The sequence below is a fragment of the Mesorhizobium quangtriensis genome, from assembly GCF_040081925.1.
GTDB classification, from domain to species: Bacteria; Pseudomonadota; Alphaproteobacteria; order Rhizobiales; family Rhizobiaceae; genus Mesorhizobium_K; species Mesorhizobium_K quangtriensis.
The window spans coordinates 894457-1764066 of sequence record NZ_JBEBMF010000001.1; the positions used below are offsets into that span (position 1 = coordinate 894457).

General features: G+C 62.5%; 793 protein-coding genes, 9 tRNA genes, 1 other RNA gene, 11 pseudogenes and 2 riboswitches (1 of these 816 only partly in view). Of the genes and pseudogenes, 447 read left to right on the forward strand and 367 right to left on the reverse strand.

What is annotated here, in order from left to right:
• On the reverse strand, nt 1–669 hold the 5' portion of the coding sequence (phnC, locus tag ABMA32_RS04505) for a phosphonate ABC transporter ATP-binding protein (protein WP_349012525.1). It extends 159 nt beyond the left edge of the window; 669 of the gene's 828 nt are visible here — the first part of the coding sequence; its start codon is at nt 667–669; the stop codon falls past the left edge of the window.
• Between the two features lie 184 nt (nt 670–853).
• Between phnC and ABMA32_RS04510 the strand changes: the two genes are divergently transcribed.
• The 3 genes from ABMA32_RS04510 to ABMA32_RS04520 all read left to right on the forward strand — a co-directional run bounded on the left by ABMA32_RS04510 (nt 854) and on the right by ABMA32_RS04520 (nt 2727).
• Nucleotides 854–1111, forward strand: coding sequence for a PepSY domain-containing protein (locus ABMA32_RS04510; protein ID WP_349012526.1), 258 nt, complete (start codon nt 854–856; stop codon nt 1109–1111).
• Between the two features lie 48 nt (nt 1112–1159).
• Entirely contained in the window at nt 1160–1702 is a 543-nt protein-coding gene (locus ABMA32_RS04515) for an NUDIX hydrolase (protein WP_349012527.1), read from the forward strand.
• Nucleotides 1703–1785: 83 nt separating this feature from the next.
• Entirely contained in the window at nt 1786–2727 is a 942-nt protein-coding gene (locus ABMA32_RS04520) for a DMT family transporter (protein WP_425475467.1), read from the forward strand.
• 7 nt (nt 2728–2734) lie between these two features.
• Here the strand turns inward: ABMA32_RS04520 and ABMA32_RS04525 are convergent, their stop codons facing one another.
• From ABMA32_RS04525 to ABMA32_RS04535, 3 genes are all read right to left on the reverse strand, one after another.
• Complete coding sequence (locus tag ABMA32_RS04525; protein WP_349012528.1) at nt 2735–3250, reverse strand: hypothetical protein; 516 nt, start codon at nt 3248–3250, stop codon at nt 2735–2737.
• A gap of 609 nt (nt 3251–3859) precedes the next feature.
• Nucleotides 3860–6892, reverse strand: coding sequence for a RelA/SpoT domain-containing protein (locus tag ABMA32_RS04530; protein ID WP_349012529.1), 3033 nt, complete (start codon nt 6890–6892; stop codon nt 3860–3862).
• A gap of 129 nt (nt 6893–7021) precedes the next feature.
• Nucleotides 7022–9301, reverse strand: coding sequence for an NADP-dependent malic enzyme (locus ABMA32_RS04535; protein WP_349012530.1), 2280 nt, complete (start codon nt 9299–9301; stop codon nt 7022–7024).
• 73 nt (nt 9302–9374) lie between these two features.
• Here ABMA32_RS04535 and mutS point away from each other — a divergent pair, with 73 nt between their 5' ends.
• A complete protein-coding gene (mutS, locus tag ABMA32_RS04540; RefSeq protein WP_349012531.1) occupies nt 9375–12137 on the forward strand; it encodes a DNA mismatch repair protein MutS in 2763 nt (920 codons plus the stop codon).
• A 37-nt stretch (nt 12138–12174) separates the two neighbouring features.
• Here mutS and ABMA32_RS04545 read toward each other — a convergent pair whose 3' ends face one another.
• The 10 genes from ABMA32_RS04545 to ABMA32_RS04590 all read right to left on the reverse strand — a co-directional run bounded on the left by ABMA32_RS04545 (nt 12175) and on the right by ABMA32_RS04590 (nt 24162).
• Nucleotides 12175–14688, reverse strand: a complete 2514-nt coding sequence (locus ABMA32_RS04545) for an arylsulfatase (protein ID WP_349012532.1) — start codon at nt 14686–14688, stop codon at nt 12175–12177.
• A 175-nt stretch (nt 14689–14863) separates the two neighbouring features.
• Complete coding sequence (locus ABMA32_RS04550) at nt 14864–16264, reverse strand: PepSY-associated TM helix domain-containing protein (protein WP_349012533.1); 1401 nt, start codon at nt 16262–16264, stop codon at nt 14864–14866.
• Between the two features lie 184 nt (nt 16265–16448).
• Nucleotides 16449–16841, reverse strand: a complete 393-nt coding sequence (locus ABMA32_RS04555) for a hypothetical protein (RefSeq protein WP_349012534.1) — start codon at nt 16839–16841, stop codon at nt 16449–16451.
• A gap of 120 nt (nt 16842–16961) precedes the next feature.
• The gene (locus ABMA32_RS04560) at nt 16962–17369 is read right to left on the reverse strand and encodes a DUF6636 domain-containing protein (protein ID WP_349012535.1); all 408 of its coding nucleotides are present in this window, start codon (nt 17367–17369) and stop codon (nt 16962–16964) included.
• A gap of 18 nt (nt 17370–17387) precedes the next feature.
• Nucleotides 17388–19409, reverse strand: a complete 2022-nt coding sequence (locus tag ABMA32_RS04565) for an ATP-binding protein (protein WP_349012536.1) — start codon at nt 19407–19409, stop codon at nt 17388–17390.
• Nucleotides 19410–19577: 168 nt separating this feature from the next.
• Entirely contained in the window at nt 19578–21323 is a 1746-nt protein-coding gene (locus tag ABMA32_RS04570; RefSeq protein WP_349013324.1) for an adenylate/guanylate cyclase domain-containing protein, read from the reverse strand.
• Between the two features lie 100 nt (nt 21324–21423).
• On the reverse strand, nt 21424–22068 hold the full coding sequence (locus ABMA32_RS04575) for a CDP-alcohol phosphatidyltransferase family protein (protein WP_349012537.1): 645 nt from the start codon (nt 22066–22068) through the stop codon (nt 21424–21426).
• Nucleotides 22065–22448: a hypothetical protein gene (locus tag ABMA32_RS04580; protein WP_349012538.1), complete on the reverse strand. Its 384-nt coding sequence runs from the start codon at nt 22446–22448 to the stop codon at nt 22065–22067. Before ABMA32_RS04580 ends, ABMA32_RS04575 begins: the two co-directional genes overlap by 4 nt.
• Nucleotides 22445–23401, reverse strand: a complete 957-nt coding sequence (locus tag ABMA32_RS04585; protein ID WP_349012539.1) for a phosphatidate cytidylyltransferase — start codon at nt 23399–23401, stop codon at nt 22445–22447. Before ABMA32_RS04585 ends, ABMA32_RS04580 begins: the two co-directional genes overlap by 4 nt.
• The gene (locus ABMA32_RS04590; RefSeq protein WP_349012540.1) at nt 23398–24162 is read right to left on the reverse strand and encodes a lysophospholipid acyltransferase family protein; all 765 of its coding nucleotides are present in this window, start codon (nt 24160–24162) and stop codon (nt 23398–23400) included. The genes ABMA32_RS04585 and ABMA32_RS04590 overlap by 4 nt, the downstream gene beginning before the upstream one ends.
• A gap of 85 nt (nt 24163–24247) precedes the next feature.
• On the opposite strand from ABMA32_RS04590, the gene ABMA32_RS04595 reads away from it, so the two are divergent.
• The 4 genes from ABMA32_RS04595 (at nt 24248) to murJ (ending at nt 32784) form a co-directional block, all read left to right on the forward strand.
• Entirely contained in the window at nt 24248–25243 is a 996-nt protein-coding gene (locus tag ABMA32_RS04595; protein ID WP_349012541.1) for a L,D-transpeptidase, read from the forward strand.
• A gap of 352 nt (nt 25244–25595) precedes the next feature.
• Entirely contained in the window at nt 25596–28256 is a 2661-nt protein-coding gene (locus ABMA32_RS04600; RefSeq protein WP_425475495.1) for a bifunctional diguanylate cyclase/phosphodiesterase, read from the forward strand.
• A gap of 108 nt (nt 28257–28364) precedes the next feature.
• The gene (locus ABMA32_RS04605) at nt 28365–31175 is read left to right on the forward strand and encodes a [protein-PII] uridylyltransferase (protein WP_349012543.1); all 2811 of its coding nucleotides are present in this window, start codon (nt 28365–28367) and stop codon (nt 31173–31175) included.
• 13 nt (nt 31176–31188) lie between these two features.
• Nucleotides 31189–32784 carry a murein biosynthesis integral membrane protein MurJ gene (gene murJ, locus ABMA32_RS04610; protein WP_349012544.1) on the forward strand — a complete coding sequence of 532 codons (1596 nt, stop codon included), beginning with the start codon at nt 31189–31191 and terminating at the stop codon, nt 32782–32784.
• A 48-nt stretch (nt 32785–32832) separates the two neighbouring features.
• Here murJ and ABMA32_RS04615 read toward each other — a convergent pair whose 3' ends face one another.
• A complete protein-coding gene (locus ABMA32_RS04615; RefSeq protein ID WP_349012545.1) occupies nt 32833–34041 on the reverse strand; it encodes an alpha/beta hydrolase in 1209 nt (402 codons plus the stop codon).
• Between the two features lie 54 nt (nt 34042–34095).
• Nucleotides 34096–34251: a hypothetical protein gene (locus tag ABMA32_RS04620; protein ID WP_349012546.1), complete on the reverse strand. Its 156-nt coding sequence runs from the start codon at nt 34249–34251 to the stop codon at nt 34096–34098.
• 35 nt (nt 34252–34286) lie between these two features.
• On the opposite strand from ABMA32_RS04620, the gene trpS reads away from it, so the two are divergent.
• The 3 genes from trpS to ABMA32_RS04635 all read left to right on the forward strand — a co-directional run bounded on the left by trpS (nt 34287) and on the right by ABMA32_RS04635 (nt 36696).
• Entirely contained in the window at nt 34287–35354 is a 1068-nt protein-coding gene (gene trpS / locus ABMA32_RS04625) for a tryptophan--tRNA ligase (RefSeq protein WP_349012547.1), read from the forward strand.
• 125 nt (nt 35355–35479) lie between these two features.
• Nucleotides 35480–35971, forward strand: coding sequence for a universal stress protein (locus ABMA32_RS04630; RefSeq protein WP_349012548.1), 492 nt, complete (start codon nt 35480–35482; stop codon nt 35969–35971).
• A 146-nt stretch (nt 35972–36117) separates the two neighbouring features.
• Complete coding sequence (locus ABMA32_RS04635; RefSeq protein WP_349012549.1) at nt 36118–36696, forward strand: NifU family protein; 579 nt, start codon at nt 36118–36120, stop codon at nt 36694–36696.
• A gap of 49 nt (nt 36697–36745) precedes the next feature.
• On the opposite strand, the gene ABMA32_RS04640 is transcribed toward ABMA32_RS04635, so the two are convergent.
• Both ABMA32_RS04640 and ABMA32_RS04645 read right to left on the reverse strand, forming a co-directional pair.
• Nucleotides 36746–37186, reverse strand: a complete 441-nt coding sequence (locus ABMA32_RS04640; RefSeq protein ID WP_349012550.1) for a hypothetical protein — start codon at nt 37184–37186, stop codon at nt 36746–36748.
• A gap of 269 nt (nt 37187–37455) precedes the next feature.
• Nucleotides 37456–38079, reverse strand: a complete 624-nt coding sequence (locus ABMA32_RS04645) for a L,D-transpeptidase (RefSeq protein WP_349012551.1) — start codon at nt 38077–38079, stop codon at nt 37456–37458.
• Nucleotides 38080–38310: 231 nt separating this feature from the next.
• Between ABMA32_RS04645 and cueR the strand changes: the two genes are divergently transcribed.
• From cueR to ABMA32_RS04665, 4 genes are all read left to right on the forward strand, one after another.
• Nucleotides 38311–38709: a Cu(I)-responsive transcriptional regulator gene (gene cueR / locus ABMA32_RS04650; protein ID WP_349012552.1), complete on the forward strand. Its 399-nt coding sequence runs from the start codon at nt 38311–38313 to the stop codon at nt 38707–38709.
• 74 nt (nt 38710–38783) lie between these two features.
• Nucleotides 38784–39194, forward strand: coding sequence for a GFA family protein (locus ABMA32_RS04655; RefSeq protein ID WP_349012553.1), 411 nt, complete (start codon nt 38784–38786; stop codon nt 39192–39194).
• 96 nt (nt 39195–39290) lie between these two features.
• Nucleotides 39291–39494 (forward strand): glycine zipper 2TM domain-containing protein, encoded by a 204-nt coding sequence (locus tag ABMA32_RS04660; RefSeq protein ID WP_349012554.1) that lies wholly within the window; start codon nt 39291–39293, stop codon nt 39492–39494.
• Nucleotides 39495–39592: 98 nt separating this feature from the next.
• Nucleotides 39593–39799: a hypothetical protein gene (locus tag ABMA32_RS04665; protein ID WP_349012555.1), complete on the forward strand. Its 207-nt coding sequence runs from the start codon at nt 39593–39595 to the stop codon at nt 39797–39799.
• Between the two features lie 40 nt (nt 39800–39839).
• Here ABMA32_RS04665 and ABMA32_RS04670 read toward each other — a convergent pair whose 3' ends face one another.
• Nucleotides 39840–40046, reverse strand: coding sequence for a hypothetical protein (locus ABMA32_RS04670; RefSeq protein WP_349012556.1), 207 nt, complete (start codon nt 40044–40046; stop codon nt 39840–39842).
• A 171-nt stretch (nt 40047–40217) separates the two neighbouring features.
• Here ABMA32_RS04670 and ABMA32_RS04675 point away from each other — a divergent pair, with 171 nt between their 5' ends.
• Nucleotides 40218–40718 carry an MmcB family DNA repair protein gene (locus ABMA32_RS04675; protein WP_349012557.1) on the forward strand — a complete coding sequence of 167 codons (501 nt, stop codon included), beginning with the start codon at nt 40218–40220 and terminating at the stop codon, nt 40716–40718.
• A 27-nt stretch (nt 40719–40745) separates the two neighbouring features.
• Here ABMA32_RS04675 and ABMA32_RS04680 read toward each other — a convergent pair whose 3' ends face one another.
• Nucleotides 40746–42983 (reverse strand): caspase family protein, encoded by a 2238-nt coding sequence (locus tag ABMA32_RS04680; protein WP_349012558.1) that lies wholly within the window; start codon nt 42981–42983, stop codon nt 40746–40748.
• 277 nt (nt 42984–43260) lie between these two features.
• Here ABMA32_RS04680 and ABMA32_RS04685 point away from each other — a divergent pair, with 277 nt between their 5' ends.
• Nucleotides 43261–43665, forward strand: a complete 405-nt coding sequence (locus tag ABMA32_RS04685; protein ID WP_349012559.1) for a Fur family transcriptional regulator — start codon at nt 43261–43263, stop codon at nt 43663–43665.
• A gap of 11 nt (nt 43666–43676) precedes the next feature.
• Here the strand turns inward: ABMA32_RS04685 and ABMA32_RS04690 are convergent, their stop codons facing one another.
• A complete protein-coding gene (locus ABMA32_RS04690; protein WP_349012560.1) occupies nt 43677–44147 on the reverse strand; it encodes a macro domain-containing protein in 471 nt (156 codons plus the stop codon).
• Between the two features lie 15 nt (nt 44148–44162).
• Complete coding sequence (gene polA / locus ABMA32_RS04695; RefSeq protein ID WP_349012561.1) at nt 44163–47090, reverse strand: DNA polymerase I; 2928 nt, start codon at nt 47088–47090, stop codon at nt 44163–44165.
• A gap of 393 nt (nt 47091–47483) precedes the next feature.
• Here polA and ABMA32_RS04700 point away from each other — a divergent pair, with 393 nt between their 5' ends.
• Nucleotides 47484–48419 carry a lipid kinase gene (locus tag ABMA32_RS04700; protein WP_349012562.1) on the forward strand — a complete coding sequence of 312 codons (936 nt, stop codon included), beginning with the start codon at nt 47484–47486 and terminating at the stop codon, nt 48417–48419.
• A gap of 11 nt (nt 48420–48430) precedes the next feature.
• Here ABMA32_RS04700 and ABMA32_RS04705 read toward each other — a convergent pair whose 3' ends face one another.
• The 8 genes from ABMA32_RS04705 to phnG are packed head-to-tail and all read right to left on the reverse strand — an operon-like array spanning nt 48431 to nt 53838.
• A complete protein-coding gene (locus tag ABMA32_RS04705; protein ID WP_349012563.1) occupies nt 48431–49054 on the reverse strand; it encodes a DapH/DapD/GlmU-related protein in 624 nt (207 codons plus the stop codon).
• On the reverse strand, nt 49051–49758 hold the full coding sequence (gene phnL, locus ABMA32_RS04710) for a phosphonate C-P lyase system protein PhnL (RefSeq protein WP_349012564.1): 708 nt from the start codon (nt 49756–49758) through the stop codon (nt 49051–49053). Before phnL ends, ABMA32_RS04705 begins: the two co-directional genes overlap by 4 nt.
• A gap of 2 nt (nt 49759–49760) precedes the next feature.
• Entirely contained in the window at nt 49761–50537 is a 777-nt protein-coding gene (phnK, locus tag ABMA32_RS04715; RefSeq protein ID WP_349012565.1) for a phosphonate C-P lyase system protein PhnK, read from the reverse strand.
• Complete coding sequence (locus ABMA32_RS04720; protein WP_349012566.1) at nt 50534–51409, reverse strand: alpha-D-ribose 1-methylphosphonate 5-phosphate C-P-lyase PhnJ; 876 nt, start codon at nt 51407–51409, stop codon at nt 50534–50536. Before ABMA32_RS04720 ends, phnK begins: the two co-directional genes overlap by 4 nt.
• Nucleotides 51410–51413: 4 nt before the next feature.
• Nucleotides 51414–51659: a hypothetical protein gene (locus ABMA32_RS04725; protein WP_349012567.1), complete on the reverse strand. Its 246-nt coding sequence runs from the start codon at nt 51657–51659 to the stop codon at nt 51414–51416.
• The gene (locus tag ABMA32_RS04730; RefSeq protein ID WP_349012568.1) at nt 51659–52762 is read right to left on the reverse strand and encodes a carbon-phosphorus lyase complex subunit; all 1104 of its coding nucleotides are present in this window, start codon (nt 52760–52762) and stop codon (nt 51659–51661) included. Before ABMA32_RS04730 ends, ABMA32_RS04725 begins: the two co-directional genes overlap by 1 nt.
• A 3-nt stretch (nt 52763–52765) precedes the next feature.
• Nucleotides 52766–53377: a phosphonate C-P lyase system protein PhnH gene (gene phnH, locus ABMA32_RS04735; RefSeq protein ID WP_349013325.1), complete on the reverse strand. Its 612-nt coding sequence runs from the start codon at nt 53375–53377 to the stop codon at nt 52766–52768.
• Nucleotides 53374–53838, reverse strand: coding sequence for a phosphonate C-P lyase system protein PhnG (gene phnG, locus ABMA32_RS04740; RefSeq protein WP_349012569.1), 465 nt, complete (start codon nt 53836–53838; stop codon nt 53374–53376). Before phnG ends, phnH begins: the two co-directional genes overlap by 4 nt.
• A gap of 107 nt (nt 53839–53945) precedes the next feature.
• Between phnG and phnF the strand changes: the two genes are divergently transcribed.
• The 3 genes from phnF (at nt 53946) to ABMA32_RS04755 (ending at nt 55972) form a co-directional block, all read left to right on the forward strand.
• Complete coding sequence (gene phnF, locus ABMA32_RS04745; protein ID WP_349012570.1) at nt 53946–54677, forward strand: phosphonate metabolism transcriptional regulator PhnF; 732 nt, start codon at nt 53946–53948, stop codon at nt 54675–54677.
• Nucleotides 54678–54811: 134 nt separating this feature from the next.
• Complete coding sequence (locus tag ABMA32_RS04750; protein WP_349012571.1) at nt 54812–55021, forward strand: hypothetical protein; 210 nt, start codon at nt 54812–54814, stop codon at nt 55019–55021.
• Nucleotides 55022–55120: 99 nt separating this feature from the next.
• A complete protein-coding gene (locus ABMA32_RS04755; RefSeq protein WP_349012572.1) occupies nt 55121–55972 on the forward strand; it encodes an inositol monophosphatase family protein in 852 nt (283 codons plus the stop codon).
• 9 nt (nt 55973–55981) lie between these two features.
• Here the strand turns inward: ABMA32_RS04755 and ABMA32_RS04760 are convergent, their stop codons facing one another.
• Nucleotides 55982–57022: a Gfo/Idh/MocA family protein gene (locus tag ABMA32_RS04760; RefSeq protein ID WP_349012573.1), complete on the reverse strand. Its 1041-nt coding sequence runs from the start codon at nt 57020–57022 to the stop codon at nt 55982–55984.
• Nucleotides 57023–57159: 137 nt separating this feature from the next.
• Between ABMA32_RS04760 and ABMA32_RS04765 the strand changes: the two genes are divergently transcribed.
• The 6 genes from ABMA32_RS04765 (at nt 57160) to ABMA32_RS04790 (ending at nt 61455) form a co-directional block, all read left to right on the forward strand.
• Entirely contained in the window at nt 57160–57978 is an 819-nt protein-coding gene (locus ABMA32_RS04765) for an SDR family NAD(P)-dependent oxidoreductase (protein ID WP_349012574.1), read from the forward strand.
• Between the two features lie 7 nt (nt 57979–57985).
• Nucleotides 57986–59149, forward strand: a complete 1164-nt coding sequence (locus ABMA32_RS04770; protein ID WP_349012575.1) for a mandelate racemase/muconate lactonizing enzyme family protein — start codon at nt 57986–57988, stop codon at nt 59147–59149.
• 172 nt (nt 59150–59321) lie between these two features.
• Nucleotides 59322–60071 (forward strand): septum site-determining protein MinC, encoded by a 750-nt coding sequence (minC, locus tag ABMA32_RS04775; protein ID WP_349013326.1) that lies wholly within the window; start codon nt 59322–59324, stop codon nt 60069–60071.
• Nucleotides 60072–60096: 25 nt separating this feature from the next.
• Entirely contained in the window at nt 60097–60912 is an 816-nt protein-coding gene (gene minD / locus ABMA32_RS04780; RefSeq protein WP_349012576.1) for a septum site-determining protein MinD, read from the forward strand.
• Complete coding sequence (minE, locus tag ABMA32_RS04785) at nt 60909–61226, forward strand: cell division topological specificity factor MinE (protein ID WP_349012577.1); 318 nt, start codon at nt 60909–60911, stop codon at nt 61224–61226. Before minD ends, minE begins: the two co-directional genes overlap by 4 nt.
• Before the next feature lie 31 nt (nt 61227–61257).
• A complete protein-coding gene (locus ABMA32_RS04790; RefSeq protein WP_349012578.1) occupies nt 61258–61455 on the forward strand; it encodes a hypothetical protein in 198 nt (65 codons plus the stop codon).
• A gap of 36 nt (nt 61456–61491) precedes the next feature.
• On the opposite strand, the gene ABMA32_RS04795 is transcribed toward ABMA32_RS04790, so the two are convergent.
• Nucleotides 61492–62622: a mandelate racemase/muconate lactonizing enzyme family protein gene (locus ABMA32_RS04795; RefSeq protein ID WP_349012579.1), complete on the reverse strand. Its 1131-nt coding sequence runs from the start codon at nt 62620–62622 to the stop codon at nt 61492–61494.
• Between the two features lie 74 nt (nt 62623–62696).
• On the opposite strand from ABMA32_RS04795, the gene ABMA32_RS04800 reads away from it, so the two are divergent.
• On the forward strand, nt 62697–63518 hold the full coding sequence (locus ABMA32_RS04800; RefSeq protein ID WP_349012580.1) for an IclR family transcriptional regulator: 822 nt from the start codon (nt 62697–62699) through the stop codon (nt 63516–63518).
• A gap of 6 nt (nt 63519–63524) precedes the next feature.
• On the opposite strand, the gene ABMA32_RS04805 is transcribed toward ABMA32_RS04800, so the two are convergent.
• Nucleotides 63525–64655, reverse strand: coding sequence for an ABC transporter substrate-binding protein (locus ABMA32_RS04805; protein WP_349012581.1), 1131 nt, complete (start codon nt 64653–64655; stop codon nt 63525–63527).
• 184 nt (nt 64656–64839) lie between these two features.
• Between ABMA32_RS04805 and ABMA32_RS04810 the strand changes: the two genes are divergently transcribed.
• The 6 genes from ABMA32_RS04810 (at nt 64840) to ABMA32_RS04835 (ending at nt 72687) form a co-directional block, all read left to right on the forward strand.
• Nucleotides 64840–66366: an ABC transporter substrate-binding protein gene (locus tag ABMA32_RS04810; RefSeq protein WP_349012582.1), complete on the forward strand. Its 1527-nt coding sequence runs from the start codon at nt 64840–64842 to the stop codon at nt 66364–66366.
• A 71-nt stretch (nt 66367–66437) separates the two neighbouring features.
• Nucleotides 66438–67388: an ABC transporter permease gene (locus ABMA32_RS04815; RefSeq protein WP_349012583.1), complete on the forward strand. Its 951-nt coding sequence runs from the start codon at nt 66438–66440 to the stop codon at nt 67386–67388.
• Nucleotide 67389: 1 nt separating this feature from the next.
• Nucleotides 67390–68292 (forward strand): ABC transporter permease, encoded by a 903-nt coding sequence (locus ABMA32_RS04820; RefSeq protein WP_349012584.1) that lies wholly within the window; start codon nt 67390–67392, stop codon nt 68290–68292.
• Complete coding sequence (locus tag ABMA32_RS04825) at nt 68293–70314, forward strand: dipeptide ABC transporter ATP-binding protein (protein WP_349012585.1); 2022 nt, start codon at nt 68293–68295, stop codon at nt 70312–70314. It abuts the gene before it with no gap.
• Nucleotides 70311–71483 carry a mandelate racemase/muconate lactonizing enzyme family protein gene (locus tag ABMA32_RS04830; RefSeq protein ID WP_349012586.1) on the forward strand — a complete coding sequence of 391 codons (1173 nt, stop codon included), beginning with the start codon at nt 70311–70313 and terminating at the stop codon, nt 71481–71483. The genes ABMA32_RS04825 and ABMA32_RS04830 overlap by 4 nt, the downstream gene beginning before the upstream one ends.
• Nucleotides 71484–71511: 28 nt before the next feature.
• A complete protein-coding gene (locus tag ABMA32_RS04835) occupies nt 71512–72687 on the forward strand; it encodes a mandelate racemase/muconate lactonizing enzyme family protein (protein ID WP_349012587.1) in 1176 nt (391 codons plus the stop codon).
• A gap of 142 nt (nt 72688–72829) precedes the next feature.
• Here ABMA32_RS04835 and ABMA32_RS04840 read toward each other — a convergent pair whose 3' ends face one another.
• Nucleotides 72830–73684 carry an SMP-30/gluconolactonase/LRE family protein gene (locus ABMA32_RS04840; RefSeq protein ID WP_349012588.1) on the reverse strand — a complete coding sequence of 285 codons (855 nt, stop codon included), beginning with the start codon at nt 73682–73684 and terminating at the stop codon, nt 72830–72832.
• A 183-nt stretch (nt 73685–73867) separates the two neighbouring features.
• Here ABMA32_RS04840 and ABMA32_RS04845 point away from each other — a divergent pair, with 183 nt between their 5' ends.
• The 5 genes from ABMA32_RS04845 (at nt 73868) to ABMA32_RS04865 (ending at nt 78820) form a co-directional block, all read left to right on the forward strand.
• Nucleotides 73868–74644, forward strand: coding sequence for an SDR family NAD(P)-dependent oxidoreductase (locus tag ABMA32_RS04845; protein ID WP_349012589.1), 777 nt, complete (start codon nt 73868–73870; stop codon nt 74642–74644).
• A 31-nt stretch (nt 74645–74675) separates the two neighbouring features.
• Nucleotides 74676–76019: an ABC transporter substrate-binding protein gene (locus ABMA32_RS04850; protein ID WP_349012590.1), complete on the forward strand. Its 1344-nt coding sequence runs from the start codon at nt 74676–74678 to the stop codon at nt 76017–76019.
• Between the two features lie 89 nt (nt 76020–76108).
• Nucleotides 76109–76993, forward strand: coding sequence for a carbohydrate ABC transporter permease (locus ABMA32_RS04855; protein ID WP_349012591.1), 885 nt, complete (start codon nt 76109–76111; stop codon nt 76991–76993).
• The gene (locus tag ABMA32_RS04860) at nt 76990–77811 is read left to right on the forward strand and encodes a carbohydrate ABC transporter permease (protein ID WP_349012592.1); all 822 of its coding nucleotides are present in this window, start codon (nt 76990–76992) and stop codon (nt 77809–77811) included. Before ABMA32_RS04855 ends, ABMA32_RS04860 begins: the two co-directional genes overlap by 4 nt.
• 13 nt (nt 77812–77824) lie before the next feature.
• Nucleotides 77825–78820, forward strand: coding sequence for a DUF4432 family protein (locus ABMA32_RS04865; RefSeq protein WP_349012593.1), 996 nt, complete (start codon nt 77825–77827; stop codon nt 78818–78820).
• Here the strand turns inward: ABMA32_RS04865 and ABMA32_RS04870 are convergent.
• The 3 genes from ABMA32_RS04870 to ABMA32_RS04880 form a co-directional block, all read right to left on the reverse strand.
• Nucleotides 78817–79629 carry an ABC transporter permease gene (locus ABMA32_RS04870; RefSeq protein ID WP_349012594.1) on the reverse strand — a complete coding sequence of 271 codons (813 nt, stop codon included), beginning with the start codon at nt 79627–79629 and terminating at the stop codon, nt 78817–78819. The two genes, ABMA32_RS04865 and ABMA32_RS04870, sit on opposite strands and share 4 nt — an antisense overlap.
• Complete coding sequence (locus ABMA32_RS04875) at nt 79626–80630, reverse strand: ATP-binding cassette domain-containing protein (protein WP_349012595.1); 1005 nt, start codon at nt 80628–80630, stop codon at nt 79626–79628. The genes ABMA32_RS04870 and ABMA32_RS04875 overlap by 4 nt, the downstream gene beginning before the upstream one ends.
• Before the next feature lie 136 nt (nt 80631–80766).
• A complete protein-coding gene (locus ABMA32_RS04880; RefSeq protein WP_349012596.1) occupies nt 80767–82440 on the reverse strand; it encodes an FAD-dependent oxidoreductase in 1674 nt (557 codons plus the stop codon).
• Nucleotides 82441–82599: 159 nt separating this feature from the next.
• Between ABMA32_RS04880 and ABMA32_RS04885 the strand changes: the two genes are divergently transcribed.
• The gene (locus ABMA32_RS04885) at nt 82600–83451 is read left to right on the forward strand and encodes an aldo/keto reductase (RefSeq protein WP_349012597.1); all 852 of its coding nucleotides are present in this window, start codon (nt 82600–82602) and stop codon (nt 83449–83451) included.
• 6 nt (nt 83452–83457) lie between these two features.
• Here the strand turns inward: ABMA32_RS04885 and ABMA32_RS04890 are convergent, their stop codons facing one another.
• From ABMA32_RS04890 to ABMA32_RS04900, 3 genes are read right to left on the reverse strand one after another with little or no spacing between them, the layout of a single operon-like run.
• A complete protein-coding gene (locus ABMA32_RS04890; RefSeq protein WP_349012598.1) occupies nt 83458–84522 on the reverse strand; it encodes an endonuclease/exonuclease/phosphatase family protein in 1065 nt (354 codons plus the stop codon).
• Nucleotides 84523–85794 carry an HlyD family type I secretion periplasmic adaptor subunit gene (locus ABMA32_RS04895; RefSeq protein WP_349012599.1) on the reverse strand — a complete coding sequence of 424 codons (1272 nt, stop codon included), beginning with the start codon at nt 85792–85794 and terminating at the stop codon, nt 84523–84525.
• 41 nt (nt 85795–85835) lie between these two features.
• The gene (locus ABMA32_RS04900) at nt 85836–87572 is read right to left on the reverse strand and encodes a type I secretion system permease/ATPase (protein ID WP_349012600.1); all 1737 of its coding nucleotides are present in this window, start codon (nt 87570–87572) and stop codon (nt 85836–85838) included.
• A 476-nt stretch (nt 87573–88048) separates the two neighbouring features.
• Between ABMA32_RS04900 and ABMA32_RS04905 the strand changes: the two genes are divergently transcribed.
• The 4 genes from ABMA32_RS04905 to ABMA32_RS04920 all read left to right on the forward strand — a co-directional run bounded on the left by ABMA32_RS04905 (nt 88049) and on the right by ABMA32_RS04920 (nt 93892).
• Entirely contained in the window at nt 88049–89200 is a 1152-nt protein-coding gene (locus ABMA32_RS04905; RefSeq protein ID WP_349012601.1) for a polysaccharide biosynthesis/export family protein, read from the forward strand.
• A 107-nt stretch (nt 89201–89307) separates the two neighbouring features.
• Entirely contained in the window at nt 89308–90447 is a 1140-nt protein-coding gene (locus tag ABMA32_RS04910; RefSeq protein ID WP_349012602.1) for a glycosyltransferase, read from the forward strand.
• Between the two features lie 55 nt (nt 90448–90502).
• The gene (locus tag ABMA32_RS04915) at nt 90503–91807 is read left to right on the forward strand and encodes a polysaccharide biosynthesis protein (protein ID WP_349012603.1); all 1305 of its coding nucleotides are present in this window, start codon (nt 90503–90505) and stop codon (nt 91805–91807) included.
• Between the two features lie 201 nt (nt 91808–92008).
• The gene (locus ABMA32_RS04920) at nt 92009–93892 is read left to right on the forward strand and encodes an acyltransferase family protein (RefSeq protein WP_349012604.1); all 1884 of its coding nucleotides are present in this window, start codon (nt 92009–92011) and stop codon (nt 93890–93892) included.
• On the opposite strand, the gene ABMA32_RS04925 is transcribed toward ABMA32_RS04920, so the two are convergent.
• On the reverse strand, nt 93825–95189 hold the full coding sequence (locus ABMA32_RS04925; protein WP_349012605.1) for a hypothetical protein: 1365 nt from the start codon (nt 95187–95189) through the stop codon (nt 93825–93827). The two genes, ABMA32_RS04920 and ABMA32_RS04925, sit on opposite strands and share 68 nt — an antisense overlap.
• A 286-nt stretch (nt 95190–95475) precedes the next feature.
• Here ABMA32_RS04925 and ABMA32_RS04930 point away from each other — a divergent pair, with 286 nt between their 5' ends.
• The 4 genes from ABMA32_RS04930 to ABMA32_RS04945 are packed head-to-tail and all read left to right on the forward strand — an operon-like array spanning nt 95476 to nt 100546.
• The gene (locus tag ABMA32_RS04930) at nt 95476–96492 is read left to right on the forward strand and encodes a Gfo/Idh/MocA family protein (RefSeq protein ID WP_349012606.1); all 1017 of its coding nucleotides are present in this window, start codon (nt 95476–95478) and stop codon (nt 96490–96492) included.
• Nucleotides 96489–97547: an NAD-dependent epimerase/dehydratase family protein gene (locus ABMA32_RS04935; RefSeq protein ID WP_349012607.1), complete on the forward strand. Its 1059-nt coding sequence runs from the start codon at nt 96489–96491 to the stop codon at nt 97545–97547. The genes ABMA32_RS04930 and ABMA32_RS04935 overlap by 4 nt, the downstream gene beginning before the upstream one ends.
• Nucleotides 97548–97560: 13 nt before the next feature.
• Complete coding sequence (locus tag ABMA32_RS04940) at nt 97561–98871, forward strand: lipopolysaccharide biosynthesis protein (protein ID WP_349012608.1); 1311 nt, start codon at nt 97561–97563, stop codon at nt 98869–98871.
• Nucleotides 98852–100546, forward strand: coding sequence for a heparinase II/III domain-containing protein (locus ABMA32_RS04945; protein ID WP_349012609.1), 1695 nt, complete (start codon nt 98852–98854; stop codon nt 100544–100546). The genes ABMA32_RS04940 and ABMA32_RS04945 overlap by 20 nt, the downstream gene beginning before the upstream one ends.
• A gap of 3 nt (nt 100547–100549) precedes the next feature.
• On the opposite strand, the gene ABMA32_RS04950 is transcribed toward ABMA32_RS04945, so the two are convergent.
• Together ABMA32_RS04950 and ABMA32_RS04955 are read right to left on the reverse strand one after the other, a co-directional pair.
• Nucleotides 100550–101491, reverse strand: coding sequence for a glycoside hydrolase family 26 protein (locus ABMA32_RS04950; RefSeq protein WP_349012610.1), 942 nt, complete (start codon nt 101489–101491; stop codon nt 100550–100552).
• Nucleotides 101492–101499: 8 nt separating this feature from the next.
• Entirely contained in the window at nt 101500–102426 is a 927-nt protein-coding gene (locus ABMA32_RS04955) for a glycosyltransferase family 2 protein (protein ID WP_349012611.1), read from the reverse strand.
• Nucleotides 102427–102622: 196 nt separating this feature from the next.
• Between ABMA32_RS04955 and ABMA32_RS04960 the strand changes: the two genes are divergently transcribed.
• A complete protein-coding gene (locus tag ABMA32_RS04960) occupies nt 102623–102943 on the forward strand; it encodes a hypothetical protein (RefSeq protein ID WP_349012612.1) in 321 nt (106 codons plus the stop codon).
• A 23-nt stretch (nt 102944–102966) separates the two neighbouring features.
• Here ABMA32_RS04960 and ABMA32_RS04965 read toward each other — a convergent pair whose 3' ends face one another.
• Together ABMA32_RS04965 and ABMA32_RS04970 are read right to left on the reverse strand one after the other, a co-directional pair.
• The gene (locus tag ABMA32_RS04965) at nt 102967–103659 is read right to left on the reverse strand and encodes a sugar transferase (protein WP_349012613.1); all 693 of its coding nucleotides are present in this window, start codon (nt 103657–103659) and stop codon (nt 102967–102969) included.
• A 445-nt stretch (nt 103660–104104) separates the two neighbouring features.
• Nucleotides 104105–106774 carry a family 16 glycosylhydrolase gene (locus ABMA32_RS04970; RefSeq protein ID WP_349012614.1) on the reverse strand — a complete coding sequence of 890 codons (2670 nt, stop codon included), beginning with the start codon at nt 106772–106774 and terminating at the stop codon, nt 104105–104107.
• Nucleotides 106775–107359: 585 nt separating this feature from the next.
• Here ABMA32_RS04970 and ABMA32_RS04975 point away from each other — a divergent pair.
• From ABMA32_RS04975 to ABMA32_RS05000, 6 genes are all read left to right on the forward strand, one after another.
• Nucleotides 107360–108502: a glycosyltransferase gene (locus ABMA32_RS04975; protein ID WP_349013327.1), complete on the forward strand. Its 1143-nt coding sequence runs from the start codon at nt 107360–107362 to the stop codon at nt 108500–108502.
• 180 nt (nt 108503–108682) lie between these two features.
• Nucleotides 108683–111001 (forward strand): polysaccharide biosynthesis tyrosine autokinase, encoded by a 2319-nt coding sequence (locus tag ABMA32_RS04980; RefSeq protein ID WP_349012615.1) that lies wholly within the window; start codon nt 108683–108685, stop codon nt 110999–111001.
• Complete coding sequence (locus tag ABMA32_RS04985) at nt 110967–111815, forward strand: metallophosphoesterase (RefSeq protein ID WP_349012616.1); 849 nt, start codon at nt 110967–110969, stop codon at nt 111813–111815. Before ABMA32_RS04980 ends, ABMA32_RS04985 begins: the two co-directional genes overlap by 35 nt.
• 55 nt (nt 111816–111870) lie before the next feature.
• Nucleotides 111871–113226: a UDP-glucose dehydrogenase family protein gene (locus tag ABMA32_RS04990; RefSeq protein WP_349012617.1), complete on the forward strand. Its 1356-nt coding sequence runs from the start codon at nt 111871–111873 to the stop codon at nt 113224–113226.
• Between the two features lie 103 nt (nt 113227–113329).
• Nucleotides 113330–114232: a UTP--glucose-1-phosphate uridylyltransferase GalU gene (gene galU, locus ABMA32_RS04995; RefSeq protein WP_349012618.1), complete on the forward strand. Its 903-nt coding sequence runs from the start codon at nt 113330–113332 to the stop codon at nt 114230–114232.
• A 4-nt stretch (nt 114233–114236) separates the two neighbouring features.
• Nucleotides 114237–114578 (forward strand): hypothetical protein, encoded by a 342-nt coding sequence (locus ABMA32_RS05000; protein ID WP_349012619.1) that lies wholly within the window; start codon nt 114237–114239, stop codon nt 114576–114578.
• A 16-nt stretch (nt 114579–114594) separates the two neighbouring features.
• On the opposite strand, the gene ABMA32_RS05005 is transcribed toward ABMA32_RS05000, so the two are convergent.
• Nucleotides 114595–115917, reverse strand: a complete 1323-nt coding sequence (locus ABMA32_RS05005; RefSeq protein WP_349012620.1) for an NAD(P)H-dependent oxidoreductase — start codon at nt 115915–115917, stop codon at nt 114595–114597.
• 226 nt (nt 115918–116143) lie between these two features.
• Here ABMA32_RS05005 and ABMA32_RS05010 point away from each other — a divergent pair, with 226 nt between their 5' ends.
• Nucleotides 116144–116773, forward strand: a complete 630-nt coding sequence (locus tag ABMA32_RS05010) for a pyridoxamine 5'-phosphate oxidase family protein (protein ID WP_349012621.1) — start codon at nt 116144–116146, stop codon at nt 116771–116773.
• A gap of 26 nt (nt 116774–116799) precedes the next feature.
• On the opposite strand, the gene ABMA32_RS05015 is transcribed toward ABMA32_RS05010, so the two are convergent.
• The 3 genes from ABMA32_RS05015 to ABMA32_RS05025 form a co-directional block, all read right to left on the reverse strand.
• Nucleotides 116800–117633, reverse strand: a complete 834-nt coding sequence (locus ABMA32_RS05015; protein WP_349012622.1) for a universal stress protein — start codon at nt 117631–117633, stop codon at nt 116800–116802.
• Between the two features lie 33 nt (nt 117634–117666).
• Entirely contained in the window at nt 117667–118119 is a 453-nt protein-coding gene (locus ABMA32_RS05020) for a universal stress protein (RefSeq protein WP_349012623.1), read from the reverse strand.
• A gap of 102 nt (nt 118120–118221) precedes the next feature.
• A complete protein-coding gene (locus ABMA32_RS05025) occupies nt 118222–118605 on the reverse strand; it encodes a hypothetical protein (RefSeq protein WP_349012624.1) in 384 nt (127 codons plus the stop codon).
• 147 nt (nt 118606–118752) lie between these two features.
• Between ABMA32_RS05025 and ABMA32_RS05030 the strand changes: the two genes are divergently transcribed.
• Nucleotides 118753–119859 (forward strand): caspase family protein, encoded by a 1107-nt coding sequence (locus tag ABMA32_RS05030; protein WP_349012625.1) that lies wholly within the window; start codon nt 118753–118755, stop codon nt 119857–119859.
• Nucleotides 119860–119893: 34 nt separating this feature from the next.
• Here ABMA32_RS05030 and ABMA32_RS05035 read toward each other — a convergent pair whose 3' ends face one another.
• Both ABMA32_RS05035 and ABMA32_RS05040 read right to left on the reverse strand, forming a co-directional pair.
• Nucleotides 119894–120880, reverse strand: coding sequence for an aldo/keto reductase (locus ABMA32_RS05035; RefSeq protein WP_349012626.1), 987 nt, complete (start codon nt 120878–120880; stop codon nt 119894–119896).
• Between the two features lie 194 nt (nt 120881–121074).
• Nucleotides 121075–121833, reverse strand: a complete 759-nt coding sequence (locus ABMA32_RS05040; RefSeq protein ID WP_349012627.1) for a FadR/GntR family transcriptional regulator — start codon at nt 121831–121833, stop codon at nt 121075–121077.
• Between the two features lie 56 nt (nt 121834–121889).
• Here ABMA32_RS05040 and ABMA32_RS05045 point away from each other — a divergent pair, with 56 nt between their 5' ends.
• Complete coding sequence (locus ABMA32_RS05045) at nt 121890–122843, forward strand: NAD(P)-dependent oxidoreductase (protein ID WP_349013328.1); 954 nt, start codon at nt 121890–121892, stop codon at nt 122841–122843.
• A gap of 22 nt (nt 122844–122865) precedes the next feature.
• On the opposite strand, the gene ABMA32_RS05050 is transcribed toward ABMA32_RS05045, so the two are convergent.
• Entirely contained in the window at nt 122866–123633 is a 768-nt protein-coding gene (locus ABMA32_RS05050; RefSeq protein WP_349012628.1) for a FadR/GntR family transcriptional regulator, read from the reverse strand.
• A gap of 13 nt (nt 123634–123646) precedes the next feature.
• Nucleotides 123647–125077, reverse strand: a complete 1431-nt coding sequence (locus ABMA32_RS05055) for an FAD-binding oxidoreductase (protein WP_349012629.1) — start codon at nt 125075–125077, stop codon at nt 123647–123649.
• A gap of 167 nt (nt 125078–125244) precedes the next feature.
• Between ABMA32_RS05055 and gloA the strand changes: the two genes are divergently transcribed.
• On the forward strand, nt 125245–125661 hold the full coding sequence (gene gloA, locus ABMA32_RS05060) for a lactoylglutathione lyase (protein WP_349012630.1): 417 nt from the start codon (nt 125245–125247) through the stop codon (nt 125659–125661).
• 74 nt (nt 125662–125735) lie between these two features.
• On the opposite strand, the gene ABMA32_RS05065 is transcribed toward gloA, so the two are convergent.
• The 4 genes from ABMA32_RS05065 to ABMA32_RS05080 all read right to left on the reverse strand — a co-directional run bounded on the left by ABMA32_RS05065 (nt 125736) and on the right by ABMA32_RS05080 (nt 130443).
• On the reverse strand, nt 125736–126704 hold the full coding sequence (locus tag ABMA32_RS05065; protein WP_349012631.1) for an ABC transporter permease: 969 nt from the start codon (nt 126702–126704) through the stop codon (nt 125736–125738).
• On the reverse strand, nt 126704–128206 hold the full coding sequence (locus ABMA32_RS05070) for a sugar ABC transporter ATP-binding protein (protein WP_349013329.1): 1503 nt from the start codon (nt 128204–128206) through the stop codon (nt 126704–126706). Before ABMA32_RS05070 ends, ABMA32_RS05065 begins: the two co-directional genes overlap by 1 nt.
• 5 nt (nt 128207–128211) lie before the next feature.
• Entirely contained in the window at nt 128212–129231 is a 1020-nt protein-coding gene (locus tag ABMA32_RS05075; RefSeq protein ID WP_349012632.1) for an ABC transporter permease, read from the reverse strand.
• Nucleotides 129232–129360: 129 nt separating this feature from the next.
• Nucleotides 129361–130443 carry a sugar ABC transporter substrate-binding protein gene (locus ABMA32_RS05080; protein WP_349012633.1) on the reverse strand — a complete coding sequence of 361 codons (1083 nt, stop codon included), beginning with the start codon at nt 130441–130443 and terminating at the stop codon, nt 129361–129363.
• Between the two features lie 258 nt (nt 130444–130701).
• Here ABMA32_RS05080 and ABMA32_RS05085 point away from each other — a divergent pair, with 258 nt between their 5' ends.
• The 3 genes from ABMA32_RS05085 (at nt 130702) to ABMA32_RS05095 (ending at nt 133935) form a co-directional block, all read left to right on the forward strand.
• On the forward strand, nt 130702–132279 hold the full coding sequence (locus ABMA32_RS05085; protein WP_349012634.1) for a GMC family oxidoreductase: 1578 nt from the start codon (nt 130702–130704) through the stop codon (nt 132277–132279).
• Nucleotides 132280–132375: 96 nt separating this feature from the next.
• The gene (locus ABMA32_RS05090) at nt 132376–133233 is read left to right on the forward strand and encodes a sugar phosphate isomerase/epimerase family protein (protein WP_349012635.1); all 858 of its coding nucleotides are present in this window, start codon (nt 132376–132378) and stop codon (nt 133231–133233) included.
• Nucleotides 133234–133365: 132 nt separating this feature from the next.
• Nucleotides 133366–133935, forward strand: coding sequence for an NADPH-dependent FMN reductase (locus ABMA32_RS05095; RefSeq protein WP_349012636.1), 570 nt, complete (start codon nt 133366–133368; stop codon nt 133933–133935).
• A 30-nt stretch (nt 133936–133965) separates the two neighbouring features.
• On the opposite strand, the gene ABMA32_RS05100 is transcribed toward ABMA32_RS05095, so the two are convergent.
• From ABMA32_RS05100 to ABMA32_RS05130, 7 genes are all read right to left on the reverse strand, one after another.
• Complete coding sequence (locus ABMA32_RS05100) at nt 133966–134211, reverse strand: formate dehydrogenase subunit delta (protein WP_425475468.1); 246 nt, start codon at nt 134209–134211, stop codon at nt 133966–133968.
• Nucleotides 134212–134266: 55 nt separating this feature from the next.
• Nucleotides 134267–135094 (reverse strand): formate dehydrogenase accessory sulfurtransferase FdhD, encoded by an 828-nt coding sequence (gene fdhD, locus ABMA32_RS05105; RefSeq protein WP_349012638.1) that lies wholly within the window; start codon nt 135092–135094, stop codon nt 134267–134269.
• 11 nt (nt 135095–135105) lie between these two features.
• On the reverse strand, nt 135106–138000 hold the full coding sequence (fdhF, locus tag ABMA32_RS05110) for a formate dehydrogenase subunit alpha (RefSeq protein ID WP_349012639.1): 2895 nt from the start codon (nt 137998–138000) through the stop codon (nt 135106–135108).
• 10 nt (nt 138001–138010) lie between these two features.
• Complete coding sequence (locus ABMA32_RS05115; RefSeq protein WP_349012640.1) at nt 138011–138292, reverse strand: hypothetical protein; 282 nt, start codon at nt 138290–138292, stop codon at nt 138011–138013.
• Nucleotides 138289–139845 (reverse strand): formate dehydrogenase beta subunit, encoded by a 1557-nt coding sequence (locus tag ABMA32_RS05120; RefSeq protein ID WP_349012641.1) that lies wholly within the window; start codon nt 139843–139845, stop codon nt 138289–138291. Before ABMA32_RS05120 ends, ABMA32_RS05115 begins: the two co-directional genes overlap by 4 nt.
• Complete coding sequence (locus ABMA32_RS05125) at nt 139842–140315, reverse strand: formate dehydrogenase subunit gamma (RefSeq protein WP_349012642.1); 474 nt, start codon at nt 140313–140315, stop codon at nt 139842–139844. Before ABMA32_RS05125 ends, ABMA32_RS05120 begins: the two co-directional genes overlap by 4 nt.
• 136 nt (nt 140316–140451) lie before the next feature.
• Nucleotides 140452–141351: a LysR family transcriptional regulator gene (locus ABMA32_RS05130; protein ID WP_349012643.1), complete on the reverse strand. Its 900-nt coding sequence runs from the start codon at nt 141349–141351 to the stop codon at nt 140452–140454.
• Between the two features lie 133 nt (nt 141352–141484).
• Between ABMA32_RS05130 and ABMA32_RS05135 the strand changes: the two genes are divergently transcribed.
• The 4 genes from ABMA32_RS05135 (at nt 141485) to ABMA32_RS05150 (ending at nt 146420) form a co-directional block, all read left to right on the forward strand.
• On the forward strand, nt 141485–142129 hold the full coding sequence (locus ABMA32_RS05135) for a DUF47 domain-containing protein (RefSeq protein ID WP_349012644.1): 645 nt from the start codon (nt 141485–141487) through the stop codon (nt 142127–142129).
• Nucleotides 142130–142132: 3 nt separating this feature from the next.
• Nucleotides 142133–143137, forward strand: a complete 1005-nt coding sequence (locus ABMA32_RS05140; RefSeq protein ID WP_349012645.1) for an inorganic phosphate transporter — start codon at nt 142133–142135, stop codon at nt 143135–143137.
• 93 nt (nt 143138–143230) lie between these two features.
• Nucleotides 143231–144427: an Mrp/NBP35 family ATP-binding protein gene (locus tag ABMA32_RS05145; RefSeq protein WP_349012646.1), complete on the forward strand. Its 1197-nt coding sequence runs from the start codon at nt 143231–143233 to the stop codon at nt 144425–144427.
• A 190-nt stretch (nt 144428–144617) separates the two neighbouring features.
• Nucleotides 144618–146420: an IlvD/Edd family dehydratase gene (locus tag ABMA32_RS05150; protein WP_349012647.1), complete on the forward strand. Its 1803-nt coding sequence runs from the start codon at nt 144618–144620 to the stop codon at nt 146418–146420.
• Between the two features lie 102 nt (nt 146421–146522).
• Here ABMA32_RS05150 and denD read toward each other — a convergent pair whose 3' ends face one another.
• From denD to ABMA32_RS05170, 4 genes are read right to left on the reverse strand one after another with little or no spacing between them, the layout of a single operon-like run.
• On the reverse strand, nt 146523–147512 hold the full coding sequence (denD, locus tag ABMA32_RS05155) for a D-erythronate dehydrogenase (RefSeq protein ID WP_349012648.1): 990 nt from the start codon (nt 147510–147512) through the stop codon (nt 146523–146525).
• A 15-nt stretch (nt 147513–147527) separates the two neighbouring features.
• On the reverse strand, nt 147528–147782 hold the full coding sequence (locus ABMA32_RS05160; RefSeq protein WP_349012649.1) for a DUF2188 domain-containing protein: 255 nt from the start codon (nt 147780–147782) through the stop codon (nt 147528–147530).
• 59 nt (nt 147783–147841) lie between these two features.
• Nucleotides 147842–148933 (reverse strand): dipeptidase, encoded by a 1092-nt coding sequence (locus ABMA32_RS05165; protein WP_349012650.1) that lies wholly within the window; start codon nt 148931–148933, stop codon nt 147842–147844.
• 38 nt (nt 148934–148971) lie between these two features.
• The gene (locus tag ABMA32_RS05170) at nt 148972–150729 is read right to left on the reverse strand and encodes an ABC transporter ATP-binding protein (RefSeq protein ID WP_349012651.1); all 1758 of its coding nucleotides are present in this window, start codon (nt 150727–150729) and stop codon (nt 148972–148974) included.
• A 287-nt stretch (nt 150730–151016) separates the two neighbouring features.
• Here ABMA32_RS05170 and ABMA32_RS05175 point away from each other — a divergent pair, with 287 nt between their 5' ends.
• The 7 genes from ABMA32_RS05175 (at nt 151017) to ABMA32_RS05205 (ending at nt 159364) form a co-directional block, all read left to right on the forward strand.
• Nucleotides 151017–151700 carry a TetR family transcriptional regulator C-terminal domain-containing protein gene (locus tag ABMA32_RS05175; RefSeq protein ID WP_349012652.1) on the forward strand — a complete coding sequence of 228 codons (684 nt, stop codon included), beginning with the start codon at nt 151017–151019 and terminating at the stop codon, nt 151698–151700.
• A 145-nt stretch (nt 151701–151845) separates the two neighbouring features.
• Nucleotides 151846–153162: a cytosine deaminase gene (locus ABMA32_RS05180; protein ID WP_349012653.1), complete on the forward strand. Its 1317-nt coding sequence runs from the start codon at nt 151846–151848 to the stop codon at nt 153160–153162.
• 104 nt (nt 153163–153266) lie between these two features.
• On the forward strand, nt 153267–154295 hold the full coding sequence (locus ABMA32_RS05185; RefSeq protein WP_349012654.1) for a BMP family protein: 1029 nt from the start codon (nt 153267–153269) through the stop codon (nt 154293–154295).
• A 139-nt stretch (nt 154296–154434) separates the two neighbouring features.
• Complete coding sequence (locus tag ABMA32_RS05190) at nt 154435–155952, forward strand: ABC transporter ATP-binding protein (protein WP_349012655.1); 1518 nt, start codon at nt 154435–154437, stop codon at nt 155950–155952.
• Nucleotides 155953–157002 (forward strand): ABC transporter permease, encoded by a 1050-nt coding sequence (locus tag ABMA32_RS05195; RefSeq protein WP_349012656.1) that lies wholly within the window; start codon nt 155953–155955, stop codon nt 157000–157002.
• A gap of 140 nt (nt 157003–157142) precedes the next feature.
• Nucleotides 157143–158084 (forward strand): ABC transporter permease, encoded by a 942-nt coding sequence (locus tag ABMA32_RS05200; protein WP_349012657.1) that lies wholly within the window; start codon nt 157143–157145, stop codon nt 158082–158084.
• The gene (locus ABMA32_RS05205; protein ID WP_349012658.1) at nt 158081–159364 is read left to right on the forward strand and encodes an amidohydrolase family protein; all 1284 of its coding nucleotides are present in this window, start codon (nt 158081–158083) and stop codon (nt 159362–159364) included. Before ABMA32_RS05200 ends, ABMA32_RS05205 begins: the two co-directional genes overlap by 4 nt.
• Nucleotides 159365–159366: 2 nt before the next feature.
• On the opposite strand, the gene ABMA32_RS05210 is transcribed toward ABMA32_RS05205, so the two are convergent.
• Nucleotides 159367–159900 (reverse strand): hypothetical protein, encoded by a 534-nt coding sequence (locus tag ABMA32_RS05210; RefSeq protein ID WP_349012659.1) that lies wholly within the window; start codon nt 159898–159900, stop codon nt 159367–159369.
• A 323-nt stretch (nt 159901–160223) separates the two neighbouring features.
• Here ABMA32_RS05210 and ABMA32_RS05215 point away from each other — a divergent pair, with 323 nt between their 5' ends.
• Entirely contained in the window at nt 160224–161135 is a 912-nt protein-coding gene (locus ABMA32_RS05215) for a DMT family transporter (protein ID WP_349012660.1), read from the forward strand.
• 9 nt (nt 161136–161144) lie between these two features.
• Here the strand turns inward: ABMA32_RS05215 and ABMA32_RS05220 are convergent, their stop codons facing one another.
• Nucleotides 161145–162050, reverse strand: coding sequence for a phosphotransferase (locus ABMA32_RS05220; RefSeq protein ID WP_425475469.1), 906 nt, complete (start codon nt 162048–162050; stop codon nt 161145–161147).
• A 109-nt stretch (nt 162051–162159) separates the two neighbouring features.
• Between ABMA32_RS05220 and ABMA32_RS05225 the strand changes: the two genes are divergently transcribed.
• Nucleotides 162160–162792: a class I SAM-dependent DNA methyltransferase gene (locus ABMA32_RS05225; RefSeq protein ID WP_349012661.1), complete on the forward strand. Its 633-nt coding sequence runs from the start codon at nt 162160–162162 to the stop codon at nt 162790–162792.
• A 673-nt stretch (nt 162793–163465) separates the two neighbouring features.
• Here the strand turns inward: ABMA32_RS05225 and ABMA32_RS05230 are convergent.
• Complete coding sequence (locus tag ABMA32_RS05230) at nt 163466–165919, reverse strand: GcvT family protein (protein ID WP_349012662.1); 2454 nt, start codon at nt 165917–165919, stop codon at nt 163466–163468.
• Nucleotides 165916–166806: a phosphotransferase gene (locus ABMA32_RS05235; protein WP_349012663.1), complete on the reverse strand. Its 891-nt coding sequence runs from the start codon at nt 166804–166806 to the stop codon at nt 165916–165918. Before ABMA32_RS05235 ends, ABMA32_RS05230 begins: the two co-directional genes overlap by 4 nt.
• A gap of 337 nt (nt 166807–167143) precedes the next feature.
• Here ABMA32_RS05235 and ABMA32_RS05240 point away from each other — a divergent pair, with 337 nt between their 5' ends.
• Nucleotides 167144–167911, forward strand: a complete 768-nt coding sequence (locus tag ABMA32_RS05240; RefSeq protein WP_349012664.1) for a DeoR/GlpR family DNA-binding transcription regulator — start codon at nt 167144–167146, stop codon at nt 167909–167911.
• Nucleotides 167912–167921: 10 nt separating this feature from the next.
• Here ABMA32_RS05240 and ABMA32_RS05245 read toward each other — a convergent pair whose 3' ends face one another.
• Entirely contained in the window at nt 167922–168818 is an 897-nt protein-coding gene (locus tag ABMA32_RS05245) for an NAD(P)/FAD-dependent oxidoreductase (protein ID WP_349012665.1), read from the reverse strand.
• Nucleotides 168808–169257: an RrF2 family transcriptional regulator gene (locus ABMA32_RS05250; RefSeq protein WP_349012666.1), complete on the reverse strand. Its 450-nt coding sequence runs from the start codon at nt 169255–169257 to the stop codon at nt 168808–168810. The genes ABMA32_RS05245 and ABMA32_RS05250 overlap by 11 nt, the downstream gene beginning before the upstream one ends.
• 99 nt (nt 169258–169356) lie before the next feature.
• On the opposite strand from ABMA32_RS05250, the gene ABMA32_RS05255 reads away from it, so the two are divergent.
• The 6 genes from ABMA32_RS05255 to ABMA32_RS05280 all read left to right on the forward strand — a co-directional run bounded on the left by ABMA32_RS05255 (nt 169357) and on the right by ABMA32_RS05280 (nt 175911).
• Nucleotides 169357–170271, forward strand: coding sequence for a LysR family transcriptional regulator (locus ABMA32_RS05255; RefSeq protein ID WP_349012667.1), 915 nt, complete (start codon nt 169357–169359; stop codon nt 170269–170271).
• A gap of 123 nt (nt 170272–170394) precedes the next feature.
• Complete coding sequence (locus tag ABMA32_RS05260; protein WP_349013331.1) at nt 170395–171552, forward strand: ABC transporter substrate-binding protein; 1158 nt, start codon at nt 170395–170397, stop codon at nt 171550–171552.
• A gap of 148 nt (nt 171553–171700) precedes the next feature.
• The gene (locus ABMA32_RS05265; RefSeq protein ID WP_349012668.1) at nt 171701–172696 is read left to right on the forward strand and encodes an ABC transporter ATP-binding protein; all 996 of its coding nucleotides are present in this window, start codon (nt 171701–171703) and stop codon (nt 172694–172696) included.
• The gene (locus ABMA32_RS05270) at nt 172693–173664 is read left to right on the forward strand and encodes an ABC transporter permease (protein WP_425475470.1); all 972 of its coding nucleotides are present in this window, start codon (nt 172693–172695) and stop codon (nt 173662–173664) included. Before ABMA32_RS05265 ends, ABMA32_RS05270 begins: the two co-directional genes overlap by 4 nt.
• Nucleotides 173654–174466, forward strand: coding sequence for an ABC transporter permease (locus ABMA32_RS05275; RefSeq protein WP_349012669.1), 813 nt, complete (start codon nt 173654–173656; stop codon nt 174464–174466). The genes ABMA32_RS05270 and ABMA32_RS05275 overlap by 11 nt, the downstream gene beginning before the upstream one ends.
• 17 nt (nt 174467–174483) lie before the next feature.
• Nucleotides 174484–175911 carry a gamma-aminobutyraldehyde dehydrogenase gene (locus ABMA32_RS05280; protein WP_349012670.1) on the forward strand — a complete coding sequence of 476 codons (1428 nt, stop codon included), beginning with the start codon at nt 174484–174486 and terminating at the stop codon, nt 175909–175911.
• A gap of 61 nt (nt 175912–175972) precedes the next feature.
• On the opposite strand, the gene yidC is transcribed toward ABMA32_RS05280, so the two are convergent.
• Genes yidC through rpmH form a run of 3 tightly spaced genes read right to left on the reverse strand, consistent with a single transcriptional unit; the run spans nt 175973 to nt 178310 of the window.
• Nucleotides 175973–177790, reverse strand: a complete 1818-nt coding sequence (yidC, locus tag ABMA32_RS05285) for a membrane protein insertase YidC (RefSeq protein ID WP_349013333.1) — start codon at nt 177788–177790, stop codon at nt 175973–175975.
• Nucleotides 177791–177807: 17 nt separating this feature from the next.
• Nucleotides 177808–178161, reverse strand: coding sequence for a ribonuclease P protein component (gene rnpA, locus ABMA32_RS05290; RefSeq protein WP_349012671.1), 354 nt, complete (start codon nt 178159–178161; stop codon nt 177808–177810).
• 14 nt (nt 178162–178175) lie between these two features.
• Entirely contained in the window at nt 178176–178310 is a 135-nt protein-coding gene (gene rpmH, locus ABMA32_RS05295) for a 50S ribosomal protein L34 (protein ID WP_008833937.1), read from the reverse strand.
• 248 nt (nt 178311–178558) lie between these two features.
• Between rpmH and ABMA32_RS05300 the strand changes: the two genes are divergently transcribed.
• The 4 genes from ABMA32_RS05300 (at nt 178559) to ABMA32_RS05315 (ending at nt 182504) form a co-directional block, all read left to right on the forward strand.
• Nucleotides 178559–179299, forward strand: coding sequence for a TVP38/TMEM64 family protein (locus ABMA32_RS05300; protein WP_349012672.1), 741 nt, complete (start codon nt 178559–178561; stop codon nt 179297–179299).
• A 42-nt stretch (nt 179300–179341) separates the two neighbouring features.
• Nucleotides 179342–180757, forward strand: coding sequence for a dihydrolipoyl dehydrogenase family protein (locus ABMA32_RS05305; RefSeq protein ID WP_349012673.1), 1416 nt, complete (start codon nt 179342–179344; stop codon nt 180755–180757).
• Between the two features lie 19 nt (nt 180758–180776).
• The gene (locus ABMA32_RS05310) at nt 180777–182267 is read left to right on the forward strand and encodes an ATP-binding protein (RefSeq protein ID WP_349012674.1); all 1491 of its coding nucleotides are present in this window, start codon (nt 180777–180779) and stop codon (nt 182265–182267) included.
• 160 nt (nt 182268–182427) lie between these two features.
• Nucleotides 182428–182504 (forward strand) — tRNA-Arg (locus ABMA32_RS05315).
• A gap of 424 nt (nt 182505–182928) precedes the next feature.
• Here ABMA32_RS05315 and ABMA32_RS05320 read toward each other — a convergent pair.
• Entirely contained in the window at nt 182929–183276 is a 348-nt protein-coding gene (locus tag ABMA32_RS05320; RefSeq protein ID WP_349012675.1) for a hypothetical protein, read from the reverse strand.
• 870 nt (nt 183277–184146) lie between these two features.
• Here ABMA32_RS05320 and ABMA32_RS05325 point away from each other — a divergent pair.
• Nucleotides 184147–184671 (forward strand): lipocalin family protein, encoded by a 525-nt coding sequence (locus ABMA32_RS05325; RefSeq protein ID WP_349012676.1) that lies wholly within the window; start codon nt 184147–184149, stop codon nt 184669–184671.
• Between the two features lie 11 nt (nt 184672–184682).
• Nucleotides 184683–185375 carry an SDR family NAD(P)-dependent oxidoreductase gene (locus ABMA32_RS05330; RefSeq protein WP_349012677.1) on the forward strand — a complete coding sequence of 231 codons (693 nt, stop codon included), beginning with the start codon at nt 184683–184685 and terminating at the stop codon, nt 185373–185375.
• A 284-nt stretch (nt 185376–185659) separates the two neighbouring features.
• On the opposite strand, the gene ABMA32_RS05335 is transcribed toward ABMA32_RS05330, so the two are convergent.
• On the reverse strand, nt 185660–186178 hold the full coding sequence (locus tag ABMA32_RS05335; RefSeq protein WP_349012678.1) for a lipocalin family protein: 519 nt from the start codon (nt 186176–186178) through the stop codon (nt 185660–185662).
• Between the two features lie 158 nt (nt 186179–186336).
• Between ABMA32_RS05335 and ABMA32_RS05340 the strand changes: the two are divergent.
• A pseudogene (locus ABMA32_RS05340) lies at nt 186337–187196 on the forward strand (DDE-type integrase/transposase/recombinase); the annotation flags it as partial.
• A gap of 77 nt (nt 187197–187273) precedes the next feature.
• On the opposite strand, the gene ABMA32_RS05345 reads toward ABMA32_RS05340, so the two are convergent.
• From ABMA32_RS05345 to ABMA32_RS05360, 4 genes are all read right to left on the reverse strand, one after another.
• Nucleotides 187274–187525, reverse strand: a complete 252-nt coding sequence (locus ABMA32_RS05345; protein ID WP_349012679.1) for a hypothetical protein — start codon at nt 187523–187525, stop codon at nt 187274–187276.
• 134 nt (nt 187526–187659) lie between these two features.
• A complete protein-coding gene (locus tag ABMA32_RS05350; protein ID WP_349012680.1) occupies nt 187660–188280 on the reverse strand; it encodes a response regulator transcription factor in 621 nt (206 codons plus the stop codon).
• Nucleotides 188261–190549, reverse strand: coding sequence for an ATP-binding protein (locus tag ABMA32_RS05355; protein WP_349012681.1), 2289 nt, complete (start codon nt 190547–190549; stop codon nt 188261–188263). The genes ABMA32_RS05350 and ABMA32_RS05355 overlap by 20 nt, the downstream gene beginning before the upstream one ends.
• Nucleotides 190543–191208 carry a biliverdin-producing heme oxygenase gene (locus ABMA32_RS05360; RefSeq protein WP_349012682.1) on the reverse strand — a complete coding sequence of 222 codons (666 nt, stop codon included), beginning with the start codon at nt 191206–191208 and terminating at the stop codon, nt 190543–190545. Before ABMA32_RS05360 ends, ABMA32_RS05355 begins: the two co-directional genes overlap by 7 nt.
• Nucleotides 191209–191411: 203 nt before the next feature.
• Between ABMA32_RS05360 and ppsR (ABMA32_RS05365) the strand changes: the two genes are divergently transcribed.
• A complete protein-coding gene (gene ppsR, locus ABMA32_RS05365; protein ID WP_349012683.1) occupies nt 191412–192794 on the forward strand; it encodes a transcriptional regulator PpsR in 1383 nt (460 codons plus the stop codon).
• Here ppsR (ABMA32_RS05365) and ABMA32_RS05370 read toward each other — a convergent pair.
• Nucleotides 192791–194005: pseudogene (locus tag ABMA32_RS05370) on the reverse strand (Coenzyme F420 hydrogenase/dehydrogenase, beta subunit C-terminal domain). The gene ppsR (ABMA32_RS05365) and the pseudogene ABMA32_RS05370 sit on opposite strands and share 4 nt — an antisense overlap.
• 398 nt (nt 194006–194403) lie before the next feature.
• Between ABMA32_RS05370 and ABMA32_RS05375 the strand changes: the two are divergent.
• The gene (locus ABMA32_RS05375; protein ID WP_349012684.1) at nt 194404–194865 is read left to right on the forward strand and encodes a TspO/MBR family protein; all 462 of its coding nucleotides are present in this window, start codon (nt 194404–194406) and stop codon (nt 194863–194865) included.
• A 5-nt stretch (nt 194866–194870) separates the two neighbouring features.
• Here the strand turns inward: ABMA32_RS05375 and hemC are convergent, their stop codons facing one another.
• The 4 genes from hemC to ABMA32_RS05395 form a co-directional block, all read right to left on the reverse strand.
• Complete coding sequence (gene hemC / locus ABMA32_RS05380) at nt 194871–195836, reverse strand: hydroxymethylbilane synthase (RefSeq protein ID WP_349013334.1); 966 nt, start codon at nt 195834–195836, stop codon at nt 194871–194873.
• Nucleotides 195837–195874: 38 nt separating this feature from the next.
• A complete protein-coding gene (dxs, locus tag ABMA32_RS05385; protein ID WP_349012685.1) occupies nt 195875–197815 on the reverse strand; it encodes a 1-deoxy-D-xylulose-5-phosphate synthase in 1941 nt (646 codons plus the stop codon).
• Nucleotides 197816–197985: 170 nt separating this feature from the next.
• Complete coding sequence (gene hemE / locus ABMA32_RS05390) at nt 197986–199044, reverse strand: uroporphyrinogen decarboxylase (protein WP_349012686.1); 1059 nt, start codon at nt 199042–199044, stop codon at nt 197986–197988.
• A gap of 54 nt (nt 199045–199098) precedes the next feature.
• A complete protein-coding gene (locus tag ABMA32_RS05395) occupies nt 199099–199500 on the reverse strand; it encodes a c-type cytochrome (RefSeq protein WP_349012687.1) in 402 nt (133 codons plus the stop codon).
• A 218-nt stretch (nt 199501–199718) separates the two neighbouring features.
• On the opposite strand from ABMA32_RS05395, the gene bchI reads away from it, so the two are divergent.
• Genes bchI through ABMA32_RS05425 form a run of 6 tightly spaced genes read left to right on the forward strand, consistent with a single transcriptional unit; the run spans nt 199719 to nt 206228 of the window.
• Nucleotides 199719–200744, forward strand: coding sequence for a magnesium chelatase ATPase subunit I (gene bchI / locus ABMA32_RS05400; RefSeq protein WP_349012688.1), 1026 nt, complete (start codon nt 199719–199721; stop codon nt 200742–200744).
• Nucleotides 200741–202495 (forward strand): magnesium chelatase subunit D, encoded by a 1755-nt coding sequence (locus ABMA32_RS05405; protein WP_349012689.1) that lies wholly within the window; start codon nt 200741–200743, stop codon nt 202493–202495. The genes bchI and ABMA32_RS05405 overlap by 4 nt, the downstream gene beginning before the upstream one ends.
• A gap of 5 nt (nt 202496–202500) precedes the next feature.
• Nucleotides 202501–203409 carry an alpha/beta fold hydrolase BchO gene (bchO, locus tag ABMA32_RS05410; RefSeq protein ID WP_349012690.1) on the forward strand — a complete coding sequence of 303 codons (909 nt, stop codon included), beginning with the start codon at nt 202501–202503 and terminating at the stop codon, nt 203407–203409.
• A 29-nt stretch (nt 203410–203438) separates the two neighbouring features.
• Nucleotides 203439–204974 carry a phytoene desaturase gene (locus ABMA32_RS05415; protein ID WP_349012691.1) on the forward strand — a complete coding sequence of 512 codons (1536 nt, stop codon included), beginning with the start codon at nt 203439–203441 and terminating at the stop codon, nt 204972–204974.
• Nucleotides 204952–206061 (forward strand): phytoene/squalene synthase family protein, encoded by a 1110-nt coding sequence (locus tag ABMA32_RS05420; RefSeq protein WP_349012692.1) that lies wholly within the window; start codon nt 204952–204954, stop codon nt 206059–206061. The genes ABMA32_RS05415 and ABMA32_RS05420 overlap by 23 nt, the downstream gene beginning before the upstream one ends.
• On the forward strand, nt 206058–206228 hold the full coding sequence (locus ABMA32_RS05425) for a hypothetical protein (protein WP_349012693.1): 171 nt from the start codon (nt 206058–206060) through the stop codon (nt 206226–206228). The genes ABMA32_RS05420 and ABMA32_RS05425 overlap by 4 nt, the downstream gene beginning before the upstream one ends.
• Here ABMA32_RS05425 and ABMA32_RS05430 read toward each other — a convergent pair.
• Nucleotides 206203–206826: a hydratase gene (locus ABMA32_RS05430; protein ID WP_349012694.1), complete on the reverse strand. Its 624-nt coding sequence runs from the start codon at nt 206824–206826 to the stop codon at nt 206203–206205. The two genes, ABMA32_RS05425 and ABMA32_RS05430, sit on opposite strands and share 26 nt — an antisense overlap.
• A gap of 218 nt (nt 206827–207044) precedes the next feature.
• The gene (gene crtD, locus ABMA32_RS05435) at nt 207045–208634 is read right to left on the reverse strand and encodes a 1-hydroxycarotenoid 3,4-desaturase CrtD (protein ID WP_349012695.1); all 1590 of its coding nucleotides are present in this window, start codon (nt 208632–208634) and stop codon (nt 207045–207047) included.
• An 84-nt stretch (nt 208635–208718) separates the two neighbouring features.
• Between crtD and ABMA32_RS05440 the strand changes: the two genes are divergently transcribed.
• From ABMA32_RS05440 to pufM, 11 genes are all read left to right on the forward strand, one after another.
• Complete coding sequence (locus ABMA32_RS05440) at nt 208719–209597, forward strand: polyprenyl synthetase family protein (protein ID WP_349012696.1); 879 nt, start codon at nt 208719–208721, stop codon at nt 209595–209597.
• A 78-nt stretch (nt 209598–209675) separates the two neighbouring features.
• Nucleotides 209676–210791, forward strand: coding sequence for a methyltransferase (locus ABMA32_RS05445; protein WP_349012697.1), 1116 nt, complete (start codon nt 209676–209678; stop codon nt 210789–210791).
• 114 nt (nt 210792–210905) lie between these two features.
• The gene (gene bchC, locus ABMA32_RS05450) at nt 210906–211844 is read left to right on the forward strand and encodes a chlorophyll synthesis pathway protein BchC (protein WP_349012698.1); all 939 of its coding nucleotides are present in this window, start codon (nt 210906–210908) and stop codon (nt 211842–211844) included.
• On the forward strand, nt 211841–212854 hold the full coding sequence (locus ABMA32_RS05455; protein WP_349012699.1) for a chlorophyllide a reductase iron protein subunit X: 1014 nt from the start codon (nt 211841–211843) through the stop codon (nt 212852–212854). Before bchC ends, ABMA32_RS05455 begins: the two co-directional genes overlap by 4 nt.
• Before the next feature lie 10 nt (nt 212855–212864).
• Nucleotides 212865–214472 (forward strand): chlorophyllide a reductase subunit Y, encoded by a 1608-nt coding sequence (bchY, locus tag ABMA32_RS05460; RefSeq protein ID WP_349012700.1) that lies wholly within the window; start codon nt 212865–212867, stop codon nt 214470–214472.
• Between the two features lie 2 nt (nt 214473–214474).
• Nucleotides 214475–215920: a chlorophyllide a reductase subunit Z gene (gene bchZ, locus ABMA32_RS05465; protein ID WP_349012701.1), complete on the forward strand. Its 1446-nt coding sequence runs from the start codon at nt 214475–214477 to the stop codon at nt 215918–215920.
• 37 nt (nt 215921–215957) lie between these two features.
• Complete coding sequence (locus ABMA32_RS05470) at nt 215958–216194, forward strand: hypothetical protein (protein ID WP_349012702.1); 237 nt, start codon at nt 215958–215960, stop codon at nt 216192–216194.
• A 120-nt stretch (nt 216195–216314) separates the two neighbouring features.
• Entirely contained in the window at nt 216315–216533 is a 219-nt protein-coding gene (gene pufB / locus ABMA32_RS05475) for a light-harvesting antenna LH1, beta subunit (RefSeq protein ID WP_349012703.1), read from the forward strand.
• A gap of 12 nt (nt 216534–216545) precedes the next feature.
• Entirely contained in the window at nt 216546–216734 is a 189-nt protein-coding gene (gene pufA, locus ABMA32_RS05480) for a light-harvesting antenna LH1, alpha subunit (RefSeq protein WP_349012704.1), read from the forward strand.
• Nucleotides 216735–216855: 121 nt separating this feature from the next.
• Nucleotides 216856–217680 (forward strand): photosynthetic reaction center subunit L, encoded by an 825-nt coding sequence (pufL, locus tag ABMA32_RS05485; protein ID WP_349012705.1) that lies wholly within the window; start codon nt 216856–216858, stop codon nt 217678–217680.
• A 15-nt stretch (nt 217681–217695) separates the two neighbouring features.
• Nucleotides 217696–218619: a photosynthetic reaction center subunit M gene (pufM, locus tag ABMA32_RS05490; RefSeq protein WP_349012706.1), complete on the forward strand. Its 924-nt coding sequence runs from the start codon at nt 217696–217698 to the stop codon at nt 218617–218619.
• A gap of 204 nt (nt 218620–218823) precedes the next feature.
• Here the strand turns inward: pufM and ABMA32_RS05495 are convergent, their stop codons facing one another.
• Genes ABMA32_RS05495 through bchF form a run of 15 tightly spaced genes read right to left on the reverse strand, consistent with a single transcriptional unit; the run spans nt 218824 to nt 235039 of the window.
• Nucleotides 218824–219387 (reverse strand): isopentenyl-diphosphate Delta-isomerase, encoded by a 564-nt coding sequence (locus ABMA32_RS05495; RefSeq protein ID WP_349012707.1) that lies wholly within the window; start codon nt 219385–219387, stop codon nt 218824–218826.
• Between the two features lie 13 nt (nt 219388–219400).
• Nucleotides 219401–220615 carry a 5-aminolevulinate synthase gene (hemA, locus tag ABMA32_RS05500; protein WP_349012708.1) on the reverse strand — a complete coding sequence of 405 codons (1215 nt, stop codon included), beginning with the start codon at nt 220613–220615 and terminating at the stop codon, nt 219401–219403.
• A gap of 56 nt (nt 220616–220671) precedes the next feature.
• Nucleotides 220672–221550, reverse strand: a complete 879-nt coding sequence (gene puhE, locus ABMA32_RS05505; protein WP_349012709.1) for a putative photosynthetic complex assembly protein PuhE — start codon at nt 221548–221550, stop codon at nt 220672–220674.
• 10 nt (nt 221551–221560) lie between these two features.
• Nucleotides 221561–222628 (reverse strand): magnesium-protoporphyrin IX monomethyl ester (oxidative) cyclase, encoded by a 1068-nt coding sequence (gene acsF / locus ABMA32_RS05510; RefSeq protein WP_349012710.1) that lies wholly within the window; start codon nt 222626–222628, stop codon nt 221561–221563.
• The gene (locus ABMA32_RS05515) at nt 222625–222927 is read right to left on the reverse strand and encodes a hypothetical protein (protein WP_349012711.1); all 303 of its coding nucleotides are present in this window, start codon (nt 222925–222927) and stop codon (nt 222625–222627) included. Before ABMA32_RS05515 ends, acsF begins: the two co-directional genes overlap by 4 nt.
• Nucleotides 222924–223379, reverse strand: a complete 456-nt coding sequence (puhC, locus tag ABMA32_RS05520) for a photosynthetic complex assembly protein PuhC (RefSeq protein ID WP_349012712.1) — start codon at nt 223377–223379, stop codon at nt 222924–222926. Before puhC ends, ABMA32_RS05515 begins: the two co-directional genes overlap by 4 nt.
• Nucleotides 223380–223396: 17 nt before the next feature.
• On the reverse strand, nt 223397–224071 hold the full coding sequence (gene puhB, locus ABMA32_RS05525; RefSeq protein ID WP_349012713.1) for a photosynthetic complex putative assembly protein PuhB: 675 nt from the start codon (nt 224069–224071) through the stop codon (nt 223397–223399).
• Nucleotides 224068–224853: a photosynthetic reaction center subunit H gene (puhA, locus tag ABMA32_RS05530; protein WP_349012714.1), complete on the reverse strand. Its 786-nt coding sequence runs from the start codon at nt 224851–224853 to the stop codon at nt 224068–224070. The genes puhB and puhA overlap by 4 nt, the downstream gene beginning before the upstream one ends.
• A 17-nt stretch (nt 224854–224870) precedes the next feature.
• A complete protein-coding gene (locus ABMA32_RS05535) occupies nt 224871–226301 on the reverse strand; it encodes a BCD family MFS transporter (protein WP_349012715.1) in 1431 nt (476 codons plus the stop codon).
• Entirely contained in the window at nt 226298–227014 is a 717-nt protein-coding gene (gene bchM, locus ABMA32_RS05540; RefSeq protein ID WP_349012716.1) for a magnesium protoporphyrin IX methyltransferase, read from the reverse strand. The genes ABMA32_RS05535 and bchM overlap by 4 nt, the downstream gene beginning before the upstream one ends.
• Complete coding sequence (bchL, locus tag ABMA32_RS05545; RefSeq protein WP_425475471.1) at nt 227014–227931, reverse strand: ferredoxin:protochlorophyllide reductase (ATP-dependent) iron-sulfur ATP-binding protein; 918 nt, start codon at nt 227929–227931, stop codon at nt 227014–227016. The genes bchM and bchL overlap by 1 nt, the downstream gene beginning before the upstream one ends.
• Nucleotides 227928–231698, reverse strand: coding sequence for a magnesium chelatase subunit H (locus ABMA32_RS05550; protein ID WP_349012717.1), 3771 nt, complete (start codon nt 231696–231698; stop codon nt 227928–227930). Before ABMA32_RS05550 ends, bchL begins: the two co-directional genes overlap by 4 nt.
• Nucleotides 231673–233229 (reverse strand): ferredoxin:protochlorophyllide reductase (ATP-dependent) subunit B, encoded by a 1557-nt coding sequence (gene bchB / locus ABMA32_RS05555; protein ID WP_349012718.1) that lies wholly within the window; start codon nt 233227–233229, stop codon nt 231673–231675. Before bchB ends, ABMA32_RS05550 begins: the two co-directional genes overlap by 26 nt.
• Nucleotides 233229–234524, reverse strand: a complete 1296-nt coding sequence (locus tag ABMA32_RS05560; RefSeq protein WP_349012719.1) for a ferredoxin:protochlorophyllide reductase (ATP-dependent) subunit N — start codon at nt 234522–234524, stop codon at nt 233229–233231. The genes bchB and ABMA32_RS05560 overlap by 1 nt, the downstream gene beginning before the upstream one ends.
• Nucleotides 234521–235039 carry a 2-vinyl bacteriochlorophyllide hydratase gene (gene bchF / locus ABMA32_RS05565; protein ID WP_349012720.1) on the reverse strand — a complete coding sequence of 173 codons (519 nt, stop codon included), beginning with the start codon at nt 235037–235039 and terminating at the stop codon, nt 234521–234523. The genes ABMA32_RS05560 and bchF overlap by 4 nt, the downstream gene beginning before the upstream one ends.
• Nucleotides 235040–235327: 288 nt before the next feature.
• Between bchF and ABMA32_RS05570 the strand changes: the two genes are divergently transcribed.
• The 5 genes from ABMA32_RS05570 to ABMA32_RS05590 all read left to right on the forward strand — a co-directional run bounded on the left by ABMA32_RS05570 (nt 235328) and on the right by ABMA32_RS05590 (nt 241216).
• Entirely contained in the window at nt 235328–236236 is a 909-nt protein-coding gene (locus tag ABMA32_RS05570) for a cobalamin B12-binding domain-containing protein (RefSeq protein ID WP_349012721.1), read from the forward strand.
• A 21-nt stretch (nt 236237–236257) separates the two neighbouring features.
• Nucleotides 236258–237697 (forward strand): transcriptional regulator PpsR, encoded by a 1440-nt coding sequence (ppsR, locus tag ABMA32_RS05575; protein WP_349012723.1) that lies wholly within the window; start codon nt 236258–236260, stop codon nt 237695–237697.
• A gap of 66 nt (nt 237698–237763) precedes the next feature.
• Nucleotides 237764–238672 carry a chlorophyll synthase ChlG gene (chlG, locus tag ABMA32_RS05580; RefSeq protein WP_349012724.1) on the forward strand — a complete coding sequence of 303 codons (909 nt, stop codon included), beginning with the start codon at nt 237764–237766 and terminating at the stop codon, nt 238670–238672.
• A 1-nt stretch (nt 238673) separates the two neighbouring features.
• Nucleotides 238674–240020 carry a BCD family MFS transporter gene (locus tag ABMA32_RS05585; protein ID WP_349012725.1) on the forward strand — a complete coding sequence of 449 codons (1347 nt, stop codon included), beginning with the start codon at nt 238674–238676 and terminating at the stop codon, nt 240018–240020.
• Entirely contained in the window at nt 240017–241216 is a 1200-nt protein-coding gene (locus tag ABMA32_RS05590) for a geranylgeranyl diphosphate reductase (RefSeq protein ID WP_349012726.1), read from the forward strand. The genes ABMA32_RS05585 and ABMA32_RS05590 overlap by 4 nt, the downstream gene beginning before the upstream one ends.
• A gap of 410 nt (nt 241217–241626) precedes the next feature.
• On the opposite strand, the gene ABMA32_RS05595 is transcribed toward ABMA32_RS05590, so the two are convergent.
• The 8 genes from ABMA32_RS05595 to ABMA32_RS05630 all read right to left on the reverse strand — a co-directional run bounded on the left by ABMA32_RS05595 (nt 241627) and on the right by ABMA32_RS05630 (nt 248521).
• Entirely contained in the window at nt 241627–242199 is a 573-nt protein-coding gene (locus tag ABMA32_RS05595) for a DUF4142 domain-containing protein (protein WP_349012727.1), read from the reverse strand.
• A 175-nt stretch (nt 242200–242374) separates the two neighbouring features.
• Nucleotides 242375–242932 (reverse strand): thioredoxin family protein, encoded by a 558-nt coding sequence (locus tag ABMA32_RS05600; protein WP_349012728.1) that lies wholly within the window; start codon nt 242930–242932, stop codon nt 242375–242377.
• A gap of 11 nt (nt 242933–242943) precedes the next feature.
• Nucleotides 242944–243633 (reverse strand): ribulose-phosphate 3-epimerase, encoded by a 690-nt coding sequence (gene rpe / locus ABMA32_RS05605; protein ID WP_349013336.1) that lies wholly within the window; start codon nt 243631–243633, stop codon nt 242944–242946.
• Between the two features lie 23 nt (nt 243634–243656).
• Nucleotides 243657–244586, reverse strand: a complete 930-nt coding sequence (cbbX, locus tag ABMA32_RS05610) for a CbbX protein (RefSeq protein WP_349012729.1) — start codon at nt 244584–244586, stop codon at nt 243657–243659.
• A gap of 36 nt (nt 244587–244622) precedes the next feature.
• Nucleotides 244623–245057 (reverse strand): ribulose bisphosphate carboxylase small subunit, encoded by a 435-nt coding sequence (locus ABMA32_RS05615; RefSeq protein WP_349012730.1) that lies wholly within the window; start codon nt 245055–245057, stop codon nt 244623–244625.
• Between the two features lie 17 nt (nt 245058–245074).
• Entirely contained in the window at nt 245075–246556 is a 1482-nt protein-coding gene (locus ABMA32_RS05620; protein WP_349012731.1) for a ribulose-bisphosphate carboxylase large subunit, read from the reverse strand.
• Between the two features lie 55 nt (nt 246557–246611).
• Nucleotides 246612–247481 (reverse strand): phosphoribulokinase, encoded by an 870-nt coding sequence (locus tag ABMA32_RS05625; protein WP_349012732.1) that lies wholly within the window; start codon nt 247479–247481, stop codon nt 246612–246614.
• An 8-nt stretch (nt 247482–247489) separates the two neighbouring features.
• Nucleotides 247490–248521: a class 1 fructose-bisphosphatase gene (locus ABMA32_RS05630; protein ID WP_349012733.1), complete on the reverse strand. Its 1032-nt coding sequence runs from the start codon at nt 248519–248521 to the stop codon at nt 247490–247492.
• 115 nt (nt 248522–248636) lie between these two features.
• Between ABMA32_RS05630 and ABMA32_RS05635 the strand changes: the two genes are divergently transcribed.
• Nucleotides 248637–249596, forward strand: coding sequence for a LysR family transcriptional regulator (locus ABMA32_RS05635; protein ID WP_349012734.1), 960 nt, complete (start codon nt 248637–248639; stop codon nt 249594–249596).
• Between the two features lie 154 nt (nt 249597–249750).
• Nucleotides 249751–250665 (forward strand): oxygen-dependent coproporphyrinogen oxidase, encoded by a 915-nt coding sequence (hemF, locus tag ABMA32_RS05640; protein WP_349012735.1) that lies wholly within the window; start codon nt 249751–249753, stop codon nt 250663–250665.
• A 181-nt stretch (nt 250666–250846) separates the two neighbouring features.
• On the opposite strand, the gene ABMA32_RS05645 is transcribed toward hemF, so the two are convergent.
• The 4 genes from ABMA32_RS05645 to ABMA32_RS05660 are packed head-to-tail and all read right to left on the reverse strand — an operon-like array spanning nt 250847 to nt 254371.
• Entirely contained in the window at nt 250847–251644 is a 798-nt protein-coding gene (locus ABMA32_RS05645) for a 3-methyl-2-oxobutanoate hydroxymethyltransferase (protein ID WP_349012736.1), read from the reverse strand.
• A gap of 12 nt (nt 251645–251656) precedes the next feature.
• Nucleotides 251657–252889, reverse strand: coding sequence for an NAD(P)/FAD-dependent oxidoreductase (locus tag ABMA32_RS05650; protein ID WP_349012737.1), 1233 nt, complete (start codon nt 252887–252889; stop codon nt 251657–251659).
• Between the two features lie 4 nt (nt 252890–252893).
• Nucleotides 252894–253208 (reverse strand): MocE family 2Fe-2S type ferredoxin, encoded by a 315-nt coding sequence (locus tag ABMA32_RS05655; protein WP_349012738.1) that lies wholly within the window; start codon nt 253206–253208, stop codon nt 252894–252896.
• A 53-nt stretch (nt 253209–253261) separates the two neighbouring features.
• Nucleotides 253262–254371, reverse strand: coding sequence for a fatty acid desaturase family protein (locus tag ABMA32_RS05660; RefSeq protein ID WP_349012739.1), 1110 nt, complete (start codon nt 254369–254371; stop codon nt 253262–253264).
• 171 nt (nt 254372–254542) lie between these two features.
• Between ABMA32_RS05660 and ABMA32_RS05665 the strand changes: the two genes are divergently transcribed.
• The 4 genes from ABMA32_RS05665 to ABMA32_RS05680 all read left to right on the forward strand — a co-directional run bounded on the left by ABMA32_RS05665 (nt 254543) and on the right by ABMA32_RS05680 (nt 257970).
• Entirely contained in the window at nt 254543–255574 is a 1032-nt protein-coding gene (locus ABMA32_RS05665) for a LacI family DNA-binding transcriptional regulator (protein WP_349012740.1), read from the forward strand.
• A 399-nt stretch (nt 255575–255973) separates the two neighbouring features.
• Nucleotides 255974–256552 carry an HdeD family acid-resistance protein gene (locus ABMA32_RS05670; protein ID WP_349012741.1) on the forward strand — a complete coding sequence of 193 codons (579 nt, stop codon included), beginning with the start codon at nt 255974–255976 and terminating at the stop codon, nt 256550–256552.
• 80 nt (nt 256553–256632) lie between these two features.
• Nucleotides 256633–256863, forward strand: a complete 231-nt coding sequence (locus tag ABMA32_RS05675) for a LapA family protein (protein WP_349012742.1) — start codon at nt 256633–256635, stop codon at nt 256861–256863.
• Nucleotides 256864–256890: 27 nt separating this feature from the next.
• On the forward strand, nt 256891–257970 hold the full coding sequence (locus tag ABMA32_RS05680; protein ID WP_349012743.1) for a patatin-like phospholipase family protein: 1080 nt from the start codon (nt 256891–256893) through the stop codon (nt 257968–257970).
• Nucleotides 257971–258001: 31 nt separating this feature from the next.
• On the opposite strand, the gene ABMA32_RS05685 is transcribed toward ABMA32_RS05680, so the two are convergent.
• From ABMA32_RS05685 to pdxR, 7 genes are all read right to left on the reverse strand, one after another.
• Nucleotides 258002–259009, reverse strand: a complete 1008-nt coding sequence (locus ABMA32_RS05685; protein WP_349012744.1) for a GntR family transcriptional regulator — start codon at nt 259007–259009, stop codon at nt 258002–258004.
• A 37-nt stretch (nt 259010–259046) separates the two neighbouring features.
• Nucleotides 259047–260570, reverse strand: coding sequence for a sugar ABC transporter ATP-binding protein (locus ABMA32_RS05690; RefSeq protein ID WP_349012745.1), 1524 nt, complete (start codon nt 260568–260570; stop codon nt 259047–259049).
• A complete protein-coding gene (locus ABMA32_RS05695) occupies nt 260570–261526 on the reverse strand; it encodes an ABC transporter permease (protein ID WP_349012747.1) in 957 nt (318 codons plus the stop codon). Before ABMA32_RS05695 ends, ABMA32_RS05690 begins: the two co-directional genes overlap by 1 nt.
• Nucleotides 261523–262569, reverse strand: coding sequence for an ABC transporter permease (locus tag ABMA32_RS05700; RefSeq protein WP_349012748.1), 1047 nt, complete (start codon nt 262567–262569; stop codon nt 261523–261525). The genes ABMA32_RS05695 and ABMA32_RS05700 overlap by 4 nt, the downstream gene beginning before the upstream one ends.
• 80 nt (nt 262570–262649) lie before the next feature.
• The gene (locus ABMA32_RS05705) at nt 262650–263699 is read right to left on the reverse strand and encodes a sugar ABC transporter substrate-binding protein (RefSeq protein WP_349012749.1); all 1050 of its coding nucleotides are present in this window, start codon (nt 263697–263699) and stop codon (nt 262650–262652) included.
• A gap of 136 nt (nt 263700–263835) precedes the next feature.
• Complete coding sequence (locus ABMA32_RS05710; RefSeq protein WP_349012750.1) at nt 263836–265440, reverse strand: trimethylamine methyltransferase family protein; 1605 nt, start codon at nt 265438–265440, stop codon at nt 263836–263838.
• Between the two features lie 189 nt (nt 265441–265629).
• Entirely contained in the window at nt 265630–267123 is a 1494-nt protein-coding gene (gene pdxR, locus ABMA32_RS05715; protein ID WP_349012751.1) for a MocR-like pyridoxine biosynthesis transcription factor PdxR, read from the reverse strand.
• Nucleotides 267124–267375: 252 nt separating this feature from the next.
• Here pdxR and pgi point away from each other — a divergent pair, with 252 nt between their 5' ends.
• Nucleotides 267376–269010, forward strand: coding sequence for a glucose-6-phosphate isomerase (gene pgi, locus ABMA32_RS05720; RefSeq protein ID WP_349012752.1), 1635 nt, complete (start codon nt 267376–267378; stop codon nt 269008–269010).
• 22 nt (nt 269011–269032) lie between these two features.
• Nucleotides 269033–269755, forward strand: a complete 723-nt coding sequence (locus ABMA32_RS05725) for an HAD family hydrolase (RefSeq protein WP_349012753.1) — start codon at nt 269033–269035, stop codon at nt 269753–269755.
• Here ABMA32_RS05725 and ABMA32_RS05730 read toward each other — a convergent pair.
• A complete protein-coding gene (locus tag ABMA32_RS05730) occupies nt 269744–271441 on the reverse strand; it encodes a long-chain fatty acid--CoA ligase (RefSeq protein WP_349012754.1) in 1698 nt (565 codons plus the stop codon). The two genes, ABMA32_RS05725 and ABMA32_RS05730, sit on opposite strands and share 12 nt — an antisense overlap.
• A 315-nt stretch (nt 271442–271756) precedes the next feature.
• On the opposite strand from ABMA32_RS05730, the gene ABMA32_RS05735 reads away from it, so the two are divergent.
• From ABMA32_RS05735 to ABMA32_RS05770, 8 genes are all read left to right on the forward strand, one after another.
• Complete coding sequence (locus ABMA32_RS05735) at nt 271757–273352, forward strand: ABC transporter substrate-binding protein (RefSeq protein WP_349012755.1); 1596 nt, start codon at nt 271757–271759, stop codon at nt 273350–273352.
• A 118-nt stretch (nt 273353–273470) separates the two neighbouring features.
• The gene (locus ABMA32_RS05740) at nt 273471–274475 is read left to right on the forward strand and encodes an ABC transporter permease subunit (RefSeq protein WP_349012756.1); all 1005 of its coding nucleotides are present in this window, start codon (nt 273471–273473) and stop codon (nt 274473–274475) included.
• A gap of 12 nt (nt 274476–274487) precedes the next feature.
• Entirely contained in the window at nt 274488–275402 is a 915-nt protein-coding gene (locus ABMA32_RS05745) for an ABC transporter permease subunit (RefSeq protein ID WP_349012757.1), read from the forward strand.
• Between the two features lie 4 nt (nt 275403–275406).
• Nucleotides 275407–276279 (forward strand): ABC transporter ATP-binding protein, encoded by an 873-nt coding sequence (locus ABMA32_RS05750; RefSeq protein WP_349012758.1) that lies wholly within the window; start codon nt 275407–275409, stop codon nt 276277–276279.
• Nucleotides 276276–277103 (forward strand): dipeptide ABC transporter ATP-binding protein, encoded by an 828-nt coding sequence (locus ABMA32_RS05755; protein WP_349012759.1) that lies wholly within the window; start codon nt 276276–276278, stop codon nt 277101–277103. The genes ABMA32_RS05750 and ABMA32_RS05755 overlap by 4 nt, the downstream gene beginning before the upstream one ends.
• Before the next feature lie 222 nt (nt 277104–277325).
• Nucleotides 277326–278726: a bifunctional enoyl-CoA hydratase/phosphate acetyltransferase gene (locus ABMA32_RS05760; RefSeq protein ID WP_349012760.1), complete on the forward strand. Its 1401-nt coding sequence runs from the start codon at nt 277326–277328 to the stop codon at nt 278724–278726.
• Nucleotides 278723–279910: an acetate/propionate family kinase gene (locus tag ABMA32_RS05765; RefSeq protein WP_349012761.1), complete on the forward strand. Its 1188-nt coding sequence runs from the start codon at nt 278723–278725 to the stop codon at nt 279908–279910. Before ABMA32_RS05760 ends, ABMA32_RS05765 begins: the two co-directional genes overlap by 4 nt.
• Before the next feature lie 67 nt (nt 279911–279977).
• Nucleotides 279978–280826 carry a universal stress protein gene (locus ABMA32_RS05770; protein ID WP_349012762.1) on the forward strand — a complete coding sequence of 283 codons (849 nt, stop codon included), beginning with the start codon at nt 279978–279980 and terminating at the stop codon, nt 280824–280826.
• A 47-nt stretch (nt 280827–280873) separates the two neighbouring features.
• Here ABMA32_RS05770 and ABMA32_RS05775 read toward each other — a convergent pair whose 3' ends face one another.
• The 3 genes from ABMA32_RS05775 to ABMA32_RS05785 all read right to left on the reverse strand — a co-directional run bounded on the left by ABMA32_RS05775 (nt 280874) and on the right by ABMA32_RS05785 (nt 284912).
• A complete protein-coding gene (locus tag ABMA32_RS05775; RefSeq protein ID WP_349012763.1) occupies nt 280874–283234 on the reverse strand; it encodes a phosphoketolase family protein in 2361 nt (786 codons plus the stop codon).
• A gap of 120 nt (nt 283235–283354) precedes the next feature.
• The gene (locus ABMA32_RS05780; RefSeq protein ID WP_349012764.1) at nt 283355–284143 is read right to left on the reverse strand and encodes a glycosyltransferase family 32 protein; all 789 of its coding nucleotides are present in this window, start codon (nt 284141–284143) and stop codon (nt 283355–283357) included.
• 58 nt (nt 284144–284201) lie between these two features.
• Nucleotides 284202–284912 (reverse strand): glycosyltransferase family 25 protein, encoded by a 711-nt coding sequence (locus ABMA32_RS05785; protein WP_349012765.1) that lies wholly within the window; start codon nt 284910–284912, stop codon nt 284202–284204.
• Nucleotides 284913–285316: 404 nt separating this feature from the next.
• Between ABMA32_RS05785 and ABMA32_RS05790 the strand changes: the two genes are divergently transcribed.
• Entirely contained in the window at nt 285317–286279 is a 963-nt protein-coding gene (locus ABMA32_RS05790) for a glycosyltransferase family A protein (protein WP_349012766.1), read from the forward strand.
• Here the strand turns inward: ABMA32_RS05790 and ABMA32_RS05795 are convergent.
• Entirely contained in the window at nt 286239–288461 is a 2223-nt protein-coding gene (locus ABMA32_RS05795; protein WP_349012767.1) for an alginate lyase family protein, read from the reverse strand. The genes ABMA32_RS05790 and ABMA32_RS05795 overlap by 41 nt on opposite strands.
• Before the next feature lie 634 nt (nt 288462–289095).
• Nucleotides 289096–290346 (reverse strand): MFS transporter, encoded by a 1251-nt coding sequence (locus ABMA32_RS05800; RefSeq protein WP_349012768.1) that lies wholly within the window; start codon nt 290344–290346, stop codon nt 289096–289098.
• A 196-nt stretch (nt 290347–290542) separates the two neighbouring features.
• Between ABMA32_RS05800 and ABMA32_RS05805 the strand changes: the two genes are divergently transcribed.
• From ABMA32_RS05805 to ABMA32_RS05815, 3 genes are all read left to right on the forward strand, one after another.
• Nucleotides 290543–290785 carry a hypothetical protein gene (locus ABMA32_RS05805; RefSeq protein WP_349012769.1) on the forward strand — a complete coding sequence of 81 codons (243 nt, stop codon included), beginning with the start codon at nt 290543–290545 and terminating at the stop codon, nt 290783–290785.
• 161 nt (nt 290786–290946) lie between these two features.
• Complete coding sequence (locus ABMA32_RS05810) at nt 290947–292548, forward strand: arylsulfatase (RefSeq protein WP_425475472.1); 1602 nt, start codon at nt 290947–290949, stop codon at nt 292546–292548.
• A 144-nt stretch (nt 292549–292692) separates the two neighbouring features.
• Nucleotides 292693–293709, forward strand: coding sequence for an HAD family hydrolase (locus ABMA32_RS05815; protein ID WP_349012770.1), 1017 nt, complete (start codon nt 292693–292695; stop codon nt 293707–293709).
• A 92-nt stretch (nt 293710–293801) separates the two neighbouring features.
• Here the strand turns inward: ABMA32_RS05815 and ABMA32_RS05820 are convergent, their stop codons facing one another.
• Nucleotides 293802–294470: a Crp/Fnr family transcriptional regulator gene (locus ABMA32_RS05820; protein WP_349012771.1), complete on the reverse strand. Its 669-nt coding sequence runs from the start codon at nt 294468–294470 to the stop codon at nt 293802–293804.
• Between the two features lie 498 nt (nt 294471–294968).
• On the opposite strand from ABMA32_RS05820, the gene ABMA32_RS05825 reads away from it, so the two are divergent.
• The 12 genes and pseudogenes from ABMA32_RS05825 to ABMA32_RS05880 all read left to right on the forward strand — a co-directional run bounded on the left by ABMA32_RS05825 (nt 294969) and on the right by ABMA32_RS05880 (nt 304634).
• Nucleotides 294969–295904, forward strand: coding sequence for a formylglycine-generating enzyme family protein (locus tag ABMA32_RS05825; RefSeq protein ID WP_349012772.1), 936 nt, complete (start codon nt 294969–294971; stop codon nt 295902–295904).
• Nucleotides 295905–295992: 88 nt separating this feature from the next.
• Nucleotides 295993–297372, forward strand: coding sequence for a DUF3300 domain-containing protein (locus ABMA32_RS05830; protein WP_425475473.1), 1380 nt, complete (start codon nt 295993–295995; stop codon nt 297370–297372).
• Between the two features lie 12 nt (nt 297373–297384).
• Nucleotides 297385–298338: a DUF2950 family protein gene (locus ABMA32_RS05835; protein WP_425475474.1), complete on the forward strand. Its 954-nt coding sequence runs from the start codon at nt 297385–297387 to the stop codon at nt 298336–298338.
• A 511-nt stretch (nt 298339–298849) separates the two neighbouring features.
• The gene (locus ABMA32_RS05840; protein WP_349012773.1) at nt 298850–300124 is read left to right on the forward strand and encodes a tyrosine-type recombinase/integrase; all 1275 of its coding nucleotides are present in this window, start codon (nt 298850–298852) and stop codon (nt 300122–300124) included.
• A gap of 3 nt (nt 300125–300127) precedes the next feature.
• Complete coding sequence (locus ABMA32_RS05845; RefSeq protein ID WP_349012774.1) at nt 300128–300880, forward strand: hypothetical protein; 753 nt, start codon at nt 300128–300130, stop codon at nt 300878–300880.
• A 101-nt stretch (nt 300881–300981) separates the two neighbouring features.
• Nucleotides 300982–301194, forward strand: coding sequence for a helix-turn-helix transcriptional regulator (locus ABMA32_RS05850; protein WP_349012776.1), 213 nt, complete (start codon nt 300982–300984; stop codon nt 301192–301194).
• 86 nt (nt 301195–301280) lie between these two features.
• Nucleotides 301281–301877 (forward strand): hypothetical protein, encoded by a 597-nt coding sequence (locus tag ABMA32_RS05855; protein ID WP_349012777.1) that lies wholly within the window; start codon nt 301281–301283, stop codon nt 301875–301877.
• Nucleotides 301864–302274 (forward strand): hypothetical protein, encoded by a 411-nt coding sequence (locus tag ABMA32_RS05860; RefSeq protein WP_349012778.1) that lies wholly within the window; start codon nt 301864–301866, stop codon nt 302272–302274. The genes ABMA32_RS05855 and ABMA32_RS05860 overlap by 14 nt, the downstream gene beginning before the upstream one ends.
• A 140-nt stretch (nt 302275–302414) precedes the next feature.
• Entirely contained in the window at nt 302415–302891 is a 477-nt protein-coding gene (locus ABMA32_RS05865) for a helix-turn-helix domain-containing protein (RefSeq protein ID WP_349012779.1), read from the forward strand.
• Between the two features lie 343 nt (nt 302892–303234).
• Nucleotides 303235–303408, forward strand: a pseudogene (locus tag ABMA32_RS05870) (IS3-like element ISBcen22 family transposase); the annotation flags it as partial.
• Between the two features lie 312 nt (nt 303409–303720).
• Nucleotides 303721–303846 carry a hypothetical protein gene (locus ABMA32_RS05875; protein WP_349012780.1) on the forward strand — a complete coding sequence of 42 codons (126 nt, stop codon included), beginning with the start codon at nt 303721–303723 and terminating at the stop codon, nt 303844–303846.
• 173 nt (nt 303847–304019) lie between these two features.
• The gene (locus ABMA32_RS05880; RefSeq protein ID WP_349012781.1) at nt 304020–304634 is read left to right on the forward strand and encodes a transglutaminase-like cysteine peptidase; all 615 of its coding nucleotides are present in this window, start codon (nt 304020–304022) and stop codon (nt 304632–304634) included.
• A 53-nt stretch (nt 304635–304687) separates the two neighbouring features.
• Here ABMA32_RS05880 and ABMA32_RS05885 read toward each other — a convergent pair whose 3' ends face one another.
• Nucleotides 304688–305107 carry a hypothetical protein gene (locus tag ABMA32_RS05885; RefSeq protein ID WP_349012782.1) on the reverse strand — a complete coding sequence of 140 codons (420 nt, stop codon included), beginning with the start codon at nt 305105–305107 and terminating at the stop codon, nt 304688–304690.
• 1102 nt (nt 305108–306209) lie between these two features.
• On the opposite strand from ABMA32_RS05885, the gene ABMA32_RS05890 reads away from it, so the two are divergent.
• Nucleotides 306210–307427: a glycosyltransferase family 4 protein gene (locus tag ABMA32_RS05890; protein ID WP_349012783.1), complete on the forward strand. Its 1218-nt coding sequence runs from the start codon at nt 306210–306212 to the stop codon at nt 307425–307427.
• On the opposite strand, the gene ABMA32_RS05895 is transcribed toward ABMA32_RS05890, so the two are convergent.
• Nucleotides 307389–308624 carry a hypothetical protein gene (locus tag ABMA32_RS05895; RefSeq protein WP_349012784.1) on the reverse strand — a complete coding sequence of 412 codons (1236 nt, stop codon included), beginning with the start codon at nt 308622–308624 and terminating at the stop codon, nt 307389–307391. The genes ABMA32_RS05890 and ABMA32_RS05895 overlap by 39 nt on opposite strands.
• A gap of 43 nt (nt 308625–308667) precedes the next feature.
• Nucleotides 308668–309615, reverse strand: a complete 948-nt coding sequence (locus tag ABMA32_RS05900; RefSeq protein ID WP_349012785.1) for a glycosyltransferase — start codon at nt 309613–309615, stop codon at nt 308668–308670.
• Between the two features lie 821 nt (nt 309616–310436).
• Between ABMA32_RS05900 and ABMA32_RS05905 the strand changes: the two genes are divergently transcribed.
• From ABMA32_RS05905 to ABMA32_RS05930, 6 genes and pseudogenes are all read left to right on the forward strand, one after another.
• A complete protein-coding gene (locus tag ABMA32_RS05905; RefSeq protein WP_349012786.1) occupies nt 310437–311723 on the forward strand; it encodes a hypothetical protein in 1287 nt (428 codons plus the stop codon).
• A 181-nt stretch (nt 311724–311904) separates the two neighbouring features.
• Nucleotides 311905–312237: pseudogene (locus tag ABMA32_RS24295) on the forward strand (sugar phosphate nucleotidyltransferase); the annotation flags it as partial.
• A gap of 219 nt (nt 312238–312456) precedes the next feature.
• Nucleotides 312457–313179 carry a hypothetical protein gene (locus ABMA32_RS05915; protein WP_349012788.1) on the forward strand — a complete coding sequence of 241 codons (723 nt, stop codon included), beginning with the start codon at nt 312457–312459 and terminating at the stop codon, nt 313177–313179.
• A gap of 239 nt (nt 313180–313418) precedes the next feature.
• Nucleotides 313419–314552 carry an O-antigen ligase family protein gene (locus ABMA32_RS05920; protein ID WP_349012789.1) on the forward strand — a complete coding sequence of 378 codons (1134 nt, stop codon included), beginning with the start codon at nt 313419–313421 and terminating at the stop codon, nt 314550–314552.
• Nucleotides 314503–315378: a metallophosphoesterase family protein gene (locus tag ABMA32_RS05925; RefSeq protein WP_349012790.1), complete on the forward strand. Its 876-nt coding sequence runs from the start codon at nt 314503–314505 to the stop codon at nt 315376–315378. Before ABMA32_RS05920 ends, ABMA32_RS05925 begins: the two co-directional genes overlap by 50 nt.
• Nucleotides 315365–317614, forward strand: coding sequence for a GumC family protein (locus ABMA32_RS05930; protein WP_349012791.1), 2250 nt, complete (start codon nt 315365–315367; stop codon nt 317612–317614). The genes ABMA32_RS05925 and ABMA32_RS05930 overlap by 14 nt, the downstream gene beginning before the upstream one ends.
• A gap of 404 nt (nt 317615–318018) precedes the next feature.
• Here ABMA32_RS05930 and ABMA32_RS05935 read toward each other — a convergent pair.
• Together ABMA32_RS05935 and ABMA32_RS05940 are read right to left on the reverse strand one after the other, a co-directional pair.
• Nucleotides 318019–319209: pseudogene (locus ABMA32_RS05935) on the reverse strand (IS3 family transposase).
• A gap of 541 nt (nt 319210–319750) precedes the next feature.
• Nucleotides 319751–319826, reverse strand: a tRNA-Thr gene (locus tag ABMA32_RS05940).
• Between the two features lie 173 nt (nt 319827–319999).
• Between ABMA32_RS05940 and ABMA32_RS05945 the strand changes: the two genes are divergently transcribed.
• The 3 genes from ABMA32_RS05945 to ABMA32_RS05955 all read left to right on the forward strand — a co-directional run bounded on the left by ABMA32_RS05945 (nt 320000) and on the right by ABMA32_RS05955 (nt 323131).
• On the forward strand, nt 320000–320782 hold the full coding sequence (locus ABMA32_RS05945; protein WP_349012792.1) for a ThuA domain-containing protein: 783 nt from the start codon (nt 320000–320002) through the stop codon (nt 320780–320782).
• A gap of 9 nt (nt 320783–320791) precedes the next feature.
• Nucleotides 320792–321841, forward strand: a complete 1050-nt coding sequence (locus tag ABMA32_RS05950; RefSeq protein WP_349012793.1) for a Gfo/Idh/MocA family protein — start codon at nt 320792–320794, stop codon at nt 321839–321841.
• A gap of 108 nt (nt 321842–321949) precedes the next feature.
• Complete coding sequence (locus ABMA32_RS05955; protein ID WP_349012794.1) at nt 321950–323131, forward strand: hypothetical protein; 1182 nt, start codon at nt 321950–321952, stop codon at nt 323129–323131.
• Nucleotides 323132–323148: 17 nt separating this feature from the next.
• Here the strand turns inward: ABMA32_RS05955 and ABMA32_RS05960 are convergent, their stop codons facing one another.
• The 3 genes from ABMA32_RS05960 to ABMA32_RS05970 all read right to left on the reverse strand — a co-directional run bounded on the left by ABMA32_RS05960 (nt 323149) and on the right by ABMA32_RS05970 (nt 327099).
• Complete coding sequence (locus ABMA32_RS05960; RefSeq protein WP_349012795.1) at nt 323149–324750, reverse strand: cisplatin damage response ATP-dependent DNA ligase; 1602 nt, start codon at nt 324748–324750, stop codon at nt 323149–323151.
• Nucleotides 324751–324919: 169 nt separating this feature from the next.
• Nucleotides 324920–325930, reverse strand: a complete 1011-nt coding sequence (locus ABMA32_RS05965) for a ligase-associated DNA damage response exonuclease (RefSeq protein ID WP_349012796.1) — start codon at nt 325928–325930, stop codon at nt 324920–324922.
• Between the two features lie 488 nt (nt 325931–326418).
• Nucleotides 326419–327099 (reverse strand): TrmH family RNA methyltransferase, encoded by a 681-nt coding sequence (locus ABMA32_RS05970; RefSeq protein WP_349012797.1) that lies wholly within the window; start codon nt 327097–327099, stop codon nt 326419–326421.
• A gap of 100 nt (nt 327100–327199) precedes the next feature.
• Here ABMA32_RS05970 and ABMA32_RS05975 point away from each other — a divergent pair, with 100 nt between their 5' ends.
• The 3 genes from ABMA32_RS05975 (at nt 327200) to pdeM (ending at nt 331587) form a co-directional block, all read left to right on the forward strand.
• Nucleotides 327200–328111: a class I SAM-dependent methyltransferase gene (locus ABMA32_RS05975; RefSeq protein WP_349012798.1), complete on the forward strand. Its 912-nt coding sequence runs from the start codon at nt 327200–327202 to the stop codon at nt 328109–328111.
• 217 nt (nt 328112–328328) lie between these two features.
• On the forward strand, nt 328329–330863 hold the full coding sequence (locus tag ABMA32_RS05980) for a ligase-associated DNA damage response DEXH box helicase (protein ID WP_425475475.1): 2535 nt from the start codon (nt 328329–328331) through the stop codon (nt 330861–330863).
• Between the two features lie 22 nt (nt 330864–330885).
• Nucleotides 330886–331587, forward strand: coding sequence for a ligase-associated DNA damage response endonuclease PdeM (gene pdeM / locus ABMA32_RS05985; protein WP_349013341.1), 702 nt, complete (start codon nt 330886–330888; stop codon nt 331585–331587).
• On the opposite strand, the gene ABMA32_RS05990 is transcribed toward pdeM, so the two are convergent.
• From ABMA32_RS05990 to ABMA32_RS06005, 4 genes are all read right to left on the reverse strand, one after another.
• Nucleotides 331584–332210, reverse strand: coding sequence for a hypothetical protein (locus tag ABMA32_RS05990; protein WP_349012799.1), 627 nt, complete (start codon nt 332208–332210; stop codon nt 331584–331586). The two genes, pdeM and ABMA32_RS05990, sit on opposite strands and share 4 nt — an antisense overlap.
• A 4-nt stretch (nt 332211–332214) precedes the next feature.
• Nucleotides 332215–333048: a TIGR02186 family protein gene (locus tag ABMA32_RS05995; protein ID WP_349012800.1), complete on the reverse strand. Its 834-nt coding sequence runs from the start codon at nt 333046–333048 to the stop codon at nt 332215–332217.
• 1 nt (nt 333049) lies between these two features.
• Nucleotides 333050–333970: a sulfite exporter TauE/SafE family protein gene (locus ABMA32_RS06000; protein WP_349012801.1), complete on the reverse strand. Its 921-nt coding sequence runs from the start codon at nt 333968–333970 to the stop codon at nt 333050–333052.
• A gap of 182 nt (nt 333971–334152) precedes the next feature.
• Entirely contained in the window at nt 334153–337989 is a 3837-nt protein-coding gene (locus ABMA32_RS06005) for a peptidoglycan-binding protein (RefSeq protein ID WP_349012802.1), read from the reverse strand.
• Between the two features lie 454 nt (nt 337990–338443).
• Between ABMA32_RS06005 and ABMA32_RS06010 the strand changes: the two genes are divergently transcribed.
• The 9 genes from ABMA32_RS06010 to ABMA32_RS06050 all read left to right on the forward strand — a co-directional run bounded on the left by ABMA32_RS06010 (nt 338444) and on the right by ABMA32_RS06050 (nt 348376).
• Nucleotides 338444–338902: a MerR family transcriptional regulator gene (locus ABMA32_RS06010; protein WP_425475496.1), complete on the forward strand. Its 459-nt coding sequence runs from the start codon at nt 338444–338446 to the stop codon at nt 338900–338902.
• 234 nt (nt 338903–339136) lie between these two features.
• Nucleotides 339137–340933, forward strand: coding sequence for an acyl-CoA dehydrogenase C-terminal domain-containing protein (locus ABMA32_RS06015; protein ID WP_349012804.1), 1797 nt, complete (start codon nt 339137–339139; stop codon nt 340931–340933).
• Nucleotides 340930–342099: an acyl-CoA dehydrogenase family protein gene (locus tag ABMA32_RS06020; protein ID WP_349012805.1), complete on the forward strand. Its 1170-nt coding sequence runs from the start codon at nt 340930–340932 to the stop codon at nt 342097–342099. Before ABMA32_RS06015 ends, ABMA32_RS06020 begins: the two co-directional genes overlap by 4 nt.
• A 30-nt stretch (nt 342100–342129) precedes the next feature.
• The gene (locus ABMA32_RS06025) at nt 342130–343338 is read left to right on the forward strand and encodes an acetyl-CoA C-acetyltransferase (protein ID WP_349012806.1); all 1209 of its coding nucleotides are present in this window, start codon (nt 342130–342132) and stop codon (nt 343336–343338) included.
• Nucleotides 343339–343340: 2 nt separating this feature from the next.
• Nucleotides 343341–343802, forward strand: coding sequence for a cupin domain-containing protein (locus tag ABMA32_RS06030; protein WP_349012807.1), 462 nt, complete (start codon nt 343341–343343; stop codon nt 343800–343802).
• A 20-nt stretch (nt 343803–343822) separates the two neighbouring features.
• Entirely contained in the window at nt 343823–346039 is a 2217-nt protein-coding gene (locus ABMA32_RS06035) for an FAD-dependent oxidoreductase (RefSeq protein ID WP_349012808.1), read from the forward strand.
• Between the two features lie 10 nt (nt 346040–346049).
• Nucleotides 346050–346595: a thioesterase family protein gene (locus ABMA32_RS06040; protein WP_349012809.1), complete on the forward strand. Its 546-nt coding sequence runs from the start codon at nt 346050–346052 to the stop codon at nt 346593–346595.
• 105 nt (nt 346596–346700) lie between these two features.
• Nucleotides 346701–347354 carry a S24 family peptidase gene (locus ABMA32_RS06045; protein WP_349012810.1) on the forward strand — a complete coding sequence of 218 codons (654 nt, stop codon included), beginning with the start codon at nt 346701–346703 and terminating at the stop codon, nt 347352–347354.
• A complete protein-coding gene (locus tag ABMA32_RS06050) occupies nt 347321–348376 on the forward strand; it encodes a thermonuclease family protein (RefSeq protein WP_349012811.1) in 1056 nt (351 codons plus the stop codon). The genes ABMA32_RS06045 and ABMA32_RS06050 overlap by 34 nt, the downstream gene beginning before the upstream one ends.
• Before the next feature lie 4 nt (nt 348377–348380).
• Here ABMA32_RS06050 and ABMA32_RS06055 read toward each other — a convergent pair whose 3' ends face one another.
• Nucleotides 348381–350033 (reverse strand): lysine--tRNA ligase, encoded by a 1653-nt coding sequence (locus tag ABMA32_RS06055; protein ID WP_349012812.1) that lies wholly within the window; start codon nt 350031–350033, stop codon nt 348381–348383.
• 161 nt (nt 350034–350194) lie between these two features.
• Here ABMA32_RS06055 and ABMA32_RS06060 point away from each other — a divergent pair, with 161 nt between their 5' ends.
• A complete protein-coding gene (locus ABMA32_RS06060; RefSeq protein ID WP_349012813.1) occupies nt 350195–350614 on the forward strand; it encodes a tellurite resistance TerB family protein in 420 nt (139 codons plus the stop codon).
• Between the two features lie 32 nt (nt 350615–350646).
• Here ABMA32_RS06060 and ABMA32_RS06065 read toward each other — a convergent pair whose 3' ends face one another.
• The gene (locus ABMA32_RS06065; protein WP_349012814.1) at nt 350647–351486 is read right to left on the reverse strand and encodes a transporter substrate-binding domain-containing protein; all 840 of its coding nucleotides are present in this window, start codon (nt 351484–351486) and stop codon (nt 350647–350649) included.
• A gap of 271 nt (nt 351487–351757) precedes the next feature.
• On the opposite strand from ABMA32_RS06065, the gene ABMA32_RS06070 reads away from it, so the two are divergent.
• From ABMA32_RS06070 to ABMA32_RS06085, 4 genes are all read left to right on the forward strand, one after another.
• Complete coding sequence (locus tag ABMA32_RS06070; protein ID WP_349012815.1) at nt 351758–352486, forward strand: helix-turn-helix transcriptional regulator; 729 nt, start codon at nt 351758–351760, stop codon at nt 352484–352486.
• A gap of 108 nt (nt 352487–352594) precedes the next feature.
• Nucleotides 352595–353233 carry an acyl-homoserine-lactone synthase gene (locus ABMA32_RS06075; protein ID WP_349012816.1) on the forward strand — a complete coding sequence of 213 codons (639 nt, stop codon included), beginning with the start codon at nt 352595–352597 and terminating at the stop codon, nt 353231–353233.
• Nucleotides 353230–354018, forward strand: a complete 789-nt coding sequence (locus tag ABMA32_RS06080) for an enoyl-CoA hydratase-related protein (protein WP_349012817.1) — start codon at nt 353230–353232, stop codon at nt 354016–354018. The genes ABMA32_RS06075 and ABMA32_RS06080 overlap by 4 nt, the downstream gene beginning before the upstream one ends.
• A 283-nt stretch (nt 354019–354301) precedes the next feature.
• Nucleotides 354302–356275, forward strand: a complete 1974-nt coding sequence (locus ABMA32_RS06085; RefSeq protein ID WP_349012818.1) for a glycosyltransferase family 2 protein — start codon at nt 354302–354304, stop codon at nt 356273–356275.
• A 25-nt stretch (nt 356276–356300) separates the two neighbouring features.
• Here the strand turns inward: ABMA32_RS06085 and ppk2 are convergent, their stop codons facing one another.
• Nucleotides 356301–357203, reverse strand: coding sequence for a polyphosphate kinase 2 (gene ppk2, locus ABMA32_RS06090; RefSeq protein ID WP_349012819.1), 903 nt, complete (start codon nt 357201–357203; stop codon nt 356301–356303).
• Between the two features lie 101 nt (nt 357204–357304).
• On the opposite strand from ppk2, the gene ABMA32_RS06095 reads away from it, so the two are divergent.
• Complete coding sequence (locus ABMA32_RS06095) at nt 357305–358579, forward strand: ATP-binding protein (protein ID WP_349012820.1); 1275 nt, start codon at nt 357305–357307, stop codon at nt 358577–358579.
• 12 nt (nt 358580–358591) lie between these two features.
• Here ABMA32_RS06095 and ABMA32_RS06100 read toward each other — a convergent pair whose 3' ends face one another.
• A complete protein-coding gene (locus ABMA32_RS06100; RefSeq protein ID WP_349012821.1) occupies nt 358592–359479 on the reverse strand; it encodes a LysR family transcriptional regulator in 888 nt (295 codons plus the stop codon).
• A gap of 134 nt (nt 359480–359613) precedes the next feature.
• On the opposite strand from ABMA32_RS06100, the gene ABMA32_RS06105 reads away from it, so the two are divergent.
• The 3 genes from ABMA32_RS06105 to ABMA32_RS06115 are packed head-to-tail and all read left to right on the forward strand — an operon-like array spanning nt 359614 to nt 361296.
• A complete protein-coding gene (locus tag ABMA32_RS06105) occupies nt 359614–360336 on the forward strand; it encodes an SDR family oxidoreductase (RefSeq protein ID WP_425475476.1) in 723 nt (240 codons plus the stop codon).
• A gap of 46 nt (nt 360337–360382) precedes the next feature.
• A complete protein-coding gene (locus ABMA32_RS06110) occupies nt 360383–360883 on the forward strand; it encodes a nuclear transport factor 2 family protein (protein ID WP_349012822.1) in 501 nt (166 codons plus the stop codon).
• A gap of 59 nt (nt 360884–360942) precedes the next feature.
• Complete coding sequence (locus ABMA32_RS06115) at nt 360943–361296, forward strand: Atu4866 domain-containing protein (RefSeq protein ID WP_349012823.1); 354 nt, start codon at nt 360943–360945, stop codon at nt 361294–361296.
• A 21-nt stretch (nt 361297–361317) separates the two neighbouring features.
• Here the strand turns inward: ABMA32_RS06115 and ABMA32_RS06120 are convergent, their stop codons facing one another.
• Nucleotides 361318–362064: an SDR family NAD(P)-dependent oxidoreductase gene (locus tag ABMA32_RS06120; RefSeq protein ID WP_349012824.1), complete on the reverse strand. Its 747-nt coding sequence runs from the start codon at nt 362062–362064 to the stop codon at nt 361318–361320.
• 230 nt (nt 362065–362294) lie between these two features.
• On the opposite strand from ABMA32_RS06120, the gene phoU reads away from it, so the two are divergent.
• Nucleotides 362295–363005, forward strand: coding sequence for a phosphate signaling complex protein PhoU (gene phoU / locus ABMA32_RS06125; RefSeq protein ID WP_349012825.1), 711 nt, complete (start codon nt 362295–362297; stop codon nt 363003–363005).
• Between the two features lie 137 nt (nt 363006–363142).
• Here phoU and ABMA32_RS06130 read toward each other — a convergent pair whose 3' ends face one another.
• Nucleotides 363143–363655 (reverse strand): GcrA family cell cycle regulator, encoded by a 513-nt coding sequence (locus ABMA32_RS06130; protein ID WP_349013343.1) that lies wholly within the window; start codon nt 363653–363655, stop codon nt 363143–363145.
• A gap of 394 nt (nt 363656–364049) precedes the next feature.
• Between ABMA32_RS06130 and ABMA32_RS06135 the strand changes: the two genes are divergently transcribed.
• The 3 genes from ABMA32_RS06135 to ABMA32_RS06145 all read left to right on the forward strand — a co-directional run bounded on the left by ABMA32_RS06135 (nt 364050) and on the right by ABMA32_RS06145 (nt 367286).
• Nucleotides 364050–365237, forward strand: coding sequence for an aspartate aminotransferase family protein (locus ABMA32_RS06135; protein ID WP_349012826.1), 1188 nt, complete (start codon nt 364050–364052; stop codon nt 365235–365237).
• A gap of 11 nt (nt 365238–365248) precedes the next feature.
• A complete protein-coding gene (gene argF, locus ABMA32_RS06140; RefSeq protein WP_349012827.1) occupies nt 365249–366163 on the forward strand; it encodes an ornithine carbamoyltransferase in 915 nt (304 codons plus the stop codon).
• Nucleotides 366164–366278: 115 nt separating this feature from the next.
• Nucleotides 366279–367286 (forward strand): Hsp33 family molecular chaperone, encoded by a 1008-nt coding sequence (locus tag ABMA32_RS06145; RefSeq protein WP_349012828.1) that lies wholly within the window; start codon nt 366279–366281, stop codon nt 367284–367286.
• 81 nt (nt 367287–367367) lie between these two features.
• Here the strand turns inward: ABMA32_RS06145 and ABMA32_RS06150 are convergent, their stop codons facing one another.
• Entirely contained in the window at nt 367368–367826 is a 459-nt protein-coding gene (locus ABMA32_RS06150; protein ID WP_349012829.1) for a GFA family protein, read from the reverse strand.
• Nucleotides 367827–367835: 9 nt separating this feature from the next.
• A complete protein-coding gene (gene apaG / locus ABMA32_RS06155) occupies nt 367836–368228 on the reverse strand; it encodes a Co2+/Mg2+ efflux protein ApaG (protein ID WP_349012830.1) in 393 nt (130 codons plus the stop codon).
• Between the two features lie 98 nt (nt 368229–368326).
• Here apaG and ABMA32_RS06160 point away from each other — a divergent pair, with 98 nt between their 5' ends.
• Nucleotides 368327–368644: an MmcQ/YjbR family DNA-binding protein gene (locus tag ABMA32_RS06160; RefSeq protein ID WP_349012831.1), complete on the forward strand. Its 318-nt coding sequence runs from the start codon at nt 368327–368329 to the stop codon at nt 368642–368644.
• Nucleotides 368645–368649: 5 nt separating this feature from the next.
• Nucleotides 368650–369462, forward strand: a complete 813-nt coding sequence (locus ABMA32_RS06165; RefSeq protein ID WP_349012832.1) for a hypothetical protein — start codon at nt 368650–368652, stop codon at nt 369460–369462.
• 66 nt (nt 369463–369528) lie between these two features.
• On the opposite strand, the gene ABMA32_RS06170 is transcribed toward ABMA32_RS06165, so the two are convergent.
• On the reverse strand, nt 369529–370719 hold the full coding sequence (locus ABMA32_RS06170) for an O-succinylhomoserine sulfhydrylase (RefSeq protein WP_349012833.1): 1191 nt from the start codon (nt 370717–370719) through the stop codon (nt 369529–369531).
• Nucleotides 370720–370772: 53 nt separating this feature from the next.
• A riboswitch (SAM riboswitch) is annotated at nt 370773–370850 on the reverse strand.
• An 81-nt stretch (nt 370851–370931) separates the two neighbouring features.
• Between ABMA32_RS06170 and ABMA32_RS06175 the strand changes: the two genes are divergently transcribed.
• Nucleotides 370932–372035, forward strand: coding sequence for a 2'-deoxycytidine 5'-triphosphate deaminase (locus tag ABMA32_RS06175; protein ID WP_349013344.1), 1104 nt, complete (start codon nt 370932–370934; stop codon nt 372033–372035).
• Nucleotides 372036–372088: 53 nt separating this feature from the next.
• Here the strand turns inward: ABMA32_RS06175 and ABMA32_RS06180 are convergent.
• Nucleotides 372089–372162: transfer RNA gene (locus ABMA32_RS06180), tRNA-Gly, on the reverse strand.
• An 88-nt stretch (nt 372163–372250) separates the two neighbouring features.
• On the opposite strand from ABMA32_RS06180, the gene clcA reads away from it, so the two are divergent.
• On the forward strand, nt 372251–373573 hold the full coding sequence (clcA, locus tag ABMA32_RS06185) for a H(+)/Cl(-) exchange transporter ClcA (protein ID WP_349012834.1): 1323 nt from the start codon (nt 372251–372253) through the stop codon (nt 373571–373573).
• A 124-nt stretch (nt 373574–373697) separates the two neighbouring features.
• Here clcA and ABMA32_RS06190 read toward each other — a convergent pair whose 3' ends face one another.
• The 3 genes from ABMA32_RS06190 to ABMA32_RS06200 form a co-directional block, all read right to left on the reverse strand.
• Nucleotides 373698–375071 (reverse strand): glutamate--cysteine ligase, encoded by a 1374-nt coding sequence (locus tag ABMA32_RS06190; protein ID WP_349012835.1) that lies wholly within the window; start codon nt 375069–375071, stop codon nt 373698–373700.
• A gap of 107 nt (nt 375072–375178) precedes the next feature.
• Nucleotides 375179–375913, reverse strand: a complete 735-nt coding sequence (locus ABMA32_RS06195; protein ID WP_349012836.1) for a 16S rRNA (uracil(1498)-N(3))-methyltransferase — start codon at nt 375911–375913, stop codon at nt 375179–375181.
• Between the two features lie 33 nt (nt 375914–375946).
• Nucleotides 375947–376612, reverse strand: a complete 666-nt coding sequence (locus ABMA32_RS06200; RefSeq protein WP_349012837.1) for a hypothetical protein — start codon at nt 376610–376612, stop codon at nt 375947–375949.
• A gap of 68 nt (nt 376613–376680) precedes the next feature.
• Between ABMA32_RS06200 and ABMA32_RS06205 the strand changes: the two genes are divergently transcribed.
• A complete protein-coding gene (locus ABMA32_RS06205) occupies nt 376681–377403 on the forward strand; it encodes a type 1 glutamine amidotransferase (RefSeq protein ID WP_349012838.1) in 723 nt (240 codons plus the stop codon).
• A gap of 117 nt (nt 377404–377520) precedes the next feature.
• Nucleotides 377521–377757 carry a hypothetical protein gene (locus tag ABMA32_RS06210; protein WP_349012839.1) on the forward strand — a complete coding sequence of 79 codons (237 nt, stop codon included), beginning with the start codon at nt 377521–377523 and terminating at the stop codon, nt 377755–377757.
• Nucleotides 377758–377760: 3 nt separating this feature from the next.
• Here ABMA32_RS06210 and ABMA32_RS06215 read toward each other — a convergent pair whose 3' ends face one another.
• Nucleotides 377761–378393, reverse strand: coding sequence for a DNA-3-methyladenine glycosylase I (locus tag ABMA32_RS06215; protein ID WP_349012840.1), 633 nt, complete (start codon nt 378391–378393; stop codon nt 377761–377763).
• Nucleotides 378394–378599: 206 nt separating this feature from the next.
• On the opposite strand from ABMA32_RS06215, the gene ABMA32_RS06220 reads away from it, so the two are divergent.
• Nucleotides 378600–379376 carry a L,D-transpeptidase gene (locus ABMA32_RS06220; protein ID WP_349012841.1) on the forward strand — a complete coding sequence of 259 codons (777 nt, stop codon included), beginning with the start codon at nt 378600–378602 and terminating at the stop codon, nt 379374–379376.
• Between the two features lie 97 nt (nt 379377–379473).
• Here ABMA32_RS06220 and glcF read toward each other — a convergent pair whose 3' ends face one another.
• The 6 genes from glcF to ABMA32_RS06250 all read right to left on the reverse strand — a co-directional run bounded on the left by glcF (nt 379474) and on the right by ABMA32_RS06250 (nt 385959).
• Nucleotides 379474–380772 carry a glycolate oxidase subunit GlcF gene (gene glcF / locus ABMA32_RS06225; protein WP_349012842.1) on the reverse strand — a complete coding sequence of 433 codons (1299 nt, stop codon included), beginning with the start codon at nt 380770–380772 and terminating at the stop codon, nt 379474–379476.
• Nucleotides 380773–380785: 13 nt separating this feature from the next.
• Nucleotides 380786–381163 (reverse strand): DUF4870 family protein, encoded by a 378-nt coding sequence (locus tag ABMA32_RS06230; protein WP_349012843.1) that lies wholly within the window; start codon nt 381161–381163, stop codon nt 380786–380788.
• Nucleotides 381160–382422: an FAD-binding protein gene (locus ABMA32_RS06235; protein ID WP_349012844.1), complete on the reverse strand. Its 1263-nt coding sequence runs from the start codon at nt 382420–382422 to the stop codon at nt 381160–381162. The genes ABMA32_RS06230 and ABMA32_RS06235 overlap by 4 nt, the downstream gene beginning before the upstream one ends.
• Before the next feature lie 79 nt (nt 382423–382501).
• On the reverse strand, nt 382502–382855 hold the full coding sequence (locus ABMA32_RS06240) for an endonuclease domain-containing protein (protein WP_425475477.1): 354 nt from the start codon (nt 382853–382855) through the stop codon (nt 382502–382504).
• 155 nt (nt 382856–383010) lie between these two features.
• A complete protein-coding gene (locus ABMA32_RS06245) occupies nt 383011–384507 on the reverse strand; it encodes an FAD-linked oxidase C-terminal domain-containing protein (protein WP_349012846.1) in 1497 nt (498 codons plus the stop codon).
• Between the two features lie 126 nt (nt 384508–384633).
• On the reverse strand, nt 384634–385959 hold the full coding sequence (locus ABMA32_RS06250; RefSeq protein ID WP_349012847.1) for a DUF3422 family protein: 1326 nt from the start codon (nt 385957–385959) through the stop codon (nt 384634–384636).
• A gap of 197 nt (nt 385960–386156) precedes the next feature.
• Here ABMA32_RS06250 and ABMA32_RS06255 point away from each other — a divergent pair, with 197 nt between their 5' ends.
• The 4 genes and pseudogenes from ABMA32_RS06255 (at nt 386157) to ABMA32_RS06270 (ending at nt 388925) form a co-directional block, all read left to right on the forward strand.
• Nucleotides 386157–386927 (forward strand): FCD domain-containing protein, encoded by a 771-nt coding sequence (locus ABMA32_RS06255; RefSeq protein ID WP_349012848.1) that lies wholly within the window; start codon nt 386157–386159, stop codon nt 386925–386927.
• 54 nt (nt 386928–386981) lie between these two features.
• Complete coding sequence (locus tag ABMA32_RS06260; RefSeq protein ID WP_349012849.1) at nt 386982–388115, forward strand: alpha-hydroxy acid oxidase; 1134 nt, start codon at nt 386982–386984, stop codon at nt 388113–388115.
• Nucleotides 388116–388297: 182 nt separating this feature from the next.
• Nucleotides 388298–388411 (forward strand): annotated as a pseudogene (locus ABMA32_RS06265) (hypothetical protein); the annotation flags it as partial.
• 124 nt (nt 388412–388535) lie between these two features.
• The gene (locus ABMA32_RS06270) at nt 388536–388925 is read left to right on the forward strand and encodes a hypothetical protein (protein ID WP_349013372.1); all 390 of its coding nucleotides are present in this window, start codon (nt 388536–388538) and stop codon (nt 388923–388925) included.
• On the opposite strand, the gene ABMA32_RS06275 is transcribed toward ABMA32_RS06270, so the two are convergent.
• A complete protein-coding gene (locus ABMA32_RS06275; RefSeq protein ID WP_349012850.1) occupies nt 388926–389069 on the reverse strand; it encodes a hypothetical protein in 144 nt (47 codons plus the stop codon).
• Between the two features lie 1388 nt (nt 389070–390457).
• On the opposite strand from ABMA32_RS06275, the gene hisS reads away from it, so the two are divergent.
• The 14 genes from hisS to ABMA32_RS06345 all read left to right on the forward strand — a co-directional run bounded on the left by hisS (nt 390458) and on the right by ABMA32_RS06345 (nt 407277).
• Nucleotides 390458–392047, forward strand: a complete 1590-nt coding sequence (hisS, locus tag ABMA32_RS06280) for a histidine--tRNA ligase (RefSeq protein WP_349012851.1) — start codon at nt 390458–390460, stop codon at nt 392045–392047.
• 241 nt (nt 392048–392288) lie between these two features.
• The gene (locus ABMA32_RS06285; protein WP_349012852.1) at nt 392289–393410 is read left to right on the forward strand and encodes an ATP phosphoribosyltransferase regulatory subunit; all 1122 of its coding nucleotides are present in this window, start codon (nt 392289–392291) and stop codon (nt 393408–393410) included.
• On the forward strand, nt 393407–394111 hold the full coding sequence (hisG, locus tag ABMA32_RS06290; protein ID WP_349012853.1) for an ATP phosphoribosyltransferase: 705 nt from the start codon (nt 393407–393409) through the stop codon (nt 394109–394111). The genes ABMA32_RS06285 and hisG overlap by 4 nt, the downstream gene beginning before the upstream one ends.
• Nucleotides 394112–394334: 223 nt before the next feature.
• Nucleotides 394335–396551, forward strand: a complete 2217-nt coding sequence (katG, locus tag ABMA32_RS06295) for a catalase/peroxidase HPI (protein WP_349012854.1) — start codon at nt 394335–394337, stop codon at nt 396549–396551.
• 161 nt (nt 396552–396712) lie between these two features.
• Nucleotides 396713–397324, forward strand: a complete 612-nt coding sequence (locus tag ABMA32_RS06300; RefSeq protein WP_349012855.1) for a L,D-transpeptidase — start codon at nt 396713–396715, stop codon at nt 397322–397324.
• 81 nt (nt 397325–397405) lie between these two features.
• Nucleotides 397406–398695: an RsmB/NOP family class I SAM-dependent RNA methyltransferase gene (locus ABMA32_RS06305; RefSeq protein ID WP_349012856.1), complete on the forward strand. Its 1290-nt coding sequence runs from the start codon at nt 397406–397408 to the stop codon at nt 398693–398695.
• 41 nt (nt 398696–398736) lie between these two features.
• Nucleotides 398737–399453, forward strand: a complete 717-nt coding sequence (locus ABMA32_RS06310) for a cyclic nucleotide-binding domain-containing protein (protein ID WP_349012857.1) — start codon at nt 398737–398739, stop codon at nt 399451–399453.
• A gap of 54 nt (nt 399454–399507) precedes the next feature.
• Complete coding sequence (locus tag ABMA32_RS06315; RefSeq protein WP_349012858.1) at nt 399508–399960, forward strand: TspO/MBR family protein; 453 nt, start codon at nt 399508–399510, stop codon at nt 399958–399960.
• A 146-nt stretch (nt 399961–400106) separates the two neighbouring features.
• The gene (locus ABMA32_RS06320; protein ID WP_349013345.1) at nt 400107–400496 is read left to right on the forward strand and encodes a PaaI family thioesterase; all 390 of its coding nucleotides are present in this window, start codon (nt 400107–400109) and stop codon (nt 400494–400496) included.
• Between the two features lie 2 nt (nt 400497–400498).
• Entirely contained in the window at nt 400499–401134 is a 636-nt protein-coding gene (locus ABMA32_RS06325) for a 5'-methylthioadenosine/S-adenosylhomocysteine nucleosidase (protein WP_349012859.1), read from the forward strand.
• Nucleotides 401135–401183: 49 nt separating this feature from the next.
• Nucleotides 401184–402761: a glutamine-hydrolyzing GMP synthase gene (gene guaA, locus ABMA32_RS06330; protein ID WP_349012860.1), complete on the forward strand. Its 1578-nt coding sequence runs from the start codon at nt 401184–401186 to the stop codon at nt 402759–402761.
• A gap of 55 nt (nt 402762–402816) precedes the next feature.
• Nucleotides 402817–404880, forward strand: coding sequence for a 3-hydroxyacyl-CoA dehydrogenase NAD-binding domain-containing protein (locus ABMA32_RS06335; RefSeq protein WP_349012861.1), 2064 nt, complete (start codon nt 402817–402819; stop codon nt 404878–404880).
• Nucleotides 404873–406075: a 3-oxoadipyl-CoA thiolase gene (pcaF, locus tag ABMA32_RS06340; protein ID WP_349012862.1), complete on the forward strand. Its 1203-nt coding sequence runs from the start codon at nt 404873–404875 to the stop codon at nt 406073–406075. Before ABMA32_RS06335 ends, pcaF begins: the two co-directional genes overlap by 8 nt.
• Nucleotides 406076–406089: 14 nt before the next feature.
• Nucleotides 406090–407277, forward strand: coding sequence for an acyl-CoA dehydrogenase (locus ABMA32_RS06345; RefSeq protein ID WP_349012863.1), 1188 nt, complete (start codon nt 406090–406092; stop codon nt 407275–407277).
• Nucleotides 407278–407335: 58 nt separating this feature from the next.
• Here ABMA32_RS06345 and ABMA32_RS06350 read toward each other — a convergent pair whose 3' ends face one another.
• On the reverse strand, nt 407336–407884 hold the full coding sequence (locus tag ABMA32_RS06350) for a TetR/AcrR family transcriptional regulator (RefSeq protein ID WP_425475478.1): 549 nt from the start codon (nt 407882–407884) through the stop codon (nt 407336–407338).
• 137 nt (nt 407885–408021) lie between these two features.
• On the opposite strand from ABMA32_RS06350, the gene ABMA32_RS06355 reads away from it, so the two are divergent.
• Together ABMA32_RS06355 and ABMA32_RS06360 are read left to right on the forward strand one after the other, a co-directional pair.
• Complete coding sequence (locus tag ABMA32_RS06355; protein WP_349012865.1) at nt 408022–409167, forward strand: efflux RND transporter periplasmic adaptor subunit; 1146 nt, start codon at nt 408022–408024, stop codon at nt 409165–409167.
• Nucleotides 409164–412238, forward strand: coding sequence for an efflux RND transporter permease subunit (locus tag ABMA32_RS06360; protein ID WP_349012866.1), 3075 nt, complete (start codon nt 409164–409166; stop codon nt 412236–412238). Before ABMA32_RS06355 ends, ABMA32_RS06360 begins: the two co-directional genes overlap by 4 nt.
• A 27-nt stretch (nt 412239–412265) precedes the next feature.
• On the opposite strand, the gene dhaK is transcribed toward ABMA32_RS06360, so the two are convergent.
• From dhaK to ABMA32_RS06420, 12 genes are all read right to left on the reverse strand, one after another.
• Complete coding sequence (gene dhaK / locus ABMA32_RS06365; RefSeq protein WP_349012867.1) at nt 412266–413249, reverse strand: dihydroxyacetone kinase subunit DhaK; 984 nt, start codon at nt 413247–413249, stop codon at nt 412266–412268.
• Between the two features lie 48 nt (nt 413250–413297).
• Nucleotides 413298–413732 carry a hypothetical protein gene (locus tag ABMA32_RS06370; protein WP_349012868.1) on the reverse strand — a complete coding sequence of 145 codons (435 nt, stop codon included), beginning with the start codon at nt 413730–413732 and terminating at the stop codon, nt 413298–413300.
• Nucleotides 413733–415352 (reverse strand): phosphoenolpyruvate--protein phosphotransferase, encoded by a 1620-nt coding sequence (gene ptsP / locus ABMA32_RS06375; RefSeq protein ID WP_349012869.1) that lies wholly within the window; start codon nt 415350–415352, stop codon nt 413733–413735.
• Nucleotides 415336–415647: an HPr family phosphocarrier protein gene (locus ABMA32_RS06380; protein WP_349012870.1), complete on the reverse strand. Its 312-nt coding sequence runs from the start codon at nt 415645–415647 to the stop codon at nt 415336–415338. The genes ptsP and ABMA32_RS06380 overlap by 17 nt, the downstream gene beginning before the upstream one ends.
• A 9-nt stretch (nt 415648–415656) precedes the next feature.
• Complete coding sequence (gene dhaM, locus ABMA32_RS06385; RefSeq protein ID WP_349012871.1) at nt 415657–416046, reverse strand: dihydroxyacetone kinase phosphoryl donor subunit DhaM; 390 nt, start codon at nt 416044–416046, stop codon at nt 415657–415659.
• Nucleotides 416043–416657 carry a dihydroxyacetone kinase subunit DhaL gene (gene dhaL / locus ABMA32_RS06390; RefSeq protein ID WP_349012872.1) on the reverse strand — a complete coding sequence of 205 codons (615 nt, stop codon included), beginning with the start codon at nt 416655–416657 and terminating at the stop codon, nt 416043–416045. The genes dhaM and dhaL overlap by 4 nt, the downstream gene beginning before the upstream one ends.
• Nucleotides 416657–417673 (reverse strand): ABC transporter ATP-binding protein, encoded by a 1017-nt coding sequence (locus ABMA32_RS06395; RefSeq protein WP_349012873.1) that lies wholly within the window; start codon nt 417671–417673, stop codon nt 416657–416659. The genes dhaL and ABMA32_RS06395 overlap by 1 nt, the downstream gene beginning before the upstream one ends.
• A complete protein-coding gene (locus tag ABMA32_RS06400) occupies nt 417666–418760 on the reverse strand; it encodes an ABC transporter ATP-binding protein (protein WP_349012874.1) in 1095 nt (364 codons plus the stop codon). The genes ABMA32_RS06395 and ABMA32_RS06400 overlap by 8 nt, the downstream gene beginning before the upstream one ends.
• Nucleotides 418761–418763: 3 nt before the next feature.
• Nucleotides 418764–418970, reverse strand: coding sequence for a hypothetical protein (locus ABMA32_RS06405; RefSeq protein ID WP_349012875.1), 207 nt, complete (start codon nt 418968–418970; stop codon nt 418764–418766).
• Nucleotides 418967–419914, reverse strand: coding sequence for a carbohydrate ABC transporter permease (locus tag ABMA32_RS06410; RefSeq protein WP_349012876.1), 948 nt, complete (start codon nt 419912–419914; stop codon nt 418967–418969). Before ABMA32_RS06410 ends, ABMA32_RS06405 begins: the two co-directional genes overlap by 4 nt.
• Entirely contained in the window at nt 419911–420900 is a 990-nt protein-coding gene (locus ABMA32_RS06415; RefSeq protein ID WP_425475498.1) for a carbohydrate ABC transporter permease, read from the reverse strand. The genes ABMA32_RS06410 and ABMA32_RS06415 overlap by 4 nt, the downstream gene beginning before the upstream one ends.
• A 68-nt stretch (nt 420901–420968) precedes the next feature.
• On the reverse strand, nt 420969–422300 hold the full coding sequence (locus ABMA32_RS06420) for an ABC transporter substrate-binding protein (RefSeq protein WP_349012877.1): 1332 nt from the start codon (nt 422298–422300) through the stop codon (nt 420969–420971).
• 286 nt (nt 422301–422586) lie between these two features.
• Between ABMA32_RS06420 and ABMA32_RS06425 the strand changes: the two genes are divergently transcribed.
• The 10 genes from ABMA32_RS06425 to ABMA32_RS06470 all read left to right on the forward strand — a co-directional run bounded on the left by ABMA32_RS06425 (nt 422587) and on the right by ABMA32_RS06470 (nt 432102).
• Entirely contained in the window at nt 422587–423411 is an 825-nt protein-coding gene (locus ABMA32_RS06425; protein WP_349012878.1) for a helix-turn-helix domain-containing protein, read from the forward strand.
• A 107-nt stretch (nt 423412–423518) separates the two neighbouring features.
• The gene (locus tag ABMA32_RS06430) at nt 423519–423959 is read left to right on the forward strand and encodes an SRPBCC family protein (protein ID WP_349012879.1); all 441 of its coding nucleotides are present in this window, start codon (nt 423519–423521) and stop codon (nt 423957–423959) included.
• Between the two features lie 13 nt (nt 423960–423972).
• On the forward strand, nt 423973–424758 hold the full coding sequence (locus tag ABMA32_RS06435; RefSeq protein WP_349012880.1) for an FAD binding domain-containing protein: 786 nt from the start codon (nt 423973–423975) through the stop codon (nt 424756–424758).
• Nucleotides 424759–424800: 42 nt separating this feature from the next.
• Nucleotides 424801–425283, forward strand: coding sequence for a (2Fe-2S)-binding protein (locus ABMA32_RS06440; RefSeq protein WP_349012881.1), 483 nt, complete (start codon nt 424801–424803; stop codon nt 425281–425283).
• Between the two features lie 7 nt (nt 425284–425290).
• Nucleotides 425291–426655, forward strand: a complete 1365-nt coding sequence (locus ABMA32_RS06445; RefSeq protein WP_349012882.1) for a xanthine dehydrogenase family protein molybdopterin-binding subunit — start codon at nt 425291–425293, stop codon at nt 426653–426655.
• A 3-nt stretch (nt 426656–426658) separates the two neighbouring features.
• Nucleotides 426659–427663 (forward strand): xanthine dehydrogenase family protein molybdopterin-binding subunit, encoded by a 1005-nt coding sequence (locus tag ABMA32_RS06450; protein WP_349012883.1) that lies wholly within the window; start codon nt 426659–426661, stop codon nt 427661–427663.
• Between the two features lie 2 nt (nt 427664–427665).
• A complete protein-coding gene (locus ABMA32_RS06455) occupies nt 427666–428544 on the forward strand; it encodes an AAA family ATPase (protein ID WP_349012884.1) in 879 nt (292 codons plus the stop codon).
• Nucleotides 428541–429671 (forward strand): vWA domain-containing protein, encoded by a 1131-nt coding sequence (locus tag ABMA32_RS06460; protein ID WP_349012885.1) that lies wholly within the window; start codon nt 428541–428543, stop codon nt 429669–429671. Before ABMA32_RS06455 ends, ABMA32_RS06460 begins: the two co-directional genes overlap by 4 nt.
• Nucleotides 429671–430558 carry an amidohydrolase family protein gene (locus ABMA32_RS06465; protein WP_349012886.1) on the forward strand — a complete coding sequence of 296 codons (888 nt, stop codon included), beginning with the start codon at nt 429671–429673 and terminating at the stop codon, nt 430556–430558. The genes ABMA32_RS06460 and ABMA32_RS06465 overlap by 1 nt, the downstream gene beginning before the upstream one ends.
• Nucleotides 430559–430674: 116 nt before the next feature.
• Nucleotides 430675–432102: an aldehyde dehydrogenase family protein gene (locus ABMA32_RS06470; RefSeq protein WP_349012887.1), complete on the forward strand. Its 1428-nt coding sequence runs from the start codon at nt 430675–430677 to the stop codon at nt 432100–432102.
• Between the two features lie 46 nt (nt 432103–432148).
• Here the strand turns inward: ABMA32_RS06470 and ABMA32_RS06475 are convergent, their stop codons facing one another.
• The 5 genes from ABMA32_RS06475 to ABMA32_RS06495 form a co-directional block, all read right to left on the reverse strand.
• The gene (locus ABMA32_RS06475) at nt 432149–432535 is read right to left on the reverse strand and encodes a cupin domain-containing protein (RefSeq protein WP_425475479.1); all 387 of its coding nucleotides are present in this window, start codon (nt 432533–432535) and stop codon (nt 432149–432151) included.
• A 117-nt stretch (nt 432536–432652) separates the two neighbouring features.
• The gene (locus ABMA32_RS06480) at nt 432653–433915 is read right to left on the reverse strand and encodes an ABC transporter substrate-binding protein (RefSeq protein ID WP_349012888.1); all 1263 of its coding nucleotides are present in this window, start codon (nt 433913–433915) and stop codon (nt 432653–432655) included.
• A gap of 76 nt (nt 433916–433991) precedes the next feature.
• Entirely contained in the window at nt 433992–435038 is a 1047-nt protein-coding gene (locus ABMA32_RS06485; RefSeq protein WP_349013348.1) for an aldo/keto reductase, read from the reverse strand.
• A gap of 1 nt (nt 435039) precedes the next feature.
• Nucleotides 435040–435387, reverse strand: coding sequence for a TIGR04076 family protein (locus ABMA32_RS06490; RefSeq protein WP_349012889.1), 348 nt, complete (start codon nt 435385–435387; stop codon nt 435040–435042).
• Nucleotides 435380–436099: a GntR family transcriptional regulator gene (locus tag ABMA32_RS06495; RefSeq protein WP_349012890.1), complete on the reverse strand. Its 720-nt coding sequence runs from the start codon at nt 436097–436099 to the stop codon at nt 435380–435382. Before ABMA32_RS06495 ends, ABMA32_RS06490 begins: the two co-directional genes overlap by 8 nt.
• A 145-nt stretch (nt 436100–436244) precedes the next feature.
• On the opposite strand from ABMA32_RS06495, the gene ABMA32_RS06500 reads away from it, so the two are divergent.
• Genes ABMA32_RS06500 through ABMA32_RS06520 form a run of 5 tightly spaced genes read left to right on the forward strand, consistent with a single transcriptional unit; the run spans nt 436245 to nt 441138 of the window.
• On the forward strand, nt 436245–437042 hold the full coding sequence (locus tag ABMA32_RS06500; protein WP_349012891.1) for an ABC transporter ATP-binding protein: 798 nt from the start codon (nt 436245–436247) through the stop codon (nt 437040–437042).
• Nucleotides 437042–437788 carry an ABC transporter ATP-binding protein gene (locus tag ABMA32_RS06505; protein WP_349012892.1) on the forward strand — a complete coding sequence of 249 codons (747 nt, stop codon included), beginning with the start codon at nt 437042–437044 and terminating at the stop codon, nt 437786–437788. The genes ABMA32_RS06500 and ABMA32_RS06505 overlap by 1 nt, the downstream gene beginning before the upstream one ends.
• Entirely contained in the window at nt 437785–438696 is a 912-nt protein-coding gene (locus tag ABMA32_RS06510) for a branched-chain amino acid ABC transporter permease (protein WP_349012893.1), read from the forward strand. Before ABMA32_RS06505 ends, ABMA32_RS06510 begins: the two co-directional genes overlap by 4 nt.
• Complete coding sequence (locus ABMA32_RS06515; protein ID WP_349012894.1) at nt 438693–439691, forward strand: branched-chain amino acid ABC transporter permease; 999 nt, start codon at nt 438693–438695, stop codon at nt 439689–439691. The genes ABMA32_RS06510 and ABMA32_RS06515 overlap by 4 nt, the downstream gene beginning before the upstream one ends.
• Nucleotides 439675–441138: an aldo/keto reductase gene (locus ABMA32_RS06520; protein WP_349012895.1), complete on the forward strand. Its 1464-nt coding sequence runs from the start codon at nt 439675–439677 to the stop codon at nt 441136–441138. Before ABMA32_RS06515 ends, ABMA32_RS06520 begins: the two co-directional genes overlap by 17 nt.
• Here the strand turns inward: ABMA32_RS06520 and ABMA32_RS06525 are convergent.
• The 18 genes from ABMA32_RS06525 to ABMA32_RS06610 form a co-directional block, all read right to left on the reverse strand.
• Nucleotides 441135–441533 (reverse strand): RidA family protein, encoded by a 399-nt coding sequence (locus tag ABMA32_RS06525; RefSeq protein ID WP_349013349.1) that lies wholly within the window; start codon nt 441531–441533, stop codon nt 441135–441137. The genes ABMA32_RS06520 and ABMA32_RS06525 overlap by 4 nt on opposite strands.
• A gap of 20 nt (nt 441534–441553) precedes the next feature.
• Nucleotides 441554–442393 (reverse strand): tryptophan 2,3-dioxygenase, encoded by an 840-nt coding sequence (gene kynA, locus ABMA32_RS06530; protein ID WP_349012897.1) that lies wholly within the window; start codon nt 442391–442393, stop codon nt 441554–441556.
• Entirely contained in the window at nt 442390–443583 is a 1194-nt protein-coding gene (kynU, locus tag ABMA32_RS06535; RefSeq protein WP_349012898.1) for a kynureninase, read from the reverse strand. The genes kynA and kynU overlap by 4 nt, the downstream gene beginning before the upstream one ends.
• The gene (locus tag ABMA32_RS06540; RefSeq protein WP_349012899.1) at nt 443580–445199 is read right to left on the reverse strand and encodes a benzoate-CoA ligase family protein; all 1620 of its coding nucleotides are present in this window, start codon (nt 445197–445199) and stop codon (nt 443580–443582) included. Before ABMA32_RS06540 ends, kynU begins: the two co-directional genes overlap by 4 nt.
• The gene (locus tag ABMA32_RS06545) at nt 445200–445652 is read right to left on the reverse strand and encodes a cupin domain-containing protein (RefSeq protein ID WP_349012900.1); all 453 of its coding nucleotides are present in this window, start codon (nt 445650–445652) and stop codon (nt 445200–445202) included. It lies immediately after the preceding gene.
• A 27-nt stretch (nt 445653–445679) separates the two neighbouring features.
• The gene (locus ABMA32_RS06550) at nt 445680–446834 is read right to left on the reverse strand and encodes an acyl-CoA dehydrogenase family protein (RefSeq protein WP_349012901.1); all 1155 of its coding nucleotides are present in this window, start codon (nt 446832–446834) and stop codon (nt 445680–445682) included.
• On the reverse strand, nt 446834–447646 hold the full coding sequence (locus ABMA32_RS06555) for an enoyl-CoA hydratase family protein (RefSeq protein ID WP_349012902.1): 813 nt from the start codon (nt 447644–447646) through the stop codon (nt 446834–446836). The genes ABMA32_RS06550 and ABMA32_RS06555 overlap by 1 nt, the downstream gene beginning before the upstream one ends.
• Nucleotides 447643–448113 carry a MarR family winged helix-turn-helix transcriptional regulator gene (locus ABMA32_RS06560; RefSeq protein WP_349012903.1) on the reverse strand — a complete coding sequence of 157 codons (471 nt, stop codon included), beginning with the start codon at nt 448111–448113 and terminating at the stop codon, nt 447643–447645. The genes ABMA32_RS06555 and ABMA32_RS06560 overlap by 4 nt, the downstream gene beginning before the upstream one ends.
• Nucleotides 448107–448859, reverse strand: a complete 753-nt coding sequence (locus tag ABMA32_RS06565) for an SDR family NAD(P)-dependent oxidoreductase (RefSeq protein ID WP_349012904.1) — start codon at nt 448857–448859, stop codon at nt 448107–448109. Before ABMA32_RS06565 ends, ABMA32_RS06560 begins: the two co-directional genes overlap by 7 nt.
• Complete coding sequence (locus ABMA32_RS06570; RefSeq protein ID WP_349012905.1) at nt 448856–451153, reverse strand: bifunctional salicylyl-CoA 5-hydroxylase/oxidoreductase; 2298 nt, start codon at nt 451151–451153, stop codon at nt 448856–448858. Before ABMA32_RS06570 ends, ABMA32_RS06565 begins: the two co-directional genes overlap by 4 nt.
• A 137-nt stretch (nt 451154–451290) precedes the next feature.
• Nucleotides 451291–451803 (reverse strand): VOC family protein, encoded by a 513-nt coding sequence (locus tag ABMA32_RS06575; protein ID WP_425475499.1) that lies wholly within the window; start codon nt 451801–451803, stop codon nt 451291–451293.
• Nucleotides 451804–451961: 158 nt separating this feature from the next.
• Nucleotides 451962–452777 (reverse strand): ATP-binding cassette domain-containing protein, encoded by an 816-nt coding sequence (locus ABMA32_RS06580; protein WP_349012907.1) that lies wholly within the window; start codon nt 452775–452777, stop codon nt 451962–451964.
• Nucleotides 452770–453645, reverse strand: coding sequence for an ABC transporter ATP-binding protein (locus ABMA32_RS06585; RefSeq protein ID WP_349012908.1), 876 nt, complete (start codon nt 453643–453645; stop codon nt 452770–452772). Before ABMA32_RS06585 ends, ABMA32_RS06580 begins: the two co-directional genes overlap by 8 nt.
• A complete protein-coding gene (locus ABMA32_RS06590; RefSeq protein ID WP_349012909.1) occupies nt 453642–454493 on the reverse strand; it encodes an ABC transporter permease in 852 nt (283 codons plus the stop codon). Before ABMA32_RS06590 ends, ABMA32_RS06585 begins: the two co-directional genes overlap by 4 nt.
• A complete protein-coding gene (locus tag ABMA32_RS06595; RefSeq protein ID WP_349012910.1) occupies nt 454486–455493 on the reverse strand; it encodes an ABC transporter permease in 1008 nt (335 codons plus the stop codon). The genes ABMA32_RS06590 and ABMA32_RS06595 overlap by 8 nt, the downstream gene beginning before the upstream one ends.
• Nucleotides 455494–455585: 92 nt before the next feature.
• A complete protein-coding gene (locus tag ABMA32_RS06600; protein WP_349012911.1) occupies nt 455586–457118 on the reverse strand; it encodes an ABC transporter substrate-binding protein in 1533 nt (510 codons plus the stop codon).
• A 61-nt stretch (nt 457119–457179) separates the two neighbouring features.
• Nucleotides 457180–457581: a RidA family protein gene (locus ABMA32_RS06605; RefSeq protein ID WP_349012912.1), complete on the reverse strand. Its 402-nt coding sequence runs from the start codon at nt 457579–457581 to the stop codon at nt 457180–457182.
• A 38-nt stretch (nt 457582–457619) separates the two neighbouring features.
• A complete protein-coding gene (locus ABMA32_RS06610) occupies nt 457620–459194 on the reverse strand; it encodes a phytoene desaturase family protein (RefSeq protein ID WP_349012913.1) in 1575 nt (524 codons plus the stop codon).
• Between the two features lie 110 nt (nt 459195–459304).
• Between ABMA32_RS06610 and ABMA32_RS06615 the strand changes: the two genes are divergently transcribed.
• The 7 genes from ABMA32_RS06615 (at nt 459305) to ABMA32_RS06645 (ending at nt 469127) form a co-directional block, all read left to right on the forward strand.
• The gene (locus tag ABMA32_RS06615) at nt 459305–460096 is read left to right on the forward strand and encodes a cyclase family protein (protein ID WP_349012914.1); all 792 of its coding nucleotides are present in this window, start codon (nt 459305–459307) and stop codon (nt 460094–460096) included.
• A gap of 25 nt (nt 460097–460121) precedes the next feature.
• Nucleotides 460122–461681, forward strand: a complete 1560-nt coding sequence (locus ABMA32_RS06620) for a phytoene desaturase family protein (protein ID WP_349012915.1) — start codon at nt 460122–460124, stop codon at nt 461679–461681.
• The gene (locus tag ABMA32_RS06625) at nt 461681–462163 is read left to right on the forward strand and encodes a MarR family winged helix-turn-helix transcriptional regulator (RefSeq protein WP_349012916.1); all 483 of its coding nucleotides are present in this window, start codon (nt 461681–461683) and stop codon (nt 462161–462163) included. The genes ABMA32_RS06620 and ABMA32_RS06625 overlap by 1 nt, the downstream gene beginning before the upstream one ends.
• Nucleotides 462164–462224: 61 nt before the next feature.
• The gene (locus ABMA32_RS06630) at nt 462225–464378 is read left to right on the forward strand and encodes a thiamine pyrophosphate-dependent enzyme (protein ID WP_349012917.1); all 2154 of its coding nucleotides are present in this window, start codon (nt 462225–462227) and stop codon (nt 464376–464378) included.
• The gene (locus tag ABMA32_RS06635) at nt 464371–465993 is read left to right on the forward strand and encodes an indolepyruvate oxidoreductase subunit beta family protein (protein ID WP_349012918.1); all 1623 of its coding nucleotides are present in this window, start codon (nt 464371–464373) and stop codon (nt 465991–465993) included. The genes ABMA32_RS06630 and ABMA32_RS06635 overlap by 8 nt, the downstream gene beginning before the upstream one ends.
• A 42-nt stretch (nt 465994–466035) precedes the next feature.
• Entirely contained in the window at nt 466036–467001 is a 966-nt protein-coding gene (locus tag ABMA32_RS06640) for a sugar-binding transcriptional regulator (protein ID WP_349012919.1), read from the forward strand.
• A 71-nt stretch (nt 467002–467072) separates the two neighbouring features.
• A complete protein-coding gene (locus ABMA32_RS06645) occupies nt 467073–469127 on the forward strand; it encodes a bifunctional aldolase/short-chain dehydrogenase (protein WP_349012920.1) in 2055 nt (684 codons plus the stop codon).
• A 44-nt stretch (nt 469128–469171) separates the two neighbouring features.
• Here the strand turns inward: ABMA32_RS06645 and ABMA32_RS06650 are convergent, their stop codons facing one another.
• Nucleotides 469172–470422, reverse strand: a complete 1251-nt coding sequence (locus tag ABMA32_RS06650) for an MFS transporter (RefSeq protein ID WP_349012921.1) — start codon at nt 470420–470422, stop codon at nt 469172–469174.
• 69 nt (nt 470423–470491) lie between these two features.
• Between ABMA32_RS06650 and ABMA32_RS06655 the strand changes: the two genes are divergently transcribed.
• Nucleotides 470492–470956: a helix-turn-helix domain-containing protein gene (locus tag ABMA32_RS06655; protein ID WP_349012922.1), complete on the forward strand. Its 465-nt coding sequence runs from the start codon at nt 470492–470494 to the stop codon at nt 470954–470956.
• A gap of 53 nt (nt 470957–471009) precedes the next feature.
• On the opposite strand, the gene ABMA32_RS06660 is transcribed toward ABMA32_RS06655, so the two are convergent.
• The 3 genes from ABMA32_RS06660 to ABMA32_RS06670 are packed head-to-tail and all read right to left on the reverse strand — an operon-like array spanning nt 471010 to nt 474629.
• Nucleotides 471010–472062, reverse strand: coding sequence for a substrate-binding domain-containing protein (locus ABMA32_RS06660; protein WP_349012923.1), 1053 nt, complete (start codon nt 472060–472062; stop codon nt 471010–471012).
• 37 nt (nt 472063–472099) lie between these two features.
• Complete coding sequence (locus ABMA32_RS06665) at nt 472100–473095, reverse strand: ABC transporter permease (RefSeq protein WP_349012924.1); 996 nt, start codon at nt 473093–473095, stop codon at nt 472100–472102.
• A gap of 25 nt (nt 473096–473120) precedes the next feature.
• On the reverse strand, nt 473121–474629 hold the full coding sequence (locus tag ABMA32_RS06670; protein ID WP_349012925.1) for a sugar ABC transporter ATP-binding protein: 1509 nt from the start codon (nt 474627–474629) through the stop codon (nt 473121–473123).
• Nucleotides 474630–474743: 114 nt separating this feature from the next.
• Between ABMA32_RS06670 and mtnK the strand changes: the two genes are divergently transcribed.
• From mtnK to sbmA, 4 genes are all read left to right on the forward strand, one after another.
• Complete coding sequence (gene mtnK, locus ABMA32_RS06675) at nt 474744–476018, forward strand: S-methyl-5-thioribose kinase (RefSeq protein WP_349012926.1); 1275 nt, start codon at nt 474744–474746, stop codon at nt 476016–476018.
• Complete coding sequence (mtnA, locus tag ABMA32_RS06680; RefSeq protein WP_349012927.1) at nt 476015–477121, forward strand: S-methyl-5-thioribose-1-phosphate isomerase; 1107 nt, start codon at nt 476015–476017, stop codon at nt 477119–477121. The genes mtnK and mtnA overlap by 4 nt, the downstream gene beginning before the upstream one ends.
• A gap of 50 nt (nt 477122–477171) precedes the next feature.
• Complete coding sequence (locus ABMA32_RS06685; protein WP_349012928.1) at nt 477172–477519, forward strand: arsenate reductase; 348 nt, start codon at nt 477172–477174, stop codon at nt 477517–477519.
• 164 nt (nt 477520–477683) lie between these two features.
• Nucleotides 477684–478958, forward strand: a complete 1275-nt coding sequence (gene sbmA / locus ABMA32_RS06690; protein ID WP_349012929.1) for a peptide antibiotic transporter SbmA — start codon at nt 477684–477686, stop codon at nt 478956–478958.
• A 20-nt stretch (nt 478959–478978) separates the two neighbouring features.
• Here sbmA and ABMA32_RS06695 read toward each other — a convergent pair whose 3' ends face one another.
• Nucleotides 478979–480013 carry a polysaccharide deacetylase family protein gene (locus tag ABMA32_RS06695; RefSeq protein ID WP_349012930.1) on the reverse strand — a complete coding sequence of 345 codons (1035 nt, stop codon included), beginning with the start codon at nt 480011–480013 and terminating at the stop codon, nt 478979–478981.
• A 186-nt stretch (nt 480014–480199) separates the two neighbouring features.
• Here ABMA32_RS06695 and ABMA32_RS06700 point away from each other — a divergent pair, with 186 nt between their 5' ends.
• The 8 genes from ABMA32_RS06700 (at nt 480200) to ABMA32_RS06735 (ending at nt 486554) form a co-directional block, all read left to right on the forward strand.
• A complete protein-coding gene (locus tag ABMA32_RS06700) occupies nt 480200–480865 on the forward strand; it encodes a tetratricopeptide repeat protein (protein WP_349012931.1) in 666 nt (221 codons plus the stop codon).
• Between the two features lie 4 nt (nt 480866–480869).
• Nucleotides 480870–482300, forward strand: a complete 1431-nt coding sequence (gene der / locus ABMA32_RS06705; RefSeq protein ID WP_349012932.1) for a ribosome biogenesis GTPase Der — start codon at nt 480870–480872, stop codon at nt 482298–482300.
• Between the two features lie 122 nt (nt 482301–482422).
• Nucleotides 482423–483595 (forward strand): cell wall hydrolase, encoded by a 1173-nt coding sequence (locus tag ABMA32_RS06710; protein ID WP_349012933.1) that lies wholly within the window; start codon nt 482423–482425, stop codon nt 483593–483595.
• Between the two features lie 229 nt (nt 483596–483824).
• Nucleotides 483825–484232, forward strand: a complete 408-nt coding sequence (locus tag ABMA32_RS06715) for an AtpZ/AtpI family protein (protein ID WP_349012934.1) — start codon at nt 483825–483827, stop codon at nt 484230–484232.
• A 70-nt stretch (nt 484233–484302) separates the two neighbouring features.
• A complete protein-coding gene (locus tag ABMA32_RS06720; RefSeq protein ID WP_349012935.1) occupies nt 484303–485064 on the forward strand; it encodes a F0F1 ATP synthase subunit A in 762 nt (253 codons plus the stop codon).
• Nucleotides 485065–485133: 69 nt separating this feature from the next.
• Nucleotides 485134–485358 (forward strand): F0F1 ATP synthase subunit C, encoded by a 225-nt coding sequence (locus ABMA32_RS06725; RefSeq protein WP_292768417.1) that lies wholly within the window; start codon nt 485134–485136, stop codon nt 485356–485358.
• A 61-nt stretch (nt 485359–485419) separates the two neighbouring features.
• The gene (locus ABMA32_RS06730; RefSeq protein ID WP_349012936.1) at nt 485420–486058 is read left to right on the forward strand and encodes a F0F1 ATP synthase subunit B; all 639 of its coding nucleotides are present in this window, start codon (nt 485420–485422) and stop codon (nt 486056–486058) included.
• A gap of 4 nt (nt 486059–486062) precedes the next feature.
• Nucleotides 486063–486554, forward strand: coding sequence for a F0F1 ATP synthase subunit B (locus tag ABMA32_RS06735; RefSeq protein ID WP_349012937.1), 492 nt, complete (start codon nt 486063–486065; stop codon nt 486552–486554).
• Between the two features lie 35 nt (nt 486555–486589).
• Here the strand turns inward: ABMA32_RS06735 and ABMA32_RS06740 are convergent, their stop codons facing one another.
• Nucleotides 486590–487306 carry a ribonuclease HII gene (locus ABMA32_RS06740; protein ID WP_349012938.1) on the reverse strand — a complete coding sequence of 239 codons (717 nt, stop codon included), beginning with the start codon at nt 487304–487306 and terminating at the stop codon, nt 486590–486592.
• A gap of 123 nt (nt 487307–487429) precedes the next feature.
• Complete coding sequence (locus tag ABMA32_RS06745) at nt 487430–488584, reverse strand: PA0069 family radical SAM protein (protein WP_349013350.1); 1155 nt, start codon at nt 488582–488584, stop codon at nt 487430–487432.
• A gap of 152 nt (nt 488585–488736) precedes the next feature.
• On the opposite strand from ABMA32_RS06745, the gene ABMA32_RS06750 reads away from it, so the two are divergent.
• On the forward strand, nt 488737–489246 hold the full coding sequence (locus ABMA32_RS06750; RefSeq protein ID WP_349012939.1) for a glycosyltransferase family 2 protein: 510 nt from the start codon (nt 488737–488739) through the stop codon (nt 489244–489246).
• Between the two features lie 3 nt (nt 489247–489249).
• Here the strand turns inward: ABMA32_RS06750 and moaB are convergent, their stop codons facing one another.
• The 6 genes from moaB to ABMA32_RS06780 form a co-directional block, all read right to left on the reverse strand.
• Nucleotides 489250–489795, reverse strand: coding sequence for a molybdenum cofactor biosynthesis protein B (moaB, locus tag ABMA32_RS06755; RefSeq protein WP_349012940.1), 546 nt, complete (start codon nt 489793–489795; stop codon nt 489250–489252).
• Nucleotides 489782–490675 (reverse strand): 4-(cytidine 5'-diphospho)-2-C-methyl-D-erythritol kinase, encoded by an 894-nt coding sequence (locus ABMA32_RS06760; protein WP_349013351.1) that lies wholly within the window; start codon nt 490673–490675, stop codon nt 489782–489784. Before ABMA32_RS06760 ends, moaB begins: the two co-directional genes overlap by 14 nt.
• Before the next feature lie 20 nt (nt 490676–490695).
• Nucleotides 490696–490881, reverse strand: coding sequence for a hypothetical protein (locus ABMA32_RS06765; RefSeq protein WP_349012941.1), 186 nt, complete (start codon nt 490879–490881; stop codon nt 490696–490698).
• A gap of 83 nt (nt 490882–490964) precedes the next feature.
• Entirely contained in the window at nt 490965–491825 is an 861-nt protein-coding gene (locus ABMA32_RS06770; protein ID WP_349012942.1) for a S49 family peptidase, read from the reverse strand.
• Nucleotides 491826–491890: 65 nt separating this feature from the next.
• The gene (locus tag ABMA32_RS06775) at nt 491891–492691 is read right to left on the reverse strand and encodes a tRNA1(Val) (adenine(37)-N6)-methyltransferase (protein ID WP_349012943.1); all 801 of its coding nucleotides are present in this window, start codon (nt 492689–492691) and stop codon (nt 491891–491893) included.
• A 10-nt stretch (nt 492692–492701) separates the two neighbouring features.
• Nucleotides 492702–492926, reverse strand: coding sequence for a putative signal transducing protein (locus ABMA32_RS06780; RefSeq protein WP_349012944.1), 225 nt, complete (start codon nt 492924–492926; stop codon nt 492702–492704).
• Nucleotides 492927–493096: 170 nt separating this feature from the next.
• Between ABMA32_RS06780 and ABMA32_RS06785 the strand changes: the two genes are divergently transcribed.
• From ABMA32_RS06785 to ABMA32_RS24300, 4 genes are all read left to right on the forward strand, one after another.
• Nucleotides 493097–494113, forward strand: coding sequence for a polyprenyl synthetase family protein (locus ABMA32_RS06785; RefSeq protein ID WP_349012945.1), 1017 nt, complete (start codon nt 493097–493099; stop codon nt 494111–494113).
• A 179-nt stretch (nt 494114–494292) separates the two neighbouring features.
• Nucleotides 494293–496323, forward strand: coding sequence for a tetratricopeptide repeat protein (locus ABMA32_RS06790; RefSeq protein WP_349012946.1), 2031 nt, complete (start codon nt 494293–494295; stop codon nt 496321–496323).
• Between the two features lie 181 nt (nt 496324–496504).
• A complete protein-coding gene (locus ABMA32_RS06795; protein ID WP_349013352.1) occupies nt 496505–497425 on the forward strand; it encodes a glycine--tRNA ligase subunit alpha in 921 nt (306 codons plus the stop codon).
• Nucleotides 497426–497469: 44 nt separating this feature from the next.
• Complete coding sequence (locus tag ABMA32_RS24300) at nt 497470–497892, forward strand: DUF4262 domain-containing protein (protein ID WP_425475500.1); 423 nt, start codon at nt 497470–497472, stop codon at nt 497890–497892.
• Here ABMA32_RS24300 and ABMA32_RS06805 read toward each other — a convergent pair.
• Complete coding sequence (locus ABMA32_RS06805; RefSeq protein WP_349012948.1) at nt 497876–498058, reverse strand: hypothetical protein; 183 nt, start codon at nt 498056–498058, stop codon at nt 497876–497878. The genes ABMA32_RS24300 and ABMA32_RS06805 overlap by 17 nt on opposite strands.
• Nucleotides 498059–498194: 136 nt before the next feature.
• On the opposite strand from ABMA32_RS06805, the gene glyS reads away from it, so the two are divergent.
• Complete coding sequence (glyS, locus tag ABMA32_RS06810; protein WP_349012949.1) at nt 498195–500492, forward strand: glycine--tRNA ligase subunit beta; 2298 nt, start codon at nt 498195–498197, stop codon at nt 500490–500492.
• Nucleotides 500493–500507: 15 nt separating this feature from the next.
• Here the strand turns inward: glyS and ABMA32_RS06815 are convergent, their stop codons facing one another.
• Entirely contained in the window at nt 500508–501041 is a 534-nt protein-coding gene (locus tag ABMA32_RS06815; protein ID WP_349012950.1) for a hypothetical protein, read from the reverse strand.
• Nucleotides 501042–501213: 172 nt separating this feature from the next.
• Here ABMA32_RS06815 and ABMA32_RS06820 point away from each other — a divergent pair, with 172 nt between their 5' ends.
• The 3 genes from ABMA32_RS06820 (at nt 501214) to ABMA32_RS06830 (ending at nt 504389) form a co-directional block, all read left to right on the forward strand.
• Nucleotides 501214–502173 (forward strand): L-threonylcarbamoyladenylate synthase, encoded by a 960-nt coding sequence (locus tag ABMA32_RS06820; RefSeq protein WP_349012951.1) that lies wholly within the window; start codon nt 501214–501216, stop codon nt 502171–502173.
• 14 nt (nt 502174–502187) lie between these two features.
• Nucleotides 502188–503606, forward strand: coding sequence for an FAD-binding oxidoreductase (locus ABMA32_RS06825; RefSeq protein WP_349012952.1), 1419 nt, complete (start codon nt 502188–502190; stop codon nt 503604–503606).
• A gap of 216 nt (nt 503607–503822) precedes the next feature.
• Entirely contained in the window at nt 503823–504389 is a 567-nt protein-coding gene (locus ABMA32_RS06830; protein WP_349012953.1) for a DUF6101 family protein, read from the forward strand.
• A 3-nt stretch (nt 504390–504392) separates the two neighbouring features.
• Here ABMA32_RS06830 and ubiA read toward each other — a convergent pair whose 3' ends face one another.
• Nucleotides 504393–505376, reverse strand: a complete 984-nt coding sequence (gene ubiA, locus ABMA32_RS06835) for a 4-hydroxybenzoate octaprenyltransferase (protein ID WP_349012954.1) — start codon at nt 505374–505376, stop codon at nt 504393–504395.
• 131 nt (nt 505377–505507) lie between these two features.
• On the opposite strand from ubiA, the gene purD reads away from it, so the two are divergent.
• On the forward strand, nt 505508–506779 hold the full coding sequence (gene purD, locus ABMA32_RS06840) for a phosphoribosylamine--glycine ligase (protein ID WP_349012955.1): 1272 nt from the start codon (nt 505508–505510) through the stop codon (nt 506777–506779).
• 495 nt (nt 506780–507274) lie between these two features.
• Here the strand turns inward: purD and ABMA32_RS06845 are convergent.
• A pseudogene (locus ABMA32_RS06845) lies at nt 507275–508273 on the reverse strand (glycoside hydrolase family 25 protein); the annotation flags it as partial.
• A gap of 127 nt (nt 508274–508400) precedes the next feature.
• Entirely contained in the window at nt 508401–508643 is a 243-nt protein-coding gene (locus tag ABMA32_RS06850; RefSeq protein WP_349012956.1) for a hypothetical protein, read from the reverse strand.
• 147 nt (nt 508644–508790) lie between these two features.
• On the opposite strand from ABMA32_RS06850, the gene ABMA32_RS06855 reads away from it, so the two are divergent.
• Both ABMA32_RS06855 and ABMA32_RS06860 read left to right on the forward strand, forming a co-directional pair.
• A complete protein-coding gene (locus ABMA32_RS06855; RefSeq protein ID WP_349012957.1) occupies nt 508791–510569 on the forward strand; it encodes an acyl-CoA dehydrogenase family protein in 1779 nt (592 codons plus the stop codon).
• Nucleotides 510570–510579: 10 nt separating this feature from the next.
• Complete coding sequence (locus ABMA32_RS06860; RefSeq protein WP_349012958.1) at nt 510580–511332, forward strand: crotonase/enoyl-CoA hydratase family protein; 753 nt, start codon at nt 510580–510582, stop codon at nt 511330–511332.
• Nucleotides 511333–511569: 237 nt separating this feature from the next.
• On the opposite strand, the gene ABMA32_RS06865 is transcribed toward ABMA32_RS06860, so the two are convergent.
• The 4 genes and pseudogenes from ABMA32_RS06865 to ABMA32_RS06880 all read right to left on the reverse strand — a co-directional run bounded on the left by ABMA32_RS06865 (nt 511570) and on the right by ABMA32_RS06880 (nt 517000).
• A complete protein-coding gene (locus ABMA32_RS06865) occupies nt 511570–512823 on the reverse strand; it encodes an MgtC/SapB family protein (protein WP_349012959.1) in 1254 nt (417 codons plus the stop codon).
• Nucleotides 512824–513102: 279 nt separating this feature from the next.
• Nucleotides 513103–513247: pseudogene (locus ABMA32_RS06870) on the reverse strand (VIT1/CCC1 transporter family protein); the annotation flags it as partial.
• Entirely contained in the window at nt 513244–515145 is a 1902-nt protein-coding gene (locus ABMA32_RS06875; RefSeq protein WP_349012960.1) for a heavy metal translocating P-type ATPase, read from the reverse strand. The pseudogene ABMA32_RS06870 and the gene ABMA32_RS06875, both read right to left, overlap by 4 nt.
• A 352-nt stretch (nt 515146–515497) precedes the next feature.
• Nucleotides 515498–517000, reverse strand: coding sequence for a thymidine phosphorylase family protein (locus ABMA32_RS06880; RefSeq protein WP_425475480.1), 1503 nt, complete (start codon nt 516998–517000; stop codon nt 515498–515500).
• 170 nt (nt 517001–517170) lie between these two features.
• Here ABMA32_RS06880 and ABMA32_RS06885 point away from each other — a divergent pair, with 170 nt between their 5' ends.
• Together ABMA32_RS06885 and ABMA32_RS06890 are read left to right on the forward strand one after the other, a co-directional pair.
• On the forward strand, nt 517171–518766 hold the full coding sequence (locus tag ABMA32_RS06885) for an MBL fold metallo-hydrolase RNA specificity domain-containing protein (protein WP_349012961.1): 1596 nt from the start codon (nt 517171–517173) through the stop codon (nt 518764–518766).
• Nucleotides 518767–518916: 150 nt separating this feature from the next.
• Nucleotides 518917–519474: a hypothetical protein gene (locus ABMA32_RS06890; RefSeq protein WP_349012962.1), complete on the forward strand. Its 558-nt coding sequence runs from the start codon at nt 518917–518919 to the stop codon at nt 519472–519474.
• A 39-nt stretch (nt 519475–519513) separates the two neighbouring features.
• On the opposite strand, the gene pdxH is transcribed toward ABMA32_RS06890, so the two are convergent.
• A complete protein-coding gene (gene pdxH, locus ABMA32_RS06895) occupies nt 519514–520131 on the reverse strand; it encodes a pyridoxamine 5'-phosphate oxidase (protein WP_349012963.1) in 618 nt (205 codons plus the stop codon).
• 40 nt (nt 520132–520171) lie between these two features.
• On the opposite strand from pdxH, the gene ABMA32_RS06900 reads away from it, so the two are divergent.
• The 4 genes from ABMA32_RS06900 (at nt 520172) to ABMA32_RS06915 (ending at nt 523247) form a co-directional block, all read left to right on the forward strand.
• Nucleotides 520172–520657 (forward strand): RT0821/Lpp0805 family surface protein, encoded by a 486-nt coding sequence (locus tag ABMA32_RS06900; protein ID WP_349012964.1) that lies wholly within the window; start codon nt 520172–520174, stop codon nt 520655–520657.
• A gap of 75 nt (nt 520658–520732) precedes the next feature.
• Nucleotides 520733–521683: a DnaJ C-terminal domain-containing protein gene (locus ABMA32_RS06905; protein ID WP_349012965.1), complete on the forward strand. Its 951-nt coding sequence runs from the start codon at nt 520733–520735 to the stop codon at nt 521681–521683.
• Nucleotides 521684–521817: 134 nt separating this feature from the next.
• Entirely contained in the window at nt 521818–522636 is an 819-nt protein-coding gene (gene fabI / locus ABMA32_RS06910; protein WP_349012966.1) for an enoyl-ACP reductase FabI, read from the forward strand.
• A gap of 29 nt (nt 522637–522665) precedes the next feature.
• Nucleotides 522666–523247, forward strand: a complete 582-nt coding sequence (locus tag ABMA32_RS06915; RefSeq protein ID WP_349012967.1) for a histidine phosphatase family protein — start codon at nt 522666–522668, stop codon at nt 523245–523247.
• Nucleotides 523248–523300: 53 nt separating this feature from the next.
• Here ABMA32_RS06915 and ABMA32_RS06920 read toward each other — a convergent pair whose 3' ends face one another.
• Nucleotides 523301–523552 (reverse strand): DUF1344 domain-containing protein, encoded by a 252-nt coding sequence (locus tag ABMA32_RS06920; protein WP_349012968.1) that lies wholly within the window; start codon nt 523550–523552, stop codon nt 523301–523303.
• Nucleotides 523553–523855: 303 nt separating this feature from the next.
• On the opposite strand from ABMA32_RS06920, the gene aroC reads away from it, so the two are divergent.
• From aroC to ABMA32_RS06990, 14 genes are all read left to right on the forward strand, one after another.
• Complete coding sequence (gene aroC / locus ABMA32_RS06925; protein ID WP_349012969.1) at nt 523856–524953, forward strand: chorismate synthase; 1098 nt, start codon at nt 523856–523858, stop codon at nt 524951–524953.
• Nucleotides 524954–525056: 103 nt separating this feature from the next.
• Entirely contained in the window at nt 525057–526154 is a 1098-nt protein-coding gene (gene ribB / locus ABMA32_RS06930; protein ID WP_349012970.1) for a 3,4-dihydroxy-2-butanone-4-phosphate synthase, read from the forward strand.
• 16 nt (nt 526155–526170) lie between these two features.
• Nucleotides 526171–527238 carry a D-alanine--D-alanine ligase family protein gene (locus ABMA32_RS06935; protein ID WP_349012971.1) on the forward strand — a complete coding sequence of 356 codons (1068 nt, stop codon included), beginning with the start codon at nt 526171–526173 and terminating at the stop codon, nt 527236–527238.
• Between the two features lie 72 nt (nt 527239–527310).
• Nucleotides 527311–528288, forward strand: a complete 978-nt coding sequence (locus ABMA32_RS06940) for a hypothetical protein (protein WP_349012972.1) — start codon at nt 527311–527313, stop codon at nt 528286–528288.
• A 68-nt stretch (nt 528289–528356) separates the two neighbouring features.
• Nucleotides 528357–529283: a histone deacetylase family protein gene (locus tag ABMA32_RS06945; protein ID WP_349012973.1), complete on the forward strand. Its 927-nt coding sequence runs from the start codon at nt 528357–528359 to the stop codon at nt 529281–529283.
• A gap of 2 nt (nt 529284–529285) precedes the next feature.
• Nucleotides 529286–529537, forward strand: coding sequence for an exodeoxyribonuclease VII small subunit (locus ABMA32_RS06950; RefSeq protein ID WP_349012974.1), 252 nt, complete (start codon nt 529286–529288; stop codon nt 529535–529537).
• Between the two features lie 72 nt (nt 529538–529609).
• The gene (locus ABMA32_RS06955) at nt 529610–531064 is read left to right on the forward strand and encodes a metal-dependent hydrolase family protein (protein ID WP_349012975.1); all 1455 of its coding nucleotides are present in this window, start codon (nt 529610–529612) and stop codon (nt 531062–531064) included.
• A gap of 5 nt (nt 531065–531069) precedes the next feature.
• A complete protein-coding gene (locus ABMA32_RS06960; protein WP_349012976.1) occupies nt 531070–531876 on the forward strand; it encodes a hypothetical protein in 807 nt (268 codons plus the stop codon).
• 70 nt (nt 531877–531946) lie between these two features.
• Nucleotides 531947–532213, forward strand: coding sequence for a DUF2277 domain-containing protein (locus ABMA32_RS06965; RefSeq protein ID WP_349012977.1), 267 nt, complete (start codon nt 531947–531949; stop codon nt 532211–532213).
• Nucleotides 532214–532259: 46 nt separating this feature from the next.
• Entirely contained in the window at nt 532260–533180 is a 921-nt protein-coding gene (locus ABMA32_RS06970) for a pirin family protein (protein ID WP_349012978.1), read from the forward strand.
• Nucleotides 533181–533261: 81 nt separating this feature from the next.
• A complete protein-coding gene (gene dxs, locus ABMA32_RS06975) occupies nt 533262–535178 on the forward strand; it encodes a 1-deoxy-D-xylulose-5-phosphate synthase (RefSeq protein WP_349012979.1) in 1917 nt (638 codons plus the stop codon).
• 133 nt (nt 535179–535311) lie between these two features.
• Entirely contained in the window at nt 535312–535623 is a 312-nt protein-coding gene (locus ABMA32_RS06980; protein WP_349012980.1) for a hypothetical protein, read from the forward strand.
• A gap of 38 nt (nt 535624–535661) precedes the next feature.
• Nucleotides 535662–536441 carry a TlyA family RNA methyltransferase gene (locus ABMA32_RS06985; protein ID WP_349012981.1) on the forward strand — a complete coding sequence of 260 codons (780 nt, stop codon included), beginning with the start codon at nt 535662–535664 and terminating at the stop codon, nt 536439–536441.
• On the forward strand, nt 536438–537679 hold the full coding sequence (locus ABMA32_RS06990; RefSeq protein ID WP_349012982.1) for a class I SAM-dependent RNA methyltransferase: 1242 nt from the start codon (nt 536438–536440) through the stop codon (nt 537677–537679). Before ABMA32_RS06985 ends, ABMA32_RS06990 begins: the two co-directional genes overlap by 4 nt.
• A 4-nt stretch (nt 537680–537683) precedes the next feature.
• Here ABMA32_RS06990 and ABMA32_RS06995 read toward each other — a convergent pair whose 3' ends face one another.
• On the reverse strand, nt 537684–538241 hold the full coding sequence (locus ABMA32_RS06995; protein ID WP_349012983.1) for a hypothetical protein: 558 nt from the start codon (nt 538239–538241) through the stop codon (nt 537684–537686).
• Nucleotides 538242–538450: 209 nt separating this feature from the next.
• Here ABMA32_RS06995 and ABMA32_RS07000 point away from each other — a divergent pair.
• Nucleotides 538451–538819, forward strand: a pseudogene (locus ABMA32_RS07000) (hypothetical protein); the annotation flags it as partial.
• Nucleotides 538815–539525 carry a glycosyltransferase family 25 protein gene (locus ABMA32_RS07005; RefSeq protein ID WP_349012984.1) on the forward strand — a complete coding sequence of 237 codons (711 nt, stop codon included), beginning with the start codon at nt 538815–538817 and terminating at the stop codon, nt 539523–539525. The pseudogene ABMA32_RS07000 and the gene ABMA32_RS07005, both read left to right, overlap by 5 nt.
• Nucleotides 539526–539539: 14 nt before the next feature.
• Here ABMA32_RS07005 and tldD read toward each other — a convergent pair whose 3' ends face one another.
• The 3 genes from tldD to ABMA32_RS07020 all read right to left on the reverse strand — a co-directional run bounded on the left by tldD (nt 539540) and on the right by ABMA32_RS07020 (nt 541857).
• Nucleotides 539540–540955 carry a metalloprotease TldD gene (tldD, locus tag ABMA32_RS07010; RefSeq protein ID WP_349012985.1) on the reverse strand — a complete coding sequence of 472 codons (1416 nt, stop codon included), beginning with the start codon at nt 540953–540955 and terminating at the stop codon, nt 539540–539542.
• A gap of 162 nt (nt 540956–541117) precedes the next feature.
• Nucleotides 541118–541561: a carboxymuconolactone decarboxylase family protein gene (locus tag ABMA32_RS07015; protein ID WP_349012986.1), complete on the reverse strand. Its 444-nt coding sequence runs from the start codon at nt 541559–541561 to the stop codon at nt 541118–541120.
• Between the two features lie 113 nt (nt 541562–541674).
• Nucleotides 541675–541857: a hypothetical protein gene (locus ABMA32_RS07020; protein ID WP_349012987.1), complete on the reverse strand. Its 183-nt coding sequence runs from the start codon at nt 541855–541857 to the stop codon at nt 541675–541677.
• Nucleotides 541858–542116: 259 nt separating this feature from the next.
• Here ABMA32_RS07020 and ABMA32_RS07025 point away from each other — a divergent pair, with 259 nt between their 5' ends.
• Nucleotides 542117–542779: a TetR/AcrR family transcriptional regulator gene (locus ABMA32_RS07025; protein ID WP_349012988.1), complete on the forward strand. Its 663-nt coding sequence runs from the start codon at nt 542117–542119 to the stop codon at nt 542777–542779.
• 64 nt (nt 542780–542843) lie between these two features.
• Here the strand turns inward: ABMA32_RS07025 and ABMA32_RS07030 are convergent, their stop codons facing one another.
• On the reverse strand, nt 542844–543359 hold the full coding sequence (locus ABMA32_RS07030) for an invasion associated locus B family protein (RefSeq protein WP_349012989.1): 516 nt from the start codon (nt 543357–543359) through the stop codon (nt 542844–542846).
• 358 nt (nt 543360–543717) lie between these two features.
• Here ABMA32_RS07030 and coxB point away from each other — a divergent pair, with 358 nt between their 5' ends.
• The 11 genes from coxB to rnhA all read left to right on the forward strand — a co-directional run bounded on the left by coxB (nt 543718) and on the right by rnhA (nt 553169).
• Entirely contained in the window at nt 543718–544581 is an 864-nt protein-coding gene (gene coxB, locus ABMA32_RS07035; RefSeq protein ID WP_349012990.1) for a cytochrome c oxidase subunit II, read from the forward strand.
• A 32-nt stretch (nt 544582–544613) separates the two neighbouring features.
• Nucleotides 544614–546275: a cytochrome c oxidase subunit I gene (gene ctaD / locus ABMA32_RS07040; RefSeq protein WP_349012991.1), complete on the forward strand. Its 1662-nt coding sequence runs from the start codon at nt 544614–544616 to the stop codon at nt 546273–546275.
• Between the two features lie 139 nt (nt 546276–546414).
• A complete protein-coding gene (locus ABMA32_RS07045) occupies nt 546415–547356 on the forward strand; it encodes a heme o synthase (protein ID WP_349012992.1) in 942 nt (313 codons plus the stop codon).
• On the forward strand, nt 547353–547517 hold the full coding sequence (locus ABMA32_RS07050) for a hypothetical protein (protein WP_349013373.1): 165 nt from the start codon (nt 547353–547355) through the stop codon (nt 547515–547517). The genes ABMA32_RS07045 and ABMA32_RS07050 overlap by 4 nt, the downstream gene beginning before the upstream one ends.
• A gap of 11 nt (nt 547518–547528) precedes the next feature.
• Nucleotides 547529–548155 (forward strand): cytochrome c oxidase assembly protein, encoded by a 627-nt coding sequence (locus ABMA32_RS07055; RefSeq protein ID WP_349012993.1) that lies wholly within the window; start codon nt 547529–547531, stop codon nt 548153–548155.
• Nucleotide 548156: 1 nt separating this feature from the next.
• Complete coding sequence (locus ABMA32_RS07060; RefSeq protein WP_349012994.1) at nt 548157–549044, forward strand: cytochrome c oxidase subunit 3; 888 nt, start codon at nt 548157–548159, stop codon at nt 549042–549044.
• A 154-nt stretch (nt 549045–549198) separates the two neighbouring features.
• A complete protein-coding gene (locus tag ABMA32_RS07065; protein ID WP_349012995.1) occupies nt 549199–549588 on the forward strand; it encodes a DUF983 domain-containing protein in 390 nt (129 codons plus the stop codon).
• Complete coding sequence (locus ABMA32_RS07070; RefSeq protein ID WP_349012996.1) at nt 549585–550349, forward strand: SURF1 family protein; 765 nt, start codon at nt 549585–549587, stop codon at nt 550347–550349. The genes ABMA32_RS07065 and ABMA32_RS07070 overlap by 4 nt, the downstream gene beginning before the upstream one ends.
• Before the next feature lie 246 nt (nt 550350–550595).
• A complete protein-coding gene (gene ispH / locus ABMA32_RS07075; RefSeq protein WP_349012997.1) occupies nt 550596–551600 on the forward strand; it encodes a 4-hydroxy-3-methylbut-2-enyl diphosphate reductase in 1005 nt (334 codons plus the stop codon).
• Nucleotides 551601–551614: 14 nt separating this feature from the next.
• Nucleotides 551615–552577: a homoserine kinase gene (locus tag ABMA32_RS07080; RefSeq protein WP_349012998.1), complete on the forward strand. Its 963-nt coding sequence runs from the start codon at nt 551615–551617 to the stop codon at nt 552575–552577.
• Between the two features lies 1 nt (nt 552578).
• Nucleotides 552579–553169 (forward strand): ribonuclease HI, encoded by a 591-nt coding sequence (gene rnhA / locus ABMA32_RS07085; protein ID WP_349013354.1) that lies wholly within the window; start codon nt 552579–552581, stop codon nt 553167–553169.
• A 9-nt stretch (nt 553170–553178) separates the two neighbouring features.
• Here rnhA and ABMA32_RS07090 read toward each other — a convergent pair whose 3' ends face one another.
• Nucleotides 553179–553661 carry a peroxiredoxin gene (locus ABMA32_RS07090; protein ID WP_349012999.1) on the reverse strand — a complete coding sequence of 161 codons (483 nt, stop codon included), beginning with the start codon at nt 553659–553661 and terminating at the stop codon, nt 553179–553181.
• Nucleotides 553662–553752: 91 nt separating this feature from the next.
• Nucleotides 553753–554556: a protein-disulfide reductase DsbD domain-containing protein gene (locus ABMA32_RS07095; RefSeq protein WP_349013000.1), complete on the reverse strand. Its 804-nt coding sequence runs from the start codon at nt 554554–554556 to the stop codon at nt 553753–553755.
• Nucleotides 554557–554694: 138 nt separating this feature from the next.
• Here ABMA32_RS07095 and ABMA32_RS07100 point away from each other — a divergent pair, with 138 nt between their 5' ends.
• Nucleotides 554695–555300, forward strand: coding sequence for a YqgE/AlgH family protein (locus ABMA32_RS07100; protein WP_349013001.1), 606 nt, complete (start codon nt 554695–554697; stop codon nt 555298–555300).
• A 33-nt stretch (nt 555301–555333) separates the two neighbouring features.
• On the opposite strand, the gene ABMA32_RS07105 is transcribed toward ABMA32_RS07100, so the two are convergent.
• The 4 genes from ABMA32_RS07105 to thrC are packed head-to-tail and all read right to left on the reverse strand — an operon-like array spanning nt 555334 to nt 561541.
• Nucleotides 555334–558165 (reverse strand): EAL domain-containing protein, encoded by a 2832-nt coding sequence (locus tag ABMA32_RS07105; RefSeq protein ID WP_349013355.1) that lies wholly within the window; start codon nt 558163–558165, stop codon nt 555334–555336.
• A gap of 59 nt (nt 558166–558224) precedes the next feature.
• Nucleotides 558225–558821, reverse strand: a complete 597-nt coding sequence (locus ABMA32_RS07110; protein ID WP_349013002.1) for a GNAT family N-acetyltransferase — start codon at nt 558819–558821, stop codon at nt 558225–558227.
• Nucleotides 558822–558836: 15 nt separating this feature from the next.
• The gene (locus ABMA32_RS07115) at nt 558837–560129 is read right to left on the reverse strand and encodes a M16 family metallopeptidase (protein ID WP_349013003.1); all 1293 of its coding nucleotides are present in this window, start codon (nt 560127–560129) and stop codon (nt 558837–558839) included.
• 14 nt (nt 560130–560143) lie between these two features.
• Entirely contained in the window at nt 560144–561541 is a 1398-nt protein-coding gene (gene thrC / locus ABMA32_RS07120) for a threonine synthase (RefSeq protein WP_349013004.1), read from the reverse strand.
• A 142-nt stretch (nt 561542–561683) separates the two neighbouring features.
• On the opposite strand from thrC, the gene ABMA32_RS07125 reads away from it, so the two are divergent.
• Entirely contained in the window at nt 561684–562274 is a 591-nt protein-coding gene (locus tag ABMA32_RS07125) for a hypothetical protein (RefSeq protein WP_349013005.1), read from the forward strand.
• Between the two features lie 96 nt (nt 562275–562370).
• Here the strand turns inward: ABMA32_RS07125 and ABMA32_RS07130 are convergent, their stop codons facing one another.
• From ABMA32_RS07130 to ABMA32_RS07145, 4 genes are all read right to left on the reverse strand, one after another.
• A complete protein-coding gene (locus ABMA32_RS07130) occupies nt 562371–563828 on the reverse strand; it encodes a DUF2793 domain-containing protein (protein ID WP_349013006.1) in 1458 nt (485 codons plus the stop codon).
• A gap of 113 nt (nt 563829–563941) precedes the next feature.
• Nucleotides 563942–567400, reverse strand: a complete 3459-nt coding sequence (gene smc, locus ABMA32_RS07135) for a chromosome segregation protein SMC (protein ID WP_349013007.1) — start codon at nt 567398–567400, stop codon at nt 563942–563944.
• 54 nt (nt 567401–567454) lie between these two features.
• Complete coding sequence (locus ABMA32_RS07140; protein ID WP_349013008.1) at nt 567455–568186, reverse strand: DsbA family protein; 732 nt, start codon at nt 568184–568186, stop codon at nt 567455–567457.
• Nucleotides 568187–568318: 132 nt separating this feature from the next.
• Entirely contained in the window at nt 568319–568825 is a 507-nt protein-coding gene (locus ABMA32_RS07145; RefSeq protein ID WP_349013009.1) for a DUF721 domain-containing protein, read from the reverse strand.
• Between the two features lie 45 nt (nt 568826–568870).
• Between ABMA32_RS07145 and mutY the strand changes: the two genes are divergently transcribed.
• The gene (gene mutY, locus ABMA32_RS07150; RefSeq protein WP_349013010.1) at nt 568871–569980 is read left to right on the forward strand and encodes an A/G-specific adenine glycosylase; all 1110 of its coding nucleotides are present in this window, start codon (nt 568871–568873) and stop codon (nt 569978–569980) included.
• Nucleotides 569981–569990: 10 nt separating this feature from the next.
• Nucleotides 569991–570602, forward strand: coding sequence for an HAD family hydrolase (locus tag ABMA32_RS07155; protein ID WP_349013012.1), 612 nt, complete (start codon nt 569991–569993; stop codon nt 570600–570602).
• On the opposite strand, the gene ABMA32_RS07160 is transcribed toward ABMA32_RS07155, so the two are convergent.
• Entirely contained in the window at nt 570599–571741 is a 1143-nt protein-coding gene (locus tag ABMA32_RS07160) for a site-specific DNA-methyltransferase (RefSeq protein ID WP_349013013.1), read from the reverse strand. The two genes, ABMA32_RS07155 and ABMA32_RS07160, sit on opposite strands and share 4 nt — an antisense overlap.
• Before the next feature lie 148 nt (nt 571742–571889).
• Between ABMA32_RS07160 and ABMA32_RS07165 the strand changes: the two genes are divergently transcribed.
• Entirely contained in the window at nt 571890–572576 is a 687-nt protein-coding gene (locus ABMA32_RS07165; RefSeq protein WP_349013014.1) for an HAD family hydrolase, read from the forward strand.
• 44 nt (nt 572577–572620) lie between these two features.
• Here ABMA32_RS07165 and ABMA32_RS07170 read toward each other — a convergent pair whose 3' ends face one another.
• Nucleotides 572621–574447: a DEAD/DEAH box helicase gene (locus tag ABMA32_RS07170; protein ID WP_425475481.1), complete on the reverse strand. Its 1827-nt coding sequence runs from the start codon at nt 574445–574447 to the stop codon at nt 572621–572623.
• Nucleotides 574448–574620: 173 nt separating this feature from the next.
• Between ABMA32_RS07170 and ABMA32_RS07175 the strand changes: the two genes are divergently transcribed.
• The gene (locus tag ABMA32_RS07175) at nt 574621–576147 is read left to right on the forward strand and encodes a helicase HerA domain-containing protein (RefSeq protein ID WP_349013016.1); all 1527 of its coding nucleotides are present in this window, start codon (nt 574621–574623) and stop codon (nt 576145–576147) included.
• A 118-nt stretch (nt 576148–576265) separates the two neighbouring features.
• Here ABMA32_RS07175 and ABMA32_RS07180 read toward each other — a convergent pair.
• Nucleotides 576266–576340 (reverse strand) — tRNA-Gln (locus ABMA32_RS07180).
• Nucleotides 576341–576471: 131 nt separating this feature from the next.
• On the reverse strand, nt 576472–576828 hold the full coding sequence (locus ABMA32_RS07185) for a VOC family protein (RefSeq protein WP_349013017.1): 357 nt from the start codon (nt 576826–576828) through the stop codon (nt 576472–576474).
• A 201-nt stretch (nt 576829–577029) separates the two neighbouring features.
• On the opposite strand from ABMA32_RS07185, the gene ppdK reads away from it, so the two are divergent.
• Entirely contained in the window at nt 577030–579696 is a 2667-nt protein-coding gene (gene ppdK / locus ABMA32_RS07190; protein ID WP_349013018.1) for a pyruvate, phosphate dikinase, read from the forward strand.
• Nucleotides 579697–579706: 10 nt separating this feature from the next.
• Here the strand turns inward: ppdK and ABMA32_RS07195 are convergent, their stop codons facing one another.
• Entirely contained in the window at nt 579707–580078 is a 372-nt protein-coding gene (locus tag ABMA32_RS07195; protein ID WP_349013019.1) for a hypothetical protein, read from the reverse strand.
• Between the two features lie 147 nt (nt 580079–580225).
• Between ABMA32_RS07195 and ABMA32_RS07200 the strand changes: the two genes are divergently transcribed.
• Nucleotides 580226–581116, forward strand: a complete 891-nt coding sequence (locus tag ABMA32_RS07200) for a DUF1499 domain-containing protein (protein WP_349013020.1) — start codon at nt 580226–580228, stop codon at nt 581114–581116.
• Here ABMA32_RS07200 and ABMA32_RS07205 read toward each other — a convergent pair.
• Complete coding sequence (locus tag ABMA32_RS07205; protein WP_349013021.1) at nt 581087–581986, reverse strand: MBL fold metallo-hydrolase; 900 nt, start codon at nt 581984–581986, stop codon at nt 581087–581089. The genes ABMA32_RS07200 and ABMA32_RS07205 overlap by 30 nt on opposite strands.
• A gap of 129 nt (nt 581987–582115) precedes the next feature.
• Here ABMA32_RS07205 and ABMA32_RS07210 point away from each other — a divergent pair, with 129 nt between their 5' ends.
• The 8 genes from ABMA32_RS07210 to cysQ all read left to right on the forward strand — a co-directional run bounded on the left by ABMA32_RS07210 (nt 582116) and on the right by cysQ (nt 590051).
• Nucleotides 582116–582709 (forward strand): biotin transporter BioY, encoded by a 594-nt coding sequence (locus ABMA32_RS07210; protein WP_349013022.1) that lies wholly within the window; start codon nt 582116–582118, stop codon nt 582707–582709.
• Nucleotides 582710–582769: 60 nt separating this feature from the next.
• Nucleotides 582770–583657, forward strand: coding sequence for a glucose-1-phosphate thymidylyltransferase RfbA (gene rfbA / locus ABMA32_RS07215; RefSeq protein WP_349013023.1), 888 nt, complete (start codon nt 582770–582772; stop codon nt 583655–583657).
• Nucleotides 583650–584204: a dTDP-4-dehydrorhamnose 3,5-epimerase gene (gene rfbC, locus ABMA32_RS07220; protein ID WP_349013024.1), complete on the forward strand. Its 555-nt coding sequence runs from the start codon at nt 583650–583652 to the stop codon at nt 584202–584204. Before rfbA ends, rfbC begins: the two co-directional genes overlap by 8 nt.
• Before the next feature lie 45 nt (nt 584205–584249).
• Complete coding sequence (gene rfbB, locus ABMA32_RS07225) at nt 584250–585317, forward strand: dTDP-glucose 4,6-dehydratase (RefSeq protein ID WP_349013025.1); 1068 nt, start codon at nt 584250–584252, stop codon at nt 585315–585317.
• The gene (gene rfbD, locus ABMA32_RS07230; RefSeq protein WP_349013026.1) at nt 585314–586195 is read left to right on the forward strand and encodes a dTDP-4-dehydrorhamnose reductase; all 882 of its coding nucleotides are present in this window, start codon (nt 585314–585316) and stop codon (nt 586193–586195) included. Before rfbB ends, rfbD begins: the two co-directional genes overlap by 4 nt.
• Nucleotides 586196–586400: 205 nt before the next feature.
• Nucleotides 586401–587306 (forward strand): sulfate adenylyltransferase subunit CysD, encoded by a 906-nt coding sequence (cysD, locus tag ABMA32_RS07235; RefSeq protein WP_349013027.1) that lies wholly within the window; start codon nt 586401–586403, stop codon nt 587304–587306.
• Between the two features lie 2 nt (nt 587307–587308).
• Nucleotides 587309–589246, forward strand: a complete 1938-nt coding sequence (gene cysN / locus ABMA32_RS07240) for a sulfate adenylyltransferase subunit CysN (RefSeq protein ID WP_349013028.1) — start codon at nt 587309–587311, stop codon at nt 589244–589246.
• Nucleotides 589224–590051, forward strand: a complete 828-nt coding sequence (gene cysQ / locus ABMA32_RS07245; protein WP_349013029.1) for a 3'(2'),5'-bisphosphate nucleotidase CysQ — start codon at nt 589224–589226, stop codon at nt 590049–590051. The genes cysN and cysQ overlap by 23 nt, the downstream gene beginning before the upstream one ends.
• Before the next feature lie 3 nt (nt 590052–590054).
• On the opposite strand, the gene ABMA32_RS07250 is transcribed toward cysQ, so the two are convergent.
• The 4 genes from ABMA32_RS07250 to ABMA32_RS07265 form a co-directional block, all read right to left on the reverse strand.
• Nucleotides 590055–591197: a DegT/DnrJ/EryC1/StrS family aminotransferase gene (locus ABMA32_RS07250; RefSeq protein ID WP_349013030.1), complete on the reverse strand. Its 1143-nt coding sequence runs from the start codon at nt 591195–591197 to the stop codon at nt 590055–590057.
• A gap of 208 nt (nt 591198–591405) precedes the next feature.
• Complete coding sequence (locus ABMA32_RS07255; RefSeq protein WP_349013031.1) at nt 591406–592332, reverse strand: carbohydrate kinase family protein; 927 nt, start codon at nt 592330–592332, stop codon at nt 591406–591408.
• A 31-nt stretch (nt 592333–592363) separates the two neighbouring features.
• On the reverse strand, nt 592364–592795 hold the full coding sequence (locus ABMA32_RS07260) for an RbsD/FucU family protein (RefSeq protein ID WP_349013032.1): 432 nt from the start codon (nt 592793–592795) through the stop codon (nt 592364–592366).
• On the reverse strand, nt 592795–594024 hold the full coding sequence (locus tag ABMA32_RS07265; protein WP_425475482.1) for an ROK family transcriptional regulator: 1230 nt from the start codon (nt 594022–594024) through the stop codon (nt 592795–592797). The genes ABMA32_RS07260 and ABMA32_RS07265 overlap by 1 nt, the downstream gene beginning before the upstream one ends.
• A gap of 263 nt (nt 594025–594287) precedes the next feature.
• On the opposite strand from ABMA32_RS07265, the gene ABMA32_RS07270 reads away from it, so the two are divergent.
• From ABMA32_RS07270 to bglA, 10 genes are all read left to right on the forward strand, one after another.
• Nucleotides 594288–595265 (forward strand): sugar ABC transporter substrate-binding protein, encoded by a 978-nt coding sequence (locus tag ABMA32_RS07270; protein ID WP_349013356.1) that lies wholly within the window; start codon nt 594288–594290, stop codon nt 595263–595265.
• Nucleotides 595266–595361: 96 nt separating this feature from the next.
• The gene (locus ABMA32_RS07275; RefSeq protein WP_349013034.1) at nt 595362–596444 is read left to right on the forward strand and encodes an ABC transporter permease; all 1083 of its coding nucleotides are present in this window, start codon (nt 595362–595364) and stop codon (nt 596442–596444) included.
• A complete protein-coding gene (locus tag ABMA32_RS07280; protein ID WP_349013035.1) occupies nt 596444–597226 on the forward strand; it encodes an ATP-binding cassette domain-containing protein in 783 nt (260 codons plus the stop codon). Before ABMA32_RS07275 ends, ABMA32_RS07280 begins: the two co-directional genes overlap by 1 nt.
• Before the next feature lie 147 nt (nt 597227–597373).
• Nucleotides 597374–599830: a glycogen/starch/alpha-glucan phosphorylase gene (locus ABMA32_RS07285; protein ID WP_425475483.1), complete on the forward strand. Its 2457-nt coding sequence runs from the start codon at nt 597374–597376 to the stop codon at nt 599828–599830.
• 72 nt (nt 599831–599902) lie between these two features.
• Nucleotides 599903–602125: a 1,4-alpha-glucan branching protein GlgB gene (gene glgB, locus ABMA32_RS07290; RefSeq protein WP_349013037.1), complete on the forward strand. Its 2223-nt coding sequence runs from the start codon at nt 599903–599905 to the stop codon at nt 602123–602125.
• A gap of 1 nt (nt 602126) precedes the next feature.
• On the forward strand, nt 602127–603392 hold the full coding sequence (gene glgC, locus ABMA32_RS07295; protein WP_349013038.1) for a glucose-1-phosphate adenylyltransferase: 1266 nt from the start codon (nt 602127–602129) through the stop codon (nt 603390–603392).
• A complete protein-coding gene (gene glgA / locus ABMA32_RS07300) occupies nt 603392–604834 on the forward strand; it encodes a glycogen synthase GlgA (RefSeq protein WP_349013039.1) in 1443 nt (480 codons plus the stop codon). Before glgC ends, glgA begins: the two co-directional genes overlap by 1 nt.
• A 4-nt stretch (nt 604835–604838) precedes the next feature.
• The gene (locus ABMA32_RS07305) at nt 604839–606467 is read left to right on the forward strand and encodes an alpha-D-glucose phosphate-specific phosphoglucomutase (protein ID WP_349013040.1); all 1629 of its coding nucleotides are present in this window, start codon (nt 604839–604841) and stop codon (nt 606465–606467) included.
• Nucleotides 606467–608446: a glycogen debranching protein GlgX gene (glgX, locus tag ABMA32_RS07310; RefSeq protein WP_349013041.1), complete on the forward strand. Its 1980-nt coding sequence runs from the start codon at nt 606467–606469 to the stop codon at nt 608444–608446. The genes ABMA32_RS07305 and glgX overlap by 1 nt, the downstream gene beginning before the upstream one ends.
• A gap of 23 nt (nt 608447–608469) precedes the next feature.
• Nucleotides 608470–610104: a beta-galactosidase BglA gene (bglA, locus tag ABMA32_RS07315; protein WP_349013042.1), complete on the forward strand. Its 1635-nt coding sequence runs from the start codon at nt 608470–608472 to the stop codon at nt 610102–610104.
• Nucleotides 610105–610390: 286 nt separating this feature from the next.
• Here bglA and ABMA32_RS07320 read toward each other — a convergent pair.
• A tRNA-Pro gene (locus ABMA32_RS07320) sits at nt 610391–610467 on the reverse strand.
• A 180-nt stretch (nt 610468–610647) separates the two neighbouring features.
• On the opposite strand from ABMA32_RS07320, the gene ABMA32_RS07325 reads away from it, so the two are divergent.
• Both ABMA32_RS07325 and ABMA32_RS07330 read left to right on the forward strand, forming a co-directional pair.
• A complete protein-coding gene (locus ABMA32_RS07325; RefSeq protein ID WP_349013043.1) occupies nt 610648–612168 on the forward strand; it encodes a phosphomannomutase/phosphoglucomutase in 1521 nt (506 codons plus the stop codon).
• Between the two features lie 16 nt (nt 612169–612184).
• Nucleotides 612185–614425, forward strand: a complete 2241-nt coding sequence (locus ABMA32_RS07330) for a mannose-1-phosphate guanylyltransferase/mannose-6-phosphate isomerase (protein ID WP_349013044.1) — start codon at nt 612185–612187, stop codon at nt 614423–614425.
• Here ABMA32_RS07330 and betB read toward each other — a convergent pair.
• The 4 genes from betB to betI are packed head-to-tail and all read right to left on the reverse strand — an operon-like array spanning nt 614419 to nt 619181.
• The gene (betB, locus tag ABMA32_RS07335) at nt 614419–615882 is read right to left on the reverse strand and encodes a betaine-aldehyde dehydrogenase (protein WP_349013045.1); all 1464 of its coding nucleotides are present in this window, start codon (nt 615880–615882) and stop codon (nt 614419–614421) included. The two genes, ABMA32_RS07330 and betB, sit on opposite strands and share 7 nt — an antisense overlap.
• Before the next feature lie 48 nt (nt 615883–615930).
• Nucleotides 615931–617583, reverse strand: a complete 1653-nt coding sequence (betA, locus tag ABMA32_RS07340) for a choline dehydrogenase (protein WP_349013357.1) — start codon at nt 617581–617583, stop codon at nt 615931–615933.
• Nucleotides 617576–618580: a threonine/serine dehydratase family protein gene (locus ABMA32_RS07345; protein ID WP_349013358.1), complete on the reverse strand. Its 1005-nt coding sequence runs from the start codon at nt 618578–618580 to the stop codon at nt 617576–617578. Before ABMA32_RS07345 ends, betA begins: the two co-directional genes overlap by 8 nt.
• Nucleotide 618581: 1 nt before the next feature.
• A complete protein-coding gene (betI, locus tag ABMA32_RS07350) occupies nt 618582–619181 on the reverse strand; it encodes a choline-binding transcriptional repressor BetI (protein WP_349013046.1) in 600 nt (199 codons plus the stop codon).
• A gap of 148 nt (nt 619182–619329) precedes the next feature.
• Here betI and ABMA32_RS07355 point away from each other — a divergent pair, with 148 nt between their 5' ends.
• Entirely contained in the window at nt 619330–620496 is a 1167-nt protein-coding gene (locus ABMA32_RS07355; RefSeq protein WP_349013047.1) for an acetyl-CoA acetyltransferase, read from the forward strand.
• Nucleotides 620493–620978 carry a hypothetical protein gene (locus ABMA32_RS07360; RefSeq protein ID WP_349013048.1) on the forward strand — a complete coding sequence of 162 codons (486 nt, stop codon included), beginning with the start codon at nt 620493–620495 and terminating at the stop codon, nt 620976–620978. Before ABMA32_RS07355 ends, ABMA32_RS07360 begins: the two co-directional genes overlap by 4 nt.
• An 11-nt stretch (nt 620979–620989) precedes the next feature.
• On the opposite strand, the gene ABMA32_RS07365 is transcribed toward ABMA32_RS07360, so the two are convergent.
• Entirely contained in the window at nt 620990–621730 is a 741-nt protein-coding gene (locus tag ABMA32_RS07365) for a DUF3750 domain-containing protein (RefSeq protein WP_349013049.1), read from the reverse strand.
• A gap of 71 nt (nt 621731–621801) precedes the next feature.
• Between ABMA32_RS07365 and ABMA32_RS07370 the strand changes: the two genes are divergently transcribed.
• Together ABMA32_RS07370 and greA are read left to right on the forward strand one after the other, a co-directional pair.
• Complete coding sequence (locus ABMA32_RS07370; protein WP_349013050.1) at nt 621802–622809, forward strand: asparaginase; 1008 nt, start codon at nt 621802–621804, stop codon at nt 622807–622809.
• Nucleotides 622806–623291 carry a transcription elongation factor GreA gene (greA, locus tag ABMA32_RS07375; protein WP_349013051.1) on the forward strand — a complete coding sequence of 162 codons (486 nt, stop codon included), beginning with the start codon at nt 622806–622808 and terminating at the stop codon, nt 623289–623291. The genes ABMA32_RS07370 and greA overlap by 4 nt, the downstream gene beginning before the upstream one ends.
• A gap of 11 nt (nt 623292–623302) precedes the next feature.
• Here the strand turns inward: greA and scpA are convergent, their stop codons facing one another.
• Both scpA and ABMA32_RS07385 read right to left on the reverse strand, forming a co-directional pair.
• On the reverse strand, nt 623303–625426 hold the full coding sequence (scpA, locus tag ABMA32_RS07380) for a methylmalonyl-CoA mutase (RefSeq protein ID WP_349013052.1): 2124 nt from the start codon (nt 625424–625426) through the stop codon (nt 623303–623305).
• Entirely contained in the window at nt 625423–626865 is a 1443-nt protein-coding gene (locus ABMA32_RS07385; protein ID WP_349013053.1) for a methylmalonyl-CoA mutase subunit beta, read from the reverse strand. Before ABMA32_RS07385 ends, scpA begins: the two co-directional genes overlap by 4 nt.
• A 165-nt stretch (nt 626866–627030) precedes the next feature.
• On the opposite strand from ABMA32_RS07385, the gene ABMA32_RS07390 reads away from it, so the two are divergent.
• Nucleotides 627031–628608 carry a helicase HerA-like C-terminal domain-containing protein gene (locus ABMA32_RS07390; protein WP_349013054.1) on the forward strand — a complete coding sequence of 526 codons (1578 nt, stop codon included), beginning with the start codon at nt 627031–627033 and terminating at the stop codon, nt 628606–628608.
• A 3-nt stretch (nt 628609–628611) separates the two neighbouring features.
• Here ABMA32_RS07390 and ABMA32_RS07395 read toward each other — a convergent pair whose 3' ends face one another.
• Nucleotides 628612–629340, reverse strand: coding sequence for a L,D-transpeptidase (locus tag ABMA32_RS07395; protein ID WP_349013055.1), 729 nt, complete (start codon nt 629338–629340; stop codon nt 628612–628614).
• Between the two features lie 285 nt (nt 629341–629625).
• Here ABMA32_RS07395 and ABMA32_RS07400 point away from each other — a divergent pair, with 285 nt between their 5' ends.
• From ABMA32_RS07400 to ABMA32_RS07415, 4 genes are all read left to right on the forward strand, one after another.
• Nucleotides 629626–630504, forward strand: coding sequence for a branched-chain amino acid aminotransferase (locus ABMA32_RS07400; protein ID WP_349013056.1), 879 nt, complete (start codon nt 629626–629628; stop codon nt 630502–630504).
• Nucleotides 630505–630599: 95 nt separating this feature from the next.
• Nucleotides 630600–631202: a superoxide dismutase gene (locus ABMA32_RS07405; RefSeq protein ID WP_349013057.1), complete on the forward strand. Its 603-nt coding sequence runs from the start codon at nt 630600–630602 to the stop codon at nt 631200–631202.
• Nucleotides 631203–631338: 136 nt separating this feature from the next.
• Entirely contained in the window at nt 631339–631773 is a 435-nt protein-coding gene (locus ABMA32_RS07410) for a c-type cytochrome (RefSeq protein ID WP_349013058.1), read from the forward strand.
• Between the two features lie 3 nt (nt 631774–631776).
• A complete protein-coding gene (locus ABMA32_RS07415) occupies nt 631777–632730 on the forward strand; it encodes a c-type cytochrome (RefSeq protein WP_349013359.1) in 954 nt (317 codons plus the stop codon).
• A gap of 18 nt (nt 632731–632748) precedes the next feature.
• Here the strand turns inward: ABMA32_RS07415 and ABMA32_RS07420 are convergent, their stop codons facing one another.
• Nucleotides 632749–634866: a S9 family peptidase gene (locus tag ABMA32_RS07420; RefSeq protein ID WP_349013059.1), complete on the reverse strand. Its 2118-nt coding sequence runs from the start codon at nt 634864–634866 to the stop codon at nt 632749–632751.
• A 146-nt stretch (nt 634867–635012) separates the two neighbouring features.
• Between ABMA32_RS07420 and ABMA32_RS07425 the strand changes: the two genes are divergently transcribed.
• Both ABMA32_RS07425 and ABMA32_RS07430 read left to right on the forward strand, forming a co-directional pair.
• Nucleotides 635013–635345, forward strand: a complete 333-nt coding sequence (locus ABMA32_RS07425; RefSeq protein WP_349013360.1) for an SH3 domain-containing protein — start codon at nt 635013–635015, stop codon at nt 635343–635345.
• A 375-nt stretch (nt 635346–635720) separates the two neighbouring features.
• Complete coding sequence (locus ABMA32_RS07430) at nt 635721–636146, forward strand: Ros/MucR family transcriptional regulator (protein WP_349013361.1); 426 nt, start codon at nt 635721–635723, stop codon at nt 636144–636146.
• Here the strand turns inward: ABMA32_RS07430 and ABMA32_RS07435 are convergent.
• Nucleotides 636138–636539, reverse strand: coding sequence for a hypothetical protein (locus ABMA32_RS07435; RefSeq protein WP_349013060.1), 402 nt, complete (start codon nt 636537–636539; stop codon nt 636138–636140). The genes ABMA32_RS07430 and ABMA32_RS07435 overlap by 9 nt on opposite strands.
• Before the next feature lie 211 nt (nt 636540–636750).
• Here ABMA32_RS07435 and ABMA32_RS07440 point away from each other — a divergent pair, with 211 nt between their 5' ends.
• Together ABMA32_RS07440 and ABMA32_RS07445 are read left to right on the forward strand one after the other, a co-directional pair.
• The gene (locus tag ABMA32_RS07440) at nt 636751–637176 is read left to right on the forward strand and encodes a helix-turn-helix domain-containing protein (RefSeq protein ID WP_349013061.1); all 426 of its coding nucleotides are present in this window, start codon (nt 636751–636753) and stop codon (nt 637174–637176) included.
• Nucleotides 637177–637204: 28 nt separating this feature from the next.
• A complete protein-coding gene (locus ABMA32_RS07445; protein WP_349013062.1) occupies nt 637205–637924 on the forward strand; it encodes a DUF6456 domain-containing protein in 720 nt (239 codons plus the stop codon).
• A 25-nt stretch (nt 637925–637949) separates the two neighbouring features.
• Here ABMA32_RS07445 and ABMA32_RS07450 read toward each other — a convergent pair whose 3' ends face one another.
• Nucleotides 637950–638375 (reverse strand): SufE family protein, encoded by a 426-nt coding sequence (locus ABMA32_RS07450; protein WP_349013063.1) that lies wholly within the window; start codon nt 638373–638375, stop codon nt 637950–637952.
• Nucleotides 638376–638422: 47 nt separating this feature from the next.
• Nucleotides 638423–638788, reverse strand: a complete 366-nt coding sequence (locus ABMA32_RS07455) for a DUF5330 domain-containing protein (RefSeq protein ID WP_349013064.1) — start codon at nt 638786–638788, stop codon at nt 638423–638425.
• A 500-nt stretch (nt 638789–639288) separates the two neighbouring features.
• Here ABMA32_RS07455 and ABMA32_RS07460 point away from each other — a divergent pair, with 500 nt between their 5' ends.
• From ABMA32_RS07460 to ABMA32_RS07470, 3 genes are all read left to right on the forward strand, one after another.
• On the forward strand, nt 639289–641013 hold the full coding sequence (locus tag ABMA32_RS07460; protein WP_349013065.1) for a sensor histidine kinase: 1725 nt from the start codon (nt 639289–639291) through the stop codon (nt 641011–641013).
• 205 nt (nt 641014–641218) lie between these two features.
• A complete protein-coding gene (locus tag ABMA32_RS07465) occupies nt 641219–641752 on the forward strand; it encodes a peptidoglycan-binding domain-containing protein (RefSeq protein WP_349013066.1) in 534 nt (177 codons plus the stop codon).
• A 46-nt stretch (nt 641753–641798) separates the two neighbouring features.
• Nucleotides 641799–642143 (forward strand): DUF1491 family protein, encoded by a 345-nt coding sequence (locus ABMA32_RS07470; RefSeq protein WP_349013067.1) that lies wholly within the window; start codon nt 641799–641801, stop codon nt 642141–642143.
• Nucleotides 642144–642147: 4 nt separating this feature from the next.
• On the opposite strand, the gene ABMA32_RS07475 is transcribed toward ABMA32_RS07470, so the two are convergent.
• A complete protein-coding gene (locus tag ABMA32_RS07475) occupies nt 642148–643101 on the reverse strand; it encodes a hypothetical protein (RefSeq protein ID WP_349013068.1) in 954 nt (317 codons plus the stop codon).
• 158 nt (nt 643102–643259) lie between these two features.
• On the opposite strand from ABMA32_RS07475, the gene ABMA32_RS07480 reads away from it, so the two are divergent.
• Entirely contained in the window at nt 643260–643439 is a 180-nt protein-coding gene (locus ABMA32_RS07480) for a hypothetical protein (protein ID WP_349013069.1), read from the forward strand.
• Between the two features lie 69 nt (nt 643440–643508).
• Here ABMA32_RS07480 and ABMA32_RS07485 read toward each other — a convergent pair whose 3' ends face one another.
• From ABMA32_RS07485 to ABMA32_RS07495, 3 genes are all read right to left on the reverse strand, one after another.
• Nucleotides 643509–644054 (reverse strand): DUF1254 domain-containing protein, encoded by a 546-nt coding sequence (locus ABMA32_RS07485; protein WP_349013070.1) that lies wholly within the window; start codon nt 644052–644054, stop codon nt 643509–643511.
• Complete coding sequence (locus tag ABMA32_RS07490; RefSeq protein WP_349013071.1) at nt 644047–644631, reverse strand: DUF1214 domain-containing protein; 585 nt, start codon at nt 644629–644631, stop codon at nt 644047–644049. The genes ABMA32_RS07485 and ABMA32_RS07490 overlap by 8 nt, the downstream gene beginning before the upstream one ends.
• A gap of 87 nt (nt 644632–644718) precedes the next feature.
• Nucleotides 644719–646872 carry a transglycosylase domain-containing protein gene (locus ABMA32_RS07495; protein WP_349013072.1) on the reverse strand — a complete coding sequence of 718 codons (2154 nt, stop codon included), beginning with the start codon at nt 646870–646872 and terminating at the stop codon, nt 644719–644721.
• 497 nt (nt 646873–647369) lie between these two features.
• Between ABMA32_RS07495 and ABMA32_RS07500 the strand changes: the two genes are divergently transcribed.
• The gene (locus tag ABMA32_RS07500; protein WP_349013073.1) at nt 647370–649661 is read left to right on the forward strand and encodes a PAS domain-containing protein; all 2292 of its coding nucleotides are present in this window, start codon (nt 647370–647372) and stop codon (nt 649659–649661) included.
• 53 nt (nt 649662–649714) lie between these two features.
• On the opposite strand, the gene ABMA32_RS07505 is transcribed toward ABMA32_RS07500, so the two are convergent.
• The 3 genes from ABMA32_RS07505 to ABMA32_RS07515 all read right to left on the reverse strand — a co-directional run bounded on the left by ABMA32_RS07505 (nt 649715) and on the right by ABMA32_RS07515 (nt 651534).
• On the reverse strand, nt 649715–650029 hold the full coding sequence (locus ABMA32_RS07505; RefSeq protein WP_349013074.1) for a GYD domain-containing protein: 315 nt from the start codon (nt 650027–650029) through the stop codon (nt 649715–649717).
• The gene (locus tag ABMA32_RS07510) at nt 650026–650694 is read right to left on the reverse strand and encodes a cysteine hydrolase family protein (RefSeq protein ID WP_349013075.1); all 669 of its coding nucleotides are present in this window, start codon (nt 650692–650694) and stop codon (nt 650026–650028) included. Before ABMA32_RS07510 ends, ABMA32_RS07505 begins: the two co-directional genes overlap by 4 nt.
• A 96-nt stretch (nt 650695–650790) precedes the next feature.
• Nucleotides 650791–651534 (reverse strand): SDR family oxidoreductase, encoded by a 744-nt coding sequence (locus tag ABMA32_RS07515; RefSeq protein ID WP_349013076.1) that lies wholly within the window; start codon nt 651532–651534, stop codon nt 650791–650793.
• 97 nt (nt 651535–651631) lie between these two features.
• Here ABMA32_RS07515 and ABMA32_RS07520 point away from each other — a divergent pair, with 97 nt between their 5' ends.
• A complete protein-coding gene (locus tag ABMA32_RS07520) occupies nt 651632–652531 on the forward strand; it encodes an AraC family transcriptional regulator (protein WP_349013077.1) in 900 nt (299 codons plus the stop codon).
• A gap of 24 nt (nt 652532–652555) precedes the next feature.
• Here the strand turns inward: ABMA32_RS07520 and ABMA32_RS07525 are convergent, their stop codons facing one another.
• The 4 genes from ABMA32_RS07525 to ABMA32_RS07540 form a co-directional block, all read right to left on the reverse strand.
• Nucleotides 652556–653314: a hypothetical protein gene (locus ABMA32_RS07525; protein WP_349013078.1), complete on the reverse strand. Its 759-nt coding sequence runs from the start codon at nt 653312–653314 to the stop codon at nt 652556–652558.
• Nucleotides 653315–653542: 228 nt separating this feature from the next.
• Nucleotides 653543–653743, reverse strand: coding sequence for a hypothetical protein (locus ABMA32_RS07530; protein ID WP_349013079.1), 201 nt, complete (start codon nt 653741–653743; stop codon nt 653543–653545).
• Between the two features lie 54 nt (nt 653744–653797).
• Nucleotides 653798–653965 (reverse strand): hypothetical protein, encoded by a 168-nt coding sequence (locus ABMA32_RS07535; RefSeq protein ID WP_349013080.1) that lies wholly within the window; start codon nt 653963–653965, stop codon nt 653798–653800.
• Nucleotides 653966–654374: 409 nt separating this feature from the next.
• Nucleotides 654375–654749, reverse strand: coding sequence for a hypothetical protein (locus ABMA32_RS07540; protein ID WP_349013081.1), 375 nt, complete (start codon nt 654747–654749; stop codon nt 654375–654377).
• A gap of 175 nt (nt 654750–654924) precedes the next feature.
• On the opposite strand from ABMA32_RS07540, the gene ABMA32_RS07545 reads away from it, so the two are divergent.
• The 32 genes from ABMA32_RS07545 to ABMA32_RS07700 all read left to right on the forward strand — a co-directional run bounded on the left by ABMA32_RS07545 (nt 654925) and on the right by ABMA32_RS07700 (nt 684785).
• Complete coding sequence (locus ABMA32_RS07545) at nt 654925–655437, forward strand: hypothetical protein (RefSeq protein ID WP_349013082.1); 513 nt, start codon at nt 654925–654927, stop codon at nt 655435–655437.
• A 368-nt stretch (nt 655438–655805) separates the two neighbouring features.
• Nucleotides 655806–656378 (forward strand): hypothetical protein, encoded by a 573-nt coding sequence (locus ABMA32_RS07550; RefSeq protein WP_349013083.1) that lies wholly within the window; start codon nt 655806–655808, stop codon nt 656376–656378.
• Entirely contained in the window at nt 656320–657624 is a 1305-nt protein-coding gene (locus ABMA32_RS07555) for a DNA-packaging protein (protein ID WP_425475484.1), read from the forward strand. Before ABMA32_RS07550 ends, ABMA32_RS07555 begins: the two co-directional genes overlap by 59 nt.
• 119 nt (nt 657625–657743) lie before the next feature.
• Nucleotides 657744–658895 carry a phage portal protein gene (locus ABMA32_RS07560; protein WP_349013084.1) on the forward strand — a complete coding sequence of 384 codons (1152 nt, stop codon included), beginning with the start codon at nt 657744–657746 and terminating at the stop codon, nt 658893–658895.
• Nucleotides 658896–658919: 24 nt separating this feature from the next.
• Entirely contained in the window at nt 658920–659264 is a 345-nt protein-coding gene (locus ABMA32_RS07565; protein WP_349013085.1) for a DUF6107 family protein, read from the forward strand.
• Nucleotides 659254–659952: an HK97 family phage prohead protease gene (locus ABMA32_RS07570; RefSeq protein ID WP_349013086.1), complete on the forward strand. Its 699-nt coding sequence runs from the start codon at nt 659254–659256 to the stop codon at nt 659950–659952. Before ABMA32_RS07565 ends, ABMA32_RS07570 begins: the two co-directional genes overlap by 11 nt.
• Complete coding sequence (locus ABMA32_RS07575; protein ID WP_349013087.1) at nt 659949–661199, forward strand: phage major capsid protein; 1251 nt, start codon at nt 659949–659951, stop codon at nt 661197–661199. The genes ABMA32_RS07570 and ABMA32_RS07575 overlap by 4 nt, the downstream gene beginning before the upstream one ends.
• Nucleotides 661200–661324: 125 nt before the next feature.
• Nucleotides 661325–661894: a head-tail connector protein gene (locus tag ABMA32_RS07580; protein ID WP_349013088.1), complete on the forward strand. Its 570-nt coding sequence runs from the start codon at nt 661325–661327 to the stop codon at nt 661892–661894.
• Nucleotides 661894–662229, forward strand: a complete 336-nt coding sequence (locus ABMA32_RS07585; RefSeq protein ID WP_349013089.1) for a phage head closure protein — start codon at nt 661894–661896, stop codon at nt 662227–662229. The genes ABMA32_RS07580 and ABMA32_RS07585 overlap by 1 nt, the downstream gene beginning before the upstream one ends.
• Entirely contained in the window at nt 662226–662414 is a 189-nt protein-coding gene (locus ABMA32_RS07590; RefSeq protein ID WP_349013090.1) for a hypothetical protein, read from the forward strand. The genes ABMA32_RS07585 and ABMA32_RS07590 overlap by 4 nt, the downstream gene beginning before the upstream one ends.
• Nucleotides 662398–662799 carry a DUF3168 domain-containing protein gene (locus ABMA32_RS07595; RefSeq protein ID WP_349013091.1) on the forward strand — a complete coding sequence of 134 codons (402 nt, stop codon included), beginning with the start codon at nt 662398–662400 and terminating at the stop codon, nt 662797–662799. Before ABMA32_RS07590 ends, ABMA32_RS07595 begins: the two co-directional genes overlap by 17 nt.
• A 63-nt stretch (nt 662800–662862) precedes the next feature.
• Nucleotides 662863–663273: a phage major tail protein, TP901-1 family gene (locus tag ABMA32_RS07600; protein ID WP_349013092.1), complete on the forward strand. Its 411-nt coding sequence runs from the start codon at nt 662863–662865 to the stop codon at nt 663271–663273.
• On the forward strand, nt 663270–663608 hold the full coding sequence (locus ABMA32_RS07605) for a gene transfer agent family protein (RefSeq protein ID WP_349013093.1): 339 nt from the start codon (nt 663270–663272) through the stop codon (nt 663606–663608). Before ABMA32_RS07600 ends, ABMA32_RS07605 begins: the two co-directional genes overlap by 4 nt.
• A complete protein-coding gene (locus tag ABMA32_RS07610) occupies nt 663605–663841 on the forward strand; it encodes a phage tail assembly chaperone (protein ID WP_349013094.1) in 237 nt (78 codons plus the stop codon). Before ABMA32_RS07605 ends, ABMA32_RS07610 begins: the two co-directional genes overlap by 4 nt.
• Nucleotides 663834–664409, forward strand: a complete 576-nt coding sequence (locus tag ABMA32_RS07615; RefSeq protein WP_349013095.1) for a phage tail tape measure protein — start codon at nt 663834–663836, stop codon at nt 664407–664409. The genes ABMA32_RS07610 and ABMA32_RS07615 overlap by 8 nt, the downstream gene beginning before the upstream one ends.
• A gap of 15 nt (nt 664410–664424) precedes the next feature.
• Nucleotides 664425–665072 carry a phage distal tail protein, Rcc01695 family gene (locus ABMA32_RS07620; protein WP_349013096.1) on the forward strand — a complete coding sequence of 216 codons (648 nt, stop codon included), beginning with the start codon at nt 664425–664427 and terminating at the stop codon, nt 665070–665072.
• On the forward strand, nt 665069–665959 hold the full coding sequence (locus tag ABMA32_RS07625; RefSeq protein ID WP_349013097.1) for a DUF2163 domain-containing protein: 891 nt from the start codon (nt 665069–665071) through the stop codon (nt 665957–665959). The genes ABMA32_RS07620 and ABMA32_RS07625 overlap by 4 nt, the downstream gene beginning before the upstream one ends.
• Entirely contained in the window at nt 665956–666393 is a 438-nt protein-coding gene (locus ABMA32_RS07630; RefSeq protein WP_349013098.1) for an NlpC/P60 family protein, read from the forward strand. Before ABMA32_RS07625 ends, ABMA32_RS07630 begins: the two co-directional genes overlap by 4 nt.
• Before the next feature lie 27 nt (nt 666394–666420).
• Complete coding sequence (locus ABMA32_RS07635; RefSeq protein ID WP_349013099.1) at nt 666421–670305, forward strand: baseplate multidomain protein megatron; 3885 nt, start codon at nt 666421–666423, stop codon at nt 670303–670305.
• A gap of 24 nt (nt 670306–670329) precedes the next feature.
• Nucleotides 670330–670536, forward strand: coding sequence for a hypothetical protein (locus ABMA32_RS07640; RefSeq protein ID WP_349013100.1), 207 nt, complete (start codon nt 670330–670332; stop codon nt 670534–670536).
• 162 nt (nt 670537–670698) lie between these two features.
• Nucleotides 670699–670902, forward strand: coding sequence for a hypothetical protein (locus tag ABMA32_RS07645; protein WP_349013363.1), 204 nt, complete (start codon nt 670699–670701; stop codon nt 670900–670902).
• A 66-nt stretch (nt 670903–670968) separates the two neighbouring features.
• A complete protein-coding gene (locus ABMA32_RS07650) occupies nt 670969–671634 on the forward strand; it encodes a response regulator transcription factor (RefSeq protein ID WP_349013101.1) in 666 nt (221 codons plus the stop codon).
• A 9-nt stretch (nt 671635–671643) separates the two neighbouring features.
• A complete protein-coding gene (locus ABMA32_RS07655; RefSeq protein ID WP_349013102.1) occupies nt 671644–673038 on the forward strand; it encodes an ATP-binding protein in 1395 nt (464 codons plus the stop codon).
• Nucleotides 673039–673135: 97 nt separating this feature from the next.
• Nucleotides 673136–673555 (forward strand): hypothetical protein, encoded by a 420-nt coding sequence (locus ABMA32_RS07660; protein WP_349013103.1) that lies wholly within the window; start codon nt 673136–673138, stop codon nt 673553–673555.
• Between the two features lie 119 nt (nt 673556–673674).
• A complete protein-coding gene (gene ccmI, locus ABMA32_RS07665) occupies nt 673675–674814 on the forward strand; it encodes a c-type cytochrome biogenesis protein CcmI (RefSeq protein ID WP_349013364.1) in 1140 nt (379 codons plus the stop codon).
• Nucleotides 674815–674818: 4 nt separating this feature from the next.
• Complete coding sequence (gene ccmE, locus ABMA32_RS07670; protein ID WP_349013104.1) at nt 674819–675259, forward strand: cytochrome c maturation protein CcmE; 441 nt, start codon at nt 674819–674821, stop codon at nt 675257–675259.
• Between the two features lie 28 nt (nt 675260–675287).
• The gene (locus ABMA32_RS07675) at nt 675288–677279 is read left to right on the forward strand and encodes a heme lyase CcmF/NrfE family subunit (protein WP_349013105.1); all 1992 of its coding nucleotides are present in this window, start codon (nt 675288–675290) and stop codon (nt 677277–677279) included.
• Between the two features lie 11 nt (nt 677280–677290).
• Nucleotides 677291–677752: a cytochrome c-type biogenesis protein gene (locus tag ABMA32_RS07680; RefSeq protein WP_425475501.1), complete on the forward strand. Its 462-nt coding sequence runs from the start codon at nt 677291–677293 to the stop codon at nt 677750–677752.
• A 123-nt stretch (nt 677753–677875) separates the two neighbouring features.
• Nucleotides 677876–679423 carry a Do family serine endopeptidase gene (locus tag ABMA32_RS07685; RefSeq protein WP_349013107.1) on the forward strand — a complete coding sequence of 516 codons (1548 nt, stop codon included), beginning with the start codon at nt 677876–677878 and terminating at the stop codon, nt 679421–679423.
• A gap of 274 nt (nt 679424–679697) precedes the next feature.
• Entirely contained in the window at nt 679698–680372 is a 675-nt protein-coding gene (locus ABMA32_RS07690; protein WP_349013108.1) for a response regulator transcription factor, read from the forward strand.
• Nucleotides 680372–681829, forward strand: coding sequence for a sensor histidine kinase (locus ABMA32_RS07695; protein WP_349013109.1), 1458 nt, complete (start codon nt 680372–680374; stop codon nt 681827–681829). The genes ABMA32_RS07690 and ABMA32_RS07695 overlap by 1 nt, the downstream gene beginning before the upstream one ends.
• 34 nt (nt 681830–681863) lie before the next feature.
• On the forward strand, nt 681864–684785 hold the full coding sequence (locus tag ABMA32_RS07700) for a bifunctional [glutamine synthetase] adenylyltransferase/[glutamine synthetase]-adenylyl-L-tyrosine phosphorylase (RefSeq protein ID WP_349013365.1): 2922 nt from the start codon (nt 681864–681866) through the stop codon (nt 684783–684785).
• A gap of 5 nt (nt 684786–684790) precedes the next feature.
• On the opposite strand, the gene ABMA32_RS07705 is transcribed toward ABMA32_RS07700, so the two are convergent.
• Nucleotides 684791–687121, reverse strand: coding sequence for a PAS domain-containing sensor histidine kinase (locus ABMA32_RS07705; protein ID WP_349013110.1), 2331 nt, complete (start codon nt 687119–687121; stop codon nt 684791–684793).
• Between the two features lie 126 nt (nt 687122–687247).
• The gene (gene pepN / locus ABMA32_RS07710) at nt 687248–689893 is read right to left on the reverse strand and encodes an aminopeptidase N (RefSeq protein ID WP_349013111.1); all 2646 of its coding nucleotides are present in this window, start codon (nt 689891–689893) and stop codon (nt 687248–687250) included.
• Between the two features lie 222 nt (nt 689894–690115).
• Between pepN and ABMA32_RS07715 the strand changes: the two genes are divergently transcribed.
• Nucleotides 690116–691060, forward strand: coding sequence for a DMT family transporter (locus tag ABMA32_RS07715; RefSeq protein WP_349013112.1), 945 nt, complete (start codon nt 690116–690118; stop codon nt 691058–691060).
• Between the two features lies 1 nt (nt 691061).
• On the opposite strand, the gene ABMA32_RS07720 is transcribed toward ABMA32_RS07715, so the two are convergent.
• Entirely contained in the window at nt 691062–691937 is an 876-nt protein-coding gene (locus tag ABMA32_RS07720; protein WP_349013113.1) for a uracil-DNA glycosylase, read from the reverse strand.
• A 196-nt stretch (nt 691938–692133) separates the two neighbouring features.
• On the opposite strand from ABMA32_RS07720, the gene ABMA32_RS07725 reads away from it, so the two are divergent.
• Nucleotides 692134–693828, forward strand: coding sequence for an electron transfer flavoprotein-ubiquinone oxidoreductase (locus tag ABMA32_RS07725; protein ID WP_349013366.1), 1695 nt, complete (start codon nt 692134–692136; stop codon nt 693826–693828).
• Between the two features lie 100 nt (nt 693829–693928).
• On the opposite strand, the gene ABMA32_RS07730 is transcribed toward ABMA32_RS07725, so the two are convergent.
• The 4 genes from ABMA32_RS07730 to ABMA32_RS07745 all read right to left on the reverse strand — a co-directional run bounded on the left by ABMA32_RS07730 (nt 693929) and on the right by ABMA32_RS07745 (nt 696972).
• Complete coding sequence (locus ABMA32_RS07730; RefSeq protein ID WP_349013114.1) at nt 693929–694951, reverse strand: endonuclease/exonuclease/phosphatase family protein; 1023 nt, start codon at nt 694949–694951, stop codon at nt 693929–693931.
• 49 nt (nt 694952–695000) lie between these two features.
• Nucleotides 695001–696500: an AMP nucleosidase gene (locus tag ABMA32_RS07735; protein ID WP_349013115.1), complete on the reverse strand. Its 1500-nt coding sequence runs from the start codon at nt 696498–696500 to the stop codon at nt 695001–695003.
• Nucleotides 696501–696566: 66 nt separating this feature from the next.
• Nucleotides 696567–696764 carry a hypothetical protein gene (locus ABMA32_RS07740; protein WP_349013116.1) on the reverse strand — a complete coding sequence of 66 codons (198 nt, stop codon included), beginning with the start codon at nt 696762–696764 and terminating at the stop codon, nt 696567–696569.
• Between the two features lie 49 nt (nt 696765–696813).
• Nucleotides 696814–696972 (reverse strand): hypothetical protein, encoded by a 159-nt coding sequence (locus ABMA32_RS07745; RefSeq protein ID WP_349013117.1) that lies wholly within the window; start codon nt 696970–696972, stop codon nt 696814–696816.
• A gap of 166 nt (nt 696973–697138) precedes the next feature.
• Between ABMA32_RS07745 and ABMA32_RS07750 the strand changes: the two genes are divergently transcribed.
• The gene (locus ABMA32_RS07750) at nt 697139–697843 is read left to right on the forward strand and encodes a glutathione S-transferase N-terminal domain-containing protein (protein ID WP_349013118.1); all 705 of its coding nucleotides are present in this window, start codon (nt 697139–697141) and stop codon (nt 697841–697843) included.
• A 3-nt stretch (nt 697844–697846) separates the two neighbouring features.
• Here ABMA32_RS07750 and ABMA32_RS07755 read toward each other — a convergent pair whose 3' ends face one another.
• Entirely contained in the window at nt 697847–698191 is a 345-nt protein-coding gene (locus ABMA32_RS07755; protein ID WP_349013119.1) for a DUF2147 domain-containing protein, read from the reverse strand.
• 366 nt (nt 698192–698557) lie between these two features.
• Between ABMA32_RS07755 and ABMA32_RS07760 the strand changes: the two genes are divergently transcribed.
• Nucleotides 698558–698824, forward strand: a complete 267-nt coding sequence (locus ABMA32_RS07760) for an SEL1-like repeat protein (protein WP_349013120.1) — start codon at nt 698558–698560, stop codon at nt 698822–698824.
• A gap of 272 nt (nt 698825–699096) precedes the next feature.
• A complete protein-coding gene (locus tag ABMA32_RS07765; protein WP_349013121.1) occupies nt 699097–700218 on the forward strand; it encodes an ABC transporter substrate-binding protein in 1122 nt (373 codons plus the stop codon).
• Nucleotides 700219–700263: 45 nt separating this feature from the next.
• Here the strand turns inward: ABMA32_RS07765 and ABMA32_RS07770 are convergent, their stop codons facing one another.
• The gene (locus ABMA32_RS07770; protein WP_349013122.1) at nt 700264–702213 is read right to left on the reverse strand and encodes an ATP-binding protein; all 1950 of its coding nucleotides are present in this window, start codon (nt 702211–702213) and stop codon (nt 700264–700266) included.
• 2 nt (nt 702214–702215) lie between these two features.
• Nucleotides 702216–702980 carry a VOC family protein gene (locus tag ABMA32_RS07775; RefSeq protein WP_349013123.1) on the reverse strand — a complete coding sequence of 255 codons (765 nt, stop codon included), beginning with the start codon at nt 702978–702980 and terminating at the stop codon, nt 702216–702218.
• A 777-nt stretch (nt 702981–703757) separates the two neighbouring features.
• On the opposite strand from ABMA32_RS07775, the gene ABMA32_RS07780 reads away from it, so the two are divergent.
• Complete coding sequence (locus ABMA32_RS07780; RefSeq protein WP_349013124.1) at nt 703758–704447, forward strand: outer membrane protein; 690 nt, start codon at nt 703758–703760, stop codon at nt 704445–704447.
• 82 nt (nt 704448–704529) lie between these two features.
• Here ABMA32_RS07780 and ABMA32_RS07785 read toward each other — a convergent pair whose 3' ends face one another.
• Together ABMA32_RS07785 and ABMA32_RS07790 are read right to left on the reverse strand one after the other, a co-directional pair.
• Nucleotides 704530–705012 carry a DUF992 domain-containing protein gene (locus ABMA32_RS07785; RefSeq protein WP_349013125.1) on the reverse strand — a complete coding sequence of 161 codons (483 nt, stop codon included), beginning with the start codon at nt 705010–705012 and terminating at the stop codon, nt 704530–704532.
• Between the two features lie 77 nt (nt 705013–705089).
• Nucleotides 705090–706277: an alpha/beta fold hydrolase gene (locus ABMA32_RS07790; RefSeq protein WP_349013126.1), complete on the reverse strand. Its 1188-nt coding sequence runs from the start codon at nt 706275–706277 to the stop codon at nt 705090–705092.
• A 176-nt stretch (nt 706278–706453) separates the two neighbouring features.
• Between ABMA32_RS07790 and ABMA32_RS07795 the strand changes: the two genes are divergently transcribed.
• The gene (locus tag ABMA32_RS07795; RefSeq protein ID WP_349013127.1) at nt 706454–706786 is read left to right on the forward strand and encodes a lysozyme inhibitor LprI family protein; all 333 of its coding nucleotides are present in this window, start codon (nt 706454–706456) and stop codon (nt 706784–706786) included.
• A 12-nt stretch (nt 706787–706798) separates the two neighbouring features.
• Here the strand turns inward: ABMA32_RS07795 and ABMA32_RS07800 are convergent, their stop codons facing one another.
• The 4 genes from ABMA32_RS07800 to ABMA32_RS07815 all read right to left on the reverse strand — a co-directional run bounded on the left by ABMA32_RS07800 (nt 706799) and on the right by ABMA32_RS07815 (nt 710312).
• A complete protein-coding gene (locus ABMA32_RS07800; RefSeq protein WP_349013128.1) occupies nt 706799–707425 on the reverse strand; it encodes a glutathione S-transferase family protein in 627 nt (208 codons plus the stop codon).
• A gap of 64 nt (nt 707426–707489) precedes the next feature.
• Complete coding sequence (locus tag ABMA32_RS07805; protein WP_349013129.1) at nt 707490–708275, reverse strand: ATP-binding cassette domain-containing protein; 786 nt, start codon at nt 708273–708275, stop codon at nt 707490–707492.
• Nucleotides 708276–708277: 2 nt separating this feature from the next.
• Nucleotides 708278–709192 carry an ABC transporter permease gene (locus tag ABMA32_RS07810; protein ID WP_425475502.1) on the reverse strand — a complete coding sequence of 305 codons (915 nt, stop codon included), beginning with the start codon at nt 709190–709192 and terminating at the stop codon, nt 708278–708280.
• Between the two features lie 181 nt (nt 709193–709373).
• On the reverse strand, nt 709374–710312 hold the full coding sequence (locus ABMA32_RS07815; protein WP_349013131.1) for a substrate-binding domain-containing protein: 939 nt from the start codon (nt 710310–710312) through the stop codon (nt 709374–709376).
• 208 nt (nt 710313–710520) lie between these two features.
• Here ABMA32_RS07815 and ABMA32_RS07820 point away from each other — a divergent pair, with 208 nt between their 5' ends.
• The gene (locus ABMA32_RS07820; protein ID WP_349013132.1) at nt 710521–711624 is read left to right on the forward strand and encodes a metallophosphoesterase; all 1104 of its coding nucleotides are present in this window, start codon (nt 710521–710523) and stop codon (nt 711622–711624) included.
• Between the two features lie 3 nt (nt 711625–711627).
• Here the strand turns inward: ABMA32_RS07820 and ABMA32_RS07825 are convergent, their stop codons facing one another.
• The 5 genes from ABMA32_RS07825 to ABMA32_RS07845 all read right to left on the reverse strand — a co-directional run bounded on the left by ABMA32_RS07825 (nt 711628) and on the right by ABMA32_RS07845 (nt 716080).
• Entirely contained in the window at nt 711628–713235 is a 1608-nt protein-coding gene (locus ABMA32_RS07825; protein ID WP_349013133.1) for a carboxyl transferase domain-containing protein, read from the reverse strand.
• Nucleotides 713236–713242: 7 nt separating this feature from the next.
• Nucleotides 713243–713659, reverse strand: a complete 417-nt coding sequence (locus ABMA32_RS07830) for a type II toxin-antitoxin system VapC family toxin (protein WP_349013134.1) — start codon at nt 713657–713659, stop codon at nt 713243–713245.
• Complete coding sequence (locus ABMA32_RS07835) at nt 713623–713997, reverse strand: AbrB/MazE/SpoVT family DNA-binding domain-containing protein (protein ID WP_349013135.1); 375 nt, start codon at nt 713995–713997, stop codon at nt 713623–713625. Before ABMA32_RS07835 ends, ABMA32_RS07830 begins: the two co-directional genes overlap by 37 nt.
• Nucleotides 713998–714092: 95 nt before the next feature.
• On the reverse strand, nt 714093–714875 hold the full coding sequence (locus ABMA32_RS07840; RefSeq protein WP_349013136.1) for a hypothetical protein: 783 nt from the start codon (nt 714873–714875) through the stop codon (nt 714093–714095).
• 44 nt (nt 714876–714919) lie between these two features.
• Nucleotides 714920–716080 carry an isovaleryl-CoA dehydrogenase gene (locus ABMA32_RS07845; RefSeq protein ID WP_349013137.1) on the reverse strand — a complete coding sequence of 387 codons (1161 nt, stop codon included), beginning with the start codon at nt 716078–716080 and terminating at the stop codon, nt 714920–714922.
• Nucleotides 716081–716134: 54 nt separating this feature from the next.
• Between ABMA32_RS07845 and ABMA32_RS07850 the strand changes: the two genes are divergently transcribed.
• Complete coding sequence (locus ABMA32_RS07850; protein WP_349013139.1) at nt 716135–716599, forward strand: NUDIX hydrolase; 465 nt, start codon at nt 716135–716137, stop codon at nt 716597–716599.
• Here ABMA32_RS07850 and ABMA32_RS07855 read toward each other — a convergent pair.
• Complete coding sequence (locus tag ABMA32_RS07855; protein WP_349013141.1) at nt 716596–717708, reverse strand: pyridoxal phosphate-dependent aminotransferase; 1113 nt, start codon at nt 717706–717708, stop codon at nt 716596–716598. The two genes, ABMA32_RS07850 and ABMA32_RS07855, sit on opposite strands and share 4 nt — an antisense overlap.
• 266 nt (nt 717709–717974) lie before the next feature.
• Here ABMA32_RS07855 and ABMA32_RS07860 point away from each other — a divergent pair, with 266 nt between their 5' ends.
• The 4 genes from ABMA32_RS07860 (at nt 717975) to ABMA32_RS07875 (ending at nt 721492) form a co-directional block, all read left to right on the forward strand.
• Nucleotides 717975–718949: an aliphatic sulfonate ABC transporter substrate-binding protein gene (locus ABMA32_RS07860; RefSeq protein ID WP_349013142.1), complete on the forward strand. Its 975-nt coding sequence runs from the start codon at nt 717975–717977 to the stop codon at nt 718947–718949.
• 11 nt (nt 718950–718960) lie between these two features.
• Nucleotides 718961–719794 (forward strand): ABC transporter permease, encoded by an 834-nt coding sequence (locus tag ABMA32_RS07865; protein WP_349013143.1) that lies wholly within the window; start codon nt 718961–718963, stop codon nt 719792–719794.
• Nucleotide 719795: 1 nt separating this feature from the next.
• Nucleotides 719796–720548 (forward strand): ABC transporter ATP-binding protein, encoded by a 753-nt coding sequence (locus tag ABMA32_RS07870; protein ID WP_349013144.1) that lies wholly within the window; start codon nt 719796–719798, stop codon nt 720546–720548.
• Nucleotides 720549–720868: 320 nt separating this feature from the next.
• Complete coding sequence (locus tag ABMA32_RS07875) at nt 720869–721492, forward strand: ImmA/IrrE family metallo-endopeptidase (RefSeq protein WP_349013145.1); 624 nt, start codon at nt 720869–720871, stop codon at nt 721490–721492.
• Nucleotides 721493–721767: 275 nt separating this feature from the next.
• Here ABMA32_RS07875 and ABMA32_RS07880 read toward each other — a convergent pair whose 3' ends face one another.
• The 3 genes from ABMA32_RS07880 to ABMA32_RS07890 are packed head-to-tail and all read right to left on the reverse strand — an operon-like array spanning nt 721768 to nt 726621.
• Complete coding sequence (locus ABMA32_RS07880) at nt 721768–724317, reverse strand: DEAD/DEAH box helicase family protein (RefSeq protein ID WP_349013146.1); 2550 nt, start codon at nt 724315–724317, stop codon at nt 721768–721770.
• Nucleotides 724310–725956 (reverse strand): Eco57I restriction-modification methylase domain-containing protein, encoded by a 1647-nt coding sequence (locus ABMA32_RS07885; RefSeq protein WP_349013147.1) that lies wholly within the window; start codon nt 725954–725956, stop codon nt 724310–724312. The genes ABMA32_RS07880 and ABMA32_RS07885 overlap by 8 nt, the downstream gene beginning before the upstream one ends.
• On the reverse strand, nt 725956–726621 hold the full coding sequence (locus ABMA32_RS07890; RefSeq protein WP_349013148.1) for a DNA methyltransferase: 666 nt from the start codon (nt 726619–726621) through the stop codon (nt 725956–725958). Before ABMA32_RS07890 ends, ABMA32_RS07885 begins: the two co-directional genes overlap by 1 nt.
• 152 nt (nt 726622–726773) lie before the next feature.
• Here ABMA32_RS07890 and ABMA32_RS07895 point away from each other — a divergent pair, with 152 nt between their 5' ends.
• Nucleotides 726774–728216, forward strand: a complete 1443-nt coding sequence (locus ABMA32_RS07895; RefSeq protein ID WP_349013149.1) for a GmrSD restriction endonuclease domain-containing protein — start codon at nt 726774–726776, stop codon at nt 728214–728216.
• A 46-nt stretch (nt 728217–728262) separates the two neighbouring features.
• On the opposite strand, the gene ABMA32_RS07900 is transcribed toward ABMA32_RS07895, so the two are convergent.
• From ABMA32_RS07900 to ABMA32_RS07925, 6 genes are all read right to left on the reverse strand, one after another.
• Complete coding sequence (locus ABMA32_RS07900; RefSeq protein ID WP_349013150.1) at nt 728263–729378, reverse strand: site-specific integrase; 1116 nt, start codon at nt 729376–729378, stop codon at nt 728263–728265.
• 38 nt (nt 729379–729416) lie between these two features.
• Nucleotides 729417–729839 carry a MerR family DNA-binding transcriptional regulator gene (locus tag ABMA32_RS07905; RefSeq protein WP_349013151.1) on the reverse strand — a complete coding sequence of 141 codons (423 nt, stop codon included), beginning with the start codon at nt 729837–729839 and terminating at the stop codon, nt 729417–729419.
• A gap of 17 nt (nt 729840–729856) precedes the next feature.
• Nucleotides 729857–730063: a helix-turn-helix transcriptional regulator gene (locus ABMA32_RS07910; RefSeq protein WP_349013152.1), complete on the reverse strand. Its 207-nt coding sequence runs from the start codon at nt 730061–730063 to the stop codon at nt 729857–729859.
• Between the two features lie 78 nt (nt 730064–730141).
• Nucleotides 730142–730804: a hypothetical protein gene (locus ABMA32_RS07915; protein WP_349013153.1), complete on the reverse strand. Its 663-nt coding sequence runs from the start codon at nt 730802–730804 to the stop codon at nt 730142–730144.
• Nucleotides 730805–730864: 60 nt separating this feature from the next.
• Nucleotides 730865–732055, reverse strand: a complete 1191-nt coding sequence (locus tag ABMA32_RS07920) for a tyrosine-type recombinase/integrase (RefSeq protein WP_349013154.1) — start codon at nt 732053–732055, stop codon at nt 730865–730867.
• Nucleotides 732056–732241: 186 nt separating this feature from the next.
• Nucleotides 732242–732326, reverse strand: a tRNA-Leu gene (locus ABMA32_RS07925).
• 126 nt (nt 732327–732452) lie between these two features.
• Here ABMA32_RS07925 and ABMA32_RS07930 point away from each other — a divergent pair.
• Nucleotides 732453–732581 (forward strand): hypothetical protein, encoded by a 129-nt coding sequence (locus ABMA32_RS07930; protein WP_349013155.1) that lies wholly within the window; start codon nt 732453–732455, stop codon nt 732579–732581.
• 325 nt (nt 732582–732906) lie between these two features.
• On the opposite strand, the gene ABMA32_RS07935 is transcribed toward ABMA32_RS07930, so the two are convergent.
• Both ABMA32_RS07935 and ABMA32_RS07940 read right to left on the reverse strand, forming a co-directional pair.
• Complete coding sequence (locus ABMA32_RS07935; RefSeq protein WP_349013156.1) at nt 732907–733215, reverse strand: Rdx family protein; 309 nt, start codon at nt 733213–733215, stop codon at nt 732907–732909.
• Nucleotides 733212–733961: a YebC/PmpR family DNA-binding transcriptional regulator gene (locus ABMA32_RS07940; protein ID WP_349013157.1), complete on the reverse strand. Its 750-nt coding sequence runs from the start codon at nt 733959–733961 to the stop codon at nt 733212–733214. Before ABMA32_RS07940 ends, ABMA32_RS07935 begins: the two co-directional genes overlap by 4 nt.
• A 177-nt stretch (nt 733962–734138) precedes the next feature.
• On the opposite strand from ABMA32_RS07940, the gene ABMA32_RS07945 reads away from it, so the two are divergent.
• Nucleotides 734139–734966 (forward strand): MBL fold metallo-hydrolase, encoded by an 828-nt coding sequence (locus tag ABMA32_RS07945; protein WP_349013158.1) that lies wholly within the window; start codon nt 734139–734141, stop codon nt 734964–734966.
• Nucleotides 734967–734988: 22 nt separating this feature from the next.
• Here ABMA32_RS07945 and ABMA32_RS07950 read toward each other — a convergent pair whose 3' ends face one another.
• The 4 genes from ABMA32_RS07950 to ssrS all read right to left on the reverse strand — a co-directional run bounded on the left by ABMA32_RS07950 (nt 734989) and on the right by ssrS (nt 737429).
• Nucleotides 734989–735756 (reverse strand): TerC family protein, encoded by a 768-nt coding sequence (locus ABMA32_RS07950; RefSeq protein WP_349013159.1) that lies wholly within the window; start codon nt 735754–735756, stop codon nt 734989–734991.
• Nucleotides 735757–735830: 74 nt separating this feature from the next.
• Nucleotides 735831–736655, reverse strand: coding sequence for a TIGR00282 family metallophosphoesterase (locus ABMA32_RS07955; protein ID WP_349013160.1), 825 nt, complete (start codon nt 736653–736655; stop codon nt 735831–735833).
• Between the two features lie 8 nt (nt 736656–736663).
• Nucleotides 736664–737248, reverse strand: coding sequence for a 5-formyltetrahydrofolate cyclo-ligase (locus ABMA32_RS07960; protein WP_349013161.1), 585 nt, complete (start codon nt 737246–737248; stop codon nt 736664–736666).
• Between the two features lie 25 nt (nt 737249–737273).
• A non-coding RNA gene (gene ssrS, locus ABMA32_RS07965) (6S RNA) lies at nt 737274–737429 on the reverse strand.
• Nucleotides 737430–737621: 192 nt separating this feature from the next.
• Here ssrS and ABMA32_RS07970 point away from each other — a divergent pair.
• From ABMA32_RS07970 to ABMA32_RS08000, 7 genes are all read left to right on the forward strand, one after another.
• Nucleotides 737622–738392, forward strand: coding sequence for an outer membrane protein (locus ABMA32_RS07970; protein ID WP_349013162.1), 771 nt, complete (start codon nt 737622–737624; stop codon nt 738390–738392).
• Nucleotides 738393–738592: 200 nt separating this feature from the next.
• Complete coding sequence (locus tag ABMA32_RS07975; RefSeq protein WP_349013163.1) at nt 738593–739429, forward strand: outer membrane protein; 837 nt, start codon at nt 738593–738595, stop codon at nt 739427–739429.
• Nucleotides 739430–739614: 185 nt separating this feature from the next.
• Nucleotides 739615–740790: a phosphoserine transaminase gene (locus ABMA32_RS07980; protein ID WP_349013164.1), complete on the forward strand. Its 1176-nt coding sequence runs from the start codon at nt 739615–739617 to the stop codon at nt 740788–740790.
• Nucleotides 740791–740847: 57 nt separating this feature from the next.
• Complete coding sequence (gene serA / locus ABMA32_RS07985) at nt 740848–742446, forward strand: phosphoglycerate dehydrogenase (protein ID WP_349013165.1); 1599 nt, start codon at nt 740848–740850, stop codon at nt 742444–742446.
• Between the two features lie 80 nt (nt 742447–742526).
• On the forward strand, nt 742527–743687 hold the full coding sequence (locus ABMA32_RS07990; RefSeq protein WP_349013166.1) for a fumarylacetoacetate hydrolase family protein: 1161 nt from the start codon (nt 742527–742529) through the stop codon (nt 743685–743687).
• Nucleotides 743688–743846: 159 nt separating this feature from the next.
• Entirely contained in the window at nt 743847–745142 is a 1296-nt protein-coding gene (locus tag ABMA32_RS07995; protein ID WP_349013167.1) for an adenylosuccinate synthase, read from the forward strand.
• A gap of 75 nt (nt 745143–745217) precedes the next feature.
• On the forward strand, nt 745218–746777 hold the full coding sequence (locus tag ABMA32_RS08000; RefSeq protein ID WP_349013168.1) for a hypothetical protein: 1560 nt from the start codon (nt 745218–745220) through the stop codon (nt 746775–746777).
• A 9-nt stretch (nt 746778–746786) separates the two neighbouring features.
• Here ABMA32_RS08000 and ABMA32_RS08005 read toward each other — a convergent pair whose 3' ends face one another.
• The gene (locus ABMA32_RS08005; RefSeq protein WP_349013169.1) at nt 746787–748592 is read right to left on the reverse strand and encodes an ABC-F family ATP-binding cassette domain-containing protein; all 1806 of its coding nucleotides are present in this window, start codon (nt 748590–748592) and stop codon (nt 746787–746789) included.
• Nucleotides 748593–748599: 7 nt separating this feature from the next.
• Nucleotides 748600–749241, reverse strand: a complete 642-nt coding sequence (locus tag ABMA32_RS08010) for a thiamine diphosphokinase (RefSeq protein ID WP_349013170.1) — start codon at nt 749239–749241, stop codon at nt 748600–748602.
• 101 nt (nt 749242–749342) lie between these two features.
• Nucleotides 749343–749444, forward strand: a riboswitch (TPP riboswitch).
• A gap of 43 nt (nt 749445–749487) precedes the next feature.
• On the opposite strand from ABMA32_RS08010, the gene thiB reads away from it, so the two are divergent.
• The 4 genes from thiB (at nt 749488) to ABMA32_RS08030 (ending at nt 754600) form a co-directional block, all read left to right on the forward strand.
• A complete protein-coding gene (gene thiB / locus ABMA32_RS08015) occupies nt 749488–750489 on the forward strand; it encodes a thiamine ABC transporter substrate binding subunit (protein ID WP_349013171.1) in 1002 nt (333 codons plus the stop codon).
• A gap of 71 nt (nt 750490–750560) precedes the next feature.
• The gene (thiP, locus tag ABMA32_RS08020) at nt 750561–752216 is read left to right on the forward strand and encodes a thiamine/thiamine pyrophosphate ABC transporter permease (RefSeq protein ID WP_349013172.1); all 1656 of its coding nucleotides are present in this window, start codon (nt 750561–750563) and stop codon (nt 752214–752216) included.
• Entirely contained in the window at nt 752213–752968 is a 756-nt protein-coding gene (gene thiQ, locus ABMA32_RS08025; RefSeq protein ID WP_349013173.1) for a thiamine ABC transporter ATP-binding protein, read from the forward strand. Before thiP ends, thiQ begins: the two co-directional genes overlap by 4 nt.
• A gap of 195 nt (nt 752969–753163) precedes the next feature.
• Nucleotides 753164–754600 carry a M48 family metalloprotease gene (locus ABMA32_RS08030; RefSeq protein WP_349013174.1) on the forward strand — a complete coding sequence of 479 codons (1437 nt, stop codon included), beginning with the start codon at nt 753164–753166 and terminating at the stop codon, nt 754598–754600.
• A 17-nt stretch (nt 754601–754617) separates the two neighbouring features.
• Here the strand turns inward: ABMA32_RS08030 and ABMA32_RS08035 are convergent, their stop codons facing one another.
• Nucleotides 754618–755478: an RNA polymerase factor sigma-32 gene (locus ABMA32_RS08035; protein WP_349013175.1), complete on the reverse strand. Its 861-nt coding sequence runs from the start codon at nt 755476–755478 to the stop codon at nt 754618–754620.
• A 233-nt stretch (nt 755479–755711) separates the two neighbouring features.
• On the opposite strand from ABMA32_RS08035, the gene ABMA32_RS08040 reads away from it, so the two are divergent.
• The 3 genes from ABMA32_RS08040 to ABMA32_RS08050 all read left to right on the forward strand — a co-directional run bounded on the left by ABMA32_RS08040 (nt 755712) and on the right by ABMA32_RS08050 (nt 757800).
• Nucleotides 755712–756626, forward strand: a complete 915-nt coding sequence (locus tag ABMA32_RS08040) for a sugar phosphate isomerase/epimerase family protein (protein ID WP_349013176.1) — start codon at nt 755712–755714, stop codon at nt 756624–756626.
• Between the two features lie 80 nt (nt 756627–756706).
• The gene (locus tag ABMA32_RS08045; protein WP_349013177.1) at nt 756707–756970 is read left to right on the forward strand and encodes a DUF6460 domain-containing protein; all 264 of its coding nucleotides are present in this window, start codon (nt 756707–756709) and stop codon (nt 756968–756970) included.
• A 35-nt stretch (nt 756971–757005) separates the two neighbouring features.
• The gene (locus ABMA32_RS08050; protein ID WP_349013178.1) at nt 757006–757800 is read left to right on the forward strand and encodes a glycosyltransferase family 25 protein; all 795 of its coding nucleotides are present in this window, start codon (nt 757006–757008) and stop codon (nt 757798–757800) included.
• 21 nt (nt 757801–757821) lie between these two features.
• Here the strand turns inward: ABMA32_RS08050 and ABMA32_RS08055 are convergent, their stop codons facing one another.
• Nucleotides 757822–758913, reverse strand: a complete 1092-nt coding sequence (locus tag ABMA32_RS08055; RefSeq protein ID WP_349013179.1) for a quinone-dependent dihydroorotate dehydrogenase — start codon at nt 758911–758913, stop codon at nt 757822–757824.
• Complete coding sequence (locus ABMA32_RS08060; RefSeq protein WP_349013180.1) at nt 758910–759257, reverse strand: DUF952 domain-containing protein; 348 nt, start codon at nt 759255–759257, stop codon at nt 758910–758912. Before ABMA32_RS08060 ends, ABMA32_RS08055 begins: the two co-directional genes overlap by 4 nt.
• A 148-nt stretch (nt 759258–759405) precedes the next feature.
• Here ABMA32_RS08060 and ABMA32_RS08065 point away from each other — a divergent pair, with 148 nt between their 5' ends.
• A complete protein-coding gene (locus tag ABMA32_RS08065; RefSeq protein ID WP_425475503.1) occupies nt 759406–759870 on the forward strand; it encodes a hypothetical protein in 465 nt (154 codons plus the stop codon).
• Nucleotides 759871–759993: 123 nt separating this feature from the next.
• Nucleotides 759994–760653, forward strand: a complete 660-nt coding sequence (locus ABMA32_RS08070; protein WP_349013182.1) for a response regulator transcription factor — start codon at nt 759994–759996, stop codon at nt 760651–760653.
• Nucleotides 760654–760656: 3 nt separating this feature from the next.
• Here the strand turns inward: ABMA32_RS08070 and ABMA32_RS08075 are convergent, their stop codons facing one another.
• On the reverse strand, nt 760657–764151 hold the full coding sequence (locus tag ABMA32_RS08075; protein WP_349013183.1) for a hybrid sensor histidine kinase/response regulator: 3495 nt from the start codon (nt 764149–764151) through the stop codon (nt 760657–760659).
• Between the two features lie 200 nt (nt 764152–764351).
• Between ABMA32_RS08075 and mscL the strand changes: the two genes are divergently transcribed.
• Entirely contained in the window at nt 764352–764777 is a 426-nt protein-coding gene (mscL, locus tag ABMA32_RS08080; protein WP_349013184.1) for a large conductance mechanosensitive channel protein MscL, read from the forward strand.
• A gap of 109 nt (nt 764778–764886) precedes the next feature.
• Nucleotides 764887–766053, forward strand: coding sequence for a pyridoxal phosphate-dependent aminotransferase (locus ABMA32_RS08085; protein WP_349013185.1), 1167 nt, complete (start codon nt 764887–764889; stop codon nt 766051–766053).
• Here the strand turns inward: ABMA32_RS08085 and hemA (ABMA32_RS08090) are convergent.
• The gene (gene hemA / locus ABMA32_RS08090; RefSeq protein WP_349013186.1) at nt 766050–767327 is read right to left on the reverse strand and encodes a 5-aminolevulinate synthase; all 1278 of its coding nucleotides are present in this window, start codon (nt 767325–767327) and stop codon (nt 766050–766052) included. The genes ABMA32_RS08085 and hemA (ABMA32_RS08090) overlap by 4 nt on opposite strands.
• 302 nt (nt 767328–767629) lie before the next feature.
• Between hemA (ABMA32_RS08090) and galE the strand changes: the two genes are divergently transcribed.
• The 3 genes from galE to ABMA32_RS08105 all read left to right on the forward strand — a co-directional run bounded on the left by galE (nt 767630) and on the right by ABMA32_RS08105 (nt 770936).
• On the forward strand, nt 767630–768628 hold the full coding sequence (gene galE, locus ABMA32_RS08095) for a UDP-glucose 4-epimerase GalE (RefSeq protein ID WP_349013187.1): 999 nt from the start codon (nt 767630–767632) through the stop codon (nt 768626–768628).
• Nucleotides 768629–768713: 85 nt separating this feature from the next.
• A complete protein-coding gene (gene speB / locus ABMA32_RS08100) occupies nt 768714–769682 on the forward strand; it encodes an agmatinase (protein ID WP_349013188.1) in 969 nt (322 codons plus the stop codon).
• Between the two features lie 3 nt (nt 769683–769685).
• Nucleotides 769686–770936, forward strand: a complete 1251-nt coding sequence (locus tag ABMA32_RS08105) for a D-amino acid dehydrogenase (protein ID WP_349013189.1) — start codon at nt 769686–769688, stop codon at nt 770934–770936.
• Between the two features lie 9 nt (nt 770937–770945).
• Here ABMA32_RS08105 and ABMA32_RS08110 read toward each other — a convergent pair whose 3' ends face one another.
• From ABMA32_RS08110 to ABMA32_RS08120, 3 genes are all read right to left on the reverse strand, one after another.
• Nucleotides 770946–771392, reverse strand: a complete 447-nt coding sequence (locus tag ABMA32_RS08110) for a cupin domain-containing protein (RefSeq protein WP_349013190.1) — start codon at nt 771390–771392, stop codon at nt 770946–770948.
• 345 nt (nt 771393–771737) lie between these two features.
• The gene (locus tag ABMA32_RS08115; protein WP_349013191.1) at nt 771738–774914 is read right to left on the reverse strand and encodes an efflux RND transporter permease subunit; all 3177 of its coding nucleotides are present in this window, start codon (nt 774912–774914) and stop codon (nt 771738–771740) included.
• On the reverse strand, nt 774911–776116 hold the full coding sequence (locus tag ABMA32_RS08120; RefSeq protein ID WP_349013192.1) for an efflux RND transporter periplasmic adaptor subunit: 1206 nt from the start codon (nt 776114–776116) through the stop codon (nt 774911–774913). Before ABMA32_RS08120 ends, ABMA32_RS08115 begins: the two co-directional genes overlap by 4 nt.
• Before the next feature lie 191 nt (nt 776117–776307).
• Between ABMA32_RS08120 and ABMA32_RS08125 the strand changes: the two genes are divergently transcribed.
• The 4 genes from ABMA32_RS08125 (at nt 776308) to ABMA32_RS08140 (ending at nt 779638) form a co-directional block, all read left to right on the forward strand.
• Entirely contained in the window at nt 776308–776979 is a 672-nt protein-coding gene (locus ABMA32_RS08125) for a ceramidase domain-containing protein (RefSeq protein ID WP_349013193.1), read from the forward strand.
• A gap of 196 nt (nt 776980–777175) precedes the next feature.
• On the forward strand, nt 777176–778453 hold the full coding sequence (locus ABMA32_RS08130; protein WP_349013194.1) for a porin: 1278 nt from the start codon (nt 777176–777178) through the stop codon (nt 778451–778453).
• 11 nt (nt 778454–778464) lie between these two features.
• On the forward strand, nt 778465–779232 hold the full coding sequence (locus tag ABMA32_RS08135) for a FecR family protein (RefSeq protein WP_349013195.1): 768 nt from the start codon (nt 778465–778467) through the stop codon (nt 779230–779232).
• Between the two features lie 121 nt (nt 779233–779353).
• A complete protein-coding gene (locus ABMA32_RS08140; RefSeq protein ID WP_349013196.1) occupies nt 779354–779638 on the forward strand; it encodes a hypothetical protein in 285 nt (94 codons plus the stop codon).
• 209 nt (nt 779639–779847) lie between these two features.
• Here ABMA32_RS08140 and ABMA32_RS08145 read toward each other — a convergent pair.
• The 8 genes from ABMA32_RS08145 to ABMA32_RS08180 all read right to left on the reverse strand — a co-directional run bounded on the left by ABMA32_RS08145 (nt 779848) and on the right by ABMA32_RS08180 (nt 784003).
• Nucleotides 779848–779923, reverse strand: a tRNA-Phe gene (locus ABMA32_RS08145).
• Nucleotides 779924–780055: 132 nt separating this feature from the next.
• Nucleotides 780056–780283 (reverse strand): DNA gyrase inhibitor YacG, encoded by a 228-nt coding sequence (yacG, locus tag ABMA32_RS08150; protein WP_349013197.1) that lies wholly within the window; start codon nt 780281–780283, stop codon nt 780056–780058.
• Nucleotides 780284–780335: 52 nt separating this feature from the next.
• Nucleotides 780336–780965 (reverse strand): Maf-like protein, encoded by a 630-nt coding sequence (locus ABMA32_RS08155; RefSeq protein WP_349013198.1) that lies wholly within the window; start codon nt 780963–780965, stop codon nt 780336–780338.
• Between the two features lie 24 nt (nt 780966–780989).
• Nucleotides 780990–781208: a translation initiation factor IF-1 gene (gene infA / locus ABMA32_RS08160; RefSeq protein WP_019172992.1), complete on the reverse strand. Its 219-nt coding sequence runs from the start codon at nt 781206–781208 to the stop codon at nt 780990–780992.
• A gap of 112 nt (nt 781209–781320) precedes the next feature.
• The gene (locus ABMA32_RS08165; protein WP_349013199.1) at nt 781321–781776 is read right to left on the reverse strand and encodes an arsenate-mycothiol transferase ArsC; all 456 of its coding nucleotides are present in this window, start codon (nt 781774–781776) and stop codon (nt 781321–781323) included.
• A complete protein-coding gene (locus tag ABMA32_RS08170; protein WP_349013200.1) occupies nt 781773–782258 on the reverse strand; it encodes a UPF0262 family protein in 486 nt (161 codons plus the stop codon). Before ABMA32_RS08170 ends, ABMA32_RS08165 begins: the two co-directional genes overlap by 4 nt.
• Before the next feature lie 15 nt (nt 782259–782273).
• Nucleotides 782274–783566, reverse strand: a complete 1293-nt coding sequence (hisD, locus tag ABMA32_RS08175) for a histidinol dehydrogenase (protein WP_349013201.1) — start codon at nt 783564–783566, stop codon at nt 782274–782276.
• Between the two features lie 2 nt (nt 783567–783568).
• Nucleotides 783569–784003, reverse strand: coding sequence for a DUF2948 family protein (locus tag ABMA32_RS08180; RefSeq protein WP_349013202.1), 435 nt, complete (start codon nt 784001–784003; stop codon nt 783569–783571).
• A 170-nt stretch (nt 784004–784173) separates the two neighbouring features.
• Between ABMA32_RS08180 and recQ the strand changes: the two genes are divergently transcribed.
• Nucleotides 784174–785988, forward strand: a complete 1815-nt coding sequence (gene recQ, locus ABMA32_RS08185; RefSeq protein WP_349013203.1) for a DNA helicase RecQ — start codon at nt 784174–784176, stop codon at nt 785986–785988.
• Nucleotides 785989–786015: 27 nt separating this feature from the next.
• Here the strand turns inward: recQ and murA are convergent, their stop codons facing one another.
• Nucleotides 786016–787308: a UDP-N-acetylglucosamine 1-carboxyvinyltransferase gene (murA, locus tag ABMA32_RS08190; RefSeq protein WP_349013204.1), complete on the reverse strand. Its 1293-nt coding sequence runs from the start codon at nt 787306–787308 to the stop codon at nt 786016–786018.
• 111 nt (nt 787309–787419) lie between these two features.
• Entirely contained in the window at nt 787420–787641 is a 222-nt protein-coding gene (locus ABMA32_RS08195) for a hypothetical protein (RefSeq protein ID WP_349013205.1), read from the reverse strand.
• Nucleotides 787642–787791: 150 nt separating this feature from the next.
• On the opposite strand from ABMA32_RS08195, the gene ABMA32_RS08200 reads away from it, so the two are divergent.
• From ABMA32_RS08200 to ABMA32_RS08215, 4 genes are all read left to right on the forward strand, one after another.
• Nucleotides 787792–787866 (forward strand) — tRNA-Thr (locus ABMA32_RS08200).
• 92 nt (nt 787867–787958) lie between these two features.
• A complete protein-coding gene (locus tag ABMA32_RS08205) occupies nt 787959–789473 on the forward strand; it encodes a DUF6538 domain-containing protein (RefSeq protein ID WP_349013206.1) in 1515 nt (504 codons plus the stop codon).
• Nucleotides 789474–789560: 87 nt separating this feature from the next.
• Nucleotides 789561–789899 (forward strand): type II toxin-antitoxin system RelE/ParE family toxin, encoded by a 339-nt coding sequence (locus tag ABMA32_RS08210; RefSeq protein WP_349013207.1) that lies wholly within the window; start codon nt 789561–789563, stop codon nt 789897–789899.
• Nucleotides 789900–789915: 16 nt separating this feature from the next.
• Nucleotides 789916–790203: a helix-turn-helix domain-containing protein gene (locus ABMA32_RS08215; RefSeq protein WP_349013208.1), complete on the forward strand. Its 288-nt coding sequence runs from the start codon at nt 789916–789918 to the stop codon at nt 790201–790203.
• 410 nt (nt 790204–790613) lie between these two features.
• On the opposite strand, the gene ABMA32_RS08220 is transcribed toward ABMA32_RS08215, so the two are convergent.
• Nucleotides 790614–791096: a hypothetical protein gene (locus tag ABMA32_RS08220; RefSeq protein ID WP_349013209.1), complete on the reverse strand. Its 483-nt coding sequence runs from the start codon at nt 791094–791096 to the stop codon at nt 790614–790616.
• Between the two features lie 26 nt (nt 791097–791122).
• The gene (locus ABMA32_RS08225; protein ID WP_349013210.1) at nt 791123–791452 is read right to left on the reverse strand and encodes a ribonuclease H family protein; all 330 of its coding nucleotides are present in this window, start codon (nt 791450–791452) and stop codon (nt 791123–791125) included.
• A 35-nt stretch (nt 791453–791487) separates the two neighbouring features.
• On the opposite strand from ABMA32_RS08225, the pseudogene ABMA32_RS08230 reads away from it, so the two are divergent.
• Nucleotides 791488–792677, forward strand: a pseudogene (locus tag ABMA32_RS08230) (IS3 family transposase).
• Nucleotides 792678–792796: 119 nt separating this feature from the next.
• Here the strand turns inward: ABMA32_RS08230 and ABMA32_RS08235 are convergent.
• Entirely contained in the window at nt 792797–794569 is a 1773-nt protein-coding gene (locus ABMA32_RS08235) for a tetratricopeptide repeat protein (protein ID WP_349013211.1), read from the reverse strand.
• Nucleotides 794570–794696: 127 nt separating this feature from the next.
• Between ABMA32_RS08235 and ABMA32_RS08240 the strand changes: the two genes are divergently transcribed.
• Complete coding sequence (locus ABMA32_RS08240; RefSeq protein ID WP_349013212.1) at nt 794697–795149, forward strand: GNAT family N-acetyltransferase; 453 nt, start codon at nt 794697–794699, stop codon at nt 795147–795149.
• Nucleotides 795150–795222: 73 nt separating this feature from the next.
• Here ABMA32_RS08240 and ABMA32_RS08245 read toward each other — a convergent pair whose 3' ends face one another.
• From ABMA32_RS08245 to ABMA32_RS08260, 4 genes are all read right to left on the reverse strand, one after another.
• Nucleotides 795223–796116 (reverse strand): hypothetical protein, encoded by an 894-nt coding sequence (locus tag ABMA32_RS08245; protein ID WP_349013213.1) that lies wholly within the window; start codon nt 796114–796116, stop codon nt 795223–795225.
• A gap of 65 nt (nt 796117–796181) precedes the next feature.
• The gene (locus tag ABMA32_RS08250) at nt 796182–797405 is read right to left on the reverse strand and encodes a gluzincin family metallopeptidase (RefSeq protein ID WP_349013214.1); all 1224 of its coding nucleotides are present in this window, start codon (nt 797403–797405) and stop codon (nt 796182–796184) included.
• A 140-nt stretch (nt 797406–797545) separates the two neighbouring features.
• The gene (locus ABMA32_RS08255) at nt 797546–798877 is read right to left on the reverse strand and encodes a TfuA-like protein (protein WP_349013215.1); all 1332 of its coding nucleotides are present in this window, start codon (nt 798875–798877) and stop codon (nt 797546–797548) included.
• Nucleotides 798874–800127 carry a YcaO-like family protein gene (locus tag ABMA32_RS08260; protein ID WP_349013216.1) on the reverse strand — a complete coding sequence of 418 codons (1254 nt, stop codon included), beginning with the start codon at nt 800125–800127 and terminating at the stop codon, nt 798874–798876. The genes ABMA32_RS08255 and ABMA32_RS08260 overlap by 4 nt, the downstream gene beginning before the upstream one ends.
• A gap of 190 nt (nt 800128–800317) precedes the next feature.
• Here ABMA32_RS08260 and ABMA32_RS08265 point away from each other — a divergent pair, with 190 nt between their 5' ends.
• The 8 genes from ABMA32_RS08265 to ABMA32_RS08300 all read left to right on the forward strand — a co-directional run bounded on the left by ABMA32_RS08265 (nt 800318) and on the right by ABMA32_RS08300 (nt 807238).
• Nucleotides 800318–801460, forward strand: coding sequence for an ABC transporter substrate-binding protein (locus tag ABMA32_RS08265; RefSeq protein WP_349013217.1), 1143 nt, complete (start codon nt 800318–800320; stop codon nt 801458–801460).
• Nucleotides 801461–801513: 53 nt separating this feature from the next.
• A complete protein-coding gene (locus ABMA32_RS08270) occupies nt 801514–802434 on the forward strand; it encodes a branched-chain amino acid ABC transporter permease (RefSeq protein WP_349013218.1) in 921 nt (306 codons plus the stop codon).
• Nucleotides 802435–802436: 2 nt separating this feature from the next.
• A complete protein-coding gene (locus ABMA32_RS08275) occupies nt 802437–803405 on the forward strand; it encodes a branched-chain amino acid ABC transporter permease (protein ID WP_349013219.1) in 969 nt (322 codons plus the stop codon).
• On the forward strand, nt 803398–804147 hold the full coding sequence (locus ABMA32_RS08280) for an ABC transporter ATP-binding protein (RefSeq protein WP_349013220.1): 750 nt from the start codon (nt 803398–803400) through the stop codon (nt 804145–804147). The genes ABMA32_RS08275 and ABMA32_RS08280 overlap by 8 nt, the downstream gene beginning before the upstream one ends.
• Complete coding sequence (locus tag ABMA32_RS08285; protein ID WP_349013221.1) at nt 804144–804830, forward strand: ABC transporter ATP-binding protein; 687 nt, start codon at nt 804144–804146, stop codon at nt 804828–804830. Before ABMA32_RS08280 ends, ABMA32_RS08285 begins: the two co-directional genes overlap by 4 nt.
• Before the next feature lie 155 nt (nt 804831–804985).
• Nucleotides 804986–805621: a DUF1326 domain-containing protein gene (locus ABMA32_RS08290; protein ID WP_349013222.1), complete on the forward strand. Its 636-nt coding sequence runs from the start codon at nt 804986–804988 to the stop codon at nt 805619–805621.
• A gap of 4 nt (nt 805622–805625) precedes the next feature.
• Nucleotides 805626–806483, forward strand: coding sequence for a DUF2182 domain-containing protein (locus ABMA32_RS08295; RefSeq protein WP_349013223.1), 858 nt, complete (start codon nt 805626–805628; stop codon nt 806481–806483).
• Nucleotides 806484–806563: 80 nt separating this feature from the next.
• Nucleotides 806564–807238 carry an adenylate/guanylate cyclase domain-containing protein gene (locus ABMA32_RS08300; RefSeq protein ID WP_349013367.1) on the forward strand — a complete coding sequence of 225 codons (675 nt, stop codon included), beginning with the start codon at nt 806564–806566 and terminating at the stop codon, nt 807236–807238.
• Between the two features lie 183 nt (nt 807239–807421).
• Here the strand turns inward: ABMA32_RS08300 and ABMA32_RS08305 are convergent, their stop codons facing one another.
• Together ABMA32_RS08305 and ABMA32_RS08310 are read right to left on the reverse strand one after the other, a co-directional pair.
• Complete coding sequence (locus ABMA32_RS08305; RefSeq protein ID WP_349013224.1) at nt 807422–807805, reverse strand: cupin domain-containing protein; 384 nt, start codon at nt 807803–807805, stop codon at nt 807422–807424.
• Between the two features lie 13 nt (nt 807806–807818).
• Nucleotides 807819–808369: pseudogene (locus tag ABMA32_RS08310) on the reverse strand (HAD-IC family P-type ATPase); the annotation flags it as partial.
• Nucleotides 808370–808774: 405 nt separating this feature from the next.
• On the opposite strand from ABMA32_RS08310, the gene ABMA32_RS08315 reads away from it, so the two are divergent.
• Nucleotides 808775–809239, forward strand: a complete 465-nt coding sequence (locus ABMA32_RS08315) for a hypothetical protein (RefSeq protein ID WP_349013225.1) — start codon at nt 808775–808777, stop codon at nt 809237–809239.
• Nucleotides 809240–809266: 27 nt separating this feature from the next.
• Here ABMA32_RS08315 and ABMA32_RS08320 read toward each other — a convergent pair whose 3' ends face one another.
• Nucleotides 809267–809581, reverse strand: coding sequence for a tail fiber domain-containing protein (locus ABMA32_RS08320; RefSeq protein ID WP_349013226.1), 315 nt, complete (start codon nt 809579–809581; stop codon nt 809267–809269).
• Nucleotides 809582–809724: 143 nt separating this feature from the next.
• On the opposite strand from ABMA32_RS08320, the gene ABMA32_RS08325 reads away from it, so the two are divergent.
• Entirely contained in the window at nt 809725–810171 is a 447-nt protein-coding gene (locus tag ABMA32_RS08325) for a GNAT family N-acetyltransferase (RefSeq protein ID WP_349013227.1), read from the forward strand.
• 6 nt (nt 810172–810177) lie between these two features.
• Here ABMA32_RS08325 and ABMA32_RS08330 read toward each other — a convergent pair whose 3' ends face one another.
• Nucleotides 810178–811227, reverse strand: a complete 1050-nt coding sequence (locus ABMA32_RS08330; RefSeq protein ID WP_349013228.1) for a DNA topoisomerase IB — start codon at nt 811225–811227, stop codon at nt 810178–810180.
• Between the two features lie 230 nt (nt 811228–811457).
• Between ABMA32_RS08330 and ABMA32_RS08335 the strand changes: the two genes are divergently transcribed.
• The gene (locus ABMA32_RS08335) at nt 811458–811907 is read left to right on the forward strand and encodes an RrF2 family transcriptional regulator (RefSeq protein WP_349013229.1); all 450 of its coding nucleotides are present in this window, start codon (nt 811458–811460) and stop codon (nt 811905–811907) included.
• Nucleotides 811908–811940: 33 nt separating this feature from the next.
• Here ABMA32_RS08335 and ABMA32_RS08340 read toward each other — a convergent pair whose 3' ends face one another.
• The 5 genes from ABMA32_RS08340 to ABMA32_RS08360 all read right to left on the reverse strand — a co-directional run bounded on the left by ABMA32_RS08340 (nt 811941) and on the right by ABMA32_RS08360 (nt 818702).
• On the reverse strand, nt 811941–813317 hold the full coding sequence (locus ABMA32_RS08340) for a lipopolysaccharide biosynthesis protein (protein ID WP_349013230.1): 1377 nt from the start codon (nt 813315–813317) through the stop codon (nt 811941–811943).
• Complete coding sequence (locus ABMA32_RS08345) at nt 813307–814422, reverse strand: GNAT family N-acetyltransferase (RefSeq protein WP_349013231.1); 1116 nt, start codon at nt 814420–814422, stop codon at nt 813307–813309. Before ABMA32_RS08345 ends, ABMA32_RS08340 begins: the two co-directional genes overlap by 11 nt.
• A gap of 32 nt (nt 814423–814454) precedes the next feature.
• The gene (locus ABMA32_RS08350; protein ID WP_349013232.1) at nt 814455–815390 is read right to left on the reverse strand and encodes a hypothetical protein; all 936 of its coding nucleotides are present in this window, start codon (nt 815388–815390) and stop codon (nt 814455–814457) included.
• A gap of 254 nt (nt 815391–815644) precedes the next feature.
• The gene (locus ABMA32_RS08355; RefSeq protein WP_349013233.1) at nt 815645–816886 is read right to left on the reverse strand and encodes a GNAT family N-acetyltransferase; all 1242 of its coding nucleotides are present in this window, start codon (nt 816884–816886) and stop codon (nt 815645–815647) included.
• 151 nt (nt 816887–817037) lie between these two features.
• Nucleotides 817038–818702 (reverse strand): GumC family protein, encoded by a 1665-nt coding sequence (locus ABMA32_RS08360; protein ID WP_349013234.1) that lies wholly within the window; start codon nt 818700–818702, stop codon nt 817038–817040.
• Between the two features lie 243 nt (nt 818703–818945).
• Between ABMA32_RS08360 and ABMA32_RS08365 the strand changes: the two genes are divergently transcribed.
• The 3 genes from ABMA32_RS08365 to ABMA32_RS08375 are packed head-to-tail and all read left to right on the forward strand — an operon-like array spanning nt 818946 to nt 823293.
• Entirely contained in the window at nt 818946–820484 is a 1539-nt protein-coding gene (locus tag ABMA32_RS08365) for a hypothetical protein (protein ID WP_349013235.1), read from the forward strand.
• A gap of 47 nt (nt 820485–820531) precedes the next feature.
• Complete coding sequence (locus ABMA32_RS08370) at nt 820532–821740, forward strand: glycosyltransferase family 4 protein (RefSeq protein WP_349013236.1); 1209 nt, start codon at nt 820532–820534, stop codon at nt 821738–821740.
• The gene (locus ABMA32_RS08375) at nt 821740–823293 is read left to right on the forward strand and encodes a glucosamine inositolphosphorylceramide transferase family protein (protein WP_349013237.1); all 1554 of its coding nucleotides are present in this window, start codon (nt 821740–821742) and stop codon (nt 823291–823293) included. Before ABMA32_RS08370 ends, ABMA32_RS08375 begins: the two co-directional genes overlap by 1 nt.
• On the opposite strand, the gene ABMA32_RS08380 is transcribed toward ABMA32_RS08375, so the two are convergent.
• The 3 genes from ABMA32_RS08380 to proC all read right to left on the reverse strand — a co-directional run bounded on the left by ABMA32_RS08380 (nt 823294) and on the right by proC (nt 826153).
• Nucleotides 823294–824400 (reverse strand): glycoside hydrolase family 5 protein, encoded by a 1107-nt coding sequence (locus ABMA32_RS08380; protein ID WP_349013238.1) that lies wholly within the window; start codon nt 824398–824400, stop codon nt 823294–823296.
• 5 nt (nt 824401–824405) lie between these two features.
• Nucleotides 824406–825164 carry a WecB/TagA/CpsF family glycosyltransferase gene (locus ABMA32_RS08385; RefSeq protein ID WP_349013239.1) on the reverse strand — a complete coding sequence of 253 codons (759 nt, stop codon included), beginning with the start codon at nt 825162–825164 and terminating at the stop codon, nt 824406–824408.
• 176 nt (nt 825165–825340) lie between these two features.
• Entirely contained in the window at nt 825341–826153 is an 813-nt protein-coding gene (proC, locus tag ABMA32_RS08390) for a pyrroline-5-carboxylate reductase (RefSeq protein ID WP_349013240.1), read from the reverse strand.
• Between the two features lie 182 nt (nt 826154–826335).
• Here proC and folD point away from each other — a divergent pair, with 182 nt between their 5' ends.
• Together folD and ABMA32_RS08400 are read left to right on the forward strand one after the other, a co-directional pair.
• Nucleotides 826336–827235, forward strand: a complete 900-nt coding sequence (gene folD, locus ABMA32_RS08395) for a bifunctional methylenetetrahydrofolate dehydrogenase/methenyltetrahydrofolate cyclohydrolase FolD (protein WP_349013241.1) — start codon at nt 826336–826338, stop codon at nt 827233–827235.
• 28 nt (nt 827236–827263) lie between these two features.
• Nucleotides 827264–828262 carry a GlxA family transcriptional regulator gene (locus ABMA32_RS08400; protein WP_349013242.1) on the forward strand — a complete coding sequence of 333 codons (999 nt, stop codon included), beginning with the start codon at nt 827264–827266 and terminating at the stop codon, nt 828260–828262.
• A 3-nt stretch (nt 828263–828265) separates the two neighbouring features.
• On the opposite strand, the gene ABMA32_RS08405 is transcribed toward ABMA32_RS08400, so the two are convergent.
• Entirely contained in the window at nt 828266–829171 is a 906-nt protein-coding gene (locus tag ABMA32_RS08405; RefSeq protein WP_349013243.1) for a DMT family transporter, read from the reverse strand.
• A 142-nt stretch (nt 829172–829313) separates the two neighbouring features.
• Between ABMA32_RS08405 and ABMA32_RS08410 the strand changes: the two genes are divergently transcribed.
• From ABMA32_RS08410 to ABMA32_RS08420, 3 genes are all read left to right on the forward strand, one after another.
• Complete coding sequence (locus ABMA32_RS08410) at nt 829314–830969, forward strand: vWA domain-containing protein (RefSeq protein ID WP_349013244.1); 1656 nt, start codon at nt 829314–829316, stop codon at nt 830967–830969.
• A gap of 100 nt (nt 830970–831069) precedes the next feature.
• On the forward strand, nt 831070–832557 hold the full coding sequence (locus ABMA32_RS08415) for a vWA domain-containing protein (protein ID WP_349013245.1): 1488 nt from the start codon (nt 831070–831072) through the stop codon (nt 832555–832557).
• A 61-nt stretch (nt 832558–832618) separates the two neighbouring features.
• Nucleotides 832619–832972, forward strand: a complete 354-nt coding sequence (locus ABMA32_RS08420; protein ID WP_349013246.1) for an MliC family protein — start codon at nt 832619–832621, stop codon at nt 832970–832972.
• A gap of 23 nt (nt 832973–832995) precedes the next feature.
• On the opposite strand, the gene ABMA32_RS08425 is transcribed toward ABMA32_RS08420, so the two are convergent.
• The 4 genes from ABMA32_RS08425 to zwf form a co-directional block, all read right to left on the reverse strand.
• Complete coding sequence (locus ABMA32_RS08425) at nt 832996–833751, reverse strand: esterase/lipase family protein (protein ID WP_349013247.1); 756 nt, start codon at nt 833749–833751, stop codon at nt 832996–832998.
• A 151-nt stretch (nt 833752–833902) separates the two neighbouring features.
• Nucleotides 833903–835726, reverse strand: coding sequence for a phosphogluconate dehydratase (edd, locus tag ABMA32_RS08430; RefSeq protein ID WP_349013248.1), 1824 nt, complete (start codon nt 835724–835726; stop codon nt 833903–833905).
• A gap of 93 nt (nt 835727–835819) precedes the next feature.
• Complete coding sequence (pgl, locus tag ABMA32_RS08435) at nt 835820–836515, reverse strand: 6-phosphogluconolactonase (RefSeq protein ID WP_349013249.1); 696 nt, start codon at nt 836513–836515, stop codon at nt 835820–835822.
• Between the two features lie 3 nt (nt 836516–836518).
• Entirely contained in the window at nt 836519–837994 is a 1476-nt protein-coding gene (zwf, locus tag ABMA32_RS08440; RefSeq protein WP_349013250.1) for a glucose-6-phosphate dehydrogenase, read from the reverse strand.
• A 252-nt stretch (nt 837995–838246) separates the two neighbouring features.
• Here zwf and ABMA32_RS08445 point away from each other — a divergent pair, with 252 nt between their 5' ends.
• The gene (locus ABMA32_RS08445) at nt 838247–838645 is read left to right on the forward strand and encodes a thermonuclease family protein (protein ID WP_349013251.1); all 399 of its coding nucleotides are present in this window, start codon (nt 838247–838249) and stop codon (nt 838643–838645) included.
• A gap of 7 nt (nt 838646–838652) precedes the next feature.
• On the opposite strand, the gene ABMA32_RS08450 is transcribed toward ABMA32_RS08445, so the two are convergent.
• A complete protein-coding gene (locus ABMA32_RS08450) occupies nt 838653–839651 on the reverse strand; it encodes a serine hydrolase domain-containing protein (protein ID WP_349013252.1) in 999 nt (332 codons plus the stop codon).
• Between the two features lie 157 nt (nt 839652–839808).
• Between ABMA32_RS08450 and ABMA32_RS08455 the strand changes: the two genes are divergently transcribed.
• Nucleotides 839809–840330: a hypothetical protein gene (locus ABMA32_RS08455; RefSeq protein WP_349013253.1), complete on the forward strand. Its 522-nt coding sequence runs from the start codon at nt 839809–839811 to the stop codon at nt 840328–840330.
• Here the strand turns inward: ABMA32_RS08455 and ABMA32_RS08460 are convergent.
• The 6 genes from ABMA32_RS08460 to aceA all read right to left on the reverse strand — a co-directional run bounded on the left by ABMA32_RS08460 (nt 840327) and on the right by aceA (nt 845640).
• Nucleotides 840327–841613, reverse strand: a complete 1287-nt coding sequence (locus ABMA32_RS08460; protein ID WP_349013254.1) for an NAD(P)/FAD-dependent oxidoreductase — start codon at nt 841611–841613, stop codon at nt 840327–840329. The two genes, ABMA32_RS08455 and ABMA32_RS08460, sit on opposite strands and share 4 nt — an antisense overlap.
• A 2-nt stretch (nt 841614–841615) precedes the next feature.
• Nucleotides 841616–843049 carry a glutamine synthetase family protein gene (locus ABMA32_RS08465; RefSeq protein ID WP_349013255.1) on the reverse strand — a complete coding sequence of 478 codons (1434 nt, stop codon included), beginning with the start codon at nt 843047–843049 and terminating at the stop codon, nt 841616–841618.
• A 76-nt stretch (nt 843050–843125) separates the two neighbouring features.
• On the reverse strand, nt 843126–843506 hold the full coding sequence (locus ABMA32_RS08470; RefSeq protein ID WP_349013256.1) for a hypothetical protein: 381 nt from the start codon (nt 843504–843506) through the stop codon (nt 843126–843128).
• Nucleotides 843507–843508: 2 nt separating this feature from the next.
• Nucleotides 843509–843967 carry a response regulator gene (locus tag ABMA32_RS08475; protein ID WP_349013257.1) on the reverse strand — a complete coding sequence of 153 codons (459 nt, stop codon included), beginning with the start codon at nt 843965–843967 and terminating at the stop codon, nt 843509–843511.
• A gap of 122 nt (nt 843968–844089) precedes the next feature.
• On the reverse strand, nt 844090–844326 hold the full coding sequence (locus ABMA32_RS08480; protein WP_349013258.1) for an SMc00767 family acetate metabolism repressor: 237 nt from the start codon (nt 844324–844326) through the stop codon (nt 844090–844092).
• Between the two features lie 24 nt (nt 844327–844350).
• Nucleotides 844351–845640 (reverse strand): isocitrate lyase, encoded by a 1290-nt coding sequence (gene aceA / locus ABMA32_RS08485; protein WP_349013259.1) that lies wholly within the window; start codon nt 845638–845640, stop codon nt 844351–844353.
• Nucleotides 845641–845837: 197 nt separating this feature from the next.
• Between aceA and ABMA32_RS08490 the strand changes: the two genes are divergently transcribed.
• Both ABMA32_RS08490 and ABMA32_RS08495 read left to right on the forward strand, forming a co-directional pair.
• Complete coding sequence (locus tag ABMA32_RS08490) at nt 845838–847274, forward strand: helix-turn-helix domain-containing protein (RefSeq protein WP_349013260.1); 1437 nt, start codon at nt 845838–845840, stop codon at nt 847272–847274.
• A 63-nt stretch (nt 847275–847337) separates the two neighbouring features.
• Nucleotides 847338–847823: a Crp/Fnr family transcriptional regulator gene (locus ABMA32_RS08495; protein ID WP_349013261.1), complete on the forward strand. Its 486-nt coding sequence runs from the start codon at nt 847338–847340 to the stop codon at nt 847821–847823.
• Here ABMA32_RS08495 and ABMA32_RS08500 read toward each other — a convergent pair.
• A complete protein-coding gene (locus ABMA32_RS08500) occupies nt 847783–848607 on the reverse strand; it encodes a metallophosphoesterase family protein (protein WP_349013262.1) in 825 nt (274 codons plus the stop codon). The genes ABMA32_RS08495 and ABMA32_RS08500 overlap by 41 nt on opposite strands.
• Nucleotides 848608–848818: 211 nt before the next feature.
• Between ABMA32_RS08500 and ABMA32_RS08505 the strand changes: the two genes are divergently transcribed.
• The 5 genes from ABMA32_RS08505 (at nt 848819) to ABMA32_RS08525 (ending at nt 854010) form a co-directional block, all read left to right on the forward strand.
• Nucleotides 848819–849769, forward strand: a complete 951-nt coding sequence (locus tag ABMA32_RS08505) for a DMT family transporter (protein ID WP_349013263.1) — start codon at nt 848819–848821, stop codon at nt 849767–849769.
• Between the two features lie 128 nt (nt 849770–849897).
• Complete coding sequence (locus ABMA32_RS08510) at nt 849898–850995, forward strand: polyamine ABC transporter substrate-binding protein (RefSeq protein ID WP_349013264.1); 1098 nt, start codon at nt 849898–849900, stop codon at nt 850993–850995.
• Between the two features lie 75 nt (nt 850996–851070).
• Nucleotides 851071–852210, forward strand: coding sequence for an ABC transporter ATP-binding protein (locus ABMA32_RS08515; protein ID WP_349013265.1), 1140 nt, complete (start codon nt 851071–851073; stop codon nt 852208–852210).
• 8 nt (nt 852211–852218) lie between these two features.
• Entirely contained in the window at nt 852219–853187 is a 969-nt protein-coding gene (locus tag ABMA32_RS08520) for an ABC transporter permease subunit (RefSeq protein ID WP_425475485.1), read from the forward strand.
• A gap of 4 nt (nt 853188–853191) precedes the next feature.
• Nucleotides 853192–854010 carry an ABC transporter permease gene (locus ABMA32_RS08525; RefSeq protein ID WP_349013266.1) on the forward strand — a complete coding sequence of 273 codons (819 nt, stop codon included), beginning with the start codon at nt 853192–853194 and terminating at the stop codon, nt 854008–854010.
• A 23-nt stretch (nt 854011–854033) separates the two neighbouring features.
• Here the strand turns inward: ABMA32_RS08525 and ABMA32_RS08530 are convergent, their stop codons facing one another.
• A complete protein-coding gene (locus ABMA32_RS08530; RefSeq protein ID WP_349013267.1) occupies nt 854034–855860 on the reverse strand; it encodes an AsmA family protein in 1827 nt (608 codons plus the stop codon).
• Between the two features lie 217 nt (nt 855861–856077).
• On the opposite strand from ABMA32_RS08530, the gene ABMA32_RS08535 reads away from it, so the two are divergent.
• Nucleotides 856078–858036, forward strand: coding sequence for an acetoacetate--CoA ligase (locus ABMA32_RS08535; protein ID WP_349013268.1), 1959 nt, complete (start codon nt 856078–856080; stop codon nt 858034–858036).
• 247 nt (nt 858037–858283) lie between these two features.
• Here ABMA32_RS08535 and ABMA32_RS08540 read toward each other — a convergent pair whose 3' ends face one another.
• The 3 genes from ABMA32_RS08540 to ABMA32_RS08550 form a co-directional block, all read right to left on the reverse strand.
• Entirely contained in the window at nt 858284–859945 is a 1662-nt protein-coding gene (locus tag ABMA32_RS08540; protein WP_425475504.1) for an ABC transporter permease, read from the reverse strand.
• Nucleotides 859946–860097: 152 nt separating this feature from the next.
• Entirely contained in the window at nt 860098–861135 is a 1038-nt protein-coding gene (locus ABMA32_RS08545; RefSeq protein ID WP_349013270.1) for a Fe(3+) ABC transporter substrate-binding protein, read from the reverse strand.
• Between the two features lie 270 nt (nt 861136–861405).
• Nucleotides 861406–862362: a helix-turn-helix domain-containing protein gene (locus ABMA32_RS08550; protein ID WP_349013271.1), complete on the reverse strand. Its 957-nt coding sequence runs from the start codon at nt 862360–862362 to the stop codon at nt 861406–861408.
• Between the two features lie 121 nt (nt 862363–862483).
• On the opposite strand from ABMA32_RS08550, the gene ABMA32_RS08555 reads away from it, so the two are divergent.
• Nucleotides 862484–863986, forward strand: coding sequence for an arylsulfatase B (locus ABMA32_RS08555; RefSeq protein WP_349013272.1), 1503 nt, complete (start codon nt 862484–862486; stop codon nt 863984–863986).
• Nucleotides 863987–864003: 17 nt separating this feature from the next.
• Here the strand turns inward: ABMA32_RS08555 and ABMA32_RS08560 are convergent, their stop codons facing one another.
• A complete protein-coding gene (locus tag ABMA32_RS08560) occupies nt 864004–867834 on the reverse strand; it encodes a PAS domain S-box protein (RefSeq protein ID WP_349013273.1) in 3831 nt (1276 codons plus the stop codon).
• Nucleotides 867835–868088: 254 nt separating this feature from the next.
• Here ABMA32_RS08560 and ABMA32_RS08565 point away from each other — a divergent pair, with 254 nt between their 5' ends.
• Nucleotides 868089–868556, forward strand: a complete 468-nt coding sequence (locus ABMA32_RS08565) for a phasin (RefSeq protein ID WP_349013274.1) — start codon at nt 868089–868091, stop codon at nt 868554–868556.
• 408 nt (nt 868557–868964) lie between these two features.
• A tRNA-His gene (locus ABMA32_RS08570) sits at nt 868965–869041 on the forward strand.
• Nucleotides 869042–869610: the final 569 nt, after the last annotated feature.

Sequence of the window (869610 nt, forward strand, 5' to 3'; positions counted from 1 at the left end):
GACGCGGCCGTCACGCATGCCGATGACGCGGTCACAGTACCGCCGTGCCGTGTCGAGCGTATGCAAGTTGCACACGATCATGCGACCGTCCTCGTCGTGGATGCGGCGCAGCGTATCCATGACGACCTGAGCGTTCATCGGATCGAGCGAAGCGATCGGTTCGTCGGCCAGGATAATGCGTGGGTCCTGCATCAAGGCGCGGGCGATCGCGACGCGCTGCTGCTGCCCGCCCGATAGAGCCTCGACGCGTTTAGGCGCATGGTCCGCGATGCCGAGGCGGTCAAGGATATCGATCGCCTGGTTGATGTCAGCGGTAGGGAAAAGGTTGAGCATCGCCGCGACGGTGGAGCGACGGTTGAGTGTGCCGTGCAGCACATTGGAGACGACGTCGAGGCGCGGGACGAGATTGAATTGCTGAAAGATCATGGCGCAATCGCGATGCCACGAAAGCAGCGCCGCCCCGCGCAGCGACGAAACCTCGCGACCGTCGAAGATGATCGTTCCTTCAGACGGGTCGACCAGGCGGTTGACCATGCGAAGCAGCGTCGATTTGCCGGCGCCGGAACGGCCGATGATGCCGACCATCTGTCCTGGCGGGATTTCGAGCGCGACGCGGTCCACGGCTGTGTTCTTGCCGAAGCGGCGCGTCACGTCGCGTATCTGCAGCATCGCGGCTTCCCTGCTCGACTTGTGGCTTGGGTAGATGCGTTAACGCGCCTGCATGAAGGCTGGATGTCCGTTTCGTGTCAGTTCCGTAACACTTCACAATCGCGCTATCCGGCCGGCCGGCAACTTGCCGCGCCTGGAAGGGTGACCTAGCTCCGTCCTGTACCGAACCCAAAAAGGAGCCCTCATGAAAATCGCCGCCCTTGCCCTCCCGGTAGTCCTGCTTGCATCGCCCGCCTTCGCCGACCGTGACCCGACGCCGGAAGAGCGCACGGCGATCGAGGCAAAACTGCGGGCCGAGGGTTTCACGACGTGGGAGGACATCGAGCTTGAGGATGACGGCTCGGTCTGGGAGGTGGACGATGCTGTCGGCGCGGACGGACGCGAATATGACCTGGAGCTTCGCGCCGGAACGCTTGAAATCCTGAAACGCGATCCCGACTGACCAACGTCCGGCCTTGCGGTTTGCTGTGGGCGGCCCTAGGTCGCTGTCATGCCGAAGGAAAAACGCCTCGTCCGCCGCGCCAGGAAGAACAAGCCGATCAGGCAGGTCGCCGCCATCCCGTACCGGCTGACGGTGGACGGCGCGGTCGAGGTGCTGCTGGTCACCTCGAACACGACGCGTCGCTTCATCGTGCCCAAGGGCTGGCCGATGAAGTCGAAGACGGGGCGCGAGGCCGCCGCCCAGGAGGCGTTCGAGGAAGCCGGCGTGATGGGCGAGGCCTCGGAGAAGCCGTTCGGCGCATACGCGTACTGGAAGCGGCTGTCGGGTTCCTTCGTGAAGGTGAACGTCAAGGTTTTCTTGATGCCGGTTGACGAAGTGCTGGCCGACTGGGAGGAGCAGGGCAAGCGTGCGCGGGCATGGCTGTCGCCGGCGGATGCCTCGACACTGATCGATGAGCCGGAACTGGCGGCGCTTGTGCTTTCGCTGGCCGACAACCCTCCGGCACCTCCCGCAAAGGCGAAGCCGCGCAAGGCCAAGCCGGCCGCAAAGCCAAAGCCCAAGCGTGAGAAGACGGTCGAGCCCAAAAGCTGACGCGCAGCACACCGCAAATCTTCCTCTCGGCAGGACGCTGCCGGCGCGCTAGGATCGCCACGCAAAGGCGGGAGGGGCTGGCCATGCATGCGGTGCCGATCGGACAGGCGGGTGTGTCGGCAAACGCCGCCCAGTCGATGACGCAGGCCTATGCGCTGGCCGTCTTCGGCTGGCTGCTGTCGGCGGGCGTCTATATCGCGGCAAAATGGGTTGCGCCGGAGATGCCGCCCTGGGCGCTCTGCTTCTGGCGGCTGGCGATCGCCTGCCTGATCCTGCTGCCGATCGTGCACCGCCACCATGGCGCGATGCTCGGCCTGCTGAAGGAGCGCACGCTGGAGCTGGCGGTCATCGGCGCGGTCGGGCTGGCGCTGTGCCAGGGCATGATCTTCGTCGGCCTGCACTACACCGACGCCACCACCGCCGGCATCATCATGGCGCTATGCCCGATCATGACCATCGTGCTCGCCCGCTTCATCCTCGGCGAGGCGCTCGGCCCGCAGAAGGCGCTCGGCGCGGCGCTGGCGCTCGCCGGCATGCTGTGGATCGTCTCGCGCGGCGACCTCGACGCGCTGCTCAGCCTCCAGTTCAGCGTCGGCGAGCTGTGGATCGTCGGCAGCGCCTTCTGCTTCGGCCTCTACACGGTGCTGCTGCGCCGCTCGAAATTCGACATGCCGATGCTGCCGCTGCTCGTCCTCCTGCTCGGCGTCGGCGCGCTCGCGGCACTTCCCTTCTACCTCTGGGAACTGGCGACGGGCGACCGCTCATCGCTCGACCGCAACGGCCTGCTGGCGCTCGCCTACATCGCCGGGCCGGGCGGCGCGCTGATGTATTTCCTCTACAACCGCAGCGTCGGCGCGCTCGGCGCCAGCCGCGCCTCCATGCTGATGTATTTGCAGACGGTGTTTGTCGCGATCCTCGCCTGGCTGCTGCTCGGCGAGGGCCTGCACGGCTACGACCTCGCCGGCGCCGCCTTCATCGTCGCCGGCATTTTGCTTGTCACGCTGGCGCGGGCGAAGCCCGCTTAATTGTCGCTCACAGGGAGGTGCATTTGCGCTCACGGCCGAGCGCTCGCCTTTGCTCGCTGGCCTCCGCGGGGGCGCCGAACGATCGGCGGCCTGCGGTCGCAGGCTCGGCCTTCGGCCGTTTGCGAACGCGTGGCGGCATCGGAATGGCGAAGGCGGTCGCGATCATCCTCGCCCAGACCTCGGGCTGCGGGACGGGCCTCGGTCCAAGCTTCGGAAACGTCTCCATGTCTGGCGCGACGAGGTCGTCATATACCCCGCCCTCGGGGTCGATCCAGCCGAGCAGGCGCAGGAATTCGACATGCTCGGCGGCCGCGCGCGCGACCGCGAAATCCGGCGTGCAGCCACGGTCGATCTGGCCGTTCCACGGCTGATAGCTGAGCGCGCAGATGCCTGACTCGCGGCAGGCGCGCCGGCGGCAGGTGGCGGGCAGGCCGTGCGCCGTCGCGGCGGCCCGCAGCGCCGTCTCGAACAGCAGCGGTCCGAATGCGGTGCGGTATTCCCCTGCGTGGTCTTCGTCTGGCATTGCGGTTCTCCTGTGGGTTGGTGGCGTGCAGGCGCGCGAAAGCGAGCCCGCGCCCTGAAAAGGCCGGGAGGCGACGCATGCGACCGCGCCTTCTGATTATATTTGTGCGGCGCGGTCTTCTGCGTCGCCGGCGTTCTTGCCCCGGGGGAGGACACGGCCGTTGCCGCTGGTCTCCGCAAGGGCCCGGACCTGGGGGTTCATCACCCAGCCGCGCTACCGATGAAGCATGATCCCCGACAAGCGGGTATCCGCTTTGTCGCAAATCAGCCTCGGCGCGACCGATCCGGCGCCGCCACCCTCCCCGTCATCCGGTTCATGACCCGGGCTCCCGCGAGGGCGGTCTGGGGATTATGGGGGAGGCGGGAGGGGTGTGGAAACGGACGCACGGAAAAATCCCCTCTCTTGCGATTTCTAACGCTTAGCCTCGTGAAGAACTCGGCTAAGCTGTTGAAATCGCTATCTCCCCCGCAAGGGGGGAGATAGAGCCGGCCGCGACGCCTGTGAAAATCTGTCCACGTTGCAGGCCTTCGATCCGGACTCCGGCGCTGCAAAATCGGCAGGGATAACGACGCGCAAGTAGAGGAAACCTTTTATCGCCAGAACTCTACCCTAAGATGGATCTTCTGACTGGTCCCCTACTGTAGGATCGCTGGTGCCGTATTGCCGCTTTCTAAGTTGCAGGTCTTCCATGCTCCGCCGCTGTTCCGCAGCAATTTGCCTATCTAAGCTCTTGATGTGCCTATTTGCGAAGCCGCGCACGCGTACGCGCTCATCAGCGAGCCATGCTAACATCTCTTCCCTTTTTCGCTGAGCAGCCGCCACAACGCCAAACTCGCCAGACACAACACCAGATGAATCTAGAACAACCGAAACCTCGCCTAAGAGCGGATCTTCTTCCGGCAAGGCATTGACGATCTCCTTGCAAATTGCGTGTAGAAATGACTGGCCTTCATAGGCTCGGAGGATGTCCAGAACAAATTCTATGCTGGGCCGATTGCCGGTTCCAACCAACATGAGCAGGGGTGGTTCGAGTACTTCGAAATCCGGGAATAGGTGTGCTAAGAACGCTCCTCCTCGGAACTGGAATAGTTCGTCATCACGCAAGTACCATTGGTAAACCCTCTGCACAACGCCGTCCGCCACCGGAGATAGTTTCGGTTGCAAATGGTTATGAAAGCTAAAGGGGATAGGTTCGAAATCATTCGATGATTCCGGTCGTTGAGAAAACAACAAACGTTCATTAAAGAAGTCTACTATCTTGAGCGGTCTATTCTCGGCGAGAAACGACAGCAATTCTTCTTCGTTGTATTCGATGCGCGGTATCTCGATGAGGCTTTGGAGTACCCCGTCTTCACCGTCTTCATCGAGTTTTTGCAGAAGCGACCCTTGTTGAGAGAACGTCGCGACTGGATCCACCCAAAGAAAATTGCGCTCGGTGGCTAAGTACCGCACGCCGGGCAAAAACGCCATCTCGATAAGATGGGTTGAGACCTCGGCTTGGCGCCGAGCGACTGCCTCAATTGTCCAAAGAACGGCGGGGCTGTCTTTCACTAGAATCGCGCTGGACAAACACTCCTCGATTAACGCTTCGTCGAGTTTCGAAGCCAAAATGCAGTATTGCGCAATTTGTTGAAGATGCCGCCTGTCGCCTATCCACTGCCGAACCTGTGCCCGCATCTCGTTTTCTAGTGATCCGCCCTCAAAGCCTTTCAGTATCGATGAAAGAAATGCAGCGGTATCTTCGTCCAGATCATTGAGACGCTCAATCAACAACTCCGACCTTTTCCTCGCAAACTCTTCCAGGAATCTTCGAAAGCTGGGGAATGTAGCGCCGTCATCACTCCGCGTTTGCGCGCATCTGCGAATAGTTGCGAACCATTCGGCAGCATTCGCACTCGTTATTTCATCGACTAAGCGGGAGATTTCCTTGTTGCGATAATCTGCCTCGACGCGAATATCGAACGCGTCTCCATCCCATGCTGGTGGGAATACCGACTGAAAACCCACCAGTGTCTTGTATATAACAAACTGGTGATCGTGATTGACTCGATCCCGGAAAGCAAAGATGGCCGACAAAAGTTCGTCACGGGCTTTTGCAATATCCGTGTCATTATCAAAATCTGGAGTAAGTTTTCGCTTGTGGCGATAGAGCCATAACAGGTCATGCTCTAGCCGTTGGAGTATCTCATAGCTTTGCGAACCGGCAATAGAGGTGTAAAATTTAACGATCTGCAACGTATCGCCAAGAACTATCTTCAACAAATCGGCAGTCGTTTTTGCTTGGTGTGTCAGGCGGGTAGCTTTGGAGAGTGCGTTAACCACAGAACGCCGCGCACGGTCGTCAAGAGAAGTAAGAAATAGGTCTTGTAGTTTTTCGATGGCGGCACTCCGGACACGCCGAAGCGCCTCGCTCGCATGCACTTGCCCTTGGTGGAAGGTCACGCTGTTATAGCCGTTTGAGGTGCCACTCACTTCAGGCTGAAGTACATGCCCCAAGATATCGACGATTAACCCTCGAATGGGTTGCTCCTCGTCCGGGGTGACCTGCCTTATTCGCGAGACTAATATCTCTTGTACGAGTGGACCAACTTGACGCCAAGCTGTAAGGTTGTGTTTGGCGAGACGTTCCGCAGATTCGGAGATGCGCTTTCGCTCACCTTGGCTTTTAGCGCCCGGAAATAGCTCGCAAATGGCCTCAAAGGTGGCTTCGATCGCTCCGTCATGTGTGAACCGAAGTCGATCAATAATGTCAAAAGCCGAATCTACAACGTATTCAACGGTATAGCCTTCAAACCCATATTGCGTAGATGTGACTTCCGTGCTCCTCGCTGCTCTTATTAGCGACACCATGCACGCCCGTATGTCGGGGGCCGTTTTTTTAATGTCATCGTAGTACGGTAGGACGTGCTCCTTAAATTGATCTAGCAGTTCGTAACGTTCGTTGTTATCACGGCACTCTCCAAAAAGTTTCAGTGGATCGTTCTCGTATAACTGCCGACCGATGCGCAGGCTCTGGACATCGTTCGCTACCTTCTGGAAGTCGAATCCGGCTGGAAGTAAATACCTTTGCATGATTGCCGCCATGCGCTTTTCGACATCCTTCATGACCAAACTGCCAAACCCGTCGCCGGCTGGCTTGTAGATCGTATCATGAGCCATTTCTGACCACGCATGGTCCAATGTGGTCTGGACCTGAACCTCGCACCATTTGTCTCGAAAGACTGAATATTCAGGCAGCGCGACTCGTTGCTCCTTTAGTTTGAGCACATAATTATACGAAATAAAGAATTCACCGGCAGTTGCACCGTCTCCCGGATAGTGGAATTTTGTTCGATCCCAATCGACATCAAAATTGTCACGAATCTCTCTTGAGGAAACGAGGCGCGCGACGTCGGCGTTGGTGTAAAGAATAACACGACATCCCGCGAGATCCTTTATTTCTGACTCGATTGTATCGCTTGTCAGAATGTTTCTATTCTGAAGTTTTAAGCGAAGTGAATCGGTTGCCTTCGCGCGATGTTGGATTTGTTGGACTCGGAGGTCCGGGACGCCCTTTACTACGACATCTAAGATATTAGCAATTGTTTCCGCGAGCTTGAGATAAGCTCGATGCCCCTCTTTTTCATATTCCGCGAAATCCATCCGATCCGCGCCTGGTTGCCGTTGAGGTCTATATGTTTAGCACAAGGCAGGACAACGGTAGTTGTACTTTTGTTACTGCAAACGGCAACTCACAGATTTCCACAGAGCCACGGGATAGGCCTGTAGTCCTCACACCCCCGCCGCATAAGCCGCGATCGCGGCCATGTTTACAATGTCGCTGTCCTTGGCGCTCATCGAGACGATCTGCACCGGCTTGTTGAGGCCGACGATGAGCGGGCCGATGACGGTGGAGCCGCCGAGTTCCTGCAGCATCTTGGTCGAGATCGAGGCCGAATGGAAGGCGGGCATGACCAGCACGTTGGCCGGGCCTGACAGCCGGCAGAAGGGATAGCGCTTCATCGCCTCCGGATTGAGCGCGACGTCGGCGGCCATCTCGCCGTCATACTCGAAATCGACGCGGCGCCTGTCGAGGATTTTCACCGCCTCCTGCACGCGCTCGGAGCGCTCGCCGGCCGGGTGGCCGAAGGTGGAGTAGGCGAGCATGGCCACGCGGGGTTCATAACCCATGCGGCGCGCGAAGGCCGCGGTCTCCTCGGCGATGTCGGCGATCTGCTCCGCATTCGGCATGTCGTGCACGGCGGTGTCGGCGACGATGACCGTGCGGCCCCGGCAGAGCGCGATCGAGACGCCGATGACGCGGTGGCCCGGACGCTCGTCGATGACGCGCCTGACGTCGTCGAGCGCGGTCGAATAGTTGCGGGTGATGCCGGTGACCATCGCGTCGGCGTCGCCCTGCGCCACCATGCAGGCGGCGAAATGGTTGCGGTCGTTGTTGATCAGCCGCTGCGCGTCGCGGAAGAGGTAGCCCTTGCGCTGCAGCCGCTCGTAGAGGAAGTCGGCATAGGCCGCGTTCTTCTTCGACAGGCGCGCATTGATGATCTCGATGCCGGGACGGTCGAGATCGACGCCGGCGGCGCGCGCATTGTCGCGCACGATGTCCTCGCGGCCGACGAGGATGGCCGTGCCGAGTTTCTGCGCGACATAGGAGACGGCGGCGCGCATGACCTGCTCCTCCTCGCCCTCGGCGAAGACGACGCGCTGCGGCTTCCTGCGCACGCGGTCGTAGATGCGGCTGAGCGTCGAGGCGATCGGGTCGCGGCGGGCGGAAAGCTCCAGCGCGTATTTCTCGAAATCCGCGATCGGCTTGCGCGCGACGCCGGTTTCCATCGCGGCCTTCGCGACGGCGATGGGTATTGCGGAAATCAGGCGCGGGTCGAAGGGCACGGGGATGATGTATTGCGGGCCGAATTTCGGGCGGTTGCCCTGGTATGCGGCGGCGACGTCGTCGGGCACGTCCTGGCGGGCAAGCTCGGCCAGCGCCTCGGCCGCCGCGACCTTCATCGCGTCGTTGATGGTGGTGGCGCGGACATCGAGCGCGCCGCGGAAGATGTAGGGGAAGCCCAGGACGTTGTTGACCTGGTTGGGATAGTCCGAGCGGCCGGTCGCCATGATGGCATCGTCGCGGATCTTCGCGACTTCCTCGGGCGTGATCTCGGGGTCGGGATTCGCCATGGCGAAGATGATCGGGTTCGGCGCCATCGAGCGGATCATGGCGTCGGTGAAGGCGCCCTTGGCGGAGAGGCCGAAGACGATGTCGGCGCCGTCGAGCGCATCGGCGAGGCTGCGGCGGTCGGTCTTGACCGCATGGCCCGACTTCCACTGGTTCATGCCCTCGGTGCGGCCCTGGTAGACGACGCCCTTGGTGTCGCACAGGATGACGTTCTCGGGCGAAAAGCCCATCGACTTGACGAGCTCGATGCAGGCGATGCCGGCCGCACCCGCGCCGTTGCAGACGAGCTTCGCCGTCTTCATGTCGCGGCCGGTGAGGTGGAGCGCGTTGATGAGGCCGGCCGCCGCGATGATGGCGGTGCCGTGCTGGTCGTCGTGGAAGACGGGGATGTCCATCAGCTCGCGCAGGCGCTGCTCGATGATGAAGCACTCCGGCGCCTTGATGTCCTCCAGGTTGATGCCGCCGAAGGAGGGGCCGAGATAGCGCACGCAGTTGATGAAGGCGTCGGCGTCCTCGGTGTCGACCTCGAGGTCGATGCTGTCGACGTCGGCGAAGCGCTTGAAGAGCACCGACTTGCCCTCCATGACGGGCTTGGAGGCCAGCGCGCCGAGATTGCCGAGGCCGAGGATGGCGGTGCCGTTGGAGATGACGGCGACCATGTTGCCGCGCGTGGTGTAGTCGAAGGCCTTCGAGGGGTCTTCCGCGATGGCCTTCACGGGAACGGCGACGCCGGGCGAATAGGCGAGCGACAGGTCGCGCTGTGTCGCCATCGGCTTGGTGGGGTTGATCTCCAGCTTGCCGGGACGGCCCATGGCGTGGAAATGCAGCGCCTCCTCGGCGCTCACCGACGGGCCGTTGGTGTCCGGTTTCTTGGCCATGCGGGCGGTCCCCTCCCAGGGATATGCTGTGCGCTCTGCGCTTTGTTTTTGTGGAGCGTTCGGGATTAAGACTATGCTCGGACGCCGTAAAGGGTCAAACAGGCAGGCTGCGGCGCTTTTTGCCGCCACGGACGGATTTGTGAACGACGAGACGCCCATAAAGCGCGAAGGTGCCCAGCCGGCGGCGACGCCGATGATGGAGCAGTATGTGGAGATCAAGGCGGCGAACCCGGATTCGCTGCTGTTCTACCGCATGGGCGATTTCTACGAGCTGTTCTTCGAGGATGCGGAACATGCCAGCCGCGCGCTCGGCATCGTGCTGACCAAGCGCGGCAAACATCTCGGGCAGGACATCCCGATGTGCGGCGTGCCGGTGCATGCCGCCGACGACTATCTGCAGAAGCTGATCGCGCAGGGTTTCCGCGTCGCCGTGTGCGAGCAGGTCGAGGATCCCGCCGAGGCCAAGAAGCGCGGCTCGAAATCGGTGGTGAAGCGCGACGTGGTGCGCCTCGTGACGCCGGGCACCATCACCGAGGAGAAGCTGCTCGCGCCGTCGGAATCGAGTTTCCTGATGGCGCTGGGGCGCGTGAAGGGCGGCGAGAACTCCTATGCATTGGCTTGGACCGAAATCTCGACGGGTGCATTCCGTGTTGCCGAGACGAATGCGGAGCGGCTGCTGTCCGACGTGCTGCGCGTCGATCCCCGGGAGCTGATCGTCGCCGACACGGTGTTCTACGACGACGAGCTGCGGCCGGTGTTCGATGTGCTCGGCCGCGTCGCGAACCCGCAGCCGGCGCAGCTCTTCGATTCAAGCGCGGCGTCGGGGCGGATCGCGCGTTTCTACGACATCGCGACGCCGGACAGTTTCGGCAGCTTCAGTCGGGCCGAACTGTCGGCGATCTCTGCAGTCATCGCCTATGTCGAGAAGACGCAGATTGCCGAACGCCCGCCGCTCGATTTTCCAACACGCGAGGAAAACGGCGCGACGTTGTTCATCGACCCGGCGACGCGCGCCAACCTCGAATTGATGCGCACGTTGTCGGGCAGCCGCGACGGCTCGCTATTCCGCGCGATCGACAGGACCGTGACGGGCGGTGGCGCACGCATGTTGGCAGACAGGCTCACCGCGCCGCTAACCGATCCGGCAGCGATCAACCGGCGGCTGGATTCTGTGTCCTTCTTCCTGGCGGAGACGCGCCTCTGCGAAGCGCTGCGAGCTTCGCTGAAGAGCGTCGCCGACATGCCGCGCGCGCTGACGCGGCTTGCGCTCAACAGGGGCGGGCCGCGCGACCTCGGCGCGCTGCGTTCGGGCTTTGCCGCGTCGCGCGAGATCGTTGCGCTGGTTGCCGGTACGCTGCTGCCGGAAGAGATCGGTGCGGCGATGCAGGCACTTGGTGACCTACCGAATGACTTTGCGCGGCATCTTGAGGAAGCGCTGGCCGACGAACTGCCGCTCCTGAAACGTGACGGCGGCTTCCTGCGCGAAGGCTACGACCGCGACCTCGACGAGTCGCGCGGGCTGGCGACGGAATCGCGGCGCGTCATCCTCGGCATGGAGCGCGATCTTCAGGAAGAGACCGGCATCCGGTCGCTGAAGATACGGCACAACAATGTGCTCGGATACTACATCGAGGTGACGGCGAACCATCAGGCAGCGATGAATGGCAATGATGAATTGAAAGGCCGCTTCATCCACCGCCAGACGATGGCGAACGCCATGCGCTTCACCACGACGGAGCTCGCCGGGCTGGAAAGCAAGATCGCCAACGCCGCCGACCGCGCTCTCTCGATCGAGCTTGCGGCGTTCGAGCGGCTGGTGGCGGAAGCAGTCGCAGCGGCCGACGCGATCCGTGCCGGCGCGGAGGCGCTGTCCGTGGTTGATGTCTCGGCGGCGCTCGCCTGTCTCGCGCAGGCGGAGGACTACGCCCGGCCGACTGTGGACGGGAGCCTGACCTTCTCGATTGAAGGCGGACGCCATCCTGTCGTCGAACAGTCGCTGCGCCGTCAGGCGCAAGCGCCGTTCGTGGCCAATGACTGCGACCTGTCGCCGGAAGACGGCGCGAAAAACGGCTCGATCTGGCTGCTGACCGGCCCGAATATGGGCGGTAAGTCCACTTTCCTGCGCCAGAACGCGCTGATCGCGATCATGGCTCAGATGGGAAGCCATGTGCCGGCGCGGGCAGCGCATATCGGCGTCGTGGACCGGCTGTTCTCCCGTGTCGGCGCGTCCGACGATCTGGCGCGCGGCCGCTCGACCTTCATGGTGGAGATGGTGGAGACGGCGGCGATCCTCAATCAGGCGAGCGAGCGTTCGCTGGTGATCCTCGACGAGATCGGACGCGGTACCTCGACCTTCGACGGCCTGTCGATCGCCTGGGCATCGCTGGAATATCTGCACGAGCAGAACCGCTGCCGCGCCATCTTCGCCACCCATTTCCACGAGATGACCGCGCTCGCTGGCAAGCTGTCACGACTCCATAACGTCACCATGCGCGTCAAGGAATGGGAAGGCGACGTGGTCTTCCTGCACGAGGTGGCGAAGGGCGCGGCCGACCGCTCTTACGGTGTTCAGGTCGCGCGGCTCGCCGGCCTGCCGATGGCGGTCGTGGCGCGCGCGAAGGATGTGCTGGCGCAGCTCGAAAGCGGCGAGACGGCCGGCAAGGCTGAAAAGCTCGTGGACGACCTGCCGCTGTTCTCAGCCGCTATTCGTCGCGAGACGCCGCCGGCGAGCAAGACCGATCCCGTGACGGAAGCTTTGGCTGGGATCAACCCGGACGAGATGTCACCGCGCGAGGCGCTGGAAGCGCTTTACCGGCTCAAGGGACTGGGACGGTAGAAGGCCGGGGCAAAAAGTTGCCCCGGCGATCCGAGAGCTACTCGCTCGACTTGTTGTTGCGCTGGGCATCCTCAAGCTTCTTGATATCCGCTGCGGACAACTGCGGACGGTCAACCTTGATGGTCAGCTTGTCGAGCTTGGCTGTCAGCGCGAAGGGTGGCTGGTAGTCCGCGTCGTTGACGCCGGTCAAGGTGTCCGAGCCGATATCGAAGGCCTCGTCCCATTGCAGGATCATCGGCAACGTCTTGTCCATGGTCTTGGTGTCCACCACGGCGCCATCGACTTTGAGGGTTCCGACACCGCCACGACCGACACCGGAAAAGTCGTTGAACGCCAAAGTTCCCGGTCCGAGGCCATCGTACTTGAAGTCAAATTCGATGACATGCTTGCCCGTCGAAAGAGGTGCGGTGCCCGTCCATTTCAGGCGTTCGAGATCGGCCAGATTCCAGACCCAGACGGGCGTGCCGTCGAGCAGGTAGAATCCATATCCGCCAAACCGTCCGCCGGAGGTCAGGATCATGCCGTTGGCGTTGTCCGCTGGCACTTCTATCTCGGCTGTGACCGTGTAGGACGTGTTGAGCAGCAGGGGCGAGTCGCCCTGTGGCAGCCCCGTCATCGGGCGTGTGTAGACGAACTCGCTGCGCCCGGCGGTGATGTTGGGTCGCGGCGCCACGATGCGCGCGGCGACCGACGCATCGAGCGGCAAGACTTGGTACTTCTTCGCTTCCTCCATGAACTTGGCCTTGAGCTCGGCAACCTTATCGGGGTTTTCCGCAGCGATGTCCTTGGTCTGGTTCATGTCGGTGGTCAGGTTGTAGAGCTGGAACTCCTGATTGTTGAGCGGGTCAGGATTGGCGGGACCGAAGGCGTCCCAAGGGGCGCGGTTGACCTTCGTGCTTAGCAGCCACCCTTCATCGTAGAGCGCCCACTGGCCCATCATCTCGAAATATTGCGTCTTATGGTGGCTTGGTTCCTTCGCATTCGCCGCGTCGAAAGTGTAGGCGAAGCTCGTACCTTCGATCGGTGACTGCTTGATGCCATCGACCATTTCGGGGGCCTGTATCCCTGCAACTTCCAGAATCGTCGGTACGACGTCGATCACATGCATGAACTGATCGCGCCTGCCGCCCTTGTCGGTGATCTTCGCTGGCCATGACACGGCCATGTTCTGCCGGATGCCGCCGAGCCTGGACGCGTTCTGCTTGAACCAGTCGAAGGGCGTGTCGAAGGCCCAGGACCAGCCCGCCGACATGTGATTGTACGTCATCTCGGTTCCCCAGACGTCGTACCACTTCATCTGCTGCTTGGCCGGGATCATGTTGACCCCGTTGAAGAAGGCGACCTCGTTCGGCGTTCCGAGCGGTCCGCCCTCGGCGCTGGTTCCGTTGTCGCCGTTGATGTAGATGATGAGCGTGTTGTCGAGCTCACCCAGGTCTTCGACTGTCTGGATAACGCGTCCGATCTCATGGTCGGAATAGGCCGCATAGGCCGCGAAAGTGTTCACCTGCTTGATGAAAAGCTTCTTCTCGACATCGGTGAGCTGATCCCATGGCTTGATCATGTCGGCCGGCCAGGGCGACAGCGTGGCGTCCTCGGGCACGAGCCCCATCTTCTTCTGGTTCGCGAAGATCTTCTCCCGCAATGCCTCGTAGCCATCGTCGAAGAGATGCATCGCCTCGATCTTTTCCATCCACTCCTTGGTGGGATGGTGCGGCGCGTGCGTTGCGCCAGGCGCGTACTTCACGAAGAACGGCTTGGACGGGTTGATCTGGTGCATGTTGCTGATCCAGCCGATGGCGTCGTCCGCCATGCCGGTGACCAGGTTCCATCCCGGCTTGCCGTCAAATGGGTAAATCTGCGTTGTGTTGCGGAAGAGGTTCGGCTGCCACTGGTTGGCGTCGCCGCCGACGAAACCGTAGAAATATTCAAAGCCCATGCCGCTCGGCCATTGATCGAACGGCCCGGACTGGCTCGCCTCGAAGGCGGGCGTGTTGTGATTCTTGCCGAACCAGGAGGTGCTGTAGCCGTTGTCGAGGAGGATCCGCCCGATCGTCGCCTTGTCCTGGGCGATAATGCTGTTGTAGCCGGGGAAGCCGGTCGATTGCTCGGAAATCACGCCGAACCCGGCAGAATGGTGGTTTCTACCGGTGATCAGCGCCGCCCGCGTGGGGGAGCAAAGCGCGGTGGAATGTATGTTGGTGTAACTCAACCCGTTGGCCGCGACCCTGTCCATCGCTTCAGTCGGGATCACGCCGCCGAAGGTGCTGGGTACGCCGAAGCCGGCATCATCCGTTATGATGAGGAGGACGTTGGGTGCTTCGGCCGGCGGCACCACTCTTGGCGCCCACCACGGCGTCGATTGCAAGGCGCCGTCCTTGATCGTCCCGGCAAACGGGAGAGTTGGTGCCGGCAGCTGCTTTCCGTCTATGGTCGTCGTGGCGCCGGGCGATCCCAGGGTTCCCGTCACCTGCTGCGCCACCGCTGTCGTCGCGCCGCCCAGCAGAGCGAGCGTCAGGACGGATGCCCTGGCCAGCCAACGTTTTCTATTCATGAGTTTACCTCCCGGTTCCGCCCAGTCGTCGGTCCCTTTGGGCTGCCGTGGGCCCTCGTCCGGTGCCGCGAAGGAAATCTTACGTAACGGTAGCCAGGATTGTAAGGTAATTTACGGTAACAACAAGTCGGGCTGAACTGCGGCGCGGAAGGAGCGCTCCCGCGCCGCAACAATTTCACGACAAGGCGCGCTTCAGGCCCGGCGTGACGCGCAGGAAGGTTGCGTCGAGAAGCAGTACGACGAGAATGGCTGCGCCGGCCAGTGGGAAGACGACGCCAAGAAGCAGGACGACGAGCGCCGCCCCTTTCCAGAAAGGCAGGTCGCGGGGCCTTGGCGGGGCTCCGAGACGAGATGCGGTTTCCGGCCTGCGCTTCCACCACATCACCAGCCCGGACACCGACACGGTGATGACCGACAGGCAGAAAAGTGTGTTGAAGACGAGGTTCCAGACACCGAGGTCGCCTTCGTGGAAGGCTATGCCCCAGGCCATTGCCTTTGCGTAGGGCGAATAGTCTGCGTAACGCACGTCGGCCAGCACATTGCCTGAGTACCGGTCGATATGGATCGTTCGGTCGGCCGAGGGATTCGGCCCGTCATTCGACATGCTGTCGTGGCTTATGGTCCAGACGCCGGTTTCGTCGGCAGGCAGGTTTATCTGGAAGCGACCGACGAAACCGAGGCTCCGGGCGAAGGCCGCGACGCTGTCGAGAGAAACGTCTCCCTCGATCGCATCAACACCCGCGAGAGAGCCGGACTCCGGAAGCGGCGTCTGCTCGACGCCCCAAGGCACTTCGTGATGCCCGTCATGGTTCATGCTGGCGTGGGTGGCGTCAGAGAGCGGCGCCCCGAATTTCTCGGCCGGGAACGTGTTCCACGCCTGCACGATCCTCTCGCCCCAAATACCCGCCCAGCTGAGGCCTGAAATCAGGAAGACGACGAGGAACAGCGATATCCAGAAGCCGAGTACACCGTGCAGGGATTTCCAGAACGCCCGGCCACGCGCTGCAAGCCTTGGAACCAGGACGTTTCGCCAGCCTCCACCGTTTCGCGGCCAATGCAGATAGAGGCCGGTCACAACCATGATGATGGCGAGGCTGGCCGCGATCTCGATCATGCGGTCGCCGAAGCTGCCGAGCAGCAGCGTGCCGTGGATCTTATTGACGAACTCGTACCAGCCTGCGCGCCAGGCGAACGTTTTGAGGACGGCGCCTGTGTATGGATCGACCGCGACGCCAGTCTTGTCGTCACCTGCGGCGACGACGAGGATGGCGGCGCGGTCCAGGGCGACTGGCTCGATGTACTGGACGGCCTTGCCGCCTGGCACGGATGCTTCCGCTGCGGCCTGCAGGGCGCTTGGCGAAAGGATGCCGCTCTGCGGCGTCACCATGGTTCGCCCGCTGTCGATGCCGGCGCTCCAGGAAATCCAGAGCATGATCAGACCGGTCGTCGCCAGCATGACAAGGAAGGGGATGACGTAGAGCCCGGCATAGAAGTGCCAACGCCAGGCGATGAAGTAGAATTTGTTGACGCTGGCGTCCGCCTGCCGGGCTTCGGCTCCGAGAGTGATGTCGCTCATGGGTTTGCTCCCGGGGGAACGGAATTGATGCAGAGAGCTATGGGCATAAGCGAGTGAGCGGCTTCGGGCGTGCTCGCGCGATGAAAAACAGACATGGATTGTCCCCTTGCATGCCTTGCGGCAGCGGGTGGATTGAAAGCCGAAAGGTGCGGCTCCGGTTAGGTCGCCGCGACGCGGCGCGAAATCAGATCAACTGAGGCGGCGCGCGCGGACGTCCGGAACGTCGTTCGAGAGCAAAGGCCGGCGAATGCGCGTCCAACACAGAACATGTGCGCGCCACGGAAGTCGAAAGCGGGTTTGACAGCGAGTGCGTGGGGCGGTCGTCGGAAACCGTGGACAGAAACATGCTGCAGGAAACCGTGCAGCAGTCGGGGAGCGTCTTGTGGCCGGAACCGTCCGCATCGCCGCCGGACTGCTCCATGCCAGGCATGCAAAGCGGATTGCCGAAGGCGTCGAGCATCGGCGAGGCGGCGGCCGCTCCGGTCGCGTAGGCGCCGGCCAGCGCCTGCATGAAAAGCAAGAGGGTCGCGACGAACGCGATGACTGTGCCTCTGCGCTTCTGCTCGATGCGTTTCAAGAAAGCTCCCTCTGCGCTTCTAGTAGCAGGGAACATGGCTACGTAAATCGTGGTTTGCCGCACTTGCCTCATTCGAGGGCGACGTGTGCGCTTATGTCTCGCTGGTCAGCTAGGCGTCGTCTAGCGAAGCGTCTGCTTTTTCTTCGACAGGAAGAAGCCGTTGCCATGGCGGTTGGCGCAGGTGACGCCGTCGGTTGCCACGGAACACGTGAACCCATGCTGTTCCCATTGGCTGCCGTAGGAAAGCACCGGATAGTCGGGGTTCATCACGGTATCGCCGGCACAGATGCGCACCGCGGGACGGGGGGCGCCGGTCACCGCGAAGGCGTTGCCCCAGTCGAGATCGCAATCCGCGGGGCGCCTGGGAATGGCGGCGGTGTTGTCGCGGATGTCGCAGCGCAGCTCTGCCGTACCGTCCCAGACATCCGCCATGCAGTGGATGTTGTCGGACGGCGTACGGAAACCATCCGCCAGCGCCGGCGAGGCGGTTGCCGAGGCGACGAAAGCAACAAGGAATCCGATGCGCATAAGCCCCCTCGGTGTTGATCAGTCCTTGTTGCTGCCTTTGGCGATCAGTTCCTTCACCCGACGAGCAAAGACATCCATCTGGAACGGCTTGGTGATGACATGCATGCCGGCGTCGAGATGGCCGTGGCTCAGCACGGCGTTCTCTGCATAGCCGGTTACGAAGAGCACTTCCATCCCCGGTCGACTGACGCGCGCAGCGTCGGCCACCTGGCGTCCGTTCATACCTCCCGGCAGGCCGACATCGGTGATCAGCAGGCTGATCGGTCGCTGCGAATTCAGGATTTTCAGCGCCGATGGACCGTCCCCGGCCTCGATCACGGTGTAGCCGAGTTCCTCGAGCTGTTCGGCGGCGAGCATTCGGATCAGCGGCTCGTCATCGACGAGAAGCACGGTTTCGCCGCCTTCCGCGCGCGGAGGTTCGTGGTGGTCTGTATGGTTTTGCATATCGTCGGATACCTCACCCTGATAGCGCGGCAGATAGATGCAGATCATCGTCCCCTTGCCGGTTTCTGAATAGATGCGGGCGGCTCCGCCCGACTGGCCGGCGAAGCCGTAGACCATCGACAGGCCAAGACCCGTGCCTTGGCCGATCGGCTTTGTCGTGAAGAAGGGGTCGAAGGCGCGGGCCATGATTTCCGGCGGCATGCCCGTGCCTGTATCGGAGACGCAGAGCGAGATGTACTGCCCCGGCTCCAGGCCGCGCGGCCGCGCCGCATGCTCGTCTATCCACCGGTTCGAGGTTTCGATGGTCAGCTTGCCGCCATCGGGCATGGCATCACGCGCATTGATACAGAGATTGAGGAGCGCGTTCTCGAGCTGTCCAGCATCGACATTCGTCGTCCAGAGGCCCGCTGCATAGACGGTCTCGACCTCTATGCCGGGCCCCACACTTCTCGATACGAGATCGAGCATGCCGGAAACCAGTATGTTGATGTTGGTCGGTTTGGGGTCCAGCGTCTGGCGCCGCGAGAAGGCGAGCAGGCGCTGGGTCAGGTTGGCGGCGCGTCGCGCGGCGCCGAGCGCTCCAGTGATGTAGCGGTCGAGTTCGCCTGTGCGCCCCTGCGCAAGGCGGGCCGAAATCATCTCGAGGCTACCGGTGATGCCGGCGAGGATATTGTTGAAATCGTGCGCCAGCCCGCCGGTCAACTGGCCGACGGCTTCCATCTTCTGGCTCTGCCGCAACGCCTCTTCCGTGGCCATGAGAGCGTCGGTGCGCTCCTGAACCTGCTGCTCGAGCGTGGCGTTGAGTTCGGCGAGTGCGATCTCGGCCTGACGGCGCGCGGTAATGTCCTGGAAAAGAACCGCGACCTGTTTGCGGTTAGGCGGCTCGATCCGCACCGCCGCGAGTTCGAGGAAGCGACCCGTCGCGACAAGCTCCTGCTGAAAGCGGATCGGCTCGCCGGTGCGTAGCACCGCGCCGTAACGCGCCACCCACGCATCGGCCTCGTCCGGCACCATCTCGCGCAGCTTCTGGCCGACGACGTTGGGGATGCCTGCGTGCCGGGCGTAGGCTTCGTTGGCCTGGACGTGGATATAGTCGCTGTCGGGGCCATGCGGGCCGTCGAAGAACTCGATGATGCAGAAGCCTTCGTCGATGGCGTCGAAGAGCCCCTTGTAAAGCGCCTCGCTGTCGCGCTGCGACTGTTCGGCCGAGTAGCGGTCGGAGACGTCCGCGCCCTCGACGAAGATGCCGGTCATGCTGCCGTCCGACCCGCGCAGCGGCTGATAGACAAAGTCGAGATATCGTTCCTCTACAGGCGAATCCGGCGAGGATTGCATGGCAAAACGCGCGCCGGTGGCGGTATATGCCTTTCCGGTCCGATAGACATCGTCGAGGATTTTGACAAAACCCTGTGCCGCAGCTTCTGGAAGGGCCTCGGCGACGGTGCGGCCGATGATGTCGCGGTTGCCCACCAGCCGCAGATAGCTGGGATTGGCCAGATCGAAGCGGTGATCCGGCCCGCGCAGCAACGCCATGAAGGTTGGCGCCTGCTCGAACATCTGTGTGAGGATGGCGGCGATATTCGCGTCGGTGTGCATCTTATGTCCCAGCCTGGCCACGCCGCAGCGCTGCCCGCTCACAATAACGCCTGACGGCGCAATGGTTTCCATGCCATGCGTCATATTCGATTACAAAGGTAAAAGGGGGTCTCGAGCCGGACGGAGCCGGAGGATTGCGTTACGATACGTCAAGAGCGACCGAACGAGCTACAATCCAGCGCGGCGCAGGCCTTCGATATAACGGCCCCGGTCCTCAAGGCGCATCAGGGGATGGTATTTTTCGACCCAGTCGAGACTGAGGCCGGGTTGCAGGCGCTTACACTCGGCCAGGCCGGCGCGTGCCAGGTCGAGGTCTCCGGCCATGCCCGCAGACGCTGTCAGGGTGCGCCAGGCTGTGCCGAAATTGTTGCGCATCTGGACCGCGCGCCGCTCGAAGCTGACGGCTTCTGCGTAGCGGCCCGCAACAAAGTGACATAGTCCTTCGACCGACAGGTTGGCGGCCTGGCCGTAGTCGCGCGGGCTGAGCCGAGTGGCCATCGCAACTTGGGCGATCCCCTCTTCGGCGAGGCCGCCATAGCCATATGCGACGCCGAGGATCATGCGGGCGAAGGCGAAATTAGGATTGCGGTGCAGTGCCTCCGTAAGCTCCTCGACGGCCGGACCGAACTTCCTCGAAAAAGTATAGACATAACCTGCGGCGGCGTGGCCCCATGGATCGTCGGGATCGAGTTCTATCGCGCGTTGCGCCAGCGTCAGGCTCTCGGATATCCCGCGTTCGAAATCGATGTTGCCGAGAACGACTCGCGTGGCGAGACCCCAGGCGAGCAGGCTGCGGGCGCGGGCGTAGCCGGGGTCCAGTTCGATTGCCCGCTTGAGCAGTGTCAGGCCCGTATCGTCGTCCTGCACGACCCAGGTCCAGATGTAGGGCATGGCGCGCACGACGCAGCCCCAGGCATCGAGGCTTTCGGGCGGCTTGCTCTGCAGTCGAAGCTCTTCCGCCGCATAGAGCTGCGGTTCGATCGCAGCGACCACGCTCGCCGTTATTTCATCCTGCACGGAGAATATCTCCGACGCGGGACGGTCGTAGCGCTCGGCCCAGATGTGATTGCCTGTGGTGGCGTCGACGAGCTGGCCGGTGACGCGCAACTGATCGCCTGCCTTGCGCACGCTGCCTTCCAGCACGTAGCGCACGCCGAGTTCGCGTGCGACGGTGCGGACGTCCGGTGCCTTGCCCTTGTATCCGAAGCTCGAATTGCGCGCGATGACGAAGAAGCCGCGCAGCTTGGACAACGCGGTGATGATATCCTCGGCAATGCCGTCGCCGAAATAGTCCTGGTCGGACGCGCCGCTCATGTTCTGGAAGGGGAGGACCGCGATCGAAGGCTTGCCGGGAGAGGAAAGACGTGGCGCGGCATCATCTGCGCCGGACTGCCCGAGGCGCAGGTGGAAGGCGCGCACAGGGCGCGCAATGTTCTTCAGCGTCTGGTCGCCGATATCGTCGAAGGCGAGGTCGACCTTGCCCATCACATCCTCGTGGACACGCGCGGAAACACAGATGCCACCGGGTTGGGCGAGACCTTCCAGCCTGGCGGCGACGTTCACGCCGTCACCGAAAATATCGCCGTCCTGTTCGACGATGTCGCCGACATTGATGCCTATGCGCAATGCGATGCGTCGATCGTCGGGAAGATCGGGGTCGCGCCTGGCAATGGCGCTCTGGATCGCAGCGGCGGATCGGACAGCGTCCACCGCGCTCGCAAATTCGGCGAGCAGGCCGTCGCCTGTTGTCTTGACGATCCGGCCCCTGTTGGCGGCGATGGCCGGTTCCAGGATATCGCGGCGGCAGGACAGCAGCCGGTCCAGCGTCCCCTCTTCGTCGCTCTCCATGAGGCGGCTGTAGCCGGCAACGTCGGCGGCAAGAATTGCCGCCAGCTTGCGCTCCATACGGTCCATCGTCACGCTGCGGCTCCTCCGTGGAGGTACCGGACCATAGCGTAAAACGGTCAGCGCCGCGAGTATAGGCGTAGGGCGCGTCAGCCGGGAGGCGGCGCCCTCATGCCCGCAGCGCCCGAACGATCCGCCATGAGCGGCGCAGGACGGTGACGCCCGAGCCGATGGCGACGATCCACAGCGCGGCGAGCAGGATCTCGTTGCGGCCGTTCCAGAGAGGTTCGAGGATGGAGATGAGCGCAGCGGCAGTGACCAGCGCCATGCGCTGCGGCTTGGCCATGGGGCCGGAGAAATCGGCCGGCAGGCCGCATGCCCGTCCCAGTTCGCGAACATAGGCGGTGAAGATGGCGAGCGCGGCGGCGGCCCAGCCGAGCGCGGGTTCGCCGAGGCCGTAGCCAAGGCCCGCGAAGATGAGGAGGTCGGAGACGCGGTCGGGAAATTCGTTCCAGAAGCCTCCGTCAGGTGCGCTTTTTCCAGCTTCGATCGCGACCATGCCGTCGAACAGATTGCAGAGCAGGCGAAGCTGGCAGAAGGCGGCTGCGGCGATGAGGAGAGCGGCGCGGGAACCGGCGCCGTCCGACGATCCGGCCAACCAGAAGGCAGCGCCGGCGAGGGCCGCCAAGACCATGCTGGCGATGGAAATCTGGTTGGGCGTGATGTCGGTCGCGGCGAGCTTGCGGGTAAACGAAGCGGCCCAGCCGGTCTGGCGGCTTGCGAGCGGCCGCCTGTTGTCGTCCGCTCCGGTCATGATGTCCTCCGGCCTCGCCACAGCGCTGCGGTGTAGATCGTTGAATAGGCGGCAGTGACGCTCGTAGGCAGCGCGATGGTAGCGAGGATTTCAGGCGTGCCGGCAAGGGTGTGGATCGCGGTGAGGATGACGAGCGAGAGCACGATCGCGATCAACGGCGGCAGGACAAGCGCGGCGATGCCAGAGAAGCGCGCAGAGAGCGCTTCCAGCATGCGCTTCAGCACGAAGGTGATTGCGCCCGACAATGCACCCTGAACCATGCCAGCGACCAGCGGTTGAGGCATCGGATGCGCGCGGTTGGCGAAGACTGCCCAGCTTCCCATCGCCAGGAAGGCGATGGCGACGTGAACGAAGGAACTGCGCGCGAGACTGTCGCTCATGCCGGCAGGTCTACCGACCAGAAATAACGCACGAGGTGGAAGAAGATCGGTGCGGAAAAGACCACCGAGTCCAAACGGTCAATAAAGCCGCCATGGCCGGCGATGACATGGCCCCAGTCCTTGACTCCGCGGTCGCGCTTGATGGCCGACATCACGAGACCACCGAAGAAGCCGAGGATGGCGATGATGAAGGCAAGCAGCCCGGCCTGCAGGAAGGTAAAGGGCGTCATCCACCAGAGGCTCGCGCCGATCAGCGTGGCGCTGAGCACTCCGCCGACAAAACCCTCGACGGTCTTGGACGGCGACAGGCGCGGCGCGATCTTCCGTTTTCCGATCAGCTTGCCCCACACATATTGCAGCACGTCGGAAAGCTGCACGACGACGATCAGGAAGGCGATCAGCATGACGTTGCGGCCTTCGAAACCGGGAATGTCGAGGTTGAGCAGCGCCGGCACGAAGGAGGCGCAGAAGATGCAGATCATCAGCGCCCACTGCACCTCGGCGATGCGCACGAGATAGCCGTCGGTCTCGCCGCGCAGCGCCGAGACGATGGGCAGCAGCAGGAAGACATAGACCGGCACGAAGATCGAATACATGCCATACCAGTCGCTCCAGACCAGATAATACTGGTAGGGCAGGACGATGAAGAAGGCGGCGACCAGCGACCAGTGGTCGGCGCGGCGCGCATTGGTGAGCGTCAGGAATTCGCGCAGCGCCGCGAACGAGCAGAAGCCGAACAGCAGGATGACACCTGTGCGTCCGCCGATGAAGGCTATGGCGAGCAGCACTGCCATGACCCACCAGGCGCGGATGCGCTCATTGAGATTCTCGATGGCCGAGTTGGAGCCATCGGGCGAGAATCGGTGCTGCAGGATGTAGCCGGCAATCGAGGCGACGACGAGGATCGCTCCGATGCCCATCAGCAGGTGCAGGAGATCGGGATGGATGCTCATGGCGACGCGCTTCCGTTGCGGGCCGGTTTCAAAGCGAGCAGCGCATCGCGAGCGCGATCGAGGAACGCGCCGACGGGCTCGCCTTCGGCAACCTGCATGGTCGGACCAAAGGTGACCGTGCACATCAGCGGCACGGGAATGAACTCACCCCTTGGCATCACGCGGTTGAGGTTTTCGATCCACACCGGCACGAGTTCGATGTGCGGGCGGCTGACGGCGAGGTTGTAGATGCCGGCCTTCAGGGGCAGCAGCGGCGCGTCGGTATCGTTGCGCCTGCCTTCCGGAAACAGGATGAGCGAGGCGCCCCTGTCGACCGCATCCTGCATGAGTGCGATCGGGTCCTCGGTGCGCGTCTCCTTGTTGCGGTCGATCAGGACGGCGTGGAAGACGTCGCGGCCGATAAAACTCCTGAGCTTCGATTTCAGCCAGTAGTCGGACGCAGCCACGGGGCGCGTCTTGCGGCGCAGGCGCGGCGGCAGAACGATCCAGATCAGGACGAAGTCGCCATGGCTGGTGTGATTGGCGAAATAGATGCGACGTTTGCGCGACGGTTCGTTGCCGACCCATTGGCCGCGCACGGCGGTTACAAAACGCGCGAACAGCGTCACCACGACCGCAAAGGCGCGGGCCAAACTCCTGCGCGCGAAACCCGATATCGTCTTGTCCGCCACCCGTCCCCCGCCACGAGCATTACCGCCATCCGGCGCATCGCCCATCTTTACGGCGGAAGTTTTGCGTGGCGCAATGGCCACCTTCGGCATGGCGACTTTCGCCTTGAAGGCGGATTCCTAAAGGAAAGCGAATCCGCTAACAGGTTGCGACGGTTTCCAGCACTGGAGCGCCTTTATGATGATCGACAGACTGCGCGCCATGAGCAGGCGTGACCTGCTGAAAGGCGGTCTTACGACCGGGCTGATGCTGGTGGCGGCGGAAAGCTTGGGGCAGGAGGTGCTGAAGGAGATCAGCGACCTCAAGCCCGGCGAGTACACATGGCACCCCGACCGCCAGCCGACAGGGCCGGTGGCGATCGTTGTGTCGCTGCCCGAGCAGCTTGTACACGTCTATCGTAACGGCATCCGCATAGCCGTCTCTACTGTCTCGACAGGAAAACCCGGTCACGAAACGCCGACCGGCGTTTTCGTTGTTCTGCAGAAGGCCAAGGTGCACCATTCATCGACCTACAACGAGGCGTCGATGCCGAATACCGAACGGCTGACCTGGTCCGGCGTGGCGCTGCATGCCGGCGGCCTGCCCGGCTATCCCTCCTCGCACGGCTGCGTGCATCTTCCGCTCGATTTTTCCGCGAAGCTCTTTGGCATCACCTATCTTGGAACCCCGGTGATCATCTCCGGGAACCATGCCGACCCATGGGAACTGACACATCCCGGCATGGTGCTGTCGGGCTACGCGGAAAGCGAGTTCAGCCGGGTCGAGGCTGGGCTCGACGGCAAGAAGGAGCCGGCCGACTGGACCGAGGCCGAGACGCACCCGGTCGTCTCGGTGATCGCGTCCTCCGCCGACCGCAAGATCGAGATGGTGCAGGATGGCGACGTGGTCGCAACAGGCAACCTGACCATCAAGGGCTCCGGGCCTCTCGGCAGCCACGTCTTTGTGCTGCAGGGGGCGGACGCGGGCGTCCAGGGCATGAAGTGGACGGCGATCACGCACTCGATCATCGCTGGCGCGCCGCCGGAAGGCGATGCGCTCACCCGCCTGACGGCCGATACGGGGTTCATTGAGCAGATGAAGCAGAGGATGCATCCCGGCATGGTGATGATCCTGACCGATGCGCCTCTGGAGCCCGAGACAAAGTCAGGCAGGGATTTCGTCATCATGTCGTAAGGCGCACGCCTGCCCGACATGACATTTATTCAGTTGAAACGGAGGTTACGCAGTCTCGCGGCCGCGAGGATGCGAGCTTTCCTGTATTTAGCGGCGGATGGCCTCGGGCGCCACGAGCTGGGTCGCGGTTAACGACAAGTTGCAGTTGAACAAGCGATCGCGACAATTGCCGCGAAATCAGCACCGGTTTGCCCCGATCTTTTCACCCATGGTGCGATATTCCGCGAAACTACGTGCAACCAGCAGGATTCATGCGTTTTCTTAAGACGATATTTAACGCTGGATCTTAGCGTGACCGGAACATCCGGCTAACGGTGAAATATTGGGAGCGACGCCTTTCGCCCTGCGCAGCATGCTGCGACTGACCTGGAAACCGACAAGCGTGCTCGCGCTGCTGGCGATCATCGTGGTCGTCACCGCATGGCTTTTTGCTGAATTCCAGACGTACCGGCTTCACCAGGAGCGGCTGCGTTCCGATGTGCTGTCTCATGTCAGCCTGCTCCGCGCCAAGCTGGAGGGCAACGTCAACAAGAACCTGGAGCTGGTACGCGGGTTCGTCGCTACGCTGGCGACCGAACCGGAGATGACGCAGGAACGGTTCTCGGAGCTTGCAGACAACCTCCTCGCGGGTCGCTCCCAGATACGCAACATAGCCGTTGCGCCTGACCTCGTCGTCACCATGGTCCATCCCCTGGAAGGAAACAGGCAGGTCATCGGTCTGGATTATCGCAACAACCTGGCGCAGCGCGAGGCAGCTCTTCGCGCTCGCGAAACCGGCGAACTGGTGCTCGCCGGTCCAGTCGAGCTTGTGCAGGGCGGCTTGGGCTTCATCGCCCGCTTCCCGGTCTTCGTGGATGACGGAGCGGGCGGCGAGCGATTCTGGGGGATCGTCTCGGCGGTCATAGAGGCGGAGAAACTGTACCGCGACAGCGGACTGCTCGACGAGGACCTTCCTGTCGAAGTGGCCATCATAGGTCGCGATGGAAAAGGAAATATCGGCGATCACTTTTTCGGTCCGGCGGAGATCGCGCGCGACAATCCGGTGATGGCCGATGTCGTTCTGCCGGCTGGGTCATGGACGATCGCTGCGAGGCCGAACGGCGGCTGGGACCAGACGCCGCCCAACGCGTGGACGCTGCGCCTCGTTATGCTGGCGGGCGGGATACTGCTCCTGATTCCGGCCCTCGCGGTAGGTCAGCTTATCGAGGAGCGACTGAAAAACGTCGACGAACTGCGCCGCCGGGAGATGGAACTGGAGGGGCTGTCGAGACGCCTCAGTCTGGCGCTCGACAGTTCGCAGATCGGCGTGTGGGAACTGAACACGGAGACCAACGAGCTGATCTGGGACGGCCGCGTCAACCAGCTCTACGGATATCCCCCGGACAACGGACCGCGCGACTACACGCATTGGGAGCGCGCCATCCATCCCGATGACCTGCAACGCGTACTTCGCGACGCCGAACGGGCGAACCTAGCCGGCGACGCCTTTCAGACCCAATATCGCCTGCTGTTGCCGAACGGTGAAATCCGTCACCTGCGCGAGAGCGCAAAGGCCTACAGCGACCGCAACGGCGCGATCCGCATCGTCGGCGTGAACTGGGACGTGACGGCCGACGTGACGCTTGCCGAAAGCCTGAAGCGCGCGAACATGATGACGGAGGCACGCAATTCGGAACTGCGCGCGGCCAAGGAACGCATCGAATTCAATTCGCTGCATGATTCGCTGACCGGCCTCCCGAACCGTCGTTACGTCGACGAGATGCTTGCCGAGCACATCGCCAAGTTCGAGACCGAAGGCGAGCGCGCGGCGTTGCTGCATCTCGACCTCGATCGCTTCAAGCAGATCAACGACACGTTGGGGCATGCGGCAGGCGATGCGATGCTTGTCCACGCGGCGCGTGTGCTGAAGGCGAACCTGCGCCACGGCGATTTCGTCGCCCGCGTCGGCGGGGACGAGTTCATCGTGCTATGCAAGATCGAGCCGCCGGACAGGGATCGCTGGGACGACGTTCTGGCAAGCCTTGCCGATCGCATTATCGAGGAAATGCACCAGCCGGTGCTGTACCAAGGCCACGAGTGCCGGTTCGGCGTCTCCATCGGCATCGCCTGCGACCTCGACCAGGTCGCCGATCCGCGCAGGCTGCTCGTCAACGCCGATCTCGCTCTCTATCGGGCCAAGAGCCGTGGTCGCAACCGGTATCAGTTCTTCAACGACGCGCTGCAGGCAGAGATCGTCACCACGAAGAGGACGGCCGACGACATTCTGTCCGGCTTGGAGCGGAACGAATTCGTAGCCTACTACCAACCTCAGTTCGACGCGACGACGCACGCAATCATCGGCGTCGAGGCTCTGGCGCGCTGGAAACATCCGAGTTCGCAACTGCTGTTGCCCGGCGACTTCATGAAGATCGCCGAGGAACTCAACGTCGTCGCGACCATCGACAGGATGATCCTGGAGCAGTCGCTGGACGACATGAAAAAGTGGGCGCGCGAGGGCATCAACGTCCCCAAGGCATCCGTCAACGTATCGGCGCGCCGTCTGCACGATGAAGAACTCATCCGCGGCCTGCGCGACCTCTCGATCCGGCCCGGCTCTATCTCCTTCGAATTGGTCGAATCCATCTTCCTGGACGAAAACGACGACCAGTTCACCTGGAACGTCGACCAGATCAAGGCGCTCGGAATCGACATCGAGATCGATGACTTCGGCACCGGTTATGCGTCGATCGTGAGCCTGCTGAAATTGAAACCCAAGCGCCTGAAGATCGACCGGCAACTTGTGACGCCCATCCTGACGTCGCCCACGCAGCGCCATCTGGTGGGCTCAATCATCGACATCGGCAAGTCACTGGGCATCGAGGTGATGGCGGAGGGCGTGGAAACGATGGAGCATGCAAGGGTGCTGAAATCGCTTGGCTGCACCGGCCTCCAGGGTCATGCATTCGCGCCGGCGTTGAGCGCCGCCGACTTCAAGGAGTTTGCGCGCGGCCGCAAGGTGCGCGCCGCTTCCTGATTCGGATGGTCGAGACCTCGCGCTGGCATGCTTTTTCCGCGTCGCGGGATCGAAAAGCGCTCACATTTCCGCTCGAATTGGGGTAGACGCCCCTGACGGCGAGGCGCGATGGCGAAGATTCCCCTGAAACTCGAAGAGATGATCGACGGCGCGGCGCTGAACCGCAAGCTCGGCGCGCTGGCCGGCAAGGCCGGGCTGGAAGATGGCGACAGGCGCGCCAAGGCGCTGGCCCTGTTCAAGGAGGCGTTGACTTCGGGACGCCTGAAGGCCGAGGAGATGCTGCGCGAGGACGGCGGCGGCAGCGCCTGCGCCGCGCGGCTCTCCCACCTCATGGACGAGATCATCCGCGCGCTGCACGACTTCGCAACGACGCAGGTTGGAGCGGATACATCCAAGGGCAAACAGGCAACCGGAAAGCCAACCGCGCGCATGGCGGTGGTGGCGACCGGCGGCTACGGCCGCGGCACGCTGGCGCCGGGTTCGGACATAGACCTGCTTTTCCTGTTGCCCACCAAGCAGACGCCGCTTGGGGCGAAGACGGTCGAATACGTGCTCTACATGTTGTGGGACATGGGGCTGAAGGTCGGTCATGCTACGCGCAACGTTGACGAGTGCATCAAGCATGCGCGTGCCGATATCACCATCCGCACTTCCATTCTCGAGGCGCGTTTCCTGTCTGGCGAACAGGCGCTGTACGACGAACTGATGGCCCGCTTCGACACCGAGGTGGTCAAGGATACCGGTGCGGAATACGTGCAGGCCAAGCTCGCCGAACGCGACGACCGCCACGCCAAGGCCGGCGACACGCGCTACCTGGTCGAACCCAACGTCAAGGACGGCAAGGGGGGCCTGCGCGACCTGCAGACGCTGTTCTGGATCGGGAAATATTTCTATCGTGTTCGCAGCGCCGACGAGCTCGTCGCCAAGGGCGTGTTTACGCAGGGCGAACTGAATCAGTTCCGCAAGGCCGACGATTTTCTCTGGGCCGTGCGCTGCCACATGCATTTCCTGACCGGCAAGGCGGAAGAGCGGCTGCATTTCGACATCCAGCGCGATATCGCCGAACGGCTCGGCTACACCAGCCACCCCGGCCTGTCCGCCGTCGAGCGGTTCATGAAGCACTACTTCCTGATCGCCAAGAATGTCGGCGACCTGACGCGCATCTTCTGCGCCGCGCTGGAAGAGGAGCAGGCGAAGCACGGCCCAGGCTTCAACCGCATCCTCCAGTCGTTCCAGCGCCGCAAGCGCAAGCTTGCCGGCACCAGCCACTTCATCGTTGACAACCAGCGCATCAACATCGTCGATGACAAGGTGTTCGAACGCGACCCGGTGAACATGCTGAGGCTGTTCTGGTTCGCTGACAAGCACGGGCTGGAGTATCACCCCGACGCGCTGAAGCTGCTGACCCGCTCGCTCGGGCTGGTGGATCGCACCCTGCGGCGCGACAAGGAGGCCAACCGCCTGTTCCTCGACCTGCTGACCTCCGACCGGGCGCCCGACCTCAACCTGCGCCGCATGAACGAGGCCGGCCTGCTCGCCCGGCTGATCCCCGATTTCGGCAAGATCGTCGCGATGATGCAGTTCTCGATGTATCACCACTATACGGTGGACGAGCATCTGATCCGTTGCGTCGGCGTCTTGGCCGAAATCGAGCGTGGCGGCGGCGAGAAGGTGCATCCGCTATCGCATTCGCTGATGCCGAGCCTGAAGAAGTATCGCGAGGTTCTCTACGTCGCGGTGTTGTTGCACGACATCGCCAAGGGTCGGCCCGAGGATCATTCGGAGGCCGGAGCGAAGATCGCACGGCGCATCTGCCCGCATATGGGCCTGTCTCCCGCCGACACGGAGACGGTCGCCTGGCTGGTGGAGAATCACCTCGTCATGTCGATGACGGCGCAGACGCGCGACCTGAATGACAGGAAGACGATCGACGATTTCGCGTCCATCGTGCAGTCGGTCGAGCGGCTGAAGCTGCTGCTCGTGCTGACCGTCTGCGACATTCGCGGGGTGGGTCCCGGCGTCTGGAACGGCTGGAAAGGCCAGCTCCTGCGCACGCTCTACTACGAGACCGAGCTGCTGCTGACCGGCGGCTTCTCCGAGGTGACGCGCGCCGAACGCACTGTCGAAGCGCGCGAGCAGCTGGCTGCCGGGCTTACGGATTGGGCCGAGAAGGCGCGCCGGAGATATGTTGGTCTGCACTACGAGAACTATCTGCTCACCGTCGACCTGAAGGACCAGTTGCGCCACGCCGAATTCGTTCGCGAGGCGGATGCGGCGAAGAAGAAGCTGGCGACGATGGTGAAGACACATGCCTTCGAGGCCGTGACGGAGATCACCGTGCTTGCGCAGGATCACCCGCGCCTGCTTTCGGTGATCGCCGGCGCCTGCGCCGCAGCAGGCGGCAACATCGTCGACGCGCAGATTTTCACAACCTCGGACGGACGCGCTCTGGACACGATCCTGATCAACCGCGAGTTCGATCGCGACGAGGACGAGCGCCGCCGGGCCGAGCGCGTCGGCAAGCTGATCGAGGATGTGCTGTCGGGCAAGGTCTGGCTGCCGGAGATGATCGCCACGCGCACCAAACCCAAGCGCGGCCAGAAGGCTTTCCGGCTTGAGCCGCGCGTCGACATCCGCAACTCGCTGTCGAACCGCTTCTCCGTCATCGAGGTCGAGGGCCTCGACCGGCCGGGTCTTCTGTCGGAAATCACCGGCGCGCTGTCCGATCTGTCGCTGGACATCGCATCGGCGCATATCACCACCTTCGGCGAGAAGGTGATCGACACCTTCTACGTGACCGACCTGACGGGCGCCAAGATCGAGAACCCGACGCGGCAGGCGGCCGTGAGGAAGCGGCTGATCGCGACGCTGGAGGGCGGTGCGCCCGAGCGCGGCAGGCTGAAGGCGGCGGCGGAGTGAGGCGCTCCAATCCATGAGCCTGATCAGGAAATTCGCGACAGTCGCGTCCGGCACGCTGATGAGCCGGGTACTCGGCTTCACGCGCGAGATGCTGATGGCGGCGGCCGTCGGCACCGGGCCGATCGCCGATGCGTTCTACGCCGCCTTCCAGTTCCCCAACACCTTTCGCCGGCTCTTCGCCGAGGGCGCGTTCAATGCTGCCTTCGTGCCGCTCTTCGCCAAGGAGATCGAGGCAAACGGGGTCGATGGCGCGAAGCGCTTTTCGGAGGAAGTGTTCGGAGTGCTATTTTCAGCGCTGCTGGTGCTGACGATCGTCATGCAGCTGTCGATGCCGCTGCTGGTCCGCTACCTGATCGCGCCGGGCTTCGCCGAGCAGCCGGACAAGCTGGAGATGACGATCTCGCTCGCGACGATCATGTTCCCCTACCTGATCTGCATGTCGCTGGGCGCGATGATGGCCGGCATGCTGAATTCGCTGCGGCGCTATTTCGCGGCGGCGATCGCGCCGGTATTCCTCAATATCATTCTGATCGGCGTGCTGGCCTACGCCTGGTATCGCGGCATGGACGCGACCAACATCGGTTATGCGCTCGCCTGGGGCGTTCTGGCAGCGGGCATCGTGCAACTGGCCATCGTCTGGGTGGCCGTCAGGCACGCGGGCGTCCGGATCGGATTCCGGCGGCCTCGCCTGACTCCCAACGTAAAGCGGCTGCTGTGGCTGGCGCTGCCGGCGGCGATTACCGGCGGCATCACACAGATCAACCAGTTGATCGGCACGGCCATTGCGTCGGGCGGGGAGGGCGCTGTCGCCTCGCTTAACCTTGCCGACCGCGTCTACCAGCTTCCGCTCGGCGTCGTCGGCATCGCGGTCGCGATTGTGCTGCTGCCCGAACTGGCGCGCGCGCTGAAGGCCGGCAACATGGTCGAAGCGGCAAATCTGCAGAACCGTTCCGTCGAGTTCACGCTGTTCCTGACGCTGCCGGCAGCGGCCGCGCTGCTGACCATGTCCGAGCCGATCGTGCGGGTACTCTACGAGCGCGGCGCGTTCACCCCGGAAGACACTGTGCTGGTCGCGCGGGTGCTGGCCATCTTCGGCCTCGGCCTGCCGGCCTTCGTGCTCATCAAGGCCTTTACACCGGGCTATTTCGCCCGCGAGGACACCAAGACGCCGATGGTCTTCGCGGCAATCTCGGTGACGGTTAACATCTCAATCGCGCTCTGGCTGTTCTCCTCGATGGGCGCGCCAGGCATTGCCACGGCCTCGGCTGTCGCCGGCTGGGTCAACGCGGCGATGCTGCTCGGCGTACTGATAAGGCGCGGCCACTGGGGCAGGGACGCCGGGCTGATGAAGCGGACGCCGCGACTGGTGGTAGCCTCCGCGCTGATGGCGGCGGCGATCTGGTTTGCCGTGGATTATTTCGAGCCGCAGCTGGCCTCGGCGTCGCCGATCCATACGCAGGCCACCGCGTTGGGCATAATCGTGCTTGGCGCAATGGTCCTTTACTTCGCCGCAGCTTTCGGACTGGGCGGCGCGGACGCCGGCATGATCCGCCGCAACATCCGGCGCAAGGGAACGCCTGCCCCTACCGCCCCACCTGATCCCGAATAGGGATTTCGCGATTTTCTGTCAGCAGAACGCGCGCGCCTCGCAACGGGTCTAAAGCCCGTCAAACCAGGTCTTCCACTCGACGGCGGCCCTGGCGTAGGTGCCACGATGCGTGGTGGCACCCGTCGATATCGCCTCCACGTTCTGGTTCCCACTTCCCATGGCATGCTGGTAGAACATGGCGATCTGGCCGATCCCGACGGGGATCGCCTCGTCGGTCTCTCCATAGTAGTTTCGAACGGGCGAGCCGATGACCCATCGGTAAGCTTGAGCGGTGCCGATCAACCTGCCGAAAGCGGACTGTCCAAAGAACTTCGTGTCGAAATATTCGGGGCGGATCAGCTTGCGCAGATCGGAAGGCAGCGTGGTGACATCGGTGGGCGTGCGCTCATAGGCTTTCTTCGCCGTCTCGTAGTGCTCTTCCACGAACAGGCTGCGGGCCAGACCTGGTACTCCGTAGTAGTGCTCGTAGGAGAATGCGGACAGGATCATGACGCTGTTGATCCACGACGCATCGATCTTGCGGGGGAAGTTGAGGAAACCCTCCATGAGTGGAAACAGGTCGAGTGGTGCGCTGGCGGTCGCCGTCGCAGCGACCGGCACGCCTGCCGCCTCTAGCCTTTCCAGCATCGCCATGGTCACGAAGCCGCCCTGCGACCAACCCGACAGAAACAGCTTCGTGTCCTCGATTCCCATGTTGGCGAGGACAGCGCGTGCCGCCATCAGCATATCGAATGTCGCCTGCTGGTGGCTGCCTTTGACCAGATAACCTTCCGGTTCGGAGGATATGCCCATCCCGAAATAGTCGGCACCGGTGACAACGTAGCCTTGCCCTGCGAACAGGGCGATCATCAGCTGCGTTTCAGGAGACTGGTCCGGGAAGGAGGGAACCTCCTGTTTTCCGTATACCGTGCCATGCTGATAGGACAGCATCGGGAACGCGGTCGCACCCGTGTCGGGAACCGCAACAAGTCCGGACGCGACGATAGGACGGTTGGACTGCTCCGGCACGACCGAACCGTAGGTGACGCGATAAAGGTTTACCGCGTTGCGTGCCGGAGGATACGTGACGTCGATGCCGGCGAACTTCGGAAAATCCGTCGACAGGATCTGTTTCAGCCTGTCGACTTCCCATCGCGCGATGAATTCGTAGCGAATGTCAGACGATACGCTGGGGCCGAGATTCTCCTGGGTATTAGCGCGCGAGACGCCGAACACCAGCAGAAGGCACGCAAGGACTAGTCCGGTTTTGATTTTCATGGCTCTCGCTTCGGATGCAGGCGGTAGAGGCTCCAGTCTTTGCTACCCGAAGGGTCAATAATGTTGCGTTACCGGCAGCCGCCCCGACAGCAGCGCCTTGAACATATCGGTGCGCTCGTCCATAAGCGCGCCGTCCGCAGGACCTTCGCCGCGCGGGGTTTTTGTTGACGCATGATCTGGTCCGAAAAGTCTGCAACTTTTCGGGATCATGCTGATGTGGCCCTCCACAAGCCCAAGGAAAAAGAATGTCTGGCTTTCAGGAACTCGTCTTTTCCGGCGTACAGCCGACCGGAAACCTCCATCTTGGCAACTATCTCGGTGCGATAAAAAAATTCGTCGCCCTGCAGGACAGCAACGATTGCATCTATTGCGTCGTCGACCTGCATTCGCTGACAGCGCAACTCGTGCACGATGATCTTGCAGCGCAGACACGGTCGATCACCGCGGCGTTTCTCGCCTCGGGCATCGACCCGCGCAAGCACATCGTTTTCAACCAGAGCCGCGTCATGCAGCACGCGGAGCTTGCCTGGATCTTCAACTGCGTCGCCCGGATCGGCTGGATGAACCGCATGACGCAGTTCAAGGACAAGGCCGGAAAGGATCGCGAGAACGCCTCCCTCGGCCTGCTCGCCTATCCGAGCCTGATGGCGGCAGACATTCTCGTCTATCGCGCCACCCATGTGCCTGTCGGCGAGGACCAGAAGCAGCATCTGGAATTGACGCGCGACATCGCCCAGAAATTCAACAACGACTTCTCGGACCGCATCGCCTCGCTCGGCGTCGGTGTCGAGATGAAGGTAGGCGACGAGACGGTGAACGGCTTCTTCCCGATTACCGAACCGGTGATCGGCGGTCCCGCCGCGCGCATCATGAGCCTGCGCGACGGCTCCAAGAAGATGTCGAAATCCGACCCGTCGGACCTTTCGCGCATCAACCTGACCGACGATGCCGACACGATCTCGAAGAAGATCAAGAAGGCCAAGACAGACCCAGACGCGCTGCCTGGCGAGGTCGACGGGCTCAAAGATCGTCCCGAGGCCGAGAACCTGGTCGGCATTTATGCCGGCCTTGCGGATACGACCAAGGAGAAGGTGCTGGCCGAATATGGCGGCAGGCAGTTCTCGGAATTCAAGCCGGCGCTGGCCGACCTTGCGGTCGAGAAGCTCGCGCCGATCGCCGGCGAGATGCGCCGCATCTCCGCCGACCACGCCTATGTCGACTCGGTGCTGCGCGACGGCGGCGAGCGGGCCGGCGCCAGGGCCGAAGCGACCATGAAGACGGTGCGCGAGATAATCGGCCTGCTGGACAACTGATTTCGGGATCGTCAGGAGCCGACGCTGCGTCAGGCAGCGGCGGCTTGCCGCCCGCACGTGCGAGTGGCAGATTGTAGGCGTGACCTGTCCGGTATGCAGCCGTACCGGACGCGAGGGAGTGGTCCATGGTTTCAAAACGTCTGAGCCGCGAGGCCGGACATCGCCGGAAGTTCCTGGCGATCATCGACGATACGCCGGAATGCGAGCGCGCCGTCGCCTACGCCTCCAAGCGCGCGCGCAGCACGGGCGGCGTCCTTGTGTTGCTTTATGTGATCGAGCCGGGCGATTTCCAGCATTGGCTGGGCGTCGAGAAGATCATGCGCGACGAGGCGATGCAGACCGCCGGATCTGCGCTCGACGTGCATGCGATCAAGGTTCGCGAAACCGTCGGCATCGAGCCGGAACTGGTGATCCGCGAGGGAAAGCCGGCCGAGGAAATCCACAAGCTGATCGAGGATGACCAGGATATTGCCATCCTCGTGCTTGCCGCCGGCGCGGGCAAGGAAGGCCCGGGCCCACTGGTGGCGTCGATCGCCGGCAAGGGCGCAGCTTTCCCGATTCCGGTGACAGTTGTGCCTCAAAACCTCTCCGACGAGGACATCGACAGCCTAGCCTAGATTCGGCGTCAATCGGGCTGCGAGTGCGGAAAATCATTCCGCTGGCGGGCGAAAAGCGTTATCGGCTTTCGCTTGAACAACACCGTAAACAAGCCTATTTAGAACTATTCCAAAGAAGTAGCCGCCAGAGCGGCACGGAGACAGCCATGTTCATCCAGACCGAGGCGACCCCCAATCCGGCGACCCTGAAGTTCCTGCCCGGCAAGGAAGTGCTGCTCGAAGGCACTGCCGATTTCCGCGATGCGGACAGCGCTGCGGCGTCTTCGCCGCTGGCAGGCAAGCTGTTCTCCATCAACGGCGTGACCGGCGTCTTCTTCGGCTACGACTTCATCACCGTGACTAAGAACGACAGCCTCGAATGGCAGCACTTGAAGCCGGCCATCCTCGGCGCGATCATGGAGCACTTCATGTCCGGAGTGCCCGTGATGTCGGGTACGGGCCAGGCAGATGCCGACCGCGCCGAGCAGGACGGGGAGTTCTACGACAAGGCCGACGAGGAGATCGTCGTCACGATCAAGGAACTGCTCGATACCCGCGTTCGTCCGGCGGTTGCGCAGGATGGCGGCGACATCACCTTCCGCGGCTACGAGAACGGCACGGTGTTCCTGAACATGAAGGGATCGTGCGCAGGCTGCCCGTCCTCCACGGCGACGCTGAAGCACGGCATCCAGAACCTGCTGAAGCACTTCGTACCGGAAGTGCAGCAGGTCGAGCAGATCGCATAAGTCGTTTTACGGTCGCGATCATCCTGCCGGTATCGCCGGCAGACGAGTCTTACTCCGTCGGGCTTGTCGCGTAGATCCAGACAGGCGTCTTGTACTGGTCGATGAGGGCCTTGGCCTCCTTCGGCCCGTCGGCCCGTATGCCCAGCCAGCCAGGGAAGGATGCGCTGTTCGGCGGTCTTGGCCGCATCGAAGTCTCAAGCAGCGTCTTGAGTTCCTGCGCGTCGACCCTGCTCTGCTCCGTATCGACCTTGATCGCTGCCGCGCTCGCAACAGCGGCCTGAAGCTGGGTTTCGAGCCGGATGTTTGCGGCCTGGAGCGATGCGTATTTTTCGGCCAGGTTCATGTTCTGGTAGTAGAGGAAGCCGAGCACCGCTATCGAGACGAAGACGGCAAGGGTGAAGACGCGGGCCTGCACTGCAAGCTGGCTTTTCACGCCGGCGATTGAGTGCGCGATCTCGCTTCGCGTCTCGAACCGTTCACTCATGTTCATGACAACCCCTTGTCGCTGGCGGAATACGCCATCTCGACACCGTCGGACCCGCCGCCGCGTGCCTTCCGATCAGCCTGCATTCCGTCTGTCATTTGCCGCTCACGATACATGTCGGGGCGATGCTCGCCAGGATCGTGTTTCATTCTGGTTTAGGCCCTCACGCAGGGGCAGACAACAAAAAACCGGGCCCCCCGACCCGGTTTTCTGTCTGGGACCACCCATGTTGCCGAGACGGTCCGCGGAAAAATCGTTGATCGGCCGGATGCCGACTATTTGACGATGACCTTCGCTCCCACGCTGGCGCGGTTGTAGAGGTCGATCACGTCCTGGTTCAGCATGCGGATGCAGCCCGACGACATGGCCTTGCCGATCGACCACCACTCGGGCGTTCCGTGCAGCCGGTAACCGGAGTCGCCGCCCTTGTTGTAGAGATACATGGCACGAGCGCCGAGCGCGTTCTGCGGGCCACCGGGCATGCCGCCGCGCCACTTGGCGAGGTCGGGCCGGCGCTTGATCATCGCGGGGGGCGGGGTCCAGACAGGCCACTCGCGCTTCATCGCGATGCGGGTCGTACCCTTCCACTCGAAACCTTCCTTGCCGACGCCGATGCCGTAGCGAACGGCCTTGCCGCCGCCCTCGACGAAGTACAGGTACTTCTCGTTTGTATCGACGATGATCGTGCCCGGCTTTTCGGCGGTGTCGTACCTGACTGTCTGGCGGCGGTACTTCGACGGAACCTTGGAGATTGGGATCGCCGGGACAACGTAGCCTGCGTCTGTGCGCGCGCTGTAATCGGTAAACGACGCAATCCCGCCGACGCCGTCCGTCGAGCAACCTGCGATTGCGGTCGTCAGAACAAGCGCGCCAGCGACGAACAGGGACTTGATGCTCATGCCGTGGTCTTTTCCCCGATCAAGATGGTGCTCGATTCGAGCCTCACTTTCGCCATTCTTAGGTTGCCCGGCCTTTGTCTGCCAAGCGCGGAATTCCTATATGCCGGACGGGATGCCAAGTAACCGGCCTGCTATGGCATTTTGGCAACACGTGTCACGGGAATGTGAAGGAAAATCAATGGCCCGTTTTCCGACGCTGTCGGAATTGGAGATCGGCAAAGGATCGCGAATATGAATGTCGGAGCCGCCGCACGTCGTTCCGGACTGCCTGCAAAGACCATCCGCTATTATGAGGATATCGGGCTCATCAGCCCACTGCGAGCCGGCAACGGTTACCGCGACTACTCGAACGACGATATCCACCGCCTGACCTTCCTGCGTCGCGCGCGCGGGCTCGGTTTTTCCATCGAGGATTGTCGGCAGCTCATGGCGCTTTACCGCGACAAGAGCCGCGCCAGCCACGATGTGCGCGAGATCGCAAAAAACCATGTCACTGCGATCGACGAGAAGGTGCGCGAGCTGCAGTCGATGCGGGCCACGCTGCAGACCCTGATCCATGCTTGTCACGGCGACCATCGTCCGGATTGTCCGATCCTGGCCGACATTGCCGGTGAGACAGCGACAGGCTGAAACTCGTCTCGCTTCCCGCAGATCCCTGGCTCATACTGCTGGCACCCTATGCGAATGGAGCGGGTGGAGGGAGCATGATCACGGGAGGGTGCCTTTGCGGCCGCGTCCGCTACGAGAGCAAGGCAGCGCCGATTATCGCGCGTCTCTGCTGGTGTCGGGTGTGCCAGTACATCGCCGCCGGCAACGCTGCGGTAAGCGCGTGTTTTCGCACAGAGCACTTCACCATACGCGGCGAGGCGAAGGACTACGAGAGCGTGGCCGATAGCGGCAACCGCATGCATCGACGCTTCTGTCCGGATTGCGGGGTGCATCTCTTCAGCGAAGCCGAGTCGCGCCCGCACCTTATCTTCGTTCGGGTGGGAACGCTCGACGACCCCACCATCGTTACGCCATCGGCGACCATATGGACAGCAAGCGCGCCCACCTGGGCCTGCATCGACGCCACACTGCCGACTTTTGAAGGCCAGCCCCCACCGGTCGCATGAGGGACCGGTGGCGGCTGAATTTCAGCGACGCGGAAAGGTCGTGTTAACCGTGATGGGCGACTCTCCAGCGATCCCAGTTCGCCGATGGAGAGAGACATGATCCGCATTGTGGCCGTATCGCTTGTCGCGCTGACGCTCGCCGGTTGTGGATCGACGAAGGCGACGCGCACGGCAAGCGGAGCCGTGATCGGTGCCGGAACCGGCGCCGTTGCCGGAGCGGCGATAGCCGGCACGCCGGGCGCCGTGGTTGGCGGTCTCGGTGGAGCGGCCGCTGGAGCGCTGATCGGGTCCAATCAATAGGCCAGACCGCTCCACGCGAATGCGCAAACTTTTCCTCGCGCCGATGGACTCGGACTTCTGGCTGATCCAGTTTACGCCGCGCCAAGAGGGGAACGGACATGGCAGATTTCAATGCAGGCGACGAGGCGCTCGGGAGCCTCGTCCTGATCGAGGAACTTTTCCACGCCCTGTCCAAGTCGGGCACAGTGCCTGAAGCCAAGCTCGCCGACATCGTTCGCGCGGCGGTGGCACGGCTCGATACGACCGACCATTTCGGCTCGGCTGCCGCAGTGCGACATTATTTCGAACACTGGCTTGCCGAATAGCGCGTTCAGCTATGCCATCGCGCGGTAGAGCGGCGGTCGCTCAACCCTGCAGCGCGACGGAGGTCTGCAGACCTGCCTGGATTGCCTCCAAGGTCCTTGCGCCGTTCGAATAAAGCGACAGAACGACCGCTGCCACATCCTCGCGCCGGGTCAGATCAACGATACCGCGCGCGCCGCAGAACTCATCCACGGCACCTCTGAGGATCACCAACTCTTCAGGATTTGCGATTCCGGCAAAAGGCACCACGCATCTTCCTTTCTAAGGGCGAAAGCGTGATCTACTCTTCCAAGCACCCGTATGCCATCAATCCAACGGGCGACCCGCACACCATGCGCCTCAAATAAGGCAAGGACGCGTCATTGCGACAAAACTTTCGTATTGAGTTCAAATCGTGAACAAAAGCTGGCATGGTGAACCATGCCCATCGTCTCGCCGATTCCCCTAAATCCCCTGATTGACGGCCGCCAGTCGGATCGTGCCATGCTGGTGCGACGCGGCGTGCAGCGCCTGCTTTCGCAGATGGGCGCGCATGTGCTGCCGGAAATCAGCCTCGCCACCGGCCGCCGCGCCGACCTTGTGGCGCTGACGCGGACAGGCGACATCTGGATCATCGAGGTGAAGTCGTCGATCGAGGACTTCCGGGTCGATCGCAAGTGGCCGGACTACCGGCTGCACTCCGACCGCTTCTTCTTCGCGACGCATCCGGGCGTGCCCGCCGACATCTTTCCCGATGAATGCGGCTTCATCCTCTCTGACGGCTACGGGGCGGAGGTTATTCGCGACGCGCCCGAGCACAGGATGACGGCCGCCACCCGAAAGGCGCTGATGCTTAGGATCGCGCGGGCGGGAGCTGCGAGGCTGCTTGCAGCCGAACTGGCTGGTGTGGCCGTGCCTGCGCTGGACGGCGAGAGCGAGTAGCCTCTCGCCGTCGTCTGCAGCTTCTCGTCAGTTCAGCGGCGCGGTCTCGATCGGGAAGATCATGACCGCGTTCTTCGGGCCGCTCTGGTCCTTCAGCTTCACCACCGAGCGCGTCGCGGGCGCAAGGCCGATGTCGGTCAGCGCCGAAGCGAAGTCCGACGGTCCCGCAGTGTCGCGGCCGACGGAGGCCGAGCGGGTTGCCGACGGCACCTTGCCCTGTTCGAGGAAGCTCAAATCCTCGACCTCCGAGAGCGGCGGCGCTTCGGTGATGACGGCGATCATGCGCTCGGTGCCGAAGGTCTGGTCGGTGAAGGCGAGCAGCGGCTCGTCGATCTTGGCGCCGACGACAAGACGCTGGGCGTCCATATGCGAGATGGAATAGTCCGAGCCGAGATACAGCACGTTGATGTCGACGATGCCGCGCGAATTGTTCTCTGCCACGATATGCACCTGATCGCCCGGCTGGACGGTCGGGACGGCCGCTGCGACGAGGTCTTCCTTCCCGCCGCCCTTGGCGCGCTTGATCTGGAAGCTCACCTTGACGTCCTGCGGCACTTCGCCGGACGCGACAGACAGGCGCGAGAGCGCGGTGGCGCGGAAGATCTTCTGCAGGTTTTCGTTGGCAAGCTTTGACAGTCGGTCGGGCTCCGACCGGTTGATGTAGATCAGCGGCGGGCGACGGCCGTTCGCGAGCGACACCTCGCCGGAGGCTGGCAGGAACCACAGGGCGGCTTCCTTGCTGGCGTCGGCAGGCGCGCCCTCGACGTCGCTCTCGGGGAAGACGCCGAGGCGGATGTCGGCTTCGGCACCGGGTTCGACGAACTCGATGTTGAAGCGCTTGTCCTTCGCGCCGGCGAGCTTGTCGAGCATCTCGTTGGCGAGCTTAACATCCTCTTCCAGCCCGGCTGAGGCGGAGGGGCGCGCTACGCGGAGCTGATAGTCGACCGCAAGCTCTGACAGCCGCGCATAGGCGTTGGTCGGAAAGTTGGCAATGGTCAGCGCGGGCTTGTCTTCATAGGCGACCGGCCTGGCCTTGCTGGAGAAGTTCTCGACGGAGGTGACTTCGAGATAACCGCGCGTCTCCGACAGTTCGGAAGCGGGCGAGGGAAGGATAGCCAGCTTCGTACCGGGCGTCAGCCGGTGCAGGCTGCCGGCCGGCAGAGTGATCGAACCGTCCTTCGTGTCGACCTGCCACTGCATGACGGCGTCGATTTTCTCGGACCCGAAAACGCGCGCGTCGAGTTCGCCTTCGAAGATCGGCGTCGGACGCTGGCGCGCGTCGGCACCGTATTGTTGCAACACCGAATGGCCGAGCTGGCGGTAGGTCATGTTCGGGTTTTCGGCGAGCTTCGAGAAGATGGTGTAGGTGAAAAGGCCATAGCGGGTCGCGCCCTCGACGCCTTTCGGCAGCGGCATTTCAGGCGTCGTCTCGACCGTCTGCGCCGCCATGAAGGCGACAAGCCCGCCCTTGGTGATCTGCTCCGCGCTGGTAGCCGACTGGTCACCGGTCTGCAGCGCGCGGTTTTCTTCCTCGCTCATGAAGCGGAGCCGGTCCTGCTGGCCGGCAGCGGCGCTCGCTCCCGCCACAGCTTCCGCAATGGCCGCCTGCGGGATGCCGAGGCCTTCGGGGTCGGTCGGCTCGAGCTTGCGCTCCGCCTCGTCTGAATCCAGCTGGACGGCGGCTGCACGCGTTACCGCGCCGGAATTGCAGGCATCGACCACGAGCCAGACGAAAGCGCCCTTGTCGCGGATGGCATCCAGCGCCGCACCGATCTCGTCATCGACCAGCGCGTTCGGGATCGCCTCCGCCTGCTTGTCCCAGGGCCTGGAGTCGGACGGCAGCAGGATTTCGTCCATGCCGTCGGTTTCCGTTTCGGGCGTCTTGGTCGGCTGCTGCGAACCGTGGCCGGAATAGTGCAGGTAGACGAAATCGTCGCGCTCTGCCTTGTCGGCGATGTCCTTCAGGGTGGCGAGGATGTTGGCGCGTGTCGGCGACAGGGTCGCGCCGTCGAGATCGTCGGCCAGCACGGTGACGTCGTCGGCCTCGAACTTGATCGGCGCGGCCGTCGTCAGATAGTCGCGGACCAGCTTCGCATCATGGTTTGGACCGATGAGCGCGTTCTTCGGCGGCAGGTTCGGATAGGCGGTCACCGCCATCAGCACCGCGTAGTTGGTGCGCGCCCACGCGGGAGCGGCGAAGCCAGAGGCGACGACGGCAAGCGCCGTGGCGGCAAGAAGGCCGCGCCCTTTGATCCAAGTCTTCATGCTGAAACTCTCCCAAGCCCTTCGTGATTTACGTCCAAGCACGATTCCTTCAGAAAACGGGATCATGCCCCAGTCCCAAGCCGCGTCATGGGTCATCGACGAATGAGGCAGTATTTTGAAACGAAGCCTATCGATCAACCCAAAAACTGCCGTTACGGCAAACGGGAGTGGCGAAACAGGCCCAGCATTGTATTTGGCGCCCGGAAACAGTAGCAAACGGGTAGAAAATCGAGCCGACGGTCACCATTTTGTGACTCGGAAAGGCGGAAGGAAATCAATGGCTGCGCGTGATGCCCTGACCAGGAACCAGATTTGCGTGCTCGAGAGGCTCGAGGTCGCGACGGGTCCGCTCAGCGCCTATACGCTGCTCGACCAGTTGCGCGAACAGGGCTTTCGCGCACCGCTGCAGGTCTACCGGGCGCTCGATACGCTGATCAACGCAGGCTTCGTGCACCGGCTGGAAAGCCTGAACGCCTTCGTCGCCTGCGCCGAGGAGCACGACCACGGCCACGGCATGGCGGCCTTCGCGATCTGTGACCGCTGCGGGCAGGCTGCCGAACTCTCCGACCACGCGATCGAGCATCAGTTGGAAGACTGGGTTCGCTCCACCGGCTTCCAGCCCAAGAAGGCGGTCATCGAGTTTCGCGGCACCTGCGGCAAGTGTTTGGCTGAGGCGGCTTAGCTGGCGGGCTGCTATTCGACCTCGAATTCATTGCGAAATGTCTCGTAGATAACGAAATGCGTCGGTCCGGGCGTAAGGTGCTCTACGAGAAGCGGCTTCACATCATCATCCCATGAGAGCTTGCCAAGACCCGCACCGATCTTAGGCAGGGCAACTGAGACGACGCCGTGCCGGTCGGCCCATTGCGCGAGCTTCCGCACCGCCTTGCGCAGATAAGGCATAGTGGCATGATACATGTCCGGCTGGGTCGCCATATAGACAAAACCCGGACGATCGGGGGCGGGCGCAAGTGTCCAGATGTCACCGCCGGTGAAACGGCCTGACCGGGCATATTTCTTGAAAGCGACCTGCACATCCGGCCAGCGCCGGGAGATTTTGAAGGCTAGCCCGGTGCCGAGGCCTTCCTGATTTCCCTCGGCGACACCCTGCGCGATGTATGTCTCGCCGCTCGCGAGCAAATCACCTGCCACGAATGCGATCACCGCCAGCTCCGCACCTCAGTGCGCCTCGTCCCAGTTGTCGGCGGCGCGGGCGTCGACAGACAGGGGCACCTTCAGCGCGACGGCCGGCATGGCGGCGTCTTCCATCACGCGGCGGATGACGGGCAGCGTCGCCGCCACCTCGTCTTCGGCGACTTCGAAGACAAGCTCGTCATGGACCTGCAGGAGCATGCGCGCCGACAGTTTCTCGGCGGCAAGCGCGGCGTCCATGCGGATCATGGCGCGGCGTATGATGTCGGCGGCCGAGCCCTGGATCGGGGCGTTGATCGAGGCGCGTTCGTTGAAGGAGCGAACCGACGGGTTGGAGGATTTGATTTCCGGGTAGTGAATGCGGCGGCCGAAGATGGTTTCGACAAAACCACGATCGCGCGCCATCTGCTTGCGGCTGTCCATGTAGTCGCGGATGCCCGGAAAGCGTTCGAAATACTTCTTGATGTAGTCGCCGGCCTCCGAGCGCTCGATGGAGAGCTGGTTGGCGAGGCCGAAGGCAGAGATGCCATAGATGATGCCGAAATTGATCGCCTTGGCGCGGCGGCGGACGTCCGAGGGCATGCCCTCGACGGGCACGTTGAACATTTCCGAGGCCGTCATGGCATGGATGTCGACGCCGTCCTCGAATGCCTGGCGAAGCTGCGGGATGTCGGCGATGTGGGCAAGGACGCGCAGTTCGATCTGGCTGTAGTCGGCCGAGACCAGCTTGTTGCCCTTGTCGGCGATGAAGGCGGTGCGGATGCGCCGGCCCTCTGCGGTGCGGATCGGGATGTTCTGCAGATTGGGTTCCGACGACGAGATGCGGCCCGTCGGTGTCGAGGCAAGCGCATAGGAAGTGTGCAGCCGCTTCGTCTCGGGGTTGATGTATTCCGGCAGCGCGTCGGTGTAGGTCGACTTCAGCTTGGTGAGCTGTCGCCAGTCGACGATTCTGCGCGGCAGGTCGTAGCCCTCGGCAGCCAACTCCTCCAGCTTCTGCGCAGTGGTGGACCATTGCCCGGACTTCGTCTTTTCACCGCCCGGAATCTGCATCCTGCCGAACAGGATGTCGCCGAGCTGCTTCGTCGAGCCGATTGTGAAGCGCTCGCCGGCAGCTTCATAGACAGCCTCCTCAAGGGCCGCTGCGCGCTGTGCGAACTCGCCCGAGAGGCGCGACAGCATCTGGCGGTCGACGGAAATGCCACGCTCTTCCATGCGCGCCAGCACCGGCACCAGCGGCCGTTCCAGCCGCTCGTAGACCGAGACAAGACCATCGGCGGCAAGACGCGGTTTCAGGATGTGCCAGAGGCGAAGCGCGATATCGGCGCCCTCGGTGGAGTACGTCGTTGCGCGCTCGATATCCACGAGGTCGAACGTGATGAGGCTTTTGCCGGAACCAACGAGATCCTTGTAGGGGATGGTGGAGTGGCCGAGCCAGCGCTCTGCAAGCGAGGCGATGTCGTGCGCGCCCGCGCCCGCGCCGAGCGCGTAGGAGATCAGCATCGTATCGTCGAAAGGCTCGACATCGATGCCGAGCCGATGCGCCATCAACCAGTCATATTTCAGGTTGTGTCCGATCTTCATGACTGAAGCGTCTGACAGAAGCGGCTTCAGCGCGGCCAGCACCTCGTCCAGCGTCAATTGCGCCTCGACGCGCCCGCCGCCCAGAAGATCGGCGGCGGCGGAACGGTGGCCGACGGGAATGTAGGCGGATTTGCCGGGCTTCACGGCGAGCGCAAAACCGACAGGTTCGGCACGCATGGGGTCGAGCGAGGTCGTCTCGGTGCGGAAGGAGACGATGCCCGCCTCGCGCGCGCTCGCGATCAAGGCATCGAGTTCGGCGCGGTCGCGGATCGTGGTATGGCGGTTGGGATCGATCTTCGCGCCCACGGCTGCCTGAGCGCGGGCCTGCGCCAGCGCTGCCGGCGTGTTGACCTTGCCGTTGGTGATTTTGGCCGACGCGGCAGGCTCGGCCTCGTCGGCGGGCTTCTCGCCCGCGCCGACATCGGGGCCATGCATGTCCGTCAGGTCCACCACCACCGGAGCCGGCGCGATCTCGGCGGCGTCCGTGCCGGTCGCCTCGGCGACGCGGCGCGTCAGCGTCGTGAACTCCATCGTCTTCAGGAAGGCGATAAGCTTCGGTCCGTTCGGCTGTTCGAGGACCATTTCGTCCAGTCCTTCGGTGACCGGCACGTCATCCTTCAGCCTGACAAGGTCGCGCGAAATGCGCGCCTTGTCGGCGTTGTCGATGATCGTCTGCCGGCGCTTCTCCTGCTTGATCTCGCCGGCGCGGGCGAGCAGCGTGTCGAGGTCGCCGAACTGTTCCAGAAGCTGCGCGGCGGTCTTGGGGCCGATGCCCGGCACGCCGGGCACGTTGTCGACGGAATCGCCGGTCATCGCCTGCAGGTCGATCATCTTTTCGGGCGGAACACCCCATTTCTCGATGACTTCCGGAATGCCGATCTGGCGATCCTTCATCGGATCGTACATCGACACGGTCTGGCCGACGAGCTGCATCAGATCCTTGTCCGAGGAGATGATGGTCGTTTCCGCGCCGGCCTCGCGGGCGAGCTTCGCATAGGTGGCGATCAGGTCGTCGGCCTCGAAGCCTTCCATTTCGATGCATGGCAGGCTGAAGGCGCGCGTCGCCTCGCGGATGAGGCCGAACTGCGGGATCAGGTCGTCCGGCGGCGCCGAGCGGTTGGCCTTGTAGTCGGCGTAGAGTTCGTTGCGGAAGGTTTTCGAAGAATAGTCGAAAATGACGGCGAAATGGGTGGGCGTGACGCCGACGTCCGTATTGCGGGCGTCCTGCATCAGCTTCCAGACCATGTTGCAGAAGCCGAGGACGGCGTTGGTAGGCAAGCCGTCCGATTTGCGGTTCAGCGGCGGCAGAGCGTGGTAGGCGCGGAAGATGTAGCCGGAGCCGTCGACGAGGAAGAGATGGTCGCCATTTTTCATGGCCGCAAGCCGTAGCGCTGTCCCCTCACACTGTCCACCGCAAAGCCACGGCCGGATAAACTCTCCTGACGACGCCAAGCCTTACGCGGCAAGGGTCACGGGTTTGTTACGCAACTGTAATGTTCGTGCCCTTGAATCGCCACGTTCAGGGAACCAAATAGGGGTCATCGGCAGTTTATGCCGAAGTCCGGAGTAAGGCCCGTCCCCCGCCTATACCGGACAACAGCGCCAGCCTCATCCCCCTCTCCGGGCTGTCGCGATTTATAGTAAGGCCGCCGTGGTTGTCCCCTCCGCCACGGCGGCATTTTTTTGTGCGATGCGGAACGATTTCGGTTCCCAAGGCTTGTGTTGGGCCCCATATCCCGATTTTGACGGTCCCCAGGAAGGCGAATCTTGAAGAAGATCAAGAAGCGGGCGTTGCTGCTGGTCAATCCCAAGGCGCGGCGGGGTGGCGAAGCCATCGACGCGCTGGTCGGCCGCCTGCATCGCGGCGGCCTGGATGTGACGATGGAGCCGTTCGAGAACCTGCCGGAGATAGCGAGAGACATCGTGCGGTTGCGCGAGAGCGCCGACATGATCATCTTGTGCGGCGGCGACGGGACAATTGCTTCCGGGGCGCTGGCCGTCGAGGAGTGTGGCCTGCCGCTTGGCATCATGCCGATGGGCACGGCAAACGACCTTGCCCGCACGCTCGGAATACCGATGGACCTGAACGAGGCGGCCGACGTGATCCTTGCCGGCAATACGCGCAAGATCGACATTGGCAACGTCAATGGCTACGCCTTCTTCAACGTCGCCAGTATCGGGTTGAGCGCTGACCTCGCACAAGGCCTGAACCCCACGCTAAAGAAGCGGTTCGGGCGGGCGGGCTATGCGCTTGCGGCGGCCAAGGTGTTGTTCAAGGCGCGCCCGTTCACGGCGACCATTCGTGAGAATGGCAAGGTTATCAGCACAAAGACCTTTCAGATCGCGGTCGGCAACGGCCGACACTATGGCGGCGGCAACATCATCGAGGCCGACGCCGAGATCGATGACGGGCATCTTGACCTCTACAGCCTGGAATTCGACCGTGTCTGGAAGCTCGCGGGCATGCTGCGTTCCTTCCGGACAGGCACGCACGGAGCCTGGGAGGAAGTGCGCACGGCAAAGAGTACCGAGTTCGACATCGAGACAAAACGACCGATGCCGGTCAATGCCGACGGCGAACTCGTGACTTCGACGCCCGCGCACTTCATCGTCCACCCTTCGGCGATCACTGTATTTGCACCGCCGAAAGTAGAAGTGGATGCAAGGCCCGCTAAGAAGCAGCCTGCGAAAACGGCCGCCTGACGTCGGGGGAGCTATCCTTCGTGCTTTTCCAGGAACGCTTCCGCCGACAGGTGCCTGAAGTCATCAAGTGCTGCCCGCAGGCGGGCGTGGTCCCAGTCCCACCATGAAAGCGCCTGGTAGCGCTCCGCGGTCTTCCGGTCGAAGCGCTCGCGGATCGGTCTTGCCGGCACGCCGGCCACTACCGTGTATGGCGCGACATCCTTCGTGACCACCGCGCCGGAGCCGACCGCCGCGCCGTCGCCGACGGTCACACCCGGCAGAATGGTCGAGCCATGGCCCAGCCATGTGTCATGGCCGATGCGGACCTTCTTTGCGCGCCGCGCTGAGAAGAAATCGGTCTCGTATTCGGCGTCGTCGAAATAGTCCGATGCCCGGTAGGTGAAGTGATGCAGCGTCGGCCGCTCGAGCGGGTGATGCGTTGCGTTCATGCGTACATAGGCTGCGATGTTGGAGAACTTGCCGATCTCCACGCACCACGCCATGCAGTTTTCCATCATGTAGGAATAGTCGCCGACGACAGTCTCGGTGACGCGGCATCCTTCGGCGATCTCGGTGTAGCGGCCAAGCGTCGATTTTTCGACCCGCGCCGTCTCGTGGACGGTCGGCGTTTCTGAAAGCTTCTGGTGATGGCTCATGCGGCGATCTTTCCGGGCGCGAATGCGGTGACATCGATGATGGCGTCGGCCACGGCCTCGCGAACATCGGCGTCGTGGAAGATGCCGAGCAGCGCTACCCCCTCCCTCTTCTTGCCCGCGATCATCTCGACCACGACCTCTCGGTTCTTCGCGTCGAGCGAAGCCGTCGGCTCGTCCAGCAGCAGGACAGGATGCGGCGTGATGAAGCCGCGCGCGATGTTGACGCGCTGCTGTTCGCCACCGGAGAAGGTGGCAGGCGGCAGGCTCCAGAGCTTTTCGGGCAGGTTCAGCCGGGCAAGCAGATCGCGGGCCCGCGCCTGCGCCGTCTCCTTCGCCTCGCCGAGCGAAAACAGTGGCTCGGCGACGACATCGAGCGCCGAGACGCGCGGCACAGTCCGCAGGAACTGACTGACATAGCCGATCGTGTCGCGCCGTATCGCAAGCACTGTGCGCGGGGTGGCTTTAGCGAGATCGATGAGCTGGCCGCGATGATTGACGATGATCTGCCCTTCATCGACAGCATAGTTTCCGTAGAGCATCTTCAGGATCGAGCTCTTGCCCGCGCCGGACGGCCCACCGAGTACGGCGCATTCGCCCGATTTGATGGCAAAGGATACGTTCTCCACGACCGGCAGCCGGATGCCGCCGCGCAGATGCATGGTGAAGCTCTTGGCGACTTCGGAAACGACGATGGGCGTGGGCATGGTTACACCTGCAAGATCGAAGACACGAGCAACTGCGTATAGGGCGCGCGCGGGTCGTCCAGCACGCGGTCGGTGAGGCCGGTCTCGACGACATGGCCGTCCTTCATCACCATCATGCGATGCGACAGCAGCCGCGCGACGGCAAGGTCATGCGTCACGACGACGGCGGCGAGGCCGAGGTCGTTGACCAGCCCGCGCAGCAGGTCGAGCAGGCGAGCCTGCACGGAGACATCGAGGCCGCCGGTCGGCTCATCCATGAACACGAGGCGCGGGCCGGTGACGAGATTACGCGCGATCTGCAGGCGCTGGCGCATGCCGCCGGAGAAGGCGCGGGGCTCGTCGTCGACGCGATCCTCGCCGATCTCGACACGTCCGAGCCAGTCGATCGCGGTCTCGCGGATACGGCCGTAGTGGCGGTCGCCGACCGCCATCAGGCGCTCGCCGACATTGGCGCCGGCCGAGACGGTCATGCGCAGGCCGTCGGCCGGGTTCTGGTGGACGAAGCCCCAGTCGGTACGCATCAGGAAACGCCGTTCCGCCTCGCTCATGCGGTAGAGGTCACGGAACGCGCCGTCACGCATGCGGTAGGACACGCAGCCGGAGGTCGGCGTCAGGCGGGTCGAGATGCAGTTCAGGAGCGTCGTCTTGCCCGAACCGGATTCGCCCACGATCGCCAGTACCTCCCCCGGGAAAAGCTCGAAGGAGATGTCCTCGCAGCCGACGCGTGCGCCGTAGAATTTCGACAGCGAGACGACGCGGAGTAGAGGTTCGTCGGTCATTCCGCAGCCTCCTTCGGTGCTAACTCTCCGCGATGGCCTTCGGCCTGCCGCGTTTCGCAATGATCGGTGTCGGAGCAGACGAACATGCGCCCGCCGCGATCGTCGAGGACCACCTCGTCGAGATAGACCTGTTCAGCGCCGCAGAGCGCGCATGGCTTGTCGAACTTCTGCACTTCGAATGGGTGATCCTCGAAGTCGAGGCTGACGACTTCGGTGAAGGGCGGGATGGCGTATATGCGCTTTTCGCGACCCGCGCCGAAAAGCTGCAGTGCCGGCGACATGTGCATCTTCGGATTGTCGAATTTCGGTGTCGGCGAGGGGTCCATGACGTATCGCCCCTCGACCTTGACCGGATAGGCGTAGGTGGTGGCGATGTGGCCGTGCCTGGCGATGTCCTCATAGAGCTTCAGGTGCATGAGGCCGTATTCCTCCAGCGCGTGCATCTTGCGGGTCTCGGTCTCGCGTGGCTCGAGGAAACGCAGCGGCTCCGGGATCGGCACCTGATAGACGAGCGTCTGGCCCTCCGTCAGCGGCCGCTCGGGGACGCGGTGGCGCGTCTGGATGATTGTGGCTTTCGCGGTTTCGGTAGTCGTCTCGACATCGGCAACCTTGCGGAAGAAGTTGCGGATCGAGACGGCGTTGGTCGTGTCATCGGCGCCCTGGTCGATGACTTTGAGCACGTCATCAGGCCCGATGATGGCCGCTGTCACCTGAACGCCGCCAGTACCCCAGCCATAGGGCATTGGCATCTCGCGGCTGGCGAAGGGAACCTGATAGCCAGGAATCGCGATACCCTTCAGGATCGCGCGCCGGATCATGCGCTTGGTCTGTTCGTCCAGATAGGCGAAGTTGTAGGTGGCGATGTCGGTCATTATTCTAAGCCTCCCACCGAACTGCTACGAACGAGGAATCGAGCATCATGCTGGACTGGGTTCTGGGAGGCCTTCTTTTGGCGCTCCTCGTTTTCATCGCGATTTTCCTCTTTTTCAGCGATTCGGTCGTCACTACCGGGCGGCTCGGCAGCATGGGGTTCAAGGCTGCATTATTGCTTCGCATCTGGGCCATGATGCCGGTGACGCTGGCAATGGTGGCGCAGACGGTGGTGGCGGCGGCGACTGACATTATTCCGCAGCCTCCTTGTGATTGTCAGTTGCCCGCGCCGCGTCGTGCTCGGCGCGCATGCGGCGGACGAGGTCGAGTTCGGCCTGGAAGTCGACATAGTGCGGCAGCTTCAGGTGCTCGACGAAGCCGGTCGCCTGCACATTGTCGGAATGCGAGATGACGAATTCCTCGTCCTGCGCGGCGGCGGTGATGTCTTCGCCCAATTCCCGCGCGCGCAGCGCCCGGTCACAGAGCGACATGGCCATCGCCTTTCGTTCGCTCTGGCCAAAGACGAGGCCGTAACCTCGCGTGAACTGCGGCGGGATTTTCGCCGAGCCGTGAAACTGGTTGACCATCTGGCATTCGGTGACGCGGATGCGTCCGAGCGTGACCGGAAAATCGAGTTCCGGAACGTCGAGTTCCAGCTCGACCTCGCCGATGCGGATTTCGCCGACGAAGGGATGGCTGCGCGCATAGCCGCGCTGAGTCGAATAGGCGAGCGCCAGCAGAAAACCCTCGTCGCCGCGCGATAGCGCCTGCAGGCGGCTGTCGCGGTCGAGCGGAAACTCCATCGGCTCGCGTGTGATGTCGCCGGTAACATGGCCGGAAGGTAGCGGGCCGTCCTCCTCGATCAGGCCTTCGCCGCCAAGGATGTCGGAAACGCGTGGCATCGCCTCGGGTTCGGCATGGCGCAACTCGGGCTCAGCTACGTCGCCGCCCGACGCGAGTTCCGGATCGAGCAGGCGATGCGTGTAGTCGAAGGTCGGACCGAGCATCTGGCCACCCGGCAGATCCTTGTAGGTCGCGGACACCCGTCTTTCGGCCAGCATCGCCGACGTATCGATCGGCCTTGTGTAGCCGAAGCGGGGCAGGGTGGTACGATAGGCGCGCACGAGGAATATCGCTTCGATCAGGTCGCCGCGCGCCTGCACGATTGCAAGTGCGGCAAGCTCGCGGTCGTAGAGCGAACCCTCGCTCATGACGCGGTCGACGCCGAGACCGAGCTGTTCCACGATCTGGTCGAGCCTAAGCGCCGGCAAGCTGCGGTCGCCGCGCCTGCGGTCGGCGAGCAAGCGGTGGGCGTTGCGGATGGCGGCTTCGCCGCCCTTTACGGCAACATACATGGATCAGGTCCCCACTGTGCGGATGCGCGTCGTGCGCGGCAGGCAGGCAATGCCGTCGGGTGCCGCGAGGATGAGGTCGACGCCGCGCGGGAAGCGCGCGCGGTTCTGCTTCCACTGCTCGACGAAATGGCGGGGGAGCGGGGAGGGAGCGATCAGCCTCGTCCGCTCGATGCCTGGACCTTCGAGAAGCAGGTTGTCGCCGGTGGACAGGCTCGCGACCTGCAGGATCAGCGTGGTCGATCGGTCAGGATATTCCTGAGTGCCCTGAGCGAAATTTTCGAGCGCGATGAGGCTGGCTGGGTCGGAGACGAGGGCGAAATGCGCGTCGGTCGGGTTGTCGACCAGCGGCGCGCCGGAATGGAAGCCGAGCCATTTGGCGACGGCCGGTGGCTGCATAAGCGGCGGATCGAGCCACAGCGGCGTGTCGTGGTCGCAAAGCGTCAGCGCCACGGCTGCTGCGACAGAGGACAGCGGTTGCGGCGGCAGCGTTCCGGCGTTCGCGGGCTGGATCGTTCCCGGCCGCGCCATCGCGTCCATGACGGCGCGAAAGGTTGCCTGCGCGTCGAAGACCGGATTGGCGAAGCCGCCGACGATCTGTTCGGAAAGCATGTTCAGTCCTCCCCGCGCACCATGGTGAAGAAGTCGACCTTCGTCGCGGCAGTCTCGGCGTGCCGCTTTGCGTCGCGTTCCGCCTGCATCCTGACGAGCGGCGCGACGATCTTCTGCTCGACGGCCGCGCGTGTTTCCGGTGTGCACCAGGCCGCGTCGAGGACGGCGGCGAGTCTTACCTTTTCCCGGTCGCGGCCGAGCGCATAGGCATGACCGACCTGGCCGGAAGGAAGCTGGACGGTGGCGCGGGTCACGGTCGCCTCGCCGGTGTTGAACGGTGCGCCGCCGCCACCGATCCGGCCGCGCACGGTAACGAGGCCTGTCTCGGGTCCGCGCAGAGGCGTAGCGTCCAGAACCAGCCCGGAAGCCTTTGCCAGTTCGCGCAATTCATCTCCGGACGCGGCAGCAAAGGCTGACATTGCCGCCTTGCGAGCCAGATTGTCCTCGCGTTCCCGCCTTCTTTCCATATCTCACCCGCGAATGTATATTTGTCTATTGATATAGACAACCATACAAATTATACACAATTGCTATCGCGTGTCGATGACGGCCGCATGACAGGACGTTGAAAAAGATGGCTGGAGCGGCCGGACGGATCGAAAGGCGGAGCGGGATTTCGCTGTGGCGGCAGATCGCCGACCAGATAAGGCAGGCGATAGGGTCGGGAGAATTCGCAGAAAAATTGCCGCCGGAAGTGACGCTTGCCGAACGCTTCGGCGTCAACAGGCACACGGTGCGCGGCGCGATTTCCGCGCTTGTGCAGGAAGGCGTGCTGCGGGCCGAGCAGGGGCGCGGCACATTCATCGAGCGCAAGCAGAGGCTTGCCTATCCGATCGGCGCACGCACGCGGTTTTCGGAAGGCCTGCAGGGCCAGACGAGGGATCGGCGCGGGATCCTGCTGACCGATTCGGTCGAGGTGGCGGACCAACGGACAATGCAGGCGCTGGGGCTTTCAGACGGCGACAGGGTCGTGCGGCTGGAAACGGTGTCCGAGGCGGACGGCAGGCCTATCTCGCGCGCGACGAGCTTTTTCCCGGCGTCGCGGTTCGCGGGGATAGAGAATCTCTATGCGCAAAGCGGTTCCGTCACCGCCGCGCTGCGGTCGTTCGGGATCGAGGATTATTTTCGGCATTCGACGCTGATCTCGGCGCGCCATGCAAGCGATGCGGACCTCGCGGATCTCCGACTTTCGCCGGGTGCGATCGTGATCGCCACCGTCTATACGAATGTCGATCCCGATGAGCGGCCGATCCAGTTTTCCGAAACGCGCTTCGCCGCCGATCTGGTCGAGCTCTCGGTCAGTTGAGATACGTTGCAGATAAATCACCCGCCTCGAAACTTTGATGTGGAGAGTTCGGGCAAGTTGGCTCGCTGCGCTTGACCGCCGCGAAGTCGCCGCCGTTAGGTAAGCGCATTGTTCACTCAGTCGCAGTGCATCCCATGCTCATCAAAGAACCAGTCGTAGACAAGCCCAAAAACCCCCTCAAACATTCGAAATACGAGGTTGAGTGCCGCGAGGCGCTGAAGCCGCACCTCGATGCCATGGTCGATCTGGCCGTGAAGGCCGGGTGGGACCGCAAGGTCGCCAGCTTCAGCCTGATGTACCTCGCAGCAAAGAAGTCGGGTCCGCACGACAGCAGCCTGTTCTAAAACCGGGTTTTCGAGACGGGCTGGATCGGCTGGGACATCCGGCAGGCCTTGTGTGCCCTTTTCTAAATCGCGGTCATTGCCTATGAAGGCGTCGCGCGGGTGATCGCTCGCGAGAACCTCTCCAGCACGGCGGCCGACATCATGAACAGCCACAGCGAACGCCTGATCTTCGCGCGCGATCTCTCCGAGCGGGCGGGCAAGCTCGGCATGGAGTTTTTCCGCAAACTCGATTCCCTCACCATCGAGGCCAAAGGGCATCAGGACCTCGTCTCGGAAGCCGATCGCGAGGTCGAGCTTTTCGTGCGTCGCGAACTGGCGAAGGCCTATCCCGACGACGGCATCGTCGGTGAGGAGCATGCGCCGAAGACAGGCACGACCGGTTACGACTGGGTGATCGACCCGATCGACGGAACCGCGAATTTCGTGCGCGGTATTCCGGCATGGTGTGTGGCGATTGCCTGCGCGAAGGACGGCGTGACGGTGACGGCCGCTATCCACGAACCCTCGACCGGCGAAACCTTCTACGGCGAGAAGGGCGGCGGGGCATGGCTGAACGGCAAGCCGATCCGCACGACAAAATCGAAGAGCCTCGGCGACGGGTCGCTGGGCATCGGCTTTTCCAGCCGCCGTGAGACAAAGGACGTGCCGGTGCTGATCGCCGATCTGCTGGCGAAGGGCGGCGTCTTCTACCGCAACGCGTCCGGCGCGCTCTGCCTGGCCTATGTCGCGGCGGGCAGGTTGATTGGCTACATCGAGAACAACATGAACGCGTGGGACTGCATCGCCGGCCTGCTGCTGATCGAGGAAGCGGGCGGGCGGATCGTCACGCCGGACCCGAAGACCGTGCTCAGGGAAGGCACGGTGATCGTGGCCGGCGGCGCGGATGTCTATGACGACATCTATGCGCTGTGCGCAAAGACTTTCGGACTGCCCGAAAAACCGGCGTCCTGAACCCGCCATCTACTTCCAGCGTAGAGGCGTAACGGCGCGGTGTTCCGCCGCCGCGACATAGGCGGCATCGACAAGCGCGTAGGTCTTCAGATTGTCCTCGCCGCTCGTCTCGGCCGGCACGCCGCGCTGCAGGCAGTCGAGGAAGTGACTGCAGGCTCCGAGCGCACCTTCCTGGCTGACATGCCAGGGGTGCGAGGTCCACGACAGCAACGGTGTGCCGATATCGCTGGTCGTCGCCTGCCCGTTGCTGGTCACCTTCATCTGCGTCTTCGCTGTCACGATGATCGAGCCGCGCGAGCCTTCGATCTCCATCATCGTCTCGGGGAAGGGATCGTCGGCGCGGCGCGCCTCATAGGTGCATTCGACGATGCTCACCGCGCCACTCCGATGTTTCAGCAGCATCGTGGCAGTGTCCTCGCCCTTGACCTTGGAATTCCGTTGCTGGGTCTCGCAGGAGATGCGCTCGACATCGCCGAGCAGGAAGCGCGAGACGTCGAGCACATGAACGCCGACATCGGCGATGGCGAAACGCGTCTCTTCATAGAAGTAGGGCTGCGTGGCGTAGACGTCGAACCCGGTGCGGAATGCGACGCGCGCCCAGTTCGCCTCCCCGATCGCCCCGCTGTCGATGACGGCGCGGACAGCGCGCAGTGGCGCCTGGTAGCGGAAGTTCTCGTGCACGGCGAGCCAGACGCCGGCCTTCCTTGCCGCGTCGACGATCGCCGTAGCGTCCTCCCATGTCGGCGCGAACGGTTTTTGCACGATGGTGGCGATGCCGCGGGCGATGGTGGCCTCGGCAATCGCGCGATGGGTGTCCTGCCGTGTGACGATATCGACGGCATCCAGCGGCACGGCGTCGAGCATGGCGGCAACGTCTGTGAACCACGGAACGCCGAAGGTTTCGCCGGCGGCCTTCGCCTTGGCCGGGTCCATGTCGCAGACAGCGGAGAGAAGCGCGCCGTTTGGCTTCAGGTCCCGCCACGCATTGAGGTGATTCTGTGCGTAGAACCCGCAGCCGACCAGCCCGACCCGTATGATTTTGCCGCTCATCTTCCCTCCCATGCGGCCCGATCCTCCAGGGCGCAGCCTCACCTGAATAACAGACCAGGGGGCCGTTGTTGAGATCGGCAGCCACGCTGTGTATCGTCCGCAAATGCGGACAATTGTCTAGATTGCTGGAATGTCCTATGGTCCGCGCGACATACCCGGCGGCGGAGGGTTTCGCCGGGATAGCAGCGCAGGAGTTCCGCATGACCAGCTTTCCCAATCCCTACGCAATCGCGATCGTGGGGGCGGCAAGCGGCATAGGAAAAACCACTGCGGGGCTCATGGCATCGCGCGGCGCGACCGTGATCTGCCTCGACCGGGACGGCAAGGGGGCGGCAGAAACTGCCGCTCAGATCGCAGCCGCAGGCGGCAAGGCGACCGGCCACGCGATCGAGATCACCGACAGGGCTTCTCAGGATGCGGTGTGGGAGAAGGTGATCGGCGAAGCCGGTCAGCTCCACGCCGTGGTCAATTGCGCCGGCGCTACCGGCAAGACCAACCTCAAGGCGCATGAGGTCGATCCCGACGATTTCGATCTGGTCTACCGCATCAATCTTCTGGGGTCGTTCCTGGTGTCGAAGGCCGTGCTGCCGCACATGCTGGACAAGGGTTACGGGCGAATCCTCCACATCGCCTCGATTGCCGGCAAGGAAGGCAATGCCGGCATGACAGCCTATTCGGCGACGAAGGCGGGCGTCATCGGCCTCGTCAAGTCGATGGGCAAGGACTACGCCGAGACCGGGATCACCATCAATGCGTTGGCGCCGGCGGTTATCCGCACACCGATGGTGGCGGCGCTGCCGGACGCGCAGGTCAAATACATGACCGACAAGATCCCGATGAAGCGCTGCGGCGAGCTGGAAGAGGCGGCGGAGATGATCTCCTGGATCGTCTCGCCGGCCTGCAGTTTCACCACGGGCTTTACCTTTGACCTGACCGGCGGCCGCGCCGTCTACTGAGGGGACGATGATCAGCAGGATCGACCGCATCGAAGTCATCCCGGTCTTTTCGCCGGCGACTTCCGCGACCGATCTCGACGGCACTGCCGACACGATCATCATCAAGGTTTTCGACGAGGACGGACGCTATGGATTCGGCGAGGCGGACGCGCCCCCCTCGGCCGTCAAAAGCTTCATAGAGATGCCAACGGCGCATCTGTGGAGCCGCAACGCCTCCGAGATTCTTGTCGGCGAGGACCCGCTGGAAATCGCCGCGATCTGGCAGAAGCTCTACGACGGCACTTTCTGGCCGGGCAGGCGGGGGCTTGGGATCCATGCGCTTTCGGCGATCGACATCGCGCTGCACGATCTCGCCGGCAAACAGCTCGGCGTCCCCGCCTACAAGCTGATGGGCGGCGCGCGGCGCGAGAAACTGCGACCCTACTGCACGATCTTCCCCGGTCTGGCGCACGGGCGCAGCATCGCCGAGCTGATGCGCGAGATCGGCCGCCAGTTCGATGCGGCGCTGGAGGCCGGCTTCCGCGCGGTGAAGATGGAGGTGCTGTTCTACGACTTGGTCACGGATAGCGAACTGGTGGGCCTGATCCACGACGGCCGCAGGATGCTCGGGCCCGAGATCACCATGGCGGTCGATTTTGGCTACCGATGGCACAACTGGCACGACGCGCTTTTCGTGCTGGAACGCGTCGGCGATGCCAACATCTTCTTTGCCGAGGCGACCCTCCAGCATGACGACCTCGCCGGCCATGCGCGACTGGCGGAGAAAAGCTCGATCCGAATCGGCGGCGCCGAAGCCGCGGCGACGCGATTCGAGGTGCGCGAATGGCTGACCGTCGGCAAGGTAGGCGTGGTGCAGCCAAACATTGGCCGGGGTGGCGGGCTGACGGAGATTCGCCGAATCGCCGACATGTGCGAACTCGCCGGTGCGGAGGTCGTGCCGCATGGCTGGAAGACCGGCATAACGTCGGCCGTTGGCCGGCATTTCCAGGCTGCGTGCCCGGCCGCACCCGTCTTCGAATACGTGTCGCCCAAGGTTTTCGACAGCCCGCTGCGACGCGAACTGGTGTCGCCGGAACCGGCGGTGGTCGATGGCTTCATGGAGTTGCCGACCGGGCCGGGCCTCGGGATCGAGCTGAATGAAGAGTTGGTCGCCCGCTGGCGGGTGGATTGAATCGCCACCTTCTCCGTTGCCGTCACCCAGTAGGTGCTCATTTCATTTTAGATATATCTAACGCGCTGAAAAGTTTTACCTTTTCGTGACCACTGCCGTTGCGGAAGCGATGGCCGTTTACCTTTTGTTAACCATTTTTTCGGTACACAAAAGCAACGGAAAATTTACCAAAGTGACCAACGTGTTAACTCAACCCCGGCCTATCCGCCTCAAGGGGCGGTCCTTCCTTGCCCTGGCGCTGAGCCCAGAACTGCCGTTCGAGGACTGGCTTGCACGGCTCGACGATCTTGCGGCCCGTTCCGCCGGGTTTTTCCTGCGTCGGCCTGTGGTGCTCGACATCGATGGCCTGGACATAGATCGCAACGAACTGCGCGAATTGCTCAGCCAACTGGGCCAGCGCAACGTGAGAATCATGGGCATCGAAGGAGCCCGCCCATCGCTGCTCGGCTCGGACCTGCCGCCCGCCATGACGGATGGCCGGCCCGCCTCCGATTTCGAGCCGCCCTCCGCCGGCACCGAGCAGATTGTCGAGCAGCATGCAGAGGAAGAGGTAGTCGAAGAGACCGCCATTCAGACTGTGCAGGCTAGGGCGATCCCGTCGATGATCGTGACCGAGCCCGTGCGCTCGGGCCAGTCGCTTTTCTTCCCAGAGGGGGACGTGACCGTCATCGGTTCGGTCGCGTCCGGCGCGGAGGTCGTCGCGGGCGGATCCATCCACATCTACGGCACGCTCAGGGGACGGGCGCTGGCCGGCACGACGGGGAATGCCTCGGCACGGATTTTCTGCCGCAAGCTGGAGGCGGAGCTGATCGCCATCGACGGGTTCTACAAGACGGCCGAAGACATGGAGCCGGATCTGCGCGGCCAGGCGGTCCATATCTGGCTTGAAGGCGAGACAGTCAAAACGGGAACACTCGGCTGAGCCGGGTCCAGAACAGGAGAGGTCAATGGGCAAGGTAGTCGTGATCACATCGGGCAAGGGAGGCGTCGGCAAGACGACGACTTCCGCCGCGCTGGGGGCAGCGCTGGCACAGGGCGGCGAGAAAGTCGTCGTCGTGGATTTCGATGTCGGCCTGCGCAATCTCGACCTCGTGATGGGGGCTGAGCGGCGCGTGGTCTATGACCTCGTCAACGTCATTCAGGGCGAGGCGAAGCTCGCGCAGGCGCTGATACGCGACAAGAGGGTGGAGACGCTCTATCTGCTCGCCGCCTCGCAGACCCGCGACAAGGACAACCTCACGCCGGAAGGCGTCGAGAAGGTGATTTCTGCCCTGGCTGGCGCTTTCGACTGGGTGATCTGCGACAGCCCGGCCGGTATCGAGCGCGGCGCGACGCTGGCCATGCGCCATGCCGACATTGCCATCGTGGTGACCAATCCGGAAGTTTCCTCGGTCCGCGATTCGGATCGCATCATCGGCCTGCTCGATTCCAAGACGATGAAGGCCGAGAACGGAGAGCGCATGGAAAAGCACCTGCTGCTGACCCGCTACGACCCAACTCGCGCCGAGCGCGGCGACATGCTGAAGGTGGACGACGTTCTGGAGATTCTCTCGATCCCGCTGCTCGGCATCATTCCCGAAAGCATGGACGTGCTGAAGGCTTCCAACGTCGGCGCGCCGGTTACCCTGGCGGACGACGCAAGCGCCCCTGCCCGCGCCTACTTCGATGCGGCCCGCAGGCTCAAGGGCGAACCGATCCCGGTGACCATCCCCGGCGAGAAGCGCGGCTTCTTCGGCAAGATATTCGGAAGGAAGGCGGCATGAACCTGCTTCGTTTCTTTTCCCGACCAGCGCAGTCGGCTCCGGCCGCCCGCGACCGCTTGCAGGTGCTGCTTGCGCATGAACGCGCGTCAACCGGCGATGCCGACCTGGTGACCAAGCTGCGCGACGAAATTCTTCGCGTCATCGCCAAGCATGTGCAGATCGACGACGACAAGGTCAGCGTGAAGATGGATCGCGGCGAGAAGGTTTCGACGCTCGAGGTCGACATCGAGATACCCTTCGATGCCTCCAAGAAGAGGGCCGACGCGGCCAAGGTGGGCACGGCCAAGGTGGGCACCGGAAAGAAGGCGGCCTGAAGGCCGTCTTGAACAGCAAAGGAGCGATGCGATGACCAGACTTGCACTTCTGGAGCGGCTGAAGGAAGTCCAGCAGATGCCGCGATATCAGGGACGCGACATCATGACGATCAGCGCCGCCCTGACCAACCAGGCGCTGGCAAGGCACATCGAGCTCTGCGAGCAGGCCGCCGGCGCGACGCCACGCTTCGCGCAACCGGCAGGCCAGCCTGCGGCCGACGCCGCCTGAGAATACTTCGAGGCCGGCGTCACGGGTTGGCGCCGGTCAAGCGATGCGATACTTCGCGATCGTATCGGCGTTGAGGCTGACGCCGAGGCCGGGCCGGTCGGGCACCGTGATCCGACCGTCCGCCTCGATCGGGAAGCGCTCCTGCGTCAACTCCCAGCGCAATGGCGATTCGCTCGTCGAATATTCGCACGGCTCGTCCGCCCAGTGCTGCGACAGGAAGGCGAGGTTGGCGGCGATCGTGATGTTCGACTTGTAGCCGTGGGTGACGACGCGGCGGCCCATGCTCTTCGCGAGCGCGGAAATGCGCATCAGTTCAGTGATACCGCCGGCCATTGTGACATCGGGCTGGGCAATATCGATCTTGCCGCGCTCGAACGCGATTTCGTATTCGTAGCGGGTGGTGAGCCCGAGGTCGCCGCCGCCGATCGGCACTCCAAAACCCTGGAAACGCGCGTGCCCATCGAGGTCGTCGATCGGCAGCGGCGCTTCAACCCAGAAGAAATCATATTCCTTAAAGATCGGCATGAGCGGCAGGCCTTCCTCGGCCTTCGACCATGCGGTGGCGGCGTCCACCATGAGCCTGATGTCCGGACCGACATGCGCGCGGGCCGTGCGGATGAGTTCGGCGGTCTTGTCGAGATCCTCGCGCCAGAAAGGGTCGGCGACGATCTTGATCGCCTTCAGGCCGCGCTTCAGGCCCCGGTCGATGTTCCAGCGTACCTCGTCCGGCGTCTCGCCGAGCGGGTAGACGGTGCCGTAGGCGAGCACGCGGTCGCGCTGGCGCTTGCCGAGCAGTTCTCCGACGCTCTTGTCTGTGACTTTGCCGCGCAAGTCCCACAGCGCGATATCCACGGCCGAGATGGCGTGGATGACGACGCCTCGCCGGCCGTAGTAACTGGTCAGATCGTACATGCGGTCCCACAGGCCCTCGACGTCGGTCGGGTCCTGCCCGACCAGAACCTCCTTCAAGCCCATGGCATGCGTATGCGACCGCGGCGCGTCGATGATGGCGCGGATGACGGCTGGCACGCTGTCCACTTCGGCGATACCCGTAACGCCTTCGTCGGTGTGGACGAGAACAAGACAATTGTCGTATGACCCGTCGAATGTCTCGCCGGTCCATCCTGGAACGCGAAGCTCGATCACTTCGATGTCCACGATCTTCATGTCTTGCCCTCCGTGCGAGCGGGTCGTAACATTTCCGAATTCCGGACAATGGTCCAATATACTGGAAAACGAACATGCCTCCCCCTGTCAAGCTGAATCCGAAGCTCAAGCCGGACGCTGGTCCAGAAACCGTACAGGACGACGAAAGCACGGGCTCGCGCTCGGTTCGCCGGGCGCTCGACATTCTGGAACTGATGCTTCAGCGCGGCGAGCCGATCACCGTCGCACAGATCGTCGCCGAGCTTTCGATCCCCAAGTCCACCGCCTACGAGCTGGTGCGGACCCTGTCGGAGGGCGACTATCTCGCCCCGTCGGGGCGCGGCAGCGGACTGTTCCTCGGGCGCAAGCTTTTCGAACTGGGCATGGCCTATCGCAGCCATGTCGACCTGCTCAAGGATGGCGCGCGTATCGCCGAGCAGCTCCGTGACGAAACCGGCGAGACGATCCAGCTTTCTGTCCTCGACGGCAACCTGATGATGGTGCTGCTGAAGGAAGAAGGCGTGCGGTCATTGCGCATAGTCAGCCAGGTCGGGTCTCGGGTTCCGGTCAACTGGGCGGCGGCAGGTAGGCTGCTCGTCTCCGACCTGGACGACAAGGCGCTGACCGATCTGCTCGAGCACACTGTACGTCCGTCGCCGACCGGCCGCGCGGCAACCGACGTCAAGAAGCTCATCACGCAAATACGCAAGTTCCGCAGACAGGGCTATGCCACGGAACTGAACGAAACCAACGAGCACGCGGGCTGCGTGGCGGCGCCGGTCGTCGATGCGAACGGTCGTTGTATTGCCGCCATTTCGGTGGTGGCCCCGGAGCAGCGGCTGGTCAAACCGAACAAGGACTATCTGATCGAGCGCGTCATGAACGCTGCGGAAAAGCTGTCGCGCAGGCTTGGCTGATCCCGGCTACCGGCCGGCGTGCAGGCGCTCGAGTGTGTCGAGCAGGACGCTTTCGCCAACGTCTCCGCGCAGATGCGCTTCGATCAGGTCGCCCGCCTTTTCCTGAAAGGTGAGGTAGCCGTTGTAGCGCGGGCGGATCCAGCAGCCGTCCATGGTTTTCAGCGTATTTCGGTAGCATCCCCCAAACCTTGCATTGACTGTTTCGTCCAGCCAGACACCGTGCAAGGCAGGCTGGCCGTGATGCTCGGCGAAGGCGATCTGCGTGGGAAGCTGGGCGCAGAAGCGCACATATTCCAGCGCCGCGTCCATGTTCGCGCAACGCGCCGAAATAGCCAGGCCGGTGCCGCCAATCGTTGAACCGCTGGGCCCGGTGGGACCGGGAAGGTCGTGGAAGCGGAGCGGCCTGCTGCGGTCGGCCTCCGCATAGGTCGCGAAGCAGTAGACGGCAGGGCAGAAAACGAGATCGTCACGCGTGGCCATCTCGTCATGCAGGCGGATGCTGTTCCAGTCGAGCGCCTGCGGCGGGCAGAATGCGAGCAGGCCGCGCATCAATCCCAGGACCTCCCGAGCAGTGGAGTGGTCGGCAAAGGGTTCGGTCTGCCCTGTCCCGCACGGTGACCCAAGATTGGCCATCAGCGTGAAGAAGGTCATCAGGCTGTGCACGCCCGCCAGGCCGATTGCGAGATGCATCGAACTCGCGCGAGCCTTTTCACCGAGCGCGATGAGTGCTCTCCAGTCCTTTGGCGGCAACGCGTCCAGCGCATCCATCAGGTCGGGGCGGGAAACGGCGACCTGCGTCGCCGCGTCGACCGGCAAGGCCCAGAGATGGCCGCCCATGCGGTACGTTCTCAGTGAAGGGCCGACGAACATGTCGTCGCTCAAGCCGGCGATGTCGTCGAGCGGCATGAGCGACCCCGAAGCCGCAACCGCTCCCATGAAGGGATGATCGAGGATGATCAGGTCGTAGTCTTCCGCGAGCTTGTCGACCGGCGTGAACTCGAACCCACTCAAGGGGCGCGCCGACCACTCGATGTCGATGTCGGGATGCCGCTGCCGGAAGAGCGCCGTTGCGTGCGTCAGCGGATCGACGGCGCGGCGATGATCCCAAGTCATGCCCCGCAACTTGACGGACGCCATTGCGAGATTCCTCCTGCCTCGAAACGATATTTCTGATGCGCTGCACACCAAGCGGTTTATTGACTCGCAGGCTAACACGGATATTGTGCCAGTCTACATAAACGTACGCATATCCGACATTTCGGAAAAGGCGTGCAGCCGCAAAAGGCATGACGGGAACTTGTTTGCCAGGGAGAACAAGCAAATGAGAAAGACAGCATGGTTATCCGGCGCCGTATTCGCGGTGGCCGGTCTGGTAGGGTCGACGACCGCAGGTCTCGCGGCAGCCGGCGACGAATGCGTGAAGATACTGGGCTACGAATGGAGTGGCGAGAAGCAGTCGATGGATCCCGCCGACATGCATTCCGGCGACGATGCGTACCACACCTTCGCCGTCTATAACCGCCTGGTCGATATAGACGACAACTTCAACGTCCTGCCCGAACTCGCGACCGAATGGTCGGTCTCCGACGACGGGCTGACCTGGACGTTCAAGCTGCGTGAAGGCGTGAAGTTCCATTCTGGCAAGGACTTCTCGTCGGCGGATGTCGTCTGGAGCTTCAAGCGCCTGCTCGACGAGAAGACGGGCTCCGGCGCGCGCGCCGTTCTCGAATTCCTCGACCCGGAAGGCATCAGCGCTCCCGATGCGACGACGGTGGTGTTCAAGACCAAGAATCCGGTGGTCGAGTTGCCCGTGCTGATCACCAACAAGTTCACCAACATCGTGCCTGATGGCGCGACCGGTGAGACGCTGAAGCTCAAGGCCGACGGCACCGGGCCGTTCATGCAGGAACAGTTCACGCCGAATGCGCCGGTGCGCATCCTGCGCAAGAATCCCAACTACTGGAACGCCGGACAGCCCAAGGCCGAATGCTTGCGCATCACCGTGGCTCAGGAAGCTGTCGCGGCGGTTTCGGCGATCAAGGCAGGCCAGGTCGACCTGATGCTCAACGTCGATCCGTCGGTGATCTCGACGCTGCAGGGCGACAATTCCGTCAAGCTGCTGTCCACGGGCGCATCGAACTCGATGACCGTTTCGGCCTGGGTCGATACGCCGCCCTTCGACAATCCGAAGGTGCGCGAAGCCATGAAGCTGGTCGTCGATCGCCAGGCGATGGTCGATACCGTGCTCCTCGGCTTCGGCGAGCCAGGCGCCGACAACCCGGTTCCCGTCGGCAACCCGGCCTCCTACACCAAGGAAGCGCCGAAGCAGGACATCGAGAAGGCCAAGGCGCTGCTCGCTGAAGCCGGCTATCCGGACGGCCTGAAGTTCGACCTCTACACGGCCGAGGGCGTGCCCGGCATGGTACTGATGGCGCAGGTCTATGCCGAGATGGCGAAGCCCGCGGGCTTTGACATCAACGTCATCGTGACGCCGGCGGAAAGCTTCTGGGACGACGTGTGGCTGAAGAAGTCGGCAGTAACTTCGGCATGGTCGATGCGCCCACCGGGCGAAGGGCTGGCAACCGCCTACACACAGAATGCCAAGTGGAAGGAGACGCACTGGGAGCGTCCCGACTATGACGCGCTGCTGTTGAAAGCCAACACAACGGTCGATCCTGCGGAACGCCTCAAGCTATTCCAGGAGACGGGCAAGCTGCTGGCGACCGAAGGCGGACTGGTGCTGCCGATGTTTGTGCACCAGGTGCTGGCGATCCGCGCAAACTGCGATGGTTACACGCCGCGCGCCCAGAACTTCAACCTTAACTTTGAAGATCTGAGCTGCAAGTAATAGACTGCCCGCGCTCCGGTTTTCCGGGGCGCGGGATGCCCATCGATGCCGATCCATGACGGGGTAGCGGCGTGACCATCTTCAAACTGGTGATCCGCCGGTCACTAATGTCAATCGTGACGCTGCTTCTGGTGTCGCTGATCATTTTCTCGATGCTCGAAATCCTGCCGGGTGACGTGGCCTCGCGCATACTGGGTCGTGACGCCACGCCCGAGACGCTGGAGCAGTTGAGGACAGAGCTCGGCCTCGACCGGCCGGCGCCGGTTCGCTACCTCAGCTGGCTCGGTGGGCTGGTTACCGGCGATCTCGGCAATTCGCTTGCGTCGAGCCGTCCAGTGGCCGAAATCCTCGGGCCCCGCATTTTCAACACCGTCCTGCTGTCGGCATACGCGTTCCTGATCTACTTGCCGCTGACGGTGATCCCGGCGGTTCTGCAGGCGCTGTACCGAGACCGAGCGACAGACCACGCATTCTCGGTGGTGACACTGGTGCTGCTGTCGGTGCCGGACTTTCTGCTGGCGACCATCCTGCTGCTAACCTTCGTCGTCATGGTTCCCCTGCTGCCGGCCATCTCGCTGGTCGACTACACGTCGAGCGCCTGGGAGTACGTTCGCGCGATGACCCTGCCGGCGCTGACGCTGGCGATTGTCATGGCCGTTTATGCGGTGCGCATGCTGCGCGATAACCTGATCGAGGTCCTTGATTCCGACTATATCCGCATGGCCGAACTGAAGGGACTGTCGCGCCGGCGCGTGCTGCTGCGCCACGCGCTGCCCAATGCGCTCGTTCCGACTCTGAACGTCACCGCGTTGAACCTCGCCTATCTCGTCGGCGGCGTGGTTGTGGTGGAGAAGGTTTTCTCCTATCCGGGCTTCGGCAGTCTGCTGGTCGACTCGCTACAGCTACGCGATCTGCCGGTGGTCGAGGCGACGGTGATGATCTCCGCCTTTGTATACGTTGCGGCGAACCTGATCGCGGACGTGGCGGCGATCCTGCTCAATCCGCGCCTGAGGACGGGCTGAGATGAGCATCGAAACGCTCTCCGCACCACCGGCTCGCTCGACCCGCAGCCTGTCGTCGCTGTTCGTGCTGTGGCGGCAGACGCCGCTCTCCTTCCGTATCGGCCTGATCATCCTGCTGATCCATTTCGTCGTGGCGGCGACGGGACCGTTCTGGGCGCCCTACGGCTACTCGCAGATGGGCACCGGCAGGCCGCTTTCCGGCATGAGTTGGGCGCATCCCTTTGGCGTCGACCAACTCGGTCGCGACATCTTCAGCCGCGTCGTCTATGGCGCGCATATCGTAATCCTGCTGTCGCTCTCCGGCACCTTGCTCGGACTGCTCGTCGGCGCGGTGCTGGGCCTGTTGTCGGGCTATGTCGGCGGCTGGTTCGACGAGATCCTGCAGCGCTTCCTTGAGGCCTTGATCAGCATTCCTTTCCTCGTGCTGGCACTGATAGCGATCGCCGCTGCCGGGCCGGAACTGTCAGGCAATCCCGTCCTTATCGTGCTTGTCGTGGCGCTGGTCTATGCGCCGCGCATCGCCCGCATGGCGCGCTCGGTCGCCGTCGATATCGCCACGCGCGACTATGTGACGGTGGCGCGGCTGCGTGGCGAAAGCGCGTGGTCGGTGATGCGGCGCGAGCTGCTGCCGAATGCGACGAGCGTGTTGCTGGTCGAGTTCGCGCTGCGCGCCGGATATGCGCCGGTCCTGATAGGCTCGCTCGGCTTCCTCGGCTTCGGCCTCCGGCCGCCGACGCCGGAATGGGGCCTGATGATCAGCGAGAACCGTGCGCTCATCATGGTCACGCCGATCACGGTACTCGGGCCCGGCCTAGCGCTGGCCTCGCTGGTCGTCGGGTTGAACCTCTTCACCGAGGGGCTGGCGCGTATCCTCGGCCGCACCGTCAAGCTCGGGGTGCAGTAGATGGGCGCACCCGTGATCGCGGTTGAGGGGCTGTCTGTTTCCTACCGGCAGGGCGCGGGTTTCAGCCGCGTTGTGGACGATGTCAGTTTCTCCGTCGCGCCCGGCGAGGTTTTCGGACTTGTAGGCGAGTCCGGCTGTGGCAAGTCCACGATCGCCCTGCAGCTTCTCGGATATCGTTCGCCCGCGATGCGCACGGATGCGGGCACGATTGCTTTCGATGGCGGGGATCTGCTGGCGCTCGATCGCGGCGAACTCGACCGCATACGCGGTGCGCGTATCGCCTTCGTGCCGCAGAACCCGACCACCGCGCTCAACCCCGGCATCCGCGTCGGCGCGCAGATCGACGAGATTCTTGCCGCGCATGGGCAGGGCGATCCTGACAAACGCGTGGCGCGGACGCTCGAACTCTTCGGGCTGGTCGGGTTGCCGTCGCGCCCCGATTTCCTGCGCCGCTATCCGCACCAGCTTTCCGGCGGCCAGCAGCAACGCGTCTGCATCGCCATGGCGCTCGCCTGCGACCCGGCTTTCGTCGTGCTGGACGAGCCCACGACCGGGCTGGACGTGACGACGCAGGAACAGATTGTTGCCCTGCTGATCGATCTCCGGGCGCGGCTGAAGATGTCGATGCTCTATGTCACGCACGACCTCGGCCTGCTGTCGCAGATCGCCGACCGCGTCGGCGTCATGTATGCCGGGCGCATGGTCGAGATCGCGCCGACGGCCGAGCTCTTTACCGATCCCAAGCATCCCTATACGCGCGGGCTGATCGGCTCGATCCCGCGCATCGAGGATGAATCCGGCCTGCCGGCACGGCCGTTGCGGGGACTCTTGCAGCGCCACAACCTGCCGAAAGGATGCCCCTTCGCGCCGCGTTGCGACTGGGCGGAGACGGTCTGTTTCGAGGAAAGGCAGGAACTCGCGACAGCGGGCGGCGCGCGCGAGGTCGCCTGCTGGCGCTGGCCCGACATCTCGGTTCCCGACGATGCGCGCGCGGTGGTGGAATCGCCGGAACTCGACTACGCCGAACGGTTGCTGGCCATCGACAATGTCAGCGTCATCTACGGCTCAGGGCAGAATGCGTTCTTGGCGCTGCGCGACATCTCGCTGGATATCGGCAAGGGTGAAACAGTCGCGCTGGTCGGTGAATCCGGCAGTGGCAAGTCGACATTGGCTCGCGCCGTCGCCGGCCTTCTGGCGCCTGCGGCCGGAGAGATACGCCTTTCCGGCAAGAAGTTGGCGGGTGTCGTCAAGGACCGTGCTCCGGAGGAGCGTCGGCTTATCCAGTTCGTTTTCCAGAACCCCGACGCGTCGCTCAATCCGCGTGCACGCATAGAGAAGGCGCTGGCGCGTCCACTGCAATTCTTCTTCGGCAAGTCCTCAGCCGAAGACGTCACGGCGGCTCTCGCCGATGTCCGGCTCGACGGCAAGTATTCTGTGCGATTCCCGGATGAACTGTCGGGCGGCGAACGGCAGCGCGTGGCGATCGCGCGTGGCCTCATCGCAGAGCCGACGCTGCTTCTTTGCGACGAGATACTCTCGGCGCTCGACGTGTCGGTGCAGGCGAATATTCTCGCCCTCTTGCAAAGGCTGAAAAGCGAACGCGGCATCGCCATGCTCTTCATCTCGCACGACCTCGCCGTGGTGCGCATGCTGGCCGATCGCGTCTGCGTGCTGTTCAGGGGCGACATCATGGAGATCGGCCGGCGCGACCAGATATTCGCCGCGCCCTTCCATCCCTATACGCACAGCCTGCTCGAGGCGGTACCGACGCCGTTGAAACCGCATCCGCAGCGCGAAGGCGCGCGCGAGATGACAGCCGCTCCGTCGACTGCGGGTTGCGCCTATGCCGGCCGCTGTGCCTGGCAGATTGGCGATATCTGCGAGACCGAACGCCCGCCGTGGCGCGAGACGGAAGAAGGCCTGCGTATCCGTTGCCATCACACGCTGGAGGAGCTTTCGCGCCGGGCGACCAGGCCGAACGCTGCTTCGGTCAACGCCGAAGACCGGAAGGCACTGCAATGAAGATCACCAAGATCGAATGTTTTGTCCTGCTGGTGCCGGACTATCGGGCGGATGCCAACTCGTCCGCGCAGGATAACCTGGTCGTCAAGATCCACACAGACGAGGGGCACGTCGGCATCGGCGAGACCGACACCAATCCATGGGTGGCGCGCGCCATGATCGAGGCGCGCGGCACGCACATCATGGGCCTTGGCCTCACCGAGATGCTGATTGGAGCCGACCCGACCGATGTCGAGGGGCTTTGGGACCGGATGTACAAGGGCTCCGCGATGACCGGGCGGCGTGGGCTCGGCATCTGCGCCATCGGTGCGCTCGACATGGCGCTTTGGGACCTGCGTGGCAAGATCGAGGGCAAACCCTGCTGGCAATTGCTCGGCGGCGCGGTCAATCCCAACAAGATCACACCCTATGCCTCGCTGCTGCCGGAAGGCGACGACCTAGAAACCTACACGCGCATCCTTGTCGAGCGTGCGGTGAAGGCCAAGGAACTCGGATTCCGCGCCGTGAAGCTGGAGGTCTGTACCAAGGGGCCGTATTCGCACAATTCGCTGCAGATCGAGGATGATCGCGAGATTGCTAGGATCGTGCGGGCGTGTCGCGAGGCGATAGGTCCCGAGATCACGGTGATGGTCGATGTCGCCTATGCCTGGCGCGACTGGAAGGAGGCGCTCCGCGCCGTCGAGATGTTTGCCGACCAGGACATCTTCTTCATCGAGACGCCGCTGCCCTCCGACGACGTCGAGGGCTACGCAAAGCTGGTGCATGCCTCGCCGATGCGCGTGGCGGCCGGCGAATGGCTGAACACGCGTTTCGAGTTCCTCGAACTGTTTCGCGCGGGTGGGCTGGATGTCGCGCAGCCTGATGTCGGACGCGTCGGCGGACTGACCGAGGCGCGCCGGGTCGCGCAGCATGCCGCCGACCATGGCTTGCTGGTCGTGCCGCATTGCTGGAAGTCGGCCATCGGCATCGCTGCGTCCGCGCATCTTTCCGCGGTGTCGCCGACCTGCACCCATATAGAATGCCTTCCACGCGAACTGGCTGACTCGCGCCTGCGCCGCGACCTCTGCTCGGAAGAGCTTCCGATTGTCGATGGATACATCCCGCTGCCGAGCAAGCCCGGCCTCGGCGTCACTATCGACGAAAACGCCCTCAACACTTTCCGCGTCTAACCCCAAGAACTGTTCAAGGACCTATCGCATGCCTATCGAAGCCGTTGATTTCTTTTACCTGTCCATGCCCGCCGTCGAGGATATCGGCGATGGCAGCCAGGACGCACTCCTGGTTCGGGTTGTCGCCGACGGGGTGACCGGCTGGGGCGAATGCGAGGCCTCGCCGCTCACCTCCATCGCGGCCTATGTCGCGCCGATGTCGCATGGCGCGTGCAAGCCGCTGGAGGTGGTGGTGCTCGGCAAGAAGGTCGATTCGCCTGCCGACATCGCAGCGCTCGCCGCCGCGATCGAATATGAATGCATGGACCTCCTGCAGGCCGCGCACACGTGGTCCGGCATCGAGATGGCTCTGTGGGACGTGCTCGGCAGGAAGCGCAATGCGCCAGTCTACGAATTGCTGGGCTACAAGAAAGCCTATCCGAAGCTTCCCTACGCCTCGCAACTGTTCGGCGACACGCCGGCCGAGACGCTGGCCGGCTGCAAGTCGGCGCGCGACAAGGGCTATCGCGCCGTCAAATGCGGCTGGGGTCCGTTCGGTCGTGGCAGCGTCGCCATCGACCGCGACCATCTCATGGCTGCGCGCGAAGGCATTGGCCCGGAGGGACGCCTGCTCATCGACGCTGGCCAGATTTTCCGCGAGGACGTGGATGCAGCCGCGGCGCGCATCCCGGCGCTGGAAGAGGTCGGGGCGATCTGGTTGGAAGAACCGTTCCACGGCGGCGCCTACGATGCCTATGGCAAGCTCGCGGGCCGCTCCGGCAAGATCAAGCTCGCGGGCGGCGAGGCCTCGCACAACATCCACATGGCGCGCCAGCTCATCGACTACGGCAAGGTGTCCTTCATCCAGATCGACTGCGGCCGCATCGGCGGCATCGGCCCGGCCAAGGAGGTCGCGGACTATGCGAGTGCGCGCGGCGTTACTTATGTCAACCACACTTTCACGTCGCACATGGCCCTGTCCGCCTCGATCCAGCCCTTCGCCGGTTTGGAGAAAGATGTGATCTGCGAATACCCCTTCGCGCCGAAGTCGGTGGCATGGGACATGACCGAGACGCACCTGACGCCTGACGCCAATGGCGAGGTCAACGTGCCGGCTGCCCCCGGCCTTGGCGTCACCATGAGCGCCGAGGGCATCAGGAAGTATCTCGTCGACGCCGAGATCACGGTGAAGGGCAAGGTTCTCTACCGCACGCCGAAGCTTTAGGCGCCGATTTCTTCTCCCCGTTTACGGGGAGAAGGTGGCCCGAAGGGCCGGATGAGGGGTTGTGCAGGGCTGTGCGATGCTCGCGTTGCCTCTCACCTGCCTGCCGGCATCCTCTCCCCGTAAACGGGGAGAGGAAAAGCCTTCAAATCTTCGGATATCTGACGGGCACGCCCGCGACGGCCATCGGCGCGGTGTGCACCGACCAGCCGCAGAGCGAGGCGATGATCAGCGTCTTCATGTCCGGTCCGCCGAAGGCGATGTTGGTCGGCGCGACGAGCATGAGCTGTTCCCAGTCGTCGTAGAGCGTGACGAGTTCGCCCTTGGTGGTGAAGCGATAGATGATGTTGGGATTGTAGAGGCTGATATAGAGGTCGCCGGCCGCGTCGAAGGCGACGCCATCCGGCACATTGCGCGGCAGTTCCACCACCACTTCGCGGCGGCCGGCGCTGCCGTCGTCGCGGATTTCCACCCGCGAAATGAGGGGCGGGCAAGACTCCACCACGTAGAGCCATTTGCCGTCGGCCGACAGGCACATGCCGTTTGAAAAGCCGTTCGCCTGCCGGTCCCATATTTCGGCCTTGCCCCCCGGCGCGACCTTCCAGACGAAACCGTCCTTCGCGCCCCACGAGCCGGAGTCGGATACGTAGAGATTGCCGTGGTCGTCGAACACCGGATAGTTCGGCACGCGCATTTTCTGCTGCTCGTTGCCGTTCGCGTAGGTGCTGACCGCGCCATCAGGCGTGATGCGATGCACGCAGGCGGAGCGGTCGTCGCAGGCGTAGGTGTTGCCGGCCGCGTCATGCGCCAGCCCGAGCAGGAAACCGCCCGCCACGCGAGCGACTTCTTCGATGATCGAACCGTCCAGCTTGTAGCGATAGAGCTGCCCCGCTTCGCCGCCGGCATAGGCGTATCCGTCGGGTCCCCAGGCCACAGCCTCCGGGTGGTCGAACGCGTAGCCGATATTGGCAAGCTGCAGCGTTTGGGATTCGTCGGACATGCGCTATCCTCTGGAGCGGTTTCGTGCGGTAAAGCACGTGTCTCGTGAAGGGCTTCGCCCTTGACGGAACTTTCTGCGCAAGTCTAGTATCTTCCGGCATATCAGAGCAAGGTCCAACATTCTGGACGAAGCTGATAGCGGGCAGGCGACGGCCGGTCCTGATGAATGCGAAGAGGTGGCGTTTTGGGTTTGCTGGACGACAGGGTCTGCCTCGTCACTGGCGCCGGCCAGGGACTGGGCCGCGCGGTATCGCTGGAGATGGCGCGCGAAGGCGCTCGTGTAGTCCTGCTGGAGCGCAACGCGGCCAACGCCGAGGCGGTGGCCGCCGAGATCCAGGCTGCCGGAGGGAAAGCATTTCCCTATGCGCTCGACGTCACCGACTATGACCGCTACGGCGCGGTTGTTTCCGAGGTGATGGACAAGCTCGGCCGCATCGACGCGCTGGTCAACAACGCTGCCATCAACCCGCCGACGCACACAATCCTGAACGATACGCTGGAGAACTGGCGGCGCACCATCGCCATCAATCTTGAAGCCGTCTACATGGGCAGCAAGCTGGTCGCACCGCAGATGGTGAAGCAGCAAAGCGGCCGCATCATCCACATCGCCTCGATCCAGGGTTTTGCGTCGAGTGGCGAGACCGGGCCCTACAACGCAGCCAAGGGCGCGATCATAAGCTACACGAAGTCGATGGCGGTGGAGCTCGGGCCATATAATATCCTCGTCAATTCGGTCGCGCCGGGCTTCATGGCGACGCCCATGTCTATCGTGAACGGCGTGGACGAAGCCGAGACGCCCGACTTCCAGGAATGGTATGTCCGCCGCCGCAAGATACCGCTCGGCCGCACCGGCTATCCCGAGGATGTCTCGGGGGCGGTGGTCTTCCTCGCATCCAACTATTGCCGCTACATGACCGGCCAGCTTCTGGTGGTCGACGGCGGCCTGATGAGCACGTTCTGACAACAACGCACAACCACAGGGGATCTGAACGATGACAGATAAAAAGGCATGGGATATTTCCCGCCGCGAATTGATGAAAATGGGACTGGCGCTCGGCGCGGGCTCCGCGCTAGGTGGCATGCTGCCGGGCTCGGCGCGCGCCCAGCAGCTCACCATGGACTGGTGGTGGTGGGGCGAGCAGGAGCTGCCCGGCCTGCAGAAGGTGGTGGACGGCGCGGTCGCGGCCTACAAGGAAGCGACCATCAAGCCGATGCTGCAGGACACCGCCGTCGTCATCTCGCAGTTCCAGACGGCGGCCGCCGCGGGCAACGCGCCTGACATCCAGTATCTCTGGAACGGCATCTACCACATGGAAAGCGTGTGGTTCGGCTATCTCAAGGGCCTCAAGGAGCTGATCAAGCCGGAAATCCTGACGGCCTCGACTCCGACGGCGTTGTCGAATTTCGGCGGCGATACCTATCGCGTCGGCTGGTATCCGCTGCCGATGCTCTGGATATACAACAAGAAGCTGTTCGAGCAGGCCAAGCTCGACCCGAACGCGCCACCGAAGACCTGGGACGAACTGCTGGTGGCCTGCGAGGCGCTTAAGACCGCTGGCATCGAGCCGCTCGGCGGCGGCATCCAGGACGGCTATTGGTCCGAATGGTACATCAGCCATTCGCTGCCGCAGAACCTCGACACGATCGGCGAGGCGGTCGAGCTCTTCATCGGCGACAAGGACTTCCGCGATCCGAAGTATCACGAGCACTGGACGAAGCTGGAGGAGCTGAAGACCAAGGGCTACCTCAACGCCGATATGTCGTCGCTGGAACTTTATCCCGGCATCGACCTCGTTCCGGCTGGCAAGCTTGCCATGGGCCAGTCGATCGGCACGCGCCTGCCTGCCGACCTCAAGACCGCCAACGGCGAGATCGGCGTCATGGTCATGCCGGTGTTCGGCAAGGGCAAGCTCGCGGGCACCCCGCTGCTCGACGTGCAGGGACTGGGCATCTCGTCCAACGCGGAGGACCCGAAGGCCGCCGCGGCGTTCCTCGAGTTCCTCAATGCGCCCGAGCAGTTGAAGGCGTTCTGGGATGCGACCGGCTGGATTCCCTCCAACACGACCTTCGACACCAGCGTCATCACCGACGCGACCGTGCGCTCGATGTGGGAGACCTGGGGCCTCGGCAAGAACATCTCCAACGTCACCAACGTGATGCCAGGCCAGTTCTACGAGCGCGCCGCCATCCCGACCGGCCAGCAGATCGTGCAAGGCTCGATGACAGGCGAGCAGGCGGGCGAACTCGCCGCCGCCACCGCCAAGGAGTGGCGCGACTTCAACCCCGACCTGGTCGAGAATTACCAGAAGTGGGTTGTCGACCTATCGGCCGGCTGATTCCGGCCCGGATAGCCAGGCAAATTGGAGGGGGGCGTTTCGCGACGCCCCCCGACATGCTTTCATGAATCGATCGGTTCGACTTTGACATGACCAGAACGTCACGGCTCACGCCCTATCTTTACGTCGCGCCGCTGGTGCTGCTGATCGCCTTCGTGTTCGGCTATCCGCTGGTGCGCATCTTCGAGTTCAGTTTCAAGATGGTGCGCGGCATCGACGGGCCGTGGATAGGCTTCCGCAACTATCAGCTCGTGCTCGGGCAGGATATCTTCTGGGAAGCGGTGCTGCACAATCTGCAACTCCTGCTCGCCATACCGATCATGGTGATCGTATCGCTTCTGGTCGCCATTCTGCTCTATGAGCGGGTCGCGGGCTGGAAGCTCTACCGCATCATCGTCTTCGTGCCCTTCGTGCTGGCGATCCCGATTATCGCCGTGGTGATGAAGCGCATGTTCCAGTTCAGCGGCCCGGTGAACGAGGTGCTACGCTGGATGAGCCTCGACTTCATGGCGCTGGACTGGATCGGCTCGTCGGACGTGGCGCTGTGGACGGTGATGATCCTGATCATCTGGCGCGAGAGCGCTCTCGGCATCATCCTCTTTCTTGCACGCATGATGAGCCTCGATGAATCCGTGATCGAGGCGGCGAAACTTGAGGGCGCCAACTGGTGGCAGCGTGCGCGCTACATCATCCTGCCGCAGATGCGCGGCGTGATCGAGTTCTTCGTGGTGGTCAGCACCATCACCATGCTCTCGGCCGTCTTCGCCTATGTCTACGTCATCGGCGGTGGACGCGGCGGGCCGGGCACCGCCACGGTGGTCGTCGAGTTCTACATCTTCAACGCACTGATCCGCACCAGCCTGCCGGGCATCGCCTCGGCGGCCTCCGTCATGCTCTTCCTCGTGTCGGTGGCGCTGATCTTCCCGCTGTTCCGTGCGCGCCGACGCGCCGAACTCGATGAGGCGACACGATGAACAAGCTGCTCGCCGCTCTCCCCAAGCATGCGGTCCTGCTCTTCGCCGCCTTCCTGGCGCTGGTGCCGACGATCTTCATGATCTCGACCGCGCTGAAGACGGAGCAGGAATACGCCATCGATAAGCTCGGCTTCCCGAAAATGCCGGTGCTGGAAAACTTCCGCGCCGTGCTGATCGACAGCCCGTTCCTGTGGTGGATGCTGAACAGCCTGATCCTGGTGGCTGGCGCTGTGGCCATCAGCACAGTGGTCTCGTGCCTTGCCGCCTATGCCATCGCACGCATGGCGTTCAAGGGGCGGGACACGCTGCTCGCCATCTCGACATCTCTGATGGCGGTGCCGCCGATCGTCATGATCGTGCCGCTCTTCGTGCTCTATTCGAGGATTGGCCTCATCAGCACGTATCAGGGCGCGATCCTGATCTATGCGGGGTTGATCACGCCGTTCTCGGTCTACCTGCTCACCACCTTCTTCCGCACCGTTCCCAACGAATTGTTCGAGAGCGCGCGCATGGACGGAGCCAATGATTTCATCATCCTGCTCAAGATCGTGCTGCCGCTGTCGGCCCCGGCTTTGGTAACCCTGTTGGTGGTCAATTCACTCTATGTGTGGAATGACCTTCTCATCGCGATCATCTTCCTGCAGGATGATGCGAAACGCACGTTGATGGCCGGCATCAGCGTGTTCCAGGGGCGCTACAACAATCAGGTGCCCCTGACCATGGCCGGCATGGTGATCGCTTCCGCCCCGATGCTCATTCTCTATATCTCGTTCCAGAAATACTTCATCCGCGGGCTGATGGCGGGCGCCGTCAAGTGAGGTGCGCAGCCAGATGATGCGCGAGCCGCCGGGCATCGTCATTGAAAGCCGCGAGTTGCGGGTGACGGTCAACCCGCGCGTCGGCGGCACGATCACCGAGATCAGGCATCTGCCCTCCAACCTTTCGGTGTTGGGCGAAACGCCTTGGGATCCAGTCAATGCGCCGATCGCCAGTTTCGCTGCGCGCGACGAGCCGGAATGGCTGACGCGTTTCACGGGTGGCTGGCCGCTGCTTTTCCCCAATGGCGGCGACGCCTGTCAGTTCGGGGGCATCTTCCACGGTTTCCACGGCGAGGCGTCGATCTCGCCATGGGAATTCACGGCCACCTCGAAAACCATCCGGCTGTCGCGGCGCTTCTTCTCGGTCCCGGTGGAGATGCAGCGCGAACTCAAGATATCGGGCGACATGCTGGTCATCCGCGAGCGGCTGCGCATGGAAGGCGTGCGGCCGGTCGAGGTGATGTGGGGCCACCATGCGACTTTTGGCTCCGATCTGCTGGCAGGACCGGTAGAAGTCACGACGAATGCCGCGCGCGCCTCGGTCGACAGGCTCTACGATCCTCCGGCAAATCCACTCGCGCCGGGCGGGCAGGGAGACTGGCCGATGGTGCCCGGGAAGCAAGGTTCCGTCGATCTGTCGAAACCGGCCGCGCCAGTCGCCGCTTCGGCCTACCTGCACGATTTCACCGGATCGGCATGGGCTGCGGTCCGCCGGCTGGACGATCGCATCGCCGCTGCGCTGTCGTGGGACGCTGCGACCTTTCCGTGTGCCTGGCTGTGGTACGAACTCGGAGGCACACCGGAACCGCCCTGGCATGGCCGTGGCAGGATGATCGGTATCGAGCCGAACACCACGCGTTCCGGCTCAGGCCTGGCCGACGCCAAGACGCGCAGCACCGGCCTCTTGACGCTGGAACCCGGCGCCGAGCTTTCAACCGAACTCAGGCTGCATGTCTTCGAGCCGAAGGGTTCCGTAACTGGCATCCAGGCGGATGGGCGAGCCGCCTAGCGCTCGCTCCGCACGTATAGCCACAGCGTAACCGGCGCGAGGATGAGCGTCAGCGCGACCGGCGCGATCAGCGCAAGCCCGATCTCAGCTATCGTCGCCGATCCGCTCATCAGGCCCCGCAGCGCCGTCGTCATCAGGGACACCGGATTGACGTCGACGAAGGCGCGCAGCCAGCCGGGCATGGTTGCCGGATCGACCATGATGTTGGACGCGAAGACCAGCGGGAAGATGCCGGTGAAGCCGATCGTCATCACCGTCATAGGCGTGCGGATGAGAAGGCCGAGCACCATGAAGATCCAGCCGACGCCGAAGCCGATGGCCAGCAGCAGCACAAAGGCGGAGACGACGCCGACAATGCCGGCCTCGGGCCGGTAGCCTAGGATCAGGCCGATGGTGAGGATGATGCCGCCGGCGATGAGATGGCGCAGCATGTCGCCGACCATCAGCCCGGCAAACGGTGCCAGCGACCAGATCGGCAACGAACGGAAGCGGTCGAACAGGCCCTTGTCGAGGTCGGTCGACAGACCCATGCCGGAATAGACGGAGTTGAAGACGACGGTCTGCACGAGAATGCCCGGCAGGAAGAACTGCAGATATTCGCTTGGCGATCCCGCAAGCGCGCCGCCGAACACGAAGGTGAACAGCAGCGTGAACATGATCGGCGTCATGACAAGGTCGAAAAGCTGCTCGGGCACGTGCTTGAACTTCAGCACCGCGCGCCAGCCGAAAACCAGCGCGTTGGAGAAGGCCGACGGCGCGGGCGGGCGCTCGACGCGCTGCAACAGTTGCGTGGAAGCGGTGTGGTTCATGTCGCGTCCTCCTTGCTGTCTTCGGAAGCCGGCTGGCCGGTGAGCGCGAAGAACACTTCGTCTAGGCTGGGCTGGCCCATCGAGAAATCGGAAAGCTCGATGCCGGCCGCGATGACCTCGGCGAGCGCCTCGTTTGCGCTTTGCGCAGTGCCGCCGAGCACGGAAAGCTCCGCGCCCTCGGTGCTGCGCTGGACGGTCTGGCCGAGCCTGCGTTCGAGGATCGCGGCGGCGTCTTCGAGTTTAGCGGGATCGGCGACTGAGACATGCAGGAAGCCGGAACCGGTCGCGGCCTTCAACTCGCGGCTGGTGCCCTCGGCGATCTTGCGGCCGTGGTCGATGACGGCAATGCGCGCCGCAAGCTGGTCGGCCTCTTCCAGATATTGCGTGGTGAGCAGGATGGTGACGCCGGAATCCGCGAGCCCCCGGATCATCCGCCAGACATCCTTGCGCGCTTTTGGGTCGAGGCCGGTCGTCGGCTCGTCGAGGAAGAGAACGCCCGGCGTCACGATCAGCGACGCAGCGATGTCGAGACGGCGGCGCATGCCGCCCGAATATTTCTTGACCTGCCGGGCGGCCGCATCGGAGAGATCGAAAGCCGCAAGCAGGTCATCGGCCCGCGCCTTGGCGGCGCGACCGCGGAAACCCCACAGGCGCGCCAGCATGATCAGGTTCTCGCGGCCCGTCAGGTCTTCGTCCAGCGAGGCGAATTGACCGGTCATGGCGATGGAGGCGCGGACTTCATGGGGGGCGACGAGCAGGTCGTGGCCCATGACGGTGGCAGTGCCGGCGTCGGGTCGCGCCAGCGTCGCCAGCATGCGCATCAGCGTCGTCTTGCCCGCGCCGTTGGGGCCGAGGATGGCGAAGATCATGCCGCGCGGCACGACGAGGTCGATGCCGTCGACGGCCTTGAGCTCGCCGAACCGCTTGACCATGCCACGCGCCGAAATGGCCGCATCGGCTGCGTGCGTGGAAAGCTGTCCCGTCCTCGAGAGATCGTTCATTGGGTCGACCCGGAGATTGCAGATGTGGCCCGCAGGCTGCGGCAAGCGGTCGCATATATAGGGTCGGGGGGCGCTTTGGAACCGCCAATCCGCAATCAATGGATCACTGCTGACACATCAGCGTGATCGATTGATCTCAGGCGGCCCGCGCTTCAACCGCTGGAGCTTTCTGCGTCCTGCCAAGCTGCTCCGCCAACCGGAAAGTCAGTGCCAGCAGGGTAAGCGTCGGGTTGGCCTGTCCCGACGTCGGGAAGACAGAGGCACTGGCGACGTAGAGATTGCCGACGCCGTGAACGCGGCAATCCGCGTCCACCACGCCCCTGCGCGGATCGTCCGACATGCGCGTCGTGCCAATATGGTGGCCGCCGACGATGCCGTGGCGCTGCGCCTTGTAGGTGAGTTTTGCGCGGTCGTAGTCGAGCCGGCCCGTGCCCGTGGAGGCCAGTTCGCGCGAGAGGAGCGCATAGCTTTTCTCAAGGCTTGCGAGATCGAGATCGGTGATGCGCCAGTCTATCTTGAGGCGCGGCATGCCGAAAGCATCGCGCTCGGCGGAAAGCGTCAGCCGGCTGTCGGGGTTGGGCGCCTGCTCGGCATGGAATTCCAGCTCGTAGCGGTTCTGGCGCGAGCCGAGCACGACCGAGGGCAGCTTGCGGTCGGCGAAGGTGCGCCGCCGCAGCCAGTTCGTGCCAAAGCTCGCGAGCCTCAAGGGCTGACGCGCGACGTTGCCGACATGCCGAAGCCTCCCGCCCCAGCCGACGGGGTTTTCCACGAACTTGCGGCTGTATTCATAGAGAACCATGTCCTTGACCAGGAACATGGCCGACAGGATGGCGTCGCCATGCGACGGATCCGCAGGCTCCGGCAGGTGGGTGCGGAAGGTGGTGTTGAGCAGCGAGAAATCGCGCTGCGCCTTCTCGGTCAGCCAGAGGCGGCGGCGGACATAGATGCCGTCGGGGTCCTGCCCGTAATCGTAGGCGATGCGGTCAGGCGGGCCGGCAAACGAGACAGTGCCGACAGTCGCGCACAGATGGCTCATGTAGTTGCGGCCCACCAGGTCATGATCGTTGCCGATGCCAGCGGACTGCACGTCGTTGGAGGCGAGCAGCAGGCGTGTGGTCTCCAGCCCACCGAGCGCCAGCACGAAGGAGAGGCCGTGCACTCTCAGCCTGCTACCGCCGGGTTCGGCAACCTCGACCCAGTCGACGGACTTTCCGTCGGACGCGAGCTGGATGTGGACGACCGGCGCATCCTTGACGATCCGGACATTGGGCATGCGGGTCAGGTCTTCGCCGTAGCGCCGCCAGAAATTGGTCGGTTTGCTGAACCGCTCGATGGTGGTGCGCACGAATTCGCCGTCTAGGCCGGGCGCAAGTTCGCCCTGCGCGCCGGGCAGGGCCTGACCGGGCAGGAATGCGGAGCGCCCCGCCTCCGATGCCTCCATGCCTTTGTGATAATGGTCTGCGAGTTCCTCATAGCCGAACGGCCAACCGGAGCCGGAAACCCAGTCGCGGTTTTCGAAGTCGATCGGATCGAAGGGAATGGCGCGGCCGCCCCAGATGCGGCTGGTGCCGCCGATGGCGCGCACGCGGTAGTTGTCGGTGGGCGGATGCACGACCTTGTCGGCGAGTTCGCCGCGATAGAACTCCTGCGATGTCTTGGTACGCTTATCGCCGCCAGCCTCAAGGAGCAAAACCGACTTTCCGGATGAACTCAGCGCATGCGCAAGCGTCAGCCCAGCAGCGCCGCCGCCGACAATCACGATATCGCTTACCTGGCTGGAGGATTTGAGGTCGGAAAGGCTACCGAGCACGAACACCGTCTCCTTCGCAGCTGGCGCCGCTTTGGATTTGTGCCCCGTTGCCGACAACATTTATTCCATCTACTGTGAGCAATTGCAACATGAGCTGGGCGGTTTTGGTTGCAATGCAGCAAGGCGGTGGACACCGTTGCGCCGAGAAGGAGACCGCCCATGATCAGACGCGAATTCGGCATCGATAACAGAGACTTGCCTATCCTGGGGCTGGGCTGCAGCAAGATCGGCTCGCTGGGCAATACGGTGCCGTTGCGCGACATAAGGGCGCTTCTGGAGCGGTCGCTAGCCCTTGGCGTCAACCTTTTCGACACGGCCGACATCTACGGGCAGGGCGACAGCGAACGCGAGATCGGCCGGCTCCTGAAAGGCCGGCGTCACAGCGCCTTCGTGGTCACGAAAGCTGGCAAGAAGTTCTCCCGCAAGATGCAGATCATGCGGCCGCTGAAACCGATCCTGAAGCCGCTGCTTGCCAAGGTGAAATCGGCGAAGGGCGCCGTCGTCGGCCAGCGCGATGGCAATCTTGGGACGGACTTTTCGCCGGCTCATATCACGCTGGCGGCAGAGGCCAGCCTGCGCCGACTCGGCTTCGATCACCTCGACGCGCTTCTCCTGCACAGTCCTCTCGCGTCGGCGATTCGCCCCGAGGTCGGGGAGGCGCTGGCAGCGCTGAAGAAAGCTGGGAAAGTTCGTCATTTCGGCATCTCATGCGACGACGTGCCGGCACTTGAGGCGGCGCTCGCCATTCCCGGCGTCGAGCTTCTCGAACTGCCGCTTGATGTCATCGAAGCAGCGATGGAATCAGGTTTGTCGGAAACGATTCGCAATCGTCGGATCGGCGTTCTGGCGCGGGAGGTCATGCGCCTCCAGCCGGGCGTACCCCCGGCAAGAGCGCTGCGACAGGCAGCGGATCGGACCTGCGTGACATCTGTGGTGCTGGGCACGTCAAGCATGCGTCACTTGGAGGACGCGGTCGCGGCGCTGGCTGCCAGGCCGGCTGTTGCCGCCTGACGGAGATCAGGACAGTTCGAGATCGACCACGACCGGCAGGTGGTCCGACCCGTAGTTGGGGCCGAGAAAATGGTCCTTGACGCCGATGCCGCGAGAAATGGCGATGTGATCGATCGGTGTGCCGATGTTGATTCCGAAGATGGTCGCGAAAAGCCGGGTGGCGGCCGGCCACGCCGAGCGCTCGGTCGCTTCGAGCCCGGACAGAAACAGCGTGCGCGGATAAGCCGGCGACCAGACGGGCGTGTTCCAGTCGGCGGCAAGAATGACCTCTGTCCCCTCGGGCTCGGCGGCGATGCGCTCGGCCAGTGTGTCGAGATAGAGGTTGCGCGCTTCCCAGCCAGCCAGCGTGCGCGGCGTCGGCGCGTGCGCCGCGTAGATGACAAGCGGCCGGTCCCGGCCCGGCACGTCGACCTCCACGCGCAGCGCAAGCCCGCCGCCCAGCGCAAGACCGGAGGGCGGCATGTCGGGCACCATACGGGCGCGCATCGGATAGCGGCTGACCACAAGGTTGCTGTTCCAGCGATATTGCTGCGGGCCGACGAGATAAGGATAGCCGGGCAGAGCTCGCAGCACCCTCGGCCACTCGTAGCGGGCCTCCTGCGTGACGATGATGTCAGGCGCGAGTTCGGCGACGACATCGGCGAAGCGTTCCGGCTGTGGATTATCGAACAGGACGTTAGCCGAGAGGATGCGCAGGTTCGAGGTCGCGGCGGAGGCGGCCAGCGGCGCGCTGGTGAAGAACAGGGGATATGCGGCGACGGCGAGCACTATCGCCAGAAGCAGCGAGGGCAGCCAGCGGCGCAGCAGAAGCGCCAAGCCGAGAACGAGCAAAGCGGCGAGCGCCAACTGCGGCTGGAAGAAGGTGACCATGTCGCCCGGCCACGACCATTCGGCCGTCATCGTTCCGCCATTGAGCGCGACCAGCACGAGCGTGAGCGTCCAGAGCAGTCCTGTGACGGTGCGGGAGCGTGACGCCATTGTCGATCCGGTTTCGCCGGAATCGTGCCGGCCGCCGAAGACCTTATTGCACTGTGCTTCGGCTTTCGCGATGAGGTCGTGTGCCACAGCCACTCAACTTTCGCGCAGGGCGTGGGACAGATGATCCATCAGCGGACCGAGCAGGTATTGCAGGGCGGTGCGCCGCCCGGTGGTGGCGAGGAACACCTCGACCGGCATGCCCGGCACGAGCGCGCGCTCCCTGCGTAAACGATCTTCGTCGGCGATCGAGATGCGCGCGAGGTAGTAGGCTTCCCGCGTCTGCGGCTGCACGATCACATCGGCCGAGAGGGACGTGACCTTGCCGTCGAACGGCGGCAGCAGGCGCGCGTCGACGGTCTGCAGCCGGATCTCGGCGCTCTGCCCGACGGAAGCCATGTCGATGTCGGTGGGGCGCACGCGGGCCTCGACCACCAGTTGGTCGCCGTCAGGCACAATCAGCGCAATGGTCGCGCCCGGCGCCATCACGCCGCCGATCGTATGCACGGCGAGCTGGCTGACCAGTCCGGCCTGCGGCGCGCGCACGACCAGCCGATCGAGCTGGTCGCGCGAGGCGATGCGCCGTTCCATCAGTTCGGCGATGCGCGCATCGACTTCACGCAGGTCGCGTTCGGCCTGTTCGCGCTGCACGAGGTCGATCTGCGAGATTTCCAGTCCGCTGCGGCTGATAGCGATATTGGACTGCGCGATCTCCGTCTCGATTTGGCCGATGGAGCCGTTGAGCTCGGCCTGCGCGCGCTGCAAGGTCAGCAGTTGCCGCTGCGTGGTCAGGCCCTGGTCCATGAGCGACTGCGTGCTCTTCAACTCCAGGCCGATCAGCCGCACTTGCTCACGCGTCGCAACCAACCGCGCCTCCAGCCCGCCGACACCGGCCTTGAGCTGGTTGATCTGCTCGGCGATGCCGGCCTTCTGCCCGCCGATCGCGGTGCGGCGCGCCTGGAACAATGCGGTTTCGGCCGCCACCGCGCGCGAAAGTTCTGCCTCCAGCCCGTCTAGCGCAGGAAACGGGGCGTCTCCCGCGATATCGGCTTTACCGAGCTGCTCTGCCTGCAGGCGTCGCCGTTTCGCGACGAGATCGACCAGTTGCGCCTCGACGATGGCATGATTGCCGCGCAGCGCCGTGTCATCCAGGGAAAGCATCTCGTCGCCGGCCTCGACCCGCATGCCATCCCGCACGAGGATGCGGCTGATGATGCCACCGTCGCGGTGCTGGACTTGCTTGACGTTGCCGCTGACCGCCAGCTGGCCGCGCGCAACGATCGCGCCGTCCAGATGGGTTGTCGCCGCCCAGCCGCCCAGTCCAATGAGAAGGAGGCCGCAGATCAGCGCTCCAAGCGCAAGCTCCAACGTCACCGCTCGCCGGCTGTTTGCAGTATCCAGTCTTCCGGTCACGACGCTGCCGCCTTGGGCATCACCCTGTTGCCTTCGCGGAGGATCTCGCTGCGCGCTCCAAACGCGACCTGCCTTCCTTCGGATATCACCAGAAGGCGGTCGCAGCCGGCGATTGCGCCAGGCCGGTGGGCGATAACGATGACGATCGCTTGCGCGTTGCGTGCGTCCTCCACCGCCTTGCGGAGCGCTTCATCACCTGCAGCGTCAAGCGCGGAGGTAGGCTCGTCAAGCACGATAAGGAACGGCGAGCCGAACAGCGCACGCGCCAGTCCGATTCGCTGTCGCTGTCCGGCCGAAAGCATCAAGCCGCCTTGCCCCAGCCGCGTGTCGTAACCATGGGGCAGCCGGGCAATCAGGTCGTGGGCATTTGCCTTCGTCGCGGCGGCGATGATCGCACCCGGATCGGGGTTGGTTGCGAGGCGCGCGATGTTATCCGCGACAGTACCGTCGAAGAGGTAAATGTCCTGCGGCAGGTATCCGATATACCGGCCGTACTGGTCCGGCTGCCACTGGGAGAGCTCCGCACCGTCGAGGCGGATGCTGCCGCCAGCCGGCGGGAGTAGGCCGGTCAAAGCGCGCGCCAGCGTCGATTTACCTGCCCCGCTCGGGCCGATGACGCCAAGCGAAGCGCCGGCCTGCAGCGAAAAGTTGATTCCGGCGAGGAGAAGGCCGTCCCTGCCGGGAACGGCGACCGAAAGGTCCGCGACTTCGAGCGAGGATTTTGGCCGCGGCAGCCGGGTTCGATGCTCGTCCGCCTCGGCCGACCCGATCTGGCCACGAAGCCGTGCCCAGCCCTGGCGGGCCGACACGAACGCGCGCCAATGGCCGATCGCCTGTTCGACCGGAGCGAGCGCGCGCGCCGTGATGATGGACACCGCGATGATCATGCCAGGCGTAATCTCGTTTTGCAGTGCAAGCCATGCCCCGAGGGCAAGCGAAGCGGACTGGAGGAGAAGCCTGATGCCGCGCGACGCAGCGACGAAGAACGCCATGCGGTCGGAGGCTTCGCGCCCCGACGCCCGCAACGCTTCGTCGGCTTGCACGTAACGTCGCAGCCAGGCGTCGCGCATGCCAAGACCGGTGATCGTCTCGGCCGCATGTTCGCCCGTTTCGACCAGCCTTGCACGCCGTGCGGCGGCGGTGTTGGCCGCGCTGACGGGCGCCTGCGCCAGACGATCGCCGATCACGGCTATGGCGAACAAGACAAGCACGCCGGTCAGCGCCAGGACGCCAAGTTGCGGATGAAACATGAAGGCGACGGCGAGGTAGATCGGTAGCCAGGGCAGGTCGCTCAGCGCGATCGCTGCTGGCGAACCGATGAAGGCGCGCAACCGGTCGAAGTCCTGCATCGGGTTTGCCGTCCGCTCGTGCACGAACACAGACCGCTTCAGGCCAAGGCTTGCGACCGAAGGCCCGATCTCCTCGCCGAACCAGTCGGCGATTCGCGTGGCCAGGCGCAGCCTGACAGTATCGAGCGCCGCAAGCGCGACATAGATCCCCGCGACAAGCAGGAAGAGAGCCACCAGCGTCGGCAAGCTGCGGCTTGTCAGCACCCTGTCATAGACCTGCAGCATGAAGAGGGAGCCGGTCAGCATGAACAGGTTGAAGACGGCGGACAGACCGATCAATCCGGCGAAGCCACGGCGCAGCGCCATGATGGCACGGCCGACCCTGTCCCGAGGCTGCGATTCCAGTCGTCCGGATGGAAAGGAAAGCCGTGCGCCAGCCTTCATGAAAATCCTCGTCCGCCCCCAGCAAGGTCGTCGAGAAAGGCGCAATATCACGCAGCCAGCCGCCCTAAGGGAACGGGATCCGCCTTGTGATGCTGCAGTGCAACTGAAATAGACAGTTACAGACTGAAGTCTATTCGTAAAGAGCTGTTTGGAATCTTGGGCCGCGCTTCCCATAAGCGGTACCCAGTTTGGCGAAAGGGGTGGCAGATGCATAAAAATCGGTGCGTAAAAATATGTTATTAATCGATGACGTTTTTGATTTGCGGTCCGAGACTACTGGTTTAGGCTGGTAATCTTGGAGGCTGATATGGTCGGAAGCTTGTCTAAGGGTCGGCACTTCTGTGTGATCGATCCGCAACACAGGCTTTCGAATCGATAGTCGCGGATGGCCAGAAAGAGACTCTGGACTCTGCGATTGTGCGGTGCACATAGTAGTCTTCGTAGTGAGCTTCAGCGGGGGCTGAAGAGAGGCATGTTTGTATCAGTCGATTGCGACCCCCGTATCCATTCTGACCCTTTGCGTTTTCATCATCTCCGGCTGCACCGCTCTGCCCTCGGGCGGGCCTGAGGTTACCGCGAGCAGCTACGCGGCGGTCAACCCTCAGGCTGGAGCTCCGCATGCGGTGGTCAATGTCACCCCCGAAATCATCCATGTGGTGGAGAAGTCGCAGCCGGAAGCAGGGCTAGGCGGATTTCGTGGCCCCGGCGCGTCCAGCATCCGGATCGGCGTCGGCGACGTCGTCGGCGTGACGATCTTCGAGGCCAGCCCCGGCGGACTGTTCATCCCGCTCGAATCGACCAACAGCGCGGGCAATTTCGTCAATCTGCCTGACCAGAAGGTCGATAGCGCGGGCAATATCTCCGTCCCATATGCCGGGTCGGTGCATGCCGCCGGGCAGGAGCCGGCCGCCGTTCAGCGGGTCATCGAGCAGCGGCTGGCCAGCCGCGCTATCGAACCGCAGGCCGTCGTTGCCGTGAAGAGCCAGACTTCGTCCGAGATAAGTGTGCTCGGCGACGTCAACTCGCCGTCGAAATTTCAGATAAATTCCAACGGCGAACGCGTTCTCGACGTCATCGCCAGAGCGGGTGGTCCGAAGCAGCCCGGCTACGAAACATACGTCACGCTGCAGCGAGGCAAGAGGAAGGCCACGGTCTATTTCCAGCGTCTGGTGCGCGAACCGTCCAACAACATCCACGTGCTGCCCGGTGACACGATCTACGTATATCGGGAGGCTCATTCCTTTACGGCATTCGGAGCGTCGAACGAAAACGGCCGCTACGAATTCTCCGACGAGACGATCAATCTGGCCGACGCGCTCGGCAAGGCCGGCGGCCTGCACGATAACCGCGCCAATCCCGGCGCGGTGCTGATCTATCGCATCGAGGATCGCAAGACCGCGCGCAAGCTAGGCGTGCCCGTCGACAAGTTCGAGGGCGACGAGATCCCGGTCATCTACCAGTTCAACCTTCGCGATCCCGGCGGCTTCTTCCTCGCCTCGTCCTTCCCCGTGCGGAACAAGGACGTGCTCTACATCGGCAACGCCGCCATCGTGAAATATCTCAAGTTCATCGAAGTCGTCGGGGCGACGACCGTCGCGGTCTCCGCGGGCCGTAATGTCGTTGATTAGGATCGGGAGAGGGCAGGGAGCTAGAAAGAGAGGCAAGGCAAGAGAATGAATGCTCTGACTTCCGGCAATGGAGCCCGCCGCGCGCACGCGACGAAGGGAAACCGGCCATGACGATCCTGATCGCGATCCTCGCCATTTGCGTGCTTCTCGTGCTGCACCCCTATGTCACTTATCCGCTGTCGTTGATGATGGTCCGGGCCGTCAGGCCAAAGCCGCTCAACGCCACGCTGCCGATGCCCTCCAAGTTCGCAGTGGTATGCTGCGTCTACAACGAGCGTCAGGTGATCGAGCAGAAGATTGCCAACATGCGCGCCATACGTGACGCGCTCGGCGACTGCCAGCTTCTCATCCACAGCGACGCCTCGTCGGACGGCACCAACGAGGTACTCAAATCGGTCGAGGGCGAGTTCACTCTATCGCTCGCCGAGGGCCGCAGCGGCAAGAGCGCCGGCATGAACCGGCTGCTGTCGATGACCGACGCCGAGATCGTCATCTACACCGACGCGAACGTCATGATCGACCCGATCGCTGTAACCAATCTGCCGCGCTATTTTCGCGACCCCGAGGTCGGCTGCGTGACCGGCCACCTGCTCTACGAAAACGCGGACGAAAGCCAGACGGCGAAGGTCGGCGCGCTCTATTGGAAGCACGAGGAGTGGGTCAAGCAACTCGAGAGCGACACCGGATCGGTGATGGGCGCCGACGGCTCGCTGTTCGCGATCCGGCGGGCGCTACACCGCCCGACGCCGGCCGATATCATCGATGACTTCTTCACGTCGATGTCGATCCTGTGCTCCGGCTACCGGCTGGTGCGCGGGGCCGATTTCCTCGCCTACGAAAGGGCGGCGACCGTGCGCAAGGACGAGTTCCGTCGCAAGGTGCGCATCGCCTGCCGGGCCTTCAACTGCCACCGGCTGCTCTGGCCGAGGATCGTCAAGCTCGACGCCCTGTCGATCTACAAATACCTGTCGCACAAATATCTGCGCTGGCTGGCCGGCTATTTCCTTGCCGTTGGCGCAGCGGCTTCCGCCGGGATCGTGCTGCTTGCCTTCGGGGCGTTGCCTTTCGCGGCCTACGTCCTGGCGCTCGGCGCAGCGGCCTATGCAGCTGATCGCTTCGACCTGCCGGTCGTGACCAGCATCTGGGAGATCATGGTCGCCATGTGGGCGACTGCAATCGGCGTCTACAAGTCGCTTCGGGGAGAGCGCTTCCAGACGTGGACCATTGCGTCATCGACGCGCAAGTGAACTGCGGGAGGCGAGGCTGTGAGAAGGACGCGATGCCTTTCGCGATGATGTCCGCATGAGCGATGCGGTGCTGCACGGCAGGACAAGGCGGGTCGTCAGGCTGGCGACCGGCTTCGGCGCGCTGCACATCGTGCACACTGCGCTCAACCTCGGCTACACGCTGGTGCAGCTTCTCGTGCTGGCGCGTGGACTCGACCAGCAGCGCTATGCGGAGGTCGTGTTCCTGACGGCCGTCTCCTTCTACGTCCAGCCCATCGACCAAGCGATCGGCCGCGCCAACTACATGGCGCTCAGGCCAGGCGCGCTCGGCGTCGGCGGCAAGGCCGGCGGCGAGATATTCGGCTTCCTCGGCGCGCAGGCCGGCTTGCTCCTCATCCTGTCCTTCCTGATTCCCGCCTTCTTCGGAATGGACGATCCGGAACGCTATCTCGGCAATGTGCTCTATCTCTTCGGCTGCCTGTTCACCGCCTACTGGTCGTTCGACCTGCAGTCGACCGTCTGGTCCGCCGATCTCGGCCGGCAATTTGCTATCGTCTCGATCATCCGCAGGCTGCTGTTCCTGGTGGCGCTCGGGTTGTTCTGGGTCACGGGCAGCTTCCTGCTGTTTGGCCTGGCGACCACGGTCGTCGTGATCGTGTTCATGGTCGTGCTGTTCAGGCTTCTCAGGCAGTCGGCGATCTGGGCGATGGTGACGCGGCCGCCGACGCGCAGCGGTGTCTTCGGGCACCTGAAACGCTTCTGGTCGTCGCTGGTCTTTGCGCTTTCGGAGCTTCTGGTTCTGAACTCGCCCTACGCGGTGGTGACAGCTCTGTTCGGCGTCGGCCCGGCGCTGGTCATGTTCGACAGCGTGATGAAGGTCTGCCGGCTGGCGATGGCGGGTACGCGGACACTGGCCGAGATTTTCCTGCCGCGCATCAGCCGTCAGATGCTGGGCGGTGAAATGGACAACGCACGGCGCGGATTGAGGCTGGTGACCGGGCTCTGCGTCGCCGCGAGCGCGGTCCCGGCGCTTGCCGTCCTGCTCTTCGGCGAGGCAATTTTCAATCTCCTGCTTGGCCACAACAACGTGGTGCCGGACGCCGCCATTCCCGTCGCCGCGCTGATCGTGCTGATCAGCGGCTTCTACCAGCCGGCGACGTTGTTCCTGTCCTATCTGAACGCGGCATCCCTCATCGGCCGCGTCGCGCGCTTTGCCTTTGCGGGCGCCGCCGTCTTCGCGCTGCTTGCCGTGTTCAAGGGAGCCGAACCGGTGTCGCTGCTCTGGATATACGCCGTGTTTTTCGCGGCCGTTTCGGGTGTGTCGATCATTTGTTCGGCAAGGATAGAGCCGTGGGATCTGGCCAAGCCGGAGGAAAGGTAAATGCCGTGAAGTTTACCGCTCATGTTTACCACAGCTTGACGTTGCGCTTGCAAGCTGAGCCCGGAGTTGGGCATTTGCGGTCGAAAAGCACGTCCGGCCGGCTGGGGAATTGGCCGCGACGTTCGGAAAGCCGATTCCGGCGCGGTGTATCGCGCGGCATTTTCGACCATCGGAAGAGAATTCAGGGATGCTGGTAAAGACATGGTGAAATATCGTCCCGATGTTGACGGACTTCGCGCCGTCGCCGTGCTGCCGGTCGTGCTGTTCCATGCCGGCGTGGCCGGCTTCGGCGGCGGTTTCGTCGGCGTCGACGTGTTTTTCGTCATCTCCGGCTACGTGATCACGCTCAGGCTGCTATCCGACCTGCAGGAGGGCCGCTTCTCCATCATCGATTTCTACGAGCGGCGCGTTCGACGCATCTTCCCGGCGCTGTTCTTCATGATCGCACTGACGACGGTGGCTGCGTGGTTCATCCTGCTACCGCCCAACTTCGACGATTATTCCAGGAGCGCTGTCGCCACCGCGCTGTTCGGCTCGAACATCTATTTCTGGAAATTCTCCGGCTATTTCGACCCGAGCGCGCAGCTTCGCCCGCTGCTGCATACGTGGTCGCTGGCGGTCGAGGAGCAGTATTACATCTTCATGCCGATCGCGATGTATATCGCCTACCGCTTCCTCAAGGCGCGCTGGCTGCTGATATTCATGCCGGTCGTCGTGCTGTCCTTCGCGCTCAGCGTCTATGCGACCACGACCGCGCCGACGGCGAACTTCTTCATGCTGCCGACGCGCGCCTGGGAGCTTCTGCTCGGCGCGCTGCTGGTCCTTGCCCCGCCGCCCGCGCCTTCACGCAAAGGCGTCGCGGAAGTGGTCGGCCTCCTCGGCCTGGCGCTAATCCTCTATGCCGTCTTCACCTATACGGAAGAGACGCCGTTCCCGGGTGTCAGCGCACTGCCGCCTGTGCTGGGCTCGGCGATGGTCATCTGGTCCGGCACGGCCCACTCGACGCTCGTCGCGCGCGGCCTGTCATGGCGCCCGATGGTCTGGACCGGCTTGCTCTCCTATTCGCTCTATCTCGCGCATTGGCCGATCGCGGTGTTCTTCCGCTACATCACGCTGCGCGACCCGACCCTTCTGGAGTCCGCGATCATCGTGGTCGCGAGCTTCGCGCTCGCCTGGTTCTCGTGGCGGTTCATCGAGCAGCCGTTCCGCGTCAAGGGCAATCCCTTCCCGCGCAAGCGGCTCTTCGCCATGGCGGCAACGGCCATGCTTTTGGTTTCGGCGGTCGGGATCGCCGGCGTCATGAGCGGTGGTGCTGCCTTCCGTTATCCAGGCTTCGAGGAGCCGCAGGTTGCCGGCCGCGAGGAGTGGAAGGAGCGCAAATGCTTCATCGAAGGCGATCAGGGCTGGCGCGACTGGGGCGGCAAGGACTGCTTCATCACGAACGGCCAGGCTGAGAACGCGCTTTTGTGGGGCGATTCCTTTGCCGCGCACTACGTTCCGGGTATCGCCCGCAACGCGCCGGAAATTCCCTTCAACGTGATCAACTACACAGCCGCCGGCTGCCCGCCGATGCTGAGCTACTATTCCTACGCGCGGCCCAACTGCCAGGCGTTCAACCAGCACGCGCTGGAGCTGATCAAGGAATACGACATCAAGGCGGTGGTACTCAGCTCGCGTTGGCACTCGATGAAATCGCGCGGGCTGGACGGCATCCGCTCAACGATCGAGGCGCTGAACGCCATGGGGGTGCGCACCTATATCATCGGCCAGTCGGCCGAGTTCGGCGCCAACATCGACCTGCTCGACTACCGCAGCGGCAGGGCCGAGACGGCGGCATGGCTGACCAACATCGACCCGGTCATCAACAGCGAGCTGAAGCATTTTGTCGGCGCGGACGCGACCTTCATCGATCCGATGTCGTTCCTCTGCCAGGGCGAGTTGTGCGCCTTCAAGACGGACGGCATCTTCCGCTACATCGACTACGGCCACTTCTCCACGACCGGCGCCACCGATGCGGTCAGGGCCTACTTTCCGATCGTGAAGGAGAATGCGATCGGCGCACTGGCGATGCCGGCGCGGGGCTGACGCTTGGTTTCGCGCTCGCCGGCCGCGACTTCGCCACCGGCATCATGACGTAGCCTGCTGCCAGCACGTAGCAGTAGACCGTGTGCAGCGGCACATTGAGCGCACCATTCAAGAAATTATACTGCAGGAAGACGATCCAGCTGATAACGAAGGGAATGCCGCGGTTGAAGATGGCGTAGAGCGTCAGCGGCAGCCACATCAGGAACCCGATCAGTCCGTATTCGTAGATGACCTTGGCGTAGGGGCTCCAGGCGAAGCCGTTGACGCCGCCCTTGGTCGGGTCGCCGGCCGGGATGCTGCCTGCGCCACTGCCCAGCAAACCGCCCAGCCCGTCGCGCTCCAGCGCCATCGCCGAGGTCTCGGCAGGCAGTACGAAGCGGTTGTAGCCGCTGCTCTTCTTGGTGGTGAATTCCGTCGCGCGCTTGGTGAAATTGTCGAGCACGCCAATCTGCGCAGCCCCGACCAGCAGCAGCGGCGCGGCGAGTACGACCGCCACGATATACTTGCGCGGCAGCATCAGCATCAGGATGGGCGCGGACGCCAGGACGAGCAGCGTGCCTGTGCCGCCGAAAGAGCTGAGCAGCGCGACAGCATAGAGAGCGGCGTATTTCAGCCGACGGAAGCGCGCCAGCTCGATCACCAGCGCCATACCGATGAACTGCGACAGGTGCGAGACCTCGAGGAAGACGATGGCATTGGGCTTGTACCAGTGCAGGTCCCAGCGCAGTTTGTTCATGTAGACGTAGTTGATGTACTGGAATTTGTCGGGGATGTAGTCCTCGAGGTTGAACAGGCCGAGCCCGGCAAACTGCTGTCCCCAGTTGACGAAGACGAGCACCGAGGCCACGGCAGCGATGGTCTGGAACGTCCGCAGGATGCGGTTGTAGTTCTCCTCGTCCATGGGCACGACGAAGGCGTACATCGCCAGGATCAGCGTCAGCAGGAAAAGCGAGCCGGGCGAATAGCCGACATCCGCGTTGTAGACCGCATGCACGATCATCGCGAAGCTGACGAAGGCGAGCAGCATCAGCGACCGTATGAGATGAACGCGCAGCACGCCCATCAGCATGAAGATGCCGAAGACGCCATATTGCAGCAGCATGGCGAAGGCGATCTGGATCTCGCCGCTGATTGGCAAGGCAAGTTTCTGCGTCAGCACGACCAGCACGAGGTGCACGCACAGCACATTGGCGATGCGGCGGGTGATGGCGGGATCGATCGCGCCGGGCACGGCGCGCGCTTTTGCAGGCGCGACCGGTGGCCTGCCATGGAATCCGGAATGGATCGCGTCGCTCATGGAGCGTGACCGCAACGGATGAAAAATTGACTGAAACGGGTGGGGTACAAAACCGCTTCTGGCTCCGCTGTTACGTTAACGCGCGCCCCGAGCCACCCGTCTCATCTATGCCACTTCAGGCGATTTGGTGCAATGCACCATCGTAGGGACGATGACCCTGCGGCAGAAATCGCCACGGCGGAAAATCAGTCTGTGTGCGCTGCACAAAATCCTTTACGGCGGCGCGTCGGTTTCGTAGTCTCGGTCCGGGCTTGGGAGTACTGTCGTTGAAAGGATCTCCCAGGCCATGCCAGTGGCAATGCCCCTCGCAATCGTCGGCAGCGGCGCGATAGCGGACTACTACTACTTTCCCGTCCTCGCTTCCGACCCGCATCTTTCCGCAAACACCTGGATCGTCGAACCCGCCATCGAACGCGGCGTCGCGGCGGCTCAGAAATTCGGCTTCCGAAAGGATCAGGTCCTCGGCCGCATCGAGGACCTGCCACCCTCGATTCGCGTTGCGGTGAACGCGACGCCGAGCCATCTGCATCGCGGCACGACGATCGCGCTGATCGAGCGCGACATCAGCGTGCTGGTCGAAAAGCCTTTCGCCGAAACGGCGGAGGATGCGCGCGCCATGATCGCCGCAGCCGAGGGCCGGTCGATCCTCACCGCCAACCATTTCCGCAGGCTGACTCCGTCCTACGCCTTCGTGCGCGACTTCATCGCCTCGGCCAAACTCGGCCACGTCAAGCGCATCGTCTGGGCCGAGGGGCACAAGTTCGACTGGCCGACCCAGTCCGGCTTCAATTTCCGCCGCCCTTGGCCGAATGGACGCCCGCGCGGCGCGTTGCTCGACATCGGCGTGCACATCTTCGATATCATCTGCTGGTGGCTCGACGAGCAGCCGAAAGTGAAGTCTGCCGTCATGGACGGTTATGGCGGCCCGGAGGCCTTCGTCAGCACCGAACTGGAGACGCCGGACACCAGGATCGAGGTGCAGATCAGCTTTCTGGCCAAGCTGTCGAATCAGTTCGTTGTCGAAGGAACAGAGGCGACGATACGCGGGGTCACCAACGAGTTCACGCGGCTGGAAATCATTGCGCCGAACGGGTCGAAGAAGACGGTCTCAGCACCGGGCAATCCCGACCGCGCCGACATTGCGCGGCGCATGGTGACGAATTTCTTCGAGGTGGTTTCAGGCGGTTCCGCGCCACTGCTGATCGAGGCGAAAAGCGTGGTGCCGCCGCTCGCCGTCATCGACGAGATCTACGAGACCGCGACGGACTATCTCCCCGATTGCTATCAGGAATGGGTTGCATGAAGAAACCGGTGATTCTGGTTACAGGTTCCGGCGGCTTCATCGGCGGCTGGATCGCCGAGGCGCTGCATCTGGCTAAATACGGACATGTGAAAGCCGGCATCAGCCGCTGGGCGAGCGCTGCGCGCATCGCCCGCTTTCCCGTCGAAATCGTGCAATGCGACATCATGAGCGAGGCCTCGCTCGATGCCGCGCTGAAAGGCGTCGACATCGTCGTCCATTGCGCGCGCGGCAAGGGCAACGACAATTCGGTGACCACCGGCGGCACGCGCATGCTGATCGAGCGGATCAAGGCCGCCGGCGTGCGGAAGCTGATCTTCACCAGCTCGGTGGCTGTCTATGGCGAGGCAACGGGCATCGTGCGCGAGGATACGCCGCCCGTCGCGCCCGTCACCGAATACGGGCAGGGAAAACGCGACGCCGAGGCGATCTGCGAACAATATGCCGACGAAAAGCTGGCGATCTCGGTGATCCGGCCGACGCTGGTCTACGGCCCGTTCAGCGACCTGTGGACGACGCCGTACCTCACGCGCTTCGCATCCGGAAAATGGAGTGCGCTCGGCGAGCGCGGCGAGGGCAAGTGCAACCTTGTCTATGTCGGCGACATCGTGCGATTCGTGCAGTTCCTGATCGACCATGACGTCGGACCATACGCGGTCTTCAACGCCAACGGCCCGGAAGTGCCGACGTGGAACTCCTATCTCGAGCGGTTCAACCTGGCGTTGGGCCACCCGCCGCTGAAGGCGCCTGACCGCAATCTCGGCGTCAAGGTGATGATGCGCCGGCCGGTGCGCATGTTCGGCAAGTACATGCTCGCCAACCATCGCGATCTCCTGCTGTCCGCCGCCAACCGCAGCCCGCAGTTGAAAAGCCTGATGAAGAAGACCGAGGAAGATTTGCGCCTGAAACCGAGCGACGACGACATGCAGCGCTTCTCCATGGACGTCACCTATTCGATGGAGAAGGCAGCCGCCGCCGGTTTCGTACCGAAGACCAGCGTCGACGACGGCATCGCCATGACGGTTGACTGGGCTCGTAGCTCCGGGCTGGCCGCGTGACGGGAAGCCTGCCATGGCCGATGTGAGCGCCGCGCCGGGCAGCCGGGTCTCGCGGAGGACAGTAACAGATACAGCCTGGGCCATGTTCGGCCTCGGCGGGCCGACGCTGTTGCAGCTTCTCTACGTGATCGCTGCAGCACGTGGACTAGGCGCGGAACAGTTCGGCCAGCTGATGCTGTGCGTGGCGGTGGCGACGGTCGCAGGCTGCATCGTCGGGATCGGCGGCGACGGCGTCGCCTTCAAGGCGATCGCCCGAACGCAGGAGGCGGCAAACAGCCTCTTCGGCATGGCGCTGACGATGATCCTGATCACCGCCGTGCCGGTCGCGATCTGCGCGGTGCTGCTCGCCGTCTGGCTGCAGCGTTTCGACATCCCGCTCTGGCTGCCGGTCGCGATCGTCGTCTCGGAGGTGCTGTTCAACCGCATTGCCTCGGCCTGCCAGAAGGTCTTCATCGCCTTTTCCCAGCAGCTCAAGGCGGCGCTCGTCGGGATGTTCGTGCCGTTGGCGCGGCTGGCTTCGGCGGCGGTCGTTCTGCTCATGTCGCCGGACGATGCGCTCGGCACTTTCGCGACCGCCTATCTGGTCTCGACCTTCGTCGCCATGGTCGCCTGCATCCTCTACACGGTGGTCAATGCCGCGCGCCCCAAGTTCGGTTTCTCCGGAATGAAACTCGGCGAGGGCGTCAGTTTCGCGCTCCTATGGGTCAACGCCTCGCTGCAGGTCGAGGCCGACAAGATGATCCTGTCCTACTTCGCGACGCCGGCCGCCGTCGGCGTCTATTCGCTGGCCTCGCGGCTGATGGACGGTGCGTTCAACCCGCCGCGTGCGCTACGCATCTCGCTTCAGGCCCGCATGATGCGCGAGGGCGCCAAGGGTCACAGCGCGACATATAGGTTCATGCTGCGCATCCTGCCGATATCGGTCGCCTACGGCATATTTGCCTGGGGCGCGATCGCGGTCATCTCGCCGATGCTCGTGCGCCTGTTTGGCGAGGAATACGCCGAACTCGGACGCATCCTGCCGCTGATGGGCGCGCTGCCGCTGCTGCGCTCGATCGCCGACATCGGCGCGGAACTTTTCATCGCCTCCGACAGGGTCTCGCTGTCCACCATCGTCCACATCGTCAGCACGGCGCTGCGCATCGGCATCGGCATCGTGCTGATCCGCAGCGACGGGATCGACGGCGCGGTCGGCGCGGCTCTGCTGTCGACGACGTTGGCGGCGATCATCTTCTGGACGATTGCATTCGTGATGCACAGGAAAGGCGCGGCGGGGCGGCAAGGGACATCTTCACAGCCGCCAGATGATCAACCGCATATCTGACCTGATCGCCGCCACGCAGGCGGCCTCCAACATGTCGCCGAACGCGTTGATGGGGCACCTGCGCCGCCGCCTGCGCAACAAGCTTGTGCCGAAGCGCGCCGCCGCATATCGCGCCGACCTCGCCTGCCTCGCCTATCGCTTTCCAGCCTTCAAGCGCAACGAGGCTGCCGTCGAGCTGGCGCAGATGGTGGCGCAGTTCTATCTCGCCGAATACAAGACCACGATCCCCGGCTGCTTCGAGGGGCGGTTCGACATCCTCAATGCACGCTTCGATTTCGGCGAGGGTCCCATCGACTGGCGTTTCGAGGGCGACGAGGGCAATCGGCAGATCCGGCGCGCTAACCTCGCGCAGTTCGGCTTCGTAGCAGCCGCGATGCTTTGCGACCCAAGGCGGACGCTCGCCATGGTCGACCGGCTCGTACCTGATTTCCTGTTGAGCGCCGACTTCACTCAAGGGCAGGATTTCTCCGAACTCTGGCATCCCTATATCGCCTCGCGCCGCGTGCTCGCTCTGACAGCGGCAGCACTTCTCATGCCGCCGGAACTGGATGCGACGCGCGCCGCCAGACGGTTGCGCAGCTTCGCGCGGCTGAACGCGGCCTTCGTGCTCGGCAATCTGGAAACCGAACTGGGCTTCAACCATCTGGAACGCAATCTCGCGGCGCTTGGCCTGTTCGGGCTGTCGCGCAAGACATTTCCCGCGCGCATAGCGACAGCACTTAGGACGCAGCACGACGCTGTGGTCCTGCATTCGATCGGCGAGGATGGTGTGCAGAAGGAACGCTCGGCCATGTATCAGGGGCTGACGGTGCAGAGCCTGCGCATCTTCGCCGCCCTGCCGATATGGGACGCCGCCCAGCGCGAGGCGATCGACGGCAGGCTGGCGGCGGTCGAACGAGCGCTTGCCGCGCTGACGCTGGGCGACGACCAGCCGGTTTTGTTCAACGATGGCTGGCTTGGGGAGGCTCCGACAGGCTCCGACATAGTGGGTAGCATCAGGCCGGGCTTCACGGTGATGCCGGACGCTGGCTACGTGCGCCTCGCGGGCAAGGACTGGGTCGCGGTGTTCGACGCGGGCGCCATCGGCCCGGACGAGAATCCCGGCCATGGCCATCCCGACTTTCTTTCGGTAGAGGCCTCCTTCGGCCCGCACCGGCTTTTGGTCGATCCCGGCACCTTCAGCTATTCGGCAGGCTCCATGCGTGACGAACTGCGCGCATGGACCGCGCACAACGGTCCCTGTTTTGTCGGGCCGCAGCCGGTGACCTTCCTCGGTTCCTTCAAGGTCGGCAAGCGCTCGGCAGCGGAGATTATTGCGGCGGGAGAAGCTGACGGGATGCAGATGACAACCGGCAGGTTGGCCTTTGATCGACATGAATTGACGCGGACGGTTCGCCTCTTGCGTGACGGCCGGCTGGAGATCGCCGACGCGTGGGCAGGCGAGGGGGAAGCGCAGACGCGATTCCTGGTGCCGGCCGAGTGGCAGATCGAGCGTCGCGGAAAAACGCTGACGTTCCACCGCGACGGTCTTGGGGTCCGGCTTGGCGTAGAAGGCGCGCGTGTGGAAATCGGCAAGGCGAAATGGTCGCGCTATTACGACGTGCTGGAGGATGCGCACGAAATCCTGCTCCACCCTGAGGCCGCAAAAGCCATTTCGACTTTCCGACCGCTTTAGGCTTCAGTCGGTCCCCGCGCCAAAGCGCTGCCTGAACGCTTGCGACGCGCGCGGAAACTGGCGGTTGGACATCTGGGCGTTGTAGTCCCAGGCATGCACGTCCCAGTAGCTCTGGTAGAGCGGTTGCACGTCCTCGAACCAGTCGGCCATGCCCTCGATGAAAACGGGATCGTCGCCGACACCCTTACCGTCCGGCCGCGTGCCGACGCCCCATTCGGGATAGGAGATCTCCTTGCCGCGCGCCTGCGCGAAGTCGCGATGCCATTTCAATCCAAAGGGCTGCTCGAGATAGTACTGAAAGCGTTCCTGCGGGCTCATGCCGTCGATGCCCCAAGTCTCGGCGTAGACGTCCTGCCCGATGATATCGACGACATCGTCGCCAGGGTAAGCGTCGGTTGGGTCCATCGCCTTGCGGCCATGGTTGGGGCACCACTCGAAGCGGAACTTCTGGCCCGGCGCATCGCGCATGATGCCGACGATGCGGCGGAAATAGGCTTTGTAGCTTTCCGGATCATCCATCGCGCGCCAAGGCATCCAGTCGCCGTTGAACTCCCAGCCGATGCGGATGACGGCATCGGGATGGCCGTTCTGAATGAGCGCGCGTGCCGTCATGATGAAGATCGTGTCGTAAGCACCGGCGGCTCCTTCGGCGAGCGTGCCGTCGCGATCCTTGGGCAGCATTGGAACAGACAGGGTCAGCTTAATGTCGGAGCCGCGCCAGCATTTCGTGATCCACGGTATGCTCGACTTCATCTCGGCCCAGCTTTCCTGGTTGAGCGCATCGACCGTCCGCCCGACCTTGCGGCCGACGAAATCCTCGAAGACATGCATGGCCTTGCGACCGTCGCAGCCCGGCCCGCGATAGGCCCCGAGTTCTGTGGCGTTGGCATCAAGCGAAAAAGAAGCCAAGCCCAGAGCCGCGAGGATTGCGACGAGCGCGGTCACCCGCGCGCTCATTTCCAGACCGCGCCGCCGCAGCTTTCAATATAGGCCAGCGCCGGCTGGCCGAGCGGCCGTCGCCCCTCCGGGTGCTTGCGCGCCCATTTCAGGAAATTGCCGAAGGAGCGGAAGACGTTGATGCGGCCGCGGTTGAGATAGAAGACGTAGGCCGAGAACAGCACGAAGTTGAGCGGCAGGTAGATGGCCGGCAGGTATTTGAACGAGATGATCAGCTTGTTGGTGAGCCGCATCTCCTCGACCTCCTTCTTCGGCTTCCGGCCGCCGGGGTCGTTATATTCGACCACCCAGCAGCCGGGCTCGTAGTAGATCTCGTAGCCGGCATCGACGACGCGGTATGCGTAGTCGATCTCCTCCAGCCCGTAGAAAAAATCCTCCGACATCGGCCCGATCGTCTCAAAGGCGGAGCGGCGGAGCGCGAAGCCATTGCCCTGGAACCGGAACGTCTTAAACGGCCGGTCCTTGGGCAGCGACTTGTCGGTATGCGGAAAGGAAGCACGGGGCGTGTCGCCCGTCGCGTGGTCGATGTGGCGGGCCGTGACGATGGCGCAATCTGGGTTCGCTGCAAACGCTGCCTCGTAACGGTCGAGCACGCCCATCGGGTTGAGGAACGCGTCGTCGTCAACGAAGATCATGTAGGTTCCCAGCGCGGCATTCGCCCCGTCATTGCGCGCCGAAACTCCCTTGTTGAACCCGAGCTTCACGTATCGCCAGCGCGTGAAGGGCGCGAGGAAGGCGGAGCGGTCCGTCTCGTCGACATTGTTGTCCACCAGCACGAATTCGACATCGTGCAAGCGATCGGCGGCGACCTTCGCGGCCTGCGCGATCGTTTGGGGGACGAGGTGATCTCGCGCAAAAGTGACCATGACGATCGAAAACAGCGGTGCGGCCGAGCCCTCTTCCTGCGACGACGTTATCTGCATTGCCTTGTTTTCCTTGCGTTCGCCCGGACGTGCCGGAACGATCCGGTTCAGCCTCAGGTTGTGGGATGTCGACGAAGTTGTTGGCTTTTTCCGCTCCGCCTGCTACCTATTCGAACAATGAGTGGCCTCAGCGGGCCTACTCTCAGCGAAAATTAATCGCTGCCCAGTAACGCTCGGATCAACGGAAGGGGCACCGATGACCGGCATACTTGTCTTGCTGTATATCGCGATCGGCGTCGGCTGCGGCCTGATCCGCCTGTCGGCGGTCGCTGTTGGTATCATGGCCATCATACCGGCCTTGGTCGGTGCATTCGCCGTCCGCGCAGACGGGTTGATGTCCATGGTTGTAGCCATCCTCGTGCCTTTGCTTGTGATCGAGGGCGTGTATTTCGTGACCATGCTTGTCGTCGCAAGGCTGTCTGCCGAGAAGCCTGCCGTCGGCAAGGCGGACGCGGCCAAGCCCGCAGCGCAGGACATCACGCTGGGAGGCAAGTCCCGCTTGGGCAAGAAGCCCTGAGCGGCTAACTCGAACGCCAGCGTTCAGTAGCTTCCCTTGCGGCCGAACACCACGATCACGGTTCTGGCGATGATCCAGAAATCGCGCAGGATCGACCAGTTCTGCACATAGTCGACATCGAGCGAGACGCGTTCCTCATAGGTGCAGTCGCTGCGTCCGGTCACCTGCCACAGGCCGGTGATACCGGGCTTCGTCGCCGCATAGTCCGTGAAGTGGTTGCCGTAGCGCCTGACCTCAGCCGAGACGATCGGGCGCGGGCCGACGATGCTCATGTCGCCCCTCAGCACGTTCCAGAGTTGCGGCAGTTCGTCGAGGCTGGTTTCGCGCAGAAGTCGGCCCAGCCGCGTGATTCGCGGATCGTTCTTCAGCTTCTGCGAGGCAGCCCACTCGGCCGCTGCCGCTTGATCACGTTCCAGAAGCTCGCGCAATGCCGCTTCGGAGTTGATGATCATGGACCGGAACTTGAGGCATTTGAAGCGCCGGCCGTTAAGGCCGATGCGCTCATGTCCGAAAATCGCCGGGCCGGGATCGGTGTAGCGGATGGCGAGCGCGACCATCAACATCAACGGCCAAAGGACCGCGATCGCGATCGACGCAAGGGCAATATCAACGGCTCTTTTGAGGATGCCGCCAGGCGCGTATTTCGCTGACCCGACGCTTACAATATCAGCTGCCGAACTGGCAGCGTTCTCCAAAGGGCTTCCGGCATTCAGCATCCAACGTCTCCTAAACGCTATGCTGTCCGCGAATCCCAGAAGCGCCCCATCCGCGAACACTAAATTTAAACCATCGATCCCAAATCGGATCAAGAGGGTATTTTAGCTGTTTTTCTTCGGCACAATTCCGTAACGTCGGTTAACATCGCGAAAGATGAATTGAATATACCAAAATCTAGACTGTCATATTGCGATGCAAAATTATCGATGTATTTATATGTATTTCACGATTAACGAGATAATTCACTGTTGTAATGCCTGTGGTGATAAAAGTTTATATAATGGTTATACGATCCGGATGGAATATTGCACTGCAACGAAACCTTCGCCGAATTGAGTGAGGCGGAAAAACGCACCTGAAAAGCATCGTTCAACATGTCAGTCGACCTGACCTTTTCGAGTGGGCGCATGCGGAGAGGTTGCAACGCACCCCTTCCGCCCTGGCTCAGGCGAATTCGTAGTCGTTCTGCGAAAGTGAGGTCACACCCGAGAGATGCAGGACGTCCTGTCCTCCGGCATAGTGGATTGTCCAGGCGTCGCCTGCATTCGTCAGGTACGCATCTTCGCCGTAGCCGACGAAGCGCAGGCTGTCGCGCTCGCGATCGTTCACCGTGAAGTCGGCGACGATGTCGGTTCCGTTGCCGCGCTCGAAGACGAAGATGTCGTCGCCGGCTCCGCCAAAAAGGTAGTCGTTGCCGCCCTTGCCGTTCAGCATGTCGTTGCCGGAAGAGCCGATGACCCGGTTGGCGAGGTCGTTGCCGGTCCCCGTCGTGCCGGGCGTGAGCAGTATCAGATTCTCCACATGATCGGGCAGCGTGTAGGAGATGTACGACTCGATCGTGTCGATGCCTTCGCGCGCGCGCTCGATGACCTGCTGCTCGTCATTGTCGATAAGATAGGTGTCGTCGCCGATGCCGCCTGAATAGACGTCGGCGTTGCCCTTGCCCTCGAAGCGTTCGTTCGAGGCGCTGCCATACATCGTGTCGGCGCCTTCCGTTCCGATATTGGCGCGGATCCATGCTTGGCTTTCCGGCGGGATGCGCGGCAAGGCAAAGTCCTTCGCGGAGAAATCCGAAACGAGCGTATCGCGGAAGACGAGCGTGTCGAAGCTGGTCAGTGCGAGATAGGTGTCGTCGCCGACCTGCGTCATCGCGGCGCGCACCTCCTCGAAGGTCGAGAAGCCGTGGTCGTCGAGCCTGACGACGTCGAGGCCGTTCTCGAAATCAGTGATGATGTCGGACCCGTCGCCGCGCTTAAACACGAAGGTGTCGGCGCCCGCGCCGCCCGTCAGGATGTCGTTGCTGCCGCCGCCGGTGATGACGTTCGCGCCGCCATTGCCGATGATGATGTTGGGCAGTGCATTGCCTGTCGCGCTGTTGGCGCTGTTGTTACCGACGAGATGCATGTTCTCGACGTGGTCGGGCAGCGCGTAGCTGACCGAGGCGCGGATCGTGTCGATGCCGCCGTTGAAGTCCTCGACCACCTTCGTGTCGCGGTGGTTGACGTTGTAGGTGTCGTCGCCGAGCCCACCGATCAGTGTGTCGATGCCAAGGCGACCGTTGATGAAATCGTTGCCGTCGGTGCCGTGGAGCGTTTCGTTGCCGTTGGTGCCTTCGATATAGCGCGTGTTGGTCGCGCTGGTGCGCAACGTGAAGTTCTCCAGTGTATATTCCGGCAACTGATAGGCGACGATCTCGTCGATCATGAGCTGCGCGATCAACGACGGGTCGGCGTTGCCGGCCCAAGGCCCGCCGATCGCGAGGTTGGCGAGCAGGTACATCGGATCGTGCAACTCGCTCGTCGTCGGCGTCGACATGACCTGCACGCCATCGACAAAGAAGGAGATCTCATAAGGCGTCCACTGCACGCCGTAGCTATGCGACCCGCCCGACGTATCGACCTGCGTCCAGGCCTCGGTCATGCCGCTGGAGCCGATCACGGCGGAATGCACCTGGTTGGGCTGGTCGCCGAAGGCTTCGAGGATGTCGATCTCGGGCGGCCAGCTGTTGTCGACAGGCAGCATCCAGAAGGCGGGCCATGCGCCGGCGCCTTCCGGCAGTTCGGCGGTCATCTCGAAATAACCGTAGGTCTGCCAGAAGGACGACTGCGACGAGATCATGCCGGACGTGAATTCGAAGTCCTTCGTCGCGCCGCCGGTCTCATCGATTGGCTCGGCGGTGATGACGAGATGCCCGTCCACGATCGAGAAAGGATTGTAGCCGAGGGGCTCCGCCTGTTCGACATCTGTCAGGCCATGAAAGTCAACATCGACATAGATCTGCTGCTCGCCATTCTCGGCAAGCGTGAACGCCCCGTCGCCCCACCATTCGAAGCGGGTGCGCCAGGAGCCTTCGCCGTCCGAGAAGCGGTCCAGGCTGTCGAAATCGTCGCGAAAGGTCTGGACCATCGCCTGCTTGTCGACGCCGAGCGATATATTGTCCTCGACGATATCGGACACACGCGTGTTGCTGAAGGTAAGCGTCGCACCGCCGCCGAGGGCGAGCACGGCGTCGGAGCCGTTCTGGCTGAGGCCTGCCTTGACGTCGGCGAAGCTCGCGAAGTCGAAGCCCGCGAGCGCGACCGTGTCGCCGCGCGCTCCGGTCTGGAAATCCAGGATGGTATCGGAGCCCTGATCGTGGCGGATGACGAAAGTGTCACGTCCGCCGCCGCCGATCAGCACGTCGTCGCCCGCGCCGCCGTCAAGAAAATTGTTCTGGTCGTTGCCGGTGATGATGTTGGCGAGATCGTTGCCGCGTCCGGAGGAAGCGAATCCGCCGAGCAAGGTAAGGTTCTCGACATTGGCCGATGTCGTCAGCGAATAGCCGTGGATGCCGTAGGTCGAGATCGTGTCGATGCCGCCGCCGGGTTCCTCCACTACAATGTTACTGTGGTCCCAGACGACGTATGTGTCGTCGCCCAGCCCGCCGACCAGCGTGATATTCTCGGCGCCGCCCGCAAGCTGGTCGTTTTCACCGGTTCCGTACAGCGTGCTGCCGACATCTTCCGTCCAGGCCCAGTTCGTCGGCGCACCGGATACTGGCAAGGCCAAGCTTGCGGCGGCGGAAGTAAGGGTAGTGGAATTGACTGAGGAAGCCGGTTTTTCGTCGGTTGCCATCTGCTCGCTCTTTGGCCTGAACGGCGAACAGCCATTCCGGTTGACGGTTAGCGTGGAGAATATCCACGCAGCGGTCCACCCCGTCCCAAAGTGCAAATCCAGCGCCAGAAAGAATAGCGAACGAAATGCGTTTGCGAAATGACCGGAATAAGGTTTTTTGGCGATAGGACCAAATTGTCGCGGCCGAGAGTTCGTCGAACGTCTTTAGCCAGTCGCATGCAGGCCTTTGATTCAGCCTGACTTTTCAATGCGTCGCGGCGTTCTCTTGAATTGCCTGACGTGTGCATTGGAACAGTTGGCGATCTTCCCGGCCGCATCGCTTTTGACAGACACGTTGACAAGGCATCGGTTTGTCTGCCCTTTAAGGGCAAGCGGAATTCCGCCTGCATGGGGTTGGGCATGTGTTGCACGGGGGCTGGCACGGCGCTTTGAAGCGGAGTGTGAAGTGTCGTGTCGATGCAGCCAGATCCCGTGGAAGGGCCGGTCCCCGGTCCTTGGCGTTACGCTTGACCTGCGTGGGGGCAGGGGTCCGCGATCAGCGGACAGGACGGGCAGGGTAGCTTTTGTGAGGGTGCCCGCGCCGTGATGTTCTGGGTTTGCATTTCCCTTTTTGCTTTCTTCCTGCTGCTCAGCATCCATCCCTTCGTCACCTATCCGCTGTCGCTGATGCCTTTCCGCCGCAGCCGGACTCCTGTGGTGGCGTCGTCTTTCCCGACATTCGCGATTTGCGTCTGCGCCTACAATGAGGAGCGCACGATCGCCGAGAAGGCCAGGAACATGATCGCGGTTGCCGCCACGGTGCCGCACTGCGAACTCTTCATCTATGTCGACGGCGCAAGCGACAGGACGCTTGAGAAATTGACGCCTTTCCGGGACCGGATAAATGTCGTCGCCGCCGACATAAGGCGCGGCAAGTCACACGGCATGAACGTACTGGTTGACCGCTGCACGGCCGACATCGTCGTCTTCACCGATGCCAATGTCGAACTTGACCGCAATGCGCTGGTCGAGATCGCGCCATGGTTCGGCGACGAGGAAGTTGGCTGTGTCTGCGGTCACCTCGTCTATTCCAATCCGGACGAAAGCGCGATGGCAAGCTCAGGCTCGCTCTACTGGCGCGTCGAGGAGGCGATCAAGCAACTCGAGAGCGATGCCTACAGCGTCGTGGGTGCCGACGGGTCGCTCTTCGCGATCAGGCGCTCGGCCCATCATGTCGTTCCCGACGACATCATCGACGACTTCTACGTCTCCATGATGATTCTGGCCGACGGAATGCGCGTCGTGCGCGCACCGAAGGCGCTTGCCTTCGAGAAATCAGCGACCAGCACCTATGACGAATTCCGCCGGAAAATCCGCATCGCCTGCCAGGCCTTCAACGTCCATAGGCTGATCTGGCCGCGTATCTGGCGCAAGCCGGCGCTGGCCTACTGCTACGTCTCGCACCGCCTGCTCAAATGGCTCATCGGCTACAATCTATTGCTCGCCGGAATTTTCTTGCTGCTCGCACTGATGACGGTTTTCCCGTCGGGACTAGTGCTCGTCGCGGTCGCGTTGCTGCTTGGTGTTTTCGCGGTCTTGCTGGCGCTGGGGTTCGGGCCGGCGCAGAAAATTCTGGCGATGCTGCTGTCCTTCGCGGGTACGTCATGGGGTGTCTGGCGCTCTGTGCGCGGCGACCGCTTCCAGACCTGGACACCGACCCCGAGCGCACGCGCGAGCGGACAACGATGAAGTTCTCTTGCACCGCAGCAAAACTCTGCTAACTTGACTTCAAGGGCTCGGGACAGAAAGGCCGTTTAGGATAAACTTTTAAATACAGAGACTTGATGCCGGTGGTCGGTATCACGGGAAGTTTCCAAGGTCGCTGATTCGAGAGTTTATGCTGCGGCGCAGTATGCAGGAACGGCCCCGATGCTCGTGCAGCTCCAGAAGAATTGGCCGGCGGAGACACCTCCGCCCTCCTCCCCCGTCGAGGCAGAGGCTGGCCTTCTCAGCATTGCAAATCTTCTTGCGATTTTGCGCCGCCGTGCGCTGCTCATCGGCATTGCGGTGGCTGCGATGATCGTGGTGGGTCTGCTGTACATCGTCACCACCAAGCCGATGTTCGACTCGACTGCGCTTGTCTATCTCGACATCGAAAACGCGCAGCTCGTCGGTGGGAACGAACAGAACACGTCGGGCACGCCGGCAAGCCTGAGCGATGTCGACGTCAACAGCCAGCTCCAGATCATCCGCTCCGAGAAGATCGCCCTGTCGGTCATCGAGCAGCTCGGCATCAGCGATGCGGACGAGTTCAGGCGGCCGCCGAACCTGATCGTCCAGCTCATCACGAGGGGCATGGGCGTCATCCGTTCGATGGTGCGGCTTGGGCCGCCGCCGGCCGTGGTCGAGGAGGCGGGCGTTCCGCGCTTCGTGGTCGAGGAGTTCAGCAAGCGGCTGCGTGTCGACCGCGTCGACGATACCTTCGTCCTGGGCATCAGCTTCACGTCGGAAAACGCGGATCGCGCCGCCGCCGTCGCCAACGCGGTGGCCAACGCCTATCTCGAGGAAAAGCTCGACGCGCGCTACGAGTCGGTGCGTCGTGCCTCGACATGGCTGGAGGGACGCCTGTCGGAACTGCGCGAGAAGGCGGTGGCATCCGACCAACTCGTCCAGCAGTACAAGCGCGAGCACGGCATCATCGACACCAACACCGGCGGCGGGCAGCTCCTGTCCGACACCCAGTTGACCGATCTCTCGGCGAGGCTGGTCGAGGCGCAGAAAGAGACGGCGACGCGCCGCGCGCGCTACGACCAGATCGCGCAGATGATCGCATCGGGCAATCCCGATGCTTCCGTCGTCGATTCGCTCTCCAGCCCCGTCATCAGCCAGTTGCGCGCGCAATATTCGCGCATCGCCCAGCAGGAGGCCGACATCTCCCGCCGCTACGGCGCCGAGCATGATGCCGCGCAGCGCGCTCGGAGCCAGATGGAGGACATCAACGGGCTGATCCTCCGTGAGCTTGGTCGCATCGAGCAGGTTTACAAGAGCGACCTCGAAGTTGCGCAGAAGCAGGAAGCCGAACTCTCACAGCAGATGGAGGGGTTCACGACCCGTTCGACTGATATCGCCGAGGCGCGGGTGCGGCTGCGCGAACTCGAGCGCAACGCCGAGGCTGATCAGAATCTCTACGAGAGCTTTCTCGATCGCTACAAGTCGGCGCTCCAGCAGCAGTCCTTCCCAATCACCGATGCGCGCGTGCTGACCGAGGCGTCTCCCGCGCGGAAGAAATCTTCGCCGAAGACTGTGATCACACTCGCGCTGTCGACGGTGGCCGGTCTCGCGCTCGGCCTTCTGCTGGCGCTCGGCCGCGAACTCGCCGACAGGACGTTCCGTACGCCAGGCCAGATCGAGCAGGTGCTCGGCGTTCCATGTCTCGGCATCCTGCCGAAGCTCGGACGCGGCCAGACCCGCCGCGCGCTCCACACCGCGCGCAAGGAAGGAACCTCGGCGCGTCTGCTGTCGCGCGATCTCGGTGTTCTGCAGCACGTCGTCAAGGCACCGCTCTCGCGTTTTGCGGAGACGCTGCGTTCGGTGAAGCTCGCTTTCGATTTCGCGCCCGGCGATGGCGGCATGCGCGTGATCGGCGTCGTGTCTTCGATGCCCGGCGAGGGCAAGTCGACCGTGTCGATGAACATCGCGCAACTGATCGCGTCGTCTGGCAATTCCGTGCTGGTGATCGACGCCGACCTCAGGAGCCCGACGCTTACGCGCGAGGTAACGCCGGACGCCGAGGCGGGACTGTTCGAGTTCCTCGTCAACAACGTGCCGATCAACGACCTGATTTATTCGGACGACGCCAAGCGACTGAAATTCCTGCCGGCGGCCGGCAAGGGCGGTGCCGAGCAGAAGACTGACCTGATCGGCTCCGGCAAGATGGCGCAACTTCTCACGGCGGCGCGCCAGACCTACAACTACGTCATCGTTGACCTGCCGCCGCTGGCTCCTGTCATCGACGCGAAGGCGGTGGCCGGCTCTGTCGATGGGTTCGTGTTCGTGGTCGAGTGGGGCGAGACCTCGATCGCGACCGTGTCCGATGCGCTGCACAACGCGCCGCACGTCAACCAGAAGATCATCGGCTGCGTTCTCAACAAGGCGGACGAGAACACGCTGCGTCTCTACACCGCCAGCATCGGCAACAGCTCCTACTACCATCATGAAAAGTTCAGCTCTTACGTATCTCAGGGCTGAGGCGCCCTGGACAGCGCTTGGACGCAGGCTGAGCGACTGGCTTGGGCTGTCGGCGCACAAGACGCAGCAACGCCCGGCCCGGCCGCGTTATCCGGCGATCGATGCACGCACGGTCATCTATGCGATCGGCGACATCCACGGCCGCTCTGACCTTTTGCGCGACGTTCATGGCCGGATCGACGCGGATTGGAGCGCACGACCCGCCGAGCGACGCCTGGAGGTCTATCTCGGCGACTATGTCGACCGCGGGCCTGACAGTGCGGCTGTCATCGGGGTGTTACGTGAGCGCGCTACCCAAACGCGGATCATGCCGCTTGCGGGCAATCATGAGGCGATGCTCCTCCACTTTCTCGACGGTCGCGTTGCCGACCGCGAGTGGCTCGCCTTTGGCGGGGCGGCGACCGCGCTTTCCTACGGCGTCAACCCTGCCCGAGAGACGGTCCTCAGCGCAGCGCTGTCACGGGCGATCCCGCTCGAGGACGTACGGTTCCTGCGGTCGCTTCGTCCAAGTTTCAGATACGGCCCCTATTTCTTCGCCCATGCGGGCGTCGTGCCAAACCGCCCATTGGATCAACAGGTGGCGGACGACCTGATGTGGATCAGAAAGCCTTTTCTCGACCATCACGGATCTTTCGGTGCCATCGTCGTGCACGGCCATACTCCGATTGACACGCCGGACTTCCAGCAGAACAGGATCAATCTCGATACCGGCGCATACGCCACCCACCGCCTGAGCTGCCTGCGCATAGACGCCACCGGCGCGGCGCTTGTGCCGGCCGGCGGATGGAATGCGGACGTAAAACAAGATATTTAGGCCAGGAGAGGGAGACGGAGCTTCGGCCCGCCCCGACTGTTGAAAGGAAGTCTTGATGCGGATCACGATGATAGGCAGCGGCTACGTCGGCCTCGTCTCGGGCGCGTGCCTGGCCGATTTCGGCCATGACATCGTCTGCGTCGACAAGGACGAAAGCAAGGTTGAGGCGTTGAGGAGCGGCCGCATCCCGATCTTCGAGCCGGGCCTCGACGCTCTCGTCGCTGCCAACGTCAAGGCGGGCCGCCTATCGTTCACAACCGACCTCGAGAAAGGCGTCGAGGGCGCTGAGGTCATCTTCATCGCGGTCGGCACGCCCGCGCGGCGTGGCGACGGTCATGCCGACCTTTCCTATGTCTACGAGGCTGCGCGCACGATCGCGCCGCTGATCCGGGATTTTACCGTCGTCGTTACCAAGTCGACCGTGCCGGTCGGCACAGGGGACGAGATCGAGAAGATCATTCGGAAGACAAACCCGTCCGCCGACGTCGCTGTCGTCTCCAACCCTGAGTTCCTGCGCGAGGGCGCGGCGATCGACGATTTCCGTCGTCCAGATCGCATCGTTGTCGGCCTCTCCGACGATCGCGCGCAGTCCGTGATGACCGAGGTCTACCGCCCGCTCTATCTGAACCAGGCGCCGATGCTCTTCACCGGTCGGCGCACGGCCGAATTGATCAAGTATGCGGGCAACGCCTTCCTCGCCATGAAGATCACCTTCATCAACGAGATCGCTGACCTCTGCGAGAAGACCGGCGCCAATGTGCAGCAGGTCGCGCAGGGCATCGGGCTCGACAATCGCATCGGTTCGAAGTTTTTGCATGCGGGTCCGGGTTATGGCGGCTCCTGCTTTCCCAAGGACACCGTGGCGCTTGCCAAGACCGCGCAGGATTTCGGCAGCCCGATGCGGCTGGTCGAGACGACGGTCGCCGTCAACACCGCGCGCAAGCGCTCCATCGCGCGCAAGGTCGTCTCGGCCTGCGGCGGCAGCGTCGACGACAAGAAGATCGCAATACTCGGTCTGACCTTCAAGCCGAACACGGACGACATGCGCGAATCGCCGTCACTGACGATTATTCAGGCGCTTCAGGACGCCGGCGCGGAAATCTCCGCCTACGATCCCGAGGGTATGGAACATGCAAAGTCTATGCTGGAGAACGTCACCTTCGCCAGCGACCCCTACGATGCGGCCAGGGACGCCGACGCGCTGGTGATCGTGACGGAATGGAACGCCTTCCGCGCCATGGACTTCAAGCGCCTCAAGCAGGTGATGAAGACGCCGCTGCTGGTCGATTTGCGCAACATCTACCGCAAGGACGAGGTCAAGGGGCACGGCTTCGGCTATGTCGGCGTCGGCCGTCCTACCGAGGATTATTTGAGCCCGGTACGTCTCGGCGTGAAGGCAAGCGCGTCGTAAGGAACTACGCGATCGCGCAATGCGATCGCCTTGACCCTTGTTGCGTCGCAGCATAGCCTTCGCAGGCTGGCGGGCGGCACTCGAAAATGGCAGGTTGAGCCTCATGAAAAAAGTCCGCAAGGCGGTATTTCCTGTAGCAGGATTGGGGACGCGGTTTCTGCCAGCGACGAAGGCGATACCGAAGGAGATGCTGACGGTCGTGGACCGTCCGGTGATCCAGTATGTGGTCGACGAGGCGCGCGAGGCGGGCATCGAGCACTTCATCTTCGTGACCGGCCGCAACAAGGCCGTCATCGAGGATCACTTCGACATCCAGTTCGAGCTGAATCACACGCTTGCCCAACGCGGCAAGGACGACCAGCTGGCCAAGCTGCAGCGCCTGCAGCCGCTGCCCGGCCAGACGAGTTTTACCCGCCAGCAGGAGCCGCTGGGCTTGGGCCATGCGGTCTGGTGCGCGCGCGAACTGGTCGGCGACGAGCCGTTCGCTCTTCTGCTGCCCGACATGATCATGCAGTCTGAAAAGAGCTGCATGAAGGAAATGGTGGAGCTTTACGACAACACCGGCGGCAACATCATCGCGGTGCAGGAATGCGATCCGGCCGAGGCGCATAAATACGGCATCGTGGGCCGGGGCGAGGAGACACACAACGGCTTCCGCATCACGTCGATGGTGGAGAAGCCGAAGCAGGGCACGGCGCCGTCGAACCTCTTCATCAACGGCCGCTACATCCTGCAGCCGGAGATCTTCGCGATCCTGGAAAGCCAAGAGCGCGGTGCGGGCAACGAGATCCAGTTGACGGACGGGATGCTGCGTCTTGAGCAGGACCAGCGCTTCTTCGGCTATCACTACCGGGGCCGGACCTTCGACTGCGGCTCGCCGGAGGGCTTTGTCGAGGCCAACGTCGCCTTCGCGCTCGCCCGCCACGACCTCTCCGCAAAAATGGCAGGCGCGATCGAGGAACTGCTGGTGGACATGAAGCCAGCTCCGTTGCAGAAGACCGGCTGACAGAATGTCTCTTTTCAGTTTCCGGACCCGAAGCGCAGAACGGGACGACGCAACCGATCAGCGTCGTTTCGACCGCCTGACGCGGCTTCTGGACGAACTGACGGACGAAATCTCGGTCGAGAAGTCCGGTCTGGAACGCCGCTATGCCTCGGTGTCGGCCGACGCAGCGTTTCTTGACGAGGCAATCGAGAACGAGGAGGCGTCAAGCCGCTCAAAGGGCAGGGAAGCGGAACTGACCTCGTCCATCCTCGCCTGCGAGCGCAGGCTCGGCGTCCTTTCGCGCCAGAACTCGGTGATCGAGGAACTGCGCCGGACCTTGGCGGAACTGATCAAGAAGATCGGCTGACGCGGAGCGCCTCAGGTCAATCGCCGTAAATCTGCCTGTCCTGCCGGGCGCGCAGTTCCACCAGCTTCGATCCTGCCGGCGGCGCGGCATTGTCGTAGGTCAGAAGCTCGCCCTTCCTGATCGGGGCCTTCACGGAGCCGCCCTGCAGCAGGCCGCAAGGTACAGCCCGCGCGGCGCGCGCCTCCGGGGCGGTCATTGTCCACGAGCGGTAGCAATACTGGCCTATCGCATCGAGCGTGTCGCCGGGGTTGAGATCCTTCTTCGCGACCGCGCAGACTTCTGCGACCGGTTTCGGCAGCGGCACCATGTCAGGCCTGCCGTAGAGCACGACGCGCGCGCAGGTGAGCGGCACCTCCAGTGAGGTGAGGTGGTAAGGCCTGTGGAAGGTGATGTAGGGCCCATGGCCGATCTTGAGGTCTTCCATGCGCTCCATCACGCGCGGATGGCGCATTTCGGCGACAACGAAGACGCCGGGCGACACGCCCTTGCCGATCGAATAATCAACGACGCCCTTGCGCGACAGTACGCCGCCGTCCTCCTTCGGGATCAGCACCTTCGGAAGATCGGCAAGCGAGGCGGATGGACCGTGCATGCCCGGCTTGTCCGGGATGAGGCCGGTGGCGTTGGCGATCGCCGCCATCTCCACCATTGTCTTGGAGCCGTCGACGAACTCGACCAGCATGCGGACGTTCATGTTGCGCCGCGCCGCTTCCTCTTCATAGGCCGGCGGCGTCGCGTCGATGTTGAGCGGATTGTTCTTGCCCTTACCTGCGGCGACGATCGGGTAGCCCATCGCGGAGACGAACTCGATGAGCTCCATGCAGGACGACGGCTCGTCGCCCGCGCCAAGCGAATAGACCACGCCCATCCGGTCGGCCTCGCTCTTCAGGAAGGCGCCGATGGTGACGTCGGCCTCGACATTCATCATAACCAGATGCTTGCCGTTCTCGATGGTGCGCAGCCCGATATCCGCGCCGACGGCCGGCACGCCCGTGGCGTCGACCACGACGTCGATCAGCTCGTTGCCGATGACGAGCCCGGCATCGCCGGTGATCGCGATCTTGCCTGCCTCGATCGCTTGCGTGACGGCTGAGGCTGTTCCCGCTTCGGCGGAATGGCCATTTTCTCCATAGGCCATTTCCACCGCATCGGCCGCGTTCCTAAGCTTGCTGCGAACGGCGATGGCGCCGACCTCGATGCCTTCCATATGCGCGACCTGGGTGACGACATCCGTCCCCATTTCGCCAGCGCCAATCAGGCCGACGCGGATCGGCTTTCCGGACTTTCCGCGTTCCCTAAGGTCGCGCGCGAGGCCGGTCGGTGAAATATTGATGCTCATATACGCATTTCCTGGCTGTCCGGCTGGAATATCCAGTTCACGTCGCCGCGAAGACGGGAGTCGATACCGCCTATTGCCGGGATAGTCGAGGGATTCGTCTCATCACGCAGGGGCTGGTACGATCCGTCACGCCTGATCGTATCCGGGAACAGATCGTTCAACCTGTCGCCCCTTTGGATCGATGGCTGCGACGCCTAGATTCGATCTTTAATTCCGGGGTGTAGTCATGAGCTACGGATTTCTGGATATTGCGATAACCCCCAGTGTGCGGGACGCCCAAGCAGAGATGGGCGTCGACCATCTCTGGCGCGACTTTGCAGGCGACAGGGCGTCCAACCGCTTCTCGCAAAGCGAGGCGGCGTTTATCGCAGCGCGCGACAGCTTCTACATGGCGTCCGTTTCGGAAACGGGCTGGCCCTATATGCAGCACAGAGGCGGTGCGCCCGGCTTTCTCAAGCTGGTGGACGACCGCACGCTGGCCTTTGCGGACTATCGCGGCAACAGGCAGTACATCAGCGTCGGCAACTTCGCGGCGAACGACCGTACCTGCCTGTTCCTGATGGATTATCCGAACCGCACCCGGCTGAAGATCTATGCGCATGTCGAGCGGCTGGCGCTCGATGCCGAGCCCGAACTGACGGCGCTCGTCAGCGACGCGGGCTACAAGGGGCGCGCCGAGAGAATATTCCGGCTGCGGTTGGAATCATTCGACTGGAACTGTGCGCAACACATCACGCCGCGCTTTACCCAGCGTGAAGTGACTGAGGCGGTGCGCCCGTTGCACGAGCGCCTCGCCAGCCTTGAGGCGGAGAATGCCGAACTACGCGCCCGCCTTTCATCCACGACAGGCGGATGAGAGGCGCTCGCGATCGGAGTACCCGGTCAATGCGAAAGCAGAATCGGTAGCTTCAAATCCGAAAGCACGCCCTCGGTCGCTCCGCCGAGTACGAAGTCGCGCAGGCGCGAATGCCCGTATCCGCCCATCACCAGCAGGTCGGCGTGTTCGGCGGCGTATCGCTGCAAAGTCGCGGCGATCGGCCCGCTTTCGGCGCGGATCGTGTCGAACTTGGCCTTGAGGCCGGCATCGCGCAAGCTTTCGGCAAGCTTTTCGCCGGAGTCCTTGTCCTTCAGCGGCTTTTCGTCGGTGACAGTGACGATGCTGACCGAGGAGGCGCGCTCCAGGAGAAGGCGTGCATCGGCGACGGCGCGGGCCGCGACCCGGCTGCCGTCCCAGGCGATTGCGATTCGGTCGAGCTTTCCGAGTTTGGCCGCAACCGGCAGCAGCAGAGACGGCTTGCCGGAACCGAAGATGACGCCTTCGGCCACCATACGCGTCCCCGCATTCTCGGGTTCCAGGCCGAGCAGCGCCAGATCGAAATAACGCGCCCGCTCGCCCGCCGCCTCGCCAAGCAGCGCTGGCGCGCTTCGAAGGACAGCGGTCTGCGTCGCAATCGATGCCGCGGCAGCCTTGGCTTTCACATCGACGAGCAGTTCCCCGGCGCGGTGCGCGCTGAGCTTGTGGGCGTCCTTGATCATTTCGCCGACATCGAGCAGCGCGCGCGACAGGGCGTTCGAGACTTGCGGAATTTCCACTTCCAGGGCCAGTGCGTTGAGTTCAGCACCGAGCAGCCTGGAGGCCGCCACCGCATTTGCGATCGACGTTTCTGACGCCGCGTCGGGGTAGGTAACGAGCGGCAGGAATGTCTTGAGTTTCAAAGCTGTGTCCTCCTCCAAAGGAATCCGCGAAGGTCAGGCGCGCACGACGAGCACGGGGACGCTGCTGTGGGCAAGTACCTCCGACGTCTGGCTGCCGAGCAGCAAGCGGCCCAGCCCGCGCCGGCCATGCGACGCCATGACGATCAGGCTGCACGCTTCCGTCTTCGCAACGTCGAGTATAGCCTCTGCCGGGCGCGCGTCAGCGACATGGACCGTCGCTGCCTCGACGCCAAGCACCTGCGCCGCTTCCTTGACCTTGGCGAGCGTCCTGTCGGCGAATTCTTTCTGCCCTTCCTGATAGGAGGCGATATCATCGGGACCGGGAACCCAGCCTGCGCCGGCTGCCGTGGCGCTGAACGGAAAGGGCTCCGTCACGGTCACGATCGTGACCTTGGCTCCAAGGCTCTTGGCCAGCGAAAGACCGTGATCCACGCCCTTCTGAGCGAGTTCCGACCCGTCGGTCGAAATCAGGATGTGCTTGTACATTTGGGTCTTCCTTTCGTGCTGCCGATGGTCTCTTAGCGAATTGTCGTCCGATTGCCACCGCGGTCCATGCCGATCCGCTGGCGACCGCGTTATCGTGACGGATCATGGTTTCTCTACCCTGGCAACCTGATAGGTATGCATCTTACCCCCTTCCTGCAGCGAGATATATTCGCCGATGACAAAACGTTCCTCGCCGAAGCGGAATCCGATCTCGTCATCCCGCTCGCCTTCCTCGTAGTCGACATACCATTGTCCGCCGGGCTTGCGGCGCAATCGACCGATACGGTCCGCGCCAGCGCCGAATTTGCGCACGCGGCAGAGTTCCTGGCGCCTTTTCCATTCGGTGGGGTCCAGCCTGGCGTCCTCCTGCAACGGAACGAGCAGGTCGTAGCCTGCCTCGCTGTCGCCGCCGGGGCGGCCTGCTTCCCGCGCCAGCAGGAGGCGGACATGCCGGAAGCTCGGGCCGAGATCGCCTGCTGTTGTCATGATAGTATCCTCTCTTTATGCCACCCAATTTACGACTGCCGCCGCTAGAAAGCTTTGATCGAAATCAACACTGCCGGATGATGCTTGCCGCCGGCATGTTTTCGCCGGATTGTTGTCGCTTGCTTGGGGTGGGCAGGGTCTGGAAGGATGGTCGCAGAAGGCGTTGCGGCAGTGCTGGCATGTGGGCGGCGGTTCGCGCCGGTCCTTTGTCTCGTGGCGCTGTCCCTGCAGGCTGGTGTCGCCGGCGCACAGGAGCCGCTGCGGGGCGTCGCGCTCGTGGTCGGCCTGTCGGATTACGAGAACCTGCCCGACCTGCCCAATCCCTCGGGCGATGCTCGCGCCGTGGACAATCTCCTGTCGGATCTCGGCTTTGACGTGGATTCCGTCATCGATCGCGACAGCAGGCAACTTTCCCGGGCGATCGAGCGGTTCGAGGAGGACGCAGAAGGGGCCGATGTCGCTCTGATCTATTATGCGGGACATGGCGTCGAGGCGGGCGGCGAGAATTTCCTCGTTCCGACGGACGCAGCAATGCCGGCCAATGGACCGGCCTCCGACTTCATCGCGGTTGGTCCCCTGCTCGCAAAACTGCAGCAGAAGGCCAAGATCGTTATCCTCCTGCTCGACGCCTGCCGCACCAATCCCATTCCTGACGGTACGGTGGTGGCGACGGCTGAAGGCCAAGCGCCCGTCGCAGCCATTGGCCTCGGCCAGCCGCGCGGCGCGGTGTCCCTCAGGGGCGAGGGGCCGGAAACGCTCGGCGCAGTGCTGGGCTACGCCGCCGAGCCGGGCAAGGCGGCGCTCGATGGGCAGCCTGGAGCGCACAGTCCCTACGCGGATGCGCTCCCGAAACATCTTTCGGCCGGCGGCTGTGAGTTCGGCGACGTCTATACGCGCGAAGTCGATCCCAACGCCTATGCGATATCCTCTTACAACGAGGGCAGGGCGCTCCTCTTCCTCGGACGCTATGACAACGACCTGCAAAGGTTCGAGGAGGCCAGGATCGCGCTGGCTGAGACGACGGACGTGATGAGCACGACGCATAATCCGATACTCTGGGCGCGGGCGCGTTCCGTGCTCGGCGAGGTGCTGTTCGAAATCGGAACCCGAGCGAACGACCGTCAAGCGCTTGTCGATGCCCGCACAGCCTTCGACGATGCGCGCACGACATTCACGCGCAACGGCATGGGTGATTCAGGTCAGGGCTTCTGGGCCAAGCAGATTGCTGCGATCGACGCACGGCTGGGCAAATGATTCGCCCAGCCTGTTGCGGCGGACCCGCCGTGCCTCACCACTTTTGGTGGACGTAGGGCTTGATGTCACTCTCGTAGATCGCGGCGATCTTCGCCATAGTGTCGGAGGAGAGCGCCGGCAGGGCGGCGGCCCCCGCGTTCGAGACGGCCTGCGCCGGGTTGCGGGCGCCCGGAATGGCGACTGTCACCGCGTCGAACATGAGGATCCAGCGCAGCGCGAATTTCGCCATGGTCGTATCGCCCGGCACCAACGGACGGATTTTCTCGACCGCTGCAAGCCCGACTTCGTAGGGCACGCCCGAGAATGTCTCGCCGACATCGAACGCCTCGCCGTTGCGATTGAAAAGACGATGGTCCGTCTTCTCGAACTTGGTGTCCGCCTTGAACTTTCCCGACAGCAATCCGCTCGCCAGCGGCACTCGGGCGATAATCGCGACCTTCTTCTTTTTCGCCTGCTCGAAGAACAGCGATGCCGGCCGCAGCCGGAAGGCGTTGAAGATGATCTGCACGGACTGCACGCCCGGATATTCGATCGCCTTCAGCGCTTCCTCCACCCGCTCGACGCTGACCCCGTAATTGCGAATCTTGCCCTGCTCGACCAGTCGGTCCAGACGCTCGAACACTTCCGGATGATAGTAGAGATCGGTCGGCGGGCAGTGCAGCTGAACGAGGTCCAGCGTATCGACTTCGAGATTTTTCAGGCTTCGGTCCGTCCACGCCGACAGATTCTCGGCGCTGTAGCCCTCGACGGTCTGCTTGGGCAGGCGGCGTCCGGCCTTGGTGGCGATATAGGGACGCTCGCCGCCGCGCCCCTTCATAACCTGCGCGATCAGCCTTTCCGAATGGCCGTCGCCATAGACGTCGGCGGTGTCTAGGAAGGTGACGCCGGTGTCGAGCGCGGCATGAAGTGCTGCGCGCGCCTCGTCGTCGTTCACCTCGCCCCAGGCCGAGCCGATGGCCCAGGCGCCGAAACCGATTTCGCTGACTTTGCGGCCGGTGCGGCCGAACTCACGTGACTGCATGATTCATCTCCTGACACGAATGCGCCTTTTCGCCCTTTTTGCCGCGAAAGACCATCCGGCTTGACTCGATGTCTGCCGTCGAATTATCAGAGCAGATAGTTGTATGACAACCCGGTAAGACGGCAAAAATGGATTTTGGGTTGATACTCGCGCTCCGCCTCCGTGGAAAAATGAAGGGGAGCCGTACTTCGCACCTAACTGCCGGAACCGGTTCCCGCTGCGAGATCGCGCAAGTCTTCGAAACGGGTATAGGAACGCGACAGATGCGTCCGCATCGTGCGCTGGGCGGTCGCAGCGTCACCCGCCTCGATGGCCGCAAGTATCCTGCGGTGTTCGTCGCGCATGCGTGCGAAATGTTTCTCGCGCGTCGTCTCGTCCATGCGGTCGAAGGACGCCCATTGGCGGGGCATCATCGCCGCGCCGAACGCGTCGAACAGGCGCGTGAAATAGGGATTGCCGGTGGCCGCCGCCACGGCGCGGTGGAACGCGAAATCCTCCTGCGCGCCGGTTTCGTTCGCGGCCAATGCCGTATCGATGGCCTTAAGCCTTGTATCCATCCGCGCGAGGTCGTCGGCCGTGCGGCGCTTCGCGGCAAGGCCGGCTGCCTCCGTCTCGATCCCGACCCGCAATTCGAGAGCCCGCAACACGTCCTCGATGGAGCCGATATCGTTGGGCACGATGGAAAACGTCTTGGGAGGCGGATCCTTCGCAACGAAGGCGCCCAACCCTTGACGGGTGGTGATCAGGCCTCGGGCACGCAGCGCCGCAAGCGCCTCGCGAACTACCGTTCTGCTCACGCCGGTTGCCGCCACGATCTCCTGCTCGGTCGGCAGTCGTTGGCCGGGCGCGAGGTCGCCGGATTCGATCTGCGCCATCAGCGTGTCGACAAGACCGCTGCGCAGATTGGGCGTCTGCTGGATGGCGTCGAAGAAAGGCGCGTCGCGCTCCGCCATGGGGTTCGTCGGCTCCTCCCGATTCGTTGGGGCAGAATCGCACCGACGCGAACCGCCTGCAACATTTCGCGGCGGCAGGCCGCTTTCGCCAACAGCTATGGGAGGAATGGATGAAGGACAGGATCGGTTTTATTGGCCTGGGCAGCATGGGGTCCGGCATGGCGGCCAACCTGCTCGCCAAGGGCTGGCCCCTGACCGTCTGGGCACACCGCAGCCGCGACGCGCTTGCGCGTCTCGTGGCCGATGGAGCCGTCGAGGCCGAGACGCCGCGCGCTCTCGCCGAACAGTGCGACATCGTCATCCTCTGCGTCACCGGATCGCCGCAGGTGGAATCCTTGGTCCGGGGGCCGGAGGGCCTTGCGTCGGCCAGCAAGCCGCTGACCATTGTCGATTGCTCGACCTCCAATCCCTCGTCCACGGTCCAGCTTGCCACCGAACTCAAGAAACAGGGCATCACCCTGATCGATGCACCGCTTGCCCGCACGCCGAAGGAGGCGGCGGAAGGCAAGCTCGATGTGATGATCGGCGGCGCAGCGGAGGATGTGGAGCGCGTCCGGCCCGTGCTGGAAGCCTTCTCCGCCCGCATCGTGCCCACCGGCCCTGTCGGCAGCGGACACACGATGAAACTCCTGAACAACTTCGTCTCGATGAGCTATTCCGCCGTCTATTCGGAGGCGCTCACGCTGGGCGTGAAGGCCGGGCTGACGCCGAAAGTCTTTCACAGCGTCATAAGTGGCAGCCGCATGGATTGCGGCTTCTACCAGGCGTTTTTCGATTTCGTCATCAACCGCAACGAGAACGCGCAGCGCTTCGCCATCGTCAACGCGCTTAAGGACATGACCTATCTGGCCTCCTTCGCGCAGTCGGCCGGCGTCGCCAATCCGGTTGGCGCTGTTGTGCGCAACGGATTCGCAACCGCCGTCGCGACGGGCCACGGCGAAAAGTTCGTGCCGGCCCTCTCCGACATCATCGCGGGGCTGAACGGCGTCTCGCTGACCGTGAAAGAATAAATCGGGCTTACCGCCGCATCATCTATCGCTTCGCCGCGCCGGCAGCTTTCCTGCCGGCCTTCGCCTTGCCCTCCGGTGCTTCGAGGGTGTCCAGACCGACACGCTTCGCCGCGCCAGTCAGGTGGTCCTGCATCGCGGCGCGCGCGGCTGCGGTATCGCTGGCCCTGATTGCCGCGAGGATGCTTTCATGTTCGCCGATGGTGATGCGCGCCATGTCGTCCGATCCCTGCCGGTTGCCGGCAGCCAGGATGGCTTCGCGGATGCGTTCCGCGATGAAAGTCATGAACTGGCCCATGTAGGCGTTGCGCGTTGCCTTGGAGACGGCGCGGTGGAACTCGAGATCGCTTTTCAGCCAGGCGACGCTGCCATAGGGAGCGTCGCGCATTGCCTTCAGCGCGTCAGTCATGGCCTTCAGGTCGGAGTCGGTCCTGCGCGCGGCCGCCAGCGACGCCGCCTGCACCTCCAGGATGCCGCGCAATTCGAAAAGGCTGCGGAAGGAGTCGGACTGCTGCAGCGATTCGAAATCAATGGTCAGGACCGTCGGGTTGCTGTCGTCGGCGACGAAAGCGCCGCGCCCCTGCTGCGACCAGATGCGGCCCTCGGAGCGCAGCCGCGCGATCGCCTCGCGCACCACGTTTCGGCTGACACCGAAGGTCGTGGCCAGCGCCTGTTCCGTCGGCAATTGGTCGCCAGGCTTCAGCCGTCCTTGCGCGATCTCGCGCGAGATCGAGCTCGCCACGAGCGTGGACAGATGCGGACCGCGATTGACCTTGTCCAGCTTGAGGTTCATTCCCGCCACCCGTCTACTCCGCCTTGCCTGGCAGCAATATACGCCCATCGCTGAGGATGTGTCGCGGGTCGAGCATCTGCTTCAGCTTGCCGGCGATGTCGAGCCCGACCGGGTCGGCGCGCTCGAGGAAGGCGTGCTGCTTGACGCGGCCGATTCCGTGCTCGGCGCTGATCGAACCGCCATGCCGATCCAGGGCGCCGAAGATCAGCGCCTCCGCTTCGTGGAACAGCCGGTCGACGGCGGTGGCTTCCATGCCTTCCGGGGGCACCACGTTCATGTGGATGTTGCCGTCGCCAACATGACCATAGGTCACCGCGAGCGCGTCGGGCAGGCGGATATCGATGTCGGTCAGGGCGTCGCGCACGAAAGCCGCAAGCTTCGAGATAGGCACCGAAACGTCGGTACGCAGGTAACGTCCGCCGCGCCCCTGCATTTCCACCATCACTTCGCGGTACAACCAGAGCCGCTCGCCCTGTGCGCGGCTCGACGCGATGATACCGTCTCCGATCAGGTCGGAGGCGTCGGCGAAGAAGTCCTCCAGAATCTTCCGGAGATCGACGCGTCCGCCCGCGCCGGCTTCGATGAGCACGTAGACGGGATAAGGCTGCGACAGCGGATCGCCCAGATCGGACCGCGCGTTCAACGAAATCTCGATGCCGCGCCGCAGGATGAGCTCGAAGGCGGTCAGCAGGTCGCTGCATTCGCGCCGCGCCCGCGCATAGAGCGCCATCGCATCCTCGATCGAGCGCAACCCTACCAGCGCGGTCTCGATCTGTGTCGGCTTTGGAAAAAGCTTCAGCGCAGCCGCCGTCACGACCCCAAGCGTGCCCTCGCTGCCGACAAACAACTGCTTGAGGTCGTAGCCGCGATTGTCCTTGCGCAGCGTCCTCAGGCCGTCCCAGATACGCCCGTCGGCGAGCACCACCTGCAAGCCGAGCACGAGATCGCGCGTCATGCCGTAGCGCAGCACGTTGAAGCCGCCGGCATTCGTCGCGACATTGCCGCCGATGCGGCAGCTTCCCTGTGCGCCGAAGGTGATCGGCAAGAGGCAGTTCGCCTCGTCAGCCGCCCGCTTGGCGTCCTCCAGGATGCAGCCCGCTTCTACCGTGATCGCGTAGTCGATCGGATTGACAGACAGGATGCGGTTCATGCGTTCCAGCGAGAGAACCAGTTCGCGGCCATCCGTCGCGACAGCTGCGCCGACGAGGCCAGTCAGGCCGCCTTGCGGCACGACCGGGATGCGCTCGCGATGACAGAGCGCCATCAGCGCCGACACCTCCTCGACGCTGGAAGGTCGCGCCACCGCCAGCGGCCGCCCGAAATGGTCGCCCGACCAGTCGCGGCTGTAGCGCGCCAGGTCCTCGTCGCGGGTAAGAAGCGACCCCTCCGGCAGGAGCCCGGCCAGAAGGCCGAGCGGCTCCGTGGACAGAGGGGCGATATTCATGCAATGCACTCCGCAAGACGCAGCGGGCTCAGACCGAATTCGCTGGACAGGCGTCGATCTTGTAGTGTTATCATACAACCCTGATTTGGAACATCAAGCGCCGGTAATTTCGGTGCGACGATGTCGGGATCGGAAACGAAATTCTCAAAGACCGGAGGAAACTGAGGATGGCTGGAGCCGCCGCGAACTTTCGATACATGCACACCATGATCCGGGTGCTCGACCTCGACAAGTCGATCGCCTTCTACACCGAGCTTCTGGGCATGAAGCTCTTGCGCCGTGACGACTATCCGGGGGGCAAATTCACCAACGCCTTCGTCGGCTACGGCCCCGAGGAAACCGACACGGTTCTTGAACTCACGCTCAACTGGGGCAGGGAAGAGCCGTATGAACTCGGCACCGCCTTCGGCCACCTGGCACTCGGCGTGCGCGACATCTACGGCGTCTGCGCCGAGCTTGAGAAGCGCGGCGCGAAGATTCCGCGTCCGCCGGGCCCGATGCTGCACGGCACCACCCACATCGCCTTCATCGAAGACCCGGACGGCTACAAGATCGAGCTGATCGACCTCGACACAATGGGGTGATGTGACCCCGCAAATATGCCTTGACGGAGGGGGCGCCAACAAGCGCCCCTTTCCGTTTCTGGCGGCAGAATAGCTCACTTGATCACCGGGATCTTCGAGCGGTCGATGGTGATCGCGACAGCGATGATCAGCACCGCTCCGAACACGATGTTCTCGGCGAAGATGTTCACGCCGACGAAGGTCATGCCGATCCGCACCAGCGAGATGATAAGCGCGCCGACCGCCGTTCGCGCCACGCCGCCGAGCCCGCCTGTGATTGCCGTGCCCCCGACGATGACGGCCGCGATCGCCGGTAACAGAAGCTGGTTTGCAAGGCTCGGCGAGCCGCTGGAGAGGCGTGATGCCAGGATGACGCCGGCAATCGCCGCCAGCATGCCTGAGATGGCGAAGGCGGTGATCTTGGTGCGGTCGACATTGATGCCGGCCGCCCATGCCGCGGGCTCGCCCGCGCCGACGGCAAGGCTCTGCCTGCCGAAGCGTGTGTAACGCAGCCCAAGGAAGCTCGCGAGCCCGACCGCCGCCGCCAGCAACACGACAACCGGTATGCCCAGAAGCGTGCCGTTGATCCACATCGTGTTGGCGCGGCCGCCTTCCTCGATGGTGATGGCGCGGCCGTCGGATATCCACAGCGCCATGCCGGTCACGATGCCGGCGGTGGCCAGCGTCGCCACGAAGGACGGCACCTTCAGCCGCACATGCACGACGCCGCTGAGCAGGCCGAAGGCGAAGCCTGTCGCGATGGCGATCGGAAACGCCAGCAGTCCGTAGCTCGGCAGCAGTTGCGCCAGCACGACGCTTGCCAGTGAAGCCACCGCCTGGATGGACAGGTCGATGCCGCCGAGCAGGATGACGAAGGTCACGCCCGTGGCCAGGATGAAAAGCACCGCCGTGTTGGCGAACAGCAGGCTCAGCGTCTCGCCAGACAGGAACCCGGGCGCGGCCAGTTCGATAAGGATGACGAGGCCGACCAGAAGGGCAGGCGGGATCGCGCCGTGGATCCAGCCGCGTTCGAGAAAATTCTTGAGCGAGTACGGCCCGTCCATCACACCATCGCTTTCACAAGATCCACCTGGTCGGGCTTCGCGCCCGGTTTTGCTTCGTAGCGGGCGGTGATCTCGCCGTCGCGCATCACCAGCACCCGGTGCGACAGGCCGATTGTTTCCTCCAGCGTGTCGGAGATGAGAAGGATCGCCACGCCCTGTTCGGAGAGATCGCGGATCAGGTCGTAGACCTCCTCCTTAGCGCCGACGTCCAGTCCGCGCGTCGGATGGTCGAGGATGAGGATGCGCGATCCCGCCGTCATCCAGCGCGCCAGCACGACCTTCTGCTGGTTGCCGCCCGAAAGCTTGCGGCAGGCAACGTCCGGCCCTGTCGCCTTGATGCGCAGCCGCTTGATCCAGTCGGAGGCGAGTTCGCGCTCCATCCGATAATTGATTGCGCCGTGGCGCATCACGCTCTTCAGGTCGGCCAGCGTGATGTTCTCCGCGATGGACAGGAACATGACCAGCCCCTCGATGCGGCGCTCGCGCGGCACCGAGCCGATGCTCTTCTTCACCGCCTGCTCCGGCGAGGAAAACCGCACCGGTTCGCCCGCGATCTCCAGCGTGCCCTCGGTCTGTGGCATGTAGCCACCAATGGTGCGCACGAGTTCCTCGCGGCCCGAGCCGACCACGCCGGCGATACCGACGATCTCGCCGGCGTGGATCGTCAGGTCGATGCTGTGATAGGCGCCGGCAAGGCCCAAGCCTTTCGCCTCGACCATCACCTCGCTGCGCGGCTCGCCCTGCCGGGTCTCGCGGTAATACTCGGCCTGCAGTCCGCGCCCGACCATGACCTTGTGCAGTTCGGGCGCGCTGACCTCGGACGCCCTGTGCTCGGCCACAACTTCGCCGTCCTTCATCGTGTAGACGCGGTCGGAGATGGCCAGCACCTCGTCCAGCCGGTGCGAGACGAAAACGAAGCTCGCGCGGGACTTCAACGCCCGCACGCGTTCGAACAGAACCTCGATGTCGGCGGCGGTCAGCACGGAGGTCGGCTCGTCGAGCAGGATGACGAGCGGCCGGTCCACGCTTTCCTCCAGGGTCAGCGCCTTGGCGAGTTCCACCATCTGGCGCGCGGCGAAGGAAAGCTCGGAGGTGCGCGCCGTCACGTCGATGTCGACGCCGATCTTGGCCAGCTGCCGTCGCGCCGCCGCGTTCATCGCCTTCCAGTTGACGATGCCGAAGCGGATGAAGCGGTCTTCCTGCCCGAGATAGATGTTCTCGGCAACCGACATGTTGAGCAGCAGCGACTGCTCCTGGAAGACCATGCCAATGCCATGCCGTGCCGCGTCACGTGCGTTGCGCAGCTTCAGTTCCTCCCCGTCGAGCGTCAGCGACCCGCTGTCGTGGCGCAGCGTACCGGCGAGCACGCGCATCAGCGTCGACTTGCCCGCGCCGTTCTCGCCGATCAGCCCGACCACCTCGTTGGGGCGGACCTCGATGTTGATGTCCTTGAGCGCCTTGACGCCCGGAAAACTTTTGGTGACTGCGCTGGCCTGGAGCATGGCGGTCACTTGATGATCTTGAGGTTGACGCGGTCGAGCGACAGCGCGACGGCAGCGATGATCATCAGCCCCTGCACCGTCTGCTGGATGTAGGGCGAGATGCCGAGCAGGATCATGCCGTTGGCGAGTACGGTCACGATCAGCACACCGACCAGCGTGTTCCACACGCCGCCTTCGCCGCCCGTCAGCGCGGTGCCGCCGACCACAACCGCCGTCACGGCCGCGAACAAGCGTCCATCGCCGATGGTCGCGTTGGATTGGCCGAGCTGCGCGGCTGCCAGCACGCCAGCCACGCCGAAGAAGAAACCGGCGAGCGCGAAGGTCGCGATGCGCACCCGCCTCAGGTTGATGCCGGAGAGTTCTGCGACGTCCTCGCCGCCCCCGACGGCCATGATGTGGCGTCCGAGTCGCGTGTGCGACTGGATGACCAGCGCGAGGATGAAGGCGCCGGTCGCAACCCACACGGCAAGCGGCAGGCCGAGAAAACGGGTCAGCGCCAGCGACCGGATGGAATCGTCCGTCAGCCGGATCGCCGAGCCGCCCAGCATGTAGACGGCAAAGCCCAGCCCGATGAACCACATGCCGAGCGTCGTCATGAAGGAGGGGATGCGCAGGACGGTCTGCACCAGCCCGTTAAGAAAGCCCATCAGCGTGGCGGCGGCGATCGCGGCAACCACCGCGAACCAGCCATAATTGTTGCCGTTGCTGTCGTTCATGGCCAGTAGCACGAGAACCATCGCGGCGACGGACACCGCGCCTTCGATAGAAAGATCGATCGACCCGAGCAGGATGACGAAGGTCAGCCCCAGCGCCAGCGTCAGCGGAACCGCCGCCGAATTCGCGACTCGGATCAGGTTGCGCGGTTCAATGAAATTGGGATTGGCGATGGTGATGATGATGCAGAGCGCGATCAGCACGGCGAGCGGCGCATAGGCCCGCCAGCGTGGACCGCCAAAAAGTGCGGCCACCCGACCCGCGGAAGAGGTTGCTGGTTTCGTCCGCTCCATCTCGGAGACGGATTTCAAGGGTTCGCTCTGGACTGTCAAGAAGCTGCTCTTCGATTGGTATGTATCGAAAGGTGGACGCGCGCCCGGGGGTCAGAGCGCGCGTCCCTGGGAGGATGCAGGGCGTGAGGACGCCCCGCGGCCTTCAACTCAGGTCCGGATCGGCCCGGTGACGCGGCCCCAGAGATCGGTCCAGTCGATCACTGGCTGCGAGTCGATGTTGTTCTTGTAGTACTCCTCGACATTGTCCTGCGCGATCAGCACGGCCGTGCCGTAGAACTCGCGGTTCTCCGGCGGCAGCGTCGCCACGTCGATCTTGCCGGTCTTGGCCGCCAGCGGGATCGCAAGGCCCATGCCGCCCTGCCAGAACGGATCGGAGGTGACGGTTGCGGCAAACTCGCCGGCGCGCACCGCATCGACCGCCGACTTGATGCCGTCGACGCCGACGATCGGAACCTTGCCGGCCAGCCCCTCGGCGCGCAGCGCTTCCAGAGCGCCGACGCCCATGTCGTCATTGGCCGCCCAGATGCCCTTGATCTCGTCGCCGAAGCGGGTGAGCAGGTTCGATGTCAGGTCGAAGGCTTCCGTCGATTTCCAGTTCGCAACCTGGAAGTCGAGCAGCTTGATGTTCGGGTTGGCGGCCAGCGCCTCGTCGAGACCCTTCTTGCGCTCGATGGCGGCCGTGGTCGAGATCATGCCGCCGAGAGCGACGATGCCGCCCGAGCCGCCGATCGCCTTGAACAGGATTTCCGCGATCTGCTTGCCCGAGGCGATGCCGTCGAACTCGATGTGGGAGACGTAGTTCGGCGTGAAGTCCTTCGGATGCAGGTCGGCCGGCTTGTTCCACTGCGTCACCACGAAGGCGCCTGCGCCCACCGTGGCCTCCACGATCGGACGCGCGTCCGGCGTGTCGTTCGGGTCGGAGTTCAGCACCATGTTGCCGCCGGTCTTGGCAAGCATCGCCTTGATGTCGGCGATGCCCTTCTCGCTGTTACCTTCGGAGACCAGCGTGACATGCTCGAGGCCGACCGACTTGGCGAAGGCTTCCGCGCCCTGCTTCCAGACGGCGTGATAGGGGTTCGACAGCGAGCGAATCGACGTCACCAGCGTCGGCGCGGCCTGTGCGCGCAGCACGGCAGGCATGGCGAGCGTGGCGGCGCCTGCCGCTGCACCCATCATCAGCGTGCGGCGGTTGACCTTGCCCAGTCTATAAAACGAATTCCTGTCGTCCATCCTTGGTTCCTCCCGAGTGGATGAGATTGATGTCTGCTATTCGATTGCGAGAGCCGGATTTACCGTGGCGTCGCCTCCTCTGTGCCGCGTCTTCAGTGCAGCCGGTTGCGTACGGTCCTCCGCACTTGTACGACAACCCTTCAAGACTATAACCGTACCCTTTCTCTTGACCTTAGGCAAGATCGAGGGAAAATTCTTTGCGGGTTGCTGACGAGCGCCTATGAGTCCGGTGGCATACCGGAGTCGCCAGGAGGAAGAATGCCGGACTACATCATCGTTGGCGGCGGCGCGGCCGGCTGTGTTCTTGCCGCACGTCTGTCCGAAAAGGCCGATGTCTCCGTGCTATTGCTGGAAGCGGGGCCACAGGACACCGACCGCTACATCCATTGGCCGGTCGGCTTCTTCAAGATGACCGCAGGCCCGCTGATCTGGGGCTACGACACCGTGCCCGGGCGCGAGATCGAAGGCCGCACCATCGTTTATCCACAGGCCCGCGTGCTCGGCGGCGGCTCCTCGATCAACGCACAGGTCTTCACGCGCGGCTGCCCGCAGGATTATGACGACTGGGCCAAGGAGGAAGGCTGCGACGGCTGGTCCTATGCTGACGTGCTGCCCTATTTCCGACGCTCCGAAGGCAACGACACCTTCGCTGGCCCGCATCACGGCATTGACGGGCCGCAAGGCATTTCCAGCGGTTCGCCGCACCCGCTGACGCGCGCCTTCGTTCGTGCCGCCCAGCAGGCCGGCCTGCCGTTCCGCGCCGACTTCAATGCTGGCGAGCAGGAAGGCGTCGGCTTCTACCAGACCTTTACGCGCGGCGGGAAACGTTGCTCCACCGTCGTAGGCTATCTGCGCCCGGCGCTATCGCGCCCGAACCTCACTCTGCGCACCGACGTCACAGTGCTGCGTGTCGTGTTGGAAAAGGGCCGCGCTGTCGGTGTCGAGGTCGCGTCAGGCGCGGGCACGGAAATCATCCGGGCCGATCGTGAGGTGATCGTCACCGCCGGCGCGATCGGTTCGCCGAAGCTGCTCATGCTCTCGGGCATCGGCCCTGCCGACCATCTCGCGCAAGTCGGCGTCAAGCCAGTCCACGACCTCCCAGGTGTCGGCCAGAACCTGCACGACCACATCAATTTCGACGTCATCGCCGAGCTTTCCGGATCGTATGGCATCGACCGCTACAAGAAGAAGCGCTGGCAGGCGATGGCCGGCCTCGAATACGTTCTCTTCGGCAAGGGGCCGGTCGCCTCCAACATCGTGGAGGCCGGCGGATTCTGGTGGGGCGACCGCTCCGAAAAGACCCCCGACATACAATTCCATTTCCTGCCGGGCGCCGGCGTCGAGGAGGGCATCGGCAGCGTTCCCTCGGGCAACGGCTGCACGCTCAACTCGTATCACGTGCGGCCGCGCTCGCGCGGCTCCGTCACGCTGCGCTCATCGAACTTCGCGGACGCGCCGCTGATCGACCCGAACGCTCTGGCCGAGCGCTACGATGTCGAGCGCATCATCGACGGCATCGAGATCAGCCGCGAAATCCTTGCCCAGCCCGCACTGTCTCGCATGATCGCGCGCGAACATCTGCCGGGCAGGGGTGTCGTCGGCCGGCGCGAACTGGAGAAGCTGGCGCGTCAATATGCGCGCTCTGCCTATCATCCCGTCGGCACCTGCCGCATGGGAGTGGGTGAGGATGCGGTTGTGGGTCCCGATCTTCGGCTGCGCGGCATCGAGGGCCTGCGCGTCTGCGACTCGTCGGTCATGCCGCGCGTGGTCTCCTCCAACACCAACGCGGCCACGATCATGGTCGCCGAGAAAGCCTCCGATCTGATCCTGCAATAATTCTGGCCGAGACCATCTGGTCCGACCAGATTTTCCCGGCTAGATTGCCGCGCAAGATCAGGCCGGGAAGAGGGGTCGGATCGGCGGGAGGGTGTCATGAAAATCGGTTTCTGCATGTTGCTGTGGACGACCAACGTTACGGGAAAACACAGGCGTCTGCTCCAGGACATCAAGTCGACCGGCTATGACGGTGTCGAGATTCCGATCTTCGAGGGCACGCCTGACGACTACGCCCGCCTCGGCGATATGTTGGACAGGATAGGTTTGGAGCGCACGGCCGTCAGCGCCATGGGCGACCCGTCGATGAACCTGATCTCCGCGGACAGCGCGACGCGGAAGAAGGGCATCGCCTACATGAAATGGGCGATCGATTGCGCCGCCGCTCTCGGCGCAAAGCGCCTGTCCGGCCCGATGCACTCGACGCTCGGCGCGTTCACGGGAGTCGGGCCGACGCCTGTTGAGAAGAAGCACTCGGTTGCCTCGCAGCGCGCCATCGGCGACCACGCGGGAAAGCGTGACGTCACCATCGGGCTGGAAGCCTTGAACCGCTTCGAGTGCTACCTTCTCAACACCATGGCCGACCTGTCGGAGCACATCGACGCCATCGATCGTCCGCACATCAAGGCGATGTACGACACCTTCCACGCCAATATCGAAGAGCAGGATCCGATCGCGGCGTACACGGATCATGTCCGCAACATCTGCCACATCCACATCTCGGAAAACGATCGTGGCGTGCCCGGTCGCGGCAACATTCCGTGGAAGAAGACCTTTGCGGCGATCAAAAAGAGCGGCTACGACGACTGGCTGACCATCGAGGCTTTCGGGCGCGGCCTGAAGGACCTTGCCGCCGCCACCAAGGTCTGGCGCGATTTTGCCGAAAGCCCCGAGGCGGTCTATCGCGACGGCTTCACGCACATCAAGGACCATTGGAAGAAGGCGTCCAGAGCGTAGGACAAAGCCTCGTTCACCCGGAGGCGACGATCCGTCGCCTTGTTTCGCTCGCCTGTGCGGCGCAGCCCTGTTGCAGTGCGACATGGCCGCGCTAAGTGAGGGTTGTCTCACACCGGCAGCAGGAGCTTTGCCTTGGCCCTTCGTCTCAACGTCATCATCTGCAGCACAAGGCCCGGCCGTCTGGGCCCGAAGATCGCTGACTGGTTCCACGGCCAGGCCGTCAAACATGCCGGCTTCAACGCGGTCCTTGTCGACCTCGCCGATTTCGAACTGCCGGTCTATGACGAGCCGAAGCACCCGCGCCTGCATCAGTACGAACATGCCCATACGAAGCGCTGGTCGCAGAGCGTCGCCTCTGCGGATGCTTTCGCTTTCGTCACGCCGGAGTACAATTACTTCGCGCCGCCTGCCTTTGTGAACGCGCTGACGTATCTGGCGCGGGAGTGGGCCTACAAGCCGGCCGGCCTCGTGAGCTACGGCGGGGTATCGGGCGGCCTGCGCGCGCAGCAATCCGAGAAGCTTCTGCTGACCACGCTGAAGATCATGCCGATTCCCGAAAGCGTCGCGATTCCCGCCTTCGCACAGCACCTCAAGGATGACGGCACTTTTCGACCGGGTGAGCAGGCCGAAACGGGCGCAAAAACGATGCTCGATGAACTGCTGCGCTGGGCCGTTGCGCTGAAGCCAATGCGCTCCGCGTGAGCGCGGGGTGACGGGCTCTGTAAGTGCTCGTCAGCCGCTCACGTCTGCGTTGGCCTCGGCCACATGCTCCGGCGAGATCGGTTGGCTCGGCCGCCGGATCTGGGCGGCGGCTTCCATCACGATCGGTTTGAACCCGTCGCCGCCGGCGTCGAACACCTCGAAGAAGTGGCGGCGCATGCGCGGTTCCCAGAACTTGTTGATATGCTCGGCGATGCCGTGCACACCCTCGGCGCGGTCCTGCTTCGATTCAAAGAAGGTGCCAATCTGGTTGGCCATGCGGACGATCTTGGCAATACCCTGATCGATGTGCGTTTCATCTTGATCGGTTTGGTTAGGCGACATCGCGCGTTGCTCCGTCTGTCACGCGTTCGGGGTGTGTGAACACGTCGAAATCCTCGCCGCGGACCAGCGCGACCAATGTCATACCGGCCTCGTCCGCCGTGCGGATCGCCAGCGCCGTTGGCGCCGATACCGCGATGATGAATGATGCGCCGATCGCCGCCGTCTTCTGCACCATCTCCACCGAGACGCGGCTGGTCACCACCACCGCACCGTCGGAGCCGTCGATGCCCTTGCGGGATAGTGCGCCTGCGAGCTTGTCGAGCGCATTGTGACGCCCGACATCCTCGCGCGCCTGCACGATGCCTTTGCCCGGCACATAGAAGCCGGCGGCATGCACCGCGCCCGTCTCGGCATGCATAGGCTGTACCTTTGAGAGCAGCTTCACAGATTGCACGATGTCTGCGGCCGAAAGCGTGATCGCGTCACGCGAAACGCTGTCCACCGAGCGCATCGCCTCCTCGATCGACTCAATGCCGCAGAGCCCGCAACCGACCGGCCCCGCCAGCCTGCGACGGCGCGCCTGGAAACGATCGTTCGCCTGGTCCCTCAACCGGATCTGGATATCGACGCCCGCTCCATGGTCCTCGACCTCGATCGCCTCGATCTCCTCGGGCTGGTCGATGATGCCCTCGGTCAGCGAGAAGCCGAGCGCGAAATCCTCGAAATCCGCAGGCGAGGCCATCATCACCGCATGCGTCGTCCCGGCGAAGGAAAACGCCACCGGCGTTTCCTCCGGCACCGTGCGGTTGCTCGTCGCGGTGCCGGCCGCCCGCCGCGCAAGCCGCATCGTCTGGGAAAGGGGAGGGCGCAGGCGCATCGCGCTATGCCCTACTCAGCCGCCTCGAGGTGTCCCTCGATCCGCCGGCTGCGCTTGGCCAGCTCGTCATACTCACGCTGCCATTCGCTCGGGCCGTTCGACGGCGACACCTGCACGGCGGTCACCTTGTATTCGGGGCAGTTGGTCGCCCAGTCGGAATAGTCCGTGGTGATGACGTTGGCCTGCGTGTCAGGGTGGTGGAAGGTCGTGTAGATCACGCCCGGGGCCACCCGGTCCGTTATCTGCGCGCGCAGCGTCGTCTCGCCGGCGCGGCTCGCCAGCTTCACCCAGTCGCCGTCGCGGATGCCGCGCTGCTCGGCGTCGTGCGGATGGATCTCGAGCCGGTCCTCGTCGTGCCACATGACGTTCGCGGTGCGCCGCGTCTGCGCACCGACATTGTATTGGCTGAGGATGCGGCCGGTGGTCAGCAGCAGCGGGAAGCGCGGGCCGGTCCTCTCGTCGGTCGCGACATATTCGGTGCGGATGAACTTGCCCTTGCCGCGCACGAAACCTTCGACATGCATGATCGGCGTGCCTTTTGGCGCCTTCTCGTTGCAGGGCCACTGCACCGAGCCCATCTTCTCCAGATAGTCGTAGGAAACGAGGGCGAAGGACGGCGTCGTCCTGGCGATCTCGTCCATGATCTGCGACGGATGCGTATAATTCCAGTCCAGCCCCATCGCCTGCGCGAGCAACTGGGTCACTTCCCAATCGGCATAGCCGTTTTTCGGGCTCATCACCTTGCGCACACGGTTGATGCGGCGCTCGGCGTTGGTGAAGGTGCCGTCCTTCTCGAGGAAGGTCGAGCCCGGCAGGAAGACATGCGCGTAGTTCGCCGTCTCGTTGAGGAACAGGTCCTGCACGACGACGCATTCCATCGCCGCAAGGCCGGCCGAGACATGCTTCGTGTCGGGGTCGGACTGCAGGATGTCCTCGCCCTGGATGTAGATGCCCTTGAACGTGCCCTCGACGGCGGCGTCCAGCATGTTGGGGATGCGCAGGCCCGGTTCATTGTCTAGCTTCACGCCCCACAGGCTCTCATAGATGTCGCGCACGGCATCGCCTGAGATATGGCGGTAGCCGGGCAGTTCGTGTGGGAAAGAGCCCATGTCGCACGAACCCTGCACGTTGTTCTGGCCGCGCAGCGGGTTCACGCCGACACCGCGCCGGCCGATATTGCCGGTGAGCATGGCGAGGTTGGCGATCGCCATGACGGTCGTCGAACCCTGGCTGTGCTCGGTGACGCCGAGGCCGTAATAGATCGCGCCGTTGCCGCCGGTCGCATAAAGCCGTGCAGCGCCGCGGATCAGGTCGGCCGGAACTCCAGATAGCTTCTCGACTTCTTCCGGGCTGTTGCGCGCTTCCGAGACGAATTCGGCATAGTCCTGGAATTCGTCCCATTCGCAGCGCTCGCGGATGAACTGCTCGTCGAACAGGCCCTCGGTCACGATGACATGTGCAAGCGACGTGACGACCGCGACGTTCGTGCCGGGCTTGAGCGGCAGGTGCCAGTCGGCCTTCGCATGCACCGAATCCACCGTTTCGGTGACGCGTGGGTCGAGCACGATCAGCTTTGCGCCCTTGCGGATGCGCTTCTTCATGCGCGACGCAAACACAGGATGCGCGGCCGAAGGGTTCGCGCCGATCACCATGATGACGTCGCTGTCCTCGACCGAATCGAAGTCCTGCGTGCCGGCCGAGGTGCCGAACGCCTGGCCGAGGCCGTAGCCGGTCGGCGAGTGGCAGACGCGCGCGCAGGTATCGACGTTGTTGTTGCCGAAGCCGGCGCGGACCAGCTTCTGGACGAGGTATGTTTCTTCGTTGGTGCAACGTGACGAAGTGATGCCGCCGATGGAGGCCCGGCCATACTGATACTGGATACGGCGGAATTCGGAGGCAACATGCTTGTAGGCCTCGTCCCACGAAACCTCGCGCCATGGCTGGTCGATCGTTTCGCGGATCATCGGGTTGAGGATGCGCTCCTTGTGCGTGGCGTAGCCATAGGCGAAGCGACCCTTGACGCAGGAGTGGCCACGATTGGCCTTGCCGTCCTTCCACGGCACCATGCGCACGAGTTCCTCGCCGCGCATCTCGGCCTTGAACGAGCAGCCGACACCGCAATAGGCGCAGGTCGTCACCTTGGAATGCTCGGGCTGGCCGATCTCGATCACGCTCTTCTCGGTCAGCGTCGCCGTGGGGCATGCCTGCACGCAGGCGCCGCACGACACGCATTCCGAATCGAGGAAGGGCTGGTGCATGCCAGGCGACACGCGCGAGCCGAAGCCACGGCCCTCGATGGTCAGCGCGAACGTGCCCTGCACTTCCTCGCAGGCGCGCACGCAGCGCGAGCAGACGATGCACTTCGACGGATCATAGGTGAAGTACGGGTTCGACTCGTCCTTCGGCATCCACCGCGCGTTGGCGGTGCTTTCGGACAGCGCGTTGCGGGTCTTGGCGAAAACATGGTTGTCGCCTTCATAGCCGTAACGAACGTCGCGCAGGCCGACCGCGCCGGCCTGCGTCTGCAGTTCGCAGTCGCCATTCGCCGCACAGGTCAGGCAGTCGAGCGGATGGTCGGAGATGTAGAGCTCCATCACGCCCTTGCGCAACTGCTTCAGCCGGCCGGTCTGTGTGTGCACTACCATGCCCGGCGCCACCGGCGTTGTGCAGGAGGAAGGCGTACCCGTGCGCCCCTCGATCTCGACGAGGCAAAGCCGGCAGGAGCCGAACGCATCCACCATATCGGTCGCGCAAAGCTTCGGGATCTCGATGCCGGCGTCCATCGACGCGCGCATGATCGACGTGCCCTCGGGCACGGATACCTCGAAGCCGTCGACGGTGAGCGTCACCATCTTCTCCGACTTGGAAGCCGGCGTGCCGTAGTCGATTTCGTGGATGAGGCCCATGATGAGGATCCTAATTCGAATCGTTTTTGGTAGTAGATTCTACGACCTGAATTTTGCGCTGAACGGGAGTGAGACGATCACGCGCTTGTTCAGCCAAATGTTCAATTACCTCGAAGGGCAAGTCCGGCAAAAAGGCTGTAAAAGTCATGCGGCGGTCTTTATCGGAATAGAAGACTTCCGCCACCACAGTTTTCGACCCGGCCTTTGACTCGCTTACTTCGTAATACATTCCATCCCTGTCGACATCGCTGCCGATCACGAAGCTGAACTCTCTTCCGGCAATTCGCATCATTCCGCTGCCTCGGCTAAAGCACGCGGCTTGAAATCATCGGGGAAGTGGTTGATCGAGCTCATCACCGGGTAGGGCGTGAAGCCGCCCAGCGCGCAGAGCGAGCCGAACTTCATCGTGTTGCAGAGGTCGGTCACGAGCTCGAGGTTCTTCTCGGACTCGATGCCGGCCGCGATCTTGTCGATCGTCTCGACGCCGCGCGTCGAGCCGATGCGGCAGGGCGTGCACTTGCCGCAGCTCTCGATGGCGCAGAATTCCATCGCGAAGCGCGCCTGCTTCAGCATGTCGGCGGTGTCGTCGAACACTACGATGCCCGCGTGTCCGACCAGCCCGTCCTTGGCCGCGAAAGCCTCGTAGTCGAACGGCGTGTCGAACAGGGCACGTGAGAAATAGGCCCCGAGCGGCCCGCCCACCTGCACGGCCTTCACCGGCCGGCCCGTCGCGGTGCCACCGCCGATGTCGTCGACGATCTCGCCGAGTGTCAGGCCGAAAGCCGCCTCGAACAGCCCGCCATGCTTGACGTTGCCGGCGATCTGGATCGGAATCGTGCCGCGCGAGCGGCCCATGCCAAAATCTTTGTAGAACGCCGCGCCGCGGTCCATGATGATCGGCACGGAGGCCAGCGAGATCACGTTATTGATCACTGTCGGCTTGCCAAACAGGCCCTGGATGGCCGGCAGTGGCGGCTTGGCGCGCACGATGCCGCGCTTTCCCTCGAGCGAATTCATCAGCGACGTTTCCTCGCCGCAGACATAGGCGCCGGCGCCGGAGCGGATCTCGATGTCGAAGGCGTTGGGCGAACCCAGCACGTTGACGCCGAGCACGCCGCGCTTGCGTGCGATCTCGACAGCGCGCGTCATGGTCGCGATGGCATGCGGATATTCGGAGCGTATATAGACGAAGCCTTTCGTCGCGCCGGTGGCGATGCCCGCGATCGCCATGCCCTCAATCAGCACGAAGGGGTCGCCCTCCATAATCATGCGGTCGGCAAACGTGCCGCTGTCGCCCTCGTCGGCATTGCAGAGGATGTATTTGCGGTCGGCGACGGCCAGCATCACCGTGTTCCATTTGATGCCGGTCGGGAAACCGGCGCCCCCACGACCGCGCAGGCCGGAATCGGTGACTGTCTTCACGATCTCGGCGGGCACTGTCGCCACGGCCTTCTCCAGCCCCCTCAGGCCGCCATGCGCCTTGTAGTCGTCCAGCGACAGGGGGTCGATAATGCCGACGCGCGCGAAAGTCAGGCGGGTCTGCTTCGCTAGGAAGGGAATGTCATCTGTCTTGCCGAGGGAGAGCTTGTGCGACCCGCCCGAAACCAGCCCGGCGTCGAACAGCGAGGGCACGTCGTTGGCCGTCACCGGCCCGTAGGCGACGCGGCCTTGCGGGGTCTCGACCTCGACCATCGGCTCCAGCCAGTACATCCCGCGCGAGCCGTTGCGCACGATCTTCGCATCGATGCCGCGCGCGGCGATTTCATTCTCGATCGCCTTCGCGACCTTCTCCGCGCCAAGCGCCAGCGCGCCGGAATCGTCGGGGATGTAGAGGGTGACGCTCACAGCCGCACCTCCGCGGCGATCTCTTCCAGCTTTTCTGCGTCCAGCCGTCCGATCACCTCGCCATCCAGCATGGCAGCCGGCGCGCAGGCGCAGAGGCCGAGGCAGTAGATCGGCTCCAGCGTAACCGAGCCGTCCTTGGCCGTCTCGTGGAACCCGATGCCGAGCAGTTGCTGAATGCGCGCCGCGATCGCGTCGCTGCCCATCGACTGGCAGGCTTCAGCCTGACAGATTTTCAGCACATGCCGGCCGGCCGGGTGACGGCGATAGTCGTGGTAGAAGGTGACGACGCCGTGCACTTCGGCGTTGGAGATGTTCAGCGCCTTGGCGATGACGGGCAGAGACTCGTCCGGCACAAAGCCGAATTCCTCCTGCAGCCCGTGCAGTATGGGCAGCAGGGGACCTTCGAGGCCGGCAAATTCGTTGATGACCGCGCTCGTGCGCGATGCGATTTCGGTACCTGCGGGCTGCATGGTCGCAGCGCCCTCCCTATAAAGCGTCTTGATCGCTATTTCGTTATGAAAGCAGACGAATAGCGCAAATTCAATAAAGCGGTTTCGTCGCTTGATAGATTTTTTCTATTAAGAGACTGTCGAAAGCAGCCTAAGCTCAGGCGCCGCGCCTGAACTCGTCCGCCAGCGTCGTCGCCTCGTCCAGCAGCGCCGCAACCAGTGGCGTCTGCGGCTCGCGCGGTGCTGCCACCAGTCCGACCGTGTGACTGGCGTCCGGTTCGACAATCGGGATGGCGCGGACAGGCTCGGCGAAACCAAATGTTTCCGCGAGGTTGAGCGGCATGATCGACGACCATTTCCCGGTGCGGATATGGGAAAAGAGCACGATCATGGAGTTGGATTCCAGCGTCGGCCGCGCCACCACGCCGGCCTCGGCCAGATGCTGGTCGATGATACGCCGGTTCTGCATGTTGGGCGTCAGCAGGCAGAGCGGCAGCCGGCTGACTTCGGCCCAGGTCACGCTCTTCTGCTCGGAATATTCGTTCCCGGCCGCCGTGATGAGCTGGTAGCGCTCCGAGTAGAGCGGCACGCTAGTCACGCGGCCCAGCGGCTCGTTGTCGAGATAGGTGATGCCGGCATCGACATCGAAATTGCCGAGCATAGACAGCACTTCGATCGAGGTCCGCGACAGGATCGAGAAGGTCACGCCGGGGTGTTTGTCGCGAAACGGCGTGGTCAGCCGCGGGATCATGGCAAGCGCGGTGGGGATCGCGGCGATGCGGATATGGCCGGAAAGGCCGTGCCGCGCCGCGCGCATCTCCTCCTTCATGGTACGGGCGTCGCCGGTGATGCGGCGTGCCCACACCAGCACCTGCTCGCCCTCAGGCGTCAGCCCTTGGAAGCGCGAGCCGCGCTTGACCAGCATCACGCCGAGCTGTTCCTCGAGCTGCTTGATCGCGGCCGAGAGCGTCGGCTGCGTAATGCCGAGCTGTTCGGCGGCACGTCCGAAATGCTCTTCGCGGGCAAGGATGATGAAGAACTCGAGCTTGTCGATCATGGCAGGAAGCTAAACGTCCACCGCTTTCTTCGCCATACCCTTCGGAATCCGGGGTATTTCCGTTCCAGACAGTTTCCCAAACCATTGCGGCGCGCTATTTGGCGGGAAATATCGTCGGCTAAGGATTCTCCCAATGCTGGGCTGGTTTCGCGCTCTGCTCCCCCGCGAGGACAAGTTTTTCGACCTGTTCGAGAAGCAGTCCCGCATTCTGGTGGCCGGTGCGGAGGCGCTCGAAAGGCTGCTCGCCGGCGGCGCGAATATAGAGCAGCACTGCCAGAAGATCGTCGATCTCGAGGAAGAGGCCGACGAGGTCACCCGCCAGGTGATGATTGCGGTGCGCAAGAGCTTCATCACGCCGTTCGATCGCGGCGACATTAAGGACCTGATTGAATCGATGGATGACGCCATCGACATGATGCACAAGGTGGTCAAGACCGTCAGGTTGTTCGAGCAGACGGAGTTCGCGCCGCGCATGCGTGAGATGGGAGCCGTGGTCGTGGAGGCGGCGCGACTGACGGCCGAGGCCGTTCCGCTGCTTGAGAAAGTCGGTGCAAACGTTGTCCGGCTGGGTGCGATCGCGGAGGAAATCACCAAGGTCGAAGAGCATTCCGACCAGCTTCACGACGCCGGCCTCAAGGAACTCTTCCAGACCCACGGCCGCACCGACGCCATGGCCTGGATCATCGGCAATGAACTCTATGGCCAGCTCGAAAAGGTCGTCGACCGCTTCGAGGATGTGGCCAACGAGATCAGCGGCATCGTCATCGAGAACGTCTGATCGATGGACGCAACGCTCGCCTTTCCGCTTCTGGTCGGCCTGATCGGGGTCGCGCTGTTCTTTGACTTCCTGAATGGCCTGCACGATGCGGCCAACTCCATTGCCACCATCGTTTCGACTCGCGTGCTGCGACCGCAATATGCCGTCTTCTGGGCCGCCTTCTTCAATTTTATCGCCTTCATGTTCTTCGGCCTTCACGTCGCCGAGACGATCGGACGCGGTATCGTCGATGCCAACATCGTGACGCCGCAGGTGGTGTTTTCAGCGCTCATCGGCGCGATCTCGTGGAACATCATTACCTGGCACTACGGCATCCCGTCCTCCAGCTCGCACGCCCTGATCGGCGGTCTGGTCGGGGGCGCGGTCGCGAAGGCAGGCAGCGTGGCGATCGTCTGGACCGGCCTCCTCAAGACCGTGGCGGCCATCGTGCTTTCGCCGCTGACCGGCTTCATCCTCGCACTGCTGCTCGTCCTTCTGGTGTCGTGGATATTCGTCAGACAGACGCCCTTCGCGGTCGACAGCAAGTTCCGCGTCATGCAGTTCATTTCCGCCTCGCTCTATTCCTTGGGACATGGCGGCAATGACGCCCAGAAGACGATGGGCATCATCGCCGTTCTCCTCTATTCGCAGGGCATGCTCGGCGACGAGTTCTACGTTCCGTTCTGGGTCGTCATCACCTGTCAGGCCATGCTGGCCTTCGGCACGCTGTTCGGCGGCTGGCGCATCGTCCACACGATGGGCTCGAAGATCACGCGGCTGAACCCCATGCAGGGCTTCTGCGCCGAGACCGGCGGCGCGATCACGCTTTTTGCAGCGACCTGGATGGGCATTCCGGTCTCCACGACCCACACCATCACCGGCGCGATCGTCGGCGTCGGCGCCGCGCGCCGCGTCTCAGCCGTGCGCTGGGGCATCGCCGGCTCGATCGTCATCGCTTGGGTCATCACCATGCCGGCCACGGCCGTCATAGCGGCCGTCGTTTTCTGGGTGACGGGCCTGTTCGCCTGACGGTGGATCGACGCTTAGGATTGGTCTGCCCGGGCTTGGTCTGGACAGCAAAAGCGACTATCTGAGGCCCAGCCAACCGGAAAGCCGCCAGTTATGCCCGCCGACACAGGAACTATTACCAAAGAAGCCGTCCTCGACCGTCTCAAGACCGTCAACGGGCCGGATTTTACAGGCAATATCGTTGAACTCGGCCTCGTATCGGACATCTTCATCGCAGACAGCAAGGTGTTCTTCTCGATCACGGTTCCGGCAGCCCGGGCGCAGGAGATGGAGCCGCTGAGGGCCGCCGCCGAGCGTGTGGTCAAGGCAATTCCGGGCGTCGCGGGCGCGATGGTAGCGCTGACTGCGGAGAAGAAGGGCGGCGGCATGGAGGCGCCGGTGGCTCCGCGTCCGCAACCCGCAGCCCCGAGGCCGGCACAGCCCGCCGCCCGCCCGCCAGTTCGTCCAGCGCCCGCAGCCCCGTCGCAGACATCAGGCAGGCGCGGCGTACCCGGCATTGCCGCGATCATCGCGGTTGCGTCCGGCAAGGGCGGCGTCGGCAAGTCCACCACGGCCGTTAACCTCGCGCTTGGCTTGCTGGCCAACGGACTTCGCGTCGGCCTGCTCGACGCCGACATCTATGGTCCCTCCATTCCCCGCCTGCTCGGCATTCGCGGCAAGCCGCAGACTGTCGACGGCAAGATCCTGAAACCCATGGAGAACTACGGGCTGAAGGTCATGTCCATGGGCTTCCTGGTCGAAGAGGAGACGCCGATGATCTGGCGCGGCCCCATGGTCGTGTCCGCCCTGGCCCAGATGCTGCGCGAGGTCGAATGGGGAGAACTGGACGTGCTTGTCGTCGACATGCCACCGGGCACCGGCGACGCGCAGCTCACCATGGCGCAGCAGGTGCCGCTGGCCGGCGCGGTCATCGTCTCCACCCCGCAGGATCTTGCGCTGATCGATGCGCGCAAGGGGCTCAACATGTTCAGGAAGGTTGATGTGCCGCTGCTCGGCATCGTCGAGAACATGAGCTATTTCGTCGCGCCTGACACCGGCAAGCGCTACGATATCTTCGGCCATGGCGGCGCACGCAGGGAGGCTGAGCGGCTCGGCGTGCCCTTCCTCGGAGAGGTGCCGCTCGAGATGCAAATCCGCGAAACCTCCGATTCCGGACAGCCTGTCACGGTTTCCGATCCCGATGGCCCGCAGGCTAGGGTCTACCGTGATATCGCCGCGAAAGTCGCCGTGCGGCTCAGTGAGGAACGCCCCCGATCGGACGCAGCCGTGCCGACCATCGTCTTCGAGTAGAGCGTCTCGCCCAGCCCCCCGGAGCATTGACGCCAGTTTATGAGAATGCAGCAAATACAAGGCTGCCGGGCGCTTCCGGCATGTAACATCTTGCGTTGCAACATCGATTAATTTAATTTGTCAGACAAAAGCTACTTGCTGGTTTTCCGGCGTTGGAATATCGATGCTCGACCCATACCCGGAGAGTTCCATGGCAGGCCCGACGACCAAGAAGAAATACCGTTCGCAGGAATGGTTCAACAATCCAGACAATCCGGGCATGACCGCGCTTTACCTCGAGCGCTACCTGAACTACGGCCTTACTCGTGAGGAACTCCAGTCCGGCAAGCCGCTGATCGGCATCGCGCAGACCGGCAACGACCTGTCGCCCTGCAACCGCCACCATCTTGAGCTTGCCAAGCGCGTCCGCGAAGGCATCCGCGAGGCCGGCGGCATCGCCTTCGAATTCCCGACGCATCCGATCCAGGAAACGGGCAAGCGCCCAACGGCGTCCCTCGACCGTAACCTCGCCTATCTGTCGCTCGTCGAGATCCTGTACGGCTACCCCCTCGACGGCGTCGTGCTGACGATCGGCTGCGACAAGACCACGCCGGCGCTGCTGATGGCGGCGGCCACCGTCAACATCCCCGCAATCGCGCTGTCGGTCGGCCCGATGCTGAACGGCTGGCATCGTGGCGAGCGCACCGGTTCGGGGACGGTCGTGTGGAAGGCGCGTGAGCTCCTTGCCGCCGGCGAGATCGACTATGAAGGCTTCCTCGATGTCGTCGCGTCGTCGGCCCCTTCGGTCGGCTATTGCAACACGATGGGCACGGCGACGACGATGAACAGCCTCGCCGAGGCACTCGGAATGCAGTTGCCCGGCTCGGCCGCCATTCCCGCGCCCTATCGCGAGCGCGGCCAGATATCCTACCTGACCGGCAAGCGTATCGTTGAGATGGTCGAGGAGGATCTGAAGCCATCCGACATCATGACCCGCGAAGCCTTCGAGAACGCGATCGTCGTCAACTCTGCCATCGGAGGCTCGACCAACGCGCCGATCCATCTCAACGCGGTCGCCCGCCACCTCGGCGTTCCGCTCGACAATGACGACTGGCAGAGGGTCGGCCACCACGTCCCGCTCATCGTCAACCTGCAGCCGGCCGGCGAATATCTCGGCGAGGATTACCACCATGCCGGCGGCGTACCCGCCGTCGTGGCCGAGTTGATGAAGGCGGACCTGCTGCCGCATCCAGGCGCCAAGACCGTTAACGGCAAGTCGATCGGCGAGAACTGCGCCGGCGTCGAGAACCTCGACGAGAAGGTCATCCGCCCGGTCTCCGCACCGCTGAAGGAAGAGGCCGGCTTCATCAACCTGAAGGGCAACCTCTTCGACAGCGCCATCATGAAGACAAGCGTGATCTCGGAGGAGTTCCGCGACCGCTATCTGTCCAACCCGAACGACCCGGAAGCGTTCGAGGGCAAGGCCGCCGTGTTCGACGGACCCGAGGACTATCATGCGCGCATCGAAGATCCCGCCGAGGGCATCGACGAGCACACGATCCTCTTCATGCGCGGCGCCGGTCCGATCGGCTATCCGGGCGGTGCCGAGGTCGTGAACATGCAGCCGCCGGCATACCTGCTCAAGCGCGGCATCCATTCGCTGCCCTGCATCGGCGACGGCCGCCAGTCCGGCACGTCGGGATCGCCGTCCATCCTCAATGCCTCGCCTGAGGCGGCCGTAGGCGGCGGCCTCGCGTTGCTCAGGACAGGTGATCGTGTCCGCATCGATCTCAAGAAGGGCACCGCCAATATCCTGATCCCGGACGACGAGCTGGCCGCGCGCCGCACTGCGCTCAACGGCAACGGCGGCTATCACTATCCAAAGCACCAGACGCCTTGGCAGGAAATCCAGCGCGGCATCGTCGACCAGTTCGACAAGGGCATGGTCCTGAAGCCGGCCGTGAAATACCAGCACGTCGCACAAACGAGCGGCGTTCCGCGCGACAACCACTGAGGCGCGGCATACTTTAAAAAAAGCCTGCCGGTGCATTACGCCGGCAGGCCTTTTCATTTCAGGATGGCGCGTCCAGTTCGAGCCTGAACCGACCCAACGCCCTCAGCCGGGGACGCTGCCACCCAGTTCGTCCTCGACATGCGCGCGGATGATATCGTCGAAGGATTTTTCGGCCTTGAAGCCGAATTCGGTGGCGCGGTCGGCGTCGAAATTCTGTGGCCATCCCGCGACCATCTTGACGATCGCCTCGTCCGGCTCACGGCGGATCAGCTTGACCGCCTTCTCGCCGGCGATCCGGCGAAGGGCTTCGATTTCCTCGCCCACGGTTGCCGACAGGCCGGGCATGGTGAGCGAACGCCGCGCGCCGAGTGGGGCAGTGTCCATTTCCGCAGCGTGCAGCAGGAAGCCAACCGCCGCGCGTGGGCTGGCGAACCAGTGCCGCACATCCTCGCTCACCGGCAGGACGGCCTCGATGCCGGAAAGCGGCTCGCGCAGGATGTTGGAGAAAAAGCCTGACGCTGCTTTGTTCGGCTTGCCCGGACGAACAACGATCGTCGGCAGACGGATGCCCACGCCGTCGAGGAAGCCGCGCCGCGAATAGTCCGCCAGCAACAGTTCGCCGATCGCCTTCTGCGTACCGTAGCTGGTCAACGGCGTGTTGTGGAAAGTATCGCCGATCTTTTCGGGGAACGGCTGGCCGAAGACGGCGATGGACGACGTGAAAACCAGCTTCGGCTTGTAGGGCGCCTTCTTGCCTTCCAGCCGGATCGCCTCCAGCAACTCGCGGGTGCCGTCGAGGTTGATCTTGTAGCCTTTCTCGAAATCGGCTTCCGCCTCGCCCGACACGATGGCGGCCAGATGGAATATGAGGTCCGGCCGGTCTGCGATCAGACCTGCCGCAACGCCGTCATCGGAAAGATCAGCCGCGACGAGCCGCACCTTGCCGGTGAAGCCGGCAGGCTGCGTCGGCTGCACGACATCGACCAGCGTCAGCCCCTCGATTGGTTTTCCGTTTACTCCACCCCGGGCGACGAGCGCCTCGACAAGCTTGCGCCCGACCATGCCGGCCGCGCCGATGACAAGAATATGCATGTGCGTTCCTGATTTTCAGTCCGATTTCGTCGCGTCGGATATTTCCGTCTCCGGACGGTCGTCACCCTGCGAGACTTCTCCGTGCCATCTTCCGGCGGTATCTTCGTACTCGATTCCTTCGGTCCTGCCAGCCACCTGCTGCTCGCCGGCCGCGATTTTGGCCGCCGCAAGCGCATCCGCGTGCGATGGGAAGGTTTCCGAGAAGGTCCCGCCGACCTTGTAGGCCCAGCCGCCGTCATGCTCGACAATTTCGTATGTGACTTTTGTCATGCAACTCTCCGCAGGTTTTTGCCCCCGGCTTGATATGGCGCAGCCGCCGGCACAGGCAATCACACTCTAGGATGAGGCGCCTCATGCCAGGCGCCGGCCAGCACCCTCAACCAGTTTTCGCGGCAAATCTTCGCCAGGTCCTCGTCACCATATCCGGCGGCGCTCAACCCTTCAACGAGCTTCTGGAGACCTGCCGCGTCGCCGATCTCTGCAGGGATCGTCGCCCCGTCGAAATCGGAGCCGAGCGCGACGCCGTCCACGCCGAGTTTCCCAACGAGATGGTCAATATGCCTTATCATCTCGGGAATCGAGGTCTCGGCGTTCTCCTGTCCGTCAGCCCTCAGCATGCCCACGGCGAAATTGAGCCCGACAAGTCCCTTGCTTTCGCGCACCGCATCGAGCTGTCGATCGGTCAGGTTGCGCGCGACAGGCGTGATCGCATGCGCGTTGGAATGGCTGACGACCAGCGGTTGGTCTGAGATTTGCGCAACGTCCCAAAAGCCTTTTTCGGTGATGTGGGCCAGGTCGATCAGGATGCCGAGCCGGTTGCATTCCTTTACCAGCCTCTTGCCCGCTTCGGTCAGGCCGGGGCCGGTGTCGGGGTCCATCGGATAGGCGAAGGGAACGCCGTGCCCAAAGATGTTGTTGCGGCTCCAGACCGGCCCCAGCGAGCGGAGGCCGGCGGCATAGAATGTCTCCAGCGCCGAAAGCTCAGCGTCGATTGCCTCGCAACCCTCCATGTGAAGGACGGCCGCGAAGACGCCGTCCTTCATCGCGGCCGCGATGTCCTTGCTGCTCCGGCAGATGCGCCAGCCGCCGGCGCGTTCGATGCGCAGTGCGATAGCCATGAAGTCCAGGGCGATATCGAGCGATGGTTGCCGCTCCAGCGGCGCGGCCAGCGGCGTGACATAGTGGCCGCGCGCGTCGGGCTTCGCGAAATCGAGGTGGCCGGAAGGGATGTAGATGGCGCACAGGCCACCAATCAGACCACCGGCCGTGGCGCGGATTTTGTCGATGTGGCCGCGTCCCGAGCCCTCGTAGCCCTGGCCCTTGGGACCATCGACGAACTCGGCCACCGGGTCCGTGCCGCGCTTCATATGGTTCCACAGGCGGAACAGCACGTCGTTATGGCCGTCGAACACCTGCTGCATCTGTCGTCCTTGGTGGCCTGTCGATCTGGCGGGAGGTTTCAGGGCATCAGCTGGTATTCGTGCAGCTTCTTGTAGATGCCGCCCGGCTTGGAGAGCAGTTCGGCGTGGCTGCCCTGTTCCACCGCCTGCCCGGCCTCCATGACAATGATCTTGTGCGCGCGATGGACGGTCGAAAGGCGGTGCGCGATCGCGATGGTCGTGCGCCCTTCCTGCAGGTTCTCCAGCGCATCGCGGAAGAGGGCTTCCGACTCCGCGTCGAGCGCGCTTGTCGCCTCGTCGAGGAGCAGGATTGGGGCGTTGCGGAGGATCGCGCGGGCGATCGAGATGCGCTGCTTCTGGCCGCCCGAGAGCAGGACGCCGTTCTCGCCGACACCCGTCTTGTACCCTTTGGGCAGGGCCTTGATAAAAGCATGCGCGTTGGCGGCCTTCGCGGCGGCGATCACCTCTTCGTCGGTGGCGTCCTGCCTTCCCATGCGGATATTTTGCATGACCGAATTGTCGAACAGAAAAGTGTCCTGGCTCACATAGGCGATCTTGTCGCGCAGCGATTGCAACGTTGCCTTTTTGATGTCCTCGCCATCGAACAGCACGCGCCCGCTCTCTGGATCGTAGAGCCGCATGATCAGGTTCAGCACCGTCGACTTGCCACCGCCGGACACACCGACCAGCGCCGTCATCTTTCCTGCGGGGAACACGATGTCGAGATTCTTCAGCACAGCCTCGTTCTCGCGATACGAGAAGGACACGCCGTCGAAGCGGATTTCGCCGGGACCGTCCGCGAGCGGTTTCGCGTCGGCCGCCTCTTCCATCGTCAGCGGCCGGTCGGTGACCTCATACATCATGCGCACGCCGACCATGCCGGCCTCGAGCGAAACGCGGGCCCGCGCCAGTCGCTTCGCCGGCTCGTAGCAGAGCAGCAGCGCGGTGATGAAGGCCATGACCGAACCCGGCGTATGGCCGCCCTGCACGACGAGATATCCGCTGATCAGGACGACGGAAGCGATCGCCAGTCCGGCGAGCGTCTCCATGATCGGATTCGTGACGGCCTCCAGCGCGGCGATGCTGTTTGCTCGCTTTTGCACGTCTGCCACCGCCTCATACATGCGATTGCGCATCGTGCCCTCAAGGTTGAAGGACTTCACGATCCGCGCGCCGAACACCGTCTCCTGCATGACCCGCATGATCTTCGAGACCGAGGCGAGTTCTTTCTGCATGATGTGTCGCGTTCGCTTCAGCAGCTTGTTGACCGAGAAGATCGCGATCGGCCCGACCACGAAGGCGACGAGAGACAGCATGGGCTGCTGGAACGCCATGACGGCGACGAGGCCGATCACGGAGAAGAGGTCGCGAATGAACGATGTCACCAGCGTATCGACCACACCGCGCGCGGCCTGCGCGCTCTGCGTCATGCGCATGATGAGGTCGGCCGAGGAATAGGAGTGGTAGAATTCTATGCCGTGCGCCAGCATGCGGTCATAGATCTTGCGCTGGCGGTCGGCGATAATCGCGTTGCCTGCGCGCGAGAGAAACAGCGTCTGGAAGAACGTAGCGAATCCCTTGACGATGAAGATTATCGCAACGAATCCGGCGATTTCATAAATGACCGTGAGATCCTTGGCGCCGGTGAACTCGTTGGTGATGTCGCGCATGATCCAGGCGCTTGCCGCCGTCGTCGCGGCGACGATGATCATGGCGATAATCGCGACACCGTAGCCAAACGCATGCTCACGAAATGATTCCCGCAGTAGGCGGGCGACAAGGCGCTGGTTGGCGGTTGACCGGAAAAACTTGAGCAAACGATGGTTCCTTGTCCGAACATCTCGGGCAGCCGGCCCTATATAGGATCGACCTGTGCAAGTCACGGCACAAACCACGATCGGAATGAAGGGACGGACAGCGTTCTCGCGTCCAGGGGCCCAACCGGCCTAGCCGGTTTTCTCCCCGATATTTGTGCAAGGAAGGGGCACGCAATTGCCGGACATGCCGATTTCGCCTAGTCGTTTCAGTTGGGGTAGGAAGCGAAGGGGGCAGGCGTGAAGCAGAAAACGGACGCGACAGCGTGTAATTCTGGGAAATTCCCGGCATGAAGCCGAAGGAAGCGGCCAAGGCGCCGCAGGCTGTGGCTACACCTGATGGACCTGCGGCGCGCGTGAACCTTCACGTCGAGTCCCGCAATCGCGCGCTGGCCACCATCCTGAAGTCTGCGGCTTCGGTATTCGCCCGTCGTGGTTTCGACGGTGCGACGATAGGTCTGGTCGCGGGCGAGGCCGGGGTGGCCAAGGCGACGGTGCATTACTACTTCGACACCAAGGAAAACCTGTACATGGCCGTCCTCGACCAGGTTTTCGTCGATTGGGCAGGCGCTATGGCCCGCATCGAGAAGGACAGCGGTCCGCTGGCGGCGCTGTCGCAATATATCGACTGGAAGGTGGAGTATTCCAGGGAGTCCCCTGATCTCACCCGCGTATGGGCAATGGAGGTTCTGGCCGGCGCACCGCGGATGCAGGCATTCCTCGACGAGAAGGTGCGCAAGGCGGTCGAGGACAAGGGCGACGTCATACGTGCGTGGATCGCCGAGGAAAAGATGGCCCCCATCGATCCCGCGCACCTCTTTTTCATGCTCTGGGCGACGACACAGACCTATGCGGAATGCGAAGCGCAGATCAAGGCCGTGCTGAACAAGGACGAACTCGATGACCAGGTGTTTCGCGTCGCCCGCGAAACCGTGTCGCGCGTCCTGTTGACCGGACTTGGCATAAAGGCCTGAGTCGACGCGCCGAAACTGGTCAGCGCGGCGTTGTCTTCCGGCCTCCGATAGCCTGCCTTTTCAGACCAGAACCGCGCTTGACAGCAAATTGCAGCGTGGTCAGTAATTACTGTTTAACTGGACAGTAATTTGGGGGCAAAGCGCGATGTTCGATCTCCTCGTGAAAAGGGCGAATTTGCAGGATGGACGTAGCGGCGTCGACATTGCCTGTCTGGATGGCAAGATCGTCGACATCGGTCCGTCAATCGAAGGCGAGGCGCGCGAAGTCGTCGATGCGACCGGGCGGCTGGTGACGCCGCCCTTTGTCGATGCCCACTGGCACCTCGACGCGACGCTTCTCCACGGCAACGGCTTCACCTGCGAAAGCGGGCTGCTCTACGAAGGCATCAACGCGTGGGCCGAGCTCAAGCAGACCGCGACGGTCGAATCCTACAAGCAGCGCGCGCGCCGGGCGCTGGGCTGGGCGATCGCCAACGGCCTGCTGCATGTCCGCTGCCAGACCGATATCTGCGATCCGCAACTGCGGCAGGTACAGGCGCTGATCGAATTGCGCGAAGAGCTAAGGCCGTTCATCGACCTGCAACTCGTCGCCTTCCCGCAGGACGGCTATTTCCGCGATCCGATCGCGGTGGACGCGATGGAACGCGCGCTGGACCTGGGCATGGATGTCGTTGGGGGCATACCGGATTACGAGCTGACCGCTCCTGCTGGCTACGAGGCTGTGAAGACGCTTTGCGAAATCGCCAAGAAGCGCGGTTTGCTGGTCGACATGCACACCGACCAGACGCCCGATCCGCAGTCCCGCCAGATCGAGGCGCTGACCCAGGAGGCGATCAGGCTGGACATGGGGGCGCAGGTAAGCGCTTCGCATTGTCCGTCGATGGCGAATTTCAACGATTATTATGCCGACAAGCTGATCGGCCAGATCGCCCAGGCCGGAATGAACATTTGCGTACAGCCGCTGACTGCTGCGACCTGCTGGGGCGTCATGACGCGAGTTAGCCAGCTTTATGATGCGGGGGTCAACGTCGCTTTCGGTCAGGATTGCGTCATGGATCCCTGGTTCCCGTTCGGCAAGGGCGACATGCTGGACGTTGCCCACATGGCGATTGTGTTCGGGCGGTTGCTCTCTGAAAAAAAGAAGGCGATGGTGTTCGACAGCATCACCTATGGGGGAGCCCGGGCCTTGCAGATTGAAGGCTACGGCATCGAAAAAGGCAGGAATGCGGATCTGGTCGTCCTGCAGGCGGCCGATCCCATGGAGGCGGTGCGCCTTCGCCCCAACCGGCTTGCCGTCATCAGGCGCGGCAAGGTGGCTGCGCGGCAGGAGGCGCAGAAGGCATCGGTGTATCTTCCAGGTCAGGTTCTCGAGCTGGATTTTACCCGTGAGAATGTAATGCGTTCGGAGGGGGTCGTCGCGCATTGCAGGCATTGTGGAGGAAGTCATGATCATCGACACTAAGGGCACGGACTGACGCTGAGGGCGTTGGAGACCTCTTCGTCAAAGCTCAGACGTGGCGTGTTGTTGCAATTTGGGAATGAACGACAAAACTCGAAGAGGGAAAAATGTCGAAATATTCTGGTACCGTGTTTAATCCGACCCGCCGCGCTTTGGTCGGCGCTGCTGGCGCCGCCGCGGCCCTTGCCGCGATTGGCGCGCCCGGACGTGTCTTCGCCCAGGAAAAGCTCAAGGTCGCCGCGGTTTATACCGTGCCGGTCGAGCAGCAGTGGGTGAGCCGCATTCACAAGGCCGCCAACGCCGCCAAGGACCGTGGCGAAATCGAATATGTCTACTCGGAAAATGTTTCCAGCGCCGACAACGAGCGCGTGTTGCGCGAATATGCCGAAACCGGCAACAAGCTGATCATCGGCGAGGTGTTCGGCATCGAGGAAGCCTCGCGTGTCATCGCCAACGACTATCCCGAGGTCGCCTTCCTGATGGGCTCCTCGTTCAAGCCCGATGATGCGGTGCCGAATTTCTCCGTCTTCGACAACTACATTCAGGACGCGTCCTATCTCACCGGCATCGTCGCCGGCGCGATGTCGAAGACCAAGAACATCGGCATGGTCGGCGGCTATCCGATCCCCGAGGTCAACCGCCTCATGCACGCCTTCATGGCTGGCGTGAAGGAAACCGCGCCGGATGCCAAGTTCCAGGTCGCCTTCATCGGCTCGTGGTTCGACCCGCCGAAGGCCAAGGAAACCGCCTTCGCGCAGATCGAAGCCGGTGCTGACCTCATGTATGCCGAGCGCTTCGGCGTTTCGGACGCGGCCAAGGAAAAGGGCGTGCTTGCCATCGGCAACGTCATCGACACGCAGCCGGACTATCCGGAAACTGTCGTCGCCTCCGCGCTGTGGCACTTCGAGCCGACGCTGGACAAGGCGATCGCCGAAGTGAAGGCCGGCACCTTCAAGGCGGCTGACTACGGCGTCTACTCCTTCATGAAGAATGGCGGCTGCTCGCTGGCGCCGTTCGGGACCTTCGAGGACAAGATCCCGGCCGAGATCAAGGCGATGGTAGCCGAGAAGGAAAAGGCCATCAAGGACGGTTCGCTCGTAACCGTCATCAACGACGAAGAGCCGAAGTCGAGCTAGCGTTCTTCTCCCCGCTCTGCGGGGAGAAGATGCCGGCAGGCAGATGAGGGGCAGCGCCGACACCGCATAGTTGGCTCCGCACCTCACCCTTACCCTCTCCCCGTGAACGGGGAGAGGAGGTCGTCAACGGTATCTCCTCATGTCCTCACCGGTTCTACGCCTCTCCGGCATAACCAAGCGTTTCGGACCGCTTGTCGCCAACGACGCCATATCCTTCGACCTTGCGCGCGGCGAGGTCATCGCGCTTCTCGGCGAGAACGGCGCCGGCAAGACCACGCTGATGAACATCCTCTTCGGCCACTATGTCGCCGATGAGGGCGTCGTGGAGGCATTCGGCAAGGCGCTGCCGCCGGGCGATCCGCATGCCGCGCTGGAGGCCGGCATCGGCATGGTGCACCAGCATTTCACGCTGGCCGACAATATGACGGTGCTGGAGAACATCGCGCTCGGAACGCAGAAACTGAGCGCCTGGAGGCTCGATCGGACCGGAGCGCGAGAGCGCATCGAGAAGATGTCTTTCGATTTCGGCCTTGCAGTCGATCCGAATGCGACAGTCGGTTCGCTGTCGGTCGGCGAGCGCCAGCGCGTCGAAATCCTGAAGGCACTCTACCGCAACGCCAGGATTCTCATCCTCGACGAGCCGACCGCCGTGCTGACCCCGGTCGAGACGGACGCGCTGTTCGCCACACTCAAGCTGCTGGTCGCGCAGGGCCTCTCGATCATCTTCATCTCTCACAAACTCAACGAGGTCATGGCTGTCAGCGACCGGGTTCTCGTGCTGCGGTCAGGCAAGCTTTCCGGCGAACGGATCACCGCCGAGACGGACCGCAGCGAACTCGCCGCCCTGATGGTCGGGCAGGAGGTGGAGCAGCCTCCGGTGCAGCCGGTCGAACCGGGCGACCTGCAATTCGTCCTCAACTCGGTTTCGACCGCCCGTCGCTCCTCCGGCACGGCTCTCGACCGCACCACGCTGTCCCTTCGCGGTGGTGAGATCACGGGGCTTGCCGGCGTCTCTGGCAACGGTCAGGCGACCCTTGCCGCCCTGATCGCCGGAACGGAGGTCCCGACGGCGGGCGAAATCATCATACGCGGAGCGGCCGCCCGCGATTGGTCGCCTCGCGCCGCTCTCGGCGCAGGCATCGGGCGCATCCCCGAGGACCGCCACGCCGTCGGCACGATCGGCGACATGAGCGTAACGGAGAACGTCATTGCCGAGCGCTATCGCTCGCCGCGCTTCAGCCGTCGCGGCTTCCTCGACTGGCGCGCGGCGCGCACCTTCGCCGAGCAGGTCATCGCGGACTACGATGTGAAATGTCCATCGCCGGACGCCCGGATTCGTCTGCTGTCGGGCGGCAACATGCAGAAGCTCATCCTCGGGCGCGCGCTCGACGAAGCACCTTCGGTCATCCTTGCCAACCAGCCGACGCGCGGGCTCGACGTCGGCGCGGTCAGCTACGTCCACCGCAAGCTTCTCGAAGCAAGGGCGCGGGGCGCGGCCGTCCTCCTGATTTCCGAGGACCTTGAAGAAATAATGGCGCTGTCGGATCGCATCATCGTCATGTCGAAAGGACGCCTTTCCGCAGCATCTGCGCGCGGCGAAAGAACGATCGCGCAGCTCGGCGAACTCATGGCCGGCCACGGCATGGAGGCTGCGTGAATGCGGCTTGAACCAAAATCCGCGCCGTCGCTGGTCGTCACGCTTCTCTATCCCGTCGCGGCCATATTGGTCACGTTTGCGATTACGGCGCTTCTTGTTCTCGCAGCCGGAGCATCGCCCTTCTCGGTCTTCTTCCTCGTCTGGAAAGGCGCGGCCGGCTCGCAGTTCGCCCTTCTGGAAACGCTGACGCGCGCAACGCCGCTGATCTTCACTGGCCTTGCCGTCGCAGTCGCCTTTCGCGCCAAGCTCTGGAATATTGGAGCGGAAGCGCAGCTCTACATCGGCGCGGTCGTCACCGTCGTTCTTGGGACAGGCGCGCTGCCGCTGCCGTCGTTCATTCTAATCCCGGTCATCATGATCGCGGCCATGGCGGCTGGCGCGCTGCTGCTGCTTGGCCCGGCCATCCTGAAGACGCGTTTCGGCGTCGACGAGGTCGTCACGACGCTGTTGCTTAACTTCATCGTCCTGCTGTTCGTCTCGATGCTGCTCGAAGGCGTTCTCAAGGACCCGATGGGTATGGGCTGGCCGCAATCCTCGCGTGTCATAGCCGATGCGCAGCTGCCGCGCATCGTGCAGGGCAGGCGGCTGCATTACGGTTTCGTCATCGCGCTCGTGTCCGCGGTGATCCTCTGGATCGTCATGAAGAAGACGGCGCTCGGTTACGAGATGCGGGCGGTCGGCCACAACCCGCAGGCTGCGTCCTTCGCCGGTATTCCGGTCAACAGGGTGCTGATGAAGACCGCGCTGCTCTCGGGCGGCATTGCGGCGCTTGCGGGTTTCTCCGAGGTGTCGGGCCTCAAGGGCAACCTCACGCTCGATCTCTCGCCGGGCTTTGGCTACACCGGCATCGTTGTCGCCATGCTCGCGATGCTGAACCCGCTCGGTGTCGTCGTTTCCGCCATCTTCGTCGCCGGCATCTTCGTCGGCGCGGACGCCATGAGCCGAACGGCCGGCGTCCCAAGCTACATCGCCGACGTCATGGTGGCGACCTCGCTGCTGACGATGGTCGTCGCCATCCTGTTCACGCGCTATCGGCTGAGGTGGAAATAGCCGATGATTGCATGCGGTCACGTTGGCGATTTGCGAAGGTCGTTGCGCAGGCTGATCTCCACCCTTGTGGGGGAGATGGCCGGCAGGCCAGAGGGGGGCGCCATAGAGCGAGAAACCTCTGGCAGAGGAGAGGCGAACTGATGGACGCGTTTGAAATCCTCCTCTCTGCCTCGTTCTGGGTCGCGGCGATCCGCATCGCCTCGCCGCTCATCTTCGCCACCATGGGCGAACTGATCTGCGAGCGCGCCGGCGTCCTCAACCTCGGCATCGAGGGCATCATGACGGCCGGCGCCTTCGCTGGCTGGTTCACCGTCTACTCCGGCGGCGACCTATGGACCGGAGTTCTGGTGGCGGCACTGGCGGGAGCCATGTTTGGCCTGCTGCATGCAACACTCACAGTGCCATTAGGATTGTCGCAGCATGTGGTCGGCATCGGCATCACGCTTCTTGCGACGAGCCTCACCTACTTCACCTATCGCCTGCTGCTGCCCGAAGTGACTTCGCCGCCCAAGATCGAGCCCTTCCAGCCGGTTGCCATACCTGGATTGTCGGACATTCCCGTCATCGGCCAGGCGCTGTTCAACCAGACGCCACTGACCTATCTGGCCTTCGCCACTGTCGCACTCACCGCCTGGGTGCTCTATCGCACACCGCTCGGCCTTGCGGTGCGCGCCGTCGGCGAAAGCCCGTCCGCCGTCGAGGCGCAGGGCATCTCCGTCACGGCCATCCGCATCGGCGCGGTGATGGTCGGCAGCGCGCTGATGGCAATCGGCGGCGCGTTCCTCACCATGTCGGCCTTCAACTCGTTCTTCTTCGAGATGATCAACGGTCGCGGCTGGATTGCCATCGCTCTCGTGGTCTTCGGCTCGTGGCGGCCCGGCAAGGCGCTGATCGGCGCGATCCTCTTTGCCGCCTTCGACGCCTATCAGGTGCGCCTGCAGCAGTTCAGCGGCGGCGTCGTGCCGTACCAGATATTCCTGATGATGCCCTACGCATTGTCGATCCTCGCGCTCATCCTCGTCGCGCGCCGCGCGACCTATCCAAAGGCGCTGATGATCCCCTACCAGAAAGGCGAGAGATGAGCTTTGACCTGATCGTCAAGGGCGGCGTGCTGCCCGACGGGAAGACCGTCGACATCGGCATCAAGGGCGAGACGATCGCCGCGATCGAACCCTCCCTGTCGGCCGAGGTCGGCCGCGTCGTCGATGCGTCGGGCTGCCTCGTCTCTGCGCCGTTTGTCGATCCGCATTTCCATATGGATGCGACGCTGTCCTACGGCATCCCGCGCATCAACGTGTCGGGCACGCTTCTCGAAGGCATCGCGCTCTGGGGCGAACTGAAGCCGCTCCTGACGCATGAAGCGGTGAAGGAGAGGGCGCTTGCTTATTGCGACTGGGCGGTCTCGATGGGCCTGCTCGCCATCCGCACCCATGTCGACGTCTGCGACGACCGTCTGCTGGCCGTCGAAGCGCTGCTGGAGGTGAAGAAGGAGATCGCGCCCTATATCGACCTGCAGCTCGTCGCCTTTCCGCAGGACGGCCTCTATCGCTCGCCGACGGCGCGCGCAAACACCATCCGGGCGCTCGACCTCGGCGTCGACATCGTCGGCGGCATCCCGCATTTCGAGCGCACCATGGCCGACGGCACCCGCTCCGTCACCGAGCTCTGCGAAATCGCGGCCGAACGTGGCCTCATGGTCGACATGCACTGCGACGAGACCGACGACCCGAATTCGCGCCACATCGAGCAACTTGCCTGCGAGACACAGCGCCTCGGCCTGCAGGGCCGCGTTGCCGGCTCGCACCTGACGTCGATGCATTCGATGGACAATTATTACGCCTCGAAACTGCTGCCGCTGATTGCCGAGGCGCAGGTTTCGGCCATCCCCAACCCGCTGATCAACATCATGCTGCAGGGGCGTCACGACACCTATCCGAAGCGCCGCGGCCTGACGCGCGTCAAGGAGATGATCGCGCATGGCATCCGCGTCGGCTTTGGGCAGGACTGCACCATGGACCCCTGGTATTCGCTCGGCACCGCCGACATGCTCGACGTTGCCTTCATGGGTCTGCACGTGGCGCAGATGTCATCGCCATCAGACATGGCGCGCTGCTTCGACATGGTCACCAACGTCAACGCCGCGATCATGGGCCTCGACCATCTCGGCCTGGAGGTCGGCAAGCGCGCCAGCCTCGTCGTACTTGACGCGAACGATCCTTTCGAAGCGCTGCGGCTGAGGGCGGAACGCCTCTGCGTTGTCTCGCGCGGCAAGGTCGTGGCGGAGCGTCCCAAGCGTGACACGGCCCTTTCGCTGCCGGGCCGCCCGGCAACGGTCAGCAGGCGTCACAAGCGGCCGAGTTAAGGTTAGTCGACGAAAGGCTCGGCCATGAGGGGCTCGGACGCGTCCGGCAGCGCCTCATCGAAATTCACCGGAGCCTGCTGGAAGGCCCGGCTGTACTGCCGGTTGCCGATCACGACGCCGCCTTCCTCGGGGATGAGCATGGTGCGTTCGGTTCCGTCGTTGCAGCTCATCACCGCCTGCGCATCGCCGCCGGGCCAGTGGATCATGCGACAGTTGAGTTCGCGGAACCAGTTCCTGTCCGTATCCTCGAAGGAAAGCAGGAACGCCCCCTTGCCGACGCGCGCGACGAGATCGCCGTTCGGCGCACTCCATGCATATTGCAGCGGTTCGGGAAGCTGGTCGCTGTAGGTCCAGGACTGCACGACCAGCGGCGGCTCGTAGCCGTTTGCCAGCGCCACCCGATACCACGTCATCGCCGTCGCATATTCCGGCGGCACTGCGGCCGCCAGGTCGGCTCCGGCGGGACCGACTGTCAAGGGTGACTTGCCGGAGAGGGCGAAGCGAAACGCGGACTTCTGCTGGACGGACGGATCCATTCGATAGTCGAATCCGAACGCCTGCCCGCTCGCGACGAACCCGACAACCGCACAGACCAGAACCGACAGACGCCTCATCGGGAGCAAATATAGCATCGGTCGGGCGACTGTTGAACCGCGCAAACCGGGAAACTTAATTTTTGATTAAAATCCATAGGCCCGGCGTTTCTGCCAACGCTTTCGGGCTTCCCGCGCTGTTTTCCAACGCCCGTAGGTTGCGCAGGCGACCGCTTCCCGCGTGTGGCCCAACCAAGCCCGATTTTGGCTCTCGCCAGAATGCCCCGACCCGTCTAACAACCGCTGCGGAGGACGCAGCGATATCCATGGATTTTTTTCGCAACCCCAGAAATCCGATTCTCCTGGGCGTGCTCGTCATGCTGCTCGGGGATTTCATGTTCGCGCTCAACGACGCGATGGGCAAATGGCTCGTCGCGACGCTGGCCGTCGGGCAGATCCTCGCGGTCCGCTCCGTCGGCTCCTTCATCGTGCTCGGGCCGTTGATCGCCCGTCAGGGGGTAGGCGCGCTTTTCAGGGTAGAGCGGCCATGGTTGCAGGCGGTCCGCGCGGCCGTCATCGCCTCGGAGACGGCGGTCTTCTATGCCTCGGTCTTCTTCCTGCCATTGGCCGATGTGTTCAGTTTCTACATGGCCGGGCCGATCTATGTGGCCGCCCTGTCGCACGTCATGCTCGGCGAGCGCGTTGGCTGGCGCCGCTGGATGGCGATCCTGATCGGTTTCTGCGGCGTGCTGATCATGCTTCAGCCGTCTGGTGATTTCACCATCGGATCGGTCCTTGCGATCGTAGGCAGCCTGCTGTTTGCCTTCACCATCATCCTCGGACGCATGCTGCGCGGCACCAGCGACACCACCCTCGTCACCTGGCAGACGATCGCATCATGTCTGCTCGGCGTCTGCATCGTGCTTTTCATTGAGGAGTGGAAGCCCCCGACACCGTTGGAGTGGGGCGCCATGCTGCTGCTCGGCGTCGTCGCCTGCGCCGCCCACCTGCTCATCGTCCGTGCGCTGAAGCTCGCGCCCGCCGCGCTGCTTGCGCCGATGCACTACACGCTTCTGTTGTGGGCGGTCATCCTCGGCTGGCTGTTCTTCAACGAGGTGCCGTCGACCCAGATGCTGGTCGGCTCGGCCGTCGTCGTGCTGGCCGGGCTGTTCATCTTCCACCGCCAGAAGGTGGTATCGACCGTCCCCCCCGAAGACGTTCCGAAGGGCGTGAACTGAAACGACCGTTCAGCCCTTTCTCACGGCCTCGACATGCCGCGCGAAATCCTTGCCCTCCATCAGCTTGCGGCAACGCCCGAAACGCCCGTCGGCATAAGCCCGGAAATCATCCGCGGGATTCTTGTTGGCAAGCTGGATCAGCCCCCACAGCGTCCACAACAGGTCGCACATCGCCTTGTAGATGACGATACGCCCGCGCTCGGCAGGCCTCGGTTCGCCACCGAAATAGGCGCGAACCATCTCTTCCTCCTGCCGCTCGCCGAACTTGCCTTCGACGGCGAGGTCGCCAAGGTCCCACATCGGGTCGTTCATGCCCGAATATTCCCAGTCGACGATCCACATGCGTTCGCCCGTATCGAGAAAATTCTCGCAGAGCGGGTCGCAATGGCAGGCGACCAGCGGAACGGGATGCTGCGATAGCGCGGTCCTGATATCCTCCGCCTCGCGCAACACGTCATGATAGCCCTTCGGCAGTGCGACGTCCTTGGTCGACAGGATTTTCAGATAATCGTCGATCATCGCGAAGAGATAGAAGCGGAAGGGGAAGACCGCGCCGGATGTGTGCAGCTTGCGGAACGCTTCTCCCGCGCGCGCCGGCGCACCCTCGTTCAGCTTGAAGGCTGCCGGCGACATGGTCTGCGCACCTTCGATGAAACGCGTCACCATCACGCCCTTGTCATCGAAATAGAGCACTTCGGGGCTGACAACAGCCTTTGCCGCCTCGCGCGCAGCCACCGCTTCATTGGCGCGGTTGATGTATTCCTCGGTCCCTTTGCCGGGAACGCGCAGGCAGTATTCGCCGACCTGGAAGACGAGGTTCGTCAGCCCGCCGAGACGCAGCACCGGTCCGGAAAAATCCTTAAGGAAAGGCACTTTGGCCATAGCCAGCCGCGCCAGCGTCAGTTCGTCGCTCATCAGGTCCCCTTGCCACCCGGTCAACTTGTCGCCCGGTCTCCGATCGACCGTTCCACAGATTCGCATCCTTGGCTATGATCGATGTGACACAACAATACGGACAATGACGATGGCGGACGGCAGGCACGGTGGCGCGCTCGGCGCGGTCTACGAGGCGAAAGGGCCGGAGGAAGTCGCCGCGCTCTATGACGGCTGGGCACAGACCTACGACCATGAGATGGCGCTGGCCGGTTATCGCCACCCCTCGATCTGCCTGGCGCTTCTGGCCCGCCACCTGCCACGCGGAGCGTCGCCGCTGCTTGATGCCGGCGCGGGCACCGGCCTTGTCGGCGAATGGCTCGGCATCATGGGCTACCCGCATGTCGAAGCCCTCGACATCTCCGAAGGCATGCTCGCCAAGGCGGCTGAGAAGGGCGCCTACAAGGCGTTCCACAGGCTTGCGCTTGGCGGACCGCTGCCTTTCGCCGACGGCCATTTCGCCGGCATCGTCTCGGCCGGCGTCTTCACCTCCGGCCATGTCGGGGTCGAGGGGCTGGACGAACTGATTCGCATCTGCCGGCCCGGCGGCATCATCGTGCTGACCGTCAAGAACACGCTTTGGGATGGCGGCTTTTCCGCCCGCATCGCCGACCTGGAAGGGCAGGGCAGCTTTGCCCGCGTCGAGGAAACGGAACCCTACGTCTCCATGCCCGGCGAAACCGGCACGGTGCCAAGCCGGGGACTGGTGTTGAAGAGGCTGTAGGAGAGGCGGCCGGAGCTGCCTCGGTCTGTAGCCACACTTCTTCTTTCGTCATCCTCGGGTCAAGCCCGAGGATGACGAAGGGCGAGGGCAAGGTGTGAATACACCTTCCGCCCAACCCATTGATTTCATTCGATCAGAAGAAAAACTTCAGCCAACTTATCCACGCCCCTCAGACCTCCGGCATACTCCCCCGCATCGCCCTCACGGGAACCTGGTGCGCACCGGGTAACAGGGAGGGCGGCGGTGCCGGGTCGGTCAACGCTGCGGTAGCGTTGGCTGGGTGATGAACCCCCAGGTCCGGGCCTCGACGGAGACCAGCGGCAACGGCCGTGTCCTCCATCGGGGCAAGAACGCCGGCGGGGCGCGGGAGACCGGCCACGTAAACAATAAATTGAGAGGCAAGGCCCCGTGCCCCGCTTCCCGACTTCTCCCTCCGTGGCTGGGAGCGCTCTTTGAAATGAGCCAGACTGCGAAAGCAGGGCGTGGCAACGGGAAAGTGCGGCCTATGCGATTGGGGTTCCTCGCCCCTGCGAAGCGGGGGAGAGGTGGATCGGTCCGCAGGACCGAGACGGTGAGGGGGAGTAACCTGTCCAGAGAAGGTCTACAATCGACTGCGTCGACACCAGCGCGCTCAAGCTGACAAGAGCAGCCTTCAGGCTATGTCCACCGCCCCTTACGCCTTCACCCGCTCCGCCTTCGGATCGTACATCGGTTCGAGGTGGATGGTCGCCGGCGTGGCGTCCATCGCCACAACTAGCTGGTATTTGCCGGCCAGCAGCAAGTCGTCGCTGATGCCGTCAGCGTTGCGCACATAGCCGTATCCGATGTTGCTACCGATCGTGTAGCCGTAGCCGCCGGACGTCAGATATCCGACCGGCACGCCGTCACGCAGGATGGTTTCTCGCCCGAGCAGCACGATGTTAGGATCGTCGACCGTGAAGCCCACCAAGCGCTTCTTGAGGGCCTCGCCCGCAACGTGCTCCAGCGCGCGCCGGCCCATGAAATCGGTATTCTTGCGCAGCTTGACCGCCCAGCCCAGCCCGGCCTCGAAGGGCGTATCGTTCGGCGTGATGTCGGAGCCCCAGGCGCGATACCCCTTTTCAAGCCTGAGCGATTCGATCGCGCGGTAGCCGACAGGGCGGATGCCGTATTGCGACCCCGCCTTCATCAGCGCGTCGAATACCTCGCCGGTGGCCGCGAGCGGAACGTGAAGCTCCCAGCCGAGTTCGCCGACATAGGTGACCCGAAGCGCCCGCACGGTGCTGTCGGCGATGGTGATTTCGCGTACATGGCCGAAGGGGAAGGCGGCGTTCGAGACATCGGCGTCCGTCACCGCCTCCAGCACATACCGAGCTTCCGGCCCCATCAGCGACAGCGTGCCGAACTCTTCGGTGACGTCGGTCAGCCGGGCATCGAGCCCAGCGCCGATATGATCCTCGATCCAGCCGAAATCATGCGTGCGGAACCCCGTGCCGCTGACGATGTAAAACCTGTCCTCGGCCAGCCGCGCCACCGTCAGATCGGCCTCGATGCCGCCCCGGCTGTTCAGAAGCTGGGTGTAGGTCAGCCGGCCAGCCGGCTTGGAGACATCGTTCGCGCAAATCCAGTCAAGCGCCTTCTGCGCGTCCTTGCCCGTGAGTTCGTATTTGGCAAAGGACGACTGATCGAAGATGCCGACACGTCCGCGCACGTGGGCGTGTTCCTCGCCGACGGCGTCGAACCAGTTCTGCCGGCCCATGGAATAGATGTCCTTGGGTTCGACACCGTCGGGCGCGAACCAGTTCGGCCGCTCCCAGCCCAGCTTGGAGCCGAATACCGCGCGATGCTTCTTCAGGCGCTCGTAGAGCGGCGACACGATGCGCGGCCTGCCGCTTTCGTATTCCTCGTGCGGAAAGCCGATCGTGTAGTGCTTGCCATAGGCTTCGAGCGTCCGCTCGGAGACCCATTGCCGGTCGCGGTGCAGGCCGGAAAAGCGGCGGATGTCGACCGTCCAGAGGTCGAGAGGCGCCTCGCCGTCGACAGCCCACTGCGCCAGCACCCAGCCAGCACCGCCACCCGAGGCGATGCCGAAGGCGTTGAAGCCCGCGCCGACGAACATGTTCTTGCACTCGTTCGCCGAGCCCAGGATGAAATTGCCGTCCGGCGTGAAGCTTTCCGGCCCGTTGATCATCTGCTTGACGCCGGCCCGTTCCAGCGCCGGCACGCGCGCGATCGCCTGCGTCATGTGCTGCTCGAAATGGTCATAGTCGTCGTCGAAAAGCCGGAACTCCCAGTCGTCCGGCACATCGCCGCCCGACAGGCCGGTTTCCCAGGCTTGCGGATTGGGTTCGTATCCGCCCATCACCAGCCCGCCGACTTCCTCCTTGAAATAGGTGCGCCGGTCCGGGTCGCGGATGGTCGGCGCGTCGCTGGCGAGGCCTTCGAGCTTCTCGGTGATGATGTACTGGTGCTTCACCGGCTGCAGCGGCACGTTGATGCCGGCCATCGCACCAACCTGCCGCGCCCATTGGCCGGCGCAGTTCACTACCTTGTCGCAGGCGATGTCGCCCTGATCGGTCTTCACCTTGACGATGCGGCCGTCCTTCATGTCGAAGCCGGTGACCCGCACGCCCTCGAAGATCTTCGCGCCATGCATGCGCGCGCCCTTGGCGAGCGACTGGGTGATGTCGGATGGGCTGGCCTGTCCGTCGGTTGGCAGCCACGACGCGCCGACGAGGTCGGAAACCTCCATCAGCGGCCACATGTTCTTCACTTCCGCCGGCGAGATGAGCTGCATGTCCATGCCGAAGCTTTTGGCCGTGGTTGCCAGGCGGCGGAACTCGGTCCATCGGTCCTGGTTGGTCGCGAGCCGCAGGCAGCCGGTCATCTTCCAGCCGGTCGCAAGCCCGGTCTCGGCCTCAAGCCCCTTGTAGAGATCGACCGAATATTTAAGCACACGGGTGATCGACGCGGACGAGCGCAACTGGCCGACGAGGCCGGCGGCATGCCATGTCGAGCCTGAGGTCAGCTTGCCCTGTTCCAGCAGGATCACATCCGCCTTGTGGTCCCTGGCAAGGTGATAGGTGGTGGAACAGCCTATGATGCCGCCGCCGATCACGACAATGGCGGCCTGGCTGGGTAAGGTCATGGCAAAATCTTCCCGTATGTGGACTGATATGTTTCAAGGGCCGCCTCCAGCCGTGCAAGATTCTCGGCGGTATAGGCGACATAGTCCGCGCCGGGGGCGGACAGGTGCAGTTCCGACACCATGCTCCACATCGCCTCGCGCAGCAGCGAGGCACATTGCATCGCAGCATGTGAGCGCAGCAGGTCGCTGTCCGGCTTCTGGCCGAAATACTCGGCGAGCAGTTCCTCGGATTCGTCCGATGTCATTTCCGCGTTCGACGCCGCGCCGGCGAGGTCGAACATGGCCGTGTTGAAGCCGGCATATTCGAAGTCGATCAGCCACAGCTTCTCGCCGTCGTCGAGGAAGTTCGCTGGCAGCAGGTCATTGTGGCCGAAGACGATCGGTAGCGGCAGTTGCGCGGCTTCGAGCGCATCGTTGAGAGCAAGGAAGCCGGGCAGCTGGTCCACCATGCGACTTTTTCCCTCGACAAGCGTGCGGGCATAGTCGCGGTTGACGTGGAACACCCAGAACATGAATCCCGCGCCGGAAACATGGGCCGGCATGACCGTGTGAAAATCGCGCATCAGACGCGCGATGCGCAGGCGATTGGCGCGAACATCCTCGGCCCCGTAGGTTTTCGCGCCGATGAAGGCCGAGACCATGACGCCCGGCTCGGCGAATTCGATTCGGGGAGCAAAGCCCGCTTCGGCCGCGGCGCGCGCCGCCATAAGTTCGCGGTCCCGAAAAACGTGATGAAACGGGAAGTCCTTGCCGAAGCGCACGACATGCCGGCCGTTGGCGTCGCTGACGAGGAAGCTCTCATTGCTGAGCCCGCCCTTGAGCGGCTCTATCGAGATCGCGCCGTTCCACAAGGAAAGCGCCCGGATGCGATATTCCGGCCGGGTCACCGGACGAAATCCACAACCGCCGTGCTCGGATCGTACCGCACTTTCAAGCAGGTTCCGTATAGAAGGACGAACGATCAAATTCGATCGCCCGTCGGTCGCAGTTGAGGCAGCAATGTCCGCTGCAAAGGGAAGCATTGTCAACGCGCAAATGTGGCGTTTGTTGATTTTCTGACCGAGTAAGTGACAAAGATGACCGAAGGGAAACGGAAACGGTCATGGCGCGTGACCCTTCGTCAACAAGCTTACGCGAAATTAGACGGCGTTTCGGTTGCGGATGGGATATGAAACGGGAAGGGGCGGGACCGCGGATCGGTCGCAGCATGTGCAGAAGTCATAGATGAACTATTCCAAACGACACGGCGAAATCCTGAAGCTCATTCAGGAGGAGGGCACGATGACGATCGCGCGCCTCGCCGAGAAACTGGGCGTCTCGCTGGAAACGGTGCGACGCGACGTGAAGCCGCTCGCCCGGGACGGAGCCATCCTGAAGATGCACGGGGCCATCGGGCTGCCGTCGGTTGTCGGAGAAGCGCCTTTCGAGCGTCGCATGCGCGAACAGGCTGACGCTAAGCGCGTGATCGCGAAGCTTGTCGCGGCCACCATCCGCGACGGTGAGTCCGTCATGCTCGACACCGGGACCACGACGAGCTTCCTGGCGCGCGAACTCCTTGGTCATCGTCGGTTGACTGTGGTCACGAACTCGTCCGACATTGCTCGTACCCTTGCGACCGTTAACGGCAACAAGGTCTATATGGCCGGCGGTGAACTGCGCAGCGATTCCGGCGCGGCCTTTGGCGTCTCGGCAATTGAATTCGTCACCCGCTTCACGGTCAACCATGCAGTCATCACGGCGGGTGCGGTCGACGTCCAGCACGGCATCCTGGACTATGTGCTGGAAGAGGCCGAGTTCGCGCGCGTCGTCCTGACGCGCGGAACGCGCCGCATCGTCGTCACCGACCACACGAAGTTCGGGCGTCAGGGGCTCGTGCAGGTCTGCGGGTTCGCAGACTTTGACGAACTGGCAACCGACCTGACGCCACCTTCCGATATTGCGCGGGCAGTTGAGGAAGCGAGCGTCGCCCTTCTGGTGGCGAATCCGCGTTAGTCTGCAGGCGCTAGCCAAAGACCAGTGAACGATGCGCGGCCGCGCCGGCCATCGCACCATCAGCGACCGCGAACGGAACGTTGGGCGCAGGCCGGGCAATGTCCCCCGCTGCGAACACCCCGGGCACGGAGGTCTGCTTCATCTCGTCGACGGAGAGAATCTCGCCGAACGGACCGTCCATGTGAACGCAGCCCAGTTGTACGCCAATGTCGCTGGAAAGACGCGAGCGCGGCTGCGTGAAAAGTCCTGCGATCTCCACGCCGCCCCCTGTTTCGAACACCATGGCCAGACCGTTCCCGCTCGACGAAACGGCCTCAACGATCCGTGCTTCCATTACGATATCCCGTTCCGCGAGTTGCTTGCGCGTTCCCGCGTCGGGTTCGGCCATGCCATTTAAAAAGAGTGTCACGGGTCCCCATTCACGGACCAGCATCGCGTGGTGGATCGCCATTGCGCTGTTCGCTGCAAGCACGCCCAGCGGATTTCCGCCGAACTCGTAGCCGTGGCAATTGGGACAATGCGCAACGCGCTTGCCCCATTCCGCAGCCAGCCCCGGAATATCGGGAAGGGAATCCGTGACGCCGTGTGCTAGGATGATGCGGCGGGCGGACAGGGCGTTGCCTGCATCGTCGACGATCGAGAATGTGTCGATCGAACCGGACACCTCTTTGGCTCGGACATTCAGAAAGTTCGTCGTCTTGTAGGCTGCAAGCTGCCGTCGCGCCTCGGTGAGAATGTCACCGGGCGGAACTCCATCCTGTGCCAAAAAACCGTGCGACGCTTCGGCGAATCGATTGCGTGGTTCGCCAGTGTCCAGGACAGTGACGCTGCGCCGGGCGCGGGCGAGTTGCAGGGCGGCGGAAAGGCCGGCAAAGCTCCCGCCGATGATGGCGACGTCAGTGTCCACGCTGTTTCTCCAGATGCGCGGAGACTCCGGCCCCGCATTGCACTGCGAGATCTGCCAGGGTGACGTCGGCAAGACGTTGTCTCAGCAGTTGTTCAAGTTCGTCCTTGACGCCATCGAGCGCCTTGTTGACGGCCCGCTCGACGAGGCAGTTCGGGTTATCGGGTTCCGTATTGAATGGGATGAGGCGTTCTTCCAGGGCCGACGCGATGTCGGCCAGCGTGATCGTTTCTGCCGGACGCGCCAGGGTCCATCCGCCGCCATGACCGCGCGATGACGACAGGATGCCGGCTTCCCGCAGACCCGCCACGCTGCGCCTTACCACGACAGGATTGGTGTTCAGCCAAGCCCCGATCTCCTCGGACGTCATCGCGCGTCCCGGCATATGGGCCATGTGAACCAGCGCATGCAGGAAAGCTGAAAGTTTGCCGTTCCGTTTCATGTAACTTTAATAGTTACGATATGCGGCGATGTCAAGAATTGCGATGGCAAGTCCAAAGCCCGCCGTTCCCAAGCGCCAGCGGCGCTGGTATCTGGGACCATGGCCTTCACGATCAGGCAACTTCAGTACTTCGTCGCCGTCGCCGAGCAGGGTACGGTGTCGCGCGCTGCGCAAAACCTTTCCATCTCGCAGTCGTCGGTCACCGAGGCGATCAAGGAACTAGAAAGTGATCTTGGCGTCGCGCTCTTCGATCGCCATCCGCGCGGACTGTCGATCACTCACCGCGGCCACCAGTTCCTGCGCCATGCGACAAAGATACTGGGAGACGTGTCCGACGCCCGGCGAGCCTTCTTCAGCGGTCGCCAGGAGGAAACGACCGGACGCCTGCAACTCGGAGTGACCTCGCTGGTAGCCGGTTACGTGCTGTCAGATCTCCTTGCCCGCTATCGGCGCGCGCATCCGGCGGTTGACGTCTCGGCCATCGAGGATGATGGCGATTATCTCGAACACCTGCTGGTCGGCGGCAAGCTGGATATTGCGGTGATGGTGACGTCCAACCTGCGCGACCGCATGGCGCTGCAATCCGAAATCCTGGAAATCTCCGCCTACAGGCTCTGGCTGCCGCTCGGCCATCCGCTGGCGACGGCGGAGATCATCAATCTCGCCGATGTCGCGACCGAGCCGCTGATCATGCTCACCGTCGATGAAATCGAGGAGAATACCGGCAAGCTGCTGGCGGCGCTGGGCACGCGCCCGCACGTCGCTTTCCGCACACGATCCGTGGAGGCTGTGCGTAGCCTCGTCGCCACCGGTGCCGGCGTCGCGCTTCTGCCGGACCTGGTTTATCGCCCTTGGTCGCTTGAAGGAGACCGTATCGAGTCCCGCGATATTTCTGGGGCGCTTCCCGTCGTGCAAGTTGGCATGGTTTGGCGGCGGGGCTCGGGCCTGCCGCAAGCGGCGCGCGATTTCATAGGCGTTGCGCAGGCGCAGCGGACTGTGCGTCAGAAGCTGTGATATCGGAAAAACCGATAACAACCTTCAGATAAATGAATTTGCGAAAGCGACGCTTTACCGTAACGTTCGTTGCAGGGTTCGAGCCGTCGCTAGAGAACGGCCCCTGTCAATGGGAGATGTATGATGAAATCATTCCTGAAGTCCTGCACCGCACTTGCGCTTGCCGTCAGCTTTTCGGGTCAGGCCATTGCACAGATCAAGGAGATCGGCCCTGGTGAGGGGCAGGTCAACATTGTCGCCTGGGCCGGCTACATCGAGCGTGGAGAAACGGACAAGACGTTCGACTGGGTGACCAAGTTCGAGGAAGCCACCGGCTGCAAGGTCAACGTCAAGACCGCCGCCACCTCGGACGAAATGGTGGCGCTGATGAACGAAGGCGGCTTCGATCTCGTCACGGCGTCAGGCGATGCCTCGCTGCGCCTGATTGCTGGCAAGCGCGTGCAGCCGATCAATATCGACCTGATCAAGAGCTGGTCCACTGTCGATGACCGCCTGAAGGATGCACCTTGGCACACAGTGGACGGCGTCCATTATGGCGTTCCCTACATGTGGGGCCCGAACGTCCTGATGTATAACACCAATGCCATCAAGACCGCGCCCACCTCGTGGAAAGTGGTGTTCGAGGAAATGACGCTGGACGACGGCAAGTCCAACAAGGGCCGCGTACAGGCCTATGATGGACCGATCCACGTCGCCGACGCGGCGCTCTATCTTATGACGCACAAGCCGGAACTCGGCATCAAGGACCCGTACCAGCTGACGGAAGATCAGTACAAGGCGGCGCTGGACTTGCTTCGCCAGCAGCGTACGCTCGTCGGCCGGTATTGGCATGACGCCTTTATCCAGATCGACGACTTCAAGAACGAAGGCGTGGTGGCCTCGAGTTCCTGGCCCTTCCAGGTCAATCTGCTGAAGGCCGACAAGCAGCCGGTCGCCTCGGTGTTCCCGGACGAGGGCGTCACCGGATGGGCCGACACAACCATGATGCATGTCGATTCAGCGAATCCGAATTGCTCCTACATGTGGATGGAGCATCAGCTCTCCTCCAACCTGCAGAGCGACCTCGCGGTCTGGTTTGGTGCAAACCCGTCGGTTCCGGCCGCCTGCACCGACGGACGCGGAATGTCGACCAAGGAAAGCTGCACGACCAATGGCTTCGACAATTTCGAGAAGGTGAAGTTCTGGACGACGCCGACCTCGAAATGCGCCACGCAGAACGACCAGTGCGTGCCGTACTATCGCTGGGTGTCTGATTACATCGGTGTCATCGGCGGACGTTAAGAACGCCTTCCGCCCTTCCTCGCATAGGGGGAAGGGCGTCGCCGCAGCGGACGGTGGGAACTGTCGCGCAGCCTGAGCCGGTGAGCTGTTTCCGAATGACGGACGCAGCCAGCAACCGCTATATTCAGCAGGGGCCGATCGCCAGCAGATGACCAACGCCGTTTCCTTCAAACAGGTATCGCGCCATTTCGGCTCCGTTCGCGCCGTCGATGCGGTGGATCTCGATATCGGCGAGGGCGAGTTCTTCGCCATGCTCGGACCATCGGGTTCTGGCAAGACGACCTGCCTCAGGCTCATCGCCGGCTTCGAGCAACCGACCTCCGGTCATATCGAGATTTTTGGCCAGCAGGCCGAGGGCGTTCCGCCCTATCGGCGCAACGTAAACACCGTGTTCCAGGACTATGCGCTGTTTCCGCATCTCAACGTTCTGGACAATGTCTCTTATGGCCTGATGGTGAAGGGCGTCGGCAAGGTCGAACGGCACCGCGACGCAGAAGCGGCGCTCGAACTGGTGAAGCTGCCGGGCTACGGCTCTCGCCGGCCGAGCCAGCTTTCCGGAGGCCAGCGTCAGCGTGTCGCGCTGGCGCGTGCGCTGGTTAACAAGCCGAAGGTGCTGTTGCTGGACGAGCCGCTCGGCGCGCTAGACCTCAAGCTGCGCGAGAACATGCAGGAGGAGCTGAAGAGCCTGCAGAAGTCGCTGGGCATAACCTTCGTCTTCGTCACACACGACCAGGGCGAGGCGCTGTCGATGGCGAACCGCGTTGCCGTCTTCGACCAGGGCAAGATCATGCAGATCGGCTCGCCTGAGGACATCTATCAGCGGCCGAATTCGCGTTTTGTCGCCGATTTCGTCGGCTCGTCCAACGTGCTGCCGCCGGACTTTGTTGCAAAACATGGCGGTGAACGTCGCTGGGCCAGCCTGCGGCCTGAAGCGGTCCGCATCGTGGAGGGCGAGGCGGGTGCGCTCCAGGCGACGGTAGTTTCCCGCTCCTACCTCGGCGGCACGACACGGCTCGCGCTCGATGTCGATGGCCAGCGCATCAATGCGCTGGTGCCCGCCGGCCATCCGTTGCCCGAAGAGGGCGCCGCGATCCACATCGGCTTCACGCCGCGCGACCTGCATCTGATGGATGGAGCGCAATGAGCGCGGCGGACATGACGCTTCGGGGCGGACAGTCCAGCGCCATTCTGCCGGATCGCGGCGGCATGGCAGGCGCTCTGTCCGATCTGTTCTGGAAGCGCCCGCGCTTCCTGCTTGTCCTGATGCTTCTTCCGCCGGTCCTGTGGCTCGGCATCGTCTATCTGGGCTCGCTCTTTGCGCTTCTGCTGCAAAGCTTCTTCTCGATCGACGAATTCTCCGGGCTGATCAACCGAGAATTCACGCTGAAGACTTACAGCGAACTGCTGCTGCCGGCGAACCTCGACATCATCATGCGCACCATTGCTATGGCGGCATGCGTGACGATCGCCTCGGCGATAGTAGCTTTTCCCATCGCCTATTACGCGGCCCGTTACGCGCGCGGCAAATGGAAGGCGCTGTTCTATCTCGGCGTCATGCTGCCTCTGTGGTCGAGCTATCTCGTCAAGGTCTATGCGTGGAAGCTCATCCTCGCCAAGGAAGGCATCCTGACGTGGTTCCTCGGCAAGCTGCATCTGCAGTGGCTGCTCGACGCGTGGCTGTCGCTGCCGATCGTCGGCGGCAACTCGCTGTCCGTCTCGTTCACGGGCACATTCATCGTCTTTGTCTATGTGTGGCTGCCCTTCATGATCCTGCCGATCCAGGCATCGCTGGAGCGCGTCCCGGTCAACCTGATTGAGGCATCGTCGGACCTTGGCGCGAACCCGGCGCAGACCTTTCGCAACGTGCTCTTCCCGCTGGCGCTGCCGGGCATCGTCGCCGGTTCGATCTTCACCTTCTCGCTGACGCTCGGCGACTACATCATCCCGCAGATCATCGGCACCTCGCGCCTGTTCATAGGGCAGGCGGTCTATGCGCATCAGGGCACGGCAGGCAACATTCCGCTCGCCGCGGCCTTCACCGTGGTTCCGATCGTGGTCATGGGTTTCTATCTTTGGGGCGCCAAGCGCATGGGAGCGTTCGATGCGCTCTGATCTCGCCCGCGCCTCGCTGTCGCTCAAGATCGCCGCAGCCGCAGGCCTGCTCTTCCTGCACGTGCCCATCCTGCTGATCTTCGTCTACGCCTTCACGACGGAGGAGAAGAGCTACCAGTGGCCGCCACCGGGGTTCACGACGCAATGGCTCGCGGTGACCTGGAACCGACCTGACGTCTGGCAGGCGCTGGGCCTTTCAGTGCAGGTCGCGGCGATTGCGACGGCCATCGCGCTTGTGCTGGGCACGTTGTGCGCGGCGGCGATCAGCGGTTCGCGGTTCTTCGGCCGCGAGGCAATTTCACTCCTGGTCATCCTGCCGATCGCGCTGCCGGGCATCATCACCGGCATCTCGCTGCGCTCGGCCTTCAGTCTGATGGAGATACCGTTCTCCATGTGGACGATCATTCTCGGTCACGCGACGTTCTGCGTGGTCGTCGTCTACAACAACGCGGTCGCCCGTTTCCGCCGGGTATCGGGCTCGCTCGTCGAGGCCTCGATGGATCTCGGCGCGAACAGCTTCCAGACCTTCCGCTATTGCATCCTGCCGAACATCGGCACCGCACTCGTGGCGGGCGGCATGCTGGCCTTCGCGCTCTCTTTCGATGAAGTGATCGTGACGACCTTCACGGCAGGCCAGCAGCAGACCCTGCCGATCTGGATGCTTGAGGAACTCGTCCGCCCGCGCCAGCGTCCGGTCACCAACGTTGTCGCAATGGTCGTGGTGCTGGTGACGCTGCTGCCCATTCTTGCTGCCTATTACCTTACCCGCGACGGCGATCAGATCGCCGGCTCCGGCAAATAACCGATCAGGAGGAGCTTATGCAAACCCAGATGCTCATCGGCGCGAAATTCGAGGCCGGAACCGAGACCGCCGAGGCGGTCCTGAACCCTCGAACGGGCGCAACGATCCTCGATCTTCCCGAAGCCTCGCAGTCGCAGATCGATGCGGCCATCGCGGCTGCCGAAAAGGCGTTCGCGACATGGTCGCGCACGACCCCTGCGCAGCGTTCGACCTATCTGCTCAAGATTGCCGAAAGGATCGAGGCGGAAGCGGAGGAATTCGCGAAGCTCGAAGCGTTGAACTGCGGCAAGCCGATCAACGCCGTGTTGAACGACGAGATTCCGGCGATCGTGGATTGCTATCGTTTCTTTGCTGGCGCCGTGCGCTCGATGCCGGGTGTCGTGGCTGGCGAATATCTGTCAGGCCACACCTCGATGATCCGGCGCGATCCGATAGGCATAGTCGCCTCGATCGCACCGTGGAACTACCCGCTCATGATGATGGCCTGGAAGCTCGCTCCGGCGATCGGCGGCGGCAACACGGTCGTCTTCAAGCCATCGGAGCAGACGCCGCTGACGGCGCTCAAGCTGGCAAGGGTTCTGGCGGATGTCCTGCCCGAAGGTGTTGTCAACGTGGTACTCGGGCGCGGCAACAGCGTCGGCAATGCGCTGATCAACCATCCCAAGGTGAACATGATCTCCATCACCGGCGACGTGGCGACGGGCAAGAAGGTGCTGGAGGCGGCCGCGAAATCGGTCAAGCGCACCCACCTGGAACTTGGCGGCAAGGCGCCGGTCATCGTCTTCGACGACGCCGACATCGACGCGGTAGTGAGTGGCCTGCGCGCCTTTGGCTACTACAACGCCGGCCAGGACTGCACGGCTGCCTGTCGCGTCTATGCCGGCGCCAAGGTCTACGACAGGCTCGTGGCGGACCTGTCGACCGCCGCCTCATCGCTCAAATACAACCTCGCTGACGATACCGAGAATGAGATCGGCCCGCTGATCTCCAAGCGCCAGCGCGACCGCGTCGCCTCCTTCGTCGAGCGCGCATCGGAACTGAAGCACATCGAGATCACCACGGGGGGCAAGCCGGGCGACGGGACCGGCTTCTATTACCAGCCGACGGTCGTCGCCGGCGCGCTGCAGGAAGACGAGATCGTACGCCGCGAAGTGTTCGGTCCGGTCGTTTCCGTGACCCGCTTCTCGGACGTGGACGACGCAGTCGCGTGGGCGAACGACAGCGACTACGGCCTGGCATCCTCGGTCTGGACCAAGGATATCAGCCGCGCCATGTCGACGGCGGCGCGGCTGCAATATGGCTGCACCTGGATCAACACGCACTTCATGCTGACCAACGAGATGCCGCATGGCGGCCTCAAGCAGTCCGGCTACGGCAAGGACATGTCGCTCTATGCGCTGGAAGACTATACCGCCGTACGTCACGTGATGATCGCACACGGTTGAGACGACAGCCTAAAGCGAAAAAGGGCACGCCATTGCGTGCCCTTTTTCGTTCGCGCGCCAGCTATTCCGCCGGCGTCGGTTTCTTCTTGAATAGCCCGGCCAGATTGTCCCAGAGCTCGATCTTTGCGCCCTGGCGCTTCATGATCACGCCTTGCTGGACGATCGAGAGGAAGTTGTTCCAGGCCCAGTAGATGACGAGGCCGGCTGGGAACGACGCCAGCATGAAGGTGAAGATCACCGGCATCCAGGTGAAGATCATGGCCTGCGTCGGATCAGGCGGCGTCGGGTTCATGCGCATCTGCAGGAACATGGTGATGCCCATGATGAGCGGCCATACGCCGATCATCAGGAAGGCAGGCACCGAGAAAGGCAGCAGGCCGAACAGGTTGAAGATCGAGGTTGGATCGGGAGCAGCCAGATCCTGAATCCAGCCGAAGAACGGTGCATGGCGCATCTCGATGGTGACGTAGAGCACCTTATAGAGCGCGAAGAACACCGGGATCTGCACAAGCACTGGCCAGCAGCCGGCGATCGGATTGATCTTCTCCGTCTTGTAGAGCTCCATCATGGCCTGTTGCTGTTTCATCTTGTCGTCCGCGTATTTCTCGCGGATTTCCAGCATCTTCGGCTGCACGACCTTCATCTTCGCCATGGACTTGTAGGACTTGTTGGCGAGCGGGAAGAAGATGGCCTTGACCACGACAGTGGTGGCCAGGATGGCGAGGCCGAAATTGCCGAGCAGCCTGTAGAGCCAGTCGATGAGATAAAACATCGGCTTGGTGATGAAATAGAACCAGCCCCAGTCGATCAGCAGTTCGAACTGCCTAATGTTTCGATCAGTCTCGTAAGCCTGGATTTTGCCGACTTCCTTGGCGCCGGCAAACACCAGCGTCTCCAACGTTGCCGACTGGCCCGCAGGCACGGCGATCGCGTCGGTCAGGTAATCCGCCTGGTAGCGGGCACGACCGTCGTCGAAATAGGAAAAGCGCGGCTGGAAGGGCTGCTTGCCAGGCGGCACCAGTGTAGCCGCCCAATACTTGTCGGTGATTCCGAGCCAGCCGTCGCTCGACTTTCCGGGAACGACCTGCTTGTCGTCCTCGATCGAGCTGTAGCTTATTTCCTGAAGGCCCTCTTCGCCTGTGACGCCGATCAGGCCTTCGTGGAGCACGTAGGTCGAGGAGTGCAGCGGCTTGTCGAAACGGGTGATGCGGCCGTATGCGGACAGGGAAATGTCGCTCGCGCCGGCATTCGACACCGTGTCGCTGACCGTGAACATATAGTCCTGGTCGACGGCGATGGTGCGCTTGAATGTCAAGCCCTTGTCATTGACATAAGTGAGGGTGACAGGGGTTGTCGGGGTCAGTGTGGGGTTGCCCTCCACCGTCCAGACCGTGTCGGGACCGGGAACTGCCCCGGTGGCATCGCTGCCGACGAAGCCGATCTCGCCATAGAATCCTTGCGGAAGCTGCTGCGGGTTCAGCAGTTCGATGATCGGGGAAGTCGGTTCGACGGTGACGCGGTAATGCTTCAAGCTGATATCATCGATCCGCGCGCCGGTAAGGTTGATCGAACCCTTGAGGCTTGGCGTATCGAGAAGGATGCGCTTGGATGAATCGATTGCCTGGAGTCTGTCCGCAACCGCCGGCTGGGCAGAGGAGCCGGGAATGCTGGCTTGCGGCGCCTGTCCGGATGTCGCAGGTGTCCCCGGCGTAGCCGACGACTGTCCGCTGGCGTTCTGCTGCGCGGCGACACGCTCCTGCTCGATCCGTGCGGTTTCCCGCTCGGCCTCGATCTTCGGATTCATGTAGAAGACCTGCCACAGCGTCAGGATCAGCACCGAAAGCGCGATCGTGATGAAGAAATTGCGGTTATTTTCCATCATGGCCTTGTGGAATCCTAACGCGCCTTGCGCAGCCGCCGGGAAAGTTCCGCGCTGATCTCGGCAAAGGGGGCGGTGAGCACGTCCTCGCGCCCGACGATCACATAGTCGCTGCCGGGCCGCATGTCACCTGCGGCATGGACGCGAAGGGCCTCTTTCAACCGCCTACGGACGCGGTTGCGCACCACGGCTTTGCCGACCTTCTTGGTCACGGTGAAGCCAACGCGCGGTGCGGCCTCATCGCCCCGATCGAGCACTTCCAACAGGAAAAGCCGCCCGCGGCGCTTTTCGCCACCACGGACGGCCAGAAATTCGGCCCGCTTGCGCAACCTTGCCGGGGCAGGTTGCCGGGATTTGCCGGTGGCCGGCAACGAGAGTGCCTTGCTCAGGCGGAAAGCCGCTTGCGGCCACGATTGCGGCGAGCGGCGACAACTCCGCGACCACCCTTGGTGGCCATGCGGGCGCGGAATCCGTGCCTGCGCTTGCGGACGAGTTTGGACGGTTGATAGGTACGCTTCATTTCATTTAATACCGCGGCGTGCGGCCCTTCTTGTGTCTGTTACAGATGCAACAGGAGCTTGGCTGGGCGATGTAGGCGCAACAAAAATTGCGCCGGACTGTTGGCCCGAGCGTGCGCGGGCTTATAAAAAGAAGGGTCGCTTCTGTCAACCGAAGCCCGCAGCGACCAAACGACCGCCGTTGAGGCCTTGCCTTGGCGCAAGGACCGGGCCATTCAGGTGCCGCCAAAACGACGGATGGACCGCGACGATGAGCGACGGGACGACCAGGAAGTCGATGCCTGGAAAACGCTGGTCGGTTATTCTGGTTGTCGGCGCAGTGGCAGGCTTGCTCGCGCTGACCTACCCAGCGGGTTTGTGGGACCACCTATCCCTCGACGCCTTTGCTCGCAACAGGGTCGCCCTGAAGCAACTTGTCGAGGACAACCCGATACTCGCGCCCGCCGCCTTCATGGCGGTGCACGCGGTCGCCGTTTCCTTCCCCATTGCCACCATCTTCAAGGTGATGGCCGGCTTCCTGTTCGGCTGGGCCGCCGGCGGACTCTACGCCGCCGTTGCAGCGACGGCAGGGGCGATGATCCTGTTTCAGGCGACGCGGATGATGTCCAGCGGATATGTTCGCGACCTTGCGGCCGCGAATGCGAGCCTGTTCACGAGGGAGTTCGAGGCGGGCGCCTTTTCCTACCTGCTGGTGATGCGGCTTGCCCCATTTGTCCCCTTTTTCGCGGTCAGCGTCGTTCCGGGACTGTTCGATGTGCGTATCAAGACCTTCATGATCGCAACGGCTATCGGCATACTGCCGGGCGCCCTGTGCTTCGCGTGGCTGGGGCAGGGGCTCGACGAGGCGTTCGAAGCCGCGAGTAGCGATGGCCGTGCGTTGGTGGTTTCCGATCTCGTCACGTCCGAGATAACCGCCGCGCTCTTCGCTCTGACCCTTGTCGCGGTGCTTGCCGCGATTGTAAGGAGGGTTTGGGGGCCGCAAGCGTCCTGACCTTCGCCGCCTGCCGCGAGGTGTCGGGCTTCGGGGTAATTCATGGCAAAGCCACTGACACCGGACATCTGCGTTATTGGAGCCGGCAATGGCGGCCTGGCGGTTGCGATGGGCGCGGCTGCTAACGGGGCGAAAGTCGTTCTGGTCGACAGGCTGACGCCGAAGGAAAATCTGGCGCGTGGCGATCTCGCATCTGCGGCGTTCATTGCCGCGGGCCAACAAGTTCAGACGATCCGCAAAGACAGCACGTTTGTCGCTGCCCACACGGAGCACGAGGTCGATTTCAAGGCGGTGATGGCGCACGTCGGCGATGTTGTCTCGGGCGCCTCCCCCGCTGTTTTTCCCGCGAGACTGGCGACGCTGGGTATCACGTTCATCCACGGTCAGGCCCTTTTCGTCAGCCGTAGCCGATTGATGGCGGGTGAAGCCGAAATCCGCGCCAGACGGTATGTGCTGGCCACGGGATCCAAGCCTATCGTACCCGCAATAGCCGGAATCGAGGAGATCGGTTGCCTGACAGCTGACTCGGTGTTCGAGCTTGGACGCCGTCCGGGACACCTAGTGATTCTGGGAGGAGATGCGGCCGCGCTGGAACTGGCGCAGGCCTTCCATCGTCTTGGCTCGCAAGTCACTCTGCTGGCTGAAGAGCGGGTCCTTGCTGATGAGGATCCTGAGATGGTGTCCGTCGTCGTCCGGCAGTTGCGGCAAGAAGGCGTCGCCATCAAGGAAGGCTTCAAGGTCGCGTCAGTCGAGCGCCGCGGAAAGACGGGCGTCAAGGTTCTGCGCGAAGGCGAATACGCGGAGGCGATCGACGGGAGCCATCTGCTGGTCGCCATGGGTCGAGCGGCCGACATCGAAGGGCTAGACCTGAAAAAAGCGCGCGTAGCGCTGAAGGATGGCGTTGTTGACGTCAGCGCCATGTTGCGCACGACCAATCGCCGGATCTATGCCATAGGCGACGTTACGGGTGCGAGGTCGGCTCAAGCGGCGCGCCGTCAGGCTGAGCGCGTTCTACGAGCGTTGCTGTTCCGGTTGCCGGCCAAGGACCGGACCCCGGTTTCACGCGTCGTGCGGACCGATCCTGAACTGGCGCGCGTTGGTCTTTCCGAAGCAGAGGCGCGACGTCGGTATAAGCGCCTCACGATCGTCCGCTGGCCATTTGCCGAAAACGATCTCGCCCGCGCCACCGGCCGGACGGACGGGCATGTCAAGCTGGTTGTCGCCAGGAGCGGCCAGCTTCTCGGCGTGACGATTGCCGGGGCGAACGCCGCCGAGCTGATCGGTATCTGGGCGCTCGCGCTGTCGAAAGGGCTCACGCTCCGCGACATGGCATTTTCGGTGCCGCCGCATCCGACGACAGGTGAAATTGGCAAAAGCGCCGCGATGGCCTATTTTGGCGCAAAGGCGCAAAGCCCGCTGCGAAGGGGAATCGTACGCCTGCTGCGACTGTTCGGTTAGGATACTGCGCCACTTTGGGATGAACGAGAAAGCCTCCGATACCGCCGAAGACGCAGAGCCGGACCATGCGCGGACCGTGCCTCTGGCGCGCGGCCTGTCGGTCAAGCTGCTGCTGCTGACGGCGCTTTTCGTGATGATCGCCGAAGTGCTGATCTTCCTGCCATCGATCGCCAACTTCAAGCTGCGCTGGCTGGAGGAAAGGCTCGGCACGGCGGCCGCCGTTTCCGTCGTCCTCGTTCAGGAAGATACGGAGAGCCTGCCGCGCAACCTCCAGGACGATGTCCTCATGGCGATCGGCGCCAAGGCGATCGCTGTTCGCGAAGACGGCGTGTCCCGGCTTCTGGTGATCGCCGAAATGCCGCCGGAGGTCGACGAGCACATCGACCTCGCACGCACCGGTCATGTCGCCGCGATGTCTGGCGCGCTCGACACGCTCCTTTTTGGCGGCGAGCGAATGTTGAGGGTTTTCGGCAAGGTCGGCGAGAGCCCGACCGAGTTCGAGCTCGTCATTCCCGACAAGCGCCTCCGCGAGGCGATGCTGGTCTATTCGCGCAATGTTGCCTTGCTGTCGCTCTTCATCTCCTTGCTGACCGCATCCCTTGTCTACGCCGCCATACATCGCATCATGATCCGGCCCATCAGGGCAATGACGGGTTCCATGCTCGCCTTCGCCCGCGCTCCCGACGACCCCGGCCGCATCATCGCCGTCGGCAGCCGGGACGACGAGATCGGCGTCGCGGAGCGCGAACTAGCCGATATGCAGAAGCGTTTGCAGAAGACGCTCGGCGAGCAGAAGCACCTTGCCGATCTTGGCCTCGCGGTTTCCAAGATAAACCATGACATGCGCAACATTCTGGCCTCCGCCCAGCTTCTGAGCGACCGCCTGCGCGGCGTGCGCGATCCATCGGTGCAGGCCGTGGCACCGCGCCTCCTGCGCGCGCTCGACCGCGCTGTATCCTATTCCGAAGGTGTGCTTGCCTATGGGCGCACACAGGAGCCGCCGCCGTCGCGACGACGTCTGCGTCTGCGACAACTCGTCGACGAGGTCGAGGACCTGCTGGGCATGGACACGTCGGGCGGGGTCGAGTTTGTCAATGCGGTCGATGCCGACCTCGAGATCGATGCGGATTCGGAGCAACTCTTCCGGGTGCTGACCAACCTTTCCCGCAACGCGGTTGAGGCGATGGCGGGCGACGAAGGTGCGGCAGTCGTCCGCCGCCTGACCATTTCGGCCGAGCGAACGGGCAGCGTCAGCCGCATCCTCGTGACCGACACAGGCCCCGGCCTGCCGCGCAAGGCGCGCGAAAACCTGTTTGCTGCATTTCGGGGATCGGCCCGCAGCGGCGGAACGGGATTGGGGCTCGCCGTGGCGCATGAACTGGTTAGGGCGCATGGCGGCGCGCTGGAGCTGGTTGAGAGCATTGGCGGGCGCACCGTCTTCTCGGTGACGATCCCGGATCAGCCTGTCCGCTTGGATGAAGCCCGCAGCGGACTAAGGCGTCCCGCCTGAGGTTTCGGGACGTGGTCGTCAGCGAGAGCAAGGGCTGAAGTCTACGGATTCAGGAACAGAAACTTTTGCTGCAATCCTGCTTGCTTTTCACGCGCTTGATCGTTAGGTAGCACCTCACTTGCGGCCGGCGAATGCTGTCCGCCGGGCTTTTGCCCGATGCGCGCCCGTAGCTCAGCTGGATAGAGCACCAGACTACGAATCTGGGGGTCAGGAGTTCGAATCTCTTCGGGCGCGCCACTCCTCAAGCAAGTGCTTGAAATCGCTTAAGGCGTTGATTTTACAACTATCTGATCTGCACGCTTGCTACTTTCGGGTGCTACATTCGGGGTGTAAAATGACGCGCATGAAATACATCCAACAGCGAGCCAACCGTTTCGAATTTCGGTTCGCACTGCCTGATGATATTGCCGGTTAGCCTTTTCCAACGCCCTGGCCTGAGGCGATTGAATGGTGTGTCAACCGAAAGTCCGGCCGCTTCAAAAACGAGTTGGTACGATCGCTGCAAACAAATGACCAGCGAGCGGCCGAACGAGCTGCCCTTCCCCTGATTGAAGAGGCTCACCGTCTCGTCGATCTCGCCAGGAAATCACTTGTCGACGGCCCTCCCACCGAAATCGCGCCCGCTACCATAGAAGCGCTGGCTGCTGCTGATACGGCAAGGCTAATGAGGAACGACGAAGCCTTGCGTCAGAAAGGCCTCGGACTTGACTTCGACACCGGCAAACTGACGCCAGATGGGCTTGGGATGACCGATGGCGACATCAGAGCATATCGGGCGCTCGTGACATCCCTCGACAGCTTGTCGCGTGATGAAGTCGCCAAAATGAGAGGAAGCGAGGCTATCCACCGGATCATCAACAAGTCTGTTGAGGATGCTGGGATCGTTCTCAATCCGGCCGAGCCGGCATGGCGCCAACTTGAGCTCGCGTTCATCAAGGCTCAGAGGAAGGCCATCCAGGCGATTGCAGGTAGTTTCTGCATGCCCAAGACACGGCAACGCCGATGCCAAGCGCATCGCCTTCCGTGCACGATTGCAGAGACTCGAAGCGGAGCTGGTTTTCGGGCCGTACTTCGCCGCAGCAGAGTTTGGGATGGTGGACGCTGTTTACGCCCCGCGGTTTCGCTACTTTGGCATCATCGGCGAAGCTGCGGCGCGAGGGGTCTTCGCGGGACTACCAGGCATTATGGCGTGGAAAGCTGCGATGGCCGAGCGCGGAAGCGTTAGGCGCGCGGTCGTTGAGGACTACGCCGACCGATTTCGCGACCGCCTTCGCAAGGAAGGCGCATTGCATGCAGCCTGATCTAGGGCCGCTCGGTGCGCGGATGCTGAGCAAATGAACTTCGGCCTGGAGTTCGAAGTTGCGAGCGTGGCGCCGCGCATCTGTTGTCTGGATATCGAAACTCTCGAAGAAAACGAATACCGCCTACGATCCAACTGTACCTAAAATGATCGCCACAGAGACTACGCATTGGGGCTGCTCTTGCAATGACCCCTATGGGCTCGCCGCCGCTACTTGCGTCATTGGGCCAATGCCAGTTCTCGGGAATTCAACGTTCAAGAGAGGAGCGTTATACTTTGGGATGCATGCCGAACGGCAGCTTCCCCATTCCCTCGCTAGAACCGGACAGTCGGTAATCGGCCCCCGAGTTGCCAGTCCGCAAAGTAAATGGCGCAAGTTGCCCACAGCCGCCGTCCAAAGCCGGCACAGTTTGTAGATGTCCGACCACGGACTCTCTATAGCGCCGGTAACCGCTATCCTTCCTCGTCGATGCAACCCTTCCGCTTTTGTGGGCAGCGTCGGCGCAGGATTGGTTCTGAAAAGCGCTTAGATCCAAACGCGACGCCGGGACGTACAGTAAGAGAAAGGAGAGGGCTGCCATGGAACCACGAAAAGCTGCATTTCTCATATTATTGAGTCTGTTGATCGGCTGGACATCATCGGCGATTGCTCAGCCGGCAGTCGTTCAGGTTACGAAAAACCACTACACAGGAACCTGGCTGGAAATTGGCCGTACGCCAATGTTGATTACAGACGGCTGCGTCGCAGGGTTCACCACCTACAGCCCAGGAAACAATCCCAATGAGGTGGCCGTTGTAGACGGCTGCTACGAGGGCAATCCATCAGGCAAGCTCAAGACGATAAAGGGTAAAGGCCGGATCGTTGACGCCGATACCACTCGCGCAAAGCTTCGCGTTCGTTACCCATTTCTCATTACCTTCAATTATTGGGTTCTCTACACGTCGCCCGACAAAAGCTGGTTCATAAGCTCCAACCCGAGCATGACCAATTTGTGGATTTATTCTCGGCGCGCACCGTCACGAAAGAGCCTGGCGGTTATGGTCCGGAAGGCTCAGGAACTTGGATATGACGTGAGCAAACTGGAGTTTCCTGCGACCAAGTGACGGCCAGCGAAATGAGCAAAGATACGATTGCTGTCGTGTTCGGATCAACCGGTGGCATCGGTTCAGCTCTTGTCGAAGCCATAGACAGATCGGGGCATTTCCGAGAAGTTGTTGGGCTCTCACGTCGGCACGGCATACATGTGGACGTCGAAGATGAAGAAGCGATTGCAGACGCTGCAGCAAAGGTGGCCAGAAAAGGTCCTGTCGGTTTGGCGATCAACGCAGTCGGGCTTCTGCATTTGGATGACCTGCAGCCTGAGAAGAGCTGGAGGAGTTTGAACGCAGCAGCCTTGGCGCGTCTCCTTTCAGTTAATGCTGTCGGGCCTGCGCTCCTGATGAAACATTTCCTCCCGTTGCTGCCGAAAGACAGGCGATCGGTGTTCGCAAACCTTTCGGCCAAAGTAGGCAGCATCGGAGATAACTCACTTGGCGGCTGGTATGGCTACCGCGCATCGAAGGCTGCGTTGAACCAGTTTGTGCGAACAGCTTCGATTGAACTAGCTCGGAAGAACCCTCAGGCAATCTGCGTTGCCGTCCACCCGGGGACTGTAGACACGGATCTATCGAAGCCATTTTCCAGGAAGGGTTTGCCGGTTCAAACCCCTGCCGAGGCGGCATCTCAGATACTGACGACAATCAACGGTTTCACCCCTCAGCACAACGGCGGTTTCTTCGACAGATTTGGCCGCACGTTGCCTTGGTGAAGCAAAGCTACTTCATCAGATGCCTCGACTTTCGAGCAATGTAGCCATCACATCGACGTTGTCCGACATCCCTTTCTCGAACATCAAAATGACCCGCGTGATAATATCAGCGCGTTCCAAGGGATCTGACACCGCGAAGTGTTCACAGTAGCGGCGAACGACTGCCTCGGCCTCGAAATCGGGTCGGAGTAGCTGATTGAAGCGGACATCAAAAGACTCGGTCGACGGGATCGGCGTCGCTAAACCAGATCGACGTCACGTTATTCCAAAATCGGTCGCTAATTTCAGTGCCTTGTCACCTTTAACAGAGACGTGTCGTAGCCGAGCCCTTCAGCGCGACGCGTCATTGCAGAAAGAACCGCTTTCGACCTGGATCTCGCCAGCAGCCAAAGGTATCGGCCCGACGGCTCGCCAACGATAGCCCAAGAGTAATCTGGCGCCCGATCAAGGATCCAATAATTTCCGACATAGAACGGGCCGAAGAACGAGACCTTAAACTTGGCATTGCCGCTATCGGCGACGACACGGGCGCTGCCTTCGATCGTTCGAACAGTCCCAGCATCGCGACATGTGTTGAGGACACCTACCTCCCCGTTCACTTTCGGCGTGTACCTCGCGGTCACAGCTTCGCAGCCGCGTTCAAAGCCGTTTTCATAGCGAGCAAGTTCGTACCACAGACCTGAATAGGCAGCGATGTTCACTGACTTCTTGGGTTGCGGTACCAACGTATTGCCAACCGGGCCGGCACCGGTGCATGCGGTCAGAAGAAATGTTGTGGCTGCTAGAAGCCAATATGCGCGCATCAGGCATCTCCGGTTTCGCGAAGATTTAGGGCAGGCAACCGCGTTGTCCATTAGTAAGGAGTGCATGCGATCGTCAAGCACTCGAAGATCGTGGAAGCCTTGCTCGTTTCTGTGAGACCGATACACATAGCTCACCCAGATCACTGCGGCGCATCCCAAAGCTCGAGATCATCAGGATCGTCGAGCAGTCGCACCTTCCGGCGAAGAAGACATTCTATCAACACGGGATTGTGCGGCGTACCTTCTACCGCTGGTACGACCGCTATGTCGCAGGCCGCCCGGAGGCAATCGCCCCTCCCCACCGAGCTGGGTCTGAAACCGCATCGGCGCCGAGGTCTATAACCAGATCATCGATATGGCGCTGGAACAGTCTAAGCTGTCCCCCGCGCGAACTGGCGATGCGCTTCACCGACGAGAGACGCTTACTTCGTGTCCGGAGGCTGCCATTTACCGCTTGCTCGAGGCCCGTGATCTTCTCACCAGCCCGGCCTTGGTCATGATCAAGGCGGCCCAACGAGATGTGGCAGAGCGACTTCACCTACTTCAAGATCATCGGCTGGGTCTATGTGTCGACAGTGCTCGACGACTTCTCCCGCTACATCATCGCCCGGAAGCCGTGCACGACCATGCGCTCCGAGGACGTCACCGACATACTGGAACTGGCTCTCACCGCATCATGCAGCGACACCGCCAGGGTGCTGCACAGGCCGAAATTGCTCAGAAGCAACGGGCCGTTTTATATAGCCGGAGAACTGGCCGATACGCTAAGGGATCGGGACATGCGCCGCACGCGGGATGCACCATGTCATACTCAAATCCAAGGCAAGATCTACTTCCTGCCCGCCGATCTTTAAGCCAGATCCAAGCCTTCGTGGAACACTACCACGAGACACTCCTGAACGTCACCCCGGCCGACACTTACTTCGGCAGAACAGCAGCCAACATCCAACTGCGCGAAATGATCAAACGACGGACAATCGAAATACCACGGTTGCAACACAGCAAGATCGCCACATAAAATCAACCTCGTAATCGAGGCCCAACAATCCGCAAAATCAAGAAACTATCAGAGCCAAACGTTCTGACGACGGACAATTATTCGGGTGGTTCGCCATGTGGCCTCAACGTCCGGTCTTCCGAAACAAGCCGATATATCTTGGCGACTTCACTCAACAGCCCGAGCCTTATCAACTCCCCCATGGCTTCCGCCTGGTCGGTGATGCCGTGCGCCGATCGCCAACCTTCCGCCGCTGCCATCTGTTCGCGACCCAGTGCCGCCATAACACTGTAGCGGCGGTCTCTCTTCTCTTCCGTCGAGTCGTCGTTAAGTGGTTCGCTCCTTTTCACGGCGCTCTCCTCCCCCGATGCAGTTCGATCCTTGGGACTCTTACTGCATACGCTTCCTCAAGAGAGGAATATCGGTAAAAGGAGTCGCTTCGGCTATTTCGGATAATCCGCTACGTAGAAAGTGCCTACGTCGGTCACTTCATCATCCTGATCAGATCGGCAAGGCTGCGCGCCTCCATCTTTTCCCGAATTCTCGACCTGTGGATCTCGACCGTGCGCTGGCTTATTCCGAGTTCTTCGGCAATATGTTTGTTCGTCATACCAAGAATAAGGTAGTTGAGTACTTCCTTTTCACGACCTGTCAGCCGCGCAACCCTCTCGGCGACAATGCTCTGCGGTATGCTCGGCTGCTGCGCCTGGTTCGCGCGGTGCTTGACTGCTGCTTCGATGGCGGAAAGCAGTTGCTCCTCCGAGCCAGGCTTTTCAATAAAATCAATCGCGCCTGCCTTCATGGCCTCGACGGCCATTGGTACATCGCCGTAGGCTGTGAGAACAATAATCGGCAGATTACTTCCCCTATCAGCAAGCAATTTCTGTAACTCAATTCCATTCAAGCCCGGCATCCGGATGTCCAAGAACGCACAGACTGCGTTGTCTGCATGAAAGCGTTCCAACAGCGTCTCCGCGTCTGCGAACCCAACCGATTCGAAGCCGTGCGCCTGCAACAGCGCACAAAGCGATGACCTCACCCCCTCGTCGTCATCGACGACGTAAACCAAATTGCTTGTCTTCAGTTTAGGATCCACTGCTACCATTGGCCTTCAGGGTGAATACGAATTCGGTTTCGGTCCCACCTGTTTCCGCCCAGATCTTTCCACCATGGGCTTCCACGATCGAACGGCACAACGATAAACCTATACCCATCCCGCTCGTTGTCGAATTGTGAAAGGGCTCAAAAAGTGTGGGCATCACATCTGCCGATATTCCGCTGCCAGAATCCTTTATCGATATCCTTACCATAGAGTCGCTGCAGCTGGTGGCGATGCTCAGGATGCGTCTGTCGGCTCCGTGCATCGCCGTCAAGCTGTTGCGAACCAGATTCAGGATGACCTGACCGATCTGCACAGGGTCAGCGTGCACCTCCTTGAGTTCCGGGTGAAAATCGAATGTCACCTCGCATTTGTCCTCGGGCGTGGCAAACAGCGCCAGATCGACACCCTGTCGGATGACCGCGTGCAGGTCGATGAGCTCCGGTGAAATTTGACCCTGGTCGATAAAATTGCGCAATCGCCGAACCAGATTGGCTGCTCTCAACGACTCCGAAACGGCGCTGTCCATAAGCCTGTCGACTTCTTGGGGGACGTCCAAGCCGTAGTTCGTAAGCTCCTGTCGACAAGCATTAACGTAGTTTGTAACGGCCGACAAAGGCTGGTTGAGTTCATGCGCTAGTGCGGATGCGAGTTCTCCCATCGAGCGGTTTCGTTCAGAATCCAGGAGAGCGAGCCGCAGGCGGGCCTCTTCTGCTTCTGCGGCAGCCTGCGCAGCCATTGCACCACGTTCGCGGTCGAGGCTGTTCATCGCAAACAAGGCGCGACGGGTTATCCGCAGAATTTCGTGGTCCGTCTCAGTGAACGGCATGCTGCGACCGCGCCGCTCCTCGCTCCAAACTGCGAACGATCCGCGCGGAGACAAGCGTATCGGTCCGCCATCCGAGAGAATGCCAATCTTTTCGGGCTTGCCGGCCCATCGGATTGTCTGCTCGTAAGATTTGCGGAACAGGACGAGCCAGTCCTGCCCATCCTCGGACAATTCCATCATCGCGCCACCCGAAACGATGTCGGCTTCACCGTTTGCGCTAGCGCGTTGCCCAGTCAGTTGATCTGAGGTTGCGATACCCTCGACGAGGTTCTCCTTGAGGGCAAGGTAGCCTTCCGCGGAAGTGGGCACCAAGCCGGCCTCAAATCTCTCGTTTGCGAGGATCAGGGATAGACCCTGCGAACTGGACAGGTCCATGAGTGCCTCTGCGTGATCAAGGATGACATCGCGAAGCGGCTTGCCCATACGGGCCTCTCGTTCGATGGCAAAGGCCGTCTTCTCGGCGCGAATGCTTTGTCGAAGCTTGATTGTATTTTCGAGGCTTTGAAGCAAGGCGGAGATCGTGCCGCCAATAAGTTCGCAAAACCGCAATTTGCTCCAAGAAAGATGCAATGGCGCATAATGATGACAGGCGACGAGACCCCACAACTCATGGTTTGAGGTGAGTGAGATCGACATGCTGGCGCCGACGCCCATATTGTTCAGGTACTCGACATGAACCGGAGCCACGGCCCGCAGTTTCGAATATGTCAGGTCAAGCGGTGCTGCTGACGAGGCGTCGGCAATTCCGCCAGATGGCGTCATGATCGGAACTGGCGTTGCATTGATATCCGGGATGATGCGGATCACGTTCAAAGCAAAGTGACGCCTTGCCGGATCGGGAATATCTGAAGCAGGGTAGTGCAGGCCCAGAAAGCTATCATCTCGGATGGTGCTTTCCGCGATCACCTGCCCGTGCTTGTCTTCTGCAAAGCGGTAGATCATGACACGATCGAAGCCGGTAACCTCGCGGATGATCTGTGCCCCGACCTGCGCCAGGTCAGGGAGTGTTTCTGGATGAATGAGTTCCGATATGAACCGTTGGCGCAAAAGATCGGTTTCCCACATCGCAGCCGGGCTTCGCTGGATCGCGACGAATTCGAGAATAATCCGTCCGTCGTGTGAATGTGGGTAGCATTCGAGTTCCACGATGCCGCCGTCGGGCTTCCTGGTCGAAAGAAACCAGGGTCTTAGAAGATCAGGCATGGTCGGCTGCAAGGAGCGGGCGCAGAGTGCAGCACAATTTTCTTCGCCCAGCACCATCGCGAGGGGCTTGCCGAGCAAGTCGGCGCATGAACAGCCGAAAGTATCGTGCGTATTGGCGCTAGCGAACTCTATGGTCAAGCTTGCTGAATCTACCGCGATGAGCACTCCGATCGGCTGAATTGCACCGATCTTGTGAATAGGCTCCCTATCGCACGATGTAAGGTCAACCTCGCGGTTCAGCATCGCAAAATGCCAGCGGGGCTAGTAAGCGGCTCTTCGAAGCGCCAGCGCTCAAGCCATTTGTTAAATGTCGAGAAAGCCTGCCTTGCTGCTTCGATGATCTCAGTTCGGGCACTGTCGTTGACCGCGAGTTTATCTATGACGTTGCAGGTCATGCGCCAACGCATTGCACCTTTATCACGGCACCATTGCCAATAGCCGAAACCCGACTCTTCCCTTTTTCGTTGCATCGCCTCGGCGGCCTTCAGCAGGACGCCGCCCCCGAGCATCGAGCCCTCGAAGACGTAGAGGTATCCCGCGAGCGTGCTGGCAGATCTGATCGGCGGCAGAGCAGTGTATTGCCCTTTGTGAAGAAGTCTCGCTTCGACACCCAATTCACCCAGATCGGCCGCCAGAATGGAGCTGCGCCGCGCGTACACAAAATCACCGAGGTCAGTTTTATGCAGCTCACAAGCCTTCTCGAGCATGACGTCGTGCTGATTGTAGAAGGCATGAAAGAGAGACATGAGTCGACGATAGCCCTCCCGGCTAAGGGTACCATCCATCAGGCTCGATAATGCCTCATGAGCGTCGAGCGCCGTGTGCTCCGCTCTGGTCGCGCCGCGAAGCGTGAAGCGGAACGATTCGGGCTTCTGACTGTCCGCTAGAGCGCTTGTTGTCATTGCTTTTCCGATAGCCGCAGGCTGACGAGAATATATGACGCCTGCCGGCGACAAACATAGTGTAACGCCATTGTTACACACGCGGCAACGCGGCGCTGGACAAAACCTGAGGGAACGGACAATTTGTGGTCCCTCTGGCGATAGAGTCGTGTGCGTTGCCCGTCAGGTCGTTTCTGGCTCACCCAGCCTGGATTGCCGATGTAATGACCCTCGATTTCAAGCATCTTGCAAGCGCCGATCCGAAAATGGTCGCAGAACTGGTGTCAGCTGCATCAGACCTGACGCTTGTCCTGGACCGCGAAGGCGTGATCAATGATCTGGCGCACAATCTGGAAGAGCCTATAGGGCTTGAGACGGCTGCCTGGCGCGGAGCGCAAGTAGAGGATGTGGTGCGTGTTTCCAGCCGCCCGACCTTGAAAAACGCTTTGGCTGGGGCGCGGATGGGAAAACGCGGCGGCCGCTTTGATGTTCACCACCTGTTGCAGGGTGGCCATCATCTGCCGGTGCATTATGCAGCATTTGGCCTGGGGGCCGATGGTGGCGTCTTGATGATGGGTAGAGACCTTCGTCCGGTTTCGCAGTTGCAGTCCCGTCTACTGGAGATGCGGCAGTCGCAGGAGCGCGATTTGCAGGGTAGGAAGCAGGCCGAGGCGCACTACAGGATCCTGTTCGACACCTCCGCCGATGCAATAGCGATTGTCGACGCTGGAACTGGAGTGATCAAGGAGGTCAACCCGCGGGCAGCGGACTTCCTCGGCTTGCCAATGGCCAGCGCTTCCGGCCGCAAATTCGTATCCGTTTTCGACAAGGCGAACCGGGCAGACGTGATGTCCATGCTTTCCGGAGCCGTGGCTTCCGGCCTGCCCGTTACTTGTCGATTGGAAGGAAGCTCCCCGGTTTCGCTCTCTGCGGATCTGTACAGGGCCGGCGACCGCAAGCTGATCATGGTGCGGATATCACAGTCCGCAATAAGCGCCGACGATGATGCTTCGGAGACGGGTATGGTTGCGCTCGTGCGGAATGCCTCCGAAGCAATAGTGCTCACTGATTCCGAAGGTCAGGTTCTGTGGGCCAACGAGTCGTTCCTGGCGCTGGCGGACATACCGCTGGCCGCTCATGCGGTGGGGCGGCGGCTCGACGATTTCCTGCAATGGAGTCTTGTCGAACAGGACATGCATCTCCAGAACGTTCGCCGATACGGAAAAGCGTCCCCATTTGCTTCCAAGGTCAAGGGCGCCCGTGGTTTGATGACGGATGTGGCGGTGTCGGCAGTCAATATGGCTGATGGAGCATCGCCTGGCTACGGGTTCGTCATGCACGTACGTCCGCAAGAGAACGCGCACCATGGCGGTGGCAACAGCGATCTGACGCGCGCCGCTGAAAGTCTTGTGGAAATGGTCGGCCGCGTACCGATGAAGAACCTGGTGCGCGACACGACAGACGTGATCGAACGCATGTGCATAGAGTCGGCTCTAAAACTTACGGGACAAAATCGCGCATCGGCGGCCCGCGTTCTCGGGCTAAGCCGCCAAGCTCTCTATTTAAAAATGAACAAGTTTGGCATAGCCGACGACGAACCGCTCTAGCGCCGGCGCTCTTCGTCATTTCGAGGTTCCAGCCCATATTGCTTCACAAGTGCCCAGATATGCCCAGGCACCATATTGGCCAAGCGGCGCGGTCGCTCTCGGCGCAGATGTAAAACCGTCTCGACGGCTTTCATTTCCACCCTGGCGCGCGCGAACTCCAGACCGCGAGGCCCAATCCGCGGCATAAGCCACCCTACGATGGGTCTGAGCCAGTCGGGCATCGACCGCAAAGGCAATCCGCCAGCAGCGCGCTCGACATTCGCTAGGAAACCCCTGACAGCGCCACCGCGTTTGCCAGCGCTGCCCGGCGTGGACAGGTGGACCTCGTCGCCCAGAAGACCAAGTAACTCTTCACCGCGTTCGTTACGCACCAGCAGCCATTGTTCGCCCTGTCCGCCCATGTAGCCGACCGTGATGTCGGCCAGGACATTGGTGTAATCGACGCATGTACGGCAGGTCAGCGGAAAAAAATCCGCTGGAAGCTTGGAGATCGGCAATTACAGAAACGGAATGATGCGCTTGTGGCCATTTGCGAAGCGCAACTCGACGCGGTAGTCGGCTCGGAACTCAAGATACGTGATCGTATCGGGAGCGTCGTCGAGCAGATTCAGGAAATCGCGGAAGCGTTCCGTTGTCGTGTTGTCGGAGCAGGGCGTGCCGATCACATAGATGCGCTCGAAGCCATATTCCTGCTCCAGCGCCCGCAACGCGTGCACCTGACAGGGAATGCCGATCACCGCCAGCCGCCTGAAACCGCGCGCTCGAGCTGGCTCAAGCAGTGCGAGCAGAGGCGCAAAGCCCATGCGCATGCCCCTGCAGGCCGCCATTCCTTCAGCCTTCGTCACGATCACCGGCATTGGCCGCCACTTGTCGCTAGGGTCGGGTGCCATTGTCAGTACTGCGTCGACCGCACCTGTTTCGAGCAGCCGTTCGGCTATGCGGGTGGCAATGCCTGTCCATTGCGCTCCTTGGATTGCAGGCTTGAGCGACGCTTTCACCATCCGTTTAAACGGACCGAAATGCACCTCGTCGACGCGGGTGGGGTCGCGGCTGCGACCATGCACCTGCTTCTCCAGTGCCTGGTAGTCAGGCTTTATGAACTGGCAGGCTCGTCCGCAGGCCTTTGGATCCGAGCTTCTGGAGATTCCGCAATCGGTGCAGAGATCGCGTGCCGCAGCGTTGGCGAAGCGCGGTGCGGAAACGGCATCGATGTTGCGAACTAGCGCGGTCAACCAGCGTTCATCCTGCGGACTGTAGCGGATATCATACACTTTAAAGTGTCAATTACGATAAACAAATTGAGCCGAAGTTCATGATTTTGGAACAGGCTACGGTTGTCTCTAGCAAGCCACCCGATATCGCGATTGCACTGGAGGATGCTTTCTTGCGTCGGGATTTCCGTCGACGGGTGGATTGGCCTTGGCCATTACGTTGTCGGACCTTCAGGTCCATGACTCTTTGGTGTCGTTGCCAACAGCATAGGCTTCGTCGGCGTGACAACTGTGACTTCGTTGCTCTGCGCACGTGACATGGACCCGAAATTGCCTAATTAAATAACAAGAAACTTTGCAGGGGTGCCCGACCCCGCTCTTGTCAGGAACCGCCACCCATGTCCTTCGACTGGTCGCTCGCAGTGTTTGTCGCCCTTGTTGTGGTAGCTGCCTCGAGTGGCGTCTTCTTCAAACCTGGCGAATGGTACAGCGGCTTGCGCAAACCTTCCTGGACTCCTCCGAACTGGGTATTCGGCCCTGTCTGGATGGTGTTGTACATCATGATTGCCGTTGCCGGTTGGCTGGTGTGGCGCGCTGACCCTACCAGCATCGCGATCTGGTTCTGGGGCACGCAGCTTCTTGTCAATGCCACTTGGTCGGGGCTCTTCTTCGGCATGCGCCGCATGGATCTCGCAATGTACGACATCGCGCTTCTTTGGGTCATGGTTGCAGGCTTCATCGTCAGCGCGTCTGCCGTCTCGACGACTGCGGCCCTGCTTTTTGCGCCTTATTTGCTCTGGGTGACTATCGCAGCAGCGCTCAACCTCGCGGTGCTCAGATTGAACAGGGAAGCTGCCTGAGCAACTTAGGCTGTGAGCTCAAGCACGCGACTAAACCCGCGATGCGTTTCCCACGACTGGAAGAAGTCTGGACCGGCTTTGCCGCGTACTTCTTCGCCCGCCGCGCGGCCAATTGCTGCGGCATCGGAAACGGGGCCGTCACTCTCCACTTCGTGCGAGTTCCTGCCGTCAGGCGTGAGGATCATGCCGCTGAAGACAAGCCTGCCCGCCTCGATGCGCGCGTACCCGGCAAGAGGTGTGCGGCAAGAGCCGTCGAGCGCGGCAAGAAATGCGCGCTCGCAGGCCAGTGCCTGTCCGGTTGGTTTGTCATGGATGGCTGCCAGGAGCGACCGCACACGCTCGTCTCCGCTTCTGCTTTCAACGCATATCGCGCCTTGGCCTGGCGCGGGGGGAAACTGATCGATCGGTATAGGGTCCGTGGCGACGTGCGCCATTCCAAGTCGCGTTAATCCTGCCAGTGCGAGAATTGTGCCGTCAGCTACACCTTCTTCTACCTTGCGTAATCGAGTGAGCACATTGCCGCGGAACATGACGACCGACAGGTCGGGCCGCATGCGCCGTATCAGTGCCTGCCGCCGCAGCGACGAGGAACCGATAACTGCGCCGCGGGGAATGTCGCTGATTGTTGGTGCAGAGCGCCCGACGAATGCGTCGCGTGGGTCCTCGCGCGGCAGAAACGCGCAAAGCTCCAACCCACGCGGCAGTTCGGTCGGCATGTCCTTGGAAGAATGCACTGCGATATCGATCCGCCCGTCGAGCAAGGCTTCCTCGATTTCTTTCGTGAACAGGCCTTTCCCTCCCGCCTCCGACAAAGGCCTGTCCTGAATGCGGTCGCCCATGACGGAGATGACCTCGATGGCGAATGCATCCTCCGGCAATTTATGGGCAGCCATCAGCCGCGTTCGCGTTTCCGTTGCCTGGGCCAAAGCAAGCGGACTGCCACGCGTCCCGATCCGGAGCGTCGTCATCAGCGTTGTCCCACTGCGGATATCATGATCAAGCCTGACATTCAGGCGGTAGCGGCGATAGCGATCGTTCGCGCAGCCACGCTTTCCGACTTGACGCCGAGTGCCGACATTGCCGTCCCAACGATATCGGCCGCATTCAAGCCGGCAGTATCATACATGGCGCGCGGCGTATCATGGTCGATGAACTCATCCGGCAATGTCATAGTGCGAATACACAGACCGCGGTCGAGCGTGCCCGAGGTGGCGAGGAAATGGAGCACGTGAGCGCCAAAGCCGCCCGTGGCGCCTTCCTCGATGGTTATGACAACCTGATGATGGCGAGCGAGTTGCTTGATAAGAGCATGATCCAGTGGCCTGGAGAACCGTGCGTCCGCAACCGTCGTGGAGAGCCCTTTAGTCTCGAGGGTCGAGGCTGCCTTGAAGCACTCACCCAGCCGTCCTCCAAAAGACAGAAGTGCGACTTTTGACCCTTCCCGCAATATGCGACCTTTTCCAATCTCGAGCGGGACGGGCTGTACTGGCAGGGCGGCTCCAGAGCCTTCCCCACGTGGGTACCTGAAGGCGCTTGGGGCGTCATCTATGGCGGTAGCCGTGGCGACCATTTGCGTGAGTTCGGCCTCGTCGGCGGCGGCCATCACGACGAATCCCGGCAGGTTACTGAGATAGGCGACGTCGAAGGCGCCGGCATGAGTGGCACCGTCATCGCCGACCAGTCCTGCGCGGTCGATGGCGAAGCGCACCGGCAGTTTCTGGAGGGCGACATCGTGCACGATCTGGTCGTAGCCACGCTGGAGGAAGGTGGAATATATGGCGCAGAAAGGGCGCATTCCCGCAGCGGCCAGGCCCGCCGCAAACGTCACGCCATGCTGTTCTGCGATACCGACATCGAAGCATCGTGTCGGAAACCGCTTCTGGAACTTATCGAGACCGGTACCGGAGGCCATCGCAGCGGTCACCGCCACGATTTTGTCGTCTGCTTCGGCTTGCCGGATCAGGCTGTCGGCGAAAACGGCGGTGTAGGTTGGCGCCTTTGGCGTTGCCTTTTGCTGCTGCCCGGTCACAACGTCGAAGCGGGCGACGCCGTGATACTTGTCGGCGGCGTTTTCGGCGGGCGCATAACCCTTGCCCTTCTCGGTCAGCGCGTGGATTAGGACGGGCCCGTCTGCCCGCTCACGAATCGTTCGTAGAACGCGCACCAACTGGTTCACGTCGTGGCCGTCAATCGGGCCGACATAGGAAAATCCAAGATCCTCGAACAGTGATCCGCTGCCTGAAACCATATCCTTGAGCAGTCCGCGAGCGCGCTCGGCACCCTGGCGAAGCGGCGCCGGAAGAAGGGAGACCGCACCCTTGGCTAAAGCCTTGAAGTCCTGCAGAGGCCGTTTCGTGTAGAGGTTGATCAGATGCCTCGACATTGCTCCCACAGGAGGCGAGATGGACATATCGTTGTCGTTGAGAATCACGATCAACCTGTTGCCCAGATGGCCGGCGTTGTTCATCGCCTCATAAGCCATGCCTGCGGATAGTGCGCCGTCCCCTATAACGCACACTACATCACCCGTCTCACCCTTGAGATCCCGCGCTACAGCAAATCCCAAGCCGGCCGAAATCGACGTCGATGAATGCGCCGCGCCAAACGGGTCGTATTCGCTCTCCGAACGCTTCGTGAATCCGGAAAGGCCGCCCCCCTGCCGCAATGTGCGTATCCGGTCGCGCCTGCCCGTGAGGATTTTATGAGGATAGCTCTGGTGTCCGACGTCGAAGATGACCGTGTCGAGGGGAGCGTCGAAGACCGCGTGGATCGCTACGGTCAGTTCCACGACGCCGAGACTGGCGCCCAGATGGCCTCCGGTAAGCGACACTGCGGAAATAGTTTCCTGGCGCAGTTCGCCGGCGAGGCGACCCAGTTCCTCTGCCGATAGGCCTTTCATGTCGGATGGAGAAGATATCCTGTCCAGGACACTCGGGTGCGACTGTTTCATGACGCGTCTCCTGTGTCAGCAGGAACTGTGCGCGTTACCAATATCTGCGCTGTTCCTCGCCCCTACCCAATCTCCCAGCGCGAACGCTCGTAGATGTGTAAAAATAACTTTACACACTAAAGTGTCAATGTCGATTGAATTGTTGGTGAAGCCGGAGTGCTATTAGCGGGCTAATTCCCACGCCATCTGCGAACCCGTTCGATCATCCGTTCGACATGAGAAATCGGAGTCTCCGGCGTGATGCCATGACCTAGATTGAAAACAAGAGGTCCGCCGGTGAGTTGCTCCAAGATTGCATCGACGCCCTGGTCCAATGCCTGTCCTCCCGCGACAAGGCGCATCGGATCCAGATTCCCCTGAACTGCGCCGCCAGCCTGAAGATGTTTTGCCTGCGATAGCGGCACGGTCCAGTCGAGCCCAAGCGCGTCGACCGCAGTTTTCTGTCTGAAGCTGCCATAGAGCGAACCGGCCCCCTTCGGGAACCCGATGATTGGCACGTTCGGGTGAACGGCCTTCACTATCTTTACCATCCGTGCGACGGGAGCCACGCACAATGCCTCGAAGGAAGATTCGTCGAGAACGCCCGACCACGAATCGAATATCTGGACGGCGTCCGCGCCCGCAGAAATCTGCCTGATCAGATATTCGGCCGACTGGTCGGCAAGTTTTGCGAGCAGACGCGACATGGCGTCCGCATGTCGATACGCGAACAAGCGGCCAGGCGCCTGGTCGGGAGTGCCGTGACCGGCGATCATATAGGTCGCAACTGTCCAGGGAGCGCCGCAGAACCCGATGAGTGCGGTTGTCGGCGGCAACTCACGCCGCAACCGGCCAACCGTCTCGTATACTGGCGCCAAGTGGTCATGGAATCCGTCGCCATCAATCGCATCGACTTCTGACGCGTCGATGGGAGTCATCAGCGGGCCTCTGCCTTCTTCGAAGCGCAGGTCGCGGCCGAGTGCGTGGGGAACGACCAGAATATCGGAGAACAGGATGGAGGCATCGAAGCCGAATCGACGGATCGGCTGCATCGTTACCTCGAACGCGAGGTCGGGATTATAGCAGAGATCGAGAAAGCTGCCGGCTTCCTTGCGTGTCTGCCTGTACTCCGGCAGATAGCGGCCCGCCTGCCGCATCATCCAGATCGGAGGCGGGACCAAGGTCTTGCCCGCAAGCACCTCAATGAATGGGCGGGCAGGCCGCCGTGCGGCTGCGGATTGCGTTTCCATGTTTCCAGGCGATCCTGCGTGTTGCGGCAAGGCGCCTTCCATGGAATGCCTTGCCTATTGAGCTGTGGAGAAGGTCTTTATGTAGGCGAGAACATCCGCCCTATCTTGTTCCTTGGGCAGGCCAGGGAATGCCATCTTGTTTCCCGGAATCTTCTTCTTGGGGTCGGTTATGTATTCAAGGATTTGATCGTCGGTCCAGACCTGACCTGCCGCGCCCGCGGCGATCATCGCCTTTGAATAGCCCGCATTGCCCTTGGCCAGGAAATCAGCCTGAGTTCCGGCGGTACGTCCTATGACGTTGTTCAAATTTGGACCTATCGGCTTCTTCGTCTCGCCTATGCCATGGCATACGCCGCACTTGGCAAACACCTTCTTTCCCGCATCGACGTTACCGTCGAGGGCTGCCGCAGGAGTCGCCAACACAGCGAACACACCGCCAAGCTTCACAAGGTCCATTAAACGAGCCATGCAACTCCTCCATAAGTAGGCCGCTCAGTGTATCTTGGAGAGTAGTCCGCGCCGCAGATGTGTCAAGGATGATAGCGTAAAACATAATGGACACTTTGTGTGCCGACCAATCGCGTTATGAAAAATCTTAGCGACCTTCCCCGCAAGTGGACTGGGTTTGTGATGGCAGGATTGACACGACATAGTGTCAAGCGTCACATACCGCCATGGCTGTGAACTACCCATTTTCAGCAATCGTTGGTCAAGATGAGATGAAGCAGGCGCTGCTTCTAGCAGCTGTGGACCCGTCTATTGGCGGCATTCTGATTTTTGGTGATAGGGGTACCGGAAAATCGACCGCCGTGAGAGGGTTGGCAGGGCTCCTTCCGGCGATGCAGGTTGCCGGAGACTGCCGCTACAATTGCGAACCGGGCGATGCCAGCCGCTATTGCACCCGTTGCCGGGGCCAGATGTCTGCGGGCACGCTGAAACCCCGACAGACGCGGGTGCCGGTCATCGACCTGCCGCTCGGTGCGACTGAAGATCGTGTCGCCGGCGCGCTGGATCTCGAAAAAGCTCTGGTCGCCGGGGAAAAAGCCTTTGAGCCAGGGCTGCTGGCAGGTGCGCATCGCGGCTTTCTGTACATCGACGAGGTTAACCTGCTGGAGGATCATCTCGTCGATCTGCTGCTCGATGTTGCCGCCTCCGGCGTCAATATCGTCGAACGTGAAGGCCTCAGCGTGCGCCATCCGGCTCGCTTTGTGCTGGTCGGCAGCGGCAACCCCGAAGAGGGCGAGTTGCGGCCGCAATTGCTGGACCGTTTTGGCCTGTCCATCGACGTGGCATCCCCGAACGATGTGCCGTCCCGCGTTGAGGTGGTGAAGCGGCGCGACGCGTTCGATCGTGATCCGGTAGCGTTCGTTGCCAAGTGGAAGCGCAAGAATGCCGAGCTCAGGTCCAAGGTTGTCAAAGGTCGCGCCCTACTCGATTCGATGGAGACGCCGGACGAGATCTTGGAGTTTGCATCGATGCTCTGTCTCGCACTCGGGGTCGATGGACTGCGTGGCGAACTGACTTTGCTGCGTGCTGCGCGCGCGCTGGCCGCGCTTGAGGGCGGCCCCGGTCCGACAATTTCTCATATGCGCGCCGTTGCGGTCCCGGCATTACGACATCGGCTGCGGCGCGATCCTCTCGACGAATCCGATTCGGGCAAGCGCGTCGAGCGCGCGTTGGCCGAAATGGTTGCGCCTTGACCAGCCCGGCAGCCGCTCTCCCATCTCTTTGGGACGACGCGCTGCTGGCCGCCGCCTTGATTACGATCGATCCGAAGGGGCTAGCCGGCGTGCATGTCCGCTCCCGCTCGGGACCTGTCCGCGATCGCTGGCTCGAAATTTTGATCGGGCTCGTCGAACCCGAGGCGCCGATCAGGCGGATCTCAGCCGGCATTCCCGACATAAGATTGACGGGAGGACTGGATATTGGCCTCACGCTCGACGGCGGGCGTCCTGTAGTCGAGCGCGGTGCGCTCGCAAGCGCCGATGGCGGCATGGTCGTTCTCGGCATGGCGGAAAGGATGGACATCTCTGCCGCCGCCGTAATCGGCATGGCGCTCGACAATCGCTCGGTGAGGCTTGAGCGAGATGGAATTTCAACAAGCCACCAGGCGCGCTTTGCGCTGATTGCGCTTGACGAGGGCATCGACGACGAGGGCCTGCCTACGCCGCTTGCCGACCGCCTCGGCTTGCGCATCGACCTCAACGCCGTGGCGTTGCGCGACATGTTGGGTACGGTATCGTCTTCGAATGTCGAGCAGGCGCGCAAGGTTTTGCCAACCGTCGTCATGCGCGATGAGTTGGTGAATGCGATGTGTTCGGTCAGCATATCGGTCGGCATCCGTTCAATACGCGCCGCCCTGCATCTTTCAAACGCTGCGCGCGCCGCAGCCGCCTTGCGCGGTAGCGAAACGGTCGATGCCGAGGATGCCGCAACGGCGTTGCGGCTTGTTCTCGGCCTGCGGGCCGGCCCGCCGGAGCAGGCTGCTGAGCCAGAGCCCGAGACCGAGAGTGAAGCCGATCGATCGCAGCCAGCGGAAGAGCAAGGCTCGCAACAGGAATACAATCAGACGGATGCCCTTCAGGACATTCTGGTCGCAGCCAAGGATGCAGTCCTTCCCAAACACCTGATGGCCGGGCTGCAGTCGGGAACGCCTGTAAATCGCATACGCGGCGATGCGGGCAAGGCAGGCGCGGTCCGCAACAAGGCGCGGCGCGGACGCGCGATCGGAACCAGCGACAAGCCGCCGGTTCCCGGTGCCCGGCTCGATGTACTTGCGACACTGCGCCAGGCGGCGCCATGGCAACGCATCCGCGCTGCATCGGCTCAGTGCGCGCGGCGCCTTCACATCCGCAAAAGCGATTTCCGCTACCTGCGTTTCCGCGAAAAGACCGGGACCACCGTGATCTTCGCGGTCGACGCCTCTGGCTCGGCTGCGCTGGAGCGCCTCGCCGAAAGCAAGGGTGCCGTCGAACTCCTGCTTGCCGAGTGCTACGTCCGCCGCGACCAGGTCGCGCTGATCGCTTTTCGGGGCAGGGGCAGCGAGGTGCTGCTCGCCCCCACGCGCTCGTTAGTCCGGGCCAAGCGCAGCCTGTCGGCGCTTCCGGGCGGTGGCGGCACTCCGCTTGCCAGCGGCATCCTTACAGCGCTCGCCATGGCGACCGGCCTGACGCAGAAGGGCCAGAGCGTGATCACGGTGTTTCTAACGGACGGACGCGGCAATATAGCCATTGATGGCGGCACGGCGAAGGAATCGGTTGCGGCCGATACCGAAAAAGCCACACGGATGTTTCGAGCTGCCGGCGCGCGCGCCATCGTCATCGACACAGCCAAACGCCCTCAGCCGCGGGTCGAAACGCTGGCGCGCGACCTCGGAGCGGAACATCTCGTCCTGCCGCGTGCCGAACCAAAGAACCTTGCGCGCGAAATCGGCATGCGCATGGAGAACTGACGGTCATGGCCTTCAGCGCTCAGAGGCCCGAATGGTCCGTCGAGGGGCGCGATTGGCCGAACCGCGAATTCAGCCGCTTCGTTTCCGCCGGTGGCATATCCTGGCACGTCCAGGAAATGGGCGACGGTCCAAGGTTGTTGTTGTTGCACGGCACCGGCGCCGCCACCCATTCCTTCAGAGACCTGGCGCCCAACCTGGCGAAGCACTTCGATCTTCTTGCGCCCGACCTCCCGGGGCACGGCTTCACGGACATGCCGCCAAGCAGCGGCCTGTCGCTCGCAGGCATGGGGCGACTGGTTGGGATCTTGCTTGCCAAGAGAGGGTTCGAACCAGATATAGCCGTCGGTCATTCCGCAGGCGCCGCAATCCTGGTCGAGATGGCGCTTTCCGGAACGATCCGCCCGAAGGTCATCATCGCCGTAAACGGTGCGCTGTTGCCCATTAGGGGAGCATCGCTGTTTTCGCCGCTAGCGAAGCTGCTTTTCCTCAATCCGCTGGCCCCGAAGGTCTTCGCCTGGCGCGCGCTCAGCCATGACGCGACGCGCCGGCTACTTGAAGGCACCGGGTCAGCGATTGACGCACGCGGCATCGAACTCTACCAGCGACTGTTTCGCAAACCCGGGCATGTCGCCGGCACGCTCGGTATGATGGCGAACTGGGACCTCGACGGGCTACAGCGCAGGATCTCGCGCCTCTCGGTCCCACTCGTTCTTGTCTCGGCCGCAAACGACAAGGCGGTTTCACCGCAAGATGCGGCAATCGTTGCTGCGCGCGTGCCCGTCGCTCGCACGATGCCGCTCGCTGAGGGCGGCCACCTCGTCCAGGAGGAGAACCCCGAGCAAGTGTCGGACCTTGTTGTCGCCGTGGCGCGTGAAGCGGGTGCTCCGGCGCGGGTCGAAACTGAACGTTTGTAAAATTCCATTTACCGCAATACTGTCACTGAATGTTGACGGTTCTGAATCGCAAGCCGCATCCGGGCGTCACCCTTACTGACAGGCCGCACGCCGTGGTGATTGGCAGCGGTTTCGGCGGTCTTGCTGCCGCGATACGGCTCGGTGCGCGCGGCTACCGCGTCACGGTGCTGGAACGGCTAGGCTATCCAGGCGGCCGCGCAGGCGTGCTCAAGCAAGACGGCTTCACCTTCGACCGCGGCCCGACCATCGTCACCGCGCCTTTCCTGTTCGACGAACTGTGGCAGCTCTGCGGGAAGCGCCGCGCGGACCATGTCGATCTGCGTCCCATGAACCCATTCTACCGCATCCGGTTCGACGATGGCGACGAGATCGCCTGCTCGTCAGACGATGAAGCGATGCGGCGCGAAGTCCTGCGCGTTTCTCCGAGCGATCTCCCCGGATACGAACGCTTTCTGGTCAAGGCGCGCGAAATCTGTCGGATCGGGTTCGAGCAACTCGGCGACCAGCCGTTCGACTCGCTGCTCGATATGCTGAGGATAGCGCCCGATCTTCTGAGGCTTGAAGGCTATCGCAGTGTCCACGGGTTAGTATCGCGCTTCGTCAAGAACCCCAAGCTGCGGGTCATGCTCAGTTTCCATCCCCTGCTGATCGGCGGCAATCCGTTCCGCGCTCCCGCGATCTACTGCCTCATCCCGGATCTGGAACGCCGGTGGGGGGTTCACTATCCGATGGGCGGCGTCGGCAAGCTCGTCGACGGTCTTGTCGATCTTGTAGAGGGGCAGGGCGGCATGGTGCGTTACAACTCAAATGTCGCGGGTATAATCGTGAACAACGGTTGCACCAGCGGCGTGGAACTCGATGACGGGAGCATCATTCCCGCTGCGGTCGTCGTGTCCAACGCCGATGCCGCGTTCACGTATGACAAGCTTGTCGACCGCAAGGAGAAGACCCGATGGGGCCCTGGCCGCATCAGGCGTGCGCGTTACTCGATGGGGCTGTTCGTCTGGTACTTTGGGACTCGAAAGCGGTACGACACGGTCGGCCACCACACGATCCTGCTAGGTCCGCGTTATCGCGAACTCCTGCATGACATTTTCGAGCGCAAGCGACTGAGCGAAGATTTCTCGATCTACTTGCATCGGCCTTCAGCCACCGATCCGGGTGTCGCACCGCCGGGTTGCGACGCCTTCTACGCACTGTGTCCCGTGCCCAACCTCGACGGTGACGTTGATTGGCAGAACGAAGGCGAGAAGCGTAGGCGGGCCGTGATACGCCGGCTTTCAGAAACGGTCATGCCGGGCCTCGAAAATGAGATTGTCACCTCTCGCTTCATCACCCCGCTGCATTTCCGCGATGAGCTTCAATCCGAGAAGGGCGCAGGCTTCAGCTTCGAGCCAGTGCTGACGCAAAGCGCATGGTTCAGGCCGCACAACCGCAGCGAGACCATCAAGGGCCTGTATTTGGTGGGCGCAGGTACCCATCCCGGCGCCGGCCTGCCCGGCGTTCTCTCTTCGGCGAAAATCCTCGACAGGGTGATTCCGCATGCCTCAGCACTCCCATCCTGAAGAGTTCTCGACCCCCGCCAATTGTGCCGCGTGCCGGCATTCGATAAGGCAAGGCTCGCAATCCTTCTACCTCGCTTCCCTGCTGCTACCGGTGGCAATCCGCGAACCGGCTTATGCGGTCTATGCTTTTTGCCGGACCGCCGATGATCTGATCGATCGCGACGAGGGCGGGTCGGTGGCAATCGGCGAGCTTACACGGATGCTTGATCGCATCTACGCCGGCCGGCCAAACGAGAGCTTCGTGGAGCGCGGTTTTGCCGATGTGGTGTCGCGCTTTGGGCTACCGCGCGCGTTGCCTGACGCGCTGATCGAAGGCCTCTCCTGGGACGCATCGGGCAGACGCTATGCCTCGCTCGATGAACTGACGGCCTATGCGGTTCGCGTCGCCGGTACGGTTGGCCTGATGATGACGCTGGTTATGGGTCGGCGCGAGCCTCATGTTCTTGCCCGCGCATGCGACCTCGGCGTCGCCATGCAACTGACCAATATATGCCGGGACGTTGGTGAGGATGCAGCAAACGGGCGCATCTACCTGCCTCTCGACTGGTTTGATGGCTCCGAAATCGACACTGCAACGTGGGTTGCCGCCCCATCCTACTCAACGGAAATCCAATCCTTCGTCTTGCGGTTGCTCCAGGAAGCTGAAGTGCTCTATGCACGATCACGATCTGGAATCGCAGAACTGCCTTCGGGCTGCAGGCTTGGGATAGACGCGGCGCGGCTTCTCTATCGCGAAATCGGGCAGGAGGTGCTTCGCGGCGTTGATCCGGTCACCACGCGCGCCGTCACGTCGAGAAATCAGAAGCTGCGCATCCTGTCGGAGGTACTTACTACCCGGTTGTCCGTTCGCGATGACCTACTGGAGCCATGCGTGCCGCAGGCCGCACACCTGATCGAAGCAGTCGCAGGCGCGCCGCAGCCGGTGGCGAGAAGGCCTGTTCCCGAGTGGTGGAATCTCAAGGCGCGCTCCGTGCACATGATAGATCTCCTGAACGGTTTCGCCGCGCGCGATGCCGGAACCGCATCCATGCGTGGCTCTACCCGAGCGTTCGCGTCTTCGGATTCGTATCCTGGGTCAGAGCCATGAGTTCCGGTGTCATCATCCTGCTGGAGATATCGCTTGTGCTGGGACTGGCGCTTGTCTTCGGCGTGCGGGAAATAATCAACCTGCGCAGGTTCGACCGCGAGCGAGCGGCAAGGAACAGGGCCGAGGACGAAGCCCGGAAGGTCAGCCCGCCCGGCGCGGCATCTTGAAGGGCAGCAACATCTGCACCCAGCGGGCGGCAAAGCGGTCCAGATCGACACTTTCGTTGACTGCGCTGCAGGATGCTCCGTCTCGGTCGAAAGCAAGCACTGAGCGACTGTAGAACGGCGTGTCCTCCAGTGTGCGCAACAACCGCGAGGGCTTTTCCGCCCTGGCGCGCGTGCTGCGCGAAACGAGCCAGCCGGTTCGCGGAAGCGCCTGGGGCGGGTCCGGATCGAGATGTCGTATCGATCCGTCCGGGCTGTAGTCGAGCGCCAGGCCGCGTCGTGTGCCATCGCGCTCCTGGACGTCGTATATAATACGAGTAGAGTCGCCGGCGTCCTCTCGTGACCATGTCCAGTTGCGGAATCCTGCCTCCAAAGGCTCAGTCCCGGCGTTCATGTCGACATAGGCCCGTCCACACCACGACAGGTCGGGCTTCTCAAACCGCACAGTCGCCAGAGCACATGGTGCAATCGGCCTCCAGCTATGGCGTCCACGGGAATCGAGACTGTGGACCGCGTCGAACAGCGGCCCAAGGTCGATTGTGATCGTTCCCCGCATCCGCGCCGGCACAGGGACGCTCCATTCCTCAATGTCGATGGTCAATTGGCTTCCCGACCAAACAAGGCGGCTCGGCCCGATCGCAATATGCGTACCTGAACGATCGATCTGCGATCGGCCGCGTTCCGTCATCGCCCAGCGCTTGCCGCGCGGCATGTAAAGGATCGCATTGATGCTGACGTGGTTGAAAGGGTCCGCCGGCCCGCGCCGCCGCGCTCGCGCATAATATGGAGAAAACACGCTGCCGATGAAGGCGATGACCGTCAATGCATTCTGGCCATCTTCGCTGATCGCGTCGATGTACCACCAGGCGTAGCCGTCGCGTGGAACGTTGCGGTCGAAGTCAAATCCTCGACCACCGCCTGGGCTGCGTGACTGCCCGAGAGGGCTGCCATCGGCACTCCCGGTCCCGGGTGCACTGCACCGCCTGTCAAGTACAGGCCGTTGATCGAACTTCGCGCTCTGGGACGCTCGAACGACGCTGCCCATCCTTGCGACGCCTTTCCATAGAGCGCTCCCCCGCTGCCCGGAAACATCCTTGCGAAATCCTGGGGCGTCGTCACCGATCTTTTGCGGTCCTGCGCTTCTATGTTCAGGCCGGCGCGTGCCAGCCGTTCGGTCACCCGTCTCTTGCATGAGGCTATCTCCGCTTCGCTCAAGGGCACTTCGTCCGCGCGTGCTGGCGCGTTGACCAGAAGAAGCAGTCGCTCGTCGCCCCCTGCTCGCCCTTGGCTGTCCGCAGCGGCATCCCTGTCCTGTGCGCAGACATAGATGGTCGGATCGACGGGCAGACGGTGTTGGCGAAGAATGTCGGTGAACTCGCTTCGGTAGTCGCCGGAAAAGAATACTGTGTGGCGCGACAGCGCAAAGCCTTCGGTCCTTCCGGCGATCGACCAAGTCAATGCGGACAGCGAACGTTGCTTCGGTCGCCATGGAGCGACGGCGGATACGGCTTGGTCCCCGAGCATCCCGCCGAAAAGAGCACCTGGATCGCCGTTAAAGACCACCGCGTCTGCTTGGACCAGTTCGCCCGATGCCAAGCGTACACCGGTCGCGGCTCCGTTCGTCATGACGATTTCTGCAACATCCGCGCCATAGGAGAAAATTGCACCGCGATCCTTGGCCAGTTGTTCGAGCATGTTTGCGACCCGTATCATGCCGCCTTCGACAAGCCAGACCCCGGCCTGTTCGACATGCGCGATAAGCATCAAAGGTCCCGGCGCTTCGAATGGCGACGAGCCGCAATAGGTTGCGTAGCGTCCGAAAAGTTGGCGCAGGCGAGGGTCGCGGAAATAACTCTCGATCACCCGCCAGAGCGTCGTAAACGGCTTGATGCGGGCGAGGCCGACCAAGCCGCTCAAGCCTGCATTGCGAGCAAGGCCCAAAGGGCTTGGTGAACTGTTGCGGAGAAACGAGTTGTCGAGCGACTGGAAAACCTCGGCGGTTCGCTGGCAGAACGCAAGATAGCCTTTGGCCTCCTCCGGACCCGCAAAATGTCCGATCGCATCGGCAGTGGCCTGCTTGTCGGCGTTGAGATCGAATGTGGAGCCGTCTTCCCACGAATGGCGCGCCAGGATCTCGGCGCGCGTCAGGTCGAGATGATCGTCGAGATTGGCTCCAGCCTGCGCCAGTATAGCGTCAAAGACCCATCGCATCGTGAATACGGTGGGCCCAGAATCGATGGCATGGCCGTCCACCATCACCTGGCGAAGCTTGCCGCCGGACCTGGCGGCTTTTTCGAAGACAGTTACCTCATACCCTCTGGCCGCGATCAAAAGCGCGGTGACGAGGCCACCCATTCCTGCGCCGATCACGATAACCCGTCGGCGCGCCGACGCGGACTTGTTGTTCATGCCTGCCTTCTCGCAACAGGGGCTTGTGTCAATTAACATTTACATGCATTCTCGTCCACACAAAGTGACACAAGGGGATCCGGCATGTCTGGGGACGATCTTTCAAATCGGATCGAAGTCGCGTTGGAGAAGTCACTGGCCCGGGCGATTGGTCCCTCCGCGCCGCCAAGGCTGGGTGCGGCGTTCACACATTCTGTCTTTCCCGCCGGCCAGCGTATAAGGCCGCGCTTGACGCTAGCCGTTGCGCTCGCCTGCGGTGATGACCAGCCGCTCATGTCAAATGCTGCCGCCGCCGCGATCGAGTTGCTGCATTGTGCATCGCTTGTGCACGACGATATGCCTTGTTTCGACAATGCCGACATCCGGCGCGGGAAGCCTTCCGTACACACGGCCTATGGCGAGCCATTGGCGCTTCTGGCCGGTGATGGACTGATCGTTCTGGCGTTCGAGACAGTCGCGCTGGCTGCGGTGTCAGATCCGCTGCGTTCAGCAAGCATCTCGCTTATAATCGCACGCGCCGTCGGCATGCCGCATGGAATCGTGGCTGGCCAGGGTTGGGAAAGCGAAACCGCACCGGATATCGGTCTCTATCAACGTGCCAAGACAGGCGCACTGTTCTCGGGGGCCGCCATGGCTGGGGCTGCGTCAGCCGGCCATGCAGCAGAACCTTGGGCGATGCTCGGGTACAAGCTGGGTGAAGCCTACCAGGTGGCCGACGATATCCGCGACGTCATGTGCAGCCCCGCCGACATCGGCAAGCCTGTCGGGCAGGATAAGGCGCTTGGGCGGCCAAATGCGGTTCAGGAGTTCGGTGTCCGAGGCGCGGCACAGAAGCTTTCGGCGCTCGTCGAGGAAACCGTCGAATCGGTGCCGGACTGCATCGGGGGTGCGGTCTTGAAGGCTCAGATAAGAGCCCAGGCAAGCCGCTTCCTGCCAAAGGAAGCCGTACAGCATGCTGCATGAGGGCGGTTTTGCGGTGAGGAAGGGTCATACGACCAACATCATTGCATGCACAGCCGTAGGTTTCTCGGCAGAGCCGTGATGCTGGATACCCTGCGCGAAAGGTTCAGCGACTTTCGCAACCGAAAGGTCGCCGACCCAGCCTTTCGTCGCTGGGCATCTCGCTTTCCGCTCACCAGAAGAATTGCGCGCCGGCAGGCCAAGTCGCTGTTCGATCTGACGGCGGGCTTTGTTTATTCCCAGGTTCTTGTCGCGTGCGTGCGTGTTGGTCTCTTCGACATGCTGGCACCGGGGGCGCTTGACCTCGATACCGTTGCGTCACGGATAGACCTCCCATGTTCCGCCGCGGACCGACTGTTGAAGGCGGCGGTATCGCTCGGTCTGGTGGAGACGCGTCAAGGCGGTCGGTATGCGCTTGGCCCGCTCGGGGCGGCGCTCGTCGGCAATCCGGGTGTCGAGGCAATGATTCTACATCACGATATCCTCTATCGTGATCTGCAAGACCCGCTGGCGCTGCTCGCCGGACAGACCGCTGCCGATCTCAAGTCCTACTGGGCGTACGCGGGCGGCGAGACCGCGGGTGCCGCCCCGCCGCGCCGGCATGCCGACTATACACGGCTGATGTCGGCGTCGCAGGCGTTCGTCACGGACGAGATCCTGCAAGCCCATTCGTTCAAGCAACACCGCCGTCTGCTCGATGTTGGCGGCGGCGACGCAACTTTTCTGATCACAGCAGGGCGAACTGCGCCGCAACTGGAACTCGCCCTTTTCGATCTGCCCCCGGTGGCGGCCATTGCCAGGCAACGTTTGCTCGCAGCTGGTCTCGCCGGACGTGCAAAGGTTCATTCCGGCAGTTTTCTTCATGACCCGCTTCCCGCAGGCGCCGACATCGTGACGCTGATTCGCGTCCTTCATGATCACGATGATGCGCCGGCTCTTGCACTACTCGCGGCCATCCGCAAGGCGATTGCGCCTGGTGGCACGCTTCTAATCGCTGAGCCAATGGCCGGTACTGTCGGAGCCGAGGCCAGCGGCGACGCCTATTTCGGCTTTTACTTGCTGGCGATGGGGCAGGGTCGGCCGCGGACAGTCAACGAAATCGGAAATTTGCTCGGACGCGCAGGTTTCGCAGGACATAGCGAAATCGCGACCGGGACACCGCTCATAGCGCGGATCGTAGCTGCAAGGACGACGTAAACGGAGTCACGGGGACGAACAGCGTCCAAATGTACATTCTAATTGACATTAGATAGTGTAAAGGTATTGTGACATATTGAAGCGTTGAAGCAGGTTTATGGATAGGAGGGTTCGATGAAGGCAAACGCAGTCGTCCTCCTTGAGCCGCAAAAACTCGCGCTGCGCGAGTTACTGCTGACCGATCCCACAGCCGACGACGTCGTGGTTGAGATCGAGTGGAGCGGGATCTCCACCGGTACAGAAAAGCTGCTGTGGTCTGGCCGCATGCCCATGTTTCCAGGTATGGGTTACCCTCTCGTTCCGGGCTACGAGTCGATCGGACGCGTGGTGGAGGCCGGACCCGGATCGGGCCGCCGGGTCGGCGAACGGGTCTTCGTACCCGGTGCGAATTGCTATCAGAACGCCAGGGGTCTTTTCGGCGGCGCATCCTCCCGCGTCGTCGTGGCCGGGAAAAAGGCGACGCCGGTTGCCGAGTCGCTCGGCGAGCGCGCCATCTTGCTGGCCCTTGCCGCAACCGCGCACCATGCAGTGCTGCCGGGTACACTTGAACCACCGGAGCTTATTGTCGGTCACGGCGTCCTTGGGCGCCTGATTGCGCGGATCTCCTTGGTCTGTGGCGGAAGTCCTGTCGTATGGGAAACGAACGAGGCGCGGCGATCGGGTGACGGCAGCTATGCCGTCGTCCATCCGGACGAAGACAGCCGTCGCGATTACCGCCGGATCTGCGACGTCAGTGGCGATCCGGGAATCCTTGATACGCTCGTCGTCCGCTTGGCGCGCGGCGGAGAGATCAATCTTGCCGGGTTTTATGACCAGCGCCTGTCGTTTGCCTTCCCTGGTGCGTTCATGCGCGAAGCGCGCATCAGGATCTCGGCGGAATGGGCTGAGAGCGACCTCCGTGCCGTCGGAGAGATGGTCGATCGCGGCATCCTGTCGCTTGACGGCCTGATCACCCACACCAGCGCTCCTACCCATTTCGACGGCGCCTACAACACTGCATTCGCTGACCCGAACTGCCTGAAGATGATCCTCGACTGGAGGCAAGCCGCATGAACGCCCAAACCAAGGTGCCGGAAGGCGGCTTGCTTGCGCTCGTCGAGAGCGTTCGCGCCGAAGCCGCTCTGGACATCGATCCGGTTCACGTTGGTGAGGTCAAGAAGGAGACGCAGATCATCGCGATCTATGGCAAGGGCGGCATCGGAAAATCTTTCACCCTTGCCAACCTCAGTCACATGATGGCCCAGCAGGGCAAGCGCGTCTTGCTCATAGGTTGTGATCCGAAAAGCGACACGACATCGCTCCTTTTCGGGGGGCGCGCCTGTCCGACAATCATAGAGACCTCGGCGCGGAAAAAAGCCGCCGGCGAGGAAGTGGAGATCGGCGACGTTTGCTTCAAGAAGGGTGGCGTCTTCGCGATGGAGCTTGGCGGACCAGAGGTCGGGAGAGGCTGCGGCGGGCGCGGCATTATCCACGGCTTCGAGCTCCTCGAGAAACTCGGCTTTCACGACTGGGGCTTCGACTACGTTCTGCTGGACTTCCTGGGTGACGTTGTCTGTGGCGGCTTTGGACTGCCGATCGCGCGGGACATGTGCCAGAAGGTGATTGTCGTCGGCTCCAACGATCTGCAATCACTCTACGTAGCCAACAATGTCTGCTCGGCGGTGGATTATTTCCGCAAGCTCGGAGGCAATGTCGGCGTAGCGGGAATGGTGATCAACAAGGACGACGGCACCGGCGAAGCCGCGGCTTTTGCGGCCAAGGTGGGCATCCCGGTACTTGCGGCAATTCCCGCCAATGACGACATACGCAAAAAGAGCGCCAACTATCAGATCATAGGCATTCCCGGTGGCGAGTGGGGTTCGCTGTTCGAGGAGCTTGCGCTCAATGTCTCGGAGTCCGGCCCGCAGCGTCCGACGCCCCTGTCCCAGGACGAATTGCTCGGCCTTTTCGCTGCGCAGGATGTCGGCGGAAACGTTGTGCTGGAGCCGGCCAGCCAGGCTGACATGCGCGGCGGCATCGTGATCCAGAAACCGTCGCTCGAAGTCGTGTACGACGCGGTTTGAATGGCCCCCAATGAAGCCGCGCCCCGTCATATCCGGTTCTCCAGACGCTGCCGCAAGCGAGGTCATCTACGAAGCCGCTTCATCGGCAACCATAGACAACCCGCAGGTTGTGGTGGCGCCATCCGAACCTTCCCTTGGCGCTGGTTTGCAAGCCGCCGGCGGATGCCACGGCGGCAAGGCCGAACTCTCGCGCGCTGCGGAAGCGGCCGGCAATGGCGAGTTGATGCAGAAGCTCAGTACAGACTATCCGTTGGGTCCTCACGACCAGCCGCAATCCATGTGTCCGGCCTTTGGATCGCTGCGTGTCGGCTTGCGGATGCGTCGCACGGCAACCGTGCTTTCTGGATCCGCCTGCTGCGTATACGGACTGACCTTCACCTCGCACTTTTACGGGGCGAAGCGCACGGTCGGCTATGTGCCGTTCAATTCCGAGTCGCTTGTCACTGGAAAACTGTACGAGGATATCCGCGAAGCCGTTCATAAGCTTGCCGACCCAGAGCTATACGACACCATTATTGTCACCAATCTCTGCGTCCCGACCGCATCCGGCGTTCCGCTTCGTGCGCTGCCGAAGGAGATAAACGGTGTGCGCGTCGTTGGAATCGACGTGCCGGGTTTCGGCGTGCCGACACATGCCGAGGCGAAAGATGTCCTCGCAGGCGCCATGCTCAACTATGCACGCCTGGAAGCTGGCGCAGGACCGGTTCCGGCGCCTAAAGGTGATAAGTCCGGCAGGCCAACCTTGACGCTGCTCGGCGAAATGTTTCCGGTCGATCCGGTCACCATCGGTCGCATGCTGGAACCGCTTGGTCTTGCAGCGGGTCCAGTCGTGCCTACGCGAGAATGGCGCGAGCTCTATGCAGCGCTGGATTGTGCGGCGGTGGCGGCGATCCATCCTTTCTACACGGCGTCCATCCGCGAGTTTCAGGCTGCGGGCCGCGACGTCGTTGGTTCCGCGCCGGTTGGCGTAGAAGGCACTGCCGCATGGTTCGACGCCATCGGCGAGGCCTGCGGCATTCCTGTCCGAACCGTCGATGCGGCAAAGGCCCCCATCCTCGCGGCAACGAAAGCCGCCTTGGCCGGATCGCCGATTCGCGCCCGCATCACGCTGTCAGGATACGAAGGCTCCGAACTCATCGTGGGACGTCTGCTGAGGGAGTCGGGAGCTGACCTGCGCTATGTCGGCACCGCGTGCCCCAAGACGAAATGGAACGAGGCTGACGCCGATTGGCTTGAGGCGCACGGCGTGCACGTCGAGTTCCGTGCTTCACTCGAGAAGGATATTGCAGCGGTCGAGAGCTTCGAGCCTGACCTCGCCATTGGCACGACACCGGTCGTCCAGCATGCCAAGCAGAAGAGCATTCCGTCGCTCTATTTCACGAATCTGATCTCGGCACGTCCCCTCATGGGGCCGGCCGGTGCCGGATCCCTCGCCGCGATTATCAACGCGGCCGCCGGAAACAGGGGTCGTTTCGACAGGATGACCCAGTTCTTCGAGGGCGTCGGCAAGGATCATACGTCTGGCGTCTGGCACGATCCGCATACGCTGCCGCAAAAGCCAAAAGCCGGAAAGCCGCTGGTGGCAGCCAAGACCTCCGTCACGATGGAGGATTTCTGACCATGCTTGTTCTCGATCACGATCGAGCCGGCGGCTACTGGGGATCGGTCTATGTCTTTGCGGCGCTCAAAGGGCTGCAGGTCATAATTGACGGCCCGGTTGGCTGCGAAAACCTGCCGGTCACGTCTGTGTTGCATTACACGGATGCGTTGCCGCCGCATGAACTGCCGATCGTCGTGACAGGCCTCGCGGAGGAGGAACTCGGCCAGAAGGGCACGGAAGCCGCAATGAAGCGCGCTCACGCCACGCTCGACCCTACAAAGCCGAGCGTCGTCGTCACCGGATCGATCGCCGAAATGATCGGCGGCGGAGTGACGCCGGAAGGCACGCGCATCATGCGCTTCCTGCCGCGCACGATCGACGAGGACCAGTGGCAGAGCGCCGACCGTGCGCTGGCATGGCTGTGGAAAGAATTCGGGCCGAAGAAGGCCAGGAAAGAAAAGCCGAAGGTCGAAGGCGCGAAACCACGCGTCAACATAATTGGTCCAATCTACGGCACGTTCAACATGCCGTCGGACCTGGCCGAAATTCGCCGGCTCGTTGAAGGTATTGGCTGCGAGGTGAACCTGGTGTTCCCGCTCGGGACCGATATCGCCGACGTGCCAAAGCTGGCCGACGCGGACGTTAACATCTGCCTCTATCGGGAGTTCGGTCGCAAGCTTTGCGAAGCGCTGGACAAGCCGTACCTGCAGGCACCTATCGGCCTGCATTCGACGACTGCGTTCCTGGAGAAGTTAGGCGAGCTTACCGGGCTCGATCCGCAGCCATTCATCGCACGCGAGAAGATGACCACCATCAAGCCGCTTTGGGACTTGTGGCGGTCGGTCACACAGGACTTCTACGCCACAGCCAGTTTCGGCATCGTGGCGAGCGAGACCTATGCACGCGGGATCCGCAATTTCCTGGAGAACGACATGGGCTTTCCTTGCGCCTTCGCGTTCGCGCGATGTGCCGGTGAGAAGACCCGCAACGATGAGGTCCGCAAGGCAATCCACGAAAAGCAGCCGCTGATCCTGTTCGGATCTTTCAACGAGCGGATGTATTCGGCCGAGACCGGCGGGCGATCGTCATACATCCCGGCTTCCTTTCCTGGCGCCATCATCCGCCGCCATACCGGCACGCCATTCATGGGCTACGCCGGTGCAACATATCTGGTGCAGGAAATCTGCAACGCGCTCTTCGACGCGCTGTTCCGAATGATTCCGCTCGGCGCGGATCTCGACAAAGTGGAAGCGACGCCGGCGCGCCTGCATCACGAGTTGCCGTGGGACGACGACGCCCTTGCAGCGCTTGACAGCGAGGTCGGGTCTCACCCGGTTCTGGTCCGCATTTCAGCAGCAAAACGGCTGCGCGACCGCATCGAGACGTTGGCGCGAAGCGCCGGTCAGGAAAGGGTCGACTTGGCCCGTACCAGACAGGTTCTGCAAACCGAATTGCAACCGACTTGAACGCGACAGTCCGGGATATTGGCTGGGAGGAGACGAGATGGCGAAAGACGATTGCGCGAGACTGACTTCTTCGGAAGAGCGTCGTCGCTGCGAGCGGCGTCACGCACGGCTGATGTTTGGCGTCGCTTTTCCGATCTGCCTCGTTGCGGCTGCGATCGCACGCTTGGCGCCAAAGTCGAAACGTGGGTCGATCGGCGTATTCGATGGGCGGCACTCCCTTTTCAGGGAGGCTACGATTGCGGCGTCGATGTGCATTCCCTTCGCCATCAGGTGAAGTCAGGGTTTCCGGGCGGCTCGCCGATCGGAAATGTCGCGGTTTCAAATCCGCGGCAGGAAGGCCGCACGGATCTCGTGCGGTAACGGCCGAAAGGCCTAAACGAAGGAGGTACTAACAATGGCTGCGAATGATGGGTCCCTCTCGGGCCTTTCGGAAGCGGAAGCCAGAGAGTTCCACTCCGTTTTCATGACCAGCTTCCTGCTGTTCGTGGGAGTTGCGGTTGTCGCTCACATCCTCGCATGGATGTGGCGTCCGTGGCTTCCCGGCCCAGGCGGTTATGCATCGCTCGACGACGGCATTGCCCACGTCGGCGCTCTTGTGTCCATGTTGACATAAGGGGAAAGCGAAATGTGGAGAATGTGGCTTCTTTTCGATCCGCGCAGAACGCTGATCGCCCTGTTCACCTTCCTGTTTGTTCTGGCGCTGGTGATTCATTTCATCCTGCTCAGCACGAACCGGTTCAACTGGCTCGAGGGGCCGGCTCCGGCAGTACCGGCGGCTTCCCTGGTCATCGAACAGACCACCAACGCAGGCTGACCGAAGCAACTTCGATCAGCTCTTCACGAACGGCGCGGGCGGTTAGCCCAAGGCAACCGCCCGTCCATTTTCCGACGGAGCCTTACGCTTCGAAAAAACCCTTCCTGGGGGGAGACCTCAAATGGCGATGCTCAGTTTCGAGAAAAAATACCGGGTCAGGGGCGGCACGCTCGTAGGCGGTGACCTCTTTGACTTTTGGGTCGGTCCATTCTGGGTCGGCTTTTTCGGCGTAACAACAATCTTCTTCGCGTCGATAGGCATCATGCTCATCGTCTACGGGGCTTCCCTGGGACCGACTTGGAACCTTTGGCAGATCTCGATAAATCCGCCGACGGAAGAATATGGCCTCCGGTTCGCGCCGCTGAAGCAAGGCGGCCTGTACCAGATCATTACCATCTGCGCGATCGGCGCATTCGTGTCGTGGGCGCTGCGCCAGGCCGAAATCGCCCGCAAACTTGGCATGGGCATGCATATTCCGTGGGCGTTCAGTTTCGCCATCCTCGCCTACGTCACCCTCGTCGTTTTCCGACCGGTCCTTTTGGGTGCGTGGAGCAACGCGTTCCCATACGGCATCATCACGCATTTGGATTGGGTATCGAACACCGGATACCAGTATGGAAATTTCCACTACAACCCGGCCCATATGATCGCGATCACGTTCTTCTTCACGAACTGTCTCGCGCTAGCCTTGCACGGCTCCCTGATCCTGTCGGCAACGAATCCGAAAAAGGGGGAGGCGGTGAAGACCGCAGAGCACGAGAACACTTATTTCCGCGACACGATCGGCTACTCGATCGGTACACTGGGAATCCACCGCCTTGGCCTGTTCCTGGCCGTCTCAGCCGCCTTCTGGAGCGCTGTATGCATAATCATTTCCGGACCGCTCTGGGCGCAGGGATGGCCGGAATGGTGGGACTGGTGGCAGCGTATCCCGATCTGGAGCTAGGTGAGGAGAACCCAAATGGCTGAGTATCAAAACATCTTCACACGCGTTCAGATCCGGGGGGGCGCGGACTACGGTGTGCCGTTGGCTCCTGGCATATGGGATCGCCAAGGCAAGCCCGGCTTCAATTACTGGCTGGGCAAGTTCGGTGACGCGCAGATTGGTCCGATCTACCTTGGCACGCTTGGCCTTGCATCACTGATGTGCGGCTTCATTGCCATCGAGATCATCGGCTTGAACATGCTTGCGTCTGTCAACTGGGACCCGCAGGAATTCATCAAGCAGTTCTTCTGGCTACAACTCGCGGCGCCACTGCCCGAACACGGGCTGAAGATCATGCCGCCGCTCAAGGAGGGGGGCTGGTGGCTGATGGCCGGCTTCTTCTTGACGACCTCCATCCTGCTCTGGTGGGCACGCATGTACCGACGGGCGCGCGCGCTGGGCATGGGTACGCATGTCGCATGGGCTTTCGCGGCGGCGATCTGGCTTTATCTGGTGCTCGGCTTCATCCGCCCTGTCATGATGGGGTCGTGGAGCGAAGCGGTGCCTTTCGGCATCTTCCCGCATCTGGACTGGACGAACAACTTCTCCCTCAACCACGGCAATCTCTTCTACAACCCGTTCCACATGCTCTCGATTGCCTTCCTCTATGGATCGGCCGTGCTGTTCGCGATGCATGGAGCGACAATCCTCGCGGTAAGCCGGCTCGGAGGCGAGCGTGAGATCGAGCAGATCGTCGATCGTGGTACAGCATCGGAACGCGCCGCGCTGTTCTGGAGATGGACGATGGGTTTCAACGCCACGATGGAATCGGTCCATCGCTGGGCCTGGTGGTTCGCCATCCTCTGCCCGCTCACCGGTGGCATTGGGATCCTGCTGTCCGGAACAGTTGTCGACAACTGGTTCGAGTGGGGCCAGAAGCATGGGCTTGCTCCCATGTAGCGCTGCGGTCCTCTTGCGTGGGCTCATGACCACTCTTGCGAGGGTGGTGAGGGGCGGGCGACGACCGGTCCCTCCAGTCAAGCCTGCTCGTACTGACCCGGCCTCTCGTCCCGAGAGCCGGGTCTTTTCATGTCGATGCTGCATGTGAACAAATAAGCCACGCTGGCGTCCGGCCGTTCCAATTTTTCGATGTTCTTTGGAAGGCTACGCAGCGGGACGGAGGGAGAGTTCGCTCCACCGATCAAGGTAGATCCTCAGCCAGGGCGTGAAGCGCCCGGGGCAGGTGGCGACGTCGTTGCGCAGCGTGCCCTCGTCGAGCCACGCGACCGACTGGACCTCATCGCGATTGAAGTCGACGACTTCCCGAGCCTCGGCAAGATCGCCCACAAAGACGTGCACGCGTTCGTTTTCAATCAGCCCGCGCCCGACGTCCGCGTAATAATCGACGACCGCGCTCGGCCGCAAATCTGCGTTCATGCCGAGCTCCTCAAAGAGCCTCCGTCGCGCACAGTCGGCAGTACTCTCGCCCCAATGGGGATGCGTGCAACACGAGTTCGCCCAAAGCCCGCCGGAGTGGTATTTTCCATCGGCCCGTTGCTGGATCAGCATCCGGTCGCCGGCGAAAAGGAAGACCGATACGGCCAAGTGCTTCTGTGCCAGCCGGTGCGCCTCGAGCTTTCCCATTGGGAACAGCGACCCGTCCACAGCGATCGCCGGTATTGCCGGATCGACGTCGTTGGAAATCCTGTGTCCGAAAACGCTCTCCAAGGCGCGCTTCCTCTCAGGCTACAGCGCGGGCGATCGCGCAATGCGACCACAGTTCGCCAAGCGCGCCCATGAGATGAGCTATATCCGCGTCGGAATGCAGTGGCGAGGGGGTGATCCGCAGGCGCTCGGTCTTGCGCGGCACGGTTGGATAATTGATCGGTTGAACGTAAATGCCGCGATTGTCCAGCAGCAGGTCGCTGATCCATTTGCACTTGACGGGATCGCCAACCATGACGGGCACGATATGGCTGGGATTGGGCATGTAAGGGATGCCGAGCTTATCCAGACCCGCGCGCACCTTTCGGACCCGCTCCTGGTGGCGCGCCCGCTCGAACTGGCTGGTCTTGAGATGCATGATCGATGCACGCGCTCCTGCTGCGACTGCCGGTGGCAGCGCTGTGGTGAAGATGAAGCCGGATGCAAATGAACGGATGAAGTCGCACAGCTTGGCGGAGCCGGTGATGTACCCACCGACCACACCGAACGCCTTGCCCAGCGTGCCCTCGATAATACTGACACGATCCATGAGACCTTCACGTTCAGCGATGCCGCCGCCCCTTGGTCCATAAAGGCCCACGGCGTGGACCTCATCGAGGTAGGTCAGGGCACCGTGCTTTTCGGCAACATCGAGGATGTCCTTGATCGGCGCGATGTCTCCATCCATTGAATAGACGCTCTCGAAGGCCACTATCTTCGGCACGTCGGCAGGATATTCCGACAGGACGCGGTCCAGATCGGCCGGGTCATTGTGCTTCCAAAGCCGCTTCTGTGCCCGTGAATGACGTATGCCTTCGATCATCGAGGCATGGTTGCCTTCGTCCGAAAAGATCACGCAACCAGGGATATTGGCACCGAGCGTCGATAGCGCGGCCCAGTTCGAGACGTAGCCGGAGGTGAACAGCAGCGCTGACTCCTTTCCGTGCAGGTCGGCGAGTTCCTGCTCCAGAAGCACGTGGTAGTGGGTGGTCCCGGAGATATTGCGCGTGCCACCGGCGCCGGCGCCGCAGTTATCCAGCGCTTCGTGCATTGCCGCGATCACCTTCGGATGCTGGCCCATGCCGAGATAGTCGTTGGAGCACCAGACGGTGACCTCGCTGGTAGCGCCATCGACGTAGCGCTTGGCGCGGGGAAACGCTCCGGCCTGGCGCTCAAGCTCGGCGAAGATCCTGTAACGGCCTTCCTGATGCAAGCCGTCCAGCTTCGTGGCGAAATGGGCTTCGAAGTCCATCGTCTTTCTCCGTACTCCGGCATGGCCGGTCTGCAGCGCCTTTCAAGCGGTCGTCGTCAATGCACCGAACCCAGTCCGGGTATCGGTGCGGGCGAATGTTGTTTGGCACTATCGTGCCGATGCAGCACATCGTTACAAGCTGCATTTTCCTGCCGCATACCATGCGGCCTTTTTTTCATGTCACGCGATTTCAAGCTCCAGCTCCACATTTGCTCTGCCGGCAACGGCAGGACCAGGAACCAGTGCTCGACGATCGCCAGGGTCATCATCGTGGCGAGGAATGTGAACCCCGCTTGTTCAAACGGGTCAGTCGCCAGGGCAGCCTCCGTGCCGAGGACGGCGCAGATGATGGTCGAGACGGTTACCGAAATTGGAAAGAGCAGGTTCATAGGCTTCTGATTCAGGAAGCTTTTCAGGTAAGCGAGATGCGGTGGCAGGAAGTGAGCGTTGACGTTACGGACGCCAAGCACGACGTTTAGCCGCGCGCTCTCGTGCATCCACCACAGGATCACGAAGGTCCACAGTCCAATCTGGTTCGCTCCGCCCCACGTCAGCGCCGCCACCACCAGGAAGGAAGCGATTATCGCCAGTTCGTGCCAGAGGCTGACCTGCAGCGCATGGCCCAGATGAGCCCATCCGCTGCAGCCTTCCCTACAGGCATGCTTCCTCGGACCCGTCACATAGCCCATGTAGAAGCTGATCTCGTGCCAGGCCCAAGCCGCCAGCGCCGAGGCGAAAGCGATATAGGCACCCTGCACGCTCGTATCTCCGCTCGACACGGCCAGTCCGTACAGTGCAGCGCCGAACAACGCCGTCGCACCCAACATGCTCCATTTGAAAGTCCTGACCGGCAGACCGTCGAGATAGATGATCGCCCCGGTGGAAAACCACCAAACGAACAGCGCGAAGACGATCGGCCAGAGATAGGCTGTCACCCTGGTCTCCCTACCAGACCGGCTGCATGCGGCTGGTGTCTGGCAACTGGTTGCCCTTGGTCGGGAGAATGTAGAGGCCCGCAAAGACACATGCTGCTGACAAGCCGAGCCCGAAGCGCTTGATGCGTGCGATCAGGCCGGTCTCCTTCGCCATTGCCGATGCCTTGTCGTTGATGACGCGCAGCTTCTCCAAGCCCTTGCGAAACCGAGGATGATCGACGTCCAACACCAGCGGAAACACCTGCCTCGTGATCTCGTTGGTGAGATGGAAGACCTTATAGTCATAATCGGTCGGGTCGATGCCAAGTGCCTTATGGAACTCCGGCCGGGCATGGTCGCGGACATACATGGTCGCATAGACGGCAAGCAGGAAGAACCGCACCCAGAGCTTGTTCATGCCCTGGAGATAGCCGGGATTTGCCCTCATCAAAAGCGCGAACGCCTCGCCGTGGCGGAACTCGTCGTTGCACCACTTCTCGAACCATTTGAAGATCGGGTGGAACCGCCGGTCGGGGTTCCGTTCGAGATGCCGGAAGATGGTGATGTAGCGTGCGTAGCCGATCTTCTCCGACAGATAGGTGGCGTAGAAGATAAACTTCGGCCGGAAATAGGTGTATTTCTTGGCCCTGGTCAGGAAGCCTAGGTTGACGCCGATTCCCTGCTCCTTCAGCGCATCGTTTATGAAGCCGGCGTGGCGTGCCTCATCGCGGCTCATGTAGGAGAACAGGCGCACGATTTCCGGGTTTTTGCCGCGCTTTTTCATCTCTTTATAAAGGACGCAGCCCGAAAATTCGGCCGTCAGCGACGACACCATGAAGTCGGTGAATTCGTTTCGCAGCCCTTCCGGCAGCGATTCGAAAGACATGGCATCCCAGTCGTCAGTCCGCTTGAAATGGCCCTTGTTGGGGTCGCTCTCCATCTCGTCCAGCAGCTCGTCCCATTCCTTGCGCACGCCCGAGACGTCCATCTTGTCGAGCGCATCGAAATCCGTGGTGTAGAAGCGCGGCGACAGCAGCGTTGATTCACGCGCCATTCCATCGGTGTCGGCCGCCCGCAGGGACATCTTTTCGATGGTCATAGCTTTTCTCCCGACGAAAAACTGAATTCCAGAAGTTCCATGAATTCGAAATCGCCAGTCATCTTGACCCAAAGGCGTTCCGGTGCGCTGGCGCGTGTAACCGTCGCCATGCGCTGCAGCACACGGCGCTCGCCGTAAGGCACAAGGATCTCGCCCCCCTGTACGTGTACCTCGTCGCCGGGCTCGACCGTCAGGCCTTCTAGTTCCACATGCGCGTGCAGGCTCTCCCAAGTGTGTTCGATCTCGATGGTGCAGGGGACGACAATCTTCTCGCGTCCGAGTCGCAGCCCTTCAATCATTGTGTCGTCCTCCCATGGTCAAGCAGTTGCGCAAACACGCGCTCGTTGGATGGTCCAAAAGCGTTGAGCAACATCGTGCGCCCCGTCACGCGGTCCTGCAACAACAGGTCGCCGTCGCTCTTGCGAAGAAGCGTAAACGGCACGTCGCTGCCGAAGCCGCGGCTCTTTCGCTCTTCGGCAAAGCTGCGCATCGTCACCCTCAAAAATCCACCGCCCCCGGCTGCGATACGCCCCAATTCGGTTCCGTTGCCAGCGTCGTACGCGACAACATCGCCGTCTGGCTCGTCCACGAACGTCAAATCCTTGGACTGAGCCACCGTGGCAGGGTCGACCACAATCGGAGTCTTTTCGTGCCGGCCAAGCGCGACAAGCAGGAGTACGGCCACGATCAGCGCACCACATGCAATTGCTGGCTTGCGCTGCGGATCGGTCTGCAGTCGGGCGCTTGTCATGGCTCGATCTCCTACTGCTATGCCGCCTGGGGCGTGCCTGATGGTGCGGGAATGTTGGACTGCCCTTGCGCGACGCCGCGCGAGGCTGCCATGCGACGTTGGCTGCAATCGGCATTCAGCGCGCGTACCAATATCTCCGCTACGGTGTCGGCGCCCTCAAGTCCGCGCAACAGGGGTTGGGGGTTGTTGAATGTCCACGGCTTCACATTTGGCCAGAGCACCAGCCAGGCGATGCGGTTCGGCTTGCTTACCGCGAGCGCGATGTTGCCCGTCCCGCCGGCGCCGCGTCCAACCGAGGCAGTATCGATGAGCGCCAGCGGCAGGTTCAGCGTTACTGGTAGGGCCAGACCGGAGCGGATAACGATGCGCTTGCTGGTAAGCGTATAGATGGTGCCTCGAGCGTAGAAGAAGGCAAGCGCGCAGAGGATCGCAATCGCACCACCACAAAGCAGGACCGTCCACCCCGACAGCACCACCAGGTCGAGGACGGAGGAGCCTTCGCGCAGTGCTAATGCGACCTGCCATGCCAGAAGCAGTCCGAAATAGATTGCTACCTTGCGCACGTGAAAGGCTGAGACGGCCAGGAGGCGCCATTTCGGAGAGCCTTGCCAAAGCAGCTTCTCCCCTTCAGGGAGCAATTCCGGCAACCCTGGAATGGGCTCGAAGGCAAAGTCGTCGTGATCCTGGGTCACAGCAGCGGCTCCGTCCGGGCCGGAGTGGCGTAGAGCGCGCCACCGGCAAAATATGCGCAGATGCGATCTTCCTCAAGGAACGTAACCGACTCTGCCGACTTGATGCGCGGCGCCTGCTCGAACTGCTCTGCGAGGATGGAACGCACCTTGACCGAGCGTCCCTTGCGGTCGTTGCCGACAATCTTGGTGAGGTTCATCGGCACCAGAAGCGGCCCGGTACCCGGACTAGCCGAGGTCATCTCGAGGTAGCGCACGACATGCTCGGCGCGATCCACCCAAATGTCCGTCACGGTTCCGGCGACCTTGCCGTCCGCGCCGATGACCGACATGCCCCGGGGGTCCGGATCGCCGCTTGCAACGGTGTAGTGCGCATCTGAACGCGCGGGAACAATCTTGTTGCGGCCATCCCAGGTCAGGTCGGGACGGTCGGCGCGCTCGGCCCATGCCGCCGGGCCGACACCGTCGACCAGCGGATTGCCAGTGGGCACAAGCGGTGCGCCCGGCCAACTGCCGACGCGGCGCGCTGCCACCGGGCGCGCGTCTCGGCGAAAGTTCGGCGCTGTGAAAGTTTCGCCGGTGCGAACGCGGAAGGTTTTCGGCCTGGCAAAAAGAATGCCGGCGCCGATATCCTTGACCTTTCCTGTTGGATCCGACTCCAGCGGATAGCCCTCGCGCCGATCCTCGCGGCGAAGCCAGAAGATCAGCCCGAAAAAGAATATCCAGAAGACGTAGAGCGTGACCTGTGCCACGTCTATGTAGCCAGTGATTTCGCCTTTACCCATAGTCTTCTCCTTTGTCGTCAGCCTGGAAATTCGGCGAGACCGAATGTCCGTTTATTTTCTGGTTCACTCACGTAGCGGACCAGCGGTCCGATGGCGATCAATGTTGCAAAAAGGAGAGCGATCTCAATATGATAGACCACACCGTATGCAGCATCGGGGTGCGCGAATGCGGGTCCAAGAAGGCCGCGGTCGGCAAGAGCCTGGATGATGTCGCGCAGCGCTCCGCCCATGCCGACGGCAAGGCCCATGGCAGTCGCCTGAACCGCTCCCCAGACCCCGATCGCAATCCCGCTGTCACTTGCGCGTGCCAGATCCATGGCCGCCGTCAGCATCCCGACAGAAAACAGGCCGCCCCCGAAGCCGATCAGAAGTGTTCCCAGGCGGAATACTGCTGACGATTCAAGAGGAGCGGACAAGATCACGAATGCGAACGCAGGCAGGCCTGCGAGTGCGCCGAAAGCGGCGAGCCGGCAGGGGTCTAGCCCTGCGGACAGGGCGCGGGCCGCCAGCACCAGTCCAGCTATGGTGCCAAGTGCCAGGATGGCCGTCAGCATGGTCGTGGCCGAAACACCGAGATTGAGCACCTGTCCGCCATAAGGCTCCAGAAGCACGTCCTGCATCGAGAACGCGGCGGTGCCAAGCGCCACAGTGACCAGAAGGCGGCGCGCCCGCGATGAGGCGGACATCACGGACCACGCGTCCTTGAATGCCACCCGCTTGCGCTCGGGATCCGTGCGCGATGGATTGCGGCCTTCCTGTTTCCAGAGCGCCACCATATTCAGGACGATGGTGATGACAGCGGCCCCCTGAACGACCTGGATCAGCCGCAGGTGGCTGAAGTCGGAGAGAAGCGCCGAGAACAGCAGCGCCGAGATCAGCATGCCAACAAGCAGCATCACATAGAGCAGCGCGACTACGCGCGGGCGCGTTGCGGGCGGCGCGAGGTCGCAGGCCAACGCGAGGCCGGCAGTCTGGGTCGTGTGCAATCCCGCACCGACCAGCAGGAACGCAAGGGCCGCGCCGATCTCGCCGGCATACGGCGTGGCGGCAGCGCCTCCGCCGGTCAGCACGAGCAGCGCGAACGGCATGATCGCGAAGCCGCCGAACTGCACCATGGTGCCCATCCAGATGAACGGCACGCGCCTCCAGCCAAGATGGGAACGGTAGGTATCCGAACGGTGGCCGATCAGCGCGCGCACCGGGGCGAAAACGATTGGCAGCGCAACCATGAAGGCGACGACTGAGGCAGGGACTCCAAGCTCAACGATCATGACCCGGTTGAGCGTCCCGGTCAGCAACACCATGGCCATGCCGACCGAAACCTGGAAAAGCGAAAGGCGGATGATACGCGAAAGCGGAAGGCTGTCGCTGGCGGCGTCTGCGAATGGAAGGAACCGAGTTCCCACCTTTCCCCATTGTCTGGCCAGCCTTGCGCCTCCGATCATCATGGCCGGACGAACTCCAGCATCTGGGATTTGTAGAAGCCGTGTGAGATGCGTTGAGTGCGCGCTGCGGTCCAACCTTCCAGCGCTGGCAGAGAGGCCAAGCGCTTCACAATCTCATTTGGCCGGATCGGGACGATCGACGGCGCCCGGTCGGAACGGGGGAACAGCCGGCCGATGCCGTGCATCACCGCCAATGCGGGAGTCCAAGGCGCGAAGGTAAAGACGATCTTGCGAAGCGTGCGTTTCGCCAGCCGCGCCAGGGCCGCCGCCGCGTCTTCTTCCTGGTAGTGGATAAGGGAGTCCATTGCCATCACGGCATCGAAATCACCAAAGGATTCCGCAAGCATATCGCCGGAATGAAACGCCACGCTGCCTGGACCATGATCCTGCGGGAGCGTCTCGCGCGCGAAACGAATGATTTCGGGCGCCAGGTCTATGCCGATCACGTCAGCCCCGCGGCGCGACAGTTCAAGCGACATCGCCCCGGTACCGCAGCCAGCATCCAGAACGCGCCAGCCTGACAAATCGTCAGGCAGGCTGGCCATCATCGCAGTGCGCATCTGAGCTCGTCCTTCACGCACCGAGGCGCGGATGCGGCCGAGCGGTGTATCGGTGGCGAAGCGCTTCCAGGCCTCGACAGCCGTGCGGTCGAAATAGGTCTGGATCTCGCCACGACGCTGCGCGTAGGCCCCGTCTGAAGGGTTGGACACCGACATCAATCGAACCCCAGGAAATCGAATATGTCGCGATCCTTCATGGGGTCCGCGGTCAGTTCGTCGGTGCCGGCCCATAATGTCTCCGCAAGCCTCATGTATTCGGCGCGGACAGCGAGAACCTCGGGCGACTCCTCCATCTCGAAGAGCGTCGACTTCTTCAGGCGTGAGCGGCGCACGGCGTCGACATCGCCGAAATGCGCAAGTCGCTTGAGACCTATCGCGGCATTGAAGCGGTCGATCTGGTCCGTCTCGCGGGAGCGGTTGGCGATCACGCCGCCGAGGCGGACATTATAGTTCTTCGACTTCGCCTTGATGGCTGCGATGATGCGGTTCATGGCGAAGATCGAATCGAAGTCGTTGGCAGCCACCACGAGCGCACGCTCGGCATGCTGCAAGGGCGCTGCGAAGCCGCCGCAGACGACATCGCCCAACACATCGAAGATCACCACGTCCGTGTCATCGAGAAGGTGATGCTCCTTCAGCAGCTTTACGGTCTGCCCCACGACATAACCGCCGCACCCGGTGCCGGCGGGCGGTCCGCCAGCCTCGACGCATTTTACGCCGTTGTAGCCCTCGAAAACAAAATCATCGGCCCGCAGCTCTTCAGTGTGGAAGTCCACTTTCTCAAGAATGTCGATAACCGTCGGGATCAGCGACTTGGTCAGCGTGAAAGTCGAGTCGTGCTTCGGGTCGCAACCGATCTGCAGGACGCGCTTGCCGAGCTTGGAAAATGCGACCGACAGGTTCGACGAGGTCGTCGATTTTCCGATGCCGCCCTTACCGTAGATGGCAAAGACCTTGGCTGTCTCGATGGTAACCGAAGGGTCTAGCATGACTTGGACGCTGCCCTCGCCGTCCAGCCTCGCTGCCTTAACCGCTTCGTCGCGCGCGACCCTTGGATGCGTGAATACGTTCATGCTGCGGCCTCCACGCCAATGCCTTCGACACGGTCTTCAAGTTCCTCACCTGCCTGGCGCAATGCTTCGAGCATCGCCGGATCGGGCGTCCAATAATGACGCTCATGAGCCTCGACCAGACGGTTAGCGACCCGGGCCGATGCCGTCGGATTGAGCTTCGCAAGGCGCTCGCGCATTTCCGGGTCGAGTACGAAAGTCTCGGTCAGTTGCTGATAGACCCATGGCTGCACCTCGCCAGTCGTTGCAGACCAGCCCATCGTATTGCGGACGTGCTCCTCGATCTGGCGCACGCCCTCATAGCCGTGGCTCAGCATGCCCTCGTACCATTTCGGATTCAGCATGCGGGTGCGTGTCTCGATCGCCACCTGTTCGGAGAGCGAGCGCACGACGCCTTCGCCGCGCGTCTGGTCGCCGATGTAGACCGGCGCAGCCTGGCCGCCCTTGGCGCGGCGTACAGCACGCGAAATTCCGCCGAGCGTGTCGAAGTAGTGGTCGACCGTGGTGATGCCGAGTTCCACTGAATCGAGGTTCTGGTAGGCGAGGTCGACGCTAGACAGGATACTGTTCAGGAGGGCCGGCTGCTTGTTGGCGACGCCGGAGCGGTCGTATGCAAAACCCTTGCGGCTTGCATAGGTTTCGGCGAGCTCGTCCTCGTCGTCCCACGAACCGTTTTCGATCATGTGATTGACGTTCGAGCCGTAAGCGCCCTCGGCGTTTCCGAACACCCTCAACGCGGCTGTTTCCAGGTCGCAACCGGTTGCAGCCTGATGCGCAAGAGCGTGCTTGCGAATGAAATTCATCTCCATCGGTTCGTCCGCCGAAGCGGCCATGAACGCCGACTCTGCGAGCAGCTTGATCTGCAGCGGCAGCAAGTCACGGAAGATGCCCGAAAGCGTCGCTATAACGTCGATGCGCGGGCGACCGAGTTCCTCCAGTGGGACCAGCGTTGCACCGGCGATACGTCCGTAATTGTCGAAGCGCGGTTGGGCGCCCATCAAGGCAAGCGCCTGGGCGATCGGCCCGCCTTCATTCTTGAGATTGTCAGTCCCCCAAAGGACGATGGCGACGGTTTCGGGCGTCGCTTGGCCGTCGGCTGTGTGCCTGTCGAGGATACGCTGCGCCTGACGCGTACCGTCGGCGATTGCGAAAGCGCTCGGTATGCGGAACGGGTCGAAGCCGTGCAGGTTGCGACCGGTTGGCAGTATGGCAGGTGTCCGCAGCAAGTCGCCGCCGGGGGCAGGGCGCGTGAAGCGGCCGTCGAGTGCGCGCAGGATCGCCGGTGTCTCGTGGTCCTCGGCCAGCAATCGATCTGTTGCTGCGAGCGTGCCTAGCGCCGCCAGAGTTGCCTCGTCGCGCCGCAGGGGCGTGGCGGCAACCGCCTGCGCCGGCGATGCGCCTGCGACGATTGCGTCAGCAACGGTCCGGTCGAGCCGCAGCCCGTGTGCCGCTTCGGCTGCCGAGAGTAGCATGTCCGCACGTTCGTCCAACGACAATCGCTGTCCAACGACATGCAGCCCGTGCGGGATCAGTGTATATTCGAGTTCGAGGATCTCGGCGCCGAGTGCGGCGATGCGGGTTTCGGCATCGCCGGTCCATTGGGGGTCGGCCGGGGCGAGGTTGACAGTGGCCGCCTGCGCCTGAATGAGGATCGCCAGTTCGGCGCGCTCGGACACCGCGTCGGGAGCCAACCCGCGCCAGCGCTCGATCGTGGCCTTGAGGTCCAACAACCCGCGATAGAGTCCGGCGGTGGCGATCGGCGGGGTGAGGTAGCTGATAAGCGTGGCAGCCGAACGCCGTTTCGCGATCGCACCTTCCGAAGGGTTGTTCGCTGCATAAAGATAGATGTTAGGAAGATCGCCGATCAGCCGGTCTGGCCAATCCTTCGCCGAAAGGCCCGACTGCTTGCCAGGCATAAATTCGAGCGATCCGTGCGTGCCGAAATGTAGCACCGCCTGGGCTCCGAAGTCCTCGCGCATCCAGCGATAGAACGCTGCGAAGGCGTGCGTCGGCGCAAACCCCTTTTCGAACAGCAGCCGCATCGGGTCGCCTTCGTAGCCGAAGGCCGGCTGTATGCCGACGAAGACGTTTCCGAACTCAGCCCCCAACACAAAGATCGACGACCCGTCGCTCTGCTGGCGGCCGGGGGCGGGGCCCCACTGTTTCTCGATGTCGTGGAGCCAGCGTTCGCGGCGGATGTGTGTGTCGGCAGGAACGCGTACGTGGACGTTTGCATGCGCACCGAACCGCTCGCGGTTTCCCTCGATGAGGCGTTCGCGCAATGCGTCCACCGTCGCTGGCACCTCGACATTGTAGCCGTTGCGCTCCATCGCGAGCAGAGTTCCGTGCAGCGAAGCAAACACCGATAGATACGCAGCGGTGCCTGTGTTGCCGGCGTTGGGTGGGAAGTTGAACAGCACCACGGCTATCTTGCGCTTGGCGCGCTCCGTGCGGCGCAGCGCAACCAGATTGGCAACCCGAGCCGCCAGCATTTCCGCTCGCTCGGTGCAAGCGTGCATGTCGCGGGCGGCGTTACCTGGCGAGAAGGTACAGCCGCGCTGGCAACCCGTGCACGGCTTTCCGGCATGGTCCGAGCGCCCGCCGAATACGATGGGACCTGTCGCGCCATCCAGTTCTGGAATTGCAACCATGATCGTCGATTCGACAGGCAGCAGCCCCCGGTCTGAGGCCCCCCATTGTTCGAGCGTCTGGAGTTCCGCCGGATGGCCAGCGATGTAGGGAACATCAAGCTGTGCCAGCATGTCTTCGGCGGCCTTGGCATCGTTGTACGCAGGGCCCCCGACAAGCGAGAATCCGGTGAGCGACACCAGCGCATCGATTGTCGCGCGGCCGTCGCGCATAAAATATTTCTCGATTGCCGGACGTGAATCCAATCCGCTTGAAAAGGCGGGGATCACGGTAAGGCCACGTGCCTCGAGCGCGGCGATGACGCCGTCGTAGTGGTCGGCATTGCCGGCCAGCATATACGAACGCAGCCCCAGCACGCCCACTACGCCCATGCGACCGGCAGACGGCAGATTGTGAGCACGCTCCGAAATCCGGCCTTCCAGTCTCGGATGATAGACGCCTACCTCGGGGTAGGCGATAGGCGCATCTACCTTGAGTGCGCCTCGCAGATTGCGGCGCTCGCCGTCCGCATATCTGTCGATCAGGGTGCGGACCATGTTGGCGAGGTTCTCGTCCGAACCGGCCAGCCAATACTGCAAGATCAGGAAATAAACACGAACGTCCTGCGCGGTGCCGGGGATAAACCGAAGAATCTGCGGCAGGCGCTTCAGCATCCTCATCTGCCGCGCGCCGGCACTGGCGTTCCGGTCCTTGCCGTTGCCTTTCAGGCGTTTCAGGAAGCTCAGTGCGCCGCCCTGCGGGGAGTCCATGCGGAAGCGACCTATGCGCGTCAGCTTCATCACCGAGCTGTCAGACAGGATGCTGACAATGGCGTCGCATTTCACGGCGCGTGCCCGGAGGTCCGGCATGATTTCGGTGAAGTGGCTCTCCAGAAAGAGCATGGCGCAAATTACGATATCCGCGCGGGCTATGTCTTCGCGACAAAGCGTCAGCTTTTCCGGGTCACCCGAAAATTCCGTCGCGGCGTGCAGGCTTATCGATAGGCCTGGCATCTCTCGCTTCAGCGCCGCGCGCGCACGATCCGTCGCGCTCGCGATGTGCGTGTCCATCGTGATGATGGCGATCCGGATCGGGATCACGCCGACCGGCGTGCCCTTAGCGGCTGAAGTGAGCCTTGGCATCGTACAGCGCCTCGACCGTAATGATGCGGATTCCCTGATCCGCGGCGAATTTTTCTGTGTTGCGGCGGGCTTTGCCGCGCACGAAAAACGGTATCTTCTTTAATTCGCGCTCCGCATCGTCGGCCCAGGCGACTTCGCCCGGCAACTCGATCGGCTGGCTTGCTTCAGTTTGCTCCTCGGGTTTCTGAGTCTCCGCGGCACGCGCGCCTTGCGAAAGATGGGATGGCTGCGCGGCGTCGTTGAACTCGAAATCGTCGCGGAACATGTTCAGTAGGTGTTCCTCCAGCCCCATCATCAGCGGGTGGACCCATGAATCGAAGATCACGTTTGCGCCCTCGTGACCCATCTGCGGCGAGTAGCGTGCAGGAAAGTCCTGCACATGCACCGGCGACGAGATCACCGCGCAAGGAATGCGCAGCCGCTTGGCGACATGTCGCTCCATCTGCGTGCCAAGCACCAATTCGGGCTGGGCTGCGATGATCGCGTCCTCGACTTCCAGATGGTCATCCGAGATCAACGGCTCGACTCCGTATTCGGCCGCTGCCGCGCGCACTTCGCGGGCAAATTCTCTGGAGTAGGTGCCAAGGCCGCAGACGGTGAACCCCAGTTCCTTGGTGGCGATGTGGGCGGCCGCGACCGCATGCGTGGCGTCGCCGAAGATGAAGACTCGCTTGGCCGTCAGATAGGTCGAGTCAACCGACTGCGAGTACCAGGGCAACCGCGATTCGGTTGCGGGAACCACGTCGGCCTGCAGTCCCGCCGCCTGGGCAACCGCGGCGACGAAGGCGTCGGTCGCCATTGCGCCGATGGGCTGGATCACAACGCTCGGCTGGCCATGATTGCGCTTTAGCCAGTCTGCCGCCACCCCCGCGACTTCGGGATAGAGCACGATGTTGAAGTCGGCTTCGGGCAGCCGGGCCAGGTCGGCGACCGTGGCGCCCAGCGGCGCCACGACGTTTACAGTTACGCCAACGCTTTCGACGAGTTTCGTTACTTCAACGATGTCGTCGCGATGGCGGAAGCCCAGCGAAGTTGGCCCAAGGACGTTGCAGCTTTTCCCGGGCGCACGCTGCGCCGGCGTACCTGCCGGCGCCGGTGCGAAGGCGCGCACCAGTCGGTAGAAGGTTTCTGCCGCGCCCCAGTTTTCCTTCTTCTGGTATGAAGGCAGTTCGAGCGGCACCACGGGAATGTCGAGAGCGAGTGCGGCTGCAAGGCCGCCGGGATTGTCTTGGATCAGTTCCGCCGTGCAGGACGCGCCGACCAGCACTGCGTCGGGCTTGAAGCGCTCGACTGCGTCACGGCAGGCGGATTTGAATATCTCCGCTGTGTCCGAGCCGAGGTCGCGTGCCTGGAAGGTCGTGTAGGTCACCGGCGGGCGCGTGTTGCGCCGCTCGATCATCGTGAACAGCAGGTCCGCATAGGTGTCGCCCTGCGGCGCGTGCAGCACGTAGTGGACGCCCTTCATCGAGGCGGCTATCCGCATCGCGCCAACATGCGGGGGACCTTCGTATGTCCATACAGTGAGCTGCATCAGCCGCTCACTTTCAGCCGCTCGCGGCGGTTGAACGGGCGAGCAAACAGTTCGGCCAAGTCGCCTGCCTGTTCGTAGCCCTGCACCGGCGTGAAGACGAGTTCGATCGACCACTTGGTCGTTATGCCCTTGGCCTCCAATGGGTTGGCCAGCCCCATGCCGCAGACCACAAGGTCTGGTCGTGCCTCCAGGCAGCGATCGAGTTGCCGGTCGACGTCCTGGCCTTCGCTGACCATCACATGATCGGGAAGCAGTTCGAACTCGCCGGCGAGATGATGGCGATGCAGGAAGGGCGTGCCGATTTCTAGGATCTCCATGCCCGTCTCGCGTTGGAGGAAGCGCGCCATGGACGGCTCAAGTTGCGAATCGGGGAAAAAGAAAATCCGCTTGCCGTCCAGTGTGGCACGGCTGCGCGCGACTGCCACCCGCGCACGCGCACGGCCGGCATCCGTTATCGCGGCGAACCGGCCTGCATCAACGCCAAATGCATCTGCGGCGGCCTTCAGCCATGCAGTCGTGCCTTCCTCACCAAGGGGGAAGAGCGCCGGAATATGCTTGGCCCCGCGCCCTTCGAGCGCCTTCGCCGTTTCGCCAAGGAACGGCTGTGCGAGCAGTAATCTCGTGTTTGGTCCGACATGAGGAAGCGCCGTCGATGCCCGGGGCGGCAGAAACCAGACCGGACCGATACCCAAAGCCTCAAAGATGCGGCGGAACTGGTCCTCGACGACATCGGCCAAAGCTCCGGCGACGATCAGGGAAGGCTTTGCGTCCGCTGGTTCTGCGGGCATTTCCTTGACCAACGCCGCAAGGAAATTATCCTCGCCCTGCGTGAAGGTCGTTTCAATGCCGCTGCCGGAATAGTTGATGACCCGCACGGCTGGGTAGTTCAGCCGATTCAACCTTTCGGCGGCTTTCGAGAGGTCGAGCTTGATTACTTCCGAGGGGCAGGAGCCGACCAGCACGAGCATGCGGATTTCGGGGCGCCGCGCCAGCAGTCTTGTGACGACCTTGTCCAGTTCGTCGTGGACATCGGCCATGCCGGCCAGGTCGCGCTCGTCAATAATGGCCGTTGCGAAGCGTGGTTCGGCAAAGATCATGACGCCCGCCGCCGACTGCATCAGATGTGCGCAAGTGCGCGACCCGACAATCAGGAAGAACGCGTCCTGCATCTTGCGATGCAACCATATGATCGACGTCAGCCCGCAGAACACCTCGTGTTGACCGCGCTGTCGCAGCGGTTTGATGTCCGTTCGGCAATCCTTCACGCGTTCGCCAGGGAAAAATGGAGCGTTCATCGGGCGACCTCCATCGCACCCATGTGTGCGGGTGCGGTGGATAGTCGAGCGGCGCGCAGCTTTAGAAGGAACTGAGCGGCGTTCAACGCATATGTCGCATAGGCTGCGAGCGCCAGAAACATCAGTTCCACGGGGCTCAGAAGGTTCAGGAAAAAGCAGACCAGATAAGCAGTATGCAGTGCCAGCACCAGAATGGACACTACGTCTTCCCAGAAGAAGGCATCGGCAAAGAGCCAGCGCCCGAACACCACCTTCTCCCAGATCGAGCCGGTTATCATGATAGTGTAGAGAAGGAGCGCCTTAACTACGACCGAGGCGTTGGCCGCCCCGATTCCCTCTCCAGTCGCCAGGTAGCGCAGTATGAGCAAGATACTGAGCAGGAACACCAGGAACTGGACAGGCGCTAGAATTCCCTGCACGAGGGTCCAGACCGTTGCGTCACGGCGCTGCCGTTGCTCGGGAGTGTAGAGCTGTCCGGCCTGCTTGTCAGTGCGCAGTCGTCCTGACTTTGCCACGACCCTCGCGCCTCCCTTCCTGCCTGCTTCGAACTTGCTAGGACTGTACGCCCGCTTTTCCAAAAGTGTCAATCAAACATGACGTAAAAAGATATTTACAGAATTGTCTCCTGTAGGTAGTTTTTGCGACTGGAAATCGGAAAAAAGGCATTTTACGATTTTTGGTGTGAGAGGAGAGTCAGCGCGAGAAATGCGCGACTTGCGACGAGCTCGCTAGGGCACGACCCAAGCCGAAGGGCGGCAGAAGACCGCGGTGTTTTTTTCGTTGGCGAACAATGGGATCGCCACATGGTTCAGGGACGGATCGGCACTTCACGTGGCTCGCGCGGTGGCAAATCCTTTGCCCCTGGCCAATACGGAACCATCGAAGGCTTCGATCGAGCGTCGAGCTTGTCCGCGGTTGGAGACAGGACAAGTGCCACCGCTTCGCCGAAGAGAATACCGGAAGTAGCAGAAGACTGGATTATGGAGAGTATTGAGCGGAAGCGTTCGCGTCTGCTTCTGGTCAGTTCGCTGCAGCGTGAACGTATCGAGGAGTTCGTCGAACTGCTGTTCGACGAGGAATCTGATGATTGCCGCGACATGCTGGACGATGCGCTCGCCGATAGTGGGGACCCGCAGAAGGTTGTCGAGGTCCTGCTTGAGCCAGCGGCGCGTATCATAGGTGAAAAATGGTGCGCTGATGAATGCGATCTGCTCAAGGTGACGATCGCTGTATCGCGCATGCAGAGGCTGTTCAGGCACATGGCCGCTGAAACGCCCATCGGTGTCCTGCCCGATCTGTCCCGCTGCGCATTGCTCACACCGGCGCCCGGAGAGCAGCACACTTTTGGTCTGTCAGTGGTGGACGACGCTTTCCGGCGTGCGGGATGGGAAGTGGACTGCTGCGGTTGCGACGAGGAGATGGATGTCTATCGTCTCGTTGCTAATAACCACTACCAGATTATCGGAATATCCGTCAGCGTGGAACGGCATTTGCCGGATTTGGCCTTGCTCGGAAGAAAATTGAGGTCAAGGTCTCGGAACAAGTCGATCGTCTTGATTGCGGGCGGAAGCCTCGTTATGGAAAATCCTCAGGGCGCCATTGACGCCGGGTTCGATCTGCTTGCCGTGGACGCGGTGTCCGCGGTTGCTCTGGCCGAAACGGTCGTGGCTTCTCTCGCGACCGATATCGAACAATCGATAGCGGCGGAGTAAGAAGGGATTTGACGATCGTCCATGGACAAGCAGGTTTCCCGAGAGGTGTCCCGCTCGTTCCGCTCCAACAACGAACTCTTTTCGGGACTGGGCGCGGATGCCCTTGGCGTGCTTGCGGCTGCCAACTCGGATCTCGCACTCGTCATAGCGCGCGACAACAAGATCATTGATGTCGCGTATCGCGACCGGAGCCTCAAGGCTTGGGACGTCGATGAATGGGTAGGTAAGTCCTGGAAGGACACAGTGACGGTCGAGAGCCGCGACAAGACCGACGAGCTCTTGCAGGAATCATTGAAAACGTCTCCCACCCCTTCGCGTCAGGTGAATCATCCGGCCAAGAGCGGCAGGGATCTTCCCATTGGGTACCGACTTGTCTCGTTTTCAGGCTGGCCGCACAAAGTGGCACTGGGCACTGACCTGCGCCCGATGGCGGAGATGCAGCAGCGTCTAGTGCGCCTCCAAATCGAGATGGAGAAGGATTACAGGAAGCTTCGCGATATCGAGTCCCGCTATCGCATCCTGTTTCATGTCGCCGTCGAGCCGCTGATCGTCGTCGAGGCACAGACGCTCAAGATTCTTGACGCCAACGATGGCGCAGTCCGGTTGCTTGATCGCTCCATCAGCAAGCTCGTCGGCAAATCCGCCGCCACTGTGTTTGCCAAGGCTGACCAGCCCAAAGCCACTGAGGCACTGACTGCGCTTGGCTTGCGCGCGCGCGCCGAAGTCTTTCACGCTCGGCCGGCCACATCCGACAATCGGATGAAGATTTCCGTCACGCCGTTTCGGGAGTTCGGCAGGACTAACCTTTTGGTATCTTTCTCCAGCGACGAGAAGCGGCATCGGTCGCTGGGGTCGCAGAAGGACGCCACGCTCGTGTCGATGATCGACCAGCTTCCAGAGGGAGTGGTGATCGTCAATGCAGATGGCAAGATTACGCAGGCCAACCCCGCTTTCCTCGACATGGTCAGAGTGGTCGACCTCGATCGTGTGGAAGACAAGGGGCTCGACAACTGGCTTGGCGGTTCGAGCGTTGATCTTCAGGTGCTGATGTCCAATCTGCGCGAACACGGAACGGTTAGGCGGTTCTCGTCGGTGATCCGGGATGAACTCGGCGGCAGCGAGAACGTGGACGTTACCGCCACAAGGATCGATGGCCCCGAAGGAACGCATTTCGGTTTTGCCGTGCGCGAGCAGGCGCACGGAGAGCAGGCGCAGGCGGGAGGGTTTAATCTTCATCCGGGAAGCTCGACACAGTTCACGGATCTTGTCGGCCGTGTGCCGTTGAAGGACCTCGTTCGCGACACCGCGGACGTTATCGAGCGCCTTTGCATCGAAGCGGCACTGCGGCTTACGGACAACAACCGCGCTTCAGCAGCCGATATGCTGGGGCTCAGTCGCCAGAGCCTTTATATAAAGCTCAAGCGGTACGGCATATCTGACGCTGAAGACGGCGACGATTGACAGTATTTGCTGTCGCGAAGTGTCAATTTGAATTGACGTAAAGTCATGTAAACAGTATCGTAAAGCATGACCGATATGCTCGTCATGCGCCGTCGTTCCGCGCTGCCCTCGATCGGCGCGACGATCGAGCTTCTAAAGCCGATTACATGGTTCGCCCCGATGTGGGCATTTGCCTGCGGGGTGGTGTCGTCAGGGGTCGGAATTGGCGATCGCTTGCCTTATGTGATTGGCGGCATCCTGCTTGCGGGACCCCTCGTTTGCGGAACAAGTCAGGCCGTTAATGACTGGTATGATCGCGAAGTCGATGCCATCAACGAGCCCGATCGCGTCATACCTTCGGGCCGTATGCCTGGTCGTTGGGGCTTCATTGTCGCGGTCGTCAACACGCTGTTATCGCTTGCCGTTGCATTCTGGCTGGGGTCATGGGTTTTTGCAGCAGCGGTCGTCGGATTGGCGCTGGCATGGGCTTATAGCGCGCCTCCCTTTCGTCTCAAGCGCAGCGGCTGGTATGGGCCGGGCGCGGTGGGTCTTTGCTATGAGGGATTGCCCTGGTTTACAGCGGCGGCGGCCGCAACTGGCGCATTTCCAGGTTTCGCCACGTTATCTATCGCGCTGCTATACAGCGTCGGCGCGCATGGGATTATGACGCTCAACGACTTCAAGTCCGTTGCTGGCGACCGTCAGATGGGGCTCGCGAGCCTGCCTGTCATCCTTGGTGTGGACCGGGCCGCCTTGTTAGCCTGCTGGATCATGGCGCTGCCGCAGGCGGTGGTCATCATCCTGCTGCTGGTTTGGGGATTTCCGATCCACGCGATCATCGTTGTTGTCCTGCTAGGCGGCCAGGCGATTTGCATGGCGCGCATGATGACCGATCCGCAGCGCTATGCCGCCTGGTACAACGCGACCGGCACGACGATGTATGTCTTCGGCATGCTGGCCTGCGCATTCGCCATTCGCTCGATGCAAGGAGGTTGACTTGAACCCTGGGTCGCTCGGCTGGATCGGCATCTTCAGGTTGGGACTCGTGCAGGCCGCGCTTGGGTCGATTGTTGTACTTACCACATCGACGTTGAACCGCGTCATGGTAGTCGAATTAGGACTAGCCGCCGTTGTTCCGGGTGCACTCGTCGGACTGCACTACGGCGTCCAGATCGCGCGTCCGCTGTGGGGACACGGTTCCGACCGGGGAGGCCGCCGAACGCCGTGGATTGTCGGTGGTGTAGCCCTGCTTGCGTTGGCGGGGGTCGGCGCTGCCATGGCTACCGCGCTGATGGCCGAGAATTTCGCGGTTGGCATGATGCTTGCGATCTTTGATTTCGTCCTTATCGGATTTGGTATCGGCGCTGCCGGCACGTCGTTGCTTGCGCTCCTTGCAACCAGCGTGTCAGCACAGCGGCGACCAGCCGCCGCGACGCTGGTCTGGCTGATGATGATCTTCGGAATCGCTGTGGCCGCCGTCATATCGGGCAAGTTCCTCGACCCGTTTTCTATGACGAGACTGATCGAGGTTACCGCAGTCACGGGCATCGCCGCGTTGCTGTTGACGATTGTGGCTGTGGGCGGCATTGAACGCACAGCTTCAGCCAATTACGCATCTGCAACCTCGCAATCACCCGCGACATTCCGCGAAAGCCTTGCTGACGCCTGGGCCGATCCGCAAGCACGCCTGTTCACGATATTCGTTTTCGTATCGATGCTTGCCTACAGCATGCAGGATTTGATCCTTGAGCCGTTCGGAGGGTTGGTCTTTGGCATGACGCCCGGCGAGACCACTGGCCTCTCGGGCATCCAGAACGGTGGTGTATTCGCAGGCATGGTTCTTGCGGGTGCCGGAGGAAGTATCCTGGCAAGCCGCTTCCCCGCCATTCTGAAACAATTCACGGTCGGGGGGTGCCTGCTCTCAGGCGTGGCGTTGGGCGCGATGGCTTTATCCTCCATCATGCCGGGCGACTGGCCTTTAAAGGCCAACGTCTTTTTACTCGGTTTTTCTAACGGCATATTTGCTGTCGCCGCGATTGCGTCGATGATGGCGTTGGCTGGTGCTGCTGGCCAATCGCGTGTCGGCCTGCGCATGGGCCTGTGGGGAGCGGCACAAGCGGTGGCCTTTGGGCTGGGCGGTTTCGCCGGGGCCGTCTTGGTTGACCTCATCCGCGCGGCCGGTGCGTCGGTGCCCTCCGCATACGGAAGCGTGTTTCTGCTGGAGGGTCTGATCTTTGCTGCGGCAGCAGGTATAGCTCTTAAAATTACGCCGGTGCGCGGTGCACGGAGCCAGGGCAACGACGGCGAATCCGCGCATTCCGCCACGCTGCAGGCTGCTGAATGACGCGGCCCCAGCCACCGCTGCAGTCGGATTACGATGCCGTCATCGTCGGCGGTGGGCCGGCGGGGTCCACCGCCGCTGCTGAACTCTCTGAAGCCGGGCACCGCGTCCTCCTGGTTGACCGGGGAGGGCGTGCCAAGCCTTGTGGCGGGGCTATTCCGACAAAGCTCATAGGTGAATTCGCCATCCCGAAGCATCTCCTGACCGCGCATATTCGTTCGGCCCGCATCTTTGCCCCGTCACAGGCGAGTGTCGACATGCGGATTGACGGCGGGTTCGTGGGGATGGTGGACCGGGAGGTTTTCGATCCGTGGTTGCGAGACAGGGCAGGTTTGGCTGGAGCTGAAGTCGTCGTCGCGACATTTCGAGACGTGGAGCGGGGAACGGACGGCAGGCTTGCTGTACACATCGTGATAGACGGCGTGTCGCACACCATTTTCACGGGGCTCATAGTTGGCGCGGATGGTGCCAATTCGGCGGTGCGCCGAACGTTGTTCCCCAATGAAACACGCCCGCCCTATGTGTTCGCCTATCATGAAATCATTCGCTCGCCAGCGGGCCGGCCGGTCGGTTTCGACCCGCAAAGGTGCGATGTCTATTACCAGTCGCCAATCTCTCCGGACTTCTATGGATGGGTGTTCCCACATGGCGATACGACCAGTGTCGGCGTCGGCAGCGCAGTGAAAGGTTTCGACCTGCGCGCGGCCACGAGGCTACTGCGTGAGCAGGCGGGCTTGGCGGAGCGGGAGACTATTCGTGAGGAAGGCGCGCCGTTGCCGCTCAAGCCGCTGCGACGCTGGGACAATGGCCGCGACGCCGTTCTTGTCGGAGATGCGGCTGGCGTGGTTGCGCCGTCATCCGGCGAGGGCATCTATTATGCGATGCTCTGCGGCAGGCTGGCTGCAGAGGCCGCCACTCAGTTCCTGGCGACCGGTGACGCGAAGGTGCTGGCGCAGGTGCGAAAGCGCTTCATGAAGTTGCATGGTCGGGTCTTCATGGTGCTCGGCTTCATGCAGCGCTTCTGGTACCGCAGCGACAAGCGCCGGGAGCGCTTCGTGGCCATCTGCGAAGATCCGGATGTCCAGCGACTCGTCTGGGAGTCCTATCTCAACAAGCGTTTCGTTCGAACCGACCCGTCGGCGCATCTGCGTGTGTTCTTCAAGGACCTAGGACATCTTTTGCGGATGGCTTTCCAATGAGACGCCACCGATAGCGAGGAAACTCATGTTGGAATCGTTGATACTGGATGGCACGGTCACGCTGATTGCCATTGCGATTCTGGCGATTGAACTTGCCGTGGTCTTGGCTCGAACGGTATCAGGCTGCAGGGTGCCCGTATTCGACCTAGTGGCCAATGCCGTGTCGGGCCTGTTCCTTATACTCGCGTTGCGCGCGGCTCTCCTGAACTCAGGGGCAGCCGCCATCGGGTGCTTCCTCGCCTTGGCCTTCATCGCCCATGTCGCTGGCTTGGCAAGGCGATTGAACGAGCTCAATAGACTGCCGCGAGATGCATCCGAAACATCGCGAGGTTCCACTGTAACCTCACGTTCCGACCTGATTGTCCGCGGGCCATCAATTCGATGAGACCTAGCCTCCGGCAAAGCTGCGTTCAGTAGGCGGTGGCTGGTTTTTGCGCAGCGTCAACACCAAGCTTTTCGGCCAATTCGATGACCATTTGATATTGCTCGACGATCTTGGGGAGGGTATCAGCTGCGTACTGGCCAAGCTTGCCACCCTTGGTCGCATAACCTCTGTAGACCGCGATTGCGCGCTGGTGGATATATACTTGGGCGGCGAGGTAGGAGCGGTCGAATTCCGCTCCCTTCTGCGGCTCGAGCTTGCCGATCATGCCCTTCTGCTCGCCGTCCATTGACGGTGTCGCAATCTCCACACCCTCGTTTGCGCCGATGGAACGGATCGCTTCGATAGAAGCTCTGTGCATCGCCGCAGTGTCGGCGGCGAATTGCTTGACTTCACGCGATTCCGCCAATTGCTCCGCGAGCGCGGACGTCTGAATCTCGAACTGATCTATCGATGTTGCAGCCGAAATGAACTCGAATGGCGACGAAAACTCGGCGGCGTGAATCTGGCTTTCCGGCAAGGTTGGCGTAGCCGAGCCGGTTTGTGCCTGCGCGAACGCGGGCAGCGGAGCCACGAGGGCGATGCACGACATGGCGAACATGAACCTGCGGGTCATTGCATACTCCTGAATTGAGGATTTCTGCTGACATCTCGGAGGGCTCAGCCACCGAAGCATGGGACTTAATGCACGGAGGTTGCCGTGGGTTCCACGGAAATGGTTCAAGTCATAGTGGATGGTGACGTGGGCCTGTCGACGATTGTCAGGTCCGCTCGGACTAGTGCTCGGTCTTCCACTTGATCGAGCATCCGATGGAGGGAATCTGTTCGCGCGGTCCTTCTCCGGAACGCGCCACTGCCACCATGGCCTCGAAAAGATCCCGCCGCAGTCCGGGAACGCCAGCCTCCTTGCGAGAGGCGTCCAGCCGCCCGCGATACTGCAACTGCATGTTGCCGTTGAGGCCAAAGAAGTCGGGGGTGCAAACAGCGCCATAGGCCCGCGCCACCGACTGGTCTTCGTCCAGTAGATATGGAAAACCGAAGCCGTGCGTGCTGGCGAACAGCTTCATTTTCTCGAATGAGTCATCCGGGTGGCTCGCGGCATCGTTTGCATTTATCGCTACGAAGCCAACGGCGTGATGCCTGAGTTCGGCCGCGTCGTGAACGATGCGTCTGACGACAGCCTTCACATACGGACAGTGGTTGCAGATGAAGGCGACAACCAGCCCGCCATTCAGTCCGCTGCCGAGAATCCTGTGCTCCTGTCCATCGACGCCTGGGAGGGTCGCATCGATCGCTTGCCAGCCGAAATCGCAAACCGGTGCAACCGCGCCCATGCTATCCCTTTCTAAGATGCCAGTTTGCCCTGCGAGCCGTAAGCCGCCGCTACGCGAATGGCGTCGATGTTACGGCCATACGCGCTGCCGCCGCCTTTGAAAATCGCCGACCCTGCGACCAGAACGGTGGCACCCGCCGCCGACAGCAGCGGCGCAGTTTCGGGCGTCACGCCACCGTCAATCTCGATCTCGATCGGTCGCGTGCCTATCATTTCCCGGATGCGGCGCACCTTGTTGACCATGGACGGAATGAAGCTCTGGCCGCCGAAGCCCGGGTTAACCGTCATCACAAGCACGACATCGAGCCGGTCGAGTACGTATTCGATCACGCTTTCCGGCGTCGCCGGATTGAGCGATACGCCGGCGCGCTTGCCGAGGCTCCTGATCGTCTGCAGCGAGCGGTCTAGATGCGGGCCCGCTTCGGCATGCACAGTGATGATGTCGCAACCGGCGTCGGCGAAAGCCGGCAGATATGGGTCTGCCGGTGCGATCATCAGGTGGCAGTCGAACGGCCTGTCGGTACGATTACGTATTGCTTTGATTACTGGCGGGCCGAAAGTGATGTTGGGGACGAAATGCCCATCCATGACGTCGAGATGGATCCAGTCTGCGCCCGCAGCGACAACGGCTTCGACCTCATCTCCCAGCCGGGAGAAATCCGCTGACAGCATCGAAGGCGCGATGATGTTTCGTCCGTCCATGTCGATCTGCTTTCCGTGCGCGCTCACACCCGTTCGATTTCTTGCGGTTCACCCTCGAGCTTGCCTTCCAAGAAGATGCGGCTTCCGCGTATGTCGGTTTCCTCGATGGTGATCAGGTCGAGGCGCGTCAGGTTTCGGCTTCGCTGGCTGAAGAGCCGGTTTGCCTGCCGCAGCCGCGCGCGGTCCAGTGCATTCCTGATCGAACGCGCGTTCGAGAAATGGGGTAGGCTCATGCGCAGCGGTATGTACTCCGACAACGCGCGGGTCGCGCTGGGGCTCAGCCTGTAGTTCTGTTCCGCCAACATGAGTTCGGCGATCGATTCCAGCTCATCAGGACGATAGTCAGGGAAATCGATGTGATGTGCTATTCGAGAGCGCATCCCGGGATTGCTCAGGAAAAACCGGTCCATCTTGTCCTTGTAGCCGGCCAGTATGACCACCAGGTCGTCGCGGTTCGTCTCCATGCATTGCAGCAGGATTTCTATTGATTCCTGCCCGTAGTCGCGCTCGTTCTCCGGCTTGTAGAGGTAGTAGGCCTCATCGATGAACAGTACGCCACCCATTGCTCGCCTGATGACCTCACGCGTTTTCGGAGCGGTATGGCCAACATACTGCCCGACCAGATCGTCGCGCGTCACCGCCACAAGGTGCCCCTCGCGCACGTATCCCAGCCGATGCAGTATCTCTGCCATGCGCAGGGCGACCGTGGTCTTGCCGGTTCCCGGATTGCCGGTGAAGTTCATGTGCAGCGTCGGCGTATCGGACGATATTCCGAACTTTCGCCGCAGACGGTCGACCAGCAGCAGCGCGGCAATCTCACGAATGCGTGTCTTGACCGGCTTCAGCCCGACCAGTTCGTGGTCGAGCTTAGCCATGACCTCATCGACGTGCGATGCCTCGAATTCGGCCTGCAGGTCAACCACTGCATCGTCGGGGAGCAGTTCAGCGTCCATCGGCTTGGCTCATCTACCTATCTCGTCAGCGCCCCATCAGCTCCGCTCCCCTTCCGGCCGGTCAGTGGCGTAGGGAATGATTGAGTAGCCTTGGCTGCGACCGTCGCGCTCCTGACGCACCAGCCTGAAGCCCGGTTCGTTCGGCGGACGGTTGACGATGAACGACATGCGCGGCGCTTCCCAGCCCTTTGTGGAGTCGAAGGCCGTGACGCGAATATACATGTTGGGCATAGCCTTCCGGCAGTTGTTGACTTCCATCAGGATGCCGGCCGGATCCTTGAGATCGAACATCGGGTTGCCGTACATCTCCCAGTAGGTGTTCCTGGGGTGAGGGTCGTCGGTGTACTCGACACTGACTGCCCAGTGGTTCTTGAGCGCATATTTGATCTGAGCGGAGATCTGGGTGTCGGTGAGGTCAGGCAGGAACGAGAACTGTCCCTGCGTGACCCTGTTTCCCGGATTGGTCATCATGACTGTTTTCCTTGCGATCAGAAGCTGGCTGTGGGTGTCGGCACGAAGTCCGCCGTGTCTGTGGATTCGTAGTTGAAGGTCACATCCTTCCAAGTTGTCAGAGCGGCCTTCAGCGGCGAGCACCATTTCGCTGCCTCTTCGAGTATCTGCGGTCCTTCACGCAGATAGTCGCGGCCTTCATTGCGGGCCAGGATCATGGCTTCCAGCGCAACACGGTTAGCGGTGGCACCGGCCTGGATGCCGTCGGGATGGCCAATCGTGCCGCCCCCGAACTGCAGCACTACATCTTCTCCTAAATAATGGATCAGCTGGTGCATCTGGCCGGCGTGAATACCGCCGGAGGCTACGGGCATCACCTTGTTCAACGATGCCCATTCCTGGTCAAAGAACAGTCCGTGCTCGAGGTTCTGCGGCGTGCGCTCCTCGCGCAGCGTATCGTAGAAGCCTTTGATCATCAGCGGGTCGCCTTCTAGCTTGCCCACGACGGTTCCGGCATGGATGTGATCGACGCCCGCCATCCGCATCCACTTGCAGATGACTCGGAAGTTCATGCCGTGGTTCTTCTGCCGGGAATACGTGGAATTACCGGCGCGATGCAGGTGCAGGATCACGTCGTTGCGGCGCGCCCATTTCGCCATCGACTGGATCGCCGTGTACCCGATCACCAGATCGATCATGATGATTGCCGAGCCGAGCTGCTTGGCGAATTCGGCGCGCTCGTACATTTCCTCCATCGTCCCGGCAGTCACGTTCAGGTAATGACCCTTCACCTCGCCAGTCGCGGCCGACGCCTTGTTGACCGCCTCCATGCAGTAGAGGTAGCGGTCGCGCCAATGCATGAACGGCTGGCTGTTGATGTTCTCGTCGTCCTTGACGAAATCGAGCCCGCCCTTGAGTGCCTCGTAGACAACGCGGCCGTAGTTGCGACCGGACAGACCGAGTTTGGGCTTGGTTGTCGCGCCGAGCAGCGGGCGCCCGAATTTGTCGAGCCGCTCGCGCTCGACCACGATCCCCGTTGCTGGACCCTGGAAGGTCTTCAGGTAAGCGACGGGAATGCGCATGTCTTCAAGCCTAAGGGCCTTGACTGCCTTGAAGCCAAACACGTTGCCGATGATCGACGCCGTCAGGTTCGCGATCGATCCAGGCTCGAACAAATCGAGGTCGTAAGCGATGGTGGCGAAATACTGCTGCTCTGTCTTGGTGCCTGGGCCGGTGTTGGGAACAGGTTCCGATTTGATCGCCTTGGCGCGATACAGTTCACAGGCCGTCAGCCGGTCTGTCCACACCACCGTCCAGGTCGCCGTCGAGCTTTCGCCGGCCACCGCGGCCGCTGCTTCCTCGTGATCAACGCCCGGCTGCGGCGTGATGCGGAAGAGGGCGATGAGGTCAGTGTCCTTCGGCACGTAGCCGGGCTCCCAGTACCCCATCTTCTTGTACGGGATGACGCCCGACTTGTAGCGTTCCTTGCCCTCGGCCAGCGTCTGCGACTGCACGTTCATGGGTCATCCTCTCTGAAAGCAGGTTTCTGGAAAAAACGCGTCTCATTGGGCTGGGTCACAGGCGCCTCTTGCGTTCGATGAGTTGGAGGATCAGCGGCGTCAGGATGAGTTGCATCGCGATGTCGAGTTTCGTCGCCGGCATCACGATCGTGTTGGCGCGCGACATGAACGAGTCGTGGATCATCGAAAGCAGGTAGGGAAAGTCTATTCCGCGAGGATTGGCGAAGCGGATGACCAGCATCGATTCGTCGGCAGTGGGAATCCACCGAGCAATAAATGGATTCGAGGTATCGACGATCGGTACGCGCTGGAAATTGATGTTGGTAAGCGCGAACTGGGGAATGATGTAGTTTACGTAGTCGGGCATGCGCCGCAGGATCGTGTCGGTCACGGCTTCCGTGCTGTACCCGCGCGCAGCCTTGTCGCGATGAATTTTCTGGATCCACTCCAGATTGATGACTGGGACAACACCGATCTTGAGGTCCGCATGACGCGCGACGTCCACCTTGTCGGTTTTGGCGCAACCGTGCAGGCCTTCGTAGAAAAGCAGATCCGAGGTCGGAGGGAAGGGCTCCCAATTGGTAAAGGTACCTGCCTCAACACCGTAGCGTGCCTCATCGTCGGCATCGTGCACATAGTGCCTCGTCTCGCCACCTCCTCTACGGCCATATTCGTCGAACACCGATTCCAGCTTTTGGAGGAGGTTTGCGTCTTCGTGAAAATGCGTGAAGTTCCTGCCTTGTGAAGTTGCGTCGGCAATCTTCTTTTTCATCTCAGCGCGGTCGAACGCATGAAATGCATCACCTTCGATGTATGCCGCCTCGATCTTCTCGCGCCGGAAGATCATGTCGAAGATGCTCTTGACCGACGTCGTGCCAGCCCCTGATGAGCCTGTGATGGATATGATGGGATGCTTGGTTGACATCGCGGACCTCAGTGCCTGAACAGTCCGCGATTGCCGAACAGCGGCGCGCGCTCGGCAATGAGGCTCGGATCACGGTGGTAGCGTGCAATTCGATCGACCTCGCCGGCCGAACCGCAGATGAGCGGCGTTCGCTGGTCGATCGCATCCGGAATCTTGTCCAGGATATCGTCGGTTGCGTCAGTCGCCCGCCCGCCTGCCTGCTCGACCAGCATCGCGATGGGATTGGCTTGATGGATCAGTCCGAGTCGGCCTTGTGCAAGGCCCTTTCGGTTGTCGGCTGGCTCCAGATAAACACCTCCCCGCATCAAGATGCGGTAGATGTGTGCGACGAGCGATGCGCCCCATCGCATATCGAAGTCGCGGTTTCTCGGCCCTTCGACGCCGCTCAGGCAATCGTCGATATACAGTCGTACCGCGCTGCTCCAATGCCGGTAGTTCGATGCATTGACTGCATATTCGTTGGCGTCCGGCGGGATCGCGCAGCTTTCCCATGCCTGTACGAACACGCCCATGGAAGCGGAGAATACAAAGACATGCGTCCCGTTGCCGAGCGTGAGCACGAGACCCAGTTGAGGTCCGTAGACGATAAAGCCCGCGGCCAGTTGCCGGCGGCCCGATTGCAGAAAGACGCCTTCACGCCGTCCGTGCACGGTGGGCAGGATCGAAAAGATCGTTCCCAGTGCCGCGTTGATGTCAATGTTCGACATACCGTCGAGCGGATGCACTGCGATAGCGAGGGTGCCACCAGGGTCGAGCGCAACCTCCGCATCGGCCAAAGCGTCGAGATAGAAGCCAACGGGCGGGTCGCGCATGGCATCTAGCAGGATGGCCGCCGCATGCGCTCCTGGAACGCCTCTCGGATCCTCTTCGCCGCGCGGCAGAATCATATGCGTTGTGCCGGGGCCCACATTGCTGATGATCGCGCGCACCTTCAGCGCTGCCGCTGCGATCGCACGTACGGCCACTGCGACATCAGTTCGAATTGCCTGCTGCGAGTTAGCGTAGGAATTCAGGAACGCGTCGAGCGTCGAGGCAATCATTATTTCCTCCCCGGGCGCAACGTGAGTGGCAACCCAACCGGAAGGGATCAGCAATCGATAGCTAAGTAAAATTTAATTTCTTTACGGAATGCCTTAGGAATACTTATTCTTAGGAATGCGCAACCTTTCACTCAGACAACTCAGGTCGATCGTAGCCATCTTCAAGCACGGCAAGATCGTCACGGCGGCAGCCGAGCTTGGTGTCACCCCTTCAGCCGTCACACTGCAATTGCAGCAGTTGGAAGAGGAAGCCGGGCTGCAACTCTTCGACCGGACCCCGACCGGCATGCGCCCGACATCCGCAGGTTTTGCCGTCCTTGATGCCGCCCAGGCCATCGAGGAGCGACTGCGGGTTCTCGTTGACGAGATCGACGCTATCAAGGGTCTACGACGGGGCAGCCTGAGGCTCGGCGTAGTGTCTACCGCCAAGTATTTCGCGCCGCGGCTGATGGCGGCGTTCATGACTGAGTATCCCGATATCGAGATGAAGCTCGTCGTCGGAAATCGTGCCGAGACGATTGCAAGCATCCGCAACCATGAAGTCGATATAGCACTCATGGGTCGGCCGCCTCAGGACATTCCTGTGCGCGCTGCCGTGTTTGGAGATCATCCGCTTGTCATAGTTGCAGCGCCCGGCCATCCGCTTGTAGGTCAGCGCGACATAACGAAAGAGAGGATAGCGAAAGAGTCGTTCCTGGTACGCGAACCTGGATCCGGTACAAGGATCTCAATGGAGATTTTCATGCGCAGCGTGCCAGGCTGGCTTGAGAAGCAAAGCATACAGATGGACTCCAACGAGACAATCAAGCAGTCGGTAATGGCAGGACTTGGTGTTGCATTCATTTCGGCCCACACCGTCGCATCGGAATTGGAGACATCGCGCCTTGCCCTGTTGGATGTCGCTGGCATACCGATACGCAGGCAGTGGTTTGCCGTTTCCCGCAGCGATCGCGCTATGACCCCGGTAATGGGAGCGTTTGACGCATTTCTCGCGCAGAAGGCAGCGCGGCACTTGCCACTGGTTCCTCAGTTATACGTGGAATCTGGTTCATGGCCCGTCGATCGTCGGCGCTGAGCAAGAGCAGAGCAGCTCTGAGAGCGAGCCATAATTCGGCCCGCCTGTGGTCACGTAGACTCGGCCATATCGCGTAACAGCCGCGAACCTGTCTTGAACGGGATACGCCGCTTCGCTACCGTCGCCTTATACCCACCAGCGTGATCGGACGGCGATGCAAAAGCCCGATATTCCTGCCGGACTACCCACAGACATCGAAGACCGTAAAATGCGTGCTCGAGCCTGGTTCGAAGACTTGCGCGACCGACTGTGCACGGCATTTGAAAAACTTGAAGACCAATTTATCACGCGCGACAGCGCACAAGCAGCAGGACGGTTTGAGCGCACTCCTTGGCTGCGCGACCAGGGCAGGGGCGGTGGCGGCGTCATGTCCATGATGCGCGGTCGCGTCTTTGAAAAAGTTGGCGTTCACGCCTCAACTGTCTTTGGCGAGTTTTCTCCGGAATTCCGCAAACAGATGCCCGGCGGCGAGGAAGATCCCCGCTTCTGGGCGAGTGGTATTTCACTGATCGCTCATCCCTGCAATCCACACGTGCCGGCCGTTCACATGAACACACGGATGGTCGTGACGTCGCGCTGGTGGTTTGGCGGAGGGGCTGATTTGACGCCCGTCCTAGACCGACGACGAACCCAGGAAGACGCCGATTCCATCGAATTTCACGACGCGATGCGTTCCGCCTGCGAACTGAACCCTGCGATCATCGACTACGAGCGGGTCAAGGCCTGGTGTGATGAGTATTTTTTCTTGCCACACCGTGACGAGCCCCGCGGTATTGGCGGTATCTTTTTTGACTGGCAGCACTCGACCGAGGAACGAGGAGGTTGGGAGGCGGATTTCCGTCTCGTCCGGGATGTGGGCAGTGCGTTCTTGACAGTCTACCCGAAGCTAGTTCTTGCAAACTTCAAGACGGCGTGGACCGAGGCAGATCGTGAAGAACAACTGGTTAGGCGTGGCCGTTATGTAGAATTCAATCTTCTGCACGATCGCGGCACAATATTCGGGTTGAAAACGGGCGGTAATGTTGAATCGATCCTTTCGAGCCTTCCGCCTCTGGTCAGGTGGCCGTGACGGGGTAGCGGATCGTTTCGCCGCATTGAGGGCGTTGCGTCTGTTCGGGCGGGTCATGTTCGCGCCGGCGCGGGCAAGTTCGCCGGTGACCGACGCGACGATGCCAGGCCGGTCTTCCCACGACACGGTGAGGATATGGAGAGGCGCCGAAAGGGATGTCAAAGGCGTCGCGACTGGGTGGTCATAGGCTGTCGATGTCTCGCATGAACTTTTCGCGCTCTGCGGGATCCATACGCAAGATGTAGCGGTCCTCGGGAAATGCTCCGTTCTGGACATCCGCGACGAATTCGCTGAACGCCGCTACGCGCTCGCCCTGCAGCCTGTCGTACTCAGCGGCGAAATTGCGATAAACCTTGGAATGGCGCGGCATGTGCCCTCGGTTCTGGCCGAGGACGTCGTCAGCGAAAAGGTATTGAGCGTCGCAACCGGCTCCGGCTCCCATCGACCACATCAGCAGCGAGGTGCGCTTGCTGATCGCCTCGGCGACCTCGACGGGCACAACCTCGATTTCCGCCCCGATCGCACCGGCGGATTCGAGCTGCTTTATGGCGTCCCAGATAGCCGCAGCGCTTTCTGCCGTCTTGCCAACTGCCTTGAAGCCGCCGGTCCACGTGCGTTTCGATGGGACAAGGCCGACATGGCCGATGATCGGGATGCCCTCGTCGGCCGCGCTCTTCACCGTGGCGTAGCTTGCGTTGCAGTAGATCGCGTCCGCGTCGGCCTTGTACATCTTGCACGACCAGCGAACAAAATCATCCGTGGTGCCCAGGAATACCTCGCCGGTCATGGAGAAGAGGGTCGGAGCCGCGTCGCGATACTGCGGTTCCAGCAGCAGCTCCGGAGGGATTGAGACGATGTCGACACCCGCCCGTTCTGCAGCCTCGGCTTCCTCCAGATTCATGACGCGCAACATGGTGAGCTGACGCTTGCCCTTCATGGCGCGCAGATCGTGGACGGTCGGGCGTGTTCTTTTGGCCATGGTCTTCCTCCCTCAAGCGGCAAGCAGTGATTTCAGTTTGATTTCAGCGTCCGCCAGTTTGTCGGCGACAGGCCTGGCACCACGCGCGATCAGCATTTCGGCAAGCCGGATATCGCGCGCCACGGCGTTGCCGCGCCCGATGCCACTCGCGGCAACCAGCCTGCCATCGTCGGCAAGATGGAACAGGATGAACGCGCCATCACCCATGTCGCGGCGTACGGTCGTTCTTCCCTCGTCAGCGAGACCTGCGATCTGGATCGTAAGGTCATACTGATCCGACCAGAACCATGGCACCGAAGCATGCGCGGCGTGGCGGCCAAGCATGTTACCGGCGGCAAGCGTTCCCTGCTCCTGAGCGTTGCGCCATGCTTCCAGCCTGACGCGTCGTCCAGCGTAGATCGACAGCGGGAAGGAACAGCAGTCGCCGGCCGCGAAGATGTCCGGATCGTTCGTCCGGAGCGTCTCGTCGACGCAGATGCCGTTATCCACTGCGAGCACGGCGCGTTCGGCCAGCTCGACATTCGGGATCGCACCAATGCCGATCACGCACAGATCGGCCTGCAGCGTCGAACCATCGCCGAGGCGCACTTCGACGCCGGCGGCCTTATCATCGATCGCGGCGATGGTTGCTCCAAAGCGGATGTCCACGCCGTTCCTGAGATGGGCGTCGGCGAGGACGGCCGCAATCTCCTCAGGCACCGCGCGCGAGAGCAGGCGCGGCATAGCTTCCAGAATGGTCACTTCGCAGCCGCGACCACGGGCGGAGGCAGCCAGTTCGAGGCCGATGAAGCCTCCACCGATGATGATGACGCGCGAACCGGGCTTGAGCCGGGCAGCGATTGGGCCCGCATCGTCATGCGTGCGTAGGTAGAGGCAATGCCGAGACTTTTCAGCGAGCGGCAACAGTCGCGGACGCGCACCGGTCGCCAGCAGCAGCATCTCATAGGGTATAGTCGTGCCGTCGCCCAGGCGCAGCGACTTTTCGGCGCGCTCGATGGAGACAACTTCTGCCGAAAGCATCAGGCGGATCGCGGCGCTCTCGTAGCGTGATGCTTCCGCTATGGTCTTGATGCCTGGCGCGTCAGCGGACATCCCGTCTTTCGAAAGCGGAGGCCGTTCGTAGGGCAGGTGACGCTCTGCGCCGATCAGCGTGATGCAGCCGGCGTAGCCCTCCTCGCGCAGGGCAAAGGCGGCGCGAGCACCACATTCACCCGCGCCGACGATGACCGCGCCACGGTCGCCCATCGGTTCAGTCCAGCTGAATCATGACCATGCCGGCTTCTACTTTCACCGGATAGGTCTTGAGGTTTACGCAGACCGGCGCGCCTTTCGCTGCGCCCGTCTTGTAGTTGAAGCGGCCGTTGTGCTTGGGACACTCGATGATATCGTCCATCACCAGCCCGTCGGCGAGATGCACCTTCTCGTGTGTGCAGAGGCCGTCGGTGGCGAAATACTCGTCATCCGGTGAGCGGTATATCGCAAACGTACGGCCGTCATGATCGAAGCGGATAACGTCCTCCTCGTCCACGTCGTCGGCTGCGCAGGCTTCTATCCAGTTTGACATGTGGGTCTTCCATCTGGCTCACCGGACAGGCTCAGGCCGACCGTTGGCTGGTATCAGGGCCTACTCGGCAGCGGGAACGATGATATGTGGAACTCCTCCTTGTACGGCTTGGCCGTCGCGGGAAGCTCGCGCTTCAGGTAAAAATCCTCATAGCGCAATTGCCTGAGAACGACAGGCCATACCTCCCTATAGGCATGCCACATGGAAGGATTGGGCGCAGGCAGGTCGTGCTTGATCAGTTCGTGCAGCCTGGGCAACGCGTGATAGGGCACCATCGGAAACATGTGGTGTTCCACATGGTAGTTCATGTTCCAGTAGATCCATCGGCTGATCGGATTGATGTAGACGGTGCGGGTATTCAGCCGGTGGTCGGTGACATTGTCGGCGAGGCCGATGTGCTGCAGAAGCCCGGTCAGCACCATGTGCCAAGTGCCATAGAGGCGCGCACCGCCAATCAGCATCAGCGGCAGCAACGACCATGTGTAGAAAGCAAGGGCGACGGTCGCGACGTAGATCGCGACGTGCCAGCGCGCCGCCGCGATGGCCTTGTGCCACTCCGTCTCGGGAATATAGCTCTTCTCGTCGTCTGAGAGCTTCCCCGCGGCCTGCCTGAACAGGATCGGAAGCAGATAGCGGAAGTCGAGTAAGCCGGTGAAGCTAAGCGCTGCACGCAGAAGATCGGGCGGACGCATCACGGCGATTTCGGCATCGCGCCCGACGATGATCGTATCTGTATGATGCCGTGCATGACTCCAGCGCCATTGCACTGGATTTCGCATCTGCATGAAAGACGCGATCTCGTACACCACATCGTTCATCCAGCGTGTCCGGAACGCGGTTCCATGGCCGCATTCATGCCAGCGCGAGTCACTGGAAGACGCGTAAAGAACGCCATAGACGGCAAAGAACGGCACGCACCACCACGTGCCCCAGAAATGGATGGCGCCGGCAGCTGAGCCGAGTATCAGGGCAATCCAGAGGACGGTGTCGCGGATCGCAGGGCCATCGGAGCGCTGCATCAGCTCCTTCATCGTCTTGCGGGGAATGTCGGTATGATACCATTCGGCGGACGCGAGGCCGGTCTCGATAGCCCTCTTCGTGCTTTCTCCGACGAGGCTGTAGTCCCTCTTCGGCTTGCCGACATTCCCGTCAATAGTGCTCATGTGTCTTTCTTCCTCGACGGCGAGACGGTTGGGAAACCGCTCCTCCGGGTCCGCCACATCTTGCCAGACTTATACCTTCCGTGAGATATGGCCTCAATATTTTTGAGGTAGAATCTATCATTTCTATCAAGGACGCGTCGGCGCAGGCCGATACAGGAGAGTCCGGACCAAATGGCGAATCGTCCGACGATCGAACTGGTGGCCAAGGCGGCGGGTGTGAGCGTCGCGACCGTCGACCGCGTACTCAACGCGCGGGCGCATGTGAGGCCGAAGACAGCCAAGCGTGTCCACGAGGCGGCGCTGGAAGTCGGATATCACGCCTCGGGCCTCATAGGCCGCAGACTTTTGGAGGAACTGCCCGAATACAGACTAGGCTTCCTGCTGCTAGACACCGGACAAGATTTCTACGTCAATTTCACGCGATATCTGGCCGAGGCGGTCGCCGAGGCAACAGACTTCCGTGGCATCCCCGCATTCGAGCATGCAAGCCCCCGGGACCCGGAACAGATAGCCGACAGGCTCACCGCGCTGGCCGATCGCAGCATGGCGGTTGCGGTAGTGGCTACCGAACATCCCGCGGTCAACGCCGCCATCGCGCGCTGCATGGAACGGGGCGTTCCCGTGTTCGCGCTGCTCTCCGACGTCGCGGCCGGCACCCGGCAAGCCTATGTCGGCGTGCACAACGGCAAGGTCGGCCGGACGGCGGCTTGGATGATCGCAAACTCGGCGCCTCGGCCAGGAAAGATCGCGCTGTTCATCGGCAGCCATCGCTTCCAGGGCCAGGAGGCACGGGAGATGGGGTTCAGGGCCTACTTCCGCGAGGAGGCGCCCCGGTTTTCTATCCTGGATACTCTGGTCAATTTCGAGGATTCCGAGTTTACGCGCGACGCGCTTCTCGAACTCGCGGAAAAACACTCCGATCTCGTCGGCTGCTACATGGCAGGCGGAGGCATGGAGGGCGCGATCGAGGCGGTCCACAGCATGGCATCCGAACGCAGGCCCGTTGTCGTCTGCAACGAGTTGACCCCACTTTCGCGCGCCGCTTTGGCCGACAAGTCGATCACCATGGTGATCGACACGCCGATCCAGGCGATCAGCCGCGAGGTCGTACGGCTGATGGCGCAGAGCCTGTCGGCGAAAGCGTCGGCGCGCGTCTCCGACGCTTACCTGCCGTTCGGCATCTATCTGCCCGAAAGCGTCTAGCCGGGCGCCGGTCACCGGGAGACGATTCAACGTCCGCATCGGTCCAGAGTTTGACGGTGGTCATGATACTTCTCCCTTCACCTAGATGAGGCGGTGACGATCTCTCGGTTTTTTACAGGTCTCCCATCTCTAAGGACAGAGTGCAAAACGCGTCGCGCCTTTCCACTGTGCGGTCTTTGATCTTAATCATGTTTCTTGAAAACGGCTCGTGCTATGTGGGAATACTCTTCAGTCGCGGGAACGCCGGGACTAGGAGTGCAATCTCTACACGCAGTGCCATCGGCTGGCTCAGAGATCGGGTTGTGTTTATTGCAGCCGAGCCATGTTACGATGACGGCTTGTCAAGGTTTGGCTATAGTTTACTCTACGCAATACTAAATCCAAGGAAGGGGCTATATCATGTCGCACTCTGCTGAAGGGCTGAATCCCTCGGCTGGCTCGGAGGAGCTCGCGCCGCTGCGGGTCAAGTGGGGGTGGATCGTTGCACTGGGCATCGTCTACCTGATCGCCGGCATCATGGCGTTGGGCAGCGTGGTTATGGCGACGGTCGTCAGCGTGTTTTTTGTTGGCATCATGATGATCGTCGCGGGGGCGGGCGAAGTTATCGGTGCATTCCAGGTCAAGAGCTGGGGCAAGTTCGCCCTATGGGTTCTTCTTGGCCTTCTCTATGTCGTCGCGGGCATTGTGACGCTCCAGAATCCGATTCTCGCAGCGGCCGTTCTGACATTCGTTCTCGGCGCTGCACTGGTCGCTTCCGGTATCGTCAAGATCGTGCTTGCCTTCAGTGTGAACCGCGAACAGTCGTGGGTATGGGTGGTGCTGTCCGGTGCTGTCACGCTGATCCTCGGCCTGATGATCCTCGCACGCTGGCCTGTGTCGAGCATCTACATCCTGGGCATATTCCTCGGTGTCGATCTTGTCGTCGCTGGCATTGGCTGGATCAGCCTCGGTCTCGGCCTGAAGCGCGCGAAGGCCTGAACGGACTTGAGATCGCTGGCGGAGGTGACCCCTCCGCCGGTTTTCCAATTATAGATACTTCGTAGCATGGAGGCGGAAGCATGCGCTGGGTTTACATTGCGACAGTCGTTATTTTCACGCTGGCTATCCTGATATTCATGGCTCAGAATTTCGAGATCGTCACAATGAACTTCCTCGGCTTCAGCGCTCGCGTGCCGCTTGCTGTGCTGGCTGTCATATTCTATGTCGCCGGAGCGCTGTCCGGAGGCGGCCTTTTTGCGTTGCTGCGCGACTCTTTCCAGAAGTCAAAGTTCGACAAGTTTATTCAATAGATCACGGGGAGGGTCCTGTGGGGTCGAATGGCGAAGGCAGCATCCCGCCCAGTTGCGAAACCGCGATCACCAGTCTCGGGCGATGATGCCTCGCGGCCGGTCGTACCGGTCGATCTTGCCCTTCAGGGCGGAGGGTCGCATGGTGCGTTCACGTGGGGCGTGCTCGATCGTCTGCTCGAAGAATCCTGGATAGAGATTTCCGCTGTTTCGGGAACCTCCGCCGGCGCAATGAACGCTGCGGTGCTTGCGGATGGGTGGGCGCATGGCGGCGCCGAGGGCGCGCGCATGGCACTCGATGTCTACTGGCGTCGGGTTTCGAAGGCTGCGGCCTTCAGCCCGTTGCAGCGCTCTCCGCTCGACCGCCTGCTGGGACGATGGACGCTCGATACCTCGCCCGCATACATCGCCATGGACATGATGTCGCGGCTGGCGTCGCCCTACGACCTCAATCCGCTCGGCTTCAACCCGCTGACCGCCATCCTTGAAGACGGCATTGATTTCGACAGGCTGGTCCGGTCGCCGGTCAAGCTGTTCATAACCGCGACCAACGTTCGCACCGGCCGAGGCCGCATCTTCCGCAACAGCGAGATTACCCCCGACGTACTCCTCGCGTCGGCATGTCTCCCCACGATGTTCCAGGCGGTCGAGATCGATGGCGAGCCCTACTGGGATGGCGGTTTCGCAGGCAATCCGACGATAACGCCACTGGTACGCGAGACCGATGCACAGGACACGATCCTTGTCCAGATCAACCCGCGCGAGCGAGCGCAGACACCGCGTACCGCCGCCGAAATCCTGAACCGGCTGAACGAGATTTCGTTCAACTCGCCGCTGATGAAGGAATTGCGGATGATCGCGCTGCTGCGCCAGGTGGCGGACCCTGGCAACGGCGAAGGGGCGCGTTGGGCGCGGATGCGAACGCACCGCATCATGACGGACAAGCTGGCCGAGTTCGGCGCTTCCTCCAAGTTGAATGCCGAGTGGGAATTCCTGTCGATGCTCAAGGAAGAGGGCCGCAGCAGCGCCGACGATTTCCTGAAAGAGCATGGCGCCAAGATCGGACATAGCTCAACTGCGGATCTGGATATCCTGCTTGCGGAGTGCTGAGCGGTCAGGTTGCCCATCGAACCGTGCACTATCACTGAATCGGCGTGAGATATTTCGGCAGCGAACCCGCCGGTGGCGGCCTGAGATGGAGTAGCAGGCCGACCTGCGAACCGAGGGAGCGGCGCAGGTGTGCTTCAAGCGCCGAGGCGGCCTTGCGGTACCGCCCGTGAAGCAGGTGCTCCAGAATCTCCAGGTGCTCGGATATCATCTTTGATATCTCGCCCTGAGTCTGATCGATCGCGAAGGTCGAATGTGTGGCGATGACAGGAAGCTGACTGCGCCGGATCGTCTCGCGAAGCTGTTGGTTAGGGCAGCGGCGCAAGACGATATCCACATGCAGATCGCCCTCCAGCCGCTCCAGAATAGTCGGCGGCGGGGGTGCGGCGGCGGCCTCCTTGGCGAGACCTATTTTCTTCTCGATCTCGGCTTTCTCAAGACTTCCGGCGACCTGGCTGAGGACCGCCGGCTCGAGCAGCCAGCGAACCTCGTAATGTTCGCGCAGCAGCTTTTCGTCGAGCGGGCCGGCATACCAGCGCCGGTTGGAATCGCGTGATATCAGACCGCTTCGCTCCAGCCTCGTCAGCACCTCGTGGGCGACGGTCCGGCTGACGCCGTAATGTTCAGCCAGCGCGCTTTCGTTGACCAGGAACCGGCCGTAGGGAAGGCTTGCAGCGATCTCGTGTTCGACCTGCGGGTGGATCAGCCTGTGCCGGCTGCGTGTTGCGAACGTGGCGGCAATCTCGGCCGGCAGGACAAGGCCGGCGTCGGCGAGATCGAGCCGCAACGGCTCGCCCCCGGGAACGATGTAGCCGCGACCTTCAAACTCCGTGATAGCACCCTCGCCATGCAGCCGTCTCAGCGCTGCAGCCGCGGGCACGCGGCTTGCGCCGAAAGCGCGTGCAACGCTCGTCTCTCCGAGAACGAGACCGGGAGGGAAGGCGGCCTCGGACATATGCCGCCGCAGCACGCCATAAATGACTTCGTAGAGCGGAGAAATCGCGCCGTGCCGGCTTTCCGTGGTCGACCGTGAAGCTGTCACGTCAAAAATCGCCCGTGCATGCGCGTTCCGGCAATGCTCAGCCGGTCGCCGCTGTCGAGCGCTCCTCCTCCACCGCATGAATCCGATTCATGATGGCATTGCTCACTGTCTCGTAGCGGCGATCGTTCGCGACTTCACCTACAAGACGCATGTCGTGCATGACGAGGATGCGGTCGGCCAGCGACACCATTTCCGGCATGTCGCTGGAGATGAGCAGCACCGACGTGCCGCCGGCCGCGATCTCGTGGATCAGTTCGTGGAGATAGGCCTTGGTCTTGATGTCGATGCCGACAGTCGGCTCATCGATGATCAGGATTTCGACATTGGCGGCCAGCCATTTAGCGACACTCACCTTCTGCTGGTTGCCGCCCGACAGATTGCCAACCTTCTGCTCGACGGACGGCGCGCGTATCTCCAGCCGTTGGACATAAGGCATCACCGCATCCAGCTCGGCGGACGGCCGTATAAGGCCGAGCGCACCGGCGAGACGTCGCCATATCGTCACAGCGATATTCTCGCGGATCGTATGGGTAAGGATAAGCCCTTCGTTCTTTCGGTCTTCGCTGATGTAGCCGATGCGGAACTGGTTCAGCGCCTGATGCACGTTGCGAATATCGGCGGCCTTTCCTTTGACGAGCACTTCGCCTCCGGTGACCGGCGCCGCCCCGACGATGGCGCGCGCCAATTCGCTGCGGCCTGCACCCACGAGACCGTAGAGACCGAGGATTTCTCCGCGTTTCAACAAGAAAGAGATGTCGCGGTGGCCGAACGAAGTCTTCAATCCTCTCGCTTCAAGCACGGTCCCGGTCTCGACGGTCCGCTGTGGCTTGTTGACGATATGCTCTTCGCGCCCGACCATCAGCGAGATGAGCTTCTGGCGTGTCATGGTGCTCATGGGTTCGCCGAGCGCCGCATTTTTGCCGTCGCGCAGGACGGTCACGCGATCGGCAATTGCGAAGACCTCCTCCAGCTTATGGCTGACGAATACGATGGACGCTCCCTCGTCGCGTAGGCGCTTCAAGAGCGTAAAAAGAGCTTCCGTCTCATGCTCGGTGATGGAAGCCGTCGGCTCGTCCATCAGCAGGCACTTCGTTTCAAGCGACAGCGCCTTGGCAATCTCGACGATCTGCATCTGCGCCACCGAAAGTGAGCGCACTTCGGTATGCGTATCGATGCCGCGATCAAGAAGGTCCAGGTACCGTCGCGCCTCGTTGTGAATGGCGTCCTTGTCGAGCAGGCCGTTGCGCGTCGGCAGCCTCTCCAGAAGTATGTTCTCGCCGACCGAAAAGCGCGGGATCAGGTTGCGTTCCTGATGCACCGCGCCGATGCCGGCGGCGATCGCGTCGCGCGGCGACTGGAAGGACACTTCCTGCCCGTCGATCGTCACGCGCCCGTCATCCGGCCGGTAGAGGCCGGTGATGATCTTGATCAGCGTCGACTTGCCGGCGCCGTTCTCGCCCATCAGCGCGTGGATTTCGCCGGGCCTCAGTTCGAACGATACCTTGTCCAGCGCCTGGACGCCGGGAAATGCCTTGCTGACGCTTTCGATGGAGAGTTGCATCAGTCCGTCCCCGTCTTGACCGCGCGCCAGCGGTTCAGCCAGACGGCTGCGAGAATAAGCGCGCCGAGAACGAACTGGACCCAGTAGGGGTCGACCTTGGCCAGCACCATGCCGTTTTCGATCAGCGCGATCAGAATGACGGCGAGTGTGGTGCCGAGCACCGAGACGTGACCGCCGGTCAGCGCGGCGCCGCCGATGATTGGAGCCGCGAAGGAGAGCAGCAGCCAGTCCGAGCCTATCGTCGGTTGCGCGGAGCCCAACTGCGCGACCGCAAGAATGGCCGCGCATGCGGCCAGTGTGCCCGAAAGTGTGTGCGCCAGGATCGTGATCCTGCCGCGCGAGATACCCGATAGTTCGGCCGCATGCGGGTTGCCGCCGACCGCGAGCAGGTGACGCCCCGGCACGGTGCGAGACAGGAAGAGGCCGAGTAGGACGGTGGCGATGATCGGCGCGATCATGAGATAGGGAAAGGCGAAGAAACGATCCGACCCGAACGCGACCAGGCCCGGCGGCATGTTGTAGAACGGGATCGACTGCGTGATGCCCAGATTGATGCCGGTGAATGCGGATGCAGTCGCCAGCGTGATGATGAAGCCGTTGATGCCGGTACGCTCGGTCAGCACGCCGTTCAGGAGGCCGCACAGCGCCCCGATGGCGATCGCCGCAGGGATGGCCAGGATCATCGGCACCCCGAGCTTTTCCATCATGCCGCCAGCTAGCACCGCAACGAGCCCACCCAGCGCACCGACTGAGATGTTCATCTGCCCGACTGCCAGCGTGACCATCTGGGCAAAGCCGACCAGCAGCGCCACGCAGAAGCTGCGCAGCATGACGTAGATGTTGAACTCGGTGAGAAAGGCGGGCGACAGCCAGGCGAGCAGCGCAGAGCCAAGGATGATAGCAGCCAGGATACCTGACCACTCCACCATCAGGAAACGACGAAGCAAGCTGTTCATCGGCGTCCCAGCGACCTGCGTTCGAGGAAGACCCCGCGATAGCGGTCGGCCATGACGGCGGCGAGCAGGATGAGCCCAAGGAAAAGTTGCAGCCAGAAGTTCCCCACCTGCAGCACGAGCAGCCCGCTGCGGATGGTGGTCACCAGGGCAGCGCCGATCATGGTGCCGATTACGGCCACCGACCCGCCGGCAAGAAGCGTTCCGCCAAGCACCGGCCCTAGGAAGGAGGGCAGCAGCCAGTCCTCGCCGCCGACGGACGGCATCGCCGCGCCCAGCCGCGCCACGAGCATGATGCCGGCGGTCGCGGCGAGCAGGCCAGAGAGCGTGTGGCTGATAATGATGACGCGCCCGACCGGCACGCCCGACATCTCGGCGGCGCGCGGATTGGCGCCGGCCGCGAGGATCTGCCGTCCGAGCAGCGTGTGCCGGTACAGCACGTAGAGCGCCGCGCCGATGGCGATCGCGATGAAGATAAGCGGCGAGACGTAGCCCCAAAGGCGCATGCGGCCGAACTGGCCGATCTCGGGAGGGAGCGTATTGTAGGGGACTGCCTTGCTCAGGATAAGCATCGCCCCGAGGAAGAGGCTGGCGCTGGCCAACGTGATGATGAAGGCGTTCACGCCGGTCTTGACGATCGCGAAGCCGTTGAGCCAACCGAGCGCGCCACCGAGCAGCAGCCCGCCTGCCAGCGCGACCGGGATCGGCACGCCGGCGTCCTGCAACAGAAAGCCCGTCAGCATGACGGCGCAGACCCCGATCGATCCGACCGCGAGGTTCATGCCGCCTGTTGCGAGCACCACCATCTGGGAGAAGCCGATAACGATATCGACCGCCAGCGAACGCCCGATCCCGAAAAGATTGATGGGCGAGGTAAAACCGGGCGCCAGCGTCGAGAAGATCACCCATAGCAGCGCGACGATGGCAAACAACCCGATCTGGGCCGACGCACCGGCGAAAAATCCTCGTCGCGGTCGTTCGGTGCTGATGGTCTCGTCGGTCATATGACTCTGGCGATAGGAGAGATTGGCAGGCGCATCCGCCATGAAGGCGAATGCTGGCCGAAACAGTGTCCGAGCGCAGCCTCCTCCCGGATTCGGGAGAAGGCGGTTGCCCTATGCATGGCCTATTGGCAGGTCAGGTACTTGTCCTTGAAGGACGACTGGATGTCGGTCGTGACCTTCTTCAGGTCGTCCTTGTAGGTCGTCAGATTGTCGGCGTTGATAACCAGCGTGCCGGAATCGATGAAGCGCTTCGTCTGGGGCGTTTCGATCCAGGTGGCGTCTTCCTTGATCGTGCAGCCGCCGCCGGCGAGAAGATCGAGCACATAAGCGCCGATGTAGCCCTGGCCATAGGGGTTCTGCGCCATCGTGCCGGCAACGAAACCGTCCTTGATGGCTTCGAGCACGATCGGATCGTCATCGATGCCGATGAACTTGATGCGCTTGTCGCCGAGCGTGCGCAGCGACTTCGATGCGACCACCGACGGGATGTAGCCGGTTGCGATCATGCCGCCGATCTCGTCCTTCTGGGCTGCGAGCAGAGCATTGATCTTCTGGTCGGCGGCCTCCTGCGCATCCGTATCGGCGACCGTCTGCAGCAGCGTCACTTCGCCGTTGGTCTCGCCGACGGCGGTCTCGACGGCCTTGACGCGCAGCGTCGTGTTGGGATCGACCAGCAGGCCGGCCAGATGTACGATTGCGCCCTTGCCGCCCATCGCCTTGATCAGTTCCTTGGTGCCGAGATAGGCCGAGTTATAGACGTCGGTGCCAAGGCAGAAGGCAGCGTCGGTCGGGTCCTGCGCGCAGCCGGCGAGCGCGGCGGACGGAATGCTGGAATCCTTCAGTTCGGTCATCGTCGAATTGATGCCGACGGCGTCACCGGGGAAAATACCGAAAGCCGTGTAGCCCTGTGCCGCGAGGCTCTCGACGAGTTCGGTCTGGAGGTTGAGTTTCCATTCCTGCGGCACCTTGAAGTCAACTGCGGCGATTCCGAAGTCCTTCTGCGCATCCGCAGCCGCCTGCTCCCAAGGCGCGAAATAGGGATGCGGTCCACCAGGGATCAGCGCAATCTTGTTGTCGGAAGCCTGGGCGAGGCCGACGACGCCGAACGACGCCAGTCCTGCCAGAATTGAAGACGCGGCAAGGCCGCGAATTGCATGGCTAAACAGTTTCATGAATTCCTCCCTGGCGAGCACCACGACGAGGCTCGCATGAGAGAAATGCTAACTGAAACGCATATCGCATGCAATGTACGTTTTAACGCTACCCTAACGTCCGCCAGCATGCGCCGAGAGGTGCGGAACGCGGCGGCTACAGACCCATACCGTTGCGGTGCAGATGAATGAGATCGCCGAAGCGAGAGCGCAACTGGTCATCGGTCGCCCGCGACACGTGGCGAGGGAAGCGTTCCGAGAGGATTCTCTTCTTTTCGGCGATAGCGCGACCGAGGATGTCCGGCTTGCCCTTCTCGTTCCACTCCTTGGGCGAGAAACGGTCGCCGACTGCCGGATAGAAATATTCGGTCTGCATCAGCCGCAGCGTCTGGTCGTTGCCGAGATAGTGGCCGGGGCCATTCAGGCAGACCTCGGCGATTGTCTCCAGAGAAAGCGCCGCGTCGGTCACCTCGATGCCGCGCACGCAACGCTGGCACATGCCCAGCATGTCGTTGTCAATGATCAGGCTTTCGAGGCAGAAGCCGAGCAGCGAGGCGTGCATGCCGGCAGATTCATAGACGAGATTGAGGCCCGAAAGGCCCGCCATCACATTGGTGATGCCCTTCTCAAAACCCGACTGGATATCCGGCAGCTTGGAGTCGGCCATGCCGGCAGCCGAGCCGCCCGGAAGGTCATAGAACTGGGCCATCTGAGCGCAGGCGGATGTAAGAAGCGCCTGTTCGGCCGAACCGCCCGACATCGCACCGGTGCGCAGGTCGGAGACGAAGGGCCAAGTGCCGAAAATTGCCGGGTGGCCGGGCTTGATCGCATTGACATAGACGAGACCGGCGAGAACTTCCGCCACTGCCTGCACCACAGCGCCGGCAATCGCTGCGGGTGCGGTCGCACCGGCCTGTCCGGCGGACAGAAGCAGGATCGGGATGCCGCCTTCGACGCAGGCTTCCAGCACGCCGCAGGCATCCTCCGCGAACTTCATCGGCGGCACGACGAAGCAGTTGGAGTTTGAAACGAAGGGCCGCGCCCGGAAATTTTCCTCGCCGCCGGCGATAGCGTATAGCATCTCCAGCGCGGGGGCGACGTTCTCGCGCACGGTAAAGGACGTGCCGACATGCTTCGACGTCCCCGTCACGCAGGCGTAGAGCGTGTTGAAGTCCATTTCGAGCGGATCGGGTATGTCGCGCGGCACCATCGGCCGCTGGAAGAAGTGGATGTTGTCCATGGCATCGACGATGCGCGCGGCGTCGTAGATGTCCTGCAGCAGCGACTCCCGGTATTCGCGCTTCTCGACATCGACAAGATGCACGGCCGCGCCCGCCGTGCCGTAATGCACGCGCTTGCCCCGGATTAGCATGTCGTGCTTCGGGTCCTGACCGTGCAGCGTGAAGTTGCGCGCTGCATTCCTGATCGTGTGCTCGACAAGAGCGCGCGGGAACCGGATGCGACCATCCTCGCTGTGTGTCGCGCCGACCCGCGTCAGCGCCTCGATGCAGGACGGGATTGCATTGGCGAAGCCGACGGTCTCCAGAAGCGTGAGGACAGCTTCATGGATGCGCCCGAGATCTGCTTCCGACAGCGACTGATATTTGCCGCCTTCAAGGCCGGCGCGGATCGGACGGACATCGTCGGCCAGCGGCGCCGAACGCAGGGCGCGCCTGGCTTCCCGTCCACCTGAGCGACGTGAGCCACGTTCAACTGATGTGTCTGTCTTATCGATATCCTGACTTTCGAGTGCAACCGACATGCCGACTTCCCCATGAATGAGCCGAGTGCCGCTTGGTCCAACCCTCCGCTACCGGAGCGAGGTCATGATCCAGCTTCGCGGCGAACTATGCAACGGGTTGGTCCAGTACGTAGGGCCAGAAAGTGAGGCCGGATAGGCCAGACGGGTCCAGCCCTTAAGTCGGACCCGTCTGAGAACGCCGTCTCGGTTTCAGGCCGCCGCCGGCCGCCGTCCCGCTGCGGTTGCCAGCTCGCGTATGCCGGGCTCAATGTGCTGCAGCGCGATCGACGAGATGCCGAGCCGCATGAAGCGTTTCGGCCTCTCGGCGGTGTCGAAGAAGCGGTCACCGGGCTCAATGATCACGCTGCGCGCGGCAGCCTGTGCCGCGAGGTCCCGGGCGTCCGCGTTGCGCGGACCTTCCAGCCAGAGCGAAGTGCCACCAGCCGAATCCGTTGCGCGCCATTCCGGCAGGAACGCCGAGATCGCGTGCACTAGCCGCTTGCGCCGCTCCTCGAAGGCAGTCGACAGCCGACGCACCAGAGCTTCGTGATGGCCGAGCGAAAGGAAGAGCGCGACGGCCCGCTGGTTGTTTGCCGGCGGATGACGCAGCATGAAGCGGCGCAGCGCCCGCAGTTCCGCGATTAGGCCAGCCGACGCCACGATGTAGCCAAGGCGCAGACCCGGCGCGAGGGTCTTGGACATCGAGCCGACATAGACAACGCGGCCCGAACGATCGATGCTTTTCAGTGCCTGCTGCGGCGCGTCGTCGAGAAGCTGGCTGTCATAGCCATCCTCGATCACGATCTGGTTGTCGCGCACCGCGCGCGCCAGAAGGTCCTGCCGACGTTCCGCCGACAGCGGCACCATGGTCGGGCAATGGTGGCTCGGTGTCACGAAGACGAAGCCCGCGTCGCTCGGTATGGCTGAGGTCACGATGCCTTCGTCGTCAACCGGCGTCGGGATCGTTTCGGCTCCGGCGAGCTTGAAGATGGAGCGGGCGTCTGGATAGCCCGGATCCTCCATCGCGACCTTGGAGCCCTTGGTCATCAGCAGGGTGGCCAGCATGTAGAGGGCATTCTGCGCGCCCAGCGTGACGATGATCTCGTCCGGGTTTGCGAAAATGCCGCGCCGCGGCAGCAGCCGCGCCTGAATCTGTTCGATCAGCAGCGGATCGTCGCGGTCCACCATGTCCGCCGCCCAGTTGCGGATCTCCAGCACAGCCAGCGCCATGCGGTTGCATTCGCGCCATTCGGCGGTGGGGAAGAGCGCCGGGTCGAACTGGCCGTAGACGAACGGATAGGACGACTTGATCCAGTTGCCGTGCTTGGCGGGCGGGGGCATATCGGAGGCTGCGATCTGCCGCCGTGCCTTCCAGTCGATCTCGTTGGAATTGTCGTTGGCCTTGCCGGACGGCTTTGCGGGAGTAGCGAGCACGTCCGGGTTGACGAAATGGCCGCGCCGCTCGCGTGCGATGAGGAAGCCCTGGTCTACAAGCTGCTGGAAGGCGAGCACCACGGTGCCGCGCGCAACGCCGAGCTTTTCTGCGAGGATGCGGCACGACGGCAGCGGCATCGATGCGGCAATCTGGCGGTCCAGGATCGCGGCGACAATCGCCTGCCTGATCTGCGCCTGCAATGTCTGTCCGGATTCCGCCGAAATTCTGAACAATCCGGACCAGATGGCCGTGTCGTTTCGCTGTGGCATGGCATGCTCCTTGGCGTTCAGTCCCCGCATTTCTGGCCCAGCGTTTTGTATTCGTGGCCCAAGGCGTTGCGCCAATGAATTTTTTTCATCGTAATGATTTATGCCAGTGATCGATGGAGACTGGCCCAGTCCACAACGCAATAGCGTGCGATAGAAATGACATGGAACCGCGCTATGGATGTTTCACGGCCTGTCGCATGACGACAAAGCTCTGCTATAGGTGCGCAACGCAGCAAAATCGGGAGTTCTTCGGTGGCAGATAGCGCGTTTCAGGCCAACCTCGCAGCATTGAAGGCTCACAAGACAGACGTCCCGAAGGACATGCGGGCAGCCTTCGCGGCCGATCCTCAGCGTTTTAAAAAATTCTCGCTGATGGACGGTGATCTGCTGCTCGATTGGTCGAAATGCGCAGTCACCGAAAAGACTATGCAATTGCTGGCCGCCGCCGCCGAGGCAGCCGGCGTAGAGAAGCGCCGGGCGGCCATGTTCTCCGGCGAGAAGATCAACATCACCGAGCACCGGGCCGTGCTGCACACCGCACTGCGGCAGCCGGCTGGGGCCAAGGTGTTGGTCGACGGCCATGACGTCGTCCCGGACGTGCACGCGGTCCTTGACGCCATGGGAAAGTTTTCGGACGCGATCCGCTCCGGTGAGGCCAAGGGCGCGACCGGCAAGAAGATCACCGATGTCGTCAACATTGGCATCGGCGGGTCCGATCTCGGCCCGGTCATGGCGACACTGGCGCTGGCGCCCTGGCACGACGGACCGCGCGCGCACTACGTGTCGAACATCGACGGCGCGCATATGCACGACACGCTGAAGGACCTCTCGCCCGAGACGACGCTCTTCATCATCGCTTCCAAGACCTTCACCACCGTCGAGACGATGACCAATGCCGAGACAGCCAAGCGCTGGCTGACCGCCAAGCTCGGCAACGATGCCGTCCAGCATCACTTCGCAGCCGTCTCCACCGCGCTCGATCTGGTGGCGAAGTTCGGCATCGCGAAGGACCGCGTCTTCGGCTTCTGGGACTGGGTCGGCGGGCGCTACTCGCTATGGGGCGCGATCGGCCTGCCGATCATGATCGCCGTCGGCCACCAGAACTTTCGCGATTTCCTCGCCGGTGCGCACGAGATGGACGAACACTTCCGCACCGCTCCGCTGCTGCAGAACCTGCCGGCGGTGCTGGGGCTTGTCGGCTATTGGCATCGTGTAGTGCGTGGTTATCCGGCCCGCGCCGTCATTCCTTATGATCAGCGCCTGTCGCGGTTCCCAGCCTACCTTCAGCAGCTCGACATGGAATCGAACGGCAAGCACGTCACGCTTGAGGGGATCGAGGCCTCCACGCCGACCGGTCCGCTCGTCTGGGGCGAACCCGGCACCAACGGGCAGCACGCCTTCTTCCAGCTCCTGCACCAGGGCACCGACATTATCCCGATCGAGTTCCTGGCGGCTGCCGTCGGCCATGAGCCGGACCTCAAGCACCATCACGATCTCCTGCTGTCCAATGTGCTGGCGCAGACGGCGGCGCTGATGAAGGGGCGCACGCTCGACGAGGCTAAGAAGCAGATGCTGGCGAAAGGCATGAATCCGGAAGACGTCGATAAGATCGCGCCGCACCGCGTGTTCTCCGGCAACCGTCCGACTGTGACGATCCTCTATCGCACGCTCGATCCGCGGACGCTCGGCCGCCTCATCGCGCTCTACGAGCACCGCGTGTTCGTCGAAGGCACAATGTTCGACATCAACTCCTTCGACCAGTGGGGCGTCGAGCTTGGCAAGGAGCTGGCTACCGAACTTCTACCCGTCGTCGAAGGCAAGGAGGATGCGTCGAAATATGACTCCTCGACCGCCGGCCTCGTGCAGCATATCAAGTCGCTGAGCTGAGATCGAAACCGGGGGACATGGTTTGGCGGAAATAAAAGGCATCCTGTTCGACAAGGACGGGACCTTGGTCGATTTCGAGAAGACCTGGTACGCGCTCGCGGACCTTATGGCGCTTCATGCCGCCGACGGGGATCGTGCGGCGGCGGACAGACTGATGGAACGGGCCGGCTACGACTATGCGCGCGGTGGCTTCAAGGCTGACTCTGTCTTTGCCGCCGGCACCAATGCAGACATCGTCGCGCTCTGGTACCCCGACGCGGATGCCACAGAGCGTCGCGAGAAGACGCTGTTTTTCGACGGCTTCACGGCAGAGCAGGGGGCTCTTCAATCTGTGCCGCTGGAAGGAAGCCGGGAAACGATCGCAAGTCTTCACCGCGCCGGCTTTCGCCTTGCTGTCGCCACCAACGATTCCACGGGCGGTGCGGAGAAAACGCTTCTGGCGCTTGGCATCGCCCAGATGTTCGATGCGGCCTATGGCTACGATTCCGTGGCGAATCCCAAGCCCGCGCCCGATACGATCGTCGCCTTTTGCGACCTGACCGGTCTCAAGCCGTCGGAACTGGCCATGGTCGGCGACAACCGCCACGATCTCGAAATGGCGAAAGCTGGCGGTGCGGGGCTGGCTGTCGGCGTTCTCTCCGGCACCGGCACCGCCGAGTCGCTGGCGCCACTGGCCGATGTCGTGCTGGATTCAATTGTCGACCTGCCAGCCTATCTGTCCGAACGCAATCGCCTACCCGCGTAGCTCCCGCCGCAGGATTTTCCCGACCGGCGTCTTCGGCAGGCTGTCGCGGAACTCGATATGCTTCGGCCGCTTGTAGCCAGTCAGATTCTCGCGGCAGTAGGCCAGCAGTTGCTCACTGGTCAGGTTGCTGTCCTTGCGCACGACGAAGAGCTTAGGCGCTTCGCCTGAATGCTCATCCGGCACGCCAATCGCCGCGACCTCCATGACGCCGGGGTGTAATGCGACGACTTCCTCCAGTTCGTTCGGATAGACGTTGAAGCCCGAAACGAGGATCATGTCCTTCTTTCTGTCGACGATCTTTGTGTAGCCGCGCTCGTCCATGAAGCCCATGTCGCCGGACTTGAAGAAGCCGTCGGCGGTCATCACCTTGGCCGTCTCGTCCGGCCGGTTCCAGTATCCCGCCATGACTTGCGGCCCGCGAATGCAGATCTCGCCGACCTCGCCGAGCGGCATGTCCTTGCCGTCGTCATCCCGGATCGCGATCTCGGTCGACGGGATAGGCAAGCCTATCGTGCCGGTGAACTCGTTTCCGCTCACCTTATTCGCCGTCGCCACCGGCGATGTTTCCGACAGTCCGTAGCCTTCGGTGATCTTGTTGCCGGTCACCTGCTGCCAGCGCTCGGCGACGCCGCGCTGCACCGCCATGCCACCGCCCAGCGAAAGGATCAGCCCGCTGAAGTCCAGCTTACGGAAATCCTCGTTGTTGAGGAGCGCGTTGAACAAAGTATTCAGGCCGGGAAGTATGTGGAAACGGTATTTGCCGAGCTCCTGCACGAAGCCCGGTATGTCGCGGGGGTTGGGGATGAGTACGTTCTGCGCGCCCATCTTCATTCCCATCAGTGCGTTCACCGTCAGCGCGAAGATGTGGTAGAGCGGCAGCGCGCAGATAAAAACGAGGTCCGCGGGTCTGGGCTTTTCGGTGAATGCGTCTTCGACCCAGACTCCGAGTTGCAGGACGTTGGCCATAACATTCCGGTGAAGCAGCGTCGCTCCCTTTGAAACGCCGGTCGTCCCTCCCGTATATTGCAGGAAGGCGACGTCATCCCCGGAGATATGCACCGGCTTCAGCGCCAAGGCGCCGGCTTCCCGGAGAACGGCGTTGAACGGTACATGCCCCGGCAACGACCACGCCGGAACGAGTTTCTTTATGCGCCGGACGACGAAATTGACCAGCAGCCCGTTGATGCCGAGCATGTCGCCCATCGTCGCGACCACGACATGCCTCACCGAGGTCTTGGCGACGACGGCTTGCAGGGTCTTGGCGAAGTTTTCGAGAATGATGATCGCTTCAGCGCCGGAGTCCTTCAACTGGTGTTCGAGTTCGCGTGGCGTGTAGAGCGGGTTGACGTTCACGACGGTATATCCCGCCCGCAAGATACCCATCATGGCGACGGGATACTGCAGCACGTTGGGCATCATGATCGCGACGCGCGCGCCTTTCGCTAGCCCTCTGGATTGCAGCCACGCACCGAATGCCGCAGACTGGCGTTCCAGTTCGGAATAGCTGATCGACTTGCCCATGCAGATGAAGGCGGTCTTGCCGGCATTTTGTGTGCAGGCGTCAGCCAGCAACTCGCCGATGGAACCCGAGGGAACAGAGATCTCCGCAGGCACGCCGGCCGGATAGCTCTTCAGCCATGGTCTGGCTACCGCCGCCGACCCGTCGGCTCCTTTGGTCGATCCCATCTTTCCTCCCTTGGCAGCCCGGTCCCGCATTATCTGTCGGTGCGGCTTTTCGGCCGGCCTTCAGAGTAATCCGCAAACTGCTCCAGCCATATCTATGGCCTTGCACGCCGGCCAGGCAAGTCGCGAGAAACCGCCTGTCTTGAAGATTTGGTGAAGCGAAAGCCCGGATTCGGCTACAAAACAAAGTTTTTGGAGAAGGATATTCCCCTGACGATACGGCAATCGGGCAGGGAGTTCCAAATACGGCAAAAGGGTGATTATATGCCCGCTTTCCGGCCCGTTTGAGAGGCCAGAAACATAATCAGGGAGACTTTGATGTTCAGAAAGAGCACTTTTGTGGCTGCGTTGTTGGCCGCAACCGTGGTCAGCGGCGTGGCGAGCGCAAAGACCTTTGTCTATTGCTCCGAAGCTTCGCCGGAAGGTTTTGACCCGGGACTCTATACCGCCGGCACCACGTTTGATGCGTCGGCGCATCCGGTCTACAGCCGCCTTCTGGAATTCAAGAAGGGCACCACCGAGACCGAGCCGGCACTTGCGGAAAGCTATGAGGTGTCCGACGACGGCCTAGTCTACACCTTCAAGCTGCGTCCGGGCGTCAAGTTCCAGACCACCGATTTCTTCACGCCGACGCGCGATCTGAATGCCGACGACGTGATCTTTTCCTTCGAGCGCCAGTGGAAGGCGGACAACCCGTGGCACACCTATGTCGAAGGCGCGTCCTGGGAGTATTTCGCTGGCATGGGCATGCCCGATCTTCTGCAGTCGATCGAAAAGGTTGACGACCTGACAGTCAAGTTCACGCTGAAGCAGCAGTCGGCTCCGTTCATCGCCAACATCGCGATGCCGTTCGCCTCGATCCTGTCGAAGGAATATGCCGACAAGCTGCAGGCCGACGGCAAGATGAACCAGATCAACCAGCAGCCGGTCGGCACTGGCCCGTTCACCTTCGTCGGCTATCAGCAGGACGCAGTGATCCGCTACAAGAAGAACCCCGACTATTGGGGTGATGCGCCCAAGATCGACGACCTCGTATTCGCGATCACCACCGACGCTTCGGTGCGCTTCCAGAAGCTCAAGGCTGGCGAATGCCACCTGATGCCGTATCCGAACGCCGCAGACGTCGAGGCGATCAAGGCGGATTCCAACCTGAAGGTTTCCGAGCAGGAAGGCCTGAACGTTGCCTATCTCGCCTACAACACGACGCAGGCTCCGTTCGACAAGGTCGAGGTCCGCAAGGCCCTGAACATGGCGATCAACAAGCAGGCGATCGTCGACGCGGTGTTCCAGGGCGCGGCAACCCCGGCCAAGAACCCGATCCCGCCGACCATGTGGTCCTACAACAACGCTGTCGAGGACGACAAATACGATCCGGAAGCCGCCAAGGCAGCCCTTGAAGCCGCCGGCGTCAAGGACCTGTCGATGAAGATCTGGGCTATGCCCGTCGCGCGTCCCTACATGCTCAACGCCCGTCGCGCGGCCGAACTCATCCAGTCCGACTTCGACAAGATTGGCGTCAAGGCCGAGATCGTGTCCTACGAATGGGCCGAATACCTCGACAAGTCCAAGGCCAAGGACCGTGACGGTGCCGTGATGCTTGGCTGGACCGGCGACAACGGCGATCCGGACAACTTCCTTGACACGCTGCTCGGCTGCGATGCCGTCGGCGGCAACAACCGCGCGCAGTGGTGCAACAAGGAGTTTGACGATCTCGTCACCAAGGCGCAGCAGGTGACAGACGTCGCCGAGCGCACCAAGCTCTATGAACAGGCGCAGGTCGTGTTCAAGCGCGAGGCGCCGTGGGCGACGCTCGACCATTCGCTCGCCATCGTTCCGATGCGCGCAAACGTCGAGGGCTTCGTGCAGAGCCCGCTTGGTGACTTCACCTTCGATACCGTCGACATCACTGAGTGATGCGCGTTTGACATGAGGGAGGGGCGTTCGCTACGCGGGCGCCCCTCCATTGTTTTGTTGTCCGGATGAAGCTTTCCAAATAGCGGTCGGCGTCGCCGATGCGATCAGGGGCTTTCTTATGTTTCGTTTCTTCCTCGGGCGTCTGGCAGTCCTGATCCCGACCTTCATCGGTGTGTCGATCATTGCCTTCTCCTTTATCAGGCTGCTGCCCGGCGACCCGGTCGCTCTACTATCGGGCGAGCGCGTCATGTCGCCCGAACGCCACGCCGAGATATCGGCGCAGCTCGGCCTCGATCGGCCGATCGTCATCCAGTATCTCGACTATCTGTGGGGCGTGCTTCGCGGTGATTTTGGGACATCGATCTCGACCAAGCAGCCTGTACTGCAGCAGTTCATGGAGTTGTTCCCGGCGACGCTTGAACTCTCGCTTTGCGCGATTATCTTCGCCATCATCCTCGGCATTCCGGCGGGCGTCTTCGCTGCCATCAAGCGCGGAACGATTTTCGATCAGGCCATCATGGGCACGGCCTTGATCGGCTTTTCCATGCCGATCTTCTGGTGGGGCCTGCTTCTGATCATCCTGTTCTCAGGCATCCTGCAGTGGACCCCGGTTTCGGGCCGCATCTCGTTGATGTATTTCTTCCCGTCGGTCACCGGCTTCATGCTGATCGACTCGCTGCTGTCGGGACAGCAGGGCGCGTTCAAATCCGCCGTCAGCCATCTCATCCTTCCGACGATCGTGCTCGGCACGATCCCGCTCGCCGTCATCGCCCGCCAGACCCGCTCGGCAATGCTCGAGGTCCTGTCGGAGGACTACGTGCGCACGGCGCGCGCCAAGGGCCTTTCCGCATATCGCGTTGTCGGCATCCATGCGCTGCGCAACGCGATGATCCCGGTGGTCACAACGATCGGCCTGCAGGTCGGCGTTATGCTCGCAGGCGCGATCCTGACGGAGTCCATTTTCTCCTGGCCGGGCATCGGCAAATGGATGGTCGATTCCGTGTTCCGACGAGACTATCCCGTGATCCAGGGCGGACTCCTGATCATCGCCGGCATCATCATGCTGGTGAACCTGATGGTCGATCTGCTCTACGGCCTCATCAACCCGCGCATCAGGCACTGAGGAGGCACCGCCATGGCTGACGCAGTCGCAAACCCAACCGGTCCCGTCTCCGTCGATCCGTCGCGACGCGCGCGGTTTGCAGAGTTCTGGTTCTACTTCTCCGAGAATCGCGGCGCGGTGATCGGTCTCTTCTTCTTTCTGTTTCTGATCGTGCTCGCGGTCTTCGCTCCGCTGATCGCGCCGCATGCACCGAACGCCCAGTACCGCGACGCTGTGCTGGTGCCGCCCTTCTGGCAGGAAGGCGGCAGCACCACATTCCTGCTCGGCACCGACGCTGTCGGTCGCGACATGCTCTCGCGCCTGATCTTCGGCACGCGCTACTCGCTGTTCATTGGCGTCATCGTGACGACGCTCTCGCTCGTCGGAGGCATTTTCCTGGGGGTCATCGCCGGCTATTTCCGCGGCTGGGTCGACACCGCCATCATGCGCGTGATGGACATCATCCTCGCCTTCCCGTCTCTGCTGTTGGCACTGGTGCTGGTGGCGGTGCTCGGGCCCGGCCTCACCAATGCGATGATCGCGATCGCGCTTGTCTTCCAGCCGCATTTCGTGCGTCTCACCCGCGCCGCCGTGATGGTCGAGAAGAACCGCGACTATGTCGTCGCGGCGAAGGTGGCCGGCGCTGGCCCGTTGCGCCTGATGTTCTCGACGATCCTGCCGAACTGCATGGCGCCGCTGATCGTCCAGGCGACGCTTTCCTTCTCAAACGCCATTCTCGATGCGGCAGCACTTGGCTTCCTCGGCATGGGCGCGCAGCCGCCGACGCCGGAGTGGGGCACGATGTTGGCCGAGGCGCGCGAGTTCATCCTGCGCGCGTGGTGGGTGGTCACGCTGCCCGGCCTCGCCATCCTGCTCACCGTGCTGGCGATCAACCTGATGGGCGACGGCCTGCGCGACGCGCTCGACCCCAAGCTGAAGAGGAGCTGAGGCAATGGCGCTTCTCGAAATCGAAAATCTCGTTGTCGAGTTCCAGATGGCGACCGGCATGTTCCGCGCGGTTGATGGCGTGTCGCTTTCGGTCGATAGGCGTGAGGTGCTGGCAATCGTGGGCGAGTCCGGCTCTGGCAAGTCCGTCTCCATGCTGGCGGTCATGGGGCTTCTGCCATGGACCGCAAAAGTGTCGGCGGACAAGATGATGTTCGACGGCATCGACCTGCAGAAGATTTCGCCGCAGGATCGGCGAAAGCTCGTCGGCAAGGACATGTCGATGATCTTCCAGGAGCCGATGGCGAGCCTCAATCCCTGTTTCACAGTGGGCTTCCAGATCGAGGAAGTCCTGAAAGTGCACATGGGCATGGACCGCACACAGCGGCGCGCCCGCGCCATCGAACTCCTGACGCTGGTCGGCATCCCCGAACCTGCGGATCGCCTGAACAGCTTCCCGCATCAGATGTCGGGCGGTCAGTGCCAGCGCGTCATGATCGCCATGGCGCTTGCCTGCAATCCGAAGCTGCTGATCGCCGACGAGCCGACCACGGCACTCGACGTGACGATCCAGAAGCAGATCCTCGACCTGCTTGTGCGCCTGCAGGAAGAGTATGGCATGGGCCTGATCATGATCACCCACAACATGGGCGTCGTCGCGGAAACGGCCGATCGAGTGATCGTTCAATACAAGGGTCGCAAGATGGAGGAGGCGGACGTGCTCTCGCTCTTCGAGAACCCGAAGAGCAACTACACGCGCGCCCTTCTATCCGCGCTGCCCGACAACGCGACCGGCGACCGCCTGCCGACCATCGATACGTTCCTGATGGAAGCGGAAGCCGCCGCCTTGGTCGCCCCGATGATGGAGCCGCCGCTATGAGCAAGGTCCTCGAAGCGAAGAACATCGTGCGCGACTACCATGTCGGCGGCGGTCTCTTTGGCAAGCCGCGCACCGTGCATGCGGTCAAGGGTGTCAGCTTCTCGGTGGAGAAGGGCAGGACGCTAGCCATCGTCGGCGAATCCGGCTGCGGAAAGTCGACGCTCGCACGCATCGTGACCATGATCGATGCCCCGACATCAGGCGAGCTCTTCATCGACGGCAAGAAGGTCGACATTTCCAAGGACGGCCTTTCGCCCGAGATGCGGCGCAAGGTGCAGATCGTGTTCCAGAACCCTTACGGTTCGCTCAACCCACGCCAGAAGATCGGCGACGTTCTGGGCGAGCCGCTGAAGATCAACACCGACGTCCCGGCAAGCGAGCGGCGCGATCGCGCCATGGCGATGCTGCAGAAGGTCGGCCTTCAGCCCGAGCACTATCATCGCTATCCGCACATGTTCTCTGGCGGCCAGCGTCAGCGCATCGCGATTGCCCGCGCGCTTATGCTGAACCCGAGTCTGCTCGTACTCGACGAGCCGGTCTCCGCGCTCGATCTTTCCGTGCAGGCGCAGGTGCTGAACCTTCTCGCCGACCTGCAGGACGAATTCCAGCTTACCTACGTATTCATCAGCCACGACCTCTCGGTGGTCCGCTACATCGCCGACGAGGTGATGGTGATGTATTTCGGAGAAGCGGTGGAATACGGGACTCGCGACGAAGTGTTTTCCAACCCGCAGCACAGCTATACGAAAACGCTGTTTGCGGCGACGCCGCGCGCCGATGTCGAAAGCATCCGGGCGCGCATCGCGCGCAAGAGGGCAGCCTGACGGCGCATTCGGAAATCCGCCTGCATTCGACGGCAGGGTCACGTTGTCGTGATCTTTGCCCGTTGTTTCCGCTCTATGGCGCGGCTCGCAAGGCGTGGCTGCGGATGCACAACGGCGACGTGTGTATCGGGCCGCCTGCTTTGGCCCACGTCAACGCGCGTTGACCCGCCGGCATCGCAAAAGTAGCGTCCGAAGCTCGATGCCTTACGACGGGAAGACACGATGGACGAAATGCTTCGGAACCGGACGTTCGATGCTCTGCAGATCGGTGATGCTGCGTCGGTTGTCCGCGTCGTCGGGCGCGACGACATCGAACTCTTCGCCGCCGTCTCGGGCGATGTAAATCCCGCGCATCTCGACGCGGCTTTCGCAGCGACCGGTCGTTTCGGCGATATCGTCGCGCATGGCATGTGGACAGCCGCGCTTGTCTCGGCAGTCCTTGGCACGGAGCTCCCCGGTCCCGGCACCATCTACCTCGGGCAGGACATTCGCTTCCTGAAGCCGGTCGCGCCAGGCGACACGATCACCGCGACAGTGACGGTGCGTGAAAAGCGGCCTGACAAGCGCATCGTCACGCTCTCCACCGTCTGCACGAACCAGGCAGGCGAGGAGGTGTTGAGCGGCTCGGCAACGGTTATAGCGCCAGACCAGCAGATCGAATGGCCGCGGACAAAGCTTCCCGACATCGAGTTTCGCCGTCACGATCGCTACGAAGCCTTCGTGCGTCGCGCGCGAGAAATCCCTGCGGTGCGCGCCGCGATCGTGCATCCGTGCTCGGCGGCAGCCATAACCGGCGCTTTGGAGGCTCGCGACGAAGGCCTGCTGGAGCCGGTCCTTGTTGGCCCCTTGCACAAGATCATGGCGGCCGCCGAAGCCGCTGCTGTGTCGCTTGAGGGCGTCGAGATCGAGCCGGTCGAGCACAGCCACGCTGCTGCGGCGCGTGCGGCCGAACTCGCGGTTGCCGGCAAGGTCGATATTCTCGTCAAGGGCAGCCTGCATACGGATGAGCTGCTTGGCGCGGTCGTCGCCCAGGATTCAGGCCTGCGTACCGAGAGGCGCATCAGCCATGTCTACGTCATGGACATACCGGCCTACGACAAGCCGCTGATCGTCACAGACGCCGCCATCAACATCCAGCCCACGCTGGAGCACAAGCGCGACATCTGCCAGAACGCCGTCGATCTCATGCATATTCTGGGCATTCGGGAGCCGCGTGTCGCGGTGCTGGCCGCGATTGAAACGGTCAACCCGAAAATGCCTGCAACGCTCGACGCGGCGGCGCTGACAGTCATGGCCGCACGCGGGCAGATCAGCGGCGCGAAAGTCGATGGGCCGCTCGCCTTCGACAACGCGATCAATGTCGATGCCGCCCGCACTAAGGGTATCGCGTCCGCCGTCGCAGGGCAGGCGGATATCCTGCTCGTGCCCGACCTCGAGGCAGGCAACATGCTGGCCAAGCAATTGATCTACTTCGCTGGCGCGACGGCTGCGGGCCTCGTGCTCGGGGCGCGCGTGCCCATCGTGCTGACGAGCCGATCCGATCCGCTTTCGGCGCGCATCGCCTCGGCCGCTCTTGCCAAGATGGTGTCGGTTCTTCGGGCACAGAAGGTTCCCGCCGTATGAGCGTGGAGACGCTGCTCACCTTCAATGCCGGTTCTTCGACGGTGAAGGTCGGGCTCTTCGAGCGGACTGCTACCGGTCCCAGAAGACTGGCGCGCGCGATCATCGATTTTCGTCACGATCCTCTGACTTTCCGGATTACGGAAGGGCCCAAAAAGATCGACATCGCGCTGAACGCAAAATCCGGCGACGATCTGACGGAGATTGTGGCCGAGACGTTCGACGAACTCGCGAAGGACTTCGATATCAGCCGTATCGCCGCAGTCGGCCACCGCGTGGTGCATGGTGGCGATGCGTTCGCCGGCCCTGTTACGCTCGACGACAAAACCATCGCGGCCATCGATGCCCTGACACCACTTGCCCCTCTGCATCAGCCGCAGGCGTTGAGGCTGATACGCGCCGTCGCCAACACGGGGCGCGGCCTTGTTCAGACGGCATCCTTCGACACCGCGTTCCATCGCACCAACGCTGATTTCGTCCGGCGTTTCGCGATCCCGCGCGCGCTCTTCGACCAGGGTGTCAAGCGCTACGGCTTCCATGGCCTGTCCTACAAATACATCACCGGCGAACTGCTGCGGACGCATTCCTCCATCGCTCAAGGCAAGGTGGTTGTGGCGCATCTGGGCAGTGGCGCCAGCCTCTGTGCCATCGACGGTGGTGAAAGCCGTGACACTACCATGGGGTTCTCGACGCTCGACGGCATACCCATGGCAACGCGCTGCGGCGCCATCGATCCCGGCGTGCTGCTGCATATGCTGGGCGCAGGAGGCGAAACCCTCGCCGAGTTGGAGGACATGCTTTACAATCGTTCAGGTCTTCTCGGCGTTTCCGGCATCAGTGCTGACAGCCGTGAACTGCTGGAAAGCAGGGCGCTTGAAGCCATCGAGGCAATCGAACTGTTCACGTTTCGCATCGCAGGCGAAATGGCCAGGCTCGCAGGCACGCTGCAGGGACTGGACGCGATCGTCTTCACGGCCGGCATAGGCGAGAACCAGCCTCGGGTCAGGGCAGGCGTATGCGAACGCCTCGGCTGGCTCGGCGTCGAACTCGACGCCCCAGCCAACGCCGCAAATGCCCCCATCATCAGTTCTCCGAAAAGCCGCGTCTCCGTGTTCGTCATACCAACGGACGAGGAGCAGGTGATCGCCGACGAGACCCTGTCTGTGATTGCAGGCGTCAAGACATGACTGCCGACGCAAGCATGGCAAACCGCACGCCCAGTCGGCCTGGAATTGGCCAGGGAGGCAGACCAAAATGACGCAAAGCCCGGCTCTTCCAGCCCACATCCTTTTTGCAACGGATCTCGGTGCGCGTTCCGATCGTGCGCAGGATCGGGCGATCAGGCTCGCGCGCGACTGGAACGCTAAGCTGACGGTGGTCCATGCGCTTGATACCCTCGACGCGCCGAACGACCAGCCGTCGCGACCGACGGCCGAAGGCGCAAGATCGCGCGCGTTCAGCCTGCTCAGGGAGCAGTTCGACAAGGATGTCGAGGTGGTGGTCGAGGAGGGCAAACCCGGCGATGTCGTTCTGCAGGCAGCGGAGGCGCGGCCTGTGGATCTGATCGTCACCGGTATCGCAGGCAACGATCCGATTGCTCAGTCGATTTTCGGCAGTGCGACATCGAAGCTTGTACGAAAGGCGGCCGCGCCTGTCCTCGTCGTCAAGAAGCGCGGGCTCGAACCCTATCGGCGGATTGTCGTGGCCACCGACCTCTCGGCTGCGTCGGCCGCCTCGCTCCGCCTGGCGCTGCGCCTGTTCGATCCGTCCGCTATCACCTTGTTTCATGTTTACGAAGCGCCCTTCAGCCGTTTCTTGGAAGAGCGCGACCTCTATGAACAGAAGCTGAAACCGGGCGCGCTTGACGATGTACGGCGCTTCGCGGTGGAGGCCGCCGGTGAGGCGGTGGCCGACCAATTGCATGTGGAGGTCGTGACTGGCGACGCCGCAGTCCGCATCGCGGACTACGCCGCCCAGATGGATACCGATCTCGTTGTCGCCGGCACGCAAGGGCGAAGCGGCATTGTCGGCGTACTCATGGGTAGCGTCGCGCTGGCACTTCTGGACGAAGTGCCATGCGACGTCATGGTCGTCCCGGCATAGCCAACGTCTTTTGACGTCAGATCGGCGTTACAAGCGAAAGCAGACGCTCAGCCCCGCCAGCGCCAGTCCCGGATCTCCGGCATGTCATCGCCATGCTCGCAGACGTAGGTTTTGTGCTCGGCCAGTTTGGATTCGAGCTTTGCCCGCAGTTTGCCTTCCTTCGCACCCAGATCAGGCAAGCGCTTGATCGCCGCAAGCGCGAGGTGAAACCTGTCCAGTTCATTCATCACCGCCATGTCGAAAGGCGTGGTCGTCGTGCCTTCCTCCCGGAACCCATGCACATGCAAATTGTCGTGGTTGTTGCGCCGGTATGTCAGCCGATGGATCAGGTACGGGTAGCCGTGATAGGCGAAGATGACCGGCTTGTTCGTCGTGAACAGGGCATCGAACTCGTCCTCGGTGAAGCCGTGCGGATGCTCCGTATGTGACTGGAGCGTCATCAGGTCGACCACGTTCACCACCCGTATCTTCAGATCGGGCAGTTCGGTGTGCAATATATCGACGGCCGCCAGCGTCTCCATCGTAGGCACGTCGCCTGCGCATGCCATGACGAGGTCGGGTTCGTCGTCTGCCGGGCAGGTGCAGGCCCAGTCCCATATGCCCGCGCCTGCCTCGCAGTGCTTTTCGGCCGCCTCGGCGTCCAGCCACTGTGGCGCGGGCTGCTTGCCGGCGGTGATCACGTTGATGCGGTTGTACGTCTTCAGGCAGTGATCCGTGACCCAAAGCAGCGTGTTGGCGTCGGGCGGAAAATACAGCCGCACAGTGTCCGCCTTCTTGTTGGCGATGAAGTCGACGAAGCCCGGATCCTGGTGGCTGAAGCCGTTATGATCCTGCCGCCAGACATGCGACGTCAGCAGGTAGTTGAGTGAAGCGATCGGCTTGCGCCATGCAAGCTCGGACGTGGTCTTCAGCCATTTGGCGTGCTGGTTCACCATCGAGTCGATGATGTGGATGAAAGCCTCGTAGCAGGAGAACAGCCCGTGCCGCCCGGTAAGCAGATAGCCCTCCAGCCAGCCCTGGCAGAGATGTTCGGACAGCACCTCCATGACACGTCCCTCGCGCGCCAGATGTACGTCATAGGGCTCGATCCTCTCCGTCCAGACGCGCTCGGTCACCTCGAACACCGCGTCGAGGCGATTTGAAGCCGTCTCGTCCGGTCCCATCAGGCGAAAGTTCTTCGCGTCGGCGTTGAGACTCATCACGTCGCGCAGATACTGACCCATGTGCCGTGTGGCCTCGGCATCTGTCGCTCCCGGCTCGGTGATGTCGAGCGCGAATCGCTTCCAGTCCGGCAGGGCGAGGTCCTTCTTGAGCAGGCCGCCATTGGCGTAGGGCTGCGCGCCCATCCGCTTATGGCCCTTCGGTGCCAGCGCAGCGATGTCCTGCAGCAGCCTTCCGCCGGCGTCGAAAAGTTCTTCCGGCCTGTAGCTCTTCATCCATTCTTCGAGGATTTTCCGATGTTCGGCATTGCCGCGCGCGTTCGACACCGGCACCTGATGCGAGCGCCAGAAATCCTCGACCTTCTGCCCATCGACCTCCTTCGGTCCGGTCCAGCCCTTGGGGCTGCGCAGCACGATCATCGGCCAGCGCGGCCGCTCGCCCGACCATCCCTCTGCGCGTGCTTCCGCCTGTATGGCGTGGATGCGGTCGAGCGAGACGTCCAGTGCTTCGCTCATCGCCTTGTGCATCGGCTCCGGCTCATGCCCCCCGACAAAGATCGGCTCGTAGCCGAAACCGACGAAAAGGCTACGCAACTCTTCGTCGCCCATGCGCGCCAGAAGGGTCGGGTTGGCGATCTTGTAACCATTCAGGTGAAGGATCGGCAGCACCGCGCCGTCCACCTTCGGATTGAGGAACTTGTTCGACTGCCAGGCAGCCGTCAGCGGACCCGTCTCCGCCTCTCCGTCGCCGACCACGCAGGCCACCACGAGGCCGGGATTGTCGAAGGCCGCGCCAAAGGCGTGCACCAGCGCATAGCCAAGTTCGCCGCCCTCGTGGATTGACCCGGGCGTCTCCGGCGCGACATGGCTCGGCACCCCGCCCGGGAACGAGAACTGCTTGAACAGCCGCTGCATCCCATCCGCATCCTGGCTGATGCGCGGATAGATTTCGCTGTAGCTGCCTTCGAGATAGGTGTTGGCCACCATCGCCGGGCCGCCATGCCCAGGCCCGCAGATATAGAGCACGTCGAGATCACGCTCGCGGATGACACGGTTCAGGTGCACGTAGATGAAGTTCAGCCCAGGCGTCGTGCCCCAGTGCCCGAGGAGCCGCGGCTTTACATGTTCGGCCTTCAGCGGCTCACGCAGCAGCGGATTGTCCATCAGGTAGATCTGGCCGACGGAAAGATAGTTCGCGGCGCGCCAGTAGCGGTCAATTTGTTCGATCGTAGTGGCTGCTGCCGTCATGTCGAACCTCCGTTCAGGGGATTTGGCCTTTTACGGCTTAACTTGAACGCCATTGTGACGCTGAGGGCCTTGATTCAGGTCAACAAGGCTGCGGCTCTCCTGGCGGACGCCGAAAGGCGCTCAGGAAGACGCCGGCTTGTCGGGCGATGTGACCCGCTTTGTCTGCTGCTCCTTGGTCCATTTGCCGGCAGGGCGATCGAGATACTGGAAGAACTCGTTGGTGATCAGCCCCTGTACGCAGACGGTAGTCCTGTGTTCGATCTGGACGTTCTTTCCACGCAGGGCGGTATTGAAGACGGACGGTCCGGTAATGTCCCAGACGGATTTCAGCACGTTCTCCTCGATGTTGCGGTTGATGATCGAGATCATTTCCGCAATCTGCGGCGAGTTCGGCGCCGAGGCGAAGAAGTAGTTCGTCAGCCGATCGCCCTGGTCGGTGATATAGAGTTCCCGACGGCCACCGAGCGTGAAACCGAGCGGCCAGACCAGCCCCGCATCCATGTCCATGTAGACGCCGCCGTGGTGGTACACCGTCAGCACCCGCCAGAAATCGGCTTTCGCCGCGCCGATCTGAAGCCTGCGATAATTGGCCTGCGTGCGCTCGTCGCACGTGGCGATGAAGGCATCGGCCACATCGTCATCGAGCAGCCGGAACTCGAAGGTCGGTGCCATGATCCGGTTGAAGAGGTAGTTGGCGTAGATGTTCAGGCTGACGCGTCGGCTGAAATTGGTCTGCCAGACGATCCGTGGGATGGGATGGTTCGATGTCGGCCTGACCAGCGGCCCCGCGCGCTCGGGTATTGTCAGGCGCAGCGACGACCAGACGAAGTGTACCGCGAAGAAAACCCCTTTGGAAAGGTTCCCCGCGAGCTTGAGAATACGGCTGACGACATATCGGACAATGCGCATTCGTCAGGCCCTTTGCCTCGAACCCGTGATGGATGAATTGCGACGTCTTTGGTGTAAGTCACGCGTGACCCGTAACCTTTCGCTTGAGCTTTTTCCAGTTCCAGCGAATGGCCTGCTGCCAGAGCGGTCGCGGCTGGTAGCTCAGTGAGCTTTGGAACGAGCCGTTCTGCGATCCCTGCTCGACTATAGGGCGCTCGAACCAAAGGATTTCGACGCCCAGTTGCGGGTCTATGACGTCGAGCTGGAGGTCGATGCTCCGGTCCAGCGGATTCCGCTTCAACCAGTCGAGACGCGCCGCAGCGACCGGCCGCGTGATCAGGTAGGAATCCGTGCACCTACTTCTATTGCCTGCATAGAGATGCCGGCCCGAAACAAGCTCGCGCGCGGCGATATAGTAGTTGCTGCCGTTACCGAGATAGACGGCGCAGAACCGATCCGGCGAACCCATCTCGTCCAGGCATACGGCCAGCTTGGCGACAAAATCCTGAGCAAGGAAAACATCGTCCTCGAAAACCAGGCAATAGGGCAGGTCGGTCGTGAGAAACTCTTCCCAAATAGCGATATGTTTGCGCGCCAGGGAGTATTGTGGGGCCGCCAACGGAGAAGCCGCGATCTCGTCCTTGCTGAGGTCCGCAATATCGTGGTCGAGAAAGAATTCGAACGGCACGCCGCGCGCCGCGAATTCGCTCTCGATATGGCGCCTGCGGTCCTCGAAGCCAACCTTGACGTGGCAAACGCGGGTAAAAATTCGGTCAAATATATGTGCCATGTGGCGCGCACTATCATTGCCAGTGCCCGCTTACAACTGGTTGGGGTCGCACGGCATGCTGCCGGCTGCGCACCACCAGTCCAAATCTCCAGGGTTGCCGCTGCTCGCGGAGGGCCTATAACCTTATCGTAGAACCTCTGAACATGCCGAAGCCGGTCTTGGCCCAAAACTGGAATTGCCCCTCATCCGGGGAACGGCAAGACGCCTGTGTTCAAGCCCCCAGACTGCTCGATATATTCAGATTCCGGAAAACCACTTCATCACCACCCTCATGTGATCGGGAACCCAGTTTGGACGGAGGATGATGATCTTGGCAATCGGTCCCTTCCGTGGCTGTTAGGTCCCGAATAGAATTGCAGTACCGCGACAGTCGATCCGGCCTGTCCAAGATATGGTAGAAATACATGAAATTGAAGAAACTGTTCAAATTCGGCCGGAAAACCAAAGATCGTATCGTTCACGCAGGGAATACGTCACGGGCGAAGATACTGAAGCAACTCTCACCGCAATCTGAGGCCGCGTCACCTTCCGAATGCGTGACCTTCGGTGTAACGCTTGCAAGTTCGCGGACCGTGCGGGACTGGTCGCTTACCTGCAGCCTCCTGCGTACCACGCTTCGATCTGTCCTGAGGCAGTCGGATCCGAGGCTGCGCGTCATCATATGCGGCCACGAGATGCCCGACCTACCGGAACTGCGCGATGAACGTGTCGAATTCCTATCAATGCAGAGCTCACCGCCACGCGAGCCGCAAAAATTCCGCAGTGACAAGTTCAGGAAGCGGCTCAATATAGGTCAAAGGCTGCACCAGCTCGGGGGTGGCTATTATATGCAGCTTGATGCTGACGATATCGTCCACTGCGACCTGGTAGACTACGTATTGCGGGCGCGGCATCCGAACGGCCACCTGATTCCTACCGGTTACACATGTGATTGGGCCGCCGGCCTTGTGGCGCCTGTCCCGGGCGCGTGGCGGCTAAGCCTTGAGCGGGTGTGCGGCAGTACGTCCGTGCTGCGATTCGATCTGCCCGATTTGCCTTCGGCCGAAGCGACGAGCGAGATGCTTTTGTTCAACATGTGTTCGCAGCACAACAGCATCCCGATCGCCTTTGAGGAAGAACTACGCTATCTGGACTTCATGGAATTGCCTGCCGTCATCTATACGATGAACCATTCGCAGAACCTGTCATTCAGCCTCCAAAGAGGCGGGAACAGGAAGGAAAACATCATCAACCTTATCCGCGAGCAAGCGATAACGGATGAAGCCGAACTGCGCCGGATTGACGAATATTTTGGTACTGATTTTGCTGCTTCGCAGATCGTGCAAGCTAACGGCGTCGAAGCCTCCAAAATGGGGCGATTCCGGTAGTTGATTGAAATGAAAGCGCGGCGGGATGGTCAATATCGCGACCGTAGCTGCTGCAATCGTACCGATCTCTGAGGTCTGCCAAGATTGGTTGCAACCTTGCCAGATCAATTTCCTCCGCATGATTGCCGTCCATGCAATGTCGTAGTGCCCAATCGAGTACGCCAAACAGGTTGCGACCGTCTGCAGTGCTGAAAGTCCAGAGATCATCTCCGATGATAGACAGCATCCTGGCCAATGTTGTCCAAGCCTGAACTGTAAATAGCAAATAGTGCTTTGGATTTGCTCGGCTTAACTCTGCTGGTAGAGAGCCATTTTCTGCGACTTGATCGTATATCCGGGAGCGCGCAATCAACCTCGTTCTGGCGAGTGTCCGGTAATCTCGCAGGAAATGGGCGATCGCAAAGCGCTGCAGATCGAAATAGACGCTATGGTTGCTCCGATGCCTGAATATCGCTTGCGCACCTGCAAAATTGTCGAGCCAGCTTGCAAAAGCGGTAAACCAGCTCTTCAGGTCTTGGATCTCCGTTTCCGAGAGGTGGCCGGATTCGACCACAAGCGCAACGGCATCGAGTAAGAGGTACACGTCCCTGAATTCGATGATGCCAAAGGCCCGGTCTCGCGCTTCGCCTCCAATGGCTTGCGCATACCTCAGATGCGGATTCATGCGTGTTTCCGGCCGCAGGAACCAGGTGCGCACCAACTCGGCTGCCCTTTGCGCGTATCTGACGTCACCGGCCACACCCCACCCGAGAGCGAGCGCGAGCGTATCGTCAAACAGTCGCTGAAGGTTGCTTCTATCGTATTGCTCGCTACCGGATTCGAAAAGGCCGGAGCCAGGGATACGCATCCCGTCCTTCATGACGTGCGATGTGCTCTTGGAGTCGTTGGTCCCCCACCAGTAGGGTGCCGGGCTGAAATAGTCGTGCTTGTCGCCCGACGGCGCTATGCCAGTCTTGTCCATGACAGAATATGGGCCGCGTTGCATCGCTTGGTCGGCATGGCTGCGGATCGCTGACGCCAGGGGTTCGTCTCCTGCGGCCTCCCGGATTGCTTGCCTATCGTAAAAGAGAAGCGAGCCGCGCCGTTGCGACAGCATTGTCTCCACCCAGGCTTGATCTGCTTTCTCGACAGCGCGGAGGATGGCTTCGTCTCGGCCTAAGGCACGCCTTGCGCTGCTGCCTTTGCCGACCTCGAGGTCGGGTCGGCCGGAGTCCAGCCTGGCGACCCAGCCTGCTGATTGATAGAGACCGGCTTCCTCGGCGAGCGGCGGCCTTGGAAAATCCCAGGGGTCGGTGGGAAACTTATCCCACCTTCCCGGAACCCCCAGCCGCCACAAAAGATCTACTTTTGGCCGCCGGCCATAAGGAATCTCCGTATTGAACTCTTCTTTGGCGTCTACCCTGAATATCACCTGAGGCTCTTCCTTGGCCTTTGCTGTGTATCCTGGGTCAAGCAGGGCTGTATTGTCCTCGATCCGGGCCATCGGAACTATCACATACGGGAGATGGGATCGGCGTCTGACACGCTGGCGGATTGCCTCGAATGCATCAGGGGTCAGGTAACAGTTGCCATCCCACGGCATGATCCATTTGAAATCGGCGCTGATGTTTTTATGGGCGAAATTCCTCGCCCCATTGTTGTTCATCAGGTAGTTCACCTTGCGCCGCCGGGCGGATATTTCGAGCTTTACGATATTTCTTTCTTCGAAAGTAAGCAGCTTGCTACTGGCCAGAATTCCGCCCTCTGGCAATCGGTCGAAGTCGTATTCAACCTTGCCATACTCGGCGAGATCGAAGGGTATCTCGTGATATTCCTGCCCGTGGCTGTCGAGGAGTTCTATGATTTTCGCCCGTTCGCTGGAGTCCATGATCCTGTTGACAACCCAGACCTTCTTGCAGTCCGGAAATTGGGCTTCATTCTTCAGGATGAATTCGACGTTGCGGCGGGACTGCCCGGTTTCGTGGCGCGGTTCAAGGTCATTGCCGATGATCCTCACGAACAAGAACCTGTCGGGCCAAAGCGATATGCGTCTGGATCTATACGTCAACAAGGCGCGGATCATCATGGCGCGACCCCGTAAAGTGAGGCGCAGAGATCGGCGCGAAGGATCGATGTATTTCTGCTTGAACCGCGCCAATTCCGCCGAGGCTTTATCTTGAAAGCTGCGCTTCTTGTCCGACATGCTCGTTCCTGCGGCAATCTGGTTGGCCACTAGGCCCAAGGAATCCAAACTGCACGGCTGTGCCTGTATTACAATGGCTGCAATGCGCAAACCCACTCAACAACTTGTCACAAAAACCGCAGAGCAATTTCTTGTCGAGGAAGTCGACGAAGCAGACGTGTGATTGCGGTTTTTTGTATCAGCCCGGGGCTCGGAAATTTCAGCGACAGCAGCGGACTGTCTTCAAGCAATTCGTCTGTTGTTTGTAGATAATTGAAACCCGATCCGTTAGTTCCGGGAACTTCGTCCACTGATTGGTGACGTGTTTGCGCCGAACTTTGCACCGCCTTGCAGAGGATTGGGCAAATCATTGTGGCGAATGCGTTTCACGTAAAACCCGCTGCAAGCGAATTTCTCGGCCTCGTGGATTTCAGCTAAGCGCCCTCATCCCGGACGTTCAGGTCATGATCACCTTCGTCTGAAAGCGGACGTTTGAGCTCGGATCTAAGGGCGGCGGCTTCGCGCCCCCAAAACAGCCGGGACCCACTGCGATCCCAACCTCAGAAGCAGACAAGATGCGTCAATCCCGAGCGTCGCCACTGGCGGTCACATTTCAAACCAGACCAAAACGTAACCTCTAGGCCCACGATGCGTGTCAAGCGTGCGCTCCTTGCGACTGAGTTCGCTGAGACGGCCTCTGATATGCCAGTATCAGGCCTCCCAGCACGATGAAGCCGCCTATGGACGCCATTCCCATGCGCTGGCTTCCGCTGGCGGCGTTGACGACACCGAAGACGAGGGGACCGAGCGCGGCTGACGCCCGTCCAACGAGGGCGTTGAAGCCGAAGAACTCCGAGCTTCGATCTGCCGGTATCATCTGCGCATAGATGCTGCGGCAGAGGGATTGGCTCGATCCGATCACCAGCCCCGCGATGATCGCCACGGTCAACGGGACTCTCTCGCCGTGCCCCAGCGCCATGATTGCGATGAGAATGAGCCAGATCAGAAGAGTGACGAAAAGCGCTCCGCGCTCAGACCACACACGTCCGAGCCAGCCGAACGCGATGGTCGCCGGAACGCCCACGAGGAAAAACAAGAGGGTCAGCTTGAGGATTTCCTCGACGCTCAACCCGAAATTGGTCTTGAAGAAGATGCCGATGAAAAACAGGATCGTCACCACCGCGTCGTTGATCAGGTAAAACGCCAGGAGGAAGCTCAGGATGTCCCTATGTTGCCGCCACTCCTTGAGCGTGGTGCCCAGGCGCCCGAAAGCGCCCGGCCCAGCGATGCTACGCTCCCGTACATCGTCTCGGGGAAGTACAAAGACCGCGGGAAGGCTCAGACACGCGAAGAAGACGCCTGTCACAAGGAAGGCCAGCGCAAATGTGCCAGGGTCGATATTCTCGGCACCGCTTTGGATAAACGGCAGGCAAAGGAAAAAGCATGCTACGCTTCCGAGATAGCCCAGCCCCCAGCCAAGTCCAGAAATGACCGACAGCGAGTTTGGTTCTCCCAGTACTGGCAGATAGGAGTCGTATATTGCCTTGGCCAGCAGGAAGGCCGTGTGCGCAATAATGAAAACAGCCATTCCCGTGACGATTTCGCCTGGCCGGATGAGCGTCAGGGCAGCCGTCGAGATACAGGCAAGTGCGGTCAGCAGCGCAAGGATTTGCCTTCGCTTTCCTTTGCCGTCAGCAAAAGCTCCCAGAAGAGGCGCGATCAGGCCGGTCACGAGTAGTGCGCCGGCAACGGCTAAGGCCCAATAGGTTGCGGCCTCTGGTCCGCCTCCTGCAACCTGGGTGTGAAAATAGGTCGCATAGCCGATAACGGGAATCATCAGGACGTAGCCGGAACTGCCAACGCCATAGACCACCCAAGCTGCAGCACCCAGCTTGTGGATCGTCATTTTGTGTCCCCGCCTCCCCGAAAGGCCATTCTCAAACGCAGCCTTGAACGAGATCGAAAATTCTCTCGCAAATGTAACTCGGCGGACAATCTCTCACCCGGACCCAAGCTACGCAAGGTCAATTGAGGCGAGTTGCATGGCGGGCGCGCTGTTTTGCGGGTGTTTGGACAACTTGCAAGCCAGGTACGGAACGCCCATGCCACTCTACGTACACCGGGGATACCGCATCCAGACGCAGGTCACGTCGCAGTGGCAGGCAATCATCTGGGCACCAAGCAGCAGCCACGCCAGCACTCAACTGTCCAAAGCGACGATCGCCGAGGGCGAAATCGTCTCGCTGCAACGGGCAAAAGCCCTCATCGACTACTGGGAAAGCCAAACGGATCTGCAGCGGCGAGGCATGGCATCTAAGCGAGCAGCCTCCACGCCAGCGAGTTGACCGGCGTTCGTTGCAGCCCCTGACGGCTCACGCTGCGTCAGTTTTTCTCGTTCAATAGTTCGCTGAGAGACAGTCTGCCGCTGCATTGCCTGATAGTCGCATCTCGTACTTGCGCGGTCCAACGATTGGCCGGCTCGTATTCAATGCGGAGGTGCAATTCGATGAAACGTTGGAACAAAATGATGGCTGCCCTGGCAGTGTCGACGTCGCTGCTGGGTATGGCAGTGCAGGTCGAGGCGCAGGAAGCCGCGAAACCCAATATCGTCATCATCTGGGGCGACGACATCGGCCAGTTCAACATCAGCGCCTACAACCGGGGCATGATGGGCTACAAGACACCCAATATCGACAGCATCGCCGCGGAAGGCGCGCTGTTCACCGACTGGTATGGTCAGCAAAGCTGCACCGCCGGCCGTGCGGCCTTCATCACCGGGCAGTCGCCGATCCGCACCGGCCTGACCAAGGTCGGCCTACCGGGCGCGCCCGAAGGGATGCCCAAGGAAGACCCGACAATAGCCACGATCCTCCGTGCGGAGGGCTATGCGACCGGCCAGTTTGGCAAGAACCACCTGGGCGACCGTAACGAGCATCTTCCAACGGTGCATGGTTTCGACGAGTTCTTCGGTAACCTCTATCACTTGAACGCTGAGGAGGAGCCCGAATATCCCGACTATCCGAAGGACCCGGCCTTCAAGGCCGCATTCGGCCCGCGCGGCGTTCTCGATTGCGTTGCGACCGAGGCCGACACCGAGGCCGCCGATCTGCGCTTCGGCGCCTGGGGTAATCAGAAATGCACCGATACCGGCCCGCTGACGCGCAAGCGGATGGAGACGATCGATGGGGAAGTGACCAACAAGGCGCTTGATTTCATGGATCGCACGCATGCCGCCGGCAAGCCGATGTTCCTCTGGTACAACACCACGCGGATGCACATTTTCACTCACCTGAAACCGGAATCCGATGGCAAGACCGGCTACGGCATCTATGCCGACGGCATGGTCGAGCATGACGCAATGGTCGGCCAGATCCTGAAGAAGATCGAGGAGTTGGGGATCAAGGACAACACCATCGTTATGTACTCGACCGACAACGGGGCCGAGACCTTCACCTGGCCGGACGGCGGCACCACGATGTTCCGCGGCGAGAAGAACACGAACTGGGAAGGTGGCTACCGCGTGCCGACCATGATCCGCTGGCCTGGCGTCATCAAGCCTGGCACGGTTGTCAACGATATCGGCACGCACGAGGACATGTTCCCGACCCTGGCGGCGGCTGCCGGCAACACCACGATCAAGGACGACTTGCTGAAGGGCGCTGAGATCGGCGGCAGGACCTACAAGTCGCACATCGACGGCAACGACATCGGGCCGGCACTGAAAGGTGCAGGCGAATGGCCAACCAAGGCTTTCATCTACTGGACCGACGACGGCAGCGTCGCGGCACTGCGGTACGGGCCTTGGAAGATCACCTTCCTCGAACAGGACTCGCACGGCCTCAGGGTCTGGATAGATCCCTTCAAGGTTCTGCGCGCGCCATTGCTTACCAACCTGCGGATGGACCCCTTCGAAAGGGCCGAGCAGGAGCACGCAATGGGATACCAGCGCTTCTTTGTCGAACACATGTGGGCCTTCGCCCCGGCAGGCGCCTATGTCGGACGCTGGTTGCAAAGCTTCAAGGATTTCCCGCCACGCCAAAAACCCGGAAGCTTCAATCTGGACAACGTCATGCAAAGCGTGATGTCTGGCAGCCACGGCAACCAGTAGGACGCACGCGCAGTGGGGCCGCCGTTAGTCTCCGGCGGCCCGAACTATCGCAGGGCGCCCGCCTCTTAGGGGGAGGTCCTTTGCAGCAATCGTACTCGGCGCGCCTTGTCTGGCGAAGCGTTGAGAACGGGGAGGAGGAAATCCATGCTCAAGTCGGCCCGATCGATGCCATCCCTTGCTCTGTGCGTTGGAGCCTTGCTGGTTCTTCTGCAGGCGGCCAGCATTGTGGGTGCGCAGGCCGATCCGCTGCCGTCCTGGAACGATACAAACGCCAAGGCCGCGATCATCGCGTTTGTGGAGAGCACCACAAGCCCTTCGCTCGAAACCTACGTGACTCCCGGCGACCGGATCGCGGTGTTCGACAATGATGGCTGTCTCTGGGCCGAACAGCCCGTGTATTTCCAGTTTCTTTTCGCCATCGACATGGCCCGGAAGAAGGCCGCCGCCGATCCCGCCTGGGCCTCGACCGCGGCGTTGAAGGCCGCCGCGGCGGGCGATATCAAGGGTGTGCTCGCGGGCGGCGAATCCGCCCTGATCGAAGTCGTCAGCGCCACCCATTCCGGCATGACGGTCGAAGACTTCACGGCGCAGGCCGCCGAATGGATCGCCACCGCGAAACATCCCACGACCGGGCGTGCCTATTCCGACATGATCTACCAGCCGATGCTCGAGCTCTTGAGCTATCTTCGTGACAACGACTACCAGACCTGGATCGTCTCGGGCGGCGGCGTCGACTTCATGCGGGCCTTCGCCGAACCCGTCTATGGCATCCCCCCGCAGCAGGTGATCGGCTCGCTGGGCAAGGCCGATTTTCAGATGGTGGACGGCAAGCCGCAGGTCATGAAAGACCCCGGCATCGCCTTCATCGATGACAAGGGTGGCAAACCGGTAGGGATCGAGAGGAACATCGGCAAGCGCCCTATCTTCGTTGCCGGCAACTCCGATGGCGACCTCGCGATGCTGCAATGGTCGACCGCAGGCGAGGGGCCTCGCTTCGGGATGATCGTTCATCATACCGACGCCGCGCGCGAATGGACCTATGATCGCGAAAGCCACATTGGGCAGCTCAGTGCCGCGCTGGATCAGGCCCCGGCGGCGGGCTGGCTGGTGGTGGACATGGCAAAGGACTGGGCGACAATCTACCCCGAAGTCGGGAAGTAGTCGGATGATTGTGGCGGCTTACGTGATCGATCCTGATCATCATCGCTCCGCCACGGAGTTTTCGAAGTCTGGGGTCGCCGCGGGGAAAGGTTCTAAGTATCCGGCCTTGCCAGCTTCTGGAGTTTGGCCAGGTCTACGATCGTCAGTCGACCGTAGTGGCTTTCCAGTAGGCCGCTCTTGGTCAGCACCTTGATGACCCTGTTGACCGTCGGCCTTGCCAGCCCGCACATCGATGCGAGTTCAGCCTGTGTGACCGGCAATGTCTTCGAGCCGCTGGACTGTGCCCTGCCAAGCGTCACCAGACGGCCCGAGACACGCGCCAGCGGGTCCGACGCCATCAGGTCGACGATGATCGAGATCGCCTCCTCTATGTGTTCGATGATCAGGAGCGCGAAGTACCGGCAATATTCCGGGTTCTCGATAAGTCGTTGGAACTCAGCTAGTGGCAGATAAAGCGTGTAGGACGGAACGATGGCGACCAGCGACACCATGCGAGGGGCGCCACGAAACGCCGCTGTTTCGCCGATCCAGTAACCCGCGGTACGGATCGTTCCTATGTGACCGTTGGCAAGATCGAGTTCGATCGCCCCTTCCACCAGCCCATACACGCCGGAGGCGTCATCGCCGTAGTCATATAGCGTCTCTCCGGCTTCAAAGTGTCGTAGAGAGCATCGCTTGAGCACATCGTCGCGAAACGGCTCGGGTTGGCGCGAAAGCCAGCCGTGACTTCGCATGATCTCCTGGGCGTCCTGCTTCTTCACGATCGATGCTCAGCAAGCTTCATCGCTGCAGTCCTCGATGAATCCATCAGTGGATCGCCGGAACAATAGTGGCCGGCAAGCCATGCGCCAAGCCCGTTGCGATTGCCCAGAGGCAATACCCTGGTCAGGAAACCCACCTATTTGTGAGGGCGAAAAGGACTGGAGCACCGCTATGCTGTGAGGCTGAGCGCCTACACGGCAACGGTGTCGACGGGCGGCATCAACACTTCAGGGCTATCGAGCGGGATTGCCGCATTACGGTTGCGCTGAAGCCCGCGCCCGTCCGGAGGACAGCCAAACCAGCGTTAATCAGGTTCGCATAATTTATCCTGAGATTGTTCGTCAGCGGACAATTTGCGGGCTCGACCTTTGCTAATTGCTACGCCGCCATTTATTCGTCCGACGGGGGGAGAACCGGACGGAATGCCCGTCGTTGGCGCAGCACAGGAACCTCGTTCAAGGCATCTCATGCCGGAAGGATATCTGGGGCCACCGAAAATGAATGTCGACCTGAGTCATTCCGGGATGGCCTGGATTCCCGGCGGGACTTTCATGATGGGATCGGATAATCATTACGCGGAAGAGGCGCCGGCCCACCGCGTGAGGGTCGACGGTTTCTGGATGGACGTGTTTACCGTCACGAACGGCGATTTCAGGCGTTTCGTCACCGAGACCGGATACCTGACGCTGGCCGAGCGCCCGGCCAATCCGGACGACTATCCAGACGCGAGACCGGAGATGCTCGTCCCGTCCTCGACTATGTTCAAGAGGCCGGCGGGTCCAGTCGACATGAGCAACCATTATAACTGGTGGGTGTATGTTCCAGGGACCAGCTGGCGCCATCCGCGGGGGCCGGCGAGTTCGATCAGCAAGCTGATGGACCACCCGGTCGTCCACATAGCCTATGAGGATGCGGAAGCCTACGCGCAATGGGTGGGCAAGGAAATGCCTACAGAGGCGGAATGGGAGTTTGCGGCGCGCGGCGGGTTGGACGGCGCCGAATTCGTGTGGGGTGACGAACTGACGCCTGGCGGAAAGCATATGGCCAACACGTTCCAGGGCGAATTTCCCACGCGCAACACGCGGGAAGACGGTTTCGAATACACCGCTCCGGTGGGTTCGTTCCCGGCAAACGGCTATGGCCTCCATGACATGGCCGGAAACGTCTGGCAGTGGACGGCGGACTGGTATCAGGAGCACCCCAAAATCGACAGCCCCTGCTGCACCGCATCGAATCCGCGCGGTGCAACGCATGACGAGATGTTCGATCCACTTCAGCCTCACGCGCATATTCCCCGCAAGGTAACGAAGGGCGGCTCGCACCTCTGCGCGCCGAGCTATTGTCGCCGCTATCGCCCGGCAGCGCGCATGGCGCAGCCGATCGACACGTCGATTTCGCATCTAGGCTTCCGTTGCATCGTGCGCTGCAAATGACGACTTTTGGCTTTCACTGCAGTTCGATCTGTGGGCAAAAAAAAATCGCAAGCGATCAGTTAGGTCCCGAAACGGAAAAGGAAGCGAGATGAGCATGATGGACATGCGGTTTTTGACAAGGTTGGCTCTTGCCGGCGCACTCGCTTCGGGATTGGCAGCGCTGACAGTGCCGGCCTTCGCACAGGAACAGGTTGCGGCTGCGGATGCGTCGTCCGATTCGGATGCATCATGGCCTGCTCCGTTGAGCGAGGACGAACTTGAGGTCCTGGTTGCGCGGATCGCGCTTTATCCAGACGAATTGGTCGCCTTGATCTCGGGAGCATCGCTTTATCCACTGCAGATCGTGGAGGCGTCGCGTTTTCTCGACCAGTACGAGAAAGACAGGTCGCTGAAGCCCAAGGAGAGTTGGGATGGCAGCGTGGTGTCGCTGCTCAACTATCCTGAGATCGTCAAGATGATGAGCGACGATCTGGAATGGACGCAGCAGTTCGGCGACGCGATCGCCTGGCAGCAGAAGGACGTTCTCGTCGCGATCCAGCAGTTGCGCGACGAGGCTGTCGCCAACGGCGCCATCAAGACTGACGACAAGGTCCAGGTCACTCGGGAGAACGAAAACGTCGTCATAAAGCCGGCCAACCCGGAGGTGATCTACGTCCCGCAATACCCACCGGAAATGCTCTACGAGCCCGGCTATGTGTGGGAGCCAATCCGCTACTATCCCGACCCATATCCGCCATACTGGTACCCCGGAGCGACCTTCTTCGCCGGCGTCGTGACAGGAGCCGTGTGGGGCGCTGTCGTCGATTGGGACGACTGGGGGGTCTGGGGCGGCCACTGGAACGGCAACGACATCGACATCGACTGCAACAATTGCTTCAACAACCGCGACTTCAACGGCAAGATCAACTTCAACGACATCGACTGGAAGAAAGTCGATCGCGACAAGATCAAGATCGACCGCAACCAGTTCAACAATTTTGATCGAAACGAGTTCAAGGACCGGGTCAAGCAGAACGGTGACAATGCGATCGGCGACCGGGCTCGCGACATCAAGAAGAACGACAAAATCGCCAATCGGCCCGGCAAGGGCGGCGCCGGAACGAAGGATGTTCGCAAGAGCATGCAGGATGGGTTGAAGGCGCAGGGTGGCGACCGGTCGAACCTCAATCGTCCCGATGCCAGCCGCCCGAATGTGGACCGCCCTGCCACCAAACCGTCACTTAACCGTGATGGACAGCAGAAGCCGGCCAAGATCGATCGCCCTGCCGGCAAACCCAAGCCCGCCCAGAAGCTGGACAATCGTCCGGGCAAGCCGTCGGCAGTAGGCAATCCAGGACGCGGCAAACCAGCGAAGATCAGTTCCGACCGCGGCCACCAGTCGATGGGCGGCGGCAACCGCGGCGGCGGCGCACACAAGCAGATCAAACGCCCAAGTGGCGGTGGCCACGGCGGCGGACGTAGGCGCTGAGGAAAACAGGAGATGACCACGATGTTTATCAGAACGCTTTTCCGTTCCGCCAGTGCTCTCGCTCTTGTTATCGGCGTGATGGTGATCTCGCCCGCGACGGCGCAGGATGCCGAACCGACAGGCATCGCCGCAATGGCTGCGGCGACAGAGCCGCCAGCCTTCGACACGCCGGAGGCAGCACTTGCCGCGTTCAAGCAGGCTCTGCAGGCCGATGGCGGCGGCAAGGTCGCCGAGGTTCTTGGTCTCGATCCCGCGAAGATAAAGGCGGATGAGGGCACCGCCGCCGCGCTTGCCCTTATCAAGGAAGGCGCTTCCAAGAAGCTTTCGCTGCAAGGCGACGGCGACCGGCGCACCGTGCTGGTCGGCGAGAGGCTCTGGCCGCTGCCGTTCCCGATCGTCAAATGGGAAGACGGCAAGTGGGCCTTCGACACCTATGCCGGGCTCGAAGAAATCGTGAACCGCATTGTCGGCGAGAACGAGTTGCAGACGATCGCGACGATGCGCGCCTATGTCGACGCGCAGGAGGACTATGCTTCCGTCGACCGTGACGGCGACGGTGTCGAGGAGTTCGCACAGAAGCTGGTCAGTTCGGCCGGCATGACGGACGGCCTCTACTGGCCGGCCGACGAGATCAACGGCCCAAGCCCCGCCGGCGACCTCGACCAGTCGGAACTCGACGATGCTGCGAAAGGCGAAGGCTACTTCGGCTACAAGTACAGGATCCTAACCGGGCAGGGCGACAACATCGCAGGCGGCGCCTACGACTACGTCATCAACGGCAACATGATCGCCGGCTTCGGCCTGATCGCGTGGCCGGCAAAATATGGCGAGACCGGCGTCAAGACCTTTGCCGTCAACCAGCACGGCATCGTCTATGAGATCGACCTCGGTCCCCCCACAGACCAGATCGTAAAATACATCGACAGGTTCAATCCAGACGACAATTGGACAGTCGTCGACGATTGAGCGGTCGATCTTGCGACAGGGGATCGGATCCGCTGCTTGCGGCTCAGACCGGTAAGGACATTACGCGTGTATGAAGCCGGTGAAGCTAGGCACTAGCTGCCGAGTGACAATGGCCGCATACTAGCCCTCCGTTCCGAAATCGGACAGACCGCTAGCGGCCACACTGCCGCCGTGTCCCTCACATCCCCCAAAGGGCCAGCGCGCCCAGTTATGGCGACTTGGTGGCGACCCGGGATGATGTTGAAAGATGCCAGCAGCCAAAAATAATATATAGAAATCAATTGGTTAATGGTGCCGCTTAGGTGACTCGAACACCTGACCCCATCATTACGAATTCCAGGGAGTTTGTTTCCTGACGTTTCCGGAAATTGCCGTCTGTTGCTTATCCCCTTGATTTTCATACATTTGTGTCTCAGTGACTTGCCGTAGCTTGCAGCATGTTTTACCTCGGTGTGGCGACCCGGTGGCGACCCGGGCGGCCCGTTAGGCAGAATACAGCGAGCAAAGAGAGATGTCAGCGAGACGATTGACGAAGCGCGTCGTAGATGATGCCCAACCGTTGGAACGCCGCTACACCGTGTTCGACACCGACATCAGAGGATTTGGGCTGAGGGTCTTTCCGTCAGGTGAAAAATCCTGGATCTACGAATATCGCAGTGCCGAAGGCGGAAGGCGTGCCGCCAAAAAGCGGGTAACGCTCGGATCGACAAAAAAGCTCACCGCTGACCAAGCTCGTTCGGAGGCCGAAAGGCTGAGGGCGAGAGTCAACCTTGGGGACGATCCCCAAAGATCAAAGGCGAGGGAGCGCGTTGCACTGACCGTTGCCGAGTTGGCCAAAGCATTTATGGACGACCATGTCCGGGCCAAACGAAAGACCGCAACGGTGTCTAGCTACGAAGGCACCATCGAGCGCTACATACTGCCTGCATTAGGTGCCAAGAAGGCCAAAGACATCAGCCGGACGGATGTGGCTCGCATTCATGTTGGTCTGCGTGCAACACCCGCGTTGGCAAATCGCACCCTTGCCATCTTGGGTTCCATGTTCAGCTTTGCGTTCAGGCACGGGTTGACCGAGACGGATATTGCACCGTCGCGCGGCATTCCCAAGTTTCGGGAGCTGCATCGGGAGAGGTTCTTGTCGACGAGCGAGCTCGAACAGCTTGGCAATGCCATCAGGCAGGCCGAGACAGTCGGCATCCCCTGGCCCAACGCTGAGCACCGTTCGAAGCACCATAGTGAGGCACGCAGCGTGACCCATATTGGCGAGCACGTGGCGGCCGCACTACGACTTCTTGTCTTCACCGGTGCGCGCCTGCGCGAAATTCTTCACCTGAAGTGGGAGAATGTCGATCTGGAGCGCGGGCTGCTGCTGCTGCCAGACTCCAAGACAGGACGGAAGACGATCGTGCTTGGCGCCCCCGCGATCGAAGTCCTCGGCGGGCTGACAAGGGTAGGGAGTTACGTCATTGCAGGCGACGGCGCCGGGAGGCCCGATGAGCGCCCGCGATCTGATCTGAAGAGGCCCTGGTCTCTCGTGACACGGCACGCTGGTTTACCAGGGCTTAGGATACACGACCTGCGCCACAGCTTCGCATCCTTCGGTGTTGCTGCAGGCATGAGCTTGCCGGTGCTCGGAAAGCTGCTTGGTCATTCGCAGCCGCAGACAACGGCCCGCTATGCCCATTTAGATGCTGATCCATTGCGCCGTTCCGCAAATGCAGTGAACGCCATGATGAACAAGGCGATCGGCCGGGAAGAGCCCTCGCCGACTCCGAGCCGAGGCTGAGATATGGATCTTGCCCCCTCAGGATATTTGTCGCTGCGCGAAGCTTTCGACCGGTTCCGCTATCGGTTGTGGAAAGGGGAAGACCCCGTGGCGGATCTTCATTCCGCGGTAGCAGCCGTTCAAACTTCCGAGGCGTTCCGCATGTGCGCCGAGATTCAGGCGATTTCAGACAACATTGTGAAAGCGTTTGCGAAGGCTCTGACTGAAGGCAGGCTGAGGGTAATCGCGCGAGACTCAAAGTCGCGTGGTTTCGTTTCGATATCTCCCCGAGAGGTTTCCCTGGCCCATTTTCCGGAGCGATTGCTCATGACGGAAAAGATCGCGCGTGGGCATAGCAAATATCTGGACGATTTGATTGGTCGTACGGCGATGGTGCCGGAGGAGCAGTTCGCGACATTTATGGAGAGTTTCCTAGGCGAGTTTGATGTGACCGAGTCTGTACGGAAGTTCGTCGAGATTCTCAGTTCGCCGATCGCCGGTGCGATACCGGAGACAAAGATGGCCGATTTGCTCCAGCGTCTCACGCTGCGTTCTCCGTCGGTCGACGGTCAAACCCCGACGCGCAGAAAAAGGCCAGGAAAGCAAGCCGCCGTTGAGGCAAAGCTGCGGGAACTCCATCCAGCAGGCGTTCCTGCAGGCCAAAAAGGAATCGCGCTTCTTGAGGAAATCAGAACAGCGCTCCCTCACATCAGGCCGATCTCTACGTCGACCTTGCAACGCGCGATCAAGAACGCCTACCGTCCACCGTCAAATTAGGTCAGATTGCGTCAAATTCCGATCTGCCCTTTCTAAAATCGTCGATTTCGTCTCGTTGCTTCCTGATGCGACCATTTTCGCATTTCTAGGAAGGCGAACTCATGAACTCCGACCCTTTGCGTGCCCCCCGTCCCAAGCTGCGCACCAGCCAAGCTGCTGAGTACGCGGGTTTCTCGGCATCCACATTTGAGAAGCTCCGCGTGACTGGTGGTGGCTGTACGTACATTCGCATCGGCCGCGTCGTCGTCTACGACCCAGACGATCTTGACGCGTGGCTCGCGTCCCACAAGCGCACGTCGACCTCCACCCTGTAGCTCGGACGACCTTCACGCCCAGCGGAGCGCATGGTGTGGACGCGCCGATATGAGCAAAAGAACCCCACAATCCTGGAAAGCCAAAAATGCCGATTGGAGCCGCGACGATCAAAGTGATGATTGAGAAGGGTTTCGATATCCAAGACCTGTTGGAAGTTGCTGAGAGTATGGAGCTCAGCGCACCCAAGGAGCGCTCCTCTGGCGCCAAGCGGCAGGCCGCATATCGGTCACGCAAGAAGCAAGCGGCCGTAACGCATGACGTAACGCGTGACGTGACAGAGAGCGTAACGCCTCGCGTACGCGTAGAAGATAATCTTCTAGATAGAGAATCTAAGAAAAAAGTAAGGAAGAAGACGAGCCGGGAGGATGAGGCTGATTTCGAGGACGAGCTCTCCGAGCTTGGACCGGAGCTTCTTGAGGAGTTTGTCAAGCTGCGTCGTGGCAGGCGAGCGCCACTCACTGCCTATGCTGCCCGCCTTTTCCGAAAGGATTGTGACTCTTGCGGTCTCTCGATCACGGAAGGCGCGGAAATGTGTATCTCGCGCGGTTGGTTCACCGTGCAGCCCCGCTTTCTGTCCCGCCAGCAGCCGCGACCTGCTGCAGCGTCGGGAGATCCTGCACCAGAAACGTTTGCCAGCATGTGGAAGAACGAGGCCAAGAACGAAGGTAATGAAAATGGATGAGGAACATCACGGGATGGATGTTTGGGCGCTGGCGTCGCATCAGCAGATCGTCGACTGCATGATGCTTCTGTCGGTGTTGCCGGCCCGCCCGGCACACGATCCTCAGCTCAACAAGGCAGCCTACTACATCGCTCTGGAAGGCGTGTCAGGTTTCGCACTCAGGAGCGCCGTAAAGCGCATCCTGCAGGGAAGCCTCGGTCACGGGTTCTTTCCCTCGCCACCCGACCTTCGCCTTCAGTGTAACCAGGTCATGGAACCGTATGTCCTGGAGATGCAGCGCTCGAGGCGAAAGTCTCGAATAGCCGAAGAACTCCCGCGTGAAGTTGTGCACAGCGACGCTGAAAAGCAGGCCGTGGCTCGCATCTACACTGATTTCTTGGCTACTTTTCCACGCTAAAACTCGATGCCGGACAAGCGCAATCGGGATACCATCGCTGGCGGCTCGGCAACGCGATGCGCCGCCGACCTCTTGAAATGTGCTCGCCAATAATTACTCGACCGCATCCGCCTCGGATCAGGGATTGAAGTACGGAAGCCATGGCCAAGACGCCCCACAAATATCGCGCGGAATTTGCCCAGCAGGCATACGATCTTTGCCTGCTGGGATTGACCGACGAAGAGCTAGCAACGCACTTCCGTGTTTCGCGTCAGTCAATCGCCAATTGGAAGATTCAGCATCTCGAGTTTGGTAAGGCCGTACTCGCCGGGAAGGAACTTGCAGATGCGACCGTGGCCGGCTCGCTTTACAAAAGAGCCACCGGCATGACGATCCAGGAACAGCATGTCGTGCGCCACAACGACGGTGGAGGGGACGCCAGCTTTTCGATCGTAACCACAGAAAAGCAGGTTCCTCCCGATACCAAAGCCGCTATTCATTGGCTCCACAATAGGCAGCCAGGGAAGTGGAGTCGCAAGGTTGAGGTACGCATGGTCGACGTTGAGAGAGATTTGGAACCGGTTGACGCCGATAAGGTGATCGCTGCTATGGAAAAAATTGCAGAACTGTTGAAGTGAAAACTTTACACCGCCTTACACAGGATTGAGCAAAGGCATTGGGGCGAACGCGTTTCACGTAAAACCCGCTGTAAACAAATTTCTCGGTCTAGTGATGTCAGCTAAGCGCCCTCATTTCGGACGTTGAGAGAGACCTCGCAACATCTCAGAAGACGCCGTTCACATCGGCACCGTCGTTTACGCAGGTTCAGGCTAAATCTGGATCGAATCCAAAAATCGCATGATCTTGTCGATCAGTTCAGGATCGTAGGCGAAGCGCGTCGCCGTCAGGCCTGTCCCAACCGCTGTTCAAGATGACCACATCGTCGAACTCCAAACCTTTCGATCGATGTCTTAGGGTGCCGTTGACGTCCGTACGCGCCAGGCATTGGCCATCGAAGTCGGTTCACCGCTACGTTGGGAAGATGTGGTCGTTGTTCTCAATCGACTGGTCCGACAGGACAAGGCTCCAAAGCGTCTGTTTGCCGACAACGGCAGCGAATTTACCGGCCACATGGTCGACCTCTGGGCATGCCACCTAAGTTATCCCGAACGGTATAACGCCTGCCCGAGGCTAACGCTGGATCCGGATACCAGAGCCAAGCTCTTTACCTCCATCATGCACCTAAGGCTGAAACCGCACCACCTTATGGAGTCAGACCAACTGCGTACAATCGAGATCGCCTTCTTCGGCGAACTGCCCCTACGCTTGACATCCCAACACAACAGATGCTTCCTCACATGAGCAAATATCTAGGTGGGCGCTATGGAAACTATGAGCACATGGCTGGTAACCATGTACTGCTTAATTGCGGCTTTCTTCGTTTGGAAATGTCTTAGCGAAAGGCATATGAAATCATCTCTGTGGAACTTCGACACATTCGTCGGGGTATTGCTCGCGATCGCGTGGCCTTTGGCGGTACTGATGATCCTCGTGACTGTGGCGCGTGAAGAGGATGAGAGCGACAGGATCTGAGCGACCGGTTCGCTTCGGTGTGTCATGCAACTGCGTCTGAAATGCGCAAAGTGAATTCAGGCAGGGTTAACACCTTAATAATCCCGTCTATAAAAAGCTTAAGTCTGCCTAAGCCGCATTGAAATAATTCCACTTTATACGTGCTCCAGGAAAAAATCCTTGGGGAGTATAAAATGAATTGGCGTGCGGCATTCATCTCAATGTCTCTGAGCGTTTGTTGGGCAGGATTGAGCTTCAACTATGCTTACGCGGGAGATATTCAAACGTCATCAATTAGCAGCAAGGTTAGCAACGCAAAACCTCTGGCATACAAGTGGCAAGTCAAGCGCAAGCCCTCGAAAGGCTCAGCAGCGGCACCGCTCGCCTACCAGCTCTATTGTTTGCAGAACGCTGCTGATTGTCGAAACGGCAAGGCCAAGAGTGCTTCTGTCCAGCTGACATCCTCGCGCATGTCGCAATTGCGCGCCATAAACGCCCAGGTCAACCGGTCAATTCGCCCAAGAAACGATCGCAAGGGCGACAGATGGGTCGCCAATCCGACAAGCGGAGATTGCGAAGACTACGCTCTTACGAAACGGAAGCATTTGATCCGCCTCGGCTTTCCGCAGAGCGCTCTCCGGATAGCGGTCGTCAGGACATCAAGAGGCGAAGGTCATGCGGTCCTTGTGGTAAAGACGCCAAACGGCGATCGTATTCTTGACAATCGCACCAATTCAATTCGGGGTTGGGGTCAAACTGACCTGACTCTGGTGAAAATGGCATCAGCAAACCCGCTGAGATGGGAATGAGTCCCGACTGCCCTGCGGCCTGTCACACAATCGGTTCCTATGACGTCTAGGACTCAGTTGGCGCTCGCGGCCTCGGCAGTGAGCGCAGCCGTCCGAATTTCAGTACATGCCGCAACGGCGTCCGAGATATCATTGATCAGCTGCGCCTGCGCAGGGTCATCAGAGAGCGTGCCGGAGTAGGAAATCGCTGTGGCAAAACGTCGATCTTCGTCGTTGCATTCAGCGTCGTCGTTTGCTGTGGTGGCCAACGCAACCACGAGGTCGGCGACAGCTCGATTGTAGTCAGCCGTCGGCAAGTTCGCGGAACGAAGGCCCGTCAAATAGTTCGTGACCGCAGTCTGGCATTCGGCGTCCGAGACCAGACAGGCGTTCGTCACGGCATTCAGCTCGACCGCAGAAGTCTGCGCATGCGCACTCCCGCCAAAAGCCACCGCGAGTAAAGTGCAGCACGTCGTATACATCACTTGGCGCATTGGTTTCGCCCTCCCAACTCTAACTGGCTAGGATAAGAGCTATCTCAGAAGCCGTCAACACAAAGCAGCCTAAAGACAGCGCGCAGGTAGGTCACAAGAGTTTCAGGATAAGGCTTCTAATGATCAGTGGCATCGGTCATAGATCAATGTATGGGCGACCCGCCGGTAGGCCTTTGGCCTGAGCAAGACGCGTTACATTCGGCAGCTAGGAGCAGCGGCGTGTTGATTGATCTCTTTTCTGCTCTCCGGTGCCTACGACCCGCCTAAGCATGCATTGATCGACGACTGGTACGCAGTGAAGGCTCATCGTTTTGCTCCGGCACAAAATCAGGTAATCGAACGCCATTTCCGTTCCAGCCCGTAATGCTAACCGCCGCCTAGCTCGCGCACGGTAGAGCGGGAAAGCGAACTTCTGAAACGTCTGACGGATACCCGCATTCTGCATGCCGACATGGGCTACGATTGCGATGCGTTACGATACGACGCAAGGTTAAGGACAGTGGCACAAGCCCGAGCACTCCACCAACGGCTGACCGGCGAGCTGGGAGCACTGCTTCACTCTCATGCTTCATTTTGAACGGAATGGCATCGAACGCGTGTTTGGCCGCCTCAAGATTTTCCGCAGATCGTTAAGCGATGTAGCCGCTTTAAAGCCGCTTTGCCGTCGACGTACTCGGCGCACCCTGGATCGTAATGACCGAAATTATTGGCCAAAAGTCCAAGCCCTAAACTTGCAACGACGACCCGTTAACTTTGCGGTAACAACTGTGTTGACGGATCTGCGATTGACCGCATATGACGACCGAGTGCGGTTGAGGAGCTGGGGCGTTTTCTTTACCAAAACAATAGTGACGAGCGGCGCGAGGCTCTCCGGTGCTTATCTGTCTGCGGAGCACGCATGTATTCTCGTTGGTTGGAGAGTGCCAGCCGTCAGGCGGCAATAGTGAAGCGAGCCAGGAATACCCCCCGTTGCAGGACGTACTCGACAATACCGTCCTGCCTGGCCATTTACATGGGAGTGAAGTTTTGGCGAGCTTCAGAAAGCTTGGACAGCGAGGAATTGCCGAAGCCTACACTTCGTATCTCGAAGGTTAGTCGGGCCGTGGGTAGCCATTTCAATTGGCCGAAAAAGATATTGGTGCATGACTATAGCGGTCATGCGTTTACGGCGCAGTTAGCGCGCGAACTTGCGCGGCAAGGGCGGCAGGTCTGCTATGTGTCGTTCGCGGGCTTCTCCTCTCCAAAGGGCAAGGTTAGCGGCAGCCAAGCCGATCCAGACAACTTCAAGGCTGTAGAGCTCAATATAGATGTGCCCCTCAATAAGGAAAATCTGATCAAAAGAGCTTGGCAGCAGCAACAATACAAAAGAAAACTGGACCGGCTGATTAGAGAGGAGAGGCCGGACGCCATTATATCGGCAAACGCTCCGCTGGAGGTTCAGCGAGCGGTGTCGAGATATTGCGTGGCCAATGGCGCCAGCTTCCTGTTTTGGTTTCAGGATGTGCACAGCGAAGCTATCGAACGCATCTTGTCCAAGCGCAGCCGTTTGCTCGGAATGGCTGCGGGCTGGTTCTACAGGAGGATGGAAATCCGTACGCTTCGGCGCAGTGCAGCGATCGTGGCCATCACCGAGGCCTTTCGGGACCTCATCATACGGTGGCGGATCGATTCCGCTCATGTCGAGGTCATCCAAAACTGGGCCGCTATCAACGACATTCCGCTGCGACCGCGAGACAACGAGTGGGTTCGTCAGAACATGCCCGGCGACCGACTTCGCATAGTCTATTCCGGAACTCTTGCCCGCAAGCACAATCCGGATGTCGTCTTGCACTTGGCGCGCGCGGTCGACGCTGACATCTACGTGTTCTCCGAAGGTGCCGCGCCGGATCAGATTCGCCAAATGGCCGCTTCTGAGGGGCTGCATAACGTATTCGTGCGGAGCTGGGTGCCGATTGATCAGTTCCCCGACATGCTAGCGGGCGCCGACATACTTTTTGCCATGATCGAGAAGGATGCCTCCGCCTTCTCCGTTCCATCGAAGATCCTGTCTTACCTAGCCGCAGGAAGACCGATCCTCGCCTCTATACCTGCCGAAAATCTCGCGTGCCAAACGATAAAGTCGGCGCAGGCGGGTTTGGTCAGCGCGCCAGATGACATCCATGGTCTGATTTTTCAGGCACAGACTCTGTTAGCGGATGACGCACTCCGCAGCCGGTTTTCCGAAAATGGCCGTAAACACGCCGAAGAATGGTTCGACGTCGAAACTATAGCGCAGCGTTTCCTAAAAGTTTTGCAAAGCAGCCGCGCGCCACGGACGTGAACGCAATATCGCCTGACCACCTGTGGCGTTTCGGTCAACTCGCAATGCCGTTACAAGAACAATGGCGGCTACACCGTACACAGGCACTGCAAGCCCTGCGCCAAGCAAATTGTAGAATATGAAGACGGCAAAAGATACTGTGAAATTGTAGGATCCTTTGAAGAACGAGACTAGCAGGAAGGCGTAGAAGAAGATACTCGCCAGCAATCCGTATTCGTAAATCAGCTTTGTGAACGGCAGCATCACGATAAGTTCCTTCGGCGCGTTGCCGGGGCCTTCGCCACGCCACAGTAAACTCGTCTGGTCAAATATACTGCCGAGGACAAAAAACGGGGCGACAAACCGGTAGTAGCCGCTTTCCGATTGTGAACTGAATTCAGACGTGCGATCGAAAATGGCGGGTATGCCGTTCGCAGCCACCAGTATGGCAAGGCCGATGAATGCAAAGATGCCCATCAGCAAGAGCTTGGGATGAAGATACCGTATCAAGAGTGGCGCACAGAGAGCCAAGAGAAGAATGCCTGTTCCCGCGGTCGTGGCGACAAGGCCGAAAAGCAGGACGGTTACGCGCCGCATATCTTGAAAGCAAGCTAGCTCGATGACGATAGCGAGCGCGATCATCTGAGAAACGATCGAAACCTCTAGGAAAAAAATCCCATTTGGCTTAGTCAGCAGCGACCCATATTTGACGAATCGCTCGTAGTAGTAGTCGGGAACAAGGAATGCTCTTGGTATCATCGTCTCTATGTTGAACCAGAGACCGGGCCGGACGGTAAACTGCAGTGCCCATTGCAACGCTAGGATCGGCACTATCAAGACGGCGATGTTCACGAATAAGCGCATCCCCCGCCGGACGGTCTCCTCGCGTGCACGCACTGTAAAAACCATCGGGATGTAGATCGCCAAGACTAGGCCGATCGCCTTCACGGAGAACGCTTGAACCGAAAGCAGGCCGATGGCTGCGAAGAACAGGAAAAAGCAAAACAGGAATAGCCGCGTAAGATCGACCTTCGCATAACCCTGCATGGCCAGGACCGCGATGCCGCCCCACATAAGCGGGATGGAGATTGCTACCGCCGAGCCCGCGACTGGAAAGCCGATCTTCTGAAAGAGAGTGAGTCCAAGTAGCTGAACGACGAAGAATATCCAGATCGCTTTCTCACGAGCTGCGATGCGCCGTCGGTCCTCGATGTCCATTCCTGCCTGCTGCTTTACTATGAAGGTCGGCGGCGACATGCTACTACGGCATCGCCAGTCTGGTTTCTTCGATGGCCTTACGCAGGATTGCCCCGCGCGAAGGCCAGTCAAATTTGCCTCTGCAGCCGGCGTACGCGCGCCATTTCATTTCGTTTAGTCTGTTGAAGTCGTCTATGTTGTCGACAACTCTGGCCACAAGATCCCCGGCCGAACTTCCAAGCAACATACAGTCGTCCAAGATGAGCGGAAGGCCAACGGCCTGGGAACTAATACTTGCAACCGGAAGACCTCGGAAAATATAATCGAGATACTTGAGTTTGAAGCCTCCTCCCATCTCGTCTACCATCAGGCCCATCCGCGCATCGCGGATTATTGACTCAGGGTTGTCCACAAAACCTAGAAAATTGCAGACAGGCGACTGCGAGCGGACGCTCTCAGCAAACGCCGAATCAACCTTGCCGATGATTGTGAGTTCGATTCCCGCTGCCCGGAATGGTTCATTGGCAGCTTCCGCGAAGCGCTTCAGGTTTTCCTGCTTGGCGATCCACTCGAATGATCCCATCATGACCACGCGCTTCGCTGTGGCCGGGGTGATTTGCCAATCGGCGTCGACCGGCCCGTTGTAGGCGGGAAGCAGCGTCACCACCCGCTTGCCAGGGGCGTTCCGACGGAACAGTTCTGCATCGTCGTCGGTGATTGCCGTTACCAGGTCCGAGGCTTCTACCAACTTCTGCTCGAGCCTGCGCGCCTTAGCTGCATCGAACTTAAGGGCTGCCTTCATCAGAGCGTTCCCTGAGTATTGCTGGGCTACTCTGGGCCGGAGCGTGCTCTCATGATTGTGGGCGACATACACCAGAGTTGGAGGACGTTTGCCTGAGGATGCCAGTGAGCGCCGAAGATATGGCAATATCCAACCTGTTGCAAAATAGTCGACGAGTACCGCATCCGTATTGGCGTCAATGGCAGCGATGGCTGCCTTTGCAAGTTCCAAGCTATGAATCCGGTGGGCATCGCTCTGCTGGCCGGTGAATAGGCTTAGCGCCCTCGACCTGTGAGGCCTCGGGAAGAGCCATTGTACCATGGGACCGTGCGCGACGACCTCCGTCTCCTGGCTCGTGTAGCCGAATACCTGTCCTACCACGCCGCAGGATTCCAGGCCCGTGAGGAGCCCATGACTATAGAAGTCGGCGCCGTTCGTCCTGTCGAAAAGGTCGGATCTAGTAATCCAAACGATGTTCATAGGATCCAGATCTACTCCTGCCCCGCCGGGTACCAAGATGCGCCTGCGACCGAACGACCGCGCCTGCCCGTTGGAGATGGAGAGCAAATGTGGCTTCTTTGGCCTCATGCAACCCCTTGCCAGAACAGGCATGTTTGAGTCTTTCTCATACGCGCAGCTTCCCCCAGTTGCGAAATCAAGACTGTAGTCCTTCGAACTTAACACTCTTTCTCAAATCTCTATGGCCTGAAACCGATACATGTCCTAGACCGATCCGACGAACCGACTGAAGGAAAAATCGCGCAGGTTCGCGCCAAGCCAAAGAGTTCGCCTTGAACACTTCCACGTCAATCGCGCTTGTAGGATGTGGAGCCGCATCCGAAGAGTTCTATCTGCCAGCGTTGCGCCGGTGGAGCAACGGTCTCGAACATGTCTGGCTGGTGGAGCCGGATTCAAAGCGGAGTGACGGCGAATTGCCCGCATCGATCAAGGCAGCGTTCAATGCAACGCCATGCCATCTTCGACTTGCTACCACATTGCCATTTCTAGATGGCCTGACATGATCGTACGAGCGCGCTGGTGATAAAGCCGCGATGATCAAACAATTCTCACTGCGACGATCGATTGACAGCTTTACGGCGCTGCATGCCATCCAGTCTATACTCTTAATGGGCTATTCGCTCTGCCAACTCCTCGTATTGGCTCGGGTACTTGATACCTCGCGCTTCGCCGAAGTTATCCTCCTAACCACCATAAGCATGTTCCTTCTGCCCCTGAACGTGGCGGCGGGACGAACCAACTATGTCGCATTAAGGGAAGATATCGTGCACGACCGCCAGGTATCAAACTGGCACCATGTTCTTCAACTGCTCATTTGCCATTTTCTGCTAATTTTATTAGTATCATTCTTATTACCAATAGGTCTTCCTATTTCGAGCGAAAACTATTTGGAAGACGCTATTTTTCTGTCTTCTATATTATCAACAAACTTTGTCCTTAACGACGTTCAGGTCATGTTATGGGCATTCGACATGAATAAAAGATTTGTATACGTTCTTTTGGCAAGGTCAATCCTTCAGTATATGGCCCTGTCGCTGTTGATAATTAGCGGAACTCTCTTCGAGTTCGCAACCATTTCGTTGTTAATTAACCTTTTTACAATCATCATTTTAATGTTGATTTTGCGGAAAAGCACGTCTCTAAATTTCAATTTTGACAAAGGTCCAGCATTTCTTTTGCCTGCTTCGGAACATGCGCGGAGACTCTTCTCCTCGCTGATTTCGAGCTTCTCGGAAATGACCGTGCTGACCCTGCCTTACGTTCTGCTGACGGTTTCGTTTGGTGTAGGGCCGGCCCTTATCACCTATGACGTGATCATGAAGTTTGTCCGGGTCGTTACCGCCGCCGGACGCGTGACCACAGAGGTTGCATTGCCGCAAATCACACGTGACCTGTTAACCGGCAAGCCGGAAACCGCATGGCGACGTTATCTGTCGATCATTGGCCTGTGCGTCTTCGCATCGCTTCTGTTGGCCGCCGCGCTTGTCATCTTCGACAACAGGATATTTTCCCTGTTGCTGGGACCCAACAATGTGGTTCCGGAAGGCACGGGCATCGTTGCCGGCGTTGTCGTGGTGATAGCGGCCGCATACCAGCCCTCGCACTACATCGTCAGTGTGAACAATTCGCGACGCCTGATCGGGTGTTTTGCAGCGGTGGCAGTCATCGGCTTCGTCCTTTTCAGCCTTGTCTTTCTGCTCGGACCTTCCCTTATCAAGACCATTTGGGCGTATGCGTGCTATTTCGGCTTGGTCACCCTTGCACTAGTCACGCTGTCCTATCTGGCTATTTTCGCTCGGGGGTTACCAGGGAGGGGATAGGGTTGCGCAGCGACAATTCGCGCGTAGTCCTGGGAAATGCTTGGAAGCAAGGTGGCCATCGTTGGCGACGTGGAGCCGAACACTATTGGATTCGAAACGAGCGCGCTCATCAGGGCGACGAGATTTCGAGAATGCGCTCCGCAGTCAGCCAATCTGAGATGCGGAGCCCGTGGCGAAGGAGATGAGCGAAAGGATCGTCAGCTTTGTGATAAGTGGCGGCGTAGGCTCGCGGCTGTGGCCGCTGTCGCGCGAGGACAACCCAAAGCAATTCCACGATCTTGCCGGCCAGGGCTCGATGCTGACGAAGTCGCTGAGGCTGCTGGCGGCGAGGCCGGTCGCCGCAACGCTGATCTACCTGATCGCTTCGAAGAAACACTCGCGCCGCGTGCACGCCGACCTCGCCGAAATGGACGTGGCGGGCGGCGTTGCGATTTTCGAGCCGACCGGCAGGAACACCGCGGCGGCGGTGGCCGTCGCCACGGGCTATGCGCGCAAGCTCTACGCGTCGGCCATCGCCAACGGTCTCAATCTCGGGCCGGAAGTCGAAGAGCGCCTCGGCAGGCTCTTCTGCTGGCATATCGATCAAGCTCCGCTCGGGCTTTGGATCGATCGCATCGACGACCGAGTGTGGTCGGTCGCGCGCGGCGTGCATGCAAGCATCTTCTACTATCTCGTCTGCGCTCTCACGCAGTATCTGGATTCAGCTCGCAACCCCAAAGAAGGCAGTTAGCACTTGTCCGGCGCGAGAAAAAATGACCCAATCCAGAGGGCTTCGTCACGGAAACGCCCCTTCGCCAACCAGCGTGCAAAAGTCGCTGTGTTCCTCTTGTTAGTCTTGTTTGCGTCGACCGCATGGTTGGAGGCGCGGGTATTTCTTAGCATACCTGGAACCGCCGGTGCGCGCTTCAACGCGATCATCCACGACGAGATACCTGCGGGCATCTCTCCTTATTCTCAGAGGGTCTTCCTCGACGAATGCGTGGAAGCGATGGATGGATACTATGGACGGCTGCAGCCGCCCGAGCGTCGCGACGCACTAGCTTCGATCTGCGAGCAGCACTCCCTGCGTTACACTGCTTGGACCCCTACCTTTGCTTATGCCTGGTACGTGGCGGCCCGCTCCGCTCTCCAGAAAGGCGATCGGGAGCAGTTTCTTGAGCGGATCGGCAAGGCGTACGAGACTGCTCCTTCAGAGGGATGGATGGCAGCATTCCGGCTTCCCGTCTGGAATGAAAACGACAGTGCCTTGACCCCCGAGATGCGAAAGCATTTTACTCGAGATATCGAATTGCTACTTCAGACGAAAAGCGGCGCGGTAGTGCTGGTGCGCTACACCGCCAGATACCCGGATCTCAGGGAAAGGTTGATAGAGATGGTGAGCAAGACTCCCCCAAGCGTGCAGCGGCAGTTTCTAGCCGCAATGCGTGATGCGTTGGAATTGGGTCGCAAAAATTGACGCCCGGGCCGCGTCGCCGTCTCGCCGTTTCCCCCGGGAATCGCACAATTGGCGTCGCCATACTCGTAGTTACAGCTCTCTCCCCGATCCCATTTGGGAGTAACCGGCCCTTCTTCTGGGCAGTCTGGGCAACGGTCCTGAGCGGCGTCTTGCTCCTCTACCTGAGGACGACGATCGGCCGGGACCAAAGCGCTTTTCCAAGCTTTCTGAAGTGGCCCTCAGTGCTCTGGGGACTGCTCTTGGCTTGGTCCCTCGTGCAGATGGCTCCGATTGGCTTGGTCATTCCCTCCATGCAGTCTGCCATGCCCGCACAGGAGAGCGTCTCACTCAGCATCGCGCCGGCCGCAACCTGGTCCGCCTTCATGAAAACGTTCAGCTATGGGGTCTTCCTGTACTTAGCCATTCAAACTTTGGGACGAATGAGCTCGAAGTTCGTAATATCTTTCATTTTTTACACGATTACTTTCTATGCATTCTACAGCGTTACTGCCCTGTACATGCTGGGGGACACGATACTGTTTTTTGAAAAGTGGGACTACCTAGGCGCGGCCACGGGAACATTTGTCAATCGGAACTCGTTCGCCTTGTATCTCGGAATGGGCGTCGTCCTGGGTGCCGCTTTGTTAGTCGATAGCATCATGAGGTACAAAAGAAGGGAAATCGGCGAACGATCGGAGGGAATTCTGTATCTCCTTCTAACCCAGCTTGTGGCGGCGGCACTATTGGCTACGCAATCACGAATGGGCGCTTTTGCGGCCTTCGCTGGCCTAGTCGTTGTTTTGGCGATCATAGTCTTGAAGCACAACCGATCGTGGCAATGGCTTTTGGCGTTCGCCTTGGGCCTTGCGGCCTTTAGTCTCCTCGGCTTTTGGTTTTATGGCGCGGAAACCTTACAGCGTTTCGAGGTGGCAGGCGAGGCAGCCCAACTGAGAATGACCCTCTATGCGCAGATCGTCGAAATGATATTGCAGCGGCCGTGGACAGGATACGGCGGTGGAACTTTCGAATATGCGTTTCCCCTCTACCATCAGCCTTCGTTTGCGACAGACGTCGTATGGGACAAGGCTCATTCGACCTACCTAACACTTGTGGTCGAGGACGGTATTCTCGCCGGATTGGCGACGCTTTCGATTTTCTTGATTTTGATAGCCCGAATCTTGATGCATATCGTGTTGGCTAATGAATATCGGATGGCACCGACCGCAGCTTTTGGCGTAATCGTGGTAGCCGCCGTCCATTCAACAGTCGATTTCGGACTGGAGATTCAGGCGAACATGTTTACTCTGTTGGCAATCATAGCTGTGGGGATCGCCAGCAGAGCCAATGGTGAAGCAAAAGCCAGACTGGTTGGGGGGAGGCATGCTTTCACTTAGGGCGATGCTGGGCATTGGATCGGCGCATTCGTCAGCGTTGGGTGGCGATGTCATCGAGAACGTCCGCCCTCGGCTCACCATGGAGGGTCAGGCAGTTCTATATGCCATAGGAGATGTCCATGGGGCATTGGATCAATTGCGCGCCTTGGAGAGGAATATCCTACTAGACGCATCTTCAATTCAGGGACGTAAAGTCCTCGTTATGCTTGGAGACTATATCGATCGCGGCCCGAGGTCAGCCCAGGTGATCGATCACCTATTGCGTGCTCCCCCGAAAGGTTTCGAGCGCATCTGCTTGGCCGGCAACCATGAGGATGCGATGCTCGCATTTATGGAAGACCCGGACCCAAAGTCCGCGTGGCTGAATATTGGCGGCCGCGAAACGTTACTCTCGTATGGTATCGACATCGATCGTGATGCTGCGCTCCACCGGAAGCGGGCGCTTTCGCTGGCGGTCAAGAGTAGCGTTCCGGACACGCACTTGCAGTTCTTGCGCAGTCTTCCAGTAGTGCTTCGCGCGCCAGGTCTGGTCTTCTCGCATGCAGGAATACGTCCCGGCATTCCGATGGAAAATCAGGAAGACCATGATCTTCTTTGGGGGGGGGCTGGCACAATGCTTGCTAAGGAGCGGAACGAATTTGTTGTGATTCATGGACACAGAATTGTCGAAGAGATCGACTTTACCGGCCCGGCTATCAGCGTGGATACGGGAGCTTATGCGACCGGTCGCCTGACCGCTCTGCGCATAGAGGATGGTTGCCCTGTTAAGGTGGTGGCGTCCACCTCCGCGATAGATCTGGAGGCCAGTACACATGAACACCACTGAAGACATGGCGGACGATAGGATAGCAAACTCCGCAATTAGAAATGTCGGAGCCTATACCCATTACCAGCAGCAGCCAGAGACAATGCAGGGAAGCTTCGGTTCCGAGGCTGACTTGAGGAAGCTCATCGGCATGCTACGCAGGCGGATCCGGCTTATTGGGGTAGCAATCCTGTCGGCTATCGTTTTGTGCATCTTGCTTATCCTCGCTCTGACGCCAACATATTCGTCTTCAACGCTCATCGTAGTGGACCCAAGCAGCAAGAACCTTCTCGATCCGTCGGCCGCTAATTCAAATGCGATGTCCGACGATGGAAGAATCAATAGCGAAGTTGAGATCATTAACTCATCGGCGGTCCTAGTAGATGTGATCCGTGAAAAGAACCTCCTTGACGATCCGGAGTTTGCTGCGAAGCCTGGGTGGCGGGCGCGCCTGGCGACATTGCTCAAGATAGAAGATCGCCGTGGCGTGCTTTCGCCCGATGCACGTCTGCAAGGCACGATCAAAAATTTTGAGGAAAGTATCGCCATCAATAGATTGCCGAACACTTACCTGATCGAGGTCCGCACGATGTCGGAGGATGCCAGTAAGGCCGCTGATCTTTCGAATTCGATTGCTGCCTCCTACATCACCAAGCAGGTTGCGAGTAAAGTCGATGCGACACTCTCTGCAAAGAATGTATTGACGCAGCGGATCCAGCGGGCGAGCGAAGCGCTCGCGACAACCGAAGATGCGCTCGAAAAGTTCATTTCGGAATATCTCGAAACCCAGTCGGCCGACGGCAGCTCAGCGGAGATGTCGGCCATTCGAGAAAGGCTGAAGTCGGAAATCGATCGACGTCGCAGTCTTCAAGTCAACGTTGATCAGGTCGGCCTCGACATCCAACGAGGTGCTTGGGCTGCGGTCGGGACAAAGCTCCAGAGCCAGGCAGTCAGCGAACTTGCCCAACAGTTTGCGACCGCAAACGCTAGGCTCGCCAACTCGTCCGATGATCCTAACGAACGCATAGACCTCCGCGCTGAGATTTCGCGCCTGGAATCCGAGCTCAAATCTCAATCCTCGTCGGGTCTAGCATCTGCTCAACGCAGCGTCGCCGAATCGGAAGCCAAGGTTCGTTCTCTTCAGGAAGAGGCGCGGAAAGCCATCCTTAGCAGCGACCTACCTACTGATGTTCTCGCACGAATCTATCAGCTGCGCCAAGAAGCTGATATTGCGCGCGCGCAATATCAAACACTGTTGTCGAGACTTAAAGACGTCGAGGCGCAGGCGGACCTACAGGTGGCTGACAGTCGCATTGTTTCGGCTGCACTGCCTTCGGCCACGCCCTCATTTCCCAACATTCCGATATTCCTCATAGTGGCGGGGTTTGGGGGATGCGCGTTGGGAATAGCATTGGCGCTGCTTTACGAAAACATTATCGGCGGCTTTACGTCCGAGGAACAAGTAAAGAGCAATTTAGACCTTCCGGTGGTTATTACTGTTCCCCACAGCAAAGGAGGCAATGGGCTAGACGGCGCGTCGCGCCCTGCCGATCTGCTTCTCACCGAGCCACATTCCATTTATGCGGAATCGATTCGCAGAATCGCGCTTGCAATAGATATGGCAAAGGCCCGATCGCGCAGTTATCCTGACAAAGGCCGTCGGGCATTCGTGGTTATGGTGTGCTCGTCGGTGCCTGGTGAGGGAAAGACGACGCTGGCTTTGTCGATCGCCCGCTACTATGCGCAGAGCAACAAGACAACTCTGCTGATCGATTGCGATCTGCGTCGGCCGGGTATCGAGGCGGCTACGGGCGAGCAGGCTGAGACAAGCCTTCAGGATTTCCTCTACGGCAAGAATGGACAACAGGTATCCCTGAAGCAGGTCGTCTCAACAGAGCACAAGACTGCCTTGAAAGTCATCTACGGGATACGCAATCACGAGGTAGTATCACTGGGGTCCCAAGTTGCCGAAACTCTTTCCGAAGTCGTGGACGCAGTCTCAAACAGCTGCGAAATTATAGTACTGGACACCCCGCCCGCACTAGCGATTGTCGACAGCCTCTACTTCGCGCCAATTGCGGATTGCATTGTCTTCGCCGTCCGATGGGCTAGCACTTCGCAACAGGATGCGCGCTCCGCCCTTGCCTCCCTGAAGGAAGCAGGCAGCCCGAACTGTCAGTTCATAGGTGCGCTGTCTCAAAAGACTCCGGAGATATTTGGAGCTTGGTCGGGCTACAACAGACCCTATGGGGCGTAGCAGTGAGTATGAACTACCATCGCCTGGAGGCTGTTGGCGAGGAGCGTCTAGTCTGCCACCCTTGAAGTAGTCAATGTCGAGGCTGGAGAAGCTTCAGCAACCGCGAGAAGAATGACCCGATGCGCGCACTAGCACGCTGGTTCGGGTTTGATGCCTTCCGTGCAGAACCGGTGGTGGGTACGGCGCGGACATAGCTTGCAGCATGAAGAATGCGCCGGTGAGCGCCGGCACATTGACAATACCGCTTATAAGCCCGATTCACGATCAGGGATGCTTCGCGGAACTGCGCTCGCACCCAGGGCGGCATGACAGAATCCCCACCCGCGACAAGAATCCAAGACAACGCATAGGCCATGGGCCAGCCAAGCGGCGGGCTCGAGAGGCAGTGACGTTACCCCCAAGTCTTATCCAGTTCTGAGTTCGTTTCCGTCGGTGGTTCTGCCCTGCTGGGCGGGTGAAGCCGCGGGCGCTTGCGCGGAGCCGTTGGCATAGCGCAGCGCGAGCGACCGTCGCGGGGTGAAGGTGCTGGCGAACTCTTCCGGTGTCTGCCAGGCAATCTGTGAGTGCGGCCGGGCCGTGTTGTAGTCGGCGCGCCACAGGGCGGTCGCGACACGCGCCTGGGCCAGCGAGGTGAACAGCGTCTCGTTGAGCAGTTCATCCCGCAGGCGGCCGTTGAAGCTCTCGATGAAGCCGTTCTGCATCGGCTTGCCGGGCGCGATGTAATGCCATTCGACGCGGTTCTGATCGGCCCAGGCGAGGATGGCGTTCGAGGTGAACTCGCTGCCATTGTCGCTGACGATCATTCTCGGCCGACCGCGCTCGGCAACCAGCCGATCGAGTTCGCGGGCGACCCTCATGCCCGAGAGCGACGTGTCGACGACCAGCGTCAGGCACTCCCGCGTGCAGTCATCAACGACGGCCAGGATGCGGAAGCGCCGCCCGTCTGTGAGCTGGCCCGACACGAAGTCGAGCGACCATCGCTCGTCGGGGCGCAGCGGCACCAGCATCGGCGCCCTGGTCCCGATCGCCCGCTTGCGGCCGCCACGGCGGCGAACAGCAAGCTTCTCCTCCCGGTAGAGCCGGAACAGTTTCTTGTGGTTCACGACGAGGCCTTCGCGCCTCAGCATCACGAGAAGACGCCGGTAGCCGAACCGACGACGCTCATGCGCGATCGCCTTCATCCGCTCCCGAACCTCGCGGTCGTCGGGACGGATGGTCTCGTAGCGAACCGTCATGCGGCAGCAGCCGATGGCTTTACACGCCCGCCGTTCGCTCATCCCGAAAGCACCCTTCAGACGAGCGACAGCTTTCCGCTTGGCTGCGGGCGTCACCATTTCTTTCCCACGAGATCCTTCAGCGCCGCATTGTCGAGCATGGCGTCGGCCAGCAGACGCTTCAGCCTCGTGTTCTCGTCCTCCAGCGCCTTCAGCCGGCGCGCCTCCGAGACGTCCATCCCGCCGAAGCGGGCCTTCCACTTGTAGATCGAGGCGTCGCTGACCCCGTGCTTGCGGCACAAGTCGGCGACCGAAACCCCGGCCTCATGCTCCTTCAGAATTCCGATGATCTGGCTCTTCAGAGAAGCGGCTGCGCTTCATGTCCTGGTCCTCTCAATGGGCCAGAACGAACTTCAATCCGGATTAGATCGCGGGGGCAACGTCAGCGGTTCAGCGTCTGCACGACGCGCTTTTCGCACGCGCGTCCCAGAAGTAACCGTGCAATCGCCTCCCGGGCAGCGGAAGGATCAGGCGCGGGAGCTCTTCGAACCTCTTGGAAAACCGCGTCGAAGCCGCCTGTGTTTTCCGTCCTAGTGGTCAGGAAATGATAGGCCTTCACTGCATCGGGCTGGTCAGCGTTCTGTTGCGTGAGGCGGCGGGCATCCGACCGATCGAGGAAAACGCAGGCGGGGACGAGACCCGAGAGTTGGCCGGCGAAGGGCTCAACATGGCGAGGTGGAACGGCTTGCAAAGCTGATGTCGTCATAGCATGTGGCTAATCGCGCGGCTAAGGGACGTTATGGGCCCGATAGTTTTCCCCCGAAGTCTGACAGCGATGTGGCGACCCGGTGGCGACCCGGCATGGGATTATCGCCGCAGCTGCACTCTGCTCAGAGAAAATCCAATAAAATCAGCGCGTTAGTGGTGCCGCTTGCGTGACTCGAACACGCGACCCCATCATTACGAATGATGTGCTCTACCAACTGAGCTAAAGCGGCGACCGCCTTCGGCGTGGAGCCGACGGATTGGTGCGCGTGATAGCCGCAATGCGCGGCGAATTCAAGCCGCGCTCTGTGCCATTCGAAAATTCGTCGCTGTATCGCCTTCGCAGCTTAACTTTCCACCGGCGAGGCGGTAAACGGGAAATCCAAAGCGCTTTGGAGGATTAGGAATGATACGAGCGGTAGTGTGGGGCGAGAACGTACACGAGCAGACGAGCGACGTCGTGCGCGCCATTTATCCCGAAGGCATGCACGCGACCATCGCTTCGGCGCTGGAGCAGGACAAGGCCATCGAGGTCTCCACCGCCACGCTTCAGGAGCCCGAGCACGGTCTGTCCGAGGAGCGTCTGGCGGCAACCGACGTGCTGCTGTGGTGGGGCCACGCCGCGCATGGCGAGGTGAAGGACGAGGTGGTCGAGCGCGTCGCGCGTCGCGTCTGGGAGGGGATGGGTCTGATCGTTCTGCATTCCGGCCATTATTCCAAGATTTTCAAACGGTTGATGGGCACGCCGTGCTCGCTGAAATGGCGTGAAGCCGGCGAGCGCGAGCGCGCCTGGGCGATCAACCGTGGCCACCCGATTGCGCAAGGGGTTGGCGAGTGCATCGAGATCGCCGAGACCGAGATGTATGGCGAGCCCTTCGCGGTGCCGGAGCCGATGGAAACGGTCTTCGTCTCTTGGTACGAGGGAGGCGAGGTATTCCGCTCCGGTATGACGTGGCAGCGCGGGGCCGGCAGGATCTTCTATTTCTCGCCCGGCCACGAAACCTATCCGATCTACCATAACGAAGGCGTGCGGCAGGTCTTGCGCAATGCCGTACACTGGGCCAACAACCCCGCGCCGGCCTGGGCGGCAATCACCGATGCGCCCAATGTCCCGGTCGGGCAAACCAAGGAAAAGATCGTGCAGAAGGGTGCACGGCTGCATGCCGATGGTGACAAGGGACTGAGCTGAGGCCACCTCATGAAGAAAATTCTTCTTCTCGGCACGGGCGGTATCGCGGCACATCATATCGAGGAATTCGCCGCGGTCCCGGAATGCGAGATCGTCGGTTGCATCGACAGCATTCCTGGGAAAGCGGCGGCATTCGCGCGCGCGAACGGCATCGAGCGCGCCTTCGATAGCCTCGAAGAAGCGATCCGATGGGGCGGATTTGACGCGGCGATCAACTGCACGCCGGACGGCGTCCACAAGGCGACGACGCTCGCGCTGATCGCTGCCGGCAAGCATGTGCTTTGTGAAAAACCGCTCGCGCCGACCTATGCGGACGCGCTGGAGATGACCGAGGCGGCGGAGCGCGCCGGGCTGGTCAATATGGTGAACCTCACCTACCGCAATTCGCCCGCCCTGCAGAAGGCACGCGAACTGGTCGAGACGGGCGAGATTGGCGCCTTGCGTCATGTCGAGGCGGCCTACCGGCAAAGCTGGCTGGTCTCCAAGGCATGGGGCGATGCGCTGAAGGAACCGATGTGGCTTTGGCGTCAGTCGATCGCACATGGCTCGACGGGCGTCCTCGGCGATGTAGGCATCCACATCCTCGATTTCGCTTCCTTTGGCGCGGCCGACGGTTTCGCCAGCCTGAAAGCCGACCTTGTGACTTTCCCCAAAGTCGAGGGGAATCGCGTCGGCGACTATGTGCTGGACGCCAACGACAGTGTCGCAATGACGGCCCGGCTGCAGTCAGGCGCATTGGCGACCGTGGTTGCGACGCGTTTTGCCACCGGAAACCAGAACGAGCTTTCGCTTGCCCTGCACGGAACCAAAGGGGCGCTCAAAGTCGAGACGGACGGCAAGAACTCCAGCCTTTCCGGCTGCCTTGGAGCCGACGTCGACACGGCAAGCTGGCGGGCCATAGACACCCCGCCGGTCAAGCGCAATGCGCGCCGCTTCGCCGATGCTTTGCTTGCGGGCAGGAACGGCGATCCATCTTTCCGGCGTGCAGCGGAGATCCAGAAGCTCATCGACGGAGCATTCGAGAGTTCGGCAGAAGATCGGACGGTGACTTTCTCCTGAAGCCTCGGCGGCAGATTCTGGAGCATTGCCGCCGCAAGACGTTGCCTCATCGCTTTCATGGGGTTAACCATCGCTCATGCGAATGGTCGCGATGGGGAAGAGCGGTAATTGGATCCGGTAGAAAAGGCGATCCGTAGCGCGCTTGAGAAGGGAGACGCACAGGACAGGACCTTCCGCGAGAAGGTCTATCGGTCCGCGTTTGCCGCGCTCGAGCGTTCGACGCAGTCCAATCCGCAACTGACGGTTGAGATGGCCATCAAGCGCAGGCAGAACCTGCAGGCCCGGATCACCAGCATAGAGGCGGAATATGTAGGGCCGCAGCCCCTGCCGGTCGGGCCGGAAGAGATTGCCGACGTGCTGGCCGACGCGGTTGAAATCCAGGGCAACGCCGCCCCGGTTCCGTCCGTCGATGAAACCCCTCGCGATTCCGGACGCGGCGCGGCAGCGCCGCCGGTGGGTATCGATGCCGGAACGCCGGCAGGCCATGCGCCTTCCGTGGATATCGGCGCCACCACCGCGCGGGAAGTCGGGGAGCCGGACTTCGGGACACCCGATATCGGCGTTCCGGTTCGCGGCGAGCCGCCTCTGGCCGGCACGCCTGCCGCAACGGTCGCGCCCGATCGCGATGAGCGTCGTGCGCGCCGTCGCAGGCCGTTCGCGGCAATGTTCATGATCCTGACCCTGCTTTGCATCGCAGCGATAGGAGGCTGGTGGGGTTACCAGACAGGCCTGTTCGATTTCCTCTCGTCCCCGCGCGTCGCCTCGCCGCCGCAACTGGTCGAGGAAGACGATTTCGATCCGGGACCGGATGGGTCGGCCGAGCCGGGCGACCTTGGCGGTTCGCAGGAACTGCGCAACTGGATAACCGTGTTTTCGCCGGGCGACCCTTCCGGCGTGAACGCGCCGACAGGCGCGACGGCCGATGTGAGCCAGGACGAGTCGGGATCGTTCATCAGGATACGCTCCGGCTCCGATGGCGCGGATGTCATCTTCGACGTTGGCCAAGGCGTGCTCGAACAGATTGCCGGCAAGAAGGCGGTCTTCGACGTATCGGCCCGCGCCGAGGATGGCCAGCAGACGCAGATCTCCATCAGTTGCGACTTTGGCGAAATGGGCGACTGCGGCCGCAAGCGCTATGCCGTCGGCTATGAGCGCGGCGAATATCTGTTCGACGTGGCGCTTCCCGCCAACAAGCCGGGCGCGGGCGGCTCGATCGCCATCAATTCCGACTTCGCCAACGAGGGCAAGGCAGTCGACATCTACGAGATCAAGGTCTCGGTGGTGGAGTGACGGGCTCGCCATAGCCGTCAATCCAGCATCGCCCGAAGCGTCTCGATCCTGTCCGCCTCGATGGTCGGCTTGTCCCAGCGCAGCCGCGAGATGCGAGGAAAGCGCATGGCGACGCCGGACTTGTGCCGCGTCGAGCGGTTGAGCCCCTCGAACGCAACTTCCAGCACCAGCCCGTTGTCGCGGTCGGCGCGCACCGAGCGCACGGGGCCAAAACGCTCGATCGTGTTGTCACGCACGAACTTGTCGATTTGCTTCAGTTCCTCGTCGGTGAAGCCAAAATAGGCCTTGCCGACCGGCACCAGTTCCTCTTCGCCTGCCGCCCCCTGCCAGACGCCGAACGTATAGTCCGAATAGAAACTCGATCGCTTGCCGTGGCCGCGCTGGGCATACATCAGCACGGCGTCGACCGTGTGCGGATCGCGCTTCCATTTGAACCACGGCCCCTTCGGTCGTCCCGCCAGATAGGGCGAATCAAGCCGCTTCAGCATCACGCCCTCGATGATCGGGTGGGGCGGGTTTGTCCGCATCTGGTTGAGCTCCTCCCAATCCGTGAAGTGTGCGAGCGGTGAAAGATCGAACCGGCGTGGATCGAGCGTGGCCACAAACGCTTCCAGTCGCCTGCGGCGCTCGATGAAGGGCAGGGGACGCAGGTCTTCCTCCCCAAGCTGCAATATGTCGTAGCAGCGCATGAAGGCGGGAAATTTCTCGCGGATTTTGGGTGACACCGACTTCCGGTTCAGCCGCTGCTGCAAGTCGGAAAACGTTCCCGTCGCCTCGCTCGGGTCGCCGACCAGAAGTTCGCCATCGAGTGCAGCGGAGAAATCCATAGCGTCCACGAGGTCGGGAAACGCGCCGGACACATCATCGCCGGTACGCGAATAGAGCCGGCGGATGCCGCCTTCCGAAACGGCCTGAACGCGGATGCCGTCCCATTTCCATTCCGCGGCATAGTCGGCGGGTTCAAGCTTTTCGAGGTCGCGGTCCTCGACCGGGTTCGACAGCATGACCGGGCGGAACAGCGCCTTCGCCGCCTTTTCGGGTTTGGGCGCCTTGCCTTCCAGCCAGGCGAACAGCTCCGTATAGGGCGGCTTCAGCCCATGCCAGAGTTCCTCGATCTCCGCCACGTCGACCTTGCCGAAATCGGCGAGCGCCTGCTTGGCCAACCGCGCCGAGACGCCGATGCGCAGGCCGCCCGTGACGAGCTTGATGATGGCGAAGCGCGCCTCGATGCCGGCGCTGTTGAGCAGTCGCGCCAGCACGGTCGGGCCGTCCGAGCGGCTGGCCGATTGCAGCGCATCCACCACCTCGCCGAGCGTGGGCGTATGGTTTGGTTTGAGGTGCAGCGGCGGTTCCGGCCAGACGAGCGAGACAGTTTCGGCGAGGTCCCCGACATAGTCGTAGGAATAGCCGAACAGCACCGGGTCCATCCGCTCGGTGACGAGCGCGCGCAGCATGGCGGGCTTGATGGCAGCGATCGACAGGTCGCCCGTGATCGCAGCAAGCGCGTAACCACGGTCAGGATCCTCGACGGCGCGGAAATAATCGACCAGCAGCGTCAGCTTGCCGTTGCGCGCTGGCGTCAGGACCAAGCGGTCGAGGAGTTCGGCGAAGCGATTCATGGCCGGCCGCTTTCGCTGGGTAGCGTCCGGGGGGAGATCGGCAGTTGCAGTGGCGTCGCCTTACCAGCACCGCATGGGATTGGCGAAAGTCGTGATGACGTCTGATCTCCCCCCTTGAGGGGGAGATGGCCGGCAGGCCAGAGGGGGGTATGAGGCAGAGCAGAAGCCATCAATCGCCCTCGTCCTCATACCCTACTAGATGCAGCGCCTTGGCCGCGATGCTCTGCAATTCGCACCAGCGCACAAGCGCTTCCTCACGCCCATGCGTCACCCAGATTTCGCCAGCGCCGGTTTCGACGATCGTCTCCAGCAATTCGTCCCAATCGGAATGGTCGGAGATGATAAGCGGCAGTTCGACGCCCCCCTGCTTGGCACGCTGGCGGATGCGCATCCAGCCGGAGGCAAAGGCGGAAATCGGGTCGGGGAAGCGCCGCGCCCAGCGGTCGGCGAAGGCCGATGGCGGGCCAACCACGATCGCCCCGGCGAAGTCGCCTTTCGCGCCGCCTTCGACCGTTGCCGGCCGGAGGTCGCCGAGGTCGATGCCCTGCGACTGGTAGTAGTCGCAAAGCTTCGCCAGCGCGCCGTGGATGAACACCGGCTTCTCGTAACCGGCATCGCGGATCAGCCGGATGACGCGCTGCGCCTTGCCAAGCGCATAGGCGCCGACCAGATGCGCCCGCTCCGGAAACTGCTCGGTCGAGCGGATGAGCTTGCCGATCTCATGGGTATCGGGCGGGTGACGGAAGACCGGCAGGCCAAACGTCGCTTCGGTGATGAAGACATCGCACCGGATAGGCTCGAAAGGTTGGCTCGTTGCGTCCGGCCGGCGCTTGTAGTCACCCGATGCCACGATGCGCGTGCCGTCATGTTCGACGCAGATCTGGGCGGAACCCAGCACATGGCCGGCCGGATGGAAGGTCACATCCACACCATTGACCTGGATAGTCTCGCCGAAAGCCGCGGCTTGCGTCGAGCCAGCGAAATCCTCGCCGTATCGAAGCCCCATGATGTCGAGCGTCTGCTGCGTCGCCAGCACTGCGTCATGGCCGGCCCGTGCATGGTCGGAATGGCCATGGGTGATCAGCGCGCGCGCCACGGGCCGCACCGGGTCGATGTAGAAATCTCCGGGTGGGCAATAGAGGCCTGCGGGTTTCGGGCAAAGGAGGTCGCGTGGGCGCATGGCGCAAATGTAGGCATTCGGAAGCGTCGGGGAAGGGTGGGGGCGCGTGGTTGCTGACACGATGGTGGTTCTATCTTGGCGCACGTTCTCGTCGCCACGCCTCGTTTCCGATCTGGCCATTGCCGATTGTGTGGGAAGCGGCGCATGGCAGCGACGTCTTCAAAGTAATAATTATGACGCGCTGCCATGCGCCGCCGGCGTTTATCCCCCTGCCGGCGCCCGGCCCATCGGCTTCCGTTATTCTGGAAGCCGCGAGCGCTCGAGGCGGCAGACGGTCGGACGTCCCGCTCAGTCCAGCGGAAGCACCCGGCGCCACACTTGCCCCTGAATGCTGGCTGTACACACCAGGTCCCACAGGCAAGTTGCGGGAAGGATTATCGTTCAGGCTGGAATGGCGTGGATAGAAACGGCGAAAAATTTCGTCGTGTCGAACGAAATCAATGGATTGGGTGAATGATGCATTCACACAAGTTGCCGAAAATATCCTGCTAGTCGGATGCCTTGCCCACCAACGTCGTCTCGCCTTCGCGAGGCATCACGGTCGGCAGCGGCTCGGCGCGTTCACCTTTCTGCTTCCTGCGGCGATATTTGCTCTGGTACTCCCGGCGCTGTTTTGCGACCTCATAAAGGACGATACCCGAACTGGTGCCGAGATTGAGGCTCTCGATCATACCGAACATCGGGATCGCGACGCACATCGCGCTGCGTTCGACTGCAAGCGGACTGATGCCGCGTGTTTCGCTGCCGAACCAGACAGCCAGTTTCGTCGGCTTTGTGTAGTCGCCTTCATGGAGATAGACGTTGGTCTTTCCTTTTACATGCGGAGACGTGACGATTGAGACGAAGCCCTTCTTTTCCAAGTGATCGAAGCATGCCTCGGTGTTGTCGAAACGTCTTACGAACGTCCATTTGACCGCGGATACCGAGGTGCCCGAAAGCGACTTCCTTTCGCGCATGGCTTGCCAGTCGTCTGGAAGCGACTTGCGTGGATCGACGATATAGATTTTCTCCACACCGAGCGCGTTGACGTTCCGGATGACCGTCCCGATGTTCTTGATGTCGTGAGGATCTTCCACAACTGCGATCAGGTTCTTGCAGCGAAACGACTTGATCGCATCCGCGCGTCTTCGGACTGAAGGTTTGGATTTTTTGGGCTCGATAGTTTCCATGCTGACTTCTTAACACGTGCAGGTTGTCCTTCAAGAGATGTGCGTCCAACGTTCCAATACAAGGTCTTGTGGCGGCTTAGGCCGCGAGGGGTAAGCGACCATGGCCAAACCGCTCGACACATCTTCCGGCGACATTCTTGCCGACCGCCGCGCCGACTATGCCGAGATGTTGTTTGGTTCCGGCGAGGCTCTGCCCGCCGCCGAACTCATGCTCGACGCGCTGGAACTGGCGCCAAACTGGGCGATCGGCTGGTTCCGGCTCGGCGAGTTTCATGAGACCGCAGGAGACATGGAAGCCGCGGCCGAAGCCTGGCGCATGGCGCAAAAGCTCGACCCGGCAGACCGCGCCGGCGCTGCGCTCAAGCTTGCGCTCGCGGGCAAAGCCAGCGCGGCGGATGCGCCGCCATCGGCTTTCGTCGAGGCGCTGTTCGACCAGTATGCGGAAAAGTTCGACCATGCTCTGGTGGATACGCTTGGCTACCGCGTGCCGGAGTTTCTGGCGGACGCGATCGCGGCTGCGCATCCCGGCCGCTTCCAGCTGGCGCTCGACCTCGGTTGCGGCACCGGGCTGATGGGCGAGCGGTTAAGACCCGCCTGCGACCGGCTCGAAGGCTTCGACATCTCGGCGGAAATGCTGCGCAAGGCGCGCGCCAAGGGCGTCTACGATCGGCTGGAGAAGACCGACCTGCAGGCGTTTTCCTACGATGGACCGAAGGCCGACCTTGTGACGGCCGCCGATGTTTTCATGTATGTCGGCGCGCTGGAGAGCGTGGTGAGGACGGTGGCCGGATTGCTCGCTGAGGACGGGCTTTTTGCTTTTTCGGTCGAGAAACTCGAGGCGATGGATGGCTTCGCGCTGCAGTCGTCGCGGCGCTATGCACATGCGGAGGCTTATGTGCGGCGGGTGCTGGGGGAGACGGGATTCGCAGTCGTTTCGATGGAGGCGAAGATCATCCGGCAGGATCGCAACGAGCCGGTGACGGGACTGATTGTCGTGGCGGAGCGCAGGTAGCGCCATTTCCTCGCGCCCACGCAGGTGGGGGAGAGGTGCCGAGCATAGCGAGGCGGAGAGGGGGGACCCTACCGTCGCAAAGGCCCCCTCTCCGTCTCGCCTTTGGCGAGCCACCTCTCCCCCGCTTGCGGGGGAGAGGAAATGGCGCCCTTCATTCGATCCCCTTTTGTTCCATTTTCTTCTTGGCGTATTCCCGTCCCCGCGCTACCTCTGCTGCGTGACGCGACTGAAAAAGCCCAAGACCGACCCAGCCAAAACCGCCGCAACCCTGCCGGACCAGTTCATAAAATGGTTCGCGGAGAGGGGCTGGTCGCCGCGCGCGCACCAGATAGAGCTTCTGGGCAAGGCGCAGGCGGGCAAGTCGGTGCTGCTGATTGCACCGACAGGCGCGGGCAAGACGTTGGCCGGTTTCATGCCGACGCTCACCGACCTTGCTGTCAGGCCGAAGCGCAAGCCGGGCGAAGCGCGTCGCGGCATACACACACTTTATATCTCGCCGCTGAAGGCGCTGGCAGTCGATATCGAGCGCAACCTCGCCAAGCCGGTCGAGGAGATGGCGCTGCCGATCACGCTGGAGACGCGGACCGGCGACACGCCTGCCCACAAGCGCCAGCGCCAGAAGCTCGTACCGCCCGACATCCTGCTCACCACGCCGGAGCAACTCGCGCTTCTGATCGCCACGTCGGACGCGAAGCGCTTCTTCGAGGACCTGCGCTACGTCGTCTTCGACGAGCTGCATTCGCTGGTGACATCGAAACGCGGCCATCTCCTGTCCCTCGGGCTGGCGCGGTTGCGCGCCATCGTGCCCGGGCTGCAGGTCATCGGCCTTTCCGCCACGGTGGCCGACCCCGAAGAGCTGCGTCGCTGGCTCGTGCCGCAGGAGCCGCCGGGCGCGATGGCAGAGCTCATCACAGTTGCGGGCGGGGCCAGACCCGACGTGACGGTGCTGGATTCACGCGAGCGCGTACCGTGGCAGGGGCATTCGTCGCGCTACGCGATCCCCGAAATCTACGACCTCGTGAAGCAGCACCGCACGACGCTGCTCTTCGTCAACACGCGAAGCCAGGCCGAGCTGCTGTTCGCGGAACTCTGGCGCATCAACGAGGACTCGCTGCCGATTGCTCTGCATCACGGCTCGCTCGACGTCAGCCAGCGCCGCCGTGTCGAGAAGGCGATGGAGACCAACAGCCTGCGCGCCATCGTCGCGACGTCGACGCTCGACCTCGGCATCGACTGGGGCGATGTCGATCTTGTGATCCATGTCGGCGCGCCGAAGGGAGCGTCGCGGCTGGCCCAGCGCATCGGCCGCTCCAACCACCGCATGGACGAACCGTCCAAGGCGATCCTCGTACCGGCGAACCGCTTCGAGGTGCTGGAGTGCCGCGCCGCGCTCGAAGCCTCGACGATCGGAGCGCAGGACACGCCGCCGCTGCTGACAGGCGCGCTCGACGTCCTGGCGCAGCATGTGCTGGGGGTTGCCTGCGGCGCGCCTTTCGATCCCGACGATCTCTACCGCGAAGTCCTGACGGCGGCGCCTTATGCAGGGCTTGCGCGCGAAACCTTCGACCGCGTCGTCGACTTTGTCGCCACCGGCGGCTACGCGCTGAAGAGCTACGAGCGCTACGCCCGCATCCGCAAGACCAAGGAAGGCCTGTGGCGCGTCAGCCATCCGCGCATCGCCCAGCAATATCGCCTGAACGTCGGCACCATCATCGAGGTGCCGGCGCTGAACGTGCGCTATGTCAGGCAAGGCAAGGGACCGGTGGCGCGCGGCGGGCCGGTGCTCGGCAAGATCGAGGAAGCGTTTCTGGAGACGCTTGTCCATGGCGACACCTTCCTGTTCGCCGGCAAGGTGCTGCGCTTCGAGGGCATCCGCGAAAACGAGTGCTATGTCTCCAACGCGCCCGGCTCGGACGCCAAGGTGCCATATTACGGCGGCGGCAAGTTCCCGCTCTCGACCTATCTCGCCGACCAGGTGCGCGCCATGCTGGCGGATCCGAAGCGCTGGAAGGCGCTGCCAGAACAGGTCGCCGACTGGCTGCGGCTGCAGGCGGAGTTCTCGGTCCTGCCGAAGCGTGGCGAGCTTCTGGTCGAGACGTTCCCCTATGGCGACCGCTTCTACATGGTCGCCTATCCCTTCGAGGGCCGGCTGGCGCACCAGACGCTCGGCATGCTTTTGACGCGCCGGCTGGAGCGGGCCGGCGCCCGGCCGCTTGGCTTCGTCGCCACCGACTACGTGCTCGGCGTCTGGGCGCTGGGCGACATGGGCACAATGTTCAAGAAGGGCAAGCCGTCGCTCGGCCAACTTTTCGACGAGGACATGCTGGGCGACGATCTCGACGCATGGCTGGCCGATTCATGGATGCTGAAACGCACTTTCCGCGCCTGCGCGCAGATATCGGGCCTGATCGAAAAGCGTTTTCCCGGGCAGGAGAAGAGCGGCCGGCAGGTGACGGTGTCGGCCGACCTCATTTACGACGTCTTGCGCACGCATGAGCCGGACCACATCCTGCTGCAGGCGACGCGGGCCGACGCTGCGGCTGGCCTGCTCGATGTCAGCAGGCTTGCCGACATGCTGTCGCGAATCAGGGGCCATATCGTGCATAAGGACCTCGACCGCATCTCGCCGCTGGCCGTTCCGATCATGCTTGAGGTCGGGCGCGAGCGGGTGGATGGCGAAGCCGGCGACTCGCTTTTGTCTGAAGCGGAAGACCTGATCGCCGAGGCAATGGGAAGCAAAGGGAACTTGTAGGGACGTGAGAGGGGCAGAGCCGATCTTTTTACCGGGTGAACCGCACGCCGCCGAGATTTCGGTGGCGGGGGAGGCTGCGCTTTGTGATCGACGCGGCGCGCTCTATTTCCCCGATCTCGGTATTCTCTGCGTCTCCGACCTGCATCTGGAGAAGGGCTCGTCGCTGGCGCGGCGCGGCATGCTGGTGCCGCCCTACGACACGGCCGCGACGCTGCTGCGTTTGCAGGCGGTCATCGACCATTACCGGCCGAAAACGGTCGTCAGCCTCGGCGACAGCTTCCATGACGGCGAGGGCGCGTCGCGCCTGCCGAGCCAGATGCGGCTCGACCTGTCGGCGCTGATGGCGGGACGAGACTGGTTCTGGGTGTCGGGCAACCATGACCCTCAGCCGCCCGCCGGTCTGCCGGGCGATACGGTTGAGACGCTGGCGGCGGGCAGGCTCACTTTCCGCCACGAGCCGTCTAAGAAGTCCGATCCCGGCGAGATCGCCGGACACCTTCATCCCTGCGCGCGCATCGTCCAGCGCGGCCGGTCAGTGCGCCGACGCTGCTTCGCCAGCGATGGGCTGCGCGTCGTCATGCCGGCCTTCGGTGCCTACACGGGTTCGCTGAATGTGCTCGACCGCGCCTATGCCGGCCTGTTCAACGCCGACGGCCTGTTCGCCTACATGATCGGCGCGAGCAAGGTGTTCGCGATTTCCGGCGCTATGCTGAGGCCGGGCTAACCAACGATCTGCAGATAGTCCTGCGACCGCATTGTATGCCATCGCTCTGGACGTTTGTCGCGACTGCCACCTTCAGAGGGGTGAGCGTAAATTCCAAGAAGAAAAGCGTACTCGTCGAGCAATGCAGCCGTCTGGTTGATATCTGTACGCTGGAAGCGCTCCGCATCAGAATCGAAAACGGCGTACAGCAACTCTATTCCCTCAATATCGATACTAAGTTTGGGATCACTCGGATCGGGGTGAATGCCAACCTTGACTCCATCGAGCCCCCATACCCCTGAACTCAGCATCGCCGACGGTCGCCCCTCGATAGGGAGATCGTCAAGCGACAGCCCAAGGAGTTGGCAAAAACTGTGAAACTTTTTCCCTGTCAGAGCAGCAGGATCGATCTTCAGCCGCTCTATGTGGTGAGGTTGTTCAACCGAGAACGAAATCTCGAGTCCCGAATAGCCCCAATCCAAAGGGAATTGGAAATCGTGGACATCGGTAACCCACCATCTTGGCGGTCCGATAAGGGCCGCGACGTCGAGCAATGTTAGGCCGAATGAGATCGGCCCTAAAGTGCCGGTCTGCAGAAATTTCCTTAGGAACGCGGTCCGGCGCTCAAAGCTGCGTCGAGCCACTCGCTCAGTCTTTCCTGAACACGACCCGCCCCAGCCAGCCGGTCAGCACGGCAAGCGCGGTGGCGAGGATGCCGTAGGCAAAGCCGTGATTGCTCGAGAAGCGGTAGATCGTCTGCTCGAAACCGGCCTTCACGATTGTGAGGTAGTCGGAGCTTTCGCTGATGAAGATACCGTTCTTGAACAGGAAGGCGCGCGCCTTGTGCGTCCCGACAGGCACGCTGGGCGAGAGCGGCAGCGATGCACGAAACAGACTCTGCGACAGGAATTCCACGCCGCCGACCCGCATGTTGAAAAGCCCGCTGGCTGCCTTGCGGTCGCGCAGCGCACTTCGGAATTCGTCGATCGTGACGGGATTGCCTTCGCGGTCGAGCGGCTCGATGTGTAGATTGTCGGCCCCCAGCGACAGCCGCTTGTAGCTGGCCGCGTCCGTGATGTCCTGTGGCATGCGGGTGGTCGCCACCGAGTAGGACATCGGCACGTTGACGAAGGTTTCGGACGCCATGTTGATCCACATGCCGAGCACGCGGTCCTTGCGGCGCACGACGACCTCGCGCGCCGGTCCCTCCAGCACCACGACCACGTCGTAGCGCCCCTGCCGCGCGACCTGCGGATCGATATTTTCGACCGAGCCGAAGATCGTCAGGTCGGCTCCATCAAAGTCCGCAGTGATCTCGACGCGGTTGGTCGAAAGGCCGATCTGGATAGCCTCGCGACTGGTGTTCTGCTGCAGGGGTTCGCTCGAAAGCGGCGTCAGGCCTTCGAGCGAATCCTGTGCCGCGACCGGCGCCGCCGCTGAGGCGAGGATCAGGAAGAGTGCTGCGGTTGCGGCGCGGGTCATCTCAGTAACCCGGCGTCGCCAGCGAGTAGATGGAGTTCGGACGCACGAACAGGTCGAAGCCGAGACGCAGCGCCACCGCCAGCACGAGCAGCGCAAGCAGCGCCCGAAGCTGTTCGCCGCGCAGGCGCTGGCCCGCCTTGGCGCCATATTGCGCGCCGGCCACCCCGCCGATCATCAGCATGAAGGCGAGCACCACGTCCACGGTGTAGTTCGTCGAGGCATGCACGATGGTCGTGAAGGCTGACACGAAGATGATCTGGAACAGCGAGGTGCCGACGACGACATTGGTCGGCACCTTCAGCAGGTAGATCAGCGCCGGCACCATGATGAAGCCGCCGCCGACGCCCATGATCGCCGACAGGAAGCCGATGCCCGCGCCGATGCCGATGACGGGGATGACGCTGACGAAAAGCTTGGATGCGCGGAACCGCATCTTCAGCGGCAGGCGGTGAATCCAGTTGTGCTGGCCGGATTTCTTCAGCGTCGGCGCGGCGCCGTCGCGCGCACGGCGCAGTGCCCGCACGCTTTCCACGAGCATCAGCCCGCCGACCACGCCAAGCAGGACGACGTAGAGCAGCGAGATGAAGAGGTCGAGCTGGCCGACGGCGCGCAGGAGCGTGAAGACATAGATGCCGATGGTCGATCCCAGCACGCCGCCCGCCAGCAGCACCGTCCCCAGCTTGAAGTCGATCGTCCGCTTCTTCATGTGCGACAGCGCGCCGGAGAAGGAGGACGCAACCACCTGATTTGCGCCGGTCGCCACGGCGATCGCCGGGGGGATGTTGTAGAAGATCAGGAGCGGGGTGATAAGGAAGCCGCCTCCCACGCCGAACATGCCGGACAGGAACCCGACCGCCGCGCCCATCGCCAGCAGCACGAACAGGTTGACCGACATTTCAGCGATCGGCAGATAGATGCCCACCTGAGATACGTCCCGATAACAAATGCGCCCGGCCGCCGTAGCGACCGAGGCGCGTTAGCCCGTCCTTGCGCCGACAATGCGGCGAAGTCAAACTTCACCGCATTTGTAGAAATAAACGGTATCTCAATTGGTTAAACCATGTGTTGCCGGCCGCTGACGGCCGGCTTGCGACGGTTGGAACGTCAACCGCGACCCATGAGCGTACGGACCAGCGTCTCGTCGATCTTGCCGCTCGGCTCGAGGCCGTTGTCCTTCTGGAACTGTGCGATCGCGGTCCGTGTCTTGCCGCCCATCTTGCCGTCGGCCGCGCCGGCGTCGTAGCCATTCTTGTTGAGAATCTGCTGCACTGTCTTCACGGCCTTCGACAGGTCGATGGAAGCTGTGGTCTGGGCGCTTTCCTGCCAGGCGGCGGGGATGTCGACCGAATTGGCTTCCGGCAACAGCGCCTTCGGCCTCCAGAGTTCGGTCGCGGCGCGGGCGCGCTCGAGCTGTTCGGGACGGAGCGCCTTTCCGATCTCGTCACGCTTGGTCGCGGCATCCTTGTCGCCGGTCTTGGCCACGAGAGCGAACCATTTGTAGGACTCTTCCAGGCTCTGCTTCATGCCGACGCCCTTGGCGCTGAGGATGCCGAGGTTGAACTGGCTGTCCTTTACGCCGAACTCGGCGGCTTCGAGAAACCATTTGGCGGCCGCGTCGTTGTCGGTTCCGCCGGCTGCGCCCATGGCGTAGAGAACGGCGAGGTTGTGCATGGCAGCGGCGTTGCCCTTTTCGGCAGCCTTCAGGTAGAGGTCGCGCGATCGCGGCAGGTCGCGCTCCACGCCGATCCCTTTCTCATACATGTTGCCGACGCGATATTGCGCCGGGGCGAAGCCGAGGTCGGCGGACTTCTGATACCACTCGGCGGCCTTGGCCATGTCGGGTTTCCCGCCGCGCCCGTCGGCATAGTGGGTCGCGACGGCAAACAGTGCCTTGGCGTCGCCGGCGGCGGCCGCTTCGCGCAGCGCGAGCGGGCCGGCATCGGCCGGGATGTCGATCATGACGGTTTCGATGGCAACGGCAGCGGATGCCTGGCCAGCGGCCTGATTGGCGATCTGCCCGACCGTGGAGACGGCCGCGACCATGACATCGTGCATCGGCATGTCGTCGGCGCCGGCTTCACCGCCGAAGCGATCGGCGGCAGCCTGCGGGCCGTCGCCATCCTCGTCCGCGGGCGTCGTCCCGGTGGGGACTGCCATGTCGACGGTGTGCCGCTGCGTCTCGGTCATGGCGGCACTGATGTCGTCGTCGCTCTGATCGATTTCAGCCGGTCGCGTCGACAGAGCAGGCGGTGCTGCCTTGACAGGCGCCGGCGCCATGCTCGCTGCCTGGGGAGCGCCCTGGCTGGCCGCAGTCGGCGCCGGTTCGTTGACGGTGGCGACCTCCGCGCTGTCGCCCATCAGGTTCTTGCCGAGCTGCAGGCCGGCAAGCGCAGTTACCAGCGCGGTTGCGCCAAGCAGCAGGTGCTTGCGGCGCGACTTCAGCATGTCGCCGATGCGCAGCGCCTTGACCGGGCTGCCGACATCGGACTTGCGCTTCTTGACGTCCGCCTCTGCTGCCGCAGCCTGCGCCGCGCGGCGGGCGGCGGCGATGAAGTCGGACTTGCCGGCGTCGGTTTCGCTGTGGCGCACCACGGGCGTGCGGTCATCGCGCACCCGCTTCATGATGGCGTTGAGGTCGGGCGCGCCCGAACCGGGTTCCAGCGGGCGATTGACCGCCTTGGGATCGAGCGGCATGTCGAGGCCGAGCTCGGGCATCGGCACTTCCACTGTCTCCGACAGCGTCGAACCAGCCAATTCAGGTCCTTTGGTCTTCGAAGCCTTCCTGGCCTTCTTTTCGGTGGTCTTGTCACCCTTCTTCTTCAGGGCGCCGACGAGGCCAGCGAACAGCGAACGCCGTTCGACCTTTTTCTTCTCGGGTTCACTCGCGTGTTCGGCGCCCAGTGCGGCCATGGCTGCGGCTGCCGCGGCCTGTGCCGGCGTCCGCTCGACGACCACGTCCCGCGACAAGGCGAGGTCCGACGGCTCGGCATCCGCGAAGATATCCGCATCGATGGATGGCGCGTCGGCGATCTCGATCTTCTGGTCGGTCGGAAGTTCGCGTTCCTCAGGCTCGGACGGTGCCACGCCCATCGCGGCGGCCTCGCGTTCCAGCGTGCCCATCCGGTCGACGATCTTCAGCAGCGTGTCGTGGATCGCCTCGAAGGTCTTCGAGTTGCGCTCGTCCGAGCGACGGGTCAGGTCCTCGATGGCCTTCAACTCGTCGGCGAATCCGCCGACCGCGGCCGAGCCCGGCTGGCTCTCGGCCAACGAACGGACGGCCGTCTCGGCGGCGGCGCGCGCGGCGTCCAGAATGGATTCGCGGCTCTGCGAGATCGATTTCTCGATCTCCACCAGCCGCGGCGAGATGTCGACGAATTCCGGCAGCACGGCACCAGGCTGTGCGAGGTGCTGCGAGAGGCCCGAAACCTGCGCTTCCAGGTTGCGCACGAGTTCAGGATCGATGTTTGCGAACTGGCTGGCCGACTGGTCGAGCCGCTTCGAGATGTTCTCCAGCCGCGTTTCGAGCGCGCGGATCGCCTCGTCGGCGAGGCCGTCGCGGGATGCTCCGCCCAGCGTCTCGGTCAGCGCCGAGAACCGGCGATCGATCTCCTGCATGATGGCGCTGCCGTCGAAGCCCGCACCCGCCTTGCCACCGTCGATGCGCTCGGCGACGTCGTTCAGCCGACGCTCCAGTTCACGGAACAGCGCGTTGCCCTGCTCGATGGCGTCTTCCTGACGCTTCTCGAACAGGTTGGACAGCACGTCGAGACGCTGCTCGATGCCCGTGAAGATCTCGTTGGCGTCCGGCATGGACGGAACGCGGTCGATCTTGTCGGCGATCACGGAGATTTGCCTGGCAAGGCGCTCGATCGCTTCGTCGGGCATTGTGGTCTGGCTCGCCAGCGCATCGACGCGTCGCGCCAGCGCCTGGAGGTGTTCGACGAAGTCAGGACCAGGCCGGTCTTCCGTCACCTCCTCGATCTGCTTGGCCAGCGCCGAAATGCGCGCCTCGATACGCTCGAAGGGCTCGGGGTCGAGGTTCTTCTGCTGTGTAGCCATCGTCGCGCTGACGATGGCGCGCGAGATCTCGTCGAGGCGCTCCTCGATATGCGTGAATATCTGATTGGTCCGGCCGTCCTGCCTGTCGATGAAATTGTCGAGAGCGCCGGCCAACGTGCGCACCTTCTCTTCAAGGCCGCCGAGCGGCAGAGACCCCGGCAGCTTGCCGACCGCCTGGCTGATCTGCTCAAGCCGGTCCGTCAGCGCCAGGAGATCGTTCGAGTAGGAGCTTTGAGCGTCGCCGGTCGCGATGCGGTTCTCCAGGTCGTCGAAACGACGATCCACCGAACGCACGGTTTCCTCGCGGGCCACGGCGCCGAGTGCCGCCTTCAGCCCCTCGATCTCGCGACGCATCATGTCCATATTGCGGTCGTCGCCACGCTCGCTGAGCAGTTGGACGGCGTTGGAGAGGCGCTCGACGTCGTTGCCGAGTTTTCCGGCCGACCTTCCGTCGTTCAGATTGATACGCTGGAAATCGCTGCGCAGCGTATCGAATTCGCGGCTGAGGCTGGACGCCATCTGATGGCGCAATTCCTCGCGCAGGCCCTTGATCTCGGCGGCAATCTTGCCAAACGCCTCGACGCTGTCGGAGTCACGGCGCACGCGTTCTAGGTCGCGCGCGATCGTCTGGTAGGAGCTGTCGAAGCGATCGCCGCGCTCCGTGGCGCGCTGCTGGGCTGGGGTGCGGGGCAGTTCGTAGCCCCGTTCACGGCCTCGGGAGGGCGCGGCCGGCTGCGGCTCGTATCCGCTGGCTTCCTCGCGGTTGCGCTCGAGCCTATGCTCCAGCGATTCCAGCGACCGGTTCAACTGCTCAAGCGACGCATAGGACCGGCGCTGCCGGCCTGCGTTGACTGTATCGAGGTAGGACCGCTTGCTGTTCATTGAAACGCCCGTTTGCCTCGCTGGTTCGGAACCAGCCTCGTGATTCGTTCTGTCGGGCCTGCCGGGCGGGGTTGCTTCCTGCCGTTGAAGACCTGTGCCTTCCGGGAAGCCTTTAAAAACAGGTACTGGAATTGGCACGGCGAACCGACAGGCTCACAATTCCCTAAACGTGGTAAACAAGGCGTTAACCACGTTTACGAATTGGCAAACTTCGTAAAAAAATCGGTATCGAGGTCGGAATTGCGGCGTCCGAGCCGGTCAAACTGCCGCATGGGAACGGTCGAAAGGCCGGGTTGCATCTGCGGAACATCGGGATTATACGCCTGCCCTTAACGTAAGCAGGGTGCTTTGGCGCCAGCTTGCGAAGCATTTGTCGAAACCAAGATCGGAAGCCGTCCCCCCGCCGCTCCGGTCAGGCGCCCTCCCAGCGCCGCAAAAGGGAAGTTCAATGATGATGACCTTTAATCAGGCCGGCGCCGCCGCGCCGGTGAATGACGATGTCGTTTCTGACGGGCAGGAAGAGTATACCCGCATCGGCGACATGGCGAAGAGCTTCGGTGTTACCCTGCGTACGCTTCGCTTCTACGAGGACAAGGGCCTGATCAGCCCGAAGCGCGACGGCTCGACCCGTCTCTACACCCGCCGCGACAAGGCCCGGCTCAAGCTCATCCTGCTCGGACGCAAGGTGGGGTTCTCGCTTCGCGACGTGAAGCAGATGATGGATCTCTATGATCCAAACGGCACCAACATCAAGCAGTTGCGCCTCACCATGGACAAGTCCGAGCGCCAGCTTGCCCGGCTTCAGAAGCAGCGCGTCGCGATCGACGAGGCGATGTCCGAGCTCTCCGCGCTGATGACGGCCGTGCGCAACCAGCTTGCCGAACGCAACGCGCCGACGGCGGTTGCGAGCTGACGTTTTAGGACGGCCGTTCGTCCGCTGAATTTATCGAGAAAGGCCGGTGGCGAACGCTGCCGGCCTTTTCGTTTGGCCGTTCTCGTGCGGAAATAGCAAAACAGCCATAAAACGAACGCGGCCTAATATTGACGTTTGCGTAAACGTCAATATTTTAGGGTGACGTTCCTGATTGCGGCAGGGTTAGGGTGCTCAAACGCCAGACAGCCGCGAAAGATCGTCCCGGAGGAAGACATGCCGCCCTATACGGCGCCCGTGCGCGACACGCTTTTCGTTCTAAACGACGTTCTTGGCTACGAGCGGTACTCGAATCTCCCCGGTTTCGCCGACGCTTCGCCCGACATTCTGGAAGCCATCCTCGGTGAGAGCGCGAAACTCACCGAAAACATCATCCTGCCGACCAACCGCGCCGGCGATCTGGAAGGCTGCACGCGCCACGAAGACGGCTCGGTGACGACGCCGAAAGGTTTCCGGGAGGCTTTCGACGAATATCGCCAGGGCGGCTGGCTTGGACTCGCCGCACCGGCGGAATTCGGCGGGCAGGGGCTGCCCTATGCGGTCCACACCGCTGTTTCCGAATACATGATCTCCGGCAACATGGCGCTGCTGATGTATGCGGGCCTGACACAAGGCGCGATCGCTGCCATCGTGACGCACGGGTCCGACGAGCAGAAATCGACCTGGTTGCCGAAGATGGTCGACGGGACCTGGACCGGCACCATGAACCTGACCGAGCCGCATGCTGGCACCGACCTCGGTCTGCTGCGCACCAAGGCCGTACCGGCCGATGACGGCAGCTACAAAATTTCCGGCCAGAAGATCTTCATCTCGGCCGGCGAACACGACATGGCCGACAACATCGTCCACCTCGTTCTGGCCCGCATCGAAGGCGCGCCGGAGGGCACGAAGGGCATCTCGCTCTTCATCGTCCCGAAATTCCTTCTCGACGTCTCGGGCAATCCGGGGACACGCAACGGCGTTTCCTGCGGTTCGCTCGAGGAGAAGATGGGCATCCACGGCAACGCCACCTGCGTCATGAACTATGACGGCGCGACCGGCTGGCTGCTCGGCGAGGCGAATGGCGGGTTGAAGGCCATGTTCACGATGATGAACGAAGCACGTCTCGGCGTCGGGCTTCAGGGGCTCGCCATGGGTGAGGCCGCTTACCAGGGTGCCGTCGCCTATGCGAAGGACCGCCTGCAGGGCCGCTCGCTTTCGGGGGCGAAGGAGCCGGACAAGAAAGCGGACCCGATCATCGTCCATCCCGATATCCGCCGCATCCTGATGACCATGCGCTCCGTCAACGAAGCCGGCCGCGCGCTGGCGCTCTGGACGGCGCTGAAATCCGACATCGCGCATCGCTCACCCGACGAGAAGGACAGGCAAGCGGCGGACGACCTGCTCGGCCTGATGACGCCCGTGGTCAAGGGCGTGCTCACCGACAAGGGTTTCGAGCACGCGGTGATGGCGCAGCAGGTCTTCGGCGGCCACGGCTATATCGAAGAGAACGGCATGAGCCAGTATGTGCGCGATGCGCGCATCGCCATGATCTACGAAGGCGCGAACGGCATCCAGGCGCTCGATCTCGTCGGCCGCAAGCTGCCGATGCATGGCGGTCGCGCCGTGCAGGCCTTCTTCAAGGAGGTCGGCGACTTCTGCGAGGCCAACCGTTCCGACGAGAAGATGGCGCCCTTCACCAAGGCGCTGAAAAAAGGGCTGAACGACCTGCAGGCCGCCACCATGTGGCTCGTGCAGAATGCGATGACCAAACCCGACAATGCAGGTGCCGCCTCGACCGACTATCTCAATCTCTTCGGGCTGGTCGCGCTCGGATATATGTGGGGCCAGATGGTGAAGGCAGCGCAGGACAAGCTGGCGGCGGGCGCGGGCGATAGCGCCTCCTTCTACGAGACGAAGGTCGTCACGGGTCGCTATTTCATGGAGCGCGTCATGCCCGAGACATCGGCGCACCTCGCCCGCATCTCCACCGGATCAGATACCATGATGGCGCTGCCGGCGGAGGCGTTTTGACCGCCCCCTCATCCATCCTCAACCTCCCGTCGCCCGCATGGCGCGGGGAGGATGTCGGCATGCTCTACGACATGGCGACCCGGTTCCTGTCGGACGAAATCCTGCCGCGCTACGGGGAGTTCGAGGACAAGGGCATGGTCGACCGCGCATGCTGGGAAAAGGCCGGCGCGGCCGGCCTGCTCTGCGCGTCCATGCCAGAGGAATATGGCGGCGCAGGCGGCACCTATGCGCATGAGGCTGCCATCATCGAGGCGATCGGTCATGTCGGCGTCGACGGGTTTGGCATAGCGCTCCACAACGCCATCGTTGCTCCTTACATCCTCCATTACGGCTCGGAGGAACAGAAGAAGAAATGGCTGCCAAAACTCGCCACCGGCGAGTTGATTGGCGCAATCGCAATGACCGAGCCTGGCGAGGGGTCTGACCTCCAGGGCATTCGCACGCGCGCCGAGAAGGACGGCAACCACTACCGCATCAACGGCTCGAAGACCTTCATCACCAACGGCCAGCTCGCCAACCTCGTTATCGTCGTGACGAAAACTGATCCCGACAAGGGCGCGAAAGGCACTTCGCTGTTCGTCGTCGAGACCCACGAGGTCGAAGGTTTCGAGCGCGGCCGCAATCTTGAAAAGATCGGCATGAAGGCCAACGACACGTCGGAGCTTTTCTTCAACGATGTCCGCGTTCCGGCCTCCGCATTACTGGGGTCCGAGGAAGGGCAGGGCTTTGTCCAGCTTATGCAGCAGCTACCGCAGGAGCGCCTGCTGATTGGCACGCAGTCCATCGCCATGATCGAGCGCGCGCTCGCCGCGACAATTGATTACGTGAAGGACCGAAAAGCCTTCGGACAGAAGCTGATCGATTTCCAGAACACGCAGTTCAAGCTTGCCGAACTGAAGACCGAGGCCACCATCGGCCGTGTCTTCCACGACGATTGTGTCGCGCGCCACATCGCCGGCGGACTCGACCCCGCAACCGCCTCGATGGCGAAATACTGGCTGTCGGAACTGCAGGGCAAGGTCGTCGATGAATGCCTGCAGCTCTTCGGCGGCTATGGCTATATGACAGAGTATCCCATCGCGCGCATGTTCCGCGATGCCCGCGTGCAGCGTATCTATGGCGGCACCAACGAGATCATGAAACTGCTGATCGCGCGCACGCTTTGAGCCGCGCCTGAGGAAGCAAGGAGAAAGAAGATGGCCGACGCTTTTGTCTATGACGCAGTGCGCACGCCGCGCGGTCGTGGGAAGAAGGACGGATCGTTGCACGAGGTCCCAGCGGTGCGTCTTGGCGCCAAGGTGCTGGAAGCGCTGCGCGACCGCAACGGGCTCGACACCTCGACCGTGGACGACATCATCTTCGGCTGTGTCGATCCGGTAGGCGAGGCGGGCGCGGTGATCCCGCGTTCGGCCGCCTTCGAGGCCGGCTATGACGACAAGGCGCCGGGCATGCAGATTTCGCGCTTCTGCGCGTCCGGTCTTGACGCCATCAATTTCGGTGCGGCCAAGATCGTGCAGGGTTCCGACGACATCGTGATCGCCGGCGGCGTGGAGTCGATGAGCCGCGTCGGCATGGGCATGTCGGGCGGCGCCTGGTACATGGACCCCTCCGTCGGCTTGCCGGGCTGGTTCGTGCCGCAGGGCATCTCGGCCGACCTCATCGCCACGAAGTACGGCTTCTCCCGCGACGATGTCGACGCCTATGCGGTCGAGAGCCAGAAGCGGGCGGGCAACGCGTGGGAGAAGGGCTACTTCAAGAACTCGGTCATTCCGATTCTGGACCAGAACGGCCTCACCATCCTCGACCATGACGAGCACATGCGGCCGACGACCGACATGCAGGCGCTTGCCGCGCTCAACCCGTCCTTCGTCATGCCGGGCGAGATGGGCGGTTTCGATGCGGTAGCCGTGCAGAAGCATCCCGAGATCGAGGAAGTGAACCACGTCCACCACGCCGGCAATTCGTCCGGCATCGTGGATGGCGCGGCAGGCGTTCTGCTCGGCTCGAAGAAGGCCGGCAAGATGCTTGGCGCAAAACCTCGCGCACGCATCCGCGCCTTCGCCAATATCGGTTCAGAGCCGGTGCTGATGCTGACGGGACCCGTCGATGTGACCGAGAAGCTGCTCAAGCGCGCGAAGATGAAGCTATCCGACATCGACCTGTTCGAGCTGAACGAAGCGTTCGCGAGTGTCGTGCTGCGCTACATGCAGGCCTTCGACATTCCGCATGACACGATCAACGTCAACGGCGGCGCGATTGCCATGGGCCATCCGCTCGGCGCGACCGGCGCGATGATCTTCGGTACGGTGCTGGACGAACTCGAGCGGCGCGACCTTAACACCGCGCTGGTGACGCTCTGCATCGGCGCGGGCATGGGCACCGCGACCATCATCGAGCGTGTCTAGAGATGCCCAGGATTGACATAGATGCGGTGCCTGCCCGTGTCGGAACGGGTTACCCGAAGATTTTCGCCGCAATCGCGGAAGGACGTTCGCGGAAGCGTCTTGGCGATGCGGCAGGCCTCGACCAGTTCGGTGTCAACCTGACCACGCTGGCGCCCGGGGCGGGGACTGCCCATCGTCATTGGCATCACAGCGAGGATGAGTTCGTCTTCGTGCTCGCGGGCGAGGCGACTCTCATCGATGATGATGGGGAGACAATTCTCGTCGCTGGCGACGCGGCGGGGTTCAAGGCGGGCGTCGCCAACGCACACCAGATTGTGAACAAGAGCAGCCGCGACGTCGTGCTGCTGGAAATTGGCACGCGCGCCGCGCAAGACCGCGGCGTGTTTCCCGATATCGATCTTGCTTTCGTCAAAGACGACACCGGCTCTCGCTTCACGCGAGCCTCCGGCGAAGCTTTCGACTGACCGGCCAGAAGGATGCGAACATGACCTACAAGAACTTCACGGTCGAAACCGACGCCGACGGCATCGCGCTCGTCACTTGGGACATGCCTGACCGTTCCATGAACGTCTTTACCGAGGAGGTGATGGACGAGATTGACGCGATTATTGACGCCGTCGTCGCCGATGCTGACATCAAGGGCGCCGTCTTCACCTCGGGCAAGGAAACCTTTTCCGGCGGCGCCGACCTCAGCATGCTGCAGAAGATGTTGGGCATCTTCCACGCCGAGAAGGCGAAGGACCCGCAAAAGGCGACGAAGATGCTGTTCTATGGCGCTGGCCGCATGGGCTGGCTATGGCGCAAGCTCGAGACCTCAGGAAAGCCCTGGGTGTCCGCCATCAACGGCACCTGCATGGGCGGCGCGTTCGAGCTGTCGCTGGCCTGCCACGGCCGCGTCGCTGCCGATGCGGATCATGTAAAGATGGCGCTGCCCGAGGTGAAGGTCGGCATCTTCCCCGGTGCTGGCGGAACGCAGCGCGTGCCGCGCCTCACCGATCAGCAGCAGGCGCTGCAGATGCTGACGTCAGGCCAGACTCTGACGCCGAAGAAGGCCAAGGCCATGGGCCTCATCCAGGAGATCGCCGAGCCCTCGAAGCTGATCGAGACCGCCAAGGCGATGATCAAGAACGGACTGAAGCCGGTCCAGCCCTGGGATGAAAAGGGCTTCAAGCTACCGGGCGGTCCGATCTATTCGGCGGCCGGCGCGAACCTCTGGCCCCCGGCCATCGCCATCCTGCGCCGCGAGACCTGGGACAATTATCCCGCTGCCGCTGCGATCCTGAAATGCGTCTATGAAGGGCTGCTCGTGCCGTTCGACACGGCGCTTCGGGTCGAACAGCGCTATTTCACCGAGATCATGCAGTCGAAGGAAGCGGCGGCGATGATCCGCTCGCTCTTCGTCTCGCTGCAGGAACTGAACAAGGGCGCGCGCCGCCCGGCCGACGTCCCGGAGACGAAGTTCACCAAGATCGGGGTCATCGGCGCAGGCTTCATGGGCGCGGGCATCGCCTATGTCACGGCAAAGGCCGGCATTCCGGTCGTGCTGATCGATCGCGACATCGAGGCGTCGGAGAAGGGCAAGGCCCATTCGGAAGGCCTAATCTCCGACGCGGTTAAGAAGGGCCGTGCCAAGCCCGAGGACAAGGAGAAACTGCTCTCGCTTATTACGCCGTCTGCAAACTACGCCGACCTCGACGGCGCGGACCTCGTTATCGAGGCGGTATTCGAGGATTCGGAGGTCAAGAAGGCGACGACCGAAAAGGCGGAAGCCGTGCTGAAATCGTCCGCCATCTTCGCGTCCAACACCTCCACCATCCCGATCTCGTCGCTCGCGAAGAATTCGGTTCGGCCGAAGAACTTCGTCGGCATCCATTTCTTCTCGCCGGTCGATCGCATGATGCTGGTCGAGGTGATCCTCGGCAAGAAGACCGGCGACGAGGCTCTGGCGGTGGCGATCGACTATGTGCGCGCCATTAAGAAGACGCCGGTCGTGGTCAACGACACGCGCGGCTTCTACGTCAACCGCTGCGTGCTGCGCTACATGTCGGAAGCCTACAAGATGCTGATCGAGGGCGTACCTGCGCCGATGATCGAGAATGCCGCGCGCGCAGCCGGCATGCCGGTCGGCCCGCTGGCGCTGGCCGACGAGATCGCGGTCGACCTCGCCCAGAAGATCATGAAGCAGACCATACGCGACCTCGGCGAGAAGGCCGTCGATCCCGAACAGGTGAAGCTGATCGACACGCTTGTCGACAAGCACGGCCGCCTTGGTCGCAAGAACGGCAAGGGCTTCTACGATTATCCGGCGAAGCCCGCGAAGAAGAAGCTTTGGCCCGGCCTGAAGGATCTCTATCCGCAGAAGAATCCTGAAGACGTCGATTTTAAGGAGCTTCAGAAGCGCTTCCTTTATACCATTGCCCTGGAAGCCGCGCGGGTCATGGAAGAGGGCATCGTTACCGACCCGCGCGAGGCCGATGTCGGCTCAATCCTCGCCTTCGGTTTCGCGCCCTACACCGGCGGCGTGCTGTCCTACATCGACGGCGTTGGCGCGGCGGAGTTCGTGGCTGGAGCGAAGGTGCTGCAGAAGAAATACGGCGTCGAGTTCAAGTCGCCGAAGCTGCTGCTCGAAATGGCGGCGAAGGGCGAAACCTTCTACCAGCGGTTCGATCCTTACGCGAAGGGCGAACGCAAGGCGGCGTAGGACCGGGCGCATGTACGTCTGGGCGCGGTTCGCGCGCATGGCCGCGACCACCGGGAGTCGTGGTCCCTGGAAGCCGGGCGGCGAGAGCCGCCTGTCGTTTCGCTGCCTGCCGACCGACATCGACTTCAACTGGCATCTCAACAACGCGCGCTATCTGATGCTTGCCGACGTTGGTCGCGTCGACATCTTCTTCCGGTCCGGCCTGTTTGCGCTCATGCGCAGGAACAATTGGGCCCCGATGCTGGGTGGCGTGCAGACCGTGTTCGTTCGCGAGATCAAGCTCTGGCAGCGTTTCGATGTCGTCTCGAGCATAGAGACATGGGAGGGTTCGCAGATCATCGGCAGGCATCGTTTCGTCCATGAAAATGGTGAAACGGCCGCGCTCGTCATGACCACCGCCGGCGTCTACGATCGCACCGCACGTCATTTCGTAGAGTCGGACGAGGTCATTCGCGCACTCGGGCTGGAGATGACGCAGCGTCAGCCAAGCGAGGCCGAGCGCATCTTTATGGCGTCCCATGCCGGGCTGCGTGTGCTTGCCAAGCAACACCGCTGATAGCGATCGCGCATAACGGCGTTTATTCGTGCTGGCCGCTGGACAGTCCCGCGTAGCGACATTAGAAAGGAAAGGTATTTTTTCCTTCTGCAAGGAGGGCGGGCCATGCTGTCGCATGAGCGCGTCTGGGCGGCGATAGACGCTCTGGCCGAGCGTAATTCGCTTTCAGCATCTGGTCTGGCAAAACGCGCCGGCCTTGATTCCACGGCTTTCAACAAGTCGAAACGCCGCTCGTCCGATGGTCGTCCGCGCTGGCCCTCAACCGAGTCGCTCGCCAAGATCATCGAGGCCACCGACTCGTCGCTCGACGAGTTCTTCGCGTTGATACAGGAGAAATCGACGTTCGCCGCCCAGCGCTCGCTTCAGCCGCAAAGATCGGTGGTGCCGCTGATTGGTTTCGCGCAGGCTGGTACGGGCGGCTTCTTCGATGACGCCGGCTTTCCCGCCGGCCAGGGCTGGGACCTGATCGAGCTTCCAGCCGCGGCCGGGGAGGGCGCTTACGCGCTTCAGGTGCATGGCGATTCCATGCTGCCGCTCTACCGTGACGGCGACAAGCTGGTCGTGCAGCCCAACGCGCCTCTGCGCAAAGGAGACCGTGTCGTGGTCAAGACGGTAGCCGGAGAAGTCATGGCCAAGGTGCTCGAACGGAAAACGCCCGCCGTCGTGGAACTCCTTTCGCTCAACCCGGATCACCCGCACCGCAAGCTGGCCGCAGGCGAGATCGAGTGGCTGGCGCGCATCGTGTGGGCGAGCCAGTAGGCGGTTCGGTGCTGCTGCGCATTCTTCCGCCTGCCTTGGCATTAGCGCTTGCTGCTTTTCTGGTCGTTCTGGGAGGGCGTTTCCTCGCCGGTTCGGCAACGGAAGTCCCTGCCGTGGCCCAGCTGGAGGCGGAGGACTTCGTCATCGACGATGATCCGTTCGTCTCCATCGAACCGGCATCGCCTGATCTCGCATCGCCTGACGAAACATCGCCTGACGAAACATCGGCCGACCTGGCTTTGCCCGAGTCGTTAGCCGAGGAGCCGCCGCCAAACGTGGCCGAACAACCCGACCCTGTCGCGGCCGCTCCTGATCAAGCGACCCTGGTCGACGCCAATCCGGTCCAAGCGGCCCAGGAGACTGCGGCGTCTCGTCTCGTCGCGCCGGCGCAGGTAGCTCCACCGGAACTCGAGACCGAAGGGCTGCAACGCGAAGCGCCGCGCGAGCCGCTCAGCCAGTTGGGTCTTGCCTTGCCTCCACCGCCCGCGCCGAAAAACCCTTGGGCTGGCAAGCCGTTGTTCAGGCCGGTTGCCATCGAGTCCGCCGTGTTCGAATCCGGCGGCCATACCGTGGCGATCGAGGGCGTGAGAAGCATGGCTGCCGACGAGACCTGCAGCCATGGCGGCGAGACATGGTCGTGCGGCGTGCGCGCCCGCGCGGCGTTTCGCGCTTGGCTGCGCGGGCGCGCGCTTGTCTGCCAGATCCCGGAGGCGGAACAGGAAAACGCGGTGATGCGCGGAAAGTGCCGCCTCGCCAAGCAGGATGTCGGCGGCTGGCTGGTCGAGAACGGCTGGGCGCTTGCTGATCCCGATGGCCCTTACGCTCAGGCTGGCGAGAAGGCCCGCAGCGCCGGACTGGGCGTGTTCGGCGCGCCGCCGGACGCTTCCTCGATCCCCGCCGTCCCGGAAGTGCCGATCAGCTCCCCTTCTGCCATGCCGTCGATCATGACCGAGGACGGCGTCGACCCGCAGCCTCCAGCCGACCCGCGCCTGGCGTTTCCGCCGGCGCCGCCGCCGCAGTGAGCACCTAGGCTGCCAACTGCCCGGCCAGAGCCCTGTCGATCAGCGAGCGCGTCTCGGCGATTCCATAGAGCGCGGCGAAGGAGCCGAAGCGCGGGCCGCGTTCCTGTCCGATCAGCACCTGGTAGATCATCTGGAAGAAGGCGACCGAGACGCCCGGCCCACCTTCCGGGCTCTTCTTGGCATGATCCTGGTAGCGCTCGATGCGGCGCGCGACGTTGAGCGCGGCGTTCTGAATCGCTTCGCCGTCGGCGTCGGCCGGCAGCGCGCCAAGCGCGGCCGACAGAGCAGCGAGCGCCTCGCTTTCCACGGCGTCCGGTGCGCGAAACACCTTGGTCGGCTTCACGAAGTCGTCGAAGTACCGGATGGCATAGTCCGTCAGGCGGTCCAGTTCCGGATGCGTCGCAGGCGTGACCCCCGGCGCATGGCGGGAGATGAAGCCCCACAGCACCGCCTTGTCATGCGCGTTTGAGGCGCTGACAAGGTTAAGCAGCAGCGCGAAAGTCACCGGCAGTTCGACATCGGGCACATTGCCGCTGTGGATGTGCCATACCGGATTGCCGAGGCGCTCCTTCCAGTCCTGCCGCTTGTAGGCGGATAGGAACTGATAGTACTCGTCCACCGCGCGCGGGATGACGTCGAAGTGGAGCTTCTTGGCCGTGCGTGGCTTCTGGAACATGTAGAGCGCGAGGCTTTCCGTCGGCGCATAGGTCAGCCACTCGTCAATCGTCAGTCCGTTGCCCTTCGACTTCGAGATCTTCTCGCCCTTGTCGTCGAGGAAAAGCTCGTAGACGAAGTGTTCAGGTGGGCGGCCGCCCAGCGCCTTGCAGATAGCGTCGTAGACGCCCATGTTCGGGCCGTGGTCCTTGCCGAACATCTCGAAGTCCACGCCTAGCGCGGCCCAGCGCGCACCGAAGTCCGGCTTCCATTGCAGCTTCACCTTGCCCCCGGTCACCGGAAGCGTGATTTCCTCGCCGTGCTCGTCGTCGAAGGTGATCGTCGCATTGACAGCATCCACCTTCTTCATCGGCACGTAGAGCACACGGCCCGTCTTCGGCGAGATCGGCAGGAACGGCGAGTAGGTTGCGCGACGCTCTTCGCCGAGTGTCGGCAGCATGATCGCCATGATGTCGTCATAGCGTTCCGCGACGCGCCGCAGGATCGCGTCGAAGCGACCCGACTTGTAGTAGTCCGTGGCGCTGGCGAATTCGTAGTCGAAGCCGAACGTGTCGAGGAACCGGCGCAGCATCGCATTGTTGTGATGGCCGAAGCTCGCATAGTCGCCGCCGAACGGGTTCGGCACGACGGTGAGCGGCATGTGCAGATAGGGTTCGAGCGCGGCCCGATCCGGCACGTTGTCGGGTATCTTGCGCATGCCGTCCATGTCGTCGGAGAAGCACAGAAGATTGGTCTTGACCTTGTCGCCGGTCAGCACCCGAAAGGCGTGGCGCACCATGGTCGTGCGCGCAACCTCGCCAAACGTGCCGATATGCGGCAGGCCCGATGGTCCGTAGCCCGTTTCCAGCAGCACCGTCGCCGGAAAGTCGCCGCCTTTGTAGCGCGCGATGATCTTGCGCGCTTCCTCGAACGGCCACGCCTTGCTCTCGGCCGCCGCCGCGAGCATTTCCGGGTTGAGTTCGATGCTGGCTGAACCCGCCATGGCGTCCGTCCGATGCTGAAACGTGATTGTCTTGCCGACTCCAAGGCCAGCTTGCGGGCATGCTCTATGGAACCGGAAGGATTACGTCAACGATTCCGGGCTTTTTCATTGCGATCGGTAAAAGGGCTGCCTAGGTAGGAAGCGCCAGCAAAGGAGTTCCCATGTCGAAGAAGAAGCCGACCGCGCACGAGGCGTTGATCTATCTGATGGTGATCACCTCCGCGGCCGACCGGGACATGACCGATGTCGAACTGGCGCGCATCGGCGATGTCGTGCGCACTTGGCCGATCTTCGAGGATTTCGAGGACAGGAAGCTCGTGAAGGTGGCACAGGACTGCCAGCAACTGCTGCACGAGGATGGCGGGCTCGGCAAGGTGATCGCGCTCGCGCAGGCGGCGATCCCGCTGCATCTCCACGAGACTGCCTATGCCGCCGCCTTCGAGGTGGCGGCGGTGGACATGGAGATGCGCATGGAGGAACTGCGCGTGCTGCAAGTGCTGCGGCAGGAGCTTGCCGTCGATCCGCTGACCGTCGCGGCCATCGAGCGGGCAAACAAGGCACGCCACCGCACCCTGACTTGAGCAGAGGCTGAATCCTTGGCGGACGCGTAGGCTCAGTAAAAGCTGACCGGAAAGTAGCGCAGGTAGAGTTCGGCGAAACGACCCTTGAGCACGATCTGTTGCAGCGCGTAGTCGAAGGCCGCGGCTATTTCCGGTTTGCCGATGTCCGTTGCGATGGCAAGCCCGGTGCCGAGATATTCCGGTGCGAGATACGGCCCGCCGGCGAATCGGCAGCATCCGCTGGCGTCGGAGCCGGCGAGCCAGAAGGCAAAGCGCATGCCATCCCCGAAGGCGCCTGCGAGCTTTCCGGCCTTCAGGTCATCGTACATCCATTCCTGCCGGGTGTAGGTCACCACCTTCACGTCAGGGAAATAGGCCCTAAGCATCTGCTCGTGGCCTGAGCCTGCGATCACGCCGATGCGCTCGCCTTGCAGTTTGGCGTAAAGCGGCTCCGTCGTGGCGTTTGTCCGGGGCATCATGAAGCGGGCCGGAAATTGCAAGTATGGGCGGGAGAACGCATATTTCGCGCGCGCCTCCTCGGTCACCGCGATGCCCGCGATAATTGCCTCGCCGCGACCACGCTGCAGGGCGTCGCCAAGCTGCTCCCACGGCATCGCCTGAATTTCGCATTTGTCCGAGATGCCGAGTTCGGTGCAGATCGCCCGGACGAGATCGACGTGGAAGCCGGAAAGCCGTTGCTCGCGATCGAGATAGTTGAAGGGAGGGAAATCGGTCGTCGTCAGGAAGCGCAGGCGCGGCAGAGTGCTGAGATCGGGCTTGGGCAGGCGCTCCTTGTTGTCCCAGAAGATCGGCGCGTCGGCGCGTCCCGCAGGCAGGCTCCAGCCGAGGAAGACGGCTGCAAGGAATGCGATGGCGATGGCGCTGCGGTTCATCGTATGGTTCGGGCTTTCTGGTAGGACGCTTGCAGCTTTACGTCGGAAACGCAGCGGTGGGAAAGCTTTTCCTGCGGCGCCCCGTCGGGAAAGAGCGCCATTCCCGTCTTGCACCGATCACCGGATTTTCAGGGCTTCCCTCGCGGAATCGGTTGCCTTCTACTGCTTGGCAACCGAATGTGCTATATTGCAATCCAAGGTTCATGGTACAGGCCGACACAAACAGTTACGATAGCGCTTGCTGATTTCGGCAACATGGGTGGATGTTGCGATGGGACATTTTGATAGAACGCTTGCCTATATAAGCGACCTGCAGCAGGCAGATACGCCCGGCGCGATCTGCGAGAAGCTGCTTGATGTCACCTCGGCCTTCGGCCTGACCGCGCTCATGGCCGGCACCGTGCCACAACCCGGCACGCCCAAGGGCAAGCAGAAGGACCATGTCCTTCTTTGCGACTGGCCGATCGAGTGGCTGGAGCGCTACGTCGCGCGCAACTATGTCGATCACGATCCGATCGTCACCCGTATGAAGCAGTTGCAGGCGCCTTTTCAATGGCGTGACGCGGCCAACGAGGTGAAGCCCGATCGCGACGGCGAGGTCGTCATGGGCGATGCTGGCCAGTTCAAGCTCAAGGACGGGCTTGCGTTCCCGTTGGTCACGCTCGACGGCCAGATCGTCATGGTGTCGCTGGGCGGCGAGCAGATCGAGATGTCGGGTCTCGAGTTCGGCATGATCTCGCTGGTCTCCGGCTTTGCCGTCGGTCGTGCGATGCAGCTTCACGTAGGCACCGAGCGGACCATCGATCATGTCGAGTTGACGCCGCGTGAGCTGGAGTGCCTGAAATGGGCGTCGGCCGGAAAGTCGGAATGGGAGATTTCCCAGATCCTTGGCATTTCCGAGCACACGTCGGAGAAGCACCTGCTCAATGCGAAGACCAAGCTCGGCGCCGTGAACCGTGTGCAAGCGGTCGCCGAGGCAATACGTCGCGGATACATTTGACCGATCCACGCGAAATAGTAGTAGATCGTTACATTCCTAAATAATCGGGTAAGTTCCCATAAGGAACCGACTTTCTAGTCTGCCTTGAGAAATCAAGGAGACTTTCATTTGCTTTTTGCACTGACCACCGAAGAACTGATGCATAGGCCGGATCTCTGGGAGGCGGTGCACCGGCTGCGTCATAGTATTTTCGTGGAGGAGATGGGCTGGTCGGACCTTCACCGGGACGATGGGCTCGAGATCGACCAGTTCGATCATGACGAAGCAGTGCATCATATTGTCATCCGCAACGGCGAGGTGGCGGGCTACCAAAGAATGCTGCCGACGACGCGGCCTCATCTGCTGACGGAGGTCCTGACTGACCTTTATGTCGGCGACCCGCCGTCTGGTCCGGATGTATGGGAGCTGACGCGCTATGCTGTCGCGCGAGACTACCGCGACGGCCGCCGTGGCGTCTCGACGGTCGGCACCGAGCTTATCGCCGGCTTCGTCGAATGGGGCCTGCCGCGGGGTATCAACAAGGTCATCATCGAGTTCGAGCCGATGTGGGTGTTGCGCGCGCTGCAACTGCACTTCCTGGCGCGGCCGCTCGGCTATCAGCGGACCTACGGCCGTCAGCAGGTCGTTGCGACGCTGCTGACCTTCAACGAGAACACGCTCGATGTGGTCCGGACAAGGCGTGCGCACCACGCGCCCGTGCTGTCCCGGGGCTACCCTGACCTCCTTGGCCAGAGGCAAGCGTCATGACGATGTCACAGGGCTTTCCCGTAGACGCGACCGGACCAACGTCCATCAGACCCCAAACGGAATTCCGCAACCACATCCTGACGATCACCGTCGTCGCCGACGACGGGCGTCCTTTGCTCGACCGAAAAGCCTATGAGCGGCTGGCAGCGACCCTGCAGAGCGGGGCAGATGACAATGAGGTGCGTGTTGTCGTCCTGCGCGGCCTTGCAGGCTGCTTCTGCCTTGGAGGCGACCTGTCGGAATTCCTCGATGAGGCCAAGCATGCAGGCTTGATCGACGCGGTAACGGGCCTGTTCCGGACGCTGGCGACGTTCCCGAAGCCGATCATCGCCTGCGTCGATGGTGACGCAGTCGGCGTGGGCTGTACCATCCTGTTCCACTGCGACATGGTGGTCGCCTCCGGCCAGAGCACGTTTCGCGTACCCTTCGTGGACCTCGGGCTGGTGCCAGACGCTGCGACCAGCATCCTAGCGCCGGAGCGGATGGGTTATGGTGCGGCGTTCCGCTTCTTCTGCCTCGGCGATACCTTTTCCGCGGCGGAAGCGAACGCTCTCGGGCTCGTTTCGGAGATCTCGGATGGGGACGCCGAGGAGCGCACCTTCGCGCGGGCGCGCCAACTCGCCAAGAAGCCGGTCGAGGCACTACGGCAGACGCGCGCGTTGCTGCGCGGCGACGGCAGCCAACTCTGCGACCGCATCGACGAGGAGATATCGCTCTTCCACAGGGCGCTGCAGGACGACACCACCCTTCGTCGCCTCGCCAGAATCGCCAGACTGGCGGCCTGAGGAAAAGGCCGAACGGCCGTCTTGTCCTCCACTGACGAGAGCTTGTATCGGCGCGGGGCGGCCCTTCGACCCGCCCTGTTTCGTCATATAAGAGCCGCCAATCTTCCTCCGCGATAGAAGCTCTCCCGGAGCATCAATTTCCTGACAGATATTGACTTGCAACCAGAGCTTGTCTTCTATTAAATCTATAATACGTTCTACTTGGCTGGGCAGCTTAGGCAAAAGTCCAACGTGTAAAAGTGGTCCGTGCAGCAAGCTGATGGGGGCGTCGGCGTGAGGCATAATGTTGCATGAACCGCTGCATCTTCGCGATGCAGCGGTTCCGCGTGATAGGCCGTTCGAAGGGTCATTCTCGTCGCTCGAGCAGCCGCGACGCGATGGCCCGCGTGGTGGTTTCGATCTCGTTCAGCGTCTTTATCCGAAGACGCGGGATTGGTTGCCTGTACTCCAGCGTCTGCGCATATCCCCTGACGCCGCGATCGAACTTGCGCGCCTCTCGTCCCGCAACGGAACCGATTTTCTGGCCGAGCTTATGGCCAGCGAGTTGGTCGACGGGCAGCAACTGTGCCGCGCCCTAGCTGAGAATCTCGGCCTGACCTGGGAAGACGAGGTCGATCCGGATCGTCTCGTCATATCGCGTGAAGCTGCGATGGCCCTGCTCGCTGGGCAGCGATGGCATCATCCGGTTGGATATATCGGGGCCGATGGCGTTGTCGGCTATCTGCTTGCGCCGCAGGGCATCGAGATTTCTGCGTTGCGTAGTCGCCTCGAAGGTTCAGCCGAGATCGCGCGCAAGATCAAGCTTGTTGCTCCCGACACTCTTCGTGCAGCACTTCTCGATTTCCTCCGGCCAGACCTGTTGCGCCAGGCAACGATGGGCCTCTTCGACCGCCATAGCTACCTGTCGGCGCGTATGGTTGCGAATGCCTGGCAAGGCGGCATGGTCGGTGTGCTTCTGGTTGCTATTCCGGGGCTTCTGCTGCTTGCGCCCGGCACCACCTGGCTTGTCATGCATGTCGTGTTTTCGCTATTCTTTCTAGCCTGCATAGGCCTCCGGTTTTTTGCGCTCGCCGCCGTGGACCGCAAACGAAGCGCTCCGCCCCCGCGGCCGCAGGCCAACATGCCCGTCTATTCCCTTCTGGTCGCGCTCTACAGGGAGGCCGAGGTAGTCCCTGAACTCGTTGCGGCGCTGGAGAGGATCGAATGGCCGCGCAGCAAGCTCGATATCAAGCTGGTCTGCGAGGCAGACGATGCTGAGACACTCCGCGCGCTGCGGGTGCTTCAGCTGCCCGGCCATATGGAAATCGTCGAGGTGCCACCCTCCGAACCGCGCACGAAGCCGAAAGCGCTTGCCTATGCGCTGCCTCTCGCGCGCGGCGAGGTCGTCGCGCTCTACGACGCAGAGGACCATCCGCATCCGAACCAGCTTCTGCACGCGTGGCAGACCTTCTTGGAGTCGCCGGACGATGTCGCCTGCGTGCAGGCGCCCCTCGAGATCGCCAACAGGGGTGCCAGCATTCTGGCCCGCATGTTCGCCTTCGAATACGCGGCGCTCTTTCGCGGCATGTTGCCGTGGCTCTCAGGCAAGCGGTTGCCAGTGCCGCTCGGCGGCACCTCCAATCACTTCCGTCGCGCGGCGATCGAGCAGGCAGGCGGTTGGGATCCCTACAATGTCACCGAGGACGCCGACCTCGGCATGCGGCTGGCGCGCTTCGGATACCGCACGGAGACGATACGCTGTCCGACATGGGAGACCGCACCCGAACATCTTTCCGCATGGCTGCCGCAGCGGACGCGCTGGTTTAAAGGGTGGGTGCAAACCTGGCTCGTCCACATGCGCCACCCCTGGCGCCTCCTGCGCGAACTCGGCTTCTGGCCCTTTTTCGTCGGCCAGATTCTTTTTGCCGGAATGGTGATGTCGGCGCTCGCGCACCCTTTCCTGCTGCTGACAGGCGTCGCGCTGGCCATCGATTTCGCTCTGGAGCGACAGAGCACAGGCTGGAAATCGACGCTTCTCGCCATAGATCTCATGAGCGTCGCCGGCGGTTATCTCTCCTTTCTGCTGCTCGGCTGGCAGGTGCTGAAGCTGCGCGAGAAGCTCGGCTTCTGGAAGATCGTGCTGTTTACGCCTGTCTACTGGATGATGTTGTCCTGGGCGGCATGGCGCGCCGTCTGGCAGCTATGGCGCACGCCGTTTCTTTGGGAAAAGACTCCGCACCGACCGTTGCGCGCCGGGGCGGTCTTGCCCCGGCAGTGACCTGCAGACCGGGGCCGGTGCCGCGTCAGTCGAGCAGTTGTTTCGGCCCAGAGCCGATGATCTTCGAATCCGGCTTGCCGATAAGGTCGAGGTCGCGCCCCGTATAGTCGAGCGCGAGAAGCACATGGCGCACCGCCTCGATGCGCGCCCGCCTTTTGTCGTTCGAGCGGATGACCGTCCAGGGCGCGTGGTCGGTGTGCGTTTCCTTCATCATGAGGTCGCGCATCTTTGTGTAGTCGTCCCAGCGTGTGATGCCGGCGATGTCCATCGGCGAGAACTTCCAGTTCGTCAGCGGGCTGTGACGCCGCTCGTGGAATCGCTTGAGCTGGGTTTCCTGTCCGAGGTTGAGCCAGATCTTGAAGAAATGGATGCCTTCGCCGACGATCATCTTCTCGAAGCGCGGCGTTTCCTTCAGGAACTTCTTGTGCTGCTCCGGCGTGCAGAAGCCCATGACGGGCTCGACGCCTGCCCGGTTGTACCAGGAGCGGTCGAAGGTCACGAATTCGCCGGCGGTCGGGAAATGAGCGATGTAGCGCTGGAAATACCACTGTCCCCGTTCGGTCTCGGTCGGCTTGGTCAGCGCGACGTTGCGGGCGCTGCGCGGGTTCATGTAGAAGCGCATCGCGCCGATCGTGCCGCCCTTGCCGGCGGCGTCGCGGCCCTCGAACAGGATAAGGACGCGCGCTCCTGTCGCCTGCTGCCACGCCTGCAGCTTCACGAGTTCGGTCTGCAGCAGTTCCAGCTTCTTCTCGTAATCCTCGCGCTTGAGGCGTTTGTCGTAAGGATAGCCGCCCGCGGTCAGAGCGTTATCCTCGACCCAGTCCGGCAACACGGGATTGTCGATGTCGAAGACTCGGTCAACGCCCGCTACCTTGATCTTCAAAGGCCCGGTGGCTTTCGGCTGTTCGGCGCTCTTGTCGTCTGCCATACGGGCATCCCCCTCTGTCCTGTCACGCAAGGCATGCTATTGGGTGCCGGTTGGTCGGTCCAGAGTGAAGTTCCGGGCCGTCGTTGGTGCAGATTGAATCGATGGCCAAAGGCAGACGGGAAGAGCGGACACGCCGGTTCCTGAGCGTTGCGGGTGGCCGTCTGGCCGCAAACCGGTGGATGCTCGCCGCGGCGCTGGCGGCGCTCGCCGTTGTGGGCATCGTCGCATCCGTCCCCGTCCAACTGGCGGCCGCTATTGCCGCCTTCCTCATCGTCGTGGCCGCTATGTCGCCGCGCCGCACACGCAGGCAGGCGAGGGCAGACCGTGCCGTTGCGGCGGACGGCGGCGGGCTGGGCGGCCTGTCGGCCCAAAGCCTTGCCGCCGCTGTCGGCGATCCCCTGATCATCTTCGATGCCGCCGGTACCGCCGTGCTGGTCAACGAGGCCGCGCGGGCCGCGTTCGGTGCCATCGCGCCGGGCCTGTCCCTGCTGATGAAGTTTCGTGCGCCCGAGATGCAGTCTGCAATTGACCGCATCCGCACCGGCGAAACCACGTCGGAGGTGGTGGACTATGCCGAGCGCGTGCCCATCGCGCGCGTCTATAAGGTCACCTTGACCGCGATCGGCCGCGGCAGCGGCCTCTTCGTCATGGCCTTCAAGGACCAGAGCGAGGCGCGCCGCATCGACCGCATGCGCGCCGACTTCATCGCCAATGCCAGCCACGAGTTGCGCACACCGCTGGCGTCGATATCCGGCTTCGTGGAAACCTTGCGCGGTCCCGCGAAGAACGACGCGGCGGCGCGCGATCATTTCCTGCAGATCATGCAGAACCAGACCCAGCGCATGGCGCGCCTGATCGACGACCTCCTGTCCTTGTCACGGCTGGAGATGAAGCCCTATCTGCCGCCGGGCGCCACGGTCGACGTGCGCCAGATCGTGCAGAGCGTCATCGATTCCCTGTCGCCCTTGGCGGCGGAATCCGGCGTCGTCATCGAACGCGCTTTCGCAGATGAGGCCGTCGAGGCGAGGGGAGATCGCGACGAGCTTTTTCAGGTGTTCGAGAACCTGGTTGAGAATGCCTGCAAATACGGCCAGTCGGGTGGCCGGGTCGTGGTCTCGATCGACAAGACCGATGTGCCGGAACCCGAGGTCGCCGTCACCATCCGCGATTTCGGCCCCGGCATCCCGCAAGAGCACATTCCGCGCATAACCGAGCGCTTCTATCGTATCGATGTCGACAACAGTCGTGCGCAGAAGGGCACGGGGCTCGGCCTGTCGATCGTCAAGCACATCCTGACCCGCCACAATGCGCACCTGACCATCAAGTCCACCGTCGGAGAGGGCGCAGCCTTTACCGTCCACCTGCCCGCAAGATGACGGGCGTCCGGTTCATCTGAACCGTTGCACATGATCGATGAGGACCCGCAGCTTGGGCGGCGTCTTGCGGCTCGGATAGTAGAGATAGAAACCCGGGAACGGGGCCGAGAAAGCTTCCAGGATGACGACGAGTTCGCCGCTCTCGATCCACGGAATGAAGCTTTCCTCCAGCCCTGTGCTGATCCCCGCGCCAGCAACCGCCAGCTTTATCATGAGGGCCATGTCGTTGGTGGTGATTTCAGGCGCCACGTTGACGCTGAAATCGCGGCCGTTCTCGGTGAACTCCCAGCGATAGGGCGCGATGCCGGGCTCCCGTCGCCATCCGATGCAGCGGTGGCCGGACAGTTCGCGTGGATGCGTGGGCGCTCCGTGGCGCTCGACATAGGCTGGCGAGCAGACGACGATCTGCCGCTGGTCGCCTGATGCGGGAACCGCGATCATGTCCTGCTCGATCACCTCGCCGAGCCGAACGCCCGCGTCGTAGCCCGCCCTGACGATGTCGAACTCGTCGTCGGTCACGACGATGTCGACCTGGATTCTTGGATACGCCTGTGAAAAAGCGGCCAGCATTGGTCCGGCGAGAAACTGCTCGGCAATCGATGACACCGCCAGCCTCAACTGGCCGGTCGGTTCCCCGTCGAGATTTCCCGCCGCCTCGTACGCGGTCCTCATATCGGCAATCGCCGGTGCGATCCCTGCATACAGGCGTTCGCCGGCCTCGGTGAGGTTCACGCTTCGCGTCGTGCGTTGCAGCAGCTCGCTCGCGAGGTCCTGCTCCAGCCGCCTAATGGTCTGGCTCACGGCCGAGCGCGTCACACCGAGACGGTCGGCCGCCGCGCGGAAGTTACGTTCTTCGGCGACGAGCGCGAAGACTGCCAAGGCGTTCAGGTCGGGTGACATTGGTTAGAAAATCTTTCCAGATTGGTCACGAGCAGGCAACTTATCACGACAATGCCCCAGGCATACCTTCGTTGCAATCGTCGGCGTCGCCGTTCCCACACTTGGCGAACGCCGATCAAGCAACGGAGATCAAGATGGACAAAATCGTTCTCATAACCGGCGCATCCAGTGGCATCGGCGCGGGCATTGCCCGCGAACTCGGCGCGGCCGGCGCAAAGCTCATGCTCGGGGCTCGCCGCACCGACAGGTTGGAGGGGCTCGCCGAGGACATCGAAAAACTCGGCGGTCAGGCGATCGCTCGCCGCCTCGACGTCACTGACCGCGCAGACACGGCCGCCTTCGCCGATGCCGCACGGCAGGCCTGGGGTCGCGTGGACGTCATCGTCAACAATGCCGGCGTCATGCCGCTCTCGCTCATGTCCTCGCTGAAGGTCGATGAGTGGGACCGCATGATCGACGTCAACATCAATGGCGTCCTCTACGGCATCGCGGCCGTTCTTCCCGAGATGACCGCGCGCGGCTCTGGCCACATCATCAACATCGCCTCCATCGGTGCGCTCGCGGTTTCGCCCACCGCCGCAGTCTATTGCGCCACCAAATATGCGGTGCGTGCGATCTCCGACGGGCTGCGGCAGGAGAACGACAAAATCCGCGTCACCTGCATTCATCCGGGCGTCGTCGAGAGCGAGCTTGCCGACACCATCACCGACCCGGTCGCGGCGGAGGCCATGAAGTCCTTCCGCGCCATCGCGTTGAAGCCTGACGCCATCGGCCGGGCAGTTCGCTACGCGATCGAGCAGCCGGAAGATGTCGATGTGAACGAGATCGTCGTCCGTCCGACACGTTCGCCGCACTGAATTTCAGGCTTGGGCGGGTGGCTGAACCCAATGAAAGGAAAACATCATGAGCGCCAGGAAAATCTATGCCGCGGGCATCGTTGCGATGGCCATTGGCTGTGTCGCGGCCACGCAGGTCTCGGCGAATTCCGGCACAATGGACGACGAGGCCTCGAACAGGAAGGTTGTGACGGAGGCCTTCGACAGGTGGGCCGCTGGTGGCACGACATTCTTCCAGGACGTGCTGCACGAGGACGTCGTCTGGACAGTCCGCGGCTCCGGCCCCAGCGCCGGAGAATATCGCGGCCTTGAGGATCTCGTGGAGCGCGCCGCGCGCCCCCTCGCAGAACGCCTCGAAGTCCCGCTGCGCCCGACCAGCACCGACATCTGGGCGGATGGCGAGCATGTCATCATCTTCTGGGAAGGCGAAGGCCTGATGCAGGGCGGCGAGCCCTACCGGAACACCTACGCGTGGATCTTCGAGATGCGGGACGGGAAGGCTGCGAACGTCGATGCCTTCCTGGACCTGCGAGCTTTCGATCGAGCCCTCGGGCGCGACCCTTCGTAACGCAATCACTAGCGCGGCTGCCGATGGCAGTCGCGTCTCAAAACCTTTGGAGACATGACATGCAGAAGACACTTCTCGGAGCAGCCCTCTTCGCCGCCGCAAGCTTTGCCGCCGATGGCGGGGGCACGAGCCACGCTTCGGATACGTCCGAAGCGACTGCGGAGGCCAACGTCACCCAGCATCCCTATGTCGGCATGTGGGTCACCGGCGACGGCCGTATCCGGCAGGAACTCCTGGCCAGCGGCCGCTACGACGAGGCGCGTGGCGAGAGGCAAAGCGCCTATCAGGGCCGGTACGAGGTGCGCGGTAACGAAATCTTCTACTGGGACGACACCGGCTTCACCGCCGATGGCACCTTCACGGAAGAGGACGTCCTGCACCACGGCGGCATGATCTTCTACCGCGAAAAATAGGCGTTGCGGGTGGTCGCGCGATCAATAGGTCGTGCGGCCGCCCGACAGGTCGAAGACGGAAGCCGTCGTGAAGCTGTTTTCCTGGCTGACCAGCCAGGCGATCATCGAGGCGGCTTCATCAACTTCGAGGAAGCGGCCGCGCGGGATGCGCACCAGCATGTAGTCGATGAATTCCTTGGTCAGCGTCTCGAGGATGCGCGTGTTGGCGGTGGCGGGCGTAACCGCGTTCACGGCGATGTTGTATTTGGCGAGTTCCTTGCCGAGCGACTTCGTCAGGCCGAGCACGCCGGCCTTGGCGGCGGAATAGGCGGAAAGGTTCGGGTTGCCCTCCTTGCCGGCGACCGACGAGATGTTGACGATGCGCCCGTAGTTGCGCGCCTTCATCGACGGGATCGCCACCTTGTTCACGTAGAAGGTGCCGTTGAGATTGATCTCCACCACACGGCGCCACTCGTCGGGATCGTAGTCCTCCAGCGTCGCATTTTTACCGGCGATACCGGCCGAATTCACCAAAATGGAAACGGGGCCGACCTCCGCCTCCGTTTCAGCATGCACCCGCTTCAGCGCTTCCAGATCGGTGATATCGACCTGCTTGGCCGAGGAGCCATCGCCCAGTGCCGATGTCGCGGCGGCAAGCGCGTCGGCGTTGAAGTCCCAGAGGCTCACCTTGGCGCCCGACGCCAGCAGCCGTCGGGCAATGGCAAAACCGATGCCCTGCGCGCCCCCCGTTACGACGGCAACCTGCCCGTCCAGATCGATCCTGTTCATGGAGTCCTCCCTGATCATCTTCGAGTGGCAAAAACCGGCAGCCGTCGTCAAGGGGGCGATGCTCTCGTCGCGCGGGTTTCTTATGCATTCACGGGAAAACCGGGCTCCGCAGAGCGTTGTGTCGTTTCAATCAGGTCCGCAGGCGGTGTATGCTTCTTTTTTCTGTCATCGGCTTGGCCTAGGATAGCAGGTCAACGTCCGAGCTGCCCAGTTTGAGTCGCCGTGCCGCAATGAACACGCATATCGTCCGATCCTACGACGAGGATCTGAAATATCTCGACAACCGCCTCGCCGCGATGGGCGGGCACGCCGAGCGTATGGTCGACCAGTCCGTCCTGGCGCTCGTCAATGCGGATGCGGGGCTGGCGCGCAAGGTTATCTCAGACGACGTGTTCCTCGACGAGACCCAGCGCGAGATCGACGACAAGGCGATCCTGCTCATTGCCAAGCGCCAGCCGATGGCCGACGATTTGCGCCAGGTGGTCGGGGCAATCCGCATATCGGCAGATCTGGAGCGGGTCGGCGATCTCGGCAAAAACATCGCCAAGCGCGTCGTGGCGGTCACCGAGGGACGCCAGCCGCTGAGCCTCTTTCGCGGCCTGCAGGCGCTGGCCGAACTCGCGCTGACGCAGCTCAAGGAAGTGCTGGACGTCTATGCGTCGCGTTCGGTCGACCGGCTCGCCTTCATGCGCGACCGAGACGACCAGATCGACGCCATGTACACCTCGCTGTTTCGCGAGTTGCTCACCTACATGATGGAAGATCCGCGCAACATCACGCCCTGCACGCATCTCCTGTTCTGCGCCAAGAACATCGAGCGCATCGGTGACCACGCGACTAACATCGCCGAGACCGTTTATTACGTAGTCACCGGCGAGCAGATGCCGATCGAGCGACCCAAAGAAGACACGAGCCACACCGTGGGTCTGCCCACCGAATGACGCCCCGCGTCCTTGACGTGGGCCTACGCTGACGCGTGGCCTGACAGCGCGAACCAGCGGATCGATTTCCGGGGCTGCCCGATGTCTATTCGACTGGACTGGATACGGGTGACGGCGTTGAGCCGGCTCGGCAAAGATCAGCGATTGCGCCGCCGCTCGGTTGCTGGCTGGAACGCGATGCGGGAATGATAACCGCAATACGGTCCGCTTTCGGCGGCGTCGTTGCCGCAGAAAGAGAAGTCCTCGGTCAGCGGGTCGCCGTTCGGCCATTTGCAGGTGCGCTCGGAAAGCTGCACGAGTTGCAGGCGACGCGAGATCGGAACCACCACGTTTTCCGTTGGGCGCACCTGGTAGCGAGCAACCGGTTCGGCATCGAACTGCGTCTGCAGAGCAGTGGCGCCGATCGTGACCGTCCGCGTAACGGTCGTGCTGCGGGTCACACTTTTCGTTGCGACGCTGCCAGTGGTGGCTTTCTTCTGCCGCGCCGGCGCCGCCGTGGTGCGGCCGCGGCTGGACAGCTTCAGGCGGTGCACCTTGCCGATGACCGCGTTGCGCGTGACCGAGCCGAGCTGTGCGGCGATCTGACTGGCGCTCAGACCCTCTGACCACAGTTTACGCAGAAGTTCGACGCGTTCGTCCGTCCAGTTCATGGCTGTTTGCTCCATGTCGCCTCCAGCGGAATCCGGAATCCATCAACGTCCCGGCACTGCCGGGCTCGACACCACATATACGCTGAGGATTAGCTTTGCCGCACGAGATGTAGTTTTTTGTTGGCTTCAAATTACCCTATCGGCTGACTCGGTGACAAGAGTCCCGGATGCAACACGAATCGGTTTTTTCGGTTTTCCCCAACTTGCCCGCCGCCTGCTTCGGACCAGCGGGGATAAGTTGGTGGCGCGGCTTCGCACGCGCGTTTTCTTGACTTCACCGCCGAAACCCACAATATGGCTCCAGTCGGCCGCCGCTTGGGCGGCTTTTTTGATTTTTGGCCCCGCCCGCAAGCTCGAAAGCCGATGCCCGGGTGCGGTTCCGGAGACATATATAATGAGCGGTTCGGCGCTTTTCGATACCTACGCGCGGGCGCCCCTGACTTTCGATCGGGGCGAGGGCAGCTGGCTGGTTTCGGACAGCGGCGAGCGATATCTCGATTTCGGCGCCGGCATCGCGGTCAATTCGCTGGGCTACACGCACCCGCATCTCGGTGCTGCGCTGATCGAGCAGGCCGGCAAGCTCTGGCATCTGTCCAACCTCTACCAGATACCCGGCCAGGCGCGCCTTGCCGAGCGGCTCGTCGCCGCGACTTTCGCCGACAAGGTTTTCTTCACCAATTCCGGCGCTGAGGCCATCGAGGGCTCCATCAAGACCGCCCGTCGCTATCACTACGCCAACGGGCAGCCCGAGCGGTTCCGCACCATCACCTTCGAAGGCGCGTTCCACGGCCGTACGCTTGCGACCATCGCCGCCGGCGGACAGGCGAAATATCTGGAAGGCTTTGGCCCCAAGGCCGACGGCTTCGACCAGGTTCCCTTCGACGACATCGATGCCGTCGAGAAAATGATCGGCCCGCAGACGGCGGCCATCATGCTCGAGCCGGTGCAGGGCGAGGGCGGTATCCGCCCGTTCCCCGCGCAGTCGCTGCGCCGCCTGCGCGAACTGTGCGACAAGCATGGCCTCCTGCTGATCTTCGACGAGATCCAATGCGGCGTCGGCCGGACCGGCAAGTTTTTTGCGCATGAGTGGGCGGGCGTCACCCCTGATATTATGGCGGTCGCCAAGGGCATTGGCGGCGGCTTCCCGATGGCGGCGGTACTGGCCACCGAGAACGCGGCGAGCGGCATGGTGCCGGGCATCCACGGCACCACCTTCGGCGGCAGCCCGCTGGCGATGGCCGTCGGCAACGCCGTGCTCGACGTCATCCTTGCCGACGACTTTCTCGACGAGGTCAGCCGCAAGGCGCTCCTGCTCAAGCAGGGACTTGCCGGCATCGCCGACGAGTTCCCTGATGTCATCGAAGAGATCCGCGGCACGGGGCTCATGCTCGGCGTCAAGTGCAAGGTGCCGAACGCCACCTTCAACGCCGCGCTGCGCGAGCAGAAGCTGCTGGCGGTGCCGGCCGGCGACAATGTCGTGCGGCTGATCCCGGCGCTCAACATCACAGACGAGGACATCCGCGAGGGGCTGGAGCGCATCCGCGCCGGCGCTCGCGCGGTCTCGTCTCCCGTTTCGGCCTGAGCGGTTTCCAGATGTCAGCGATCCGTCATTTCACCGATCTTTCCGCGATTCCCGCAACCACTTTGCGCGGCATGCTCGACGACGCCGCCGCCCGCAAGGCGCGGCTCAAGGCGGGCGAGCGCTCCAGGCCGCTCGACGGCAAGGTGCTCGCCATGATCTTCGACAAGCCATCGACCCGCACGCGCGTTTCCTTCGATGTCGGCATGCGCCAGCTCGGCGGCGAGACCATCATGCTCACCGGCACCGAAATGCAGCTCGGCCGCTCCGAGACCATCGCCGACACCGCCAAGGTGCTGTCGCGTTACGTCGATGCCATCATGATCCGCACCACAGACCATGCGCGCCTGCTTGAACTGACGGAGCATGCCACGGTTCCCGTCATCAACGGACTGACCGATGACACGCATCCCTGCCAGATCATGGCCGACGTGCTGACCTTCGAGGAACATCGCGGCCCGGTCGCCGGCAAGACCTTCGCCTGGACCGGCGACGGCAACAACGTCCTGCATTCGCTGATGGAGGCGTCCGCGCGCTTCTCCTTCAACCTGCGCATCGCCACGCCGGAAGGCAGCGAGCCGCAGGAGCGCTATGTAGACTGGTCGCGCGCCAATGGCGGATCTGTGGAGCTTGGCCAGTCGGCCGAGGCGGCGGTTCGCGACGCAGACTGCGTCGTCACCGACTGCTGGGTGTCGATGAACCAGGAGCATCGCGCGCGCGGCCACAATGTGTTCGGCGCCTATCAGGTCAACGCCGCGCTGATGGCGAAGGCGAAGCCCGACGCGCTGTTCATGCATTGCCTGCCCGCGCACCGTGGCGAGGAGGTCACCGACGAGGTCATCGACGGACCGCATTCGGTGGTCTTCGACGAGGCCGAGAACCGCCTGCATGCGCAGAAGGCCGTGCTGGCGTGGTGTCTTGGCGCTTGATCGACCCCGCTTGAACATGCAGGCTGTGATGCCTATCTCCCGCGTATCCCCAAAGATCAGGGCGTAGTGCGCGTGCTTCCACGATGGCGGCATCCGCCGGCGCTGGAGACGTGTCATGTTGGAAACTGCGAACGTGCCCAATAACCAGAACGATGAGAGCAAGAGACTTGGCGACTTCGGCTTTGCCGGCGACGACCATGTCATCCCTTTCGAGGTCGGCCCGCTCGATGCGCGCGGCCGCGTGGTCGCGCTCGGGCCGCTGCTCGATTCGATCCTAGGGCGCCACGATTATCCCGAACCGGTCGCCCGCCTTCTCGCGGAAGCGGCGCTGGTCGCCGTGCTTCTCGGCTCGTCGCTGAAGTTCGAGGGCAAGTTCATCCTGCAGACCCGCACCGACGGTCCGGTCGACATGCTTGTCGCCGATTTCAGCACGCCAGGCTCGCTGCGCGCCTATGCGCGTTTCGACGCCGACCGGCTGGAGGCGCTTGTCGCGGCCGGCGAAACCGGCAGCGAGACGCTGCTCGGCAACGGCGTGCTGGCGCTTACCATAGACCAGGGCGAGTATACGCAGCGCTACCAGGGTATCGTCGAGCTGAACGGCACCACGTTGCAGGAGGCCGCGCATACCTATTTCCGCCAGTCGGAGCAGATCCCGACGGAGATCAGGTTGCAGGTTGCTCGGCTTGTGCGCCCTGGGCAGGGCGAGGTCTGGCGCGCAGGCGGGCTCATCGCGCAGTTCCTGCCGGAATCGCCCGAGCGCATGCGCACCGGCGATCTGCACGGCGGTGACGGCGCGCCCGATGTCGAGGAGCAGGTGGATGACGCCTGGCGCGAGGTGCAGGCGCTTGCCTCCACCATCGAGCCGGCCGAGCTGATCGACCCGACCATCGAGCCGGAGCGGCTGCTCTATCGCCTGTTCCACGAGCATGGCGTGCGCGTCTTCCCGGGCACGCCGGTCGCCGACGAATGCTCCTGCTCGCGCGAGCGCATTCGTGGCATCCTCGAGGGCTTTTCCGCCGAGGAAATCGTCGAGTCGACAGAAGACGGCAAGATATCCGTCGCCTGCGAATTCTGCTCGAAGTCCTACGAATTCGATGCGGCCGAATTCTTCAAGGCGAACTGATCTTCGCGATTGGCGTATCCTCTCCCCCGGGCAGGGGGAGAGGTGGCTCGGTCCTCAGGACTGAGACGCAGAGGGGATGCTTCACCCTGCCTCCCACTCAGCAAATTCCTTCATCAGCGCTTCATAGGCGTCCATCGGCGGCAGCGCCTCGTAGGAATGCACCGCGGCCGTTGTTGCCCACGCCAGCTTCTCGCTCGTCCACGTCTCCATGAACGGCGTCGACCAAGCCGCATCGTCCAGCATGGTGGGGCGCAGGTTCACGAACCAGTCGATGCCCTCCGGCCGCGTAAACATCCACGTCATGCACCAGCCGCAGAAATAGTGTTTTGACGCGCCGTGCAGACCGCCGATGACAGGCTCGCCCTCGGTCACCTCGAACCCGTCGGACGGGATCGCCGCGCTTAGCGAGAATGCGCTGGAGCTCATATTCTGGCAGCCCTTGCAATGGCACGCCATGGTGAGAAACGGCGGCTTCGTCACCTTGAGGCGCACACGGCCGCAGCGACAGCCGCCTTCCTTGTCGAGCGTCGAATCCGTCATAACATGTCCTCAGTTCAGGCTGCGTTTGCCGCTCGGCAGATCGAGTGAAAAGGCCGGGATGTCGATCTCGAACATCTCGCCCTTGCCGTTTTGCATCGTATAGCGTCCGACCATGAAGCCGGATGGCGTCGAAAGCGGGCAGCCTGAGGTGTACTGGTAGCTGTCGCCGGGGTCGAGCTCCGGCTGGTCGCCGACCACACCTTCGCCGCTCACTTCCTCGACGCGGCCACCCCCGTCCGTGATCTGCCAGTATCGTGCCAGCAGTTTCACCCATTCGTCCGACTGGTTGTCGATCGTGATGCGGTACGCCCAGACATAGCGGCTCTCCGCCGGCTCGGACTGGTCCTCGAGGTAGAACGGCTCTACGTTGACGGCGATGTTGCGCGTGACGGCGCTGTACATGAAGCGGCTCCGGGCGTGACGCAGGTCACATTTGTCAGTCTATCTGTCCGGCGAATGTGATTTTCGCAAGGCGATCTGACGCCGCAGGAGCTGGGAGCATGCTGCAGGAAGAGTTTCGCCGGCTTGCATTGACCTTCCCCGAGGCAGTGGTGTCAGGCCATTTCGACGTCACCGACTTTCGCGTGCGCGGCAAGATATTCGCCACTCTACGCGAGGCCGATGGCCGCGCGGTGCTCAAGCTGTCGCCGGACCAGCAGCAGCTTCTGATGGAAACCGCGCCCGCCCAGTTCGAACCCGTCAAGGGATCGTGGGGTCTGAAGGGTTGGACGCGTGTCGTCCTCGACCAAGCGGATGAAGCCACCGTCCGCAACGCGATGGGATTTGCTTGGAGGTCTGTCTCGCCGACTTTACGTTAACGGTGATGGAGTACGTGACGACTTGCTGTCTGGCGTGTCATCTGGGTGAGGTTGCGGTGGTATTACGTGGCGGTTTAGTCGTCTTGCCGCTGGTGCTGTTCACAGCGACCGGCGCTGTGGCCGACGACGATTGCGAAGACTTCTCAAAGTCTGGCCTTTTCTCCGAGGCCATCATTACCGACGAAGGACCGCGAGACACGCCTCCGGCTTCTCTGGACCCGGCATTCGACATTCGTATCGTCTATCCTACCGCCTACCTCACAAGGCCTGAATCTGCGCTCGATCAGCTTCGACGAAGCGCTGAAAGCTTCGTCATCACGCTTGATGGCACGCCTTCACCGATCGAGGAGCGAGTCACAAAAAGGCCAAACCTGTTTGGTGGCGATAACCCATCCGCCTTCCGCCTCTCTGTTCATGACCGCTATAATCTGGATAAGGTAATAGCAGTCATGACGCGAAGGATCCTTGGATTGCCTTGGTCGTTTGACATGCCGCCGCTGTCCACATCCCCCTATTCAACACAGGGATTGCTTGAAATTACGAATGAGAAAGACGCGCGGTGGCGCGACAAGCTCCTTCTCGTCTCGATCTCAGAGGGAGTGTTCAAGGACTATATTGAATGCGACGCATCTAATTTGCGTCCTCATCCACAATGCATGCATTACTTTGACTACAGGAATATCGATGTCACTATGTCGTATTCGATACGACTTATTCCGGAATGGTACACGATACGCGATTTAGCCAATCGGTTGTTGTCCTGCATCTATCGAGACGAAATACCAACACGAACTGATGGAAAACAGACGTGGGATTAAAGCCTGATTTTGCTTAGTCGTTTATCGCAATGTCGATACCGGCGATTGTATTGACAGCCGCTCTCCCTACCTCAGGGCGTCCAACGCCTCGCCCAAATCCGTGATCAGGTCGTCGGCATCCTCAAGCCCGACCGACAGGCGTAGCGTGCCGCCGCCGATGCCGAGTTCCGCCCGCGCTTCGTCGGTCAGGTTCTTGTGCGTGGTCGTGGCGGGATGCGTGATCAGGCTCTTGGCGTCGCCCAGATTGTTGGAGATCTTGATGACCTCCAGCCCGTTCTGCAGCGCAAATGCGCTCTTCTTGCCATCCTTCAGTTCGAGGCAGATCAGCGTCGAGCCGCCGCCCATCTGTTTCTTGACCAGCGCCGCCTGCGGGTGGTCGTCGCGGCCCGGATAGATGACGCGCGCGATCTCCGGCCGCCCGGCAAGAAAGTCTGCGATCTTGGCCGCGCTTTCCGTCTGCTGGCGCACGCGCACCGGCAGTGTCTCCAGTCCCTTCAGCAGCGTCCAGGCATTGAAGGGCGACAGGCTTGGGCCGGTGTGGCGGAAATAATCGTGCAGGTTCTTGTCGATCCACTCCTTGTCCGACAGCACGATGCCGCCGAGGCAGCGTCCCTGGCCATCGATATGCTTGGTCGCCGAATAGACGACGATGTGCGCGCCGAGTTCCAGCGGCTTCTGCTGCAGCGGCGTGGCAAACACATTGTCGACCACCACGCGCGCGCCGATCGAATTGGCGAGTGCTGCCACCGCGGCGATGTCGATCACCTCCAGCGTCGGGTTGGTCGGGCTCTCGAGGAAGAACAGCTTAGTGTTCGGGCGAACCGCCTTTTCCCAGTTGGCGATGTCGGTTCCGTCGACCAGCGTCGACTCGATGCCGTAGCGCGGGGCGAGCGTCTCGATCACCCACCGGCACGAACCGAACAGCGCGCGCGCCGCGACGATGTGGTCGCCGGCTTTTAGGCTGCACAGGATCGCGGCCGAAACGGCGGCCATGCCCGACGAGGTGGCGCGCGCGTCCTCCGCGCCCTCCAGCGCGCACATGCGCTTCTCGAACATGTCGACGGTCGGGTTGGCGTAGCGCGAATAGATGAAGCCGGGCTCTTCGCCCTTGAAGCGGGCTTCCGCCGCCTCGGCCGTCTGGTAGACGTAGCCCTGCGTCATGTAGATCGCTTCCGAAGTCTCGCCGTGCTGCGAGCGCAGGGTGCCGGAATGGACCATTTGCGTTGCGGGCTTCAATGTGTGCTTCTTGCCAGTCATCGACGTGCCTCAGATACAAAAAAACCGGCCGCGAAGTCGCAACCGGTCCATATGGCTCTCGCCCGACGGTCCTTTAGCGACTTGTTTAACGTGGCTGCAAGCCGACCGGCCAAATCACCACGGGATAACGAACCCTTAGACCCGCGCCCGGCTTGCGTCAATTCCGTCGATTGCTAAACCACTGGGCCAGCATTGCATGATGCTGCATGGAGATGAACCGCTTGCGCCAGACAGGCATCCTGCCCGACACAGATATCGCCGCGCTTTTTCAGTCCGGCGCGCTCGCGAGCCGTCGTCCGCTCGATCCCGACCAGATACAGCCGGCCAGCCTTGATCTCAGGCTTGGCGAAAAGGCATGGCGCGTGCGCGCCAGCTTCCTGCCGGGGCCGAACAGCAATGTCGCCGACAAGCTCGATCGCCTGCAACTCCACGAGATCGACCTTGCCAATGGCGCGGTACTTGAGACCGGCTGCGTCTATATCGTGCCGCTACTCGAGACGCTGAACCTACCGGCCGGCATCTCCGCTTCGGCCAATCCGAAAAGCTCGACCGGCCGGCTCGACATCTTCACGCGCGTCATGACCGACCATGGCCGGGAGTTTGACAAGATCGCGCCGGGCTACACCGGGCCGCTCTATCTCGAAGTCAGTCCACGCACCTTCCCGATCGTCGTGCGCGCCGGCTCGCGCCTGTCGCAGATACGTTTCCGCACCGGCAACGCCCTGCTGTCGGAAGGCGAACTCGAAATCCTCCATCGCGCCGAGACGCTTGTCGCGACAGATCCGCCCAACATTTCCGGCGGCGGCATCGCGCTCTCCATCGACCTCAGCGGCGAGCGAGGCGCGCTGATCGGCTATCGCGGCAAGCACCACACCGGGCTGGTTGATGTCGACAAGCGCGCTGCGCACCACGTGCTCGATTTCTGGGAACCGCTCTACGCCCACGGGGCGCCGGAACTCGTGCTGGACCCGGACGAGTTCTACATCCTCGTCAGCAACGAAGCCGTCCACGTCCCGCCGCTCTACGCCGCCGAGATGACACCCTACGACCCGCTGGTCGGCGAATTCCGCGTGCACTATGCAGGCTTCTTCGACCCAGGCTTCGGCCATTCGGCCGCCGGCGGTACGGGCAGCCGCGCGGTGCTGGAAGTGCGCAGCCACGAGGTGCCCTTCATCCTCGAACACGGCCAGATCGTCGGCCGTCTTGTATACGAGCATATGCTGGATCGCCCGAAGGCGCTTTACGGGACTGACCTCGGCTCCAACTACCAGGCGCAGGGCCTGAAGCTGTCGAAGCACTTCCGGGGCCCCGATTGAAGACAAGTGGCTCGCCATCGCAGGGCAGCAGTTATGATATCGTAAGGTTGGTCTGGAGCGGGTAGCGGGAATCGAACCCGCACAGCTAGCTTGGGAAGCTAGAGCGCTACCACTACACCATACCCGCGCTGGCGACTGAGTATCACGGCCGGCAAGGGGTGCGCAATCGGGGTCGTTTCGCCGAATGAGGACATCAGCTTGGAAGTGACCCGTTCATGATGTCCCCGATTGCAGAAAGGCGCGGCGTCGGTGATCTGCTGTTTTTCCTGGTGGCGATCGTCGTCGGGCTGATAACCGGCTTCCTCGGCACCGCCCTGCGGTTCGGCGATGAAAATGCGCATGTCTGGCCCGACTTCGTCTCCGGACTAACAGGCGATCAAACGGCGCTTCACCTCCTCGTCGTCGGGCTGACGACCGCGCTCATGGTCGTCGCCGCTGTATGGCTGGTCAGGGCTTTCGCGCCGGAAGCGGCCGGCTCCGGCATCCAGGAGATCGAAGGAGCGATGGCGGACGAACGCGAAATCCACTGGGCGCGCATTCTGCCGGTCAAGTTCTTCGGCGGCTTGCTGGCGCTGGGCTCCGGCCTGGTGGTGGGCAGGGAAGGGCCGACCATGCATATCGGCGCGGCGGTCGCGAAGGCCGTGTCGGGCTGGTTCAAGTTTTCGCGGCTTGATCTGCATGCGCTGCTCGCTGCTGGTGCGGGAGCCGGTCTGGCCGCTGCGTTCAACGCGCCGCTGGCAGGAGTGCTGTTCGTCCTGGAGGAAACCCGCAAACAGTTCCCGCACAGTTTTCGCAGCTACTCGGCCGTCATTCTGGCAACCGTGGCCAGCGTCACCCTGAGCAGCATCATCGCCGGCGGCGAGCCGTTGATGACGATGGACTCGTCGGCGATTCCGCTGTCCATGCTACCGGCTTTTGCAGGACTGGGAGTTGTCCTCGGGCTGGCGGGCACGGCTTTCAACACGTCTCTCGTCTGGTCGCTCGACCGCGCGCAGGCTCTCGGCCAAAGGTTTTCTTTCTATCTGCTGCCGGCAATCGCCGGTTTTGCCGTCGGAACCCTGCTCGTGTTGTTTCCGGACGCCACCCGCGGCGGCGAAACCCTGTCGGTCGAACTGGTCGCGAAGAACCTGCCCTTGGTCACGATTGCCGGGCTTGTCGCTGTCAGGTTTCTGATGACGATGGTCAGTTACTCGACTGGCGTTCCCGGCGGAATCTTCGCGCCGATACTGGGGCTCGCCACCACGATCGGCCTGTTCTACGGCGCGGTGCTGGAGTTTGCATTTGCCCTGCCTCCGGGCGCTTCCGTAGCGCTTGCCGCAGCCGCCATGGGAGGGTTGTTTGCAGCGACGGTGCAGGCTCCGCTGGTGGGGATAATTCTGGTGGCGGAGCTTACCGGCGCATACTCCCTCGTCTTGCCGGTCATGCTGACCACCGTCGTGGCGAGGGTCGTGGCGGTGAGCCTGGGTACCCGGCCGATCTACGAAGTGCTCCTGGAGCGCACTCTCGCTCTTTCCGGACGGCCTACAGGCGAACGCTGACCTCGTCGAGCGCTTGCTTCTGCAAGCTCGCGCACTTCCGACGCATCGCGACACGCTACGAAAAGCCTCGCAGCAATGGCCATCGCATCAGCGCGACTGCGGATGCCGACTATAAGTCTAGTGCCTAGTAAGCGTATTCGAGGAAGACCGGCTCGATCGAGCCGCCCCAGCGCGTATGATAGGCGCTGAGCATCTCCTCGGCACTGGTCGTGCCGCGCGCCACCACTTCGTCCAGCGTGGTCAGGAAGGAGGTCTCGTCATAACCGTCGCGGTTCTTGCGGCCGCGATTTTTCAAGCCCTGTCGCGTCAGAGCCAGCACCTCGCGCGCGATCTCGATCAGTTCCCGTCCGCGGAATTCGGCGCGGATGCCCTTCGCCGGCACGTTGTTGCGCAGCCTATTGACCTCGGCGAAGGTCCAGTCGCGTGTCAGCGCTTCGGCTGCCTCCAGCGTCGTCTGGTCGTAAAGTAGCCCGACCCAGAAGGCGGGCAGCGCGCAGATGCGCCGCCACGGGCCGCCGTCGGCGCCGCGCATTTCGAGGAAGCGCTTCAGGCGCACATCGGGAAACAATGTCGAGAGGTGGTTGGCCCAGTCGCCCATGGTGGGCATGCCGTCCGGCACCTCGTCGCGCGCCCCGCCGGCCATGAACTGCCGGAAGGTGTAGCGCGTCATATCGATGTAGTGACCGTCGCGAATGACGAAATACATCGGCACATCGAGCGCCCAGTCGACATAGTCAAAGAAGCCGAAATTATCAGAGAAACAGAACTCCTTGAGGCCGGACCGCTGGTTGTCTGTGTCGCGCCAGATGTCGCCGCGCCAGGACAGCAGTCCGTTCGGATGTCCCTCGGTGAAGGGCGAGTTGGCGAACAGCGCGGTCGCCAGCGGCTGCAGCTTCAGCGAAACCTGCATCTTTCGCCGCATGTCCGCCTCGCTCTCGAAATCGAGGTTCACCTGGATCGTGCAGGTGCGATACATCATGTCGAGGCCCTGTCTGCCGACCTTGGGCATGTAGCGGGTCATGATCTCATAGCGCGACTTCGGCATTTTCGGCGTCTCGGCCAGCGACCATTTCGGGCTGCCACCGAGGCCGAGGAAACGGATGCCGAGCGGCTCGGCGATCTCGCGCACCTGCGCCAGATGCGCGTTGCCCTCTCGGCAGGTCTGGTGGATCGTTTCCAGCGGCGCGCCTGAAAGCTCGAATTGACCGCCCGGCTCCAGGCTGATTGCGCCCTGTCCGGTCGGCTCCACCAGCCCGATGATGCGGCCGGCATCCATGATCGGGTCCCAGCCGAGCTTCTGCTGCATGCCTTCGAGGATGGCCCGGATGCCGCGCTCGCCGCCGTACGGAACCGGTGCGTGCCCATCGACATAGAAGGGGAACTTCTCGTGCTCGGTGCCGATCCGCCATTTGTCGCGCGGCTTGTTGCCGGCAGCGAGATAGGCGACAAGTTCGTCGATGCTCTCGATCGGCTGAAAATCGGTGGTGTCGCGCGCCATGCAGTTCCCCTAGGAGCGGTTTCTACCGCTGACCGCGCGCTTGATGGCCGAAATGACAGGATCGGATCAAGCGAATTCTGCTGATCCAGCATTCAGGCGGATTGCGCCTACCAATCACCCACCGTTGCCTGGATGACTGCCAGCGCCGCCACAGCCGCCGTATCCGCCCGCAGGATGCGCGGCCCAAGCGGGATCGCCGTCACGAAGGGGAGGGCGCGCAGTTGCCGCCGTTCCTCCTCCGAAAACCCGCCTTCCGGTCCCACCAGCAGCCCGAGCTTCTTCTCGGAAATACCCTGCAAGGCGGTGAGCGGATTGTTGGTGGTGGCGCTTTCGTCGCAAAAGATCAGGCGGCGGTCTTTTTCCCAGCCGGCAATAAGGGTCGAGAACTTCTGTGCCTCGCGCACCTCCGGCACGGCGAGGATGCCGCACTGTTCGGCCGCCTCCATCACATTGGCCTTCAGGCGGTCCGTGCCGATCTTCGCAAGCTGCGTGTGCTGCGTGATGACCGGCTGCAACACGCCCGCGCCCATCTCGACGGCCTTCTGCACCAGATAGTCCAGCCTGCCGACCTTCAGCGGTGCGAAACAGTAAACGAGGTCCGGCAAGGGATTCTGCGGCCGCGTTTGCTCGACTATGGCCAGCCGCACCGCCTTCTTGCCCTTGGCGGCGACGCGCGCCAGCCACTCGCCGTCACCCCCGTTGAAGACGAGCAGTTCGCCGCCCTCGGCCATGCGCAGCACGTTCGCCAGGTAGTGGCTCTGCTCCGGTGTCAGCTCGAAAGACGATCCGGCAGCGAGATCGTCAGTTACGAAAAGACGTTTCAGAGTGTAGTTTGCGCGCATGGAGACGAGACATGCGGCAGCCGCGTTTGGCGGTCAAGATGTCTGGCTGAAGGCGCTCGGGTGCCAGATCGGGTTGAAGCCTTCGCGTAGCACGGCGATTGTCGTTGCCGGGGTGATGGCCGAGACTTTCCTTCCGCCGAATGCGGAAAGTGGAACACTGTCGCCATAACCATCGAACGACCAAGGCAACGCCCGACCTCCGCCCAATGCATAGGCAGTGCGCCCGCTCTGAATCATGGTTCCGTCAGGAAGACCGATCGTCTCCGTCATCCCCTGGGATGACGACGGTGGGACGTCACGCGTCGACGCAAGCCGCTCGGCGTGCAGCCGCGCGTCCATCATCTGCACTGTTGGCTTCGTAACCCCGAACGCGCGTCCGAACGCGCCAGCATACGCCTTCGCGGCTTCGCGCCTGCATTCGAAGCAGGGCCGATGCCCCGCTGCCAGAGAGGTTACCTCGTCAAGAAAGAAGAGCTCGGTCCAGCCTGCACCGCCGTTGCGGCCGTTATAGCCCATCACCTCTCGCCGCCGCCCCTTGTACGCACAGGCGCATATGATCCAGGCCTTCGTCGTCCAGCGGCGGCCGGTCAGCGTCTTCGTCGCAGGATCGTGGATGATGCCGCGATTTCCCGTGAACAGACCGCGCGCGGCGACCCCATGGATTTGGCCGAAAGGATCGACACGGTTTTGCAACGACATGGCTCTGGAAATCTGCTCGCCTTCGCATCATGATGCCACCCGAAATCGTCATATCATGCGGAGCGGTCATGCGGGTGCTGGTGGTCCAGAATTTCGACGACGAGGGCATCGGCCAGCTCGCCTCAGCGTTCGACGAAGCCGGCGCGATCGTCGATGTTCGCAGGCCATACGCCGGCGACGACTTGCCGGCCGGCGACGTTTACGATGCGTTGGTCGTCCTCGGCGGCCCCCAGAATGCGCGCGACGATGCCGGCAGTCCGTATTTCCCGCAGCTCCTCGGAATGATGCGCGAGTTCGGAAACGACGGCCGCTCGGTTCTGGGCATATGCCTCGGCAGCCAGTTGCTGGCGCGGGCCTATGATGCCGACAACATCATCGGCGGCGCAGATGAGTTCGGCTGGTGCGCCGTGACGCGAACGGGCGAGGGTGCGATCGATGCCGTTCTTGCCGCCGCGCCCGACAGTTTCCTCATCTTCCAGTGGCATGAGGATACCTTCACCCTGCCTCCCGGTGCGACGCGCCTCGCTGGTAGTGATGTCGCCGCCAATCAGGCGTTCCGCGTTGGCCGCGCTGCCTATGGCATCCAGTTTCACTTCGAGGCCGACCAGGCTCATGTTCGCCACTGGAACGAGGCTTTCGCGGAGTCCCTGAAGGCGCACCAGCCCGGCTGGCTGGAGGGCTACGAAGAGGAAGCCGCGCGCCACGGCCCAACTGCGGACGCCGTCGGGCTCGCGATCGCGCGGGCATGGGTGGCGACAATTGCGGTGGGAGCGAAGTCGAAGGCGGCTTGAATACAGGCCGAACGCAACAAAACTGCCCGGTTTTGAAACAATCCTGCCGCCATTGCGGCATGCTCCGGTCACAATCGGCCACGATAAGCCCCGGTATAGGGTTTCGGGGACCGAATCATGTCGTACCAGCAGGATCAGACGCGAGGCTTTCTCGCCATGCGCGCGGCGGACACCGCTGCGCGATCGTCCGTGCAACTCGCTGCGGGTCCGTTCGACGTTCCGACCGAGCGCCGCTCGGCCGAGACGATGACCCTTGCCGACGCCCTCGTCACCGGCCTGCTCGTGATCTATCCGGTTCTTGCGACCGTCGCCGTCATCGCCGTCGGACTCTTCCTGTCGGCCCCGATAGCGTGAGCGTCACTTCGGCCGCTTGAGCTTGCCTCGTGCTTTCTCGACTTCGCCCCGGCAATAGCAGCCCTCGACATGGTCGTTGACCATGCCCATCGCCTGCATGAAGGCATAGACCGTCGTCGGGCCGACAAAAGTCCAGCCGCGCTTCTTCAATTCCTTTGAGATGCGCGTCGATGTCGGCGACGTCGGCATGGCTTTCAGCGTCGCCCAGTCGAGCTTTTTCGGCCGCTCTTCCGGTCTGGGTTCGAACGACCAGAACCACGCCGCCAGCGATCCCTTCTCGGCAACCATCTCCTGGGCCCGCTTGGCGTTGTTGATGGTCGAGACGATCTTGCCGCGATGGCGCACGATGCCGGTATCCCCGAGCAGCCGCTCGATATCCTTGTCCGTAAACTTTGCAATTCTGTCGAAGTCGAAGCCGGCGAAGGCGGCGCGGAAGTTCTCGCGTTTCCTCAGGATGGTGAGCCATGAGAGGCCGGACTGGAAGCCTTCCAGGCAGATCTTCTCGAACAGCCTGATGTCGTCGGTGACGGGACGTCCCCACTCGCGGTCGTGATAGTCGAGATAGTCCGGCAGGTTGCCGTGCCAGGCGCAGCGTGTCTTTCCGTCCGCGCCCTCGATCAATCCCGCCGTCGCCATTTCCTGCCTCGTCACTCGTCTTTACGCGGCCTTTACCAGATTCCTGAACCGCCCGGTAACCACACCAAAAGGTTTACTGACAAACGCGCGTTTGAAGCATTCCGATTCACCATTCGGTTGCCGCTCGCCGCCAACATGGCCGGCAGAAGCGAGGCGCAGTCCCCGCCTTGTTTGAGTGAGCCCCGTTTGAGTGATGAGTGCGTGAGATGAAAAGAGTTCTTCTGCCTGCCGTCGCGGCCGCGCTGGTCGTATCGGTCCTGCCGGCTTCCGCAAACGATCGCTACGCCGAGCGTCCGCCGGTCGTCGTCAGCCCCGACCTGTCCGCGCCATGGCTCCTGCAGCTTGGACACAAACCGGGCAGGGTCGCGTTGAAGAACTCGCGCAGGGCATTCCCGAACGAGCCCGACACCCCCCGCAGATTGTCCGCCCACGACAGCGTGCGGCGTCTGATGGGCGGCGGTCAGGCGGACCAGGTCCGTACCGCGGCCGTCGCGCCGCAGGAAAAGCGCGCCGTCAGCAACCAGTTGAATCCGATGTACCTGCCGCAGGACGTTGCCTACAGCGGCGGCGAACCGGCCGGCACCATCATCATCGATACGGTCGAGAACTTCCTCTACCTCGTCGAGCCGGGCGGCATGGCCCGCCGTTATGGCGTCGGCACCGGCAAGCCCGGTTTCGAATGGGCCGGCACGCACAAGGTGACGCGCAAGGCCGAGTGGCCGGACTGGCGTCCGCCTGCGGAAATGATCGCCCGCGAGCGCGCCCGTGGCAGGATCCTGCCGGCGCATATGGCAGGCGGGCCAGAGAATCCGCTTGGCGCCCGCGCCCTCTATCTCGGCTCAACGCTCTACCGCATCCACGGCACCAACCAGCCCTGGACGATAGGGCAAGCCGTGTCGTCGGGCTGCATCCGCATGCGCAACGAAGATGTCGTCGAACTCTACGAACGCGTTGGCGTCGGCACCAAGGTCGTCGTCATGTAATTCTGGTTCTAGGCGTCGGGGGACGGGCCGCGCGCGGGGGCGCTGGCCTGCCGGCAAGGGCGGAGCGGCAAAACAACAGCCGCCCGCCCTTACTCTTTCAGATACCCGCCGGCTTCTTGCCGCCATAAGCCCAGTCGAGCAGTTCGACCGTGTGCACCACCGGCAACTTCGCGGCGGAAGCGATCTGCGTGATGCAGCCGATGTTGCCGGTCGCCACCAGCGCCGCGCCTGTCGCCTCGATGTTCTTCACCTTGCGGTCGCGCAGCTTCGCGGAAATCTCCGGCTGCATGATGTTGTAGGTGCCGGCCGACCCGCAGCACAGGTGCCCCTCGCGCGGTTCCTTTACTGTGAAGCCGGCCTTCGCCAGCAGGTCCTTCGGCTGGCGGGTGATCTTCTGGCCGTGCTGCATGGAGCAGGCCGAATGATAGGCGACGGTCAGTTCCGGCTTCACCGTCGGTTCGGGCATGTCGAGCGTCGCCAGAAATTCGGTCACGTCCTTCGCCAGCGCCGAGACCCGCGCCGCCTTCTGTGCATAGGCGGCGTCCAGCCGTAGCATGAAGCCATAATCCTTGATGGTCGTGCCGCAGCCGGATGCGGTGATGATCACGGCATCCAGCCCGCCGTTCTCGATCTCGGCGGTCCATGCGTCGACGTTCTGCCGCGCTGAGACAAGTGCGGCTTCCTCGCGCCCCATGTGGTGGACAAGCGAGCCGCAGCACGTCTCGCCTTTCGGCACCACGACCTCGACACCGAGCCGCGTCAGAAGCGAGATCGTCGCGTCGTTGATACCGGGATCGAGAACGGCCTGCGCACAGCCGGTCAGCAGAGCCACGCGCTTCTTGCGCGTCCCCGCCGCCTTGTGCAGGCCGGGCGCCGAATTCTTCGAGCGCCTCGGCACCGAGCCCGGCGCCAGCTTCAGCATTGCCGATAGCGGTTTCAGCGCCGGCAGCGCCTCGAACAGTCCCGCAAACGGCCGCCCGATCTTCGCCAGCATCAGCGCCGCGCGGAACCGGGCAGGGTAGGGCAGTACGGCGGCCAGCAGCGAACGGATCGCGCGGTCCGCGAAGGGCCGCTTGTAGGTCTGCTCGATATGCGCCCGCGCATGGTCGACCAGATGCATGTAGTTCACGCCCGACGGGCATGTCGTCATGCAGGACAGGCAGGACAGGCAGCGGTCGATATGCGTGACGATCTGCTCGTCCGCCGGCCTGCCGTTCTCCAGCATGTCCTTGATCAGGTAGATGCGCCCACGCGGGCTGTCGAGCTCGTTGCCCAGCGTCACATAGGTCGGGCACGTCGCGGTGCAGAACCCGCAATGCACGCATTTGCGGAGAATCTTTTCCGATTCCTCGACATGCGGATCGGCAAGCTGTTCGGCGGTGAAGGTGGTTTGCACGCGGATGCGATTCCTAGATCAGCCAGCTTTCCGGCTTCTTGATAGGCTCGCCGCGCTGCAGCGCCTGGATGCCGATGATGCAGCGGACGATGAACCAGACGGCAACCGCGAAGGCGAGGACGAAGCCGATGATGACAAACATCAGCACGAACGAGATCAGCGCATAGAGCAGCCCGATCCAGAAGGTACGAATCTGCCAGGTATAGTGGCTCTCCACGAAGCCGCCTGCCTTGCCGCGGTTCACATAGGCGATGACAAGCCCGATCAGGCCTGTGACGCCGATGACCATCCCGACAAGATAGAGCACGTAGACCACCAGCGCGTTGGTCTGGCCCGGCTCCAGCCAGCGGTCCGTCTGGCGCGAGGTGGGGGGCGGAGGGGTCTCGGTCATTGCACGCTCTCCTCTGTTGCTGGCGCGAGGTTAGCAGAGTCGGCGACACGCGCCATGCGTCCCGGATTGAACAGGCCTTTCGGATCGAACTCCGCCTTGACCCTTGCCGACAGCCTGGCCAACGCGGGCGCTTCCGGCTCGAACGCCGGCACGGCCGAACGCCATGCGGGGCTTGCCCGCATCAGCGTCGCGTGGCCGCCGCCGAACTGGCGCAGAAGTGCGCGCAGCGCGTCGGCTTCCGGCTCGGCCTCCATGCGCAGCCAAGCGAGGCCGCCCTGCCAGTCGTAGAAGGCATCGCACCCGGCATGCATGCGCAGCGCCAGCACGAGCCTGTGGGCTTCCGACGGCGTCATTGAGACGCGCCATACCGGCCGCCATGTGCCGTCGGCGAAAGGAGCGCAGTCGCGTATGTCGCGCCAGAGCAGTTTTGATTCCCGCCCCGAGGTTTCGTCGACCGGGCCGGCATTCCCAAGCAGGCTCTTCAGAGTCTCGACTCGCGATGTCACCGACGGCCCGAAACCCTCGACGCGCAGCAGTGTCGCCGGATCGGAGCCTCGCAGACTGCCCGCCACGCGCTCGGTCACCCCGTAGGGCAGGTGGGCCGCGCCCGAAACTTCGGCGCTCGATCCCAAGGCGAGCGCCATCGCGGCGGTCCCCATCTCGTCCGTCAGGCCGCGTATGGCGAGCGTCGTTTCGGTCTCGGCCGAAGGCAGAACTTTGACCGTCACATCGGTCATAACGCCGAGCGTGCCCCAGGAGCCCGCCATCAGCTTGGAGAGATCGTAGCCGGTGACATTTTTCACCACGCGCCCGCCCGACTTGAAGGTCTCGCCGCGTCCGGAGACGACATTGACGCCGAGGATGTGGTCTCGCGCCGCGCCCGCCGTCAGCCGGCGCGGCCCCGAGAGATTGGCGGCCATCGTCCCGCCGATCGTACCACCCTTGCCGCCGCGCGTGTCGTGCGCCAGCAGGCGCGAGCAGTCCATCGGCTCGAAGGCCAGCTGCTGCCGGTTCTGCGCCAGCAGGCTCTCGATGTCGGCGACCGGCGTCCCGGCCTTGGCCGACAGCACCAGTTCCTCTGGCTCATACAGCGTCACGCCCGACATCGCCGAAAGATCGATCGCATGCTCGCATTGCAACGGATGCCCGATACCGCGCTTCGAGCCATGCCCGACAATCTCGACAGGCGCCTCCTCCGAAATCGCCCACTGCACAGCCTCGGCCACGTCCGATGCGGTGAAGGGAAGGAAGGTGGTCATGTAGTGCTTCCTTGATTCCTCGCCCCCGCAACGCGGGGGAGAGGTGGCGCGCGAAGCGCGACGGAGAGGGGGACCGCCACTACTTTTCTCCCTCGCCGCCAGCAGCAAAAACAAACCTCATGTCCGAAGCAAATGTATCCTCGCTCAATCGTCCTTCCAGTGCCGCAAGAATAGTGGCGCAGACCGCCTCAATGTCCTTCAGCACATCCACATTCCACATCCTAAGCACCGAATATCCTGCGGTACGCATGAACTCATCTCGCTTGCGGTCATATTTGCTATCGGCATGCTGACTGCCGTCGATTTCGACAATCAGGCGCGAGGAACGACAGGCGAAGTCACCAAAGTACGGACCGATCGGCATCTGACGGACGAATTTATGTCCGCCAAGTTTCTTGGCCTTCAACTCATTCCAGAGGGTCGCCTCGGCCATATTGTCTCCGCGCCTGAGTTGGCGAGCGCGAGAAACCTTCGCTGGCGAACGCCTGCTGGGTAGATCGGGCTGCCCCCTCTCCGTCTCGGGCTTCGCCCGAGCCACCTCTCCCCCGCTTCGCAGGGGCGAGGAACCATGATCCCGAGACGCCGCCATCAAAACCTCGGGATGCTCGGGAACGGCAGCTTGCCGCCCGAGACATGCATGCGGCCGAGTTCCGCGCAGCGGCGCAGCTGTGGGAACACCTTGCCGGGGTTGAGCAGGTGATTGGGGTCGAAGGCGCATTTCACCCGCATCTGCTGGTCGAGGTCGATCTGGCTGAACATCTCGCCCATCAGGTCGCGCTTTTCGATGCCGACGCCGTGCTCGCCGGTCAGCACGCCGCCGACCTCGACGCAAAGCCGCAATATGTCCGCGCCGAACTGTTCGGCGCGGTCGAGTTCGCCCGGGTTGTTGGCGTCGAACAGGATGAGCGGATGCAGGTTGCCGTCGCCGGCGTGGAAGACGTTGGCGACGCGCAGGTCGTATTTCTCCGAGAGCGCGCGCATGCCGGCCAGTACGCGCGGCAGTTCCTTGCGCGGGATGGTGCCGTCCATGCAGATATAGTCCGGAGAGATGCGCCCCACGGCCGGAAACGCCGCCTTGCGCCCCGCCCAGAAGGCCAAGCGCTCTTCCTCCGATGTCGAGATGCGGCAGGTGGTCGAGCCGTTCTCATGCGCGATCGCCTCGACGCGGCCGATCAGGTGGTCGACCTCCACCAAAGGCCCGTCCAGCTCGACGATCAACAGCGCCTCAACATCGAGCGGATAGCCTACCCGGACGAAATCCTCTGCCGCCTTGATCGCCGGCCGGTCCATCATCTCCATGCCACCTGGGATGATGCCGGCGCCGATGATGTCGGCGACGCATTTGCCGCCCTGTTCGCTGGTCGGAAAGCCGATCAGCAGCGCGCGCGCCGTATCTGGCTTCTTCAGGATGCGCACGGTCACTTCCGTCACCACGCCAAGCAGCCCTTCCGAGCCGGTCATGACGCCGAGCAGGTCGTAGCCGCCGGCGTCGAGATGCTTGCCGCCAAGGCGGATCACCTCGCCGTCCATCAGCACCATCTCGATGCCGAGCACGTTGTTGGCCGTCAGCCCGTATTTCAGGCAGTGCACGCCGCCCGAATTCTCCGCGACATTGCCGCCGATGGAGCAGGCGATCTGGGAGGAGGGGTCGGGCGCATAGTAGAAGCTCTCTTCCTCCACCGCGCGCGTGATGCCGAGATTGGTCACGCCCGGCTGCACCACGACGCAGCGGTTCGGGTAGTCGATCTGCAGGATCCGGTTGAAGCGGCTCATCACCAGCAGCACCGCGTCCTCCAGCGGCAGCGCGCCGCCCGAAAGCCCGGTGCCGGAGCCGCGCGGCACGACCCGGATGCCGCGCTCGTTGCAGTACTTCAGGATGCGCGAAACCTGCGCCACCGTCTCGGGCAGCACGACGACCAGCGGCATCTGGCGATAGGCGGTCAGCCCGTCCGTCTCGAAGGCGCGCATCTCGTTGGCCGCGTCCACCACACCTTCGCCGGGGACGATGGTGCGCATGTCGGCCACGATCTCCGCGCGCCGCCGCAACGTCTCGCTGTCGGGCTTGGGCATCGCCAGACCGGACATCCATGTTCCTCCACAAGCTGGTAAAAACCTTTTACCAATTGTGTCCTGCGCTGGCAAACGGACTTTGCCGTCTTGCCGGAATTGCCGCTGCGAGAGGAAACAGCGGCAAAGTGACGCTGGGGAAGTCTATTCGCCGGCCGGCGCCTTGTCGCGCTCGACGTGGGTGCGACGGATGCGCCGCACCGCCCACCAGACGAGAAGCACCACGACCGGCACCGAAATGGCGGTTACCAGCTCGGGCGTCACCGCATGGCCGAAGATCGTCGCGCCCTTCGCCATGTAGCCGATGAGGCCGACGACATAATAGGATACGGCGGCCACCGAGAGGCCTTCCACGGTCTGCTGCAGCCGCAGTTGCAGCTTGGCGCGGTTGTTCATCGACGCCAGCAGGTCGCGGTTCTGCTTTTCCACCTCCACGTCGACCCAGGTGCGCAGCAGCGTCGTGGCGCGGGTCAGTTTGCGCGACAGGTTGGCCTGCCGCTCCTCGACGGACCGGCAGGTGCGCATGGCGGGCGCCACGCGGCGTTGCAGGAAGCCTGCCCAGGTCTCGAAGCCGGGAACGACTTCCTCTTCCAGCGCTTCCAGCCGTTCGAGCACGATCCCGTCATAGGCGCGGCTTGCGCCGAAGCGATAGAGGCTGGCGGCGGCGTCCGCCTCCAGTTCGGCGGCCAGCTCAGTGAGGTCCACGAGCAGCGCCTGGCTGTTGCGCGCATCCGTGTCCTTCATCTCGCGCGTGATGTCGGCCAACCGGTCCTCGATGCGGCGCACCCGCCCCGACAGCGATAGCGCCATCGGCAGGCCCAGCATGGCAAGCGTTCGATAGGTCTCGATGTCGATCAAACGTTGCGAAAGCGCGCCGGTTCGCGCCGGCGAAAGGCCGCGGTCGAGCACGAGGATGCGGGTAAGGCCGTCGCCGTCCTGGCGGAAATCGGTCACGATCGCGGCGTTACCGCGCTCCACGAGCGAATAGCAGAGGCTGGCCGGATCGAACTGCGCGATAAGTTTTTCGCTCTCCGGCGTCCATTCCCGGATTTCCAGCCGAATACCGGATATCACCGTTCCGGGCGGGCTGAAGCCATTGCCGAAAGGCGAGCGCTCCGCCGTGCGTCCGTCGCCGCCGAGCGACCCCTCCCACAGATAGGTGGAGAATTCTGTATGGCGCTCCCAGCGCAGCGAGCCGTTGCCCCACTTCATGGCGTGGTGGCGGGCGTTTCGCTCCGGCGGCGCGATGCCGAGCCCGCGCGAAAGCTCCGACAGCACGGCGTGGTCGACCACCGAGCCGCCTTCGGTCATGAAGGAGAGCTGCAACAGCAGTCGCGGTTGGGCGACCAGCGGATAGGGTCGCGCATGCACCTCGCCGAGTGCGCCGGCGCGTCCCTCATGAGCGGGGAAACCGAGCACGTTTGCCGTCATCAGGGGCTTGAAGTCCGAGGTCTCGTTGGCTTCGGGCATTGCCGTTCCCATGGGTCGTGGATCGACATTGCTTATGACGGATCGGCGAAATCTGCCAACCGGATGCCGACATCGCCCGGCGCGGCCAGGCGATGGACATATGCCGGGCCAGAAGCAAAAGACTGGATAAATAAATTGACCAGTATGGGCCTGAGGCTCTATTGTGGCTGGAGCTAAGCGTTTCCGGCGCAACTCCGTTGAACGAGATTTTTTCTAGGATTGAGCATTCCCGCACCGCCGACGAGGTGGTGCAGCAGATCGAGGCGCTTGTCCTTGAGGGGGTCCTGCGCGTCGGCGATCAGTTGCCCGGCGAGCGCGACCTTGCGCGCCAGCTCGAGGTCTCGCGGCCCATCCTGCGCGACGCCCTGAAGAATCTGGAGACGCGCGGCCTGCTGACATCCAGGCACGGCGGCGGCACCTATGTCGCCGACGTCATCGGCCAGGTCTTCGCCAAACCCGTGACCGAACTCTTCGCTACCCACCCCAAGGCCGCGCGCGACTATCTCGAATACCGCCGCGAGATCGAGGGCATCGCCGCCGAATATGCCGCGCGCCGCGCCACCGCCGACGACCTCGCTCTGCTCGAACGCATCGTCGATCGCATGAAACAGGCGCATCCTTCCGGAGACATGGAAGGCGAGGCGGCGATCGACGTCGAGTTCCACCAGGCCATCGGCGAGTGCGCGCACAACATCATGCTCATGCACACGCTGCGCTCCTGTTACCGCCTGCTCTCGGACGGCGTGCTGCAGAACCGCATCCTCGTCTACAACCTGCCTGACGCAAGTGCCGCCTTGCTAGACCAGCACCTCGCGATCTATGAGGCCGTCAGGAAGGGCGAGCCGTCGGCCGCGCGCCGGGCCGCGATGGACCACATCACCTATGTCGAGCAGGCCATGGCCGAGGCCGAACGCACCGGCGACTGGCAGCGCGTGGCGCGGCTTCGGCTTCGCCAGCGTACTATTTAGAAGGGAAGAAGCGTGACCACCCAATCCTACGGAAAGCCCCTCAGAGGTACGCCCATGTCCGTTCTAGAGATCGACGACCTCAAGAAGATGGCGAAGAAGCGCGTGCCCAAGATGTTCTTCGACTACGCCGACTCGGGCGCGTGGACCGAAAGCACCTACCGCGCCAACGAGGAGGATTTCCGCAAGATAAAGCTCCGCCAGCGCGTGCTCGTCGACATGAGCGATCGTTCGCTGGAATCGACCATGGTCGGCCAGAAAGTGAAGATGCCCGTCGCGCTCGCGCCCACCGGCATGACCGGCATGCAGCATCCGGACGGCGAAATCCTGGCTGCCCAGGCGGCGGAGGAGTTCGGCGTGCCCTTCACGCTCTCCACCATGAGTATCTGTTCCCTTGAGGATGTCGCCGCGAACACCACGAAACCCTTCTGGTTCCAGCTCTACGTCCTGAAGGACAAGGACTTCGTATACAACCTCATCGACCGCGCCAAGGCGGCCAAATGCTCGGCGCTGGTGCTGACGCTGGACCTGCAGATTCTCGGCCAGCGCCACAAGGATCTGCGCAACGGCCTCTCCGCCCCGCCGAAGTTCACGCCCAAGCACATCTGGCAGATGGCGACGCGCCCCGGCTGGGCCTTTGGCATGCTCGGTACCAAGCGCCGCACCTTTGGCAACATCGTGGGCCACGCCAAGGGTGTTGGCGATCTCGCTTCGCTCTCCTCGTGGACCACCGAGCAGTTCGACACGCGGCTGTCGTGGAAGGACGTCGAGTGGATCAAGGAACGCTGGGGCGGCAAGCTGATCCTCAAGGGCATCAACGACGTCGAGGATGCCGTCATGGCCTCGAAGACCGGCGCCGACGCCATCATCGTCTCCAACCATGGCGGCCGCCAGCTCGACGGCGCGCCGTCTTCCATCTCGATGGTGGAGCCGATCGTCGATGCGGTCGGCGACAAGATCGAGGTCCACATGGACGGCGGCATCCGCTCCGGCCAGGACGTGCTGAAGGCGCTCTGCCTCGGCGCGAAGGGCACCTATATCGGCCGGCCCTTCCTCTATGGCCTCGGCGCGATGGGCAAGCCCGGCGTCACGAAGTCACTGGAGATCATCTACAAGGAGATGGACGTCACTCTGGCGCTCTGCGGCAAGCGGCTCATCACGCAGGCCAGCCGCGACATGCTGCTGCGCTGACACCCACCTTCTCTCCTTGAGGGAGAAGGAAAGAGCGCGCCTCATACACACCCTCGCCAAACACGACCGTCTCGTCTAGGCAGACGCATGGGCACTGTTTCCTTTTCCGACGCGCGCGGGCCTGACGCATCGTCATTTATGCCATCGGCGACGTGCATGGCCGGCTCGACCTGCTTGCCCGCATGTATGGCGACATCGCCGGCCATGGCCGAGACTGGCGCATCGTCCAGCTCGGCGACTATGTCGATCGCGGCCCGGATTCTGCCGGCGTGATCGATTTCCTGATACGCTTCGGCAGGCAGACCGGCAGTATCGTCTCGCTAGCCGGCAACCATGACACCGGCTTCCTTGATTTCCTGGCGCTTCCCGACCCGGAGGGCTTGTTCGCCCGCCATGGTGGCGTCGAGACGGCCCGCTCCTATGGCGTGGCCCTTGGAACTGGAAGACCCAGCCGCCTTCCGCGCGGGCGCGCGGGCGCTCGGCGATGCCATGCCCGCCCATCATCGAGCGTTTCTCGAAGGGTTGCCGTTTTCCGTCGCGTTCGGCGATTTCTTCTTTTGCCATGCTGGTATCCGCCCCGGCGTCGCGCTCGACGCGCAGGATCACCTCGACCTGATCTGGATCAGGGGCGAGTTCCATCGCCACCAGGGGCTATACCCGAAGGTAATCGTCCACGGCCACACGCCGGTCGAGCAGGCTGAGATCCTGCCGAACCGGGTCAATGTCGATACCGGCGCCTATGCGACAGGCCGCCTCACCGCGCTCGTCATCGACGGCGCGAAAAAACGTCTGCTGACGATTGAAGGGTAGCTAGCGGGAGATCGAGGCCGAGACGCCGTAGCCGTCGACGACTGCGTGGCCGCTCGATGCATCGGCGGCATAGATGCCGACGCCCCAGAAGGCGATACCTGCAAGCATGGCAAGCGAAAGAAGCGCGGCTTTCACGGGAGTCATCTCGGTTTGTTGCCCTGCTCACATCTGGCACGAAGAGAGTTACGAATGCGTTTCGGTCCAGATGCGTCACACGGGCGTTCAGATGCCGCCAGTGATACCTAAGCCCTGTATCCCAAACATGTCGCCCGCCGGTCCGAAACGGATCAGTCGTGAATCAATCCCGAAACAGGAAGGCGCGCTCATCTACGCAGGGTTAACGCACGAAGCCAGCGCGAAGCTGACCATCCACAAGGAAAGAAACCCGCCGTGCCAAAAATGCAACGGGTGGGCGAGTGGCGGCCCGCACGGCCTACCTTCCACTTCGTCATCCTAGGGCAAGCGCAGCGCGACCCGAGGATCAATGCCGTGACCTATCTGTGATGGGCTGAGAGAGCAGGGCAGTCCTCTTTTTGATGGTAGATTTTTAGGCCAACCTCACGGCATGGATCCTCGGGTCAAGCCCAAGGATGACGAAAGCGGGGTAGGTAGAAAGACCTCCACCGCCATCACTTCCAGCCTGACCTCCCGCACGTGGGGAGCGTCTGGCCGGACAGGGTGGGGCGCTGTCCCGCAAGCGTCCACGCTCTGGTTTCCGGGTTCCACTTCGCGGCCCCGGAATGACGGCGCGATGAGCTACGGCGTCAGGCGTGAATAGATTTTCGCCAGCGCTGGCGCCGGCCTTATCTCGCCCCCATGCGGGGGAGAAAGCGATTTCAACAGCTTAGCCCGGAGCGAAGCGGAGGCTAAGTGTTAGAAATCGCAAGAGAGGGGATTTTTTATCCCCGCGCCCAAATCCTCCCGCATACTGCCCCCATCGCCCTCACGGGAACCTGGTGCGCACCGGGTATCAGGGAGGGCGGCGGTGCCGGATCGGTCAATGCTGCGGTAGCATTGGCTGGGTGATGAACCCCCAGGTCCGGGCCCCGAGGGAGACCAGCGGCAACGGCCGTGTCCTCCCTCGGGGCAAGAACGCCGGCGGGGCGCGGGAGACCGGCCACGTTACTAAAAATATGAGAGGCAAGGCCCCGTGCCCCGCTTCCCGACTTCTCCCTCCTTGGCAGGGAGCGCTCTTTGAAAAAGGCCAGACTGCGAAAGCAGGGCGTGGCAACGGGAAAGTGCGGCCTATGCGATTGGGATCCCTCGCCCCTGCGAAGCGGGGGAGAGGTCGATCGGTCCGCAGGATCGAGACGGTGAGGGGGAGCAACCGATCCCAAAAAGACGAGACAGTTGGTCTGCCAAATGCCCCCTCTCCGTCCGCTTCGCGGACACCTCTCCCCCGCTTCGCAGGGGCGAGGAAAACGCGCCCGGCATTTAACGACACCCCTCCGCACCTTGCCCGTTCCCCCGCTGTCGGCTAGGACGCGCCCGTCAACTGACGCAACTGACAAAAAGACAAAGCGAACACCTCCATGGCCGACAAATCCGAAAAGACAAAGGCGCGGCTGCCGCGCGGCTTCGTCGACCGTTCGGCCGAGGACATCCGCGCCGTCGAGAAGATGATGGCCACAATTCGCGGCGTCTACGAACTCTACGGTTTCGAGCCGGTCGAGCAGCCGCTGATCGAATACACCGACGCGCTCGGCAAATTCCTGCCCGACCAGGACCGCCCCAACGAGGGCGTCTTCTCCTTCCAGGACGATGACGACCAGTGGCTGTCGCTGCGCTACGATCTTACCGCGCCGACCGCGCGCTTCGTCGCCGAGAACTACGAGCGCCTGCCAAAACCCTATCGCAGCTATCGCTCCGGCTGGGTGTTCCGCAACGAGAAACCCGGCCCCGGCCGCTTCCGCCAGTTCATGCAGTTCGACGCCGACACGATCGGCACGCCGGGTGTGGCTGCCGACGCCGAGATGGCGATGATGATGGCCGACGTGATGGAAGCGCTCGGTATTGCGCGCGGCGACTACGTCATCCGCGTCAACAACCGCAAAGTGCTGGACGGCGTGCTGGAAGCGATCGGCCTTGGCGGCGAGGAGAATGCCGGCCGCCGGCTGACGGTGCTGAGGGCGATCGACAAGCTGGACAAGTTTGGCCCTGAAGGCGTGCGTTTGCTGCTCGGCGCTGGCCGCTGGGATGGCGGAAAGGAAGGCGAGGGCGATTTCACGAAGGGCGCCGGGCTCGCCGAGCAAGAAATCGCCAGAGTATTGTCGTACTTGGGAACTGCATTTCGAGAGGGCCGACCGGATCTCGTCGGAAAGGGTGCTGTCTCGCCAGTCGATCCCCTCAGCGAAGGCACATTTCGTTCGGGCTCGATCTCGTTCCAATTCTGGCGTGAAGCCGTTGCCGGTTCGAGTGTTGGTGAACAAGGGGTGGCCGAACTCGAAGAGTTGTCAGCACTTTGTGCCGCTGCAGGCTACGACGTCGACCGAGTCATGGTTGACGCTTCCGTCGTCCGTGGCCTCGAATACTACACCGGCCCGGTCTACGAAGCCGAACTCCTCGCCGAAATACCCAATGAGGAAGGCAAGATCGTGCGCTTCGGCTCGGTCGGCGGCGGCGGGCGGTATGACGGCCTCGTGTCGCGCTTCCGGGGCGAGCCGGTTCCGGCTACAGGCTTTTCCATCGGCGTCTCGCGCCTCACCGCCGCGCTGAAGGCGCTCGGCAAGCTCGACACATCAGATGTCATCGCGCCGGTCGTGGTTCTCGTCATGGACAAGGACACCGAAAGCCTCGGCCGCTACCAGAAGATGGTGTCGAAACTCCGCAAGGCCGGCATCCGCGCCGAAATGTATCTCGGCGGCGCGGGCATGAAGGCGCAGATAAAATATGCCGACCGCCGCGGCAGCCCGGCCGTCGTCATCCAGGGCGGCAACGAGCGCGCCGAGGGCGTCGTGCAGATCAAGGACCTGGTCGAAGGCGCGCGCCTCGCGGCAGGCATCGCCGACAATGCCGAATACAAGGAAGCCCGTCCGGGACAGGTGACCGTGCCGGAGGCCGATCTTGTCGCCGAGGTAAAGAAAATCCTCGACGCGCAGGCGGCGGAGCGGAGGAAGGGGTGAGCGTAGATACCCCCCTCTGGCCTGCCGGCCATCTCCCCCTCAGGGGGGGAGATCAGCCTGCGTCACACATTTCGCCAAACGCCGCCGGTGAGTGGGCGGCAAGGTCGCAATCGCTAATCTCCCCCCTTGAGGGGGAGATGGCCGGCAGGCCAGAGGGGGGTGGATGGGCGTGGCTTGTCCGCGTGGCAAATAGCACCCCTGATTTGGGATCAGCGGGTCTTGCGGCACAGGGGCTTGCCCCATGACCTCCCGCTATCCCGCCATCGCGCCCGACATTCTGGCGCTCTTCGCCGCACGAAACGCGGCGACCGTTGATGTGCCCGTCCTGCAGCCGGCCGACCCGTTCCTCGACATGGCGGGCGAGGATCTGCGCCGCCGCATCTTCCTGACCGAGAGCGAGACGGGCGCTGCCCTCTGCCTGCGCCCGGAATTCACCATTCCCGTCTGCCTCGACCACATCGCCAGCCAGGCCGGCACACCGCGCCGCTACTCCTATCTCGGCGAAGTGTTCCGCCAGCGTCGCGAGGGCGGCAACGAGTTCTTCCAGGCGGGCATCGAGGACCTCGGCGACAAGGATACCGCCGCCGCAGACGCGCGCTCGATAGCCGATGCGCACGCGTTGCTGTCGCTGGCGCTGCCCGGTGTCCCGCTGACCGTCACGCTCGGCGACCAGTCCGTTTTCGAGGCGGTGCTGGCCGCCCTTGGCCTGCCGCGCGGCTGGCGCATGCGCCTCGCCCGCGCCTTCGGTTCGGCCGAGCAGCTTGCGACAGCCCTTGCCGACCTCGCCAACCCGCCGAAGAACGGCGCGCTCCCCGAAGCCGTCGGCGCGCTGGTGGCCGATGGCGATCAGGAGCGGCTGGCCGAACACATCGCCGCCGAGATGGCCGACGCCGGCCTGTCGCCAACCGCCGGCCGCACGCCGCAGGAGATCGCGCGGCGTCTGGTGGAGAAGGCCGAACTGCGCAGCGTGCGCCTGTCGTCGGAGGCCTTCTCGGCGCTGGAAGCCTTCCTCGCCATAGACGTGCCGCTGAACGAAGCAGCAGCCGCGCTCGAACAGTTCGCGAAGTCGGCCGGCGTTTCGCTTGGCTCCGCGCTGGCCAATTTTTCGGCCCGCGTCCAGGCCGTCGCAGCCGAGGGTATGTCGGCCGCGACCATCCGCTACGACGCCGCCTTCGGCCGCCCGCTCGACTACTATACCGGCCTCGTCTTCGAGATTTCTTCGGGCGAAGCAGATCGCCCGCTCGCCGGTGGCGGCCGTTACGACCGACTGCTCACGCTGCTCGGCGCGAAGTCGCCCATCCCCGGCGTCGGCTTCTCCGTCTGGCTCGACCGCATCGAAGCGCTGCGGGGAGGCAAGGCATGACCATCACGCTCGCCATTCCCTCGAAGGGCCGGCTGAAAGATCAGTCGCTGGAGATTCTGGCGACGGCCGGGCTGCCCGTCAGCCTGCCCTCCGATGACCGGAAATACCGCGCCCGCATAGAGGGTCGCGACGATATCGAGATCGCCTTCCTGTCGGCGTCCGAGATTGCCGGCGAGATCGGGCAGGGCGCTGTCGATCTCGGCATCACCGGTGAGGACCTGCTGCGCGAGAACGTCGCCGACTGGGAAAGCAAGGCGGCCATCGAGGTGCGGTTGGGCTTCGGTCCGGCGGACGTTGTCGTGGCGGTGCCGGAAAGCTGGCTCGACGTCGACACCATGGCCGACCTCGACGATGTCGCCGCCGAGTTCCGCCAGCGCCACGGCCGCCGCCTGCGCATCGCGACAAAATACTGGCGGCTGACGCAGCAGTTCTTCTCCCAGCTTCACGGCATACAGGTCTACCGCATCGTCGAAAGCCTCGGCGCGACCGAGGGCGCTCCCGCTGCCGGCTCCGCTGATGTCATCGTCGACATCACCACCACCGGCTCCACCCTGCGCGCCAACCGGCTGAAGATCTTGTCGGACGGCGTCATCCTGCGGTCGCAGGCCTGCCTCGTCCGTGCGCTCAGGACGCGTTCGCCCGCGGGCGAGGCGCTCGCCGCTTCGGTTGCGGCGCAGATTGCGCAGACACTTCGCGCGTGACGTGCGGCTAAATTGCAGTTTGTTTTTGTCAGGCGGCAGGGCTAGTCTGGAATAGTTCTAGACTGCGCTTCCAGCGCGTCGAGCCCCTTGGCATCATCAACCCGGAGAGGGAGGCAGACATCGTGACCAATCCCCGAACCTTTGCGGTATCGGCGGACGCGTGCACGATGCAGCGCGGTATGCGTGCCGTTGCCTTCCAAGCAAGTACGAGCGGAGAATAGGCATGGACGCGAAGACAGACGACAAGGGTCCGGGCAAATGCCCGGTGGTTCATGGTGCCGGTAGCGGCACCAGCAACCGGGATTGGTGGCCGAACCAGCTTCGCGTCGATCTCCTGAGCCAGCATTCCCAGAAGTCCGACCCGCTCGGCAAGGGCTTCGACTACAGCGAGGAGTTCAAGAAGCTCGACTATGAGGAACTCAAGAACGACCTGCGCAAGCTGATGACGGATTCGCAGGACTGGTGGCCGGCCGACTTCGGCAACTATGGGCCGCAGTTCATCCGCATGGCGTGGCACAGCGCCGGCACCTATCGCGTCGGTGACGGTCGCGGCGGTGCGGGGCGCGGCCAGCAGCGTTTTGCACCGCTCAACTCCTGGCCGGATAACGTCAACATCGACAAGTCGCGCCGCCTGCTCTGGCCGATCAAGCAGAAGTTTGGCCAGCAGATTTCCTGGGCTGACCTGCTCATCCTGACCGGCAACGTCGCGCTGGAGACCATGGGTTTCCGCACCTTCGGTTTCGCCGGTGGTCGCGAGGACACATGGGAGCCGGATCAGGATGTATACTGGGGCCGTGAGACGACATGGCTCGCGCCGAGCAATGATCCGACGAACACCGGCAACCGCTATTCCGGCGAACGCGATCTGGAAAATCCGCTCGCGGCTGTCCAGATGGGCCTGATCTACGTCAACCCCGAAGGCCCGGACGGCAATCCCGATCCGCTCGCCTCGGCGAAGGACATCCGCGAGACGTTCAAGCGCATGGCGATGAACGACGAGGAGACCGTCGCGCTCATCGGCGGCGGCCATACCTTCGGCAAGACGCATGGCGCAGGAGCGGCTGACCATGTTGGCTCGGCTCCGGAAGCCGCCGATCTCGAAGCGCAGGGTCTCGGATGGGCCAGCAGCTTCGGCAGCGGTTCTGGCGGCGACGCCATCACCAGCGGACTGGAAGTGACCTGGACGCAGACGCCTGCGCAGTGGAGCAACTTCTTCTTCGAAAACCTGTTCAAGTTCGAATGGGTGCTGGAGAAGTCGCCTGCCGGCGCGCATCAGTGGGTCGCCAAGGATGCTGGCGATATCGTTCCCGATGCACATGACGCATCGAAGAAGCACAAGCCGAAGATGCTGACGTCGGATCTGGCGCTGCGCTTCGACCCCGAATACGAGAAGATTTCGCGCCGTTTCCTGCAGAACCCGCAGGCTTTCGCCGAGGCTTTCGCCCGCGCATGGTTCAAGTTGACCCATCGCGACCTCGGTCCGCGCTCGCGTTATCTGGGGCCGGAAGTGCCGAGGGAGGAACTGATCTGGCAGGACCCGGTGCCGGCGGTCGATCACCCGTTGATCGACGACGCGGATGCGGCGGCACTCAAGGCTAAGGTGCTGGCTTCGGGGCTCACCGTTTCGGAGCTGGTCGGCACAGCCTGGGCTTCTGCTTCGATCTTCCGTGGCGGCGACAAGCGTGGCGGCGCTAACGGCGCGCGCATTCGCCTTGCCCCGCAGAAGGACTGGGCCGTCAACCAGCCGGAGCAGCTTGCCAAGGTGTTGAAGGCGCTGGAGCGCATCCAGATGGAGTTCAACCTCGACCAGACAGGCGGCAAGAAGGTTTCGCTCGCCGACCTCATCGTGCTGGCGGGCAACGCCGGCGTCGAACAGGCTGCCAAGGCCGCCGGCCACTCGGTCAACGTCCCGTTCACGCCGGGACGTACCGACGCGAGCCAGGCCCAGACCGACGTCGAATCCTTCTCGTATCTCGAGCCTGCGGCGGACGGCTTCCGCAACTACCAGAAGGCCCGGTATGCGATTCCGGCCGAGCACCTGCTGATCGACAAGGCGCAGCTTCTGACGCTGACCGCGCCGGAACTGACCGCGTTGATCGGTGGCCTCCGGTCGATCGACATCAACACGGACGGTTCGAAGCACGGGGTCCTGACCGACAAGCCGGGCACGCTGACCAACGACTTCTTCGTGAACCTGCTCGACATGGGCACGGAATGGAAGGCGACATCAGACACCAAGGAAGTGTTCGAGGGACGTGACCGCAAGACCGGCAACGTCAAGTGGACGGGCACGCGCGTCGATCTCGTCTTCGGCTCCAACTCGGTGTTGCGCGCGCTGGCGGAAGTTTATGCCAGCTCCGACGCGAAGGAGAAGTTCGTCAACGACTTTGTCGCCGCATGGACGAAAGTGATGAACCTCGACCGTTTCGACATCGCCTGACGCTAATCGTCAGTTGTACCGGCGAAGGGCGCGGGTCATGCCGCGCCCTTCTGCTTTTCGTACACAATGATGTGTTCGACGCTTCTATTTGCCTACGGAAAGGTTTCGTTAACCATAAATTTTTATCGATTCTAAACCTGCAACGACATTCCGGGGGATACATGGACATTTCACGTCGCGGCTTCGTTTTCGGATTGCCGCTCTTCGTCGCCGGTTGCACGACGGGTGGAAGCGACTTTTCGAACTATTCGGCGAGGCCGGATGAGCGCCACCCCCTGCAGGCAATGCCGCTCAACAGCATCAAGCCGGAGTTGAGGCGACAGGAAGTCGCGTATTCTGGCGGTGAAAGCGCCGGCACCATAGTCGTCCACACGCCACAGCGCCGGCTCTACTATGTGCTCGGTGACGGCAGGGCGATGCGCTACGGCATCGGCGTCGGCCGCGAGGGGCTTGCGCTCAGCGGCGGCGCAACCGTGGGACGCAAGGCGGAATGGCCGAGTTGGACGCCGACCCAGAACATGATGCGACGCGACCCGCGCAACCTGAAATTCGCAGGCGGCTTGCCCGGCGGACCGAACAATCCTCTGGGCGCGCGTGCGCTCTATCTCTACCGCGGAGGCAACGACACCATGTTCCGCATCCACGGCACCAACCAGCCGAATTCGATTGGTGGTGCGGTCTCCAGCGGCTGCATACGCATGCTGAACCACGATGTGATCGATCTTTATCAAAGAACCCCCGTGGGCACGCGGGTCGTCGTCATCCAGGCTTGAGATTCTGAGCACCCGCTTGCCTTGGCCAGTACCACCCGCTAGTCAGCTTGCCATTCGGGCAAACCGGCACTGGAGCGGCACATGCGCCTCGGCGGAAGACTTGCGGCGGCGATCGAGGTTCTCGAGGACATCACGCGGCGGCGAAGGCCAGCGGCGGATGCGCTGAAGGACTGGGGCCTGTCGCATCGCTTTGCGGGATCGGGCGACCGCGCCGCCATCGGCAACATCGTCTACGACGCCTTGCGCCGGAAGCGTTCCGCTGGCTGGCTGCTCGACTCGGACTCTTCGCGCAGCCTCGGCTTCGGTGCCCTGCTTCTGGAATGGAACCAGACTCCCGAGGGATTGAACGCTGTATTGGAGGGCGACCGTTTCGCGCCGCCGCAGCTGAGCGACGAGGAAATGCAACGCCTTACGTCGCGCAACCTCGCCGACGCCCCTGACGAAATCCGCGCCGACATCCCGGATTGGTGCGCGCCTTTGTTCAAGGATGCCTACGGCGACGATTGGGTCGCGGAGGCGGCAGGCCTTGCAACGCGCCCGCCGCTCGACCTGCGGGTCAACACGCTGAAGGCGGAACGGGAGAAGGTGCTTGCCGAACTCGTCGACTTGCCGGCGGGGCCCGCCTTGCTAGCACCGAATGGCATCCGCATCCCGCCGATCGATGGCTCCGGACGCCATCCCAACGTCCAGGCCGAACCAGCTTTCCAGAAGGGCTGGTTCGAGGTGCAGGACGAAGGATCACAGGTCGTCGCGACACTGGCGGATGCCAAACCGGGCATGCAGGTCCTCGATTATTGCGCCGGCGCAGGCGGCAAGACGCTGGCCCTATCGGCCGCGATGGAAAACCGCGGACAGGTCTTCGCCTACGACTCCGAAAAAGCGCGCCTTGCCCCGATCTTCGACAGGCTGCGGCGCGCCGACAGCCGCAACGTCCAGGTCGTCGCGAAACCGCAGGAGTTGACCCCGCTCCAGGGCCAGATGGATTTGGTCCTTGTCGATGCGCCATGCACCGGTTCGGGAACATGGCGTCGGCGTCCCGACGCGAAATGGCGGTTGTCCGAGAAGCAACTGGGGGTCCGGATGAGCGAGCAGAAAGCCATCCTCGACGCTGCCAGCGAATATGTGAAGCCGGGCGGCCGGCTCGTCTACATCACATGTTCGGTGTTCCCTTCCGAGAATGCCGAGCAAATTGAGGGCTTCTTGGAAGGGCGCAAGGATTTCGAGCCCGCCAGCCATCTTCGTCTCTGGAGCGACCATTTCCTGGGGCACGGAGCGGCGGCACGGATCGACGATCGGCTCGGTATCTCGCTCTCGCCTATGCAGACCGGCACCGACGGCTTTTATGTTGCGAGCCTTTTTAGGCTAGACTGACGCAACGTAAACCTCGCCGATCTCTGGGAGGAGGGTGCTCAGTGACCGAATTCTGGCATGATTTGACCAACCCCGAGTATGTCTACGGGCACCTGACATACATTCTCAGCACGATTGCTGTGGCAATGCGCAGCATGCGCTGGCTCCGGACTTTTCTCATCGCGAGCGGCTGTGTCGGAATATTTTACTACGGTTTCGTCATCGGCGACAGAGTTAGTACGATCTGGGAATTCGTATTCACGGCCGTGAATATAGTTCAGCTGGCGATTATTCTGTTTGTTGCACGCCTGAGTGCAGTTGATGAACACGAACGCTTTTTTATCCAGCAAGTCACTCCGTCGCTCGACGAGAGCCAGCGCAGGAAACTGATGAAGATAGCGCGTTGGCACACAGGGATGCCGGGCGAGGTTTTGATGGCGGAGGGGCAAGAAAGTCCCAACCTGATTTTCCTGACCCGCGGAGCCGCAAGCATTGAACGAGGAGGCACGCTGATCGGCGTGTGCGGTGCTGGCGATTTCCTCGGCGAAATGAGTTTTCTCACTGGCAAGCCCGCATCTGCCACGGTTCGCGTGGCGAATGAGGTCCGTTGCTGCGTCTTCGATCCCGGCGTGTTGAGAGCGTTGCTCGACCGGAATCCTGATATCCTCCAGACCCTTGAAAACAGCTTTAATCGCAATCTGGTTGGCAAGCTGGAACGCATGAACGAGGCGACGCAAACGACGGGAGCCTCGTCTGGCTCAACCCAGTCCTTTGCTTGATTTGTATTCGAGTCGCCCTACATGGCAGGCGGAATAAATCCTCCAGGTGAACAGATGTCCTCGCGGTCCGCCTTGACCCCCTTCATCCTTCTCGTTGTTGGCGGCGGCTTTCTCATCAGCCAGTTTACTACTCCCGGCCTCTGGCATGCAGAACTGACTAAGCCGTGGTTCAACCCGCCCAACTGGATTTTTGGTCCCGTCTGGACCGTTCTGTATGTGATGATTGCGATTGCCGGCTGGCGCATCTGGCAGCGCGACCGTTCAGGTCCGGCCATGAAGCTCTGGTGGCTTCAGCTTGCCCTGAACTTCGCGTGGTCGCCCGTTTTCTTCGCACTTCATAACGTCGGTTTGGCACTTCTGATCATCTTGGCGCTTTTTGCGTCGATCCTCGCTTTCATAGCGGCCGCTCGCGGTACAGACAGCGTGTCAGCATGGCTGTTCGTGCCTTACGCGTTGTGGGTCGGGTTCGCCTCGCTGCTCAACGGAGCGATCTGGCATTTGAACTGATTGCTGCGCTGCACAAAACCATTTGCGCTGATTGCTCCCCTTTGTCATAAGCTGCCGCCAAAGAGGTCGCAGTGGTGGCACATCCAAAGACAATTCCCGACCCGAATTACGAGGAGCGCGTCCGCGCTTCCTTCGCGCGCCAGAACATGATGGCGACGATCGGCGCAAAACTCACGGTGGTGACGCCCGGTATCGTCGAGATCGAAATGCCCTTTTCGACAACGCTGACCCAGCAACATGGCTTCCTGCACGCCGGTGTCATCGCAGCGGCCCTGGATTCCGCCTGCGGTAACGCGGCCCTGTCGATCATGCCCGAGAACGCAGCGGTGCTGAGCATCGAGTTCAAGGTCAACCTTTTGTCGCCCGGCAGGGGCGCGCGTTTCCTGTTCAGGGGGTCTGTCACGAAGCCCGGCCGCACCATTGTGGTCGCCGATGCACAGGCCTACGCGATAGCCGCCGACGAAGAGACGAAGCTGATCGCCACCATGACAGGGACCATGATGACGATCGTCGGTCGTGAAGGGATGGAGGGCTAGCGGTGTCGTCGGTCGCGACGCTCGCTGGTAAGAGGGTGCTTTTTGCGATGGCGGCCGACGCCGAATACGGCCCCCATCTCCAGGCGCTGTTCAGACCGCTGATGACCGGGGTCGGCCCCGTCGAAGCCGGCGTTGCGCTGACCAAGGCGCTTTTTGAACTGAAGTCGACAGGCGGTCTGCCGGACATCGTCGTCTCGCTGGGCTCGGCCGGCAGTCGCAAGCTGCACCGCGCTGGCGTCTATCAGGTGACCTCCGTGGCCTATCGCGACATGGACGCGTCGGCCTTCGGGTTCGAAAAAGGTGTTACGCCGTTTCTCGATCTGCCGGCCACGGTCGAGCTTCCTGTCCGAATACCCGGCGTCAAGGAGGCGACGCTGTCAACTGGCGCGGCCATAATCTCAGGCTCAGGCTACGAGGCGATCACCGAAGACATGGTGGACATGGAGACGTTCGCCTGCCTGCGCGCCTGCCAGGTCTTCGGCGTTCCGCTCATCGGTCTGCGGGGCATTTCGGACGGCGACGCCGATGTCGAGCATATCGGCGACTGGCTGGAATATCTGCATATTATCGACGAAAGGCTTGCCGATGCCGTCGCGAGGCTGGAGGCGGCGCTCGCCGATGGTACGATCATCCTTTGAGTCGATGCGCCCCATTGCGCCGACTCGGTTCTTTCTTTAAACGCCCGCCATGAAGCACGACGCGCATCAAGACTCTATCCTCATCATTGATTTCGGCAGCCAGGTCACGCAACTGATTGCGCGGCGCATCCGTGAATCCGGCGTCTACTGCGAAATCCACCCATTCCAGAACGCCGCCGAAGCCTTCGAGCGCTTGAAACCGAAGGGCGTGATCTTCTCCGGCGGGCCGGCCTCCGTTCCTGATGAAGGCAGCCCGCGCGCGCCTCAAGCGGTGTTCCAGTCCGGCGTGCCCATCCTCGGCATCTGCTATGGCCAGCAGACGCTGGCCCACCAGCTAGGCGGAAAGGTCGAAGGCGGCCATGCCGCCGAGTTCGGCCGCGCCGATGTCGAGATCAGAAGGGCGAGCCCGCTATTCGAAGGGTTCTGGGAAGTCGGCGGGCGCTATCCGGTCTGGATGAGCCACGGCGACCGCGTCACCGAACTGCCCGATGGCTTCGAGGTCATCGCGACGTCGGAGAACGCGCCTTTCGCCATCGCGGCCGATGAAAGCCGCCATTACTATACGACCATGTTCCACCCGGAAGTGGTGCATACGCCTGACGGCGCGAAGCTGCTCTCCAACTTTGTGCACAAGATCGTCGGGTTGAAATCCGACTGGACGATGTCGGCCTATCGTGCCGAGATGATCCGCAAGATCCGCGATCAGGTCGGGAACGAGCGCGTCATCTGCGGCCTGTCGGGCGGCGTCGATTCCTCCGTGGCCGCAGTGCTGATCCACGAGGCGATCGGCGACCAGCTCACCTGCATCTTCGTCGACCACGGACTGATGCGCCTCAACGAGGCCGACGAGGTCGTGACCATGTTCCGCGACCACTACAACATCCCGCTCGTCCATGTGGACGCGTCCGACCTGTTCCTCACCGAGCTTGCCGGCGTCTCCGACCCCGAGGTCAAGCGCAAGACGATCGGCCGCCTGTTCATCGAGGTCTTCGAGGCAGAAGCCAACAAGATTGCCGCTGACGGCAAAGGCGCGCCGGCCTTCCTGGCGCAGGGCACACTTTATCCCGATGTGATCGAGAGCGTTTCCTTCTCCGGCGGCCCGTCGGTGACGATCAAGTCGCACCACAATGTCGGCGGCCTGCCGGACCGCATGAACATGAAGCTGGTGGAGCCGCTGCGCGAACTCTTCAAGGACGAGGTGAGGGCGCTTGGCCGCGAACTCGGCCTGCCGGATCGCTTCATTGGCCGCCATCCCTTCCCCGGTCCGGGTTTGGCCATCCGCTGCCCCGGCGGTGTGACTCGCGAGAAGCTCGACATCCTGCGCAAGGCCGATGCGGTTTACCTGGACGAAATCCGCAAGGCCGGCCTCTACGACAAGATATGGCAGGCCTTCGCCGTGCTTCTGCCGGTGCAGACGGTTGGTGTCATGGGTGACTACCGCACATACGACTTCGTCTGCGCACTGCGCGCCGTCACCTCGGTCGATGGCATGACGGCGGACTTCTATCCCTACGACATGGCCTTCCTCGGGCGTGCGGCAACCCGCATTATCAACGAAGTGCGTGGTATCAACCGCGTCGTCTATGACGTGACTTCCAAGCCTCCCGGCACGATCGAGTGGGAGTGAGAAGATTGTCGAGTTGGACGGGAGAATAGCCCGACCGGGCATCAGTGAGCTTTGCATGACAAGTCCCGTTCGTCTTGCCCTGGATAATGGCGTCGCCGTCATCACCATCGACAATCCGCCGGTGAACGTGACGTCGCTTTCGGTTCGCGAAGGACTAGTTGCCGCGCTGGATGAAGCCGAGAAAAGCGGTGCCGAGCGGATCGTGCTGACCGGCGCGGGCAAGACGTTCGTCGCTGGCGCCGACGCGAGGGAATTTTCCGCGCCTCCACAGCCGCCACATCTGCCGGATATTGTGCAGAGGATCGAGACATTTCCGGTTCCTGTCGTCGCTGCGATCAACGGCACGGCGCTTGGTGGTGGACTGGAACTGGCTCTGGCAGCCCATTCGCGGATCGCAGCGCCGGGTGCGACGCTTGGTCTGCCGGAGGTGACGCTCGGCGTCGTGCCCGGCGCTGGCGGAACGCAGCGGCTGCCACGCCTGATCGGCGTCAGGAATGCGGTGTCGCTGATTGCCGAGGGGCGCATTATCGATGCCGGAGAAGCGGCGCAACTGGGCATCGTCGACGCTATTGCGCCCGACCCGCTCGAAGCGGCGCGGAGCTTTGCGATCCCGGCGCGTGCGCCGACCGGCGCGATGCCCAATCCCCAGCTTGATGCACAAGCGCTGGAAGACGCCCGCAAGCAGGCAGCGCGCCGCAGCGCGGGTCAGGTTGCGCCTGTGAAGGCGATCGAACTGGTCGAGGCGGCGGGCCGGCTTTCGCTCGCGGACGGGCTGGCGCTGGAGCGCCAAACCTTTCTTGAGCTCAAGGTATCGGATCAGGCCGCAGCCCTTCGCCACATATTCTTCGCCGAGCGCGCCGCCATGGGGCAGGGGCGAAAGGGTGGCGCGGAGATCGGCTCAGCCGTGGTCGTCGGCGGCGGCAACATGGGAGCCGCGATCGCCTATGCGCTGGCTGGCGTCGGTGTCGCGGTGACGCTGGTCGAGGCCGACGAGGCGGCTGCCGGGCGTGCCAAGGCGAACGTCGCAAAGCTTTATGCCGAGGCGGTGTCGCGCGGAAAATCAACGGCGGAGCAGGCCCAGTCTGCGCAGGCTGCGCTTTTCTCTTTCCGTGTCGGTTATGACGATCTGCCGGCCGTCGATCTGGCGATCGAGGCGGTCTTCGAGGATTTGGACGTCAAGCGTAAGGTCTTTGCTGCTCTCGATGCAGCGCTTCCCGAAACCGCTATCCTTGCCACCAACACCTCCTATCTCGACGTCAACCGCATTGCGGCCGCCATCCGCAATCCGGCGCGTTTCCTCGGGTTGCATTTCTTCAGCCCCGCCCATGTCATGAAATTGCTCGAGGTGGTGAGGGGCGAGAAGACCTCTGACGAAACGCTCGCGACCGCGCTCAAGCTTGCGGGCAGGATGACGAAGATACCGGTGCTTGCCGGCGTCTGTGACGGCTTCATCGGCAACCGCATCCTGACGCGCTACCGCCAGATCTGCGACGTGATGCTGCTCGAAGGCGCGTTGCCCTGGCAGGTCGACGCCGCCATGCGCGGCTTCGGCATGGCGATGGGTCCCTATGAGGTGCAGGACTTGTCCGGCCTCGACATCGCTTATGCAAACCGCAAGCGTCTCGGCTGGAAGACGAAGCCTGATTTTCGCTACGTGGCGATCGCCGACCGTATCGTGGAGGAAACGGGCCGCCTGGGGCGCAAAACGGGTGCGGGCTGGTACGATCATGAGGGCGGGAAGCAGTCTCCATCGCCAGTGATCGAACGTATCGTCGTCGATGAATCCGCAAGCGCCGGCATTCAAAGGCGGGCTTTCTCGGACGATGAGATCGTCCTTCGCGCCACCGCTGCGATGATGGAGGAGGGCCTGCGTATCCTCGAAGAGGGCATCGCCGCGAAGGCTTCCGACGTCGACCTCGTCATGGTGCACGGTTACGGCTTTCCACGCTGGCGCGGCGGCCCGATGCATCTCGCCGAGCGGATCGGCCTCGCAGATGTGGCGCAACGCATCGATACGCTGGCCGCACAAGATCCCCTTTCGTGGTCCGTACCTGACCTGCTACGTCGCCTCGTAGAGAGTGGCTCCCGTCTGGATGATCTCAGGGGTACGCATGCCTGAGGCTTTTATCTGCGACTACGTCCGCACGCCCATCGGCCGCTATGGCGGCGCGCTTGCCTCCGTGCGGACAGATGATCTGGCGGCAATTCCGCTGACTGCGCTTTTGCAGCGCAATCCCGGCCTTGATCCAGCATCGGTCGAAGAAGTGTGGATGGGTTGCGCGAACCAGGCCGGCGAGGACAACCGCAACGTCGCGCGCATGGCGCTGCTGCTCGGCGGACTGCCCGACACCGTGCCCGGCGTCACCGTAAACCGCCTGTGCGGATCGGGTCTCGAAGCCGTGGCCGCTGCGGCAAGGGCGATCCGCGCGGGCGACATGGATCTGGCGATTGCGGCGGGCGTCGAGAGCATGACGCGCGCGCCGCTGGTGATGCCCAAGGCATCGTCGGCATGGTCGCGTGCTGCCGAAATCCATGACACGACCATCGGCTGGCGTTTTATAAATCCGAAGATGCAGAAACAGTACGGCACCGACTCCATGCCGGAAACCGCGCAGAACCTTGCCGACGGGCATGCAATCAGCCGCGAAGACCAGGATGCTTTCGCGTTGCGCTCTCAGGAGCGCGCCGCTGCTGCACAGGCGAACGGTCGGCTGGCGCAGGAAATAGTCCCCGCCGATGTCCCCGCCGCGCGCGGTGCGACCGTGCAGGTGGCAGTCGACGAGCACCCCCGCAAGACGACAATCGCGGATTTGGCGAAGCTGCGCCCGATCACCCGTCCCGACGGATCGATCACCGCCGGCAATGCCAGCGGCGTGAACGATGGCGCAGCCGCACTGATCGTCGCTTCAGAGGCGGCGGCGAAGCGCGCCGGCTTGACACCGCTCGCGCGGATCATCGGCGCGGCATCGGCAGGTGTCGCCCCGCGCATCATGGGCTATGGGCCGGTGCCGGCCGTCAGGTCGCTCTCTGACAGGATGCGTGTGAAACTCGACGCGATCGATGTCATCGAACTGAACGAAGCGTTTGCCGCGCAGGCGCTGGCGGTGCTGCGCGATCTCGGCGTGGCGGACGATGACCCACGGGTCAATCCAAACGGCGGCGCAATTGCACTCGGCCATCCGCTTGGCATGAGCGGTGCCAGGATCGCCGGCTCGGCGGCTTTGGAGCTTGCGCGCGGCGCCGGCCGCCATGCCCTTGCGACGATGTGCGTCGGCGTGGGACAGGGAGCGGCGCTCCTGATGGAACGGATTTGAAGGGAAGAAGCGACATGGCCGACAAGAACGTTTTCAAATGGGATGATCCGTTCCTGCTGGAGAACCAGCTTTCCGAAGAGGAGCGTATGGTGCGCGACAGCGCGGCGGCCTACTCGCAGGACAGGCTGGCGAGCCGTGTGCGCGATGCTTACCGCAAGGAAGAGACCGACCCGGCAATCTTCGCCGAAATGGGCGAACTCGGCCTGCTCGGAATCACCATCCCGGAGGAGTATGGCGGGCTTGGTGCTGGTTATGTGACCTACGGCCTCGTCGCGCGCGAGGTGGAGCGCGTCGATTCCGGCTACCGCTCGATGATGTCCGTCCAGTCCTCGCTCGTCATGTACCCCATCCATGCCTATGGCTCGGAAGAGCAACGTAAAAAGTATCTGCCGAAGCTCGCATCCGGCGAATGGATCGGCTGCTTCGGCCTGACCGAGCCCGACGCGGGCTCCGACCCCGGCGGCATGAAGACGCGCGCCCGCAAGACGGAAGGCGGATACGTCCTCAACGGGTCGAAGATGTGGATTTCCAACGCCCCGATCGCCGATGTCTTCGTCGTATGGGCCAAGTCGGATGCACATGGCGGCAAGATTCGCGGCTTCGTGCTGGACAAGGGCACCAAGGGCCTGTCGGCGCCGAAGATCGAGGGCAAGCTGTCGCTGCGGGCCTCGGTCACCGGCGAGATCGTGCTTGAGAATGTCGAGGTCGGCAAGGACGCGCTTCTCCCTAACGCCGAGGGCCTTTCAGGTCCGTTCGGCTGCCTCAACCGTGCGCGTTACGGCATCGCCTGGGGCGCCATGGGCGCGGCCGAGGCGTGCTGGCATGCCGCTCGCCAGTATGGGCTGGACCGCAAGCAGTTCGGCCGTCCGCTCGCCAACACGCAGCTCTTCCAGAACAAGCTTTCCTTCATGCTGACGGAGATCAGCCTCGGCCTGCAGGCGGCGCTCAGGGTCGGCCGGCTGTTCGACGAAGGGATGATGGCTCCCGAAATGATCTCCGTCATCAAGCGCAACAACTGCGGCAAGGCGCTGGACGTGGCCCGCATGGCGCGCGACATGCATGGCGGCAACGGCATCTCGGACGAATTCCCGGTGATGCGCCATCTGGTGAACCTGGAGACCGTCAACACCTATGAGGGGACGTATGACGTCCACAGCCTCATCCTCGGTCGCGCGCAGACCGGCCTGCAGGCGTTTTTCTGAAAACTTGAGCAATGCTGGCTGGTTCGCGCCGGCCGGCAGATGTTGGCGGCCCCGGGCTCTAGCCCCTACTCACCATATTGTGAAGTTCCTGCACGGCGAGGTCGCGCTCTTCCTTCGTCAGCACGTCCAGGTCAAGCAACGGCAGGCATCGTAGTCCCTCGATCGCCAGAAAGACCACCAGCGCGGCCGCTTCGTTGGACGCGTTTGCACGAATCATGTCGACGAGCCTCCTGTTGAAAACGCGCGCGGGATGCATCAAATCGGGGTTTTCGATCAGCGCGGCAAGAAAACCGGAAGCGGGCGGCATCTTGTTCTTGTGCTTTTTCTCGAACAGCTCAACACAGGCCGAGATCACGCCGTCGGTTTTGTCAGCATTGTTGTCAATCTTCCTCTGGAATGCCGTTTCAAACTCCTCGATGTGATGCGCGACGATCGCTTCCAGAAGTTTTTGCTTGGTCGGAAAATTGTAGAGCAGTCCGCCTTTGGACACACCGGCGCGCTGCGCTACTGCGTCGAGCGAGACATGCCCCGGGCCGACTTCCTTGGAGAGTTCGACGGCAGCAGCCACGATCTTGTCGCGCGAACTCGGTCTGCCAGGTGGTGCCATTGCAATCCTCCGAGATCACCCTAGCGCGGATTGACAATACCGTCCAGACGGTACAGTAATTAAGATCGTATATAAGGCCCGACCGGTTCGTCGGCACACACCTCAACCCTCGCAGCAATCATTCTCCGGCTGGAATCATGATCCTCCGCTTTATCATCGCCTTTGTGCTCGTCGTTCTCGTCTGCGGCGGCATCGTCGGCTTCAACATGTTTCGCGACCAGGCGATCGAGCAGTTTTTCGCCAACATGCCCGTCGCGCCGATAACGGTTTCCACTGTGGAGGTTCAGCCGATCGAGTGGACGCCCGGCATAGGAGCGATCGGCACGGTCGCCGCTGCCCAGGGCGTTGACCTGACGGTCGAGGCCGCAGGTATCGTCAAGGCCATCAATTTCAAGTCGAACCAGCATGTCGAGCGGGGTGATATCCTCGTGCAACTGGATGATGGCGTGCAGCGCGCCGATCTTGATGCGGCAAAGACGCAGGCCACGCTTGACCAGCAGCGGCTGGACCGGGCGCTGGCGTTGCAGAAGCGGGGTGTTGGATCGGACGTGGCCGTCGACGAGGCGCGGGCGGCGTCACAGGCTTCGGCCTCGCAGGTCGATCGCCTTCAGGCGGTTCTCGACCAGCGCCAGTTGACGGCTCCTTTCAGAGGCACCATCGGCATTCCTCGCATTGAAGTCGGGCAATACCTGCCAGCGTCGCAGACGGTGGCGACCTTGCAGGACCTCGACACGATGCGCGTCGATTTTTCGATCCCCGAACAGCAGCTTTCGCTGCTGCAGATCGGGCAGCCGGTGCGCTTTGGCGTGACAGAGGAGGCGATGGACTTTTCCGGCTCGGTGACTGGCATCGATCCCAAGGTCGATCCGGCAACGCGCCTCCTCGCTGTGCGTGCGGAAATCGGGAACCCACAAGGTCTGCTAAGTCCGGGACAGTATCTCCGGGTGCGCGTCGAACTGCCGGTCGAGCCCGACGTGATCGCCCTGCCGCAGACGGCTTTGGTCGCCAGCCTCTATGGCGACTACATCTATGTCATCCGCGAAGCCGAGCCAAAGGAAGGCGCACCCGCACAGGCCGAGGGAAGCGCGCCCACTCTGGTTGCGAAGCAGGTCTTCGTGAAACCCGGCCGCCGGAGCCAGGGGCGCATTGAGATAGCGCAGGGCGTGAACGCCGGCGATCAGGTTGTCACGGCCGGACAGAACCGTCTCTCCAACGGCTCGGTCGTCGTCATCGACAACACCATCGATCCGTCACGTCCGACAGGAGCGGCGATGCTGCCATGAGTCCGTCAGACCTCTTCATCCGTCGACCGGTGCTGTCGACGGTCCTTGCCTTCATGATCCTGCTCCTGGGTTTTCAGGGTTTGTTCAACTTGACGGTGCGACAATATCCGGAAGTGGAGGAGACCGTTGTCACCATCACGACGGCCTATCCGGGAGCCAGCGCCGATCTCATACAGGGCTTCGTCACGTCGCCAATCGCGGCCGCCGTCGCGACAACCGAAAACATCGACTACGTGACATCCCAGAGCCGGCCCTCGGTCAGCGTCGTCACCGTGCAGATGGAACTCGGTTCCGACCCTGACGCCGCGCTGACCGAAGTCATGTCCAAGGTTCAGCAGGTGCGCAGTCAACTGCCGACCGACGCTGAGGACCCGACGATCGTCAAAGGCACCGGCATGCAGTTCGCCATCATGTATCTGGCGATGCAGAACCCCAACATGACTGCCGAGCAGTTGACCGAATATATCGAGCGCGTCATCAGACCACGTCTTTCGACGGTCGAGGGCGTCGCCGAGGTCCAGGTGCTTGGCGCGCAGAAATATTCCATGCGCATCTGGATCGACCCTATCCGTCTGGCGGCGCGCGGCATGACCGCCGCCGAGGTGCTCGCCTCCCTCCGGGCCGCGAATTTCCTTTCCGCGCCAGGCAAGACCAAGAACGAATACGTCACCTATTCCGTCACCATGCAGTCGACATTGCAGACGCCCGAAAGCTTCGGCGAACTGCCGCTGAAGTCGCAGGACGGAAAAGTAGTCCGGCTGCGCGAGATCGCCGATGTCGAACTGGCGGCCGAAAGCACCGACACCGTCGTCAAATTCAACGGCGAGCCGGGCACGTTCATAGGCATTTTCCCGACACCTTCCGCAAACCCGCTCGACACTGCTGCGGCCGTGATCGCCGAGTTGCCGGCGGTGCAGGCTTCGTTGCCGGAGGGGATGACCATCACGCTCGTCTACGACTCGACCGAGACGATCAGCGCCTCCATCGAGGAAGTGTTCAAGACGATCGGCGAGGCAGTCGCAATCGTTGTCGTGATCATCCTGCTGTTCCTCGGCTCGTTCCGCTCGGTGCTGATGCCGATCGTGACCATTCCGCTGTCACTGATCGGCGTCTGTTTCATCCTGTTTGCCGTCGGCTATTCCATCAACCTGCTGACCCTGCTCGCCATGGTGCTTGCGATCGGTCTGGTGGTCGACGACGCCATTGTCGTGGTGGAAAACATCCAGCGCCATATCGAGGAAGGCATGTCGCCGATGCAGGCGGCCTTCAAGGGTATGCGGGAGATCTTCGGGCCGGTCGTAGCGATGACGATCACACTGGCTGCCGTCTTCGCGCCGCTCGCCTTTACGGCGGGCCTGACAGGCTCGCTGTTCCGCGAATTTGCGCTGACGCTCGCCGGTGCGGTCGTCATCTCCGGTCTCGTCGCCGTGACGATCACGCCGATGATGTCGGCGCGCATCCTCAAGGGAGGCGAGCCCGGTCGGTTCCAGCGCATCGTCGACCGGACCTTCGAGCGCGTGGCAAACCGCTACGAGCGCCTCGTCAAGGGTTCGCTCAAATACCGGCCGGTCACGCTCATGGTCGTCGTCGCTCTCGTTTCCGTAACGGGCTTCATGTTCATGAAGACCTCGGGCGAGCTTGCTCCGGAGGAGGACTCCGGCGCGCTGTTCTCGCTGGTCACCGCGCCCCGATATGCGACCTCGAAATACACCGGCATGTATTCCGACCAGATGATGGAGTTGACCAAGGACATCGAGGAGCTGAAAGCCTATTTCACCATCGTCGGCTTCGGCGGCCAGACCAACAGCGGCATTGCGCTCTGGTCCTTCAAGGACTGGGCGGACCGTGAGCGGTCCCAGAAGGAACTGCAGCAGGATATCCAGGGCAGGCTTTCCAAGGTGGCGGGCGTTCAGGCGCTCGTATTCGCGCCTCCGTCGCTGCCTGGCGCCGGTGGCGGCCTGCCGATCTCGATGGTGATCCAGTCCACCAGCGATCCGAGCCAGGTCTTCGAGGTGGCCGAGGAAATCAAGCAGAAGGCGCAGGCGTCAGGACGGTTCATCATCGTCCAGAACTCGCTTGCCTTCGATGCGCCTCAGGTCACGGTGACCATCGACCGCGACCGGGCAGCCGCGCTCAACCTGCCGATCAGCGACATCGGCGCGACGCTCAACCTTCTGGTTGGCGGCGCGGCGGTCGCGCAGTTCGACCGCGACTCCAACAGCTACGACGTCATCATGCAGGTGCCGGAGCATATCCGGAATAATCCCGAGAGCCTGGGCAACTACTATGTGCGCTCGGTGACCGGGGACATGGTGCCGCTGTCGGCAGTGGTGACGCTCTCTACCAACGCTTCTCCGGCGGCCATCGAGCAGTTCAACCAGTTGAATTCGGCGACCATCACCGCCCTACCTCTGCCGGGCGTAACGACCGGCGACGGATTGCAGGTGATCGAGGAGATAGCGCGGCCGTTGCTGCCTGCGGGTTTCTTCATCGACTACTCGGGCCAGTCGCGGCTGGAGCAGGAGCAGGGCAATACAATCCTCATCGCCTTCCTTGCCGCTGTCGTCGTCATCTATCTGGTGCTGGCGGCGCAGTTCGAGAGTTTCCGCGACCCGTTCATCATCATGATGTCGGTTCCGCTCTCGATCTTCGGCGCGATCCTGCCGTTGAACATCGGTCTCGGGACGCTGAACATCTATACTCAGGTGGGCTTGATCACTCTTATCGGCCTGATCACCAAGCACGGCATTCTGATGGTCGAATTCGCCAACCAGTTGCGAGAGGAACAAGGCCTGTCCCGGCTCGACGCGATCATTGCCTCGGCCAAGGTGCGCCTGCGCCCGATCCTGATGACGACGGCGGCCATGGCGCTCGGCGTGGTGCCGCTGATCATCGCCCAGGGCGCCGGCTCCGCCGCCCGCTACTCGATGGGACTGGTGATCTTCTCGGGCATCCTGATCGGTACGGTATTCACGCTGTTTGTGGTGCCGATGTTCTACACGCTCATCTCGCGCAAGGAACTGGCTCCACATGCCGAATTGCCGGTGGCGGAACCTACGCCGGCGCACTGACAAAAGGCGGCTGCGAGGCCGCCTTTTTTACATGCCCCAGCGAAGCGCCGCCGTATGCACCGGCGCATCCCACAGCCGCAAAGTTTCGTCGTCCAGCATGGTCAGTGTGATAGAGCAGCCTGCCATGTCGAGCGAGGTCACGTAGGAGCCAACAAGCGAGCGCGCAATCGATACGCCGTGCTTCTCCAGAAGCCTGCGGGCGCTGTTGTACATCAAATAGAGTTCCATCGACGGCGTTCCGCCGAAACCATTGACGAAGAGCAGCGCATTGCCTCTGGCACTGCCGAGATCGCCGACTATTGCCGCGCAGATTTCCTCCGCGATGGCGTCCGCGCTCTTGAGCGTGTCGCGCCTGCGGCCCGGCTCGCCATGAATGCCGACGCCGAATTCCATTTCATTGTCGCCGATGTCGAAAGTCGGCTTTCCTGCCGCCGGCACAGTGCAGGAGGTCAGCGCCACGCCCATCGAGCGCGTTGAACGGTTCACGCGGTCGCCGAGCGTCTTTAGATCTTCGAGCTTGCGACCTTCCTCGGCGGCGGCCCCGACGATCTTTTCAACGACAAGCGTCCCCGCCACGCCGCGCCGGCCGGTCGTGAAGAGCGAGTCTTCCACCGCAACGTCGTCATTCGTGACGACCTGCAGCACGCCGTCGGACATTTCAGCCGCCATGTCGAAGTTCATGACATCGCCTTCGTAGTTCTTGACGATGAAGAGGCATCCGGCGCCCGTATCCACTTCGGCAGCCGCCTCCAGCATCTGGTCCGGCGTCGGCGAGGTGAAGACCTGTCCGGGGCAGGCGGCGTCAAGCATGCCGTACCCGACCAGCCCACCATGCAGAGGCTCATGCCCGGACCCACCGCCGGAGATCAGCGCCACCTTGCCGGGCTTCAGCACCTTGCGCCGGATGAATTTGTGGCCGCCACCGAGCATCACGATGTCGGAATGGGCGGCCGCGAATCCGTCCAGGCTTTCGGTCAGGACGTCATCGACCGCGTTGATGAACTTCTTCATGCTTCTCCTCCCGCTGGCCGCGTCCGGCCCCTCAGCCGGTCGGGCATGCTATCCGCCTTTGCCGGTTATGCTCGTTATTCTTTGGATGAAATCGTTGATGGCGCGATCGAGCGCCGCGTTCTGCTTGGGGTCGCCGAGGTCCGGGACGACAAGCGATACGTGGCGCGTACGCCGCAACTCGCCGTTAGCCGTCGCTTTGCCCGGATGAGCCACACGGTAGGCCGCCAGAAACGCATCACGCTCCTGGGGACTGAAGTGGCAGACGGAAAAGATCGCCGGCAGGTGCTTGGCCGGGATCGGCGTCGAGTAGGTTGGGCTGGTGATCTGCGTGACAAAGCTGCGGTGCTTGCCAAGCGCATCCGCAAGTCGCTGACGGGTTCCGGACGGACGCTGTTCGATCACCGTGGACAGCATGTCCTTGTAGCCCTGGATCGCGGTCTCGACATCAGGCGGGGCAGGGGTCTGCTTGGGTTGCCTGGCCATCTATGCCTCGGCTTCCGCGATGGCTGCCTTTGCTAATGCGAGTTGCGCGGGCACGACGGAGAGGTCGCGAAGACCTGCCTTCAAAAGATATGGGATGGAAGCCGGATTGCCGCCTGCGTCGCCGCACAGGCTGACGGGAATGGAATGCTCGCGCCCGAAAGTCGCGACCGCCTCGATCAGCCGTAGCACCGCCGGGTTTGTGACGGAGTTGAGGGCGGCGACGGCTGCATTGTCCCGCGCCGCCGCCATCACATACTGCGTCAGGTCGTTCGAGCCGATCGAAAAAAAAGCCGCTTTGGCGAAGAGTTCGGGCGCGATCGCAGCAGATGGAACCTCCACCATGATGCCAAGCGGCGGCTGCTTGTGGGCAATGCCTGCGGCGGTCAACGCACGAGCCTCTTCCGCAAACAGCGCTGTGGCGCGCTCATATTCTTCCGGCACGGCGATCATCGGGAACATCACCTTCAGATTGCCGCGGGCCGCGGCCCTGAGCAATGCACGAATCTGGATGCGAAAGATGTCCGGGCGAGCCAGCGAAAGACGGATGCCGCGCAGGCCGAGAAACGGGTTTCCTTCGTCGACCGTGAACCCCGGAACCGGCTTGTCGCCGCCGGCGTCGACGGTGCGGATCGTCACAGGTTTTCCATCCGCCCATTCGAGCACCTTGCGATAGGCCCTGTACTGCGTGTCCTCGTCGGGCAGGCCGCCCGGCTTGCCGAACAGGAACTCGGTCCTCATCAAGCCGACGCCGTCGCACGTCGCGATGTCGATGCTGTCGACATCGGCGGGATCGGCGATGTTCACCTGCACGCGCACCGGCGTACCACTCGCGGTGACGGCGGGTTTCCTGAGATAGTCCTGCGCCTTTCGCCGCCGGCCGATAAAGGCCTCCGCTGATGATTGAAACAGTTCGACGCTGTCGCCGGCGGCTCCGAGCAGCAACGTTCCGTGTTCTGCATCCAGCAGCGCAATGCCGTCTTGATCCGGAAGCGGACCAAGCCCGACAACCATGGGCACGCCGCGCGAGCGCGCCAGCATCGCCACATGGCTTGCCGAACTGCCGGCGCTGAGCGCGATGCCGCCCCCTTGCGTCCAGTCAGTGGCAAGAAATCGCGTCGGTGCGATATCGCTGCCAGTCAGGATCGCGCCGGGCGGAGCAGACACACTGTCGCTTGAAGTCAGCGCGTCGAGCACCTGCTGGCGGATATCCTTGAGGTCTGCGGCCCGGGCACGGAAATAATCGTCCTCAGAAGCCTCATAGCCTGCAATCTCATTGGCCAGCGCGTCACTCCATGCCTCGTCCGCCGCTGCACCTTGCTCTATCGCTGCAAGAGCCGGGTTGGAAAGCGAGTCATCGGCAAGCATGGCAAGCTGGAATTCCAGCATGTCCGCAGCCTCGCCGGCGGCGGATGCGACTAGTTCGGCTAGCCGTTCGGTAGCCTTCGCGATGGCGGCCTTGAGCGTCTCTGTTTCGATGGCAGGCGATGCGCTCGTCACATATTTCGCCGACGGTGCTTCAAATCTGAAAAGCGGCCCATGGGCATACCCTGCCGACGCCGAAATTCCCGTGAAGCGCAGCTCCGACTCTGCCGACGAAATCCTGTCAGGCCGTCCGTGCATGAACATCGCCCTCGGCGGCCTCGTCAAAGTCGCGCGTCACCAGCGCGACTAGCGCATCAACGGCGTCGGACGCGCCCTCGCCGCTGGCGCGCAGATGAAGCACGGTCCCCTTCGGCGCCTTGGCGGCCATGACTTTCACGATCGACTTGGCGTCGATCCACGGACCGTCTTCCGCCAGCGCCATCTCGATCGTCGCAGGAAATGTTTTGGCCAGCTTCGTGAACTTGACGGACGGGCGCGCATGTAGCCCGACCGCGTGGGTAATCTCGACCTTCGCTGATGCTGTCGCCGACATGATCGATCCTCAGGCCGGCGCGAGTTCGTGCGCGGTCGCTACGACTTCCTTCAGCGACGCGCCACCCGAGGCTTCGGTCGCCGCCATGACGGCGCCCTCCACGATCGGCGCATTGCAGATCACGATCCGGGAACTTCTCGGTTCGCCGATCATCTCGACCGCCATTTCGCTGTTGGTCTCGGCACCGCCGAGGTCAACCAGGATGGCGACGCCCGCGTCAGACCATGCGCGGTCGATCGCTTCCATGATGTCGCCGACCTGCGTGCCGAGCCCGCCATCGGCATTGCCGCCGCACCAGGCGAGCGGCACTTCCTCCCCCACCATCTGGCGCACCATGTCGGCGGTGCCCTCGGCGACCTTGGACGAGTGCGAGACGATGACGATGCCGACATTCTTCATGCGCCGCGCTCCAGCGTTTCGGCGATCGCCCGCACGATCAGCGCCGTCGAACGGGCTCCTGCGTCGACGTGGCCAATGGACCGGTCTCCAAGAAAGGATGCCCGGCCACGCATCGCCTTGATCGGCCTTGTCGCTTCGGCTGCTGCGTCGGCGACGTCGGCTATTTCCCGCGCCGACCTGCCGCCCGCCAGTGCCTGTTGCACCGGATAGAGAACGTCGAGCATCGTTTTCTGTCCAGCTTGCGATTTGCCTCGCGCGGCGACGGCATCGACGGCTTTGCCCAGCGCCGCCACGAAATCCGCTCTGTCCGGATCGGCTGGCAATTCTTTCCCAAGCGTCATGAAAAGCGTCCCGAACAACGGCCCCGATGCGCCGCCGACGGTCATCACCAGCTTCGTCCCGACTGCCTTCAGCGTATCGGGCAGGGGTTTGCCGGCCAGTGCGGGAAGCTCGGCACGAACCGCCTCGAAACCGCGTTTCATGTTGAGGCCGTGATCGCCATCGCCGATGGCCTGGTCGAGCGCGGTTAGTTCTTCGGCGTGAGCCGAGATCGTATCTGCGACCGCTATCGCCAATGCAGCAATGTCGATTCTGTCTGTTGTTGTGACCATCACCCTGCGATCCTGTTGCCGGCGCCGTCGAAATAAAGGGGCTCGTTGAAGCGGATCGTCACATTGTCTCCCTTGGCGAAGACCGTGTCCGGCTCGGCAAGCGTGACAAGCTTGCGGTCCTTCACCGTCACATGCAGATGGTTCTGGTCGCCCAGATGCTCGACCCAGTCAACCGTTCCGTCCGCGTGCCCGTTCGTCGCCTTTTCGATCGTCAGGTGTTCGGTTCGCGCGCCGATCGTCTTTGTTCCTGCCGGCGCCGTGTTGTCCGGTAGAAGACCTGCGGGCAGGAGGTTGATCGCTGGCTGGCCGAGACGGGCGGCGACATGCAGGTTTGCCGGCTGCGTGTAGATTTCGCGCGGCGTCCCGATCTGCACCAGTTTCCCTTCGGCCAGGATCCCGATCCGGTCGGCCATGGTCATCGCCTCGATCTGGTCGTGCGTGACGTAGAGCAAGGTCGAGAACAGCTCCGACTGGATGCGCTTCAGCTCAAGGCGCAGGTCGCCGCGCAGCTTGGCGTCGAGCGAAGACAGCGGCTCGTCCATCAAATAGATCGACGGCTTGCGCACGAGCGCGCGGCCGATGGCGACGCGCTGCATCTCGCCGCCCGACAGCTTCGTCGACTTGTTCTCAAGCTTGTGGTCGATGCGCACCAGCTTGGCGATTTCGGCGACACGCGCCTTGATCTGGTCTTCCGTGAAGTTGCGCGAGGGCGACCTGAGTGGGAAGGCGAGGTTCTCGTACACAGTCAGGTGCGGGTACAGCGAATATTGCTGGAACACGAAGGCGACGTCGCGCATCGCAGGTTCCAGCTTGGTGACATCGCGACCGCCGATCAGGATGGATCCGTTATCGGGGCGTTCGAGCCCCGCGATCAGGCGCAGCGTTGTTGTCTTGCCTGCGCCGGTAGGGCCAAGCAGGACGACGAACTCCCCGTCCTTGATCGTCACGGTCAGGTCATCTATCGCCTGCGTGTCGCCATAGGCCTTCGACACGTTTCGGAGCGATACGTCAGCCATTGGCGGCCTCCCGTGCGCTGGTCATCACGGCGCGGCCGGACGCCTTGTCGAATAGCGACAGACGCTGGGCATTGAAGGTCAGCCCAACCTGATCGCCGGTCCGCAAGGGGACGTTGGCCGGAACACGCGCCTTGAGCATGCCGTCCGCGGTCTCGACCGCCACGATCTGCGTCGTACCGAGATATTCGGTTCCGTAGATTGAGCCGCGCAGCTTGGAGCCGTCGTCGAAGCGGATGTGCTCGGGGCGGACGCCCAGCGTGAAGTCGGCCGGTGCAAAATCCTCACGGATTTCGGGCACCGCGACATCGGCGCCCTGAACGACGATCTGTTTCGAGCCCTTCTGCAATCCACCGCCAAATTTCAGGAAGTTCATCGGCGGCGACCCGATGAAGTCGGCGACGAACATGGTGGCAGGATGGTCGTAGATTTCCTGGGGCCTGCCGAACTGCTCGATGACGCCGTGGTTCATCACGGCGATCTTGTCGGCCATTGCCATCGCCTCGTGCTGGTCGTGCGTCACGTACACCGTTGTCGAGTGAATGCGATTATGAAGCTCGCGCAGCTCATGCACCATCAGGTCGCGGAACTCCGCGTCGAGCGTGCCGAGCGGTTCGTCCATCAAGAAGCATTTGGGTCGACGCACGATGGCGCGTCCGAGCGCCACCCGCTGGCGGTCGCCGCCGGCCAGTCCCGACACCGGACGGTCGAGCAGGTGATCGATACGAAGCAGTCGCGCGGTCTCTTCGACGCGCTGCCTGATCTCCGCCTTCGGCATGCCTTGCGCCAGCAGCGGGAAGCCCATGTTCTTGCGCACGTTCATGTGCGGGTAGAGCGCGAAGAGCTGGAAGACGAACGCAATGTCGCGCTCCCGCGCGCGCAGCATGGTCACCTCTTCGCCTCCGAGCAGGATTTTTCCGCCGGTTGGCAGTTCCAGGCCGGCGATCATCCGCAGAGTCGTCGTCTTGCCGCAGCCGGATGGCCCCAGCATGACGAAGAACTCGCCGTCATTGACGACGAAGTTCGAGTTCTGGACCGCGACGAACGATCCGAATTCCTTGCGCAGGTTCTGGACGCGGATTTCCGACATCGCCTACTCCGGGAACTTCGAGACTATGATGAACATCGCGGTGCCGAACAGCATCGTGACGAACGACCAGGTGTAGAGCGACAGCGCGAAGGACTGGAACAGCATCAGGAAGCCGATGCCGATGATCGCGGTCGCGATGTTCTCGAGCGGGCCTCGCCGCAGCCAGACGGGCCAGTTCGAATGCTTTTTCCTCGTTGTGGCCGTGCTCATTTCCGCACCGCTCCGAACGTGATGCCGCGCAGGAGCTGTTTCCTGAGCAGGATGGTGAAGACGAGGATCGGCACGAGGAACACCGTGGTGCCCGCCGCCACCGCCGGCCAGTCCTGGCCGCCTTCGCCGATGATGGTCGGGATGAAGGGCGGCGCCGTCTGTGCCGTGCCGGATGTCAGCAGCGAGGCGAAAGCATATTCGTTCCATGCGAAGATCAGGCAGAAGATCGCTGTCGCCGCGATGCCGGTCGTCGCCTGCGGCAGCACGACCTTGCGGAACGCCTGCAGCCGCGTGTAGCCGTCGATCATGGCGGCTTCTTCATATTCGCGCGGTATCTCGTCGATGAAGCCCTTCAGCAGCCAGACCGCCAGCGAAACGTTGACCGCCGTGTAGAGCAGGATCATGCCGAGCGCCGTGTCCGAGAGGCCGATCTCGCGGTACATCAGGTAGATCGGGATCGCCACCGCGATCGGCGGCATGAAGCGCGTCGACAGGATGAAGAACAGCAGGTCGTCGGCAAGCGGCACGCGAAAGCGCGAGAACCCGTAGGCTGCGAGCGTGCCGAGGAAGACGGCGCAGAAGGTCGAGCCGAAGGCGATGATGACCGAGTTGAGGAAGCGCGGCAGGAAGTTCGACGGACCTGCAATCACCATGTTGCGCTTGCGCACGGTCTCGTCACAGAAACTCTCTGCCGGCGGCAGCGCGTTGATGTATTCCGGCGTCTGCCGGGTGCGTGTGGTGAAGAGATTGCAGTAACCCTCGATCGACGGCGTGAACAGGATTTTCGGCGGATACGCGATCGAATCCGGTGGCGTCTTGAAGCTTGTCGCGACGATCCAGAACAGCGGGATCATGGAGATCAGCGCATAGAGGATGATCACCGTCCCCGCGATCCGCTTGGACGTGCTGCTTGGCTCGACAACCGAGTGGGCGGCGGCGCTCATCGGCTTTTCACCCTGTTCAGGACCTTCACGTAGATGTTGGCCAGTCCGAAGACCGCGACGAAAAGAATGATGGCGAAGGCCGACGAGAAGCCGGTTCGCCATTTCTCGAACGCCTCGCGCTTGAGCGTGATTGATGCGACCTCCGTGGTCGAGCCGGGTCCGCCGCCGGTGAGCAGGTTCACCATGTCGAACATCTTGAAGTTCTCGATGCCGCGGAACAGCACCGCCAGCATGATGAAGGGCAGCGCCATCGGCAACGTGATCGACCAGAACTGCCGCCAGTTGGAGGCGCGATCGACCTCGGCGGCCTCATAGATGTAGTCCGGGATCGAGCGCAGCCCTGCGAGGCAGATCAGCATCACGTAAGGCGTCCACATCCAGGTATCGACGATGATGATCGCCCAGGGCGCGAGCTTCACCGACGACAGCATCAGGATGTCCGTGGTGGGAATGCCCGTGAAGAATGACACGATGTAAGTAAACAGGCCGATCTGCGGCTCATAGAGGAAGCGCCAGAAATTGCCGACCACGGCCGGCGACAGCATCATCGGCACCAGGATAATGGTCGTCCAGAAGGCATGGCCACGAAACTTGCGGTCGATGAGATAGGCCAGCGAGAAACCGATCAGGGTCTGCAGCACGATCGTCCAGAAGACGAAATGCGCGGTCGCCTGCATGGCCATCCACGTGTCGGCATCGTTCAGGATGCGCGAGTAGTTCTGCAGGCCGACGTTCTTGATTTCTTCGTTTGGCCGGTTGGCGCGGTAGTTCGTGAAGGAAAGCTGGATCGCCCAGATCAGCGGAAAGATGTTGATGGCGAGCAGCAGGACGATCGTCGGTGCGATGAAAATCCAAGCGACCATGCGGTCGGAAAGGCCGCGCACCTTCTTGGCGAGCGTGTCGGGCGTGGCGCGCACCGCGGCTTCTGCCGCCCGATCGAGTATCGTCGAGGTGGTCTCGGTCACGACAGGTTTTCCGCTGGGCATGTCTTGCATCTGGTCTGGTCTCCGCCCCGCACCAGTCTAGCCGGTGCGGGGCGGCCTTGGGAGGGAGATCAGATTTTCCCGTCGTCCTCGAAGACTTCGTTCCAGTCCTTGACCAGTCCGTCGAGGGCTTCCTTGGCGGTGCCCTGACCGGCGACCACATAGTCATGGAAGCGCTTCTGCGATGCCTGCAGGAGCGAGGCATAGCTCGGCTCTGCCCAGAAATCCTTCACGATGGCCATCGAGTCGAGGAAGGTCTTCGCGTAGGGCTGGCTTTCCGGGAAGGTCGGATCTTCGACCACCGCCTTCAGGCACGAGAAGCCGCCGAGCGACCACCACTTCTTCTGCACGTCGGGATTGGCGAACCACTTGATGTATTGAAGCGCGGCGTCCTGCTTGTCGGAATAGGACACCACCGAGATGCCCTGTCCGCCAAGCTGGGCGAACTGCTCGCCTTCGGGGCCTGCCGGGTTGGGGAAGAAGCCGACAACGTCGCCGCCGACCGCTTCGTCCTTGTGCAGGCCCGGCCAGGTGAAGGCGAAATTCATGTGCATCGCCACCTGTCCGGATTTGAAGGCATCAATGCCTTCGCCCATGTAGCTGTTAGAGGCGCCGGGCGGCGTGCAGCAGTCGTAGAGCGACTTGTAGAACTCAAGTCCGGCAACCGACTTGTCGGAGTTGACGAAGCCTTCCATCTCATAAGGCTTGTCGGGATTGTCATACTTGAAGCCGAAGGAATAGAGCACGTCCATGACGCCCATCGTGACGCCCTCGGAGCCGCGCTCTGTATAGATCGACGCGCCATACACCTTCTTGCCGTCGATCTCGCGATTCTGGAAGAATTCCGCGACTTCCTTCAACTGCGCGAAGGTCTTCGGAGCGTCGAGATCCCAGCCGTACTTGGCCTTGAATTCCTGCTGCAACTCGGGCCTGGAGAACCAGTCCTTGCGATAGGTCCAGCCGACCACATCGCCAAAGGCCGGCAGCGACCAGTAGTTCGGCGTATTCTTCGGCCACTGCGAATAGCCGACCACCGTCGCGTCGACGAAGTCACTCATCTTGATTCCTTCCTTGTCGAAGAAATCGTTGAGCTTGACGTAGTGGCCGTTCTCGGCAGAACCGCCAATCCACTGGCTGTCGCCGATGATCAGGTCGCAGAGCTTGCCCTTGGAATTGAGCTCGTTGAGGAACCGGTCCGCATAGTTCGTCCACGGGACGAACTCGAACTTCATGCCGATGCCCGTCTGCGCCGTAAAGTCCTTGGACAGTTCCACCAGCGCGTTTGCCGGATCCCATGCCGCCCAGCAGAGCGTCAGGTCTTCGGCCTGCGAAGCGCCCGTCATGGCGGTCGAGGCGGCAAGCCCCGCTGCCAGGCCGAGCGACACCTTCAATGTCGATTTCATGCCTTCCTCCCATTAGCGAGCCCGCCCGGATGACGGCCTCGAAAAACGTCCCCGGTTCTCCTCCCGGGGTCTCGACAACGGGGCCGTTCGGCCATTCCGATGTTGAGTAATTTGTTTAGTTGAAACAGAATTTACTAAACACGCAAGGGGGAAAATGTGTTGCGATGCACAATCGCTGCTCGGCTGAATCAGGGCACGGCCGTATTGACGACCGGCGATCCGCGCATCACAATTTTCGTTGGCGGGGCCACGACAGAACAAGCAACGCAGCCTCGGGAGGAAGCAGATGGCCACCTCGATCCGCCTTTTCCGCGGTGCGTTTGGGCACGTTTCAGTGCTCAACGTCGCCAGCGATTTCGTCACCCATGCCCATGCCGAGGCGCACATCATTCTTTGGCTCGACGGCGCTGCGGGCGAGATGACGATCGGGCACGAAAAGGTACAGCTTGGCGCGGAGGTCGCTGCTGGCATAAATTCGTTTCAGCCGCACAGTCACGCGCTCTCGGCCGATGGAAGGGCAGGCAGGTTCCTCGCCTTCTACATTGACCCCGAATGGTTCTATCGCCGGCGCGGCGTCGTGCGCGGGCAACCGATCTTCGCCTCTGCCACGATTCCGATCGACACCTGGCTGCACCGCGCCGCCGTTATGCTCTACGAGGAACTCGACGCAGGCGAGGTGGACGAACTCGCGCTTTACGAGATCGAGCGGCTGATCGACAGCCTTGCCGACGCGGCTGATTCGGTCCGTCCTCGGTATGCGGGCATGCTGCGCGGCGATGAACTGGACTTCCGTGTCCGCAAGGCGATCGACCTGATGAAGGCGAATGTCTGCGAGCGTATCTGTTTCGACGAGGTGGCGAAGGCGGTCGGGCTGTCGCGCCCGCATTTCTTCGCTCTCTTCAAGGAGCAGACGCGCCTGACGCCGAATGTCTATTGGAACACGCTGCGTATGCAGGAGGCGCTGAGGCAGTTGCAGTGGTCATGCGAGCCGTTGACATCGGTCGCGTGGAATCTCGGCTTCACCACGCAGGGGAATTTCACGCGCTTCTTCCGCGACCATGCTGGCGTGCCGCCAATGATGTATCGCGAGGCGGCCAGGAGCGCCGCGTAGTCCGCCGCCCCTTTTTTTCAGACGGATCGATAAGCGTTCCCGACTGATTGATAAGCGCCACTTTCGGCGAGGCGCTATCCTCTCCATGTACATCGAGGGAGGATTGCGTGGCCAAAGTCAGGATTTCGAGCGTCATCGAGGCGCCGATCGAGAAGGTGTGGGCGCGCATTCGCGATTTCAACGGATTGCCGAGCTGGCATCCGCGCATGATCGAGAGCGAGATCGAGGACGGCAAGAAGGCGACCGACATCGGCGCCGTACGCAAGTTCAAGGTCGCTTCGGGCGCCACGGTGCGCGAAAAGCTCCTCGCCTTCTCGGATGGTGACTACCTCACGACCTACTCGATCATTGAGCATCCTGCGCCGATCACCAACCACACCGCAACGCTCAAGCTGGAGCGCATCACCGACGGCGACCGGACTTATGCTGTGTGGAGTTCCGAATTCGACGCACCAGCCGAAAAGGCGGACGAACTTGCCAAGGGCATGGGCGACAACGTCTTCCAGGGTGGCTTCAATGCGCTGAAAGACTTCTTCTCGGGAAAATAGTCCGGAGGGCGAAATGCCGCTTGCCCTGAAAACTTGCTCGACGATCTCCGAAGCCGGCACCGCTCTGAAGGAGGCCGGCACGCGCTATCTTGGGGGCGGGACGTTGGTTGTCCGCGCGGCCAATGAAGGCGACGTTTCGATCTCCATGCTGGTCCGCTCGACCGATCCGGTGCTGTCCTCGATATCGATCGACGATGGCCGTGCAACGCTCGGCGCGTCCGTCACCATGTCGGCAGTCGCGCGACATCCCGGCCTGTTTTCGATCGCCAAGGCCGCGAGGTCAGTCGGTGGTCCTGCGATCCGCAACATGGCGACCGTTGGCGGCAATCTTTTCGCTGCGTCCCCGTATGGCGATTTCGCGGTCGCCCTACTGGCTCTGAATGCGACGGTCCATACGACGGAAGGCCATCTGGGCATCGAGCAATTCCTGGCCAATCGCGACGGCAAGGTCGTCTCCGCAATCAGCTTCGACATACCGTCGGCTGACCGCTTCCGCTTCGTGAAGGTATCGCGCGTCAAGCCGAAGGGGGTGTCGGTCCTCAGCATAGCCGCGCTGATCGAAGCTGGCGCGGGAAAGGTCAAGGAAGCAAGGATCGCGCTCGGCTGCATGGCGGATCGTCCGATCCGCGCCAGTGCTGCCGAGAAAGCGCTCGCCGGTGCAGCGCTGACGGAGGAGGGCGTTGCGCCGGCGGTGGCCGCTATCGGCGAGGGCACCCGCCCGATGACCGACGCGATCGCAAGCGCATGGTACCGAGGGGAGGTGCTTCCCGTGCACTTCCGCCGCCTGTTGCTGGAGTAGCAGGCGCGGAAGAATGCGGACAGCACGCCACAGGGAGGAAAGATGGCGAAGGTTCCGGTCCAGTTCACGCTGAACGGTGAAGAAAAGGCCGAGTTTGTCGACGGTGGCTCGACCTTGCTGAAGGTGTTGCGCGACAAGGTGGGCGACACATCGGCGAAGGGCGGCTGCCAGCAGGGCACCTGCGGTTCCTGCTCGGTCATCATAGACGGCGAGTTGAGGCTTTCCTGCCTGACGCTCGCCGAAACCTGCAGCGGGGCTGAAATCCGGACTACGGGCGGCCTGGCGACGGACGGCGTCCTGCATCCGGTGCAACGCGCCTTCATGGACGAATTCGCGGCGCAGTGCGGTTTCTGCACGCCGGGCATGATCATGGCTGCAAAGGTGCTGCTCGACCGCAACCCGAACCCCTCTCGCGAAGATGTCGTCGAGGCGCTGTCCGGAAATGTCTGCCGCTGCACCGGCTACGAGCCGATCATCCGCGCCGTGCTGACGGCGGCCCGCTCCAATTCGCAGAACGCGGCGTGAGGTCCAGATGAAACTCGCGAAAAGCTATTTCGCCGACCAGCGCACCGACGATCTCAACGAGATCGGGCAGGGGCTGCCGCGCTCCGACGTGCCGGGCCACGTTACCGGCAAGACAACCTACTTCGCCGACCGCACCTTTCCCGGCATGCTCTATCTCCGGATGGTGCGCAGCCCCCATCATCACGCGCGCATCAAGAACGTCGATCTCTCGGAAGCGGAGAAGCATCCCGGCGTCCATCGCATCCTCACGCACAAGGACATTCCGCATAACCTCTACACCATCCTGATCCTGATCCAGGTAGGGCCGGAGGACGAGCATGTGCTGGCCGAGGACAAGGTGCGGTGGAGGGGCGAGGCCGTCGTCGCCGTGCTGGCCGACAGCGAGCGCGCGGCCAATGAAGCCGCCGCCAAGGTGAAGGTTGAATACGAAGTGCTGCCTGATGTCCTGGACATCGACGCAGCACTTGCTCCGGGTGCGCCCATCGTCAACGAGCACCATGGCCAAAACTACTACATGTACGACAGCGGCCAGTCGCGGAAGGTGCGTTACGGCGACGTCGACAAAGGCTTTGCCGAGGCCGACCACATCCTCGAACAGACCTACTATTCATCGCCCATCGAACAGGCGCCGATGGAGACGACCGGCTGTATCGTGACGCCCGACGGCAACGACCGCTTCACCTGCTACACCAACACCCAGGCGATGTTCTTCACGCTCGACAACACGTCGATCATCCTGCAGATGCCGGGCCACAAGCTTCACATGGTCGGCGGCACAGTCGGCGGCGGCTTTGGCGGCAAGGTCGATGTTACCGTCGAGCCCATTGCGATCCTCGCCGCCAAGCTGACGGGACGGCCGGTTTCCTTCATCTACAGCCGCTACGAGGAGATGCAGGTTTCCTCACCGCGCGCCGCCGAAAAGATTGTGCTCAAGGACGGCGTCATGAAGGACGGCCGCATCGTCGCGCGGCAGGTCTGGGGCTATACCGACGCCGGCGCCTATTCGCGCCACTCGCCCTACGGCGCCCAGAAGGGCGCGGCGCACTATCCCGGCCCGTATACGATCCCGAACGTCTGGGTCGACACATGGTGCGTCTACACCAACCGCACCCCGTCCTCGGCCATGCGCGGCTTTGGCGTCACCATCGCCGATTTCGCGCTGGAAGTGCAGATGGACAAGCTGGCGCGCCTCATCGGCATGGACCCGCTGGAGTTCCGTTTCATCAACGCCTACCGCGACGGCGACATGAAGGCACACCGCCAACCGACGAGCGGAGCAGCCCTCATCGAATGCATGCAGGAGGCTTCCCGTGTGGCCAATTGGCCGGTCGCGGAAAAGTATCTCGGCATGTCGTCCTACAAGGAGGTTTGAGCCATGACGATCCGGCGTGGCCGCGGCGTTGCGGCGGTCAACTACCCGACAGGCATGAACCTCGGTGGCGATCCCAGCCAGGCGCTGGTCCACTCGACGCCAACAGGCAATTTCATGGTCACGCTTTCGTCGGTCGATCTGGGGCAGGGCCTCAAGCAGGTGATGGCGCAGATTTGCGCCGAGACGATCGGCGTGAAGACCGAGCAGGTCATCATCGACACCGCCGACACCGATACCGGCCCGCACTGCATGGGCACGTTTGCCTCGCGCGGCACCCACCGCATCGGCAACGCCGTCATCCAGGCGGCCCGGGAAGCCCGGCAGGTGATGCTGGAGGTCGCTGCCGAGGCACTTGAAGTCGATGCCGGTGACCTCGATACCGACGGTGAAGGCAACATCCACGTCAAGGGCGCGCCACAGAAATCGATCTCGATCTTCGACACCGCGCTGATGGCGCATTTCAAGCTGGGCCGCTCGATCTCGGGTCGCGGCATGTTCCTCGTCCCGCGCTCCTACCCCGAGGTGGAGACGGGAGCCATGAAGCCGTCCACCTGCTATGCGCATGCCTGTACGGTTGCCGAAGTGGATGTCGATGACGAGACCGGCGAGGTGACGGTTATCTCCATGAAGAACGTCTTCGAGATCGGCCGCGCGCTTAATCCGAAGATGGTCGAGCAGCAACTCGTCGGCGGTTCGTGGATGGGTATTTCTCATGCGCTGTACGAGACGACCGAGCCCTACTATCCGGCGCGCGATCACGCCGGCACCGACTTCAACGAATATCTGATGCCGGGGCCGGGCGACATCGCGCCGACCGAGATCATCGTGCTTGAGCGTCCGGCCGAGGATGGACCATACGGCGCAAAGGGGCCGGGGGAGATGTGCGCCAATCCGCAGATTCCGGCGCTCGCTAACGCGATCTTCGATGCCGTCGGCGTTCGCATCGACATGATGCCGATCACACCCGAACGCATCCTGCGCGCACTCAAGGAACAGCGGGCGGCCTAGGCGTGACCCGTCCTGCCTCCGAAGTTGCCGCTTCCCCGGAGTCGCTTGCCTCCGGCCTCGCCGCGATGAACTACCTCGCCGACGAGGGACTGGCGACGGCAATCTTCCTGGCCATCCGCCTCGGCAAGCCGCTGCTGCTGGAAGGCGCCCCCGGTGTCGGCAAGACGGAAGCCGCGAAGGCGATTGCAAAACTTCTCTCGCGCGATCTCGTCCGCCTGCAGTGTTACGAAGGCATCGACGCGGCCCACGCACTCTATGAATGGAACTACCAGCGCCAGTTGCTCGCTATCCGTCAGGCGGGCGAACGCGAGGTCGACATCTACGACGACCGCTTCCTGATCGCGCGTCCGCTGCTTCAGGTCCTGCAGCAACCGGAAAGTCGGGTCCTGTTGGTGGACGAGATCGACCGTTCTGATCATGAGTTCGAAGCGTTGCTTCTCGAATTCCTGTCCGATTTCCAGATCACGATTCCCGAGCGCGGCACGCTCGCCGCATCCGGCCAGCCGCTGGTCTTGCTCACCTCCAACCGCACGCGCGAACTTGCCGAGGCGTTGCGCCGCCGCTGCGTCTACCACTGGATTTCCTATCCCGATGCCGAGTGTGAGGCTGCGATTATCATGCTGCGCGCCGGCGACGTGGCAGAGGCCACCGCGCGCGCGGTCGCGAAGGCAGTCGGCGAAATCCGCCAGAAGCCGCTGGCAAAGCCACCCGGCATCGCCGAGGCGGTCGAGTGGGCGAATGCGGCGACCGTGCTCGAAAAGGGCGGCAGCCCATGGCCGGAAGCGTTTCGCCGTGCGCTCGGCGTGTTGATCAAGGACGAGGAGGACATCTCCTTCCTCGACCCCGAGCTGAGTCGCATCCTCGAAAGGGCGATGGCGTGACCTCGCTTCCCCGTGGCGCACGTCCCTTCGCGGATTTTGCGCGGCATCTGCGGCGGTTCGGCTTCGCGGTGGCCGGCGAGCAGGCGATCGCTTTCATGCAGAGTGTCACCCTGCTCGGGCCGCGCTCAATGGAGGATATCCGGCAGGCTGCGCTGGCAACGCTCGGTCCTCCGCACGACCGCATCGCGGAGTTCGACGCGCTCTTCCGCAGCTTCTTTTATGGGGAAGCGACGGTCACGGTCGATGCCGAAAGTGACGAGGATACCGAAATCAAGGACGACAACGGCGTCGAGCGGGAAGGGGAGCAACTGGAACTCCAGCAGGAACACAGCGGCGAATCCGCCTCCCCGCTGGAACAGCTTGGCCGACGGACCTTCTTGAATGAGGAGAGCCCACTAGTGGCGTTCCGAAGAGAGCTGCCGTCGGCGTTGCCGCAGCGCCGCTCGTTCCGGCCGGTGCGGACACGCTCGCGCGGCTCGCTCGACCTAAGGCGCGCGCTGCGCGCGATCGTCCGCGCGGATGGCGACGTGCCTGCCCCGCCGTTCCGACGCCGGCCAACCATATCCCGCAAGCTTCTGATTCTGATTGATATCTCCGGGTCGATGAAGCTGCATACGGACGATTATCTCAAGCTCGCCCATGCCGCTGTGCAGGCGGCCGATCGCGTTGAGGTCTTCACGCTGGGAACGCGGCTGACCCGCATCACGCGGGACCTGCGCGTTCGTGATTGCGCAGGGTCGCTGGAGCGCGTCGCAGCACTTGTCGAGGATTGGGACGGCGGCACGCGCATCGGGCCGACGCTCTCGGCTTTCCTGTCGGTGCCGCGTTTCGCAGCCTTCGCGCGGGGAGCAGCAATCGTAATGCTGTCGGATGGGTTGGAGCGTGGCGACCATGCCGAGCTGGAAACCGCGATCCGCCGGCTTGGCGCACGCGCCTTTCGCCTTTCCCTCGCCACGCCACTCGCGGGCGATCCGCGCTTTGCGCCGAGGACCGCGGCGCTAAAGGCGATCCTGCCGCATCTCGACGATCTGGTGGATGGCTCGTCGCTGCCGCGCCTGAGCCAATTCATGCTGACGCTGGCGCGGCCTGCCCCGTCGGCGGAAGCGGTCTGGAAAAGGAGGGCCTGATGCAGAAGGCGATCGATTCCCACTTCCATATCTGGCGCCAGAAGGACCAGCCCTGGCTCGCCGGCCCGATGGTGCCGCGCATCTTCGGGCCCTACGAGGCGATCCGGCGCGACTATCCGATCGAGGAATTCCTCGCCGACCAGCAGGGCTCCGGTGTCGAGAAGGCGGTCTATGTGCAGACCAACTGGGCCAAGGAGGATTTCGAGAATGAGGTCGCCTTACTGAGCGACACGGCTAAGGCGAGCGGCTGGCCGCATGCGATCGTCGGTTATGCGGACATGACCGTGGACGATGTGCGTCCGCAGATTGATCGGCTGGTGAAATATCCGCTGCTGCGCGGCGTGCGGATGCAACTCCACTGGCACGAGACGCCGGCCTTCCGTTTCGCCCGATCGGCGGACCAGGTGATCGACCCCGCAGTGAAGAAAAACGTCGCGCGGCTTAAGGATTACGGCCTTTCCTTCGACCTGCAGCTCTTCCCGGCGCAGATGAAGGACGGACTGGAGCTCGTCGGCGAGAACCGCGAAACGAACTTTGTCCTGACCCACACCGGGATGCTGACCGATCTGGCGGAACCGGTTGTCGAGGAGTGGAAAGCTGGTTTGCGGACGCTGGCGCAGGCGCCCAATCTCTATGCCAAGCTTTCCGGCCTTGGCACCTTCGTTCATCGCAACGACCCGGACGTGATCGGCGCTGTGGTCGATAACGCAATCGACATCCTCGGCAGCGACCATCTGATGTTCGGCTCCAATTTCCCGATCGAAAAACTCTGGACCACGCATGCCGAGCTGATCGCGGCCCATCGCAAGGCGGTCTCGAAGCACGGGGCGAAGGCCGAGGCCGACATCTTCTGGAATACGGCCGAGCGCGTCTACCGGCCGGCCTGATCCCGAGCTGACCTGAGGGTAACTGCCGCAACGGCGACACGCGACGACGCGCAGCTATTGCGCAAAGGCTGCCGTCCTGTGCTATGTCGCTGCCGGAAAGATCGAAGAGGATATCCATGAGCAATCATCTGAAGTTCTACATCGACGGCAAATGGGTCGACCCGGTCAAGCCGGCTGTCCTCGACGTGATCGATCCGTCGACCGAAGAAGCCTATACGCAGATTTCCGTTGGCTCGGCCGCCGATGTCAATCTCGCCGTCGCCGCCGCCAAGGCGGCGTTCCCGTCATTTTCCGTGACCACAAAGGCCGAGCGCCTGACGCTCCTGCGGCGCATCCTCGAGGTCTACAACGAGCGCTACGAAGACATCGCGCAGGCCATCAGCTACGAGATGGGCGCTCCCATCACCTGGGCGCGCGAGGCGCAGGCCTATGCCGGTCAGGGGCACATGGAAGCCACCATCAAGGCGTTCGAGAACTATGAACTCACCGAGCGTCGCGGCACCACCATGGTGGTCAAGGAGCCGATCGGCGTCTGCGCGCTGATCACGCCTTGGAACTGGCCGCTCAACCAGATCGTCTGCAAGGTCGCGCCCGCCATTGCTGCTGGCTGCACGGTGGTGCTGAAGCCGTCGGAAATCGCGCCGATTTCCGGCATCATCTTCTCGGAAGTGATGCATGCCGCAGGCACGCCCAAGGGCGTCTACAACATGGTCAACGGAACCGGCCCTGATGTCGGCCAGGTCATGGCCGGCCACCCGGACGTCGACATGGTGTCCTTCACCGGCTCGACGCGCGCGGGCACCATAGTCGCCGAGACGGCGGCGAAGACAGTCAAGCGCGTGTCGCAGGAACTTGGCGGCAAGTCGGCCAACATCATCCTGCCCGACGCCGATTTCGAGAAGGCCGTCCGCAAGGGCGTGAACGCCTGCTTCGGCAACACCGGCCAGTCCTGCGATGCGCCGACCCGCATGCTGGTGCCAGCCGCCCGTCATGACGAGGCGCTGGAGATAGCCAAGAAGGCGGCCGAGGCACACAACACCGGCGACCCTCGTTCCGAGGAAACCCAGCTCGGCCCGGTCGTGAGCGAAATCCAGTTCAACAAGATCCAGGGCCTTATCGAAGCCGGCATCAAGGAAGGCGCGACGCTCGTGGCTGGCGGCCCCGGTCGTCCCGAGCACCTGAACCGCGGCTACTACATCCGCCCGACCGTGTTCGGCCACGTGAAGCCCGGCATGCGCATCGAGAAAGAAGAAATCTTCGGGCCTGTGTTGTCCGTCATCTCCTACGAGACCGAGGACGAGGCGGTGGATATCGCCAATGACACGCTCTACGGGCTTGCCGGCTATGTCCAGTCCGAGAACATCGACCACGCCCGAGCGATCGCGTCCCGCATCCGCGCCGGTCAGGTCTCGATCAACTATCCCGACTGGGACCTCTACGCGCCGTTCGGCGGCTACAAGCAGTCGGGCAACGGCCGCGAATACGCCGACTGGGCGATCCACGATTTCCTGGAGATCAAGGGCATCATCGGCTACGGCGAATAAAGTCGATCAGTCAACAACGGCCGCGCCTTAGCTGGCGCGGCCGTTTCTATTTTGCCGGGCTGGCCAGCGGTTTCGACGCATCGACGACAAAGACGCTGAGCGCCTTCGCCGGCACGGAGCCGACGCTCTTCACGTCATGCGCAGCGCCGGGCGGTATGACGAAGGAGTCGCCCGGTTTCAGCGTGCGGTCGGGCTGGCCCTCCACCGACATGACGACTTCGCCCTGCAGCACGTAGCCGGTCTCGATGCCAGGATGCGTATGCAGGCCGGAAGAATGCCCCGGCGCGACTTCCGCCAGGCCGGTGACAGTTCTGTAGCCTTCCGGAAAGTCGATCGCCTGAAGCGGCGTGCGCTTGATGCCGGACGGCGCATCCTGCGCCAGCGCGGGCGCGCCCAGCATCACCAGAGCGACGAACAAGGCAGTCCTCAACATGCGTTTTCCTCCTCGCAACAAAGCGAGACTACAGTGAAGCGCGTCGTCGCGCACCTGTGAGCAAGGAAAACCGGCCGCCCTTTCGGACGGCCGGCTTGTTTTGTGAGCTGGCGTCGCCTACTTCGCCAGTTCGGCCTTCAGCGACACCACGTCGTCGGCACTCATCTCGCCGACCGTGGTCACCGCGCCGTCCGTGATTTTCCAGAGACGGAACGGGCCGGTGATGTCGCCATACTCATCGAAGTTGACCGGGCCGATGACGCCTTCGTACTTGATCGGCTTGCCTTCCTTGATCAGAGCAAGCGCCTTGGCGAACCCGTCCTTGCCGGCGAAGATCTTCTCGCCGTTATGCGAGACCACCTCGGGTATCGCAGCCTTGATCTTGGCGGGGTCGTCGCTGCCGGCCTTGGCGATGGCGAGCGCTACGATGGCGCCGGCATCATAGGAGCGGTCTGCAGCCGGCGCGTCCGGCTTGATGCCGCCGGAGAAGGCCTCGTAGTCCTTGTAGAAGTAATCGGTGGAAGCCGTCTTGGCGGTGCCCGACGAGGTGCCATAGGCCTCGTTCAGGTACTGCGCGCCGACGGCGTCGATGAATTCCTGCGAGTTCATGCCGTCATTGAGCAGGAATTTCGCCGGCCCGCCGCCGGAAATCCAGGCGCGGGCGATGGTTGCGCCGTCAACCGGGTAGCTGACGAGATAGAGACCCTCGGGCTCGCCGGCCATGGCCGCACTTGCTTCCGACGAATAGCTGGGCTGCTTTTCGTTGTAGGGCGTGGTCGACGTGATCGTGCCGCCGAGCTTCTCGAAGGCGGCGGAGAATTCGCGCACCATGTTGACGCCGAAGTCGTTGTTGACGTGGATGATGGCGAGCTTCTTGAGTCCCTGGTCGATGGCGTATTTCGCCGCCGCCGTGCCCTGCAGCGCGTCGGACGTGATCGTACGGAAGAAGACGCCGTTGGTCTTGCCGTCGCGGGCAAGCGCGGTCAGCGTCGGGGAGGAGGAGGCGGGCGACACCTGCACGACGCCGGCAGGCGCGGTGACGGAGGTCAGGATCGGGATCGACACCGAGGAAATGATGCCGCCGATGATGACCGGCACCTTCTTGATGTTGACGAGTTGGGTAGCCTGGTCGACGGCGACGGTGCCCTGGCTCTGGCTGTCGCGCGTGTCCGTCGTCAGCTTGCAGCCGTCCGCGCCGGAGGCCTCGTTGAAGTCGCGAAACGCCATCTCGACGGACTTGGCGCCTGCCTGCCCGTAGGCGCCGGCGGGGCCGGTCAGTTCCATGACGACGCCGACGGTGACGTCGCAATCCGCTGCGGCGGCGGGCAGCGCGAAGGTGGCTGTGGCCAGCAGCGTTGAAGCGAGCAGAAGCTTTTTCATCTCATTCCCCTTTTTGGTTCGACGCTCTCCCGGAGCGGCTTCGGTTTCTCTGTCAGGCGAAGGTTCGGAGACCGGTTCACGCGGCTCCCTTGTTGAGGTTGTATTTCATGATCGAGCCGTGCCGGCCGTGGCGGTCGCGCTCCAGCGTGTAGACGTCGTCGTCGAGTTCTTTGGCTTGCGACAGAACGGCGTCGATATCGGCGAGGTCCTGCGCTGTCAGCGCCACCGACGAAATGGCGAGGTTGGAGGGCAGGTGGTCGCGGTTGCGCGCCCCGACGATGACCGCCGCGACCGCCTGCCTTGGCAGCATGGCGGCGCTGGCGATAGTGGCGATGTCGACGCCATGGCGGTCGGCGACGGCACGCAGGGTCTTCAGGAGCGACTGGAAGAAATCCCAGCCGCCGAGATCGTCGATGATGAGCTTGTACTTGATCAGCGAGCGGTTCTCGAAATCGTCCGGCTCCTCTTGGCCGAGCCAGCGGTCGCCGAGAAAGCCACCCGCCACCGTGCCATAGCAGAACAGCGCGACGCCGTGTGCCGTCGCGGCCTCAACCATGCGCTTGGCCGGGCGGGAGTCGAGCAGGGAATATTGCACCTGCATGGAGGTGAGAGGCACGCCGGCCTCTATCATAGCTAGCATATGATCGGTATCAAAGTTCGTGGCGCTGACCTTGTTGATCTTGCCAGCCAGCCTGAGTTCGTTGAGCCATACGGCCGTCTCCAGCCATAGCGGCGCGTCATAGTCCCACCAGTGAAACTGCACGAGGTCGAGCCGGTCGAGTTTCAGCCGACGCAGCGACTGGTCGATGATGCGTTCGACGTCGGCTTTCCTGATACGTGGCAGGATGTCGAGGTCGGGTACGAATTTCGTATGCACCCTGATACGGGTCAGCGCATCGGCCCCGCGCGCCTTGCCATAATGCTCGCGGAAGCGTCCGATCGTCTCCTCGACGCCGGTGTAGATGTCGGCGCAGTCGAAGGTGGTGATGCCGGCGTCGGCGAAGGCGACCATGTCGGCAACGGGATCGTCACTCTTCACTGAGCCATGGCCCGACGCAAGCTGCCAGCCGCCGCGGATGACGCGTGAAATCTCGTAATCGGGCGCGAGCCTGATGCGTTGCATGTCAGTCATCGAGCGGCACCGCTGTCGTTTGGGCGTGGCTGAATGTACGCAGGCCGAGCCGGGTGATCCTGAGCCTCGAGCCGCAATGCGGGTCCGGGCAGGCGATCTCGGCGTCGGTCGTCATCCAGTCGTTGCGATGGGTAGGGCGCTGCTTGGCGGCTAGCAGCGGCAGCACCGAGGCCAGCGAGTAGATGGAAATGCCCTGGCCGGGCGGCAGATGCACCATCTCGCCACGCAGCTCGAAATGGTCGCCCACCTTGGCACCGCAATAGATCTTCGCGCCTTCGTCGGCGACGACCTCGACCTTCAGGTCGAAGAGCTGGAACGTGTCGTCCCGCGTCTCAGCCATAGGCGCGCGCCTCCTCGCTTGCGTCACTTTGCATCAGACGAGCGCGCACCAGATTGAACGACCGGGTGATGTCGTCCTTCAGCGCCTTGACGGACGCAGCCTTTTCGCCCCGCTCCAGCGCCTCGATCAGCTCCCAGTGATGGTGCGTGCCGGACATGTCACGTAACTCGTCATGGATCTGCGCGGCGGCGCGCACGTAGGGGCCGGACTGCAGCCACAGGCTTTCCACGACGGGAATGAGCACAGCCGAGCCGGCCGCGCGGTAGATGTAGAAGTGGAACGCGTGGTTGAGTTCGGACGTATGGTGCGGCTTGTCCGGGTCGTCGGCGGCAAAGGCTGCGTCGCACTGCTCGGTGAGGGTGCGCAACGCGGCGAAATCCTCTGGCGTCAGCCGGCGCAGCGCCTGCGCGACGAGTTCGCCTTCGATCAGGCAGCGCGCGCGGGCGAGGTCGTCGAGCTTGTCGCGGGTGATGACCGGCACGCGAACGGTGCGGTTGGGCAGCGCCTCCAGCGCCTGTTCGGAGACCAGCCGCCCGAGCGCCTCGCGCACCGGCATGGTGCTTGTCTGCAACGTCTCGGCAAGGTCGACGATGCGCAGTGCTGCGCCAGCGTCGAGCATTCCGTGGATCAGCGAATTTCGGATTTCGGCATAGACGCGGTCATGCAGCGTTTCGCGGCCGACAGGGGAAAGTGCGCCGCGCCGCGAGGTCACCGTATGGTTCCTCCCGCACATGCCGCGCACTTTGACTTCGATACCAACATACGAACGCCAATTCCTGCTGCTGCTGAATTTTGTAGTTGCAAATTTGCCGGCTGTAAAGTTTGATCAAACATCACCTATCAATAAATCGGGTCGCATGCAGGCAGCTTCCGACATCGCCCACAACCCCGAGACATCGCCGCTGGAAGCGCGTGACGTCGCGAAGGTTTTCGGCGGGCTACATGCGGTCGATGGCATGTCGATTGCCCTTGCGCGCGGCGAGCTTCTCGGGCTGATTGGCCCGAACGGCGCGGGCAAGACAACGCTGTTCAATCTTCTCGCCGGCAGCCTGAAGCCCAGTGCCGGCACGATCCTGATCGACGGGCGTGATATGACCACGGCGGGGCCGGAGACGCGCATCGCCAATGGCGTCGGTCGTACGTTCCAGATCCCGCGTCCCTTCGCCGAGATGACCGTTCTGGAGAACGTCCTGACGGGCGGCCAGCGCCAGTCCGGCGAGCGTGCCTGGCTGAACATCGTCCGCCCGAGCCGGGTGGCGGCGGAGGAACGCGCGGCGGTGGACAAGGCGCGGGCGCTGCTCGACATCGTCACGCTGTCGAGGCTGGAGAGCGAGCCCGCGCGTGTACTTTCCGGCGGCCAGCGCAAGCTGCTGGAACTGGCGCGCATTCTGATGGCAGATCCCGCCACGATCCTGCTCGACGAGCCTGCCGCCGGCGTCAATCCGACGCTGCTTGAGTTCATCATCGACCGCGTGCTGGAGCTCAACGCGCGCGGTACATCGATCCTGCTGATCGAACACAACATGGAAATGGTGGCGCGGCTCTGCTCCCGCGTCGTGGTGATGGCTGGTGGCCGCTACCTCACGGAGGGCAAGCCCGACGACATCGCGCGCGATCCCGCAGTGGTCGACGCCTATCTCGGCGGGGTGGCGTGATGGCGGGAGCGCCTGCCGTCCTCTCCACCTCTGCGCTCGTCGCCGGCTATGAGCGTGATCTGCCGATCGTGCGCGGCGTCGATCTAGCGGTGCGCGCGGGAGAGTTCGTCGTGGTGCTCGGCCCCAACGGTGCCGGCAAGTCGACCTTCGTCAAGGCGATCGCGGGTCATGTGCCCGTGCACTCGGGCTCGATGAAGCTCGGCGACCTCGACATCACGGCGGTGCCCGCGCATGAGAAGATCAAGCATGGGCTGGCCTTCGTGCCGCAGACCGAGAACATCTTCGCGACCCTGTCCATCCACGACAATCTGCTGTTGGCGGCGGACATCCTGCCGCAGGAGAAGCGCGGAGAGCGCGTCGCTGCGCTCTACGCCATGTTCCCCGACCTCGCCGAACGTCCCTCGCGACGCGCCGGTGCGCTGTCTGGCGGGCAGCGGCAGATGCTGGCGGTGGCGCGTGCGCTGATCGTGGAGCCGTCGGTGCTGATCCTCGATGAACCGTCGGCCGGGCTGTCGCCCAAAATCGTCTCGGAAGTCTTCGCGCGGCTGAAAGAGATTAATGCGCGCGGCGTGACCATTGTGCTGGTCGAGCAGAACGTGAAGGCGGCGCTCGCCATCGCCGATAGGGCGATCATCCTGGTCGAGGGCAGGATCGCGCATGAGGGTACGGCCGCCGGGCTTATGGACGACCCGCTGGTGGCCGAACTCTATCTCGGCGCGCGCCATCACAAGCAGGTCGCGCCATGAACCCGCAGGCGCTGATGGATGGGCTGATCGCCGGTTCGATGATCGGGCTCGGTGCCGTCGGCATCACGCTGACCTATTCGATCCTGCGTTTCGCCAACTTCGCCCACGGCGAGCTGATCGCGTGGGGCGCCTACATCGCCTTCGCCGTCGCCGCAGCACTCGGCATGCTTTCGGGCGCGCTGACGACGCCGATCGGGCCGTTCTCTTTCGGATGGGCGCTTGTCATCGCAACCATCGTCGCCGTCATGCTGAACGGCGGCCTTGCGCTGTTGGTCGATGCGCTGCTGTTCGGCCGCCTGCGTTCGCAGAAGAGTGCGATCATCATCATGGTCATGGCGAGCTTCGGCGCGGCGCTGACGCTGCGCAGCCTGCTCGAATTCATCTTCACCGCGCAGCCGCTCTATTTCTCGAAGGCGTTGCAGATCGCCTTGCCGCTCGGCGGGGGCATCCGCGCCACGCCTGACCAGTTGCTGTCGCTCGGTGTAGCGGCGCTGCTGGTCGTTGCCGTCCACCTGCTGCTGTCGCGCACGCCGATCGGCCGCGCCATGCGCGCGGTGTCGGAGAATCCGCAACTGGCAGGTGTCGCCGGCATCGACGTGCGCCGCGTCATCCGCGTCGTCTGGCTGCTGGGAGCTGCGCTTGCCTGCGTGGCCGGCATCAGCGCGGGCCTGCTCGTGCAGATACGTCCGCAGATGGGTCTCGACCTTTTGCTGCCTCTCTTCGCCGCCGCGATCCTCGGCGGCATAGGCTCGGTGCCGGGAGCGATGATCGCCGGGCTGATCGTCGGCCTATCGGAAGCGCTGGCGGTCCAGTTCATCGGCGCGGAGTGGCGCGCGGCGGTCGCCTTTGTCATCCTCGTGCTGGTGCTTTTGTTCCGGCCGCAAGGCCTGTTCGGGAGGGCGCAATGAGTGCCGACCTCCTGAGCTACGGCGCGTTCTTCCTGACCATGGCGTTCACCTACGCCATCATCTGCCTCGGGCTGAACGTCCAGTGGGGGCAGACCGGCCTGTTCAATGTCGGCATTGCCGGGTTTGTCGCTGTTGGCGCTTATGTCTCCGCTCTGCTGACGACGCCAGATGACCCGGCTCGCTTGGGAGGCTTCGGGCTCCCGATCGTCGTCGGCTGGGTTGGTGGAGCGCTTGCGACGGGCCTCGTCTCCTTCCTGATCGGCGCACTGACGATACGGCTACGCGCCGACTATCTCGCCATCGCGACCTTCGGCGTAGCGGTCGTCGTGCAGCTTGCCGTGCTCAATCTCGAATGGATCACCGGCGGCCCGTTCGGCATCGGTTTCATTCCGCGCCCCTTCGCCGACCAGGCCGGCAATCCGCTGATGTTCGGGCTGGCCAATCTGGCCGTGTTGGTGGCCATCGTTCTCGTCCTCTATCTCGTGCTCGAGCGGCTGGCGCGAAGCCCGTGGGGCAGGGTGCTGCGTGCTATCCGCGAAGACGAGCACGCAGCGCTGGCGCTCGGCAAGAATGCGACGAAATTCCGCCTGCAGGCTTTCGCCATCGGCGGCGGCATCATGGGGCTTGCCGGCGCGGTGCAGGCGCATTTCATCGGCTTCATCGCGCCCGACAACTATGTGCCGATGCTGACCTTCCAGGTGTGGGCGATGCTGATCGTCGGCGGCTCCGGCAACAACAGGGGAGCCATCCTCGGTGCCGTACTGGTGTGGGGCATCTGGGCGATGTCGGCGGCCGCCGTCTCCGGGCTGTTCCCACCGGGCCAGCAGGCGAGGGCGGCGTCGCTGCAGATCGTCATGATTGGCGTCGCGCTCTGCCTCATCCTGCTTCTGCGGCCGCGCGGCATCCTTGGCGAGCGTCGCATTGTCTCGCGGCATATCGGTGCACGCGGTGCAAATCCCGAAAATGGACAGACTTCAGATGCCAAAAGTTCCTGATCGCACCATGCTTGCCGACGTCCTGCCGATCAGCCGCCTCGTCTGCGGCCTGTGGCAGGTCGCCGACATCGAGAAATCAGGGCAGACCATCGATCCCGACCGCGGCGCGGACGCGCTGGAAGCCTATGCCAAGGCGGGCTTCGATACGTTCGACATGGCCGACCACTACGGCAGCGCCGAGATCATCACGGGCAGGCTGCTGTCGCGCTATCCAACCGGCGAAAAACGCCCGCGCGCCTTCACGAAATGGTGCCCCGAACCCGGTCCAATGACGGCCGATGTCGTGCGGCGCGGCGTGCAGGAGCGTCTCGACAGGCTGGGCGTGAACAAGGTTGACCTGCTGCAGTTCCACTGGTGGACCTTCGAGCATCCGGCATGGCTGGACGCGTTGCACGAGATGGCGCGGCTGAAAGAGGAGGGGCTCATCGGCGCGATCGGCGTCACCAATTTTGATGCCGCGCACCTACGGGTCGCGCTGTCCGATGGCGTTCCTCTTGCCACCAACCAGGTCTCCTTCTCGCTGGTCGATCGTCGGGCCGCGGGCGACTTATCCGCGCTGTGCCGCGAAAAGGGCGTGAAGCTGCTGGCGTATGGCACGCTCTGCGGCGGGTTCCTTTCGGAGAAGTGGCTGGGCAAGCCGGAGCCGACAGAAATCCCAGACTGGAGCCGTTCCAAATACAAGCGCTTTATCGATGTCGCCGGGGGCTGGGAGCCGTTCCAGGGCATTCTCACCGCCGCATCCGAAATCGGCCGCAAGCACGGCGCCTCGCCGTCCAACGTCGCGTCGCGCTGGGTGCTGGAACATGAGGCGGTGGCAGCGACCATCATCGGCGCGCGTCTCGGTGAAAACGAACATCGCGACGACAATCTGAATGTCTTCGGCTTCGCGCTCGACGTAGAGGATCGGTCGCGGCTGGACGAGGCATTCGCGAAAACAAAGCCGGTTCCCGGCGATTGCGGCGACGAATACCGCAAGCCTCCATATCTCACCGCGTCGGGCGATCTCAGCCACCATCTCGACGCGATTCCATCGGTCTTCAAGGCCGAGCCTGTGCCGGGCAAGCCGGGCCGCAGTCGCGTGTCCTCGGGCAGCGTGTGGGAGCCAATCGCTGGCTACAGCCGGGCAGTGCGCGTTGGCGATAGCATCCGCGTGTCGGGCACGACGGCGACGCATGGCGGCGACCGCTGTATCGCGCCGGGTGACCCCGGCGCGCAGGCGACATACATCCTCGACAAGATCGCTGCCTCGATCTCGGCCCTCGGTGGCTCGACGCAGGACGTCGTGCGCACGCGTATCTACCTCAGGGACGCAGGGCAGTGGGAGCCGGTTTCGCGCGCGCACGGCCGTGTGTTCGGCGAGGTGTTGCCTGCCAATACGATGATCGAGGCCGGCAATTTGATCGGCGACTACGAAGTGGAAATCGAGGCGGAAGCTGTGGTCGGCTAGCCCTCGGGGATCACCGCCATCGCCTGTATCTCGACCTTGGCGCGATCCTCGACCAGCGCCGTCACTTCGACAGCCGCCATAGCCGGGAAATGCTTGCCGATCACTGAGCGATAGGCTTGTCCGACGCCCTTGAGGTTGGCGAGATATTCCTGCTTAGAAGTGAAGTACCAAGTCATCGTGGTGATGTGCTCGGGTCCGCCGCCGGCCTCGGCCAGCACCGCGACGATGTTCTCGAGCGTCTGCCGGACCTGCCCGGCGAAATCATCCGTTTCCCATTGCTGCTGGCCGTTCCAGCCGACCTGTCCGCCGATGAACACCAGCCGTCCGCTGGCAGCGATGCCGTTGGAGTAGCCGATCGGCTTGGCCCAGCCTTCCGGCTGCAGGATTTCTTGCATCAACTCCTCCGTCATATTCATCAGAGTTCCGTCCGGACCTTCCAGAGCTCGGGGAACAGCTCGACCTCCAGCATGCGGCGCAGATAGGACACGCCGGCGGTCCCCCCCGTGCCGCGTTTCAACCCGATGATGCGCTCCACCGTGGTGACGTGGTTGAAGCGCCAGCGTCGGAAGTAATCCTCGAAGTCGACCAGCTTCTCGGCCAGTTCGTAGAGCATCCAGTGTGTCGTGGGATCGCGGTAAACGACCTTCCAGGCTTCCAGAACCTTCGGATTCTCGCTGCGCGTCTCGCGCCACGTGGCGCGGTTCGCCTCGTCACCGATGTCGAAGCCTTTTCGGACCAGCAGGCGAAGCGCCTCGTCATAGAGGCTGGGAGCGGAGAGAATATTCTCGAGCCTTGCGGAGACCTCGGGCACGTGCTCGTGCGGCTTCAGCATGGCGAGGTTGCGATTTCCCGCGAGGAATTCGATGGCGCGGTACTGCCACGACTGGAAACCGGAGGACTGGCCGAGCGAGGCACGGAACTCGGTGTATTCGCTGGGCGTCATCGTGCGCAGCACGTCCCACGCGCCGGTGAGTTGCTCGAAGATGCGGGCCACACGCGTCAGCATCTTGAAGGCGGGCTCCAGCCTGTCCTCGCGGATCGCCGTCATCGCGGCGCGGATCTCGTGGATGGCGAGCTTCATCCACAGTTCCGAGGTCTGGTGCTGGATGATGAACAGCAATTCGTCATGCGCGGCAGACAAGGGCTCCTGCGCGTCGAGCACGCGTTCGAGATGCAGGTAGTCGCCATAGGACATGCGTCCCTTGAACGACATCTGCGCGCCTTCGGCGGACGGATCGTAAGGCTTGCCGCTCATGTCACTGCCGCCTTGCGGTGATAGTCCGGCTTGTCCCAGAGCCTATCCTTCATGATCGCTTCGAGAATCGCGGCGGCGCCGAGCACTTCCTTCTCGCCGATATAGAGCGGCGTGAAGCCGAAGCGGATAGCGTCCGGCGCGCGGAAATCGCCGATGACCCCGCGCGCGATCAGCGCCTGCATGATCGCGTAGCCGGCCGGGTGCCGGAAGGACACCTGGCTGCCGCGCTGATGGCCGTGACGGGTGGTGGCGAGCGTCAGCTCCGGGCAGCGCCCTTCCACCTCGCGGATGAAGAGGTCGCAAAGCCCGATGGAGGCCGCGCGTACGTCGTGCATCGACACGCCGTCCCAAGCGTCGAGCGCGGCGTCGAGGACGGTAAGCGCGATGACAGGCGGGGTGCCGACGCGCATGCGATCGATGCCGTGGCCGGCGCGGTAGTCGAGGTCGAAGGCGAAGGGCGCCTCGTGGCCGAGCCAGCCGGACAGGGCAGGGCGCGCCATCTCCGCGTGCTTGGGCGCGACGTAGATGAAGGCCGGCGCGCCGGGGCCGCCATTGAGATATTTGTAGGTGCAGCCAACAGCGAAATCCGCGCCTGCGCCGAAGACATCGACCGGAATCGCTCCGGCCGAATGCGCGAGGTCCCAGACCGTGAGCGCGCCAGCCGCATGCGCCTTGGCAGTTAGCGCCTTCATGTCGTGCAGGCGGCCGGTACGATAGTCGACCTCGGTCAGCATCACGACCGCGACGGTCTCATCTATCGCGGCCTCGACGTCTTCCGGCTCGACGACCTTGAGATCTAGCCCGCGACCGAGCGAGCCGATCAGCCCCTGTGCCATATAAAGGTCGGAGGGGAAGTTTCCGCTGTCGGAGAGTACGACCTTTCGGCCGGGGTTGAGGTCGAGCGCCGAGGCAAGCGCCTGGTAGACCTTGATCGAAAGCGTATCGCCCATGACGACGGTGCCTTCCGGCGCGCCGATGAGCTTGCCTATACGATCGCCGATACGGCGCGGTTGCGCCATCCAGCCCGCGACGTTCCAGCCCTTGATGAGGTGCTTGCCCCATTCGTTCGCCAGCATGTCGGCCACGCGCTGTTTCGCTACGACCGGCAGAGGGCCGAGCGAATTGCCGTCGAGATAAATGAGCCCCTCGGGGATATCGAATAGCGCGCGGGTGCGGGCGAAGTCGCTCATCTTTCCTCTCGCAGCCTGAACCGCTGGATCTTGCCGGTCTGCGTCTTGGGCAGCACGTCCACGAACTTCACCGAGCGCGGATATTTGTAGGGCGCGATCACGGCCTTGACGTGATCCTGCAGGATCTTCAGCACCAGATCGTCGCCTTCGACGCCCTCGACCAGCACGACATGTGCCTCGACGATCTGCCCGCGATCCGTGTCGGGCACGCCGATCACGGCGCATTCGCGGACGTGCGCATGGGCGAGGAGCGCCGCCTCCACTTCCGGGCCGGCGATGTTGTAGCCGGACGAGATGATCATGTCGTCGGAGCGCGCAGCGAAGTGGAAGACGCCGTCTTCGTCCTGCACGAACGAATCGCCCGTGAGGTTCCAGCCGTCGCGGACATATTTCGCCTGCCTGTCATCGGCCATGTAGCGACAGCCGGTCGGCCCGCGCACGGCAAGCCGCCCGACAGTGCCGCGCGGCAGTTCGTTCATGTTCTCGTCGACGATCCTGGCTTCGTAGCCTGTGACGGGCTTGCCGGTCTGGCCGGGGGCCATGTCGGAGAGGCGGTTGGAGATGAAGATGTGCAGCATTTCGGTCGCGCCGATGCCGTCGAGGATCGGCTTGCCGGTCTTGCGCGTCCAGTCTTCATAAACCGGAGCCGGCAGGGTTTCGCCAGCCGAAACCGCGATGCGCAGCGAGGACAGGTCCGCACCCTTGTCCATCGCCGCCAGCATGGCGCGGTAGGCGGTCGGCGCTGTGAAGCTTATCGTCGCCTTGTACGTCTCGATGATCTCGACCATGTTGGGCGGGGTGGCGCTTTCGAGCAGCGTCGCCGCCGCGCCGAAGCGGAGCGGGAAGATCGCAAGGCCGCCGAGGCCGAAGGTGAAGGCAAGCGGCGGCGAGCCGACGAACACGTCGTCGGACGTGACGCCGAGCACTTCCTTCGCATAGCCATCGGCGATGATGAGCAGGTCGCGGTGAAAGTGCATCGTCGCCTTGGGCACGCCAGTCGTGCCCGAAGTGAAGCCGAGCAGCGCGACGTCGTCGCGGCCGGTCTGCACGGGTTCGAAGCGGACGGACTTGCTGAGCGCCGCGCGGTCAAGTTCCGCGTCGTGGTTGGCCGTGCCGTCGAAGCCGATGACCTGCTTGAGGAAGCGGCTGTCCTTGGCGCAGGCGACCATCTCGTCCATCAGCCGCGTGTCGCAGAGCGCCAGCGCGATCTCGGCCTTGTCCACGATCTGCGACAGTTCGCCTGCGCGCAGCATGGGCATGGTGTTGACCACGACCGCGCCGGCCTTGGTCGCCGCCAGCCAGCAGGCGACCATGGCGGGGTTGTTGGCCGAGCGGATCAGCACGCGGTTGCCGGGCTTGACGCCGTAGTTCTCGACCAGCGCATGCGCCAGCCGGTTCGTCCAGTCCGACAACTCCTTGTAGGTGCGCTGCCGGCCATTGCCGATCAGCGCGGTGTTGTCGCCGAAGCCCTTGTCGACCATGCGGTCGGTGAGTTCCACCGCCGCATTCAGCCGTTCCGGATAGTCGAAGCCGTCGAGCAGGAAATCCGGCCACTGGTCCTCGGGCGGCAGGTTGTCCCGCGTGAACGTGTCCGTATGTGCAGACGGCCCGAGCATCTATGCGTTCGCTTCTTCCGGCAGGAAATCCACGTCGTGGTCGGCCGAAAGCTGGATGATTGTGGGGATATCGCTCTTGTCGTGCAATTGCTCGAAAAGTTCCTTCAGCCGGCCTGCCGGCGACACCCAGAACAGCGCCCGGCACGGCTTGTCGGACTTGTTGAAGTAGCCATGCGGGATGCCCTTCGGCATGCGAACGAGGTCGCCTGCATTCGCGGTCGACCACACGCCGTCGAGCTTCAGTTCGAGCTGGCCTTCCTGCACGAGGATGAACTCGTCCTGGTCTGGATGGATGTGGACGGGCACGAACTGACCCGGATCGCTGTTCGTCTCGAAGGCGAAAGCGCTATCGCACACAGCCTTCGGATAATAGATCTGGCCGAGAATGTTCCACTTGATGCCGTCGAAGCCGGTGCCGTTGGCGGTGATGCCTTTCGCGAGTTCCTTTGTCATGCGCAGTCCCTTTTCCCTCTGGTGTTGTTATTTGCTGACGTCTGCGAGTACCTGTCTTGCGATAACCACCTTCTGCACGTCGGACGCACCTTCGTAGATGCGTAGCGCGCGAATTTCGCGGTAGAGGCTTTCTACGATATGGCCCTTGCGTACGCCGTCGCCGCCGTGAAGCTGCACCGCCTTGTCGATCACCTCCTGCGCGCTGTCGGTGGCGAAAAGCTTGGCCATAGCGGCCTCGCGCGTGACGCGCGCGGCGCCTGAATCCTTCGTCCACGCAGCGCGATAGACGAGCAGCGCGGCGGCATCAATGTCGAGCGCCATATCGGCGAGGTGGCCCTGCACCATCTGCAGCTCGGCGAGCGGCGCGCCGAAGAGTTTGCGTTCGGCCACGCGCTTCAGGCTCTCGTCGAGCGCACGCCGCGCGAAACCAAGTGCGGCCGCGCCGACCGTCGAGCGAAACACATCGAGCACCGACATCGCGATCTTGAAGCCTTCGCCGGGCTTGCCGATCATGGCAGAGGAGGGAACGCGCACGCACTCGAAGGACAGCCGCGCCAGCGGATGCGGAGCGATCACTTCCAACCGCTCGGCAACCGTCAGCCCCTTGGTGTCGGCAGGCACGAGGAAGGCCGAGATGCCTTTTGCGCCGGGCGCTTCGCCCGTGCGGGCGAAGACAACATAGAGGTCGGCGATGCCGCCGTTGGAAATCCAAGTCTTTTCGCCATCGAGAACGTAAAGGTCGCCATCCTTCGTCGCGGCCATGTCCATGTTGGCGACGTCGGAACCGGAGCGCGGCTCAGAGAGCGCGAAGGCCGAGATCGCCTTGCCGGCGCGTGTCTTCGCCAGCCACTCTTTCTGCGTGTCGGTGCCGAACAGGCTGATCGCGCCGGTGCCGAGCCCCTGCATGGCGAAGGCAAAGTCTGCGAGCCCGTCGTGCCGCGCCAGCGTCTCGCGCGTGATGCAGAGCACGCGCACGTCGAGTGGCGCGGGGTTGGCGGTGTCGATGGTCGTCGGTTTCAGCCAGCCGTCACGGCCAAGCATGGCGACGAGTTCGCGACAGGCGGCGTCCACGTCATGATGATCGACAGGCAGGTTCGCCGCGCACCACGCGTCGAGTTTTTCGGCCCACTCGCGATGGCGCGGCTCGAAGAACGGCCAGTCGAGGAAGGAGCGGTCAGGCATCAATCTCCCTCGAAAACCGGCTTCTGCTTCGCCACGAAGGCGGTGTAGGCGCGCTCGAAGTCCCTGGTCTGCATGCAAATCGCCTGCGCCTGGGCCTCTGCCTCGATGGCCTGGTCAAGCCCCATCGACCATTCCTGGTTGAGCTGGGTCTTGGTGATGCCGTGCGCGAAGGTGGGACCGGAAACGATGCGCGCGGCCATCTCCATGGCGTCGGCTTCCAGCGCTTCGGCGTCCACGAGCCGGTTGTAAAAACCCCATCGTTCGCCCTCCGCCGCGCTCATGCTGCGGCCGGTGTAGAGCAGTTCGGCGGCGCGGCCTTGGCCGATGATGCGCGGCAGGATTGCGCAGGCGCCCATGTCGCAGCCGGCCAGCCCGACCTTGGTGAACAGGAAGGCGGTCTTGGCCTCCGGCGTGGCGATGCGGATGTCGGAAGACATCGCGATGATCGCGCCGGCGCCGACGGCCACGCCGTCCACCGCCGAGATGATAGGCTTGCCGCAGTTCAGCATTGCCTTGACGAAATCGCCCGTCATGCGCGTGAAGGCCAAGAGTTCCTTCATGTTCATGCGGACCAGCGGCCCGATGATGTCGTGAACGTCGCCGCCCGAGCAGAAATTGCCGCAGTTAGGCAGGAAGACCACGGCGTCGATATCGTCGGCATAGACGAGCGCGCGGAACGTATCGCGCAGTTCGGCGTAGGACTCGCAGGTGAGCGGGTTTTTGCGCTCTGGACGGTTGAGGCGGATTTTCGCAATCCGTCCTTCGGCTTCCCATAGGAAGTGCTTCGGCTTCAGTGCAGCCATAGCGGTCATTCGTGCCCCTCCCAACTGCTGCTGAACGACTTCAGCATGGCGGCGAGCCGCTTCGTGTCCTCGTCGCCGACGCCAGCAAGCAATTCGCCGATCCAGCCTTCGTGCGCGGCCGCCATCGCCTCGAACTGCGCGCGGCCGGCCTCCGTCAGCGTCACCATCGAGGTGCGGCGGTCGCCGTTGCGGCGCGCTCGCTCCACCAGCCCTTCGGAGACGAGACGATCGACGATGCCGGTAACGTTGCCGTTGGAGACCAGAAGAAAACTGGAGAGACCGCTCATCAGCATGCCGTCCGGGGTACGGTAGAGCGCGGCCATCACGTCGAAGCGCGGCAGGGTCGTGTCGAACTCCTGGCGCAGACGTTCGCGCAGTTCGGCCTCGATGGTGCGCGCGGCGCGCAGCATCCTGATCCAAAGCCGCAGCCGCTCCTTGTTGTCGTGGGAGATATCGGACAGCGGCGCACTTACCATGTCTCGCCACCCGAGATGGAGATCGCCTGACCGGTGATCGAGCGCGCATTGTCTCCGCAAAGCCAAAGCACGGCGTCGGCGATTTCGTCCGGTTGTATGAAGCGGTTCTGAGGATTGGTGGCGGCAAGCGTTGCGCGCGTCTCTTCGACCGAACGGCCGGTCTTGCGCACGATATTCTCGACTGAGCGCTCCAGCATGTCCGTCTCGACGAAACCGGGGCAGACGGCATTTACAGTAACGCCTGTCTTGGCCAGCTCGGCCGCAAGCGCGCGCATCAGCCCAACCACACCATGCTTGGCCGCGACATAGGGCGCGACATAGCCGTAGCCCTTGAGGCCGGCAGTGGACGCAACGAAGATGATACGGCCCGCCTTGCGCGCGGCCATGGCCACCAGCGCAGGCTTCACGGTCAGAAACGCGCCGGTAAGGTTGACGTCGAGAGTCGCTTTCCAGTCGTCCAGCGAGACCTTGTGGGCCGGCGCGCTCTCGGCGCTGCCGGCATTGGCGACGATGATATCGAACGGCCCGCGCGCAGCCTCGGCCTGTTCGTAGAGTGCCAGCATAGACTGCTCATCGGTCACGTCGGCCGTGACGGCATGAATGCGGGTATTCTCCGCCCCAACCCGTTCGAGCGCATCCAGCCGCCGGCCGCAGATCGTCACGCTGATGCCGGCTTCGGCCAGCGCTAGTGCGATTGCGCGCCCCACGCCTGAGCCGCCGCCGGTGACGAGGGCGTGGCGGCTCATACCTTGAACTCCGGCACGGCGTTGCGCTGGGCAGCGAGGCGGTAGGCCTGGTCGCGGCCGGGAAGATAAGGGTCGGGCCACTTCACGCCGCGGTCGCCCAGCGTGATGGCCGCATGCAGCGTCCAGTAGGGGTCGGCGAGGTGTGGACGCGCGAGGCAGACGAGATCGGCTCGGCCGGCCATCAGGATCGAGTTCACGTGGTCCGGCTCGTAGATGTTGCCGACCGCCATCGTGGCCATGCCCGTCTCGTTGCGGATTCGGTCGGAGAAAGGCGTCTGGAACATGCGCCCATAGACCGGTTTGGCCAAGGTCGAGGTCTGGCCGGCCGAGACGTCGCAGATGTCCACGCCGGCGGCGGAGAGCATCTTTGCGATCTCCACGGCGTCGGCCGGCGTCACGCCCTCGATGCCGACCCAGTCATTGGCAGAAATGCGCACCGAGATCGGCTTGTGCAGAGGCCAGGCCTCGCGCACCGCGTGGAAGATTTCGAGCGGATAACGCATACGGTTTTCCAGCGATTCGCCATACTCATCCGTGCGCTTGTTTGTGAGCGGGGTGATGAACGACGAGAGCAGGTAGCCGTGTGCTGCGTGGATTTCTAGCATGTCGAAGCCGCAGCGATCCGCCATCTCGGCGGACGCCACGAACTGGTCGCGCACCAGATCCATATCGGCGCGCGTCATCGCTTTTGGCGTCTGGTGCTTGTCGGACCATGCAACAGCCGAAGGCCCAAGAATTTCCCAGTCACCGTTGCCGAGCGGCATACCGTCGTCTTCCCATGGCACCTGAACCGATGCCTTGGGGCCGGCGTGGCCGATCTGCGCGCAGATCTTCGCCGTCGTCTCGCGATGCACGAAATCCACCAGCCGCTTCCAGGCTACCTCGTGCTCGGGCTTGTAAAGGCCGGGGCAGCCGGGCGTGATGCGGCCTTCCGGGCTGACGCAGGTCATCTCGATATAGACGAGGCCCGCGCCGCCCTTGGCGCGCTCGGCGTAATGCGTGAAATGCCAGTCTGTCGGGCAGCCATCGACGGCCTTGTACTGCGCCATCGGCGAGACGACGACGCGGTTGGCAAGTTGCATGTCGCGCAGCTTGTAGGGCGCGAACATCGGTGCGCGCTTCCAGCTTTCCTCCGGCGCGCCGGCTTCGCGCTGAAACCACTCTTCCGCGTCGCCGAGCCATTCTGGATCGCGCAGGCGCAGGTTTTCGTGGCTGATGCGCTGCGAGCGCGTCAGCAGCGAATAGTTGAACTGGACGGGATCGAGATCGAGATAGCGCTCGACCTCCTCGAACCACTCCAGCGAATTGCGTGCCGCCGACTGAAGCTTGAGCACCTCGGTGCGTCGCGCGTCCTCATATTTGCGGAAGGCGGATTCGAGGTCTGGCTCCGAGTGCACATAGTCGGCGAGCGCGACCGCGCTTTCGAGCGCCAACTTGCTGCCGGAGCCGATCGAGAAATGCGCCGATGCGGCAGCGTCGCCCATCAGCGCGAGGTTCTTGTACGACCAGCGTTCGCATAGCACCCGCGGGAAGTTGATCCACGCCGAGCCGCGGATATGGTTGGCGTTGGTCATCAGCGGATGCCCGCCGAGATGTTTTTCGAAAATCTTCTCGCAGGTGGCGATGGACTCCTGCTGGCTCATCCCGCCGAAGCCGAACTTGTCCCAGGTTTCCTGGCTGCACTCGACGATGAAGGTCGCGGTCTCGGGATCGAACTGGTAGGCGTGCGCCCAGACCCAGCCATGCTCGGTTTTCTCGAAGATGAAGGTGAAGGCGTCGTCGAATTTCTGTTTCGTGCCCAGCCACACGAACTTGCACTTGCGCGTGTCGATGTCGGGCTTGAACACGTCGGCGAAGGTCGAACGCGAGCGCGAGTTCAGGCCGTCGGCCGCGACGACGAGATCGTATTCTTCCATATAGGGGCGGGGGTCGGGCGCTTCCGTCTCGAACTGCACGGCGATGCCGAGTTCGCGGGCGCGGCGCTGAAGCAGCAGCAGCAGGCGCTTGCGGCCGATGCCGCAGAAGCCATGGCCGGTCGAGACGGTGCGCGTGCCCTTGTAGATGACAGCGATGTCGTCCCAATAGGCGAAGTAGCGCTTGATCCAGACGGCGCTGACGGGATCGTTGCGGTTGAGGTTGTCGAGTGTTTCGGCCGAAAGCACCACCCCCCACCCGAACGTGTCATCCGGCTTGTTCCGCTCGATGACGGTGATGTCGTGCGCCGAGTTTCGCAACTTCATCGAGATCGCGAAGTAGAGACCGGCAGGTCCGCCACCAAGAACCGCGACCTTCATCGAGCGCTCTCCTCTGCTTGCGTCCGGCAATATCGCGCCGGAAGCAAATTACTTCAAGCTTAAAATTTCAAGCTGAATGAAATTCGTTGGAAAGCGGGCGAGGGGTGCCCGCTTTCCAGGTGTGAACAGAACGCCACTTATTTGGCTGGGTCCTTCGGGCTCCAGAGAATCGTGCCGCCTTCCTTCTCATAGGCCATGCCTTGCGGATAGCTGATCGCCTCGAACTGCAGTCCCCACGGCGCCTGGAAATACATGACGGTCTGACCGGCCGCCGGGCCTTCACCGACAGGAAGCACGATGCGCGTCGCCACGCCCTTGTCCTTCAGATATTTCTCCGCAGCCGGAACGTCGTCGACATAGAAGGCAATGTGAAAGGCGCCGACATCGCTGTTCTTCTGCGCGAGGTCCTTCTGGTCGGGCGCGGTGTATTCGAACAGCTCTATGTTCGAGCCGAAACCGCAGCGTACCAGCGTGATTTCCTTGATGACCGCCTTTGGGTCGACGCCAAGCAGGTCCTGCATGAAGGTGCCCTTATCGTCGGCGAAGGGGCCGAAAGACATCGCCTTCTGGCAGCCGACGACGTTGGTGAAGAAATCGACGGCCTGCGCCATGTCCGGCACGGTGATGCCGGTGTGGTCATGACCGCGCATGCCCGGTATGCCATCGGCCGAGGCGGTCGAACCCGCTCCGGCAAGCAGACCGGTAGCGATGCATGCACTGCGAACAAGATACTTCATTGTCGTCTCCCATTGGCGGGCAAATCCCCTGGTTTCCGCATCGGCGCCCGCGAGCCGACACGGTTGATTGTTCAGCCTGCCTTCAGCCAGTCGGCGTCGATCTCCGGCAGCGGAATGGCCGCGATGAGGTCGCGCGTGTAGGCGTGCTTCGGATCCGCGAAGAGCGCGTCGGTCGGGCCCTGTTCCACGATCTCGCCCTGCCGCATCACGATAACCTGCTTGCAGAGCCGCCGGATGACGGAGAGGTCGTGGCTGATGAAGGCGACCGTCAGGCCCATCTCGTCGGCGAGCTTTTCGAGCAGCGTCAGGATCTGTGCCTGCGTGGAGACGTCGAGGCCCGACACGATCTCGTCGGCGAGCACGAAGTCGGGCGACAGCGCCAGCGCGCGCGCAATCCCAACGCGCTGGCGCTGCCCGCCGGAAAGCTCGTGACGATAGCGCTTTGCGAAGTTCTCCGGCAGGCCGACACGCTTCAGCGCCTCGGCGACACGTTGGTCCAGATTGTCGCCAAGCCCGTTGAGCTTTAGCGGCGCGGCGATGATCGCGCCGATCGTGCGGCGCGGGTTCAGCGACGACATAGGGTCCTGGAAGATCATCTGCAGGTTTCGCCGGAGCGGGCGCAATTCGCCCTCCGGCAGATGCGCGATGTCGCGGCCCTCGAAATTGATGCTGCCGGCGCTTGGTTCGATCAGCCGCACCAGTGCGCGGCCGAGCGTCGACTTGCCCGAGCCGGATTCGCCGACGATGCCGGTCACCGAGCGGCGCGGCAGTTCGAAGTCGAGACCCTTCAGGATCTCCACCAGAGGCGCGCTGCCGATCAGCGGCTTCCTCGTCATGTCGGGCAGCGCGACCTTCAGGCCGCTGACCTTGAACAGAGGCTCAGCCATGGGGCCTCCAGTCGTGGTCGGCAACCGCGACCTCCGCGGCGAGCCCCGCCAGTACCGACTCGTCCACCGGCTTCAGCGACGCGAGAGGGTCGGTGTATTTCGGCGTCGCGGCCATCAGCGCGCGGGTGTAGGCATGTTGCGGGTTGGCGAACAGCGCAGGCGTGTCCGCCTCCTCGACCACCTTGCCGGCATAGAGCACCGTCACCTTTTGGCTGACCTTGGCGACGACGCCGAGGTCGTGCGTGACGAACAGGATCGCGGTGCCATGCTCCTGCTGGAGCTGGGCGATGAGGCGCAGGATCTGCTTCTGAACGGTCACGTCCAGCGCCGTCGTCGGCTCGTCCGCGACGATCAGGCGCGGCTCGGAGGCGAAGGCGGCCGCGATCAGCACGCGCTGGCGCATGCCGCCGGAAAGTTCGTGCGGATATGCCTTCATGACACGATCCGGCTCGCGGATATGCACCTCATCGAGCAATTGCCGCACGCGTTTATCCGCCTTGTCGGCATCCCAGCCGAGGATGTGGACGAGACGGTCGGTCATCTGCGGCCCGACGCGCCGCGACGGGTTGAGCGCGGTCAGCGGATCCTGAGGGATCAGCGCGGCCTTCGCCCCGATCAGCCGTCGGCGCTCCTTCGCCGACAGCGCGTCGAGGTCGGTCCCTTCCAGCCGGATCGCGCCCTCAACGATGCGAACGCTCGGCGGCAGCACGCCGAGCACCGCCTTGCCGATCATGCTCTTGCCGGCCCCGCTCTCGCCGACGAGCGCGCGCACCTCGCCGGGCTGCACGGTCAGAGACACCGAGCGCAGCACGCGCTGGCCCGATGGCAGCGTCGCGCTGAGGTTGGAGATGTCGAGACAGTCGCTCATCTCAGCACCGGGTCGAAGCGCGACTTCAGCCCTTCGCCGAACTGGCTGAACGACAGCACGGTGAGGAACAGCGCAATCAGCGGGAACACCAGCACCCACCATGCCTGGTGGATGGACAGCCGCCCCTCCGCGATGATGCCTCCCCACGTCGGCGCGTCGCTGGAGATGGACAGGTTCACGAACGACAGGATGGCCTCGACGATGACGGCGATGCCCATCTCGAGCGACAGCAGCGCGACGATGGATGGCAGCACGTTGGGCAGGACTTCGGACACCATGATTCGTATGCGTCCGAAGCCGGCGATGCGGGCATTCTCGACATAGTCCATGCGTGCCTGGCTCATCGCCTCGGCGCGGATGACGCGGCAAAAGCGCGTCCAGTCGATGACGACGATGGCGATGATGACGGACATCAATCCTGTGCCGAACACGGCGACAAGCAGGATGGCGAACAGCACCGGGGGGAACGCCATCCAGACATCGACGATGCGCGAGATGATGCGGTCCGGCCAGCCGCCGAAATAGCCTGCGATGAGTCCCAGTGTCGATCCGACGATGCAGGCGGCGAGTGCCGCAACGAAGGCGACGATGAGCGCGATACGCGCGCCGAAGATGAGGCGAGACAGGAGATCGCGCCCGAGGCTGTCGGTGCCGAGCCAGTAGCCGGGCTCCGAACCGGGCAGCCAGAAGGGCGGCAGGCGCTCCAGCATCAGGTCCTGCGCCAGCGGGTCGTGCGGCGCGACGAGTGGCGCAAAGATCGCGGCCAGAAGGACAACGAGCAGCCAGCCGCCGGCGAGCATCAGGCGGGCGTCGAAGCGGCGGCGGGGCAGGGCACGTGAGTCAGCCATGGCGCAGCCTCGGATTGAGCAGTGCGTACATCATGTCGACAGCGAGATTGATCAGCACAAAGATCAGCGCGAAGACGAGTACGATGCCCTGGATGAGCGGCAGGTCGCGATTGATGACCGCGTCGATCGCCATGTTGCCGAGCCCTTCGTAGGAGAACAGGCGCTCGATGATGACCGTGCCGCCGATGAGGAAGGTGAACTGCACGCCGATAAGCGTCAGCGTGGGGAGGGCCGCGTTCTTCAGCGCCTCGCGCAGGATGACCTTTGTCTCCGAAAATCCTTTGACCCGCGCCAGCGTCACGTAGTCGAGCGTCATCACTTCCTTGAGTGAAATCTTCAGGAGCTGCGAGATGATGGCCGCGAGCGGCAGCGCCAGCGCCAGCGCCGGCATGAACATGTGGCCGATGAGGTCCTTCGTCAGGTCGAAGCGCAGACGGAAAATGCTCTCGAAGAGATAGAACTGGGTGACGAAGGGAAGGTCGAGGCGCGGCGAGACGCGGCCGGAAATATGGAAGACCGGCCACAGCACACCGAACAGCAGGATCAGCGCCAGCCCCCACAGGAAGTCGGGGATGGAGAGCGCCGCGCCATTGGCGACATCGATGCCTGCCTCGACGGCCGTGCCCTGTTCGCGCGCCCCGATGACGGCCAGCGGCCCGCCGATGAGGAGCGCGATGAACAGAGCAAAGATCGACAGCTCCAGCGTTGCCGGCAGCCGGCTCAGCACCAGCGACATCACATCCTGCCGAAGCGAGATCGAGGTGCCGAAGTTCCCCTGCATCACGCCGGCCAGCCAGATGAAATATTGCTCCACGATCGAGCGATCGAGCCCGTAGAGCGCGCGCAGCCGGTCGATGTCAGCCTGTGTGGCGCCCGGCGGCAGCATCATAGAGATCGGGTCGCCGGGTGCGACACGGATGATCACGAACACCACCACCGACACGCCGAGCAGCGTGATCGCCATGGTGAGGAGCCGGACGAGGAATCTTTGAAAAATCATAGCCTATCGCGCCGTCTGCGAGACGGCATGGCAACGGAGTTCAGGAATGCTGCGCCGCCCCCCGGGGGCGGCGCCCTGCAGTCTCGATCAGGCTACGAGGCTGGCGACATGAGGGCCGGCAACAGCGCGCCGGACTTGTGCGGCACGACCTTGACCGTGTCTGAATAGACGACAGGCTGGGCATACTGCAGCAGCGGCAGCACATAGGCGTTGTCGGCGATCAGCTTGCTGACGGCCTTCCAGCCGGCGATGCGCTTGGCCTCGTCGGCCTCGCCCCACAGCGGGTTGATCGCGTCGATGACGTCCTGGCTGTCCCAGACCGAATGCGGGCTCGGGCCGTACATGGCGAAGCCGGTCGAGGTGGTCGGGTCGCCGATCGAGTTGCCCCAGTTGTAGAAGGCGGCCGGCGCAAGCTGGTCGGCGGCGCGCAGCTCGTAGTGCTTGGCGATCTCGTAGACCTCAATGTTTGCCTCGATGCCGACCTTGCGCCACATGCCGACGATCGCCTGGATCATCTCGTAGTCCTTGGGCTTGAAGCCGCGCGTCGTCTGGATCGTGAACTTCACCGGGTTCTCCGGCGAATAGCCCGAGGCCTTGAGCAGTTCGACGGCCTTTTCCGGATTGTACTCGACCTTGATCGTCTCGTCGAAAGCCTCGTATTCCGGCGTCTCCAGCGTGTCGATCGGCAGGCCGTATCCACGCAGCAGGCGGTCAACCAGAAGCTTCTTGTCGACCGAGAGGACGGCTGCCTGACGCACGTTCGGGTCGAGCATCACGTCGATGTCGTTGAAAAAGATCATGCCGATGTCGGAGACCGTGTCGGCCGTGCCGCCCAGCCCGTCTTTCGCGATCAGGCGATCGTATTCCTCGTAGGGGATTTCGAGCGTGACGTGCGAAGCGCCGGACTCGATTTCGGCGACGCGACTGGCGGCGTCTGTCACGAACTTGATGGTGACGTTCTCAAAGGCCGGTTTCTCGCCCCAGTAGCCTGGATAGGCCTTGAGCTGGACGAAAGCGTTGCGCTCGAACTTCTCGACCATGTAGGGGCCGGTGCCGATCGGCTTGGCTTCGAAGCCTTCCGCGCCGACCTTCTCGTAATAGGCCTTGGGCAGGACATAGCCGGTCAGGAACGACATCCACTTGAAGTAGGTCGGATCGAACTGCACGACGTCGCCGGTGATCTTGTTGCCGTCGATCTTGAAGTTGTTGACGTTCTTCCAGACGAACTGGATCGGGTTGCCGGTCTCTTCCTTGGCGGCGCGCTCCAGCGACCAGACGATATCCTCGGCCGTGAAGGGCGAGCCGTCGTGCCAGGTGACGCCCTCGCGCACGGTCATGTGCACCTGCTTGAGATCGTCGGAGAAGCCCCACTCGGTGAGCAGGCCGGGCGTGAGCGAGAGGTCCGGCTTCTGCAGGATGAACTGGTCGAACACCGACTGATAGATGCCCTGGATGGTAGGGTTCACCGCCGACGGGCCGGTGGTCGGGTCCCACGACGGCAGGTTGACGTTGTAGGCGATGACGAGTTCGTCGGCCTGCGCCAGCGCCATGCGCGGCATCGAGAAGCCTGCCATGGCGGCGGTCGCGCCGGCCAGTTTAAGGATTGTTCGTCTGTTGATGGTCATGTTCTCGTTCCCCAGTTGATTGTTGGTTTGGTTGTGTGAACGCCCTAAGGCGCGGTTGAGTCTAAAGTGCTGCCGTTGCCTCGATCTCCACCAGAAAATCCGGAAGCGCGAGCGCCTGTACGCCGATGAAGGTGTTGGCCGCCGGCACGACGCCGTCGTAGAAGGCCATGATCTCGCCGATGACCGGCCCGAGCTTGTCAGGCGAATGATCGACCACATAGGTGCGCAGGCGCACGATGTCCGCAGGCGTCGCGCCGACCTCGGCCAGTACGGCCCTCAGGTTGGCGAGCGCTTGGCGCGTCTGTGCGGCGAGATCGCCGGGACCGACGACCTCGCCGGCCTTGTTCCAGGCGACCTGTCCGGCCAGATGCAGCGTACGGCCGCCATTCTGCTCGACCGCGTGCGAGAATCCGAACTGTGTGGACTCATATAAAGTGGCTGGGTTTATCGCCTTGCGCTTCATCGTGACCTTCTATCGCTTCCGGATATCGACCTGCATTGTCATGCACCCGCCAGTTGCTGCGCAAGCATGAAACCCGAGCCTGCACCCGTTCCGGCTCCGGGCCAAGTGGCCGCGCCAACAAGATGCAGATTGGCGACCGGCGTGTTCCAGCGCGCATAGCCGGGCGCCGGGCGGAACAGGAAGTTCTGCGAGATATGATGGCTGCCGCAGATCTGGTCGCCACCGACGAGGTTGGGGTTCTCGCGTTCCAAGTCGATAGGCGAGAACACCGCGCGGCCAAGTATCTTGCTTGATAGGCCCGGCGCGTGTTTCTCGATCAACGCCAGCGCCCGGTCGGCATAGCGCTCCTTGATCTCGTCCCAGTGCGCCGGCCCGATCTCGCCCGCCGCGTCCCCGATGACCTCGGCCGGAAGCGCGCGCACCTGCACCCACAGCACATGCTTGCCATCAGGCGCGCGAGACGGATCGACCGCTGTCGGCTGACCCACAACGAGCACCGGCTCGTCGGGCAGCATTCCAGCAATTGCCTGTTGGTATGTCTTCGCCATCTGCTCCAGCGACGGCGCGATATGCACATAGGCGAAGGACTTCAACTCCTCGCCGGCCTTCCAGTCGGGCAGGCCGTCCATCGCCAGATGGATCATCATCGTACCGGGCGCATGGCGGAACTTCTTCATCACCGTGTCGAAGCCCGCATCGCCCGAGCCTTTCGGCAGCAGCTTGCCGGCCAGCGCTCCGGGCGCGACGCCTGCGATAACCGCCTTCGTCGCCGTATGCGTCTCGCCGTTGGCGAGCCTGATGCCGGTCGCCTTGCCGCTGACGGTAACGATCTCGGCAACATCCGCGCTGTGGAACACCTTGCCGCCCGCTTTTGTCAGCACGCCTTCCAACGCGCGGATAATCGTGTCGGCGCCACCCTTGCCGATCACCATGCCAAAACTCTGGTTGGCCATGGATTCGAGGTAGGGGAAGACCGCGCCGCCTGCGATATCGGGAGCGAAGTCGAGATGCATGCCCCATGCGGCGAGCGTCGCCTTCACATGCGGCGAGGTGAAATTGTCATCCAGCCAGGCGCGCGGCGACGACAGCAGCAGCTTGGCCGTGTCGAGCGAGCCCTTGACGCCCTTCTTGCGCCAAAGGTTCCAGCCCGTGCCGGCGAGCGCACGCGCCCCCATTGGCGAACCGAGCAGGCGGAAGAGGTGCTCGGCCTCGCCCATGAAGCCGCCGACCAGCCGACGCCATGTCTCGGCGTCGTCCTTCGAGAATTTTTCGAGCCGCGCGACCGTCTTTTCAATGTCGGTGCTGACGCCGAACCAGCGTCCGTCAGGAAACACCGATGCAAAACAATCGGCGGCCGGGACGAATTCCAGTCCCGCCCATTTCAATTCATTTGCATATTTCCGGTGGAAAGCGGAACCGGCGAACAGGCTGAGATTCATTGCTGCGAGATCGTGCCGGAAACCGGGGAGCGTCAGTTCGCGCGTCTGGACCGCGCCGCCGCTCACGGGATTGCGCTCGAAAACAGCGGTTTTCCAGCCCTTGGACGCCAAATGCGCGGCGCAGGCCAGACTGTTGTGGCCGGCACCGACAAAGATGGCGTCGAATTCGCTCACGCCCCGATCCCATTTCCTTTAGGCTTAAAGATAATTGCAGATGCATATGTTTTCGTCTAGTAGCATATTGAAGCCCGACAAGAGCGCTGCCAATCCACAAGGGGAAAACAATGGACTCCGCAAAACTTCTCGGCGAATTCGCCACCCAGCTTCTTTCCGGTGCGATCGAGGTCGTCGACCTCTCCGCCGTGCTCGGGCCCGAGACGCCGCTGATCAAACTGCCGCCGGAACTCGCGGTCGACACGCCCAAGGTCGAGATCCACACGATCTCCGCCTACGACAAGAACGGCCCGTGGTGGGCCTGGAACTGGCTGAAGCTCGGCGAGCATTCGGGCACCCATTTCGACGCGCCGCATCACTGGATTTCTGGCAAGGACTATCCCGACGGCTCGACCGACACGCTGCCGGTGCAGAAGCTCGTCGGTCCGGTCAACGTGCTCGACTTCTCGAAGGAAGCTGCCGCCGATCCTGACTTCCTCCTGACCGTCGACCACATCAAGAGCTGGGAAGCCAAGCATGGTGCGATCAACCCGGGCGAGTGGGTGGTGATGCGTACCGACTGGGACCGGTTCAGCGGCTCTGAGGCCAAGTTCCTCAATGCAAACGAGACCGGGCCGCATACGCCCGGCCCGACCGCCGAAGCGATCATTTATCTGATCGAGAAGGATGTCGCCGGCTGGGGTTCGCAGACGATCGGCACCGACGCGGGCGCCGCAGGCGGCATGGAGCCGCCGTTCCCGGCGCACACGCTGATGCACAAGGCCAACAAGTACGGCCTAGCCAGCCTCTGCAACCTCGACAAGCTTCCGCCGAAAGGCGCGATCCTGATCGCCGCGCCGCTGAAGATCGAGAAGGGCACCGGCAGCCCGATCCGCGCCCTGGCGCTCGTACCGAAGTCGTAACGTCAGAGCCGGAGGCGACGTTCCCATGAGCGCCCCCGACCACATCATCGTCGGCAGCGGCATCAACGCGCTGGTCTGCGCCGCCATTCTTGGCGGCAAGGGACGCAAGGTGCTGGTCCTTGAGCGCAACGATCGCATCGGCGGCTGCATCCGCACGGACGAGATCACGGTGCCGGGTTTCGTGCACGACGTGATGGCGACGACCTTCGTGCTGTTCATCACCTCGCCGGCCTATGCGGCGCTGGCGGCCGACCTCGGCAGGCATGGGCTGGAGTTCTGCCATACGAACGCGCCGACCGGCGTCCTGAGGCCGGATGGCAGCCACCTGATCCAGCACATGGACCGCGCGACGAATGTCGCGGCCTTTGGCGAGGACGGCGCGCAATATGCTGCCGACGTCGACGACATCGGCAGGAATGCCGGCCTGCTGTTCGGCCTGCTCGGCGGCGGGCTCTGGACGTGGCCGACCTTCAAGCTGCTGTTGGGCGAGGCTCGGCGGCGCGGACCCCGTGGGCTCGCAGCCTTCATGGGCGATGCGCTGACGCCGGCGCGAAGCTGGCTAGAAAGCTCCTACAAGACAGACCTCGCGCGCTCTCTCTGGGCGCCCTGGTCCCTGCATGCCGGCATCGGCCCGGAAGACGCGTTTTCCGGCCAGATCGCCAAAGTCATCGCCTTTGCGCTGGAAGCCGCCGGCGCGCCGATCGTCAAGGGCGGCGCGAGAAACATCCTGTCCGCCTTCGATGCCCTCATCAGGGAAAGGGGCGGGGAAATCCGCACGGGCGCGGATGTCGACTCCATTATCGTCGAAGGCGGCAAGGCGACCGGCGTGCGCCTCGCTTCCGGCGAGACAATGAAGGCGTCGAAGGGCGTGATCTGCTCGGTGACGCCGACGCAACTCTATGGCCGCCTGCTCGGCAACAACGCTCCTTCGGACGATGTCGCCGCAACGAAAGCCTATCGTTACGGCAAGGGCAACTTCCAGATCCACTACGCGCTCGACCGCCCGCCGGCTTGGCGCAACAAAGAGCTCGGCGACGTCGCGCTGTTGCATCTGACCCCCGGGCTCGATGGCGTGTCAAAGGCGTCGAACGAGGCGGTGCGTGGCATGTTGCCGGAGACGCCGACGATCTGTGTCGGCCAACCACATGCGCTCGACCCGTCGCGCTGCCCGCCGGGCAAGGCCATCCTCTGGCTGCAGCTTCCGGAATCCCCGCGCCACATCAAGGGCGACGCCGCAGGCAAGCTCAAGGCGCCCGCAGACGGGAAGTGGACCGAGCAATTGCGCGAAGCCTATGCCGACCGCGTCGAGGACATTCTCGCATCGCATATCGATGCCTTCTCGGCGACGGTGCTTGGCCGCCGCGCATATTCACCTGCGGATCTGGAGGCGATGAACATCAACCTCGTCGGCGGTGACCCCTATGGCGGTTCGTCCACCATCGACCAGTCGTTCCTGTGGCGTCCGTTCAAGACCAGCCGCAACCACGAGACATCGATCAAGAGCCTCTATCACATCGGGGCGTCCACCCATCCAGGCGCGGGTCTCGGCGGCGGCTCCGGCTTCCTTCTGGGGAGCAAGCTCTGATGGACCAGAAAGTTTCGGAAAAGCGCGAACGGATTTCCACTCTGGGACAGATCGGGCTGCAGCAGTTCGCGCCCTATCTGATGAACCGCATCATGGGCCGCTATAACGCGACGCTGCGCGAAGCCTATGGCCGCGAGAACCGCACGGTGCCGCAGGTGCGCACGCTCGCTGTCCTGTCGGTGAGCGATGGCGTTACTGTCGGCGATCTCGCCGTCTACACGGTCATAGAGCAGTCGACCTTGTCGCGCACACTCGATGCGCTTGAGCAGCAGGGACTGGTGCGTCGTGAGGCCGGCGAGACCGACAACCGCGTGAAGAAGGTTTTTCTCACCGACGAGGGACGCGCCGAATTCAACCGCGCCTGGCCGGCGATGCATGACGCCTTCGAGCTGATGTTCGATGGCATAGACGACGCGGAATATTCGTCATTCGTGGTGACGCTGCAGAAGATGCTGAGGAACATCCGCAAGCACGATATTTGAGACGCAGCTTACGCAGCGCCGTTGGGGAGGGCAACGGCGACAACGGAACGGGACAAAGAAGATGGCCGAGCGGTCATTCGCCAAGGAAGTCGAGAAGCTGAGGCTGGGTGACGGCGAGGAATTCGCCGGCGAAGGCATCCTCGCCATCACCAAGGCGCTGCTGCAATGCGGCGTCGGCTATGTCGGAGGCTATCAGGGCGCGCCGATCAGCCATCTGATGGACGTGCTGGCCGACGCGCAGGACATTCTGGGCGAACTCGGCGTGCATTTCGAGGCCTCCGCCTCCGAGGCGACCGCCACCGCGATGCTTGCCGCGTCGGTGCACTATCCGATCCGCGGCGCCGCCACCTTCAAGTCCACCGTCGGCACCAACGTTGCGTCCGACGCGCTTGCCAACCTCGCCTCCGGCGGTGTCACCGGCGGCGCGCTGATCATCGTCGGCGAAGACTACGGCGAAGGCTCCTCGATCATGCAGGAGCGCAGCCACGCCTTCGCGATGAAGAGTCAGGTCTGGCTGCTCGATCCACGCCCCAACCTGCCGTCAATCGTGCAGGCGGTGGAGCATGGCTTTGAGCTGTCGGAGGTTTCGAACACGCCCGTCATGCTGCAGGTGCGCATTCGTTGCTGCCATGTGCATGGCAAATTCATCGCCAAGGACAATAAGCGTCCGTCGATGACAGTGGCCGATGCGCTGGAAAATCCGCGCCGCGACACCGGCCGCATCGTGCTGCCGCCGGCCTCTTTCCTGCACGAAAAGGAGAAGGTCGCGAAACGCTGGCCGGCCGCGGTCGACTATATCCGCAGGAACCGGATCAATGAGTTCTTCGGTCCTGATGCCGGTTCGGTTGGCATCGTGATGCAGGGCGGCATGTACAATGCCGTCATCCGCGCGCTCCAGCGCCTCGGCCTCGCCGACGCCTATGGCGAGACCGACGTGCCGCTTTATGTGCTGAATGCCGTCTATCCTCTTATCGACGACGAGTTCCTCACCTTCTGCGAGGGCAAGGATTCCGTGCTCGTGGTCGAGGAAGGCCAGCCGAATTATATGGAGCAGGCCTTTGCCGCCATGCTGCACAAAGCAGGTCGCGGCACACGCCTCGTCGGCAAAGAATACCTGCCGGTGGCCGGCGAATACACCGGGCAGGTGATGCTGGACGGCCTAGGTGCGTTCCTGCGCGCCGAAGCGCCGCAGCTTCTGTCGGCAGAAATCCGCGCGCCCAACAAGATGGGCGGCGGCGAGGAAATCCCGGACCTCAGCAAGGTCGTGCCGGGTCGGCCGCCGGGTTTCTGCGTCGGCTGCCCGGAGCGCCCGATCTTCGCCGCGACCAAGCTGGTCGAGCAGGAACTCGGCAAGCACCACATCGCGTCCGACATCGGCTGCCATCTCTTCTCGATCATGCCGCCCTTCGAGCTTGGCGCAACGACGATGGGTTACGGCCTCGGGCCGGCATCCGCCTCCGCCTTCAATTCGCCGGAAGCGAAGCGCCGGTCCATCTCCTTCGTCGGCGATGGCGGCTTCTGGCACAACGGCCTGACGTCCTCGATCGGCAACGCCGTGTTCAACAAGAACGACGGCGTTATTGTCGTCGTCGACAATTTCTATTCGGCGGCGACGGGCGGTCAGGACATCCTGTCGTCGCGCGCCAACAACCGGACGAAATCCACCCAGCACCCGATCACCAAGGCGATCGAGGGCATGGGCGTGAAGTGGCTGCGCCACATCGACCGCACCTATGATGTCGGAAAGATGCAGGCGACACTGAAGGAGGCGCTGACGACCGAAGAGAAGGGTCCGAAGGTCATCGTCGCCTCATCGGAATGCATGCTGAATCGCCAGCGTCGCGAGAAGCCGCTGGTCAATCAGGCGATCAAGGACGGCGCGCGCGTCGTGAAGCCGAAATTCGGCGTCGACGAAGACATCTGCACCGGCGATCACGCCTGCATGCGGCTGTCGGGTTGTCCGTCGCTGTCGGTGAAGTCGCTGGACGATCCGCTGCGCGATGATCCGGTTGCCTCGATCGACCAGAATTGCGTCGGCTGCGGCAATTGCGGCGAGGTGGCTGACGCGGCCGTGCTCTGCCCATCCTTCTACCGCGCCGATGTCGTGCACAATCCGAGCGGCTGGGACCGCTTCCTCGACCGCATGCGCAGCGCCGTGATCGGCTTCCTCCAGCGCCGCCGCGAGCGCCGCCGGCTGGTCTTCGCCAATGCTTGATGTCGTCTCTACGCGAGATGTTCCCGCGCGCGGCGACGGCGGGGTGATCAAGATTGCCATCCTCGCCGTCGGCGGGCAGGGCGGCGGTGTGCTGTCCGACTGGATCGTCGACGTCGCCGAGCGCAACGGCTATCTGGCGCAGTCGACCTCGGTGGCTGGCGTGGCGCAGCGCACAGGCGCGACGATTTATTACATCGAGATGTGCCGCGACAAGGGCCGCCAGCCGGTCTTCGCACTTTCGCCCTCGCAGGGCGACGTTGACGTGCTGATCGCGGCCGAACTGATGGAGGCAGGCCGCGCCATCATGCGTGGCTTCGTCACGCCGGAGAAAACGACGCTGATCGCGTCGTCGCACCGCATCGCGGCCGTCTCGGAAAAGATCGAGCCAGGCGACGGGCGGGCGTCCTCGGCGAAGATACGCGAGACTGCTGAGATCGCGTCGAAGCGCTTCATCGCCTTCGATATGGAAAAGATCGCCGTTAAGAACGGCTCGGTCGTCTCGTCGAGCCTGTTCGGCGCGCTGGCCGGTTCAGGCGTATTGCCGTTCCCGCGCGAGACCTACGAGGCGACGATCAGCGCCTCCGGTCGCGGCGTGAAGGCCAGCCTCGCGGCTTTTGGTGGCGGCTACGACGGCGCGCGCGGCCACGGCGTCGAGATCACGAATCCCGTCGTGCCGGGCGGCCCGGATGACCAGGCGGCCGCTCATAGCCCCGTCAGTTCCGCGACGGCCGCAGATGCAACTGAGCCGGTCGAAAAAGATGGCCCTGACGTGGAAGGCCCGCGCCGGCTTGTGGCCGGCTGGCAGGAACTGACCGCCCGCATCGAGGAAATGCCCGAGCCGGTGCGCGACATGGCGCTGCGCGGCCTGCGCAAGGTGGTCGACTATCAGGACATGCGCTACGGCGAGGAATATCTCGACCGTCTCGACCGGGCGCTCTTGCTCGATTCGGAAGAGCGGGGCCATGCGCTCTCCATCGCGGCGGCGAAACATCTCGCCAACGCGCTCTGCTATGACGACATGATCCGCGTCGCCGATCTCAAGACGCGCTCGACGCGCGGTGCGCGCGTTCGTCGCGAGGTCGGCGTCAAGGGTGACGCGATCCTGCAGACGACGGAATATTTCCACCCGCGCGTCGAGGAATTCTGCGGCGCGATGCCGGCTGCCATCGGCAGCTACATCGAGAACCGCCCTAAGCTGTCGGCCTTCATCGACCGTCGCATCAACAAGGGCCGCCGCATCCGCACCGACAGCTTTACCGGCTTCGCGATGCTCTGGATGATTGGCGGCATGCGGCGTTGGAGGCGCGGCCTGCTCCGGCATCGGGTAGAGCAGGCGCATCTTGACCGTTGGTGCGATCTGGGGCTGGCGACAGTGCCGCAGGACTATGCGCTTGCGGTCGAAATACTCAATACGCGCCGCCTGATCAAGGGCTATAGCGACACCCATGTCCGTGCGCAGTCGAAATTCGACCGCGTTCTCTCGGCTCTGCCGATGCTGAAAGGCCGCTCCGACGCCGCCGACTGGCTGCGCCGCCTGCGCGAGGCCGCGCTCAAGGACGAGAAGGGCGACATGCTTGACGGCGCGCTGAAGACTGTGGCCACGCTGGGCGACTAGCGACAAATTGACTTTTGTCAGCGGTCATGACTATTGTCGGCAATGGCAATCCGACCGGCAGACCAGATCGTCCACAAGGCTGCGTGGCTCTATTATGCGCACGGCCTGAGGCAGGATCAGGTCGCGCAGCAGCTTAACATTTCTCGCGCGTCCGTCGCCATGTATCTGCGCAAGGCGCGCGAGACGGGCATCGTCAACATATCGACCTCGACCCAGCTTTTCACCGACGATCTGATGGCGCGCGAGATCGAGGATGCCTATGGCCTCGACGCCGTCTGGATCGCGCCGCACGCCGACCATGTCGACCCGGCCGCCGAAGTGCCGGTACTGGCGGCGGGCGTTTTCCTGGAACTGGTCAGGAAGGGCGATCGGATAGGCGTTGCCTGGGGCCAGACGGTCTATGCTATCGCCGATGTCATGGCCTATGCCGATCTGCAGGATGTGACTGTCGTCCAGCTCTGCGGCAATCTCGGCGCACCCTTCGCGTATCGCCCCGACCAATGCACGATGGAGATCGCGCGCCGACTGAACGCCAAGGGCCTCAATTTCTACGCGCCGCTGGTGCTCTCGACGGAGGAACTGGCGAAGCAGCTTCGCGACGAGCCGGTTATCCGCGAACAGCTAGCGGGCATTTCCGACTGCGACCTCGCGCTCTATTCGGTAGGCACCGTCGATTCTGAAAGCCACGTCGTCAAATGCGGCGCGCTGACTGTGAGCGAGATGGATGCGCTGCGACGCGAGGGCGCCGCCGGTGTCGTCGCCGGCCAGATCATCGACGCCGAGGGCGCGCTGCTCGATTGCAGCTACAACCGCCGCGCCATCTCGGCTGACCTCGCCTCGCTGCGCGCCATTCCAAAACGCCTCGTTGTCGTCCAGGAGCCCTCCAAGTTCGAGCCCCTGCTTGCAGGTCTTGCCGGCGGTCTATGCACGCATCTCGTGGTCAATGCGGCGATGGCGTCGCGGCTCCTCGAACACGCGAAAGCGGCCTCCCGGCGCAATGCATCCTGAGACCTGCGACCTGTCATCCGCCTGTCGCCAAACCGAATCAAACGCAAACTTCGAAAACCTGGGAAGAAACGATGAAGAACCTTTGGAACGACGCCGAAGCCGAGAAGCTGGTGGAGCAGTACGCCCCCAAGGGCGTCGGCCGCGAACTGGCGCTGCGCGTCTACACGACCCGGCTGCTGGGCGGCGATCCCCGCCTCGTGCTGCATGGCGGCGGCAACACGTCGGTGAAGTCGAAGGCGGTCGATCTTGTCGGCGACGAGTGGGACGTGCTCTGCGTCAAGGGCAGTGGCTGGGACATGGGCGTGATCGAGCCGCAGGGCCTGCCGGCCGTCAAGCTCGGCGCTTTGCTGAAGGCGCGCAAGCTCGACAGGCTGTCCGATGAGGACATGGTGGCATTGCAGCGCGCCAATCTCATCGATCCGTCCTCGCCCAACCCGTCGGTCGAGACACTGCTGCACGCCTTCCTGCCGCACAAATTCGTCGACCACACGCATTCGACCGCGATCCTCGGCCTCGTCGATCAGGACAACAGCGAGGAAATCTGCCGCGAGGTCTACGGCAAGACCTTCGGTTTCGTCCCTTACATCATGCCGGGCTTCGATCTCGCCAAGGCAGCGGCTGAGGTGTTCGAGCAGGACACGTCCGTCATCGGCCTGATCCTCGACAAGCACGGCATCTTCACCTTCGGCGACACCGCCGAGGAAGCCTACACGCGCATGATCGACGCGGTGACGAAGGCCGAGGAGTATATCGCAAAGGGCAAGAAGCCTGCCGCGGCGAAGGCGGCGCTTCCCGCTGCGCTCGCCAAGCCCGCCGAGATAGCGCCGACGTTGCGCGGCGCAGTCGCGGTGGACAAGGGCGAGGGGCACTTCGACCGCATGATCAGCGACTTCCGCGTGTCGGACGCGATCCTCGACTTCCTGTCGTCCTCGAAGCTCGGCGAACTCGCGGCGAGCGGCGTCTCGACGCCGGACCTGTCGATCCGCATCAAGACCGGCCCGATGGCGTTGCCCGCGCCGGAAGCGGGCAAGCTCGGCGACTACACCAGGGTCGTGAAGGAACACGTGGCGCAGTTCGCCAAGGACTATCGCGCCTACTTCGAGACCAACGACGCGGCCGACGATGTCAAGCGCACGATGCTCGACCAGATGCCGCGCCTCAGCCTCGTGCCGGGCGTCGGCATGTTCGGCCACGGCCGCACGCTGAAGGATGCGAAGATCGCCTCCGACGTTGGCGAGATGTGGATCGAGGCGGTGAAGGGCGCGGAAGCGATCGGCACCTTCAAGCCGCTCTCCAAGGCAGACCTCTTCCCACTCGAATACTGGTCGCTGGAGCAGGCTAAGCTAGCCTCCAACAAGCCGAAGCCGTTGACCGGTCAGGTCATGCTGGTGACAGGCGGCGCGGGCGCGATTGGCGCAGCGACAGCCAAGCTTTTCGCTGACTACGGCGCGCATGTCGTGGTGGTCGATCTCGACGCCGACAAGGCGGCTGAATCAGCCAAGAGGGCCGGCAACGCCTCCATCGGCATCGGCGCCGATGTCACCGATCCGGCTTCGGTCCGCGCTGCCTTCGACAAGGCGGTGGCGGTCTATGGCGGCGTCGACATCCTCGTCTCCAACGCAGGCGCTGCGTGGGAGGGCAAGATCGGCGAGATCGATGACGCGCTTCTGCGCAAGAGCTTCGAGCTCAACTTCTTCGCCCACCAGACGGCGGCGCAGAATGCCGTGCGCATCATGCTACAGCAGGGCACCGGCGGCGCGCTTCTCTTCAACGCTTCCAAGCAGGCGGTTAACCCCGGCGCGAAGTTCGGCGCCTACGGCCTGCCGAAGGCTGCGACGCTCTTCCTGTCGCGGCAGTATGCGCTGGAATACGGCGCGGACGGCATCCGCTCCAACGCGGTCAACGCCGACCGCATCCGCTCGGGCCTGCTGACCGACGCGATGATCGCCAACCGCTCAGGCGCTCGCGGGGTGTCGGAGAAGGAATACATGTCCGGCAACCTGCTCGGGCAGGAGGTGACGGCCTTTGATGTGGCGCAGGCTTTCCTGCACCATGCTCTGGCCGAGCGCACCACCGCCGACGTTACGACAGTCGACGGCGGCAACATCGCGGCCGCACTGCGCTGATCCTTCCGCATATGTGATTTGCCGGGGCTGGTGCCCCGGCAACTTCACTGCAGCCGCGCCGGATGAAAGGCGCGGGCGAGCAGCAGGGCCAGAAGCGCCAGCGCCGCGCAGCCGAGGAATGTGGCCGTAAAGGCAAAGGCAACGGCTTCCGGCGAAACCGCCTGGATCGCCCCGGACCCTGCGGCTACCGAGAAAAGACCCGGCATAGCCGACGCGCCGACGATGAAGCCGAGATTGCGCGACAGGCTGAGCAGGCCTGATGTCGTGCCTTTCCTGTCTTCTGGCGCGCTCATCATGACCTCGGTGTTGTTGGCGGCCAGGAAGAGCTGGAAGCCGGGCGTCAGCAGGCAGAGGGCAACGACATATCCGGCAACGCCGAACAGGCGAGGCAGCGACGCCAGGCAGATCAGGCCAAATATGGTCGTCAGCAACCCGGCCGTGATGACGGTCGATGTCGTGAACCGATCCGTCGCGCGCCCTGCGGGTACGCCCGAGATGGCCGACATGATTGGTCCGGCGGACATGATGATGCCGACGGCCGCAACGTGGAGATCCAAGGCAAAGGTCAGATAAAAGGGCCCGATCGACAGGGTCGATATCATGACGACCGCGACGAGCACGTTCATCGCAAGGCCGCTTCCAAGCCGCCTGCTGCCGATCGTCGAAAGAACCGCTGTACGTTTGCCCAGATGCTGGGTTTTCGCGATGACCGTGCGAGGAATGGCAACAAGGCTCGCTAATGCAACGGGCAGGGCCAGCACCGCCAGCGCAATGAAGCTTGCCCGCCATCCGAACGCCGCGATCAAAATGCCTCCGGCAGAGGGGCCAAGAGCTGTGCCAATGGCAGACATGGAACCCAGCAGGCCCATGGCCGATCCCATCCGCTCGCGCGCGATCGTCTCACGCGCGATCGACATCGGTACGACCATCAGAATGGCTCCGCCGACCCCTTGCAGCAAGCGTCCCGCAACCAGCATCTGCAATGTGGTTGATACGGCGCATAGCAACGCAGACAGCACGAAGATGCACAGGCCGCTCAGCAGAATACGGCGGTGCCCGTAGCGGTCGCTGAGTCGCCCCGCGATGACGACCATCACCGTTACCGAAACCAGATAGGCGGTCACGATCCACTGGACACCGGAAATCGACACGGAAAACGCACCCGCAAGCGTAGGCAGCGCGACGGAAACGATGCTGATCCCGAGCGCGGCAAGCAGCGTGGCACCCGCAAGTGCGATGAGGGCCAGCCGGGGAATGGTTCGGCTCTGGGGAGCAGTTTGACTGAGGTCGGGCATGAGGCTGCCTCTTGCAGGTGAGAGTGACAAGGATTAGCTTTGCCACTTCAAGTCAACTTGAGGTCAAGCATGAATCTGCTCGATATCGGCGTCCTGTCTGAAAAGAGCGGCGTGCCCGCATCGACGCTGCGCTACTATGAGGAGATCGGGCTGATTGAATCGCTCGGCAGGCGTGGCCTGCGGCGTCAGTTCGGACCAGAGGCGTTGACGCAGCTCGCCCTGATCTCGCTCGGCAAGACGGCCGGTTTTTCGCTTGAGGAGATCAGGAGTGTGTTCGGCAGGCAGGGGATCGGCGCATTGCCACGCGACGCTCTTCAACGCAGGGCTGATGACCTCGACGCCCAGATAAGACGGCTGACGACGCTGAGGAATGCACTCAGGCACGTCGCGGAATGCCGCGCGCCGTCTCATATGGAATGCCCGAAGTTCCGCAAGCTCCTGCGTCTCGCGCCCCACATGCCTGCCGCGTCCGGGGGGATACTGAAGCCGAAGACCGGGCCGAAGACTGGTTCGCGATCACGAAGGGCCGTATAGAAAAAGGCGGACATCGCGGCCCGCCCTTTCCGTTTTCAGCCTTCAGGCCAATATCACTTGCCCGGAAGCGCGATCCACGGGGAGATAGCGACCTCGGCATGGGCGAACTGCGGAAGCTTGGCCGAGAGCTCTTCCATGTTCTTGATGTCGTTGTCGTTGAGGTCCTTCTGCGTGATCAGCGTCGGCGGGATGATGACCGACTGGCCGACGTCCTCGCCAGCGAGAAGCTGTGCCAGCGCACGCACGGACACCTGGCCGACGACGGCCGGGTTGGTGGCGGCGGTGGCGACCCAGGCGCTGCCCGGCTCGCGCATTGCGGCAATGTCGGAGGTCGAGACGTCAGCCGAGTAGATCTTGATGTCCGACGAAAGGCCGGCTTCGTCCACCGCGATCTTCACGCCCTTGGCGAACTCGTCATAGGGAGCGAACATCACCTGGATGCCGGGGTTGGCGGTCAGCACCGAACGCGCCTGGTTGGCGACCGAGTTGGCGATCGGGTTGTCGAGCGTGCCGAACATGGCGACTTCCTCGATGCCCGGATACTTCGCCTTGAATTCCTTCCAGGTCTCGTCGCGGCGGTCGAGCGGCGCGATGCCGGCGACATAGACGTAGCCGGCCTTCCACGCTTCACCATTGTCCTTCACGGCCTGCTCAAGCGCCAGCCTCGCGAGGTCGCGGTCGGACTGCTCGATCTGAGGGATCTTGTCGTTCTCGACGTTGACGTCGAAGGCGACGACCTTGATGCCGGCGTCGACCGCGCGCTGCGCGGCTTCCTTCATCGATTCCGTCAGGCCGTGCTGGATGATGATGCCGTCGACGCCGAGTGCAATCGCCTGGTCGACCATGTCAGCCTGCAGTGCGGCGTCCTGGCGGCTGTCGAAGACGCGCAGGTCAACGCCGAGCGCCTTGGCCTGTGCTTCCACGCCTGACAGATAGGCCTGGAAGAAGTCGCCGGTCGAGAGATAGCGCACCAGCGCGATCTTGACGTCGCCCGGCTTGTCGAAGGGCGCTGGCTTGTCCTGCGCCATGACAGGCGCCGAGATCAGGCAGCTTGCGGCGGCGAGGCCGACAGCCAGCTTGCCCAGGGTTCTACGCGTAAAGTTCATTTCCTTCCTCCACTCGATGTTTGGTCGGTTGCGTTGTTTAGGCTCTGCCCTTGTTCGAAAGGGCAAAGGTGAAGACGAGGGCCACGACCAGGACTGCCCCCTTCACGAAGTCCTGCGTGTAGTAGGGCGCGTTCATCATGGTCAGGCCTTGCAGCAGGATGCCGACGAACAGCGCGCCCACTGCGGTGCCGAATGCGTTGGGCTTGGCAGCCCCCAGCACCGCAAAGCCGATGAGCGCCGCCGCAACTGAATCCAGCAGCAGATTGTTACCCGATGCGATGTCGCCGCGTCCAAGCCGCGCCGCGAGCAAAATGCCGCCGATTGAGGCGAAAACACCCGAAATCACATAGGCCCAGATTTTATATGCCTTGACAGGCGCGCCGGCGAGTTCGGCCGCCTTCGGATTGCTGCCGACGGCGTACATCATTCTCCCGAAGCGGGTGTATTCGAGGAAGAACCAGATCAGCACTGCAAGCACCACGAGCACGACGACCGACACCGGGATCAGGTTCGGCAGGATGAAGTCGAAGCGGTGGCGGCCGAGCGCCAGGAAAGATGCGCTGAACGTGCCGCTGGCTGTCGAGCCATCGGGCATGGTCATGCCAGTCGCGATCGAGCGCCCTTCGGTAGGGATGCGCTGAAGGCCGACCAGCAGGAACATCATGCCGAGCGTGGCGAGCAGGTCGGGCACGCGCATGTAGACGATCAGGTAACCGTTGATCAGCCCGACAACCACGCCGATGACGAGACAGACCACCACCGCCACGAAGGCGTTCTGTTCCATGATGACCATGACATAGGCGGCCGCCATCATGGCCGTCGTGGCCACGGAGCCGATCGAAAGGTCGAACCCGCCGACGACCAGCGTAGCGGTTACGCCGAGCGCGAGGATGCCGGTGATGGCGACGGACTGGAAGATGAAGACAGCAGCCTGCGGCGACGCGAAGCCGTCAGTCGCCAACGTGAAGAAGACCACCATGCCGACGAGGAGGGCGATGAAGCCGTATTTTATGGCGAAGTCGCGGAAGTTCATGAATGTGCCTGGAATCTTGTCTGGTTCATGCCGCACCCTTCAGGGGCTGTCCGGCGATTTCGGCAAGCAGCCGGTCAATGTCGACCTCGGCGTTGCGATGCTCGCCGACGATCGTGTGTTCCGACATGACGAGGATGCGGTCGGCGGTCTCGAGCGCTTCGTCCAGTTCGGTGACGAACACCAGCGTGGCGCGTCCTTCGGCGCTCGCACGCAGCTTGTTGGCGATGTCGCGGCGCGCCGCGATGTCAACGCCCTGAAACGGTTCGTCGAGGATGAAGAGGTTCGCCGGCTGCGACATCCAGCGCGCCACCATCACCTTCTGCTGGTTGCCGCCCGACAGCGTCGCCATGTCGTCGCGTTCGGAGCGGCAGACGATCTTCAGGTCGCTGATCGCATTGCGCGCAACGGCTCGTTCCTCGCCACGCCGCGCCACGCCCAGCGTAGAGAGACGGTCGAGGAAGGGCATGCTGAGATTTTCGTAGAGGTTGAAGTCCTTCACGATACCGCTCTCTGCGCGGTCCTTCGCGACGAGGAACACACCGGCCGCGATGGCGTCGGCCGTGGAATCAGGCGCGTAGGCCTTGCCGTTCAGCGACATCGTTCCGGCGAGCGGCGCGCGCACGCCGAAAAGTGTTTCGGCAAGCGCTGTCTTGCCAACACCGACGAGGCCGGTGATAGCCACGATCTCGCCGTCGCCGAGTTTCAGCGAGAAGGGTTTTGCATGTTCGGCAAGGCGAAGGCCCTCCGCCGAGAAGACCGTATGGGCACCGTCGCGGGCCGAAATCTCGGCTCGATGCATAGTCTGGCCGAGCATGGCGTTGACCGCGCCCTCATAGTCGAGAGGCTTGGTGTCGAACGTGCCGGTGATACGGCCGTCGCGCAGGCTGACGATGCGGTCGGCCAGCCTGCGGATGTCGGACATGCGGTGCGAGATATAGAGGATAGCCACGCCGCGCTCGCGCAGCCGGTCGACCACCTCGAAGAGGCGATTGGCTTCGGCGCTGGAAAGCGAGGACGTCGGCTCATCGAGGATCAGCACCTTGGGTTCGTGCGCCATGGCGCGGGCGATCGCTACCATCTGCCGGTCCGCCAGCGAAAGGTCGCTGATCTCCGCGCTGAGGTCGACATCGAGGCCCATGCGCGCGGCGACTTCGCGGGCCTGCCGGTGCACCGCGCGCGGATTGAAGAACAGTTTCGCGCCCTTGCCGTTCAGCCGGTCGAGCGTCAGGTTGGTGGCCACATCGAGCGCCACCACCACGCCGTCATTGATGTTCTGGTGCACGGTTACCACGCCGGCGCGGATCGCATCGGCGGGGGAGGAGGGAGCGAAATCCTTGCCGTCCAGCGTGATCGTGCCGCCGTCGCGGTCATAGACGCCGGAAACGATGCGCACGAGCGTGGACTTGCCGGCGCCGTTCGCGCCCATGAGCACAGTCGCCTCGCCTGCGTGAAGCTCAAGGCTCACGCCGCCAAGCACCTGCGTCGGACCGAACGACTTCTTCAGGTCCGCTATGCGGAACACGGGGTCTGCCATTATTCCTCCCACGCACCGACGCTATGGAGTCGTTCGGCAATTGTCAATACGATTGACAATTGCCAGAGTGGCTCCTAGGTTTCGCGCCAAAAGGAAGGCCAAGGGAGGAATGGCATGAGCAAAGCCGAGGCTTTTCAGGCCCTGACGATCGAGACGCTGCCGGCGCGACTCGGAAGCGTGGACGCCCTGACGTCGCGCATCGGAAACGACTCCTCGCACTGGAAGGTGAAGGAAGTCGGTGACGGCAATTTGAACCTCGTCTTCATCGTCACCGGAACCAAGGGCGCGGCCATCGTCAAGCAGGCGCTTCCCTATGTGCGCCTTGTCGGCGAGAGCTGGCCGCTGCCGCTGAAGCGCTCCTTCTTCGAATACCATGCGCTGGTCAGGCAGGAGGCGCGCGCTGGCGTCGGCACCGTGCCTGCGATCTACCATTTCGACGAGGCGCAGGCGCTGATCGTCATGGAGTACCTGACGCCGCATATCATTTTGCGCCGCGCCTTGATCGACGGACAGCAACTGCCGAAGATTGCCAACGACCTTGGCCTTTTTGTCGCGCGCACATTGTTCCGTGGCTCGGATCTGTGGATGAAGGCGAAGGACCGCAAGGCCGACCTCGCGATCTTTGCCGACAATGTCGAACTCTGCGACATCACCGAGAATCTCGTTTTCACCGATCCGTATTTCGAAGCCGAACTCAACCGCCACACGTCGCCGCAACTCGATGCACTGGTCGCCGAGCTGCGCGCTGATCGCGACCTCAAGGTCGAGGCGCAGAAGCTCAAGCACATGTTCGCCGCCAACGCCGAAACGCTCGTCCATGGCGACCTGCATTCAGGCTCGATCATGGTGACGGCGGAGGATACGCGCGTCATCGATCCCGAGTTCGCCTTCTACGGTCCGATTGCCTTCGACGTCGGCATGATGCTGGCGAATTTCTGGATGTCCTATTTCTCGCAGTCGGGTCACGAGAAGGACGGCGACCGCGAGGCGATGCGCGGCTATCTGCTCGGCGTGATCGTCGAGACCTGGTCGGTCTTCCGCACCGAGTTCAGCCGCCTGTGGCACACGGAACGCAACGGCATGCTCTATGACCGCCGCCTCTTCGAGGATCGCGGCGATCCGCTTGGGGCCGAGCAGGCGCTTGATCGCTTCATCCACGACATCTGGGTGGACATGCTGGGCTTTGCCGGCGTCGAGATTCATCGCCGCATCCTCGGGCTCGCGCACAACGCCGACTTCGAGACCATTGCCGACGAGGATTTGCGCGCCACATGCGAAGCGAAGGCGCTGAAATTTGGCCGCCACATCTGCGTCAACCGCGAACGCATCCACAGCTTCGACGAAATCCATGCGCTTGCGGAACGCATCGAGAAGGGAACAGTCGCGTGAAGGTTGACGGCAAGCATTTCCGCACCATCTGGCTGAACGAGGACGGCTTCTCAGTCGACATCATCGACCAGCGCTGGCTGCCGCACGAGTTCCGCGTCGTGATAGTCGAGACCGTCGAAGGCATTGCGACGGCGATCCGCGACATGTGGGTGCGCGGCGCGCCGCTGATCGGCGTGACGGCCGCCTATGGCGTCGCGCTGCAGATGCGCGAGGACGCGTCCGACGCGGCACTTGAAAAGGTGTGGCACGAGCTGAACGAGACGCGGCCGACCGCGATCAACCTGCGCTGGGCGCTGAACGAGATGAAGCGCGTGCTGTTGCCGTTGCCGGTCGCCGAGCGGGCGCAGGCGGCCTACCGCCGCGCCGCCGAGATCGCCGACGAAGACGTCGAGCTCAACCGCTCGATCGGTCGTCATGGTCTCGAGGTCATCAAGACTATCGCCGCAAAGAAGAAGCCCGGCGAGCGCGTCAACATCCTGACCCACTGCAACGCCGGCTGGCTGGCGACGGTGGACTACGGCACTGCTACCGCGCCGATCTATCTTGCGGTCGAGGCCGGTATTCCGGTCCACGTCTATATCGACGAAACGCGTCCGCGTAATCAGGGCGCGCAGTTGACCGCATGGGAGATGGCCGGCCACGGCGTCCCGCACACGTTGATCGTCGACAATGCCGGCGGCCATTTCATGCAGCATGGCATGGTCGACATGGTAATCGTCGGCACCGACCGCACGACCGCCAACGGCGACGTCTGCAACAAGATCGGCACCTACCTGAAGGCGCTCGCCGCCCACGACAACGGCGTGCCCTTCTATGTCGGCCTGCCGTCGCCCACCATCGACTGGACCGTGCAGGACGGCGTCAAGGAAATCCCGATCGAGGAGCGTTCCGCTGACGAGGTATCCTACGTGCAGGGCAAGGCGGCATCCGGTCAGATCGCGGTGGTCCGCATTTCGCCTGAGAACTCACCCGCCGCAAACCCGGCCTTCGACGTGACGCCGGCGCGGCTGATCACCGGCCTCATCACCGAGCGCGGCATCGCCGAAGCGTCGCCGGAGGGTTTGAAGGCGTTGTTCCCGGAACGGGTGAAGAGCGCGGCCTGACCTTTCATCGATCTCCCTGTCGGCTTAAATGGCCGAAAGGGAGATTCGGCATGGCGATCACCATCTACGGCATCAAGACCTGCGACACCGTTCGCAAGGCGCGCAACTGGCTCGAAGCGAGTGGCGTCGATCATCGCTTCGTCGACTATCGCGCCGAGAGGCTCGATCCCAAGCAACTCGCAGGCTGGGAAAAGGCCGTCGGCTGGGAAAAGCTGCTCAACAAGACGAGCGCGACCTTCAAGGGCCTGTCCGAAGCCGACAAGGAAGGCGTCGACCGCAAGAAGGCGCTTGCCCTGATGCAGGCGCACCCCACGCTGATCAAGCGCCCGGTTCTCGATGTGGATGGCGCCATCACGGTCGGCTTCAAGCCTGAAATTTACGAGCAGGCCGTCCGCTGAGCCTTGGCTGAGGCAGGACAGCACAGGTTTTCGCGATTTCCGCCATCATTTCGACACCTGAAACGCGCCACGCCTTTGCATAACACGGCAACATTCCTTCCCTTTCGCGGGGAACTGTGGATGATGCCAACCGATCTCCAGCGCCTCACTCAGGGAGCCGCCGCTTGTTCGTTTCCTTTTTTCCCAAGCCGAAGCTCTTTTTTATGTCCTTCGTGTTCTGGTCCGCGGTCGCGATGGCATTCTGGTATCTCGCCGGCCGCGACCTTGGCGCGGTATTCGGAATGCCACCGGCGGCAGCGGATGCGGAGCCGGTCGTCGGAGCTTCCTACTTCTGGACGCCAGAGTTCCTCTGGTTCTACATCTATTTCGTCGTCGCCGTCGGGCTCTTTGCAGGCTTCTGGTTCCTGCGGTCTCCGCATCCCTGGCAATACTGGTCGATCCTCGGCAGCGCCCTGATCCTTTTCTCGACCTACTTCTCGGTGCAGGTCAGCGTTGCGATCAACAACTGGCGTCGCCCGTTCTTCGACGCGGTCCAGAACGCGTTGACGACACCCGGTTCGGTGGAGGCGGCGGAGCTCTACCGCTTGATCCTGATCTTCACTCAGATTGCGTTCCTGTGGATCGCGGTCTACGTCGCGACGCGCTTTTTCGTCAGCCACTACATCTTCCGCTGGCGCACGGCGATGAACGACTACTACATGTCGCACTGGACTCGCCTGCGCCATATCGAGGGTGCTTCGCAGCGTATTCAGGAGGATACGATGCGCTTTGCCCAGACTGTCGAAGGTCTGGGTGTCAGCATGGTAGACGCGGTGATGACGCTGATCGCCTTCCTGCCGATCCTATACGGCCTGTCATCTCAGGTCACTGAACTGCCGCTCGTTGGCGAAATCCCCGCGCCGCTGGTCTGGGCCGCGATCTTCTGGTCACTGTTCGGGACGGTCCTGCTAGCCGTCGTCGGCATCAAGCTGCCGGGTCTGGAGTTTCGCAATCAGCGTGTCGAGGCCGCCTATCGTAAGGAACTGGTCTACGGTGAGGATTTCGAGGACCGGGCGCAGCCGCTAACGGTTCGCGAATTGTTCGCCAACGTGCGCAAGAACTATTTCCGCCTCTATTTCCACTACATGTATTTCAACGTCGCCCGTTCGTTCTACATTCAGGCGGACAACATCTTCGGCTATCTCATCCTCATACCAACCATCGCCGCCGGCAAGATCACCTTCGGTGTCCTGCAGCAGATTTTGACGGCGTTCTCGCAGGTCAGTTCGTCGTTCCAGTATCTCGTTAACGCATGGCCGACGATCGTCGAGCTGCTTTCGATCCACAAGCGCCTGAAGTCCTTCGAGGCGGTCCTTAAAGGCGAGGACCTCCCGGATATCGACCGGCGCTACCTGGATCGCGAGGCGTCCGGAATACCTCCCCAGGATCAGCCCGCCTGATCTGGAAACAGCCGGCGGCCTCAGCCGCCTGCGTCCGGCGCTGCCGTCGCGCCTTCGGCCTTTCGCGTCCGCCGCAGATAGTCCGCATAGCTGGTGCAAACGACGTCCGCCTTGACGCATACCTCTTCGGCGAACTGTTCCAGCGCCTTCCAGTATGCGCCGTCATTCATCAGCGTGAAGTGGAAGCCGAGCTGAAGCGGGGCTCGTGCGCCTGAATATTCGCGCTCGAACGCTGCCGTGAAGGCGTCGTATGTCCGCGCCTGGAACGCGGCCGCTTCATCCGGACGGTCGAAGCCGCCCGAGTGCCGGACGAACAGATTATAGTCCATGGCGATGACGCGTCTGGCTTTCGGCCCCTCGGGAATCTGCGGCAGCGCGAAACGCTCTGTGCCGCTTTCGACATGTGGCTCGACCGGACCCCTGGAGATTGCGCTTGCATCGTAGCGAAAGCTGGCTTCGTCCAGCGCGTTGTAAAGTGCCGCGCTCGTGCTGAGATAAGGCGCGCGGAAACCGGAGATGGCGCTTTCTGCAAACCCGCGCCAGTCGGCAGGCTCGCCCTCAATGCCATTAATCGTATAGGCGTCCCGCATGATACGCTTGAAGGAGGCGAACTCATCCAGCCATTGCGCCTTCGTCCACTTCCCGCCGTCGAAATGGCCGCATCCGTGGCTGGCGATCTCGTGGCCTTCGGCAGCCGCGCCCCTGATCTCATCCAGCCGGTCGGCAACTTCCTGACGCGTCTGTGCGAAGCCGACATTCGAGCCGCCGACCGCGTGTCCGGGCGGCTTGTATTCCTTGCGCATGTCGCGGGAGAGCAGGAACACGCAGGAAAGAAAGTAGGTGAAGCGTGCGCCTGTCTTTGCTGCAAGGGCGCGGCTTCGCTTCCACTGCGCGATGTCGTGCGCACCATCAAAGGAAATGATTACATATTGCGGCTTGTTGCCTGGCATCCCGGCCAGGTCGGACACTCCGATCTGGACAGCGCCCGCATGGGTCGTCGCGACAAACGTGACGGCAAGGGAAACTGAAAGCGCGACGCGGCAGGCAACAGGCATGGACACTCGTATTCTCGGTGGCTAATCCTTTGCCGGTAGCCGGCAAATGTGGCTTGTCTGGGTTGCTGCGGTCTTTCGCAGCCCTGCAAATTTCGTTCGCCCCCTTCCATGCCGTCAAAATTCCGCTAAAACGCACGCTCACAACGGAGCCCTGCCAGTGAAGGGCGGGCGATTCAGGGAAAAAAAGTGTCGGACGACAGCTTCTTCCGCGAGGTCAACGAGGAAATCCGCCAGGATAAGGCGAAGCAGATCTGGGACCGCTATGGCCCATGGGCGCTGGCGATCGCGCTTCTGGTGGTGCTCGGCACGGCGGCTTTCGTCGCGTGGGAATACTGGACGACCCAGCGCGCCAACCGTTCGGGCGACGCTTTCTCGCAGGCGCTGACACTCGCTAACGAAGGCCGCAACGACGAGGCGCTGGGCGCGCTTCAGCAGCTCGAGGGCGACGGCTACGGCGCTTATCCGCTGCTGGCCCGCATGCGCGCGGCCACCGTGTTGGCCGCCAAGGGCGACACGGCAGGCGCGGTAGCGAGCTTCGACCAGGTTGCCGCCGACACCTCCATTCCCGCTGCCATCCGCGACATGGCGCGGCTGCGCGCGGCGCTGATCCTCGTGGATAGCGGCAATTATGGCGACGTGTCCTCCCGTGCGGAAACACTGACAGGTGACACCAACCCGTTGCGTCATACGGCGCGCGAGGCACTCGGCCTAGCCGCCTGGAAGGAAGGGCGTTCGGCCGACGCGCTGGTTCTCTTCGAGCAGATCGCGGCCGACAATGAGGCGCCGCAGAACAACCGCCAGCGCGCCACGGTCATGGCGGAGCTGATCAAGGGCCAGGGCGCGGCGTCGTGAGCGGATGGCCTTCAAAGCGGCAATCATAGGTCGACCCAACGTCGGCAAGTCCACGCTTTTCAACCGATTGGCCGGCCGCAGGCTGGCGCTCGTCGACGATACGCCGGGCGTGACGCGCGACCGCCGCATCCACCCGGCAAAACTCTACGATCTTCAATTCGATGTTATCGACACTGCCGGTTTCGAGGTCGCGGCCGCCGGCACGTTGCAGGCGCGCATGCGCGAGCAGACCGAGATCGCCATACGCGAGGCCGACCTCGTCTTCTTCATGATCGATGCCAAGGCTGGCCTGACGCCTGACGACCGCACCTTCGCCGAGATCGTCAGGAAGTCAGGCAAGCCGGTGGTTCTCGTCGCCAACAAGTCCGAGGCGCGCTGTGCGCAGGCCGGCTTGCTCGAAGGCTACGAGCTTGGTCTCGGCGAGCCCGTCGCCATCTCTGCCGAACATGGGCAGGGCCTGCCCGATCTTCGTGACGCCGTCATCGAGGCGATCGGCGAGGAACGCGCCTTTGCTGACGATGAAGACGAGGATGATATCGTCGCCGTCAGCGACACGCTGGTCGGCGAGGACATTTCCGATCCCGACGCCGAGCCGGCCTATGACGAGACGAAGCCGATGCGCATCGCCGTCATCGGCCGTCCGAATGCCGGCAAGTCGACGCTGATCAATGCGCTGATCGGCGAGGAGCGCCTGTTGACCGGTCCCGAAGCCGGCATCACCCGCGATTCCATCTCCGTCGACTGGGAATGGCGCGGGCGCGCCATGAAGCTCTTCGACACCGCCGGCATGCGCCGCAAGGCCAAGGTCCAGGAGAAGCTTGAGAAGCTCTCGGTCGCCGATGGCTTGCGCGCCATCCGTTTCGCGGAAGTCGTGATCGTCGTCCTCGATTCGACCATCCCCTTCGAGAAGCAGGATCTCCAACTCGCCGACCTCATCATCCGCGAGGGCAGGGCGGCCGTCATAGCCTTCAACAAATGGGACCTGATCGACAATCCTCAGGAGGCGCTTGCCGAGTTGCGCGAAAAGACGACACGGCTGCTGCCGCAGGTGCGCGGCATTCAGGCGGTGCCGGTGTCGGCCGAGACCGGGCGCGGCCTCGACCGGCTGATGGACGCCGTGCTGAAGACCCACCGCATCTGGAACACCCGTATCTCGACAGCGCGGCTTAACCGCTGGCTGGAGAAGACGGTCGGCCACCATCCGCCGCCCGCCGTCTCGGGTCGTCGGCTGAAGATCAAGTACATTACCCAGGTGAAGACGCGTCCCCCGGGCTTCGTCCTGTCCTGCACGCGTCCCGACGAGGTACCGGCCTCGTACGTCCGTTATCTGGTTAACGGACTGCGAGAAACTTTCGACATTCCCGGCGTGCCGGTGCGCGTTTCCATCAGCGCGTCGGACAATCCCTACGCATCGCGGGCCAAGAAGAAGAAATAGTGCGGCGTCCTGCCGCAAAATCCTGCCACATTGTGGCCGAAACCTCCCCGTTAACCGGACATCAAGGTTAATGCCGCAGTCTGCCCTCCAGTGGGTTAGTCGCGTCCCTGGAGAGTTGTTCTGTGCATCGACGAGTGATGCGGCACGTCGCCGCCACCAGCCGAGACAAGCGTTCCTTCCTGTCTCCGTTCATCATTGGCCTTGGCATGTGGATCGGCTTCCCGACCGTCGCCGCCTACCAGGACATGGCCAGCATGGTGTCGGGCATTGAGGCGCAGAGCACGCGCTGGAACGCCGTCCTCGAGCGCTCCGCAGCCGGTTCGGTCCACGCCGCCGAGATGCCGTTCGTCGATTCCGACATCAAGACGGCCTCGATTGCCGGCTCGGGCATCGCAGCGCCCGGCATCGGCAAGGTGTCGCTCCGCGCCAAGATCGCCAACCCAATTCCTGACGAAGCCCGCATCAGCCGCTCCGACAAGCGCGCGCGCCTTGTGCAGGTCGCGCCCGTGAAGCCGCCGAGAACCTTCGACGCCGGCTCCATGTTCAAGCGCACCAGCCTGCTCGTCGGACCGAAGACCGGCGAGGTCAAGATGGCCTTCGCCATCCCCGATATCCGCGGCAAGGAAGTCGAGATCGCGACCGCCTTCTACATGAAGGCGAACAAGAAGCCGTCGCCCGGCGTTCCGGCGGTTCTTGCCAGCCTCGTCAACAATGACAAACCCGACATCCTTGCCACCGCATATGCACCGGCGCAGCCGGACTATGCCAGCGCCTCGCCGTTCGAGAGCCTGATGAAGGATCCGAACGATACCGGCCGCTTCATTCCGCCGACCGTCAAGGGCGACCATGCCTGGATGAACAAGCCGTTGCCGCCCGAGGTGTTTTCCTCCAAGGAGCAGAAATGCCTCGCCAACGCGATCTATTTCGAGGCACGCGGCGAAAGCCTGCGCGGCCAGGCGGCCGTGGCGCAGGTGGTGCTCAACCGCGTTCGCAACCCGACCTACCCGGGCACGATCTGCGGCGTCGTCTACCAGAACCAGCATCTGAAGAACCGCTGCCAGTTCTCCTTCGCCTGCGACGGCAAGAAGGACGTGATCAACAATCGCAAGATCTACAAAACCGCCGAGGACATCGCGATGGCGGTCACTGCCGGCAAGATCTTCCTGCCCGAGGTCGCGTCCTCGACACACTACTACGCGCAATATGTCAGCCCCGGCTGGGCGCGCTCGATGCAGAAGATGAAGAAGATCGGCCTGCACATTTTCTATCGCACCTATGGCGGCGGCTGGAGCTGAGGCCTGTTACGCCGAGTCCGGCGGCCTCCTGCGGCGGGATTCGCCACCTGCCCGAACCGGAAACAGGCGCGCACTATGTCGCACTTCGACAACTAACTGTTTTATAAGGATAATTTAGCCCAAAGATATGCTCTTTGCCCGGCTTGACGGGGCGGAGGGCCCTAACTATGTTGCGCGCGACTTGGAGCGGACGGGAAAGCAGCCCGCTGGCCGGGGCATGGAGGTTGCGATGGCCGTCAATAGCGAGCCAGACGAAACCGGAAAAACCGGGCCACACGGACAGCAAAAAGCGGACCCACGCGACGACGACCTCGACCGCCGCCGTCGAAATCTCGAAGCATCCCTTGCCACGAGACAGCCGGTTCGGCAGGAGAGGGAGGAAGGCGCCAGCGGCGTCACCGGCTACGGCCAGGCAATGAAGCTGTCCAGCGAGTTTATCGCTGGTGTCGGCGTCGGAGCGGGCCTCGGCTGGATGATTGACAGGTTTGCGGGCAGTTCGCCCTGGGGTCTGATCGTCTTCCTGCTACTCGGCTTTGCCGCGGGCGTTCTGAACGTCATGCGCTCGGTCGGGAAGGTCGCCGAGTTTGGCCAAGGGTCGAAGCACGGGTCAAACCGTGAGCCGGACCAGCGGCGCTAGAGATTGAATTGTCCCGGGTCCGCCGGGGTTTGGAACGAACAGAGGCCGGTGCGGCCTCGGGGGATAGCAAGTGGCTTCACCGGACAAGGTCGATCCGATCCACCAGTTTGCGATCAACAAGATCGTCGATCTCCATATCGGCGGCTTTGATGTGTCCTTCACCAATTCCTCGCTGTTCATGGTCGTGACGGTCGTCCTGACCAGCGCCTTCCTCTATTTCGCGACGTCGAGCCGCGCTGTGGTTCCCTCGCGCATGCAGTCCGTTGCCGAGATGTCCTACGAGTTCATCGCCAACATGCTGCGCGATGCCGCCGGCAAACAGGGCATGCGGTTCTTCCCGCTCGTCTTCTCGCTCTTCATGTTCGTGCTGGTGGCCAACCTGCTTGGCATGTTCCCGTATTTCTTCACGGTCACGAGCCACATCATCGTCACCTTCTGTCTGGCGATGCTGGTCATCCTGACCGTCATTGGCTACGGCCTTTACAAGCATGGTCTGCACTTCTTCCATCTGTTCGTTCCGAGCGGCGTTCCCGGCATCCTGCTGCCGCTCGTCGTGGCGATCGAGGTGATCTCGTTCCTGTCGCGCCCGATCAGCCTTTCGGTTCGTCTGTTCGCCAACATGCTGGCCGGCCATATCACGCTTAAGGTCTTCTCGGGCTTCGTCGTGTCGCTCTCCGCGCTCGGCATCGGCGGCATGGCCGGCGCGGTCCTGCCGCTCGGCATGGCCGTCGCGCTCACCGGCCTCGAATTCCTGGTGTCCTTCCTCCAGGCGTATGTCTTCGCGGTCCTGACCTGCATGTATCTCAACGACGCGATCCATCCGGGTCACTGAGGAAACACCAGAAACGCCGGCACGGTGCCGGTTCAACGAAACGTTCCAGATCTACCAAGGAGTTGAAAAATGGAAGCTGAAGCAGCACGGTACATCGGCGCTGGTATTGCATGCCTGGGCATGGGCGGAGCCGGTATCGGCCTTGGCACCATCTTCGGAAACTATCTGGCGGGCGCGCTGCGCAACCCGTCGGCAGCCGACGGCCAGTTCGGCCGCTTGATTTTCGGCTTCGCCGTGACGGAAGCTCTGGGCATTTTCTCGCTGCTCATCGCCCTGCTGGCGCTGTTCGGCTGATACCTGCTGTCCGCTTTGAGCCCGGCCGCTCGCGCGGCGGGCTCCGGTTCGAGGACCTGAGATGTTCGTGACGGAAGCCTACGGGCAAGAAACCGCGCCTGCCACAGAAGGCGGGCATGGCGAAGCGCCGGCTGACGCCGGTTATGACGCCGCTGCACCGGCGGATGCCGGACACGCGGCCGGCACGGAAGTGCCGCATGACGGGGGCCATAGCTCGGCCTTCCCGCCCTTCGATTCCTCCACGTTCCCGTCCCAGATCCTCTGGCTCGCGATCACCTTCGGGCTGTTCTACATCTTCCTGAAGAAAGTCATCGTGCCGCGCCTTGGCGCGATACTGGACGTGCGCCAGACGCGTATTGCCCAAGACATCGAGCAGGCGACCAAGATGAAGGCCGACGCCGACGCCGCGGTTGCCGCCTACGAGCAGAAACTTGCGGAGGCTCGCGGCAACGCCAACAAGATCGGCCAGCAGGCGCGCGACAACGCCAAGGTCGAGGCTGACACGAAGCGCAAGTCGATTGAGGCGAGCCTCGAGCAGAAGCTTGCCGACGCCGAGGCGCGTGTTGCCAAGATCAAGGATGCCGCCATGCAGGACGTCGGCGCGATCGCCGAGGAGACTGCCTCTGCCATCGTCTCGGCGCTGGGTGGCAAGTCGACCAAGGGCGACGTCAGCGCCGCCGTAAAGTCGGTCAGGAGCTGACGCCATGGACGCGACATCCCTCGCATCGGTATGGACGACCGTAGCGCTGTTCATCTTCCTCGCCCTTCTGGTTTACCTGAAGGTTCCGGGCATGATCTCCAAGGCGCTCGATGCGCGCGCGGTCAAGATCAGGCACGATCTCGACGAGGCCCGCCGCCTGCGTGAAGAAGCGCAGGGCCTGCTGGCCGAGTTCCAGCAGAAGCGCAAGGAAGCCGAGAAGGAGGCAGCCGACATCCTGGCCGCCGCCAAGCGCGAGGCAGAGCTGCTGGTTGCCGACGCTCACAAGAAGAGCGAGGACTATGTGGCGCGCCGCACCGCCATGGCCGAGCAGAAGATCGCCCAGGCCGAGCGCGAGGCCGTCAACGAGGTGCGTTCCAGCGCCGTGGACATCGCGGTCGAGGCTGCGCGCAAGCTGCTTGCCGACAATCCCGAGATCAAGGCCGGCGAGGAACTGTTCAAGTCGTCGCTGAGCGAACTGAAGTCGAAGCTGAACTGAGGTTTGGCCGGAAGGACCGAAGACGAAGCCGCCGCTCAGGCGGCTTTTTCGTTTCCGCTGTCCAGTTCGAGCAGATCAAGCTCGACTTCCTGCGTCACCTCGACGAGGCGGAACGGCGCGAACGACATGCGGTGCAGCCGCGTGACCGGGCCATGGACCTCAATCGCCGTGCGGTGCCGTTCGGTCGCATAGCCCATGTGGACTTCCAACCCGTAGCGCCCGTCGGCCTGTCCGCAACCCTGCATCATCCGGTCGCGCGTCACCTTGGCGACAATGGAAGCCGCCGCGATCGATTGCGAGCGCTGGTCGCCCTTGATCAGCGCCTTGCAATCGCATGGGAGGCCGGGCGGCACGTCGCGCCCATCCGCAAGCGCCATCAGCGGCGTGACGGGCAACGCTGCAAGCGCCCGGCGCATAGCTTCGAGGCTGGCCCGAAGGATGTTGATGCGGTCGATGCCCTCGGCGCAGACCGACGAGACGCCGACGCCAAGCGCTGTCTTCAGGATCGCCTCGAACAACTCCTCGCGCTGCGCAGCCGTTAGCCTCTTCGAATCATCCAGCCCTTTTGGGATGCGCTTCGGGTTGAGCACGACGGCCGCCGCCACGACCGGGCCGGCCAGCGGTCCGCGTCCGGCTTCGTCCAGCCCGGCGACGGGCCACAAGCCATCCTTGATCGCCTTCTTCTCGAAGGAGAAATCCGGCTTCTGGACCAGATCGAAGAGGGGCGGAGAATCGGGGCGTTGACGAGCCATGTTGCGGTAATGCTCGCATCGCTCCCGATTCTCCGCAAGGCCTGCCGTCCGCCGGGGAAGCGGGTTTGGCAAGCGACCGTCCAAGGCCGGGGGCGGGGCCGGACGGGTTCGTTTCGCCTGGAGTCAGAGCAGCATGAGCTGCTCATTCCTCTTCGGCGTGGTTTCAAAAAGATCGGTGCGCAGCGACGTGCGCCGTGCGTTCAGCCCGAGCCGGCGGGCGGCGATCTCGAAGCGTCGGCCGATCTGCCAGGCGTAGGGCCCGGTGCCGCGCATGCGCTTGCCCCATTCCGAATCGTAGTCCTTGCCGTCGCGCATCGAGCGGATGAGCGACATGACGTGCCGGTAGCGATCCGGATAATGCCTGAGCAGCCAGTCCTTGAAGATCGGGCTGACCTCCAGTGGCAGGCGCAGCAACACATAGCCTGCGTCCTGCGCGCCGGCGGCCTTCGCCGCATCGAGAATGCGCTCGATCTCGGAGTCGGTGAGCCCCGGCAGGATCGGCGCCACCATCACCGAGGTCGGGATGCCCGCATCGCTCAACTGCCTGATCGCTTCCAGCCGTTTGGTCGGCGTCGAGGCACGTGGCTCCATCGTCCGCGCCAGCATGCGGTCGAGCGTCGTCACCGACAGCGCCACCTTTGCGAGGCCGCGTTCGGCCATGCCGGACAGGATGTCGATATCGCGCGTCACCAGCGCCGACTTCGTCACGATGCCGACCGGATGGTTGCGCGCGTCCAGCACCTCGAGAATCTCGCGCATGATGCGCCACTGCTTCTCGATCGGCTGGTACGGATCGGTGTTGGTGCCGATAGCGATCGTGCGTGGCTGGTAGCCCTCCTTCGACAGCTCCTTGTCGAGCAGCTTTGCGGCGTCCGGCTTGGCGAAGAGCTTCGATTCGAAATCCAGCCCCGGCGACAGACCCATGTAGCTATGCGTCGGCCGCGCGAAACAATAGACGCAGCCATGCTCGCAGCCGCGATAGGGATTGATCGACCGGTCGAAGGAAATGTCGGGCGAATCGTTGCGCGTTATGATCGTGCGCGGCTTCTCCACCTGCACCTCGGTCTTGAATGGCGCCAGGTCTTCCAGCGATTCCCAGCCGTCGTCGAAGACATGGCGCGTAACAGGCTCGAAGCGGCCGGTAGGGTTGATACTGGCCGACCGGCCCCGGTTGCGATCGGGCCTGACCCTGATGCCGCTTTCCTCGATCATGGCGTTCGCCATCTCGGCTCTCCCGCTGCTGAAAGCAGCAATGTCGGCGCGCACGATCTGTTCCATCTTGGCGCGTTCCCAAGGGGTTTCGGAAGCGGGGCGAATCGTCGTTCTCATGAAATTATTCCTATTTCTGAAATAAGAACAAATCAAGAACTTTCTGATCCTTGGTTGCCGAACTGGCATCTGCCGGGGCTTTCGGTTATTGCGGCTGTGGGATGCTGACCGTTCTGATCGAAACGAAGAACGACGAAGAGGGGCTTGCGCGAACTCTGGCTTCGCTGATCGGCGGGGCAGTGGAGGGCGTCGTGCGAGAGGTCATCGTCTGCGACCGCGGCTCGACCGACCAGACGCACTACGTCGCCGAACACGCCGGCTGCACCTATCTCGCCACGGGCGGCATCGCAGCCGGCATAAGGCAGGCGAAAGGCGAGTGGCTGCTGCTGCTCGAGCCCGGCGCACGTCTTTCGGAAGACTGGTCGGACTCGGTCGTGATGCATGTGGCGAAATCGACGATGCCGGCCCGCTTCTCCCGCGCCAAGGGCAGCCGCAGGCCGTTTTTCGTCCGCGCGTTCTCGCGGCCGAGGGCTTTGGCCGAAGGCCTTGTCATCACCAAGCGTCAGGCCACGTCCCTGTCGCGGACTGCCACAAGCGCGGAAGCGGTTGCGCGGGGGCTGGCGTCGCGCCGACTCGAAGGCGAAATCGTCGTCGCGCCCAAAAAGACGTAGACGTCAGCCCCTGCGCTTCAGGTGCTCATCCAGCCGCGGCATGATTTCCACGAAGTTGCAGGGCATGTGCCGGTAGTCTAGCTGCGCCTTCAATATGCCATCCCAGGCGTCCTTGCAGGCTCCAGGTGAGCCCGGCAGGACGAAGACGAAGGTGGCGTTGACGACGCCGCCGGTGGCGCGGCTCTGGATCGTCGAAACGCCGATCTTGTCGTAGGAGATGCGGTGGAAGACGGCTGAAAACCCTTCCATGCGCTTCTCGAAGATCGGCTCAAGCGCCTCGGGCGTCACGTCGCGTCCCGTAAAGCCCGTGCCGCCCGTGGTGATGACGACATCGATGCGCTCATCCCGCGACCAGCCAAGCACCTTTTCGCGGATCAGTTCGGCATCGTCGGTTACGATGGCTCGGTCGATCAATTCATGGCCAGCGTCTGAGATACGATCGGCGAGCGTCTGCCCCGATTTGTCCTCTGCGAGGCTGCGCGTATCCGAGACGGTCAGAACCGCGATGCCGAGCGCAATGAAGGGACGGCTTTCATCAATCCTGCTCATGCGCATCCTCCGAAGGCATCGTGCGGGTCGCGGCAACAAACCAGTCCGGGTGCCGCTTGCGGATCACGGCGGCGGCGCGCTTCGCCACATTGCCCGTCTCGAACAATCCGAAGCAGGTCGCGCCGGAGCCGGACATGCGCGCAAAGCCGGCGTCGGCATTTTCCAGCGCGCGCTTCGCAGCGCCGATTGCCGGCTCGATGGACAATGCAGCTTCCTCGAGGTCGTTGCGGGTCATTTCCAGCCAGTTGCGCAGCGTATGAAAATCGATGCGCGTCGGGAGGGCGGGCAAGGCTTCATTGTCGCGCCGCTTCAGCGCCGAGAAAACGGCAGGCGTCGAGACCGCCACGCCCGGATTGACCAGAACCAGCCCTAGAGACGGAAAGCCCGCAACCGGCGAAAGCTGTTCCCCGGTGCCACGCGCGATCAGCGGTTTGGCTTCGATGCACATCGGCAGGTCGGCCCCAAGTGCGGCCCCGATCGCCGACAATCGCTCGTTACCGGCGTCGAGCTCCCAAAGCTTCGCCAGCCCGCGCAGAGTCGCTGCCGCATCGCTGGAGCCGCCACCGATGCCGGAGGCAGGCGGCAGGTTTTTCTGCAGCATGATGGAGACACGGGCGGAAGCGTGCGGCAGCGCGGCGCGCAGGGCATCACGCGCCCCGACGACAAGGTTCGTCTCGTCCGTGGGCACGCCCTCAGCGAAAGGACCGGACACGACAAAGGAATCCTCATCGGCTTCCTCGATCTCGATCCGGTCACCGAAGCGGGTGAAAACGGCAAGGCTTTCGAGCAGGTGATAGCCGTCGTCGCGCCGGCCCACCACATGCAGCGCGAGGTTGACCTTGGCCGGCGCGAATTCGACGCGCGGCAACGCTTCCTGCAAGACGTCCAACTGGATCAGGCTCAGTCTTTCGCCAAACGGTATTCGCCAGTCTTGGGATCCTTGACCAGGGTTCCGTTGGCGCCGGTCGACGCCTGCTTTTCGGCCCGGCGCACTTTCGCGGTCACACGATCGGCCTCACGGACGAAGGAGCGGTAGCCGACATAGGCGGCAAGGCCAACCAGTGCGAAGAAGATGATCTGCGGCATGCGTCGAATCCTTCCCTCAAAGGCCGGCGTTTTTATGGCGGCGGGGGGGGCTACCGACATCATAGCGGCCCCGCGCGCGAAATTCAAAGTCCGAAACGCGACCACAGCGCGCGTTCCTCGGCGGCGTCGAGAACGCCATGGGTCGCGTCGGCCGCGAGGTCGGCGGCCGAGCGGCTGCCGAAGAAGCCCAGCCTGCGTGCGAAAAAACCGCGCGGCGGCGAAACCAGCGCCAGCCGGGTTTTGGGCCCGTAGCGGTCCTTCAGCACCTGCCGCATGTCGCCCAGCGCATCGACCAGCCCGAGTTCGAGACCCTTCTTTCCGGTCCAGAACAGTCCGGTGAAGAGATCGGGATCGTCCTTCAATTTGGTGCCGCGTCGCTGCTTGACCAGATCGATGAAGGTTTCGTGGACTTCAAGCTGCAGCGCCTTCAGCCGCTCTATGTCCTCCTTCTTTTCCGGCCGGAATGGGTCAAGCACGGCCTTGTTCTTGCCGGCGGTATGGACGCGCCGCTCCACGCCGATCTTCTTCAGAAGCTCGGGAAACCCGAAAGATGCAGACACCACACCGATCGAACCGACGATCGAGGAGGGGTCGGCGATTATCTCGTCGCCGGCCACCGCGATCATGTAGCCTCCCGAGGCCGCCACGTCCTCGACGAAGACCAGCACCTTCTTCTTCTTCTCGACCGAAAGGTCGCGGATGCGCTTGAAGATCAGTCGCGACTGTACAGGCGAGCCGCCCGGCGAATTGACGGAGATCGCCACAGCCGGCGCGCCGGAATAGGCGAAGGCCTTTTCGATGATCCCGGCCGTCGAGGCGAGAGACAGGCTCGGCCGCAACTGGCCGCCGCCCGCCATGATCGCGCCGTGAAGCCTGATGACGGGGATTGTGACTGCGTCGGAGCGCATGGATTTCGGCAGCAGGCGGTTGAAAAATCGTCTCACCGAAAGGCGTCTCCGTATGTCTGGTCAAAAGGCATGTAGGGACAAACCGGCAGCCTGCAATGGCGTCAGTCGCCGAAAAGCGAGGCTCTGCCGTTGTTTATGTCGTCCGCCTCGGCCGTGAAGCGGTCGCTGCCCTCCGCGTGCAGGAAAAGCGGAGGCAGTATGGACAGAGGCCGGTTGCTCCCCCGGATCGCCCTGACGATGATGCGGGTTGCCGCCTTGTCGGAGCGCGGATGCAGCGCTTTCACCTCCTGCGCACCGAAATAGGGATGCATGCCCGCAAGGATCGGCTGCAGCGATTCCGGCCGTGCGATGACGGCCACGCCGCCGCCCGGCTTGACGATCCAGCCGGCGGTCCTAAGCCAGGAATCGAAGACGTTGTGGTCGTTCATCACATGGGCGTAACGGCGCAAGGCATCCGGAGACGCGCGGTCGCCCGGCCTGTTGAACGGCGGGTTCATGATTGCCCAGTCGAAGGAGAAATCGGCAAGCCCCGCAGCCCTTCTGTCGCCGTCGGCAAGCTGCACATCAGCCTCCAGAACCGAGCCGCGCGACGCCAGACCGGTGTTTTCCGGAAGTGCCAGCGAGCGGCGGGCAAAATCGGCCATTTCAGGCGCGTTTTCGATCAGCACCACGTTTGCGTCTGGGCAGCGCGATGCGACCGCCAAACCGGCGGCCCCAGCGCCTGCGCCAAGATCGGCAAGCCGTCCCCTGAAACTGCCAGGGACCGCGGCCGCCAGCATCATCGCGTCTGTGCCGGCCCGATGACCCCGGCGGGAGGGTTGCACGAGATGGAAGTCGCCACGATGGAAGGCGTCGACCGTGAAACCGTCGCTTTCTTCCACCGTCTGCTCGGAAGCGGCCATGGCGGACGGATCAGCCTTTGCGGATTTCGTTGGCTATGCCTGCGTCGGCAAGGATCTGCCTGGCTTCTTCGAGATCGTCCTCCAGGACGAGGACGCGACGCGGCAGAATGCCGATAGAGCCGTCAAGGACGCTCATGTTCTGGTCGGCGACGAGACTTTCGATCCCGGCGTCCTTCAGCAGAGATTCTACGAAGGAGATCACAACTGCGTCATTGGTGCGGATGAGTTCTTTCATGCGCCGGAAAATCGCAGGTTGTCCGCGCAATGTAAACGCAATGACAGTGTGTAGGCGAAAGCCGCGCCAATTCGCCCCTTGCCGTCATGACCCCCGTCGCCCTAGAATCATAAGCCGGGGCATAGGTCGAAGCCAATTCGACAGCGGACAGACTAGGGACGGAGCTTCTGGTGGGCGTAGTAGTCAATCTCGAAGGCAGCAAGCGCGGACAGGCGTCCATCGCCGAGCTCATCGCTCTCACCTCGGCAGACATGGGTCGTGTCAACGAACTGATCCTGTCGAAGGCGGGCTCGGACGTCGAGATGATCCCCGAGGTGGCCAACCACCTGATATCGTCCGGCGGCAAACGCCTGCGACCCATGCTGACGCTGGCGGCAGCCCAGATGTTCGGTTACCGCGGCGAGGGGCACGTCAAGCTCGCGACTTCGGTCGAGTTCATGCATACGGCGACGCTCCTCCACGACGACGTGGTTGATGAAAGCGACCTGCGCCGTGGCAAGAAGACGGCCCGCATGATCTGGGGCAACCAGGCGAGCGTTCTGGTCGGCGACTTCCTGCTCGGCCAGGCATTCCGCATGATGGTCGAGGTCGGCTCGCTCGATGCGCTCGATATCCTGTCCGCAGCCGCTTCGATCATCGCCGAGGGCGAGGTGATGCAGCTCGCCGCCGCCAAGAACCTCGAAACCACCGAGGACGAGCATTTCGCGGTCATCAAGGCCAAGACGGCGGCGCTGTTTTCCGCCGCGGCCGAGGTCGGCCCGGTCATCGCCGGCGCCTCGCGCAACGACCGCTCGGCTTTGCGCTCCTACGGCATGAACCTCGGCCTGGCGTTCCAGCTCATCGACGATGCGCTCGACTATGGTGGCTCCAGCAAGGATCTCGGCAAGAATGTCGGTGACGATTTCCGCGAGGGCAAGGTGACGCTGCCGGTGATTCTCGCCTACCGCAGGGGAACCGCAGCCGAGCGGAAGTTCTGGAAGGCTGCCATCGAAGAGAATCAGACGGACGACGCGGCGCTCGAAAAGGCCATCGGCCTTATGAGGAAGCACAGCGCAATCTCCGACACGATCGGCCGCGCCGGCCACTTCGGCGGCATCGCCCGCGATGCGCTCGCCCCGCTGGACGAGACGCCGCAAAAGGCAGCGCTGCTCGACGTCATCGATTTCTGCATAAGCCGCGTGGCGTAACCGCGAGTTGGCATTTCGTGCCGAGAGTGACCGCTTTGTGAATGCGGGTCGATTGAAGGCAAACCCCAAAAAGGCCATGCTTTGCTGGCAGTTCCCGTATAAATTCGCAGTTCCCGTGTAAATTCGTGGTGTGCCGCTGGTAGAGCGGCCGGCGTTCGGAAAGGAAGACGATGCGGCAAATGGGCAGACGCTGGCTCTTGGGGCTGGCAGCGGCGACCGGGCTTATGGTTTCGGTGTCGGGTCAGGCTGTCGCTGCGGCCCAGTCGACGCAGCCCGTTGACGTCAACTCGTTCGCCGGTGCGTATCTCGCGGGCCGCGTCGCCGAGGTCGACAACAACCTGTCCGATGCCATCGTCTACTACAAGAAGGCGCTCTCCTTCGCGCCGGACAACGATGCGCTGCGGCAGAGCTTAATGCTTGCGCTGCTGTCGGAGGGTCGCTTTGACGAGGCCGTGCCGCACGCCGAGCGGTTGAAATCCTCACCCGAAGTGGAGCGCCTTGCGGGGCTGACGCTGGCCATCGATTCTTTCCGCAAGAAGGACTTCAAGCTCGCCGAGACACAGCTGACATTTGCCGAGGAGTCCGATCTCGACGCCCTGATATCGAGCGTCGTTGTCGCTTGGGCTAAACTTGGCGCAGGCGACAAGCAGGGCGCGATCGCAAAGATCAATGAGTTGTCCGGACCTGACTGGTACGGCCTCTTTGTCTCCTATTCCAAGGCCCTGATCGCCGAGCAGGCAGGCGACAACGATGTTGCCGATCGCGCCTACCGCGCTGCTCTGGACGATGTCGCCAACGGCGGGGCGGCGCCTGACGCCTGGCTGCGGACCGCCGAGTCCTACGCCGGCTTCCTGGCGCGCCAGGGCAAGAAGGACGCGGCCCTTGCGGTTCTGGAAAAGGCGGACGAGTTTGCACCCGGCCGTCTGCCGATCGTCAGCCTGCGCGACAGGATCATGAAGGGCGAGCCGGTCGCCCGCATGGTCGCCATGCCTTCGGACGGCGCAAGCGAGCATCTGATGGTTCTGGCAAGCGCGCTCAATCGCGGCGGCGGCGAACCGTTCGTGCGGCTTTATCTCCAGTTGGCACTGGCCTTGCGTCCGGACAGCGACCAGGCGCTCATCCAGCTTGCCGGCGTGGCGGAGCAGCAGCAGGATTCCCAGCGCGCCATCGAGCTTTACGAGCGCGTGCCGGCTTCTTCCCCGCTGAAGCGCGTCTCGCAACTCCAGCTCGGGCTCAACCTTGCCGATCTCGAGCGCCGCGACGAGGCGATCGCAGAGTTGAGGAAGCTGGTCGACCAAAATCCCGACGACATGCGCGGCTACCTGGCCCTCGGCGGCGTCTACGCCTCCAAGGAGGATTACGCTGAGGCCGCCAAGACCTACGACAAGGCCGTCGAACACCTCGAGTCCAAGAAATTCACGATGCCGGGGGATCAGCGTGGCAATGCCAACTGGAACATCTACTACCAGCGCGGCATCGCCTATGAGCGCCTGAAGCAATGGCCGAAGGCCGAGCCGAATTTCAAGAAGGCGCTCGAGCTCTTCCCGAACCAGCCGCAGGTGATGAACTATCTGGGCTATTCCTGGATCGACATGGACATCAACCTGAAGGAAGGCATGGACCTGATCGCCAAGGCGGTCGAGCTGCGCCCCAGCGACGGTTACATCGTGGATTCGCTTGGCTGGGCGCATTATCGCCTCGGCGAATACGACGAGGCCGTCCGCGAACTGGAGCGCGCGGTATCGCTGATGCCCAACGATCCCGTGCTGAACGACCACCTCGGCGATGCCTACTGGCGCGTCGGCCGCAAGCTGGAGGCCACGTTCCAGTGGAGCCATGCCCGCGACATGAAGCCGGAACCCGCCGTTCTGGCCGAGGTCGAGAAGAAGCTGAAGGAAGGGTTGCCTCCCGTCGACGACAAGGCGATTGCCGGGCAGCCCGAAGTCGTGCCCACGCCTCCGGCTGTCGATCCCGAACCGGCGAAGCCGGAGCAGCGTTCGGACGCCGGCCCTGAGACCGCGCCCGTCGCGACGATTGAACCCGCATCCTATAAGGTGTCGCGCGGCCAGTCGCTCTGGTCGATCGCCGCCGACGAACTCGGCAACGGCAGCCGCTACATAGAGATCTTGAACCTGAACCCGCAGCTTCGCGGCGATCCCGGACGTCTCGTGCCCGGCCAGGAACTGAAGCTGCCACCAGCGGGCAACTGAGCGTCCTCTTCTCAGGTCGTCATTCCGGGGCCGCGTAGCGGAACCGAATCCAGGTCGCGGCGGCATGGTGGCTTGGTCGTAGCGCTTGGTCTCCTTGACCATCTCGCGTGGTGGAACTAGGACGGGCGCATTCGTCCCAGACCCTCCGAGGCCAGCCTTGTCCGCCGAACTTCCTGCCCACATGCGCCCGCAGAATTCGTTCCAGGGGCTGATCCTGACGCTCCACAACTACTGGGCTGAGCGCGGCTGCATCATCCTGCAGCCCTACGACATGGAGGTCGGGGCCGGCACCTTCCATCCCGCGACGACGCTGCGCGCGCTCGGTCCGCGCCGCTGGAACGCCGCCTATGTGCAGCCGTCGCGCCGCCCCAAGGACGGCCGCTACGGCGAGAACCCCAACCGGCTCCAGCACTACTACCAGTATCAGGTCATCCTGAAGCCCAACCCGCCGAACCTGCAGGAACTCTATCTCGGCTCGCTGGAAGCGATCGGCATCGACCCGCTGCTGCACGACATCCGTTTCGTCGAGGACGATTGGGAAAGCCCGACGCTTGGCGCATGGGGTCTCGGCTGGGAGTGCTGGTGCGATGGCATGGAAGTCTCGCAGTTCACCTACTTCCAGGCAGTCTGCGGCATCGATTGCGCGCCCGTGTCGGGCGAACTGACCTACGGGCTGGAGCGCCTCGCCATGTATGTGCAGGGCGTCGACAACGTCTACGACCTGAATTTCAACGGCCTCGAAGGCGCCGACAAGGTCACCTATGGCGACGTCTTCCTGCAGGCCGAGCAGGAATATTCGCGCCACAATTTCGAATACGCCAACACGGCGATGCTGCTGGAGCAGTTCAAGTTCGCCGAGGCCGAATGCAAGGCTCTGCTCGACGGCGGCGCGAAGGCCGCCGAAGGCGGCGCGCACAAGATGGTGCTGCCGGCCTACGACCAGGCGATCAAGGCGTCCCACGTCTTCAACCTGCTCGACGCGCGCGGCGTCATCTCCGTGACGGAACGCGCCAGCTACATCCAGCGCGTCCGCACCCTGGCGAAAGCCTGCGGCGAGGCGTTCCTGCTGACCGAAGCGGGTGGTTATTCGGCGGCGGCGTAGATGCCAATGCGCTCGACGAACACGACCAGGCATTCCTTGACACCATCGATGAGCATGGCTGGCATGTCACGCACGTAAGCGGCGATGATGACAGTCCTGCTTTCACCTACTCGACGGGTATTTTCGGGCTAACCGGCGATCCAGAACTTATCGTGCTCGGTCTGCCGATGGATGTCGGTCATTTCGTCCTCAACGAGTACGGCAACCGGCGCCAGCGAGGAGAGACAATCCTGATAGGGGATTATTATGACGGATTCCTGGAGGGCCATTTGGTCACCTTTCTGGCCGTTAAGGACGAGGACCAGATTATGACCGCCGACCCTTTCCGCTGCTCCAGCTTGTTTACCCGGACAGCAAATCCGGTGCCTTTCCCTGGCAGCCCAGCTATCGCGAGGAGTGGCGCCGGTACCAGCCGTTACTCGGCGCGCCTCCTGCAAAAGGCTGAGGAGATTAGCGCGGAGCGCTGAAAGCCAAGGTATGCACGGGCTGTTCCGCAACCTGGCCGGTAAAAATCTCCAGCGTCTGCATCGCCTTGCGTGTACCCGGTATGCCCGTGACGCCCGCTGGATGAAACTGCGCCGCAAAACAAATAGCCAGCGCGGCGATTTGGACGGTGGTGGATATTGTTTTCATGGCTGAAAGCCTTTCCTTTCGATACCGCTCTGTCGCCGGAGGCGCGCAAAAGGTTCACGGAAAGCCGCAGGGCGGGTGACAGGCACCGGCTGAATTGCTATTCCGCGCCGTCCCTTGCCTCCCGCGAGACCGAGAAATGCCTGACCTGCTCCTAGAACTCCGCTCCGAAGAGATCCCCGCCCGCATGCAGCGCAAGGCTGCCGGCGATCTCCGGAAGATGGTGACGGACGGTCTGGTCGAGGCGGGCCTGACCTATGAGGCGGCGCGCGAATACTGGACGCCGCGCCGTCTCACGCTCGACCTGCGCGGCCTCACCGCCCGTTCGAAGGACGTGCACGAGGAGATCAAGGGGCCCTCCACCAAGGCCCCAGCGCAGGCGATTGAGGGCTTCCTGCGCAAGGCCGGCCTGTCCGACGTCAGCCAGGCGCATGTGCATTCCGACCCGAAGAAGGGTGATTTCTACGTCGCGCACATCTCGAAGCCGGGCAGGGCCGCCGAAGAGATCATCGCGGAACTGGTGCCATCCGTCATCCGCGCCTTCCCCTGGCCGAAGTCGATGCGCTGGGGGCCTGCGTCGGCCAAGCCCGGCTCGCTCCGCTGGGTGCGCCCGCTGCAATCCATCGTCTGCACCTTTGGTCCCGAGACGGAGGAGCCGGTGGTGGTCGATTTCGAGATCGACGGCATCCGCTCGGGCAATGTCACCTATGGCCACCGTTTCCACGCACCCGGCCCAATCACTGTCCGGCGTTTCGAGGACTATGCATCGAAGCTGGAGGCCGCGAAGGTGGTTGTCGATGCCGACCGCCGCAAGGAAATCATCCTGTCGGACGCCCAGAACCTCGCCTTCGCCAACGGGCTGGACCTGGTCGAGGACGATGGGCTGCTGGAAGAGGTGTCCGGGCTGGTCGAATGGCCGGTCGTGTTGCTCGGCGCGTTCGAGGAGGATTTTCTCTCGATCCCGGCCGAGGTGATCCGGCTGACCATCCGCGCCAACCAGAAATGCTTCGTCGCGCGGCCGCAGGGTTCGACTGATACGCTGTCCAACCGCTTCGTCATCGCCGCCAACATCGAGGCGAAGGACCACGGCAAGGAGATCGCCCACGGCAACGGCAAGGTGGTTCGCGCCCGGCTTTCCGACGCGCTATACTTCTGGAAGACCGACCAGGCTGACCTGCCGGACCTCGAGACGCTGAAGCCGTCGGCCGAGAAGTTCGGACTAGACCTGAAGAAGCCGCTCGACCAGCGCATGGCGCGGCTCGACAGGCTCGGCGTCACCTTCCACGCCAAGCTTGGCACTCAGGGCCAGCGCGTTAGCCGCATTGCCGACCTCGCCGAAGACCTCGCGCCGCTGGTGAGTGCGGACCCGAAACTCGCGCGCCGCGCGGCGGTGCTGGCCAAGGCCGACCTGCAGACAGAGGTGGTCGGCGAGTTCCCCGAGCTTCAGGGCGCGATGGGTCGCAAATACGCTCTCCTGCAGGGTGAGAACCCGTCTGTGGCCGCGGCCCTCGAGGAACACTGGAAGCCGCAAGGCCCGTCCGACCGGGTGCCGACCGATCCGGTTTCCGTGGCGGTCGCGCTCGCCGACAAGCTCGATACGCTGACCGGATTCTGGATGATCGACGAGAAGCCCACTGGCAGCAAGGACCCCTATGCGTTGAGGCGGGCGGCGCTCGGCGTCATCCGCATCGTCCTGGACAACAAGCTGAACTTCTCTATCGACCCTCTGAACGATGTCCAGGTGCTGCGACACCAGGTCGGCCCGTCCCCGGCGGCGCCAGAGACGCTTCGCGCGATATTGTCTGAAGCTGCAAAGGGCGGCCTTTTCGGTGAGGCGGCCCGCGCGCGCGTCGTCGCCGCCAAGGCCGATGCGCCCTGGTGGCTGCCGCTGGTCGAAAAGCACGATCCATCCGTCAGCGACGACCTGCGCGCCTTCCTTCAGGATCGCCTCAAGGTCCATCTGCGCGACGCTGGCGTGCGCCACGACATCGTCGATGCGGTAATCACGCCGGAGAGCTGCAACCTCCTCGCCATCGTGCGCCGCGTCGAGGCGCTGGGCTCCTTCCTCGATAGCGAGGATGGCAGGAACCTGCTCGCCGGTACGAAGCGCGCCGCCAACATCCTGGCCGCCGAGGAGAAGAAGGGAACGGCCGTCGCCGAGGCCGTCGAGCCATCGCTTCTCCGCGAGGACGCCGAGAGAAATCTCTTCGCCGCGATGAATCAGGCTGAGAAGGAAGCCGGCCAAGCGATTCAGAATGAAGACTTTTCGGCCGCCATGCGCGCGCTTAGCGCATTGCGTGAGCCAGTTGATTCATTCTTTGAGCGTGTTCTCGTGAATGATGAGGATCAGGCGGTGCGCGCCAACCGTCTGGCGCTGTTGTCCCGCATCCGTGCGGCGACTGGAAAGGTCGCCGATTTCTCGAAGATAGCCGGCTGAGACGACGCTCCCGGCTCAGGTACCGGGAGCCGGTGCCTGTGTCGTCGGGTCGGGCTGCAGGGAACCTTGCGCCGCTTTCGCCTTCTCCTGGGCCAGCCGCTCGTTCTGCCGTTTCAAGGCCTTGCGCTTGGCAGGGGTGCCTTTGTCGTTCGGATCAAGCTGCTGCTGCGTGGAAGCCCGCGCCGGCGAGGACGATGGTCGCGGGTCGGCGTCGCCGACCTCGCCGCCGCGAATGACGATTGGCACAAGGCCATGCTGCGATCCGCCCGATGGCGGCGATGCGATGGCTTCGCCGGCTGGCGCCGGCTCGCCGAGCGCGATGATCGATGGCATCGCATCGCGCGGCGTGTCCGCCAGCGCCACGATCGACGGGCTGGGGCCGTCAAGCGCGGGCGTTGCCGCCACGATGGATGGGTCGATGGCGTTATCCGCGCCGAGCGTTACGACCGACGGCCAGGCAGCGCTGTCGGCGAGCGTCACGATGGAAGACGCCGAAGCCTGCGGCACGGCAAGCACCGCCATAAAAATCCCTGCGCCACGGATACGCATGTCCGGTAACTCCGAAAACCCCAGATATTGCCGCCCCAGATACTGCCATCTGTTGGTTTGCGGCGGCTTGCCGAAGACATTAGCATTTGAGCAATTAACAAATTGGTGATGCGGTTGTTGCGGCCGAAGCGGCCGCGCGGTAGCAACCGGCAACGAAATCCGGGGCAGGCCTTTGGCTGAAATCCTGAAAGCAGATGACGCGATGGAGCGGGCTCTGGCATTGCTGGAGGACGGCCAGGTCGTCGCGATCCCGACCGAGACGGTCTATGGGCTTGCCGGCGACGCCACCCGGGGCGATGCGGTGGCGCGCATCTTCGAGGCAAAGGGCCGCCCGCGCTTCAACCCGCTGATCGCGCATGTCTCCGGCATCGTTATGGCATCAGGCATCGCCGTCTTCGACCCTCTGTCCGAGAAGCTGGCGCAGGCTTTCTGGCCGGGACCGCTGACGCTGGTGCTGCCCCTTGCCCGCGGCGCGACCATCCATCCGCTGGTGACGGCGGGCCTCGACACGGTGGCGCTCCGTATGCCGCAGGGCTTCGGTGCGCAACTGATTGCCCGTCTCGGCCGTCCGCTCGCAGCCCCCAGCGCCAATTCGTCCGGCCGCATCACGGCGACGACCGCCGAGGCCGTGGACGCCGACCTTGGGCGGAAAATTCCGCTCATCGTCGACGGCGGGCAGACTGAGGTCGGTCTGGAATCGACCATCATCAAGGTCGAGGGCGAGACGCTCAGGCTGCTGAGGCCGGGCGGAATCGCTGCCGGGGTCATCGAGGCGATCGCCGGAATCCCGCTACTGCGGGGCGCGTCGGCGGGCGTCGAGGCGCCCGGCATGCTGGCCTCGCACTATGCACCCGGCGCAGCCGTTCGGATCGGCGCGACCCGCGTCATGCCCGGCGAGGCGCTGCTTGCCTTTGGGGCCTCCCGCATTGCGGATGCGGACAAGGCCGTGGCGACGCTGAACCTTTCCGCATCTGGCAATCTGCGTGAGGCGGCCACAAACCTGTTCTCATTCATGCAGGCGCTCGACCGCAGCGGCGCGCCGACCATCGCGGTCGAGCCGATACCGGAGACCGGCCTCGGCGAGGCGATCAACGACCGTCTTCGCCGCGCCGCCGCCCCGCGCGACTCCTGAAAGTCGACCGAGCGATGTCCGTCCTCGACCCGTCCCTGCTCAACCGGTTCGCAGATATCGTCGGACCAACGCATGCGCTCCGCGACGCAAACGACGTCGCGCCCTACCTCAAGGAACCGCGTGGGCTCTGGCCCGCCCGTTCGCCGCTGGTGCTGCGGCCCGGCAGCGTTGAAGAGGTCAGCCGTATTCTGGAACTCGCCACCGAAACGAAGACGCCGGTCGTGCCGCAGGGCGGTAACACCGGGCTGGTCGGAGGGCAGGTTCCGCATCCGGCTGGCCACGAGATCGTGGTGTCACTGTCGCGGCTCAACCGGATCCGCGAGATCGACACGCTCTCCAACACGGTGACCGCCGAGGCTGGCGTCGTGCTGGAAGCACTCCATCGCGCCGTCGAGGCAGCCAACCGTCTCTATCCGCTCTCGCTTGCCTCTCAAGGCTCCTGCGAGATCGGCGGCAATCTGTCGTCCAACGCCGGCGGCACGGCGGTCCTGTCTTACGGCAACACACGCGAGCTCTGCCTCGGCGTCGAGGTCGTGCTGCCGACCGGCGAGGTCTTCGACGACCTGCGCAAGCTGAAAAAGGACAACACGGGCTACGACCTCAAGAACTTGTTTGTCGGCGCGGAAGGCACGCTCGGCATCATCACGGCGGCGGTGCTGAAGATATTTCCCCGACCGCGCGGCCGCGAGGTCGGCTGGGCTGGCGTCTCCTCGCCGGAAGCCGCGCTTTCGCTGTTCGGCCTGGCGAGTGAACGTGCCGGTGCGAGCCTGACCGGCTTCGAATTGATCGGCAGGACGCCGCTCGATTTCTCGCTGGCGCTGACCCCCGATGCCCGGCCGCCGCTGTCAGGCGACTGGCCGTGGCATGTGCTGGTGGACATCTCGTCCGGCCGCTCGCAGGAGGATGCGCGTGCACTGATGGAGACGATCCTGTCCGAAGGGCTGGAAAAAGGCTTCGTCGGCGATGCCGCGATTTCGGAAAGCATCGCGCAGGGCAACGCCTTCTGGGCGCTTCGCGAAAACATTTCGGACGCGCAGAAGCCGGAAGGCGGCTCGATCAAGCACGACATTTCCGTGCCGGTCGCCTCGATCCCGGAGTTCATCGCGCGCGGGGCCGTTGCGGTGGAAAGCGTCTGCCCCGGCGCGCGTGTCGTCTGCTTCGGCCACATGGGCGACGGCAACCTGCACTACAATGTCAGCCAGCCGCGCGGCATGGACAAGAACGCATTCCTCGATCTCTATCGGCCAATGAACAAGGCCGTCCACGACATCGTGCGCGATCTCGACGGCTCGGTCTCGGCCGAGCACGGCATCGGACAACTTAAGCGCGACGAGCTTCTGGCGACTGCTCCGCCCGTCGGCATAGATCTGATGCGGCGCATCAAGGCGGCCTTCGATCCCGCCGGCATCATGAACCCCGGCAAGGTCATTTGAGAGCCGCCGGGTAAGGTGCTCTAAACAAAGCCTGATCGTTCGTTACACCCGGTCGGAATCCGGTAACCACGCCTGAGATCAGCAAAATTTAACCGACTTTTTTAAGCGGGTGGGTAGGGGTCCGCCGCTACTGTCGATCACACAAACGAGATCGGGAAAACCGGTCCGTGGGAAGTCGGGCAAACCGGCTCTCAGGAGAGACAGGAAGGCAAAGAAATGAGCACCGGACTGATGCCAGTCTGGGCGGGTCGCAATATGCGGCTCGACCCGTTCCGCCTGCCGCAGATGGTCAGCTACGCGACGCGCGACGATTTTGGCGACGTCACGTTCACCATCGACCAGCGCGGCGCCATCGTGAAGCGTATCCTCCAGATGAGCGGCCTGCCGGCCACCGTCGTGTTGCCCGCGAATGCGTTTCGCGGCGTCGCTGCGCGCGCCATGGAGGACGCCGAAGGCAACGTGACCGTGACGCTCGAACTGCTGCACGCGGACCCCATGCTGTCGGTGCCGCTGCTCGTCGCCGACAATCTGGAAGATGTCGCCGCTGACTGGCGCGCCTGGGCTGATGCCTATCGCCTGCCGATGATGCTCATCGAAGCCGATGGCGTCGCCCGCACGCTGGAAGAATCGCTCGGCGCCGCCATCAAGGCGCTGCCGTCGCAGGACCGCCGCAAGCGCCGCGTCACCCCGGCCCGCCGCCCGCGCTTCCTCATGCGCCGCAAAACAGGCAATCTCGGCCTGCGCCTTGTCATCGACGGCGAGGAAATCACAGCGCCGGAGTAAGCTTCAGAGCAGCGGCTTCAGCGCCACCCACGCCCCGCCGCAGATCAGCCCGAGGAAGATCAGCCAGCCGACGGTGTTGTTCGACTTGAACAGCCGCAGGCACTGGTCGGGATTGTTGATGTCGAGCGCCACGATCTGGCGGATCATGTGCGCGCCGGCAGCCAGCAGTCCGGCCATTGCCGGCACCGGCACTTCTGCTGCCGTGAAGGCGCTCGCCATCAGGATCAGCGCCCCGCCATAGAGCCCGATCAGCCATGATTTCGTGCTGTCGCCAAACAGCCGCGCCGTCGACTTCACGCCGACCAGCGCGTCGTCCTCCTTGTCCTGGTGAGCGTAGATCGTGTCGTAGCCGACGACCCAGAAGATGGTGCCGAGATAGAGCAGGATCGCCGCCCGGTCGACATCGCCGAACTCCACCGCCCATCCCATCAGCGCGCCCCACGAGAAAGCGAAACCGAGCACGAGTTGCGGCCAGTAGGTGAACCGCTTCATGAACGGATAGACCGCCACCACCGCCAGCGACGAGATGCCGAGCAGGATGGCGAAGCTGTTGAACTGCATGAGCACCAGGAGACCCACCAGCGCCTGCGCCACGAGGAACACCCAGGCCTGCTTGCGTGAGACCTTGCCTGAGGGCAGCGGGCGCGAGCGCGTGCGCTCGACCTGTCCGTCGATCCTGGCGTCCACGATATCGTTATAGGTGCAGCCCGCGCCGCGCATGACCACCGCGCCGACGAAGAACAGCACGAGGTGCCAGGGTTGCGGGATCAGGGATTCGAAGCTGTCGGTCGGCCGCGCATAGGCGCTCGCCGCCATCGCCGCCGACCACCAGCACGGCCACATCAGCAGTTGCCAGCCTATCGGCCTGTCCCAGCGGGCAAGCTGCGCATAGGGCCACAGCCAGCGCGGCAGCGCGCGATAGACCCAGTGCCCGCTCGGCGCATCCGCGACCCGCCCCTGTGCTGCCTTCGTCTGTATCTGTTCCATGGATTTGGAGTGGCAGGCGAGGGCCGGGGCGTCAAGGCTTGGGATAGATGGCCGCCCGGGCATGCAATGCTTGACCCGCCGTCCTCATGGACATACCGGGATGCAACGACTTCCAGCAACGGGTTGACCGCATGAATGTTCTTCTCATCGGATCAGGTGGCCGCGAGCATGCACTTGCCTGGAAGCTGGCCGCCTCGCCCTTGCTGACGAAGCTTTATGCCGCGCCGTGCAATCCGGGTATCGCGAAGGAAGCGGAACTTGTTGCCCTCGACATCGCGGACCACAAGGCTGTCGTTGCGTTCTGCACGGCCAACGCGATCGACCTCGTCGTGGTCGGACCCGAAGCGCCGCTGGTCGCGGGCATCGCTGATGATCTGCGCGCCGCCGGCATCAAGGTTTTCGGCGCATCGAAGGCTGCGGCTCGTCTGGAGGGGTCCAAGGGCTTCACCAAGGATCTGTGCGCGCGCTTCAATATCCCCACCGCTGCATATGGCCGATTCTCCGATGCCGAGGCCGCGAAAGCCTATGTCCGCAAGCAGGGCGCGCCGATCGTCGTCAAGGCCGACGGTCTGGCAGCCGGCAAGGGCGTCACTGTCGCCATGACAGAGGCTGAGGCTCTCGCGGCGATAGACGACTGCTTCTCCGGTTCGTTCGGCGCGGCCGGAGCCGAAGTCGTCGTCGAGGAGTTCATGACCGGCGAGGAGGCAAGCTTCTTCTGCCTTTGCGACGGGACAACAGCGCTCCCCTTCGGTACCGCGCAGGACCACAAGCAGGTCGGTGACGGCGACACAGGACCGAACACCGGCGGCATGGGGGCCTATTCGCCGGCTCCCGTGATGACGCCCGAAATCATCGAGCGCACCATGAAGGAGATAATCGAGCCGACCATGCGCGGCATGGCCGAGATCGGTTCGCCTTTCTCCGGCGTTCTTTTTGCCGGCCTGATGATCACCTCGTCAGGGCCGAAGCTCATCGAATACAATGTCCGCTTTGGCGATCCGGAGTGCCAGGTGCTGATGATGCGCCTGAAGGACGATCTTCTGGTTCTGCTTGAAGCGGCTGCGGACGGCCAGCTCGCGCATATGTCCGCCCGCTGGCGCGACGAGACGGCGCTGACTGTCGTCATGGCCGCGAAAGGCTATCCCGGCACGCCAGAAAAAGGGTCGGTCATTCGTGGACTCGACGACGCGGAGCAGGGGGGAGCAGCTGTCTTCCATGCGGGCACGGCGCTAAGCGGCGGCGAGATCGTCGCCAATGGCGGCCGCGTACTGAACGTCACCGCGATGGCTAAAACCGTCACCGAAGCGCAGAAACAGGCCTATAAGGCTGTCGACCGCATCGACTGGCCCGGCGGCTTCTGCCGCCGCGACATCGGCTGGCGCGCGGTGGCCCGCGAGACCTAGCTAAGGCTGTACTTCGTCGGGACCGTCGAGTTTCCTCAGCAGGAAGATCGGCAGGTCGTGACGCGAGAATTGCGTCGATGACCGGACCGGGCTCGGGTCGTCCAGCGCCGCCGCCGAAATCTCCCCGCTCGGGACATAGGCCGGTTTCGCCGCAGCCTTCGCTGCGGGCAGACGCGGCTGTCGGGAATAGTCCACCGCTTGGGCATACCCTGCCAGGACGATCGGCGGGTTGGTCACGGCCTGCTTCCCAAGCAAGGCCTGGAATGGAGACCCGGCCGGCATTGCGCGCGCGACCACCTCCTTGGTAACGACCTGCTCCACTGAGACGAATTTCAGCGTCACGTCGGCGCGCTTCTTGCGCGCGTCCTTGCGCCAGATCGGCAGCGGGATCGTTTCGCCGGTATCGACAATCTGCTCGACCGGCTGCTCGGCGGCCACTGCAGGTGTCTCGACTTGCGCCTTGATAGCGGCGATCTGTTTGACAGGCTGCTCGGCCGCAACCTGAGCCTCGGCCAGTTCGGCCCCAGTCGCCGGAGTATCGCTCGCCTGAGTGTCGTTAGCCTTGGCCTCGGCGATTTCCGCCGCGTCGTCGGTCGCGACCTTTACGAACTCGACCGTCACATCGTCACCCTTAAGCGCGTCAATGCGCGCGACGGGAACCGGCACGATTTCCTCGTCCGGGTAATCCTTCTTGTCCATCAGTTCGTTGAATGGCCATTGCACGCGCAGTTCTTCCACGCTCATGGACGCCACATTCACGTCGATATCGATCGGCGTTCCAGGCGGACGATAGGGGCAGGATTTCGCGTCGCAATTGGCGCTCGCCGAAAACTGCCACAGCGCATACGTCTTCCAGTGCCCCTTCGGGAAATGCAGGCCGATCTCCGGCTTGTAGCGCGCATACCAGAGCGGCAGGCGCGACAGCACCGTGTAGCGCTTGCGGTTCTCGGCGATATACAGCGCTGTGCTGCCGTTGGTGTAGAGCACCGGCCAGCGTCCGAGCCGGGTATAGATGTGCCGCGCGAACGTCTCGGCGTCTTCCAGCGACATCCATTTCGAGGGATCGTTGTCCTCGATGTCGAGCGCGATCAGGTCGTCCGGCGCGGGCTCGGCGAAATCGATGAAGTTGTTCGCCTGATCGATCGGGTTGCCGGGCCGTGCGAGATGATAGGCGCCCCACTTGATGCCGAGCGCCTTGGCGACGGTCCTGCGCGTGTGGAAAAGCTCGCGCGCCACGGCGTGTCGTTTCCACAGCGCCTTGCAGAGCCGGATCTCTGTGTCGTTGCCGGAGCATTTGTAGGGCGGCGACAGGCCGTCCGATCCCTTGTTGATGAAGCCTGCGATCCGTTTGTCGCTGACCAGCTTCTGCCAGTTGATCGGATTGTATTCGTAGGCGTCGATGACCAGCGCGCGGTCGGCCCGTTTCCAAGGCTCGGAGAAATCCGACGCATGCGCAACCGCCCCGCCCAGCAGGGCGGCCCCGAAAGCGATCAGCGAAGCGCGGACGAAACGATCAAGCGATTTGAGCAATGACGCGGCATTCCCTTGCTGGCTCGCCTATCCCGCCCTTTCGGGAAAGCCGCAGCTTGCTTGCACCAATATCCTCCGCCGTCACCACGACTTATCGCCTGCGGAACGGCGGTTGATCAAGCAGAAAAGGATCGGCCGCCGGAACGGACGGCAACGAACCGTCGGCATCGCGACGCTTCCAGTGCGCCAGCGAGCATTTTGGCGAGCACAGGATTCCCCGATCCGACCAGTAGGCAGGCCCCTGGTCGATATCGCCGTGATAGCAGGCAAAGCCGGCCGCGCCGTAAGGCAGCCCGCACTCCGTGCATCGCCGGGTTTCCGGTCTCGCAAGCATCGATTCCCCTCAGTTGCCTGCAAAACTAACGTCGTCCGGCCCTAGCATCAACCTCATGCGACAAAATTTGACGTTTACGTAAAAAGACCCTAGGCGCATGATGCTCGGGCGTTTAGATCAGTTCGTGCGTTTGCCGGAGAGAAATTCATGTACCGCGCGCCCGTCGAAGAGATCGCCTTCACGTTGAACGAGGTCGCCGGCCTTCGCGCCGCGATCGAGGACGGGCGCCTCGGCGACCTTACCGCCGATCTCGCTGCCGCGATCCTCTCCGAGGCCGGGCGCTTCGCCACCGAGGAAATCGCGCCGCTCTACAGCGTCGGCGATAAGCAGGGCGCGACTCTGAAGGACGCCGCAGTGACGACTCCTCCCGGCTGGAAGGAACTCTACCGCCGCTGGATTGAAGGCGGCTGGAACGCGCTGACCGGCCCCGAGGAGTTCGGCGGGCAGGGCCTGCCGTCGATGCTGTCCGTCGCGGCGCTCGAAATGTGGAATTCAGGCGCGACGGCCTTCGCGCTCGGGCCGACGCTCACCATGGGGGCGGTCGAGGCACTCGAAAAGCACGCCTCCGAACACCTCAAGCAGACCTATCTCGCAAAACTTGTCTCCGGCGAGTGGATGGGCACCATGAACTTGACCGAGCCTCAGGCGGGGTCCGACCTCAACGCGCTGCGTACCCGCGCCGAGCGCGCACCCGACGGCACCTACCGCATCTTCGGCCAGAAGATATTCATCACCTATGGCGAGCACGACTTCACCGACAACATCGTGCACACGGTGCTTGCTCGGCTGCCGGATGCGCCGGCCGGCACGCGTGGCCTCTCGCTCTTCCTTGTGCCGAAGTTCCTCGTCAACGCCGACGGGTCGCTCGGCCGCCGCAACGATCTCTTCTGCGCCTCGCTGGAGCACAAGCTCGGCATCCACGGCTCGCCCACCTGCACCATGATCTATGGCGACGGCTTCGTCGCCAGCGAGGAAAAGGGCGCGGTCGGCTGGCTGATCGGCGAGGAGAATCGCGGCCTCGCCTGCATGTTCACCATGATGAACAACGCCCGCCTCGCCATCGGCCTCGAAGGCGTTGCCATCGCAGAAACCGCATTCCAGAAGGCACTCGCCTATGCCAACGAGCGCCGGCAGGGCAAGGCGTCCGGCTGGGCGGGCGAGGGCATGGCGCCCATCGTCCATCATCCCGACGTGCAGCGCATGCTCTTGACCATGCAGGCACTGACCCGCGTCGCCCGCTCCATCGCCTATTCCTGCGCCCACGCTCTCGACATGGCGCGCGTCTCGGACGGTGAGGAGAAGATATTCTGGCAGGAACGCGCCAACCTGCTGACGCCCGTCGCCAAGGCCTTCTCCACCGATATCGGCTCGGAAGTCGCCTCGCTTGGCATACAGGTGCACGGCGGCATGGGCTACATCGAGGAGACCGGCGCGGCCGCGCTCTATCGCGACGCCCGCATCGCCTCGATCTACGAGGGCACCAACGGCATTCAGGCAATCGACCTCGTCACCCGCAAGCTGCCGCAGTCGGGCGGCGAGCACGTCCACGGCTACATCGCCGAACTGGCCGGCACGATAGCGGACCTCGCCGAGGCCAATTTCGACGGCATGGAACACGGCATCGACTTCTTGCAGGACGCCGTCGACGACCTCGCCGCCGCCACTGAGTATCTGCAGGAGAACCTGTCCGCAGGCATGACCGATGTCGCACTCGCCGGCGCGACGGCCCATCTGCGCCTGTTCGCGCTGGCTTCCGGCGGCGCCTATCTCGCCCGCGCCGCACTCGCCGATAGGTCGCCGCAGCGCATCGCCCTGCTTCGTTTCTATGCCGAGAATCTCGCGCCCGAGGCGGAAGCCCTGCGCTCCGGCATCACCATCGGTGCGGAAGGACTGCTGGCCGCTGGCAAGACCCTGATCTCTGGCTGAGGGCGCGTCAATGTCCGAGCACGTCATCATCGAGCGTCAAGGGCCGGTCCAGACCATCCGAATGAACCGGCCGGACAAGAAGAACGCGCTCACCCGCGCCATGTACCAGGCCATGGCCGAGGCGCTTCGGCAGGGCGACGCCGACCCGGCGGTTCGCGTCCATGTCTTTCTCGGCCTGCCCGGCGCGTTTTCCGCCGGCAACGACCTGCACGACTTCATGGCGATCGCCACGGGCGGCGAGGGCGGTCTGGAGGTCTGGAACTTCCTCGAAGCGCTTGCCGGCGCGCAAAAGCCAGTTCTCTCGGGCGTCGATGGCATCGCGGTCGGCATCGGCACCACGCTCAACCTCCACTGCGACCTCACCTTCGCCACCCCGCGCACTGTCTTCCGCACACCGTTCGTCGATCTCGGCCTTGTGCCCGAGGCCGGTTCAAGCCTGCTCGTTCCGGCAGTCGTCGGTCGCCAGCAGGCATTTGCACTGCTTGGGCTGGGCGAGGGCTTTTCCGCCGAAAAGGCGCTCGCCGCCGGCCTGATCTACGCCGTCGTCACCGACGACGAGCTGGAAGTCACTGTCTTGGATGCTGCCACGCTAGTTGCATCCAAGCCTCCGGAAGCTCTGAAGATCGCCCGCGACCTCATGCTAGGCCCGCGCGAACCGCTCCTCGCCCGCATCCGTGAGGAGGGCAAGCGCTTTAAGGAGAGGCTGAAGTCCGACGAAGCCCGCGCTGCGCTCATGGCGTTCATGATGCGGAAGAAGGGATAGCGATCCCCCGTTTGGTTCGCTTTCGACCCAATTTCGGTCGTTCCGCTTGGCCTGCCTGCAGCCCGAAACCCGCCATTCGGGAGGCATCTGCATCTCGGCCTGAACGGTGCCGTTTACTGACGGTCCCGTTTGGCCGAAACCAGGAAGAAATTGTCGTTGTGAGGCGTTCGGGAGGGCAGTCGTGCTTGCCTGAAGAATGCCGTCAAATTCGTCGTTCGCTTGGCAGAGCGCCGCCGCCTAAGCAAAGGGGAGCCACACGAAGGCAGCGACCGCCACCGCGGCCGCGCATGCCGTGATTGCAGCAAACGGGAGCGAGAAGCGCGCTGGACCGGCGAGGATCGCAAGGACCAAACGCCCAGTGGCATTCGCGGCAAGCGCGACAAGCACCGCTTGCCCCACCAGCGCTAAGGCGGTTCCACCCTCGACAAGCCGAAGCGAGCTGAGAACGGCCACGTCGACGTCGAAGGCGCCTGAAACGGCAGTCGTGGCCAGAAGACCGGTCTCCCCGAAGCGGCTAGAGAGCGCCGCGCTGACGGTGGAAACAATTGCGAAGGCAGCGGCAAAGACCAGAAGCGCTCCAAGTTCGAACGGATTGCGCCCTGACTGGTCGCCGGCATCGTGCGCGCCGCTTTGAGCCAGGAGCAAGACACCAGCCACTGCAAGCACGGATCCCCCGGCGATAGCGGGTCCGATCATGTACGCGATGACCTGCGGTGCGAGTAGCGCAACGATGGCGCAAACCCGAAGGACGGACACCAGCGCCGCGAGCGCCGCCCCACCCACCAGCGGCATGGCGTTGGCCTCCGATTTGGCCATACGCGCCAGTGCGACGGTGACTCCAGTCGACGAAACGATAGCGCCGGCGATCGATCCGACCAGCAATCCGCGTGTCTCGCCTAGCAAGCGGACCGCGACATAACCGCCAAAGGAGATCGCCGCGACGATGACGGTGAAGAGCCATATCTCGAACGGGTTGAGCCCGCCCCACGGGTCGACGGTTCTGTCGGGAAGAAGCGGCAGCACGATCGCGGTCATCGCTGCAAGGACAATGGCCGAGCGCAGTTCGATCCAGGTCAGGCGACGAAGCAGACCATGAAGCATCTCCCGGCTGGCAAGCACAGCTGCGAGCGCCGCACCGCCGGCTGCGGCCACCAGTTGGTCCCCGGCGACCGCAAGTGCGCCGAGCGCGAACACGCTCAACGCTGCCACCACGCCTGTCACGCTGAAATTGTGGTCATGTTCGGCTTCGTGCGAGGAAAACCAGGCGAAGATCGCCGCGAAGCCGAAAAAGCCCGCAATCAATATGGCGCTTGAGCCCAAAGCAGCTGCAAGCGCGGCAAAGATGCCGCCCAGCAACCCCGACAGGCCGAAGGTGCGAATGCCGGCTGTACGGCTATTATCGGCAGCTTCGCGTTCACGCCAGCCGCGCTCCATACCCACGAGAAGGCCGATCGCCAGAGCCAGCCCAAGTCTTGCAATAGTGTGGTCCATTGGGGTCATCCGTAACCCGTCAAGGCCTGTTGCCCAATTTGCACGATAGCGGGTTCGCAAGCGGTACGCGTCTGTTGCAACAACTGAGTCGCGAAGACGTCGTGATGTATTGTAGCCTTCGATTGAGGTGCCGGAGAATGCCGCAACGGCCGGAAGTTTCGAGGAACCGTTGCAATACAATGCAGAACGTCTTTCGGGTTAATCCCGCGCTCACGCCGCACAGGGCGCCGACCGCCGCGGCGCAGCGCACCGCGCGGCATGCCGACTCCGCCTGCGTTCTGCGACGAGGCCGGCAAAACCTGCGATCCGGATCTCCGTGGAACCGGAGCTCGCCGCCACCCCCTCCATTGGCTCCAAGCACTGTAGCGCGCAGCCATCCGATCCGATGGACAATGTGGACTTCGGAATGCGAGAGGCGGCTCATGCCTTTATCTCTTTCTGAGTTACAAGCGCGCCGTCACTCGGATGCGTCGGCCGGGGTTCGGCGGGTCGGATTCGAAGTGCGCGCAGCGCGTTGAGGATGACCGCGACGTCGATGGCTTCCTGGATCAATGCGCCCTGCACGGGAGTGAGGTAGCCGAAGGCAGCGGCGACCATACCCATGACCGAAAGCCCGATTCCCGCGACAACGCTCTCGAGCGCGATGCGCCGCGCGCCGCGAGCGATCTCGACGCCCGGCCCGAGCCTGTCCACCCTGTCGACGAGCAGGACGACGTCGGCGGCTTCCGCGGACGCGGCTGCGCCGCGTGCTCCCATCGCCACGCCGATGTCGGCGGCCGCCAAGGCAGGAGCATCATTCACCCCGTCGCCGACCATCATCACCGGACCGTGCTTGCGCTCCGTGAGAACGAGGAGAACCTTCTGATCAGGAGACAGTCCCGCTCGAATGCCGTCGAGATCGAGGCCGATTGTCACCCGCTCCGCAACCTCCTGCCGGTCCCCGGTGGCAAGGAGAATACGGTTGACCCCCTGTCGGCGCAGTCGCGACAGCATGTCATGCGTGCCCTCGCGCAAGGGATCGGCCATGACGATGTGGCCCGCGAGCTTGCCGTCGACGCCGACCGCCACCAGCACCGAGCCCGCCGACAGCGCCGGATGGGCGATGGCCCCGGCATCGACCTGTCCGGCGACGAAGCCATGGCCGCCGATGATTACCCGGCGACCCTCGACCATCCCGGTCAACCCTTCTCCAGGCCTCTCCCTGACCTCCTGCGGGACGGGCAGCGTCATTCCGAGCTGCTGCGCTCCGGCAACGATCGCCTGCGCGACGGGGTGTTTCGTCGCCTGGTCGAGTGCTGCTCCAAGCCGCAGCAACTCATCCGCCCCGATACCGTGATGAGTGTCTATCGAAACGATCCGCGGTCGGCCGTCGGTCAGCGTGCCGGTCTTGTCGAGAATGAGCGTGCGCGCGCGGGCCATGGCCTCCAGCGGCCCGGCCCCTTTGATGAGTACGCCGTAGTGGGCGGCGCGCGATAGCCCCGCCACCAGCGCCACGGGGACTGCCAGGATCAGCGGACACGGCGTCGCGACAACCAGCACAGCAACCGCCCGGATGGGGTCGTTCGTGAACCACCATGCGGCGAAGGCGATCGCCACAGTCACGAGCAAAAAGCCCAGGGACCAGCGGTCGGCAAGGCGAGACATCGGGGCCTTGGAGGATTGGGCCTGTTCGACGAGGCGTACGATGCCAGCATAGGTGCTGTCGCGCGCCTCCCTCGTGGCAAGTAGATCGAACGCATCGCCGGCATTGGTCGAGCCGCTCATCGCCTCTGCGCCAGCAGCGAGCTTGATCGGCAGGGATTCGCCCGTCAGCGCGGAGGTGTCGAGGAACGCCGAAGGGGACTCGACCGTACCATCCACGGGAACGATGTCGCCCTGCCGGATCAGGAGCCGGTCTCCGGCCGCGATCTGGTCGAGTGGCACGTCTTCCAGCCGGCCGTCCCGGTGCCGTGTTGCCATGCGCGGGACGCGCGCAAGAAGATCGCGCATCTCTTGCCGGGCGCGACCCTCGGCAAAGCTTTCGAGGAATGTGCCGCCGGAATACATGACCGCAACAACCGCGGCGGCCAGTGTCTCTCCGAACAGCAGGGCTGCGGTCATCGACAGCGCCGCGACGATATCCAACCCGACTTCGCCTCGCGTGAGGCTGCGCAGGATCTCGATCACCAGCGCGGCGAGGACAGGGACGACACCGATCATCCATGTGGTCGAAGCAAGGTCCGGCCTATCCATGACGTAGGCGAGGACGAGACCTCCCAAAAGACCGGCCACCGCCACAGCCAGAAGCCCCGTCTTTAGCCTGTCGCCTGCGGAATGTTCCATTCCAAAGTCGCTCCTGGGCGGCATGCTCCATGGCTTGCCCACGCCCCGTCCACGAACCGTATCGCGTTTGTCGCGATGCAGGAACAAGGCTTCGATGCCGATTTCCGCGCCCGAGTACTTCCTTCGTCAGACCCGAGGGCCATCAGTGCTGTTGCCCAGGCGTCGGCGACGGTTCACTGAGGGGATCAGCACTAGGTAGATATCTCTTCACCGCGCTCGCCGCATCGATGGCTTCGAGGCGCGTACGACTTGAACGGACCACTTCATTGAGCGCCGTTCTGTCCGAGGCGGAACACGGCGGCCAATCCTGTGGCGGGTGATCCGCGTCAGCGGCGCCGCAGTCTGGCTGACATCAGGGTCGATCATCGGGTTCTAACGAAAAGCCGATATTGCGTTCGGCGGCTTCGGTCGCCAACGCCAGTTCTCCGGCGTGGGCCGCATGAATCCGATAGACGGCTTCGCCTGCCTCTACGACATCGCCTGTCTTCCTGAGAAGATCGATGCCGGCGCCACGATCCAGCGGAGCGCCCGCCAGCCGGGCTATCCGTGCCAGTCTGTAGCAGTCCATGTCGCAAACCCTCCCGTTGACCATCGCATGGACGTCATGCGTCAACTCCCCGAGCTTGAAGGTCATCGGTGGGGGACCCTGCAGCCTCATTATTCGCTCCATCGAGCACAAGGCAGAGCCTGAGTCCAGCAACTCTCTGGCACGTACATACCCGGTTCCGCCGCGGCACGCCGGATCCAGTTCGATGATGCGCGCCGCCAGTTGCAAGGATTTCTCGCGAAGGTCTGACGGCGCGCCCGCCTCACACCGCAGGACGGACATGACGTCACGCGCTTCCAGCACAGGCCCGATACCGCGCCCGACCGGCTCGGCGGCCGAAGTGATCGCGACATCAATGTGCAGTCCGAGCCGGTCGCCGACAAATTCGAACAGCTTTCTCAGGCGCACCGCATCTTCCGTCCCGCGGACCTTGGCGGAGGGCCCTACGGGTATATCCACCACCAGATGAGTGGATCCTGCCGCGACCTTCTTCGACAGGATGGAAGCCACCATCTGCTCGCGTGTGTCGATCCCCAGCGGGCGCTGCACCGAGATCATGATGTCATCGGCCGGCGAGAGGTTCACGTTGCCGCCCCAGACGATGCAGCCGCGACACTCGTTCACGACATGGCGCATTTCGTCGACCGACAGGTCGACGCGCGCCAGCACCTCCATCGTATCGGCTGTACCCGCTGGAGATGTGATGGACCGCGAGGACGTCTTGGGAATCGTGAGACCGTAGGCCGACACGATCGGGACGATGATCATCGACGTGCGATTGCCCGGAATCCCGCCGATGCAGTGCTTGTCGACGACAGTCTGCTGAGACCACTCGAGCTTCCGGCCGACCGAGATCATGGCTTGTGTGAGCGCCAGGAGTTCGTCTGTGGTCATGAAACTCGCCGAACCGATCAGGAAGGCTGCGAGATCCATTTCGCTGTATCTGCGGTGGGCGATATCGACGACAATGTTGCGGATGTCGTCCGACGAAAGCGTCACGCCCCTGATCTTCGAGCGGACGCTTTCGAGGCTGCGAGGAGGCACCGCCGGTGCGATCATGACGGCAGAGCCTTCCGGCAGGCCGAGGCTTGAGAAACCCTGCTCCGACAGCCCGAGTTCGTCATCCGCGACGATACCCTCGTCGTCGGCAATGGCGAGCGATGCGAGAACCTCGCGTCCACCTTCCCCGGTGATACTGACCTTTTTCAGAGCCCGGTGCTGGTCGGGTCTGAACAGCTGGCAGTGCCTGTCGACATAGGCAATGCTCTCGTTGTGCGTGTCGATCCTGATTCGCTTCAGCTTCAGCAATGCGGACAGGTTCCTCGGTCACGCCCATGATTACCGGGCAACTCTTTCATGCTAGGCTAGCATGAAGTTCGGAGGCCTTCGAGACTGATCGCAACCAGAGGCCTTCCATCGGTCATCCGTTCGACGGGAGAGCGCGGTACTCTTCTGTTCGAGAAATCCTGAAGGGGCCTATGTATCCGGTTATGCGCTTTCACGGTGCCGCCCGCGGCGTTACCGGCTCCTGTTATGAGATCGAAACCGGACACTGCCGCGTACTCGTCGATTGCGGCATGTTCCAGGGATCAAAATCAGAGAAGGAGCTGAACTACGGCGACTTTCCCTTCAGGCCGGACGCGATCGACGCCGTTATCCTCACCCACGCCCATATCGACCACAGCGGCCTTCTTCCGAAACTGATCAAGCGCGGTTTCGCAGGGCCGATCTACGCCACCTCGCCGACAATCGACCTTTGCTCGGTCATGCTGCCGGATTCGGCGCACATCCAGGAGATGGAAGTCGAGCACCTCAACCGCCGCAACGCGCAGCGGGGGCGTCAACAGGTCACGCCTATTTATTCCATCGCAGACGTCGCCGATTGCATGCGCACGTTCCGGCCTGTGCAGTATGGTCAGTGGACGAACGTCGCGGCCGCAATCCGCGCACGTTACTGGAACGCCGGACATCTGCTCGGATCGGCCTCGGTCGAGATCGAGATCGATAGCGACACACAGGAAGGGCCGCTGCGGCTCCTGTTCTCCGGCGATATCGGACCCGGCCAGAAGCTGCTGCAGCCCGAGCCGGACGGCCCGAGCGGCGTGGACTATCTCATCTGTGAAAGCACGTATGGCGATCGCGACAGGTCAGAGATTTCTCGTGCAAGTCGCCGAGCTATGTTGGGCGAGGAAGTCAGACGCGCAGCCGAGCAGAGAGGTCCGCTCGTAATCCCGTCTTTCGCGGTCGAGCGTACCCAGGAACTCCTGGTGGACCTTTACCTGCTTGCACGCGATGGCTCGATACCGTCCGGACCGATTTTCGTCGATTCGCCCCTGGCAACCCGTGCCAGCGCTGTCTTCGAGCGTCATGCCGCGGAGATAGAAGGTGGAGAAGAGTTGCTCGCGGCGCTGCGGTCCGACACCATTCACTTCACCGAGACCGTCGAACAAAGCAAGGCCATAAATCGGCTTTCCGGCTTCTTCATCGTGATCGCTGCAAGCGGGATGTGCGATGCCGGTCGTATCCGCCATCATCTCAAGGCGAACCTCTGGCGACACAACGCCACGATCATGACGGCGGGCTTTCAGGCTCAGGGGTCTCTCGGGCGCATTCTGCTAGACGGCGCCTCGCGTGTCCGCATCCAGGGTGAGGAAATCGACGTCAAGGCGCGCATTGAACAGTTCGACTTCTATTCCGGCCATGCCGACGCGTCAGAACTCGTTTCATGGGTGAAGAAGCGCTTCCCGGTGCGCCGATCGATATTCCTCACGCACGGAGAGGAACCTGGCCTCAATGGGTTGCGCGACCGGATTTCATCCTCTCTGGGGTACAATCGGCTCATCATGCCGCTCATCGACGATGCCTATGAGCTTGGCCCCGATGCTGCCCGCGAGATCGACGTCAACAGGCCTCGCCGGCTGAAGCCTGAAAAGGTTGCGCGGCTCGACTGGCACAATGACCTCTCCAGGCTCATCATCGACATCACTCAGAAGGTCAACGCTGCCGCCGACGAACGAGCTCGTTCGGCAGTTATCAGGCGCTTGCGGCGTGGGCTGGAAGACAGATCCGAATAGCCGATGCAGCCGCCGACCGATCGGCAGCCGCATAGCCTCCGGCTAAATGGGCGGATGCGGAAGAAGGGATAGCGATACCATTTGTAACGCTTTCGCCCTGTTTTCGGACACTTGTCTCGCCACGCGGGGCTGTGCGGGCTAGTTTAGGATATGGACACCTTCCGCTGGCTCGCCGTTGTTCTCTCGACCATCCTTGGTCTGGCCACAACACGCATCCTCAGTGGCTTCGTCTCCGCTTTCAAGATGAGACGCCGGACAACACCCGATTGGCTGCCGCTCCTGATGGCTGCCGTGATCCTGACGGAAATCTTCCAGTTCTGGTGGGCGCTGGCCGAGCTTCTCCAGCGCCCGCAATGGTCCATCATCGATTTCGGCCTGTTGATCGCCCTCGCCATGACGCTGTTCCTTGCTGCGGCGCTGATCTCACCCAGCGAGGCCGATCTCGCGGAAGGGCCGGGTTTCTTTCAGCGTGATGGCCGCTACGCCCTTCTTGCGCTCGCCGTGTTTCACCTCGCTGCTCTTGTCACGAACTGGTGGCTGTGGAACCAGCCACCATGGGCTGCTCAGGCCTTGCCGGTCATTGGGCTGGCAGTGATCTGCGTGGCTGCTGCCGTGACAAGCCAGCGCCGCGTCCAGGCGACGATTGCGGTGCTGTACCTTTTGCTTGGGCTAGCCGCCGTCATCGTTGTGTCGCCGTCTTCTTACTGATTGTAAACTTCAAGCAGGGCGTGTCCGCCGAATATTTCCCTAGGGATACAGCCGCGCCTTCTCCCATTCACCGCCCTCGGATCGCTTGAACACAACGCGATCATGCAGCCTGAACGGCCGGTCGTGCCAGAACTCGATCTGCGACGGCACGATCCGGAAACCCGACCAGTACTTCGGCCTTGGGATCTCGCCGATCGCATAGCGCGCCGTATATTCCGCCACTGCCTTCTCCAGCGCGAACCGGCTTTCCAGCGGGCGCGACTGTTTCGAGGCCCAGGCGCCGATGCGGCTGCCGCGCGGGCGGGTGGCGTAATATGCGTCCGCCTCGTCATCGCTGACGATCTCGACCGGCCCGCGTACCCGCACCTGCCGGCGCAGCGATTTCCAGTGGAAGCACATCGCCGCCTTCATATTGCCAAGGATTTCGCGACCCTTGGCGCTCTCGAAATTGGTGTAGAAGACGAAGCCGCGCCCGTCGAAGTCCTTCAGCAGCACCATCCGCACGTCCGGCAGTCCTTCGGCGTCGACGGTCGCCAGCGCCAGCGCGTTCGGATCGTTCAGTTCGCTCTTCGTGGCGTCTTCCAGCCATGCGGAGAAAAGCCGAAACGGCTCCGCTGCCTCGGTAAAGTCACCACCCGTTAACCCCGTATCGCTCATAATTTAACTTTAACCCTCTGGTTCGCGGGGAGAATGCCGATTGCCGCGCGCTGCGCAAGCCGATCAGCCAGCGTTTTTTGATGGTCCTGAGCTGCGCGCCTTGCCGGGCGTGGCGTTGCTTTGCGCTGTGACCATGCTGACGGGCTGCGGGGCAGGCGGTTTCAGCCTGGAGAAGGCCGAGGTCGATCGCAGCCTTTACACCAGCAGCGCCCCGTCGACTGCTGGAACATTCGATGCCGAGCGCTTCTCCGACGAAGCCACCATCCGCAACGCCGTGACATCGGCCGACCTGGAGACGCTGGGTGAGGCGCCGCTGCTTTGGGCCAACGCCGGCACGGGCGCGCGCGGCCAGATCATGGGGATAGCCGAGAAGAAAGCGCCTGGCACGCTCTGCCGCCAGTTCAGCGCCACCCGCGAAAGCTTCGACGGCGTCGCCATGTTCCGCGGCGAGGCCTGCATGGTCGGCACGAGCGGTTCCTGGCGCATGACGAGTTTTGAGCCTGCCACCTCTGGAATTTCTTCCTAACCAAACGCATATATCAGGGCGAACAAACTCCCTATATTCACAGCGACAAAGCTGAAGAATCGCAGGCAATTGAAGATGCGCGATCCCTATGAGGTGCTGGGCGTTGCCAAGAACGCCTCGGCCAAAGACATAAAAGCGGCGTACCGCAAGCTCGCCAAGAAGCATCACCCTGACCAGAATCCGGGCGACGCCAAGGCGAAGGACCGTTTTGCGGCGGCCAACCAGGCCTACGAGATCATCGGCGACGAGAAGCAGCGCGCTGCGTTCGACCGTGGCGAGATTGATGCCGAGGGCAAGCCGAAATTCCAGGGTTTTGAAGGATTCCAGGGAGCGCATGGCGCAGGCAGCGATCCCTTCGCCGGCTTCCGCCGCCAGCAGGGCGGCCCGGGCGCCCAGCATTTCGAGTTCCGCAGCGCGGGCGGCAGTCCGTTCGGCGGAGGCGGTGCCGACGACATCTTCTCGGACCTTTTCAGCCAGGCCTTCTCGCAGCGTGGCGGTGCCGGTACCTCGGGAGCGGGCGGTAGGCAGCGTGCCGCACCCGCCGGGAACGACATCAACGTCACCCTTGACGTGACCGTCGAGGAAGTCGCGACTGCGCCCAAGGTCACCGCGCAGTTCCCCGACGGGCGCAAGATCGCCGTCAAGCTGCCGACCTTTGTCGAGGACGGCCAGACCATTCGGCTGAAAGGGCAGGGCGAGCAGGGTCTCGGCCAACCCGGAGACGCGCTGGTCAAGGTGCGCCTGCGCAAGCACCCGCGCTACCGCGTAGAAGGCCGCGACCTGCATGTAGACCTTCCGGTGCCGCTGAAGGATGCGGTGCTCGGGGCTAAACAGGCCGTGGAGACGCCAACCGGCCGCATCGCGGTCAATGTGCCCGCATGGTCGAGTTCCGACAAGGTTCTGCGGCTGAAGGGACGCGGCCTGCCCGAAAAGACCGGTGGACATGGCGATTTTTACGTCCACGTCCGGATCATGCTACCCGAGGGCGGCGATCCCGAACTGGAATCTTTGATGCGCAAGGGCTGACAGCTGCGCGACAAGACGCCGTTTGGTAATTTTCGGCCGGATTCTGACATAAAAGGTGCAATCTCTGACCGCTTGAAGCCGTCATGGGCCTGTGCGATAGGCATCTGCGCCAAATCGAGCACGGAGACTCGCATATGACGGTTGGTCAGGGCCTGATGGCCGGCAAGAAGGGCCTGATTCTCGGTGTGGCCAACAACCGCTCGATCGCCTGGGGCATCGCCAAGGCTTGCGCACAGCACGGAGCGGAACTGGCCTTCACCTACCAGGGCGATGCGCTGAAGAAGCGCGTCGAGCCGTTGGCCGCCGAGATCGGCGCGACGGTCGCCGGCCATTGCGACGTCACCGACATGGCCAGCATCGATGCCGTTTTCGAAGGGCTGGAAAAGAAGTGGGGCAAGCTCGACTTCCTCGTCCACGCCATCGGTTTTTCCGACAAGGAGGAACTGACCGGGCGCTATGTCGACACCAGCCACGCCAACTTCCTGCGCACAATGGATATTTCCGTCTATTCCTTCACGGCGGTCGCCAAGCGCGCCGAGCGGCTGATGACGGACGGCGGTTCCTTGCTGACGATGACCTATTACGGCGCCGAGAAGGTGATGCCCAACTACAATGTCATGGGCGTCGCCAAGGCCGCCCTGGAGGCCAGCGTCAAGTATCTGGCGGTCGATCTCGGCCCGAAGAACATCCGTGTCAACGCCATCTCCGCCGGCCCGATCAAGACGCTTGCGGCATCCGGCATCGATGATTTCCGCTACATCCTCAAGTGGAACGAATACAACGCCCCGATGCGGCGCACGGTAACGATCGAGGAGGTCGGCGACGCCGGTTTCTATTTCCTGTCGGACCTGTCGCGCGCCGTCACCGGCGAGGTGCATCATGTCGATTCCGGCTACCATGTCGTCGGCATGAAGGCCGTTGATGCCCCCGATATTTCGACCGTCAAGGATTGAGCCGCGGTCGGTCGGGGGAGACGCCCGGCATGCCGCCGCTCTGTTATTTCGTCAGGCACGGGCAGACCGGCTGGAACGCTGAATTGCGTCTGCAGGGGCAGGCCGACACCGACATCACCGAACTTGGCCGCCGACAGGCGGCACGCAATGGTCAGTGTCTCGCTGGGCTTGTCGAGGATCCAGCCGCCTTCGATTTCGTCGCAAGCCCGCTGAAACGCACCCGCGAAACCATGGAGATCGTGCGTACGGAGATGGGCCTGCCCGAGCGTGGCTACCGTGTCGACAGCCGTCTCATGGAAGTCCATTTCGGCGACTGGCAGGGCTACACCTACGCCGAACTGGAAGCGATGCGGCCGGGGTCCACGGCGGCGCGTCTCTCCGACAAATGGGGCTTCGTCGCGCCGGGCGGCGAGAGCTACCAGATGCTGCTCGACCGCGTGCGGCCGTGGTTCGAGACGCTCGACCGCCAGACCGTCTGCGTCACCCATGGCGGCGTCATCCGCACGCTCTTCAAGCTGGTGGAAGACAAGCCCGTCGCCGATGTCGCCGCGATGGACGTGCCGCAGGATCGCGTCCTGCGGTTAAGCGATGCCGGGTTGGAGTGGCTTTAGGCCCCTAACAGTTGCAGCTTTTCGAACAAGGCTACGCCAAAAAGACACTGAGCCTACTCCGAGAGCTCCATGTCGGTGATCATGTTCTGGTCGTTGACGGTGTCGTAGGCGATCAGCGCATGCATGCCTTCCTGGATGGCGTCGACATCGAATTCGCCCGGCAGCTTGTACGATTTGCCGTTGTCCAGCGTGATGGTCAGGTTGTCACGATCGACGGAGCTGATCTTGCCCTCGGCTTCCGCTGCGAAAGCGGCCGTGGAGAATGTCAGGGCAGCGGCAAGGGCGCCGGCAAAAAGGCTACGCATGATCGACCTCTCGTTATTTTTTGCTTTCGTGCGGGACGGGCGATGTCCGGCGCGAAGCAGAGCAGAAACATCGGGAATGTGTCAAAAGTGGAGCCCGGTTTTGCACCACCTTATTTTTCCGGCTCCCTTGGACATGGCGAAACGCTAGCTCCGCTATGTATCGGTTCGGTGACGCGCGGGCGCAGATCGCGGACAGTGCGTAACCTGCCCGGTGCCACACGCTCGTTTGACCACCGCCAAAAAGGCCAATAGAAGGCAGCCGACGCCGGTTTCCTCGGCGGTAAGCAGCCGGTCGGGACGTTCATGTCGCACAACACCTTCGGGCACCTTTTCCGGGTCACCACCTGGGGCGAAAGCCACGGGCCGGCGCTCGGCTGCGTGGTCGATGGCTGCCCGCCCGGCATCCGCTTCACCCGCGACGACGTGCAGCGCGAGCTCGACCGCCGTCGGCCCGGCCAGTCGCGCTTCGTCACCCAGCGGCGCGAGCCGGATGAGGTGAAGATTCTTTCGGGCGTGCTGGAGGAGGATGGCGCTCTTGTCACCACCGGCACGCCGATCTCCATGCTGATCGAGAATGTCGACCAGCGCTCCAAGGATTATGGCGACATCGCAAAGCAGTACCGCCCCGGCCACGCCGACTACGCCTATGAGGCGAAATACGGCATCCGCGACCATCGCGGTGGCGGCCGTTCGTCCGCGCGCGAAACCGCCGCGCGCGTGGCCGCAGGAGCCATCGCCCGCAGGATCGTACCCGGCATGCAGGTGCGCGGTGCGCTCGTCTCCATGGGCGAAAAGTCCATCGACCGTGCCAACTGGAACTGGAATTTCGTCGGCGATGCCGAAAACCCCTTCTTCACGCCCGATCCCGCTTCCGTGCCTGTGTTCGCAGAATACCTCGATGGCATCCGCAAGGCCGGCTCATCTGTTGGAGCGATAATCGAGATCGTCGCCGAGGGCGTGCCGGCCGGGTTGGGCGCGCCCATCTACGCCAAGCTCGACCAGGACATCGCGTCGGGCCTGATGTCGATCAACGCCGTCAAGGGTGTCGAGATCGGCAACGGCTTCGAGGCCGCGCGCATCACGGGCGAACAAAATGCGGACGAGATGCGCATGGGTAACGACGGCAGGCCTGTGTTTCTCTCGAACAATGCAGGCGGCATTCTCGGCGGCATCTCGACCGGGCAGGACATCGTCGCGCGCTTCGCCGTCAAGCCGACCTCATCGATCCTCACCCCGCGCCGCTCTATCGATCGCGACGGCAACGACGTCGACGTGATGACCAAGGGCCGCCACGACCCCTGCGTCGGCATCCGCGCCGTGCCGATCGGCGAGGCGATGGTTGCCTGTGTGATTGCCGATCATTACCTGCGGCACCGGGGACAAACCGGAAAGAGCGAATAGTGAGTAGCGAATAGTGAGTTGGTGAGCAGTCGAGAGTGATCTGAAATCTTCCCTATTCGCTACTCACTATTCCCTACTCACTTGCGAGCAGAGCGAGCGTTGAATGCCCTACGACCAGAAAAAAATCGTTGAAGCCCTGCGCGCCTTTGAGCGTGGCGAAATCGTCGTCGTCATGGATGACGACGGACGCGAGAACGAAGGCGACCTCATCGTCGCTGCCGTCCATTGCACGCCGGAGAAGATGGCCTTCATCGTGCGCCACACGTCGGGCATCGTCTGCACGCCGATGACGCGCGAGGGCGCCAAGCGCCTCAGCCTCGGCGCGATGGTCGCGGACAATGATTCCGCCCACACCACCGCCTTCACGGTCAGCGTCGATTTCAAGCACGGTACCACCACCGGCATCTCCGCCGACGACCGCACGCTGACCGTCCGCAACCTCGCCAACGGCAATGTCGGCGCGTCGGATTTCACACGCCCCGGCCACATTTTCCCACTGATCGCGCGCGAGGGCGGCGTGCTCATGCGCTCTGGCCACACGGAAGCCGCCGTAGACCTTTGCAAGCTCGCCAACCTGCCCCCGGTTGGCGTGATCTGCGAACTGGTCAACGATGACGGCACGGTCAAGCGCGGCCCGCAGGTCACCGCGTTCGCCGAGGAGCATGGCCTCAAGCAGGTCTCGGTCGCCGATCTCATCGCCTACCGCCAGCGCAAGGAGACGCTGATCGAGCGCGTCGAGACCTTCGACGTCGAAACGCCCGGCGGCAAGGCCATTGCCCACGCCTACACGCTGCCGTGGGACCCCATGCAGCATCTCGCGGTCGTCTTTGGCGATATCCGCGATGGCGAGGATGTGCCGGTGCGCCTCCACCCGGAGGAAATCGTGCGCGATGTCTTCGGCACGAACCACCGTCTCGACGGCATCATGAAGACGATGGGCGATAACAGGCGAGGCGTCATCGTCTATCTGCGCGAAGGCTCGGTCGGCGTCGGCCATCGCGACCGCAACCGGCCCGCCCAGAGCTCCGAGAGCCATGACGAGGCTCGCCGCCGCGAGAACGAGTGGCGCGAAATCGGCCTCGGCGCGCAGATATTGAAGGATCTCGGCATCTCGTCGATCAAGCTGCTGGCCTCGCGCGAGCGTCACTATGTCGGCCTCGAAGGCTTCGGCATCAGGATCGCCAGCACCGAGATCATCTGACGTTGAGGGGGAATTCTTGAGCGCTGCATCAAAGAAACTGCGCATCGCCGTGCTGTTCGGTGGGCGGTCCTCGGAGCACGACGTCTCGGTTATGTCAGGCACCAACGTCATGCGCGCGCTCGACCCGGCAAAATACGATTCGGTTCCCGTCTTCGTCACCCGCGAAGGGCGCTGGCTGGCAAGCAACTTTGATGGACGCGATCTTACGAAGCCGTCCGACGGGGACGAACTGGTGCTGGTGCCCGGCGGCGACGGGCGTCTGCTCATGCTGCAGGCTGGCGGCGCAGTGCGCGAACTGCCCAGGATCGAAGCGCTGTTTCCCGTGCTGCACGGCCTGCATGGAGAAGACGGATCGGTCCAAGGTCTGGCGCGGGTCGCTGGCGTGCCGCTTGTCGGTTGCGATATCCTCGGTTCGGCGACAGCGCTCGACAAGGACATCGCCAAGCATCTCCTGAAGGAGGCCGGCGTGCCGGTCGCCCGTTCGCTGACGATCCGCCAGGACGCGCCGCCCTCTTTCGCCGAACTCGAGGCCGCGCTCGGCCTGCCGATCTTCATCAAGCCGGCCCGGCAAGGCTCGTCCGTCGGTGTCAGCAAGGTCACCGGCGAAGCCGGCTATGCCGAAGCACTTGCCGAGGGCTTCCGCCACGACGCCAAGCTGCTGGCCGAGGAATTCATCGATGGCCGCGAGATCGAACTGGCGGTGCTCGAGAATCCGGACGGCAGCCTGTTCGTATCGCGCCCCGGCGAGATCGCTCCAGCCGCAAGCCACGGCTTCTATACCTACGACGCCAAGTACATCGACGCCGATGGAGCAGCGCTGAAGGTTCCTGCCGAACTGCCCGCCGAAGTCGAGGAAGCTCTCCGCGAAACCGCCGCGAAGGCCTTCTGCGCGGTTGGCTGTGATGCCATGGCCCGCGTCGATTTCTTCGTCATGCGCGACATGCGTTTCGTGCTCAACGAACTGAACACTATCCCCGGTTTCACCAACATCTCCATGTACCCGAAGGCGATGGAGGCCAGTGGCGTCAGCTACCCGGAGATCATCGACCGCCTCGTCGCGCATGGTCTGGCGCGTGGAGCCTGAACAGGGCCGATTGGTCCGGTAAGGCTCCAGTAGGCTATACTTCCCCAACGGCACTCGGGGGCGATTCGGTCAATGTGGGATTTCGAGATCGGCAGGACGCTGGGCATCGTCATCCGTACCTGGCCCTTCGTCATCCTGCGCATCATCGTCTATTTCGGCATCACGATCGCCTACATCGTCGCGACTGGCACCGGCGCCGGGGTGGGCTACGGCGTCGGCCATATCTTTGACGACGGCGGCCCGCTCAGCTTTTCGGTCTGGGGCGGCATTTTCGGCTTCGGCCTCGTCTCCATGCTGCTGTTCTGGTTGCGCGAATACATCCTGTATATGGTCAAGGCCGGCCACATCGCCGTCATGGTGCAACTGATCGACGGCCATGACGTTCCCGGCGGCCAGAGCCAGATCGGCTATGCTCAAGCCGTTGTGCGCGAGCGCTTTGTCGAGGCCAACGTGCTCTTCGTGCTTGATCAGCTCATCAAGGGCGTCGTGCGCGTCATCACCGGGCTGCTCGGAGGCATGGCCGCCGTCCTGCCGATCCCCGGCCTGCTGGGCATCGTCAAATTCGTCAACACGGTGATCCGCATGTCGCTCACCTATGTCGACGAGATCATCCTCGGCTACAACATCCGCGTCGGCAGCACGGCGCCCTTTGAGACCGGCCGCCAGGGCATCGTGCTCTATGCGCAGAACGGCAGGACGATGTTGAAGAACGCCGTCTGGCTCACCGTCATGACATGGGTGCTCGGCATCGTCATCTTCTTCCTGACGCTCGCTCCCGCAGCCACCATCCTCTACGCCATGCCGGGCCAGCTTGCCGGCTGGGCTTTCGTGCTCGCCATCGTCTTCGCCTGGGCGTTCATCTCCGCCTTTGTGGAGCCGTTTGTCATCGCCGCGCTGATGCAGGTCTATTTCCGCGTCATTGAGGGGCAGGTCCCGGACCCCGATTGGGATGCGCGCCTGTCGGAGGCGTCCGCGCAATTCCGCGAGCTGAAGGATAGGGCGCTCGCCTCGGTCGGCGGGTCCCAGTGGGGCGGCGGGCAGGCTTCCTAAGCTGTGAACATCGCCCGCACTGGCCCGCAAGCCGTGGAAACGGCGCGCCTGCGGCCCTATATCGGGGCATGGTCACCCGACTTTACTCCCATCCCATCTATCTGGAGCACCTGACTCCACCCGGTCATCCCGAGCGTCCGGACCGGCTGCGCGCCGTCGAGCGCGTGCTGGAGGACGAGAAATTTTCTTATCTGGACCGGGTCCAGGCGCCCGAAGGCGATCCCGCGACCATCCTCTACGCCCATCCGCAACCCTTTGTGGACAAGGTTCGCGCTGCGATCCCGGCCGAGGGCATCCACAAGGTCGATTCCGACACCTCCGTCAGCCCCAGGAGCTGGCAGGCGGCGATCACTGCCATTGGCGCGGCCAATGCGGCGGTCGATGATGTGTTTTCCGGAGCGGCGGACAATGTTTTCGTCGCCTCCCGTCCGCCCGGCCATCATGCCGAGAAGACCACCGCCATGGGCTTCTGCCTGTTCAACAACGCCGCAATAGCCGCTCGCCACGCGCAGAAGGCGCATGGCGCCGAACGGGTCGCCATCGTCGATTGGGACGTGCATCACGGCAACGGCACGCAGGACATTTTCTGGGACGATCCGAGCGTACTGTATTGCTCGACTCACCAGATGCCGCTCTATCCCGGCACCGGTGCCTTGAACGAAACCGGTGTCGGCAACATCGTCAACGCGCCTCTTGCGCCCCGGACCGGCAGCGATATCTTCCGCGAGGCTTTTGGCACTCGCGTTCTGCCTGCCATCGAAGACTTCGCGCCCGACCTGATCATCATTTCGGCCGGCTTCGACGCGCACCACCGCGATCCGCTTGCCGAGATCAACCTGGTCGAGGACGATTTCGACTGGGCGACGGGGCAGCTTATGGAGAGCGCTTCGCGCCACGCAAACAGCAGGCTCGTCAGCCTGCTCGAAGGCGGCTACGATCTGCACGGTCTGGCCTTTTCCGTCGCCGCGCATGTCGGCCGCTTGATGAGGGGATGAGCATGTCCGGTGAAGTCAACGAAGATATCAAGGCGCTGAGCTTCGAGAAGGCTCTGGAAGCACTGGAGAAGATCGTCGACGATCTCGAACGGGGCGACGTGCCGCTCGACCAGTCGATCCGCATCTACGAACGCGGCGAGGCGCTGAAGGCCCATTGCGACCGGCTGCTCAAGGCCGCCGAGGACCGGGTCGAGAAAATCCGCCTCTCGCGTGAGGGCAAGCCAGTCGGAACCGAGCCGCTCGATCCGGAGTAAGCGAATCCGCTTGCTTCCGCACCGTTCCTGCATTCATTCTCGACCGGAGGAATGCTTCAGCAAGGATCGTGAATGCGGCTTCGACTGGGAAAACGCTACGGCGGGCTCGCGCATGGCTTCGGCTGCGCCTGCCACACGCCCGCGGTGCTCGAGATCAACCGCCGGATCGTCGCTGGCCTTGACCGCCGTTCGGTCCTGAAAGGCATCGCGGCCAGCTTTGCCGCCGTGTCTCTCGGCCAGAGCGGTGCTTTTGCCCAGACCCCCGGAAAGCCGCTACTCTTCTCCAATGTCCGCATTTTCGACGGTCGGCAGGGCTCGCTGGTCCAGGGCTCCGGCGTTCTCGTCGTCGACAACAAGATCGAAGCGCTGGTGCCCGCCGCCGAAACCGTCGCCGACGCCGACGTGATCGACTGCGGCGGTCGCGTGCTGATGCCGGGCCTGATCGATTCGCACTGGCACACCATGCTGGCCGGCATTCCTGAACTGGTCGCGATGACCGCCGATGTTCCGTACGTCCATCTTGTCGCTGCCCAACAGGCTGAGGCGACGCTCCTGCGCGGCTTCACGACGGTGCGCGATGTCGGTGGACCGTCCTTCTCGGTCAAGCGCGCCATCGACGAGGGGCGCTTTCCTGGGCCGCGCATTTTCCCTGCCGGCGCCATGATTTCGCAGACGTCCGGTCACGGCGATTTCCGCTTCCGCTACGAAGTGCCGCGCGGCTCCGGCAACGATATCACCCACGCGGAGGCGGCGGGCATCTCGGCGATCGCCGATGGCGTCCCCGAAGTCCTGAGGCGGGTTCGCGAACAGCTCATGCTGGGCGCCAGTCAGATCAAGATCATGGTCGGGGGCGGCGTGTCCTCGGCCTATGATCCAATCGACACGATGCAGTTCCTCCCGGAGGAAATCCGCGCGGCGGTCGACGCGGCTGCGGACTGGGGCACATATGTCTGCGCCCATGTCTACACCTCGGACGGCGTGAACAGAGCGATCGACAACGGCGTGAAGTGCATCGAGCACGGCCAGCTCGCCGACGAGGATACGGTGCGCAAGATGGCCGACACCGGCACATGGTGGAGCATCCAGCCATTCCTCGCCGACGAGGATTCGAATCCGAAGTCGGATCCGGTCCAGCGCCAGCAGCAGGAGGAGATCGCCGTCGGAACAGTGCGCGCCTTCGAACTCGGGCAGAAGCACAAGGTCAAGATGGCGTGGGGCACGGACATCCTGTTCAACCCGCGCGGCACGCCCGGCCAGGGCCGGCAGCTCGCCAAGCTTTCGCGGTGGTTCGACAATGCCGAAATCCTGCGTATGGCGACCGGCCACAGCGGCGATCTTCTGGCGATGTCGGGCGCGCGGAGCCCTTACCGGGGTAAGCTCGGGGTGATAGAACAGGGCGCTTTCGCCGACCTGCTCGTCGTCGAAGGCAACCCGCTCGAGGACATCGACCTCGTGGCGGATCCGGGCACCAATTTCAGGATCATCGTGAAGGATGGTCGTATCCACAAGGACACGTTGAGGGGATGACAACGATGGCGCGAGTCGCATTCATGGGCATGCTTTCGGCAAGCGTGCTTTTCGGCGGTGCTGCGCTGGCTGCCGATCCGGGGGCGGTTATGGAAGAGCCTCCTGTCGCCGCGTCCGATTGGATCGTCCACGTCACGCCCTATCTCTGGGCGTCCGGCATCGAGGGCAACATCTCGCCTTTCCAGCGGGCCCCGACGGTTGGCGTCGATGTGCCGTTCTCCGAGATATGGGACAATCTGAACTTCGGCGGATTTCTCAACGTCTGGGCGCGCCGCGACCGTTTCGTCTTCTCCGGCGACCTGATGTATGTGAACCTTTCCGATACGAAAACGATCGGGATACCTGAACTGCCTAACTTCGACCCGGGCGCTCTCGACGCTTCGCTCGACACCGTGCAGTTCTATGCCGCATTACAGGGCGGTTATCGTGTGATCGATACGCCGCAATTCACATTCGACGCGCTGGCCGGCGGCCGCTTCTGGTATATCTCAAACGACATCACCCTGAGCTATGCCGGCTTTTCACGCTCTGCCGGAGCGGACTTCACCTGGATCGATCCGTTGATTGGTGGCCGGGCCTTCTACAATTTCAATGAAAAGTTGTCCGTCCTCGGACAGGCTGACATAGGCGGATTCGGCGTCGGCTCCGAACTGACCTGGTCGGTTCTCGGAACCTTCAATTACGTATTCAACGACAAATGGTCGGCCTCGGCGGGCTACAAGTATCTGTCCGTCGACTACGAGGATGATGGCTACGTCTTCGATGTTGATATGTCCGGTCCGGTGATCGGCCTGACCTATCGCTTCAACTGAAACGTCCTGCGGCGGTTGATCCCGGCGGCGAATTGCCCAGATATTGGCAAATCGCTCTCGGGAGGCAACCATGTGCCGCAACATCAGGCAGCTTTTCAATTTCGATCCGCCCGCCACGGACGACGAGGTGCGCAACGCAGCACTTCAGTTCGTTCGCAAGGTGAGCGGCTCGACAAAGCCCTCGCAGCGCAACGAGGACGCCTTCAACCGCGCCGTGGAGGCCATTTCTTCAAATATCCGCGAACTGATCGATTCCATGGAAACGACGCAACCGCCGAAGAACCGCGAAGAGGAAGCCGCCAAGGCCCGCGCCCGCACGCTGATCCGCTTTGCTTGAGGCGTCGGATTGGCTTTATTGCTTCGATGACCCTAGATTGTAGTCCATGAGTTTCTTTCCCGGCACCGATCCCGAGGTCGGCGACAGGTTTGCCTGCGACGCGCTCGAACTGATGGTCATCCCGAACGCCAAGGACATCGGCGGATTCGAGGTTCGCCGGGCTCTGCCAACGGCCAAGCGCCGCCTCGTCGGCCCGTTCATCTTCTTCGACCGCATGGGGCCGGCGCTTTTGAGGGTAGGGCGGGCGCTCGACGTGCGCCCGCATCCGCATATCGGGCTTTCCACCGTCACCTATCTGTTCGACGGCCGCATCAGGCACCGGGATTCGCTCGGAACCGAGATGGTGATCGAGCCGGGCGACGTTAACCTCATGACGGCCGGTCGCGGCATCGTCCATTCCGAGCGCACGCCGGAGGAGATGCGCGGCGCGCCGATGTCGGTGTCCGGCCTGCAGACCTGGCTGGCGCTGCCGGATGGCGGCGAGGAGGTTGCGCCGCTCTTCGAAAACACCGCGCGCAGCACGCTGCCGGTTTTCGACGATGCAGGCGTGTCGGGCCGCGTCGTCATCGGCGGCTTCGAGGGCCTGAAATCGCCGGTCCGCACCGCTTCTGACACGCTCTATGCCGACATCAGGCTCAAGCCCGGCGCCAGCGTGCGCATTCCCGCTGACGCAGAGGAACGCGCCATCTACACGCTCGACGGCACGGTGACGATCGCCGGCGACAGTTTTCCCGACAACCGCCTGCTGGTCTTCAAGCCCGGCGACGAAATCGTGGTTTCTTCTGAAGCCGGTGCGCATTTCATTCTTTTCGGGGGAGCATCTCTCGGCTCGAAGCGTTATATATGGTGGAATTTCGTTTCGTCGTCGAAGGACAGGATCGAGCAGGCCAAGGAAGAGTGGAAGACCGGCCGCTTCGATATCGTCCCCGGCGATGACAAGGAATTCATCCCGCTGCCCGAGGGGTAGCGGGTTCGGCGTTTACATTCCATCAAGCCGCCACTATTGCGGAAGATTGCTGCAATCTCTGCCCGGAAGGTGTCCGAAAGAGTGAATTCCAGACCGCAAACGCCGCTTCTCGACAAGGTTCGTGTGCCGGCCGACCTGCGCGCGCTGCCCGAGACCGACCTGCCGCAGGTGGCGGCCGAGTTGCGCGCCGAACTGATCGACGCAGTCTCAGTGACGGGCGGCCATCTCGGGGCGGGTCTTGGCGTGGTCGACCTGACCGTGGCGCTGCATTACGTCTTCGACACGCCTTCCGACCGACTGATCTGGGATGTCGGCCACCAGGCCTATCCCCACAAGATTCTAACCGGCCGCCGCGACCGCATCCGCACCCTGCGCATGGAAGGTGGTCTTTCCGGCTTCACCAAGCGCGCCGAAAGCGAATACGACCCGTTCGGCGCGGCGCATTCCTCGACGTCGATCTCGGCCGGGCTCGGCATGGCAGTGGCGCGCGACCTCAAGGGCGGCGCCAACAACGTGATTGCCGTCATCGGCGACGGCGCCATGTCGGCCGGGATGGCCTATGAAGCCATGAACAATGCCGGCGCGCTCGATGCCCGGCTGATCGTCATCCTTAACGACAACGACATGTCGATCGCCCAGCCCACCGGCGCGATGAGCGCGTACCTCGCCCGGCTGGCGTCGGGGCGCACCTATCAGGGCATTCGCGATTTCGGCAAGAAACTGACCTCCTATCTCGGCAAGCGTGTCGATCGTGCAGTCACGCGCGCTGTCGAGCACGCGCGCGGCTACATGACCGGCGGCACCTTGTTCGAGGAACTGGGTTTCTTCCACATCGGCCCGATCGACGGCCACAATCTGGAGCACCTGATCCCGGTCCTTCGCAATGTGCGCGACAACAACACCGGCCCGGTGTTGATCCATGTCGTCACCCAGAAGGGCAAGGGCTACGCTCCGGCTGAGGCCGCGAGCGACAAGTATCACGGCGTCAATCGTTTCGACGTGATCACCGGCGCGCAGGCCAAGCCGCCCGCAAACGCGCCCGCCTATACCAAGGTTTTCGCCGAAAGCCTGATCCAGGAAGCGAAGCTCGACGAGCGCATCGTCGCGGTCACCGCCGCCATGCCGTCGGGCACCGGCCTCGACCTGTTCGGCGAGGCCTTTCCGTCGCGGACCTTCGATGTAGGCATTGCCGAGCAGCATGCCGTAACTTTCGCCGCCGGCCTTGCGTCGGAGGGGCTGAAGCCGTTCGCGGCGATTTACTCGACCTTCCTGCAGCGCGCCTACGACCAGGTCGTTCACGATGTGGCGATCCAGAAGTTGCCCGTGCGTTTCCCGATCGACCGTGCAGGTTTCGTCGGCGCGGACGGTCCCACCCATTGCGGCGCCTTCGACACCACCTTTCTCGCCACGCTTCCGGGCATGGTTGTTATGGCCGCCGCGGACGAAGCAGAGCTGCGCCACATGGTTCGCACCGCAGCCGACTATGACGAAGGCCCGATCGCCTTCCGCTATCCGCGCGGCAATGGCGTCGGCGTCGATATGCCCGAGCGTGGATCGTTTCTGGAAATCGGCAAGGGCAGGGTGTTGCGCGAAGGCAGTAAGGTGGCGCTGCTCTCCTTCGGCACGCGGCTGGCCGACTGCCTGCTCGCCGCCGAGGAGCTTTCCGCCGCCGGTCTTTCGACGACTGTCGCCGACGCGCGCTTCGCCAAGCCGCTCGACGAGGATCTCGTTCGCAGGCTGGCCCGCGAGCATGAGGTGCTTGTCACCGTCGAGGAGGGCGCCATTGGCGGCTTCGCCACGCAGGTGCTGCACTTCCTGGCGCATCAAGGTTTGCTGGAAACCGGCCTCAAGGTGCGTCCGCTGGTCCTGCCGGACGATTTCACAGACCACGCCAAGCCGGAAAAGATGTATGCCGACGCCGGTCTCGACAGCGCCGGCATCGTCCGCACGGTGTTTGCAGCGCTGGGCGGACGCGGCACACAGGCTGCCACCGCCTGAGCATTCGTTAACGTGCATTGCCTGCGCTAACGCTCTGTTTACGCTGACCTTTGGCAATTCACTTACCGTACATCTTGGACGTTTCTTAGCCCTGATGCCCTAGAATCTCCCGCAGGTAGGGAGTTTTGGCGGGATGAAGGCGCTTGTCGGTGCGGTGATTGCGGTTGCTTTGGCTTCGGGCGGAATTGGATCCGTCGCGGCCCAGCAGCGCTATGACCGCAAGCTTGAAGAAGCCGTGATCGGTATCGTCGCATCGAAGATGGGCGACATACGCGGCGGCTTCGCGCTCGACACCAAGCCGGTCATGATCGTGGTCCACGGCGATGTCGTCCGAAGCACCACCGAACTCACGGCAACGCACCGTCCCGCACCGGTGGACGGGCTGGCGCGGGCTGTCGAGCAGAAGGCGGTCGAACTTCCGCCCTCGGAATCGCCTGCGCGCTAAACGCTTGCCTAAACGCCGGTCCTTCTGCATGGAAGGCCATGCCGACCGCCCGCAAGACCGATGCCCACAGGACTGAAGGCCGTATCAGGCTGGACGAACTTCTCGTCGGCCGCGGTCTCTACGCGAGCCGCTCTCGCGCCCGCGACGCAGTTAGTCGCGGGGCGGTGAGTGTCGACGGGTCTGTCGTCTTCAAGCCCGGCCAAGCGGTCGCACAGTCGAGTGACATCCGGATCGCGGATCCCGCTGCACGCTATGTCTCGCGCGCGGCCCTCAAGCTCATCGCCGGGCTCGACCATTTCGACGTCGATCCGAAAGGCTCCCATGCGCTCGACATTGGAGCCTCGACGGGCGGTTTCACGCAGGTCCTGCTCGAACGCGGTGCGGCGCACGTCGTCGCGCTCGATGTCGGCCACGGCCAGCTTGCCGAGGGCCTGCGCGGCGATCCGCGCGTCACCGTCATCGAAGGGCTGAACGCGCGCGACCTGACGCTGGACCATTTGCAAGGAACCCGGCCCAATTTCCTCGTCTCCGATGTCTCCTTCATCTCGCTGACGCTGGCCTTGCCGCCCGCCCTGTCCCTTGCCGCTCCGGGTGCAAGGGGCGTTTTTCTCGTCAAGCCGCAGTTCGAGGCGGGCCGCGATGCCATCGGCAAGGGCGGCCTGCTGAAAGATGCGGAGGAGGGGCCTCGCGTCGCCGAACGTCTTCGCTTCTGGCTCGACGGCCAGCCCGGCTGGCGCGCACTCGGCGTCTGCCCTTCTCCGATCGAAGGCGGCGACGGCAACCATGAATTCCTGCTCGCCGGAGTGAAAAATCAATGAGCGCCACCTTCGATATCCGGCGTCTCGGCGCGCAGGGCGATGGTATTGCCGACACGGAAACGGGTCAGGTCTTCATTCCGTTCGCGCTGCCCGGCGAGGCGGTCACGGCCGCGCGCCACAAGGATCGCGCCGACCTGATCGCGGTTCTCAAGTCCTCGCCACAGCGCGTCGATCCCGCCTGTCGCCATTTCACCGTCTGCGGCGGCTGCGCTGTTCAGCATCTGGAAGACTCGGCCTATCGCGACTGGAAGCGACAGAAGGTCGTGCAGGCGCTGCATGGCGGCCGCATCGACCCGGACATGGCTGCAATCGTGCCCTGCACGCCCGGCACGCGCCGCCGCCTGACCTTCGCCGCACGCAACACCGAACGCGGTGCCGTGCTCGGCTTCAACCGCGCTCTTTCGAAAGAAATCATCGACATCGAGGAGTGCCCGATCTCGCTGCCCGAGATCGTTTCGGCCCTGCCGAAACTGCGCCGGCTGGCGGCGTTGATTGCCGCAACGCAGCAGGCGTTTCACATGACCGTCACCGCGACAGCCTCCGGCCTCGATATCGCCGCGCATGACCCGGGCAAGATGGCCGACGGTCAGCGCCGCGCCGCGGCCGCTTTCGCAGGCGAGTCCGGTTTCGCCCGCCTTTCCGTCGATGGCGAAATCGTCATCGAACCGCGCAAGCCGCTCGTTGTGTTCGGTGATGTCTCCGTCCCGATCCCGCCCGGCTCCTTCCTGCAGGCGACCGCCCCTGCCGAGCAGGCGATGGCCGACCTCGTGCTATCCCATCTGTCGCGGGCAAAGAAGGTCGCGGACCTTTTCGCCGGTTGCGGCAGCTTTGCGCTGCGTCTGGCGAAAAAATCTGAGGTCCATGCGGTGGAGGGCGACGCCGCAGCACTTGCCGCGCTTGATCGCGGCTTCCGGCAGGGCACGGGCCTAAAGCGGGTCACCACCGAGAAGCGCGATCTTTTCCGCCGCCCGCTCACTTTCAAGGAGCTCAACGCCTTTGACGGCCTCGTCTTCGATCCGCCGCGCGCCGGCGCCGAGGACCAGTCGAAGCAGATCGCCCGCTCGGACGTGCCCTTCGTCGCCGCTGTCTCATGCAATCCGGGCACGCTGGCGCGCGACCTGGCGATCCTCGTCGCCGGCGGCTACCGCGTGACGGCCGTCACCCCGATCGACCAGTTCCTCTGGTCGCCGCATGTCGAGGCAGTCGCCCTGCTGGAAAAACCAAGAAAGCGCCGCTGACGCTTCAGGCCGGACGGGGCGCTTCGATCGAGTATTTCATCTCCGCGATCATGCGGTAGAGCTTGCGGTCGCGCGAAACCGGCCACCATTCGTAGAGCAGAAGCTCCATGGGCAGCCACAGCGCCACCCAGCCAGCGATGATGAAGCCCTCCGAGACGAGGCTCTGCACAAGGTCCGGCAAGATGGTGGCATTGCCGGCGATGGCCGAGATGGCCATGCAGATGAGCAGGAAGATGCACCCCTTGGCGAGTGCCCGAAAACCGTCGCGACGTATGGTCACGAGTTGCTCGCCGAGCCGCCCCTCCTGATAGCGCCAGAGCGCCTTCAGCGCATCGTCGATCTTGCGGCGCTCCTCCGGGCTTGGCTGCTCGTCCAGCACCAGCTGTGCTTCGATCGCCGCGAGCCGGCGGTTGAAATTCGCGCGCGCCGCATCGAGGATGCGCTCGACACCCGAGCGTTCTTCGAACTGTCCCGAAAGCGGATCAGGCTCGGGCGCCACCACCAGCTCCTCCAGTCGGGCAAGCCGCAGGCTGACACTCTGCACGGTCTTCGGATCTGGCATCTTGGCTCCGCTGGAAGGCAAGGCGTTGTTTGCCCGGATCGCATCCCCTCGGGCGTCGCAACCTAGACCGTTTCGCAAGAGGATTGAAACGGTGCTGTTTGCCCTGTGACATAGGTTTTCGCCAAGGACCTCGACAGCGTTTGGTCTTGAAACATGCGTGATTTGCGCACATTTTGACGAATGTAGATCAGCACAATGAGGATTTCGGCATGGGCGCATCGCCATTGGATCTGACGGCGGTGCGCTTCGGTGACGCGCCGGCGCCTTTCCTTTCGGCGCGCCGCGTTGCCGAGACACTTGGCATTAACCTCTCCGAACTCGCCGAGCTTGCCGGCGTGGCGCGCAACACGCTCGCCGCCAAGGCCAGCGGGCGCAAGGCAGACGCCGCGCTCAGCCCGATCGTCCGCATCTTCGCGATGGCCGGCGAGATGGCGGGCAAGGAGCAGCGCGCCGCGATCTGGTTCAAGCATCAGCCTATTCCCGGCTGGGCCGGCAAGGCCGCCTACGATCTCGTCGGGGAGGGCAAGTCCGACAAGGTGCTCGCCTATCTGGAGGCAGTGCGTTCCGGCGTCTATGCCTCAAAGCCCGCCCGAGCGACCCACCGTAGGCAGATGGCAGCGATTTATCGGGCGTTGGCGCTCGGGAATTCAGGCCGGCAATACGTTGTCGAACCCCTTCGTTTGGTTTGGCGACATTTTCTACATAAATCTGGATGACAGGACGGACAGGCGACAGGCGCTGGAAGCACGGCTGTCGCGACTGGGAATCGAGAATATATGTTCGCGCTTTCCTGCGATCAGTACGCCCTACAATCATCATGTCGGCTGTGCGCTATCTCACCGCGCCTTGATTGCTGACGCACGCCGACGGGAACTGAAGACCTTGCTCGTTCTCGAGGACGATGTCCTGTTTCATCGCAACACCGTCCTGCTTCTGCACGAGATGCTTAGGGAACTGGAGGGCGTGGAGTGGGATCTGCTTTATTTCGGAGGTCACACCTGGGGAAAGGAGAAGGCCCCGGTCCCCGGTTGCAAGTTCCTGCGTACGCCCCACACAATCACCACCACCCACGCCATCGCTTACAATCATACCGTGTTCGACAGGCTTCTGGATGCCCTTCCGGCAACGGAGGCCGCGATGGAGCAATGGCTTGGCCGATGGAACGGCATTGATCAGTATCTAAGCAAGTCGCCCTTTCGAAAAGTCTTGGCCAACCCGATGATCGCCATGCAGGCCGAACTGTTCAGGCAGCCAAACCCGCCGAAGCGCCGCGACTTCTCGTAGCGCGGCCGAACGGTCTATACCCGCGTGCCGCCGAGCGTCATCTGGTTCATCCTGAGATGCGGCTGGCCGACGCCAACCGGCACGCCCTGTCCCGCCTTGCCGCACATGCCGATGCCGTTGTCGAGCTTCAGGTCGTTGCCGACCATGGACACGCGGTGCATCGCGTCCGGCCCGTTGCCGATGAGCATGGCACCCTTGATCGGCTGGGTCACCTTGCCATCCTCGATCATGTAGGCCTCGGTGCAGCCGAACACGAACTTGCCCGAGGTGATGTCGACCTGCCCGCCACCGAACGACACAGCATACACGCCGTTCTTCACTGACGCGATGATCTCCTCCGGCGTGTAGTTGCCTTCGGTCATGTAGGTGTTGGTCATGCGCGGCATCGGCTGGTGCGCGTAGCTTTCGCGCCGTCCGTTGCCGGTAGGCTTCACGCCCATCAGCCGTGCGTTCTGGCGGTCCTGCATGTAGCCGACCAGCTTGCCGTCATCGATCAGCACGTTGCGGTCGGTCGGCGTGCCCTCGTCGTCAATGGTGAGCGAGCCGCGACGCTCGGTGATCGTGCCGTCGTCCACGACGGTCACGCCCTTCGATGCCACCTGCTGTCCCAGCAGGCCGGCGAAGGCGGACGTCTTCTTGCGGTTGAAGTCGCCTTCAAGTCCGTGCCCGACCGCCTCGTGCAGCATCACGCCCGGCCAGCCCGACGACAGAACGATGTCGAAGGTTCCTGCCGGTGCGGGCACCGCCGCGAGGTTCACCAGCGCCTGGCGCAGCGCCTCATCTGCCGCTTGCTTCCAGCTTCCATCTGCGATGAAGTCGCCAAACCCCTTTCGCCCGCCCGCGCCGTAAGAGCCGCTTTCCTGCCGGTCGCCGTCGCCGACCACCACGGACACGTTCATGCGAACCAGCGGACGGATGTCGCGCACGATCTGCCCGTCGCCGCGCACGATCTCCACATGCTGCCACGAAGCGGCGAGCGACGCCGTCACCTGCCGCACGCGTGGGTCAGCGTTGCGCACATAGGCGTCGATTTCGGTCAGCAGCTTCGCCTTCTCCTCGAAGGAGGGCGAGCCGATCGGGTTCTCGTCGCCATAGAGGTGTCGATTGGTGCGGGGAGGGGCTTCTGCCAGCGTTCCGGAATAGCCGGTCTTCACGGCCGAGACGGCATCCGCCGCACGCAGCAGCGCGGCTTCCGAAAGCTCGCTCGAATGCGCATAGCCCGCCGCCTCACCGGCCACGGCGCGCAGGCCAAATCCCTGGTCGGTGCTGTAGTTCGCGGTCTTCAGGCGGCCGTTGTCGAACATCAACGCCTCGCTCTCGCTCGATTCGAGATAGAGCTCGCCGTCGTCCGCGCCCTTGACCGCGTCGGCCACGATCTCCTTCAGGCGTTCTTCCGAGCAATCGAAAACAGAGGTGAGGGTTTTTGTCATGTCGGGCCTCGAATGGGATGCCCCTATCTCAGATGGGGCTTGTCCCTATCTAGGCGTTCGGCAGCCACCTATCCAGTGCTGGTCCGACCAAACCTTCTGATGTTCCGCGACGAATACGCCCAGACGGTGCCGTCTGGGCGCAGCTTCCGGTCGAAGCTGGATTCAGCTACCGCCGCCAAATTCGGACTTGAAGGTTTCAAAGTCGATCTGCATGCCGTTGAGTACCGTGCTCCAGTGGCGTGTCATCGCCGCCACGGTCACTGCCTCTGCGATCTCGGCGTCAGAAGCGCCTTGCTGCTTTGCCGTTTTCGTATCGAGCCATATGCAGTAGCGGCAGGGTATCTGTGCCGCGACAGCGACGCCGATAAGCGCCTTCGTCTTGGGGTCGAGCGCCGTCTTATCGGACATCTCGAAGTTTTTCGTCACCTGCCACATGCCTGCGATGGCGCCCTTGGGATAGACCTTCATGAACCCCGGAATGCCTCCGAAGGTCGTTTCGATCTCCTTGTAAGTCTTTTCGACACTCAAAATATCTTCGGCGCTGGCCTGTGAGATAAGGGCGGTTCCGAGCATGGCAGCCGCCGCAAGCGTCCTTGAAAGTTTCATTCTTTGGATCCTTCTTGAAGGCAAGACGGGATCATCTCCGCGCGGCCTTCGCGCGCGGGATGTACCGGGCGGTCGCCCGGGATCTGGAGAAATTGCTGCCGAAACTCGGCTAGCTAGAACGGCAGGACGTTCCTGCCATCAGGCCCTTCCGGAACGCGCCGCAGCCCGATATCCCGCAAAAGATGGCTCGACATCACCGGATCGAACGAGTGACCCGTTGCAGGTTTCGCTCGAGCAAGGATGGTGCCGATGCGTGACAGCAAGGGAACCGGAGGCAAGTAGATTCTGGTTTTCATGACCCTGTCAGGCGCGCTTGGGTGCGCCTTCCCTGTGATTCGAGCCTGCCGAAAGTCGACAGCCCCGCAAGATGGGATGAAGATGAGATCTTGCGTCCGATGAAACTAGGCGGCTTGTGGTTCACTCGCATGCAGCACAGGGAAGACCTGCGTAATCATGGACTTATTGCTTTGTGTAACGGCGGCGTTTCTGCACGACACTTGTCTGAAACGGTGAAACTGTACCTGACGTGCGGAATTCACGACGCAGGAGCACGATATGAAGCGAGGTGCGGAAACGCGTGAGAGGATCCTTGAGATCGCCAGGGCGGCCGTTCTGGCGAAGGGTTTCAGCGCGACGTCGATCGACGAGATCATTGCCGAAGCCGGGATCACCAAGAGTGGCTTCTTCTACCACTTCCGCGACAAGAACGAGCTTGCGCGCGCGCTGGTGCGCCGCTTCCGCGAACAGGTCGAGACGGCCCTGGACGACACGTTCGGACGCGCGGCGGAACTGACGGACGATCCGTTGCAGAGTTTTCTTGTCGGCCTCAAGCTTTTCGCGGAACTGGTCGCCGAGGATCACCGCGACGGGTCGGGATGCATCATCGCGAGCATTTGCTACCAGGAACGGCTCTTCGACCGCGAGGTCATGACGTCGATCCGGGATTTCTCCTCGTCATGGAGTCAGAGGTTCGATCGCTATCTTGCCGGGATCGAGCAACGCTATGTCCTTGCTCCGGGCGTGGATCTTCGCGACCTTTCCGACATGCTCGCCTGCGTGATCGACGGCGCCATCATCATGGCTCGAGTCAGGCAGGATCACACATGTATCGAGCGCCAGATATTGGCGTATCGTGCACAGCTCCGCATCGCCTTTCCGGCCCCGAAGCCCCGCGCACAGCAGGATACGATCGCTGTCCGTCCGAGCCTTGCCGCATGATTTAGGGCTGAGGCCCCGGCGTCGCGCGCTGCGCCGGCTCCTAACGAAACGGGATGGCCTGGCGCTAGGGCAGCGCGTCGAACGCCTCGCCGAAGCCCGCGAGATCGACCGGAATGCCGATGCCTTCCTCGGGCGTCGCGAAAACGATGAAGGTCGCTTCCTTGCCGCCCCGCAGCGTGTCGATCAGTTGCTGTTCGAGGATGACCTCGGCATAGCAGCCATCGCTGAAGCACTGCTTGAAGTAGGCGCGGCCATTGTCCTTCTTGTCGATGTAGAGGCCGAGGCCGGTCGGCAGCAGCACGCCGAGCGGCGCCAGCACGCGCATGATCTCCGCCTTGCGGTCGGCGGTCTTGAGGATGACGACGGAAAGACCGAGGTCGGCGCGGTCTTCGGCCACCACGTTCTGCATCATGATGCACTGTTCGGAACTCGCCCCAGCGGGCGTGTCGCAGATGATGGACCACGAGCCATGCGTGGCGCGCACGGTGCCATTCTGCTGGGCATATGCCTGCAGCGGCAGCGCCGCCAGAACGGCGAGGCAGACGGCCTGCGCGAAGGTCCTGCCAAAGCTCGAGATCATGACGGCTCCATTGCGAATCACGGGCATGATATGCCGGGATGCCTGCGATGAGTAGGATGATGCCCGCATGCGCGCCAGCATGTGGCTCAAGGCGGCCTTTTCCGGTGGAAATTCGTCCGAAATGCGACCGCACGCCTCCTCTTTCTTCGGTATGTCGCATGCACTCGCGCGATTTCCTCTGGTATCGGCAAGACCCGCATCGCGCAAAAATGCCGCACGGTTTGCTCCGCTCCTTTCTTGCGATAGGAATGAGAGTATGGTTTGAACCGACGAAGGCATCCAACAGGATTCCCGCGAGGGCCCAGATGCGTTCTGGTGCGGGATTTGCCGGCATGTCAGGTGGGAGACGAGAGATTCCATGAGAAGACTTCCTGTTTTGGCTGGTATCGGAGCCGTTCTCGCGGCGGGCGCAGCCTATGCTGACCAGCCGACGCCATGGCAGACGCGTTTTCAGGCGCCGGCCACCGACATCATGTCGCAGATCGAGTGGTTCGAGGTCTACACGCTCTGGTTCATCGTGCCGATCACGCTGCTGGTTCTTTTCCTGCTGGCCTGGTGCATCGTGAAATACCGCGCCAGCGTCAATCCGACGCCGTCGCGCACCAGCCACAACACTGCGATCGAGGTCATCTGGACGGTCGGTCCGGTCGTCGTCCTGCTGGCGATCGCCGTGCCGTCGTTCCAGCTCCTGACGGCGCAGTATACGCCGCAGGAGGAAGCCCAGCTCACCATCAAGGCGACAGGCAACCAGTGGAACTGGGATTATGAATACCAGATCGAGGAGCCGCTGACTTTCAATGCGGCTTTGTTGCAGGACGATCAGCGCGCCGCCGCCGGCAAGGAGGACAGGGCTGTCTATCCGCGTCTGCTCGCCGTCGACAACGAGGTCGTCGTGCCGGTCAATACGATGGTTCGTGTTCTTGTGACCGCCGCCGATGTCCTGCACGCCTTTGCGATGCCGGCATTCGGCATCAAGGTCGACGCCGTGCCGGGCCGCATCAACGAGACCTGGTTCAAGGCCAACAAGGAAGGCCTCTACTATGGTCAGTGCTCCGAGCTTTGCGGTAAGGATCACGCCTACATGCCGATCGCCATTCGCGTGGTGAACGACGCGCAATACACGACATGGCTGGCTGCGGCCCGCAACGATCTCGACGGCGCCAACAAGGCGCTCGTTGCCGAGATCGAGGCGGCCAAGACGGTCACAGTCGCCGGAAACTGACAGCCGGCGTACGAAAATCAGGGAACGGGACCATGGCAGGCGCGACAACCCACCATTCTGAAGATCACCACGACGACCACAAGCCCACGGGCTGGGTCCGCTGGGTCTATTCGACCAACCACAAGGACATCGGTACCCTTTACCTGATCTTCGCGATCATCGCGGGCATCATTGGCGGTGCGATGTCTGTGGTCATGCGCATGGAGCTTCAGGAGCCCGGCATCCAGATATTCCACGGCCTGGCCCAGATGGTCTACGGCTTCGAGGGCGATGCATCGCTCGATGGCGGCAAGCAATTGTACAACGTCTTCACCACCGGCCACGCGCTGATCATGATCTTCTTCATGGTCATGCCGGCGCTGATCGGCGGCTTCGCCAACTGGATGGTGCCGATCATGATCGGCGCCCCGGACATGGCGTTCCCGCGCATGAACAACGTTTCGTTCTGGCTTCTGCCCCCTGCTTTCCTTCTGCTGCTGGTATCGATCTTCATGCCCGGTCCGGCGGGTGGCTACGGTGTTGGCGGCGGTTGGACGCTCTATCCGCCGCTTTCGACCTCGGGCACGCCAGGTCCGTCCGTGGATTTCGCGATCCTGTCGCTCCACATCGCCGGTGCGTCGTCAATTCTCGGCGCGATCAACTTCATCACCACCATCTTCAACATGCGCGCTCCGGGCATGACGCTGCACAAGATGCCGCTTTTCGCCTGGTCGGTGCTGATCACTGCCTTCCTGCTGCTGCTGTCACTGCCGGTTCTGGCTGGCGGCATCACCATGCTGCTCACCGACCGCAACTTCGGCACCACCTTCTTCACGCCGGACGGCGGCGGCGACCCGATCCTGTTCCAGCACCTGTTCTGGTTCTTCGGCCACCCCGAGGTGTACATCCTGATCCTGCCGGGCTTCGGCATCATCAGCCACATCGTTGCAACCTTCTCCAGGAAGCCGGTGTTTGGCTATCTCGGCATGGCCTATGCCATGGTCGCCATCGGCGCGGTCGGCTTCATCGTGTGGGCGCACCACATGTACACGACCGGCCTGTCGCTCGATACGCAGCGCTACTTCGTCTTCGCCACGATGGTCATCGCGGTGCCGACGGGCGTGAAGATCTTCTCGTGGATCGCCACCATGTGGGGCGGTTCCATCTCGATGCGTACGCCAATGTTGTGGGCGATCGGCTTCATCTTCCTGTTCACCGTCGGCGGCGTTACCGGCGTGCAGCTCGCAAATGCCGGTCTCGACCGCTCGCTGCACGACACCTATTACGTCGTAGCGCACTTCCACTACGTGCTATCGCTTGGCGCGGTGTTCGCCATCTTTGCGGGCTGGTACTACTGGTTCCCGAAGATGTTCGGCTACATGTACTCGCCGTTCATCGCCCGCACCCATTTCTGGGTGACCTTCATCGGCGTCAACCTTGTCTTCTTCCCGCAGCACTTCCTCGGCCTGGCAGGCATGCCGCGTCGTTACATCGACTATCCGGATGCCTATGCCGGCTGGAACATGGTGTCGTCCTACGGCTCCTATTTGTCGGCTATCGGCGTGTTGATCTTCCTCTGGGGCGTCTTCGAGGCGTTCCAGAAGAAGCGCGTTGCCGGCAACAATCCGTGGGGCGAAGGCGCGACGACGCTGGAGTGGCAGCTTTCTTCGCCGCCGCCCTATCACCAGTGGGAACAACTGCCGAAGATCAAGTAGGCTGAAATCGAGATCGATGCCGCCGGTCCTGCCGGCGGCATCTGGCCAGACGGAAACAGACTACGCATGGCCGCATCCTACCCGTGAATCCGGCGTGAACTGAGGTGGGTGCCGGACAGGAACGAAGACGCAAGACCGAATGACCCTGTTGGACAAGACCGCGATCGACGACGCCCGCCTCTCCGAGGCGACCGCCGGCGACTATATGGAGCTCCTGAAGCCCCGGGTGATGTCGCTCGTCATCTTCACGGCTTTCGTCGGCATGGTCGCAGCACCGGTCGCGCTCAATCCCATGATTGCGCTCATTTCCATCATCTCGATCGCCATCGGCGCCGGCGCGTCCGGCGCGCTCAACATGTGGTACGACGCCGACGTCGACGCAGTCATGAGCCGGACTGCCACGCGCCCGGTGCCGAGTGGCCGAATCCTGCCCGACCAGGCACTCGCATTCGGTCTCGTGCTGTCGGTGCTGTCGGTGATGACGCTCGGCGTCTTCGTCAACTGGCTGGCAGGCGGGCTTCTCGCCTTCACCATCTTTTTCTACGCCGTCATCTACACGATGTGGCTCAAGCGCTGGACGCCGCAGAACATCGTCATCGGCGGTGCTGCAGGCTCTTTCCCGCCCATGATCGGCTGGGCTGCGGCTACCGGTTCGATCAGCCTCGAAAGCGTCATCCTCTTCCTCATCATCTTCCTGTGGACGCCGCCGCACTTCTGGGCGCTGGCGCTGTTCAAGACGGGCGACTACGCCCGCGCCGGCATTCCCATGATGCCGAACGTCGCCGGCGAGGCCTCCACCCGCCGCCAGATCTTCGGCTATTCGCTGGCCCTTGCCGCCGTCGGCGTGCTTCCCTGGGCGCTCGGCTATGCAAGCGCGGTCTATGGCGTCGCGGCAGCCGCGCTCGGCCTTGGCTTCATCTGGTATGCATGGCAGGTCCTGCGCATGCCGGCCGATGACCGGGTGATGCGCCCGGCCAAGGCACTGTTCGGCTACTCGCTTCTTTATCTGTTCGCGATCTTCGCCGTCTACCTGGTCGACGCAGTCGTCGAGCGCGCATTCCTTTTGGGGGCGATGGCTTGAGCGTCATGGACATCGAGACCGTAAAGCCCACCGAGGCCCAGCAGAAGGCGCGCCGCAGCCGCAACGTGGCGATCGCGCTGGCTCTCGGCGCCTTTGTCGTGCTCGTCTACGTCACCTCCCTGGTCAAGCTCGGCTCCGCCTTGTTCATTCGGCCGATGTGAGGATGGCTGGCATGGCGCAGAACACCATCGATCCCGGAAAGCAGAGGTCAAACCGCCTCATCGCGGCGATCTGCCTTGCATTCTTCGGCGGCATGGTCGGCATGGCCTACGCAGCGGTCCCGCTCTACGCGATGTTCTGCCAGATCACCGGCTACGGCGGCACCACGCAGCGCGTCGAGCAGTATTCCGACCGCGTGCTCGATCGCGAGATCACCGTTCGCTTTGACGCCAATGTCGCCGGCGGCCTGCCGTGGGAATTCAAGCCCACCGAACGCTCAATGACCATGAAGATCGGCGAGACGGCACAGGCCCATTACACGTCCACCAACATGTTTTCGGTGCCGACCGCTGGTCGCGCCACCTTCAACGTCACACCAGAAATGGCCGGTGCCTACTTCAACAAGGTCGAGTGCTTCTGCTTCACCGACACGACCTTGAAGCCGGGCGAAACGATCGATATGCCTGTCGTCTTCTTTGTCGATCCGGATATCGTGGACGTGCCCGAACTGAAGAACCTGACCACAATCACGCTCTCCTACACCTTCTTCCCGATCGAGGCGGAAAAGCCGGTGGCCGCGGCGCCACAGGCAGGCGAGGGCGTAATCGAAACCACCACGGACGACAATCTCGGGGGATGACATGGCGGACGCTCACGCTCACGCAAAAAATCACGACTACCATATCATCGATCCGAGCCCGTGGCCGTTCATCGCCGGCATCGGCGCGCTTGTCATGGCCATTGGCGGCATCGGCTGGATGCAGGATCTCAAGGGCAACGAGTTCCACTTCCTCGGCCTGAACCTCGCCACGCCGTGGGTCTTCTTCATCGGTCTGGCCATCATCCTCTACGTGATGTTCGGCTGGTGGTCGGACACCATCCGCGAGGGCCATGAGGGGCATCATACCCGCGTCGTGTCGCTGCACATGCGCTACGGCATGATCATGTTCATCGCCTCCGAGGTGATGTTCTTCGTCGCGTGGTTCTGGGCTTTCTTCGACGCCAGCCTGTTCCCGGGCGAGGCGGCGCAGGTCATGCGCGCCGAGTTCACCGGCGGTGTCTGGCCTCCGAAGGGCATCGAGGTCATCGATCCCTTCCACCTGCCGCTCTACAACACGATCATCCTGCTGCTGTCGGGCACCACGGTCACCTGGGCGCACCACGCGCTCCTGCACAACGACCGCAAGGGCCTGGTCTACGGTCTGGCGCTCACCATCGGTCTCGGCGTTCTGTTCTCCTTCGTGCAGGCCTACGAATACATCCACGCGCCGTTCAACTTCCACGACTCGATCTACGGCGCGACATTCTTCATGGCGACCGGCTTCCATGGCTTCCACGTGCTGATCGGCACGATCTTCCTGATCGTCTGCCTGCTGCGCGCCATGGGCGGTGACTTCACGCCGCAGCGTCACTTCGGCTTCGAGGCGGCCGCCTGGTACTGGCACTTCGTCGACGTGGTCTGGCTGTTCCTCTTTGCCTCCATCTACGTCTGGGGTTCGGCTGGCGCGACGATCGCTGTACATCACTGATGGCTGTGGTCCGGCGCGGCCGGAAGTCGACAGACTTTCGAACCGGACCATCGAACTGAAACCCAGTCGGCCGCGGCAACGCGGTCGACTTTTTTATGTCCGGATCGTCCTGCAAGATGGCGTCACGGCTTTGGGGCAGGGGCATCGTTTCGCGGTGATCGCAACGAACGACAATGAAGGCAGGTTTCCGCCGGTCGAACCGATCGCAGCGGGCCTGAAAGGCTGCTGCCCGCGCTGCGGTAGGGGCAGGCTTTTCTCGGGGCTGCTCAAGCTCGCGCCAAGCTGCGACAATTGCGGCCTCGACTATTCCTTCGCCGATGCGGGCGATGGCCCGGCCGTGTTCGTCATCCTCGTCGTCGGTTTCGTTGTCGTCGGCCTCGCGCTGTGGGCAGAGGTGTCGTTCAATCCGCCGCTCTGGCTGCATTTTCTTCTTTGGATTCCGCTGACGGTGGGCCTCAGCCTTAGCGCGTTGCGGCTGGTCAAGGGCGTGCTCGTCACCTTGCAATACGCCAACAAGGCGGCCGAGGGCAGGCTCGACCGATGACGGCCGACCTGTCGCCTTCACCTGTGCGCTTCCCTTGGTTTGCGGCGATACTCGGGCTTCTGGCCATCGGCGCGCTGATTGCGCTCGGAACCTGGCAGGTCCAGCGCCTGCACTGGAAGGAAGGGCTGCTCGCCTCCATCGAACAGCGGACGCATTCCGCACCTCTCCCGCTTGCCGAGGTCGAGACGCTCTACAGGACTTCGGGCGACGTGGACTACATTCCCGTCACTGCGACAGGCGTGTTCCATCATGCCGGCGAACGCCATTTCCTCGCCACCTGGCAGGGGCAGTCCGGCTTCTACGTCTATACGCCTTTCGAGGTGGCCGGCGGTGGTCTGATCTTCATCAACAGGGGTTTCGTCCCCTACGACCGGAAGAGCGCTGCCACCCGCCCGGAGGGTCAGGTCGAAGGCGAGGTCACCATATCCGGCCTCGCTCGCAACCCGCTGGAGGGGAAGCCGTCCTGGATCCTGCCCAACAACGATCCGGACAAGAATGTCTTCTACTGGAAGGATCGCGACGGCATGGCGCGCAGCGCCGGCCTGCGTTCGGCCGAAAGGATCGTTCCTTTCTTCATCGACGCCGACGCCACCCCCAATCCCGGCGGCCTGCCGGCCGGCGGCGTCACGTTGATCGACATGCCCAACAACCACTTGCAATACGCCGTCACATGGTACGGCCTTGCGCTGGCGCTCATCGGCGTGATGGGCGTCTGGTTCTGGAAGCGGCATTCGCAGGCACCCTCTGCTTCGTCATCCTAGGGCAAGCGCAGCGCGACCCTAGGATTCAGACCATGACCTCTGCGCAGTACGCCTGAGTGGTGCAGAACCGGCACCCTCCCTTCTCCCCTTCAGGGAGAAGGGAGGGGGTTAGCGCCCTTGCGGAGGGCCATCCGCCGGCAGGCGGCGAAACGGCCCGCAAGCGAAAGCGACCATCCCCGTGAGTGAAAATTTGAAAAACCACCCTTCCCCTTGACAGGCCATACCCCCCGACGCCATGTCGGCAGCATGCTCGATCGCCCGACAAAACCGCCGCTGACCATCCGGCTCTGCCAGCCGCGCGGGTTTTGCGCAGGTGTCGACCGCGCTATCCAGATCGTCGTTCTGGCGCTGAAGAAATACGGCGCGCCGGTCTATGTCCGCCACGAAATCGTGCACAACCGCTACGTGGTCGAGGGCCTGCAGAACCTCGGCGCGGTCTTCATAGAGGAACTGTCGGAAATCCCGCCCGAGCACCATCAGAGCCCGGTCGTCTTTTCCGCGCACGGCGTGCCGAAATCCGTGCCGGCAGATGCCCAGGCGCGCAATCTCTTCTATCTCGACGCGACCTGTCCGCTGGTGTCGAAAGTCCACAAGCAGGCGATGCGCCACCAGCGTCTTGGCCGCCACGTGGTGTTGATCGGCCATGCCGGCCACCCCGAAGTCATCGGCACGATGGGGCAACTGCCCGATGGAGCCGTGACGCTGGTCGAAAGCGAGGAGGATGTGCGCCGCCTCACACCTGCCGACCCGTCAGCCCTCGGCTTCGTCACCCAGACCACGCTCTCGGTCGAGGACACTGCCGGCGTGATCAGGGCGCTCGAGGAAAAATTCCCGCTGATCCAGGCGTCCGCAGCCGAGTCGATCTGCTACGCAACCACCAACCGACAGGAGGCGGTCAAGGAAACCGCTTCCGGGGCTGATCTTTTCCTCGTCGTCGGCGCGCCCAACTCGTCCAATTCCATGCGACTGGTCGAGGTGGCCGAACGTGCGGGAGCCCGGATGTCGCTGCTGGTCCAGCGCGCCTCGGACATTCCGTGGGAGAAGATCGGCGAGATCGGCACGCTCGGCCTGTCGGCCGGCGCGTCCGCACCCGAGATCATCGTCGATGAGATCATAAATTCCTTCCGCGAGCGCTTCGACGTCACCGTCGATCTCGCCATCACCGCCACCGAGACCGAGAACTTCCCGGTCATGCGCGCGCTGCGCGACGTCGAACTCACCCGGGCCGACATGGCCTTCGTCAACGGCTGACCGGTCCACATCCCATGGCAGTCTACACCGACGTTTCCGAAAGCGAACTGGAAGCCTTCCTGTTGGAATATCCGGTTGGCAGGCTGCTGTCCTACAAGGGCATCGCCGAGGGCTCCGAGAACTCGAACTTCCTTCTGCACACGTCGGAGGGGTCGTTTATCCTGACCCTCTACGAAAAGCGGGTCGACGCGGCCGACTTGCCGTTTTTCCTCGGCCTGATGCACCATCTGGCGGGCAAGGGCATCTCGTGCCCGTTGCCGGTCGAGCGCCACGACGGTCAGTTGTGCGGCACCTTGGCCGGCCGCCCGGCCGCCATCATCACCTTCCTCGAAGGCATGTGGATGCGTCGTCCGACCGTCGGGCAATGCCGCGAGGTCGGCGCCGCGCTTGCCGGGCTTCATGTCGCCGGCATGGACTTTGAACTCCGCCGGTCGAACGCGCTCGCCATCGATGGCTGGCGGCAGCTCTGGGCTGCGTCGCGCGATCGTGCCGACGAGGTCGAGAAGGGTCTTGCAGCCGAGGTGGATGCCGATTTCGCGCTGTTCGACCGGGAATGGCCGAAAGACCTGCCGTCCGGCGTCATCCACGCCGACCTGTTCCCGGACAACGTTTTTTTCCTCGGCGAGAGGCTTTCGGGGCTGATCGATTTCTATTTCGCCTGCAACGATTTTTATGCCTACGACGTCGCCACCTGCCTGAACGCCTGGTGCTTCGAGAAGGATTTTTCCTTCAACCTGACCAAGAGCAGGGCACTGCTTTCCGGCTATCAGAGCGTCCGTCCGCTCTCGGAGGCGGAGAAGGCGGCGATGCCGCTCCTGGCGCGCGGTTCCGCGCTACGCTTCATGCTGACGCGCCTTTACGACTGGCTGACCATTCCCGACGGCGCGCTCGTCCAGAAGCGCGACCCGCTCGAATATATCCGCCGCCTGCGCTTCCACCGCGCGGTCCGGTCGCCACCGGAGTACGGACTTGGCTGACATGAAGACCGTAGAGATTTTCACCGACGGCGCGTGCTCGGGCAATCCCGGTCCCGGCGGCTGGGGCGCCATCCTTCGCTTCAACGGCACCACCAAGGAACTGTCCGGAGGCGAGGCGGTCACCACCAACAACCGCATGGAACTCATGGCCGCCATCTCGGCGCTGAACGCACTGAAAGAACCGTGCGAGGTGCTGCTTCACACTGACAGCAAATATGTGATGGACGGCATTTCCAGCTGGATTCACGGCTGGAAGCGCAACGGCTGGAAAACGGCTGACAAGAAGCCGGTGAAGAACGGCGAGCTCTGGCAGGCTCTCGACGAGGCAAACCGCCGCCACAAGGTCAAATGGCACTGGGTGAAGGGCCACGCCGGCCACGCCGAGAACGAGCGCGCCGACGAACTCGCGCGCGAAGGCATGGCGCCATTCAAGACCAAGCAGCGCCCATTCACCACCCCGTCAGCGGGGGAGATGTCGGCGAAGCCGACAGAGGGGGGGCGGGCGCATCGTGCGCCGGCGGCCTCGCCGAAGGCCACCTCAAACGCAAAACCAGCGAAGCCGAGGCCCCGCCGGTCCACGCAAAGCTATTAGAGCTTATTCTCAGAGCAACTCGAGAATTTTCGCCGCGCCGGATTCACTGACGCCCGGCTGTGTCTCGACGTTGATCGACTTGACCACGCCGTCCTCCGCGATCATCGAAAAGCGCTTGTTGCGCAGGCCCATGCCGTTGGCGGACAGATCGAGGCCGAGTCCAGTTGCCTTGGCAAAATCGCCGCTGCCGTCTGCGAGGAAAAGGATCTTGCCTTCGCCGCCGCTGAACCGCGCCCAAGCGCCCATCACAAAGGCGTCGTTGGTGGAAATGACCGCAATTGTATCCACGCCGCGCGCCTTTATGGCATCATGGTTTTCGAGGTAGCCCGGAAGGTGGTTGTTGCTGCAGGTCGGCGTAAAGGCGCCCGGTACGCCGAACAGGACGACTTTCTTGCCGGCGAAGACGTCGGCGGTGGTCAGTTCCTTCGGCCCGTCCTCTGTCAGCGTCTTGAACTTGGCGTCGGGCAGTTTCTCACCAACGGCGATGGTCATCAAAATGTACTCCGGATGTTCAGGTCGCCAGACAGTTAGCCGCTTGTCGCGCGGTCGGCAACCGGCACCGGTCGCCTCCGACTGGACCAACTCAGAAATAGGGCAGCAGGCCGTCCACGGCGCCTTCGTCGGTCACCAGCGTGTAGTGAAGTCCCGCACCCGTGGCCTTGTGGGCCGGAGCGGTGACATCGACGGAAAAGAACGTCTTGCCGTCCTTCTCAACGCGTTCTGGGGTGGACAAGGAGTACCCCTCGTCAGCGGCGATGAAGAGTTCTGCGCTCTGGGGACTGCCCGGAAAGCGTGCTTCCAGAAGCACAGTCTTCGACCCGGCCTCACTGATGACCTCGACCCCGAATTCCTGGTTTGCGGGCGGCGGTATTTTTGCGAAAGCCCGAGCCACCGCCAGAGCGTCGCCCGGCTTGTCCGGATCGCTGGCCGGATCGATCTTGAACGTCGTCTGGACGGGCACGCAGATGGTCTCGCAAACGCCGAGGAAGACGTTGGCATCGATCGTCGAAGGTGTTGCGGGATCACGCAGCGTGAACGTCACCGGCAGGCGTACCGGATAGTCGTAACCGGCCCACTGAAAGTCACCCTCGTCATGCCGTTGCGGGGCAGGGAACTCGAACTTGGCGCTCGCAAAGCCGGGATCGGCGGAGACGTCGATCGTGGGCGGCACGCCGGCATCGCCGGGGTCGCGCCAATACGTTTTCCAGCCCGGCTTCAGCTCGATATCGAGGACACCCCTCAATAGCCCTTCCGCATCGGGCGCTCCGGCCGTGACAAGCCTGATGCGCGCGCCTTCCATCTCGAACCATTCGCTGGACGAGGCAAGCACCACGCTGACGGTCGGGAATACGAACGCCAGCGTTACCGGGAGGAGGAGCAGTTTCATAGCGCGAGATTTGAACCTGAAAAGTGGCCCCTGCAACGACGTTCGGTCCGGCATGGGCATCATAATTGCGTGAGTTTGGAGAGGTTTTACGCCAACCGCCGTCTTTCAAGCGAGGGAAAAACGGGTTACCTTCGCCGCATGGACCTTATACGGCACAAGAAGCACGCTGTCCGGGGGTTCCTGGACGATCAATTCCTCATCGCCATGCCTGGCATGAAGGACGACCGGTTCGCTCGCTCCGTCATCTATATCTGCGCCCACAGCGACGAAGGCGCGATGGGCCTGATTATCAATCAGGCCCAGCAGATGCAGTTTCCCGACCTTCTCGTCCAACTCGGCATCATGGACGAGCAGGAGGTGATCCGCCTGCCGCGCAAGGCGCGCGACTTTGTCGTGCGCAATGGCGGCCCGGTGGATCGCAGCCGCGGTTTCGTCCTGCACTCGGGCGACTATACGGTCGAGTCCTCGCTTCCCGTCTCGGACGATATCTGCCTGACGGCGACCGTCGATATCCTGCGCGCCATCTCGGCAGGGCGGGGCCCGCAACGCGCGCTGATGGCGCTTGGCTACTCAGGCTGGGGCGCAGGGCAGCTTGAAACGGAGATCGCGGAAAACGGCTGGCTGACCTGCCCGGCGACGCCCGACCTGCTGTTCGACGGCGACATCGATCGCAAATACGACCGCATCCTTGCGTCCATCGGCATCGACCCAGCCCACCTCAGCATGACCGCCGGCCACGCCTGACTTCGATAAGAGGATTGCTCTGAAAGGCCGACTTCAGGCCTGGGTAACCGGGTACTGCTCCTTCAGCATCCGCAGCACCTGATCCCCCGAAATCGGCGCTCCGAACATGTAGCTCTGCACATATTCGCAGCCCATCTGCCTGAGCTCCAGAGCATCGTTCTCGTCGGCAACCCCTTCCGCCACGACGGACAGGCCGAGTTCATGCGCCATGTTGACCATGGACTTGAGCAGCACCGTACGTTTCGGCGTGGCGTCGTCGACGAAGCTCTTGTCGATCTTGATCGTGTCGAAAGGGAAGCGCGTCAGATAGGCGAGGGATGAATAACCGGTTCCGAAGTCGTCAAGCGACAGGCCGATCCCAAGCTGCTTGAGCTTGCTCAGCACGTGGTTGGTCTGTTCCGGATTGTCCATGACCAGCGACTCGGTCAGTTCCAGCCGGAAGCAACGCGGCTTCAGGTTGGCGCGTGCGATCACCGAACGAACGTCGCTCACAAGGTCGCGCCGGATAAGCTGTCTGCTCGACAGGTTTACCGACACGGACAGCGGCGTATCACCGATCTGCTTCTGCCAGTAGGCGAGGTCCTCAGCCGCCCTTTGCATCGCAAAGAGGCCAAGCTGGACGATCAGGCCGCAATTCTCGGCGACCGGTATGAAATCCGAAGGCGGAATGGCGCCGCGCCGCGGATGATCCCAGCGCAGCAGGGCTTCGAAGCCAGCGACGCTGCCATCCTCCAGCCTTACGATTGGCTGATAAGCAAGCGTGAATTCCTGCCGTTCGGCTGCGCGCCTGAGGTCGGACTCGAGCTGCAGCCGGTCCGTACCGACAGAGCGGAATGCAGGCCGGAAAGGCTCGATGCGATCGCCACCGAAACGCTTCGCCTGATGCATGGCCAGCTCGGCATCCTTGACCATGTCTTCGGCGGTGTTCTGCGAATTCGTCCAGGTGATCAGGCCGATCGAAGCAGTCAGAACGATCTCGCGCTTGGCGAAGTTGATGGGCGAACGTATTGCCTGCTTGATAGCGTCGGCAACCGCCGCGATGCGAACCGGGTCCTGCTCGGAAAGCAGCATAAGGGCGAACTGGTCGCCGGCGAAGCGCGACAGGGAGTCCTTGGGCTTCAGCAACCTGTGCAGGCGGCGCGCGATGGTGAGGAGAATGGTGTCGCCGGCCGAAATGCCGAGACCATCATTGACCTGCTTGAACCGGTCGATGTCGATGACGAAGACCGTCGGCTGAATCTTGTCTTCCGACCGCGCGACGGAAATGATTGCCTCCAGCCGGTTCATGAACAGTTCGCGGTTCGGCAGGCCGGTCAGATTGTCGTGCACGGCGTCGTGAAGCAGACGCTCTTCGGCCTTTTTCTGCTCGGTGACCTCGACCATCGTCCCGACGCAACGGATGACCTCGCCGTCGGATCCGACGACCGGGCGGGCGCGCAGCGAGAACCAGTGGTAGTGACCGTCAGCGCCGCGTAGGCGGAAGCTTTGCGCGACCTTGCCGCGCCGGTGTTCCAGCACGACGTCGAGCGTGGTGCGGAACGTGTCGCGATCGTCCGAATGCAGCGCCGGGAGCCAGGTACGTGCCGGTCCGCCCAGGCTGTTGGGCGGGAGCCCGAGTTGCAGGCTGATGTCCGGCTTCGTCACGACGCGGTCGCGCAAGACGTCCCAATCGAAGACGATGTCGCCGGAGCCGACCACCGCCAGCGCCTGCCGCTCCATGTCGCTGAACAATCCCTGGTGCAGCGCCCCGCCGGCAAAGGCGTGCTGCATCACCGTGAAGCCGATCAACAGGATGATGAGGATCAGTCCGCCGCCGAGAGCAGGCTGAACCACGTCATTGTCGATCATGCCGGTGATGGCCATCCACGAGCCGGTCAGCCAGATCAGAACCATGACCCAACTGGGGATGAGCATGATGGCGCGATCATAGCCCCGTATGCCGAGGAAGATGATGAGGCCGATGCCGGTGATGGCGGTCGCTGCAAAAGAGATGCGCGCTATGCCCGCGGCAACGGCCGGATCGATGATCGCCACGCCCGCAATCAGGACGAGGCCGCAAATCCAGACGAAGGCGCCGTAGCTGAAGTGCCCGTGCCATCGATTGAGGTTGAGATAGGCGAAGAGGAAGACAACGAAGGTCGCGGCAAGCCCCACCTCCGTACCGGCGCGCCACATCTGCTCGTTTCCTGGCGAGATTTCTATGATCTTGTTGAGGAATCCGAAGTCCACGCTGATATAGGCCAGAACCGCCCATGACAGTGCGGCCGTCGCCGGGAACATCGACGTTCCCTTGACCACGAAGAGGATGGTCAGGAACAGCGCCAGCAGTCCAGCGATGCCGATGACGATGCCGCGGTAGAGCGTGTAGGAATTGACGGAATCCTTGTAAGCTTCCGGGTCCCACAGATAGACCTGCGGCAGATTGGGCGATGCAAGTTCGCCGATGAACGTGACGACCGATCCCGGATTCATCGTCACAAGGAAGACGTCGGCATCCGGGCTTGCCTGCCTGTCCAGGGCAAACCCCTCGCTCGGCGTGATGGCGGCAATGCGGCTCGAGCCGAGGTCCGGCCAGAAGAGGCCGGAGTTCACCAGACGGAAATGGGGAGCCACGATCAGACGGTCGATCTGCTCGTCGGTCGTGTTGGCGAGTGCGAACACGGCCCAGTCCCCGCTCGACCGCTCGTCATTGGCCTCCACCTCGATGCGGCGCACGATGCCATCGGGGCCGGGAGCAGTCGACACCTGAAAGTTCTCGCCCTGGTTCTGGTAGATCTGCACAGCGCGCGAGAGGTCCAGCGCGACGTTGTCGCGCGAAATCTTGATGGGCTCGATGGCAAAGGCGCCGGTTACCGCGCAAAGCATGGCCACTGCCGAAAGGGCGAACGCAGCGAGCCGGGCTTTGAGGATATCAATCGCCAAAATCAGTCCCTTGCCCTTCCGGAGCGCGGATCGTCGGCGATCAGCGCGTAGAGATAGTGATCCTGCCAAGTGCCGTTGATCTTCAGGTAGGATCTGAGCAGCCCTTCGCGCGTGAATCCGGCTTTTTCAAGCACACGAACGGACCTTCTGTTTCCGGGAATACAGGCAGCCTCGATCCGGTGCAACCGCATCGTATCGAATGCATGTCTGGCAAGGAGTTCGAGTGCCTCCAGCATGTAGCCCTGGCCGGCGTATTTCTCTCCGATCCAGTAACCGATGTGGCCGGAACGGGCGACGCCGTGGCGGATGTTCCCCAGCGTTACGCCGCCCAGCAACTGGCCTGAAGCTTTTTCGAAAATGAAGAACGGAATTGCCAGGCCGCGTGCATAATCCTCTCGGTAGCGCCTGAGCCGATATCGCCAGGCGGATTTGTCCAGTTCATCGGATGCCCAGCTTGGCTCCCAGGGTTCCAGGAAGGAACGGCTCTCGCCACGCAGCCGCGCCCACTCCTTGAAGTCCTGAGAAACGGGCAACCGCAATACCACCCTGTCGCCCCCCAGAGCCGGAATATCGCGGCGGAGGAAGGGAAAGGCGAACACAGGGCTGCTTCCGCGTCAGACGGCCCGGCGACGCATGCCCATATCCTGCCCGGGAAGCGAGTCGCGGATCGCTTCGTAAGTCGCCAGCTTAGCGACCGGACCGACTGCGGCAATCGTCGGAATGGTGGAAAAGAGTCGTGCAGACAGGTCGCGCAGCCGTTCCACGGTCAGCGCGGAAAGCCGTTCCATCAATTCGTCCTTGGTAATAGGCCTTCCGAAAAGGAGAAGCTGGCGTGCGATCTGCGAGGCCCTGCTGGACGCGCTCTCGCCCGACATAATGAGACCTGCGCGATACTGGGCGCGGGCTCTATCAAGTTCGTCCTGTGCAATGCTCTCACCGGCCTTTTGCAGTTCGTCGACGATGACCGGGATCAGCTTGGCGATATCGCTCTGGCCGGTTGCCGAATGGACGCCGAAGATACCGGTGTCCGAGAAACCCCAGTGAAAGGCATAGACAGAATAGCAGAGACCGCGCTTTTCCCGAACCTCCTGGAAAAGACGCGAAGACATGCCGCCGCCGAGGATCATCGACAGAACCTGAGAAGCGTAGAAGTCGCGCACATGGTATGCGCGTCCCTCGAATCCGAGGATGATCTGCGCGTCCATGAGGTCGCGATTTTCACGGAAATCGCCTCCGATATATTGTGCATAGGTGGGTACGGTACTGTCCGCCTTCTCGCGGAACGACCCGAGGCGCTTTTCGACCTCACGAACGAAAACGTCGTGCTGGATGTCTCCGGCGGCCACCACCACCATGCGCTCGGCGCCGTATTGCCGGTTGATGAAATCGTGGATCTGCCGTGAGGTGAAGGATTTTACCGTTTCCGGGGTGCCGAGAATGGAACGGCCGATCGTCTGGTGCCGGTAAGCCGTTTCGGTGAACTTGTCGAAAACGATATCGTCCGGCGTATCGTGTGCAGCGCCGATTTCCTGCAGGATGACATGCTGCTCACGCTCTAGTTCCGACGGGTCGAATTTGGAGTCGGTCAGGATGTCGGCGAGGATATCAATCGCCAGCGGAACGTCGTCGGAAAGCACCCGGGCGTAATACGACGTCGTCTCGACGCTGGTCGCGGCGTTGATCTCGCCGCCGACATTTTCGATCTCGGAAGCAATCTGGAAGGCGCTGCGGCGCGAGGTGCCCTTGAAAGCCATGTGCTCGAGCAGATGGGCCATGCCGTGCTCGTCTTCGCGTTCATTGCGAGCGCCGGACTTGACCCAAACGCCTAGGGCAACGGATTCTGTGCTGGGAAGGGTTTCGGTTGCGACTGTCAGGCCGTTCGACAGACGGCTTACCTCAACGCCCATATGGACTTAACTCCCTAACGCGTCGCTCTTGCGCGGCGGCTTATGCAATCTTCCACCATTTTTAGGTCGGATGGAAGTACCGTAAATCGTTCCTCTGCGTCCATCATTCCAGCCAGCCAGTCGGGCAGGGCAGGCGTCACGCCGCAAGCGGCCTCCACCGCGGCCGGGAATTTTGCCGGATGCGCAGTCGCGAGCACGACCATCGGCGTTTCCCGAACCGCCTTTTCCTTGGCTACGTGGACCGCGGTCGCCGTATGCGGGTCGAGGAGGTAGCCGTTGGCCTTCAACGTTGTCCGAATGGTCTCGGCTGCCTCGGCCATCGTGGTCCGGCCCGCGTCGAACTCGGCCAGGATGCCCGCCAAAGCTTGCGGCTCGATCGTGAAAGACCCGGACTGCTTGAGCCCGTCCATGTATCGGCGCACGGCGGCAGCATCGCGGCCGCTCGCCTCGAACAGAAGGCGCTCGAAGTTCGAGGAAATCTGGATGTCCATGGAAGGCGAGGTAGTCTCGACCACGCCCTTCATGCGGTATTCGCTGCTTTCCAGCGTACGGAACAATATGTCGTTGTCGTTGGTCGCAATGGTTAGCCGTTCGATCGGGAGACCCATGCGCTTTGACGCGTAACCCGCGAAAACGTCGCCGAAATTGCCGGTTGGTACGGTAAATGACACAGGGCGGTCCGGACTTCCGAGGCAGAGCGCCGAGGAGAAATAGTAGACGATCTGGGCCATGATCCGGGCCCAGTTTATCGAGTTCACACCGGACAGGCCTACGCGATCGCGAAAGGCATGATCATTGAACATGTCCTTCACGAGGCCCTGGCAATCATCGAAGTTGCCTTCCACGGCGAGCGCATGGACATTCGAAGCAGTCGGCGTCGTCATCTGCCGTCGCTGTACGGGCGAAACCTTGCCATGCGGATACATGATGAAGACATCCGTGCGCTCGCGGCCGGCGAAGGCCTCGATTGCAGCGCCTCCTGTATCGCCCGAGGTCGCGCCAACGATCGTCGCGCGCTGACCGCGTTCGGCGAGGACGTGGTCCATCACCCTGGCCAGAAGTTGCATCGCGACATCCTTGAAAGCCAGGGTCGGACCGTGGAAAAGTTCAAGGACGAAAGTGTTCGGGGCGAGTTGCACTATGGGGCAGACGGCTTCGTGCCGGAATGTGGCATAGGCTTCGCGAGCCAGTTTTTCGAAGACGTACGTGGGGATTTCGCCGCCGAGGAACGGGGTCAGTACCCTGACTGCAAGCTCGGGGTACGACAGTCCGCGCATGGCGCGGATCTCGGCACTGCTGAACGCAGGCCAGGTCTCGGGCAGGTATAGCCCGCCGTCGCGCGCGAGGCCCGCAAGTACGGCGTCGGAGAAGCCAAGTGTAGGTGCTTCTCCCCGTGTGCTGATGTATTGCATTACGTTCCTGCCCGGTCTTTTCGTTCCGGCCTATCGGCCGTTCGTTAATAATCGTGCTTGTGCACGGTGTTTCGTCAGTCGCATTTTTGCCCTTTGGTTGCTATAGAGCAGCGGCTTTGCGAGAGGGAAGTGGAGTTTTCGGTTGTCGAAGGGTCGTTTTTTGCCGGTTCTTGCGGTCGCTGGCTGCGTTCTCGCCGTCGCGGGTTGTCAGTCTGGCGACGGGAACAGCGGGGGAATGCTCGGCTTTGGCGGTGGGGCCAAGGAAGAAAAGCCCCAGGAAGACAAGATTCTGGCAAGCGAGCTTCTCGCCTACTGCCCGCGTGTGATCGTGAAAGAAGCTGACGGGGCCATCAATCGCTATGCCAAGGGGGGGGAAGGCGACCCGGCCAAGTTGACATATCAGGCGTCTATCTCGGATTCGACGCGCAGCTGCAGCCGCCAGACGGGCATGCTTGCCATGAAGGTCGCAGTTGCCGGACGCGTGGTACCAGGCCCTGCAGGTGCCCCCGGTACTGTCACGTTGCCCATCAAGGTTACCGTGATTCAGGCTGGCGGAACGGTGCTGTATTCGCAGACGTTCAACCAACAGGTAGCTTTATCCGGAAACCAGGCACAGCAGTTCCTCTTCAACGACCAGAACGTGGTCGTACCCATTCCCACAGACAACTCGCTTCAGGTTTTTGCCGGTTTTGACACCGGGCCCGCGAAAAAGAAGTCAGAAGAGCTTTTCTAGCGGCCTGCGCCAGACAGGCGTCGCCAATAAGGCGACCCCTGTTCAGGTTCATCCTGCAAGCCCGGCATGCAATCGTCCGGGCTGCGAGCGTTGCAGCTACGCGTAGACGCCGCCGTTCCATGCATCACCGGCAACAGTTCCCGGGATGTAGGAAGCGCCAGCACCGTTGGTGTTTATTAGCGCGTTGTTGCCGACATCGTATCTCTTCCCGGTCACCGTGCCGGTGAACGTGACGCTGTTCACTTCCACGAAGCCAAGATTTCTGGCCTCGATCGTGGTCGCGACGGTGCGTGTGCCCATCGCGATCGTGTTGCCGAAGATCTGCATGCCACCTTGATCGATGGCACGGATAAGAGCGCCAATATCTGCATCCAGCGTGAAGTCGGCGTCCGATAGCACGTAAGATCCCGATCCCTGGACCGTGATACAGGAGCCGCCGCAACTGCCGAAGGTGATGCCGGCCCCGATGCGGAGCCACCCGCGCTGGAGCGACAGGCATCCATAGCCGTTGACGTTGGGATTGGCGATCTTGCAGTTTTGCAGCACCGCGCCGGCTCCGAGGCGCGCCTGTACTGTTCCTTGGTATCCAAGGTCTGCGGTGATGATCGTGGTGTCGCCCGCACCGCTGTAGACCAGATAATGGTAGGTCGTCAGGCCGACGACGACAGGCACGTCGACCTGTTCGGCGAAGGTCCCTGCACCGAGGTCTATGGTAACGGCGTAGCCGTTGAAGTCGATCTGGCCGATCGCCTGGTTGGCGCGTCCGATGGTCAGGAATGCACCGCCCGCGTCGTCGGCCAGCCCGTCGTTGCTGTCGGAGCCATCCGCCCGGACGTAGTAAGTCCGGTTGGCCGTCAGGCGATCGCGGATGTGCTTGCGTGTTGCGATCTGGTCGTCGTTTCCAAGCGGCAAGCCGGCGGGCAGGTTGACGGCCCCGGTTTCCCTGTCGACCTTCAGCGCTTCGGTCCATGTATCCCCGTCGGCCGAGACCTTGATATGCAGGTCATCATCGCCACCGAGTCCGATTTCCGCGTGGCCGGAATAGCCGGTCTGAAACAGCAGTGACGCGGTGTCCGTCGGCTCAGCCTTGTTGATCTTGAGCCTGTGGTCGCCGTCTTCTTCGTCGAAAAGCGTGGCCGGGCTTTTTACCGTCAGCCTTGATGTCAAGTCGGCCGTCGCATTGACGCCAATAAGCGTGGCCGGGTTCAGGCTGTCGGCTATCGCATCGCCCCAGTCGTCTCCATCGAACGCCAGTAGATCGCGGTCGTCTTCCAGCCAAAGCATCCAGCCGGCCTTTGGAGCCAGAAACGCCCACGCGCCATCCTGCCATGCGGCGATCTTTCCATCCTTGCCGGCCCATGCGCCGGTTCCGTCCGCCGCAACCAGATAGCGGTCGCCGTCCGTTGGCGAAGCAGGTGGCGTCGTGAGGTCACGGTCGAGGACGGACAGTTGGACAAGCGCGTCCAGCTTTCGGATCGCCTCGTTGTGCGTCACATGCTTCTGCGCCTGCGACGGCATGATGTAGGGAAGTTCAAGGTTTGCACTGTTTTCCATGGCTGCTCCTTCAGGTCAGTAGCTAGCCAAGGGTAATTGCGGTCAGGATGACGTGGATAAACTTCCACGAATTATTTCGGATCGTGCGGTCCGAAGCCCCAAAGTTGCGCGGCTCAGCTTGCCTCGCGCATGCGTTCGGCGGCTTCCAGGTTCACCGAAACAAGCTGGCTCACGCCCTGCTCGGCCATGGTGACGCCGAACAGCCGGTTCATGCGCGCCATGGTGATCGGGTTGTGAGTGATGACGACGAAGCGCGTCTCGGTCGAGGCGGCCATCTCGTCCATCAGGTTGCAGAAGCGCTCGACATTGTGGTCGTCGAGCGGCGCATCGACCTCATCAAGCACGCAGATCGGCGCGGGGTTTGTCAGGAACACCGCGAAGATGAGCGCCATCGCCGTCAACGCCTGCTCGCCACCTGACAGGAGGGTCATCGTCTGCGGCTTCTTGCCGGGCGGGCGGGCCAGGATTTCCAGTCCGGCTTCCAGCGGATCCTCGGACTCGATGAGTTGCAGTTCTGCGGTGCCGCCGCCGAAGAGATGCGTGAACAGCCGCTTGAAATGGTTGTTGACCACCTCGAAGGCGGCGAGCAGGCGCTCGCGGCCCTCTCGATTGAGGCTCTGGATCGCCTGGCGCAGCTTGCGGATCGCCTCGATCACGTCCTCGCGCTCAGTGACGATCGTTTCATGGCGTTCGGAAAGCTCGCGCTGCTCTTCTTCCGCGCGCAGGTTTACCGCACCAAGCCGTTCGCGTTCGACCTTCAGCCACTCCAGGCGCTTTTCCACTTCGGAGGCGTCAGGCAACGGCGCGTCGGGATCGAGTTCGGCCTGGCGGAGCGCCAGATGCGGCGGCGTGTTCAGGACTTCCAGGATGCGCGCCTCAGCTTCCTTCCGGCGCTCGTCGGCGGCGTTCAGGCGCTCTTCCGCGCGTACCCGGCCTTCACGCGATTCCGAAAGCTGCTGGACGGCCGCGATCGCCGCCTTGTCGAGGACTGCCTGCCTATTTTCGGCTTCCTGAAGGCGGTCGGCGGCCTCCTTGCGCAGCGTCTCTGCCTTCGACAATTCGCCGAGCAGGGCACGTCGCTTGGCGTCGATTTCGTCCGGAGCGTCCTCAAGACCCTGCAACTCGGTCGCGGTTTCCAGACGGCGTTCCGCCAGCGATGCGATCTGCTGGTCCGCATTGGCCGCGCGTTGCATCCAGGTGTTGCGCTCGGTCGCAATCGCGGCCAGCCGTCTGGTACGGGCCTCTGCCTCGCGCTTCAGCCCTTCATGTATGGCGCGCGCGTCGGCCAGAATACCGCGATCGCGATTCACCGTTGCGGCAAGGACCTCCAGCCGTTCGCCAAGATTGCCGAGGTCCGGTGCTTCGGCGAGCCGTGCCTCGGCTTGCGCCATCGCGTTGACCGCTTCTGCTACATCCTCGGCAATGCGCGCACGCGATTCCACAAGGGACTGACGCCGCGCGGCAAACTCGCCGGCCGCCTTTTCCGCCCGCGCCAGCGTGTCCCGAGCCTCGCCCAGTGCACGCTGCGCATCACGCCAGGCCTGCCGGGCGGCAGCTTCGGCAGCGGCACGTTCGCGCACGGTGTTTTCGGCAGCGGCCATTGCCGCCTCTGCTGCCCGCACCTTCTGCGTGGCAACGACCATTTCGGCGTCGAGTTCGGCGAGCCGGTTCTTCTGGGCCAGCCGTTGCGCGGCGGCGGTTGGCGCATCGGCGCTGGCGGTAAAGCCGTCCCAACGCCAAAGCGCTCCATCCTTGGTCACAAGTCGCTGGCCGGTCTTGAGCAAGGTCTGCAGTCTGCTTCCATCGGCGCTTTCGACGATGCCAATCTGTGCAAGGCGCCGGGCAAGCTGATGCGGACCCTTGACGACGCTGGCGAGGCTGCGCACGCCTTGGGGCAAGTCGGGGTCCGACCCCGCGACCGCTATGTCCGCCCAATGCGCCGGCGCGCCGGGATCAAGAGCGGCATCGAGGTCGTCGCCGAGCGCAGCGCCTAGGGCGGCTTCATAGCCGCGCTGAACAGTGATCTGTTCGAGCACAGCGGGGAAAAGATCGCCGGAAACCGCGTTGATGATCTTGGCTAGTGTCCGCGCTTCGGTCTCAATGCGGGCGAGTTCTGCGCGGGCTTCCTGCAACGGCGGGCGGGCAGCACTTTCCGTGGCACGAGCCTCGGCAACCGCCTTTTCCGACGCGGTCGTGGCGGCTTCGGCGCTCTCGAGCTTTACCTGCGCTTCGTCGGCAATCTGCTTCTTTTCGACCGGGTCGGGAAGGCCGGCGATCCGCTGGGCGATCTCCTCAGCCTCGCGGTCGAGCGTGGCCTGCTGCCGCTCAAGCCGCTCGCGGCGCTCGGCCGTTTCCCGCAGCGACCGTTCGATCTGATTGCGGGCGGCGGCAACCTCGGCGCGTTCGGCCTGCAGCTTGGTCAAAGCTGCTTCGGAAAGCGTCAGCGCCGACGAAGCAGCCTCAAAGGCGGCGCGTGTCGACGTTTCCCGCTCAACCGACGAGGCATTTTCGTCGTTCAGGGTCGCTTCTTCGGCATTGAGCCGCTGGAGCACATCCGCGTTGTCGCGGACCATCTGCTCCTCGCGGGCCATATCCGCGTTAAGCTGTTCCAGACGGCGGGCAAGTTCGCTGCGGCGGCGCTCGATACGCGCTGCCTCTTCCTCGATCTGCGCCTTTGCGATGGAGAGACGTTGATAGGCAGCGGCGGCGGCGGCCTCGGCGTCGCGCAATTCCGGCATCTTGTGTGCGCCGATTGCCTGTTCCTTGGCGGCTTCCATCTGCGCGCTCGCGCGTTCGCCAACGACGGATGTTGCGGCCGAAAGCGCCGACTGCGCCTCGGCCTCCGCTGCCTTGGCCAATGTCCAGCGCACGTGCAGCAAAGTCGCCTCGGCTTTGCGGATGTCGGCCGACAAGTTCTTGAAACGCGAGGCCTGTCGGGCCTGACGCTTCAGGTTCTCGATCTGGCCCTCGAGTTCGCCGACCACGTCATCGAGACGTTCTAGGTTCTGCTCTGCTGCCCGCAAGCGAAGTTCCGCCTCGTGGCGGCGAGTGTGTAGGCCCGAAATGCCGGCGGCTTCTTCGAGCAGTGCACGACGCGCCTGAGGCTTTGCCTGGATCAGTTCGCCAATGCGGCCCTGTCCGACCATGGACGGAGAACGCGCGCCGGTGGATTGGTCCGCAAAGAGAAGCTGGACGTCCTTGGCCCGCGCTTCCTTGCCGTTGATGCGATAGACCGAGCCTGCTTCTCGCTCGATCCGGCGCGAGACCTGGAGTTCGTCGGCGTCGTTGAAGGCGGCTGGCGCTGTCCGGTCGACATTGTCGAGGAAAAGCGTGACTTCCGCCGTATTACGCGCCGGTCGCGTCCCCGAACCGGAGAAGATCACATCGTCCATGCCGGACGCGCGCATGTTCTTGTATGAGCTTTCGCCCATGACCCAGCGCAAGGCTTCGACAAGGTTGGACTTGCCGCAGCCATTGGGCCCGACGATACCCGTCAGGCCACGCTCGATGACGAATTCGCCCGGTTCGACGAAGGATTTGAAACCGAGAAGGCGAAGGCGGGAAAACTTCATCCTCGCGGACCTGAAGGCGAGCAGAAGCCCGCCCCTTCGCGCTCGATCCGGGCGTCAGAGCATGCCGTCGATGATCGCCGACATTTCCTCAATTGTAAGGGCCCCTTTGTAGGTATTCCCGTTGATGAAAAAGGTCGGGGTGGAGTCGACCTTGAATTCCTCCGCGCCGCGCTTTTGCACAGCTCTCACATCGTCCAGAAGCTTCTGGTCCGTCAAGCACGCCTCGAAGGACTCCTGTGAAAAACCGGCAAGACGGGAAATCTGGAGCAGGGCGTCCTTGGCGTTCTCCACAGAAGCCCAGTTGCGCTGTTGCTTGAACAGCACATCGACCATTGCGTAATAATTGTCCTTGGAGCACCGCGCCAGCATGAAACCTGCCTCCGCGCGGGGATCGAACGGAAATTCGCGCAGGATCAGCCGCGCCTTGCCGGTGTCGATGTACTTTGTCTTCAGTTCCGGCAGGGTTGTTTCGTGGAAATGCGCGCAGTGCGGGCAGGTCATCGACGCATATTCGACGATGGTGACCGGCGCGTCGGCCTTGCCGAGCACGATGTCCGGCAGTGCGCCGGGTTCTAGCAGCTTCGCCATGTCGACGCTTCCTGCCGAGGCAGGAGCTTCCACGGCTGCGGCGGGCGCTGCGGCAGGGGACGTCTCTGTTGCAGGAGTTGCCGGTTCGGCGGGCGTTTCCGCGCTGGCTTGACTGGAGTCGCTGCAGCCCGCGGCAAGAGCCGCGCCTGAAACGGCAAGCAGAGTAAGGACGGTCCTGCGATGCAGCGAGCGTGTCATGCGAATCACCTGATTTGCTAGGATGTTGTAACGCCTTGGCTCAAGAAGCGAGCTTCAGCACGCATTAGGGCTTCCCGATCTCCAATCCAATCGGCAAAATTGTGGCCACAATCACGTTCGTGAGAGGCCAATTCAGCTTTTGCGCGGCTTGGAGGCCATAACACTCGCCCCTAGCCTCTCAAGGGACTTGCGCAGGCCTTCGTCGTCCACTCCATCGACGACACGGGCTAGGCGGCCGCTTTCCTCCGGGGCAAGCGCACGCAACTGCCGCCTTTTGCGGGAGTCGGACGTCCGAATTGGCTTTTGGACGATCCTGATCCGACCGATCGCGGAAAATCCGAGGAAGGCGTTTACCCTCGATATGATCTCGCCGGTTTCGTGCTGGATATGCAGCGCGGAAATGCCTTCGCAGGCAATGACCAAGACCGCCGGTTCGAACGGGTCGTCGTCCTGAAGGCGGCGCGGCCACTGGATTTTCTCTGGCCGCGACGTAGCTGCAAGCCGGGCTCCGACGATGTCCTCCCAAGACTGGACGAGCCCGATGGATATCCCGGCGCGCCTGCGCAGCACGGGATCGAGGATAGCGGTGGCGAGATCGCTTACCGCCACAGCGTTGCGGTCAGGCCCTTTTCCTGCCATGGGCTTCGAGCATCCGGTTGTCTGAAGGGCTATTCTGGAAACCAAATGGCACCGACAGAAAAATCACGCAAGGGCACGGTTCGTACTAGCGACATCGCCGGCCGGCTGCTCGACTGGTACGACGCGCACCATCGCGAGCTTCCGTGGCGGGTGTCGCCATCCGCCTTTGCAACCGGTGTACGGGCCGATCCGTATCGGGTCTGGCTGTCGGAGATCATGCTGCAGCAGACCACTGTCGAGGCGGTGAAGCCGTACTTCGGCAAGTTTCTCGACAAATGGCCGACCGTGACAGACCTTGCCTTGGCGGAACCCGAGGATGTCATGAAGGCCTGGGCCGGATTGGGTTATTATTCACGCGCCCGCAACCTCAAGAAATGTGCCGATCTGGTCGCTGCTGAGTACGCCGGCATATTTCCCGACACCGAGGATGGCTTGCGCGAGTTGCCGGGGATCGGCGCCTACACAGCCGCAGCCATCGCGGCGATTGCCTTCGGGCAGAAGGCGTCGGTGATCGACGGCAACGTCGAGCGGGTGATGTCGAGGCTCTTCGAGATACGGACGCCCTTGCCCGAGGCCAAGGGCGAGATACGCATTCTGCTCGACGACATCGTGCCGGCAGACAGGCCCGGCGACTTTGCACAGGCGATGATGGATCTTGGAGCGACGATCTGCACGCCGAGACGTCCGCGCTGCATGCTCTGCCCGTTGCGAGACGACTGCCTGGCGATCCTGACAGGCGATCCCGAGCTGCTTCCGATCAAAGCGCCCAAGACGGAAAAGCCGACAAGGCGCGGGGCCGCCTTCGTGGCGCTGCGTCACGACGGTGCGATCCTGCTTCGGACTCGTCCGGAAAAGGGCCTGCTCGGCGGCATGAGCGAGGTCCCGACGACCGGCTGGACGGCGCGGCAGGATGGCGACCTTACAGAGGCGAGCGCGCCTTTTCCCGCCGACTGGCGGCGGTCGGGCAGCATCTCGCATGTTTTCACGCATTTTGTGCTCGAACTGGATGTCTACCTGGCGGATGTCGTGTCGCCGGAAACGCCAGCGGGACATTGGTGGTCACCAGTTTCGGCCGTGCATGAGGAGGCGCTGCCCACCGTCATGAAAAAGGCGATTGAAGCCGCTATCCCCGACGCCACCAGACGCAGATATTGAAAGGATAGGCATGCAGCAAGTCCAGCACATCGTGTTCGATATCGGAAAGGTGTTGATCCACTATGATCCGGAAATTCCGTTCAGCCGGTTGATCCCGGACCCGGCGAAGAGGCAGTGGTTCTTCGACAACGTCTGCACGCCGGACTGGAACATCGAGCAGGATCGCGGACGCGGGTGGGAAGAGGCAGAGGTCGAACTGCTGGCGATCCATCCCGGGCATGAGGCAAACATCCGCAATTTTCGCCGCTACTGGCACGAGATGGTGCCGCACGCCTATGACGACACCGTCGACCTGATGGAGCGGCTGATCGACGCTGGTCACGATGTCACGATGCTTACGAATTTTGCGGCCGACACTTTCGTCGAGGCGCGTGCGAGGTTCCCGTTCCTGGAGAAGCCGCGCGGCGTGACGGTCTCCGGCGAAGTCGGGCTGATCAAGCCCGATCGCGCCATCTACGACCTGCACGCCGATACGTTCGGGCTGACGCCGCCTGCGAGCCTCTTCATCGACGACAGCCCGAAGAACGTGAAGGGGGCCCAGGACGCCGGCTGGCAGGCTGTACTCTTCACAGGCGCAGGCCCCCTGGAAGCTGACCTGCGCAGGCTGGGCGTGGCGTTCTAGGCGCCGGCGCGTTCCATTCCGAGCCGCGCGATGCGGCGCAACTCGTCGATCTGGGTGAGGCCGCCGTTGCGCTCGTAGTGCCAGAAGGTCCAGCCGTTGCAGGCGTCGAGACCCTGCACCTGCGCACCGACACGGTGAATTGAGCCCGCAACGTCGCCGACTGCAAGCGTACCGTCGGCGCGGACCTTGGCGGCAAATCGCCGTCTTGCGTCATAGAGGGTCGAGCCGGGCTTTATCGCGCCGGAGTCGAGCAGGCTGACGAAGGCGACGCGCGGTTCCGCGCGCTTGCCGGAGATCGTGGCGAGGTCTTCTTCCGCCATCGGCTTGACAGAAGCGATGCGCTCCGACGCCGCGTCGATGTAGGCCTGCTCCCGCTCGATGCCGACGAAATTGCGGCCGAGACGCCTTGCCACAGCGCCGGTGGTGCCCGAGCCGAAGAAGGGATCGAGCACGATGTCGCCGGGCTTGGTGGAGGAAAGCATGATGCGGGCGAGCAGCGCCTCCGGCTTCTGTGTCGGATGCAGCTTGTCGCCGTTGTCGTCCTTCAGCCGCTCCGCGCCGGTGCAGATCGGGAACAGCCAGTCGGAGCGCATCTGCACGTCATCGTTGGCGGCCTTCATGGCTTCGTAGTTGAAGGTGTAGCCCTTGGCCTTCTGGTCGCGAGACGCCCAGATCATGGTCTCGTGAGCGTTCTGGAACCGGCGGCCCCGGAAATTCGGCATCGGGTTGGTCTTGCGCCAGACGACATCGTTGAGGATCCAGAAGCCGAGATCCTGCATGATCGCGCCGACGCGGAAGATGTTGTGATACGAGCCGATCACCCAGATGGTGCCGTTGGGCTTCAGCACGCGCCGCGCGGCGAGCAGCCAGGCGCGGGTGAAGGCGTCGTAGGCGGCGAAGCTTTCGAACTGGTCCCAGTGATCGTCCACCGCGTCGACCTTGGACTGATCGGGCCGGTGCAGATCGCCGTCGAGCTGCAAATTGTAGGGCGGGTCGGCGAAGATGACGTCGACCGACTTTTCCGGCAGCCGGTCGAGCGTCGCGACGCAGTCACCCTTGAGGATCGCGTTCAGCCATTCTGGTTGCGCAGACAGTGCAGGGGCCAGGGAATCGTCGGTAAGCGCAATTGCTGCGGACATGGGTACACTCGGGACACGCGTTACTGTTCACTGTCCGTTATGGTTACCGTTCTCGGTAAAGATTTAATGAAATGACGGCGCGAGATTTGCGATGCCGCGCCGCATGGTGTAAGCGCGCCGCTTCCCCGAACAGGACCGCGTGACCGCCATGCCGCAGCCAGACCTCGTCATTTTCGACTTCGACGGAACGCTCGTCGACAGCGAGTTCGTCGCGGCGCGCATCGAGGCCGAACTCATCACCAAGGCCGGCTACGAGATCACCGGCCAGGAACTGTCGGAACTCTATGCCGGGCTGACCTTCAAGGACATCCTGCTGCGGATCGAGGAAGTATCCTCCATTCCGCTCAAGGCGTCGCTGATCGACGAGGCCGAGGAAGTCGTCGACAAGCGGCTGCGCGCCGAGGTCCGGGCAATCGAAGGCGCACGGAGCGCCGTCGCTGCGGTGGCCGCGAAGCGCGCTATCTGCTCGAACTCACGCGCCGACCGGGTTCGGTTCATGGCGGAAAAGTCGGGGCTCGGCCCGTTGTTCGGTGAACACATCTACTCGTCGCTGGACGTGGTGGGTGGAAAGCCGAAACCCGCGCCCGACGTTTTTCTGTTCGCTGCGCGGAAGCTCGATGCGGATCCGGCCAAGACCTTCGTGGTGGAGGATTCCGTCCATGGCATTGCCGGCGCGAAGGTGGCGGGCATGCGGGTCATCGGTTTCACCGGCGCGTCGCACAGCTATCCGGGACATGCCGACGTGCTGACCGAGGCTGGCGCGGAGACGGTGATCCGGCGCTGGGCTGACTTTCCCGGCGTGCTTGCCGCGCTGACCGAATGGTCGGACGCTTAGTTCGCTTCCGCGCCGTCTCTTGGTCTTGTTTTCGACGGAAGACTTTACGGGCGATGCTTCTTGCCACCGGGCTTGCCCCAAGGTTTGCCGCCAGTATGTTTCCCGGTGAACTCTCCTGGGCGGTTCTCTCCTGACCCACCCTTGCGGTGCGGCTTCTTGAACGGATTCTGGGAGGCCTTCACCTTCCGGTCAGTTTTCGTTTCGCCTCTCTTGACGGACGGCGTTATGACGATGCCTCTCTCGGTGCCGCCAGGCTTGCTGATCCGCTCAGCGAAATCCCGAGCCTTTTCCGCAGAAATCTCGAAACGCGTTTCGGTGTCATCGATTCTGATCGAGCCGACGTCGCGCTTTGAGACGCCGCCTGCCTTGCAGATCATCGGTAGCAACCATTTCGGGTCTGCTCGCTGCTTGCGGCCTAGCGACAGTGTAAACCAGACACCGCCCTCCATATCAGGACCGCGCTCCGCCGGCCTGCGTTCCCCTTCGAGGGGCTTGTCATGTTTCCGCTTACCGGTCTGCATATCGCTTACGGGTAGCGGCGAAATGTCCTCCGGCACGGGGCGCGCCGCGAGTTGCTGGCGCACAAAGGCCGCGACTATTCGCTCGGCCGGTATCTTGCCCAGCAACTCCTCCACGAATGCCGCCTCGCCCTCGTCAGGTTCTGCAGCTGCAACGGCGGCATCGATTATCTGCCTGCGGTAGCGCGCCTCGATATCGGCGATGCTAGGGGCCGCGCGAACTGTCGCCGTCAACTTTGCCAGCGCCAACACGCGCTGTGCTGCGCCGCGTCTGTTTTCGGGAACAATGAGTACGCAAATGCCCTTGCGTCCGGCGCGGCCGGTCCGCCCGGAACGATGCAGCAAGGTCGCGGGATTGCTCGGGACGTCGGCGTGGACCACCAGATCAAGATTGGGCAGGTCGATACCCCGCGCCGCCACATCGGTCGCCACGCATACATGCGCGCGGCCATCGCGCATCGATTGTAGTGCGTTCGAACGCTCTGATTGCGCCATCTCTCCCGAAAGGGACACGACCGAGAAGCCTCGGTTGGCAAGCCGCGCAGTGAGATGCCGCACTGCCTCGCGCGTGTGGCAGAACACAAGCGCGCTGGAACTGTCGGAGCCGAGCAGCGTATTGATTACCGCATGCTCGCGTTCGTCGCGTCGCACAAGCATCAACTGGTATTCAATGTCCGCGTGCTGTTCTGCCGGAGTGGTCGCGGCGACGCGCACTGCGTTCTTCTGGAAGGTCTTTGCAAGTTCGGCGATGCCACGCGGTACCGTTGCAGAGAAAAGAAGCGTCCGTCGCTCCGCCGGCGCTGCACTGAGGATGAATTCGAGGTCCTCGCGAAAGCCGAGATCGAGCATCTCGTCTGCCTCGTCCAGGACCACCGCGCGAAGTTCGCCGAGGTCAAGCGCTCCCTTCGAGATATGATCCCGCAGACGTCCGGGCGTACCGACAACGAGATGCGCGCCTCGTTCCAGTGCACGGCGTTCCTTGCGCATATCCATGCCGCCGACGCAGGTCGCCGTCTGTATACCGGTCGGCGCGTAAAGCCAGTCGAGTTCCCGCTGTACCTGGATTGCAAGCTCGCGGGTCGGGGCTATGACGAGCCCTAACGGACGGCCGGGAGGATCGAACTGATCGGATTCCCCAAGCAGAGTCGAACTGATCGCGATGCCGAAAGCGACCGTCTTGCCCGATCCTGTCTGCGCCGAGACGAGCAGGTCAGCCTCGCCATGGCCGCCGTTTGCCATCTCCAACTGTACAGGCGTCAGGTGGCTATAGCCTTTTCCAGCAAGCGCGGACGCGAGGGAATGGTGAATAGTGGCCGGCATCGAAACGTCCGGAGCATTTTGGTTCTGCGTCATGGTCAAGCTTTCTGTGAGGCAGGCCCCATAACACAATGGATGCCGAAGCGCCTAACGGCTCCTCGTCCCCCCGCTTGTCCTGTGGGTTTTCGCCGATCAGGCGCGCATCGGCGAGGCGAAGATGATAGATCGCCCGGTAAACTCTATTGGACGCTCTCGAAGCGGGGAATGGAATGAAAGTTGACATCGAGATGGGAACCGCGTCAGCCAAGACAGCGGCCATGCTCGATCTGGAGGAACTGCTCGCGACACGACTGCTCGTCCAGGGCAATTCGGGGTCGGGAAAATCGCACCTTCTGCGCCGTCTTCTAGAGCAAAGCGCCCCTTGGGTGCAGCAGGTCGTCATCGACCCCGAAGGCGACTTCGTCACCCTTGCAGACAGATTCGGCCATGTCGTCGTCGATGCGCAGCGCACCGAGGCGGAACTGGCTGGGATCGCTGGTCGGATCAGGCAGCATCGGGTCTCGGTTGTGCTCAACCTGGAAGGGCTCGACGTCGAGCAGCAGATGCGCGGTGCCGCCGCCTTCCTTAACGGCATGTTCGATGCCGACCGGGAGTTTTGGTATCCGGTGCTGGTCGTCGTCGACGAGGCACAACTTTTCGCGCCGGCCATCGCTGGCGAGGTGGCCGATGATGCACGTAAGGCCTCGCTCGGCGCCATGACCAATCTGATGTGCCGCGGTCGCAAGCGTGGCCTCGCAGGGGTGATCGCCACGCAGCGGCTTGCCAAGTTGGCGAAGAACGTCGCGGCCGAAGCCTCGAATTTCCTGATGGGGCGCACGTTTCTCGACATCGACATGGCGCGGGCGGCTGATCTTCTTGGCATGGACCGACGAGCGGCGGAAATGTTCCGCGACCTGAAGCGCGGCAACTTCGTGGCGCTCGGTCCAGCGCTGTCGAGCCGCCCGCTGCCAATCGCGATAGGTGCTGTGGAGACATCGGCCCGTTCGGTCAGCCCCAAACTGACGCCGCTGCCGGAGGCTGTTGAGGACGTGCAAAATCTCATCCTCACGCCGAGCCCAGGAGAAACACACCAGCCGGTGCGCCGCCATCGCCCGCCGCTGCCGATTCCGACATTCGACATCATGGCACAACTCGCGCAGTCGAAGCCGACGCCCGAAGCGGGGGCGGAGCCAGCCCTTGCCGTCATCGACGAAACGGAACGCGAGCAGATCATCGCTGCAATCGTCGGCGAGATGGTTGAAGATCCGGATGCAGCGTTCCGCACCGACGCGGTGCTTTATCAGGACTTTCTGGTGCGCTGCCGCATCTGGCGGCTGCAAGGGGGACCTGTAAGCCTGCCGGAGTTCAGGCGCAGACTGGCGATAGGCAAGACGCGCATCGATCCGGAGCTAGCTGCTGGGGAGCTTTGGCAACAGGCGCTGGTGCTCTCGGCCAGCCTGCCAGATGACTTACAGGCAGTTTTCCTGATCGTCGCCAAGGCGGCGATATCGGCCGAGCCATGTCCGCCGGACGCGGCTTTGGCACGCTCCTACGGCACGCATTCGGCGCGGCGCGCGCGGCGGCTTCTGACATATTTCGAGGAGCGGCACGTGGCGGTGGTACGGACCGATTTCCACGGCAAGCGGGTCGTCGCGTTCCCGGACCTAGGATGCGAAACGATGCCGGGAGACCCCGATGCCGCTGACAGCGATCTCGTGCACAGTGATCTTGTGACGGCGCGCCGAGCGCTTCAGTGATTTAGCTCTCGAGCTTGCAAACACAAGCTATGCCCTATCCTGAATCGCTGGCTTGCCGCTGGACCAGCCAATAGAAACCGCCGAAAATATTGTGTGCAAACAGCCGCTTATGAGATTGTGGCTGGGGCGCCTGGATTCGAACCAGGGAATGGCGGTACCAAAAACCGCTGCCTTACCGCTTGGCTACGCCCCATCGCGTCAAGGACTGGAAACGAGCGGCCTTATACCAGCGTCGTCGAAAAGCACAATCGCGCCAAGGATGCCCGCGGACAGATTCCGTGGGGCGTCCGGAACGAATGTCCGGCAAGGTTTCCTGCTGCAGCTTTAGTCGTGCGGCCGCTCGCTCCAGACGGCAAGCTCATTGCCGGCCGGATCGCGGAAATGGAAACGCCTGCCGCCGGGGAACTCGAAGATCGGCTTGACGATATTTCCGCCGGCAGCTTCGACTTCCGCAAGGGTGGCTTCCAGATCGTCCGAATAGAGAATGGGGAGGGGTCGGGACGGACCTTCGGCAGCATCGGTGTGGAAACCGCCGTCCAGCCCTTCCTCGAAGGCGGAGTATGTCGGGCCGTAGTCCGTAAAACTCCAGCCGAAGGCGGCGCTGTAGAAGGCCTTGACGCTGTCGAGAGTGCCGCCTGTCGCGGGCATTTCGAGATAGTCGAGTTTTCCGGTTTGCCGCATGTTACGCTCCTTACAATCCGTTCCCTTTATGTTCTAAAGCAGCCTGGAAACTCACGCAAGCTTTCCGCAGCGTGAATTTTGTGACGCCATCCCCACAGGCCTAATCGATTGTAGAGCCGGCTGCGGATTGCCTTTCGCACTGCAGCATTTTAAGCGCTCCGGGAGATTGGCGGTTTCACCGGCTTTCGGCGAGGAGCGGGCATGACGAAGTGGGTCTATACATTCGGCGACGGGGCGGCCGAAGGACGGGCAGGGGACCGCGACCTTCTGGGCGGCAAGGGCGCGAACCTTGCGGAGATGTGCCGCCTTGGCCTGCCGGTGCCGCCGGGCTTCACGATCACCACCGAAGCGTGCAACGCATACTATTCAGCCGCCCGATCCTATCCCGAGGCGCTTGCCGGCCAGGTTGGCGAGGCGCTCACGCATCTGGAACAGCTGACGGGCCGGCGTCTCGGTGATCCGTCGCGTCTGTTGCTCGTCTCGGTGCGTTCGGGGGCGCGGGCTTCGATGCCGGGCATGATGGACACGGTGCTCAACCTCGGCCTCAACGACGCGACGGTCGAAGCTCTTGCGACGGAGTCGGGCGATGCACGCTTTGCCTATGACAGCTATCGCCGCTTCATCCAGATGTATTCGGATGTCGTGCTGGGCGTCGACCACGAGGTGTTCGAGGAAATACTCGAGGACGAGAAGGCAAATCGCGGCGCGGAACTGGACACGGAACTGACCGCAGAGGACTGGAAAGCCATCATTGGGCTTTACAAGGCGAAGGTCGAGGAAGAGTCCGGCGCGCCGTTTCCGCAAGACCCCGAGCAGCAACTCTGGGGCGCGATCGGTGCGGTCTTTTCGAGCTGGATGAACGCGCGCGCCATCACCTACCGCCGCCTGCACGACATTCCCGAGGACTGGGGCACGGCGGTCAACGTTCAGGCCATGGTGTTCGGCAACATGGGCGAGACGTCGGCGACTGGCGTCGCCTTCACCCGCAATCCATCTACGGGCGAGAGGGCGCTCTACGGCGAATTCCTCGTCAACGCGCAGGGCGAGGACGTGGTGGCCGGCATCCGCACGCCGCAGAACATTACCGAGGTGGCGCGCATCGATGCGGGCTCCGACAAGCCGTCATTGGAAAAGATCATGCCGGAAGCCTTCGCTTCCTTCGTTGCGATCTCGCAGAAGCTCGAGAAGCACTACCGCGACATGCAGGACCTGGAGTTCACGATCGAGCGCGGCAAGCTCTGGATGCTGCAGGCGCGGTCCGGCAAGCGCACCGCAAAGGCGGCGCTGAGGATCGCGGTCGACATGGCCTCCGAAGGACTGATCAGCCAGGAGGAGGCGGTGGCGCGCATCGATCCCGGCTCGCTCGACCAGTTGCTTCACCCGACCATCGACCCCAAGGCGAAGCGCGACGTGATCGCGGTGGGCTTGCCGGCGTCTCCGGGTGCTGCGACCGGCGAGATCGCGTTCTCCTCGCACGAGGCCGAGGATATGCGGGCGATCGGCAAGCGGGTGATCCTGGTGCGTATCGAGACCAGCCCCGAAGACATCCACGGCATGCACGCGGCCGAGGGTATCCTGACCACACGTGGCGGCATGACCAGCCACGCCGCGGTAGTGGCGCGCGGCATGGGCAAGCCATGTGTGTCCGGCGCGGGGACGCTCCGGGTAGATTACCGCGCCGGTACGCTGACGGTGATGGGGCGGACCTTCCGCAAGGGCGACGTCATCACCGTCGACGGCGGCACCGGCCAGGTGCTGAACGGCGCGGTGCCGATGCAGCAGCCGGAACTTTCTGGCGATTTCGCCTCGGTGATGAAATGGGCCGACGGCATCCGCCGCATGAAGGTCCGCACCAACGCGGAGACGCCTGCCGATGCGCGCACGGCGCGATCGTTCGGCGCGGAGGGAATCGGGCTCTGCCGTACCGAGCACATGTTCTTCGAGGGAGAGCGCATCATTGCCATGCGCGAGATGATCCTCTCCGACACCGAGGCCGGACGGCGCGCCGCGCTCGCCAAGCTGCTGCCGATGCAGCGTTCGGATTTCGTCGAATTGTTCGAGATCATGGCTGGTCTGCCGGTGACGATCCGCCTTCTCGACCCGCCGTTGCACGAATTCCTGCCCAAGTCGGACGAGGAGATCGACGAGGTCGCGACGGTGATGAACCTAAGTCCCAGCGCCCTGCGCCGCAGGACCGAGGCGCTGCATGAGTTCAATCCCATGCTCGGCCATCGCGGTTGCCGGCTCGCGGTTTCGTATCCCGAAATCGCCGAGATGCAGGCGCGTGCGATTTTCGAGGCGGCTGTCGAGGCAGGCCGGGCGACCGGCAGGCCGGTGGTGCCGGAAGTCATGGTACCGCTGGTCGGGCTCAAGAAGGAACTGGATTTCATCAAGGCGCGCATCGACGCCGTGGCCGCCGACGTGATGAAAGAAAAGGGCGAGACGATCGGCTACCTGACCGGGACTATGATCGAGTTGCCACGCGCCGCCGTGCGGGCACATGTGATCGCCGAAACGGCGGAGTTCTTCTCATTCGGCACCAACGACCTCACGCAAACGACCTTCGGCATCTCGCGCGACGACGCCTCGGTGTTTCTGGAGACCTATCGCCAGAAGGGTATCATCGAACAGGACCCGTTCGTGACACTCGACAAGGAGGGCGTCGGCGAGTTCGTGCGCATGGCGGCGCAGAAGGGCAGGGCTACACGGCCCGACATCAAGCTCGGCATCTGCGGCGAACACGGCGGCGACCCGGCGTCGATACATTTCTGCGAGGACGTCGGGCTCGACTACGTCTCGTGCTCGCCGTTCCGCGTTCCGATCGCCCGCCTGGCTGCGGCGCAGGCGGCGATCCGAAAGGCCGGCTGAAAGAGACGGCTCAGGCGGCGACCTGCAGCACGTCCATCAGGCCGGCATAGGATTCCGCGATCCCGGCCAGCGGGTTCTTGCTGCGCGCCGCGGGCTCCACCTTCAGTTGTCCACCGGCGTCCGGCAGCGTGAGCAGCAGGAATTGCCTGGCGTCGCCGAGACCGACGCTTGCGGCAGCGACGTGAACCTTTTCGCCCGCTTCGATGACGCTGGCCTTGAACAGAAGCTCGCCGGAGACGGCCTCCAAGGCGCCCTGCACGACCTCGTCGAAATGATCGTCGGAGACCTGCGCCGTCTCTGTGGCCGGCGCTGTGTCTGGCTCTGAAGGCGAAAATGCAACGGTGTCGTTATCGTTTTCCGAGGGAGAAATCTGGGGTTCCATGCACAACCTCACAATATCGGTGACCCCTCCAAGGACAGGAATTACTGCCGAGAGTGGCCGCATTATGGCGCTGCGCCCATGAGCGTTTGCCCTTCAATCGATGGCTAAAACCCTCTATGGAACTCGCGGCGGCGGCGAGGCGGGTGCATGGACGAGTATTACGAGAGGCGCGTATCGAGTGCGGTCGTCTGGTCGCGGCGCCTGGCGATCTTCTCTCTGGTGCTCTTTCTCGTGGCGGGCACAAGCCATCGGATTGGTTACCTCGCGTCGGCGGACCTGTTGCCGGTGCTTGGTGTCGTCGCCGGATTTGCGTTGCTTTCGCTGCTGGCGGCTGTCCGCGCGCTGTTCCTGTTCTGGGACCACGGCGGCAAGGGCGGCGGAGCGCTGGTCTTCGCGGTGCTGGTCGCGCTTCTCGTGCTGGCCCCGTTCGCGGTCACACTCTATCGCGGCGTCACGCTGCCAATGCTGAGCGACGTATCCACGGACACTGACGATCCGCCGGAACTTGCCATCGCTTCCGCTGCGCGGACAGCCGGCATGAACCAGATCGAGCCGTTCACCCTGGAACGCCGGCAACTGCAGGAGGACGCTTACCCCGAGGCGACGGGCCGCCGCTACGAAGCGCCGATCGGACAGGTGTTCGAGGTTATCGAGGATATGCTCGACCGGCACGGCTGGAGCATCGTCGGGCAGAGCGAGTTTCCGGCCGAGGCGACGGAAATCACGATCGAAACGCAGGCGCGCTCGCCCATACTCGGAATGCCGGTCGACGTGGCGATCCGCCTGATCGACGAGGGCACGTCGACCTATGTCGACATGCGTTCGAGCACCCGCTACTGGGGCCATGATTTTGGCGACAATGCTGCTCGCATCGAAGCGTTCCTGGCCGAGTTGGACGTGGAAGTGGCTTACCTGACCGTGATCACACCGGTCGAGCCTACCGAGCCTCCACCTCCGCCCCCGCCGGTCGAACAGCCATCGCCCCCGCCGGATGAGCCTGTCGAACCGCTAGATCGTTCGGAAGATCCCCCCGATTGACGCTGGACGGTCGGTCTCGACAAGTCTGCGCTCGACGAGGTCTTCGAGATGCGCGAGCACGGAGAGCGAGGCTGCGGGGTATAATTTGGGGTTAGTATCCCGATAGATTGCCACGACGAGCTGGCCGATCGTGCGATCACCCTGACGCAGCCTGTCGAGGATAGCGCGCTCTCGAGCCAACCGGTGTTCCCTGAGCCCGAGCATGTACTCGCGCGGTTCAGTGATCAGTCCGCCGTGGGCAGGCAGCAGAAGTCCGTCCTGCCGCGCGATCAGCCTGTCGAGGGACGCCATGTAATCGGCCATGGAGCCGTCGGGCGGCGCGACGATCGTCGTTGACCAGCCCATGACATGATCTGCGGAAAACAATGCGTTAGCGCCTTCAAGGGCAAAGGCCGCATGGTTGGCAGCGTGTCCGGGGGTCAGAACGGTCCGCAACGCCCAGCCGTCTCCCTCGATTACCTGTCCGTCCTTCAGGCGGACGTCGGGCACGAAATCCAGATCAGCTCCGCTGTCGAGCAGCGATTTTCCCGAAAACGGCCGCGCGGCGCGGTGCGTACCTTCCGCCAGCACATTCGCACCGGTCGCTTCCGCCAACCGTTTCGCCAGAGGCGAATGGTCCCGATGCGTGTGGCTGACGAAGATGTGGCTGACGGGGCGGCCGGCAATCGCCGCCTTAAGGGCGTCCAGGTGATCGTTGTCCTCCGGCCCGGGGTCGATCACCGCAAGCGTTTCTTTGCCGACGAGATAGGTGTTGGTGCCCCGGAACGTGAAAGGACCGGGATTGTTGGCGGTTACGCGTACCACGCCGGGCAGCACCTCGACCGGTTCCCCGTGACGCGGGTCGAAGTCGAGATTGAAGCTGAGGGCCATTGATGATCCGTCTGGGGCTTGTCCGAGGAACTGGGGCTTGTCCGAGGAAACCGTTGCCGCTTATCACGGAAGCCAATATAGGGGAAAGGAAGGCATCAGCCGCCGACCCTGAACCGAATGGGAAAAACCATGGCACTTGCAGTCACCGCCCGTCCCCTCGTCGATCTCGCGCTTCCTGAAAAGGGCGCGGCGCGCCTTGGCGCACAGATATTCCTCGCCGTTGTGGGAACCTTGCTCCTGACGCTGTCGGCCAAGACGAAGGTAGTGCTCGGCCCGGTTGACATGTCCATGCAGACGCTGATGGTGCTGCTGATAGCGGCGACCTTCGGCATGCGGCTCGGCGTCGCGACGGTTGTTCTTTATCTCGCCCAGGGCGCCGCAGGCCTGCCGGTTTTCCAGGGAACCCCTGAGAAGGGCATAGGCCTTGCCTACATGCTCGGCACGACCGGCGGCTACCTCCTCGGTTTCGTTGTGATGGCCGCGATCGTCGGATGGGCCGCGGACCGCGGTTTTGCCCGCAACCCGCTGAAGCTTTTCGGTGTCATGCTGGTCGCCGACGCAATCATGCTCGCCCTTGGCTTTGCATGGCTTGCGACCATCATCGGCGTCCAGAGCGCCTGGACCTTCGGCGTGGTGCCGTTCATCGTGCCGGACCTGATCAAGGTCGCGCTCGCGTCGTGCCTGGTGCCCGCTGTCTGGGCGCTACTGCCGAAGCGCCAGTAAGGGTCGCCGACGCGGAGCCGGCCCTGGCGCTTCGCCTGAACCGAAATTGATAACGAGCCGATGAAGGGCATCATCCTTGCCGGCGGCAGCGGTACGAGGCTGTATCCGCTGACGCTGGCCGTCTCCAAGCAGATCCTGCCGATCTACGACAAGCCGATGATCTACTACCCGCTCAGCGTTCTCATGCTGGCGGGTATCCGGGAAATCCTCGTCATCTCGACCCCGCGCGACCTGCCCATGTTCCGCCAGTTGTTGGGCGACGGGTCGGAGTTCGGTCTAACGTTGTCCTATGCCGAGCAGGACCAGCCCCGCGGACTGGCCGAGGCCTTCATCATAGGCCGCGACTTCATCGGCGAAGACGCCGTGGCGATGGTGCTCGGCGACAATATCTTCTTCGGCGCCGGACTGTCGCAGATATGCCAGAGCGCCGTGGCTGAGACGGATGGCGCGTCCGTCTTCGCCTATCAGGTGGACCATCCGGAACGCTATGGCGTCGTCACATTCGACCGGGATACAGGGCAGGCCCTGACCATAGAAGAGAAGCCTGTGCGGCCGACCTCGAACTGGGCAGTGACGGGGCTCTATCTCTACGACAATGACGTGGTGGACATAGCCGCGACCATTAAGCCCTCGGCGCGCGGCGAACTGGAGATTACGGCGGTCAACAACGCCTATCTCGAACAGGGCAAGCTGCGTGTCCACCGGTTGGGGCGTGGTTTCGCTTGGCTCGACACCGGAACCCATGACAGCCTGCACGACGCATCGTCCTTTGTGCGCACTATCGAGCATCGACAGGGCATCAAGATCGCTTGTCCCGAGGAGATTGGCATCGAGATGGGCTGGCTGGATACCGGGCGGGCCAAGGCGCGGATCGAAAAGCTGGGTGACAATGAATATTCCCGTTATCTGAGGCGGCGCATCGCAGAAATGGCCGAGCAGAATGGCTGAGGTCCGGAAGCTCGCGCTGGACGGTGTCTACGAAATCACACCCGCCAGATATGGCGACGAGCGCGGTTTCTTCTCCGAGACCTACAATGCTGCTGAGTTGGCCGAGCGGGGCATCGAACTGGCGTTCGTGCAGGACAACCAGTCTCTTTCAAGGGCGGTCGGCGTGCTGCGCGGGCTTCACTATCAGGTACCGCCGTTCGCGCAGGACAAGCTTGTCAGGGTGGTGCGGGGCGCCATTCTCGATGTCGCCATCGACATAAGGGCCAGTTCGCCGACCTACGGAAAATGGTTGTCACTGGAGATTTCCGCGGAAAAGTGGAACCAGATTCTGGTGCCGAAAGGCTATGCGCACGGTTTCGTCACGCTCGTTCCCGACACTGAGGTGATATACAAGGTGAGCGAACGATATGCGCCGGACCATGAGCGGTCGATCCGGTTCGACGATCCCGCGCTTGGCATAGACTGGCGCATTCCCGTTGACGAAGTCACCCTGTCGGCGAAGGATCGAGCAGCTCCTCTGTTCGCGGATGCCGAGGTTTTCGGTTAAGCTCATTCGACAGTTTGGGTCCCGCATCGGACAACCAGAGGCCTCATGAACTTTCTTGTCACCGGCGGCGCCGGCTTCATCGGATCGGCGGTTTGCCGGCTGCTTTGCAGCAAGCCCGAAAACCATGTCGTCAATGTCGACAAGCTGACCTATGCGGGCAATCTCGCTTCGCTTCGGTCGATCGGCAACAACCCGAACTACACCTTCGTCCAGGCGGATATCGGCGACGCGCCGCAGATTGGTGCGCTTCTGCGCCAGCACGAGACCGACGTCATCATTCATCTGGCGGCTGAAAGCCATGTCGATCGTTCGATCGACGGCCCTTCGGCCTTTGTCGACACGAATATCGTCGGCACGTTCCAGCTGCTGACGGCGGCGCTGGAATACTGGCGGGGTCTGGCTGGGAGCAGGAAGGCGGCGTTCCGGTTCCATCATGTGTCGACGGACGAGGTCTATGGCGACCTACCCTTCGACTCCGGTATCTTCACGGAAGACACCCCTTACGCGCCGTCGTCGCCCTATGCCGCGTCCAAGGCCGCATCCGATCACCTTGTCCGCGCCTGGCATTCGACCTATGGACTGCCGGTCGTTCTCTCCAACTGCTCAAACAACTACGGCCCGTATCAGTTTCCGGAAAAGCTGATCCCGCTGGGTGTCCTCAATGCACTGCACGGCAAGCCCATACCGGTCTACGGGGCAGGGGCGAATGTCCGCGACTGGCTGTTCGTGGAAGACCACGCGCGGGCGCTGGAGCTTGTCGCGACGAGCGGCGTCCCTGGAGAAAGCTACAATATCGGCGGCAATTCCGAGCGCACAAATCTGCACGTCGTGAAGACGATTTGCGATGTGCTGGATCGTATGAGGCCGAAAGCCACCGGCAGCTATCACGATTTGATTACATTCGTTCGGGACCGGCCCGGACACGACCGGCGCTATGCGATCGATGCGGAAAAGATCCGGCGGGAACTTGGTTGGCGGCCGTCGGAGACTTTCGAGAGCGGACTGGAGCGGACCATCCGCTGGTACATCGAGAATGACTGGTGGTGGCAGCCGATCCGCGGCGGCAACTACGCCGGCGAGCGGCTGGGATTGTCCACCGAACCAACGCCATGAGACTGCTCGTCACGGGCCGCGAAGGCCAGGTTTCGCGAAGTCTTGAGGAAGCCGCCGCGACTGTGGGTGGACTGGAACTCATTCGCGTCGGGCGGCCGGATTTCGACCTGCAAAATCCCAAGAGCGTGCTGGAGACGATCGGCGCGGCGAAACCCGACATTGTGGTGTCGGCCGCCGCTTACACGGCAGTCGAGCAGGCGGAAGCGGAGCCGGAAGAAGCCTTCGCGGCAAATGCGACGGGGGCAGGGCTGGTTGCAGAGGCTGCGGCGAATGTCGGCGCCGCTGTGATCCACCTTTCGACGGATTTTGTGTTTCCCGGTACGGTGCCTGGAGATTACGTCGAGACGGACCCGACCGGGCCGCTCAGTGTCTATGGCCGTAGCAAACTTGAAGGTGAGCGGCTGGTGGCAGCGGCAAATCCACGGCATGTCATCTTGCGCACCGCGTGGGTCTACAGTGCGTTCGGCAAGAATTTCGTGAAGACGATGCTCGGCCTCGCTCGTGACCGCGACACGGTCAGGGTGGTCGGCGACCAGTGGGGCAATCCAACCGCCGCGGGCGACATTGCGGACGGAATACTGCGCATCGCCTCCCGGATGAGCGAGCAGAGAGCGGAGTACGGCGTTTTTCATCTGGCGGGGAAAGGACCCGCAAGCTGGTCAGGCTTTGCGCGCCAGATTTTTTCGGAAAGCGCGCGACTTGGCGGTCCCACCGCCACGGTCGACGAGATCACGACCGCGGAATTTCCCACCAAAGCCGTTCGACCGCAAAATTCGCGACTTTCCTGCGCAAAGCTGTTCGACGCCTATGGCTGGCAACCTGGGGCATGGCAGGACGCGCTGAGGCCTGTCGTGGCGCGCTTGTCTGGCGGCGATTGACGGCGGTTCCGCGATGCGGCACTGCGATACAAGCGGAAAAGCTTTCTAGCGAAAGGCTGCACCGCGCAAATTCATGGTGGCGGACGGGCTACATTTGGTCTGCCTCCGCTTGAGAAATCAGTCGTCTGTGAGACTATCCGGAAAAATCGCTGCCTCGGCCGTTGTCCTTGTGGAGACTGCCCCTAGGGCGCTAAGAAGGCTCTCCATGCTTGCCAGACTGACCCATCTCGACCGGCTTGAAGCCGAGGCGATCCATATCTTCCGCGAAGTGGCCGCGTCGTTTTCGCGGCCGGTGATGCTTTATTCGGTGGGCAAGGATTCTTCCGTCCTCCTGCACCTTGCGATGAAGGCGTTCTACCCGGCCAAGCCGCCTTTCCCCTTCCTGCACGTCGATACGACCTGGAAGTTCCGCGAGATGATCGAATTCCGGGACCAGATGGCGAAGAAGCTCGGCTTCGACCTTTTGGTTCATGTCAATCAGGACGGGGTCCGCGACGGCATCAACCCGTTCGATAGCGGATCCAACGTCCACACCCATGTCATGAAGACCGTGGGGCTGCGCCAGGCGCTCGACAAATATCAGTTCGACGCGGCATTCGGCGGTGCGCGCCGCGACGAGGAGAAGTCGCGCGCGAAGGAGCGCATATTCTCCTTCCGCAACGCCCAGCACGCATGGGACCCCAAGCATCAGCGGCCGGAGATGTGGAAGATCTACAATACCCGGGTTTCCCAAGGGGAATCGATCCGGGTCTTTCCGCTGTCGAATTGGACCGAGCTCGATATCTGGCAGTACATCCTGCAGGAGGACATTCCGATCGTGCCGCTGTACTTCGCCAAGAAGCGGCCGGTGGTCGAGCGCGACGGCATGCTGATCATGCGCGACGACGACCGCATGAAATTGCTGCCTGGCGAGGTGGTCCAGAACCGGCTTGTGCGGTTCCGCACGCTCGGCTGCTATCCGCTGACGGGAGCAATCGATTCCGACGCCGACAGCCTCGAGGCCATTGTCGGTGAAATGCTGACGGCAAAAACGTCCGAGCGCCAGGGCCGCCTCATCGACCGCGACGAAGCGGGGTCGATGGAGAAGAAGAAGCGCGAAGGGTATTTCTGATCATGCTTCCGCAGAGAGCCGAAATCGTGCCGGCAGTTGAAAGTGTCCACGACTACCTCGAAAGTCAGAAGCACAAGTCGCTGCTTCGCTTCCTGACTTGCGGTTCCGTCGACGACGGAAAATCGACGCTGATCGGGCGGCTGCTGTCCGACACACGCCAGATATTCGAGGACCAGCTCGCCGCGCTCGAGCGCGATTCCAAGAAGCACGGCACGACCGGCGACGATGTCGACTTCGCCCTTCTGGTCGACGGGTTGGAGGCCGAGCGCGAGCAGGGCATCACCATCGACGTGGCCTACCGCTTCTTTGCCACGCCGAAGCGCAAGTTCATCGTCGCCGACACGCCCGGCCACGAACAATACACGCGGAACATGGCCACCGGCGCCTCGACCGCCGACCTGGCGATCGTGCTCGTGGATGCGCGCTACGGCGTAGTGTCCCAGACGCGCCGCCATTCGATCATCGCGTCGCTGCTCGGCATCAAGCATGTGATCGTTGCCGTGAACAAGATCGATCTCGTCGGCTTCGACGAGAAGGTCTTCGACAAGATCGCGCATGATTACCAGGAGTTTGCCAACGGTCTTGGTTTCAGGTCGATCGTGCCGATCCCGATTTCCGGGCGCTATGGCGACAATGTAACGGCACGCTCCCCCAACCTGAGCTGGTATGCGGGACCGACGCTGATCGACCATCTGGAGGCGGTTGGCGTGGACGACACGGCCGCCGAAGGCCCGTTTCGATTCCCGGTGCAATACGTCAATCGGCCGAACCTCGATTTTCGCGGCTATGCCGGCACGATAGCCACGGGATCGATCGCCGCAGGCGACGAGATCGTGGTCGCCAAGTCGGGCAGGACGGCGCGTGTGAAACGCATCGTCGCACACGGTGGCGATCTCGAAAGCGCGGTCAGCGGGCAGGCGATCACGCTCGTTCTCGACAGCGAGGTCGAGGTTTCCAGAGGCAATATGCTGGTCTCGCCAACCAACCGCCCTCAGGTGGCCGAGGAGTTCTCGGCGAACATTGTCTGGTTCGATGAGAATGCCCTGAAGCCGGGCAACTCCTACATCCTGCGGACGGAAACGGAACAGGTAAGCGCCACGATCAAGGATCTCAGCCACAGGCTGAACATCACCAGCCTGGCGGAGGAACCCGCGCAACTGCTGGAGATGAACGAGATCGGCGTCTGCAACCTGTCTACCCAAATCCCGATCGCCTTCGACCCGTTCTCCGAAAACCGCGTGACCGGCGCGTTCATCCTGATCGACCGCAGGACGAATGCGACCGTCGGTGCGGGGATGATCGTCGGCGCGCTGCGACGCTCGGACAATATCCATTGGCAGTCGCTGGATATCGGCCGGCGCGAGCGGTCGCGCTCCTTGAGCCAACGGCCAGCAGTCTTCTGGTTTACCGGCCTGTCCGGCTCCGGCAAATCCACCATCGCCAATCTGCTCGAAAAGAAGCTGCACGCTTCCGGTCGCCATACCTACATCCTCGATGGCGACAACGTGAGGCACGGGCTGAACAAGGATCTGGGATTCTCGGATGCCGACCGGGTCGAAAACATCCGTCGGGTTGCCGAGGTCGCCAAGCTCATGACGGATGCCGGCCTGATCGTCATCGTCTCCTTCATCTCGCCCTTCCGCGCCGAACGGCAGATGGCGCGGGAACTGATGGAGAAGGGCGAGTTCATTGAGGTGTTCGTCGATACGCCTTTCGACGAATGTGCGAGGCGCGATCCCAAGGGGCTCTATTCCCGTGCCCTTTCAGGAGAGATCAAGAACTTCACCGGGGTCGACTCGCCATACGAGGCTCCGGAAAATCCGGAAATCCACCTCAAGACGCTCGGCAACACGCCCGAAGAACTGGTAGATGTTCTGGACAACTGGTTACGTGAACGCGACAGCGCCCAGGATGAGTATGAACAAGGCGGCGGAATCTGACGACAAGGCTATCCAGAGGCTTTTCGAGCAACTGGCGCTGGTGGCTGGCGAGAAGATCCTGGAAATATTCCATGCGGGTTGCGAGGTCAGCGAGAAGTCTGACTCGTCGCCCGTCACGGACGCCGATCAGGCTGCGGAAAAGATCATCCTCGAGGGATTGCGCGCCGGCTATCCGGACGTACCCTGCGTCGCCGAGGAAGAAGCCGCAGCCGGCATCCTGCCCGCGGATCTTGGGGACGCGTTCTTCCTGATCGACCCGCTGGACGGCACCAAGGAATTCATTAAGCGCAGCGGCGACTTCACGGTGAACATCGCCCTCGTGCGCGACGGTAAGCCCGAGATCGGCGTGGTTTATGCACCTCATGGGGGACGCTTCTTTTCGGCACGTCCGGGTCTCGCCGAGATGGTCGATGTCGACGGTGGAGGCAACATTGTTGCCCGCCGCCCGATCAAGGTAAGGGCGGCAGGGTCGCCGCTGGCCGTAGTTGCCAGCCGGTCGCACAGGACTGCTGAGACCGAAGAATTCATCCAGAGCTGTGGACCGGTCGACATCGTGTCGGTCGGCTCGTCGCTCAAGTTCTGCATGGTCGCGTGTGGGGAAGCGGATATCTATCCCCGTCACGGGCGCACAATGGAATGGGACACGGCTGCCGGCGATGCGGTGCTGCGCGCGGCGGGAGGCACGACCTCGATGGTTGACGGTAACCCGTTGCCCTACGGCAAGCGCAATCAGGCCGACGACACCGACTTCGCCAATCCGCATTTCATAGCGAGGGGCGCTGCGTTTCCCGCACAGCGCGGCTGAGCATCACTCGGCTGCCAGTCTCGCGGAATTGCTGCCGATGAAATTGCGGATCGTCGAGATGATGCGGTCCTGATCGGACGTGCTCAGGTACGGATGCATCGGCAGGCAGAGGATGCGCGAGGGCAGGGCCTCCGAAACCGGCAGGCCATCAGGGGCAACGGGGAAGCGGCTGTACGCGACCTGACTGTGCAGCGGCTTCACGTAATAGATCACGGACGGAATGCCGTTTTCCTGCAGACGCACCTTCAGTGCGTCCCGATCCGGCGTCTCGATCGCATACTGCGCCCAAGCTGAACGGGAACCGGTAAGGTTTGCTGACGCCTTGACGACATCGCCGAGACCTTCGGCGTATCGCTGGGCGACAGTCTGACGGGCGATCATTTCGTCTTCGAGGATGGCCAGCTTTTCGAGCAGGATCGCCGCCTGCAGCGTGTCGAGGCGCGAATTGATGCCGACATGGATGTTGTCGTACTGGGTCTGGCCCTTGCCGTGGAAGGCGAAGGAACGCAGCTTTTCTGCCAGTGCGCTATCGTTGGTGAACATCGCGCCGCCATCACCATAGCAGCCGAGCGGCTTGGCAGGATAGAAGCTGGTCGCAGCGACGTGACCGAACGAGCCGCATTTCCGACCGCTAGCCGTGCCGCCTATCGCCTGAGCTGCGTCTTCGATGACAAGAAGGTTTTCGCGCTCGGCTACCTGCATGATGGCGTCGTAGTCGGCGGCGAGGCCGAAGAGATCGACCGGAATGATCGCCTTCGGCCTCAAACGGCCCTCGGACTTGATCATCCGGATCGCAGCTTCGAGGCTGTCGATATCGATGTTGTAGGTCTCGGGATCAACGTCGACGAAAACGGGTTCGGCCTTGGCCAGCGCCACAACTTCTGCGGTGGCGGCGAAGGTGAAGCTCGGAACGAACACGGCGTCGCCGGGGCCGATGCCGGATGCGTAGAGCGGAAGCAGCAGGGCGTCGGTACCGTTGGCGCAGGCGATGCAGTGCTTGACGCCAACATACTCGGCGAGCTTCGCCTCGAACTCGGCAACCTGCGGGCCGAGGATGTAGCGCCCTTCTTCGACGACCTTGTCGATGGCGGCTTTCAGCCGGTCGGCGATACGCTCGCGCTGAGCGCCAAGATCAATGAATTGCATGCGGTCGATTCACTTGCGGGAGACTGTTCGGCCGCTGATAGCAGACAAGATTCGCGCGAGAAAGCGGACCGAAGCGCAGCATCTTTCGGCAGCAACCACTCCACGTTACCAAGAGTTCTCGGTAAAAATGGCGGATTGGACGGCTTTTCCATTGGTTTTGGACAGCCGGCGAATCTTTCGAAACATAAAGTGATCGTTCGGAGAGCTGTCAGGTCGCCAGTTCGCGCCGCCACGGCGGATTGGCGCCCGCACGCGATACGGTGACGGCTGCCGCAGCTGCGCCTAGCGACAAGGCCGCTTGGATTGCGCTCTCGGAGAGCTTGGCGACTCCATCTTTGGTCAGGGCCTTTCCCTCGAAAAGCGAGGCAAGCAGGCCGGCATTGAACGTGTCGCCCGCGCCGACGGTATCAACGACGGCCACTGATTGCGGGGTCAGGGCCACTCTGTGGTTTTTCGTGTAGGCGACGATTTCCTTCCCGCCTCGTGTCACCACGATGAGCTTCGGCCCAACAGCGAGCCAATTCGCCACGACCTCCTCTGCAGTGCCGGCCCGGCTGAACCAGGCGAGATCCTCGTCGGAGAGCTTGAGGATATCGGCCGTCGCGATCATGCGTTCGATGCGCGCTTCATGTTTGCCGCGGTCGGCGATGAAAGCAGGCCGGATATTGGGATCGAGCATGGTGACGCGGTCGGCTGACTCTCGCCGCATGAACTCTTCATAGGCTGATCCGCAGGGCTCGGAGATAAGGCTGATGCCGCCGAAAAGCAGGGCGTCCACATTGCCGTCGAGAACCGGCAGGTCGGCATCCGACAGCATCCGGCCGGCAGTGGCTTCGTCATAGAACACATAGCTCGCATGACCATCGACCAGCTTGACGAAAGCAAGCGTCGTTGGGCGGCCGGAAACATGCGCGTAGCGGGAGCCGACCCGGCTGGCCGTCAGCGTCTCACGCAATTGTTCACCAAACAAGTCGGAGGACAGGCCGGAGAAGAACTCGACCGGAACGCCGAGCCTTCCAAGGGCGATGGCAGAATTGAACACCGCGCCGCCGGAGTAGGGCGCGAATGCTGGTTCGTCGAGAGTTGAACGGCGCGGCAGCATGTCGATCAAGGCCTCGCCGCAACAGATGATCATCGTCAAGACTCCCGGAATCATGCCGCGTGGTTCAGTGCGGTCTTATCACGCCCTTGCGGACGATGAAGTTGCCATAGAGGCGTGGTTCGCTGGTGGCAACCACTGCATAGGCTGTCTTCACGCGTCCGTAGAATGGTCCGCCCGGCAGCGGCAGGACGGGCATGCCCGGCGCCTTCCTTGCGCATAGATCGATCATCTCGTGGTGAATCGGATCCAGTTTCTGCGGGTCGCCGCCGACTGACGCGCAGAAGAGCGCATTCGGCACGAAATCGTCCACCGGCAGCACGGACAGCACCGCGTCGATCACCTCCATGACGCCATGCCCGTCTGCCCGGAGCACGCGCCGGCCATGCTCGTTCGCCGGATAGTTGCCGTCGACGATCGCCAGTTCGTCGCCATGACCCATTGCGCGCAGCACCGACAACATGTCCGGACCCAGCAGGGGAGGGATTCCAATGAGCATCACGACCCTCCAGAAGGCATTGCTGCGCCCACAAGGAAGCGCTCCGACAAAGGCAGACTGGCGCCGCCGAGCGCGCGCGCATGGATGCCGACCGTGCCTCCGCGGACATCGGGCACGCGCAACCCCTCGACATCTATTCCGGTCAGTGCCTTTCGCACGGCGTCCACAAGTCTCTCGCGGGCGAAAGTCGGCATCCAGCCGTCGATCACGGCAGCCTCGAAGTCGATCACTGCAGCTGAAGAAACGATCGCATAGGCCAGTGCCCCGCCAGCCGATTCGAACCAGGAATCAAACTCCGGTCCGTCGTGATCCCAGCGGTCAGGCGTAGTCCACAAATAGTTGGCGTCGATGCCTTTGGCGTTGAGAGCCTTTTCGAGCATCGCCAGCGACGCCACATCGATCAACTGCGTCGGTCTGCCATTGGGGCCGGGCACGGGCATCGATCCCAGTGCGCCGGCATTCCCGGTCGAGCCGCCATACAGGCTACCGTTCAGGACCACGCCGCCTCCGGCGAAAGCGCCGATATAGAAATAGACGAAATCCCGCAGGTTGCCCGTCTGCCCGAAAACCAGTTCGGCGCCACAGGCCGCAGTGGCATCGTTCTGCAGATAGACCGGAAAGGTGCATCGCGCCTGGACGTCTGCACGGATGTCGCGGTGGCGCCACTGGTCCATGATCTCGCGTGGTGCGCCCGCCGTGTCGGCCCAGTTCCACAGTTCGAAGGGCATGGCAATGCCGAGCCCTGCGATGCGCTTGTCCTGTTCGGCGGTCATGCCTGCACGCAGGCGCTTGATACCGGCCTCTACGAAGTCCAGGATGTCACGAGGCGCCGGGTAACGATAGGAGTTTTGCAGCATGCCGCGGACATTGCCGAGGAAATCGATCAGCACGAGTTCCGCGCTTCTGCGTCCGATCTTCAGCCCAAGAAAATAAGCCCCGTCGGGGTTGAGCGCCATCGGGATAGAAGGCTGGCCTACCTTGCCTCGTTGAGGCTCTTGCCGCAGCAGCAACCCGTCGTCCTCGAGCTCTCGCATGATGACCGACACGGTCTGCACGGATAGTCGCGTCATGCGCGCGATCTCTGATTTGGCAAGGCTGCCATTTTGGCGAACCAGCGACAGCACCAGGCGCTCGTTCTGGTCGCGCATGCCACTCTGGTTGGTGCCTCGATGATGGACAGGGGCTTCTGTCGTCGCAGCAGAACCGCGCCGAGCCCGGAGATCCTCCACTTTTTCCTCCCGTAGGTTTTGGAAACGAGCATGCTTCGGGTCATTCCCAAATGTCAATAATAAATAAGAGTGATTTATTTATTGACTCATCGCGCGGTTGATGGCTTGATGATGAGGAGACATGCGACAGGGAAGGTTGCGCATGTCCCGCGGAGAGGCGAGTGCCGAAATCCGCGATGATTTGAATTCCAATCGGGAGGACTATCGTGACCAGTACTACTCTGTTGAAATCGACCGTTTTCGGGGCAGCGGCGATTGCCCTGATGGCCTTTACGTCCGCGGCGTCCGCAGCGGACGTAAGCGCCTGCCTCATCACCAAGACCGACACCAACCCCTTCTTCGTCAAGATGAAGGAAGGCGCGACCGCCAAGGCGGCCGAACTTGGCGTGACGCTGAAAGCTTACGCCGGCAAGATCGACGGCGACAACGAAAGCCAGGTCGCGGCGATCGAGTCCTGCATCGCCGACGGCGCAAAAGGCATCCTTCTTGTTCCGTCGGACAGCAAGGCCATCGTCGACTCCGTCAAGAAGGCGCGCGATGCCGGCATACTGGTTATTGCGCTCGACACGCCGCTAGAGCCGATCGACGCTGCCGACTCCACATTTGCCACGGACAATTTCAAGGCCGGCGAACTGATCGGCTCCTGGGCAAAGGCCACGTTGGGCGATGCAGCGGCCAGCGCAAAGATTGCCTACATGGACCTAAACCCATCGCAGCCAACCGTCGACGTGTTGCGCGACCAGGGCTTTATGTCGGGTTTCGGTATCGACACCAAGGACGTGAACAAGATCGGCGACGAGGACGATGCGCGTAACGTCTGCCACGATGTCACGAATGGCAACGAGGAAGGCGGTCGCAAGGCGATGGAGAATTGCCTCCAGAAGGACCCCGGCATCAACGTCGTCTACACGATCAACGAGCCGGCTGCCGCCGGCGCCTATGAGGCTCTTAAGGCTGTCGGCATGGAAGGCAACGTGCTGATCGTTTCGGTCGATGGAGGCTGCCCAGGAGTGAAAAACGTCGCCGAAGGCGTCATAGGCGCGACCTCGCAGCAATATCCTCTGCTGATGGCTTCGATGGGTATCGAGGCGATCAAGAAGTTCGCGGATACCGGCGAGAAGCCGGCTCCAACGGAAGGCAAGCAGTTCTTCGACACGGGTGTGACGCTGGTCACCGATAAGCCCGCGGCTGGCGTCGACTCGATCGACACCAAGAAGGGTGCCGAACTCTGCTGGGGTTGATTCTAACGTCAGTCGAGCAGACTATCCACACAGGCGAAGGGCGGCGTCGGCCGCTCTTCGTTTAACGGGACACAGATCCCGAGGGAGGGAATCAAGATGACTGACGCTTCGGCAGACGCCAGGCGGCCGCAGGACTTCGAGAAGACTCTCTCGGAGAGCGACGCCTCGGTGGCAAACTTCGACACCCACAGCCGCTCGCCGCTCGAGAACGCGCAACATTTCCTGCACAAGAACCCGGCCGCGGTGCCGTTGATCGTGCTGGTTATCTCCGTCCTGTTTTTCGGTGTCATCCTCGGAGGCAAGTTCTTCTCGGCCTTCACCATGACGCTGATCCTGCAGCAGGTCGCGATCACCGGCATCATCGGCGCTGCTCAGACGTTGGTCATCCTGACAGCCGGTATCGACCTCTCCGTCGGCGCGATCATGGTTCTGTCTTCGGTCGTGATGGGCCAGTTTACGTTCCGCTACGGCTTTCCGGCTCCGGTCGCGATTGTCTGCGGCTTTCTCGTGGGTGCAGCGTGCGGATACCTGAACGGTGTGCTTATAGCGCGCATGAAGCTGCCGCCATTCATTGTGACCCTCGGCACCTGGCAGATCATCCTCGCGGCCAATTTTCTCTATTCGGCCAATGAGACGATCCGATCCCAGGACATCGACGCGCAGGCTCCGCTACTCAAGCTGTTCGGCGAAACGTTCCGTGTTGGCGGCGCTGTGTTTACCTACGGCGTCATCGTGATGCTGCTGCTGGTTCTGTTCCTTTGGTACGTTCTCAACCACACCGCCTGGGGGCGCCATGTCTATGCGGTTGGCGATGACCCGGACGCGGCTGATCTCGCTGGCGTACCTGTGACCCGGATGCTGATACAGGTCTATGTCATCTCGGGCATCGTGTGCGCTCTTGCCGGGTGGGTGCTGATCGGCCGACTGGGCTCGGTTTCACCGACATCGGGACAATTCGCCAACATCGAGTCGATCACCGCGGTGGTGATCGGCGGTATATCTCTGTTCGGCGGTCGCGGCTCGATCCTCGGCATGATCTTCGGCGCGTTGATTGTTGGCGTTTTCTCGCTCGGCCTCAGGCTGATCGGCACTGACCCTCAGTGGACTTACCTGCTCATCGGCGCGCTGATTATTGTCGCCGTGGCGATCGACCAGTGGATCAGAAAGGTAGCCGGCTGATGGCACAGGAACCCATCCTTACTGCGCGCGGCCTGATCAAGCGCTATGGCCGCGTGACAGCCCTCAACAATGCGGATTTCGATCTCTATCCGGGCGAAATCCTGGCCGTCATCGGCGACAACGGCGCTGGAAAATCATCGCTCATCAAGGCGATTTCCGGTGCGGTCATTCCTGATGAGGGCGAAATACGCCTCGACGGGCAGGTCGTGAACTTCAAGACGCCGATAGAGGCGCGCAACGCCGGCATCGAAACCGTCTATCAGAACCTCGCCCTGTCGCCGGCGCTGTCGATCGCCGACAACATGTTCCTTGGCCGAGAAATCCGAAAGCCCGGCTTCGTCGGCCAATGGCTGCGTATGCTCGACCGTCCCGCAATGGAGAGGCGGGCGCGCGAGAAACTGTCCGAACTCGGGCTGATGACGATTCAGAACATCGGTCAGGCCGTCGAAACACTCTCGGGCGGACAGAGGCAGGGCGTAGCAGTGGCCCGTGCGGCCGCCTTCGGCTCCAAAATGGTCATCATGGATGAGCCAACGGCCGCGCTTGGGGTCAAGGAATCGCGCCGTGTGCTCGAACTCATCCTCGATGTGAAGAAGCGAGGACTGCCGATCGTGCTGATCTCGCACAACATGCCTCATGTCTTTGAAGTCGCCGACAGGATTCACATCCATCGGCTCGGGCGTCGTCTTACCGTCATCGATCCCAAGGAATACTCGATGTCGGACGCGGTGGCCTTCATGACCGGTGCAAAGCAACCTCCGGAACTGGCCGAAGCGGCCTGATGCTGCGCTGCGGAATAAAGTTTCTCGAGACGCCCATGGCGGATTGAGAAAGTTCCCGAAATCGTTAGCATTGCTTGCGGGAGGATGCCGCAAACCCTCCGCTTTCGGGCGGAGGTCGATGCTTGTTGAGGCGATATGGCTGGTTCTATGACACCCAAGCTCTCCCGAACGATCCTGGCGACTTCCGATCCCGAGACTCTGGCGGCGGAGATTCTGCGCGCACTGAAATACAGGGTTGGCAAGGACACCACGGTCGCCACGCCCTATGACTGGCTGACGGCATCCATAAATGTCGTACGCGATCGCGTCATCGACCAGTGGATCAGATCAACCAAGGAAGCCTACGACGAGAAGGAAAAGCGGGTTTATTACCTGTCGCTGGAGTTCCTCATCGGCCGCCTGATGCGCGACGCTTTCTCCAACATCGGTCTCTGGGACGACATGCGGGTGGCTCTGAAGTCCCTTGGCGTCGAGATTGATGTCGTGGCTGGGCTGGAGCCTGACGCCGCGCTCGGCAATGGTGGCCTCGGACGATTGGCGGCCTGTTTCATGGAGTCGATGGCGACAGTGGACATTCCGGCCCACGGCTACGGCATCCGGTACCAGAATGGCATGTTCCGCCAGGAGATTTCCGACGGCTGGCAGGTCGAGCTTCCGGAAAACTGGCTCGATCACGGCAATCCGTGGGAATTCGAGCGCCGCGAACGCTCGTTCGAGGTCGGCTACGGCGGGCATGTCGAATCCGTGACGTCGAAGGACGGCCGGCTCGAAAAGCATGTCTGGAAGCCGGTCGAGCGCGTTCTGGCTGTGGCCTACGACACACCCGTGGTCGGCTGGCGCGGCACGCGCGTGAACACCCTGAGGCTGTGGTCTTCGATGGCGATTGACCCGATCCTGCTCGATGCGTTCAACGCCGGCGACCATATCGGCGCGCTGCGGGAGAGCAACAAGGCGGAAGCCCTCTCTCGCGTGCTCTACCCGGCAGATTCGACCGCAGCCGGCCAGGAGTTGCGCCTGAGGCAGGAGTATTTCTTCTCGACCGCATCATTGCAGGACATCACCCAGCGCCATCTCAGCCAGTTCGGCGACCTGCTCTCGCTGCCCGACCAGGCCGCTATCCATCTCAACGACACGCACCCGGCCGTCGCGGTCGCAGAGCTGATGCGTCTGTTCATGGACGAGCATGGCGTCGATTTCGACCAGGCGTGGGATGCCACCAAGCGGACCTTCGCCTATACGAACCATACGCTTCTCCCGGAAGCGCTGGAAAGCTGGCCGGTCGCGCTGTTTGACCGCCTCCTTCCGCGGCACCTGCAGATCATCTATGCGATCAACGCGCAGGTTCTTCTTGAAGCACGTTCCAGCGGCCATTTCAGCGATGAGCAGATCAGCCGTATCTCGCTGATCCAGGAGGGTGGCGAGCGGCGCGTGCGCATGGGCAATCTAGCCTTCGTTGGATCGCACTCGATCAACGGCGTCTCTGCGCTGCACACTGAACTGATGAAGGAAACCGTCTTCGCGGACCTTCACCAGCTCTATCCGGATCGCATCAACAACAAGACCAACGGCATCACGCCGCGTCGCTGGCTGATCCAGAGCAATCCCGGCCTGACCGGCATCGTGCGCGACGCGATCGGCGACAAGTTCCTCGACGACGTCGAGGAACTGACTGCGCTGGACAAGTTTGCGGGAGACGCCGCGTTCAGGGAACAGTTCGCTGCAGTCAAGCGCGCCAACAAGGAGAGGCTTGCGAACTACGTGTCCGGCCGTCTTGGCGTGAAAGTCGATCCGTCGGCCTTGTTCGACATCCAGATCAAGCGCATCCACGAATACAAGCGTCAGCTGCTCAACATCATCGAGGCGGTGGCTCTCTATGATCAGATCCGCTCGCACCCCGAGCGTGATTGGATGCCCCGCGTGAAGTTCTTCGGCGGCAAGGCAGCGCCGAGCTATCACAACGCCAAGCTTATCATCAAATTGGCAAATGACGTGGCGAAGGTCATCAATCGCGATCCGTCCGTCCGCGGCCTTCTCAAAATGGTGTTCGTCCCGAACTACAATGTCAGTCTTGCCGAGATCATGATGCCGGCCGCCGACCTGTCGGAGCAGATATCGACGGCGGGCATGGAGGCTTCCGGCACCGGAAACATGAAGTTCGGCCTGAACGGCGCGCTGACGATCGGTACGCTCGATGGCGCGAATGTCGAGATGAAGGAACATGTCGGCGACGAGAACATCTTCATCTTCGGCCTGACTGCCAATCAGGTGGCCGAGCGCCGCGCCAACGGGTACAATCCGCGCGCCGTCATCGATGCATCGCCGGACCTGTCGCAGGCACTTTCGATGATCTCCACCGGCGTGTTTTCGCCGGATGATCCCAACCGCTACCGCGATCTGCTTGGTGGGCTCTACGAGGGCGACTGGTTCATGGTCGCCGCCGACTTCGACGCCTATGCCGCAACCCAGCGCGAAGTGGACAAGGTGTGGAGCGACAGCCCGGACTGGTATGCACGCGCCGTCCGCAACGTTGCGCGGATGGGCTGGTTCTCCTCTGACCGAACCATCAGGCAATATGCAAAGGAAATCTGGAACGTCGCGCAATGATGTGATTGCATGCGGCCAGGGTCCTGAACTCTAGGCAAACAAGAAAATGCAGTCTGGGAGGACAGCCGATACATGAAGAAGCCGCGCGTTGCCGCGACTAAGTCCCGGCCGGTCGAGGCGTCGGCCGGGGATGTAGAGGCTATCGTCACCGGCGTTCACGGCGATCCCTTTGCGATACTAGGCGTTCAGGAAACGGCAGGCGGTTTCGTGGCCCGCTGCTTCGTACCCAATGCAGAGACAGCGACGGCGCATGCGCTGGATGGCCGGGAACTCGGTGTCCTTCAACGACGCGACAATCGCGGGTTCTTCGAGGGCGTTGTCGATATCGCCGAACGCCAGCCGCTTCGCTACCATCTGGGCAATCAGGGCGGCGACTGGTGGGTGACCGATCCCTATTCCTTCGGTCCAGTGCTCGGCCCGATGGACGACTACTACATCGCCGAGGGCTCGCATCTGAGGCTTTTCGACAAGCTGGGCGCCCACCTGATCGACCATGAAGGCGCAAGCGGCTTCAATTTCGCGGTCTGGGCGCCGAACGCCAAGCGGGTTTCCGTCGTCGGCGAGTTCAACGACTGGGACGGCCGCCGGCATTCCATGCGTAACCGCAAGGACACCGGAATCTGGGAAATCTTCATTCCCGACCTAGGTCCGGGCAAGGCCTACAAGTTCGAGATCGTCGGAGCACAAGGTGTACTGGTACCCCTCAAGGCCGACCCTTATGCGGACAGGTCGGAACTGCGCCCCGCGACGGCCTCGATCACAGCCGCTCCGCTGTCGCATGAATGGGGTGACGACGCGCATCGCGCATATTGGCGAAAAGCCAACCTGCGCCGCGAGCCTATCTCTATCTACGAAGTGCACGCCGGTTCGTGGCAGCGCCACGAGGACGGCTCGTTTCTCTCATGGGACGAAATGGCCGACCGCCTGATCCCGTACGTGAACGAGACCGGATTCACGCATATCGAGTTCCTGCCGATATCGGAGCATCCGTTCGATCCGTCCTGGGGCTACCAGACGACGGGCCTGTTCGCGCCGACCGCACGCTTCGGTGAACCGGAGGGGTTCGCGCGTTTCGTCGACGGAGCACATCGCGCCGGCATTGGCGTCATCCTCGACTGGGTGCCCGCGCATTTTCCGGTCGACTCTCACGGCCTAGAACATTTCGACGGGACGGCGCTCTATGAGCACGCCGATCCGCGGCAGGGTTTTCATCCGGACTGGAACACGGCGATCTACAATTTCGGACGGCGCGAGGTCGTCTCCTTCCTTGTCAACAACGCGCTCTACTGGGCCGAGAAATTCCACATCGACGGGCTGCGCGTCGATGCCGTGGCCTCGATGCTGTACCTCGACTACTCCCGTAAGGAGGGCGAGTGGATCCCGAACCGCGAGGGCGGCCGAGAGAACCTTGACGCAGTAAGCTTCCTGCAACGCATGAATAAGGAACTGTACGGTCATCATCCGGGCGTGATGACGATCGCTGAGGAATCGACCTCGTGGCCGAAGGTCTCGCAGCCGGTGTACGAAGGAGGGCTCGGGTTCGGCTTCAAGTGGAACATGGGCTTTATGCACGACACGCTTGAATATCTGTCGCGCGAGCCGGTCCACCGCAAGTTCCATCACAACGAGCTTACCTTCGGCCTGCTCTATGCCTTCAGCGAGAATTTCGTGCTTCCGCTCAGCCATGACGAGGTGGTGCACGGTAAGGGTACGCTGCTGACCAAGATGGCAGGCGACGACTGGCAGAAGTTCGCGAACCTGCGAGCCTACTATGCGTTCATGTGGGGCTATCCCGGCAAGAAGCTTCTGTTCATGGGACAGGAATTCGCTCAGCGCAACGAATGGAGCGAGGCGCGTTCTCTCGATTGGGGCGAGTTGCAGCATCCGCCGCATCGCGGCGTGCAGGCATTGGTGCGCGACCTGAACTATCTCTACAGGTCGCGGCCGGCGCTGCATGCGCGCGATTGCGAACCGGAGGGTTTCTCGTGGCTGATGGCGGACGAGGCGGAAACCTCTGTCTATGCTTGGGTGCGCACGGCCCCGGAGGGAAACCCGGTAGCAGTCATCTCCAACTTCACACCCGTGCCGAGGAAGGGTTATCGCCTGCCCTTGCCCGCGACGGGAAGGTGGCGCGAAATCATCAATAGCGATGCAAAAGACTATGGCGGATCGGGCATGGGCAATGCCGGCGCGGTGGAGGCAAGGCGGGAGGACGGCGGAGCGATCTTCGCCGAGGTGACCCTGCCTCCGCTCGCGACGATCATGCTTGAACTGGACGTCGGGCAGGGAGGGTAGTATGCCGGATACCAAGAGCACACAACCGCTGGCGCGTGATGCCATGGCCTATGTCCTCGCGGGGGGGCGAGGAAGCCGTCTGAAAGAGTTGACCGACAGGCGCGCAAAGCCTGCAGTCTATTTCGGGGGCAAGACGCGCATCATCGACTTCGCGCTTTCCAATGCGCTGAACTCCGGCATCCGCCGCATCGGGGTCGCGACCCAATACAAGGCGCACTCGCTGATCCGCCATCTTCAGCGCGGCTGGAACTTCCTGCGGCCGGAGCGAAACGAGAGCTTCGACATATTGCCGGCGAGCCAGCGCGTCTCGGAGACGCAGTGGTACGAGGGCACCGCAGATGCCGTCTATCAGAACGCGGACATCATCGAGGCCTACGGGCCGGAATACATGGTGATCCTCGCAGGCGACCATATCTACAAGATGGATTACGAACAGATGCTGCGCCAGCACGTCGATCAGGGCGCCGACGTGACGGTGGGCTGTCTTGAAGTGCCGCGCATGGAGGCCACGGGCTTCGGCGTCATGCATATCGACGATAAGGAAAGGATCATATCCTTTGTGGAGAAGCCGGCGGACCCGCCGGGGATTCCGGGCAATCCCGACTACGCGCTCGCCTCGATGGGCATCTATGTGTTCAGGACGAAGTTCCTGATGGAACAGCTGCGGCGCGATGCGGCGGCTGCGGATTCCACACGCGACTTCGGCAAGGACATCATTCCTTACATCGTCGAGCACGGCAAAGCCGTCGCGCACCGCTTCGGTACGTCCTGCGTGCGCTCGAGCGCGGAACGCGAAGCGTACTGGCGCGATGTCGGAACGGTGGACGCATATTGGGAGGCCAATATCGACCTGACCGACGTGACGCCGGAGCTTGATCTCTACGATCGCAACTGGCCGATATGGACCTATGCGGAGCTGAAGCCGCCGGCGAAATTTGTCCACGATCTGGATGGCCGCCGCGGCATGGCGGTATCCTCGCTGGTGGCGGGCGACTGCATCATTTCCGGTGCTTCCTTGAGGCAAAGCCTGATCTTCACCGGAGCACGCATCAATTCCTTTTCCGAGCTCGACCAGGTGGTGATGCTGCCGGACTGCCATGTCGGTCGCAATGCACGGCTGACGCGCGTGGTCATCGATCACGGCGTGCGCATTCCGGAAGGCTTGGTGGTCGGCGAGGACCCGGTGCACGACGCCAAGCGGTTCCGTGTATCGGAAAAGGGCATAGCCCTGATTACGCAGGACATGATCGACAGGCTGGGGAATTGATGCAGGTTCTCGCCGTCACGCCGGAAATCTTTCCGCTCATCAAGACCGGCGGGCTCGCCGATGTCACGGGAGCGCTGCCGATCGCGCTGGCCAAACAAGGCATCTCCACCCGGTCTCTTGTACCGGGATATCCGGCTGTGATGAGGGCGGTGAAAAAAAGCGCGCCACTGCATAGCTATCCAACGTTGCATAGCGGCGAGGCAACGGTTTTCGAGGCGACCGCAGCGGGGCTCGATCTCCTGGTTCTCGACGCGCCGCATCTGTTTGACCGTGTCGGCGGGCCGTATGGTGATACAACCGGTGTCGACTGGCCGGACAACTGGCGTCGCTTCGCCGCGCTGAGCTACGTAGGTGCCGACATCGCGGCCGGCGCGATCTCCGGTTACCGCCCGGATGTCGTGCATACGCACGATTGGCAGGCTGCGTTGACGCTCGCCTACATGCGTTACGGCGAGGCGCACGATACGCCTTCCGTCATCACGGTGCACAATCTCGCTTTTCAAGGACGCTTCGGCGCGGGTATCTTCGGCGAACTGGGACTGCCGGCGACAGCCATGAGCCTCGACGGCGTCGAATATTATGGCGGTGTCGGCTATCTGAAGGCCGGACTGCAATCCGCCTGGGCAATCACCACGGTCAGTCCTACCTATGCCGCCGAAATCCGGACGCCTGAATTCGGCATGGGGCTGGACGGCCTGATCTCGATGCGCGCGGCCGATCTGAAGGGCATAGTCAACGGCATTGATGTCGATATCTGGGACCCCTCGAAGGATGATCATCTGAAGGTCGGTTACTCGGCAAAGACGTTGAAAAGCCGCGCGGCAAACCGAACGGCTGTCGAGGAACGTTTCGGGCTCGTGCATGACGACAGCCCACTGTTTTGCGTGATCAGCCGCCTGACTTGGCAGAAGGGCCTCGACGTCCTTGTCGGCGTGCTCGACGAACTGGTCGGACTGGGCGTGCGGCTCGCCGTTCTCGGCTCGGGCGATGCTGCACTGGAAGGCGCGCTGCTTGCGGCTGCTGCCCGGCACAGCGGCCGCGTAGGCACCGTTATCGGCTACGATGAGGGCCTGTCGCACCTGATGCAGGCGGGCTGCGACGCGATACTCATTCCCTCGCGCTTCGAGCCGTGTGGGCTGACGCAGCTTTATGGTTTGCGCTACGGCTGCGTGCCGATCGTGGCCCGCACGGGCGGGCTGGCCGACACCGTCATCGACGCCAATGAGGCCGCCCTTGCCGCTGGCGTGGCCACCGGCTTCCAGTTCGACGCCGAAAGCGGTGCCGCGCTGGTTCATGCCGTCAAGCGCGCGATCGAGGTCTATGCCGACAAGCCGGCATGGGCCATCATGCAGAAGCAGGGCATGAAGGCCGACGTTTCCTGGGACCGGAGCGCGGCGAAATATGCCGACCTCTACCGTTCGCTCGTTGCGAGAAAGACCTGACCACATGATACGCACGGTCTCGACCACGCCCTATCAGGACCAGAAGCCCGGTACATCAGGCCTGCGCAAGAAGGTGCCGGTTTTCCAGCAGCCGAACTATGTCGAGAACTTCGTCCAGTCGATCTTCGACAGTCTCGAAGGCTATCACGGCAAGACGTTGGTTCTGGGTGGCGACGGCCGGTACTACAACCGCGAGGCGATCCAGGTCATCATCCGCATGGCGGCCGCCAACGGCTTCGGCAAGCTGATGATCGGGCAGGGCGGCATCCTGTCGACGCCAGCCACCTCCAACATGATCCGCAAGTACAAGGCTTTCGGCGGCATCATCCTCTCGGCGAGCCACAATGCCGGCGGGCCGCACGAGGATTTCGGCATCAAGTACAATTCGGAGAACGGCGGCCCCGCTCCCGAGAAGATCACCGACAGAATATTCGAGATCTCAAAGAAAATCAGCCAATACAAGATCGCCGATGTCGGTCCGGTCGATCTCGACAAGCTCGGTACGACCATGGCCGGGGACATGACGGTCGAGGTATTCGATCCGGTCAAGGATTATGCCGAACTGATGGAAAGCCTGTTCGACTTTGACGCGATCAGCGCGATGATCAAGGGCGGTTTTCGCATGCAGTTCGACGCGATGCATGCCGTCACCGGCCCCTATGCCAAGGAGATCCTGGAAAAACGCCTAGGCGCCCCGGACGGCACGGCGCGGAACTATCATCCGCTGGAAGATTTCGGGGGCCATCACCCCGATCCGAACCTCGTCCACGCCAAGGCGCTTTACGACGACGTCATGAGCCCATCCGGCCCGGATTTCGGCGCGGCGTCCGATGGCGACGGCGACCGAAATATGGTCGTTGGCAAGGGCATATTTATCACGCCGTCCGACAGCCTTGCCATCATCGCCGCCAACGCGACGTTGGCCAAGGGCTATAAGAAGGGCATCGCGGGCGTGGCCCGCTCCATGCCGACCAGCGGAGCTGCTGACCGAGTGGCGCAGAAGCTCGGTGTGGGTTTTTACGAAACGCCGACCGGCTGGAAGTTCTTCGGCAATCTCCTCGACGCTGGCAAGGTCACGCTATGTGGCGAGGAAAGCTTTGGCACGGGCTCGAACCATGTGCGTGAGAAGGATGGCCTTTGGGCGGTCTTGTTCTGGCTGAACATCATCGCCGCGCGCGGCGAAAGCGCCAAGCAGATCGTGGAGAAGCATTGGGCCGAATATGGACGTAACTACTATTCGCGCCACGACTACGAGGAGGTCGAGAGCGACCGCGCCAATGCGCTGGTCGCCGAACTGAGGGGCAAGCTGGCTTCGCTGCCGGGGACTTCGGTGCGCGGCATGAAGATCGCGGCGGCTGACGACTTCGCCTACCACGATCCGGTCGACGGCTCGATCAGCGAACATCAGGGCATCCGCGTGATGTTCGAAGGCGGCTCGCGCGTCGTGTTCCGCCTCTCTGGCACAGGGACCAGCGGCGCGACGCTGCGCGTGTATATCGAGCGCTACGAGCCCGACAAGACGCGCCACGACCTCGACACGCAGGAAGCGCTGGCCGACCTGATCGCGGCAGCCGACGACATCGCCGGCATCAGGAGCCATACGGGCCGAGACAAGCCGAGCGTCATCACCTGATGGAAAAAGGGCCGGGGGCGGCGACGGGACCACGCTTCGGCGCGACGGTGACCAAAGATGGCGTTCGTTTCGCCGTCTGGTCGGGTGCCGCGGAGCGCATGTGGGTCTCGCTCTTCGAGCCTTGGAACTACAGCGAGATCGACCGCCTTGAAATGGAGCGCGACGATGACGGGGTTTTCTCGCTCTTCGTGCCGGGTCTGAGGGCGGGCGCGCGGTATGGTTTTCGCGCTGATGGACGATACGCGCCCGAGCGCGGGCTGTGGTTCGATCCGGCCAAGATGCTGATGGACCCCTATGCCCTGATCATCGATTATCCGTATCGCTACAATGCGATTATGGCCGCAGTCCGCTGGCAGCAGGAAGATACGTCGAACATGATGCCGAAGGCGATCGTCACGTCGCCAACGGTCGTGCAGCGCAAGCCTCCGATATTCGCCGCTGGGCAGCTGATCTACGAGCTGAATGTACGTAGCTTCACTCTGAAACATCCCGAGGTCAGGGAAGAACTGCGCGGGACGCTGTCTGCCCTCCGCGAACCCGTCGTCATCGATCACCTCAAGAGGTTGGGCGTCGGCGCGGTCGAACTGATGCCGATCACGGCATGCATGAACGAACGGCATCTGCAGCCGCTAGGACTCCGCAACGCCTGGGGCTACAACCCCGTGTCGTTCATGGCGCTGGACCCCGACATGATTCCGGGCGGATGGGCAGAGCTCCGGGACACGGTCGCGGCCTTGCGTGACGAAGGGCTTGGGACGATCCTCGATCTCGTCTTCAACCATACAGCCGAGAGCGACGTGGAAGGGCCGACGGTTTCGCTGCGTGGGCTCGACAACCTGGCTTACTACCGGCACGACGAGGAGGGCCGGCTGGTGAACGACACCGGGACCGGCAACACGGTGGCGTGCGAACATCCGATTGTTCAGGAACTGGTCGTCGACAGCCTGCGCGCCTTCGTCGACTATGCGGGCGTGGATGGCTTCCGTTTCGATCTGGCAACGATTCTCGGACGCACGGAACAGGGCTTTCGAACAGATGCTCCTCTCTTTGAGAGAATCGCGGCCGACCCGATCCTCGCCGATCGAGTCATGATCGCCGAGCCGTGGGACATCGGGCCGGGCGGATACCAACTGGGCAATTTTTCCCAACGGTATCTCGAGTGGAACGACCGCTACCGCGACGACATCAGGCGATTCTGGCGCGGCGATGCCAATATGATCGGCACGCTGGCGACACGGCTCTCGGGCTCGTCCGATATCTTCGGTCGAGACGGCGCTGACCGGACGCGAACGGTCAATTTCGTCGCAGCGCATGATGGCATGACATTGGCCGACACAACCGCCTACGAGCGCAAGCACAACGAGGCGAACGGTGAGGACAATCGCGACGGCCACAACGAGAATTTCTCGTGGAACAACGGCGTCGAGGGCGAGAGCGCCGACTGGGAAATCCTCGCGCGACGGCGGCGCGATATCGAGGCATTGCTGGCCTCTCTCTTCGTCTCGCGGGGCACAATCATGCTGACGGCCGGCGACGAGTTCGGGCGAACGCAAAAGGGCAACAACAACGCCTACGCGCAGGACAACAAGCTGACGTGGCTGGACTGGGAGGGTCGCGACGTTGAGCTTGAGGCGTTCGCTTTCAGGCTAGCCGAGCTCCGCGATACCGCACCGGCCCTGGCTGCGACGGCGCTGCTGACGGACGAGGATGTCCAATGGTTGTCAGAGCTGGGTCAGCCACTGGAGACCGGGCAATGGGAAGATCCCGGTCGCCGGCGCCTGTGCATGATGCTGGCCAATGGCACCGAGCGCGGCGGCCGCATGGCGATCCTGATCAATGGCGATGCGAAAGGGGTTTCCTTCTCGTTGCCGTTGCGCAATGAATTCGCATGGAGACTGATCCTGCCGGGGGAGAGGGGGCAGTCAGGGACCGCGTGGGAGGTTGCCGGGCGAACGGTCGCGATAGCGATCGAGGAATAGCCGGCTCCGAATAGGGGTGAACGATGGGCGAGACGGCACGCAATCCGGACTGGTGGCGCGGCTGCGTGATCTATCAGGTCTATCCGCGCTCCTTCCAGGACACGACCGGGGATGGCAGTGGCGACCTCAAAGGCGTTACGCAGCGCATGGGCCATGTCGCCTCGCTGGGGGTGGACGCCATCTGGCTCTCCCCCTTCTTCAAGTCGCCAATGGCGGACATGGGGTACGATGTGTCCGACTATCGCGCGGTCGATCCGATGTTCGGCGAGATGGTGGATTTTGACGCGCTTGTCGAGGAAGCGCATTGGCATGGACTGAAGGTCATTATCGACCAGGTTCTGTCGCACACGTCGGACAAGCATCCGTGGTTTGTCGAAAGCCGTGCCGACAGGATCAATCCCAAGACGGACTGGTACGTCTGGGCCGATGCCAAGGCCGACGGCAGCGCTCCTAACAACTGGCTTTCGGTCTTTGGCGGATCGGCATGGGAATGGGATTCTGTCCGCCGACAGTATTATCTGCACAACTTCCTCGCCGCGCAGCCTGACCTGAATTTTCACAATGCCGATGTGCAGGACGCGCTGCTCGACGCGGTGCGTTTCTGGCTTGATCGCGGCGTGGATGGTTTCCGGCTCGATACGGTCAACTACTACGTTCACGACCGCTGGCTGAGAAGCAACCCGCCGCTTGCGGAAGCGGCTGCCGGCACGATCACCGAAACCAATCCATACCTTTACCAGTTGCACCTCTTCGACAAGACGCAGCCCGAGAACCTTGATTTCCTCAAGCGCTTCCGGGTGCTTCTCGATCAGTATGAGGGACGTGCGTCCGTGGGTGAGGTCGGGGACGAGAGCCGTTCGTTGCAGACGGTCGCCGCCTATACCAGCGGCAACGACCGGCTGAACATGTGCTACACCTTCGACATGCTGGGGGAGGAGTTCTCAGCTGCCTATATGCGCGGGCGCGTCGAAGCCTACGAGAAGAGTGTTGCCGACGGTTGGGTGTGCTGGGCCTTCTCCAACCATGATGTGGTGCGGCACGTTTCGCGCTGGGTGCGGCTCGGCGAGGATTTCGACGTGGTCGCCAAATTCGCGATCACGGTGCTCGCCTGCCTGCGCGGCTCCATCTGCCTCTATCAGGGCGAGGAGCTCGGATTGACGGAAGCCGACATCGCGTTCGAGGACCTTCGAGATCCGTACGGCATCCGCTTTTGGCCGGGCTTCAAGGGGCGCGATGGCTGCCGCACGCCCATGGTCTGGGAAGTCGAGAAAGAAAACGCCGGCTTTTCGACTGGCAAGCCATGGTTGCCTATTCCGCGAGAGCACCTCGGTCGTTCGGCCGATGTACAATGGGGAGAGAAGAACTCGGTCCTTTCGCGCTATCGTCAGATACTCGCCTTGCGCAAAGCCCACGTCTCACTCGGTCGGGGATCGATCAAGTTCATCGACAGCGACCACGACCTGCTTGCTTTCTTTCGCGAGGCAAATGCCGAGAAGACGATTTGCGTCTTCAACTTCTCCTCGGAAGAGAAGCGCTGGTCGTTGCCGGGTGGAACGCTTGTTTTTGAGGAGTTCGACTTTGAGGGAAGGGGCGCAAGGCTAGAGGGAATGTCGCTGACCCTGCAGTCGCGCGGCTGCTTTCTGGGTCGGGTTCTCTAAGACCGGAATCGCGAGCTGTAGCGAAGGCCCAAAAAGAGAAAAGGCCCGCCGGGGGAGGAGGTCCGGCAGGCCTAATCTGAAATGCGGCACGGGAGGAGATGTACCGCATTCGCTACTGACTCTCTGGGAGGAGGTAGATCGTCAGCAATACTGACCTATCCGATTGCTCATGAATGATGCAATATCCATTTCTGCATAGCTGATGTGCATCAACAAACTGTTGCAGGAAAGCAACGTCGCGATGGCTCTGATGCCGGCGATGTTTCCAGGTAAGTTGTTGGAGAACTGGTCGGAGTGGCAGGATTTGAACCTGCGACCCCGTCGTCCCGAACGACGTGCGCTACCAGACTGCGCTACACTCCGCGACCAGACGCGGGCTTATAGCCGCGCGGTTTCTAGACTGCAAGCGTTGGGGAAGCGATTTTGAGACAGCTGCCTTGTCCTTGGCGCTTTTCGGTTTTCAGTCTTGGCAACACCGCTTATACGGCTGCCGGAAGGGCCTGCCAAAGGTCCGCTGAATCAATCGCAGCTTAGGGGGCATCGTTGTCGTTCAGGATCGTCGAAGATGCCACGCCCAACAGCTTCGGGTTCGAAACCGATGCCTTGATCAAGGCCAGCGGCTTTCGCGAATACGATGCCCGCTGGTGGTTCGGGCACCCAGGATCAGGCAAGGCCCCAGACCTTAACCTGATCGGTGTGCAGGCGCTGGGAATGGGGCTGGGAACGCTGATCCGCAGGATGGGCGTGGGACCGGATATCGTCACCGGGCATGACTTTCGCAGCTATTCGCTTTCGATCAAGCTCGCGCTTGTCTCGGGACTGATGGCGGCTGGCGCGCGGGTCAAGGACATCGGTCTGGCGCTATCGCCCATGGCCTACTTCGCGCAATTCGCGCTCAATGCGCCTTCGGTTGCCATGGTCACGGCTTCGCACAACGAAAACGGCTGGACCGGCGTCAAGATGGGCGCGCAGCGTCCCCTGACCTTCGGACCGGAGGAAATGTCGGCTCTCAAGGAAATCGTGCTTGGCGGCGACTTCGATCTGGTGGGTGGTGGCGCCTATCAATTCATCGCGGACTTCCGCAACGTCTATCTCGGCGATCTGACCGCCGGCAAAAAGATTACGCGGAAGCTACGTGTCGTCGCCGCCTGCGGAAATGGTACGGCCGGAGCGTTTGCGCCCCAGGCGCTTGAGAGCATCGGTTGCGAGGTGATCCCGCTGGACGTCGAACTCGACAACACATTCCCGCGCTATAATCCGAATCCCGAAGACATGAAAATGTTGCATGCGATGCGGGACAAGGTGCTGGAAACCGGGGCTGACGTCGGTCTCGGTTTCGACGGCGACGGGGACCGGTGCGGCGTGGTCGACAATCTGGGCAACGAGATTTTCGCCGACAAGGTCGGCGCCATGCTGGCACGCGACATTTCCTCCCTGTACCCCGGCTCAAAATTCGTCGTCGATGTAAAGTCGACGGGGCTTTTTCAGACGGATTCCATTCTGAAGGCGAATGGCGCGACGACCGACTACTGGAAAACCGGACATTCGCACATAAAGCGTCGTGTGGCTGAGCAGGGCGCAATCGCCGGCTTCGAGAAATCCGGGCATTTCTTCTTCAATCCGCCGATCGGGCGAGGTTACGATGATGGCCTCGTCACTGCGACCGCGGTGTGCCAGATGCTCGACCGCAACCCGGAAAAGTCGATGGCCGACCTCTACGCGGCAATGCCCGAGACCTTCGGCACGCCGACCATGTCGCCGCATTGCGCCGACGACGTGAAGTATGACGTCGCCGAGCGTGTCCTCGCTGCAGTCCGTGACATCAGATCGCGCGACGAGCTTTTCGCCGGGCAGAAGATTGTCGACCTCGTTACTGTGAACGGTGTTCGCGTCGTCGCCGAGGATGGAACGTGGGGACTGGTAAGGGCGTCGTCGAACAAGCCGGAACTCGTGGTGGTGGTGGAAAGCCCGGTTTCGTCGACGCGGCGCAGGGAAATGTTCGAGGCGATCGACGCGGTGCTGCGCCGCAATCCCGAAGTCGGCGCTTATAATCAGACGTTCTGACCGGGCCGAGGCAAGCATGGCTGAAACAATCGTCGGCTTTGTCATGAGTGGCGGCGTTGGTTCGCGCCTATGGCCACTATCGCGCGAGGACAATCCAAAGCAGTTCCACGATCTGGCCGGCGACGGGTCTATGCTCGCCAAGACGCTCCGGCGGCTGGCCGCCCGAACCGAAGGGCAGACGCCGGTCTATCTGATCGCCGCCGAAAAACATGCGCAGCGGGTGCATGCGAGCCTCGCTGAAATCGACGCAGCCGGCGGCGGTGCGATCTTTGAACCGGTTGGCAGGAACACGGCCGCGGCGGTTGCGGTAGCAACACTGCAGACCCTTGCTGCGCACGGCGATGCGGTCATGCTGGTCGTCCCCTCCGACCACGAAATCTCGACCGACGCACAATTCTGGAGGACGATTGAGGCGGGCGTCCCGGCGGCGCTCGACGGGCAGCTGGTCGTGTTTGGCATCCAGCCGGCCACGCCGGAGACCGGATATGGCTATATCGAAGTGAGTGCCGGGGGTGACGGTATTCGCGACGTAACGCGTTTCGTGGAAAAGCCCGATCTTGTGCGGGCCGAGGCCTACGTGGCGGCTGGAAATTTCTACTGGAACACCGGCATCTTTCTGTTTCGGGCGAGCGCAATGCGCGATGCTTTCACCAGACTGAGGCCAGATATCTGGAATGCAGCGGAACGGGCCTTCTCGGCTGCCGCGAAAGACTTGTCTGGCCTCTATCTCCCGCTCGACCTCTATACTGAAGTACCGTCCACCTCGATCGATTACGCTATCATGGAGAAGGCGGATCGCATTGCGATGGTTCCGGCGACTTTCCGCTGGAACGATCTCGGCTCGTGGCAGTCGCTGCTCGATGTCGGCCCAGCCGACAAGAACGGCAACGTGATCGTCGGCGACGTGGTCGCAATCGACTGCGAGAACTCCTATTTCCGCAGCGAAGGCAGCCTGCTCTCGGCAATCGGCCTGAAAGATGTTGCCGTCGTTGCGACCCAGGACGCAACGTTCGTCGCCCCGGTGAGCCACAGCCAGAATGTCCGCAAGATCGTCGAGCAGTTGGAGAAGAGCGGCAGACTCGAAACGCGCTTCACGCCAGCTCCCGACCGCGTGATCGAAAGCGGTGCCTGGCGGCGACGCGTGCATCACTGGCTTTTCGAAGAGACGTTGCCACTCTGGTCCACCAAGGGAGTCGACAGGGTACATGGCGGTTTCCACGAAGCGCTTAGCTTCGACGGCGCGCCTCTGCCGAAACCGAAGCGCATGCGCACGATGGCCCGGCAGGTCTATGCCTTCGCCGTCGCCAAGGCGCGCGGCTGGAACGGCCCCGCCGACGATCTGATCGCGCATGGCCTCGCGTTCATGACGCGAAAGGGCCGCACGGAACGAGGCGGATGGGTGCGCACACTGAACATCGACGGCAGCGTTGCAGATGGGATCGAGGACGCCTACGACCACTCGTGTGTCCTGCTAGCCCTTGCCTGGGCGCATCTTTGCGGCAACCCCGACGCGCTCAGATTGGGGGCGGAGACATTCGCCTTCCTCGACAGATGGCTGGAGGATGGCGCCGCCGGCGGCTATCTGGAGACGCCGGCAGGCGACAGGACGCGCCGGTCCAACCCACACATGCATCTGCTGGAGGCATTCCTTGCCTGGCATACGGTCACCGGCGAGGCGCGGCATCTCGAGCGGTCGGGCCGCATCATAGAACTGTTCGGGCGACACTTCTTCGATGCGGACACCTGGACGCTCGGTGAATTCTTCGACGAGAACTGGAAGCCCGAACCCGGCGAAGCCGGCGAATGGACCGAACCCGGCCATCATTTCGAGTGGGCGTCACTTCTGGTCGACTATGCGAAGAAGTGCGGCGAGACAGGTCTGAACGTCCATGCGCGCAAGCTTTATGCCTCGGCGATCGCCAACGGCCTGAACCGGGCAACCGGGCTGGCCTATGGCGCTGTTTCGCGGCATGGCCTGCCGCTCGACCGCCTCTCGCGCAGTTGGCCGCAAACGGAAGCCATCAAGGCTGCGCTGGCGCTCGACGGCGCCGGTGGGCCGGACCTGAAGCCCGAGGTAGAGGCAAGGGTGGGGCGGCTGTTCCGCTGGCACATCGATCCCGCGCCGACGGGCCTATGGATCGACCGCATCGACGAACGTGGTCGCTCGCTCGCCACCGAGGTGCCGGCGAGCATCTTCTATCATCTGGTCAGCGCCTTGACGCAGTACCTCGACGGGACAGAACCGCGCCGTCAGTAGGGACTCGCGACGTCTCCGGTCTCCACATATACGGACTTGATCTGGGAATAGTGGGCGAGCGCGGCCAGCGAGTTCTCGCGGCCTATGCCGGACTGCTTGTAGCCGCCGAAAGGGATTTCGACCGGCGCGAGATTGTAGTTGTTGATCCAGCAGGAGCCCGCCTGGAGATCGGCGATTACGCGATGCGCGCGCGGCAGGTCGCGGGTGAAGACCCCGGCAGACAGGCCGAACTCGGTGTCGTTGGCACGCGCGATCACCTCGTCTTCGCTGTCGAACCTGAAGACCGCCATGACCGGTCCGAAAATCTCTTCGCGGGCAATGCGCATGTCGTCGCGAACATCCGCGAAGATCGTCGGCTCAACATAGAAGCCATTCTCAAACCCCTGCAACGCCGGCACCGCGCCGCCATGGTGCAGCGTTGCGCCTTCCTGCTTTCCGATCTCGATGTAGGACAGCACTTTCTCGTGCTGCGCCTTGTTGATGAGCGGCCCCATCTGCGTGTCGGGATCGAGCGGATCGCCGATGCGGATGGCCTTGGTGCGCTCGGTCAGACGGTCGAGGAAGCGGTCGTGCAAACCGTCCTGCACGAAGACGCGCGTGCCGTTGGAGCAGACCTGACCCGTCGAATAGAAGTTGGCGAGCATGGCGCCGCCGATGGCGTTTTCCAGATCGGCGTCGTCGAAGATGATGAGCGGCGACTTGCCGCCAAGCTCCATCGTGGCGTGCTTCATCAGCGAGCCGGCAAGGCCAAGCACCTTGCGGCCAGTAGGCACGGAGCCGGTGAGCGATACTTTCGCGACGACCGGGTGGCTCGCCAGCGCGTGGCCGACGTCGCCGTAGCCCTGCACGACGTTAAAGAGACCGTCAGGCAAGCCGGCCTCGGTGTAGATCTCGGCAAGCGCCAGCGCCGACAGCGGCGTGTTCTCTGAAGGCTTGAAAACCATCGCGTTGCCCATGGCGAGCGCCGGGGCGGACTTCCAACCCGCTCCCTGTATGGGATAGTTCCATGCGCCAATGCCAACGCAGACGCCGAGCGGTTCGCGGCGCGTGTAGGCGAAGGAACCGCCCAAATCGACGTAGTCGCCATTGTAGCTGCCGACCGCGCCGCCGAAGAACTCCAGCGCGTCGGCTGCCGATGCCGGGTCGGCAACCAGCGTCTCCTGAATCGCCTTGCCGGTGTCGAGCGTTTCGAGACGGGCGAGTTCGTCGTTGCGGGCACGCAAGATGTCGGCGGCGCGGCGAAGGATGCGGCCGCGCTCGACCGGTTTCAGCCGAGCCCATGCCGGCTGTGCCTCGCGGGCCGCCTCGATTGCAAGTTCAACGACGTTTTCGGTGGCGGAGTGAATGGTTGCGATCGTTTCGCCTGTGGCCGGATAGATCACCTGCAGCGCCCTGCCGTGCTCATCCTCCACGAAACTGCCGTTGATGTAATGCGAGGCCTTGGGCTGGGCTTTCATCGGAGAGATCCTTCGCGCTTGTCGCGCTTCCTTAGCATGTTTGGCGGATCAGCGATCGCTTTCACGCCAGCGCGGGTTGATCCACGGTTCCTGATTGGACGGCGGCAGAGGTGTGCGGCCGAGAATGTGGTCCGACGCCTTCTCGCCAGTCATGATGGACGGGCCGTTGAGATTGCCGTTGGTCACACGTGGGAAGATCGAGGAATCGGCGACGCGCAGGCCATCGACACCGATGACGCGGCACTCGGGATCGACAACGCTCGTCGGATCGGATGCACTTCCCATCTTGCAGCTGCCGCAGGGATGGTAGGCGCTTTCGACATGTGCGCGGATGAAGTCGTCCAGTTCGTCGTCGCTCTGAACCTTGCTGCCCGGCGAAATCTCGCGACCGCGGTAGGGATCGAACGCAGCCTGTCCGAAGATTTCCCGCGTGAGCCGGATACAATGGCGGAAATCGCGCCAGTCGTCCGGGTGCGACATGTAGTTGAAGCGGATCTCAGGCTTTGCCCAAGGATCCGGCGAGCGTAGCGTGACGGTGCCGCGCGATTTCGAGCGCATCGGACCGACATGCGCCTGGAAGCCATGACCGGCAGCGGCGGCCTTGCCATCGTAACGCACGGCGGCCGGGATAAAGTGATACTGGATGTCCGGATAATCCACACCGGCTGCCGAACGCACGAAAGCGGCGGCCTCGAAATGGTTAGTGGCGCCGAGGCCGCTCTTGAATAACAGCCACTGCGCGCCGATCAGCGCTTTCGAAAATGGATTGAAGACCGAATTTAGCGTGATCGGCTTGGTGGACTCCTGCTGGATGTAGAGTTCGAGATGGTCCTGCAGGTTACGGCCGACGCCAGGCCTGTCGGCTACGACTTCGACGCCGTTGCGCTTTAGCTCCTCGGCCGGGCCGATGCCGGACAGCAGGAGCAGCTTGGGAGAATTGATCGACGACGCCGCGACGATCACCTCACGTTTTGCCTTAACGACCTGAATCCTTTTGCGAGCTTCGATCTCTACACCGGTGGCGCGTTGATTCTCTATGATCACGCGCCGGGCGAAGCCGCTGACGAGACTCACGTTTTTGCGTTTCATTGCGGGACGCAGATAGGCATTCGCGGCAGACCAGCGTCGACCAAGATGGATCGTCTGTTCCATGGCACCGAAGCCCTCCTGCTTCGCGCCGTTATAGTCGTCGGTCAGTTCGAAGCCGGCCTGATGCCCCGCCTCGACGAAAGCCTGGTAGAGCGGATTGCGCCGCGATCCACGACGGACGTGCAACGGACCATCGCTGCCGCGCCAGCCTTCCTGGCCGCCATGCGAGTGTTCCATGCGCTTGAAGTAGGGAAGCACGTCGGCGAAGGACCAGCCGGTCGCGCCCTGTTCAGACCAGTAGTCGAAGTCGCGCGCGTGGCCGCGCACATAGACCATGCCGTTGATCGAGGACGAGCCACCAAGAACCTTGCCGCGCGGCGTGGCCAGGATACGGCCACCAAGATGCGGTTCCGGCTCGCTGGCGAAACCCCAGTCGTAGAGGCTCATGTTGAGCGGGATCGAAAGCGCCGACGGCATCTGGATGAGCGGGCCGTAGTCCGTGCCGCCGTATTCGATGACGATAACGGAATGCTTGCCGTCCTCCGACAGGCGGTAGGCGAGCGCGGAGCCTGCCGAGCCCGAACCGATGATGACGTAGTCGGCCTCAAGCATCGGCGACATGCCTCATGAAATCGGCGAGGCCGACATTGCCGCCGGTCGCGACGACGAGGACGGTTTTGCCGCTGATATCGACGGACCTACTAAGCAACGCTGCGAGCGACGAGGCTGCGGAGGGCTCCAAGACAAGCTTCAGCTTTTCAAATGCGATGCGCATGGCGGAACGAACTGCATTGTCCGTGACAGTCACGGACAACGCGCCGATCGTGCTCATGGCGGCGAAGGTCGCCACACCGGGCCGGCGCGCCATCATGCCGTCGCAAATCGAGGGAGGCGTGGTCAGGGGCACGGTTTGCGCCGCGCCGGCGGCGAGCGATGCGCCCATGCCGTTGAAGCGCTCCGGCTCGACCACCACCATCCGCGTTTCGGGAGACAGGTATTTGAAGGCGAGCGACACGCCGCTGACAAGTCCGCCTCCGCCGGTTGGAACGAAAACAAAATCGGCGGTGGAGTCACGCCCGTTCAATTGCTCCAGTGCTTCCAGACCGACGCCGGCCTGGCCGGCAACCACCTCGGGATGATCGAATGGATGGAGAAGGGTCAGACCCTCTTCCTCTGCTATCTGGCGGGCTCTCTCGGAAGCGACTTCCTCGCGAGCGCGCGTGCCGTGATCGGTCAGCACCACGCGCGCGCCGTAGCCTGCGGTTGCGTTCCGCTTGGCGGCGGGCGCGTCGATCGGCATAACCATCGTGACCGGAATGCCGAGCCGCTGACCTGACGCCGCGAGGCCCTGCGCAAAGTTTCCCGACGAATAGGCGACCACGCCCTTGCGGGCCTCTTCGGCGCTAAGCGTCTTCAGCCGCCAATAGGCGCCGCGACTCTTGAAGGAGCCGGTCCACTGCAACGATTCCGGCTTCACAAACACGCGTGCCGCGCCACTCAGGGCTGCAATCGCCGGCGCTTCGAGGAGCGGTGTGACAAGCGTCGCCTTTTTTGTCTCGGCATAGGCGCGTTGCAGGTGCTCGACGCCAGGAACGTAATCCGGCTGCATCTCAGTCTGACTCACGGTTTCGAGGTCCGCCAAGGAGACCGGCGACATAGTCTTCGACTATGGCGATGGCGCTCGCGGCGTTGGGGGTGCCGTCCTTAAGTGCGCGCCGGATATAGAGCCCGTCGATCAGCGCTGCGATGGCCTCGGCGGCGCGCTCTGCTTCGGCGCGCGTGACCAAAGCTGCGAGGCCACTCATGAGGTTCGAGTGAAGTCGTCGCGCGTAGATGCGGAGCAGGCGGCGCAATGACTGCGACTTCTGCGCCTCGACGTAGAAGGCCAGCCATGCCGCGATGGTTTCCGGCCGGAACTGCTTGTCGGAAAAATTGATGGCGATCACGGCCGAGACGCGCTCGCGCGGTGACCGCGCCGCCGACAAGGCCTGCCTTGCATCGGCATTCAATTCGGCGAGCAGGTGCCGCATGGTCGCTTGGAGGAGTTCGTCCTTGGCGCCGAAATAGTGATGCGCGAGCGCGGAGGATACGCCGGCGCGCCCGGCGATCTCCGACATGGTGACATCGAGCGAGCCCCGCTCGCCGATCGCGGAAATCGTGGCGTCTATAAGCGCCCGCCGGCGCAACGGCTCCATTCCGACCTTTGGCATGATCATCGCACGGTATTTTTAATTGACGGGTCAATCAATAAAAAATCCGGCAGCCGATAGCGCCTTTGCGCCATCGGTCGCTTTACGAATGCATTGCGGGCGTCCATTTATTTAAAGACGTCAAGCGACGACATTGGGAGAGAAGAAGATGACCGCCTGTATCGTCGGCTGGGCGCATTCACGGTTCGGAAAGCTTGAAGGCGAGACCCTGGAAAGCCTGATAACCGGGGTAGCGCGGGACGCCCTCGACCATGCGGGTATCGGTCCAGATGAGGTTGACGAGATCGTGCTCGGCCATTTCAATGCCGGCTTCTCTCCGCAGGATTTTACCGCAAGCCTTGTCCTGCAGGCGGACGACCGGCTGCGCTTCAAGCCCGCGACGCGCGTGGAGAACGCCTGCGCGACTGGGTCAGCGGCTGTCCGACAGGGTATTCGCGCCATTGATTCCGGTGTCGCAAAAATCGTTCTTGTAGTCGGCGCAGAGCAGATGACCACGACGCCAGCGCAGGACATTGGCAGAAACCTGCTGAAAGCTTCCTATCTGCCGGAAGACGGAGATACGCCGGCAGGCTTCGCCGGCGTGTTCGGCAAGATCGCGCAGGCCTATTTCCAACGCCATGGCGACCAGTCAGACGCGTTGGCGACGATCGCGGCCAAGAACCACAAAAACGGCTTGGGCAACCCGTATGCGCAATTGCGCAAGGATCTGGGTTTCGAATTCTGCCGGCAGGAAAGCGACAAGAACCCATTCGTCGCAGGACCGCTGAAGCGGACTGACTGCTCGCTGGTTTCGGACGGTGCGGCTGCGCTGGTTCTCGCCGAGATTGATGTAGCCGCATCGATGCCGCGCGCCGTCGGATTTCGCGCCAACGAGCATGTGCAGGATTTTCTGCCGATGTCCAAGCGGGACATCTTGCTGTTCGAAGGATGCGAGGAAGCATGGAAGCGGGCGCTCGAAAGGTCGGGCACGACGCTCGGCGACCTTTCCTTCGTCGAGACGCATGACTGCTTCACCATCGCCGAACTCATCGAGTACGAGGCGATGGGGCTAGCCAAGCGGGGTGAGGGTGGCAAGGTGGCGCTTGAGGGGCAGGCGGCGATGGACGGACGGCTACCGGTCAATCCTTCGGGCGGGCTTAAGTCCAAGGGACACCCGATCGGCGCGACCGGCGTGTCGATGCATGTGATGACCGCCATGCAGTTGATGGGCGAGGCTGATGAAATTCAGGTTCCAGGAGCGACGCTCGGCGGCATCTTCAACATGGGCGGTGCGGCTGTCGCGAACTATGTTTCGATTCTGGAGCGGCTGAAATGAACCGTACGGCAATTCTGGCGGGCATGCTGCTGGTAACGAGCGCTGTATGGGCAGCGGATGATCCTCGCACCGTCGGTGAAGCCTTCTGCAAGGCGCGAGAGGCCAACGATGACGATGCGACGCGCGCACTTTTGACGCCTTCGCTGATTGCCGAAGTCGATGCGGCTCAGGCCAGGAGCAATGTGATCGCCAAGGCTAATCCGGACGAAAACCCACCGCTCGGCGACGGCATACCGTATCAGGCGTTTCCCGACGTCCCGAAAGATTGCGTGGTCGGAGATGTCACAGCGGGCGCCGGGTCATCCGAAGTCAAGGTGACCTACAGTTTTCCCGACGCGCCAGACGCGGGCTGGACCGACCGGCTGAAGCTCGTCGCCGAAAACGGGCATCTGATGATCGACGATATCATCTACGCGAATGTCGCGAATGGAGAGCCGGACCTGAGCCTGCGGCAGATTCTTGCGGAGGCTTTCGACTACTAGCGAGGCCGGTGTCAAAACAGGCTGACAGGCCCGTAGGCGGGGACCTTGATCGCAGGATGCGCAATGTCGAACCCTGCGACCAGACCGGCAAAGTGCACCTCAATGCCGCTGCGAAGGCCCAGGGCAAAGCCGGCCAACCCACCGAATGTCACGTGAAGGTCGAGCCAGTCGGGTGCGATGTTGACTGACACGAAGCCCGGCGCGTAGTCGCGGCCAACGGCATTGGACGGCAGTTTGGCGCCGAGTTCCGGGATCGCACGCATCACGTGGGCGACAAAGCTGTTGGAGTTCGGCCCGGGCCAGAGGTGATAGTCGCCGAGTTTCGAGAATCGATAGTCCGCGATGGAGGCTTCCAGTTTTGGAATGAGCCGCGCCGCATCTGCCCCTGTGACCGACGCAACGATATAGGGTGCGTTGGAATACCAGCGGCCGTCGGCGGCGTAGGCGTTGTGGCGGATGGGCGTTCCCCAGCCCACCTTGTCATAGCGGTCGTAACGGTCGGAGCCGGGCTTCTTGATGACGAGCCAGCTATGCAGGGAGAAGGCGCCCTTCAAGCCGCCTGTGCGCGCTGCAAGGACGTGGATCGCGGCCTCATTCTCCTGCGGCACTCGCGGCAGGATGCCGGCAGAAGACCAGTCAGCGTTGCTCCAGGAGGCCGGACGATCCTGAAGGCTCCACCAGCCTGCGGTTGCAAGAGCCGGCAAGATGAACAGACACAAGATCGTCAGCGCGAGATTTCTGAGCAGCCGCATCAAGCCAAACCGATGTTTACAACGCTTCCCATATAGGTTCAGAAAAGCGAACCGCCATTTCGGGTAGAATTATGTCCGATCCAGTCCTGGTCGAAGTGCTACGCGGCGATCGCGTCGAAAGCAGGCATAGAGGAGCAGTCGTGGTCTGCGACGCTTTCGGCGGTGTGGCGTTGGCGGTCGGCGACGTCGAACAGCCGGTTTTTCCACGCTCAGCAGTGAAGGCTATCCAGGCGTTGCCGCTGGTAGAGAGCGGCGCTGCGAACGCCTTCGGCTTCGGAGACGAAGAGCTTGCGCTCGCATGCGCCTCGCACCGGGGAGAAGCCGCTCATGCCGATCTTGCGGCTTCCATGCTGTCGCGGGCCGGCCTCGACGAAACCGACCTGGAGTGCGGTTCGCACTGGCCGTTCAACCAGGATGCGATGGTGAGCTTGGCGCGCTCGGGAGGCACGCCGTCCCAGTTGCACAACAACTGCTCTGGGAAACATTCGGGTTTCCTGTGCACCTGTCGTCATCTGCGGATGAACCATCGCGGCTATGTCGGCTTCGACCATCCGATGCAGGGCCTGATCCGCGAAGCGATGCAGGACGTGACGGGTGCCGACCATTCAAGGGAAAACAGCGCGATCGATGGCTGTTCCATCCCAACGCATGCGGTCCCCTTGAAGAGTCTTGCCGTAGGCTTCGCAAAAATGGCGACAGGCGAGGGGCTGTCGCCGGCTCGCGCCAAGGCGGCAAGGCGCTTGCTCGGTGCGTGCATGGCAGAACCCTTCTTCATGTCGGGATCGGACTCGCTGGACATGCCGTTGATGCAGGCTGCGCCAGGGCGGATATTCGTAAAAAGCGGCGCTGAGGGAATGTTTTGTGCGGCGCTTCCGGAACTCGGGCTGGGCATGGCGCTGAAATGCAATGATGGCGCAGGCCGCGCGGGCGACGCGATCATCGCTGCGGTCCTGGCGCGATTGTTGAAGGCTGATGTCGAACTCTCGGCGAAACTGACCGAGATGGCCAATCCAGTCGTGCCAAGCCGCAGGGGAACGCCGGTCGGCCGGATCAGACCGACAAAGGACCTTCTGTCGTGAGCAGGGCCTTTACCCGTGAAGACAACAACGAGAACGCCGTCGCCGATCTTGGCGAACGGCCGGTCAGCTCGCATCGAAATCTGGTTACGGAAGCCGGACTGGCGCAGATCGACGACACCATCCGGACTCTGCGCGAAGACCTGGCGAGAGCCGACCCGGCTACAGACCGTCAGCGTATCGCCGTGCTGTCGCGCGACCTTCGCTACTGGATCGCCAGGCGGGAAAATGCCGAGATTTCCATCCCTGATCCCGACAGCCCCGTCGTGCGCTTCGGCATGACCGTGACGATCGAAGGCGAAGATGGGCGCAAGAGAAGCTGGAAGATTGTCGGCGAAGACGAGGCGGATGCCGCCACAGGCAGCATCTCTCATGTCTCGCCGATGGCCCGGGCAATGTTCGGGACGACCGTGGGCGACATCGTGACAGTCGGCGACAAGGAATGGGAAATCACTGATCTTGGCGCGACGAACGCTTCGTCCTGAGTTTCGCCGACCTAAAGCTGCAAAAGCTTGTCCATGAGCCTTTCAGCAGCTTCCGGGATAACCGTTCCCGGCGGGAAAATCTCTTCGGCCCCCGCTTTCCGAACTGCGTCGAAATCCTGCGGCGGAATGACGCCGCCGGCAACGATAACTGTCCTGCGCGCGCCCAGCCTGTCGAGTTCTTCGCGCAGTTCCGGAATCAGCGTCAGGTGCCCCGCAGCGAGAGACGACGCGCCGACGATATGGACGTCGTGATCGACCGCCAGATGCGCGATCTCCGCAGGCGTCTGGAACATTGCGCCGACGGTGACGTCGAAGCCGAGGTCGGCGAAGGCGGTGGCGATCACTTTCTGGCCGCGATCGTGTCCGTCCTGACCCATCTTGGCGACGAGGATGCGGGGCTTGGAGCCGGTCTTCTTCTCGAATTCTTCGACCTTGGCGGCAACGCGATCGGCGAGGGGGTTGTCGCCGAGTTCCTTGCGATAGACACCTGAAATCGTCTGCACCGTCGCGACATGCCGGCCGAAAGCCTTCTCCAGCGCGAAGGATATCTCGCCCACCGTGGCGTGAGCGCGCGCGGCGCGAACGGCAAAGTCGAGCAGGTTGCCGTTGCCGCTTGCGGCGCCTGTCAGGGCGTCGAGAGCTTGTTCTACGGCTGCGACATCGCGCGTACCCTTGAGCATCTGCAACTTCGAAAGCTGGCGCGCCCGAACCTCCGCATTGTCGACTTTGAGAACATCGACCTCGATATCCTTTTCGGGGCGCCACGCGTTGACGCCGACGAGAATCTGCTCGCCGGAATCGATGCGCGCTTGGGTGCGGGCAGAGGCTTCCTCGATGCGCGCCTTCGGTGTGCCTTTTTCAATGGCGGCTGCCATGCCGCCAAGCGCCTCGACTTCCTCGATATGGCTCATTGCCCTTGCCGCGAGCTCCTGTGTCAGCCGCTCGACATAGGCAGAGCCTCCCCATGCATCGATGATGCGCGTGGTTCCGGACTCCTGCTGCAGGATGAGCTGCGTGTTACGGGCGATACGCGCCGAATGGTCGGTCGGAAGTGCGAGCGCTTCGTCAAACGCGTTGGTGTGCAGAGATTGCGTGTGGCCTTGCGTGGCGGCCATGGCCTCGATCATCGTGCGGACGATGTTGTTATACGGATCCTGCGCCGTGAGCGACCAGCCGGAAGTCTGGCAATGGGTGCGCAGCGACAGCGAGCGCGGGTCCTTCGGCGAAAAGTTCTTTTGGAGAAGCGCGGCCCACAGAAGGCGAGCAGCACGCAGCTTGGCGACCTCCATGAAGAAGTTCATGCCGACGGCCCAGAAGAACGACAGGCGCGGCGCGAAACGGTCTATGTCGAGCCCCCCGGCTATGCCGGCGCGCGCGTAGTCTATGCCGTCGGCAATGGTGTAGGCGAGTTCGAGGTCGGCCGTCGCTCCGGCTTCCTGCATGTGGTAGCCGGAAATCGAGATCGAGTTGAACTTCGGCATGTTCCTCGACGTGTAGGAGAAAATGTCCGACACGATCCGCATCGAGGGCTTCGGCGGATAGATGTAGGTGTTGCGGACCATGAACTCCTTGAGGATGTCGTTCTGGATCGTGCCGGCGAGATCCTTCTGCGCGACACCCTGTTCTTCCGCCGCGACGATGTAGAGCGCGAGGATCGGCAACACGGCGCCGTTCATGGTCATCGACACGGTCATCTCGCCAAGCGGGATCTGGTCGAAGAGCTGACGCATGTCGAGAATGGAATCGATCGCCACGCCGGCCATGCCGACATCGCCCGCCACTCGCGGATGATCGCTGTCGTAGCCGCGATGGGTGGCGAGATCAAAGGCGACCGAGAGGCCTTTCTGGCCGGCGGCGACGTTGCGGCGATAGAAGGCGTTGGACTCCTCGGCGGTGGAGAAGCCGGCATATTGGCGAACGGTCCACGGCTGTCGGACGTACATGGTCGGGTAGGGGCCGCGGATATAGGGCGCGATGCCTGGCCATGTGTCGAGAAAGGGCAGTCCGGCAAGGTCGTTTGGGTCGTAGGCGCGCTTGACCGGAATTCCCTCCGGGGCTTTCCAGGCAGCTCCTTCGACTGCGCCCGATCTGGATTTTGGGTCGCTCCACGCGATCTGGCTGAAATCGGGGATCATGACTGGTTTCCGATCAGCTGGTCGATGCGCAGGGCTTCGAGCTTCGGGCAATGCACCGCGCCGTCGGTCGGCATCGGTCGTTTCTCGGCGGCGAGCGTCTCGACGGGCTTTTCGCTGGCAAGCCTGTAGATCGTCGTGCCCACGATCTGGCGTTCGCCGGCGCGGAAATTCCCGACACGTTCGTCGCGAGCCTCGACGATGCGCCGCTGCAGCTTGCCATCGGCAAGGCTTCTGAGAATTCCGCCTTCGCTCTCGACCGCACGGAACTCGTCCCAGGCCTTCTCGCAGAGCGCGTCGGTAAGCGCCTCGATCGAGCCGGACCCGGAGGAGGGGTCGGCAACGAAATCGAGGTGGCTCTCGGATGCTGCGACAAGCTGTGTGTTGCGAGCGATCCTGCGTGCAAAGCCGGTCGGCAGACCGTGGGAGATGGTGTGTGGCAGGACCGAGATCGAATCCGCACCTCCAACGGCAGCGGCGAAACAGGCAATCGTCGAGCGCAGGATGTTGGTCTCGGGGTCGGCCGCCGTCATCATCCGCCAGGATGTCTCTGCATGGATTGTTGCCGGGGACGGGGGGATGGAGCAGACCTCGAGCAGCCGCGCCCATAGTTTGCGGAGAGCACGAAGTTTGGCTATCGAGACGAACTGATCCTGATCGGCGCTAGTGGCGAAGCCGATGTGCGGCGATGCATAGACGAGAGCCTGCCGCGCGTCTTCGAACAGCCTGAGATGCGCCGCCGCCGACGCGAGCATCGCGCCGAGTTCCTGCGCCTCCGTGGCGCCGGCATTGTGGTAGACGCGGCCGTCAGCTTCCAGAAGCACACCCGGAATGCCGAGCGCGAAGAAATGCGCGAGCGACGGCGGCATGGAGGCCTGCAGCGCCTCTATGCTCATTGCGAGCCGACCTGTGCTGCCGAAGATTGCGGCGGGATCGATGCCGAAGGACAGATTGAGCTTCGCCGGGTCGATACGACGGCGGCCAAGCAAAGCAACAAGCCAGTCGGCTGCGGCACGGCTGGCGGGGTGGACATCCAGTCGAATGTAGGTGCGGGCCAGCGGTACCTCGGCAAGTACGAACTCCAGCGCTTCCGCCGAAGCCGGCAGTCCGCAACCAAAGGCGTTCGGCGCACCCTCGAAGACGAGCGACAGACCTGTAGCGCCTTGCTCTATGTCTTCCAGGACCTGCCTGTTGGCGCGCGCCGGGTCGGGGTCGTCGACGCGCTGGACCACGGTCCATGGCGCCCCGGGAAGCTTTCGCGGCTCCAGGGAGCCTGTCGGATCGCGTTCCAGGATAGGGTCTATGCGGATGCCATCGTCGGTGTGCGAAACAAGCGCGGCATCAAGCGATTGGCCGGCAAGTGTCTTTTCCGCAAGCGCCTGCCACAAATCACGATTCGCTGTCGGAAATTCGATCTCGCCGAGTACCCTGGCCAGATTCATGCATATCCTCGCAGTCGTCGGTTCGACACGCCACTGTTCAACGCGACGACATGGCTTGTGGCGTGTTGTGCCCCGGGGGTCAAGCTTTGCCATTGTCGCTGCCGGATGCCGCAACTATACCTTCGTTGAAAGCGGCAGCGACGCCACGGGATGAAGAGGCAGGTGATGGCAGACGACAGCATTTTTCTCGGAGCGAGCCGCAAGCCGGACGACAGCTACCAGAAGCCCGAAGAACTGCTGCTGAAATACGGCAACCGGCACGGGCTGGTGACCGGGGCGACGGGAACCGGCAAGACGGTGACGCTGCAGGTGCTGGCCGAAGGCTTTTCCAATCAGGGCGTCCCGGTATTCTGCGCTGACATCAAGGGCGACCTGTCCGGCATCGCTATGATGGGCGAGGCCAAGGACTTTCTGCTGAAGCGCGCCGAGCAGGTGAAGCTGGACCCATACGAGTTCCAGGAATTCCCGGTCATTTTCTGGGACCTGTTCGGAGAGCAGGGGCATCCTGTTCGGGCGACCGTTTCGGAGATGGGCCCGCTTCTGCTGTCGCGGCTGATGAACCTCAGCGACGCGCAAGAGGGCATCATGAACATCGCCTTCAAGATCGCCGACGAGGAAGGCCTGCTGCTGCTGGACATGAAAGATTTGCAGGCGCTGCTTGCCAACATCGCCAGCCGCGCCGACGAGATAAGTGGTCGCTATGGCAATGTGACGAAACCTTCCGTCGGCGCGATCCAGCGCAATCTGCTGGTGCTGGAGCAACAGGGCGGCCAGAACTTCTTCGGCGAGCCGGCGCTGAAAATTTCCGATATCATGCGCACGACGCGGGACGGACGCGGGGCGATCAACGTGCTCGCCGCCGACAAGCTGATGCGCAATCCGCGGCTCTATTCCACGTTCCTGCTTTGGCTGCTCTCGGAGCTTTTCGAGGAATTGCCGGAGGTAGGCGATCCCGATCGACCGAAACTCGTCTTCTTCTTCGACGAGGCGCATCTTCTGTTTGACGAGGCACCGCGCGCGCTGGTGGATCGCGTGGAGCAGGTGGTGAGGCTCATCCGCTCGAAAGGCGTCGGCGTTTATTTCATCACCCAGAATCCGCTTGACGTTCCGGAGTCGGTTCTGGCGCAGCTCGGCAATCGCGTGCAGCATGCGCTGCGGGCCTATACCCCGCGTGAGCAGAAGGCCGTGAAGACCGCTGCTGACACATTCCGCCCGAACCCGGATTTCAACTGCGCGACCGCGATCACGCAACTTGGCACCGGCGAGGCGCTGGTCTCCACGCTGGAGGCCAAGGGCATACCCTCGATGGTCCAGCGTACCCTGATCCGTCCGCCTGCCTCGCGCATTGGACCCATTACCCCGCAGGAGCGCTCGCAATTGATGGCGGAAAGCCCGGTAGCTGGCCAGTACGAGAAGGCCATCGATCGCGAATCGGCTTGCGAAATCCTGCAGAAGAGAGCCGAAACCCGGCAGACCGAGCAGGCAAAGCCCGCGGAAACGCAGGGTGGGTCACGGTGGACGCTGCCGGATTTTGATGATGCCGCTTCAGGGACGAACTCAGGTTCAGGAAGCGGGTCGCGGCCGAGTGGCAGAACAAGCCAGCCCGCCCCGCGCGAACGAGCTCCTCGTCCCTCTAATCGCCAGAGCGTGTCGGAAGCCGCCATCAAGTCCGTGGTGCGGTCGGTGGGTAGTTCGCTTGGCCGCGCGATCGTGCGCGGTATCCTTGGCAGCCTGAAGCGGTAGCGATCAGGCGTAACCGAGCCCGTTGGTGACGACGATGGGTGCCTTTCCGGGTACCCGGTCGTACAGGTCGATGATGTCCTGATTCATCAGGCGAACGCAGCCTGAAGACACCGACTTGCCGATAGAATTCCATTCCGGCGAGCCGTGAAGGCGATATAGCGTGTCCTCGCCGTTCTGGAAGATATAGAGCGCGCGGGCGCCTAGAGGGTTGTCGAGGCCGGGCGGCATGCCACCGTAGTCCACGCCATATTTGGCAAGTTCGGGCTGACGGCTGATCATTTCAGCCGGCGGCGTCCATTTCGGCCACTTCTGCTTCCACTGGACATTCGCGCGCCCAGACCATTCGAAGCCGGCACGACCCAAGCCGACGCCGTATCGCATGGCTTGGCCGTCTCCCAGCACCAGATAGAGGAAGTGCTCGGAGGTATCGACGACGATCGTACCGGCATGCTCTCCGGTTGGGTCCTGCACCACCTGTCGCAGATAACGCTTGTCCATCCGCTCGATCGGTACGGCTGGCACCTCATAGCCGCCGTCATATACGGGGCCGTACATCGTTGCGTAGCTGCCGAAGGCCGACCCACCCATGTCCTGAGGGGGCGATGGCTGCACATAGGCGACCGGCGCGACTGTGGCGCAGGCTGACAGGCTCACGCTTGCGACTCCCACGGCCGCGAGGCCCAAGAAGCTACGGCGGGACAGTTGCGCGCCGGTCGGAAAGGAGGTGGACATGTTTTTCTTGCTCTTCTGGAATCGCAGGCTGCACGGCAATGGCACATCCCGGTAACCAACGAGATACCGGGACGGTTCCAGATCACCCGCAAATCAGGCTGCAGCTTGTGCAAAGGAAGGCAAAGATGAGACCGCCAGCAGATGTGGCCGATGGGCCACGCGACAGCCTGTCGCTATCGAGGCGTCCCCAGCCTGCTGGCCTCAACGATTCATGAGGATGCATGGTTGACGCAAAGCACGGAAATAATGTCACTAACGCCTTCGGAAACTGACGGATATTTCTCCATGACTCTTGCCGCTGCCGCGCAAACCCTGACCTGGACCTATGTGGACGGTGATTGGTACGAGGGTAACGTGGCGCTGATAGGGCCGCGCAGCCATGCAATGTGGCTGGCCTCGTCCGTATTCGATGGGGCACGCTGGTTCGAAGGCGTGGCACCCGACATCGACCTGCACGCACAACGCGTCAACGCGTCTGCCATAGCGCTTGGTATGAAGCCCACAATGTCCGTCGAGCAGATTGTCGGCCTGACTTGGGAGGGCATAAAGAAGTTCGACGGAAAGACGGCGGTGTACATCCGCCCCATGTATTGGGCCGAGCATGGCGGCTACATGGGCGTGCCCGCCGATCCTGCCTCGACGCGGTTCTGCCTGTGCCTCTACGAAGCACCAATGCTTCCGCCGTCGGGTTTCTCGGTCACCGTTTCGCCGTTTCGCCGTCCGACCCTCGAAACCATGCCGACCAACGCGAAGGCGGGTTGCCTTTACCCCAACAACGGGCGTGCGATCCTTGAGGCCAAGATGCGCGGATTCGACAATGCGCTTGTGCTCGATATGCTCGGTAATGTCGCCGAGACCGGTGCGTCGAACATTTTCCTCGTCAAGGACGGGCAAGTGATGACTCCTGCGCCGAACGGCACCTTTCTCTCCGGCATCACGCGGGCGAGGACGATCTCGCTTCTGGGAGACTATGGGTTCCGGACGACAGAGAAGACGCTGAGCGTGCGCGATTTCCTGGAGGCCGACGAAATCTTCTCGACGGGCAACCATTCAAAGATTGTGCCCATTATCCGTATCGAAGACAGAAATTTGCAGCCTGGACCCGTCGCCAAGAAGGCCCGGGAGCTTTATTGGGAATGGGCGCATTCGACGCCAGCGGGTTAGCGCACTAGATAACCCGATGGCCTCGTTTGAGGCGCAAGGATTTTAAAGGCCCCGATCTGGATCTGCGGGGCTTCCATCCAAGAGGAGTTACGACCATGGCTTTTGAACTGCCCCCATTGCCCTACGACTACGAGGCCCTTCAGCCCTTCATGTCGAAGGAGACATTGGAATATCACCACGACAAGCACCACAAAGCCTATGTCGACAACGGCAACAAGCTGGCCGCTGAGGCGGGCATGGACGGGCTATCGCTGACCAAGGTCATCAAGCAGTCCTTCGGCAAGAACGCTCCGCTCTTCAACAACGCCGCTCAGCACTACAATCACATCCATTTCTGGAAGTGGATGAAGAAGGGCGGCGGCGGCAACAAGCTGCCCGGCGCGCTGCAGAAGGCGTTCGACAGCGATCTCGGCGGCTATGACAAGTTCAAGGCGGATTTTGTCGCCGCGGGCACGACGCAGTTCGGCTCCGGCTGGGCATGGGTGTCATTCAAGGACGGCAAGCTGTCGATCTCGAAGACGCCGAACGGCGAGAACCCTCTGGTTCACGGCGCGCGCCCGATCCTCGGCGTCGACGTTTGGGAGCACTCCTACTACATCGACTATCGCAACGCGCGACCGAAATACCTCGAAGCCTTCGTCGACAGCCTGATCAATTGGGATCATGTGCTGGAGATGTACGAAGCCGCACGCGGTTGACGGTTAAAAGCCCCGGCCTGCCGGGGCTTTTTCTTTTGCATCGACCTCTTCACGAAACATTGAAGGACCGTTCCGGCACACTAACTGGAATTCTCGGATAGCTTCTGTCGGCTGATTTTCATTTCTGGAGATAAACATGAGAAAGCTTATATTCGCCATCTCAGCTCTGGCCCTCGGTTCGTCCATTGCACTCGCGGATCCTATCAAGGATCGCGAAGCTCTGATGAAGGCCAATGGTGCGGCGATGGGTGGGTTAAGTGCCTTCGTAAAGGGCGAGAAGCCCTACGATGCCGCCGAAGTCCTCGCCTTGCTCAGCAAGCTCAGCGAAGATGCCGTAAAATTGGATTCGCCAGCGCTTTGGCCTGCCGGCAGTGATGCCGACTCCGAGGCATCGCCCAAGATCTGGGAGGATCCGGCCGGATTCCAGGCTGCGCTCGACAAGTTCAAGGCGGATACGGCGGCTGCCGTCGCGGCTGCGCCGGCTGATATCGACGCCCTGAAGATGCAGGTCGGCGCGATCGGCCAGAACTGCGCCTCGTGCCATCAGGCATTCCGCGTCAAGAAGGGCTGACCGCTGGGCTGGGCTGGAAAGCTTGCGGGCGCCGCGCTTGCGTGCGGCGCCGTCGGGCTGGCAGCCTTTTGGCTGCTGACCGAGCCGCGACGGCTGGCGGCCGAGACAATAGCAGAACTTGGCGCGGGTGACGCCACGAGAGGTGAGCGCATCTTCTGGGCGGGCGGATGCGTATCTTGCCATGCGCGTCCCGGTGCGGAGGGCGATGCCCGCCTGGAGCTGGCGGGTGGGCTGAAGTTGGCTACGGCATTCGGGACATTCACAGCGCCGAATATCTCCACCGATCCGCAGGACGGGATCGGTGGGTGGTCCATGCAGGACTTTGCCAACGCCATGATGCGCGGCGTGGCGCCTGACGGAAGCCATCTCTACCCGTCGTTCCCCTATACATCCTATGTACGTATGGAGCCGGCGGATGTTGGCGATCTATACGCCTATATGCGGACGCTGCCCGCGATTTCGGGCAGGTCGCCCGACCACGAACTGTCATTTCCTTTCAACGTTCGTCGCGGCCTCGGCCTGTGGAAGTTACTTTTCCTTAGTGACGAGCCGGTGATCGCCTTGCCGGGAGATGCGACGGAGACACAGTTGCTCGGCCGCTACTTAGTGGAAGGACCGGGGCATTGCGGCGAATGCCATACGCCGCGTGGCATAATCGGTGGGCCGGACAAGTCACGATGGCTGTCTGGCGCGGTCGCCGCAGAAGAAGGCGAGGGCGTCGTTCCGAACATAACCTCCGGCGAGGGCGGCATAGGCTCGTGGTCCGAGGCAGACATCGCGTCCTACCTCGAAACGGGATTCACGCCGGAATTCGACTCGGTCGGCGGATCGATGGCGGATGTCCAGCGCAACATGGCAAGGCTGCGCCCTGAAGACCGCGAGGCGATAGCCGCCTATCTGAAGACGATCCCTCCGCACCCGAACGGCTATCCTGCACGCGCACCGTCGGGCGGGTAAGGGCAGCTGCCCCGCGTTTCACCCTTTTGGTTCGATATCGGTCTTGCCTACGACTTTGAGCGCAAAGGCGTAGACGTGAGCGATCTCCTCAAGCCGCGAAAAGCGGCCGGAGGCACCGCCATGACCGGAATCCATGTGAACCTTGAAGAGTACGGGATTGCCGCTCGCGCTGCGGGCGCGCAGCCGCGCCACCCACTTGGCGGGCTCCCAATACGTCACGCGCGGATCGGTGAGGCCTGCAACGGCGAGGATGGGCGGGTAGTCGAGCGCTGCGACGTTGTCGTAAGGCGAGTAGGCGGCGATGGTGTGGTAGTCCTTTTCCGAGGCGATGGGGTTACCCCATTCGGGCCATTCGGGCGGCGTTAGCGGCAAAGTGTCGTCGAGCATTGTCGTCAGCACGTCGACGAACGGGACTTCAGCGATGATCCCGCCAAAAGCCTCGGGCGCCATGTTGGCGATCGCACCCATCAACATGCCACCAGCGGATCCGCCTTGCGCCACGATCCGATGGTGGGACGTGTAGCCGGCCGAAACCAGATGCGAAGCCACCGATATGAAATCGTGGAAGGTATTTGCCTTCTTCTCCCGCTTGCCGTCCTCGTACCAGGAATAACCCTTGTCCTTGCCGCCGCGCACATGGGCGATAGCGTAGACGAACCCGCGATCGACCAGCGAAAGGATATTGGTGTTGAAGGATGCGGGGATGGTGGTGCCGTACGAGCCGTAGCCGTAGAGCAGCGCCGGAGCTGATCCGTCGAGCGGTGTGTCCCTGTGATGGATCAGCGAAACAGGCACGAGTTCGCCGTCATGCGATGTCGCCATCAGGCGGCGTGTCACGTAGTGGTCCGGGTCGTGACCGGATGGGACCTCCTGGGTCTTCTGCAGAGTCCGTTCGCGCGTACGCATGTCGTAGTCGAAGACCTCGGTCGGCGTGGTCATGGACGAATAGGAGAAGCGGACGACGTCTGTGTCATATTCGTATGAACCCATCAGGCCGAGAGAGTACGCTTCTTCCTCGAACGCGATGACGTGCTCTTCGCCAGTGGACCGCTCGCGGACGACAATTCGAGGCAGCCCGTCCTTGCGTTCGAGGCGCACCAGGAAGTCGCGAAAGGCGAGCACTGAAAGGATGAGTCGCCCGGGTTCATGCGGCACGAGTTCCTTCCAGTTAGGGCGGGTTGGGTCCGAAACAGGCGCGACCATGATCTTGAAGTCCTTGGCGCCGTCGGCGTTGGTCAAGACGAAGAAAACGTCTCCACCCTCTTCGAGGTCATACTGAAGGCCCATTTCGCGCGCGGCCACGAGCAGCGGCTTTCCCATAGGGTCGTCAGTGCGCAGCAGCCGGAATTCGGAAGTCTCGTGGTCGTTGATCGAAATGAAAATCCAGTCGTTGTTGCGCGAGCCTCCGACACCCATGAAGTATCCCGGATCCGCTTCTTCGAAGACCAGGCGGTCATCCGCAGGATTTGTGCCCAGCTTGTGGAAGAAGAGCTTCGAAGGGCGGTGGTTTTCATCGAGGCGCGTATAGACGAAGCCGTCGTTGCCGGCATTCCAGACGCCATCCCCGCCTGTATCAGAGATAAGGTCGTCGAGATCCGTACCGCTCGCGAGATCGCGAACGAGCAGCGTGAAAAACTCCGACCCCTTGTCGTCATAGGACCAGAGCAGCCTGCGATGGTCGCTTGAATGATCGGCGCCTCCGATCCGGAAATAGGCCTTGCCCTCCGCTTCTAGGTCTCCATCAAGCAGAATCTCCTCCCGGCCGCCGTCGCGAGGAATGCGGAAGAAGCGAGGCTGCTGGCCACCAATCTGGTAGGACGAGCCGTATGCATAGGCCCCGTCCTTGGCAGGAACGCTTGAGTCATCCTCCTTGATGCGGCCCTTCATTTCTTCGAAGAGCCTTGCCCGCAAGCCAGCGACATCCGCGAGCATCTCGGCCTGGTACGCATTCTCGGCTTCAAGATGGGTCCGGATCGCGGGGTCGAGCGCAGAGGGTTCCCGGAATACCTCCTGCCAGTTTTCGGCCCGCAGCCAAGAGAATTCGTCAGTACGAGTTATGCCATGCCGCGTATCGCGTAACGGCCGTTCTTCGGTTACGGGCGGGTTTACAGCAGAAAATCCGGAATTGAGGGTCATTGCACCTTGCCGTGGAAGATTTTTGAATGGCGAATGAACGCACCGATCAGGACGAATTCAAAGCCGGTTCGATAAGTGCTGAACACAGAGATATGAAATGTGGAGGTAATCCGATGATTTCCAGCTTCAGAACAGTATCGATTTCGATGGGTATGCTTCTCGCCTTCACGGTCGTTCCGGTCAAGGCCGCGACTTTCGTCGCGTGGGAGGTTTCCGGAGTTCCTTTTGGCGACACGCTGAACGTCCGCAAGTTTCCATCCGGGAATTCGCAGAAGCAGTCTGCTTACCCGAATGGAACAGTTCTGCAGATGACGGGAAAATGTACAGGCGGTGTAAATCTGTTCGATATCTCGGGACAAGCCGATTGGAAACAAAAACAAGCCGTTCGTTACCGCTGGTGCCAAATTTGGCACGACCCTGCACAGATCGGCAACTTCGTGACCGGCTGGGTTTATGGCCGATATATCGAGCCGCACTGACGAGTTGGCGCGGGAGACGCTTGATTCTTGCAAGTGATGGGCTTTTCCTCCACGCAGGATCATTTTTCATGGAACAAAAGCCGCGCAACGGAGTTTGTGCCGGCTGACAGAAATTCTGTTTGCTTTGACTGTGCTAGGATTGTTCTTTTCAAGGAAGTCCTTCAATAGCTTCAGTAAGGAAGAAGAGGAATGCGTTCCTAGATAGAAAAGACGCGGGTCTCATCACAATATTGGCGATGATATCAATTGACGGGAAGAACCCTCCGTTTCATAAACGCAAACAGTACGAATCATAATGCGATGCCTGCTTTAGGGCACGCGGCCTTGGCGCTGAACGGCAAGGAAAGAGAGTTTTTAAGTTGGGGCCTGAAAGATATGGGAACTGCAGAACATCCCACGAAGAGTGGCGACTCGCTCATCGGACTCACCGCCGATGTGGTCGCAGCATATGTAAGTAACAATCCTGTCCCTGCCGGAGACCTACCCAGGCTCATAGCCGATGTTCATTCGGCGCTTGGTCGAGTAGGCGGCCATGCTGAGCAGGCTTCGGCTGAAAAGCAGAAACCTGCAGTGAATCCAAAGAGATCGGTTCACGACGACTACATCGTCTGTCTCGAGGACGGAAAGAAGTTCAAGTCGCTGAAACGCCATCTGATGACGCACTACGATCTGACGCCAGAGCAATATCGGGAAAAGTGGGGTCTTGATCCAAGCTATCCGATGGTCGCCCCTAACTATGCGGCGGCGCGCTCCCAGCTTGCAAAGAAGATGGGCTTGGGCCGGAAGAAGCGGTCACGCTGAGGGCCATCCTGTCGTTTTATTGTTGAAGCGAAAAGCGGCGTCGGGTGACGCCGTTTTTTTGTTTCGCGATGGTTGATACTGGCGGGATTTTTTCTTTCTAACGAAATATTTCCCGGCATACTCCGACGCCATCAATGTTTCCAATGCCTGCTTGAGAGCAATGTGGCGATTGATGTCGTAGCTCCAGTGTCCGCTGGCGCCTCGCAGGCGTTCCCGCTCGATCTTCCGTTTGAGATGCAACACCATGCGCGCCCGCGTTGCCGCGTCGGCTTCCAAAACGCCAGACAGGTCGATATGGCACGCGATTTGTACTGCAGCGAGTTGGCGCGCATCTGCCGCCCGCGTGTCTTTCGCGGCTATGAAAGCAGCTATTTCCTCTCTTAGTCGATGCATCCGGAAGTCCCTGGGCTTGATGTCCAGTGGACTATGGGGTCATCGGGGAAGGCGGGGAGAAAAACCCCCGCAAATCTTTCAACTCAAAAAATAATCTAAGCGATAACAACTGTTTAGATTGAGCATCGCGAATTATTCGTTCCTTTTTGTTCACACCCTTGGCTGCCGCGGATATAAGAAAACATTCCTATTTTGAGCGGGAGTGGGACCGGTGCAGCAGCGGCTATCCGTCAAGACAAATGAAGAGTTCGAACCGACGCGCATCAGTTGGCGTGAGATCGATGGTTTGGTTCACCCCGCCACGACAGCTCGGCGTGAGGAACAGGCGATGGAACTGTGCGAAGCAGTCATCGACATTACCGCAGCGCTGTTCAACGTATCCAGCAAGGATCTCAGGAAATCGGGGCGGTCGACCCTGAGCGTTTCGCGGGTGAGACAGGTCGCCATGTATGTCTCGCATGTCGTCCTGAGGCTCAACATGGCGGACATCGGAAAGGCGTTCGGTCGAGATCGCACGACCGTGCTGTACGCCTGTCACCTGGTGGAGGACCTGCGCGACGATGACGATTTCGACAGGATCATCACCATGACCGAGCGCGTCGTGGCAGCGGCTTTCGGCGAACGGGCGGGGTGTTAATACGATGGAAGCGGAAAAGGCACGTGTCATGACCTTCCATTCGCGCGGAGCGGCGAAGCCGGTCGATGCCATTGCCGGAGACAAAGTCCTGCTTGATGCGGGAGAACGCGGGACGATTTCGGTCAGCAGGAAGCTGATCACGCAACTTGTCAAGGATGGGCGACTAAGGGTCCACGGCGGCAGATTGGCTCTCGCTAGCGAAGAGAATGCGCCGGAGAACTGCCGAGACATCGATGTCGCGACTGTCGAGACGGCTTCGGGACGAGACGCCGTCGCCGTCAACTGGTCGGAGTCGCCCCTTGGCCAGCTTCTTCGGCGAAAGGGGAAGGATGGCAAGCCATTTCTCAGTTCGGAGGAGTTCCGGGCGGGCGAGCGCTTGCGGAGTGACTTCACCCGTGGGCAGATCATGCCCAGGCTTGGCGCCAACTGGGAAGCAAGTGTTTCTTCGGGACGCAGGGCCGGCGGCGTTGCCGACCTTACGGATACGGCGCTCGCGGCCCGTGCGAGGGTCGACATGGCAGTGAAGACTGTAGGACCGGAACTGGCCGGCGTTTTGATTGACGTCTGCTGCTTCCTGAAAGGAATGGAAACAGTCGAAATGGAGCGCGGTTGGCCGGTGCGCTCGGCGAAAGTCGTGCTGAAGGCGGCGCTTGGAGTGCTCAGCCGCCACTACAATCCGAAACCGTTGACGAAGACGCCGAAGATCACCCACTGGGGCGCGGAAGACTTTCGGCCGACGATCACGTGAGTGAGCGGGACGGCGCGCGCATGCTTCAAGCGGTCTGTTTCAGCGCCGCCTCGGTGTCGCGCTTGATGCGCTTGACCATGGAGCGCAGACCGTTGGCTCGCTGTGGGGAAAGATGCTCGTCGAGGCCGAGCTCCTTCAGCACGGCCTCTGCATCGATACCCATAATTTCGCTGGCCTTTCGGCCCGAAAAGAGTGCGAGCATGATGGCAACGAGACCGCGAACGATGTGGGCGTCGGAATCGCCCTGAAACTCGATAATGGGGTCCGCGCCTTCACCGACCGTGGTCACCAGCCATACCTGGCTGACGCAACCAGGCACCTTGTTGGCATCGACGCGCGCTTCTTCCGGGAAGGCTGGCAGCGCCGCGCCGAGATCGATGACGTAACGATACCGGTCTTCCCACTCGTCGAGGAATGCGAAATCGTCCCGGATGGCCTGCATGGTCGTCATGGGGCGCATATAGTCGTGACGACGGTGAACGTCATCAAAAAAGCGTGTCAGTTCGAAGCGGGCACACTTCCGGTCACTGACAAGTCCGCCTGCGGGGTGGGAGCCTCGGCGTCGATCAGAGCGCTGACAGCGTCATCGGACTCGTGGTCAGCGCCTCCGTTGGCCTCGAGCATTTCATAAGCAATGCGGGCGCTTTCCTTTGCTCGGGTGCCGATGGTTTGCATGGCAGCCTTGCCGACGTCGCAAACATCCGGCTTTCGCTCGCAGATCGCGGCCATGTCGTCGACGGCTTCCTTGGCGGCGAAGAATGCCTGGATGGGGTTGACGCCGGGTGAATTGTCGCCGGCCGGATCAAGCGGCAGGATCAGCAGCACCAGCGAAAACCAGAATGCCATTCGGATCAGGAAGCTCATCGTCCGTCCCTTGTCCGGCGCCAGCATCGTGCGCCTGGTCCTCACTCACATGCAATCTTGTACCACTGGGAAGCCAATAACGGCTTGCACCGTAGATTAGCATTCAAGGCAAGTTTGATTCAAATTTTAGCGATTCGCATTTGTGGCAAGTTCGAGGCGACTGCCCCTACCTGGAAGATCCAGCGGTAAATCCTGTAACCAATTGTTTCTGTTTATATTCTTTTCTTACAACGATGGCTTTGACACATGTCAGGCTGGAAGGTTCTGTTTACCATAGACCCAATACGCGGGCGTTGCCGGCCGGTCGCGGACACATATAGGGGGAACGGCCAACACCGATGGCCCGACTTTTATTCATTCTTTAAAGCCTCCGGTGCGAAGGTCGGTTTCAATCAAAAACGGCTCGCGAAGCGGGCGATTACGGGTACGTTGCGTTGCGTTTATCTGGGACCAGGACCGGGGATCTGCTTGATGCCGTCGCCGCGTACTGCGAGCGTCTGGTGAGGACCTCCGTTCGCGACCCATCGGAACGGCTGCGCCAGAGACGCCTGATCGGACTGGCGCTGGTTGCGCCTTTCGTCGTCGCGGTGCCGGCTGCGAATCTGTTGCCAACGGTCATCGGCGTTTCAACGACTTTGCTGATCGTGGCCGCAATCTTCGGAACTTCCTTCGTGGCGGCTGCCAGTGTCATCGCCACCGGCCGCGTGATCCTTGCCGAAGCAACCCTGCTCGTCTGCGGGCTGCTGGCTGTCGCTTCGATGGTCGCGCTCACAGGCGGAACCGGTGCGCCCGCGGCGCTGGTTATCGTGGCGCTCGTCTTTGAAGCCTGGTGGGTCGGAAGGACAAGGAACGCGCTCGCGGTCGGCTTCGGCGCCATGCTGGTCGCGCTGCCATTACAGGCCTTGCTCGCAGCACGGTTCGCGATCGATGTTCCCGCTCCTTCCGCCGCAAGCTGGCTGATGCCTGTCTTTTACCTTGCTATCGTCGTGCCGCGCTTGGCCGCTTGGCTCGATGAGCGGAGGCAGGGTGAAGAGGAAAGCGCGTCGCTGGAAGAGATCATCGAAGCCGTGGTGATGCGTCTGGATCTGTCGGGCGAGGCCAAGGACGTATCGGAGCAGGCTCGACGCCTGCTTGGCCTTGCCCCGGAACTGCTGCTTTCGACCGGGCTGCTCGATCGCCTGCATGTCGCGGACAAGGTTGCCTATCTCTGCGCGCTGGCGGACATGAAGGAGAAGCAAGGCTTTCGACAGATCGATGTTCGGATAAGAGTTCCGGGGGCGGCGGGAAGCTCGATTGCCGATTATCGGTGGTTTGCCATCGAGCTGATGCGCCCGACGACTGCCGACAGCACGATCACCGTTCTAGTACGGCCGGAAAATGAACACTCGATCTCGCAACTGCCGGACAACGGCGGCGGCGATGCGGACGAAAAGATCGGGATCGCGAACACGCGCGTCCTCGCTGCCGTCAGCCACGAACTGCGCACACCGTTGAACTCGATCATCGGCTTCTCGGATATGATGTTGCATGGAATGGCGGGCAGCTTCGCCGATCCCCGGCAGAAGGAATATGTTGGCCTCGTCCGCGAGTCCGGCGACCATCTCCTGTCCGTCGTGAACTCAATCCTCGACATGTCAAGGATTAAGGCCGGAGGCTATGCCACCAATCCTGAGCCGTTCCGCTTTGCACAGGCGGTCGACATGTGTCAGTCGATGCTGGCCCAGCAAGCGGCCTCGAAGAAACTCGAACTAAGAACGGACGTGGCTACCGAAATCGGCGAGATATATGCCGACAAGCGGGCCGTGAAACAGATTCTGATCAACCTCGTGTCGAACGCGATCAAGTTCACGCCCGAGGGCGGAATGGTTTCGATCGGAGCGAAGCGAGTCGGCTCGCGCGTGCATTTCTGGGTGTCGGATACGGGCATCGGCATGGGGGCTGACGATCTGGCCCGGGTTGGCGAGCCGTTCGTCCAGATCCGGAACGATCTGACGCGGTACTGCGATGGGGCGGGGCTCGGGCTTTCGCTGGTGAAGGGTCTTGTTGCTCTCCATAGCGGCACGATGTCGATCGAAAGCGAACCGGGGTTGGGAACCAAGGTGACGGTAAGCCTGCCGGTATCACGACCGAAGCAGGACGCGGCCACAGATAAGGCCGAAATTCATGCCGAGAATGCGAACAGAGTTGAAGAGGCTTACGATGGCCCACTCCGTAAGAGCGCCTGAAGAGGCGGCGCAATGGACGTTCGGTGATGCGGCAGCTGCATTGCTTGGCGTTGTTGCGCGCAATCCGACTCTGGTCGGCGGCTCGACCGCATTCCTTGTCGCACTAAGCTTTGTTTCGGCCAACGCTCTCTGGTACCAGCCACATGCGCATTCCGGAGCGTTTTTCGCGACACGCGATTTCGTACGGTCCGACACGGTTGACCCCGTGGAAGAGACAACGATCCGGATCGAGCGGCAGGACCAAATCGAAAGCCCTCAGGCAGAAACGAAGCGGGTTAAAGGCGACGCTACGGTGAAGAGTGTCCAGAAGATACTGGGCGAGCTTAAATTCTACGGTGGCGACATCGACGGTGTGTACGGCCCCAATACGAGGCTGGCGATAGAGGCTTATCAAAACAAGATGGGTCTCGTCGTGACCGGAGCCGTGGACGAGACACTTCTCGATCAACTGGGCACCGGCTCGGTGACACAACTGCCATCGCCGGCTCCACGGCAGATCCCGACCGAAGAAGCTGCTGTCCCTGCTGCTGCTCGTCCCGCAGAGCGCGACGAACGCGTTGCGAGCGTTCAGTCTGGGCTCCGGGAGTTCGGCAACGAATCAATGCAGGTTGACGGACTAATGGGCGCGAAGACCAAAGCCGCCATACTCGAATTTCAATCCCTTTTCGGATTGCCGGAAACAGGAGAAGCCGACGCTGCGGTCCTTGCGAAAATGAAGGAAATCGGGCTGATCCAGTGAAGGCAATATGGCTTGGACGTTCCAGGCGCGCCGAGAGGATCAGAACATGCGCGTCACAACGGACTTCTGGGTTTCGGCGCTTGTGCGGAGAATTTTTGCCGACGGCGGTTTTGCTGCGGTCGTCAGGCGCGGCGCAACCGAGGCCGGCGCCGTCTTCGTGGTCCTTCGAGACCGAATGGGTGGTGTGACGCTCTTTGGTCCTGCACCGCAGACCAGCTATGATGCTGCAAAGCCGGATGAACGGTTCTTCGTACGCCACGAACTGGATGGTGAATCCGCACTCGACAAGTTCCTCGAAAAGGAAGGGCGTTTCGATCCGGATATCTGGGTCATCGAGGTCGAGCCGGGGCAGGGCGGGATTGAAAGACTGCTAGTCCTTTCGGATCAATAAGCGCTCAACCGGCGGCGCGATGATCGTGGGGCGCTACATCGAGCCGATCGCGAGACCGCCAGTTCCGGATTCTTTTCTGTGCTTCTTCGCGGCTGATGGCGGCATATCGCAACAGGAAAAGCTGGATGGCCTGAAGGGTTCCGAACAGCGAAGGATAGATCGCCGCAGTGACGAGAAATGCCTTTTCGTCGCTGATCTCAAGCAGTCGCAGCGCATCGAGGAGCCAAGCGTAGGAAGGGTCATCACCCGCCTCGTGGACTGTCGCGAAGTCCGTCCCCAGCGCATCAGCCAGTATGGCCTGGAAAGACGTCGCGTGCCCCTTCAGCGCCGCCTCGCGCAAGCGCGCGTATAGGGCAGCCCCGGCCGGCGTCGTTAGAGAGGTGGCTGTCGTGGCGGGGCGCATGACCGCACGCAGGTAGCGACGCGCATTTTCCGCTGCCTGACCCTGCGCGCCATATGCTGCATCTCCGGTAACGCCCTTCGAAACCGCATCGACTTGCCCTGTAGGGAGCGGCTCCGCCTCTCGGTTTAGCAAGGACACGACCTTGCTCTCCAGTACCCCGACAAGCCTTGCGATGACTGGATTGAGGTTCGGACGACGACCGATAGCACGAGCGTGACCCAGACCCTGGCGGCTGATGAGGGCGAGAAGATCGATGTCGGTGAGTGCGTTCGAGCGAATGAGCAATGGCGCTGCGATATCGACGCTCTCTTCCGCCAGCTTTCTGACCAACGCAGCGGGCGGATAGGCGCATTCGGACAGTGCCGCGGCGACGTACCGTTTAGACTCGACCGAAACCTGATCGAAGAGCGGAAGGGCGAGGTCTTCGAGCTGGGCGATTTCCCGCCGCGACGGACGCGGCAGCGAACAAAACGCGGAAACCGCTGCGCGAAAAAGCCTGTCGGCCCTGTTCGCTTCGTTCCTGGCTGTGATCTGTAGGAAGTCGAAAGAGGACACTCGAGAACGCCTGACACTTACCCGACCGAACGAAACTCCGCTCGATCAAATTCAAAATAGGGGCGATCTGTTAAAGTCCTGTTAACCGTCTGCTGGCCTTATGAACGTGGAGGCGTTGCGTGGTTGCTCCGGGTGAATCCGAGAGGGAAATCGCAGTTATGGGCAGCGTGCTGTCATTCTCGCCGCGAGAATCGGCGATCGTCAGAAAGCCACCGGTGGCGGCAGGCGCCACGGCTTCAATCGTCATATTTCCGGGCGTCCGCTATGAGCGCAGCGAACCTCGAGTCGACGCCAGCCAGGCGAAGAGCGTCGAAAAATCTGACAAGCCGACGCACTGAGGCCCATTCTTTCCGGGCGGCCGTCCTTGAGATCGCGTGTGGCATCTCACCAGGCGCGGGAGATGTGCCTTAGACTTCCTTCGAGCATGCCATCTTGGCGAGGAATGCCGAGGTCGTCTCCTCCCATGTAGGGTCAGGCACAAAGCTGCGCACGACCACAATGCCTTCGCCGATCGGCACCTGCACGAAGATCGAACGCTGATAGGTTTCAGGCGGCGCTTTGCGGATTTCGATCATCTGCGAAGGGGTCAGCACGACGAAATCGAGGGCGCCGCGCTCGGTAGCGCGATCGTTGAAGGAATAGACGTTCTGGCCAGCACGATTGTAGATCGAGACCGACCAGAACGGCACGTTGCCCGGCGCGCGGATGTGGACCGGGCCTTCCTTAAGATCAAAACGGCAGGCCGATGCGCGAAACAACGGATCGAGCGCACCGACGAGCGGAGCCTGATCGTCGCTCCCGTCAACGCGGACAGACTTGTAGAAATCGGAAGCGGCCGCAAGGCTGGACCATGCATCCCGTTCGGAGAACTGCGGCAGCAGCAGAAGAACGGTTATGTGGACAATTCCTATGCCGACAAGACTGACCAGGAGCGCATAAAAAAACCTAGACATCGCAGCCCACCTTGGCGATCTGGGGAAGAACGACGTCTGCGGCGCCGGTTCCCGACGCGATGGGTGTGTCGAAAAGGTTCAGCATGAAGGTGGCAGGTCCCTTCCCGGAAAGGGCAAGCCAGTTTCCGGGAGCGGGGTGCGCGCCAACCGAGATTGCGATCGAATTGTCCGAAAGGCGGATGAGTTGATAGGAATGCAGGGATGCGGGACGATGCTCGCTGCCTTTCACCACGGAGCCGGACTGATCGGTGACGTATAGGGTCCAAAACCGCGCCGGAGGCACAGGACCCTCGATCAGATATGTGCATTCCCGCCGTAACGGGTCGCCGCCGGTATCCCGTGTCGCCGAGAACGACAGCCCTTCGGCGCGTCCGAGCGCAAGCAATCCTTCCCGCGCGACACGCGCCCTGGAATACGGATCGGCCTCGGTCGTACCGACATTGGGGAATGCGGTCCACTGTCCGACCACCACCGCGCCCATGCCCTCATTCGCCTTCAGGGCGTACCAGACGCTTGCGCTGCCAGCCACGATGGAGATCGATAGCACCAGCAATATGAGGAAGGCCGATTTCAGCATTACGCGCCGGTGGATTTAAGCCACCTCGGATATCCTGTCAGGCAGGTCGATTGCAAGGCTTCAGCGAAAGCTTGCGTTTGGCAAAGACTAGAGCGACGACAGCGTTTCCGGTTCGTGCGGCGCCTCGATAGCCGCCTGATTGTGGAAAATCTCGGCGATGGCGCGCAGCGTGCGCGTGGTTGCGCCCGAGAGAACCGGCCGGCGCTCGATGTCGCTGTAGTCGGTCTCCTCCTTCTGCTTCTTCTTTTCGACCTTGGCGACGACCTGCTCGTCGACGAATGGCTTGTCGAGACCCGGAATAGGCTTGAGCTCGACGTTTTCATGAGCGTAGGTCATCAGCCGGTGCCACACCATCGCGGGGAGCGAACCGCCGGTCATGTTGCGGGTGGTGGTGAAGTCGTCGTTGCCGAGCCAGACGGCCGCGAGGTAGTTTCCGGTGTAGCCGATGTACCAGGCGTCGCGGTAGGACTGCGTCGTGCCGGTCTTGCCGGCCGAGCGGATGGTGGGCAAAGCAGCGCGCCTAGCGGTGCCGCGCTCGGGTACCTCGACCATCATGGTGTTCATGTACTTGACGGAAAGCGGCGAGAGCACGCGCTTGGGCTTCGGCGCGTCCTTCTCCCAGTCGTAGAGGACGCGTCCGTCGCGCGACTGGATCTGCGTGATGCCGTGGCGCAGGCCGGCGTAGCCGTCATTCTGGAAGACGCTGTATCCGGTCGCCTGGTCCATGACCGTCATGCCTGACGTGCCGAGTACCATCGTCTTGTGCAGCAAGATGGGCGACTCAACCCCCATCGCCACCGCCAGATCACGGATCGGTTCGGTGCCGATATGCTCCTTGGCGAGGCGCACCGGCACGGTGTTGATCGACTTCACCAGCGCGTCGGTGAGATTCATGCCGCCGCCATAGCTGCGCGCGTAATTCTTCGGCGCCCAGCCGCCCCAGTTGATGGGCCCGTCAGACACGATCGACTCCGGGGTGAATTCGCCGGTTTCCATCGCGGCCGCATAGACGTAGGGCTTGAAGGACGATCCGGTCTGCCGCAGCGCACGCGTCGCGCGATTGAACTGCGACGCACCGTAGTCACGCCCGCCGACGATGGCGCGCACCGCGCCGCCGGCTTCCATGACCACCATTGCGCCCTCGGTCACGCCGTATTCCTTGCCATGCTGGCGCAAATTGTATTCCATCGCCTCGTCGGCGGCGCGCTGCAGGTTGGTGTCGATCGTGGTCCGCGCGACCATGGAACGTACGCCGGAGCGCATCGTGAGGCGCTTGACCTCGTCGAAGGCCCAGTCGAGGAAATAGTCGGGCGCCTGGCGACGGCCGCGATCGACGACGCTCGCTGGATGCAGGCGGGCCTGCAACACCTGCCCGTCGGTCATGAAGCCGCCCTGGACGAGGTTGGTTAGCACCACGTTGGCGCGCGCGCGCGCTGCCGGCAGGTTCACGTGCGGCGCATATTTGGCCGGCGCCTTGAACAGGCCGGCGAGCATGGCCGCTTCAGCGAGGTTGAGGTCCTTGACCGATTTGCGGAAATAGAAGTCCGCAGCGGCGGTGATGCCAAAGGTGCCGCCGCCCATATAAGCGCGGTCAAGATAGAGTTGCAGGATCTCTTTCTTGGAGAGATTCGACTCCAGCCAGATCGCAAGGAAGGCCTCCTTGACCTTGCGCTCGAATGTGCGCTCGTTGGAGAGGAACAGGTTCTTGGCAAGCTGCTGCGTCAGGCTGGAACCGCCCTGCACCACGGAGTTGGAGCGCATGTTCTCCGACATGGCGCGCGCCAGACCGATGAAGTCGATGCCGTAGTGGTCGAAGAAGCGGCGATCCTCGGTGGCGAGAACGGCCTTGATGACGTGGTCGGGCATCTCGTCGACGGGGATCGATTCACGCTGGATGATGCCGCGCTGGCCAATCTCGTTGCCCTGGCGGTCGAGGAAGGTAACGGCGAAATCGTCCTGCGCGCGCCAGTTGCCCTCGGTTTCTTCGAAGGCCGGCATGGCCAGCGCCAGCATCACGATGGAGCCGGCCGCGCCCATGGTGAAGCCTTCTCCCGCAAACTCGAAAAACCAGCGCTTCCAGCCGGTAACGCGGAAACGGCGGAAAAAGATAGTCAGATTTTCCCAGATCTCGCTGGCCTTGAACCCGGCCTCGTAAAGCGTCGAGTCGATCCACGAGTCAATCGCCATCAGGCGCGTGGCTTTTGGGCTTCTGGTCTTGCGCGGGGGTACCGGGCGGTTCATGCCAATGTCCAGCGTGGCTTGCATTGCGACCTGATGGCGACAGCAGCGTTCAGGCGTCAAAGCAAGCGATATGCGATGGTCTTGGCCGATTTTTGACGCAGGGACAAGATAATTACGGGTCAGTATCTAACTAGTGACCGGATTCCGGTGGGTTATGGCATTTTGAGCACGGGCACTTCACGACATCCCATCGCGAACGCCTCGGGAAACGCCAACATTCCGGGCGACTACTTGACAGATCGACTCGGGGTTTCATGTATGGCGCAAATGTGCCCCAACAAAGCCTGCTCCGCCGTCCGATGTCTCAAGATCTAGCCGTCGCGTCCGTCCTTCGCATCTTTGCCGGCGCCGGGGGCGACATGGGCGAGCGTTTGCGTGCCCTGAACTGGTCGGCAACGGCATTCGGCTCCCCTGAACACTGGCCGCCAGCCCTCCGGCTGGCTGTAGGGCTGTGCCTTAACTCAAACATACCGACGGCCATCTACTGGGGCCCGGATATGGCTTTGCTCTACAACGACTCCTGGGCACCGATCGCTGGTGAGAAACATCCCTGGGCGCTAGGCCGCAAAGCGAGTGAGGTTTGGTCTGACATCTGGGCGATCATCGAACCGCAACTTACGCGCGTGATGGAGACCGGTGAAGGTTTCTCCGTCACCGACCAGATGCTACCGATGAAGCGGGGAGGGCGGGTACAGCGTACCCATTGGGACTACTCGTTTGCGCCGATCTTCGATGAAACCGGACAGAAGGTTCTCGGCATCTTCAACCAGGGCAACGAAACCACCGCAAGGATTTCTGCCGAGCGGGCCCTGCGCGCAAGCGAGCAGCGCCTCGAGTATGCGTTGGGCGCGGCAAATACTGTGGGAACCTGGGATTGGGACGTTCCGGAAAACCGGGTGACCGCGGATACCCGGTTCGCGCAGCTCTACGGGGTCGATCCCAAGCTGGCTTCGGAAGGGGCGCCGATCGAGGAGTTTTTCAGGAACATCCACCCGGAAGACGTTCACAGTGCCGAGGAAGCGATTGCGCGGTCGATGGAAACCGGCGAGGGTTTTTCGGCCGAGTATCGATTGATGCAGCCCGACGGTTCGCTCAGCTGGGTCGCGGCCCACGGGCGCCCGACGCTTGCACCGGATGGGACATGCCTGAGGTTCCCGGGCGTGAGTTTCGACATAACCGAACTGAAGCGGTCCGAGGCGCTGCTTCGGGAAAGCGAATCGCGATTCCGCGCGATCACCAATTCCATCGACCAGATGATCTGGTCGACTCGTCCTGACGGCTTTCACGACTATTACAACCAGCGCTGGTATGACTTCACGGGCGTCCCCGAGGGTTCGACAGACGGCGAGGAGTGGAATGGCATGTTCCACCCGGACGACCAGGAACGAGCCTGGTCCGTCTGGAGGCACTGTCTTGCGACCGGCGAACCCTATCACATCGAATACCGCCTGCGGCATCGCTCCGGCACTTACCGCTGGGTGCTTGGCCGCGCCCAGGCTGTCCGGGACGAAAAGGGTGAGATCACCCGGTGGTTCGGCACCTGCACGGATATCCAGGACATCGTGGATGCACGCGAGGTATTGGCGCAGTCGCGCGAAAAGCTGGAGCAGGCCGTCCGAGACAGAACTGACGAGCTCATGCGGGCAGAGGAGCAGCTGCGCCAAGTTCAGAAGATGGAGGCCATAGGGCAGCTGACAGGCGGCATCGCGCACGATTTCAACAATATGCTAGCCGTCATCCTGGGTGGCCTGAACCTCATGGAGCGTCGCCTTGCACGTGGCGACACCGATCTTGGCCGCTACATTGAAGGAGCCAAGGATGGCGCGCTGCGAGCCTCGGCGTTGACGCAGCGCTTGCTCGCCTTTTCACGCCGGCAACCCCTTGAGCCGAAGGTGATCGAACCAAACCGGCTTGTTTCGGGAATGACAGAGCTGCTTGTTCGAACACTTGGCGAGCACATCGAGGTGGAGACTGTTCTCGCCGCAGGATCATGGGCCGTAAATGCCGACGTCAGCCAGCTCGAGAATGCAATCCTCAACCTGGCGGTAAACGCGCGCGATGCCATGCCTGGCGGTGGCAAGCTGACCATCGAGTCGGCCAACTCGTATCTTGCGGACGACTACGCAAAAGACCACGACCTCCCACCGGGACAATATGCGCTGATAGCCGTTTCAGACACAGGCTCGGGCATGCCCCCCGACGTCATCGCCAAGGCGTTCGATCCATTCTTCACGACCAAGGATGTCGGGAAAGGCTCGGGGCTGGGGCTGAGCCAGGTGTTCGGTTTCGTCCGCCAATCAGGCGGCCATGTGAAGATTTATTCGGAGGTCGGCCACGGCACGACGGTCAAGGTCTATTTGCCTCGGTACTACGGGAAGGCACAGGCTGACCACACGCAGGCGACGGCCGGGCTGCAAAAAGGCAGCGAACGCGAAACGATCCTCGTGGTCGAGGACGATGAGCGCGTAAGATCTTTCTCGACAGAGGCATTGCGGGAATTGGGATATCGCGTGATGGAGGCGAGCAACGGCGCCGCTGCGCTGGAAATGCTCGAAGGTGCGGAGCCGGCGCTGCTTTTCACCGATGTGGTGATGCCGGGGATGTCCGGACCCGATCTGGCCAAGAAGGCGATCCAGAAGCTCCCTGCGCTGAAGGTGCTGTTCACGACAGGCTACACGCGCAACGCAATCGTGCACAACGGTGTTCTGGACGCCGGTACCCAGTTGCTGCAAAAACCGTTCAGCATCGAGCAATTGGCCGCCAAGGTGCGCAGCGTGCTCGACAGCTGATGGATCGGGCGCGGCCGGACAGACCCCCATCCGAGCCACTGAATTTTTGCGCCTTATGGCATCGTGGCCACGTCAGGAGATGTAACGTTCTCAATGATCCGGCCCCATTCGCCGGTATCGAAGGCCGGCATGATGAGAGGTTCCACGTAACCGTCGCGCCGGGCTGTCATGACGTACTGCATCATGGCCTCGTTGCTCGGCATCTCAAAGAGCTGGACGAAGTCATACGGTCCCATGACCGCGTAGAAGGCGAGCGAGCGACCGCCGAGCGCGGCGACACGGGCCTCGCTGACCGCGCGGCGCTTTGCACTGTCGCCGAGTTCGTCAAGGCCGCGCTGCGTGAGTTTCATAAGGGAAATGTATTTCATCGCGCGGGCAGCTTTCCAATTGCTTCGATGACGGCGGCGGAATCGGAAAGCGCGCCGAATATGCCGTTCTCGACCGTCACCATATGCAGCGCCGCCTCGTGCGCATATTGATCGCCGCTGGCGCAGGCGTCGGCAATGGTGAGGCACTGGAAATTGCGATCGCAGGCCTCACGCAGCGTCGTGTGGACGCAGACGTCCGTGGTGCAGCCGCTGAACAGGAGATGGGTGATCCCCTGCGCGCGCAAGACGTGCTCGAAGTCTGTGTAGGTGAAGGCGCCGTTGCAGGTCTTGTCGACGATGATGTCTTCCGACCTGACGTCGATTTCCGGGACGATCTCGAAACCGGGGTGGCCGCGCAGGAGCACGTTCGTGCCTTCGATGCCGCTCCTCTTGCGCCGCCATTTCTCGTAGGGCGTCATGTCGGCAAGGTCTTCCCGGTAGCCCTGCCGCGTGTGGATGATGCGGATGCCGGCCTGGCGGCAGACTGCGATCAGCCTGTCGAGGACGGGGATGATCGCACGGAGTGGCGCGGGATCGTAGCCCTGCCGCGCGAAATAGCCGTCGGTGGACAGGAAATCGCGCTGCATGTCGATGACGATCAGCGCGGTCGCTGCAGGGTTCAGATTGCCATCATAGGGATAGTCGAAGGGCCTGGCCTTGATCATGAATGCTCCTCTTGCCGGAAGGCTCTTTAGCATCCTGTGGTCGGCCTGAAAAACCCTCCGTCCCATCGTCCCGTATGAAGGCGGCGGGTCGGTCGGTCAGGCCGCCTCGGCCAGCGCCACGGCGTCCGCGCCCGCCGGATAGCGCAGCCTGTCGGAGGCGTCGTTCGCGGCGAGGAAAACCGCTTCGGCGACATCGCTTTCCTTCGTGATCAGCGGAGGGTTGGCGTAGCCGGCGAAAATCGGCTGCGCGAAATCGGCATAGCCAGGCGGGATCAGGTCCATGACGGACACAGGCGTGTTGTGGGCAAAGCGCGTCGTCGGCGCATAGCCGGGCTCGACCAGTTTCGCGCGCACGTCGAAGGCGGCGAGTTCGTGCGCCAGCGAGCCGGTAAAGCCTTCGATCGCCTGCTTGCTGGCGGTATAGGCGGCCGCAAGCGGCATCGGGGCAAGCGTCGCGCTGGAGGTGACGTTGACGATCACGCCAGATCGCCGCTCGCGCATCTGCGGGATGACAGCCTGCGTCATCGCCATCGTGCCGAAGGTGTTGGTCTCAAATACCCGGCGCACATGCTCCATCGGCGTCGCCTCGAAAGCGCCGACGATGCCGATGCCCGCATTGTTGACGAGAACGTCGATCGGGCCGGCGGCCTCGATCAGCGCGGCGATGCTTGTCGCGCTCGTTACGTCCAGCGGCAGGACGCGGATGCACTCCGAAGCGGGCAGGATGTCGGTGCGCGGGTTGCGCATCGTGGCGATGACGATCCAGCCGCGCTGGTGGAAATGGCGGGCGGTTTCCAGCCCATAGCCTGATGAACTGCCAGTGATGAGGACGGTCTTCATATTGGTTCTCCCGAGCGGTTGACGGGATGAACTTAGAAAGCCTATTCAGGACTATCATCAATTTTGAGTCCATATTTGGTTTGCGAAAGTCCTGAGAATGGCCGATCCGCTCTCCGAGGTAATCAAGCTTTTGCGCCCGCGCGCGATCTTCCCGAAGAGGATCAGCGGAGCCGGGCGCTGGGCCGTGCGCTATTCGTCTTTCGGTCAGCCGGGATTTTGCGCGGTGACCGAGGGGCGGTGCCGGCTGGCGGTAGAGGGCGAGGAGCCGGTCGTGCTGGAGGCGGGGGATTTCGTCCTGCTGCCGGCGACGCCAGCCTTCACCATGTCGAGCATCGAGCCCGCGACCGTGGTGCGGCGCGACCCCAGGGCCTCGGCCGAGCCGGGCGTGGAAATCCGACATGGTCGACAGGACGGGCTGCCGGACATGCGCCAGTTCGGCGGCTGGTTCTCCTTCGATTCGCCTGACGCGGCGCTGCTGGTGTCGCTGCTGCCGCGCATGATCCACATCCGCGGGGCGCCGAGGCTGGCGCAGCTCGTGCGCATGGTCGGCGAGGAGGCGGGTCGCGACGAGATCGGTCGCGAGTTGATCCTCGAGCGGCTGGTCGAGATCCTGCTGATCGAGGCGCTGCGGACCGCGCCCTACGACGCGGCGCGTCCGGGCCTGCTGCGCGGGCTGGCCGACGCACGCATCGCCGCCGCGCTGCGGGGGATGCACGGCGATGTCGAGCACGCCTGGACCGTGCCGGAACTGGCGCGCGCCGCCGGCATGTCGCGCTCGGCCTTCTTCGACCGGTTTACGCGCATGGTGGGCGTGCGGCCGATGGAATATCTGCTGGCTTGGCGCATGGCTGTCGCCAAGACGCTGCTGCGCGGCGGCGGGCTGGCGCTGGACGAGGTGGCGCGGCGGATCGGCTACGGCTCGGCGAGCACCTTTTCGACGGCCTTCAGCCGGCACGTCGGGTTGCCGCCGGGGCGGTTTGCGCGGGGGCAGGGGTAATCGGCGGATAACGCTCGCGGATGATTATCGCGTGAAGGCCCGGCGCAGCTTGCGGGCCCATTTCCGGAGTCGCGGCTCAGGGGGCGGCGCTTTCTCGGAAATCTCGGTCCAGAATTTCTCGTCCCTGCACATATACGGCAGGGTGGCGGGTTGGCCGCTGTCGTTCATGATCGCGGCCGCCGCATCGGAGATCGAATCCATCCGGCCTTCTCGTCCATAGTAATTGTGGAAGAAGCCGCCTTCGAAGTCGGTTCCGATTCCGTAGTGCCCGTAGCTGCCGAGACGCCAGGGTGTGCCGTGGGGCGGGAGTTCGCGAAAGCCTGTCGGGTAGAGCGTTCGATAGGGGAAGCCGACGGCGTCGGCGCGCGTGCTCAATTCCTGCGCGACGTCGCCGAACGTCCTCGGCATCATGCTCGGACGCCCCAATGTATCGAAGGCTTGCTTCGAGATGACCAGAAAGCACGGCGCGGCGAAAATCCGCATCCGCGTCTGGAGGTGATTGGAGGATTGGGCGAGACCGAGGAACGACTTCGTCCGCTCGACATAGCGAAAGGCGTTTTCGACGGCAGCGCGCGAGTAGGCGAGCGCATCGATGTCGACAAACGCCACGATGCCGTCGCGATCCATCCGCTCGGCGATGACCCGGTCCATCCACCGGCCGTGGCGGATGCGCTCCTCGGTATAACGGACCGGCACGCCAATATGCTCGAAGCAGGCACGGTGGATGCGCACGGCCTCTGGGTTCGTGCCCGGCCAGTAGAGACTGTTCAGTTCGATCTGCATGCCGGTTCACTATAGGCGCGGGAGGGGGCCGTCCAGAGGAGTGAGGGTTGTGCGTTGCTAGCCCTCTCAGTCTGAACGACTGAAGCGCTGAATATGCCGGCATGGCGGATCACCTAACGCTCCGCCAGCACATTTTCAGCCGCATGTAGCAGGCACTTCGGATTGCCGCCGGGGCGAATTTGTGAGGGAAATTGACGATGCCTGTGAATTGCGGGTAACAGCCCGAATTCAACTTGCGCGTTCAAATTGCGTGAGACCAAATGCAGAACGGCCGTGATTCGGATCAGGAATCACCGCCGCAACTTCAACCGGCGATAAGGACGCGCGGCGAATCGCCGTGCCGCTGTGAAGATTACCGACCGTGAGCGTCATGACCAGTTGATCGCAATGATCGAAGGCAAACGCCTTACCTGTTGACGGATTGGTCAAGCCGATCCCGCCTAAGCAGAAGGCGCGAAGGCTCCTTTTCTTGAGGAAGAGGCGCTAAGCGCCCTTACCGCTACCGCCGGATAAAAAGCCGACAAGAAAGCCTATAATCATCTTGCCTGCGTCCATCCCAAACCCAATTTTGGTGTCCGACTTGGCAAAAGCGACTAGAAACATCGAACCTAGCAAGGCCGCGCCCATCAATAGCGCAACATACCAGTCCATCGCGTCTCTTGCGGACCCGGAGATAAATGTCTGCGACGTGGCGGGACCATCACTCTGAGCTAGAGCCTGCCAAGAAAAGATAAAAGCAATCGCCGGGCCGAGCGCAAGGAGCGACCGAACGATAATGTAAGTGGAACCGATCGCGCCAGCTAGCCCAATCAGTAGTTGGGCCGGTCGTCTCTTGGCAAGAAAAGCAAGGCGCTCGATGGGGGATAGGCTCGCCAGGATTTGAGTATCACTACGAGGCGACTCAACGCGTCTAGACGCGCTGGGAAGCGCGCTCGGAACTGATGACGTAGACGTGGCATCGGTTTGTGATACGTCCACCGTCAATCTCGTTACGGGTCGTTTCGCCAAATTTGCCACGGTGGAGTCATATGACCGGAGCGACGTCTTGATTGCGGACATATCACGCCCCTCCAATCATCTTTTTCCAGTCTTCGTCCGACACGCCCGAGTGTTTTCGTAACGTATCGATCTTCTCCTTAAACCAGACGAAGAACGAAACGGAGGAGTTGAAGTCCATGAAGATATCAACCTCCAGCTCCCTGACAAAGCCCGGCTTCGACTCAACCACAGTCTCGGGCTGTGTCACGCCTTCGACAACCTTCATTTTAGTTCTGAGGGGAATTGCTTTACGTTCGCTGTAAAAAGCGATGTTTACCGCCCCGCGCGGAGTAATACCACCATAGCACCCATCCGCATGGACAACTCTAAAGAAATTACTCTTGTGATAAAAGACTTCGACTTCCCCGTTGAGACCGTCGTCTAACTCGCTAGCCACTGGCGCCCCTCCAGTTAAACCTTACGGGGCTTATCAATTTCGCGAGTGCTACGCAAGACACGAGGAACTTTGGGAGATAACTTCTTAGCCGGGCCATGCGGCTTAGGCGGTGTTTTCAGCATCCGCTTTAGCGTATCGTTGAACGTCTTTTTCGTCGGCCTTGGCGGAGGTTGTCATGGGGGATAGAGCTTCCAAAGCGTTAGACAAGTTTGCGACCACGTTGGGTCACGTCACGATCACATATAATGAAGCCCAGGCATTTGTGCTCAGCATTTTTATCAATCTGTCCGGGGCCGAAAGACACGTAGCGCGGGCGATGTTTTTCAGCATAAAGTCCGACGCGGGGCAACGCGACATGACAATAGCTATGGCCCGCGCAAGAATGCTCGACGCAGACCCCGTGGAAAGCGATAACCTGAAAAGCGTCATAGCGGCTATTGAGGGCTTATCGAAGCTCGCTGGCGAGCGGAATGCAGCCATCCACACCATGTGGTATCTCGACAGCGAGGACGGGGCTTCACCGGATTCGCCACCGGACTATTGGATGACGTCAGACCCAAATTCCATCCGCCACCCGAAGCTGCAAGAAGACGCCGAAACACAATTCAAAGAACTCATAGGCAAGCTACAGACAGCTAAGGATATGCTAGTCTTGGCTACAGTCTTCACGATCAGATATCATGCGTGAGTAGATCGCCGTTATGAGCGACGTTGCATCATAAGTGACCGGGAAGCGTCGCCTACCTCACCCCAACACGCCTCAACCATCTTAGGCGTAATCTCGATTTCCTCAGGCTAATTTGCCGGCTTGTCGGCCTTAGGAACTATTCCCAAAACGTGCTTTGTTACGTAAAATTAGGAAAATAATCCTTGACGGCGTGACGGTCCTTTGGTAGTGTTTCGCTATCGTCGGAAAAGTGCGGGTGGTTGACGGGACGCGGCGGAGGTCGCGGGCCTGAACCCCTCATCCGTCTCGGCGCTTTCGCGCCGATCCACCTTCTCCCTCAAGGGGAGAAGGGAGGGCGCGATCCATATAACAAAACATCGGAGGACTTCATGCATCCGCCCCTCGCCGAGGAGCAGTGGGAGGGCATGCGCGAATTGCGCGGCCTGTTCCCGCCGGTTTTTCAACGCATCGCCAAGATTGTCGGCTGTCACGTCACCACCATTCGCGAACGGGCGAGCCGCGAGAACTGGCCGAAGCTGCATGCGCCAAAAGGCTCCATGATGTGCGTGGTGACACCGCGGCAGGTGCGCGAGGAGGTGGAACTGCGCGCCAGGGTGGACGCGCTGGCGGCGACGAAAGATTCGATCGCGAAGGACAACGCTACCGTCGAACTGGCGGGCGACGTGGGGCCCGGCGACATGGCGGCCGAAATCCTCGAGGCGCTGCAGGATGCGCTGGCGCAGATGCGGACCGGTCATTTCGACAAGGGCCGCATCGATGCACTTCTGTCGATGGTGAAAGTGGCCGAACAGATCGGCAATCTGAAATTCGTGGCCGTGCAGCAGGACCAAAAAAGAAGCGATGAAGAACTCGCCGATATCCTCGCCCTTATCGACCGACGCATTGTCGAACTGGCTCGAGACTACGCAGAACGGATGGGCGCGCGAACATATCACTCCTGAACTCGGGCCGACGGTCGCGGCCGAATGGGTCGGCCACGCGCACGGGCCGCAATATCCCGCAGGCGGCGCGCCGTCCTGCTGGCTGGTGACGGGCGGGCGCGGCTCCGGCAAGACACGGCTCGGGGCCGAATGGGTGAACGCGCTGGCTCGCGGGCTGCCGCCGTTTTCGCCGGATGGGTACAAATACGGGAACTTCGCGCTGGTGGGCGAGACGCTTTCCGACGTGCGCGAGGTGATGATCGACGGGCCTTCGGGCATCCTCGCCACGGCGCGGGGGACGAGGCCGCGCTACGAGCCTTCGCGCAAGCGGCTGGTCTGGCCGGACGGGCGGGTGGCGCATGTGTTCTCTTCGGAAGATCCCGAAAGCCTGCGTGGGCCGCAGTTCGACGCCGCCTGGTGCGACGAAGCCGGCAAATGGAAGAATGCGGAGGCGACGTTCGACATGCTGCAGTTCGGGCTGCGGCTGGGGCCGAAGCCGCTGCAGATCATCACCACGACGCCGAGGCCGACGCGGCTGATGAAGAGGCTGCTCGCCGACGCGGACGTGGAGAAACGCAAGCTCGCCACCGGCGACAACGCCGCGAACCTCGCGGCCGGTTTTCTTGAGGCGCTGGCCAAGCGTTACGGCGGGACGCGGCTTGGACGGCAGGAACTGGACGGCGAGCTGATCGACGACCGCGAGGACGCGCTGTGGTCGCGCGACATGCTGGCGGCGGCTTTTGTAGCGGAGCCGGGTGAACTGCGACGCATCGTCGTAGCGGTCGATCCGCCGGCGAGCTCGCGAAAGACGTCGGATGCCTGCGGCATCGTCGCGGCCGGGCTGGACGCGGAGGGCAGGGCGATCGTGCTGGCCGACGCCAGTGTGAGAGGCGCGAAGCCGACGGAATGGGCGAGGGTCGCGGTGGGTTTGTTCCATCGGCTGGAGGCCGACGCGATCGTGGCGGAAGTGAACCAGGGCGGCGACATGGTGACGGCCGTGATCCGCACGGTGGACAAGAATGTGCCGGTGAAGGCGGTGCGGGCCAATCGCGGAAAATGGCTGCGGGCCGAACCGGTGGCCGCACTCTATGCGCAGGGCCGGGTGAAGCATGCCGGGCGCTTTCCCGATCTGGAGGACGAGATGTGCGACTTCGGGCCTGACGGGCTTTCGGGTGGATGCTCGCCTGACCGGGTGGATGCGCTGGTGTGGGCGGTCGGCGAGTTGATGCCGGGGGTGGGCGGGACGCCGAGGATCAGGGATTTCTGAGCCGGCCGCCAAATTCTACTCCGCCGGACACCAAACTTTTCTGGTCACCTGGCGGCGTTTTCTGCGCTTCCGGAGCAATTTTGCGGCCGGCTCGATAGCGCTTTTAGAGAAAGAGAAAAATGGTTTGGAACTGGCCCTGGAAACGGGACGGCGGCAGCGTCGTGCCCGAGAGGAAGAGCGGCACGGGTTTCGTCGCGCTGCATGCAACAGGCGAGGCGCACTGGACGCGGCGCGACTACGCGGCGCTGGCGCGCGAGGGGTTCATGAAGAATCCGGTGGCGCATAGGGCAGTGAGGCTGATCGCGGAGACGGCTGCTGCGATCCCCTGGCTGCTTTACGAGAGCGGCGCCGAACTCGACGCGCACCCTCTGCTCGACCTGATGGAACGGCCGAACCAGCGGCAGGCGGGCGCGAGCTTTCTGGAGACGCTTTACGGGCACCTGCTCCTGTCGGGCAACGCCTATGTCGAACGGGTGGAGGCAGGCGAGACGGCGCGGGAACTGCATCTGCTGCGGCCCGATCGGGTGACGGTCGTGACGGACGCGGCTGGCTGGCCGAGCGCGCTGGAACATCGCGAGGGCAGCACGAAGCGAAGGGTGGCGCTCGGCGCAAGCGCGCTGCACCTGTCGCTATTCCATCCGCTCGACGACCATTACGGCTTCGCCCCGCTGGAGGCGGCGCTGATGGCGCTCGACATCCACAATGCGGCAGGCCGCTGGAACAAGGCGCTGCTCGACAATTCGGCGCGGCCTTCGGGCGCGCTGGTCTATGCGCCGAAGGAAGGCGGCAACCTTTCCGACGAACAGTTCGACCGGCTGAAGGCCGAGCTGGAGGACGGCTATTCGGGCGCGGCGCGCGCCGGCCGGCCGCTGCTGCTGGAAGGCGGGCTCGACTGGAAGGCGATGGGGCTGACGCCGAAGGACATGGACTTCATGGAGGCCAAGAACGGCGCGGCGCGCGATATCGCGCTCGCCTTCGGCGTGCCGCCGATGCTGCTCGGCATACCGGGCGACAACACCTACGCCAACTACCAGGAAGCCAACCGCGCCTTCTACCGCATGACCGTGCTGCCACTGGTGGCGCGCACGGCCAGGGAGCTTTCCGCGTGGCTGTCTCCGGCGTTCGGCCAGGGGCTGGCGCTCTGGTACGACGCCGACCAGATCGAGGCGTTGGCTGCGGATCGGGACGCGCTTTGGGCGCGGATCGGCGCGGCGGGGTTTCTCACGGACGACGAGAAGCGCGAGGCGGTGGGGTATGGGCAGACTGCCTGATCTCCAGCCAAGGGAGCTAATACCATGTCTGAAGTTTCGCAGGACGCCTGGTTGTGGGCGGCCAAGGGGGCTGGTGCGGTCGCGGGGTCGGCTGTTTCGGTCGCCTACATCCTGCCGCAAGGCCGGCGCGAGGCGGCGGTGCGTTTTGCCGTCGGCGTGGTGTGCGGGCTGGTCTTCGGCGGCACGGCCGGGCTGAAGATCGCGGTCGAGCTCGGCGTCGAGAAGCTGATCGGGCCGGTCGAGACCATGCTGATGGGATCGGCTGCCGCGAGCCTCTGCGCCTGGTGGGCGCTGGGGCCGCTGCTGCGCGGCTTCGAGCGCTGGAGCGATATTTTCCGGAACAGACGGAGGCAGGTGCATGAGGACTGAACGCGCCGTACTGGCGGGCGAACGCAAGTTCGTCGGGCTGCGGCTGGATGAGGTGGAAGCGGATGGCGTGTTCTCGGGCTATGCCAGCCTGTTCGGACGCGTCGATCTCGGCAAGGATGTGGTGGAGAAGGGCGCGTTCGCGGCGTCGCTGAAGGCGCGGGGCGCGGCGGGCATCCGCATGCTCTTCCAGCACGATCCGGCCGAGCCGATCGGCGTGTGGACGGAAATCCGCGAGGACGAGCGCGGGTTGTTCGTGCGCGGACGATTGACGAAGGACGTGGCGCGGGCGCGCGAGGTGCTGAGCCTGATGCGCGGCGGCGCACTCGACGGGCTGTCGATCGGCTTTCGCGCGGTGAAGGCGCGCAAGGATAGCGCGCGCGGTGTGCGCCGGATCATCGAGGCGGACCTCTGGGAAATCTCGGTGGTGACGTTCCCGATGCTGCCCGAGGCACGCATCGACAGCGTGAAGGGCAGGCGGCGGCTGCCGACAACAAGGGAATTCGAAAGCTGGCTCACGCGGGATGCGGGGCTGACGAGAGGCGAGGCCCGCGCGGTGATCGCGAAGGGTTTCGCAAGCCTGGCGCGCGGGCGGGATGCCGCGCCGGAAGAGAGCCTAGCGGGACGCATCCGCGAGGCGACACGCATGATGACGACATCCAATTTCAGAAGATGGGAAACCACACGATGACGGAACACAACCTTGCCCGTGCGCCCGAGGCGAAATCGGCGGGCGGCCATCCCGAACTCGCCGACGCGTTCGACGAGTTCATGACGACCTTCGAGGCCTTCAAGGACAGCAACGACCGCCGCCTGGCGGAACTGGAGACGCGCGGCGCCGACGTGCTGACGGTCGAGAAGGTCGATCGCATCTCGCGGGCGCTCGACGAGCAGAAGCGGGCGATCGACAATCTGTCGCTGAAGCGCATGCGCCCGGCGCTCGAGAACGGCGGACGCGCGCTGCCGTCCGAGCATAAGCAGGCCTTCGACGCCTACATGCGCTCCGGCGACGAGCGGGCGATCCGCGCGCTGGATATGAAGGCGATGTCCTACGGCTCCGGCCCGGACGGCGGCTATCTGGTGCCGAACGAGACGGAAAGGGAAATCGGCAAGCGCCTGGCGGAACTGTCGCCGATCCGCTCGATCGCGACGGTGCGGCAGGTGTCGGGCGCGGTGCTGAAGAAGCCGTTCTCTGTCGCCGGGCCGGCGGTCGGCTGGGTAGCCGAAACAGCATCGCGAACGCAGACGACCACAGCGACGCTGGCCGAGCTTTCTTTCCCGACGACGGAACTCTACGCGATGCCGGCGGCGACAGCCTCGCTGCTGGAAGACGCGGTGGTCGACCTCGACCAGTGGATTGCGTCGGAGGTTGAGGCGGCGTTTGCCGAGCAGGAAGGCGAGGCCTTCGTGACCGGCAACGGCACCAACAAGCCGAAGGGCTTCCTCGACTATACCAAGGTCGCGGAAGGAAGCTGGGCCTGGGGCCAGATCGGCTACGTGGCGACGGGCGAAGCGGGCGCGCTTCCCGACGACGATCCGTCCGATATCCTGATCGACCTCGTCTATGCGCTGAAGTCCGGCTACCGGCAGAACGCAAGCTGGGTGATGAACCGCAAGACGCAGGCCTCGATCCGCAAGCTGAAGGACGCCGACGGCAACTACCTCTGGCAGCCGCCGGCCGCACCCGGAAGCCGCGCCATGCTGATGGGCTTCCCGCTGGTGGAGGCTGAGGACATGCCCGACGCCGGCGCCAACGCCACGCCGATCGCCTTCGGCGATTTCGCGCGCGGTTACCTGGTGGTGGATCGTACCGGCGTGCGCGTGCTCCGCGATCCGTATTCCGCCAAGCCCTACGTGCTGTTCTACACGACCAAGCGCGTCGGCGGCGGTGTGCAGGACTTCGATGCGATCAAGCTGCTGAAGTACGGCGAGAGCTGAGCTTCGCCGACGACCAAAGCTGATTGGTTCGCGCTGGTTGTCACCTCCAGGTGAGCGCGAGCCGAGCGGTCTCGGCAAAAGCCATGAGCCGAGACCGCCCCCTTCTTCAATCGAGAGATGAATGCATGACGCTCTATCGAACCGTCGAACCGGCGGCCGAGCCGGTGACGCTTGCCGAGGTGAAGACGCATCTGAGGATCGCGCATGACAGCGAGGACACGCTGCTTGCAGGTCTTGTTCGTGCCGCGCGCGAGGATCTGGAACGGACGACCGGCATCGCGCTGATCGACCAGAGCTGGCGGCTGGCGCTGGATACCTGGCCGAGCCAGGGCTGCGCGCTGCTGACAATCCATCCCGTGCGCGAGGTGCTGTCGGTGACCGCCTACGGAACGGAGGGCGAGGCTTCGCTGGTCGATCCGGCTAACTATCAACTCGACACGCTGTCGCGGCCGGCGCGGCTGCATTTCGAGAACCGGCCGGAGCCGTTGCGGGTCTTCAACGGCATCGAGATCGATTTCGCGGCGGGCCACGGTGAGGCGGGAACCGACGTGCCGGACCTGCTGAAGCGCGCGATCCTGCTGCTGGTCGGGCACTGGTACGAATTCCGGGCGCATTTCGGCCCTGCGTACCAGCCGGTTTCCTACCCGGCGGCGTATGAGCGGATCGTCGCGGCGCACCGATCGCGGAGGCTCTGATGCGAACGCTGTTCATTGATCCGGGAGTGTTGCGCAGCGAATTTTCGCTGCAGGCCTGCACCACGACGCCGGACGGACTGGGCGGGCACACCGAAACCTGGGCGGAGGTCGCGACGGTCTTTGCCCGGATCGAACCGGTTTCGGCGTCGAGCATGTTCGGCGCGGACCAGACGCTGGAGACAGTGACACACAGGATCACGATGAGATGGCGAAGCGGCGTGACGAGCGGAATGCGCCTGACCCGGCAGGACAGGATTTTCGACATAGTGACGGTGCACGATCCCGACGATTCCCGCCGCTACGTCGTCTGCCGCGTTCGGGAGTCGGGCCTGTGAAACTGACGATGCAGATGACCCTGGACGGCATTGTCCGCGCCCTGCGCATGAGGGCGCATCACCTCGTCGAGGACGCGGACGACCTTCGCCGGCGCCGGACGCATCGCAACGAGACGACGCTCGCCCTGCTTTTGGAGGAAGCGCAGCGTCATGCACGGGAGGCTGGCGATGAGTTCGACCGCTGAACTGCAGAAAGAGATCTTCGCGACGCTGGGCGCGAACGCGGCGCTGGCGGACCTCGTCGGCGCGCGCATCCTCGACCACGCCCCGGCCAACGTGCCTTTCCCTTACATCACCTTCGGGCGCACCAGCCTCTATGACTGGAGCACCGGCACCGAGAGCGGGACGGAGCAGCTTTTCACGCTGCATGTCTGGTCGCGGGGCAAAGGAAAGAAAGAGGCGCTCGAGATCATGGATCAGGTGCGAGAGACGCTGCACGACGGCGCGCTGGCGCTTGATGGTTATGCGCTGGTCAACCTGCGGCTCGAGTTTTCCGAGGCGCGCTACGACGAGCGCAACGAGGCGCATCACGGGGTGATGCGGTTCCGGGCAGTCATGGAGCCGACTTGAGATTCCGGTCAGGCCGGCAAGCTAGCCCAAAGAATTCCCGACACTTTCAGCGAGGAGACCAAAATGGTCGCACAGAAGGGCAAGGACCTCTTGCTCAAGATCGACAGCGATGGAGGCTTCGTGACCGTCGCGGGCCTGCGCACGAAGCGCATCGCTTTCAATAGCCAGACGGTGGATATCACCGACGCGGATTCGGCCGGACGTTGGCGCGAACTGCTCGCCGACAGCGGCGTGCAGCGTGCGTCCGTCAGCGGATCCGGCATCTTCAAGGATGCGGAATCCGACGCGCTCATCCGTGCCCGCTTTTTCGCCGGCGCGATCAGCGACTGGCAGCTTGCTGTACCGGATTTCGGCACCGTGGAAGGCGCGTTTCAGATCACTGCGCTGGAATATACCGGCAGCCACGACAGCGAAGTGACCTTCGAAGTGGCGCTGGAATCGGCGGGACCGGTGAGCTTCGTGGTGGCGGCATGAGCGCGAACAGGCGGCGCGGCGAAATCGACGCTGAGCTCGATGGGCGGACCTTGCGGCTGTGCCTGACGCTCGGCGCGCTGGCGGAACTCGAGGCGGCCTACGCGGCCGACGATCTTGGCGCGCTGGTCGAGCGGTTTTCGCGCGGGCGGCTGTCGTCGCTGGACATGATCCGCGTCATCGGGGCCGGGTTGCGCGGTGCGGGGCAGGACATATCCGACGCTGAGGTTGGTGCGATGCATTCGGACGACGGCATTGCCGGCTTTGCGGCTATCGTGACCGAGTTGCTGACGACCACGTTCGGGACCGGCCGGGAGGCTGCAACGCCAAACCCTTGAACGCCGCAGCGGGCGGTACAACCGAATTTCCGTGGGATGCCGTGATGGCCGCGGCGTTCGGCCTGCTGCGGCTTTCTCCGAGGGATTTCTGGTCGATGACGCCGCGCGAGATGGAGCGCGCGATGAGCGTGCTGGGAGGCGACCGCCGCGTAGCGCCGGCGCGTGGCGACCTGGCCGAATTGATGAGGCGATTCCCGGACATGGGCAGAAAGGAAGGCAGGCGCGATGGCTGAGGATGTGACAGTCCGGATCAATGCCGACACGCAACCGTTTCAGGACGCGTTGCAGAACCTCGAAAAATTGTCAGCGAGTTTCGGGTCGCAACTGACCGGCGCGCTGAAGAGCGCGGCCTTCAGCGGCAAGGAACTGGACGACATCCTGCGGCGGATCGGGCTCAACCTTGCCGGCATGGCGCTGGAACAGGGCCTGAAGCCGCTGCAGTCGCTCGCCGGGTCGCTGTTCTCCAACCTGCTAGGTGGACTGAGCGGGTTGATGCCGTTCGCCAAGGGCGGCGTACCGGGGCACGTGGTGCCGTTTGCCTCCGGTGGGGTGGTGTCGGCGCCGAGCTATTTTCCGCTTGGCCGCAACGTCGGCGTGATGGGGGAGGCTGGCCCGGAAGCGATACTGCCGCTGCAGCGTTCGGCAGATGGGCGGCTCGGCGTGGCTTCGGCGGGTGGCGGCGGGAGCGTCAATGTCGTTTTCAACGTGACGACGCCTGACGCCCCTTCGTTCCGCAAGTCGGAAGCGCAGGTGACGGGGATGCTGGCGAGAGCCGTGTCTCGCGGCGCGCGGACATTCTAGAAATGGAGATAATGCTTGGCCGAGCTTTCAAGCTTTCATGACGTGCGTTTTCCGCCCAGCGTGGCGTTCGGCGCGACCGGCGGACCGGAGCGACGAAACGAGATCGTGTCGCTGACCTCGGGACGCGAGAAACGCAACGCGCGCTTCTCCCAGTCGCGTCGGCACTTCGATGCCGGGACAGGCGTGCGCTCGCTGTCGGACCTGCATGATGTGCTGGCCTTCTTCGAGGCAAGGCGTGGTTCGCTGCATGCCTTCCGCTTCCGCGATCCTTTCGACATGAAGTCGTGCCGGCCCGATGAAGCGGTGTCGGCCGCGGACCAGGTGCTGGGTGTCGGGGACGGCGTGCGGGCGCGGTTTGCGTTGATCAAGACATATGGCGAGGGCGAGGACGCCTACCAGCGCTTCATCGCTCGGCCGGTGATCGAGGCACTGCTGGTTGCCGTCAGCGGCGAGGAAGTCGCGGCAGATCACTGGAGCTTCGATTTTGAGACCGGCGAGGTAGTGTTCGAGGCGGACAGCATTCCTGTCGATGATGCGATCGTGACAGCCGGATACGAATTCGACGTGCCGGTGCGTTTCGATACTGAGCGGCTGGCGGTCAGCCTCACCGCCTTCAGGGCCGGACAGATCCCTTCCATTCCTTTGATCGAGGTGCCGGCATGAGCGCCTGGCCCGAAACGCTGGCGGCCCACGCAGGGCGCACCGTCACGACCGTCTGCCATTGCTGGCGGCTGACGCGAAAGGACGGGCACGTGGCGGGCTACACCGACCACGACCGGCGACTGACCGTTGATGCAACGGTGTTTGCTCCGCAGACGGGGCTCGCCGCCAGCGAAGCCCGCGATACTCTGGGGCTGGCGGTGGATACGGTCGATGTCGAGGGTGCGCTTTCGTCCGACGACATCAGCGACGAGGACATCGCCGCTGGGCTCTATGACGGGGCTGCGGTCGAGACCTTGCTGGTCAACTGGCGGCAGCCGGACGACTTCGTGTTACTGCGCAAGGCGACGGTGGGCAGGATCACGCGCGCGGATGGACGGTTTGCCGCCGAGCTGGAGAGCCTGGCTCACTCGCTGGATCGGCCTTCGGGCCGCTTTGTCAGCCGGGCATGCGACGCGGAGCTGGGCGATGCGCGGTGTGGGTTCCGCCTTGATGATCCGGCCTTCACAGGAACGGGCGCGGTGGAGGTTGTGGAGATGGCCTCGACGTTGCTCGTGTCAGGGCTCGACGCATTCGTGGCGGGCTGGTTTGCGCTTGGCGTCCTGACATGGACCTCGGGCGTGCGCGAGGGACGCCGCGAACGCGTCGAGATGCATCGCCGGGATGCAACGGGCACGACGCTGGTGCTGCAACCGGGTGGCAGCGGAACGGTGGATGAGGGCGATACGTTCACGATCGTCGCGGGATGCGACAAGAAGTTCGCGACCTGCAAGGCGAAATTCGCCAACACGTTGAATTTCCGGGGCTTTCCGCATCTGCCCGGAAACGACGCTGCCTATGGCTATGTGGTGGATGGAGGGCGGTTCGACGGCGAGCCGCTGGTGCCATGAACGAGGCTGGCACGCCTGACAGGGTGGTGGCGGAGGCGCTGTCCTGGGTGGGAACGCCATACCGGCATCAGGGGGCGCGCAAAGGCGTCGGCTGCGACTGCATCGGGCTGATCACGGGCGTCTGGTGTGCACTCTACGGCGCTCCACCGGAACTGCCCGGCCCATACGCGCCGGACTGGGCAGAGGCGACGGGCGAAGAACGTCTTCTCGACGGCATGCGGCGGCATTTTCAGGAGAAGCCGCGCCAGCAGATGGCAGCCGGCAACCTGCTGCTGTTCCGCTGGCGGTCACACCTGCCGGCAAAGCATGCGGGTATCCTGACTGGGCCGGATCGCTTCGTGCATGCCTATGAAGGCACTGCGGTGACGGAATCGGCGCTGGTGCCGCAATGGCGTCGGCGCATCGCCGGCGTGTTCGCCTTTCCAGACATCTGAAAGACAACTGAATCGAGGGGAAGCCAGATGGCAACCATCCTGCTTCAGGTCGCGGGCGCTGCGATCGGCAGCCTGCTCGGGCCCGTCGGCACGGCGATCGGTGCCGCCGCCGGCGCGATGGCCGGCTATTCGATCGACCAGGGGCTGATCAACGGCACGCGTCGCATCGATGGGCCTCGGCTTTCGGGAGCCCGGCCCTTCACGGCCGAGGAAGGCGCTGCGATCCCTCGCATCTATGGCACCGCGCGCGTCGGCGGGACGATGATCTGGGCTACGCGCTTCGAGGAACGGAGCGCGACCAGCCGGCAGGGCAAGAACGGGCCGAAGGTCACCGAATACAGCTACTTCGCCAGCATCGCCTTCGCGCTGTGCGAAGGCGAAATCGCCGGGGTGAGGCGCATTTGGGCCGACGGTCGGGAGGTCGACAGGAACACGCTCGAACTGCGCGTGCATTCCGGCGGTGAGGCGCAGGCGATCGATCCGCTGATCGGTGCGAAACAGGGGGAAGGCAACGCGCCCGCCTATCGAGGGACGGCTTACGTGGTCATCGAACGCATGGCGCTCGCGGACTACGGCAACCGCATCCCGCAGTTCCAGTTCGAGGTGCTGCGACCGGTGGGCGAACTGCCGAAGATGATCCGGGCCGTATCGCTCATTCCCGGCGCGACCGAATATGGGCTCTCGCCAACGCTGGTGACACGGCAGCATCGGCAGGGCCAGACCGAAGCCGTCAATCGCCACATGCTGCACGCCTCCAGTGACCTCGAGGCGTCTCTGGACGAGCTGCAGATGCTGTGCCCGAACCTCGAACACGTCGCGCTGGTCGTGGCCTGGTTTGGCACGGACCTGCGTGCAGGGCATTGCAAGGTCAGGCCAGCGGTGACGACATCGAACGGCTCTGGGTTCTCGCAGGCATGGCAGGTCTCGGGCGTTACGCGGGGCGGTGCGATGGTGGTCTCGACCCATGATGGCGGGGCCGCTTACGGTGGAACGCCATCAGACCGCAGCGTGATGGCGGCGATCGCCGAGATCAAGTCGCGCGGCCTGAAGGTAACGCTCTATCCGTTCGTCATGATGGACATACCGACGGGCAACGCGTTGCCAGACCCTTACGGCAATGACAGCCAGGCCGCCTATCCGTGGCGGGGTCGGATCACCTGCGATCCCGCGCCGCTGATGCCTGAGACGGTGGACCGCACTGACGTCGCGCGCGAGCAGGTCGCGGACTTCTGCGGGAGTGCGCTGCCGGGACAGTTCTCGGCCTCAGGCAACACGGTTCATTTCTCCGGCTCATCCGGGGAATGGGGCTACCGGCGATTCATCCTCCACCATGCGAAGCTGGCGCAGGCGGCCGGCGGCGTCGATGCCCTCCTGCTTGGCAGCGAGATGCGCGGCCTGACGACGCTTCGCGATGAGGACAACGCCTTTCCGTTCGTGGACGCGCTCTGCACGCTTGCGGACGAGGTGCGCACCATGCTCGGGAGCACGACCACGATTACCTACGGCGCGGACTGGAGCGAGTATTTCGGCTATCATCCCCAGGATGGTTCAGGCGATGTCTGGTTCCATCTCGATCCGCTCTGGGCGCATGATGCTATCGACGCAGTTGGTATCGACAATTACATGCCGCTTTCCGACTGGCGCGACGCCGACTATGCGGGCGGCAATCCCGATGGTTTTTCGGGGCCCTACGATCCGGTGGGATTGCGCGCCGGCATCTCGGGCGGCGAGGGCTTCGACTGGTATTATCCTGGTTTCGCGGAGCGGCAGGCGCGGGAGCGCGCGGCGATAACCGACGGCGCTTACGACAAGCCCTGGGTGTTTCGTTTCAAGGACCTGAAAAGCTGGTGGTCGCAGCCGCACTACAACCGTGTCGGCGGGGTCGAGGATGATGAGCCCACTGACTGGGTGCCTGAGGGCAAGCCGTTCATGTTTACGGAGGTTGGCGGGCCCGCGACTGACAAGGGTCCGAACCAGCCAAACGTCTTCGGCGATCCGAAATCGACCGAGGGCGGGCTGCCGCATTTTTCCGACGGTGGACGAAGCGATCTGGCGCAGCAGCGGCTGCTGGCCGCGCATCATCGGCACTGGGATCCCGAGGGCGAACACTTCGAGGAAACGGACAATCCGGTTTCGGCGGTCGACGGCAGGCGCATGGTCGACCCGCAACGGCTTTATGTCTGGGCGTGGGACGCGCGGCCCTATCCGGCCTTTCCGCTTCAGTCGAACGTCTGGGCTGACCATGCCAACTGGCACTACGGCCACTGGCTGAACGGCAGGCTGGGTAACCCGACCGTCGGTGAAACGATCAACGCGATCCTCGCGGATCACGGTTTGCCGGCGGCGCAAGTGGATGAAGCCAACGGAACGTTGCATGGGTATGTGATTGACGAGCCGGGTTCGGCGCGCGGCGCGTTGGAACCGCTGGTCGACCTGTTCGGCCTCTCGGTCCTTGAGACGGCATCGGGACTTGTTTTCGGGGCACGGACCGGTCGCGCGTCAATCGAAATTACGGAAATGGTTTCGGACGGCCGCGAGACGGTGATCGAGCGTGTACGATCGCCTGACCATCAGCTGCCGTCAGAGGCTGTGTTGAGTTTCCGCGAGCCGATGCTGGACTATCAGGTCGTTTCGGTGGGGGGTACCCGGCATGGTGTGCCGACCGGCAGCCAGCACGCGACTGGGTTTGCAGGTATCATGGAAGCCGGGCAGGGCAGGGCGCTTGCTACCGACTGGCTGCGCCGCGCCTGGAGCGAGCGAGAGCGCGTGAGCTTCGCCGTTGCCCATCCCGACGCCGAGATCCTGCCCGGCGCGATTGTAAGGCTGCCGGGGTCGGATGCCGACTATCTGGTCACCGAGATCGAGGATGGGCTGGTACGGCGCGTCGTTGCGAGGCAGGTGGTGCGGACAGCCCCGACGGCATGGCAGTCGGCCAATCGCGGCGCGGTCGCCGAACCGCCGATGATCGTCGGGCAGCCGCTGGCGGTCTTCGCGGACCTGCCCCTGGGCGTCGGGACAGGAAGCCCCGAGGAGCATTTCCGCGTGGCGGCGTGGCAGCGACCGTGGAAAAGCCAGGTCGTCTTCGCCTCGCCGGAAGACAGCGGCTTCGGACAGCGGGCTACACTCGCCCGGCCAGCTGACATAGGCACGCTGGTCGAGGCGCTGGCACCGGGCGTGGTTGGCCGGATCGATCATTCGGCAGCGATCACGGTGGAACTCATTTCGGGGGCATTTTCGAGTGTCAGCCGCGCTCTCCTGCTGAATGGAGCAAACATGATCGCCGTGCGTGCGGCAAACGGTGTCTGGGAGATTATCCAGTTCGAGACGGCAGAGGAGATAGCGCCCGATACATGGCGACTCGGTTCCCTGCTTCGCGGTCAACTCGGCACGGACGACGCGACAGCGGCAGGGGCCGCTGCCGAGGCGCATGTGCTTGTGCTGGATGACAGGGTGCAGGCCGCCGGCCTGCTTGCGAGCGAGGCGGGGCTTCTGCTCAACTGGCGGGTTGGCCCGGCGGGCACTGATCTGTCGGAGGCAAGTTTCTCGGCTCACTCGGAAATTGGCGGCAGACGCGCAATGCTGCCGCTTGCGCCGGTGCATCTCTGCTCCAGAAGTGATGCGGAGGGCGTCATGCTGTCATGGGTCCGGCGCGGGCGCATCGACGCCGACAACTGGATTGCCAGCGACATCCCGCTCGGCGAGGAGCGCGAGGAATATCTGGTCGAGATCGCACATGCTGGCGGGGCGATCGTGCGAACCGCGACGGCGTCCGGTCCGAACCTTCTTTATGGAAGCTCCCAGATCGCTGCCGACTTCGGAACCCCGCCGGACGAGATCGATGTCACGGTGCGCCAGTTGAGCCTTTCGGCCGGCTGGGGTTTGCCCACGACGCGACGCCTTCCCCTTTCATGAAACTCCAACAAACGAGGATAAGAAATGACTGACAGCAAACCATGGTACCTTTCGCGAACGATCTGGGCTTCGGTGGTCACCGTCGTACTGGCTATCGCAGGAATCGTCGGACTCCCCGTATCCGGTATCGACAATACGGCCCTGACGGAGACGCTGCTGCAGGCGATCACGGCGATCAGCGGGCTGGTTGCGATTTTTGGCCGGCTGGGTGCACAGAGCAAGATCGGGTAGATGTGGCAACGGTTCTGAACGCCAGGCTAACGGCTCTGACCCCCAGGCTGGAGATGTGTGAATCGTTCATTCCCCGTTCAGCGGCGATGCGCTAGAAAGCGTGTCATGATGACGTTTCGCCACATATTCCGCCTTGGGGCGGCCGGGGTGTTCGCGCTTGCGATGCTGGGCTTCGACGCTGGGCCGGGCAATGCTGCCGACTGTTATGCGATCGGACAGCAGATCGCCGCGCAGAACGGCGGCCAGCTCGCCAACGTCTCACAAACCGAGCAGGGTGGCCAGGCGGCCTGCGTGATTGTCGTGCTGATCCCCGGAAAGGATGGCGGCCGCCCGCGCCGCGAGGAGTTTGTCGTGCCTGCCAGCTAGGCAGACGCGAGCGGTATGGTCGCCCGTGTTTACCAGAGGGCATCTTCACACAGCAAGGGTTCATCAATGCGGATACTCGTCGTCGAGGATGACAAGGATCTAAACCGCCAGCTTGCCGATGCTTTGACCGATGCCGGCTACGTCGTCGACAAGGCGTTTGACGGCGAGGAAGGTCATTATCTTGGTGACACCGAACCCTATGATGCGGTGGTGCTGGACATCGGCCTGCCGCAGATGGACGGTATCAGCGTGGTCGAGCGCTGGCGTCGCGACGGCAAGAAGATGCCGGTGCTGATCCTGACGGCCCGGGACCGCTGGAGCGATAAGGTGGCCGGCATCGATGCCGGCGCCGACGACTATGTGACCAAACCGTTTCACATCGAGGAAGTGCTCGCCCGGGTGCGCGCGCTCATCCGGCGCGCGGCTGGCCATGCCTCGTCCGAACTGACCTGCGGGCCGCTGAGGCTAGACACCAAAGCCTCCAAGGCGGATGTCAATGGGACGCCGCTGAAACTCACCTCGCATGAGTTCCGGCTACTCGCCTATCTGATGCACCACATGGGCGAGGTGGTGTCGCGCACGGAACTGGTCGAACATCTCTACGATCAGGATTTCGACCGCGATTCCAACACGATCGAGGTCTTTGTTGGCAGGCTGCGCAAGAAGATGGGCATCGACATGATCGAGACGGTGCGCGGCATGGGTTATCGCATGCGCGAGCCCGAGGCCTGACCGGACGCGATGGAAGAGCGCTCGTCAGGCACGATATTCGGTCCGCGCTCGCTCGCCTTCCGCGTCATCGCGTTTTCGACCGGATGGGCGATCCTGGCGCTTATCGTCATTTCGACGGTGATTTCGACGCTCTACCGACAAGCGAGCGAACGCGGCTTCGACAGCCTGCTCTCGGCGCATCTGTTTAATTTGATCGGGTCGGTGGGCGTGTCGCCCAACGGTGTGCTGACTGGCAGCCCCAACCTTGGCGATCTGAGCTTTTCCGAACCGAATTCCGGCTGGTATTATTCCGTCGAGCCGGTTTCGGGTGATCTGAGCGGACAGGTGCGGTCGGCTTCCATGACGCAGCCGATTCCCTCGCCGCCGATATCGGAAGTTCCGTTCAATGCGCAGTTCCAGCGCAGCTATCAGATCGACGGACTGGGTGGCGAGGAACTGACGGTTGTCGAAAGCGAGTTCGTGCTCGATTCGGAAAACCGGATCGCGCGGTTCCGGGTCATGGGCAACCGGACAGAGCTGGAGAACGAAATCTCGATCTTCGAGCGGCAACTCTTCACCTATCTGGCGATCTTCGGCCTCGGCATGGTGGCGATCAATGCGCTTGCGATCCTGTTGGGCCTCAGGCCGCTGAACCGAGTGCGCAACGCACTTGCGATGGTGCGCGAGGGACAAGCGCAGCGGCTGGACGGACGGTTCCCCGCCGAGATCGAACCGCTGGCAAATGAGACCAACGCGCTTATCGAGAACAACCGGCGCATCGTGGAGCGTTCGCGCACGCAGGTGGGCAACCTGGCCCATTCGCTGAAGACCCCGCTTGCCGTGCTGACCAACGAGGGCAGGGCGCTCGGCGGCCCCAAGGGCACGCTGATCGCGGAGCAGGCCACCGCCATGCGCGACCAGCTCGACCACTACCTGCGGCGTGCCCGCATGGCGGCGCAGCGCGACAGCGTTGTCTATCGTACGCCGGTGAAGCCGCTGGTGGAGCGGCTGGTACGAGTGATCGAGAAGCTCGGACGCATGAAGATCGCGCTGGTTTTGCCGGCCGAGGAGGTCGTCTTTGCGGGAGAGCGCGAGGATCTGGAAGAGATTGTAGGCAATCTGCTCGAAAACGCCATGAAATGGGCGAACTCCCGGGTTTCCGTGACAACGGTTCTGGCTCCTGCGGGAGCCGACGGGCAGCGACGGTTCACGATCGCCATCGAAGACGATGGTCCCGGAATCCCGGAAGAAAAGGCGCGCGAGGCATTAAAGCGCGGCAAGAAGCTGGACGAGACGAAGCCTGGTACCGGGCTTGGTCTCGCCATCGTCGCCGAACTGGTCAATGAGTATGGCGGAAAGCTGAGCCTCGAGCGCTCGGAACTCGGCGGCCTGAGGGCCGTTGTTGAACTGCGGAGCGTCCAGTAAACGCGTGATATGGCCAACGGGCCAAATTTCAGCCAAATATTCTCCATAACGCCTGAGTCTCATTGTCTTTCGGCGTCGTCGGAACCGGGTGGCTTGCATGAGAATTCAGGTGACCGTTGTCGCCATCGTTTTTGCCTTGTCCGGCTGCTCGACCGTCGGCGGCGGTGGCGTGACCGGCCCCGTGGCGTCGCAGGGAGGCCCTGCGGCCCCCGAGACCATCATAAACGCCATGGGCGGCGGGCTGATCGGCGGCCCCGTGGGAGCCGGCCTCAGCGACAGCGATCGCAGGCTGGCCCTGCAGGCCGAATACCGCGCGCTTGAACATACCCCCGCCGGCAAGGCGGTGGACTGGCAGGGATCGCGCGGGAGCGGCGCGGTGACGGCCTCGCAGCCCTACCGCGTCGGTTCCCAGGATTGCCGGCAATATACGCAGGCCGTGAACGTGGGCGGGCAGGCCCGTAGCGCGCGCGCTACGGCATGCCGCAACCCGGACGGCAGCTGGACGCCGCTGACCTGAGGCAATCCCCTCTCATCTGCCTCGACCTGACGATTTGTTGAAGGCGATGGAGGGTTTTCGACAATAGGCCGCATGGGCGCGATATTGGCAGGCAACCCGGTGAGGGCTATGTGGACGCCATGTTGTTCTGGGTGATAGCTGCCTTGCTGACCTTGGGCGCCAGCCTGGCGGTGCTTCTGCCGCTTTCCGGCCGAAAGCCGGCCGGCGAGGCGACCGGTTCGCACGATATCGAGGTCTACCGCGACCAGCTTTCCGAGCTTGAGCGGGATACGGAGCGCGGCCTGATCGAGCGGGCGGAGGCGGAGGAGGCGCGGGCGGAAATCGCCCGGCGTATCCTCAAGGCCGACAAGGCGGGCAGTCCGGACGGATCAACGAAGGCGTCCGAAGGCAAGGCCATGCGAGCGTTCCGCATGGCTGCCGTGCTGGCAGTTCCGCTCGTGAGTTGGGGCATCTATGCGTCCGTAGGCTCGCCGGGCCTGCCCTCCCAGCCCTTATCGGCGCGCCTTGAAAAGAACCCAGCCGACAGCAGCGTCGACGAACTGGTCGCGCGGGCCGAAGCGCATCTAACGGCAAACCCCGACGATGGCAGGGGTTGGGATGTGCTGGCGCCGATCTATACAAGATTAGGTCGCTACCCGGAGGCCGTGACAGCCTATCGCAATGCCATCCGCCTCGACGGTGCGAGCGGTGCGAGGGAATCCGGCCTTGGCGAGGCGATCGCGGCGGCAGCCGGCGGCATGATAACCGAAGATGCGCAGGCGGCTTTCTCACGCGCGCTCGTGTTGGAGCCGGGGCAGCCGAAGGCAGGCTTCTTCCTCGCATCGGCGCTGGCGCAGGAAGGTAAAATCGAGGAGGCGATCGCCGCCTGGCAGGCGATGATGATGACCTTGCCGCCGGACTCGTCATGGCGAAACGCCGTGGCAGAGGCGATCACCGAAGGCGGCCGCCGGCTTGCCGAAAACGGGCAGGCAGCGCCCGGCCCTACGCAGCAGGAGATCGAGGCGGCCTCGGAGATGTCGGCTGAGGATCGCACGACCATGATCGAGACGATGGTGGCGAGCCTCGACGACAGGCTGAAGCAGAATCCACGCGATCTGGAAGGCTGGACCCGGCTCGTCAGGTCTTATCAGGTGCTGGGACGAACGGACTCGGCGCGCGATGCGCTGAAGCGCGGCATCGATGTCTTTGGAAAAGACAGCGCAGAGGCGCGGCAGCTTACCGAGTTCTCCGGCGGGATCGGCGTCAAGGCGACGGAATGATATCATGACGCGCAAGCAGAAACGGCTTTCGATCATCGCTGGGGGGCTAGGCTTTCTCGGTCTTGCCGCAGCGCTGACCTTCTATGCTCTAGGACAGAAGGCATCGTATTTTTATATGCCGGCAGATCTGGTGGCCGCCACGCTCGAGCCAGGGCAGCGGATCAGGCTGGGCGGGCTGGTCGAAAAGGGCAGCATTGTGCGCGATGGTGGCACCGAAGTTTCATTCTCGGTCACTGACACCGAGAATTCGGTCAAAGTCGCCTATACCGGTATCCTGCCGGATCTGTTCCGCGAGGAACAGGGTGTTATCACCGAGGGAAGTTTCGGCGCGGATGGTGTGTTCCATGCCGACAGCGTGCTTGCCAAGCATGACGAGAACTACATGCCCAAGGAAGTGGCCGATGGGCTGAAGGAGAAGGGGCTGTGGCAGCAGGAGACGCAGTGATCGCGGGCTTACGGGTGGAGCGGCCCTGATGGTCGAGGTCGGACATTTCGCGCTTGTCCTGGCGTTCGCGCTGGCGCTTGTCCAGTCGACCGTGCCGCTTGTCGGCGCCAAGACCGGTGATGAGCGCATGATGGCGGTCGCAGGCCCGGTGACCGTTGCAGGTTTCGCGATGGTCGCGCTCGCCTTCGCCGTGCTGACGATCTCCTATGCCCGCTCCGATTTCTCGGTCGCCAACGTCTGGGAAAACTCCCACTCGCTGAAGCCGATGCTCTACAAGATCACGGGAACCTGGGGCAATCACGAGGGCTCCATGCTGCTCTGGGTTCTGATCCTGACCCTGTTCGGCAGTCTGGTCGCCATCTTCGGCGCGAACCTGCCGGCCAGCCTGCGCGCCACCGTTCTTGCCGTGCAGGGGTGGATCGGGACGGCATTCCTGCTTTTCATCCTCGTTACATCGAACCCCTTCGTGCGGCTTTCGCCTGCTCCGATCGAGGGGCAGGACCTCAACCCGGTCCTGCAGGATATCGGCCTCGCAATCCATCCGCCGCTGCTGTATCTCGGCTATGTCGGCTTCTCGGTCTGCTTCTCCTTCGCAGTCGCGGCGCTGATCGACGGTCGCATCGATGCGTCGTGGGCGCGCTGGGTGCGGCCGTGGACGCTTGCTGCATGGGCGTTCCTGACCGGCGGCATCGCCATGGGCTCTTACTGGGCCTACTACGAACTGGGCTGGGGTGGCTTCTGGTTCTGGGACCCGGTCGAGAACGCATCCTTCATGCCGTGGTTGGCGGGAACAGCGCTGCTGCATTCGGCGATCGTGATGGAGAAGCGGTCGGCGCTGAAGATCTGGACGCTGCTGCTGGCGATCCTGACCTTTTCGCTTTCGCTGCTCGGCACCTTCCTCGTCCGTTCGGGCGTGCTGACTTCGGTGCATGCGTTCGCAACAGATCCGAGCCGCGGCATCTTCATCCTCTGCATCCTCATGGTTTTCATCGGTGGCTCGCTGGCGCTTTTCGCGCTGCGTTCGTCGACGCTGACCCCCGGTGGGATATTCCATCCCATCTCGCGCGAAGGCGCACTGGTTCTCAACAATCTCTTCCTCACCACGGCAACCGCCACCGTGCTTGTCGGGACACTCTACCCGCTGGCCGTCGAGGCGTTGTGGGGAGAAAAGATTTCCGTAGGCGAGCCGTTCTTCAACCTGACCTTCGGGCCGTTGATGGTTCCGCTTCTGGTGCTGGTTCCATTTGGGCCTCTGCTCGCCTGGAAACGTGGCGATGCCACCGCGGCCGCGCAGCGGCTTATGACTGCCTTCGCGGGCGCTTTCCTGGCGGTTCTGGTGACGCTGCTTTTCGTGGACAAGACTGCGGTGCTGGCGGCGCTGGGCGTGGGCCTGTCGGTCTGGCTCGTCCTGGGCGCATTGACCGATCTTGCCTTCAAGGCAGGCTTCGGCAGCGTGCCTTTCTCGACAATGCTGCGGCGGCTGAGGGGACTTCCACGGTCGATATATGGGACGGCGCTGGCGCATCTCGGCCTCGGACTGACGACGCTCGGCATTGTCGGCGTGATGGCTTTTCAGACCGAAAACATCCTGGCGATGAAGCCCGGCCAGACCGCCGAGATTTCCGGCCATGTGCTGCGCTTCGAAGGGATGCAGCCCGTGCAAGGACCAAACTATACGGAAACCAGGGCGCGCTTTGCGTTACTCGGCGCGGGTGGGCAGGTTTCCGGCGAGATCGTTTCGTCCAAGCGCTTCTATCCCGTCAGGCAGATGCCAACGACCGAAGCGGGCATCAGGACGATGGGGCTGAGCCAGCTTTACGTTTCGATCGGGGACGAGACTTCGGACGGTTCCCTCGTCGTGCGAATCTGGTGGAAGCCGTTGGTGACGCTGATCTGGGGCGGGGCGCTGGCGATGATGCTGGGTGGCGCGGTTTCGCTGTTCGACAGGCGTTTGCGGGTTGGCGCGCCGTCCAAGCGGCAGCGCCCGATGCCGAAAGGCGCGGAGACAGCGACGCCATGAACGGGTACGCCATGAAGAGGAATGGCGCGTTCGCCTGTCTGCTACTGTTCCTGATGGCCTGGACCGGACCGGCCTTTGCCGTTCTGCCGGGCGAGGCGCTGCCCGATCCAGCGCTGGAGGCGCGCGCCCGAGCCCTCTCGGCCGAATTGCGCTGCATGGTCTGCCAGAATCAGTCGATTGACCTTTCGGATGCGGAACTTGCGCATGATTTGCGCCTGATCGTGCGCGAAAGGTTGAAGGCCGGCGACACAGACGAACAGGTTCTCGACTATGTCGTGTCGCGCTATGGCGAGTTCGTGCTGCTAAAGCCGCGACTGAATGTTCGCAATGCCCTTCTGTGGGGAACGCCCGTTCTGATTCTCCTGGCTGGCGGGCTTTTCGTGGTCCTCATGGCAGGCAAACGCCGAAAAACCCGGCCCGAAACGCTGACCTCGACGGAATCCGCCGCATTGGACGAAATTCTGCGGCGTTGAGCACGGCGGCCTGCGTCCAACATTACGAAAATTTCATTCCACGGAAATGGCGCCGTAATGTCGTGGTTTCTATTTCTCTTCGTGAGGATGCGGCCAAGCGTCCCGAGAAGAGGATAGAATCACATGAATAGCTCCCCCAAGCCAATTTCCGGCAGCCGTAAGCGCCTGCTTGCTGCTGTTGCTTCCGTTGCGATCATCGGCGCGGCCGGCCTGAGCGCAATCGCCACCGGCACGCTTCCCGTTCAGGCCGAGGCAGTTCGCGTCGAAGCTCCCCAGGCGCCCGGCTTCGCCGATGTCGTCGAGCGTGTTTCGCCCGCAGTCGTCAGCGTACAGGTAAAGGCCAAGATCGAGCCGGCATCGGACAACGGTTCCGACATGATGGGCCAGTTTGGCCAGGGTTTCGACAATCTTCCCGACGATCATCCGATGAAGCGCTTCTTCAGGGAGTTCCGCGGCTGGGGTGGCGATCAGAACGGTCAGCGCTCCGAGCGTCGCCCGCGTCGTGACGAGGGCCCGCGTCCTGTTTCGCAGGGTTCCGGGTTCTTCATTTCCGAAGACGGCTACGTCGTGACCAACAACCATGTCGTCGAGGGCGGTGCGGTGTTTACGGTCGTTACGGATAGCGGAAAGGAACTCGACGCCAAGCTGGTCGGCACAGATCCGCGCACCGACCTTGCGGTCCTGAAGATCGATGCGGATGGTCAGAAGTTCACTTATGTCGACTTTGCCGACGATGCGAAAGTTCGCGTCGGCGACTGGGTCGTGGCTGTCGGCAACCCGTTCGGCCTTGGCGGAACGGTTACGGCTGGCATCGTCTCGGCTCGTGGCCGCGATATCGGCTCCGGCCCGTATGACGACTTCCTGCAGATCGACGCAGCGGTGAACCGCGGCAACTCCGGCGGTCCGGCCTTCAACCTGAATGGTGAGGTCGTCGGCATCAACACGGCGATCTTCTCGCCGTCGGGCGGCAACGTCGGCATCGCCTTTGCGATCCCGGCTTCCACCGCACGCCAGGTGACGCAGGATCTCATCCGCGACGGCATGGTGCAGCGCGGCTGGCTCGGCGTCGAAATCCAGCCGGTGACGCCTGAGATTGCCGAGTCGCTCGGCCTCAGCGGCGAAAAGGGTGCGCTGGTTTCCAACGCCCAGGACGAGAGCCCGGCCAAGAAAGCCGGTATCGTGGCGGGTGACGTGATCGTCGCAATCGACGGCACCGATGTCGCTTCTCCGAAGGAGCTTGCCCGCGTGATCGGATCTGTCGCGCCCGGCAAGTCGGTCGATGTCACGCTCTGGCGCAACGGCAAGTCGGAGAACGTGAAGGTCGACCTCGGTGAACTGCCGGCGCCTGAGAAGCAGGCTTCGCTGCAGGGCGAACAGCAGGCTCCGGCCCAGGCCGACCAGTTGGCTGATCTCGGCCTGACGATCACCCCTGCCGAGGACGGCAAGGGTGTCGTGGTGACCGACGTCGATCCAAACAGCGACGCGGCTGACCGTGGCCTCCAGGCGGGTGACGTGATTACCACAATCAACTCGAAGGAGATTGCCGGCGGCAGCGACATCGAGAAGGCCATGGAAGATGCAGCCAAGGCCGGCCGCAAGGCGGTGCTGGTGCAGGTGACCCGCGACAACTCGAGCCGCTTCGTTACCCTTCCGGTCACGGCCAAGGGCTGATTAAGGGCGGGGTGGGCGGAGGGCCGTTCCTGGAATGGCCTTCCGCCCCTCTATACAGATGGTCATGGTCAAAGGGATGCTCCGCGCATTCGGGATCGTGCCCAAGCCTTTCCAGCGTACAGGCTCACAACCCCCGAGCCCCATTGCTGGAACCGCTCCTTCCCCGTCGAGTCAGTCTTACGGGGAAGGCTCGGCGGCAGCAGGCGTCCGCCGCCTGCTGCCGGAACAGGCTTCTCCATATCCGACACCCGACATTTTAGCGTATAGAGCGCCCATGAAGATTCTCATCATCGAGGACGACCGCGAGGCTGCCGACTATCTGGAGAAGGCATTCGCGGAAGCGGGTCATACCGCCCACGTCGCGCGCGACGGAGAGGCCGGGTTCACCCTTGCCGATTCCGGCGATTACGACGTCATGGTGGTGGACCGCATGCTGCCGCGTCGCGACGGGCTGTCCGTCATCGCCGGCCTGCGTTCCCGCGGGAATACGACACCGGTTCTGATTCTCTCGGCACTTGGCGAGGTCGACGACCGCGTGACCGGCCTGCGCGCAGGCGGCGACGACTATCTGACCAAGCCTTACGCCTTCTCCGAATTGCTGGCGCGCATCGAGGTCCTGAACCGCCGAGCGACATCCAAGGAGGCGGAAACCGTCTACCGCGCTGGCGATCTCGAACTCGACCGCCTGTCCCACACGGTCAAGAGAGCGGGCCGTGAGATCACCCTACAGCCGCGCGAGTTCCGCCTGCTCGAATACCTGATGCGCCATGCCGGTCAGGTCGTGACACGCACAATGCTTCTCGAAAATGTCTGGGACTACCATTTCGACCCGCAGACCAACGTGATCGATGTCCACGTCTCGCGCCTGAGGAGCAAGATTGAGAAGGGCTTCGACAGTCCGATCCTGCACACTGTTCGCGGTGCGGGCTACATGCTCAAGGCGGCCTGATGGCGTTCCGTCTGCCGGCAATCATGCGCACCACCGCCGCGCGCTTGTCGGCGCTCTACTTCATCCTTTTCGCACTTTGCGCGGTCATCCTCGTTTTCTACATGACCTCGCTGTCGGCAAGCATGCTGACGGCGCAGACGATGGAGACGATCAATGAGGAAGTGCAGGGTCTGGACAGTGCCTATCGGCGAGGTGGCCTGCCGTTTCTGGTGCGCGTCGTCGAACAGCGTTCCCGCCAGCCTGGAGCCAACCTCTATTTGATCGCTGACTCGAACGGCCGCATCCTAACTGGCAATGTCGAAAGCCTCGAGCCCGGTGTTCTGGAGACCGAAGGTTGGACAGATCGACCTTTCATGTACCAGCGCTACGGCGAAGGGTCGACGGAACGGCGCCAGCCCAATATCAGCGAACTGGAAGCGCCGACCGCTGCGCCCACCGAAACGCGCCATGCGGCCATCGCGCTGATCTCGCGCTTGCCCAACCAGATGATCGTCCTTGTCGGGCGGGATCTCGGAGAGCCGGAGCGCTTCCAGAAAGTTGTCAGGCGCGCTCTCACGTTCGCGCTGGGGATCATGGCGCTGGGCGGCCTGTTGATCTGGTACTTCGTCGGACGCCGGGCCCTGAAGCGCATCGACAGCGTGTCGGAGGCCGGCAAGCGCATCATGGGTGGCGACCTGAGCGGCCGGCTGCCGGTAACGGGCGCGGGCGACGAGTTCGATCGTCTCTCCGAAAACCTCAACACGATGCTGACCAGGATCGCTGGGTTGAATGAGGGGCTCAAGCAGGTGTCGGATAACATTGCCCACGACCTGAAGACGCCTCTCACTCGGCTGCGCAACCGTGCTGAGGCGGCTCTTGCGGGTGACCCGGGTGAGGCCGGCTATCGCGAGGCGCTTGAGGCGACGATCGCGGAATCGGATCGACTGATAAAGACCTTTAACGCGATCCTGATGATCTCCCGGCTCGAGGCAGGCTATTCCGCCGAAGCGTTGGCGAAAGTCGACCTGGCGGCGACGGTGCATGATGTCGTGGAACTCTACGAGCCGGCTGCCGAAGAAGTTGGTGTGACGCTGGAAGCGCCCGCCGCGGGCAGCTTTGTCGTGGACGGCAACCGAGAACTGATCGGGCAGGCGTTGTCCAACATTGTCGACAACGCCATCAAATATTCGGCTTCGTCCTCCGAAAAGGCCAAGGTCGGCGTGACCATCGATGAAAAGGCCGGAGAGATCAGTATCAAGGTTGCCGACAACGGCCCCGGCATTCCGGATGAGAACGACCGTGCGCGAGCGACCGAGCGCTTCGTCAGGCTGGAACGGAGTCGCACGCAGCCAGGGTCCGGACTAGGGCTCAGCCTTGCCAAAGCCGTCATGAAGTTTCATGGAGGACGCCTCGAATTGCTGCCTGGGAATCCGGGCTTGACGGTGACGATGACTTTCCCGAAGCGGAGGAGCGAGTAGGAAAGTCGCGGCGGCACGGACGGAGGAGGTCGAACTGCTGCTCAGCCCCAAGAAGATCGACCCGCTGGATGCGGAGGCCGCTGGCGAAGAACTTGCCGAGGTCGTGTCGGCAGCGGAGGAGCAGGGACTTTTCCGTCTTGAGCGCTATCTTAAGCAGGATGGCGCGACGCAGGATTTTCTTGCCGCAGCGTTCAACCTGTCGAGCTTCCTGCACGACTGCGCACGTCGCTATCCCGATATATTGGACAGGTTGTTCGAGCAGAGCATCGAGCATCGGCTTGCCGACCTGCTGAAGGAAATCGCGGCGCGGGGTAGGGGCGAGAATACGAGCGAAACCAGCCTGATGTCTGCCCTGCGTATGCTGAAGCTGGAAGCGCAGTTCCTGATCGCGCTTGCTGATCTGTCAGGCGAAGCGGACACGGCGACGACCGTTGAACGTTCCAGCGATCTGGCCGATGCCTGCATCAATTCCACTGTCGATTTTCTGCTGCTCGATGCCCACCGGCAGGAAAAGCTGAAACTGCCAAATCCCGAAAACCCGGGAAAGGGCTCCGGCTGGATTGTGCTCGGCATGGGCAAGCTCGGCGCGCATGAGCTGAATTTCTCGTCCGACATCGACCTTATCCTGTTTTTCGATCCCCAAGCACCGTCCATTGCCGATCCGTTCGAGGCGAGCGACCTGTTCGTCCGCTTGGCGCGCCGTCTCGTCCGTATTTTGCAGGACCGCACGGCGGACGGCTATGTCTTCAGGACGGACCTGAGGTTGCGGCCCGATCCGGGCGCGACCCCGCTCGCAATTCCCGTCGAGGCCGCTCTCAACTACTACGAGGGACGCGGCCAGAACTGGGAGCGTGCCGCTATGATCAAGGCGCGCCCGGTCGCCGGAGACCTGCAAGCAGGCGAGGCGTTCCTGAAGGAATTGCAGCCCTATGTCTGGCGCAAATATCTCGACTACGCCGCTATTGCTGATGTGCATTCGATCAAGCGCCAGATCCATGCGCATCGTGGGCACGGCGAGATTGCGGTCAACGGGCACAACGTCAAGCTGGGGCGTGGCGGCATACGCGAGATCGAGTTTTTTGTTCAGACGCAGCAACTGATCGCCGGCGGAAGGTTCCCGGAATTGCGGGGCAAGGCGACGGTACCGATGCTGTCGCAGCTTTCCCACCGAGGCTGGATCACGCCGGAAGCGTGCGATGCGCTCACCCGGCAATATTGGTTCCTGCGCAAGGTCGAGAACGCCATCCAGATGGTGGCCGACGAGCAGACCCATGTGCTTCCAGACGATGACGAAGGGCTGGAACGGATCGCCCGCATGACGGGCTTTGCCGAGAGGGACAAGTTCGCCTCAGCTCTCCGCGAGTGCCTTCAGGACGTCGAAAGCCACTATGCGGCGTTGTTCGAAACCGCGCCTGAGCTGTCGGCCGGCGTCGGCAATCTGGTCTTCACGGGCGATGTGGACGATCCCGATACGCTGGAGACGCTGTCGCGGCTCGGCTTCAAGCGGCCGAGCGACATCTGCCGCGTCATCAGGACATGGCATTTCGGACGCTATCGCGCGACGCAGTCGGCCGAGGCACGCGAGCGTCTGACCGAACTGACGCCGGCGCTGCTGGAAGCGTTCGGAAAGACGAGCAAGGCGGACAAGGCGCTGATGCGCTTCGACCAGTTCCTCGCCGGCCTACCGGCCGGCATCCAGCTCTTTTCGCTGCTTCAGTCCAACCCCGGCCTTCTGCGGTTGCTGGCGACCATCATGAGCGCGGCGCCACGGCTGGCTGGTATCATAACGCGACACCCGCATGTCTTCGATGGACTGCTGGACCCGGCGATGCTGACGGAACTGCCGGATCGCGCCTATCTGTCCGGTCGCCTCGACGCCTTCATCGACTCCTCCGCTCAATATGAAGAGGTGCTCGACCGCCTGCGCATCTTCGGGGCCGAACAGAAATTCCTGATCGGCGTGCGGCTACTGGCCGGCACAATCGACGCTGCTCGTGCAGGCAAGGCGTTTTCCGATCTTGCCGGCCTTACGATTGGCGCGACGCTTGAAGCCGTCGAGAAGGAGTTCGCCGCGAGGCACGGCGCGGTCAAGGGCGGGCGCGTCGTGATCCTCGGCATGGGCAAGCTGGGCAGCCGGGAGCTGACGGCCGGTTCCGACGTCGACCTTATCCTGCTCTACGATCATGCTGACGATGCAGAAGAATCGGATGGAGACAAGCCGCTCGCACCATCCCAATACTACACGAGGATGACGCAACGCCTGATCGCCGCCGTGTCCGCCCCGACGGCCGAGGGCGTGCTCTACGAACTCGACCTGCGCCTGCGCCCTTCAGGCAACAAGGGCCCCGTGGCGACCCACCTAGACGCCTTCAGGAAATACCAGCGCAACGATGCCTGGACCTGGGAGCACATGGCGCTCACCCGCGCACGCGTCGTCGCTGGCGACGACGGGCTGGCGGCCGAAATGGAGGCCGAGGTTGCGGCAATCCTCAAGCTTCCCCGCAAACTTGCGAAGGTAGCGGCAGAGGCAAGCGAAATGCGCGCACTGATCGAAGCCGAAAAGCCCGCGCGGGATGTCTGGGACATAAAGCTCCATCCGGGCGGCCTGATCGACCTGGAATTCATTGCGCAGGTGGCGGCGCTGACCGGAAAGATCGACAGCGAGCGCAGATTGACCGGAACCGGCGCGACGCTGGCGCATCTGTCTTCAGGCTTTGCGAACCAGCAGACCCGCGAGGAGCTTTCCGCTGCCTGGACGCTCTATGTTTCGCTAACACAGATGATCCGCCTCTGCCTTACAGGACCCTTCGAGAAAGAGGAAAGCCCGCCCGGCCTGATTGAACTTCTTCTCTCGGCGACCGGCCTTCCGGACATTGATGTTCTGGAGGCCCATCTCACCGAGACGTCCGCCAGGGTCCGCGAACACTTCGTCCAGCTTCTGAAGGCGAAAAGCTGAAGCGATCAGGCCGCTGCCTTGCGGGCAGGCTCGCTGCGCTTGGTCGGGATGCGCACGGAAACGATAGTGCCGACGCCCTCGGTGGAGCGGATTTTCAGCGCGCCGCCATGGAGTTGCGCCAGTGATCGCGAGATCGCCAGCCCCAACCCGGACCCGGTGTGGTTCTTCGAGAACTGGTTCTGCACCTGCTCGAAGGGCCGACCGAGCTTTCCGAGCGCGGATTTCGGGATGCCACAGCCATTGTCCTCGATGGTCAGCATCAGCGCGCCGCCGACGTTGCGGGCACGCACGGATATACGGCCACCTTCGCCGGTGAACTTCACCGCGTTCGAGAGAAGGTTGATGGCGATCTGCTTGATCGCCCTGCGATCGGCGTAAACGCGCAGCGAATCCGCGATCTGCGTCTCGACCGTGATTTTCTTCTTCGTTGCCTGCAGCGAGATCACCTTCACCGTCTCGTGGATGAGCGGGCAGAGGTCGATCTCCTCCCGGTCGACGGAGAACTGGCCGGCCTCGATCTTCGACATGTCGAGGATATCGTTGATAACACCGAGCAGGTAGGCGCCGCTTGCCTGGATATCGCGCGCATATTCCTCGTAGCGATCCGAGCCGAGCGGGCCGAACAACTTCGTTTCCATCACCTCCGAGAACCCGATGATCGCGTTGAGCGGGGTGCGCAGCTCGTGCGACATGTTGGCGAGGAATTCTGATTTGGCGCGGTTGGCCGCTTCGGCCCGCTCCGTCTCGCGCATGTATTTTCGGTTCAGCTCGACGAGTTCGCCCGAGCGCTCCTGCTCGGAACGTCGCGCGAGGCTGAGGTCATGGATCGTCGCCATGAGGCGCCGTTCGCTGTCGACCAGCTTTTCTTGATGCTGCTTGATCTGGGTGATGTCGGAGCCGACGGACACCGTGCCACCATCGCGAGTCCGCAACTCGTTGACCTGCAGCCAGCGCCCGTCGGCAAGCTGGCGTTCGAAGCTGAGCCCGCCCTTCGGTCCGTTCGCATTTGCAAGGCGTCGCTCGGAGGCGAAGGCGAGCATTTTCGTTTCCACATCGCCACGCGTCGTCCCCGGCATGATGTCACGGTCTGAGAGGCCGTTGTCCTGCTGGTATTTCGAATTGCACATCACCAGCCGTTGCATGGAATCCCAGAGGACGAAGGATTCATTGATGCTTTCGATGGCGGTTCTGAGCCGCATGTCCGCTGCTTCGGACCTCAGTGCCAGATGCCTTTGCTCGGTGACGTCGACCGCGATGCCGATCAACTGGATTTCAGGCGCTTCCGGATCGATCACGTGGGCACGGGCGCGAACCCAGACCCAATGTCCCTCGGCATGGCGCATGCGGAAGACTTCATCGATATGGTCGATCTCGCGCGCCACGATCTTTTTCGCCAGTTCGAAAAGGTCGCCATCGTCCTTGTGGATGATCTCGGAAACGTCCCCGAACGAGAGCATCGTCTCCGATGAGCGGTAGCCGAGCATGTCGTACATGGAGCGCGACCAGTACATCTTGCCACGCACCATGTCCCAGTCCCACAAGCCGCAGCGGCCGCGCACGAGCGCCAGGTCGATGCGCTGGTGCGCTTCGATGTAGATGCGGTCGGCGGCCTGCGCGCGGGCGGCCTGGCTGAAATAGGCGTAGAGGATGACAAGAAGCACGCCCGCGGTCACAACGAAGAGCGTGACGTTCATCGAGACCGCCCTGCGCCACTCGGCGAGGACGCTGTCCTGCGGAACCATCGCGACCGCGGCGCCGGAACGGCTGTCGGTCAGATCGACGGCCGCCAGCCACACGCGGTTGCCGATCAGAACCTCCATCACGCCGGCCCGTTCGCCGAACATGAAAAGCGGCTGACCGCCGACGACGAGGCTATCGAGGCTCCGTCCCCGCCATTCCGATGCCGCCGCCGTGGTCGCCACGATCTTGAAGGAACGATCGGTCACGACCAGCACGTGGCCGCGCGCAAGCATTCCGCCGTGTGTTGTTTTCTGGATAAGGCGCTGCGATTCGGCGTCCGATGCGTTGCGGCCCGCCTCCGCAAGCATCAGCGCATTGGCCAGTTCCCCGACCGCGAGAGTTAGAACGGCCTTGGCGTCGTGCTCGACATCCTCGCGCAGTGTCATCAGCGACATGACTCGGACAGTTGCGACGACGACGAGGAAGACCAGGATGAGCAGGGGTATCGAACGCCTTAACAGCGGCTCGGCCGCGAGCAGACGACGATAGGCCGGCGCTGCGATGATGCGCGCACTGCCGCTGACATTGTCCCGCGCTTCCTTGCGCCGGGCAAAAGTCGAGCTATCGGGCGCGCCCCACGCGTCCGCTCCGGCCATGCCGATCCCCCAAACATTCCAGTTGACGATCCGGCAACACCGCACGGCCGAATCTGCCCTAAAGAATCAAAGGTGATTCGCGTTGTCCAGTGGCCGCCGGCAAAAAGATTAAAAATTATAGAAATCTTAAGCCAATGTCCGCTCGACGATGTCGCGCAAATCTGGCGAGAGCCCATCTTGCCGAGAAATCAGGAGCAAAGCCTCGCGCGCCTTCTCTCGCCGGCCCGGTTCCAGCGAACGCCAAGAGCGCAGCGCCGTAGCCAGCCGCGCGGCAAGCTGAGGGTTGCGCGGCTCGATTTCGAGCACAGCGCGGGCGAAGAACTCGTAGCCAGCGCCATCCGGGCGATTGAAGGCGGTCTGGTTGGCTGTAGCAAAAGCGCCAATCAAAGCCCGCACCCTGTTCGGGTTGTGCATCGTGAAGCCTGCATACTCGGTAAGCGCGCGCACCTTGTCCAGCGTGGCGGCTCCGGGAGCGGTAGCCTGGATCGTCAGCCACTTGTCCATAACAAGCTGGTCGGAGCGAAAGCGCCTCTCAAAAGTCTTCAGCGCGTCGATCGTCTCATGCGCGCGGGGATGTCGATGCGTGAGCACTGCAAGGGCGGCGGCGCGATCGGTCATGTTGGTCGCCTTGGCGAAATGCGCATGGGCCAAGGCGACGCCGCCGGGGAGGATGGCCAGATAGTCGAGCAGCGTGTTGCGGAGCGCACGCCGCCCGGCGCTGGCGGCGTCCGGGCTGAATCGTCCCTTGAACGCAAGCGAGCCATAGAGACTGCGCAACGCGTCTTCATTCGAACGTGCGATCGTCTCGGCCAGTACTTGTCGGCTGGCGAAGATCACGTCGGGATCGATGTTCTTGCCGATCTCGCGGGCGATGTCGGCTTCGCCGGGCAACGCCAGCGCGAGCGCCCGGAAGGCATGCTCCAGTGTTTCGTCGCCCGCTATGGCGCCGGCAAGCTCCACGAGCTTCTCGGGGAATTCCGGCGTCTTTCCTCCCAGCCCTTTACGGGAGGCCGAAATGAGCGCGTCCGTCAGAAGCGTGTTATAGGCTTGCCACCGCGAGAAGGCGTCGCTGTCGTGCCGCGCGAGGAAGAAGCGATCCTCCTTGCGCTGTTCGACCGACAGTGTGACCGGAGCCGAGAAGCCCCGATTGATCGAAAGGGCAGGGCGCTGCGCGATGTTGCCGAAGCGGACGACGTGGCGGCGCTTTTTCAGGTGGATGACGCCGTTCTCGACCGTGGCGCCGTCCGGCCCCTCATAGGCCATGTCCTTGCCGTCACGACCGACAAGGCCGAAGGCGAGCGGAATGTGCATCAACCGCTTGCGGGCCTCTGACGGCGTCGCCGGCACGGACTGCTCGATTTCGACGACGAACTCGCGTGCCGCTGCATTGTATGACGTGGACACCGTGACGTTCGGCGTTCCGGCCTGATGATACCAGAGCGCGAACTGGGAAAGGTCACGCCCTGAGACGTCCTCGAACACCTTCAGGAAATCCTCGATCGTCGCGGCCTCGCCATCATGGCGTTCGAAGTAGAGATCCATGCCGCGCCGAAAATCGTCAGCGCCGAGGATCGTGCGGATCATCCGCACGACTTCCGAGCCCTTCTCGTAGACGGTCGCCGTGTAGAAATTGTTGATCTCGCGGTACCGGCGCGGCCGCACCGGGTGCGCCAGCGGTCCCTGGTCCTCCGGAAACTGGTGCGAGCGCAGCGTGCGCACCTCGGCGATGCGCTTGACCGGCCGCGAACGCTGGTCGGCGGAAAACTCGTGGTCGCGAAAGACCGTCAGACCTTCCTTGAGGCAAAGCTGGAACCAGTCTCGGCAAGTGATTCTGTTGCCTGTCCAATTGTGGAAGTATTCATGCGCGATGATCGCCTCGATGTTTGCGAAGTCTGCGTCGGTCGCGGTGTTCTCGTCGGCAAGCACATACTTGTCGTTGAAGATGTTGAGACCCTTGTTCTCCATCGCGCCCATGTTGAAGTCCGACACGGCGACGATGTTGAAGATGTCGAGGTCGTACTCGCGGCCGTACACCTCCTCGTCCCATTTCATCGACCGCTTCAGCGCGTCCATGGCGTAGCCGGCGAGGCGTTCCTTGCCATGCTCGACATAGATGCCGAGATCGACCTTGCGTCCTGAGGCGGTGACGAACTCGTCCGCCATGAAACCAAGGTCGCCGGCGACAAGGGCGAACAGGTAGGAGGGTTTCGGGAAGGGGTCGTGCCAGATGGCGTAGTGCCAGCCGCCCTTCAGCTTGCCCGTTTCCTCCCGGTTTCCGTTCGAGAGCAGCAGGGGGGCCTCGCTCTTGAGGGCCTCCAGCCGGACGGTGTAGATGGAGAGCACGTCCGGTCTGTCGAGGAAGTAGGTGATGCGGCGAAAGCCTTCGGCCTCGCACTGCGTGCAGTAGACGCCGCTCGTCCGGTAAAGGCCCATCAGTGCCGAATTGGTGGAAGGCGAGACCAGAGTTTCCACAACCAGCCGGAACTCGCCCGCTACCGGCGGAGAGGAAATGGTGAGTTGTTCGGGAGTGGCCACGTATTCCGAAACGGCGAGCGCGACGCCATCGATTTCGATGCGTTGCAGGACAAGTCCGTCTCCATCAAGGATGAGTGGCGTCCTCGCTTGTGTGCCTTCACGCCTGACAACCGTCAGTTCCGCGGTGACGACCGTTGCTTCGGGATGCAGTCGAAATGTCAGGTCGGTTTTCGGGATCAGGTAGTCGCTCGGGCGATAGTCCTCGAGGCGGAAAACCTGGCCTGTGTCTGTACGCATGTTTCGATCTGTCCTGCGGAGCCGCGCCGACCAGACGCAAGGCTTATTCCTGTAAGAGGCAGTTCCTTACACGATGGCGACGACTCGACAAAACCGAAACAGGGGTTATTTCAGGTCGTGTTCCAGTTTAGAGCGAAGTCCGACGACATTGAGACGGCATTGGTCACATCGAACTGCCGGCGGACCGGCGCTTATACTGGCTTCTGACGAAGCGGCGGCTGGATGAGCGCGTCATCGGCTCACCACTCGAACCCGCTTCTCGGCATCGGGTTGAAGATTGCGTCGGTTTCGGTGTTCGTCGGCATGTCGGCCTTTCTCAAGGCCGCGGGGCAACTGCCGGCGGGTCAACTCGTCTTCTTCCGCTCGTTCTTCGCTATCCTGCCTGTCCTGATCTACCTCGCCTATCGCGGCGACCTCAGGATGGCGGTCTACACCAAGCGCCCGATGGGCCATGTCATGCGAGGGGTGATTGGCGTCTCGGCCATGGGGCTGTCGTTCTTTGCACTGACACGCCTGCCGTTGCCCGAAGCGGTGACCATCAACTACGCGCAGCCGCTGTTTGTGGTGATGTTCAGCGCGCTTTTCCTTGGCGAGGCGGTGCGCTTCTATCGGTGGAGCGCCGTGGTGGTCGGGCTTATCGGTGTTCTCATCGTTTCCTGGCCCAACCTTTCCATGCTCGGTAGCGGGGGCGGCATGGAAAATGGCGAATTGGCAGGCGTCATCGCAGCCTTCTGCGCCGCGGCGATGGCGGCGGTGGCGATGCTTCAGGTGCGCAGCCTGGTGCAGACGGAGAAGAGCGCTGTTATCGTCATCTGGTTTTCGCTGACAGCGAGCGTATTCGGCTTGCTCACCATGCCGTTCGGTTGGAAGGCGATCGACACATGGCAGATTGTCTTCCTGGTTTCGGCAGGCTTCTGCGGCGGCATCGCGCAAATCCTGATGACGGAAGCCTATCGCCACGCCGAGGCGTCGACCGTGGCGCCCTTCGAGTACACCTCGATCATCCTGGCGATCGCCGTAGGTTACGTCGCATTCGGTGAGCAGCCGACGGTCTATGTCATTCTTGGCGGAGCGATCGTGGTCGCCGCCGGCATCTTCATCGTCTGGCGCGAGCGGCAGTTGGGTATCGAACGGCGCCGAGCCAAGCAGACCGTTCCGCCGCAGTAATTCAGCTATCGGCGAGAGAGCGCAGCCTTGCCTTGACCTCCAGAAAGTCCCGCCACGCGAACTTCTTGTGCGCCGGGTTGCGCAGCAGATAGGCAGGATGCAGCGTGGGCATCGCGGGAATGGAGAGGCCGGACGCGGTGACATGGGTTTTCCAGTTGCCGCGCAACCGCATTACCCCCTCGGTCGTGTTGAGAAGGGTTTTCGCTGACGGACCGCCAAGCGTCACCAGAACCTTGGGGTTCGCCAGTTCGATCTGCCGCTCGATGAACGGCCGGCAGATTTCGGTTTCCTGCGGTGTCGGGGTCCGGTTTCCCGGCGGCCGCCACGGGATGACATTCGCGATGTAGACGGACTGCCTGTCGAGGCCGATCGCGGCGAGAATGCGGTCGAGCAATTGGCCTGAGCGGCCGACGAAGGGGAGCCCTTCCATATCCTCGTCGCGGCCCGGCGCTTCGCCGACGAGCATGATGTCGGCATGCGGATTGCCGTCGGCGAAAACGAGGCTCTTGGCGGTGAATTTGAGGTTACACCCTTCGAACGCCGCCATGTGCTCGCGCAATTCGTCGAGTGTGGCGGAGGCAGCCGCCTGCTGGCGCGCCAATGCGACCTGCGCCTCGTCCGGCACGGCAACAGGCGCCGCCGGCGCAACGCTGGGTGCCTCGGCTCGTTGGCGGCCCGGCTTCTGGTCTCGTGCCGTGTTGGCCTGTCCAACTCGCGTATGCTCGGCCACGCGCGCCTCGGACGCAGCGGAAGTCCTGGCTTCGAAGGCGGCGAACCGATCAATCGGCTCGTCGGTCAGCGCCTCGTCCACGCCGGCCTCGGCATAGAACGCCAGCAGTTCGCGCAGACCCACATCCTTTTCGGTCGGAAAAATCATGGCGGGACAATCGTCCGCCTGCGCCGCGTTGGCAAGCCCCGCCGGGGCGGCAGCCAGAACCGCAGCCTATGGCGGGCTTCCTCATGCCAAAGCGATGGCGACAAATCGGCGGCAGACGGTTCCACGTCGCAGTTGGATGGGCTAAGGAGCCTCTAAGCCAGCAACATGGCCGCACCCAGGCCAACCAGAGCAAGCGATTGCGGGGAGAATGATGGAACAAATCGAACGGGAGAGCATGGAGTTCGACGTGGTCATCGTCGGCGCCGGGCCTGCGGGCCTGTCCGCCGCGATCAGGCTGAAACAAGTGAACCCCGAACTTTCCGTGGTCGTGCTTGAGAAGGGCGGCGAGGTAGGAGCTCATATTCTCTCCGGCGCCGTGGTCGATCCGATTGGCGTCGATCGTCTGCTTCCCGGCTGGCGCGATGAAAGCGACCACCCGTTCAAGACTCCCGTCACGGCCGATCATTTCCTCGTGCTGGGCCACAGCGGCTCGCTTCGGTTGCCCAACTTCATGATGCCGCCGCTGATGAACAATCATGGCAACTACATCGTGTCGCTCGGCAATGTCTGCCGCTGGCTGGCGACCAAGGCCGAGGCGCTGGGCGTCGAGATCTACCCGGGCTTTGCTGCGGCCGGCCTGCTCTACAATGAAGCCGGCGCGGTGACCGGCGTCTACACCGGCGACATGGGTGTCGAACGCGACGGTTCGCACGGTCCGAGCTATGCGCCGGGCATGGCGCTGATCGGCAAGTATGTGCTGATCGCGGAAGGCGCGCGCGGCTCGCTCGCCAAGCAGCTGATCTCGAAATACAAACTGTCGGAAGGCCGTGACCCCGGAAAATTCGGCATAGGGCTCAAGGAACTGTGGCAGGTCGCGCCCGAGAAGCACAAGCCGGGCCTCGTGCAGCATTCCTTCGGCTGGCCGCTGGGCATCAAGACGGGCGGCGGTTCGTTCCTCTATCACCTTGAGGACAATCAGGTCGCGGTCGGCTTCGTGGTGCACCTGAACTACAAGAGCCCATGGCTGTCTCCCTTCGAGGAATTCCAGCGCTTCAAGACGCATCCGTCGATCCGCGAGACCTTCGAAGGCGGCAAGCGCATTTCTTATGGCGCGCGCGCCATTACGGAAGGTGGCTGGCAGTCCGTGCCGAAATTGTCTTTCCCTGGCGGTGCGCTGCTCGGCTGTTCGGCAGGCTTCGTAAACGTTCCGCGCATCAAGGGATCGCACAATGCGGTGCTGTCGGGGATGCTGGCTGCCGATCATGTTGCAGCCGCGCTTGCCGAGGGCCGTTCGAACGACGAACTGACGGCTTATGAGGACGCCTGGCGCGACAGCGATATCGGCAAGGACCTCAAGAAGGTGCGCAACGTCAAGCCGCTGTGGTCGCGCTTCGGCACGGTACTCGGCATCGGCCTCGGCGGTCTCGACATGTGGCTGAACACGCTGTTCGGCGTCTCGCCCTTCGGCACACTGAAGCACGGCAAGGCCGACTATGCGACGCTTGATCCAGCATCGAAGCACAAGAAGATCGACTATCCCAAGGCGGATGGCGTCCTGACTTTCGACAAGCTTTCCTCGGTGTTCCTGTCGAACACAAATCACGAGGAAGACCAGCCGATCCACCTGCAGGTCAAGGACATGGCGTTGCAGGAGCGCTCCGAGCACGATGTCTTTGCCGGACCCTCGACCCGCTATTGTCCGGCTGGCGTCTACGAATGGGTGGATTCCGACGGCAATTCCGCAGCGGACCCGTCGATCAAGGATGTGCGCTTTGTGATCAACGCGCAGAACTGCGTCCACTGCAAGACCTGCGACATCAAGGATCCGAACCAGAACATCAACTGGGTGCCGCCGCAAGGTGGCGAAGGACCGGTTTACCCGAACATGTGAGGATAGCCGTGTTCGTCTCGACCGCCGGCTAAAAACTGGCGGCGAAGGACCGGTCTATCGGAACATGTGGGGCTGACGATCCTGCCCTGACGACAAGTCGTCAGGGCAGTTGCGCCAGGGCCGTTGCCAGCGGATCGTCTTCGAGATCAGGCGCTTTGGGTGAAAATTCGACCAGCACCGGCAGATGATCCGAGCCGACCGGCTGAAGCGTGTGGACTGAATGGATCACCAGCTCGCCTTTGGCGAAGATACGGTCGATCGGTAGGCCGGCGAAGCGCAGCCATTCCGGCAGCCGTCGCCAGATCCATGTCGGGTTTGTGGGTCCGAGCGGCTTCATCGCGGCGGCCTTTGCGACCTGGGCAGACGCCTCGCTCCAGGGTGCGGCGTTGAGATCGCCCGCCAGGATCGCGTTATCGCCGAGGTCAGCGAGCGTGGGCGCAAGATCGGCGATCTGTTGCATCTGGCCGAGCGGCCAAGGCCAGTGCAGATGCATCGCGGCGACGTCGACCACGAAGCCTCCGAAATCCACCGTCGCAACGCCGAAAGTTCCCCCGTCCACGCACTTGCCTTCGCTGCCTTCCGCGAAGGGCCTAAGGGAAAGGATCGCCACGCCGCCGGCGTAGCCGTCGAGCGTGCAGAAAAGGCGATAGGGATAAGCGGTTTCGAGCAGCGCCAGCCTTTCCTTCCACATGGGCGATACTTCCTCCAGCGTTACCACATCCGGCCGCACCCTTCCGATGAGCGACAGGACGTCGCCGGGGTTCGGGTTGTTGAAGCGCAGGTTGAGTTGCATCAGCCGATAGACAGGACCGCCCTCAGCTTCGGCGTCAGTGGACGCCTGAACCGGGGCGAAGCCGGGGACAAAGGAAGGTCCCGTGACGTTGACGATCGCCCACACACCGAGGGCGGCGGCAAGCAACCCGTTCCATCGGAAGCCCGGAGAGATCAGCAGGAAGGGCGACAAGCAGACTAGTGCAGCCGCGAGATGAATGCGGAAATGCGCCAGCGAATCGAACGCCGGATGGACCGACCCGAAGAAGCCGCCGATCAGCGCGAGCGAAATCGGGATCGCTGCCAGGAAGGCGATCAGGCCGAGCAGGCGGACCGTTCTGTTTTTGCCCATGCCGTTTTCTTCGCGGGGATTGCGGCCCATTCAAGGTGGGTGGACAGACTCACTGGAACCCGGTTTCGGCAAAGCTCCTGAGCTTGCGGGAATGCAGCCGTTCCTTGGGCATTTCGGCGAGCTTTTCCAGCGCACGGATGCCGATCGTGAGGTGCTGCGCGACCTGCCGCTTGTAGAAATCCGACGCCATACCGGGCAGCTTGAGTTCCCCATGCAGCGGTTTGTCGGACACGCACAGCAACGTCCCGTAGGGCACTCGGAAGCGGAAGCCGTTCGCTGCGATCGTAGCCGATTCCATGTCGAGCGCGATGGCGCGCGACTGCGACAGTCGCTGCACCGGCCCGCGCTGGTCGCGCAACTCCCAGTTCCGGTTGTCGATGGTGGCGACGGTTCCCGTCCGCATAATGCGTTTGAGGTCGTAGCCGGCCAGCCCGGTCACCTCGGCGACAGCCTCTTCCAGCGCCACCTGCACCTCGGCCAGCGCCGGGATGGGAATCCAGACAGGCAGGTCGTCGTCCAGAACATGGTCCTCGCGGACATAGGCATGCGCCAGCACGTAGTCGCCGAGCGCCTGCGTGTTCCTCAGCCCGGCGCAGTGGCCGAGCATCAGCCAGGCATGCGGGCGAAGCACGGCGACATGGTCGGTGATGGTCTTGGCGTTGGATGGTCCGACGCCGATGTTGACCATGGTAATGCCCTCATGCCCCTTCTTCTTGAGATGGTAGGCAGGCATCTGGGGCAGCCGCGCCAGCGTGGGGCCGTCCGCTGACGACTGGCCCGCTGTCGTCACGATGTTGCCCGGCTCCACGAAGGCTTCGTATCCGCCGCCGCCTTCCGCCATCAGCTTGCGGGCGTACAGCGTGAACTCGTCGATGTAGAACTGGTAGTTGGTGAACAGCACGAAGTTCTGGAAGTGGTCTGGGCTGGTCGCGCTGTAATGCGTCAGCCGGTGCAGCGAATAGTCGATGCGCTGCGCGGTGAAGGGCGCCAGCGGGCGCGGTTCGCCAGGCAGCAGCTCGAACGTGCCGTTGGCGATGTGGTCGTCGGTGCCGTCCAGGTCGGGCACGTCGAAAAGGTCGCGGATCGGCCTCTGGATGCGTTCGGCAGCCGAGCCGTTGACATAAGTGCCTTCGAGGAATGCGAAATGCAGCGGGATCGGCGTTTCCGACTCCGAAACGACAACCGGAACCCCATGATTGCGCATGATCAGCCGAAGCTGATCGATCAGATACTCCCGGAACAGGTCGGGCCGCGTGATAGTGGTCGAATAATGGCCCGGCGTCGGCATATGGCCGTAGGCCTGCCGGGAATCTACCTGGCTGTAGGACGACGTGGTCACGCCGACTTCAGGATAGAACGCCCGGTATCGTCTGCTGGGATCCGCGCCTTCGGCAAGGGCAGCGAAGGAGTCACGCAGGAATTTCGTATTGCGCTCGTAGAGCGCCTCCAGGGCGGCCACGGCCTCGCCCGCGTCGGTGAAACTTCTGCGTCCCACGGGCTCTGGCGAGACGACGGATTCGATGGGTTCAGGATAGATTCGCTTTTCCATGACCCACTATAATGGGCCTTTGTGACGGTGTGGAGATGCTGCACATAATTTCGGCAGCAACTCGCGTCACGAGCCGCGCTGCAGGCAGACCATCAGGACGAAGCCGGCGCCGCGCTTCTTCATCGTGGGCGCTTCGATCACCGTATGGTCCGCGGCCTGAAGGCTTGGGACAGCAAGCACTGGAGCGGAAATGACCAGAATGATCGCCAGTGCGCGCGGCAGCAGCCGGAGGCACTTCAGGGTTTCTGTGAGATGGCGGTTCATGGTCGTTCTTCGCTTTCGGTCGTTGAGTGTGTTGAAATCCGGTTCCAGCTCATCGCCGGCAGAAAATCTTCTGTCCGACGAAGCAGGAAGTGGCGCCGGCGGTCTGGTACTGGTTTTTCGACCTGCCAGCCTCCGCGACCAGGATCGCGAACCCCATTCCGAAGAGCGTCACGAGCAGGCAGACGATGGTGAAGCGGCGGGCAAGCATTTGTATTTCTCCCTCAATGTTTGGGAGAATGCCGGAATGGCTCTGAACCGGCCCTGAGATGCCCGTTCATGTGACGTTCAAATTTATTGAGGGCCTTTAACGACTGGCTCGCTTGCGTTTCGGGCACGCCGGCCTATGTCGGAAGGACATTTCTCGGAGACCTGCGATGACGGGACAGACCGCGCCGATCGAACTCTACTACTGGCCGACCCCCAACGGCTGGAAAATCACGATCATGCTGGAGGAACTGGGCGTTCCCTATGAGGTCAAATACGTCAATATCGGCAAGGGCGAACAGTTCGAACCGTCCTTCCTCGCAATAGCTCCGAACAACCGCATGCCGGCGATCATCGATCCCGAAGGGCCAGGCGGAGAGCCGATATCGGTCTTCGAGTCAGGAGCTATCCTGCAATATCTCGGCCGCAAGTTTGGCAGGTTCTATCCGGCGGACGAGCGCCAGCGAGTCGAGGTCGAGCAGTGGCTGTTCTGGCAGGTCGGAGGCCTTGGGCCGATGGCCGGGCAGACGCATCACTTCCGGCAGTATGCGCCTGAAAAGCTGCCCTATGCGATCGACCGCTACACCAACGAGGTCAACCGCCTCTACGGTGTGATGAACAAGCGGCTCGCCGACCGCGAGTTTCTGGCGGTCGACTACTCAATCGCCGACATGGCCTCGATTGGCTGGGTGAAGCCTTACAAGAACCAGGGGCAGGAGATCGAGGACTTCCCGCACCTCAAGCGCTGGTTCGATGCGATCCTGGCACGCCCGGCAGTCGAGCGTGCCCTGATTGTCGGGCAGGACCACCGCAACAATCTCGCGACCGACAAGGAAGCGCAGAAGGTTCTGTTCGGCCAGCGCGCGCGGTCGTAGCGGCTACAGTTTCGTCCATGTCTGCGATCGGCAGATCAGCCCGCCCAGTACGCAGCCGCTCATCTTGAGCGTAGCGCCCGACAGTGCCCCCTTGCCGGAATAGGTCTTGTCGTTTGCTGGATCGGTGATGCTGCCGGTGTAGTTTCCCTCGCCGGCGGCCTTGAACTTGCCGATGCTCTTGCCGGCATGTTTGCCGGTCTTCAGGGTGATGCAGAAGCTGCCGCCGCATGAGGCGATCTGTGCGGTCGCACCCGCCTCTGTGCGCCAGTTGCCCGCTATGGGATCCGCGAACGCCGCCGTGCCCAGCAGCAACGTCGCGGCGGTGACCAGACCAAATCTGCGAAGCATGATGTCCTCCCTGAAAAACAGGCCAAATCTCACCGGGTCTTTGGCGACACGGTAGCCCACCCGAGAGCGTCGCGAAAGCGCACCGCTCTACATCTTGGCGCGTCGCGATGTTTTTCGTGGTTACCGAAGCCTTGAAATCAAGCCACTGCATTTTCGCCAATTTTTCCGAAAATCCGCAGGAATCCAAGGCCTCCCATCCTTAACGTTTTCCCACGTTTACCGCTCGTTTGAACTTTGTTTGCGGCAAATTAAGCACGCCATTTAACGACGGATTCAAGCGTCGGCGGCCATCCTCGAAAACATCGGAAGAGCAACCCGGGGACACAAACGGAGCGGCTCTCCACAACAGGGACAGGGGTAAAAAAAATGGCACGTTTTGAAATGCTCGAGCAGGGTTTCGGCACGATGGGCTCGACGGCCCAGGCGGACATCCTTTTCGAACTGGGCATGATGTATGCCACCGGCCGCGATTGCGACGCCGACGTTGTTGCCGCCCACAAGTGGTTCAACATCGCGGCGATCAAGGGTTCGTCCCGGGCCGCCGAACTGCGCTCGGAACTTTCGGCCAGCATGTCGAAAGTCGACATCGCCAAGGCGCTGCGCGATGCGCGCGAGTGGATGACCGCACACTGATAGGGGAGTACCGGGCCAAGGCCGCGTAAGACGGCCAGGCCTTCGACAACAAGACGCGGGAAAACCGCGCTGTTGTGACGACAGGGAAAAGGCGAGGCCGGGCGTGGGGACGCGCGGACCAACCGAAAAGGCCGCGACCGGACAAAGATCCGGCGCGGCCTTTCTGCTTCTGCCTCCGGCTTTGATTGGGCCAGCCAAAGGTTTTGCGTGGAGTTCCGCTCTCATCCACGGTAGTACGCCGTCATAATCAACAAACTGCCAGGGAGCGCCCAATGAAACTCACTACCATTCTGGCCGTTGCTGCCGGCCTTGCGATCAGTGCGCAGGCAGCCATCGCTCAAGAAGACATCACCATCGCCGTTGCCGGCCCGATCACCGGCCAACTTGCGACGATCGGCGACCAGTTCAAGATCGGCGCGCAGGCTGCCGCCGATGCGATCAACGCAGCCGGCGGTGTCGGCGGCCGCAACATCGTGCTGTCGATCCAGGACGACGTCTGCGATCCCAAGCAGGCCGTGTCGGTTGCCAACCGCATTGCCGCCGAAGGCATCAAGTTCGTCGACGGCCACGCCTGCTCGGGCTCCAGCATTCCGGCATCGGCCGTCTATGCCGAGAGCGGCATCCTGATGATGTCGCCGGCCTCGTCCAACCCGCTGCTGACCGACGATGCCGCCAAGAGCGGCTGGCCGACCATCATGCGCCTCTACACGCGCGACGATGCGCAGGGTGCCTTCATCGGTCCGTGGATTGCCGAGAAGTACAAGGGCAAGAACGTCGTCATCCTGCACGACAAGAGCGCCTACGGCCAGGGCGTGGCTGACGCAGTCAAGGCGACCATGAACGCCGCCGGGCTGAACGAGGTCATGTATGAGGGCATCAACGCCGGCGAGAAGGACTATTCGGCGCTGGTCACCAAGATGAAGAGCCAGAACGCCGACGTCGTCTACTTCGGCGGCTACCATCCCGAGGCTGGCCTGATCCTGCGCCAGGCCGCGGAGCAGGGCTTCAAGTTCCAGCTCATCATGCCGGACTCCATCGCGTCGCCGGAATTCTGGCAGGTTGCCGGGCCGGCCGCAGAAGGCACCCTGTTCGTGTTCCCTTCGGACCCGCAGGCGAAGCCGGAGGCCAAGGAAGCCGTCGAGAAGATCAAGGCCGGCGGCTTTGCGCCGGAAGGCTTCACGCTGTTCTCCTACGCCGTCATCCAGGCGATCGCGCAGGGCATCGAGCGCGCCGGCTCGGACGACCCGGGGAAGGTTGCCGAGGCGCTGAAGAACGGAACGCCGGTCAATACCGTCGTGGGCGAGATCACCTTCGACGAGAAGGGCGACATCAAGAACGCCACCTACGACATCAACCAGTGGCACGATGGCGCCTACGCGCCGATCAAGCCGTAAGCTGCCGACAGACTGCAAAAGGCCGGGCTCGTCCCGGCCTTTTTTTCAGGCTGGCGCTTCCTCGAAGCTGACCAGCACAGTGCCTTCCGAGATCTGCGCGCCCTCGATGGCGATCTCTGAGACGATGCCGTCGCGCGGGGCGGTGATCGTGTGCTCCATCTTCATGGCCTCCAGCACGATCAGCGGCTGGCCCTTGGTGACGGCTTCTCCCTTTGCCGCCCGCACGATCTTGACGAGCCCCGGCATCGGCGCACGCATGCCGGCAGTGCCGATGGCTGCTTCGACGGCCCGCGCAAACGGGTCTGGAACGCCGAATGTGAAGGTGGAACCTTCGGAGAAGACGGCGAGATGTCCGGGCCACCGGGCAGTACGCGGCAGCCGCTCTTCGTCGATCGCGCGGCCGGAAGTCTCGCCCTCGATGCGCACCAGCCATCGTCCGGCTGACAGGGCTGAAACCACGGCGGAAATATCGCTTTCGCCGGACCGAAGATGCGTCCGCTGCTCGACCGGATGGAAATGGGCGTAGCCTGCGAGCGACGACCACGGATCGTCATCGCGCCGCATGGTTTCCAGCCCCGATGCCGAAACGAACGCTGCGGACAAGACATCAGGGGAGGGCTGTGCCGGCGCGGTCAACGACGCCTGTTTCCGGCCGATAAGTCCGGTGTCCAGTGCCGCAGAGGCAAAATCGGGATCGCGAGCGAGGCGCAGCAGGAAGGCGACATTCGTCACTGATCCCGCGATTTCGGTTGCTTCCAGTCCTGCTGCCAACGCTTCAAGGGCCCCGGCGCGATCAGGACCTGCAACGACCAGCTTGGCGATCAGCGGATCGTAGAACGGCGAGATCGTGTCTCCGGCACGGACGCCCGTCTCGACGCGCAAGGCAGGCGAGGGCGGCGGGAAGGCGAGGTGATGCAGTGTGCCGGTCGCCGGCAGGAAATCGCGCGACGGATCCTCGGCGTAGATACGGGCTTCGAAGGCGTTCCCGGAAAGTCTGATCTCGTCCTGCGTCCTTGGCAGCTTTTCGCCGGCAGCCACCCGCACCTGCCACTCCACGAGATCGACGCCGGTCACCATCTCCGTGACGGGGTGCTCGACCTGCAGGCGCGTGTTCATTTCCATGAACCAGAATCTGTCGGGGCGCAGGCCATTTGACGCATCGGCGATGAACTCGATGGTACCGGCGCCGGAATAGCCGATCGTCTTGGCAGCCTTGACCGCGGCGTCCGTCATGGCCTCTCGCATGGGGCCTGTCATGCCGGGGGCAGGGGCTTCCTCGATCACCTTCTGGTGACGGCGCTGGGCGGAACAGTCGCGCTCGAACAAATGCACGACATTGCCGAAGCCGTCGCCGAAGACCTGCACCTCGATGTGGCGCGGGCGTTCAATGTATTTCTCGACCAGCACGCGGTCGTCGCCAAAGGCGGCTTTCGCCTCGCGCCGCGCGGCCGAGAGGGCATCGGCAAAATCGTCGGGACTGTCGACCTTGCGCATGCCCCGGCCACCGCCGCCAGCCCGCGCCTTGATCAGCACCGGATAGCCGATTTCGCGCGCCTTGCCTGCCAGCAGCACGAGTTCCTGGCCCTCGCCGTGGTAGCCTGGCACGACCGGCACGCCGGCGCGTTCCATCAGGCGCTTGGCCGCGTCCTTCATGCCCATGGCGCGGATGGCGGCGGCGGAGGGGCCGATGAAGACGAGTCCCGCCGCCGCGACCTGGTCGGCGAAATCCGGGTTCTCGGCCAGGAAACCGTAGCCGGGATGGATGGCTTCGGCACGCGTGTCGATGGCTGCGGCGACGATGCGGTCGTCACGCAGGTAGCTGTCGCCGACGGGCGAGGGGCCGATATGCACGGCCTCGTCCGCCATCTCGACGTGCAGTGCGCGTGCATCAGCATCGGAATAGACGGCGACCGTCGCCACCCCCATGCGGCGGGCGGTGCGAATGATGCGGCAGGCGATTTCGCCGCGGTTGGCGACTAGGATCTTCTTGAACATTCCTATCTGTTAGCAGCAACCAGCGCGAAATGCGCCCCCTGCGGATCCTGCGCGTTGACGATCCAGCTTCCGCCGGGAACCTCCGTCGGGCCGAAGGTGATGGTTCCACCATTGTCGGTGATGCGTTTTGCAGCCGCGGCGATGTCGGACACCGTGAAGTAGTACTGCCAGAACGCGACAGGCATGTGAGGCGGTTTTGTCATCATCCCGCCAACGCCGTCCTTCCCTCCTGTGTCGAAGACATGGTAGATGCCCATCTCGCCCATGTCGGTCTCCCGGACCTTTGTCCAGCCGAACTGCCCGGCGTAGAAGTCGAAGGCGCTCTTGTAGTCTGTTGCGTAAAGCTCGTGCCAGCCGACATGACCCGGCGTGTTCGGGGGAGCCGGTGGTTGGTCGGGTCCCATCGGCGTCATCAGCATGAATGACGCTCCCTGCGCGTCCGCCACGACCGAGAAACGGCCGACGTCGGGAATTTCCATCGGCGCGCGATAGACTTGTCCGCCCGCCTTCTCGATCTCTGCCGTCGCGGCATCGGTGTCCGCGGCGTAGATGTAGCCAATCCAGCTCGGCGGCGTGGCCATCGCAGCGGCTTCCTCGGGAAGCATCATCAGGCCGGCCACGCCACGATCGCCCGCGTTGAAGATTGTGTACGGCATCTCGGCATTGCCGAAGGGCTCGGATGTCCAGCCGACAACGTTCCTGTAGAACGTTTCCGCAGCGACGACATCCGTGGTCATCAGTTCGTACCAGATGAAAGGTGAAGCCATGTATTCCTCCATTCTCACAGTACGGTGATTTTAGGAGTGCACGTGGCAGCGGGCAAATCGTCTTGGATGGTTCTGATATGTCTCCTGACAGGTCGCGAATGTTGGCGCGCTTCACCGTTGCCACGCCCTGCTTTTGCAGTCTGGCCGTTGTCAAAGAAGGCTCTTCGCCGCCGGGAAGAGAAGTCGGGAAGCGGAGCACGGGGCCGAGCCTCTAAGTAGTTATACGTGGCGCGGTTCCCGCACCCCGCCGGCGTTCTTGCCCCGGCGGAGGACACGGCCGTTGCCGCTGGTCTCCGCAAGGGCCCGGACCTGGGGGTTCATCACCCAGCCAACGCGACCGCAGCGTTGACCGACCCGGCGCCGCCGCCCTCCCTGATACCCGGTGCGCACCAGGTTCCCGTGAGGGCGATGCGAGGAAGTATGCGGGAGGTCGGAAGGGTGTGGAGAGAGAAAATCTACTTCTTTCGTAATTTCAGGCGGTTGGCCGATTTTTGAATGAAATCGCCTCACGTCAAGACGGTCGTCGAACAATAATCTCTAATGCCTGAACGAAGACAATGGGTACCTCAATATTAGAAAGAATGCGGAAAGATGGAGATGCGAAGAGGTGACGCGATTTGGAAATATTGAACGAAAGTTGAGCGTTGCGGGCGACAGTCGATTCTGTTGTCAAACTGCAACTGTCCGCAGGAACCGTACTGCATCACTGATTGACAACTTACAAAGCGCCGCCGTTGTGCTATGTTCATTGTGGGCGGGTTGATGTGGAGTTTTATAATGAGAAGACTGCTGCTCGCTCCCACCTTGCTTCTGGCAACAAGCTTTGGCGCGATGGCCGCTGACGCGGTGGTCATCGAATCCCCTCCTGAAGTGATTATCGCCCCCGTCTTCAACTGGACCGGCGCCTATATCGGCGGCGAGGTCGGTTATCTTTGGGGCGACGGCGACTATGCCGACAGCGTCCTGAACTACGCGACGCCAGAGCCTGACGGCTGGCTTGGCGGCGTCTATGTCGGTTACAACTACCAGTTCACCAACAACGTCGTGCTCGGCGTCGATGCAGACTTTGCATGGACAGGTGCGGACGATACATCCGCCGTCTTCAATGGGGGCCTGCCAGTCCCGGCGTCGCTCGACAGCGATCTCGACTGGACGGGCGCTGCCCGTCTGCGCCTCGGTTACGCGGTCGATCGTTTCCTGCCGTACATCGCGGGCGGTGTGGCATTCGGCAAAGTCAGCGGTTCTTATTATGATGGCGGTGGCGTGCTGGTCGGCAGCGATGACGACACGAGCGTCGGCTGGACCCTTGGCGCTGGCCTCGAATATGCGTTCACCGACAATTTGATCGGCCGTGCGGAATACCGCTACACAGATTTCGGGGACTTCGATTTCGCAATCGGTGGCGGTACTGCAACGACAGACCTGACCAGCAACGACGTGCGTTTCGGTCTGGCCTGGAAGTTCTGAATACGTCTCGGGACAGGGGGACGAGAGACGCCGGCCTTGGGCCGGCGTCTTTCTTTGGCGTCAGGTAATTGTCGGCTTGAAATCAGTTGGTCGCGAAGAGTTCGATCTTCTCGACGCCGGCAGCGATTCCGACGCCTGGCTCACCATCGACCGCCAGCGGTTGCAGCGACAGGGATTCACCCGTGCCGCCGACCAGCACGTCGGCGCCAAGGCCGAGGCCCGCCGCAACCGAGGCGTCAACGCCGGCATATTTGCCGGCCAGCAGACCGGTGCCGCTAACGGGGCTGCCGGCGAACACCGCCCAGATCAGGTGACCTTCCTCGACAGAGCCGATCTCGATACCAAACTGGCTGACGGTGCCTGAGTAGTTCTCCACCGTGCCGTTGGTGTGGGTGAACACGCAAGTCATGGTCTGCTTTCGCACCAGGATTTCGCCGATGCCGATGGAGGTGTCGCACTTGAGCATGCCGACCTGGGCATTTGACCATGCCGGCGAAGCGAATGAAAGAGCCGTGGCCACGCCGGCCACGGGAGCAACACAACGAAGTATCGATTTAGCGTTCATCTTGATTTTCCTTGTCCGAGGCCCAGCCTTGAAGATCAATCCGGCGTCGTTTCGCGCTTTAGCCGGTCTTTTTGCTTTCAGCAATCGCTTGGAGGGGGGCTTCCAGCAAAACGGCGGGCGATCCATCCAACCGCAGCTTCCGCCGAATGCTTGGCAATGAAGGCATGCCCGACCTTGGGCACGACCATCATCTCGACCGGGCTGCCTGCCTTGCACAACGCGCGCATGTAGGCCTCCGTCACGGCAGGGCGAACGGTCGTGTCGGAGGTTCCCTGCGCCAGGAAGACCGGCAGTAGGCCAGGAAGGACACCCGGGGTGTTTTCCTTCATCAACGATTGCCACGGTTCGACCTCGGTCACGTCGGGCACGGACAGAAACACCGTGTCCAGCGGCCTTCCAGTAAGCTGACGCTCCACGAAGTCGAAGAAGCTCTCGATGCATTCGTTTGCGAGCGCATCGACCGTCGGCATGGCCTCGGGCGCGACGACGTTTTCGATCGGCGCGTCGAAGACGCGTGCCCACGACCACAGCGTCATCGCCGTCGGGTTCTTGCCGCCCATGGTGGCGAAATCGTCGCGCAGGAGTGTTGCGAGATCGGTTGCGGGTGCTGCCGCGGCGACGCCGACGAGTTGCAGTTCGGGCGCATAGCTTTTCGACAGGATGCCGGTGAAGAGAACGGCCTGTCCGCCCTGCGAATGGCCCCAGACTGCGTAGCGGCTGCCGGCGACGGCATCCTCGATCGCGCGCGCGGCGCGTACCGAGTCGATTACAGCATGCGCCTCGCTGGACCCGACCAGATAGGGGTGCGTGCCGGCCGTGCCGAGGCCTGGATAGTCTGTGGCGACGACCACATAGCCCTGGTCCAGCATCTGCTTCAGACCCTGGATGTCGTCGAACTTGTGCCGCGCGAGCGAGGGCGCGCACTTCTGCACGACTCCGCTGGTCGGATGCGCCCAGGCGACGACTTGCCGGCCGGTCGCTGGCGGCACGTTGTCGGGGACGACGACAAGAGCCGAAACCGCGATGGTCTCGCCCTTGAGGCCGGTGGAGCGGTAGAGGATGCGGTAGGCCTTGGCACCGCCGGGCGCGCCGACGACAGCTTCTTGGCGGATCAGCGTGCCGGGTGGGCCCGCGATTTCGCTCGCCGGCGGGTCGTAGAAGGAATTCTGCGCCGGGGATGCATCGGCAGAGGAGAGTGCCATGCCGGCGACGAGAAGCAAAAGGCGTCCGGAGTGCGGTGACAGTCGAGCCTTGATGGCTGGCATCTTTCCTCCTTGGCAAAGCCCCGGCATCTATTGGCTGCCACGCCCGGCTTAACCCGTTCAAGCAGCGCGGGACGATGGAAACAAGGCTGACTGCTGCGGTAAAAATGTGAAGGGATGGAATCGACGCCGGCAAGTCCGGACGATAGTCTCGCCGCAAACCGAAGCCGGAGATCGTCATGAAAGTCAGAATGAGTGCATTTGCGCTGGCCTGTCTGGCGGCTGGAAGCGCGCAGGCCGCATCCTTCAACTGCGCGCACGCGTTCCTGCCTGCCGAGCAGACCATCTGCGGCAACGCCAATCTCAGCCGGCTCGATGAGCAAACTGCCGGCATGTATTTCATCATCGTAGGAAGCGGCGCGCCGGAGGCGACCATCACCCAGGTGAAGGCGTCGCAGAGCAAGTTCATCGCGCAGCGCAACGCGTGCGGAACCAATGTCGACTGCCTCGTCGACGCCTACACGTCGCAGATGATGTATCTCAAGAACGAGAAGAGCAATCTCGGGCTTTAAGCGGAAGCGTGGTCAGGCCGGCGGGATGAATGGCTGGCTGATCTCGCGGAAGATCGGCATGGCCTCCAGCCGCTCGCAATGGGCATGCAGTGCCGGGTAATCCTGCATCGCCACGACGCCGTGCAGCGATTCCGTGACGTGGCGGATGGCGCAGGCGACAGCGATGTCGGCGTGGCCGATGCTCTCACCGAACCAGTGCTGCGATTGATGCTGGAGGCGATCCTCCTCCAGCATCGTCAGCGCGGCGGAGATCTGTCCGCGGCAGCGCTCGACCCAGACCGGCGATACCAGTTCGTGAAGCTGCTGCTCGTAGAACAGGCTGACGGCCTTGTCGGCCAGCCCGGTGGCGAGTCCTGCGACTTTCAACGCGCGGTGACGGTCGGGGTCGGCGGCGGGCCAGAGTGACCGCTCGGCGGGCACGATGCTTTCGAGGTAGCCGATGATCAGATGGCTATCGACGAGCACGTCCTCGTCGTCGAGGATGAGCGTCGGCACGCGTGTCAGCGGATTGATGGGTCTGATCCTGTGGGCGTCGGAGAAGACCGACCACGGCAAGTGCCGGAACGGCATGTCATAGAGCTTCAGCGCGATCGCCACGCGGCGCACAAAGGACGAGTCATATTGGCCGATCAGGATCATGCAGGACCTCCCGGGCGTCGCCCGAGAGTGTCATAGCTTTGAACGGGTCCGCAACCCGGGATTATCAGGAAACAGCGGCCTTTATGTCGGCCTCGGACATGCCGGTAATTACGCGCTCGACCTCCTCGACCGTGGACTTCTTGGGGTCGATGTCGTCGGCGACGACCTTGCCCCGGCGCATGACGACGATGCGGTCCACGACCTGGAAGACGTGGTGGATGTTGTGCGCGATGAAGATGCAGGAATGGCCGGAATCGCGCGCGCCCCGGACGAATTTCAGCACACCCTGCGTCTCGGCGACGCCCAGATTGTTGGTCGGCTCGTCTAGGATGATGAGGTCGCTGTCGAAGTGCATGGCGCGGGCGATCGCAACGGCCTGCCTCTCGCCGCCAGACAACGAGCCGATCGGCGTCGTAGGCGGTATGTCCTTGCTGATGCCGACGCGCTTCAAAAGCTCGCGCGCCACATTGTTCATGGAATCCTGGTCCATCCGGTTCAGGATATGCGGACCTTTCAGCGGCTCACGACCGAGGAAGAGATTGCGCGCGATCGACAATTGCGTGACCAGCGCGGAATCCTGGTAGATCGTCTCGATGCCGTTCGCTATGGCGTCGCTGGTGCTGCGCAGCTCGACCTTCTTTCCACGCATGAAGATGTCGCCGCTGGTCAGCGGCACGGCGCCCGACAGCACCTTGATCAGCGTCGACTTGCCGGCGCCGTTGTCGCCCAGCAGGCCGACGATCTCGCGCTCGTTGACATGAAAGTTCGCGCCGACCAGCGCCTTCACCTGGCCGTAGGATTTGTGGATGTCGACCATCCGGACGAGGGGCTGGGTTCCTGTGTTTGGCATGGTCATGTCCCCGCCTTGTGACGGCGTTCGAGCCAGGAGTGCAGCGCCATCATGCCAAGGATGATCGCGCCGATGAAGATGTTGTAGGCGAGGCCCGGCACGCCGATCATGATGATGCCGTTGCGCATGAGGCGCAGGATGAAGATACCGATCACGGTTCCGATGATGGTGCCGCGGCCGCCCATCAGCGCTGTGCCGCCGATGACCACCATGGCGATGACCTCGAGCTCGTAGCCGGTGCCGCTGTTGGGGTTGGCCGACGACGTGCGGATCGAACTTATGATGCCGGCGAGCGCCGCCATGACCGACGACAGCATGAACAGGCCGATCTTGACGCGCGAGACCTGGACGCCGCGTGCCGCAGCTGCGTTGGGATTGCCGCCGGACGCCTGGATCCAGTTACCGACGCGGCTCTGGGTCAGGATGTAACCCAGCACGACGATCGCCAGGATGAACCAAACGAGCGACATGTAGAGTCGGAAGGAGCCGATGTAAAAGTCTCCGACCAGAAGCTCCGCCAGCCAGCTGCCGGTCGCGTTCCAGGTCCGCTGCGGGAAACCGTCGGTGATGAAGAGCGCCGTGCCGCGCACGACCAGCAACATGCCGAGCGTGACCAGGAAGGAGGGGATCTTCAGCTGCGTCACGAAGATGCCGTTGAAGAAGCCTATGGCGGCAGCAACGAGGATCGCAACAAGGAAGCTCAACCCGAGCGGCATGATTTCGGCGTTGAAGAGAGTCCACATCAGGACGGCCGAAAAGCCGAAGACCGAGCCGACCGACAGGTCGAATTCGCCCGAAGTCATCAGCAGCGTCATCGCAAGCGCGATAAGGCCAAGCTCGACGGTGAAGGCCAGCGTGTTCGATATATTCTGCAGCGAAAGAAAGCTGGGATTGATCGACTGGAAGACGACGATCATCAGGACGAGGAGCACGAACGGGCCGAACTCCGGCCGTGCGATGAAGCGCTTCAGGATCGAAGGATTTTCCACGTGGCCCGCCGATAGCTTGCATTTGTCAGGATCGCCCGTCGCGAAAAGCGACGGGCGATTGTTCGATCAGGCTGACGGCGCGGAGCGCGCCATCAGCCGAACAGGCGGATTACTTGCCGGACAGGATGTCGTCGTAGACCTGCGCGGTGTCTTTCTCGTACAACGCGCCTGTGATCACGTTGAACCCGGCCGGAACGCCGCCGGACTGCATGTTGGCGAGCGACAGCGCGACATAGCTGGTCGCCTGCGGGTCCTGCCACTGCGCAGCGTTGACGTAGCCGTTCAACACTTCCTGCGTGGTGTCGAGCGAGTTGCCCCAGCCGACGACCGGGATTTCGCCCGGCTTCACGCCGACCTGGTCCCATACGCGCTTGACCGAACCGGTGACGAGATCGCCGAGGCCGATCATGGCCTTGATCTTGGTACGGTTGGCGGTGAGATAATCGACCATGCGGGTGATGACTTCAGCCTGGTCCAGCGTCGCCTCGGTGATCTCGTAGGTGATGCCGAGCGGCTCGAACACGCTCTTTATGCCTTCCTCTTCCTGCACGCCGTAGGTCGCACCGGGGATTTCGACCGGCATCCAGACGAAGTCGCCGGACTTCACCAGGCCCTTGTCGACGAGATATTGCGCCCAGCCCTTGCCGAAGACCACGTTGTCGCCGCCGACATAGGCGTCGAAGCTGGCCGTCGGGTCCGGCGTGTTGAAGTTGATGATCGGGATGTTGGCCGCGTTGGCTTCCTTGGCGACCTCGACGAGGCTACCCGGATCGGGGCTGGTGGTCGTGATGCCGTCGGCGCCGGCCGCGATGGCTGCGCGAACCGCTTCCTGGTGAGCCGCGACGTCGCCGTTGTGAAACGAGGTATTGACCGTGTTGCCGGTGTCCTTTGCCCACATCTCGGCGCCGGCAAGGAAGTAGGTCCAGACCGGGTCGGCCGGGCTGCCGTGGGAAATCCAGTAGAAGGTCTTGCCGGCGGCCTGCGCGCCGGCGGTCGTTGCAAGCGCCAGCGCGGCGCCCATGGCGAGCAGTTTCAGTTTCCTGAGCATGTAAATCCTCCCAAATGAACACTATGCGCATCGAACGCAGCCCGGCAGAACGAACCTCCCTCGTTCAGCCGGGCGATGTAATGCATCCTGTTTCCTCCTGTATGACAAGCCTTCTCTCATTCGGCGTCTGGCTAAATGCCGAATCTATCAAAAATTGCATTGGCGCTGGATTTGCCCGAGCATGGCAAGCCGGAGGTCGGTCTTGGTCATGGCGCAGTGTTCAAAGTCGTCAGGTTTTGCGGTTGTCGGCCTGTCTTTCGCGGTCGCGCTCGCCGGACTTGCCGATACATATGGACAGGAGGCGAACCGAACCGACGTCACCTTCGTCTTCACCAATGACGTTCATGCCTGCCGGACCAGGGAGGGGCTGAGCCCGAACTGCCGCGAGGAGGGCAGGACCGACGAGAACTTGCTGAAGCACGTCCGCGCGATCAACGGCCTGCCGAAGATCGCGTGGCCCGCCGAGATCGATGGTGCGGCGACCGGGTTGCGTTCCGCAGGGCAGGTGATCGGCGTCCCTGCTGGTGTCATTGTCGGCGGCGACATGACGGACGACGGCGGCGGCCAGCGCGCCGAGCCGGAGGAGGGCTACCAACTGCTCCAGTTTGCGCAGCGCTACGAACAGGGCACGCGGGACGACCAGATTCATTTTCCGGTCTACACCGGATTGGGCAATCACGACCTCGACCAGGACGGCCCGCCGGATCGCCGTGACTGGTATCGACGCGAACTGCGCGACTACGTCGAGCTGAAGCACCGGCCGAGCCTGTTTTTTGCGCCTACGGTTCCAGCCGAAAACTACGACCCTGCGTCGGACTCCTATTCCTGGAACTGGGGCGGGGTGCACCTCGTGCAGTTGCAGCGCTTTGGCGGCGACACGGTAAAGGGCGCGGTCAGTGGGCTTCCATGGCTGGCGCGCGATCTCGCCGATAGCGCGACCGACGGAAGACCGGTGCTGCTGTTCCAGCATTATGGCTGGGACGCGTTCTCAACCGAGCGTTGGGACCTGCCCGCGCTGACCTATGACGATCATGGGGAAGGCCCGCCGCACTGGTGGAGCGAGGCGGAGCGGCAGGCGATGCTCGACACGATCAAGGGTTACAACGTGGTGGGGCTTTTCCACGGCCACGAGCACGACCGGGAATTGATCTACCGCGCAGGCGGAATCGACATCTTCAAGCCGAAGGCAGCCTTCCTCGGCGGCTTTGCGGTCGTGCGCGTGACCGACGACTTCATGGATGTGGCGATCGGGGAAGCGCAGGACGATGGCGGGGTGCGGTTCATGAGGGCTTTCAGCAAGAAGCCGCGCTAGGCGCTACATCCGCCAGACGCCGACCTTCGTCTCGGCGATCGGCGCGTTGAGCGCAGCCGAGAGCGACAGCGCCAGCACCTCTCGCGATTTCGCGGGGTCGATGATGCCGTCGTCCCAAAGCCGCGCGGACGAATAGAGCGGCGAGCCCTCGCGCTCGTATTGATCGAGGATCGGCGCGCGAAACGCGGCCTCGTCCTCGGCAGACCACGCCCCTCCCTTGCGCTCGATGTTCTCGCGCTTGACCATCGACAGGACGGTCGCCGCCTGCTCGCCGCCCATGACGGAAATGCGGGCGTTCGGCCACATCCACAGGAAGCGCGGCGAGAAAGCGCGGCCGCACATGCCGTAGTTGCCGGCGCCGAAAGATCCGCCGATGATCATAGTGACCTTTGGCACCTGCGCGGTGGCGACAGCAGTGACGAGCTTGGCCCCATCCTTCGCGATGCCCCGCTCCTCGTAGCTCCTGCCGACCATGAAGCCGGTGATGTTTTGCAGGAAGACGAGCGGGATTTTGCGCTGCGAGCAAAGCTCGATGAAATGCGCGCCCTTCAACGCGCTCTCGGAGAAGAGCACGCCACTGTTGGCGATGACGCCGACAGGAATACCGTACAGATGCGCGAAGCCGGTGACGAGCGTCGTGCCGTAGTTCGCCTTGAACTCGTCGAACTCCGAGCCGTCCACGATGCGGGCGATGATCTCGCGCACATCGTAAGGCTGGCGCGGGTCGGCGGGCACGATGCCATAGAGATCATCCGCCGGATGAAGCGGCGGAATCGGTTTCTTGAGTTGCAGCTGTATCGGCTTGTTCCGATTCAGGTTTCCGACGATGCGCCTGATGATGGCGAGCGCGTGCGCGTCGTCCTCGGCAAGGTGGTCCGCGACACCCGACAGTCGCGCGTGGACATCCGCGCCGCCCAGGTCCTCAGCCGTCACGTTCTCGCCGGTGGCGGCCTTCACCAGCGGCGGCCCGCCGAGAAAGATGGTGCCCTGGTTGCGCACGATGACGCTTTCGTCGGACATCGCCGGCACATAGGCGCCGCCCGCCGTGCAGGACCCCATCACGCAGGCGATCTGCGGAATGCCGGCCGCCGACAAATTGGCCTGATTGAAGAAGATGCGGCCGAAATGTTCGCGGTCAGGAAACACCTCGTCCTGATTGGGCAGGTTGGCGCCGCCGGAATCGACCAGATAGATGCAGGGCAGGTTGTTCTGTGCCGCGATTTCCTGCGCGCGCAGGTGCTTCTTCACCGTCATCGGAAAATAGGTGCCGCCCTTCACGGTCGCGTCGTTGATGACGATGACGACCTCGCGGCCGGAGACACGGCCGATGCCGGCGATCATTCCGGCGGATGCGATGGCGTCGTCATATATGTCCCACGCGGCGAACTGCCCGATTTCGAGGAAGGGCGAGCCGGGATCGAGCAGTTGGGCGAGGCGCTGGCGCGGCAGCAGTTTTCCACGCTCCAGGTGACGCTTGCGCGCCTCCTCCGATCCGCCTTGCTCGATTGTCGCCGACTTGGCCGCGATATCGGCGACCAGCGCTTTCATGCGTTCGGCATTGGCGCGGAAGGCATCGGAGGTTGGAGAGATGGAGGAAGCGAGAGCGGGCATGAAGCTCCTAGCGGATGAGTTCTACGGCGCAGTCTATATCGAGTGATGCCCAGATGCGATCCGCCGTGACGACCGTCGCGTTGAGGCGCATTGCGGTGGCGATACAGGCCCGGTCGCCCAGCGACAGAACGCCTTTGCGCGCCTTCCGCTGCAATTCGCCCGCGACGATGGCCAGATCGTCATCAAACCCGACCACTTCGACATTGGTGTCCTTCATGAAGCTCAAGGCAACCTCAGGCGGTACCTGCCGATCAATGCACTTGGCGACAACCTCGGCCAAATTCACACTGCTGATGGCAGCGCCATTCGCCAATCGAGCCGCGACCTCATAGCCGGGCTCAACCAGAACGACTGCCATGATTACGGACGTATCGATGACGCGGGTAATCATTCGAGAGGCGGCAGTCCGTGCGCCTTGCGCCATTCGTCCGCTTCCTCGGCCTCTCTGCGCGCTTCCTCCCTCCGGTCCGCGATCAAATCATCGACCAAGCTGATTCCGGGATGCCTGGCTTTGAACTCCTCGGCGAACACGCGCACGCGGGCCAGCGCGACCTCGGGCGAGGTGATGCTGAATACGCCGTTTTCGACTGACGCGGTTATCGTGTCGCCGGGCTTCACCATCATCGCGGCGCGCATGTCAGCGGGAATAACAATGCGGCCGGCGCTGTCGATCTTTAGCCGGGCGTAGGGAACAGACTGAAGCTCGGCGGATGCAGCGAGCGGCAGCTGCTTGTCCTCGGAAAAACCTTGTAGCTTGCGCATGATAAGCCTCCTGACGAGGTTTTACCACTCACGGCAATATCTGGCAAATGTGACGAGATATGGCAAACCAACCAAAAATGCCATTCGGCTTAAGTTTACCCCACGCGCCGCCTTTCCATCCATTCCTTCATGCGCGCTTCCGATTCCGGGGTCAGCGCATTGATGGAGAAGGATTGCATTGCGAGGAAACGCGGGCGGGCGAAGAATTCCTCGGGGACCGAGAAGCCGACGTCAGGCGGCGTTTCGTCGAGGTGGAGCGAGCAGGCGGTAAGCCTTGGGAAATGCGACAGCAGGAGGTGCGAGACGGTATCCTGGCTGAGCGGGCCGTCGCCGATGCCGATATCCGAGAAGACAGACACAGAAAGCGTACGCAGCCATTCGTGGCGTACGGGTCCTTTCAATGAGAAACGGCCGCAGAGTTCGAGTTCCTCAAGTTGCGGCGCGGCCTCGAAGATGTGGGTGATGTCGCCGAGCGAGCCGTAGAGCGCATGCCCGTTGAACAGCAGCTCCATCTCGCCCAGCACCAGCCGCTTCAGCGCCGGCAGCCGCGCGCCCTTCAGGGCCGCGATTGCGTCGGTCATGTCATAGCCGGAACGTTTCGCGTCGTAGTCCTGCGACGTGCCGATGATGAGCCTTTCGACGGTTCGGGTCTGCGGACCACTGACGAAGGCGCGGATGAGGTGGGCTTGCTCCGGTGCTTCGAGGAAGCAAACCCAGCTCGGCGCCTCCGGAACCGTATCAAGGGCGATGCGGTTGTATTCGGTGTGCGGCCTCATGCCGATACACAGGGCGCTGCCCGACATCGAGCAGCGCTGAAGGCCGTGACGGCGCAGCGCGTGTTCGAAACGGTTCTGGCGGAAGCGATCGAGAAAGCTCATCGGAGCAGGCTATGCATGCGGGTTGTCGGGAGGGATGACAGGCTCTACCCCTCCGCCATTATCTCACGGCCGATCAGCCAGCGCCGGATCTCGCTTGTGCCGGCGCCGATCTCGTAGAGTTTCGCGTCGCGCAGGAGGCGGCCGGTCGGGTAGTCGTTGATGTAGCCGTTACCGCCGAGCAGCTGGATCGCGTCCAGCGCCATCTGGGTGGCTTTTTCGGCGGCGTAGAGGATGCAGCCGGCGGCGTCCTTGCGCGTCGTCTGGCCGCGGTCGCAGGCGGCGGCGACGGCATAGACATAGGCGCGGGACGCGCTGGCGGTGGCATACATGTCGGCAAGCTTGCCCTGCACGAGTTGGAAGTCGCCGATCGGCTGGCCGAACTGCTTGCGCTCCCGGACATAGGGCACGGCCACGTCGAGGCAGGCGGCCATGATACCAAGCGGCCCGCCAGCCAGCACTGTCCGCTCATAGTCGAGGCCGGACATCAGCACCTCGACGCCTTGACCCTCCGCGCCGAGAACGTTGTCGAACGGCACCTCGACATTCTTGAAGACAAGCTCGCCCGTGTTGGAGCCGCGCATGCCGAGCTTGTCGAGTTTCTGCGCGATCGAGAAACCCGGCATGGATTTCTCGATCAGGAAGGCGGTGATGCCGCGCGACTTCCGCTCCGGGTCGGTCTTGGCATAGACCACCAGCACGCCGGCGTCGGGGCCGTTGGTGATCCACATCTTGGAGCCGTTCAGCACGTATCGGTCGTTTTTCTTCTCCGCGCGCAGCTTCATCGACACCACGTCCGAGCCCGAACCCGGCTCCGACATGGCGAGCGCTCCGACGGTCTCGCCCGTGCAGAGGGACGGCAGGTATTTCTCCTTCTGCGCCTGCGTGCCCCAGCGATTGATCTGATTGACGCAAAGGTTCGAATGCGCGCCGTATGACAGGCCGACGGAGGCCGATGCGCGAGAGATCTCCTCCATGGCGACGACATGGGCGAGGTAGCTCATGCCCGAGCCGCCATATTTGGGGTCGGCGGTAACGCCGAGCAGGCCTATGGAACCGAGTTCAGCCCAGAGATGGGCAGGGAATTCGTTGGAGCGATCGACGTCCGCCGCGATCGGCGCGATCCGTTCCTGCGCGAACCGGCGGACGGTCTCGCGGAGCGCCTCGATGTCTTCCCCGAGGCCGAAGTCGAGTGTGTTGAGATACATCGTTTCCTCCTGGCGCCATCTTGCGTCAGCCGCGGCCTGGAGGGAAGGTCGCTCATGGCGGCAAGAAGCGCGGGCATTCTGGTTTATCGAAGGCATGCTGATGGTCCGCAGGTTCTGCTTGTCCATCCGGGCGGGCCGTTCTGGGCCAGACGCGATGCCGGCGCGTGGTCGGTTCCCAAGGGCGAATACCGCGATGACGAGGACGCCGAAGCCGCGGCGCGGCGCGAATTCGCGGAGGAAACCGGCTGGACGATTGGTGGCACGCTGTACCCGCTTGGCGACATCAGGCAAAAGGCGGGCAAGGTGGTGACGGCGTTTACGGCGCAAGGCGATTTCAATCCAGCGACACTGCGCAGCAACGAGTTCGAGATGGAGTGGCCGGCGCGGAGCGGGCGCAAGGCAAGCTATCCCGAGATCGACCGGGCAGGGTGGTTTACGCTGGACGAGGCCGCCGGGAAGATCATCGAAGGGCAGCGGCCGCTGCTCGACAGGTTGCGAGCGCTGTTGGCGGCAGGCTAACCCCGCGCCGCCGCGATTGCCTTCGGCAGTTCCTCGGCGAAGATGTCGAGTTCGTACGGCAGGCCGACGCTGACGCGGATGCAGCGGTTCAGCACCGGGACCATCGGCTTGCGGATGAAGACGTCGCGCGCCAGCAACTCCTTCATGATGCCGAGCGCGAACGCGCCGTCAGAACCGCAGTCGATCGTGACGAAGTTGGTGGCCGAAGGTATGGGCGACAGCCCGTTGTCGCGGGCGATGCCGGCGATGCGTTCGCGCCCGGCTGCGACCTTCGCTTTCACCTCGGCAAGCCACGCCTGGTCGGCGAGTGCGGCTTCACCGGCCACAAGGCCCATGCGGTTGTTGCCGTAGTGGTTGCGGACCTTCTCGATCTCGCTGATAAAAAGCTCCTCGCCGATGGCGTAGCCGCAGCGGATGCCGGCAAGACCATAGGCCTTGGAGAAGGTGCGCATCCAGATGACGTTGGGCCGCGACACGTCGATCGGCACCAGCGCCGAGTCCGGCCCGAGCTCGCCATAGGCCTCGTCGAGGATCAGCATCGTGGTTTCGGGCAGCGCCTCGATGAAGCGCTGGATCTCGTGAGCCTCCCACCAGGTGCCCATCGGGTTGTCGGGGTTGGAGAGGTAGACCAGAGGCGCGTTCTCGCGCTTAACGGCGGCCAGCAGGCCGTCGAGGTTTTCGTGGTCGTTCTCGTAGGGCACCGCGACAAGCTTGCCGCCAAAGCCATCGACGTGGAAATTGAAGGTGGGATAGGCGCCGAGCGAGGTGACGACGGCCTGGCCGGGTGTGATCAGCATACGAACGACGAGATTGAGCAGCCCGTCGATGCCTTCGCCGATGACGACGTTGTTGCGGGAAACCTTGTGGTGGGCGGCGACCGCCGCCTTCAGCTCGAAATTATCGGGATCGCAATACATCCACATGTCGGGCGCCGCCGCGCGCATGGCGGCGATCACGGAAGGCGCGGGACCGAAGCTGCTCTCGTTGGCGCCGATGCGCGCCCGGAACCGCCGTCCGCCGCGATCACGCTCCTGTGCCTCGGGCCCGACGAAGGGGACCGTCGTCGGCAGCGCGGCGACAAGCGGGGTGAGAGCGGGACGAAGGACCATGGCAAGCTCCGGTCGGCGGCAAAGCGCCATCGGCGGGGTTTTGCTGCGAAACGAGGCGGAAGGCAATGGGCTTCGGTAGCGGAGGATATTGGGCCTCGCGTTGGCTGCGTAGCGCCGTTGCAGACAAATCGCGAAAGATTTTTCTAAGTGTGTAGCCATAGTTGGAATGCTGTGCGTTTCTGGCGCTTTGGTCCTCTCCTACCCTGTGGGCAGGATGGAAATTGTGTCCGCTGCTTCGGGAGATGGCGGACGTGGAGGGGATACCGATGTCGTTTGCCGCATTCTCGCGCCGTGCCGTTCTTGCCCTGGCCGCCGCTGCGTCTATCGGGCTGGCTTCGCCGGCGCTGGCGCAGGTCACCGAAATAACCGTCGATTTCGCGACCTACAATCCGGTCGGGCTGGTTCTCAAAAAGAACGGCTGGCTGGAGGAGAGCCTGAAGGAAGACGGCATCTCGGTTCGCTGGGTGCAGTCTCAAGGCTCGAACAAGGCGCTCGAATTCCTCAATGCCGGATCGATCGACTTCGGCTCGACCGCTGGCGCTGCGGCGCTGGTCGGCAAGATCAATGGTAACCCGATCAAGTCGGTCTATGTCTATTCGCGTCCGGAATGGACGGCGCTCGTCGCGCCGAAGGACAGCCCGATCACCAAGGTCGAAGACCTGAAAGGCAAGCGCGTCGCGGTGACGCGCGGGACCGACCCGCACATCTTCCTGATCCGCGCGCTGGCCGATCATGGCCTGACCGACAAGGACGTGCAGTTCGTTCTGCTGCAGCATGCAGATGGCAAGGCAGCGCTCGTGCGCGGCGATGTCGATGCCTGGGCCGGCCTTGATCCGATGATGGCGGCGGCCCAGCTCGAAGCAGGCGCCCACCTTTTCTACCGCAACCCGGAGGCGAACAGCTGGGGCATTCTCAACGTCCGCGAGGCGTTCGCGAAGGAGAACCCGCAGCTGGTGACGAAGGTGATCGCCGCCTATGAGAAGGCGCGGCAGTATTCGATCGAGAATCCCGACCAGCTGGTTGATGCGCTGGTGGAGGTCGCGAAGCTACCGAAAGAAGTGATCGCTCTCCAGATCGAACGCACCGACATCACCAACAGCGCCATCGGCGATGCGCAGAAGGAAACCATCCTGCAGGCGGGCCTCGCTTTGCAGAAAGCCGGCGTGGTCGATGCTGGCGTCGACGTCAAGGCCGTGGTGGATGACCTGATCGACCCGAGCTATCACCCCGCCACGAACTAGGGCTTTGCGACATGACCGTTGAGACGGTTTTGCCGGGGTTCCGGGACAATTCCAAGCCATCGCGCGCCACGGGTTCCAGCCCGTGGCGTCCGGTCGTTCTGGGCCTGCTGCTGCCGGTTTCACTGGCGGTGGGATGGGAAATCGCAGTGCAGGCCGGCTGGGCGGAAGGTCGGCTGCTGCCGCCCCCGAGCCGCATAGCGCAGACTCTGTGGTCGCTCTCGGAAGGCGGCGAGCTTCTGGTGCACATCGGCGCGACGCTGTGGCGCGTGGCTATCGGCTTCCTGATCGGCGCTGCCGCCGGTATCGCGGCGGGTGCGGCTGCGGGCTATTCGCGCATCTTCAGGGAACTCGTCGACCCGACGATACAGGGCCTGCGCGCCATTCCATCGCTGGCATGGGTGCCGCTGTTCATCCTCTGGCTCGGCATCTTCGAGGAATCGAAAGTCGCGCTGATCGCCGTCGGCGTCTTCTTTCCCGTCTATCTCGGCGTCACCGCCTCAGTGCTCGGCGTCGACCGCAAGATCGTCGAGGTCGGTCGCATCTTCCGGCTCAAGGGTTTCGCGCTGGTGCGCCGCATCCTCGTGCCGGCGATCCTGCCCAATGTCGTGCTGGCGCTGCGCACCGGGCTCGGCCTCGGCTGGATGTTCGTGGTGGCCGCCGAGATCATGGGTGCGGCGGAGGGGCTCGGCTATCTGCTGGTCGATGGCCAGCAACTCGGCAAGCCGGACCAGATCGTCGCGGCCATCCTGGTGTTCGCGGTCATCGGCAAGATCACCGACGCGCTGATCGTCGCCGCGAGCGCGCCGTTCCTTCGCTGGCAGGATTCTTACGGGGCGGGCAACTGACATGCTTGAGCTGCGCCATCTGTCAAAAGTCTATCCGAACGGCACGAGCGCCTTGCAGGACTTCACGCTGAGCGTCGGAGCCGGCGAGGCAGTCGCCATCATCGGTGGTTCGGGCTGTGGCAAGAGCACGCTCCTCAGGCTCATCGCAGGGCTGGAGCAGCCCAGCAGGGGTGAGGTGCTGGTCGATGGCGAGCGCATCACGCAGCCGCATCCGGCCGTCGGCCTCGTCTTCCAGGAACCGCGCCTGCTGCCGTGGCTCACCGTTGGCGACAATGTCGGCTTCGGGCTGGAGGGCGTGCCCGCAGCCGAGCGGCAAAGGCGCATCCACGATGCGCTGGAGAGCGTCGGGCTTGCCGAGCAGGCCGGCAAATGGCCCCGCGAGATGTCCGGCGGCATGGCGCAGCGCGTGGCGCTGGCCCGCGCGCTGGTGACCGGCCCGAGCGTGCTGCTACTGGATGAACCCTTCTCGGCGCTGGACGCGCTGACAAGGGCGAGCCTGCAGGACCATCTGGTAAGGCTGTGGCAAGAGAGCCGCCCGACGCTGCTGCTGGTGACGCACGATATCGAGGAGGCGCTGCTTATCGCCAACCGTGTCGTCGTGGTGCGTCCGCGCCCCGGGCGCATCGATGCCGTCTTCGACGTCAGCCTGCCGCATCCGCGCGACCGCGACGCTGGGGAGTTCGAAAGCCTGAAGCACGAGTTGCGCGGTGCGCTCGACCGCTCGCTGCGCGACCAGAGCCGCGCTGCGGGCTGATTTCCGACTTTCCGGTCCGCGAACAGGTCGCGCCGTCTACGAACGAATTTCTACCGATCCCGCCATCTTTGGCATGGCATTCGTATCGGCCGCGACCGAACAGGCGCATGGATGAGGCGTCGGGTCGTCCTTCCTCCCATTCGGATGCCCCGACGTTCCCCTCTGGAGGGTCCTGACCTTCAACATTGCCGGGCCTTTTGGCCCGGCTTTTTTATGCGCATATAAATCCTTCAGGCGCAATTAGTACCATATTTAGTGTTTGCTAGAGAAAATTTTACATCATATTGTTTGAACGAATCGAGCGGTGCGGTGTTGGCGCAATGTTGAATCTCAGCGAAGAGACTATCGAGGCAAGGGCTGGCTTGCTTCGGAATAAACTGGGTCTAGAGGGAATTTCCGCGCCGTGCATGCACGGCGTGCTTGAGGCGTTTGAGCAAAAGGCAAAAAGCTTCACTTTTCGTGTGGCGAACTCTGGCGAACTCGGCCAAGACGAAGCCCTGATGGATGAAGCAGCGCACACGCTCATAATTCGCGAGAGCGTACTGGACGACATCAAGGCTGGACGGGTGAGGGCAAGATTTACCGTCGCTCACGAACTGGGCCACTATCTCCTAGGTCACAAGGGGATGAAGCAGCGAACCAAAAGACTTACAGCGTATCCGACAGCGCGTGACCGTATTGAAGAAGAAGAGGCTAATGTCTTCGCCTCGTATTTTCTCGTGCCGACGCGGCTAGCTTGGGACGCGATCAGTCCAGAGGACATTGCAATGAGATTTCAAGTGAGTTCTCAGGTGGCAGAGATAGCATTCGAACGAATTTGTCGTGCGAAAAGGAAGTTCAGCGGTCAGCTTCGTCGTCCACCTGACACAGTCGTTGACTTCCTGAAAGAAGCAAAGAAGCGCGGCCATCCCGTCCGCTCTAACCTATCTGATTTTGATGACTGAGAAAGTTTCAAGCCCATTGTCGATAGGTCTGTCGTCAGCGCAAAAATGATCCTCTGTAATCCAGCGCTCGCGTTATGGCGCAAATCACAAGCAAAGTACTGACAGGCTTAACTTATTGATCCCGTTGGTAGTCGGGATGGAATGGTGCCAGAAGAGGCATCGAAGTCACTCGATAAACATCTGTTTTGGCTATGTTTTTGGTGAAAAGATTTCCAACATACCAACAAATATACCAACAAACCCGCTCTTGTTGGCACTTCGGCGCTTGATCCGAGCTAATCCCTGGCCACGACCGTGTCATAGAGGCCGATGTGGGTCAGCCCTTCGTGGCTCTCGATCCCAGTGTATCGAAGAGACGCGTCCTCGTAGCGGCGGAAGGCAAACACTGCCTGGTTCATCTGCTCGGTATTGAACACCTTAAGATTCACCAGCAGGTGGAAGTCCTTGACGGTCAGACCGGTGACCGCGAGGAACAGGTCCGGCTCAAGTCGCGTGATTACATCCTGCAACGTGTTCTCGCGGAAATCGGTTAGATACATGAAGGCCGGGATGCGCGTCGCGAACTTGATCAGCTTCTCCTGCACCAGCTTGCGTTTGGATTTGTATTCCTTCTCCTCGGCGGTGAGTTCATCCTTTTCCTTCTTGGTCAGCTGGCCGTCCTTGGCCTTCTTTTTGAGCTCCTTGACCCGTTCGCTCTTGTTGATGATCGTCTCGATGACGTTGTCGCCCAGCGACCGCCAGCCCTCAATCCTTTCGACCGCTGCCATTGCATCCGCGTTGTCCATGATGCGACGCAACGTATCGTTGTCGACGTTGACTAGGAGCGCACTCTCCCACTTGCGGGCCAGCAGAGTGGCTGAGGTCCCGGCCATCGCGATATCGAGAATGCCGCCGGCGTCGATCTGAGTCATATTGGCGCCGTCATAGGCAAGGACCGGCAGGAACGACACCAGGTCACGCACGGCGTTCTCGGGATTTGCCTCGCCCGGCGAGAGGCCGATCGCGTAGTCCGACAGTTGCCGCAATGCGCGTGTCGGCGCGAAGTCGAAAACAAAACAAACCGGCTTGAGGATCTGCTCTGCGTTCGGATCGTCGCCGTTCGGGTTCTTGATCGACCAAGGCGACTGCACGCGGAACGCGGCCTGAAAATAGGTTTCCGGGCTCTTGAGATTGCGCAGCATCAGCATCGATGACCACTGCGGCACGGTCACGCCGGTTGTGAGCTTGCCGCAGGAGAGCGTGATGGTTTTCGTGTCGAAGCCGCTGCCAATCGCCTTGCGCACGGGCTCAAGCGCCTTGAGGCCGATGCCCGCTTCGGCTCCTGCTGCAACCACCACCTTATATTCGTGCCAGAACGTGTTGTGCTTTTCCGCAAGCAGATTTGCCATCGCGTGGCAGGCAGCTACATCCGGCAGAAACCAGAACGCGTGCTGGAGATATGGCAACAGCCGGATATCGGAGTATGGGAAGGGCGGTCGGGAACCGGTCTTGAGATGCTCGATCGTATTGGGTGTGTATCCGCCGCGAATGATCTCAAGCCACTTCTGCACATCGCGCTTGTGCGTGAACCGGGCTTTATCTCCACGTCCGGTGGCCTCAAAGAACGCGTTGAGGTCGAACTCGTCGAACTCCCCGGAACTCGCGATCGCTAAGAGTTCGTCTGGCATCTTGTAGGTGAGGAGCCGCATCTGCGGCAGTGCAGCATATGGGTTCCACGCATCGGGCTTCCCTGCCGCGAAATCTTCCTTCGCCCGCTGCTCGTCCGTGTAGGTCCAGTTGAATATCTGCTCTTCGATGAACTCGCCGGTTGCCAGCGCCTTGAAAGGGGTCCCGGAGAGATAGAGATAAGCCCTGGTCGCAATCGGCAGGAACTCAGTCTCGCTTTCGGACAGCACGGCAAGATCGTCGTTCACTTCTGCCAGGTCTTTAGCGTAGCCAAGTTCCTTCCTCGCGACGGCGTCCTCTTCACCCTCGAACAACTCCTTGGCCGTGTCGCGCCAGGCGCCGAAATGGTACTCGTCGAAGACCACGAGGTCCCACTTCACCTTGTGCAGCCACTCGTTCTTCGGCTTTATGTTTCCGAACAGGTCACTTCCCAACAGGTCCTGAAACGAGCCGAAATAGACGAGCGGCTTTTTGGAGGAAACGGTGGTTGGATCGCTGACGGAGGATTTCGACAGGTACTGCCAGCAATCGAAATCGGCGTGGTTGTCCAGATCGGCCCGCCAAGCGTCTTCCACCGCAGGCTTGAACGTCACCACCAGCACGCGTTTGGCGCCGAGCCTCTTGGCCAGCTGATAGGTGGTGAAGGTCTTGCCGAACCGCATCTTGGCGTTCCAGAGGAAGCGCGGCACTGCATGCATGTCTTCCGCCCAGCGCGAGACGAAGTAGGCGTGCGTCGCCTGCACAGCAGCGGCCTGCTCCCGCCGCATTGGGAAGGTCTCGTGATGTGTGCCGGTGAGTTTCAGCCCCGTCCGCAATTCAGTGATCGCAGTGGCGACATCGGCGTGAGTGCATCGCATCCACTCGCGCGATGCGCCGATCGCCACGTTCTCGAAGCCTTTGTCGATCAAGCGCTGGCGAACGTCAGCGTCACGGAACACGGTCCCGTCGTCTCGTTCCGCTACGGCATCGATGTGGAGCGTATAGCGCTGCTGCATCTGCCCTTGTGACTGGCGGATGCGTGCATTGACGTCGCTCAAGGTAGTCTGGCCGACCTTGATCAGACCTATATAGGCGGCGGGCGGGTCGTTCGGTGTCCAGGCATAAATTCGAAGCCTTGCGGCGGGCTTGGGCGCGAGGATTTCGTCAATGGACTTAGTCATCGTCGCTTATAATCACCTCGTCCGTGGCGCGACCGGTGATGTCCATTGGGCGGACGATCTTTTCGATGAACGCGATCTCTTCCGCAGTGAGATCGTATTTATCGTAAAGGTCGACGTCCGCCCATTGCCTATTCCAATCTTGAGTCGGAACGAAAGTATAGACCTTGCGAGTTGTATGTTGCGATGACTTGTGTAGCAAAATGAGCAAGCGTGTTAGTCGGCACGCAAGATAGGACAACGCGCTTTCCGCCTGTCGCCGCGTTTCGAAAGGTCCAATACTGAGGTAAGTTTCAGAAGAAATGCTACCTGGTTCTCCGATGAAAGGAGTACTTATTATCTTGTGAGGATAGGTGTCGCGGTTTCCAGTTCCCGGCGCCGCGTAGCTCACGAAAATTTTGTATCTGTCTATCAGATCAAGACCGGTCGCGACCAAGCTGCGAGGTATGTAACCGATACCGCCGTTCTGATAGACTAAGACATCTCCACGAGACCTTTTCGGCTTTCCCTTAAAGAAGGTTCTCAGGCCGAAAGCCCTCGCTGAACTCACCAGCCTGTCGAAGCGCTGGTCCTCTGGAAGCGAAAGAGTATCTGTTTGTCCGGTCTCGACGGCGATCACTTTCCGCAAAATGGAAAGCCCTTCGTTGAACCTAATGAAGACGTCAGCTCCATTCTCCACGAGCGATCTATTGGCAACCGATACCGGCCAGTCCTTGAAATGAGTGGCGACTCGGCAGGGGCCGGGACTGTCGCGATCCCAGAGAAAATACGAGACGCCACCTTTGAGGCCGACACCGGGAAAGACGTCCGCAGCACTGAGGAAATCATCAATTGAACGTATTCGCGTATCGGCGAGCATCGCCTCTCTGAACTCGTCCAATCCTTTGCCGCCGGCGAACCAGCGCGATGGAATTACGAGAGAGAGATAGCGCGGTTCAAGGTTCTTTGCTTGCTCGACAAACAGATGGTATATCGGCGCTGCGCTGGTGCCATAGCCACCGTCGTCCAACTGATAGGGCGGGTTGCCAATCACCACGTCAAACTGCATTTCGCCTCCAAACAACTCGGCAATCCGAGCCTTGATATCTTCGGTGTGAATGAATGAGTAGGCGTGGGTTTCAAGCTTGTCGCCGCGTTCGAACGTCGCCTCGCTTGCTCCACAATAAGCGCACTTGCCGTCCACCCAAGAGTGTTCCGTGCGCTCGAACCAAACGTTCCCATCATCGCTTGCAAAGCCCTTTTTTGCGATTGAGTTCCTGCCGCGCGCGTGCTTCGAGCAGTAGAGGCTTCGTCGTGCCAGCATGCTGGTCAGATTCGTGATGCCGATGCCGAACACCTGCTTGGTCAGGATGTGCTCGATCCGCGCCTCAAGATCTGGAATCTCTGCCGCCAAACCCTTGTTCAACCGGCTTGTGATCTCGCGCAGGAACACCCCAGACTTTGTGCAGGGGTCGAGAAATCTTACCGCCTTGTCGGCCCAGATTTCCGCACCGCCATTGCTCGCTGCCCATGCCTCGGCCAACGTGTCCAGCATGCGGTTGGCGAAGTCGGGCGGCGTGAACACTTCGTCATTGGAAAGGTTCGCGATGCAGCTCAGAACATCTGGGTTTCGCCCGTGAAGCGCGAAGCTCGCCTGGGGCATTAGGCTACTTCCCCAGCGGCCTGGGCGCGGTCCTCGCGCGCCAACGCGGCCACCGTCATCGGCGGATAGGTCTTCACGGGCGTGAACACGTCATGCTTGCCGGCGTGCGTGAAGGGAAGGCCTTCATCGGCAAAACCCCCAGCTGCCCCGTAAAGCGTCAGCACGTCGTAGCGAAAATCGCGCCGCTGAAACTTGCCCTTCCCGATGTAGCTCCATTGCGCAAACACGATCGGTCGACCCTCGACGGTCCGCATCTTCAGGGCGTCGCCGTGGATCAGGTTGTGCGACAGCACCTTCGACGCGGCGCGACAGAGGTCATCATCCGGGTCGATCTGAAGATAGTCGGTGAGAACCTTCAGGACATTGGCGCGGCACTCGGCAACGTTGTCGGCGAGAAGCTCAATGCCGTAGATGCAACTGACCGCCACAATGGCATAATGCTGCTTCTCGAATGCCGACTTGCCGTACTTCAGTTCGACCGCCGCGAGCTTGCGTCGCAGGATAGGAACCAGGAAATTGCCGCTCCCGCAGGCGGGCTCGAGGAAGCGCGAATCGATGCGCTCGGTTTCGCCTTTCACGAGATCGAGCATCGCGTCGACCAACCAAGGGGGCGTAAATACCTCCCCGTGGTCCGCAACGCGCTTTTTGGACTTAATCAGTGTCATGGCAACCTGCTGCATTCTGCTTAAGGCGCAGCGCGGGTCTGCGCAAGCCAGATGACCGTAAGGCTCATTGGGACATCCAATTTGGAATCCAGTACCTTCACTTGCAGGTTGCAACGACAGCTTGCTTCGCTGACACTAGGAAATCGACTGCCGTGCGAGGGCTCGAAAATTTGCGAGGGGTGGAAGCCGTGAAATCAACGCCTGAACAATACGCGATCGCCGATCTCATGGAGCTACGGCGCGCGAACATGCTGGACGTGAACCAGGAATATCAGCGGGGCACGGTTTGGAGCGTCGTGCAGCAGCAGAAGCTGATCGATTCACTGCTCAGGGGGTATCCGATCCCGCTCATATATCTCCATGACATCAAGAAGGAAGTCGCGGGCAAGAAGAAGGAGAATTTCGAGATCATCGACGGCCAACAGCGGCTGGAAGCAATTTATCGCTTCGTTGAAGGCGCGTTCAGCCTGCTCGATCCCGTACAGGACGAAAAGAAGGCCAAGTTTCCACGATTCATCAAGCACAAGCCTTGTAGCTGGTCGCGGCGTACTTTTGCCGGATTGGAGGAAGATACGCGCCAAAGCTTCCTCGCATCAAAGCTGCCTGTAGTCTTGGTCGAAACAGATGATCCGAACGAGGTGAGAGACCTCTTTGTCCGATTGCAGAGCGGCTTGCCACTCAACGCGCAGGAAACTCGCGACTCGTGGCCAGGAGAGTTCACCGATTTCGTTTTGTGGCTCGGGGGAAAGCCGGGCATTGCCCGCTACCCGGGTCACGCATTTTTCCGCGAAGTCCTTGGAATGAAGCCTGGAGAGGATAGAGGCAAGACGCGCCAGTTGGCAGCCCAACTCGCTATGGTCTACCTCTACAGGCGCGAAAACCAGTCAGCCGAATTTCCGGACATATCGTCTGCGGCAATCAGCGATTTTTACTACAGCCATATCGACTTCGAACGAGATGGTGTCGAGGCGAAGCGGCTGGTTGCAATTCTGGACCGACTTACAACAATGCTTCGGGATGGCAAGCGACCGAAACTGCGTGGTCACGACGCGATTCACCTTGTCGCCTTAGCCGATGCCCTATGGGATGACTACGTGCCCACGTGGCAGGACAGCCTGCCTGAGGCGCTCGACGCATTCTTGCACCAGCTGTCGGCGGCAAAGATAGGAAAAGATGCCGAGGAGCCAAACGAGTATTGGAGCCGATACGCTCAGTGGACCCGGGTCAACTCGGATCGAGGCGACAGGATTCAGACAAGGCACGTCTTTTACCTAGAGAAAATGCTCCCGATAATTGCGCCCCTGGCGAAAGACCAACAGCGGGCATACGGCGAAGCCGAACGAACCCTGCTGTACCTGCGAAACGGCAAGAAGTGTGATGTGTGTGGTGGCAAGGTGCTCTGGGCTGAGGCTGAAGTGCACCATGTGGACCCGCATTCCAAAGGCGGGAAAACTGATCTCGACAACGCCGCACTCGTCCATTCCGGATGCCATCCAAAGAGCGATACCGCCGTGGAGGAATTCGCTGTGAGGTTCAAACAGGAGAAGGCGAAGGCGCGCGAGATTGAAGAGGCGCTCAAAAGCCTCGACCTTTGAGCTTAAGCCTTCGACACGATTATTGCCTTGCTGACCCGAGGCCAGCTCAACTGCCCGCCGGCTCGGCGGCACCGCGCCGGGCGTCGCTGACGAGCCTTTCGAGCAGCGCGATCTCCTCTTGGCTGAGGTTGGCCGGGCTTGCTGGCGTGCCGATCGTGCGCATGATCTCGGCCCTCCGATGCGTCGGCACCGTGGCATAGCTCTTGAAGGTCGTTGCAACGTTCTCGTGGCCGAGATTGAGGCTCCAGGTCGACCACTGTTCCTCGGCGGTGCACAGCGTTAGGCCAAGACGTGCGATCGTGGTCCTGAGCGAGTGCGGATGAAAATTGGGAAGGTCGACGGCTACGAAGGCCTGCTTGAAGATCGCGCGGATCGGGCCTGCGTCGCTCCACGGCGTCCGGTCTAAGCCCTGCACGGCAAACAGGCCGTCGGCATTCTGACCGACACGCGACGGAGGGAACAGGGGGTCTTCCACCCCGAATCCGCATTCGTCGCGAAGATAGGCGATCCATTCCCGGACGATCGCCTCGGCGTTCCCGCCGACCGGAAAGAACCAGGTCGTGAAGCTCTTACGAAACTTGGTGCGGACCTCCCGCCCGTCCTGAAAGACAGTTCTTTGGTCTAGGTCGACGTGCTTGAGCCGGAAAGAAGCCAGTGCATCATCCCGCGCGCCGCTGAGGAGAGCGAAGGCCATAACAGCGCGATCGCGCTTCTCGATCGCGGTCTGGCACGGCATGGCGTCAATGGCTCGGTGAACCTGCGCAAGATCGGGCGCCGGCCTTTCACGTTTTGCGCTGGAGGCGCGGAGGTCGTTGGCCGACGGATTGAAATATTCGGCGTCGGGATACTTGATCCTGCGATAGCCCTGCTGCGGGGCGAGCCACTGGAAGAACGCCTTTACCGCCATTAGGCGGGAGTGGATCGTCGCCTTCGCCAGCGGCTTGCCCGTTGAGGCATTAACGGTGTCGCTGAGGACCCGCTTGAACCGGCGCGCCTGCTCGATGTGGAATTGCGCGAAGTCTTTGTAGCCGGTGCTCTCCTCGAAAGCCAGGATGGCCGCGAGCGCCTGGTCGGCTGAGGTCACAGACAACTGCTTCGCTTCCTCAAGGAAGACGAGGTACTGGCGCTTGATGCGTTCGTTCTTGGCATTGCGCTTTCGCATGGTTCTCTATCCGCTCCGAAACGATCATTCAGGCAGGGTCAGGTATCTTCGGTTATGCGTTCGCAACGCAGTGTCACGGTCAGGCCGTGTTCAGACCTGAGAGCATCGACGGCTGCCAGCGGAATGCGCTTGTGCATCACCGTCGTGCACTCGCAGCAAAGCGCGCGCATGTTCCCCGAGCGGACGTTTATAACGATGATCTCGACCTCGTCGAAGGCCGGCGCGCGCGGCGCACGGCATTTAAGACAATAGCATTCGTGCGGCTGGCAATGCTGTTTAGGTGTCTGCTGGGCCTTAACAAAGTCGATCAGATCGCAGCCCAAGATGATTGCCGGCCGGGTCTCCGGAATGGACATCAATCCACGCTCGCGCCAGCGGCGGATGGTGACTGGAGTGACACCAGTCAAATGGGCTGCTTCGTCGGGGGTGTAGGGCCTATTCCGCTTGATCTTGCGGATCATCGGCCGCCGCGCCATAGCTAGCGCTCTCCGTTCTCGATCAGGCTGCGGATGTCTACGACGCGCCACACCGTGATGCGAGTTCCCAGCTTTACGGGCTTGGGAAAGCGCCCGTCTTTGATGCCTGCCCACCAGGTCGACTTGCTGACCGGGATGGGGCCGCGCGGGGCGAGGATCGAGGAAAGGCGAAGGAAGCCCGTTTCCGGCAGTTCCGTGAAGTTTGACATGGTCCGCATCCATCCGTTGAAGATGGAACAGCAACTTCTACATCCAGCAACGTGCTGCAGCCGGAAACTGCCAGAAACCTAGTAGGCGAGGTTTCTGCGATCGGCCATGTATTTGTAAATCTTGGAAATTCGTTCTCGCACGGAGCTTTCGGCAGGCTCTTTGCCGGACTCCGCTTGAAACCAGGCCAGCATGTCACGAACCAGTTCGGCAGGCCTTTCCGGAAGACCATCCGGCTGATTCGCTCGGTGAATGATCTCTAAGGCGAAGCTGTTCCAATCATATTCCGGCGGTCGGCCGCCTCGGTTCGAGGCTGGCGGCACCGGGGTCGGCGACGCAGATAACTCTGAATACGGTGTTGCCGATTGAGACGGAGTTGCCAGAGTCTGGAGGCGAGCCGGCTGACGCCCAATTGCAAGCCCCCCGGTACCTTCCAGCGGCGCCAGCGTGTCGAACAGAAACGCGGGAAAGAGGGCACGTTTTCGAGCAAAGGCCTCAAGATCGGCTCTAGATATCAGTGACTTGGAATGGTCGCCGATTACTGCATATGCGTTGGTGGAAAAGTCTGCGGTAATCTCGCCGCTTCGGATGCCGGCAGTAATCATTTGAGTCGCGGCAACGAATTCGGACGGGCGCAGTGATTTGACGGGGCTAATGGCAGCCGGATCATACCCTACCCAAAGTGCAGCGGCTTGCTCCACGGTGAAAAGGTCGACATGCATCCAGTGAGATACGAGCGTCATCAACGGTCCAGCGAGTCGCGCTAGTCAGAGATCATCACGCCAAATTCTGCGCATCAATGCTTATTGCGACTTGCGCACGCTTTCCAGAGACCCTGCCCACCATTCGGCCATCTTCACCCGCTCATCCCAATAGACTGCTCGGTGATAGGCTCGGCGGACCTCGTCGGCGCCGACATGGCCAAGCTCGACCTCGATGGCATCCGGCGACCAGCGCCTGCTTTCGTTGAGAAGAGTCGAGGCTGTCGCGCGAAAGCCGTGGGCGGTTGCCTCGTCGCCAGAGTAGCCGAGCCTGCGCAGAGCAGCGTTCAAAGTGTTTTCGCTCATAGGTCGCTCGGCCGAATGTAGCGAAGGAAAAGCCAGTCGACGATTTCCGGTGTGGTTCCTGAGATCGCGCAGAATTTCGACGGCTGCGGCTGAAAGAGGCTTCCGGTGTTCGCGCCGCATTTTTGTACGGACAGCCGGGATCGTCCAAATACCTACATCTAGATCGAATTCCAACCATTCCGCCTGCCGCAGTTCGCCGGGACGGGGATAGAGCAGCGCCATCAGCTTTAGGGCGGCGCGCGTCGCAGGCGATCCATCATAGCCCCAAATCGCCCGCAGCAGAGCCGTAAAGGCACTCCAAGTCGTCTGAGCCGCGCGGTGCGTCACCCTTGGTGCGACCAGCGCTCCCCTGAGCCCGAATGTTGGATCGTTGGCCGCTTTCGAGGTGGCGATGGCGTAGCGAAATACTTGACCGATGACCGCGCGCAGACGACGGGCCGTCTCATAGTTGCCTGCCGCCTCTACTTTTCGAAGTGGCAGCAGCACATCGGCCGCCGAAATCTCTCCGATGGGTCGTTTGCCAAGATCAGGAAGGGCGATGCCTATCAGCCACTGCTTCTTGGCTAGCGTCGCGTCAGCTTTGCCCTCGCGCTTGGTTTTGGCGAGGAACTCTGCCGCGATGATCTCGAATGTGTTGGCGAGCGAGGCGGATTTTGCCTGCTTGTCCCGCCTCGCCTCGGTCGAAGGATCGAGTCCCTTCGCCAGCTGTCGCTTCGCTTCGTCGCGTCGGCTCCGAGCGTCGCCCAGAGCTACCGCCGGGTACGCGCCTAGCGCGAGCAGCTTCTGCTTGCCTGCAAAGCGATAGGCAAGCCGCCAAAGCCGTGACCCTTGCGGAGTGACTAGGACATGCAGCCCGCCACCATCGCTAAGCTTTACGGGGCGGTTAGCGGGCTTGAGTGACCTTAACTGGGCATCGGACAGTGGCATCTGTTGGTATCCCGTTCCGAGGTTCGCTGGCAGGGCAGCGATCTACCAACAACCATACCAACAATCTTGCTGGATACCAACGGACCAGATTGGACGAAGCCATACCAACCGGCAACAAAAAAGCCCGATTTCTCGGGCTTTCCTTCTATCTTTCTGGACGATCTCGGATCGTATGAAACTGGAATTTGGTGCCCAGAAGAGGACTCGAACCTCCACGCCTCGCGGCACACGGACCTGAACCGTGCGCGTCTACCAATTCCGCCATCTGGGCTGGTGGGCGCTCATGTAAGCGGGCGGGCATCGCCTGTCAACGCGCTTTTTCCCGATGTGTTTGATCCTGATCAAAGCGGGCCGGCAGCCGTCGCGCCATCCTCCCTGCAACAGAGAGGAGGGCACGATGCCTGCCGAGACAATAGTGGTTCTGAGCGCGGTCGTCGCCGCGTTCGTTTTCTTCGCTGCCGTGGTCACCTATGGCGACATGACGTGGGCCAAGGCCCCGCAGCGCAAGGGTTCCAGCCGGGACTGAACAGCCGGTGGCACGAGACGAAAGCGGTTCGAATAACGAGGAGATGAGGCACGGACGGTCGTGACTGTCCCAAGCCTTAGGCACCCAAGGAGAGTGGGGCGACGTCCAGCGTGCGCCCCACGTTTTTTTGGCAGACTTGCAACCGTGGGGCAGGGCGCGGGGGCAACGGCAGGCGGGGCGACTCGGTCAGGGCCTCCGCCTGCCGACCTTCGGTCAGGAAGGTGAGTCCTGTTCTGTACCCATGAGCGGGAAGCGCGAGAAACCTCCTCGCAGCAATAGCTATCGCATCGGCGTGACTGCAAATGCAGACTTATGAGTCCACTGCCTAGTCTGGCGTCGAAGCCCTGTGCTTGCGATCGGTATGGCCAAGATCGCGCTCGGGGTCGATGACGTCCCGCACGAGTTGCTTCAGTTTTGCCGCATCCGGAAAACCGCCATCACGCTTGCGGTCCCAAATCAGGCTGCCGTCGCAGGTGATGGTGAAGATGCCACCCGTCCCGGGGACGAGCACGACCTCGCGGAGGTCGGCGTCGAAGGTCGAGAGAAGCTCCTGTGCCATCCAGCCGGCCCGCAGCAACCACTGGCACTGGGTGCAATAGGTGATGCGAACGACCGGCGACGGCTTCTCCGTCATGCGGCGCTGAGCTTCGCCAGCGTCGCGTCGTCGACCTCGAAATTGGCGTAGACGTTCTGGACGTCGTCGTCGTCCTCAAGGGTGGCCACCAGCTTCATCAGCGACTGGGCGCGCTCCTCGTCCACCGGGACGTTATTCTGCGGCTTCCAGATCGCTTTGACCGATTCAGCCTCGCCGAGCACATCTTCCAGCGCCTTGGAGACATCGTTGATGCTTTCAAACGCCGAAAGGATGGTGTGGCCCTCTTCGTCGGACTGTACGTCGTCGGCACCGGCCTCGATCGCGGCCTCCATCACCTTGTCGGCGTCCCCGACCGATGCCGGATAATAGATCTCGCCGGCACGGTCCCACATGAAGGATACCGAGCCGGTTTCGCCGAGGGCGCCGCCAGCCTTGGTGAAGGCCGCGCGCACGTTGGAGGCGGAGCGGTTGCGATTGTCGGTGAGCACTTCCACGATGACGGCGACGCCGCCCGGCCCGTAGCCCTCGTAGCGAACCTCTTCGTAGTTGTCGCCTTCGCCACCCGCGGCCTTGTTGATGGCGCGCTGGATGTTGTCCTTCGGCATGGACTCTGCCTTGGCGTTCTGGATGGCAAGGCGCAGGCGTGGGTTCATGGCCGGGTCGGGCATGCCGGTCTTGGCGGCAACCGTGATTTCGCGCGCCAGCTTGGAGAACAACTTCGACCGCATGGCGTCCTGCCGGCCCTTGCGGTGCATGATGTTCTTGAACTGTGAATGGCCGGCCATCGAGCCCCCGTTTGTCGTCTGGCGTGTTTTCGGAATGGCGCGCCTTATAGATAAAACGGTGAGCAACGTCTAGCCGAGGAGCAAAGCCGGCTCGCGAAAACGTGACCCTTGGGGGAAGTGATCGGCTGGCGCACGTCGCGCTATCGTTGCGGCACTCACATTAGCCGGAAGACAGATATGCTTCGCTGCTTCGCCCTTGTGCTGACCGTTCTGTTCTCGCCTTGGAGCGCCTGGGCGCAGGATGAGCCGCCACCTTCGCGATGTGTCGCCATCGCCAACGCATTCCCGTCTGCGACCTACGCGAATTTCACGCCGTCGCGGGCGGTGCCATTAATCCTCGCTCAGACCTTCGTCGATGGCGACGTCACGATCACCTACGCGGGCCACTCGACCTACATCATCGAGACGCCGGGTGGCGTGCGCATCGCGACTGACTTCTCCGGCGTCTATGGCGGCGACCCGCTGCCGCGCGTGGCGACCATGAACAAGGCGCACCGGACCCACTTCACCGACTTTCCGGACCCCGCAATCGACTATGTGCTGCGCGGCTGGAACCCGGAGGGTGGGCCGGCAAGGCACGCGTTGGTCGTGGACGATGTCTATATCCGCAACGTACCGACCGACATCCGCAACTGGGGCGGCGGTCTCGAACGTGACGGCAATTCGATCTTCATCTTCGAGGTTGCCGGTCTGTGCATCGGTCATCTGGGGCACCTGCACACGCGTTTGAGCGATCAGCAGTTCGGCCAGATCGGCCGGCTGGACATTCTCATGGTGCCGATCGACGGAGGCATGACGCAGTCTCTTGCCTCAATGAGCGAGATCGCGACGCGGCTCTATTCTTCCATGATCCTGCCGATGCACCGCCATTCGACCCCACTGGGCGAATTCACCGGCATGATGGGAGAGGGGTTTCAGGTCGAATTCCGACCGAGCCGGTCGCTGCAGGTTTCGCTGAAGACCCTGCCCAGCCGCCCGACCATCGTCGTGCTGGAAGGAGTGTAAATAGGCCGAGGCAGGCGCGCTGCTAGTGCGCGCCGCCTGAATCCTTCTTCTTCTTGCGACGCGCCAGCATGTTCAGCCCTTCGACAAGAGCCGAGAAGCCCATCGCCGCGTAGATGTATCCCTTCGGCACATGGAAGCCCATGCCGTCCGCGATCAGGGTCATGCCGATCATAAGCAGGAAGCCAAGGGCCAGCATGACGATGGTCGGGTTCTTGGCGATGAAATTGGCGAGCGGCGTCGCGGCCAGCAGCATCACCGTCACGGCGCAGATGACCGCGATGTACATGATGGCGATTTCGTCGGTCATGCCGACGGCGGTGATGATGGAGTCGATCGAAAACACGAGGTCGAGCAAAAGGATCTGGAAGATCGCTCCGCCCATGGAAAGCTGCAGCGTTTGACCGATCATGTTCTCCTTGTCGTCATCATGATCCACGGAGTGATGGATTTCCTTGGTCGCCTTCCAGACAAGGAACAGGCCGCCCGCGATCAGGATGATGTCGCGCCAGGAGAACGGGTGGTCGAACAGCGTGAAGAGCGGTGTGGTCAACTGTACGATGAAGGATATGGTGGCAAGCAGCAGCAGCCGCATGATGAGCGCCGCGCCGATGCCAAGGCGGCGTGCGCGGGCCCGCTGATGTTCCGGCAGCTTATTGGTCAGGATCGAGATGAAGATTAGGTTGTCGATGCCGAGGACGATCTCGAGCACCACCAGCGTCAGAAGCGCGATCCAGGCAGTCGGATCCCCCGTCCACACGAAGTGCGGCGCGAGAAAGTCGATGATCGGCATGTCTTTTGTCCCCAAGGCATGTCAGCAGGATCGGCTTCGCGGGCAAGTAGGGTTCGCCCGGGCTTTCGTCAATGTCAGTTCCAGAAAGAAGGCGCGGTTTCTTCGAGCCGGGGACCGCGGCGGAACGGCGCGATCCTCTCCGCCAGTCCGGTGCGGTCGGAAATGTCGACACCGACGCCGCAAATCGTGGCTGGCCCCCGGGCTGCTTCGAAGCGTCCTTTGGGAACCTTCGAGAGGAAGCGACTGAGCGGCTCTTCCTTTTCCATGCCGAGCGAGGAGTCGTAGTCGCCGCACATGCCCGCATCCGTGATGTAGGCGGTGCCGCCGTTCAGGATCTGGTGGTCGGCCGTGGGCTGGTGCGTGTGCGTGCCGACAACGAGGCTGACCCGGCCGTCGAGGAAATGCCCGAAGCACATTTTTTCCGACGTCGCCTCAGCGTGGAAATCGAAGATTGCCGCATCGGCCTGCTCGCCGAGGGGGCACGCGGCGACCTCGCGGTCGGCGCTGGTGAACGGGTCGTCGAGTTCCGGATGCATGAAGACGCGGCCCATGATGTTGGCGACCAGCACCCGCGCGCCATTTCTGGCCATGTAGACGCCCGATCCGCGGCCGGGCGTACCTTTCGGATAATTGGCAGGTCGCAGGAAACGGTCCTCGCGCGCGGCGAACGTGAGCGCCTCGCGCTGGTCCCAGACATGGTTGCCGGTCGTCACGACGTCGGCCCCCGACGCAAGCGTGGTCTGGAATATGTCTTCGGTGATGCCGAACCCGCCGGCCGCGTTCTCGCCATTGACGATGACAAAATCGAGACGGAAATCGGAAATCAGTCCGGGGAGTTGTTCCCAGACCGCCGTCCGTCCTGATTTACCGACCATGTCGCCGAGAAAGAGAAGTCTCATTGCTCTTTCTATAGAGGCGTCAGGAAGCGACGCAAACCGCTTTCGGTCAGGATCTCGGGGATGATCACGTCATGCGGCTCGTCCGGCACGAGCGGCACCTGCTGGCAGTCGAAGGCAACGCCGATGAGGCGGGGGGAGTGACCTTTGGCAAGCAGCTTGGCGATGGCGCGATCATAGTAGCCCGCGCCGTAGCCAATGCGATGCCCGCGATGGTCGAACGCGGCCAGCGGCACCAGCAGGATCGACGGATCCAGCGCCTCGGCCTCCTCGCCCGGGCCCAACGTGCCGAAACCCATGTCGATCAGAGCCATGTCATCGACAAATTCGCGGAACTCGATTGTCGTTTTGTCGAGTATGGCCGGAAGGCAGACCCTCGCGCCGTTGTCGCTGAGCGCGGACATAAGGGGGCGGATATCCACTTCGGACCGCATCGGCCAGAAACCGGAGACGACCGTTCCCCGGTCCGGGGCAATATCGTCTGCCATATCCGCCATGGCGAGCGACTGCTCGAGACGCCAGCAAGGGTCCAGAGCATCCCGGCGGGCAAGCGCGTCTCGCCTCAATTGCCGTTTCAGGTCTTTCGGAGAGGGCATGATTTTTCGAAGGAGTGCAGAGTAGTGGCGATCCACACGACCGGTGGAGAAGTCGATCCCGGGAACCTACAAAGTAGGTGGGCGCCGTGTGTCCGAACCCACGGGTCCGGTCAGGGACAGCTCCCTAGGGATCAATAAGGCCCCGGGGAAATGTCTCTCCTGCCGGGAAGCGCAGACCGCCTCGACCTATATAGGCGCGCCGTTCCTCAATCGCCATCGAAATCGGCGTCATACCCCGGCTCAGAGCGCATCCCATACGACTCAACATGGTTAAGCGTCAGGGTTAAGTGGGGCTTAACCTTTGCAATTCATTATCCCTAACGAAGGTTCAAGGGATTCGGGCGGGTGCCCGATCAGACCAAGGGTGACACGCATGTATCGATTCGTAAAAAGAGCCCTCTTTGCCGCACTTCTCGCCGGCGCGGCGGGCCCGGCCTATTCAGCCGATCTCATCGAGGAGCCGGTTATCGTTCCGGTCGTGGTCGGCGGATGGTACATCCGCGGCGACATCGGCATGAGCAACCAGTTCTATGACGGGCTGGAGTCGGATCTCTTTTCGCTCCCCTTCGCATTCGGCTGGTACGACGACGGAGGATTCTCCGCAGCGCCAACCTTCAGCGCGGGCGTCGGCTATGAGTTCAACGACTACTTCCGCGGCGACCTGACGGTGCAGTGGCGCGGCAAGTCGGACTTCTATGCGCTCGACTGGGTCGTCGCCGAAGATGGTGACCCCATCACGACCAACGAATATACCGGCACGAAGTCTGAACTGGTTTTCATGGCCAACGGCTACTACGACTTTGGCACGTTCTCCGGAATTACGCCTTATGTCGGCGCCGGTATCGGCACCTCCTACAACACCATTTCTCACTTCCGCGACTCCAACATCCAGACCGGCGGCGGCGCGTGGGCCAGCGACGAGTCGGAGTGGAACCTTGCATGGGCTCTTCACGCCGGCGTGGGTCTCCAGGCGACCGAGCGTATGACGGTTGATCTCGGCTACAGCTTCATGTCGCTCGGTGATGCGAAGACCGGTCGCCTGAACAATGACGATCCCGCCTTCGACCTGGAAAACAACGGCATGAAGTTCAACGACATCTACTCGCACGACTTCAAGCTCGGCATTCGCTACGCCTTGAACTAATCAAGGCATGACATTCAGAGAAAAAGGCCCCTATAGCGGGGCCTTTTTCTTTTGCGCTGCTGCCTCGAAAAGAACTAAATATCTGAAATCAAATGGTTTCGTGACGTTTCATGGTTAACCTGCATTTAACCTGTATAGTTAACAATGCACTCTCGAACGGGTGGGCGAGTGTCGCCCGATGCTATCTCGGGAGTATCACCATGAAGATGCCTTTGCGTTTTCTTCTGTCGATTGCAGTGCTGTCACCGATCGCGGCCAGCGCCGCCGACTACGATCCACCGCTCATCGTTGAAGAGGCTGCCGAATTCGTGCCCGTGGAGGTCGGCTCCGGCTGGTACCTGCGCGGCGATGTCGGTTACATCTTCTCGAGCAGCGTCGGCGGAGTGGACTACACGATCTACGAACCCGCCGTTCCGCCGGATCCGGCGGCCTTCTTGCCGGCTTCGTTCACGTCCGCGGAACTCGATCCTGATTTTTCGTGGGGCGGCGGTTTCGGCTATCGCTTCACCGAATTCCTCCGCGCAGATGCAACGGTGGAGGGCTATCGCTCCAGTTTTAGCGGCTCCACGGCCAGCGATGATCCGTGCGCGGGAATGCCCGACGATACGTCTTGCCGTTCGTCCAATAGTTCCGAAGTCTCGGCTATAGGCCTCATGGCCAACGGCTACGTCGACCTCGGAACCTACGTTGGCTTTACGCCTTATGTCGGCGCCGGCGTGGGCTATTCCCTGGTACGCTGGCAGAACCTTGAGAACACGAGCTATTGCGTCGACGGCGCAGTTGATTGTCCTACCCTGTTGCCGGTTGGAAGCTCGACGCATCCGGGTGAGGACGGGTGGCGTCTGACCTATGCGCTGATGGCAGGCTTCGCTTACGACATCAACAAGAACCTGAAGCTGGATGTCGGCTACAAATACCGGAGCATCGATGGTGGCGACATGTTCGGCTGGGACAGCGCCGACACCTTTGGCGATGGCAAGGTCGGCAGCCTGGATACCCACGAAGTCAAGCTCGGGTTGCGCTACGAGCTTTGGTAGAATCCGGAACCTTGCAATAAGGTACCACGGCGGGCCTCGGCCCGCCGTTTTCGTTATGGTGAGCTTTCAGATATTCCCCCTGCGACGAAAACAATCCTCTTGACGGCGTCGGGGCGAAAGAATATCGCCGCCCGTGGGACACCTCTCCCCAACGAGAGGCTTTACTATCTGGAAGGATAGCCACGATGACGACCGTCACCAAGCCCGGACTCCGTCCGGCAACCCCCAATTTCTCTTCAGGACCTTGCGCAAAACGTCCCGGTTGGTCGCCGGACGCGTTGAAGGACGCCGCACTCGGCCGTTCGCACCGCGCCAAGATCGGCAAGACCAAGCTCGAACAGGCGATTGAGCTCACCCGCGAAGTCCTTCGCGTTCCCGCAGGCTATCGCATCGGCATTGTGCCGGCTTCCGACACCGGCGCCGTCGAGATGGCGCTGTGGTCGCTGCTTGGCGAACGGGGCGTCGACATGCTCGCCTGGGAGAGCTTCGGAGAGGGTTGGGTCACCGACGTGGTGAAGCAGCTCAAGCTCGCGGACACGCGCACGATCAAGGCGCCCTATGGCGCGTTGCCGGCTCTCGGCCAGATCGATTTCGACCGCGATGTGGTCTTCACCTGGAACGGCACCACATCGGGCGTACGCGTCCCGAACTCCGACTTCATCCCCGCAGACCGCAAGGGCCTGACCATTTGCGACGCCACTTCGGCCGCCTTCGCGCAGGACCTCGATTTTGCCAAGCTGGATGTGGTTACGTTCTCGTGGCAGAAGGCTTTGGGCGGCGAGGGTGGGCACGGCATGCTGATCCTCAGCCCGCGTGCCGTCGCGCGTCTCGAGAGCTACAAGCCGGCCTGGCCGCTTCCCAAGATTTTCCGCCTGACCTCCAACGGCAAGCTGATCGAAGGCATCTTCAAGGGCGAGACAATCAACACGCCGTCCATGCTCTGCGTCGAGGACTACATCGATGCGCTGAACTGGGCGAAGTCGATCGGCGGGCTGGACGCGCTCATCGCGCGCGCCGACGCCAACACGAAAGTCATCTCCGACTGGGTCTCGAAGACGTCGGCCGTCGAGTTCCTGGCGGTGTCGGAGGATATCCGTTCGAACACGTCGGTTTGCCTGACCTTTGCCGATCCTGATGTCGCCAACCTCGACGATGCCGGCCAGCAGGCATTCGTGAAGGGTTTCGTCGCGCTGCTGGAGACCGAGAAGGTTGCCTACGACATCGCTGGCTACCGCGATGCGCCTCCCGGTTTGCGCATCTGGTGCGGCGCGACTGTCGAGACGTCCGACGTCGAGGCGCTTCTGCCCTGGCTCGACTGGGCTTTCGAAACCCAGAAGGCCTCGCTCAAGGCCGCCGCCTAGCCCTCCCATTATTTTCCGATCCGGCTGCTTTCCGCAGCAAATGCAAGGATATATGCCATGCCACGCGTACTCGTTTCTGACAAACTATCGCCCACCGCCGTTCAGATTTTCAAGGATCGCGGCGTCGAAGTTGACTATCTGCCGGACGTCGGTCCCGACAAGGACAAGATGCTCGAGATCATCGGCCAATATGACGGTCTCGCCATCCGCTCGGCCACAAAGGTCACCGAGAAGCTGATCAATGCGGCAACCAATCTCAAGGTGATCGGCCGCGCCGGCATCGGCGTCGACAACGTCGACATACCGGCGGCGTCGCGCAAGGGCATCATCGTGATGAACACGCCTTTCGGCAATTCGATCACGACCGCCGAACACGCCATCGCGATGATGTTCGCGCTTGCCCGCCAACTGCCCGAGGCGAATGCGTCGACCAAGGCCGGCAAGTGGGAGAAGAACCGTTTCATGGGCACCGAGATCACTGGCAAGACGCTGGGCATCATCGGCTGCGGCAACATCGGCTCGATCGTGGCGACGCGCGGCGTTGGGTTGAGGATGCACGTCGTCGCCTTCGACCCGTTCCTGTCGGAATCGCGCGCCTCCGAACTCGGCGTCGAGAAGGTGGAACTGGACGAACTTCTGTCGCGTGCGGACTTCATCACGCTGCATACGCCGATGACGGAAAAGACGAAGAACATCATCAATGCCGATACGATCGGCAAGATGAAGAAGGGCGTCTACATCATCAACTGCGCGCGCGGTGGGTTGATCGTGGAGGCCGATCTCGCGGCGGCATTGAAGGAGGGCAAGGTCGCTGGCGCGGCGCTCGACGTGTTCGAGGTCGAGCCTGCGAAGGAAAGCCCCTTCTTCGAGCTGGAGAATGTCGTCGCCACGCCCCATCTGGGTGCCGCTACCAGCGAGGCGCAGGAGAACGTGGCGCTTCAGGTCGCCGAGCAGATGGCCGATTATCTGATCAAGGGCGCCGTCTCCAACGCCATCAACATGCCTTCGATCACGGCCGAGGAAGCGCCGCGCCTGAAGCCCTTCGTCAAGCTCGCAGAGGTGCTCGGCGCATTTGTCGGCCAGGTCACCGACGAGCCGATCACCGAAGTCGAGATCGTGTTCGATGGCGCGACGGCGCAGATGAACACGCGCGCGCTGATCAGCGCGGCGCTCGCCGGACTGATCCGGCCGCAGGTCGCCGACGTCAACATGGTGTCCGCGCCGATCATGGTGAAGGAGCGCGGCATCATCGTCTCGGAGGTCAAGCGCGACAAGTCCGGCGTCTTCGACGGCTACATCATGCTGAAAGTGACGACACCCAGCATGACCCGCACCATCGCGGGCACCTGCTTCTCGGACGGCAAGCCGCGCTTTATCCAGATCAAGGGCATCAACCTCGACGCCGAGGTCGGCCAGCATATGCTCTACACGACCAACGCGGATGCGCCGGGCATCATCGGTCTGCTTGGAACAGTATGCGGCCAGAACGGCGTCAACATCGCGAACTTCCAGCTTGGCCGCAACCGGCCGGGCGGCGACGCGATCGCGCTGCTCTATCTCGACGCGCCGTTCCCCGAGAATGTGCTGGCCCAGGTGCGCGCGCACACTGCCATTGATTCCGCGAAACGGCTGCAGTTCGACGTGGGGATGATTTAAGCCTATGCGGGTCGGGGCGGCTTGACCTCGACCCGGAAAGCTTGCTTTCAGAACACGAAGCGAATCGGGAGGAAGCAGGCATGGCCACAGACGCAATCCGCTTGCCGGACGACGGCGTGTTTCTCGGGCGGGCGTTTGCCGAAGGCTGGAGCCATCCTGCCGTGGTGACGGTACGCGACGGCAGCGTGGTCGACATCACGTCGAAGGCTGCGCCTACATCGCGCGATATCTGCGAACAGACCGACCCCGCGGCATTCGTCGCGGCTGCCAGTGGCAAACCGGTCGGCACTTTGGCCGACATCGCTGCCAACAGCTTTGCTGCGACGCGCGATCCGAAGAAGCCTTATCTCCTCTCGCCGATCGACCTGCAGGCCGTGAAGGCGGCGGGCGTGACCTTCGTCGTCTCCCTGCTGGAGCGCGTCATCGAGGAACAGGCGCGGGGGTCCATCGAAAAAGCCGAGGCGATCCGGGCCGATATCGCCTCCCTGATCGGATATGATCTTTCGAAGCTGAAGCCTGGCTCCGACGAGGCCATGGCCGTGAAGGCAAAGCTGATCGAGCGGGGTGTTTGGTCGCAATATCTCGAGGTCGGCATCGGTCCGGATGCCGAAGTGTTCACTAAGTGCCAGCCCATGGGTTCGGTCGGTTTCGGCTCTGATGTCGGCCTGCATCCGGTCTCGACCTGGAACAATCCTGAGCCCGAGGTAGCGGTGGTCGCGTCGAGCGCGGGCCGCATTGTCGGCGCCACGCTCGGCAACGACGTCAACCTGCGCGACGTCGAAGGCCGCTCCGCCCTGCTGCTCGGCAAGGCCAAGGACAACAATGCCTCGGCATCGCTCGGGCCATTCATCCGTCTGTTCGACCGCTCGTTCTCGCTGGACGACGTCAAGTCTGCCGTCATCGCTTTGAGAGTCGAAGGGGAGGACGGTTTCGTTCTGGATGGCGCAAGCTCGATGGCCGAGATAAGCCGCTCGCCCGAAGAGCTGGTTTCGGCGGCGGTCGGCCCGCATCACCAGTATCCTGACGGGTTCGTGCTCTATCTCGGCACCATGTTTGCGCCTGTGAAGGATCGCGGCGAAGCCGGCAAGGGCTTTACGCATCACATCGGAGATATCGTCACGATCTCTACCGACGAGCTCGGCGCGCTCGTCAATCGGGTCCGGCTGTCCCCGGATTGCATGCCCTGGAGCTACGGCGCCAGCCACCTGATGCGGGATCTGGCGCGATCCGGCCTGATCTGAGGCGACGCTTCGGCAACGGAAGCGCGTGTGCCGCCAGACTTGTTGTGCCCAGAGGCGTCTGACCGTCAAAGAATTGTCGCGCAAAAGGTGCCTTGCCGCTATAGAGGCCTGTCGCTGGCGGGATAGCGACGCGTTTCGTGCTTATTGAAGGAATGGACTATGGCCAACGTGGTGGTCGTCGGCTCGCAGTGGGGTGACGAAGGCAAGGGCAAGATCGTCGACTGGCTTTCAGAGCGGGCCGATGTGGTGGTGCGGTTTCAGGGCGGACACAACGCCGGCCATACGCTCGTCATCGACGGCAAGGTCTACAAATTGTCCCTGCTGCCGTCCGGCGTGGTGCGCCCGGGCAAGCTCTCGATCATCGGTAATGGCGTCGTCTTCGATCCGCATGCATTCGTCGCCGAGCTCCAAAAACTCCTCGCCCAGGGCGTGGAAGTGACACCGGAACGCCTGAAAATAGCCGAAAACACCGCGCTAATCCTGTCCCTGCATGGGGAGCTTGACAGGATGCGCGAGGCTAAGGCGGCCAAGGGCACCAAGATCGGTACGACAGGACGCGGCATCGGACCTGCCTACGAGGACAGGGTCGGACGCCGTGCGATACGGATCATGGACCTCGCCGATACGGAAACACTTCCCGCCAAGGTCGACAGGCTTCTAGCGCATCATAACCCGTTGCGGCGCGGGCTTGGCGAAGCCGAGCTCGATCCGAAGTCCGTCCTGGACGAACTGACGTCGGTCGCGGACAAGGTGCTGCCCTATATGGACCGGGTCTGGAAGGTGCTCGACGACTACAGGCGTTCCGGCAAGCGCATTCTTTTCGAGGGCGCACAGGGCACGCTGCTCGATATCGACCACGGGACCTATCCCTTCGTCACCTCATCCAACACGGTTGCCGGGCAGGCGGCGGCCGGTTCCGGCGTTGGTCCCGGCGCGATCGACTACGTGCTCGGCATAACGAAGGCCTACACGACGCGCGTCGGTGAAGGGCCGTTCCCGACCGAGCAGGACAATGAGGTCGGCGAGTTCCTTGGCACGCGCGGCCACGAGTTCGGCACCGTCACTGGCCGGAAGCGGCGCTGCGGCTGGTTCGACGCCGTTCTGGTCAGGCAGGCGGTCGCGGTCAACGGCATCAAGGGCATCGCGCTGACGAAGCTCGACGTTCTGGACGGGCTGGACGAGATCAAGGTCTGCACCGGCTACAGGCTGGATGGCGAGCTTATCGACTATCTGCCGGCGAGCCAGGGCGCGCAGGCGCGCGTCGAGCCCGTATATGAGGTGATGGAAGGCTGGAAGGGCACGACAGCCGGCGCGCGCAGCTGGAACGACCTGCCTGCACAGGCGGTAAAATACGTCCGCCATATCGAAGAACTGATCGGCGCGCCGGTCGCACTTCTCTCAACAAGCCCCGAACGGGACGACACAATACTTGTGACAGACCCGTTTCAAGATTAGTTAATGGGCTCTCCGGCATAATGTGGTCAAAGACTTAACCATAGTGTTGGAACCCCGGCTCATAGGTCGAATGGAATGGCAGACTTTGTAGCGGTCCTGAAGAAGACGCTTGATGGCATGGGCGAAACCACGCCCGCCGCCCGTCAGCGCGTCTATGAGAAGGCGCGCCAGACGGTGGCCGCCAAGCTCGCCGCGATCAATCCACCTCCGCCGCCAAGCGTCGCCGATCGTCAGCGCCGGGCGCTCGAAGACGCCATCAAGTCGATTGAGAAGGAGTATGCCGCCAGCTCCGATCCGCTTTCCGAGCTCGAGGATGTCTTCGCGTCGCTTAAGAATCCGCAGCCGAAGGTTCTGGACCGGCCAGCTGCTCCTGTGACCGCTCGCCCTGCCGCCCCGCCGCCGAGGCCAGCAGCACAAGCGCCGCGCCCTGCGATGCCGGCGGCAAGGCAGACGGAAGTTCCACCGCCACCGCCACGTCAACCAGCGCCGTCCCCGCGCCAGGCAGCACCTCAGCTCCAGCCGACGCCACAAGCTGCTCGGCGCACGCCGGCGCCGCCGCCGGAGACACTGGGTCTCGACGTTGACGATGCGCCGCAACAATATGCTCGCCGGCAGGCGGAACCTGCGCGCAAGCGTGGCTTCGGGCCGTTGTTGATGGCTGCAGTGCTTCTGGCAGTTATCGCCGGAGGTGGCTACGGCGTATGGCTGAACCGCGATGCGTTCGGAAGCCTATTGGGACTGGGCGACGGAACAACAACGACGGACGCTTCCGGGACGGATGCCCCCGCGGTGGCGGACACCGACACCACGCCTCCTCCGGTGGAAACGACCGAAACGCCTAAATACACGCAGCGGCTGACGCCCGAGGGCACCGAAACCGACCCAGGCCCCGCGAATGGCGGCGCTACCGTGGGCGAGGGCACCTCCGTCGCCGGGCTGACGCAGCCTCCGGGCATCAACCCGCCGATGTCGACCACGGACCCAGCCTCGCCTGCTGCGCAGGAACCGATCCCCGGAGCCGGCACGACGGCGCCTGCTGCGGATTCTCCGCTCGCCGTGGCGCAGAAGGCAATCTTCTACGAAGAGCGCACCAGCGCGTCGGAAGGTTCCGCGGAGCCGGGTCAGACGGTCTGGTCGCTGGTGCAGGAATCGCCCGGAAACGGCTTGCCGCCGGAGCCTGCGATCCGGGCGGAAGCAACCATCCCCGGCAAGGATGTCCGCCTGCGCATGACGATCAAGCGTAATGCCGACCAGTCGCTGCCCGCCAGCCACATCATCGAAATGATCTTTCTGATGCCGGACAATTTCCCGGGCGGCGGCGTTGAAAACATCCTGCGCGTCGCGATGAAAGGCTCCGAGCAGGAAGCCGGAAATCCGTTGATCGGCATTCCCGCCAAGATCGCCGACGGTTTCTTCCTCGTGGCGCTGAATGACAGCAAGGCGGAGGAGGATGCAAACCTGACGCTGCTCCGCCGCCAGAGCTGGATCGACATTCCGGTCGTCTACAAGACCGGCCGGCGTGCGCTCTTCACGATGGAAAAGGGCGTTCCCGGCGACCAGGTGTTCGATGAGGCGCTGAAGGCGTGGTCCGCCGCTGCCGGAGCCGAAGGTGCCACGACGACTGCGCCGGGCTGATCTTAAAGGCTAACCCTCAAGCTCCTCGCGCAGCATTTCGAGTTCCAGCCACTCTTCCTCCATTGAGGCGAGTGTCTGGCGCTCTTTTTCAAGCGCCGCGATGGTCTTGGCGAAGGAAGCCGGGTTCTTGTCGTAGAATGACGGATCAGCAAGCTGGTTCTCCAGCGCCGAGATGGAAGTTGATACGGCCTCCATCCTGCCGGGCAGGCTTTCCAGCGCGAACTTCTGCTTGAAAGAGAGCTTCTTCGCCGACGCTTTCGGCTGCGTCGCAGCTACCTTGGGCGAACTTTCTGCTGCCTTGGCGGCCTTCCGGTCCTCAAGCTTGCCGACGCCGCGCTGCGCCAACATGTCGGAGTAACCGCCGGCATATTCGATCCAGCGGCCGTCGCCGTCAGGAACGATTACGCTGGTTGCCGTGCGGTCGAGGAAATCGCGGTCGTGGCTGACCAGCAGCACCGTACCGGGGAAGCCCGCCACCAGTTCCTGCAACAGTTCAAGCGTCTCCATGTCCAGATCGTTGGTGGGCTCGTCCAGCACCAAAAGATTTGCGGGCCGCGACAGGACGCGCGCCAGGATAAGCCGTGCCCGCTCGCCACCGGACAACTCACGGACCGGCGTCCGCGCGGAGTCGGGCTTGAACAGGAAGTCCTTCATATAGGCGACGACGTGCCGTTCCTCGCCATTGACGACGAGCGTCTCGCCGCGACCGTCCGTCAGGAAATGCGCCAGCGTCTCTTCGGGGTCGACGGCGGTCCGTTTCTGGTCGAGGGTTGCGATCTCCAGATTGACGCCGAGTCTCACCGTTCCCGCGTCGGGTTCGAGTTCGCCGGTGAGCATCTTCAGCAGCGTCGTCTTGCCCGCACCATTCGGCCCGACCAGACCGATCCGGTCGCCACGCTGGATACGGGTCGAAAAATCCTTCACGACGGTTAGGTCGCCGAAGCTCTTGGAGATCGATTTCGCCTCAATGACCAGCTTGCCGGAGTCGGCCGCATCGCTCGCCGCCATCTTGGCGACGCCTTCCGCGCCTTGATGGCCGCGGAAACGCTGGCGCATCGCCTGCAACTCGCCGAGACGGCGCATGTTGCGCTTGCGTCGCGCGGTCACGCCATAGCGCAGCCAGTGCTCCTCGCGCACGATCTGCCGGCCAAGCTTGTGCTGTTCGCGCTCTTCCTCTTCGAGCACAGTATCCCGCCATTCCTCGAAATGCGCGAAACCCTTTTCGAGGCGTCGAGTGTGGCCCCGATCGAGCCAGACCGTCGAACGGCTGACGCGTTCTAGGAAGCGACGGTCGTGCGAAATGACGACCAGCGCCGAGGAAGATCTGACAAGCTCCTCCTCCAGCCATTCGATCACGGAGAGATCAAGATGGTTGGTGGGCTCGTCCAGAAGCAGTATGTCGGGCTCGGGCGCCATGACCCGCGCAAGCGCCGCGCGCCGGGCTTCTCCGCCGGAAAGCGTTTCCGGCTTTTCCTCTCCGGTCAGCCCGAGATGCTCAAGCAGGTAGGTGGCGCGGTATGCGTCGTCGGCGGGACCAAGTCCGGCCTCGACATAGGCGCGAACGTTGGAAAACCCATCCATGTCGGGCGCCTGCGGAAGATACCGGATCGTCGCCGACGGTTGACGAAAGACGGTTCCATCCTGCGGCTCGACCAGTCCGGCGGCGATCTTCAGCAGCGTCGATTTTCCGGAGCCGTTGCGACCGACGAGAGCGATCCGATCACCCGCTGACGCCGAAAGCTCGGCGCCGTCGAGAAGCGGTGTACCGCCAAAGGTCAGCACGATGCCGTCCAGCGTCAGGATGGGAGGTGCCATGGTTCGACTAGTAGTGCTCGCCCGGATAGGGATGGGCGAGCAGCATCGCGCGCCCGACGCCGATCGAGATGCGCAGATCGCCGCGAACCTCGTTGGACAGCGGCAGCGAGGTGCCGAAGGGAATCTCGACGCTGTCAAGGGGCCAGCGAGCGCCCATTACAGTCACGCCGGACAGATGCGAAAAGCCGAGGACGCTGAACACCGTTCCGTCCTCGAAGTCGAAGTCGCGCGTGCCAGGCAGCAGGGGATGCGCTTCCTGGTCCCCGCTGGTGAGTGTGACCGGCAGACCCTCCTTGGCGCGGCGGATTGCCAGCGCCGAGTGCAGGAAGGCATGGTCCACTCGTCCGCCGAAGGCTCCGGCGAGCACGAGGGACGTAGCACCGCGATTGAGCGCTTCCGCCACGGCCAGTTCGCCGTCGGTGTTGTCCTTGTCGTGCGGGTAGCGGCTCTGCGGCACGTGGGCAAATTCCGCGGCGATCTCGTCCGTCACGGAATCGAAATCGCCAACCCAGAGCTCAGGCGTCACGCCGAGCGTCTTGGCGTGGTTCATCCCGGCGTCGGCGGCGATGATGCGCGCACCCGCCACCTGGGCATCAAGGCGCGGCGTGCGCACCAGCTTTCCGCCAAGGAGAATGATGAACCTGCTCATGCCGTGGCCCTTACCACGCGGCACGTCGAAAATGGAAGCTGGAATGCTGCGCAGAAGCGAAGAAAAGCTTGCGTGCCTAAGGCTTGGGCACTATGTCTCGTATCGCTCTAACGGGGTGCCGGCTTGACCGGCTGAGAGGCGAATGCCGACCCGCTGAACCTGATCCGGTTAGCACCGGCGGAGGGATTAGACGCTCTGGACAATCCGGCGCCTTCTTTCCGTTCAACACCAAAGAAGGAGGCGTTTTTGCGCAAAAAATTGCTATCTCTCCTAGTAGTCGCGTCGGCTTTTTCTGTCCTCCCCGCACAGGCGCAGGACAATCTCACCATCTATACCTACGATAGCTTCACAGCCGAATGGGGCCCGGGCCCGCAGGTCGAGAAGGCGTTCGAGGCGGAATGCTCCTGCGACGTTGAGTTCGTTGCGGTCGCCGATGGCGTGGCGCTCCTCAACCGGCTTAAACTGGAAGGCGAATCCACGAAGGCGGACATTGTGCTCGGCCTCGACACCAACCTGACGAGCGAAGCCAAGGCGACAGGTCTTTTCGTGCCGGCCGGCATAGACCAGACTTCGGTCAAGGTTCCGGGTGGCTGGAGCGACGATGTGTTCGTGCCTTACGACTACGCCCACTTCGCGATTGTCTACGACACGGAAAAACTCGCAAATCCACCGAAGAGCTTCCGGGAACTCGTGGAAGGAGACCCGAACGACAAGATCGTGCTGCAGGACCCGCGAACGTCGACGCCGGGACTCGGCATGCTGCTGTGGGTCAAGTCGGTCTATGGCGCGGATGCGCCTGAGGCCTGGGCAAAGCTCAAGAATCGCGTTCTAACGGTGACGCCGGGTTGGAGCGAGGCCTACGGCCTCTTCACCAAGGGCGAGGCGCCGATGGTCCTTTCCTACACGACGTCTCCCGCCTATCACATGGTCGCCGAGGACACGGAGCGCTACAAGGCGCTTGCGTTCGAAGGGGGCAACTACCTTCAGATCGAAGTGGCCGGCATCACGACAACGGGGGCGAAGAATCCGCTCGCGGCGAAGTTCCTGACCTTCATGACCGGTCCCGGCTTCCAGGATGTCATCCCGGAGACCAACTGGATGCTGCCTGCCGGCGCGACCGACAAGCCGCTCAACCCTGCCTTCGGCAAGTTGCCCGAGCCGACCAAGACGCTGCTCTTTTCGGCTGACGAGGTTGCCGCAAATCGCAAGGCCTGGATCGACGAATGGCTTGCGGTGATGAGCCGCTGACCTGAGTGTTCGATTCATCCGCCAGTTCGCGCGGATGAACCGATCAGGGGTCCCCAAGGGAAAGTCCGAGGATGTCTCTGGACACTCAGCCAACTGCAAAGGCCGATGGTTTTCTTGCCGTCACAGTGAGCGACAGGCGCCTGCTGGCAGGAGCCATCGCGCTTTTCGGTATTGCCGCATTGATCGGTGGGGCGTTCCTCGGCCTTCTGCTCGAAGGTATCCGTGATTTTGGCGGAGCGCTTGCCGCCTTCGATTCATACCTAGTCCGGATCGTCTGGTTCACGCTTTGGCAGGCAGTCCTGTCGACTGTCCTGTCCGTTATTCCGGCGATAGTCGTGGCGCGCGCCCTGTCGCGCCACCCCGTTTTCCGTGGCCGCGCCTTTATCCTGCGGTTGTTCGCACTACCGCTCGCTCTGCCTGCAATTGTCGCGGCATTGGGCATTCTGGCGCTGCTTGGAAGGGCAGGACTTCTTGCCGCTCCGTTGTCTGCTCTTTCGGGTGGAATCTGGCCAGGCATCTACGGTCTCTCGGGCATTCTCGTGGCCCATGTCTTCTTCAACCTGCCTCTGGCAACGCGACTGTTGCTTGGGTCGCTCGATACGGTGCCATCAGACCAATGGCGGCTGGCAAGCCAGCTCGGCATGACGCCCCTTTCGACGTTTCGCTTGATAGAGTGGCCCGCCATGCGCAATGCGCTGCCCGGCGCCGCAGGTCTGGTTTTCATGCTCTGCGTGACGTCCTTCACCATCGTGCTGACGCTCGGTGGCGGCCCGGCGGCAACGACCCTCGAGGTCGCGATCTATCAGGCGCTGCGCTTCGACTTTGATCCGGCCCGCGCGGTGACCTTCACTGTGCTGCAGATGGCGCTGACCGTTCTGGTGATGCTTGTCCTTGCCCGGCTCGGCGCAGACACGGCCGTTGACGCGAACCTTCCTGTCACCCGCCGCAAGTTCATCGCGCCGGGATACGCCGAGCGGTCGTTGAACGCGGTCTTTATCGTGCTCGCGCTGGCATTCGTCGCAGGGCCGATCGCAGCCACTGTGGTTGCCGGCCTTTCAGCGGATTTCGCTCGCCTTCTCACGGAACCGGCCGTCAGGCAGGCGACGACGACGAGCATAGTTCTCGCCGTCCTGTCGGCGCTGCTGTCGGTCATGGTTGCGCTCTCGCTCGCCGCCGCTCGTCGGGCATCCGCAGCCAAGCGTGGCAAGCCTGCAAGGTTCTTTGAAGCGGTAGCTGGAACGGGCGCAGGCTTCGTCCTCGTCGTGCCGCCAATCGTGATCGGAGCCGGCTGGTTCATTCTCCTGCGGCACACTGGCGCTGTTTTCTCCGTGGCTCCGGCCATGGTCGTGTTCGTCAACGCCGTCATGGCGATGCCTTTCGTCATTCGCGCCATCCGACCGGCCTACGACGCGGCGGCCGAGCGCAATGATCGACTATGCGCGCAACTCGGGATCTTGGGCTGGAATCGGATGAGGCTGATAGACTGGCCGGCGCTGCGCGGGCCGATCGCCACAGGGCTCGCGTTTGCGATGGCGCTTTCTCTGGGCGACCTCGGCGTGATCGCTTTGTTCGGCAGCGACGCGGTGCAGACATTGCCCTATCTGCTGCTCGCCAGGATGGGCTCCTACCGCACCGATGACGCCGCAGGGTTGGCCCTGTTGCTCGGCCTACTCTGCCTTGCTTTGATTTTCCTGGCGGATCGTTTCGGCACAAAGGGGGCTTCATGACTATCGATCCGCAAGCCGGGACGGATGTGCGCCTGGACGATCTGCACTTCAGCTACGGCAGCTCTCCTATGCGTTTCGATGTCGTTTTTCCTGCCGGCACGATCAGCGCAGTGATGGGCGCGAGCGGCTCGGGCAAATCGACTTTGCTCAATCTCGTCGCCGGCTTCGAGACGCCCGATTCCGGTCGCATCCTCATCGGTAACGAAGACGTGACCGGCCTTCCGCCCGCTCTGCGTCCCGTGTCCATGATGTTCCAGGAAAATAATCTTTTCGCGCATCTCGATGTCGAGAAGAATGTCGGCCTCGGCTGCTCTCCTTCATTGAGCCTTACCGATGCGGACAGCGCTGTCATCGCGGCGGCACTTTCGAGAACAGGGCTCACTGGAAAGGAACGCCGGCTGCCGCGCGAACTGTCCGGAGGCGAACGCCAGCGCGTGGCGCTTGCCCGAGTTTTGGTGCGAAACCGGCCGGTTCTGCTGCTCGACGAGCCGTTCGGTTCCCTGGGCCCGGCGCTCCGCCTCGACATGTTGGATCTCTTGCGGGAAGTTCAGGCCGAGCGTTCGCTGACCGTGCTTTTTGTCACCCACCAGCCCGAAGATGCCCAACGGGTGGCGGAACATATTGTTTTCCTTGCGGAAGGCGCGGTCGTCGCGGCCGACCGGACCGAAACATTTTTCGGGGAAGGTGGCCCGGCGGAATTCAGGCACTATATTGGAGACGAGATCACGAATTTTGCCCGCAAGCGGACATAATTTACGATCAAATCGCATTCTGCGGACAATAGTGTGGTATTGGTGCGTTGCGAGATGAAGCAGCGCACGCCTGTGTTTGCTGTTGATCGAAAGGACGTTGTGCTGCAATTCGGGTTAGCCAGTCGAGAAGGGACCAGGTCGCGGTCGTCCCGCTCGCGGCACCGCGCCGCGCGTTTGGCCGCGACCGTGGGGCTGATGGCGTCGCTAGCCGGGTGCCAGGCTCTGTCCGGTCTGTCGACCAGCGGCGAGATAAAGGAATCGGCATTCCGTCCGGCCGAAACACCGGTGACGGTCGATTCGGTTTCGCGCAACGATCGGCTGGCCGAACTGGCCAAGGCGCAGCATCCGCGCATTCTCGCGACCTATGGCGGAGAATATTCCGACCCCAAGCTTGAGCGGATGGTGGCGAAGGTCGTCGGCAACCTCACGGCCGTGTCCGGTGGCCCCGCCTATCGCATCACGATCCTGAATTCGCCCAACGTTAATGCCTTCGCGCTTCCAGGCGGCTATCTCTATGTCACACGCGGCCTGCTGGCCCTCGCCAATGACTCGTCCGAGCTAGCTGCCGTAATCGCCCACGAAATGGGGCATGTCACCGCCAACCACGGCCTGCAACGCCAGCAGAAGGAAGCCGAGGAGGTTCTGGCCACCAAAGTGGTGACGGATGTTCTGGGAAACAATCCAAACGCCAACGTCGCGTTGCTACGCGGCAAACTCAGGCTCGCGCAATTCTCCCGCAACCAGGAGTTGGAAGCCGATGGTCTTGGCATCAAGACCAGCGGACAGGCGGGGTATGATCCTTATGCTGCCGGGCGTTTCCTGCAATCCATGTCGGCCTACACCGATTTCCGCTCCGTCAGCGGCGCGACCGACGCCAGCCTCGACTTCCTCGCGAGCCACCCGAACGCCCCGCAGCGCATCGAACTTGCGCAACGCCATGCACGCCAGTTCGGGCAGCCGGGGCAGGGCGCCCGCGATCGCGATTCCTTCTTAGCGGGTATAGATGGCCTGCTTTATGGCGATACGCCGGAGGAAGGTTATGTGCGCGGAAACACATTCATGCATCCGCGTCTCGGCGTGTCCTTCTCGGTGCCTGAAGGTTTTGTAATAGACAACAGCGCTGCTGCCGTCACGGCGACCGGCCCAGGGGATTTGGCGGTGCGCTTCGACGGTGTAGCGCTCAACGCGCGCACCGCGTTGCCGGACTACATCCGCTCCGGCTGGGTAGCTGGACTCGATCCGTCAAGCATTCGCACACTGACGATTAACGGCAACGAAGCCGCGAGTGCGAGGGCAGCGGCCGATGGCTGGAAGTTCGATATCACCGTTATCCGTGCTGCCGGACAGGTCTACCGACTGCTGACGGCAGCGCCTCTCAACAGCGACCAGCTCGATGCGGTGGCGCAGACGGTGGGCGGTAGCTTCAGGCTGCTGACGACTGCGGAAAAGGCTTCGCTGAAGCCGCTGCGTATCCGGGTGGTGACTGTGAAGCCGGGGCAGACTGTCGGCTCGATCGCGGCGTCGATGGTAGGCGTCGATCGCAAGCTGGAGCTGTTCAGAGTGCTGAACGCACTGGCGCCGGGCGCAACCGTTTCGGCCGGCGACAAGGTCAAGATCGTCTCGGATAGCTAGGCTAGGCGGCAGCGAGGCTAGGCGGCGAGGAATCCCGTTCCCTGCCGGATCAGTGCGGATTTCAGCTTTTCCAGCGCCCGGTTCTCGATCTGGCGGACGCGTTCCTTGGAGATGCCGAGCGTTTCGCCCAGCGCCTCGAGCGTGGCGCCTTCCTCGGAGAGCCGGCGCTCCTCGATAATCTTCATTTCCCTGTCGTTGAGAACGCGAAGCGCATCCTTTAGCCAGATGGCGCGACGTTCCACGTCGATCGTCTCTTCCGCGATCTCGTCGGGTAACGGCCCGTCGGAGACGAGAAAATCGGATCGTTCAGCCGAAGAACCGCCGTCCTCGGTGACGGGGGCATTCAGCGACGTATCTGACGCGGAGAGGCGGGAATCCATCAGCGCCACGTCGCTTTCCGAGACGCCGAGCGTGACGGCGATCTCGCGCTGTATGGCCAGGCTTGAGAGCATGCCCGGTCCCTGCGCCAGCCGCGCCCGCAAGCGGCGCAGGTTGAAGAAGAGCGCCTTCTGGGCAGAACTCGTGCCGCCGCGCACGATCGACCAGTTGCGCAGCACATAGTCCTGGATGGAAGCGCGAATCCACCAGCCGGCATAGGTCGAGAAGCGCACGTCGCGCTCCGGGTCGAAGCGGGCAGCCGCTTCTAGAAGACCGACGTGGCCTTCCTGAATGAGATCGCCCATGGGCAGGCCGTAGAAGCGGAATTTCGACGCCATGGAGATGACGAGGCGCATGTGCGAGGTCGTCATGCGGTGAAGCGCCTGCTGGTCCTGCTTCTCTTTCCAGCGTACCGCGAGGTCGTGTTCCTCGTCGCGGTCGAGATAAGCCGCCTGCATTGCGGCCCGGACCAACGCTCTGTCGACAGGTTCCTTGGTCACCGGGGTGCTCCTGTACCTTGCACGCGGCAACCACGACGCCACGCAGACACACAACGCGGCGCTGCGAAAAATGTTCCGGGAAAACCGTGGAACATAGGGCGGTCTATAGCTCCGGCAAGGGGCACGGCGGCAGATGGGCTTGCCAGCTCGCGCCTTTCCGGCTGATAAGTCGCCTCTAAGCGCCCCGGTTGCAGGAGGGCGTCCGCAGCGGGCTTTTTTGGAGGGAGATACGCTTGAAACTTGGATTGCTGACCGCGCCTTTCGCAGATTCGCCGCTCGACAAAGTCGCCGAATGGGCGAGTTCCGAAGGCTTCCAGGCGCTGGAGATCGCCTGCTGGCCGAAAACCTCCGGGCCGTCGCGCCGCTATGCCGGAACCAGCCACATCGACGTGGCGTCGATCTCTGCTTCGCAGGGGAAGGCCATCTTCACCAAGCTCAAGAAGAAGGGGCTGGATATATCCGCCCTCGGCTACTATCCGAACCCCCTGCATCCCGACAAGGCGCACCGCAAGGCCGTCATTGAGCACCTGAAGAAGGTGATCGAAGGCGCCGGCAAAATGGGTGTCGGCCTCGTCAACACCTTCTGCGGCGGCGACGCTTCGCAGAACCTCGAGGAAAACTGGAAAGAGGCCCGGAAGGTCTGGCCTGACATTATCGCGTTCGCCCGCGATCACGGCGTGAAACTCGCCTTCGAGAACTGCCCGATGATCTTCAGCTATGACGAGTGGCCGGGCGGGCACAACATCGCCTATTCGCCCTACATCTGGCGGCGCATCATCGAGGAGTGGAAGGGCGAGGTCGGCATGAACTACGACCCCTCGCATGTCGTCTGGCAGATGATCGACCAGGGCCGCTTCGTTCGTGAATTTGGCCCCCACATGTTCCACGTGCACGCGAAGGATTTGATGATCGATCGTGACGGGCTCTATGAGCGCGGTATCATGTCAGCCGGCATCGGCTGGCAGATTCCGCGGATGCCCGGCCTCGGCGAGGTCGACTGGAGCGTCTTCTTCTCCGGTCTCTATCGTGCCGGCTATGACGGGCCTGTTATCATCGAACACGAGGACCGCCGCTTCGAGGGCAGCGACGACGCCGTAAAGCGCGGCTTCCTGCTCGCCCGCGACGTGCTGAAGCCTTTCGTGAAATGATGAATCGTTCGGCTGGCCGTGACTTGAACGCGGCCAGCCGAATCCGTATCTCGATGCGGCTTCCCGAAGGAGGATGACCTTTGTCGTCACTTGACCGTTTCCTCGGCGACTCGCCGCTCCGCATCCTGATCAAGCTGATCGTCATCTCCTTTCTGGTAGGTGTCGTCATGAGCGCCTTCGGCTGGTCGCCGATGGACGTGCTAAACGGTATCAGGAACTTCTTCGTCGACCTCTGGAACATGGGATTCCGCGCGGTCGATCGCTTTGTCGGCTATTTCCTGCTCGGCGCGGCGATCGTGATCCCAGCCTTCATCCTGCTTCGGCTGTTCAGCCTGCGGAAGTGAAGGCCGCGCGCCCATCTCCGCATATGAATTGCTACTTGATCAATCTGGACAGGGCGTCGGAAAGACGCGCCCATATGGACGCGCAGTTCCATCGCCTCGGCGTGCAGCCGATCCGCGTCCCCGCAGTCGACTCAGCGGAATTGTCGGCGGCGGAAACGGCGCATTGGCAGTCGCGAAGCCAGATATGGAAGCCGCTGACGCCAAGTCAGATTGCCTGCTTTCTCAGCCACAGGAAGGTGTGGCAGCTGATTGTCGAGGCCGCAGAGCCGTGGGCATTTGTCTGCGAGGACGACATCCATCTGGCAGACGACTTTGCCGACTTCGTCAAAACTTGGTCCTGGTGTCCCCATGAAGCGGCCCTCATACGAGCTGAAACGGACTGCTTGCCTGGACAATTCTCTTTCTTCCACAGGTCGGTGTTTGGCCATCGTCTCAGGCGTGTAAAATCCAGCCAATTGGGATCGGCAGGCTATTTTCTTTCTTTGGAGGCAGCGAAAAGGCTGCTGAAGTTCACCGAGAATTGCTGTGAACCAATGGATTGCCTCTTGTTCTTTGACAGAGGAGATAAGTCGCAACCTGTCACCGCCCACCAGATCGATCCTGCGCTCTGCGTCCAGGATTTGCGTCTCGACCTGCATACCCGGCGCGGTTTCCCGACGCAGATAGAGATGACTGCCGACATGACAGACCCTGTGCGGCCAAGATTTCCGGCGAAAATCTGGCGGGAGATCCATCGCCCTTTCGCGCAGGCAACTCTTCTGTCGAAGCGCGCCTGGCTTCGGCTGACGCTGCAATCGGTTTTCAAGATCGTACCCATCGATCTACCGTGACCGCAGCCTACGAAATTCGCTCTAATACGTCGTCTCCGCCCAGTGATCGACCCTGCTGTCCCGGATTTCGGCGAGGGACTTCAGGCCCTCACTGCGGAGGTACTTGGAAAAGCCCTTGACGATGCGGCCGGGCAGCGTCGGGCCGGCGTAGATCATGCCCGTGTAGAGCTGCACCAGGTCGGCGCCGGCGCGAATCTTCTCCAGTGCCGTGTCAACGCTTTCTACCCCACCCACGCCGACGAGCGTCACTTGCGGACCGAGCAGCTTGCGCATCTTCGCCAGCGCCGTGGTCGAGCGCTCGAACAGCGGCTTGCCGGAGAGGCCGCCGGCCTGCATGCGAGCGCGGCCGGTGAGCGCCGGGCGCGAAATCGTCGTGTTCGAGACGATGATACCTTCGATCCTGTTGTCCAGAACCTCTGCCGCTATGTCGGCGAGGTCGGCGTCATGCAGGTCTGGAGCGATCTTGAGGAAGATCGGCACCTTGCGGCCGGCTTTCTGGACGGTTCCGTCGCGTACGGTGACAACTCGGAACAGCAACTCCGCCAGGCTAGTGCGCGCCTGCATGTCGCGCAGGCCGGGCGTGTTGGGCGAGGAGATGTTGACCGTCAGATAGGATGCGAACGGCGCGAAGCGCTCGACGCCGAGTTCGTAATCCCGGATGCGGTCGGCGCTGTCCTTGTTGGCGCCGATGTTTACACCGACCGTGCCGGCGCGCCATGCCCGCGCCGCAAGGCGCTTCTCGGCGGCGTCATGGCCCTGATTGTTGAAGCCCAGCCGGTTGATGACGGCGTGGTCCTCTGGCAGCCGGAAGATGCGCGGCTTCGGATTGCCGGACTGCGGGAGCGGCGTGATGGTGCCGACCTCGGTGAAGCCAAAGCCCAGCGCCAGCAGCGCGTCAGGCGCTTCGGCGTTCTTGTCGTAGCCGGCCGCCATGCCGAGCGGGTTGTCGAAGGTGACGCCGGCAACGGTAGTCCTGAGCCGCTCGTCGTAGTGGGGCGAACGGGCGACGGGCACGCCTGCCTTGAGCGCTTGGATCGACAGGCCATGCGCGGTTTCCGGGTCGAGGCAGAACAGCGCCCGGCGTCCGATCTTCTCGAAGACGTCAAGCATCATGGCAAATCGTCCGGGAAGATGTGGGCGCCATCGGCACCGAGCGGCAGGGGCTTTGTCCAGAGCACCGACGTCGGGTCGAGAGGGGCGTAGAGATGCGGGAAGAGCGCGCCGCCGCGCGATACCTCCCATTTCAACGCGCCGCCGAGGGCGTCCGTCGGAATGGCCAGAAGCATGAGGCCGCTCTGGCCGGCGAAATGTTTCGCGGCGGTCTCCCTGACCTGTACGGCGGTCGAGAAATGGATGTAGCCGTCTGCAAGGTCGATGGGCGCGCCGTCGAAACGGCCGGCCTGCAGGGCTTCCCGCCAGAGGTCGTCGGTGCAGATCTTGTAGATGATGTCGGCCATGCAGGCCCTATAGGCCCAAAGGCGGCGCGATTGAAGCGGCGAGGCAGGCGGCGTCCCCAATTTCGGCGCAAACCGGCCGGAAAATCTGGTAGCGTAAGGCAAAGGTCGACCCGCGCGGGCCGACAAAATGGAGGATGCGATGCGCAAGATCTCCTTGGTTACCGCTGTTGTCGGTTCCGTTCTTTTCATGCCTTTCGCCGCGGGCGCGCAGAGCGCCGAGGCGGACCGATACCGGCTGGAGAAGACACCGGGCGGCTACGTGCGCATGGATACGCAGACCGGCGAAATGTCGATGTGCGAGGAGAAAGCCGGAGAGCTGGTTTGCCGTCTCGCAGCGGATGAACGCCGGGCGATGGAGACCGAGGTCGAGCGCCTGCAAACTGAGATCGCGGATATTCGTGCCAGGCTGGACGGCGTGAAGGCGCTGGAGGAACGCGTCGCCAAGCTCGAAAATTCGCTGGCTGCCCGGGTCGAGCAGAGCCTGCCGACGGAGGAGGATTTCAACCGGACGATGGGTTACATGGAGCGGTTTTTCCGAAGCTTCATGTCGATAGTGAAGGAGTTCGAGGGCGATGGCGGCAAACCTATACCGCCCGGAACGAACCGGACCTGAGACAAAAAACCGATTGCAGGCAGCGCGGGAAAGAGAAGCATTCCGCTTGAAAATGCCTGCTGTCACCGCATAATCGGTCCTGCGCCAAAGAACATAAGCGAAGAGGCGTCGCGGGAGGGGTATTTGTCGTCTGGCTACAAGGTTGTGATTGCTGACGATCACCCGCTCTTTCGTGGCGCGCTCAAGCAGGCGCTTTCAGGCGTGGGCGACGTCGCGACGATCCTCGAAGCCGGCGATTTCGAAAGCGCGAAAGCAGCGATTGCGGGCAATGAAGACGTCGACCTCGTGCTGCTCGACCTCGCCATGCCGGGCGCTTCGGGCCTGTCCGGCCTGATCTCACTCAGGGGCATGAACGCGACAGTGCCGCTGGTGGTGGTGTCGGCGCATGACGACCCCGAAACGATCCGCCGAGCCCTGGAACTCGGCGCGTCCGGCTTCATTTCCAAGTCGGCGAGCATGGAGGACATCCGCCAAGCGGTCGACACGGTGCTCGGTGGCGGGGTGACCGCACCCGCCGGCATAGACCTCGGCACCGAACGCGACCCCGAGATTTCCGACCTGATCAAGCGCCTGCAATCTCTGACGCCGCAGCAGACGAGGGTGCTCGGCATGCTGGCGGAGGGATTGCTGAACAAGCAGATCGCCTATGAGCTTGGCGTGTCCGAGGCGACGATCAAGGCGCATGTCTCGGCCGTCCTGCACAAGCTCGGCGTCGACAGCCGCACGCAGGCGGTTATCCTGCTGTCGCGCATCGGCTCCGATCCGGTTCAGGCCGGGACCTGAGGCTCACTCAGCGGCTGCTGGTGTCATGCGGCGGATGCGCGTGACGAGCGTGCGCAGGACAGCCGGCTTCAGCGGCTTGTTGACGACAGGCACGTCGAGGAGGTCTGCTGCCTGACGGACCTCGTTCGAGCGGTCGGCAGTGACAAGCACGGCGGGTACGGCCGTGCCGAAGCGTTCGCGCAGTTTGGCGATGAGGTCGAGGCCGGTTTCGCCGTCGAGATGATAGTCGGCGAGGATGATATCTGGCGTTTCGAGCTTGTCGTCGGCTGCGATCGAGGCCGAACCCGAATGGGTGAGCACGCGGCACCCCCATCCTTCGAAAAGCAGGCGCATGCCTTCGAGTATGCGCAGATCATTGTCGATGCAGAGCACCGTCATGCCGTTCAGCGCGACGCCGACCGGTGTCAGCAGCGGCTTGGCCTCGACCGTCGCGGGCAGTTGGGCTGCGTCCGTCACCGGCAGGATGACCGAGAAGCGCGTACCGTTGCCATCGCCGGAATAGACCTGCAGCTCCAGCCGCAGCACGCGCGCGATGCGGTCGACGATGGACAGGCCAAGCCCCAGCCCCTGCGCTTCGCGCGCCCCTTCCTCGAGCCGATAGAATTCGCCGAAGATCGACGACAGCTTGTCGATCGGAATGCCGATGCCGGTGTCGAAGACCTGGATTTCGGCAAGCTCGCCACGCCGCCGTACGCCGACGAGGATGCGGCCGCTGCGGGTATATTTCACGGCGTTGGAGACAAGGTTCTGGATCAGCCGCCGCAGCAGGTTGCGGTCTGTTTCCACGGCGAGCGACGACGGCACGATCGTCAGTTCCAGCGCCTTTTCGGCGGCCAGCGGCTGGAAGTCGGTGCCGATCTGGCGCAGCAGCCCGTCGAGCCGGAATACCGTCTCGTCGGGCTTCATCGCACCTGCGTCGAGCCGCGATATGTCGAGCACCGCGCCGAGGATCGTCTCCACAGATTCCAGCGAGGACTCGATGTTCGACACGGCGTCGCCTACCGGCCCCGCGCCGGTCTTTTCGATGAGTGACGAACAGTAGAGGCGAGCAGCGTTGAGAGGCTGCAGGATGTCGTGGCCGGCGGCGGCGAGGAAGCGGGTCTTGCCGAGATTGGCCTCCTCGGCGAACATCTGCGCCTGCGCCAGTTCCTCGTTGACGCGCGTCAGTTCGGCGGTGCGCCGGGCGACGCGCTGCTCCAGCGATTCGTTGGCGCGCTTCAGGGCAAGATCGGCTTCGACACGTTGCGTGATGTCGGCGTAGGTGGCGACGATGCCGCCGTCGGGCATCGGGTTGGACCGCAGTTCCACCGTGCGCCCGCTGGTCTTGAGCTCCAGTTGCCAGGGCGTACCGAAAGTCGTGATGCGGTCGAGGATGGCGACCTGTTCGCCAGCTTCGATGTCGCCGCGCTGCGCCAGATGGCGGAGCACATGGTCGAGCGAAACGCCGACCTGGCCCATCTCGTCGGGTAGGCCGAAAAGCATGCGAAACTGCCGGTTCCAGCAGGTAAGACGGAAATCGCGGTCGAAGACCGTGATGCCCTGTTCCATCTGGTCGAGCGCGATCTGCAACAGGTCGCGGTTCTGCTGCAGCGCTTCCGTAGCGTCGTCGAGCAGACGGAACGTGTCGCGCGGCGCGCTGTCGGCGCGCTTGAACAAGAGCGAGAGGATCAGCCGCGCCGACGACGAGCCGACGGCGCTGGCGAGCAGTTGCTCGGAAAAGCGCACGACGTCCATGCCGGCCTGCTCGCTGCCGTTGAGCGGGCCGTTCTTCGCCTCGAAGGACTGGAACGAGCGCTCGGTGCGCTCGACGCCGAGATAGCGCGAAATCGTCTCCCTGAGGTCGTTGACGGTGACCGTGGTGCGGAAGCGCTTCAGGCTCGGCATCGGCCCGGACTCGCGCGGCACGAAGATCGCCGCCTGGATGCGCTCCAGCGGCACCGAGGCGCGCGACAGCGATCCCAGCACGAAGAAGATCAGGTTGATCGACAGGCTCCACATGACGCCGTGGTTGAGCGGCTCGGCCTCTGTGCCGAACAGCGCCTGCGGGCGCAGCGCGTCTATGCCCAACGGACCGTCGAGGATGATGCTGGAATCAGGCCCGGCGAGCGAAGGCAGCAGAAGCGTATAGGTCCAGACTGCGATGCCGGCCGTCATGCCGAGCGCCGCGCCCCGGGCGTTCGCGCCGCGCCAGACGAGACCACCGAAGAAGGACGGCGCGAACTGTGCGATAGCAGCGAACGACATGAGCCCGATCGAGGCGAGACGCGTGTTGTTGGTGCTTTCGCGATAGTAGAAAAAGGCCGCGAACAGGATGATGAAGATCGAGGCGCGGCGGATGTTCAGGATGAGCGTCGACCAATCGCCGTTCTCGGCTGTCTGGCTCTTCAGCAGGCGGCGCACGAACAGCGGGATGATGAGGTCGTTCGAGACCATGATCGACAGCGCGACGCTTGCCACGATGACCATCGCGGTGGCTGCGGACAGGCCGCCGATGAATGCCGCCATGGCCAGCATATCGTGGCCGCTGAGGAGCGGCAGCGACAGCACGTAGAGGTCGCTGCTGGTGGCGTCGCCCACCATGACGAGGCCGGCCAGCGCCACCGGCAGCACGAACAGGTTGATGGCGACCAGATAGAGCGGGAAGATCCAGGTCGCGGTGCGCAATTCGCTTTCCGCCCTGTTCTCGACGATCATGACGTAGAACTGGCGCGGCAGCATGATGATGGCGAAACCGCTGAGCATGGTCATGACCAGCCAGGTGCCGAGCGACGTGCGGTAGTCGAGCGACGCTTGAGCCGCCTCGTTGGCGGCGATCGAGTCGAACAGCCCCTGCGGGCCTTCGAAGAGGAAGAAGAATACGAGCAAGCCGACAGCGAGGAAGGCGGCGAGCTTGACGACGGACTCAACGGCAACCGCGAGCACCAGTCCGTCCTGATGCTCGGTCGCATCGGCGTGGCGCGTGCCGAACAGAACCGCGAACAGCGCAAGCAGGAAGGCGATGACGAGCGAGATATCGCTGACGAAGGGGTCGAAGGAGAGCGGCTCGCCGTTATAGTGCTCGACCATCAGGCTGACCGAGCCGGCGATGGCCTTCAGTTGCAGGGCAATGTACGGCACTGCGCCAACGACTGCGATCAGGGTGGCGATCGAGGCGACGGCGAAGCTCTTGCCGAAGCGGGCGCCCAGGAAGTCGGCGATCGAGGTGATCTTTTCGGCTTTGGCGAGCGCGATGATGCGCTTCAGCAACGGGAACCCGAAGACAAACACCAGGACGGGCCCGATATAGATGGCCAGGAACTCGAGACCGCGCTCGCTGGCGAGCCCGACCGAGCCGAAGAAGGTCCAGGACGTGCAGTAGATCGCGAGGCTGAAGGCATAGATGTAGGGCCGCGTCCGCGCCGGCCCGCGCCGCGCCGACCAGCGGTCGCCCAGGCTGGCGATGACGAACAGCAGCGTCACATAGGCGACCGCTACGAGGATGACTGCGAAGCCCTGCACGCCCTGTGGTTCCTCCCGGTGCGGCATCTTTTGCCGGAAACGCAAGCACAGCTTGGCGCGGGAGTCTATGGGACGAAAGGGGAGGCGGGCGCGAGACAGGTCCATTTCCGCTGCGTGAATTGCGGTTTTGCAGGCGGATAAATTTGCTAAAGTCACGCGGGGTCGAATCTCGCTTGCGTGCCGCAAGGCAAGGAGGGTTTATGCTAAAGGAATTCCAGGAATTTATCTCGAAGGGCAATGTGATGGATCTCGCCGTCGGCGTGATCATCGGCGGCGCCTTCGGCCTGATCGTCAATTCGCTAGTCGGCGACATCATCATGCCGATCGTTGGAGCCATCTTCGGCGGCTTCGATTTCTCCAATTATTTCTTCCCGCTGTCTTCCAACGTGACAGCCGTCACGCTTGAAGAGGCGAAAAAACAGGGCGCGGTCTTCGCCTGGGGCAACTTCCTGACCGTCGTCATCAACTTCCTGATCCTGGCCTGGATCATCTTCCTGATGGTCAAGGGCGTAAACACAATGCGCCGCAAGCTGGAAAAGCAGAAGGAAGCCGGACCCGCCGCCCCCCCGCCCGCAGACGTGCAACTGCTGACCGAAATCCGCGATCTTCTGGCCAAGAAGGCCTGAGGACTGCGATCTGGATCAAGAGCCCGGCTGCTCTGGCGGCCGGGTTTTTCGTTTCCGCGGAGATCGAAACAGGCTAGATCGGCGGTCATTTCCAGAGGGCCGGTGTTCCATGAGCTTGATCGACAATCTGCGTGAAGACGCCCGGCGCGCGCCGGTGAGCGGCATCGAGGCCGTGGCCAACTACGGACGCGAACGCAAGGGTCTGATTCCGCTATGGGCAGGCGAAAGCGACAAGCCGACGCCCGATTTCATCAGCGCCGCTGCCAAGCGCGGGCTGGACGCCGGGGAGACGTTCTATACGTGGCAGGGCGGCATTCCTGAACTGCGGCAGTCGCTGGCGCGCTACCACGAGCGCCATTTCGGCCTGAAATTCTCTCCCGATGAGTTTCTCGTCACCATTGGCGGCATGCAGGCGATCGTGCTGGCGCTGGAGGCGACGGCCGGCGCAGGCGACGAAGCGATCTATCTGGAACCGGCCTGGCCGAATTTCGCTGGCGCGGCCGGTGTCGCCGGAGCGACGCCCGTTCCTGTCGGGCTGACGGAAGGTGCGAATGGCTGGTATTGCGACATCGACCGCGTCGAAGCTGCGGTGACGCCGCGCACGAAAGTCATCTTCGTCAACACGCCTTCAAACCCGACGGGCTGGACGGCGGACATCGAGACGCTGAAGGCGCTGCTGGACCTCGCCAGACGCCACGGGCTCTGGATCATCGCCGACGAGATCTACGCGTTGTTTCACTACAACGGCCAGCGTGCTCCTTCCTTCATGGACATCATGGAGCCTGAGGACCGCATACTCTTCGTCAACACCTTCTCCAAGAATTGGGCGATGACCGGCTGGCGCATCGGCTGGATGAAAACGCATCCGTCGCTGGAACGCACTTTCGAGAACCTGATCCAGTATTCGAGTTCGGGGGTCGCGCAGTTCCTGCAGCGCGGAGCGATCGCTGCGCTCGACGAGGGCGACGATTTCCTTGCCGCGCAGATCGCACAAGCCAAGGCCTCGCGCGACCTGATTTGCCGCAGGCTGGCCGAGACGGGCAGGGTCCGCTTCAGCGTGCCGCCGGGCGCGTTCTATCTGTTCTTCAAGGTTGACGGCATGACGGATTCGACGAAGGCGGCCTTCGAGATCGTCGACAAGGCACTCGTCGGACTCGCGCCCGGCGTCGCCTTCGGTCAGGCAGGCGAAGGGTATTTGCGACTGTGCTTCCACCGCAAGCTCGACGATGTCGAGGAGGCGGCGGATCGACTGGCGAAGTGGATCGGGGGGCTTTAACCCCCGGATTTCGGCACCAGCAGCGGGATGATGCGATCCGACGAGGCGACGGCCGGGCGGCCGGCGGCGCCATAGGGGATGCCTAGTGCATCCCACGTCTCGACCAGCGCGTCGCGCAGCGTCTCGATCAGCGCGTTGTCGTGGAATGGCGTCGGCGTGATGCGCAGGCGCTCGGTGCCGCGCGGCACCGTGGGGTAGTTGATCGGCTGGATGTAGATGCCGTGTACGCCGAGCAGGCGGTCGGTCGCCATCTTGCAAAGCTCGGGATCGCCGACCAGCACCGGGACGATGTGCGTGGACGAAGCCATCACGGGCAGCCCGGCTTCCGCGAGCACGTCCTTGGTGTGCGCGACCTGACGCTGCTGTGCTTCACGCTCGCTTTGAGAAACCTTGAGATGGCGGATCGACGTTGTCGCGCCAGCCGCGATCGCAGGCGGCAGGGCGGTCGTGAAAATGAAACCCGGCGCGTAGGAACGCACCGCATCCACGACTGTCGCGCTGCCGGTGATGTAGCCGCCCAGCATGCCGAACGCCTTGGCGAGCGTGCCCTCGATGACGTCGATGCGGTGGGCCAGACCCTCGCGCTCGGTGATACCGCCGCCGCGCGGGCCATACATGCCGACGGCATGAACCTCGTCGATGTAGGTCATGGCGTTGTACTTGTCGGCGAGGTCTGCGATCTGCGCGATCGGCGCGACGTCGCCGTCCATCGAATAGACGCTCTCGAAGACGATCAGCTTCGCGCGCTCGCGGCCAGCGGCGGCGAGGATGCTCTCAAGATGCGCGACGTCGTTGTGGCGGAAGATTTTCTTTTCGGCCCCGGAGCGACGCACGCCCTCGATCATGGAAGCGTGGTTGAGTTCGTCGGAAATGATCAGGCAGTTCGGCAGCAGACGCCCTATGGTGGAGATCGATGCCTCGTTGGAGACGAAGCCGGAGGTGAAGACCAGTGCTGCTTCCTTGCGGTGCAGATCGGCAAGCTCAAGCTCAAGCTCGACCAGCGGATGGTTGGTGCCGGAGATGTTGCGTGTGCCGCCCGCGCCGGAGCCCATGCGGCCGGCTGCCTCCTGCATCGCGGACACGACCTGCGGATTCTGACCCATGCCGAGATAGTCGTTCGAGCACCAGACGGTGATCTCCTCGGCGCGGTCGCCGGAGCGCCAAATTGCGCGCGGGAAGGAGCCGGCAATCCTCTCGATGTCTGCGAAAACGCGGTAACGCCGCTCGGCGTGGACCTGATCGATCGCTTCCTCGAAAAAACGCTGATAATTCATTATGGCTTTCCGGTTGGATAGCTGCCAGTTTTGGCGCGGATCATAGTGGCCTCGGCCTTGCGCGTCCATTGGACCAGTTCGGTCAAAATGCCACGCCGCCGAGGGGCGGGAATGCAGCCGGGCGAGGGGTCCGACTTCCGTAAAAGCACCATCAAATCGAGGTTGCGTCCTTGATCCCTGTCAATTTCAATAAGCGATAGATGCGCGCCTCACGTAACCGCCCTATGCCTTCATAAGAATTGACTGGTTTCGCCCCGGTTGCCGTTGATAGTTCCCCTGCGAAGTCCCCCTGGAGAGCCCGAATGAGCGTACTTGTCACCGGCGGCGCCGGCTATATCGGCAGCCACATGGTATGGGAACTGCTGGATCATGGAGAGGATGTCGTGGTTCTCGACAGGCTGTCCTCCGGCTTCGACTGGGCCGTTCCGCCCGAAGCAAAACTGTATGTCGGCGATGTTGGCGACACCGGGCTGGTCGAGAAGATCATCCGGGAACACAAGGTCAATGCGATCATCCACTTTGCCGGCTCGCTGATCGTCCCCGAATCGGTCACGGATCCGTTGCTCTATTACGAGAACAACACCGCCAAGACGCGGAACCTGATCGCCGCGGCGGTGGCAGGCGGGATGCCACATTTCATCTTCTCGTCCACCGCCGCGGTCTATGGCACCGCAGGCATGGATCCTGTGAAGGAAGACGTCCGCACAGCGCCCGAATCGCCTTATGGAACGTCCAAGCTGATGGTCGAGTGGATTTTGCGCGATACGGCCGCCGCATATAAGGATTTCGATTACACGGCGCTACGCTATTTCAACGTGGCGGGTGCCGATCCCAAGGGCCGAACCGGCCAGTCGACGGCCGGCGCGACGCACCTCATCAAGGTCGCCAGCGAAACCGCACTTGGAAAGCGGCCTTTTATGCAGGTATTCGGGGACGACTATCCGACGCCAGACGGCACCTGCATCCGCGACTACATCCATGTCAGCGATCTCGTCGCGGCGCACCGGCTGGCGCTCGACCGGCTGCGGGCGGGTGGCAAGAGCCTCGTGGCCAATTGCGGCTACGGCCACGGCTATTCGGTGCTGGAAGTGATCGACAGCGTCAGGCGGGTTTTCGGTGGCGAGGTCGATGCCCGCATGACGGCGCGCAGGCCGGGGGATGCGGCGGCGATCGTCGCCAATTCCGACCTTGCCCGCAAGGAGTTCGGCTGGGTCCCGCAACGGGACGACCTCGACCGCATCGTCTCGGACGCGCTGTCCTGGGAGCGTATCCTGGCGACCAAGAACTGGCCGAACAGCTAGCCTGGACCGTCGAAGCTTTTGCCTTGGCAGTTGCCTTTTGCAGGCAGTCTTCCGACAATCGTCGGCGGCGATGTCGCCAGCTTGCATGAAAGGTCCGGACGTGACGCAGAAATTCAACCAGCCACTGGGCGGCAACGAGATGCCGCGTTTCGGAGCGCCAGCGACCTTCATGCGGCTGCCGACGCAGCCGACCGCGAAGGGGCTGGATGCCTGTTTCGTTGGCGTGCCGATGGATATCGGCACGTCGAACAGACCGGGCACACGCTTCGGGCCGCGGCAGATCAGGGCGGAGTCCAGCTTCGTGCGGCCCTACAACATGGCGACGCGCGCGGCGCCCTTCGAAAGCCTGCAGGTCGCAGACATCGGCGACGTGGCGATCGACACCTTCAACCTGCCGAAATGCATGGACATCATCACCGAAGCCTATGACCGCATCCTCGCAGAGGACTGCATCCCGCTGACGCTCGGTGGCGATCACACCATCGCCTATCCGATCCTGCGCGCCATAGCCAAAAAGCACGGTCCCGTCGGGCTGATCCATGTCGACGCGCATGCCGACATCAACGAGCACATGTTCGGCGAGCCGATCGCGCATGGCACGCCCTTCCGCCGCGCGGTGGAGGCGGGCGTGCTGGACACCAAGCGCTGCATCCAGATCGGCCTGCGCGGCACCGGCTATGCCGCAGACGATTTCGACTGGACACGGAGCCAGGGGTTCCGCGTCGTGCAGGCCGAGGAATGCTGGTGGAAATCGCTGACGCCACTGATGGAAGAAGTGCGCGCGCAGATGGGCGACGGGCCGGTCTACCTCTCCTATGACATCGACAGCCTCGACCCGGGCTTCGCACCCGGCACCGGCACGCCGGAGATCGGCGGGCTGACGACGGTGCAGGCGCTGGAGATCATCCGCGGCTGCTGGGGACTGAACCTCGTCGGCTGCGATCTGGTCGAGGTGTCGCCGCCCTACGACATATCAGGCAACACGGCGCTGACGGCGGCCTATCTCCTCTACGAGATGCTCTGCGTGCTGCCGGGCGTAGAGCGGCGCATATAGCCCATGCGGATAGTGGTGCTTGGAGCCGGCGTCGTCGGCACGGCGGCGGCGTGGTGGCTGGCGCGGGACGGCCACGAAGTGGTCGTCCTCGAACGCCATGACGGTGCGGCCGAGGGCACGAGCTATGCCAATGCCGGCCTTGTGTCGCCGGGTGATGCAACCTCATGGGCGTCGCCTGCTGCTCTTAAAACCTTCTTCAGGGGGCTCTATCGGCCCGATCTCGGCATCCATGTCCGGCTGACGGCTGATCCCTACTTCTATCTCTGGACGCTGCGCTTCCTGCGCGAATGCACGACGCCAAGGCTGCGCGCGAACACACTGGTAAAGCTCAGGATGGCGCTTCACTCCCGCGACTGCATCAATCGCATCGAGGAAGAGACAGGCATCGCCTACGACCAGCGCAAGAAAGGTATTCTCTACTTCTTCCGCTCGCAGCAAAGCCTCGATACGGGGACGGACAACTATCGCTTCCTTGGCGAGCACGGCCTGCCGATCGAGATCGTCGACCGCCACCGCATCATCGAACTGGAGCCGGGACTGGCGGGAGCGGCGGAGAAGATCGCGGGCGGTGTGTACTCGCCAATCGATCAGACGGGCGACTCGCGTCTCTTCGCCACGCGGCTGGCCGCGCATGCGGCCGAAAAGTTCGGCGCGGATTTCCGCTTCGGGACCGTGGTCGAGACGCTCGATATCGAGGGCGGAAGGGTGAGGGCAGTGCGCACCTCGAAAGGACCGGTCGAGGCCGACGCCTTCGTGCTGTCGCTGGGACCGGAAAGCGGCATCTTCGGCCGACGACACGGCCTCGACCTGCCGGTCTATCCGGTAAAGGGTTATGCGGCGACGATCCCGCTCGACGATCCGTCGAAGGGCCCGACGATGGGCGGCGCCGACGAGGATCGTCTGATTGGTTATTCGCGTCTGGGCGACCGGTTGCGTCTGACCTCGACCGCCGAGTTCACCGGCTTCGACCACAGCCATAGCCCGAGGAATTTCCGCACCATGTTCGCGACCGGGCACGACCTTTTTCCCGGCGCATTCGATGAAAGCCGCGCTGAGATGTGGGCGGGCCTGCGGCCGATGATGCCGAGTTCTGTCCCGGTGTTCGGCCAGGCGAAATACCAGAATCTTTTCCTCAGCACCGGCCATGGCCATCTTGGCTGGACGATGGCGTCTGGGTCGGGCCAGTTCGTCGCCGACCTGGTCGCGGGGCGCAAGCCGCAGATTGATCCGAAAGGCCTGCTCTACGAGAACTGAACGCCAGACCTACTGCTTGAGAACTGTCGCCGGCGCGCCCTTCGCAACCTGGTCGATGACGACGAGCTTGACGGGGTCGGTGCCGATGTTGGAGCCCTGGTGCCACTGGTCCACCATCTCGACGATGAAGTCGCCGGCCTTGAATGTGTCGCTCTGGCCGGTGTCGACATTGGTGACCTGAAGCGTTCCGGCGAGGACGTAGGCGTAGCGTGGGAAGGGATGCTTGTGGACGGGCAGCGTCGCGCCCGGCGCGATCTCGAAGATGGAGGCGGCGACCTCAACGTTTCCTTGTGGCAGCACGATCGGTTGTCCGGTGGAGGTGACCGAGGTCGACCTGATCGGCGTGACGACGACAGGCTGCGTGGAACTGTCCAGCGCCTGCGCCGTTGGCAGTGAAAGACAGACTGCCCAAAGAGAACCCACAACGAGTGCAGGGCCTGACACGAATTTCCGCATGAATCCCCTCCGCGAATTTGTGCCGCACCATAACAGAAGCCGGCTGTGCGCAAACCCGACCCTGAGCGGATTGCTCCGGGCATATCGAGTGGCTTTCAGGGAAGGGTAGCGAGGGCCGGCGCCTAGCTGGGGGCTTGGGAGTGGGCGGCGCCGGCCATGCGGAGGGTGGTCCGCCGCGAGGTCATAAGACACTGACTGGCCGGACAGCGCTATTACGTTATCGCACCATATAGTTAAGTGCCGGTGGATGAATGGGTTTCAATTTGACGACCGCCGATTCCGCAATTGATGGTTGTATAGACAAGCCAAATCGTTGTTTCAATTTGATAATTATCCTCCGGATATCTATCCGGGTTGGCTTTCCGCTACGGGACCCGCAGGCGTCGATCTGACTGGGAACAGCCTCCGCAGCACAACATAGAAGACAGGCGTCAGGAACAGCCCGACTATCGTAACGCCGAGCATTCCCGAGAAGACCGCCGTGCCGAGCGCGCGCCGCATCTCCGCGCCAGGCCCGGTTGCGATGACCAGCGGCACCACGCCGAGGATGAAGGCGAAGGCGGTCATCAGGATCGGCCGCAGGCGCAGCCGGCACGCTTCGGCGACTGACTCCACCAGTGTTTCCCCGCGTTCCTGCGCTTGTCGCGCGAATTCCACGATCAGGATGGCGTTCTTGGCCGCAAGGCCGATCAGAACGACCAGACCGATTTGCACGAGGATGTTGTTGTCCATGCCTCGCAACGAGACGCCGATGAGCGCCGCCAGCACGCCAAGTGGCACCACGAGGATGATGGCGAACGGGATCGTCCAGCTTTCGTACTGGGCAGAGAGCGCGAGGAAAACGAACAGCACGGAAAGACCGAAGATGAAGATCGCCGTGTTGCCGGTGCTGCTCTCCTGCAGTGCCAGTTCCGTCCATTCGAACGAGGTGCCGGGCGGCAGGGTCTGGTGTGCGATCTCGGCCATCCTGTCGAGTGCCTCGCCGCTGGACACGCCGGGCGCGGCGTTGCCCTGCACTGGCACCGACACATACATGTTGTAGCGCTGCACAAGCGTCGGGCCGGAGACGTCGCGGATTTCGACCAGCGTACCGAGCGGTACCAGCGCGCCATCCTCCGAGCGCACCTTCAGCCGCAATATGTCCTCGCGCTCGATGCGGAACTGCTGGTCCGCCTGCGCCTGCACCTGATAGACACGGCCGAATGCGTTGAAGTCGTTGACGTAGGCCGCGCCGAGATTGATCGACAGCGTTTCGAAGATCTGCGGGATCGAGACGTTGAGGATGCGCGCCTTGTCGCGGTCGATGGCCAGGAAGAATTGCGGGCTCGATGCCGAGAAGGTGGTGAAGACGCCGGCGAGCCCTGGCGTCTGGTTTGCCTTGCCGACGATTTCGTAGGCGAGCGCCAGGATCGGTCGCATGTCGGCGCTGTTGCGCTCCTGCAACTGCATCTTGAAGCCGCCGGAATTGCCGATGCCAGGGACCGGCGGCGGCGGCACGGCAATGATGAACGCCTCCTGGATCGCTTGCAGCGACCCGAACAGCGTGCCGATGATCTGGTCTGCCGATTGTCCGTGCGCGAGGCGTTCCTCGAAGGGCTGGAACGCTGCGAAGATGACGCCGGCATTGCTGGCGTTGGTGAAGGTGGCGCCCGAGAAGCCGGCGAAGGCGACGGCGTCCCTGACACCCGGCGTCTTCTGGATGATCTCGGAAGCTTGACGTATGACCTTGTCGGTCCGGCCGAGAGATGCCCCATCGGGCAGTTGCACCACAACGATCGCATAGCCCTGGTCGAGCGTTGGGATGAAGCCGGTGGGTACGGTCTGCAGCATATGCACAGTGGCGTAGATCAGCGCGGCGAACACCGCGAGCATGATCAGCAGCGCCGTCCATGTGCCGACTAGCAGCCGGACGATACTGGCATACCATTCGCTAAGCCGCTCGAAGCCGCGGTTGAAACCGTCCGCGAGCGACTGGACGACGCGGGCCGGCCAGAAGCGCGACGGCTCCGCATGGGCGTCGTGCGGCTTGAACAGCACCGCCGCCAGCGCCGGCGACAGCGTCAGCGAATTGAAGGCCGAGATGATCGTCGCCACCGCGATGGTGACGGCGAACTGCCGGTAGAACTGGCCGGTGATTCCGGGAATGAAGGCTGTGGGAACGAACACAGCCGTGAGCACGAGCGAGATGGCGATGACGGCCGCGCCGACCTCGTTCATCGTACGGTGCGCCGCGGTCTTGGGATCATAGCCGAGACGGATGTTGCGCTCGACATTCTCGACGACCACGATGGCGTCGTCGACCACAATGCCGATTGCGAGAACGAGGCCGAAGAGGGTGAGCATGTTGAGCGAGAAGCCGAGCCCGTAGAGCACCGCAAGCGTTCCGATCAGCGAGACCGGAATCGCCACGATCGGCACGATCGCCATGCGCCAGCTCTGCAGGAAGACGATGATGACGATGACGACCAGCGCAATAGCCTCGAGGATGGTCTTGTAGACCTCGTTGATGGATTCGGCGATGAACTCGGTCGGGTTGTAGACAATGTCGTAGGTCAGGCCCGGCGGAAAATCCTTCGCCAGTTCGGCGATGGTCGTCTGGATCTCGTGGGCGGAGGCGAGCGCGTTGGTGCCTGGCCGCTGGAAGATGCCAAGCGCCACCGCGTTCTTGCCGTTGAGGTATGAGTTGGTGACGTAGTCGCGCGCGCCGAGTTCGATTCTCGCCACGTCGCGCAGCGTGATGATGCGCCCGTCCTCGGCCTTGACGATCACATAGCGGAAGTCGCGCGCGTCGTCGAAGCGCCCTTGCGTCGTCACCGTGTACTGGAAAGCTGAACCGCCATCATTGGGCGGCGCACCGATGGACCCGCCCGACACCTGCACGTTCTGCTCGCGCAGCGCCTGCACGACGTCGCCGGCCGTCATGCCGAGCGCCGACAGCTTCTCGGGATCGAGCCAGATGCGCAGCGAATATTCGCGCTCGCCGAAGATCAGCAGATTGCCGACGCCATCGAGGCGCAGCAGCACGTCGCGCACCCGTGAGCGCGCATAGTTCGATACGTAGAGCTGGTCGTATGTGTCGTCGGGCGACAGCATGTGGATGACCATCATCAGGTCGGGCGAACTCTTGTTCGTCACCACGCCCTGACGGCGCACTTCCTCGGGCAACCTCGGCTCCGCAGTGGCGACCCTGTTTTGGACAAGCACCTGCGCCTGGTCGAGGTCGGTGCCAAGCTCGAAGGTGATGGTGAGCTGCATCGAGCCGTCGTCGGCCGAGTAGGAGGACATGTAGAGCATGTTCTCGACGCCGTTGACCTCCTGCTCCAGAGGCGTGGCGACTGTAGCTGCGACTGTCTCGGCGTCAGCTCCGGGATAGCTCGCCTGCACGACGATGGTGGGCGGCGCGATCTCGGGATATTGCGCGACCGGAAGCAGCGTGTAGGCGATGCCGCCGACGATGAGCAGCACGATCGACAGGACCGATGCGAAGATCGGCCGGTCGACGAAGAAATGGGAGAAGCTCATTGGGCGGCTCCGGTCCCCTCGGTCTCTGTCCCGGCCGCTTCAGGCGGCAGAGTGACGATGTCCGCCTTCACCTTGACGCCGGGTCTGACCCGCATCAGCCCGCTGATGATCACGGTTTCATCGCCCGTCAGCCCTTCACGAATGACCCGGTAGCCGTGGTTGCGTGGCCCGGGCCGCACCGGCTTGGCGCTGACATTGCCCTCGGCATCGACGACATAGACGATGCGCCTGTCCTGATCGGCGCCGATGGCTTCGTCCGGCAGCATGACGCCCCGATAGGGCAGGGACCCCGGCACGTTGATGCGGCCGAACATTCCGGGCTGCAGCATGTCATCCGGATTGTCGAAGCGCGCGCGCACCCGCACCGTTCCGGTGCCAGCGGCGATCCGGTTCTCGGCGAAGTCGAGTTTGCCTTTGAAGGAATTGTTCTCACGGTCGGCGATCCTGACGGTCACCTCGAGCCCGCCGGCGCCCTCCTGCAGCGAGCCGCCGCGCTTGCGTGCGTCCTCGGCATAGGCGAGGTAGAGCCGCTCATCCACGTCGAAATAGAAGTCGATCGGGTTCTGCGTGACGATCGTCGTCAGCAGAGTCGAATCCGCCTGCACAAGATTGCCGACCGAGACGAGGCGGCGATCAATGCGTCCCGACAGGGGAGCCTTGATTTCGGTGAATTCGAGATTGAGGCTTGCCGTTTTGAGGTCGGCGGTCGCGCCCTGAAAGCCTGCTTCGGCGGCGAGGTATTCGCGCCGCCTGTCATCGAGTGTGGATGTCGAAAGATTGCCGCTCTTGGCGAGGTCCTCGGCCCGCTGCAGCTGCAGCTTCGTGAAGTCGAGCAGGCTGGTTGCGATATCGACGCGCGATTTCGCGGCGTCGAATGCTGCCTGGAAGGGTCGCCGGTCGATGGTGAAGAGCAGTTCGCCCTGATTGACGATGGCGCCGTCGGTGAAATGCACCTGTTCGAGATAACCGCCGACGCGCGAGCGGATAGCCACCTCGTTGACGGCCTCGAACCTGCCGACGAACTCGTCGTCCTCGACGATGTCCGCGACAACGGGCTTCGCCGCCGTGACCGTCGGCGGCTCTTGCTGCGCGAAGGCGGTCAGGGGTAGCAGGAAAACGCCGACGAGAAGGCAGGTGCGAAATGCACTTTTTCGAAGGGAAACGATCCGGCCAGAGTCCAGATGCTTGTCCTGCCGGGTCATGCAGCCCTCATGGCGCTATGCGGTTGTTCGACCAAGCTGGCATAAGCCGGAGTGCAGCGCAACATGGTCCTGCGGCACGCCGGTTCGACAGTCTGCGACACGCGAACATACGTATCGGTCTACCCCCGGTTGTATCTTTGGTATGTCGCCTGTAGCTGTCGGGAATCGCCGCCGATTCGGAGAGCTCGCGAATGGATGAACTGCTGGACCCGCTGGACATCTATTGCGAACGCATGACTGCAACGCTGTGGGCCGAGCCCGTCAATGCGCTGACGAACCTGCTCATCGTCGCGGCGGGCCTCTTCGGCCTCGCGCAGGTACGCGCCAGGAAGACCGGCGTGTTCGCGGAAGTCCTGTGCTGGTGGGTCGTGGCGATCGGTGCGGGATCGTTCCTGTTCCATACATTTGCAGTCAAGCTGACGATGTGGGCGGACATCGTTCCGATCGCCAGCTTCACTGTAGCCATGGCGCTTTTTGCGCTGCGGCGCTTCGCCGGCCTGAGTTGGCCGAGGACGATCAGCTATTTCGTCATTTACTTCGTCGCGATTTCCATCGTGACCTACATGCTTCCGCCCTCCGTGCATGAGGCGACCAACCGGACGACGATCTATCTGCCGGCGCTCGGTGGCTTTGTGTTCTGCGGCGTTGTAGCGCTGGCACATCGGGGGCCCGGCGGTTGGTATGCGCTGGCCTGCGCCGCAATTCTCCTGGCAGGTTTCTTCTTCCGCGCTATCGACCAGGACGTCTGTGACGCGTTTCCGCTCGGGACTCACTTCATGTGGCACGTCCTCATTGCCGTGATGCTTGCTGTTAATCTTGTGGGGGTGGCTCGCCACGGAGCTCCACGCTCGCGCACCCTGTGATTGTACGGTTTAATAAAAATATTCCAAGGGTTGCATCTGTAGCAAAAGTGCAACAGAAACCTGACGATAGGTCAACCTGGACAGCGACATCAGATGGTTACCGTTGCGGTTTACGCCGAACTGCCGCACACATTCTGGACTCCAGAAAGTCGCGGTATTGTCTGCATCACTCCGACTGACGAAGCCGAGGTCAAGCATGCTTTTGAGACGGCCCACCCTGGCACTGTCGGCGGCGCTGTTGACCGTTTCGGCTGCCCGCGCCGCCGATGCGGTGGTTATCGCCGAACCCGAACCCATGGAATACGTCCGCATCTGCGATACCTATGGAACAGGGTTCTATTACATCCCTGGCACAGAGACCTGCCTGAAGATCTCGGGCTACATGCGCTTCGACGCTGGCGTAGGCGCTTTCGGGCTAACCGATATTGTAGATAGGAAAGACTGGGCGAACGACGAGTACGGCTGGTGGGAGGATTTCAACGACACTTATGACGTGCGTGCGCGCTTCCAGTTGCGCACCGACGCCCGACAGGAAACAGAACTCGGGACGTTGCGCGCCTACGCGGCGATCAACTTCCAGTACGACACGTATTCGTACATTCCCGAGGGGTATAGCGACGTTTGGGAGCAGTATCAGTTTACCGATACCGGCGATTCGGTCGAGATCGAGCACGCCTTTATCGAACTTGGAGGCTTCCGCGTAGGCAAGACGGATTCACTTTTCTCGACCTTTACGGGATACGGTGGCGGCGTCATCAACGACGACATCATTGGATACGGCCCCTACGGCACGCACCAGATTGCTTTCGGGTGGGAGAGCGGAAACGGCTTGGGCATAGCGGTCGCGCTTGAAACCGGGAATGGCGACATCATCGCCCCATTTATTCCTGCAAGTGTTGGCGAACCAAACCTCTACACCATCGACAGCTACACACCGCACGTCGTCGGCGGCATCGGCTGGCAGGGAGCCTGGGGTGGTGTATCGGCTGTCGCGGGCTATGACTCGGTCTGGGAGCAGGGTGCAGTCAAGGGCCGTGTGGACTTCTATCCCACCGACAGGCTGGCACTTTTTGCCATGGCCGGCTGGGGATCCTATGACAAGGATTATGTTAGCCCAGTTGAATATCCGTGGGACCCCAACCAATGGGAAGCTAGCGTGGTCAAGGACAGCCCGAATTACTACGCTCCTTGGGGTGGAAGCTGGGCCGTTTGGGGTGGCGGGTCTTTCGTAGCGACCGATAAGGCAACGTTCAACGTTCAGGTGTCGTACGACGAGATGGAGGATTTCGCCGTGGTGGCGAATGTCGCGTATGAACTTGTTCCCAATTTCACGATTACACCTGAAGTTGCCTATATCGACAATTTCAATGATGACCTTCCCTACGAACTCGATTTCTACGATGCGGACGATGCCAAAATCCCGACCCAAAATTGGGGCTTCTTCGTGCGCGCCCAGATGAACTTTGGCGGTTGACGGAGCGGGTCATGCGGGGATTGGCAAGAAAGTCGACGATAGCCGCGTCCGCAGCTCTGCTGTGGACATCGGTGGCATTCGCGCAGGAGCAGGTCGGTCAGGCGACCCTGATCAAGACCGCCGTCAGCGGCCCAAGCGGCCCGTTGGCGGTGCAGTCTCCGGTCTATCGCGACGAGCGCATCACGACGTCGCAGAGCGGCCTCGGCGAGTTCCTCTTCCGCGACGGGAGCAAATTTGCCGTGGGTGGCGGGTCATCCGTCGTACTCGATCGCTTTGTCTTCGACGACTCCAAGACCTTCAACCAGTTGACGCTCAATGCCGCGCGCGGATCGTTCCGCTGGATCAGCGGCAAGTCCAAGTCGCAGGCCTACGAGATCGTCACGCCGGCCGGTACGATCGGCGTGCGCGGAACCCGGCTGGACATTTTTATCGGCCCCAACGGCCAGACTTCGGTCGTGCTCCTTGAGGGCGCGGCGCAATTCTGCGGGGCCAGCGGTTGCGAGGAGTTGCGGCGCCGCTGCGACGTGATCGTCGCGACGCCGGGCGGCCAGGTGAGCGATCCCTCGCGCGTAAACCGCGACATCTTCCAGACAGTTGGCACCGACAACGCCTTCCCGTTCCTCTCCGGCCGCCAGCGGCTGACGCGCAGCTTTTACGGTTTTGCCAGCGGCAGTTGCGGCCTTGGTGGAGCGCGCGGCGGTCTCAACCGCACCGATCCGAGCGGGGCTGACAGGCCCGAACGGCCGAAGGCTGCGGCAGGCTACAGCGGCGGCAACTGAAGTCTGATTTGGCATTCCAGCTTCCTGATCGCATCGCGAGAGAACTTTGTTTGTGAGTGGCGCGGTCGATTTTGTCGGCCGCCCGCGCTATTGTATTGGTGAACGCCGAAGGGAGCCGGACATGGCAGGCATAGCGTCACGACAGGCGACATTCGCAGTTATTTCGTTGGCTTGCTCTCTTGCGGCCCTGTCGACGGCGGCCCAGGCGCAATCCGAATTGTCTGACGCGGCGGCTCTGGTCGCCGACCAAATTCGCCAGCAAGGTTATGCCTGCGAGGAGCCTGCAAGCGCCACGCAGGACCCGTCCGTCGAAGACGACTCTATCTGGACACTGACCTGCGCCGATGCCACCTATCGCGTGAGGCTTGTCCCCGATCAGGCCGCGCAGGTTGAGAAGCTGAAGTAGCAAAGCATCAAGCGTAACGGTGTCGCCGAGCAAGTGCGCCGCGGCGAACTATCGCGATGGCGGAGCCCTAGCTCTCCCGGAGCGCGTGGTGGAGGAAACCGTGCGATATAAGAACAAGGCCGGTCGGCGCAGCAGGGCTCTAGATCTTTTGCCTCTGAGCGGCTCCGATTTTTCGGGCAATGCAACAGAGAAACTTCAATTGGCTGACGTGGTGCCCAGGGGCGGAATCGAACCACCGACACGCGGATTTTCAATCCGCTGCTCTACCAACTGAGCTACCTGGGCATCCTTCCGATGGGGCTGGAAACCCGACCGGAGCAGGAGGATGAACCTCCCGGAAAGCGGGTGGGTTATAGCACGGGAAATCGGCCTGTCCAGCGTCCCACGATGGGTTTTTGACGGTCGTTACGTCAGCCTTCAATCCTGGCCGTCGGCGCCGCCGGGCGAAGGGGACTCGGGCTTGCCGACTTCGTCCTCGTCGTCGCGTCCTGGGATGACATAGGCGCCGGTCAGCCAGCGGTTGAGATCGACATTCTTGCAGCGCGGCGAGCAGAAGGGATAGTGCTCGCGCGAAGACGGGTTGCCGCATTCGGGGCAGGGACGTTTGGGCCGGAGTGGGGTGACGGTCGCGCCGGGACTTTTCATCGGGCAGGAGATAGTGCGACTTCCGGCGAAAGCCAAGCCGTCAGGACTGCGGTCAGCCTCTGGCCCCGGACAGCCAGTTGAAATGCACCTGATAGCCGTCGGCGTTGAGCAGCCCGACCGTCTCGTAGAGCGGCAGGCCGACGACGTTGGTGTAGGAGCCGACCAGCTTGACGACGAACGTGCCGGCGAGCCCCTGGATGGCGTACCCGCCAGCCTTGCCGCGCCATTCGCCCGAAGCGAGGTAGCTTTCGAGTTCTTCGCGGCTGATACGCTTGAAGCGCACCCGCGATTCCACCAGCCGCAGCCGGAACTTGCCCGACGGCGTGACGAGGCAGACGCAGGAATAGACTCGGTGCGTTCGGCCCGACAGGAGCTGCAGGCTGTTCGACGCCTCGTCGATCATCTCCGCCTTGGGCATGATGCGCCGGCCAAGCGCCACGACCGTGTCCGCAGCGAGGATGAAGCAGGGCTGGTAATCGGCCTCGCTTTTCAACGAAGCCAGCGCCTTCTCGCCCTTCTCGCGCGCCAGTCGCTTGGCGAGCGAGCGCGGATGTTCGGAACGCTGCGGCGTCTCGTCGATGTCAGCGGGCAGAAGCCGGTCCGGCTCAATGCCGGCCTGCTGCAAGAGCTCGATGCGGCGCGCCGAACCCGATGCGAGGACAAGCTTCTGGAAAACGCTCATTGCGAGACGGCTCCGCGGCCTGGCTTATTTGAAGCGGTAGGTGATGCGGCCCTTGGTCAGGTCGTAAGGGGTCATCTCGACGAGCACCTTGTCGCCGGTCAGCACGCGGATGCGGTTCTTGCGCATGCGGCCGGCCGTGTGGGCGATGATCTCGTGTTCGTTCTCGAGCTTCACCCTAAACATGGCGTTGGGTAGCAGTTCGGTCACCGTTCCCGGGAATTCCAGGACTTCTTCCTTCGGCATTCTTTACCTTTTGGTTGGACAGGTCTGGTTGGACAGATCTCCGGCGCCGGGGTTCGGCGCCCGTCCGGAAGTGCGCGGAACCTATATGATAGAGGCGCCCGTGTGAACAAGCCTATTCGTTGCCGATTTTGCCGGTTTCCAGCCCAAATCGTTCCCGGATGCGGGCTTTCAGCCTGTCGCGCATGTCCCGGTAGGCGTCCAGAACCTGTTCTCGCGAGCCCTGCGTCGCGGTCGGATCGACCGTCGGCCAGTATTCGACCTCACTGGCCAGCGTCCGCGTCATATCGAGCGCGGCATGGTGCGCCTCGGGCGAAAGCGTGACGATCAGGTCGAAATAATCGTCCTCCAGCTCGTCCAGCGTGCGGGACCGGCGTTCCTGTGGTTCGAAGCCTTCTTCCGCCAGAACGACATCCACGAAAGGGTCGGCTTCCCCCAACTGCACACCGGCGGACGCGATGAAGGTTGAGGGCGGCAGCAGATGCCGCGCCAGCCGCTCGGCGACGGGGGAGCGCACGGCGTTGCGGCCGCAGACGAACAGCAGGGAGCGGGGGAGGCTGCTGTCCGTCATCCGCGCCAGTGCAGCACGCAGACGAGCGTGAAAAGCCGCCGCGCCGTGTCGAAGTCGATGTCGATCTTGCCCGACAGACGGTCCTTCAGGGTCTGCGACCCGTCATTGTGGAGCCCGCGCCGGCCCATATCGATAGCCTCGATCTGCGAGGGGGTCGAATTGCGGATGGCCTGATAGTAGCTCTCGCAGATCATGTAGTAGTCCTTGACGATGCGCCGGAACGGCGTCAGCGACAGGATGTGGGTGACGACCGGCTCGCCGTTCTCGCGCGCGATCGCGAAGACAAGGCGCGCCTCGACCAGCGACAGTCTCAGCCTGTAGGGGCCTTCGCCCGTATCGCCGACAGGGGCAAAGCTGTTCTCCTCGATCAGGTCAAAGATGGCCACCGCGCGCTCGTGCTCGACGTCGGGCGTCGAGCGGCCGATCGTGTCGTCGAGTTCGACGTCGATCAGGCGCGCGCGCTGCGGGTCGGGGCGATCCATGGATCTACATCGGCGCTACATGTTGAGCCGTATGGCGACGGAGCGCCCGTGCGCGTCCAGTCCTTCGGCGGTGGCGAGCGCGATCGCGGCCGGCCCGAGCTTGCGCAACTGGTCAGGCCCGAGCTTCAGGACAGAGGTGCGCTTGACGAAATCGAGCACGGAAAGGCCCGACGAGAAGCGCGCCGAACGCGCCGTCGGCAGCACGTGGTTGGAGCCACCGACATAGTCGCCGATCACTTCGGGCGTATGACGACCGAGGAACACCGCGCCAGCATTGCGCATCCGGCCGAGGAACGCCTCGGCGTTCTCGATGGCGAGTTCCACATGCTCGGCCGCGATGCGGTCGACCAGCGGGATGGCGGCGAAGAGGTCGTCGACGAGGATGACCGCGCCGAAATCGCGCCAGCTGGCTGCGGCCGTTTCGGCGCGCGGCAGCGTCTTCAGTTGGCGTTCGACAGCGGCTTCCACCGCGCGGGCGAACTCGGCGTCGTCGGTCATCAGGATCGACTGCGCGGAAACGTCATGCTCGGCCTGCGCCAACAGGTCGGCGGCGATCCAGTCCGGATCGTTGTCGCGGTCGGCGACGACAAGCACCTCGGACGGGCCGGCGATCATGTCGATGCCGACGGTGCCGAACACCTGCCGCTTGGCGGCGGCGACATAGGCGTTGCCGGGGCCGACGATCTTGGCGACCGGGCTGATGGTTTCGGTGCCGTAGGCGAGGGCGGCGATCGCCTGCGCGCCGCCGACGCGGTAGATTTCGGAGACGCCCGCCAGATCGGCTGCCACCAGCACCAGCGGTTTGATGACGCCGCCGGATGCGGGCACCACGATGACGATGCGCTCGACGCCCGCGACAACGGCCGGCACGGCGTTCATCAGCACCGAGCTTGGATAGCTCGCCGTGCCGCCCGGCACATAGAGGCCGACGGCCTCGATCGCAGTCCATCGCGAGCCGAGTTCGACGCCTGCCGCATCCACATAACGCTCGCTGACGGGCATCTGCCGCTCGTGATGTGAGCGGATGCGGTCGCGCGCGAACTTCAGTGCCTCGACTGTCGCTGGGTCGGCTTGCTCATAGGCGCGTGCGATGTCGGCCGGCGAAACCGCGATGCCGAGCGTGGCAAGGTCGGCGCGGTCGAAGCGCCGCGTATAGTCGACCAGCGCCGCATCGCCCTCGGCGCGCACGCGGGCGATGATGTCGCGCACAGCCGACTCGACGTCCGGCGATGCCTCGCGCTTGGCCCCGAGCAGCGTGGCAAACCGCGCCTCGAAATCCGCGTCGGAGCGATTGAGGGTGATCGCCATGGTCAGTCCTTGTGAGCGGGCCGGGACGAGGCGCCCCATGCCCCGCCGAGATCGGTCAGCCGCGCTTCCACGCATTCGACGCCGAGCCTGATGGTACCGCCTCCGGCGAAGACGAGGTCGATGCGGCCGGCCGGTGGGTCCGTTGGCGTGTAGGTAACGGCCAGCAGCGACAACACGTCGTCCGGCTTGCCGCGCGACACGCCCGAAATCTTCGCCGAAAGGACGCGGTCGAAATGCAGAATGCTGTTGCGGCGCTCGGGCTGCGGCTGCGTCAGGCTCGCCTCCTTCTCCCACGCGAAGCGGTACATGGGCACGACGAACTGCTTCGTCGCCGGCGTGAAATCGAGGTCGCCGACCTTCATCACCGCGTCCTGCACATGGGCGGAGACGATGCCGAGATCCTCTTCGTCGAGGGCAAGCAGTTTGAGCAGATCCATCGGGACGCCATCGGCCTGTCGTTGCGGTTCGGCCTAGTTATGCGGTCTTTGCAGGACGCGCAACCAGCAGGGGCTGTCGCTTGGCGGCTGTCCAGGAGAGGGCATCGAAGCTCGCAATCACGGCGAAGCTGCTATGAAGGATGTTTCCCTGATTCTCCATCCAGCCGCAGATGCGTTACAAAGCCCTCGAAATCCTCAAGACCGTCTATGGCTATGAAGCCTTCAGGGGACCGCAGGCGGACATCATCGAGCATGTCGTCGGCGGCAACAACGCCTTCGTGCTGATGCCGACGGGCGGCGGAAAGTCGCTATGCTACCAGATTCCGGCAATCGTCAGATCCGGAATGGGTCTGGTCGTGTCGCCGCTGCTGGCGCTGATGGCCGACCAGGTGGCGGCCTTGCGGCAGGCAGGCGTCAGGGCGGCCGCGCTTAATTCCGACCTGCCCGCCGACGAGCGGGGCGCGCTGTGGCGCGACATCCACGGGGGCAAGCTGGACCTGCTCTATGTCGCGCCCGAGACGCTGCTGCGCCCGGGCGTGCTGGAGCAACTTGAAAGGGTGAAGCTGTCGTTGGTCGCGATCGACGAGGCGCACTGCCTGTCGCAATGGGGGCATGATTTCCGACCATCCTACCGCCAGCTGGACGCGCTGGTGGAGCGCTTTGCCGACACGCCGCGCATGGCGCTGACGGCGACTGCCGACGGGCCGACGCGCGCGGAAATCCTGTCGCATCTTTCCATCGCCGAACCCGACGCCTTCATCGCCGGCTTCGACCGGCCGAACATCCGCTATGCGATCGAGGAGAAGGACAACCCGCGCGCCCAGCTGAAGGATTTCCTGAAACGCCACAAGGATGAAAGCGGCATCGTCTACTGTCTCTCGAAGCGCAAGACCGAGGAAACGGCCGCATGGCTGCGCGACCAGGGCTACGACGCGCTCGCCTACCACGCCGGCATGGACAAGGCGGCGCGCGAGGCCAACCAGACCCGCTTCCAGCGCGGCGAAGCTGTCATCATGGTCGCCACCATCGCCTTCGGCATGGGCATCGACAAGCCGGACGTGCGCTTTGTCGTCCATATCGACCTGCCGGGCAGCATCGAGGCCTTCTATCAGGAGACCGGCCGCGCCGGCCGTGACGGACTGCCGGCCGATACGCTGATGCTCTACGGCTCTGAGGACATCGCGCTGCGCAGCCGCTTCATTGAGGAATCGGATGCGCCGGACGAACGCAAACGCATGGAGCGCCAGAAGCTGGACGCGCTGCTGGGGCTCGCGGAAACGGCGGACTGTCGCCGGCGCGTGCTCCTGTCCTATTTCGGCGACCATTGCGAGCCGTGCGGCAATTGCGATACCTGCACCGAGCCGCCGAAACTGTTCGATGGGACCATTGCCGCGCAGAAGGCGCTCTCCTGCATCTACCGCACCGGCCAGCGGTTTGGTGCCGCCTATGTCGTCGATGTGCTGCTCGGCGCCACCAACGACCGTATCGCCCAGTTCGGCCATGACCGCATCTCGACCTTCGGCATCGGTACGGAACACGACAGCCGCACCTGGCGGGCGATCCTGCGCCAGCTGATCGCGCTGCGCCTCGTCGACGTCGATTTCGCCGGCCATGGCGGGCTGTCGATCTCCGAGGCCGGAGCTGACTTCCTGCGCGACAAGCCGACGCTGATGCTGCGCGTGCCCTCAGCCCCGCGCGCCCGAGGGGAAAGGGTTGGACGTGACAAGGTCCGGCGCGGCGAGGCGCAATCCGCAATCAGCGAGTCAGATCGTGAGCTGTTCCAGGCATTGCGTCAGAAACGCGTGGAAATCGCCCGCGCGCAGAACGTTCCGCCCTACGTGATCTTCCACGACAAGACGCTGATCGAACTGGCGGCTGCAAGGCCGTCGTCGCGCAGGGAGATGGCTGACGTGCCCGGTGTGGGCGAGACCAAGCTGGATCGCTACGGGCCGGCGTTTCTGGCTGTGATCGCCGAACACGCGTGAGGCGGTAGCTGCGTAAACAGCGTGCCGTCAGCCCGACAGCCGTTCGACCACGGCACCGCAGTTGGAGAGCTTGTCTTCAAGCCGCTCGAAGCCGCGATCAAGGTGATAGATGCGGCTGACCGTCGTTTCGCCCTCGGCCGCGAGGCCGGCGATCACAAGCGATACGGAAGCGCGCAGGTCGGTCGCCATCACGGGCGCACCCTTCAGCCGCGACACACCATCGACGATCGCCGTCTGGCCGGACAGCGATATATGCGCGCCGAGGCGGGCAAGCTCCTGCACATGCATGAAGCGGTTCTCGAAAATCGTCTCGGTAATGCGCGACTGGCCGCTCGCCATAGTCATCAGGCCCATAAACTGCGCCTGCAGGTCGGTCGGAAAACCGGGGAAGGGTTCGGTGGTCACGTCGATCGCGCGCACGCCGTTGCCGTTGCGCTTCACGCGGATGCCGTCGTCCTGTTGGCTGATCTCGGCGCCGGTTTCCGTCAGGATGTCGATAGCGCGCTGCAACAGGTCGATGCGCCCGCCTTCCAGCACGACGTCGCCGCCGGTCATCGCGACCGCCATGGCGTAGGTGCCCGTCTCGATGCGGTCCGGGATGACGCGGTGGCGCGCGCCCGACAGCGAATCGACGCCCTCGATGGTGATCGTCGACGTGCCTGCGCCGGTGATCTTCGCGCCCATGGCGTTCAGGCATTCGGCGAGGTTGACGATCTCCGGCTCGCGCGCGGCGTTTTCTAGCACGGTCTCGCCCTTGGCGAGGGACGCCGCCATCAGGCCGACATGCGTGCCGCCCACGGTCACCTTGCCGAAACGATGGCGGTTGCCGACCAGCCGCTTGTTCTTCGCCCTGGCGATGGCATAGCCGCCCTCGATGTCGATCTCGGTGCCGAGCGACTGCAAAACTTCCAGTAGAAGGTCCACGGGCCGCGTGCCGATGGCGCAGCCGCCCGGCAGCGACACTTTGGCCTCGCCCATGCGCGCCAGAAGGGGGCCGATGACCCAGAAGGATGCGCGCATCTTCGACACCAGCTCGTAGGGAGCGGTGGTATCGACGATGTGCCGGGCAGAGAAGTTGATGGTGCGCGAATAGCCTTCCTGCTGCTTCTCGCGGCGGCCGTTGACCGAATGGTCGACGCCATGGTTGCCGAGGATGCGGATGAGCTGCTGAACGTCGGCCAGATCGGGCACATTCTCCAGCGTCAGCGTGTCGTCGGTGAGCAGCGAGGCGATCATCAGCGGCAGCGCTGCGTTCTTTGCGCCCGAGATCGGGATGCGGCCGTTTAGCTCGTTACCGCCCTTGACCCTGATGCTGTCCATGAGATTGTCCCCCGCCGGCAACCCGGCTCCGGTTCTAAAGACGCCCCTCTAAACCATCATATCAATCGGTTCAAGGAACAGGATTTTGCCGGGCCATGTGTCTGACCCGCGTCACGTGTCTCCGCCTTGCTTGCCCTCGAACGGCTTGCGCCCTGAAGACCCGGCCAGCCCTTCCGGCCTCTCGTCGGCCTCGCCGGTGCGCCGCGAGCGCGCCTGCGCCTTGCGGCGCTGCAGGTTGGCGCGCAATTCCTCGGCCAGCCGCGCCTTGCGGTCGGGTTTTGAAGCGCCTCCGGCTGCACCTTTCCCGTCCTTGGGATCGGGTCTGGAATCCATGCGAATGTCCCCTTGCGCCGGAATTCCGGCGCATCTCAATGTCTGCGGATCATTGTGGCCTCGTCATGACGCCGTGCGGACCAGTTCAGGCGATCCACAATAGCGCCTTGCGCTGGCGGGATCGATATGGCAGAAGCGCCGCGTTTACGGGCTGCCGTAGCTCAGTGGTAGAGCACTCCCTTGGTAAGGGAGAGGTCGAGAGTTCAATCCTCTCTGGCAGCACCATCTTTCCTTGTTGGAAATCAAAAAGATAGGCGCTATCAAAGGCTTGGAGACACCTCGGTTCTACACAGAGGTGCTACACAGTGGTCTTGCCTATGTCACGTCCCTTCAAGCATAAGAAAACTGGCGTCTATTATCTTCGCGAGCGCGTTCCAGCCGATTTGGTGGCTTTGGTCGGGCGGCGTGAAATCTGGAAGTCGCTTGGAACCAAAGAACCAGCGATAGCGAAAGAACGTCACGCCGAGGAAAAGAGGAAACTGGACCTACGCTGGAAAGCTCTGCGCTCCAAACCGGAACCTCTGCCCCATCAGCAATTGGTGGCACTCTCTGGAAAGCTCTATCGCCGTGTCATGGCGATAAATGAAGCCGAACCGGGCGAGCCGGAAATTTGGCAGCAGACACTTCGTATAGTCGGGGAAATCGACGGCCGCGCGGACGCAATGGAACAATGGTACGGGGAAAGCGCCGACGCGATCCTTCTGGAAGAAGGTCTCGTGACCGATAACTACAGCCGTGCTCGCCTAATCCAAGAAGCGCACAGTGCCTTTCGGCAAGCTGCCAATCAGCAGCTTAAACGGTCTCAAGGAGACTATCGGCCCGATCCTGCCGCCGGTCGCTTCCCCGAAATTGCGAAGCCCGATGGAGGTAAGAAGGCTGACGGTGTCAGTATACTCGACCTGTTCGAGTTGTGGGAGCGTGACCACTTGGCTGACGGGAAGGCGGCGCGGACGCCCCGCGATCACCGGCAGAAACTGGACGACCTTATCACCTTTTTGGGCCATGACGACGCCAAGCGGGTTTCTGCTAAAAACGTGTCGGACTGGACAGAGCATCTGCGTCACGAACGTGGGCTTGCTGCAAAGACCGTAGCCGACAAGTATCTGTCAGCGGTGAGGGCAGTGTTCGGATCGGGAGTCGCGAAGTTCCGGATTGACAGCAATCCGGCGGCACCCGTGAGTATCAGGGTTCCCAAGCGGAGAGTGGAGAGACCTAAAGGCTTCACTGACGAGGAGGCCGATCGGATCCTGAAAGCGTCGCTTGGGGCATTGGATGCAAGTGGGGACACCTCACAGGAGAACAGACTCGCTTATCGATGGCTACCTTGGATATGTGCTTACACCGGCTCACGCGCAGGTGAGATTGCGCAACTGCGCAAGGAGGATTTCGTGACGGAATACGGCGTGTCGTGCATTCGCATCACGCCGGAAGCGGGCACGGTCAAGACGGGACAATACCGGATTGTTCCTCTCCATCCGCATTTGATTAGTGCTGGACTGCACAAGCTGGTCAAAGGGGCTGCCGACGGTCCTCTGTTTTACAAGCCCAGTGGCCGAGTTCGGAAGGAGGGCAACTCACAAGCGAGTTCCGTCGTCGGCAAGGTGAGCAAATGGGTACGCGAAGTTGCAAAGGTCACAGACAAGCGCGTCCAGCCAAACCACGGATGGCGGCATCGCTTCAAGACTGTCGCTCGCGACGTTGGCATGGATATTCATTACGCCAACGTCATCCAAGGACATGCGGACGGAAGTGCTTCGACGGAGTATGGCGAGACAACGGTAAAAGCGATGCACCGAGAGATACGCAAGCTTCCCAGATACTGCGTGGGCTAATCACATTGTGAAACGTCGCGGGCTCTTCAACGGAATGCTCCGTGTCCGAGCCTTGAAAAAGATAACCCATTGGGATACATATCCGCCATGCAGACTGTCGCGGAAACGCCGACGTTCACTCGCCAAGCCGAGAAGCTGTTCGATGAGGAAGAGAAACGGGAACTGATAGACTTCCTTGCCGAGAACCCGCTGGCTGGCGATGAAATCCCCGGCACGGGCGGTGTCCGGAAGGTGAGGTTTGCGGCGTCTGGTCGAGGAAAGCGGGGCGGTGCCCGGATCATCTATTACTATCTCGACGAGACTATCCCGCTCTATGCCTTGCTTGCCTACGCGAAGAACGCCAAGACCGACATGACGCCGGATGAGAAGCGGGCTGTTGCCGGTCTTGTTGTCGCACTGAAGGCGGCACGGCGACGTGCGGAATAATGGAACGGAGTTGAACATGAAGACGTTCGGAGAAGACCTTATCCAGTCGCTCGGGGAAGCTCTCGCCCATGCCAAGGGCGAAGGCCCTGCAATCGTGCATTCCCCGCTTGATCCTCGCGAGGTTCGCGAACGGGCGCACCTGACACAAGCCCAGATGGCTCCCCTGATGGGTATGAGTGTTTCCGGCTACCGGAAATGGGAGCAAGGCCAGAGACGCATCAGCGGCCCCGCAGCGGCTCTCCTGAAGGTGATAGAACGGGAGCCCGACGCGGTAAGACGCGCGTTGCTGGAGACAGCGGGATAGTCACCCTCTCACGACATCCTACTACCACGGAGGACGAACCTTCGTCCGACAACCCTTTTCCCGCCATGAGAGACCGTCTCGGGCACATTGCTCCGCAATGGCCGGGAGACCTCCTCTTCATGAAACTTCTACTGGGCTGTTGAAGGAAGGTTGTCTTTTGACGGCCTACGCCGTCGACGTCGGATAAAGAGGCGCGGTGAAGGGTGCATGAGCATTGCCTCTAGCAGTCGTCGAAATCGATGATCGTCTAGAGTCCACCTCATGATGATGTCACCCTCCAGCGGGATATGCGGAAGGGTGGGAGACGCCCGATAGGCCCGCAGGGCCGCATGTTATACGATCCTCATGAAATAGCGGATCGGTCGTCACCCACACCCTTTCAGCAAAAGGCTTCTAGCAGTCTACAAGGCTCATGCTGCACATACGCGATGGTCGTCAGTGTTGTCGTTGTCGGCAATCTCGGGATTGTGCCATGTTCCCAATACCGGCCAGTTCGTCAGTCGTGGAGGCACTGAATCAAGCCGCTTCTGCACAGCTTTTAAGGTGACGCCTTCCTCCCTCGCTATGGCACGAAGGGACAAGCCCTGCCGGTATAGCTGTTCTGTCCGGGTGAGAGGCAGGTTTGTCGCTTCGAGATTCTGTACCAGAAGCACCATACCATCCGGCAGGATCACATCCCATTCGAGACGCCGGTCACCGTCCTTGAACCGCCACGTTGTGCCATATCCTTTCTGCCTTGCAACTGCGGTCAGCCGATGGCGATTATCTCGATGCTCCAGCACACCGAGGACGACGAGTCGCCTCACCACGTCGCTGGTGGTTGTTCCAACGAGTTCTGCAAGTTCGCCAAAGGGGAGCCAGCCGGTATGCCAGCGCCCGTTGTCGTCCCGCACTTCTCCCAACACAGGATGGTACGCCCTCACGCCGCAAACCCGTAAGACGCTGGGAGAGCAATTGCCGTTTGCTCTCGTGCCAGCCTGTCCACTTCCTCGTTGAAGGGATGACCCGCGTGGCCGCGAACCCACCGCCATTCGATGGATTTTCCTTCCGATGCCGCCAAGATGCGCTCCCAGAGGTCCCGGTTCTTGACTGTCTTGCCGTTCGATCCCTTCCAGCCTTTAACGAGCCAGCCTGGCACCCATTCGGTCATTCCATCGTGAACCTGCCGACTGTCGCAGTAAACCATGATCGGTTCGGGCTCATCCGGCTTCAGAAATTCCAAAGCCACTGCGACGGCGGTCAGTTCCATCCGAGTTCGTTCTGGCCCATTGAGAGGACCAGGACATGAAGCGCAGCCGCTTCTCTGAAGAGCAGATCATCGGAATTCTGAAGGAGCATGAGGCCGGGGTTTCGGTCGCCGACTTGTGCCGCAAGCACGGGGTCAGCGACGCCTCGATCTACAACTGGAAGGCCCGCTTCGGCGGGATGGACGTCTCGGAGGCGCGCCGGCTGAAGGCGCTGGAGGACGAGAACACGAGGCTGAAGCGTCTGCTGGCCGACGCCATGCTCGACAATGCGGCGCTGAAGGATCTCGTGGGAAAGAAATGGTGACGCCCGCAGCCAAGCGGAAAGCTGTCGCTCGTCTGAAGGGTGCTTTCGGGATGAGCGAACGGCGGGCGTGTAAAGCCATCGGCTGCTGCCGCATGACGGTTCGCTACGAGACCATCCGTCCCGACGACCGCGAGGTTCGGGAGCGGATGAAGGCGATAGCGCATGAGCGTCGTCGGTTCGGCTACCGGCGTCTTCTCGTGATGCTGAGGCGCGAAGGCCTCGTCGTGAACCACAAGAAACTGTTCCGGCTCTACCGGGAGGAGAAGCTTGCTGTTCGCCGGCGTGGTGGGCGCAAGCGGGCGATCGGAACCAGGGCGCCGATGCTGGTGCCGCTGCGCCCCGACGAGCGATGGTCGCTCGACTTCGTGTCGGACCAGCTCACAGACGGGCGTCGCTTCCGCATCCTGGCGATCGTCGACGACTGCACGCGAGAATGCCTGGCGCTGGTGGCCGATACGTCGCTGTCGGGCATGCGGGTCGCCCGTGAACTGGACGGGCTCGTTGCCGAGAGGGGACGGCCAAGGATGATCGTCAGCGACAATGGCAGCGAGTTTACCTCGAACGCCATTTTGGCCTGGGCCGATCAGAACCGCGTCGAATGGCACTACATCGCGCCGGGCAAGCCGATGCAGAACGGCTTCATCGAAAGCTTCAACGGTCGGCTGCGTGTCGAACTGCTCAACGAGACGCTGTTCACCTCGTTGGCCCAGGCGCGCGTGGCAACCGCCCTGTAGCGCGCCGACTACAACACGGCCCGGCCGCACTCCCAGATAGCCTGGCAGACGCCGGACGAGTTCGCCAGAACCTTCACCCCGCGACGGTCGCTCGCGCTGCGCTATGCCAAAGGCTCCGCGCAAGCGCCCGCGGCTTCAGCCGCCCAGCAGGGCAGAACCACAGCCGGAAACGAACTCAGAACTGGATAAGACTTGGGGGCAACGTCAGGAGCGACGAAGGTCGCGGAAAGCTGACCCTTTCCTCGGCGCAGTTCCGGGCGTCGGCGCGATCTGTTGGCTTTTCTGATCGCAAGGTGGCTAGCGACCCGCTAACTCAGTCCAGCCTTCCGAAGCCCCTCGACAAATACCTCAAGATCCTCCGGGTATTGGTTCGGGGGGACCTTTCTCCATCGATCAATGGTGAAGTTCGGGTGGACCTGCAGAAGCGAACGGGCGTGCTTCCCGGCTTCGTCATCTTTCCCTAGCAATGCATAGCTGGCGGCCATTAGCCTATGACCCTCCGAAGCGTCACGCATCTTCTTCAGGGTCTGGATGGTCTTCTCGTATTCACCGAGATGAAAATAGGCATCGCCGAGATACCAGAAATAGTTGTCGGGATGATATGGGTTGAGGCGCATCGCCCGCTCAATCAGTTTGACAGCGCGTTCGGCCTGCCGAACGTAAACGAGACAATCGCCCATTTCCGCCAGAAGATCGGCGTCGTTGGGATTGAGTTGCAGCGCGCGCTCGTATGCGGCAATCGCTGGCCCATGCTCCTTCTTGTAGAGGTGGGCAAGACCCATCTCGGAGTAGCCGCGCGCGTCAAGGTCGTCATGCTGGACGGCAAGGTTCGCCAGGTTAAGCGCCTCGTTCAACGCGCGTTCTGGATCTTTGGTCCAAGCATACCGCCATTCGACGTTGAATGTTCGCGAGATAGCTGCGTAGCTGCGTCCGTAGTTGGGGTCCAGATCCCGTGCCTGCTCATAGAGGCGCCGGGCATGCCAGTTGCTCTCCGGGCGGAATCGGAAACTGAGGTCCTGCCCACGCAGGATCAGGCCGTAGGCATGCAGGTTTGGGTAGTTCTGTGATGTCAGGCGTCGCTTTTCGGCCATGTCGATATGGACTGCAAGTCGTGACGCCGTCGTGGCGGTTACGTCGTCCTGGAAGGCGAAGATGTCCTCGATGCCGCCGTCGTAGCGTTCTGACCAAATCGTGTTCTCAGTCTGAGCCTCGATGAGGTCGACGGCGACCCGCAGCCGGTTGCCAGCACGCTGGAGGCTGCCAGAAAGCAGATAACGCACCCCAAGCTGATTGCCTATTTCACGGAGAGATTTCGTGTGTGCGGCCACGGCCACCGTCGAGTGCCTGGCGATTACCATCAAGTTTCGAAAGCGGCATAAATTGGATATCAGGTCCGCGACCACACCTTGGCAGAGATGGAGGTCAGCAGAGTCGCCCGACACATTTTCGAGGGGAAGAACCGCCAGCGAACTGTCGGGCGTCGAATGCTTCAATTGAGCAATGGGCATGTCCGACAACGGCGATGCCGGAACCTCTGGATGGGCCAGGTCGAAATCGACTACGAAGACCTCGATTTCGTCTTCGATGTTCTTCAGCTTCTTCTTGCCGAGCGACCGAAAGGAATACTCCGGCTGCGCGCGAACGAACTGTTGGACGGAGCCCGAGATGCATATACCACCCGGCGAAGCGAGACTTTGAATGCGCGCGGCCATGTTTATGCCATGGCCGTAGACGCCGCCGTCTCCCGCGATCGTGTCTCCGATCGTGACTCCGATCCGATAGGCGATAGGTTCCTGATCGCCCGACCAGACAGCCTCGTGCGACATTTCCCGCTGCATTTCGACGGCGAAGTCCAATGCCAGAGTTGCACTTGGAAAGAGCGCAACCAACCCGTCGCCAGCTGTATTGACGACGGATCCGCCATAGTCGCTAACGAGGTTGCGAATTAGGGTAAGCGAGCGTGTCAGGCGGACAACGGTTCCTGCCTCGTCATGGTCCATAAGCCGGCTGTAACCGTGCACGTCAGCGTAAAGAATCGCTGACAGCCTGCGATTGAGCGTCTCCGTCCGCGCGATGACCATGCGCCTTCCGCCGTCGTTGGCAGCCTTAAGCAAGTTGCTCAGGAACCATATCATGCAAATGGGCTGGCCTATAGCGGCGAAGAAAATCAGCTTGCGAATACGGCCGATGGATAGAATGATTTGATTGATGGAGCAGGGTCCGCAATACGCCTTGAGAGGGGCGACGCCCGAAGACTACCAGTTCGCCGAGTCGATCTACATCGACGCGATGAGGCCGCTCATGCTGCAATTTTCGCGCTGGAACGAAGAAGAACGCCGGGCGGCGCTGCGCCGCTCGTTTACCGCCGCCGACACCAGCATCATCATCGTCGATGGGCGCGACATAGGTTGGATGCAGATTACGGAGCGCGACACCGACTACAATTTGGCGCAGCTGCAACTTCTCGAGCAATATTGCGGCAGGGGGGTCGGCACTTGTCTGATCAGCGGACTGCTCGACAAGGCCGCCGGCGAGGAACGAACCGTCTCGCTGTCGGTCGTTCGCATCAATCGCGCCATCGGTCTCTACATGCGGCTGGGCTTCCGCGTCGTCGACCCAGAAGCGACTCCGATCCTCGACATGGTCTGGGGCGAACGCTAGTTGGCCGAGGATGTTGTGCGGACCAGCAGCCCGCGAAAACGTGGAACAATGGAACTCCGTTAGTGTCCTCCGGTCAATCGCTGTTACCGCTACCCCTGGCGTTCATGCCGCGCGCGTTCATTCCCCTGGCGTTCATGCCGCGCGCATTCATTCCTCTGGCGTTCATGCCGCGCGCATTCATGCCCGCCGAATCCATGCCGCCCGGTCCACCGCCGAGCATTGCGGCAAGCAGAACGTCCTCGAACATGCCGGTCTCGACATCCATGCGGATCGTGTAGTCGGCCTTGTCGTAGGACCAGACCATCAATTCATCTGCGAACTGAAAGTCCGCTGCGCCCAACCCCGTTAGAGACGGTTCACCAGGCGCTCGCGCAGGTCGCGGTCTGCCATTGCCGCCGATTTTAGCTTCAGATGCGGGCAAACCTTTGCCATGCACGAGGAACAGGATTGGGCGAGGGAGTTCGTAGAAATACCCCTCGTAACTGAAAGCGTATATGCGTGCAAATCTAGAAAAATTTGATGTTAATTGGCTTTCCAACTGGCTCTTAAAGCCAATTCTATCTTGATTGAACGGACCATGACGTGAATCTCCATTAACGTCATCAACTTTTCCACTCTTATCTATTTTGAATAGTTTATTTTCGTTAGCGATTCCGTTGGTAACGACTACGTAGTAAAAATCAATTTCCTGATTGAAATCGGGGAGATATTTTTCGAATATGTCATCTCTAGTATTCACATATAGTCCATTTTCAGATTCTTTTTGCTGATCTTTTAGGAAGATTGGCCTTCCTGGCTTTATCCTATAACCATCGATTACTGAGGGCCATTTTCCCAGATCGATTTGTGCCGTCGATGCGTGCCTCACTCGCTCCGAACCTGGCGGTTCGGCGATGGTTATCGCGAGATCCCCCATTTCCCTACCGAACAAGAGGACGTTTGAGGGACTAAGTAGGGTCTCAGGCATCTGCATCTCCCCGTTAGATCAGCTCGTTACAATCGCGAAGCACAAGCGCTTCGATTGCGGAAAATCTAAACCGCTGGCACAAACACCCTCGGTAGATCAAAGTGACTGTGTGGTCCGGGCGGTCTCAGCCGCGGCCCTACCTGCGCGCGACCGATCGCCCGTCTCCTCAGGTTCACGTCGATGATGGTCCGCCACCGCCCGCCGGTTATCATCTCATCGACGGCGCGCAGCGTGCTGCCGACGGTGGCGTAGCTCAGATTTTCCGGGGAGAGGCGGCGCCAGGTTTCGGCCAGCAGCATACCCAGTTCGTCGCGTGAGGCGACCAGCGCCTCGCGAAACGTCTCGGGCGCTGCGGCATATGCCTCGTCAAAGATCGGCTGGACGATGTGGAAATAGTCGAGGCTATCCTCAACCCTGTCGGAAAGGTCCTCCTGATCCGCAGTTATCAAGCCGCGCGCCACAAGTTCCTCGTGGAAGAGATCGACGAAGATGTCGAACATCGCCCCGGTGAGCGGCTGCGCCAAGGCATGCTCGTCGTGCCAACCGTGCACGAAATCGAGTAGCGAGAGCGGGTTCGCTGCAAGCCTGATCTGACTGTTGCCGGTCAGTTCGGCAATGCGGTTGACCAGGTTGCGCGTATAGAGATTGCCGTGGCTCGTCTCGAGCAACTCGTCGATCACGGAATCGAAATGCAGTGCAGCTATCAGCGCTGTGAGGTCTGCGGCGGACTCGTGAAAGCCGTAGTACTCGGCTCCCTCTGTTCCAGGGTCGGGCACGCCGATCACCGAATAGACGATGCAGTGCCCGACCTCATGTGCGACAACGTCGAAATTCAAGCTGAAGGGCTCAATACCGTCGAGCGCCTCGTGGATGCCGACTTCCAGAAAGCCGTAGCCCATGAAGGCGTTTTCAAGGAGGTTGCGCTGTATCACTAGCTCAAGCCGCTCGAGGTCGCGGCTGAAATGCCAGTCGATCGGATGGCCGAAATATTTCTCCCAGACGTCGAGCGTGAAACGCACGGAGCCGAACAGATGCGCGGCCTCGAACTCTGGATCTTCGGGTGCAATATGGTCGAAATGTCCGTCACGGTCGGGCATGGCAGGAGGAAATGAATCGCCCTGCCAGGGCGGCATCAGATAGAGCGGGTCGCCTCGCCAATTCTCGGCCAAGCCATAGGCAAGGGACTTACCGATCGGATCGACGACATACATGCGGTCGTCGCTTGGACCCGGGCCTACCGACCCTGCCGGCGATGATACGATGATAGTTTCGGGATGGCGAAAAGGCATCAGGAAGGGCGCCTGGGCAAACAGCCTGAAGCGCGTCCCGTTTCCGGATAAGGACCCTTTCCCTCCACCCGCCACGCTGGACCCCACTTGTGGACCGAGGCATGCACGTCATGTTGGCTTCAGCACCTTTTGGTGCGCGGTCATGTTAGCGATCTTTCGTCAGTCAAGCCAGTGTCTTTCTCCCATCTTTGCTCGGCTGAAGAAGTATATTCGGAAGCGATTAGTTCATAGAGCCTATCGACGTTGGATAATCCGATCGAGGCAGCATAGTCGGCAACGTCTTGAGGAGTTGGGCGACCAAGTCGTTTCTCGAAAAACCAGGCCGCCAGCATGGCGCGCGGAAGCGGAGCGCCTGACGACCGCAGGCGGCGTCTGGCGAGCGCACTTTTGCTATAGCAGGCATAGAGTTCAAGTTCACGCAAACGGTCGAGCATCCCCTGATGCAGTTCGGCGTCGCGGTCCCGCGCCAACGTCTCAACGACCGCATCGTCCGCGATCACGCGCTCGAGACCGGCAAGGTTGATTCCATTCTCTAGCGCCCACTCGACAACGTCTGTCTGTTTCATCAACCCGTGTAGCGTGCGGAATTCGTCCATGGCACGCCTGAAAGCAGCGCGATCGGGCGCGCCACTGGTCCGGTTGCGTGCCAGCACACGAAGCAGGGCTTCCCGGCGCACCCGAGCATAGTCGCCTCGCAACCGAAGCTCGTCGAGGATCGCTTCCTCTTCAGTCGTGGTCCCGCCATCCATTCCCCGCGTTTCGCTGCGCCAGGGCGCATTGTGCCAATTCTCGGTCCATTCGAAATGAAAGGTGGCTGGCGACCGGGCGGCGCCGCTGCGGATAAACGCGTCCACTTGGTTCAGCAACTCGAGCGCATCTTCACGCTTCCGGTCGATCATTCCGGTGCGCAGCCATGCCGAAAAAATCTCCGCCAACAAGGGATCACTTAATTCCGCGATCAGATCGGGCCAATTTCTAAGCTGATAGAAGCGCGCCTTAGCCGAAGCCGAAAGGCGCGCCGCGGCGTCAGGATCGACAATCTGTTCCTCGACCGCCTTCTCGAGTGTGGCTCGAATGTTGACCATGGGCTCGCTAAGGCGGAGGTAACCAGTCTCCGGCGGGCCATGGATGAGCGCCACCTCGTCGTCGTCGGTGAGTTCGCCGTCGCGATATGCCTCGAAAATGCGGCCGACGCCCCGCATACCGAACGGATGAAGCTCAGCCGCACGCAGGGCGCCCATGCTGGATGCGCCGAATACAGCGATCCCTTGCTTCAAAGCCCAGAGTATCTCCTTGTGCAGGACCGCAGGCTGACCGTCGAAGTAGCCGTCAATGACTCCGATGACCTTCGGAACTTCACGAGTGACGGCATAAAGGTCACCCTGGCGCACCGGCGGGCGGAATTCGAAGCTACCGTATGTATCGATGTCTTGGGCGTTGAGAGTCGGCCCACAAAATATGATAGTTCTCATCGTCCCGCGCCCGACATGTGGCCAGCTCGTGCCCCTGGAACGTAGCCGTCATGATCATCAGGGCCTTCCAAGCCAGGGATTACGACACGGACAACAGGGAGGCCAATGTCCTCCTTTGTGAGGTCAACGGTGATGACCTCCGTCACGCCTACCGACCGCAACCTTTCGATTAGCCAAGGGACACTCTGCGCAACTCCTTGCGGTTGAGTATGCCCGAGGCAGGCGACCTGCTTGGTAGCGGAACGCTCAGCCAGCAATCTGTCCGCGTGTCGGCGGCGATTCTCTCGGTACGTTTCTCCATATTCTTCAATAGCTAAGTCGTCGCGTGCTCCGGATACGTAAGTGGTTCGCACCTGGGCGGCCTCAATCAGTGCCTTCAGCAAGGCGATTTCGGCGACCGGGTGAGCTGCCGCGCCGATCCCGCAATGGCCGCTTCGATCACGGCCATCAGCAATCAGACTGAAAAAGGCGGGCACCCCGACATCCGAGGTTATTTCCCATACAGCTACGTCGAAGTCCGCGCATGCGAGCTTCTTCAGGACATCGCGACACTGGCCGTCAGGCGCGCTGTCGAGGTCCACGCCACTGTGCCGGCGGCGGGCAGCCGGCATGCGGTTCCACAACGCTGTCGCGTCACGTTCAACGATCTCGCAAATCGCATGGTGGATTGCTTCGTTCAAGGAGTTACCGGAACCAAGACCATTGCTACTACAGTCGAAGAAACCGCTGCCGGGAGGAGGGGGGACGGTGTAGTTCGCTCGCACGCACTCAAACGGCAGCCAACGCGTCTCGCCGGAAATTATTTCCCTGCCTTCAACCCATAGCGTCACCACGTCCCTGTTAAAGTGCTGGCCATTGACGCGCGGAAGCCTTTCGATTTCAGCGAACCGATGCGAATGGGAGAGTTCAGCCATGCTCCCGAGCTTCAGAGGGAGTTCGATGTGTTCAGCGTGGTAGAGCTCCGCGCACTCCATCAGGCCCGAAGCCGTGGCTGCATCCAAGTCGATGCCCTTGCCCTGTGACACGGCCAGGGAACGTGCATTTGGCCTACAGACCATAACCACGGGTATGCCTATGCGATCCAGTCCTGTAACGTTCGCGACCCGGGTAATGCCCATCCGCCCCCAGTGTGGACGGACCCGAGCAATGGTATTCAGGGCGCTGTCCGTGTTTTGAGATGTTTCCGGCAATGTGGGATGCCACCGCGACATTGAGAGCCGCCTCCAGGCCTTGGAGAGATCGACAGCCATCCTATCGAGTTTTGGCGTTCCATAACAGAGCTGGGGCCCACCCCGTTGGGCTGCCGTGTCTCTCGGACCAATTCCCTCCTGTTGGGCTGATGCGCCTCGTATGCGACTTGGGAGTGCCCGGTAGGGGTTTCCAAGCCAGCGTCTTTTCGGCACTTTGCAGGTTCAACAAACAACAAAACGGGAGACCGGAATGAAGACCACTTTTGCAGCAGGCGCATTGGCGCTTGCACTCGGCTCGTCAAGCATCGCTTTCGCAGAGCCCGTGAAGGTTGGCATGATCACAACTCTGTCTGGCGGTGGCGCCGGACTGGGCGTTGATGCGCGCGACGGCTTCATGCTGGCGCTCAAGCTTTCCGGCTCCAAGGATATCGAGGTCGTCACCGAAGACGATGCCATGAAGCCTGAACTCGCCGTCCAGATCGCCGACAAGATGATTCAGAGCGACAAGGTCGATGTGCTGACAGGGATCATCTGGTCCAACCTTGCCATGGCCGTCGTCCCGAACGCGGTCGCCCAAGGCAAGTTCTATCTGTCAGTGAATGCAGGACCGTCGCCGTTGGCAGGAGCCAAATGCGATAAGAACTACTTTAACGTCGCCTATCAGAATGACAATTTCCACGAGGCGGCTGGCAACTACGCCCAGACGGCGGGCATCAAGAAGATGTTCATCCTGGCGCCGAACTATCCGGCCGGCACGGATTCGCTCAACGGCTTCAAGCGCTACTACAAGGGCGAACTGGTCGGCGAGGTCTACACCAAGCTCGGCCAGACCGACTACGCCGCCGAGATCGCACAGATCCGCGCATCGGGTGCAGATTCCGTGTTCTTCTTCCTGCCCGGCGGCATGGGCATCGCCTTCATGAAGCAATATGCCCAATCGGGCGTCGATATTCCTGTCATGGGCCCGGGTTTTTCGTTCAGCCAGGATGTGCTCGGCGCCATCGGGGACGCAGCGCTCGGTGCCAAGAACACTGCCTCTTGGTCACCTGATCTCGACAACGCCAAGAACAAGGAATTCGTCGAAGCGTTCAAGGCCGAATACAACCGACTGCCCTCAATTTATGCAGCCCAAGCCTTCGACACGGGAACGCTGCTGGCGACCGTGGCCGCCGGCGTGGATGTGAAGGATGCCGACGCTTTCCGTGCGGCCTTGACCGAGGCGAAATTCGATTCCGTGCGCGGCAAGTTCAAGTTCAACACTAACCATCATCCGATCCAGGACTTCTACGTGCGTGAGGTGATCAAGAACGATGAAGGAGTCCTTACCAACAAGATCCTCGCCACTACCTTTACTGACCACGGCGACGCCTACGCCAAGGACTGCAAGCTCTAAGGAAAGGCGGGGCAGCGCTCGCTGCCTCCCATGACCTGATCGGCGCTGGCACCTTGCAAACAGCCCTTGTTCTTGAACAGCTCCTCAACGGACTCCAGTTCGGCGTCATGCTTTTCCTCATGGCTGCCGGACTGACGCTGATCTTCGGCGTCATGGGGCTGATCAATCTGGCGCACGGCTCGTTCTACATGATCGGCGCCTTCGCCTGTGCGGTGGTGGCAGCGGCGACTGGATCTTTCTGGCTGGGCCTCTTTGCCAGCTTGGTAGCAGCAGCTGGTGTCGGCGCCATAGTCGAGGTTGCGGTGATCCGTCGCCTCTACGGTCGCGATCATCTCGATCAGGTGCTGGCGACGTTCGCGTTGATCCTGATTTTCTCCGAAGCCGTGCGGTGGCTTTTCGGCGATTTTCCGCTCTATCTCAACGTTCCCTCGCAGCTTGGAGGCGCCGTCGCGTTACCGGGTGGCGTCCATTACCCCATCTATCGGCTTATGATCATCGTTGCCGGCTTGGCAGTCGGCCTCGGCCTCTACCTTCTGATCGCCAGGACGCGTCTGGGCATGCGCATCAGGGCAGGGGAGTCCGACCGAGAGATGATCGGCGCACTCGGCGTTGACATAAGCACACTCTACACTGTCGTATTCGCGCTCGGAGCGGCGCTCGCCGGCTTCTCCGGTGCTCTGGTTGGCGCGCTTCAGTCGGTGCAGGTAGGCATGGGTGAGCCGGTCCTAGTCCTCGCCTTCGTCGTCATAGTCATTGGCGGGATCGGCTCCATCAAAGGCGCCTTTGTCGGTGCGTTGCTTGTCGGCGTGACAGACACTCTGGGGCGCATCTTTCTGCCACAGATGCTGGCAGCGGCGATTGGACCTGCGCAGGCAGCCGGCATCGGCGCCGCTTTAGCCTCGATGTCAATCTACGTCTTGATGGCCATCGTTCTCGCATTCAGGCCGAAGGGCCTGTTTTCGGCGCAGGATTGAACATGAGACGCGAGGGATTGCTCAATCTCGTCCTGATGCTGTTGCTGGCTGTGGTGCCACTCGTGGCGGTGTGGCTCGATGAGCCCTTTTATTCGACGCTCGCGACGCGCATGGCGATCCTCGCGCTCGGTGCCGTTGGCCTAAACCTCGTGCTTGGGTTCGGCGGGCTCGTCTCGTTTGGCCACGCCGCCTTTTTCGGCATCGGTGGCTATGTCGCCGGCATTATTGCCACTCATGCCATGAACTCCGAGACGCTGCTCGGACTGCCCGTATCTGACCAAATGCCTGTGATCTGGCTCGTCGCGGCGTTTGTCTGCGCTGTGGTCGCGTTGCCCATTGGGGCGATCAGCCTGCGCACGAGCGGCGTCTACTTCATCATGATCACCTTGGCCTTCGCTCAGATGGTTTATTATTTCGCGATCTCCTGGCCAGCCTACGGTGGCGAGGACGGCTTATCGATAAGCGTGCGAAATGCCTTCCCCGGGCTGAACACCGCCGCCCCGCTCAGCTTCTTCTTCGTCAGCTATGGCCTCTTGCTGGCTGCACTCCTGCTCGTCTGGCGTATCCGCGACTCTCGGTTTGGCTCGGCGTTGCAAGCAGCCCGGCAGAACGAAACGCGCGTCGCGGCCGTGGGCATTCGGCCGTATCAGATCCGGCTTGCCGCCTTTGTCATTTCGGCGGTCATCACAGGCATCGCCGGCACTCTCTTTGCCAACCTCAACCGCTTCGTTAGCCCGTCGATGATGTCATGGCAGATGTCTGGCGAACTTATTGTTTTGATCATACTTGGCGGCACGGGCCGGCTTTTCGGGCCGGTAGCCGGCGCGATCCTCTTCGTGCTGCTCGAATCGATGCTTGGCGGGGTGACCGAGCGCTGGCAGTTTTTCCTCGGTTTCATCCTGCTTGGTGTCGTGCTGTTTGCACGAGGCGGGATTGTCGGCCTGATCGCAGGAAAGGCACGCCATGGCTGATGCAATCCTCGACATCCGGAATCTCTCGAAGAGTTTCGGCGGCCTGAAAGCGACTGACAATGTAGACCTCGACCTTCGGGCGGGGGAGATCCACGCGCTGATTGGTCCCAACGGCGCCGGGAAATCGACGCTAATCCATCAGGTCTGCGGAGGCATCAGGCCGGATGCCGGCTCAATCCGTTTCCTGGGGAAAGAGGTGCTCGGGCTCGGCGTAGCGGCGCGCGCCCGACTTGGCCTCGGCCGCACTTTCCAGATATCTTCGCTTGCGCTGGACTTCTCGGCGTTGCGCAACGTCATGCTCGCGGTGCAGAGCCGCCAGGGGTCAAGTTTCCGCTTCTTCGGCAACGTTATAGCCGATACAGGGCTAACCGATCCTGCGAGACACGCGCTTGATCGGGTTGGTCTCGCGGCACGCGCCTCCGTTCCCGCCGCGGAACTTTCGCATGGAGAGCGGCGGCAGCTTGAGATCGCCATTGCGGTGGCGCTGGGCTCCAGGGCGCTGCTGCTAGACGAGCCGATGGCCGGCATGGGGCCAGAAGGTTCTCGTTCGCTGACGCGGCTTCTCGATACCTTGCGCGCAGAGGTCCCTATCCTGCTGGTAGAACATGACATGGACGCGGTCTTCGCCTTGGCCGATCGCATCTCCGTTCTGGTTTACGGGCGTGTCATCGCCACCGGAACGGTGGATGAGATCCGCAACCATCCCGACGTTCGGCGGGCCTATCTGGGAGCAGCAGCATGACGCTGCTTCACGTGTCCGCCATTGAGACATTCTACGGCCCGAGCCAGGCCCTATTCGGCGTCGACCTCAATGTCGGTGAGGGCGAGGTTGTCACCCTCATGGGCCGCAACGGCATGGGCAAGACGACCACTATCCGGTCCATATGCGGCATGACGCCTGCACGAATGGGCCGCATTGAGTTTGCCGGCGCGGCCCTTAGCGGCCTACCGCCGCACCGCATCGCGAGGTTGGGAATCGGCCTGGTGCCGGAGGGTCGGCGCTGCTTCCCTAACCTGACCGTCCAGGAAAACCTCGTCGCGTCGGCACGAGCGGGCAAATGGACTCTCGGCGCCGTGAAGTCGTTGTTCCCGCGCCTTGGTGAGCGCTTACGCCAACATGCGAAGACGCTGTCAGGTGGCGAGCAACAGATGTTGGCCATCGGCCGCGCACTGATGACCAATCCGCGCCTGCTCATCCTGGACGAAGCAACTGAGGGGCTGGCGCCGATCATCCGACAGGATATCTGGGACGCGATCCGGAAACTAAAGGCGGATGGCCAGGCTATCCTGGTGGTCGACAAGACGATGGACGAGGTGCTCGGCGTTGCGGACCGATGCGTCGTGTTGGAGAAGGGGAAGACCGTCTGGTCTGGACGGCCTCAGAACCTGACGGAAGAGCTACAAGGTAAATTCTTGGGATTGTAACCTCTGCATGCTTAGCGAACGGCGATCGGATATTTTGCCGCGCACCCAAATAGAAAGCGTATCAGGCCGCTTTCATTTTTGACTTCCCCAGCGTAATGTCGATGTGTGGCGCAACGCCGTCGCTCCGTGTTCCGGCAGCGCTTCAGGAGGAAGCCATGCCAGACATCAAGTGGATGATCAAAGCCCGCGAGTTCACCAACTGCAACTGTGCGTATGGATGTCCTTGCCAGTTCAATGCCCTGCCGACGCACGGATTCTGCCAGGCCGTCGTTGGCATGGAAATCGATGAGGGCTATCACGGCCATACCAGACTCGACGGCATAAGATTTGCCGGAGTTTTTCGCTGGCCAGGCGCCATACACGAAGGCCGTGGCGAGGCCGCGGTGATCGTCGACGAGCGAGCAACCGATGAGCAAAGGCACGCGCTGCTTCGGATCCTGTCGGGCGAAGATACCGAGCCTGGCGCAACCGTCTTCCAGGTCTTCTCGACCACGCTGGAGAACGTCCACGATCCGATCTTCGCTGCCATCGACTTCGAGGTCGACATTGATGCGCGCACAGCCAGATTGAGAGTGCCGGGCGTGACCGAAGGCCACGGCGAACCGATCAAGAATCCGGTCACTGGTGCCGAACATCGCGCGCGCATCGATCTCCCGCATGGATTTGAATACTCGCTTGCGGAAATGGGCCGCGGCTGGACAAAGGCAACAGGCCCGATCAAGTTCGAACTATCTGACTCCTATGGCCAGTTCGCGCATATCCACCTATCCCAAAGTGGCATCGTGCACTGACACCGTGAGCGACACAGCCCTAGAGGCTATACTGAGGCGCGACCGCACCGTCGTCGCAATAGCACTTGTCATCGTTACGCTGCTGGCTTGGGCCTATTTGCTGCATCTTGGCTATGAAATGGGTCGCTCAGGCGCTCCGGCGCCTGATGATGCGAGCGCGGAAATGCCCGGCATGGACATGTCGGAAATGGATATGCCGGGAATGGATATGGGCGCTGCCATTGCGCCTGGTTTCCGAGCATGGACACTGGCCGATTTCGGCTTCATCTTCACGATGTGGGCGGTCATGATGGTAGGAATGATGACACCGTCGGTGACTCCGATGCTGCTCTTGTATGCCTTGGTTGGCCGCAAGGCGCGTATCGAAGGCAAACTCTTCGCACCCACGGGATGGTTCTTCTCAGGCTACGTGCTCGTCTGGGTATTTTTCAGTATCGGGGCGACCCTCTTCCAATGGCTTCTGGCCAGTATGGCATTGCTGACGCCGATGATGGCAACCGCCAATTCGGCGGTCGGCGGTCTCGTTCTGATTGGCGCTGGTCTCTATCAATGGACGCCGGTCAAAGAAGCCTGCTTGCACCAATGCCAGGCGCCGATCGCATTTTTGTCGAGCCATGGCGGATTTCGTTCCGATCCATTTGGCGCGCTGCGGCTCGGTATCGACCACGGCATATATTGCCTTGGCTGTTGCTGGGCGTTGATGGCGCTGCTTTTCGTCGGCGGCGTCATGAACATAGTCTGGATAGGGGGTCTCGCAATTCTCATCCTGCTCGAGAAGACGCTTCCGACAGGGCGGCTGATCCCACGTTTATCGGGGACTATGCTTGTCGTTGCCGGCATCTGGCTCCTTGTTGGTGTTTGAGCGACAAGAGTCGTGGCTTAAGCCAGCAGGTAGGGCGGCTTGTCATCGTCAAATCTTGCTAGAAGCACTAGGTGAATTCCATGGACAAAGATGCGAGTGCGACAGGCAATTCTACTGGAGCATCGGCCACCGTCGCATTTATCGATCTCTCCGGGTTCAGTGCCATCGCAGACGTCTACGGCGATGCATCCGCGGTTCAGGTGCTAGAGATCTTTGAGCGCATGGTCGGTGACGCGCTGAGCGCCTATGAGCCGCCGATCAAATGGATCGGCGACGAAGCTATGCTTTCATTTCCCGAGCCGGAAATGGCAATCCAAGCGCTGGGAAAACTGCTGCACGCCTGCCGACAAGAACCGCGCTTGCCTCTGACTCGAACGGGCATAAATCATGGGCCCGTCATATGGCGATCGGATGACCTGTTTGGTTCGACAGTGAATATTGCTGCACGGATTGCGTCGCTTGCGTCTCCAGGGCAACTGCTCGCTACTCAGCCAGTGGCCGACGCGGCTGCGGCAACCGGGATATCGCTGCGCGCTCTCGGAAAGGTCGCCATCAGGTCTGTCGCGAACGAAATCTCGCTTTATGAAATTGAACTGGCACCGTCCCCCGATCCTGCCTGGATCGATCCGGTTTGCAAGATGCACGCGCCATATGAAACCTATCGACGCCAACGTCCGGAGGGTCCGTGGTTCTGCTCACTTCGGTGCGAGGAAGCCTATCGAAAGTCGCCCCAAACCTATCCATTGGCTCGCTGACGCGATGCCTCGACGCGGGGAATGCCGCGTTGTTTGTTCCGGGGCTTAGCCTTCTGACGGCCCGCAAGGTAATTTAGTTCATGGCGCATGATTTCGTAGCTCCGACCGCGAATGCCAGTTCAGCGCTCGGTGTCAACTAACCAACTCCCGAAGTGACCCGAAGCCGACTCCAGGTATATCCCGTCAGATGGAAGGCTCCCACGCACCAATCAGATGCGACGCTTCATGATCCCCCGGCCACCGAGGCATAGTGACGCAAATGAACTTGAGCGGGGTGTCACCAACGTTTCTGTATTGAAAGGCCGTTCCAACTGGTATGTCCACAGACACACCGGGGACGAGCGCCGTCACACGCTCTTCTGACTCGTCCCTTCGCCAGATTTCTCCTGCCCCCTCCAACACATACCAAAACTCACTGACCGTAGCGTGAATTGTGGCTCGATTGGTCTGACCAGCAGGCACAGTGCTGTGGATCATGTTCCCGGTAGCGCCGTCCATTATGAAACGGATATCTGCCCCGGCAGGTGATTTTGCGTTAGGCGCAGAACAAAGAGTGGTTTCTTTCATGGAATTATATCCTCAACTTGAGGGGGCGCAAGATGCCGTTAAGGTCGCCTTTTACCAGCGTGATCCCGGCGCTCTCGACGGCCACGTCAGCACCAATGCCCATTGCGATGCCGACGTCGGCTGCGGCGAGCGCGGGCGCGTCATTGACGCCATCGCCGGCCGTAGCGACCTTCGCCCCGTTTGCGCGAAGATCGTCGATCAGTTGCTGCTTGCTGTCCGGAAGCATGTCGGCGCGGACCTCATTGATGCCGAGTTTACTTGCGACAGCCCGCGCTGTCAGTTCATTGTCCCCGATCGCCATGATGATGCGCAGGCTGTCGTGTGCAGCGCCCGGATCGCTTCTACGGTCGTTGCCTTGACCGGGTCGGCCACGGCGACGATACCCGCCAACGTGCACTCGACAGCGACGAACATGGCCGTCTTGCCCTCGGATCGGAGCGCGTCCGTCTTGGAATCGGGCTTGAAGTATCAGCTTGAGATCGGCCATCATCGCGGCGTTACCGCGCGCGATGCGACGACCGTCACTGTTCCGGATACGCCCTTACCCGCAGACGGCCGCCACCCGCCTGCATTCAGTTCGAGGATCGACATCCGGCAGACCGGTCAAAACGCCGCCTGATCACTTGTCCGCCCCAAGGGGCGCACTCCAATCCCGGGTTGGTTCTGGGCGGAAATCAAAAGCTATGACATATAGCTCTCATTTACATGTAGCACGCATTCTTATCACCGTCACAATGTCACAAAATATCTTGTAAGTTATTGATGGTATTGAAGTAATTGAGATTTTAATCCTCTCTGGCAGCACCATTCATCTCCCGCCTATGTGGCGGTAGACTTCTGTTCTTGGGCAATTCACTGGACCGCGCGGCGGCGTGATTCTATTGTCCTGTTCATTTCCAATGGGAGAATACGATTTCTCTTTCATCGGCAGGCACAGCCATCTCGGCCCGCAGCTGCGGCACCTGCAACATGTGTTGCAAGCTGCCGCTTATCTCGGTGCTGGGCAAACCGCCCGGGCAATGGTGCGAACACTGCACGATCGGCGTCGGCTGCACCATTTATGACGACCGGCCCCAGATGTGCCGTGATTTCTTCTGCCAGTGGATCGAGAACAAGAGCATCGCGGACTACTGGAAACCGGAAGCGTCCAAGATCATCCTGACGCAGTTTCCGAGAACCGGCTTTCTGTATGCGCAGGTCGATCCGGCGCGACCGGACGCCTGGAAGGCGCCCAAGCTGCTTTCGGATCTTCAACGCTGGGCAAAGCAGCTTCTCCCCGTTCGCAAGCATGTGGTGGTGTTCGTCAACGACGACGCGACGCTCATCATGCCGGACCAGTCCGTCCCGCTTGGAAGGATGCGCCTTGGCGAGGGGTTCGCCATCAGGACGACCTACAGGAACGGCAAGCCGGTTTACGAGGTGAGGCGCGGCTGAGCATACTGCGGCGTCGTGGCCAGACCGCTAGTGGACGCGCTTCATCTCCAGGCCGAGCATGTCGTAGTCGACGGCCATGAAGCCCGTCGCCGTGGTGACGACAGCTTCCGGAAATGCCTTGAGCACGTCCTGCGCCATAACGCCCTGATAGACCGCATCGCTCCAGAAATATCTGAAATTGTAGAGCGGCAAACCGTTGGCCGCGACGCCGACCTGCTCGATGTCCGACTTCAGCCGGATATCGCTTGGAGTACCGATCTCGGCACTACCTTGCGTCTGCGCGGTGATCGACGACAGCTTGCCCTTGGGATCGAGAGTCGGCTTCACGTATTTCCGTTTCATGACCAGTCCCCGGATGTTTCGACAGCCAATTGTTAGATTATTTCACGCCACAGGAGTAGCGGGTTTCAGGCGTTTTTCGTGTGTATCGACGCGTCGGGCTTTCTCTGCGATGAACGCGGGTGGGTTCGCTCAGGAGAAAGCAGATGTCCAATATCACCATCCGGCCGCTCCAGCAGGCCGACCATGCCGAATGGCGTCGCCTCTGGACGGACTATCTCGTCTTTTACAAGGCGACCGTTTCCGAGGAGGTCTACGCGACGACGTGGCGGCGGCTGTTCGATCCCGGCGAGTTCGAGCCAAAGGGTTTTATCGCGCTGATCGATGGACGGACGGTCGGGCTCGTTCACTACCTCTATCACCGAACCTGCTGGTCCCTCGTCAACAACTGCTACCTGCAGGATTTGTTCACGGATGAAGCCGCGCGAGGCTCCGGCGTTGGGCAGGCGCTGATAGAGGCTGTAAAGGCCGAGGCGGGCAGGGTCAGGATCGCCAATGTCTACTGGATGACGCACGAGACAAACGGGACGGCGCGACGCCTCTACGACCGCGTCGCGAAGCGCACTGGCTTCATCGAATACGACCTGATGTGAGCGGGGTCACGCCATCTTCATCTCCAGCCAGCGCAGGACAAGTGCCTCTTCTGCGTCGAGGCCGGGCTTCTTGCGTTTGAAGCGCAGTGCCTTCTCAAGTTCCTTGGTGAGTTTTCCTTCCTGCCAAGAGGCGATGACCAGCGGATGGATGTAGCATCTCCGGCAGACGGCCCGCCTGTTGCCGAGATGTTTGGCCACCTCGTCCACGATGATGTTCATCGCACGTGCGGTGGCGGTCTTCGTCTCGGGCAGCGGTATCTCCGAAAAAAGCGAAAGCGCCCTGACCGTGCCGCCCCAGGTGCGGAAATGCTTGGAACTGAATTCGCCGCCGGTGGCGTCGCGGATGTATTCGTTGACATCCTGCGAAGTTACGATCCGTCGCGCGCCGTCTTCTGCGATGTACTGGAACAGGTGCTGACCGGGCAGGTCCTGAATGGCGCGCACGGTACGCGCGATGCGCCGGTCGACCAGCTGCAGCTTCCATTCTTTTCCGGATTTACCCTTAAACGCGAAGCGGAGCTTGGCTCCCACCACCTCCACGTGCCGGCTCTTAAGCGTAGTCAGGCCAAAACTCTTGTTGTCGCGCGCATAGACCGCGTTGCCGACGCGGATCATGCTGTTGTCCAGCAGCCAGACGATCGAGGCGATGACCCGTTCGCGGGGCAGGCCCTTGATCCGGAGGTCGGCATCCATCTTCCTGCGTAGCTTGGGTAGCAGGCGGGCGAAGTCGGCGAGGCTCGAATACTTGACCTCGTCGCGGCATTCGGACCATCGGGAATGGTAGCGATATTGCTTGCGTCCGCGCTGGTCGCGCCCGGTAGCCTGGATATGCCCTTCGGCATCAGGGGAAATCCAGACGTCGGTCCAAGCCGGCGGAACCGCCAGTTCCTTTATGCGGCGCAATGACTTGCTGTCCGCCACCACACTGCCGCTTGGCCTGAGATAGGTGAAGCCCGTGCCGCTTCTGCGCCTTCGGAAGCCCGGCTCGGCGTCGCTGACATAGACAAGTGCTGCCCGGCGCGCGGCTTTCCTGGCGGTATCAATTGTTAGCAGCATTCGTTCCAAACCCGAGACGAGCGGCAAGAATAATTGGCGAGATCGAGCAAGGTTCCGGCTGCGGAGGAAACAGCACTGTTGCGCGGAAATTGCCGACAGACGCGAAATAGCAACGGATCGGGGTTTCAATCGTCGCGTGCAAGGGTTAAGCGAGGCCGCGCGGCCCTCATTTGCACACAAACAAAACCAAAGGTCGTGGCGGGCGACGACGAACGGGCTGTTCTGGGGCTATGCTTACCAAAAAAGGCAAATACGGGCTGAAGGCGCTGGTGTACCTTTCCACCATGCCCCCCGGACAATTGGCCTTCGTCGGTGACATCGCCGCGAAGAACAACATTCCCAAGAAATTCCTCGACGCGATTCTTGGCGAACTGCGCAACGCCGGTTTCGTCCAGAGCCGCAAGGGCAAGGAAGGCGGCTACCGGCTCGCCAGGGCGCCCGCGGAGATCAAGATCGGCCATGTGGTGCGCGTGCTCGATGGGCCGCTCGCGCCGATTCCCTGCGCCAGCCGCAGCCAGTACCAGCGCTGCGAGGATTGCGACGAGGCGACCTGCGAAGTCCGCCACATCATGATGGAAGTGCGCCACGCCGTCGCCGAACTGCTCGACAACCGCAGCCTGGCCTCGATGCGCGATGCGGCCAACGACGACCTGCTCGAAGAGATTCGCCAGCACTTCTGAGCTATCGCTGGCGAATGAGCGGGCGCTGGCAAACTACTCTGCCGGCGAAGCTTCCGCCCTGCGGCCGCGAAGGCCGACCAGCCGCACCACGGATCCGTCCAGCCCCGTCAGCTTCTTCGAGGAGTGGCGGAGGAGGGCGGTCATGAGGATGAACGACATCGTCGTTGCCGAGACGGCGCCCATGATGCCGAAGGACGGGATCAGGGCGAAGAAGCCGATCGCGCGCAGCAGCACCGAGACCGCGATGATACGCAGGTAGCGGCCTTCGTGGCCGGTGAGCATCAGGATCGAGCCCGACGGCCCGGCCGCTGCCAACGCCGCGGTCCCGAAGCAGAGCACGACCAGCGCCGGATAGTAGGGCACGTAGGCCGCGTTGAAGATGCTGAGGAAGAATTGCCCGCCGCCGAGGATGACGACCATGCCTGCAACGATCACCGCGAGTGTCAGGCCCGCCACCCAGTCAAGCAGGGCGTTGAGCTGCTTCAGTTGGCCGCGATAGTAGAGGTCGGGAATGTGCCGGGTGGAGAACATGTGCATCGTGTCAGACGCGGTGGCAAAAGCGTTGGCGAGCCGCGTCGTTACGAAATAGGCGCCGGCCACCGCCGGGCTCATCAGGTAGCCGATGATCAGCACGTCGAGATACTGGTTCGCAGCTTCCAGTCCGTTGGATATCCAGAGCTTGAAGGAGCGGGAACGCCACTCCTTCGGCAGGTAGCGTGGCCTCACCGAGGCAAAATCGGGATAGAGCGCGGCGATCTTGCGGCGCAGGAACACCACATGTAGCGCGATAGCGACTGCGGCACCGGCGGCGAAGAGGAAGAAGATGGCGCCTACGCCGGTATGCGCCCCGGTCGCCAGCACGATGGCGAGATAGACGAGCGCGGGTACGGAGATCATGAGATTGCCGTAGCCGTCGCCTGCGCCGACTCCGATGGCGGTGCGCACCAGATGCGCCGATGTCATGACAGTCGCCTGCAGGACCATGAAGGCGGTCACCGCGGCGGCGAGCAGGACCCCGTAGGTCAGCGCCGTCCATGCGAAGAAGCCGCTGCCGACGACGATGCAGCCGGCGAGCACGGTCAGGGCGCTGAACATCAGCACGCCTTTCAGCGTCGAGGGATCGCCGGCGGCGGTGTATTCGTTCCACCAGCGCATCAGGGCGACCTGCTGGCCGAAGGTCGCCACGATGCAGAACAGGCCGGCCGCCGCAAACAGGATGGAGAAGACGCCGAAGCCGTTGGTGTCGAGGACGCGCGCGGCCAGCATGATCAGCGCAAAATTCGCGACGATGATCGAGCTCTTCATGACGAAGACGCCGGCGATGCCGCGCAGCGCCGGATTGCTGAGAAGCGCCCTCAGCCGCCCGGCGAGGCCGGAGGCGCGGCTGTCGCCGCCTTCTTCAACGGACATTCGGTGCGTAGGTCCTCAGGAAGTTCTTCACCGGCTTGGCGCGATGGTAGATCTGCGCCACGGCGTATCCTGCCACCGAAAAGGTTTTCGTATGGTTGCGCAGTTGCGTTTCCTCGACGCGGAAATGCGTCTTGTAGCCGGTGTTGCCGAGGCCCATGTCGAAGCTGCGATGGCCCTGGGCGAAGCGCTGCTTGATGACCTGGTAGATGAGCTGAATCCCGGGAGACTGCTTGCCGAGCTTTTCCATGTCCGCGCCGATCAGGACGGCATGGAATTCGCCGTCGCCGGTTGGGCCGAACAGCAGCGCTGCGGGCTGTCCGGCGACGTAGCTGACATAGGTGGCGGCTTCGCCGCTCTCCAGACCGGCAATCGCATAGTCACGGTAAAAGTCGAAATAGACCGGGTTGCTCAGCAGATCGCCGTCGAAGCGGCTTGAGCGCCAGGTGAGCAGCATATCGAACGCATGCCGCACCTCGTCGGCGCTTGCCGTAAGCCGATGCTCATAGCCGCCGAATTCGCGGTCGGTCTGCCGTTGCAGGCGGCCGAGTTCCTTGGAGAATTTGCGCCGGATCGTTCGGCGCTGCCATTCCTCGAAATCGTCGCCGACGTCGCTGTGGTAGGCCGCGTTGTCGGTCGGACTGCTGGTGGATTTGCGCAGGAGCAGCCCGACGTCAAAGTCGTCGTCGCGCACCTTGCGGAACATGACGATGTCGCAGCTCTTCAGTTCGGCCTCGATCCGCCTCACGAGGAAGGGGTCGGCCGCGATGGCGGCAAGCGCGCTCCGGTCGCCCACGATCGAATTGTAGTCGCAGACGCCAAAATCGGCGGGCGAGAGGATGCGGATGCCACGGCTGCGCTGCAGCACGAACGGGATGAGGGCAATGAGGGAGCGATCGGCGCGGCTGCGCACGGTCAGCGTACGCTGCTGCGCACCGAGGTTTGGCGCGAGCCGCCGGTGGACCATGTCCATCCACAGCGGCGCCTGGAACGCGGTTGCCCGATCCGGCCCGTAGAAGGCGCGGTATTCATCCGACAGGAAGTCGAACGTCGTCTCGATACGCACATCCGCATCGAGCCGGAATGAAGACTGGTCGATCGACGACAATGCTTTCGTCCTTCCCGCCGGCAGGGGCGCCGTCAGCGTATGCTCGTGCGCCCGAGGCTGGAGCTGGCGTCGATGCGGAAATCGCGCTTCTTCACCACGTCGCCGTCGATCTGCTTGCCGAACTTCTTCCACGCGAAGGCGGCGGCTGCCTTCGGATAGACATGCAGGCCGCGCGCCGTGGTGGAGCCGTTCTTGAAGCCGACAGTCCGGCGCAGGACGCCGTTGCCGTAGTGGACCGCATAGGAGTTCCAGATTTCCTTCGTCCAGTGCTCCATCGTCACGGAGATGTTCAGGCAGTCATGGTTGTGGACGCGGTGCGGCGCATAGAGCGGCCAGGTCACCATTTCGCCCGGCTTCAGGTCGACCACCGTCGCGTAGTCGTCGAACCACTTCTCGTAGGGCATGTCCTCGCCGGTCTCGCGCAGCAGGATCTTCTCGATGTTGCGCGGCTTGATGAAGATTTCCGAGCGCGGATAGATGTAGACGCTCTTGCTGCCCTCGATCTGCCAGAGCGACTGGCCCTGGATGTCGGCGTGGTAGAAGACGTTGGCGTTGGGCGAGGAGATCAGGACGCCGAGGTTGCGCTTGAAGGTGCTGAACCCGGGCATGCGCGCCTCGAACTCCCCAAACACTTCGTCCAGCAGCTTCTTGTATTCGGGCGCCCAGTCCATGACGCGGCGGATGTTCATCCACATGCGTCCCTTCTCGATCGCCTGTATGGCCTCGAGGCCAGTGGCGGTGCCGAGTTCGCCTTCCATCGTCTTGGGATCGTCGATTTCGGTGCCGCGCGCGCGAATGCCGAGGTGCTCGGCCGGGCAGCGTTCGATGACGCGCCCCAGCGCCTCGCGGCTGAACAACCCCGTCTCGATCAGACGGTGGTTGAGCTTGACCAGCTCCACGCCGAACAACTCGGCATGACGCGGCTCCCAGTTGGAGATGATGTCGTTTTGCATGACCATGGAGTTCATTTCGGCGCACTCCTTCTCAGCCTCGCGACGCCGCTCGCGAAACCTTAACGATCTACTTGCCCGGAACCGAGGTCTTGTCCGCCTTGTGAAACCGGGAGATGACGGAAAGCAGATGCTGAATAGCGCGAAAGTCGCGCGGAATGGGTAAATACCGCGCCCGAACTTGAAGCGCCAGTTAAGATTTCGTTAAAGGCCGGCGGCCGATTTGAATAAAGTTTGCCATGCTTGAGTAACCTTCGTCTCTGAGGCCGCTCTCAGTCTCGACTGAGCCCAAGTCGCTGCCCCAGCCGCGCGAGGCGTTCCAGATGATGGTGCAGGGTAGGCCGGTCGACAGCCAGACGCCGCAGCCGCCGTCGCAGGGCTGCTTCCACCGTCACCGGCAGACCTAGCGGCGAAAGCGCTTCCTGATATTCGAAAAGCTCAAACGTCTCTGCGTCGAAGCGGCTCTTGTAGGACAGCGACCCCACGCTGAGGTCGAAGACACGATACCCCTCGTCGGCACACCACCGCAGCGTCGTGTAGATTGCGACCAGACCCGGCGAGCCGGACTGCGTTTCCTTGCAGTCGCTGATCGCCGGGGCAATGAGCGTGAAAACGTCGTTGCAGGTGAAACCATAGACGATCGCCACGGGCCGGTCGCCGGTGCGCAGTGTCAACAGACGAGCGGGTGGGTTTTCGACGTTTCTGTCGGCCAGCGACCGGTAGAACGAGACAATGTGCGGATCGAGCATCGCGTCGCGGCGGCCAAGATCCGAGAACCGCGCCCTGCGGAACGCGACCAGCGTTTCCATAGCGGCGTCGACCTCGTCGTTGGTCTTGGCCTCACTGAAGGTCACGGGACCGAGTTGCGTCAGTTTCTTCGATTTGCGGCGAACTTCGCGCGCCACGGAAACCCTGTCGACGTCCAGCGATGAGCCATCGGGATGGCGCAGGGAGAGCGTCGTGGCGCTCGCGCCCATGGGCTTCAGGAAGTCGGCTCCCGTCAGCGCGTGGGGCACGCCAAACAGCAGGCGGGGCGTCTTCTTGAAGCTGACCGCATGGATGCCGGGTACAGCCTTGACCGATGCGCGCCAAAGGCTCGCGGTTTGCTTCGCCGACAGCGGCTCTGCTGGAAAGAACGCCGGCGCGAAATAGTCGGTGATACCGAGATCGAGCCCCTCGAGGACGACCACACCGAACTTGCGGCGGCGGATGAACGGGAAGAGGGCGATCGGTTCGCCCGCCCTGTCGACCACACCGACAAGGGCGAGACTGTCGGGAGCACTCAACAGATGGTGCTGGACAGCGTCCAGGAAGCGCGAGCCAAGGAAGATGTTCCGGTTCGTCGCCTCCGCGAGGGTGAAGAACGGGTCGGAAGTTCCCGTCAGCAACCGGGCGACGAAACGACCGTCATCGGATGTTTGCCGGCTTGCCGTGCGATTGACGGCCCGACCGTCTGTCTCGATCTTGCGGTGGTTGTCATCGGCCATGCGGTTGACGCCCGATACTGCTGACACGTCCGAATCCTCTTTTGGAGCCGGACAACGCTCTCCGACAAGATGTCGATAGCCCCTGCGCGTCGCGGGAGGGTAAACGCGACGGGCAGATTTCCCCGATGGCTGCCCGGGTGGCTAATGAAAGATTAAGACGGCTCGCCGAGGCCGGGGCTCAGCCGCGCGAGTGGCGCGGACCTCGATCCAACGTGCCGTCCGCCTCACGCATTGTCTGAGCCATCATGAGCAGGGGCTTTGCGGACGCCGGCGTATTGGTCTGGAGCGGCGGCTGTTCTGGCATTTCCGCCCGATTCGAAGAAGGTCTTTCCTTCATCGCGACGGCATCCTGCCGGTCTATCATGAGCAAGGCGTTGCTGGACGAGCGCGGCTTGGTTTCCCGCCGGAGGTCCGTGTCGCCTGTCTTCGGGTTCTGCCGCGTGCCGCCAGTCGGCGGCGTATCCAACGGCTGTCTGCTTGCAACGCGGGCGGCGCGCACGCTGCGCGGGCGGCGGACGACCGCCATGACGGTCGTCGCGGCGACTAGGCTCAGCAGTCCCAGAACGGGCGCAAGCAGGACGATCGACGGACGGCTGGATCGCAGCGGCGGCACGGCCGGCGACACCACCTTGACGTTGTCGTTGGCGATCAGCGCCAGTTCGTCGGTCGTCTTGTTGCGGGCGAGGAATTTCTCGTAGATGTCGCGGTCTGCGGACGCCTCGCGCCGCAGAGCTTCCAGTCGAACCTTGGCCGCGTCGGTCACAACAGCGCCCGAGCTCATGCCGGCGATGTCGGCCTCGAGCTTCTTCTGGTGGGCCTCGGCGACGTCGAGTTCGCCTTTGAGGCGGCGGGTGACGTTCTGGCGCTCCTCGCGAATCTGCCGCTCGATGCCGTCGAGCGCCTGCCGCGCCTGAGCGATGCGCGGGTGGCGCGCGCCATAGGTGAGGCTCAGCTGTTCGAGCTGCTGTTTGAGCTGCGCCTGCTGCTGGCGCAAGAAGGTGAGTTGGGCGGGCTCACCGCTGCGGCCGTCGGAAACCACCAGATCGCCAGCGCCCTCGCTCGTCTGGCTCTGGTATCGCGCGCGCGCCGCTTCGGTCTCGTTGCGCGCCAGCGCGAGCTGTGCGCTCAGCTCGGTCAACTGGCGCATCTGCAATGTGTTATTGTCGTCGACGTAGAGGATGCCGTTCTCGGCGGCGAAATCGGCGACGGCTTTTTCGGAGTCGTTGAGCTTGCGGCGCAGCTCGACCAGCCGTTCGGAAAGTGCGCGCGCTGCAGACTCGGTCGCCTGCCGGAGGGAAGCGTTCTGCGCATCGGCGAATTCATCGGCGACGCTGTTGGCGATGCGGGCGGCTTCCTCCGCCGTCTCGGCCTTGAAGGAAATCTCGACCAGATAGGTAGCACCCTTGCGCTCGACCGAGAGGTTGCTCTTGAACTTGGCGAGCGCCTTGAGCTGATCTTCCTCGGAGAGCCGGTTCTCGACATCGCCCAGCATGCCGAGCTTGTCCATGACGGCGAGCAGGAAACCGTCGGAGCGCATGATCTGCACCATGCTTTCCAGCACAGCCGCGTCGCTGCCGATGGGCTGCAACACGTCTTCCTGCAACGTCACCTGCTGGTTGCGCGGATCGACCAGAACGGTCGCAGTTGCCCGGTAGGGAAACGGAACCAGCGAGAAGAGCACGATTCCGACTACGGTAAGAAGGATGGCGATCGCGATGATCCGGACCAGATTGTCGAGCACGAAACGAAGGAGCGACAGCGGATCGACGGCGCCCGCCGTCTGACCGGAGCTGGCGCGCCGGTTGCTGTTCATCGTTTCGGGCATATCCCAATCGGAACTCATCACGCCTTCCACAAGATGCGCGTGCGCAAGGGTTCGCGAACCGTCGGCGGGTTAATCATGACCGAACCGTAAACAGGAATGCTGAATGGGGAGTTAACCAATCAGACAGGTTGCAGCTGTAGCATGGCGACTAGATCGCAATATCGACCGGATTTTGGCGCAGCTTTCGCCAGCCGCGCAGGATAGGCGGTTTTCGTTGTCCCTAGGGCGGCCTCCCGCCGGTACAGTCACCCAGGAGCTTGCATGGCCGTCGCGGCCGCCGACAACCACGATCTTCAGGAGCGCGCCTCCGCTGCGGCCGAGAATTTCGCCAACGCGGTTCTCTCGGTCGCAGTGGCTGCGGTCATCACGGCAGTGCCGGTGTTTGCGCATATCATCCATCCCGCACTGGGCATCGTGTCGGCAGCACTGCTGGCAGGGCTCTGCGCCTGGCGCATGCCGCAGATCGCGATCGTGGTGATCTTCTTCGCTTTCCTCTTCCAGAACACATTCGTCTCGCTTGCCGTCAACAGCGTCACCAGCGACGACGAGTTCGACATCATACGCGGCTACAACTTCGTCACGCTGGCGGTCGTCTGGCTGGTGCTTACTGCCGGCTTTCTCCTGGACTGGAACAGGCGGAACCGGGCGGCCGATCCCTTCGTGAAGATGCTCGTCGGCGTCTATGCCATCCTTGGCATCTATTTCCTGCTCGGTTTCGCCCTCTACGGCATGACCGCGATCATCTACCTCCGGAACATCGTCACGCCGTTCCTGCTCTTCCAGATCTGCATGATCGCCTTCCTGAGGCAGCCGGTGCGGCTTGGCCAGGCGCTGACCATCCTGTCGGTTCTTCTCGTGATCTGCGGATTCGCGGAGTTCTTCTGGCGCGAGACATGGCTCGACCTCACCAACGGCTACGCCTTCTGGGAGCGGGCGGCCGGGCCGAATTACATCACGATGGCGTACGACAAGAAATTCGCCGAGACCGGCATCGTCGCGACCGGCTTTCTCGACAACATCAGGATAACGCTGTTCAACTCGCCGCTGTTCGCGGACTACGAGATACAGGTCATGCGGCTGTTCGGCCCGAACATGCACGCCATCAGCTTCGCTTATGCACTCTGCTTCCTCGCTGTTTTCGCGCTCTATCGCGGCCGGTTCGTGATCAGCGTGGCGCTTCTGGCGCTGCTGGTGCTGACAAGCGCCAAGGGGCCGCTGATCCTGTTCCTGCTGGTGGCGGTCGCCTGGATGCTATTCAGGCTGTTCGGCGCAGTCTTCGCCTTCGCGTGTCTTGGCCTTGCGCTGGCCGTTTATGCGGTGGCCGGAATCAAGTTCGGTCTCGACATCGGCGACTACCACGCCATAGGCTTCATGGGCGGCGTGCACGAGTTCCTCACCAATCCCATCGGTCGCGGCATCGGCGCGGGGGGCAACCTCTCGTCGGAGTTCACGTCCATAGACTGGCCTGCGGCACAGGCGGCTGGGCGCACGCCCTTTGCCGTGGAGAGCGCCGTTGGTGTGCTGATGTCGCAGATCGGGGTTTTCGCCTTCGTGGTGATCGGCGCCTATGTCTGGATTGCCTGGCGCGTATTGCGGATCGCGCGTGAGACCGGCAACGACCTGCACGCGGCGGCGGCTTTTGCGCTTGCGGCGATCGTCGTGACGGGCCTTTTTCAGGAAGAGGCTTATTTCGCGCCGCTGGCGCTTGCCGTGTTCATGGCGCTGGCGGGCATGATCGTCGGAGCGGCCGGTCGCGCCGGCCTGCTCGACCAACATGCCCGTCCGCCAACCCTTTCTTGAGGTTTTTCTGGTCCTTTTGACCGGAATTCGTTACCGGCGCGCCTGAAATGAATAAAAAACCGATTCGCGGACCGATCCGTCTGCTGTTCATCCAGACCCAGGCCGAAATGGCCGGCGCGCAGGAGATTTCGCGCCTGCTCGGCGACGGTCTGGGACGCGAGCGTCGTCTCAACGGCGAGCCGGAATTCGAAATCCACCACCTGTTCTTCTATCGCAAGACTTCCGCCTTCGACCGCTGGCGCAACGTGCATTTCTGCCTGGAAGACAGCCCGAAGGGGCCGTTCTCGCTCATCGCCTTCATGTCCAAGCTCGTGAAGATGATAAGGCGCATCCAGCCCGACGTGCTGCTGACGTTCCAGCACTACGGTAACATTTTTGGGGCGCCGGCCGGGCGGCTGGCAGGCGTCCCCGTCATTGTCGCGAACCATGTGTCGGCACCCGCGACCATCTCGACCGCCACCCGCGCCATAGACAAGGCTCTTGGCCTGATGGGAGTCTACGACGTCATCACCGTCAACTCAAACGAGACTTGGCGAACCTACCAGTCCTACCCCGAGCGCTACCGCAAGCACCTCGTCCACGTGCCGCACGGTTTCGAGGACAAGTCGGTGAATGTCGGCCGTCAGGAGGCGAGGGCGGCGTTCGGCTTGCCGGCAGGCGTCCCGCTCATCGGCTCGGTCGCGCGGCTGCATCCGCTGAAGCAGCTGGATGCGGCCATCGAGGTCATTGCGCGCCGTCCGGCCCTGCATCTGGCCATCGCCGGTCAGGGGCCTGATGAAGGGCGCTTGCGGACGATCGCGCAGGATCTTGGTGTGTCCGATCGCGTCCATCTCATCGGCGACATGCCACCGCAGAAGGTCGGCCTGTTCCTGGCTGGGCTCAACGTCTTCGTCTTTCCCTCGGCGGCCGAAACCTTCGGGCTTGCCGCCGTCGAGGCTGCGCAGGCCGGCATCCCCGTCGTCGCCAACGACCTTGCCGTCCTGCGAGAGGTGCTGACGATCAACGGCGAGCCCTGTGCGCTCTTCGCCGACGCGTCCAACATCGACGACCTCGCAGCCAAGATCGACATTGTTTTCCGCGATCACCAGCAGGCGGCGCGTATGGTGGCGCTGGGGCGCAAGCTTGCCGGGCTCTATTCCGTGGAGAGCATGGTCGACGCATATGCCGGCATCATCCGCAACACGCTTGGTTCGAGTGCGGGCGATGCAGCCGGAACGCTCGGGCCGCAGGCCGCCGCCCTGCGCTCGCCGCGCTGATGAAGGCGCGTCAGCCGAAGGACATTCTCGTCGCGGCCGAGACGACAGCATTCGCGCGCTGGGTTCTGTGGCTGGCTGAGCGGCTGGCGAAGGAGCACGGTTGGCGGGTTTTCCTGAGGCTTGTCGAGCCGACTGGTCCGGCATCCACCGCGCTGCCAACGCTTCTTTCGCTGGAAAAGATGTTGGTGAGGCAACACCAGCCGGGCGGCGCGGATCGCATCGGGCGAGATGCGCTCGAAGGACGATATGCCGAGCCGGCGGGGTTTCGCCCCAATGTCGTGATCGACCTGACCGCAGAAGGCATTGATGCACAAGCGGTGCGGCTGAGACCTCTCTATGACGGTCAGCCCGGCGAAACGGCGTTGGCTTCGGCGCTGTTCTTTCGCGGCACACCCGACATCGCCATCGAGATGATCGAGCCTGGGCAGGCTGTCGGCCGGGTCGTCGCGAGCGGCACGGCCTCGCTGGAAGCGGCTGCCGGCATCGGCGGTAGTATGGAGGCCGTCGCCTCTCGCGTCATCACGCTTCTCCTGAAGGCTCTGTCCGATCCGTCCGACGCGCCGGCCTCGGCGCAATCGACGTCCCTTCGTCCGATCCGCAGCCGCGACATCGCCGTCCGCACGGCGAAGGACGTGGCCCGCGCCGCCGTCCGCGCGGCCTATCGGCTCTGCTGTCACGGCTCACACTGGCGCGTGGGCTGGCGCTTCGTCGAGCCGGGTGGCGACGTCTGGAGCCGTCGCGACCTCGCGGGCGAGCGCTGGAATGTGCTGCCCGATCCTGTCGACCACTTCTATGCCGATCCGTTCCCTCTGCAATGGCAGGGGCGCGACTATCTGTTTCTGGAGGATCTCGACCACAAGACCGAAAAAGGCGTCATCGCCGTCGTGGCGTTCGACGAGGCCGGCCGGCCCGGTCCCGCGATGCCCGTGATCGAGGAGCCGTGGCATCTTTCCTATCCGTTCCTGATCGAAAGGGACGGGGACATCTTCATGATCCCGGAAAGTTCTGGTAACCGCGACATTCCGCTCTATCGGGCGTTTGATTTTCCCTTGAAGTGGCAGCGTATCGCCACCTTGGTCGAAGGCGTCGACGCGGCCGATGCGACCATCGTCGAGCAGGACGGGCTGCTCTACCTGTTCGCGGTCGTGCGCGATCGCGTAGGCGGCTATTCGGACACGCTGGCGATCTGGTGGTCCGAGGGCCTGTTCGGACCGTGGCGGCCGCATGAGGGGAACCCCGTTCTGGTCGATGACCGCACGGCGCGTCCGGCGGGAAACTTCGTGCGCATCGACGGCGCGCTCCATCGGCCCGTCCAAGATTGCCGGCGGGCCTATGGATCGACGCTGGGTCTTATGAAGGTGACGAGGCTCGATCGCGAGGGTTTCACCCAGAAATCGGAAGGCCTTATCGAGGCGGGTGGCGAGTGGCCGGGCAAGCGCATTCATACGCTGAACTACAATGGCCGGCTTGAGACCATCGATGGCTTTACACTGCGCCCGAGGTTCAAGCCCGCAGCCGACCTTGTGGACTGGTGGTATCGCCCGAGAGGCTGATCACTGCCGTGGGATCAGCGCGTCCATGACGCCTTCGTCCGGCGTCCCCGTTTCCGAGTCCATCAGCCCGAACCCGTCCTGAAAATCCCAATGCGTCCAGCCGATGCAGCGATCCTCAGCGTTTCGGCGGACGTCGGAAAGCCAGTCGAGCCGCGATTGCCGGGGCGTGCGCCATGACAGGACGCCGAACTCGTTGACGATCACCGGGCGCTGCCACTGGACACTCCAGTCGGCCATCATGTCGAAGGCGGACGAGATCATGGCGTCGTCCCAAGGCGTTTCCAGCGACCGCTTTACCACGTCGGCGGCGCGGGCATGGCCTTCCGCCTCCAGCTCCGAGATCCTAGCCTTGATTGCGGAATCGCTCGCCTGTGCTGGGAAGGGAAGGCCACCCAGATAACGCAGCGGGTCGTCTGCGCCGCCCCAGTCCGCGCCCTGATGGGTGAAGGCGAACGGATCGTAGTAGTGGACGGCATAGATGACGTTGGGATCGGGGAAAGGCTCAAGTCCCGCCAGTTCCTCATGCCGCTGCGGACCCGCCGGACCGACGATGATGCTGTGCGAGGGCAGGACGGCACGGATTTCAGCGACCAGCTTTCCGGCAAGCGGCCACCAGGTGGCCTGGTCCGCGTGCGGTTCGTTCAGCAGTTCGACCGCGAGCTTTGCCGGATCAAGGAAACGAACCCGTTTGGCGATATCTCCCCAAAGCTCCGTCAGGTAGGCCTCCGGATTCGCTTCCCGTTCGAGAATGTCACCGGCATGCAGGTCGAGCGAGACAGTGTAGCTGAGGCTGAAGAGCAAAATGGCCTGCTCGTACATCTGATCCAGATAGGCGTCGCGGCCCGCCCCTTCGAGCCGCACGCCATCGAGGGGCAGGCGGATATGTGTGAAGCCGCGATCTCTTAGTGCCCCGAGCTGCCGGACGGTAGGCCTGCGGACCTCGTCATCGCTGTCCCAGCCCGGCAGGTTGACGCCGCGCTTCATGGTGGCAACCAGGGCCGGATTTGCGAACTGTTCGTTGACTGAACAGACCTCATCGGTTGTCGGCGCGGAAAGGGCGGGTGCGACCAGAAGCCAAAGTCCCGCCGCCAGCAGAACCCGCCACATCGCTATCACCGCGAGTGGCGGATGAGTGCGCCGAGCGCCTGAGGATTGGTCGTCAGGTAGCGGACGGCGAGGCGTCGCGGCTCCAGCCAGAGGCGGTAGAGCCACTCCACACCGGAAGCCTGCATCCAATGCGGGGCACGCGAGTTCTTGCCCGAAATGAAGTCGAAAAGCCCGCCTGAGGTCTTCACCACGCCCACCACGGTCAGCTTGTCGATGTTGCGATGGAGGAACTGCTGCTCGAGCGGCACGCCGAGGCCGATCCACAAGATGTCGGGTTTGGCCGCGTTGACTTCCGCGACGATGGCGTCCTCCTCGTCGCGGCTGAAATAGCCGTTGCGGCGGCCGGCGAAGACCAGCTTCGGATAGCGGCTGCGCATTTCCTCGACCGCACGGGCATTCACTTCCTCGGTTGCACCAAGGAAGTAGAACGAGACGCCAGCCTCCTGCGCCTTCTGTGCGACATCATGGACGAGGTCGGTCGTGGCGACCCGCTCCGGCAGCGGCGTCTTGGAGAACATCTTCGAATAGAGGACCATCGGCGTACCGTCGGCGTGGATCTGGTCGGCCTTCCGCATCAGGGCGAGAAAGGCGGGGTCCTTGCCGCAGAGCGCGAGCACCTGTCCATTGGCGGACGTAGAATAGAAGGGACGAAGGCCCTTGCCGCGGCGCGCCAGCGCTTCGGCGACGAAACCCCGTGCCGAGGCGTCCAGGTCCGTCTGGGCAATGGGAAGCCGTCCGAGGTAACTCGTCGGCCAGTCTTTCATCCGCATTTCGGCAGGCACTGTAATTTCCCGTTCGGCGGTCGCTTCGGCTAGCATCGCGCCGAAAGTCTCTCTGAAACGCAAGCGTTGAAGCCCTTATCTTGGGAAAAGGGCCGGTTTTTCAATAGCGGCATATAGCGATAGTTAACCCCCGGAGGTTCCCGGCGGGTTAAACATCTCTACTTGCCCAGTTCGATGCTGCGGTCGCGCGCCGCCTCCACGGCTTCCGCGACGAGGTTTTTCAGCCGGTCCTCGCCCATCAGGACGCCAAGCGCGGCGGCCGTGGTGCCGTTGGGGCTCGTCACCTGCTTGCGCAGAACGGCCGGGTCTTCGCCGCTTTCGGCCGCGAGCGAAGCCGCGCCGAATACCGTCTGCATCGCCAGGAGCTTCGCCGTATCGGCGGGCAGCCCGACCTTTTCGGCTGCTGCCGTAAGGCACTCGATTAAATAGAAGATGTAGGCTGGGCCGGACCCCGATACCGCGGTGACCGCGTCCATCAGGCTCTCGTCGTCGATGGTAGCCACCCGTCCGCTCGCCGACAGGAGGTCGCCGACGAAAAGCTTCGTCTTGTCCGTGACGTTGGCGTTGGAGAAGACGACCATCATGCCCTTGCCAATCGCGGCCGGCGTGTTGGGCATGCAGCGGACGATCGCCGTTTGCCCGCCCAGTATGCCGGTGAAGGTGGCTACGTTCGCGCCTGCGGCGATGGAGAGGAATGTCGATTTGTCCGCGAAGCCCGCATAGCCGGCGACCACGTCACGCAGCACCTGCGGCTTGACCGCGATGACAATCAGCTCGGGTGACAGCCCGGCGGGCAGGTCGGCGTTTGAGGCGGCCACCGCGCTGCCGAGTCCGACGGCCCGCTGCCGCAAATCCTCGTTGGGCTCGACCACCAGCGTTTCGGAAGCCTTCAACTTGCCCGAACTCAGCCATCCCGAAAGCATGGCGTAGCCCATATTGCCGCATCCGACGAGCAGAACCCGGATTGTCATGTCATTCTCCAAGGCGGCATTGCGTCTCCGGCCGCGCATTCCGGCGCTTTTATCACCGTTGCGCGCGGGGTCCAGCATCAACCGGTCTTTCGGTTTCGCGGCATCGGACGCCGCAAAGCCAGATTGCCCCCCGCCGCGTTCTTCATTATGCGGGATGCCTGCAGAATAAAATCGGGTGGAGCATGGCCGAAATCATCGACGGGAAACTGGTTGCCGAGGACGTCGTCGCGAAGGTCAAGGAATTGACCGACGAGCTTCTGGCGAAAGGTCACACCGCCCCCGGGCTGGCAGTTGTCATTGTCGGCGAGGATCCGGCAAGCCAGGTCTATGTCGCCTCGAAGTCCAAGAAGGCGAAGGAGTGCGGTTTCGTGTCTGTCCAGCATACGCTGCCGGCGGACACGAGCGAGGCCGATCTGCTGAAGCTGATCGCGGACCTCAACGCCGATGGCTCCATCGACGGGATTCTCGTGCAACTGCCGCTGCCCGGCCATATCGATGCGGGCAAGGTCATCCAGACCATCGCGCCGCAGAAGGATGTCGATGGCTTTCATTTCGTCAATGTCGGCAAGCTCGGCACGGGCGAACTCGAAACCGCCTTCGTCCCCTGCACGCCGGCAGGCTCCATGATCCTGATCGAGCGCGTGCGTGGCAAGGATCTGTCGGGACTCAACGCCGTCGTCGTCGGCCGCTCCAACATCGTCGGCAAGCCGATGGCCAACCTGCTGCTGGCGGCCAACTGCACGGTTACGATCGCCCACAGCCGCACCAAGGACCTGCCGGCGCTTGCCCGCACAGCCGACATTCTCGTCGCCGCCGTCGGTCGGCCCGAAATGGTCAAGGGCGACTGGGTGAAGCCGGGAGCCACCGTCATCGACGTCGGCATCAACCGCATCCCCGCGCCGGAGAAGGGCGAGGGCAAGAGCCGCCTCGTCGGCGACGTGGCCTTCGACGAAGCTGCGAAAAACGCAGGCGCCATCACGCCAGTGCCGGGTGGCGTTGGTCCGATGACGATCGCGCTGCTTATGGCCAACACCGTGGTTTCGGCCTATCTCAAGGCTGGACTGAAACGTCCCGTATTCTGATCGGCGCCATTTCGCCGGGGGCCTCCCAATGCCGACGCCGCCGCTTGCCACGATCGTGCAGCCACCTGCCGGCCTGAAGGAAGGCGGCAGACAGTTCGCGTTCCTGCTGGTCGACAAGTTCTCGATGTTCTCGCTCGCGGCGGCCATCGACGCCTTCCGCTCGGCAAACCGCCTGCTTGGGCGCGACTATTACGGCTGGACCACGGTTTCGGCTGACGGCGAGGCGGTCATCGCGTCAAACGGGCTGCCAATCAAGATCGACTACAGCGTCAACGATATCCCGCCCGTCGACATCCTGTTCGTCGCGGTCGGCCTGACCACTGAGTTCCCGGGCAAGTCTAAAGTGCTCGGCGTGCTGCGCAATTGGGGACGTCGTGGCGGTGCGCTCGGCGCGCTGTCGGTCGGCTCCTATCTGCTCGCAGAGGCTGGCCAGCTCGACGGCTATCGCTGCACCATCCATTGGGAGAACCGCGCGGGCTTCACCGAGCGCTTTCCGGACATCAACTGCACGGGCAACGTCTACGAGATCGATCGCAAACGCTATACCTGCGCCGGCGGCACGACGTCGATCGACCTGATGCTGGAGATCATCCGCACCGATTTCGGCTCCAACCTCGCCAATGGCGTCGCCAACCAGTTCCAGCATGAGCGCATCCGCTCGGCCGGCGACCGCCAGCGCGTCGGCCCCGAGCGCGACCTCACCGGCAAGTCGGAAAAGCTGAAGAAGATTGTCGAGCTCATGGCCGACAATCTGGACGAGCCGTTCTCCGCCGTGCAACTCGCCAAAGCGGCCGGCCTTTCGGTGCGCCAGGTGGAGCGCCTGTTCTTGCGCCACCTCAACATGACGCCCGGCCGCTACTACATGCGGCTGCGGCTGGAGCGGGCACGCGAACTGCTGCGTCAGACCAACATGCCGATCCTCGACATCGCGATTGCGACCGGCTTCACCTCGCACTCCTATTTCGCACAAAGCTACCGCCTGCAGTTCGGCCGTCCGCCTAGCGAGGAACGGCGCACGACCTACTAGGGATCAGCCTTCGGCGGGAATGGCTTCGGCGCGCCGTTCGCGATAGACAACGTAAAGCCCGGCCCCGATCGTGATGGCGATGCCGAGCGCAGCCAGTCCGTTGGGTAAGTCCCTGAAGACGAGCCAGCCCACGAGAGTCGCGCAAGGGATTTCGAGATATTGCATCGGCGCCAGCGTCGCTGAAGGCGCGTAGCGGAACGACCATGTCAGCAACAGGTGCGCGAACGTTCCGAAGCCGCTGATCGCCGCAAGCAACCAGATTTCGCGCGTGTCGGGCATCTCCAACTGCAGTATCCCGACGTCGCTGCCAGAACCGGCGGCAAGCAACAGGCCGAGTCCCAAGGTGGCAATCATGCCACTCACCGCCTGCAGGCTCAGCGGATCGTTGTCCTTGGCGGTCTGGCGGCTGACCAGTTGGTAAAATGCGAAGGCCAACGCAGCGCCGAGAGGCAGCAGCGCCGCCCAGCCGACTTCGACGAAGCTCGGCTGGATGACCAGCATCGTCCCGATGAATCCGACCGTACAGGCGATAAGCCGCCTGGGCCCGACTTCTTCGTCCAGTATGAAGCGGCCGAGCAGCAGCATGATGAAGGGCAGCACGAAGGTAATGGCGATCACGTCGGCAAGTGGCATGAGCCACAACGCGACGAACAGCGTTGCGCTGCCGACGATGTGAAACACGGTGCGCAGCGCCGTCAGCCCGACCACGCGCGATGTCATCGAGAGAGACCGCCCTGTTGCCCAGACTATCGGCAGGAGCAGGATGGCCTGGACGGCAAACCTGATGAACAGCAGCTGTACCAGCGGAACTGACGGCCCGAGCAGTTTCGCCATTGCGTCGCCTATCGGCACGACGGCGCAGAAGGCGATCATCAGGGATATACCCAGCAGTGGACGGTCAGCAGTCATGAGTTGGCAGTAGTAGGCCGTGGGAGGCCCGACAATGTGCCAGAAGCAACATTCTTGACGTAACGTCGCGCTCCTTGTCAGGCCAGAGGGCCTCGTTTAGCTTCACGCACAAAATCTGGATGCAAAGCGGCGGAGTAAATTGATGACGGCCTTCCTCAGGCACGCCTTGGCTGCGTTTTTCCTGTCTTCGCTCACCACGACCAGTGTATTCGCAGCCGACCGCGCGATTATCGTGCTCGACGCATCTGGCTCCATGTGGGGCCAGATAGACGGCAAGGCCAAGCTGGAGATCGCCCGCGATGCGCTGAAGACGGTGCTGCAGACAGTTCCGCAGGACATGGAACTCGGGCTGATGGCCTATGGCCATCGCGAGAAGGGCAGTTGCTCCGACATCGAGCTCGTCGTTCCACCCGCCGCAGGCAGCGGCGGCGCGATCTCCGCCGCTGCCGACAAGATGAAGTTCCTCGGCAAGACGCCGTTGTCGGCGGCTGTCCGGCAGGCGGCCGAAGACCTCCGCTATACCGAAGACAAGGCGACCGTCATCCTGATCACCGACGGGCTGGAAACCTGCAATGCCGATCCCTGCGCCGTTGGCAAGGAACTGGAGCAGGCCGGCATCGACTTCACCGCCCATGTCGTCGGCTTCGGTCTGACGGCCGAGGAAGGCCGGCAGGTCGCCTGCCTGGCGGAAAACACCGGCGGCAAGTACATCCAGGCATCCGACGCCGACACGCTGAAGGACGCGCTGGTGCAGACGGTGGCAGCGGAACCGGCGCCCGCGCCGCAGCCAGCGCCCGCACCGGAACCGGCCGCCCCCGAATTCAACATCATCCCGACAGTGTCCCTCGCCGAAGGCGGGCCGGATCTGGGAGTGGATGCAGGCAACACATGGTTCGTCCACAAAGCCAATGCCGACGGCAGCCAGGGCGAATATGTCTCCACCGACTATGGCGCGTGGAAAGGCAATCTTACGGCGGGTGACTACATCCTGACCGCCAGGCAGGGCCATGCCGAGCAATCGCAGCCTGTGACCATCGCGGCCGGTGAAGTTGCGCGGCCGCATTTCACGCTGAACGCCGGCACGCTGGTCATTCGCGCCCGGCCGAGCGAAGGCGCTGACATCGCCAGCGGGGCGTCGATCAATGTCCAATATCCCGGCGGCGGCGACACGACCTATTATGGCGAGATGAAGACGGTCTTCCCCGCCGGCCAGAATGTCGTGACAGTCAAGGTGGGCGAGGGCGTCGTGTCCGAGACCTTCGAGCTGAAGCCCGGCGAGACGATCGAGCGCGACATGATCGCCGGCGTCGGCCACCTGCTCGCCAACGCATCCTACGTGCTCGGCATGAAGGTCGATGCCAGCGGACTGTCGGTCGAAATCCTGAAGGCGCAGAAGAAGATCGACGGCACGCGCGACAAGGTAACCTACGGCTACGGGCCGGACACGAAATACGACCTGCCGCCGGGCGACTACGTGCTGTGGGCGAAGCTCGATGCGGCCGAGGCCGAGGCGCCTTTCTCCGTCAGTGTCGCGGCGAATGTGGCGGTAGACGTGGTGCTCAACGCCGGCGTGCTGGCGATCTCGGCGCCGGGTGCGAAAGAAGTCCGCATCTACGGCGCGGCAAAGGACATCCAGGGCGAGAGAAAGCAGTTCCACTATGCCTATGACCAGCAGTTGCAGGTCACCATGCCGGCTGGCGACTTCGTCATCGTGGCGACGCGCGGCGACGACAACGTGCAGACCGAGACGCCGGTGACGGTGAAGGCAGGCGAGCGCACGGAGGTCACCGCGAACTGATCCGTCGCTCGGTACAAACATCCGTGAGAGCGCTTCTTTCGGGCGCCGAAACGGTCTAGCTTCACGCCCGGCGGACGACCTGATTCACCGGGAGAGGGAAATGCGGTTTCTTTCACGCGGCACGATTGCCGCGCTGTTGCTTGGCTGTGCGGTCGCCTCCGGCCATGCCGCCGAGCGGACGATCATCGTCTTTGACGCTTCCGGGTCGATGTGGGGCCAGGTCGACGGCAAGCCGAAACAGCTGATCGCGCGCGACACGCTTCGCAACGTCTTGCAGACCGTTCCGTCCGGAGCGGAGTTCGGGCTGATTGCCTATGGCCACCGCGAGAAAGGCTCCTGCACCGACATCGAGCTGGTCGTGCCGCCGGCAACCGGCACCGCAAGCGCCATAACGCAAGCTGTCGACGGGCTGAAATTCCTCGGCAAGACGCCGCTTACGGCGGCTGTGCGGCAGGCCGCTGACGCGCTGAAATACACCGAGGACAAGGCGACCGTGGTCCTGATCACGGACGGCGTCGAGAGTTGCGAGGCAGACCCTTGCGCGCTCGGCAGGGAACTCGAGCAGGCGGGCGTCGATTTCACCGCCCATGTGGTCGGCTTCGGCCTGACGGCCGACGAGGGCAGGGAGGTCGCCTGCCTGGCGGAAAGCACGGGCGGCAAGTATCTGCAGGCGTCGGACGCCGAGGGACTGCGGGAGGCGCTGGCGTCAACCGTTGTGGCGTCTCCTGAACCGGCAGCGCCACAGCCGGCGTCGCCCGCACCGGCGGCCCCCGAACCAGCTCCTCCGGTCGCAACTCCTGCCGAACCTGCCCCGGCCGCGCCAGCGGCGGAGCCAGCCCCACCCGTGGCCGAAACGCCGGCTGCAGAGCCGGCCGCGCCGCAGCCGCCGGCTGAACCGGCGACACCCGAGCCTGCGCCTCCGGTCGCCGCGCCAACCGAACCCTCGCCGGCCGAACCAGTGCCAACGCCGCCAGTCGCTGCGCAGCCGCAGGCGGAACCCGCTGCTCCGGTCCCAGCCACGCCCGAAACGCCAGCGCCCGCGCCCCAGCCAGCAGAGCCGGCGGCAGCGCCGGCAAACGACGCCGCGATCGACGCGGGCCACGTCACCGTCAACGCGCTCTATGCGCCGGCGGGCGCGCGGGTGGAAGCCTCTGGACTGGACGTCAGGATATTCAAGGCGAGGCCAAACGCTGACGGCACGCGTGAGCAGGTTGCCTACAGCTTCGGTGCGGCCTCGAAGTTCGACATCGCTCCCGGCGATCATGTCGCCGTCGTGAAACTCGATCAGGTCGAGGTCGAGCAGCCGTTCAACATCAGGGCGGGCGAGACGAAGGATGTGACGGCCGTCCTCAACGCTGGAATCCTCGAAATCTCAGCGCCGAACGCGAAGGACATCAGGGTGCTTGCGGCGACTCGGGATGCGCAGGGCGAGCGCAAGCAGTTCGGCCAGGGGTTCGGCGGTCCCTACCGGACGACGCTGCCCGCAGGCGACTATGTCGTGACGACTGATCGGCGGGACGGCAGCGCTGTCAGGGAGACGGCCGTCAGGGTCAGGCTTGGTGGGCGCACTGAGTTGACCATCGAATAGGGACACGATCTTGTCTCGAATGTAAGCGACATTCGGGCGAAGGTTCGCGGAGATGAAGCAGATGTGGAAGAGGATGATTGCGGTAGTGGCGCTGGCCCTAGTGCCCACCGCCGTACTCGCCGATCCGCTGACGATCGATCTGCCGGGCGCGGCGTCCGACGTGCGCGACGACGTCGCCTATTCCTGTACGGGCGACCGCAAGGTGATCGTCGACTATGTCAACGCGGGCGGAAATTCGCTTGCCGTCGTCGATCTCGGCGACCGCACCGTGCTGATGGTGACGGTGCTTTCGGGCAGCGGCGCGCGCTATGCCGGCCAGCAATACATCTGGTGGACGAAGGGGGAAACAGGCGACCTCTACGATCTCACCAAGGGTGAGAATGCGCCGCCGGAATTTACCTGCACCGCCGATTAGGCGGGATGCCGGTAGCAGGCGCGCTACTGCGCCCGCGGCTCCGTCTTGCCGATCCGCTTCACCATCAGCGTCGCTTCATTGTAGTCCAGCCCGTGATCGAAACGCCCCTTCTGCAGGAAGGTAAGCGTCTGAGCGATGGTCATCGGATTGTTCATGATGAAGGTATGCGTGAGATGCAGGGTTATGTGATCCCGCATTCCCTGAAGCTTGGTGCTCGCTACGGTAAGCATGCCGTCATTGGGTCCGCTCAGCTTTGACGAGAAGATCGGATTGGCCGAGCGGTCTCCGGCAATGATGCCGAGCGTGTAGTTCGCCGGGCCGAGCCTGCGAGGCAGGCTGTCTGGCCCGGTGCCCAGCTCCTCGGCAGCAGGCCCCATGATGCTTATCAACTCGGAGCCGGCATATTTATCGGCAACTTCCGATCCCTGATTGGGCGGCGCCAGCATCACCACATTGCCGAGATTGGCCGGCCGGCTGTCGCGTAGCCAGGCGCGCAGGACGATTCCGCCCAGCGAATGGGTCACGAAATTGACACGGTCGCCACCGCATTTTTGCACCGCGGTGGACACATACGGCGTCAGTTCCTCGACGGGCTTGCGTGTGGACGGGTACTTTGCGTTCACGACCTTGTAGGAGGCCTTCTTGAGCGCGACCTCCATAGTCTTCATGGACTGCCCGGTCCGGGATAGTCCGTGCAGCAGGACGACGCACTCCGCCGCCGCCGCCACCTGAGGCAGCGCAAGTGCCAGAACGAAAATAAGGCAACCGACGAGCTTCATTTAGAGTCTCTTACGCATGGACGGGAGTGGCAGATCACCATGGAAAATGGGTGTTCCGGGCTGTTGCCGCAGCGCAGCAATTCATGAATCACAACGGTCTTTCTGTCCAGAGACCAGAAATTCGAAAAATCCCACCTGCGGCAGAAAAGCCTCAGACGAAACCGAACACGCTGGCGCCTTGGTCGGCGCGGCCCGCAAGCTCGCGGAAGCCGGCGAACAGCTCGCGGCCGAAACCGTGTCCGTTGGCCGACAGATCCGGCGAACGGATCGGTCTCGCCGCCAGTTCTTCGTCGGGCACCAGCACTTCCAGCGCGCCGGTTTCGGCATCGAGACGCAGCATGTCGCCGTCATGCAGCCGGCCGATCGGACCGCCTTCCAGCGCCTCCGGAGTCACGTGGATGGCGGCCGGAACCTTACCGGAAGCCCCCGACATGCGCCCGTCGGTCACCAGCGCGACCTTGTGGCCGCGATCCTGCAGCACGCCGAGAACCGTGGTCAGCCGGTGCAGTTCCGGCATGCCGTTGGCCTTCGGTCCCTGAAAGCGGATCACGGCGATGAAGTCGCGGTCGAGTTCGCCGGCCTTGAACGCGGCGGTCAGCGCCTCCTGGCTGTCCAGCACGACGGCGGGAGCCTCGATGACGCGCCGATCGGGTTTCACGGCGGAGGTCTTGATGATGGCGTGGCCGATATTGCCCGACAGCACCTTCAGCCCGCCCGTCGGCTGGAACGCCTTGGCGACAGGAGCCAGAACCTTCTCGTCGCCGCTGACCTTCGGGGCGGGTTCGCGCACCACGCTGCCGTCCACGCCCAGCCTCGCCTCGACCGTGTAGGGGCGCAAGCCTTCGCCCCAGACCGTCTGGACGTCCTCATGCAGCAGGCCGGCGTCGAGCAGTTCGCGGATGAGGAAGCCCATGCCGCCCGCCGCATTGAAATGGTTCACATCCGCAAGCCCGTTCGGATAGACGCGCGCCAGAAGCGGCACCGCCTCAGACAGGTCGGAGATGTCCTGCCATGTGATCGAGATGCCCGCCGCGTGCGCCATGGCGATGAGGTGGATCGTGTGGTTGGTCGAGCCGCCAGTCGCATGCAGCCCGACGATGCCGTTCACGACGGAACGTTCGTCGATCATCTTGCCGACCGGCGTGTAGGCGTTTCCGAGCTGCGTGATTGCCAGCGCCCGTTTGGCCGCCTCCTTCGTCAGCGCGTCGCGCAGCGGCGTGCCGGGATTGATGAAGGATGCGCCGGGCGTGTGCAGCCCCATGATCTCCATCAGCATCTGGTTGGAGTTGGCTGTGCCGTAAAAGGTGCAGGTGCCCGGCCCGTGATAGGATTTCGACTCGGCTTCCAGCAGTTCGGCGCGGCCGACCTTGCCCTCCGCATAGAGCTGGCGCACCTTCGACTTCTGGTCGTTCGGGATGCCCGACGTCATAGGCCCGGCAGGCACGAACACCGCCGGAAGGTGGCCGAAGGAGAGCGCTCCAATGACCAGCCCGGGTACGATCTTGTCGCAGACGCCGAGGTAAACCGCCGCATCGAACATATTGTGCGAAAGCCCGATCGCGGTCGCCATGGCGATCACGTCGCGCGAGAACAGCGACAGTTCCATGCCGGGCTGGCCCTGTGTGACGCCGTCGCACATGGCGGGCACGGCGCCGGCCACCTGCGCAATGCCGCCGGCCTCCCGCGCCGCTTCCTTGATCAGGTTGGGGTAGGTCTCGAACGGCTGATGCGCCGACAGCATGTCGTTGTAGGAAGTGATGATGCCGAGGTTGGGCACCCGGTCGCCGGCGAGCGCGACCTTTTCCGACGGGCTGCAGACGGCAAAGCCGTGCGCGAGGTTGCCGCAGGAGAGTGTCGCCCGGTTAGCGGTGGTACTCGCTGCTCTTCCGACACGATCGAGATAAAGTTCCCGGACGGGCCTTGAGCGTTCGCGGATTCGTGCCGTTATCGCCTCAATGTCATTCCTGGCGGTCATCGTTCATCCTTCCGGCGCGCCGCTGGAAAGTGGGAGCCTTTCCACCGGTACGCAAAACGGGGGCTTTTGGGGAAAGCCCCGCGCAAAGCAGGCCTATTCGGCCCAGAATATTTCCACCGGCCGCGGCGCAGCGGCGATCGCGGCCCCGATCGGCAGCTTCTCGCCGGCCAGCACACGGTCGAGCACGTCCTTCTTGTCCGGGCCTTCGATGTGCAGCGCGAGGAAACCCGCCTCCACGATCTTGCCGAGCGTCAGGGTCAGTCTGTGCTCCTGCGCGGTAACGGATTCTACCGGCAGCGCCAGTTCGTCGGCAGGTGCGGCGAGCAATTCGGCGACATCAGGCGCATCGGGGAAGAAGGAGGCGGTATGGCCATCCGGTCCCATGCCGAGGATTGCGACATCGAGCGGCCAGGGCAGCTTTGCCAGTTCGGCGCGCGCACGCTTGGCTGCCTCCTCGCCGTCATCGGTACCCTGATAGAGCGGCACGAATGTCGCGGCGGCGGCCGGACCTTGCAACAGCCTGTCGGCGACCAGCTTGGCGTTGGAGCGCGGCTGGTCCGCCGGCACGAGCCGTTCGTCGATCAGCGTCACGATCACCTTCTTCCAGTCAATCGCAGCCTTCGACAACTCACCGAACAGCAGTGTCGGCGTCGAGCCGCCGGACACGGCGATCAGCCCAGCCCCTCGTTTGGCGATCGCGTCGGCCAGCTTGCCGGCGATCATGTTCGCAAGCGTCTTGGCAAGCTCGGCGCGGCTGGGAAAGGTGTGCAGTTCGTAAGCGAGCGCCATTCGTCAGGCGCTCTCGTGCCAGGTGCGGCCATCACGCTCGATCAGCGCGATCGAACCGGACGGGCCCCACGTGCCGGCCGTGTAACCCTGCGCTTCCTGTCGCGTCTCCGCCCAGGCGTCGAGGATCGGCCCGACCCACATCCACGCGGCCTCGACCTCGTCACGGCGCATGAACAGCGTCTGGTTGCCGCGGATGACGTCCATGAGCAGGCGCTCGTAGGCATCGGGCGAGCGGCCTCCGAACGTATCGGAGAAGATCATGTCGAGCGGAAGCTGCCGCAGTCGCATGCCGCCCGGACCCGGGTCCTTGATCATGATGAAGATCTTGACGCTTTCATCCGGCTGCAGGCGGATGACAAGCTGATTGGGTATCATGTTGCCGGCGCTCTCGCCGAAGATATTGTAGGGCACCGGCTTGAAATTGATGACGATCTCGGAGACGCGCGTCGTCAACCGCTTGCCGGTCCTGATGTAGAAGGGCACGCCCGCCCAGCGCCAGTTGTCGATTTCGGCCTTCAGCGCAACGAATGTCTCGGTGGTGCTGTCCGGCTTGCCGAGTTCTTCCAGATAGCCCTTGACCGGTCCACCGGCCGAGGCACCGGCGCGGTACTGGCCGCGCACGGTCTTCTTGGGCGCTTCCTGTCCGTTGATGCGCTTCAGCGAACGCAGCACCTTCAGCTTCTCGTCGCGCACCGCGTTGGCTTCCACCGCTGATGACGGCGGCTCCATCGCGACGAGGCAGACGAGCTGCAGGATGTGGTTCTGCACCATGTCGCGCAAAGCGCCGGCGGTATCGTAATAGGTGACGCGATCCTCCAGCCCGACGGTCTCGGCAACCGTGATCTGCACGTGGTCGATATGGGCCGAATTCCACACCGGCTCGAAAAGCGCGTTGGCGAAGCGAACCGCCATCAGGTTCTGCACCGTCTCCTTGCCCAGATAGTGGTCGATGCGGAAAATCTGGTGCTCGCCGAAAACACTGCCGATCTGGTCGTTGAGCTGCTTGGCGGAAGCAAGATCGCGCCCGATCGGCTTTTCGACCACGATGCGCGAATTCTCGGTGATGACGTCATGCTTCTTCAGCTGCGAAGCGATGCTTCCGAAGAGAGCCGGCGTTACCGCGAGATAGAAGGCGCGGATCGCGTCGCTCTTGCCGATCGCCTTCTTCAGGTCATCGAAGCCGGCTCCGCTCGTCGCGTCAGCCGCGACATAGCTCAGCCGCTTGATGAACTTGTCGACCTCGGCCTTGTCCAGATATTCCTTGGCGACGTGCTCGGTCAGCGCCTTGCGGGCAAACTCCTGGAACTCCTTGTCGGTCAATTTCGAACGCGACGTGCCGATGATGCGCGTCGGCTCGGAGAACTGGTGGTCGCGCTGGCGATGGTAAAGCGCGGGCAGCAGCTTGCGCTCGGAAAGGTCGCCCGTGCCTCCGAAGATGATGAGGTCGAAAGGATCGACTGGAATGATCTGGCTGGTCATAGGGGGTCCACTCCGCACCGCAGTGCAACATATATTCTAATCGATTTAATCTTGCTAGTGGCAACGCGATGCCAAGGTGCCGCAGGCAAGGGCCAGCGGCCGGCTCGGCTCGAATTGCAGTGGCACCATAGTGCGTCCCTGTGACAGAATTCAAAGGGAGAATCGGCCGCGGGTGCATATCTTTCGAGCAGAAGTGCCCAAAGGCGTGTCTTTGCGCAGACTCTAGGCCGGCGCCTGCGGTGGAGGCAAGGAATGAACAGGAACGCCCTTTTGATCGCGATTCTCGCTACCTGTGCGATGGCTACGGCCGGCGCGGCGGCTGAGGTGACCGTCATCGACGGCGATACCATCGTCTATGACGGTCGACAGGCGGAAATCTGGGGTACCATCGCTCCATCGCGAACCGAAATCTGCACAACCTCGACGAACGAGAAATGGCCATGCGGCGAGCGCGCCTACGAGCAGCTTTCCGAACTGGCGCGGGATGAGACCTTTCGCTGCGAGGAAAAGGAAGAGCGCTTTCTCCTGTGCCGCGCAGGCGGGCTGGATGTGGGCCTGCTGATGGTGAAGGAAGGGCTGGTCCGCGCCCGACAGGATTATCACGACGTCGAAGCGCGGGCGCGTGAGGCGAAGGTCGGGCTCTGGCAGTAAGGAGCGGTCAGACGCTTGTCGCGCCGATGATCTCGCCCAGCAGCGCGTGCAGGTCGTCGCGGTGGCCGCTTTGCGCCGAGGGATCGTCGGGGATCGAGGTCATGGCGACCGTCAGGCCCAGCGCCGGTACGATGTAAAGCATCTGGCCTCCGAAGCCCCATGCATAGACGACTTGCTTACCGGCGATCTGGCGGATGAACCAGCCATAGCCGTAGCCGTCGCCGGAATAGATGGAATGGGTGCGGACCGTCCAGGATTCGCTTACCCAGTTTTCCGAAACGACCTGCTCGCCCGCGCGGTTCCGCCCGCCGTTGCGGTAGAGTTCGCCGAAGGCCAGCAGCGAGCGTGTCGACATCGCCATCTGGTTGCCGCCGACATAGATGCCCTGAGGGTCGCGGTCCCATGCGCCGATGGAAAAGCCCTCGACCGGGCCGAGCCATTCGCGCGCCAGTTCGCGCGTCGACTTGCCGCCGGCCTTGGTCAGGATAGCCGACAGCAGATGCGTGGAGCCGGTGGAATAGAGCATCGGCCCGCCCGGTTCGCCGTCGAAGGGTTCGGCAAGGGCCGCCCGCACCCAGTTGCTGCTCGACACCCAGCGCCCATAGTTCGGCCCGGAGGTCCGACCGAGCCCAGCCTGCATGGAGAGCAAATTGCCGATCGTCACGTCGTTGATACGCGGATCGGGATTGTCGGGCAGGTCACGCGCGAGGATAGGAGCGATCTTCTGGTCGACGCCCTCCAGCACTTGCCTGTCGATGGCGATGCCAACCAGTGCGGAGATGACGGATTTCGATGCTGATTTGATGTTGGTCGGCGCATCAGGCGAGCCGCCATGATATCCACGCGCGGCGATCTCCCTGCCGTCAAGCGCGACCACGACGTTGAGCAGCGGGCCGAGGTCTTTTGCGCGGTCGAGTACGAGCGACAGGGACTGACTGACCTGTGGCCGTGCAAAGCGGGTCGAGGCGAGGAGCAAAGGAAGTGCGAGAACGGCGCGTCTGTTCATTGGCCCGTAAATAGCCCCGCCTTTTAGACAATACAGAGGATATGCCATAGTCTCACGCGGTTGTGAGCAGATGCAACCAGATCGCCGATCGCCGGTTACCTGCACAGGCTGGCGAGCGCCGCGCCGATCGAGGACGCTTATCGCGAAAGGAAATCAGATGGCCGTCAACAGGAAGCAGCAGGAACGCGCACTCGACAAGGGCGAGATGGAGATGGTCGCAAAGTCCCGTCATCCGGAACTTCAGCAACTAGACGACAAGGAACTGGCCTCGCTGCTGAAGCTCTTGCGCGAACGTCGCGACAGGGCGCAGACCGAAACGAAACGCCGCAAGCGCGAAATGCGCGGCAAGGTCGATCCGAAGGGTGCTGCCGCATCGAAATCCGCCGAAGGCAACAAGACGAAACTCGAGGTGCTGAGCACCGCCGTGCGCAGGCTCAATGCAGAGCGTACACGCCGCGAGCGCATGGCCTCGCAGGTGGAACTGTCGCGCGCGGCGTTGAAGCTGAAGCAGAAGGCCGAAAGCGGGCACGAGGCTCCGGCCAACACCCGCCATGCGCATCAGGGCATGCGAAAGATCGCATCCCAGCGCCGCGAAAATCTCGTCCGGCCGATGGAGCTTGGCCGCCTGCGCAAGGCCGGAGCCGTCGCGCAGGCGAAGAGGGATAATGCGAACGGCTAGAACCGGTCGCGCAGCGCGTACCAGTTGAGGGCGAGGAACAGCAGCGGTGCGCGGAAGGTGCGGCCGCCGGGGAAGGGCGGTATCTTCAGCTCCTCGAAGAGCTTGAGGCGGTCGCGGTTGCCCGCGACTGACTCGGCATAAAGCTTACCCATAAAGTTGGAGAGCATGACGCCATGGCCGGAATAGCCGCCGGCGGAAATGACACCCGGCATCACCTCTTTCACGAAGGGCTTGCGCGGCATGGTGATGCCGACATAACCGCCCCATGCGTGAGTGATCTCGACGTCCTTCAGTTGCGGATAGATTTCGACGATCTGCTTGCGGATATGGATGTGGATATCCTGTGGATCGCCGGGCGCGTAGATCTCGCGGCCGCCGAACAGAAGTTCGCCGGTTTTCGCGCGCCGGAAGTAGCGCACGACGAAGCGTGAGTCCGACACGGATTCGCCGGCCGGCAGCACCGGGCTGTCGTCGCCCAGCGGTACGGTCGCGCCGATGAAGGAACCGATCGGCATGACATGCGAGGCCGTCTGTGGCTCAATGTCGCCGCCATAGGAGTTCACCGCGATCAGGCATTTCTTTGCCGTGATCGTGCCGGTCGGCGTGGTCACCACGACCTTGCCGCCATTGGTGTTGATGCTGGTCGCTTTCGTGTTCTCGTGCAGCTTCGCCCCGCTTTCGGCAGCCACGCGCGCGGTCCCAATCACCAGCTTCAGCGGATGGATATGGCCGGTGCCTGTATCACGCACGCCGCCGCAATAATGGTCCGAGCCCATGCGCTCATGCGTCTCGGAGGCGTCCATGTAGGCAATATGCGGATAGTTGAACCGCGTGTTCATCGCCTCAGCGTGCTCGAGATATTCGGGCAGCAGGCGTTCCTTGTGGCAGACGTTGAGGTGGCCGGGACGGAAGTCGATCTCTATTCCGTTGGTTTCGGCGAATTCGAGCAGATGCGCCTTGGCCTCTTCGGCCACGTCGAACAGCGCCTTGGCGCGCGTGAAGCCCAGTTCCTTCTCGATCTCTTCGGCACCGGCGCGCTGGCCCGTGCCGAGCTGTCCGCCATTGCGGCCCGATGCGCCGTCGCCGATGCGGTTGCCCTCGACCAGCACCACATTCGTACCGGATTTCGCCAGATGCGTCGCGGCCGAAAGCCCGGTGAAGCCGCCACCGACGATGACCACATCAGTCGTCACGTCGCCGTCGAGCGGCGCATAGTCGGGTCGAGGCCCGGCGGTATGTTCGTACCAGGAGTAGCCGGGCGAGATAGGGGACTGGTATTTCATGGTCACACGTTCAAAAGCAGATATTCACGTTCCCACGGCGAGATCACTTCCATGAAGGTCTCGAATTCCGCACGCTTGATTGCGGCATAGGTGGAGACGAAGGAAGCGCCAAGCACTTCGCGCAGGTCGTCGTCGGCCTCGAACAGGTCGACGGCTTCCAGCAAACCACGCGGCAGGTCGATTTCATCCTCATTGGCAGTGGTGAGGATCGGCGCGTCCGGCTTGATTTTCTTGTTGAGGCCGATCAGCCCGCAGGCGAGCGAGGCGGCAAGCGCCAGATACGGGTTGGCGTCGGAGGACGGGATGCGGTTTTCAACGCGCCGCGCCGCCGGGTCGGAGCGCGGGACACGGAACGCCGTGGTGCGGTTGTCGTAGCCCCATTTGTTGTTGACCGGGGCAGACGCCGCCTGCGTCAGTCGTCGGTAGGAATTCACATAGGGCGCGAACATCACCAGCGCATTCGGCACATGCTTCTGCATGCCGCCGATGAAATGCAGAAACTCGGCGGACTCGCTGCCGTCCTCGTTGGTGAAGAGGTTTCGGCCCGTCTTCGTATGGATGAGCGACTGGTGGATGTGCATCGCCGAGCCCGGCTGCCCCTGCATCGGCTTGGCCATGAAGGTGGCATAGGTCTCGTGCTTCAGCGCCGCCTCGCGGATGGTGCGCTTGAACAGGAATACCTGGTCGGCGAGTTCCACCGGATGGCCGTGGCGCAGGTTGATCTCGAGCTGGCCGGCGCCCTCCTCGTGGATCAGCGTGTCGATCTCCAGCCCCTGCGCCTCGGAGAAATGGTAGATGTCGTCGATCAACTCGTCGAACTCGTTGACGCCCGCGATCGAATAGCCCGCGCCGCCGCCGATGGGACGGCCCGAGCGGCCGACGGGCGGCGTCAGCGGATAGTCGGGATCGGGGTTCTTGCGCACCAGATAGAACTCGATCTCGGGCGCGACGACCGGCTTCAGACCCTTGTCGGCATAGGCGGCCAGAACCTTCTTCAGCAGGTTGCGCGGGGTGAACTCCACGGCGCGCCCGTCCTGATGAACGAGGTCGCAGATGACCTGCGCGGTCGGGTCGGATTCCCACGGCACTTCGGACAATGTGCCGAGGTCCGGCATGAGTTTCAGGTCGCCGTCGTCCTCGGGATAGGAGAAGCCGTTGCCGTCCTCGGGATAACCGCCCGAGATCGTCGTCATGAAGACGGCGGACGGCAGCGCCAGCGAGGTGTTGGAAGTGAATTTCTTCGACGGCATCATCTTGCCGCGCGCGATGCCGGCCTGGTCGGGCGTGATGCACTCGATGTCCTCGATGCCGCGCCATTCGAGCCAGGCGCCGGCTTCCTTCCAGTTCTTCACGCCGCGATGGTTCTTCACAAACGCAGGCGCACGCGCGCGGCCCCCGCGGTTCGACGGACGGGCTTCCTTCTTGTCAGACGGCATCAATCACCGATTGGATGTTGCAGATTTCCGACTATAGCCGGGCCGCGTCGTGAAAGGGAAGGGGGCGGGCGCGCACCTATATCCAGCGCCGGTTTGGCGTCACCGCTGCGATTGCGACTGTGTCGTCGTTTCCTTGGTCGATCTTTATGATGTGCCGAGGCTGAAAGGGCAGTTCTATTCCTCGCCAAAAGAAGTCATTTTCCTCAATGCAGGTCGGCTCGTTATCCAATATGCCCAGATAACCGCCATCAATTCTCTCGCGCACGATCACCCACATGCGCTCCACCTCGGTATCGTCCTCCACCTGAATCGCGAAGATAAGCTTGGCCAAGTCGCCGGGCTGAAGTTTCTCGCGTTCTGATAGGCTCGGTATCCAGAAACTCAGTGGCGCGGCTCGGTGGTATTCCTCACCGTCTTCCAGATGCCAGCCGTCTGTCTCCATACTGGGCTGGCGCATGGCTAAGTGCCGGCACCCTTGACCAGTCGATCGACTACCGGCTGCAACTGCTCGGTGGTGAAAGGCTTGGTCACCACCGCATCGGTCACGCTGTCGAGCGACGGTCCGACAGGCGTTGCCGTTCGGTTCGACAGCAGGATCACCGCTGGATACCTGCCGCCCGAAACCCGACGAAGCGCGATGACGCCCGCGACGACGCTGCCGCAATCCCTGTTTTCGGCGCCTCCATCGAGGATGACGAGGCCGGGAAAAGTCAGTGGCAGAACGCGGACGGCGCTGGCAGGCGGTTCGCAGACGGGTTTCAGCCCGCTGCGCTCGACGATCTTCGCCACCACGATGCGATTGATCTGCGAATTGCCGACGATCAGAACCCGCGAGAGGTCCGGCGTCAGCCCATGGGCGGCTTCACGGTCGGAAAGGACTTTCGCCTCGTCGAAAACCGGTTCATGCCGCGATGCCATCGTGCCTGCTACACCCTGAACGCCCACGGAAGCCGCGCCGGCAGCGTCCACAGACCTAGAGTAGTTCCGCAACCAGCCGAACGCCAGCGGCAATACTGTTGCCGCTGGGGCATCGCGCCGATTCAGCCCTGCTGCGTCACGACCACCGGGATCAGCAGGTCGCCCCAATTGCCGTTGCCGCTGTGGTGGCGGGCCGAGCGCACCAGTTCGACCGACACGCCGGCATCCACGGCCTGCATGACCGCCTGGTTCAGCCGGTGCAGGTCGTTGGCGAGGATGCGGATCGCCGCCTGCTGGTCGGTGTTCATCGCCGAGGCCTGTTCCTCGGCGCGCTGCTTCACTTGGGGCCTGACGTTCATGGTCCTTCTCCCTGTTGTACCCGGTTATTCCGCGGCCGGGCGGAACTGTTCGTGTTCGGTGGATTCATGCATGGCTGTCGTCGACGACTTGCCGCCGGTAATCGCCATCGATACGGCGTCGAAATAGCCGGTGCCGACCTCGCGTTGGTGCTTGGTCGCGGTGTAGCCATTGGCCTCCGCGTCGAACTCCGCCTGCTGCAGCTCGGAATAGGCCGCCATCTGGCGGTCCTTGTAGCCGCGCGCCAGTTCGAACATGCCGAAGTTCAGCTGGTGGAAGCCGGCGAGCGTGATGAACTGGAACTTGTAGCCCATCGCGCCCAATTCGCGCTGGAACTTGGCGATGGTGGCGTCGTCGAGGTTCTTCTTCCAGTTGAAGGACGGCGAGCAATTGTACGCCAGCTTCTTGCCCGGATGCGCCTTGTGCACGGCTTCGGCGAACTTCTTCGCCTGGGTGAGGTCCGGCTTGCCTGTTTCCATCCAGATCAGGTCGCAATGCGGCGCGTAGGCAATGGCGCGTGCGATGCACGGCTCGATGCCGTTGCGCACTTGGTAAAAGCCTTCGGCCGTGCGGCCCGCATCATAGTCAACGAACGGCTTGTCGTTTTCGTCGATGTCGGAGGTGAGCAGCTTCGCGGCCTCGGCGTCGGTGCGCGCCACGATCAGCGTCGGCGTACCCATAACGTCTGCAGCGAGCCGCGCGGCGTCGAGGTTGCGGATGTGCGCGGCGGTCGGGATCAGCACCTTGCCGCCGAGATGGCCGCACTTCTTCTCAGACGCGAGCTGGTCTTCGAAGTGAACGCCGGCCGCGCCCGCCTCGATGAAGGCCTTCATGATCTCGAACGCATTGAGCGGTCCGCCGAAGCCGGCCTCCGCGTCTGCGACGATCGGCGCGAACCATGTCTCGACCGACAGGCCCTTGCCCTCGGAAACCTCGATCTGGTCGGCGCGCTGCAGCGTCCGGTTGATGCGGCGCACCAGTTCAGGCGCGGCGTTTGCCGGGTAGAGCGACTGGTCGGGATACATGGCGCCCGCCGTGTTGGCGTCGGCAGCGACCTGCCAGCCGGAGAGATAGATCGCCCTCAAGCCGGCGCGCACCTGCTGCATCGCCTGGTTGCCGGTGACTGCGCCCAGCGCGTTCACGAAGTCTTCCGAGTGGATCAGCTTCCAGAGCCGGTTCGCGCCATTCTCGGCCAGTGTATGGCGGATCTGAACGGAGCCGCGCAGCCGCTCGACATCTGATGTCGAATAGGGCCGTTCGATGCCGTCATACCGGCCCTTCGGCGCGGACGGGATGAGGTTGTAAAAATCGGTCATTTCCGGCTCCTGATCTGCAAGTCGCAAGCTTCGAGGAGCTGTCGTGCGCCTCGTTCGATGTGACTTCATTTACAAATTGGGAGATGAAACGCCAGTTATGCCTTGTAGAATGCCTGAAAATAAGGGAAAATGAGTACAGGATTTGACAGACGCCATCTGTAAAAGTGTAAACATTGTAAAATATCCGCAGGCATTCCATGGCTGACCAGAAAATCTTCGCCGGACCGCGCATCCGCCGCCTGCGCATGGAGCGATCGCTGACCCAGACCGCGATGGCGGATGGGCTCGGCATTTCGCCCTCCTATCTCAACCTCATCGAACGCAACCAGCGTCCGCTTACCGTCCAGTTGATCCTCAAGCTCGCCTCGGTCTATCGCGTCGACCCGCACGAATTGCAGGGCGAGACGCGCAGTTCCGTCGCAGCGCTGAAGGAGGTGTTTGCCGATCCGCTGCTTGCGCGGGAACTACCGGGCGAACTGCCCGGCGACCAGGAACTGATCGACCTCGTCGAAACCGCGCCGAACGCCGCCGCCGCCATGCAGAAACTGTTTCGTGCCTATCGCGAACAGGCGGAGCGCTTGTCCGACCTCAACGCGCTTCTGGCGGGCGAGGGCAGGGCGACATCGCTTTCGGCCGCACGCCTGCCCGTGGACGAGGTACGCGACCTGTTCGAGCGCCGCCCCTGGCATTTTTCGTCGCTGGAAGATGCGGCCGAAACCCTGCGCGCCGAACTCGCGCCGGAGGCCGGCCATGGCGACGATCTCTTGGCCGCCTTGAAGACATGGCTGCGTAAGGAGTACGGCATTTCGGTCCGTCTGCTTCCCGCCGCCACGATGCCGAACTGGCGTCGCCGCTACGACCGGCATTCACAGCGTCTGTTTCTCTCCGAGCGGCTGTCGCGCGCCGACCAGTTGCGCGAGGTCGCGATGGAAGCCGGCCTCATCCGCATGCGCGATGTGCTGGCCGGCGAGGTCGACGCGTTGAAGCTGTCCTCTGACGAGGCGCGACGGCTTGCCCGCTTCGAGCTAGCGCGCTACGCCGCGCTGGCGCTGATGCTGCCCTACGCCGCCTTCCACCAAATGGCGACCCGCGCGCGCTACGATATCGCGGTGATCGCGGCGCGCTTCGGCGTCTCCTTCGAGCAGGCGGCGACGCGGTTGGTGAGCCTGCAACGTTCGGGCGCGGCGGGCGTGCCCTTTTTCCTGATGGAGACAGACAACGCTGGAAATCGCCTGCGCCGCATCGGTTCGGCTGGCTTTCCCCATGCGGCTTTCGGCGGCGGCTGCCCGAAGCTCGCGGTTCACGACGCTTTCGCCGAGCCGGGCCGTACGCTTGCCGAGGCCGTCGAGATGCCGGACGGGACCGCCTTCCTGACGATCGCCCGCACCGTCGACGGTCCGCAGGGCGGTTTCGACGAACGCCCGCGCCGGACCGCGCTGTTGCTCGGCTGCGACCTGTCGTTCCGGGAGCAGCTCGTCTATGGCGCGGCGCTTGCCGGCGCGCCGACGCCGATCGGTCCTGCCTGCCGGCTGTGCGAGCGGGCAGGCTGCCTCGCCCGCGCCGAGCCGCCGATCGCGCGCCCCCTCGGCCTCGATGAGATGGTGACGGGCCTGAGCGCCTTCGATTTTCAGTAGCACTTCCGTCTTGCGGTTCTGTCTCGCAGTTGCGAAGGTGGCCGCATTGGCGGCGGGAAAGCGATGCGCTCTGTTCTTGAACGTCTGGACGACAGTAGAAAGGTCGAGTTTACGGCCGGCTCCGTCCTGCTGTCAGAAGGCGAGCGGTCGGGAAAGCTCTACGTGCTGGCCGAGGGTACGGTCGAGGTGGCGCGCGGCGACACACCCGTGGCGGTTGTCAACGAGGCCGGTTCGGTCTTTGGCGAAATGTCCGTTCTGCTGGACGTCCCGCACACCGCGACAGTGAAGGCGTTGTCTGCCGCGAAGGTCTATGTCTTCGACGACGCGGCGGCGTTCATGAAGTCTGATCCCGAGATCGCGCTCGTCGTCGCGCGATTGCTCGCCCAAAGGCTGAATACGGCGACCACCTATCTGGTCGATCTGAAGCGCCAGTATGCGGGCCAGAAGAACCACCTTGGCATGGTGAGCGAGGTGCTTGCCAGCCTGCTCAACCAGCCGGAAACGGACTTCAGGCCGGGCTCCGACCGGCAACCTGATCCATCGATCTGACGACGAAGCCCTCGACCCAGCCTGGCAGGGCGGTAAGCTGTGGCACAGGCCGTTGGAGCGGCTGGTCGAGCCGCACCGACTGCACACCGGCGGCCGAGAACCAGACTGCCTCTTGCTCCTCCGTGTCGATGACGATGTGAGACGGTGGTGCGCCGTACTGCCGTCCCGCGTTGAACACCCAGGTCCTGCCGATCCTGTCGACCCATGACCCTTCGCTGACGAAGGGCGACTGATGCACATGGCCTGAGAAGACGATGTCGGGCTGGAATGTCCCGATCCAGTCGGCCAGCGGCTCGTCGCCGAAATAGCGGTGCCCGTCCCAACTCGTCGGCGACTTGTCGGGCGGTGCGTGGTGGATCCAGAACCACGGCCCGCCATCACGAAGCGCTGCGGCATCGGATAGCTGCGCCGCTATCCGGTCGCGCGTCAGCGGCCCGTCCCACCACGGGCAGGCGGTGAACAGGGTGCCTTGGCAGCGGATCGACTGCCCGTCCGCCAGCACGCCGAAATGCCCCAGTTCGCCGATCCATTTCGCCACTTTCTCGCCAGCCCCGTCACGCGCGTCGAGATCGTGATTGCCGGAGCAGGTGACCAGATGCGTCCTGGCGGCAATGAGCTCGATATATTTGCGCACGACCACTGTCTGCGCGCGCCAGTCCACCACGGAAGCGAGGTCGAGATGGTCGCCGGCCATGATGACGACGTCGAACTCGCCGGCCACGTTGACCACCCAGTCATATTGCGGCAGCGCGTAGTGAAGGTCGGCCACCACCAGATATCGCATCCACGCCCCCCGCTTGGAACGCCGGCAACAGAGTCGGCTGGGCGACCATACGTGGCAGCATCAGCATCGGCAAACCGCTTACGCCGTGGATTTGTCCCAACCGCAAGCCTATGCTGGATCATGCCGCCCTGCAGGCTTTGCCTTACGCCGGATCGGCAGCGCATGTCGCCTTCAGTGCAGTGCTCCCGATGAAATTCAACCACCTTTGGCCATGACCGACGCAGCCACCCAAACCGAAGGCAAGCCGCATGTTTCGCGGCGCGAGGAGCAACTTGGCTTCCTGCTCGTCTTCCTGTCTGCCCTGTTCTGGAGCTTCGGCGGGACTATCGCGCGTTTCATAGAAACGCCCGACACCTGGGCTGTTGTCTTCTGGCGTTCGGTCTGGGCTACAATTTTCCTGATCGGCTTCATGCTGTTGCGGGACGGCGTGCGCGGCACGTTAAGGCTCTTTCGCGACATGGGCGTTCCGGGCATCGCCGTCGGCATCTGTTTCGCCACCGCCTCGTCCTCTTTCGTCATTGCGATCGCGCACACCACGGTCGCAAACGTCGTCCTCATGCAGGCCGGCGTCCCGCTGATCGCCGCGCTGATGGCCTTCATCTTCTTTCGCGAAAGGGTGTCGCCAGCCACCTGGGTCGCGATCGGCGCGGTCATATGCGGCGTAGCCATCATGGTCTCGGAATCTTTCGACGGCACGGTTTCGCCCGTCGGCGACAGCCTCGCCTTGCTGATTGCCTTCGCCTTCTCCACCGCGACGGTCATCACGCGGCGCTACTCGCATGTGCGCATGACGCCGGCGACCTGCCTGGGCACGATCATCGCGGCTGCGTTTGCCGCGAGCCAGGCCGGGAGCCTAGCAGTGTCCGGCCATGACATGGCGTGGCTGTTCGCATTTGGCGCGCTTAATCTCGGGCTCGGCCTGGCCTGTTTTGCGACCGGCGCGCGGCTGATCCCGGCGGCATTCGCCGCGCTGCTCGGTACCTTCGAGACGCTGCTCAGCCCGGTCTGGGTATGGCTGGTGCACGGCGAGGTTCCGTCGGCTCGGACACTGGTCGGCGGCGCGGTCATCTTCGCAGCCCTGTTGGTCCACATAGGACTTCAATTCCGCCGGATGTCAGCGCCCGCCCGGCCCGGCGTCACGGGTATCCCCGCACCCAATTGACGCGACGTTCGGTCCCGCCGGCGATTCAAACCTTGTCGCCGTCTAAAAACCTAAATAGGCTCACCCCTATGCCAGTATCGGCGCGGATCAGGAGGACGTTGCCGGTGACCAACAACAAGGGGAATGGGATGATAAGAAAAATAGCATTGGCGTCAGCGGCAACCGCGATCGCCGCTCTGGTGACCGGAGCTGCCTTCGCACAGGATCGCGTCGTCAACGTCTATAACTGGTCCGACTATATCGACGAGTCGATTATTCAGGACTTCACCAAGGAAACCGGCATCAGGGTCGTTTACGACGTCTTCGATTCCAACGAACTCCTTGAGACCAAGCTCCTCGCCGGTGGCAGCGGCTACGATGTCGTGGTTCCGACCGGCAACTTCCTTGCCCGCCAGATTCAGGCCGGCGTCTTCCAGAAGCTCGACAAGTCCAAGCTGCCGAATCTCGCCAACATGTGGGATGTCGTGTCGGAGCGCACGGCCAAGTACGATCCCGGCAACGAATACTCCATCAACTACATGTGGGGCACCGTCGGCATCGGCTACAACCAGAAGAAGGTCCAGGAGGCGCTCGGCATCGACAAGATCGACAGCTGGGACGTGGTCTTCAATCCCGAGAAGCTGGGCAAGCTCGCTGATTGCGGCGTCTACATCCTCGATTCGCCGACGGACATCATCCCGACCACGTTCAAATATCTCGGCATCGATACGGAATCGACCTCGCCCGAGGACATCGCCAAGGCCGAGGAAGCGCTGCTCAAGATCAGGCCTTACGTGCGCAAGTTCCATTCATCGGAATACATCAACGCGCTCGCCAACGGCGACATCTGTCTCGCCATCGGCTGGTCGGGTGACGTGTTTCAGGCACGCGATCGCGCTGCGGAAGCCGATCAGGGCGTCATCGTCGACTATGTGATCCCGACCGAGGGCGCGGAGATGTGGTTCGACCAGCTCGCCATTCCGGCCGATGCCAAGAACATCGAGGAAGCGCACGAGTTCCTGAACTACATGATGAAGCCGGAAGTCGCGGCGAAGGCAACCAACTACATCTACTTCCCGAACGGCAACAAGGCTTCGCAGGAGTTCGTCGACAAGGAGATCATCGACGATCCAGCGATCTATCCGGACGAGGCGACGCTGGCGAAGCTCTTCACCGTTTCGCCCTACGATCCGAAGACACAGCGCCTCATCACGCGCAGCTGGACCAAGGTCGTCACCGGCCAGTGATCTGACATCAAACCCCGGCGTCCAAAAACGCCGGGGTTTTTCTTTGAGGGGCGAAGTTTCGGGGGTAGCATCGGCATGAAGTCGCTCGGCAGTATCAGGCGTTCCTTCGCGCCGTGGAACGATCCCTCGGCAAAGCCCTACATCTCGTTCGAGAACGTCACCAAGGTCTTTGGCGATTTCACCGCCGTCGACAACCTGACGCTCCACATCTACGAGCGCGAGTTTTTCGCCCTGCTGGGCGGCTCGGGCTCCGGCAAGTCCACGCTGCTCCGGATGCTCGCCGGCTTCGACGAGCCGACCAAGGGCCGCATCCTTCTCGACGGGCAGGATTTGCGCGGCATCCCGCCCTACAAGCGGCCGCTCAACATGATGTTCCAGTCATATGCGCTCTTCCCTCACATGACGGTCGAGGCCAACATCGGCTTCGGCCTGAAACAGGAAGGTACGCCGAAGGCCGAGATCGAGGCGCGCGTCGCCGAGATGCTGAAGCTCGTCAAGCTCGAGCAGTTCGGCAAACGGAAGCCGCACCAGCTTTCGGGCGGCCAGCGCCAGCGCGTCGCGCTTGCAAGGGCCGTCGCCAAGCGCCCGAAGGTGCTGCTGCTGGACGAGCCGCTCGGTGCGCTCGACAAGAAGCTGCGCGAGGAGACGCAGTTCGAGCTGATGGACCTGCAGCAGTCGCTCGGCCTTACTTTCGTGATCGTCACCCACGATCAGGAAGAGGCGATGACCATGGCCGACCGCATCGCCATCCTCGACAAAGGCAACCTGATGCAGGTCGCCACGCCTGCGGAGATCTATGAGGCGCCAGCCTCGCGCTTCGTCGCCAACTTCGTCGGCAACGTGAATATGTTCGAGGGCACGGTCGCGGCGCGCGAAGCCGCCACCGCCCGCATCACCGGAGCCAGCGGCGCGCAGATTCTCGTCGAAAACGCAGGCGACGCGGCGGCCGGCAACACGGTCGCCTTCGCCGTGCGACCCGAGAAGATCAAGGTTTCGTCCAAGCGTCCTGAGGGGACCGTGAACGCCATGGAAGGCGAGGTCTACGACCTCGCCTATCTCGGCGACATGACCGTCTATCACGTCCGGCTGGACGACGGGCAGGTGGTCAAGGCCAGCGCGCTGAATGCCTCGCGCGTGAGCGATGATCCGCTTACCTGGAACGACCGCGCCTGGATCTCCTTTCAGCCGGACGCCGGCGTCGTGCTGACGCGGTAGGTGACCCAATGGCAGAGGCCACCGCTTCCCTTCCCACCGCAGCGCAGCCCGCCGCTCCCTCCTTTGCCGATCGCATGGTCCAGGCGCTGACGAGCCGCCTCGTCATCATCGTTCCCTATCTCTGGCTGCTGCTCTTCTTCCTGATACCCTTTGTCATTGTCTTCAGGATTTCCCTGTCCCAGACGGCGATCGCGATGCCGCCCTACACTCCGGTGTTCAGCCTGCAAGATGGGCTGGCGGCGTTCTTCGACCAGCTTCGCGAGCTCAATTTCGACAACTATGTCTGGCTGACCGAAGACCCTCTCTACTTCAACGCTTACGTCTCCAGTCTCTGGATCGCCGCCGTCTCGACCTTCTTCGCGCTTCTCGTCGGCTATCCCGTCGCCTATGGCATGGCGCGTGCGCCGGCTGCCTGGCGGCCGACCTTACTCATGCTGGTCATCCTGCCGTTCTGGACGTCCTTCCTGATCCGCGTCTATGCCTGGATGGGAATCCTCAAGCCTGAGGGACTGCTCAATCAGTTGCTTCTCGGCTTGAATATCATCGACACGCCGCTGATCATCATGAACACGCATACGGCGATCTTTATCGGCATCGTCTACTCCTACCTGCCGTTCATGATCCTGCCGCTCTATTCCGCGTTGGAGAAGATGGATTATTCGCTGATCGAGGCGGCGCAGGATCTTGGCTGCACGCCGATCAGCGCCTTCTGGAAGATCACCTTCCCGCTATCGCTGCCGGGCGTCATCGCCGGCTGCATGCTGGTCTTCATCCCGGCCGTGGGCGAATTCGTCATCCCCGACCTGCTCGGCGGGTCGCAGACGCTGATGATCGGCAAGACGTTGTGGAACGAGTTCTTCGCCAACCGGGACTGGCCGGTGTCGTCCGCCGTCGCGGTCATCCTGCTCCTGCTGCTGATCGTGCCGATCATGATCTTCCAGTTCGCGCAGGCCCGTGCACAAGAGCAGGGGCGGTGACACCATGAGCAACTGGAGCCGCTTCAACATCGTCTCGGTCGTGCTGGGCTTCGCCTTCCTCTATCTGCCGATCGTTCTGCTCGTCATTTATTCCTTCAACGATTCCAAGCTCGTCACCGTCTGGGGCGGCTTCTCGACGCGCTGGTATGTGTCGCTGTTCCAGAACCAGGGGCTCATGGACGCCGCATGGGTCACGCTTCGCGTCGGCTTCATCTCGGCGACCGTCGCCACGGTGCTCGGCACGCTCGCCGCGCTCGCGCTGACCCGCTACACGCGCTTTCGCGGCCGAGTGTTGTTCTCTGGCATGGTCTTTGCGCCGCTGGTCATGCCGGAGGTGATCACTGGCCTGTCGCTACTGCTCCTGTTCGTCGCGATCGGCCTCGACCGCGGCTTCTTCACGGTCACGCTCGCCCACATCACCTTCACCATGTGCTTCGTGGCGGTCGTCGTGCAGGCGCGGCTGATGAGTTTCGACCGTTCGCTGGAAGAGGCTGCGATGGACCTCGGCGCGCCGCCGGTGAAGACATTCTTCCAGGTCACGCTGCCGGTCATCCTGCCGGCTATTGTCTCCGGTTGGATGCTGGCCTTCACCTTGTCGCTGGACGATCTCGTTATCGCCAGCTTTGCCTCCGGACCGGGCGCCACCACGCTGCCGATGAAAATCTACAGCCAGGTGCGTCTCGGCGTGACGCCGGAAATCAACGCAGCCTGCACGTTGATGATCGCGGTCGTCGCCGGCGGCGTGCTGATCGCATCGGTCGTCAACAAGCGCCGCGAGGTCCAGCGCCAACGCGACGAACAGGCTGCACTGCGGCTGGGCTAGGCATTTACGATCCGACCCGGAGCTTAGTCCGAGCTCAGGCCCTTGGTGGGCGTAACGAGCGCGTCGCTTGATGAGCCGTTAATGAGGAATGTCGCAGCAGGAGCGGCGTCTGCCTGGCTGGCGTTGGCCTGCTGCGGAGGCGCGATGCTGCCGGTCAGCGCGACGCTGCTGCCATCCAGCGACACGGTCCCCGACATGGTGACGCGGTGGAGCGGCGACCGGATCTCGACCTTGTCGATCCGCGCGACGCCGTCGGTCGCTACAGCTTTAATCTCCATGGCGTCGATCTTCGATCCGGTTCCTGCGACCGCAGTGAGTGTGAAAGGGGCGTCGCCCTTCGCATCCGCCAGCAGGGCGTCGATATCCATGCCGGGCAGCGTGCCGGGGCCGAAGCTGGCCGAGAACGACCCGTTCGCACGCGCCATGAGTTCGTCCCAGCTATCGCCTACACCCTTCAGGATGAGCGATAGCGTTCCGCCTGCCTTTGGCAGGAAATTCTCCATGCCTGTGGCGGCCCCCAATGCGTCGCCGCTGACATCAGTAGCGAGCAGGCGCAACTCGACCTGTGCGCCTTCGTCCTTGTGGTCGAAGCGCAGCCCAGCCTGTATGTCGCCGCCGAGCGCGGAAGCATCAGAGATGTCGAAAGCCGCCAGCCGGCCATCAACCCGCGCCGTCGCGGCCATGTCCGTCAAAGCGATGGTTCCCAGCGTGGCGCGCGGCGCGGACAGCCGAAGGTCAAGATTGAGCAGGCTGGCGAAGTCCGCGTCGATATTGCCCGGCCCTTCGCCGGTCATCGGATCGAATGGCGTGAAGGTGGACAGAAACGCTCCGAGCTCGAGCGTATCGAACGCCATTGTACCCGACACTTTTGGCGTACCGCCGCTCAACAAAAGGTCGAGCACGCCGCGTGCGGTGCTGCCGTCCAGCATGATCCTGGCATCCTCGAAGCGCACGCGCGCCGGGTCGCCGATGATCCGGCTCTCCACCGTCATCACCTCGATGGCGGGCCGTACCGGAAGGCCGGCGCCCGACCATGCTAGCAGCGCTCCGACGGATGGCGTCGAGAAGCGCGCCTGGCCCGCCACATAGGGGTTGTTGCCGAGGCTGGCCGTCCCGTCGAAGGCGGCGTCGGTGAGTCCGGATTTCAGCGAGAGCGTGGCCGGCGTAGCCGCCCCACCGAGCAGCAGCAGCGGGCTTGCCGACGAGAATTCAATTGCCAGCGACTCACCCTTGAGCACGCCTTTCGCGAAAGCGCCTATTCTTCCGTTCAGCGCCGGCCACGATATCCGGCCATTGATGTCGGTCGCGATCGCAATGTCCATGGCGTCGAAGGGCCGTATGATGCGGCCGTTGACGAATTCGATCGTCCCGAAATTGTCGGCGGGCAGGCGAGAAGTATCCGGCGTTCCGGAGGCTTCCTCTACAAGAGAACGGGCTGTTGCCAAGGCAAGCGCTATCCTGCCGTTGCGCGGGAGAGCAGGCAGCTTTCCGTAGTGGTCCAAGCGTAAGGCGGGATTGTTGAAGCGTACGGCGGTGAAATCGATGTCGCCGCCCAGCGCGGCAAGCGCCGAAAGATCGACTTGCGCTCTTTCGGCCGAGGCGACCAGCGTGCCGTCAGGCAGCAACAGCCGGATGTCGGTCAGGTTGACATGCAGGTTCGGCCAGACGCCGACCTTTGGCGCACCGGCGATCGATACATCGAGCCCGCTCCAAGTGCTCATCTCTTCCGCGATGCGGTCGCTGGAGAGGCGCGTGGAGGCGATTAAGGGCAGCGCAAGCCCGGCCAGCACGGCGAGGCCGACCACCGCGGCGATGCCCCAGACCGTGCGCCTTAACGTGGATGCAGCCATCCGTTCTTGTCAGCTCCGCCCCGGGGAGATCGTCCGACCGGCGAACCCGTCGCCGCTCACTTCCCAACAAAGTCAGCCTTCGTCAAACCCGGCCGAAGCAATTTCAAGCCTTTGTGGCCCATGAATGGCGCAAGTCGACGAATCTCGACATTCCGAAACGCATCTTGCCCGTCGGGAAGCGCATATGCAAAAAGGACCGCCCTTGGGAGAACGATTAATGGTTGATAACGCCCCGCTCTGGACGCCCTCGCCCGAGCGCACAGCCGCCGCGCCTGTGAAGGCCTTCACCGATGCAGCCTCCCAGCTGACGGGCATATCGCTTTCCACCTACGCCGATCTTCACCGCTGGTCGGTGGAGGACCGCAGCGCATTCTGGAGCCTCGTCTGGGATTTCTGCGGCGTCATCGGCGAGAAGGGCGAACACGGCCTTGCCGACGGCGACAAAATGCCCGGCGCGTCCTTTTTTCCGGATGCTTCGCTGAACTTCGCAGAGAACCTCCTGCGAAAGAAGGGTTCCGGCGACGCCATCGTCTTCAAGGGCGAGGACAAGGTCGTACGCCGCCTGTCATGGGATGAACTGCACGCACTCGTCTCGCGCCTCCAGCAGTTGTTCGTCTCGATCGGCGTGAAAAAAGGCGATCGCGTCGCGGCGATGATGCCCAACATGCCCGAAGCGGTCGCCGGTATGCTCGCTGCTGCCTCGCTCGGCGCCGTCTGGTCGTCCTGTTCTCCCGATTTCGGCGAGCAAGGCGTGCTCGACCGCTTCGGCCAGATCGAGCCGGTCGTGTTCATTGCGCCGGACGGCTATTGGTACAACGGCAAGCAGAACGACGTTTCAGCCAAGGTGCAGGCGGTCCTGGCCAAGCTCCCGAGCGTGCGCCAGGCGATCATCGTCAGCTATCTCGGCACGGCAAGGCAAGCGGTGACCGCCATGCGGAACGCCGTGGCGCTGGACGACGCGCTCGCCGACTTCGAAGCGAAGGACATCAGCTTCGTGCGAACGGAATTCAATCATCCACTCTACATTCTCTATTCGTCAGGCACGACCGGCATTCCGAAGTGCATCGTGCACGGCGCTGGCGGCACGCTGCTGCAGCATCTCAAGGAACATCAGTTCCACGGCGGCGTGAAGGACGGCGACCGCCTGTTCTATTTCACCACCTGCGGCTGGATGATGTGGAACTGGCTGGCGTCGGGACTGGCTACTGGCGCTACGCTGCTGCTCTATGACGGATCGCCCTTCCATCCCAACGGCAACATCCTTTTCGACTACGCCGATGCCGAGGGCATGACCTATTTCGGCACCTCCGCGAAGTTTATCGACACGCTGCGCAAATCGGGGCTCAAGCCCATCGATAGCCACGACCTATCCACCGTCCGCACCGTCTCCTCCACCGGCTCGCCTCTGTCGCCGGAGGATTTCGTGTTCGTCTACGAAGGCATCAAGCAGGATGTGCATCTCGCTTCCATTTCCGGCGGCACCGACATCGTCTCCTGCTTCGTTCTCGGCGTGCCGACCGAGCCGGTCTGGTCCGGCGAAATTCAGGGACCGGGCCTTGGCATGGCCGTCGATGTCTGGAACGACGCCGGGCAGTCTGTCCGGCAGGAGAAGGGCGAACTCGTCTGCACGAAGGCCTTCCCGTCCATGCCGGTCGCCTTCTGGAACGATCCAGACGGAAAGAAATACCGCGCTGCCTATTTCGAGCGCTTCGACAATGTCTGGTGCCACGGCGACTTCGCCGAATGGACCGAGCATGGCGGAATGATCATCCACGGCCGCTCCGACGCCACGCTCAACCCCGGCGGGGTGCGCATCGGCACGGCGGAAATCTACAATCAGGTCGAGCACATGCCGGAAGTCGCCGAAGCGCTCTGCATCGGTCAGGATTTCGACCACGACGTGCGCGTGGTGCTCTTCGTGCGCCTTGCCGAGGGGATCAAGCTCGACGAGGACCTAGAGAAGCGCATTCGCCTGAAAATCCGTACCGGCTGCTCGCCGCGCCATGTGCCGGCGAAGATCGTGGCGGTCGCCGACATTCCGCGCACCAAGTCGGGAAAGATCACCGAACTCGCCGTGCGCGACATCGTCCATGGCCGCGAGGTCAAGAACAGGGAGGCGCTTGCAAATCCGCAGGCGCTGGAGCTGTTTCGCGATCTGGCAGAGTTGCGCGACTGAAGACGCCGCGTCTTGGTAAACGATCGGTAACCGGTGAATTTACCTAGATTTCACAGGTGATACACTTTCGTAAAGATTTTTCCGGGCCGGTAAGGATTTGTTAAGCGCCGTGCGTGGATAGTCTGGACCAACTTGAGGGAGAAATCCCGCTCCTCTTGATCCCCCGAGGAGGCGACATTCGCTCAAGCCCCGTTGTCACAGCAATTCGACCTCAAAGGCGCCCTCCAGGCGCCTTTTTTTTGGCCGCTCACAGCGTTGCTTCGCGATCCCGGGCGAGCGCCCGTGACAGCACCAACACCGGCACGAGTGCGGTCGCGATGATCACCAGCGCCGCCGCTGCCCCGTCCTGTGGCTGGCTGCGCGACGCGTTCTCGTAGACATGGGTGGCGAGCGTCGAAAAGCCGAAGGGCCTGAGCAGGATTGTCGCCGAAAGCTCCTTCGCCGTGTCGACGAAGACGAGCACGGCCGCCGTCAGGATGGCCGGCGCGAGCAACGGCAGCAGCACTGAAACCGCGCTCTGCATCGGCGTCCGCCCAAGGCTGCGCGCCGCCTCGTCGAGACGGCCCGGCAGCTTTTCCAGCCCGGAGCGGATCGAGCCCTCCGCAAGGGCGAGGAAGCGGATCGTGCAGGCAATGACGATGCCCGCCGCCGACCCCATCAACAAAAGGCCGGTAGAGCGGTCGAAGTAGGTGCGCATGAAGCTGTCGAGCGTGTTGTCGAAGCGGGCGAGCACGAAGAGCAGTCCAAGCCCGAGAATGCCGCCCGGCAAGGCGTAGCCGATCGACGCCAGCCGGACGGTCACCGCCACATCCGGCGAACGCACCAGGCGCGTCGCGTTGAGCAGGAAGAGCGCCAGCGCCACGGTAATCACAGCCGTGGTGCTGGCGGTCATCACCGTGTTGAAAAACGCGTTCGCCAACTCGGGCGAAGCGAACTGGTCGAGTCGGCGCATCGCGTACTGGCCGAACACGAACACCGGTATGCCGAATCCCAGCAGAACCGGCAGGGTGACGAGCAGCGTCGCCAGCGGCCCGCGAAAGCCCTTCAGGACGACGCGCGGCGGGTGTGCCTTCATGTGCGTCGCGCGGCCGGTATGGAAGCGCTGGTTCGATCGCGCCCATTGCTCCGCGCCCAGGATGGCGAACACCAGCAGCAGCATGATGAGCGCGATCTGCGCGCCGCCCTCAAGGCTCCCGCGCGCCAGCCATGTCTGGTAGACGGCCACCGTCAGTGTGCGCACGCCGAGATATTCCGCCGCGCCGATGTCATTGATCGTCTCCATCAGCGCCAGCGCGACGCCAGCCACGATTGCCGGCCGCGCCACCGGCAGCAGCACGCGCCAGAATACCCGGCCCGGCTTCGCGCCGAGCGTGCGCGCGACATCTGCGATGTTGCGTCCCTGCATCAGGAAAACAATGCGTGTTGTCAGGTAGACATACGGATAAAGCACCGACGACAGCACAAGCGCGCATCCGGCCGTTGAGCGGATGTCCGGAAACCAGTAGTCGCGCGCCGACTGGAAGCCGAAGATCGACCGGTAGAATGTCTGCACCGGTCCGGAGAAATGGAAGAACTCCGCGAATGCGTAGGCAGCGAGATAGGCCGGCACTGAGAGCGGCAGCACGAGCGCCCATGACAGCGTGCGCCTGAACGGAAATTCGTAGGCCACCATCATCCAGGCCGATGCGACCCCGATCGACGACGTTCCAATCGCCACCATGACCAGCAGGTTGAACGTGGTGACGCTGGCGCCGGGCAACACGTTGCGCACGAGATGCGGCCAGTCCTCGCCCGTACCGGAAAGCGCGACATAGGCGAGCGAGATGACGGGCAGCAGGACGATTGCGCACACCAGCAGCGCGCCGAGCCTCAGCCCGGGATGGTGCGGGCGTTTTACCGCGCGCGCCAGCCGTCCGGCGTCCGGCGAAACGCCGCTTCCGTAGGGCAGGGCAGGGCGATGCAAACCCGTCAAGCTGTCATGTCCCCCTCACGCGAAAGGCCGGGCGCATATGGCCCGGCCTCGATTGGCGTCGGCGAAAAGCCCCGTTGCAGCCGTCGGGCTCAGCTCGACGGACCGTCGTCGAGTCCGACGCGGTCGACCATCTCGGACGCTTCCTTGCGGTGGCTGGCGACCTCGGAAAGCGACAGCGTGTCGGCGTTCAGTTCGCCGAACGACTTCACCTCGGCGGAAGGCTCGAGGCCCGGCTCGACCGGATACTCGTAGTTCTTCTCGGCATAGATCTGCTGTGCCTTGTCGCTAGCCAGGAACTGCAGCAGCTTGACGGCGTTGTCGCGGTTCGGCGCGTTCTTGGCGAGCGCGGCGCCCGAGATGTTGACGTGCGTCTTGCCGTTCTCGAAGGTCGGGAAGATCACGTTGATCGCGTTGCCCCATTCCTTCTCCTGCGGCTCCTTCTCGTTGGTGCGCATCAGGCCGACATAGTAGGTGTTGCCGAGCGCGATGTCGCACTCGCCGGCAAAGATCGCGCCGGCCTGCGGACGATCGCCGCCGTCGGGCTTCTTGGCAAGGTTGGCCTTCAGGCCCTTCATCCACTCCTCGGTCTTTTCCGGACCCCAATGCTCGATTGCGGCCGAGAACAGCGCGAGGTTGTAGTCGTGCTGGCCCGAGCGGATGCAGATCTTGCCCTTCCACTTCGGGTCGGCAAGGTCGGCATAGGTGATCGCCGTGTCCTTGACGCGGTCCTTCGAGGCATAGACGACGCGTGCGCGCTTGGTCAGGCCGAACCAGTGGCCTTCCGGATCGCGATATTCGGCCGGGATTTCGGCATTGACGACGTCATCTACCAGAGCTTGCGTGATGCCGGCTTCCTTGGCCTTGGTCAGGCGCGAGATGTCGACGGTCATGATGACATCGACCGGCGAGTTGGTGCCCTCGGACTGCACGCGCTCCTCAAGACCCTTGTCGAGGAACAGCACTTCCGTCTTGATGCCGGTATCGGCCGTGAAGGCGTCGAGAACCGGCTGGATCAGGGCTGGCTGGCGATAGGTGTAGATATTGACGACGCCGTCAGCATAGGCGGTGCCGCCAAAAAGCGAGGCTGCTGCAAAGGCTGCCGCCGCGGAATTCCTGATGGTATTCATGTGTCTCTCCTGGCCGTCGAGGGTCAAGGGTTTGGCACTGGCTCTTCCCTGGTTCCGGGTGCGGAACCGGCCCTCTATCTGAAATCTGACCGAAAGCGTCAAGATAAGGTCAGGGGAAATCGACACGAAATCAATTGGTTAGAATAATTCTAAACTGGAGAATTGTTGACCAGTTTCAAATGGATGGTCTTGGCTGACGCCACCGTATGTACTGCCTGGCCACATCGATCACGGGAACGTGTTCAGGCTGTTTCGCTGCGAGACGGCCGCTCAGCTTTTATCGCCGCGCAGCGTCTGCAGCGGCGTTTCGCCGAACAGGTGCCGATAGCTCTGGGCGAAGCGGCTGAGATGCGTGACCCCGACGCCCATCGCGATGTCGGTGACGCTGCTGGCGCGCCCCGACTTGAGCTGCCGCCGGCTCTCGTTCAGGCGTAGCAGGCGCACATATTCCCTCGGGCCGACACCGAAGGTTGTTTCGAACGCATATTCCAGTTGCCGCCGGCTGACACCGATCTCGCGGCACAAGCCCATCACGGACAGTGGTTCGTGCAGCCTTGCGTGAATCAGTTCCTCGGCCAGCCATGCCTGCCGCTGCCTGTGGCGCGACGAACGGTTGAGGTGCCGCGCGCCCTGGTCTGCTTCGGCGACCGTCGAGGCGACAGCACCCAGATAGTCGATGTAGGCGCCGGGCATCTCCGAGCCGGAGCCGTCTGGGCTGTCGAAGCTGCCGATCGCGGACGTAAGCGCTTTGGCCATGTGCGCGCATCTTTCGGGGTTTTGCAGGATCGCGTGGGGCTGTTCGACGGCGTTGGGTTCGGCTCCGCCGGTCGCCACTTCGACGACGCTCATCCAGGTATCGACCGGCAGAACCGAGGCTGAATAGATCACTTCGCTGCGAATGCTCGCGGTGATCTCGGCTCCATCAGGCAGGATGAGTATCATCCCGTCATGAAGCGGCGCGCCGCAGATCGTGGCGTCGCCGCCGCGCATGACGGTGAGCACGACGACATGGTCTTTCGCGAACGCGCCGCGCGCCCGGACATGCGCATTGAGGGTCGCGGTATCGAACGTCCACCCACCGAGCGAGCCGTTCTTTCGAATCCTTGACACCCCGCCCTTTGCCGACAGCACATCGACTTCAAGCAGCGTCATCGATGCCGCGTCGACGAGTTCGTCGGGCAGAAGTTCGATCGTCTCTGAGAAAGCGGAGTGCAAAAGGCGGTTCACGGCTTGCGGCCATCTTTTTGCGCAAAACGGATAGCACCATAATGTGGACAAGCTAAAGGTGCCAGCCATCAGGCGAGGTGCGCCCGGCGATCGACGCCGCGGGCCTTGCTCGGAGGATTACATGACGACGGATACAGATAGGGCCACACCTTCCGGTCTTGGGTTGACACGCAGAGACATGCTGCTGGCAGGTGCTGCGACGGGAATGGTGCAGATTGCGAGGATGGCCGCCGGCCCGTCCGCTCTGGCCGGAATTTTTGCGACGCAGGCAAACGCCGCCTCGAACAAGCCCAACATCCTCTACATCGTGGCGGACGACATGGGTTGGGCCGATGCGGGCTTTCGTGGCTCCGACATCAAGACCCCGAACCTCGACCGGCTGGCCGCCGAAGGCGCGACGCTGGAGCAGTTCTATACGCAGCCCATGTGCACGCCGACGCGTGCGGCGCTCATGACCGGGCGCTATCCCCTGCGCTACGGTCTGCAGACTGGGGTCATTCCCGGTGCAGGCACCTATGGCCTGCCGACAGACGAATATCTTCTTCCGCAGGCGCTGGGCGAAGCCGGCTACGCGACTGCGCTGGTCGGCAAATGGCACCTAGGCCATGCGAACAAGGAGTTCTGGCCGCGGCAGCGAGGCTTCGATTATTTCTACGGCGCGCTGGTCGGCGAAATCGACCATTTCACCCATTCGTCTCACGGCGTGCCAGACTGGTATCGCGACAACACGCCGATCGAGGAGGAGGGCTTCGACAACACCCTTTTCGGCAACGAGGCCGCCCGCGTCGTACGCGACCACGACGGTTCGAAGCCGCTCTTCCTTTATCTGGCCTTCACCGCGCCGCATACGCCCTTCCAGGCGCCGCAGGAATACCTCGACCGGTATGCCCATATAGAGGATGAGAACCGGCGCGCCTATGCGGCGATGATCTCCGTCATGGACGACGGCATAGGCAAGGTGCTCGACGCTCTCGACGAGCGCGGTATGCGCGACGACACACTGATCGTCTTTCATTCGGACAATGGCGGCGTGACCAACTCTCTGTTTGCCGGCGACACGAAGGTCTCCGGCGGTATGCCGGCCAGCAACCGACCGTTCCGCGACGGCAAGGGAACGCTCTACGAGGGCGGCACGCGCGCGATTGCGCTCGCGAACTGGCCGGGCAAGATCAAGTCCGGGCCGGTCGATGCAGTGATACATGTTGCGGATATGTACCCGACGCTGACAACGCTTGTGGGTGCAACCACGGCAAAGGCGAAGCCTCTTGACGGCATGGACATCTGGCCCGCCCTTGCCGAAGGCCAGCCGTCGCCGCGCACAGAAGTCGTCTATAATGTCGATCCGACTGCCGGCGCGGTCCGCCAGGGAGACTGGAAGCTCGTCTGGAAAGCGACGCTGCCGCAGTCGGTTGAATTGTTCAATCTGGCGCAGGATCCGTCCGAGAACATCAATCTCATCGACAAGAATCCGGACGATGCAAAGCCGCTTCGCGACAGGATCGAGACCCTGGCCGCCGAGATGGCACCGCCGCTCCTGATGCTGGAGGCAATTCGGCTGACATTCCAGGCGCCACCTGTGACTGCAACCGGCGATCCAATGATCCTGTTTAACGCAGGCGATTAGGCGGAGCCAAAGGCCGCTTAGTCTGCCAGCACGCGCGTCGACGGGAAAGCGATCTCCACCAGCGTGCCCTCTCCGGGCGTAGAGTGGATGGAAAACTTCGCGCGGTTCGCTTCGACCATTGCTTTGGTCAGCGGCAGACCGAGCCCGGTACCGTCCCCGCGTGTCCGCTGCAGCGAGTTGATTTGCTTGAAGGGCTTGAGCGCCTGCTCGATTTCGGCCGGCGTCATGCCGACGCCGGTGTCGCGCACCCGCATCACCACTTCACCATGCGATTCATAGGCGGTCGAGACAATCACCTGTCCGCCGGCCTGCGTGTAGCGAATGGCGTTGGAGAGGATGTTCAGGGAGATCTGGCGTACCGAGCGCAGGTCGGCGACCACGTCCGGCAGCTTCGACGCGAAGCTTGAGCGGATGATGACGCGCTCGCGATTGGCCTGTGGCTGCATCAGCGCAACCGTCTCGGCCAACGTCTCGTTCAGCGACACAGCCTCGTAGCTCATCTCCTGCTGGCCCGCCTCGATCTTGGAGATGTCGAGCAGGTCGTTGACGAGGTCGAGCACATGGCTGCCCGATCGATTGATGTCGCGCAGGTAGTCGCGGTAGCGATCGTTGGCGACGGGGCCGAACTTCTCGTCCAGCATCAGTTCCGAGAAGCCGATGATGGCGTTGAGCGGCGTCCGGATCTCGTGGCTGACCCGCGCCAGGAATTCGCTCTTGTGCGAGGACGCGCGCTCGGCGCTCGCTCGCGCCTGTGTCAGTTCCTCCTCGGCGCGCTTCCATTGCGTGATGTCGCGCACCACTGCGCAGAAACCGCTGTCGCCCGGCAGCCTGCCGATCGTCATGAACAGCGGGATGAAGCGCCCCTCTGCCTCGCGGCCGATCACCTCGCGCCCGTCGTTGAGCACGCTCGCGACGCCATTGTCGGTCAGGCCGGCGAGATAGTCGCGCGCCGCCTTCTGGCTCTCGATCGCGAACAGCGAGCTGAATGGCTTGCCCGCGACCTCGTCGCTGTCCATGCCGAACAGCGCTTCCGCCGGACGGCTAATCGAACGGATATGCCCGTTCGCGCCAATCAGCACGACGCCGTCGGTCGCCGTGTCGATAATGGTGCGCATCTCCGCGACGCGCGCCTCGAGTTGCGCGATAAGCGACGATTGTCCGCCTGCAACGCCGTCCTTAATGCGGGAAAGAACCAGCGCAAGTGCCTTGCCATTATCCCACGGAATGGACTGCAGGAATGCCTCGACTGGAAACTCCCGGTCATCCTGCGTCCTGATCCGCATGTGTCGGTCGGTGCGTTTCTGCGGCTCGCCGTCGTTCTGGGCATTCTCGTCCTCGTATGGATCGACGAAAAGCGCATCGAGCCCACCGGCGTTGGCAAGCTCGGCAAGCGAGCCGTAGCCGGTCAGGGCAAAGAATTCCTCGTTGGCGTAGTGCAGAACGTCGCCGGAATGAACCAGCACCGGCACCGGCAGCTTCTCTATGATCGACAGCCCGCCATCGCTCCTTCCGGATGGTCGCGACGCAGCTTCCGCCAATGAATCGGCATAATCAACCGGCTCAAGTGCGCTTGGCTCGACAGGCTCGAAATCCGTCTCGGCAAAAAGCGCGTTCCCGGTCTCCGAAGTTCCATCGGCGTCGGTCAGCGGCGCTTCCGCGTGCACAGCATCTTCCGTTCCGCCAGCCTCTCCGTCTGCCTTTGCGTCCGGGCTTGCCTCTGGAAAGGTCTCAGCAGTGGTCGTCGGGCTCAATGCCTCGTGGACGGCTTCCGCCGGTTCGAGCGCCACTTTCGTCGCTTCAGCGGCTTCCTCCATTTCGACCTGCGCGGCCGCTTCCGCAGCCCCGTCTTTCTCCCATTTCGCGAAATCAAGCAGCGAGAGGCCGGGCCGCTCTCCCTTGCGCCGGGGAGCCTCCAGGGTCGTCTTGGTCTCGGCTTCGGCAGCAGGCTGCAACTGCGAACCGTGCCCGGACGTCGGCTCGGTCGATTTTCCGGTCGTGCCGTCCAGTTCCAGCAACTCCGTCACAGCTTCGGTCGAACCGGCCTCGTCCGCTTGTGAATGCAGCTTGCCCTCGTCGGCCGTATCGCGCTTTGGCGGTTGGATCGCGGCCTTGTCGTCTTCGCGTTGCAGCGTCGCCTTGGCGCCCTCTCTTTTCAGCCGATCGCCAATCTGCTGGAAGGCCATGCGCTCGCCCGGTGAAAGCAGCCTCCCGCCGCCCGGCGGATGCTCCTGTGCCGGCGGTCGATGCTCGGCGAGCCGGATGACCTTGTCGGACTGCCGGCGGTCGGGAACGGGCGTCAGCTCGATCGCCGGCTTCTCGCCCTGGAAAGGATCGTGGGGCGTTTCGGCTATCGGCTCGGGCGCGACCGCCTCGACGTGATCCGGCGTCGATGCCCAAGCATCCTGCTTTGCAGCCGGTGCGCCGTCGTCCACGGTTTCCTCTGGCAGCGGAATGCGCGGCAGCGCAAGCCCTGTTCCCGCCGGGTCGATCGCCGCTTCCGCCACCCGCGCCACGCCGAAGCCGCGAAAGCCCTGGAACTCCCTTCCACGGTCGTAGACGGGGAGCGCCGCGAGGTCGACCGGAACCCTGAGGTCCGTCTTGGCGATCGGCCATGATACCGTTCGACCCGACCATGTGTCGCGCCGCGCCAGCAGGCCGGCGATTTCTCCGGTCGGGTCGAGGCCGAATGCGTCGGCCACATCGCAAAAGCGCCGGCCGATGACATCGGCCGCGGCTGCGCCCACCGCGCCAGAAAATTCGGTCGACACCTGGCTGAACCTGCCCTCCGCGTCCGTCCGCCAGACGAAGCGTGCCGGTGCGGCCGTCCGCCCGATGATCGTCCGTTCGGTGCTCGCGGGCTGTTGCGGGGCAGGGTGCTCTTCCTCCAGCGCTTCCTCGACCTCGACTTCCTCGAAGCTCGTCGCGGCTTGTTCTGCGGCAGCCTCCGTTTCCATGGCCAAGGCGGGCGCCAAGCTTTCGGCATCGTCTCGAACGATGGTTTCAGGCTCCAGCGCAACCGCTGGCTTAGGCGCGTCGTCTTCCGGGCCTGCGTTCGACCAGTCCTCCACCGAGGCTTTGGCCACGACGGCCGGCTCATCTTCCACCGCCGCAAAACCATGGCTGCCGAGCTGCCAGATTTCGCGCACCTGACCGACCGGGTCCGGCTCTTCGGCTTGCGCACTGTCTCCTTGGTCGTCGGCCCAATTCTCATCGACCACGACCACAAGGCTTCGGTTTTCAGTCAGCCGCGCCAAGCCGGCGGGCAGGGGACCGTGCCGCCCCTCCAGAAGTCTTTTCACGACGCGCTGGGCATCGCCCGATTCGCCAGCCAGCGCGGCTATCGTCGATGCCGGCAGCCCCAGGCGCTCGAAGCCCGGCGTGGCCGCCTCGATCGCCCCGGCGCTGTCGATGAAGGCGATGAAATGGCCAGGCTGGGAGAACCCACCGATGGCGCGTGTCAGTGCCTTGTGCTGTTCCGTTTCGATTGCGGGCTGCGCCATTAGGATGGCGCGTTCTCCGTCGGGCAGCGTCACCGTGCTGGCAAGGAAGCGCACCGCCTCGCTGGAGACGCCGAGCGTCACGCGCACCAGGAGGGCCTTGTCCTGCCCGATCTGCGGAAAGCCGCGCAGCGCCGCGATCTGGCGCTTCGCAGCGGCACCGAGCGGGGCGTCCGCGCCGAAGATCGGCTCGACGTCGTCGTGGCCGAACAGCGCAGCACCCGGGCCGTTGGCCCAGATCACTTCCTCGAGGTCGGCCGACAGTATGACGAGTGCGTCGCCCGCGGCAAAACGCTGGCGCACGACATCCAGTCCGGCGACGTCAAGAAATGAATAGGAGGCTTGCGCCATGCGGCTCCCGACACGTTGGATTGAGAGGTTCGAGCGGCGGCCGCCCTTAACCCTTTATTAATAAAACCGGATCGCAGTGTCCGTCCACAGACGTGGTGGCCGCAATACGGCAATTTCGCGGTTTGGTTAATGTTTACAGCCATTTATGGTGCGTCGCACAAATTTTGTTGCACTGCACAAAAGAATGATCTATATAATCCCTATCCCGAAACAAGACGGCTTCTTCCAAGCCGCATCGATCAAAGGACAGGAAAATGGCCAAGACGGCAGAGAAAGCAACAGCAGAGTTCATCGACAACATCGAATTTCCGAGCTTCGACGCCTCCAAGGCGACCGACCAGTTCCGCGCCTTCGCAGAGAAGAGCGTCGAGCAGTCGAAGGAAGCCTATGCGAAAATGAAGAGCGGCGCGGAAGAGACGCAGAAGGCCCTCGAGACCACCTTCGAGAGCGCCAAGTCTGTTTCCAGCGATCTTTCGCTCAAGACGCTCTCCGCCATTCGCGACAACGCTGAGGCCGGCTTCGCACATCTCGAGGCCCTGATTGGGGCCAAGACCCTTTCCGAGGTCGTCGAACTCCAGACCTCGTTCCTGCGCAAGCGCGTCGAGGCCGGTGTCGAGCAGGCCAAGGATTTCCAGTCCGCCGCCAGCAAGGCTGCCGAGAAGGTGTCAGGCCCGATGAAGACCGTCTTCGAGAAGGCCGTCAAGGAACTCAAGGTCGCCTGATCGATTATAAGGGGCACGATGACGCCCTGAAACGAATACCGGAAGGCGGCACCTCCTCCCGCTTCCTTCCGGAGTAAAGCCGGCACCTCCTCCCGCCGGCTCGTAAAAGGAAAAGGCCGGCACCTCCTCCCGCCGGCCTTTTTCTTGTTTGCTTGGCTCATAGGGTACCGACCTTGGCGGGCAACGCTGCGCTTGTCGGCTTTTCCTTTAGACCGCGTCCGTGGTCATCGCGGCACGCCTCCCGAATTCGGAAGGCGGCCCGCCTTTCTCCCGAAAGTGAATTTCCCTGCGACGACGAATCCTTCCGGTTGGATCGCGAACAGGGTTGAATTAAGATGCGATAGCCCGTATGCACCGCTCGCCGACAGGCAAGCCCTCGCGGGCTGTCGTCCCTTGTGGTCGCGGCGTGCCGTTGTAGCTCAGTTGGTTAGAGCGCCGGATTGTGGATCCGGAGGTCGCTGGTTCGAGCCCAGCCAACGGTACCATTAAAATCAAGCACTTAGACGACGCGCCGGTTGTTTCATGTCGCATTCATGTTGCGACTAGGTTCCGTTGATTTCCAACGATTTTCAACGGCACTCGGCTACTCGACGCGACATAGATGCGACATGGCAGTTGTGTCTAACGACGCATAGAGGTGACGCTCTCTCCGCCACGAATAGTTCCTATGTAATTGAAAAACATCAATACCCACTCGCATCCCAACTTTTCTGCTCTATTTAGACAGAAATTGAGCTTTTTTGCCCTTTAGAATGGCGGTCCGGGCAACATCTTGGGCAACATTTGGTGCGCATCGTGTGATTTCGCGTCTTTGCTGGTCATGCCGCGCGTTTATCACGCGGTCGTCCGCTTTGCGCCCCATGCACGAACCCGCTTCGCGGGAGGGGCGCCTTGGCCTGAGATGGCGTAGTATTCGTAGCCTTTGAGCAGGTGGCGGCGGGCGAGCCGACCATGGAGTTCCCTTCAACTAGAGGAACTCGCCATGGCTACCCCGTCGACCGATGCACCTATCTCGCCGCTTCGCCAGCGCATGCAGCACGACATGCTCATGCGG

What these genes read in the sequence shown, in the direction of transcription:
- ABMA32_RS04510 (WP_349012526.1), top strand. Translation starts at nt 854, where the DNA reads ATGAAAATCGCCGCCCTTGCCCTCCCGGTAGTCCTGCTTGCATCGCCC.
- ABMA32_RS04515 (WP_349012527.1), top strand. Translation starts at nt 1,160, where the DNA reads ATGCCGAAGGAAAAACGCCTCGTCCGCCGCGCCAGGAAGAACAAGCCG.
- ABMA32_RS04520 (WP_425475467.1), top strand. Translation starts at nt 1,786, where the DNA reads ATGCATGCGGTGCCGATCGGACAGGCGGGTGTGTCGGCAAACGCCGCC.
- ABMA32_RS04525 (WP_349012528.1), bottom strand. Translation starts at nt 3,250, where the DNA reads ATGCCAGACGAAGACCACGCAGGGGAATACCGCACCGCATTCGGACCG.
- ABMA32_RS04530 (WP_349012529.1), bottom strand. Translation starts at nt 6,892, where the DNA reads ATGGATTTCGCGGAATATGAAAAAGAGGGGCATCGAGCTTATCTCAAG.
- ABMA32_RS04535 (WP_349012530.1), bottom strand. Translation starts at nt 9,301, where the DNA reads ATGGCCAAGAAACCGGACACCAACGGCCCGTCGGTGAGCGCCGAGGAG.
- mutS (WP_349012531.1), top strand. Translation starts at nt 9,375, where the DNA reads ATGCTCGGACGCCGTAAAGGGTCAAACAGGCAGGCTGCGGCGCTTTTT.
- ABMA32_RS04545 (WP_349012532.1), bottom strand. Translation starts at nt 14,688, where the DNA reads ATGAATAGAAAACGTTGGCTGGCCAGGGCATCCGTCCTGACGCTCGCT.
- ABMA32_RS04550 (WP_349012533.1), bottom strand. Translation starts at nt 16,264, where the DNA reads ATGAGCGACATCACTCTCGGAGCCGAAGCCCGGCAGGCGGACGCCAGC.
- ABMA32_RS04560 (WP_349012535.1), bottom strand. Translation starts at nt 17,369, where the DNA reads ATGCGCATCGGATTCCTTGTTGCTTTCGTCGCCTCGGCAACCGCCTCG.
- ABMA32_RS04565 (WP_349012536.1), bottom strand. Translation starts at nt 19,409, where the DNA reads ATGCACACCGACGCGAATATCGCCGCCATCCTCACACAGATGTTCGAG.
- ABMA32_RS04570 (WP_349013324.1), bottom strand. Translation starts at nt 21,323, where the DNA reads ATGGACCGTATGGAGCGCAAGCTGGCGGCAATTCTTGCCGCCGACGTT.
- ABMA32_RS04575 (WP_349012537.1), bottom strand. Translation starts at nt 22,068, where the DNA reads ATGACCGGAGCGGACGACAACAGGCGGCCGCTCGCAAGCCGCCAGACC.
- ABMA32_RS04580 (WP_349012538.1), bottom strand. Translation starts at nt 22,448, where the DNA reads ATGAGCGACAGTCTCGCGCGCAGTTCCTTCGTTCACGTCGCCATCGCC.
- ABMA32_RS04585 (WP_349012539.1), bottom strand. Translation starts at nt 23,401, where the DNA reads ATGAGCATCCATCCCGATCTCCTGCACCTGCTGATGGGCATCGGAGCG.
- ABMA32_RS04590 (WP_349012540.1), bottom strand. Translation starts at nt 24,162, where the DNA reads ATGCCGAAGGTGGCCATTGCGCCACGCAAAACTTCCGCCGTAAAGATG.
- ABMA32_RS04595 (WP_349012541.1), top strand. Translation starts at nt 24,248, where the DNA reads ATGATGATCGACAGACTGCGCGCCATGAGCAGGCGTGACCTGCTGAAA.
- ABMA32_RS04600 (WP_425475495.1), top strand. Translation starts at nt 25,596, where the DNA reads ATGCTGCGACTGACCTGGAAACCGACAAGCGTGCTCGCGCTGCTGGCG.
- ABMA32_RS04605 (WP_349012543.1), top strand. Translation starts at nt 28,365, where the DNA reads ATGGCGAAGATTCCCCTGAAACTCGAAGAGATGATCGACGGCGCGGCG.
- murJ (WP_349012544.1), top strand. Translation starts at nt 31,189, where the DNA reads ATGAGCCTGATCAGGAAATTCGCGACAGTCGCGTCCGGCACGCTGATG.
- ABMA32_RS04615 (WP_349012545.1), bottom strand. Translation starts at nt 34,041, where the DNA reads ATGAAAATCAAAACCGGACTAGTCCTTGCGTGCCTTCTGCTGGTGTTC.
- ABMA32_RS04620 (WP_349012546.1), bottom strand. Translation starts at nt 34,251, where the DNA reads ATGATCCCGAAAAGTTGCAGACTTTTCGGACCAGATCATGCGTCAACA.
- trpS (WP_349012547.1), top strand. Translation starts at nt 34,287, where the DNA reads ATGTCTGGCTTTCAGGAACTCGTCTTTTCCGGCGTACAGCCGACCGGA.
- ABMA32_RS04630 (WP_349012548.1), top strand. Translation starts at nt 35,480, where the DNA reads ATGGTTTCAAAACGTCTGAGCCGCGAGGCCGGACATCGCCGGAAGTTC.
- ABMA32_RS04635 (WP_349012549.1), top strand. Translation starts at nt 36,118, where the DNA reads ATGTTCATCCAGACCGAGGCGACCCCCAATCCGGCGACCCTGAAGTTC.
- ABMA32_RS04640 (WP_349012550.1), bottom strand. Translation starts at nt 37,186, where the DNA reads ATGAACATGAGTGAACGGTTCGAGACGCGAAGCGAGATCGCGCACTCA.
- ABMA32_RS04645 (WP_349012551.1), bottom strand. Translation starts at nt 38,079, where the DNA reads ATGAGCATCAAGTCCCTGTTCGTCGCTGGCGCGCTTGTTCTGACGACC.
- cueR (WP_349012552.1), top strand. Translation starts at nt 38,311, where the DNA reads ATGAATGTCGGAGCCGCCGCACGTCGTTCCGGACTGCCTGCAAAGACC.
- ABMA32_RS04655 (WP_349012553.1), top strand. Translation starts at nt 38,784, where the DNA reads ATGATCACGGGAGGGTGCCTTTGCGGCCGCGTCCGCTACGAGAGCAAG.
- ABMA32_RS04660 (WP_349012554.1), top strand. Translation starts at nt 39,291, where the DNA reads ATGATCCGCATTGTGGCCGTATCGCTTGTCGCGCTGACGCTCGCCGGT.
- ABMA32_RS04665 (WP_349012555.1), top strand. Translation starts at nt 39,593, where the DNA reads ATGGCAGATTTCAATGCAGGCGACGAGGCGCTCGGGAGCCTCGTCCTG.
- ABMA32_RS04675 (WP_349012557.1), top strand. Translation starts at nt 40,218, where the DNA reads ATGCCCATCGTCTCGCCGATTCCCCTAAATCCCCTGATTGACGGCCGC.
- ABMA32_RS04680 (WP_349012558.1), bottom strand. Translation starts at nt 42,983, where the DNA reads ATGAAGACTTGGATCAAAGGGCGCGGCCTTCTTGCCGCCACGGCGCTT.
- ABMA32_RS04685 (WP_349012559.1), top strand. Translation starts at nt 43,261, where the DNA reads ATGGCTGCGCGTGATGCCCTGACCAGGAACCAGATTTGCGTGCTCGAG.
- polA (WP_349012561.1), bottom strand. Translation starts at nt 47,090, where the DNA reads ATGAAAAATGGCGACCATCTCTTCCTCGTCGACGGCTCCGGCTACATC.
- ABMA32_RS04705 (WP_349012563.1), bottom strand. Translation starts at nt 49,054, where the DNA reads ATGAGCCATCACCAGAAGCTTTCAGAAACGCCGACCGTCCACGAGACG.
- phnL (WP_349012564.1), bottom strand. Translation starts at nt 49,758, where the DNA reads ATGCCCACGCCCATCGTCGTTTCCGAAGTCGCCAAGAGCTTCACCATG.
- phnK (WP_349012565.1), bottom strand. Translation starts at nt 50,537, where the DNA reads ATGACCGACGAACCTCTACTCCGCGTCGTCTCGCTGTCGAAATTCTAC.
- ABMA32_RS04720 (WP_349012566.1), bottom strand. Translation starts at nt 51,409, where the DNA reads ATGACCGACATCGCCACCTACAACTTCGCCTATCTGGACGAACAGACC.
- ABMA32_RS04725 (WP_349012567.1), bottom strand. Translation starts at nt 51,659, where the DNA reads ATGTCAGTCGCCGCCGCCACCACCGTCTGCGCCACCATTGCCAGCGTC.
- ABMA32_RS04730 (WP_349012568.1), bottom strand. Translation starts at nt 52,762, where the DNA reads ATGTATGTTGCCGTAAAGGGCGGCGAAGCCGCCATCCGCAACGCCCAC.
- phnG (WP_349012569.1), bottom strand. Translation starts at nt 53,838, where the DNA reads ATGGAAAGAAGGCGGGAACGCGAGGACAATCTGGCTCGCAAGGCGGCA.
- phnF (WP_349012570.1), top strand. Translation starts at nt 53,946, where the DNA reads ATGGCTGGAGCGGCCGGACGGATCGAAAGGCGGAGCGGGATTTCGCTG.
- ABMA32_RS04750 (WP_349012571.1), top strand. Translation starts at nt 54,812, where the DNA reads ATGCTCATCAAAGAACCAGTCGTAGACAAGCCCAAAAACCCCCTCAAA.
- ABMA32_RS04760 (WP_349012573.1), bottom strand. Translation starts at nt 57,022, where the DNA reads ATGAGCGGCAAAATCATACGGGTCGGGCTGGTCGGCTGCGGGTTCTAC.
- ABMA32_RS04765 (WP_349012574.1), top strand. Translation starts at nt 57,160, where the DNA reads ATGGTCCGCGCGACATACCCGGCGGCGGAGGGTTTCGCCGGGATAGCA.
- ABMA32_RS04770 (WP_349012575.1), top strand. Translation starts at nt 57,986, where the DNA reads ATGATCAGCAGGATCGACCGCATCGAAGTCATCCCGGTCTTTTCGCCG.
- minD (WP_349012576.1), top strand. Translation starts at nt 60,097, where the DNA reads ATGGGCAAGGTAGTCGTGATCACATCGGGCAAGGGAGGCGTCGGCAAG.
- minE (WP_349012577.1), top strand. Translation starts at nt 60,909, where the DNA reads ATGAACCTGCTTCGTTTCTTTTCCCGACCAGCGCAGTCGGCTCCGGCC.
- ABMA32_RS04790 (WP_349012578.1), top strand. Translation starts at nt 61,258, where the DNA reads ATGACCAGACTTGCACTTCTGGAGCGGCTGAAGGAAGTCCAGCAGATG.
- ABMA32_RS04795 (WP_349012579.1), bottom strand. Translation starts at nt 62,622, where the DNA reads ATGAAGATCGTGGACATCGAAGTGATCGAGCTTCGCGTTCCAGGATGG.
- ABMA32_RS04800 (WP_349012580.1), top strand. Translation starts at nt 62,697, where the DNA reads ATGCCTCCCCCTGTCAAGCTGAATCCGAAGCTCAAGCCGGACGCTGGT.
- ABMA32_RS04805 (WP_349012581.1), bottom strand. Translation starts at nt 64,655, where the DNA reads ATGGCGTCCGTCAAGTTGCGGGGCATGACTTGGGATCATCGCCGCGCC.
- ABMA32_RS04810 (WP_349012582.1), top strand. Translation starts at nt 64,840, where the DNA reads ATGAGAAAGACAGCATGGTTATCCGGCGCCGTATTCGCGGTGGCCGGT.
- ABMA32_RS04820 (WP_349012584.1), top strand. Translation starts at nt 67,390, where the DNA reads ATGAGCATCGAAACGCTCTCCGCACCACCGGCTCGCTCGACCCGCAGC.
- ABMA32_RS04825 (WP_349012585.1), top strand. Translation starts at nt 68,293, where the DNA reads ATGGGCGCACCCGTGATCGCGGTTGAGGGGCTGTCTGTTTCCTACCGG.
- ABMA32_RS04830 (WP_349012586.1), top strand. Translation starts at nt 70,311, where the DNA reads ATGAAGATCACCAAGATCGAATGTTTTGTCCTGCTGGTGCCGGACTAT.
- ABMA32_RS04835 (WP_349012587.1), top strand. Translation starts at nt 71,512, where the DNA reads ATGCCTATCGAAGCCGTTGATTTCTTTTACCTGTCCATGCCCGCCGTC.
- ABMA32_RS04840 (WP_349012588.1), bottom strand. Translation starts at nt 73,684, where the DNA reads ATGTCCGACGAATCCCAAACGCTGCAGCTTGCCAATATCGGCTACGCG.
- ABMA32_RS04850 (WP_349012590.1), top strand. Translation starts at nt 74,676, where the DNA reads ATGACAGATAAAAAGGCATGGGATATTTCCCGCCGCGAATTGATGAAA.
- ABMA32_RS04855 (WP_349012591.1), top strand. Translation starts at nt 76,109, where the DNA reads ATGACCAGAACGTCACGGCTCACGCCCTATCTTTACGTCGCGCCGCTG.
- ABMA32_RS04860 (WP_349012592.1), top strand. Translation starts at nt 76,990, where the DNA reads ATGAACAAGCTGCTCGCCGCTCTCCCCAAGCATGCGGTCCTGCTCTTC.
- ABMA32_RS04865 (WP_349012593.1), top strand. Translation starts at nt 77,825, where the DNA reads ATGATGCGCGAGCCGCCGGGCATCGTCATTGAAAGCCGCGAGTTGCGG.
- ABMA32_RS04870 (WP_349012594.1), bottom strand. Translation starts at nt 79,629, where the DNA reads ATGAACCACACCGCTTCCACGCAACTGTTGCAGCGCGTCGAGCGCCCG.
- ABMA32_RS04875 (WP_349012595.1), bottom strand. Translation starts at nt 80,630, where the DNA reads ATGAACGATCTCTCGAGGACGGGACAGCTTTCCACGCACGCAGCCGAT.
- ABMA32_RS04885 (WP_349012597.1), top strand. Translation starts at nt 82,600, where the DNA reads ATGATCAGACGCGAATTCGGCATCGATAACAGAGACTTGCCTATCCTG.
- ABMA32_RS04900 (WP_349012600.1), bottom strand. Translation starts at nt 87,572, where the DNA reads ATGAAGGCTGGCGCACGGCTTTCCTTTCCATCCGGACGACTGGAATCG.
- ABMA32_RS04910 (WP_349012602.1), top strand. Translation starts at nt 89,308, where the DNA reads ATGACGATCCTGATCGCGATCCTCGCCATTTGCGTGCTTCTCGTGCTG.
- ABMA32_RS04915 (WP_349012603.1), top strand. Translation starts at nt 90,503, where the DNA reads ATGAGCGATGCGGTGCTGCACGGCAGGACAAGGCGGGTCGTCAGGCTG.
- ABMA32_RS04920 (WP_349012604.1), top strand. Translation starts at nt 92,009, where the DNA reads ATGGTGAAATATCGTCCCGATGTTGACGGACTTCGCGCCGTCGCCGTG.
- ABMA32_RS04925 (WP_349012605.1), bottom strand. Translation starts at nt 95,189, where the DNA reads ATGAGCGACGCGATCCATTCCGGATTCCATGGCAGGCCACCGGTCGCG.
- ABMA32_RS04930 (WP_349012606.1), top strand. Translation starts at nt 95,476, where the DNA reads ATGCCAGTGGCAATGCCCCTCGCAATCGTCGGCAGCGGCGCGATAGCG.
- ABMA32_RS04935 (WP_349012607.1), top strand. Translation starts at nt 96,489, where the DNA reads ATGAAGAAACCGGTGATTCTGGTTACAGGTTCCGGCGGCTTCATCGGC.
- ABMA32_RS04940 (WP_349012608.1), top strand. Translation starts at nt 97,561, where the DNA reads ATGGCCGATGTGAGCGCCGCGCCGGGCAGCCGGGTCTCGCGGAGGACA.
- ABMA32_RS04945 (WP_349012609.1), top strand. Translation starts at nt 98,852, where the DNA reads ATGATCAACCGCATATCTGACCTGATCGCCGCCACGCAGGCGGCCTCC.
- ABMA32_RS04955 (WP_349012611.1), bottom strand. Translation starts at nt 102,426, where the DNA reads ATGCAGATAACGTCGTCGCAGGAAGAGGGCTCGGCCGCACCGCTGTTT.
- ABMA32_RS04960 (WP_349012612.1), top strand. Translation starts at nt 102,623, where the DNA reads ATGACCGGCATACTTGTCTTGCTGTATATCGCGATCGGCGTCGGCTGC.
- ABMA32_RS04965 (WP_349012613.1), bottom strand. Translation starts at nt 103,659, where the DNA reads ATGCTGAATGCCGGAAGCCCTTTGGAGAACGCTGCCAGTTCGGCAGCT.
- ABMA32_RS04970 (WP_349012614.1), bottom strand. Translation starts at nt 106,774, where the DNA reads ATGGCAACCGACGAAAAACCGGCTTCCTCAGTCAATTCCACTACCCTT.
- ABMA32_RS04975 (WP_349013327.1), top strand. Translation starts at nt 107,360, where the DNA reads ATGTTCTGGGTTTGCATTTCCCTTTTTGCTTTCTTCCTGCTGCTCAGC.
- ABMA32_RS04980 (WP_349012615.1), top strand. Translation starts at nt 108,683, where the DNA reads ATGCTCGTGCAGCTCCAGAAGAATTGGCCGGCGGAGACACCTCCGCCC.
- ABMA32_RS04985 (WP_349012616.1), top strand. Translation starts at nt 110,967, where the DNA reads ATGAAAAGTTCAGCTCTTACGTATCTCAGGGCTGAGGCGCCCTGGACA.
- ABMA32_RS04990 (WP_349012617.1), top strand. Translation starts at nt 111,871, where the DNA reads ATGCGGATCACGATGATAGGCAGCGGCTACGTCGGCCTCGTCTCGGGC.
- galU (WP_349012618.1), top strand. Translation starts at nt 113,330, where the DNA reads ATGAAAAAAGTCCGCAAGGCGGTATTTCCTGTAGCAGGATTGGGGACG.
- ABMA32_RS05000 (WP_349012619.1), top strand. Translation starts at nt 114,237, where the DNA reads ATGTCTCTTTTCAGTTTCCGGACCCGAAGCGCAGAACGGGACGACGCA.
- ABMA32_RS05005 (WP_349012620.1), bottom strand. Translation starts at nt 115,917, where the DNA reads ATGAGCATCAATATTTCACCGACCGGCCTCGCGCGCGACCTTAGGGAA.
- ABMA32_RS05010 (WP_349012621.1), top strand. Translation starts at nt 116,144, where the DNA reads ATGAGCTACGGATTTCTGGATATTGCGATAACCCCCAGTGTGCGGGAC.
- ABMA32_RS05020 (WP_349012623.1), bottom strand. Translation starts at nt 118,119, where the DNA reads ATGTACAAGCACATCCTGATTTCGACCGACGGGTCGGAACTCGCTCAG.
- ABMA32_RS05025 (WP_349012624.1), bottom strand. Translation starts at nt 118,605, where the DNA reads ATGACAACAGCAGGCGATCTCGGCCCGAGCTTCCGGCATGTCCGCCTC.
- ABMA32_RS05030 (WP_349012625.1), top strand. Translation starts at nt 118,753, where the DNA reads ATGGTCGCAGAAGGCGTTGCGGCAGTGCTGGCATGTGGGCGGCGGTTC.
- ABMA32_RS05035 (WP_349012626.1), bottom strand. Translation starts at nt 120,880, where the DNA reads ATGCAGTCACGTGAGTTCGGCCGCACCGGCCGCAAAGTCAGCGAAATC.
- ABMA32_RS05040 (WP_349012627.1), bottom strand. Translation starts at nt 121,833, where the DNA reads ATGGCGGAGCGCGACGCGCCTTTCTTCGACGCCATCCAGCAGACGCCC.
- ABMA32_RS05050 (WP_349012628.1), bottom strand. Translation starts at nt 123,633, where the DNA reads ATGAACCTCAAGCTGGACAAGGTCAATCGCGGTCCGCATCTGTCCACG.
- ABMA32_RS05055 (WP_349012629.1), bottom strand. Translation starts at nt 125,077, where the DNA reads ATGAATATCGCCCCTCTGTCCACGGAGCCGCTCGGCCTTCTGGCCGGG.
- gloA (WP_349012630.1), top strand. Translation starts at nt 125,245, where the DNA reads ATGGCTGGAGCCGCCGCGAACTTTCGATACATGCACACCATGATCCGG.
- ABMA32_RS05065 (WP_349012631.1), bottom strand. Translation starts at nt 126,704, where the DNA reads ATGGACGGGCCGTACTCGCTCAAGAATTTTCTCGAACGCGGCTGGATC.
- ABMA32_RS05070 (WP_349013329.1), bottom strand. Translation starts at nt 128,206, where the DNA reads ATGCTCCAGGCCAGCGCAGTCACCAAAAGTTTTCCGGGCGTCAAGGCG.
- ABMA32_RS05080 (WP_349012633.1), bottom strand. Translation starts at nt 130,443, where the DNA reads ATGGACGACAGGAATTCGTTTTATAGACTGGGCAAGGTCAACCGCCGC.
- ABMA32_RS05085 (WP_349012634.1), top strand. Translation starts at nt 130,702, where the DNA reads ATGCCGGACTACATCATCGTTGGCGGCGGCGCGGCCGGCTGTGTTCTT.
- ABMA32_RS05090 (WP_349012635.1), top strand. Translation starts at nt 132,376, where the DNA reads ATGAAAATCGGTTTCTGCATGTTGCTGTGGACGACCAACGTTACGGGA.
- ABMA32_RS05100 (WP_425475468.1), bottom strand. Translation starts at nt 134,211, where the DNA reads ATGGCCAACCAGATTGGCACCTTCTTTGAATCGAAGCAGGACCGCGCC.
- fdhD (WP_349012638.1), bottom strand. Translation starts at nt 135,094, where the DNA reads ATGCGCCTGCGCCCTCCCCTTTCCCAGACGATGCGGCTTGCGCGGCGG.
- fdhF (WP_349012639.1), bottom strand. Translation starts at nt 138,000, where the DNA reads ATGGGCCTCATCCACGAAATCGACTACGGCACGCCGGCTTCCAAGTCG.
- ABMA32_RS05115 (WP_349012640.1), bottom strand. Translation starts at nt 138,292, where the DNA reads ATGATGCGAATTGCCGGAAGAGAGTTCAGCTTCGTGATCGGCAGCGAT.
- ABMA32_RS05125 (WP_349012642.1), bottom strand. Translation starts at nt 140,315, where the DNA reads ATGCAGCCCGCAGGTACCGAAATCGCATCGCGCACGAGCGCGGTCATC.
- ABMA32_RS05130 (WP_349012643.1), bottom strand. Translation starts at nt 141,351, where the DNA reads ATGATCGACAAGCTCGAGTTCTTCATCATCCTTGCCCGCGAAGAGCAT.
- ABMA32_RS05135 (WP_349012644.1), top strand. Translation starts at nt 141,485, where the DNA reads ATGCTGGGCTGGTTTCGCGCTCTGCTCCCCCGCGAGGACAAGTTTTTC.
- ABMA32_RS05140 (WP_349012645.1), top strand. Translation starts at nt 142,133, where the DNA reads ATGGACGCAACGCTCGCCTTTCCGCTTCTGGTCGGCCTGATCGGGGTC.
- ABMA32_RS05145 (WP_349012646.1), top strand. Translation starts at nt 143,231, where the DNA reads ATGCCCGCCGACACAGGAACTATTACCAAAGAAGCCGTCCTCGACCGT.
- ABMA32_RS05150 (WP_349012647.1), top strand. Translation starts at nt 144,618, where the DNA reads ATGGCAGGCCCGACGACCAAGAAGAAATACCGTTCGCAGGAATGGTTC.
- denD (WP_349012648.1), bottom strand. Translation starts at nt 147,512, where the DNA reads ATGCATATTCTTGTCATCGGCGCGGCCGGCATGGTCGGGCGCAAGCTT.
- ABMA32_RS05160 (WP_349012649.1), bottom strand. Translation starts at nt 147,782, where the DNA reads ATGACAAAAGTCACATACGAAATTGTCGAGCATGACGGCGGCTGGGCC.
- ABMA32_RS05165 (WP_349012650.1), bottom strand. Translation starts at nt 148,933, where the DNA reads ATGCAGCAGGTGTTCGACGGCCATAACGACGTGCTGTTCCGCCTGTGG.
- ABMA32_RS05175 (WP_349012652.1), top strand. Translation starts at nt 151,017, where the DNA reads ATGAAGCCGAAGGAAGCGGCCAAGGCGCCGCAGGCTGTGGCTACACCT.
- ABMA32_RS05180 (WP_349012653.1), top strand. Translation starts at nt 151,846, where the DNA reads ATGTTCGATCTCCTCGTGAAAAGGGCGAATTTGCAGGATGGACGTAGC.
- ABMA32_RS05185 (WP_349012654.1), top strand. Translation starts at nt 153,267, where the DNA reads ATGTCGAAATATTCTGGTACCGTGTTTAATCCGACCCGCCGCGCTTTG.
- ABMA32_RS05190 (WP_349012655.1), top strand. Translation starts at nt 154,435, where the DNA reads ATGTCCTCACCGGTTCTACGCCTCTCCGGCATAACCAAGCGTTTCGGA.
- ABMA32_RS05195 (WP_349012656.1), top strand. Translation starts at nt 155,953, where the DNA reads ATGCGGCTTGAACCAAAATCCGCGCCGTCGCTGGTCGTCACGCTTCTC.
- ABMA32_RS05200 (WP_349012657.1), top strand. Translation starts at nt 157,143, where the DNA reads ATGGACGCGTTTGAAATCCTCCTCTCTGCCTCGTTCTGGGTCGCGGCG.
- ABMA32_RS05205 (WP_349012658.1), top strand. Translation starts at nt 158,081, where the DNA reads ATGAGCTTTGACCTGATCGTCAAGGGCGGCGTGCTGCCCGACGGGAAG.
- ABMA32_RS05210 (WP_349012659.1), bottom strand. Translation starts at nt 159,900, where the DNA reads ATGGATCCGTCCGTCCAGCAGAAGTCCGCGTTTCGCTTCGCCCTCTCC.
- ABMA32_RS05215 (WP_349012660.1), top strand. Translation starts at nt 160,224, where the DNA reads ATGGATTTTTTTCGCAACCCCAGAAATCCGATTCTCCTGGGCGTGCTC.
- ABMA32_RS05220 (WP_425475469.1), bottom strand. Translation starts at nt 162,050, where the DNA reads ATGAGCGACGAACTGACGCTGGCGCGGCTGGCTATGGCCAAAGTGCCT.
- ABMA32_RS05225 (WP_349012661.1), top strand. Translation starts at nt 162,160, where the DNA reads ATGGCGGACGGCAGGCACGGTGGCGCGCTCGGCGCGGTCTACGAGGCG.
- ABMA32_RS05230 (WP_349012662.1), bottom strand. Translation starts at nt 165,919, where the DNA reads ATGACCTTACCCAGCCAGGCCGCCATTGTCGTGATCGGCGGCGGCATC.
- ABMA32_RS05240 (WP_349012664.1), top strand. Translation starts at nt 167,144, where the DNA reads ATGAACTATTCCAAACGACACGGCGAAATCCTGAAGCTCATTCAGGAG.
- ABMA32_RS05250 (WP_349012666.1), bottom strand. Translation starts at nt 169,257, where the DNA reads ATGAAACGGAACGGCAAACTTTCAGCTTTCCTGCATGCGCTGGTTCAC.
- ABMA32_RS05255 (WP_349012667.1), top strand. Translation starts at nt 169,357, where the DNA reads ATGGCCTTCACGATCAGGCAACTTCAGTACTTCGTCGCCGTCGCCGAG.
- ABMA32_RS05260 (WP_349013331.1), top strand. Translation starts at nt 170,395, where the DNA reads ATGAAATCATTCCTGAAGTCCTGCACCGCACTTGCGCTTGCCGTCAGC.
- ABMA32_RS05265 (WP_349012668.1), top strand. Translation starts at nt 171,701, where the DNA reads ATGACCAACGCCGTTTCCTTCAAACAGGTATCGCGCCATTTCGGCTCC.
- ABMA32_RS05270 (WP_425475470.1), top strand. Translation starts at nt 172,693, where the DNA reads ATGAGCGCGGCGGACATGACGCTTCGGGGCGGACAGTCCAGCGCCATT.
- ABMA32_RS05275 (WP_349012669.1), top strand. Translation starts at nt 173,654, where the DNA reads ATGCGCTCTGATCTCGCCCGCGCCTCGCTGTCGCTCAAGATCGCCGCA.
- ABMA32_RS05280 (WP_349012670.1), top strand. Translation starts at nt 174,484, where the DNA reads ATGCAAACCCAGATGCTCATCGGCGCGAAATTCGAGGCCGGAACCGAG.
- yidC (WP_349013333.1), bottom strand. Translation starts at nt 177,790, where the DNA reads ATGGAAAATAACCGCAATTTCTTCATCACGATCGCGCTTTCGGTGCTG.
- rpmH (WP_008833937.1), bottom strand. Translation starts at nt 178,310, where the DNA reads ATGAAGCGTACCTATCAACCGTCCAAACTCGTCCGCAAGCGCAGGCAC.
- ABMA32_RS05300 (WP_349012672.1), top strand. Translation starts at nt 178,559, where the DNA reads ATGAGCGACGGGACGACCAGGAAGTCGATGCCTGGAAAACGCTGGTCG.
- ABMA32_RS05305 (WP_349012673.1), top strand. Translation starts at nt 179,342, where the DNA reads ATGGCAAAGCCACTGACACCGGACATCTGCGTTATTGGAGCCGGCAAT.
- ABMA32_RS05310 (WP_349012674.1), top strand. Translation starts at nt 180,777, where the DNA reads ATGAACGAGAAAGCCTCCGATACCGCCGAAGACGCAGAGCCGGACCAT.
- ABMA32_RS05325 (WP_349012676.1), top strand. Translation starts at nt 184,147, where the DNA reads ATGGAACCACGAAAAGCTGCATTTCTCATATTATTGAGTCTGTTGATC.
- ABMA32_RS05330 (WP_349012677.1), top strand. Translation starts at nt 184,683, where the DNA reads ATGAGCAAAGATACGATTGCTGTCGTGTTCGGATCAACCGGTGGCATC.
- ABMA32_RS05335 (WP_349012678.1), bottom strand. Translation starts at nt 186,178, where the DNA reads ATGCGCGCATATTGGCTTCTAGCAGCCACAACATTTCTTCTGACCGCA.
- ABMA32_RS05350 (WP_349012680.1), bottom strand. Translation starts at nt 188,280, where the DNA reads ATGGTAGCAGTGGATCCTAAACTGAAGACAAGCAATTTGGTTTACGTC.
- ABMA32_RS05355 (WP_349012681.1), bottom strand. Translation starts at nt 190,549, where the DNA reads ATGCTGAACCGCGAGGTTGACCTTACATCGTGCGATAGGGAGCCTATT.
- ABMA32_RS05360 (WP_349012682.1), bottom strand. Translation starts at nt 191,208, where the DNA reads ATGACAACAAGCGCTCTAGCGGACAGTCAGAAGCCCGAATCGTTCCGC.
- ppsR (WP_349012683.1), top strand. Translation starts at nt 191,412, where the DNA reads ATGACCCTCGATTTCAAGCATCTTGCAAGCGCCGATCCGAAAATGGTC.
- ABMA32_RS05375 (WP_349012684.1), top strand. Translation starts at nt 194,404, where the DNA reads ATGTCCTTCGACTGGTCGCTCGCAGTGTTTGTCGCCCTTGTTGTGGTA.
- dxs (WP_349012685.1), bottom strand. Translation starts at nt 197,815, where the DNA reads ATGAAACAGTCGCACCCGAGTGTCCTGGACAGGATATCTTCTCCATCC.
- hemE (WP_349012686.1), bottom strand. Translation starts at nt 199,044, where the DNA reads ATGGAAACGCAATCCGCAGCCGCACGGCGGCCTGCCCGCCCATTCATT.
- ABMA32_RS05395 (WP_349012687.1), bottom strand. Translation starts at nt 199,500, where the DNA reads ATGGACCTTGTGAAGCTTGGCGGTGTGTTCGCTGTGTTGGCGACTCCT.
- bchI (WP_349012688.1), top strand. Translation starts at nt 199,719, where the DNA reads ATGGCTGTGAACTACCCATTTTCAGCAATCGTTGGTCAAGATGAGATG.
- bchO (WP_349012690.1), top strand. Translation starts at nt 202,501, where the DNA reads ATGGCCTTCAGCGCTCAGAGGCCCGAATGGTCCGTCGAGGGGCGCGAT.
- ABMA32_RS05415 (WP_349012691.1), top strand. Translation starts at nt 203,439, where the DNA reads ATGTTGACGGTTCTGAATCGCAAGCCGCATCCGGGCGTCACCCTTACT.
- ABMA32_RS05420 (WP_349012692.1), top strand. Translation starts at nt 204,952, where the DNA reads ATGCCTCAGCACTCCCATCCTGAAGAGTTCTCGACCCCCGCCAATTGT.
- ABMA32_RS05425 (WP_349012693.1), top strand. Translation starts at nt 206,058, where the DNA reads ATGAGTTCCGGTGTCATCATCCTGCTGGAGATATCGCTTGTGCTGGGA.
- crtD (WP_349012695.1), bottom strand. Translation starts at nt 208,634, where the DNA reads ATGAACAACAAGTCCGCGTCGGCGCGCCGACGGGTTATCGTGATCGGC.
- ABMA32_RS05440 (WP_349012696.1), top strand. Translation starts at nt 208,719, where the DNA reads ATGTCTGGGGACGATCTTTCAAATCGGATCGAAGTCGCGTTGGAGAAG.
- ABMA32_RS05445 (WP_349012697.1), top strand. Translation starts at nt 209,676, where the DNA reads ATGCTGGATACCCTGCGCGAAAGGTTCAGCGACTTTCGCAACCGAAAG.
- bchC (WP_349012698.1), top strand. Translation starts at nt 210,906, where the DNA reads ATGAAGGCAAACGCAGTCGTCCTCCTTGAGCCGCAAAAACTCGCGCTG.
- ABMA32_RS05455 (WP_349012699.1), top strand. Translation starts at nt 211,841, where the DNA reads ATGAACGCCCAAACCAAGGTGCCGGAAGGCGGCTTGCTTGCGCTCGTC.
- bchY (WP_349012700.1), top strand. Translation starts at nt 212,865, where the DNA reads ATGAAGCCGCGCCCCGTCATATCCGGTTCTCCAGACGCTGCCGCAAGC.
- bchZ (WP_349012701.1), top strand. Translation starts at nt 214,475, where the DNA reads ATGCTTGTTCTCGATCACGATCGAGCCGGCGGCTACTGGGGATCGGTC.
- ABMA32_RS05470 (WP_349012702.1), top strand. Translation starts at nt 215,958, where the DNA reads ATGGCGAAAGACGATTGCGCGAGACTGACTTCTTCGGAAGAGCGTCGT.
- pufB (WP_349012703.1), top strand. Translation starts at nt 216,315, where the DNA reads ATGGCTGCGAATGATGGGTCCCTCTCGGGCCTTTCGGAAGCGGAAGCC.
- pufA (WP_349012704.1), top strand. Translation starts at nt 216,546, where the DNA reads ATGTGGAGAATGTGGCTTCTTTTCGATCCGCGCAGAACGCTGATCGCC.
- pufL (WP_349012705.1), top strand. Translation starts at nt 216,856, where the DNA reads ATGGCGATGCTCAGTTTCGAGAAAAAATACCGGGTCAGGGGCGGCACG.
- pufM (WP_349012706.1), top strand. Translation starts at nt 217,696, where the DNA reads ATGGCTGAGTATCAAAACATCTTCACACGCGTTCAGATCCGGGGGGGC.
- hemA (WP_349012708.1), bottom strand. Translation starts at nt 220,615, where the DNA reads ATGGACTTCGAAGCCCATTTCGCCACGAAGCTGGACGGCTTGCATCAG.
- acsF (WP_349012710.1), bottom strand. Translation starts at nt 222,628, where the DNA reads ATGACCATCGAAAAGATGTCCCTGCGGGCGGCCGACACCGATGGAATG.
- ABMA32_RS05515 (WP_349012711.1), bottom strand. Translation starts at nt 222,927, where the DNA reads ATGATTGAAGGGCTGCGACTCGGACGCGAGAAGATTGTCGTCCCCTGC.
- puhC (WP_349012712.1), bottom strand. Translation starts at nt 223,379, where the DNA reads ATGACAAGCGCCCGACTGCAGACCGATCCGCAGCGCAAGCCAGCAATT.
- puhA (WP_349012714.1), bottom strand. Translation starts at nt 224,853, where the DNA reads ATGGGTAAAGGCGAAATCACTGGCTACATAGACGTGGCACAGGTCACG.
- ABMA32_RS05535 (WP_349012715.1), bottom strand. Translation starts at nt 226,301, where the DNA reads ATGATGATCGGAGGCGCAAGGCTGGCCAGACAATGGGGAAAGGTGGGA.
- bchM (WP_349012716.1), bottom strand. Translation starts at nt 227,014, where the DNA reads ATGTCGGTGTCCAACCCTTCAGACGGGGCCTACGCGCAGCGTCGTGGC.
- bchL (WP_425475471.1), bottom strand. Translation starts at nt 227,931, where the DNA reads ATGAACGTATTCACGCATCCAAGGGTCGCGCGCGACGAAGCGGTTAAG.
- ABMA32_RS05550 (WP_349012717.1), bottom strand. Translation starts at nt 231,698, where the DNA reads ATGCCAAGGCTCACTTCAGCCGCTAAGGGCACGCCGGTCGGCGTGATC.
- bchB (WP_349012718.1), bottom strand. Translation starts at nt 233,229, where the DNA reads ATGCAGCTCACTGTATGGACATACGAAGGTCCCCCGCATGTTGGCGCG.
- ABMA32_RS05560 (WP_349012719.1), bottom strand. Translation starts at nt 234,524, where the DNA reads ATGAACGCTCCATTTTTCCCTGGCGAACGCGTGAAGGATTGCCGAACG.
- ABMA32_RS05570 (WP_349012721.1), top strand. Translation starts at nt 235,328, where the DNA reads ATGGTTCAGGGACGGATCGGCACTTCACGTGGCTCGCGCGGTGGCAAA.
- ppsR (WP_349012723.1), top strand. Translation starts at nt 236,258, where the DNA reads ATGGACAAGCAGGTTTCCCGAGAGGTGTCCCGCTCGTTCCGCTCCAAC.
- chlG (WP_349012724.1), top strand. Translation starts at nt 237,764, where the DNA reads ATGACCGATATGCTCGTCATGCGCCGTCGTTCCGCGCTGCCCTCGATC.
- ABMA32_RS05590 (WP_349012726.1), top strand. Translation starts at nt 240,017, where the DNA reads ATGACGCGGCCCCAGCCACCGCTGCAGTCGGATTACGATGCCGTCATC.
- ABMA32_RS05595 (WP_349012727.1), bottom strand. Translation starts at nt 242,199, where the DNA reads ATGTTCGCCATGTCGTGCATCGCCCTCGTGGCTCCGCTGCCCGCGTTC.
- ABMA32_RS05600 (WP_349012728.1), bottom strand. Translation starts at nt 242,932, where the DNA reads ATGGGCGCGGTTGCACCGGTTTGCGATTTCGGCTGGCAAGCGATCGAT.
- rpe (WP_349013336.1), bottom strand. Translation starts at nt 243,633, where the DNA reads ATGGACGGACGAAACATCATCGCGCCTTCGATGCTGTCAGCGGATTTC.
- cbbX (WP_349012729.1), bottom strand. Translation starts at nt 244,586, where the DNA reads ATGGACGCTGAACTGCTCCCCGACGATGCAGTGGTTGACCTGCAGGCC.
- ABMA32_RS05615 (WP_349012730.1), bottom strand. Translation starts at nt 245,057, where the DNA reads ATGATGACCAATCCGGGAAACAGGGTCACGCAGGGACAGTTCTCGTTC.
- ABMA32_RS05620 (WP_349012731.1), bottom strand. Translation starts at nt 246,556, where the DNA reads ATGAACGTGCAGTCGCAGACGCTGGCCGAGGGCAAGGAACGCTACAAG.
- ABMA32_RS05625 (WP_349012732.1), bottom strand. Translation starts at nt 247,481, where the DNA reads ATGTCAACCAAGCATCCCATCATATCCATCACAGGCTCATCAGGGGCT.
- ABMA32_RS05630 (WP_349012733.1), bottom strand. Translation starts at nt 248,521, where the DNA reads ATGATTGCCTCGACGCTCGACGCGTTCCTGAATTCCTACGCTAACTCG.
- ABMA32_RS05635 (WP_349012734.1), top strand. Translation starts at nt 248,637, where the DNA reads ATGCGCAACCTTTCACTCAGACAACTCAGGTCGATCGTAGCCATCTTC.
- hemF (WP_349012735.1), top strand. Translation starts at nt 249,751, where the DNA reads ATGCAAAAGCCCGATATTCCTGCCGGACTACCCACAGACATCGAAGAC.
- ABMA32_RS05645 (WP_349012736.1), bottom strand. Translation starts at nt 251,644, where the DNA reads ATGGCCAAAAGAACACGCCCGACCGTCCACGATCTGCGCGCCATGAAG.
- ABMA32_RS05650 (WP_349012737.1), bottom strand. Translation starts at nt 252,889, where the DNA reads ATGGGCGACCGTGGCGCGGTCATCGTCGGCGCGGGTGAATGTGGTGCT.
- ABMA32_RS05655 (WP_349012738.1), bottom strand. Translation starts at nt 253,208, where the DNA reads ATGTCAAACTGGATAGAAGCCTGCGCAGCCGACGACGTGGACGAGGAG.
- ABMA32_RS05660 (WP_349012739.1), bottom strand. Translation starts at nt 254,371, where the DNA reads ATGAGCACTATTGACGGGAATGTCGGCAAGCCGAAGAGGGACTACAGC.
- ABMA32_RS05665 (WP_349012740.1), top strand. Translation starts at nt 254,543, where the DNA reads ATGGCGAATCGTCCGACGATCGAACTGGTGGCCAAGGCGGCGGGTGTG.
- ABMA32_RS05670 (WP_349012741.1), top strand. Translation starts at nt 255,974, where the DNA reads ATGTCGCACTCTGCTGAAGGGCTGAATCCCTCGGCTGGCTCGGAGGAG.
- ABMA32_RS05675 (WP_349012742.1), top strand. Translation starts at nt 256,633, where the DNA reads ATGCGCTGGGTTTACATTGCGACAGTCGTTATTTTCACGCTGGCTATC.
- ABMA32_RS05680 (WP_349012743.1), top strand. Translation starts at nt 256,891, where the DNA reads ATGGCGAAGGCAGCATCCCGCCCAGTTGCGAAACCGCGATCACCAGTC.
- ABMA32_RS05690 (WP_349012745.1), bottom strand. Translation starts at nt 260,570, where the DNA reads ATGCAACTCTCCATCGAAAGCGTCAGCAAGGCATTTCCCGGCGTCCAG.
- ABMA32_RS05695 (WP_349012747.1), bottom strand. Translation starts at nt 261,526, where the DNA reads ATGAACAGCTTGCTTCGTCGTTTCCTGATGGTGGAGTGGTCAGGTATC.
- ABMA32_RS05700 (WP_349012748.1), bottom strand. Translation starts at nt 262,569, where the DNA reads ATGGCGGATGCGCCTGCCAATCTCTCCTATCGCCAGAGTCATATGACC.
- ABMA32_RS05705 (WP_349012749.1), bottom strand. Translation starts at nt 263,699, where the DNA reads ATGAAACTGTTTAGCCATGCAATTCGCGGCCTTGCCGCGTCTTCAATT.
- ABMA32_RS05710 (WP_349012750.1), bottom strand. Translation starts at nt 265,440, where the DNA reads ATGTCGGTTGCACTCGAAAGTCAGGATATCGATAAGACAGACACATCA.
- pdxR (WP_349012751.1), bottom strand. Translation starts at nt 267,123, where the DNA reads ATGCCACAGCGAAACGACACGGCCATCTGGTCCGGATTGTTCAGAATT.
- ABMA32_RS05730 (WP_349012754.1), bottom strand. Translation starts at nt 271,441, where the DNA reads ATGGGATCGACCAAAGGAGCCGACGGGTCGGCGGCGGTAGCCAGACCA.
- ABMA32_RS05735 (WP_349012755.1), top strand. Translation starts at nt 271,757, where the DNA reads ATGTTCAGAAAGAGCACTTTTGTGGCTGCGTTGTTGGCCGCAACCGTG.
- ABMA32_RS05740 (WP_349012756.1), top strand. Translation starts at nt 273,471, where the DNA reads ATGTTTCGTTTCTTCCTCGGGCGTCTGGCAGTCCTGATCCCGACCTTC.
- ABMA32_RS05745 (WP_349012757.1), top strand. Translation starts at nt 274,488, where the DNA reads ATGGCTGACGCAGTCGCAAACCCAACCGGTCCCGTCTCCGTCGATCCG.
- ABMA32_RS05750 (WP_349012758.1), top strand. Translation starts at nt 275,407, where the DNA reads ATGGCGCTTCTCGAAATCGAAAATCTCGTTGTCGAGTTCCAGATGGCG.
- ABMA32_RS05755 (WP_349012759.1), top strand. Translation starts at nt 276,276, where the DNA reads ATGAGCAAGGTCCTCGAAGCGAAGAACATCGTGCGCGACTACCATGTC.
- ABMA32_RS05760 (WP_349012760.1), top strand. Translation starts at nt 277,326, where the DNA reads ATGGACGAAATGCTTCGGAACCGGACGTTCGATGCTCTGCAGATCGGT.
- ABMA32_RS05765 (WP_349012761.1), top strand. Translation starts at nt 278,723, where the DNA reads ATGAGCGTGGAGACGCTGCTCACCTTCAATGCCGGTTCTTCGACGGTG.
- ABMA32_RS05770 (WP_349012762.1), top strand. Translation starts at nt 279,978, where the DNA reads ATGACGCAAAGCCCGGCTCTTCCAGCCCACATCCTTTTTGCAACGGAT.
- ABMA32_RS05775 (WP_349012763.1), bottom strand. Translation starts at nt 283,234, where the DNA reads ATGACGGCAGCAGCCACTACGATCGAACAAATTGACCGCTACTGGCGC.
- ABMA32_RS05780 (WP_349012764.1), bottom strand. Translation starts at nt 284,143, where the DNA reads ATGCGCATTGTCCGATATGTCGTCAGCCGTATTCTCAAGCTCGCGGGG.
- ABMA32_RS05785 (WP_349012765.1), bottom strand. Translation starts at nt 284,912, where the DNA reads ATGGCACATATATTTGACCGAATTTTTACCCGCGTTTGCCACGTCAAG.
- ABMA32_RS05790 (WP_349012766.1), top strand. Translation starts at nt 285,317, where the DNA reads ATGAAATTGAAGAAACTGTTCAAATTCGGCCGGAAAACCAAAGATCGT.
- ABMA32_RS05795 (WP_349012767.1), bottom strand. Translation starts at nt 288,461, where the DNA reads ATGTCGGACAAGAAGCGCAGCTTTCAAGATAAAGCCTCGGCGGAATTG.
- ABMA32_RS05800 (WP_349012768.1), bottom strand. Translation starts at nt 290,346, where the DNA reads ATGACGATCCACAAGCTGGGTGCTGCAGCTTGGGTGGTCTATGGCGTT.
- ABMA32_RS05805 (WP_349012769.1), top strand. Translation starts at nt 290,543, where the DNA reads ATGCCACTCTACGTACACCGGGGATACCGCATCCAGACGCAGGTCACG.
- ABMA32_RS05810 (WP_425475472.1), top strand. Translation starts at nt 290,947, where the DNA reads ATGAAACGTTGGAACAAAATGATGGCTGCCCTGGCAGTGTCGACGTCG.
- ABMA32_RS05815 (WP_349012770.1), top strand. Translation starts at nt 292,693, where the DNA reads ATGCTCAAGTCGGCCCGATCGATGCCATCCCTTGCTCTGTGCGTTGGA.
- ABMA32_RS05825 (WP_349012772.1), top strand. Translation starts at nt 294,969, where the DNA reads ATGAATGTCGACCTGAGTCATTCCGGGATGGCCTGGATTCCCGGCGGG.
- ABMA32_RS05830 (WP_425475473.1), top strand. Translation starts at nt 295,993, where the DNA reads ATGAGCATGATGGACATGCGGTTTTTGACAAGGTTGGCTCTTGCCGGC.
- ABMA32_RS05835 (WP_425475474.1), top strand. Translation starts at nt 297,385, where the DNA reads ATGACCACGATGTTTATCAGAACGCTTTTCCGTTCCGCCAGTGCTCTC.
- ABMA32_RS05840 (WP_349012773.1), top strand. Translation starts at nt 298,850, where the DNA reads ATGTCAGCGAGACGATTGACGAAGCGCGTCGTAGATGATGCCCAACCG.
- ABMA32_RS05845 (WP_349012774.1), top strand. Translation starts at nt 300,128, where the DNA reads ATGGATCTTGCCCCCTCAGGATATTTGTCGCTGCGCGAAGCTTTCGAC.
- ABMA32_RS05850 (WP_349012776.1), top strand. Translation starts at nt 300,982, where the DNA reads ATGAACTCCGACCCTTTGCGTGCCCCCCGTCCCAAGCTGCGCACCAGC.
- ABMA32_RS05855 (WP_349012777.1), top strand. Translation starts at nt 301,281, where the DNA reads ATGCCGATTGGAGCCGCGACGATCAAAGTGATGATTGAGAAGGGTTTC.
- ABMA32_RS05860 (WP_349012778.1), top strand. Translation starts at nt 301,864, where the DNA reads ATGAAAATGGATGAGGAACATCACGGGATGGATGTTTGGGCGCTGGCG.
- ABMA32_RS05865 (WP_349012779.1), top strand. Translation starts at nt 302,415, where the DNA reads ATGGCCAAGACGCCCCACAAATATCGCGCGGAATTTGCCCAGCAGGCA.
- ABMA32_RS05875 (WP_349012780.1), top strand. Translation starts at nt 303,721, where the DNA reads ATGAAATCATCTCTGTGGAACTTCGACACATTCGTCGGGGTATTGCTC.
- ABMA32_RS05880 (WP_349012781.1), top strand. Translation starts at nt 304,020, where the DNA reads ATGAATTGGCGTGCGGCATTCATCTCAATGTCTCTGAGCGTTTGTTGG.
- ABMA32_RS05885 (WP_349012782.1), bottom strand. Translation starts at nt 305,107, where the DNA reads ATGCGCCAAGTGATGTATACGACGTGCTGCACTTTACTCGCGGTGGCT.
- ABMA32_RS05895 (WP_349012784.1), bottom strand. Translation starts at nt 308,624, where the DNA reads ATGGACATCGAGGACCGACGGCGCATCGCAGCTCGTGAGAAAGCGATC.
- ABMA32_RS05905 (WP_349012786.1), top strand. Translation starts at nt 310,437, where the DNA reads ATGATCAAACAATTCTCACTGCGACGATCGATTGACAGCTTTACGGCG.
- ABMA32_RS05925 (WP_349012790.1), top strand. Translation starts at nt 314,503, where the DNA reads ATGGTGAAGCAAAAGCCAGACTGGTTGGGGGGAGGCATGCTTTCACTT.
- ABMA32_RS05930 (WP_349012791.1), top strand. Translation starts at nt 315,365, where the DNA reads ATGAACACCACTGAAGACATGGCGGACGATAGGATAGCAAACTCCGCA.
- ABMA32_RS05945 (WP_349012792.1), top strand. Translation starts at nt 320,000, where the DNA reads ATGATACGAGCGGTAGTGTGGGGCGAGAACGTACACGAGCAGACGAGC.
- ABMA32_RS05950 (WP_349012793.1), top strand. Translation starts at nt 320,792, where the DNA reads ATGAAGAAAATTCTTCTTCTCGGCACGGGCGGTATCGCGGCACATCAT.
- ABMA32_RS05960 (WP_349012795.1), bottom strand. Translation starts at nt 324,750, where the DNA reads ATGAATCGCTTCGCCGAACTCCTCGACCGCTTGGTCCTGACGCCAGCG.
- ABMA32_RS05965 (WP_349012796.1), bottom strand. Translation starts at nt 325,930, where the DNA reads ATGCGCCCACGCGACCTCCTTTGCCCGAAACCCGCAGGCCTCTATTGC.
- ABMA32_RS05970 (WP_349012797.1), bottom strand. Translation starts at nt 327,099, where the DNA reads ATGGAAACTATCGAGCCCAAAAAATCCAAACCTTCAGTCCGAAGACGC.
- ABMA32_RS05975 (WP_349012798.1), top strand. Translation starts at nt 327,200, where the DNA reads ATGGCCAAACCGCTCGACACATCTTCCGGCGACATTCTTGCCGACCGC.
- ABMA32_RS05995 (WP_349012800.1), bottom strand. Translation starts at nt 333,048, where the DNA reads ATGACCCGCGCCGCAACCGCAGCACTCTTCCTGATCCTCGCCTCAGCG.
- ABMA32_RS06005 (WP_349012802.1), bottom strand. Translation starts at nt 337,989, where the DNA reads ATGAACAGCAAGCGGTCCTACCTCGATACAGTCAACGCAGGCCGGCAG.
- ABMA32_RS06010 (WP_425475496.1), top strand. Translation starts at nt 338,444, where the DNA reads ATGACCTTTAATCAGGCCGGCGCCGCCGCGCCGGTGAATGACGATGTC.
- ABMA32_RS06015 (WP_349012804.1), top strand. Translation starts at nt 339,137, where the DNA reads ATGCCGCCCTATACGGCGCCCGTGCGCGACACGCTTTTCGTTCTAAAC.
- ABMA32_RS06025 (WP_349012806.1), top strand. Translation starts at nt 342,130, where the DNA reads ATGGCCGACGCTTTTGTCTATGACGCAGTGCGCACGCCGCGCGGTCGT.
- ABMA32_RS06030 (WP_349012807.1), top strand. Translation starts at nt 343,341, where the DNA reads ATGCCCAGGATTGACATAGATGCGGTGCCTGCCCGTGTCGGAACGGGT.
- ABMA32_RS06035 (WP_349012808.1), top strand. Translation starts at nt 343,823, where the DNA reads ATGACCTACAAGAACTTCACGGTCGAAACCGACGCCGACGGCATCGCG.
- ABMA32_RS06040 (WP_349012809.1), top strand. Translation starts at nt 346,050, where the DNA reads ATGTACGTCTGGGCGCGGTTCGCGCGCATGGCCGCGACCACCGGGAGT.
- ABMA32_RS06045 (WP_349012810.1), top strand. Translation starts at nt 346,701, where the DNA reads ATGCTGTCGCATGAGCGCGTCTGGGCGGCGATAGACGCTCTGGCCGAG.
- ABMA32_RS06055 (WP_349012812.1), bottom strand. Translation starts at nt 350,033, where the DNA reads ATGGCGGGTTCAGCCAGCATCGAACTCAACCCGGAAATGCTCGCGGCG.
- ABMA32_RS06060 (WP_349012813.1), top strand. Translation starts at nt 350,195, where the DNA reads ATGTCGAAGAAGAAGCCGACCGCGCACGAGGCGTTGATCTATCTGATG.
- ABMA32_RS06065 (WP_349012814.1), bottom strand. Translation starts at nt 351,486, where the DNA reads ATGAACCGCAGCGCCATCGCCATCGCATTCCTTGCAGCCGTCTTCCTC.
- ABMA32_RS06070 (WP_349012815.1), top strand. Translation starts at nt 351,758, where the DNA reads ATGGGACATTTTGATAGAACGCTTGCCTATATAAGCGACCTGCAGCAG.
- ABMA32_RS06080 (WP_349012817.1), top strand. Translation starts at nt 353,230, where the DNA reads ATGACGATGTCACAGGGCTTTCCCGTAGACGCGACCGGACCAACGTCC.
- ABMA32_RS06085 (WP_349012818.1), top strand. Translation starts at nt 354,302, where the DNA reads ATGTTGCATGAACCGCTGCATCTTCGCGATGCAGCGGTTCCGCGTGAT.
- ppk2 (WP_349012819.1), bottom strand. Translation starts at nt 357,203, where the DNA reads ATGGCAGACGACAAGAGCGCCGAACAGCCGAAAGCCACCGGGCCTTTG.
- ABMA32_RS06095 (WP_349012820.1), top strand. Translation starts at nt 357,305, where the DNA reads ATGGCCAAAGGCAGACGGGAAGAGCGGACACGCCGGTTCCTGAGCGTT.
- ABMA32_RS06100 (WP_349012821.1), bottom strand. Translation starts at nt 359,479, where the DNA reads ATGTCACCCGACCTGAACGCCTTGGCAGTCTTCGCGCTCGTCGCCGAA.
- ABMA32_RS06105 (WP_425475476.1), top strand. Translation starts at nt 359,614, where the DNA reads ATGGACAAAATCGTTCTCATAACCGGCGCATCCAGTGGCATCGGCGCG.
- ABMA32_RS06110 (WP_349012822.1), top strand. Translation starts at nt 360,383, where the DNA reads ATGAGCGCCAGGAAAATCTATGCCGCGGGCATCGTTGCGATGGCCATT.
- ABMA32_RS06115 (WP_349012823.1), top strand. Translation starts at nt 360,943, where the DNA reads ATGCAGAAGACACTTCTCGGAGCAGCCCTCTTCGCCGCCGCAAGCTTT.
- ABMA32_RS06120 (WP_349012824.1), bottom strand. Translation starts at nt 362,064, where the DNA reads ATGAACAGGATCGATCTGGACGGGCAGGTTGCCGTCGTAACGGGGGGC.
- phoU (WP_349012825.1), top strand. Translation starts at nt 362,295, where the DNA reads ATGAACACGCATATCGTCCGATCCTACGACGAGGATCTGAAATATCTC.
- ABMA32_RS06130 (WP_349013343.1), bottom strand. Translation starts at nt 363,655, where the DNA reads ATGAACTGGACGGACGAACGCGTCGAACTTCTGCGTAAACTGTGGTCA.
- ABMA32_RS06135 (WP_349012826.1), top strand. Translation starts at nt 364,050, where the DNA reads ATGAGCGGTTCGGCGCTTTTCGATACCTACGCGCGGGCGCCCCTGACT.
- argF (WP_349012827.1), top strand. Translation starts at nt 365,249, where the DNA reads ATGTCAGCGATCCGTCATTTCACCGATCTTTCCGCGATTCCCGCAACC.
- ABMA32_RS06145 (WP_349012828.1), top strand. Translation starts at nt 366,279, where the DNA reads ATGTTGGAAACTGCGAACGTGCCCAATAACCAGAACGATGAGAGCAAG.
- ABMA32_RS06150 (WP_349012829.1), bottom strand. Translation starts at nt 367,826, where the DNA reads ATGACGGATTCGACGCTCGACAAGGAAGGCGGCTGTCGCTGCGGCCGT.
- apaG (WP_349012830.1), bottom strand. Translation starts at nt 368,228, where the DNA reads ATGTACAGCGCCGTCACGCGCAACATCGCCGTCAACGTAGAGCCGTTC.
- ABMA32_RS06160 (WP_349012831.1), top strand. Translation starts at nt 368,327, where the DNA reads ATGCTGCAGGAAGAGTTTCGCCGGCTTGCATTGACCTTCCCCGAGGCA.
- ABMA32_RS06165 (WP_349012832.1), top strand. Translation starts at nt 368,650, where the DNA reads ATGGAGTACGTGACGACTTGCTGTCTGGCGTGTCATCTGGGTGAGGTT.
- ABMA32_RS06170 (WP_349012833.1), bottom strand. Translation starts at nt 370,719, where the DNA reads ATGACTGGCAAGAAGCACACATTGAAGCCCGCAACGCAAATGGTCCAT.
- ABMA32_RS06175 (WP_349013344.1), top strand. Translation starts at nt 370,932, where the DNA reads ATGAACCGCTTGCGCCAGACAGGCATCCTGCCCGACACAGATATCGCC.
- clcA (WP_349012834.1), top strand. Translation starts at nt 372,251, where the DNA reads ATGATGTCCCCGATTGCAGAAAGGCGCGGCGTCGGTGATCTGCTGTTT.
- ABMA32_RS06190 (WP_349012835.1), bottom strand. Translation starts at nt 375,071, where the DNA reads ATGGCGCGCGACACCACCGATTTTCAGCCGATCGAGAGCATCGACGAA.
- ABMA32_RS06195 (WP_349012836.1), bottom strand. Translation starts at nt 375,913, where the DNA reads ATGCGCGCAAACTACACTCTGAAACGTCTTTTCGTAACTGACGATCTC.
- ABMA32_RS06200 (WP_349012837.1), bottom strand. Translation starts at nt 376,612, where the DNA reads ATGTCGTTGCAAAACCGTGTCGATCCTTTCGGCCAAATCCATGGGGTC.
- ABMA32_RS06205 (WP_349012838.1), top strand. Translation starts at nt 376,681, where the DNA reads ATGCGGGTGCTGGTGGTCCAGAATTTCGACGACGAGGGCATCGGCCAG.
- ABMA32_RS06210 (WP_349012839.1), top strand. Translation starts at nt 377,521, where the DNA reads ATGTCGTACCAGCAGGATCAGACGCGAGGCTTTCTCGCCATGCGCGCG.
- ABMA32_RS06215 (WP_349012840.1), bottom strand. Translation starts at nt 378,393, where the DNA reads ATGGCGACGGCGGGATTGATCGAGGGCGCGGACGGAAAGACACGCTGC.
- ABMA32_RS06220 (WP_349012841.1), top strand. Translation starts at nt 378,600, where the DNA reads ATGAAAAGAGTTCTTCTGCCTGCCGTCGCGGCCGCGCTGGTCGTATCG.
- ABMA32_RS06230 (WP_349012843.1), bottom strand. Translation starts at nt 381,163, where the DNA reads ATGACCGAGACCCCTCCGCCCCCCACCTCGCGCCAGACGGACCGCTGG.
- ABMA32_RS06235 (WP_349012844.1), bottom strand. Translation starts at nt 382,422, where the DNA reads ATGACCACCTTCCTTCCCTTCACCGCATCGGACGTGGCCGAGGCTGTG.
- ABMA32_RS06240 (WP_425475477.1), bottom strand. Translation starts at nt 382,855, where the DNA reads ATGGCCGAGGCGACCCTCTGGAATGAGTTGAAGGCCAAGAAACTTGGC.
- ABMA32_RS06245 (WP_349012846.1), bottom strand. Translation starts at nt 384,507, where the DNA reads ATGTCCGGTCTGGCGATGCCCAAGCCCGACAGCGAGACGTTGCGGCGG.
- ABMA32_RS06250 (WP_349012847.1), bottom strand. Translation starts at nt 385,959, where the DNA reads ATGCCCGAAGCCAACGAGACCTCGGACTTCAAGCCCCTGATGACGGCA.
- ABMA32_RS06260 (WP_349012849.1), top strand. Translation starts at nt 386,982, where the DNA reads ATGTCCGTTCTAGAGATCGACGACCTCAAGAAGATGGCGAAGAAGCGC.
- ABMA32_RS06270 (WP_349013372.1), top strand. Translation starts at nt 388,536, where the DNA reads ATGGCGTGGCCCTTGGAACTGGAAGACCCAGCCGCCTTCCGCGCGGGC.
- ABMA32_RS06275 (WP_349012850.1), bottom strand. Translation starts at nt 389,069, where the DNA reads ATGACTCCCGTGAAAGCCGCGCTTCTTTCGCTTGCCATGCTTGCAGGT.
- hisS (WP_349012851.1), top strand. Translation starts at nt 390,458, where the DNA reads ATGGCCGACAAATCCGAAAAGACAAAGGCGCGGCTGCCGCGCGGCTTC.
- ABMA32_RS06285 (WP_349012852.1), top strand. Translation starts at nt 392,289, where the DNA reads ATGACCTCCCGCTATCCCGCCATCGCGCCCGACATTCTGGCGCTCTTC.
- hisG (WP_349012853.1), top strand. Translation starts at nt 393,407, where the DNA reads ATGACCATCACGCTCGCCATTCCCTCGAAGGGCCGGCTGAAAGATCAG.
- katG (WP_349012854.1), top strand. Translation starts at nt 394,335, where the DNA reads ATGGACGCGAAGACAGACGACAAGGGTCCGGGCAAATGCCCGGTGGTT.
- ABMA32_RS06300 (WP_349012855.1), top strand. Translation starts at nt 396,713, where the DNA reads ATGGACATTTCACGTCGCGGCTTCGTTTTCGGATTGCCGCTCTTCGTC.
- ABMA32_RS06305 (WP_349012856.1), top strand. Translation starts at nt 397,406, where the DNA reads ATGCGCCTCGGCGGAAGACTTGCGGCGGCGATCGAGGTTCTCGAGGAC.
- ABMA32_RS06315 (WP_349012858.1), top strand. Translation starts at nt 399,508, where the DNA reads ATGTCCTCGCGGTCCGCCTTGACCCCCTTCATCCTTCTCGTTGTTGGC.
- ABMA32_RS06320 (WP_349013345.1), top strand. Translation starts at nt 400,107, where the DNA reads ATGATGGCGACGATCGGCGCAAAACTCACGGTGGTGACGCCCGGTATC.
- guaA (WP_349012860.1), top strand. Translation starts at nt 401,184, where the DNA reads ATGAAGCACGACGCGCATCAAGACTCTATCCTCATCATTGATTTCGGC.
- ABMA32_RS06335 (WP_349012861.1), top strand. Translation starts at nt 402,817, where the DNA reads ATGACAAGTCCCGTTCGTCTTGCCCTGGATAATGGCGTCGCCGTCATC.
- pcaF (WP_349012862.1), top strand. Translation starts at nt 404,873, where the DNA reads ATGCCTGAGGCTTTTATCTGCGACTACGTCCGCACGCCCATCGGCCGC.
- ABMA32_RS06345 (WP_349012863.1), top strand. Translation starts at nt 406,090, where the DNA reads ATGGCCGACAAGAACGTTTTCAAATGGGATGATCCGTTCCTGCTGGAG.
- ABMA32_RS06350 (WP_425475478.1), bottom strand. Translation starts at nt 407,884, where the DNA reads ATGGCACCACCTGGCAGACCGAGTTCGCGCGACAAGATCGTGGCTGCT.
- ABMA32_RS06355 (WP_349012865.1), top strand. Translation starts at nt 408,022, where the DNA reads ATGATCCTCCGCTTTATCATCGCCTTTGTGCTCGTCGTTCTCGTCTGC.
- ABMA32_RS06360 (WP_349012866.1), top strand. Translation starts at nt 409,164, where the DNA reads ATGAGTCCGTCAGACCTCTTCATCCGTCGACCGGTGCTGTCGACGGTC.
- dhaK (WP_349012867.1), bottom strand. Translation starts at nt 413,249, where the DNA reads ATGAAGAAGTTCATCAACGCGGTCGATGACGTCCTGACCGAAAGCCTG.
- ABMA32_RS06370 (WP_349012868.1), bottom strand. Translation starts at nt 413,732, where the DNA reads ATGGCCAGGCAACCCAAGCAGACCCCTGCCCCGCCTGATGTCGAGACC.
- ptsP (WP_349012869.1), bottom strand. Translation starts at nt 415,352, where the DNA reads ATGCACGGACGGCCTGACAGGATTTCGTCGGCAGAGTCGGAGCTGCGC.
- ABMA32_RS06380 (WP_349012870.1), bottom strand. Translation starts at nt 415,647, where the DNA reads ATGTCGGCGACAGCATCAGCGAAGGTCGAGATTACCCACGCGGTCGGG.
- dhaM (WP_349012871.1), bottom strand. Translation starts at nt 416,046, where the DNA reads ATGAAGAATGTCGGCATCGTCATCGTCTCGCACTCGTCCAAGGTCGCC.
- dhaL (WP_349012872.1), bottom strand. Translation starts at nt 416,657, where the DNA reads ATGGTCACAACAACAGACAGAATCGACATTGCTGCATTGGCGATAGCG.
- ABMA32_RS06395 (WP_349012873.1), bottom strand. Translation starts at nt 417,673, where the DNA reads ATGGCTGACGTATCGCTCCGAAACGTGTCGAAGGCCTATGGCGACACG.
- ABMA32_RS06400 (WP_349012874.1), bottom strand. Translation starts at nt 418,760, where the DNA reads ATGTCGGAAATCCGCGTCCAGAACCTGCGCAAGGAATTCGGATCGTTC.
- ABMA32_RS06405 (WP_349012875.1), bottom strand. Translation starts at nt 418,970, where the DNA reads ATGAGCACGGCCACAACGAGGAAAAAGCATTCGAACTGGCCCGTCTGG.
- ABMA32_RS06410 (WP_349012876.1), bottom strand. Translation starts at nt 419,914, where the DNA reads ATGAGCGCCGCCGCCCACTCGGTTGTCGAGCCAAGCAGCACGTCCAAG.
- ABMA32_RS06415 (WP_425475498.1), bottom strand. Translation starts at nt 420,900, where the DNA reads ATGCCCAGCGGAAAACCTGTCGTGACCGAGACCACCTCGACGATACTC.
- ABMA32_RS06420 (WP_349012877.1), bottom strand. Translation starts at nt 422,300, where the DNA reads ATGAAATCGACATTGAAGGTGTCGCTCGGCCTGGCAGCGGGGCTTGCC.
- ABMA32_RS06425 (WP_349012878.1), top strand. Translation starts at nt 422,587, where the DNA reads ATGGCCACCTCGATCCGCCTTTTCCGCGGTGCGTTTGGGCACGTTTCA.
- ABMA32_RS06435 (WP_349012880.1), top strand. Translation starts at nt 423,973, where the DNA reads ATGCCGCTTGCCCTGAAAACTTGCTCGACGATCTCCGAAGCCGGCACC.
- ABMA32_RS06440 (WP_349012881.1), top strand. Translation starts at nt 424,801, where the DNA reads ATGGCGAAGGTTCCGGTCCAGTTCACGCTGAACGGTGAAGAAAAGGCC.
- ABMA32_RS06445 (WP_349012882.1), top strand. Translation starts at nt 425,291, where the DNA reads ATGAAACTCGCGAAAAGCTATTTCGCCGACCAGCGCACCGACGATCTC.
- ABMA32_RS06450 (WP_349012883.1), top strand. Translation starts at nt 426,659, where the DNA reads ATGACGATCCGGCGTGGCCGCGGCGTTGCGGCGGTCAACTACCCGACA.
- ABMA32_RS06465 (WP_349012886.1), top strand. Translation starts at nt 429,671, where the DNA reads ATGCAGAAGGCGATCGATTCCCACTTCCATATCTGGCGCCAGAAGGAC.
- ABMA32_RS06470 (WP_349012887.1), top strand. Translation starts at nt 430,675, where the DNA reads ATGAGCAATCATCTGAAGTTCTACATCGACGGCAAATGGGTCGACCCG.
- ABMA32_RS06475 (WP_425475479.1), bottom strand. Translation starts at nt 432,535, where the DNA reads ATGTTGAGGACTGCCTTGTTCGTCGCTCTGGTGATGCTGGGCGCGCCC.
- ABMA32_RS06480 (WP_349012888.1), bottom strand. Translation starts at nt 433,915, where the DNA reads ATGAAAAAGCTTCTGCTCGCTTCAACGCTGCTGGCCACAGCCACCTTC.
- ABMA32_RS06485 (WP_349013348.1), bottom strand. Translation starts at nt 435,038, where the DNA reads ATGCAACGCATCAGGCTCGCGCCCGATTACGAGATTTCACGCGTCATC.
- ABMA32_RS06490 (WP_349012889.1), bottom strand. Translation starts at nt 435,387, where the DNA reads ATGGCTGAGACGCGGGACGACACGTTCCAGCTCTTCGACCTGAAGGTC.
- ABMA32_RS06500 (WP_349012891.1), top strand. Translation starts at nt 436,245, where the DNA reads ATGCAGGCAGCTTCCGACATCGCCCACAACCCCGAGACATCGCCGCTG.
- ABMA32_RS06505 (WP_349012892.1), top strand. Translation starts at nt 437,042, where the DNA reads ATGGCGGGAGCGCCTGCCGTCCTCTCCACCTCTGCGCTCGTCGCCGGC.
- ABMA32_RS06510 (WP_349012893.1), top strand. Translation starts at nt 437,785, where the DNA reads ATGAACCCGCAGGCGCTGATGGATGGGCTGATCGCCGGTTCGATGATC.
- ABMA32_RS06515 (WP_349012894.1), top strand. Translation starts at nt 438,693, where the DNA reads ATGAGTGCCGACCTCCTGAGCTACGGCGCGTTCTTCCTGACCATGGCG.
- ABMA32_RS06520 (WP_349012895.1), top strand. Translation starts at nt 439,675, where the DNA reads ATGCCAAAAGTTCCTGATCGCACCATGCTTGCCGACGTCCTGCCGATC.
- ABMA32_RS06525 (WP_349013349.1), bottom strand. Translation starts at nt 441,533, where the DNA reads ATGCAAGAAATCCTGCAGCCGGAAGGCTGGGCCAAGCCGATCGGCTAC.
- kynA (WP_349012897.1), bottom strand. Translation starts at nt 442,393, where the DNA reads ATGAGCGGCAAGCCTTACGATCCGTCCGCCGAAGGCGCGCAGATGTCG.
- kynU (WP_349012898.1), bottom strand. Translation starts at nt 443,583, where the DNA reads ATGAGCGACTTCGCCCGCACCCGCGCGCTATTCGATATCCCCGAGGGG.
- ABMA32_RS06540 (WP_349012899.1), bottom strand. Translation starts at nt 445,199, where the DNA reads ATGCTCGGGCCGTCTGCACATACGGACACGTTCACGCGGGACAACCTG.
- ABMA32_RS06545 (WP_349012900.1), bottom strand. Translation starts at nt 445,652, where the DNA reads ATGACAAAGGAACTCGCGAAAGGCATCACCGCCAACGGCACCGGCTTC.
- ABMA32_RS06550 (WP_349012901.1), bottom strand. Translation starts at nt 446,834, where the DNA reads ATGCCTGACCGCTCCTTCCTCGACTGGCCGTTCTTCGAGCCGCGCCAT.
- ABMA32_RS06555 (WP_349012902.1), bottom strand. Translation starts at nt 447,646, where the DNA reads ATGACCGCTATGGCTGCACTGAAGCCGAAGCACTTCCTATGGGAAGCC.
- ABMA32_RS06560 (WP_349012903.1), bottom strand. Translation starts at nt 448,113, where the DNA reads ATGGTAAGTGCGCCGCTGTCCGATATCTCCCACGACAACAAGGAGCGG.
- ABMA32_RS06565 (WP_349012904.1), bottom strand. Translation starts at nt 448,859, where the DNA reads ATGAGCCGCCACGCCCTCGTCACCGGCGGCGGCTCAGGCGTGGGGCGC.
- ABMA32_RS06570 (WP_349012905.1), bottom strand. Translation starts at nt 451,153, where the DNA reads ATGAAGGTCGCGGTTCTTGGTGGCGGACCTGCCGGTCTCTACTTCGCG.
- ABMA32_RS06575 (WP_425475499.1), bottom strand. Translation starts at nt 451,803, where the DNA reads ATGCGCGGTCATGACCACACCGGCATCACCGTGCCGGACATGGCGCAG.
- ABMA32_RS06580 (WP_349012907.1), bottom strand. Translation starts at nt 452,777, where the DNA reads ATGGCTGAGCCTCTGTTCAAGGTCAGCGGCCTGAAGGTCGCGCTGCCC.
- ABMA32_RS06585 (WP_349012908.1), bottom strand. Translation starts at nt 453,645, where the DNA reads ATGAGCGACTGTCTCGACATCTCCAACCTCAGCGCGACGCTGCCATCG.
- ABMA32_RS06590 (WP_349012909.1), bottom strand. Translation starts at nt 454,493, where the DNA reads ATGGCTGACTCACGTGCCCTGCCCCGCCGCCGCTTCGACGCCCGCCTG.
- ABMA32_RS06595 (WP_349012910.1), bottom strand. Translation starts at nt 455,493, where the DNA reads ATGATTTTTCAAAGATTCCTCGTCCGGCTCCTCACCATGGCGATCACG.
- ABMA32_RS06600 (WP_349012911.1), bottom strand. Translation starts at nt 457,118, where the DNA reads ATGACCATCAACAGACGAACAATCCTTAAACTGGCCGGCGCGACCGCC.
- ABMA32_RS06605 (WP_349012912.1), bottom strand. Translation starts at nt 457,581, where the DNA reads ATGAAGCGCAAGGCGATAAACCCAGCCACTTTATATGAGTCCACACAG.
- ABMA32_RS06615 (WP_349012914.1), top strand. Translation starts at nt 459,305, where the DNA reads ATGGACTCCGCAAAACTTCTCGGCGAATTCGCCACCCAGCTTCTTTCC.
- ABMA32_RS06620 (WP_349012915.1), top strand. Translation starts at nt 460,122, where the DNA reads ATGAGCGCCCCCGACCACATCATCGTCGGCAGCGGCATCAACGCGCTG.
- ABMA32_RS06625 (WP_349012916.1), top strand. Translation starts at nt 461,681, where the DNA reads ATGGACCAGAAAGTTTCGGAAAAGCGCGAACGGATTTCCACTCTGGGA.
- ABMA32_RS06630 (WP_349012917.1), top strand. Translation starts at nt 462,225, where the DNA reads ATGGCCGAGCGGTCATTCGCCAAGGAAGTCGAGAAGCTGAGGCTGGGT.
- ABMA32_RS06635 (WP_349012918.1), top strand. Translation starts at nt 464,371, where the DNA reads ATGCTTGATGTCGTCTCTACGCGAGATGTTCCCGCGCGCGGCGACGGC.
- ABMA32_RS06640 (WP_349012919.1), top strand. Translation starts at nt 466,036, where the DNA reads ATGGCAATCCGACCGGCAGACCAGATCGTCCACAAGGCTGCGTGGCTC.
- ABMA32_RS06645 (WP_349012920.1), top strand. Translation starts at nt 467,073, where the DNA reads ATGAAGAACCTTTGGAACGACGCCGAAGCCGAGAAGCTGGTGGAGCAG.
- ABMA32_RS06650 (WP_349012921.1), bottom strand. Translation starts at nt 470,422, where the DNA reads ATGCCCGACCTCAGTCAAACTGCTCCCCAGAGCCGAACCATTCCCCGG.
- ABMA32_RS06655 (WP_349012922.1), top strand. Translation starts at nt 470,492, where the DNA reads ATGAATCTGCTCGATATCGGCGTCCTGTCTGAAAAGAGCGGCGTGCCC.
- ABMA32_RS06660 (WP_349012923.1), bottom strand. Translation starts at nt 472,062, where the DNA reads ATGAACTTTACGCGTAGAACCCTGGGCAAGCTGGCTGTCGGCCTCGCC.
- ABMA32_RS06665 (WP_349012924.1), bottom strand. Translation starts at nt 473,095, where the DNA reads ATGAACTTCCGCGACTTCGCCATAAAATACGGCTTCATCGCCCTCCTC.
- ABMA32_RS06670 (WP_349012925.1), bottom strand. Translation starts at nt 474,629, where the DNA reads ATGGCAGACCCCGTGTTCCGCATAGCGGACCTGAAGAAGTCGTTCGGT.
- mtnK (WP_349012926.1), top strand. Translation starts at nt 474,744, where the DNA reads ATGAGCAAAGCCGAGGCTTTTCAGGCCCTGACGATCGAGACGCTGCCG.
- ABMA32_RS06685 (WP_349012928.1), top strand. Translation starts at nt 477,172, where the DNA reads ATGGCGATCACCATCTACGGCATCAAGACCTGCGACACCGTTCGCAAG.
- ABMA32_RS06695 (WP_349012930.1), bottom strand. Translation starts at nt 480,013, where the DNA reads ATGCCTGTTGCCTGCCGCGTCGCGCTTTCAGTTTCCCTTGCCGTCACG.
- der (WP_349012932.1), top strand. Translation starts at nt 480,870, where the DNA reads ATGGCCTTCAAAGCGGCAATCATAGGTCGACCCAACGTCGGCAAGTCC.
- ABMA32_RS06715 (WP_349012934.1), top strand. Translation starts at nt 483,825, where the DNA reads ATGGCCGTCAATAGCGAGCCAGACGAAACCGGAAAAACCGGGCCACAC.
- ABMA32_RS06725 (WP_292768417.1), top strand. Translation starts at nt 485,134, where the DNA reads ATGGAAGCTGAAGCAGCACGGTACATCGGCGCTGGTATTGCATGCCTG.
- ABMA32_RS06730 (WP_349012936.1), top strand. Translation starts at nt 485,420, where the DNA reads ATGTTCGTGACGGAAGCCTACGGGCAAGAAACCGCGCCTGCCACAGAA.
- ABMA32_RS06735 (WP_349012937.1), top strand. Translation starts at nt 486,063, where the DNA reads ATGGACGCGACATCCCTCGCATCGGTATGGACGACCGTAGCGCTGTTC.
- ABMA32_RS06740 (WP_349012938.1), bottom strand. Translation starts at nt 487,306, where the DNA reads ATGGCTCGTCAACGCCCCGATTCTCCGCCCCTCTTCGATCTGGTCCAG.
- ABMA32_RS06745 (WP_349013350.1), bottom strand. Translation starts at nt 488,584, where the DNA reads ATGGAACAGATCGTGCGCGCCGACATTGCTGCTTTCAGCAGCGGGAGA.
- ABMA32_RS06750 (WP_349012939.1), top strand. Translation starts at nt 488,737, where the DNA reads ATGCTGACCGTTCTGATCGAAACGAAGAACGACGAAGAGGGGCTTGCG.
- moaB (WP_349012940.1), bottom strand. Translation starts at nt 489,795, where the DNA reads ATGAGCAGGATTGATGAAAGCCGTCCCTTCATTGCGCTCGGCATCGCG.
- ABMA32_RS06765 (WP_349012941.1), bottom strand. Translation starts at nt 490,881, where the DNA reads ATGCCGCAGATCATCTTCTTCGCACTGGTTGGCCTTGCCGCCTATGTC.
- ABMA32_RS06775 (WP_349012943.1), bottom strand. Translation starts at nt 492,691, where the DNA reads ATGGCCGCTTCCGAGCAGACGGTGGAAGAAAGCGACGGTTTCACGGTC.
- ABMA32_RS06780 (WP_349012944.1), bottom strand. Translation starts at nt 492,926, where the DNA reads ATGAAAGAACTCATCCGCACCAATGACGCAGTTGTGATCTCCTTCGTA.
- ABMA32_RS06790 (WP_349012946.1), top strand. Translation starts at nt 494,293, where the DNA reads ATGGGCAGACGCTGGCTCTTGGGGCTGGCAGCGGCGACCGGGCTTATG.
- ABMA32_RS06795 (WP_349013352.1), top strand. Translation starts at nt 496,505, where the DNA reads ATGCGCCCGCAGAATTCGTTCCAGGGGCTGATCCTGACGCTCCACAAC.
- ABMA32_RS06805 (WP_349012948.1), bottom strand. Translation starts at nt 498,058, where the DNA reads ATGAAAACAATATCCACCACCGTCCAAATCGCCGCGCTGGCTATTTGT.
- glyS (WP_349012949.1), top strand. Translation starts at nt 498,195, where the DNA reads ATGCCTGACCTGCTCCTAGAACTCCGCTCCGAAGAGATCCCCGCCCGC.
- ABMA32_RS06815 (WP_349012950.1), bottom strand. Translation starts at nt 501,041, where the DNA reads ATGCGTATCCGTGGCGCAGGGATTTTTATGGCGGTGCTTGCCGTGCCG.
- ABMA32_RS06825 (WP_349012952.1), top strand. Translation starts at nt 502,188, where the DNA reads ATGTCCGTCCTCGACCCGTCCCTGCTCAACCGGTTCGCAGATATCGTC.
- ABMA32_RS06830 (WP_349012953.1), top strand. Translation starts at nt 503,823, where the DNA reads ATGAGCACCGGACTGATGCCAGTCTGGGCGGGTCGCAATATGCGGCTC.
- ubiA (WP_349012954.1), bottom strand. Translation starts at nt 505,376, where the DNA reads ATGGAACAGATACAGACGAAGGCAGCACAGGGGCGGGTCGCGGATGCG.
- purD (WP_349012955.1), top strand. Translation starts at nt 505,508, where the DNA reads ATGAATGTTCTTCTCATCGGATCAGGTGGCCGCGAGCATGCACTTGCC.
- ABMA32_RS06850 (WP_349012956.1), bottom strand. Translation starts at nt 508,643, where the DNA reads ATGCTTGCGAGACCGGAAACCCGGCGATGCACGGAGTGCGGGCTGCCT.
- ABMA32_RS06855 (WP_349012957.1), top strand. Translation starts at nt 508,791, where the DNA reads ATGTACCGCGCGCCCGTCGAAGAGATCGCCTTCACGTTGAACGAGGTC.
- ABMA32_RS06860 (WP_349012958.1), top strand. Translation starts at nt 510,580, where the DNA reads ATGTCCGAGCACGTCATCATCGAGCGTCAAGGGCCGGTCCAGACCATC.
- ABMA32_RS06865 (WP_349012959.1), bottom strand. Translation starts at nt 512,823, where the DNA reads ATGGACCACACTATTGCAAGACTTGGGCTGGCTCTGGCGATCGGCCTT.
- ABMA32_RS06875 (WP_349012960.1), bottom strand. Translation starts at nt 515,145, where the DNA reads ATGGAACATTCCGCAGGCGACAGGCTAAAGACGGGGCTTCTGGCTGTG.
- ABMA32_RS06885 (WP_349012961.1), top strand. Translation starts at nt 517,171, where the DNA reads ATGTATCCGGTTATGCGCTTTCACGGTGCCGCCCGCGGCGTTACCGGC.
- ABMA32_RS06890 (WP_349012962.1), top strand. Translation starts at nt 518,917, where the DNA reads ATGGACACCTTCCGCTGGCTCGCCGTTGTTCTCTCGACCATCCTTGGT.
- pdxH (WP_349012963.1), bottom strand. Translation starts at nt 520,131, where the DNA reads ATGAGCGATACGGGGTTAACGGGTGGTGACTTTACCGAGGCAGCGGAG.
- ABMA32_RS06905 (WP_349012965.1), top strand. Translation starts at nt 520,733, where the DNA reads ATGCGCGATCCCTATGAGGTGCTGGGCGTTGCCAAGAACGCCTCGGCC.
- fabI (WP_349012966.1), top strand. Translation starts at nt 521,818, where the DNA reads ATGACGGTTGGTCAGGGCCTGATGGCCGGCAAGAAGGGCCTGATTCTC.
- ABMA32_RS06915 (WP_349012967.1), top strand. Translation starts at nt 522,666, where the DNA reads ATGCCGCCGCTCTGTTATTTCGTCAGGCACGGGCAGACCGGCTGGAAC.
- ABMA32_RS06920 (WP_349012968.1), bottom strand. Translation starts at nt 523,552, where the DNA reads ATGCGTAGCCTTTTTGCCGGCGCCCTTGCCGCTGCCCTGACATTCTCC.
- aroC (WP_349012969.1), top strand. Translation starts at nt 523,856, where the DNA reads ATGTCGCACAACACCTTCGGGCACCTTTTCCGGGTCACCACCTGGGGC.
- ribB (WP_349012970.1), top strand. Translation starts at nt 525,057, where the DNA reads ATGCCCTACGACCAGAAAAAAATCGTTGAAGCCCTGCGCGCCTTTGAG.
- ABMA32_RS06940 (WP_349012972.1), top strand. Translation starts at nt 527,311, where the DNA reads ATGTGGGATTTCGAGATCGGCAGGACGCTGGGCATCGTCATCCGTACC.
- ABMA32_RS06945 (WP_349012973.1), top strand. Translation starts at nt 528,357, where the DNA reads ATGGTCACCCGACTTTACTCCCATCCCATCTATCTGGAGCACCTGACT.
- ABMA32_RS06950 (WP_349012974.1), top strand. Translation starts at nt 529,286, where the DNA reads ATGTCCGGTGAAGTCAACGAAGATATCAAGGCGCTGAGCTTCGAGAAG.
- ABMA32_RS06955 (WP_349012975.1), top strand. Translation starts at nt 529,610, where the DNA reads ATGCGGCTTCGACTGGGAAAACGCTACGGCGGGCTCGCGCATGGCTTC.
- ABMA32_RS06960 (WP_349012976.1), top strand. Translation starts at nt 531,070, where the DNA reads ATGGCGCGAGTCGCATTCATGGGCATGCTTTCGGCAAGCGTGCTTTTC.
- ABMA32_RS06965 (WP_349012977.1), top strand. Translation starts at nt 531,947, where the DNA reads ATGTGCCGCAACATCAGGCAGCTTTTCAATTTCGATCCGCCCGCCACG.
- ABMA32_RS06970 (WP_349012978.1), top strand. Translation starts at nt 532,260, where the DNA reads ATGAGTTTCTTTCCCGGCACCGATCCCGAGGTCGGCGACAGGTTTGCC.
- ABMA32_RS06980 (WP_349012980.1), top strand. Translation starts at nt 535,312, where the DNA reads ATGAAGGCGCTTGTCGGTGCGGTGATTGCGGTTGCTTTGGCTTCGGGC.
- ABMA32_RS06985 (WP_349012981.1), top strand. Translation starts at nt 535,662, where the DNA reads ATGCCGACCGCCCGCAAGACCGATGCCCACAGGACTGAAGGCCGTATC.
- ABMA32_RS06990 (WP_349012982.1), top strand. Translation starts at nt 536,438, where the DNA reads ATGAGCGCCACCTTCGATATCCGGCGTCTCGGCGCGCAGGGCGATGGT.
- ABMA32_RS06995 (WP_349012983.1), bottom strand. Translation starts at nt 538,241, where the DNA reads ATGCCAGATCCGAAGACCGTGCAGAGTGTCAGCCTGCGGCTTGCCCGA.
- ABMA32_RS07005 (WP_349012984.1), top strand. Translation starts at nt 538,815, where the DNA reads ATGCCTCAAAGCCCGCCCGAGCGACCCACCGTAGGCAGATGGCAGCGA.
- tldD (WP_349012985.1), bottom strand. Translation starts at nt 540,955, where the DNA reads ATGACAAAAACCCTCACCTCTGTTTTCGATTGCTCGGAAGAACGCCTG.
- ABMA32_RS07015 (WP_349012986.1), bottom strand. Translation starts at nt 541,561, where the DNA reads ATGAAACTTTCAAGGACGCTTGCGGCGGCTGCCATGCTCGGAACCGCC.
- ABMA32_RS07020 (WP_349012987.1), bottom strand. Translation starts at nt 541,857, where the DNA reads ATGAAAACCAGAATCTACTTGCCTCCGGTTCCCTTGCTGTCACGCATC.
- ABMA32_RS07025 (WP_349012988.1), top strand. Translation starts at nt 542,117, where the DNA reads ATGAAGCGAGGTGCGGAAACGCGTGAGAGGATCCTTGAGATCGCCAGG.
- ABMA32_RS07030 (WP_349012989.1), bottom strand. Translation starts at nt 543,359, where the DNA reads ATGATCTCGAGCTTTGGCAGGACCTTCGCGCAGGCCGTCTGCCTCGCC.
- coxB (WP_349012990.1), top strand. Translation starts at nt 543,718, where the DNA reads ATGAGAAGACTTCCTGTTTTGGCTGGTATCGGAGCCGTTCTCGCGGCG.
- ctaD (WP_349012991.1), top strand. Translation starts at nt 544,614, where the DNA reads ATGGCAGGCGCGACAACCCACCATTCTGAAGATCACCACGACGACCAC.
- ABMA32_RS07045 (WP_349012992.1), top strand. Translation starts at nt 546,415, where the DNA reads ATGACCCTGTTGGACAAGACCGCGATCGACGACGCCCGCCTCTCCGAG.
- ABMA32_RS07055 (WP_349012993.1), top strand. Translation starts at nt 547,529, where the DNA reads ATGGCGCAGAACACCATCGATCCCGGAAAGCAGAGGTCAAACCGCCTC.
- ABMA32_RS07060 (WP_349012994.1), top strand. Translation starts at nt 548,157, where the DNA reads ATGGCGGACGCTCACGCTCACGCAAAAAATCACGACTACCATATCATC.
- ABMA32_RS07070 (WP_349012996.1), top strand. Translation starts at nt 549,585, where the DNA reads ATGACGGCCGACCTGTCGCCTTCACCTGTGCGCTTCCCTTGGTTTGCG.
- ispH (WP_349012997.1), top strand. Translation starts at nt 550,596, where the DNA reads ATGCTCGATCGCCCGACAAAACCGCCGCTGACCATCCGGCTCTGCCAG.
- ABMA32_RS07080 (WP_349012998.1), top strand. Translation starts at nt 551,615, where the DNA reads ATGGCAGTCTACACCGACGTTTCCGAAAGCGAACTGGAAGCCTTCCTG.
- rnhA (WP_349013354.1), top strand. Translation starts at nt 552,579, where the DNA reads ATGAAGACCGTAGAGATTTTCACCGACGGCGCGTGCTCGGGCAATCCC.
- ABMA32_RS07090 (WP_349012999.1), bottom strand. Translation starts at nt 553,661, where the DNA reads ATGACCATCGCCGTTGGTGAGAAACTGCCCGACGCCAAGTTCAAGACG.
- ABMA32_RS07095 (WP_349013000.1), bottom strand. Translation starts at nt 554,556, where the DNA reads ATGAAACTGCTCCTCCTCCCGGTAACGCTGGCGTTCGTATTCCCGACC.
- ABMA32_RS07100 (WP_349013001.1), top strand. Translation starts at nt 554,695, where the DNA reads ATGGACCTTATACGGCACAAGAAGCACGCTGTCCGGGGGTTCCTGGAC.
- ABMA32_RS07105 (WP_349013355.1), bottom strand. Translation starts at nt 558,165, where the DNA reads ATGCTTTGCGCGGTAACCGGCGCCTTTGCCATCGAGCCCATCAAGATT.
- ABMA32_RS07115 (WP_349013003.1), bottom strand. Translation starts at nt 560,129, where the DNA reads ATGGGCGTTGAGGTAAGCCGTCTGTCGAACGGCCTGACAGTCGCAACC.
- thrC (WP_349013004.1), bottom strand. Translation starts at nt 561,541, where the DNA reads ATGCAATACATCAGCACACGGGGAGAAGCACCTACACTTGGCTTCTCC.
- ABMA32_RS07130 (WP_349013006.1), bottom strand. Translation starts at nt 563,828, where the DNA reads ATGGAAAACAGTGCAAACCTTGAACTTCCCTACATCATGCCGTCGCAG.
- smc (WP_349013007.1), bottom strand. Translation starts at nt 567,400, where the DNA reads ATGAAGTTTTCCCGCCTTCGCCTTCTCGGTTTCAAATCCTTCGTCGAA.
- ABMA32_RS07140 (WP_349013008.1), bottom strand. Translation starts at nt 568,186, where the DNA reads ATGACACGCTCGCTGCATCGCAGGACCGTCCTTACTCTGCTTGCCGTT.
- ABMA32_RS07145 (WP_349013009.1), bottom strand. Translation starts at nt 568,825, where the DNA reads ATGGCAGGAAAAGGGCCTGACCGCAACGCTGTGGCGGTAAGCGATCTC.
- mutY (WP_349013010.1), top strand. Translation starts at nt 568,871, where the DNA reads ATGGCACCGACAGAAAAATCACGCAAGGGCACGGTTCGTACTAGCGAC.
- ABMA32_RS07155 (WP_349013012.1), top strand. Translation starts at nt 569,991, where the DNA reads ATGCAGCAAGTCCAGCACATCGTGTTCGATATCGGAAAGGTGTTGATC.
- ABMA32_RS07160 (WP_349013013.1), bottom strand. Translation starts at nt 571,741, where the DNA reads ATGTCCGCAGCAATTGCGCTTACCGACGATTCCCTGGCCCCTGCACTG.
- ABMA32_RS07165 (WP_349013014.1), top strand. Translation starts at nt 571,890, where the DNA reads ATGCCGCAGCCAGACCTCGTCATTTTCGACTTCGACGGAACGCTCGTC.
- ABMA32_RS07170 (WP_425475481.1), bottom strand. Translation starts at nt 574,447, where the DNA reads ATGACGCAGAACCAAAATGCTCCGGACGTTTCGATGCCGGCCACTATT.
- ABMA32_RS07175 (WP_349013016.1), top strand. Translation starts at nt 574,621, where the DNA reads ATGAAAGTTGACATCGAGATGGGAACCGCGTCAGCCAAGACAGCGGCC.
- ABMA32_RS07185 (WP_349013017.1), bottom strand. Translation starts at nt 576,828, where the DNA reads ATGCGGCAAACCGGAAAACTCGACTATCTCGAAATGCCCGCGACAGGC.
- ppdK (WP_349013018.1), top strand. Translation starts at nt 577,030, where the DNA reads ATGACGAAGTGGGTCTATACATTCGGCGACGGGGCGGCCGAAGGACGG.
- ABMA32_RS07195 (WP_349013019.1), bottom strand. Translation starts at nt 580,078, where the DNA reads ATGGAACCCCAGATTTCTCCCTCGGAAAACGATAACGACACCGTTGCA.
- ABMA32_RS07200 (WP_349013020.1), top strand. Translation starts at nt 580,226, where the DNA reads ATGGACGAGTATTACGAGAGGCGCGTATCGAGTGCGGTCGTCTGGTCG.
- ABMA32_RS07205 (WP_349013021.1), bottom strand. Translation starts at nt 581,986, where the DNA reads ATGGCCCTCAGCTTCAATCTCGACTTCGACCCGCGTCACGGGGAACCG.
- ABMA32_RS07210 (WP_349013022.1), top strand. Translation starts at nt 582,116, where the DNA reads ATGGCACTTGCAGTCACCGCCCGTCCCCTCGTCGATCTCGCGCTTCCT.
- rfbA (WP_349013023.1), top strand. Translation starts at nt 582,770, where the DNA reads ATGAAGGGCATCATCCTTGCCGGCGGCAGCGGTACGAGGCTGTATCCG.
- rfbC (WP_349013024.1), top strand. Translation starts at nt 583,650, where the DNA reads ATGGCTGAGGTCCGGAAGCTCGCGCTGGACGGTGTCTACGAAATCACA.
- rfbB (WP_349013025.1), top strand. Translation starts at nt 584,250, where the DNA reads ATGAACTTTCTTGTCACCGGCGGCGCCGGCTTCATCGGATCGGCGGTT.
- rfbD (WP_349013026.1), top strand. Translation starts at nt 585,314, where the DNA reads ATGAGACTGCTCGTCACGGGCCGCGAAGGCCAGGTTTCGCGAAGTCTT.
- cysD (WP_349013027.1), top strand. Translation starts at nt 586,401, where the DNA reads ATGCTTGCCAGACTGACCCATCTCGACCGGCTTGAAGCCGAGGCGATC.
- cysN (WP_349013028.1), top strand. Translation starts at nt 587,309, where the DNA reads ATGCTTCCGCAGAGAGCCGAAATCGTGCCGGCAGTTGAAAGTGTCCAC.
- cysQ (WP_349013029.1), top strand. Translation starts at nt 589,224, where the DNA reads ATGAACAAGGCGGCGGAATCTGACGACAAGGCTATCCAGAGGCTTTTC.
- ABMA32_RS07250 (WP_349013030.1), bottom strand. Translation starts at nt 591,197, where the DNA reads ATGCAATTCATTGATCTTGGCGCTCAGCGCGAGCGTATCGCCGACCGG.
- ABMA32_RS07255 (WP_349013031.1), bottom strand. Translation starts at nt 592,332, where the DNA reads ATGATCATCTGTTGCGGCGAGGCCTTGATCGACATGCTGCCGCGCCGT.
- ABMA32_RS07260 (WP_349013032.1), bottom strand. Translation starts at nt 592,795, where the DNA reads ATGCTCATTGGAATCCCTCCCCTGCTGGGTCCGGACATGTTGTCGGTG.
- ABMA32_RS07270 (WP_349013356.1), top strand. Translation starts at nt 594,288, where the DNA reads ATGGCCTTTACGTCCGCGGCGTCCGCAGCGGACGTAAGCGCCTGCCTC.
- ABMA32_RS07275 (WP_349013034.1), top strand. Translation starts at nt 595,362, where the DNA reads ATGACTGACGCTTCGGCAGACGCCAGGCGGCCGCAGGACTTCGAGAAG.
- ABMA32_RS07280 (WP_349013035.1), top strand. Translation starts at nt 596,444, where the DNA reads ATGGCACAGGAACCCATCCTTACTGCGCGCGGCCTGATCAAGCGCTAT.
- ABMA32_RS07285 (WP_425475483.1), top strand. Translation starts at nt 597,374, where the DNA reads ATGACACCCAAGCTCTCCCGAACGATCCTGGCGACTTCCGATCCCGAG.
- glgB (WP_349013037.1), top strand. Translation starts at nt 599,903, where the DNA reads ATGAAGAAGCCGCGCGTTGCCGCGACTAAGTCCCGGCCGGTCGAGGCG.
- glgC (WP_349013038.1), top strand. Translation starts at nt 602,127, where the DNA reads ATGCCGGATACCAAGAGCACACAACCGCTGGCGCGTGATGCCATGGCC.
- glgA (WP_349013039.1), top strand. Translation starts at nt 603,392, where the DNA reads ATGCAGGTTCTCGCCGTCACGCCGGAAATCTTTCCGCTCATCAAGACC.
- ABMA32_RS07305 (WP_349013040.1), top strand. Translation starts at nt 604,839, where the DNA reads ATGATACGCACGGTCTCGACCACGCCCTATCAGGACCAGAAGCCCGGT.
- glgX (WP_349013041.1), top strand. Translation starts at nt 606,467, where the DNA reads ATGGAAAAAGGGCCGGGGGCGGCGACGGGACCACGCTTCGGCGCGACG.
- bglA (WP_349013042.1), top strand. Translation starts at nt 608,470, where the DNA reads ATGGGCGAGACGGCACGCAATCCGGACTGGTGGCGCGGCTGCGTGATC.
- ABMA32_RS07330 (WP_349013044.1), top strand. Translation starts at nt 612,185, where the DNA reads ATGGCTGAAACAATCGTCGGCTTTGTCATGAGTGGCGGCGTTGGTTCG.
- betB (WP_349013045.1), bottom strand. Translation starts at nt 615,882, where the DNA reads ATGAAAGCCCAGCCCAAGGCCTCGCATTACATCAACGGCAGTTTCGTG.
- betA (WP_349013357.1), bottom strand. Translation starts at nt 617,583, where the DNA reads ATGCTTGAGGCCGACTACGTCATCATCGGTTCGGGCTCGGCAGGCTCC.
- ABMA32_RS07345 (WP_349013358.1), bottom strand. Translation starts at nt 618,580, where the DNA reads ATGCAGCCGGATTACGTTCCTGGCGTCGAGCACCTGCAACGCGCCTAT.
- betI (WP_349013046.1), bottom strand. Translation starts at nt 619,181, where the DNA reads ATGCCAAAGGTCGGAATGGAGCCGTTGCGCCGGCGGGCGCTTATAGAC.
- ABMA32_RS07355 (WP_349013047.1), top strand. Translation starts at nt 619,330, where the DNA reads ATGACCGCCTGTATCGTCGGCTGGGCGCATTCACGGTTCGGAAAGCTT.
- ABMA32_RS07360 (WP_349013048.1), top strand. Translation starts at nt 620,493, where the DNA reads ATGAACCGTACGGCAATTCTGGCGGGCATGCTGCTGGTAACGAGCGCT.
- ABMA32_RS07365 (WP_349013049.1), bottom strand. Translation starts at nt 621,730, where the DNA reads ATGCGGCTGCTCAGAAATCTCGCGCTGACGATCTTGTGTCTGTTCATC.
- ABMA32_RS07370 (WP_349013050.1), top strand. Translation starts at nt 621,802, where the DNA reads ATGTCCGATCCAGTCCTGGTCGAAGTGCTACGCGGCGATCGCGTCGAA.
- scpA (WP_349013052.1), bottom strand. Translation starts at nt 625,426, where the DNA reads ATGATCCCCGATTTCAGCCAGATCGCGTGGAGCGACCCAAAATCCAGA.
- ABMA32_RS07385 (WP_349013053.1), bottom strand. Translation starts at nt 626,865, where the DNA reads ATGAATCTGGCCAGGGTACTCGGCGAGATCGAATTTCCGACAGCGAAT.
- ABMA32_RS07390 (WP_349013054.1), top strand. Translation starts at nt 627,031, where the DNA reads ATGGCAGACGACAGCATTTTTCTCGGAGCGAGCCGCAAGCCGGACGAC.
- ABMA32_RS07395 (WP_349013055.1), bottom strand. Translation starts at nt 629,340, where the DNA reads ATGTCCACCTCCTTTCCGACCGGCGCGCAACTGTCCCGCCGTAGCTTC.
- ABMA32_RS07400 (WP_349013056.1), top strand. Translation starts at nt 629,626, where the DNA reads ATGACTCTTGCCGCTGCCGCGCAAACCCTGACCTGGACCTATGTGGAC.
- ABMA32_RS07405 (WP_349013057.1), top strand. Translation starts at nt 630,600, where the DNA reads ATGGCTTTTGAACTGCCCCCATTGCCCTACGACTACGAGGCCCTTCAG.
- ABMA32_RS07410 (WP_349013058.1), top strand. Translation starts at nt 631,339, where the DNA reads ATGAGAAAGCTTATATTCGCCATCTCAGCTCTGGCCCTCGGTTCGTCC.
- ABMA32_RS07420 (WP_349013059.1), bottom strand. Translation starts at nt 634,866, where the DNA reads ATGACCCTCAATTCCGGATTTTCTGCTGTAAACCCGCCCGTAACCGAA.
- ABMA32_RS07425 (WP_349013360.1), top strand. Translation starts at nt 635,013, where the DNA reads ATGGGTATGCTTCTCGCCTTCACGGTCGTTCCGGTCAAGGCCGCGACT.
- ABMA32_RS07430 (WP_349013361.1), top strand. Translation starts at nt 635,721, where the DNA reads ATGGGAACTGCAGAACATCCCACGAAGAGTGGCGACTCGCTCATCGGA.
- ABMA32_RS07435 (WP_349013060.1), bottom strand. Translation starts at nt 636,539, where the DNA reads ATGCATCGACTAAGAGAGGAAATAGCTGCTTTCATAGCCGCGAAAGAC.
- ABMA32_RS07445 (WP_349013062.1), top strand. Translation starts at nt 637,205, where the DNA reads ATGACCTTCCATTCGCGCGGAGCGGCGAAGCCGGTCGATGCCATTGCC.
- ABMA32_RS07450 (WP_349013063.1), bottom strand. Translation starts at nt 638,375, where the DNA reads ATGACGACCATGCAGGCCATCCGGGACGATTTCGCATTCCTCGACGAG.
- ABMA32_RS07455 (WP_349013064.1), bottom strand. Translation starts at nt 638,788, where the DNA reads ATGAGCTTCCTGATCCGAATGGCATTCTGGTTTTCGCTGGTGCTGCTG.
- ABMA32_RS07470 (WP_349013067.1), top strand. Translation starts at nt 641,799, where the DNA reads ATGCGCGTCACAACGGACTTCTGGGTTTCGGCGCTTGTGCGGAGAATT.
- ABMA32_RS07480 (WP_349013069.1), top strand. Translation starts at nt 643,260, where the DNA reads ATGGGCAGCGTGCTGTCATTCTCGCCGCGAGAATCGGCGATCGTCAGA.
- ABMA32_RS07485 (WP_349013070.1), bottom strand. Translation starts at nt 644,054, where the DNA reads ATGTCTAGGTTTTTTTATGCGCTCCTGGTCAGTCTTGTCGGCATAGGA.
- ABMA32_RS07490 (WP_349013071.1), bottom strand. Translation starts at nt 644,631, where the DNA reads ATGCTGAAATCGGCCTTCCTCATATTGCTGGTGCTATCGATCTCCATC.
- ABMA32_RS07495 (WP_349013072.1), bottom strand. Translation starts at nt 646,872, where the DNA reads ATGAACCGCCCGGTACCCCCGCGCAAGACCAGAAGCCCAAAAGCCACG.
- ABMA32_RS07500 (WP_349013073.1), top strand. Translation starts at nt 647,370, where the DNA reads ATGGCTTTGCTCTACAACGACTCCTGGGCACCGATCGCTGGTGAGAAA.
- ABMA32_RS07505 (WP_349013074.1), bottom strand. Translation starts at nt 650,029, where the DNA reads ATGAAATACATTTCCCTTATGAAACTCACGCAGCGCGGCCTTGACGAA.
- ABMA32_RS07510 (WP_349013075.1), bottom strand. Translation starts at nt 650,694, where the DNA reads ATGATCAAGGCCAGGCCCTTCGACTATCCCTATGATGGCAATCTGAAC.
- ABMA32_RS07515 (WP_349013076.1), bottom strand. Translation starts at nt 651,534, where the DNA reads ATGAAGACCGTCCTCATCACTGGCAGTTCATCAGGCTATGGGCTGGAA.
- ABMA32_RS07520 (WP_349013077.1), top strand. Translation starts at nt 651,632, where the DNA reads ATGGCCGATCCGCTCTCCGAGGTAATCAAGCTTTTGCGCCCGCGCGCG.
- ABMA32_RS07525 (WP_349013078.1), bottom strand. Translation starts at nt 653,314, where the DNA reads ATGCAGATCGAACTGAACAGTCTCTACTGGCCGGGCACGAACCCAGAG.
- ABMA32_RS07535 (WP_349013080.1), bottom strand. Translation starts at nt 653,965, where the DNA reads ATGGACTGGTATGTTGCGCTATTGATGGGCGCGGCCTTGCTAGGTTCG.
- ABMA32_RS07545 (WP_349013082.1), top strand. Translation starts at nt 654,925, where the DNA reads ATGGGGGATAGAGCTTCCAAAGCGTTAGACAAGTTTGCGACCACGTTG.
- ABMA32_RS07550 (WP_349013083.1), top strand. Translation starts at nt 655,806, where the DNA reads ATGCATCCGCCCCTCGCCGAGGAGCAGTGGGAGGGCATGCGCGAATTG.
- ABMA32_RS07560 (WP_349013084.1), top strand. Translation starts at nt 657,744, where the DNA reads ATGGTTTGGAACTGGCCCTGGAAACGGGACGGCGGCAGCGTCGTGCCC.
- ABMA32_RS07565 (WP_349013085.1), top strand. Translation starts at nt 658,920, where the DNA reads ATGTCTGAAGTTTCGCAGGACGCCTGGTTGTGGGCGGCCAAGGGGGCT.
- ABMA32_RS07570 (WP_349013086.1), top strand. Translation starts at nt 659,254, where the DNA reads ATGAGGACTGAACGCGCCGTACTGGCGGGCGAACGCAAGTTCGTCGGG.
- ABMA32_RS07575 (WP_349013087.1), top strand. Translation starts at nt 659,949, where the DNA reads ATGACGGAACACAACCTTGCCCGTGCGCCCGAGGCGAAATCGGCGGGC.
- ABMA32_RS07580 (WP_349013088.1), top strand. Translation starts at nt 661,325, where the DNA reads ATGACGCTCTATCGAACCGTCGAACCGGCGGCCGAGCCGGTGACGCTT.
- ABMA32_RS07585 (WP_349013089.1), top strand. Translation starts at nt 661,894, where the DNA reads ATGCGAACGCTGTTCATTGATCCGGGAGTGTTGCGCAGCGAATTTTCG.
- ABMA32_RS07595 (WP_349013091.1), top strand. Translation starts at nt 662,398, where the DNA reads ATGAGTTCGACCGCTGAACTGCAGAAAGAGATCTTCGCGACGCTGGGC.
- ABMA32_RS07600 (WP_349013092.1), top strand. Translation starts at nt 662,863, where the DNA reads ATGGTCGCACAGAAGGGCAAGGACCTCTTGCTCAAGATCGACAGCGAT.
- ABMA32_RS07605 (WP_349013093.1), top strand. Translation starts at nt 663,270, where the DNA reads ATGAGCGCGAACAGGCGGCGCGGCGAAATCGACGCTGAGCTCGATGGG.
- ABMA32_RS07615 (WP_349013095.1), top strand. Translation starts at nt 663,834, where the DNA reads ATGGCTGAGGATGTGACAGTCCGGATCAATGCCGACACGCAACCGTTT.
- ABMA32_RS07625 (WP_349013097.1), top strand. Translation starts at nt 665,069, where the DNA reads ATGAGCGCCTGGCCCGAAACGCTGGCGGCCCACGCAGGGCGCACCGTC.
- ABMA32_RS07630 (WP_349013098.1), top strand. Translation starts at nt 665,956, where the DNA reads ATGAACGAGGCTGGCACGCCTGACAGGGTGGTGGCGGAGGCGCTGTCC.
- ABMA32_RS07635 (WP_349013099.1), top strand. Translation starts at nt 666,421, where the DNA reads ATGGCAACCATCCTGCTTCAGGTCGCGGGCGCTGCGATCGGCAGCCTG.
- ABMA32_RS07640 (WP_349013100.1), top strand. Translation starts at nt 670,330, where the DNA reads ATGACTGACAGCAAACCATGGTACCTTTCGCGAACGATCTGGGCTTCG.
- ABMA32_RS07645 (WP_349013363.1), top strand. Translation starts at nt 670,699, where the DNA reads ATGCTGGGCTTCGACGCTGGGCCGGGCAATGCTGCCGACTGTTATGCG.
- ABMA32_RS07650 (WP_349013101.1), top strand. Translation starts at nt 670,969, where the DNA reads ATGCGGATACTCGTCGTCGAGGATGACAAGGATCTAAACCGCCAGCTT.
- ABMA32_RS07655 (WP_349013102.1), top strand. Translation starts at nt 671,644, where the DNA reads ATGGAAGAGCGCTCGTCAGGCACGATATTCGGTCCGCGCTCGCTCGCC.
- ABMA32_RS07660 (WP_349013103.1), top strand. Translation starts at nt 673,136, where the DNA reads ATGAGAATTCAGGTGACCGTTGTCGCCATCGTTTTTGCCTTGTCCGGC.
- ccmI (WP_349013364.1), top strand. Translation starts at nt 673,675, where the DNA reads ATGTTGTTCTGGGTGATAGCTGCCTTGCTGACCTTGGGCGCCAGCCTG.
- ccmE (WP_349013104.1), top strand. Translation starts at nt 674,819, where the DNA reads ATGACGCGCAAGCAGAAACGGCTTTCGATCATCGCTGGGGGGCTAGGC.
- ABMA32_RS07675 (WP_349013105.1), top strand. Translation starts at nt 675,288, where the DNA reads ATGGTCGAGGTCGGACATTTCGCGCTTGTCCTGGCGTTCGCGCTGGCG.
- ABMA32_RS07680 (WP_425475501.1), top strand. Translation starts at nt 677,291, where the DNA reads ATGAAGAGGAATGGCGCGTTCGCCTGTCTGCTACTGTTCCTGATGGCC.
- ABMA32_RS07685 (WP_349013107.1), top strand. Translation starts at nt 677,876, where the DNA reads ATGAATAGCTCCCCCAAGCCAATTTCCGGCAGCCGTAAGCGCCTGCTT.
- ABMA32_RS07690 (WP_349013108.1), top strand. Translation starts at nt 679,698, where the DNA reads ATGAAGATTCTCATCATCGAGGACGACCGCGAGGCTGCCGACTATCTG.
- ABMA32_RS07695 (WP_349013109.1), top strand. Translation starts at nt 680,372, where the DNA reads ATGGCGTTCCGTCTGCCGGCAATCATGCGCACCACCGCCGCGCGCTTG.
- ABMA32_RS07705 (WP_349013110.1), bottom strand. Translation starts at nt 687,121, where the DNA reads ATGGCCGGAGCGGACGCGTGGGGCGCGCCCGATAGCTCGACTTTTGCC.
- pepN (WP_349013111.1), bottom strand. Translation starts at nt 689,893, where the DNA reads ATGCGTACAGACACAGGCCAGGTTTTCCGCCTCGAGGACTATCGCCCG.
- ABMA32_RS07715 (WP_349013112.1), top strand. Translation starts at nt 690,116, where the DNA reads ATGAGCGCGTCATCGGCTCACCACTCGAACCCGCTTCTCGGCATCGGG.
- ABMA32_RS07720 (WP_349013113.1), bottom strand. Translation starts at nt 691,937, where the DNA reads ATGATTTTTCCGACCGAAAAGGATGTGGGTCTGCGCGAACTGCTGGCG.
- ABMA32_RS07730 (WP_349013114.1), bottom strand. Translation starts at nt 694,951, where the DNA reads ATGGGCAAAAACAGAACGGTCCGCCTGCTCGGCCTGATCGCCTTCCTG.
- ABMA32_RS07735 (WP_349013115.1), bottom strand. Translation starts at nt 696,500, where the DNA reads ATGGAAAAGCGAATCTATCCTGAACCCATCGAATCCGTCGTCTCGCCA.
- ABMA32_RS07740 (WP_349013116.1), bottom strand. Translation starts at nt 696,764, where the DNA reads ATGAACCGCCATCTCACAGAAACCCTGAAGTGCCTCCGGCTGCTGCCG.
- ABMA32_RS07745 (WP_349013117.1), bottom strand. Translation starts at nt 696,972, where the DNA reads ATGCTTGCCCGCCGCTTCACCATCGTCTGCCTGCTCGTGACGCTCTTC.
- ABMA32_RS07750 (WP_349013118.1), top strand. Translation starts at nt 697,139, where the DNA reads ATGACGGGACAGACCGCGCCGATCGAACTCTACTACTGGCCGACCCCC.
- ABMA32_RS07755 (WP_349013119.1), bottom strand. Translation starts at nt 698,191, where the DNA reads ATGCTTCGCAGATTTGGTCTGGTCACCGCCGCGACGTTGCTGCTGGGC.
- ABMA32_RS07760 (WP_349013120.1), top strand. Translation starts at nt 698,558, where the DNA reads ATGGCACGTTTTGAAATGCTCGAGCAGGGTTTCGGCACGATGGGCTCG.
- ABMA32_RS07765 (WP_349013121.1), top strand. Translation starts at nt 699,097, where the DNA reads ATGAAACTCACTACCATTCTGGCCGTTGCTGCCGGCCTTGCGATCAGT.
- ABMA32_RS07770 (WP_349013122.1), bottom strand. Translation starts at nt 702,213, where the DNA reads ATGTTCAAGAAGATCCTAGTCGCCAACCGCGGCGAAATCGCCTGCCGC.
- ABMA32_RS07775 (WP_349013123.1), bottom strand. Translation starts at nt 702,980, where the DNA reads ATGGCTTCACCTTTCATCTGGTACGAACTGATGACCACGGATGTCGTC.
- ABMA32_RS07780 (WP_349013124.1), top strand. Translation starts at nt 703,758, where the DNA reads ATGAGAAGACTGCTGCTCGCTCCCACCTTGCTTCTGGCAACAAGCTTT.
- ABMA32_RS07785 (WP_349013125.1), bottom strand. Translation starts at nt 705,012, where the DNA reads ATGAACGCTAAATCGATACTTCGTTGTGTTGCTCCCGTGGCCGGCGTG.
- ABMA32_RS07790 (WP_349013126.1), bottom strand. Translation starts at nt 706,277, where the DNA reads ATGCCAGCCATCAAGGCTCGACTGTCACCGCACTCCGGACGCCTTTTG.
- ABMA32_RS07795 (WP_349013127.1), top strand. Translation starts at nt 706,454, where the DNA reads ATGAAAGTCAGAATGAGTGCATTTGCGCTGGCCTGTCTGGCGGCTGGA.
- ABMA32_RS07800 (WP_349013128.1), bottom strand. Translation starts at nt 707,425, where the DNA reads ATGATCCTGATCGGCCAATATGACTCGTCCTTTGTGCGCCGCGTGGCG.
- ABMA32_RS07805 (WP_349013129.1), bottom strand. Translation starts at nt 708,275, where the DNA reads ATGCCAAACACAGGAACCCAGCCCCTCGTCCGGATGGTCGACATCCAC.
- ABMA32_RS07810 (WP_425475502.1), bottom strand. Translation starts at nt 709,192, where the DNA reads ATGATCGTCGTCTTCCAGTCGATCAATCCCAGCTTTCTTTCGCTGCAG.
- ABMA32_RS07815 (WP_349013131.1), bottom strand. Translation starts at nt 710,312, where the DNA reads ATGCTCAGGAAACTGAAACTGCTCGCCATGGGCGCCGCGCTGGCGCTT.
- ABMA32_RS07820 (WP_349013132.1), top strand. Translation starts at nt 710,521, where the DNA reads ATGGCGCAGTGTTCAAAGTCGTCAGGTTTTGCGGTTGTCGGCCTGTCT.
- ABMA32_RS07825 (WP_349013133.1), bottom strand. Translation starts at nt 713,235, where the DNA reads ATGCCCGCTCTCGCTTCCTCCATCTCTCCAACCTCCGATGCCTTCCGC.
- ABMA32_RS07830 (WP_349013134.1), bottom strand. Translation starts at nt 713,659, where the DNA reads ATGGCGCAAGGCGCACGGACTGCCGCCTCTCGAATGATTACCCGCGTC.
- ABMA32_RS07835 (WP_349013135.1), bottom strand. Translation starts at nt 713,997, where the DNA reads ATGCGCAAGCTACAAGGTTTTTCCGAGGACAAGCAGCTGCCGCTCGCT.
- ABMA32_RS07840 (WP_349013136.1), bottom strand. Translation starts at nt 714,875, where the DNA reads ATGAGCTTTCTCGATCGCTTCCGCCAGAACCGTTTCGAACACGCGCTG.
- ABMA32_RS07845 (WP_349013137.1), bottom strand. Translation starts at nt 716,080, where the DNA reads ATGTATCTCAACACACTCGACTTCGGCCTCGGGGAAGACATCGAGGCG.
- ABMA32_RS07850 (WP_349013139.1), top strand. Translation starts at nt 716,135, where the DNA reads ATGGCGGCAAGAAGCGCGGGCATTCTGGTTTATCGAAGGCATGCTGAT.
- ABMA32_RS07855 (WP_349013141.1), bottom strand. Translation starts at nt 717,708, where the DNA reads ATGGTCCTTCGTCCCGCTCTCACCCCGCTTGTCGCCGCGCTGCCGACG.
- ABMA32_RS07860 (WP_349013142.1), top strand. Translation starts at nt 717,975, where the DNA reads ATGTCGTTTGCCGCATTCTCGCGCCGTGCCGTTCTTGCCCTGGCCGCC.
- ABMA32_RS07865 (WP_349013143.1), top strand. Translation starts at nt 718,961, where the DNA reads ATGACCGTTGAGACGGTTTTGCCGGGGTTCCGGGACAATTCCAAGCCA.
- ABMA32_RS07870 (WP_349013144.1), top strand. Translation starts at nt 719,796, where the DNA reads ATGCTTGAGCTGCGCCATCTGTCAAAAGTCTATCCGAACGGCACGAGC.
- ABMA32_RS07875 (WP_349013145.1), top strand. Translation starts at nt 720,869, where the DNA reads ATGTTGAATCTCAGCGAAGAGACTATCGAGGCAAGGGCTGGCTTGCTT.
- ABMA32_RS07880 (WP_349013146.1), bottom strand. Translation starts at nt 724,317, where the DNA reads ATGACTAAGTCCATTGACGAAATCCTCGCGCCCAAGCCCGCCGCAAGG.
- ABMA32_RS07885 (WP_349013147.1), bottom strand. Translation starts at nt 725,956, where the DNA reads ATGCCCCAGGCGAGCTTCGCGCTTCACGGGCGAAACCCAGATGTTCTG.
- ABMA32_RS07890 (WP_349013148.1), bottom strand. Translation starts at nt 726,621, where the DNA reads ATGACACTGATTAAGTCCAAAAAGCGCGTTGCGGACCACGGGGAGGTA.
- ABMA32_RS07900 (WP_349013150.1), bottom strand. Translation starts at nt 729,378, where the DNA reads ATGCGAAAGCGCAATGCCAAGAACGAACGCATCAAGCGCCAGTACCTC.
- ABMA32_RS07905 (WP_349013151.1), bottom strand. Translation starts at nt 729,839, where the DNA reads ATGATCCGCAAGATCAAGCGGAATAGGCCCTACACCCCCGACGAAGCA.
- ABMA32_RS07910 (WP_349013152.1), bottom strand. Translation starts at nt 730,063, where the DNA reads ATGTCAAACTTCACGGAACTGCCGGAAACGGGCTTCCTTCGCCTTTCC.
- ABMA32_RS07915 (WP_349013153.1), bottom strand. Translation starts at nt 730,804, where the DNA reads ATGACGCTCGTATCTCACTGGATGCATGTCGACCTTTTCACCGTGGAG.
- ABMA32_RS07920 (WP_349013154.1), bottom strand. Translation starts at nt 732,055, where the DNA reads ATGCCACTGTCCGATGCCCAGTTAAGGTCACTCAAGCCCGCTAACCGC.
- ABMA32_RS07930 (WP_349013155.1), top strand. Translation starts at nt 732,453, where the DNA reads ATGCCTGCCGAGACAATAGTGGTTCTGAGCGCGGTCGTCGCCGCGTTC.
- ABMA32_RS07935 (WP_349013156.1), bottom strand. Translation starts at nt 733,215, where the DNA reads ATGACGGAGAAGCCGTCGCCGGTCGTTCGCATCACCTATTGCACCCAG.
- ABMA32_RS07940 (WP_349013157.1), bottom strand. Translation starts at nt 733,961, where the DNA reads ATGGCCGGCCATTCACAGTTCAAGAACATCATGCACCGCAAGGGCCGG.
- ABMA32_RS07945 (WP_349013158.1), top strand. Translation starts at nt 734,139, where the DNA reads ATGCTTCGCTGCTTCGCCCTTGTGCTGACCGTTCTGTTCTCGCCTTGG.
- ABMA32_RS07950 (WP_349013159.1), bottom strand. Translation starts at nt 735,756, where the DNA reads ATGCCGATCATCGACTTTCTCGCGCCGCACTTCGTGTGGACGGGGGAT.
- ABMA32_RS07955 (WP_349013160.1), bottom strand. Translation starts at nt 736,655, where the DNA reads ATGAGACTTCTCTTTCTCGGCGACATGGTCGGTAAATCAGGACGGACG.
- ABMA32_RS07960 (WP_349013161.1), bottom strand. Translation starts at nt 737,248, where the DNA reads ATGCCCTCTCCGAAAGACCTGAAACGGCAATTGAGGCGAGACGCGCTT.
- ABMA32_RS07970 (WP_349013162.1), top strand. Translation starts at nt 737,622, where the DNA reads ATGTATCGATTCGTAAAAAGAGCCCTCTTTGCCGCACTTCTCGCCGGC.
- ABMA32_RS07975 (WP_349013163.1), top strand. Translation starts at nt 738,593, where the DNA reads ATGAAGATGCCTTTGCGTTTTCTTCTGTCGATTGCAGTGCTGTCACCG.
- ABMA32_RS07980 (WP_349013164.1), top strand. Translation starts at nt 739,615, where the DNA reads ATGACGACCGTCACCAAGCCCGGACTCCGTCCGGCAACCCCCAATTTC.
- serA (WP_349013165.1), top strand. Translation starts at nt 740,848, where the DNA reads ATGCCACGCGTACTCGTTTCTGACAAACTATCGCCCACCGCCGTTCAG.
- ABMA32_RS07990 (WP_349013166.1), top strand. Translation starts at nt 742,527, where the DNA reads ATGGCCACAGACGCAATCCGCTTGCCGGACGACGGCGTGTTTCTCGGG.
- ABMA32_RS07995 (WP_349013167.1), top strand. Translation starts at nt 743,847, where the DNA reads ATGGCCAACGTGGTGGTCGTCGGCTCGCAGTGGGGTGACGAAGGCAAG.
- ABMA32_RS08000 (WP_349013168.1), top strand. Translation starts at nt 745,218, where the DNA reads ATGGCAGACTTTGTAGCGGTCCTGAAGAAGACGCTTGATGGCATGGGC.
- ABMA32_RS08005 (WP_349013169.1), bottom strand. Translation starts at nt 748,592, where the DNA reads ATGGCACCTCCCATCCTGACGCTGGACGGCATCGTGCTGACCTTTGGC.
- ABMA32_RS08010 (WP_349013170.1), bottom strand. Translation starts at nt 749,241, where the DNA reads ATGAGCAGGTTCATCATTCTCCTTGGCGGAAAGCTGGTGCGCACGCCG.
- thiP (WP_349013172.1), top strand. Translation starts at nt 750,561, where the DNA reads ATGTCTCTGGACACTCAGCCAACTGCAAAGGCCGATGGTTTTCTTGCC.
- thiQ (WP_349013173.1), top strand. Translation starts at nt 752,213, where the DNA reads ATGACTATCGATCCGCAAGCCGGGACGGATGTGCGCCTGGACGATCTG.
- ABMA32_RS08030 (WP_349013174.1), top strand. Translation starts at nt 753,164, where the DNA reads ATGGCGTCGCTAGCCGGGTGCCAGGCTCTGTCCGGTCTGTCGACCAGC.
- ABMA32_RS08055 (WP_349013179.1), bottom strand. Translation starts at nt 758,913, where the DNA reads ATGATGCTTGACGTCTTCGAGAAGATCGGACGCCGGGCGCTGTTCTGC.
- ABMA32_RS08060 (WP_349013180.1), bottom strand. Translation starts at nt 759,257, where the DNA reads ATGGCCGACATCATCTACAAGATCTGCACCGACGACCTCTGGCGGGAA.
- mscL (WP_349013184.1), top strand. Translation starts at nt 764,352, where the DNA reads ATGCTAAAGGAATTCCAGGAATTTATCTCGAAGGGCAATGTGATGGAT.
- ABMA32_RS08085 (WP_349013185.1), top strand. Translation starts at nt 764,887, where the DNA reads ATGAGCTTGATCGACAATCTGCGTGAAGACGCCCGGCGCGCGCCGGTG.
- hemA (WP_349013186.1), bottom strand. Translation starts at nt 767,327, where the DNA reads ATGAATTATCAGCGTTTTTTCGAGGAAGCGATCGATCAGGTCCACGCC.
- galE (WP_349013187.1), top strand. Translation starts at nt 767,630, where the DNA reads ATGAGCGTACTTGTCACCGGCGGCGCCGGCTATATCGGCAGCCACATG.
- speB (WP_349013188.1), top strand. Translation starts at nt 768,714, where the DNA reads ATGAAAGGTCCGGACGTGACGCAGAAATTCAACCAGCCACTGGGCGGC.
- ABMA32_RS08105 (WP_349013189.1), top strand. Translation starts at nt 769,686, where the DNA reads ATGCGGATAGTGGTGCTTGGAGCCGGCGTCGTCGGCACGGCGGCGGCG.
- ABMA32_RS08110 (WP_349013190.1), bottom strand. Translation starts at nt 771,392, where the DNA reads ATGCGGAAATTCGTGTCAGGCCCTGCACTCGTTGTGGGTTCTCTTTGG.
- ABMA32_RS08115 (WP_349013191.1), bottom strand. Translation starts at nt 774,914, where the DNA reads ATGAGCTTCTCCCATTTCTTCGTCGACCGGCCGATCTTCGCATCGGTC.
- ABMA32_RS08120 (WP_349013192.1), bottom strand. Translation starts at nt 776,116, where the DNA reads ATGACCCGGCAGGACAAGCATCTGGACTCTGGCCGGATCGTTTCCCTT.
- ABMA32_RS08125 (WP_349013193.1), top strand. Translation starts at nt 776,308, where the DNA reads ATGGATGAACTGCTGGACCCGCTGGACATCTATTGCGAACGCATGACT.
- ABMA32_RS08130 (WP_349013194.1), top strand. Translation starts at nt 777,176, where the DNA reads ATGCTTTTGAGACGGCCCACCCTGGCACTGTCGGCGGCGCTGTTGACC.
- ABMA32_RS08135 (WP_349013195.1), top strand. Translation starts at nt 778,465, where the DNA reads ATGCGGGGATTGGCAAGAAAGTCGACGATAGCCGCGTCCGCAGCTCTG.
- ABMA32_RS08140 (WP_349013196.1), top strand. Translation starts at nt 779,354, where the DNA reads ATGGCAGGCATAGCGTCACGACAGGCGACATTCGCAGTTATTTCGTTG.
- yacG (WP_349013197.1), bottom strand. Translation starts at nt 780,283, where the DNA reads ATGAAAAGTCCCGGCGCGACCGTCACCCCACTCCGGCCCAAACGTCCC.
- ABMA32_RS08155 (WP_349013198.1), bottom strand. Translation starts at nt 780,965, where the DNA reads ATGAGCGTTTTCCAGAAGCTTGTCCTCGCATCGGGTTCGGCGCGCCGC.
- infA (WP_019172992.1), bottom strand. Translation starts at nt 781,208, where the DNA reads ATGCCGAAGGAAGAAGTCCTGGAATTCCCGGGAACGGTGACCGAACTG.
- ABMA32_RS08165 (WP_349013199.1), bottom strand. Translation starts at nt 781,776, where the DNA reads ATGACGGACAGCAGCCTCCCCCGCTCCCTGCTGTTCGTCTGCGGCCGC.
- ABMA32_RS08170 (WP_349013200.1), bottom strand. Translation starts at nt 782,258, where the DNA reads ATGGATCGCCCCGACCCGCAGCGCGCGCGCCTGATCGACGTCGAACTC.
- hisD (WP_349013201.1), bottom strand. Translation starts at nt 783,566, where the DNA reads ATGGCGATCACCCTCAATCGCTCCGACGCGGATTTCGAGGCGCGGTTT.
- ABMA32_RS08180 (WP_349013202.1), bottom strand. Translation starts at nt 784,003, where the DNA reads ATGGATCTGCTCAAACTGCTTGCCCTCGACGAAGAGGATCTCGGCATC.
- recQ (WP_349013203.1), top strand. Translation starts at nt 784,174, where the DNA reads ATGCGTTACAAAGCCCTCGAAATCCTCAAGACCGTCTATGGCTATGAA.
- murA (WP_349013204.1), bottom strand. Translation starts at nt 787,308, where the DNA reads ATGGACAGCATCAGGGTCAAGGGCGGTAACGAGCTAAACGGCCGCATC.
- ABMA32_RS08195 (WP_349013205.1), bottom strand. Translation starts at nt 787,641, where the DNA reads ATGGATTCCAGACCCGATCCCAAGGACGGGAAAGGTGCAGCCGGAGGC.
- ABMA32_RS08205 (WP_349013206.1), top strand. Translation starts at nt 787,959, where the DNA reads ATGTCACGTCCCTTCAAGCATAAGAAAACTGGCGTCTATTATCTTCGC.
- ABMA32_RS08210 (WP_349013207.1), top strand. Translation starts at nt 789,561, where the DNA reads ATGCAGACTGTCGCGGAAACGCCGACGTTCACTCGCCAAGCCGAGAAG.
- ABMA32_RS08215 (WP_349013208.1), top strand. Translation starts at nt 789,916, where the DNA reads ATGAAGACGTTCGGAGAAGACCTTATCCAGTCGCTCGGGGAAGCTCTC.
- ABMA32_RS08225 (WP_349013210.1), bottom strand. Translation starts at nt 791,452, where the DNA reads ATGGAACTGACCGCCGTCGCAGTGGCTTTGGAATTTCTGAAGCCGGAT.
- ABMA32_RS08235 (WP_349013211.1), bottom strand. Translation starts at nt 794,569, where the DNA reads ATGGTCATCGCGCGGACGGAGACGCTCAATCGCAGGCTGTCAGCGATT.
- ABMA32_RS08240 (WP_349013212.1), top strand. Translation starts at nt 794,697, where the DNA reads ATGGAGCAGGGTCCGCAATACGCCTTGAGAGGGGCGACGCCCGAAGAC.
- ABMA32_RS08245 (WP_349013213.1), bottom strand. Translation starts at nt 796,116, where the DNA reads ATGCCTGAGACCCTACTTAGTCCCTCAAACGTCCTCTTGTTCGGTAGG.
- ABMA32_RS08250 (WP_349013214.1), bottom strand. Translation starts at nt 797,405, where the DNA reads ATGCCTTTTCGCCATCCCGAAACTATCATCGTATCATCGCCGGCAGGG.
- ABMA32_RS08255 (WP_349013215.1), bottom strand. Translation starts at nt 798,877, where the DNA reads ATGAGAACTATCATATTTTGTGGGCCGACTCTCAACGCCCAAGACATC.
- ABMA32_RS08260 (WP_349013216.1), bottom strand. Translation starts at nt 800,127, where the DNA reads ATGGCTGTCGATCTCTCCAAGGCCTGGAGGCGGCTCTCAATGTCGCGG.
- ABMA32_RS08265 (WP_349013217.1), top strand. Translation starts at nt 800,318, where the DNA reads ATGAAGACCACTTTTGCAGCAGGCGCATTGGCGCTTGCACTCGGCTCG.
- ABMA32_RS08275 (WP_349013219.1), top strand. Translation starts at nt 802,437, where the DNA reads ATGAGACGCGAGGGATTGCTCAATCTCGTCCTGATGCTGTTGCTGGCT.
- ABMA32_RS08280 (WP_349013220.1), top strand. Translation starts at nt 803,398, where the DNA reads ATGGCTGATGCAATCCTCGACATCCGGAATCTCTCGAAGAGTTTCGGC.
- ABMA32_RS08285 (WP_349013221.1), top strand. Translation starts at nt 804,144, where the DNA reads ATGACGCTGCTTCACGTGTCCGCCATTGAGACATTCTACGGCCCGAGC.
- ABMA32_RS08290 (WP_349013222.1), top strand. Translation starts at nt 804,986, where the DNA reads ATGCCAGACATCAAGTGGATGATCAAAGCCCGCGAGTTCACCAACTGC.
- ABMA32_RS08300 (WP_349013367.1), top strand. Translation starts at nt 806,564, where the DNA reads ATGGACAAAGATGCGAGTGCGACAGGCAATTCTACTGGAGCATCGGCC.
- ABMA32_RS08305 (WP_349013224.1), bottom strand. Translation starts at nt 807,805, where the DNA reads ATGAAAGAAACCACTCTTTGTTCTGCGCCTAACGCAAAATCACCTGCC.
- ABMA32_RS08315 (WP_349013225.1), top strand. Translation starts at nt 808,775, where the DNA reads ATGTGTTGCAAGCTGCCGCTTATCTCGGTGCTGGGCAAACCGCCCGGG.
- ABMA32_RS08320 (WP_349013226.1), bottom strand. Translation starts at nt 809,581, where the DNA reads ATGAAACGGAAATACGTGAAGCCGACTCTCGATCCCAAGGGCAAGCTG.
- ABMA32_RS08325 (WP_349013227.1), top strand. Translation starts at nt 809,725, where the DNA reads ATGTCCAATATCACCATCCGGCCGCTCCAGCAGGCCGACCATGCCGAA.
- ABMA32_RS08330 (WP_349013228.1), bottom strand. Translation starts at nt 811,227, where the DNA reads ATGCTGCTAACAATTGATACCGCCAGGAAAGCCGCGCGCCGGGCAGCA.
- ABMA32_RS08335 (WP_349013229.1), top strand. Translation starts at nt 811,458, where the DNA reads ATGCTTACCAAAAAAGGCAAATACGGGCTGAAGGCGCTGGTGTACCTT.
- ABMA32_RS08340 (WP_349013230.1), bottom strand. Translation starts at nt 813,317, where the DNA reads ATGTCCGTTGAAGAAGGCGGCGACAGCCGCGCCTCCGGCCTCGCCGGG.
- ABMA32_RS08350 (WP_349013232.1), bottom strand. Translation starts at nt 815,390, where the DNA reads ATGAACTCCATGGTCATGCAAAACGACATCATCTCCAACTGGGAGCCG.
- ABMA32_RS08360 (WP_349013234.1), bottom strand. Translation starts at nt 818,702, where the DNA reads ATGAGTTCCGATTGGGATATGCCCGAAACGATGAACAGCAACCGGCGC.
- ABMA32_RS08365 (WP_349013235.1), top strand. Translation starts at nt 818,946, where the DNA reads ATGGCCGTCGCGGCCGCCGACAACCACGATCTTCAGGAGCGCGCCTCC.
- ABMA32_RS08370 (WP_349013236.1), top strand. Translation starts at nt 820,532, where the DNA reads ATGAATAAAAAACCGATTCGCGGACCGATCCGTCTGCTGTTCATCCAG.
- ABMA32_RS08375 (WP_349013237.1), top strand. Translation starts at nt 821,740, where the DNA reads ATGAAGGCGCGTCAGCCGAAGGACATTCTCGTCGCGGCCGAGACGACA.
- ABMA32_RS08380 (WP_349013238.1), bottom strand. Translation starts at nt 824,400, where the DNA reads ATGTGGCGGGTTCTGCTGGCGGCGGGACTTTGGCTTCTGGTCGCACCC.
- ABMA32_RS08385 (WP_349013239.1), bottom strand. Translation starts at nt 825,164, where the DNA reads ATGAAAGACTGGCCGACGAGTTACCTCGGACGGCTTCCCATTGCCCAG.
- proC (WP_349013240.1), bottom strand. Translation starts at nt 826,153, where the DNA reads ATGACAATCCGGGTTCTGCTCGTCGGATGCGGCAATATGGGCTACGCC.
- folD (WP_349013241.1), top strand. Translation starts at nt 826,336, where the DNA reads ATGGCCGAAATCATCGACGGGAAACTGGTTGCCGAGGACGTCGTCGCG.
- ABMA32_RS08400 (WP_349013242.1), top strand. Translation starts at nt 827,264, where the DNA reads ATGCCGACGCCGCCGCTTGCCACGATCGTGCAGCCACCTGCCGGCCTG.
- ABMA32_RS08405 (WP_349013243.1), bottom strand. Translation starts at nt 829,171, where the DNA reads ATGACTGCTGACCGTCCACTGCTGGGTATATCCCTGATGATCGCCTTC.
- ABMA32_RS08410 (WP_349013244.1), top strand. Translation starts at nt 829,314, where the DNA reads ATGACGGCCTTCCTCAGGCACGCCTTGGCTGCGTTTTTCCTGTCTTCG.
- ABMA32_RS08415 (WP_349013245.1), top strand. Translation starts at nt 831,070, where the DNA reads ATGCGGTTTCTTTCACGCGGCACGATTGCCGCGCTGTTGCTTGGCTGT.
- ABMA32_RS08420 (WP_349013246.1), top strand. Translation starts at nt 832,619, where the DNA reads ATGTGGAAGAGGATGATTGCGGTAGTGGCGCTGGCCCTAGTGCCCACC.
- ABMA32_RS08425 (WP_349013247.1), bottom strand. Translation starts at nt 833,751, where the DNA reads ATGAAGCTCGTCGGTTGCCTTATTTTCGTTCTGGCACTTGCGCTGCCT.
- edd (WP_349013248.1), bottom strand. Translation starts at nt 835,726, where the DNA reads ATGACCGCCAGGAATGACATTGAGGCGATAACGGCACGAATCCGCGAA.
- pgl (WP_349013249.1), bottom strand. Translation starts at nt 836,515, where the DNA reads ATGGCGCTCGCTTACGAACTGCACACCTTTCCCAGCCGCGCCGAGCTT.
- zwf (WP_349013250.1), bottom strand. Translation starts at nt 837,994, where the DNA reads ATGACCAGCCAGATCATTCCAGTCGATCCTTTCGACCTCATCATCTTC.
- ABMA32_RS08445 (WP_349013251.1), top strand. Translation starts at nt 838,247, where the DNA reads ATGAACAGGAACGCCCTTTTGATCGCGATTCTCGCTACCTGTGCGATG.
- ABMA32_RS08450 (WP_349013252.1), bottom strand. Translation starts at nt 839,651, where the DNA reads ATGAACAGACGCGCCGTTCTCGCACTTCCTTTGCTCCTCGCCTCGACC.
- ABMA32_RS08455 (WP_349013253.1), top strand. Translation starts at nt 839,809, where the DNA reads ATGGCCGTCAACAGGAAGCAGCAGGAACGCGCACTCGACAAGGGCGAG.
- ABMA32_RS08460 (WP_349013254.1), bottom strand. Translation starts at nt 841,613, where the DNA reads ATGAAATACCAGTCCCCTATCTCGCCCGGCTACTCCTGGTACGAACAT.
- ABMA32_RS08465 (WP_349013255.1), bottom strand. Translation starts at nt 843,049, where the DNA reads ATGCCGTCTGACAAGAAGGAAGCCCGTCCGTCGAACCGCGGGGGCCGC.
- ABMA32_RS08470 (WP_349013256.1), bottom strand. Translation starts at nt 843,506, where the DNA reads ATGCGCCAGCCCAGTATGGAGACAGACGGCTGGCATCTGGAAGACGGT.
- ABMA32_RS08475 (WP_349013257.1), bottom strand. Translation starts at nt 843,967, where the DNA reads ATGGCATCGCGGCATGAACCGGTTTTCGACGAGGCGAAAGTCCTTTCC.
- ABMA32_RS08480 (WP_349013258.1), bottom strand. Translation starts at nt 844,326, where the DNA reads ATGAACGTCAGGCCCCAAGTGAAGCAGCGCGCCGAGGAACAGGCCTCG.
- aceA (WP_349013259.1), bottom strand. Translation starts at nt 845,640, where the DNA reads ATGACCGATTTTTACAACCTCATCCCGTCCGCGCCGAAGGGCCGGTAT.
- ABMA32_RS08490 (WP_349013260.1), top strand. Translation starts at nt 845,838, where the DNA reads ATGGCTGACCAGAAAATCTTCGCCGGACCGCGCATCCGCCGCCTGCGC.
- ABMA32_RS08495 (WP_349013261.1), top strand. Translation starts at nt 847,338, where the DNA reads ATGCGCTCTGTTCTTGAACGTCTGGACGACAGTAGAAAGGTCGAGTTT.
- ABMA32_RS08500 (WP_349013262.1), bottom strand. Translation starts at nt 848,607, where the DNA reads ATGCGATATCTGGTGGTGGCCGACCTTCACTACGCGCTGCCGCAATAT.
- ABMA32_RS08505 (WP_349013263.1), top strand. Translation starts at nt 848,819, where the DNA reads ATGACCGACGCAGCCACCCAAACCGAAGGCAAGCCGCATGTTTCGCGG.
- ABMA32_RS08510 (WP_349013264.1), top strand. Translation starts at nt 849,898, where the DNA reads ATGATAAGAAAAATAGCATTGGCGTCAGCGGCAACCGCGATCGCCGCT.
- ABMA32_RS08515 (WP_349013265.1), top strand. Translation starts at nt 851,071, where the DNA reads ATGAAGTCGCTCGGCAGTATCAGGCGTTCCTTCGCGCCGTGGAACGAT.
- ABMA32_RS08520 (WP_425475485.1), top strand. Translation starts at nt 852,219, where the DNA reads ATGGCAGAGGCCACCGCTTCCCTTCCCACCGCAGCGCAGCCCGCCGCT.
- ABMA32_RS08525 (WP_349013266.1), top strand. Translation starts at nt 853,192, where the DNA reads ATGAGCAACTGGAGCCGCTTCAACATCGTCTCGGTCGTGCTGGGCTTC.
- ABMA32_RS08530 (WP_349013267.1), bottom strand. Translation starts at nt 855,860, where the DNA reads ATGGCTGCATCCACGTTAAGGCGCACGGTCTGGGGCATCGCCGCGGTG.
- ABMA32_RS08535 (WP_349013268.1), top strand. Translation starts at nt 856,078, where the DNA reads ATGGTTGATAACGCCCCGCTCTGGACGCCCTCGCCCGAGCGCACAGCC.
- ABMA32_RS08545 (WP_349013270.1), bottom strand. Translation starts at nt 861,135, where the DNA reads ATGAATACCATCAGGAATTCCGCGGCGGCAGCCTTTGCAGCAGCCTCG.
- ABMA32_RS08555 (WP_349013272.1), top strand. Translation starts at nt 862,484, where the DNA reads ATGACGACGGATACAGATAGGGCCACACCTTCCGGTCTTGGGTTGACA.
- ABMA32_RS08560 (WP_349013273.1), bottom strand. Translation starts at nt 867,834, where the DNA reads ATGGCGCAAGCCTCCTATTCATTTCTTGACGTCGCCGGACTGGATGTC.
- ABMA32_RS08565 (WP_349013274.1), top strand. Translation starts at nt 868,089, where the DNA reads ATGGCCAAGACGGCAGAGAAAGCAACAGCAGAGTTCATCGACAACATC.